General features: G+C 58.9%; 788 protein-coding genes, 6 tRNA genes, 1 other RNA gene, 3 pseudogenes and 2 riboswitches. Of the genes and pseudogenes, 346 read left to right on the forward strand and 452 right to left on the reverse strand.

Annotated features, from left to right (window positions below):
- On the forward strand, window positions 1-841 hold an 841-nt coding region (locus ASD46_RS11010), incomplete at its 5' end, for an ABC transporter ATP-binding protein (RefSeq protein ID WP_060642268.1).
- Window positions 842-851: 10 nt separating this feature from the next.
- On the opposite strand, the gene ASD46_RS11015 is transcribed toward ASD46_RS11010, so the two are convergent.
- The 9 genes from ASD46_RS11015 to aztA form a co-directional block, all read right to left on the reverse strand.
- Complete coding sequence (locus ASD46_RS11015; RefSeq protein WP_025595914.1) at window positions 852-1,928, reverse strand: ABC transporter ATP-binding protein; 1,077 nt, start codon at window positions 1,926-1,928, stop codon at window positions 852-854.
- A 4-nt stretch (window positions 1,929-1,932) separates the two neighbouring features.
- A complete protein-coding gene (locus tag ASD46_RS11020) occupies window positions 1,933-2,763 on the reverse strand; it encodes a carbohydrate ABC transporter permease (RefSeq protein ID WP_003510396.1) in 831 nt (276 codons plus the stop codon).
- Window positions 2,764-2,766: 3 nt separating this feature from the next.
- Window positions 2,767-3,711, reverse strand: coding sequence for a carbohydrate ABC transporter permease (locus ASD46_RS11025; protein WP_003510618.1), 945 nt, complete (start codon window positions 3,709-3,711; stop codon window positions 2,767-2,769).
- 152 nt (window positions 3,712-3,863) lie between these two features.
- Window positions 3,864-5,123, reverse strand: coding sequence for an ABC transporter substrate-binding protein (locus ASD46_RS11030; RefSeq protein WP_003510621.1), 1,260 nt, complete (start codon window positions 5,121-5,123; stop codon window positions 3,864-3,866).
- A 37-nt stretch (window positions 5,124-5,160) separates the two neighbouring features.
- Window positions 5,161-6,333: a PLP-dependent transferase gene (locus tag ASD46_RS11035; protein ID WP_025595912.1), complete on the reverse strand. Its 1,173-nt coding sequence runs from the start codon at window positions 6,331-6,333 to the stop codon at window positions 5,161-5,163.
- Window positions 6,330-7,022, reverse strand: coding sequence for a FadR/GntR family transcriptional regulator (locus ASD46_RS11040; protein ID WP_003510624.1), 693 nt, complete (start codon window positions 7,020-7,022; stop codon window positions 6,330-6,332). Before ASD46_RS11040 ends, ASD46_RS11035 begins: the two co-directional genes overlap by 4 nt.
- Window positions 7,023-7,445: 423 nt before the next feature.
- Entirely contained in the window at window positions 7,446-8,429 is a 984-nt protein-coding gene (aztC, locus tag ASD46_RS11045; protein WP_013761446.1) for a zinc ABC transporter substrate-binding protein AztC, read from the reverse strand.
- A 30-nt stretch (window positions 8,430-8,459) separates the two neighbouring features.
- Window positions 8,460-9,326 (reverse strand): zinc ABC transporter permease AztB, encoded by an 867-nt coding sequence (gene aztB, locus ASD46_RS11050; protein ID WP_029658870.1) that lies wholly within the window; start codon window positions 9,324-9,326, stop codon window positions 8,460-8,462.
- Window positions 9,319-10,134 (reverse strand): zinc ABC transporter ATP-binding protein AztA, encoded by an 816-nt coding sequence (aztA, locus tag ASD46_RS11055; protein ID WP_025595908.1) that lies wholly within the window; start codon window positions 10,132-10,134, stop codon window positions 9,319-9,321. Before aztA ends, aztB begins: the two co-directional genes overlap by 8 nt.
- A gap of 359 nt (window positions 10,135-10,493) precedes the next feature.
- Between aztA and ASD46_RS11060 the strand changes: the two genes are divergently transcribed.
- Window positions 10,494-11,699, forward strand: a complete 1,206-nt coding sequence (locus tag ASD46_RS11060) for a GTP-binding protein (protein WP_025595906.1) — start codon at window positions 10,494-10,496, stop codon at window positions 11,697-11,699.
- Window positions 11,700-11,782: 83 nt separating this feature from the next.
- Here the strand turns inward: ASD46_RS11060 and ASD46_RS11065 are convergent, their stop codons facing one another.
- The 3 genes from ASD46_RS11065 to ASD46_RS11075 all read right to left on the reverse strand — a co-directional run bounded on the left by ASD46_RS11065 (window position 11,783) and on the right by ASD46_RS11075 (window position 13,696).
- Window positions 11,783-12,220, reverse strand: coding sequence for a YqaA family protein (locus tag ASD46_RS11065; protein ID WP_003510639.1), 438 nt, complete (start codon window positions 12,218-12,220; stop codon window positions 11,783-11,785).
- A 94-nt stretch (window positions 12,221-12,314) separates the two neighbouring features.
- Window positions 12,315-12,593 (reverse strand): hypothetical protein, encoded by a 279-nt coding sequence (locus tag ASD46_RS11070; protein WP_060642269.1) that lies wholly within the window; start codon window positions 12,591-12,593, stop codon window positions 12,315-12,317.
- Window positions 12,590-13,696 (reverse strand): CobW family GTP-binding protein, encoded by a 1,107-nt coding sequence (locus ASD46_RS11075; RefSeq protein WP_060642270.1) that lies wholly within the window; start codon window positions 13,694-13,696, stop codon window positions 12,590-12,592. The genes ASD46_RS11070 and ASD46_RS11075 overlap by 4 nt, the downstream gene beginning before the upstream one ends.
- Before the next feature lie 355 nt (window positions 13,697-14,051).
- Here ASD46_RS11075 and ugpB point away from each other — a divergent pair, with 355 nt between their 5' ends.
- The 4 genes from ugpB to ASD46_RS11095 all read left to right on the forward strand — a co-directional run bounded on the left by ugpB (window position 14,052) and on the right by ASD46_RS11095 (window position 18,232).
- Window positions 14,052-15,362, forward strand: coding sequence for a sn-glycerol-3-phosphate ABC transporter substrate-binding protein UgpB (gene ugpB / locus ASD46_RS11080; protein WP_025595901.1), 1,311 nt, complete (start codon window positions 14,052-14,054; stop codon window positions 15,360-15,362).
- A gap of 68 nt (window positions 15,363-15,430) precedes the next feature.
- Window positions 15,431-16,312 (forward strand): sn-glycerol-3-phosphate ABC transporter permease UgpA, encoded by an 882-nt coding sequence (ugpA, locus tag ASD46_RS11085; protein WP_003510646.1) that lies wholly within the window; start codon window positions 15,431-15,433, stop codon window positions 16,310-16,312.
- 10 nt (window positions 16,313-16,322) lie between these two features.
- Window positions 16,323-17,171 carry a sn-glycerol-3-phosphate ABC transporter permease UgpE gene (gene ugpE / locus ASD46_RS11090; RefSeq protein WP_003510648.1) on the forward strand — a complete coding sequence of 283 codons (849 nt, stop codon included), beginning with the start codon at window positions 16,323-16,325 and terminating at the stop codon, window positions 17,169-17,171.
- Window positions 17,171-18,232 (forward strand): sn-glycerol-3-phosphate import ATP-binding protein UgpC, encoded by a 1,062-nt coding sequence (locus tag ASD46_RS11095; protein ID WP_025595898.1) that lies wholly within the window; start codon window positions 17,171-17,173, stop codon window positions 18,230-18,232. Before ugpE ends, ASD46_RS11095 begins: the two co-directional genes overlap by 1 nt.
- Before the next feature lie 48 nt (window positions 18,233-18,280).
- On the opposite strand, the gene ASD46_RS11100 is transcribed toward ASD46_RS11095, so the two are convergent.
- The 8 genes and pseudogenes from ASD46_RS11100 to odc2 all read right to left on the reverse strand — a co-directional run bounded on the left by ASD46_RS11100 (window position 18,281) and on the right by odc2 (window position 26,518).
- Window positions 18,281-19,387: an acyltransferase family protein gene (locus ASD46_RS11100; protein WP_025595897.1), complete on the reverse strand. Its 1,107-nt coding sequence runs from the start codon at window positions 19,385-19,387 to the stop codon at window positions 18,281-18,283.
- 277 nt (window positions 19,388-19,664) lie between these two features.
- The gene (locus tag ASD46_RS11105) at window positions 19,665-20,108 is read right to left on the reverse strand and encodes a glyoxalase superfamily protein (RefSeq protein WP_003510652.1); all 444 of its coding nucleotides are present in this window, start codon (window positions 20,106-20,108) and stop codon (window positions 19,665-19,667) included.
- Window positions 20,109-20,320: 212 nt separating this feature from the next.
- A complete protein-coding gene (locus tag ASD46_RS11110; RefSeq protein ID WP_025595894.1) occupies window positions 20,321-21,019 on the reverse strand; it encodes an OmpW/AlkL family protein in 699 nt (232 codons plus the stop codon).
- Window positions 21,020-21,359: 340 nt separating this feature from the next.
- Window positions 21,360-22,595, reverse strand: a pseudogene (locus ASD46_RS11115) (MFS transporter); the annotation flags it as partial.
- A 91-nt stretch (window positions 22,596-22,686) separates the two neighbouring features.
- Window positions 22,687-23,088: a MarR family winged helix-turn-helix transcriptional regulator gene (locus tag ASD46_RS11120; protein WP_025595890.1), complete on the reverse strand. Its 402-nt coding sequence runs from the start codon at window positions 23,086-23,088 to the stop codon at window positions 22,687-22,689.
- Window positions 23,089-23,178: 90 nt separating this feature from the next.
- The gene (locus tag ASD46_RS11125) at window positions 23,179-24,420 is read right to left on the reverse strand and encodes an MFS transporter (RefSeq protein ID WP_025595782.1); all 1,242 of its coding nucleotides are present in this window, start codon (window positions 24,418-24,420) and stop codon (window positions 23,179-23,181) included.
- 201 nt (window positions 24,421-24,621) lie between these two features.
- Window positions 24,622-25,191: a GNAT family N-acetyltransferase gene (locus tag ASD46_RS11130; protein ID WP_013761478.1), complete on the reverse strand. Its 570-nt coding sequence runs from the start codon at window positions 25,189-25,191 to the stop codon at window positions 24,622-24,624.
- 193 nt (window positions 25,192-25,384) lie between these two features.
- Window positions 25,385-26,518: an ornithine/lysine decarboxylase gene (gene odc2, locus ASD46_RS11135; RefSeq protein ID WP_003510663.1), complete on the reverse strand. Its 1,134-nt coding sequence runs from the start codon at window positions 26,516-26,518 to the stop codon at window positions 25,385-25,387.
- A 537-nt stretch (window positions 26,519-27,055) separates the two neighbouring features.
- Between odc2 and ASD46_RS11140 the strand changes: the two genes are divergently transcribed.
- On the forward strand, window positions 27,056-27,949 hold the full coding sequence (locus ASD46_RS11140; RefSeq protein ID WP_003510664.1) for a LysR family transcriptional regulator: 894 nt from the start codon (window positions 27,056-27,058) through the stop codon (window positions 27,947-27,949).
- 207 nt (window positions 27,950-28,156) lie between these two features.
- Here the strand turns inward: ASD46_RS11140 and ASD46_RS11145 are convergent, their stop codons facing one another.
- From ASD46_RS11145 to ASD46_RS11170, 6 genes are all read right to left on the reverse strand, one after another.
- Window positions 28,157-29,110 (reverse strand): substrate-binding domain-containing protein, encoded by a 954-nt coding sequence (locus tag ASD46_RS11145; protein ID WP_003510665.1) that lies wholly within the window; start codon window positions 29,108-29,110, stop codon window positions 28,157-28,159.
- An 89-nt stretch (window positions 29,111-29,199) separates the two neighbouring features.
- Window positions 29,200-30,201: an ABC transporter permease gene (locus ASD46_RS11150; RefSeq protein ID WP_025595778.1), complete on the reverse strand. Its 1,002-nt coding sequence runs from the start codon at window positions 30,199-30,201 to the stop codon at window positions 29,200-29,202.
- Between the two features lie 51 nt (window positions 30,202-30,252).
- The gene (locus tag ASD46_RS11155) at window positions 30,253-31,776 is read right to left on the reverse strand and encodes a sugar ABC transporter ATP-binding protein (protein WP_003510667.1); all 1,524 of its coding nucleotides are present in this window, start codon (window positions 31,774-31,776) and stop codon (window positions 30,253-30,255) included.
- Between the two features lie 263 nt (window positions 31,777-32,039).
- Window positions 32,040-33,545 carry a sensor domain-containing diguanylate cyclase gene (locus ASD46_RS11160; protein WP_060642271.1) on the reverse strand — a complete coding sequence of 502 codons (1,506 nt, stop codon included), beginning with the start codon at window positions 33,543-33,545 and terminating at the stop codon, window positions 32,040-32,042.
- Between the two features lie 174 nt (window positions 33,546-33,719).
- On the reverse strand, window positions 33,720-34,544 hold the full coding sequence (locus tag ASD46_RS11165; protein ID WP_025595774.1) for a bifunctional allantoicase/(S)-ureidoglycine aminohydrolase: 825 nt from the start codon (window positions 34,542-34,544) through the stop codon (window positions 33,720-33,722).
- A gap of 143 nt (window positions 34,545-34,687) precedes the next feature.
- Window positions 34,688-35,734, reverse strand: a complete 1,047-nt coding sequence (locus ASD46_RS11170; RefSeq protein ID WP_003510670.1) for a class I SAM-dependent methyltransferase — start codon at window positions 35,732-35,734, stop codon at window positions 34,688-34,690.
- Between the two features lie 316 nt (window positions 35,735-36,050).
- On the opposite strand from ASD46_RS11170, the gene ASD46_RS11175 reads away from it, so the two are divergent.
- Window positions 36,051-38,045 (forward strand): putative bifunctional diguanylate cyclase/phosphodiesterase, encoded by a 1,995-nt coding sequence (locus ASD46_RS11175; protein ID WP_025595772.1) that lies wholly within the window; start codon window positions 36,051-36,053, stop codon window positions 38,043-38,045.
- Between the two features lie 45 nt (window positions 38,046-38,090).
- On the opposite strand, the gene ASD46_RS11180 is transcribed toward ASD46_RS11175, so the two are convergent.
- Window positions 38,091-39,167: an Ldh family oxidoreductase gene (locus ASD46_RS11180; protein ID WP_003510674.1), complete on the reverse strand. Its 1,077-nt coding sequence runs from the start codon at window positions 39,165-39,167 to the stop codon at window positions 38,091-38,093.
- Between the two features lie 91 nt (window positions 39,168-39,258).
- Complete coding sequence (locus ASD46_RS11185) at window positions 39,259-41,967, reverse strand: DNA translocase FtsK (protein WP_013761487.1); 2,709 nt, start codon at window positions 41,965-41,967, stop codon at window positions 39,259-39,261.
- 375 nt (window positions 41,968-42,342) lie between these two features.
- Between ASD46_RS11185 and ASD46_RS11190 the strand changes: the two genes are divergently transcribed.
- From ASD46_RS11190 to ASD46_RS11220, 7 genes are all read left to right on the forward strand, one after another.
- Window positions 42,343-43,953 (forward strand): ABC transporter substrate-binding protein, encoded by a 1,611-nt coding sequence (locus ASD46_RS11190; protein WP_025595769.1) that lies wholly within the window; start codon window positions 42,343-42,345, stop codon window positions 43,951-43,953.
- A gap of 9 nt (window positions 43,954-43,962) precedes the next feature.
- A complete protein-coding gene (locus tag ASD46_RS11195; protein WP_013761489.1) occupies window positions 43,963-44,952 on the forward strand; it encodes an ABC transporter permease in 990 nt (329 codons plus the stop codon).
- On the forward strand, window positions 44,949-45,779 hold the full coding sequence (locus tag ASD46_RS11200) for an ABC transporter permease (RefSeq protein ID WP_013761490.1): 831 nt from the start codon (window positions 44,949-44,951) through the stop codon (window positions 45,777-45,779). Before ASD46_RS11195 ends, ASD46_RS11200 begins: the two co-directional genes overlap by 4 nt.
- A complete protein-coding gene (locus ASD46_RS11205; RefSeq protein WP_019564598.1) occupies window positions 45,776-46,579 on the forward strand; it encodes an ABC transporter ATP-binding protein in 804 nt (267 codons plus the stop codon). The genes ASD46_RS11200 and ASD46_RS11205 overlap by 4 nt, the downstream gene beginning before the upstream one ends.
- Window positions 46,576-47,361 (forward strand): ABC transporter ATP-binding protein, encoded by a 786-nt coding sequence (locus tag ASD46_RS11210; RefSeq protein ID WP_060642272.1) that lies wholly within the window; start codon window positions 46,576-46,578, stop codon window positions 47,359-47,361. Before ASD46_RS11205 ends, ASD46_RS11210 begins: the two co-directional genes overlap by 4 nt.
- Window positions 47,362-47,364: 3 nt before the next feature.
- On the forward strand, window positions 47,365-48,483 hold the full coding sequence (locus ASD46_RS11215) for a pyridoxal-phosphate-dependent aminotransferase family protein (protein ID WP_060642273.1): 1,119 nt from the start codon (window positions 47,365-47,367) through the stop codon (window positions 48,481-48,483).
- Between the two features lie 158 nt (window positions 48,484-48,641).
- The gene (locus tag ASD46_RS11220) at window positions 48,642-48,836 is read left to right on the forward strand and encodes a hypothetical protein (RefSeq protein WP_025595763.1); all 195 of its coding nucleotides are present in this window, start codon (window positions 48,642-48,644) and stop codon (window positions 48,834-48,836) included.
- Window positions 48,837-49,106: 270 nt separating this feature from the next.
- Here the strand turns inward: ASD46_RS11220 and ASD46_RS11225 are convergent, their stop codons facing one another.
- Window positions 49,107-50,918 carry an IlvD/Edd family dehydratase gene (locus ASD46_RS11225; RefSeq protein ID WP_025595761.1) on the reverse strand — a complete coding sequence of 604 codons (1,812 nt, stop codon included), beginning with the start codon at window positions 50,916-50,918 and terminating at the stop codon, window positions 49,107-49,109.
- A 520-nt stretch (window positions 50,919-51,438) separates the two neighbouring features.
- Here ASD46_RS11225 and ytfQ point away from each other — a divergent pair.
- From ytfQ to ASD46_RS11250, 5 genes are all read left to right on the forward strand, one after another.
- Window positions 51,439-52,398, forward strand: coding sequence for a galactofuranose ABC transporter, galactofuranose-binding protein YtfQ (gene ytfQ, locus ASD46_RS11230; protein ID WP_003510698.1), 960 nt, complete (start codon window positions 51,439-51,441; stop codon window positions 52,396-52,398).
- A gap of 78 nt (window positions 52,399-52,476) precedes the next feature.
- The gene (locus ASD46_RS11235; protein WP_025595758.1) at window positions 52,477-54,000 is read left to right on the forward strand and encodes a sugar ABC transporter ATP-binding protein; all 1,524 of its coding nucleotides are present in this window, start codon (window positions 52,477-52,479) and stop codon (window positions 53,998-54,000) included.
- A complete protein-coding gene (locus ASD46_RS11240) occupies window positions 54,000-55,043 on the forward strand; it encodes an ABC transporter permease (RefSeq protein WP_025595757.1) in 1,044 nt (347 codons plus the stop codon). Before ASD46_RS11235 ends, ASD46_RS11240 begins: the two co-directional genes overlap by 1 nt.
- On the forward strand, window positions 55,040-56,020 hold the full coding sequence (yjfF, locus tag ASD46_RS11245; RefSeq protein ID WP_003510704.1) for a galactofuranose ABC transporter, permease protein YjfF: 981 nt from the start codon (window positions 55,040-55,042) through the stop codon (window positions 56,018-56,020). Before ASD46_RS11240 ends, yjfF begins: the two co-directional genes overlap by 4 nt.
- 17 nt (window positions 56,021-56,037) lie before the next feature.
- Window positions 56,038-56,772 (forward strand): FadR/GntR family transcriptional regulator, encoded by a 735-nt coding sequence (locus tag ASD46_RS11250; RefSeq protein ID WP_013761497.1) that lies wholly within the window; start codon window positions 56,038-56,040, stop codon window positions 56,770-56,772.
- Between the two features lie 127 nt (window positions 56,773-56,899).
- On the opposite strand, the gene ASD46_RS11255 is transcribed toward ASD46_RS11250, so the two are convergent.
- The gene (locus tag ASD46_RS11255; RefSeq protein WP_019564605.1) at window positions 56,900-58,117 is read right to left on the reverse strand and encodes an MFS transporter; all 1,218 of its coding nucleotides are present in this window, start codon (window positions 58,115-58,117) and stop codon (window positions 56,900-56,902) included.
- Between the two features lie 182 nt (window positions 58,118-58,299).
- Between ASD46_RS11255 and ASD46_RS11260 the strand changes: the two genes are divergently transcribed.
- The gene (locus tag ASD46_RS11260) at window positions 58,300-59,238 is read left to right on the forward strand and encodes an AraC family transcriptional regulator (protein ID WP_013761499.1); all 939 of its coding nucleotides are present in this window, start codon (window positions 58,300-58,302) and stop codon (window positions 59,236-59,238) included.
- A 112-nt stretch (window positions 59,239-59,350) separates the two neighbouring features.
- Here the strand turns inward: ASD46_RS11260 and ASD46_RS11265 are convergent, their stop codons facing one another.
- From ASD46_RS11265 to ASD46_RS27070, 4 genes are all read right to left on the reverse strand, one after another.
- Window positions 59,351-62,626 carry an error-prone DNA polymerase gene (locus ASD46_RS11265; protein ID WP_025595754.1) on the reverse strand — a complete coding sequence of 1,092 codons (3,276 nt, stop codon included), beginning with the start codon at window positions 62,624-62,626 and terminating at the stop codon, window positions 59,351-59,353.
- Window positions 62,623-64,140, reverse strand: a complete 1,518-nt coding sequence (locus ASD46_RS11270; RefSeq protein ID WP_060642274.1) for a Y-family DNA polymerase — start codon at window positions 64,138-64,140, stop codon at window positions 62,623-62,625. The genes ASD46_RS11265 and ASD46_RS11270 overlap by 4 nt, the downstream gene beginning before the upstream one ends.
- Entirely contained in the window at window positions 64,055-64,819 is a 765-nt protein-coding gene (locus tag ASD46_RS11275) for an ImuA family protein (protein WP_060642275.1), read from the reverse strand. The genes ASD46_RS11270 and ASD46_RS11275 overlap by 86 nt, the downstream gene beginning before the upstream one ends.
- 69 nt (window positions 64,820-64,888) lie before the next feature.
- Window positions 64,889-65,062 (reverse strand): hypothetical protein, encoded by a 174-nt coding sequence (locus ASD46_RS27070; protein ID WP_156390039.1) that lies wholly within the window; start codon window positions 65,060-65,062, stop codon window positions 64,889-64,891.
- Between ASD46_RS27070 and ASD46_RS11285 the strand changes: the two genes are divergently transcribed.
- From ASD46_RS11285 to ASD46_RS27770, 3 genes are all read left to right on the forward strand, one after another.
- Window positions 65,049-65,402 carry a DUF1304 domain-containing protein gene (locus ASD46_RS11285; RefSeq protein WP_060642276.1) on the forward strand — a complete coding sequence of 118 codons (354 nt, stop codon included), beginning with the start codon at window positions 65,049-65,051 and terminating at the stop codon, window positions 65,400-65,402. The genes ASD46_RS27070 and ASD46_RS11285 overlap by 14 nt on opposite strands.
- A 4-nt stretch (window positions 65,403-65,406) precedes the next feature.
- Window positions 65,407-66,678 carry a glycerate kinase gene (locus tag ASD46_RS11290; RefSeq protein ID WP_060642277.1) on the forward strand — a complete coding sequence of 424 codons (1,272 nt, stop codon included), beginning with the start codon at window positions 65,407-65,409 and terminating at the stop codon, window positions 66,676-66,678.
- Between the two features lie 115 nt (window positions 66,679-66,793).
- Complete coding sequence (locus tag ASD46_RS27770) at window positions 66,794-67,042, forward strand: hypothetical protein (RefSeq protein ID WP_013761505.1); 249 nt, start codon at window positions 66,794-66,796, stop codon at window positions 67,040-67,042.
- Window positions 67,043-67,157: 115 nt separating this feature from the next.
- Here ASD46_RS27770 and ASD46_RS11300 read toward each other — a convergent pair whose 3' ends face one another.
- The 6 genes from ASD46_RS11300 to ASD46_RS11325 all read right to left on the reverse strand — a co-directional run bounded on the left by ASD46_RS11300 (window position 67,158) and on the right by ASD46_RS11325 (window position 73,857).
- Complete coding sequence (locus tag ASD46_RS11300; protein ID WP_013761506.1) at window positions 67,158-68,345, reverse strand: Gfo/Idh/MocA family protein; 1,188 nt, start codon at window positions 68,343-68,345, stop codon at window positions 67,158-67,160.
- A 71-nt stretch (window positions 68,346-68,416) separates the two neighbouring features.
- Entirely contained in the window at window positions 68,417-69,469 is a 1,053-nt protein-coding gene (locus tag ASD46_RS11305) for a sugar phosphate isomerase/epimerase family protein (RefSeq protein WP_003510723.1), read from the reverse strand.
- A 146-nt stretch (window positions 69,470-69,615) separates the two neighbouring features.
- Window positions 69,616-70,689 carry an ABC transporter ATP-binding protein gene (locus ASD46_RS11310; protein ID WP_003510725.1) on the reverse strand — a complete coding sequence of 358 codons (1,074 nt, stop codon included), beginning with the start codon at window positions 70,687-70,689 and terminating at the stop codon, window positions 69,616-69,618.
- 17 nt (window positions 70,690-70,706) lie between these two features.
- Window positions 70,707-71,555, reverse strand: coding sequence for a carbohydrate ABC transporter permease (locus tag ASD46_RS11315; RefSeq protein WP_003510727.1), 849 nt, complete (start codon window positions 71,553-71,555; stop codon window positions 70,707-70,709).
- Window positions 71,548-72,486, reverse strand: coding sequence for a carbohydrate ABC transporter permease (locus tag ASD46_RS11320; protein ID WP_003510729.1), 939 nt, complete (start codon window positions 72,484-72,486; stop codon window positions 71,548-71,550). Before ASD46_RS11320 ends, ASD46_RS11315 begins: the two co-directional genes overlap by 8 nt.
- A gap of 69 nt (window positions 72,487-72,555) precedes the next feature.
- Window positions 72,556-73,857 carry an ABC transporter substrate-binding protein gene (locus ASD46_RS11325; RefSeq protein WP_060642278.1) on the reverse strand — a complete coding sequence of 434 codons (1,302 nt, stop codon included), beginning with the start codon at window positions 73,855-73,857 and terminating at the stop codon, window positions 72,556-72,558.
- Window positions 73,858-74,053: 196 nt separating this feature from the next.
- Here ASD46_RS11325 and ASD46_RS11330 point away from each other — a divergent pair, with 196 nt between their 5' ends.
- Genes ASD46_RS11330 through ASD46_RS11340 form a run of 3 tightly spaced genes read left to right on the forward strand, consistent with a single transcriptional unit; the run spans window position 74,054 to window position 77,066 of the window.
- Window positions 74,054-75,253 carry an ROK family transcriptional regulator gene (locus tag ASD46_RS11330; protein ID WP_060642279.1) on the forward strand — a complete coding sequence of 400 codons (1,200 nt, stop codon included), beginning with the start codon at window positions 74,054-74,056 and terminating at the stop codon, window positions 75,251-75,253.
- 53 nt (window positions 75,254-75,306) lie between these two features.
- On the forward strand, window positions 75,307-76,407 hold the full coding sequence (locus ASD46_RS11335) for a Gfo/Idh/MocA family protein (protein WP_060642280.1): 1,101 nt from the start codon (window positions 75,307-75,309) through the stop codon (window positions 76,405-76,407).
- A gap of 17 nt (window positions 76,408-76,424) precedes the next feature.
- Complete coding sequence (locus ASD46_RS11340; RefSeq protein WP_003510737.1) at window positions 76,425-77,066, forward strand: ThuA domain-containing protein; 642 nt, start codon at window positions 76,425-76,427, stop codon at window positions 77,064-77,066.
- A gap of 47 nt (window positions 77,067-77,113) precedes the next feature.
- Here the strand turns inward: ASD46_RS11340 and ASD46_RS11345 are convergent, their stop codons facing one another.
- Window positions 77,114-78,472 (reverse strand): amidase, encoded by a 1,359-nt coding sequence (locus ASD46_RS11345; protein ID WP_013761512.1) that lies wholly within the window; start codon window positions 78,470-78,472, stop codon window positions 77,114-77,116.
- 346 nt (window positions 78,473-78,818) lie between these two features.
- Here ASD46_RS11345 and ASD46_RS11350 point away from each other — a divergent pair, with 346 nt between their 5' ends.
- The 3 genes from ASD46_RS11350 (at window position 78,819) to ASD46_RS11360 (ending at window position 83,031) form a co-directional block, all read left to right on the forward strand.
- Window positions 78,819-81,137: an EAL domain-containing protein gene (locus tag ASD46_RS11350; RefSeq protein ID WP_013761514.1), complete on the forward strand. Its 2,319-nt coding sequence runs from the start codon at window positions 78,819-78,821 to the stop codon at window positions 81,135-81,137.
- A gap of 30 nt (window positions 81,138-81,167) precedes the next feature.
- Window positions 81,168-82,061 (forward strand): amino acid ABC transporter substrate-binding protein, encoded by an 894-nt coding sequence (locus ASD46_RS11355; RefSeq protein WP_060642281.1) that lies wholly within the window; start codon window positions 81,168-81,170, stop codon window positions 82,059-82,061.
- A gap of 67 nt (window positions 82,062-82,128) precedes the next feature.
- On the forward strand, window positions 82,129-83,031 hold the full coding sequence (locus ASD46_RS11360) for an amino acid ABC transporter substrate-binding protein (protein WP_003510747.1): 903 nt from the start codon (window positions 82,129-82,131) through the stop codon (window positions 83,029-83,031).
- Window positions 83,032-83,076: 45 nt separating this feature from the next.
- Here the strand turns inward: ASD46_RS11360 and minE are convergent, their stop codons facing one another.
- The 3 genes from minE to minC are packed head-to-tail and all read right to left on the reverse strand — an operon-like array spanning window position 83,077 to window position 84,915.
- Complete coding sequence (gene minE, locus ASD46_RS11365) at window positions 83,077-83,337, reverse strand: cell division topological specificity factor MinE (protein ID WP_003510750.1); 261 nt, start codon at window positions 83,335-83,337, stop codon at window positions 83,077-83,079.
- Window positions 83,334-84,149 carry a septum site-determining protein MinD gene (minD, locus tag ASD46_RS11370; protein ID WP_003510752.1) on the reverse strand — a complete coding sequence of 272 codons (816 nt, stop codon included), beginning with the start codon at window positions 84,147-84,149 and terminating at the stop codon, window positions 83,334-83,336. Before minD ends, minE begins: the two co-directional genes overlap by 4 nt.
- A gap of 37 nt (window positions 84,150-84,186) precedes the next feature.
- The gene (minC, locus tag ASD46_RS11375; protein WP_003510754.1) at window positions 84,187-84,915 is read right to left on the reverse strand and encodes a septum site-determining protein MinC; all 729 of its coding nucleotides are present in this window, start codon (window positions 84,913-84,915) and stop codon (window positions 84,187-84,189) included.
- A 410-nt stretch (window positions 84,916-85,325) separates the two neighbouring features.
- On the opposite strand from minC, the gene ASD46_RS11380 reads away from it, so the two are divergent.
- From ASD46_RS11380 to uxuA, 7 genes are all read left to right on the forward strand, one after another.
- Window positions 85,326-86,012: an HAD family hydrolase gene (locus tag ASD46_RS11380; protein ID WP_019564617.1), complete on the forward strand. Its 687-nt coding sequence runs from the start codon at window positions 85,326-85,328 to the stop codon at window positions 86,010-86,012.
- 231 nt (window positions 86,013-86,243) lie between these two features.
- Window positions 86,244-86,960 carry a FadR/GntR family transcriptional regulator gene (locus ASD46_RS11385; protein ID WP_013761517.1) on the forward strand — a complete coding sequence of 239 codons (717 nt, stop codon included), beginning with the start codon at window positions 86,244-86,246 and terminating at the stop codon, window positions 86,958-86,960.
- 61 nt (window positions 86,961-87,021) lie between these two features.
- Window positions 87,022-87,996 carry a sialic acid TRAP transporter substrate-binding protein SiaP gene (locus ASD46_RS11390; RefSeq protein ID WP_013761518.1) on the forward strand — a complete coding sequence of 325 codons (975 nt, stop codon included), beginning with the start codon at window positions 87,022-87,024 and terminating at the stop codon, window positions 87,994-87,996.
- A gap of 61 nt (window positions 87,997-88,057) precedes the next feature.
- Entirely contained in the window at window positions 88,058-88,630 is a 573-nt protein-coding gene (locus ASD46_RS11395) for a TRAP transporter small permease (protein WP_013761519.1), read from the forward strand.
- 4 nt (window positions 88,631-88,634) lie between these two features.
- Window positions 88,635-90,041 (forward strand): TRAP transporter large permease, encoded by a 1,407-nt coding sequence (locus ASD46_RS11400; RefSeq protein WP_003510762.1) that lies wholly within the window; start codon window positions 88,635-88,637, stop codon window positions 90,039-90,041.
- Between the two features lie 72 nt (window positions 90,042-90,113).
- Entirely contained in the window at window positions 90,114-91,160 is a 1,047-nt protein-coding gene (locus ASD46_RS11405; protein WP_060642282.1) for an L-idonate 5-dehydrogenase, read from the forward strand.
- Between the two features lie 16 nt (window positions 91,161-91,176).
- Window positions 91,177-92,385: a mannonate dehydratase gene (uxuA, locus tag ASD46_RS11410; RefSeq protein ID WP_025595735.1), complete on the forward strand. Its 1,209-nt coding sequence runs from the start codon at window positions 91,177-91,179 to the stop codon at window positions 92,383-92,385.
- Window positions 92,386-92,413: 28 nt separating this feature from the next.
- Here uxuA and ASD46_RS11415 read toward each other — a convergent pair whose 3' ends face one another.
- Window positions 92,414-92,767 carry an antibiotic resistance protein VanZ gene (locus tag ASD46_RS11415; RefSeq protein ID WP_035202523.1) on the reverse strand — a complete coding sequence of 118 codons (354 nt, stop codon included), beginning with the start codon at window positions 92,765-92,767 and terminating at the stop codon, window positions 92,414-92,416.
- 245 nt (window positions 92,768-93,012) lie between these two features.
- Between ASD46_RS11415 and ASD46_RS11420 the strand changes: the two genes are divergently transcribed.
- Entirely contained in the window at window positions 93,013-94,524 is a 1,512-nt protein-coding gene (locus tag ASD46_RS11420; protein ID WP_013761523.1) for an aldehyde dehydrogenase (NADP(+)), read from the forward strand.
- A 57-nt stretch (window positions 94,525-94,581) separates the two neighbouring features.
- Here the strand turns inward: ASD46_RS11420 and ASD46_RS11425 are convergent, their stop codons facing one another.
- Genes ASD46_RS11425 through ASD46_RS11440 form a run of 4 tightly spaced genes read right to left on the reverse strand, consistent with a single transcriptional unit; the run spans window position 94,582 to window position 99,451 of the window.
- The gene (locus ASD46_RS11425) at window positions 94,582-95,580 is read right to left on the reverse strand and encodes a TRAP transporter substrate-binding protein (RefSeq protein ID WP_035199412.1); all 999 of its coding nucleotides are present in this window, start codon (window positions 95,578-95,580) and stop codon (window positions 94,582-94,584) included.
- Between the two features lie 16 nt (window positions 95,581-95,596).
- Entirely contained in the window at window positions 95,597-97,429 is a 1,833-nt protein-coding gene (locus ASD46_RS11430; protein WP_025595730.1) for a TRAP transporter large permease subunit, read from the reverse strand.
- A 31-nt stretch (window positions 97,430-97,460) separates the two neighbouring features.
- A complete protein-coding gene (locus ASD46_RS11435; RefSeq protein WP_025595728.1) occupies window positions 97,461-98,588 on the reverse strand; it encodes an LLM class flavin-dependent oxidoreductase in 1,128 nt (375 codons plus the stop codon).
- Window positions 98,585-99,451 carry an ABC transporter substrate-binding protein gene (locus ASD46_RS11440; protein ID WP_025595727.1) on the reverse strand — a complete coding sequence of 289 codons (867 nt, stop codon included), beginning with the start codon at window positions 99,449-99,451 and terminating at the stop codon, window positions 98,585-98,587. The genes ASD46_RS11435 and ASD46_RS11440 overlap by 4 nt, the downstream gene beginning before the upstream one ends.
- Before the next feature lie 212 nt (window positions 99,452-99,663).
- On the opposite strand from ASD46_RS11440, the gene ASD46_RS11445 reads away from it, so the two are divergent.
- A complete protein-coding gene (locus ASD46_RS11445; RefSeq protein WP_025595724.1) occupies window positions 99,664-100,029 on the forward strand; it encodes an ArsR/SmtB family transcription factor in 366 nt (121 codons plus the stop codon).
- Between the two features lies 1 nt (window position 100,030).
- On the forward strand, window positions 100,031-100,660 hold the full coding sequence (locus ASD46_RS11450; RefSeq protein ID WP_025595722.1) for a glutathione S-transferase family protein: 630 nt from the start codon (window positions 100,031-100,033) through the stop codon (window positions 100,658-100,660).
- Between the two features lie 6 nt (window positions 100,661-100,666).
- Here ASD46_RS11450 and ASD46_RS11455 read toward each other — a convergent pair whose 3' ends face one another.
- Both ASD46_RS11455 and ASD46_RS11460 read right to left on the reverse strand, forming a co-directional pair.
- Window positions 100,667-102,502 carry an ABC transporter ATP-binding protein gene (locus tag ASD46_RS11455; protein ID WP_025595721.1) on the reverse strand — a complete coding sequence of 612 codons (1,836 nt, stop codon included), beginning with the start codon at window positions 102,500-102,502 and terminating at the stop codon, window positions 100,667-100,669.
- A 48-nt stretch (window positions 102,503-102,550) separates the two neighbouring features.
- Window positions 102,551-103,747, reverse strand: a complete 1,197-nt coding sequence (locus tag ASD46_RS11460) for an aminotransferase class V-fold PLP-dependent enzyme (protein ID WP_003510781.1) — start codon at window positions 103,745-103,747, stop codon at window positions 102,551-102,553.
- An 89-nt stretch (window positions 103,748-103,836) separates the two neighbouring features.
- Between ASD46_RS11460 and ASD46_RS11465 the strand changes: the two genes are divergently transcribed.
- Window positions 103,837-104,673 (forward strand): IclR family transcriptional regulator, encoded by an 837-nt coding sequence (locus tag ASD46_RS11465; RefSeq protein ID WP_025595718.1) that lies wholly within the window; start codon window positions 103,837-103,839, stop codon window positions 104,671-104,673.
- Window positions 104,674-104,679: 6 nt separating this feature from the next.
- Here ASD46_RS11465 and ASD46_RS11470 read toward each other — a convergent pair whose 3' ends face one another.
- The 5 genes from ASD46_RS11470 to ASD46_RS11490 form a co-directional block, all read right to left on the reverse strand.
- Window positions 104,680-105,174, reverse strand: coding sequence for a RidA family protein (locus ASD46_RS11470; protein ID WP_019564632.1), 495 nt, complete (start codon window positions 105,172-105,174; stop codon window positions 104,680-104,682).
- A gap of 82 nt (window positions 105,175-105,256) precedes the next feature.
- A complete protein-coding gene (locus ASD46_RS11475) occupies window positions 105,257-106,480 on the reverse strand; it encodes an amidohydrolase/deacetylase family metallohydrolase (protein WP_025595715.1) in 1,224 nt (407 codons plus the stop codon).
- 1 nt (window position 106,481) lies between these two features.
- A complete protein-coding gene (locus tag ASD46_RS11480) occupies window positions 106,482-107,357 on the reverse strand; it encodes an ABC transporter permease (protein WP_003500772.1) in 876 nt (291 codons plus the stop codon).
- Window positions 107,357-108,298: an ABC transporter permease gene (locus tag ASD46_RS11485; RefSeq protein WP_003510794.1), complete on the reverse strand. Its 942-nt coding sequence runs from the start codon at window positions 108,296-108,298 to the stop codon at window positions 107,357-107,359. Before ASD46_RS11485 ends, ASD46_RS11480 begins: the two co-directional genes overlap by 1 nt.
- Before the next feature lie 236 nt (window positions 108,299-108,534).
- On the reverse strand, window positions 108,535-110,061 hold the full coding sequence (locus ASD46_RS11490; protein WP_060642283.1) for an ABC transporter substrate-binding protein: 1,527 nt from the start codon (window positions 110,059-110,061) through the stop codon (window positions 108,535-108,537).
- A gap of 516 nt (window positions 110,062-110,577) precedes the next feature.
- Here ASD46_RS11490 and ASD46_RS11495 point away from each other — a divergent pair.
- From ASD46_RS11495 to ASD46_RS11520, 5 genes are all read left to right on the forward strand, one after another.
- On the forward strand, window positions 110,578-111,702 hold the full coding sequence (locus tag ASD46_RS11495; RefSeq protein WP_003510798.1) for a glycosyltransferase family 4 protein: 1,125 nt from the start codon (window positions 110,578-110,580) through the stop codon (window positions 111,700-111,702).
- Window positions 111,703-111,983: 281 nt separating this feature from the next.
- Window positions 111,984-112,502, forward strand: coding sequence for a helix-turn-helix domain-containing protein (locus tag ASD46_RS11500; RefSeq protein ID WP_013761537.1), 519 nt, complete (start codon window positions 111,984-111,986; stop codon window positions 112,500-112,502).
- 728 nt (window positions 112,503-113,230) lie between these two features.
- Entirely contained in the window at window positions 113,231-114,427 is a 1,197-nt protein-coding gene (locus tag ASD46_RS11510) for a polysaccharide biosynthesis/export family protein (RefSeq protein ID WP_013761539.1), read from the forward strand.
- Between the two features lie 294 nt (window positions 114,428-114,721).
- Entirely contained in the window at window positions 114,722-116,023 is a 1,302-nt protein-coding gene (locus ASD46_RS11515) for an efflux RND transporter periplasmic adaptor subunit (protein WP_025595710.1), read from the forward strand.
- On the forward strand, window positions 116,020-119,163 hold the full coding sequence (locus ASD46_RS11520) for an efflux RND transporter permease subunit (RefSeq protein WP_013761541.1): 3,144 nt from the start codon (window positions 116,020-116,022) through the stop codon (window positions 119,161-119,163). The genes ASD46_RS11515 and ASD46_RS11520 overlap by 4 nt, the downstream gene beginning before the upstream one ends.
- A 56-nt stretch (window positions 119,164-119,219) precedes the next feature.
- Here the strand turns inward: ASD46_RS11520 and ASD46_RS11525 are convergent, their stop codons facing one another.
- From ASD46_RS11525 to ASD46_RS11545, 5 genes are all read right to left on the reverse strand, one after another.
- A complete protein-coding gene (locus ASD46_RS11525; RefSeq protein ID WP_025595707.1) occupies window positions 119,220-119,804 on the reverse strand; it encodes an invasion associated locus B family protein in 585 nt (194 codons plus the stop codon).
- Window positions 119,804-123,772, reverse strand: a complete 3,969-nt coding sequence (locus ASD46_RS11530; RefSeq protein ID WP_025595705.1) for an autotransporter domain-containing protein — start codon at window positions 123,770-123,772, stop codon at window positions 119,804-119,806. The genes ASD46_RS11525 and ASD46_RS11530 overlap by 1 nt, the downstream gene beginning before the upstream one ends.
- A gap of 232 nt (window positions 123,773-124,004) precedes the next feature.
- Window positions 124,005-124,529: a flavin reductase family protein gene (locus ASD46_RS11535; RefSeq protein WP_013761544.1), complete on the reverse strand. Its 525-nt coding sequence runs from the start codon at window positions 124,527-124,529 to the stop codon at window positions 124,005-124,007.
- On the reverse strand, window positions 124,529-125,422 hold the full coding sequence (locus ASD46_RS11540; RefSeq protein WP_013761545.1) for an aldo/keto reductase: 894 nt from the start codon (window positions 125,420-125,422) through the stop codon (window positions 124,529-124,531). The genes ASD46_RS11535 and ASD46_RS11540 overlap by 1 nt, the downstream gene beginning before the upstream one ends.
- On the reverse strand, window positions 125,422-126,579 hold the full coding sequence (locus ASD46_RS11545; RefSeq protein WP_003510817.1) for an LLM class flavin-dependent oxidoreductase: 1,158 nt from the start codon (window positions 126,577-126,579) through the stop codon (window positions 125,422-125,424). Before ASD46_RS11545 ends, ASD46_RS11540 begins: the two co-directional genes overlap by 1 nt.
- A 100-nt stretch (window positions 126,580-126,679) precedes the next feature.
- Between ASD46_RS11545 and ASD46_RS11550 the strand changes: the two genes are divergently transcribed.
- From ASD46_RS11550 to ASD46_RS11575, 6 genes are all read left to right on the forward strand, one after another.
- A complete protein-coding gene (locus tag ASD46_RS11550) occupies window positions 126,680-127,384 on the forward strand; it encodes a GntR family transcriptional regulator (protein ID WP_013761546.1) in 705 nt (234 codons plus the stop codon).
- A 333-nt stretch (window positions 127,385-127,717) separates the two neighbouring features.
- Window positions 127,718-128,794: an ABC transporter ATP-binding protein gene (locus tag ASD46_RS11555; protein WP_003510819.1), complete on the forward strand. Its 1,077-nt coding sequence runs from the start codon at window positions 127,718-127,720 to the stop codon at window positions 128,792-128,794.
- Between the two features lie 54 nt (window positions 128,795-128,848).
- Window positions 128,849-130,084 carry an ABC transporter substrate-binding protein gene (locus ASD46_RS11560; RefSeq protein ID WP_013761547.1) on the forward strand — a complete coding sequence of 412 codons (1,236 nt, stop codon included), beginning with the start codon at window positions 128,849-128,851 and terminating at the stop codon, window positions 130,082-130,084.
- 174 nt (window positions 130,085-130,258) lie between these two features.
- Window positions 130,259-131,170 (forward strand): carbohydrate ABC transporter permease, encoded by a 912-nt coding sequence (locus ASD46_RS11565; protein WP_003510821.1) that lies wholly within the window; start codon window positions 130,259-130,261, stop codon window positions 131,168-131,170.
- A 4-nt stretch (window positions 131,171-131,174) separates the two neighbouring features.
- A complete protein-coding gene (locus tag ASD46_RS11570) occupies window positions 131,175-132,032 on the forward strand; it encodes a carbohydrate ABC transporter permease (protein WP_025595701.1) in 858 nt (285 codons plus the stop codon).
- A 12-nt stretch (window positions 132,033-132,044) separates the two neighbouring features.
- Window positions 132,045-134,039 (forward strand): alpha-glucosidase, encoded by a 1,995-nt coding sequence (locus ASD46_RS11575; RefSeq protein ID WP_013761548.1) that lies wholly within the window; start codon window positions 132,045-132,047, stop codon window positions 134,037-134,039.
- 85 nt (window positions 134,040-134,124) lie between these two features.
- On the opposite strand, the gene ASD46_RS11580 is transcribed toward ASD46_RS11575, so the two are convergent.
- The gene (locus tag ASD46_RS11580) at window positions 134,125-135,414 is read right to left on the reverse strand and encodes a TadE/TadG family type IV pilus assembly protein (RefSeq protein WP_013761549.1); all 1,290 of its coding nucleotides are present in this window, start codon (window positions 135,412-135,414) and stop codon (window positions 134,125-134,127) included.
- A gap of 181 nt (window positions 135,415-135,595) precedes the next feature.
- A riboswitch (TPP riboswitch) is annotated at window positions 135,596-135,698 on the forward strand.
- A 128-nt stretch (window positions 135,699-135,826) separates the two neighbouring features.
- Between ASD46_RS11580 and ASD46_RS11585 the strand changes: the two genes are divergently transcribed.
- Genes ASD46_RS11585 through thiD form a run of 5 tightly spaced genes read left to right on the forward strand, consistent with a single transcriptional unit; the run spans window position 135,827 to window position 139,739 of the window.
- Window positions 135,827-136,612: an ABC transporter permease gene (locus tag ASD46_RS11585; protein ID WP_013761550.1), complete on the forward strand. Its 786-nt coding sequence runs from the start codon at window positions 135,827-135,829 to the stop codon at window positions 136,610-136,612.
- Window positions 136,609-137,553 (forward strand): ABC transporter substrate-binding protein, encoded by a 945-nt coding sequence (locus ASD46_RS11590; protein ID WP_013761551.1) that lies wholly within the window; start codon window positions 136,609-136,611, stop codon window positions 137,551-137,553. The genes ASD46_RS11585 and ASD46_RS11590 overlap by 4 nt, the downstream gene beginning before the upstream one ends.
- 2 nt (window positions 137,554-137,555) lie before the next feature.
- Window positions 137,556-138,296 carry a hydroxyethylthiazole kinase gene (locus ASD46_RS11595; protein WP_060642284.1) on the forward strand — a complete coding sequence of 247 codons (741 nt, stop codon included), beginning with the start codon at window positions 137,556-137,558 and terminating at the stop codon, window positions 138,294-138,296.
- Window positions 138,283-138,945: a thiamine phosphate synthase gene (gene thiE, locus ASD46_RS11600; protein ID WP_013761553.1), complete on the forward strand. Its 663-nt coding sequence runs from the start codon at window positions 138,283-138,285 to the stop codon at window positions 138,943-138,945. The genes ASD46_RS11595 and thiE overlap by 14 nt, the downstream gene beginning before the upstream one ends.
- Window positions 138,942-139,739 (forward strand): bifunctional hydroxymethylpyrimidine kinase/phosphomethylpyrimidine kinase, encoded by a 798-nt coding sequence (thiD, locus tag ASD46_RS11605; RefSeq protein ID WP_013761554.1) that lies wholly within the window; start codon window positions 138,942-138,944, stop codon window positions 139,737-139,739. The genes thiE and thiD overlap by 4 nt, the downstream gene beginning before the upstream one ends.
- A 98-nt stretch (window positions 139,740-139,837) precedes the next feature.
- On the opposite strand, the gene ASD46_RS11610 is transcribed toward thiD, so the two are convergent.
- Complete coding sequence (locus ASD46_RS11610; protein ID WP_003500727.1) at window positions 139,838-140,296, reverse strand: Lrp/AsnC family transcriptional regulator; 459 nt, start codon at window positions 140,294-140,296, stop codon at window positions 139,838-139,840.
- 127 nt (window positions 140,297-140,423) lie between these two features.
- Between ASD46_RS11610 and alr the strand changes: the two genes are divergently transcribed.
- Entirely contained in the window at window positions 140,424-141,590 is a 1,167-nt protein-coding gene (gene alr / locus ASD46_RS11615) for an alanine racemase (protein WP_013761555.1), read from the forward strand.
- A gap of 7 nt (window positions 141,591-141,597) precedes the next feature.
- Window positions 141,598-142,854 carry a D-amino acid dehydrogenase gene (locus tag ASD46_RS11620; protein WP_003510835.1) on the forward strand — a complete coding sequence of 419 codons (1,257 nt, stop codon included), beginning with the start codon at window positions 141,598-141,600 and terminating at the stop codon, window positions 142,852-142,854.
- Window positions 142,855-142,903: 49 nt separating this feature from the next.
- Here ASD46_RS11620 and ASD46_RS11625 read toward each other — a convergent pair whose 3' ends face one another.
- Window positions 142,904-143,614 (reverse strand): GntR family transcriptional regulator, encoded by a 711-nt coding sequence (locus ASD46_RS11625; RefSeq protein WP_025595694.1) that lies wholly within the window; start codon window positions 143,612-143,614, stop codon window positions 142,904-142,906.
- 176 nt (window positions 143,615-143,790) lie between these two features.
- Between ASD46_RS11625 and ASD46_RS11630 the strand changes: the two genes are divergently transcribed.
- Window positions 143,791-144,303, forward strand: a complete 513-nt coding sequence (locus ASD46_RS11630; protein WP_003510838.1) for a BA14K family protein — start codon at window positions 143,791-143,793, stop codon at window positions 144,301-144,303.
- A 100-nt stretch (window positions 144,304-144,403) separates the two neighbouring features.
- On the opposite strand, the gene ASD46_RS11635 is transcribed toward ASD46_RS11630, so the two are convergent.
- Complete coding sequence (locus ASD46_RS11635; RefSeq protein WP_013761557.1) at window positions 144,404-145,768, reverse strand: sigma-54-dependent transcriptional regulator; 1,365 nt, start codon at window positions 145,766-145,768, stop codon at window positions 144,404-144,406.
- A 1-nt stretch (window position 145,769) separates the two neighbouring features.
- Complete coding sequence (locus ASD46_RS11640) at window positions 145,770-147,611, reverse strand: sensor histidine kinase (protein ID WP_025595693.1); 1,842 nt, start codon at window positions 147,609-147,611, stop codon at window positions 145,770-145,772.
- A gap of 236 nt (window positions 147,612-147,847) precedes the next feature.
- Here ASD46_RS11640 and ASD46_RS11645 point away from each other — a divergent pair, with 236 nt between their 5' ends.
- Together ASD46_RS11645 and ASD46_RS11650 are read left to right on the forward strand one after the other, a co-directional pair.
- On the forward strand, window positions 147,848-149,194 hold the full coding sequence (locus ASD46_RS11645; RefSeq protein WP_013761559.1) for a dicarboxylate/amino acid:cation symporter: 1,347 nt from the start codon (window positions 147,848-147,850) through the stop codon (window positions 149,192-149,194).
- A gap of 192 nt (window positions 149,195-149,386) precedes the next feature.
- Window positions 149,387-149,824, forward strand: a complete 438-nt coding sequence (locus tag ASD46_RS11650) for an EamA family transporter (protein WP_013761560.1) — start codon at window positions 149,387-149,389, stop codon at window positions 149,822-149,824.
- A 56-nt stretch (window positions 149,825-149,880) separates the two neighbouring features.
- On the opposite strand, the gene ASD46_RS11655 is transcribed toward ASD46_RS11650, so the two are convergent.
- Window positions 149,881-151,233 carry an aspartate aminotransferase family protein gene (locus ASD46_RS11655; RefSeq protein WP_013761561.1) on the reverse strand — a complete coding sequence of 451 codons (1,353 nt, stop codon included), beginning with the start codon at window positions 151,231-151,233 and terminating at the stop codon, window positions 149,881-149,883.
- A gap of 38 nt (window positions 151,234-151,271) precedes the next feature.
- Window positions 151,272-152,006, reverse strand: a complete 735-nt coding sequence (locus tag ASD46_RS11660) for an SDR family NAD(P)-dependent oxidoreductase (protein ID WP_013761562.1) — start codon at window positions 152,004-152,006, stop codon at window positions 151,272-151,274.
- 233 nt (window positions 152,007-152,239) lie between these two features.
- On the opposite strand from ASD46_RS11660, the gene ASD46_RS11665 reads away from it, so the two are divergent.
- A complete protein-coding gene (locus tag ASD46_RS11665) occupies window positions 152,240-153,886 on the forward strand; it encodes a GNAT family N-acetyltransferase (RefSeq protein WP_060642285.1) in 1,647 nt (548 codons plus the stop codon).
- 60 nt (window positions 153,887-153,946) lie between these two features.
- Complete coding sequence (locus ASD46_RS11670; protein ID WP_013761564.1) at window positions 153,947-155,101, forward strand: amidohydrolase; 1,155 nt, start codon at window positions 153,947-153,949, stop codon at window positions 155,099-155,101.
- A gap of 30 nt (window positions 155,102-155,131) precedes the next feature.
- On the opposite strand, the gene ASD46_RS11675 is transcribed toward ASD46_RS11670, so the two are convergent.
- The 5 genes from ASD46_RS11675 to bcsN all read right to left on the reverse strand — a co-directional run bounded on the left by ASD46_RS11675 (window position 155,132) and on the right by bcsN (window position 164,177).
- A complete protein-coding gene (locus tag ASD46_RS11675) occupies window positions 155,132-157,474 on the reverse strand; it encodes a cellulose synthesis protein (RefSeq protein WP_013761565.1) in 2,343 nt (780 codons plus the stop codon).
- Window positions 157,471-158,526, reverse strand: coding sequence for a glycosyl hydrolase family 8 (locus tag ASD46_RS11680; RefSeq protein WP_013761566.1), 1,056 nt, complete (start codon window positions 158,524-158,526; stop codon window positions 157,471-157,473). The genes ASD46_RS11675 and ASD46_RS11680 overlap by 4 nt, the downstream gene beginning before the upstream one ends.
- Window positions 158,523-161,006 (reverse strand): cellulose biosynthesis cyclic di-GMP-binding regulatory protein BcsB, encoded by a 2,484-nt coding sequence (locus ASD46_RS11685; RefSeq protein ID WP_060642286.1) that lies wholly within the window; start codon window positions 161,004-161,006, stop codon window positions 158,523-158,525. The genes ASD46_RS11680 and ASD46_RS11685 overlap by 4 nt, the downstream gene beginning before the upstream one ends.
- Entirely contained in the window at window positions 161,003-163,192 is a 2,190-nt protein-coding gene (gene bcsA, locus ASD46_RS11690) for a UDP-forming cellulose synthase catalytic subunit (protein ID WP_003510865.1), read from the reverse strand. The genes ASD46_RS11685 and bcsA overlap by 4 nt, the downstream gene beginning before the upstream one ends.
- Before the next feature lie 82 nt (window positions 163,193-163,274).
- The gene (gene bcsN, locus ASD46_RS11695; protein WP_013761568.1) at window positions 163,275-164,177 is read right to left on the reverse strand and encodes a cellulose biosynthesis protein BcsN; all 903 of its coding nucleotides are present in this window, start codon (window positions 164,175-164,177) and stop codon (window positions 163,275-163,277) included.
- Between the two features lie 433 nt (window positions 164,178-164,610).
- Between bcsN and ASD46_RS11700 the strand changes: the two genes are divergently transcribed.
- Window positions 164,611-165,795 (forward strand): AGE family epimerase/isomerase, encoded by a 1,185-nt coding sequence (locus ASD46_RS11700; RefSeq protein WP_003510869.1) that lies wholly within the window; start codon window positions 164,611-164,613, stop codon window positions 165,793-165,795.
- Between the two features lie 48 nt (window positions 165,796-165,843).
- Here ASD46_RS11700 and ASD46_RS11705 read toward each other — a convergent pair whose 3' ends face one another.
- From ASD46_RS11705 to ASD46_RS11725, 5 genes are read right to left on the reverse strand one after another with little or no spacing between them, the layout of a single operon-like run.
- The gene (locus ASD46_RS11705) at window positions 165,844-166,809 is read right to left on the reverse strand and encodes a glycoside hydrolase family 26 protein (RefSeq protein WP_003510877.1); all 966 of its coding nucleotides are present in this window, start codon (window positions 166,807-166,809) and stop codon (window positions 165,844-165,846) included.
- A 12-nt stretch (window positions 166,810-166,821) separates the two neighbouring features.
- Window positions 166,822-167,325, reverse strand: a complete 504-nt coding sequence (locus tag ASD46_RS11710) for a DUF995 domain-containing protein (RefSeq protein ID WP_003510879.1) — start codon at window positions 167,323-167,325, stop codon at window positions 166,822-166,824.
- A 15-nt stretch (window positions 167,326-167,340) separates the two neighbouring features.
- Window positions 167,341-169,269 carry a glycosyltransferase family 2 protein gene (locus ASD46_RS11715; protein WP_025595678.1) on the reverse strand — a complete coding sequence of 643 codons (1,929 nt, stop codon included), beginning with the start codon at window positions 169,267-169,269 and terminating at the stop codon, window positions 167,341-167,343.
- Window positions 169,266-170,249: a UDP-glucose 4-epimerase GalE gene (gene galE / locus ASD46_RS11720; protein WP_013761570.1), complete on the reverse strand. Its 984-nt coding sequence runs from the start codon at window positions 170,247-170,249 to the stop codon at window positions 169,266-169,268. The genes ASD46_RS11715 and galE overlap by 4 nt, the downstream gene beginning before the upstream one ends.
- Window position 170,250: 1 nt before the next feature.
- Entirely contained in the window at window positions 170,251-171,273 is a 1,023-nt protein-coding gene (locus ASD46_RS11725) for a UDP-glucuronic acid decarboxylase family protein (protein ID WP_013761571.1), read from the reverse strand.
- A gap of 396 nt (window positions 171,274-171,669) precedes the next feature.
- Here ASD46_RS11725 and ASD46_RS11730 point away from each other — a divergent pair, with 396 nt between their 5' ends.
- On the forward strand, window positions 171,670-172,020 hold the full coding sequence (locus ASD46_RS11730) for a hypothetical protein (protein WP_060642287.1): 351 nt from the start codon (window positions 171,670-171,672) through the stop codon (window positions 172,018-172,020).
- 59 nt (window positions 172,021-172,079) lie between these two features.
- Here the strand turns inward: ASD46_RS11730 and ASD46_RS11735 are convergent, their stop codons facing one another.
- Complete coding sequence (locus ASD46_RS11735; RefSeq protein ID WP_060642288.1) at window positions 172,080-172,850, reverse strand: helix-turn-helix domain-containing protein; 771 nt, start codon at window positions 172,848-172,850, stop codon at window positions 172,080-172,082.
- Window positions 172,851-173,758: 908 nt separating this feature from the next.
- On the opposite strand from ASD46_RS11735, the gene ASD46_RS11740 reads away from it, so the two are divergent.
- The 5 genes from ASD46_RS11740 to ASD46_RS11760 all read left to right on the forward strand — a co-directional run bounded on the left by ASD46_RS11740 (window position 173,759) and on the right by ASD46_RS11760 (window position 181,198).
- Window positions 173,759-174,721, forward strand: a complete 963-nt coding sequence (locus ASD46_RS11740; protein ID WP_035199459.1) for a hypothetical protein — start codon at window positions 173,759-173,761, stop codon at window positions 174,719-174,721.
- Window positions 174,722-174,872: 151 nt separating this feature from the next.
- On the forward strand, window positions 174,873-176,894 hold the full coding sequence (locus ASD46_RS11745) for a hypothetical protein (protein WP_060642289.1): 2,022 nt from the start codon (window positions 174,873-174,875) through the stop codon (window positions 176,892-176,894).
- A gap of 76 nt (window positions 176,895-176,970) precedes the next feature.
- Window positions 176,971-179,193, forward strand: coding sequence for a type I secretion system permease/ATPase (locus ASD46_RS11750; RefSeq protein ID WP_013761577.1), 2,223 nt, complete (start codon window positions 176,971-176,973; stop codon window positions 179,191-179,193).
- A gap of 8 nt (window positions 179,194-179,201) precedes the next feature.
- Entirely contained in the window at window positions 179,202-180,566 is a 1,365-nt protein-coding gene (locus ASD46_RS11755; protein WP_003510897.1) for an HlyD family type I secretion periplasmic adaptor subunit, read from the forward strand.
- A 137-nt stretch (window positions 180,567-180,703) separates the two neighbouring features.
- Window positions 180,704-181,198: a hypothetical protein gene (locus ASD46_RS11760; protein WP_003510901.1), complete on the forward strand. Its 495-nt coding sequence runs from the start codon at window positions 180,704-180,706 to the stop codon at window positions 181,196-181,198.
- Window positions 181,199-181,217: 19 nt separating this feature from the next.
- On the opposite strand, the gene ASD46_RS11765 is transcribed toward ASD46_RS11760, so the two are convergent.
- The 4 genes from ASD46_RS11765 to ASD46_RS11785 form a co-directional block, all read right to left on the reverse strand.
- Complete coding sequence (locus ASD46_RS11765) at window positions 181,218-182,486, reverse strand: O-antigen ligase family protein (protein WP_003510903.1); 1,269 nt, start codon at window positions 182,484-182,486, stop codon at window positions 181,218-181,220.
- Window positions 182,487-182,493: 7 nt separating this feature from the next.
- Window positions 182,494-183,780 carry a polysaccharide biosynthesis/export family protein gene (locus ASD46_RS11770; RefSeq protein ID WP_013761580.1) on the reverse strand — a complete coding sequence of 429 codons (1,287 nt, stop codon included), beginning with the start codon at window positions 183,778-183,780 and terminating at the stop codon, window positions 182,494-182,496.
- A gap of 195 nt (window positions 183,781-183,975) precedes the next feature.
- Window positions 183,976-184,656, reverse strand: coding sequence for a sugar transferase (locus ASD46_RS11775; RefSeq protein ID WP_003510909.1), 681 nt, complete (start codon window positions 184,654-184,656; stop codon window positions 183,976-183,978).
- Between the two features lie 616 nt (window positions 184,657-185,272).
- A complete protein-coding gene (locus ASD46_RS11785; protein ID WP_003510910.1) occupies window positions 185,273-185,821 on the reverse strand; it encodes a cupin domain-containing protein in 549 nt (182 codons plus the stop codon).
- A 146-nt stretch (window positions 185,822-185,967) separates the two neighbouring features.
- Here ASD46_RS11785 and ASD46_RS11790 point away from each other — a divergent pair, with 146 nt between their 5' ends.
- Together ASD46_RS11790 and ASD46_RS11795 are read left to right on the forward strand one after the other, a co-directional pair.
- A complete protein-coding gene (locus ASD46_RS11790; protein ID WP_003510911.1) occupies window positions 185,968-187,302 on the forward strand; it encodes an aspartate aminotransferase family protein in 1,335 nt (444 codons plus the stop codon).
- A gap of 145 nt (window positions 187,303-187,447) precedes the next feature.
- On the forward strand, window positions 187,448-189,268 hold the full coding sequence (locus ASD46_RS11795; RefSeq protein WP_003510912.1) for a methyl-accepting chemotaxis protein: 1,821 nt from the start codon (window positions 187,448-187,450) through the stop codon (window positions 189,266-189,268).
- A gap of 110 nt (window positions 189,269-189,378) precedes the next feature.
- Here ASD46_RS11795 and ASD46_RS11800 read toward each other — a convergent pair whose 3' ends face one another.
- The 4 genes from ASD46_RS11800 to ASD46_RS27360 form a co-directional block, all read right to left on the reverse strand.
- The gene (locus ASD46_RS11800; RefSeq protein WP_013761583.1) at window positions 189,379-190,164 is read right to left on the reverse strand and encodes a L,D-transpeptidase; all 786 of its coding nucleotides are present in this window, start codon (window positions 190,162-190,164) and stop codon (window positions 189,379-189,381) included.
- Between the two features lie 19 nt (window positions 190,165-190,183).
- Window positions 190,184-191,239 carry a L,D-transpeptidase family protein gene (locus tag ASD46_RS11805; RefSeq protein ID WP_013761584.1) on the reverse strand — a complete coding sequence of 352 codons (1,056 nt, stop codon included), beginning with the start codon at window positions 191,237-191,239 and terminating at the stop codon, window positions 190,184-190,186.
- 156 nt (window positions 191,240-191,395) lie between these two features.
- Entirely contained in the window at window positions 191,396-192,181 is a 786-nt protein-coding gene (locus ASD46_RS11810; RefSeq protein ID WP_025595662.1) for an SDR family oxidoreductase, read from the reverse strand.
- The gene (locus tag ASD46_RS27360; RefSeq protein ID WP_025595660.1) at window positions 192,178-192,561 is read right to left on the reverse strand and encodes a hypothetical protein; all 384 of its coding nucleotides are present in this window, start codon (window positions 192,559-192,561) and stop codon (window positions 192,178-192,180) included. Before ASD46_RS27360 ends, ASD46_RS11810 begins: the two co-directional genes overlap by 4 nt.
- Window positions 192,562-192,658: 97 nt before the next feature.
- Between ASD46_RS27360 and ASD46_RS11820 the strand changes: the two genes are divergently transcribed.
- Window positions 192,659-193,234, forward strand: a complete 576-nt coding sequence (locus ASD46_RS11820; RefSeq protein ID WP_013761587.1) for a DNA-3-methyladenine glycosylase — start codon at window positions 192,659-192,661, stop codon at window positions 193,232-193,234.
- 3 nt (window positions 193,235-193,237) lie between these two features.
- Here ASD46_RS11820 and ASD46_RS27465 read toward each other — a convergent pair whose 3' ends face one another.
- The 3 genes from ASD46_RS27465 to ASD46_RS11835 all read right to left on the reverse strand — a co-directional run bounded on the left by ASD46_RS27465 (window position 193,238) and on the right by ASD46_RS11835 (window position 195,012).
- Window positions 193,238-193,396: a hypothetical protein gene (locus tag ASD46_RS27465; protein WP_013761588.1), complete on the reverse strand. Its 159-nt coding sequence runs from the start codon at window positions 193,394-193,396 to the stop codon at window positions 193,238-193,240.
- A 231-nt stretch (window positions 193,397-193,627) separates the two neighbouring features.
- On the reverse strand, window positions 193,628-193,825 hold the full coding sequence (locus ASD46_RS11830) for a hypothetical protein (protein ID WP_003510923.1): 198 nt from the start codon (window positions 193,823-193,825) through the stop codon (window positions 193,628-193,630).
- Between the two features lie 173 nt (window positions 193,826-193,998).
- A complete protein-coding gene (locus ASD46_RS11835) occupies window positions 193,999-195,012 on the reverse strand; it encodes a substrate-binding domain-containing protein (protein ID WP_035200558.1) in 1,014 nt (337 codons plus the stop codon).
- A 268-nt stretch (window positions 195,013-195,280) separates the two neighbouring features.
- On the opposite strand from ASD46_RS11835, the gene ASD46_RS11840 reads away from it, so the two are divergent.
- The 6 genes from ASD46_RS11840 (at window position 195,281) to ASD46_RS11865 (ending at window position 201,352) form a co-directional block, all read left to right on the forward strand.
- Window positions 195,281-196,546: an ABC transporter substrate-binding protein gene (locus tag ASD46_RS11840; protein ID WP_025595656.1), complete on the forward strand. Its 1,266-nt coding sequence runs from the start codon at window positions 195,281-195,283 to the stop codon at window positions 196,544-196,546.
- A 64-nt stretch (window positions 196,547-196,610) separates the two neighbouring features.
- Window positions 196,611-197,585 carry a carbohydrate ABC transporter permease gene (locus tag ASD46_RS11845; RefSeq protein ID WP_013761591.1) on the forward strand — a complete coding sequence of 325 codons (975 nt, stop codon included), beginning with the start codon at window positions 196,611-196,613 and terminating at the stop codon, window positions 197,583-197,585.
- On the forward strand, window positions 197,582-198,415 hold the full coding sequence (locus ASD46_RS11850; protein ID WP_003510927.1) for a carbohydrate ABC transporter permease: 834 nt from the start codon (window positions 197,582-197,584) through the stop codon (window positions 198,413-198,415). Before ASD46_RS11845 ends, ASD46_RS11850 begins: the two co-directional genes overlap by 4 nt.
- A 10-nt stretch (window positions 198,416-198,425) precedes the next feature.
- Entirely contained in the window at window positions 198,426-199,454 is a 1,029-nt protein-coding gene (locus tag ASD46_RS11855) for an ABC transporter ATP-binding protein (protein WP_013761592.1), read from the forward strand.
- 56 nt (window positions 199,455-199,510) lie between these two features.
- Window positions 199,511-200,296 (forward strand): ThuA domain-containing protein, encoded by a 786-nt coding sequence (locus ASD46_RS11860; protein ID WP_003510932.1) that lies wholly within the window; start codon window positions 199,511-199,513, stop codon window positions 200,294-200,296.
- Between the two features lie 6 nt (window positions 200,297-200,302).
- Entirely contained in the window at window positions 200,303-201,352 is a 1,050-nt protein-coding gene (locus ASD46_RS11865; protein ID WP_003510934.1) for a Gfo/Idh/MocA family protein, read from the forward strand.
- A 102-nt stretch (window positions 201,353-201,454) separates the two neighbouring features.
- On the opposite strand, the gene queE is transcribed toward ASD46_RS11865, so the two are convergent.
- Genes queE through queC form a run of 3 tightly spaced genes read right to left on the reverse strand, consistent with a single transcriptional unit; the run spans window position 201,455 to window position 203,273 of the window.
- Window positions 201,455-202,210: a 7-carboxy-7-deazaguanine synthase QueE gene (gene queE, locus ASD46_RS11870; RefSeq protein WP_060642290.1), complete on the reverse strand. Its 756-nt coding sequence runs from the start codon at window positions 202,208-202,210 to the stop codon at window positions 201,455-201,457.
- Window positions 202,207-202,563: a 6-carboxytetrahydropterin synthase QueD gene (queD, locus tag ASD46_RS11875; protein ID WP_003510937.1), complete on the reverse strand. Its 357-nt coding sequence runs from the start codon at window positions 202,561-202,563 to the stop codon at window positions 202,207-202,209. The genes queE and queD overlap by 4 nt, the downstream gene beginning before the upstream one ends.
- The gene (gene queC / locus ASD46_RS11880; RefSeq protein ID WP_035199463.1) at window positions 202,563-203,273 is read right to left on the reverse strand and encodes a 7-cyano-7-deazaguanine synthase QueC; all 711 of its coding nucleotides are present in this window, start codon (window positions 203,271-203,273) and stop codon (window positions 202,563-202,565) included. Before queC ends, queD begins: the two co-directional genes overlap by 1 nt.
- Window positions 203,274-203,498: 225 nt before the next feature.
- Between queC and ASD46_RS27470 the strand changes: the two genes are divergently transcribed.
- Window positions 203,499-203,636, forward strand: coding sequence for a hypothetical protein (locus tag ASD46_RS27470; RefSeq protein ID WP_013761595.1), 138 nt, complete (start codon window positions 203,499-203,501; stop codon window positions 203,634-203,636).
- A gap of 250 nt (window positions 203,637-203,886) precedes the next feature.
- Here ASD46_RS27470 and ASD46_RS11885 read toward each other — a convergent pair whose 3' ends face one another.
- From ASD46_RS11885 to ASD46_RS11910, 6 genes are all read right to left on the reverse strand, one after another.
- Window positions 203,887-205,020 (reverse strand): Gfo/Idh/MocA family protein, encoded by a 1,134-nt coding sequence (locus ASD46_RS11885; RefSeq protein WP_003510945.1) that lies wholly within the window; start codon window positions 205,018-205,020, stop codon window positions 203,887-203,889.
- Between the two features lie 22 nt (window positions 205,021-205,042).
- On the reverse strand, window positions 205,043-205,807 hold the full coding sequence (locus ASD46_RS11890) for a sugar phosphate isomerase/epimerase family protein (RefSeq protein WP_013761597.1): 765 nt from the start codon (window positions 205,805-205,807) through the stop codon (window positions 205,043-205,045).
- A 60-nt stretch (window positions 205,808-205,867) separates the two neighbouring features.
- Window positions 205,868-206,956 (reverse strand): ABC transporter ATP-binding protein, encoded by a 1,089-nt coding sequence (locus ASD46_RS11895; RefSeq protein WP_003510949.1) that lies wholly within the window; start codon window positions 206,954-206,956, stop codon window positions 205,868-205,870.
- Between the two features lie 5 nt (window positions 206,957-206,961).
- A complete protein-coding gene (locus tag ASD46_RS11900; RefSeq protein WP_003510950.1) occupies window positions 206,962-207,903 on the reverse strand; it encodes a carbohydrate ABC transporter permease in 942 nt (313 codons plus the stop codon).
- Window positions 207,896-208,798: a carbohydrate ABC transporter permease gene (locus ASD46_RS11905; protein ID WP_003510951.1), complete on the reverse strand. Its 903-nt coding sequence runs from the start codon at window positions 208,796-208,798 to the stop codon at window positions 207,896-207,898. Before ASD46_RS11905 ends, ASD46_RS11900 begins: the two co-directional genes overlap by 8 nt.
- A gap of 141 nt (window positions 208,799-208,939) precedes the next feature.
- Window positions 208,940-210,172 (reverse strand): ABC transporter substrate-binding protein, encoded by a 1,233-nt coding sequence (locus tag ASD46_RS11910; protein WP_060642291.1) that lies wholly within the window; start codon window positions 210,170-210,172, stop codon window positions 208,940-208,942.
- Window positions 210,173-210,505: 333 nt separating this feature from the next.
- Between ASD46_RS11910 and ASD46_RS11915 the strand changes: the two genes are divergently transcribed.
- Window positions 210,506-211,204 carry a CPBP family intramembrane glutamic endopeptidase gene (locus ASD46_RS11915; protein ID WP_323455117.1) on the forward strand — a complete coding sequence of 233 codons (699 nt, stop codon included), beginning with the start codon at window positions 210,506-210,508 and terminating at the stop codon, window positions 211,202-211,204.
- Between the two features lie 86 nt (window positions 211,205-211,290).
- On the opposite strand, the gene ASD46_RS11920 is transcribed toward ASD46_RS11915, so the two are convergent.
- Window positions 211,291-212,721 carry a mannose-1-phosphate guanylyltransferase/mannose-6-phosphate isomerase gene (locus tag ASD46_RS11920; RefSeq protein WP_025595636.1) on the reverse strand — a complete coding sequence of 477 codons (1,431 nt, stop codon included), beginning with the start codon at window positions 212,719-212,721 and terminating at the stop codon, window positions 211,291-211,293.
- A gap of 267 nt (window positions 212,722-212,988) precedes the next feature.
- Window positions 212,989-215,418: a glucose/quinate/shikimate family membrane-bound PQQ-dependent dehydrogenase gene (locus ASD46_RS11925; RefSeq protein WP_060642293.1), complete on the reverse strand. Its 2,430-nt coding sequence runs from the start codon at window positions 215,416-215,418 to the stop codon at window positions 212,989-212,991.
- Window positions 215,419-215,745: 327 nt separating this feature from the next.
- Here ASD46_RS11925 and ASD46_RS11935 point away from each other — a divergent pair, with 327 nt between their 5' ends.
- The 8 genes from ASD46_RS11935 to ASD46_RS11970 all read left to right on the forward strand — a co-directional run bounded on the left by ASD46_RS11935 (window position 215,746) and on the right by ASD46_RS11970 (window position 225,504).
- Window positions 215,746-216,720, forward strand: coding sequence for a LysR family transcriptional regulator (locus ASD46_RS11935; RefSeq protein ID WP_025595631.1), 975 nt, complete (start codon window positions 215,746-215,748; stop codon window positions 216,718-216,720).
- Window positions 216,721-216,880: 160 nt separating this feature from the next.
- Window positions 216,881-219,169 carry an NADP-dependent malic enzyme gene (locus ASD46_RS11940; protein WP_003510961.1) on the forward strand — a complete coding sequence of 763 codons (2,289 nt, stop codon included), beginning with the start codon at window positions 216,881-216,883 and terminating at the stop codon, window positions 219,167-219,169.
- A 267-nt stretch (window positions 219,170-219,436) separates the two neighbouring features.
- Window positions 219,437-220,276: a transporter substrate-binding domain-containing protein gene (locus ASD46_RS11945; RefSeq protein ID WP_003510963.1), complete on the forward strand. Its 840-nt coding sequence runs from the start codon at window positions 219,437-219,439 to the stop codon at window positions 220,274-220,276.
- A gap of 203 nt (window positions 220,277-220,479) precedes the next feature.
- On the forward strand, window positions 220,480-221,223 hold the full coding sequence (locus tag ASD46_RS11950; RefSeq protein WP_003510965.1) for an amino acid ABC transporter permease: 744 nt from the start codon (window positions 220,480-220,482) through the stop codon (window positions 221,221-221,223).
- Window positions 221,220-222,002 carry an amino acid ABC transporter permease gene (locus tag ASD46_RS11955; RefSeq protein ID WP_013761604.1) on the forward strand — a complete coding sequence of 261 codons (783 nt, stop codon included), beginning with the start codon at window positions 221,220-221,222 and terminating at the stop codon, window positions 222,000-222,002. The genes ASD46_RS11950 and ASD46_RS11955 overlap by 4 nt, the downstream gene beginning before the upstream one ends.
- Window positions 222,003-222,014: 12 nt before the next feature.
- Window positions 222,015-222,815, forward strand: coding sequence for an amino acid ABC transporter ATP-binding protein (locus ASD46_RS11960; protein WP_060642295.1), 801 nt, complete (start codon window positions 222,015-222,017; stop codon window positions 222,813-222,815).
- A 4-nt stretch (window positions 222,816-222,819) separates the two neighbouring features.
- A complete protein-coding gene (locus ASD46_RS11965; protein WP_060642296.1) occupies window positions 222,820-224,166 on the forward strand; it encodes an MmgE/PrpD family protein in 1,347 nt (448 codons plus the stop codon).
- 18 nt (window positions 224,167-224,184) lie between these two features.
- Complete coding sequence (locus ASD46_RS11970; protein ID WP_003510972.1) at window positions 224,185-225,504, forward strand: LLM class flavin-dependent oxidoreductase; 1,320 nt, start codon at window positions 224,185-224,187, stop codon at window positions 225,502-225,504.
- 70 nt (window positions 225,505-225,574) lie between these two features.
- On the opposite strand, the gene ASD46_RS11975 is transcribed toward ASD46_RS11970, so the two are convergent.
- Window positions 225,575-227,311, reverse strand: a complete 1,737-nt coding sequence (locus ASD46_RS11975; RefSeq protein ID WP_060642297.1) for a methyl-accepting chemotaxis protein — start codon at window positions 227,309-227,311, stop codon at window positions 225,575-225,577.
- 332 nt (window positions 227,312-227,643) lie between these two features.
- Between ASD46_RS11975 and ASD46_RS11980 the strand changes: the two genes are divergently transcribed.
- Entirely contained in the window at window positions 227,644-228,897 is a 1,254-nt protein-coding gene (locus ASD46_RS11980) for an NAD(P)/FAD-dependent oxidoreductase (protein WP_060642298.1), read from the forward strand.
- Between the two features lie 61 nt (window positions 228,898-228,958).
- On the opposite strand, the gene ASD46_RS11985 is transcribed toward ASD46_RS11980, so the two are convergent.
- The gene (locus ASD46_RS11985) at window positions 228,959-229,492 is read right to left on the reverse strand and encodes a hypothetical protein (protein ID WP_035199477.1); all 534 of its coding nucleotides are present in this window, start codon (window positions 229,490-229,492) and stop codon (window positions 228,959-228,961) included.
- An 82-nt stretch (window positions 229,493-229,574) separates the two neighbouring features.
- The gene (locus tag ASD46_RS11990) at window positions 229,575-229,799 is read right to left on the reverse strand and encodes an aa3-type cytochrome c oxidase subunit IV (protein WP_003510978.1); all 225 of its coding nucleotides are present in this window, start codon (window positions 229,797-229,799) and stop codon (window positions 229,575-229,577) included.
- Between the two features lie 406 nt (window positions 229,800-230,205).
- Between ASD46_RS11990 and ASD46_RS12000 the strand changes: the two genes are divergently transcribed.
- Window positions 230,206-230,745 carry a TRAP transporter small permease subunit gene (locus tag ASD46_RS12000; protein WP_003510982.1) on the forward strand — a complete coding sequence of 180 codons (540 nt, stop codon included), beginning with the start codon at window positions 230,206-230,208 and terminating at the stop codon, window positions 230,743-230,745.
- Between the two features lie 32 nt (window positions 230,746-230,777).
- On the forward strand, window positions 230,778-232,259 hold the full coding sequence (locus ASD46_RS12005; protein WP_003510985.1) for a TRAP transporter large permease: 1,482 nt from the start codon (window positions 230,778-230,780) through the stop codon (window positions 232,257-232,259).
- A 326-nt stretch (window positions 232,260-232,585) separates the two neighbouring features.
- Here ASD46_RS12005 and ASD46_RS12010 read toward each other — a convergent pair whose 3' ends face one another.
- Window positions 232,586-233,683, reverse strand: a complete 1,098-nt coding sequence (locus ASD46_RS12010) for a TRAP transporter substrate-binding protein (protein WP_003510986.1) — start codon at window positions 233,681-233,683, stop codon at window positions 232,586-232,588.
- Window positions 233,684-233,987: 304 nt separating this feature from the next.
- On the opposite strand from ASD46_RS12010, the gene ASD46_RS12015 reads away from it, so the two are divergent.
- On the forward strand, window positions 233,988-234,743 hold the full coding sequence (locus ASD46_RS12015; protein ID WP_060642300.1) for a gamma-glutamyl-gamma-aminobutyrate hydrolase family protein: 756 nt from the start codon (window positions 233,988-233,990) through the stop codon (window positions 234,741-234,743).
- A 98-nt stretch (window positions 234,744-234,841) separates the two neighbouring features.
- Here the strand turns inward: ASD46_RS12015 and ASD46_RS12020 are convergent, their stop codons facing one another.
- The 19 genes from ASD46_RS12020 to ASD46_RS12110 all read right to left on the reverse strand — a co-directional run bounded on the left by ASD46_RS12020 (window position 234,842) and on the right by ASD46_RS12110 (window position 259,193).
- The gene (locus ASD46_RS12020; RefSeq protein ID WP_003510990.1) at window positions 234,842-235,873 is read right to left on the reverse strand and encodes an ABC transporter permease; all 1,032 of its coding nucleotides are present in this window, start codon (window positions 235,871-235,873) and stop codon (window positions 234,842-234,844) included.
- A 32-nt stretch (window positions 235,874-235,905) separates the two neighbouring features.
- On the reverse strand, window positions 235,906-237,447 hold the full coding sequence (locus ASD46_RS12025; RefSeq protein WP_003510992.1) for a sugar ABC transporter ATP-binding protein: 1,542 nt from the start codon (window positions 237,445-237,447) through the stop codon (window positions 235,906-235,908).
- 241 nt (window positions 237,448-237,688) lie between these two features.
- A complete protein-coding gene (locus ASD46_RS12030; RefSeq protein ID WP_003510994.1) occupies window positions 237,689-238,618 on the reverse strand; it encodes a sugar ABC transporter substrate-binding protein in 930 nt (309 codons plus the stop codon).
- Window positions 238,619-238,980: 362 nt separating this feature from the next.
- Complete coding sequence (locus tag ASD46_RS12035) at window positions 238,981-240,423, reverse strand: M20 family metallopeptidase (RefSeq protein ID WP_003510996.1); 1,443 nt, start codon at window positions 240,421-240,423, stop codon at window positions 238,981-238,983.
- A 127-nt stretch (window positions 240,424-240,550) separates the two neighbouring features.
- Window positions 240,551-242,095 carry an ABC transporter substrate-binding protein gene (locus tag ASD46_RS12040; RefSeq protein ID WP_060642500.1) on the reverse strand — a complete coding sequence of 515 codons (1,545 nt, stop codon included), beginning with the start codon at window positions 242,093-242,095 and terminating at the stop codon, window positions 240,551-240,553.
- A 29-nt stretch (window positions 242,096-242,124) separates the two neighbouring features.
- A complete protein-coding gene (locus tag ASD46_RS12045) occupies window positions 242,125-242,967 on the reverse strand; it encodes a serine hydrolase (RefSeq protein WP_026330689.1) in 843 nt (280 codons plus the stop codon).
- 13 nt (window positions 242,968-242,980) lie between these two features.
- Window positions 242,981-244,615, reverse strand: coding sequence for an ABC transporter ATP-binding protein (locus ASD46_RS12050; protein ID WP_060642301.1), 1,635 nt, complete (start codon window positions 244,613-244,615; stop codon window positions 242,981-242,983).
- Window positions 244,612-245,430 carry an ABC transporter permease gene (locus ASD46_RS12055; protein WP_060642302.1) on the reverse strand — a complete coding sequence of 273 codons (819 nt, stop codon included), beginning with the start codon at window positions 245,428-245,430 and terminating at the stop codon, window positions 244,612-244,614. Before ASD46_RS12055 ends, ASD46_RS12050 begins: the two co-directional genes overlap by 4 nt.
- The gene (locus ASD46_RS12060) at window positions 245,427-246,371 is read right to left on the reverse strand and encodes an ABC transporter permease (RefSeq protein ID WP_003511005.1); all 945 of its coding nucleotides are present in this window, start codon (window positions 246,369-246,371) and stop codon (window positions 245,427-245,429) included. Before ASD46_RS12060 ends, ASD46_RS12055 begins: the two co-directional genes overlap by 4 nt.
- A 180-nt stretch (window positions 246,372-246,551) precedes the next feature.
- Entirely contained in the window at window positions 246,552-247,457 is a 906-nt protein-coding gene (locus tag ASD46_RS12065) for a LysR family transcriptional regulator (RefSeq protein WP_003511007.1), read from the reverse strand.
- A gap of 119 nt (window positions 247,458-247,576) precedes the next feature.
- Complete coding sequence (locus ASD46_RS12070; RefSeq protein WP_060642303.1) at window positions 247,577-248,521, reverse strand: isoaspartyl peptidase/L-asparaginase family protein; 945 nt, start codon at window positions 248,519-248,521, stop codon at window positions 247,577-247,579.
- A 45-nt stretch (window positions 248,522-248,566) separates the two neighbouring features.
- Window positions 248,567-250,105 carry a hydantoinase/oxoprolinase N-terminal domain-containing protein gene (locus ASD46_RS12075; RefSeq protein ID WP_060642304.1) on the reverse strand — a complete coding sequence of 513 codons (1,539 nt, stop codon included), beginning with the start codon at window positions 250,103-250,105 and terminating at the stop codon, window positions 248,567-248,569.
- The gene (locus ASD46_RS12080; RefSeq protein ID WP_003506758.1) at window positions 250,102-251,178 is read right to left on the reverse strand and encodes a DUF917 domain-containing protein; all 1,077 of its coding nucleotides are present in this window, start codon (window positions 251,176-251,178) and stop codon (window positions 250,102-250,104) included. The genes ASD46_RS12075 and ASD46_RS12080 overlap by 4 nt, the downstream gene beginning before the upstream one ends.
- A gap of 115 nt (window positions 251,179-251,293) precedes the next feature.
- On the reverse strand, window positions 251,294-252,889 hold the full coding sequence (locus ASD46_RS12085) for an ABC transporter substrate-binding protein (RefSeq protein ID WP_060642305.1): 1,596 nt from the start codon (window positions 252,887-252,889) through the stop codon (window positions 251,294-251,296).
- A gap of 43 nt (window positions 252,890-252,932) precedes the next feature.
- Window positions 252,933-254,066, reverse strand: coding sequence for a DUF917 domain-containing protein (locus ASD46_RS12090; RefSeq protein WP_060642306.1), 1,134 nt, complete (start codon window positions 254,064-254,066; stop codon window positions 252,933-252,935).
- On the reverse strand, window positions 254,059-255,615 hold the full coding sequence (locus tag ASD46_RS12095) for a hydantoinase/oxoprolinase N-terminal domain-containing protein (RefSeq protein ID WP_026330690.1): 1,557 nt from the start codon (window positions 255,613-255,615) through the stop codon (window positions 254,059-254,061). The genes ASD46_RS12090 and ASD46_RS12095 overlap by 8 nt, the downstream gene beginning before the upstream one ends.
- A gap of 17 nt (window positions 255,616-255,632) precedes the next feature.
- Window positions 255,633-257,279 carry an ATP-binding cassette domain-containing protein gene (locus ASD46_RS12100; protein WP_060642307.1) on the reverse strand — a complete coding sequence of 549 codons (1,647 nt, stop codon included), beginning with the start codon at window positions 257,277-257,279 and terminating at the stop codon, window positions 255,633-255,635.
- 4 nt (window positions 257,280-257,283) lie between these two features.
- Window positions 257,284-258,165 carry an ABC transporter permease gene (locus ASD46_RS12105; RefSeq protein ID WP_019564714.1) on the reverse strand — a complete coding sequence of 294 codons (882 nt, stop codon included), beginning with the start codon at window positions 258,163-258,165 and terminating at the stop codon, window positions 257,284-257,286.
- The gene (locus tag ASD46_RS12110; RefSeq protein ID WP_060642308.1) at window positions 258,165-259,193 is read right to left on the reverse strand and encodes an ABC transporter permease; all 1,029 of its coding nucleotides are present in this window, start codon (window positions 259,191-259,193) and stop codon (window positions 258,165-258,167) included. Before ASD46_RS12110 ends, ASD46_RS12105 begins: the two co-directional genes overlap by 1 nt.
- A gap of 136 nt (window positions 259,194-259,329) precedes the next feature.
- On the opposite strand from ASD46_RS12110, the gene ASD46_RS12115 reads away from it, so the two are divergent.
- Window positions 259,330-261,681, forward strand: a complete 2,352-nt coding sequence (locus ASD46_RS12115; RefSeq protein WP_060642309.1) for a helix-turn-helix transcriptional regulator — start codon at window positions 259,330-259,332, stop codon at window positions 261,679-261,681.
- A 33-nt stretch (window positions 261,682-261,714) separates the two neighbouring features.
- Here ASD46_RS12115 and ASD46_RS12120 read toward each other — a convergent pair whose 3' ends face one another.
- From ASD46_RS12120 to ASD46_RS12165, 10 genes are all read right to left on the reverse strand, one after another.
- Window positions 261,715-263,028, reverse strand: a complete 1,314-nt coding sequence (locus ASD46_RS12120) for an HlyD family type I secretion periplasmic adaptor subunit (protein ID WP_060642310.1) — start codon at window positions 263,026-263,028, stop codon at window positions 261,715-261,717.
- Window positions 263,015-264,862, reverse strand: coding sequence for a type I secretion system permease/ATPase (locus ASD46_RS12125; RefSeq protein ID WP_060642311.1), 1,848 nt, complete (start codon window positions 264,860-264,862; stop codon window positions 263,015-263,017). The genes ASD46_RS12120 and ASD46_RS12125 overlap by 14 nt, the downstream gene beginning before the upstream one ends.
- A gap of 14 nt (window positions 264,863-264,876) precedes the next feature.
- Window positions 264,877-265,632, reverse strand: a complete 756-nt coding sequence (locus ASD46_RS12130; protein WP_013761630.1) for a hypothetical protein — start codon at window positions 265,630-265,632, stop codon at window positions 264,877-264,879.
- Between the two features lie 105 nt (window positions 265,633-265,737).
- Window positions 265,738-268,572, reverse strand: a complete 2,835-nt coding sequence (locus ASD46_RS12135; RefSeq protein WP_060642312.1) for a TonB-dependent receptor — start codon at window positions 268,570-268,572, stop codon at window positions 265,738-265,740.
- A gap of 148 nt (window positions 268,573-268,720) precedes the next feature.
- Entirely contained in the window at window positions 268,721-269,716 is a 996-nt protein-coding gene (locus tag ASD46_RS12140) for a FecR family protein (RefSeq protein WP_060642313.1), read from the reverse strand.
- A gap of 111 nt (window positions 269,717-269,827) precedes the next feature.
- Window positions 269,828-270,328 carry an RNA polymerase sigma factor gene (locus ASD46_RS12145; protein WP_013761633.1) on the reverse strand — a complete coding sequence of 167 codons (501 nt, stop codon included), beginning with the start codon at window positions 270,326-270,328 and terminating at the stop codon, window positions 269,828-269,830.
- Between the two features lie 207 nt (window positions 270,329-270,535).
- A complete protein-coding gene (locus ASD46_RS12150) occupies window positions 270,536-271,288 on the reverse strand; it encodes an ABC transporter ATP-binding protein (RefSeq protein ID WP_003511038.1) in 753 nt (250 codons plus the stop codon).
- Window positions 271,282-272,349: a FecCD family ABC transporter permease gene (locus tag ASD46_RS12155; RefSeq protein WP_019564724.1), complete on the reverse strand. Its 1,068-nt coding sequence runs from the start codon at window positions 272,347-272,349 to the stop codon at window positions 271,282-271,284. Before ASD46_RS12155 ends, ASD46_RS12150 begins: the two co-directional genes overlap by 7 nt.
- On the reverse strand, window positions 272,346-273,485 hold the full coding sequence (locus ASD46_RS12160; RefSeq protein WP_060642501.1) for an ABC transporter substrate-binding protein: 1,140 nt from the start codon (window positions 273,483-273,485) through the stop codon (window positions 272,346-272,348). The genes ASD46_RS12155 and ASD46_RS12160 overlap by 4 nt, the downstream gene beginning before the upstream one ends.
- 94 nt (window positions 273,486-273,579) lie before the next feature.
- A complete protein-coding gene (locus ASD46_RS12165; protein WP_060642314.1) occupies window positions 273,580-274,713 on the reverse strand; it encodes an ABC transporter substrate-binding protein in 1,134 nt (377 codons plus the stop codon).
- A 113-nt stretch (window positions 274,714-274,826) separates the two neighbouring features.
- Between ASD46_RS12165 and ASD46_RS12170 the strand changes: the two genes are divergently transcribed.
- Window positions 274,827-275,651: a class I SAM-dependent methyltransferase gene (locus ASD46_RS12170; RefSeq protein WP_060642315.1), complete on the forward strand. Its 825-nt coding sequence runs from the start codon at window positions 274,827-274,829 to the stop codon at window positions 275,649-275,651.
- A 173-nt stretch (window positions 275,652-275,824) separates the two neighbouring features.
- Here the strand turns inward: ASD46_RS12170 and ASD46_RS12175 are convergent, their stop codons facing one another.
- From ASD46_RS12175 to ASD46_RS12195, 5 genes are all read right to left on the reverse strand, one after another.
- Window positions 275,825-276,307, reverse strand: a complete 483-nt coding sequence (locus tag ASD46_RS12175) for a pseudoazurin (protein ID WP_060642316.1) — start codon at window positions 276,305-276,307, stop codon at window positions 275,825-275,827.
- Complete coding sequence (locus ASD46_RS12180; RefSeq protein ID WP_035199503.1) at window positions 276,304-277,104, reverse strand: ABC transporter ATP-binding protein; 801 nt, start codon at window positions 277,102-277,104, stop codon at window positions 276,304-276,306. Before ASD46_RS12180 ends, ASD46_RS12175 begins: the two co-directional genes overlap by 4 nt.
- Entirely contained in the window at window positions 277,101-278,129 is a 1,029-nt protein-coding gene (locus tag ASD46_RS12185) for a FecCD family ABC transporter permease (protein ID WP_003511052.1), read from the reverse strand. Before ASD46_RS12185 ends, ASD46_RS12180 begins: the two co-directional genes overlap by 4 nt.
- Window positions 278,126-279,157, reverse strand: coding sequence for an ABC transporter substrate-binding protein (locus tag ASD46_RS12190; protein ID WP_013761640.1), 1,032 nt, complete (start codon window positions 279,155-279,157; stop codon window positions 278,126-278,128). Before ASD46_RS12190 ends, ASD46_RS12185 begins: the two co-directional genes overlap by 4 nt.
- A gap of 164 nt (window positions 279,158-279,321) precedes the next feature.
- Window positions 279,322-279,558: riboswitch (cobalamin riboswitch) on the reverse strand.
- A 39-nt stretch (window positions 279,559-279,597) separates the two neighbouring features.
- Window positions 279,598-280,476 carry a GNAT family N-acetyltransferase gene (locus ASD46_RS12195; protein ID WP_060642317.1) on the reverse strand — a complete coding sequence of 293 codons (879 nt, stop codon included), beginning with the start codon at window positions 280,474-280,476 and terminating at the stop codon, window positions 279,598-279,600.
- 211 nt (window positions 280,477-280,687) lie between these two features.
- On the opposite strand from ASD46_RS12195, the gene argE reads away from it, so the two are divergent.
- The 6 genes from argE (at window position 280,688) to ASD46_RS12230 (ending at window position 287,444) form a co-directional block, all read left to right on the forward strand.
- Complete coding sequence (gene argE / locus ASD46_RS12200) at window positions 280,688-281,812, forward strand: acetylornithine deacetylase (RefSeq protein WP_060642318.1); 1,125 nt, start codon at window positions 280,688-280,690, stop codon at window positions 281,810-281,812.
- 24 nt (window positions 281,813-281,836) lie between these two features.
- Window positions 281,837-282,760: a 2-hydroxyacid dehydrogenase gene (locus ASD46_RS12205; RefSeq protein ID WP_060642319.1), complete on the forward strand. Its 924-nt coding sequence runs from the start codon at window positions 281,837-281,839 to the stop codon at window positions 282,758-282,760.
- A 26-nt stretch (window positions 282,761-282,786) separates the two neighbouring features.
- The gene (locus ASD46_RS12210; protein ID WP_019564733.1) at window positions 282,787-283,143 is read left to right on the forward strand and encodes a cupin domain-containing protein; all 357 of its coding nucleotides are present in this window, start codon (window positions 282,787-282,789) and stop codon (window positions 283,141-283,143) included.
- Between the two features lie 307 nt (window positions 283,144-283,450).
- Window positions 283,451-284,914, forward strand: coding sequence for an aldehyde dehydrogenase family protein (locus ASD46_RS12220; RefSeq protein ID WP_003511064.1), 1,464 nt, complete (start codon window positions 283,451-283,453; stop codon window positions 284,912-284,914).
- A gap of 13 nt (window positions 284,915-284,927) precedes the next feature.
- A complete protein-coding gene (locus ASD46_RS12225) occupies window positions 284,928-285,971 on the forward strand; it encodes a tartrate dehydrogenase (RefSeq protein WP_060642320.1) in 1,044 nt (347 codons plus the stop codon).
- A gap of 15 nt (window positions 285,972-285,986) precedes the next feature.
- On the forward strand, window positions 285,987-287,444 hold the full coding sequence (locus ASD46_RS12230) for an NAD-dependent succinate-semialdehyde dehydrogenase (RefSeq protein WP_060642321.1): 1,458 nt from the start codon (window positions 285,987-285,989) through the stop codon (window positions 287,442-287,444).
- 271 nt (window positions 287,445-287,715) lie between these two features.
- Here ASD46_RS12230 and ASD46_RS12235 read toward each other — a convergent pair whose 3' ends face one another.
- The gene (locus ASD46_RS12235; RefSeq protein ID WP_060642322.1) at window positions 287,716-288,990 is read right to left on the reverse strand and encodes an NAD(P)/FAD-dependent oxidoreductase; all 1,275 of its coding nucleotides are present in this window, start codon (window positions 288,988-288,990) and stop codon (window positions 287,716-287,718) included.
- Window positions 288,991-289,004: 14 nt separating this feature from the next.
- On the reverse strand, window positions 289,005-289,673 hold the full coding sequence (locus ASD46_RS12240; protein ID WP_003511068.1) for a haloacid dehalogenase type II: 669 nt from the start codon (window positions 289,671-289,673) through the stop codon (window positions 289,005-289,007).
- Window positions 289,674-289,997: 324 nt separating this feature from the next.
- On the opposite strand from ASD46_RS12240, the gene ASD46_RS12245 reads away from it, so the two are divergent.
- From ASD46_RS12245 to ASD46_RS12275, 7 genes are all read left to right on the forward strand, one after another.
- Entirely contained in the window at window positions 289,998-290,834 is an 837-nt protein-coding gene (locus tag ASD46_RS12245; protein ID WP_060642323.1) for a GNAT family N-acetyltransferase, read from the forward strand.
- Between the two features lie 14 nt (window positions 290,835-290,848).
- Window positions 290,849-292,222 (forward strand): aspartate aminotransferase family protein, encoded by a 1,374-nt coding sequence (locus ASD46_RS12250; RefSeq protein ID WP_060642324.1) that lies wholly within the window; start codon window positions 290,849-290,851, stop codon window positions 292,220-292,222.
- A gap of 256 nt (window positions 292,223-292,478) precedes the next feature.
- Window positions 292,479-293,192: an HAD-IA family hydrolase gene (locus ASD46_RS12255; protein ID WP_060642325.1), complete on the forward strand. Its 714-nt coding sequence runs from the start codon at window positions 292,479-292,481 to the stop codon at window positions 293,190-293,192.
- 88 nt (window positions 293,193-293,280) lie between these two features.
- Complete coding sequence (locus ASD46_RS12260; protein WP_013761652.1) at window positions 293,281-294,891, forward strand: ABC transporter substrate-binding protein; 1,611 nt, start codon at window positions 293,281-293,283, stop codon at window positions 294,889-294,891.
- Between the two features lie 198 nt (window positions 294,892-295,089).
- Complete coding sequence (locus ASD46_RS12265) at window positions 295,090-296,040, forward strand: ABC transporter permease (RefSeq protein WP_003511075.1); 951 nt, start codon at window positions 295,090-295,092, stop codon at window positions 296,038-296,040.
- Window positions 296,040-296,891 carry an ABC transporter permease gene (locus ASD46_RS12270; protein WP_013761653.1) on the forward strand — a complete coding sequence of 284 codons (852 nt, stop codon included), beginning with the start codon at window positions 296,040-296,042 and terminating at the stop codon, window positions 296,889-296,891. Before ASD46_RS12265 ends, ASD46_RS12270 begins: the two co-directional genes overlap by 1 nt.
- The gene (locus ASD46_RS12275; protein WP_060642326.1) at window positions 296,891-298,546 is read left to right on the forward strand and encodes an ABC transporter ATP-binding protein; all 1,656 of its coding nucleotides are present in this window, start codon (window positions 296,891-296,893) and stop codon (window positions 298,544-298,546) included. The genes ASD46_RS12270 and ASD46_RS12275 overlap by 1 nt, the downstream gene beginning before the upstream one ends.
- Window positions 298,547-298,649: 103 nt before the next feature.
- Here ASD46_RS12275 and ASD46_RS12280 read toward each other — a convergent pair whose 3' ends face one another.
- Window positions 298,650-299,126 (reverse strand): Lrp/AsnC family transcriptional regulator, encoded by a 477-nt coding sequence (locus ASD46_RS12280; protein ID WP_013761655.1) that lies wholly within the window; start codon window positions 299,124-299,126, stop codon window positions 298,650-298,652.
- 231 nt (window positions 299,127-299,357) lie between these two features.
- Between ASD46_RS12280 and ASD46_RS12285 the strand changes: the two genes are divergently transcribed.
- The gene (locus ASD46_RS12285) at window positions 299,358-300,683 is read left to right on the forward strand and encodes an NAD(P)/FAD-dependent oxidoreductase (RefSeq protein ID WP_060642327.1); all 1,326 of its coding nucleotides are present in this window, start codon (window positions 299,358-299,360) and stop codon (window positions 300,681-300,683) included.
- An 88-nt stretch (window positions 300,684-300,771) separates the two neighbouring features.
- Here the strand turns inward: ASD46_RS12285 and ASD46_RS12290 are convergent, their stop codons facing one another.
- The 7 genes from ASD46_RS12290 to ASD46_RS12325 all read right to left on the reverse strand — a co-directional run bounded on the left by ASD46_RS12290 (window position 300,772) and on the right by ASD46_RS12325 (window position 308,846).
- Window positions 300,772-301,707, reverse strand: a complete 936-nt coding sequence (locus ASD46_RS12290; RefSeq protein WP_060642328.1) for an ABC transporter substrate-binding protein — start codon at window positions 301,705-301,707, stop codon at window positions 300,772-300,774.
- A gap of 133 nt (window positions 301,708-301,840) precedes the next feature.
- The gene (locus tag ASD46_RS12295; RefSeq protein WP_060642329.1) at window positions 301,841-302,779 is read right to left on the reverse strand and encodes an ABC transporter substrate-binding protein; all 939 of its coding nucleotides are present in this window, start codon (window positions 302,777-302,779) and stop codon (window positions 301,841-301,843) included.
- A gap of 25 nt (window positions 302,780-302,804) precedes the next feature.
- Window positions 302,805-304,610, reverse strand: coding sequence for an amino acid ABC transporter permease/ATP-binding protein (locus ASD46_RS26530; RefSeq protein ID WP_003511086.1), 1,806 nt, complete (start codon window positions 304,608-304,610; stop codon window positions 302,805-302,807).
- Window positions 304,611-304,623: 13 nt separating this feature from the next.
- Window positions 304,624-305,181, reverse strand: coding sequence for a GNAT family N-acetyltransferase (locus ASD46_RS12310; RefSeq protein WP_003511088.1), 558 nt, complete (start codon window positions 305,179-305,181; stop codon window positions 304,624-304,626).
- A 23-nt stretch (window positions 305,182-305,204) separates the two neighbouring features.
- Window positions 305,205-306,392, reverse strand: a complete 1,188-nt coding sequence (locus ASD46_RS12315) for a M20 aminoacylase family protein (protein ID WP_060642330.1) — start codon at window positions 306,390-306,392, stop codon at window positions 305,205-305,207.
- Window positions 306,393-306,477: 85 nt separating this feature from the next.
- Window positions 306,478-307,818 (reverse strand): LLM class flavin-dependent oxidoreductase, encoded by a 1,341-nt coding sequence (locus ASD46_RS12320; RefSeq protein ID WP_060642331.1) that lies wholly within the window; start codon window positions 307,816-307,818, stop codon window positions 306,478-306,480.
- 23 nt (window positions 307,819-307,841) lie between these two features.
- On the reverse strand, window positions 307,842-308,846 hold the full coding sequence (locus tag ASD46_RS12325; protein WP_060642332.1) for an LLM class flavin-dependent oxidoreductase: 1,005 nt from the start codon (window positions 308,844-308,846) through the stop codon (window positions 307,842-307,844).
- A 304-nt stretch (window positions 308,847-309,150) separates the two neighbouring features.
- Here ASD46_RS12325 and ASD46_RS12330 point away from each other — a divergent pair, with 304 nt between their 5' ends.
- The gene (locus ASD46_RS12330) at window positions 309,151-309,600 is read left to right on the forward strand and encodes an RrF2 family transcriptional regulator (RefSeq protein ID WP_003511094.1); all 450 of its coding nucleotides are present in this window, start codon (window positions 309,151-309,153) and stop codon (window positions 309,598-309,600) included.
- Between the two features lie 7 nt (window positions 309,601-309,607).
- On the opposite strand, the gene ASD46_RS12335 is transcribed toward ASD46_RS12330, so the two are convergent.
- The 5 genes from ASD46_RS12335 to ASD46_RS12355 form a co-directional block, all read right to left on the reverse strand.
- Entirely contained in the window at window positions 309,608-310,552 is a 945-nt protein-coding gene (locus ASD46_RS12335) for an acyl-CoA dehydrogenase family protein (protein WP_060642333.1), read from the reverse strand.
- 51 nt (window positions 310,553-310,603) lie between these two features.
- Window positions 310,604-311,149, reverse strand: a complete 546-nt coding sequence (locus ASD46_RS12340) for a flavin reductase family protein (protein WP_003511097.1) — start codon at window positions 311,147-311,149, stop codon at window positions 310,604-310,606.
- A gap of 195 nt (window positions 311,150-311,344) precedes the next feature.
- Entirely contained in the window at window positions 311,345-312,514 is a 1,170-nt protein-coding gene (ssuD, locus tag ASD46_RS12345) for an FMNH2-dependent alkanesulfonate monooxygenase (RefSeq protein WP_003511099.1), read from the reverse strand.
- Window positions 312,515-312,685: 171 nt separating this feature from the next.
- Complete coding sequence (locus ASD46_RS12350) at window positions 312,686-312,883, reverse strand: hypothetical protein (RefSeq protein ID WP_003511101.1); 198 nt, start codon at window positions 312,881-312,883, stop codon at window positions 312,686-312,688.
- Window positions 312,884-313,100: 217 nt separating this feature from the next.
- On the reverse strand, window positions 313,101-313,718 hold the full coding sequence (locus tag ASD46_RS12355; RefSeq protein ID WP_060642334.1) for an alpha/beta hydrolase: 618 nt from the start codon (window positions 313,716-313,718) through the stop codon (window positions 313,101-313,103).
- A 400-nt stretch (window positions 313,719-314,118) separates the two neighbouring features.
- Here ASD46_RS12355 and ASD46_RS12360 point away from each other — a divergent pair, with 400 nt between their 5' ends.
- Window positions 314,119-315,189, forward strand: coding sequence for an LLM class flavin-dependent oxidoreductase (locus tag ASD46_RS12360; protein ID WP_013761668.1), 1,071 nt, complete (start codon window positions 314,119-314,121; stop codon window positions 315,187-315,189).
- A gap of 57 nt (window positions 315,190-315,246) precedes the next feature.
- On the opposite strand, the gene ASD46_RS12365 is transcribed toward ASD46_RS12360, so the two are convergent.
- From ASD46_RS12365 to ASD46_RS12375, 3 genes are all read right to left on the reverse strand, one after another.
- Window positions 315,247-316,422, reverse strand: coding sequence for an acyl-CoA dehydrogenase family protein (locus ASD46_RS12365; protein ID WP_060642335.1), 1,176 nt, complete (start codon window positions 316,420-316,422; stop codon window positions 315,247-315,249).
- Window positions 316,419-317,450, reverse strand: a complete 1,032-nt coding sequence (locus ASD46_RS12370) for an ABC transporter substrate-binding protein (protein WP_060642502.1) — start codon at window positions 317,448-317,450, stop codon at window positions 316,419-316,421. Before ASD46_RS12370 ends, ASD46_RS12365 begins: the two co-directional genes overlap by 4 nt.
- A 112-nt stretch (window positions 317,451-317,562) precedes the next feature.
- Entirely contained in the window at window positions 317,563-319,170 is a 1,608-nt protein-coding gene (locus ASD46_RS12375; RefSeq protein ID WP_060642336.1) for an ABC transporter substrate-binding protein, read from the reverse strand.
- A gap of 269 nt (window positions 319,171-319,439) precedes the next feature.
- Between ASD46_RS12375 and ASD46_RS12380 the strand changes: the two genes are divergently transcribed.
- The 7 genes from ASD46_RS12380 (at window position 319,440) to ASD46_RS12410 (ending at window position 326,703) form a co-directional block, all read left to right on the forward strand.
- A complete protein-coding gene (locus ASD46_RS12380) occupies window positions 319,440-320,429 on the forward strand; it encodes an ABC transporter permease (protein ID WP_026330697.1) in 990 nt (329 codons plus the stop codon).
- Window positions 320,426-321,421 carry an ABC transporter permease gene (locus ASD46_RS12385; RefSeq protein WP_003511114.1) on the forward strand — a complete coding sequence of 332 codons (996 nt, stop codon included), beginning with the start codon at window positions 320,426-320,428 and terminating at the stop codon, window positions 321,419-321,421. The genes ASD46_RS12380 and ASD46_RS12385 overlap by 4 nt, the downstream gene beginning before the upstream one ends.
- Window positions 321,418-322,416, forward strand: a complete 999-nt coding sequence (locus tag ASD46_RS12390; RefSeq protein ID WP_060642337.1) for an ABC transporter ATP-binding protein — start codon at window positions 321,418-321,420, stop codon at window positions 322,414-322,416. Before ASD46_RS12385 ends, ASD46_RS12390 begins: the two co-directional genes overlap by 4 nt.
- A complete protein-coding gene (locus ASD46_RS12395; protein ID WP_060642338.1) occupies window positions 322,394-323,329 on the forward strand; it encodes an ABC transporter ATP-binding protein in 936 nt (311 codons plus the stop codon). Before ASD46_RS12390 ends, ASD46_RS12395 begins: the two co-directional genes overlap by 23 nt.
- Before the next feature lie 18 nt (window positions 323,330-323,347).
- Entirely contained in the window at window positions 323,348-324,403 is a 1,056-nt protein-coding gene (locus ASD46_RS12400) for an aldo/keto reductase (RefSeq protein ID WP_003511118.1), read from the forward strand.
- A 70-nt stretch (window positions 324,404-324,473) separates the two neighbouring features.
- Window positions 324,474-325,712, forward strand: a complete 1,239-nt coding sequence (locus tag ASD46_RS12405; protein ID WP_060642339.1) for an acyl-CoA dehydrogenase family protein — start codon at window positions 324,474-324,476, stop codon at window positions 325,710-325,712.
- A 19-nt stretch (window positions 325,713-325,731) separates the two neighbouring features.
- Window positions 325,732-326,703: a LysR substrate-binding domain-containing protein gene (locus tag ASD46_RS12410; RefSeq protein ID WP_003511122.1), complete on the forward strand. Its 972-nt coding sequence runs from the start codon at window positions 325,732-325,734 to the stop codon at window positions 326,701-326,703.
- 16 nt (window positions 326,704-326,719) lie between these two features.
- Here ASD46_RS12410 and ASD46_RS12415 read toward each other — a convergent pair whose 3' ends face one another.
- The 8 genes from ASD46_RS12415 to ASD46_RS12450 form a co-directional block, all read right to left on the reverse strand.
- Entirely contained in the window at window positions 326,720-328,072 is a 1,353-nt protein-coding gene (locus ASD46_RS12415) for an LLM class flavin-dependent oxidoreductase (protein WP_003511124.1), read from the reverse strand.
- Between the two features lie 55 nt (window positions 328,073-328,127).
- Window positions 328,128-329,723, reverse strand: a complete 1,596-nt coding sequence (locus ASD46_RS12420) for an ABC transporter substrate-binding protein (protein ID WP_035199536.1) — start codon at window positions 329,721-329,723, stop codon at window positions 328,128-328,130.
- Window positions 329,724-329,764: 41 nt separating this feature from the next.
- Window positions 329,765-330,103 (reverse strand): DUF3088 domain-containing protein, encoded by a 339-nt coding sequence (locus tag ASD46_RS12425; protein WP_026330699.1) that lies wholly within the window; start codon window positions 330,101-330,103, stop codon window positions 329,765-329,767.
- A gap of 296 nt (window positions 330,104-330,399) precedes the next feature.
- Window positions 330,400-331,989: an ABC transporter substrate-binding protein gene (locus tag ASD46_RS12430; RefSeq protein WP_003511134.1), complete on the reverse strand. Its 1,590-nt coding sequence runs from the start codon at window positions 331,987-331,989 to the stop codon at window positions 330,400-330,402.
- A gap of 33 nt (window positions 331,990-332,022) precedes the next feature.
- Entirely contained in the window at window positions 332,023-333,222 is a 1,200-nt protein-coding gene (locus tag ASD46_RS12435) for a M20 aminoacylase family protein (RefSeq protein WP_060642340.1), read from the reverse strand.
- A 93-nt stretch (window positions 333,223-333,315) separates the two neighbouring features.
- Entirely contained in the window at window positions 333,316-334,485 is a 1,170-nt protein-coding gene (locus ASD46_RS12440) for an LLM class flavin-dependent oxidoreductase (RefSeq protein ID WP_060642341.1), read from the reverse strand.
- Window positions 334,476-335,372 (reverse strand): NmrA family NAD(P)-binding protein, encoded by an 897-nt coding sequence (locus ASD46_RS12445; protein WP_060642342.1) that lies wholly within the window; start codon window positions 335,370-335,372, stop codon window positions 334,476-334,478. Before ASD46_RS12445 ends, ASD46_RS12440 begins: the two co-directional genes overlap by 10 nt.
- A 7-nt stretch (window positions 335,373-335,379) precedes the next feature.
- Entirely contained in the window at window positions 335,380-336,435 is a 1,056-nt protein-coding gene (locus ASD46_RS12450) for an ABC transporter substrate-binding protein (RefSeq protein ID WP_060642343.1), read from the reverse strand.
- A 359-nt stretch (window positions 336,436-336,794) separates the two neighbouring features.
- On the opposite strand from ASD46_RS12450, the gene ASD46_RS12455 reads away from it, so the two are divergent.
- Entirely contained in the window at window positions 336,795-338,102 is a 1,308-nt protein-coding gene (locus ASD46_RS12455; protein ID WP_003511148.1) for an NtaA/DmoA family FMN-dependent monooxygenase, read from the forward strand.
- Window positions 338,103-338,163: 61 nt separating this feature from the next.
- Here ASD46_RS12455 and ASD46_RS12460 read toward each other — a convergent pair whose 3' ends face one another.
- A complete protein-coding gene (locus ASD46_RS12460) occupies window positions 338,164-339,192 on the reverse strand; it encodes an LLM class flavin-dependent oxidoreductase (protein ID WP_025595512.1) in 1,029 nt (342 codons plus the stop codon).
- 386 nt (window positions 339,193-339,578) lie between these two features.
- Here ASD46_RS12460 and ASD46_RS12465 point away from each other — a divergent pair, with 386 nt between their 5' ends.
- The 3 genes from ASD46_RS12465 (at window position 339,579) to ASD46_RS12475 (ending at window position 343,038) form a co-directional block, all read left to right on the forward strand.
- Window positions 339,579-340,727 (forward strand): mandelate racemase family protein, encoded by a 1,149-nt coding sequence (locus ASD46_RS12465; protein ID WP_003511150.1) that lies wholly within the window; start codon window positions 339,579-339,581, stop codon window positions 340,725-340,727.
- 4 nt (window positions 340,728-340,731) lie between these two features.
- Entirely contained in the window at window positions 340,732-341,361 is a 630-nt protein-coding gene (locus ASD46_RS12470; RefSeq protein WP_013761684.1) for an SGNH/GDSL hydrolase family protein, read from the forward strand.
- Between the two features lie 78 nt (window positions 341,362-341,439).
- A complete protein-coding gene (locus tag ASD46_RS12475) occupies window positions 341,440-343,038 on the forward strand; it encodes an ABC transporter substrate-binding protein (protein ID WP_025595510.1) in 1,599 nt (532 codons plus the stop codon).
- A gap of 283 nt (window positions 343,039-343,321) precedes the next feature.
- Here the strand turns inward: ASD46_RS12475 and ASD46_RS12480 are convergent, their stop codons facing one another.
- Genes ASD46_RS12480 through ASD46_RS12495 form a run of 4 tightly spaced genes read right to left on the reverse strand, consistent with a single transcriptional unit; the run spans window position 343,322 to window position 346,830 of the window.
- The gene (locus tag ASD46_RS12480) at window positions 343,322-344,080 is read right to left on the reverse strand and encodes an ABC transporter ATP-binding protein (protein ID WP_003511153.1); all 759 of its coding nucleotides are present in this window, start codon (window positions 344,078-344,080) and stop codon (window positions 343,322-343,324) included.
- Entirely contained in the window at window positions 344,080-344,916 is an 837-nt protein-coding gene (locus ASD46_RS12485; protein ID WP_060642344.1) for an ABC transporter ATP-binding protein, read from the reverse strand. Before ASD46_RS12485 ends, ASD46_RS12480 begins: the two co-directional genes overlap by 1 nt.
- A 4-nt stretch (window positions 344,917-344,920) precedes the next feature.
- Window positions 344,921-345,808, reverse strand: a complete 888-nt coding sequence (locus ASD46_RS12490; protein ID WP_003511156.1) for an ABC transporter permease — start codon at window positions 345,806-345,808, stop codon at window positions 344,921-344,923.
- Window positions 345,808-346,830: an ABC transporter permease gene (locus tag ASD46_RS12495; protein ID WP_003500347.1), complete on the reverse strand. Its 1,023-nt coding sequence runs from the start codon at window positions 346,828-346,830 to the stop codon at window positions 345,808-345,810. Before ASD46_RS12495 ends, ASD46_RS12490 begins: the two co-directional genes overlap by 1 nt.
- Window positions 346,831-347,160: 330 nt before the next feature.
- Here ASD46_RS12495 and ASD46_RS12500 point away from each other — a divergent pair, with 330 nt between their 5' ends.
- Complete coding sequence (locus ASD46_RS12500) at window positions 347,161-347,796, forward strand: LysE family translocator (RefSeq protein ID WP_060642503.1); 636 nt, start codon at window positions 347,161-347,163, stop codon at window positions 347,794-347,796.
- A 27-nt stretch (window positions 347,797-347,823) separates the two neighbouring features.
- Here ASD46_RS12500 and ASD46_RS12505 read toward each other — a convergent pair whose 3' ends face one another.
- Both ASD46_RS12505 and ASD46_RS12510 read right to left on the reverse strand, forming a co-directional pair.
- Window positions 347,824-348,555 carry a FadR/GntR family transcriptional regulator gene (locus ASD46_RS12505; RefSeq protein ID WP_003511162.1) on the reverse strand — a complete coding sequence of 244 codons (732 nt, stop codon included), beginning with the start codon at window positions 348,553-348,555 and terminating at the stop codon, window positions 347,824-347,826.
- Between the two features lie 121 nt (window positions 348,556-348,676).
- On the reverse strand, window positions 348,677-349,663 hold the full coding sequence (locus tag ASD46_RS12510) for a GlxA family transcriptional regulator (RefSeq protein WP_035200579.1): 987 nt from the start codon (window positions 349,661-349,663) through the stop codon (window positions 348,677-348,679).
- A gap of 129 nt (window positions 349,664-349,792) precedes the next feature.
- On the opposite strand from ASD46_RS12510, the gene ASD46_RS12515 reads away from it, so the two are divergent.
- From ASD46_RS12515 to ASD46_RS12545, 7 genes are all read left to right on the forward strand, one after another.
- On the forward strand, window positions 349,793-350,620 hold the full coding sequence (locus ASD46_RS12515; protein WP_060642345.1) for an alpha/beta fold hydrolase: 828 nt from the start codon (window positions 349,793-349,795) through the stop codon (window positions 350,618-350,620).
- A 27-nt stretch (window positions 350,621-350,647) separates the two neighbouring features.
- Window positions 350,648-351,439: an SDR family NAD(P)-dependent oxidoreductase gene (locus tag ASD46_RS12520; RefSeq protein WP_060642346.1), complete on the forward strand. Its 792-nt coding sequence runs from the start codon at window positions 350,648-350,650 to the stop codon at window positions 351,437-351,439.
- A gap of 13 nt (window positions 351,440-351,452) precedes the next feature.
- Window positions 351,453-351,938, forward strand: coding sequence for a hypothetical protein (locus ASD46_RS12525; RefSeq protein WP_003511169.1), 486 nt, complete (start codon window positions 351,453-351,455; stop codon window positions 351,936-351,938).
- 193 nt (window positions 351,939-352,131) lie between these two features.
- Window positions 352,132-353,427, forward strand: coding sequence for a bifunctional sulfur transferase/dioxygenase Blh (gene blh, locus ASD46_RS12530; protein ID WP_060642347.1), 1,296 nt, complete (start codon window positions 352,132-352,134; stop codon window positions 353,425-353,427).
- Window positions 353,421-353,774, forward strand: a complete 354-nt coding sequence (bigR, locus tag ASD46_RS12535) for a sulfite-sensing transcriptional repressor BigR (protein WP_003511171.1) — start codon at window positions 353,421-353,423, stop codon at window positions 353,772-353,774. Before blh ends, bigR begins: the two co-directional genes overlap by 7 nt.
- Complete coding sequence (locus tag ASD46_RS12540; protein ID WP_003511172.1) at window positions 353,771-354,178, forward strand: YeeE/YedE family protein; 408 nt, start codon at window positions 353,771-353,773, stop codon at window positions 354,176-354,178. Before bigR ends, ASD46_RS12540 begins: the two co-directional genes overlap by 4 nt.
- On the forward strand, window positions 354,175-354,609 hold the full coding sequence (locus tag ASD46_RS12545) for a YeeE/YedE family protein (protein WP_060642348.1): 435 nt from the start codon (window positions 354,175-354,177) through the stop codon (window positions 354,607-354,609). Before ASD46_RS12540 ends, ASD46_RS12545 begins: the two co-directional genes overlap by 4 nt.
- 60 nt (window positions 354,610-354,669) lie before the next feature.
- Here ASD46_RS12545 and gpmI read toward each other — a convergent pair whose 3' ends face one another.
- The 6 genes from gpmI to ASD46_RS12575 all read right to left on the reverse strand — a co-directional run bounded on the left by gpmI (window position 354,670) and on the right by ASD46_RS12575 (window position 362,259).
- A complete protein-coding gene (gpmI, locus tag ASD46_RS12550) occupies window positions 354,670-356,187 on the reverse strand; it encodes a 2,3-bisphosphoglycerate-independent phosphoglycerate mutase (RefSeq protein WP_060642349.1) in 1,518 nt (505 codons plus the stop codon).
- A 212-nt stretch (window positions 356,188-356,399) separates the two neighbouring features.
- The gene (locus ASD46_RS12555) at window positions 356,400-357,653 is read right to left on the reverse strand and encodes a dihydrolipoamide acetyltransferase family protein (RefSeq protein ID WP_060642350.1); all 1,254 of its coding nucleotides are present in this window, start codon (window positions 357,651-357,653) and stop codon (window positions 356,400-356,402) included.
- Between the two features lie 2 nt (window positions 357,654-357,655).
- Window positions 357,656-358,669 carry an alpha-ketoacid dehydrogenase subunit beta gene (locus ASD46_RS12560; RefSeq protein ID WP_013761697.1) on the reverse strand — a complete coding sequence of 338 codons (1,014 nt, stop codon included), beginning with the start codon at window positions 358,667-358,669 and terminating at the stop codon, window positions 357,656-357,658.
- A 3-nt stretch (window positions 358,670-358,672) separates the two neighbouring features.
- Window positions 358,673-359,911: a 3-methyl-2-oxobutanoate dehydrogenase (2-methylpropanoyl-transferring) subunit alpha gene (locus tag ASD46_RS12565; protein WP_003511177.1), complete on the reverse strand. Its 1,239-nt coding sequence runs from the start codon at window positions 359,909-359,911 to the stop codon at window positions 358,673-358,675.
- 44 nt (window positions 359,912-359,955) lie between these two features.
- A complete protein-coding gene (locus tag ASD46_RS12570; protein ID WP_060642351.1) occupies window positions 359,956-361,083 on the reverse strand; it encodes an acyl-CoA dehydrogenase family protein in 1,128 nt (375 codons plus the stop codon).
- A gap of 12 nt (window positions 361,084-361,095) precedes the next feature.
- Entirely contained in the window at window positions 361,096-362,259 is a 1,164-nt protein-coding gene (locus ASD46_RS12575; protein ID WP_082546207.1) for an acetyl-CoA C-acyltransferase, read from the reverse strand.
- 182 nt (window positions 362,260-362,441) lie between these two features.
- Between ASD46_RS12575 and ASD46_RS12580 the strand changes: the two genes are divergently transcribed.
- The 8 genes from ASD46_RS12580 to panB all read left to right on the forward strand — a co-directional run bounded on the left by ASD46_RS12580 (window position 362,442) and on the right by panB (window position 371,299).
- Window positions 362,442-362,915, forward strand: coding sequence for an Lrp/AsnC family transcriptional regulator (locus tag ASD46_RS12580; protein WP_003500312.1), 474 nt, complete (start codon window positions 362,442-362,444; stop codon window positions 362,913-362,915).
- Window positions 362,916-362,996: 81 nt separating this feature from the next.
- Window positions 362,997-364,169: an isovaleryl-CoA dehydrogenase gene (locus ASD46_RS12585; protein WP_035199562.1), complete on the forward strand. Its 1,173-nt coding sequence runs from the start codon at window positions 362,997-362,999 to the stop codon at window positions 364,167-364,169.
- An 8-nt stretch (window positions 364,170-364,177) separates the two neighbouring features.
- The gene (locus tag ASD46_RS12590) at window positions 364,178-365,779 is read left to right on the forward strand and encodes a carboxyl transferase domain-containing protein (RefSeq protein WP_060642353.1); all 1,602 of its coding nucleotides are present in this window, start codon (window positions 364,178-364,180) and stop codon (window positions 365,777-365,779) included.
- A 7-nt stretch (window positions 365,780-365,786) separates the two neighbouring features.
- Window positions 365,787-367,772, forward strand: a complete 1,986-nt coding sequence (locus ASD46_RS12595; protein WP_060642354.1) for an acetyl/propionyl/methylcrotonyl-CoA carboxylase subunit alpha — start codon at window positions 365,787-365,789, stop codon at window positions 367,770-367,772.
- A gap of 1 nt (window position 367,773) precedes the next feature.
- Entirely contained in the window at window positions 367,774-368,700 is a 927-nt protein-coding gene (locus tag ASD46_RS12600; protein ID WP_003511186.1) for a hydroxymethylglutaryl-CoA lyase, read from the forward strand.
- Window positions 368,690-369,466: an enoyl-CoA hydratase-related protein gene (locus tag ASD46_RS12605; RefSeq protein ID WP_060642355.1), complete on the forward strand. Its 777-nt coding sequence runs from the start codon at window positions 368,690-368,692 to the stop codon at window positions 369,464-369,466. Before ASD46_RS12600 ends, ASD46_RS12605 begins: the two co-directional genes overlap by 11 nt.
- Window positions 369,467-369,584: 118 nt before the next feature.
- The gene (panC, locus tag ASD46_RS12610) at window positions 369,585-370,463 is read left to right on the forward strand and encodes a pantoate--beta-alanine ligase (RefSeq protein ID WP_060642356.1); all 879 of its coding nucleotides are present in this window, start codon (window positions 369,585-369,587) and stop codon (window positions 370,461-370,463) included.
- Window positions 370,460-371,299 carry a 3-methyl-2-oxobutanoate hydroxymethyltransferase gene (gene panB, locus ASD46_RS12615; protein WP_060642357.1) on the forward strand — a complete coding sequence of 280 codons (840 nt, stop codon included), beginning with the start codon at window positions 370,460-370,462 and terminating at the stop codon, window positions 371,297-371,299. Before panC ends, panB begins: the two co-directional genes overlap by 4 nt.
- 202 nt (window positions 371,300-371,501) lie before the next feature.
- On the opposite strand, the gene rhaI is transcribed toward panB, so the two are convergent.
- Together rhaI and ASD46_RS12625 are read right to left on the reverse strand one after the other, a co-directional pair.
- Window positions 371,502-372,794, reverse strand: a complete 1,293-nt coding sequence (rhaI, locus tag ASD46_RS12620) for an L-rhamnose catabolism isomerase (protein WP_003511194.1) — start codon at window positions 372,792-372,794, stop codon at window positions 371,502-371,504.
- Between the two features lie 100 nt (window positions 372,795-372,894).
- The gene (locus ASD46_RS12625) at window positions 372,895-374,991 is read right to left on the reverse strand and encodes a bifunctional rhamnulose-1-phosphate aldolase/short-chain dehydrogenase (RefSeq protein ID WP_060642358.1); all 2,097 of its coding nucleotides are present in this window, start codon (window positions 374,989-374,991) and stop codon (window positions 372,895-372,897) included.
- Between the two features lie 200 nt (window positions 374,992-375,191).
- On the opposite strand from ASD46_RS12625, the gene ASD46_RS12630 reads away from it, so the two are divergent.
- The 7 genes from ASD46_RS12630 to ASD46_RS12660 all read left to right on the forward strand — a co-directional run bounded on the left by ASD46_RS12630 (window position 375,192) and on the right by ASD46_RS12660 (window position 382,554).
- Window positions 375,192-376,022, forward strand: a complete 831-nt coding sequence (locus ASD46_RS12630; RefSeq protein ID WP_003511198.1) for a DeoR/GlpR family DNA-binding transcription regulator — start codon at window positions 375,192-375,194, stop codon at window positions 376,020-376,022.
- A 48-nt stretch (window positions 376,023-376,070) separates the two neighbouring features.
- A complete protein-coding gene (gene rhaS, locus ASD46_RS12635) occupies window positions 376,071-377,081 on the forward strand; it encodes a rhamnose ABC transporter substrate-binding protein (RefSeq protein ID WP_003511200.1) in 1,011 nt (336 codons plus the stop codon).
- A gap of 209 nt (window positions 377,082-377,290) precedes the next feature.
- A complete protein-coding gene (locus tag ASD46_RS12640) occupies window positions 377,291-378,826 on the forward strand; it encodes a sugar ABC transporter ATP-binding protein (RefSeq protein ID WP_060642359.1) in 1,536 nt (511 codons plus the stop codon).
- Between the two features lie 13 nt (window positions 378,827-378,839).
- Window positions 378,840-379,841, forward strand: a complete 1,002-nt coding sequence (locus tag ASD46_RS12645) for an ABC transporter permease (RefSeq protein WP_019564797.1) — start codon at window positions 378,840-378,842, stop codon at window positions 379,839-379,841.
- Window positions 379,838-380,848 carry an ABC transporter permease gene (locus ASD46_RS12650; protein ID WP_060642360.1) on the forward strand — a complete coding sequence of 337 codons (1,011 nt, stop codon included), beginning with the start codon at window positions 379,838-379,840 and terminating at the stop codon, window positions 380,846-380,848. The genes ASD46_RS12645 and ASD46_RS12650 overlap by 4 nt, the downstream gene beginning before the upstream one ends.
- 3 nt (window positions 380,849-380,851) lie before the next feature.
- Window positions 380,852-381,175 (forward strand): L-rhamnose mutarotase, encoded by a 324-nt coding sequence (gene rhaM / locus ASD46_RS12655; RefSeq protein WP_003511206.1) that lies wholly within the window; start codon window positions 380,852-380,854, stop codon window positions 381,173-381,175.
- Window positions 381,172-382,554 carry an FGGY-family carbohydrate kinase gene (locus ASD46_RS12660; protein ID WP_060642361.1) on the forward strand — a complete coding sequence of 461 codons (1,383 nt, stop codon included), beginning with the start codon at window positions 381,172-381,174 and terminating at the stop codon, window positions 382,552-382,554. The genes rhaM and ASD46_RS12660 overlap by 4 nt, the downstream gene beginning before the upstream one ends.
- A 55-nt stretch (window positions 382,555-382,609) precedes the next feature.
- Here ASD46_RS12660 and ASD46_RS12665 read toward each other — a convergent pair whose 3' ends face one another.
- The 4 genes from ASD46_RS12665 to ASD46_RS12680 form a co-directional block, all read right to left on the reverse strand.
- On the reverse strand, window positions 382,610-383,446 hold the full coding sequence (locus tag ASD46_RS12665) for an alpha/beta fold hydrolase (RefSeq protein ID WP_003511208.1): 837 nt from the start codon (window positions 383,444-383,446) through the stop codon (window positions 382,610-382,612).
- Between the two features lie 334 nt (window positions 383,447-383,780).
- Window positions 383,781-384,476, reverse strand: coding sequence for an FkbM family methyltransferase (locus ASD46_RS12670; protein WP_003511210.1), 696 nt, complete (start codon window positions 384,474-384,476; stop codon window positions 383,781-383,783).
- 164 nt (window positions 384,477-384,640) lie between these two features.
- Window positions 384,641-386,575, reverse strand: coding sequence for a putative bifunctional diguanylate cyclase/phosphodiesterase (locus tag ASD46_RS12675; RefSeq protein WP_060642362.1), 1,935 nt, complete (start codon window positions 386,573-386,575; stop codon window positions 384,641-384,643).
- Between the two features lie 9 nt (window positions 386,576-386,584).
- Window positions 386,585-387,091 (reverse strand): molybdopterin-dependent oxidoreductase, encoded by a 507-nt coding sequence (locus tag ASD46_RS12680; protein WP_003511212.1) that lies wholly within the window; start codon window positions 387,089-387,091, stop codon window positions 386,585-386,587.
- Between the two features lie 625 nt (window positions 387,092-387,716).
- On the opposite strand from ASD46_RS12680, the gene ASD46_RS12685 reads away from it, so the two are divergent.
- The gene (locus ASD46_RS12685) at window positions 387,717-389,153 is read left to right on the forward strand and encodes an NAD-dependent succinate-semialdehyde dehydrogenase (RefSeq protein ID WP_060642363.1); all 1,437 of its coding nucleotides are present in this window, start codon (window positions 387,717-387,719) and stop codon (window positions 389,151-389,153) included.
- A 324-nt stretch (window positions 389,154-389,477) separates the two neighbouring features.
- The gene (locus ASD46_RS12690) at window positions 389,478-390,575 is read left to right on the forward strand and encodes a DNA alkylation repair protein (RefSeq protein ID WP_013761715.1); all 1,098 of its coding nucleotides are present in this window, start codon (window positions 389,478-389,480) and stop codon (window positions 390,573-390,575) included.
- A gap of 18 nt (window positions 390,576-390,593) precedes the next feature.
- Here ASD46_RS12690 and ASD46_RS12695 read toward each other — a convergent pair whose 3' ends face one another.
- The 5 genes from ASD46_RS12695 to ASD46_RS12715 form a co-directional block, all read right to left on the reverse strand.
- Entirely contained in the window at window positions 390,594-391,619 is a 1,026-nt protein-coding gene (locus tag ASD46_RS12695) for a sulfate/molybdate ABC transporter ATP-binding protein (protein WP_003511215.1), read from the reverse strand.
- Between the two features lie 5 nt (window positions 391,620-391,624).
- Window positions 391,625-392,512, reverse strand: coding sequence for a sulfate ABC transporter permease subunit CysW (gene cysW, locus ASD46_RS12700; protein WP_003511217.1), 888 nt, complete (start codon window positions 392,510-392,512; stop codon window positions 391,625-391,627).
- Window positions 392,513-392,515: 3 nt separating this feature from the next.
- The gene (gene cysT, locus ASD46_RS12705; RefSeq protein ID WP_003511219.1) at window positions 392,516-393,358 is read right to left on the reverse strand and encodes a sulfate ABC transporter permease subunit CysT; all 843 of its coding nucleotides are present in this window, start codon (window positions 393,356-393,358) and stop codon (window positions 392,516-392,518) included.
- A gap of 54 nt (window positions 393,359-393,412) precedes the next feature.
- Complete coding sequence (gene cysP, locus ASD46_RS12710; protein WP_060642364.1) at window positions 393,413-394,399, reverse strand: thiosulfate ABC transporter substrate-binding protein CysP; 987 nt, start codon at window positions 394,397-394,399, stop codon at window positions 393,413-393,415.
- A 173-nt stretch (window positions 394,400-394,572) separates the two neighbouring features.
- On the reverse strand, window positions 394,573-395,643 hold the full coding sequence (locus ASD46_RS12715) for an enoyl-CoA hydratase/isomerase family protein (protein ID WP_003511223.1): 1,071 nt from the start codon (window positions 395,641-395,643) through the stop codon (window positions 394,573-394,575).
- 281 nt (window positions 395,644-395,924) lie between these two features.
- Between ASD46_RS12715 and ASD46_RS12720 the strand changes: the two genes are divergently transcribed.
- Window positions 395,925-396,176 (forward strand): DUF2934 domain-containing protein, encoded by a 252-nt coding sequence (locus ASD46_RS12720; protein ID WP_003511224.1) that lies wholly within the window; start codon window positions 395,925-395,927, stop codon window positions 396,174-396,176.
- A 68-nt stretch (window positions 396,177-396,244) separates the two neighbouring features.
- Here the strand turns inward: ASD46_RS12720 and ASD46_RS12725 are convergent, their stop codons facing one another.
- Window positions 396,245-397,048, reverse strand: a complete 804-nt coding sequence (locus tag ASD46_RS12725; RefSeq protein WP_003511225.1) for an SH3 domain-containing protein — start codon at window positions 397,046-397,048, stop codon at window positions 396,245-396,247.
- Window positions 397,049-397,306: 258 nt separating this feature from the next.
- On the opposite strand from ASD46_RS12725, the gene ubiG reads away from it, so the two are divergent.
- Window positions 397,307-398,053, forward strand: coding sequence for a bifunctional 2-polyprenyl-6-hydroxyphenol methylase/3-demethylubiquinol 3-O-methyltransferase UbiG (gene ubiG / locus ASD46_RS12730; RefSeq protein WP_003511226.1), 747 nt, complete (start codon window positions 397,307-397,309; stop codon window positions 398,051-398,053).
- A gap of 83 nt (window positions 398,054-398,136) precedes the next feature.
- On the opposite strand, the gene ASD46_RS12735 is transcribed toward ubiG, so the two are convergent.
- From ASD46_RS12735 to ASD46_RS12750, 4 genes are read right to left on the reverse strand one after another with little or no spacing between them, the layout of a single operon-like run.
- The gene (locus tag ASD46_RS12735) at window positions 398,137-398,565 is read right to left on the reverse strand and encodes a DUF1178 family protein (protein WP_003511227.1); all 429 of its coding nucleotides are present in this window, start codon (window positions 398,563-398,565) and stop codon (window positions 398,137-398,139) included.
- Window positions 398,562-399,413, reverse strand: coding sequence for a carbon-nitrogen hydrolase family protein (locus tag ASD46_RS12740; protein ID WP_060642365.1), 852 nt, complete (start codon window positions 399,411-399,413; stop codon window positions 398,562-398,564). Before ASD46_RS12740 ends, ASD46_RS12735 begins: the two co-directional genes overlap by 4 nt.
- Window positions 399,414-399,442: 29 nt before the next feature.
- Window positions 399,443-399,697, reverse strand: coding sequence for a glutaredoxin 3 (grxC, locus tag ASD46_RS12745; RefSeq protein ID WP_003511229.1), 255 nt, complete (start codon window positions 399,695-399,697; stop codon window positions 399,443-399,445).
- Window positions 399,698-399,757: 60 nt separating this feature from the next.
- Entirely contained in the window at window positions 399,758-400,549 is a 792-nt protein-coding gene (locus ASD46_RS12750) for a ComF family protein (RefSeq protein ID WP_060642366.1), read from the reverse strand.
- Window positions 400,550-400,693: 144 nt separating this feature from the next.
- Here ASD46_RS12750 and ASD46_RS12755 point away from each other — a divergent pair, with 144 nt between their 5' ends.
- Window positions 400,694-401,575, forward strand: coding sequence for a methyltransferase domain-containing protein (locus ASD46_RS12755; RefSeq protein WP_003511231.1), 882 nt, complete (start codon window positions 400,694-400,696; stop codon window positions 401,573-401,575).
- Between the two features lie 17 nt (window positions 401,576-401,592).
- On the opposite strand, the gene ASD46_RS12760 is transcribed toward ASD46_RS12755, so the two are convergent.
- From ASD46_RS12760 to ASD46_RS12785, 6 genes are all read right to left on the reverse strand, one after another.
- Window positions 401,593-401,784, reverse strand: coding sequence for a Flp family type IVb pilin (locus ASD46_RS12760; RefSeq protein ID WP_026330706.1), 192 nt, complete (start codon window positions 401,782-401,784; stop codon window positions 401,593-401,595).
- A gap of 94 nt (window positions 401,785-401,878) precedes the next feature.
- Window positions 401,879-402,193 (reverse strand): hypothetical protein, encoded by a 315-nt coding sequence (locus ASD46_RS12765; RefSeq protein WP_003511234.1) that lies wholly within the window; start codon window positions 402,191-402,193, stop codon window positions 401,879-401,881.
- 162 nt (window positions 402,194-402,355) lie between these two features.
- Complete coding sequence (gene mutT / locus ASD46_RS12770) at window positions 402,356-402,769, reverse strand: 8-oxo-dGTP diphosphatase MutT (protein WP_003511235.1); 414 nt, start codon at window positions 402,767-402,769, stop codon at window positions 402,356-402,358.
- Window positions 402,766-403,542, reverse strand: a complete 777-nt coding sequence (locus ASD46_RS12775) for a GNAT family N-acetyltransferase (RefSeq protein WP_003511236.1) — start codon at window positions 403,540-403,542, stop codon at window positions 402,766-402,768. The genes mutT and ASD46_RS12775 overlap by 4 nt, the downstream gene beginning before the upstream one ends.
- Before the next feature lie 18 nt (window positions 403,543-403,560).
- Window positions 403,561-404,802 (reverse strand): bifunctional glutamate N-acetyltransferase/amino-acid acetyltransferase ArgJ, encoded by a 1,242-nt coding sequence (gene argJ, locus ASD46_RS12780; RefSeq protein WP_003511237.1) that lies wholly within the window; start codon window positions 404,800-404,802, stop codon window positions 403,561-403,563.
- A 92-nt stretch (window positions 404,803-404,894) separates the two neighbouring features.
- Window positions 404,895-405,758, reverse strand: coding sequence for a peptidylprolyl isomerase (locus tag ASD46_RS12785; protein WP_013761725.1), 864 nt, complete (start codon window positions 405,756-405,758; stop codon window positions 404,895-404,897).
- Between the two features lie 243 nt (window positions 405,759-406,001).
- On the opposite strand from ASD46_RS12785, the gene secA reads away from it, so the two are divergent.
- The 5 genes from secA (at window position 406,002) to ASD46_RS12810 (ending at window position 413,790) form a co-directional block, all read left to right on the forward strand.
- A complete protein-coding gene (gene secA / locus ASD46_RS12790; protein ID WP_038495808.1) occupies window positions 406,002-408,710 on the forward strand; it encodes a preprotein translocase subunit SecA in 2,709 nt (902 codons plus the stop codon).
- 149 nt (window positions 408,711-408,859) lie between these two features.
- The gene (locus ASD46_RS12795; RefSeq protein ID WP_060642367.1) at window positions 408,860-409,753 is read left to right on the forward strand and encodes a DMT family transporter; all 894 of its coding nucleotides are present in this window, start codon (window positions 408,860-408,862) and stop codon (window positions 409,751-409,753) included.
- 81 nt (window positions 409,754-409,834) lie between these two features.
- A complete protein-coding gene (locus tag ASD46_RS12800) occupies window positions 409,835-411,037 on the forward strand; it encodes an acyltransferase family protein (RefSeq protein WP_082546194.1) in 1,203 nt (400 codons plus the stop codon).
- A gap of 57 nt (window positions 411,038-411,094) precedes the next feature.
- Window positions 411,095-412,510 carry a Wzx-type polysaccharide biosynthesis protein UppV gene (uppV, locus tag ASD46_RS12805; protein ID WP_038494164.1) on the forward strand — a complete coding sequence of 472 codons (1,416 nt, stop codon included), beginning with the start codon at window positions 411,095-411,097 and terminating at the stop codon, window positions 412,508-412,510.
- Window positions 412,511-412,518: 8 nt separating this feature from the next.
- Window positions 412,519-413,790 carry a GNAT family N-acetyltransferase gene (locus tag ASD46_RS12810; RefSeq protein WP_003511245.1) on the forward strand — a complete coding sequence of 424 codons (1,272 nt, stop codon included), beginning with the start codon at window positions 412,519-412,521 and terminating at the stop codon, window positions 413,788-413,790.
- Between the two features lie 63 nt (window positions 413,791-413,853).
- On the opposite strand, the gene uppQ is transcribed toward ASD46_RS12810, so the two are convergent.
- A complete protein-coding gene (gene uppQ, locus ASD46_RS12815) occupies window positions 413,854-414,495 on the reverse strand; it encodes a polysaccharide biosynthesis GNAT family N-acetyltransferase UppQ (protein ID WP_003511246.1) in 642 nt (213 codons plus the stop codon).
- 296 nt (window positions 414,496-414,791) lie between these two features.
- Between uppQ and ASD46_RS12820 the strand changes: the two genes are divergently transcribed.
- A tRNA-Leu gene (locus ASD46_RS12820) sits at window positions 414,792-414,876 on the forward strand.
- Between the two features lie 266 nt (window positions 414,877-415,142).
- Window positions 415,143-415,658, forward strand: coding sequence for a disulfide bond formation protein B (locus ASD46_RS12825; RefSeq protein ID WP_013761732.1), 516 nt, complete (start codon window positions 415,143-415,145; stop codon window positions 415,656-415,658).
- Window positions 415,659-415,687: 29 nt separating this feature from the next.
- On the opposite strand, the gene ASD46_RS12830 is transcribed toward ASD46_RS12825, so the two are convergent.
- Window positions 415,688-416,245, reverse strand: a complete 558-nt coding sequence (locus ASD46_RS12830) for an HNH endonuclease (protein WP_003511248.1) — start codon at window positions 416,243-416,245, stop codon at window positions 415,688-415,690.
- Between the two features lie 321 nt (window positions 416,246-416,566).
- On the opposite strand from ASD46_RS12830, the gene ASD46_RS12835 reads away from it, so the two are divergent.
- The 3 genes from ASD46_RS12835 (at window position 416,567) to ASD46_RS12845 (ending at window position 418,653) form a co-directional block, all read left to right on the forward strand.
- A complete protein-coding gene (locus ASD46_RS12835) occupies window positions 416,567-416,869 on the forward strand; it encodes a hypothetical protein (RefSeq protein ID WP_003511249.1) in 303 nt (100 codons plus the stop codon).
- Window positions 416,870-417,017: 148 nt separating this feature from the next.
- Complete coding sequence (locus ASD46_RS12840) at window positions 417,018-417,623, forward strand: transglutaminase-like cysteine peptidase (RefSeq protein ID WP_025595463.1); 606 nt, start codon at window positions 417,018-417,020, stop codon at window positions 417,621-417,623.
- A gap of 238 nt (window positions 417,624-417,861) precedes the next feature.
- Window positions 417,862-418,653: a metallophosphoesterase family protein gene (locus ASD46_RS12845; protein ID WP_060642369.1), complete on the forward strand. Its 792-nt coding sequence runs from the start codon at window positions 417,862-417,864 to the stop codon at window positions 418,651-418,653.
- A 54-nt stretch (window positions 418,654-418,707) separates the two neighbouring features.
- Here the strand turns inward: ASD46_RS12845 and ASD46_RS12850 are convergent, their stop codons facing one another.
- From ASD46_RS12850 to ASD46_RS12865, 4 genes are all read right to left on the reverse strand, one after another.
- Window positions 418,708-419,925: a glycosyltransferase family 4 protein gene (locus tag ASD46_RS12850; RefSeq protein ID WP_060642370.1), complete on the reverse strand. Its 1,218-nt coding sequence runs from the start codon at window positions 419,923-419,925 to the stop codon at window positions 418,708-418,710.
- A 9-nt stretch (window positions 419,926-419,934) separates the two neighbouring features.
- The gene (locus ASD46_RS12855; RefSeq protein WP_013761737.1) at window positions 419,935-421,260 is read right to left on the reverse strand and encodes a polysaccharide pyruvyl transferase family protein; all 1,326 of its coding nucleotides are present in this window, start codon (window positions 421,258-421,260) and stop codon (window positions 419,935-419,937) included.
- Window positions 421,245-422,732, reverse strand: coding sequence for a lipopolysaccharide biosynthesis protein (locus tag ASD46_RS12860; protein WP_013761738.1), 1,488 nt, complete (start codon window positions 422,730-422,732; stop codon window positions 421,245-421,247). The genes ASD46_RS12855 and ASD46_RS12860 overlap by 16 nt, the downstream gene beginning before the upstream one ends.
- 161 nt (window positions 422,733-422,893) lie before the next feature.
- Window positions 422,894-424,129 carry a glycosyltransferase family 4 protein gene (locus ASD46_RS12865; protein ID WP_003511258.1) on the reverse strand — a complete coding sequence of 412 codons (1,236 nt, stop codon included), beginning with the start codon at window positions 424,127-424,129 and terminating at the stop codon, window positions 422,894-422,896.
- A 470-nt stretch (window positions 424,130-424,599) separates the two neighbouring features.
- On the opposite strand from ASD46_RS12865, the gene ASD46_RS12870 reads away from it, so the two are divergent.
- From ASD46_RS12870 to ASD46_RS12900, 7 genes are all read left to right on the forward strand, one after another.
- Entirely contained in the window at window positions 424,600-425,928 is a 1,329-nt protein-coding gene (locus ASD46_RS12870; RefSeq protein ID WP_060642371.1) for a hypothetical protein, read from the forward strand.
- A gap of 149 nt (window positions 425,929-426,077) precedes the next feature.
- Window positions 426,078-427,187, forward strand: a complete 1,110-nt coding sequence (locus ASD46_RS12875; protein WP_025595457.1) for an acyltransferase family protein — start codon at window positions 426,078-426,080, stop codon at window positions 427,185-427,187.
- A gap of 186 nt (window positions 427,188-427,373) precedes the next feature.
- A complete protein-coding gene (locus ASD46_RS12880; RefSeq protein ID WP_025595455.1) occupies window positions 427,374-428,282 on the forward strand; it encodes a hypothetical protein in 909 nt (302 codons plus the stop codon).
- Window positions 428,283-428,412: 130 nt separating this feature from the next.
- Window positions 428,413-430,668: a polysaccharide biosynthesis tyrosine autokinase gene (locus tag ASD46_RS12885; protein ID WP_060642372.1), complete on the forward strand. Its 2,256-nt coding sequence runs from the start codon at window positions 428,413-428,415 to the stop codon at window positions 430,666-430,668.
- A 10-nt stretch (window positions 430,669-430,678) separates the two neighbouring features.
- Window positions 430,679-431,338, forward strand: coding sequence for a hypothetical protein (locus ASD46_RS12890; protein ID WP_060642373.1), 660 nt, complete (start codon window positions 430,679-430,681; stop codon window positions 431,336-431,338).
- 70 nt (window positions 431,339-431,408) lie between these two features.
- The gene (locus ASD46_RS12895) at window positions 431,409-432,968 is read left to right on the forward strand and encodes an O-antigen ligase family protein (RefSeq protein ID WP_013761747.1); all 1,560 of its coding nucleotides are present in this window, start codon (window positions 431,409-431,411) and stop codon (window positions 432,966-432,968) included.
- A 52-nt stretch (window positions 432,969-433,020) separates the two neighbouring features.
- Window positions 433,021-434,226 carry a glycosyltransferase family 4 protein gene (locus tag ASD46_RS12900; RefSeq protein WP_060642374.1) on the forward strand — a complete coding sequence of 402 codons (1,206 nt, stop codon included), beginning with the start codon at window positions 433,021-433,023 and terminating at the stop codon, window positions 434,224-434,226.
- Window positions 434,227-434,264: 38 nt separating this feature from the next.
- Here ASD46_RS12900 and ASD46_RS12905 read toward each other — a convergent pair whose 3' ends face one another.
- Both ASD46_RS12905 and ASD46_RS12910 read right to left on the reverse strand, forming a co-directional pair.
- Window positions 434,265-435,359, reverse strand: coding sequence for a glycosyltransferase family 4 protein (locus ASD46_RS12905; protein ID WP_013761749.1), 1,095 nt, complete (start codon window positions 435,357-435,359; stop codon window positions 434,265-434,267).
- A 55-nt stretch (window positions 435,360-435,414) separates the two neighbouring features.
- A complete protein-coding gene (locus tag ASD46_RS12910) occupies window positions 435,415-436,563 on the reverse strand; it encodes a glycosyltransferase family 4 protein (RefSeq protein ID WP_013761750.1) in 1,149 nt (382 codons plus the stop codon).
- A gap of 420 nt (window positions 436,564-436,983) precedes the next feature.
- Here ASD46_RS12910 and ASD46_RS12915 point away from each other — a divergent pair, with 420 nt between their 5' ends.
- On the forward strand, window positions 436,984-438,321 hold the full coding sequence (locus tag ASD46_RS12915) for an SGNH/GDSL hydrolase family protein (protein ID WP_013761751.1): 1,338 nt from the start codon (window positions 436,984-436,986) through the stop codon (window positions 438,319-438,321).
- A gap of 136 nt (window positions 438,322-438,457) precedes the next feature.
- Window positions 438,458-439,840 (forward strand): O-antigen ligase family protein, encoded by a 1,383-nt coding sequence (locus tag ASD46_RS27365; RefSeq protein WP_025595451.1) that lies wholly within the window; start codon window positions 438,458-438,460, stop codon window positions 439,838-439,840.
- Between the two features lie 74 nt (window positions 439,841-439,914).
- Here ASD46_RS27365 and greA read toward each other — a convergent pair whose 3' ends face one another.
- Window positions 439,915-440,397, reverse strand: coding sequence for a transcription elongation factor GreA (greA, locus tag ASD46_RS12925; RefSeq protein WP_025595449.1), 483 nt, complete (start codon window positions 440,395-440,397; stop codon window positions 439,915-439,917).
- Between the two features lie 209 nt (window positions 440,398-440,606).
- Here greA and ASD46_RS12930 point away from each other — a divergent pair, with 209 nt between their 5' ends.
- Window positions 440,607-442,004, forward strand: a complete 1,398-nt coding sequence (locus tag ASD46_RS12930) for a family 16 glycosylhydrolase (RefSeq protein ID WP_013761754.1) — start codon at window positions 440,607-440,609, stop codon at window positions 442,002-442,004.
- Between the two features lie 78 nt (window positions 442,005-442,082).
- Here the strand turns inward: ASD46_RS12930 and ASD46_RS12935 are convergent, their stop codons facing one another.
- The 6 genes from ASD46_RS12935 to ASD46_RS12960 form a co-directional block, all read right to left on the reverse strand.
- Window positions 442,083-442,997, reverse strand: a complete 915-nt coding sequence (locus ASD46_RS12935) for a TIM barrel protein (protein WP_003511278.1) — start codon at window positions 442,995-442,997, stop codon at window positions 442,083-442,085.
- A 26-nt stretch (window positions 442,998-443,023) separates the two neighbouring features.
- Window positions 443,024-443,749, reverse strand: a complete 726-nt coding sequence (locus ASD46_RS12940) for a glycerophosphodiester phosphodiesterase family protein (RefSeq protein ID WP_060642375.1) — start codon at window positions 443,747-443,749, stop codon at window positions 443,024-443,026.
- An 11-nt stretch (window positions 443,750-443,760) separates the two neighbouring features.
- A complete protein-coding gene (locus ASD46_RS12945; protein ID WP_003511281.1) occupies window positions 443,761-444,873 on the reverse strand; it encodes an ABC transporter ATP-binding protein in 1,113 nt (370 codons plus the stop codon).
- A 5-nt stretch (window positions 444,874-444,878) separates the two neighbouring features.
- The gene (locus ASD46_RS12950; protein WP_003511282.1) at window positions 444,879-445,967 is read right to left on the reverse strand and encodes a carbohydrate ABC transporter permease; all 1,089 of its coding nucleotides are present in this window, start codon (window positions 445,965-445,967) and stop codon (window positions 444,879-444,881) included.
- Window positions 445,967-446,878, reverse strand: a complete 912-nt coding sequence (locus ASD46_RS12955; protein ID WP_003511283.1) for a carbohydrate ABC transporter permease — start codon at window positions 446,876-446,878, stop codon at window positions 445,967-445,969. The genes ASD46_RS12950 and ASD46_RS12955 overlap by 1 nt, the downstream gene beginning before the upstream one ends.
- Before the next feature lie 67 nt (window positions 446,879-446,945).
- Window positions 446,946-448,319: an ABC transporter substrate-binding protein gene (locus ASD46_RS12960; RefSeq protein ID WP_003511284.1), complete on the reverse strand. Its 1,374-nt coding sequence runs from the start codon at window positions 448,317-448,319 to the stop codon at window positions 446,946-446,948.
- Window positions 448,320-448,413: 94 nt separating this feature from the next.
- Between ASD46_RS12960 and ASD46_RS12965 the strand changes: the two genes are divergently transcribed.
- On the forward strand, window positions 448,414-449,553 hold the full coding sequence (locus ASD46_RS12965; protein WP_038494183.1) for an ROK family transcriptional regulator: 1,140 nt from the start codon (window positions 448,414-448,416) through the stop codon (window positions 449,551-449,553).
- Between the two features lie 29 nt (window positions 449,554-449,582).
- On the opposite strand, the gene ASD46_RS12970 is transcribed toward ASD46_RS12965, so the two are convergent.
- Both ASD46_RS12970 and ASD46_RS12975 read right to left on the reverse strand, forming a co-directional pair.
- Window positions 449,583-449,906 carry a hypothetical protein gene (locus tag ASD46_RS12970; protein WP_233285232.1) on the reverse strand — a complete coding sequence of 108 codons (324 nt, stop codon included), beginning with the start codon at window positions 449,904-449,906 and terminating at the stop codon, window positions 449,583-449,585.
- A 188-nt stretch (window positions 449,907-450,094) separates the two neighbouring features.
- Window positions 450,095-450,580, reverse strand: coding sequence for a hypothetical protein (locus ASD46_RS12975; RefSeq protein ID WP_003511288.1), 486 nt, complete (start codon window positions 450,578-450,580; stop codon window positions 450,095-450,097).
- A 173-nt stretch (window positions 450,581-450,753) separates the two neighbouring features.
- On the opposite strand from ASD46_RS12975, the gene ASD46_RS12980 reads away from it, so the two are divergent.
- From ASD46_RS12980 to ASD46_RS13010, 7 genes are all read left to right on the forward strand, one after another.
- Window positions 450,754-452,706 (forward strand): BTAD domain-containing putative transcriptional regulator, encoded by a 1,953-nt coding sequence (locus ASD46_RS12980; RefSeq protein ID WP_003511289.1) that lies wholly within the window; start codon window positions 450,754-450,756, stop codon window positions 452,704-452,706.
- An 8-nt stretch (window positions 452,707-452,714) separates the two neighbouring features.
- Complete coding sequence (locus ASD46_RS12985) at window positions 452,715-453,143, forward strand: hypothetical protein (protein ID WP_003511290.1); 429 nt, start codon at window positions 452,715-452,717, stop codon at window positions 453,141-453,143.
- A gap of 37 nt (window positions 453,144-453,180) precedes the next feature.
- A complete protein-coding gene (locus tag ASD46_RS12990) occupies window positions 453,181-454,377 on the forward strand; it encodes a YcaO-like family protein (RefSeq protein WP_060642504.1) in 1,197 nt (398 codons plus the stop codon).
- Window positions 454,377-455,090, forward strand: coding sequence for a TfuA-like protein (locus ASD46_RS12995; protein WP_003511292.1), 714 nt, complete (start codon window positions 454,377-454,379; stop codon window positions 455,088-455,090). Before ASD46_RS12990 ends, ASD46_RS12995 begins: the two co-directional genes overlap by 1 nt.
- A complete protein-coding gene (locus ASD46_RS13000) occupies window positions 455,087-456,292 on the forward strand; it encodes a hypothetical protein (protein WP_038494186.1) in 1,206 nt (401 codons plus the stop codon). Before ASD46_RS12995 ends, ASD46_RS13000 begins: the two co-directional genes overlap by 4 nt.
- A 69-nt stretch (window positions 456,293-456,361) precedes the next feature.
- A complete protein-coding gene (locus ASD46_RS13005) occupies window positions 456,362-456,799 on the forward strand; it encodes a helix-turn-helix domain-containing protein (RefSeq protein WP_025595440.1) in 438 nt (145 codons plus the stop codon).
- Window positions 456,800-456,893: 94 nt separating this feature from the next.
- Window positions 456,894-457,124 carry a hypothetical protein gene (locus ASD46_RS13010; RefSeq protein WP_003511296.1) on the forward strand — a complete coding sequence of 77 codons (231 nt, stop codon included), beginning with the start codon at window positions 456,894-456,896 and terminating at the stop codon, window positions 457,122-457,124.
- Between the two features lie 200 nt (window positions 457,125-457,324).
- Here the strand turns inward: ASD46_RS13010 and ASD46_RS13015 are convergent, their stop codons facing one another.
- The 3 genes from ASD46_RS13015 to xylF all read right to left on the reverse strand — a co-directional run bounded on the left by ASD46_RS13015 (window position 457,325) and on the right by xylF (window position 460,560).
- Window positions 457,325-458,107 carry an ATP-binding cassette domain-containing protein gene (locus tag ASD46_RS13015; protein ID WP_003511297.1) on the reverse strand — a complete coding sequence of 261 codons (783 nt, stop codon included), beginning with the start codon at window positions 458,105-458,107 and terminating at the stop codon, window positions 457,325-457,327.
- A gap of 18 nt (window positions 458,108-458,125) precedes the next feature.
- Window positions 458,126-459,439, reverse strand: coding sequence for a sugar ABC transporter permease (locus ASD46_RS13020; protein ID WP_003511299.1), 1,314 nt, complete (start codon window positions 459,437-459,439; stop codon window positions 458,126-458,128).
- Window positions 459,440-459,519: 80 nt separating this feature from the next.
- Window positions 459,520-460,560 carry a D-xylose ABC transporter substrate-binding protein gene (gene xylF / locus ASD46_RS13025; protein ID WP_003511300.1) on the reverse strand — a complete coding sequence of 347 codons (1,041 nt, stop codon included), beginning with the start codon at window positions 460,558-460,560 and terminating at the stop codon, window positions 459,520-459,522.
- Between the two features lie 242 nt (window positions 460,561-460,802).
- On the opposite strand from xylF, the gene ASD46_RS13030 reads away from it, so the two are divergent.
- The gene (locus ASD46_RS13030) at window positions 460,803-462,035 is read left to right on the forward strand and encodes an ROK family transcriptional regulator (RefSeq protein ID WP_003511301.1); all 1,233 of its coding nucleotides are present in this window, start codon (window positions 460,803-460,805) and stop codon (window positions 462,033-462,035) included.
- Window positions 462,036-462,054: 19 nt separating this feature from the next.
- Here the strand turns inward: ASD46_RS13030 and ASD46_RS13035 are convergent, their stop codons facing one another.
- The 8 genes from ASD46_RS13035 to ASD46_RS13070 all read right to left on the reverse strand — a co-directional run bounded on the left by ASD46_RS13035 (window position 462,055) and on the right by ASD46_RS13070 (window position 472,110).
- A complete protein-coding gene (locus tag ASD46_RS13035) occupies window positions 462,055-463,599 on the reverse strand; it encodes a glycerol-3-phosphate dehydrogenase (protein ID WP_003511302.1) in 1,545 nt (514 codons plus the stop codon).
- 189 nt (window positions 463,600-463,788) lie between these two features.
- The gene (gene mce, locus ASD46_RS13040) at window positions 463,789-464,205 is read right to left on the reverse strand and encodes a methylmalonyl-CoA epimerase (RefSeq protein ID WP_003511303.1); all 417 of its coding nucleotides are present in this window, start codon (window positions 464,203-464,205) and stop codon (window positions 463,789-463,791) included.
- Window positions 464,206-464,218: 13 nt separating this feature from the next.
- Window positions 464,219-466,360, reverse strand: coding sequence for a methylmalonyl-CoA mutase (scpA, locus tag ASD46_RS13045; protein WP_003511304.1), 2,142 nt, complete (start codon window positions 466,358-466,360; stop codon window positions 464,219-464,221).
- A 118-nt stretch (window positions 466,361-466,478) separates the two neighbouring features.
- On the reverse strand, window positions 466,479-468,482 hold the full coding sequence (locus ASD46_RS13050; RefSeq protein WP_060642376.1) for an acetyl/propionyl/methylcrotonyl-CoA carboxylase subunit alpha: 2,004 nt from the start codon (window positions 468,480-468,482) through the stop codon (window positions 466,479-466,481).
- Window positions 468,479-469,042: an RNA 2'-phosphotransferase gene (locus tag ASD46_RS13055; protein ID WP_003511308.1), complete on the reverse strand. Its 564-nt coding sequence runs from the start codon at window positions 469,040-469,042 to the stop codon at window positions 468,479-468,481. The genes ASD46_RS13050 and ASD46_RS13055 overlap by 4 nt, the downstream gene beginning before the upstream one ends.
- Before the next feature lie 35 nt (window positions 469,043-469,077).
- Complete coding sequence (locus ASD46_RS13060) at window positions 469,078-469,455, reverse strand: hypothetical protein (RefSeq protein WP_013761770.1); 378 nt, start codon at window positions 469,453-469,455, stop codon at window positions 469,078-469,080.
- A 125-nt stretch (window positions 469,456-469,580) separates the two neighbouring features.
- Entirely contained in the window at window positions 469,581-470,477 is an 897-nt protein-coding gene (gene yghU, locus ASD46_RS13065; protein ID WP_003511310.1) for a glutathione-dependent disulfide-bond oxidoreductase, read from the reverse strand.
- A 100-nt stretch (window positions 470,478-470,577) separates the two neighbouring features.
- On the reverse strand, window positions 470,578-472,110 hold the full coding sequence (locus tag ASD46_RS13070) for an acyl-CoA carboxylase subunit beta (protein WP_003511311.1): 1,533 nt from the start codon (window positions 472,108-472,110) through the stop codon (window positions 470,578-470,580).
- A gap of 118 nt (window positions 472,111-472,228) precedes the next feature.
- On the opposite strand from ASD46_RS13070, the gene ASD46_RS13075 reads away from it, so the two are divergent.
- A complete protein-coding gene (locus ASD46_RS13075) occupies window positions 472,229-473,647 on the forward strand; it encodes a helix-turn-helix domain-containing protein (RefSeq protein ID WP_060642377.1) in 1,419 nt (472 codons plus the stop codon).
- A 15-nt stretch (window positions 473,648-473,662) separates the two neighbouring features.
- Here ASD46_RS13075 and ASD46_RS13080 read toward each other — a convergent pair whose 3' ends face one another.
- Window positions 473,663-474,310 carry a DNA-3-methyladenine glycosylase family protein gene (locus ASD46_RS13080; RefSeq protein ID WP_035251496.1) on the reverse strand — a complete coding sequence of 216 codons (648 nt, stop codon included), beginning with the start codon at window positions 474,308-474,310 and terminating at the stop codon, window positions 473,663-473,665.
- A 72-nt stretch (window positions 474,311-474,382) separates the two neighbouring features.
- Here ASD46_RS13080 and gluQRS point away from each other — a divergent pair, with 72 nt between their 5' ends.
- On the forward strand, window positions 474,383-475,267 hold the full coding sequence (gene gluQRS, locus ASD46_RS13085) for a tRNA glutamyl-Q(34) synthetase GluQRS (RefSeq protein ID WP_003511314.1): 885 nt from the start codon (window positions 474,383-474,385) through the stop codon (window positions 475,265-475,267).
- Here the strand turns inward: gluQRS and ASD46_RS13090 are convergent.
- On the reverse strand, window positions 475,235-476,152 hold the full coding sequence (locus ASD46_RS13090; protein WP_003511315.1) for a YihY/virulence factor BrkB family protein: 918 nt from the start codon (window positions 476,150-476,152) through the stop codon (window positions 475,235-475,237). The genes gluQRS and ASD46_RS13090 overlap by 33 nt on opposite strands.
- Window positions 476,153-476,334: 182 nt before the next feature.
- Here ASD46_RS13090 and ASD46_RS13095 point away from each other — a divergent pair, with 182 nt between their 5' ends.
- The 7 genes from ASD46_RS13095 to ASD46_RS13125 all read left to right on the forward strand — a co-directional run bounded on the left by ASD46_RS13095 (window position 476,335) and on the right by ASD46_RS13125 (window position 481,668).
- Complete coding sequence (locus ASD46_RS13095; RefSeq protein WP_060642378.1) at window positions 476,335-477,168, forward strand: SDR family oxidoreductase; 834 nt, start codon at window positions 476,335-476,337, stop codon at window positions 477,166-477,168.
- 17 nt (window positions 477,169-477,185) lie between these two features.
- Window positions 477,186-477,383: a twin transmembrane helix small protein gene (locus ASD46_RS13100; protein ID WP_003497428.1), complete on the forward strand. Its 198-nt coding sequence runs from the start codon at window positions 477,186-477,188 to the stop codon at window positions 477,381-477,383.
- A gap of 1 nt (window position 477,384) precedes the next feature.
- The gene (locus ASD46_RS13105) at window positions 477,385-477,978 is read left to right on the forward strand and encodes a cob(I)yrinic acid a,c-diamide adenosyltransferase (RefSeq protein ID WP_003511317.1); all 594 of its coding nucleotides are present in this window, start codon (window positions 477,385-477,387) and stop codon (window positions 477,976-477,978) included.
- A 32-nt stretch (window positions 477,979-478,010) separates the two neighbouring features.
- Window positions 478,011-478,784, forward strand: a complete 774-nt coding sequence (locus tag ASD46_RS13110; protein ID WP_003511318.1) for a rhomboid family intramembrane serine protease — start codon at window positions 478,011-478,013, stop codon at window positions 478,782-478,784.
- A 183-nt stretch (window positions 478,785-478,967) separates the two neighbouring features.
- Window positions 478,968-479,714, forward strand: coding sequence for an electron transfer flavoprotein subunit beta/FixA family protein (locus ASD46_RS13115; protein WP_003511320.1), 747 nt, complete (start codon window positions 478,968-478,970; stop codon window positions 479,712-479,714).
- A 25-nt stretch (window positions 479,715-479,739) separates the two neighbouring features.
- A complete protein-coding gene (locus ASD46_RS13120) occupies window positions 479,740-480,669 on the forward strand; it encodes an electron transfer flavoprotein subunit alpha/FixB family protein (RefSeq protein ID WP_003511321.1) in 930 nt (309 codons plus the stop codon).
- A gap of 117 nt (window positions 480,670-480,786) precedes the next feature.
- Window positions 480,787-481,668: a 3-hydroxybutyryl-CoA dehydrogenase gene (locus ASD46_RS13125; RefSeq protein WP_013761782.1), complete on the forward strand. Its 882-nt coding sequence runs from the start codon at window positions 480,787-480,789 to the stop codon at window positions 481,666-481,668.
- Between the two features lie 67 nt (window positions 481,669-481,735).
- Here ASD46_RS13125 and tlpA read toward each other — a convergent pair whose 3' ends face one another.
- Window positions 481,736-482,404, reverse strand: coding sequence for a thiol:disulfide interchange protein TlpA (gene tlpA, locus ASD46_RS13130; RefSeq protein ID WP_060642379.1), 669 nt, complete (start codon window positions 482,402-482,404; stop codon window positions 481,736-481,738).
- A 24-nt stretch (window positions 482,405-482,428) separates the two neighbouring features.
- On the opposite strand from tlpA, the gene argH reads away from it, so the two are divergent.
- The 4 genes from argH (at window position 482,429) to ASD46_RS13150 (ending at window position 488,382) form a co-directional block, all read left to right on the forward strand.
- Entirely contained in the window at window positions 482,429-483,829 is a 1,401-nt protein-coding gene (argH, locus tag ASD46_RS13135) for an argininosuccinate lyase (RefSeq protein ID WP_003511325.1), read from the forward strand.
- A 195-nt stretch (window positions 483,830-484,024) separates the two neighbouring features.
- Entirely contained in the window at window positions 484,025-484,228 is a 204-nt protein-coding gene (lptM, locus tag ASD46_RS27370; RefSeq protein WP_003511326.1) for an LPS translocon maturation chaperone LptM, read from the forward strand.
- Between the two features lie 13 nt (window positions 484,229-484,241).
- Window positions 484,242-485,510, forward strand: coding sequence for a diaminopimelate decarboxylase (lysA, locus tag ASD46_RS13145; protein WP_003511327.1), 1,269 nt, complete (start codon window positions 484,242-484,244; stop codon window positions 485,508-485,510).
- Between the two features lie 178 nt (window positions 485,511-485,688).
- The gene (locus ASD46_RS13150; RefSeq protein ID WP_013761784.1) at window positions 485,689-488,382 is read left to right on the forward strand and encodes a TIGR02302 family protein; all 2,694 of its coding nucleotides are present in this window, start codon (window positions 485,689-485,691) and stop codon (window positions 488,380-488,382) included.
- A 192-nt stretch (window positions 488,383-488,574) separates the two neighbouring features.
- Here ASD46_RS13150 and ASD46_RS13155 read toward each other — a convergent pair whose 3' ends face one another.
- The 3 genes from ASD46_RS13155 to ASD46_RS13165 all read right to left on the reverse strand — a co-directional run bounded on the left by ASD46_RS13155 (window position 488,575) and on the right by ASD46_RS13165 (window position 490,358).
- On the reverse strand, window positions 488,575-488,934 hold the full coding sequence (locus tag ASD46_RS13155) for a response regulator (RefSeq protein WP_003511329.1): 360 nt from the start codon (window positions 488,932-488,934) through the stop codon (window positions 488,575-488,577).
- A gap of 142 nt (window positions 488,935-489,076) precedes the next feature.
- On the reverse strand, window positions 489,077-489,619 hold the full coding sequence (gene hpt, locus ASD46_RS13160; protein WP_003511330.1) for a hypoxanthine phosphoribosyltransferase: 543 nt from the start codon (window positions 489,617-489,619) through the stop codon (window positions 489,077-489,079).
- 70 nt (window positions 489,620-489,689) lie between these two features.
- Window positions 489,690-490,358, reverse strand: a complete 669-nt coding sequence (locus ASD46_RS13165) for a hypothetical protein (protein ID WP_035199624.1) — start codon at window positions 490,356-490,358, stop codon at window positions 489,690-489,692.
- 200 nt (window positions 490,359-490,558) lie between these two features.
- Here ASD46_RS13165 and ftsE point away from each other — a divergent pair, with 200 nt between their 5' ends.
- The 4 genes from ftsE (at window position 490,559) to ASD46_RS13185 (ending at window position 493,990) form a co-directional block, all read left to right on the forward strand.
- A complete protein-coding gene (gene ftsE, locus ASD46_RS13170; protein WP_003511334.1) occupies window positions 490,559-491,218 on the forward strand; it encodes a cell division ATP-binding protein FtsE in 660 nt (219 codons plus the stop codon).
- On the forward strand, window positions 491,211-492,218 hold the full coding sequence (locus ASD46_RS13175) for a cell division protein FtsX (RefSeq protein ID WP_003511335.1): 1,008 nt from the start codon (window positions 491,211-491,213) through the stop codon (window positions 492,216-492,218). The genes ftsE and ASD46_RS13175 overlap by 8 nt, the downstream gene beginning before the upstream one ends.
- A gap of 113 nt (window positions 492,219-492,331) precedes the next feature.
- On the forward strand, window positions 492,332-493,069 hold the full coding sequence (locus ASD46_RS13180) for a YdcF family protein (RefSeq protein WP_003511336.1): 738 nt from the start codon (window positions 492,332-492,334) through the stop codon (window positions 493,067-493,069).
- Window positions 493,070-493,192: 123 nt separating this feature from the next.
- On the forward strand, window positions 493,193-493,990 hold the full coding sequence (locus ASD46_RS13185; protein WP_019564870.1) for a lysophospholipid acyltransferase family protein: 798 nt from the start codon (window positions 493,193-493,195) through the stop codon (window positions 493,988-493,990).
- Here the strand turns inward: ASD46_RS13185 and ASD46_RS13190 are convergent.
- Window positions 493,987-494,514 (reverse strand): gamma-glutamylcyclotransferase, encoded by a 528-nt coding sequence (locus ASD46_RS13190; protein ID WP_013761788.1) that lies wholly within the window; start codon window positions 494,512-494,514, stop codon window positions 493,987-493,989. The genes ASD46_RS13185 and ASD46_RS13190 overlap by 4 nt on opposite strands.
- A gap of 49 nt (window positions 494,515-494,563) precedes the next feature.
- On the opposite strand from ASD46_RS13190, the gene ASD46_RS13195 reads away from it, so the two are divergent.
- Entirely contained in the window at window positions 494,564-495,565 is a 1,002-nt protein-coding gene (locus ASD46_RS13195) for a DUF2125 domain-containing protein (RefSeq protein WP_013761789.1), read from the forward strand.
- Here the strand turns inward: ASD46_RS13195 and ASD46_RS13200 are convergent.
- The 4 genes from ASD46_RS13200 to ASD46_RS13215 form a co-directional block, all read right to left on the reverse strand.
- A complete protein-coding gene (locus ASD46_RS13200; protein ID WP_013761790.1) occupies window positions 495,562-495,981 on the reverse strand; it encodes a GNAT family N-acetyltransferase in 420 nt (139 codons plus the stop codon). The two genes, ASD46_RS13195 and ASD46_RS13200, sit on opposite strands and share 4 nt — an antisense overlap.
- A gap of 9 nt (window positions 495,982-495,990) precedes the next feature.
- Window positions 495,991-496,920 (reverse strand): prephenate/arogenate dehydrogenase family protein, encoded by a 930-nt coding sequence (locus ASD46_RS13205; RefSeq protein ID WP_013761791.1) that lies wholly within the window; start codon window positions 496,918-496,920, stop codon window positions 495,991-495,993.
- A complete protein-coding gene (gene hisC / locus ASD46_RS13210; protein WP_013761792.1) occupies window positions 496,920-498,026 on the reverse strand; it encodes a histidinol-phosphate transaminase in 1,107 nt (368 codons plus the stop codon). The genes ASD46_RS13205 and hisC overlap by 1 nt, the downstream gene beginning before the upstream one ends.
- 84 nt (window positions 498,027-498,110) lie before the next feature.
- A complete protein-coding gene (locus ASD46_RS13215; protein WP_003511344.1) occupies window positions 498,111-498,872 on the reverse strand; it encodes a class I SAM-dependent methyltransferase in 762 nt (253 codons plus the stop codon).
- 107 nt (window positions 498,873-498,979) lie between these two features.
- Between ASD46_RS13215 and gloB the strand changes: the two genes are divergently transcribed.
- Both gloB and ASD46_RS13225 read left to right on the forward strand, forming a co-directional pair.
- Window positions 498,980-499,750 carry a hydroxyacylglutathione hydrolase gene (gloB, locus tag ASD46_RS13220; protein WP_013761793.1) on the forward strand — a complete coding sequence of 257 codons (771 nt, stop codon included), beginning with the start codon at window positions 498,980-498,982 and terminating at the stop codon, window positions 499,748-499,750.
- Window positions 499,750-500,190 (forward strand): cupin domain-containing protein, encoded by a 441-nt coding sequence (locus ASD46_RS13225; RefSeq protein ID WP_013761794.1) that lies wholly within the window; start codon window positions 499,750-499,752, stop codon window positions 500,188-500,190. Before gloB ends, ASD46_RS13225 begins: the two co-directional genes overlap by 1 nt.
- A 5-nt stretch (window positions 500,191-500,195) precedes the next feature.
- Here ASD46_RS13225 and ASD46_RS13230 read toward each other — a convergent pair whose 3' ends face one another.
- The gene (locus tag ASD46_RS13230; RefSeq protein WP_013761795.1) at window positions 500,196-500,969 is read right to left on the reverse strand and encodes a DUF3108 domain-containing protein; all 774 of its coding nucleotides are present in this window, start codon (window positions 500,967-500,969) and stop codon (window positions 500,196-500,198) included.
- Window positions 500,970-501,220: 251 nt separating this feature from the next.
- Between ASD46_RS13230 and rpmB the strand changes: the two genes are divergently transcribed.
- The 3 genes from rpmB to ASD46_RS13245 all read left to right on the forward strand — a co-directional run bounded on the left by rpmB (window position 501,221) and on the right by ASD46_RS13245 (window position 502,709).
- The gene (rpmB, locus tag ASD46_RS13235) at window positions 501,221-501,511 is read left to right on the forward strand and encodes a 50S ribosomal protein L28 (RefSeq protein WP_003509888.1); all 291 of its coding nucleotides are present in this window, start codon (window positions 501,221-501,223) and stop codon (window positions 501,509-501,511) included.
- A gap of 111 nt (window positions 501,512-501,622) precedes the next feature.
- A complete protein-coding gene (locus ASD46_RS13240; protein ID WP_003511348.1) occupies window positions 501,623-502,261 on the forward strand; it encodes a queuosine precursor transporter in 639 nt (212 codons plus the stop codon).
- Between the two features lie 115 nt (window positions 502,262-502,376).
- Entirely contained in the window at window positions 502,377-502,709 is a 333-nt protein-coding gene (locus ASD46_RS13245; RefSeq protein WP_013761796.1) for a pentapeptide repeat-containing protein, read from the forward strand.
- A 4-nt stretch (window positions 502,710-502,713) separates the two neighbouring features.
- Here ASD46_RS13245 and ASD46_RS13250 read toward each other — a convergent pair whose 3' ends face one another.
- The 4 genes from ASD46_RS13250 to ASD46_RS13265 all read right to left on the reverse strand — a co-directional run bounded on the left by ASD46_RS13250 (window position 502,714) and on the right by ASD46_RS13265 (window position 507,434).
- The gene (locus tag ASD46_RS13250) at window positions 502,714-503,691 is read right to left on the reverse strand and encodes an esterase-like activity of phytase family protein (RefSeq protein ID WP_041694705.1); all 978 of its coding nucleotides are present in this window, start codon (window positions 503,689-503,691) and stop codon (window positions 502,714-502,716) included.
- A gap of 37 nt (window positions 503,692-503,728) precedes the next feature.
- Complete coding sequence (gene cobT, locus ASD46_RS13255) at window positions 503,729-505,630, reverse strand: cobaltochelatase subunit CobT (RefSeq protein WP_013761798.1); 1,902 nt, start codon at window positions 505,628-505,630, stop codon at window positions 503,729-503,731.
- Window positions 505,631-505,737: 107 nt separating this feature from the next.
- Window positions 505,738-506,727, reverse strand: a complete 990-nt coding sequence (gene cobS, locus ASD46_RS13260) for a cobaltochelatase subunit CobS (protein ID WP_003511352.1) — start codon at window positions 506,725-506,727, stop codon at window positions 505,738-505,740.
- A gap of 68 nt (window positions 506,728-506,795) precedes the next feature.
- Window positions 506,796-507,434 (reverse strand): J domain-containing protein, encoded by a 639-nt coding sequence (locus ASD46_RS13265; RefSeq protein WP_013761799.1) that lies wholly within the window; start codon window positions 507,432-507,434, stop codon window positions 506,796-506,798.
- 115 nt (window positions 507,435-507,549) lie between these two features.
- Between ASD46_RS13265 and ASD46_RS13270 the strand changes: the two genes are divergently transcribed.
- Complete coding sequence (locus tag ASD46_RS13270; protein WP_003511354.1) at window positions 507,550-507,831, forward strand: BolA family protein; 282 nt, start codon at window positions 507,550-507,552, stop codon at window positions 507,829-507,831.
- Between the two features lie 19 nt (window positions 507,832-507,850).
- Here ASD46_RS13270 and aroB read toward each other — a convergent pair whose 3' ends face one another.
- Together aroB and ASD46_RS13280 are read right to left on the reverse strand one after the other, a co-directional pair.
- Window positions 507,851-508,984, reverse strand: a complete 1,134-nt coding sequence (aroB, locus tag ASD46_RS13275; protein WP_003511355.1) for a 3-dehydroquinate synthase — start codon at window positions 508,982-508,984, stop codon at window positions 507,851-507,853.
- 5 nt (window positions 508,985-508,989) lie between these two features.
- Window positions 508,990-509,571, reverse strand: a complete 582-nt coding sequence (locus tag ASD46_RS13280) for a shikimate kinase (protein WP_013761800.1) — start codon at window positions 509,569-509,571, stop codon at window positions 508,990-508,992.
- Window positions 509,572-509,759: 188 nt separating this feature from the next.
- Between ASD46_RS13280 and ASD46_RS13285 the strand changes: the two genes are divergently transcribed.
- From ASD46_RS13285 to ASD46_RS13305, 5 genes are all read left to right on the forward strand, one after another.
- Window positions 509,760-509,933, forward strand: coding sequence for a hypothetical protein (locus ASD46_RS13285; RefSeq protein ID WP_003511358.1), 174 nt, complete (start codon window positions 509,760-509,762; stop codon window positions 509,931-509,933).
- An 11-nt stretch (window positions 509,934-509,944) separates the two neighbouring features.
- Window positions 509,945-510,925: a site-specific tyrosine recombinase XerD gene (xerD, locus tag ASD46_RS13290; RefSeq protein WP_414890513.1), complete on the forward strand. Its 981-nt coding sequence runs from the start codon at window positions 509,945-509,947 to the stop codon at window positions 510,923-510,925.
- A 63-nt stretch (window positions 510,926-510,988) separates the two neighbouring features.
- Window positions 510,989-511,942: an acetyl-CoA carboxylase carboxyltransferase subunit alpha gene (locus ASD46_RS13295; RefSeq protein WP_003511360.1), complete on the forward strand. Its 954-nt coding sequence runs from the start codon at window positions 510,989-510,991 to the stop codon at window positions 511,940-511,942.
- Window positions 511,943-512,232: 290 nt separating this feature from the next.
- Entirely contained in the window at window positions 512,233-513,531 is a 1,299-nt protein-coding gene (locus ASD46_RS13300; RefSeq protein ID WP_019564882.1) for a L,D-transpeptidase family protein, read from the forward strand.
- Complete coding sequence (locus ASD46_RS13305) at window positions 513,528-513,764, forward strand: sulfurtransferase TusA family protein (protein WP_003511363.1); 237 nt, start codon at window positions 513,528-513,530, stop codon at window positions 513,762-513,764. The genes ASD46_RS13300 and ASD46_RS13305 overlap by 4 nt, the downstream gene beginning before the upstream one ends.
- Before the next feature lie 107 nt (window positions 513,765-513,871).
- Here the strand turns inward: ASD46_RS13305 and ASD46_RS13310 are convergent, their stop codons facing one another.
- Both ASD46_RS13310 and ASD46_RS13315 read right to left on the reverse strand, forming a co-directional pair.
- Window positions 513,872-515,032 (reverse strand): CobW family GTP-binding protein, encoded by a 1,161-nt coding sequence (locus ASD46_RS13310; RefSeq protein ID WP_060642381.1) that lies wholly within the window; start codon window positions 515,030-515,032, stop codon window positions 513,872-513,874.
- Between the two features lie 208 nt (window positions 515,033-515,240).
- Complete coding sequence (locus ASD46_RS13315) at window positions 515,241-516,299, reverse strand: D-alanyl-D-alanine carboxypeptidase family protein (protein ID WP_046205618.1); 1,059 nt, start codon at window positions 516,297-516,299, stop codon at window positions 515,241-515,243.
- Between the two features lie 224 nt (window positions 516,300-516,523).
- Between ASD46_RS13315 and ASD46_RS13320 the strand changes: the two genes are divergently transcribed.
- Window positions 516,524-517,687 carry a M20 aminoacylase family protein gene (locus tag ASD46_RS13320; protein ID WP_013761804.1) on the forward strand — a complete coding sequence of 388 codons (1,164 nt, stop codon included), beginning with the start codon at window positions 516,524-516,526 and terminating at the stop codon, window positions 517,685-517,687.
- Window positions 517,688-518,246: 559 nt separating this feature from the next.
- Window positions 518,247-519,020: a hypothetical protein gene (locus ASD46_RS13325; RefSeq protein WP_045019021.1), complete on the forward strand. Its 774-nt coding sequence runs from the start codon at window positions 518,247-518,249 to the stop codon at window positions 519,018-519,020.
- A gap of 844 nt (window positions 519,021-519,864) precedes the next feature.
- On the opposite strand, the gene ASD46_RS13335 is transcribed toward ASD46_RS13325, so the two are convergent.
- The 41 genes and pseudogenes from ASD46_RS13335 to ASD46_RS13510 all read right to left on the reverse strand — a co-directional run bounded on the left by ASD46_RS13335 (window position 519,865) and on the right by ASD46_RS13510 (window position 548,334).
- The gene (locus ASD46_RS13335; protein WP_060642383.1) at window positions 519,865-520,191 is read right to left on the reverse strand and encodes a hypothetical protein; all 327 of its coding nucleotides are present in this window, start codon (window positions 520,189-520,191) and stop codon (window positions 519,865-519,867) included.
- Window positions 520,175-520,627 (reverse strand): hypothetical protein, encoded by a 453-nt coding sequence (locus ASD46_RS13340; protein WP_035227820.1) that lies wholly within the window; start codon window positions 520,625-520,627, stop codon window positions 520,175-520,177. Before ASD46_RS13340 ends, ASD46_RS13335 begins: the two co-directional genes overlap by 17 nt.
- 147 nt (window positions 520,628-520,774) lie before the next feature.
- The gene (locus ASD46_RS13345; protein ID WP_060642384.1) at window positions 520,775-521,029 is read right to left on the reverse strand and encodes a hypothetical protein; all 255 of its coding nucleotides are present in this window, start codon (window positions 521,027-521,029) and stop codon (window positions 520,775-520,777) included.
- Window positions 521,029-522,030 (reverse strand): glycoside hydrolase family 19 protein, encoded by a 1,002-nt coding sequence (locus ASD46_RS13350; protein WP_060642385.1) that lies wholly within the window; start codon window positions 522,028-522,030, stop codon window positions 521,029-521,031. The genes ASD46_RS13345 and ASD46_RS13350 overlap by 1 nt, the downstream gene beginning before the upstream one ends.
- A 34-nt stretch (window positions 522,031-522,064) precedes the next feature.
- Complete coding sequence (locus ASD46_RS13355) at window positions 522,065-522,439, reverse strand: hypothetical protein (RefSeq protein WP_060642386.1); 375 nt, start codon at window positions 522,437-522,439, stop codon at window positions 522,065-522,067.
- Complete coding sequence (locus ASD46_RS13360) at window positions 522,436-524,118, reverse strand: fusion protein (RefSeq protein WP_060642387.1); 1,683 nt, start codon at window positions 524,116-524,118, stop codon at window positions 522,436-522,438. Before ASD46_RS13360 ends, ASD46_RS13355 begins: the two co-directional genes overlap by 4 nt.
- Window positions 524,118-524,336, reverse strand: a complete 219-nt coding sequence (locus tag ASD46_RS13365; RefSeq protein WP_060642388.1) for a hypothetical protein — start codon at window positions 524,334-524,336, stop codon at window positions 524,118-524,120. The genes ASD46_RS13360 and ASD46_RS13365 overlap by 1 nt, the downstream gene beginning before the upstream one ends.
- A 221-nt stretch (window positions 524,337-524,557) precedes the next feature.
- Window positions 524,558-524,977 (reverse strand): annotated as a pseudogene (locus ASD46_RS27775) (phage tail protein); the annotation flags it as partial.
- A gap of 461 nt (window positions 524,978-525,438) precedes the next feature.
- On the reverse strand, window positions 525,439-526,071 hold the full coding sequence (locus tag ASD46_RS27785) for a hypothetical protein (RefSeq protein WP_323455118.1): 633 nt from the start codon (window positions 526,069-526,071) through the stop codon (window positions 525,439-525,441).
- Window positions 526,025-527,614 (reverse strand): phage tail protein, encoded by a 1,590-nt coding sequence (locus tag ASD46_RS27790; protein ID WP_323455119.1) that lies wholly within the window; start codon window positions 527,612-527,614, stop codon window positions 526,025-526,027. The genes ASD46_RS27785 and ASD46_RS27790 overlap by 47 nt, the downstream gene beginning before the upstream one ends.
- 37 nt (window positions 527,615-527,651) lie before the next feature.
- On the reverse strand, window positions 527,652-528,080 hold the full coding sequence (locus ASD46_RS13375; RefSeq protein WP_060642389.1) for a GNAT family N-acetyltransferase: 429 nt from the start codon (window positions 528,078-528,080) through the stop codon (window positions 527,652-527,654).
- Complete coding sequence (locus ASD46_RS13380) at window positions 528,080-528,745, reverse strand: hypothetical protein (protein WP_060642390.1); 666 nt, start codon at window positions 528,743-528,745, stop codon at window positions 528,080-528,082. Before ASD46_RS13380 ends, ASD46_RS13375 begins: the two co-directional genes overlap by 1 nt.
- A 9-nt stretch (window positions 528,746-528,754) precedes the next feature.
- The gene (locus ASD46_RS13385; protein WP_060642391.1) at window positions 528,755-529,399 is read right to left on the reverse strand and encodes a hypothetical protein; all 645 of its coding nucleotides are present in this window, start codon (window positions 529,397-529,399) and stop codon (window positions 528,755-528,757) included.
- 3 nt (window positions 529,400-529,402) lie between these two features.
- On the reverse strand, window positions 529,403-531,661 hold the full coding sequence (locus ASD46_RS13390; RefSeq protein WP_082546195.1) for a tape measure protein: 2,259 nt from the start codon (window positions 531,659-531,661) through the stop codon (window positions 529,403-529,405).
- A 346-nt stretch (window positions 531,662-532,007) separates the two neighbouring features.
- Window positions 532,008-532,154, reverse strand: coding sequence for a hypothetical protein (locus ASD46_RS27080; protein ID WP_156390041.1), 147 nt, complete (start codon window positions 532,152-532,154; stop codon window positions 532,008-532,010).
- A gap of 32 nt (window positions 532,155-532,186) precedes the next feature.
- Entirely contained in the window at window positions 532,187-532,567 is a 381-nt protein-coding gene (locus ASD46_RS13400) for a gene transfer agent family protein (RefSeq protein ID WP_323455120.1), read from the reverse strand.
- Complete coding sequence (locus tag ASD46_RS13405) at window positions 532,567-533,016, reverse strand: phage tail tube protein (protein WP_060642395.1); 450 nt, start codon at window positions 533,014-533,016, stop codon at window positions 532,567-532,569. The genes ASD46_RS13400 and ASD46_RS13405 overlap by 1 nt, the downstream gene beginning before the upstream one ends.
- A gap of 23 nt (window positions 533,017-533,039) precedes the next feature.
- On the reverse strand, window positions 533,040-533,462 hold the full coding sequence (locus ASD46_RS13410; protein ID WP_060642396.1) for a DUF3168 domain-containing protein: 423 nt from the start codon (window positions 533,460-533,462) through the stop codon (window positions 533,040-533,042).
- A complete protein-coding gene (locus tag ASD46_RS13415; protein WP_060642397.1) occupies window positions 533,459-533,923 on the reverse strand; it encodes an HK97-gp10 family putative phage morphogenesis protein in 465 nt (154 codons plus the stop codon). The genes ASD46_RS13410 and ASD46_RS13415 overlap by 4 nt, the downstream gene beginning before the upstream one ends.
- A complete protein-coding gene (locus ASD46_RS26555) occupies window positions 533,920-534,270 on the reverse strand; it encodes a phage head closure protein (protein WP_082546197.1) in 351 nt (116 codons plus the stop codon). The genes ASD46_RS13415 and ASD46_RS26555 overlap by 4 nt, the downstream gene beginning before the upstream one ends.
- Window positions 534,245-534,436, reverse strand: coding sequence for a hypothetical protein (locus ASD46_RS13420; protein ID WP_060642398.1), 192 nt, complete (start codon window positions 534,434-534,436; stop codon window positions 534,245-534,247). Before ASD46_RS13420 ends, ASD46_RS26555 begins: the two co-directional genes overlap by 26 nt.
- A gap of 1 nt (window position 534,437) precedes the next feature.
- Window positions 534,438-534,734, reverse strand: a complete 297-nt coding sequence (locus ASD46_RS13425) for a head-tail connector protein (protein WP_060642399.1) — start codon at window positions 534,732-534,734, stop codon at window positions 534,438-534,440.
- 10 nt (window positions 534,735-534,744) lie between these two features.
- Window positions 534,745-535,032, reverse strand: a complete 288-nt coding sequence (locus ASD46_RS13430; protein WP_060642400.1) for a hypothetical protein — start codon at window positions 535,030-535,032, stop codon at window positions 534,745-534,747.
- A 61-nt stretch (window positions 535,033-535,093) separates the two neighbouring features.
- Entirely contained in the window at window positions 535,094-536,482 is a 1,389-nt protein-coding gene (locus tag ASD46_RS13435) for a phage major capsid protein (protein WP_156390043.1), read from the reverse strand.
- Between the two features lie 10 nt (window positions 536,483-536,492).
- Entirely contained in the window at window positions 536,493-537,371 is an 879-nt protein-coding gene (locus ASD46_RS13440) for a head maturation protease, ClpP-related (protein ID WP_060642401.1), read from the reverse strand.
- A complete protein-coding gene (locus ASD46_RS13445) occupies window positions 537,361-538,554 on the reverse strand; it encodes a phage portal protein (protein ID WP_323455121.1) in 1,194 nt (397 codons plus the stop codon). The genes ASD46_RS13440 and ASD46_RS13445 overlap by 11 nt, the downstream gene beginning before the upstream one ends.
- A gap of 88 nt (window positions 538,555-538,642) precedes the next feature.
- Entirely contained in the window at window positions 538,643-540,172 is a 1,530-nt protein-coding gene (locus tag ASD46_RS13450; RefSeq protein WP_323455122.1) for a terminase large subunit, read from the reverse strand.
- Between the two features lie 155 nt (window positions 540,173-540,327).
- The gene (locus tag ASD46_RS13455; RefSeq protein ID WP_156390045.1) at window positions 540,328-541,011 is read right to left on the reverse strand and encodes a hypothetical protein; all 684 of its coding nucleotides are present in this window, start codon (window positions 541,009-541,011) and stop codon (window positions 540,328-540,330) included.
- A gap of 44 nt (window positions 541,012-541,055) precedes the next feature.
- A complete protein-coding gene (locus ASD46_RS13460) occupies window positions 541,056-541,418 on the reverse strand; it encodes an HNH endonuclease (RefSeq protein WP_060642404.1) in 363 nt (120 codons plus the stop codon).
- A 165-nt stretch (window positions 541,419-541,583) separates the two neighbouring features.
- The gene (nusG, locus tag ASD46_RS13465; protein ID WP_060642405.1) at window positions 541,584-542,234 is read right to left on the reverse strand and encodes a transcription termination/antitermination protein NusG; all 651 of its coding nucleotides are present in this window, start codon (window positions 542,232-542,234) and stop codon (window positions 541,584-541,586) included.
- Window positions 542,221-543,435: a hypothetical protein gene (locus ASD46_RS13470; RefSeq protein WP_060642406.1), complete on the reverse strand. Its 1,215-nt coding sequence runs from the start codon at window positions 543,433-543,435 to the stop codon at window positions 542,221-542,223. Before ASD46_RS13470 ends, nusG begins: the two co-directional genes overlap by 14 nt.
- Window positions 543,432-543,725, reverse strand: coding sequence for a hypothetical protein (locus ASD46_RS13475; RefSeq protein ID WP_060642407.1), 294 nt, complete (start codon window positions 543,723-543,725; stop codon window positions 543,432-543,434). Before ASD46_RS13475 ends, ASD46_RS13470 begins: the two co-directional genes overlap by 4 nt.
- Window positions 543,722-544,285, reverse strand: coding sequence for a hypothetical protein (locus ASD46_RS13480; protein ID WP_060642408.1), 564 nt, complete (start codon window positions 544,283-544,285; stop codon window positions 543,722-543,724). Before ASD46_RS13480 ends, ASD46_RS13475 begins: the two co-directional genes overlap by 4 nt.
- A complete protein-coding gene (locus ASD46_RS13485; protein WP_162248389.1) occupies window positions 544,272-545,222 on the reverse strand; it encodes a phosphoadenosine phosphosulfate reductase family protein in 951 nt (316 codons plus the stop codon). The genes ASD46_RS13480 and ASD46_RS13485 overlap by 14 nt, the downstream gene beginning before the upstream one ends.
- Before the next feature lie 4 nt (window positions 545,223-545,226).
- The gene (locus tag ASD46_RS13490; protein WP_323455123.1) at window positions 545,227-546,669 is read right to left on the reverse strand and encodes an MT-A70 family methyltransferase; all 1,443 of its coding nucleotides are present in this window, start codon (window positions 546,667-546,669) and stop codon (window positions 545,227-545,229) included.
- Window positions 546,666-546,842 (reverse strand): hypothetical protein, encoded by a 177-nt coding sequence (locus ASD46_RS27085; protein ID WP_156390049.1) that lies wholly within the window; start codon window positions 546,840-546,842, stop codon window positions 546,666-546,668. Before ASD46_RS27085 ends, ASD46_RS13490 begins: the two co-directional genes overlap by 4 nt.
- Window positions 546,842-547,069 carry a hypothetical protein gene (locus ASD46_RS13495; RefSeq protein WP_060642410.1) on the reverse strand — a complete coding sequence of 76 codons (228 nt, stop codon included), beginning with the start codon at window positions 547,067-547,069 and terminating at the stop codon, window positions 546,842-546,844. Before ASD46_RS13495 ends, ASD46_RS27085 begins: the two co-directional genes overlap by 1 nt.
- Complete coding sequence (locus ASD46_RS27090) at window positions 547,066-547,233, reverse strand: hypothetical protein (RefSeq protein ID WP_156390051.1); 168 nt, start codon at window positions 547,231-547,233, stop codon at window positions 547,066-547,068. The genes ASD46_RS13495 and ASD46_RS27090 overlap by 4 nt, the downstream gene beginning before the upstream one ends.
- A complete protein-coding gene (locus ASD46_RS13500; protein WP_060642411.1) occupies window positions 547,230-547,811 on the reverse strand; it encodes a hypothetical protein in 582 nt (193 codons plus the stop codon). Before ASD46_RS13500 ends, ASD46_RS27090 begins: the two co-directional genes overlap by 4 nt.
- 184 nt (window positions 547,812-547,995) lie before the next feature.
- Window positions 547,996-548,071 (reverse strand) — tRNA-Met (locus ASD46_RS13505).
- 17 nt (window positions 548,072-548,088) lie between these two features.
- Window positions 548,089-548,334 (reverse strand): hypothetical protein, encoded by a 246-nt coding sequence (locus ASD46_RS13510; RefSeq protein ID WP_060642412.1) that lies wholly within the window; start codon window positions 548,332-548,334, stop codon window positions 548,089-548,091.
- A 58-nt stretch (window positions 548,335-548,392) separates the two neighbouring features.
- Here ASD46_RS13510 and ASD46_RS13515 point away from each other — a divergent pair, with 58 nt between their 5' ends.
- The 18 genes from ASD46_RS13515 (at window position 548,393) to ASD46_RS13595 (ending at window position 560,542) form a co-directional block, all read left to right on the forward strand.
- A complete protein-coding gene (locus tag ASD46_RS13515) occupies window positions 548,393-549,160 on the forward strand; it encodes a helix-turn-helix transcriptional regulator (RefSeq protein ID WP_323455124.1) in 768 nt (255 codons plus the stop codon).
- Between the two features lie 540 nt (window positions 549,161-549,700).
- On the forward strand, window positions 549,701-549,889 hold the full coding sequence (locus tag ASD46_RS13520; protein ID WP_060642413.1) for a hypothetical protein: 189 nt from the start codon (window positions 549,701-549,703) through the stop codon (window positions 549,887-549,889).
- 65 nt (window positions 549,890-549,954) lie between these two features.
- Window positions 549,955-550,155, forward strand: a complete 201-nt coding sequence (locus ASD46_RS13525) for a hypothetical protein (RefSeq protein ID WP_141682319.1) — start codon at window positions 549,955-549,957, stop codon at window positions 550,153-550,155.
- Between the two features lie 34 nt (window positions 550,156-550,189).
- Window positions 550,190-551,065 carry a hypothetical protein gene (locus ASD46_RS13530; RefSeq protein ID WP_060642415.1) on the forward strand — a complete coding sequence of 292 codons (876 nt, stop codon included), beginning with the start codon at window positions 550,190-550,192 and terminating at the stop codon, window positions 551,063-551,065.
- Between the two features lie 50 nt (window positions 551,066-551,115).
- Entirely contained in the window at window positions 551,116-552,045 is a 930-nt protein-coding gene (locus ASD46_RS13535) for a hypothetical protein (protein ID WP_060642416.1), read from the forward strand.
- 44 nt (window positions 552,046-552,089) lie between these two features.
- Window positions 552,090-552,467: a diversity-generating retroelement protein Avd gene (avd, locus tag ASD46_RS13540; RefSeq protein ID WP_060642417.1), complete on the forward strand. Its 378-nt coding sequence runs from the start codon at window positions 552,090-552,092 to the stop codon at window positions 552,465-552,467.
- 323 nt (window positions 552,468-552,790) lie between these two features.
- Window positions 552,791-553,801, forward strand: coding sequence for a reverse transcriptase/maturase family protein (locus tag ASD46_RS13545; RefSeq protein ID WP_060642418.1), 1,011 nt, complete (start codon window positions 552,791-552,793; stop codon window positions 553,799-553,801).
- The gene (locus ASD46_RS13550) at window positions 553,785-554,078 is read left to right on the forward strand and encodes a hypothetical protein (RefSeq protein ID WP_060642419.1); all 294 of its coding nucleotides are present in this window, start codon (window positions 553,785-553,787) and stop codon (window positions 554,076-554,078) included. Before ASD46_RS13545 ends, ASD46_RS13550 begins: the two co-directional genes overlap by 17 nt.
- Window positions 554,069-554,419, forward strand: a complete 351-nt coding sequence (locus ASD46_RS13555; protein ID WP_060642420.1) for a hypothetical protein — start codon at window positions 554,069-554,071, stop codon at window positions 554,417-554,419. Before ASD46_RS13550 ends, ASD46_RS13555 begins: the two co-directional genes overlap by 10 nt.
- Window positions 554,420-554,426: 7 nt before the next feature.
- Window positions 554,427-555,560 carry a DNA polymerase III subunit beta gene (dnaN, locus tag ASD46_RS13560; protein ID WP_060642421.1) on the forward strand — a complete coding sequence of 378 codons (1,134 nt, stop codon included), beginning with the start codon at window positions 554,427-554,429 and terminating at the stop codon, window positions 555,558-555,560.
- The gene (locus ASD46_RS13565) at window positions 555,560-556,147 is read left to right on the forward strand and encodes a hypothetical protein (protein ID WP_060642422.1); all 588 of its coding nucleotides are present in this window, start codon (window positions 555,560-555,562) and stop codon (window positions 556,145-556,147) included. Before dnaN ends, ASD46_RS13565 begins: the two co-directional genes overlap by 1 nt.
- Window positions 556,144-556,944, forward strand: coding sequence for a hypothetical protein (locus ASD46_RS27795; protein ID WP_323455125.1), 801 nt, complete (start codon window positions 556,144-556,146; stop codon window positions 556,942-556,944). The genes ASD46_RS13565 and ASD46_RS27795 overlap by 4 nt, the downstream gene beginning before the upstream one ends.
- Before the next feature lie 166 nt (window positions 556,945-557,110).
- A complete protein-coding gene (locus tag ASD46_RS13575; protein ID WP_060642423.1) occupies window positions 557,111-557,473 on the forward strand; it encodes a hypothetical protein in 363 nt (120 codons plus the stop codon).
- Window positions 557,470-557,838: an HNH endonuclease signature motif containing protein gene (locus ASD46_RS13580; protein ID WP_060642510.1), complete on the forward strand. Its 369-nt coding sequence runs from the start codon at window positions 557,470-557,472 to the stop codon at window positions 557,836-557,838. The genes ASD46_RS13575 and ASD46_RS13580 overlap by 4 nt, the downstream gene beginning before the upstream one ends.
- 17 nt (window positions 557,839-557,855) lie before the next feature.
- A complete protein-coding gene (locus tag ASD46_RS13585) occupies window positions 557,856-558,674 on the forward strand; it encodes a DNA adenine methylase (protein WP_323455126.1) in 819 nt (272 codons plus the stop codon).
- Complete coding sequence (locus tag ASD46_RS27095; protein ID WP_156390054.1) at window positions 558,671-558,841, forward strand: hypothetical protein; 171 nt, start codon at window positions 558,671-558,673, stop codon at window positions 558,839-558,841. The genes ASD46_RS13585 and ASD46_RS27095 overlap by 4 nt, the downstream gene beginning before the upstream one ends.
- Before the next feature lie 10 nt (window positions 558,842-558,851).
- Window positions 558,852-559,943 carry a tyrosine-type recombinase/integrase gene (locus tag ASD46_RS13590; protein ID WP_060642425.1) on the forward strand — a complete coding sequence of 364 codons (1,092 nt, stop codon included), beginning with the start codon at window positions 558,852-558,854 and terminating at the stop codon, window positions 559,941-559,943.
- A 302-nt stretch (window positions 559,944-560,245) separates the two neighbouring features.
- On the forward strand, window positions 560,246-560,542 hold the full coding sequence (locus tag ASD46_RS13595; protein ID WP_013761805.1) for a hypothetical protein: 297 nt from the start codon (window positions 560,246-560,248) through the stop codon (window positions 560,540-560,542).
- Between the two features lie 115 nt (window positions 560,543-560,657).
- Here the strand turns inward: ASD46_RS13595 and pbpC are convergent, their stop codons facing one another.
- The 6 genes from pbpC to ASD46_RS13625 form a co-directional block, all read right to left on the reverse strand.
- Window positions 560,658-562,736: a penicillin-binding protein 1C gene (gene pbpC / locus ASD46_RS13600; RefSeq protein ID WP_060642426.1), complete on the reverse strand. Its 2,079-nt coding sequence runs from the start codon at window positions 562,734-562,736 to the stop codon at window positions 560,658-560,660.
- Complete coding sequence (locus ASD46_RS13605) at window positions 562,733-568,177, reverse strand: alpha-2-macroglobulin family protein (protein WP_060642427.1); 5,445 nt, start codon at window positions 568,175-568,177, stop codon at window positions 562,733-562,735. Before ASD46_RS13605 ends, pbpC begins: the two co-directional genes overlap by 4 nt.
- 122 nt (window positions 568,178-568,299) lie before the next feature.
- Entirely contained in the window at window positions 568,300-568,488 is a 189-nt protein-coding gene (locus tag ASD46_RS13610) for a Trm112 family protein (protein ID WP_003511371.1), read from the reverse strand.
- A gap of 10 nt (window positions 568,489-568,498) precedes the next feature.
- A complete protein-coding gene (locus ASD46_RS13615) occupies window positions 568,499-569,170 on the reverse strand; it encodes an LON peptidase substrate-binding domain-containing protein (RefSeq protein WP_003511372.1) in 672 nt (223 codons plus the stop codon).
- A 68-nt stretch (window positions 569,171-569,238) separates the two neighbouring features.
- Window positions 569,239-570,207, reverse strand: coding sequence for a thioredoxin (gene trxA / locus ASD46_RS13620; RefSeq protein WP_013761809.1), 969 nt, complete (start codon window positions 570,205-570,207; stop codon window positions 569,239-569,241).
- A gap of 54 nt (window positions 570,208-570,261) precedes the next feature.
- Window positions 570,262-570,771, reverse strand: coding sequence for a prolyl-tRNA synthetase associated domain-containing protein (locus tag ASD46_RS13625; RefSeq protein WP_013761810.1), 510 nt, complete (start codon window positions 570,769-570,771; stop codon window positions 570,262-570,264).
- Between the two features lie 256 nt (window positions 570,772-571,027).
- Here ASD46_RS13625 and ASD46_RS13630 point away from each other — a divergent pair.
- A tRNA-Gly gene (locus ASD46_RS13630) sits at window positions 571,028-571,102 on the forward strand.
- A gap of 1,256 nt (window positions 571,103-572,358) precedes the next feature.
- Here the strand turns inward: ASD46_RS13630 and ASD46_RS13635 are convergent.
- The 3 genes from ASD46_RS13635 to ASD46_RS13645 all read right to left on the reverse strand — a co-directional run bounded on the left by ASD46_RS13635 (window position 572,359) and on the right by ASD46_RS13645 (window position 575,719).
- Window positions 572,359-574,161: an AAA family ATPase gene (locus ASD46_RS13635; protein ID WP_162248390.1), complete on the reverse strand. Its 1,803-nt coding sequence runs from the start codon at window positions 574,159-574,161 to the stop codon at window positions 572,359-572,361.
- Window positions 574,162-574,298: 137 nt separating this feature from the next.
- Entirely contained in the window at window positions 574,299-574,931 is a 633-nt protein-coding gene (locus ASD46_RS13640; RefSeq protein ID WP_060642429.1) for a hypothetical protein, read from the reverse strand.
- Window positions 574,932-574,960: 29 nt separating this feature from the next.
- Window positions 574,961-575,719 carry an XRE family transcriptional regulator gene (locus ASD46_RS13645; protein WP_162248391.1) on the reverse strand — a complete coding sequence of 253 codons (759 nt, stop codon included), beginning with the start codon at window positions 575,717-575,719 and terminating at the stop codon, window positions 574,961-574,963.
- A 140-nt stretch (window positions 575,720-575,859) separates the two neighbouring features.
- Between ASD46_RS13645 and ASD46_RS13650 the strand changes: the two genes are divergently transcribed.
- The 10 genes from ASD46_RS13650 to ASD46_RS13695 all read left to right on the forward strand — a co-directional run bounded on the left by ASD46_RS13650 (window position 575,860) and on the right by ASD46_RS13695 (window position 583,426).
- Window positions 575,860-576,189, forward strand: coding sequence for a helix-turn-helix domain-containing protein (locus ASD46_RS13650; RefSeq protein WP_060642431.1), 330 nt, complete (start codon window positions 575,860-575,862; stop codon window positions 576,187-576,189).
- A 286-nt stretch (window positions 576,190-576,475) separates the two neighbouring features.
- Window positions 576,476-577,144, forward strand: a complete 669-nt coding sequence (locus ASD46_RS13655) for a hypothetical protein (protein WP_060642432.1) — start codon at window positions 576,476-576,478, stop codon at window positions 577,142-577,144.
- Between the two features lie 131 nt (window positions 577,145-577,275).
- Window positions 577,276-577,647, forward strand: a complete 372-nt coding sequence (locus ASD46_RS13660) for a hypothetical protein (protein ID WP_060642433.1) — start codon at window positions 577,276-577,278, stop codon at window positions 577,645-577,647.
- Window positions 577,640-578,485 (forward strand): ParB N-terminal domain-containing protein, encoded by an 846-nt coding sequence (locus ASD46_RS13665; protein WP_060642434.1) that lies wholly within the window; start codon window positions 577,640-577,642, stop codon window positions 578,483-578,485. The genes ASD46_RS13660 and ASD46_RS13665 overlap by 8 nt, the downstream gene beginning before the upstream one ends.
- Window positions 578,482-578,946 carry a hypothetical protein gene (locus tag ASD46_RS13670; RefSeq protein WP_060642435.1) on the forward strand — a complete coding sequence of 155 codons (465 nt, stop codon included), beginning with the start codon at window positions 578,482-578,484 and terminating at the stop codon, window positions 578,944-578,946. Before ASD46_RS13665 ends, ASD46_RS13670 begins: the two co-directional genes overlap by 4 nt.
- Window positions 578,943-580,961, forward strand: coding sequence for a transposase domain-containing protein (locus tag ASD46_RS13675; protein ID WP_060642436.1), 2,019 nt, complete (start codon window positions 578,943-578,945; stop codon window positions 580,959-580,961). The genes ASD46_RS13670 and ASD46_RS13675 overlap by 4 nt, the downstream gene beginning before the upstream one ends.
- Window positions 580,962-581,038: 77 nt before the next feature.
- On the forward strand, window positions 581,039-582,070 hold the full coding sequence (locus ASD46_RS13680; RefSeq protein WP_060642437.1) for an AAA family ATPase: 1,032 nt from the start codon (window positions 581,039-581,041) through the stop codon (window positions 582,068-582,070).
- Entirely contained in the window at window positions 582,067-582,393 is a 327-nt protein-coding gene (locus ASD46_RS13685) for a hypothetical protein (RefSeq protein ID WP_060642438.1), read from the forward strand. Before ASD46_RS13680 ends, ASD46_RS13685 begins: the two co-directional genes overlap by 4 nt.
- Complete coding sequence (locus ASD46_RS13690) at window positions 582,377-582,739, forward strand: hypothetical protein (protein WP_060642439.1); 363 nt, start codon at window positions 582,377-582,379, stop codon at window positions 582,737-582,739. Before ASD46_RS13685 ends, ASD46_RS13690 begins: the two co-directional genes overlap by 17 nt.
- Window positions 582,740-582,772: 33 nt before the next feature.
- Window positions 582,773-583,426, forward strand: a complete 654-nt coding sequence (locus tag ASD46_RS13695; protein WP_060642440.1) for a DUF3164 family protein — start codon at window positions 582,773-582,775, stop codon at window positions 583,424-583,426.
- A 12-nt stretch (window positions 583,427-583,438) separates the two neighbouring features.
- On the opposite strand, the gene ASD46_RS13700 is transcribed toward ASD46_RS13695, so the two are convergent.
- Complete coding sequence (locus ASD46_RS13700; RefSeq protein WP_156390058.1) at window positions 583,439-584,209, reverse strand: hypothetical protein; 771 nt, start codon at window positions 584,207-584,209, stop codon at window positions 583,439-583,441.
- A 101-nt stretch (window positions 584,210-584,310) separates the two neighbouring features.
- On the opposite strand from ASD46_RS13700, the gene ASD46_RS13705 reads away from it, so the two are divergent.
- From ASD46_RS13705 to ASD46_RS13890, 38 genes are all read left to right on the forward strand, one after another.
- Entirely contained in the window at window positions 584,311-584,514 is a 204-nt protein-coding gene (locus ASD46_RS13705) for a hypothetical protein (RefSeq protein ID WP_060642442.1), read from the forward strand.
- Window positions 584,504-584,767 (forward strand): hypothetical protein, encoded by a 264-nt coding sequence (locus ASD46_RS13710; protein WP_060642443.1) that lies wholly within the window; start codon window positions 584,504-584,506, stop codon window positions 584,765-584,767. Before ASD46_RS13705 ends, ASD46_RS13710 begins: the two co-directional genes overlap by 11 nt.
- Window positions 584,751-584,945 carry a hypothetical protein gene (locus ASD46_RS13715; protein WP_060642444.1) on the forward strand — a complete coding sequence of 65 codons (195 nt, stop codon included), beginning with the start codon at window positions 584,751-584,753 and terminating at the stop codon, window positions 584,943-584,945. Before ASD46_RS13710 ends, ASD46_RS13715 begins: the two co-directional genes overlap by 17 nt.
- A complete protein-coding gene (locus ASD46_RS13720; RefSeq protein ID WP_060642445.1) occupies window positions 584,942-585,592 on the forward strand; it encodes a regulatory protein GemA in 651 nt (216 codons plus the stop codon). The genes ASD46_RS13715 and ASD46_RS13720 overlap by 4 nt, the downstream gene beginning before the upstream one ends.
- Window positions 585,592-585,807 carry a hypothetical protein gene (locus ASD46_RS13725; RefSeq protein ID WP_060642446.1) on the forward strand — a complete coding sequence of 72 codons (216 nt, stop codon included), beginning with the start codon at window positions 585,592-585,594 and terminating at the stop codon, window positions 585,805-585,807. Before ASD46_RS13720 ends, ASD46_RS13725 begins: the two co-directional genes overlap by 1 nt.
- The gene (locus ASD46_RS13730) at window positions 585,797-586,168 is read left to right on the forward strand and encodes a sigma factor-like helix-turn-helix DNA-binding protein (protein ID WP_060642447.1); all 372 of its coding nucleotides are present in this window, start codon (window positions 585,797-585,799) and stop codon (window positions 586,166-586,168) included. Before ASD46_RS13725 ends, ASD46_RS13730 begins: the two co-directional genes overlap by 11 nt.
- A gap of 108 nt (window positions 586,169-586,276) precedes the next feature.
- A complete protein-coding gene (locus ASD46_RS13735) occupies window positions 586,277-587,020 on the forward strand; it encodes a TIGR02594 family protein (protein WP_060642448.1) in 744 nt (247 codons plus the stop codon).
- Window positions 587,021-587,058: 38 nt separating this feature from the next.
- Window positions 587,059-587,388 (forward strand): cell wall anchor protein, encoded by a 330-nt coding sequence (locus ASD46_RS13740; protein WP_323455127.1) that lies wholly within the window; start codon window positions 587,059-587,061, stop codon window positions 587,386-587,388.
- Between the two features lie 2 nt (window positions 587,389-587,390).
- Window positions 587,391-587,909, forward strand: a complete 519-nt coding sequence (locus ASD46_RS13745) for a hypothetical protein (RefSeq protein ID WP_060642449.1) — start codon at window positions 587,391-587,393, stop codon at window positions 587,907-587,909.
- A complete protein-coding gene (locus ASD46_RS13750) occupies window positions 587,906-588,130 on the forward strand; it encodes a TraR/DksA family transcriptional regulator (protein ID WP_060642450.1) in 225 nt (74 codons plus the stop codon). The genes ASD46_RS13745 and ASD46_RS13750 overlap by 4 nt, the downstream gene beginning before the upstream one ends.
- A complete protein-coding gene (locus ASD46_RS13755; RefSeq protein ID WP_060642451.1) occupies window positions 588,127-588,501 on the forward strand; it encodes a DUF2730 family protein in 375 nt (124 codons plus the stop codon). The genes ASD46_RS13750 and ASD46_RS13755 overlap by 4 nt, the downstream gene beginning before the upstream one ends.
- Window positions 588,498-588,818, forward strand: coding sequence for a hypothetical protein (locus ASD46_RS13760; RefSeq protein ID WP_060642452.1), 321 nt, complete (start codon window positions 588,498-588,500; stop codon window positions 588,816-588,818). The genes ASD46_RS13755 and ASD46_RS13760 overlap by 4 nt, the downstream gene beginning before the upstream one ends.
- A 1-nt stretch (window position 588,819) precedes the next feature.
- Entirely contained in the window at window positions 588,820-589,485 is a 666-nt protein-coding gene (locus ASD46_RS13765) for a phage protein Gp27 family protein (protein ID WP_060642453.1), read from the forward strand.
- A gap of 237 nt (window positions 589,486-589,722) precedes the next feature.
- On the forward strand, window positions 589,723-591,333 hold the full coding sequence (locus tag ASD46_RS13770; RefSeq protein ID WP_323455129.1) for a hypothetical protein: 1,611 nt from the start codon (window positions 589,723-589,725) through the stop codon (window positions 591,331-591,333).
- A complete protein-coding gene (locus ASD46_RS13775) occupies window positions 591,333-592,952 on the forward strand; it encodes a DUF935 domain-containing protein (RefSeq protein ID WP_060642455.1) in 1,620 nt (539 codons plus the stop codon). Before ASD46_RS13770 ends, ASD46_RS13775 begins: the two co-directional genes overlap by 1 nt.
- A 119-nt stretch (window positions 592,953-593,071) precedes the next feature.
- Complete coding sequence (locus tag ASD46_RS13780; protein WP_156390060.1) at window positions 593,072-594,169, forward strand: phage minor head protein; 1,098 nt, start codon at window positions 593,072-593,074, stop codon at window positions 594,167-594,169.
- Window positions 594,170-594,179: 10 nt separating this feature from the next.
- Complete coding sequence (locus ASD46_RS13785; RefSeq protein ID WP_060642457.1) at window positions 594,180-594,689, forward strand: phage virion morphogenesis protein; 510 nt, start codon at window positions 594,180-594,182, stop codon at window positions 594,687-594,689.
- A 73-nt stretch (window positions 594,690-594,762) separates the two neighbouring features.
- Window positions 594,763-595,845, forward strand: a complete 1,083-nt coding sequence (locus tag ASD46_RS13790) for a phage protease (protein ID WP_323455128.1) — start codon at window positions 594,763-594,765, stop codon at window positions 595,843-595,845.
- A 1-nt stretch (window position 595,846) separates the two neighbouring features.
- Entirely contained in the window at window positions 595,847-596,236 is a 390-nt protein-coding gene (locus tag ASD46_RS13795) for a hypothetical protein (protein ID WP_060642458.1), read from the forward strand.
- Between the two features lie 9 nt (window positions 596,237-596,245).
- The gene (locus tag ASD46_RS13800; RefSeq protein ID WP_060642459.1) at window positions 596,246-597,139 is read left to right on the forward strand and encodes a Mu-like prophage major head subunit gpT family protein; all 894 of its coding nucleotides are present in this window, start codon (window positions 596,246-596,248) and stop codon (window positions 597,137-597,139) included.
- Between the two features lie 127 nt (window positions 597,140-597,266).
- Window positions 597,267-597,713, forward strand: coding sequence for a hypothetical protein (locus ASD46_RS13805; protein WP_060642460.1), 447 nt, complete (start codon window positions 597,267-597,269; stop codon window positions 597,711-597,713).
- Window positions 597,714-597,853: 140 nt separating this feature from the next.
- Window positions 597,854-598,123 (forward strand): hypothetical protein, encoded by a 270-nt coding sequence (locus tag ASD46_RS13810; RefSeq protein ID WP_060642461.1) that lies wholly within the window; start codon window positions 597,854-597,856, stop codon window positions 598,121-598,123.
- 64 nt (window positions 598,124-598,187) lie between these two features.
- Entirely contained in the window at window positions 598,188-598,625 is a 438-nt protein-coding gene (locus ASD46_RS13815) for a gp436 family protein (protein WP_060642462.1), read from the forward strand.
- Window positions 598,625-599,203, forward strand: a complete 579-nt coding sequence (locus ASD46_RS13820; RefSeq protein ID WP_060642463.1) for a hypothetical protein — start codon at window positions 598,625-598,627, stop codon at window positions 599,201-599,203. Before ASD46_RS13815 ends, ASD46_RS13820 begins: the two co-directional genes overlap by 1 nt.
- An 8-nt stretch (window positions 599,204-599,211) precedes the next feature.
- A complete protein-coding gene (locus ASD46_RS13825; RefSeq protein ID WP_060642464.1) occupies window positions 599,212-599,394 on the forward strand; it encodes a DUF2635 domain-containing protein in 183 nt (60 codons plus the stop codon).
- Entirely contained in the window at window positions 599,394-600,881 is a 1,488-nt protein-coding gene (locus ASD46_RS13830) for a phage tail protein (RefSeq protein ID WP_060642465.1), read from the forward strand. Before ASD46_RS13825 ends, ASD46_RS13830 begins: the two co-directional genes overlap by 1 nt.
- 16 nt (window positions 600,882-600,897) lie before the next feature.
- Window positions 600,898-601,260 carry a phage tail tube protein gene (locus tag ASD46_RS13835; protein WP_060642466.1) on the forward strand — a complete coding sequence of 121 codons (363 nt, stop codon included), beginning with the start codon at window positions 600,898-600,900 and terminating at the stop codon, window positions 601,258-601,260.
- On the forward strand, window positions 601,260-601,733 hold the full coding sequence (locus tag ASD46_RS13840; RefSeq protein ID WP_060642467.1) for a hypothetical protein: 474 nt from the start codon (window positions 601,260-601,262) through the stop codon (window positions 601,731-601,733). The genes ASD46_RS13835 and ASD46_RS13840 overlap by 1 nt, the downstream gene beginning before the upstream one ends.
- Before the next feature lie 215 nt (window positions 601,734-601,948).
- Window positions 601,949-604,336, forward strand: coding sequence for a phage tail tape measure protein (locus ASD46_RS13845; protein ID WP_162248392.1), 2,388 nt, complete (start codon window positions 601,949-601,951; stop codon window positions 604,334-604,336).
- Complete coding sequence (locus tag ASD46_RS13850) at window positions 604,336-605,580, forward strand: DNA circularization N-terminal domain-containing protein (RefSeq protein WP_060642469.1); 1,245 nt, start codon at window positions 604,336-604,338, stop codon at window positions 605,578-605,580. Before ASD46_RS13845 ends, ASD46_RS13850 begins: the two co-directional genes overlap by 1 nt.
- A complete protein-coding gene (locus ASD46_RS13855; RefSeq protein WP_060642470.1) occupies window positions 605,580-606,782 on the forward strand; it encodes a phage baseplate assembly protein in 1,203 nt (400 codons plus the stop codon). Before ASD46_RS13850 ends, ASD46_RS13855 begins: the two co-directional genes overlap by 1 nt.
- Window positions 606,779-607,300, forward strand: a complete 522-nt coding sequence (locus ASD46_RS13860; RefSeq protein ID WP_060642471.1) for a phage baseplate assembly protein domain-containing protein — start codon at window positions 606,779-606,781, stop codon at window positions 607,298-607,300. Before ASD46_RS13855 ends, ASD46_RS13860 begins: the two co-directional genes overlap by 4 nt.
- A 54-nt stretch (window positions 607,301-607,354) precedes the next feature.
- A complete protein-coding gene (locus ASD46_RS13865; RefSeq protein ID WP_060642472.1) occupies window positions 607,355-607,819 on the forward strand; it encodes a phage GP46 family protein in 465 nt (154 codons plus the stop codon).
- Entirely contained in the window at window positions 607,819-608,958 is a 1,140-nt protein-coding gene (locus ASD46_RS13870; protein WP_060642473.1) for a baseplate J/gp47 family protein, read from the forward strand. The genes ASD46_RS13865 and ASD46_RS13870 overlap by 1 nt, the downstream gene beginning before the upstream one ends.
- A 14-nt stretch (window positions 608,959-608,972) precedes the next feature.
- Window positions 608,973-609,569: a YmfQ family protein gene (locus ASD46_RS13875; RefSeq protein WP_060642474.1), complete on the forward strand. Its 597-nt coding sequence runs from the start codon at window positions 608,973-608,975 to the stop codon at window positions 609,567-609,569.
- A complete protein-coding gene (locus ASD46_RS13880) occupies window positions 609,569-611,158 on the forward strand; it encodes a DUF2793 domain-containing protein (protein WP_060642475.1) in 1,590 nt (529 codons plus the stop codon). Before ASD46_RS13875 ends, ASD46_RS13880 begins: the two co-directional genes overlap by 1 nt.
- A 12-nt stretch (window positions 611,159-611,170) precedes the next feature.
- Window positions 611,171-611,779, forward strand: coding sequence for a hypothetical protein (locus tag ASD46_RS13885; protein ID WP_060642476.1), 609 nt, complete (start codon window positions 611,171-611,173; stop codon window positions 611,777-611,779).
- Between the two features lie 118 nt (window positions 611,780-611,897).
- Window positions 611,898-613,142, forward strand: coding sequence for an acyltransferase family protein (locus tag ASD46_RS13890; RefSeq protein ID WP_060642477.1), 1,245 nt, complete (start codon window positions 611,898-611,900; stop codon window positions 613,140-613,142).
- Window positions 613,143-613,351: 209 nt separating this feature from the next.
- Here the strand turns inward: ASD46_RS13890 and ASD46_RS13895 are convergent.
- From ASD46_RS13895 to ruvC, 24 genes are all read right to left on the reverse strand, one after another.
- Window positions 613,352-613,428, reverse strand: a tRNA-Met gene (locus ASD46_RS13895).
- Between the two features lie 135 nt (window positions 613,429-613,563).
- A complete protein-coding gene (gene mnmA / locus ASD46_RS13900) occupies window positions 613,564-614,760 on the reverse strand; it encodes a tRNA 2-thiouridine(34) synthase MnmA (RefSeq protein ID WP_035199644.1) in 1,197 nt (398 codons plus the stop codon).
- Window positions 614,761-614,965: 205 nt separating this feature from the next.
- Entirely contained in the window at window positions 614,966-616,156 is a 1,191-nt protein-coding gene (locus tag ASD46_RS13905; RefSeq protein WP_003511376.1) for an OpgC family protein, read from the reverse strand.
- Between the two features lie 489 nt (window positions 616,157-616,645).
- Entirely contained in the window at window positions 616,646-617,728 is a 1,083-nt protein-coding gene (locus ASD46_RS27100) for a Tim44 domain-containing protein (RefSeq protein ID WP_003511377.1), read from the reverse strand.
- 225 nt (window positions 617,729-617,953) lie between these two features.
- Window positions 617,954-619,549: a phosphoglycerate dehydrogenase gene (gene serA, locus ASD46_RS13915; protein WP_003511378.1), complete on the reverse strand. Its 1,596-nt coding sequence runs from the start codon at window positions 619,547-619,549 to the stop codon at window positions 617,954-617,956.
- A gap of 83 nt (window positions 619,550-619,632) precedes the next feature.
- A complete protein-coding gene (locus ASD46_RS13920; RefSeq protein ID WP_003511379.1) occupies window positions 619,633-620,811 on the reverse strand; it encodes a phosphoserine transaminase in 1,179 nt (392 codons plus the stop codon).
- A 216-nt stretch (window positions 620,812-621,027) separates the two neighbouring features.
- Window positions 621,028-621,873 carry an outer membrane protein gene (locus ASD46_RS13925; protein WP_003511380.1) on the reverse strand — a complete coding sequence of 282 codons (846 nt, stop codon included), beginning with the start codon at window positions 621,871-621,873 and terminating at the stop codon, window positions 621,028-621,030.
- Between the two features lie 188 nt (window positions 621,874-622,061).
- Window positions 622,062-623,414 (reverse strand): phosphoglucosamine mutase, encoded by a 1,353-nt coding sequence (glmM, locus tag ASD46_RS13930; RefSeq protein ID WP_003511381.1) that lies wholly within the window; start codon window positions 623,412-623,414, stop codon window positions 622,062-622,064.
- 188 nt (window positions 623,415-623,602) lie between these two features.
- Entirely contained in the window at window positions 623,603-625,567 is a 1,965-nt protein-coding gene (gene ftsH / locus ASD46_RS13935) for an ATP-dependent zinc metalloprotease FtsH (RefSeq protein ID WP_013761814.1), read from the reverse strand.
- A 154-nt stretch (window positions 625,568-625,721) separates the two neighbouring features.
- Window positions 625,722-627,059, reverse strand: a complete 1,338-nt coding sequence (gene tilS, locus ASD46_RS13940) for a tRNA lysidine(34) synthetase TilS (RefSeq protein WP_060642478.1) — start codon at window positions 627,057-627,059, stop codon at window positions 625,722-625,724.
- 30 nt (window positions 627,060-627,089) lie between these two features.
- Window positions 627,090-628,082, reverse strand: a complete 993-nt coding sequence (gene ybgF, locus ASD46_RS13945; RefSeq protein ID WP_003511385.1) for a tol-pal system protein YbgF — start codon at window positions 628,080-628,082, stop codon at window positions 627,090-627,092.
- Between the two features lie 158 nt (window positions 628,083-628,240).
- Window positions 628,241-628,774, reverse strand: a complete 534-nt coding sequence (gene pal, locus ASD46_RS13950) for a peptidoglycan-associated lipoprotein Pal (protein ID WP_003511386.1) — start codon at window positions 628,772-628,774, stop codon at window positions 628,241-628,243.
- Window positions 628,775-628,984: 210 nt separating this feature from the next.
- Window positions 628,985-630,292 (reverse strand): Tol-Pal system beta propeller repeat protein TolB, encoded by a 1,308-nt coding sequence (tolB, locus tag ASD46_RS13955; protein WP_003511387.1) that lies wholly within the window; start codon window positions 630,290-630,292, stop codon window positions 628,985-628,987.
- A gap of 20 nt (window positions 630,293-630,312) precedes the next feature.
- Window positions 630,313-631,482 carry a hypothetical protein gene (locus ASD46_RS13960; protein WP_013761817.1) on the reverse strand — a complete coding sequence of 390 codons (1,170 nt, stop codon included), beginning with the start codon at window positions 631,480-631,482 and terminating at the stop codon, window positions 630,313-630,315.
- Window positions 631,483-631,490: 8 nt separating this feature from the next.
- Complete coding sequence (gene tolR / locus ASD46_RS13965; RefSeq protein ID WP_003511389.1) at window positions 631,491-631,949, reverse strand: protein TolR; 459 nt, start codon at window positions 631,947-631,949, stop codon at window positions 631,491-631,493.
- A 46-nt stretch (window positions 631,950-631,995) separates the two neighbouring features.
- Window positions 631,996-632,715 carry a protein TolQ gene (gene tolQ / locus ASD46_RS13970; protein WP_003511390.1) on the reverse strand — a complete coding sequence of 240 codons (720 nt, stop codon included), beginning with the start codon at window positions 632,713-632,715 and terminating at the stop codon, window positions 631,996-631,998.
- A gap of 261 nt (window positions 632,716-632,976) precedes the next feature.
- Window positions 632,977-633,417 (reverse strand): tol-pal system-associated acyl-CoA thioesterase, encoded by a 441-nt coding sequence (gene ybgC, locus ASD46_RS13975; protein WP_003511391.1) that lies wholly within the window; start codon window positions 633,415-633,417, stop codon window positions 632,977-632,979.
- Window positions 633,414-633,950: an NUDIX hydrolase gene (locus ASD46_RS13980; RefSeq protein ID WP_035251500.1), complete on the reverse strand. Its 537-nt coding sequence runs from the start codon at window positions 633,948-633,950 to the stop codon at window positions 633,414-633,416. The genes ybgC and ASD46_RS13980 overlap by 4 nt, the downstream gene beginning before the upstream one ends.
- Window positions 633,947-634,474, reverse strand: a complete 528-nt coding sequence (locus tag ASD46_RS13985) for an NUDIX hydrolase (RefSeq protein ID WP_003511393.1) — start codon at window positions 634,472-634,474, stop codon at window positions 633,947-633,949. Before ASD46_RS13985 ends, ASD46_RS13980 begins: the two co-directional genes overlap by 4 nt.
- Window positions 634,474-635,052 (reverse strand): DinB family protein, encoded by a 579-nt coding sequence (locus ASD46_RS13990; protein ID WP_003511394.1) that lies wholly within the window; start codon window positions 635,050-635,052, stop codon window positions 634,474-634,476. The genes ASD46_RS13985 and ASD46_RS13990 overlap by 1 nt, the downstream gene beginning before the upstream one ends.
- Before the next feature lie 37 nt (window positions 635,053-635,089).
- On the reverse strand, window positions 635,090-635,308 hold the full coding sequence (locus tag ASD46_RS13995; RefSeq protein WP_075807662.1) for a DUF2945 domain-containing protein: 219 nt from the start codon (window positions 635,306-635,308) through the stop codon (window positions 635,090-635,092).
- Between the two features lie 52 nt (window positions 635,309-635,360).
- A complete protein-coding gene (ruvB, locus tag ASD46_RS14000; protein ID WP_003511396.1) occupies window positions 635,361-636,401 on the reverse strand; it encodes a Holliday junction branch migration DNA helicase RuvB in 1,041 nt (346 codons plus the stop codon).
- A gap of 126 nt (window positions 636,402-636,527) precedes the next feature.
- A complete protein-coding gene (gene ruvA, locus ASD46_RS14005; protein WP_003511397.1) occupies window positions 636,528-637,145 on the reverse strand; it encodes a Holliday junction branch migration protein RuvA in 618 nt (205 codons plus the stop codon).
- 31 nt (window positions 637,146-637,176) lie between these two features.
- Window positions 637,177-637,689, reverse strand: coding sequence for a crossover junction endodeoxyribonuclease RuvC (gene ruvC / locus ASD46_RS14010; protein WP_003511398.1), 513 nt, complete (start codon window positions 637,687-637,689; stop codon window positions 637,177-637,179).
- A 248-nt stretch (window positions 637,690-637,937) separates the two neighbouring features.
- Between ruvC and ASD46_RS14015 the strand changes: the two genes are divergently transcribed.
- Together ASD46_RS14015 and ASD46_RS14020 are read left to right on the forward strand one after the other, a co-directional pair.
- Window positions 637,938-640,247: a methyl-accepting chemotaxis protein gene (locus ASD46_RS14015; protein WP_035251502.1), complete on the forward strand. Its 2,310-nt coding sequence runs from the start codon at window positions 637,938-637,940 to the stop codon at window positions 640,245-640,247.
- Between the two features lie 132 nt (window positions 640,248-640,379).
- Window positions 640,380-641,381, forward strand: a complete 1,002-nt coding sequence (locus ASD46_RS14020) for an LLM class flavin-dependent oxidoreductase (protein ID WP_060642479.1) — start codon at window positions 640,380-640,382, stop codon at window positions 641,379-641,381.
- A 54-nt stretch (window positions 641,382-641,435) separates the two neighbouring features.
- On the opposite strand, the gene ASD46_RS14025 is transcribed toward ASD46_RS14020, so the two are convergent.
- Window positions 641,436-642,182, reverse strand: a complete 747-nt coding sequence (locus tag ASD46_RS14025) for a YebC/PmpR family DNA-binding transcriptional regulator (RefSeq protein ID WP_003497595.1) — start codon at window positions 642,180-642,182, stop codon at window positions 641,436-641,438.
- Between the two features lie 200 nt (window positions 642,183-642,382).
- Here ASD46_RS14025 and ASD46_RS14035 point away from each other — a divergent pair, with 200 nt between their 5' ends.
- Window positions 642,383-642,886: a pyridoxamine 5'-phosphate oxidase family protein gene (locus tag ASD46_RS14035; RefSeq protein WP_003511401.1), complete on the forward strand. Its 504-nt coding sequence runs from the start codon at window positions 642,383-642,385 to the stop codon at window positions 642,884-642,886.
- A 38-nt stretch (window positions 642,887-642,924) separates the two neighbouring features.
- Here the strand turns inward: ASD46_RS14035 and ASD46_RS14040 are convergent, their stop codons facing one another.
- The 7 genes from ASD46_RS14040 to ASD46_RS14070 all read right to left on the reverse strand — a co-directional run bounded on the left by ASD46_RS14040 (window position 642,925) and on the right by ASD46_RS14070 (window position 647,801).
- Window positions 642,925-643,767, reverse strand: coding sequence for an MBL fold metallo-hydrolase (locus ASD46_RS14040; RefSeq protein WP_035251509.1), 843 nt, complete (start codon window positions 643,765-643,767; stop codon window positions 642,925-642,927).
- Window positions 643,768-643,894: 127 nt separating this feature from the next.
- The gene (locus ASD46_RS14045) at window positions 643,895-644,719 is read right to left on the reverse strand and encodes a TIGR00282 family metallophosphoesterase (RefSeq protein ID WP_013761826.1); all 825 of its coding nucleotides are present in this window, start codon (window positions 644,717-644,719) and stop codon (window positions 643,895-643,897) included.
- A 105-nt stretch (window positions 644,720-644,824) separates the two neighbouring features.
- A complete protein-coding gene (locus tag ASD46_RS14050) occupies window positions 644,825-645,406 on the reverse strand; it encodes a 5-formyltetrahydrofolate cyclo-ligase (protein WP_003511404.1) in 582 nt (193 codons plus the stop codon).
- A complete protein-coding gene (locus ASD46_RS14055) occupies window positions 645,406-646,668 on the reverse strand; it encodes a hemolysin family protein (protein WP_003511405.1) in 1,263 nt (420 codons plus the stop codon). Before ASD46_RS14055 ends, ASD46_RS14050 begins: the two co-directional genes overlap by 1 nt.
- 234 nt (window positions 646,669-646,902) lie before the next feature.
- Window positions 646,903-647,061, reverse strand: a non-coding RNA gene (ssrS, locus tag ASD46_RS14060) — 6S RNA.
- Window positions 647,062-647,139: 78 nt separating this feature from the next.
- A complete protein-coding gene (locus ASD46_RS14065; RefSeq protein ID WP_003511406.1) occupies window positions 647,140-647,517 on the reverse strand; it encodes a cell division protein ZapA in 378 nt (125 codons plus the stop codon).
- Between the two features lie 11 nt (window positions 647,518-647,528).
- Window positions 647,529-647,801: a DUF4164 domain-containing protein gene (locus ASD46_RS14070; protein ID WP_003511407.1), complete on the reverse strand. Its 273-nt coding sequence runs from the start codon at window positions 647,799-647,801 to the stop codon at window positions 647,529-647,531.
- A 324-nt stretch (window positions 647,802-648,125) separates the two neighbouring features.
- Between ASD46_RS14070 and tkt the strand changes: the two genes are divergently transcribed.
- Together tkt and gap are read left to right on the forward strand one after the other, a co-directional pair.
- On the forward strand, window positions 648,126-650,108 hold the full coding sequence (gene tkt / locus ASD46_RS14075; protein ID WP_003511408.1) for a transketolase: 1,983 nt from the start codon (window positions 648,126-648,128) through the stop codon (window positions 650,106-650,108).
- Window positions 650,109-650,170: 62 nt separating this feature from the next.
- Window positions 650,171-651,181, forward strand: a complete 1,011-nt coding sequence (gap, locus tag ASD46_RS14080) for a type I glyceraldehyde-3-phosphate dehydrogenase (protein ID WP_003511409.1) — start codon at window positions 650,171-650,173, stop codon at window positions 651,179-651,181.
- 200 nt (window positions 651,182-651,381) lie between these two features.
- On the opposite strand, the gene ASD46_RS14085 is transcribed toward gap, so the two are convergent.
- Entirely contained in the window at window positions 651,382-651,648 is a 267-nt protein-coding gene (locus ASD46_RS14085) for a hypothetical protein (RefSeq protein ID WP_003511410.1), read from the reverse strand.
- A gap of 386 nt (window positions 651,649-652,034) precedes the next feature.
- Between ASD46_RS14085 and ASD46_RS14095 the strand changes: the two genes are divergently transcribed.
- The 3 genes from ASD46_RS14095 (at window position 652,035) to ASD46_RS14105 (ending at window position 656,387) form a co-directional block, all read left to right on the forward strand.
- The gene (locus ASD46_RS14095; protein ID WP_035251577.1) at window positions 652,035-653,900 is read left to right on the forward strand and encodes a potassium/proton antiporter; all 1,866 of its coding nucleotides are present in this window, start codon (window positions 652,035-652,037) and stop codon (window positions 653,898-653,900) included.
- Window positions 653,901-653,968: 68 nt separating this feature from the next.
- The gene (locus ASD46_RS14100; protein ID WP_060642480.1) at window positions 653,969-655,171 is read left to right on the forward strand and encodes a phosphoglycerate kinase; all 1,203 of its coding nucleotides are present in this window, start codon (window positions 653,969-653,971) and stop codon (window positions 655,169-655,171) included.
- Between the two features lie 190 nt (window positions 655,172-655,361).
- Window positions 655,362-656,387 (forward strand): class I fructose-bisphosphate aldolase, encoded by a 1,026-nt coding sequence (locus ASD46_RS14105; protein ID WP_003511414.1) that lies wholly within the window; start codon window positions 655,362-655,364, stop codon window positions 656,385-656,387.
- Window positions 656,388-656,443: 56 nt separating this feature from the next.
- On the opposite strand, the gene ASD46_RS27475 is transcribed toward ASD46_RS14105, so the two are convergent.
- Window positions 656,444-656,599: a hypothetical protein gene (locus tag ASD46_RS27475; protein WP_200951524.1), complete on the reverse strand. Its 156-nt coding sequence runs from the start codon at window positions 656,597-656,599 to the stop codon at window positions 656,444-656,446.
- A gap of 136 nt (window positions 656,600-656,735) precedes the next feature.
- On the opposite strand from ASD46_RS27475, the gene ASD46_RS14110 reads away from it, so the two are divergent.
- The 3 genes from ASD46_RS14110 to ASD46_RS14120 all read left to right on the forward strand — a co-directional run bounded on the left by ASD46_RS14110 (window position 656,736) and on the right by ASD46_RS14120 (window position 659,134).
- Entirely contained in the window at window positions 656,736-658,025 is a 1,290-nt protein-coding gene (locus ASD46_RS14110) for an MFS transporter (protein WP_003511417.1), read from the forward strand.
- Entirely contained in the window at window positions 658,022-658,213 is a 192-nt protein-coding gene (locus tag ASD46_RS14115; RefSeq protein WP_003511418.1) for a DUF1192 domain-containing protein, read from the forward strand. Before ASD46_RS14110 ends, ASD46_RS14115 begins: the two co-directional genes overlap by 4 nt.
- Window positions 658,214-658,618: 405 nt before the next feature.
- On the forward strand, window positions 658,619-659,134 hold the full coding sequence (locus ASD46_RS14120) for a DUF1465 family protein (protein WP_003511419.1): 516 nt from the start codon (window positions 658,619-658,621) through the stop codon (window positions 659,132-659,134).
- Window positions 659,135-659,285: 151 nt separating this feature from the next.
- On the opposite strand, the gene rpmE is transcribed toward ASD46_RS14120, so the two are convergent.
- Complete coding sequence (rpmE, locus tag ASD46_RS14125; RefSeq protein WP_003506183.1) at window positions 659,286-659,507, reverse strand: 50S ribosomal protein L31; 222 nt, start codon at window positions 659,505-659,507, stop codon at window positions 659,286-659,288.
- A 261-nt stretch (window positions 659,508-659,768) separates the two neighbouring features.
- Between rpmE and ASD46_RS14130 the strand changes: the two genes are divergently transcribed.
- Window positions 659,769-661,568: an ABC transporter transmembrane domain-containing protein gene (locus ASD46_RS14130; protein ID WP_060642481.1), complete on the forward strand. Its 1,800-nt coding sequence runs from the start codon at window positions 659,769-659,771 to the stop codon at window positions 661,566-661,568.
- An 11-nt stretch (window positions 661,569-661,579) separates the two neighbouring features.
- Here the strand turns inward: ASD46_RS14130 and ASD46_RS14135 are convergent, their stop codons facing one another.
- The 6 genes from ASD46_RS14135 to ASD46_RS14160 all read right to left on the reverse strand — a co-directional run bounded on the left by ASD46_RS14135 (window position 661,580) and on the right by ASD46_RS14160 (window position 668,297).
- On the reverse strand, window positions 661,580-663,226 hold the full coding sequence (locus ASD46_RS14135; RefSeq protein WP_060642482.1) for an FAD-binding dehydrogenase: 1,647 nt from the start codon (window positions 663,224-663,226) through the stop codon (window positions 661,580-661,582).
- Window positions 663,227-663,315: 89 nt separating this feature from the next.
- Window positions 663,316-664,347: a peptidoglycan -binding protein gene (locus ASD46_RS14140; RefSeq protein ID WP_003511422.1), complete on the reverse strand. Its 1,032-nt coding sequence runs from the start codon at window positions 664,345-664,347 to the stop codon at window positions 663,316-663,318.
- 2 nt (window positions 664,348-664,349) lie between these two features.
- Window positions 664,350-665,369 carry a hypothetical protein gene (locus ASD46_RS14145; protein ID WP_003511423.1) on the reverse strand — a complete coding sequence of 340 codons (1,020 nt, stop codon included), beginning with the start codon at window positions 665,367-665,369 and terminating at the stop codon, window positions 664,350-664,352.
- A gap of 200 nt (window positions 665,370-665,569) precedes the next feature.
- A complete protein-coding gene (locus tag ASD46_RS14150; protein ID WP_003511424.1) occupies window positions 665,570-666,370 on the reverse strand; it encodes an inositol monophosphatase family protein in 801 nt (266 codons plus the stop codon).
- A gap of 164 nt (window positions 666,371-666,534) precedes the next feature.
- Complete coding sequence (locus tag ASD46_RS14155; protein WP_013761840.1) at window positions 666,535-667,635, reverse strand: tetratricopeptide repeat protein; 1,101 nt, start codon at window positions 667,633-667,635, stop codon at window positions 666,535-666,537.
- 8 nt (window positions 667,636-667,643) lie between these two features.
- Window positions 667,644-668,297 (reverse strand): thiamine phosphate synthase, encoded by a 654-nt coding sequence (locus ASD46_RS14160; protein WP_003511427.1) that lies wholly within the window; start codon window positions 668,295-668,297, stop codon window positions 667,644-667,646.
- A gap of 103 nt (window positions 668,298-668,400) precedes the next feature.
- Here ASD46_RS14160 and ASD46_RS14165 point away from each other — a divergent pair, with 103 nt between their 5' ends.
- A complete protein-coding gene (locus ASD46_RS14165) occupies window positions 668,401-669,165 on the forward strand; it encodes a sulfite exporter TauE/SafE family protein (protein WP_003511429.1) in 765 nt (254 codons plus the stop codon).
- A 100-nt stretch (window positions 669,166-669,265) separates the two neighbouring features.
- Here the strand turns inward: ASD46_RS14165 and ASD46_RS14170 are convergent, their stop codons facing one another.
- Window positions 669,266-669,442: a YdcH family protein gene (locus tag ASD46_RS14170; protein WP_003511430.1), complete on the reverse strand. Its 177-nt coding sequence runs from the start codon at window positions 669,440-669,442 to the stop codon at window positions 669,266-669,268.
- 236 nt (window positions 669,443-669,678) lie between these two features.
- On the opposite strand from ASD46_RS14170, the gene ASD46_RS14175 reads away from it, so the two are divergent.
- The 5 genes from ASD46_RS14175 to ASD46_RS14195 all read left to right on the forward strand — a co-directional run bounded on the left by ASD46_RS14175 (window position 669,679) and on the right by ASD46_RS14195 (window position 672,590).
- A complete protein-coding gene (locus ASD46_RS14175) occupies window positions 669,679-669,882 on the forward strand; it encodes a YdcH family protein (protein WP_003511431.1) in 204 nt (67 codons plus the stop codon).
- Window positions 669,883-670,036: 154 nt separating this feature from the next.
- Complete coding sequence (gene purE, locus ASD46_RS14180; protein WP_060642513.1) at window positions 670,037-670,504, forward strand: 5-(carboxyamino)imidazole ribonucleotide mutase; 468 nt, start codon at window positions 670,037-670,039, stop codon at window positions 670,502-670,504.
- 17 nt (window positions 670,505-670,521) lie between these two features.
- On the forward strand, window positions 670,522-671,604 hold the full coding sequence (locus ASD46_RS14185) for a 5-(carboxyamino)imidazole ribonucleotide synthase (RefSeq protein WP_060642483.1): 1,083 nt from the start codon (window positions 670,522-670,524) through the stop codon (window positions 671,602-671,604).
- 139 nt (window positions 671,605-671,743) lie between these two features.
- Complete coding sequence (ykgO, locus tag ASD46_RS14190) at window positions 671,744-671,869, forward strand: type B 50S ribosomal protein L36 (protein WP_003497670.1); 126 nt, start codon at window positions 671,744-671,746, stop codon at window positions 671,867-671,869.
- A gap of 100 nt (window positions 671,870-671,969) precedes the next feature.
- Window positions 671,970-672,590 carry a tetratricopeptide repeat protein gene (locus tag ASD46_RS14195; protein WP_060642484.1) on the forward strand — a complete coding sequence of 207 codons (621 nt, stop codon included), beginning with the start codon at window positions 671,970-671,972 and terminating at the stop codon, window positions 672,588-672,590.
- 69 nt (window positions 672,591-672,659) lie between these two features.
- Here the strand turns inward: ASD46_RS14195 and ASD46_RS14200 are convergent, their stop codons facing one another.
- The 3 genes from ASD46_RS14200 to ASD46_RS14210 form a co-directional block, all read right to left on the reverse strand.
- Window positions 672,660-672,917 (reverse strand): DUF2312 domain-containing protein, encoded by a 258-nt coding sequence (locus tag ASD46_RS14200; RefSeq protein ID WP_006314683.1) that lies wholly within the window; start codon window positions 672,915-672,917, stop codon window positions 672,660-672,662.
- Between the two features lie 151 nt (window positions 672,918-673,068).
- Complete coding sequence (locus ASD46_RS14205; protein WP_025595382.1) at window positions 673,069-673,374, reverse strand: DUF1244 domain-containing protein; 306 nt, start codon at window positions 673,372-673,374, stop codon at window positions 673,069-673,071.
- 15 nt (window positions 673,375-673,389) lie between these two features.
- On the reverse strand, window positions 673,390-674,178 hold the full coding sequence (locus ASD46_RS14210; protein WP_035199675.1) for an N-formylglutamate amidohydrolase: 789 nt from the start codon (window positions 674,176-674,178) through the stop codon (window positions 673,390-673,392).
- 273 nt (window positions 674,179-674,451) lie between these two features.
- Between ASD46_RS14210 and ASD46_RS14215 the strand changes: the two genes are divergently transcribed.
- Window positions 674,452-674,856 carry a DUF1036 domain-containing protein gene (locus ASD46_RS14215; protein WP_370647635.1) on the forward strand — a complete coding sequence of 135 codons (405 nt, stop codon included), beginning with the start codon at window positions 674,452-674,454 and terminating at the stop codon, window positions 674,854-674,856.
- A complete protein-coding gene (gene pyk / locus ASD46_RS14220; RefSeq protein WP_003511440.1) occupies window positions 674,856-676,295 on the forward strand; it encodes a pyruvate kinase in 1,440 nt (479 codons plus the stop codon). Before ASD46_RS14215 ends, pyk begins: the two co-directional genes overlap by 1 nt.
- Window positions 676,296-676,380: 85 nt before the next feature.
- Here pyk and ASD46_RS14225 read toward each other — a convergent pair whose 3' ends face one another.
- Window positions 676,381-678,288 carry a DUF882 domain-containing protein gene (locus tag ASD46_RS14225; protein ID WP_019564917.1) on the reverse strand — a complete coding sequence of 636 codons (1,908 nt, stop codon included), beginning with the start codon at window positions 678,286-678,288 and terminating at the stop codon, window positions 676,381-676,383.
- 176 nt (window positions 678,289-678,464) lie between these two features.
- On the reverse strand, window positions 678,465-680,009 hold the full coding sequence (locus tag ASD46_RS14230; protein WP_003511442.1) for a sigma-54-dependent transcriptional regulator: 1,545 nt from the start codon (window positions 680,007-680,009) through the stop codon (window positions 678,465-678,467).
- A gap of 169 nt (window positions 680,010-680,178) precedes the next feature.
- Here ASD46_RS14230 and ASD46_RS14235 point away from each other — a divergent pair, with 169 nt between their 5' ends.
- On the forward strand, window positions 680,179-682,029 hold the full coding sequence (locus ASD46_RS14235) for a M3 family oligoendopeptidase (protein ID WP_025595379.1): 1,851 nt from the start codon (window positions 680,179-680,181) through the stop codon (window positions 682,027-682,029).
- A gap of 42 nt (window positions 682,030-682,071) precedes the next feature.
- Window positions 682,072-682,707 (forward strand): aminotransferase class IV family protein, encoded by a 636-nt coding sequence (locus ASD46_RS14240; protein ID WP_025595378.1) that lies wholly within the window; start codon window positions 682,072-682,074, stop codon window positions 682,705-682,707.
- Here the strand turns inward: ASD46_RS14240 and ASD46_RS14245 are convergent.
- Window positions 682,704-683,612, reverse strand: a complete 909-nt coding sequence (locus ASD46_RS14245; RefSeq protein ID WP_003511446.1) for a sensor domain-containing diguanylate cyclase — start codon at window positions 683,610-683,612, stop codon at window positions 682,704-682,706. The two genes, ASD46_RS14240 and ASD46_RS14245, sit on opposite strands and share 4 nt — an antisense overlap.
- Before the next feature lie 323 nt (window positions 683,613-683,935).
- Between ASD46_RS14245 and ASD46_RS14250 the strand changes: the two genes are divergently transcribed.
- The 6 genes from ASD46_RS14250 to ASD46_RS14275 all read left to right on the forward strand — a co-directional run bounded on the left by ASD46_RS14250 (window position 683,936) and on the right by ASD46_RS14275 (window position 691,023).
- Window positions 683,936-685,381, forward strand: coding sequence for a homospermidine synthase (locus ASD46_RS14250; protein ID WP_025595376.1), 1,446 nt, complete (start codon window positions 683,936-683,938; stop codon window positions 685,379-685,381).
- Window positions 685,382-685,529: 148 nt separating this feature from the next.
- Window positions 685,530-685,904 carry an outer membrane lipoprotein Omp10 gene (gene omp10, locus ASD46_RS14255; RefSeq protein ID WP_003511448.1) on the forward strand — a complete coding sequence of 125 codons (375 nt, stop codon included), beginning with the start codon at window positions 685,530-685,532 and terminating at the stop codon, window positions 685,902-685,904.
- A 217-nt stretch (window positions 685,905-686,121) separates the two neighbouring features.
- Window positions 686,122-688,053, forward strand: a complete 1,932-nt coding sequence (locus ASD46_RS14260) for a 5'-nucleotidase C-terminal domain-containing protein (RefSeq protein ID WP_025595375.1) — start codon at window positions 686,122-686,124, stop codon at window positions 688,051-688,053.
- A 355-nt stretch (window positions 688,054-688,408) separates the two neighbouring features.
- Window positions 688,409-689,443 carry a ferrochelatase gene (gene hemH / locus ASD46_RS14265; RefSeq protein ID WP_025595374.1) on the forward strand — a complete coding sequence of 345 codons (1,035 nt, stop codon included), beginning with the start codon at window positions 688,409-688,411 and terminating at the stop codon, window positions 689,441-689,443.
- 60 nt (window positions 689,444-689,503) lie between these two features.
- Window positions 689,504-690,553 carry an SPFH domain-containing protein gene (locus ASD46_RS14270; RefSeq protein WP_013761854.1) on the forward strand — a complete coding sequence of 350 codons (1,050 nt, stop codon included), beginning with the start codon at window positions 689,504-689,506 and terminating at the stop codon, window positions 690,551-690,553.
- 2 nt (window positions 690,554-690,555) lie between these two features.
- A complete protein-coding gene (locus tag ASD46_RS14275; RefSeq protein WP_013761855.1) occupies window positions 690,556-691,023 on the forward strand; it encodes an NfeD family protein in 468 nt (155 codons plus the stop codon).
- A 3-nt stretch (window positions 691,024-691,026) separates the two neighbouring features.
- Here the strand turns inward: ASD46_RS14275 and ASD46_RS14280 are convergent, their stop codons facing one another.
- Together ASD46_RS14280 and ASD46_RS14285 are read right to left on the reverse strand one after the other, a co-directional pair.
- The gene (locus tag ASD46_RS14280; RefSeq protein ID WP_025595373.1) at window positions 691,027-692,022 is read right to left on the reverse strand and encodes a KpsF/GutQ family sugar-phosphate isomerase; all 996 of its coding nucleotides are present in this window, start codon (window positions 692,020-692,022) and stop codon (window positions 691,027-691,029) included.
- A 60-nt stretch (window positions 692,023-692,082) separates the two neighbouring features.
- Window positions 692,083-692,448 carry a PAS domain-containing protein gene (locus tag ASD46_RS14285; protein ID WP_013761857.1) on the reverse strand — a complete coding sequence of 122 codons (366 nt, stop codon included), beginning with the start codon at window positions 692,446-692,448 and terminating at the stop codon, window positions 692,083-692,085.
- Between the two features lie 403 nt (window positions 692,449-692,851).
- On the opposite strand from ASD46_RS14285, the gene uppP reads away from it, so the two are divergent.
- On the forward strand, window positions 692,852-694,330 hold the full coding sequence (uppP, locus tag ASD46_RS14290) for a polysaccharide biosynthesis protein UppP (RefSeq protein WP_025595372.1): 1,479 nt from the start codon (window positions 692,852-692,854) through the stop codon (window positions 694,328-694,330).
- A gap of 59 nt (window positions 694,331-694,389) precedes the next feature.
- Here uppP and galU read toward each other — a convergent pair whose 3' ends face one another.
- Complete coding sequence (galU, locus tag ASD46_RS14295; RefSeq protein ID WP_025595371.1) at window positions 694,390-695,277, reverse strand: UTP--glucose-1-phosphate uridylyltransferase GalU; 888 nt, start codon at window positions 695,275-695,277, stop codon at window positions 694,390-694,392.
- A gap of 195 nt (window positions 695,278-695,472) precedes the next feature.
- On the opposite strand from galU, the gene ASD46_RS14300 reads away from it, so the two are divergent.
- The 4 genes from ASD46_RS14300 to ASD46_RS14315 all read left to right on the forward strand — a co-directional run bounded on the left by ASD46_RS14300 (window position 695,473) and on the right by ASD46_RS14315 (window position 700,229).
- Complete coding sequence (locus tag ASD46_RS14300; protein WP_003511460.1) at window positions 695,473-696,696, forward strand: lytic murein transglycosylase; 1,224 nt, start codon at window positions 695,473-695,475, stop codon at window positions 696,694-696,696.
- 64 nt (window positions 696,697-696,760) lie between these two features.
- On the forward strand, window positions 696,761-697,996 hold the full coding sequence (locus ASD46_RS14305) for an SGNH family hydrolase (RefSeq protein WP_025595369.1): 1,236 nt from the start codon (window positions 696,761-696,763) through the stop codon (window positions 697,994-697,996).
- Window positions 697,997-698,202: 206 nt separating this feature from the next.
- Window positions 698,203-698,877 (forward strand): response regulator transcription factor, encoded by a 675-nt coding sequence (locus tag ASD46_RS14310; protein WP_025595368.1) that lies wholly within the window; start codon window positions 698,203-698,205, stop codon window positions 698,875-698,877.
- The gene (locus ASD46_RS14315) at window positions 698,874-700,229 is read left to right on the forward strand and encodes a sensor histidine kinase (RefSeq protein ID WP_013761864.1); all 1,356 of its coding nucleotides are present in this window, start codon (window positions 698,874-698,876) and stop codon (window positions 700,227-700,229) included. The genes ASD46_RS14310 and ASD46_RS14315 overlap by 4 nt, the downstream gene beginning before the upstream one ends.
- Window positions 700,230-700,410: 181 nt before the next feature.
- Here ASD46_RS14315 and ASD46_RS14320 read toward each other — a convergent pair whose 3' ends face one another.
- From ASD46_RS14320 to gltB, 3 genes are read right to left on the reverse strand one after another with little or no spacing between them, the layout of a single operon-like run.
- A complete protein-coding gene (locus tag ASD46_RS14320; RefSeq protein ID WP_003511464.1) occupies window positions 700,411-701,865 on the reverse strand; it encodes a glutamate synthase subunit beta in 1,455 nt (484 codons plus the stop codon).
- 15 nt (window positions 701,866-701,880) lie between these two features.
- Window positions 701,881-702,039 carry a hypothetical protein gene (locus ASD46_RS27110; protein WP_155846257.1) on the reverse strand — a complete coding sequence of 53 codons (159 nt, stop codon included), beginning with the start codon at window positions 702,037-702,039 and terminating at the stop codon, window positions 701,881-701,883.
- A gap of 8 nt (window positions 702,040-702,047) precedes the next feature.
- Window positions 702,048-706,793: a glutamate synthase large subunit gene (gene gltB, locus ASD46_RS14325; protein ID WP_025595367.1), complete on the reverse strand. Its 4,746-nt coding sequence runs from the start codon at window positions 706,791-706,793 to the stop codon at window positions 702,048-702,050.
- A gap of 371 nt (window positions 706,794-707,164) precedes the next feature.
- Between gltB and ASD46_RS14330 the strand changes: the two genes are divergently transcribed.
- Complete coding sequence (locus ASD46_RS14330) at window positions 707,165-708,217, forward strand: low specificity L-threonine aldolase (protein WP_003511467.1); 1,053 nt, start codon at window positions 707,165-707,167, stop codon at window positions 708,215-708,217.
- A gap of 36 nt (window positions 708,218-708,253) precedes the next feature.
- Here ASD46_RS14330 and ASD46_RS14335 read toward each other — a convergent pair whose 3' ends face one another.
- The 10 genes from ASD46_RS14335 to ASD46_RS14370 all read right to left on the reverse strand — a co-directional run bounded on the left by ASD46_RS14335 (window position 708,254) and on the right by ASD46_RS14370 (window position 719,149).
- Window positions 708,254-708,943 carry a response regulator transcription factor gene (locus ASD46_RS14335; protein WP_025595366.1) on the reverse strand — a complete coding sequence of 230 codons (690 nt, stop codon included), beginning with the start codon at window positions 708,941-708,943 and terminating at the stop codon, window positions 708,254-708,256.
- Window positions 708,944-708,961: 18 nt separating this feature from the next.
- Window positions 708,962-711,664: a sensor histidine kinase gene (locus ASD46_RS14340; protein ID WP_025595365.1), complete on the reverse strand. Its 2,703-nt coding sequence runs from the start codon at window positions 711,662-711,664 to the stop codon at window positions 708,962-708,964.
- A 54-nt stretch (window positions 711,665-711,718) separates the two neighbouring features.
- The gene (gene kdpC / locus ASD46_RS14345) at window positions 711,719-712,285 is read right to left on the reverse strand and encodes a potassium-transporting ATPase subunit KdpC (RefSeq protein WP_025595364.1); all 567 of its coding nucleotides are present in this window, start codon (window positions 712,283-712,285) and stop codon (window positions 711,719-711,721) included.
- Window positions 712,286-712,296: 11 nt separating this feature from the next.
- On the reverse strand, window positions 712,297-714,381 hold the full coding sequence (kdpB, locus tag ASD46_RS14350) for a potassium-transporting ATPase subunit KdpB (RefSeq protein WP_025595363.1): 2,085 nt from the start codon (window positions 714,379-714,381) through the stop codon (window positions 712,297-712,299).
- 44 nt (window positions 714,382-714,425) lie between these two features.
- Window positions 714,426-714,590 (reverse strand): hypothetical protein, encoded by a 165-nt coding sequence (locus ASD46_RS27480; RefSeq protein ID WP_162995269.1) that lies wholly within the window; start codon window positions 714,588-714,590, stop codon window positions 714,426-714,428.
- Window positions 714,591-714,599: 9 nt separating this feature from the next.
- The gene (gene kdpA / locus ASD46_RS14355; RefSeq protein ID WP_060642485.1) at window positions 714,600-716,303 is read right to left on the reverse strand and encodes a potassium-transporting ATPase subunit KdpA; all 1,704 of its coding nucleotides are present in this window, start codon (window positions 716,301-716,303) and stop codon (window positions 714,600-714,602) included.
- Window positions 716,304-716,336: 33 nt separating this feature from the next.
- On the reverse strand, window positions 716,337-716,426 hold the full coding sequence (gene kdpF, locus ASD46_RS14360) for a K(+)-transporting ATPase subunit F (protein ID WP_003511473.1): 90 nt from the start codon (window positions 716,424-716,426) through the stop codon (window positions 716,337-716,339).
- Window positions 716,427-716,438: 12 nt separating this feature from the next.
- On the reverse strand, window positions 716,439-716,576 hold the full coding sequence (locus ASD46_RS27115) for a hypothetical protein (protein WP_003497749.1): 138 nt from the start codon (window positions 716,574-716,576) through the stop codon (window positions 716,439-716,441).
- A 165-nt stretch (window positions 716,577-716,741) separates the two neighbouring features.
- A complete protein-coding gene (locus ASD46_RS14365) occupies window positions 716,742-717,695 on the reverse strand; it encodes an asparaginase (protein ID WP_025595362.1) in 954 nt (317 codons plus the stop codon).
- The gene (locus ASD46_RS14370; RefSeq protein ID WP_025595361.1) at window positions 717,692-719,149 is read right to left on the reverse strand and encodes an amino acid permease; all 1,458 of its coding nucleotides are present in this window, start codon (window positions 719,147-719,149) and stop codon (window positions 717,692-717,694) included. Before ASD46_RS14370 ends, ASD46_RS14365 begins: the two co-directional genes overlap by 4 nt.
- 289 nt (window positions 719,150-719,438) lie before the next feature.
- Between ASD46_RS14370 and ASD46_RS14375 the strand changes: the two genes are divergently transcribed.
- Window positions 719,439-720,851 carry an aspartate ammonia-lyase gene (locus ASD46_RS14375; protein ID WP_029658855.1) on the forward strand — a complete coding sequence of 471 codons (1,413 nt, stop codon included), beginning with the start codon at window positions 719,439-719,441 and terminating at the stop codon, window positions 720,849-720,851.
- On the opposite strand, the gene ASD46_RS14380 is transcribed toward ASD46_RS14375, so the two are convergent.
- The 4 genes from ASD46_RS14380 to ASD46_RS14395 form a co-directional block, all read right to left on the reverse strand.
- A complete protein-coding gene (locus tag ASD46_RS14380) occupies window positions 720,820-721,536 on the reverse strand; it encodes a FadR/GntR family transcriptional regulator (RefSeq protein ID WP_025595359.1) in 717 nt (238 codons plus the stop codon). The genes ASD46_RS14375 and ASD46_RS14380 overlap by 32 nt on opposite strands.
- Window positions 721,537-721,753: 217 nt before the next feature.
- A complete protein-coding gene (locus ASD46_RS14385) occupies window positions 721,754-724,825 on the reverse strand; it encodes an efflux RND transporter permease subunit (RefSeq protein ID WP_025595358.1) in 3,072 nt (1,023 codons plus the stop codon).
- Entirely contained in the window at window positions 724,822-725,907 is a 1,086-nt protein-coding gene (locus ASD46_RS14390; RefSeq protein ID WP_019564938.1) for an efflux RND transporter periplasmic adaptor subunit, read from the reverse strand. Before ASD46_RS14390 ends, ASD46_RS14385 begins: the two co-directional genes overlap by 4 nt.
- Window positions 725,907-726,983 carry an efflux RND transporter periplasmic adaptor subunit gene (locus tag ASD46_RS14395; protein WP_025595357.1) on the reverse strand — a complete coding sequence of 359 codons (1,077 nt, stop codon included), beginning with the start codon at window positions 726,981-726,983 and terminating at the stop codon, window positions 725,907-725,909. The genes ASD46_RS14390 and ASD46_RS14395 overlap by 1 nt, the downstream gene beginning before the upstream one ends.
- A gap of 306 nt (window positions 726,984-727,289) precedes the next feature.
- Here ASD46_RS14395 and ASD46_RS14400 point away from each other — a divergent pair, with 306 nt between their 5' ends.
- Together ASD46_RS14400 and ASD46_RS14405 are read left to right on the forward strand one after the other, a co-directional pair.
- On the forward strand, window positions 727,290-727,904 hold the full coding sequence (locus ASD46_RS14400; RefSeq protein ID WP_019564940.1) for a TetR/AcrR family transcriptional regulator: 615 nt from the start codon (window positions 727,290-727,292) through the stop codon (window positions 727,902-727,904).
- A 598-nt stretch (window positions 727,905-728,502) separates the two neighbouring features.
- Window positions 728,503-729,534 (forward strand): fatty acid desaturase, encoded by a 1,032-nt coding sequence (locus ASD46_RS14405; protein ID WP_025595356.1) that lies wholly within the window; start codon window positions 728,503-728,505, stop codon window positions 729,532-729,534.
- Between the two features lie 47 nt (window positions 729,535-729,581).
- On the opposite strand, the gene ASD46_RS14410 is transcribed toward ASD46_RS14405, so the two are convergent.
- From ASD46_RS14410 to ASD46_RS14420, 3 genes are read right to left on the reverse strand one after another with little or no spacing between them, the layout of a single operon-like run.
- Complete coding sequence (locus ASD46_RS14410; RefSeq protein ID WP_019564943.1) at window positions 729,582-730,157, reverse strand: DUF4865 family protein; 576 nt, start codon at window positions 730,155-730,157, stop codon at window positions 729,582-729,584.
- Window positions 730,154-730,588, reverse strand: a complete 435-nt coding sequence (locus ASD46_RS14415) for a cupin domain-containing protein (protein ID WP_019564944.1) — start codon at window positions 730,586-730,588, stop codon at window positions 730,154-730,156. Before ASD46_RS14415 ends, ASD46_RS14410 begins: the two co-directional genes overlap by 4 nt.
- Complete coding sequence (locus ASD46_RS14420) at window positions 730,585-730,986, reverse strand: tautomerase family protein (RefSeq protein WP_019564945.1); 402 nt, start codon at window positions 730,984-730,986, stop codon at window positions 730,585-730,587. Before ASD46_RS14420 ends, ASD46_RS14415 begins: the two co-directional genes overlap by 4 nt.
- 107 nt (window positions 730,987-731,093) lie before the next feature.
- On the opposite strand from ASD46_RS14420, the gene ASD46_RS14425 reads away from it, so the two are divergent.
- The 3 genes from ASD46_RS14425 (at window position 731,094) to ASD46_RS14435 (ending at window position 733,228) form a co-directional block, all read left to right on the forward strand.
- Window positions 731,094-731,996 carry a LysR substrate-binding domain-containing protein gene (locus tag ASD46_RS14425; protein WP_019564946.1) on the forward strand — a complete coding sequence of 301 codons (903 nt, stop codon included), beginning with the start codon at window positions 731,094-731,096 and terminating at the stop codon, window positions 731,994-731,996.
- 147 nt (window positions 731,997-732,143) lie between these two features.
- Complete coding sequence (locus ASD46_RS14430; protein WP_013761886.1) at window positions 732,144-732,599, forward strand: Lrp/AsnC family transcriptional regulator; 456 nt, start codon at window positions 732,144-732,146, stop codon at window positions 732,597-732,599.
- Window positions 732,599-733,228: a LysE family translocator gene (locus ASD46_RS14435; protein WP_003511488.1), complete on the forward strand. Its 630-nt coding sequence runs from the start codon at window positions 732,599-732,601 to the stop codon at window positions 733,226-733,228. Before ASD46_RS14430 ends, ASD46_RS14435 begins: the two co-directional genes overlap by 1 nt.
- A gap of 38 nt (window positions 733,229-733,266) precedes the next feature.
- Here ASD46_RS14435 and ASD46_RS27800 read toward each other — a convergent pair.
- From ASD46_RS27800 to ASD46_RS14580, 29 genes and pseudogenes are all read right to left on the reverse strand, one after another.
- Window positions 733,267-733,401, reverse strand: a pseudogene (locus ASD46_RS27800) (aldehyde dehydrogenase family protein); the annotation flags it as partial.
- Window positions 733,402-733,437: 36 nt separating this feature from the next.
- On the reverse strand, window positions 733,438-734,520 hold the full coding sequence (locus tag ASD46_RS14445) for an ABC transporter ATP-binding protein (protein ID WP_019564948.1): 1,083 nt from the start codon (window positions 734,518-734,520) through the stop codon (window positions 733,438-733,440).
- Window positions 734,517-735,317 (reverse strand): ABC transporter permease, encoded by an 801-nt coding sequence (locus tag ASD46_RS14450; RefSeq protein WP_013761889.1) that lies wholly within the window; start codon window positions 735,315-735,317, stop codon window positions 734,517-734,519. The genes ASD46_RS14445 and ASD46_RS14450 overlap by 4 nt, the downstream gene beginning before the upstream one ends.
- A 1-nt stretch (window position 735,318) precedes the next feature.
- Window positions 735,319-736,146 carry an ABC transporter permease gene (locus ASD46_RS14455; RefSeq protein ID WP_370647636.1) on the reverse strand — a complete coding sequence of 276 codons (828 nt, stop codon included), beginning with the start codon at window positions 736,144-736,146 and terminating at the stop codon, window positions 735,319-735,321.
- A 109-nt stretch (window positions 736,147-736,255) separates the two neighbouring features.
- Window positions 736,256-737,245 (reverse strand): ABC transporter substrate-binding protein, encoded by a 990-nt coding sequence (locus tag ASD46_RS14460; RefSeq protein ID WP_236735644.1) that lies wholly within the window; start codon window positions 737,243-737,245, stop codon window positions 736,256-736,258.
- A gap of 77 nt (window positions 737,246-737,322) precedes the next feature.
- Window positions 737,323-737,637: an NIPSNAP family protein gene (locus ASD46_RS14465; protein ID WP_025595353.1), complete on the reverse strand. Its 315-nt coding sequence runs from the start codon at window positions 737,635-737,637 to the stop codon at window positions 737,323-737,325.
- Window positions 737,638-737,641: 4 nt separating this feature from the next.
- Window positions 737,642-739,108 (reverse strand): aldehyde dehydrogenase, encoded by a 1,467-nt coding sequence (locus ASD46_RS14470; RefSeq protein ID WP_060642514.1) that lies wholly within the window; start codon window positions 739,106-739,108, stop codon window positions 737,642-737,644.
- A gap of 4 nt (window positions 739,109-739,112) precedes the next feature.
- Window positions 739,113-740,153: an LLM class flavin-dependent oxidoreductase gene (locus tag ASD46_RS14475; RefSeq protein ID WP_025595351.1), complete on the reverse strand. Its 1,041-nt coding sequence runs from the start codon at window positions 740,151-740,153 to the stop codon at window positions 739,113-739,115.
- Window positions 740,150-741,088 carry a flavin reductase family protein gene (locus ASD46_RS14480; protein ID WP_025595350.1) on the reverse strand — a complete coding sequence of 313 codons (939 nt, stop codon included), beginning with the start codon at window positions 741,086-741,088 and terminating at the stop codon, window positions 740,150-740,152. Before ASD46_RS14480 ends, ASD46_RS14475 begins: the two co-directional genes overlap by 4 nt.
- Window positions 741,085-741,930, reverse strand: coding sequence for an alpha/beta fold hydrolase (locus ASD46_RS14485; RefSeq protein ID WP_025595349.1), 846 nt, complete (start codon window positions 741,928-741,930; stop codon window positions 741,085-741,087). Before ASD46_RS14485 ends, ASD46_RS14480 begins: the two co-directional genes overlap by 4 nt.
- Before the next feature lie 11 nt (window positions 741,931-741,941).
- Window positions 741,942-742,544 carry an amino acid synthesis family protein gene (locus ASD46_RS14490; protein WP_003511499.1) on the reverse strand — a complete coding sequence of 201 codons (603 nt, stop codon included), beginning with the start codon at window positions 742,542-742,544 and terminating at the stop codon, window positions 741,942-741,944.
- A 118-nt stretch (window positions 742,545-742,662) separates the two neighbouring features.
- Window positions 742,663-743,841: an iron-containing alcohol dehydrogenase gene (locus ASD46_RS14495; RefSeq protein ID WP_025595348.1), complete on the reverse strand. Its 1,179-nt coding sequence runs from the start codon at window positions 743,839-743,841 to the stop codon at window positions 742,663-742,665.
- A 97-nt stretch (window positions 743,842-743,938) separates the two neighbouring features.
- A complete protein-coding gene (locus ASD46_RS14500) occupies window positions 743,939-744,670 on the reverse strand; it encodes an amino acid ABC transporter ATP-binding protein (RefSeq protein WP_025595347.1) in 732 nt (243 codons plus the stop codon).
- Window positions 744,671-744,699: 29 nt separating this feature from the next.
- Window positions 744,700-745,389 carry an amino acid ABC transporter permease gene (locus ASD46_RS14505; RefSeq protein ID WP_003511502.1) on the reverse strand — a complete coding sequence of 230 codons (690 nt, stop codon included), beginning with the start codon at window positions 745,387-745,389 and terminating at the stop codon, window positions 744,700-744,702.
- A gap of 76 nt (window positions 745,390-745,465) precedes the next feature.
- Complete coding sequence (locus ASD46_RS14510; protein ID WP_019564957.1) at window positions 745,466-746,326, reverse strand: transporter substrate-binding domain-containing protein; 861 nt, start codon at window positions 746,324-746,326, stop codon at window positions 745,466-745,468.
- A 183-nt stretch (window positions 746,327-746,509) separates the two neighbouring features.
- A complete protein-coding gene (locus tag ASD46_RS14515; protein WP_003511504.1) occupies window positions 746,510-747,205 on the reverse strand; it encodes a GntR family transcriptional regulator in 696 nt (231 codons plus the stop codon).
- 144 nt (window positions 747,206-747,349) lie between these two features.
- The gene (gene purU / locus ASD46_RS14520; protein ID WP_025595345.1) at window positions 747,350-748,234 is read right to left on the reverse strand and encodes a formyltetrahydrofolate deformylase; all 885 of its coding nucleotides are present in this window, start codon (window positions 748,232-748,234) and stop codon (window positions 747,350-747,352) included.
- 91 nt (window positions 748,235-748,325) lie between these two features.
- Window positions 748,326-749,633 (reverse strand): type III glutamate--ammonia ligase, encoded by a 1,308-nt coding sequence (gene glnT, locus ASD46_RS14525; RefSeq protein WP_025595344.1) that lies wholly within the window; start codon window positions 749,631-749,633, stop codon window positions 748,326-748,328.
- A gap of 84 nt (window positions 749,634-749,717) precedes the next feature.
- The gene (locus ASD46_RS14530) at window positions 749,718-751,046 is read right to left on the reverse strand and encodes an FMN-binding glutamate synthase family protein (RefSeq protein ID WP_003511507.1); all 1,329 of its coding nucleotides are present in this window, start codon (window positions 751,044-751,046) and stop codon (window positions 749,718-749,720) included.
- A 16-nt stretch (window positions 751,047-751,062) separates the two neighbouring features.
- The gene (locus ASD46_RS14535; protein ID WP_003511508.1) at window positions 751,063-751,749 is read right to left on the reverse strand and encodes a GXGXG domain-containing protein; all 687 of its coding nucleotides are present in this window, start codon (window positions 751,747-751,749) and stop codon (window positions 751,063-751,065) included.
- A gap of 35 nt (window positions 751,750-751,784) precedes the next feature.
- A complete protein-coding gene (locus tag ASD46_RS14540) occupies window positions 751,785-752,690 on the reverse strand; it encodes a class II glutamine amidotransferase (RefSeq protein WP_025595342.1) in 906 nt (301 codons plus the stop codon).
- 96 nt (window positions 752,691-752,786) lie between these two features.
- The gene (locus tag ASD46_RS14545; RefSeq protein WP_019564961.1) at window positions 752,787-753,464 is read right to left on the reverse strand and encodes a helix-turn-helix domain-containing protein; all 678 of its coding nucleotides are present in this window, start codon (window positions 753,462-753,464) and stop codon (window positions 752,787-752,789) included.
- Window positions 753,465-753,759: 295 nt separating this feature from the next.
- The gene (locus tag ASD46_RS14550) at window positions 753,760-754,122 is read right to left on the reverse strand and encodes a hypothetical protein (protein WP_003511512.1); all 363 of its coding nucleotides are present in this window, start codon (window positions 754,120-754,122) and stop codon (window positions 753,760-753,762) included.
- A 318-nt stretch (window positions 754,123-754,440) separates the two neighbouring features.
- Window positions 754,441-754,530: transfer RNA gene (locus tag ASD46_RS14555), tRNA-Ser, on the reverse strand.
- Window positions 754,531-754,727: 197 nt separating this feature from the next.
- Window positions 754,728-755,609 carry a dihydrodipicolinate synthase family protein gene (locus ASD46_RS14560; protein ID WP_025595341.1) on the reverse strand — a complete coding sequence of 294 codons (882 nt, stop codon included), beginning with the start codon at window positions 755,607-755,609 and terminating at the stop codon, window positions 754,728-754,730.
- A complete protein-coding gene (locus ASD46_RS14565; RefSeq protein ID WP_025595340.1) occupies window positions 755,606-757,246 on the reverse strand; it encodes an ABC transporter ATP-binding protein in 1,641 nt (546 codons plus the stop codon). The genes ASD46_RS14560 and ASD46_RS14565 overlap by 4 nt, the downstream gene beginning before the upstream one ends.
- Entirely contained in the window at window positions 757,239-758,162 is a 924-nt protein-coding gene (locus ASD46_RS14570; RefSeq protein ID WP_025595339.1) for an ABC transporter permease, read from the reverse strand. The genes ASD46_RS14565 and ASD46_RS14570 overlap by 8 nt, the downstream gene beginning before the upstream one ends.
- 14 nt (window positions 758,163-758,176) lie before the next feature.
- Window positions 758,177-759,091, reverse strand: coding sequence for an ABC transporter permease (locus ASD46_RS14575; RefSeq protein ID WP_003511517.1), 915 nt, complete (start codon window positions 759,089-759,091; stop codon window positions 758,177-758,179).
- A gap of 73 nt (window positions 759,092-759,164) precedes the next feature.
- Window positions 759,165-760,673, reverse strand: coding sequence for an ABC transporter substrate-binding protein (locus tag ASD46_RS14580; RefSeq protein WP_025595338.1), 1,509 nt, complete (start codon window positions 760,671-760,673; stop codon window positions 759,165-759,167).
- A gap of 320 nt (window positions 760,674-760,993) precedes the next feature.
- Between ASD46_RS14580 and ASD46_RS14585 the strand changes: the two genes are divergently transcribed.
- From ASD46_RS14585 to ASD46_RS14595, 3 genes are read left to right on the forward strand one after another with little or no spacing between them, the layout of a single operon-like run.
- Complete coding sequence (locus tag ASD46_RS14585) at window positions 760,994-762,190, forward strand: sialidase family protein (protein ID WP_025595337.1); 1,197 nt, start codon at window positions 760,994-760,996, stop codon at window positions 762,188-762,190.
- Window positions 762,187-763,143, forward strand: a complete 957-nt coding sequence (gene pdxA, locus ASD46_RS14590; RefSeq protein ID WP_025595336.1) for a 4-hydroxythreonine-4-phosphate dehydrogenase PdxA — start codon at window positions 762,187-762,189, stop codon at window positions 763,141-763,143. The genes ASD46_RS14585 and pdxA overlap by 4 nt, the downstream gene beginning before the upstream one ends.
- Window positions 763,140-764,267: an iron-containing alcohol dehydrogenase gene (locus tag ASD46_RS14595; RefSeq protein WP_060642486.1), complete on the forward strand. Its 1,128-nt coding sequence runs from the start codon at window positions 763,140-763,142 to the stop codon at window positions 764,265-764,267. The genes pdxA and ASD46_RS14595 overlap by 4 nt, the downstream gene beginning before the upstream one ends.
- Before the next feature lie 48 nt (window positions 764,268-764,315).
- Here ASD46_RS14595 and ASD46_RS14600 read toward each other — a convergent pair whose 3' ends face one another.
- The 5 genes from ASD46_RS14600 to ASD46_RS14620 form a co-directional block, all read right to left on the reverse strand.
- A complete protein-coding gene (locus ASD46_RS14600) occupies window positions 764,316-765,023 on the reverse strand; it encodes a FadR/GntR family transcriptional regulator (protein WP_003511522.1) in 708 nt (235 codons plus the stop codon).
- Between the two features lie 4 nt (window positions 765,024-765,027).
- Window positions 765,028-766,068, reverse strand: coding sequence for a four-carbon acid sugar kinase family protein (locus tag ASD46_RS14605; RefSeq protein ID WP_025595334.1), 1,041 nt, complete (start codon window positions 766,066-766,068; stop codon window positions 765,028-765,030).
- Between the two features lie 160 nt (window positions 766,069-766,228).
- Window positions 766,229-767,278 (reverse strand): polysaccharide deacetylase family protein, encoded by a 1,050-nt coding sequence (locus tag ASD46_RS27805; RefSeq protein WP_025595333.1) that lies wholly within the window; start codon window positions 767,276-767,278, stop codon window positions 766,229-766,231.
- 6 nt (window positions 767,279-767,284) lie between these two features.
- Window positions 767,285-768,472 (reverse strand): ATP-grasp domain-containing protein, encoded by a 1,188-nt coding sequence (locus ASD46_RS27810; protein WP_025595332.1) that lies wholly within the window; start codon window positions 768,470-768,472, stop codon window positions 767,285-767,287.
- A 165-nt stretch (window positions 768,473-768,637) separates the two neighbouring features.
- On the reverse strand, window positions 768,638-769,027 hold the full coding sequence (locus ASD46_RS14620) for an acyl-CoA thioesterase (RefSeq protein WP_025595331.1): 390 nt from the start codon (window positions 769,025-769,027) through the stop codon (window positions 768,638-768,640).
- 172 nt (window positions 769,028-769,199) lie between these two features.
- On the opposite strand from ASD46_RS14620, the gene ASD46_RS14625 reads away from it, so the two are divergent.
- Window positions 769,200-769,394, forward strand: coding sequence for a hypothetical protein (locus ASD46_RS14625; RefSeq protein WP_060642487.1), 195 nt, complete (start codon window positions 769,200-769,202; stop codon window positions 769,392-769,394).
- A 38-nt stretch (window positions 769,395-769,432) separates the two neighbouring features.
- Here the strand turns inward: ASD46_RS14625 and ASD46_RS14630 are convergent, their stop codons facing one another.
- Together ASD46_RS14630 and ASD46_RS27120 are read right to left on the reverse strand one after the other, a co-directional pair.
- A complete protein-coding gene (locus ASD46_RS14630) occupies window positions 769,433-771,241 on the reverse strand; it encodes an ABC transporter ATP-binding protein/permease (protein ID WP_025595330.1) in 1,809 nt (602 codons plus the stop codon).
- Complete coding sequence (locus tag ASD46_RS27120; RefSeq protein ID WP_025595329.1) at window positions 771,226-771,462, reverse strand: hypothetical protein; 237 nt, start codon at window positions 771,460-771,462, stop codon at window positions 771,226-771,228. The genes ASD46_RS14630 and ASD46_RS27120 overlap by 16 nt, the downstream gene beginning before the upstream one ends.
- 71 nt (window positions 771,463-771,533) lie before the next feature.
- Between ASD46_RS27120 and ASD46_RS14640 the strand changes: the two genes are divergently transcribed.
- From ASD46_RS14640 to ASD46_RS14670, 7 genes are all read left to right on the forward strand, one after another.
- Window positions 771,534-774,863: a DUF2126 domain-containing protein gene (locus ASD46_RS14640; protein ID WP_003511533.1), complete on the forward strand. Its 3,330-nt coding sequence runs from the start codon at window positions 771,534-771,536 to the stop codon at window positions 774,861-774,863.
- A 1-nt stretch (window position 774,864) separates the two neighbouring features.
- Entirely contained in the window at window positions 774,865-777,270 is a 2,406-nt protein-coding gene (locus ASD46_RS14645) for a circularly permuted type 2 ATP-grasp protein (protein ID WP_003511535.1), read from the forward strand.
- 4 nt (window positions 777,271-777,274) lie between these two features.
- The gene (locus ASD46_RS14650) at window positions 777,275-778,153 is read left to right on the forward strand and encodes a transglutaminase family protein (RefSeq protein WP_003511536.1); all 879 of its coding nucleotides are present in this window, start codon (window positions 777,275-777,277) and stop codon (window positions 778,151-778,153) included.
- Window positions 778,154-778,310: 157 nt separating this feature from the next.
- Window positions 778,311-779,549 carry a vWA domain-containing protein gene (locus tag ASD46_RS14655; protein WP_013761916.1) on the forward strand — a complete coding sequence of 413 codons (1,239 nt, stop codon included), beginning with the start codon at window positions 778,311-778,313 and terminating at the stop codon, window positions 779,547-779,549.
- 163 nt (window positions 779,550-779,712) lie between these two features.
- Window positions 779,713-781,335, forward strand: a complete 1,623-nt coding sequence (locus ASD46_RS14660) for an ABC-F family ATP-binding cassette domain-containing protein (protein WP_003511539.1) — start codon at window positions 779,713-779,715, stop codon at window positions 781,333-781,335.
- A gap of 85 nt (window positions 781,336-781,420) precedes the next feature.
- Window positions 781,421-782,569 carry an alpha-hydroxy acid oxidase gene (locus ASD46_RS14665; protein ID WP_025595327.1) on the forward strand — a complete coding sequence of 383 codons (1,149 nt, stop codon included), beginning with the start codon at window positions 781,421-781,423 and terminating at the stop codon, window positions 782,567-782,569.
- A 202-nt stretch (window positions 782,570-782,771) separates the two neighbouring features.
- Window positions 782,772-783,740, forward strand: a complete 969-nt coding sequence (locus ASD46_RS14670) for a GNAT family N-acetyltransferase (protein ID WP_025595326.1) — start codon at window positions 782,772-782,774, stop codon at window positions 783,738-783,740.
- 16 nt (window positions 783,741-783,756) lie between these two features.
- Here the strand turns inward: ASD46_RS14670 and ASD46_RS14675 are convergent, their stop codons facing one another.
- The 11 genes from ASD46_RS14675 to cpdR all read right to left on the reverse strand — a co-directional run bounded on the left by ASD46_RS14675 (window position 783,757) and on the right by cpdR (window position 797,133).
- Window positions 783,757-785,961, reverse strand: a complete 2,205-nt coding sequence (locus ASD46_RS14675; protein WP_025595325.1) for a methyl-accepting chemotaxis protein — start codon at window positions 785,959-785,961, stop codon at window positions 783,757-783,759.
- Window positions 785,962-786,259: 298 nt separating this feature from the next.
- On the reverse strand, window positions 786,260-787,759 hold the full coding sequence (locus tag ASD46_RS14680; RefSeq protein ID WP_025595324.1) for an FGGY-family carbohydrate kinase: 1,500 nt from the start codon (window positions 787,757-787,759) through the stop codon (window positions 786,260-786,262).
- Complete coding sequence (locus ASD46_RS14685; RefSeq protein WP_025595323.1) at window positions 787,752-788,594, reverse strand: class I fructose-bisphosphate aldolase; 843 nt, start codon at window positions 788,592-788,594, stop codon at window positions 787,752-787,754. The genes ASD46_RS14680 and ASD46_RS14685 overlap by 8 nt, the downstream gene beginning before the upstream one ends.
- A gap of 2 nt (window positions 788,595-788,596) precedes the next feature.
- On the reverse strand, window positions 788,597-790,321 hold the full coding sequence (locus tag ASD46_RS14690; protein WP_025595322.1) for a glycerol-3-phosphate dehydrogenase/oxidase: 1,725 nt from the start codon (window positions 790,319-790,321) through the stop codon (window positions 788,597-788,599).
- Between the two features lie 122 nt (window positions 790,322-790,443).
- Entirely contained in the window at window positions 790,444-791,442 is a 999-nt protein-coding gene (locus ASD46_RS14695; RefSeq protein WP_025595321.1) for an aldo/keto reductase, read from the reverse strand.
- Entirely contained in the window at window positions 791,439-792,413 is a 975-nt protein-coding gene (locus ASD46_RS14700; protein WP_025595320.1) for a sugar-binding transcriptional regulator, read from the reverse strand. The genes ASD46_RS14695 and ASD46_RS14700 overlap by 4 nt, the downstream gene beginning before the upstream one ends.
- 29 nt (window positions 792,414-792,442) lie before the next feature.
- Window positions 792,443-793,444 carry an ABC transporter permease gene (locus ASD46_RS14705; protein ID WP_003511562.1) on the reverse strand — a complete coding sequence of 334 codons (1,002 nt, stop codon included), beginning with the start codon at window positions 793,442-793,444 and terminating at the stop codon, window positions 792,443-792,445.
- A gap of 12 nt (window positions 793,445-793,456) precedes the next feature.
- Window positions 793,457-794,977 carry a sugar ABC transporter ATP-binding protein gene (locus ASD46_RS14710; RefSeq protein WP_060642488.1) on the reverse strand — a complete coding sequence of 507 codons (1,521 nt, stop codon included), beginning with the start codon at window positions 794,975-794,977 and terminating at the stop codon, window positions 793,457-793,459.
- Between the two features lie 69 nt (window positions 794,978-795,046).
- Window positions 795,047-796,060: a substrate-binding domain-containing protein gene (locus tag ASD46_RS14715; RefSeq protein ID WP_025595318.1), complete on the reverse strand. Its 1,014-nt coding sequence runs from the start codon at window positions 796,058-796,060 to the stop codon at window positions 795,047-795,049.
- 554 nt (window positions 796,061-796,614) lie between these two features.
- Window positions 796,615-796,689: transfer RNA gene (locus ASD46_RS14720), tRNA-Val, on the reverse strand.
- 81 nt (window positions 796,690-796,770) lie between these two features.
- On the reverse strand, window positions 796,771-797,133 hold the full coding sequence (gene cpdR, locus ASD46_RS14725; RefSeq protein WP_003497910.1) for a cell cycle two-component system response regulator CpdR: 363 nt from the start codon (window positions 797,131-797,133) through the stop codon (window positions 796,771-796,773).
- A gap of 181 nt (window positions 797,134-797,314) precedes the next feature.
- Here cpdR and ASD46_RS14730 point away from each other — a divergent pair, with 181 nt between their 5' ends.
- Together ASD46_RS14730 and hisN are read left to right on the forward strand one after the other, a co-directional pair.
- The gene (locus tag ASD46_RS14730) at window positions 797,315-798,199 is read left to right on the forward strand and encodes an N-formylglutamate amidohydrolase (protein WP_013761928.1); all 885 of its coding nucleotides are present in this window, start codon (window positions 797,315-797,317) and stop codon (window positions 798,197-798,199) included.
- Between the two features lie 320 nt (window positions 798,200-798,519).
- Window positions 798,520-799,296 carry a histidinol-phosphatase gene (gene hisN / locus ASD46_RS14735; RefSeq protein ID WP_003511569.1) on the forward strand — a complete coding sequence of 259 codons (777 nt, stop codon included), beginning with the start codon at window positions 798,520-798,522 and terminating at the stop codon, window positions 799,294-799,296.
- Window positions 799,297-799,349: 53 nt separating this feature from the next.
- Here hisN and ASD46_RS14740 read toward each other — a convergent pair whose 3' ends face one another.
- Window positions 799,350-800,291: an alpha/beta fold hydrolase gene (locus tag ASD46_RS14740; RefSeq protein ID WP_003511570.1), complete on the reverse strand. Its 942-nt coding sequence runs from the start codon at window positions 800,289-800,291 to the stop codon at window positions 799,350-799,352.
- 384 nt (window positions 800,292-800,675) lie between these two features.
- Here ASD46_RS14740 and hspL point away from each other — a divergent pair, with 384 nt between their 5' ends.
- Entirely contained in the window at window positions 800,676-801,158 is a 483-nt protein-coding gene (hspL, locus tag ASD46_RS14745) for a heat shock protein HspL (protein WP_019564988.1), read from the forward strand.
- A gap of 66 nt (window positions 801,159-801,224) precedes the next feature.
- Here hspL and ASD46_RS14750 read toward each other — a convergent pair whose 3' ends face one another.
- Window positions 801,225-802,244, reverse strand: coding sequence for a bile acid:sodium symporter family protein (locus ASD46_RS14750; RefSeq protein WP_025595317.1), 1,020 nt, complete (start codon window positions 802,242-802,244; stop codon window positions 801,225-801,227).
- 99 nt (window positions 802,245-802,343) lie between these two features.
- Here ASD46_RS14750 and ASD46_RS14755 point away from each other — a divergent pair, with 99 nt between their 5' ends.
- Window positions 802,344-803,204, forward strand: a complete 861-nt coding sequence (locus tag ASD46_RS14755) for a LysR substrate-binding domain-containing protein (RefSeq protein ID WP_003511576.1) — start codon at window positions 802,344-802,346, stop codon at window positions 803,202-803,204.
- Window positions 803,205-803,222: 18 nt separating this feature from the next.
- Here ASD46_RS14755 and glpK read toward each other — a convergent pair whose 3' ends face one another.
- The 19 genes from glpK to ASD46_RS14850 all read right to left on the reverse strand — a co-directional run bounded on the left by glpK (window position 803,223) and on the right by ASD46_RS14850 (window position 826,671).
- On the reverse strand, window positions 803,223-804,722 hold the full coding sequence (gene glpK / locus ASD46_RS14760) for a glycerol kinase GlpK (RefSeq protein ID WP_013761933.1): 1,500 nt from the start codon (window positions 804,720-804,722) through the stop codon (window positions 803,223-803,225).
- 69 nt (window positions 804,723-804,791) lie between these two features.
- Window positions 804,792-806,513, reverse strand: a complete 1,722-nt coding sequence (locus ASD46_RS14765) for an extracellular solute-binding protein (RefSeq protein ID WP_025595316.1) — start codon at window positions 806,511-806,513, stop codon at window positions 804,792-804,794.
- Between the two features lie 76 nt (window positions 806,514-806,589).
- Window positions 806,590-806,883 (reverse strand): DUF2160 domain-containing protein, encoded by a 294-nt coding sequence (locus tag ASD46_RS14770; RefSeq protein WP_003511580.1) that lies wholly within the window; start codon window positions 806,881-806,883, stop codon window positions 806,590-806,592.
- 1 nt (window position 806,884) lies between these two features.
- Window positions 806,885-807,808 carry a carbohydrate ABC transporter permease gene (locus ASD46_RS14775; RefSeq protein ID WP_003511581.1) on the reverse strand — a complete coding sequence of 308 codons (924 nt, stop codon included), beginning with the start codon at window positions 807,806-807,808 and terminating at the stop codon, window positions 806,885-806,887.
- A 3-nt stretch (window positions 807,809-807,811) separates the two neighbouring features.
- Window positions 807,812-808,678: a carbohydrate ABC transporter permease gene (locus ASD46_RS14780; protein ID WP_003511582.1), complete on the reverse strand. Its 867-nt coding sequence runs from the start codon at window positions 808,676-808,678 to the stop codon at window positions 807,812-807,814.
- A gap of 2 nt (window positions 808,679-808,680) precedes the next feature.
- The gene (locus ASD46_RS14785) at window positions 808,681-809,751 is read right to left on the reverse strand and encodes an ABC transporter ATP-binding protein (RefSeq protein ID WP_025595315.1); all 1,071 of its coding nucleotides are present in this window, start codon (window positions 809,749-809,751) and stop codon (window positions 808,681-808,683) included.
- A gap of 13 nt (window positions 809,752-809,764) precedes the next feature.
- Window positions 809,765-810,835 (reverse strand): ABC transporter ATP-binding protein, encoded by a 1,071-nt coding sequence (locus ASD46_RS14790; protein ID WP_013761937.1) that lies wholly within the window; start codon window positions 810,833-810,835, stop codon window positions 809,765-809,767.
- 37 nt (window positions 810,836-810,872) lie between these two features.
- The gene (locus ASD46_RS14795) at window positions 810,873-812,396 is read right to left on the reverse strand and encodes a glycerol-3-phosphate dehydrogenase (RefSeq protein WP_060642489.1); all 1,524 of its coding nucleotides are present in this window, start codon (window positions 812,394-812,396) and stop codon (window positions 810,873-810,875) included.
- A gap of 108 nt (window positions 812,397-812,504) precedes the next feature.
- Entirely contained in the window at window positions 812,505-813,278 is a 774-nt protein-coding gene (locus ASD46_RS14800) for a DeoR/GlpR family DNA-binding transcription regulator (RefSeq protein WP_025595313.1), read from the reverse strand.
- A gap of 141 nt (window positions 813,279-813,419) precedes the next feature.
- Window positions 813,420-814,898 (reverse strand): siroheme synthase CysG, encoded by a 1,479-nt coding sequence (gene cysG, locus ASD46_RS14805; protein ID WP_025595312.1) that lies wholly within the window; start codon window positions 814,896-814,898, stop codon window positions 813,420-813,422.
- Window positions 814,870-817,518: a nitrate reductase gene (locus ASD46_RS14810; RefSeq protein WP_025595311.1), complete on the reverse strand. Its 2,649-nt coding sequence runs from the start codon at window positions 817,516-817,518 to the stop codon at window positions 814,870-814,872. Before ASD46_RS14810 ends, cysG begins: the two co-directional genes overlap by 29 nt.
- A 214-nt stretch (window positions 817,519-817,732) precedes the next feature.
- The gene (gene nirD / locus ASD46_RS14815; protein WP_025595310.1) at window positions 817,733-818,068 is read right to left on the reverse strand and encodes a nitrite reductase small subunit NirD; all 336 of its coding nucleotides are present in this window, start codon (window positions 818,066-818,068) and stop codon (window positions 817,733-817,735) included.
- A 5-nt stretch (window positions 818,069-818,073) separates the two neighbouring features.
- Window positions 818,074-820,521 carry a nitrite reductase large subunit NirB gene (gene nirB, locus ASD46_RS14820; protein ID WP_060642490.1) on the reverse strand — a complete coding sequence of 816 codons (2,448 nt, stop codon included), beginning with the start codon at window positions 820,519-820,521 and terminating at the stop codon, window positions 818,074-818,076.
- A gap of 5 nt (window positions 820,522-820,526) precedes the next feature.
- Window positions 820,527-821,324 (reverse strand): ABC transporter ATP-binding protein, encoded by a 798-nt coding sequence (locus tag ASD46_RS14825; protein ID WP_013761942.1) that lies wholly within the window; start codon window positions 821,322-821,324, stop codon window positions 820,527-820,529.
- Between the two features lie 13 nt (window positions 821,325-821,337).
- Window positions 821,338-822,231, reverse strand: a complete 894-nt coding sequence (ntrB, locus tag ASD46_RS14830) for a nitrate ABC transporter permease (RefSeq protein ID WP_060642491.1) — start codon at window positions 822,229-822,231, stop codon at window positions 821,338-821,340.
- 112 nt (window positions 822,232-822,343) lie between these two features.
- Window positions 822,344-823,636, reverse strand: a complete 1,293-nt coding sequence (locus ASD46_RS14835) for a CmpA/NrtA family ABC transporter substrate-binding protein (protein WP_025595307.1) — start codon at window positions 823,634-823,636, stop codon at window positions 822,344-822,346.
- 377 nt (window positions 823,637-824,013) lie between these two features.
- Window positions 824,014-825,291 (reverse strand): CmpA/NrtA family ABC transporter substrate-binding protein, encoded by a 1,278-nt coding sequence (locus ASD46_RS14840; protein WP_025595306.1) that lies wholly within the window; start codon window positions 825,289-825,291, stop codon window positions 824,014-824,016.
- A gap of 36 nt (window positions 825,292-825,327) precedes the next feature.
- Complete coding sequence (locus ASD46_RS14845; protein ID WP_003511609.1) at window positions 825,328-825,915, reverse strand: ANTAR domain-containing response regulator; 588 nt, start codon at window positions 825,913-825,915, stop codon at window positions 825,328-825,330.
- 102 nt (window positions 825,916-826,017) lie between these two features.
- Window positions 826,018-826,671: a GntR family transcriptional regulator gene (locus ASD46_RS14850; RefSeq protein ID WP_060642492.1), complete on the reverse strand. Its 654-nt coding sequence runs from the start codon at window positions 826,669-826,671 to the stop codon at window positions 826,018-826,020.
- A gap of 263 nt (window positions 826,672-826,934) precedes the next feature.
- On the opposite strand from ASD46_RS14850, the gene ASD46_RS14855 reads away from it, so the two are divergent.
- The 6 genes from ASD46_RS14855 (at window position 826,935) to amyA (ending at window position 834,856) form a co-directional block, all read left to right on the forward strand.
- Complete coding sequence (locus ASD46_RS14855) at window positions 826,935-828,176, forward strand: NRAMP family divalent metal transporter (protein WP_003511614.1); 1,242 nt, start codon at window positions 826,935-826,937, stop codon at window positions 828,174-828,176.
- 123 nt (window positions 828,177-828,299) lie between these two features.
- Window positions 828,300-829,067: a LamB/YcsF family protein gene (locus tag ASD46_RS14860; protein WP_025595305.1), complete on the forward strand. Its 768-nt coding sequence runs from the start codon at window positions 828,300-828,302 to the stop codon at window positions 829,065-829,067.
- An 11-nt stretch (window positions 829,068-829,078) separates the two neighbouring features.
- On the forward strand, window positions 829,079-829,888 hold the full coding sequence (locus ASD46_RS14865) for a putative hydro-lyase (protein ID WP_003511619.1): 810 nt from the start codon (window positions 829,079-829,081) through the stop codon (window positions 829,886-829,888).
- A gap of 7 nt (window positions 829,889-829,895) precedes the next feature.
- Window positions 829,896-831,494, forward strand: coding sequence for a 5-oxoprolinase/urea amidolyase family protein (locus ASD46_RS14870; RefSeq protein WP_025595304.1), 1,599 nt, complete (start codon window positions 829,896-829,898; stop codon window positions 831,492-831,494).
- Window positions 831,495-831,505: 11 nt separating this feature from the next.
- The gene (locus ASD46_RS14875; protein ID WP_060642493.1) at window positions 831,506-833,236 is read left to right on the forward strand and encodes an acetyl/propionyl/methylcrotonyl-CoA carboxylase subunit alpha; all 1,731 of its coding nucleotides are present in this window, start codon (window positions 831,506-831,508) and stop codon (window positions 833,234-833,236) included.
- Between the two features lie 132 nt (window positions 833,237-833,368).
- Entirely contained in the window at window positions 833,369-834,856 is a 1,488-nt protein-coding gene (gene amyA / locus ASD46_RS14880) for an alpha-amylase (protein WP_025595302.1), read from the forward strand.
- A gap of 38 nt (window positions 834,857-834,894) precedes the next feature.
- Here the strand turns inward: amyA and soxR are convergent, their stop codons facing one another.
- Together soxR and ASD46_RS14890 are read right to left on the reverse strand one after the other, a co-directional pair.
- Window positions 834,895-835,350, reverse strand: a complete 456-nt coding sequence (gene soxR / locus ASD46_RS14885; RefSeq protein ID WP_003511623.1) for a redox-sensitive transcriptional activator SoxR — start codon at window positions 835,348-835,350, stop codon at window positions 834,895-834,897.
- A 154-nt stretch (window positions 835,351-835,504) separates the two neighbouring features.
- The gene (locus ASD46_RS14890) at window positions 835,505-837,610 is read right to left on the reverse strand and encodes a TonB-dependent receptor plug domain-containing protein (protein ID WP_060642494.1); all 2,106 of its coding nucleotides are present in this window, start codon (window positions 837,608-837,610) and stop codon (window positions 835,505-835,507) included.
- A gap of 147 nt (window positions 837,611-837,757) precedes the next feature.
- Here ASD46_RS14890 and ASD46_RS14895 point away from each other — a divergent pair, with 147 nt between their 5' ends.
- Window positions 837,758-839,227, forward strand: coding sequence for a glycosyl transferase family protein (locus ASD46_RS14895; RefSeq protein WP_060642495.1), 1,470 nt, complete (start codon window positions 837,758-837,760; stop codon window positions 839,225-839,227).
- Here ASD46_RS14895 and ASD46_RS14900 read toward each other — a convergent pair.
- The 6 genes from ASD46_RS14900 to repA all read right to left on the reverse strand — a co-directional run bounded on the left by ASD46_RS14900 (window position 839,224) and on the right by repA (window position 845,097).
- Complete coding sequence (locus ASD46_RS14900; RefSeq protein ID WP_019565008.1) at window positions 839,224-840,423, reverse strand: low temperature requirement protein A; 1,200 nt, start codon at window positions 840,421-840,423, stop codon at window positions 839,224-839,226. The two genes, ASD46_RS14895 and ASD46_RS14900, sit on opposite strands and share 4 nt — an antisense overlap.
- Window positions 840,424-840,461: 38 nt before the next feature.
- Window positions 840,462-840,734 (reverse strand): hypothetical protein, encoded by a 273-nt coding sequence (locus ASD46_RS14905; RefSeq protein ID WP_025595298.1) that lies wholly within the window; start codon window positions 840,732-840,734, stop codon window positions 840,462-840,464.
- 66 nt (window positions 840,735-840,800) lie between these two features.
- Complete coding sequence (locus tag ASD46_RS14910) at window positions 840,801-841,013, reverse strand: hypothetical protein (protein WP_019565010.1); 213 nt, start codon at window positions 841,011-841,013, stop codon at window positions 840,801-840,803.
- 399 nt (window positions 841,014-841,412) lie between these two features.
- The gene (repC, locus tag ASD46_RS14915; protein WP_082546204.1) at window positions 841,413-842,690 is read right to left on the reverse strand and encodes a plasmid replication protein RepC; all 1,278 of its coding nucleotides are present in this window, start codon (window positions 842,688-842,690) and stop codon (window positions 841,413-841,415) included.
- Window positions 842,691-842,875: 185 nt separating this feature from the next.
- Window positions 842,876-843,886: a plasmid partitioning protein RepB gene (repB, locus tag ASD46_RS14920; protein WP_003511631.1), complete on the reverse strand. Its 1,011-nt coding sequence runs from the start codon at window positions 843,884-843,886 to the stop codon at window positions 842,876-842,878.
- The gene (gene repA, locus ASD46_RS14925) at window positions 843,883-845,097 is read right to left on the reverse strand and encodes a plasmid partitioning protein RepA (RefSeq protein WP_029658853.1); all 1,215 of its coding nucleotides are present in this window, start codon (window positions 845,095-845,097) and stop codon (window positions 843,883-843,885) included. The genes repB and repA overlap by 4 nt, the downstream gene beginning before the upstream one ends.
- A gap of 440 nt (window positions 845,098-845,537) precedes the next feature.
- Between repA and ASD46_RS14930 the strand changes: the two genes are divergently transcribed.
- The 4 genes from ASD46_RS14930 to ASD46_RS14945 all read left to right on the forward strand — a co-directional run bounded on the left by ASD46_RS14930 (window position 845,538) and on the right by ASD46_RS14945 (window position 850,405).
- The gene (locus ASD46_RS14930; protein WP_025595295.1) at window positions 845,538-846,923 is read left to right on the forward strand and encodes an FAD/NAD(P)-binding protein; all 1,386 of its coding nucleotides are present in this window, start codon (window positions 845,538-845,540) and stop codon (window positions 846,921-846,923) included.
- Between the two features lie 416 nt (window positions 846,924-847,339).
- Window positions 847,340-847,735, forward strand: coding sequence for a RidA family protein (locus ASD46_RS14935; protein WP_003511636.1), 396 nt, complete (start codon window positions 847,340-847,342; stop codon window positions 847,733-847,735).
- 32 nt (window positions 847,736-847,767) lie between these two features.
- A complete protein-coding gene (locus ASD46_RS14940) occupies window positions 847,768-848,856 on the forward strand; it encodes a D-TA family PLP-dependent enzyme (protein WP_003511637.1) in 1,089 nt (362 codons plus the stop codon).
- Between the two features lie 70 nt (window positions 848,857-848,926).
- Window positions 848,927-850,405: a M81 family metallopeptidase gene (locus ASD46_RS14945; protein WP_025595294.1), complete on the forward strand. Its 1,479-nt coding sequence runs from the start codon at window positions 848,927-848,929 to the stop codon at window positions 850,403-850,405.
- A 12-nt stretch (window positions 850,406-850,417) separates the two neighbouring features.
- Here ASD46_RS14945 and ASD46_RS14950 read toward each other — a convergent pair whose 3' ends face one another.
- The 6 genes from ASD46_RS14950 to hutI form a co-directional block, all read right to left on the reverse strand.
- Complete coding sequence (locus ASD46_RS14950) at window positions 850,418-850,987, reverse strand: HutD family protein (RefSeq protein ID WP_025595293.1); 570 nt, start codon at window positions 850,985-850,987, stop codon at window positions 850,418-850,420.
- Window positions 850,988-851,030: 43 nt separating this feature from the next.
- On the reverse strand, window positions 851,031-852,062 hold the full coding sequence (locus ASD46_RS14955; protein ID WP_029658852.1) for an alpha/beta fold hydrolase: 1,032 nt from the start codon (window positions 852,060-852,062) through the stop codon (window positions 851,031-851,033).
- A 220-nt stretch (window positions 852,063-852,282) separates the two neighbouring features.
- Entirely contained in the window at window positions 852,283-853,956 is a 1,674-nt protein-coding gene (gene hutU / locus ASD46_RS14960; RefSeq protein ID WP_025595291.1) for a urocanate hydratase, read from the reverse strand.
- Complete coding sequence (gene hutG, locus ASD46_RS14965; protein WP_060642497.1) at window positions 853,953-854,771, reverse strand: N-formylglutamate deformylase; 819 nt, start codon at window positions 854,769-854,771, stop codon at window positions 853,953-853,955. Before hutG ends, hutU begins: the two co-directional genes overlap by 4 nt.
- A 1-nt stretch (window position 854,772) precedes the next feature.
- Window positions 854,773-856,308: a histidine ammonia-lyase gene (gene hutH / locus ASD46_RS14970; RefSeq protein WP_060642498.1), complete on the reverse strand. Its 1,536-nt coding sequence runs from the start codon at window positions 856,306-856,308 to the stop codon at window positions 854,773-854,775.
- On the reverse strand, window positions 856,305-857,564 hold the full coding sequence (gene hutI, locus ASD46_RS14975) for an imidazolonepropionase (RefSeq protein ID WP_060642499.1): 1,260 nt from the start codon (window positions 857,562-857,564) through the stop codon (window positions 856,305-856,307). The genes hutH and hutI overlap by 4 nt, the downstream gene beginning before the upstream one ends.
- Before the next feature lie 115 nt (window positions 857,565-857,679).
- Between hutI and ASD46_RS14980 the strand changes: the two genes are divergently transcribed.
- Together ASD46_RS14980 and hutC are read left to right on the forward strand one after the other, a co-directional pair.
- Entirely contained in the window at window positions 857,680-859,026 is a 1,347-nt protein-coding gene (locus ASD46_RS14980) for a formimidoylglutamate deiminase (RefSeq protein ID WP_025595287.1), read from the forward strand.
- A 48-nt stretch (window positions 859,027-859,074) separates the two neighbouring features.
- Window positions 859,075-859,800: a histidine utilization repressor gene (gene hutC, locus ASD46_RS14985; RefSeq protein ID WP_025595286.1), complete on the forward strand. Its 726-nt coding sequence runs from the start codon at window positions 859,075-859,077 to the stop codon at window positions 859,798-859,800.
- Window positions 859,801-860,074 lie beyond the last annotated feature (274 nt).

Here is an 860,074-nt window from a genome sequence, read left to right on the forward strand (position 1 = left end):
AGACGTCTCCGGCGGCAGAATAGTCATCGACGGCAACGACGCCACCGAAAAGGCCCCGGCCGAGCGCGGCCTTGCCATGGTGTTCCAGTCCTATGCGCTCTATCCGCATATGAGCGTGCGCAACAACATCGCCTTCCCGCTGAAGATGGCCAAGCTCGACAAGGCTGTCATCGACAAGAAGGTCGACGATGCCGCCCGYATCCTYAACCTCACCGATTATCTCGAACGCCGGCCCTCGCAACTGTCCGGCGGCCAGCGYCAGCGCGTGGCCATCGGCCGCGCCATCGTGCGCGAACCGAAGGCKTTCCTGTTTGACGARCCGCTCTCCAACCTCGATGCGGCGCTGCGCGGCACCATGCGGCTGGAAATCTCCGAGCTGCACAACACGYTGAAGACGACGATGATCTACGTCACCCACGACCAGGTGGAGGCCATGACCATGGCCGACAAGATCGTGGTCCTCAACCGCGGCAATATCGAGCAGGTCGGCTCACCAATGGAGCTTTACCGCTCGCCCGCCAACCTCTTCGTCGCCGGCTTCATCGGCTCGCCGCGCATGAACCTGGTGACCGGCGAYTACGCCCGGCAAAAGGGTGCGACCACCGCCGGCGTGCGGCCCGAGCACCTGACGCTGTCGAAAGAAACCGGCCTGTGGCAGGGCAAGGTCACGGTTGCCGAACATCTCGGCTCCGAYACCTTCCTCCACCTCGACGTCCCCGGCATCGGCCCCATCACCGCCAGAACCGACGGTGAATTCGAATGCAAACACGGCGATACCGTCTTCATCACACCCGATGATGCCAAAATCCACAGGTTCGATGACAAGGGCATCGCGATATGACGCCTTAAGTTCAGGCCTCGTCGATCCTGACACCGTTTCGGTCAAAAACATGAAGCCGTTCCTGCGGGAAACCGACCCGCATGGACTTGCCCGGCTGCAACAGCGCCCGATCAGACGAAAACAGCTTGAAGGGCAATCCATGCACGGTCAGGTGCAGGATGATGCCGAGACCCGTCGGCTCGACGAGATCGACGGTCGCCTCGACAGCACCATCCGCAGGCGAGACGGTGACATGTTCCGGCCGGATACCGAGTGTGACCGGCTCACCATCGGCAAGCTTCACGTCGCGGCCGAGTTCGAGGCGTGTGCCATCGCCGAGCACGACGAAACTACCGCCATTCTCCCGTCCGAGCCGTCCTTCCAGAAAATTCATGCCCGGCGAACCGATAAAACCAGCGACGAACAGATTGGCTGGGCGATCGTAGAGATCGAGCGGTGCGCCGATCTGCTGCACATGGCCGGCATTCATCGCGACGATACGGGATGCAAGCGTCATCGCCTCGATCTGGTCATGGGTGACATAAACCGAGGTAGCGCCGAGATCAGCATGCATGCGCTTGATTTCGGCCCGCATCTGCTCGCGAAGCCGTGCATCGAGGTTGGAGAGTGGCTCATCGAACAGAAAGGCCTTAGGCTGGCGCACGATGGCCCGGCCCATGGCGACGCGTTGGCGCTGGCCGCCGGAAAGCGCCTTCGGACGGCGTGCCAGATAGGGATCGAGACCGAGTTTCGCCGAAGCACCGGCCACGGCCGCCGCGATTGTCTCCTTGGTGCTGCGGCGCAGGCGCAGGCTGTAGCTCATATTGTCGGCGACGCTCATATGCGGATAAAGCGCATAGGACTGGAACACCATGGCGATATCCCGGTCCTTCGGCTTGCGGTCGTTGACGCGCTCACCGTCGATGGTCAATTCGCCCGCTGAAATCTCCTCCAGACCGGCAATCATTCGCAGCAGTGTCGATTTTCCGCAGCCGGAAGGGCCGACGAGGACGATGAATTCGCCGTCCTCGATCTTCAGATCGACCCCGTGCAGGACCGCAAGGTCGCCATAGGTCTTGCCGACATTCTTCAGCTCGATGGAAGCCATGGGATTATCCTTTCACCGCGCCGGCCGTCAGGCCCTGCACGAGATAACGTTGAATGAGCAGGAAGAAGAGACAGGCCGGAATGAGCGCCAGCACACCCGCCGCCATCATCTGCCCGAAATCGACGGAAAATTTTGAAACGAAGGTCAACAGCCCGACCGGGAATGTGGCGCTCTGGTTGCCCGAAATCAGCATCAGCGCGAACAGCAACTCGCTCCACGCAGCGGTGAAGACGAAGCCCAGCGTCGCAGCGATGCCCGGCAATGTCAGCGGCAGGATGATCTGGCGGAATGCCGTGAAGCGGCTTGCCCCGTCGATCATCGCCGCCTCTTCCAGATCCTTCGGAATACCGTCGAAGAATGACTGCATGAGGAAAGTGGCAAACGGCACGTTGAAGGCGGTGTAGACGATGACGAGACCCGTCAGGCTGTTGGTGAGGCCGAGCGGCGACAGCATCTTGAAGATCGGCGCGACCAGCATGACCAGCGGAAACATCTGGGTAATCAGCATCAGCGCCACGATCCAGTATTTGCCCTTGAAGCGGAACCGCGACAGCGCATAACCGGACAGTGACGAGAGTACCGTAACGGCAAGTGCCGTGGAGCCGGCAACGATGACGCTGTTCTTAAAAAATGTCGGGAAGGCACTGTTTTCTATGACATATCGATAATGATCGAGCGTCGCGTGCGACGGCCACATTCGCACGCCTTCGCTATAAAGCAGGTCATTCGGCGTGACCGAGACCTTGAGCAGCCAGAACAGCGGAAACAGCGCAAAGACGATATAGGCGAGGATCGCCAGGCGATGGGCAAGGGTGAGGAATATCCTTGATGTCATCGGTCAGTCCTTCTCGATAAGGCGTTGGCGCAGGAGCACGATGAGCATGGAATAGGCCAGAAGCAGCACCAGAAGTACCAGCGCGATGGCCGAGGCATAACCGAAATCGAGCCGCCGGAAGGCCTGCGTGAAGATGTAGCTCGCAACGATCTGGGTGCGGTCTGCCGGTCCGCCATTGGTCATGACGATGATGAGATCGGCAAAATTGGCGATCCAGACGGTGCGCAGCAAAACGGTGATGGCGATGGTGGGTGCGAGAAATGGGAGGGTGATGGAGGTGAAGCGCTGCAACGGGTTTGCCCCGTCAATGGAAGCGGCCTCGTAAAGATCACGCGGGATCGCCTGAAGTGCGGCAAGCAATGTGATGGCGAAGAAAGGAATGCCCCACCAGACATTGGCGATGATCGGCCCCCACATGGCAAGCTGCGGATCGGCAAGAATATTGTTGGGCGCGGAGAGAAGCCCGAGCGAGACCATCCAGTGCGGCAGCGGTCCTATGACCGGATTGAACAGCCAAGCCCAGTTGAGACCGGCAAGAAAGGTTGGCACGGCCCATGGAAGAAACACTAGCGCCTGGGCCAGCCCCCTGCCCGCGAACGGCTTGTCCAGCAGCAGCGCCAGAATGAGACCAAAGAAAAACTGCAGGAATACCGAAGCCCCCGTCCACCACAGCGTATTTTTCAGCGCCCGGTAAAAGGCCGCATCCTGCGACAGTGCCTCCAGATGTTTCAAGCCAACGAAACCGCCGGAAAAAGGATTGAGCAGCTGCACGTCGCGAAAAGCATAGGACAGGCCGAGCACCAGCGGCACCAGCATGACGGCAACAATGAGCACGAGAACCGGCGCACTATAGAGCCAGGGTTCGGCCCAGTCGGCAAAACGCTGCATTGCCGGCTTGCCGGCGCGGTTGCGCGCGGCCACGGGTCCGGCGCCATGGGCATAGGACATGATTGATCGCTCCTGATCGGACGGCGGGGCGGACAGGTTTTTCTAACGCTTCTGGCCAGCCGGTCCGCACGTTTTGAAATGGGGCCTGCCGTTTGGGACAGCCCGCAAGAACGGCCGCGCGGGTTCAAACCTCGCGCGGCCAACCGTGTGGTTTATTTGGAGGCGAGGAACTTCTGCTGCGCCTTCGTCATATAGTCAGCCCATTGCTTGGCGAGGTCTTCCGGTGAGATATCGCCAAGAAGCGCTTCCTGCGATGTCTTGATAACCAGTGAATCCTTGAAGAATGCGAATTCCTCAAGATAGGTCGGCATCTTCGTCGGCACGGCGTTCTTGTCCGCCAGTTCGTCGAACCAGCCCTTGAACTGCTCGCTGGCGTAGAAGGGGTCCTTCTCCGCCGACTTGTGCACCGGCAGCGCACCCGTCTTCTTGTTCCACTCGATATTGCCTTCCGGCCCTTCCAGCGTCTCGACCAGTTTCCATGAGAGGTCCTTGTTGGCGGATGCCGACATGATCGACCAGCCGGCGAAACCGATGGTCGGGAAGGTCTTGCCGTCAGGTCCCTTCGGCATGGTCATGACGCCGAAATCTTCCGGCTTCATGCGCTGGGCAATGGCGATAAGGGCGTCCGGATCCTGATCGAGGAAAGCGCAGGTGCCGGAATAAAATCCCGCGACGATCTCGTTGAAGCCCCAGTTGACGCTGTCTTTCGGCGCCAACCCGTTCTTGTAGAGATCGATCACATAGGTCAGGCCTTTCACCCAGCCAGGGCTGTCAAAGGTGGAGGTGCCGTCCTTGGTGAAGAACTCGTTCGATCCCGCCATGGACGCGCCGAACATGACCCAGCCGTTAAGTCCGCCCGGCCCGCCACGCAGGCAATAACCGTATTTGCCGGGAAGTGCTGCGACCTTCTTGGAGGCATCGGCGAATTCGTCGAGCGTCTTCGGCGGCTCCTTCACGCCAGCCTGTTCCAGCAGTTTCTTGTTGTAGAACATGGCCCGGAGATAAAAGCCGTAGGGAAGCATATAGGCCGTGTTCTTCACATCACGGCCGAGTTCCAGCGTGCGTTCACTCAGACCCTTGGTGTATTCCCATTTGGCGAGGTAGGGTTCGAGACTTTCGAGCATGCCGTTATTGGCATAAAGCGAAAGCCAGGTGTCGGGCATTTCCATGACATCAGGCACATCGCCGGCGGAGACCATCGTGGCGAATTTCTGGAAGGCCTCGCTCCAGGGCAGCGAGATGATCTCCACCTTGGTGCCGGGATTGGCAGTTTCGAACTTCGAGACGATGCCCTTCAGCGTTTCCGTCCGTTCGGGACTTGTAATGACCTCGACCAGTTTCAAGGTCGTATCCGCCAGCGCCGTTCCGGTCATCAGGGCGGTAAAGATTGCTGCTGCTACCAGTTTTTTCATGTCGTTCTCCCCTTTTTGTCGTCAGTTTTAAGACGCGTCAGACGGCCGAGGCCGCCTTGATCGCGGGTTCGAGATCGTTCCAGAGCGCTTCTGTGCCCTCCAGTCCGACATGCAGGCGCACGGAACGCGCGCTGATGCCGAACGTGTGGGCGGAGTTTGGCTGCGCCTTCTGTTCAAGCACCACTTCACCCGGGACGATCAGGCTTTCATGCCCACCCCAGGAAACACCCAGTTTGAAAAGCTTGAGGCGGTCGGCAAAAGCGCGCACATCCACCCCTTCCTTGAAAATGAAGGAAAACAGGCCAGACGTACCGTTGAGGCCGGGCGGCAGGCGGTTCGCCAATCCCGGATGACAAACCTTTTCCACCACATCGAGCGCCTGCAGGCGGCTGGCAATATCCAGCGCCGATGCCTGATGCGCCTTCATGCGCAGCGGCAGGGTGCGCAAGCCGCGGATGAGCAGCCACGCATCGAAGGGCGACATCTTGCCACCGAGATAGGGATAGGTCTCTGCACGAATGCGGTCGATCATTGCCTTTGAACCGGCAACCACGCCGGAGACCACATCGCTGTGCCCGCCGAGATATTTCGACGCCGAATGCACGACGAGATCGACACCGAGCGAGATCGGCTGCTGGAAGACAGGGCTCGCCCAGGAATTATCGATGACGGTGACGGCGCCATGGCGCTTGCCGATCGCGGCGAGCGCACCGACATCATGGGCCTCCATCACCCAGCTGGTCGGGCTTTCCATGTAGAAGAGTTTCGCGCCGGGCATAGCCTTTTCAACCGCCGCCTCGTCGCGGCCGTCGACATAGACCACCTCGACATTCATGCGCTTCATGAAGGTGCCAAACAGGCGAAACGCATCGGGATAGACATGGCGCACCGCGACGATGCGGTCGCCCGGCGAAACGAAGGAAAGAACGGTGGAGGAAATGGCCGACATGCCGCTGGCGAAGCCAAGCGCATCTTCCGCGCCCTCAAGCTTTGCCAGCATTTCCTCAAACATCCTGACGGTCGGGTTGAGCCCTCGCGTATAGACCGGCCGCACCTTTTCGCCGCGATAGGTGGAAACCATTTCGTCGTAGCTGGAAAAGGTGAAAAGCGAAGTCTGCACAAGGGGCGGCACCACGGCTTCGAAAGCGTGGGTCTCGTCATGGGCGACGATCAGGGAGGCGGGATCGAAGAGATCGTTGCCTTGGTTCATTTCGACATGTCCTTGATATCCTCCTCGACGACAGCGAGGATTTTCAGTGTTTCTTCACGAGCGGTCTCCGCATCGCCGGCGGCGATGGCGTTGAACAGCGTGCGGTGAAAGGGGAAGGAGCGGCTTGCAAAGTCCGGCCGGTCGAAAGGCTTCAGCCAGAAACGTTCGAAACCTTCGCGCATCTGCTCGAGCAGCTGCTTGAACAGCGAATTATGCGTGGCGTCATAGATGGAGAGGTGGAAGGCAAGGTCGGCCTTGCCGGACGTGCCTTCAGCCAGATGCACCCGCTCCATCTCATCGAGCCGCGCTTCCATCGTGGCGATATCCTCCACCGTGCGCCGGCGCGCCGCAGCCATCGAGGCCTCAACCTCGATGCCACGCCGGACTTCCAACGTCATCAACAACGCATCGCGCAGGCTTTCGGCATCGATGGAGATAGGCATATGCACGGTTGCGGCGGAAATCGGCTTAAGCAGATAATTGCCGCTGCCCTTGCGGCTGTCGATAACGCCCAGCGCCTGAAACTTACGGATGACCTCGCGAATGGTGGAACGGCCGACACCCAGCGCCACCATCAGCTCTCGCTCGGCCGGCAACCGATCTCCAGCCTTCAGTCCCGCCCTCTCGACGTAATCGGAGAGTGCCGCCTCGACCTGGCGCACACGGTCGCTGGGTGGAATAGGCTGCATTAGTTCGCGGCTGGATCTATCCAAGAGTTACCCTTTGAATTGGTCTGACATCTTACCATTTCAAACGGTTGATCGATTGTCAACGGGGAACGCAAGCAGCCTAAACAGGGAGATCACATCCCTGTTGAACCGCGTATTCCGGGAAAAATAGAAGGAAATTAGAGATTTGGGCGTTGGTAACGCTGGAGAAGGCCTACCGGCTGGGCAAAATTTGCGAGACGGCACAATCGACCGTGGGGCCTAGGACAGAAGGAAAAAACTTCTCCTCCGTCGCGCTCGGGCCTATCGCGAGCATCTGCCAGCTATTGATTTTACGATACGTGACTGGATCCCCGGAACGGGCCCGAGGATGACATCGAGTGTGGGGATACGTTAGTCAGGTGTCTGAGGGTGGCTGGTGCCACCCTCGCCCGTTTTGTCTTCTTACTGGCTAAGCACGGCCGCCTTGATGGTATCGATGTTGTGGTTGACCATATCGATATAGGTTGCGGCCGGGCCGTCGGCTGTCGAGAGCGCGTCGGAATAAAGCGTTCCGCCAACTTTCAGGCCGGTTTCCTTGGCAATCTGGTCCATCAATCGCTTGTCGGTGATGTTTTCGACGAAGATCGCCGAGGCCTTGTCGTGCTTGATCTGATCCACCAGCTTGGCGACGTCGGCGGCAGACGCTTCGGAATCCGTCGAGACACCTTCCGGCGCCAGGAATTCGAGACCATAGGCATGCTCGAAATAACCGAAGGCATCATGTGAGGTGATGATGTTGCGTTTTTCCGGCGGAATAGCGGCGATCTCGGTCTTCACCTTCTCGTTCAAAGCCGCGAGCTTGGCGATATAGGCCTGTGAATTGGCGGTGTAAGTTGCGCAACCGGCCTTGTCGACCTCGCAAAATGCGCCGGCGATGTTCTTCACATATATTTCCGCATTCTTGATTGACTGCCAGGCATGCGGATCGAATTCACCGTGATTGTGTCCCTCATGGTCATGCGCTTCCTCTGCCTTGTGGTCGTGACCCGCCTCTTCCTCGGCTTCCGGATGTGCGTGACCGGCTGGCTCGTCGGAAATCCTGAGGGGTTTCACGCCCTTGGTCAGCTCCACCACCGGCGCCTTTGTGCCGCTGGTATCGATCAGCCGCTTCAGGAAGCCTTCGAATGCAAGGCCGTTCACCAGCACAACATCCGCCTTGCTGACGGCAACGGCATCGGCCGGGCGCGGCTCGTAGACATGCGCGTCGCCGTCAGGTCCGACGATCGTGGTGATTTCGACGCGGTTGCCGCCGACATTCTTCGCGAAGTCGGCAATGATCGAGAAGCTGGCCACGACCTTGAGTTCAGCCGCAGAAGCCTGCGCCATCAGGACTGGGGAAAGGGAGAGAAGGCTTACGCAGGTAGCAAGACGTAGGGTTTGGAACATGAAGGGTTCTCCTTTTTTCAAACGCTGTTTTCAGGCCGTTCTGTGACGACCGGAACCGAGAAGATCGCGAAGCACACCGCGTGTGCCGACGACGATGGACAGGACATAGATGACGCCTGCGGACAGGATGATCGCCGGACCTGATGGCAGCGACGCGTGATAGGACAGAAGCAGGCCTGCAAAACACGAGACCATGCCGATGCCGATCGAGATGAAGCACATTGGCGCGACGCGATTGGACCAGAAGCGGCTGGCGGCAGCGGGCAGCATCATCAGGCCAACCGAAAGCAGGGTTCCGAGCGCCTGAAACCCGCCGACCAGATTGAGGACGACGATGGCGAGGAAGAGGAAGTGCACGGGGCTCCCCCAGTTGCTGACCGAGCGCAGAAACAGGGGATCGAGGCATTCCGCCAGCAGCGCGCGCCAGAAAACCATCATCACCGTCAGTGTGACGACACAGATACCGCCGATGAGGCCGAGCGCTTCATTGTTCAGTGCCAGCACCGTGCCGAAAAGCACATGCATGAGATCGACACTGGAGCCGCGCCAGGAGACGAGCAGCACGCCGAGCGCCAGAGAAATGAGGTAAAAGGCTGCAAGCGAGGCGTCCTCCTTCTGGATGGTGAAGCGCGAAACCGCACCGGCACCCAGTGCCACCAGAAGACCGACGACCAGCCCGCCGATGGTCATCGGCAAAATCTCCAACCCGTAAAACAGAAAGCCCACCGCCGCCCCCGGCAAAATGGCGTGCGACATGGCATCACCCGTCAGACTCATGCGGCGCAGCATCAGAAACACCCCGACCGGCCCGCAACTGACAGCAAGGATCAAGGCACCGGCAAGCGCACGCTGCATGAAGACATACTGGATGAATGGCTCGATAAATAAATCAGACATGGATATGCGAATGCGCCTGCGAGTGTTTGGGGAAATCCTGCGGCTTTTCCGCCAGGTCGGCGTTCACCGTCGCTGCTGCGGGTTCGCACCATGGGGCGTCGCCGTCCCATGCCTCGTGAAACCGTCGTGCCTGCTGCATCATTTCGGGCCTTAGAACCTCCCGTGTCGGGCCAAAGCCCACCAACCGTCTGGCAAGCAGAAGCGTTTGCGGAAAATGCTGACGCACCAGCTCGTAGTCATGAAGAACGGCCAGAACCGTGCGCCCCTCGGCAACCCATGCTTTGATCAGCACCATGAGATCGGCGACGGTGCGCTCATCGACAGCGTTGAAGGGCTCATCCAGCAAAATCAGCTGCGCATCCTGCAACATGGCGCGGGCAAAAAGGGCGCGCTGCATCTGGCCGCCGGAGAGTGAATCGATATTGCGTTTTTCAAAGCCAGAAAGTCCGACCGCTTCCAGCACATGGGCCATGGCCGCCCGGTCCGACTGGCGATGGCGAGCGAGCAGGCCGCGTTTGGGCCAGAGACCAAGCGCGACCAGATCGCGCACCTGTGCCGGAAAGGAACGGTCGAGTTCAGACTGCTGCGGTAGATAGGCGACGGAAACGCCGGGAGTAACCCGGCATTCACCGCCAAGTGGCTTCAAAATGCCGGCGATGCCCTTCATCAGCGTCGACTTTCCCGACCCATTGGCGCCGATCACCGCCGTGAGCGACCCTTTGGCAATATCGCCATCCAGATGATGCACCGCCGCGCGGCCGGCATATCCGAGTGTCAGATTTTTAAAGGCAAGGCACGGATCGTTCATCGATCCCTCCGGGGCATGATGTCATTTGATGACCCCCTCATATGTAATGTTATTACATTCGTCAAACAAATATGTAATGAAATAACATTAACTATCGGAAAGGTAGGTTCCATCTCACATTGGACGACAACCGCGGGATCGCCTCGGGGGGTGTGATCATGCCGAGTTCTGGATTCCCGGGACAAACCAGAGGAGCACCCGGCAAGCAATTTTTTTAAAGCCAGTTGACACGCCGCGCTTATGTAATGTTATTACGTTACATGCAACAAGCGATGTGGCTACCAGCTCCGCCGTTCTCAAACCGCAAGTCGTGACGACGATGACTCTCACGCTACCACCGCTAATAAAACGAGGCCCGCATGTCGAAAAAACTTCCCGTCACTGTACTCTCCGGCTTTCTTGGTGCCGGAAAGACAACGCTTCTCAACCATATTCTCGCCAACCGCGACGGTCTGCGGGTCGCGTTGATCGTTAACGACATGAGCGAGATCAATATCGATGCGGCACTTGTGCGAGATGGCGGCGCCAATCTTTCGTGCACCGAGGAACAGCTTGTGGAAATGACCAATGGCTGCATCTGTTGCACGCTGCGCGACGACCTTCTGAATGAGGTACGCGCGCTCGCCGAGCAGGGCCGGTTCGATTATCTGCTGATCGAATCCACCGGCATCGCCGAGCCGCTGCCAGTGGCCGCCACTTTCGATTTTCGCGATGAAAACGGTCGCAGCCTTTCCGATGTCGCGCATCTGGACACGATGGTAACGGTGGTGGATGCCGCCAATCTTCTCAACGACTACGGTTCCTCTGACTTTCTTGCCGACCGTGGTGAGACGGCAGGCGAAGGCGACAACCGAACCATCGTAGACCTCCTGGTCGAGCAGATCGAATTTGCCGATGTCGTCGTCCTCAACAAGATCGGCACTGCCACGCCGGATGAGCGGGACGCCGCCCGCAAGATCATCGTCGGGCTGAACCCGGATGCGAAACTCATCGAGGCCGATTTCGGCAAGGTGGAACTGAAGGAGGTGCTGGGCACCGGCCGCTTCGATTTCGCCAAGGCTGAAGAACACCCGCTGTGGTTCAAGGAGTTGCACGGTTTCAAGGACCACATTCCCGAGACCGAGGAATATGGCATCCGCTCTTTCGTCTACCGCGCCAGGAAGCCTTTCGATCCCGTGCTGTTCCAACGTTTTATCGACCGCGCCTGGCCGGGTGTGGTGCGCGCCAAAGGCTTCTTCTGGCTGGCCACGCGGCCAGCTTATGTCGGGGAGATAAGCCAGGCCGGCGCACTGGTGCGCACCGGCAAGATGGGCCTTTGGTGGTCCGCCGTGCCGAGCGAGCAATGGCCGCGCGAGCAGCAGTTCCTCGACATGATGAAGCCCTATCTCCACCCGGTGTTTGGCGACCGCCGGCAGGAAATCGTCTTCATCGGTTCCGATCCCATGAGCGAAGCGCGCATCCGCGCGCAGCTCGATGCGTGCCTGATTGACACAGATGCCTTCACTCCGGACGCATGGCGACACCTGCCCGACCCCTTCGCCAGCTGGGACAGGCAGGCGGCTTGATTGGTTCTCAAATCAGACCTTTTTGACCAGCGGATGCCTCTTTCGCCTTCTCCCCGCCGGGGAGAAGGTCTCGGCAACGCAATTCAAAGAAAATTCAGCGTCACCAGCGTCAGCACAAGATAACGCCCAACCTTGGCAATGGTAACAAGCAGAAGAAAAACCGGCAGCGGCTCCTTCATGATGCCGGCCGCAACCGTCAGCGGATCGCCGATCAGCGGCGCCCAGCTGAGCAGCAGCGACCACTTGCCGTAACGCCTGTACCAGTTCTGGGCACGTTGCAGCGCGGCTTCCCCCACAGGAAACCACCGCCGATGCCGGAAGCGTTCGATGCCACGGCCGAGCAGCCAGTTGGCGAGGGATCCGGCGACATTGCCGGCGCTGGCAACAGTAACCAGCAGCCAGACCGGCTGGGACTTCAAAAGGATCAGGCCGGCAAGTGCGGCCTCCGACTGCATGGGCAGGATGGTTGCCGCGACAAAAGCCGTCAGAAACAAACCCGCATATACCGCCAGATCGGCCATTCCGTACCCTTCACATTTAGCGAATCCCGCTGCTCCTGAAGTGCCGGATGACGACACCTGTCGTCAAGCGCCATGGCGTTCGATACAGACGGCCTTACGGCGGATTGGCGGCGACGGCTCTGACGATGTCATCACGCTCTATATCCAGCAGCGCCTGGTGAATTGAGAATTGCCGGGTTTTGCCGGATGCGGACAAAACGAGGATTACCGTTTCCTTCGGTGGGCAATCCGGCTGTACGCAGGCATTCTCGTTGACGGAAACGATCTCGTCTTCGCGGAGGGCAAGCAGCTCCCGCGTCCAGTGTTTCAGAAGACGGGCCTTAGAGACTATCGCAGAGCCGCTGCGTGCAAGCGGATTTGCTCTTGCCGTCATCGGGAAACCTTCCTTGCTGCCTGCGAGGCCAATGCCTCGAAAAGATCGCGGATCGGCTGCTGCGGCATATCCATGCCGATGAGGACAACACGGGTTGCACGGTTGCCATCCGGCCAGCTTTCCAGACGGCTCAGCGGATAAAGCCGGTGCTGCACGGCATGGGCGACCACTGGACGGTCCGGATCATCCGTCGCACCGAAAATTCCCTTGAGCCGCAGCAGACCGGAATGCACATTGCTGGTGACGAGATCGAGAAAGGTAACGATCGCCTGCGGATCGAAAGCCCCATCGAACGTCAAATCGAACGCCTCTACCCCCGCACCATGACGGTTGATATCGTGCCCGTGCGCGGCATGCAGGCTCAGCCTGTCGGCGGCAAGCCAGCCCGTCACGTCTTCCGGCTTGTTACGCAACGAATAATCCGCCGGCGCAAACAGCGACATCAGATTGAAGTCGCGCGCGTTGCGGTCATGCAGACGCGCGGCAGGATTGAGATCGGAGAGGCTCTCACAGCCCATCTCCGCCCCGTCAGTGAGATCGGTTTTGGTCAAAACAATGTGATCGGCAAAGGCAAGCTGTTTCCAGCCCTCGATGAAACTGTCGAGCATCGCCTGGCCGGAGGTAATGTCGAAAACAGTAACGACACCGGAGAGATGAAAGTGGCGGGCGACGATATGGTCGCGCAGGCCGACGGCAGGCGTACCGCCGGGAATCAGGCTGTTGATGATCGGCGCAGGATCGGCAAGGCCAGTGGTTTCGATGACGACACGCGATATTTCCGGCACCACCCCTTCCAGAAAGGCCAGATGCAACTCGTAAAGCGAGGTGCGGATATCGCTGGTGGCGGTGCAGCAGATGCAGCCGGTCGTGGTCCTGAAATAACGCTCCGAACCGGTGCGGACCAGGCCGTGATCGATGGGCACCGAACCGAATTCGTTGACGATGACGGCGGCACCACGCATTTCCGGTTCGCTCAAAAGCTCGTTCAGAAGCGTGGTCTTGCCCGCCCCCAGGAAGCCGGTAAGCAGTGTGACAGGCACCGTTCCGGTGGATGGGGTGACGTATGAGACGTCTTCTGGTGCAACCGCCTTCTTCCGCTTCATTCCGAACACATCCGCACCTTTAAGCAGCGAATCTCGGAGAGATTTAATACGTAATGTAATAACATATCAATACTTCTTGTTAGAAATTGCTCTTGAACATGGCATCCGCAGACTGCTTCCGGTATCCCGTCCCGAACCATGCCCACAAGCACACGAAAAAACCAAAGCGGATCCAAAATGGAATAATAAAACCGTTTCGTTCACTTTCGTTTTTTTCGTTCCACCATCTATTGCATTTTCATTAGAGTTCGCTTTAAATCAGGCCGCTAATACAGAAAAGCTCGCCCGCAGCTATATCGAGGAGGATAGGCTGCAATAAGGGGCTGTATCTTTTACTGTTTTTAAAATGGGAGGAATCGCCTTGAAAAAACTCAGCTACCGTCTTGCTGCGGCATCTGCGCTTTCGTTTTTTGTCACATCGAACGCATTCGCCGCGACGGAAATTCAGTGGTGGCATGCCATGACCGGCGCCAATAACGAGGTCGTGGACGCGCTCGCGAAAGAGTTCAACGATAGCCAGACAAACTACAAGATCATGCCCGTCTTCAAGGGCACCTATCCGGAAACCCTGAATGCCGGCATTGCGGCCTTCCGCGCCAAGCAGCCGCCGGCGATCATTCAGGTCTTCGACGCCGGTTCCGGCGTGATGATGGGTGCTGCCGGTGCAATCAAACCGGTGGCAGAAGTACTGAAGGAAGGTGGCTACACCTTCAACAAGGACGAATATCTGGCCGGCATCGTCGCCTATTATTCCAAGCCTGACGGGACCATGCTGTCCTTCCCCTATAATTCGTCCTCGCCGATCCTCTATTACAACAAGGACACCTTCCAGAAGGCAGGCCTTGACCCGGCAAATCCGCCGAAGACCTGGCCGGAGGTTTTCGAAGCTGCCAAGAAGATCAAGACAAGCGGTGCTGCCCAATGCGGCTTCACCTCAACATGGTTGACCTGGATCCAGACCGAAAACTTTGCCGCATGGAACAACGTCTCCTATGGCAGCAATGAAAACGGGCTGGGCGGCACCGATGTGAAGCTTGCCGTCAACGCGCCGCTCTTCGTCGAACACTTCCAGGCCATTGCCGACCTTGCGAAAGACGGCACCTTCCGTTACGGCGGGCGCACTTCGGAAGCCAAGCAGCTGTTCATGTCCGGCGAATGCGGCATCCTTACCGAATCCTCCGGCGGCCTTGGCGATATCATCAAGACCGGCATGAATTACGGTATCGGCCAGCTTCCCTATTACGAGGGTCATGGTCCGCAGAACACCATTCCCGGCGGCGCGAGCCTCTGGGTCTTCGGCGGCAAGAGCGATGCCGAATATAAAGGTGTGGCCGAGTTCTTCCATTTCCTTTCCCAGACCAAGATCCAGTCTCGTCTGCATCAGGTCTCCGGATACATGCCGGTAACGATCGCGGCCTATGAGGAAACCAAGAAATCCGGCTTCTATGACAAGAATCCCGGCCGCGAAACGCCACTTCTGCAGATGATGGGCAAGCCACCGACAGAAAACTCCAAGGGCGTGCGCCTCGTGAACCTGCCGCAGGTCCGCGACATCATGAACGAAGAGTTCGAGGCGATGCTGGCCGGCAAGCAGGACGCGAAATCCGCACTCGACAAGATTGTCACGCGCGGTGATGCGGCCATCAAGCAGGCAACCGGCAACTAAACGATCCCTGCCCCCGCCCGCATCCTCACCCGGTGCGGGCGGTATTCCCATTTCATCAGGAGATCGCCGTGCAAAGCGTCGTATTCCCCAACAAGATCCTGCCCTATCTGCTGGTCGCGCCACAGATCATCCTGACGGTGATCTTTTTCTTCTGGCCCGCAAGTCAGGCGCTCTACCAGTCGACCATGCGCGAGGATGCCTTCGGGCTGAATAGCAATTTCGTCGGGCTGGCCAATTTTTCCGCCGTACTTTCGGATGAAAGCTATCTGAACGCGTTGCACGTCACGGTTATTTTCAGCGTCCTGACCGCACTCGTCTCGATGGGGCTGGCATTGCTTCTGGCAACGGCGGCAGACCGCGTGGTGCGCGGCAAGGGTTTTTACCGCACCATGATGATCATGCCCTATGCTGTGGCACCCGCCGTGGCTGGCATGCTGTGGCTGTTCATGTTCAATCCGGCCATGGGAACCTTCTCCTATATCCTGCGCCGCAACGGCATCATGTGGGACCCGCTGCTCAACGGCAATCAGGCCATGCTGCTCGTGGTCGCAGCCGCCGCATGGAAGCAGATCAGCTACAATTTCCTGTTTTTTGTCGCAGGCTTGCAGGCAATTCCGAAATCATTGCTGGAGGCGGCCTCCATTGACGGCGCACGCGGTTCGCGGCGCTTCTGGACCATCGTTTTCCCGCTGCTGGCGCCGACAACCTTCTTCCTGCTGGTCGTCAACACCGTCTATGCCTTCTTCGATACGTTCGGCATCATCCACGCAGTTACTGGCGGCGGCCCTGCCAAGGCGACGGAAACACTGGTCTACAAGGTTTACAATGATGGCTTCGTTAACCTGAACCTCGGCTCTTCCGCCGCGCAATCCGTCATCCTGATGGTGATCGTCATTGCGTTGACCGCCTTCCAGTTCCGCTTCGTCGAGAAGCGCGTGCACTACGGCTGAGGATTTCCTGATGATTGAAAATCGCCCGGTCGCCCGCGTGATCGCCCATCTGATGCTGGTTCTCGGCATCATCATCGTGGCCTTCCCGATCTACTACACCTTCATCGCGTCATCCATGACGTCGAATGACATCATTCGCCCACCGATGTCGCTGCTGCCCGGCGACCATCTTGGTGAAAACTATACAGACGCCATGGTCGGCGGCGTCGAAAGAGTGGTCGGCGTCAGCCTTGAACGGCTGCTGTTCAACAGCTTCGTGGTGGCGCTCGCCATTGCCATCGGCAAGATCGTCATTTCTTTCCTGTCGGCTTTCGCAATCGTGTTTTTCCGTTTTCCCTTCCGCATGGGCTTCTTCTGGATGATCTTCATCACGCTCATGCTGCCGGTCGAGGTGCGTATCCTGCCCACATACAAGGTCATCGTCGACCTCGGGCTTATCGATACCTATGCGGGACTGACGCTTCCGCTGATGGCGTCCGCGACGGCGACGTTCCTGTTCCGGCAGTTTTTCCTGACCATTCCCGGCGAAATGGTCGAGGCGGCTCGTATCGACAATGCAGGGCCGTTCCGCTTCATGCGCGATATTCTGCTGCCGCTGTCGAAAACCAATATCGCCGCTCTCTTCGTGATCCTGTTCATCTATGGCTGGACCCAGTATCTCTGGCCGCTGCTCGTGACCAACGATGCCAAGATGAACACGATCATCATCGGCCTCAAGCGCATGGTGGATTTCACCGACGCTTCGACGCCCTGGAATTATGTGATGGTGACGGCGATCCTCGCCATCATCCCCCCGATTATCGTTGTGGTGCTGATGCAGCGCTGGTTCGTCAAAGGTTTGGTGGAGACCGAGAAGTAATGGCAAAAATTGCGCTGAAAGACGTCCGCAAGGTTTACGGCGGCAATGTCGACGCCATCAAGGGCGTATCGATGGATATAGCCGATGGCGAGATGATCGTATTGGTCGGCCCCTCCGGCTGCGGAAAATCAACATTGCTGCGCATGATCGCCGGGCTGGAAAGCATATCGGGCGGTGAGATCGTCATCGGCGACCGCGTCGTCAACGATCTCGAACCGTCAGACCGAGATATTGCCATGGTGTTCCAGAACTACGCGCTATACCCGCATATGACGGTGCGGCAGAACCTCGCCTATGGCCTCAAGAACCGCAACACGCCGAAGGACGAGATCGACCGGCGTATCACCGAGGCAGCCAAGGCGCTGGAAATCGAACAATATCTGGAGCGCAGGCCGCGCCAGCTCTCGGGTGGCCAGCGCCAGCGCGTGGCGATGGGCCGTGCCATCGTGCGCAAGCCCGCCGCATTCCTGTTCGATGAGCCGCTGTCCAACCTCGATGCCAAGCTGCGCGTGCAGATGCGCGTCGAAATCCGCCGCCTGCAACGCTCTCTCGCCACCACCAGCGTCTACGTAACCCATGATCAGATGGAAGCCATGACGCTGGCCGACCGCCTCGTGGTGCTGAATGCCGGCCGCATCGAGCAGATCGGCACTCCGATCGAGCTTTACGAAAAACCGGCCACCACCTTCGTCGCCACCTTCATCGGTTCGCCCTCCATGAACCTCCTGCCCTACGGCACCCCATCGGCTAACGGCGCATCCGGGTGGTCGGTGAATGGATCAGGCGCGCTGCAGCAAACCACCGCAACACTGGGCATCCGTCCGGAAGACATCACGCTCGCGGAAACAGAAGCTCCCGATGCCGCTTTCACTGGCACCGTGCGGGTGGACGCCGTGGAACTGGTGGGCGCGGAAAGCTACGTGCATGGCTCCTTCACCGACGGCACCACCATCGTCTTCCGCGTTCCCGGCCGTTCGCAGCTTGGCATTGGCGAGAACCTGCGGATTGCCGCCCAGACGAAGGACTTCCATCTGTTCGATGCGGCGGGGAAGCGGATTTAGGGTCTGTGTGTCGGCATTGCCGTTACCTGCGGCAATGCCCGGCCTATTTTACGCCGATGAGACCACCTCATGAGCAGACTGGCGGGACGCCAACTTCTTTCCGAACTTCTGGGACGGCAATTCAATGAAGTTATAGCTCAAATAAGCCATGACCACCGTTAGAACCCAAGCCAATACGATCATGACATGAACCGGATAGGGAGCTAGTTGTCTGTACGGAAGAATGTATTCCACGACAGGCTGGGCTACGGGCCCAAGTAGATAGACAGAATAGCTTATCGCGCCAAGCCAGACAAATATCGGATGCGTGATACGAAGTTTTGTCGTGAACAGAGCAAAAAGTGCCATTCCTGAATAATAGGCGATGGTATAGCGATACCAAGTCTCACCAAAGCCCATATCAACATTATAACTCAGAAAACTGACGAGTGGCACCGTAAAGACCACAAGAAGGGAAGTGAATATGATAAGCCGCCGCATATACACATCAGCCTGATCAACGGCTCCGTGACGCCACAACAAACCCCAAAACATCACAGTAAGCCCAAGCGGAATAGCGACCGGTAACTTGATGCCCAAAGCATAACGCGCAGCACCCATGGCAACCGCGCACAGCAGGAAGAACACCACCGCACCGACCGCACCCTCTGGCTTATGGAGGAGTCTAACATAAAACAGCATTGCGCTGACGACATAAAAAACGATTTCTATCTGTAGCGTCCAGTAAACACCGAGAATATTTTGCTGTCCCAGAAATTGCTGCAGCATCGTTACATTGGCGAGGATTTGGGTGATCGTAAAAAGATCTCCTCGCACGAGTGGAATGATTGCCACGGCAAGGGCTATCGACACCCAATATGCGGGATAAAGCCTGAAAAATCGGGAAAATGCAAAGCTGCGCAAGGGCGCTTTGCTCGCCTTCAGAAGAGAAAATGGGATAACAAAACCGGAAACAGCGAAGAACATGACAACGGCAATTTTTCCGATATCAAAGTATTCACTAAAAATATTAAACAAAAAATACTCAACCGCATTATTCGTGTATTTATTTTTGTAAGCTACTTCTGCAATGTGAAAATACACCACTGCCAAAGCCGCTATACCGCGAATAGAATCGACATATAGCCAACGACCAGGAACACGATCTTCGCTCATAAATACCTCATTTAGAAAATATATAAAATATAATAAATGTATATTTACAACATACTACAATGCGCTCGAAACGCAAATAGCGGGCAGTCGTTTCTTTCATCTACTTCAGCGAATGACGACGTGCAGGCACTATCAAAGTCCACTCTCCACGGGCACAATGACATCAGCGACGCGAGTGTAGCACCTGTTAAATGCATCCCGGCCCCACGGACCGGAATGCAGCGCTATCCATCTTGGCCCAGCCTGTGAGGCATCACAACAGCCTATGCCCGTTTCCCTACCAGACCAGCTCAACCTGTGGCCTACCGTTGGAGGTTTTCTCCACGGTACGTCCGGACGTATCGATATTGCAGTGGATACGCTGCCTGAAAGCCGAGAAGCTTTCGAAGGTCACCACATCCACGGGATCGTCGAGATGCAGGGTCAGCCGGTAGCGTTCCGGGTCGCCGCCGAGCGTTTGCACGCCCAGAACGGAGGCTACGAAGGGTTGGCCTAGATAGAGACCTTCCACCCGGGAACCAAGAAGATAGGGATTGAATGCGGGACGGTTTCCCGCCGTGGCATGCAGGGTGTTCCAGTCGCGGAAGCCATATTGCGCGGCGATGAGTTCCAGCGCCTTTGAATGGGTGATTGCCTGCCCCTGCCCTTCAAGGGCGGCGCGCAGCCGTTTTGCCTGCTCTTTCAGTCCCTCAAGCGCGGGAAGCGGTTTGGACACGTTCATAACGGTTCTCCAACATGCGCATGCCGTATTTTTCCGAAGGGGTCCGCGTTGCCATCGACGACATGCAAAACATGGGGATGACCGTTATTCCAAAAAGAGCTTCACCAAGGGCGTAAACGCCTGCGGACGGCCGGGGCTCTTCTGCCCGTGGCCGTCCATATAGCTTAGAAAGCGCCGCCCGTCAAAGGCAGCGACGGCGCGAGGCCAAGGGCTCAGAAGCGATAGGTGATACCCGCACCGATCAACCAGGGATCGAGTTTCGCTTTGCCGCTGATTGGCGCACCGCCAAGTTCTGCGGTCCAGTCGGTCTTCAGGAAAATCTTCTTCACGTCGAAGTTCACGCCCCAATGTTCGTCCAGCATATAGTCGAAACCCACCTGCACGGCCGCGCCGAACTTGTTCTTGACATCAAGATTGCTGAAGCCGGGTTTTTCGGACTGGTTGTAGAACATCGAATAGTTCACGCCCGCGCCGATATAGGGCTTGAAGGCGCCGAAATCAGTAAAGTGATATTGCAGGGTCAGCGTCGGCGGCAGCAACCATGTCTTGCCCACCGGCGTGCCGGCCAGCACACCCTCGCCGTTGATCTTGGCGTATGTGGTGCCGAGGATGAGTTCGGCAGCGATATTCGGGGTGAAGAAATAGCTGATGTCGAGTTCAGGAATAACCGTATCCGAATATGAGAGACCCGCACCCGGCACACCGTCAACGCTGCCGCTGTCATGGGTGATGACCCCGAGACCACGCACGCGCAGCATCCATGGGCTCGCCGCCGCAATCGCCTCTTCAGCGGTGGGGGCTGGTGCCGGCGTGGCCAGATCTGCCGCCATCGCGTTGGCCGACATCAGCATCGCCGCGACGCTCACCGTCACACTGGCAAGCAAGGCGGTTTTTTTCTTCCTGTTCGTCATTCCATCTCTCCTATCGCGCGCCGCAGCCGGGCAAGCCCGGGAAACCGGCTGATGGCGGCGGGCCTTCGCGAATCCTCGCTTGCCGCAGCCGCTACAGCCACTATCGCCAAGGGAGAGGTGAGCGGATTGAGATGGATCAAACCGAAAGGCGAACGATAAGCCAGGGCAGCTACCCGGTGCTTGGTGTGACAAATACGCAACGGATAGCCATGACAACGGTCAAAATAGCGGGCCCGGCAGTCGGAAGTCGGCCTGCTTTCACAAGCCATCTCCTTTGCAATCTCAGGCGGCCTGCGGTGCCAAAGTCGCGGAACCCGGCTTTTTGAGAAGCAGCCGAGACAGCAGCGATCATGCACATCACGCCGGCAATCTGCAGTGCGGGCATGTATGTGTCGAAGTCGCTCTTGAAGAAACCTGCGCCAAAGGCAGCGGTGGCGGCCCCCAACTGATGCCCCGCAAACACCCAGCCGAAAACCAGGCCCGCTTTTTCGCGGCCGAAACTCTCAGCGGCAAGCTTCACCGTTGGCGGCACGGTTGCCACCCAGTCCAGCCCGTAAAACACGGCGAAGACCGAAAGCTCCACGAAGCTGAAGCCCGAGAAGGAGAGATAGATCAGGGACAGCCCGCGCAGACCGTAAAACCAGAAGAGCAGGAAGCGGTTGTCGAAACGGTCGGAAAGCCAGCCGGCAAAGATGGTGCCGAAGAAATCGAAAATGCCGATCACCGCCAGCGTGCCGGCCGCCGTGACCGCCGCCATACCGAAATCACCGCAGATGGAAATCCAGTGTGTCTGAATAAGGCCGTTGGTGGAAAGTCCACAGACGAAGAACGTGCCGAAAAGCACCCAGAAAACCGGGTTTCCGGACACGCTCTTCAACGTCAGTATCGGGGATGCCAGTGTTGCAAGAAACTTGTGGTCCTGCTTCGGCGGTTTTACCACCACCGTCTCGCCATAGGCTGGCAGGCCGACATCGGCGGGATGGTCACGCATCAAGAGCAGCACGAGAATCATGGCGATCGCAATCACCGCAACGGATAGCGTCAGCGCGGTGCGCCAGCCATAAGCCTCCGTCAGCGCCGCGAGCAAAGGCAGAAATACCAGCTGGCCGGTGGCGTTGCTGGCCGTCATCAGGCCGATCACCAGTCCCCGGCGCTTTGAAAACCAGCGCGATGCCACGGTCGCGCCCAGCACCAGTGCCGTCATGCCGGTGCCAACACCGATCACCACGCCCCATAGCAGCAACAGCTGCCACACCTCAGTCATGAAGAACGAGGCGACGATGCCGCCCATGATCAGCGCAAGGGCCGTCGACACGACCTGGCGAATACCGAAATGGTTCATGAAGGCAGCGGCAAAGGGCCCGAGCAGGCCGAAGAGCACCAGCCTGACCGCCATGGCAGATGAAATATCGGCAATATCCCAGCCGAACTCCTGATGCAGCGGCTGGATCATCACCCCGGCCGATCCCATCGCGCCGGCGGTTGCCAGCATCGTCAAAAAGGTGGTTGCAGCAACAAGCCAGCCATAATGTATGTTTCTGTCGGCCATCCAGCTGGCAAGGCGTGTGGAGAGCATGTTCAAAATCCCTTTCCAGCGGCCAGCGGCCGAAATTTTACGGGTATATACCCTATATTGCGGGCAGATACCCGTTTTATCATCAAAAAAATTACAGGGCTGCGAGTAGTTCCTGCAATTGAGCGGTCTTTTCCGGGCCAAGCCGGGCCTCGATTTCGTCCTGTACTCCGTCCCAGAGGGGCGCGCCTGTTTTCAGTATCTGCTGCCCCTGCTCCGTCACAGTCAGCATCGCTTCGCGCTGATCTTCGCCATGGCCGACGGCCACCAGCCCCATCCGGGCCAGCACCTTGGTATTGCGGCCAACGGTCGAGCGGTCCAGTTCGACCCGCGCGGCGAGATCGGTGAGCGACACCGGCGCCATGCGGTTGATGTTCCGCAACAGGCTGAACTGGCCGATATTGACGCCAAGCGGCGCCAGCGCCTCATCGTAATAGGACGAGACCTTACGGGATGCTTTGCGCAGCAGGATGCAGTGACAACTATCGTTTGGCATTTGTCTCGGGTATATACCCGCAAAATGCCGAATGCAAGAGGCACTATAAGATCATGCAGGGACAATGACCGACTACAGCGCCGCGGCACTTCAGAAACGCAGCCGGAGAAGACCGTAGACCGCCAGAACCGCACAAACAGCGGCTCCAATCAGATAGGGCATATGCAGCGCCTCGATGCGGCCGAAGGCCGGTTCGGCAATGGTGACCAGAACGCCAGCGGCAAATGCGCCGAACGACATCGCACCCCAACCGAAAAACCGGTAGACGGAATTGACGCGTCCAAGCAACTCGTCCGGAATGAGCCGTTGCCTGTAGCTCACGGTCACCACATTCCACAACATACCCGCCGCAGCCTCGAGAAATAGGCCGACTGCTACCAGTGGCGCGGAACTCGAAAGGCCGAGCACCAGATTGAACAGCGCAAATGTGCATAGCGCCAGAACGAGGCTTGTCCTCGCACCCAGTCTACGGGCGAACCACGGCGAAGCCAGCCCGCCAAGAACACCGCCAACAGCGCCGCATGTCAACAGCACGCCATAGGCTGTCGCGGAAAGATCGAGCACCTCCTGCGCATAGAGAACGAGGACCGTCATTCCTCCAACGAATACGGCGTTGACTGCCCCCAGCATGATGGCAAGCCGCAGGATCATCGTATTGCGCCGCATCCAGCCAAGCCCCTCTCGCAATGCGGGCCAGAAAGAGACTATGCCGGACGGTTTGCGTGGCGGCAGCACGATAAGCCAAACCAATGCCGCCGAAACCGCGTAAAAACTGGCATCCAGACCAAAGGGAATGGCAATGCCCGCGGCAATCAGCAAGCCTGCCAGTGGCGGGCCGATGAATTGGCCAGTGACCTGTTCGGCGCTCCACATCTGACCATTGGCATGTTCGAGATCGCTCGGTGCGACAAGTGAAGGCAATATCGTCTGGGCTGCATTGTCCCGCACGACCTCAGCGCAACCGAGAAGGAAAGCGATTACCGCCAGTGAAAAAATAGCCGCCGATCCCGATTCTGCCGGTGACGGCAGGTTTGCAGTGGTGGAGATCATGCCGACCGCGCAGATCATCAGCGCCAGCCGAACCACATCGGCCCGCACCATAAGCAGGCGCCGGTCACTTCGATCCGTCCAGACACCGACGGGAAGCGCGAACAGCAGCCAGGGCAGCCGTTGCGCCACCGCAATCATAGAGATCAAGAGCGGATCGCTGGTCAGCAGGGTTGCAAGCCAAGGTATCGCCACCATCGAAATGCCATCGGCAAGATTGGATACGGCGCTCGCGGAAAACAGAAGACGGTAGTCACGGTTCGTTCTGAGTAGAGCTGCCTGCATAGCTGATCTCCGCTTTTGAAATCACGCGGGTGCAGACATATCCGATGCAATGTCCAAAAAAGCCAAATGCAACTTTGTCGCCGCCCGAACCGGTATCACGTCCGAACCCGCAGCTTTGCATAAAAGAACATTTTGCAGCAATCCAATTTCAGCCGGATCAACCCCGGCCGTTCAGCCGGGGCATTAGATACGGATATCGTCTCAGGCAGAGAGCCTGCGGCCGCTTGCGACCAGCATACCAGCCGCACCTTCCAGCCAGCCGGCTTTGAGTTCAAGCGCCAGAAAACGGCTGCGCTCGAACGGGCCGGGCATGATCAGGTGCTGGGCCTTATCGGCAAAAAAGCCGAAGCGCTCATAATAGGCGGCGTCGCCGACCAGAAGAATGCCGCCATGGCCACGTTTGGTTGCCTCGGAGATTGCCGCACGCATCAGCGCCGAACCGATGCCCTTGCCCTCATGGGCAGCATCAACCGCAAGCGGGCCAAGCAGCAGCGCTTCGACAGCGCGGCCTTCGCGCGAAATGCCAGCTTCGACATTCCACAGGCGCACCGTGCCGATGACATGGCCGTCCTCGTCACGGGCAACGAGCGCCAGACCTTCCGCTGGCACGCGGCCGGCGCGCAGCTTTTCGGAAGACTTGCGGCGGCGGCCAGCGCCCATGGCGCGGTCGAGCAGGTTTTCACGGGCAACGACATCGCCCGGATTTTCCTGATCGACATGAAATGTCTGCGGGGTGAAAAATGCACGTACCGAATTCAGAAGAGCGGCCATCTCTCGGCCCTCCATCACACAACCGCCCACACGCGGCCCTTGATCAAAAATGGTGGAGCCGTTCCGGCCCGCCGACACGCTTTCCTCGGCTGGAAGAGGAGCAGCAAGCAGGGATTTGCGCAACAGCACAATCGGCAAAGCCGGAACGGAAGCTTGTTCGAGACGCCGCCTTACTCAGCGGGCGGCGTTCGGATCAGATGACGTAGGCTTTCAGCGGCTCGAAACCGTTGAAGGCAACCGCCGAATAGGTCGTCGTATAGGCACCTGCGCCTTCGATCAGAACCTCGTCGCCGATGGTCAGAGAGACCGGCAACGGGTACATGTTCTTTTCGTACAGCACGTCGGCGCTGTCGCAGGTCGGACCGGCCAGAACGCAAGGCTCCATCTCGTCCTGATCGCGCTCGGTGCGGATCGGGTAGCGGATAGCCTCATCCATCGTCTCGGCGAGACCGCCGAACTTGCCGATGTCGAGGAACACCCAGCGATGGTTGTCGTTGTCGGACTTGCGCGACACGAGAACAACTTCCGCCTTGATGACGCCAGCGTTACCCACCATGCCACGGCCCGGCTCAATGATCGTCTTCGGGATCTGGTTGCCGAAGTGCTTGCGCAGCGCCGTGTCGATAGCCTGGCCGTATTCTTCGGCAGCAGGAACGTCGCGCAGGTACTTGGTCGGGAAACCACCGCCCATATTGACCATCTGCAGGTGAATACCCTGCTTGGACAGCGAAGCGAAAACGCGCTTGGCATCGCCCAGCGCTGCATCCCATGCGTCGAGATTCATCATCTGCGAACCGACATGGAAGGAAACGCCGTAGGATTCGAGGCCCAGCTGATGTGCGTAGACCAGAACATCAACAGCCATCTGCGGTACGCAGCCGAACTTGCGCGACAGCGGCCATTCGGCACCTTCACCGTCCGTCAGCACGCGGCAGAAGACGCGCGCGCCAGGAGCGGCACGGGCAACCTTCTCGACTTCCTCATGGCTGTCGACGGCGAAGAGATCGATGCCGAGCGCGTAAGCGCGGGCGACATCGCGTTCCTTCTTGATGGTGTTGCCGAACGAGATCCGGTCGGACGTTGCACCTGCATCAAGCGCCATCTGGATTTCAGCCACGGAGGCGCAATCGAAGTTCGAGCCGAGCGAAGCAAGCAGCTTCAGGATTTCGGGAGCCGGGTTTGCCTTGACCGCATAGTAGATCGCGCTGTTCGGCAGGGAATGCCGGAACGCGTTGAAATTGTCGCGCACGACGTCGAGGTCGACGACGAGGCAAGGCCCTTCGGGACGTCGGGTCTTGATGAAATCGAGAATGCGTGCAGTCGTCATCGATATATTCCCTATAAAACCGGCTCCGGAAAATCCGGAGGACAAAGGACGCTCGAGATATGCATACGAATCAGCCGGTGGAGGCGCAGAATCGATAGCATACGCTCAAGGCGCAAATATGAATGACGCCCTGCCAGAGCATCATTCGGCTTTGTCTGCCATCGATTGGAGGGAATGACCCGACCGCACTTCAGGCAATGATGGTGTGCCTCTTCAGTACCCCGGCTGATGGAAAGCCGGCAGAGAACCAGAAAGGCCCGCACCGTCGTTGCTTCATATGTCCTCGCATTTCCCGGTTGGCCGGAATAGCGACTGGAGGGGTTAGTTCCAGGTACCTTACCGAACTCCTCACCACATCGAGGACTCGGCGGACACACATGGGCACGTGCGACTTTGGGCAGCACGGGAGATAAGAATATTCGCCGTCATAATCAAGAGGATTTTTTCACCATATAGCGGATTTTTTCGGCAACCATTTTACGGGTTGAACAGTCGCGCCTCAGCGTTCAATTATATGGAACGAACCGGAGGATTTTCATGGACACTCTCACCCGCATCCGCGCCTTTATCGACGTTGTCGAAGCGGAGGGTTTTTCCGCCGCTGCCCGCAAGACCGGGCGTTCCAAGGCGCTTTTGTCCAAATATGTCCGGGAACTGGAAGATGATCTCGGTGCACTGCTTCTCAACCGCACCACCCGGCAATTCTCGCTGACGGAGGCCGGCCATACATATTACCGCACCGCCTCCGACATTTTGAAGGAGATCGACAACCTCGCCGATCTGGTGCGCGAGAAGAATGCCGATCTGAAGGGCAAGCTCAGAATATCCGTTCCGCGCACCTTCATCGACGCCGATGTTGGCCAGAGCCTCATCGATTTCGCCAAGGAAAATCCGGAACTGTCTCTGGAAATCGTCGCCGATGACCGATTCGTCGATCTGATCGAGGAAGGGTTCGACCTTGCGATTCGCATAACGCGTCTGGAAGATTCAGGCCTCATCGCCCGCAAGATCTCCGATTTCCGGGTCTATGCAGTAGCAACGGCGGATTTTGTCGCCAGACACGGCCCGCTCAATGGTCCGCAGGACTTTTCCCGCGTGCCCTTCATCATCGACACCAACACCCGCTTCCACAACACCGTGCGTTATCTTGAAGCGGATGGCGGCTCGAACTCCGTTACCATCAGTGGACCGATCGAGGTGAACAGCCCGCAGGCGACACTGCGCGCCGCCCGCGCAGGGCTTGGCATCGCCATGGTGCCGGACTTCATTGCAAGACCCTTCATCCAGTCCGGCGAGCTTGTGACCCTGTTCGACGACTATATTTCAAAAGACCGCGGCATATATGCCGTCTACCCCCACCGCCGTTACCTTCCCGCCAAAGTGCGCAGCTTCGTGGATTATCTCTCGGCGTGGTTCAGGAAAAATGGATGAAGAGCGGGGGAGCGGTATAGTTTCCGCCGACCTTCCCCTCGTCATGCCGTATTTAATCCGGCATCGAGCCGCGGCGCGCCCGCGCTATGAAGGACTCTATCGCGATCAACGACCTGATCGCGCTGCACCCCGAATCTGGTCCGGGGTGCAGGAGTGCGGATGCAACGCCTGCCTTTCAGCGGGCGTTGCTTAGCCGGAAACGGCTTATCAGAACGGCGAATCCGGGAAGTAGAACTGCTTGGCATTGTCCTTGGTGATGAGCGTAGCGTCGAGAATATACTCGCCAGCAACAGGCACCTGATCGTAAAAATGACCTGCCGTAAGCTGCATGGCGGTCGCCACCATCGCTGGCGGATAGAGCACGTCGACCGGAATTAGCTTGTCGCCGTCCATTACGCGCTTGATCATGTCCTTGGAACCGGCGCCAGCAACGATATACTTGATATCGGTGCGTTTCGCCTGCTGAATTGCCTCCAGCACGCCAACCGCCATGTCGTCGTCCTGACACCAGACCACGTCGATCTTCTTGTATTTGGTCAGGTAGTCCTGCATCACGCGGAAGGCGTCGTCGCGGTTCCAGTTGCCGTACTGGCGGTCGAGAACCTTGACGCTGGAGCCGGCAATACCCTTGTCGAAACCATCCTGGCGCTGCTGGTCGATCGGGATCGGCAGACCGCGAATGACCACCACTTCCGCATCAGGCGTGGTTTTCTTGATGTATTCGCCTGCCACTTGTCCGAGTGCCGGATTGTTACCCGCAACGTAGAGATCGCGGATCGAATTGTCGTTGACGCTCGGCGCGCGGTCGACGAGCGCGACAAAGGTGCCCTTGTCCTTGATCTCCTTGATGGCGTTGACGAGCGGATCGGGATCAGACGGCAGCACGACCAGTGCGTCCAGCCCCTGCACGGCAAGATCCTGAAGCGCGTTTGCCTGGTTGGCGGCATCCGGCGAGGTCTTGACGATGACGTTCAGACCCGGATGCTCCTTCATCAGAAGCTTTGCCACCCGTTCGGCATGGTAAACGACGCCCGCCGTCCAGCCGTGGTCGGCCGCCGGAATAGATACCCCGATCGTTACCTTCTTCTCCTGCGCATGGGCAGAACCCGCAAGAACGGCAGCCAGCGCGACAAATGCCACGCCGATGAATTTTCTACGCATAGTCTCTTCCTCCCAAGACCGGGGCGTTCCTCCTGTTTAAACCGCGCATGCCCCAGATTGCGCGGCCAGATGTCTCATCGATCGTCCGGCTATCTGCGGCTGAGCGAACGCTGCACCAGCATGGCGATGATGATGATCGCGCCCTGAATGGCACCGATCAGATATTCGCTGACGAAGTTCGACAGGATCATGATGTTGCCAACGATCTCCAGAATGAAGGCGCCGCAAATCGTACCCCAGATGCGGCCCACACCACCCCGTAGCGCCGTGCCACCGACGACAACGGCGGTGATGGCCTGCAACTCCCACAACATGCCTGTAGTGGCCGAGGTGGAGGCAAGACGCGGTACGTAAAGCAGGACGGCAACGGCGACGCAAAGCCCCTGAACCACATAGGCAATCGTGCGGACGCGAACGACCGAGATACCGGAGTAACGCGCCACATCCTCGCTGGAACCCACCGCCGTCAGATGCCTGCCGTAACGGGTACGGTAAAGCACGAAAGCGGCGATGGCGGCAGTGACGAAGATGACAATGACCGGCACCGGCACACCGATCACATTGCCGAAATAGACCGGGCGATAAAGCGTCTGGATTTCCGGGTTGCGCAGCGTGATCGCGCCACCCTGCGACAGCCAGGTGGTCAGCCCACGATAAATGCCCATGGTGCCAAGCGTGGCGATGAAGGGCTCGATGCGGCCGATGGTGGTGATGAGGCCGTTTGCAAGCCCGCAAGCGGCACCGATGGCGATAGCCAGCGCCATGGCGGCCAGTAGCATCACCAGCGGATTGGCAATAACGCCACTGTTCATGAACAGGATCATCAGGCTGGCAACGAAAGCCACCATCGCGCCGACGGAGAGATCAAGTCCGCCGGATGTGATGACATAGGTGGCGCCGAGCGCAATGATGGCGATGAAGGCGCTGCGGGTAACCACGTTCAGCAGATTGTCGATACCGATGAAATTCGGATTGGCGACGGCGCCGAGAACCAGCAGCAAAGCCAGCGCCACAAAGGGCGCAACGGCGCGCAGGTCCCAGTCTTTCGAGGTCTTCGGCGTTTTGCCGTTATCAAGTGCGGCCTCAGTCATATTTCCCCTCAATTGTCTTTTCTTCAGGCCAATCTGCCGGGACATCAGCCCTCAGGCGAATTCCTGCGTGTGCACGCCAGTCGCGAGTGCCACGATATCGTTTTCGGTCATGCGTTCCCCCGTCACCTCGCCGACGATCCTGCCGGAGCGCATTACAAGGACGCGGTCGCAGATGCCGATCAGTTCCGGCATCTCCGAGGACACGACGATGATCGACCTGCCCTCGTCTGCAAGCTTTGCTATGAAACGGTAGATCTGTTCCTTGGTGCCGATATCGATGCCGCGTGTTGGCTCGTCGATGATGACGATCGATGGATCGAGCAGCATCATCTTGGCGAGCAGCAGCTTTTGCTGGTTACCGCCGGACAGCTGGCCCGCGAGCAAGTCCTTACTTCCCGTGCGAATATCGAAATCACGCACCGCATCATCGAGCGCTGCCTTCTCTCGACGGATATCGATCTGGAACAGGCGGCTGAATTTCCTCAGCGAGGCGAGTGTGAGATTGACCCGCAAGTCCTTCGTCAGCAGCAATCCCTTGCCCTTCCGATCCTCGCTCAGATAAACGATACCGGCCTTCAGACTGTCTTCCGCCTTTGCAAAATGCACAGGCTTTCCGAGATGGCGGATCGTCCCCCGCCCTGGACGCAGGCCAAGCACGCCCTCCATAAGCTCCGTTCTGCCCGCGCCGACGAGACCAGCAAAACCGAGGATTTCGCCCTTTCGCAGGCTGAAACCGGCATCCTGCGCATAGCCGGGAACGGTGAAATGCTCCACCTGTAAGACAGGCTCGTGCTCGCCGCCGGCGTTCCTGTCCGGATAGAGCTTGGCGACATCGCGTCCCACCATCAACCGCGCCATATCGGCGGGCTCAAGCGCCGATATTGGGTGGGAGCCGACCAACCTGCCATCGCGCAGAACGGTCACACGGTCGGCAATCTCCTTCACCTCCGGCAGGCGGTGCGAAATATAGAGCACGGCCACGCCCTTTGCCCTTATGTCCCTGATAACGTTCAACAGCGCATCGGTTTCAATGGGCGTGAGGCTTGCGGTCGGCTCGTCGAAAATGACGACGCGATGCGGCACGAGCAGAACGCGGGCTATCTGCACCAGCTGGCGCTGGGCAATCGACAGGCTGCCGACGACGGCATCGGGATCGATCGTACCGCCGAGATCGGCGATAGCCCTCAGGGCGCCGGCACGCATGGCGCGGTCGTCCATCATCGGGCCTTTGCACAATTCGCGGCCCAGATAGATGTTCTGAGCCACCGTCAGATCCGGGGCCAGCAATATTTCCTGATGCACGAGAACGATGCCGCGATGTTCGGCGTCGACAGGTCCGCTCAACGTAACTGCCTCGCCATCGATCCTGATTTCCCCACTCGAAGGCTTCTCATTGCCCGCAAGCAGTTTCATCAACGTCGATTTGCCAGCCCCGTTCTCGCCAATGATGGCGTGAACTTCACCGGCGCGCACGGCAATCTCTATATCCTTCAGAACCTGGACGGGACCGAAAGACTTGGACAACCCGACAGTCCGTATAAGGACCTGATCTGGAGATTCCTCAGCAAAAGCCATGTGTCGTCACCGGTACCCGGTGCGAATGAACGGATCTTGCCCCTCGATTTTACTTGAAATCATCATGCGCGAACTCCTCCCAAAGCTCTTGGGAAGAAGCTAACGTCCGTTTTGAGGTACGTAAAGCAAATTTCGCTGGTCTTTTAGAATACACTCAAATTTGACCAGGACGATGGCGCCTAAAGGCTAAAAAATAGGCGGCCATGGTCCCGCAGAGCGTTGGAAATCCTCAGTGAGGCAAGGCACACACGGGATGCCTGTGGCTAGAGAAGGCGCTTCAGGGAGCTGGCTTCCGGTTGCGGGGAGGCCTTCGTTGTATCGCTGTTGTCGGCAGACCTGTTGCGCATCGCGGCGTAATAGGCGTTTTTCTGCTCGTACATATGCATGTCTGCACGGCGCACCAGCGATTCCATTGTCTCTCCGGCCTCGCTGGTTGCCACGCCCAGCGAAAGACTAAGCGGCGCATTGGAGTAGAACTGGTTGTTGATCTTCAGCAGTTCGTAAATCGTATCCACCATCGCCGCGGCGATCTGCTTGTCTGCGCCGGGCAAAAGGATCGCAAATTCATCACCGCCAATGCGCGCAGCATGGTTTGGCGCAGTAACGACACCGTTCAGGACTTCGCCAAGGCGCMGCAACAGTGCGTCGCCTGCGTCGTGCCCTAGCTTGTCATTGGCGTCCTTGAGGCCATTGAGATCGATGACGATGGCCGAAACGGGCCGGATCGTGCTGCGTTCCAGCCTGTTCATTTCGTCCGAATAGAAGGCGCGATTGTGCAGCTTGGTCAGCACATCGTGCTTGCCGAGATATTCGAGATAGGCTTCCGCCTTTTTCCGCGCCGTAATATCAGTCAGCGCGACCTGCACCAGTGACCAGTCGCGTTCGTGGCCCGGAAAAACGGAGAAATGCAGCAGCACGTGCCGCTCTGAACCATCCAGCGCGTAGTTCACCACTTCGCGATGATGGTTAAGATTGCCGTTCCACAGCTCCATCAGCTGTTCGCGGAAGGGCTTTTCCATTTCACCACGGAAAATATCGCCAAGCCGCTGCAAAAGAACCTGGCGGTCCGGCGCACAAAACAGGTCAAGTGTTGCCCGGTTGACGTCGATCACGCGGATTTCGCTCATGCATTGGCGCACGAATTCGGGATGCACATCCATGAACACCCGGAAGTCGATGATGCCGCGTTCCCTGACCTCCTCGATCAGACGCCGAACCCGGCTGAAATCCTCCACCCACAGGGAAACAGGCGAATGTTGGAACATGCCTTCAGCATAACGGCGGTTGAAAAGCTCCTTGCGGCGAGCCTCCTCACGTTCCGTCACATCCTCTGTGGTCAGCAGCAACCGCCCGAGTGTCTGTTCGTAGCCGGGTATGACCGCACCGCGCAGCTGGATATCCAGTCGCTTTCCGCCAATCGAGTAATTGACGGCGTTGCTGATGAATTCGGTTTTTCCAGCCCAAAGCTCGGAAAGCTCGTTCACATGGCTTTCAAGCATGTCATCGCGGAAAATCCGGTGCAGATTATCGATCAGATGCGCCTTGTCCCGCGCTTCGAACAGTTCAAGTGTCTTGGCATTAACCTGCACGACGCAGATTTTCTGCGAGCACGCCGCCACCCGCGACAGATCTTCCAGCAAAAACGCCCGGATATCCTCGACGCCCTGCGCCCGCCAGATATCGAACTGGCTTTTCACCTCGCTGAAATCCTCGATCCACATCGCCACAGGGGCAAGATTGAAGATATTGGTATCGATCGTTTCAATCATACGGGCAGTCTTCTTCAGGATAATAAGGGCGGATGCCGAATGCCGAAATCGTGCGAGACAGCGATGACTGACCGCATATCTGGATTTATTAGGGATATTCGATCCAACGCAAGCCTTTATCGCGCAAGCCAACGTATTGCGCGATAAATCTAGGTTTCGCCAAGATTCCGCCCGTTACCAGAGCTTCACGTGGCGGTTCACATCCTTGTAGAGCAGGTAGCGGAAACGGCCCGGCCCGCCTGCATAGCAAGCCTGCGGGCAAAAAGCGCGCAGCCACATGAAATCACCCGCCTGCACTTCCACCCAATCCTCGTTCAGCCGGTAAACCGCCTTTCCTTCCAGCACGTAAAGACCGTGCTCCATGACATGGGTTTCCATGAAAGGAATGGTAGCGCCCGGCTCCAGGCTGACGATGTTGAGGTGCATGTCGTAACGCACGTCGTCGGGATCGATAAACCGGGTAGTCGCCCATTTGCCGTCCGTATCGGGCATCGCCGACAGAGCGTGTTCATCTTCATGCGTGAAGATCGCCGGCGGCGGCTCCAGCCCGTCCACCGCCTGAAACGCCTTGCGGACCCAGTGGAACTTGACCGGTGCCGCGCCGGAATTGCGCAGCTGCCAGCGCGAGCCGGCGGGCAGGAAGGCGAAGGAGCCGGTCCGCAATGCATGCTGCACGCCCTCAAACTCCACGGTCATTTCACCATCAACGACAAAGATCGCCGCTTGCGCCCTTGCGTCCGGCTCCGGCCGCTCGCTGCCGCCGCCAGGCTGCACTTCAACGATATATTGCGCAAAAGTCTCGGAAAAACCGGTCATCGGTCGGGCGATGATCCAGGCCCGGGTCCCTGTCCAGTGCGGGAGCACGCTCGTCACGATATCGGACATGACGGTTTTGGGGATGACCGCATAGGCAGTCTTGAAAACAGCCTTGCTCGACAGCAGTTCCGTCTGCCCCGGCAGACCGCCCATATCCGAATAATATTTCTTCATTTCAGCCATTCCATTCTGCAACGCATTTCGCGCGAATTCTTAGGCCTGTAGCGACGTTTAATCAAATAATTATTGGCGTGCACAAGCCTTGCCGCCCGCATGGTAAAATGCGGGCGGCCTATTTCGCGCGGACATGCGAAATGAGGTTGGGCTCAGGCCTTTTTGCGCATCGTGGCATAGACGATATTGTGGTTTTCGCCGAAAAATACCTCCGCCTCGATACTTGCGGGATCGGCGCTGGCGTTGACGATCCGCCACATATCCGCCTTCGAACGCAACAGCAGCGCCCAGTTCATGAAGGTCTCCATGTAGCCGTCGACCACAATGTCTTCGGAGAAGTTGGCGAAGAGGAACATTCCACCGGGCTTCAGCATCTCCATGCAGCGCCGCGTGAGCTTGATCGCCACCTTGTCATTCAGGTAATCGTAAAGACCGGCAGCATATACCAGATCGAATTTGCCGAGCTCGTGCGAACGCAGGACGATGTCACGCACCGAACCGTCAATCGCCTCGATGCAGCTGCCGTTGAAATCGCGGGCAACGGAACCGACACTCAGGGGATCTTGATCGAGCGCCACCCAGCGCCGGATCTTGCCCTCTTTCAAGGCCACGGATGAATCCGCCTCGCGCAGATGTCCCGATGCAATGGTGAGGATTTCCGTTTCGCTTCCATGCCGGGCCGCAGCCTCGTCAACAAACCGGGTCAGCAAATCCCGCCGCTCGCGGACAGCGACCGAGGAACTGGCGTCCTTCGTATAATTGTAGAGAGCCGCGCCAAGCGGCGTTGCGTTCTTCACCTTATCGGCAACGCTGTCGTGACCGTAGATGAAGTCGAGAAGCTGCGCATCGCCCGAATAGCCCCGCGGCTTTTCGAACGACCAGCGCGTGAAGGGATCTTCCAGAAAATAGTCCGACACGGAGTGATTCTGCACCAGAGGAATCAGTTCAGCCCACACGCTTGAGTGGAGCTTTTCGCGCAGGCCATGCAGTGCGCCTGCCGTTCGATGTATTATCTCATGTGCTGAAACACCATTTTCGAACTGCTGTTGTGCCAATTCGAGAATGATCGCGATCTCTGCTTTCGCAACTGCGAAATGCTCATCGAACGCTTCCGTTTTCCGTGCAAAAATCTCTTTTGCGACAGTATCAGGAGTGATCAGACTTGCCCCGTCCAGATTTCTTTTCTTTACCTGCCTCACTTCAGCCTCCAGTATTAACACATTGTTAACTATACGTTTCTGGGAGACGGAAGGCCACTCGCTTTCGATTTTTGAGCAGTGTAGGGATACATTAGTTTATTAGCGTATTTTTTTGGTCACACTCGTGGACCGGAGGAGAAAGCGGATACGCGATTTAGTGAAACTTAATGTTGCGAGCGTATGATGCGCTCTTGCTTTTCATGTTTCCGCCCGCATGGAGAGAAATCGGCAGGAAATCGCGCTTAGCGTGAAAGTACACGCAAAGGTCGAATAAGCAGTTACTTGATAAAGTATACGCAACACTATGGGAAAGTGCATGAAGCACACGTTAGGCGAGGTGAGTGGACAGCAAGAATATCGGCGGCCGGACGCCCGGTTTTCTGATGAACTTCTTGCCCTTTACCAGCAGGAAGGTGAGCGTAGCCGCCGGGGTTCGATCAGGCGGGGCCTGTGGACGGCTGTTTTCATCTATCTGCTATTTGCCATTACCGACATCATTCTGGTGCCCGACGTCGCCTTTTACACCATAATCGCAAGAGTTATCGTCGTCCTGACGTCCCTGCTGACGCTCGAAATTCAATTGCGCATGGGCGCGAGCACCGCCGCACTTGACCTCACCTGCGCCACTGCGCTCGTCATGGGCTATATTGGCTGGCTTGTGCCCTCGCTCTTGACCGACAATCTCGAAAACATGTCCTATTACATGGTTTTCGGGGCGATTTTCATGATGGGCGCCAATCTGTTTTTCACCTTCCGCTTCCATCTTTCGCTCGTGTCATCGGGCATCATTCTCGTCACCTACTTTCTGGCGGCGACGCAGTTTCCCGAAGATGCGTTCTACAAGCTCGCTTTCGGCACCTTCTATATCTCCTGCTTCGTCTTCACCTCTTACGTGAACTGGAACCTGAACCGGGAACGCTACCACGTCTTTCTCAACGCACTGGAAGCCAAGGCCCAGCAGAAAGCGGCGGACGAGCGTGGGCAGGCGCTGTTGCGGCTTTCAAATACCGATTCCCTGACAGGCCTGCAGAACCGCCGCGCCATCGACCAGCATCTGCGCCTGTTGTGGGACAATTGGAGCAAGAAGGGGGAAGGTTTCGCCGTCTTTCTGATCGACGTGGATTTCTTCAAGAAATACAATGATCGCTACGGCCACCAGGAAGGCGACAAGTGCCTCGTGACGGTGGGCAACGCCCTGCAGGACGCGATCATCGACCATGCCGCCTCCATTGGCCGTTATGGCGGCGAGGAGTTCATCGTACTCGCTCCGTTCAAGTCCAGACAGCAGGTGGGTGAGCTTGCCGAAACCATCCGCCACACCGTCGAAGACCTGTCGCTCTCGCACGATCAGCGCCGAGACGGAACCTTCATCGTCACCGTCAGCATTGGCGCGTCTTTCACCCGTCCCAATCCGGATGGCAAGCTCGAAAAGATCATCAACGAGGCCGACCGGGCGCTTTATATCGCCAAGGCCAATGGCCGCAATTGCATGAAGCTGTTCGATCCGGACGATCCGCAGACCAGCGACGAAACCGAAAATATCGCCGCACTTCTGAAAATCGCTGTCGCGGAAAACCTCGTTTCTCTCGTCTATCAGCCGATCCTCAACATATCGACCAACGAGACGGCAGGAGCCGAAGCGTTGATGCGGCTTCGCCTGCTCGACGGTGGCTCCGTTTCGCCCGGCACCTTTATCCCGATTGCCGAACGCACCGGCACGATAATGGAGCTCGGTCTCTGGACCATAAAGACCGCCTGTCGGCAGATACTGGCCGATGACAAGGTATCGGTGGTCAGCGTCAACGTATCGCCGATGCAGCTGAAGAACCCTGGTTTTGCCACTTCGGTCGCAGCGATCCTCGTTGAGGCGGGGATTGCCGGCGGCAGGCTGGCCTTCGAGATCACCGAGGGTCTGGATATGGAGATGCATTCGGATGTATTGCGCTGTCTGAACGATCTGAAGACGCTCGGCATAAATATATGGCTGGATGATTTCGGAACCGGATTTGCGGGCCTTTCCTGGCTGCGGATGACGGATTTCGATACCGTAAAGATTGACCGCTCCTTCCTGCATGACAGCAAGACACCCCGCGGCCGGGCGATGTTGCAGGACATGATCCGTCTCATCCGCAATCGCGGCCACAAGATCCTGATCGAAGGCGTGGAGACGGAAGAGCAGCTGAGGCTCGTGCGCCAGCTCGAGATCGATTATGCGCAGGGTTATTATATCGGACGCCCGGTCGTCGCCGAAAGGCTGAACGTGGCGACTACCCCCTACCCGCAGCCCAAAATGCTACAGCGCCCCGCCTGATGATGCGATGGCGGTGGCAAGCCGCCGTCACCGACAGGCCCCGTCTTAGTGATATGCTGGCGGAATGATCGAGAATTTTGCCGCAAGTTCCGAAAACGCAGCACGCGTGACGGGATCGACAGGCGCGCCTTCCCTCTCCCGCTTTGCCGCTACCGCCCATTCCCGATCGCCCGGCGCCATGACCTTGCAGTCCTCCCGCGCTGGCGATCCCCGCAGTACCTCGAGATAGCGTTTCATGCCCTCGTCGAACACTTCGCGTTCAAGGAAGGCTTCCGGCTTCAACGCCAGGACGAAGGCCCCAAGCCCGCGCGGCTTGGAAAAATCAGGCCCCGACATTGGGGCGATATCGAAACTGAGCTTCATGCCGCTGAGAACGGCGCTAAAGATTTCCACCATTCCCGCAAGCGCCGCTCCCTTGAAACCGAAGGCACCGCCCAGCGGAGCCAGCATTTCAACGGCATTGGGGTTCTGCGTGTCGATACCGTCGCCATCAGACGCAACTCCTTCCGGCAATTGCTGTTCCAGGCTGCGGTAAAGCAGAACCCGGTTATAGGGCACGGCGCTGGTGGCCATGTCCAGAAGCCAGGGCATGTCATCGGCTGCCGGCACGCCGACTGCAATGGGGTTGGTGCCGTGGAAACGCATCGCGCCGTCATGCAGGCGCACGAAACTGTCGGAGTTGCAAAAGGCAATGCCGATATACCCCTGCCGCGCCGCCTCCAGCACGTAAGCGCCGGCCGGGCCGAAATGCGAGGAATTCCTGATCGCAACGGCGCCGATGCCGAATTTCCCAGCAAGCGCCATGGCGCTGTCCATGGCCGCATAGGTAGCGCGGGCGCCATGGGCATGGTCGGCATCGATCGTCTCCACCGCGCCGAAACCGGACACGCGGCTGATCTGCGGCCGCGGATTGAGACGCCCGCCTTCAAGTCCTGCGATGTAGTGAGCAAGAAGCCGAACGCCGTGGCTGTCTACGCCCAGCCGTGTGCCATGCATCATGGCGCGGGTCGCCGCATCGGCGGTTTCATCATCGGTGCCGACAGCCAGGAAAACGGAACGGCAAAACCGCTCCAGTTCATCCAGCCTTGCGAGGACGGTGACATTTTCATTGCTGTGCGACATCAGGGGAACCTCCCGATTCCAGAATCCATGCCGCACAAGCTAGTCACGGGGCGCGTTTTTGCAATCGAATATCGCGCCCCGAATGGATCAATCAGTCGTCGCCGCCAATCGCCTCGTAGGTGTCGCGCTCACCGGCGATGATGGCGCGCTTGCCGACATGGTTGGCGGGACCGACAATGCCTTCCTGCTCCATGCGCTCGACCAGGGAGGCGGCACGATTGTATCCAATCGACAGGCGGCGCTGGATATAGGAGGTGGAGCATTTCTTGTCGCGCATCACTACCTTAACGGCCTTTTCATAGAGATCGTCGCTATCGTCGTCGCCCATCGATGTCTTGTCGAAGACCGCCGTTTCCTCTTCCGCCTCGTCGTCAGCCTCGTCGGCGTCTTCCGTAACGGTGCCGAGATATTCAGGCCGACCTTGGGTCTTCAGATGCGCCACGACTTTTTCCACTTCCTCGTCCGACACGAACGGACCGTGGACACGGGAGATGCGGCCGCCACCCATCATGTGCAGCATGTCGCCCTGGCCGAGCAGATGTTCGGCACCCTGTTCGCCAAGGATGGTGCGGCTGTCGATCTTCGAGGTCACCTGGAAGGAAATGCGGGTGGGGAAGTTGGCCTTGATCGTGCCGGTGATGACATCGACCGAGGGGCGTTGGGTGGCCATGATGAGATGGATACCGGCAGCGCGCGCCATCTGCGCAAGACGCTGGATCGCGCCTTCGATCTCCTTGCCTGCGACCATCATCAGGTCGGCCATCTCGTCGACGATGACGACGATATAGGGCATGGCGGTGAGGTCCATTTCCTCCTGCTCGTAGACAGCTTCGCCGGTTGCGCGGTCGAAGCCGGTCTGCACGTTGCAGAACACCGTCTCCCCTTTGGCGCGGGCGGCAGCGGCCCTTGCGTTGTAACCGTCGATATTGCGCACACCGAGACGCGACATCTTGCGATAGCGGTCTTCCATTTCGCGTACGGCCCATTTCAGTGCCATGACCGCCTTCTTCGGATCGGTGACGACAGGGGTCAGAAGATGCGGAATGCCGTCATAGACCGAAAGCTCGAGCATCTTGGGATCGACCATGATCAGCCGGCATTCCTCCGGCTTCAACCGGTAGAGCAGCGACAGAATCATGGTGTTGATGGCGACCGACTTGCCCGAACCGGTGGTACCGGCAACGAGCAGATGCGGCATCTTCGCCAGTTCGGCGATGACAGGTTCGCCGCCAATGGTCTTGCCAAGGCAAAGGGCCAGCTTCTGGCGGGTCTCGCTGTAATCGGTCGCTTCGATAAGCTCGCGCAGATAGACCGTTTCGCGCACCGGATTGGGAAGCTCGATACCGATGACATTGCGGCCGGGCACGACGGCGACACGCGCCGAGAGCGCCGACATCGAGCGGGCGATATCGTCCGACAGGCCGATAACGCGCGAGGACTTCACGCCGGGGGCGGGCTCGAATTCGTAAAGCGTCACAACTGGGCCGGGGCGCACATCGATGATCTCACCCTTGATGCCGAAATCCTCCAGCACGCTTTCCAGCAGGCCGGCGCTTTGCTCGAGCGCCTCCGGCGTCATGGTCGTGGTCTGCTGGACGCGAGCCTGCTGCAGAAGATCGATGGAGGGGTATTCATATTCGCCGTCTGCAAAGACCGGCGCTTCCCGGAACATAGGCTGCGAGGCCTGGATGGGCGCGCGGGGCGTGAAACGCGGCTCGGCAACGATTCTTTCCGCCAGCTGAACCTGCTCAACAGGCCTCTGCGGCTCAGCAACTGCGACCGTCTCCACGACCGGCTGCGGAGCGACCTCTGGTTCAACGACCTGAGTTGGGGCTGGAATTGCAGGATGATGCACGCCGATTTCGCGGTAAAGCCTGATCGCTGAACCACCCGGAATCCTGATGACGGGCGGTACGGCCGAAAGCCGGATTGCCGGAGCGACCGGAGATGCGGATGCCAGCGTCGGGGCAATCGCAGGCGCTGTCAGCAACGGGTTTGCGAGAACGGTGCGCGCAGATGCGGGAAGGCCTTCGCCGGCGTCATCCGGCAGATCGAGCGTCATCACTTCCCAGAAAAGCTCATCCGGCAGATGCGCGGCAAAGGCGGGAATGGATGCCTGCGGCGTTGCAACCTGTTCGACAGATGCAACCGACGCGGCGGGCAGCGGCTGAACAGGTGAATCGGTTCCCGGTACCGGCGCTTCGAAGACGGCGGCTGCGTCAACCGGCTGAGGCGGCATCAGCGCTGCTGCAGCGGCTTCTTCCGCCTGTTTGCGCGCAAGCTCCAGTCGCAATTTGTAGGTCAGCGCCCTTGCGCCCCGCGCATCCGGCGGCTGCGGCAGAAACGGCATGCGTGGCGGTTGAATGCGCGGCTCCGGCGACTTTACGACCGTCGCAAGTGCAGGCTCCTGTACAGCAGCCTCCGGCTGCACGACCATCTCAGGCTCGGCAGTTTCAGACAGGATGTCGGTGGGTGCCTCCTCTTCCGCAAGATGCGGCGTCTCGACCGGCATGCGCCGGCTAAAGGCGCTTTCCGGCGTACGGGTGAAACGCACATTCGGGCCAAGCACGAAAGCATTCTGCCAGCCCGGCATTTCAGCGCGGCCTTCGATGGCGTCGGCAGCACTGACATCGGCATTCGGCCGGGGCGCAACACCCGCCTTCATTGCCGCGGCCTGCTCCTGACCGGCAACGGCCTTGCCGCCGGCATGACGAGCCTTATCGCTCCCCTCCCCTACGCTATTGGACGAATTCTGGAATCTGGATCGGGAGAAGCTCATGGCAGCGTGCACACTCATCATAAACGTACATATTTCGGTCTCCCTGAAATAGAAAATAAAGGTTAATTACCCCTTTCCAAACCGGGTCACGCAGGCAGAATTTCGCTTTAGCCACAGGTGAGACGTGACATGCACCAGCAAGGAATCGGCACTCCAAGCCTCTATATTTATTGCGTTAAATCAGTTTTTCATCGCCGTTTTACGGCAACGGGAACGGCTTAAGAAAAGGGGAGTGGCACCTTGAAGCATATTGTTTCCGCAAGCGGTCGCGCAACGTAAAATCATTGCTGTAAAGCCCGTGAATTAACGTGGACACTGCTGCGGTTGCAGTCTTAAGATCGGGCAGGCCGCGGCCCAGCGGAAAGGCCCGCCCGCCCTCATTCCGGAGTGAACCTCATGTCGCCTGTCCACCTGTCCCGCCGCTCGCTTCTCAAGACCTCGCTCCTTCTTGCCGCAACCACCGGACTTGCGGGCATTGCCGCCGCGCAGCAGTCAAAGCCCGGTGGGCGGTTGATCGTTGCGGCTGATTCGGAGCCGAAGAACCTCAACCCGGCCATCGTTGCCTCCAACGGCGTGTTCTATATCTCGAGCAAGATCGTTGAGCCGCTGGCGGAAGCCTCCTTCAATGGCAGGGACGGGCTGGAACCAAGGCTTGCGACGGAATGGCATGGATCGGAGGACGGTTTGAGTGCCACGTTCAAACTGCGCGAAGGCGTGACCTGGCATGACGGCAAACCCTTCACCTCCGCAGATGTGGCCTTTTCCGCACTTTCGGTTTGGAAGCCGCTGCAAAACCTTGGGCGGCTGGTCTTTGCCAATCTTGAAAGAGTGGATACGCCTGATGACCACACGGCCATTTTCCGCTTTTCCAAGCCGACACCCTTCCAGCTCATCCGCAACGCTTTGCCGGTTGTCACCAGCGTCGTGCCGAAACACCTTTATGAAGGCAGCGATATCGCCACCAATCCGGCCAATACGAAACCAGTCGGCACCGGACCTTTCGTTTTTGCGGAATATAAGCCCGGCGAATATTACCGCCTGACCCGCAATCCCAATTACTGGGGCAAGAACCAGCCGCAACTCGATGAGATCATCTATCGCGTTCTGCCCGACCGCGCGGGCGCCGCTTCTGCGCTTGAAGCCGAAGAAATCCACCTCGCGGCCTTTTCCGCCGTGCCGCTTGCCGATCTTGCCCGCATCGCGAAGGAGCCGGGCATCAAGGTCATCCCGGAGGGTTACGAAGCCCTCACCTATCAGCTCGTCGTGGAAATCAACCACCGCCGCAAGGAGCTGGCCGACCTCAAGGTCAGGAAGGCGATCGCCCACGCCATCGACAAGAAATTCGTCATCGACAAGGTCTTCCTCGGTTACGCCACAGCATCGACCGGCCCCGTACCAAAAAATGCACCCCAGTTTTACACGGGAGACGTCGAGACATACGATTTCGATGTCGCCAAGGCGAACGCCCTGCTGGACGAGGCGGGTTATGCACGCGGAGCGACCGGAACGCGGTTTTCACTGAAGCTTCTGCCGGCGCCCTACTTCAATGAAACCAAGCAATTCGGTTCCTATCTTCGCCAGGCGCTACAGGAAATCGGCATCGATGCTGAGCTGGTCAACAATGATGCCGCCGCGCACCAGAAGGCCGTCTATACAGACCATGCCTTCGATCTCGCCATCGCGCCCCCGGTCTTCCGTGGCGATCCGGCGATCTCCACCACCATTCTCGTGCGCTCCGGCATTCCAGCCGGCGTCGGCTTCTCCAATCAGGGAGGCTATGAGAACAAGGCGCTCGATGCACTGATCGACAAGGCGGCGGAAACCGTGGATACGGCAGCCCGCACGGTACTCTACAAGGATTTCCAGAAAAAGATCGCCGCCGATCTGCCGCTGATCAATGTCGCCGAATGGGGTTTCATCACGGTTGCGCGCGATACTGTCAAACACGTCGCCAGCAATCCACGCTGGGCCGTTTCCAACTGGGCGGATACGGTGGTCGGCACCTGAGGAAGCGCCGTGAGGCGCGCGGCGACATTGCTACGGCGAAGGGTGATCAGCGCCATTCCAGTGCTGCTGATCGTTCTGGTCTTTACCTTCGTGCTGCTTGAAAACGCATCCGGTGACGCGGTTGACGCCTATCTCGTCTCCATCGGCGGCGGCGACGCCGGACTGCGGGATGCCCTGCGCGAGCAATATGGTCTGAACGGTTCGGTGTTGGCCCGCTTCTGGCTTTACGCCAGCTCGGTGCTGCGACTTGATTTCGGCTGGTCGCTTGCGTTTGACCGACCGGTGCTGGGGCTAATCCTCGAACGGCTGCCGAACACGCTGCTCCTGATGGGTAGTGCCACCGCACTTGCTTTCATCATCGGCACCGCGCTCGGCATCCTGGCGGGCGCCCGTCCCGGCGGGTTGACCGACCGGGTACTCTCGGCCCTGTCGCTGGCGCTTTACGCCACGCCGGGCTTCTGGCTCGGCCTTGTGCTCGCCATCGTCTTTGCCGTGCAACTGAGGTGGCTGCCAACATCCGGCATCGAAACCATCGCGTCCGGAAAACAGGGATTTGTACGGGCGCTCGATATTGCCCGCCATCTTGTCCTGCCGGTCGCCAGTCTCGGGCTGATCTATCTGGCGCTTTTCCTGCGCGTCATGCGTACTGCCATGGCGGCGGTCTGGCCGCTGGATTTCGTGCTCTTCGCCAAGGCCAAGGGGCTTTCGAGACGGCGGATCGTGCTGCGCCATGTCGCACGCAACGCCGCACTGCCCCTCGTCACCGTGCTTGGCCTGCAAGCGGCAACCATGCTCGGCGGCAGCGTGGTGATCGAGAGCGTTTTTGCCATTCCCGGTTTTGGCCGGCTTGCGCAGGAAGCCGTCAGCGGCCGCGACACACCGCTCTTGATGGGCATTATTCTGACAAGCGCCGTTTTCGTTATCCTGATCAATCTCGTCGTTGATATTCTCTATGCCGTGTTCGATCCGCGCATCGGCAGCGGGGAGCAACAGACATGAGTTTCACCCTCCGGCTCCTGCGCAGTTTCGAAGGTGCGGCAGGTGCCATCATCCTGACACTGCTAGCTGTGACGGCGCTCGCCGCTCCCCTTCTGTTTCCCGGTGACCCGCTGTCGATCGTCGGTGAGCCGCTCATCGCGCCCTTCTCCGACGCCGCCTTCCCCCTCGGCACCGACCGGTTGGGCCGCGATGTACTGGCGGGACTTGCCCACGGTGCGCAGGCATCCCTGCTCGTCGGCATCGGCGCTGCCGCTGCCGCCCTCATGATCGGCACCGTCGTCGGCACAATTGCCGGATTTGCCGGTGGCCTCGTGGATGAGGCGCTGATGCGTGTTACCGACGCCTTCCAGATCGTGCCGAATTTCCTTCTGGCGCTCGCCTTCGTCAGCACCATCGGCCCATCCATGCCCATCGTCATCCTTGCGATTGCGCTTGGCGCCTGGGCGGATCCAGCGCGGCTGATGCGGGCGCAGGTGTTGAGTATCCGCGAGCGGGATTACGTGCAGTCCGCCCGCGCCATCGGCATGTATCCGCTGGAGATCGCGTTTCGGCAAATACTTCCCAATGCGCTGCCGCCGGTTCTGGCGCTCGCCGCCATCATCGTCGCCGCCGCTGTCCTAACCGAGGCGGCATTGTCCTTCCTCGGCCTCGGCGATCCGAATATCGTCACCTGGGGTTCGATGATCGCGGAAGGACGCAACGTCCTGCGCTCGGCGGCGTTTCTCTCCGTCATCCCCGGCATCGGTCTTCTGGTCACGGTTCTCGGCGTCTATCTTCTCGCGGAGGGAATCAACAAAGCGATGGCGACGAGGAAAGAAACGCCATGAGCGGCAATGCACTCTGCAGGATCGACGATCTCAGCGTCCGCTATGCGGCCGGCGACGGACCGGCGCTGCAGGATATTTCGCTGACGATCCGGCAGGGACAAAGGCTGGCGATCATCGGCGAAAGCGGTTCGGGCAAATCGACGCTCGCCAAGGCAATTGCCGGGCTTCTGCCTGTGAGCGCACGGGTTTCCGGCGATATTTCCTGGAGCCGCGACAGCGGTCTTTTCACAGACAGGCCGCAGCCGGGTCGCGATATAGGCTATATTTTTCAGGATACCGGTGCGACGCTGAACCCGGTTCTCACCATCGGTGAACAGGTGGCGGAAGGCGCTGTGCGGCATCTGGGCCTTTCATGGAAGCAGGCACGAGATCTTGCCCGCGATCTTCTGGAACGGGTGCGGTTGCCGCATCCCACCCATCTCCTCGGCGCCTATCCGCACCAGCTTTCCGGCGGGCAAAGACAGCGTGTGGCGATTGCAGCCGCCATTGCCGCGCACCCCGCAATCCTGATCGCCGACGAGGCGACAAGCGCGCTCGACACGGTAAGCCAGGCCGCCATTGCCGCACTGCTGGATGGGCTGGTGCGTGAAGAAGAAAGAACGCTGGTCTTCATCACCCATGATATTGGTCTTGCGTCCGGCCTTGCCGACGAGATCGCCGTTCTGCATGCCGGACGGCTGGTGGAGCACGGCACCACCAGGCGGGTGTTATCCGCGCCTGCGCACGACTATACGCGCGCACTGCTCTCCGACTATCTCGACCTTTCGACACCGCCTCTGATCAATGAGGCCGCATCATGAACGAAGCCCTTCTGAGCGTAGAGAACCTCTCGAAAACCTACCGGACCGGCGCACGCACGGTGGAAGCACTGTCCGATATATCCTTTTCGCTTCAGCCCGGCGAGACGCTTGGGCTTGCCGGCCCCTCCGGCTGCGGAAAATCGACACTGGCACGCATCCTGATGCGGCTGATCCCGGCCGACGAAGGCACGGTCCGTTTTGAAACTCGCGACTGGCTGGCGCTTGATGGCGGCGAACTGCGCGCGGCGCGGCGGCATATGCAGATGGTGTTTCAGGATACGCATGGCGCGTTCAACCCGCGCGCCAGCGTCGAGGATGCCATAGGCGAACCGCTGCGTATTCATCGCATCGTCGAACGACGCGAACGCCCGGCGGAAATCCGCCGCCTTCTCGAGCGAGTCGGGCTGCCCGCCAGCTATGCCGGCCGCTCGGTGTTCGAGCTTTCCGGCGGCCAGCGGCAGCGCGTGGCAATTGCCAGAGCCATCGCACTCAGACCATCCCTTCTCATTCTGGACGAGGCCGTTTCAGCGCTCGATGTCTCCGTACGCAGGCAAATTCTCGAACTGCTGGTCGAAATACAGCGAGAGACGGCCGTCGCCTGTATTTTCGTTTCCCACGACCTCGCGGTCATCCGCGCCGTCTGCCACCGCGTCGCCATCATGGAGGCGGGTCGGATCGTCGAGATCGGCAGGACAACAAACATCGTTTCCACGCCGCAATCCTCGACCGCCAGAACCCTGATCGAGGCTGCGCCGCGCCTGACCACCACCACGCAAGGATAAGACATGCCCGCCCCGGATTACGCATTGCTGCTCGACCCGCCCGCCTTTCCAGCAGACCGTTACGCCGCTCTCGCCGACCGGCTGGCGGCGCTGATGAGCACGAATAACGATGTGCTTCTGGTACAGGCGGAAGCAGTGCTTGCGCTTGAAGCTGCGGCCAACAGCCTCGCGCGGCCTGGTCTGAGAGCGCTCAATATCGTCACTAGTCCCTATGGCACGTGGTTTGGGGGCTGGCTGGAGCGTGGCGGCGCAACGGTTCGCAACCTGACCACCGCTCCGGCAAAGCCGATATCACTTCACGAGGTCGAGAGAGCGCTGGACGAAGGGCCAGGTTTTGATCTTCTCGCTATCGTGCACGCGGAATCCGCAAGCGGCATTCTCAACCCCCTGCCCGCCATTGCCGCGCTCGCCAAAGACAGAGGCATCGTCACGGTCGTCGATGCCGTCGCTTCCATCGGCGGCCATGCCTTCGAGGTTGACCAGCTCGGCATAGATATTGCGGTCATCGGCCCGCAAAAGGCGCTGGCAGGCCCGGCGGGCTTATCCGCCATCTCCGTCAGCGAAAGTGCCTGGAAACTTCTTTCACATGGCAATGCACCTGAGAACTCCATGCTTTCACTTCTCGACCAGAAGAAACTCTGGCTCGATACCGGCCGCGGCGCGCTCCCGGGAACACCTGCGCCGCTGGAATTCTATGCGCTGGAGGCGGCACTCGACCGGATAGAGGCAGAGGGTCTGCCATCCGCCAATGAACGCCACGAACGAGCGGCGACAGCCACTCGTAACGGCATCAAGGCCCTTGGTATACCGACGTGGGTGGAGGAGACTGACGCGTCTGCTCTGGTTTCGACAGCGATCTTGCCGGACACGGTGGATGCCGGCGCATTTCTGGCGGCTGCTTCCAGGGAGCAAGGTGCGGATGTCTCGGGCGGTGTCGGTCCCGGTGCGGAACGGCTGATAAGGCTCAATCACACCGGCCGGCGCGCCAACCCGGATTCGGTGCGAGCCAATATCACCGCTGTTTCAAGCGCCCTGATAAGCCTCGGCCATGCCGCAGATACCGATTCCGCGCTGGAAGCGGCCGAAAAAGGCTATTCCGGCACCTCCTCGAAGGGTCTCTGACAGCGCCGATAAACGTTCGTTGCGCGAAATCGGGTGCTGGCGGAACGTCAGTCACGCCATTGTTGTTAAAAATGGTAGACAAATTCCTTGGTCAATCTTGACGAAATCATGGCAACGCGCGAAACTTAACGCACTGTTAACTCGCGTGAAGAAGGGAAATGGCCATGGTAGCAGGGTTCAACATGCTCTCCTTTGACCTCTTTGGCATCGGCCGAAGAACGCCCGCCATAAACGAGCGGGTCGAGAAGGATTTGCCGGACAGGACGCCACGCAGACCGGACGACCAGTCCAACGATGACGACCGTGATCAGGAATACGAACTGTTCTTCTGGTCGCTTTATCCTGTGATTTAAGTTTTTAAGCGCAGGCTGACGGGGCGATTGAAACGTCGTTTTCCCGTACTGTGGCGTTGAGCCGAAACGTGTTCAGCGTAGCCTCAGACACGGTGAAACAGTCGATCCGTGCAGTACACTTTAAACACATGAGACGTCATCCTCGGGCTTGACCCGAGGATTTACAAAATATCGAAAAATCAAATATTTGCAGATGCTCTGGACAAAGTCCGGGCATGACGATGGAAAGGGCAAAGCCCTTTCCATCAAAGAGCCGTAAACGGCCCTGCCTTAGTGGTTGTCCCGCGGCAGACCCTTGGTCTGGGCAATGCGCTGATACTTCACGGCCGGTTCCAGAACCGCGCCGGTTTCCATCTGGCTGACGATGCCGCGCTGGATTTCCTGCCATGGCGTCTGGTGATCGGGGTACTTGAAGCCGCCCTCGGCGGAGAGCGTTTCGTAGCGCTTGGCCAGTTCCTCGCCGGAAATCAGGATGTCGGCCTTGCCACGACCCACATCGATACGAACGCGGTCGCCCGTCTGCAAGATGGCCAGACCACCGCCTGCCGCTGCTTCCGGAGAAGCATTGAGGATGGACGGGCTGCCAGACGTGCCGGACTGGCGGCCGTCACCGATGCAGGGCAGCGAATTGACGCCTTCCTTCAAGAGATAGTCAGGCGCACGCATGTTCACCACTTCTGCCGCACCCGGATAACCGATCGGACCGGCACCGCGCATGAAGAGAACGGTGTTGGCGTCGATCTTCAGCGACGGATCGTCGATGCGGTGATGGTAATCTTCCGGACCGTCGAACACCACGGCACGGCCTTCGAAGGCTTCCGGGTCGTTCGGGTTGGAGAGATAACGCTTGCGGAATTCTTCCGAGATCACGCTCGTCTTCATGATGGCAGAGGAGAACAGGTTGCCGCGCAGAACACGGAAACCGGCGCGCTCCTTGAGCGGCTGGTCATAGGGACGGATGACCTTTTCGTCTTCGATGATGGCACCACGGCAATTGTCGCCGATGGTTTTGCCATTCACGGTCATGGCGTCTTCTATGATGAGCCCCTGGGTCATCAGCTGGTTGACGACAGCCGGAACGCCGCCGGCATGGTAATAATCCTCGCCGAGATATTCACCGGCCGGCTGCAGGTTGACGAGCAGCGGCACGTCTTCACCGTAGGTCTGCCAGTCATCGACCGTCAGTTCAACGCCGACATGGCGTGCTAGGCCGTTCAGATGGATCGGCGCGTTGGTGGAGCCACCGATGGCCGAGTTGACGCGGATGGCGTTGATGAAGGCATCCTTGGTCATGATGTCGGAAGGCTTAAGGTCTTCCTTGACCATTTCGACGATGCGAAGGCCGGTGAGATAGGAGATTTCCTGACGGTCGCGGTAAGGCGCCGGAATGGCGGCCGAGCCGGGCAGCTGCATGCCGAGTGCTTCGGCAAGCGAGTTCATCGTCGTCGCCGTGCCCATGGTGTTGCAATAGCCGGTGGAAGGTGCGGAAGAAGCGACGAGCTTGACGAAGCCCTGATAATCGATCTCGCCCTTGGCCAGCAGTTCACGCGCTTTCCAGACGATGGTGCCGGAACCGGTGCGCTCGCCACGGAACCAGCCGTTCAGCATGGGGCCGACGGAAAGGGCGATGGCCGGAATGTTGACGGTGGCCGCCGCCATAAGACAGGCAGGCGTGGTCTTGTCGCAGCCGATGGTCAGAACAACGCCGTCGAGCGGATAGCCGTAAAGCACTTCCACGAGGCCGAGATAGGCGAGGTTGCGATCGAGACCCGCCGTCGGGCGCTTGCCGGTTTCCTGGATCGGATGCACCGGAAATTCAATGGCAATGCCGCCCGCTTCACGAATGCCTTCGCGCAGGCGATGCGCCAGCTCCAGATGGTGGCGATTGCAGGGCGAAAGGTCCGAGCCGGTCTGCGCGATGCCGATGATAGGGCGATCGGACTGAAGCTCGGCCTGGCTGAGACCGAAGTTCATGTAACGCTCGAGATAAAGCGCGGTCATATCAGCGTTTGCGGGGTTATCGAACCACGCGCGCGAACGAAGCTTGCCTTGGGTTGCGGGCAGATTGTCGGATTTGGTCATGATGCGGTCTCCAGCCGGAAGTGGCCAACGGTAAAATATTACGAAATGCGACAAGCTTATGTTGTGCGCAAGGAAAATGGAATCAGCTTCTCGGAAGCACGCATAACCGACAGACGAGCGCCAGACGAGTGACCTGGAGCCGTTCTTCAGCTTTAGCCGAATATTTTTCGGTGTTTACGACCATACCGACGTTGCGCAATGGCCTCTTCCCTCCCTGCCTTGCCGGATTGTAACTGACCCGAGGCCCCACATTCCGTCACGACCTGACTTGCTTATTTGTATTACTATTAGATAGCGGCGCGGCCTGTCAAGCCAGATCAGACTATATTGCGGGCGAGTTTTGCGCGGCGCAGAAATTAGAATACACACAATAAGACATTGATTTATTATAGTTTAATGCTGTAGCTCCATAAAATCGGCATCACGTGAATTGGAAATCCGCTAAAAAACCCCTTTTCAAGAGTATTACTATATGCTCATAGTGACGTCGTCACGCTGACATCATTTCTGGGAGGATAAGATGAGAAAAGCTCTTGCGGCAATCACTGTCGCCGTTTCCGCATGCCTTGCATCCAGTGTTTCCGCACAATCGCTGACCGTCGGCTTCTCGCAGATCGGCTCCGAATCCGGATGGCGCGCCGCTGAAACCACTGTCACCAAGCAGCAGGCCGAAAAGCGCGGCGTTACGCTGAAATTCGCCGACGCACAGCAGAAGCAGGAAAACCAGATCAAGGCCGTTCGCGGCTTCATCGCGCAGGGCGTCGATGCGATCCTGATCGCACCTGTCGTCGCAACCGGCTGGGACGCCGTGCTGAAGGAAGCAAAGGAAGAAAAAATCCCCGTCATCCTGCTCGATCGCCAGATCGAAGCGCCGGATGATCTTTATCTGACCGCGGTCACCTCGGATCAGGTTCACGAAGGCAAGGTTGCCGGCGACTGGCTCGTCAAGGATGTCGGCGCGAAGGACTGCAAGGTTGTCGAATTGCAGGGCACGACCGGCTCTTCGCCCGCCATCAACCGTAAGAAGGGCTTCGAAGAAGCCATCGCTTCGCACAAGAACATCAAGATCGTGCGCTCGCAGACGGGTGACTTCACCCGTACCAAGGGCAAGGAAGTGATGGAAAGCTTCATCAAGGCCGAAGGCGGCGGCAAGGATATCTGTGCCGTGTACGCTCACAATGACGACATGGCCGTCGGCGCGATCCAGGCGATCAAGGAAGCCGGCCTGAAGCCGGGATCCGACATCAAGGTCGTGTCCATCGATGCCGTACCTGACATCTTCAAGGCCATGGCCGCCGGTGAAGCCAATGCGACGGTGGAACTGACACCTGACATGGCCGGTCCTGCCTTCGACGCTCTCGAAGCCTATCTGAAAGACAAAAAGGCACCGGCGAAGTGGATTCAGACCGAATCCAAGCTCTACACGGCGTCTGACGACCCGATGAAGGTCTACGAGGCGAAGAAGGGTCTGGGCTACTAATAGACCCCTTATCTTCGGAAGGAGCGGCATGTCATGCGTGCCGCTCCGTCACAGCTTCTTTCATGCAGGGCCTGCGTAATGTCCGAAACGGCACCACTTCTGGAAGCACGCGCCATCGGTAAATCCTTTCTCGGGATAACGGCGCTGGACGGCGTCGATTTTTCGCTCGGGCGCGGTGAAATTCACGCGCTTCTCGGCGAAAACGGCGCAGGGAAATCAACACTTATCAAGATACTGACCGGCGTTTACCACCGCGACAGCGGCTCCATCTTTCTGGAAGGTAGCGAGATATCGCCCACCAATGTCGGCGAAGCGCAGGCCCTCGGTATCGGCACCGTCTATCAGGAAGTAAACCTTCTCGAAAATCTGACCGTTGCCGAAAACCTCTTTCTCGGCCGCCAACCGCATCGCTTCGGGCTCATTGACAGAGCCTCGATGCAGAGACAATCGCAGGCGCTGCTGTCCCAATACGGGCTTTCGATCGACGTCAACGCCCTGCTTTCCAGCTATTCCGTGGCTATCCGCCAGATCATCGCCATTGCACGCGCCGTCGATCTTTCGGGCAAGGTGCTGGTGCTGGACGAGCCGACCGCCAGCCTCGATGCCCATGAGGTCGAGATGCTGTTCGGCGTGCTGCGAAAATTGCGCGCCCGCGGCATCGGCATCGTCATAATCACCCACTTCCTAAACCAGGTCTACGATATCGCCGACCGGGTGACGGTTCTGCGCAACGGCCGCCTCGTTGGCACGCGCGACATCGGCAACCTGCCGAGGTCCGAACTCATTGCGATGATGCTTGGTCGCGAGCTTCAGCACATCACCCACGAGCATCAGGCCACTGACGACACGGTTGCCGAGGGCGAACCGCCGATCCGTTTCGAGGGGTACGGCAAACGCGGCAGCATCGCCCCCTTCGACCTCGGCATTCGGCCGGGAGAGATCGTCGGCGTCGCCGGTCTTTTGGGGTCGGGACGAACGGAAACGGCTTTCCTGCTGTTCGGCATCGACAAGCCCGATACCGGCAAGGCCACGATAGACGGAAAGACAATCGCTCTTTCTTCGCCTGAGGCCGCAATCACGGCCGGGTTCGGTTTCTGCCCGGAGGAGCGCAAGACTGACGGTATCATCGGCGACTTTTCCGTGACCGACAATATTGCTCTGGCTCTCCAGGCCCGCCAGGGGTGGGCGCGACCGCTTTCGCGCCGGCAAAAGGTGGAACTGGCCGAAAGCTTCATCAAATCGCTGGACATCCGCCCGGCCGATCCTGACCGGCCGATAAAATTCCTGTCCGGCGGCAACCAGCAGAAAGCCATTCTGGCGCGCTGGCTTGCAACCCATCCCCGGCTTCTTATCCTCGATGAGCCGACCCGTGGTATCGATATCGGCGCCCATGCGGAAATCCTCAAAATGATCGAAAAACTCTGCACCGAGGGCATGTCGCTCGTCGTCATCTCGTCCGAACTGGAAGAACTGACCGCCGTTGCCCACCGGGTCGTCGTGCTGTCCGACCGCCGGCATGTCAGCGAATTGAAGGGCGGCGAGGTGACGGCCGACAACATCATGCGGGCAATTGCGGATGCGGCCAGAACGGAGGCGGCATGATGGTGGCTGTGACAAGGCGCCTGAAAAGGCTTGCTCCCCAACTGATCGCCCTCATCGTCATTCTGGCAGCGATTACAATCGTTTCGCCGGGCTTCCTGCATGTTTCGTTCCAGAACGGCAGGCTTTACGGCAGTCTGATGGATATTCTCGTGCGTGCCGCACCCGTGGCGCTCCTGACCATTGGCATGACGCTGGTGATCGCTACCAAGGGCATCGATCTGTCGATCGGTGCTGTTATCGCCATTTGTGGCGCGGTGGCTGCAACACTCATCAGCAACGGCCATTCCATCCCAACCGTCATCGCCATCTCGCTTGCTGTCGGCATTGCCTGCGGCCTGTGGAACGGGGTGCTGGTCGCCCTTCTCGACATCCAGCCGATTATCGCCACGCTGATCCTGATGGTGGCGGGGCGCGGCATCGCCCAGCTCATCACCGAAGGTGTCATTCTCACCTTCAACGACGACAGCTTTTCCGCCATCGGCTCCGGCTCCTTCGCAGGCATTCCCCTGCCCGTCATCATCTGGATGGCGGCGGCGCTGGTAATCGGCCTTCTGGTGCGCAAGAGCGCGCTCGGTTTTCTGATCGAGGCAACCGGCATCAATCGCCGCGCGGCGGCACTTGCCGGTGTGCGGGCACGGTTCCTGCTGTTTTTCGTCTACGCCATTTCCGGTCTCTGCGCGGCCATCGCCGGCATGATCGTGACCGCCGACATTCGCGGCGCGGATGCCAACAATGCCGGGCTGTGGCTGGAACTGGACGCCATATTGGCGGTGGTGATCGGTGGTACATCGCTGAATGGCGGCCGCTTCTCCATCACCGCATCGCTGATCGGCGCGCTCATCATCCAGACCATCAATACCGGCATTCTGGTCTCCGGTTTCCCGCCGGAATTCAACCTCATCATCAAGGCTGGCATCATCATGGTGGTGCTCACGCTGCAATCGCCGGCAATCATGGCGGTTCTGGGCTTTGTCAAAACGCCAAAGCCACACGCAAAACCGGCCACGGCTAACGGAATGACCAAGGAAGGTACCGCGCGATGATCCACAGCCGCAATCTTCCGTTCCTCACCACACTGACGATCTTCCTCATCGCCTATCTTCTGTGCGTGCTGCAATATCCGGCGATCCTGTCGACACGGGTGATCGGCAATCTATTGACCGACAATGCCTTTCTCGGCATCGCTGCCGTTGGCATGACTTTCGTGATCCTGTCGGGTGGCATCGATCTGTCCATCGGCTCCGTCATCGCCTTCACCAGCGTTTTCGTAGCTGTCATGGTCGGCACCTATAATATTCACCCGCTGCTGGCCTTCGCCATCGTGCTCGTGATCTCAACGCTGTTCGGCTGCCTGATGGGGGCGATGATACGCTTCCTGTCGATCCCGCCATTCGTGGTGACGTTGGCGGGTATGTTCCTGGCGCGTGGCGCGGCCTATCTGATCTCGACGCAATCCGTACCGATCTCGCATCCCTTCATCGATGCGATACAGGGATTTTATTTCCGCTTTCCCGGCGGCGGCAGGCTGACAGCACTTGCTATTGTCATGCTTCTCGTCTTTGCCGCCGGCATGCTGATTGCCAGCCGCACCCGCTTCGGCGCCAATGTCTACGCACTTGGCGGTAACCCGCAATCGGCCGAACTGATGGGGGTGCCGATCGGTACAACGACAATCGGCATCTACGCACTTTCCGGGTTCCTGTCCGGCCTCGCCGGCATCGTCTACACACTCTACACCTCATCGGGTTATTCCTTGGCGACGGTGGGCGTGGAGCTGGACGCTATTGCAGCTGTTGTCATTGGCGGAACGCTTCTGACGGGTGGAATGGGGCTGGTGGCGGGAACCTTCGTCGGACTGCTGATCCAGGGGTTGATCCAGACCTACATCGTTTTTGACGGAACCCTGTCATCCTGGTGGACCAAAATCGTTATTGGCGTGCTGCTTTTTGTCTTCATCGTGTTGCAGCGCGCAATCATCTGGTATTCAAACAGGAGACTGGCCGGACCACATCCGGCATAACCAACACGGAGGCTTTATTGGGGCTGCTCGAAACGACGATAAGCGGGCGAAAACGCCGGAACAGCCACGCGCATGTGGTCTCCGAACTCGGCAGCGCCATCGTCTCGGGCAGGATTGCGGAAGGATCCCTGCTGCCTAACGATGCCGAACTGTCTCTCCGTTTCGGGGTCTCGCGCACCGTGTTGCGCGAGACGATGAAGACGCTGGCCGCCAAGCGGCTGGTCGAACCCAAGGCAAAGGTCGGCACCCGCGTTCTCGACCGTTCGAGCTGGAACTTCTTTGACCCGGATGTGCTGGGCTGGCGCTGCGAAGCCGGGATAGACCAGGAATTCGTGACACATCTGGCGGAAATCCGCCTCGCGCTCGAACCGGCGGCAGCGGCAGCTGCCGCGCTTCAGGCATCGAATGACGATATCGTTTCACTTTATGTGATTGCCGCCAAATTCGACAATCCGCAGCATACGCCGGAAACCATCGCCAAGGTCGACCTCGAATTCCACCTCGCCGTGGCGCATATGTCCGGCAATCCCTTCATGCGTTCGGCAAGCGGGCTGATCGAAGCCGCCCTTGCGATCTCATTCCAGCTTTCATCCCCGGCCTCGTCGCCCGGAACCATCGCCGAGATCGCCGCAAACCATCTGCGGATCGTGCACGCCATCGCCGCCCGTGATGCGGACGCCGCCGTGAAAGCCATGCGCCATGTAATCGAGGTCGGCAAGGACCGGACGCGAAAGGCAATCAAGACGCCTTGAGGGCGAAAAGCCTATAGACATCCCTTCTGTCACCCCCGGCCTGATGCCGGCATGACGGAGGGGGTGGCTTTTCATCATAAAATTCGGACCCGCACGGATGCGGGCCCTTTTCCTTCCGGCAAGTATCTTACCCCTGCGACGCTTCAATCTGCGGCACCACGCCACGGCGCGATGCCATGAGCGATGCGCCGAGGAGTGCTGCAATGCTGACGAAGACGAAGACCATCGTCGCACCCTGAAGGTCGATCAGCAGTCCGCCCAGAACAGCGCCGCTGGAAATGGCGATCTGGAAGGTGGTGAGCAGCAACGCGCCCGCACTTTCGGCCTCGTCTGAGGCGACGCGGGTGATGAAGCTCTGCACGCTGACAGGAAGCGCACCGAAGGCGAAACCCCAGGAGGCAATGGCAAAGCCAGCGACAACGGGAGATGCACCGGCAATCACCAGCACGGAAGCGGATGCGGCAATCAGGGTGGCAGCAAACGTCACGGCCCATGCCGTGTTTTTCTCGGCGAGGAAGCCGCCGAAGAGATTACCGAAAAAACCGCCCACGCCGTAAGCCAGAAGAACGAGCGAGATCGCTTCGACGCCAAGCTGCGGCACGTCTTCGAGGAAGGGGCGAACATAGGTGAAGCCGGCGAAGTGACCCGCAACGATGAATAGCGTCGTCAGAAGGCCGATCCTGACCTGCGGGCGCTGCAATAGCCGGAACATGGTGGACAGGCCGGGCGCACCGGCCGGCGGCAGCGAGGGAACGGTGAGCAACTGCACGACAAGTGCGATGACACCCAGCACGCCGGCGACGACAAAGGCCGCACGCCAGCCAAGCGTCGCGCCGATCCACGCTCCGACAGGGGCTGCGCAAACGGTGGCAACCGAAACGCCGGTTAGGATGATGGCCATGGCGCGCGGCATCTTATCCAGCGGAACAAGCCTTAGCGCCAGCGCCGCCGACATGGCCCAAAAGCCGCCAAGGCCGATGCCGAGCAAAACGCGCGATGTAAACAGCATGAAAAGACCGTTGGCAAAAGCGGCCAATGTGCTGGAAATGATCAGCAACGTCGTGAGGCCAAGCAGGGTCCACCGGCGATCAATGCTGCGCGTGCCGATGACGACGCCGGGACCGGCAACCGCTGCGACCAGTGCCGTGACGGTGATGGATTGGCCGGCAATGCCGGAGCTGATGGAGAGATCGGTCGACAGTGGCGTCAGAAGGCTGACCGGCAGGAATTCCGCCGTTACCAGCCCGAAGACACCGAGCGAAAGCGAAACCACCGCCGCCCACTTCGCATCCGGCTCTTGTCTGTGTGGCGCATATTCAAGTTCGTTGATTGTTCGGTTATTCATGAAAATCTCCTGATGCGCAGTCTGGGAACGAGCCCTGAAACGGAATGGCAAAACGATGAAGCCGGTGGGAGCCCGGTGCGTCGCCTCACAAATCGATGGTCGTAAGCTACGCGTGACAGCTCGGCGTTTCCATGCTAAAAAATCCGCATTCCTTAACCAAACGTCCGAATTTGTGAGTTGCCATGAATGATGCATTGACGGAAATGCTGCGTGGTCTGCGGCTTGACGGCGTGGAATATGGCCGCTGCCGCATGGCAACGCCCTGGGCGACGGCCTTTCCCGAGCAGGAGGCGGCGCGGTTTCATTTTATTGGCGTGGGCCAGGCAAAATTACGCAAACCTTCCGGAGAATGGCTGACGCTTACGTGCGGCGATGCAGTGCTTCTTCCCCGTGGCCACGCCCATGTGCTGGGCAGCGGCGAGGATGTAACACCTGCCCTCTTCGACCGGTTCGGTAAAAAGGAAGTATGTCAGGGCATTTTCGACATGGAATGTGCCGGTGCCGGCGGCGACACGGTAGCCTTTACCGCCTCGATGCGTTTCAACATGGATAATCTGCATCCGCTTTTGCAACTGATGCCGGATGTGATGCTGACCAGCGATCTCGCCAAAAGCGATCCGGCCATTCCGCATCTCCTGGAAGCCATGGCGCGCGAAGTGGAACTGAACCGTGTTGGTGCCGGTGGCATTCTGGCGCGGCTTGCCGATGTCTTGACGGCAACACTGATCCGCACATGGGTAGAATATGGTTGCGGCGATTCCAGCGGCTGGCTTGCCGCCGTGCGCAATCCCGAACTCGGACGGGTGCTTGCAGCGATCCACCTTACCCCCGAGAAAGACTGGAGCGTGGAAGAGCTTGCCTCCCTGATGGGTGCATCCCGCTCGAGTTTTGCAGAACGCTTCACCCGTGTGGTGGGTGAAAGCCCAGCCCGTTATGTCGTTCGCATACGCATGCATCAGGCGCGACTGTGGCTGCGCGAGGGTATGCGTGTCACGTTGGCGGCGGAAAAGCTCGGCTACGATTCCGAGGCATCCTTCAGCCGCGCCTTCAAACGCGTGATCGGCGCGCCGCCCAGCCAGTTCCGCAGGAAGGACACCTCTGGTCTAGAAGATGCGGCATAGAGCGCATCTTAGAGCACGTCCGGCTTAAACAGAATCTTTGGACGCGCTCTATCTCTTTGTTTTTACGAATTTTCTGGACGTAAAACCGCTACGCACTTTTACTGGAAATGCTCTAATGGAAATTGCGGGAAATGACCTTTATCCTCTCCACCTCATCTCCATCCTGGGTCGCAGGCGGTGGGCGTTTCCTGATGTTGCGATGATCGTCCGGCGGAATACCGTGGTGGAACTCGTCGCCGCGCCCATGCGGCAGAGGAAAGGGGTGGTTGCGCTCACCCACGCTTGCCAGCGCCTCTGACAGATCGGTCAGCCGGTGTGCGACCAGATGCACCACCTCGCCTTCCCGTTGGATCTTGCCGTAAATGCCGACCATACCGGCGGAAAGCACCACGCGCCGGTATTTTTCGAAGGTCTTTACCCACAGAACCGCATTGGCAATACCCGTCTCATCCTCCAGAGTCATGAAGATCACTCCCTTTGCCGAGCCTGGGCGCTGGCGCACCAGAACCAGCCCCGCCGTTTCCAGCCACGTGCCATCACGGACGCGCACCGCCTCCGCGCAGCTGACGATGCGCCGGCGGGAAAGATCGCGCCGCAGGAAGGACATGGGGTGTTCGCGCAGGGTCAGCCCCACATGGCCATAATCCTGCACCACCTCGCCGCCATCAGTCATGGGCCGCAGCGCGACGGAGGGTTCGGAAAGCTCATCCACCACAGCGTTTTCCCGGCTGGCAGCGGCAGCAAAAAGCGGCAACGGCTCATCCCGCAACGCCTTGATGGCCCACAGCGCCTCGCGTCTGGAAAGCGACAGCGACGGCAGAAAGGCATCGGCTTCGGCGAGACAGACTAGGGCAGCGGCGGGAACACCTGCCCTCCGCCAGAGATCGTCCACGGAAACGAAATCGCGATCCTGACGGCAGGCGACGATTTTTGCTGCATGATCGTTGGAAAGCCCCTTCACCATGCGCAGGCCAAGCCGCACGGCGTAGCGCTCTTTACCATTCGCATTCTTCTTGCCCGTGGGCTCCAGCGTGCAATCAAACCGGCTATTGTTCACGCAAACCGGGCGCACCTCCACGCCATGATCGCGCGCATCACGCACAATCTGCGCCGGGGCGTAAAAACCCATTGGCTGCGAATTGAGAAGCGCCGTACAGAAAATATCGGGATAATGGCATTTCAGCCATGAGGAGGCATAGGCGATCAGCGCGAAGGAGGCCGCATGGCTTTCTGGAAAACCATAACTGCCGAACCCTTCCAGCTGCTTGAAGATGCGTTCGGCGAATTCTTGCTCATAACCACGATCCACCATGCCATCGATCATATCCTGGCGGAATTTGGAGATGGTGCCGACATTCTTGAAGGTCGCCATGGCGCGACGCAACTGATCCGCCTTACCAGGTGAAAAACCGGCGCATTCGATGGCGACGCGCATCGCCTGCTCCTGAAACAGCGGTACACCCAGCGTTTTGCCCAGCACGCCTCTCAGTTCCTCTTTGGGATAATGTTCTTCTTCTTTTTTGTCACGGCGACGAAGATAGGGGTGCACCATGTCGCCCTGAATGGGACCGGGACGAACGATGGCGACCTGAATGACGAGATCGTAAAATATCTTTGGCTTCAACCGCGGCAGCATGGACATCTGCGCCCGGCTTTCAATCTGGAAGGTACCCAGCGTGTCGGCTTTCTGGATCATGGCATAGGTGGGGTCATCATCCTGTGGGACAGTGGCGAGATCGTATTTAACGCCCGTGCGCTCCTCCAGCATGTTGAAACCGCGTCTCATGCAGGAGAGCATGCCGAGCGCCAGGCAATCCATCTTCATGAATTTGACGATATCTATGTCATCTTTGTCCCATTCGATGATCTGCCGGTCGTCCATGGCGGCGGGTTCGATCGGCACCAACTCGTCCAGCCGGTCATGGGTCAGAACGAAGCCGCCCGGATGCTGGCTGTGATGGCGCGGCGTGCCGACAAGCTGGTTGGCCAGCTCGAAGGCGAGCTTCAGGCGGCGGTCCTCCATATTGAGGTTCAGTTCCTGCACCTGCTTTTCGCCCACCCCTTCGCTCCAGCGCCAGACCTGCGAGGACAGAAGTTTGGTCAAATCTTCCGGCAGGCCCAGAACCTTGCCGACATCGCGCAGCGCCCCGCGCCCGCGATAACGGGTGACGACCGAGCACAGCGCGGCCTTGTCGCGACCATAAGTGTTATAAACCCACTGGATGACCTCCTCGCGCCTTTGATGCTCAAAATCCACGTCGATATCAGGCGGCTCGCGCCGTTCTTCCGAAACGAAACGTTCGAACAGGAGATCAACCTTGAGAGGATCGATGGCGGTGATGCCGAGCACATAACATACCACCGAATTGGCGGCTGAGCCGCGCCCCTGACAGAGAATATTTTCCCCCCGTGCAAATTGGACGATGGCATTTACCGTCAGAAAATAGGGTGCATATTCCAGCCTGCCGATAAGCCCCAACTCATGATGCAGCGCCTTTTCCACCTTCTCCGGCAGACCATCCGGATAACGCCCCGGCGCCGCTTCCCAGACGAGCTTTTCCAACGCCTGTTGCGCCGTCAGCCCCGGCAGGCTGCGCTCTTCAGGATATTGATAGACCAGCTCCTTCAGCGAAAAGGTGCAACGCTTCGCGATTTCGAGGCTGCGGGCCAGTGCTTCCGGGTAGCGGGCAAACAGCCGGTGCATTTCCTGAGGCGGCTTCATATAGCGGTCGGCATGCCGCTCGCGCCGGAAACCCGCCTCGTCAATGGTGCAATTGTGCCGGATGCAGGTAACGACATCCTGCAGCATGCGACGCTCGGGCACATGAAACAGCACGTCATTGGTAACAACAGTCGGCACATCAGCGGCTGCAGCCATATTCGACAATTCGAAAAGCCGCATCTGGTCGTTGGGTCGTCTTCGCAGGCTCAGCGCCATATAGGCCCGGTCAGCAAAAGTAGCTTTCAACCGGCGCAGGCGAAGCGCGCAGAGATCGTCAGCCAGATCGGCGAGCAGCACCACGATAAGGCCTTCGCCATAAGCTACGAGATCGTCCCATGTGAGCCGACACTTACCCTTGCCACACCTCTTCTTGCCGACGGAAAGCAGCCGACAAAGCCGCCCGTAAGCCGGGCGATCCATGGGATAGACAAGCACGGAAAGATCGTCATCCAGATCGAGCCGGCAGCCGATGACGAGCCGGATGCCATGATTATCGGCCGCTTCATAAGCGCGGGGAATGGCCGCAAGGCTATTGCGATCGACGATGCCGAGTGCCTCGATACCGAGATTTTTTGCCTGTTCGAACAGTTCATCACAGGAACTTGCACCGCGCAGGAAGGAGAAATGCGTGGTCACCTGAAGCTCGGCATAGCGCGGCGTGCTCATGCGAAGACCCCATGGATGAACCAGCCCTGTGAGCCCGTCTCGGTATGTTCGCCATCACCTGAGCGGAAAATCCAGAAGCGCTCGCCGCTTTCGTTTTCGACAGTGAAATAATCGCGCACGGCGGCCTTTTCGCGGTCGCGTTTCCACCATTCGCCAAACACCCGTTCCGGCCCATCAGCGCGCCGCACATTATGGCGCACGCCTTTCCAGATGAAATAACGCGGCGGATGATCCGGAAGCAGCGCCAGAGTTTCGATGGGTTCCGGCCTTGCAAAAAGCCTGACCGGGCGCGGCCAGTGGCAAGGCCAGCCGAGCGTATCCTCAGGTGCCAGCGCCGCAACGCTGGCAAGAGAACGTTCCGGCACGTCGCTTGCCACCGCCGCATAACGATATACCCTGTGGCCACGATTGAGGATGACATCGACCGTATCGGCGATTTCCGCACGCCCTTCCTCCAGAAGCGAGGACCGGGCCTGCGCGGCGATAAGCGGCTCGGCATGGGTGGCGGTCAGCACCATCATCTCGATGCCGAAACCGGGATCGATGGTGTCGATACGGTCGGTCAGAAGCCGGACAAGCTGTTTGGCATCACGCACCGGTCTGGAGGTGCCGGCCCGCACGGCCTGCAAGCCGCTATCCACCCGGTGCAGCACCAGATCGACGCGACGTGCGCCAAGGCCGCGCTTTTCCAGCGAGACGCAAAGCTCAGCAACCAGCTTTTGCACATAGCGGGCAATTGTCTCCGCCGCCGCGATCGGCTCGGGAAAGGCGCGGCGCACCTCCACCAGTTCGGCAATGCGCACCGGCTCGATAGGTTCGCCAGTCTCGCCGAAAGCCTGGGTAAGCCGCCTGACCACTTCCGGGCCGAAACGCAGGGTCAACGGCGCCCGTGGAGCCTCGGCAAGTTCGCCTATGGTGCGAAAACCGAGCACCTTCAATCCGGAAACGATACGCTCCTCCAGCCTGAGCGCCGCCAGCGGCAGCCCGCTGATCGCCGCCCGCTGCCCGCCCGGCGATACGATGCTGATCTCCTCACGGCCAAACCGGGCAAGCGCATGGGCCGCCCCCCAGCTATCGGCAATGGCAGCGCGGGCGGCGAAGCCTGCGGCATGCAGGCGGTTCACCATGCCGCTCAACATCAGCGTCTCATTGCCGTGCAGATGGTCCGCACCTGCCGTATCCAGCACCAGCCCATCAGGCGGATCTGCGGCGACGATCGGGGCATAGATACGCAGGAAATGAAAAGCGAGTTGTTGCAGGGCGCGGGCATCCGCCGCCGCATCCAGATCCTCGACAACGAGACCCGGCACCAAAGCCTGCGCCTTGCTGACGGGTGTACCGGGCCTGATGCCCGCCGCCTTTGCTGCCTTGTCCAGCGCCAGCACCGGGCGGCGGCTGCCCTGACGGCCGATCATGACCAGCGGCTTTTCAACCGGCGGCGCGTTCTGCCCCGAAAGACGCCGGTAGCGATCCGTCGGCCATGTCGGCAGGTAAAGCGAGACGACCCTTTGCATCACAGGCTTCCACTTCAAATGCAGCGCTTTCGCCGCCGCGACATCGCAAAAGTTCCAGAAACCAGCGTGGCCTGCCGACCCCCGGCACCGGCAGGGGCGAAGATGGCCGGACAGAGACACGCCAGCGGGTTACAGCGGCCGTCGGCTCGCCAAACAACGCCGCATCGGCTGGGCGCCGGAAGCGTCGAATGGCAATGCCGGTGACACCAGAGGTTTCCGCCGCCAGTTGCAACCGCCGCGAGGCATTCATCGGCAACTTCGCAAGCTCGCCCATCACGGCGCCAAAACCGTTGCAGCGCAAGCCTTCCTCGAAACAGTCGAGCACGCCTTTCTCATCGCGGCATTCGACGATGATGACCCGGTTCTGCGACAGGCCCGCCTGCGTCAATGCCGGCATGAACAGATCCCTGCGGGTGACACACCATAAGACCTTGCCGGACAGCCTTGCTGCCACACCGGCCGCAAAAAGCGCCGCTGCCGCACCATCGGCGGCACCATTGCCGCCGCCGCTCACCTCATGCAGGCAACCGAGCTTCAGCCCGCCTCCAGGCAAATGGTGATCGATGGCATCCACGCCGAAAGGCAAGGCCTCGTGCAGGCGGTGAGGACCGCCACCGATCCTTTCCAGCCTTTCACGCAGCTCTTCGACAACGAGCAACTGTTCCGCGCGCTTTTGCATGGCATGACAGGTTTCAATTCCGGTTTTTCAGTTTTATTGTTCCTGTTTTGTTCTTATTTCAGCAAAGAGTCAAGCAATGCCGTGCGGCTCTTCAACAGGTTTGCGCGGGAAGAGAGGGATTATGGCCTTGCGGCCATGTGTACCACCGTTAAAACGGATTATCCGGTCGGCCTCTCCCTTTTTGCGGATAATTGACGCGCCGGACATCAGGGTTTGGAGGAAACCGCCGATGATCGCCAGCATTCTGATTGCCGTGGTTGCGGCCATCCATGTTTACATCACCATTCTGGAAATGCTGCTGTGGGAAAAGCCGGCCGGCCGCAAGGCCTTCGGCCTCTCTGAGGATTTTGCGCGACAGACGAAGGTGCTTGCCGCCAATCAGGGGCTTTACAATGGTTTTCTGGCAGCCGGATTGATCTATGGGCTCACGCAGGGCGATGAAGGACTGAGTTTCAAGGTCTTCTTCCTCACCTGCGTCCTGGTAGCCGGCATTTTCGGCGCCATTACCGCCAATATGAAAATCCTGTTCATTCAGGCTTTGCCGGCATTGTTTGCGCTCGGCTTCCTCTGGATCGGAGTATGAACCTATGACCGCATGGAACGATCTCCGCGCAAAAGACGCCCTCAACCGCATATTTATGGCGGCAGTGGCGAGTGCCGATCCCGCAAAGGTGCTGCAACATCATCTTCCTTCCCCGCCCAAGGGCAGGTGCGTGGTGGTCGGCGCGGGCAAGGCCTCGGCTGCCATGGCCGCAGCGCTTGATAAGGCCTGGGCGGATGTGAACCTCTCCGGTATCGTCGTAACCCGTTACGGTCATGCCGTTCCGGCCGGGCGCATCGAAATCATCGAGGCCTCCCATCCCGTGCCCGACGACATGAGTGCTGAAGCGGCAAGACGCATTCTTGCCTCCGTTGAAGGGCTGACCGCAGACGACATGGTGATCGCGCTAATTTCCGGCGGCGGTTCGGCACTGATGGTCGCACCTGCCGAAGGCATGACGCTTGCGGACAAGATGGCCGTCAACCGCGCATTTCTTGCCAGCGGTGCGACGATTTCCGAGATGAATGCCGTGCGCAAGCACCTCTCCCGCATCAAGGGCGGACGACTGGCGCTGGCCGCCAAACCGGCCAGAGTGGTTTCGCTGTTGATTTCAGACGTACCGGGCGACGATCCCTCCGAAATCGCTTCCGGCCCCACGGTTGCCGATCCGAGCGATATCAACAATGTGCGGGAAATCGTCTCCCGTTATGCGCTCGATCTTCCCGAGAATGTGCGCAAAGTGCTGGAAAAGGGCGAGGAAACGCCGAAGGCAGGCGATATAGAAGAGGACATCAGGCTGATCGCGACACCCTCGCTCGCCCTACAGGCGGCGGCGGACGAGGCGGTGAAGCTTGGCCTTACGCCGCTCATCCTCGGGGATTCGCTGGAGGGCGAGTCAAAGGATGTCGGCGCGGTGATGGCGGGTATCGCCCTCTCCGCCAGCCGCAAGGGCCTGCCAGTCAAAGGCCCGGCCGTGCTGCTTTCCGGCGGAGAAACCACGGTGACGATCGGCAAAGGGCTGGCCGGCAAGGGTGGGCGCAACACGGAATTTCTGCTGAGCCTTGCACTGACGCTGAAGGGTGCACACGGTATCTGGGCCATTGCCGGCGATAGCGACGGCGTAGACGGCGTTGAGGATGCGGCAGGCGCACTGGTGACGCCCGGTACGCTTGCGCGTATGCGCAACGCCGGTGCCGATCCGCGCCGGTCGCTGGTGGGACACGACAGCTACACCGCCTTCAAGGCGGTTGGCGACCTTGTCGTCACCGGTCCGACGCTGACGAATGTGAATGATATCAGGGCGATTTTGATCGGGTGAAAGCGGGAGAGCTCGAGCCTGTTATGGCCGTGCGGTGCGCATCGTTGAGGGTGGCTGTTTTGACTATACCGTCGGACAGGTATAATCTGGTGGCCTGTCTTTTGGAGCCTCAGCCATGCGTTTTGGAGTGCTCGTAATTGGTCTAGCCCTGGCCCTGATCCCCACCTTGGCGGACGCCCACAATTGCAAATGCCGAAATCGCGGTGTCATGTTCGAACTCGGCCAGACATCCTGCCTGAGGGTCGATGGCGGCTCCTATCTCGCGCGCTGCGAAATGAAACTTAACGTCTCATCCTGGACGAGAATACAGGACGGTTGCCCCGTGACTGAACGAATGCAGCATCAGATGACACGCGCAAATTGATCACGTCTTCATGTGGGTCATGAGGGGAAAGCAGGCAGAGATAAGCCGAGAGCTTGCCCCCTCATCCGGCGCTTCCCCGCAGGGAGAAGAAATACGCCGCGACGCCATGTCGATCTTACAGCTTCACCCAGCCGCCATTCTTCTTGCCGGATTCGATGCAGGCGGTGACAAAAGCGACGCCTTTGACACCGTCATCGACGGTCGGATAGGTGACCGCCTTGTCGAGCTCCGAACCGGTGCGGCGGGCTTCGATGGCGTGGGCCGCTTCGGTATAGATGGTCGCGAAGGCTTCGAGATATCCTTCCGGATGGCCCGAGGGAATGCGCGTGACGCGCGCGGCCGCAGCACCGGCGCCAGCACCGCCGCGGGTGATGAGCTGTTTCGGCTCGCCAAGCTTCGTGAACCAGAGATAGTTCGGATCAGCCTGCGTCCACTCGATGCCTGCCTTGTCACCGTAAACGCGGACCTTCAGCCCGTTTTCATGCCCGACAGCCACCTGGCTGCACCAAAGCAGGCCCTTGGCTGGTTGCTTGCCGTCCTTTGGCTTGAAGCGCAGCATCACATGCGCATTGTCGTCCAGACGGCGACCTTCCACGAAGGTATGTACATCCGCTGCCAGTTCATCGGCTTCCAGACCGGAAATGAAGCAGCCGAGATTATAGGCATGGGTACCGATATCCCCTGTGGAGCCGCCGACACCGGATTGCGCCGGATCGGTGCGCCAGACGGCCTGTTTCGCACCGGTCTGCTCCAACGGCTCAGCCAGCCAATCCTGCGGATATTCCATCTGCACCAGACGGATGTTCCCGAGCGCACCGGTTTCCACCAGTTCACGCGCATGCCGCACCATAGGATAACCGGTGTAGTTATGGGTGAGGATGAACAGCGCGTCCGCCTTGTCCGCCACGTCCTTCAGCTTTTTGGCATCCTCCAGATTGGAGGTCAGCGGCTTGTCGCAGATGACATGGATGCCGCGTTCCAGAAACGCCTTCGCCGCAGGATAATGTACGTGGTTGGGCGTGACGATCGCTACCGCCTCGATACCATCCTCGCGAAGCGCTTCCTTCTCGGCCATTTCTTCGAATGACCCATAGCAACGCTCTGGAGCAAGCCCGAGTTCGCGGCCGGAGGCCAGGGATTTTTCCGGTGTCGAGGACAAGGCCCCGGCCACGAGATCGAAGCGGTTGTCGAGCCGCGCGGCCATGCGGTGAACGCCGCCGATAAATGCACCCGAACCGCCACCCACCATGCCCAGGCGAATCCGCGTGTTCGCCTTGTCGGTTGTCTTTCCTTCAATAGCCATAATGTCTCCTCGGCATTTTCTAAGCGCATTCCCACACGGAAAACGGCTTCACACTTTTCCTGGAAATGCTTTTAAAGCCCAAGCATGCGCCGGTTGGCCGCATCATCGGTGCCGGCAGATGCGAAATCATCAAAGGCTTTTTCCGTGACGCGGATGATATGGTGCTTGACGAACTCGGCCCCTTCCCGGGCACCGTCTTCAGGATGTTTCAGCGCGCATTCCCATTCAACCACTGCCCATCCGTCGAAATCATTGGCAGCCATTTTCGAGAATACCGCACCGAAATCCACCTGCCCGTCACCCAGCGAGCGGAAGCGGCCCGCACGGTTGACCCAACCCTGATAACCGCCATACACGCCCTGGCGGCCGGTCGGATTGAACTCAGCGTCCTTGACATGGAACATCTTGATGCGGTCTTTGTAGATGTCAATATTGTCAAGATAATCAAGGCATTGCAGCACGTAATGCGACGGGTCGTAGAGCATGTTGGCGCGCTTGTGGTTCTTCACACGCTCCAGGAACATCTCGAAAGTCACGCCATCATGCAGATCTTCGCCGGGATGGATTTCGTAGCAGACATCCACGCCCTGCTCATCGGCGTAATCGAGGATCGGCGTCCAGCGTCTTGCCAGCTCGTCAAAGGCGGTTTCCACCAGACCGGCCGGGCGCTGCGGCCACGGATAGATGAAGGGCCAGGCAAGAGCGCCCGAAAAGGTCGCATGTGCGTTGATGCCGAGATTTCTCGAAGCCTTCAGGGCAAGCTTCACCTGTTCCACCGCCCATTGCTGGCGAGCCTTCGGATTGCCGCGCACTTCAGGTGCTGCAAAACCATCGAAGGCCTCGTCATAGGCGGGGTGAACGGCAACCAGCTGGCCCTGCAAATGGGTGGAAAGCTCGGTTACCTCGACGCCGTTCTGGCGGGCGACACCCGCAAATTCATCGCAATAATCCTTGGATTCCGCAGCCTTTTTCAGATCGATCAACTGCCCGGCCCAGGTGGGAACCTGCACGCCGGCATAACCCTTTTCTGCTGCCCATTTGGTAATGCCGTCCCATGTATTGAAAGGCGCAGCATCACCGGCAAACTGACCGAGAAAAAGACCCGGTCCCTTGATCGTTTTCATAAAAATCTCCTCCTGTATCGATACAGTTCAGCGGTAAAACCGCTTTGGCTCCCAATTTGCCAAGCTAACCGCTCATAATTTTCAGACAAGCCCCAAATGCCGGGGAGCGAGAGAATTTCGTTATTCCACTAAAAAACGAAACACGTCTAAAGCGCCAGACCGCTTGCCCTGTCGAACACATGCACACGCTCGTGATGCACGGTGGCGGCAAAGGGGGTGTTGACCTTGACCAGTTGCTCGCCATCCACCACCGCCGTAACCTGATCGCCCGCCAGTTCGAAGACCACATGCGTCTGCGCGCCCGTCGGCTCGACCAACACCGTCCTGCCGGACAGTGAAATATCGCCGCCGACGGTCGAACCGATATGTTCCGGTCTCAACCCGATCGTCACCGACTGGCCGCGCTTGACATTTCTTGAGGCGGCAATGCGGATCGCCGTCCCGTCCTTCAGCCGGGCGGCAGGTTGATCGCCCTCGCCGTCGACCACGCCTTCGATGAGGTTCATGGCCGGCGAGCCGATGAAGGCGGCAACGAAAAGATTGGCAGGTGTCTTGTAAAGTTCGAGCGGCGTGCCCTGCTGCTCGATACGGCCGTGATTGAGCACCACCACCCGGTCGGCCAGCGTCATTGCCTCGATCTGGTCATGGGTGACGTAGATGGAGGTCGTACCGACTTTCTGATGCAGAGCCTTGATTTCGCTACGCATCTGCACGCGCAGCTTGGCATCCAGATTGGACAGCGGCTCATCGAACAGGAAGACGGCCGGGTTGCGCACCACGGCGCGGCCCATGGCGACGCGCTGGCGCTGGCCACCCGAAAGCTGCGAGGGCTTGCGGTCCAGAAGCTTGCCGAGATCGAGCATGCGTGCGGCTTCCGCCACGCGCTCATCGATGACATTTTTCGGCTGCCCGGCAAGTTTCAGGTTGAAGCCCATGTTTTCGGCGACCGTCATATGCGGATACAGCGCATAGGATTGGAATACCATGGCGATATTGCGCTCGCGCGGCGTCATGGAATTGACGACGGTGCCGCCAATGAGGATATCCCCATCGGTGATTTCCTCCAGCCCGGCGATCATGCGCAGCAGGGTAGATTTGCCGCAGCCCGAAGGCCCGACCAGCGCAATGAATTCGCCATCGGTTATATCGAGCGAGATGCCGTGAATGACATCGAGCGAGGCATAGGACTTGCGGATATCCCTAAGTTCGACGGAAGCCATGTTTTGCTCCTTTCAAGTCACGATTTGACGGCACCGGCCGTCAGGCCCGCGATGATGTGTTTCTGTGCGAGGAAGAAGACGATGACGGTCGGCAGGATCGTCAGCGTGATGAAGGCGAGCACGAGCTGCCATTCCGTGCCGAATTCGCCGCGATAGACCATGATGCCGAGTGGCCAGGGATATTTCGATTCCGAGTTCAGCATGATCAGCGGCAGAATGTAGCTGTTCCAGCTGCCGACGAAGGAAACGATCCCAACCGTCGCCACGATGGGTCGTGAGAGCGGCATCGAAATGTGCCAGAAGAAGCGCAGATAGCCGCAACCATCCACGAAAGCGGCCTGAAACAATTCTTCCGGCAGATTGCGGAAGTAATTGCGAAACAGAAGGATGCTCATGCCGAGCCCGAAAGCCACCTGCGGCAGAACCACGCCCCAATAGGTATCGAGCAGACCGAGATCGCGGATGCGGATGAACAGCGGCAGGATGGCGGTCGCCGCCGGGAACATCAGTCCCAGCAGGAAGTAATTCAGCAGGAAAGACGAGCCGAAGAACTTCACATGCGCAAAGGTGAAGGCGGCCATGGCCGAGACGGTCAGCGTCAAAAAGACCGTCAACAGCGCAATCACCAGCGAATTGAATATCTGCAGCCAGTAGCGCTTGCCGAAGAGGATGTCGCCGTAATTGGCCCATTGCCACTCGGCTGGCAAGCCGAACGGGTTGACGCGGAGATCCCCCAGCGTCTTGAAGCCGCCAAGCGCCGTCGTCAGAAGCGGGATGAGCACGATGGCCGCGATCAGGCTCAGCGATATATAAAGATAGAGCTTTGTTTGCAGCGGCATGCGGACGGAAGTGGATGGTTCAGTCATGGCGCATGAAAATCCTTTTGTAACCGAAGGCGAGCGTCACGCAGATAACGAAGAGAACGACACCCACCGCGCTGCCAAGCCCCACCTGCATGCGCATGACGCCGTAGGTATAGAGAAAGGTGACCATGGTTTGCGTGGAGTTGGACGGACCGCCGCCGGTGAGCGGCATGATCATGTCGAACAGCTGTAGCGAGCCGATCACCGCAAAAAAGACGGACAGGCGCACCGTTGAGCCGAGCATCGGCAAGGTGACGTATCGAAACTTCTGCCAGCCGGATGCGCCGTCGATTTCGGCAGCTTCCAGCACGTTCTTGTCGACGGATTGAAGGCCGGCGATGAACAACATCATGTGGAAACCGAAATACTTCCAGACGATGACGCCAAGCACGGCGTAGATCGCCACATCCTTGTCGGCCAGCACGTAAGGATTGGCGAAGCCGAAGAAATTGGAGATGGCAGCGAAAAGGCCGTAATCACCATCATAAACGAAGCGCCAGATCAGGCCGGCCGCGACATCCGCAAGGACATAGGGCAGGAAGAAAACCAGCCGAAAGGCAACGACGCCCGGAAGGCGGTGCGCCAGCATCATGGCAAGCCAGATCGCCAGCGGGATCTGGATCAGCACGGAAATCAGGATGATGAGGCCGTTATTGAGCAGAGCCTGCGAAAAGGCGGCATTGCCGAACAGGACCTGGAAATTCTTCAAGCCCACGAAATCGGTCGGCGTGCCGTAACCGTTCCAGCGGTAAAGGCTGTACCATGCCGCCTCGCCCATGGGCAGGATGACGAACAGGGTAAAGAGCAGCAATGCGGGCGGAAGGAAGACCAGCAGGGTCAGCGCACGGTCATGCGCGACCGAGCTTTGCTTGCGCTTCGTCTTCGACGCGCCGCGCGCCGGTATGGACGCAGAAGTCATGGAAATATCCGTCATCTCTATCCGCTTTCATTCAGGCAGATACTGCGGCGCCGCGTCCCGCGCGGCGCCGTCATGGAACCGAAATCAGCGAAGCTCGAAAGCATCCTGAATTTGCTTGGCACCCTCTTCGGCGCTCATCTGGCCGGAAACGATTTCGACGGAGACATCGTTGACCACGCGGCCAACGGCAGCGCCCAGTGTCTGGTCGAAGAAGTTCTGGTGCCAGGTAGAGCTTGCAAGCTGCTTGGCCGAATCCGCCAGCAGCGGGTTCTTGACCGCTCCATCCGCACCCGTCGCAACCGGCAGGATCATGCCCGCAGCCGCCATCTTCTCTTCACTTTCCTTGCTGGTCAGGAAGGTCGCGAAATCGATCGCTTCCTTGGAAGCGTTTTTCGTGACTGCCCAACCATTCAGACCGCCCAGCGTGTCAGTGACTTTGCCAGCACCACCTTCGACGGCGGGAAAGGCGAAGCGACCGATATTGTCTGCCGCAAGGCCTTTGCCGTCACCGGCATTCTTGCGCTGGTTGGCTTCAGTATTGTCAAAGCCCAGGATCATCGCGGCCTTGCCGTCACCGAAGACGCCGAGCGCCTGGGGCCAGGTGGAGCCGAGATAGCCGGGCTGGAAGGGTTCGAGCTTGCCGAACTCGGCCAGTTGCTCGCCCGCCTTGATGATGGAGGGATCCATGAAGCCTTCACCCTCGCCCTTGCGGGCGGCGTCGAACACGCTCTGCCCGCCATTGCGCATGACGAGATAGCTCCAGTAGAAATGGATCGGCCATTTTTCACCGCCACCACCGGCAATCGGAACGATACCGGCTGCCTTGATTTTCTTGACGGTGGCGCCGAGATCGTCCCAGGTCTTGATGTCTTCCGCCTTTACGCCCGCCTTGGCAAACAGCTCCTTGTTATAAAAGAAACTGACGAGGCTAACCTTGTAGGGCACTGCCCAGACCTTGCCGTCAAAGGAGAGGCCGTCGATTGCCGCCGCGTTATAGGCCTGCCGCAGCTTGCCGCCATCGGCGTCGAAAACCTCGCTCAAATCCTTGAGTGCGCCGGTTTTTGACTGTTCCTCTAGGACGCCGCCGCCCCAGCTATAAAAGAAATCGGGAACGTCGTTGGACTGCAGCAACGTCGGTAATTTGGCCTTGAAGGCCTCGTTTTCCAGAAACTGCAGTTGCACGTCCACGTCAGGATGTTTGGCCTCATAGTCCTTGGCAATCTCCTCCCAGACGGCCACGGCTTTGGGGTCCAACTCCACATGCATCCATTTAACGACCGTTGCGGCCGAGGCGCTTGCGGCGCCGAGCATGAGAGCAATGCTTGTCGTTGTGGCAAAGCCTATCAGCCTGCCGCTCAGGCTTGCGCCTGCGTGCCTAATCGTCATGATCGTGATCCTCCCTCGGGGATTTCCTCATTTATTCCCCAATGCGGATTAATTCACCTTAGCACTCGCTCATTGTCAAGGCGCCATGCCGATTTTTTGAGCGAACGGCTTGACACACCCCTCCCTGACACCGTTATTTAATCCGCAATCCGACATAAATTGGTTTTCGAACCGGCATTGATCGCAGCAGGACCCCATGAAGACCGCAGACCCAGAACTGATGCGCGCGATCAACCGGCTAAGTGTGCTGGACAGCATCCGCCGCCATGGACCGATCTCCCGGGTGGAAATCAGCGAAAGAACGCAGCTTTCCACCACCACCGTATCGGCGATCACCGCATCGCTGCTCGATGACGGGCTTATCCTTACCCGCCATATCGGCGATATCCGCACGGAGGGCGCACGCGGCAGGCCGCGGGTGATGCTGGAGCTGAACCCGGATGCGGCCCGCGTGGTGGGCGCCAAGATTGCGGCAAGCCGCATGGTCTTCGTCGTCACCGATTTTTGCGGCAACGTGCTGTCCACCCTCGCCCTGCCGATCCGTGTAGACCGCCAACCGATCGGCGTCATTGCCGATCTGGTGGAAGACGGGGTGCGGCGTTGCGTGGTTGATGCCGGACTGTCGCTGGAAGATGTGGACATGGTCTGCCTTGGCCTGCCAGGCGTCATCGAACATCGCACCGGCAGGATCCGCAGCAGCCCTATCCTGCGGGAAGTAAACGTCGATTTTGCCGAGGAAATGACCTCACGGCTGAATTCCCCCACCATCATCGAAAGCGACGCCCACGCCATCACGCTTGCCCATCACTGGTTCGGACATGCGCGCGATCTGGAGGACATGGTGCTGATCTCGCTCGAGCAGACACTCGGGCTTGGCGTGATGCATCAAAACCAGCTGTTTCGTGGTGCAGGCGGCCTCAGCCACAATCTCGGCGACCTCGTGATCGGCCTTGCCAGTGAAGGAACCGTGCGGCTGGCGAGCCAGGCGGGCGAGAACGCCATTCTCGGTTCCCGCCCCGTGGACGGGCGTTTTGCAGAAGCTATCCGGCTTGGTCGCGGCATGCAGCATGCCCATGCGCTGATTGCGGCGGAAGACAACGATCTTATAGCGGCAGCCTTGCGCGCCGGTGCAGCCCTTGGCCTGACGCTTGCCAATATCGTCACGCTGTTTGCGCCGCCACGGGTCATCATCACCGGCTCCAGTCTCGAGCTCGGCGAGCCCTTCATTGCCAGCATCCGCGACAGTTACAACGCCGCCGTGCCGCCATCGCTGGCAGGCGTCGCAGAGCTGGTTTTCGACGTTGCAAGCGACGAACTGTGGGCGCAGGGGGCGGCAGCTGTCGCACTTTACGAGCTTTACGAATCGCCATGGAACACGACAGGGCCGGCGCTCTAGCCGGCAAGGTTGAGAGTGGGCTTAGGCATTTCTGATTTACGGGAGGAAATCACATGAACAAGGTCGGTATCGGCATCATCGGCTGCGGCAACATCTCCAGCGCCTATCTCAAGGCGATGGCATCGTTTCCCATTCTCGACATTCGCGGACTGGCGGATATGAACGAGGAGGCAGCAAAAGCGCGGGCAGACGAGTTCGGCTTTCAGGCAAGAAGTATCGACGAACTTCTGTCTGACCCCTCCGTTGAAATCATCGTCAACCTGACGATTCCCAAGGCGCATGTGGAGGTGGGCCTGCGCGCACTTGAGGCGGGAAAACATGCCTATTCGGAAAAGCCGCTCGGCATCAATTTCGCGGAGGGTAAACGGCTTGCGGACGCGGCAAAGGCAAGAGGCCTGCGCATCGGTTCGGCGCCGGACACCTTCCTCGGTGGCGGGCACCAGACCGCGCGCCGCCTGATCGACGAGGGTGTGCTCGGCCAGCCGGTTGGCGGAACGGCTACCTTCATGTGCCCCGGCCATGAGCGCTGGCATCCCAACCCCGCCTTTTATTACGAAGTCGGCGGCGGGCCGATGCTGGATATGGGACCCTATTACATCACCGATCTCGTCAACCTGTTCGGCCCGGTCGCCAAGGTGGCAGGTTTCGCCATCGCGCCGCGCAACGAACGCCTCATCACCAGCGAACCTAAGAATGGCGAGAAAATCCCAGTCCATGTCGCCACCCATGTTTCCGGCGTGCTGGCATTCAAGAACGGCGCGGTGGTGCAGGTGGGCATGAGCTTCGATGTGGCGGGCCACAAACATGTACCGCTGGAAATCTACGGAACGGAAGGCACATTGATCGTGCCCGACCCCAATCATTTCGGCGGTGAGGTGCAATTGCTGAAAAAGGGCGGCCAGTTCGAGCCGCAGGCACTGTCTTCGCCCTATGCTGACGGCAACTACCGCTCGATCGGCGTGGCCGACATGGCCCATGCGATCCGCGAAAACCGCCCGCACCGCGCCAATGGCGATCTTGCCTTGCACGTGCTGGAGGTCATGGAGGCCTTCCAGACGGCAGCGGACAGCGGCACCACCGTTTCCATCACCACCGAGGTGGAGCGCCCTGCTCCCCTTGAAACTTCGCTGGTCGACGGCCAGCTCGGCAAATAATCCCGAGGAGGAAATAAATGCGCGAAGCACTCATCGTCTGGGGCGGCTGGAGCGGCCACGAGCCGCAGGAATGCGCCACCATTGTCAAGGACATTCTCGAAGAGGATGGTTTCAAGGTCTATGTCGAGCACAGCACGGAGGCGTTCGCCGATCCTTCCGTGCATGACCTGAGCCTTGTCGTGCCTATCGTAACAATGTCGAAGATCGAGAAGGAAGAGATCAAGAACCTCACCGCCGCCGTCGAAAACGGCGTCGGCATTGCCGGCTTTCACGGTGGTGCAGGCGACAGTTTCCGCGACTGCGTCGAATACCAGTTCATGATCGGCGGCCAGTGGGTCGCCCATCCCGGCAATATCATCGACTACCACGTCAACATCACCCGCCCCGACGACCCGCTGATGGAGGGAATTTCCGATTTCCCCTACACATCGGAGCAATACTACATGCATGTCGATCCCTCCAACGAGGTGCTGGCGACGACAAAATTCACCGGCGACCACGCCTGGTGGATCGACGGTGTAGTGATGCCGGTGGTCTGGAAACGCAAATACGGCAAGGGCCGCGTCTTCTATTCGGCGCTCGGCCATCAGGCCAAGGAGTTTTCCGTGCCGCAGATGAAGACCATGTTCCGCCGCGGCGCCAACTGGGCGGCACGTTGAAGCGTGCATTGAGAGGCGGCCAAACAAGGCCGCCTTTTTCTTTATCATCAGCCCCGAATAATCTCTTCCGCAGCCATCGCCACACCCAGAACGTGGTCATCCGTGCCGTGCAGGCCTGATAGCAGCAGGCCAACGGGCATGCCCGCCTCGCCCGTGCCGCAGGGAATGGAAACGCCGCAGAGATCGAAGAAGTTGCCAATCTGGGTGTTGCGCAGGGTCTTGGCATTCATTGCAAAGAAGGTCTCATCATTCTCCACAAGCGGTGCGACCTTGGCCGCGACATGAGGCAATGTCGGCGATATCAGCAGCTCATTCTTGCCAATCATGCCCGAAAAAGCCGCCGTCATGCGTTCGCGCGCCTCGATAATGGCGATGTAATCCGGCAGGGAGATATTCGCGCCCAGTCTTGCTCGCGCAACCACGCGCGGGTCCATGCGAGCCGCATCAGCACCTTCCAGCCGCGCCTTGTGCAGGGCGAAGGCTTCCGCCGTTACCAGCGCACCCTTTTCCTTGATAAGATCGAATAATTGCGAAAAGACCGGGAATGCCTGCCGCCGTACAGAAGCGCCGGCCCGGGAAAGCCGTTCCACTGCCTGCTCAAAAGCGACCGCGACGCCCTCCTCGATGCCATCGAAAAACACTGTTTCCGGCACGACGAGCGACAAGCCAGACAGAGGCGTGCGCGCCGCATCAACAGCCGCCTTGCCACGCATGGCGGCATCTACCCACACGGCGTCCTGCACAGTGCGAGTGAGCGGGCCGAGCGAATCGAGACTTTTAGCCAGCGGATAGACGCCGCGCATCGAGTAACGGCCGCGGCTCGCCTTGTACCCCACCACACCGTTGAAGGCGGCGGGAATGCGCACCGATCCGCCGGTATCCGTACCGATTGCCACCGGCACCAGGCCAGCCGCAACCGCGACACCCGCGCCGGAAGAAGAGCCGCCCGGCAGCCGGTGGCCATCCGTGGAAGCGGGATTGCGCGGCGTTCCGTAATGCGGGTTGATGCCAAGGCCGGAAAACGCGAACTCGCTCATATTGGTACGGCCGACGCAGACCATCCCGGCCTCCTTCAGCGCGCTCACCACATCCGCGTCACGGGACGCAGGCGCATCGTTCGAAAGCACCGTCGATCCAGCCGTGGTCACAGTGCCTTCGAGATCGAAAAGGTCCTTCCAGGCCACTGGAATTCCATCGAGCACGCCGCAGGATCGTCCCTCGCGAATGCGTTTCAAGGCGCCTTCCGCCTCCGCCATGGCCCGCTCCGCCGTCAAGCCGACAAAGATCGCCCGGTCTTCCGATTTCCCGATTGCATCAAGCGTCTCTTCCGCCAAGGCGCGCGGATCAAGATGGCCGCTCTGGATGAGAATAGAAAGCTGCGCGATGTTTTTGCCCTTGTGAGCCATGATATGTTCCCTGAAACCGGCATGTTACGCACAACATGCCGTTTATCGGCAGCTTGGCAAGGTCAATCGCGGTACCCTTGCAACCATAAAGCCCGGTTGATGAGCGCGAAAAGAGGCCCCAATGCATCGTCGTATTTGGCGTCGATGTCCCATCGCAAGCCATCGAATATTTCAACCTGAGGTACATATTTTCGGCGCCTTATATAAGCGGCGACTATAAAAAGACGGATTAATTCTTAATCGCATCTAAACTTTGTTGAATTATTTAGCAGACACCATTGAAATACATGCCCTATAAAAATTCCATAAAACAATCATAACGCGACATCGCGGGGGAATATCGCGAATGGAAGAGACTGCCTATCGGGGGATAGATAGACAGACTGAAACCGGTGACACGCTTCGCTCAACGACGCAGCCGGTGCCGGGCCGCTTTTCGCGGCGGCGTTCGCTCGCCAGCAAGATAACCCTGATATTTCTCGGCGGCGTGATCTTTTCCTACAGCATCGGGGCGCTCGTCGGCTGGTACATGTTCGTTGCCGCCGCCAGCGAGCAATGGCTCAACCAGGCCCGCGTCAATTCACAGATTGCCAGCGCCACCCTGCGCAGCATCTATACCTATGTCAGCGTCACCGCCGACACGGACGGACAGGTGAACGGCATCTTGACCGACAAGCCGATTGGCGACGACGCTTCCATCCTCGTTACCGGCTTCAACCCCAGCGACGTTCTCGCCCTCATCGGTGCGCAGACCAAGAATGCCGTCTGGCTTTTCCGCTACGACGAGGCCGATTCCGGATTCCGTCAAATCGCGGCGGCCTTCGACAACGCCACCGACGACGCCGAAAAACCGATTGCCACCGATCCCATCTTCTCCAGAGATGCGGTCGCCGCGCGTTTTGCCACCGGCTTTGCGACGATTGGCGATTCCAGCCATTATATCGGCCTGTTGCCGATCATCAGCACGGAAACGAAAAAGCCGATTGGCGCGGTCGCCGTCAGCATCGGCGGTTCGGATGCGCTTTATGGCGCGCAGCGCAAGCTCATCTACAATTCGCTCGTCGCCCTGATCGTTGTTCTGACCGTCACCGGCGTTCTCGTGACGCTGATTGCCAGGCATTTTCTGAAACCCGTTCCGGCGCTGGTGCAGGCGACACTCAGGATCGCCCGTGAGGAAACCGATGTCGTCACGCCGTTTCAGGATCGACGGGACGAGATCGGCGACATGGCCACCGCCATCGAAACCCTGCGGGAGGCCGTTCTGGAACGTGGACGGCTCAGGCAGATCCGCGACATGGCGCAGCAACTGGAACATATGGCCCATCACGATGCGCTGACGGGGCTTCCCAACCGCGTGCTCTTGATGAAGACGCTGGAGAACCGTCTCGAACATCTTTCCACGTCAGGCCAGCCGTTCAACGTCATGCTGCTCGATCTCGACCGCTTCAAGGCCGTCAACGACACGTTGGGACACGCGGCAGGCGACGCCCTGCTGGTGGCCGTGGCCTCGCGGATTTCCTCCGTGCTCGGTGAAAACGACATGGTGAGCAGGCTCGGCGGCGACGAATTTGCGATCATACAAGCGGTGACCGATAATTGTCGCGAGGATGCGGGCGCGCTGGCAAAGCGCGTGGTCCATGCGGTCTCGCGCAGCTTCAGCCTCGAGGGCAGCCATATCAGCGTCGATACCAGCATCGGCATCGCCTGCGCGCCCGATCACGGCAACTCCGCCACCCAGCTTCTGCAACATGCGGACCTTGGTCTCTACCGGGCGAAATCCATGGGATGCGGCTTTTTTGTCTTTTACGAGCCTGGCATGGACATGGCGGCGCAGCACAAGCACGCGCTCGAAATAGACATGAAATCCGCGCTCGAAAACCACGAATTTGAGCTGTACTACCAGCCCGTGGTCAATCTGGAGAGCGGCCGCATTGTCGCCTACGAGGCCCTTGCCAGATGGCGGCACAGCAAGCTTGGCATCATCACGCCGGATCGCTTCATAACGCTTGCCGAAGAAAACAATTTCATCAAACCTCTGGGCGAATGGGTTTTGGCGCAGGCCTGCATGGACGCCATGACCTGGCCCAGGGATATCCGACTTGCCGTCAATCTTTCCGCCGTGCAGCTTTGCAATGACGATATTGTCCCGATCGTTGACGGCGCGCTGAAAGCCTCCGGCTTCCCGGCCGAGCGGCTCGAGCTTGAAGTGACGGAAACGGCAATGCTCGAGCGCGACAACAGCGCCAGGGCTTTAAAGCTGCTGAAGGAAATGGGCGTCCGCCTCGTGCTTGATGATTTCGGCACCGGTTATGCCGGGTTGAGCACGCTGACGCATGTTGCCTTCGACAAGATCAAGATCGACCGTGAATTCGTTTCCGGCCTGCCCGAAAATCCAATGTGCTCGGCCATCGTCAACACCATCATCGACATGGCAGAACAGATCGGCCTGAAAGTCACCGCCGAGGGCGTGGAAGACAAGAAACAGGTCGAGGCCCTCAAGCTTTCCGGATGCGACGAGGCACAGGGCTATTATTTTGCCGAGCCGGCGCCGCTTGCCCGGATACTCAAGAACCGTGCCGTCATCGCCCAAACCGGAAACGACGAATATAGCGACGTCGGGCGACCGATGCAGGAAACCTATTACCCGCCACAAAAAGCGATTTGAGAACGCGGCTGACAGCCAAAAGGACATAAAATGCGCATTTCAGTATTTTGCCTTTTCCTCACATGCTTTATCCCCACAACTCCGGTGCAGGCCGCCGGCGAAGGCGATACGCTTCGGCAGATTGCCAAGACCGCGAAAATCCGCATCGGTTATCGTGAGGCCGAACCGCCGTTTTCCTATCAGCTGCCGGATGGAGAAGTGACCGGCTTCTCGACTGATCTTTGCCGCGCGATCAGCGAGGACATCCGCACGCAACTGAAGCTGGACAAACTCGACATTGAATATGTAAAGGCCACGCCCGCAACCCGGTTCATTCTCGTCCGTAGCGGCAAGATCGATATTGAATGCGCGGCGACGACCAACAACAGCGAACGCCGGAAAATGGTGGATTTCTCCTATCCGAATTTCATGACCGCGACGCAATTTCTCTCCCGTAAACAGGACAATCTGAAGAGCCTTGCCGATCTGGCCGGACGCTCCGTCACATCCGCCTCCGGCACGGTCAACATCGAGCAGCTGAATGCGGTGAACCGCGAAAAGAACCTAAATATCTCGGTGATGCCCACAAAAACCAATGAGGAAGCCTTCGAACTCGTCGTTGCCGGCAAGGCCTCTGCTTTCGTCATGGATGGCATATTGCTGGCGGCGCTGGCGGCAACATCGGAGAATCCCGACCTCTACGCGCTCTCGGACGAAACGCTGAGCGCACCCGAACCGTACGGCCTGGTGTTTCGGCGCAACGACCCGGCCTTCAAGGCGGCGGTCAACGAAAGCCTGCGGCAGATCTTCACCGGTCCCACCATTCACGGCCTTTACGAAAAATGGTTCACCAAACCCATTCCGCCCAATGGCATGAACCTGAACCTGCCGATGACCGCCTCGTTAAAACAAGCCTATGACCATCCGAGCGAATACCGGGACTGAGGGAGTAAAAACCCCACCTCTATTTTATGAAAATGTTTTGACAGATAATTTTGGCTGGAGATGCGCGATGCAGAGATCGACATTGTGGCTCATGCTTGGGGTTTTTAGTCTTTTACCCACCATTGCAGCCGCCGACGAGACCCAACCGCCTACACTCGAAACCATTGCCAGAACCGGCACCATCCGGCTCGGCTTTGCCGACAGAAATCTTCCCTTTTCCTATATGGGAATTGGTCCGGAGCCGATCGGTTACAGCATCGAACTGTGCCTGAAGGTGGCGGATTCCATCAAGAAGAAGTTGGGCCTGCCGGAATTGAAAATCGATTTCGTCAAGCGCACCCCCAGCAACCGCATCACGCTTCTCAATGATGGCACAATCGACATGGAATGCGTGGCGAGCACGAATACGGAGGAAAGACGCAAGGCCGTGTGGTTTTCCTACAGCCACTTCATCACCGGCACGCGTTATGTCGCGCTGAAATCAAGCAACATGACAAGCGTCAGCGATCTTGCCGGGCGAACCGTGGTGGTGACGACGGGAACGATCAATATCAGTCAGCTGAATGTGCTTAACCGCAAACTGGGACTGAACATCGCCGTCCTGCAAAACGACAGTACGGAAGGCAGTTTCGACATGGTGACGGAAGATCGAGCCTCGGCCTTCGTCATGGACGATATTCTTCTGAGGTCCTTCGTCGCTGAAACGGGCAAGCCAGAAGACTATTCCATCTCGAACGAATATCTCGCCCCACCACAGCCCTATGGCCTGATGCTCCGACGGGGCGACACCGCCTTCAAGAACGCCGTCAACGAAGCCCTTGGCAAAATTTATGCAAGCGGCGAAATCAACGCGATCTACGACAAGTGGTTCAACGCGCCGATCCCGCCGAACGGCATAAACCTCAAGCGCCCGCTTCCCGACGATCTGGCCGAGGCATTTAGAATGCCGGTCGATACGACGGCCGAGTAAAGAAAAACGCCGCCCTGCGAGGGGCGGCGGTATTCGGAGAAAACATCACGCGGCGCGCAGGTCGGCGCTCAACGGTATCTCGACATCAATCTCCAGTATGGAGACGTGCTCGTCACGATCCATCTTCACATGCACCCGATCGTTATCGATCTGCACATGCTTGGCGATGACGGCGAGAATTTCTTCCCGGAGGACGGCGACGAGATCGGTTCCCGACGACGCCCTTTCGTGGGCAAGCAACACCTGCAGTCGCTCGCGCGCAAGCGGTGCCGACTTTTGTTTACGGAACAGGCCGAAAATGCTCATGCAGCCCTCCTAGCAAAGATCTTGGAGAAGATACCCCGCTTTTCGCCCGGAATGACCACCGGAATGTCCTCGCCTGACAGGCGGCGGGCAGCGTCGAAGTAAGCCATGGCAGGTGCACAACGGGCATCCGCGAGCGTAACCGGTGCACCGACGTTGGAAGCACGCAGCACATCCGTGCTTTCGGGAATGATACCGAGCAGCGGAATGGAGAGGATTTCCAGAACGTCGTCGACCTTCAGCATGTCGCCGCGCTCGGCACGGGCCGAATCATAGCGCGTCAGAAGCAGGTGCTTTTCCATGCGCTCGCCGCGTTCGGCCTTCAGCGTCTTGGAATCGAGCAGGCCGATGATGCGGTCACTGTCACGCACCGAGGAGACTTCCGGATTGGTGACCACGACGGCCACATCCGCATGGCGCATGGCCAACGTCGCGCCGCGTTCGATACCGGCCGGGCTGTCGCAGATGACCCAGTCGAAATGTTTCTTCAACTCGGCGATGACCCATTCGACGCCTTCCGGCGTCAGATTGTCCTTGTCACGTGTCTGCGAGGCGGGCAGCAGGAACAGCGTCTCAAGGCGCTTGTCGCGGATCAGCGCCTGCGTCAGCTTGGCATCGCCCTGGATGACGTTGACGAGATCGTAAACCACCCGGCGTTCAGCACCCATGACGAGATCGAGGTTACGCAGTCCGACGTCAAAATCGACAACCACGACCTTCTGCTTGTTCTGCGCCAATGCGGCGCCAAGCGCTGCGGTCGAGGTGGTCTTGCCAACCCCGCCCTTGCCGGAAGTAACAACGACTACCTTCCCCATACGGCTCTCCTGTTCCTGTGTTGTTTTCTCTATGTCGTCAGCCAAGTTTTTCGGCCTTTATCGTATCGTTTTCCAGCCACAGCTGAACGGGCTGGCCGCGCAGCTTGTCGTCAATGTCCTCGGCAACCTTGTAGACGCCGTCAATTGCCAGTAGCTCCGCTTCAAGCTTGCGGCAGAAGATGCGCGCCGAGACATTGCCAAGCGAACCGGCCATGGCACGACCGCGCAACGCCCCGTAAATATGCACCGACCCGCCCGCGATGATTTCCGCACCCGAGGCGACCGAACCGATGACGGTCACATCGCCTTCGGGGAACATGATCGACTGGCCGGAGCGCACCGGCTCGTTGATGACCAGCGACTGGACCACGGCCCGAACCTCGCCCGAAGCGCGCGGCTTTTCTTCCGGCAATTCGGCAGCGATGGCGACAGGCTCGACCTCGACATCTGAAGCGGGCTTTCCGCCCTTCAGTGACGGCGGCATGCCCGGCTCGATCATCGAGGGGCGAACACCTTCGATCCCCATGATGCCGACATTACGTTCCGTCAGCGCTGCCAGCAGAGCCTTCAGCCCTGCCTTGTCCAGCGACAGCTCAGACGCATCCAGAACCACCGGACGCGACAGGAAGAACCCGGCCGAACGTGCAGCAAGATCATCCAGCCGTTCCAGCCATTGATCGAGCGGAGCTTCAGGGGACAGAACGACCGCGAGGAAGGAGCGGCCTTTGATACGGATCGAACGCTGGTCTGTTAGCACTTTGGTCATCTTGGTAAACAAATCGTTGACAATTAGGTACCTCGAATATGGTTAACAAATGGTTAACAACACCCCTTAAACGACGGTTTCGTTAAGAGAATTCCGCTGCGAAAAATCTCATGCACAACATTCATAAGCTCCGTTTAGCTTTTGATTTTGCGAACTTTGACTGCTTTCGAAAACTCACAATAGCAGTTGATCCTTGCTGCAACCTGACGCCCGCATGACCGTATGCGGACGCCGCCTCCCCTGCCTGACCATGCCCCGAGTCGCAGTCCGTGCAAACTGTCCTATTCCGGCACGATGTCCGCCACTGGCGGATGGGTCGCCATTTGCTTGATGAGCGGAAAAACGATTCCGTTATGCCGGCCGATGCTATAGACACGAGGCCAACCCGACACATCCAACGGAAGAATGCGATGCACAGCAAAGTCCCGGCGACCGCCCAGATCTCCTCGCGCGAATATGGCGCCTTCCTGTTCGACATGGATGGAACGCTGCTGAATTCCATTGCGGTGGTAGAGCGGGTCTGGCGCGAATGGGCCGTAGACAACGGCATAGAGCCGGAGGCTTTCCTGCAGCGCATCCATGGCATGCGCGCATCCGAGGTTGTGCGTCGCGAGGCAGTTCCCGGCCTCGATATCCAGGAACAGGCGGATATGCTTTTGCAAAAGGAGATGGACGATGTTGACGGCATCCTCCAGATTCCGCAGGCAGCTGCATTTCTTGAGAAATTGCCGGCCGGAAAATGGGCCATCGTCACCTCCGCCGCCCGCGCCCTTGCCGAACTCCGGTTGGCTGCGGCAGGCCTCACACCGCCTCCAGTGATGATCTGCGCCGAGGACGTTGTGAACGGCAAGCCTGACCCGGAGGGTTACAGAAAGGCTGCTGCGAAGCTAGGCGTCGCACCTGAAGACTGCGTCGTCTTCGAAGATGCGCCCGCCGGCATTCTGGCGGGGGAAAGCATGGGCGCCACGGTCGTGGTCATTAACGCCACTCATTCGCATCCCATCGAAACGCCGCACCTTTCGATCGGTGGGTACGGTGAGCTGGACGTCACCATCGGCGACGACGGCGGCTTGAAGCTCACAAGTAACAAGGGCTGAAAAGCCGATCCAAACATGCGGTGTCATCCTCGGGTCTGTCCCGAGGATCAATCACGTTTCGTAAAATCCAATCCATTGCGCCGAGCCTGCCGCACCGGTCTCCAGTCTCTCACCGTGTAGTTTTCCTCTAGCGGCCAATTGACAGCACCGCATAAATCCTACCTAATAAAATTGGTAAGACCATCTTACCGCTTGCGTGAAGGGGGGAGACTTTCGCGCTGGGAGGACATCATGTTTGTGGCTCTGGAGCCGCGCCGCCTCTACAGGCTGGTCGCGGAACAAATTCGCTTGCTTATCGAGAGCGGGGAACTGACGGACGGTCAGCGCCTGCCGGCGGAACGCGATCTGGCGGAACGTTTTGGCGTGTCCCGCCCGACGGTGCGGGAAGCACTGATCGTTCTGGAAGTGGAAGGCCATATCCATATCCGCATGGGTTCGGGCGTGTATGTGAACACGTCCCGCACGGCTAACAAGGCAAAGTCGCCCGTACCGGACGCGCACGGCCCATTCGAAATCCTGCAGGCGCGCTGCATCATTGAAAGCGCTATTGCCGAGGAGGCCGCGCGGCTTGCCACGTCTGAATGCATCGCCAGGCTGGACGACATCATCGAACGCATGGCCGGGGCGCTCGACAATTCGCCGCAGGCCCTCAACCTGGACCGCGCCTTCCACACCGCCATTGCCGACATCATCGGCAACTCGGCGCTGAACCGCTTTACCGGCCTGATCTATGACGAGCGCAGCCTTTCGCCCTATTTCGAAAAGCTCGCCAGCTATTTCGAGGGTCCTCACACATGGATTCTTGCCGTTCAGGAACACCGGGTGATCCGCGACGCGATCGCGGCGAACGATCCGGAAGGCGCACGCGAGGCGATGCGCCAGCATCTGACGCTGTCGCAAAAGAGATTTTCCGAGAGTTTCGGGGAGGAAACGATCGGAGAAGAGTGACCGCGCCGCAACCGGCGACGGGAAAAACAGAAATCTGGCTTTAATTCGGGAGGAGTTAAGAATGAAAATCAGATTGTCGACTTTGATGGGCGCAACCGCTGCCATTTTGCTTTCGGCTTTGGCGGCACAGGCGCAAACAACGCTGAAATGGGCGCATGTCTACGAGACCTCCGAACCGTTCCACACGGATTCGGTCTGGGCTGCGGAAGAAATCGCCAAGCGCACCGACGGCCGCTACAAAGTGGATGTATTCCCCGCCTCGCAGCTCGGCAAGGAAGCGGATATCAACCAGGGCCTGAAGATCGGCACGGTGGATATCATCATCTCCGGCTCCAGTTTTGCCGCACGTGACTTCAAGCCGATCGGCGTCACCTATTTTCCATATATCTTCCGCGACCCGAGCCATCTGATCGCCTATACCAAGAGTGATATCTTCAAGCGTCTTGCCAAGGGTTACGAGGACAAGACCGGCAACCACATCGCCGCCGTCAGCTATTACGGCACGCGCCACACCACGTCGAACAAGCCGATTGCCAACTGCGCCGATATGGCGGGACTGAAGATGCGTGTTCCCGACGTTCCGGCCTATCTCGCCATGCCACGCGCCTGCGGCGCCAACACGACCCCGATCGCATTCGCAGAAGTCTATCTGGCGCTTCAGAACGGCACGGTCGATGCACAGGAAAACCCGCTGACCACCATCGAGGCAAAGAAGTTCTTCGAAGTGCAGAAGAACATCGTGCTGACCGGCCACATCGTCGACCACCTCAACACGGTGATCTCGAAGAACCTGTGGTCGAAGCTTTCCGATGAAGACAAGAAAATCTTCACGGACGTCATGCAGGAAGCCGCCGTGCGGACCACGAAGACCATCGAAGGACGCGAAAAAAGCCTCGTGGAAGAGTTCAAGAAGCGTGGCCTGAACGTCGCAGAGGTCGACAAGGCGGACTTTGAGAAGAACGTCATGGAGAAGGTGAAGTTCGAGGACTTCGGTTACGACAAGGCCGACTGGGAAGCCATTCGCGCCGTCAAGTGAGCCAAGATCCGGTGCGGCCTCCGTTGCCGCACCGCCCTTTCTCTCCAGACGGGATATCTCAATGTCGCAGGAAATTCATACTCAGGTCACGCCTGAAGAACTCGCCCACACGTTCGACGAGGCGCCGCCCGAAGTCGACCTGAAGGTCTACGCCTTCGAGGACTGGGTTACGCTTGGCCTTTTCTGGCTGATGACAGGTTGCGTGTTCCTTCAATTCTTCACCCGCTACGTGCTTAACGACAGCTATGCCTGGACGGAAGAAATCGCCGTCAACTGCCTGATTGGCGTGGTGTTTCTAGGTTCGGTCATGTGCGTGCGCATGTCACGCCACATCCAGGTGGATGTGCTTTATCACTACGTTCCGCCGCAGGTTGCCCGCGTCATGTCGATCCTTGTCGACGTGCTGCGCATCGTGTTCTTCGCCTACACCTCGTGGCTGATGTGGCGGTATCTGGAAATCGTCGCGGACGAGGAAATGGTCACCGTCGCCCTACCGCGCAACATCGTTTTCTATACGGTTCTGGCCGCTTTCGTCCTGATGTTCTTCCGTTCGGTGCAGGTCTTCATCGCCAATATGCAGCGTGGCTATTCCGTTCTGGAACGGCCGGAAGAATTCCAGAGCGCGGGGGATTGAACATATGCTTATTCTTATCGGCTCGTTTCTTCTGTTGATGCTGATCGGCCTGCCAGTCGCCATTTCAATGGCCACGGCATCGCTTCTCTACATCGTCTCGTATAATGTCGCGCCAGATATCATCGCGGCGCAGCGTCTGATTGCGGGCGTGGAAAGCTTCCCGCTTCTCGCCGTTCCCTTCTTCATCCTTGCCGGCAATCTCATGAACACGGCGGGGGTGACGGGACGCATCTATTCCTTTGCCGTGGCGTTGGTCGGCTGGATGAAAGGTGGTCTGGCACAGGTCAACATCATCGGCTCGGTAATCTTTTCCGGCATGTCCGGCACGGCCCTCGCCGACGCCGCTGGCATCGGCACCATCGAAATCAAGGCCATGAAGGATCATGGTTATCCGGTCGAAGCGGCCGTCGGCGTCACCGCCGCCTCCGCAACGCTCGGGCCGATCTTTCCGCCATCGTTGCCCTTCGTCATCTACGGCATGATGGCAAACGTCTCGATCGGCGCACTGTTCATGGCCGGCATCGTTCCAGGCGTCGTCATGACGCTTTTGATGATGATCACCGTTGCCGTTTTCGCCTACGTCAAGGGTTGGGGTTCCGATACGCCGTTCAACCTCAGAACCATCTTCGGCGCTTCGCTTGAAGTGCTCGTCGTCATGATGGTACCGCTCGGCATCTATCTCCTGACGCTGTTTGGCCTGTCGCTCAACCTGTCGATTCTGATCGTGCTGGTGGTCTTGCTCGCCTGCGACTGGTATTTCGACTTCTCTGCCGTGATGGCCCTGATGACGCCAGTGATCCTGATCGGCGGCATGACGATGGGCTGGTTCACGCCGACGGAGGCGGCTGTCGCGGCCGTGTTGTGGTCTCTGTTCCTCGGGCTTGTCCGTTACCGGACGATGACGTTCAAGTCGCTGGCAAAATCGACCTTCGACACGATAGAGACCACGGCATCGGTTCTCTTCATCGTTGCGGCGGCATCAATCTTCGCATGGCTTCTAACGGTGAGCCAGGCAGCACAGTTGCTATCGGCGGCGATCCTGACGATCACCGACAGCAAGTGGATTTTCCTCCTGCTGGTCAACCTGCTGATGCTGTTCGTCGGCTGCTTCCTAGACACGATCGCGGCAATCACCATCCTCGTGCCGATCCTGCTGCCGCTGGTGCTGCAGTTCAATATCGATCCGGTGCATTTCGGCCTCATCATCACCCTCAACCTGATGATAGGGCTGCTGCATCCGCCGCTCGGCATGGTGTTGTTCGTGCTCTCACGCGTGGCGAAACTCTCCGTCGAGCGCACCACCGTCGCCATTCTGCCATGGCTGGTGCCGCTGTTCGTGGCGCTGCTGCTGATCACCTTCATCCCGGCAATCACCTTGTGGCTGCCGACCGAGATGGGCCTGATCCGCTAATCGACGCACTGCCCGCGCGGCTCGCCGCGCGGGTTTCATTCATCCAATACACATACGATGAGAGGCACGGTGATGCAGACACGCGTGGCACGTCTATACGGCCGTGAAGATATCCGCGTCGAAACGCAGGACATGCAGGCGCCCGGCCCCGGTGAAGTGCTGCTGACCATGGCGGCGGGCGGCATTTGCGGTTCCGATCTACATTATTATCAGGACGGCGGCTTCGGGCCTGTGCGGGTGCGCGAGCCGATCATCTGCGGCCATGAGGCATCGGGGCGGGTGGAGGCGCTGGGCGAAGGCGTCAGCGGGCTCGCACTCGGCCAGCTCGTCGCCGTCAATCCCTCGCAGCCTTGCGGCCATTGCCATTTCTGCCTGAAGGGCCAACCGATCCATTGCCTCGATATGCGCTTCATGGGCAGCGCCATGCGCCTGCCGCACGAACAGGGCATGTTCCGTGATCGGCTCGTGGTTCCCGCAAAACAATGCGCGACATTTTCAGACACCACTTCGCCCGCCGAAGCCGCCTGCACCGAACCGCTTGCGGTCTGCCTGCATGCCGTCGCACAAGCGGGTGATCTGACCGGCGCCAAGGTGCTGGTAACGGGCGCCGGGCCGATCGGCCTCTTGACGATTGCCGCCGCCCGCCATGCCGGTGCCGGCATCATTCTCGCCACCGACCTGACCGATGCGGCGCTGGAGCGCGCGCCCGCCATGGGGGCGGACCGCACCATCAATGTCGCGAAAAACGCAGAAGCACTTTTACCCTATCAGGACAATAAGGGGTATTTCGACGTCGTTTTCGATTGCTCCGCCGCGGCACCTGCGCTTCGCGCCGCCTTCGCATGTGTACGTCCGCGCGGTATTGTCGTGCAGGTGGGCGTCACCGGTGACATAACCATTCCGCTCAATGCGCTGGTGGGCAAGGAAATCCTCTGGCGCGGCTCGCAGCGTTTCCACGACGAATTCGCCATTGCCGCCCGCCTGATCTCCACGCGCGGGATCGATGTGCGGCCGATCATTTCCCACAGCTTCCCGCTTGAAGAGGCGAAAGTCGCATTCGAGCAGGCTGGAGACCGCTCCGCCGCCTGCAAGGTGCAACTGACATTTTCCGCAGAATGATGTTTGAGGACAAAAAATGAGACATACATGGCGCTGGTTCGGCCCGGTGGACAAGGTCACGGTTCAGGATGCGGCTCAGGCAGGGGCGGAAGGCATCGTAAGCGCGCTGCACCACATCGCCACCGGCGATGTCTGGCCTGTGGATGAAATCGCCAAACGGCATGAGGCGATCAAGGCCGGTGGGCTGTATTGGGACGTGGTGGAAAGCGTGCCGGTCTCCGAGGAGATCAAAACCCAGACGGGCGACTGGAAAAACCATATCGCCAACTGGCAGGAGACGCTGCGCCGCCTCTCCGCCACGGGCATTCGCACCGTCTGCTACAATTTCATGCCGGTGCTGGACTGGACCCGCACCGATCTGCGCTGGGAAACGAAGCACGGCGCAAAAGCCATGCGTTTTGACCTTTCCGATTTCGCCGCCTTCGACATTCACATTCTCAAACGCCCCGACGCAAAGGCCGATTATCCGGAGTGGCTGATCGAGGAAGCGGCACAACGTTTCGCCGACATGCCGGATACGAAGATCGCCGCACTCGGACGTAATATCGGCGCGGGCCTGCCGGGTTCGGCGGATGGTTACACGCTCAGCCAGCTTCTCGAAAAGCTGCGCTCATATCACGGCATAAACCGCGAAAAACTGCAGCAGAACCTGATCGATTTTCTGTCGGAAGTGACGCCGGTCGCGGAAGAGGTCGGCATTAACATCTGCGCCCACGGCGACGATCCCCCATGGCCGCTGCTCGGCCTGCCGCGTATTCTTTCAACGGAGTCCGACTACGCCCATATGCTCTCGCAAGTCGACAGCCGGGCCAATGGCGTTACGCTCTGCACCGGCTCGCTCGGCGCGCGGGCGGATAACGACCTGCCCTTCATCGCCAGCCGTTTTGCAGACCGCATCCATTTCGTGCATCTGCGCAACGTCACGCGCGACACGGACACCGTGCCCTGCTCCTTCTTCGAAGACGAGCATCTGGAAGGTGGAACGGATATGGTCGCCGTTATCGCAGCACTTCTGTCAGAAGAATCCCGCCGTCGTGCGGAGGGCCGTGCAGACCACACCATTCCGATGCGGCCCGACCATGGCCAGGAAGTCCTTGATGACCTGACGCGAGGGGCGCAGCCGGGTTATCCCGCCATCGGCCGATTGAAGGGGCTGGCAGAGCTTCGCGGCATCGAGCGCACGCTGTCGCATGGCCGTTTCGGATTGGCGAAGCAGGCGAATTAAGCCGACACGATTGGCCGCCGGCAGCCTCTTAGCTTGCGGTCAATCGCGTCCTGAATTGAAGATACGAAAATGCGGCAAGCCCACCGGCAATGGCGCCAATGGCTTTCACAACTGCATCTGTCATATGCGGATGCCGTGTGGGCGACAGAAATTGCAGCGCCTCGATGCCGAAAGCCGCCACGACACCCGCGACAATGATGGCAAGCCAGTAACGCGGATAGGCCAGCACGAAGGCAGCCGAACAGAAGGCAAAGGCGGCGGCGCGGTCGATGCCGACGGTCGTCAGCGTATGCGGCCGAAGCCCGCTCGGGCAAACTGTAACGATCACGATCAGCAGCAGAACCGACCAGGCGATGTATTTCGGAAGTCTATTTGTCATCATGGCGTCACAATAGAGCGCTGCGCGCATAAACGGAAGATCGTCTTTTTCTTCCACCGCCCAATAAATCACACTTTTTGGACAGATACTGCACAAACCGGCTTTCGCTGAAGCCTTACTCGGGCTAAGGCAGAGGGCAACCGGACAAGGATCGCGGCTGATGGCCTTTCAGGCTGTCGCCCTTCGGTCCGGTTTTACGGTATCGGGTGGATTTTCCACACAGGATCAGATTTTCAGGGAAGAGCACAATGAGTTTCAAGCCGCACGGCAAACATCTGGTTGCAGGAGAATGGGTCGCCACGGAAGCGAAATTCCGCAGCGAGCCTGCACATGGCGAAGCTTTCGATTTTTCGGTCGGCACCGTCGATCTGGTGAATGCGGCCGCAGAAGCAGCCGAAGAGGCTTTCTGGAGCTACGGCTATACGACCCGCGAAGAGCGCGCCGCATTCCTCGACACCATCGCCGATGAGATCGAGGCCCGCGCCGACGCCATCACTGAAATCGGCACGTCCGAGACCGGCTTGCCCGCAGGACGCCTGCAGGGTGAACGCGGCCGCACCACCGGACAGCTTCGCCTTTTCGCATCGCATATCCGCAAAGGCGACTATCTCGACCGCCGCCACGACGAAGCGCTTCCGGATCGCCAGCCGCTGCCGCGCCCGGATATCCGTCTGATGCAGCGTCCGATCGGCCCCGTTGCGGTCTTCGGTGCTTCCAACTTCCCGCTCGCCTTCTCGACCGCCGGTGGTGATACCGCCGCCGCTCTCGCAGCCGGCTGCCCGGTTGTGGTGAAGGGCCATTCCGCCCATCCCGGCACCGGTGAAATCATTGCCGAGGCCGTTCTCGCCGCCGTCAAGAAGCACAATCTGCATCCCGGCGTCTTCTCGCTGATCCAGGGCGGCCGCCGCGATGTCGGTTCCGCGCTCGTACAGCATCCGCGCATCAAGGCAGTCGGCTTCACCGGCTCGCTCGCCGGTGGCCGCGCACTGTTCGATCTCTGCGCCCAGCGTCCGGAACCGATCCCGTTCTTCGGCGAACTCGGTTCCGTCAACCCGATGTTCCTGCTGCCGGAAGCCGTTTCCGCGCGCGGTGAAGCCATCGCCAAGGGCTGGGCAGGTTCGCTCACCATGGGTGCTGGCCAGTTCTGCACCAATCCCGGCATTGCCGTGGTGCTTGCCTCGCAGGCGGATGCCGTGTCGGAAACCGCACGGGCGGCCCTTTCCGAAGTCGGCCCGCAGGTCATGCTGACCGACGGTATCGCCGCTGCCTATCGTGACGGTCGCGACCGCATCGCAGCTGGCAACGGCGTGCGCGACGTTTTGACCACCACCTGCGATCTGCGTAACGCAACGCCTTACCTGTTCCGCGTTTCGGGCAAGGACTGGGTTGCCAACCACGCGCTCGCCGAAGAAGTCTTCGGACCGCTCGGCCTGATCGTGACGGTCGACAGCGCTGAAGAAATGATCGAAGTGGCAAAGAGCTTCGAAGGTCAGCTGACAGCGACCATGCATCTTGACGCAGGTGACGCCGAACTCGGCCGCAAGCTGCTGCCGATCCTCGAGCGCAAGGCCGGCCGCGTTCTCGCCAACGGCTTCCCGACCGGCGTTGAAGTCTCCGAAGCCATGGTTCACGGCGGCCCCTACCCGGCTTCCACGAACTTCGGCGCGACCTCGGTCGGCACCATGTCGATCCGCCGCTTCACGCGCCCTGTTTCCTACCAGAATATTCCTTCGGACGTTCTGCCGCAGGATATCCGCTGATCAAAAAAATGGGGAGAGCGCTCCTGCGCCCTCCCCATTCACAATAGTGCTTCGGTATCAGGCCGACTGGATCGCCTGTATTTTCTCGATGCCGCCGACAGTGCCGGCGAAATCCTGCCAGACGCCCTGCGCCCCCTTGCGCCACTCATCCAAGGCTTCCGGCTGCAACACCTTGCCACCCTTCGAAATCGCAAGCTCCACCGATTTCGCCTCGTCCTCGACGATCAACTGGTTGAAATAGAGCGCGCCTTCGCTTGATGCTTCGGTCAGGGCCTTCTTCTCTTCGTCATCGAGCTGGTTCCAGAAAGCCGCACCATAATAAACCACGCCCGATGCCCAGATATGGCCGGTCTCGGTCATGTAGGGCACAACCTCGTAAAGCTTGAACCCGGCATAGGCGGACTTCGTCAGATCCATGGCGTCGGCTACGCCGGTTGACAGTGCATTATAGGTCTCGGTGATGGGAATGCCGACCGGCGTGGTGCCGAAGGCGCTCCACAGCTTGGTATGCAGCGGGCTCTGGATGACGCGGATCTTCTTGCCGTTGAGCTGCTCTGGCCGGGTTACCGGCTCCTTGGTCAGGAGATGGCGCGCACCGTAATTGATGAAGTCTACGGCCACGAATTGCTGCGCGCCAAGCTTGGTCTTCAGCTCGCTGCCGGTCTCGCCCGTCACCACCTTGCGCACATGGTCTGCATCGCGGAACAGGAAGGGCAGATCGAGGATTTGCAGTTCCGGCACCCAGCCGGAGAGCGAAGAGACCGTGGAAAGGCTCGCCTGAACCGATCCGAGACGGATATTTTCCGCCACTTCCTTTTCGCCGCCCAGCGCACCGCTCTTGACGATGTTGAAGCGGAAACGGCCGGGCAGCTTTGCCTCCACCAGCTCGCTGATCTTCACCCAGATTTTCGTCTCCGGCTTGTCGTCCGCGAACAGGGAGGCGACCGTAATGTTGCGGGTCCTGGCATTTGCGTTGCGGACGAAGGCGGGCGTGGCAAGTGTTGCCGCACCCGCAGCGGAGAGTTTCAGGAGATTGCGACGATCGATAATAGTCATGAATAAAACCCCGGATTTAGAAGACAATGGCCCAGGCGCACAGAATGGCGAGGGAAACGAGAAGGGATAGGAGATAGGGAACGACGGCCTGGAATAGCGCTGTCGCCGGAATGCGGGTGACACCGCTGACGACGAAGATCAGCATGCCGAGCGGTGGTGTGAGGCCATGGATCATCAGGTTGACCACGAGAATGACGCCGAAATGGATGGGATCGATGCCGGCCGCGACGGCCGCGGGCAACAGGATCGGTCCAAACAGCAGGATGGCCGCACCGATATCCAGCACCAGCCCCACCACGAGCAGGATGAGGTTGGAAAGCAGAAGCACCGCGATCTTGCTGCCGCCAAGCAATGTCACGAAATCCGTGACGAGGCCGGAGACGTTATCGACCGCCAGAAGAAAGGCGAAGGGGCCTGCCGTGCCGATAAGGAGACCGATGGCCGCCGCCTCACCGGCTGATTGCCGGAAAGTTGCGAAGATACGCCCCGCGCCCAACCGGTACCCAAAGCCGAGAAGCAGCGTGTAGAGTGCGGCAAGTGCGGCCGCCTCCGTGGTGGTGACGACACCGATGCGGATGCCGACCACCACGATGACGCCGAGACCGAAGGCGGGTATGGCGGCGATAGCCGAGCGCCAGCGCTCCGTGCCCGTGGCGCGCGGCAGGGTATCGACGCTGCGCACGCTCCAATGGATAGCCACCGCAAGGCAGATCGCCATCAGCCCGCCGGCGAAAAAGCCGCCGACCAGCAACGAGCCCACCGACAGGTTGGTAGCCGTTGCGAGGATGAGAAAGGCAATGGAGGGCGGGATGACATTGTCGAGCACCGACGTTGCAGCGATAATCGCGCCCGCCTGCGCCGGCGGATAGCCGTGTTTGACCAGTTCCGGCTGGAACGTTGAAGCGCCGAAGGCGGCGTTGGCGACAGAGGAACCGGATGCGCCGGAAAACAGCACGCTGGTCAACAGCGTCGTCTGCGCCAGCCCTGCCCGGCGGTGTCCAACCATGGAGGCGGCGAACCGCACCAGCTGGTTGGCAACCCCCGATTCCGTCAGCAGGCTTCCGGCCAGCAGGAAGAAGGGAATGGCGAGCAGCAGGAATTTCGACATGCCTGTTACCGTTGAGGAAACGATGGCCGGCTCCGGCAAGGTACTGCCGAAGGCGATCGCCACATAGGCTGCGGCGAGAAAGGCATGGGCGAGCGGTGCTGCCAGCACCAGCCCCACCGCCGCCGTCAGCGCCAGAAACAGGCTGGGCGGCAGGCTCGTATCAACGAAGACTTCCGGCAGGCCGACATAGGCCGCAATTGCAATGGTGAGAGACGCTAGAACGGCAAATGTCTTGCCCTCACTGACACGCTGAAGCGCCAGGTAAAGAAGGATCAGCGCGCCGCCTGCACCCAGAAAGCCGAAACGCACCCATTCCGGCAGACCGAGCGTCGGAGACGTACCGCCCAGCATCGCCGCGATTTCAACGCCACCGAAGGCGAGGATCAGTGCTGCGATGAAGGAGAATGCATCCGCCAGAACTTCGGTGGCGGCATGAAACCGCTCAGGCAAAAACCGCACGAAAACATCGAGCCGCATGGCAAGTGCGCTTTTGAGACTGAGCGGCGCGCCGACCGCGATCATCGCCACATGCAGCCAGATGCCGAGATCTTCCGCACCGATGAAGCCGGTGTGAAACAGATAACGCAGGGTGACATTGACCAGCACCACCACGAGAAGAGTCGCAAGGATTGCGGCGGCGACCGCGCCAAGCGCCTTGTCCAGAACGGCAAGCGCCCGCTCTGCCGCACGCTGCGGGCCGATGCGCCATTGTGCAATCGTTGTTGCCGGACCAGCCGTCATGTCTTTTTTCTCCACTCCCGGAAGGCCATGTTTACGATGCCTTTGCGGAGAGGTCGCGGTCGAACAAAGTCGACCAGGTGAATTGTTTGGCTGACGAGACTTCCCGCGATACATCAAGACGCGGAAGAACCTTTTCCCCGAAACGGAAGGCCTCTTCCAGCAATGGCATGCCGGACAGAATAAAGGTATTCACGCCCGCCTTTTTATAGGCCTCCAGCGTGCGGATCACCGTATCGGGCGAGCCGACAATTGCGGTGCCCGGTCCCGGCCGGACAAGACCGATGCCGGCCCAGAGATTGGGGGCAATTTCGAGATCACGCAGGTTCTCAGGCTTCTGTCCACCATGCATCGCCGTCATGCGCTGCTGGCCGACGGAATCGGTCTTGCCGACGAAACGCTGGTTGGCTGCAATGGCACGCTCGTCCATGCGCCCGTAAAGATCGGCGGCGGCGGCCCATGCCTCTTCATCCGTATCGCGGACAATAACGTACAGGCGAATACCGTATTCCAGCTCACGGCCGAGTTTCTCCGCCCGCGCCTTGACGAGATCGACCTTCGCGCCGATCTGATCGGGCGTTTCACCCCAGGAAAGATAGGTCTCGACATGTTTGGCGGCAACCTCGATCGCCTTGTCCGAAGAGCCGCCGAACCATAGCGGTGGTGGCTCTATGCCTTGCCCCACCGGCAGTGCCAACTTTGCGCCTTCGGTCTGGAAATGGCGGCCCTTGAAATCGACCGTCTCACCGGCAAAAAGACGATGCCAGATCTGCAAATATTCATCCGCCATATCGTAGCGTTCGTCATGCGGCATGGTCATGCCATATGCACCGAGCATCTTGGCATCGCCCGAGACGACGTTGATCAGCAGGCGTCCGCGCGAAAATTCCTGAAGCGTCGCCGCCATCTTGGCGAGCAGCGTTGGCGCGACAAGACCCGGATGAATCGCGACCAGAAACTTCAGCCGCTCGGTATAGGAAAGCAGCGCGCCAGCCAGAACCCACACATCATGCGCGCCGGTGGCAAACAGGGCGCCTGTGTAACCAAGCTGATCATAAGCAAGAGCAAGCTGCTTGTAATAACCGAGATCAACCTTGCGGGATCCTTCCGGTTGCCAGGGATAGGCGCCATCGGGCGCGCACATGTACCAGAAAACGTTCATCTGTCGCCTCCCGCGCTGGCTGATTGTGGGGCCGGTCTCTGCCCGGTCAGAACCGGTAGAGAGAAATGGCCGTGCCTGTAAAGCGTATCGGCCTCCTCCTGCTGTTCGGCAAGGATATTTTCGGCGGCGGGCACCACCGAAAGATCGCGTGAGCGCAGCACCTTTGCCCAGGACTGCGCATCGCCTTCGCTGCCCGGCTCGGCGGCAAGAAGGGCCGCGGCTCTGTCTATATCCGCCATGACGGCGCGGCCAACGCGGTCCAGTTCGGCGGCAATCGCATCGCGTTGTTCCAGCGCCACAGTGTGACGCGCAAGCGTCCAGAACAGCGAACGGTTGGGAATGGTGGAGCCGCAACGGACCAGAAGACTGATACCGTCATGGGTCAGGGCTTTTTCGAGCCGTGGCGACATCGTCACCCAGGCATCGACGCGGCCTTCCACGAGATCGCGCAGGCTATCGCTGTCACCGCTCTCGATGCGTATTACATCCGCAAGGCCAAGCCCCGCCCCTTCCAGGCTACGCGCAAGAAGATAGGTATGAAAAGACCCGTCAATCAGCGATATGCGTTTTCCCGAAAGGTCGGCCGCAGAGCGGATGGGGCTGTCGCGCCGCACGAGGATCGCGCCGTTTGCGGGGCGTGGTGCCGAGGCGGCGATATAAGCTGCGGAAAGCCCCCGCGCATCCGCCTCGATTGGCGGCGTCGAGCCCGTGCCGCCGAAATGAATTTCGCCTTTTTCCAAAAGCGCTGCGGTATCGCGCCCCTCGCGGTAGGGCACGAATGCCGGGTCGAATTCATCAAACGCGCCGGGCCAGAGCCGGGCGAGTCGCAAATGCAGATTGTTGGGATGGACCCCGATTTTCATGTCGACACCTCATTTCTCAATCAATCTACTTTTTTATAGAATGTTTTCGAGGAACGTTTTGGCGATCCTCTGCGGGAAAGCGAAAGAGAAATCTATCAATCCTGTAGATTTTAAAAAATTTCCTGACGCGGTCAAACTCTGCTTAATCAAACCATTGAAATTTATCGCAATACAATTTACTTTTTTATAGTTTGAAAAATGGACCTGTAGTCGTGACGAAACCGGTTTCCAATCTCATCTGCCGCAGCGTGGTGGAGGCGAGCGAGCTTTTAAAGCTTGTCGCCAACGCCAATCGCCTGGCCATCGTCTGTTATCTCATGGAAACGGAGGCTTCCGTTTCCGCACTGGAATATGAGCTCGGCATTCAGCAACCGACACTTTCCCAGCAGCTTGCCGAATTGCGCGATGCCGGTGTGATCGAGGGCTCGCGGGAAGGCAAACAGGTGATTTATCGCGTCACCGACCCGCGCGTCATCCAGCTCGTTGCGACATTGCGCGGTCTTTATACTGATCTTTCTGATGTGACCGGCAAGAAAGGCAGGCGAGCTTTGCCACTAGATGAGGCGATGTTCGATTAGCATGATCGACCTCTACACCTGGATCACCCCGAACGGCCTGAAAATCTCGATTGCGCTGGAGGAACTCGGCCTGCCCTATGTCAGCCACGCCATCGACATTGAAAAAGGCGAACAATTCTCAGCCGACTATACCCGCGTCAATCCCGGCTCGAAAATCCCGGCAATCATCGACCGCGATAACGGCGCAGTTCTAACGGAATCGAACGCGATTCTGATCTATCTCGCCGAAAAGGCCGGGCGTCTTCTGCCTGCCTTCCCTGCTGCGCGGCTGGCAGTCACCGAATGGCTGATGTGGCAGGCCGCCAATTTTGGCCCGACACTCGGTTATGCCCATTATTTCCTGACCTACAATACCGGACAGGCACCCTTTGCAGAGGCGCGTTTCGCCTCGGATACGGAGCGCCTCTACCGCACACTGAACCAGCGCCTGACGGGCCGGGAATTCATCGCCGGTGATTTTTCCATAGCCGATATCGCCATCTGGCCATGGGTCTCGCGTTTCGCGCGCCATAAAATTGACCTCGACGATTTTCCGGCGGTACAGCAATGGTATCGCCAGCTCGGACAGCGCGAAACCTTCCGGCGCGGTTACCGCGTGCCTTTCGCGACATCCGATGTACCGGGTCTTTAACCCGCTTTAGCAGGCGACAAGGTGACCGGGCGAGACCTCACGGTACTCACGCGGTTTCACCACGTAATCGATCGCGCGGATCGGGCTTTTCAGCTCGTCATTCGCGGCATTTCGCCGGGTGTTTCTGCGGTCCGGGTCCGGCACCGGCACGGCGGCCATCAGCTTGCGGGTGTAATCATGCTGCGGATTGTCAAACACCGCCGCACGTGGGCCGATTTCAACGATTTCGCCGAGATACATCACTGCTACCCGGTGGCTGACGCGCTCCACCACCGCCATGTCATGGCTGATGAACAGGAAGGCGAGATCGAGGCTTTGCTGCAGATCCAGCATCAGGTTGATGACCTGCGCCTTTATCGAAACGTCCAGCGCCGAAACGCTCTCATCGGCGACAATCACCTTCGGCTGGAGCGCAAGCGCGCGGGCGATACAGATACGCTGACGCTGGCCGCCGGAAAATTCATGAGGGTAGCGCGCCGCCATATCGGGCGAAAGGCCGACCTTCGCCAGCATATCGGCCACAACATTCTTCGCCTCGCGGGCGCTTCCCATGCGGTGCTCCAGAAACGGTTCGGCAATCGCCGCACCCACCGTCATGCGCGGGTTGAGCGAGGCATAGGGGTCCTGAAAGATCATCTGCACCGTTTTGCGCATCTCGCGCATGCCTGATTTGTCGAGGGTGAGAATATTCTCGCCATTAACCATCACTGAGCCGGCATCCGGCTCGATCAGCCGCATGATGGCGCGCCCGGTGGTCGATTTGCCGCAACCGCTTTCGCCGACCAACGACAATGTCTCGCCGGCTCTGAGATCAAAGGACACATTCTCCACCGCATGCACGCGGCCGCTGAGCCGTCCCAAAAGGCCGGAGTGAATATCGAAGCGCTTGGTCAGCCCTTCTACCTTGAGCACCGGCTGGGCACTCGCGTCAACGGTATCGCCCGGCCGCGCCGGCTGCTGCGTTTCGCCTGTGGTGGTGTTGACGATGGGAAACCTGAGCGGTCTTTCCTCACCCGTCATGGAACCCAGAACCGGAACGGCGGACAAAAGCGCGCGGGTATAGGGATGCTTGCCGCGATGAAAGATATCAGCGGTCGCGCCAACTTCCACCTGCTCGCCGCGATACATGACAACGGTACGATCGGCGATCTCAGCCACCACGCCCATGTCATGGGTGATGAACAGAACCGACGTGCCTTCCTCCTCCTGAAGCGTCTTGATGAGGTCAAGGATCTGGCCCTGAATGGTCACGTCGAGTGCGGTCGTCGGCTCATCGGCGATCAGCAGCTTCGGCCGGGATGCAAGCGCCATGGCGATCATCACGCGCTGGCGCATGCCGCCGGAAAAGCGATGCGGATATTCATCGAAACGCGATGCGGCTGAAGGAATACGGACCTTTTCGAGCAGCCGAACCGTCTCCGCCCTCGCGTCGGTTTTCGACATCGGCTGGTGGCACAACAAGGCCTCGGAAATCTGGTCGCCGATGGTGAACAGCGGATTGAGGCTAGTCATCGGCTCCTGAAAGATCATGGCGACCTCGTTTCCTCTCACCTGCCGCATGGCATCTTCGGAGAGGGACAGCAGGTTGCGCCCTCCAAGCAGGATTTCACCCTCCACCCTGCTGCTTTCACGATCCAGCAGCCGCATGATGGAGAGGGAGGTAACGCTTTTACCCGAACCGCTTTCACCTACGATCGCGACCGTTTCACCCGGCCCGACATCAAAGGAAATATCACGAACCACGGGTTTCCAGCCGCCATCCACGTGAAAGGACGTGGTGAGATTGCGGACGGAAAGCACGGCATCTTCGGCACCAACGGGTGCGGCCTGCGGCATGGTCATGATCGTTCCCCTCTTGTCGTTAGGTTTTGGCGGCGCAAGCGGTCAAGCCTAGTCCGGCCAGCGCAGCATGCCGTCGAAGCGGTGGCGGCTCCGGTCTTCGAAAGGTGTTGCAATCACCTCGTTGGAGGCACGCGCCTTGTCCAGTTCCTCGGCCAGACGAGACGCCACGATGGTTTCCTGTCCGGGATGCAGATTGCATGGGTCGAGATAGAAATAGCGATGCTCTACCTCGTGGTCGCGGGTGATGATGGGAGGATTGCCCCTGGCCAACGCCGTCGTCAGGTCCCAGGCAGTGATATGCGCTTCTTCGGCATCGATGATCACGCGCAGCCTGTCGAGCGGGTTATTGGTCGGATCCGGCTCGATGAGTGCGGTCACGCCAGGGCGGCCATCCAGCGTTTCCTTCCAGAGATTGAGATATCCGGTCTCGCGCTCACGGATGCCGGCATGGTCGCGCTTTTCCCAGGCTTCCAGTGCCGCCATAACGCCATAGATGCTTTCCTTGCCGACCTTCATGCCGCGGCCAATGCCCATATTTTGCAGGAAGGCGTTGCGCACCAGTTCCTTACTTCCGGCCACGATGCCGGAGGTGGGGCCGCCGAGAAACTTGTGGCCGGAATAGAGGACAATATCTGCGCCGGTGGCCAGAAACAGCTCCAGATCATATTCGGACGCCGCATCCACAATAACCGGAACACCCTTGGCATGGGCGATCTCTACGAATTCGGAAAGATGCAGCAGGCCGTAATTCACGACATGGTGCGAGATGACATAGACCGCCGCCGCCGTCTTTTCGGTGATGGCGTTTTCCATGTGGAAGCGATGGGTCGATGTGGCCTGCCCGACCAGCACCACCTTGCCGCCGCCAAGCCGGATCGCCTGATCCACCGGCGCGCCGTAGCTCACCACATGCCCCATCTGCACCAGCACCTCGTTCTTTTCCGGTGCAATATCAGGCAGCTTTTCGATGGCCAGGAGATTGTTGCCGGTGATGGCACCGGCAACAGCAAGGCTGATGCCGGAAGAGCAGGAAGCAGTGACGAAACCAGCCTCGCCGCCCGTCAGTCTCGCGATGATCGCGCTTGCCTTGCGCTGCAGATCGTTGATCTCTACGAATTGCGGCAGGATCGCCGCCATGGCCTCAACCGCCTCTGGAACGACGATGGAAGCACCGAGCGACGTCATGGTGCCCGAGACGTTGATGACCGGGCGAAGGCCGATCCTGCTTCTGATATCCTCGGTCATGTCTTTCTCCTGTCTTTGCGATGCGATAGGCATCGACATATATGCCATAATAATGTAATAGCTTCTCAAAATTCATGAGGAGCCCGAAATTGGACGCCCATAAACTGGACGAATTGTCTTCACACGCCTTATCGGCGACCGAGAAAAACCCGGACGCGAAGGTGGCCAAGCGCTCGCGTGTCAGCGGCATTGATCGCGCTCTTCAGGTGATTGATTACCTTTACGAAACCGGATCGCCGGCTGGCGCTTACGCCATTGCCAAGGCGATCAAGGCGCCACTTTCCACCGTCTATGTGATCGTTGACGATCTGGTCGAAAAGAACATGCTCGCGCGCAACGCCGACGGTAACATATGGCTCGGCGCACGGCTTTATCACTACGGCCTTGCCTATGCCCGCTCGCTGGATTTCATGGGTGTCGCCACCCACGAAATGCATGATCTGTGCCGCCATGCGGGTGAGACGGTGCAGCTTTGCGGTCGCGACGGTGACCATATGCTGGTGCTCGCCATGGCGGATGGCCCCAGCCATTTCCAGGTTGCCTCGCGCGTCGGCACCCGTGTTCCATTGAACTGGACGGCATCCGGCCGCCTGCTCGTTGGCCATCTGCCGGAAGAGGAGCGCGTCGAGCTTTTCAAACGCTGCGCCCGCACGTCGCCCACCGGCCGTGCGGAAATCAATCCGGAAGCGCTTTCTCAATCGGCAGGCACGGCGTTCCGTGACCGGCTGTCGATACAGGTTGCGGAATCCGACTACGCTGTTGCCTGCATCGCCTCGCCGATCTGCGACACCAATGGAGAATGCGTGGCGACGATCTCCATCGTGCTGCCGGAACAGAAGGTGCTGGCGGACGAAAACCACTATACCGAACAGGTCAGGGTTTCGGCCGAAAGGATCGAGAAGCTGATGGGCTGGCGCAACCATTGAACGGCCTCAATCCCTAAGGGCGATGATGGCTTCTATCTCGACGGTGATGTTGCCCGGCAGCGAACCGAACCCCACGGCGGAGCGGGCGTGCTGCCCCGCATCGCCGAACACATCGATGAAGAGATCCGAACAACCGTTGATGACGCTTGGATGATCGCGGAAATCGCTGACGGCATTGACCATGCCCAGCAGCTTGACCACCTTCTTCACCCGCGACAGATCCCCAAGCGCCTCATGCATGACGGCAAGAAGATTGATGCCGGTTAAACGCGCATGCTGGTACGCCTCGTCCAGCCCGATCTCGGCTCCGACCTTGCCGGCGTATAGGTGTCCGTTCTCCTCCCTCGGGCCCTGCCCCGAAAGATAGAGCATGTTGCCTTCCACCACATGCGTGACGAAATTGGCGATCGGCGGCGGTGGCGGCGGCAGCGAGATGCCGAGCGCGGCAAGCCGGTCGTAGGGCGAATGACGCCCATCTGCCTCAAGCGAAGACTGTTTCACGCGAATTCCTCATAATACCGGGACGGGTATCCCTATTCTTTGCGGAAGACGGAGAGCATCCCTCCCCGCCGCTCCAGTCGGTTCAGCGCCAGGAATAGCCATGGCTGTGGCGCACGAGCTTGCGCGCTCTCGGGACATAGCGGCTGGCGGCAATGGCCTCCGCACCGATGACCGCATAGCGCGGCTCGAACAGCCGCTTGAGACGCCAAACATCGCCATTGGAATCGGTCGCCTCCAGATCGGCATCGACAAGATCGAAAACCGTGAAATCCGCGCGCTGGCCAACATCGAGGCGGTTTTCCATGTCGAGGCGGATGATAGAGGCCGGATTGCGGGTGACGGCCTCGACGACATTTTCGAAGGGCATATCGACCGAAAGCAGCTTCGACATGGTCGTCGCCAGATCCCAGACGGGGAAATTCATCGAATGGCCATGCAAATCCGTGGAGATCGAGAAGGGCAAAAGGCCGCGCGCGATCGCCGCTTCCGCCACCTTGAAGGAGAAGGATGCACCGCCGTGGCCGATATCCAGCCGGATGCCTTCCCCCGCGCAGCGCTCCGCGAGGTTGAACAGGTCCTCGTCTTCCATGATGCTGGAGCCGGACTTGCCGTTGAAGCAATGGGTCACGACATCGCCGGGACCGAGAATTTCCAGCACCTCATCGTAGAGCGCAGGCGGTTCACCCACATGCACCATCATCGGCACTTTCAGGATCTTGGCGATCTTCTTGCCGAGTTTGACCGGCGTAACACCCCAAGAACCCGTAATGACATGGCTCGCCCGCACCTTGAGGCCAACGATATGCTCGCTGTTCTCGGCATAACATTCAAGGATGCGGTCGAGGTCGATATCCTTGATATCGCGAAGTTCCGGCACCCGGTTGCAGGCGACAAGCCCGATGGAGCCGAGATTGAGGAAGGCCTTGATGCGTTCCTTCGATGGTTCGATGATATATTCGCGAAAACCGTGGAAATTTGCTTCCCCCGCCGAACCGGCATCCACCAGCGTCGTCACGCCGCGCTCGGCCCCGCATTCTGACGGGCGGATGGAGATATCGGTGCCGCCATGCCAGATATGCACGTGCAGATCCACCCAGCCGGGCGAGACGAATGCGCCCTTTGCGTCGATGCGCTGCGCATCAGTCGGCGCCTGAAGGGCAGGCCCAACCGCCGCGACCTTGCCATCGCCGCCGATCAGGATATTGGTCTGGGCCTGTGGCGCCCCCTTTTCGAAGCCGACGGGTTTCACATTGGAGAGAAGAATGGGAGCTTGAAAAGGCGTTTTTGCCTGTTCACCGGACGTCATATTACAAATCCCTTCGCAGTCTTGGGTCGAGCATGTCCCGCAGTCCGTCGCCAACCATTTGCAGCGAGAGCACGGAAAGAATGATGGCAAAGCCGGGGAAATAGGTCATCCAGTCCGCCTGGCCGATATATTGGCGGCCTGCGGAGATCATGGTTCCCCAGGTCGGAATTTCGGGGCTGACACCCAGCCCCAGAAATGAAAGGCCGGCCTCGGCCAGCATGGCGCTGGCGAAAAGGAAGGTGCACTGCACGAGGATCGGCGAGATCAGATTGCGCAGCACATGCCGCGTCATGATGTGGAAGGTGGAGATGCCGAGCGCCTTGGCCGCCTCCACATAGGGCAGTTCACGGATCACCAGCGTCGAAGCACGCACGATGCGGGCAAGACGCGGCGAATAAACGACGGCAAGTGCGATGATGACAGTCGTCAGCGACGGGCCGAGCGCCGCGACCAGCGCGATGGCCAGCAAAATATCCGGAAAAGCCATCATGGCATCGATCAACCGCGCGATCGGCGTGTCCAGCTTCTGGAAGAAACCTGCAAGCAGGCCGAGCGTGATGCCGATCAACGCCGAGAGCGCCACCACGGCGGCCCCCACCAGAAGCGACAGCCTTCCCGCAAAGATGGTACGGGAAAAAACGTCACGGCCGAACTCGTCGGTGCCGAACCAGTAGAGTTCGCTCGGCGGTTTCAGACGGTTGACGATCGACAGTTTCGACGGCGAATAAGGCGCGATCATCGGCGCGAAAACGGCGAGCAGCACGAAGACGAGCAGCACGATCAGACCGGCTGCGACCGTCTTGCGCTTCAACAGACGCCGAATGAACAGGACGGTCGGGTTGCGCGCCGGCTGGGCGGTGGAGGTGATATCGGCCATCAGTAACGAACCCTCGGATCGACCAGCAGATACAGCATGTCGATGGCAAAATTGATGAGCACGTAAAGCCCGGCGATGACGAGAAGCGCGCCCTGAATGACCGGATAATCGCGCCTCAACACGGCTGACACGACGAGATTGCCGACGCCCGGCAGGCCAAACACAGTTTCCGTAACGACCGCGCCGGAAATCAGCACGGCGGCGGTGAGACCAAGCACGGTGAGGATGGGGATGAGTGCGTTCTTCAGCGCGTGTTTCATCACCACCCGGCGTTCCTTTACGCCCTTGGCTCTGGCGGTACGGACATAGTCGTCGCCGAGAACATCCAGCATCGAGGCACGGGTAAAGCGCAGAATGAGGGCGGAAGAAACGAGGCCGAGTGCGATGGCCGGCAAGGTCAGGTGATACATGCGCTCGAGGAAGCTTGCGCCCGGACCGCCATATCCCGACACCGGGAACATATCGAGCCGGACGGCGAAGAACTGCATGAGGATCAGGCCAAGCCAGAAGCTCGGAATGCTCGCCGCCAGCATCGCAATGGTTGTCGCTGCCTGATCCACGAAGGAACCGCGCCGGTATGCGGCATAGATGCCGATGGGAAGCGCGATGGCACTGGCGATCAACAGCGAAAAGATCGTCAGGAAGAAGGTCGGTTCCGCCCGATCCAGAAGCGCCGATCCAACCGGCATGTTGAGGAAGATCGACTGGCCGAGATCACCGCGCAGCAATTGCCCGATATAGTAGACATATTGCACGCCAAGCGACTGATCTAGGCCAAGTCTGGTGCGCAACTCCGCGATGTCCTGTGCCGAAGCGTCCGGCCCGAGCATCACCGCCGCCGGATCCCCGGGCGTGACGCGCAGGATGATGAAAACGATGGTGACGACGAGAAACATCACCACGATCATTCCGGCAAGTCTCTGGAAAATATACCGTATCACGTATGAATGCTCCGAAGCGCGTGATGGGCCGCTCTCAGGCGACGGTTGAACAGAGTTGTCGACGAGTGCCGGTAAACCCGGCGCTCATGGCTGGAAGACTCCCGCCTCCGTCATGCCGGATCTGATCCGGCATTCAGCCACCGCGCGTCTGCGTGGTGAAGGCGTCCTCTTTCGGTCAAAGACTTAATCGCGCTGGACCCCGGATTCAGTCCGGGGTCACGGAGTGCGGAGCGGTCTTACTTCGTAACCGAGGCATTCCAGAAATAGGGCCAGGGAGCCGGATCGACGCCATCAAGCTTGTTGGACTTCGCCGCCACGGCGTTGAAGTCGCCGATCTTGATGAGCGGCAGCTCGTCATAGATCGTCTTCTGCACCTTGGCCCAGAGAGCAATGCGCTTCTCCGGATCAGCCTCCGAGGTGAAAGCGTCCACCGCCGCCTTGCGCGTCGGCGTGTCCCACCAGCCCGGCGAACCTGTGGAAAGCGCGCCAATCAGCGCCGGCTCCGGCAGGAAGGGGCTGTGGCTGATGTAGATATCCCAGAGCTTCGGGTCGGCACGGCGCTGCGTCAGCGTCGCCCAGTCCACCACCTGCATATCCACCTTGAAACCGGCAAGCTTCAGATACTCCGCTGCCACCTGCGCCATTTTGTAGTGGAACTCATATTGACGGCTGGTGAGAATGCGCAGCGGCTCGCCACTATATCCGGCGGCCTTCAGCTTTTCGGCTGCGGCCTCCGGGTTGCCGACATTATAATTGCCTTCGACGCCCTCTTCCGAATGCCAGGAGAAATTGGACGGATAGTAGGCGCCATCAAGCGCGTAGAAATCCGTGCTGCCGAACGCCGCCGCCAGCATGTCCTCCATGTTCAACGCTTCGGTCACCGCCTTGCGGACCTCCAGCTTGGAAGACAAACCTTCCTTGGTATTGAATACAAAGACCGGATAACCGAAGGGCTTCAGCATCAACGGCTGCGAGGCCGAGGAGGACTTCACCTTGGCGAAGGATTCCACCGGAATGGAATCGACGTAGTCATACTGGCCGGAAACAGCGGCCTCGACACGGGTATTCGGATCGGGAACCGGAACGAAACGGATTTCATCGAGATACTGATGGCGCGCACCGCCATATCCGTCACTTTCACCGTCACGAGACTTGTAGCCGTCGAAACGGACGAGCTGGATATATTGGTCCGCCTTGCGTTCCTTCAACATATACGGGCCGGTGCCGACAAATTCTGTCATCGGCTCAGCCTGCTTTTCAGCGGGCAGAATGATGGCTGCGGAGTTGTTGAAAGCAAGCAGCGAGGTTAGCGGCGCATAGGGCTGCTTGAGGGTGATTGTCACCGTCTCGGCATCAGGCGCGGAGATATTGTCGATGAAACCGGCGACCTGTTTTCCGCGTGATGCGATCTTCATCCAGCGGCCAAGCGATGCGACGACATCTTCCGAGGTCATATCGCTACCGTCATGGAACTTGATGCCCTTCCGCAGCTTGATCGTGTAGGTTTTGCCGTCCGCACTGATGTCAGGCAGGCTTTCCGCCAGAAGCGGCGTCACCTTCCACCCCTTGTCGAAAGTGTAGAGCGTTTCGAAAATATGTTGCGTGACAATGCCGACGAGATCGGCCGTCGAGGCCATGGGATCGAGTGTCGGCGGCTCGCCGATCGTGGCGACATTGATGACACCGCCCTTTTCCGCAGCCATCATCACGCCCGGCGCTAGCATCAAAGCAGCAGTGGCGAGAAATGCAAGTTTACGTCTCATTGTTAAGCTCCCAGCTCTTGGTTCCGACCTTATGAGTTCCATTATTATGTTATACCAATCTTTATAACAGAATAACTTGATAGGGCGCCTTGTCAATGACAATGCGACGCGAGGAATGGTTTCCAAGACAGGCGAAACGGAAGACGGGCCTTCGCAAGAGGCGGAAACGGAACGTAAGTCGATGGAAAACAGGCTATTTCGCCCGAAACACGGCGCGCGGCAAACACCGCTGCTGCCAGCCGAAACTGCGGAAAACTACGGCTGGCTTTCAACTGGAAAACGAAGAGGAGGAATTAAGAGGCTTTGATATTTCGCATTTGCGAACAAAGTGCTATTGAGGATCAGACCAAGACCAGATTACGACAGACATAATCTCGCATTCTTATTAATCGTTACGTTATTCGCCTTCCCAGCCGTGTTTTTAAGGGCTGCAGACAGACCAGATATTCTAAACCGCCGAGCTTTATTCCAAGGCGGGTTATAAATTTTTATTACGTTGAAATTATTGAGGAAATCATGAAGACGGCAATCGTGCATGACTGGCTCACCGACAGAGGTGGGGCCGAAAAAGTGCTTCACAACCTTCTTGAGATCTATCCTGACGCGGATCTCTATTGCCTTGTCGATTTCATGAGCGATCGAGACCGGGGCTTTCTCGGTGGCAGGCCGGTCAACACCTCCTTCATCCAGAAACTGCCTTTCGCTCGCAAAAAATATCGCTCCTATCTGCCGCTGATGCCGCTGGCCGTCGAACAATTTGATCTCAGCGGCTACGATCTGGTGATTTCCTCAAGCTACGCCGTCGCCAAGGGCGTCATCACCGGACCCGGCCAGTTTCACGTCTCCTATATTCACAGCCCCATCCGTTACGCCTGGGATCTCCAGCACCAGTACCTGAAAGAATCAAAGCTTAGTCGCGGTTTCGCCTCGTGGATCGCCCGTGCCGTTCTTCACTATATTCGCATGTGGGACATCCGCACCGCCAATGGCGTCGATCTCATGACGGTCAATTCCAAATTCATTCGCAGCCGGGTTCGCAAATGCTACGGACGCGACTCTACGGTTATTTATCCGCCCGTGGATACTTCCCATCTCTCCCCTTCCGACCTGAAAGGCGATTATTTCGTCACGGCTTCGCGGCTGGTGCCTTACAAGAAGGTCCACCTCATCGTAGAAGCCTTTGCAAAAATGCCCGATAGACGACTGGTCGTCATCGGCGACGGCCCGGACATGAAACGCATCAAGGAAATCGCCACTCCCAATGTCGAGATCCTCGGTTTCGTCGGCAATGACGAGCTTCACAAATACATGGCGGAAGCCAAGGCATTCGTATTTGCCGCCGAAGACGATTTCGGCATCGTCCCGGTTGAATCGCAAGCGCTGGGAACACCCGTCATCGCCTATGGAAAAGGCGGTGTACTAGAGACCGTTGTTCCTCTCGGCGCCTCCAATCAGCCGACCGGCCTTTATTTCCGCGAGCAAACGCCTGAAGCTATCTGCGCTGCGGTGCAGGAGTTTGTCGATAACTCCGACAGTTTCGACAAGAACGCCTGTGTCGACAACGCCGCCCGCTTTTCAAGTGAACGCTTCCTGCGAGAATTTGCCGATACCGTGAATTTCGCGCTGGCTGAACGGGCCTGACATGCAATTTTCAAGGTCGAATATATCCATATTGGATATACTCTGTTGTCTTCGACAGAGACACTCATAGGTCAAGCAAGGGGCGTCACCGGCATTCTCTTATCCAGCGCAGGCTCGCCGTCGCCTTGTCCGCAATGCAGTCGCCGTGCATAATGATTCCTCGTTGTGAGCGAGGCGGCCCTGACCGGCCTACCTCATGAGTGATTTGGACTTTGTACAAACAGAGGAATATCACAAATTGGTATCTATTAAATACCAAATCGTGATATTTATGCGGAATTATGAGCAGGAAACGCGTCGAGCCAAAGACGCCGTTGGGAAAACGGCTGACCGAGGTCCGCGAAGCACTGAAATTTGACGAGCGTGAGCCATTTGCCGAGGCACTAGGCCTGACAGTCGCAATGCTTGGTTACTATGAACGGGGCGACCGTATTCCCGACGCTGGCGTTTTGGCTCTCTATCGTGAGCGGTTCGGCATCAATATAAGTTGGCTCGTGGCCGGTATGGGCGACATGTTTGACACGGCGCCAGCGGCACCTACTCTTGCCTACGACGTTGCCCTGCTGCAAAAAATCAGCGACCGGGTCGAGACGATCTTCGCGGAGTGTCGCCAAAAGTCGCCTACACGGTCTACAATAACGGAGGCCGCGCTTATTTATAACGAACTGGCCAAAACCATATCGGACATTCGCGACGTCCAGATGGTAGAAGCAATTTTACCCGTACTTCTGCTACGCTTCAGGGAGCGTATAACAACACCAGGATCGGGACTCGGCAAATACGAATCTTCAAGTTTTTAATATTAAGCATATTTATACAGCTGCCACAATAGACAGATTTTTAACCTCATTCAATACTTCCGATACACGATTAGTATTTCATAATAAATTTTGTATCCACATCAACTAAATATTTCACTGAATTATAAATAATTTTAAAATTTACATTAGGTGCTTTATGGGAGATGAGGCGTTGCGTGATCACAGCTATGATATAGCCAAGGGTCTCGGCATTCTGGTCGTTTTTGACCACACGGGAATGATGGCCGCTATCCGTTTCGGGGTCAATGAGCGGCTGGCGCCGCAGACCAACCGGGGACTAAGGAGCAGCCGCTGCTTTAGGGAAAACATACTGCAAAACAACCAATTATCGTGTTTTTAAGTCAAACATGAAAGAAACTGGACAAGCGTGACAAAACTGCACTAGCGCTATGCGGTAATCGCAGTGATTATGCCGTCCGATTGAATATTGAAGAACGATGATACTGACGCCATTCGGGTTCGTGAAGATTGTGCATGCTACGGATTTCCCAGCGCAATTGAGCGACGACTTAACTTGAAGTATCGCCTTAATTTAGGCAATAAGCCTGATGCCAGCGTAGACATTTCGTGACACGATTCCGCTGAACGGATGTAATGCCCGGTTGAGATTTGATTTACCGGTATCAAATATGAAGTGCCGATTTTTATAAAACTATACGATGTCCGGTTTGTTTCTTTTTTCGGACGAAATTTATTTTGAGGACCAAATGCGTTTATTGAATGTTTCGATTCTGCTTGCCTCCGCAGCACTTGCGGGGTGCACCGTCACCGCGGCATCAGGCCCCGATGCGGCAACAATCGAATCCAACGCTTCAGTGAAATTCAGTTCCAAGGACAAAAAGAAAACTGCGGGCGTTGACTACGCTCTCATCGATATCAACAGTTCCGTCCTGAACTATGTCGGCGATACCACCACCGCCACCCTGCTCGGCAGTTTCGGCGGCGGCAAGGGCGGTGTTCCGGCGTTGCCGATGGGCGTTGGTGACGTGGTGCAGGTCGCAATCTTCGAAAGCCAGGCGGGCGGACTTTTCATTCCAAACGATGCGGGCAGCCGTCCCGGCAACTTCATCAGCCTGCCGAACCAGACGGTAGACCGGGAAGGCAATATCAGCGTTCCCTATGCCGGCAAGATCCGCGCAACAGGCCGCAATGTCGAGGATGTGCAGAGCGAGATCGAGGAGCGACTGGCCAACCGGGCAATCGAACCGCAGGTCCTCATCACCAAGATTTCCAGCCGCTCCGCACAGGCATCCGTGCTTGGCGACGTCAAGGAGCCGACGAAGGTCCAGCTTTCAGAAGCAGGTGACCGAGTTCTCGACGTCATCTCCTATGCAAAAGGCCTCAGCGCCCCAAATATCGAATCCTATGTCACGTTGATCCGTCGCGGCAAGACCGCGCGCGTCAACTACAATCACCTTGTCAGCACGCCTTCCGAGAACATCTATGTGGTTCCGGGCGACACGGTCATGGTGGAGCGTGAACGCCGCACCTATCTCGCTTTCGGCGCTTCCGGCCTCAATGGTCGTTTCGAATTTGAGGACGCCGCGCTGAAGCTCTCGGATGCGCTGGGCAAGGCGGGCGGATTGCTCGATTCCCGTGCCGACCCTGCGCAGGTCTATGTCTATCGTACCGTCAAACGCGATCTTCTCGTGAAGCTTGGCATCGACATGTCGAAGTTCCCGGGACAGGAAGTTCCGGTCATCTTCCGCGCCAACCTGCGCGATCCTTCAACCTTCTTTGCCACCACGAAATTCCCTATGCAGGATCGCGATATCATCTACGTCACCAACTCGCAGGCAACCGAACTTTACAAGTTCCTGGACCTCGTCGGCTCCGTTCCCGCAACGGCCGGCAACGTCTCCGAGGATGTACTTGCGACGCGCAACGCCATCCGGGCGTTCTGATCCTCGGCAACTCGCCGCTCCTGTTCAAAGCCGCCCCGGAAACGAGGCGGCTTTTTATTTTGGTCACGATTGGGGTCAAGTGCCGCGCATCGAGCCCGGCGACGGGCATATGCCCAAAAGCGCCACAACCCTTGTTTCGCAAGGCAACATGACGGCAGACATCGTCGCCGCCATTACAAAAGTTTAAGGTGATTTTGCAGCGCATTGGGTGTCTTGTGGGAGCTAAAGCTGCTCCCAGGGCTTGCCGAACATGTTCGGGAAACATGTATTGCTCTCATTTTGCGGAACCGTCAGATGAAACGTTTCTGGACCGCCCTCAGCGTTCTCGCCATCGCAGCCGCCGGCGCGTGGTATTTTAAAGATCGCCTGCCCCTTGATCAAATTCCCTACCTCAAACAATTCGCCAGCGTTTCGCCACATGCAGAAACGGCAACGGCCGATGGATCTGCCGGCAAGAAGGGCCAGACGTCGCAGAACGGTCAAGCCGGCCAGCAGACAGGCCAGAGGCAAGGTGGCGGGCGGCGCAATGGCGGGCCGCCTACCGTCAGCACCATCGCCGTCAACAAGGCGACGTTGCCAATGGATGCTACGGCGACGGGATGGGCGGTTGCCGCCGACATCACCAATATAGCGCCGCTTCAGGCCGGTCTCGTTACGGAAATCTCCGCGAAGGACGGCCAGCATATCAAGGCGGGCGATCTGATCCTCAAGATGGATGACCGTATCGCCCGTGCAGCCGTCGACAAGGACAAGGCCAATATCGCTGCCGATCAGGCAACGCTGGAACAGACGGAAGCCGCCTTCCAGCGCGCCGCCAATCTGGTCAAGCAGAGCGCAGAGTCCCAGCAGGTGCTGGATCAGGCAAGGGCAGCCAGGGACAGCGCCGCCGCAAAGATCGATGCCGACAAGGCGACGCTTGCTTCCGACCAGGTAACGCTCGAACATATGGAGATCCGTGCGCCCTTCGATGGGCGACTGGGCGATGTTACCGTCAGCCCCGGTGCCTATCTCAGCGCTGGCATCAATATTGTGACGATCACGAAATACGATCCCATCTCTGTCAGTTTTCGCCTGTCGCAGCGCTACCTGCCGCAATTGCGCGAAGGCGTTCAGAAGGACACGGCGGTCGATGTAGACCCGGCGGCAACCGGCGGCGAGCCCATGAGCGGCATGCTGCGTTTTTACGACAACGTCGTAGACCAAACGTCCGGTACCGTACTTGCCAAAGCGGAATTCAAGAACGATCGCGGGCTGTTGTGGCCCGGCCAGTCCGTCAACGTCACGGCTCATTTCGTCTCCGACGCGGAGATGATCGTCGTGCCGACGGTTGCCGTGCGGCCGGGGCCGAAGGGCAATTTCGTCTACACCGTCGATGACAACCACCGTGTTCATATGACGACCGTGGAGGTTGCCCGCTCCAACGGCGATATGACAGCCATTGCCAGCGGCCTCACCGGCGGCGAGCATGTGATCATCGAAGGCCAGTCGGGACTTGCCGACGGTCAACAGGTGGTCGAGCAATTCTCGGACAAGGGCGGCGCGGCCGCCAATCTGGCCGCCAATATTTCGCAGCAGGAACAGGTGGGTAACCCATGATCCCGAATTTCTGCATCAACCGACCCGTCGCAACCACCCTTCTCGCCATCGGCCTCGTGCTCGCCGGGCTTGCCGGTTTCCGCCTGTTGCCCGTCGCTGCGCTGCCGAAAGTCGATTTTCCGACGATCAGCGTTTCGTCGTCGCTGTCGGGCGCCTCGCCGCAAACCATGGCCACCTCCGTCACCACGCCGCTGGTGAAGCAGTTCGAGACCATTCCGGGTGTCAGCGAAATCAGCGCCACCAACACGCTGGGCAACAGTTCCATCGTGCTGCAATTCGATCTCAACCGTGACATCGACGCAGCGGCGGCAGATGTTCAGGCGGCGATTTCGCGCGCACAGCGGCAGTTGCCAAGCAACATGACGACAACGCCGAGTTACCGCAAGACCAACCCGGCCGATGCGCCGGTACTGCTGCTTGCCATCAACAGCAAGGAGATGCCGACCAGCAAGGTGGACGAAATCGCCGAGAATATCATCTCGCCGCTGCTTTCAACCATTTCCGGTGTCGCGCAGGTGAGTATCTACGGCGCGCAGACCTATGCCGTGCGCATTGGCCTCGATCCCTCGCAGCTTCAGGCAAGAGGGCTTGGCGTCGATACCGTCACAACCGCTATCGCGCAGGCGAACAATCAGGTGCCCGTGGGCGCGTTGCAGAATGACAACCAGCGCCTGACGATAGAGGCAGACACCCAGCGCACCGATGCGGCGGCCTTCCGCTCGCTGGTGGTGGCGACAAGCAACGGTGCTTCCATCCATCTCGGCGATATCGCCAATGTCACGGACAGTATCGACAACCCCAATGCCGGCAGTTGGTTCGATGGCGAACAGGCGATCGTTCTTGCCGTGCAGCGCCAGCCGGACGCCAACACCGTTGATGTGGTGGATGCCATCCGGGCCAAGTTACCGGCGCTGCGCCAGCAATTGCCGCCATCGGTCAATATCAACGTCATGAATGACGCCTCGACTGCAATCAAGGACGCGATTGCCGACGTACAGTTCACGCTGCTCCTCACAATCGGGCTGGTGGTCGCGGTTATCTATCTCTTCACCGGGCATCTGACGGCGACCATTATTCCGGGCCTTGCCGTGCCGCTATCACTGATTACCGCCTTCGGCGCCATGTATGTTCTGGGGTACAGTATCGACAATATCTCGCTACTCGGGCTGACATTGTCGGTCGGACTTGTGGTGGACGATGCGATCGTCATGCTGGAAAACATCCTGCGACTGCACGAAGAAAAAGGCCTGACGATGCGCGAGGCGGCCCTTCAGGGCGCCGCGGAAGTCAGCGGCACCATTCTGTCCATGTCCATCTCACTGGTCGCAGTGTTCATTCCCATTCTGCTGATGGGCGGAGTGATCGGCAGGCTGTTTAACGAATTCGGCATGGTGGTCACGCTGGCGATCATGGCGTCGGCGCTGGTTTCGCTGACTGTCACGCCCATGCTCGCCTCAAGGCTTTCGGGTCATTCCTCCAGACCGCCGGCCATCATCCGTTGGTTCGACGCCGGCTTCGAGCGCACGCTTCGCCTCTACGGCAAGGCCGTTGGCTGGTGCCTTTCCCATCGCCGCGTGGTTCTGGGCGCATTCCTGGCATCGGTTGCAGCATCGCTTTATCTGTTCGAGACTTTGCCTTCCAGCTTCTTCCCGCAGGAGGATATCGGTCGCCTTTCCGTGTCGACGCAGGCGCGTGAGGACATTTCCTATACCGCGATGCGTGATCTTCAAGCGCAGGTGGCCGATCAGATCCGCAAGAACCCGGCCGTGGTGCATGTGACCTCTACAGTCGGCGGCAATTCCCGCAACCCGCTGAATAACGGCTCGATGTTCGTGGAGCTGAAGCCGAAGGAAGAGCGTGCACCGCTAAGCCAGGTATTGGCGGAACTTGGCCAGGCGACATCGAAGGTGGCGGGCATCCGCACCTATATCAATCCCCAGCAAAGCTTACGTTTGGGCGGGCGCAGCTCCGCCAGCCAATACCAACTCGTCATTCAGGGCCTGAACGCCGACGCGACCAATGAATGGTCGAACAAGCTGATGGAGGCGATGCGCCGCGACCGCACATTCGCCGCCGTCAATTCCGACGCTCAGAACGGCGCAATTGCGGCGACGATTTCGGTCGACCCGGAAAAGGCAGCCGCCTTCGGCATTACCAACGACCAATTGCGCAAGACGCTGGAAATGTCGTTCGGCGGTTATACGGCGGCGCAAATCCAGTCGACCGGTGATAGCTATGATGTGATCGTCGAATTCGACAGCTCGAAACAGTGGAATGACGATTTCCTGAGCGACATCAACATTCTCTCGGCAAAATCGGGTGTTCTGGTTCCGCTTTCCAACTTCGCCACCCTCACCCGCACGCAGGCGCCGGTGACCATCAACCAGACGGGCCAGCTCGTTTCTACGACCGTCTCTTTCAACCTGCCGGATGGCGTGGCGCTTTCGGATGCGACGAGCCGTATTGACCAGATCAAAACCACCATCGGCCTGCCGCAGGACGTGTTCACCAGCTATGGCGGCACGGCGGCGATATTCCAGCAGAGCCAGGGCAATACCGGCATCCTCATTCTTGCGGCGGTGTTGACCATCTATGTGGTGCTGGGTGTGCTTTACGAAAGCTTCATCCACCCGCTGACCATCCTTTCCGGTCTGCCGGCGGCGGCTTTTGGCGCGTTGGTGGCGCTGAAGGTGATGGGCATGGATTTCTCGATCATTGCGCTGATCGGGCTGTTGATGCTGATCGGCATCGTCAAGAAAAACGCGATCATGATGATCGACGTTGCGGTGGAACTGATCCGCGAAAAGGCCGAACCACCCACCCGCGCCATCCACGAAGCCTGCGTACGCCGTTTCCGGCCGATCATGATGACGACCTTCTGCGCGCTGCTGGGCGCCCTGCCCATCGCCCTCGGCTCAGGCGCCAGCTCGGAACTGCGCCAGCCACTTGGTGTTGCCGTGGTCGGTGGTCTCATCGTCTCGCAATTGCTGACGCTGTTCATCACCCCGGTCATCTTCGTGGAAATGGACAGGTTGGGTACCTACCTCACCGGGCTGTTTTCGCGCAAGAAATCGGCCGAAAAACACGCGGAACCGCAAAAGCCGGAAAGTGCCAGCGAACCCGATTCCGTCGCGGCATAGATCGTAGATACGCATTTCCGAACATAAACCGCGATGCGGTTTCTACCGGAAATGCTCTAATGCAAGCTTCCGAGGCGCTCCAGTGCCTCGGCAAATCCCTGTCCCTGCAACTGGAACGAAACCGTTCGGCCCTGCAGATCGGGGGCCTCTATTGTCAGGGTTTGTCCGGCCTTCAGCGCGGTTACAAGTTCGACGAACGGCGTGAAGGAAACGATGCAGCCCACGGGCAGACACGTGCTGACCTGAACTTCCTGCAACCGCACATTTCCGGATTTTACCGAAAACAGCTTTGTGACGGCAAGGCCGAAAGGCATGACCATGGTGCCGGAAAGCTTACCCGGCGTCCCCACATCATCCAGCCGGAACTCGACGGAGACGACCAATTTGCGTGTCTTCTCCTCAAGCTGGACCTGAGCGATGGCGCAGAGCGGTTTTGCCGTCTCCGCAACCGGCGTATTGGCGTCACTATCATCTTTTTTCGCAGGCGCGACGCAAGCAAGCTGCCAACTCCCGTGAACCTCACGCAACGGCGCCGCCGCCTTTTTTTCTGCATCTTGCGCGGGAGCACCGCCTGCCACCAAACCGGCGGACAGGAACACCATGAGAGCCGTTTTCCAAAGCGTGTTTTGACTGCGCTTCATCAGAAACGAACTCCAAGTTGGGCTGAAGCAGATTGATCCAGAAGACCCGCGCCAAAAACCGCGCCGTAACGGAATGTCAAGGTGGCGGATGGGTTGAGATTGTAGCTAAGCCCCAGATTGATCAATGCCACGTCGCGCGCCATGGCAGCACTTGTCACAGAAAACGCACTGCCACCATCGTAGAACAGTGCGCTCTCCATCATCGGATCGCCATAGGCATGACGCCACCCGATATCGAGCATCGCGCGTCCAAGCATCCCCTCCAACGCAATGTCACGGCTGATGCGCGCCCCGAGCGTCGAATAAAACTCGTCGTGGCTGACGGCACCCGAAGACACGGCGGCGATACCGCCCATCTCCCGGAAAGCATCCGTCCGCGTATTCACGTAAGCGATATTGGCGTAAGGCTCGATATGGGTGAGATCAAAATCGAACCGCCAGGCGGCTTCGGCAAAGACCTGCGTGGTGGAAGCGTCGTAACCGGCGGTGAGGTCCTCCTTCAATGTTGAAAAGTAAACCGCCCGGCGCGTTTCGACATCCTGAAAGGCGTGGGTTGCACCAAGACGCAGGGATGCAGGGCCAATTGTTTTGCCCGCATAACCCGCCACATAGTAGCTGTCTACGTCAGCAGATGCCGCAGGAGAACCCTGGCTGATCACATCACGGCCGTAACCGGCCGCTACCCCGGCACGCCAGCCATCAGCCAGATCTCCGTCAACACCAAAGAGGACGCCGCCGCCCTTCATCTCGGCCGATGCGCCGTTTCCATCGCCATCGATGCGGCCGCGAGAGCCGAAACCACTGGACCAGAACGTGAGTGAACCCTCGTCAATGTCAAACGGGTTTGATCCGCCTTCAGCATAGGCGACCGGCAGGATCGGGCGCGCATCGACACCTTCGAAAGCACTGCGCAGCCGGTTGAGAATGACATCGCGGGTGAGTTGGCTGCGGTTGATCAAAGCCATGGCAAGCGAGGGATGAACTTCCCCGGCAAGCTGCGCGAAGGCGGATTGGGTTTCGCCCTGCTGCAGAAACACGGCCGCCTCGTAGAGCGGCGAGCTTTCCCCAAGCGCCTCTATGGCGTTGGCGGCCCCGCGCGCATTGGCCGTCGATGTTTCAGCGGCCAAAAAGCCGGCATCCGGTGATGCCCGGGCGAAGGAAAGATAGGTACTGCCGTCGTCGGCACTCCGGGCTACCCTTGCGGTCAGATAGGCGAAATTTTCGCCGACACTTGAAAACGTACCGGTAATTCCACCCGTTGCCGTCAGGATAGTGTAGCGGGTGCTGAGGCTATAGGCAGTTTGGTTCGCCAGCGACGTAACGACAAGACTGACATCATTGTCGATAGTGATGGTTCCGGTCACGGCAAGCCTGTCGGAATTGCCGGCGGCGTCGATTTCAACCTCATAGCGAGAGCCACTAGCAAATGTTGCGCTGCCCGTGGAAGCCAGCGTGCCGATCGAATTGCCGGGCGCGAGCGTGCCACCCGAGCCGACGGTCAGGCCTCCGATGGTGCCGGAGCCGCCAAGTGTCGCGCCGGTACCGACCGAAACAGCGCTTGCAAGCGAGCCATTGACGCTGAGCTTTCCAGAGGAAACCGCAGTGGTGCCCGTATAGGTACTATTTCCGGTCAAGACCAGATTGCCATCGCCCGTCTTTTCAAAGGTGCCAGTACCGCTGATGGCATTGGAAAGCGTGCCGGCACCATCGACAACGAGTTGCGCATCATTGGCGATGCCGCCCGAGCCGAAACTTTTTGAGTTGCCTTTCAGCGTGCCGGAGGAAATCGTGGTGCCGCCGGAATAGCTGTTATTGCCGCCAAGCGTTGTGACGCCAGCTTCGGCAACGACTTTGCCCGCACCTGAAATATCGGCTGAGAGTATATAGCCGGTCTCGGAATGGTTGAAGACGATGCTGCCGTTGCCTGCACCGAAAGCAATCGTGCGCGCTTCTAACGCACCGGCTGAGCGGGCGGTTTGGCCCGCGGCAGCTCCGATGTTGAGCACGCCTGTGGAACCCGCCGATGCGGCAATGAGAATAGTGGGCGCAGCCAGCGAGGCTCCGCCGGTTATCTCAACGGAACCGTTTCCGGCATCGCCGACGACCATGAGATTGCCAACCGCAACGCGCGATCCCACACCGCTTACCAGAACGTTTCCATTCGATCCCGCCGCACTGCCCGCATAGAGATCATAGGCATCAAGTGATCCGCCGTTCGTAACGGTCAAGCTTCCGGAACCTTCAAAACCCACATCGACGGAGCCGGAGTTCACAACGCCGTTGTCGATATAAGCGGTGACGTTCGAACCCGATCCTGTGATCGTCATCGTGCCGGAGGAACCGGCAAGATCACCGAGCATCACCTTGGCAGCTTTGATACCGCCGCCGGCGCTGACCGACACATTTCCTGTAGTCCCGCCTCCGTATCCGACAAAAAACGTTCCGGTCATCGCCCAGCTCGATCCGTCGCCCGCCACCGTTACGGTGGAAGTGGAGCCGCCATGGGCCGCAACATAGCCGTCGCGGCTTTCCACCGTGCCACCGGCCTCGACGGTCATGGAACCGTTGCCGTCAAGGCCGACATTGAGATCGGCGCGGCTTTGCAATTTGCTGCCGGCACCGGATACCCGGGCGGAACCAGTACCACCGGCATTTGCTCCGATGATGATATTCGCTGCATCGACAAGGCCGCCGCCCGTGACCGCCAGCGAACCCGTGCCATTTACCCCCACCTCGAGATCGCCACGGTTGACTGTCCAGACCGATCCCTGCCCATCCACGGCGGCAGCGCCCGTTGCACCCGCCACAACGCCAAGCCGCGCCGTCGTACTATCAACGGAGCCACCCGCCATAACGTTGAGCTTACCATTGCCGGCGGCACCGCCCGGATCGGCGACATCGCCGCCGACCTGCAGGTCGCCGGTCCTCCAGTTCGAGCCGTCGCCGGTGACAGTCGCCTCACTTGCCGAATGGCGGCCGATAATGGCCTCGCCACTCGTTACGGTCCCTGCGGCCTCTACAAGAAGCGTTGCAGCTCCCGAATTGCCAACAACGAGCGATCCGCCGCTTTGCAGTGCGGAGCCTAGACGGCTTACCGTCACAGAACTTCCGTCCGCAGAAGCCAGATTGGCAATCACCGTCGTTGTCTGACTGATGACCGTGCCGCCACCGGTTACGGTGAGCTTACCAACGCCTGCTTCGCCAACGACCATATCCCCGGACATGGTCCAGTGGCTGTCTTCACCGGAAACCAGCGCGGTTCCCATCGTGCCGAGGTCTTCGGCCAGAACGCCTCTCGCGCTGTAAAGCTCGCTGGCGCCGAGCACCTCCAAATTTCCACCGCCGCCAGCTCCGGAAGACGACCCGCTCACAAAAACGGTGTCGGAAGTCGTGAGAGTGGAAGAGTTATCGAGCTTGAGGGAGCCATTTCCAGTCCCGCTTCCGCCAATAAGGACGTTCTTCGACGATGCCGTCGTGCCGTGCAAAAGGGAAAGGTTACCCACGCCGCTGCCACCGATGGAGACATCACCGTCATTCTGCCATTTCGCACCGATGAAACTTGCGGTGCCGGACGCGCCACTGACAGCGCCGAGAAAAACTGAATCTGTCTGCAAGCCGCCCTGCACTACCAGCGTGCCGGCCCCTGGCGCGGTGCCTATCAACAATTCACGGGCTTTGGCGCTCGTCCCTATCGTAATGACCGGGCCGTAGGTATCGATCATCACATCATCGCTGGCACCAGGCACGCGGCGCGACGGACCCCAGTCCGCGTCGGTAAACCAGTCACCCCCATCGGACCCCGTCCAGAGCAACGTTTCGGCGATAGCCTCCGATGTAGCGGCAAGCGAAAATATAAAGAAAAAAAGACCCGCCGTCCCGCAGACGAAAAGCCTGCTTGGCGTCAAGGCACGCATTTCCGCTGTCGGACAGGTTTCCCCTTCCGAAACATGGCAGAAACAAGCGGACATTCAGTCTCCCTAACCCGCGCGACGTGCGGTCTTCCTTTGATCGAGCGAATCATTTTGTGAATCAGATCAACTACGCCAGTTTGAAAGATGATTTCCAGTATGAACAGCGCAAAGCGTGGTTTTTACTGACAGACGAAACAAAAACGGAGCACGACAGGCGTGCTCCGTTAAATAAGCAACAGATGGCTGGAGTAAATCTCTGCCGAGATCGAACGGGAAAATCCCGTTCTGCCTACTGCTTTGAAAACCGCCCGAAGGCTCCGCCTGAAAAGCACAGGGGATCGCCATCGCGGTGGGCGGCACGCAGCACTTCGCCGACGATGATGGTGTGATCGCCCGCATCGTGGGCTGCCGCCTGCCGGCATTCGAAACGGGCGAGCGTGCCCGGTATGACCGGAACGCCCTCGTCGTTGATTTCCCAGTCAAGATCGTCAAATGCGCGGCCGTTGCGGGTGAAGCGGGCGCTCAGCACGTCCTGATCTGCGCTCAGCACATGGATGGCGAAATGCGTTGCGCCGCTGAAGGCCGGATAGCGCGATGAATTTTTGGCAGGCGACCACAGCACCAGCGGCGGATCGAGCGATACCGACGCGAAGCTGTTGACCGTCATTCCGATCGGCCCTTCGGGCGTCGTTGCCGTCACCACCGTCACGCCGGTGGTGAAAGCGCCGAGCGCATTGCGAAAGCTGCGGCTGTTTTCGCCGCCGGGAACAAACACATGCTCATTGGGCATTTTGATCGCTTCTGCGACTGTCATCACGGCACCTCGCTTCCAATTGCAAGTGTGTAAAGCTCAAACCAGGTCTGGCGGTCGATGGTGACGCGCAGGGCATCGGCCGCCGTTTTTATGCGCTGAATATTGTTGGTGCCGAGCACGGGCACGATCTTTGCCGGATGCCGCAGCAGCCAGGCGATGGCAACGGCAGTGGCATCGACGCCCTGCTCGTTGCCGATGCGCTGCAGGGCAGCCATGGTTCCACCATGCGCACCGGAAAACAGCGAACCGCCGCCAAGCGGCGACCACGCCATCGGTGAAACGCGCTTTTCCTGCAGGAAGGCCAGATCGCCATTGGTGAAGCTATCGGTAGCAAGCAAGCTCATTTCGATCTGGTTCGTAACCAGCCTATTGCTCATAGCCGATTGGAGCAGGGAGAAATCCCAAGGGCGGAAATTGGAAACGCCCACGGCCTTGACCTTGCCGGAAGCTACCAGTGCATCGAGCACCTTGCCGGTTTCTTCGGGATCGATCAGCGGATCGGGCCGATGGATCAGCAACAGATCGACATGATCCGTGCCCATGTCTCGCAAGGAGGCCTCGACTGAAGCGTTGATATGGCCAGCCGTGGTATCGTAATGCTTGACGCGGGCGGCTGAGTGACGCCCGGCTGGCGCCACGATGCCGCATTTCGTCACGATCTCGATCTTGTCGCGAAGGGATGGAGCTGCCTTGAGGCCGGCACCCAGAATGGCTTCCGCCGTGTATCCACCATATATATCAGCCTGATCCATGGTGGTGATGCCCTGCGCCAGGCAGGCTTCGATCTTTGCCTGTACATGGGAAGGCGAAGTATCAGCATCGTCGCCGATGCGCCACATGCCGTAAACGATGCGGCTAAGCTCCAGGTTTTCAGAAAGAGCGATACGTTCCATCAGTGGCGTTCCCCGTTGCCCAGCGGCGTGGCAGGTGTTTCAGAAGGCACCCGGCCGTATGCGTGCGGCAGGGAGCAGGTTTTCATTTGCGGCAAGACCTTGGTTCCGAAGTGTTCAGCCTCGTCGAGATGCGGATAACCCGAGAGGATGAAGGCGCGAATACCCATCTTCTGGTATTCCTCCAGCGCCGAAAGGACCTTGTCGGTGGAGCCGACGAGCGCTGCACCACAGCCGGAGCGCGCCCGGCCGATGCCGGTCCACAGGTTGGGTTCGACATAACCGAACTTGTCGGCCAGTTCCCGGGCCCGCGCCTGATGCGATACACCGAGTGAGCCGCTGTCGTGGGCGCGGTTGCGGATCAGCTGGCCATACTCGTCATCCAGCTTCGAAACCAGATGCTCGGCATATTCGCGCGCTTCCTGTTCGGTATCGCGCACGACCATGTGGACTCGCAGGCCGTAATCCAGCGTACGGCCATGGGCTGCGGCACGCTCATGGGCAGCACGCATGCGGTCTGCGAGCTGGTCTTTCGTTTCGGGCCACATCAGATACACGTCGCATTGCGCGCCGCACAGCTCCAGCGCATCCGGCGAATAACCGCCGAAATAGAGCAGCGGACCACCATTCTGCTGGTACGGACGTGCAGGCTCGGTGGAGACACCCTTGAACTGGTAGATCTCGCCGTCATGGTCAATCGTGTCACGGGTCCAGGCCTGGCGCAAAATCTGCACGACTTCATGGCTGCGTTTGTAGCGAAACGCGCTGTCAGCCACCTCGCCGGGAAAATCGGAGCTGATGACGTTGAGCGTCAGGCGGCCCTTCAGCATGTGATCGAGCGTCGCCACCGTACGCGCCAGCATGATCGGCTGCATTTCGCCGCAACGGATTGCAGCAAGGAAATTGATGCGGTCACTGATCGGAGCGCAACCTGCCACGAAGCTCAACGTGTCCTGGCCGACCTGATAGGAAGAGGGGCAGAGAATGTTGCGAAAACCGAGTTCCTCGGCCTTTTTGACGATATCCGAGCAATGTTCGAAGCTGGAGCGCAGGCTGCCATCCGGCACGCCCAGATAGGCGTAATCATCGGAACAAAGGGCAGAAAACCAGGAGACCTCGGCAGCATCGAGATCAGCGGATGTAACGGGTACGACGGTCATGCAATTCCTCCTCAAGGCCGCTCTCGTTTTTCTTGCATAACATCAAGAAATATGTAAATCAATGATGTATCAATTTTTGTTTTGCGGAGGGGATGGCATCATGAAACACACGGGCGGCAGCCTGCCTATGTATTTGCAGATCGCCGAAATGCTGGTGCGCGAAGTCGCTGCGGGCCGTCTGACAGATGGTGAAAAGCTTGCTCCCGAAAGGGATATGGCAGCCGATCTCGGCATTGCTGTCGGCACGCTTCGCAAGGCGCTTGCGGAGTTGCAGGAGCGTGGACTGCTGGAGCGTGTGCAGGGTTCCGGCAATTATATCCGCGCGGTCAGCGATCCCCAGAGCGTCTATGCCTTCTTCCGGCTGGAGATGATCGAGGGGGGTGGCCTGCCAACGGCGGAGGTGCTGAATGTTGCGCGCCTTGCCAAGCCATCCACCCTACCCGCCTTTGGCACATCGCCGGAAGGCCACCGCATCCGCCGCCTGAGGCGTATCGCGGGGAAACCGGCGGCAATCGAGGAGATCTGGCTAGACGGTTCCTATGTCGACACGATTACCATCGAGAACCTGTCGGAATCGCTCTATCTCTACTATCGCACCCGCCTCAATCTCTGGATATCGAAGGCAGAAGACCGCATCGACCTCGGGGAAGTGCCAGAATGGGCGCCTGCACAATTCGGCCAGAAACCCGGCGCGTCGGTGCCGCGCGTCCTTCGCCTGAGCCAGGGTCAGGACGGAGCCGTGGCTGAAGTCTCATGGACATGGTTCGACCACACCGTCGCACGGTACGTTTCACGCATACGTTGAAAACGCACGAAATTCGCGTGATCCACGTGGACAGAGAAAATTGACCACAGGCAAGGAAGCCGAGACCTGCCACGCAGGGATTTTGGTTGAAATATTTCTACAAATCAAAGCTTTGGCGGTTTTTGATTTCTGTCAGAAATAACATTGATACACTATTGATTTCCTTTTGACGAAAGGTAATATCACGGGCCTTAGGGAGACAGGCGTTTGGCCGTCCCACGATATCGCCGGACGATCGGGATGATGTTTTCGAAAAGCGATGCGTGGATTTGAAGGTTGATGCCGGGTTTGCGTTCATCCGATTTTGGACGCCCCGGACGTGAGGAGGAAAAGATGGCTTCAGTCAGCCTGCGCAAGCTGGACAAGAGTTACGGTGCCCTGCGCATCGTCAAGGGTATCGACCTTGAAATCAACGATGGTGAATTCGTGGTTTTCGTCGGCCCCTCCGGCTGCGGAAAATCCACGACGTTGCGCATGGTCGCCGGGCTGGAAAGTATCAGCGGCGGTGAGGTGATGATCGGCGACCGCGTTGTCAACAAACTGCCGCCGCGCGAGCGTGATATCGCCATGGTGTTTCAGGACTACGCGCTTTACCCGCACAAGACGGTGCGTGAAAACATGGGTTTCAGCCTGAAGGTACGTGGTGTCAGCGCCTCGCAGGCCAATGCCAGCATTGATGAGGCAGCGAATATGCTGGGCATCAGCCATCTGCTGGACCGTCGTCCGGGCCAGCTTTCCGGCGGCCAGCGCCAGCGCGTGGCCATGGGTCGCGCCATCGTGCGCCGCCCGCAGGTGTTTCTGTTCGACGAGCCGCTTTCCAACCTCGACGCAAAACTGCGCGGACAGGTTCGCACGGAAATCAAGCGCCTGCACCAGCAGCTCGGCACCACCATCATCTACGTTACGCATGATCAGGTGGAGGCGATGACGCTGGCTGACCGCATCGTCATTCTGCGCGGCGGCGATATCGAGCAGGTGGGCACGCCGGACGAGGTCTATAACCGTCCGGAAAGCGTGTTCGTCGGCGGTTTCGTCGGTGCGCCTGCCATGAATTTCGCTCGCGCCAGAGTGACCGGCGACAGGCTGACATTTACGGACGGCAACTCTCTTCCACTTGCAGCAATCAGACCGTCCCGTGAAACGGCGCTCGATGGACGGGAGGTCATCGTCGGCATTCGCCCTGAACATTTCGGTCCTGCCGGGGGATTTGACACACAGCTCTCCGTCAAGGTGCAGGTGGTGGAGCCTTTGGGGTCGGATACGCTGGTGCATTTCACCCTCGGTGATGCGGCGCTGACGGCGAGAATGCCGCCAGAGATGAAACCGGCTCCGAATGAGGAACTGAAGATCGGCCTCGACCCATCGAAGGTGCACCTGTTCGACGTGACGACGGAACGCTCCATTCAGTGACAGGATCGGGCCACCACCGGCCCGGCTTCAAGATTTCAATAACGGGAGGAAAACATGAAATTCAAAGCCCTTACGGGAGCGGCGCTGTGCGCAACGATGCTCAGCTTTTCGGGACAGGCCTTTGCCGACGCCGAACTCAAAATCTTCGTTTCCAGCCAGCATCAACCCGACGTGTGGCGCAAGGCGCTCGATCAATATGAGGCGAAGACGCCGGGCGTGAAAGTCGTGATCGAGACCGGCGGTAACACCTCCGAAATGCAGGCGCAATATCTCAACACCGTCATGTCTGCCAAGGATTCGAGCCTTGACGTGCTGATGCTCGATGTCATCCGTCCCGCACAGTTCGCAACCGCTGGCTGGACCAGCGATTTCTCCGGCAAGGACTTGTCCGCCTACCTGCCGACCTATGCAGAAGCAAACACCGTGAACGGCAAGATCGTGGCGCTGCCGGCGTTCGCCGATTCCATGTTCCTCTACTATCGCAAGGACTTGCTGGACAAATACGGCATCCAGCCGCCGACCACCTGGGATGAGCTGAAGGAAGCCTCAAAAAAGGTGATGGAGGGCGAAAAGAACCCCGAACTTCAGGGCCTCTCCTTCCAGGGTAAGGCCATCGAAGGTGCGGTATGCACGTTCCTGCTGCCCTACTGGAGCGAAGGCAAGTCGCTGGTTCAAAACGGCAAGCTGAATTTCGACAATCAGGCGGCCGTGGATTCGCTGAAGCTCTGGAAGAGCTTCGTCGACGAAGGCATTTCCAAGAAGAACATTTCCGAAGTGGCGACCGACGACACGCGCAAGGAATTCCAGGCGGGCAAGGTTCTCTTCGCCGTCAACTGGTCCTACGCCTGGACCCATTTTCAGGGCAAGGAATCCCAAGTGAACGACAAGGTTGGCGTCGCCCGGTTGCCGGCCGTCAAGGGCGGAGAGCAGACGACGTGCCTCGGCGGCTGGGAATTCGGCGTTTCCGCCTATTCCAAGCAGCAGGACGAAGCCAAGAAACTGGTGGAATATCTGTCCAGCCAGGATGTTTCGAAGTTCATGGCCATCAATGCCGCGCTGCTGCCCACCTATGCCTCGCTCTACAAGGATGCTGATGTGACCAAGTCCATCCCTTGGTTTGCGGATGCTCTTCCGGTTGTTGAAACGGCAAAGGCCCGTCCGGTCACACCGCGTTACAACGAGGTCAGCGAAACGATCCGCACCACCGTCAATGGCGTGCTTGCGGGCGTGATGTCGCCGGAAGACGGCGCAAAGCAGATGGAAAGCCGTCTGCGCCGCGTATTGCGCTAAGCCCTGCGGCCGGGGGCGGCATGCAGGACATGCCGCTGCCGGCCTGTTTGGCCGAACCAGTGAAAATCGCCTGAACGGCGCGATAAACGGGCCGGGACTTAACCGGTCTGATCGGGAGACGATGACGTGAATTCAGTTGCGGGAGTGGCAGACGTGACGATGCCGGAGAGAACAATGGTCAGGGTGGACGAGAAACCGCAGCCGCGCTGGACGCGGTGGCTCGATCTCGGTGACCGGTCGCTTGCCGTGCTTTTGCTGGCGCCTGCAGCCATTCTTCTTTCGCTTATCATCGTCTATCCGGTGGCGCGTCTCGTCTACACCTCGTTTTTCAGCCTTTCGCTGACATCAGGCCTGCCGGCGGAATTCATCGGCTTTGAAAACTACACGGCGATGCTCGATGACCCGATTTTCTGGGAAACGACCTGGAATACGGTGCTGATAACGCTGATAACGGTGCCGGGAGCGCTGTTCATGGGCCTGGGCCTTGCGCTCCTCGCCAACCTGCCGTTTTCCATGCAATGGCCGATGCGCCTGTCGCTGCTCATCCCCTGGGCGCTGCCTCTGTCGTTCGCCGGCCTCATCTTCGCGTGGTTTTTCCACTACGAATACGGCGTGGTCAACGATGTGCTGAACCGGCTGGGCTTTGAAGGCATCATCTGGTTCAACTCCCCGAACTGGGCCTTCGCAGCCATCTGCCTGACCATCATCTGGAAGACCTCCTCCTTCATGGCACTGATGATCCTTGCAGGGCTGCAAACCATTCCGCGCTCGCTTTATGAAGCCGCCGATGTGGATGGCGCCGGCAAGCTCAGGCAGTTCTTCGAGATCACGCTACCGCTCCTAAAGCCCTCGATCGTCGTTGCTCTCATCTTCCGTACGATTACGGCGCTGCAGACCTTTGATATTCCATACATGATGACCGGCGGCGGCCCCGGCACATCAACCACGACGCTCGCCATGTACATCCACCAGAACACCGTTTCCTTCCTCGATCTCGGTTACGGTTCGGCACTGGCGGTCATGATGTTTGCGCTCTCCATGTGCGTCACCGCCGTTTATCTCCGCATTATCAGGACGAAGGACTGATCCCATGAGCACCGTTGCGACCTCCTCCGGTCTGTCCTCCTTCTTCTCCGGCAAGCCGCTGCGCTTCATTGCGGCCTCCATATTGCTGGTCAACGGCCTGTTTCCGGCAATATGGATCCTGTTCACCTCGCTGAAAACAGAAGCGGAACTGACGGTGAAACCGATCACATGGTTTCCGCATGCGCCGACGCTTGCCAATTACATGCAGGCCTTTTCCGACCAGCCGTTGCACCTCTTCCTGTTCAACAGCTTCATGGTCGCGCTGCTTTCCACGGCACTCACAATTCTGATTTCGGTGCTGGCAGCCTATGCGCTCGCGCGGCTCGATCTCAAGTACCGGGCGCTGATCCTCTCGCTCATCATCGCCGTTTCCACATTCCCGCTGGTAACGCTGCTGGTGCCTCTGTTCGAGATCATGCGTGCGCTCGACCTGCTCAATAGCTGGACCGCCCTTATACTGCCTTACACCGTGCTCTCCCTGCCGGTCTGCACGCTGATGCTGGTATCCTTCTTCGAAAGCATCCCGCGCGATCTGGAAAACGCCGCCATGATTGATGGCTGCACCCGCATCGGCGCGCTGTTCAAGGTTGTCGTGCCGCTATGCGCGCCAGGCGTCTTCACCGCCGGTATTCTCGCTTTCGTGAACGCCTGGGACGAATTCCTGCTGGCGCTTTCCTTCAATTCCAATCCGGCACTGCGCACGCTGCCGGTCGGCATCCAGCTTTACCAGGGTGAGTTCGCTTTCCCGTGGCCCGTCATCTCGGCGGCGCTGGTGGTCGGCATCGTCCCGGTTGCGATCCTGATCGTCATCTTTCAGGAACGCGTCGTCTCCGGCCTCACCGCCGGCGGTCTTAAGGGTTAAACAGGTACAGTCATGCAATTCGAAAAGACCAAAGACGGCTTCACGCTTGCGATTGGCAGCCACACCATTCTTTCTCATTCGCCTGAGAACCCGGCTTTCTTCGCCGGTTTGGGCAAGGAGCGGATGGATATGTATCGCGGCAATTTCGATATCGAGGACTATGTCATCGAACGAACTGCGCTCCGCCACGCCGAAGTCAGTGGCGACAGCGTTACGCTGTCTTCCGCACCCGGGCAGGCCGCGCGCCTTCATCTGGCGCTGGATGGAAATGCCATCAGGGTCACGGCGGTGGATGAAACCATCAATCGGCTGTGGATGCGGATCATCGCAAATGAGGACGAACATGTCTGGGGCGGTGGCGAACAGATGTCCTATTTCGACATGCGCGGTCGCCGCTTTCCGCTCTGGACCTCCGAACCCGGCGTCGGCCGCGACAAGACCGCTGAAATCACCTTCAAGGCTGACGTCAGCGGCAAGGCGGGTGGCGATTATTACAACACCAATTACCCGCAGCCGACCTATCTGTCGTCGCGCAAATATGCGCTGCATGTGGAAACCAGCGCCTATTCGGTCTTCGATTTCCGCAACGAAGATTTCCACGAAGTCGAGATCTGGGCAATCCCCGAAAGGATCGAGTTTTTCACTGGCGATCGTTTCACCGATATCGTTTCCGCCCTCTCGCTGCGGTTCGGACGCCAGCCGGAACTGCCGGAGTGGGTCTATAGCGGCGCGATCATCGGGTTAAAGGATGGCGCCAACTCCTTTGCACGGCTGGAAAAAATCCGCGCTGCCGGAACCAAGGTCTCCGGCCTGTGGTGCGAGGACTGGGTGGGGCTTCGCCAAACATCCTTCGGCGCCCGGCTCTTCTGGGACTGGCAGGCCAATGAGGCGCGTTATCCGCATTTGCGTCAGAAGATCGCCGAGCTTGCCGATCAGGGCATTCGTTTTCTGGGATACGTGAACCCCTATCTCTGCGTCGACGGCCCGCTTTTTCCGGAGGCGGAAGCGGCCGGTTATTTCGCCACCGGCGCGGACGGCAAGACGGCGCTCGTGGATTTCGGCGAGTTCGATTGTGGCGTGGTCGATTTCACCAATCCGGCCGCAGCTGAGTGGTTTTCCGAAGAGATCATCGGCAAGAACATGCTGGATTTCGGCCTTTCCGGCTGGATGGCCGATTTCGGCGAATATCTGCCGATCGACATCACGCTATCGAACGGCATCGACGCCAAGCTGATGCACAATGCCTGGCCGACGCTCTGGGCAGAGGTCAACGCCAAGGCTGTTGAAAGCCGTGGCAAAACCGGCGAAGCGCTGTTCTTCATGCGGGCGGGCTTTACCGGTGTGCAAGCCCACTGCCCGCTGCTGTGGGGCGGCGACCAGTCCGTCGATTTCTCCCGCCATGACGGTCTCGTCACTGTCATATGCGGTGCGCTGTCCTCCGGTCTTCTCGGCAATGCCTATCACCATTCCGACATTGGCGGTTATACCAGCCTGTTCGGCAATGTCAGAACCCCGGAACTCATCATGCGCTGGACGGAGATGGCAGCCTTTACTCCTGTCATGCGAACCCATGAGGGCAATCGCCCGCGCGACAATCTCCAGATCGATCAGGACGAGACCGTTCTTGGCCATTTTGCCCGCATGACGGCAATCTATGTCGCACTCGCCCCCTATCTGAAATCGCTCTCCACTGAAGCAGCCAAAACCGGCCTGCCGGTACAGCGCCCGCTTTTCCTGCATCACGAGAACGACCGGCAGACCTATGCCATTCAAGACAGCTATCTCTATGGGGCCGACATGCTGGTCGCACCCGTGTGGAAGGCGGGGGAGACGCAGCGCACGCTTTACCTTCCGGGCGATGGGGAATGGATGCATCTTTGGAGTGGCGCGCGGTATTTTGGCGGGCACGAGATCACCGTGGAGGCTCCGATAGGCCAGCCGGCTGTGTTCTACCGCGCTGAAACGCCCTTTACTGCGTTATTTGAACAGCTTCGCAATATCGCTTGAAGCATCACCTTCCGGCCATTTCCAAAAAACGCCGCAGATATTGCGGCGTTCAACCGATGCTCTAACAGGCCTCGCTAAACGGCCATCAGCCCGTCAGGCGTGGTGATGTAATGGCTTTCTTGAACAGCACCGTCATCGCGTCGCTGATGCCCTGGGACGGGCTGACTTCGAAATACAGGCCCGGGGAAGCACAGCTCTGCATGCGTGAGCCGATTTCCGCCTGAAAGGGCTTGATCCAGCTATTATACCAGTCATTCGTCGGCAGCGGCAGATAGGTGGTATAAAGCACCGCGATACGAAAACCCTTTTCCTTCAGTTTCGTACAGTCTTTGATGTCGATCGGCTCCTGACAGCGGCCTCCTGTCAGTTTTTTCGTACAGGAGGACGGCTTGTAACTGTCGCCCACCCCGTCTGAAACAAAGAAAATAACCTTATCCGGGTTCGCCGAGCTTGCGCCCGTGCCCGAACTGCCGACCTTATCTCCAATCTGGATCAGTGCCCGGTCGAAATCTGTTTGCTGGTCGTTGTTGTATCCCTGATAGGGGATCGACATCAGGTTGATTTCACCAGCTTTTTTCTTTGCTGCGTCCAGATCCGATGTTAGCGAAACGACCTCAAGCAGCTTGGTATCTTCCGCCCGTTCCCCAAAGGTATAGACGGCCATGCGATATTGATTGCTGCTTTTGCGCGTGGACTTTGCCGTGTCCATCAGGCTGGCGGTTGCCTTGGCAACCACGTCGATACGCGTCGTGACCCCGAGTTTCTTGGCCTTGAAGTAATAGCTGTTCGGGTCTGCCACGCCGTCCTTCACGATGTGACAGGCAAAAGCGCATTTATCGCCAGTATTCGCAACCAGGGTGGCGACATCCGTGGGTGTCGCGCCCACTCCCATGGAGGGCGTATTATCAAGCAGAAGATAGAAATCGCTGAAGGTTTCCGTTTCGTATTTGGCCGTGGCCGTGCCGGCAACCGAAACGAAATCCTTCCCCAGAAGCCCTGAGAGCGTCGTGCTGACCGACGCCTTGAAGCTGACGGACGACTCGACCACATTGCCGTGCTTGATCACCGAAACATCGACAGAGGTTATGGTGTAGTCCGCGTCGCCGCGCTGATTGCCATCGAAGAATGCCCGGGCTTCTTCATTGCCGACGGGAATGACACCGTCCCCCGACATCTTCTTTGCCGCCTGAACACTTGCGGACATATCGGCGACTGCCGCCAGAGCCGCGGAATCCGCCGCCTGCTGCAGATCGGCTTTGACCGACATGCCGCGCGTAATATCGAGCGCCACACCGGCAGCCCCGCACAGAGGCACCATGAGCAGCGCGGTCAGAATGCCAAAATTTCCAGATTTCTCTTGCCAGAAGTTTTTCAAGTTCGCCCCCAACCAATCTGGGAGCTGAAGCTAATACAGCGGAATTGAAAAGCGGTTTCAATAAATAACTAATTTTTGATAAACTTAATATAATCAACAACTAATATGTTCGCGGCAAATTCGCCAATATTCTCGTTAACTTTCAACGTTGACATTACTTCAAAACCCTCCTAGCAAAACAGTCTCTTCCGAGGGGAGCACCAGACGGTGCTGAGATGGCGATGAGCCGGACCCTTGAACCTGATCCGGGTCATGCCGGCGTAGGAACGGAAACTGTAGCGCGTTTGCGTTACTGCCCTTTCTCTTCTCCGCTTTGCCCGGATCTCCGTGATCGCCACAGCTGGAGACCGAACGATGATGATGAAACATCCTTCCCTTCGTATACGGTACGGCTGCGTCTGAGCCCCGGCCGATGCGTGCCTCCCATGCGCTGAAGGGCGTCGTTCTTATTCTGTTTGTCTGGCAGCTGGGCATCTGGCTGTTCGCGCCTCCCCGCTACATCCTGCCCTCGCCCGCCGATGTTGCCGCAGCACTCCTGCGCCAGCCAGCCTTCCTGTTCGGACAGGCCATGGTGACATCAGGTGAAATGGCTGTCGGGCTTGCGGCTGGCATTGCCGCCGGCATTCTCGTTGCCTTTACGATTGCCGCCGTCCCGCGTTTTGGCCGCCTCGTCTGGCCCATGGTTCTCGTGCTGCAGGCATTTCCTGTCTTCGTGCTGGCCCCTATTCTCGTACTCTGGTTCGGTTTCGGCATGGCCTCGAAAGTTGTCATGACGGCGATCATCATCTTTTTCCCCGTCGCTTCAGCCTTCACCGACGGCCTCAATCGCACGGATCGGACGATCCTCGATGCCGCCTCGCTGACGGAGGCGAGCCACTGGCAAATCCTCACCCGGCTGCGTGTGCCGCTGGCGCTTCCCTCACTCATTTCCGGGCTGAGGGTCGCAGCTCCGCTCGCCCCGCTCGGCGCGGTCATTGGCGAATGGGTGGGCGCCTCCGCCGGGCTCGGTTTTGTCATGATCCAGTCCAATGCCCGCATGCAGACCGACACAATGTTCGCCGCCATGACCATTCTCGCCCTCATGGCGGTGCTGCTGCGGCTTGTCGTCGACCGGGCAACGGCCAACCTCGCCCCCTGGGCCAAAGAAACAGACCATCTCATTCCTTTCAAACATTTGCGGAGACTTTCGGCACCATGAAACGAACTCTTCTTTCCCTCGTCGTCGCGGCAGCAAGCGTGTTTGCGCCCGTGCAATCGCAGGCGGCCGACAAGCTTACCGTATTGCTGGAATGGTTCGTGAACCCGGACCATGCACCGATGGTGATCGCCAAGGAACGCGGCCTGTTCGCAGATGCCGGGCTGGACGTTGAGCTGGTTCCGCCTGCGGACCCATCCGCCGTGCCGCGTCTCGTCTCGGCAAAACAGGCCGATATCGGCGTTCACTACCAGCCGAACCTCTATCTAGACCACGATGCCGGGCTGCCGCTCGTCCGTTTCGGCACGCTGGTCGAAACCCCGCTGAACACCGTCACCGTTCTGGCCGACGGGCCGATCAAGAGCCTGAAGGACCTGAAGGGCAAGAAGGTCGGCTTCTCCGTTTCCGGCTTCGAGGATGCGATGCTGAAGCGGATGCTGGAGAAGGAGGGACTGACGAAAGACGATGTGGAACTGGTCAACGTCAATTTCTCACTCTCGCCATCCCTGATCGCCGGCAAGGTCGATGCCACGCTTGGCGGTTTCCGCAATTTCGAACTGACGCAGATGAAGCTTGAGGGCCACGAAGGCCGCTCGTTCTTCCCCGAGGAACATGGCGTGCCCGCATATGACGAGCTCATCTTCGTCACCCATCGTGATCTCGTGAAAGATAGCCGCCTGCCGCGTTTTCTCTCGGCCGTCGAGCAGGCCGCGATTTTCATCACCAACCACCCACAAGAATCTTGGCAGCTTTTCATCAAGGCCTATCCGAACCTTGACGACGCGCTGAACAAACAGGCGTTTTTCGATACGCTGCCGCGTTTCGCCAAACGTCCAGCCGCACTCGATCGCACCCGCTACACACGCTTCGGCACCTTCATGCAGGACATGCAACTGATCAAGCAGGCGCCGGCGGTGGAAGACATTGCCGTGGAGTTGCAATAACCATGGCAAACAGTTTTCCGACTGCGGCGAAGGCCGCAGAGATCCTCGAAAGGGTAAGGCAGACGCGCCCGCGCGTACATTGCCTGATGAACACCGTGGTACAGAAATTCACCGCGGACGGCATTACCGTCGTCGGCGGCATACCCTCGATGACAACCTCACTCGAAGAAATCGGTGCTTTCGTCACGAAAGCCGATGCGGTAACGATCAATCTCGGCACGCTCGACGCCGACCGGCGCAAAGTCATTCGATTTGCCGTCGAGATCGCCCGCGCGGCTGGCAAGCCGTGGATTCTGGACCCCGTGCATTGCGACTATTCGCCATCGCGACTGGCGTTCGCGCGTGACCTGATCTCGCTTGGACCCACCATCGTGCGCGGCAACAGCGCTGAGATGAGCCTGATCGGTGCTGTTCTGAACGCCATCAGGATAGAGACCGGACCTGTCGATAACCTGCGCGATGCCACAAGGAGCGTCAGAATCGTCAATGGTCACCCGTGGATGGCGAAAGTGACAGGCACGGGTTGCCTATTGGGTGGCGTCATCGCCGCCTTCATGGCGGTGGAAAAAGACGCACTGACGGCCGCCGCCGCCGCCCTCGCCATCACGGGTGTAGCAGCCGAACTGGCAGCGAAAAACGCCAAAGGCCCCGGCACATTCGAGCCGGCATTTCTGGATGTGCTTTCAGAAATTTCCGGCGAAGACATAATAAACCATGCGAGGATTGAGCATGAACAAGGTTGATTACCGTCTCAACGCGCTGGTCGATGCGAGCCTCGGCGATGTTGCGCCCTTGGGCGAGCTTGCTCTGGCGGCCGCACTCAACGGCGCGACCATTCTGCAATATCGCGACAAACACGCCTCCACGCGGGAGATGATCGAAAACGCCAGCGCCATTCGCGAAGCCATTGCCGGCACGGGCGTGCCGCTGGTCATCAACGACCGGGTGGATGTGGCGCTCGCCTCTGGCGCGGACGGGGTGCATCTCGGCGCCGATGATATGGATGCCAAAACCGCCAGACGCATCCTTGGAGATAAGGCGATCATCGGCCTCACCGTCAAGAACCGCGCCGATGGCGAGCGGGCGGCCTCCATGCCCGCCGATTACGCCTGCATTGGTGGCGTGTTCGAAACCGTTTCCAAGGTCAATCCAGACAAGCCTGTCGGCCTTGACGGCTTTACGACGCTCCGCACTCTGCTCCGCGAATTGCGGCCGGGCATGCCGGTGGGCGCCATCGCCGGTATCGATCTTGCCCGGGTGCCGAACGTCATCGCTGCCGGTGCGGATGGTGTCGCCGTCATTTCTGCAATCTTCCGCGCAGGCGATATTGCCAGCACAACCAGGGACTTCCGCGCGGCAGTCGATGCAGCGCTGAAAGCGAGACAGTCATGACAGCAATCGCATTGACCATCGCCGGCTCAGACAGCGGCGGCGGCGCTGGCATTCAGGCCGACATCAAGACTTTCTCGGCACTCGGCGCCTATGCCGCCAGCGTCATCACCGCCATCACCGCCCAGAACACCAAAGGTGTGACGGCAGTGGAGGATATTTCCGTCACCACCATCGTCGCGCAGATGGACGCTGTTTTTTCCGATCTTGCCGTCAATGCGGTGAAGATCGGCATGGTATCGCGGATCGAAACCATCGCGGCCATAGCTGCAAGGCTTCGGCAGCAGCCCCAGCCGGTGGTGCTCGACCCCGTGATGGTTGCGACCTCCGGCGACCGTCTATTGCATGCGGATGCGATCGAGACATTGCGGCGCGACCTGCTGCCGCTCGCCACCATCGTCACGCCGAACCTGCCTGAAGCAGCGCTTCTCACCGGGTTGCCGATTGCAGACACCGAGGCGGAGATCACCCGTCAGGCCGAGATGATCCTGAAGGTGGGCGCGAAAGCCGTGCTCATCAAGGGCGGCCATGGCGACGGGCCGCAGAGTACGGATTATCTGTTTGCAGACGGCACCGTGCAGGCGCTTTCCGCTATGCGAGTGGACACGAAAAACGACCATGGGACCGGCTGCACGCTGGCGGCAGCTATTACGGCTCATTTGGCCAAGAGTTGTGAATTGCGTGAGGCGGTTGGTCTTGCGAAGGACTATCTGAATGGGGCGCTTGACGCTGGTCGGGGGCTTGCCGTCGGGAACGGTCGGGGACCGGTGCATCATTTTTATCGGTGGTGGGGGTGACATCGATACGCAGAGTGAGGGGCTTATCCCCCTCTGTCCTGCCGGACAGAGGGGTAACCGCATATTCCGCTGCGTAATTGTCCTCTCGAAAAAACGACTCACCGCGCCTTCGGCGTCGCCAGCACATTCCTGATCGCAAAACTCGAATGAATCCGCGAAACACCCGGCAGCTTCGACAGAATCTCCTTATGGATGCGCTCGAAATCGCCCGCACTTTCCGCCTCACATCGCAGGAAATAATCCGACCCGCCCGTCATCAGGTAACATTCGCGGATTTCTGGATAACGCCGCACCGCGTTCTCAAACCTGTTGAGAAAATCCTCCGTCTGGCGGTCGAGCGTGATCTGCACGATGACCGAGATCACCTCGCCGCCGGCAAGGCCGCTGGTCAGCGCCGTATAGCCCCGGATGATACCCTCCCGTTCCAGAATATCGACCCGGCGAAGACAGGCGGAGGCCGAAAGGCCGACTTCCGCAGCAAGTTTTGCATTGCTGATGCGGGCATTGAGCCGGAGCAGGCGGATGATGTGGCGGTCGGTCGCGTCGAGTGACGACATAGAAAATTCCAATACGACAATGAAAGTTGCGTAGATTGCATTTTTATCGCATCTTATTCGAACAATAGCCAAGAAATTCGACAATCGTTGCAATACTCTCATATGATAAAAATGAGGGTGAACGACCATGGACATGCAGATCAGCCGCCAGCAGGCAGCGGGTGGTGCAAGCGGCCATCTGACCATCGATCTTGGCGCATTGCGCGATAATTATCTCGCGCTTGCGGCAATGGCACCCACATCGCAGACGGCAGCGGTCGTCAAGGCTGACGCATACGGCCTCGGCGCGGATATCGTCTCGCAGGTGCTGTTTGACGCGGGCTGCCGGAATTTCTTCGTCGCCCATATCGATGAAGCGCTGGCGCTCCGGCTGCGTCTTTCAGCGGAAGCGCGGATTTTCGTCCTCAACGGGCTTCAACCCGGTAACGAAGCCTCCTGCGCAGCCATGGCCGTCACACCGGTTCTGAATTCGCTCGAGCAGATCGCCCAATGGGCGGCCCACGCCAAAAATCTTGGCAAGACGTTACCCGCCGCAGTGCAGATCGATACCGGCATGTGCCGTCTCGGCCTCTCTCCCGAAGAGCTTGAAGTCCTCGCCTCCCGGCCGCAACTGCTTGATGACATCGACGTCGCCTTCGTGATGAGCCACCTCGCCTGCGCCGACGAGCCGGATCACCTCTCCAATGCCGCCCAACTCTCTGTGATGCGAAAAGCCGCTGTCGCTTTTCCTGATGTATCCGTCTGTTTTTCCAATTCCGGCGGCATCTTTCTGGGCAACGACTATCACAACTCCCTGCTACGCCCCGGCATTGCGCTTTATGGCGGCGCGCCCTCCGTTACCCGTCCCAACCCGATGAAACCGGTTGTCCGGCTTGATGTCGCCGTTATTCAGACCCGCGACGTTCCCGCCGGATCGCTGGTCGGTTATGGCGGCTCTTTCGAAGCAGCCGGGCCGACGCGGCTTGCGACGATCGCGGCTGGTTATGCCGATGGCCTGCCGCGATCGCTCAGCAATCGCGGTGCGGCATGGTACAATGGCGTTCGCCTGCCCATTGCTGGTCGAGTTTCAATGGACAGCATCATTCTCGACATATCCGCCCTGCCCTTGGGAACATTGACGCAAGGCAGCTTCGTGCAGATGATCGGGCCTGACCAGACGCTGGAAGACATTGCCGAGGATGCGGGCACGATCGCCTATGAAATCCTGACCGGCCTCGGACGCCGTTACCGCCGCAATTATATTCAGCCGGGCGAAACCCCGGCCGTCGCTTCAACATCTGTCAGCCATAAGTGAGACGATCATGAACGTCACTATCCTCGGAGCCGGCGTCGTCGGCGTGACCTCCGCCTGGTATCTGGCCAAAGCCGGACACAAGGTGACGGTGATCGACCGCCAGCCGGCGGCAGCACTTGAAACCAGCTTTGCCAATGCCGGCGAGGTTTCCCCCGGCTATTCCTCGCCATGGGCCGCGCCCGGCATTCCGATGAAGGCCATGAAATGGCTGTTCATGAAACATGCCCCGCTCATCATCCGCCCGACCGCCGATCCGGCGGCGTGGCGCTGGATGAGCCAGATGCTGCGCAATTGCACATCGGCGCGTTATGCCATCAACAAGAGCCGCATGGTGCGCATTGCCGAATATAGCCGCGATTGCCTGATGGCGCTGCGCGACGAAACCGGGATAGAATACGACCAGCGCATGCAGGGCACGCTGGAGGTTTTCCGCACCCAGAAGCAGTTCGACGCCATCGGCAAGGATGTGGACGTGCTGACGGCAGGTGGCGTGCCTTTCGAAATTCTCGACCGCGACGGCTGCGCCGCCATCGAGCCCGGCCTTTCTCCTTCCAGGGAAAAGATCGTCGGCGGCCTGCGCCTGCCCGGTGATGAAACCGGCGACTGCTTCATGTTCACCACCGAACTTGCGCGCATGGCTGAAGAGGCGGGTGTCACCTTCATCTACGATACCGGCATCATGCGCCCCATCGTCGAGGCAGGCCGTATCAAGGCCGTGGAAACCACCAAGGGGCTGGTGGAAGCCGATATTTTCGTCGCCGCACTGGGCAGCTATTCCCCGCAATTCGTCCGCCAGCTCGGCCTTACCCTGCCGGTTTACCCGGTCAAGGGCTACTCCATCACGGTTCCGATCGTGAAGGAGGAACGCGCGCCCGTTTCGACCGTGATGGACGAGACGTTCAAGGTGGCGATCACCCGGCTCGGCTCGCGCATCCGCGCCGGTGGCATGGCGGAAATCGCCGGTTTCAGCAAGGATCTGCCCGCAGCAAGACAGGAAACTCTGGCCCATTCGGTGGAAGACCTGTTCGGCGGCGCAGGTGACCAGAGCCAGGCGAAATTCTGGTGCGGCCTGCGCCCGATGACGCCGGATGGTACGCCTGTCATCGGCGCCACCCGCTACAGCAATCTTTATCTCAACACCGGCCACGGTACGCTTGGCTGGACCATGTCCTGCGGCTCGGCCCGTGTGCTTGCCGATCTCATCAGCGGGAACAAGCCCGAGATAGACACGCACGATCTGGCACTCAGCCGTTACGCAGCCTGAAGTGCGACAGGGCGCTTATCCCCGTCTGAAAGGCGGGGATGGTGGCCGCTCAAAGTGCCAGTGCATCCTTCAGCGCCAATCCTTCCTTCATGCGAAGGTCGAGATCGGCCTCTATGTGATCGAGGTGCTGCAGCATCAAGGCACGGGCCTTTGCCGCATCCTTCGCCTCCAGTGCATCGAGCAGGTCGGCATGATCGTTGTGGCCGCAGCTTGAAACGCCCGAGCGCCCGTAGAGCGCGATAACCAGCGACGAGCGGGCGACCAGTTCGTCCATGAATTTTTCGAGGATGGCATTGCCGGCAAGCGAGGCCAGCATCAGGTGGAAATCGCCTGATGCCTTGATTTCCGCGCGCCTGGCGTGCGGGCCGCGCTCATGCTGGTGGCGGCTTTCCTGAACCAGATGCTCTCTCAGCTGCTTCACCGCCGCAGGCGTGATCTTTTCGATTGCGGCGTCCAGAACGCCGGGCTCGATCAGCCGGCGCGAAGCAAAAACCTGCCGCGCTTCGTCCGGTGTGGGATTGGAGACAAAAGCGCCGCGGTTGCGCTCGGCCTTGACCAGTCCTTCGTAAGCCAGCATCTGAAGAGCCGCCCGCACCACCGTGCGGCTGACATCGAACAGCGTTCCCACTTCCGATTCCGACAGCTTCGTTCCCGGGGCAAGCCGTCGGTCGACAATGGCGTCGCGCAGCGTATCTCGAATAGCCTGGGCACGGTCTTCGTGGGATGAATCGGAATTGACGGTTATATGGGCAAGGCTCATGGAATTGTCCTGTTTGAACTTGAGTTCTAGCGCGAAGCGCGGCTTGCGCAAACAGGAATTGCGAGCTGTCGCCAGCCGCCACAATTCATTCAGCGCCCGTTCAGCAGGCGCGCTATATTTCTTTAACCATCGAATTTGCAACTGGCAGCGCCCTGCCATCCGGATGGAAGAAGATCATGTCGTCCTTTGCAGCTAAAACCGTTCTGGCTATCGCCGTCGCCGCCGCCACCATCGTGCCCTTCAACAGCGCATCCGCCGATGACTGGGGCCGCCGCGACCGTCGCGATGCCGCCATTCTGGGTGGCGTGCTTGGCCTTGCCGCCGGTGTCGCCGTTGGCTCAGCCCTTTCCCGCCCGGCACCGGTAGACGACGAGCGCGTCTATATCGACCCGCCGCGTCGCTATGAACCGAGCTATGTGTACGAAGAGCCGGACTACCGCTATTATCAGCCACAGCCGCAGCCCGTTTATCGACCCGCTCCGGTCTATCGTCCGGCACCGGTTTACCGTGCCCAACCGGTGTATGACAATAATTCCGGCTACTACCAGCAACGCCGTACCTACCGCACCATCGAGCCGTGGACGAATGCTTGGTACGACTATTGCTCGCAACGTTATCGCAGCTTCAACGGCCGCTCCGGCACCTATGTCGGCAACGACGGCCAGCGTCATTTCTGCGTAGCGGGTTGATCGGGGACAACGTCTGCGCAGTTATCGCTGTTAATAATCAGGCCGCGGACGGAAACGTCCGCGGCTTTTCATTAAGTGTCACCCCAGATCCTGCGGCACCTCAAGCAGCGCCGTTTTTCACATAATCCGCCCGGTTGATGCCGTGACGTTGCAGCTTGTCGTAAAAGGTCTTGCGGGCAATGCCGAGTGTCGCAATGGTTTCGGCCACGTCGCCATTAGATTGCACAAGCGTTTCGCGAATGATCTGCGCTTCTATTTCATCCATTCGCTCCGGCAGGGTGCCGGAAGCCGGAATGCTCGATTGCGAAACAGTCGTGGTGGCCGCATCCATCTCCAGCCCCAATACTACCCTTTCAGCGAAATGCCCGAGTTCGCGCACATTGCCCGGCCAGTCGTAGTCGTTAAGGCGGCGGGAAACGCCGGCGCTGATCTGCGGCACCGGCATGTTGAACCGGTTGGCGGCCTTGGTGACGAAGTGCGAAAACAGCAGCGGAATATCCGCCTTGCGTTCGCGCAGCGGCGGTATCGACAGCGTCACCACATTCAGCCGGTAATATAGGTCCTCGCGAAACGTGCCACGCTCGGCCGGGTCGCCGAGATCCACCTTCGCCGCCGCCACCACGCGAATATCGACCGGTCGCTCCTCATTTGAACCAAGTGGCGAGACTTCGCGCATTTCCAGAACGCGCAACATCTTCACCTGTACGGCAAGCGGCATGCTTTCGATCTCGTCGAGAAACAGCGTGCCGCCGCTTGAATGTTCGATGCGACCAACGCGTTTTTTCTGCGCACCGGTGAAAGCACCCGGCTCATGGCCGAAAAGCTCGCTTTCGATCACCGTTTCCGGCAGCGCCCCGCAATTCAGTGCCACAAAATTGCCCCTCGATCGCTTCTTGCTCCAGCGATGCAGCGCCGTTGCCACCACTTCCTTGCCGCTGCCCGTCTCACCTGCCACCAGCACGTCTACATCCGTATCAGCAATGTGCCGGAGCGTGGTGCGCAGGCGTTCCATGGCGGGCGTCTGGCCAATCAGCGGCAAATCGTCCTCGGCTTGAGCACTCGCCCGGCGAAGCGCGCGGTTTTCCAGCACGAGGCGGCGCTTTTCCAGCGCGCGGCGGGCGCTTTCAACCATGCGTTCGGCGGGGAATGGTTTGGCGATGAAATCATAGGCGCCGTTGTGCAGGGCATCGACCGCCATCGGCACATCACCGTGGCCGGTGATGAGGATAACCGGCAGATCGGCATCAATCCTGCGGACATGGTCGAAGAACTCAAGCCCGGTCATGCCGGGCATGCGCACATCGGTGATGACGACGCCGTCGAAATCCTCGTTGAGCGCCGCAAGTGCCTGTTCGGCGCGGGAAAAGGAGGTGACGGGCAATCCGTCGAGTTCCAACGTCTGCACCATCGCCTTGCGCAGCTGGGAGTCGTCATCCACCAGAAATATGGTTCCACCTGCCATCATGTCATGCTCGCTTCAGATATACGGAAAAAGACGTGCGTGCCTCGCTGCTCGTTACCTCAATACGCCCGCCATAATCGGAGGCGATATCGTTGGAGATGACGAGACCAAGGCCTAGGCCGCTTTCCTTGGATGTATTAAAGGGAGAAAAAAGCTGGGCGCGGATCGCTTCGGGAATGCCGGTCCCATTGTCGCTGACCGAAAGCAAGACCATGTCCCCTTCCTCGCGCACCCGCACCTCGACACGCGCCGCATCAATCGCTTCAGTGGCTTCCAGTGCGTTTTGCAGAAGGTTGATGAGAATTTGCTCGAGCCGGATGCGGCTGCCAAGCACCTTCAGGTCCTGATCCGGCAACACGATATCAAGTGCATCCATCTGTCCGGAAAAACGACTGCGCAACAGCATCACCGCGCCTTCGATGACCAGTTTGAGACTGACCGGTTCGGCAGCGGTGCGGCCCTTGCGCGCCAATATCTTCAGGTCGCCGGTAATCGTGCCGATGCGATCGGTCAATGCCGCGATGTTTTCGAGATTTTCGTTGGCCTCCGCCATGCGGTCGCGTTTCAGCAGGGTGCGGGCATTGTCGGCAAAGGCGCGGATCGTCGCTACCGGCTGGTTGATTTCGTGGGCAACGCCCGCCGCCACCTGCCCTAGAATGGAGAGACGGTTGGCCTGCACCAGCTCGTGCTGCACGTTGCGCAATTCACCTGTCGTCTTTTCGTGCAGGGCAATTTCCGCCTGAAGATGGTCGCGGGTCCTCGTCAGGTCACGGGTGCGCTCCTGCACCTTCATTTCCAGCTCGGTGCGGGCGCGCTGCTCCTCTTCCTTTTCCCTCAGCGCCTTGTGCCTGCGCCACAGCCACAGAGCCGAAAGCGCCATCAGCGGCATCAGCGTTGCCAGCGCCACCACCCTGCCCTCACGAATGGCGGCGTTCAGCGCCGGTGCCACCGGCTGCAGATAATGCAGGGTCCATGAGGTCGTCGGCACCGGCGTTTCCAACCGCAGATAATCGCCGCGCTCACTTGCCGGGTCATCGACACGGACGAGCGGAACGCCGTCGCTCGAGAGTCGCGCCATCCGGAACGGCAGCGTCGTAAGCGCCTCGTTACCGAATTGCAGGCTTTCGGAAATGGCTTTGCGTCGCGCCTCGTCAATCGGCGCTACGGTCTTGAAGCGCCAATCCGGCACGCTCGTCATCAGCACGACGCCGTTCCTGTCAACCACATAGACCGGTTTGCCGCCGATGTTCCAATCCGCCTCCAGACGGTTGAACTCCACCTTGGCGATGACGACGCCGAGCGGCCGCCCGTCTGCGGCATCGATGCGGCGCGAGATATAAAGGCCCGGCCGGCGGCTGACATTGCCAAGCGCATAATGTTCGGACATGCCGGTATTCATCGCCGCCTGAAAATATTCGCGGAAGGCATAATTGGAGCCGACGAAGCTGTCGGCCTGTCGCCAGTTACTGGAGGCAATTGTCAAGCCGGTCGGTCCGGTCACATAGATGACAGAGGACTGCGTACCTTCGATCAGCCCCTCCAGCTTGCGGTTCAGCCGGTCAATGGCAGGCGCGCCACCGCCATCCAGCGCAGTCGCAAGGTCGGGATCGCCGGACAGAACCAGCGGAATGGCGCGCGGCCGCTCCAGCGCGACATTCAGAAGCGCGATCTTGAGTTCGGCATCGGTGGAGGCCTCGGACGCGGCGGTGCGTATTGCCTGGTTTCGCGCAAACTCATCGGCAACCAACAGAACTCCCAGGCTGACGAGCAGCCACAAGCCCGCCAACGCCAGCCATTGAGCGCGCCGTCGTGCCTGGGAATGAGAGGCCTGATCTTCTTGGGTCATGCGACAATTGTGCGGATTTACACACAGACCGCAAGAGGTTTTGTCCGGATATCCGCACATACACCGGCGAGCTGATACGGCGTCAATAAAAAGAACTTTTTAAATCAGCCAGTTACACCAAATAAGCAAGTCTGGCATGCGTATTGCACATGACTCCTCAATCGGCGCGAAGCCGTCAACGACACGGCGATCCCGGGAGGCCAATTAAGGCAGGGTGAGGCCGAGGAGGAAAAAACATGATCGATACAACAACCGTGGCGGCAGGCCACGCCAAGCAGCCATTCTACAAGCACCTGTATTTCCAGGTTCTGGTCGCCATTATCGCCGGTATCGCGCTTGGCCATTTCTATCCGGCCTTTGGCGAACAGCTGAAGCCGCTCGGCGACGGCTTTATACGTCTCGTCAAGATGATCATCGCTCCCGTCATCTTCCTCACCGTCGCAACCGGCATCGCCGGCATGAACGACATGAAGAAGGTTGGACGCGTGGCCGGCAAGGCCATGATCTACTTCCTCGTGTTCTCCACCCTCGCGCTCATTGTCGGCCTCATCGTCGCCAACACTGTGCAGCCGGGCGCCGGCATGAATATCGATCCGGCCACGCTGGATGCCAAGGCCGTCGCGACCTACGCCGACAAGGCCCATGAGCAGACCATCACCGGCTTCCTGATGAACATCATCCCGACCACCATCGTCGGCGCATTCGCCAGCGGTGATATCCTGCAGGTGCTGTTCTTCTCCGTGCTGTTCGGCATCGCGCTCGGTATCGTCGGCGAAAAGGGCAAGCCCGTCACCGATTTCATGCATGCCATGATGTATCCGATCTTCAAGCTGGTCGCGATCCTGATGAAGGCCGCCCCCATCGGTGCCTTCGGCGCCATGGCATTCACCATCGGCAAATACGGCATCTCGTCCGTCACCAACCTCGCGATGCTGATCGGCACCTTCTACGTCACATCAGCACTGTTCGTGTTCGTGGTCCTCGGCGCTGTCTGCCGCTATAACGGCTTCTCGATCGTCGCGCTTATCCGCTACATCAAGGAAGAACTGCTGCTGGTTCTCGGCACCTCGTCTTCGGAAGCCGCCCTGCCGGGCCTGATGAGCAAGATGGAAAAGGCGGGCTGCAAGCGCTCCGTCGTCGGTCTCGTCATCCCCACCGGTTATTCCTTCAACCTCGACGGCACCAACATCTACATGACGCTGGCTGCCCTGTTCATCGCACAGGCGACCGGCATCCACCTCTCCTTCGGCGAACAGATCCTGCTGCTGCTCGTGGCCATGCTCTCCTCCAAGGGTGCTGCCGGCATCACAGGCGCTGGCTTCATCACGTTGGCCGCAACGCTCTCCGTCGTGCCGTCGGTTCCGGTTGCCGGCATGGCGCTCATCCTCGGCATCGACCGCTTCATGTCGGAATGCCGCGCACTCACCAACTTCGTCGGCAATGCGGTCGCCACCATCGTTGTTGCCCGCTGGGAAGGTGAACTGGATCAGGAGCAGCTCGCCCGCGTTCTCAGCGGCAAGGAAGAATTCACCGGCATCGCCGATGTGGATTCGCTTCCGGGTGCGGTTCAGCCCGCCGAATAACACGACCTCCCAAGGTCCAGCCTGTCCCGGTTCGTCCGGGCAGGCTCTCGCATGAAGGCCGGCGCATCAGATCGATGCTCCGGCCTTTCATCGTTTGAAGCCCTCCCAACCGTCGAAAACGGTTTTTATCGCCGTGCGGATGTTATAGGCCAGATCGAGCGAGAACGAATGCGAAAAACGGAGTAGGCCCTTATGAAGAACCTGTTTCTGGCCTGGCAATTCTGGGCGCTGCTATCGGCGGCCTTTGCGGCATTGACTGCGATTTTTGCGAAAATCGGCATCGAAAACGTCAATTCCGATTTCGCGACCTTCATACGCACCATCGTCATTCTCGCTTCCGCTGGCCTGATGGTTTATGTTACCGGCAACTGGCAACAGCCCTCCACCATTTCGGCGCGGACCTGGACGTTTCTCGTGCTTTCGGGGCTGGCGACCGGCGCATCTTGGATATGTTACTTCCGGGCGCTGAAAATCGGCGATGCCGCCCGCGTCGCCCCCATCGACAAGCTCAGTGTCGTGTTCGTCGCCGTCTTCGCGGTTCTGTTTCTGGGGGAACGGCTGTCGCTGCCAAACTGGCTGGGTGTGGTGCTAATCGCCTGCGGCGCGGTGCTTGTGGCATACAGGGGATAAGGCAAGCTAACAGCGGCGCCCGGCCGGACGAACCGGCCGGGACATTCGCAACGTCATCAGGCGCGTGCGGCCGCAACCTTGTCCAATCCCCGCTTAACGCCGGCGAACAGCTCATCAAGCTGCTCGGCCGTGATGATCAGCGGTGGGCAGAAGCAGATAGATTCGCCGATCGGGCGAGTGATAACGCCCTCATCCTCAATGCCGGCGGCAATGGCGAGCGTCGCATCGCCCGGCTTCGTACCTTCCCACGGCTTTATCTCCAGCGCGCCAAGAAGACCGACGCCGCGCGAGGAGTGCACCAGCGGATGGCCGGAAAGCGCTTTCAGATGATCGAGGAACTTGCCTTCCAGCCTCGCGACATTACCGACCAGATCGCGCTCCTGAATAATCTTCAGGTTTTCGAGACCGACGGCCGTCGCGACCGGGTGGCCGGAGGCGGTATAACCATGGCCGAAGGAGCCGATCCGGTCGGATTCGTCGGCGATCGGCTGGTAGAAACCGTCATTCATGATGATCGCCGACAGCGGCATGTAGGATGAGGATATCTGCTTGGAAACGACAAGCACATCCGGCTCGATGCCGTAGGTCTCGCAGGCGAACATCTTGCCGGTGCGGCCGAACCCGCAGATGACCTCGTCCACGACAAGCAGAATGTCGTATTTCTTCAGGATCGCCTGCACACCTTCCCAATAACCTTCAGGCGGAAGAAGAACCCCGCCGGCACCCATCACCGGCTCGCCCCAGAAGGCGGCGACGGTTTCCGGGCCTTCGCTGAGGATCAGATCTTCGAGTTCCTTCAGAATACGCGCGGTAAAATCCGCCTCGCTTTCACCTTGCTTGCCGAAGTGCACATAGGAGGGGCAGGCCGTATGCAGCATGCGGTCCAGCGGCAGGTCGAAGCTTTCATGGTTGCGCGGCAGGCCGGTGATCGAGGCAGAGGCAATCGTCACGCCGTGATAACCCTTGATGCGGCCAATGATCTTCTTCTTGTCCTTTTTGCCCAGCGCATTGGAGCGATACCACACCATCTTGGCAACGAGATCGTTCGCCTCCGATCCCGAAGACGTGAAATGGACCTTCGACATCGGCACTGGTGCAAGTTCGATCAGCAACTCGGCAAGATCGACCGACGGGCCGTGCGTCTTGTAGGAAAAGGTGTGGTAATAGGGCAGCTTCTGCATCTGCTTCGTCGCAGCGTCCACCAGTCGCTGTTCACCGAAGCCAAGCGCCACAGACCAAAGCCCTGCCATCGCCTCGATATAACGCTTGCCGCTGCTGTCGGTCACATAGATGCCTTCACCACTTTCGATGACCAGACCACCGGTCTTTTCGAATTTACGCAGATTGACGTTTGGATGCATCTGGTAGGCGATATCGCGTGCCTCGACGGAATTCGGCAGAATGGTCATGGGATAAAGGCTCCGTTTCGGTTGGATGGGCTGAAGCGTCAGACGTGCTGGCCGCCATTGATGAGAATTTCTGCGCCGTTGATGTAGCTCGACTGCTCCGAGCAGAGGAAGTAGATGGTCTGCGCCACCTCCGCCGTGGTGCCGAGCCGCCCGAGCGGGACCTGCGCCTCCACGAGTTCAGCGGTTCCGGGTGAAAGGATGGCGGTGTTGATTTCGCCGGGCGCTATGGCATTGGCGCGCACGCCGCGCGGGCCGAATTCATGCGCCAGCTCCCGTGTCAGCGCCGCAAGTCCCGCCTTCGATGCGGCATAGGCGACGCCCGCGAAAGGGTGCACCCGCGAGCCGACAATGGAGGTAACGTTGACGATGCAGCCTTTTGCCGCCTCCAGTTCCGGCAAAAGCGCACGGGCCAGAAGCGCCGTCGAGACGAGATTGACGTTTAGCACCCGCGTCCAGATCTCCGCCGTTGTGTCGGCAACGCCAAGGCGGCCACCGCCTTCGCCCTTCGGCGAGATTCCGGCATTGTTGACGAGTGCGGCCAGCTTTCCTTCCGGCAGGCGCGAGCGCACCTCGTCGGCCAGATCGTCGATGCGGGACAGGTCCTCCAGATCGGCCTGGATATGGCTTTCGCGCGCAGATGGCCAGCGGCATTCCTCCGAAAAGGGTTGCCGCGATACGGTCAGGATTCTCCAGCCTTTTTCCTGAAACAGCTTGACGGTGGCATGCCCTATTCCGCGGCTCGCACCAGTCAAAAGCATAAAAGGAACAGCCATGAGAGAACTCCTTTGCCATGCGAACCGTTGAGCCGGTCGCGCATTCAGTCCGCATGTTAGAGTGCTGCGACCCGCTGACAAGGGCTATTTTGTCGCGGTGCACGAATGGGAGCCGCGTCACGGGCTAATCCCATTTGATATACGCCTTTCACCCGAAGGGAATATTTGAAGCCGGCCAATTGCTCATAAAATGCAACCTCCCGAATCTGTGATCCGTATTGGGAGGGGGACGAATGCGTATCGACATCATCGACACCGACGCAGGCTTCGAGGCTATCCGGCAAAACTGGGAAACGGTGTTCATGGCCGATCCCCATTCCCGACACTTCCTGTCCTGGGGCTGGCTGCGGGATTACATGCCGCGCCGCAAGCGCTGGTTCATCCTGGCGCTCAGGGAACGTCCCGAAGGCTCGCCCTATGTGGCATTTTTTCCGCTGCGCATCGTCACCGAACCAGACAAGAAAACCGGCCGCTTCCACGACAGCATCGTCATGGCTGGCAATGCCGCGGCGGATTACACCGGCTTCATCACTCTGCCGGAATATGAAAATAACGCGGTTGCCGGTTTCTGTTCCTATATTCGGCAGCAGAACTGGACCGAACTCAAGCTTGACTATCTTTCCGGCCCACCGGAGCGGCGCGACGCGATGATCCGCGCGCTTCAGGGGCCGCTCGTTATGTTCCGCGACAACATGCCGACCAACCCCTATAACATCAACAATTGCATCTGCCCGGTCGTGGCCCTGCCGGACACGTTCGACTCCTATCTCGACAGCCATATGAGCAGCCAGTCCCGGCAAAAGCTCCGGCGCTTCATGAGGAAGGTGGAAGGCGGTGACGAATACCGCATCACCTTCGCAACGAGAGAAACAATCAAGCGGGACATGGGCATCCTGTTCGATTTCTGGCGCATCCGCTGGGCGCCCCACAAGGGCAAGGAGCGCACCGAACTGTTGATCGGCGCAACACGGCAAATGCTGATGGATGTCTATATACGCGGCGATCTGGAAGTGCCGGTCCTCTGGTTCGGCGACCAGCCGCTCGGCGCGCTTGCCAACATCATCGACCGGCAGAAAAAGTCGGTATTGTTCTACATTACCGGTCGTGACGAGAACTGGAAGACCCCCTCACCCGGCCTTGTACTGCACGGACACTGCATCCGCAGGGCGATCGAACAGGGTTTCAAGACTTATGATTTCCTGCGAGGCAACGAGCCGTACAAATATTTCTTCGGCCCGGAGGAGCACAAGCTCAGCTGCACGCTGTTCCGCACCCGCTCAGGCGACAATCTCGGCGGCAAGCTCCACCCGCGCAGCATACGCTTCGTCTACGAAGAGGGTCTCAAACTTTACAAGACGGGCAAGAAGGCGGCCGCCAACATCGCCTTTTCCCAGGTGCTGGCAGCCGCGCCCGATCACCTTGGCGCACAATTCGGGCTGGCCAATCTGACCTTCGACCGCGGTGAATTCCGCGAAGCGGAAATCGCTTTCCTCGGTCTCCTCGGCAGCGGTCAGGACCCGGTTCTGCTGTGGATGCGCATAGGCGAAGCGCGGTTGGCGCAACAGCAATATCACGAGGCGTCCGAAGCATTCCGTCAGGTGACCAATCGCGCCCCCTTCCACCGCGAGGCGCTCTACAAATGCGCCGTGGCGCTGATTGCGGCCGAAAGAACGATGGAAGGCGCCGAAATCCTCGACAGATTGCAGCATTACCATTCTGACGACGCTACGCATCTGGAATATGCCGAAAAGGCGCGCGCAGCCCTTGCCCGGCTGGAACTGGGAAAGGCCAGGATTCCGCTGCCTGCCGATGTCATCACGCTGAGCGCCAGGCCAAAATCGACGGGCAAGCGCTGGCGTCCGCCAAAGGTTTTGCATTGAACGTAATGACCTGTAAGTTGCGGCAGAAAAAATCGGCCGGACGACTTGCAAGGGTTTTTTATGTTTCTGACCAACAAGGATATGCTTGACCTCATCGAGCTGCGCCATGATCTGCACCGCCATCCGGAAATTTCCGGCGAGGAGAAGGAAACAGCGCGGCGTATTCGCGATTTCCTCGAGCAGGCAAACCCGGATCGGATGTTCACCGATCTGGGTGGTCATGGCGTGGCAGCGGTCTATGACAGCGGCAAAAGCGGTCCGGTAGTCCTAATCCGCTCGGAACTCGACGCTCTGCCCATTCAGGAAAAAACCGACGCCGAATACCGCTCCGGCACAGATGGTAAGGGCCATCTTTGCGGCCATGACGGTCATTCCACCATTCTGACGGCGCTTGCACTTGGACTTTCCAGAAAGCGCCCGGAAACCGGCAGCGCCGTACTGCTCTACCAACCGGCAGAAGAGACAGGTGCGGGCGCGGCCGCCGTCATCGCCGATCCGCGCTTTGGCGAAATGAAGCCGGATTATTCCTTTTCTCTTCACAATCTTCCAGGCCTGCCATTCGGCCATGTCAGCGTGGTGGAAGGGCCGGTCAACTGCGCATCACGCGGCATCAAAATCCGCTTCTCCGGCAAGACCGCGCACGCCTCCTCACCGGAGCATGGCGTCTCGCCGATGCGGGCGGTATCTGAGTTGATGCCGGCTTTGACCGATCTCGGCTCCGGCTTTCCACCGCAACCCGATTTTTCGATGGTGACAATCACCCATGCCGTGATGGGTGAAGCGGCCTTCGGCATTTCTCCGGCAGACGCGGAAATCTGGGCGACGCTCCGGACGCTGACAGACGACCGAATGGAAAAACTCTGCGCGGATGCGGAAGCGCTGGCAAAAAAGGTGGCCGAAGAACAGAAACTGACACTCGATATCGCCTATGACGATATTTTCCTGCATTGCGAAAATGCGCCGGAAGCCGTCGACCATATCCTGCGGGCGCTGACTGCGGAGAAAATTTCCCACGGGTCGGAAGGTTTGCCGATGCGGGCCTCCGAGGATTTCGGAAGGTTCCGCGCCGTCTCGTCATCGGCCATGTTCTTTTTGGGCGCAGGCAAGGACTATCCCAACCTGCACAATCCCGACTACGACTTTCCGGATCGGCTGATCGATATCGGCGCACGCATCTTCATGCGCATCATCCGCAACCTCACCGACGCGGGGTAAGCAACGGCAGCCCATTGCCGCCCAACGCCATCAGCCGCCCTGGGGCCCTCTGCTTGGCCGGGCGGCACGGACCGCTGCCAGTCCCCTGATGCCCTCCTTATCGCCAATGGACGTCAGACTCTCGAAAATCTGCGCAGCATCGGCGTAGCGGTTCATGGCAAGATAGGAATAACCGCGCAATACCATGAGATCGGTACGCTCATCGGCAAGCCGCGCCCGCTGATCAAGCAGGAGAAGCGTTTCCGCATAACGTTTGGACTGGAAGGCGGAAACCGCCCTGTCGGCCAGGATTGAAACCTGCAACTCAGTCGCGCGCGGACGGTCCATGCGCGATTTCGTCGCCGAGACAGCGGCATGGTCCGTCAGCCCCATGCGCAGATAGGCAAGGCTCTGGCCATAGGCCGCATCGCTTTTAACAGTCGACTGGCCGCCGGCAATGGCGGATTCGAAAGCCTTCAGGGCTTCCGCCGGCCGGTTGGTCTCCATCAGGCACCAGCCGAGATCAAGCGCCTGCTGTGCGGGCAGGCGCTGGGGATCGGGATAGACCGCGCAGGAGCGTGGACGTGACGAGGCACTTACGGTCCTCTGCGTCTGCGCTGGCAGACGCGCCTGCTTGCGCGAAGGTTCCGGAGCCGGCTGCTGGACAGACGGCTGGCTATAAGCCACCACTGTCTCAGGCTGCGGCGCATAGGGCGCGGGTGCCGTTGTCTGGGAAGCTGTGGCGACAGGCGGTGCGGTGACGGGCGCTATCTGCTGCGCGGACTGGTCCACCATACGTGCCGTTCCCACATCAGCGATGCGTTGCGAGCGGCTTGCCCATTGCTGCTGTATGCTGCGCAGACCGGCAAGATTGCGCAGATCGTGATAGCTGACTGCCATGCCATAGGCCGACGGTTCGTCATCGGCTTTCCAGCCAAGTGCTGTGCTGAACCATTGCAAGGCGAGCGGCGTCTGCCGGAAAGCAAGCGAATACCAGCCGAACTGCTGCGCGGTCGCCGCATCCTTGCGAGTTATTGTTTCAGCGGCGATGCGCTGCAGCACATCCGGCGGCAGGACCACAGGCGGCTCAAGCGCCAGAAGATTGGCTGTCGCGGCAAGATAGGTCGCAAGCCCGTCGTCCGAAGCGGTGCGCCACTTATACATGACCTCCTCAGCTTCACGTGGCTCGTTGCGGTCGATCAGCGCCAGCGCCAACCCCTGCGATGCAGACGCGCTGTCTTCCTCTTCCCGCGCTTTGCGAAACCACTTTTCCGCCTCCGCCATGTTCTTCTGGCGGATATTATACCAGCCGAGCAACAAGGCATCGCTTGCAAGCTTGTCGGTCTCGGCAAGCCTTTCAAGCCGCATCAGATAGGCGGAAGGAACGGAAATTCCCTCCTTCTCCCCTGCCTTGGCCACGAACTGGCGGGCGAGATCGTTCTTGACCGGTTCGAATTCCAGCTGACCGTCTGCGTTGGGCTTTTCCTTGGCAAGCAAATCGCCGATCATCTCCGCCGGCAAAAGCGCGGACGCCTTCTGCACCGTGGCGAGCCTGTCGCTTGGCGTCGTGCAATTGTTGAGAATGTAGAGATAGGCGTCGCGCGCCCGTCCCATGCGGTCGGTATTGGCAAACGCATCGGCAACCCGCCACAGGACATCCACCTCGCTACAGGTCAGCAGGCCGGGATTGCTGGCGGCCGCGTCCACCACTGTCGAATATTGCTTGAGATCGGAAGCGTTGACGAGCCGCTGGCGAGCCTCGGCGAGGGAAAGCATGCCGGTCAGATTGTCGGGAGGCTGCCAGCCGGGTTCCGCCTGCTGGCGGTCGGCGATCGCCTTTCTGACCTCGGCGTAACGGCCGTCGCTATAAAGCTGCCACATGGCATCGAGCCGGGGATCGCCGTTAACGGGAATGGCGAGCGGATCGGCAGGCGGTGTCCAGTTCGGATAGAGCGTGCGCAGCCTCGCGATTTCAGCCTGAAGCCGCTGGGTATCGCCCTTGGCCGCGAAATAGCGCAGCGCGCTGAGATCGACCTCGGGCATGTCTGATGACGCCGGCTGGGTCTGGCGGGGTGCGGGCGCCTGCGCCATTTGGGGCTGCGATATCTGTCCACCCGTCTGTGTCTGCGTAACCGGCGGTTGCGGATCAGTCGCCGGCACCGTTACCGCTGGCGTCACGGGTTGGGTTAGCTGCGCCATCTCGCGATTTTTAAGGAACGCGTTGATCTGGGCCGGATTGGCTGCCGCTGGAGAAACGCGCTGCGCCGCACGGTTGTCGCCAACCGCCGAAGTATGAATGTCCGATACACGTCCGAGAATGGTGTCGCGCCAGTGGAAGGCGGCGAGCGCAATCAGAAGCAGGATGAGAGCCGAGGTAGACAGCGGTTTGTTCATCGGCACTCCCCGTTATTCCTTGCCAGAAACGACAATGCCAGAAGATGCAATGTAGAAGGATAATAAAGCGTTGGCTGAAAGCCTTTCAGTTCGGCAGGCACAGCCGGGCCGCCGCCGGCGCAGGCCGCGAGCGCCGGAATGATGCGATAACCGGGATCCGACAGAACGTCCTTGACCGCGCCGCTCTTGAGATCGAAGGTTCCCGCAGCACCGCTTTCCAGCGTCATGCCGTTTTTCAGGCGGTCAAGCAGCTCCGGCGAGCCCATTTTCGCCCTTGCAAGATAAAGCGGAATCCGCACTGCATTGTAACCAAACTCGGGCGGAAACGCCGATGCCGGTTGCGGTTTCGTCTTCATCGACACCCAGTCGGCTGGCAGTTTCCTGTCGCTGAAAGCAAACGTACCGATCTGCGCCACGCCGTCGTCGGCGAGCGCCTTCCAGAGTGGCGATGGTGCGACGAGATTGAGGACCGGAAATGCTTCGAAAATCAGGTAGGAAGGATTGACCACCGGGCCGTCGCCCCGGTCAACCTCGCCAAAGCCGCTGGCGGCGGGCAAAAGCAGCGTTCGCCCGCCGCGCTGAACGACAGTTTTCTTGAGGACGGCCGATGCGATGGCCGCCGATGCCTCGGCATAGTCCTGCCGGTTCCACTGCGCGGCAGCCAGCGCCAGCGCGTAGGCAATCAGAATATCGCCATCCGTGGCATTGTTGATGTCAGTCACATGCGGTCTGGTGCGCGGATCCCATTTCCACGCTGAGAGACCGTCGTCGCGCACCAGGAGTTCCGTGCGGGTAAAACTCCATATCAGCTCGAAGTCGGCAATGTTCTCTGAAAGAACGGCAAGCCACATGCCGTAACCCTGGCCTTCGCTATGGCTGATATTGCCGTTACCGGTATCGATGATGCGCCCGCCGGGATCGAGAAACGCACTTTTATAAGCCGACCAGGCCTCAGGCGAGACAGATGCGGCGCGGGCAATCGAGATGCTTGAGATCAACGCCATCAGCGACACGCAGAAAATGCCGGCAAGTCTAAAAATCCCACGCCTCATCGGTGTCGCCCCATCATACGCAGCATCGCGAAGGTGGCAAAGCCCAGGAGCGACACGAACCCGATGAATGCCAGCGAATAGGAAAGAACATTGGAAGACAGCCAATTAGCAGCGATCAGCCTCCAGTTCGAGAGGGAAAACGCCCGCGTGACGTAGAAATACGGCTGCCCCACCTCGACCGTTTCGATCTTTTCTGCACCGGCATCGTAAGCTGCGACCCGCCCGGTGACGTCGCGCCAATGGTTTTCACGCACCATCGAAGACATGCCGTCACGAAGCTCCGCCGACGTCGGGGCGGTAGCCAGCGTCCAGACCCCTTCGCCGGAAGGGCTTAGACCCTGCACCAGCATGAAGGAGACATTGCCGGGCGGCGCATAGGGCTGCTCGGCCGCCGGCAGGAAACGCAGCGTATCGGAACTCAGATCGAAATTCCGCTTCATCCACTCCTCAAAGGAGGAAACCTGGCCTTGCCAGATGCCGCCGTCCACCCGCTCTCGCCAGTCATTAAAGAGGGTTTCGCTGTTCTGCGCAGGCGGCTGAACGCCCGTTCCCATTTTCCAGGATATCTGGCTGGAAGGGACAAGATTGAACTGGCTGATCAGCGATTGCGGGAATTGCGAAATCGTCCCGACGAACAGGGCGTCACGGTCCCCGATCACCAGCGGAGAGGCCACGGTCTCGACATTGATCGGATATCCCGCAGCGCTTGCCAGCCGGCTGACCAATGTCGCCGCCGCCGACATGGTGTCGGTATCGAAACGATCAAGCGACAGCGCGACGGGATTTGCGGCAAACCTGTAGGGCTGCCCGGCACCGGACATCGCGGCGAGATCCGGTTTGCGACCGATCTGCGCGTAATCAGGAATATGGATTTCCGATGTGTCGAACAGGGCAAAACGCGGGGTCGTGCTGGCCGGCGCTCCCGGCGCGCAGACCTGATCCTGCGCCGCCATCAACACGGCCTCGATGCTGATCTTGTTCGGGCCAGGCTTGAAGTGGCGCATCGTCACATTGATGGGCAGATGCCGGAAAATGCCGCCACCATTGTTGGAGATCGGCACGGTCGAGGCGATCTCGTCATTGACGTAGATGTCTATGTGGCTACCGGGCAGCACCTGCGAGGAATAGGCGGCATCGAGCAGCATGGCCGCCTCGCCATAGGCCGACGCATAAAAATCTGCGGGCATGCCGACGTAGAATTCGTTGCGGAAACGCCGTCCACCAAATTCGCTGCTCTCAAGCCCAAGCTCGGAAAGCGCGATGCGACGGTCCGACATGACGAGCGGCACATCCGGCGCATGCCAGCTGCGGGTGGAAAAGGTCGTTCTCTGGGCACCGGGCGTGCGCGAGATCGAGGAAAACAGCGTCTCAATCGCCGCCTGTACCGCCTGCGGGGTGGGACCGCTGACGAAGAGTGGCGAGAGGCCACCCGGTGCAGTGGTATCGAAGCCGGCAAAAGCACCCGCCGACGCCTCGGGCGGCACCGCGCCGGTGAAGCCGGCAATCTCGCGTGCGGTGCCGACAAGAACCACAAGCGTTCCCGCCTTGCGTTCGGCGGAGGGTGCTGCCACGAAACGGATCGTCTGGTTCGGCATCTGGGTTCGGAGCGCCAGAGCCTGCGAAAGGCGCAGCAGCGAATCTGCAAATGCCGGATTGCCGAGCGCAGGTGCAACGATCTCGATCGACGTTGCAGCCTTGGCGTCAGGACCGGTTGCCTGGATATCGTCAATATTGGTGAAGTTGCCCGCGACATCGGCGTTAAAGCCGATATAGGTATTTGCCGGATTAACATCGGTCCACAGATCATAAGTGGACTGGATCGTGCAATCGGTTCTGTGGCGCTGCTGCACGCCAAGCGTCACGACATTTGCGCCCACCTGCAGGACACCGGGTGGAATTTTCAAGGAAACATTGCCCTCACCGTCGGGCGCCTCAATGCGCGCCGTCTCCAGCGGAACATTGTTGAGGCTGACCTGGAAATTCGAGTCTTCCGGCGCGACCACGATGGCGTTCTGATAACCAATATTCAGCGAAACGGCGGCATTCACCTGCTCGGGCGTCAGATAAATGCTCCACTGCCGCCGATCCATTTCGCCGGAAAGGCTGAGCTTTTCGTAAGGCAAGATATACCGGCGACGGCTATCCGCCGCGGGTGACGATGCCTGAACGGGTGCGGGTCTCGCCTGACCCTGCGGCGGCATGGATACGGGTGGCGTCAGCGGCCGCAGCGGCGGTTGCGGCGCAGGTGCGGGCTGCATTACCACAGGAGGCTGGCCCACTGCAGGCTGGGTCGATTGCTGGGCTGGCTGCGGCTGGCGCGGTACAGCGGGGGGAAGTGTCGGCGACGGCACGGGTGCCGGGGCTGTCTGTGCGGGCTTCTCCGGCGACATGTCGAAGGGTGAGGACTGCGCCATCGCACCGGTTGCGACGACACCCAACATCAGCGTCAGTGAACTCCTGATAGTTTTACCGCCGTTCATTTTACAACTCCGGCAGGTTTGACGGTTTTGGAGGCGGGCCGGAGCGCCTTGGCCAGATAGAACAGGCCGCGCTGCGTCTGGAACAGCGATATCGCCAGAAAGATCGCCGTGCCTCTGATGAGGCCGGGGTTCTTGCGGCGCACGCGCTGGAACTCGCTCCATTGCTCGGAATTGGCGAAGATCAGGTCGGCGATCAGGCGATGATCGATGGCGCGCTGCGGCGAGAATGTGCAGCCTATGGAAATGAAACCGTCGTTCCGGACCGTGCGGACCACATTGATGGTCATGGTTTCCGGCACGCCCTCGCTATGAGGCTTCACCCTAATGATCGCTGTCGTGTTCTTTTCGATAGCGGTGGTGCTGTCGAAAAGATTGATCAGCAGGCCATGCACCGACACGTTGTCAATGGAGGCCGGCACCCATGCGTCACTACCCTCAAGCTTGACCTCGCAGCGCCGCTTGACGGTGATGCGCCGCGACGCCGATTTTTCGCCGCGCTCGGAGACGACGCCAAGCGCACAGCCCGCGAAGATAAGGTTGAGCAGGTTCCAGCCGCCGACGACGAGTGTGACGTCCGCCTTGTATGGCTCGGCGTAGATGCGCCAAATGGCAAAGGCCATCGCAACCAGCAAAAGTGCGAAAATGACGAAGAACGGGCGGCTGATTTCCGAAAGCCGCGCCTCGGCGATGGATTCGTCCTTCGCCGTCACCTTGAAGGTCGGCTTGCCGGGATTGAAGATCACCGACACGACGGCTGGCAGAAGGTGGACCGTCTGCACATATTCGTAGAGTTCAGAAATCCACGGCCAGCGGAAGCTGCCATAGAGATAGTTCTGCATCATCAGGTTCACGAGCATATACGCGGCCGTATAAGCCAAAAACTCGCCGCCGGAAGCCACGAAAATCTGAAGATCGAAGAACAGGTAGAACAACGGCGCAAACAGGAAGATCGTGCGCGGGAACGGGAAAAGCCAGAACAGCGTCGACGACATGTAGCAAAGACGCTGTGTGAAGGAGAGACCACGGCGGAATAGAGGCTGGCGAAAGATCAGGATCTGCATCATGCCCTGCGCCCAGCGGCTGCGCTGGCCGATGAAGCTTGCGAAGGTGGCCGGTTGCAGCCCGGCGATCAGGGGCTTGTCGACATAGACGCTGTTCCAGCCGCGCGAATGCAGCGCGAGCGCCGTTTCGCAGTCCTCGGTGATGCTGACGCCGCTGAACCCTTCTGTATCCAGCAGTGCCTCGCGCCGCAGCACGGCGGCGGAACCACAAAAGAACGCGCCGTTCCACTTGTCGAGACCGCGCTGGATGATGCCGTAAAACATCTCGTTTTCGCTCGGCATCGTCTCGAAGGTGCGCAGATTGCGCTCGATCGGATCGGGATTGACGAAGAAGTGCGGCGTCTGCACCAGAAAGAGCCGGGGGTCTTCTTCGAAATAGCCCACCGTTTCCAGAAGGAAATCGCGCGCCGGCGCATGGTCGGCGTCAAACACCGTCACCAGTTCGCCGGTCGAGTGGGCGAGGCCATTATTGAGATTTCCGGCCTTGGCGTGGACGTTGCGCTCGCGCGTCAGATAACGCACGTCGAGGTCCTCGCACAGCTTCTTCAACTCCTCATGGCGGCGCTGTGCCGCCTGCGCCTCGACGATATTGCTGGCATTGCGCTTCTGCACCGAGCCGCCGTCGTCCAACAGCCAGACGGTAAACTTGTCGGCCGGGTAATCCATGTTCTTGGCCGCCGCCAGCGTATTGGCGAGAAGCTCCGCGTCCTCGTTGTAACTCGGCACGAAAACATCGACCGTCGGCCGGTAATCGGGCGAGCCAGGCCGGGTCTTGCGGGAAGGCAGCGGCATCGACACGATGACGAGGCTGAGACCCAGCATCACGACGCTGTACATTTCAGCGAGATAAAGCAGAAAGCCGGGAATGAAGTTTTCGAGCTGGTTGACGGGCGGCAGCGTGCTCGTGGTGCGCCAATAGACATAGCGAAGCACGATGGCCGTGCCGAAACCAAGCGCCACGAGCCGCCAGGCTCCCTGCCCGTTGAAACTCTTTATTGTTGCGAGAAGGACAAGCGAGATCGCCGTGGCGACCAGGTGCGTCTGCAGGCTGACCGGCATCGTGACGATGGCCAGAACGCAAAGCGACACAAGAAACCAGACAATGATTGTGATGGCCTTGTTCATCCCGAAACTTTCCGCTCTCTTCCCCGCCCGGAATTTTTACCGGGATCTTTTGCAATGCCCTCTTCTGCTGTTGCTCCAGCCATCACCTGCATCCCGGAGGCGCTGCCGAACCGGACAGACATGTGGGCGACGGAATAGCCACCTGCGGAACCTGCGTCGGCTGCTGGCTCTCCACCTGCACGCTGGCCGCGCGCCTGCCGACTACAGCAGCAGGCCTCGCGGGCTGGGCGGGCGCGCCAACGGATGCGGGTGACGGAATACTGACTGCCGCCACCGGCGGTAGCGGCTGCGCCGTTGGCTGAACAGGCGTGACGGGTACGGCAGCACGGCGCACGGGTTGCAATGGTATGCTCGCAGTCACTTCACTGCCGGGCCGCATCGGCACCTCATTGGTCTTCATGGGATAGACCGGATGGCCCGGCCGCCCAAGGTTCTGATCCACCGCCTGCGGCGTGCCATAGGGGTTCCAGCTTTGCGAGGCATAGGTGCCGGTGATCGTGTAATTATACATGACCGTCAGAAGCTGCTCGACGCTTGCCCCAGACTGGCAGAGGCGCAGTCGCACCTTGATACGCCCCAGGTTGCGGAAATCCTGCCGCATGCTTTCGGGCGAGCGGATGTCCTGCCAGCCATAAAGGCAGGTATCGCTGCCTCGGCCCTTGCCGGCCGCATAAGAAAAGGCGCCGTAACCGTTCTGCAGATAATTCGCCGACATGACGATGTTCTCACCCGGAAACTCCGAGCGGATTTCCCGCGCGACGGAGGATGCCTTAAAGCCGGAGAAAGTCAAAGCATCGCGATCAGTGTCGCCGGCTTGCTGCGGACCGAAGAACTCGGCCTTGATGTAGTTCTGTCCGGGCGTAGCGGCTTCGGCGCGCAATACGACCTGCTGTGCCACGGCATTGGAGTAGGTGCGATTGACTACGGTGACGATTTCCGGACCGCCGGGCGGTGGGAAAACCAGTGCTTCGGACGCAGACAACATCTTTGCGCTCCCGAACGACCTGACGCCCGAGGGAGTATTGCAGCTCGAAAGAACTGCAATAGAGAATAGCAATGAAGTAAAGGCAGAAAATTTCACTGCCCCGTGCCCCTTTATTTCCCCAAGCCCTAACAGGTTAAAAGGAGACCGAATCACTAATGACCAGACCATTGTTACGAAATACTGGAGGCAGGCGAATAAGCAATATCAAATTTATATTGTAATTTCTGATGCTTTGTGGCCTCCGAATCGTTTCGGATCCCTTCTTTGCCGGACGAGACGACGGAACCAAATCGCGCTAGTGCGGGTTCGCTCGGCGTGAGGTCGATATTTTTACGGTTGCAGCGCAATATGTCCCATGGTCTACTTGCGTCTATAATGACGTATTTTTATTGATCACTTTTTTCATTCAACTGTAAAAACAGAGAGTTGACGCATGACTGTGCAATTTCCGAGTATCTCGCAGGCGCTTGCCGAAGAGATCGGAACCTTACGGAAATGGCTTGAAGAGGACGCGCTACCGCTGTGGTGGGAGGTGGGCTCCGCCCGTCCGGACGGCGGTTTTTACGAGCGCCTCGGCCAGGATGCGAAACCGGTTTTTTCTGATGAGCGCCGCGCCCGCGTGCAGCCCCGTCAGGCCTATTGTTTCGCTGCCGCCGGCCAGAACGGCTGGCAGGGCCCGTGGAAGGATGCGTTGCTGCATGGGCTGAGCTGGTTCGAAAAGGTCTATCGCCTCGATAACGGCCTTTACGGCAACCTCGCCGACCAGACCGGCAAGCTGATCGATCCGTCCTTCGATCTCTACAATCAGGCTTTCGCGCTTTTCGCCGCAGCACAGACGGCCGCAGCCCTTCCCGACCGCAAGGACGAGATGCGTGCCCGGGCGCTCGAGATCCTCGCCGTCCTCAATCGCGACTACAAACACCCCGTCGCCGGCTTTGAGGAAGCGAACCCGCCGCGCACGCCGCTGTGCTCCAATCCGCATATGCATCTTTTCGAGGCGATGCTTGCCTGGGAAGTGCAAGACCCCGAAGGTCCATGGACCGCGCTGGCCGACGAGATCGCCGGCCTTGCACTCACCCGCTTCATCGATGGCAGCAATGGCGGGCTACGCGAATTCTTCGGCCATGACTGGATGCCGTTTGAAGGCGAGAAGGGCCGCATCATGGAGCCCGGTCACCAGTTCGAATGGGCCTGGCTTCTGGTGCGCTGGGGCAGCCTGCGCAACAATGGCGAGGCAATCGCCAAGGCCAAGCGCATGTTCGAGATCGGCGAAGCGCATGGCATCTGCCCACGCCGCAAGGTCGCGATCATGAGCTTGTACGATGATTTTTCGGTACATGACGGGCTGGCACGGCTCTGGCCGCAGACGGAATGGCTGAAGGCAGCCTTGCGCCTTGCCAGCGTGACCATTGGTGAAGAAAGACAGCGTTATCTTGCCTCGGGCCTGAGGGCCATCGGCGCGCTGCAGCCTTTCCTCGACACACCGGTCAAAGGACTTTGGTTCGACAAATGGCCGGCCGACAAGCCGATGCTGGACGAACCGGCACCGGCCAGCACTTTCTACCACATCGTCTGCGCCATCTATGAGGCTGAGGCCGTACTCGCCTCCAGCCATTAGAGTCCGGGCGGGCGAGCGGGCCGGGCGTCCGCTCTACCCGCTCCAGCCTCAGTTAAGCCGCGCCGGGCGCACAACGCGCCAGTCGGGCTTGCCAAGATTGTGCGGCCATGGGTGCACGTCCTTGTCGTTGAAATAGACGACCTCTTCCAGCTTGGGAAAATCCGCCTGTTTCAGCGTCACGTCGTTCATCCATGGACGGACGTAGGAATCGCCGCCTTCATAACCCAGTTCAGCAACCCAGACCGGTTTATTGAAGGTTTCGACAAGCCCATAGCCCTTGCGCAGGAGATCGGTGAACTTCTGCGGCCCGCCATATTCGATCTTGTCATAGTCCTCGAGACCGAAGACCGAGAGACCGACCAGGTCCGCGTAATTGTCACCAGGATAGTAAGCGCGCAGACCGTCGAGACCTTTCGGCGACCACATCACCTTGACGCCGGGGACCGCCTTGCGGGTCATGTCCACCATGCGTTTGTAGGCCGTGATATAGTCCTGCGGGTTCCAGCCCGACCACGAGAAGCGGCCGGATGTGTCTTCCATTTCCTGTCCCCAACGCAGGATCAGCGGGCTCTTCATTGCGGACATGCGTGCGGCGATCGCCTGCATGTTCTTGTCGTAGTCGCCTCCCATAACCTTGCGGCGCAGCTCGTCGGAGGTGAGCCGCCAGTTGACGTCCCATGACCAGGGTTCGACCGTGATCAGGACATTACGCTTGCGCTCCAGAGCATAGGCATCTGCGAGCGCGAGGCTGTCGAGATCCACGTCCTCCCAGGGCAGGAACAGATGTTCCGTCGCCACCCCGGTCTGGCCGGTGAAATCGCCGTGCGGATCGTAGGCGCCGAAGCGTATACCATCCGCGTGCAATGTCGGACGTTTGTCGGCAAGCGTCTTCATGCCCGTGGAGCCCATGGGCGCGACCCCCTGGGCATCCAGTTTGAATATGGGGTACATGCTGGCTGAAGCAGCAACAGCAGCCCCGCTTGCAAAGAGCAGTCTTCTTCTTGTTATTTGCATGACACTTTCCTCCTACCTCGTCGCAGTCATCGCCTTGCCATAGGCGGCGATTTGCGGGGTGACGTCGTCCTTGCGGACAAGTTTCAGGAATTCATCTCCGGGCCGTGGCGGATTATGCCGGAAGACGTACCAGGGGCCGCCCTGCTTGCGCTGGTAAAGCACCTGACCGATGCGACCGTGGTCGAAACACGTGTCGGCCTTGCCGTTTCCGGCATCGGTTTTCCAGGTAGCGCGCATGCACAGCGTACCTTTGGCATCGACGGTCCAGCGGCCTTCACCGACGGCCTTCTTGCCTTTCTCTTCAGTCAGGGCGATGAACTTGCGGCCATCGGCGATGAAGCGTCCACCACCAGTCTCCCATTTCCAGGTCTTGTCGTAATACATATCTACGACTTCGCTGGTCCGGAGCGGTTTCGGCGTCTTCGTGCCGCCCGCGGCGTGGACGGCACTTGGCGCGATCACCGCAAGGCAGAGTACGAAAGCGGAGAACCCGCATTTGCTTATTGTTGTTCTCATCACAGCCTCCTCCTTCTATTGTCCGACCCTATTGTCGGCCAGCATGATTTCTCCGGTTGTCATGACCGGTGGCGGCACCATGGGCTCCGCCTGCATGTTTCGAATTCCGGGCATTCCCGGCAGTACGATGCGCAGTTTCAGACGCACCGATCTCGCTCCCTCCACGCCAGCACCGGCCACGGTGAACCGCGTTTCGGTGAAGCTGACATAGGGTTGCCCGTGCGACAGGGCCTCCAGCCCACCAATCGCATGGGAGCTGAGTTCCGCGGCACTACCTGCCACAAGCAGTAACGAACAGGCGGCAACCGTCGCCCCACCGCGCAATGCCGGCAGCCGTGGCAAGCCGTTTTCCATGGTGTGTCGGACGAGAAGAAAAACCGAAAGGCCCGCGTAGATCGCCACATTGATCGCGGCGAAGACGAAGAAACCTTCCGCAGCGTTTTCACGCGGCGCCAGCACCATTGCGAGAAGGCTTAGTGCCGCCAGAACCATGTAAGGCGCGATTACACGCAGCGGCAGCGGCGGTTTTGCCTGCGTGCCCTTGGGTGTAATGCGAAAGTCGACGAAATCACCACGGATCGTATCGCGTATCGCCGCAAGCACACCCATCAACGACCAGGGCCAGCGCAGGAACAGAAACACGATGGCTTCCCACCCGAAGAGTTTCGCATCATGCGGGCGAAAGGCCCCCGTGGCCCGCCAGAAAAAGGCGAACACGATCATGATGAGCGAAATCGGCAGGAAATGCGCCAGAAACACTGGATAGGAGGCATTGACGAGTACCTGGCCGCTCAACAGTGCAAAAGCGGGAAGCACGAACATCAGTGCCATGAAGCCGGAAAACAGGGGATACCAGAGCTGTGAAAACAGGAACTGGAATTTCAACCGCAAGGGAAGCTTCGGCACGTAATGCCGCGAATATTGCAAGAGGATGGTCATCAGACTGCGTGACCACTGGAATTCCTGCACCACGAGATCGGTAAAAGTCACCGGCCCGTCGCCATGCGCGATTGCGTTGACGGCATGGACGCCGCGCCAGCCGCCCGCATTCATCAAAAGCGTGGTGGAATGGTCCTCGGCAAGCTCGGGTCCCAGACCGCCCACCTCACGCAGGGCTTTGGTGCGCACGGCGTAATGCGAGCCGATACAAAGCGGCGCCCAGCTGTTGTTGTAACCCAGCTGCAGGGCGCCGTGCAGGCTTGCCTCGGCATAAAGCCTGCCACGCGCAGCCCAGCTCTCCTTTGCATTGGCATCGCAGATGCTTGGTGCGGAGACATATCCAACCGCCGGATCGGCGAAAGGACGGATGATTTCACTCAGATAGTCCGGTTCCGGAACGTGATCGGCGTCGAATTGCGCGACGAAATCATAACGCTCATACCCGTAATGATCGTAGAAATAAGCGAGATTGCCTTCCTTGCAACGGGTGCGGCGAGGCCATGTCTTGCGGTGATAATCGACGACACCCCTCCGGGTCGAAACGAAAACACCGTGCGCGCCGCACCATTTCAACGTTTGCGCATCCGGGTCCTCATCCGCAAGCCACACGTCAAATTCCAGGCCCTTCTGCTCCAGCATGGCCTGCAGCGTCTTTTGTACTACGGTAAATGGCTCCGACGGCGCCTTGGTTACAACCATCGCCACCCTGCCCTGCGGCAGAGGAGAGCGCCGGTCGACGACCCTTGCGTTCAGGAAGATGAAGATGAAATAGGACGGCAGAAGCGTGATCCACGCGAGTGTTACCGTAACGATCGTAAAATACGGCCAGTCGATGACCCGATCCCGGTCCAGCCACCAGATCCAGAAATAGGCAAGCGTCACCAGCCAACCGCCAATGCCGAGACGATAGGCCATGCGGTTCCAGCCGGTGAAGACGGGCAGCATTGGCAATTGGCCCGCGACGGGACGCGATGATGGTACGGAAGGGGTAGAGCGAGCTTTCATGACAGCACCTCCAACCCGAAGCCGGGACCAGCCGTGCGGATGATGGTGTCTATATCGGAGCGCTTCGGCGCAAAGCCGAGGGTCGCCCTCGCTCTTTCTATATCAGCGAACAGGGCGGGCGGATCACCGGCGCGCCTTGCGCCGAAATGTACCGGCACTTCCTGTCCCGTGACGCGATGGATCGCGCGGATGATATCCCCGACCGATGTGCCGTGGCCGGAGCCGAGATTGACACGCAGGGTCTCGCCGCCATCGGAAAGATAGTTGACGGCGGCCACATGGGCGTCAGCCAGATCGCTGACATGGATGTAGTCGCGGATACAGGTGCCGTCGCTGGTGTCGTAGTCCTGGCCGAAGACGTCAAGTTGCGGCAGCCGCGAGGCGGCGGCCATCAGTGCCCGGGGGATCAGATGGGTTTCCGGCTCGTGGCGTTCGTAAAGTTCGCCATCCGGGTCGGCACCCGCCGCATTGAAGTAGCGCAGAGCGACGAAACGCATGCCATAGGCGGCAGCGTAATCATCGAGCGCCATTTCGAAAATCAGCTTCGTACGACCGTAGGGATTGACCGGGATCTGCGCCGTTTCCTCGCGGATCGGTAATTGCGGCGGCACGCCATAGGTGGCGCAGCTGGAGGAAAATACCAGCCCGCCGATATTCTGGTCGAGACAAGCATCCAGAAGCGCCAGACTGCCGCCGACATTGTTGCGGTAATATTTGCGCGGATCCTCAACGGATTCGCCGACATAGGCATTTGCGGCGCAATGGATGACGAAGGCTGGCGAGAACTCCTTGAGCGTGGCCTTCAAGAGACTACGATCCAGAATGTCGCCTTCAATGAAGGGACCCCAGCGAACTGAATCCGCGTGACCCGTCGAGAGATTATCGTAAGCAATGGGCTTGAAGCCGGAATGCGCCAGCGCCTTGCAGATGTGGCTGCCTATGAATCCGGCCCCGCCCGTGACGAGGATTGTACGGGACATCTCATACGGCCTCCGCAACCTTCTTGCCGGCCAGCAGCGCATCGAAATAGACGATGGTTTTCTCCAGACCGGTTTCGAGCGGTACGCGCGGTTGCCATCTGAGCATTTCCTTGGCACGCGAAATATCGGGACGACGCTGCTGCGGATCATCGATCGCAGCGGGCAGATGCACGATGCGCGAGCGGGAATTCGTCATGCGGATGACGATATCGGCCAGCTGCCGCACCGGAATTTCAGTCGGGTTGCCGAGATTGATCGGTCCGGTGCAATCCTTCGGCTTAGCTGAAAAACGCAGGAACCCGTCGATCAGATCATCGACGTAGCAGAAGGAGCGCGTCTGGCTGCCGTCGCCATAAATGGTGATGTCCGAACCCTTCAGCGCCTGGACGATGAAGTTGGAGACCACCCGCCCGTCATCGGGGCGCATGCGCGGCCCATAGGTGTTGAAGATGCGCCCAACCTTGATATCGACGCCATAAAAGCGGTGATAATCGAAAAAAAGCGTTTCGGCGCTGCGCTTGCCCTCATCGTAGCAGGCTCGCGGCCCGATTGTATTTACGTTGCCGAAATAGCTTTCCGGCTGCGGATTGACGAGCGGGTCGCCGTAGACTTCCGATGTCGAGGATTGCACCACGGTTGCACCGCATCTGCGAGCGACTTCGAGAACGTTGACCGCGCCGAGCACATTGGTAAGCAGGGTGCCGACTGGATCACGCTGGTAGTCCGGCGGCGAGGCCGGCGACGCGAAGTTGAAGATCAGCGAGACGTCGATGTCATAGGGCTTGCGGACATCATGCTCGACCATCAAAAACCGCTTGTTGGCTTGCAAATGCTCAACATTCACGGTCCGTCCAGTCGAAAGATCGTCGAGACAGATCACCTCATGACCGCAAGCCAACAGACGTTCGCAAAGATGGGAGCCAAGGAAACCAGCCCCGCCGTTGACCAGAACGCGCTGGCCTGGCCGCCACTCGGAATAGATTGTAGCGCCGTTGTCATGGTCGTTGGGAACGAAATTACGCATTACACACTCCTCCCAATGAGGAACCAGCCCGGCTGATTCGACTTGAACTAGATCAAACTCCAGATTGCAGGATATTTCGAATGTCACCTCCGGTTTTTATTTCTTCTGGAGGTTTTAATATTTGGATTCGGTATATTTCAACTTTTATGATAGGCGCGTCATAAAACAGGTCAACTTTATTTTATCGAAATATTACAATTGATTACCCCGAATTACTCGTATTAATCACTCGATTTAATACTTTTTAACTACGCCTCCATTATGCCTTTCTTATTGAGCATTAGCGCAAGCTTCGCTCAACCAGTCGGGACTATTCTGGTTTTGTAAGGCTCGGTCCACCGGGGCAAAACCACCCGGCGAGATGCGACAGCTAGTCGATTTCAGGGGACATACATCATGAATGAAATGCCTTATTCCCATAACAGCAAAGCGGCCCGCCGCTGTCGTTTTGCACTTGTTGCCGCCGCACTTGCGACGTTCACTTTCGCTACGGCCTCGTGCTCCGTCGTTGAAGATGCCGTTCTGATCAAGACCGCATCTGCTAATACGGCGACGATCAAGAGCCGGGTTGCTCCAGCCAAGGCGTCCTACGGCTATGACAAGACAGGCAACGCAGCCGTCACGCTTGTTGCCGATACTTACGAGACACCGACGATATCGCCGCGGCATTCCTATTCCGGTTCTTCTCCCTATATCTGCTCACCGAGCGGATTTGGTCAGAAGTCCCGCTGCTTCCTGAGGCCCTGAGCCTCAGGCATAACCTCTGCTTGAAACTGGCGTCCTTGCGGCATCGGGCCGCCAGATGTTCAGTTTCTCCAGCCGGAGATAGCCGCGTCGTCGTCCTTGTGAAAGAAGCGCGACGCTGCCTCCGTTCGGTTGCGCACATTCATCTTCTTGTAGATGTTGCGAACGTGCACCTTCACGGTATTCTCGGACAGGTGAAGCCGGTCGGCGATGATCTTGTTTTGCGTTCCCTTGCAAAGCAGGTCGAGGATCTGCACCTCGCGCGTCGTCAGCGCCGCCATTTCACTCTTGCTGACGGCAAGAGCGTCGGCGCGGTTGGCGATCACGGCGTTGCTTTGAACGCTTTTGCCGTTCACGGCCTGGGAATAGGGGGTGAGCTTGCCGAGAAGGGCAGCGGGAAAATGCTCCCCGCCCTTCATGAGGAGATCAACCGCCGCCATGAAAACGTCGAGCCGCAGATTAAGCGGCAGCACGCCATCGATGATACGCATCCCCACCAGTTGCTTCAGCGGCTCCTCAAACTTGTCGATGGTTTCGACGACAAGTGCAATTGGGGCATCCGGATGCTTTTCGCGGACTGCCGAAAGAACGCTATGAAGCCGCTCGCCCGACATGCGGTACGGCAGGACCAGCCGGACATCGGCGCCATAGTCATCGTCGATCGTTGCCGACGACATAACGCTCATCACAGCGAATGTAGGGAACTTTTTGCCCAGCGCCTCCACGAGGCACTCGGAAAACAGGTCCGGATCCGCGATGATCAATAAAGTCCCATTTATAGGCGCAACGGCTCCACTTTGTTTTGCCGCATAATCTGAAGTTCCCATGAACATCGACGTCTCCCCTAAAGCGCTACGCATTACGTTCTTTTTGGTTGTGTGCTCTGTCATTCGCCGGGATACCCCTAGAAACAAATGGGGCAACTCCCGCTTCACGCCATGTCAACTATCATTAATTACCCGTTAATTAAGGAGGCTAATACGAAAAGCTGTGCAAAGAAATGGCCCAAATGGGTTATTTCTTGCAATTGACGTACAAAATTGGTTACGCCCGTAATGAATCGTTGAGCCCGGAACCAGTGTAAAAACAAACACATCGGAAAAGCTTTCGCTCCGGTTTTGCAATCCGGGAAAATATAACTTTTGGTTGATATCCCTTTACATACCTGCCCGGCAAAGGAGCTTCCGGAATGTGCCATTTCGGGATAGGGACCCTTCTCACCGCCATTGACTACATTTTTAGAAAAAGCAGCTTTTCCCGGCCTGAGCGCGATTATTTGCGTCTGAACCGGCGGCAAATCTCCATGCGACCGCCTTCCGACATATATATTGGTGGTAAGGGTGCCGATATGTTTAGCCCGAATTGATAGCTAGGAAGCGCGATTTTTCTGCTGCACAGTCTGACCGTCGCTGCAAACAGTGACCGATGGAAAGACAACCCTGGCCTTTGACGTGTGTTTGCAAACGCCGGTTCCTTTTCAAGACATAACGAAAGCAAAAAGACGAAGCCACCGCGCTCCCAACGGAGCGAGGAACGGATTTGTGCGCCTTAATACCGAGTAGCGCACAAGGGCTGAACGAGAAGAGCCCGGTTACGGGCCGATGCCAAGCCGCAGATGAGACGTACCGAGTGCATCTGCAGAACATCAATCTTTGTGCAACGCGGAGCAAGCGCGAAAAAATCCCGTTTTAGATGAGAGGGATTTCGAAAGCTGCTCCGAGCTTTTTCGGAGGAAATCGACATGGGTTACAATCCACAGCCTGCGGGCGACGACATCACCAAGATTGGCGCGCTTTCGGAGGGTTTCGCCAACACCTCGACCAATGACGCAAAGGTGGACGACAGCAACGTCGGCACCGCAAACGGTGAAAACCGCAACAACGACAACAGCGACAACAGCACCAATGTGGATGTTGACGCCAAAATCGACGTTGCAGTGGGCAACGGCGACAATCGCGACAACGACTATGACTGGAGCTATGACAGCAAGTCTTACAGCGACAACGATACGACCGTAAAGACGAGCACCGAAACCAGCACCGAAATCAAGACCGATTACGACTGGAGCTATGAAAGCAAGTCGTACAGCGACAACGACACCAACGTGAAGACGGTCACGGATACGGACACCAAGACCTTCTCCTATTCCGACGACGACACGACAACAACAACAACGACGACTTCCGACAGCTTCAACTCCGCTGACAGTTTCTACAAGTCGGATGACGACTTCGGCAACATCGCCGGCGTCAAGGATGTCGGCAATCTCGGCATCGCTGGCGGAGACCTCACCTTTAACCTCGGTGACGACTTCTCCTTCACACTTGATGTCGACAATATCCTCAACAGCTCGCTCAACGGCGAAGGCAACGACACGGGCTTCAGCCTTGTGCAGGCCAACCACCTGGCGGATCAGGATCAGGCCTGGGATGTCAGGATGGACAATGGTGGTGCCCAGAACCACCTGAGCGCGAATGCCGGCGACGCCTTTGGCGCAGAAGGCATGGACGGCAAGGGATGGGACCTCAAGGCTGGCGACGACGCTGCGGGTACCAGCACTGCAGATGCATCGGCTATCCTTGCAAACTCCGGCTTCCATCTGGAACTGGTGCAGGGCGCCAACATGCTCTCCAACGCCGTTGATGTCTCGGTCACAGGCGGTAACTCGCATGTTTCTGATACCGGCGAGGACAGCGGCTCCTGACGAGTACCTCTCTATGAAAAAAGCTGCACCGGCATTCGCCGGTGCAGTTTGCGGTTGAAGGACCGGGTTTGCGCGAAGACGAAGCACCGCCTCTTGGACGTGTGCCGCCCGCCGCCCAGGCTCTGCCGCGATGATCAGGGAGGGACCTGCAATGCAAATCGACAGAATTTCAGACATGATTGCGCATTTCATCGGCCTGTTCGACACGGTGATCGAGGAAGCGCGTCTAAGAAGCAACTATGCCGAAGGCACGGCACACGCGAACAAAGACCGGTTGTCGGATGATGACGCGGCAAGACTGCTAGACAAGACCTACGACTTGCAGCTTCAGGATTACGATCCCGGCGTTAAATATCGCGCCGGCTATTACGACTTCGACTATCTGCAACCGCATTTCGCTCGCATGGTCGAACACGACATGCAGCAGCTTGCAAATGCGATACCGGTCGATATGTCAGCCGCGCATTTCCGTTTTCCGGGCAGTGTCTCCTTTGAGCAAGAACGCGAACTGGTGGTGCACACCGGCCCTGGCTCGGTTATCGCGCATGTCACGCAGGTCAACATTCTTCAGGACGACGACTATCTGAACATGACGGACGGCCCAAATGTGGCGCGCGACACCAGTTTCGTGACCCAGCGCACCGTCGAGTTCCATAACGAAGCAGCCGTCTTCACGCCCTTTTCCGTTTTCCAGCGCACCGACAGCTACGACGCGTTGCAGGCGCTCGCCAAATCAGCACATGATTATATCGACCATGCGCGCGAAAATGACGTGACGTCCCTTGGAACCGGCGCGGAACAGGATTTCGTTCTCGCCGGCAATGACATCAACGGCCTCTACATCAATGGCTCCATGGCAAGCGAAAAGCCAATGCTCGACGACTTCATGCCGGATCGTGGCATTGCCAAGCCCGCTGAAGAGCCTGAAAAGAGCGATGTTTCGCTGCATGAGGATAGCCCCGCCGGAAACAGCCTCGATGTGGCTGCCGGCGCAAATGTCGTCGCCAACATAGCAACGCTGGTCAATACTGCCGTCATGGCCTCAGTCACCACCGTCATGGGCGATTATCACCAGATCGATGCAATCACCCAGGCCTATGTCTATAGCGACCGCGATGAGGTCGATTCCGTTTTCACGCAGTCCGAAGACCATGACGCAACCGCCGCCTACAATATTGCGACCTTCTCACGCAGTGTCTATCCGGGTGCAGAAAGCGCCGATAGCAGCCACGATAGTGGTGAACCGCCAATATTTCCCACTGCCTGGCGTGTCAGCGTCCTCGAGGGAGACGTGTCTTTCGTCCACTGGATCGAGCAGTACCAGTTCATCAGCGACAACGACACACTGACGGTTACCTCTTCGGGTGCCAGCGTCAGCTTGCTGAGCGGTGGCAACGCTGCCCTCAACATCGCCAATTTCCTCGGCATCGGCATGCAGTACGATCTGGTCATCGTCGGCGGCAATGTGCTGGACATGAACCTCATCAGCCAGATCGCCGTGCTTTACGACAATGACTGGATCCGCGCCAACCCCGACGCGCCTGAGGGCGCCACCGTTCAGTCCGGCAACAACCTGTTGTGGAACGACGCCAGCATCCACAATGTCGGTGGCAACGACCGTTTCGAAACCATGCCGGACTATATGGCGCAGACGGTGAAAGCGATTAACGAGCGTGATCCGAACATGCCGGACGCGCTTGCCCACGATGCCAATTTTGCGGGCTATCAGGGGATCAACGTCCTTTACATCACTGGCAATCTTTATGACGTCAGCATCATCAAACAGGTGAGCGTGCTGGGCGATTCCGACTATGTGACGCAGGCAGCCGCAAAGATTCTGGAAAACAACGAGAACGTCACGATCCATATCGATACCGGCAGCAACGCCGTCATCAATCTCGCGCAGATTATCGATTACGACAGCTTCGGTTCCACCACCTACGTCGCAGGCGGGCTTTATTCGGATGCTATCCTTATACAGGGCGGCATCATCGAAAATGATGCGTCGCAACCGGGTCACCAAAGCCAGCAGCTGGCAAACGAAGTGATCGCGTTTCTGCACGACGATCCCGCCACCATTCAGAATGAATCCGATGGCGTCATCAACGCCGGTCACGACATGTCGTGGTCGAGCGCGCATTCATCCGACGTCATGCAGGCGGTCACTGCATAGGTTTTGACAGGCGGGGAGAAACACCCGCCGCCAAAGCCGCAGAAACCGCGAGATCACCGAGGGGATTAATAAAAAAATGGATCATATTTCAAGAAAAACCATTACCGCCGGGCACTCGCTGGACTTGCCGCTGGATCAGGATGCGGAAGACAGCAAGCTGACTGATGCCTGCATTTCGGCCATAAACGAGGCCGTCGAAAACCTGCGTCACCTGTCCGGCGCGGAACCGACCGTGAAAGCAGCCTCGCCCTCCCCTGAGATCACACCGCCCCGGCCCCTTCCACAACATTCCCCATACGCCGAACAACCGCAAATGCGTGACGTTCCGCAGGAAAGGCCAGTGCCGCCGCAGCAAGACCGGCGCCCCGCCTCACCGCCGGAGCCGGAAGCAAAGGTGGACAATACCGAGCTGAAAAGCGCACCCGACCTGCCCTTCGTCAAGACCATCGACAATAATGACGGGCCTATCCGTGAAAACGAGCGCCGTCCGGTGACGGGCGGCGGCGGCAACGGCAAGGAGCCGACGGAGAATGGCGGCGGTGGCGGAGGCGGCGGCGGAAGCCAGAGCGGCTTCCACAAGCGCAGTGAACCCGTCAATTTCGCCGCCAGCCTCGCCAAGGGCATCGCCGCGATACGGCGCAACATGGCGATCGTGATGCTGTTCACCATCGCCATCAACGTTCTGCTGCTTGCCATCCCGCTCTATCTGTTTCAAATCTCGGACCGGGTCCTGACAAGCCGCTCCATGGATACACTCGTCATGCTGACGGTCGCCGTTCTCGGCGCGGTTCTGTTGCAAGCCTTCATGGACGCCATCCGGCGCTTCATCCTGATGCGCACCGCTGTCGAGCTTGAAGTGCAGCTTGGAGCGCCGATCCTGTCGGCAGCGGCCCGTGCCTCCCTGCATGGCAGCGGCAAGGACTACCAGATTCTGCAGGACCTGCAGCAGCTGCGTTCCTTCATTACCTCCGGCACCCTGATCGCCTTTCTCGATGCGCCGTTGATGCCCCTCTTCATCGTGGTGGTTTATCTTGTACATCCGCATCTCGGCATCATCATCATGGTCTGCTGCGCGGTGCTGTTCATCATAGCCTGGCTGAACCAGCGCTTCACCGCCAGACAGTTCGCGGAAGCCTCCGGTTATCTGAGCCGCGCCAATTTCCATCTCGATTCCATGTCGCGCAACTCGCAGATCATCAATGCCATGGCGATGATCCCAGAGGCCGTGAAGATGTGGGGTCGTGAAACAGCCGGATCACTGAAGTCGCATGTGGCGGCGCAGGATCGCAACATCATGTTCTCAGGTGTTTCCAAAGCAGCCCGCATGATCACGCAGGTCGCACTGCTGGGTTGGGGCGCGCATCTGTCTCTCGCAGGCGAACTGACCGGCGGCATGGTGATCGCAGCATCCATCATTTCCGGCCGCGCGCTGGCGCCCATCGAAGGGGCGATCGAGGGTTGGCATCAGTTCAACAAATCTGCAGCCTCCTATAGCCGTATCAAGCAGCTTCTCATCACCTCACCGCTCAATTTCCCGCGTCTGCGCCTGCCCAATCCGGAAGGGCGTCTGGATGTGGAACGTATCCTTTTCGTGCCACCGCCGCAGAAGAAGGTGATCTTGAACGGCATTTCCTTTTCGCTGAAGAAAGGTGAATCCCTCGCCATCATCGGCAATTCCGGTTCCGGCAAGACGACGCTTGGCAAGATGCTGGTCGGCTCCATCCTTCCCACTTCCGGCAATGTCCGCCTTGACCTCATGGACCTGCGCAACTGGGACCAGCGGCAATTCGGTGAAAGCATCGGTTATCTGCCCCAGGACGTGCAGCTGTTTCCCGGCACCATCAAGGCCAATATCTGTCGCATGCGTGACGATGTTGAAGACCGGCAGATCTACGAGGCGGCTGTGCTCGCTGACGTACACGAGCTGATCGCCGGTTTCCCGCAGGGTTACGAAACCGTGGTTGCCGCCGATGGCGCACCGCTTTCGGGCGGCCAGAAGCAGCGCATCGCGCTTGCCCGCGCCTTCTTCGGTGATCCCAAATTCGTGGTTCTGGACGAACCAAACTCCAACCTTGATACGCAGGGCGAACAGGCGTTGGCAAAAGCCATTCTGCACGCCAAGAAACAGGGCATCACCACCGTCACCATCACCCAGCGACCCGCACTTCTTCAGTGCGTCGACAAGATAATGGTGCTGAAGGACGGATCGGTCGCCATGTTCGGCGAACGGATGGACGTACTGAAGGCTATTTCCGGCAATGGCCGGCAAAGTAGCCAGTCTCCGCAGATCGAGGGTTGAGGATCGTCATGTTCAAGAAAAAAACCGCCGTCGCCGTCGCAGAGGTAAAACCCCAGGGCCAGCTTGAGTGGTACAGCGAAGTGCCACGTTCCATTCGCCTCCACAGTTCAATCGGTCTTGCCGTGCTGCTCGCCTCCTTCGGCGGCTTCGGGTACTGGGCCGGCACCGCACCGCTCTCCGCCGCCATCATTGCCCAGGGCAGCTTTGTCGCCACAGGCAACAACAAGGTCGTGCAGCATCTGGAGGGCGGCATCATCAAGGAAATGATGGTCAGCGAAGGCGACACCGTCAAGGAAGGCGACGTGCTTCTGACGCTCGACAAGACGACGGCGCTCGCCAACGAGCGCATGTTCCAGCTGAGACGCCTTCGCCTCGAAACCATCGTCACGCGCCTGCGCGCCGAGGCGCAGGGCCAAAAAAGCTTCAAGGTGCCTGACATCGTCATGAAGGAAGCCAGCGATCCTGATATCAAATCCATCATCCAGAGCCAGAACATCGTGTTCCACAGCAAGATCGTGAAGCTCGACGAGCAACTGAATCTCATCGAAAAGAACATCAAGTCGCTGGAGTTTCGTTATGCAGGCTATGAGGGGCAGAAGCAGTCCTTCGACCGTCAACTGGCACTTCTGACCCAGGAGCGTGATTCCAAGGAAAGGCTTGCCAAGGACGGTGTCATCCGCAAGACCGACATGCTGGCGCTGGAGCGCGCCATTGCCGATGCCATGGGCGATATCGCCCGACTGACCGGCGAGATGAACCAGAGCGAGGCTGAAATCGCCAAGTTCAAGCAGGAAGCGGTCATTGCCATCAACGCCAACAAGCAGGCTGCTCTCGACGCGCTCGAAACCGCAGAAGCCGATCTGGACAGCGTGCGCGAGCAAGTGCGCGGTGCCGCCGAAGTGCTGGAACGCACCGTCATCCGCTCCCCCGTCAACGGTACCGTGGTGCGCGCCTATTACCACACGGCAGGCGGCGTCATCACCACCGGCAAGCCAATCATGGAAATCCTGCCCGCCCACGTTCCCCTGATCCTTGAGGCGCAGGTTCTGAGAACCTCCATCGACCAGTTGCATGAAGGCCAGACGGCAGCGATCCGCCTTTCGGCACTGAACCGCCGCACCACGCCTGTTCTGAACGGTAAGGTCTTTTACGTCTCCGCCGATAGCATCGAGGAAAATGCAGGCCTGCAGGTTAAGGACGTCTATATCGTGCGCGTGCAGGTTTCAGACGAGGAGATCGCGAAGGTCCATAATTTCCATCCCGTTCCCGGCATGCCGGCGGATGTCCTGATCCAGACTTCGGAGCGAACCTTCTTCGAATATCTGACCAAGCCTATCTCCGAGAGCATGTCCCGAGCATTCAAGGAAAGATGAAGAAATACCGCTTTTCCAGGAAGGTTGGACGGCGGTTTTGCGTCTGGAAAATGCGGAACGCAGAAGGACCTACACTGTCAATCCCGTCCAGATCGGCATAGAATGCCAGTATATGTCTGGTGGGGCGGGAGAACAGCATGGCGGCAATGTCGGATATATTGCTGATGGTCGGCAGGCTGAATTACGTGTGGACCAACACCGAAAGCCTGATGATCTATCTGATCGTCCATCTCCTGAAAGTGGAGAAGGAAGCGGCCATCGTCGTGTTTCTGACGCTCAACACCACGCGCGCGCGCATGGATCTCATCGAGCGTCTGGCAAAACTTCCCTCAACGCCAGCGCCGGATCGCAAGACCATTCTCTCCATCATGGCGCGGCTCAAGAAAGAATCGAAAACGCGCAACAAATACAATCATTGCATCTACTCCTTCGACGAAAAGGGCGAAATTGCCACCACTCAGCTCATGCGACTGGTGGAGGACGAAACCCAGGTCCGTTACGGCAAGGTAGAACGCATGGACGAGAAAGAAATCGAACACCTCGAAAAATCCATCGCCGACATCGTCTCTGTCAGCAAGGACATGTGGAGTTTCATCCACGCCAGCCCGCACGTCTCATCGGATTACCTCTAGGATCGGGCAGAGCGAATGCTCAGGCTCGCGTCTGTAACCGCACGCCAATCGCGGGATGAGTTTCGCTGTTCTGCGTGGCTTTCGCCGGAAGGCACAGTTTTCCGGCGGCGAAATACAGCAGGAACGAACCGATCTGGAATGGGAAGATGATATCGATCTCCACGAAGGAGCGGACGACGAACAGCGCGCAGATGGCAAAGAGAATGACGCCCTGCGGATCGCGCTGGCGCATCAGGACCGAGCGCAGATGGCCGAGCAGCGTTCCGTAAAGCACCATGCCGAGCAGAACCATGCCGACGATGCCATTCTCCACCACCGTCTCGATATAGGTGTTGTGAAAATGGAAGCCGCTGCGTCCGGTAATGAAGAAGTCGTTCCACAGGCGCTCGGCATCGGCAAAACCCACCACCCAGAACCCCTGGTAACCAACGCCGAGGATCGGTGTCTGCTTTGCCGCTTCGATGCCCTGCTGCCAGAGATAGGTGCGTCCTGTCAGTGTCGAATCCTTGCCGAAAAGGCCGAGAATGGCATCAAGCAAGCCGAACTGCAGGGACGCGACCACCAGCAATATGCCAATACCGCCGAGTGCGAAAAAGGTCATCTTGCGGTTGGCGGGTGAAAGCATGCCAATCGGGATGAAACCGATGATGAGGGCGACCACCGCCGCCGTGGTAATGGTGGATGTGGCCGATTGCGAAGCAATTAGGCTATAGGCCGATAGGAGCCCGGTGATGCCCGCGATCGGCAGCCAGATACCCCTTTGCTTGAGGATCAGCACGGATGAGACAGCGAAAATGACGCCGAGCGAGGCGTAAAAGCCAAGCTGGTTCTTCGATGAGAAAGCCCCGACAAAACTGTAGGTTCCATCAAGCGCATCGAAAAGGTGGACACCGAACAGCAGCGAATAGAGCAGAATGACGGTGATGCCGATCAACGCCCCACGCGTCAGCGTGCGGATGGACACCACCCGCATGGCGATAAGTGCACAGACGATATGCGTCATATACTGGATGGAAGCGCGCATTGTGACCGATGCTGCCTCCGACCAGAAGCTCGACAGCACGGTCAGGATGCCGAAGGCGAATATCCACAGATAGCGCGGATAGTTACCCAGCACGCGCCGGTAATTGACCACTACAAGGGGCAGCCACATGCCATAATAGGCCAGAATCGAGATTTGCCCGAAACGCGACGAATAGGCGAAAACGAAGAATGACAGCGCAATCGCCGCCATTCCGTAGACCTCATTGCGTTCGGGATCGATCAGTGCCGATTTGGCGATCCGCATGAAAACCTCACTGCATCAGGATTTCGGACGAGACCTTGATGACGTCGCCTGGCTGAAGCATGGCGTTTTCATCCACCTTCACTTCCTTCGGCTTGCCGTTTTCCTCACGCACCACGACGTAGCTGATTGTCGCGGATTTTCCCGACGGATCGAAACGGATCGCCTCAGCCGATTGTGCGAGCGCCTCCGACATCAATTCCCGGCTTGTACCCAGTTGCAGATTGAGCTTGTCGAGTTCCGCTTCCGTGTCCTGCAATTCCTTGGAGCGCTGTGCCACCCAGTCATTGCGCAGGTTGATTTCATCCTGGGTCGCCTTGTTGATATCCTGCTTGGCACGCAATGACTGCGTGTCGATATCAAGCAGTGCGGCTTCCACCTCCGCTGCACGTTCTTCCGCGGAAATACGCCGTTGCGATAGTGCAAGGCCCTGCTCGTTCAGCCGGTTGACGCGGTCTCGGTCCTCATTGGCAAGCTCGAGCTGACGGTTTTGCGTTTCCGATTTCTTTTTCAGCGATTCGACTTCGCTTTCCAGAAGCGCATGCAGATCCGTCAGTGCCTTGAGCTGCAAAGTGTAACGCTCGGTGCGCGATTTCATCAGCGCACTTTCGCTGGCGAGAAGCGCGTCGATCTCGGCAATCTTTTCCATCTCCGGCGTCTTGGCGATGACCGTGTCACCCTTGACCTCGGCGATCAACCGCGCCTGACGGGCAAGCAGCCTTGCGCGCTGGTTGTCGTAAACGGCTGCGTCGCCGCGGGCATTTATGAAGTCGCGGGCAAAACGCTGCCCGGCATCGGAGCGCCGCAACCCGCCGGCAAGGCTTACGGCCTTCAACACCGTGAGATTGGCAGCATAGGGATATTCGCCTGGCGTCTGTACATCTCCGCTGAGGAAGATCGGCCGGAACTGGGCAATTTCGACAGAAGCCGACGGCAGGTTGCGAAGGGCGAACTTGCTCTGAAGCTGGGCTCCAATCGCCTCACCGACCTCTGCGGACGTCTTCCCCGCCACATCCAGCTGGCCGATGAAGGGCAGCGACAGCGCGCCGGATGGGCCGACGGAATAATCGCCGTTGATGACATCCCAGTTGCGGATGCTGCCATCGGCCGGCTGCCATTCGGCAACGCGGATGCGCAGCTTGTCGGCGGTGCCAAGCTTGTATTGAGCGCCTTCCGCAGCCATTGCGGAAAGCGGCGCTCCAAATGCGACGGATGCGACAAGCAGAAGGGCGGAGAAAGTGCGTCCGGCGGTTCTTTTTGCAAGCGGACGGCTAGCGACGGCAATAGGACCGTTCATCGGGAAACTCCCTGTTTGCGGATCGCCGCGCGGGCGATCAGGCGATAGAGCAGCCGGACGGTGCCGGCTGCACAGCGCCGCAAAAAAGCGGCCATTATGATTTGCACCAATGACGCACCCAAAGACCGGACTTGGGATCCCGGTCAGGGTGCGTGGCAAAACAAAGATCGATAAAGCCAAACTCAATATCGGTTTTCAGTAGCTTCCGCGTGAAAGGCACACGGCGGGAATGGTCTTGACGATGATGAAGACGTCCTGTCGCATCGACCAGTTCTGCACATATTGCGTGTCGAAAGCCACGCGGGTCTTGTAGCTTACGTCATTGCGGCCGCTGATCTGCCAAAGGCCGGTCAGGCCCGGACGGGTGCTGAGGTAATAGGCGGCATCGCTTTCGTAGTAGCTCAGCTCCTCGTCGACGACGGGGCGCGGGCCAACGACGCTCATTTCGCCGCGGATGATGTTGAGAAGCTGCGGCAGCTCATCAAGGCTGAGCTTTCGCAGCACGGCACCAACTGCGGTTACGCGCGGATCATTCTTGAGTTTGCGGGTCGCACGCCATTCCTCGGCAGCCTCCGGATTGGCGGCAAGATATTGCCGCAACATTTCATCACCGTTCATCGCCATCGTCCTGAATTTCAGGCAATGGAAATAGCGGCCATTATGTCCCACACGCCGGTGCCCATAAAAGATCGGGCCGGGATCGGACAATTTCACCAGTGCGGCGATCAACAGAAAAATCGGGCTGAAGATGAGCAGCGCAAGCAGGGCCGATGTCATATCGAAGCTGCGTTTTGCGATGCCCCCGATAGGGAAACTGACATCGAAGTCTTCGGAACTGCTGAGTGTCTGTTCAGCCGATTGGGTCGCGGACTTCATAGAGAGAACTCCATTTATGTTTTGCGATTGGTCGGTGCCCGGAGGCGTGTCTTTCCGTCTAAAAGAGATAACAAGTCTGTGTTCTGAATTTGATGCTAATGGATTTTTTGTAAGGCACATTGCCCCTGACCGTCTATGCGATTTCTTGCGAGAGCGGCCGATCAACGTCAGGGCAATATTAACGGTTGCATAAAAAAGCAACAAATGTGCCGGCGGCCATGTGTTGAGAGCATGGGTGCCGCTCCCGCATGTATTGCGTTTTCGACAACAGATAGTCTTTTCTTATATGTTTCTTGTGACTTAATCAGGTGAGACAGGAACGCCAAGAACAGCCATGCGTCAGGAAGAATATTAAATTTTTTTGCAGCGCAGCAAGATTGTGGCAATGCATATAAAATTTGACATATTAACCGGGATTTTTTTGCCGGCACGCCAACTTCGCCAAGAAAAAGCGATGGAAAAATTGCAAAAGCGGCGCAAAAGCGGCAAAATAATGGCAGGAACCCGTATCAAAGTTCGGTCGGCTCGTAGAAAATCTCTCCGGCTGGACCATATTATCTCCGGCTGCAACGGTCCGACCACCATTCCGGCGTGACTTTACGCGAAAGCCATAGAATCAGAAGGTGGGTGGTGTGCAGGCGCTGATGACCTCGCACGGCACTGGACCAACGCAACGGAAGCGGTGCGGCCTGCGGCTTTCGAAATAATAGGCATCCCCCGGACCGAGAACCCGCCGCTCCTCGTCGACCGTCACCTCCAGACGCCCGGAGAGGATGATACCACCCTCTTCTCCATCGTGGACCAGTGGCACCTTGCCGGTATCGGCACCCGGCTGGTAACATTCCTTCAAGATTTGCAGGCTGCGGCCGAAAACATTTTCGCCCACCTGCCGGAAGGATATCGGTCCTTTGCCGATTTCGACAAGTTCATCCGCGCGGTAAAATGCCTTGCGGCTGGTCTCCGGCTCGTAGGCGAAAAATTCGGCAAGGCCGATCGGTATACCGTCGAGAATGCGCTTCAGCGCGCCGACGGACGGGTTGGAGGTGTTGGATTCGATCAAGGAAATCGTCGAATTGGTAACGCCAGCACGTCTTGCCAGTTCACGCTGGGAAATATTGTGACGCAGCCGCAAATGGCGCAAACGCCCGCCTATATCCACCGACATGCGTGATCCCCCGTTGCCGTTGTTCGAAATATCGAAAACTACCTTTCCCGCCTATAACATTTTCAATGGCTTGGCCACAGCGAGAAAAGGGCTTGTTCAGCCCGGAAAATAGCTTTCAATCACCGGCACCGAACAGGAGAACCGTTATGGACAACCCCAACCGATCCAACTCCACCTCACTCGACAGCTACTGGATGCCATTTACCGCCAACCGGCAGTTCAAGGCCAATCCCCGCCTGCTGACGAGCGCGGAGGGCATGTATTACACCAGCAATGACGGTCGTCAGGTTCTCGACGGTACAGCTGGCCTGTGGTGCGTCAATGTCGGCCATGGCCGCCACCAGATTGCATCCGCCGTCAAACACCAGCTTTCGACCATGGATTATGCGCCCTCGTTTCAGATGGGCCATCCCGTCGCCTTCGAATTCGCCGAGCGGCTGGCGGAAATCGCGCCTGGCCCGGAAGGCGCGAAGCTCGACCGCGTGTTCTACACCGGCTCGGGTTCTGAATCAGTCGATACGGCGCTGAAGATTGCGATCGCCTATCAGCGCGCCATCGGTCAGGGCACCCGCAGCCGTCTGATCGGCCGTGAGCGCGGTTATCACGGCGTCGGTTTCGGCGGCATCTCCGTTGGCGGCCTTGTCAACAACCGCCGTGTTTTTCCGCAAATCCCGGCCGACCACCTGCGTCATACCCACGATTTGGCGAAAAACAGCTTCGTAAAGGGCCAGCCCGAGCATGGTGCCGAACTGGCAGACGATCTGGAACGGCTGGTTGCTCTGCATGGGGCCGAAACAATCGCGGCCTGTATCGTTGAACCGGTTGCCGGCTCCACCGGCGTGCTGGTGCCGCCGAAGGGTTATCTGGAGCGCCTGCGGGCCATCTGCGACAAGCACGGCATTCTGTTGATCTTCGATGAGGTTATCACCGGTTTCGGCCGTATGGGCTCGTCCTTTGCCAGCAACTACTTCGGCGTGACGCCTGACATCGTTACCACCGCCAAGGGGCTGACCAACGGCGCAATCCCGATGGGTGCGGTTTTTACCAGCCGCAAGGTGCACGATGCGTTGATGCATGGGCCTGACAACCAGATAGAGCTGTTCCACGGCTATACCTATTCCGGACATCCGGTTGCCTGCGCCGCCGGCATCGCCACGCTCAACATCTACCGCGACGAAGGGCTCTTTACCCGCGCGGCAGAAATGCAGGATGTCTGGCACGACGCCATCCATTCGCTGAAGGGCCTGCCCAATGTCATCGACATCCGCACCATCGGCTTCATCGCCGGCATCGAGCTGCAATCGCGTGATGGAGCTATCGGCGCACGCGCCTATGACGTTTTCGTGGATTGCTTCGAGCGCGGTCTGCTCATTCGCGTCACGGGCGATATCATTGCCCTTTCGCCGCCGCTTATCGCCGAAAAATCCCATTTCGACGATATCGTCTCGATCTTGGGCGACGCGCTGAAAAGAGCGGATTAAAAGTATAAATCTCTAATAAATAAAAGGCTGCAATTTCTATTGCAGCCTTTTTTTGCATTTATCAAGACCGCAACAAAAATAGATCATTTCTTAAGCATATTCTATTAATTTCCCGTAGTATAACCAACCGAGCGGGAATGGCCTCATGGCGTCGATTCAGAAAAAAATTATATTTGCAAGCATTGCAATCTTTTCCATCACCGGAAGCGCGGCGGGGGTCGGTATCTGGGCGACGAATACGCTCAATCGCAATAGTACGGATGTATCGCGGTCCGCCGAGATACTTCACAATCATATGCGTGCCGACATGATGCACGATGCGCTGCGCTCAGACGTGCTGGCAGCCATTCTTTCCACGAATGATACGATGGGCCTGTCGTTCGACGCGGTAAAGGCCGACCTTGCCGAACATGAAGCCACTTTCCTTGAAGCATTGAAGCTAAACAAGGCGCTTACCGAAGGTACGAACGCCAAAGCCGTTATTGAGAGCGTTGAAAAACCGCTTCAGTCCTATCTTGAAAGCGCCAAAACGGTGGTTGGCCTCGTCAACGCCGATCCGGGCGCGGCGACAAAAATGATTCCGGACTTCATGCGCCAGTTCACCACTCTCGAAACCGCGATGGAAACGGCGAGCGAACAGATCGACGCGCTTTCCGAAGCAACTGTCGCGGAAAGCCAGGAGACGAAGGCGGTAATCGAGCTCGTATTAGAAGGGCTGCTGGTTCTGGCGACACTCTTCTGCGTAGGCCTCTTTATCCTCACCCGCAAAACGGTAACGGGTCCAATCCTGCGCCTGTCGAAGACGATGGAAATCCTTGCCAGCGGCGACACGTCACAACCTCCTTCCGGCATGGACCGGAAGGATGAGATCGGCTCCATGTCCGGCGCGGTCGAAATATTCCGGCAGGCGGCGATTGCCAATCGGGCGCTCGAAGAACAGGCCGCAGCAGCCAGACTGCAGGCAGAAGCCGATCAGGCGGCGGCGCGACAGCAAGCGGAGGACGATGCGTCAGAGCGGCTGCGCATCGCCACTTCCGGTCTTGCGACAGGACTGAAGCGGCTGGCATCGGGCGATCTGGCCTTTCAGCTCGATCAGGCCTTTGCCCCTCAATTCGAGGCCTTGCGTCACGATTTCAACAGCTCAGTGCGTCAACTCGGCGAAACGCTGTTCGCCATTTCCGATGGCATCAGCACCATTGACGGCAGCAGCCGGGAAATCGCCGCAGGTGCCGGCGATCTTTCCCGCCGCACGGAAAATCAGGCAGCGTCTCTGGAACAGACAGCAGCAGCTCTCGATGAAATCACGGTCAATGTTTCAAACGCCAACAAGCGTGCCGCCGAAGCGCGGCTCGCCGCCACCGATGCCAACCACAGCGCACTGAAATCTGTGGAGGTTGTCAGCCATGCCGAAGAGGCGATGCGCCGCATCGAAACCTCGTCCCGGCAGATCACCGGCATCGTCGGCGCCATAGACGAGATCGCCTTCCAGACAAATCTTCTGGCGTTGAATGCAGGCGTGGAAGCCGCGCGTGCCGGTGAAGCCGGCAAGGGATTTGCGGTAGTGGCGCAGGAAGTTCGCGATCTCGCCCAGCGCGCAGCAAAGGCCGCAAGCGAAATCCGCGATCATATCCGGCAATCCTCGACGGAAGTGGAAAGCGGCGTGAAACTGGTTCTCGACACCGGCACGGCGCTGAAGGAGATCGGCGAGCGTATCGCCGGCATCGATCGCCATATGAACGCCATCGCCACATCGGCGACCGAACAATCGACCGGTCTTGCCGAAATCAACGCGGCGGTAAACTCCATGGATCACGCCACCCAGCAAAATGCTGCCATGGTGGAACAATCCACCGCGGCTTCTGCAATGCTCGCCGCCGAAACGGCAAAGCTGCGCTCGCTTGTATCGCGGTTCCGTCTGGAAATGGAAAGTGCCGGTAGCCGCGACGTTACCCGTCGCGTGGCCTGAGGTCGCTGCCGCAGATCGCGCCGGCAGCAGCATTATCGAAGCGCTGTAATTGCGCCTTCATTCATTAGCCATTTCCAGCCGCCCACTCAGGCGGCTGGAAATTTCGTCTATCAATAGGTCTGCATTGGTTGCGACAGGCCGTCGCCGACCACGCCGCCGCCATACTGCGCCACGGGCACGCCCGCCTGCCCGATAGGAACACCCTGCTGTGCCGGCCCGAGCGCCGTCACCACAATCGGCGTACCATCAGGCACACGGTTATAGAGGTCGACAATATCCTGGTTCAGCAGACGCACGCAGCCGGAGGAAACCGACTTGCCGATCGTCCACCATTCCGGCGAGCCGTGCAGACGGTAGATCGTGTCCTTGCCGTCCTTGAAGATATAAAGTGCACGCGCACCGAGCGGGTTCTTGAGGCCTGGCTCCATGCCGCCATTGCGGCCGCTATAGGGTTCCAGCTCAGGCTGGCGGGCAATCATCTCGTCGGGCGGCGTCCAGCGCGGCCATTGACGCTTGTACTGGATAACGCCGCGTCCGGCCCATTCGAAGCCCGCGCGGCCGAGACCGACGCCATAACGCATGGCCTGGTTGTTCTCGTAGGTGAGATAAAGGAAATGGTTGGCGGTATCGACCACAATGATACCGGGACGCTCACCGGTGGGGTTTTCCACCATTTGCCGCAGGAACTGGCGCGGGATCCGCTTGTAGGGAATTTCCGGCAACGGAAACTGCTCGTCGGGCTTCGGACCGTACATCAAGGCATACATCGGGTCGTCGGCCGGGGCTGTTGGCCGCGTGGCCTCACGCGAGGTGGTGTTACAGCCTGCAAGGCCGGCCAGCGCCAATCCGCCCGCTCCAAGCAGGAAACCTCGCCGGGTCGTTGTCGTGTCGTTCAATTGAAAAACCTCATCTGCGTCATCTTGCGCTGGCAAAGGGATCTGCCAGCGCCGCCTCGGGGCGGCTTATAGGGTACTTCGTGCCGGAGACCTGCGATGCCATGGCCTTTGCGCCACTGGATTTCAGGATGGCACGGAAGCTTGGGTGCATGCCGCCGTCTACATACGCGCTGACCGGGGCAGAAGTTCCCTCGTTCATCGCGGCGGCAAATTTCTGTTGCTCTTCGGCCATTTTCGACGCCACCAAGGGGTCCGGCTGGTTTATCGCAGGTGGGCAGGCCGCCAGCGGATCGGCAGGCTCACCGCCGGCAAATTCGCTGTTAAAAACGTATCGCCGGCCACAAACGGAAACCTTTGGCTGGCGGCGCGTCACCTCGAAATAGTCATAGCCTTCCTTGAGCGTCTTCCAGAAGGGCATATTGGGATCGTCCCGATTCGCCACCATGTTTCGGGCGCTCATGCGGAAGGGATAGGCCTGAACCTGAAAGCGGTCCTGCCCGCCCTGCAGCGCGCGCGCCACGACCGCATAAATCTCGCCGACCTGTTGATCGGTCATCGCGTAACAGCCCGACGAAGAACAGGCGCCATGCACCATCAACGCTTCGCCGGTGTAACCAAGCGCCGATTCCAGCCGGTTGGGATAGCCGAGATTGAAGGAGACGTAATATTGCGAATTGGGGTTCAGCATGCCTGCGGAGACATGATAAAACCCTTCCGGCGCCTGCCGGTCGCCCGTCTTCGTCTTCGGGCCAAGTTTTCCGGACCAGCGGCACATGGGATAGGTCTTGAGCAGCGCATAATTACCGGTCTTGTCGATCTTCCAGACCTCAAGCTCGCTTTCCTGCTTGAAAATGCGAACGAGAACCGGGCTTTCCGGGCGCATGCTCTTGGCAGACATCTGCGCCATCATCTTGGATGACAGCTTCGGCGGGTCCTTTTTGACGCTGTCGAGACCCATGGAGGTGCACGCGGCGAGACCGCTGCCGATCGCGACGACCGCAGCTATTCTCATTCCCGCTTTTACCCTGCGCCGCAGCCCCGCACTTGCGAAGTTCAGCAATGCATTCATACCCATGGATCGTTCTGCCCGCCCGATTTGCCCGCCTTTGTGGCAGAGGCTTAACTAGCGAAGGTGGCCATATGGCGGCAACCTCCCGCAAGGACAAAGTCTCGTGAACAGACGTTACCCATTCGTTAATCATACGCACACAAGCCTGTGATGGAACTGCCGTTACCGAAGAAGCCCCTGCCCGCCATCGATCCATACCGGCGTTCCGGTGATATGGCGCGACTGGTCAGATGCCAGAAAACCGATCAATGCAGCAACATCCTCGCTCGTCCCTGCAACCCCGCCGGTGACCGGAATGTCACCCGCCGGGAAACGGACTGGCACTTCGGTCCTGTCGCGCCCGCGTATGTCGGTATTTTCGTCAATCGCCGTTTCAATTTCGCCCGGACACACCGCGTTGACACGGATGCGATGACGCCCGAGCTCCAGCGCCAGTTGCTGGGCCATGGCAAGCTGCCCGGCCTTCGTCACCGAATAGGCGGTAGCGCCCGGCGAGTTGAAAGTGCGTGTGCCGTTGATGGAAGAGACGATGATGATGGAGCCGCCACCTGCCGCCTTCAGATGCGGCACACTGGCATGGATAGTTAGATAGGTGCCGCGCAGGTTGATGCGGATCGTATCGTCCCACTCCGAAGGCGTCAGCTCGTCAATCGGCGCCCAGACGCCGTTGACGCCCGCATTGGCCACTACGACATCCAGACGGCCGAAAGCATCGGCAAGCTCTGCGACGGAGTGTCGCATAGCTGCCTCTTCCGCCACATCGGCGACGAGGACCTTAGAAGCGCCAGATAAGGCGGAAATCTCATTTTCCACTGCCTGCAATTCAGATTCGGTACGGCCGAGAAGGCCTACGGAAAAGCCTTTCGCAGCCAGATGAAGGGCAGCAGCCCGGCCGATGCCGGAGCCAGCGCCGGTGACGAGGGCGACTTTACCATTGGCCAAGGTCACAGCCCTCCTTTTCTCGACGCGATCGAGGTGACCGTTGCCGAGACGGGGTCGCTCGCCGGAAAACTGTCTTCCAGCCCCTCTTCCAGTTCCTCTTCAAGAATGTCACGATCCTTCGATGTGCGGGCGCTCGCCTGACCGTGCGGGGCTTCATCCTGCGCCGTGCCGAGAGCGGAAAACTGCGACGGCGCATCGGCGCCTTGACGCGTTCCGAATGCCGTCAGCTGAACCATCACCGCGCTCGCGCGTTTGATGGCCTCCGCATCGTCGATGCCATCAAGACCGTCGGCAAGGCGGACCGAGACCTGATCGCCGTCGCTGCCGACAAATTCCACGGAAATCACTCCGTTATCCCGTTTTACATAGGTCGTAGAAAGTTGCATGACATGCCCTCCGATTTGAAAAAGCATCGGCGTAACCCGATGCGACAACACACTGAAACCTGAATTCACAACGATGGCAGAGCAGAAGGGGTTCCAGATGGATCAGGCCTTGGGCCCGGAAATGCAGGAGCGCTTCTTTCAGCGCGATCCCGTTGACGTTGCCCGCGCCCTCATCGGCGTGGAATTCCGCGTTGGCAATACCGGCGGCATCATCGTGGAAACCGAAGCCTATCATCCTGATGATCCGGCATCCCATAGTTTCAATGGGCAGACCCCGCGCACCAAGGCGATGTTCGGCCCGGCCGGCCATCTCTATGTCTACCGCTCCTACGGCATTCACTGGTGCGCAAACTTCGTATGCGCTCCGGGCTCCGCCGTGCTTCTGCGCGCCATCGAACCCCTCACCGGCATAGACATGATGAAACTGCGGCGAGGAACTGACAAACTGAAACTGTTATGTTCCGGCCCCGGCAGGCTTTGTCAGGCCTTGGCCATTACCGGAGAAATGGACGGAGCAGCGCTGGACCGCCCGCCGTTTTTCCTCCGCCTGCCAAAGGAGGCCGCTGCCGTTACCAGCGGCAGACGCATCGGCATAAGCCGCGCGCAGGATTATCCGTGGCGGTTCGGACTTGAAGGCTCGGCCTTCCTCAGCAGGAAATTCGAACAAGCCTGAAACCTACAATACCTTGGGCGGTCCGTCGTTTTCATCTGGATTGGGGTTTGGCGCCTCGTCCGGCAGCCTTTCGGGCTCCGGCTCTTTGACCGGCGGTATATCCGGCTGTGGCGGCACCGGCATTGGCGGGTCTGGATAGGGTTCAACGGGAAGAGTTGGCATTGCAGCTCCTGGATATAAGCGCTTCGTCCAATGCGGAATCGAAATGCGCTTTCATCTGCTGGGACGACGCGAGCGCGCGGCCCCTCCTCAGGCGGCGCAACACCCAATTCGCCCATCGGTCAAATGCCGGTCAGGTCCCTTCGGTTTCATTGCGCCGCCCTGCGGATTGTACAGGGCAAACGCAGGAAAACGCCGGTCAGTTCCGTTTTTTTGGGAAGCTTTTGCGAGTGGTCAGGCGAAACCCAGCGAGCTGCGGGAAATATCGCGGTTTTCGCAATAGTCGCGGGAGTGGGCCTCATGGCCGTGTTCGCGAGCGGTGGAACGGGTCAGTTCCGGGCTGGGTACGTTGAGCAGCGCATCGGCATAGGTACCGGTTGCCTCCACATCATCGATCACAGTCTGTTGTTGCGGCTTTAAAAATTCAAACATCGGTCACCTCCTTCAACACGTCCCCTCAACGCGCTGGCCCAGGTCCTGTTCCAAAAGGCCTGTGCAGCTTCGATTATACACGAGATGACGCTGCCGTATAGGCGATGAAAGACGAACGGCAATCAATTGACGTTCACAAAATGGAATGGAATCAGTGAGCTATGGCGACGAGCTCAGGCTGGACCGACCGATTCCCGCAAGATCAGTTCGACCGGCCACAATTCCTGAACCTCGCGGACGGGACGGCCGCCAACGATCTGCAGAAGCAGGTCTGTAACCCGCATGCCAGCCATGCGCATGGGCGAGCGGGTGGTGGAAAGCGGCGGCATCATGCTTTCCGGAGTGAGGTAAGGAAACACGTCGTCATGGGCGATGACGGACACGTCCTTGCCGATCACCAGTCCCAGCTGGGTTGCCGCGCGATAGACGCCCTGCGCCGTCATCATCGCACCGGCGACGAAGGCGGTCGGGCGCGGCGTCTGCTCCAGCAGCGAGCGGGCGAAACGGAAGGCGGCATCTTCGCTGAAATGCTCGCTCATCATGAGGCGCGGATCAGGCGTGATGCCATGGGTCGCGAGCGCATCACGAAAACCCTGTTCGCGGTCCTGCACGAATGTACGGCCTGTCGGGCCGTTTATCATCGCGATGCGACGGTGGCCACGTTCCAGAAAATGGATTGTCGGACGATACGTCACATCATGATTGTCGATATCGAGCCAGGCGTGCTCGAACGCCGTCTTCGAGCGGCCATGCACGATGAAAGGCACGCCCAGCCGATTGAGCAGCGCGATGCGCTCGTCCTCCGGACGCGGCGAATGCACGATTATGCCATCCACCCGTCCGCTCGACGCCAGCCGGCTGAAAATCGCGAGCTCTTCCTCAATGTTATTGTCGACGGTGACGCTGACGAGAATGTCGGTCTCTTCGCCTTCCAGCCGCGTCGCCATGCCGCCCATGAATTCCGAAAAGAAATGCCCGCCGCCCGAACGGCCCATCACGACACCGATGGCGCCAGCCCTGCCTGTTGCCAGCCTGACCGCGTTGACATTGGGCCGGTAGCCGTATTTCAGCGCAGCATCCATCACCCGCTGGCGCGTTTCTTCACGCACCTCGGGATAGCCGCCAAGCGCACGGCTGACGGTTGTGGGCGACAGCCCGACCTTTTCTGCGAATTCCTTGAGCTTCATGTTTTCTGCCAATTTGCTCCTGCATGCGTCGCCGCCGCAGATTTTTCAAGCGGACAAAAATTGAAATCGCTTTCAATTTATCCCCACCTGAAACCTTACAGTTCGCCGTTTCGAAAGGCAAACCCTCCGTGGCAACACCCGAAGATGCCCAATTTCCACGCCATAAGAAAGAGTATTGACAGATTTGTCGGCTTTTGCGAACTTCACACCAGTCAAAAGCGCTTTCAATTTTGAGGATGATTGGAAGCGTCAACGGAGGAGTTTGACAATGAATATTTCCATGAAGACTTTGTTGCTGTGTGGCAGCGTGCTGTCTGCGGCAGTTTCCGCGCAGGCGGCCGAACTTTCCATCGCCGCCAACTCGACCGGCAAGAACATTGCATTTTTCAAGGAGCGGATCGCCGCCTTCGAAAAAGAGACCGGCCACAAGGTCAATCTTGTCACCATGCCGTCATCGTCCAGTGAGCAGTTCAGCCAGTACAGGCTATGGCTTGCCGCGGGCAACAAGGATGTCGACGTCTATCAGACGGACGTGATCTGGGCGCCGCAGCTCTCCGACCAATTCGTGGATCTGACCGAAGCGACGAAGGATGTCATTGGCGATCATTTCCCCTCCATCGTGGCGTCACAGACCGTGGACGGCAAGCTTGTCGCCATGCCGATGTTCACCGATGCACCCGCTCTGTTCTACCGCAAGGACCTTCTGGAAAAATACGGCAAGCAGCCGCCGAAAACCTGGAAGGAACTGGGCGAGACCGCCAAGGAAATTCAGGACAAGGAACGCGAAGGCGGGCAGAAGGACCTCTGGGGCTTCGTCTTCCAGGGCAGCGCCTATGAAGGTCTGACCTGCAACGCGCTGGAATGGATTGCATCAGCCGGTGGCGGTCATATCGTTGAGACCAACGGCGACATCTCCATCAACAACGAGAAAGCCGCAGCCGCGATCGAAGCCGCCAAGGGCTGGGTCGGCACCATCGCGCCGCAGGGCGTGCTTGCCTACAAGGAAGAGGAAGCACGTGGCGTCTGGCAGACCGGCAATTCCGTCTTCATGCGCAACTGGCCCTATGCCTATGCGCTTGGAAACGGTGCCGACAGTGCCATCAAGGGCAAATTCGGCGTCACGCCGTTGCCGGCCGGTGAAGAGGGTGCGGCACCCGCCTCAACGCTCGGCGGCTGGAACCTCGCCGTTTCGAAATATTCCGACGATCAAGAAGCTGCCATCCAACTTGTGAAGTTCCTCGCATCAAAGGATACCCAGAAGATGCGTGCGATCCAGCTTTCCAACATGCCCACGATCGCCTCGCTTTACGACGACAAGGATGTCGCGGACGCACAGCCTTTCATGCCGACATGGAAGCCGATTTTCCAGACCGCCGTTCCACGCCCCTCTGCCTCGGCGAAGGTGAAATACAACGAGGTTTCGGCCAAATTCTGGGGTGCCGTGCACAACACGCTCTCCGGCAACGGCACGGCGGCGGAAAACCTTGAGCTCCTTGAAGTCGAACTGACCGATCTCAAAGGCAACGGCTGGTAATCCGGCCCGTGTGGGAAGCGGTCTCGCCTGAGCGTTTCCCACACCCCAACTGCGAGATATCCCCATGAACGATACCGCCCTTCAAAGACCGGTCGCGGCATCCGGCACCGGCTCCGACCTTCAGTCGGAACGCCTGAAATCCGCATGGCTGTTCCTTGCCCCCACGTTTCTGGTACTAGCGCTGGTGGCCGGCTGGCCGCTGGTGCGCACCGTCTGGTTCAGCCTCACCGACGCGTCGCTGACCAATCTCGACGGCGCACAATTCGTTGGCTTCAAGAACTACCTCACCTGGATCACGCTCAGCAGCGGCCGCACCATCTATCGCGGCCTGTTGGCTGATCCCGCCTGGTGGGGCGCGGTTCTGAACACGCTGAAATTCACCATCCTTTCGGTCAGCTTCGAAACCGTTCTCGGCCTTATCGTTGCGCTGGTGCTGAACGCGGAATTCAAGGGACGCGGCCTGGTGCGCGCCGCCATCCTCGTTCCATGGGCCATTCCCACCATCGTTTCGGCGCAGATGTGGGCGTGGATGCTGAACGACCAGTTCGGTATCTTGAACGACCTGTTCCTCAATCTCGGGCTGATCTCCCACAAGATCGCATGGACCGCCAATCCGGACACCGCAATGGTCGCCGTTCTCATTGTCGATATCTGGAAGACGACGCCCTTCATGGCGTTGCTCATTCTCGCCGGCCTGCAAATGGTGCCGAAGGACATGTATGAGGCGGCGAAGGTGGACGGTATCCACCCCGTCAAGGTGTTCTTCCGCGTCACCCTGCCCATGATCCGGCCAGCGCTCATGGTTGCCGTCATCTTCCGTATGCTGGATGCGATGCGCGTCTTTGACCTCATCTACATTCTGACGCCGAATAACGCCCAGACCCGCACGATGTCGGTGCTGGCGCGTGAGAACCTGTTCGATTTCGACAAGTTCGCCTATGGCGCAGCCGCTTCCACCATGCTGTTCCTCATCATCGCCTCGATAACAGTCGTTTATATGTGGCTCGGGCGCGTCAACACAGATGGAGCTTCGCGATGACCCTGCCAAGCATCCTGAAAACCACCGCCTTTTATGCGCTGGTCGCCGTCATCATGGTGATTTCGGTATTCCCGTTCTATTACGCGATACTGACCAGCCTGAAATCCGGCTCAGCGCTGTTCCAGGTGAACTACTGGCCGCGTGAATTCTCGCTGACCAATTACAACTTCGTCATCGGCAACGGCACGTTCCTGCGCAATCTCGGCAATTCGCTGTTCGTTGCATCTTCAGTCGTCGTACTGTCGCTGTTCCTTGCGGTAACGGCGTCCTATGCCCTGGCCCGTGTCCGTTTCCGGGGCCGCTCGCTGCTTCTGCTCACCATCCTCTCGGTCTCGATGTTTCCACAGATCGCCGTTCTCGCCGGCCTGTTCGAACTCATCCGCTGGGCTGGCATCTTCAACACGCCGCTCGCGCTGATCTTTTCCTACATGATCTTCACTCTGCCCTTCACTGTCTGGGTGCTGACGACATTCATGCGCGACCTGCCGATCGAAATCGAGGAAGCGGCAATCGTCGATGGCGCAACGCCATGGGTCATCATCACCCAGGTCTTCATGCCGCTGATGTGGCCGGCGCTCGTCACCACAGGGCTCCTCGCCTTCATTGCGGCGTGGAACGAGTTCCTCTTCGCGCTCACCTTCACCTCATCGAACGAACAGCGCACGGTGCCCGTCGCCATCGCACTTCTTTCGGGCGGTTCGCAGTTTGAAATCCCCTGGGGAACGATCATGGCGGCCTCCGTCATCGTCACCGCCCCGCTCGTCGTCCTCGTTCTTATCTTCCAGCGACGCATCATTTCCGGCCTCACCGCCGGCGGCGTCAAAGGCTAGGAGAAAACTTATGACCACCATTCAACTGCGCAATCTTCGCAAATCCTTCGGCGCCTTCGATGTCATCAAGGGCATCGACATGGACATCCGCTCCGGCGAGTTCATGGTTTTCGTCGGCCCTTCCGGTTGCGGCAAGTCCACGCTGCTACGCCTCATCTGCGGGCTCGAGGAAATCACTGGCGGCACGCTCTCCTTTGACGGAGAAGCCGTCAACCGCCTGCCACCCGCCAAGCGTGGCGTCGCCATGGTCTTCCAGTCCTATGCGCTTTATCCGCATATGACCGTATTCGAAAACATGGCCTTCGGCATGAAACTCTCAGGCGCCGACAAGGAGCAGCGCCGCAAGCGTGTAGAGGCGGCAGCGGAAATGCTGCAGCTCACGCCCTATCTGGAACGTCTGCCGAAGCAGCTTTCCGGCGGCCAGCGCCAGCGTGTCGCCATCGGCCGTGCCATCGTGCGTGATCCGAAGGTGTTCCTGTTCGACGAACCGCTCTCCAACCTCGATGCGGCGCTGCGCGTCGCAACCCGTCTCGAAATCGCCAAGCTGCACCGGGAGATGCATGACACGACGATGATCTACGTCACCCATGATCAGGTGGAAGCCATGACGCTCGCCGACCGCATCTGCGTTCTGCGCGATGGCCGCGTCGAACAGATCGGCACGCCGCTCGAGCTTTACGAAAGCCCGGTCAACACCTTCGTTGCCGGCTTCATCGGCTCGCCGAAGATGAACTTCCTTGCCGGCAAATATGCGGAAGTCGAAGGTGCCGCGACCATCGGCATCCGCCCCGAACACCTTGCGATCGGTGCCGGTGAGACCGGCTGGAACGGCGAAATCATCCATTCGGAAATGCTGGGATCGGACAGCTACATCTATGTCGAGATTGGTGCTGGCGAACCCATCGTCGTTCGTGAGGAAGGCGTGACCGACCGCAAGCCGGGAGAAAAAATCGTTCTCGTGCCGGATGCGGCGCAGATCCACCGCTTCGACGCGCAGGGCCAGGCCCTTGCGCGCAATCCCGTGCGCGGCGCCGCCTGAACAATTAACTTTCGCCGGATCACCCAAGCTTCCGGCTTTCACCAAGGAGCAAGAAAATGACCATCAACACCGTTGTATGGGGCGAAAATATCCACGAACACATCAACGAGACGGTGCGTTCGATCTACCCTGATGGTATGCACAACACCATTGCCGATGCGCTGAATACCAACCCTGAGATCAGCGCCACCACCGCCACGCTTCAGGAACCGGAACACGGCCTTTCGCAGGAGCGTCTGGACAAGACCGACGTTCTGGTCTGGTGGGGCCACAAGGACCACGGTGCGGTTCAGGATGAGATCGTCGAGCGCGTTGCCAAGCGTGTCTGGGAAGGCATGGGCCTCATCGTCCTGCATTCCGGCCACTTCTCCAAGCCTTTCAAGCGACTGATGGGTACGCCCTGCGCGCTTAAATGGCGTGAGGCGGGCGAACGCGAACGCCTGTGGACGATCAATCCGCGCCACCCGATTGCAGCCGGCCTGCCCGAGCATTTCGAGCTGGAAAACGAAGAGATGTATGGCGAGCAGTTCTCCGTGCCGGAGCCGCTGGAAACCGTGTTCATCTCCTGGTTCCAGGGCGGCGAAGTCTTCCGATCTGGCCTCACCTGGCGCCGTGGCGCAGGCAACATCTTCTATTTCCGCCCCGGTCACGAGACTTATCCGACCTATCACGACGCCAATGTACAGAAGGTCATCAGCAATTCGGTGAAATGGGCCTATAATCCGGTCGGCGCGCTGAAAAGCATTCATGACGCCCCCAACGTTCCCGTCGACAAGGCGCTGGAGCCTATCGAAGAACGCGGCCCCAAGCTGCACAAGGCAGGCGAAGCAGGTTACAGGTAAACAGCCATGAGACTTCTCATTCTCGGAACCGGCGGCATGGCTAACAACCATGCCACATATTTTTCGCAAATCCCCGGCGTCGAACTGGTGGCTGCGGTGGATGTGGATGATGTGGTTGTGCGGGGCTTTGCGCTTCGCCACAACATTCCACTCTCCTTTACCTCGCTGGATGACGCGATTGCCTGGGGCGAGTTCGACGCGGCGGCAAACGTCACGCCGGATGCCATCCACCACCCGACCAGCCTCAAGCTTCTGGCGGCGGGCAAACATGTTTTCTGCGAAAAGCCGCTGGCGGAAAACTACGCCAAGGCCGCCGAAATGGCCGATGCCGCAGAAAAAGCGGGCCTTGTTGCCATGGTCAACCTCACCTATCGCAATGTCGCCCCCTTGCAGGCGGCACGCGAAATGGTGCTGGCTGGCAAGATCGGCAAGGTGCGCCATCTGGAAGCCTCCTATCTCCAGAGCTGGCTCGTTTCCAAGGCCTGGGGCGACTGGATGACGGAGAGCAAGTGGCTGTGGCGGCTTTCCACCAAGCACGGCTCAAACGGTGTTCTGGGTGATGTCGGCATCCACATTCTCGACTTCGCCTCCTATGGCGCGGGCAGCGATGTGGAGCGGATCTTCACGCGCCTGAAGACCTTCGACAAATATGAAGGCAACAAGATCGGCGCCTACGATCTCGACGCCAATGACAGCTTCACCATGACCGCCGAGTTAGAAAACGGCGCCATGGGCGTCATTCACGCCAGCCGCTGGGCAACGGGCCATCTCAACGAACTGCGCCTGCGCATCCACGGCGACAAGGGTGCGCTGGAGGTGATTCACACGCCTGACTATTCCAGCCTGCGGGCCTGCATCGGCGACGATGTGGAAAAGGCGATCTGGAAGACAATCGATGTCGACCCGGTGCCGACGAATTACGAAAAATTCGCCAAGGCCGTCATGGAAGGTGGCATTGCTGATCCGGACTTCCGCCACGCGGCGAATTTGCAGAAGGTGCTTGATCTCTCGATCATCGCCGACCGCGAACGGCGGGAGCTGGCCGTCTCGGCTTGAATTGCAAGGGCGCGGCGGCGTAAGCCGCCGCTTCCAATACTGCAGCGTGTACTATTATCTCCCGTCACCCCGAATCTAGCGCTGTATGACGGAGGTACTACCTCAAACGCCTCGCCTATTCCCCCACAAGAGCACATGCAGCTGCGGCAGCACCCGGGCGGAAAACCAACGGTCTTCGCTGACCTTGTCCACCAGCCACAACATGCGATCCATGATCCCATCGATATCCACACGCGCGTTGTCGTCATCAGGCGGCGGCGGGGTGTGGTTGCCGGGCTGGAGGTAAATCGGCAAATGCGCGAAACGGGCCGATGCAGCCTTGGCATAAGCATAGTCCGCATCGTCAAACACCACGATCTTCAGCGCCACCTGCGGTCCATCGCCGGCGGCGGCAAGACAGTCTTCAAAGGCCTGCCAGTCGGTTTCCATGCCGCTCGATGGTGGCTTCGGGCTCAGCACCAGATGATCGAGATCGCCAAACCAGTCTTTTGCGATGCTGCCCTGCGTTTCCAGCGCGAACCTATAGCCCTCGCCCTGCCCCTTCGCGATTAGTTGCCCAAGGGGCTGGATGGCGGGATTGCCGCCCGAAAGCGACACCGTCAGCGGCACACCGCCGGAAAGCCGTCGCACCTCCTGCCAGATCGCCTCGACGGACATCGGTTTCCATGTGTCGCGATACTCGCTGTCGACGGCATGCAGCGTATCGCACCAGGAGCAGCGGTAATCGCAGCCGCCAGTGCGAACGAAAACGGTAGGCAGACCAATCAGCAAACCCTCGCCCTGAATGGTCGGGCCGAAGATTTCGCTGATGCGGATCGCTGTTTCCTTCGCTGCAACTTTCTGTGCAGCCGCCGTCATGGCCGGTATTCCGCCCAGGTCTTGGCGGTTTCGCTCACTCGCACGGCGCTGGTTTCCGGCAGGCTCGTCTTGCACCAATCGTAAAAGTGCTTCGCCAGACATTCTGCTGTCACCCGGTCATGGCCGAGAACGTCGTTCAGGTGGCGATGATCGAAATGATCGTCGATGTAGCGCTTCAGCGGCGCGAGTTCGTGGTAATCACGCACGAAACCGTGCTCGTTCAGCTCCTCGCCTGATAGTTCGACCTCAACGATGTAATTATGCCCGTGCAGGCGGGCGCACTGATGGTCGGCGGGCAGGCTTTTCAGCTGGTGAGAGGCGGAGAAATGGAACTCCTTGGTGATGCGAAACATCAACGCACCTCCTGTGCCGCATAAGCATGGGTGGCCGCCACCCAGAAATCCGGGTCCTCATAGTCCGTAGGATCGGTAACACCTGCCAGATGGAAGGCCTCGCGCCGCTCCACGCAGGTGCCGCAACGGCCACAATGGCGAGAGCCGCCCTTGTAACAGGACCAGGTTTCGCCAAATGGGGTGCCGTATTTCACCGCGTCAGTCACAATCGCCGCTTTGGAGACGGTGACATAGGGCGCAAACAAGGTAACGTCTGCGTAGCCTTCCAGCGCATGCGCCTGCATGGCATTAAAGCTGTCGATGAAGCCCGGCCGGCAATCGGGATAGATGAAATGGTCGCCGCCATGCACGGCGATCGCCACCGCATCCGCCTGCTGGGCGGCGGCAAGGCCGAAGGCGATGGTCAGCATGATGGCGTTGCGGTTCGGCACCACCGTGGAGCGCATGGTCTCTTCCGCATAATGTCCGTCCGGCACTTCGATATCGTCCGTCAGCGCGGAACCGGTGAGGTGCGCGCCTATGGTTGTGATGTCGATGACATGATGCGGCACGCCGAGACGTTTTGCGCAGTCGGCTGCGAAATCCAGCTCCTTCTTGTGGCGCTGGCCGTAATCGAAGGAGACAAGAGCGAGAAGTTCATGTTCCGCCGCGATTTTGTGCGCAAGCGAAACGGAGTCCAATCCGCCGGAGCAGATGACGATGGTTTTCATACGTTGGGATCCCTTGTTTTGACCGGGTGGGCTGCGACCGGATTACGGGGGCGGCTTTAAACCAAAGCGAAGCGATTGTGAAGGGCTTTGCGGAAATAGCGGAAATTCCGCGCAATCCACGAAATTGCCCCGCCGCAGCAACAAGACGAAACAATCGCGACATAAGCGGGAAACCGGCTTGATCTAGAACGGATTGAACGTTGCAGTTCTTGAAGGATGTTGCCGATGGCGGCCGATTCTATGTTCCTCTTTTCGCTAAGCGATCTCAGCTCCATCGGCTCTGGCATTTTGATGGCGTTGGCAGGCACGCTTTATGTCACCCTTACCATTCGTGGGCTGATGGCTACCGTGCGTCATGGATAAGGCACTCGGCAACAGACGCCCAGGGCTCAGGCGCAATCTTGCAGTCTTACTTTTCGTGGCCTCCGCGACGCTCGTCGCCACGATAGGGATCGCCCCGTTCGTTTTCCTGATCTGGATGGTCACGACCGTCGCACGCTGGCTTGGTTTTTTCATTGGCTTTTGAGACACGAAGCCCGCCATGATGCGGCGGAGCGGAAGGAGCCCGGCAAAACGGCAGTGCGCCGGGCTCTTTTTTTTCGATAAACCGGGCTCAGCGCAGCAGCGCCTGCGCCTCCTCGATGCCGAGTGCTGCCGGCTGCGTGCAGGTTGTGGTCATCTCGATGAAGCGGCCTTCTTCCCCGGATTTGAGGATGGAGGTCATCACGTCGATACCGTGCAGGGAGCGATCCAGCGAGCAGCGGGCATCGCGGCCTTCAAGGATAGCAATCGCCATATCGGCCAGGCCTGCCGTGCGATAGTTGGCGCGCGGGCCATTCGGGCTTTCCTGGTTGGCAATGCCGAAGGGATGCGCCCAGTCTTCCAGCGGCTGGATATTTTTGTCGCGTCCGCTCGCCTCCACCACACCGCCGAAGAAGTTGGGGTCCGGCACGTAGATCGATCCTTCCGTACCGTAAAGTTCCATATTGGCGTGGCGATGCGACCACACATCCCAACTGGCCGAAAGTGTGATCGTTGCTCCGTTCACGAATTCCAGAAGCGCATGGATGTTGGTTGGCGTTTCTACCGGGATGATCTCGCCGTTCAGCGGCTGGCTGGTCACCGTTCGGGTGGGGTTGGCCATTGATGTCAGTGCGCCAACGCGCTTGACCGGGCCGATGAGGTTGATGAGGTTCGCCACATAATAGGGGCCAAGATCGAGGATCGGCCCGCCCCCCTTCAGGAAGAAGAAGCCCGGATTGGGGTGCCACATCTCCATGCCGGGGCTCATCACATGGCAGGTGCCGGAGGTGATGCGCCCGACCTTGCCCTCGTCGATATATTGCCGGGCAAGCTGATGCGCGCCGCCAAGGAAAGTATCAGGCGCGCAGCCAACGGAAAGGTTCTTCTCGCGGGCGATGCGCCGCAACTCCTCGCCTTCCTCCAGCGAAAGCACCAGCGGCTTTTCCGAATAGACGTGTTTACCCGCCTCGAGTGCCGCTTTCGACACGGGAAAATGCGCGGCGGGAATGGTGAGGTTCACCACCACGTCGATGTCCTTGTTGGCGAGGAGTTCCTCGATCGACTGCGCCGTGACACCAAATTCTTCTGCCCTCAGTTCCGCCGCATTGCGGTTAAGGTCGGCGCAGGCCAGCACCTTGATGCCTTTGAAGAGCGGTGCCAGCGAAAAGTAAGCAGACGAGATGTTGCCGCACCCGATGATGCCGACGCCCAGTTCCCTTTGCATGATGAAAACTCCGGATTGATGCTCAATAGGTTTTGAAGGATGCGATGGAGCGCGTGATCAGCCGATCGATATCCTTGGGATTGTCGTGTTCGACCACGAAATGTTTCGTGGCGGATTTTGCCCTCAGTGCTGCCACAAGGGCCTTCCAGTCCACCGTGCCGTGGCCGACATCCGCCCAGCCGTCCTCATCCGTATTTTCGCCTGATGGTGCGATGTCCTTCACGTGCACGGCGGTGATGCGCTTGCCGTAGCTTTCGATCCAGGCGAGCGGATCGGCATTGCCTCTGATAATCCAGGCAATATCCGCTTCCCATTTCAGGTCCGGTCCGCCGGCAAAAATCTGCTCCTGCGGGGTGGAGCCGTCCGGGAGCACCTTGAACTCGAAATCGTGGTTGTGCCAGCCGAAGGTCAGCCCGGCATCCACGAATGGTTTACCCGCTTCCTGCAGGCGCTTGCCGAAGGCGAACCAACCAGCCGCGTCCGCCGGGCGCTGGTCGGGCATCAGGTACGGGCAATAAATCGCTTCCACGCCCAGAACCTTGGCGATGTTCAGAGCCTTTTTCGGATCACCCTCGAGAAGGTCGAGGCCGAAATGGCCGGTCGGCATGGCAAGACCATTGGCATCGAGTTCGGAGCGCAGGCTGTTCAACCCAGCGTCATCAAGCGAGGCGTACATGGCGCCGTAACCTTCGACCTGTTTGTAACCAGCCGCCGAAAGCTTCTTCAAAATATTGGAAAACGGCTGGAAATTGCGGGCGCTGTAAAGCTGGAAACCGAGTTCTGTCATTATCTCCTCCATAGAGATGTGGGTGCTTGGGATGGTGTTGGGGGTAAAACGGGGCCCTTCCTAAAGCCGCTCTTCGCTCTGTGCGTCGAACAGCGAGGCCATGGTGAGGTCTAGGCCGAGGCGAACCCGGGTGCCCGGCGCAAACCGCCTGTGGCCGCCAACGCGCACGGACAGGGTATGACCGGCATGTTTGAGCCAGATCAGATTGTCGGCGCCCATCGGCTCCTCGATGTCAACGATCGCCTCATGCACCTCGCCGCTGACGATGTCGGCATCGACGCGCACATGTTCGGGACGCACACCGAGAACCACGGCACGACCGGCTACAAGCGGCGCCTCCGGCTGATAACCATCCAGTGAGAAGGTGACGCCGTTGGTGGTGAAGACCACCTTGCCGTCCTTCTCGATCAATTCGCCACGCAGGAAATTCATCGAGGGCGAACCGATGAAGCCCGCGACGAAGAGGTTCCTTGGCTTGTTGTAGATGGTGACGGGATCGGCAAGCTGCTGGATGACGCCGCTTTTCATGATGGCGATACGATCAGCCAGTGTCAGCGCCTCGATCTGATCGTGTGTCACGTAGATCATGGTGTTTTTCAGCGCCTGGTGCAGCCGTTTGATCTCGACGCGCAGTTCCGAGCGCAGCTTGGCATCGAGGTTGGAAAGCGGTTCATCGAACAGGAACACATCCACATCGCGCACCAGCGCCCGGCCGATCGCCACGCGCTGGCGCTGGCCGCCGGAAAGCTCGGCGGGCTTGCGCTTCAGGAGTGGTTCGATCTGCAATATGCCCGCCGCCCTTTTGACGCGCCGGTCGATTTCCTCTTTCGGAACCTTGGCGACCTGAAGGCCGAAGGAGAGATTTTTCTCCACCGTCATCTGCGGATAGAGCGCATAGGACTGGAACACCATGCCGATGCCACGATCCTTCGGCTCCTCCCAGGTAACGTTGCGGTCCTTGATGAAGATTTGCCCGTCGGTTGGCTCCAGAAGGCCCGCAATGCAATTGAGAAGTGTCGACTTGCCGCAGCCGGAAGAGCCGAGCAGCACGAGGAACTCGCCGTCGTAAATATCGAGATTGAGGTCTTTCAGGACGGTAACGGCACCGAAGGACAGGGAAAGATCGCGAATGGAAACGCTTTTGTTCATATAACTCAACCTTTTACTGCGCCTGCGGCGATGCCACGGACGAAAAGCCTGCCGGAGACGAAATAAACAATCAAAGGCACGGCCCCGGTGAGAAGGGTTGCAGCCATGTTGACGTTGTATTCCTTCACGCCCTGCACGGAGTTGACGATATTATTGAGCTGCACCGTCATCGGGTAATATTCCGGCCGCGTGAACACGACACCGAACAGGAAGTCGTTCCAGATGCCGGTGACCTGCAGGATCATCGCCACGACGAAGATCGGCAGCGACATGGGCAGCATGATGCGAAAATAGATCTGCCAGAAATTGGCGCCATCAATACGTGCCGCCTTGAACAATTCCTCCGGCAGCGACGCAAAATAGTTGCGGAAGAGCAGCGTCAGGATCGGCATGCCGAAAATCGTGTGCACGATCACGAGGCCGGTCAGCGTGCCATAAATGCCCAATTCGCGCAGCACGATGACGATCGGGTAGATCATTACCTGATAGGGGATGAAGGCGCCGATGATGAGGATCGAGAAGAACAGTTCCGAACCCTTGAACTTCCAGTTCGCGATGGCGTAACCGCTGACGGAAGCCACGATGATCGAGATCACGACCGACGGTATGAGGATGCGTACCGAGTTCCAGAAGCCGCGTGAAAGCCCGTCGCAGTTCAGCCCGGTGCAGGCATTCGCCCAGGCTTTCACCCAGGGTTCGAAGGTGATTTCCACCGGTGGCGCGAAAATGTTGCCGAGCCGTATTTCCGGCATACCCTTCAGAGAGGTGACAACCATCACGTAAAGCGGCAGCAGGTAATAGGCGGCAGCGACAAACAGTGTGCCATAGAGAATGATGTTGCGGCGGGAAAACGTTTTTTTCGGCTTCTTGCCGCGGGGACCGGAAAGGTCCGTGGCAACCGCATCGGTTGCGGCGGCGACCGTGTTCAATGTGCTGATATTAGCCACGTTTCTTGCCTCCGAATTCGAGGTACGCCCATGGAATGACGATAATGGCGACGGTCAGAAGCATCATGGTGGAGGCGGCAAAGCCCTGCCCCAGGTTCTGCGCCTGGAACATGTAGTCATAGACATATTTCGCCGGCACTTCGGATGCGATGCCCGGTCCGCCACTGGTCTGCGCCACCACCAGATCGTACACCTTGACGATGCCGCTCGCGATAATGACAAGCGTGGTGATGAAGACCGGCCGCATCATGGGAATGATGATGAGGATATAGGTCTTCCACATCGGAATGCCGTCGACGCGCGTCGCCTTCCAGATATCCTCGTCTATGCCGCGAAGACCGGCCAGCATCAGGCACATGACGAGCCCCGTGCCCTGCCAGAGCGCCGCGATCAGGATGCCGTAGATAACGATCTCGGAGTTATAAAGCGGGTCGAAGGTGAAGCTTTCCCACCCCATCGAGCGGACCACGGACTGAATGCCGAATTCCGGGTTCAACAGCCATTGCCAGACAAGGCCGGTTACGATGAACGACAGAGCAAAGGGATAAAGGAAGATGGTGCGGAAGGTGTTCTCGAAACGGATCTTCTGATCCATCAGCGCCGCCAGCACGAAGCCGATCACCAGACTGAAGATCAGCGACAGAATGCCGTAGATCGCCAGATTCTGGATGGAAATGATCCAGCGCGGCGCGGCCCACAACCGCTCATACTGGTCGAAACCGATGAAGCTTGCACGTGGCAGAAGCTTGGAATTGGTGAATGAATAAATCACCGTCCAGACCGTTCCGCCGAGAAAAATCACGACGGCGGTCAATATCATGGGAATGGAAGCAATCTTCGAATTGAGATTGCGGAAAAGCTGGTTGGGGCGGCCGGAGCGCGCTAGACCCGCCATGGATGACCCTCCTGTAACGTTGCCGTTGATAGCCAGGCAAGGTCTCAAAGACCTTGCCCCAATCCTCCGGGCTTGCGCGTTTACGCATCCCGCAGGGAGCTTGCGGCGGATGGATGCCACCCGCCGCACAAGAGGTTGCGGTTAGTCAGCGGAACCGATGATGCCGGCGAAGCGCTTCTGTGCATCTTCTGCAGTCATCGCGCTGGCAAAAAACTCTGCCATCAGGTCTTCTTTCTGCTTCTGCGTATCAGCAGAAATCAGCTGGTCTGTGCTGGTCAGCGCATTGCCCTTGGCCAGAATTTCCAGACCCTTCTTCATGCAATCATTGGCCGCATTGAGGTCGACGTCGCCACGGATCGGCAGCGAGCCTTTCTTAAGGTTGAAAGCCACCTGCGTTTTAGGATCGACGATGGTTGCAGCCAGAACGTCCTGCGCCTTGGACTTTGCTTCATCCTTCAGCAGCGGGAAATAAAAGGCGTCGCCGCCGGTGGTGAGATAGTCGTTAAGGCCGAGACCCGGCAGGCAAGTGTAGTCGGTACCCGCCTTCTGGTTGGCAAGCTGGAACTCGCCCTGCGCCCAGTCACCCATGATCTGGCCGCCGGCCTTGCCTGTTATGACCATGTTGGTGGCCTGGTTCCAGTCCTGAACATTGGTGCCCTTGGCCATGTCACGGGCCTCGACGGCGGCCGCAAAAATCTTGGCCATGTCGGGACCGGCCGCTGCTTCGGCATCCTTGTCGCCATAGACCTTCTGATAAAGATCCTTGCCGCCGATCGAAAGCGTCAACGTGTCGAACAGGCCATTGGCCTGCCATGCCTGACCGCCGAGCGCGAGCGGCTGTATGCCGGCTTTTTTCAGTGCCGGTGCTGCGACAGCAAATTCAGTCCAGTTCTTGGGAACTTCGACGCCCGCTTTCTTGAACGCTTCGTTGGAAAGCCACAGCCATTGCCAGGAATGGATGTTGACCGGCGCGCAATAGATCTTGCCGTCGATGGTGCAGCTGTCGAGCAGGCTTGCCGGCTTTATGACGTCTTTCCACTTGCCCTTTTCGGCAACGTCGGTCAGGTCGCGCATCAGGCCGGCCTGCACCAGCTCTTCCGCCTGTCTGCCATGGTTGAACTGGGTGGCACCCATCGGGTCGCCGCCGGTGATACGGCTGATCATGATCGGACGGGCGGTGCCGCCCGAACCGGCAATAGCGCCGTCCACCCACTTGTTGCCGGTGGCATCAAAAGCCTTGGCAAGTTCGGCAACGGCAGCGGCTTCACCGCCCGATGTCCACCAATGGGTAACTTCAAGATCGGTAGCCCCAGCGACACCCGCCGGAATCATAACACTGGCCAAAAAGGCCGCAGAAATAAAGCGCATTCGCATGAGTCTCCTCCCTCACTGAAACGTTGCAGTTGGAACGTAAGCGAAGATTTTTGATTAGGCAACCGCCTAAAAAATGAATCTCGCCGCAGCTCGCCGCGCTGTTTCGAGCAGATACAAACGTGCCGAACGGCTAGATTTTGTTGAGAAAGAAGATTGGGAAATTGGAAGGACGCCGAATGGCACGACAAAGACTGCGCACCGGTAATCCCGCAGGCAACGTAGTATCTTCATAGTCCTCCGACTTTGGCGTCGGTTCCTGCGCACAGAGTGCCAAGCCCGCATGGACGGGCAAACATAAGGTGAGCGATCGTGAAACGTTGGCACATTCTTTTGATGATCGGTCTGGCGGGCGTGTTATCGCTTTTGCTCGCACCGTTCGAACGGCTGGCGTCGGGACAGGATCTTTCCTTCACGATACGGGTTGTGATGCTCGTCCAGCAGGCAGTCCTGATCATTGCTGCGGTGGCGACGGGTCAAGCGCTCGCCGGCAAACTCGGGCTCGGCACTCCGCTGATCGATGCCTGGCTGAAAGGAGCCGGGTTCGGGCCAGTCTTGCGCAGGCAAGCCCCAGCAGCTTTGCTGACGGGTCTTCTCGTCGGCCTGTTGATGGTCGCTTATTGGTCTGTGATCCTGCCTGCCTTCACCGATACGGCAACCATGGAAAAAATGGCGGCGTTTGAAGTCCCACTTGTCACCCGGCTTCTCTATGGCGGCATAACGGAGGAGCTGCTGACCCGATGGGGCTTGATGGCATTATTCGCATGGGCGCTCTGGCGAATAGTGGGCAAGGGGCAAGTCCAGCCGGTCATGCTGTGGACTGCCATTGTCATCGCAGCGGCCCTTTTTGCCGTGGGCCACCTGCCCTTCCTTTTTGCCATTACCGTTCATCCGCAACCATTGCTGATTGTCAGTGTCATGCTCGGCAATTTTATCCCCGGACTGATGTTCGGGTGGCTGTTCTGGCGTCGCGGGCTGGAAGCAGCGATGCTTTCCCACGCTTTCGCCCACTGCGTGAATGCAACTGTCTCCTGATCCGTCGAGCCGACAGATAAGTCAGGGATTTATCATCCCGGCCTCGCCGGCCGGGATAAAATGCCGCTTCGGTGCGGGCAGCAGTCCTAATGCCTCTTATAATCATCCTCGATGCGGATGACGTCGTCTTCGCCAAGATAGGCGCCGGTCTGGATTTCGACCAACTCAAGCGGAATCTGCCCCTCATTGGCAAGCCGGTGCGGTTGGCCAATCGGGATATAGACGGACTGGTTTTCCGTCAGCAGCCGGGTTTCGTCGCCAATCGTTACGGTTGCCGTGCCCTTGACGATGATCCAGTGCTCCGAGCGGTGATAGTGTTTCTGGAACGAGATGCGGTGGCCAGGATCAACCGTGATGTGGCCCACGCGGTAGCGCTCGTCCACATACATATGTTCGATGTAACCCCATGGACGATACACTCGCCTGTGTGCTTGCGTCCGCGGCGCGTGTTCGCCATCCTTCAGTGTCTCCACCAGGCCCTTCACGTCCTGCACCCGGTTTTTCGGCACCACCAGAACCGCATCCTTGGTAGCCACCACCACCAGATCCTTTGCCCCCACCACGGTCGTCAGCAATTGCGTGGAATGGATCAGGCAGCCCTCGGAATCGATGAAGACGCCGTCGCCCTCGAGCGCATTGTCGTTGCCATGCTTGTCGGCGATTTCCCAGATCGCGTCCCAGCTGCCGATATCCGACCAGCGGAAATGGCCGTGCACCACCGCCATGCGCTTGGTCTTCTCGATCACCGCATAGTCGATGGAGTTTTTCGGCGAGGCCTCGAAGCTCGCCTGATGCAGGCGCACGAAGCCAAGGTCGCTTTCATATTGTTCGACCGACTGCGTTACTGCCGCAAGAATCTCCGGCGCGAATGCCTTGAGTTCGGCAATCATCACGTCGGAACGGAACAGGAAGTTGCCGGAGTTCCAGAGATAACCCTTCTCCAGATAGGAGATTGCCGTCTTCACATCCGGTTTTTCCACGAATGCCTCGACGATGCTCAGGTCAGCCTCACCATCAATTGCTTCACCAGGCTTGATGTAGCCGTAAGAGGTGCGCGGCTCGGTTGGCACCAGACCGAAAACGACGATATTGCCCTGATCGGCGGCCTTGGCGCCAAGCCTCACGGACTCTGAAAATTTGTCGGCATCCAGCACCACATGGTCGGCGGCGAGCGCCAGCACCAGGCATCCCGGCTCCCGGCGCTCGGCCAGCACGGCGGCAGCGGCCATGGCGGCGGCACTGTCGCGGCGGGCGGGTTCGAGAACCACCGTCGCCGGAAGATCGATCTCCTCAGCCTGGCGGCGGGCGAAGAAGCGGAAATCCTCGTTGGTGATCACCAGCGGCTCGGCATAAAGCGCCTTGTCGGCCACGCGCGTCAGTGTCTGCTGATAGGTCGAAAGATTGCCGACCAGCGGCTGGAACTGCTTGGGCAACTGATCGCGCGATACCGGCCAAAGCCGTGATCCCGCCCCACCAGCAAGAAGAACCGGCGTGATCTTTCGAGATTGTTCCGTCACAATAAAAACCTTTCCAACTTTAAAAAATTCCCGGCGGGCCGGACAATATACATATTTACCAATGCTGCCATCATCGATTCACGGGCGGATAAGCGCAAGCTCATAAGTTCGCCTTGTGAAAGCTTGGTGAATGTCGGACCCGTTTTGCTAACGCAACCCACAGGGTGAGGTTCCGCGCAAAGGTAGTTCAGTGGCTTTGACAGGCCGCAAAGAAAAACCCGGGCGAATGGCCCGGATTTCCGTTTTCAGAGCGATGAACTGTCAGGATCAGTTCGGCAACGCGTAAGCGATCACGTAGTCGCCACGGTCAGGAGACTGACGTGCACCGCCGGCCGAGATGACGACATATTGCTTGCCTGTCTTCGGAGACTTGTAGCTCATCGGGCCGCCCTGGCTGCCGACAGGAAGGCGGGCCTTCCAGACTTCCTTGCCGGTCGCCGTATCGAAGGCGCGCAGATAATAATCCTGGGTGCCGGCGATGAAGACGAGACCGCCCTGGGTGGCAAGCGTTCCGCCGAGCGTAGGCATGCCGATCGGGATCGGCAGACCCATCTTGATGCCAAGCGGACCGGTATCCTCAACGGTGCCGACAGGAACCTGCCACTTGATCTGCTGCGTCTTCATGTCGATCGCAGTCATCGAGCCATAGGGTGGAGCCTGGCAGGGAATGCCGAGAGCAGACAGGAAACGGTTCTTGTTCACCGCATAGGGCGTGCCCTTCATGGGAACGACGCCCATGCCGGTATTGACGCTTTCGCCGCCGCTTGCCGTTGCCTTGGTGGGAGCAGCTTCCTTCATCTCAATCCACAGGCCGAGGCGCATGTCGTTGATGAAGATTGTGTTGGTCGTCGGGTCAGTCGAGATGCCGCCCCAGTTCATGCCGCCGAGCGAGCCCGGGAAGGCGAGGGAGAGGTCAGTGCCCGGCGCCGTATAGAGGCCTTCATAACGCATGCCCTTGAAAGCGATACGGCACAGAAGCTGATCGAAAGGGGTGGCACCCCACATATCGGCTTCCGTCAGCGTCTGCGCGCCGATTTGCGGCATGCCCACCGAACGCGGCTGCGTTGGTGCATATGGCTCATTCGGAATGTTGCCGGCCTTGACCGGAACGTCTTCCACCTTGGTCAGCGGCTGGCCAGTCGCACGGTCCAGCACATAGATCTGACCGGCCTTGGTGCCGAAGACCAGAGCCGGAACGGTCGTTCCGTCAGCCTTCGGGAAATCGACGAAGCTCGGCTGCATCGGCACGTCGAAGTCCCATAGGTCGTTATGAACCGTCTGGTAGACCCACTTTTCGCGGCCGGTCGTGGCATCGAGCGCCAGCATGGAAGCGCCGTATTTATGATCGAGCGGTGTGCGCGTCGCGCCATAAAGATCGACCGAGGGGCTGCCTACCGGCATGAAGACCGTGTTCAGCTCCGGATCGTAGGACATGGATGCCCAGACGTTCGGCGTGGAACGGGTGTAGGTCTGGCCCTCGGGCGGCAGTTTGGTGATTTCAGGGTTGCCGGGATCGAAAGCCCAGCGAAGCTCACCCGTCACAACGTCGAAACCGCGCATCACGCCGCCAGGCATATCCACCTGTACGTTGTCAGCGATACGTCCGCCGACCACGACGGTGGTGCCGGCCAGTGTGGGGGCCGATGTCAGCACATATTGCGGGTCCGGCGCATCACCAAGACCGATCTTCAGATCGACGCGGCCATTGGTGCCGAAATCCGGGCAAAACGCGCCGGTGTCGGCGTCGAGCGCGATGAGTTCCGCGTTGATGGTGTTCATGAGAATGCGGCGCTGGCAAAGCGCGCCGTCGGCTACGATCGCCGGGGTGACAGGCGTTGCGCCCGGAGCGGTCGGCTGCTTCAGCGGCGCCTTGGCATCGAAATAGGCGAGACCACGGCAACGCATCCAGACGGTGGATTTGGCGTTGATTTCGGTCTTCCACTTCTGCGCGCCGGTATCGGCGTCGAGCGCGATGACATTGTTGTGCGGTGTGCACACAAACACGGTGTCGCCGACCTGAAGCGGCGTTTCCTGATCTTCCGCACCGTTCGCGCCGGGGCTGATCGGGATGTCGCCGGTCCGATAGGTCCATGCCACCTCAAGGTTCTTGACGTTATCGCGGTTGATTTCGTCAAGCGCAACAAAGCGGCTGCCGCCCGCCGTATTGCCGTAATGTTCCCAGTTCTTCTGCTCTTTTTCCGGCGTTACCGGCGTCAGTGCAGCAACCTCACCCTTGAAGGCGACGGTCGGATGCGGCACGAACATGCCGGCAAAACCGGCAGCGGACGCAATGGCCAGAACGCCAGCAAGGGCAAAGGACGCGCCGTAAGCAGGCGTCTTGCCAGCCGCGCGCCGCAGCAGCGGATAGGAGAGCGCAACCACCGTGGCGCCCACGCCCAACGCCAGCAGGCGGGAGATGAGCGGCCAGAAGTGCAGTCCGGCTTCCCACACTGCCCAAACACCGCTAACGATGAAGACAAGGCCGAACAGGAGCGCGCCGGCAGGCTTGCGCAGGAGAATAAGCAAGCCGGAGACGATCAGCGCGATACCCGCCAAGACGAAATAGAGGCTGCCGCCGAGTGTTGCGAGCTGCCCGCCGCCAATGGCGAAGAACAGTCCCGCAGCGACAATGACGGCGCCGAGCACGAAGAGCCATAATCTGGCTGCAAGCGACGTTGAGGTTGCTGGTTTACTCATGAAATTAAATATCCGGTTAGGAGAGCCGCCGCGAAGGCTGACGCCCGATGATCTTTCAATGCCCGGCTCAGGCCAGACAGTCCGCCGCACTTACGGCTGAGCGAAGATGCGCTGAAGGCGACGAGGCGAAATGGGGAACAATGGTGGGGGAGACTTCCGTGGTGACTGTCATTTTGACCCATTCACTGCAGTTTATCGCCGGCCCCAATGGACGGCGGACAATGTGCTCGAACAAATCCTCCCAAGTTCGTATCGCAGAGGCCCGCATGCGGGCACTGGGCGACCGAAACCTCGGTGCGGTATAACGTCGCCTGCGACAAGATGACAATGCGCAAGACGGGCATTTTTGATAAGCTGCGCTTATACCATATCAACACCTACAACACAAAGACCTCTCCGCCGATGGATATTCGCCAGCTCGCCATTTTTGTGGAAGCCGCAAGGGCCAAAAATTTCCGCGCGGCCGCTTTGCAGTTGGGCATCGCCCAACCAGCCGTAACGCAGCGTATCCGGCAACTGGAAGAGAATCTGGGCTTCAAGCTTTTCCTCCGTGTCAACCGCGGTGTGGAACTTACGCCGGCTGGGCAGTCGATGCTGCTAGATGCGGAGGAAATTCTTGCCCGCACCAAGGGCGCGCTGGAAAAGGCACACCAGATCAGGCGCGGCCAGCTCGGCACGCTGCGCATCGGCTTCGGCACCAGCGTAATGGCGGAACGAAAATTGCCGGCGCTGATCACCCGCTATGGCAACGACCACAGGGAGGTGACGCTTGAACTCCTGCCCGGCATGACGATGGAACAATTGATCGAGCAGGTGGCGACGCGCAAGACAGACGTCGCTTTCATTCGCGCACCCCTGCCCCAATTGCCGCAGAGCTTGCGGGCCATGCCCTTCGACCGCTCCAAACTGTGCGTCGCCCTGCCGGAGCGCCATCCGCTCGCCTCCCGCCCCAGAGTTTCGGTTGGCGATATCGTGCAGGAAAAACTGCTGCTGCCGGTGGACGAGATCGGCCTGGGGCTCAGCAGCAGCGCGCTTTCCCTTTTCGAGGATGCAGGCTGTGAGCCGGAAATCGGCATGCGCATCGCTAACGTCAACACCATCCTTGCCCTCGTGGAAGCTGGCGCGGGAATTTCCATTCTGCCGGAAAGCACCGTGCGCTCCACAAGGGGCATCACAGGTGTGCCGCTCGAAAGCGCCGATGCCTGGTCAGATAGCGTGCTGGTCGTCAGACGCGGTCCGCTTGCCCTCCACGTGGAGGCCTTCGTGAATATGGTACGGCAGGCCTACCAGTCCCACCTATAATGCCGACAATACGCACTTAATCGATTGAATCGGCCACAAATTTCGCCACGGCTAAATTTGGTGCACTGAACAACATTCAACGCTTGGCACGCGCGCGAAAAATACAATAACAACGACGGATATTTTTGCACTGTTATCGACACGAAAGCACACTCAGCCCATGTCCGACACGACGAAGCCCGCCAGCCCCAGAACATCGGTTACAGATCAGGAAGCACTGGATTTCCACGCGCAAGGCAGACCGGGGAAACTGGAAATCACCCCGACCAAGCCGATGGCGACTCAGCGGGATCTGTCGCTTGCCTATTCGCCGGGAGTGGCCGTGCCGGTTAAAGCCATCGCCGAAAATCCGGCGACCGCTTACGATTATACGACACGCGGCAACATGGTAGCAGTGATCTCCAACGGCACGGCGATCCTCGGTCTCGGCAATCTCGGCGCGCTCGCCTCCAAGCCTGTCATGGAAGGCAAGTCCGTTCTGTTCAAGCGCTTTGCGGATGTGGATTCCATCGATCTCGAGGTCGATACCGAAGACGCCGACGAATTCATCAATTGCGTGCGCTACCTTGGCCCCTCTTTCGGCGGCATCAATCTGGAAGACATCAAGGCGCCGGAATGTTTCATCATCGAAAGCCGCCTGCGCGAGCTGATGGACATTCCCGTTTTCCATGACGACCAGCACGGAACCGCCATCATCGCCGCCGCCGGTCTCATCAACGCCATCGAACTGACTGGCCGAGACTTCAAGACGACGAAGCTCGTCTGTAACGGCGCAGGTGCTGCTGCCATCGCCTGCATGGACCTCATCAAGGCCATGGGTTTCAACCCCGAAAACATCACGCTTTGCGACACCAAGGGCGTGATCTACCAGGGCCGCACCGAAGGCATGAACCAGTGGAAATCCGCCCATGCGGTAAAGACTGACAACCGCACGCTGACTGAGGCCATGAAGGGCGCGGATGTCGTCTTCGGCCTGTCGCAGAAGGGTGCCTTCACCGAAGAGATGATCCGCTCCATGGCGCCGAAGCCGATCATTTTCGCAATGGCCAACCCTGACCCGGAAATCACCCCGGAAGAAGTCGCCCGCATCCGCGACGACGCCATCATGGCGACCGGGCGTTCGGATTATCCGAACCAGGTCAACAACGTCCTCGGCTTTCCCTATATCTTCCGCGGCGCGCTCGATGTCCGTGCAAGCCAGATCAACGACGCAATGAAGATTGCCGCTGCACAGGCGCTGGCCGATCTTGCCCGCGAGGATGTGCCGGATGATGTGGCCGCCGCCTATCAGGGCAACCGCCCACGCTTCGGATCGCAATATATCATTCCCGTTCCCTTCGATCCGCGCCTGATCTCGGCCATTCCGGTGGCCGTGGCCAAGGCCGCCATCGAAACCGGCGTCGCTCGCCGCGAATTGCCCGATCTCGATGCCTATGCCCGCGAGCTTTCCGCCCGCCGCGACCCCATGGCGTCGACCACGCAGCGCCTTTACGAGCGTGTGCGCCGCTCTCCGAAGCGGGTCGTTTTCGCCGAAGCGGAAGAAGAACAGGTGATGCGCGCAGCGATCTCGTTTACCGCGCAGGGGCTTGGCACCGCCATCCTGCTCGGCCGTGACGACATCATCAAGGCCAATGCGGAGCGTGCCGGCATCGATCTCGACCGCGCCAATATAGAGATCACCAATGCCCGCCTTTCCAGCCGCGTCGATGCCTATGTCGATTATCTCTATGCGCGGTTGCAGCGCGGCGGCTTCCTGCTGCGCGACGTGCAGCGCCTGATCCACAACGACCGTAACCATTTCGCCGCCTGCATGGTGGCGATGGGCGATGCGGACGCCGTGGTCACCGGCGTTACCCGCAACTATTCCACGGCGCTCGAGGATATCCGCCGCTGCATCAACACCAAACCCGGCCACCGTGTCATCGGCGTTTCTCTGGTCGTGTCGCGCAACCGAACGGTCTTCGTGGCAGATACCGCTGTGCACGACATGCCGTCTGCCGAAGACCTTGCCGATATCGCCGAAGAAGCAGCCGGTCTCGCCCGCCGTTTCGGCTACGAACCGCGTGTAGCGATGCTCGCCTATTCCACCTTCGGCCAGCCGGTTGGCGAACGCTCCGACAAGGTGCGCGAAGCGGTGAAAATCCTCGACAAGCGCAACGTCAATTTCGAGGTCGACGGGGAAATGTCGGCCGATGTGGCGCTGAACCATCATCGCATGCAGAGCCAGTATCCCTTTGCCCGCCTTTCCGGTGCGGCCAACGTGCTGGTCATGCCCGCCATCCATTCCGCCTCGATCTCCACCAAGATGCTACAGGAACTGGGCGGCGCGACCGTCATCGGCCCGCTTCTCGTCGGCCTCGACAAATCGGTGCAGATCACCTCGATGGGTGCCAAGGACAGCGACATCGTCAATATGGCGGCGATCGCGGCCTATAACGCCGGTCGGTAACGATGTGGGAGCGCTCTTCGGGAGAAGGGCGCTCAAAATGCCCAGGCATAGCCAGCATATCCTCGCCCCGTGGCGAGGATATGCCAAAGCGCCGAACCCCGCCACCGTAAGAACAAGATTCTACGATTTCAAATTATTAGGTTATTTTTTCTCACCAGAGAACTTATTGGAACACGATTTTATTTATACGATTTTTTGCGCAACGCCAATTCTCGCTCTCGACGGACGCCTCATGTAGTTTCCACCCACAACCAAAAGGAAATACCCATGGCCCTCTCCTTCTCCAGATTTGCCGCAAAACTCATCGCCGGAACCGTCGTTATCGCTTCGATGGCCACCGCCGCTCACGCGGATGCGACGCTCGACCGTATCAAGGGTCGCGGCAAGCTCACCGTCGGCGTCATCCTGTCCGGCGCGCCTTTCGGCTTCATCGATCCGAAGACGCAGGAGCAGAAGGGCCTCAACATCGACGTCGCAAAGGCACTGGCCGCCGGTCTCGGTGTGGAGCTGGTGACCGAAACCGTGACCCCGCCCAACCGCGTGCAGTTCCTGCAGCAGGGCAAGGTTGATATTCTGATCGCCAACATGCAGTACACGGAAGAGCGCGCCAAAACGCTCGATTACGTGCCCACCCCCTATGACCGCCAGGGCGGCGCAGCCATCGGCCGAAAGGACTCGGGCATCAAGGACTGGCCGGACCTGAAGGGCAAGATTGCCTGCGTGTCGCAGGGCTCCAACTACACCCAGCCGCTGATCGAGCAATATGGCGCGCAGGTAAAGGCGTTGCCGAGCCAGCCGGAATCGCTGCTCGCGCTAAAGGGCGGCAATTGCGATGTCTCCGTGCACGTCAACGGCACGCTGAGCCTGATGCTTCAGGACCGCGCCGATGAGTGGAAGGATTACGGCATCCTGATCCCCACCGACCTTATCCCTTCTGACTCCGTCATCTGGCTGCGCAAGGGCGAGGCCGACACGCAGGCTGCGCTCGACAAGATCGTCAAGGAGCTGCACGCTTCCGGCAAAATGATCGAATTCGCCAAGGCCAACCGCCTGCCGAGCATCGGCTTCATGGAAGAGCAGAAGACGAAGCTCTCCGCGGCGCAGTAAAGGCTGGGCAATCCCGCTTGCTCCGTCACCCCGGACCTGGTCCGGGGGACCGGCATGTCGTAGGGGCATCTGCCGTCACGGAGATTTCCCCTCACCACTGAGAACGGCCGGTTTCGCCCGCCGTTCTTTTCTGCTTTATAGCAAGACAGGTCATTCTGGCACCGCCTGCCGGGCGGCAGCCGCGACAACAGCATGGATATCCGATGCAGGATGGATTTACAGCGCGTTTCATAGAGTTGGCCGCGCATATAGGCCTCAACTATGACTTTCTGAACAGCGGCTACGAGGTTCAGATCTGGCTCGACGGCATGAAGATGACGCTCATCCTCGTCGCCGTCACCCTGCCGCTCAGCCTCGTTTTCGGCTTCATTTTCGCCGCCATGCTCACGTCAGGCAAAGGCTGGCTCGCCGGTCCGGTGCGCGCCTATGTGGAATTGACCCGCAACACGCCGACGCTGGTGCAGCTGATGTGTGGTTTCCTTGTGCTCAACATGTTGATTTCAAACGCGCTCGGCGGCGCGCAGAACAATCCGCTCACCCCGTTCTTCTGGGTCGTCGCCATCACCGGCCTGCACGTTGCCGCCTTCCATGCGGAAGCCTTGCGCGGCGGTATCGAGGCGGTGCCGGCTACCACCATCGAGGCGGCACGCGCCATCGGTTTCAGCTCTTTCGAGATTTTACGTTACGTGGAATTTCCGCTGGCAATCCGCACGGCACTTCCTTCCATAATCAACAATCTCATCAATCTGGTGAAGCTCACCACCGTCGGCTCGGCGATTGCGGTCGGTGAAATCACCTATGCCTCGATCCTGATCTGGACGCAGCGCGACAATGTGGTCGAACTGATGCTGGTGATCCTCATCTTTTTCAGTGTCATCAATTTCATCGTCGCAAGGGCGGGCCTGTGGCTTGAGCGGCGTCTTGCGGTTCCGGGGTTCGGTCAATGAGCGCGGTGGTCTCTCCAACACAGGCGGCGAAGAAGCTGCCTTTCGGCACCATTCTTCTGTGCGGCGTGCTGGTTGCCGTCGTGCTGTGGCTGGTTCTCGATCCCTCGCTCGGACAGGTGCTGCTAGAATGGCTGCCCTATCTCGGCAAGGGTTTTGCCATGAATGTGCTGATCAGCATCCTGGCGATTGCCATCGGCACCATCATCGGCGTCGTGCTTGGCATCATGGAGCTTGCGCCCTATCGCCTCGTGCGCGCGCCGGCGCTCACCTACGTGCAAATCTTCCGCAACGCCCCGCATCTGGTGCTGATTTTCGCCGCGACCTACATCTTCCCCTTCGAGATCGTCGCCTTCGGCAACTACATTCCGTTTCCAGACTGGATCAAGGCCGTGGTCGGGCTTGCGATTCCGGCCAGCGCCCACATCGCCGAAATCACCCGAGGCGCCATCCAGTCCATTCCCACTGCACAATGGGAAGCGGCGCAGGGCCTCGGGTTTTCGCGCAACCAGACGCTGCGCTGGATCATCCTGCCGCAATGCGTGAAGCGCTCGCTGCCGCCGTGGATGAACCTTTACGCCTCCATCACCATGGGCACGGCGCTTGCCTCGCTGGTCGGCGTGCATGAGCTTCTCCACGCCGCAACCGATGCAAGCACCGCAGTGCAGCGCAACGATTTCACCGTCGTGGTCTATCTCACCGTCCTGATGGCGTTCTTCCTGTTCTGCTATCCCGTGTCCCGTTTCACGCAGCGCCTTGAACGGCGCTTCGCTTCCCGCTGATTGGAATACACTATGTCCGCATCCGCCCCCCAAACCGCCGCCAAAGCTCTGGTTGAACTGGAAGGCGTGCACCTGTCCTTCGGCGACAATCAAGTGCTCAAAGGCATTGATCTCACCGTCAACAAGGGCGACGCCGTCTCCATCATCGGCCCTTCCGGCTCGGGCAAATCCACGATCCTGCGCTGCATCAACGGCCTGCTCATTCCGCAATCTGGCAAGATCACCGTGGGGCGCACCCGCGTCGATCAGCTGAAAACGGAAGCTGAGCGCATAACGCTGCGCAAGCGCATCGGCATCGTCTTCCAGCAGTTCAACCTCTTCCCGCATCTGACTGTCATGGAAAATATCACCATCGCGCCGATTAAAATCCTCGGCACGCCGAAGGCGGAAGCTGAGCGTCATGCCCGCGAATTGCTGGAAAAAGTCCGCCTGTCGCAGAAGGTGGATGCCTATCCCGGTCAGCTGTCCGGCGGCCAGCAGCAGCGTGTGGCCATTGCCCGCGCGCTTGCCATGCGGCCTGAATTGGTGCTGTTCGACGAGGTTACCTCCGCACTTGATCCGGAAACCGTGGGCGAAGTGCTCGCCGTCATCCGCGATCTCGTCAATGACGGCATGACCAGCATTCTCGTGACACACGAAATGCGCTTCGCCGAGGAAATCAGCGACAATATCGTCTTCACGGAAAACGGCCTGATCGTTGATCAGGGCACGCCGGAGCATATCTTCTACAAGTCGACCAATCCGCGTATCAACGCCTTTGTAAAGGGCCTCGGCGGACAGGTGGCACGGGTCGCCGACGGCGAAGGGATCTGACGCCATGACCGCCGACGGAAAACTCACCCTTCATCTGGCAGAAGCCATCGCCGCCTCTGATCCGCTCCGCGACGAAGAGGCTGTGACGATCGCCCGCACGGCGCTGATCGACTTTTTTGCCTGTATGCTGGGTGGCGCTTCCGACCGAAGCACTAAAATCCTCATCGACAGCTTTACGTCAGGTACATCCGGCACGGCGGGCATTGTCGGCCATGATCTGCGCACGGATGCTTTCACCGCCGCACTCATCAATGGTCATGCGGGGCACGTGCTGGATTATGACGACGTCCATGGCAGCGTGCGCGGCCACCCCACCGTCGCCATCGTTCCCGCTCTATTGGCTGTTGCGGTCGAGGAAGGCTCTACGGCGGATGCATTTATCGCCGCCTATATTGTCGGGCTGGAAACCATGGCGAGGCTTGGCCTGTCGCTCGGCACCAAGCATTACGAAAATGGCTTCCACGCCACCGCGACCCTCGGACCCATCGGTGCAGCGGCGGCCATTGCCCATCTTCTGAAATTTACCCCGCAGACGACCGCTATCGCACTCGGCCTTGCCGCCACGCAGTCGGCCGGACTTCGCCTGCAATTTGGTTATGATGCGAAGCCCCTGCATGCCGGGCTTGCGACACGCGCTGGCCTCACAGCCGCGCAGCTGACAAGATCGGGTTTTCAGGGTGCGCCGGATTTTCTGGAAAACCCTATCGGCTTTTATTCCGCCTTCGCCTTTGGCGCGGAACAGCCGAAACGGCTCCTGTCCGGCTGGGGTACACCTTGGCAGATCGTCTCTCCCGGATTGACGCTCAAGGCATTTCCCTGCTGCACCGCCAGCCACCCTGTTGCCGTTGGTGCGCTTGCACTGCGCAGTGCCGATGATCTGGCACCAGATGAAATCGAAACTGTCGTCATCACCTTTCCCCCGGGAGGCGATGCCGCTCTTGTGGGTTCGGCCACACCCGCCACGGGCATCGATGCGCGTTTCAGCGCCGAATATGTCTTCGCCGCCGCACTGACGGATGGCGCACTCGGCATCAGCCATTTCGACGAACGCCCTGCACGCGCCGACCTGCTTGGACTTTCCGCAAAAGTCTCGCGCCGGCACGACGAGACCGCCCGCCGCCTCTCGCCGGATCCTACCACCCGTTTCGTGGTCATCGACGTGACGAAGAAGGATGGCACGGTACTGTCGCGCCGTATTGACGGTCTTCCCGGCATTGATGACCCCACGGAAAAATTTGCCGACGCCACCGGCGGCAATGAAAAATTCGCCGGAATTCCGGCACTGGTGCGGACCATGAAAACCGCAGCCGACCTCAAGAAGCTAGAAGCGCTTCTGGCAACGCAAATATAACACGACCGAAATAAAGGCATGATCACCATGACCACGAATACCCGCAAAAGACAGATGCATCTTGGCCTGTTCCTGCAAGGAGCCGGCCACCACGTTTCCGGCTGGCGTCACCCGGATGCGGAAGCCGGCAGCGAGAATTTCGACCTGTTGACCCGTGTCACGAAAATGGCCGAAGATGCCAAGTTCGACATGGTCTTTCTGGCCGATGGCCTCACAAGCGGCGTCGACGCCCATCCCTCGATGATCGCCCGTTTCGAGCCGCTTACCCTGCTTGCGGCGCTTGCCATGGTGACAAACAAGATCGGACTGGCCGCCACCGCCTCCACAACCTATGGTGAGCCCTACCACACCGCACGCGCCTTCGCCTCCATCGACCATCTCAGCCACGGGCGTGCGGCGTGGAACATCGTTACCACCTCCTATGCCCGCACGGCGGCGAACTTCTCCAAGAGCCATCCCGAGCATGACGAGCGTTATGCCGTTGCGGAAGAATATGTGAACGTCGTGCGTGGCCTGTGGGACAGCTGGGACGACGACGCCTTCGTCAAGGACAAGGAAGGCGGCCGCTACGTCGATCCGCAGAAGGTCCATATTCTCGATCACGAAGGCAAATATTTCACGGTGAAGGGGCCGCTGAACATTCCGCGTTCGCCGCAGGGTCACCCGGTTCTCATTCAGGCAGGCTCCTCCGGCCCGGGGCAGGATCTCGCCGCCCGCACTGCCGATATCGTCTTCACCGCACAGCAGGCCATTTCCGAGGCGCAGGCCTTCTACACCAGCCTAAAGGCGCGAGTGGAGAAATTCGGCCGCGATCCCGCAAGCGTTGCCGTGATGCCCGGTTTCATGCCCATCATCGGCAAGAGCTTCGAAGAGGCCGGCGAAAAGCTGAAGGAGCTGAACCGCTGGACCGATATCAAGAGCGCCATGCCGTTGCTTGAGGAACGCATCGGCCATAGCCTTACCGAGTATGATCTCGACGGCCCGCTGCCGGACCTGCCTATTTCCGACCAGTTGCGCAGCCGCGCCGAACTTTTGACCGAACTGGCGCGCCGCGAAAAGTTGACGATCCGGGAACTGGCGCTGCGCGTTGCAGCTGGTCGTGGCCACCATATCGTCATGGGCACGGCCAAGGACGTTGCGGATCGCATGCAGGAGTGGTTCGAGAACGGCGCAGCAGACGGCTTCAACGTCATGCCGCCCTTCTTCCCCGGTGGGTTGGAAGAATTCAACCGCGAAGTCGTGCCGCTCTTGCAGGAACGTGGCCTGTTCCGCAAGGAATACGAAGGCTCGACGTTGCGCGACCATCTCGGCATCAACAGGCCTGCCCTGCGGGCATAAAAAACGGATGCCCGGCGACGGGCATCCGCATGACAATAGGCTCACGTGGAAGCAGGCTGTCGCCGATCCGTCAGGCTGCTTTCCTTCCCGACAGTTTCACACTGTGGCTCGTCCGCGACGAGTTGGATGAAATGGATGCCCCGTCGTCGCGCTGGGTCGCGCGGCGGTTCAGTTTGAACAGGCTGACCAGTTGCGCCAGCACATCCGCACCCTGGGCAAGGGTAGCGCTAATGGCGGTCGTGCGCGCGCTCATCGCCGCGTTTTCCTGCGTCATCCGGTCGAGCTGGTTGACTGCACGGTTGATTTCGCTGATGCCTAAGGCCTGTTCATCGGCGGCCTTGGCGATCATATCGACATTGCCGTCAATGTGCTTCACCAGCGCATCGATCTGCTTCAGCGCCTCACCCGTCTCGCCGACAAGCCGCACGCCTTCCATAACCTCGGTGCCGGAATTGTTGATGAGCGCCTTGATTTCCTTGGCGGCACTGGCGGAGCGTTGCGCAAGTTCGCGCACCTCCTGTGCCACGACCGCAAAACCCTTGCCCGCATCGCCCGCGCGCGCGGCTTCGACGCCCGCATTCAGGGCAAGAAGGTTGGTCTGGAAGGCGATTTCATCGATAACGCCGATAATCTGGCTGATTTCCCGCGATGCCGTCTCGATGCGCTGCATGGCGTTGACGGTACGCCCAACGACTTCGGTGGAAGCCGCCGTTGACGTCCGCGCACTCTGAACGAGTTTTCGGGTTTCCTTGGTGTTTTCCGTCGATGCCCGTACAGTCGCGGTGATTTCTTCCAGCGCCGCCGAGGTTTCCTCCAGCGCCACGGCCTGCTCACGCGATCTTTCGGCGAGATGAACAGAGGCTTCGCTGACTTCCTGGCTGCTTCTGGTCAGGTCATCGGTCTGCCCAAGAACATTTTCCAGGGTTTTCTGGAATTCGGCGATGGACTTGTTGAAATCCCGTCTCAGCCCCTCGAACTCACCCACGAAAGGCTTGTCGAGCGTGACGCGGATGTTGCACTGGGAAAGACGCTCAAGCGCAGCGCCCAGTTCTTCCACCGCATGCACGCGGTCCGTTATATCGAAGGCGAATTTCACCACCTTGACGACTTTTCCCCACTCGTCGATGATCGGGTTGTAGGACGCCTGGATGAAGACGCGTTTTTCGTTCTTGCCAAGCCGCATGAACTGACCGGTCGAGAACTCTCCCTTACTAAGATCTTTCCAGAAATTGCGGTACTCTTCGGACTGCACGTAGCCACGCTCGCAAAACATCGAATGATGATTGCCGATGATCTCTTCCGCCGTGTAGCCGAGTGCTGTCAGGAAGTTTTCATTCGCGGAGAGAATTTTCCCCTCGGGAGTGAACTCGATCATCGCCTGCGCACGCGAAAGCGCTGCCAGCTTGCCGTTATCCTCGGTGCTTCGGCGCTTCGTCGCCGTGATATCGGAAGCGATCTTGACCACCTTGTAAGGTTTGCCGAAACGAAAAACCGGATTGTAGGAGGCTTCAATCCAGATGTCGTCGCCGGTTTTCGACCGCCGCCGATATTGGCCCTGATCGTATTCGCCGCGTGAGAGTTTCGCCCAGAAGGCCTTGTATTCGGGTGACGCTGCATCTTCGGGAGACAGGAACATGCTATGGGGGCGTCCGATGATTTCTGATTGCTGATAGCCGACCGCCTTGCAGAAATTGTCGTTCGCTTTCAGAATTTTGCCAGTCAGATCGAACTCGATGATGGCTTGCGAGCGGCTTAGGGCATCAAGTACCGCAGATGCGTCCGTACCGAGTTTGAAAAATTGAGACATGTCTTTGAACTCCCAACAATAACTTGTATGCGGACCTTTCCTCCTCGATGCCAAAGAGATGAAAATAAAGGATCGGTCTGCGTGTACGCGAAACCTAGCCGGACACCGTTAAATAGCAATTAATGATGACCCATAACTATTGGTCCAATGACCGAAACTGTTGGCAAGAATACTCCAGACCGAGCTGCCTTTACCAACCCGTCCGCACCGGATGAGAACCGCTTATTTGCCACAGTGCTGATATTTCTGCCGCCGCAGAGCGATACGGGCTTTCATCGGTACGGCATTCATTGTTATGGCGGGCTTGAAAGATTTGTGTTGCAGGAGCGCCGATGACCAAAACCCTGAAATGCGACGTGCTGGTGATCGGCACCGGCATTATCGGTTCCATGGCGGCGCTTTACCTGCAAAATGCCGGGCGTGAGGTCTTTCTTCTGGAGCGCGGTGAAGTTGCCCGGGGCGCAAGCTCCGGTAATGCCGGCATCCTCGCCTTTCCCGAAATCATCCCCATTCCCGCCCCCGGCATCATGAGAAAAGCACCGCGCTGGCTTTTCGATCCGCTTGGCCCGCTCAGTGTGCCGCCTGCTTATGCGCCGAAGATCGCGCCGTGGCTGTGGCGTTTCTGGCGCGCCAGCGCTGAGCGCAACTTTCGCCACGGCCTGAGAACGCTCAGCGAGATCAACCGGCTGTCTGCCACCGAAATGGCCCATGTCGCCGCCATGCCGGAGCTCTCGCACTTTGTCGCGAAAACCGGCACGCTCGATCTTTACGACAGCGAAGCCAGCCTCAACGCTGCCAGCAAGGACTGGGATGAAAAGGAACAGGAAGGCTTCTCTTCCAAGCGTGTCGCCCGCAACGAGATAGACGAGTTGCAGCCGGGTCTTGCCCCGCAATTCCGCCACGCCATGTTCTCGCCTGATGGCTTGCAGGTCTCCGATCCCTACGACTTCACCCGTGCCATTTTCGACCTGGTGATCGCCCGTGGCGGAAAGCTGCGCAAGGGCGAGGCAGAACGCATCGACGCCGTCGGCGAAAGTACGATCGTGACCCTGGAAAACGGCGACAAGATCGACGCCGACAAGGTGGTGATCGCCTGCGGCGCGTGGTCCAAGCCGCTTGCCGCAACACTTGGCAACATCGTGCCGCTGGAAACCGAACGCGGCTATAACACCACCCTGCCCGCCGGCGCCTTCAACCTCACGCGCCAGCTTTATTTCAACGACCACGGTTTTGTCATTACACCGCTATCGTCTGGTATCCGCGTTGGCGGCGCAGTCGAGTTGGGCGGTCTGGAGTTGAAGCCGAATTTCAAGCGATCCGAGGCCATGCTCAAAAAAGCCGGTCGTTTCCTGCCCGGCCTCAAGGTTGAAGGCGGCCAGCAATGGATGGGGTTCCGCCCTTCGATGCCGGACTGTCTTCCCGTCATCGGCACGGCGCGCACCACACCTTCCGTCATCTATGCCTTTGGCCACGGCCATCTGGGGCTGACGCAATCGGCAGCTACCGCCCGCCTCGTGACCCAACTGGCAAACGGCGAGGAGACCGCAATATCGGTCGATCCGTTCCGTCCGGGGCGTTTTTCCTGAAAATGCGGAAATCCGGTTTCAAGCCGGTTAGAGTTTCTACGGTTTAGCGGACGCCTGCGCGCTATTTCACCTGCTGTACGGAATCTTCCGGAAACTCCACCGTGGCGAAGGATGGATAGACCTTTCGCAGGATGGTCACCTGCTGCTGATCGCTCACACGCAGCAAATACCATTGCGTACCGTCGATAAGCGCCAGGGTATGGGATTTCGCTTCGATCGTCTGGCCGCCGGTTTCCATCACCGTTTTCGTCGGAACGAGCGCATAGGGCGTTCCATCAGGCGTCTGCTGCACGCTGATCGCCGCCGTGTCCATGGTGAATTCGGTGATCTTGACCGCTGCAAGCGCCATTTGCATCTGCGTGGTCAGAGCGCTACGCAACTGCCCGACGGAAACACCCGCGTCGTTTGCAATGAACTCAAAGATTTTCGGCGGCACCGTCCGGCCGACAAAATCAAAATCCTGCGCATTCAAGGCAGCGCTGAACCGCTCAATCTGTGTTTGCAGCTTGTCTTGCTCAGACGGCAAAAGATCGCGCGACAAAGCGGGATGCGACATAACCGCCAGCAATAACAGCCAGGCAAACAGGCGTTTCATTGCTTCGCCTTTCCGGGTTTGGGCTTGCCGGTAGCAAGGCATCGCAGCGTCCGCGCCGCGACACGCTTGTGAACAGCGTCGCTCAGCGCAGCAGAATGAAACCCGCAGCCGAAAGCACGAGGAAAACGATAAGGCCGCCAAGGAAACCCACGGACGTAAAGAAACCCGCGACCATGGCCAGCATCAGCACGCAGACCAGCATCGTGCCGTACTTCGTCATGGCAAGAAAAGCGTTGTAGGTCTTTTCATGCTCGGCGTAGTTCATCTCGGCGCCAACTTCGACCGGACCTGTGTGGTGTTCGCTCATTCCGCTTCCCCTTCTGCTCCATCCGCCATACCCGCCGCACAAGACAATTTGCCCTGCGGAAGATAACGGGCCCATGCCGGAGCCAGAGGTAACATGAAGTCGGCGAAAAGTGCAATGCGTTCCACACGAAAGAACATCGATGACAAGCGGGGCAAACGGTATGCCGTGCAAAGCGTGCCGTCGTGCAACATTCTTTTGTAAACGGTTGAAAACGGCGGCCATGCGGCCGGTTTAATAGTGGTTTCGGTTGCTTTTCGGACAGCCTGCCCATACACGGGATTCTGTGGGGAGGAACGCCGGAATTTGGCTGTGCGGATACGCGTGGAGGCGTGCCCGTCACGATGGCCGACCGGCTTGCTTGCCACCATAACCCGCAAAGGGCCCGGCAAGGGAAGAGGGGAAAGTCATGAAACCGCTTTTGAAATTAAGTGCGCTGATCGACCTTGTCAGCGAAGCTCTGGGCAAGGTCGCCGGTTATCTGGTGCTTGTCTGCTGCCTCGTCAGCGCCGGAAACGCCATGGTGCGTTATACCTTCAATTATAGTTCAAACGGCTGGCTCGAAATCCAGTGGTACATGTTTGCCTTCATCGTGCTGGTGGGTGCCTCCTACACGCTGCGCATGAACGAACATGTGCGGGTGGACATCATCTACGGGGCTATCTCGTCTCGCACGCGCCTGTGGGTGGACATCATCGGCATCGTACTTTTTCTTATGCCCGCATGCTTTTATCTGGCCTGGCTTTCCTGGCCGATGTTCATGCTTTCCTGGCATCAGAACGAAATGTCCTCCAATGCCGGCGGGCTTATCCGCTGGCCGGTGAAACTCATCATCTTCGCCGGTTTCGCCCTTCTGGTTCTTCAGGGATTTTCCGAACTCATCAAGCGCATCGGCGCCCTCAACGGGCTTTATGCGCTCGATACGAAGTACGAAAAACCCCTGCAATGATCGCCGCGATCTGAACCTTCAGGATATTTCCAATGTTCGAATATGGAATTCTTCCGCCACTGATGTTCCTCGGCATGATCATCTTCATGCTCTACGGATTTCCGGTTGCTTTCTCTCTTGCCACCGTCGGTCTGGTTTTCGGCGTCATCGGCATCTTCACCGAGCATTTTTCGCCGGCCTTCCTTCAGGCCTTGCCGCTGCGCATCTTCGGTATCGTCTCGAACGACCTGCTGCTCGCCATTCCGTTCTTCACCTTCATGGGCGCTATTCTGGAGCGATGCGGGCTTGCCGAAGATTTGCTTGAAGGCACGGGCAAGCTGTTCGGCGCCATTCCGGGCGGCCTCGCCTATGCCGTCATCATCGTCGGCGCAATCCTTGGCGCGATCACCGGCACGGTTGCCGCCTCCGTCATCACCATGGGCGTCATCTCGCTGCCGATCATGCTGAAATATGGTTACAATCCGCGCCTCGCCACCGGCGTCATCGCCGCGTCGGGCACCATCACGCAGGTCATTCCGCCTTCGCTCGTGCTGATCGTTCTTGCCGACCAGCTCGGTAAATCCGTCGGCGACATGTATCTCGGCGCAATCGGCCCGTCGATCCTGCAAGTCGCCATCTTCATGCTCTTCATCCTGTTCATGTCGATCGTGCGGCCGAAGGATTTGCCTGCTTTGCCGCCAGAAGCGCGGGGCGAACTCAACCGTGCACTGGTATTTCGCGTGCTGGCGGGCATGGTGCCCTCCATCGTGCTTATCTTCCTCGTGCTCGGCACCATCTTCCTCGGCCTTGCAACACCAACGGAAGCCGGCGCGCTCGGCGTCGTCGGCGCCATGGCGCTGGCCGCAGCCCACCGCCGCCTCACCTGGGATCTCGTCAAGCAGGGTATGCATTCCACCATGCACATCACGTCCATGGTGGTGTTCATTCTGGTAGGCGCCACCTGCTTTTCCCTCGTCTTTCAGGGCATGGACGGTTCGCTGTGGATCGAGCACATGTTGTCGGGCATTCCGGGCGGCCCGATCGGCTTCCTGATCTTCGTCAACATCTTCATCTTCTTCCTCGCCTTCTTCCTCGATTTCTTCGAGATCGCCTTCATCGTCATCCCGATGCTCGCACCCATCGCGCAGGCGCTCGGCATCGACCTGATCTGGTTCGGCGTGCTGATCTGCATCAACATGCAGACCAGCTTCATGCACCCGCCCTTCGGTTTCGCGCTGTTCTACCTGCGCTCAATCGCGCCGCGCACGGTCAAGACCTCGGATATCTACATGGGTGCCATTCCCTGGCTCGGCATGCAGCTCATCCTCGTCGCCATCGTGATCTTCTGGCCGGAATCCGTCACCTACTGGTTGGATAAAGCACCCCAGGTGGACCTCAACTCCATCAAGATCGAAGTGCCTGCCTTCGGCAATCAGGGCGGCAACACCATGCCCAATTTCGGCCTGCCAGGAGGCCAGCCGGGTGGGTTGCCAGGCATGCCTAACCTCGGTGAACCACCGAAGATCGGGCCTTAACCGGCGTCTTTTAAGGATTTTTCGGAGAACTTATCGTTGCTGAACGGAAGACAGGGTTGCACCCCTGCCTTCCATTTACTCTGTGTTGAAATTGAACCTGACAGTCATCGACCAGCCTGTCCGGTTTTTCCGAGGTCAGCGTGGCAAATCATTGCCGAGACTGCGCCTGGTCACTGAGCCTGGTCACTGAGCCTGCGGCTTTTGCTTCCGACAGCCCTGATCGTCAATCGCCCTTTCCTGGCGGGCGGATGCAGGCGCGACGGCACAACAAAAACCCCGGGGACCGAAGTCCCCGAGGCTTTTGTCCGGTCCGCCGCACCGAATAATCAGAGCTTGCCGTTACGCTGCTGGATCATCATGAAAGTATCGAAAGTATATTCCGCAAGCTGCATCCACAGGTAACCCTCGCGCTTGAAGGCGACCTGATCCTCGTAGATCTTCTTGAAGTCCGGGTTGGTTGCTGAAATATTGGCATAGACTTCCAACGCTGCCTTATAGCAGGCCTCGAGGATTTCCTGGCTGAAGGGCCGCAGCACGGCACCTTCCGAAACCAGCTGCTTGATGGCGATCGGGTTTTTCGCGTCGTATTTCGCCATCATGCTGGTATTGGCGAAAGCGCAGGCATCCTGCAGCACCGTCTGGTAATTCTTCGGCAGGCTGTTCCACTTGTCCAGATTGACGAAGGAATGGATGACCGGTCCGCCTTCCCAGAAGGCCGGGTAATAATAATATTTAGCCACCTTCTGGAAACCGAGCTTGTGGTCGTCATACGGACCGACCCATTCGGCGGCATCAATGGTGCCTTTTTCCAGCGCCGGATAGATATCGCCGCCGGCGATCTGCTGCGGGACCACGCCGAGCTTTTCCACCACCTTGCCGGCAAGACCGGCAATGCGCATCTTCACACCCTTGAAATCGTCGACGGTGTTGATTTCCTTGCGGAACCAGCCGCCCATCTGGGCGCCGGTATTGCCTGATATCATGCCGTAGAGATTGTGCTTGGCGTAAAACTCGTTGAGCAGCTTGTTGCCGTTGCCTTCGTAGAACCAGGAATTGGTCAGGCGGGCATTAAGACCGAACGGTATCGCCGTGCCGATAGCGAAGGTCGGATCCTTGCCAACGTAATAATAGGAGCAGGTATGGCACATTTCCACCGTACCCGATGATACGGCATCGGCTGCTTGCAGGCCGGGCACGATTTCGCCAGCCGCAAAGGGCTGGATGGTGAAATTGCCGTCGGTAGCGGCCGCCACATGTTTGGCAATATCCTCGGCGCCGCCATAGATTGTATCGAGAGACTTCGGAAACGACGACGTCAGTCGCCAGGTGATCTTTGTATTCTGTTGTGCAATTGCGGGCGCAGCCAAGGCTGTCGCAGCAGCCCCCGCCAGCGCACCTTTTTTCATAAAGGAACGGCGATCCATCTATATCCTCCCAGATATCAACGCTGCCCGCAGCTTGAATTCCCCTCGTGCTGTTCAGGCATCGCAGCAAAGTAAGCACGGTTACCGCCTAGCTGACAAGCACCCGCGCCAAGAATTAATTGCCGGAAAACCAGCCATATCAGGATTTTTTCGGCGGCCTCTTCGCTATTTTATTTGCAACTGAAATATCGCGACGCCGCCTTATACTTTAGCCGCATATATTGCGTTCCGAAGACGAAACACATGCTTGACTTGGCCCGCTGGCAGTCGCACAAATTTTCGAAGATTCGCCCCCGGAGCCACCATGCCAAAACCGATTATCGCCGTCCCCGCCGACATCCGGCATTTCACCGGAGCCGACTGGCACGCCGCGCAGAACCAGTATCTTTCCGCGGCGCTGAAGGTGGCTGATGTCATGTCCTTCATCGTTCCGGCCTTTGAGGACGGCAATGAGGTTGATGCCATCCTCGACCGGGTCGATGGCTTGCTCGTCTCCGGCTCGGCCACAAATGTCCACCCTTCTCTTTACGGAAAAGAGGCAAAGGAGAGTGACGGCCCGTTCGATCCAGCCCGCGACGCCACCAGCCTGCCGCTGATCCGCCGGGCGTTGGAACGCGGCATTCCGATGCTTGCCATCTGTCGCGGCATTCAGGAGCTGAACGTCGCGCTGGGCGGCACGCTTGCTTCCGAAATTCAGGAACAGCCCGGAATTTGGGACCACCGCAAGCCGGAACATGAGGACCGCGACGTGGCCTTCGCCATCCGCCAGCCGGTGCATGTGCGCGAAGGCTCCTGCATTGCACAGCATCTTGGCATGTCGGGAGAAATCCAGATCAATTCGCTGCATCGGCAGGCAATTGCCGAGACCGCGCCACGCCTGCAGGTGGAGGCGACGGCGGCAGACGGCACGATCGAGGCCGTTTCCGTCATCGATGCCAAGGGCTTTGCCGTTGGTGTGCAATGGCACCCGGAATATTGGGCCGAGACAGACGCACCCTCGCGCGCTTTGTTCGAAGCTTTCGGCAAGGCAGTTCACGAGTACCGCAACAGCAAGACCTGAAACCGACCCCTCCCCTCCAAGGCCATTCAGGTCCTTGTCGATAGGACAAAAAAAGGGGCAAGCCTGAAGGCCTGCCCCAGGTCCGGGAGGAGGAGTGCTTAGCGTTTTGCGCGTTTCTTCTGGCGGTAGACGTCAGCGACGACGGCGGCCACGATGATCAGTCCCTTGACGATCTCCTGGTAATAGGCATCGACCCTGAGGAACGTGAAACCGGATGTCATGACACCGAGAATGATGGTGCCGATCACTGTGCCGGTAATACGGCCAGCACCGCCGGCGAGCGAAGTGCCGCCGATAACGGCCGCGGCGATGGCGTCGAGTTCATACATCACACCCATGCCGGCCTGCGCCGTCTGTGCACGGGCAGCGGTGACGACACCTGCAAGACCGGCCAGCATGCCGGCAATGGCATAGACCTTGATCAGATGCGCCTCGATATTGATACCGGAAACGCGGGCGGCCTGCTGGTTGGCGCCGATGGCATAGGTGAACTTGCCGTAACGGGTGTAACGCAGCGCGACGTGGAAAATAACCGCGACGACGAGGAAAACCACGACCGGCCAGACACCTGTTCCGATGAAGGTGAAACCGTCGGTCAGACCGGAAATCGGTTGGCCCTTGGTGTACCATTTGGAAAGGCCGCGCGCCGTCACCATCATGCCCAGGGTTGCGATGAAGGGCGGGATTTTCGTGCGTGCTATAAGCTGCCCGTTGATGAAACCGGCCAAAGCGCCAGCCAGAATGCCGACAGCCAGCGGCATGAAGAAAGGCAGATCGGTCAGACCCGGGTAAAGCGCCCGCGGCCATGTGGACGACTGCCCCACGCTGGCGGACAACATCGCCGTCAGACCGACGACCGAACCGGAGGACAGATCGATGCCGCCGGTGATGATGACCTGCGTGACGCCGACGGCGATGATGCCGATGACGGACACCTGCAGGATCATGATCGTCAGGCGCTGCTGGTTCATCAGAAAGCTCTGGCCGATGAAAATCCAGCCAAGAATTTCGTAAACCAGCGCGATGCCAATCAGCACGAAAAATATATTTGCTTCGGGCGGTATGCGCCTGTGCGGCTTGCGTCCGGATTTTGCATCCAACTCTGCGTTGGCGGCGGCGTTCGTATTCATAGTCATTCCTCCTCGAGAAATCCCGGCGCGCCTCACCGCGATGCGAGATCCATCACTTTCACCTGTGTGGCTTCACTTCTGTCAAGGAAGCCCGTCACGCGACCCTCATGCATGACCATGATACGGTCGCTCATGCCCAAAACCTCCGGCATTTCGGAGGAAATCATGATGACGGCGACGCCATTGCGCGCCATCTCGCCAACCAGCTTGTGGATTTCGGCTTTTGCCCCGACATCGATCCCGCGCGTCGGCTCATCCAGAATGAGGATACGTGGCTGTGTCAGCATCCAGCGCCCGATCAGCACCTTCTGCTGATTACCGCCCGACAGGTTTTCGATGCGCTCGTAAAGATTGGGCGTCTTGACCCGGAGCTTGCGGCACATGTCGTCGCAGGCTTCCGAAAGCGTCTTTTCCTGCACGAAGCCGTTGGCGACATATTTGTCCTGTAGAACCGCGATCTGCATGTTCTCAAGAATATTGAGGATCAGCAGGCAGCCGGTATCCTTGCGGTCTTCCGTCAGGAACGCCATGCGGTGACGGATCGCCTCTGTCGGACTTGCGATCGACACAGGCTTGCCGTTGATTTCCACAGTGCCAGAAGACGCCGGCGTAACGCCGAACACCGTTTCCGCCACGTTCGAGCGGCCAGAACCGACAAGGCCGGCGACACCTAGAATTTCCCCGGCGCGAACATCAAATGACACGTCATGGAAGACGCCGTTCAGCGTCAGATTCTTGACCGACAGCACCACATCGCCGATCGGAACCTCTTCCTTCGGGAACATCTGGGTAATTTCGCGCCCCACCATCATGCGGATGATGTCGTCTCGTGTCACATCGGTGGACGCGTGGGTGCCGATATATTTGCCGTCGCGAAAGACGGAAAACTCATCGGCGATCTCGAAAAGCTCATTCATCTTGTGAGTGATGTAGACGATGCCGATACCGCGGTCCCTGAGGTCGCGGATGATGCGGAACAGATGTTCCACCTCGCGCTCCGTCAACGCTGACGTCGGTTCGTCCATGATGAGAACGTCGGAATCGTAGGAAACCGCCTTGGCGATTTCGACCATCTGCCGGCTTGCGACCGATAGTTCGCCGACACGCATTTCCGGATCGAGATCGATACCGAGCCTTTCGAGCAATGTCTGGGTGCGGCGATACATTTCGCCATGGTCGATAAAGCCCAGTCGGTTTTTTGGCTCTCGGCGAATCCATATATTTTCCGCCACCGTCATATAGGCCATCAGGTTGAGTTCCTGATGGATCATCGCAATGCCGTTTTCGAGCGCATCAAGCGGTGAATCGAGGCGTATCGCAGCGCCCTTCAGGCGAATTTCTCCGACATCCGGCTGATAGATACCTGCCAGAATCTTCATCAGCGTCGATTTACCGGCGCCGTTCTCACCCATCAGCGCATGCACGGTGCCGCGCTTGAGGTGGAACGAAACGTCATCCAGCGCGACAACGCCTGGAAATTCCTTGCGTATGCCGTCCGCTGCGAGAAGATATTCTGCATTGGGCACGGCGCCGCTGGCGCGCACGGCGGCCATTGTCGATGGGCTGACGACCATCTTATCCTCCACGATAGACAAAAATGACCGGGGAAGAGGTTTCGCCAAAAGGCGCCCATCCTCCGGGGAGGCTTACAGCGCCGTGCCGATCAAGACACACAAAAGCGCTGTAACACTTTGAATTCACTGAAATACTATTCTAGCCTGCTTCAACTCGGCGTCTGAGACGCCGACTGCCGTCCAGAACCGGCATTTGCTTCCGATATTGCTTGAAACGGTCGCAAATGCCGGTAAAGGGTCGTCAGTTCTTGGCTACGTAGTCCTTGACGTTTTCCGGGGTAACGAGCTGGAAGGGAATGTAGACCTTCTTATCCACCTTGTCGCCCTTGACGAGCTTCAGTGCGGCATCGAGAGCACCCTTGCCCTGGCCAGCCGCATCTTGGAAGACCGTCACGTCGAGATCGCCTGCCTGCATGGCGGCAAGAGCGTCTTGCGTGGCATCCACACCGGCAACGACATATTCCTTCATGTCCTTGCCCGCGGCCTTCAGAGCCTGGATAGCGCCGATCGCCATTTCATCGTTATTGGCGATGACGGCATTGAACTCGATACCGCCGGACAGCCAGTTGGTGACGAGGTCGGAACCCTGCGTGCGCTGCCAATTCGCCGTCTGCTCTTCAACCACGGAAATGCCCTTGCATTCATCGGTTTTCAGAACATCGTGAACGGCCTGCGTGCGCATGCGCGCGCCCTGATTGGACAACTCGCCCATCATGATCACGGCCTTGCCCTTGCCACCGAGAAGGCGGCAGACTTCCTTGGTTTCAAGCGTGCCGGCCACGGTTTCTTCCGATGCCACGAAGGCCTGGCCATCTGGCAGGGAATCCACGTTTACCGGCTGGCGGTTGACGTAAACCAGCGGAATCTTGGCTTCAGCAGCAAGTTTCGACATGGCCGCCGTCGCATCCGTATCAACCGGATTGACGATGATCGCATCGACCTTGGAGGCGATGAAATTCTGGATCTGGCTCTGCTGCTTGGCAACGTCGTTCTGCGCGTCCTCAACTTGCAGGGTGACGCCCTTCAGCTCCTTGGAATAATCCTGCATGCCGTTGCGCAGCACGGTCAGGAAGTTGTCGTCGAACAGGGCCATCGAAACACCGACGGTCTCGGCATGTGCCGCCGTGCCCAAAAGCACAGACATAGCCGCACTGATAATAAGCTTTTTCATTGTTTTCTCCTCCTCGGTGTCCAGCGCCACCTCTCCCAGCCGGAAACGGACCCGAGAGCCCGCCGCTAACTCCTCACATCCAGAAAACGGAATAATGAAACCGAATTTCTGTTGTTCGATATATTTATTCCATTTTTGGTTCGAACGTCAATGCTTTCTTCGTGGCCGTGAAGCGAGACGGCACACAAGGCGGTGATGACCAGGAGTTTTCAGAGAAAACGGGGATAGCCCCCTCCGCCCTGGCGTGGGCGGAGGGGGCTCATGCGCTTGCTGAGCACTTTCGCGGAAGTTGCTGGGCTGCCTGCGATAAAACATCACGGACAAATGGAAGAGTTGGACGGGCGCGAAAGACGCGCCACGTCTTAATCGTGAAAACCGGGCATCACATCCGCCGGAATGGGGCAGACATAATCACTGCCCTCGGTTTTCTCCAGCCATTCTTTTTTGACACTTTCAAGCAGCTCGGGCGAGGTCATCAGCGAAAGACCCGTCGATGCGAGCGTCTTGGCAGCGTGTGCCATGGCTTTGTGGGCGGCCGGGCTTTTGCCCTGCGCCACCACCTGCCATGTATGCGGATTGGTCCCGATTGCCCATGCGGGCGTCCAGCATTGCGCTGTCGGCGTCACCCAACTGACATCACCGACATCGGTCGAGCCGGCACGAAAATGCGACTGCCCCTCGAAATCGCGCAGGCCGAGATGCAGCGGCGTCGACCCGTCGATCTTCCCGTTGGAAAAGACGTCGCCCTTGATCTGGTAGAGCCGGATGCTGCTTTTGATCGCCTCTTCCGTGAACGTGTCCTGAATGACCTTGGCGAAGGCCTGATCGGCCTCGTCGAAGGCTATGGGTCCAAGCGCCACCATGTTTTCATGCATCGCCGTTTCGAGCGTGATGTTGGGCAGGAGATTGGTGGAGGCGGTATCGAAGACGATCTCCACCTCTGTTTCGGTCATCATGGCCGCGCCACGCGCGACCTTGTCCACACGGGCTGCGAGATCGAGCGCCTGGCGCATTTCAGGTGCGCGGATCAGATAGAGCACTTCGGCCTTTGCCTGCACCACATTTGCCGCTTTGCCGCCGGCATCGGTGATCGCATAATGCACCCGGCAATCCTGCGGCATGTGTTCGCGCAGGAAATTGACGCCGACATTCATCAGTTCAACGGCATCGAGCGCCGAGCGACCAAGATGGGCGGCGTTGGAGGCATGGGAAGCAACGCCCTTGAAACGATAAAAATATTCCAGCACCGCGAGATTGTTGGTGGAGCGCACGCCGTTGAAGGGCGCGGGATGCCATGTCAAAGCCGCATCGACATCGTCAAAAAGACCGGCACGCACCATGAAAGTCTTGCCGGAACCGCCCTCTTCGCCGGGGCAGCCATAATAACGCACCGTGCCGGGCAGGTTGTTGGCTTTCAGATGCCGGGCAAGTGCGATAGCGGCCATCAGCGAGCCGACGCCGAGCAGATTGTGGCCGCAGCCATGGCCGGAGGCGTCGGGTTGAAGCGGTTTTGCCTCGGCCACGCCGGCCATCTGGCTCATGCCAGCAAGCGCGTCAAATTCACCGAGGAAGGCAATAACCGGCTTGCCGTGGCCGAATTCACCGATGAAGGCCGTGTCCATGCCAGCTACACCGCGGCGGACCACAAAGCCGTTCTCCTCAAGCGCGTTTGCTAGAACCCCGGCAGATTGCCTCTCCTCGAATTTGAGTTCGGCAAAATCCCAGATGCTGTCGCTCAAAGTGGTGAAATGTGGCTTCATTGACTCGATTTCGGCGGCAATCGACATCACGGCTTCACGGTTCATGGCTTGTCCTCGCATTCCTGCCCCTTAAGGGCGCACGCAAACGCTTCGGCGGGGGGCCGCCAAATCATTACGGTCATGATGGAAAATGCCCGCGCCGGGCTTTGCTTCCGGCGCGGGCAATATTGGATCAGTTGTCGACCGAGACTTCCCAGAGGCGGGCGTTCGACTGCCAGACCGGCTGACCCTTGAGCTTCTTGGTCGCGCCCCAGACATCGACCATGTCGTAAAGGAAGATGCCGGGCATTTCCTTCAGCATCAGTTCGTGGAACTCGTCGAAAATTTTCTGGCGCTTCGCCTGGTCGGCCTCGACATAGGCAGCCTTCATCAGCTCGATCGCCTTCGGATCATCCCACATCAGGGAGGCGTTCTTGTCCTTGTTACCGACGTAGAATGCATACATCAGGGCCGGATCGAGACGCGGCGCGACAGACTGCGAGATCACCTGATAATTGCCGGAACGGCGACGATCCACCTGCGTGGCATAGTCCAGCACCTCGATCTGTACGTTCAGACCCGCCTGCTGCATCATGGCCTGCGCCATGACGGCTGCCGGAAAACTCGGCACATTGCCGCGCTTGTTGGCGATGATAGAGATCGGCTCGCCCTTGTAACCGGCTGCCTCCAGTTCCTTCTTGGCTGCCTCGATGTCATAGGCCGGACGCTTCTTCTGGGTCTCATCGAAATAGACCGAGTCCTGCGAAACCATCGAGCCGTTGGCTTCGCCCGTACCGTTCGATGCGGCGGCGACCAGTTCATCGAGATCAAGCGCCATCGCCATGGCGCGGCGTACGCCGGGATTGCTCAGCACCTTGTCGCGGGTCTGAATATAGAAAAGGTTCTTGCCGTTGTTGCGGGCAACAATGAGCTGCATCTTCTCATTCGTCTTGAACTCCGGAATGAGATCGGGAGAAATCTCGGCGGTGTCGAGCACGCCGGATTCGAGGCCCGCCTTCACGGTCGAGGCGTCCGGAATAACCATGAACTTGATGCCGTCGGCCAGCGGCCGCTTGGAGCCGACCATGCCATCCGGCTTGCCGTCATTTACAGGCGAAACATAATCCGCGAATTTGGCGAGGCGGATATATTCACCCTTCTTCCATTCGTTCCACTGGAACGGACCGGTGCCGATGGGCTTGACGAAGCTGCCGTCAGCGGCAACAGATTCCGGTGAGATCATGCCGGTATAACCGCATTCGGGCCGCGACATCAGGCCGAGGAAAACGGCTGACGGCTTTTCAAGCGTGATCTGAACCGTGGAGGCGTCCGTGGCCTTGACGCCGGTGACATGCGCGGCACCGCCTTCCACGAAATCATTCAGGCAGGCCCATTTGGTTTCGGGCTTCAGATAGCGCGTCCAGTTCCAGACGACATCTTCTGCGGTGAGCGGCTTGCCGTTATGGAATTTCACATCCGCGCGCAGCTTGAACGTATAGGTGAGGCCATCTGGCGAAACCTCGAAGCTCTCGGCAAGCAGCGGCTTTACTTCGCCGCCATTGTTGTAACCGACGAGGCCTTCGACGATGTGCAGGATCACCCCGTCCGTATTGCCGTCACGATTGACGCCGGGATTGCTGCTGCGCAGATCGGAGCTCTGCGCGATGGTGATGTCGCGAGCCGCCGCGATATTGGCTGTTACGAGCAGGGCCGCGCCTGCGAGAAGAAGTTTGTTCACTGTTCTACCCTCTTTGTTGTCGTTGATTATCATTGTTGAAAGCCGTCCCAGCAGGCCTGCGCCAGCCGGCCGATCGTTTCGAGCGCGATGGTGTATCCCGGCGTGCCGTCAGGCATCACCTGCGGCACTTCATCGGTATAGGCGGTGATGATGAAAGACGGCGCGCCGTTTCTGTAGACGATGCCGGCGTCCATACGCCCGCGCTTGCCGCGTCCGCTCTTGCTCGCCACCACAGCCTCGAATGGCAGGCGGGAGCGGATTCCGTAGCGCAATATCTGGTTTTTCAGCGTCTGCATTGCCCAGCCGCACAATTGCGGGCTGCAGCCGAGCTTTGCCTGCGCCTCTGGCGAGGACTGGGCATCAAGAATGGTCTGAAGCAGCAGCACCTGGTCCGCCGCCGAGGTGGTGGTGACGGTCTTCAGCGGATGATCGGCCGCCAGCGCCAACGGTGGAATGAGGAAACGGTGGTGGGTATTAGCCATGCCGAGCGTCTTGCAATAGCTGTCCACCTCCTCAAGCGTCAGCCGCTCCAGCACCATCTTGGTGCAGACATTGTCGCTCAGCACCATCATGCCGGCGAGTGCATCGCGCAGGGAAATGACGATGCCCGGCGTCAGATAGCGGAACATGCCGCTGGCCACCTCTTCCGCCAGCCTCTTCTCGTAGGTGACCGGCTGGTCGAGATCGAGCCGCCCTTCGCTGGCAGCCTTGAGCACGGCCATCATGATCGACGTCTTGCGGGTGCTGCCCGACGGGGTCTCCTCGTTTTCTCCCCTTCCGATCTCTTCGCCGGTCAGGAGATTGCGCACCATGAAGCGCGTCACAAAAGGCTGTGCATCACAGATAGCATTCAGTTGGGCAGCCACAGTCATTGTCATGTTCCTGTTAAACTTCTTCTTCCAGACGCCATTTGAGTGTCACACCGCCCTTTTCATTCTGGTCGAGGGCGGGAATGGCCGAGAGGAGCCGGCGTGTGTAGGCCTCTCTCGGGCTGTCGAAAATCGTGTCGCGGTCGCCCTCTTCGATGATACGGCCGTCCTGCATGACGACGACACGGTCGGCCACCTGTTCGACCACGCCGAGATCGTGGCTGATGAACAGGCAGGAAAAGCCGTAACGTTTCTGCAGATCGGAAAAGAGATCGAGCACCTGCGCCCGCACCGTCACGTCAAGGGCGGAAACCGGTTCGTCGGCGATCAGGAACCGCGGACGGCGGGCAATGGCACGGGCAATCGCCACGCGCTGGCGTTGGCCGCCGGAAAGCTCGTGCGGATAACGGCTGGCATAGTCTGCGCCAAGCCTTACCTCTTCCAGCGTTTCCAGCGCCCGCTTGCGCTTGGCGGCCTGATCCAGGCCGGGGACGAGACGCAACGCCTCCTCCACCAGCGCCTGAATGGTCATTCGCGGATCGAGCGAGGAATAGGGATCCTGAAACACCATCTGGCAATTCAGGCGATAGTCGTTCCAGTCCTCTTTGCGTTCCCGCCCCTGAAACTGGATCTGCCCTTCGCTTTCCTTTACGAGACCGGCAATGGTGCGGCCAAGCGTGGTCTTGCCGGAGCCGGAGCCACCGACCAGTGCCACGACCTCACCTTCGTGAATATCGATGCTGACCCCATGCAGCGCCCGCTTCGGCTTGGCTTTCTTCAGCAGTGACTTGCGTCCGGCATAATCGACAACAATGTTTCGGGCTGAAATCATCGGCGCCTTGCTGGTGTCGACGACACGCGGCTCGCCCCGGAAGGGCAAAGAGGAAAGCAGCTTTTTCGTATAGGGATGCTGCGGCGCATCGAGCAGGTCTTCGGTGCGACCCTGTTCGACAATCGCGCCCTTCTCCATAACCACGATACGGCTCGTATAGCGGGCCACCATCGGCAGGTCATGGCTGATGAGAAGGACGGCTGTTCCCTCCGCCCGTGTCAGTTCGACCATCAGCTCCATGACGTCGCGCTGGATGACGGCATCGAGCGCCGTCGTCGGCTCGTCGGCGATCAGCAGCGCCGGTTTCAGGAGCATAACCGAGGCCAGCATGATGCGCTGGCGCATGCCGCCGGAAAACTCATGCGGATAGGCAGCAAGCGCCCCTTCGGGATCGCGGATACCGACCCGTCTCAGCATCTCGAGAATTTTCTCGCGGCGCTCTTCCGGCGATAACTTGGTGTGAAGGATCAGGCCTTCTTCCAACTGCCGGCCAATCGTCATCGACGGATTGAGAGAGGTCATCGGCTCCTGGAAAACGACGCCGATTTCCGCGCCGCGCAGGCGGCGAAGTTCCCTTGCCGGCAGGGACATCACGTCCCTTCCCTTGTAGATGACCGATCCACCGGTGACGGCGATTGCCGGGGGCAGAAGCGAGATGAGTGCGCGGGTGGCCAGCGTCTTTCCCGATCCGCTTTCGCCGACGATGCCGAAGATTTCGCCAGGCGCAATATCGAAGGAAACATCCTTGACTACCCGGTGGCCGCTTCCCGCGACCTCCAGCGAAAGGCCGCGCACGGTAAGAAGAGTATTGTCCGTCATTTGAGACCTCTCATGCGCGGGTCAAGCCTGTCGCGAAGGGCATCGCCCAGAAGATTGATGCCGAGCAGTGTCAGCGCGATGCAGAGACCGGGGAAAAGCCCGAGCCAGACGGCCTGCTGGATGAAGGGCCGGCCAGCGGCCAGCATGTTGCCCCAGGTGGGGGCCGGCGGTGGCACGCCAAGGCCGAGGAAGGACAGTGCGCTTTCCGAGAGGATTGCCCAGCCGAACATGGATGTGGCAAGCACCGTGATCGGCGCGATGCAATTGGGCAGGATGTGGCGGAACATGGTGTAGATCTCGCCATTGCCCATCACCAGCGATGCCTCGATGAACTCGCGCTCACGCAGCGACAATACCGCGCCACGCACCACGCGGGCCATGGATGGCGTGTAGGCGATGCCGAGCGCAAAGATGATGCCGTACTGGTTGGCACCAAAGACCGCGAGAAGGCCAAGCGCCAGGAGAATGCCGGGAAAAGCGAGAAGCGCATTGTTGATGGCCATGATGACGCCATCAATCCAGCCGCGCGCATAACCGCTGACAAGACCGATCAGAGTGCCGCAGATCGTCGCGAAGCTGACCGTCAGGAAGCCGATCCAGACGCTGGCACGCGCGCCGACCATCAGGCGGCTGAGAACATCGCGCCCGAATTCGTCGGTGCCGAGAAGATGGCTGGGACCGGGCGCGGCCAGCCGCGAGGCGAAACCGAGCTTCATCGGATCATAGGGCGTCCATAACAGGCCGGTAATGGCGGTGATGAGCAGGAGGCCGATGAGAACGCCGCCGATAAGCCCGTTGAGTGTGAACTTTTTCATTCGGCAACCACACGCGGATCGAAGAGGGGATAAAGAAGGTCGACGAAGAGATTGACCAGCACGTAGGACAGGGAAACGAACAGCAGGCAGCCCTGTATGACGGGGTAGTCACGCGCAAAGATACTGTCGACCATCAGCCGCCCGAGCCCCGGAATGGTAAAGACCGTCTCGATGACGGCGATGCCGCCGAGAAGATTGCCGAGGATGAGGCCGATCATCGTCCATGTCGGACCAAAGGCATTCTTGAAGGCGTGCCGCCAGAGGACGGCGCTCTCCGAAAGTCCCTTGGCGCGGGCATGGGTAATGTAATCCAGCCGCAGCACTTCAAGCGTGGAGGCGCGAGCCATGCGGATCAGAACACCCATTTCGTGGATCACCAGCGTCATGACAGGCAGGACGAGATAGAGCATGCCGCCAACGAGATTGTCGCTGATCGACACGTATCCCAGCACCGGCAGCCAGCCGAGCTTTAGACCGAAGAACAGCAGAAGCAGAAGCCCGAGCCAAAATGTCGGTATGGACAAAAGCAGGGTTGCCGTTCCAACCAATGCAAGATCGGTCAGGCTGTTCTGTTTCCAGGCGGCGATCACACCTGCCGGAACCGCAATCAGGCTGGCGAGAAGAACGGCGACGACGACGATCTCAGCACTGACGAGGAACCGCGACACGACCAGCGGCAATACTGCCTCGTCGTTGACGATGGACCGGCCGAAATCGCCCTGCACCACATTACCCGCCCAGATGACGAACTGTTGCGGCATGGACTTGTCGAGACCAAGCTCTGTTCTCATCGCCTCGATCTGTTCCGGTTGCGCCATGTCGCCCAGCATCAGGGCGGCCGGATCACCCGGAATGAAGCGGATGAGCGCAAAGACCGTGATCGACACAAAGGCGATCGTCGGCAGCGCCATCAAAAGACGGCTCAGTATGAATCTTATCATCGGTTCCCCACGATTGATGGCCGGGAACGTGCTCCCGCCTCTATCGGTTTCGTTGCGAATGACTATGACGGATTGATAAATAACGCGCAATATTATGCATAAACGTCATATGCCTATGCAGAATGGTGGCACGTTTCATCCTGATAGGGACAATGAGATTTCTCGCGAAAAACCCTGTTTTCAGTCGATTTTTTGCGAAAGCTGGATTTGCTGCTTCAAGGCGTCGCTGAGTGCCTGCGCCGCGATGGACAGCGGTGCGCCCGAGGCCCGGGCAAGACCGAACTCCTGGGTTGATTGCGGAATGAAGGGCAACGCCACGACGGGAAGGTGCCTGTAGAGGTTAGCATAAAAACTGCTGATGATCGTAACGCCCAGACCATGCGCGACATAGGCACATGCGGAACTGTTGGTGTGGGTCTCGATCTTCACCATGGGCTTGACGCCCGCCTTTTTGAAGACCTGCTCGAGCGCCATGCGGTTCGGCCGCTGCCGGCCGATCAGAATGAGCGGAATGTTGCGCAGGTCCTTCACCGTTATCTCGGTAAGCTCGGCTAAAGGGTGATCCTGACGGACCACGCAGACGCTTTTGCCGGTGGCGACACGCTCGACATCAATGCCCGGTCCAATTTCACCTTCCATGCGCAGGAAACCGAGGTCGATCACCCGCTCGCCAACCAGCCTGTTGATGGCGGTGGTCGTTTCAAAGAAAGTCTCGATGCGCACGCCGGGGAAATCCCTGACATAGTCTATCAGCATGGCGGGCGCGAAGTTCTCCCACATGCTGCTCGGCAGGCCGATGCGGACGATTTCCGGACCGGCAGCACCATTGCGCAGATCTTCGGCGTGGCCGGACATGCGGTCGACGGCAAGCAGCACATTTTCCGCGTCACGTGCGAGAAGCGCTGCCTCCGGCGTCGGGATCAGCCGCCCCTTGTCACGGGCAAACAGCGTCAGCGACAGGTCCGCCTCGAGCTGAGCCAGAAGCCGGCTGATACCGGACTGGCTTAGCCCCATGGCCTTGGCGGTGGCGATGGTCGAGCCGGTGGAAAGAAGCGTGCGAAGGACTTCGAGCTGCTTGATATTCATGAGGCCAGCACCATGGGATGAAAAGACGAGCCGGTTTCGGTTCAGACCTTTTGCCGCCGATAGGCCTTCATGTCACCGGTTTTTTTTTCGCATTATCATTCGGCCCGGTCGGTCGCCGGTTACAATTCCACGTCGTAGACCCTGTCGTGGGTGGCAACACGGGCCTCTCCTGATGGGGTCACCCACCCCCGGAACATGCCGGGCGTATTATAGGGTGCGGCAATGCCGCCTTCGGCATCGATGGCGACAAGACCCGCACCGATATCGTAGGGCGCCAGATCCTTGTGGACGAGGTTGCCGGCGGCGGTTTCCAGATCCTGCCCGAGATAGGCGACACGGGACGCGATCTCATGGCCGACGACGTAACGGATGAAAAATTCACCCTTGCCGGTGCCGGAAACGGCGCAGGCGCCGTCGCGTGCATAGGTGCCCGCCCCGATCACAGGGCTGTCACCCACCCGGCCGTCAGGCTTGTTGGTGTAGCCGCCGGTGGATGTCGCGGCTGCGAGATGCCCAGCAGCATCGAGTGCCACGGCACCGACGGTTCCGTGTTTTTCGTTTTCCGTCGCTTCCGTACCTGCGGTGGCATGGGCCTTCATGGCCGCCAGCGCCTCGACACGCTTTTGCGTGGTGAAGTAGGATTGAGGCTCCGTGGCAAGCCCTCTCTCCAGCGCAAACCGGTCAGCCGCTTCACCGGTGAGATAGACTGCGCGTTCATCCTCCATCAGCGCCCGGGCCGCCTTCACCGGGTTGCGGATGGCGCGGGAGGCGCTGATTGCGCCTGCCGCAAGGGTCTTGCCATCCATGATCGACGCGTCGAGTTCGTGAATGCCATTCTCGTTGAGCGCCGCCCCATGGCCTGCGTTGAAATGCGGGCTGTCCTCCATAACGACGACTGCCGCCTCAACCGCTTCCAGCGCAGTTCCGCCAGCCTTGAGCACACCATAACCGGCGCGCAGTGCCGCCGCCAGATCGTGGCGCGCCGCTTCCCATTCCTCCGGAGTCATGCTGTCTTCCGGCATAACCCCGCAACCACCGTGAATGGCCAGTGCGATCTTCGTCATACCCTCACTCCACTGTTGCCCCGCCGCAGGCAGGGCCTCTTACCATCAATGAAAGGCTATATCGCCGATAACACGCACGCGGACCCTGCGAGCGCCGCCTGGCAAATAGGCGATGGGAATATCCTCCACCTCAAGCGTCTTGAGGCTCGCGCGCTCCGCTCCCGAAGCGACCGCTGCGTTCTGCGCTTCGGTCTCGGCTTTCGCAAGGGCTTCGTCGCGGCTCAACCCGGAAAAGACCTGATCCACCTCACCGGACACCTGCGCCATCGCTGCGCCGAGCGCATTGGCAACGCCTGCATTTTCCACACGCAGCACCTCGGATGCGCCCGGCACCTGCTCCGGTATCAGGAATGCGCCGCCGCCGACCGCAACCAGCGCCACGTCTTCGGCTGATGTCTTCATCTGGTCGAAACTGTCGGCCACCATGTCGCGGATACGGCCGAGCGTCGCCTGCACGAATGCCGGATCGAGACCCTTCACACGATCCCCGTCACCCATCTCGATCAGGCCTGCCGCAACGGCGATATCCGATGCCGTCAGTGTCTCACCGCCGAAAACGCGGGCTTCGGTCAGGATGCGATACCCAACCGAGCGCGGGCCGATCTTGCCTGTCTGCGGGTCGACAATGGTGCCACCGCCCAGTGCTATAGGTAGAAGATCGGGCATGCGGAACAGGGTGCGGACCCCGCCAATATGGACGATATTATTTGCCTCACGCGGAAAACCACCGATAAGGCAACCAATATCGGAGGTGGTGCCGCCGACATCCACCACCATGGCATCGGAAAGCCCGGTGAGAAAAGCCGCACCACGCATCGAATTGGTCGGGCCAGAAGCGAAGCTGTGCACGGGGTTTGCGGCAGCTACGTCCGCAAGCGCCACTGTGCCGTCATTCTGTGTAAGATAGAACGGCGCCTTTACACCCGCTTCGCGCAGCGCATCCGAAAATGCCTGTACCGTGGTCCTGCCAAGTGTCTGCAAGGCGGCATTCAGAAGTGCAACGTTTTCGCGCTCCAGAAGCCCGATACGGCCCAGCGTATGGGAAAGCGTGATGCGTGCGTCGGGGATCACCGAACGGACAATCTCTGCCGCCCTCACCTCGCACTCCGTGGTCAGCGGCGAGAAGGTTGCCGAAATGGCGATCGAGGTAATGCCTGCATCGCGGATTTTCATCGCCGCTTCACGGACTTCATCCGGGATCATCGGCACCAGCGGACTGCCATCGTATTCATGGCCACCATGAACCATGAAGATCAGCGGATCGACGGCCTCGTAGAGATCCTTCGGCCAGTCGCACATGGGCGGCAGTGAAGAACCGGTCGGCAGCGCTATGCGGATGGCCGCAACTCGCTCCAGCCGGGCGCGCTCCACGACAGCATTGGTGAAATGGGTGGTGCCGATCATGACCGCACCGATCGGGCGATCTGCCGCGCCGACATGGCCAGACACGTGAGCGAGGGCCGCCTTCACGCCGGACAGGACATCCTGCGTGGTCGGAACCTTGATCGAGGCAACGATGGCGTCTCCATCGATCAGAACGGCATCCGTATTGGTGCCGCCAACGTCAATACCGATGCGTTTCATGGGAATACCGATCTGAAATCAATGTCATAACCGAAGGCACGCGGGCCAACGGCAGCAATGCCGGCAGGCGTCGTCAAGAGTTCCGGCGCCGGCAGGGCGATAACCGTGACACGCTGGCCATAGCGCACCGATTCCGTGCCGATGGCGCTGCCCGAAACGGTGTCGAGAAGGCAGATCAAATCCGGCGTCATGGCGACCGGCTGGCCGTCGCGGAAGGCGACCGCCCACTCATTCTGGAAGGCAAGTTCCATGCGTGAGCCGCGATCGGCGTCGATGCCTTCAATGGTCGTACTGCCGCGCAGAAAACCACCGGTGGTCTCGCGGGCGACATCCACCACCTTGCCGCGGAACAGCTGTTTGCCACCCTCATGGTTGAGAACCGCCTGAACCGGGTCATCATGGCGTGCACGCGCCTCCATAACCGCGCGCCCGAGTTCGGTCGCCTTTGTGACGGTGTAATGAATGCCCCATTCCTTCACTTCCTTGCCGGTGCGCGGCGCCTTGCAGGTGGCGGCGGTGGAACCAACTTCGGTGCAGACCTTGCGCGAGATGCGCTCCATCCATTTCCACGATGCAGCGCGCGTCACGATCACCTCATTGTCGCGTACATCGACGAGCGACAGCGGAAACATCGGCAGGTTGCCGATGGCGAATGAGGTCATCTGCGCTTCGGGATAAGCACGTCCCATGGCATCGGCATTGACGACGGGCCGGTCGAGCATGGCGGCGGCGAGGAAGGACGATAACGCATTCGAGCCGCCGATTTCCACGCTCATGATCGCCCGGAAAGGCTTGCCGAGATAATCTTCCATGACCTCGACCGCGCGGGCAAGATGAACGGGGTCTCCCAGCCGTTCCTGACCAACAAGCGGTGCACCCATCTTGGAGACGACCGCAACCATGTCGTCATCAGCAAGCGCCATGGGGTCCATGACCTTCACCCGCCTGCCTTCGGCATAAAGACGGCGCAGATTGAGCGTCGAGATATAGGGATTGCCTCCACCGCCCGTTCCCAGAATCCAGGCGCCGGTGGCAAGAGGTTCGATATCGTCTTCGGAAAATTCCTGGATCATGCGTCATCCTCGGGCATGCCGCAGCCTTTCCGGCGCAAGCGATGCTCCTTCCCTTTATCGTTCCAAGTCTCATCGGCCCCGCCCTGCGGCGGGACCGCTTTTCATGGGACGGAGATCACTCCGCCTTGCAATCCCAATGGAAGTTGGAGAAGTTCAGGTCCCAGCTCTGCATGGGAATGAACTCGTAACCCTGAAGGCACTTGTTCGCCGCATAACGGCGGTTCGGCGCAACCGCCCACACATCCGGTTGAAGATCGGCGATCTTGGTCTGCAGTTCCTTGTAGGTTGCGTTCTGTTCGCTGGTATCGGTCGTGGCACGGACCTTGTCGATCAGCCCGTCGATTTCCGCGTTCTGCAGCCATTCCATCGACATCCATGTGCCTGATGCCTTGGAGTGATACTGGTTGTAGAACATCGCATCCGGAGACGGATAGGTCGGCGAGATATTCACCTGCGTCGACGCAGGCGTCGTTTCAGGCTTGGAGGAAAGCTCGACAATACGGTTCCACGGCTCTGGCTTGATATCGAGCGTAATACCGATTTGCTCGAGGCTGGATTGCAAAAGCAGCGCCACTTCCGCCTCGAAGGCCAGCGAAGCGACATAGCTGTTGACCAGCGTGATTTTCTGGCCGGCATATTTCGACTTCGCCAGTTCTTCCTTCGCCTTTTCCAGATCGTAGACGCCGGGCTGAATATCGCCGTTATGCGCGTCCTTGAAAGCGTCGGATAGCGGCCCCTGCATGTCGAAACCGGGATAGATCACTTCCTGGATCGTCTTGTAATCCGTCGCATAGGCAATGGCGCGACGAACGTGAACGTCGTCGGTCGGGTAAACCTTGGTGTTGAGCTTGATGACGAAACCGCCGGCGGTGCGGGTCTGGATGAGCTTGTAACCCTTCATCCGGCCGATGGATTCATAGGTGTCGTTGCCAAGGCCGTGCGAGGAAAGGCCAAGTTCGCCCTTTTCAGCCAGCGCCTTGACGGTAGCGTCGTCGCTCGTCTGGACGAAGCGTACTTCGTCGATCGGCTTGCCCTTGGTCCAGCCAAGGAAATAGTCCGCATTGCGGGCAATGACCATATCGGCAGAACGGTTGTAGCTGACGAGCTTGTATGGGCCGGAACCGGCGGAATGTTCGCCCACATAGGCCTCGCCCCACTTGTCTTCGGGCTTGGCATTGGCTTCGATCAACGTCTTGTTCAACGCCATCATCAGCGGCGTGGAGGCCATGAAGGGCGAAAACTGACGCTCGATCTTCATGACGAGCGTCGCATCATCAGGCGCGCTGACGTTTTCGGGCTTCAACACGCCGACGATGAGGTTCGACGGACCCTTGTTGATGCCGAGCAGGCGCTGCACCGACCAGACGAGATCGGCAGCCTTCACCGCCGTGCCATCCTGGAACTTCGCATCGTCGCGCAGATGGAAGGTATAGGTCAGGCCGTCTTCAGAAATATCCCAGGACTTTGCCAGATGCGGCACGATTTCGCCCTTGGCATTCACCGTGGTCAGGCCGTCATACATGTTCACGATGGCCATGTAGCCGGTATAGTCAGTCACTTTCGCCGGGTCGAGCGAGCTGAATATCTGCATGGTGTTGACCGCGACCGAAACCTTGTCCTCCGCAAAAGCAGTGGAAGAAACAAGCGGCAACGCGATTGCCGTGCCGAGCGCAAGCACGGCAAGGCGGGAAGGAAGTCCTGGCATTTTCATTGTCGTTCTCCTCTTTATTGCGGGTCATTTGCCCCGCTTATGGTTAGGCAGCCTTGCCGACCGGGACGGGCAGCGGTGAGAAAGGAATGTCCGGGTAACCGAAAGCCGCCGGTCCAACGACTTCGAGCGCGCGGGCGCTGCGCAGCAGATCGTGGCAGGGGATCGCGACCACGGCCACGCGCTGGCCGTAACGCAGGACTTCGGTGGTGATCGGGTAACCGGTATCGACATCGAGCAAGACGATCAGATCAGGGACGGTCACTTCCACCTTGCCGTCACGGCGGAACAGCAGGAATTCGTTCTGGATCGCCACGCTCGCCGTCTGGCCCGAACAATCGTCGAAGCCGGAAAGCTCGACATCGCCCACGGCGAAACCGCCGTGCAGATGGCGTTTCAGATCGGTGATCTTGCCGTTGAAGATGCGCCGTCCGCCTTCAAGCGCGCAGACTGCCGCAATCGGGTCTTCCTGCTGCTTGCGGGCACGGATCACCGCCTCGCCGAGCGCGATCGCCTTGGTGTAGGTTTTCGGAATACCATACTGGTGCACGTAGTGGGCCTGCATCGGCGCGGTCGCCAGCATTGCGCCGCCGCCCTGAGAAACGACGCAGGCGCGGGCCATGCGCTCGTGCCAGACTTCGGAAACGGCGTGGCTGAAGATCACGGCATTGCCGTGCAGGTCGCACATCACCGATGGCGTCGAACTGTGGCCGTAGATGGAGAAGGTCGTCATCTGCATCTCTGGGAAAGCCCGGCCCATGCCGTCGCAATCGAGGATCGGCAGGCCACCAAGCGCCGCCGTCACCAGCGGGTTCATGGAGTTCGAGCCGCCGATTTCCTCGCAGACGATGGCGTCTACCGGCGTGCGGATCAGCTCTTCCATGGCGCGCAGGCAACGCAGCCCCTCACGGCCCTCGCGAATGCGCTCCACGCCGACAACGGGGGCGCCAATGCCGCCGATGGACATGCAAAGCGCGTCCGGCTCGATGGCGTCTGTCGCAAGGATCTTCATCTCGTAACCGGCTTTCATGGCCTCGAGTGCAAGCAGCTTGCCCAGATAGGGATTGCCGCCGCCGCCGGTGCCGAGAATGCCCGCACCGATTTCCAGCGCGTCGAGATCTTCCCTCGTCAGCGTACGCAATGCCGCTTCGTCATATTTCAGCTTGCGCGTCTCAGCCATGATTGGCTCCCATTTCTCCAACGACTTTCACATGAATGCGGGTGGCATTGCCGGGCAGATAGGCAAGCGGCATATCCTCGCGCTCGATGACTTCCAGCGTTTCGGCCACTGCACCAGCCGCAATCGCCTTTTCGCGTGCCTCGGCCTCCGCCTCCGCAAGCGCGCTTTCACGCGTGCGCCCCTCGATCAGCGAGAAGACGCGGTCCGTCTCGCCGCTGATCTGCGCGATCGCTGCACCCACGGCATTCGCCACCGCGAAATTCTCGGGGCGGATGACATCCAGATCACCGATACGGTCAGGCATGAGAATGGAGCCGCCGCCAACGGCGATCACCGGCACCGGCGATGACGAGATGCGGCTGCGTTCCACACAGGACTCGAGCATGTCGTTGATCTTTTTGACTGCGGCATCCACCAGCCGCTTGTCCAGAGTGGAAACCAGAGCCTTCTCGCCCACGTCCGCCTTGCCGGAGGCGACAGCGATATCAGTTGCAGTCAGGGTCGTGCCGCCGAAGCAGAGCGCCTCACGGCGGACGCGGTAACCGACTGATTTCGGGCCAACGGTGAGGCCATGTTCGCCATTGACCACCAGCGAGCCGCCACCGAGACCGATCGAGAACACATCCGGCATGCGGAAATTGGTGCGCACGCCACCAATATCCACCGTCGTGGACGCCTGGCGCGGAAAGCCGTGCGACAGCGAGCCGACATCGGAGGTGGTGCCGCCGACATCCACGACCACGGCATCCTTGAGGCCGGTGAGGAAAGCAGCGCCGCGCATGGAATTCGTCGGGCCGGAGGCGAAGGTGAGCACAGGGAAGCCGCGCACCACATCCGCCGCCATCAGCGTGCCGTCGTTCTGGGTGATGTAGAACGGGCAGGTTATGCCCGCTGCCTTCAGCGCCTCGCCGAAAGCGGCAACGGTGCGGTCCGCAAGCGAAAGAAGGCTGGCATTCATGATCGCAGCACTTTCGCGGGCGAGCAGACCATGCCGTCCGATATCCTTGGACATAACCACCGGCAGGCCGGGGCAGCGCTCCTGCAGGATATCCTTCGCCCGCACTTCCATCGCATCATTGATGCCGCTGAAGACGCAGGTGACAGCCGCGGCCTTCAGGCCCTTTGCGCGGATATCGGCGGCGATGCGGACAATCTCGTCCTCATCGAGGGCTGAGATTTCGCGACCGTCGAATTCATATCCGCCGCGGACCTGATAACCGTGGTTACCAACGATTTCCCGGAGGTCATCCGGCCAGTCGACCATCGGCGGCAGGCCGGCGCCGGACGGCAGGCCGATCCGGATGGCGGCGACCTCGTCCATATGCCGCCGCTCGATCACCGCATTGGTGAAATGCGTGGTGCCGATCATCACGGCACCGATGTGTGCCCTGTCGATGCCCGACGCCTCGATCACCTTTTCAAGGGCTTCGATGACACCGGACGTCACATCTTCGGTGGTGGAGGCTTTCACCCCCGCCAGAACAGTCTTTTCCTGTAACACAACGGCATCGGTATTTGTGCCGCCGACGTCAATTCCAACGCGATACACGTCAGGCTCCTCTTTTATCAATCGGTCGTTTTTACGAGGAAGCGCATACGCTCTTCCTCTGTCACGGTGGGTTTCAGGCGCTCTTCCTCGTCGGTGACGACGGGGATCGCCGCGATAAGGGCGCGGGTGTAGGGATGCTTCGGCTCGGCGAAAACCGCAGACGTCACCCCTTCCTCGACGATCTCGCCACGCAGCATGATGGCGATGCGCGAACAGAAATTGCGCATCAGCGAGAGGTCGTGCGAGATCATTAGATAGGTCAGGCCAAGCTCTTCCCGCAGCTGCAGCAGAAGGTCGATAACGGTCTTCTGCACGGAGACATCAAGCGCCGCCGTCGGCTCGTCGAGGATGAGGATCTTCGGTTCAGCCGCGAGTGCACGGGCAATGGCGACACGCTGCTTCTGTCCGCCGGAAAGTTCATGCGGATATTTACCGAGATAGGATTGCGGCAATCGCACCAGCCCCATCAGTTCCTGCATCCGGCGTTCGCGCGCCTCACCGTCCATACCGATGGATTTCAACGGTAGGGTAAGCGTCTGCCTGACCGTACGCTTCGGATTTAGGGAAGTGCCCGGATTTTGATAGACGATCTGCGTCAGCCGCTTGCCACGGCCGGGAGACGGGGCGTCGATGACAAGATTGCCGGAGGTCGGGCGAGAAAGTCCCATGATCATCCGGGCGACCGAGGTTTTTCCAGAACCGGACTCGCCCGCAAGACCGAAAATTTCGCCGTCCTTCAGCGTCAGGTTCACGTCGCGCACGGCGTGGTAACCGTTGCGTCTGCCGTAAATCTTGTTCAGGCCCTCGATGGTAACGATCGGCGAGCGTGTGCTCTGCGCCAGATCGGCGACACGCGGACCGTAGAGCGGCGGCACCGCATCCAGCAGCGAACGCGTGTAGTCCGCAGCGGGAGCGTGCAGGATTTGCTTGCAGGGACCGGTCTCGACGATGTCGCCATGGTGCATAACCACGACCCGATCCGCCACCTTACGTACGACACCGAGATTATGGGTGATCATCAGCAGCGCCATATTTTCTTCGGCAACCAGCTGGTTGATGAGATTGAGAATTTCGTCCTGCGTGGTGACGTCGAGCGCGGTGCCGGGCTCATCCGCGATGAGGAGCTTCGGCTGATGCAGCAACGCAAGCCCGATCAACACGCGCTGGCGCATGCCGCCCGAAAGCTCGGACGGATAGGCATTCATGACCCGCTCGGTATCGCCAAGCTGTACGCGGCGCAGAACCGCTGCGATACGGGTGCGGCGCTCTGCCTTGGACGAGTTGATGCCGTTGCGCTTGTCGGCAAAGCGCATGACATCATCGAGATGCGTGCCGATCTTGAAGACCGGATTGAAGGAAGACAGCGGGTCCTGCATGATCAGCGAAAACGCCGTTCCCTTCAGCGCCTCGCGTTCCCTTCGCGGCATGGCGAGTACATCCCGCCCGTCGATGACAATGGCGCCGGAGGCAATAGTGGCATTCTTCGGCAAAGTGCCGATGATAGCCTTGGCGGTGACCGATTTACCCGATCCGGTTTCGCCGATCAGCGCCACCCGCTCGCCGGCTGAGACTGTGAAGGCGACATCGCGCAGCACCTGGCGCGTGCGGCCGTAATTGGTGAAGCTGACGTTGAGGTTTTCGACTTTGAGAAGCGGTTCAGTCATGGCTTTAGCTTTCCACGTCGAACATGTCACGCAGGCCGTCGCCCAGCAGATTGAAACCCAGCGTCACGTAAAGCACGGCCGCGCCGGGGCAGAGGACCTCCCACCAGAAATCCGGCATGAACTGGCGCCCATCGGCAACCATCGAGCCGAGATCGGGAGTTGGCGGCTTGACGCCGAAACCGAGGAAACTCAGCGTCGCACCAAAGAGGATGACGAATGCCGCATCCAGCGTCGTCTTGACTGATATGACCGAGACGCAATTGGGCAGAATTTCGCGAAAGAGAATGTGCAGCGGACCCGCACCTGCAAGACGTGCCGCTTCGATGTAGTCCTCGGATGCGATGGATTTCGACACCGAATAGATCAGCCGCGCATGCCAGGTCCACCATAGAAGCGTGATCGCGATCATGGCGTTCATCAAGGTGGGTTCCAGCAGGTTGGAGACCGCCAGCGCCATGACGAGGGGCGGCATGGCCAGCATCACATTCGTCAGGCCGCTGATGATTTTCTCGGTCCAGCCGCCGAAATAACCGGCGACCAGGCCAAGCACGGTGCCGACCGGGACCGAGATGCCGAGCACGCCGATGACGAGAAGAAGCGAGACCCTGAGCCCGAAGACAGTGCGGGAAAAGATGTCGCGTCCTGCCTTGTCGGTTCCGAACCAGTGCTCCAGATCCGGCGGCATGTGGCGGGCACGGAAATCGACGACCGCGCCGATATGTTTGGGATAGGGTGTAAGCCAGGGCGCAAAGATCGCCAGAACCAGCACCGACAACAGGATCAGCGAACCGATGACCGCTGCCGGATTGCGGCTGAAGCGGTACCACATCATGTAACCGGCGCTTAAGCCCCGATCAGTGGGTTCGAGCATTTTCATATCAGCCATCAGCGAGCCTCCTTGCGGCGCAGGCGCGGGTCGATGATCGAGATCAGGACATCAACGATCAGGTTCGCAACGATGAAGAACAGGCCGGCCACCAGCACCACGGCAGTCACGGCATTGAGGTCTTTCTGAAGGATGGCGTTCAGCCCGTAGGACGCGAATCCGCCCCAGGCGAAGACCATTTCGATCACGAAGGCATTGCCGATCAGCGAGGCGAATTCGAGCCCCATGATCGTCAGCGGCGCGATGGAGGAAAGCTTCAGCAGATAACGGAAGATGATGACCCGCTCCGGCACGCCGAAGCTTTGCAGGGTGAGCACGTGATCCTTGCGCTGGTTCTCGATCATCGAGGAACGCGTGATGCGAGTGATCTGGCCGATACCGGCCATGGAGAGCGCAAAGGCCGGCAGCGCAAGGTGCTTCAGCGCATCCAGCACCACATCGAACCGTCCGGCAAGCGTAGCGTCGATCAGGATGAAGCCCGTCGGGCCACCCTGCCAGCCAAGTGAGTGATCGAGCCTACCGATGATGGGCCAGCCGGAGAGAAAGCGAGCGGCCAGCAATTGCAGCGTGATGGCAAACAGAAAGCTCGGGATCGTCACGCCGGTGAGCGAGAGGATACGGCCGATATGGTCGAGCGGACGGTCGCGGTAATGCGCCGTGATGACGCCGAGCGGGATGGCGACGGCAAACATGAAGATGACTGAGACCAGAACCAGTTCGACGGTCGCAGGAACGGTCTGGGCCAGATCGGTGGTGACGGGGCGCTGGGAAACCAGCGAGAAGCCCAGGTCACCGTGCAGGGCGTTGCCGATATAGTCGAGGTATTGGGCGGCGAGCGGCTTATCGAGACCCATCTCGCCGCGCAGCGCATCAACTTGTTCCTGTGTTGCCGCAGGGCCGAGCGCCATGCGGGCGGGATCACCCGGCACCACACGGGCTAGAGCAAAAATCATGATGGACAGGGCGATCATGACCAGTACGAAAGCGCCGAGCCTGTTCAAAATCGCGACCAGCGGATGTTGCTGCATCGGTGGACCGTTCCTTGTGCATCAGTTTCCTGAGCACAAGTTTTCACCACATGTCCTTTTGAACAATCGCAGAAAGGTATAGTTTTTTGATAAATGAGTATAGGTTTTTGAATTCAGATCTCCTATCCCTGTCTGAATGACGCTTCTGCCGCGCACCACACTCTGCCGCCGTATCGCCAGCGAAACCGCAGGCGTGATCTTTCTGCGCGCGCCGGCGGGCGCCGGGAAAAGCATTCTTATGGACTTGCTGGCACAAGAGCTGGGGACCGAGGTATGCCGGACGCACCAGCCCAGAAGTGATGAGGCGGCAAAAGGCTGTCTGCTATGGGATGTGCCGGTCTTCGCACGCGCGGTCCGCATGCCCGCCCCTATTCTGGAAACCGTGCGTTTCGTGGTCATCGCCTGCCGTCCGGATCAACGTATCAGCGGGCTGGCGCGGCAAATATTGCATCGTGGTTCGCTGACGATCGGAGCAAATGAACTGGCCTTTGGCCAAGATGAGACTGCGGGCCTTCCAACAGAACAGAAGCGTCTGGCGCTCGATGATTATGCGGGATGGCCGGCCTTTCTGTCTCTCGCTCGCCTCGCCGACGAAAAACTATGCGTCGACTATCTGCGGGAAAATTATCTGCCGCATCTGTCACCGGCCCAGACGGTCGCGCTTTCGCTCTGGCTGGAAAATCCCTCGGCAGAACCCGACGCTGAATGGGCAGAACTTCTGCCGCCCTTCCTGATCGCAAACCCGGAAAAACACGACACACTGATAAGGCTTCTGACCGTGGCAGCGAGAGAACGTCTCGCCACATTACAGGCTGGCAGGGCAGTGGTAGAGGTCGCTTCCGCATTCGAGAAGGAAGGGCGGGCGCTTGCGGCAATGGCCATGTTGCTTGACCGCGGTTATGAGACCCACGCCGCGCAAATCCTAGAACGCGCCCATGGGCGCGAACTGATCTACCGAAGCAGCGTCGACAGGTTTCGCGAGATCATCATGCGGTTTTCGCAGGACATGATCGCGGCGAATGAAACAGTCCTCTTCGCCGTCACCCGCGCATTGCTGAAACAGGGCGAATTGCAACGCGTGCGCCATCTGCTTGGCAAGAGCCTGGGTTCGGATTATCTCGATCCACTCAAGGTGCTTGCCCGCGGTTCGCGTTTTTCCTTTGCCGCCCGCACCTTCCGGCTTAACCTGATGATTGCCGAGGACCTGACCCCCAATGACGCTGTGATAACGCGCCTCGGGGAATTCATGGCCGATTACCCCATGGACGATCACGGCAAATGGGCCGCCTATTACAATGCGCTGCTGGAATTCGAAATCCGCCGCCGTAATTTTCGCGAGGCCGAGGCCGCTGCCGCCCGCGCGCTTATCTATCTGCGCAAGATGGGCGGGCAGCCGCTGCTCGAATTCTTCATCCATCTGCACCAGATCGTCCTGCGACTGATGAGCGGTGATGTGCTCTTGGCCCGTCGCGCGGCACAGGATGCGCGCACGAGGTTGGAACAGGTGCCACACGACGCCGCGCAGGAGTTCCGAATGCTGCGGCTGGCGGAAGCCTGCCTTGCCTATGAGGCGGGAAAACCGCGCGACCTGTTGCACTTCGTCGAGCATGAATTCGACCACTTCGCCGCCGCCGAGATATGGCCGAGCCTGATGCAGTTTGCCCTGCATTATGCCTCGCAGGTGCTGATCGATCATTTTCCGATGACCGTTCGTCCGGGCTTTCTCGACGGCCTGTGGATTCACCTTTCGGAAGGGCTGCAATTCCATGCGATGATGGAGATCAGAACGGCCATCGCCTACCAGAACGCCAACCGCTGGGCGGATGCGGCAGCGACGCTATCGGCAATTCGCATGCCGATGGGTCGCAACTGGGTGGAGAGCGCGAATGAGGACCTTGCCCGGCTCACGCGGCGCGACGAAATCGCCTATGTGATGGCCTGGCTCCGCGACGCGGTACATCTTTTCACGCCGCGCGCCTATCTCTCCCGGCAGATGGATGCAATGATCGCCAACCCCAAGGTCACCAACCGCGAAAAGGTCGCGCTCAGAATATGGCAGAGCTATGCCGCACACCAGCGTCGTGACAGTGCCGGCGCCCGCGCCCATATCCTCAACGCACTTGAATCGGCGACGCGCCTTGGCTGCAACGGCGTCCTGTCGGAGGAGCGCATATTCCTGTCGCCGCTTCTGAACAATCGCCGTATCCGCGGTTTCATCGAAACCTCTTCCGATGTCCGGAACGCGCTGTCGATTTTCGCCGCCTCGGTCAACTCGCCGCAGGCACGCGCCCTGCATGGCGGGCTTTCGCAGCGGGAAGCACAGATGCTGCAATTGCTGGCCAGCGGCATGTCGAACAAGAAGATCGCGCAGACCCTCAACATCTCGGAAGTGACGGTAAAATTCCATCTCGGAAACCTGTTCCGCAAGCTGGATTGCAAACGCCGCGCGGAAGCGATCCGCGCAGCGAAAGCGCTGGGCTGGCTTTGATCTCAAGTCGTGACTGCCGATCAGAAAAGCCCGCTATTCTTCCCGGAAGGCGCGGTTGATCTGGTCCGTCAGCGGCTTGGCGATATAGGAAAGCGCTGTGCGCTCGCTGGTCTGGATGAACGCCTCGGCAGGCATGCCCGGCATCAGCGGCGCATTGTTCAGCTTTTCCCGCTCGGCAACCGGTATGGAAATCCGCGCCAGATAATAGGAGAGGCCGGTCCTCTGATCGGTGGTGATATCGGCGGCGATGCGACTGACATGGCCTTCCAGTTCCGGCGTGACGCGCTGGTTGAACGCGGTCATCCGCAGCATCGCTTTTTGCCCTACCTGCAACTGGTCTATATCCTTCGGCACGATCTGCACCTCGAGCGCCAGTTCGTCCCCATCAGGCACGATGAGCATGATCGGGTCGGCCGGCGTCACCACGCCACCCACGGTATGCACCGCCATTTCATGCACCATGCCGGATTGCGGCGCGATGATATCGATGCGCTTCAGCTCGTCCTCCGCAGCGACCTTCCGCTCAACATATTCACCCATCTGCGCCTGTATCTCGCGCAGTTCCCGGCCCACTTCGGTGCGCAGTTCCTGATCGATCTGCAGGATCTGCAGTTTCGTTTCGGTGATCCTGCCCGCCGTCTGCGCCTGATAGGCGATTTTTTCGCCACGCTCACCGCCAAATGTCGCGGCCTGGGTTTGCAGGCTGTTCAGCCGCTGCACGGACACGATGCCCTGCTCCCGTAAGGATTTCTGCGAGGTGATCTCAGCCTGCAAAACCGCAAGCCCGTTGTCGTAGGCGATTTCCTGTGCCCTCAATCCTTCGATTTCATGTTCGAACTGAGTGATACGCTCCACAAGCTGCGCTTTGCGCCCCTCACGATAGGATTTGCGGAATTCGAACAGCCTGGTTTCGCTGCGCATGGCGGAAGCGACATCGGGATCGTCCTTGCGCGCCACCAGAGCCTGTGGAAAAACGAGTTCCGGCAGATCGTCCCGTTCGGCCTCCAGCCTTGCCATGCGCGCGCTCAGCTCATCCAGCCGCTTGGTCACTATGGCGAGATTAGCGCGGGTCTGGGTGGCGTCGAGACGCATGACGACGTCGCCAGCCTTTACCCTGCCACCTTCGCTCACCAGAATTTCACCGACGACGCCACCCTTGGGGTGCTGTACCTTCTTGATATAGGAATCGACCACAAGATGACCGGACGCGACGACCGCGCCAGCAAGATTTGTCGTCGCTGCCCATCCGCCGACGCCGGCCAGCAGTGCGACGCTTGCGGCAAGACCGGCAAGAAGATGTTTGCGGATGGAGCGGGACACCTGCGTGCGCTGGTCAATTTTTGACATCCGTATCTCCTTCCTGCCTGTTCTCCTCGCCGCTCTCTTCCACCGCCACCGTCTTAGGTTGGGTATTCGCGACGACACGCAATGGTGAAACCGTGTGCGCGGATGCGGTGAAACCTTTCGCCGCTTGAGCATTCGGAGTGCGCAGCACTTTCGAGAGAACCTCGTCGCGCGGACCGAAGGCCTTCATCCGCCCCTCCTCCATCATCAGAATGAAATCGACGGCACCGATCGCGCTGGGCCGATGCGCGACGACGATGGCGATACCGTTGCGCGCCTTGACCGACGCAATCGCCCTGACAACGGCGGCTTCGCCCTCCGCATCGAGATTGGCATTCGGCTCGTCCAGCACGACGATGAAGGGATCGCCATAAAGCGCACGCGCGAGACCGATACGCTGGCGTTGTCCTGCCGAAAGCGCGGAACCGGCCTCACCTATATCGCTGTCATACCCCTTTTCGAAGCGCAGGATCAGTTCGTGCGCACCGGCGGCTTTCGCAGCGGCAATGATTGCGTCGGGATCGGGATTGTCCTCGAAACGGGAAATGTTTTCGCCGATCGTGCCGTCGAAAAGCTCCACGCCCTGCGGCAGATAACCGATATGGCGGCCGAGGGCTTCGCGATCCCATTGATCGAAGCTCGCACCATCAAGCCGCACCTTACCGGCGGCGGGCATCCAGGCTCCGGTGAGAATGCGCGAGAGGGTGGATTTTCCCGAGCCGGATGGGCCGATGACACCGAGCGCATTCCCGGCGGTCATGACGAAACCAAGGCCCGCGACGGTCGGTTTTCTCTCTCCCGGTGGAATGATGGTGACGTTTTCGACTTTCAATTCTCTCTCAGGCTTCGGCAGTGCCATTGCGGTCGCCGTTACCGGCATCTGCGCAAAAAGCTCCCTTAGCCGCGCCCAGCTCTGGCGGGCGGCAACAAAGGACTTCCAGTTGGATATGGCAAGATCGACGGGCGCCAAAGCCCGACCCATCATGATCGAACTGGCGATCATCACGCCGCCTGAGGCCTCCTGCTGAATGACCAGCCATGCGCCGACCGCCAAAATGGCCGATTGCAGCACGATCCGCAGGGATTTTGCGATATTGCCGAGGCCACCGGCCACATCGCCCGCCTTGCGGTTGGCGGCGAGATAAGCCTCGTTGGAGATTTGCCAGCGTTTGCCAAGCCGGCCGCCGAGCCCCATGGCCTGCACGGCTTCGGCGTTGCGGCGCGAGGCTTCCAGCTGCCGGTTGCGCGCCATGTTTTCAACCATGGTGTCGCGGATCGGCTTCTGCGAGAACATATTGGTCAAGATGGTGAGGGATATTAGCAGAACGGCACCGGCAAGAGCCGTCACGCCGATCCAGAAATGAAACAGAAAACATATGCCAAGGTAGAGCGGCATCCAAGGCAGATCGAAAAAGGCGGTGGGCCCCGTGCCGGACAGAAAACCGCGCACGTTGTCGAGATCGCGCAGCGGCTGCAGGCCGTCCCCCGGCATACGGTTGACGAGCGGCAGGCGCACCACCGCATCATGCACCTTGCCGGAATAGCGCATGTCGAAGTCCTCGCCGATACGGATCAGGACCCGGGCGCGGATGATGTCGAGCAGGCACTGGAAGCCATAGAGGCCGAGCGCAAGAATGGCGATCCCGACCAGTGTCGGCAGACTGCCGCTGGCCAGCACCCGGTCGTAAACCTGAAGCATGAACAGGGGCGACGTCAGCGCCAGGATGTTGACCACACCGCTGATGAGCGCCACACCGAAAAACGTGCTTTTAAGGGGCGAAACAACCGCCGCAGTGAGGGACTGCGGCGGTGTCTGCTGGTGGTTTTGAAAGCCCACAGCCTGATTTTCCTTTAAGCGGCAAGCGCCGATGCGCTGGCGAAAATGAAGTCCGATGCGTCGAGTACGCTGGAATCTACACCAACGAGAGTGATGCTGTCGCCGCCAAAGATGTTTTCAATAACTGCGTCTCCGTTTGCATTGCTGCCTACAATGACGTCATCGATGCTTCCGGCGCCCCAAGCGGAAATATCCAGTTTGTCGGTGCCGTCCTGATAACCGTATGTTCCGGTCGGGCCAGCCTGTACAACATCACTGCCGCCAGAGAAAACGAACGTATCATTACCAGCAAAACCCGTAAGGGTGTTAGAGGAAGCAGTGTCTTCGATCACAGTGCCGGTAGCCGCGAAGTAGTCATAGAAGCCAGCCAGCGAGCCAAAACGGGCAAGCTGGTAAACGGCGAGATCGAGAAGATCGCGCGCGCCTGCGAGCGAGTAGGAGCCGTCGGGATCGATCAGCAGTTCCTGCTGGCTGACGGCGATGCCGCTGGTGGACTGGCTGTAGCCGGTGCCGAGAACGATGCTGTCGACCGAACCTGTCAGGTTGCCCTGGGAGTATTGCAGGGCACCGCTCATGACAATGCCCTTGCCACCGTTGCTGCCATCGCCCCACGCCTCATAGGTCGTGTTCGGATCGATAGTGGTGGTGGCGAGAGAGCTGGTCTGAGCGTCGTAGAACGCACCATAGGTCGAACCGAAACCGCTCGTCCAACCGTTGAGGTAACCGATCAAGTCGGAGGAAGACTGCGTCAGTTGAATTGTGGTAGCCATAGGTGTACTCCTTTGCTGGCCAATAGGGATACCTTTGTCATGTGACGAAGGCGTTTCATCTCCGGGACGGGCTGCAACCCCAGCCCGGAGAATTTCTTCCGCGCATCAGAACTTCACGTTCATCGTCGCGACAAAAGTGCGGCCCGGTGCGGTATAGGCACTGGCTGCCGGGATGTATTTGCGGTCGGTCAGGTTGTTGACCGCGAAACGAAGCGTCGCCTTTTCGTTGAAGGCATAGGAGCCGTATAGGTCCACCGTCGTGTAGGGATCGGTTACCTCCCGCAGATTACCCTCCGTATCGAGCGTCCGCGATTGTGTCGGCGTGACATGGTTGAGCCGCGCACCCAGAGAGAATTTTTCGTCGAAGAAACGCATGCCGCCATCGAACGTAAGCTTCACCTTGGGCGCAACATCGCCTGGCCATGCGACAATCTCGCCGCTTGTCGTGGTGGTGCCGTTGGAAAATACCTGCGTGTTGTCCGGCCAGTCGGTCTTCAGCAGCGTCGCTGAGCCACCAAGCCAGAAGCTTCGCGCATCGTAATTGCCCTCGAATTCAAGGCCGCGCATATAGGTCGTGCCGTCGAGATTGACGAAGCTGGTATAGGTCCGATCCGCCACCTGATCCGTAACGAGATAACCGAGAGCGATATAATCCTTAACCTCACGGCGAAAGGCGGCCATTTTGATGCGGACGGAATCGTTGTCCAGCAGCACGCCGTCAAAGCTCATATTCGCGCCGATTTCGTAGGTCGTCGCTTTTTCCGCGCGCAGGGACTGGTTCGGGGCGTATTCGTAGCCGGCCGAATCTCCAGGGCGTGCGCCGGCAAAAAAAGCCTCGAGAATTGTCGGCGGTCGCAGGCTCTGGGAATAGCTCGCATAAGGCCGGAACCAGTCAACGGGTTTCAGTTCTATCGTAGCGGACGGCAGCCAGGCACTGTAGGTACGGTCTATTTCCACGTCGTAAGAGGGATACTCCGTCGAATAAGTCGTATCAAAATACGTAGTTCCAGCATCCCGCCATTGGCCGTTGATGATTTCACCCCTGGTTGCAGGCCAGACGTTGTTCAGAGTGTTGCAGGAACCTGCCCTCTGTGTCGCAGTGAAAGTGCGACCACCAAATACACCCGTGGTGCAGATCGCGTAGACACGATCGTAAGTCGGCCGCGAGTATTGCGATACATAGGTGAGATAATTGTCTATCGCGCCTACAACACGGTTTGAACCCGTCGCAACCGTTACCTGATTGTAGTAAGTCGCCGATCCCTTCAGACGTGACCAGTCATAACGCACGCCGCCACTCAGCTTGATCCAATCGGCGGGCTCTAATTCACCGTTTACAAACAGACTGGCAACATCACGCCGTCCGGCAGGACTGAAAGCCGTGTAGCTACTCGCGAACGAGGGATTCTCGCTAATTGCGGAACTGGTGGCAATCGACGATGCAATATCCCGAAATGCTTCCCCACCATAATTTAAACTTAACGCACCCGCTTTTGTATCGAAGCGACTGGTGTTTTCGACACTGACGCCAAAACTGCGTAAGCCCATGTCAAGATTCGTCTCAGCGGCATACCCAATACGCTCTGCACGCAGTTCGTGCGTCATATTGTCGTTCAGCCACAACGAAGATTTGAAATCGATGAGTTCGCTTTCGGGGTCCCAGTCCAGCTTCGCGACGACGCTGTCGTTACGCACGCTCTCCCGGTCTATCTGTTCGGCGGCACCCTGCACGAAGTCATTCTGCTGGTGCATCCATGACAACGAAGTCTGCACATCCCCGAAGTCACCTTCGCCCTTGAAAAATGTCGACCAACCGTCCCTGCCGAGCAGGTCCTTCATCGTCAAAGCGGTGCTTCGGGCCTCACCCTTGGTTCCGATCTTGTATTCATCCATGATCGTGCGGCTGTAACCGGCAACAAGGGAGAGAGGGCCATTCGGCTCACGAACTGCGGCCAGAACCGAACCCTGAAAATCGTAACCATTGGTGCCGCGGGAAACATTCACCTCTCCGCCCTTGTTTGCACCCTCAGGGATGAGATCGACGGCGTTGACGGTGCGGAACTCGACCTTTCCGCCCAGCGAACCGGCATTGCCGGATGTGGCATTGGTCATTTTTTCCACTTCGACGGCGCGGATGAAGGCCACATCCACATAGGCCTGGCCGTTATTGGCAGAATAAATCGAGGCGCCACCGGTGCTGAAACCACGCTGCGCATTCTGCCGCGCACCATCGATGGAGACGACCACGCGGCCGCTTTCCTGCAAGCCACGTATATTGGGCGAAACGGTCGGGAAGCTGCCGTTGCCCTCACCGGCATAGACGCCGGAGACGCGGTTGAAGACATCGCGCGTGTTGCGCACGCCGGCGGACTGGATCGCCTCGCGACTGACGACGCTGACACTGGCGGGTGTTTCATAAACCCAGTCGGGCGTTCCCTGATAACCGGTGCCGGCAATGGAATTGCGTCCGGTTTTTCCCGTCACGGTAATTTCTTCCAGAACGGTGGTGCCTTCCGCCCTGGAAAGATCGGCAGTGGCCTGGTCCGAGCCGATGACGACAGTTCTGCCATTTCCGGCAAACCGGAAATTCACGCCCGTGCCTGCCAGAAGCCGTGACAGCGCATCCCGCACCGTAAAACTGCCGGTAACGGCATTGGTGCGCACATTGCCGGCGGACGGTGTGGCAAGCGTAACCTGCAGACCGGATTGCCGCCCGAAAACGCCGACAACGGAGGACAGCGGCTGGGCGGGAATATTAAAAGGCCGCGTTGCACCCTGCTCACCACCGGAGCGCTGACCATTGGCGGCATTCGGTCCGCTCTGCGCAAAAGCCGGTACCGACATTGAAACGACCACCGCCGTTGTCGCCAAAAGCACGGTCATACGTGCCGGCTTTGCCGCGTTTTTCCCTGAACCGTTCTTACGTATCTGGAGGCGCATGCTGCTTTTGTCTTCCTGTCTTCGCTCCGGCTATATCTTGACCGGATTACTCAACAAAAAGACGATTGCCTCGGCAGTTTTTTTCAGGGTTTCGGAGAATTTTTTATAAACGACTGAAAATAAATACGATTTTTTGTTTTATTGCGCTTCAGAAACGGGTGATGATGCGGGCAGTATTGGCAATTGCATGAACCTTGCCCTTATAGGGTTCCACCAATGCTTCCAGCGCACGGTCCGGATCGCGAAGATTGTAGAAGCCAGTCACACGCTGCTCTGCAAGCGTCTTGTCCGCCATCGTCAGCCATGCGGGATGATACCGCTGGATTTGCTCGACGACAGAACCGATCGTCGCATCCACAACGTAAAGCTCGCCGTTGCGCCAGCCACCAATATCCTCGACGGGAACGGTCTCTTTCCGGATTGCACCGGAGGCGTCGACAACCAGCATCTCACCCGGAACGAGCCGCGTTGGTGGCGCGTTGCGGAAGGAAGCTTCCACGGAACCATGCGCAAGCGCGACTTGCGTCACGCCATCCGTCATGTCGACATCGAAAGCCGTGCCGAGCACTTGGACGGTCAGGTTTTTCGCCTCCACGACAAAGGGACGGTCGCTATCCGGCACGACATCAAAAAAAGCTTCGCCCTTCAGCACCTTCACATTACGGCGGCCATTGGCAAAATCAGTGGTAAGCGCACTTGCCGCGGCAAGCTGCACCCTGCTGCCGTCTTCAAGGGTTATGGTGCGGCTCTCTGCGGTACTGGTCTGATATTCGGCCTTGATATGGACGAAAAGCGTGGGAACGAACAGCACCGCAAGACAGAGAGACACTGCTGCCACCGCCATGCCGGCATAATGCCGCAAGGACCAGCGCCGTCGCGATGCCTGTTTTCCGGCAACGCCAGGCAGGTGCGGCGCGTCTTCCCAGAGGCTCTTTAAACCCGGCTCGACCAGACCGAGATTGCGCCAAGTCTTGCATGTCCGCTCCCAGGCCAGACGATTTGCCGGCGAAGCAGCCAACCATTGATCAAATTCCGCCTTCAGCCTCGGTTCCGCCGAACCCGTCTGCAGGCGTATCAGCCAGTCGGCAGCCTCTTCCGCCTTCCCGGTCGGCAATGTTATTTTTTTATCGGGATCAATTGTCATTGAGCCGGTCAGTTCCTTTGACTGGGCGGAGGAGATGCCTCGTCTTCCGTGTTGCTATAAAGACGTTTGAGGGAGAACTTTTTTTCACAAGATGAAACAATAAAGGCTATTTTACTGCATTTCTTTGGTAATGGCGGCAATACTACTCTTAATCAGACGGTGGGCGCTAGCCACGGATACGCCGAGGTGACGGGCGATCTCTTCCATATTGTAGCCGCCAAATCTATGCATTTCCAATGCCACACGCGCCTGGACCGGCAGAGAGGCCAAAATAATCTGCATCTGCCGGACCTCGTCGCAGAACAGGGCATGCTCTTCTGGTGTGCCGTGACCCTGCGGTATGCCCCAGAACGGGGTATCGTCGGGCCGCTCCCGCAGGTCCTGCCGGTTGCGGCGGCGATTATCGAGGGCGAGGTTGCGGACGATGCGGAAAAGATAGGATTTGAGGTTGGAAGGATTGCCGGAACCTTCGGGAACGAATTTCAGGAATGCCTCCTGAACCACGTCCTCCGCGTCCGCCCGCGACCCTAAAATAAGCGTGGCGTATTTGATCAGGTCAACCCTGTGCGCGACGTAAGCGTTATAACGCTTGTCATCTTCCCGTATGCCCATGTCTCAACCGAGAGAAATTTCAAGGATAAACGAAACTGCAAGCCCCCAAACGACAAAGCAGTTTTCCCGTCTAAACCTCTAGCACCCAAACTCTCGACCGAACAGCTATTCATGACTATTATTATCAAGAATTTGTGCGGTCGCGGCCCTGCAACAGCCAGAGACTCGCAGACCCGGCGGCAGGCGCGGCCGGGTCGTGTGATAGCGTCAGATAGCGCCGTCGACTATGACCATCGGCCTGCCCTGCGAACAGGGTTCGATGCGCGCATCGATGCGGTAGATATCGCGCAACATGGCCGGGGTTATCACCGTCTCGGTGCTGCCGCTCACCACCATTTCGCCGCGCGCGATCACCATCGTATTCTCGCAATAACGAAGCGCATGATTGAGGTCGTGCAGGGCGATCAGCACGATCATGCCAGTCTTCTGGGCAAGGTCGGTCACAAACCCCAGAACCTCGACCTGCCGGTGGAGGTCGAGAGCAGATGTCGGCTCGTCCATCAACAGCACCTCCGGCTTGCGGGCCAGCGCCTGCGCCAGGGACACAAGCTGCCGCTGACCGCCAGACAATTCGCCGAGCCCCCGGAAGGCGAGATCGTGGATTTTCAGCGCCTTGAGAATAGCGTCGATCTCAAACAGCTCATCGTCGTGAACACGCCACCCGCCGCCCTGCTTGGCGGACAGAAGCACGGATTCGTAAACCGTCAGCACGGCGTTGGCGCCGGTGTCCTGCGGCATGTAGCAGATGGCCCGGTTGCCGCGTGCCGTATCTGACAACTCGACAAGCCCGGGACCGGAGATCAGGCTGGCGATGCGCTTGAAAAGCGTGGACTTGCCGGCAGCGTTCGGGCCAATAACCGCCGTGACACTGCCGCTTTCCAGCGTATCGATGCCGACCTTGGAGAGAACAGTCGTGCGGCCGTAGGCAGCGCCGACATCCTTCAATGCGAGCGCTACCATGCGCGTCTCCTGTTGCCGAAAATGAGCGCGAAAAAGAACGGTACGCCAACCAGCGCCGTGATGACGCCGATTGGCAGAATTGCGCCGGGAATGAGTATCTTGCTGATGACAGAGGTTGCCGAAAGCAGCAGCGCACCGCAGATCACCGAGCCCGGCAGGAAGAAGCGCTGATCTTCGCCCACCACCATGCGGGCTATGTGCGGGCCGACAAGCCCGACGAAACCGATGGTACCAACGAAAGAAACCGGAATCGCGGCCAGAAGGCTGACCGTCAGCATGGTCTGCAGCCGCAGCCGACGCACATTGATGCCCATGCTGGCTGCCTTGTCGTCACCCAGCCGAAGCGCCGTCAGCGCCCATGCGTTGCGCATGAACATCGGCACCGTAACGAGAAGAATACCACCGGTGATATAGACCTTTTCCCACGTGGCCTTGGTCAGGCTGCCCATGGTCCAGAAAACGACGGCGGCGAGCGCCTGTTCGGAAGCCAGATATTCAAGCAGCGACAATGCGGCATTGAAGGTGAACACCAGCGCGATGCCGAGAAGGACGATAGTCTCCACGGTTACGCCGCGCATCGTCGAGGCAAAATGAATGAACAGGGCGGCAATCATCGCCATGATGAAGGCGTTGATCGGCACCATATACTGGACGGCACCGGGAAAGATCGCAACGCCGCCAACAAGGGCCAGCGCGGCGCCGAAACTGGCGGCGGCCGAAATGCCGAGCGTAAACGGGCTGGCGAGAGGGTTGGACAGGATGGTCTGCATCTGTGCGCCCGCAACCGAAAGCGACGCGCCGACGGTGACCGCCATCAGCGCAATCGGCATGCGGATATCCCATATCACCACCCGAAGCTGGTTTGCAGCAGCAGCCGGATCGGCAATCGTCGCCAGAACTTCTGATATCGTGTAGCGCGCCGGACCAAGTGCCATGTCGGCAGCCATACTGAAACAAAGGGCGATGAAAAGCCCGAAGAGAATAACGATTCTTCGTGCGGCAAGGGCGCGATATTGATCGCGCCCACTTACGCCAACGGCGATTTCATTCAACGAACTCATTCATTCGAACCTTTTTCGAGGGATGCGAAGTAGCCCGGCTTGTAGGTGACGGGCAGGAATTTCCGGTGAAAGTCCTCAAAATTCTTCTCGGGATCGAGATCGGCGAAGAGCTCGGGATGGAACCACTTGGCGAATTGCTGAATCGGAAAGAACTCGTAGGGCGCGCCGTAGAACTGGTGCCACACGGCATGGACATTGCCTTGTTTGACAGCATTCAGTTCCGGAAACGGCGTGCGCTTCATCAGGTTTGTCAGTCTTTTCCGGGAAAGAGCCATGTCGGCTCCGCGTCCAACGGGAACGAACTGGTTGATGTCGGATTCAGCTGCCCAGTTTGAGCCGGTTACGATGACATGATCCGGATCGGCAACGACGAGCTGCTCGGGATTGAGATCGCCGAACGTCGTCTTGATGATGCCGTCGGCAATATTATGGCCGCCAGCGAGATCGACCATCGCGCCGAAATTGACCGGGCCGAAGGTGCGGCAGCAATTGTCTTCACCGGAAATGCCGGGCGCGCGCTCGATGAAGACGCCGGGACGCTTCAGGTCCTTGACGCTGGCGAGCCGGTCGGTCACGCGGGCGATTTCTGCACGGCGATAGGCGATGAATTCCTTTGCACGCTCTTGGGCGCCAAACATTTTCCCGAGAATTTCAATCGAGGCTTCGCTGTTCTTTTCGGGATCGATGCGAAAATCGAGATAGACGATCTTGATTCCGGCGGCGGCGGCCTTCTCTTCGAAACCACTTTCCTTGGCGGATTTTTCCGCTTCCAGATTGAGGGTGATCACGTCAGGCGAAAGGGTAATGGCCGTTTCCAGACTGAAATCGCCCTGCGGCACATAACCGAAGCGCGGCAGTTTTTCGATCTGCGGAAAGCGCTCGACATAGGCGGCGTAGCTGTCAGGGTCCTTCTTGAGGAGATCGTCACGCCAGCCGACAATGGTGTCGAAGGTCTGGTCGCCCTTGAGCGCCGCGATGACGTGGATCTGGCGCGCCTCACCGACGATGACACGTTTGACCGGCAGGTCCAGCTCGACCTTGCGTCCGGTGACATCGGTGATTTCTCCGGCATAAGCCGGCAAAGCGAGAAGAGACAAAGCCAGCACCGCAAGATGCCTGAGAGCGTTAAGCCGCATGAGAAGTCCTCTTAGTTCCAAAAGAAAATGATGAAGCCGCATGGCTGCGGCTTCATCCATCGATCGGACGGCGCTCCCCTTCACCGTCCCTGTCTTATTTCGTGTCCTTCAGCGACACAAAGTAACCGGGCTTGTAGTCGAGCGGCAGGAAGCGGGCATGCAGCTCCTTGAAGGTCGCCTCGGGGTCGAGATCCTTAAAGAGGTCCGGGTGCAGCCACTTGGCGATTTCCTGAATGGCCACGAACTGATACGGGTTGTTGTAGAACTGGTGCCAGATGGCGTGGACATTGCCGTTCTTGACCGCCTGTACCCCGGTGAAAGCCGGGCGCTTGGTCAGGTTTTCAAGCTTGCGGTGGGCTTCCTTCATATCCGCGCCATAACCGACACCGACCCAGTTGCCGCCGGGAACATAACCGTTCCAGTTGCCACCCGTGATGATGATCTGTTCCGGATTGGAGGCGATGATCTGTTCCGGATTGACGTTGCCGAACGTGCCGGGAATGATGTCCTTGGCCATGTTGATGCCGCCGGCGAGTTCGACCATCTTGCCGAAATTCTCGTTTCCGAAGGACATGCAGCAATCGTCGGAATAACCGCCGGCGCGTTCGACGAACACGACGGGCTTCTTCGGATTGGCCTTTTCGAGCGTATCGGTGACCTTGGCGATGGCGTCCGCGCGGAACTTGATGAAGTCCTCGGCGATCTTTTCCTTGCCGGTCAGCTGGCCCATCAGACGCATGCTCGGCTCGGTGTTTTCCATCGGCTTTTCGCGGAAGTCGACGTAAACAAGCGGGATGCCGACCTTTTCGAGCTTCTCGATGTAACCGGCCTCCTGCGTCGCGGTCTTCGCGTCGATGTTCATCAGGATCACGTCTGGCTTCAGCGAAATGGCCTGCTCGATGTCGAAGGTGCCGTCTTTCATGCCGCCAAAGGTCGGCAGCTTGGCAATATCAGGGTACTTGGCAAGATAGGCCGCATAGGTTTCCGGGTCGGCTTTCGCCAGGTCGTCGCGCCAGCCGACAACGTGCTGGAAAGGGTTTTCCTTGTCGAGCGCCGCCAGGAAATAGATCTGACGGCCTTCGCCGAGGATCACATGCGAAACGGGCACATTGACTTCCACGTCGCGGCCGGTCACATCCTTGACGGTGACCTTTTCGGCCAATGCAGGCCACGCTGCGGATACGAGAAGGCCAAGGGCAAGTGCCGCGGATTTGGCTGAGATGCGCATCGGATATTGCTCTCCAGTGTTGACTGGCGCGGCTGTATTATTTTCTGACTATACTAGTCAAGTTTTATGTTTTAGAGCCATTCTTAACTGACCGGTATGTGAGCTGAAGACCGATGATCGACACTATCCACTATGGCAAAAACGACAGCCTGAGAGACGAAATCAAAACCTATTGGTCCGGCCGCGCCGCGACTTTCGACCTTTCCCCGGGTCATGAGATTTTCTCCGAAGAAGAGCGCAAGGCCTGGCACGCGCTGGTTTTGAAGCATCTGGGCCAGGGAGAAGGCCGCAAGGCGCTGGATCTGGCTAGCGGCACCGGCGTTATCTCGCACCTGATGGACGATCTCGGTTTTCAGGTCACCGGCATGGATTGGTCGGAAACCATGCTGGAGCTTGCAAGGGCGAAAGCGAAAACCCGCGGGCGCAATATCCGCTTTTTTGTCGGCGACGCCGAAAACACGATGGAGCCGGACGAAAGCGCCAACGTCATCATCACCCGCCATCTGGTCTGGACGCTGGTGGACCCGAAGGCAAGCTTTGCCGAATGGTTCCGTGTCTTGAAACCCGGCGGACGCCTGCTGATCGTCGATGGCGATTTCGTCAACACCGGCTGGCGCGAAAGACTGGTCAAGAAGCTGGCGGCGGGTCTGGAAAGCATCGGCCTTGTGAAGCCGGACCAGCCGCACAAGCCGGCGGATCCGGAAAACACCTTCAACAGCATTCTATCGCGGGTCTATTTTTCACAGGGTGCAAGAGCTGGTGACGTTGCAGCGCTGTTGCGTGAAACCGGCTTCGAGCCCGTTGCCATCGATCAGGAACTTCAGGCCATTCATCGTGCCCAGGCGAAAAATTTCAGTCTGCTGAAAGGCATCTTGCGGGGATTGCAGCACCGTTATGCAATATGCGCCGTGAAGCCGCACACGTCCGGCAAGGGATAGGGCGACCAAAGCCACCAAGCTGCCGCCCAGCTCTCCGTCACCCCGGATGTGATCCGGGGTCCAGTGCGACCAAGTCCTTGATCGCTTAATAATAGTTTCTCACGGTGCAGACGCGCCTTGGCTGGATGCCGGATCTAGTCGTGCATGACGCATGAAAACGCGATGCAGGGACCTCATTTTTCCGCCCGCTCGAATAGCTCCTCAAAGCGCGGCTTCGCCCGGCCTGGGACCTCTACCGTCCTGTAGCTCTGCGGCAAAACCGCGTCCCCCACCTTGATCAGCATGACCATGCCCATGCCGTAATGCGGCGAGCATTTGATGCCGTAAAAGCCTGGCTTTTCGAAACCGGTCTCGAATTCGTCGTTGATCCGGCTTTTGAAACCTTCAATATCTTCGGGAACCATACCATCGATCGTCGCGGCATTATGGCTCTTGTGGCTCGGCACGAAGCGCACGCGGTCGCCGGGAGCGATCTCCAGAAAATCGGGTTCGAACACCATGGAGCCCTTTTCGCCACGGTTCAGCATCTTTATCTCGAAGGTCTCGGCTACGGCTTGAATGGAAAACCCTGTGGCCACAACCATGGCAAGTCCCGCGGAAACGCAAAGCTGCCGCGCGCCAAAGCGGAGATTTACAAGTCTTTTCAATTTCATCATCGTGCCGTTGCTTTCCTTGCGTGATCGGCCGCACCGTGGGCCGGCAGAAAACGAATATGTGAAAATCCGCTTTCATCCGTGGTGACGACGGATTGCACCCCGAACACATCGGCGATGGTCGAAGAGGTGAGGACCTCGCGCGGTGGGCCGACAGCGATCATTTCACCGCGATGCATGATGGCGACGCGGTCGCAGAACATGGCGGCGTGATTGAGATCATGCAGCGCCGCCACAACCGTCAGTCCCTGCCTGCGCACCAGATCGAGCAGACCGATCTGGTGGCCGATATCGAGATGGTTGGTCGGTTCGTCCAGCAGCAGAATATGCGGCTCCTGCGCCAATGCGCGGGCAATGTGCAGGCGCTGGCGTTCGCCGCCGGAAAGGTGATGCCAGTTTCGCTCGGCCTTGTCCGCCATATCGACATTTCCGAGCGCCGCATCGACGATGGCGTCGTCCTTTGGCGACCATGCGGAAAGCGGGCCGAGATAGGGCGTGCGCCCCAGTTCCACGGCCTGTCGCGCGCTGATGCGCTCGGTGGTTTCGGCCTGCTGCTCCACAAAGGCCAGCCTGCGGGCAAGTTCGCGCCGCCCGAATGTGGCAAGCCGTTCCTCACCAAGCATGACATGACCCCGACGCGGCATGCGAATGCCGGCCAGCATGGAAAGCAACGTGCTTTTGCCCGAACCGTTCGGCCCGATGATACCCAGAAACTCGCCCGTGGCGACCTCCAGCGAAACACCGCGCACAATGTCGAGATTGCCGGCATGGAAATGCAGATCATGGGCGGATAATTTCATGACCGGCCTCTCTTCTGCCCGAGAATAAAGGCGAAGGCGGGCGCGCCGACCAGCGCAGTGATCACGCCGATCGGCAGCACCTGCCCCGGAATGACGGTGCGCGAGAGGATATCTGCGATGATCATGAAAATTGCACCGGTCAGCGCCGTCACCGGCAGCAACATGCCGTGGCGAACGCCAACGAAGATGCGCGCCGCATGCGGGATGACGAGACCGACGAAGCCGATGGAACCGACCAGCGACACCATGACTGCCGTCATGACCGCCGAAACCGAGATCAGCACCGCATAGACCCGGCGCACTGGAATACCGAGCGAAGCTGCTGCCTGACCGCCGAAAGCGAAAGCATCAAGCGCGCGTGCGTACCAGAGGCACACCCCAAGACCCGCAATACTGACCGGCAAAGCCAGCCAGACATCCGGCCAGCGCACGCCCGAAAGATTGCCCAGCAGCCAGAACATGATGCCGCGCGCCTGTTCGGCATTGGCGGATTTGGTGACGATGAACGACGTCATGGCGTTGAACAGTTGCGAACCGGCGACCCCCGCCAGGATGATGGCGCTGTTGCCGTGCCCTGCCCGCACCGCCAGAAGGCTGACAAGCGAAAAAGCCACAAAAGCCCCGATCAGGGCGCCGGCCGGCATCGTCAGGAACCCCGCTCCGAAGCCCAGAAGCGCCACGGCCACGGCCCCGGTTGAGGCGCCTGCGGAAATACCGAGGATATAGGGATCGGCGAGCGGGTTGCGCAGAAGTGATTGAAGCACCGCACCGGCCAGCGCCAGCGAGGCGCCACAGCACGCGGCAACAACGGCGCGGCTGAGGCGGTAACTCCAGACGATGCCCTCATCCAGCGGCTCCAGCGGATAACCCGCATGGAAGACACGATTGGCAATGGTCTTTGCCACCACGTCGAACGGAATGGCAGTCTCGCCGATGGCCGCACCGGCCATCAGCGCGACGAGCAGCAGGGCGAGTGCGGCAAAAGCCAGACCCGCCCTGCCAAGATTGACGGAAAGACCGTTCACTTGGCGAGACCGGCTGTGGAAATCGCCTCGGCCAGCGTTTCAATGCCTTCGATCGTGCGGATGGTCGGGTTCATCGCCTGCGCGTCCATTTCGAAGACATGGGCCGCCTTGACGGCGGGCATGATGCTGGCAACCGGATCGGTAGCAAGGAACTTGAGCTTGACGGCGACGTCATCGGCGGGGAACCGCCGGCGGTCCATCTTGCCGGCAACGATCACGGACGGATTGGCCTTGGCGATGGTTTCCCAGCCAACAGTCGGCCATTCCTCATCGCTTTCGATAACGTTCTTCAGTCCGAGCGCGGACATGATGTAACCCGGCGCACCATTGCGGCCCGCCACGTAAGGATCGATATCCAGCTCGGCGCTGGAGAACCAGAAGACTGCTGAAATCTTGCCATTCGCCGAAGCGATCTTGGCGCGGGCGGCTTCCTCACGCTTTTTCAGGTCGGCAACGACTTCCTCGCCGCGATCCTGCACGTTGAAAATTTTCGCAAGGTCGCGGACCTCCTGGTAGATCAGGTCCATGGTGAAAACGGACTTGCGCACGCCGTCGCCGCCGCCGGAATTGTCCTTGCCCATGCAATCGGCAGGGGAGGTATAAACGGGAATACCGAGTTCGGCGAATTGCTCCGGTGTTCCGACAACGCCTTCGGGACCGATCTGCCACTGGAACTGCGTCGTCACGAGGTCCGGCCTCTTGCCAACCACCGCCTCGAAGCTCGGATCATTGTCGGCAAGCCGCTCCACCTTGGCATTGGCGTCTTCGTAACCCTTCAGAACCGGGCCGATCCACAGCGCCGTGCCTACCACCTTGTCGGCCACGCCGAGCAGATAGAGAACCTCGGTCGTGCTCTGGCCGACCGATACTGTGCGGGCGGGCGCCTGCTTGAAGGTGATTTCGTGGCCGCAGCTATTGATCGTCAGCGGATAGGCGGTTTCGGCAGCCTGAGCGGCACCGGCGGGCAAGGCCGCTAATGCGACAGCCAGAAGACCGGCGGAAACCGGCAGGCGTTTGAAATGAAACATATGTTCTCCAGTCTAAATAAAGTGGCGTGATCCGCAGGCCGCGCGTCAAAACGCGTAGTGACAGAGCGACAACAAGTGTGGAGATGGAGAACGGGACTCTAAATACGTTTCCGCGGACGGAAAGGTCATAATCAGCTCCTCTTCCGGGCATCCCCGCCCGTAACGATGGTCAATATTATGACGGCAGGTCTCCTGGCTCACGAATATGCGCCGTTCATCTGCCTTCCCGCACCTTGAAGGGTGCAGTGGCATGACGCTTTTCAGGCGTCACGAGGATGAGCGGCAATCCGCTTACAGTTGCGGGGGCAGCCACGGCATTGGGCGATAGAAATCACCCGCACCATGTTCCCTATTAATCCCTTTGCCCTTCGGCTTCAGGAACCGTCGCTTTCTGACATAAGGGGCAAGCGCCGGGGCGTCAATTGCGATAGTGCTGCAGCTCAGCACAAAGACGGACCCGCCAACGCGAAAATTTTTGTAGCGCCGGAGGGCGCCGGTTGAGGTGCGTCTTTGGACATGGTGGTAAGGGTTTCAATCACCACCAAGCCGGATTGCGCAATAAAATCAATAAAGAGATTGTTGTCGCTGATGGTGTCGAGACGCACCAGCTCATCGTCAAGATCGGTAAAATGCCGCCTTACGAGTGCAATCGCATCCATGTCCGCACCCGCAACGACCGGACCGATAATGTGGCCCCGCCCCGCCGCACGGCGCAGCGCAAAAGCGGTAAGACGGTCCGCCTCAAACACACCGTAACCCGCATTCTGCGTCAAAAGTCGCTGCAAAACGTTCCGGCGCGAAACGCCAAAAGCCGCCCGGTCTAGTTCCACCACATCAGTCAGATGACCTGCGGATAACGGCTCTATTCGTTGTTTTCTGCCGGGCGGCGGTATCTCGAAAAGGCAATTCGCCCTTCCCCGGAACAGATATACTTTTTCCGTATCACCGGCAAAACCCAACCTTGAAAACAACCGCCGCGACGCTCCCGTCGCGTTCAACCGCAGGGAGACAGTGGGAAATTTCGCGACAAGTTTCTGCACCAGCCATGGTGCTACGCCCTGCCCCTGCAAACGGGGCGAAACAATGACCATGCCGAGCGTCGCAAACCCCTGATCATAGGGAAAGAGCATCGCGGTTGCGACAACACGGTCGATCTCATCGAGCGCAGCGAGACCCACGCCGCATTGCCGCAGAAAACACCATTCATTCGCGTGATATCGCCATCCGACGGCCATGGAGAGTGCATGCAGATGATCGGCATCCACGTCCGCGATATCCACGGTCCGCAGCTCGAAACTATCGACTTTGAGCAGGTCCATAACCAACGGCCCTCATCCCCTACGGCTCAGAACCTTCATCCGGTCCCGGCCTAGCCCACGACATCCGACGGTAGCCGGTTACGCCAGCACGAATTTTCTGAAAGCACTGGAAGGTCACAACAATCTACCGAAATCATTCGCATTTCAGCAGATAAACGTCGCAGTCCATTCTAAGCTTTCGGGATGACAATCCGGTCAGCGGAGACGACCATTGAACGCAATCGAAATCCTTGAGCGTCTCGTCGGTTTCCCGTCGGTCGTTGGAACCGCCAATGGCGATATTGCCGGCTGGATCGCCGATTATCTTGAAAGCCACGGCGCGAAAGTATCGCTGCTTGCGGGACCGGAGGGCGACCGCGCCAACCTCTTCGCCACCTTCGGCCCGGCCGATCGCGCCGGATATGTTTTGTCCGGCCATATGGATGTCGTGCCCGCCAGCGAGCCGGAATGGTCTTCCGATCCCTTTACGCTACGGGCGGAAAATGATCGTCTCTACGGGCGCGGAACCACCGACATGAAGGGTTTTCTGGCTACGGTTCTCGCCGCGGCGCCTGCATTTTCGCGCATGGCGCTGAAACGTCCCGTGCATATCGCCTTTTCCTATGACGAGGAGGCGGGTTGCCGTGGCGTTCCGCATCTTCTCGCCAGATTGCCTGAACTTTGCGCCGCACCGGCGGGCGCAATCATCGGCGAGCCCAGCAATTTGCGGGCGGTTCGTGCACACAAGGGCAAAGCAGCAGCTCGCATTACCATCCGTGGCCGTTCCGGCCATTCGTCCCGGCCTGATCAGGGGGTGAATGCCATTCACCTGATGACCGGTATCATGGCAAAGGCCGTAGAGACGGCACATGAGCTGACGAAAGGCCCCTTTGAAGCGACTTTCGAGCCACCCTACTCCTCGCTGCAGATCGGCACGATGAAGGGCGGCCAGACGATCAACATCATCCCCGATTTCTCGGCCATCGAGCTGGAAGCGCGGGCGATTTCCGGCACATCGCCGCTTGAACTGCTCGGGCCGGTTCGCGCAAGCGTCGAGGCTCTTGCAGCAAAGGGTGTCGATATCGAATGGACGCCTATGAGCGATTATCCGGCGCTTTCGCTTGCAGCCAATGCTCCGCTTGTTCTGCTTCTGGAGGAATTGACCGGCACCCCCTGTCTCGCCGCCGTCAGCTACGGCACGGAGGCGGGGCTGTTCCAAGCGGCGGGCATCGACGCCATCATCTGCGGACCAGGGGATATCGGCCGCGCCCACAAGCCGGACGAGTTCATAACGACGGGCGAAATTTCGGCCTGCCAGTCGATGCTGGAAACACTCGCAAGCCGCTGTACGGCTTGAACCTTCGGGAAGCATAGATTTCAGATGACTTTTCTCTTCAATTCCGACGCCAAGCGCGGCGAGATTTTCCGGCAGGCTCTAGCTGCAGCACTGCCTGATCTGCCGTTTTCGATGGATGCATCAACCGTCGATCCCGACGCAGTCCGTTACCTCATCACCTGGACGGTACCACAGGACATTGCCCGGTATCGCAATCTCGAAGTCCTGTTTTCGATCGGCGCGGGTGTCGACCAGTTTCACATCCAGGCGATCCCTGAGACGGTAAAGGTCGTACGCATGGTGGATGAGGGCATCATCCGCATGATGCAGGAATATATCTGCCTCGGCGTACTTACCCTTCACCGCAACCTGCCGGTCTATTTAAACCAGCAGCGCCAGCAACTGTGGAATGCCCTGCCCCAGCGTCAGGCGGAAGAGTGCCGGGTGGGCGTTCTCGGCCTCGGCATGCTGGGCGTTGCTGCGCTGGAGCGGCTGAAACCTTTCGGCTTTCCGCTTTCCGGCTGGAGCCGCTCACAGCGTCAGATTGATGGCGTCACCTGCCATCATGGCGACGACGGCCTCAAATCCATTCTCTCCACCAGCGATATTCTCGTCTGCCTGCTGCCTCTCACCGACGAGACCACGGGGCTTCTGAACGCCGAGCGTCTGGGGATGCTTCCCGAAGGGGCTGCTCTGGTTCACGCCGGGCGCGGCAAACAGCTCGATCATGACGCTTTGCTCGATGCACTCAACAGCGATAGGCTTTCAGGTGCGGTGATTGACGTTACCGATCCGGAGCCCCTGCCCAAACACCACCGCTTCTGGACCCATCCGAAAATTCTCCTGACGCCGCATATTGCCAGCGTCACCCAGCCCCATTCCGCTGCCCGCACCGTCGTCGAAAATATCAAACGATACGAATCCGGTCTCGAACCGCTCGGCCTCGTTGACCGTAGCCGCGGATATTGATCCTACCGTTCCAAGAAAGGACACCCATGTCTCTCCTCAAGACCATCGACACCAATCCCACCTTTGAACCGAAAGCCTCCAAGGCCCTGCCCGAACGCCTCATCGCCGGCGACCCGTCGTTCAAAACCTGGCCGCTAGATGAAGCCCGTGATGGCACCGTGCATACCGGCATCTGGGAAGCGACCCCCGGCGAAAGCCGCTCGATCAAAGGCGAGACATTCGAGTTCTGCCACATTCTCGAAGGCGTTATCGAGATCACACCGGAGGGCGGCGCGCCGCTGCGTTACACGGCGGGCGACAGCTTCGTCATGAAGCCCGGTTTCGTTGGCGTCTGGAAGACAATCGAAACCGTGCGCAAGATCTATGTGACCGTGAACGGATGATTTGCCGAACAGCATGCCTGGCATCCCGGCTGATGGAGAGGCATTTTTGAGAAAAGCGATGGCTGGCAATCCGCAGGTGGATGCCAGCCATGGTTTACATGGGTATCCTGCCCGGATGCCTTTCGACCGGATTTACGGCCCTCGATCGGACCCGTCGCAAGGTTTTCGGCGCGGTCTTCATGCCCGCCGAAGATTGCGCTGTGGGCCACCAGCAAAACAGGATTTTCGTTCACCGCCCCCGCCGCAGTCGGTCGATGCTGCTTGCCATCAGGGAGTAGCTTTGGCGCATATCCACAGAGGATCATCCATGACGCTCAGCTTCGATCCAGACAGCCTGTCCCTGCCGATCGGCCATTTCATCGGCGACCGGCTGATCCCGGCTAAAAACGGCATTGACATGCATCGTCCTTCGGACGGTATCGAATATGCCGGTTGCCCGAAGGCGGATGCGGCACTTGTCGATGAGGCGGTGCAAACCGCCAAAGCCGCACTGAAGAGCAGTAACTGGGGCGGCGTGCGCCCGCGCGAGCGCACCAGGGTGCTGCAACGCTGGGCAGACCTGATCGAGCAGGAAGCCGAGACGCTGGCGAAAATCGAGGCGCTCTCCTCAACCCGGCCCGTGGGCCACCTGATTGCCGGCGATATCGCCGTCACTGCCGAACAGATCCGCTTCTTTGCCGAATTTGCAGACAAGGAGGGCGGTGATCTCGTGCCGACCGACGATACAAGCGTCGGCATGATCATGACCGAGCCCTATGGCGTCGTGGGCGCCATTACGCCCTGGAATTTTCCGGTGTCCATGGCGGGCTGGAAGCTTGGCCCGGCACTCGCAGCCGGCAATGCCGTGGTGCTGAAACCATCGGAAATGACGCCCTTCTCCAGCATTTTCATGGCGCAACTGGCCATCAAGGCAGGGCTGCCCGCCGGGCTCATCAACATCGTGCTGGGTGACGGGCCAGTGACAGGCAATGCCATCACCGGCCATCCCGAAATTTCCAAGGTCAGCTTCACCGGATCGACGGCAGCAGGTTCGGCCATCATGGCAAATATCGCGCGTACCGGCGTCAAGCCCATGACGCTGGAACTGGGCGGCAAAAGTCCGCAGCTGGTTTTTGCAGACGCCGATATCGAAAAAGCCGCCGCCGCGATCGCCGGCAATATTCTGTCCAATGCCGGGCAGGCCTGCGTTGCCGGCTCGCGCATCATCGTTGAAGAGAGTGTCGCAGAGGCGCTTTCCGCCGCAATCATCGCTCGCATGAAGACAGTTAAGCCCGGCCCGACCTGGGACGAAGCAACACAGTATTCGCCGATCATCTCCGAAGTGCAGCGCCAGCGCATTGACGGCATCGTGCAGGCGGCTGTCGCGCATGGCGGCGAATGCCTGACGGGCGGCGCGATCATGGACGGTCCGGGTTATTTCTACCAGCCGACCTTGATCGCAAATGTCGACCAGACCTCCCCTGCTGTCACAGAGGAGATATTCGGGCCGGTGCTGACCCTGCAAACCTTCAAGACGGAAGAAGAGGCGCTGGCGCTCGCCGATCATCCGACCTACGGTCTTGCCGCGGGTCTTTTCAGCCGCGATATCTCGCGCGTCATGCGCCTGTCTCGCGCCATCCAGGCAGGAACGATCTGGGTCAATCGTTATGGCCGCTCCCGCGACCATATCCTGCCGACCGGCGGTTACAAACGCTCCGGCATCGGCAAGGATCTCGGACGGGAGGCCTATCTCGCCAACCGCAAGAGCAAAAGCGTCCTGATCGGACTGTAACAGGGGAAGCATCTTGAAAACGCATCGCATCGCACTCATTCCCGGAGACGGCATCGGCAAAAGCGTGACTGATGCCGCCTGGCAGGTTCTCAACACCGCAGCAAAAAGCTCCGGTTTTGCGCTTGAAGGCACCGAATTCCCCTGGTCCTGCGCCTTCTACAAGGAGACCGGCGCGATGATGCCGAAGGATGGCATCGAGACCCTGCGCGGCTTCGACGCCATTCTGCTGGGCGCGGTCGGCTGGCCAGCGGAGGTGCCGGATTCGGTATCGTTGCACGGCCTGCTTCTGCCGATCCGCAAGGCATTTGTGCAATACGCCAATATCCGCCCGCACCGGCTTCTGCCCGGCGTGCAGGGACCGTTGAAAGCGGATGGATTCGACATTCTCTGCATCCGTGAAAATACCGAAGGTGAATATTCCGGTGCTGGCGGACGCGTCCATCAGGGCACCGAAGACGAGGTCGCTGTCGAAACCTCCATCTTCACCCGCAAGGGCGTGGAACGCATCCTGCGCTTCGGCTTCGAGCAGGCGCAAAAGCGTCGCGGCAAGTTGGCTTCCGTCACCAAATCCAACGCCCAGAAATATTCGATGGTGTTCTGGGACGAGGTGACGCAAAAGCTCGCCGCCGAATATCCGGATGTTGAAGTTTCCAGTTATCATATCGACGCCATGGCGGCGCGCATGGTGATGGCGCCGGAAAGCCTTGATGTAGTGGTCGCCTCAAACCTCTTCGGCGATATCCTGACCGATCTCGGCGCAGCCATTCAGGGCGGCCTGGGTTTTGCCGCCTCCGCCAATATCAATCCCAACCGCACGGCACCCTCCATGTTCGAGCCGGTGCACGGTTCGGCCCCTGACATCGCCCATCTCGGCATTGCCAACCCCATCGCCGCCATCTGGTCCGGCGCCATGATGCTGGAGCATCTGGGTGAGGCGGATGCGGCCAAGCGGGTCATGGCGGCGCTGGAAAAGGCGACCGGCCGGGGTATTGGCACTGTGCCGGGCAAGGACAAGACAGACGTAATAACTGCCGCAGTTGTCGCGGCTCTCGACTGATTTCGGAGACAGATAATGCAGGGCTTGAAGGATAAGGAACTCTTTCGCCAGATGGGTTTGATCGGCGGCGCATGGAAAGCGGCCGCATCAGGCAAGACGGTCGACGTGATCGACCCGGCGACGCAGGCTGTGATCGGCACCGTGCCGGATATGGGCAGCGTGGAAACCCGCGCGGCCATCGAAGCCGCCAACGCTGCCTTCGGGCCGTGGAAGAAGAAAACGCACGCGGAGCGCGCGGCGCTTCTGGAAAAATGGTTCGCGTTGATGATCGAACACATCGACGATCTCGGCCTGATGTTGACCATCGAACAGGGCAAGCCACTTGAAGAGGCCAAGGGCGAAATCCGTTACGGAGCATCCTTCGTCAAGTGGTTTGCGGAAGAAGGCCGACGCATCAGCGGCGGCACCATTCCCTCTCCGACGCCGGATCGCCGTATCGTGGTGCTGAAGGAGCCGGTCGGTGTCTGCGGCATCATCACACCGTGGAATTTCCCGAACGCCATGATCACCCGCAAGGTCGCACCTGCATTGGCGGCTGGCTGCACCGTGGTCATCAAGCCCTCGGAATTCACGCCCTATTCGGCCCTAGCGCTCGGCGTTCTCGCCGAACGTGCAGGCATTCCGGCTGGCGTCATCAACATCGTCACCGGCATGCCGACGGAGATCGGCAACGAGATCATGGCCAATGAGACGGTGCGGAAAATTTCCTTCACGGGCTCTACCCGTGTCGGTTCGCTGCTGATGCGCGGTGCGGCCGACAGTGTAAAACGACTGTCGCTGGAACTCGGCGGCAATGCCCCTTTCATCGTATTCGACGATGCAGATCTCGATCTCGCCATCGAAGGCGCGCTCGTTTCGAAATTCCGCAATGGCGGTCAGACCTGCGTCTGCGCCAACCGCATTCTCGTTCAGGCGAGCGTTTACGATGCGTTTGCGAAAAAACTGGCTGATCGCGTCGATGCCATGCGCGTCGGACCCGGAACGGAGCTAGGTGTTTCCATCGGTCCGATGATCAATGAGCCGGCAATCGCCAAAATCCGCGCGCACATCAATGACGCCGTTTCCAAGGGCGCCGAGATCATTACCAAGCCTCATGATCTGCCTGAAGGTTCGCAATATACCGCACCGGTGGTGCTGACGGGCGCAACAACCGCCATGCGGCTGGCGAGCGAAGAGACCTTCGGGCCAGTCGCCCCGCTCTTCCGCTTCGAGACGGAAGAGGAGGCGATTGAGATCGCCAACGGCACGCCCTTCGGACTTGCCGCCTATTTCTACACTGAAAGCCTCAAACGCGCCTGGCGCGTGGGCGAGGCGCTGGAGTTCGGCATGGTCGGCCTCAATACCGGCGCGATCTCCACCGAAGTCGCCCCCTTCGGCGGCGTCAAGCAATCTGGCCTCGGCCGCGAAGGCGCACAGGTCGGCATCGAGGAATATCTGGAAATGAAGACGTTCCACATCGGTGGGCTTGCCTGAAGACTGTTTCTTTCTCCCCGCCTAAAGGGCCGCTCTGCGGCCCTTCTTTTTTTTGGCGCGAAATTGAAAAGCAGCATTCCCAGGGGTGGAAGAAAAATCTGGAGGCATGAATTGGTTTGGCAAAGCCACGGCATTCACGTGTCGTAACCCCCGACCAGATCCAGGGTCCAGCGCGATCACGTCATTGATCGTAAAAGACTATTCACCGTGCAGGCGCGCAGTGGCTGGATGCCAGATCAAGTCCGGCATGACGAAGGAATGAACTAACGCGCTACTGAATCTTATCCAGCATCTTGTAATAAAGCCCCACCAAGGGAAGAAACCAGGGCTTGCCGAAATGGCCAGGCACCGCCGGCCAGTCCATCCCCTTCAGCGGGTTGTTGTCCGGGCGGCCCAGAATGGCGTCAGCCATGATCATGCCCAGATGGGTGGAAAGCTGGGCGCCGTGGCCGGAATAGCCCATGGCGTACCAGACGCCGTCATGGAAACCGGCGCGGGGATAACGGTCCTTAGTCATATCAACCAGTCCGCCCCAGCAATAATCGATAGGCACATGCGCAAGCTGCGGGAATATGCGGTGCAGGCTATCCATCAGGATCGCGCCACTTTTGGCATCCGAACGCTGGTCCGATGTCGTGGAAAAGCGCGCGCGGCCGCCGAAGATCAACCGGTTGTCCGGTGCAAGGCGGAAATAATTGCCGATATTCATGGTGTTGACGTAGGTGCGGTTACCCGGGACGGACGCCTTGATCTCGGCATCCGTCAACGGCCGCGTGGCGATGATGAAACTGCCGACCGCGATGATGCGGCGGCGGAAATAGCCGAAACCGGAGGGCGTGTAGGCGCCGGTTGCCACAAGAACATTATCCGCGGTGACCTTGCCGCGCGCCGTTTCCAGCGTGTGTGTCTTGCCGTTCTGAGTATGTTTCGTCACCGCCGCATTTTCGAAGATGACCGCGCCATGGCGGCTGGCGGCCTGCGCAAGGCCGGCCACATAGCGGCCCATATGCATCATAGCGCTCTTCTTGGACAGCATGGCGCCATAAAAGGGAGAGCCGATTTCCGCCTTGAGATCGTCAACCGACAGAAGCGCCGTGTCGGGATCCACCTCGGCATGAACAGCCTCGAAATTTTTAGCCAGACTTTCGAAATGCTGCGGTTTCGAAGCCATTTTCAGCTTGCCGGCGCGGCGGAAATTACAATCGATCCCTTCCTCGGCGATCAGGCTTTCCAGCGTGTCGATCGAGGCATCCAGCGCCTTGTAGAGCGCGATGGCGCGCTCCTTGCCGAGTTCCGCCTTGGCGGAGAGGTAGGAGTGGGCCAGCCCGTTGTTGAGGTGGCCGCCATTGCGCCCGGAAGCACCCCAGCCGACGCGCTGTCCTTCAAGAACAACCACGCGCGCGCCCACTTTTGCCAGCTGGCGCGCAGCACCCAGACCCGTGAAGCCGCCACCAATGACGGCCACATCGTAATGGCCTTCGACAGGACCTTGCGCCGCCCCCGCAAACAGGGGCGCCGTGTCGTGCCAATAGGAGACGAGCTTCATGATCCGGTCCTTCCTTACAGTCCAACGACGCCCGCGAGACCGGAAATATCGGAGATCTCCGTATAACCGTAATAGGGGTTTGCCGGTTCGTGGCCGCGGTTGACCCAGACCTTGTTCTTGATGCCGAGATCGTGCGCGGACATCAGGTCGTAGCGGAAGGAGGACGAGACGTGCAGAATATCTTCCGGGCCGCAGCCGAGCATGTCGAACAAATATTCGAAAGCCTTGAAATGCGGCTTGTAGGCCTGCGCCTGTTCGGCGGTATAGACAGCATGGAACGGCGCGCCAAGCTTTGCCACATTCGACATGATCTGCGAATTCATGGCGTTAGACAGAATGACCAGCGGAATTTCCTTGGCAACCTTCGCCAGACCGGCCGGAACGTCCGCATGCGGACCCCATGTCGGAACGCGCTCATACACCATTACCGCATCTTCGTCCTTGAAGGCCACACCGTTGCGCTTGCAGGTGCGCGACAGGGCGTTATGGACAACTTCGGCATAAGGCTTCCAGTCATGCATGACCTCGTCCAGGCGATAGGCAGAGAAGTCCTTGATGAATTGCTGCATCTCGGCCTCGCCCAGACGATCACCATAGAGATCGCGGGCAGCTTCTGCCATCTGGAAATGAATCAGCGTACCGTGGCAATCGAAAGTGATGTATTTCGGGCGGAAGATGGTCATGTCGTCGTCGTCCTTGCTTGGGGATGGGTGGTGGCTGCAATAACAAGATCATAGAGGCCTTTGCCCGGTCGACGCACTGCAATTGCCATTCGCGAAAGCAGATTGTTGCGTATGCAGCCGCCAGTTTGGCAGAGAGTTGCGTGCGATAAAACCGGAAGCCGCCGCCCACCCCCGTTCTGCGGATGGAAGCAGATGATGTGCGGCATAAGATGCGGCGGCGGGTAAAAGCAACAGTGAAACATATCGAACCTTGCCATTCGTCGGGACAATGTTCTTTTGCCGCCGGTCTATCAATGAACATGAAGAATAAAACGGAGTTGGGCCATGCAAGCCAGCCTCATCGATATCCAGAAATTTGAGCCGCAACACCTCGACGCCGCCGTCGAGCTTTCCCGCCAGGCCGGTTGGCCACACCGCCGGGAAGACTGGGCGCTCGTCCTTTCACTGAGCAAGGGTTTCGTCGCTATCGAAAACGGTCGCGTCGTCGGAACCGCAATGGCCACGCTTCTCGGAGACACCTGCGCCACCGTCAACATGGTGATCGTGGACGAGGCCATGCGCGGCCGTGGTCTCGGACGCAAGCTGATGCAGGCGGTCGTCGATGCTGCGGAAAATCGCGAGTGCCGTCTGACCGCCACCGCTGAAGGCCTCCCCCTCTATGAGAAGATGGGGTTCGTCGCATGCTGCGAGGTGCGTCAGCACCAGGGAATTCCTACGGCCGCCGATAAGCCCGATAACGTGGAATGGGCAGAAACGATTGTACCGGCCGAGCTAGCCGCACTCGACGCGCAGGCATTCGGTGCGGATCGTACGGCACTCTTTACCGAGCTTGCGGATAGGGCACGGTTTGCGGTGGTTCAACAGCATGGCGCCATCATGGGCTTTGCAGGCCTTCGCGCCTTTGGCCGTGGTGAAGTCATCGGCCCGATTGTCGCGGAAACTGCTGAAATCGCAAAGGATTTGATTGCCTTCGTCGTTTCCGAGCGCCCCGGCGCATTCCTGCGCGTAGACACCACTACCGAGACGGGCCTCGGTCCCTGGCTTGCCGAATACGGTCTTGCCCATGTCGGTGGCGGCATCGCCATGCGCCGGCCGAAGGCGGAAACCTCTGCCGACAAAAAACTGAAAACATTCGCGTTGACCAGCCAGGCGCTGGGCTGAATCCGGAGAGACCCATGTTAAGCAATTCACTGACCGAGCTCGACCGCGCCCATCTGGTGCACCCTGTCTCTTCCTTCCGCGGCCATGAAAAGCTTGGCGTTCGCGTGCTGAAATCGGCAAAGGGTGCCACGATTACCGACATGACCGGCCACCAGCTGATCGACGGTTTTGCCGGCCTCTGGTGCGTCAATGCAGGCTATGGGCATGACAGCATCGTGGAAGCGGCGGCAAAGCAGATGCGTGAACTGCCCTATGCCACTGCCTATTTCGACATTGGCAGCGAACCCGCCATCCGCCTCGCCTCCGAACTCGCCGACCGCGCGCCCGGCGACCTCAACCACGTCTATTTCACGCTTGGCGGATCCGACGCGGTGGACAGCACCATCCGCTTCATCCGCTATTACTGGCACGCCAAAGGCCAGCCGCAGCGCGACCAGTTCATTTCCATCGAACAGGGTTATCACGGCTCCACCACCGCCGGTTCAGGCTTGACTGCGCTTCCCGCCTTCCATGCAGGTTTCGGCGTGCCTTACGACTGGCAGCACAAAATTCCGTCTCACTATGCCTATCGCAATCCGGTCGGCAGCGACCCCGCCGCCATCATCGCCTCTTCCCTGCAAATCCTGAAGGACAAGATCGAAGCTATCGGCCCGGAGCGGGTCGCCGCCTTTTATGCCGAGCCCATTCAGGGCTCCGGTGGCGTTCTGGTGCCGCCGCCTGGCTGGATCAAGGCCATGCGAGAACTCTGCCGTTCCTACGGCATTCTCTTCGTTGCCGACGAAGTCATCACCGGCTTCGGCCGCACGGGACCACTGTTTGCCTGTGCCGACGAAGATATCGTGCCGGACTTCATCACGGCCGCCAAGGGTCTGACTTCGGGCTATGTGCCAATGGGCGCCGTCTTCATGGCCGACCATGTTTATGATACAATAGCCGACTTCGCCGGCGATGCCGCGGTCGGGCACGGTTATACCTATTCCGCCCATCCCGTCAGTGCCGCCGTTGGTCTCGAAGTGCTGAAACTTTACGAGGGCGGGCTGCTGGAAAACGGCCGGCGCGCCGGTGAGCGGCTGATGGCCGGGCTGGAAGGATTGAGAAGCCATCCGCTGGTTGGCGATGTGCGCGGCCGGGGCATGCTCGCCGCTATCGAACTCGTGACCGACAAAGAGAAGAAAACCCCGCTGCCAGCTGCAGCGGCCCCTGCACGCAAGGTTTTTGATCGCGCCTGGGAAAACGGCCTCATCGTGCGCGCCTTCGCCAACGGCATCCTCGGCTACGCGCCGCCGCTGTGTTGCACCGATGACGAGATCGACGCCATTATAGAGCGGACGCGGAAAACCCTCGACCAGACGCTCGAGGACCCGGCAGTGCGGGCCGCCATGGCCTGAGGCGAACAGTGGATGGCGTTGCGGCACCTTCTCGAAATGTCGCAACGCCGCACATATTCGCAATATTCTGCCGAAGACCCGATCCTTTTCGGAGAATCCGGCGCGCTGGAACTGCCAAACTATCAACAGAAAAAGCACTAAACGCCATAAAAAAGGGCGTTAGCAAGAATGGGAACGGGACAAGGATCCCGTCCGGGAACAGAATAAAATGCCGCAGCCTTCCCAAGGGCTCTGCGCGGCAAAGCGGAGACCGACATTGCCCAAGAAACTGAGCGACTTCAAATATATGAGCTTCGACGTGGTGGGAACTCTCATCGATTTCGAAGGTGGCTTGAAATCGACCCTGATCCAGATCGGCGCTGAAAACGGCGTTGAGGTCGACGGTGAAAAGGCGCTTAGCCTTTACCGCGCGGCGCGTTACTCCGACGCCACCGATCTGTTTCCGGACGATCTCGTCCGCGTCTACCTGATCATCGCTCCGGAACTCGGTTTGCCGGCGGAGCGCGCTCTGGGTGAGCGCCTGCGCGACGCGGCAAAAAACTGGAAAGGCTTTGAAGACAGCCGTGCCGCGATGGCCGAGCTTGCAAAGACGCATCGTCTCATTGCCATGACCAACGCCCAGCGCTGGGCCTTCGAGTATTTCTCGAAGGAACTCGGTAGTCCCTTTTACGCCGCTTTCACAGCAGATGATACCGGCACGGAAAAGCCGGATCCCGCATTCTTCGAGAAGGTTTTCGCCTTCGTTGAAAGCGAAGGCGCATCGAAGGACGACATTCTGCACGTTGCGCAGAGCCAGTACCACGATATCGGCATTTCACGGAAACTCGGGATGACCAATTGCTGGATAGAGCGCCGCCACGCCCAGAAGGGATATGGCGGCACCATCGAGCCGAAGAACTTTACCGAACCGGACTACCATTTCACCTCGATGGCCGGCCTTGCCGAGGCCACGAGACACTCGGGCCGCTGAACCGCCTGTGGCATGACGCGCACTGGGGCGTGGATGCCGAAAATTACTGCAGATGCCATTTCAACAAATCATACAAAAGGGGAAGACCATGAGTGACAGGATTACAAATTGGACCCGCTCTGACGATGCCGCCGTTGAACAGGCTATCCGTCGCGGCGCGACGCGGCGAGAGCTGCTTCACATGATGCTGGCCGGCGGCGTAGCACTTTCCGCCGGTTCGGCCATTCTCGGCCGCGCCTCGCAGGCTCTGGCGGCCACTCCCGTTTCCGGCGGCACGCTGAAGGCGGCCGGCTGGTCCTCCTCCACGGCCGACACGCTCGACCCCGCAAAAGCCTCGCTTTCGACGGATTACGTTCGTTGCTGCGCGCTCTATAACCGGCTGAGCTTCCTCGATGTTTCCGGCACGCCCCAGATGGAGCTGGCCGAATCCATCGAAACGAAGGACGCCAAGACCTGGACCGTGAAGCTGCGTTCCGGCGTCACCTTCCATGACGGCAAGGCACTGACCGCCGATGACGTGGTCTATTCGCTGAAGCGTCACCTTGACCCGGCCGTTGGTTCGAAGGTCGCCAAGATCGCCGCCCAGATGACCGGCTTCAAGGCGATCGACAAGAGCACCGTCGAGATCACGCTGGCAAACGCGAATGCAGACCTGCCGGCCATCCTGGCATTGCATCACTTCATGATCGTTGCCGATGGCGCGACCGATTTCTCCAAGGGGAACGGCACCGGTGCCTTCAAGCTGGAGAAATTCGAACCCGGCGTCCGCTCGATCATGTCGAAAAACACCAATTACTGGAAACAGGGTGGTCCGCACGTCGATAGCTTCGAATTTTTCGCGATTGCCGAAGACAATGCCCGCGTTAACGCCCTCATTTCGGGCGATATCCACCTCGCAGCGGCTATCAATCCGCGTTCGCTGCGCCTTCTCGACAAGCAGGAAGGCATCGTTCTGTCCAAGGGAACGTCCGGCAACTACACCAACCTCAATATGCGGCTGGACCAGACGCCCGGCAACAATGCCGATTTCATCGCTGGCATGAAGTCGATCGTCAACCGCGAGCAGATCGTCAAGGCGGCTCTGCGTGGCCTCGGCGAAGTCGGCAACGACCAGCCAGTGCCGCCCATGAGCCCCTACCACAATCCGGACCTCAAGCCGAAGGCCTTCGATCCTGATAAGGCGAAGTTCCACTTTGAAAAAGCGGGTCTTATCGGTCAGTCCATCCCCGTCATCACCTCGGATGCTGCAAACTCTGCCGTGGACATGGCGATGATCATCCAGGCGTCGGCCGCAGAAATCGGTGTAAAGCTGGATGTGCAGCGCGTTCCCTCGGACGGTTACTGGAGCAATTACTGGCTCAAGGCGCCTATTCACTTCGGCAATATCAACCCGCGCCCGACCCCGGATATTCTGTTCTCGCTGCTTTACGCCTCCGACGCGCCGTGGAACGAAAGCCAGTACAAGTCGCCGAAGTTCGACAAGATGATGCTCGAAGCACGCGGCATGCTGGACATGGACAAGCGCAAGCAGATCTACTTCGAAATGGAAAAGATGATCGCCGACGAAGCCGGCACCATCATTCCCGCCTATATCACCAATGTCGACGCCATCACCTCCAAGCTGAAGGGTCTGGAAGCCAATCCGCTAGGCGGCATGATGGGTTACGCGTTTGCTGAATACGTCTGGCTCGAAGCCTGATAGACCAAGGGGCCGGGCGCTGATGCGCCCGGCAACCTTTCCGCCGGTGCGGGAAGCCTCCACAGCTGGAGCGACACTTTGAAAAACAAGCGGTTTTCGCCTGATATCTCGCTCCAGCCACATAATTTGGATCATGATGATTTCAGGTCGATCGGGCCTGAAATCATCATGATCCAGGCAGGTCGCAGGAGCATGTAAATGAACAGCCGGATACTCTCCCTTATCGCCAGGCGGCTGGTCGTCATGCTGACGACGCTGCTTATCGTATCGTTTATCGTCTTTTCCGCCACCAGCCTGCTGCCCGGCGACACGGCAACGATCCTTCTTGGCCAGTCGGCAACGCCGGAGGCCGTGGCTGGTCTGCGCACCGCCATGCATCTCGACGACCCGGCCCTTCTGCGTTTTGTCCGCTGGCTTTTTGGCCTGCTGCACGGCGAACTCGGCACGTCTTACGCCAACAATATGGCGATCGCCGACCTCATAGGCCCACGTTTCGTCAACTCCATGAAGCTTGCCGGCATCACCACTGTTATCGCCGTGCCGCTGGCCCTGACGCTCGGCATCAGCTCCGCCATGCTGCGTGGAACGCTTTATGATCGCGCCGTCACCATCCTGACCATCGGTGTCATTTCGGTACCGGAATTCATGATCGCGACGCTCGCGGTTCTGCTGTTCGCCGTATATCTGAAGTGGCTGCCAGCCCTGTCGCTGGTCAGCGAGGTGCATACCGTGTTCGATGTGCTGCGGGTTTACGCCATGCCGGTCATCACGCTCACCTTCGTCGTGTCGGCACAGATGATCCGCATGAGCCGCGCCGCCGTCATCGAGACGCTCGATACGCCCTATGTAGAAATGGCGCTCCTGAAGGGCGCACCGCGCATGCGCATCGTCCTGCGCCACGCACTTCCCAATGCGCTTGGCCCCATCGTCAATGCGGTTGCTTTGTCGCTTTCCTATCTCGTCGGCGGCGTCATCATCGTTGAGACTATCTTCAATTATCCAGGCATCGCCAAGCTGATGGTTGATGGCGTCGCGACCCGCGACCTGCCACTGATCCAGAGCTGCGCAATGATTTTCTGCGTCGGTTATCTCCTCCTCATCACAACCGCCGATATCATCGCCATCATGTCCAATCCGAGGCTGCGCTGATGACCGACAATATCAAAACAACTTCGGGGACCTCGCGCTTGGGTTACAAAATCAACGTCGTCGGCGTTTTCGGCTTTCTCGTCATTTTTCTCTGGGCCATGGTTGCGATCTTTGCGCCCTATCTCATCCCGCATCCCGTCGGTGAAATCGTCGATCTCGATTATTTCGGTCCGATGACCTCCGATCTCTGGCTCGGCTCCGACTATCTCGGCCGCGACGTGTTTTCCCGCATTCTCATGGGCGCGCGTTTCACGGTCGGCATTTCACTTGCGGCCGTCACGATCGCCTGCGTGTCGGGCGTCGTTCTCGGCATGAGCGCTGCCGTGGTCGGCGGCTGGTTCGATGCGGCCCTCAGCCGTTTTCTCGATGCGGTGAACTCCATTCCAAGCAAGCTTTTCGGACTTGTGGTTGTCGCTGCCGTTGGCTCCTCCATTCCTGTGCTGATCGTCACCCTGTCGGTAATCTATACGCCGGGCGCTTATCGCTTTGCCCGGGCGCTCGCCGTCAATGTCAACACTATGGATTTCGTCACCGTGGCCCGCGTGCGCGGCGAGAGCCTCTTGCACCTCATCAGCTCCGAAATCCTGCCCAACATCATCCGTCCCGTGCTGGCCGATCTCGGCGTGCGCTTTGTATTCATCGTGCTGCTTCTGTCGGGCCTTTCCTTCCTCGGTCTCGGCCTGCAGCCGCCGAATGCAGACTGGGGTGCGCTGGTGCGTGAAAACATCGGCGGCCTGCCCTTTGCCGCGCCAGCCGTGATCTTTCCGTCGTTGGCGATTGCCAGCCTGACGATCAGCGTCAATCTGCTGATCGACAATCTGCCGCAGAAAATCCGCGACAGGAGCGAATAATGACAAATCTTGTTGAAATCCGTGGACTTAAAGTCGAGGCGACCACCGATTCCGGCCGCCGCATCCAAATCATCAGGGGTGTAGACATCGATATCGCCGATGGCGAGATAGTCGCATTGATCGGCGAAAGCGGCTCCGGCAAGACCACCATTGCACTGACATTGATGGGATATGCCCGCCCAGGCTGCCGTATTTCCGGCGGCAGCGTCACGGTGGCAGGCCGCGACATGGTACAGCTTTCCGAAATGGAACGGGCGAAGATCCGCGGTACGAAAATCTCCTACGTCCCTCAAAGCGCCGCAGCCGCCTTCAATCCGGCGCAAAAGATTATCGACCAGGTCATAGAGGTCACCCGCATCCACGATCTGATGCCGCCGCAGGAGGCGCGCCAAAGAGCGGTGGAACTGTTCAAGGCATTGTCGCTGCCCAATCCCGAAACCATCGGCGACCGTTATCCGCACCAGGTTTCCGGCGGCCAGCTTCAGCGTCTCTCCGCAGCCATGGCGCTGATCGGCAACCCGGACCTGGTCATTTTCGACGAACCGACCACGGCACTCGACGTAACGACACAGATCGAGGTTCTCCGCGCCTTCAAATCAGCGATGCGCAAGGGCGGTATCGGAGGCGTTTATGTTTCGCACGATCTCGCAGTCGTCGCCCAGATTGCCGACCGGATCGTGGTGCTGAAAGGCGGCGAGATACAGGAAACCGGTACGACCACGGATATTCTCGAGAATGCCCAGCATCCTTATACGCGGGAGTTGCTCACCGCTTTTAATGACAAGGTACGCACCGTAGCGCCGCTAAAACAAAGTGACGCGAAGCCGCTGCTGGATATCGAGAAGCTGATCGCCGGATATGGAACGAAAGGTGACGACCATATGCCGCTGGTGCGTGCGGTCGATTCCCTCAGCCTTGCAGTCTATCCCGGACGCAATCTCGGCATCATCGGCGAATCCGGTTGCGGAAAATCGACGCTGGCGCGCGCCATTGCCGGCATTCTGCCCGCCGCCAGCGGTCATGTCATCTTCGAAGGTCGGCAGCTGGATGCCGATGCCCGCCAACGCACCAGCGATCAATTGCGCCGCATGCAGATCGTCTTCCAATATGCCGATACGGCGCTCAACCCGGCCAAATCCATCGAGGATATTCTCGGCCGGCCGCTGACCTTTTATCACGGCATGAGAGGCAAGGCGCGCGACGCCCGGATCGACCAGTTGCTGGATATGGTGAAGCTGCCGCGCTCGGTTCGCCACCGCCATCCTTCCGGCCTATCGGGCGGACAGAAGCAACGCGTCAACTTCGCCCGCGCGCTCGCAGCAGAACCGTCGCTCATCATTTGCGATGAAATTACCTCGGCGCTTGATACGGTCGTCGCAGCCGCGATCATCGACCTGCTCGGCGAACTCCAGCGAGAGCTGAACCTCTCCTACATCTTCATCAGCCACGATCTCTCTGTGGTGGAAACCATCTGCGACGAAATCGTCGTGATGTATGGCGGGCAGAAAGTGGAGCATCTGGCAACGGAAGCGATCAAGTCGCCGACCCATCCCTATTCGAAGCTCCTGTTCTCCTCGGTACCGAAGCTCGACCCGAAATGGCTCGACAATCTTCAGCAGGATGCAGAGTTGGTGCGGGCGTTTTCCAAGAGGTGACAACATCACTTTCGTCATCCTCGGGCTCGTCCCTAGGATGACGTTGAGTATGAAGCGACGTATCTCGATACTCTGGCGCCCCTGCAAAGGGACGTCTTCCACCTCAAAGCGGAAACAGGCTGGTCAGCGGCATATGCGATTTGATGATCGGAGATTTCAGCACAACGAAGCTGAAATATTTGTCGATACCGACATCCATGTCCGTCAGCCGCTCCATGATCGACTGATATTCGACGATGCCGGAGGTGACGAATTTCAGGAGGTAATCGTAACCGCCTGAAACGAGGTGGCATTCCACGACCTGATCGATCTTTTCTATAACGCCGAGAAAACGGGCGAAGTCGATCTGGCGGTGGTTCTTGAGCGTGATCTCGGTAAATACCGTCAGCGTCTGGCCGAGCTTGTTGATGTTGATCTGTGCCGAATAACCTTCGATATAGCCCTCGGCCTGAAGCTTCTTGACGCGCATCAGGCAGGGGCTTGGCGAGAGATTGACAAGCTCCGCCAGCTCGACATTGGTGATGCGACCATTTTTCTGGAGTTCGTAAAGGATCTTGATATCGATCCGGTCAAGTTTCATCACGTGCGGAACCCCTTTTATATTTTTTCGTGCACGCGGCATAAAATTCTGACGCGGCCATGGAAATCTTATCACATGAGCGTGCCCTGTCGACGCGGGGATGTTTTTTTCATCCAGCATAAAGAGTTGCAGACATGGCTACGAACAGCAGGAGATTCCGGCAATCGGCGCAGTCTGGCAGCGTTTACCCGGCGACCAAGGTAAATTAAGACGAATACAAGGAGCCCCACCATGCCTGCGCCGCTGCAACAGATCACGACATCACCGGAACTGCCGAAATCGGCGGACGCCGTCATTATCGGCGGCGGTATCGTCGGCGTGTTCGCAGCCTATTACCTCGCCCGGCGTGGCCTGAAAGTGGCTCTTGTCGAAAAAGGTCTTGTCGGCGCGGAGCAATCCAGCCGCAACTGGGGTTGGTGCCGGCAGCAGAACCGCGACGCCCGCGAATTGCCGATTTCAACGCAGAGCCTTACGCTCTGGGAACGGTTTGCCGCAGAAAGCGGCGAAGACACCGGTTTTCGCCGCTGCGGATTGTTCTACCTGAGCGACAACGAAGCTGAAATTGCCGGCTGGGCGCGCTGGCGCGACTTTGCCATCACCGCAGGCGTGACGACGCATATGTTGAGCGCGGATGAGGCGAGCAACCGCGGACGCGCGACTGGGAAACGCTGGAAGGGTGGCGTCTTTTCGCCAACGGACGGCACCGCCGATCCCTCGATGGCGGCGCCGGCCGTCGCGCGTGCCCTCATGAAGCTGGGCGGAACGGTGCACCAGAATTGCGCCGCGCGCGGTCTGGAGACGGAAGGTGGTCGCGTTAGCGCCGTCGTTACCGAAAAAGGCACGATCCGCACCAAAACCGCCATCATGTCCGGCGGCGCCTGGGCCTCGTCCTTCTGCCGCCAGCTCGGAATTCGTTTTCCGCAGGCCGCTGTCCGCTCCTCAATCCTGTCCGTCACAGCAGGTGCGGAAGGACTGCCGGATGCGCTGCATACAAAAGCCGTTTCTGTAACACGCCGGAGCAACGGCGGTTACACGCTCGCCATCAGCGGCCTCGGTCGCATCGACCCGACCGCGCAGCAGATGCGGTTTGCACGCGAATTCGTTCCGATGTTCCTCAAGCGCTGGCGCAGCCTGCGGCCGGGTGGATTGGAAGGGATTCGCGGTGGGCACGAAACGCTGAAACACTGGCGGCTCGATGCGCCGACGCCGATGGAGCGGGTTCGTATTCTCGATCCGAAACCGAATGCCGCCGCCATCCGTGAGACCCACAAAAGGGCGCTGGAACTTTTGCCTGCACTCCGCAAAACCCAGATATCCGCTGCCTGGGCCGGCTTCATCGACAGCACGCCGGATGGTGTGCCCGCCATCGGCGAGACCAGCGAATTGCCCGGCTTCATCCTCGCCGCCGGTTTCAGCGGCCACGGTTTCGGCATCGGCCCCGGCGCTGGCCACCTGATCGCCGATATCGTGACGGGTTCAACCCCGATCGTTGACCCCGCCCCGTATCATCCCAGCCGTTTCCTTGACTCGTCATGGGGCAAGGTCGCGGATTTCTGATTGTTCTGCGCAGGCCAACAGACGAATCAAAACAGCACCCGCAGGCATGACCTGCGGGTGCTGCCGTCCACCGCATTTATTCGACCGGTCAGCTTTTCGGCAGGCCGGGTGGGTTGGTTCTCGATTCCGGCAAGGCCTCTTCCGAAAGCTGCCAGCGTTCCAGTATCTTCGCGTAAGCGCCGCTCTTGATCAGATCGTTGGTGGCGAGCGTCAGCGCATCGGCCAATCCCGAACCCTTGCGGGTGGTGATGGCGACATCCGAACGTTCCGGCCAGCCGGCGGAGAGTGTTCCGACACGCTTGATGGTCTTGTCACGCGCGGCGATGAAGACCAGCTGCGCATGCGGCTGTACGATCACATCGGCCCGCCCGGCAGAAAGCGCGACAAGCCGGGTGGCCTCGTCGTCATAATATTGCAGCTCGAGCGGTTTTAAACCGGCGGCTACATTCTCGTCATTCCATTTCAGCAGAATACGCTCCTGATTGGTGCCAGCGCCGACGATGATCTTCAGGCCCGCCGCATCCTTCGGCTCATTTATGGCGGTGATGCCGCTGTCGGACTTCACGAAAAAGCCGTGCAGGCCCTGACGATAGGTGGAGAAGTCGAACTTCTCCTTGCGCTGCTCGGTCACCCCGACATTGGAGATTACAGCATCGTATTTGCCGGAGGCAAGCCCCAGCGGCCAGTCGGCCCAGGCGACAGCAACCAGCTCAAGCTCAAGGCCGAGACTATCAGCCACCGCAAGCGCATAGTCCGGATCGGCACCCACCACGGTCTTGGCGTCCGTCGCATAGGTCGCGAGCGGTGGTCCGCCAGGTGCAACCGCGACCGTGAGTTTGCCCGGGGTGATGAATTTGAAATCTTTCGGGATGGCGGCGATCGCGCCGGGGTCTTTTTCTACCCTGATCCGGCCAGGCTGGTCTGGCGAAAGATCGAAGACATCAGTTGCGAAAGCCGACCCGAAAGCGGCGACGGAGAGAAAAACGCCGAACGTGACTGTGGCAAGACGAGAGGTGAGTGCCATTCTGGCTCCCCGATAAAATGGATTGCGGGACGGAGGTAGCGCGGACGGGAGGAGGCCCGCGCTACCGGCTGAGTGATGTCCCACCTTCAACTCAGCTTTGTGGAAACTCAGCTTTCTGGCAGCAAACCAGCACTCAGCTCTTGGGCAGACCGGGCGGATTGGTGCGGGATTCGGTGATGGCTTCCGAACCGAGGTTCCAGCGGGCGAGAACCTTGCCGTAATTGCCGTTCTTGATCTGGGCGTTCAGTGCCGCCGTGATGGCTGCAGCAATTCCGGCATCCTTTTTGGAGGCAACGGCGATTTCCGCCGCTTCCGGCCAACCGCCGGAGAAGGTACCAACGAGCTTGGTCTTCTTCTGGCTTGCTGCCTGGAAGGCTGACGTCGCGTTGGGGCCGAGATAGGCGTCCGCGCGGCCGGATTGCAGGGCGACATCGAGCACGGCCTGATCGTCGTAATATTGCACATCGGTGTCGGCCAGACCCTTGGCCTTGTTGTCCTTGATCCATTTCAGCAGGATCTGCTCCTGATTGGTGGCAGCGCCGACGATAACCTTCAGCCCGGCCACATCCTCGGGCTTGCTGATGCTCGTCACCTTGCTGTTGCTGCCCACGTAAAAGCCGAGCAGGTCGTTGCGGTAGCTGGAGAAGTCGAACTTTTCCTTGCGGGCTTCCGTCACCGTGATGTTGGAGGTGACGGCATCATATTTGCCGGAGGTGAGACCCAGCGGCCAATCGGCCCAGGCGATGGGAACTAGCTGAAGTTCAAGGCCAAGACTGTCAGCAACCAGCTGGGCGATATCCGGCTCCACGCCAATAGGCGTTTTCGTATCGCTGGCATAATCGACCAGCGGCAGCCGGAAAGGCACGGTCGCGACCGTCAACTTTCCATCCGTGACGAACTTGTGGCCAGCGGGCAGAAGCTTGATCGCTTCTTCCACCTTCTCGGCGCGCACTCGCCCCTTCTGCTCCGGCGACAGGTCGATTTCCTGCGCATGCGCAGCCGGTATCAGCGCGGTGGTAGCGGTGAAAAGACCGCCTGCAAGGAACGACAATAATTTCGATGAAAAAGCCATGCGAGTGTTTCCTTTGTTGTTTTGATTAGAGAACTTTTGCGAGGAATTCGGCGGTGCGGGGATGTTCAGGGCTGTTGAACACCTGGTCCGGCGTGCCTGTTTCGATAATGCGGCCCTGTTCCATGAAGACGACCCTGTCGGAGACTTCACGGGCAAAACCGATTTCATGGGTAACGATGATGAGCGTGACGCCGGAGCGGGAAAGCTCCTTGATGACATCAAGCACTTCGTTGACGAGTTCAGGATCGAGCGCGGATGTCGGCTCATCGAACAGCAACACCTTCGGCCGCAACGCCAGCGCCCGGGCGATCGCCACGCGTTGCTGCTGACCGCCGGAGAGCTGACGGGGATAAGCGCCAGCTTTTTCGGCAAGGCCGACGCGAGCCAGAAGATCGCGCGCCTCGGTCTGCGCCTGCTCTTTCGATATGCCACGAACGGCGATGGGTGCTTCGATGATGTTTTCAAGCGCGGTCAGATGCGGGAACAGGTTGAAGCTCTGAAACACCATGCCCACTTCGGCGCGGCGCTTGAGGATTTCCCGTTCCTTCAGCTCATAAAGCGTATCGCCCTTTTGACGATAACCGACCAATTCACCGTCTATGGCGATAAAACCGTCATCGACACGCTCGAGATGGTTGATGGAGCGCAGCAATGTGGACTTGCCGGAGCCGGATTGGCCGAGAATGGTGGTGACACTGCCCGCCGGAATGGAAAGGCTGATATCATCAAGCACCTTCAGCGACCCGAAGGATTTCGAAACGCCATGAATATTGACCGACCCGCCACGATTTCCGAGCTGAAAGCTCACGGCACGGGCAGGCACCGAACGCTCGGGACTTGCGGCTGTCGTGGCCACCGTTTCCACGGCTTCAGGCAAGGGTTTGCGCGGCAGGAAGGTGCGGTAAATCGTGGCGAACAGTGACGGCGGCGGATTGCGCAGTGCACCGCGTGAAAAATGCCGCTCGATATGGTGCTGCACGATCGAAAGCGCCGTCAGTATCACTAGATACCAGACGGTCGCGACCATCAGCAGCGGGATCACTTCCAGATTGCGGCGATAGATGATCTGGATCGTGTAGAACAGCTCCGGCAGGGCAAGGATATAGACCTGCGAAGTCCCCTTGGCGAGGCCGATGATGTCGTTGAAGGCGGTGGGCAAGATGGAGCGCATCGCCTGCGGCAGAACGATGCGGGACGCCTGCCGCCGCCGGGGAAGGCCGAGTGCTGCGGCAGCCTCAAGCTGCCCCTGATCAACCGAGAGAATGCCGCCACGGACGATTTCGGATGCGAAGGCGGCCTGATTGAGCGTCAGCCCCAGAACGGCGGCCGCAAACGGCGTCATCAGCTGCGTGGTATTCCAGCTGAAGAAGTTGATGCCGGTATAGGGCACACCGATCGTCACGGTCTCATAGAGATAACCGAGGTTGTTGAGGATCAGCAAAAGCACGATCAGCGGAATGGATCGAAAAATCCAGATATAGGTCCAGGATACGGCAACCAGCAGCGGCGAGCGTGAAACGCGGGCAAGCGCCAGCAGCGTTCCCAGCGCGAAGCCGAGCACCGCACCGAGCGCGGTCAGCAGCAGCGTCCGTCCTAAGCCGATCAACACCGGTTCAGCGAAAAACCATTCCGCAAAGACATCCCAGCCCCAGCGCGGATTGCCGAAAACGGAATGCAGAACGGCCGCAATGATGAGTACGGAGAAGACTGTTCCCACGGTCCGCAAGGGGTAGCGGGCCGGCACGATGCGGAAATGGGAATACCCACCCTTGATCGGTTCACCCTTCTGCTCGCTCAATGCAACATGCGGAAAATCAGAGGCTATCGTCATCTGAAAAAGCCTTTCACGGGTGGGCCGGGGAAGAATGCGGCCGGGCCGCCGGTATCGACGCGCCTTCCGCAACGGAGGCGGAGGCGCTATCGGCAAGCCATTTTTCGAAAGGCAGCGACCTGATCGTTTCAGGATCGGCCGACGTATCGAACAACGCGCGATAACCGTTGGTGAGATATAGGCCGACCGCTTCCGGCTGGCGGAAGCCCGTGGTCAGATAGACACGGGCGTAACCCTGCCGGATCGCCTGCCGCTCCAGCTCCTGAAGCACTATTTTGGCAAGCCCCTGCCGGCGGTGGGCCGAATGGGTCCAGACCCGCTTGAACTCGGCGGTTTCCTCGTCGTAGCGCATGAAGGCACCGCCGGCGATCGCCTTGCCGCCACGCAAGAGCAGCAGGAAATTGCCCGACGGCGGGCTGAAAGCCTCCGGCGGATATTTGTTAAGTTCCGCCTTGGCGCCTTCCGCGTTGAAATATGTGCCGTAGCGGCTGTCATATTCGAACAGCAACTCCTCCAGAAGCGGGGTTGCGAGCGGATCCTTGACCGATGTGTAGAGAAAACTGTCGCTCATCTCATTGTCCTAAACTCGTTGCATCAGGAGAGGTATGCTTCGGCCAGACGCACCCAGAAGCGTGCCGCAGGCGCAATGATCGCATCGTTGAAATCGTAGTGAGGGCTGTGCAGCGGCGCGCTCTCGCCATTGCCGACGAAGAGATAGGAGCCCGGCCGCTCCAGAAGCATGAAGGCGAAATCCTCGCTCGCCGTACGCGGCTGAAAGCCTTCTGCAACCTGTTCGGCTGGAAAATGCCGTTTGGCGACGTCGCGGGCAAACGCTGTCTGCCTGATGTGATTGATGACGGGCGGGAAGCCACGGGAGTAGGTGACATCGGCGCTTGCGCCGAAGCTTTCCGCCTGTGCTTTGGCAAGGGCGGGAAGCCGCTCCTCCAGTCTGTCGCGCACGGCGGGCGAAAAGGCCCGCGCGGTAATCTGCAGTTCGACACTCTCGGGAATGACGTTGGAAGCAGTTCCGCCATGGATGGAGCCTACCGTCAGCACCGCCATGTCTCGCGGGTCGACATTGCGCGAGACGATGCTCTGCAAGGCGGTGACGAAGCTTGCCGAGGCAAGAACCGGATCAACCGTTTCATGCGGCGCCGCCCCGTGCCCGCCCTTGCCGATGATCCGAACCTTCGCCTTGTCGACGGAGGCCATGGCAGGCCCTTCGACAAAGCCGAATTGTCCGGTTTCGACACCCGGCCAATTGTGCAGCCCGAACACGGCATCGACGGGAAACCGCTCGAAAAGCCTGTCCTTTATCATCGCTCTAGCACCCGCACCGATTTCCTCGGCTGGCTGGAAAATCAGCGTCAGTATGCCGGAAAAACTCGATGTTTCAGCTAGATAACGGGCAGCGGCGAGCAGGATAGTCGTGTGACCGTCATGACCGCAGGCATGCATCACACCCTGTGTCTGGCTGGCATAGGCAAGACCGGTTTCCTCTACGATGGGCAGGGCGTCGATATCGGCGCGGATACCCAGACGTTTGTCACCATGACCACGTTTCAAGGTGGCGACGACGCCATGGCCCCCGACACCCTCGGTCACCTCATATCCGAAGGAGAGGAGATAACGGGCAACGAGCGCCGCCGTGCGCTTTTCCCCAAGCGAAAGCTCCGGCTGTCGGTGAAGATCGTGCCGGATGGCGATGCTTTCCTCGATGAAGGCAAGTATTCCCCGTTCGGCGTCGTCCTGCGGACGCGCACCGTCAATGCGGATATTCATGGTTCTGGTCTCCTGCGCTGCGCTTTACCCACACAGCACCTTGAAATTCTCTCTGGGCGGCAATGGCTGCCGCCCGACCCCGCTTTTATGCGATCGCCTTGCTGGAACCGCTTTCAGCGTGGGAATAGATGCTGTCCTTGAAAGGCAGGCCGAGATGCTCACGCAGCGTTCTGCCTTCCAGATGCGGTTCGAAATATCCGCGCCGTTGCAGCACCGGTATGACGAGGCGGATGAAATCATCCAGCCCTTCGGCAATCACCGGGAAGCCCAGAATGAAGCCATCGGCCGCATCGTGCTCAACCCAGCGGATGATCTCGTCCGCCACCTTGTCCGGAGTTCCGATGAAACCTTCGCGCGGGGTCGCCGCCTCCAGCGCCGCTTCGCGCAACGTCTGGCTCTTTTCCTTCGCACGGCGCTTGATGCGGTCGGTCGTCGAACGGAAGCTGTTCTTGCCGATCTCGCCAAGTTCGGGGAAAGGCTCATCCAGCGGATAGACACTGAAGTCGTGGTGATCGAAGAAACGGCCGAGATAGGCGAGCGCATCCTCTGTCGTGATGAGGTTGCGGATGATGTCGTATTTCGCTTCCGCCTCCTCCTGCGTCTCGCCCACAATCGGCCCGATGCCAGGGAAAATCTTCACGTCGGCTGCGGATCTGCCCTGCGCGACAGCACTCTGCTTCACGCGCTTGAGGAATGTCTGGTTTTCCTCGAGCGACGCAGAATTAGTAAAAACGGCGTCGGCATGTTTACCCGCAAGCCCGATACCGGCATCCGAAGAACCCGCCTGGAAAATCACCGGCTGCCCCTGCGGCGAACGCTGGATGTTCAGCGGGCCTTCCACCTGGAAGAAGCGACCCTTGTGGCCAAGCGTGTGGAGTTTTTGCCTGTCGAAGAACTGTCCCGTCTCGCGGTTACGCACGAAGGCATCGTCGTCCCAGCTGTCCCACAGGCCCTTGATCACCTCCAGATATTCATCGGCGATCTCGTAGCGCAGCGCATGTTCGGGATGGTTGCGGCTGTAGTTTTTCGCCGTACCTTCGAGTGGCGTCGTCACTGCATTCCAGCCGGCCCTGCCACCGCTCAGAAGATCGAGCGAGGCGAACTGGCGCGCGATGGTGAAGGGCTCGCTGTAGGAGGTCGAAACCGTGCCGGCAAGACCGATCTTCGAGGTGACGGAGGCCAGCGCCGAAAGGATGGTCAAAGGCTCGAACCGGTTGAGGAAGTGCGGAATGGACTTGTCGTTGATGTAAAGCCCGTCGGCAACGAAGGCGAAGGCGATGCCGGCGGCTTCTGCCTTCAGCGCGTTCTTCCTGAAGAAATCGAAATTGACGCTGGCATCAACAGGGCTTTTCGGGTGCCGCCAGGCGTTCATGTGCCCGCCGGGGCCCTGGAGCATGATGCCGAAACGGATTGTCTTTTTCGTCATGTCATTTCCTCCTGAGGACAAGTTCACGCGGCCCTGGAAAGGCGGTGTGTGGCCAGCAATTCGATCGAGGCGAGCCTCTGATCGGCCCCCACATGCGGCGGCTCCACGATGAATTCCTCGATACCGTGCTCATCGGAAAGCGCGCGCAGCGCCTTGTGAATATCGTCCGGCCCGCCATGCAGGACGTTGGGCTTACGCTCCTCGATGCGATAATCGGTATCGCCGGACTGGCGGGCGAATTCTTCCGCCTGTTCACGGCGGCCAAGGTTGAACGCCTTGCCGTCGCTGAGGAACACCCGGTAGATGCGCTGACCTTCCACCTGCCGCGCCGCATGGTCGGGATCACTGGCGGCAAAGACGGAGAGGGCAAGGATCGGCGCCCTTCCGCCGCTCTCCTCACGGAAAGCCGACAGGCTGCTGCGAAGAACCTCCGGATCACCATTGAGGTGGCCGGCAAAGACGAAATTCCATCCTCTGGAAGCTGCAAGCCTTGCGCTTTCCGGGCTGGCACCGAGCAGAAACCGTTCCACCGCAACCGGCGGCACCGGTGTTGCCTGCAACCCGACCTGCGCATGCCCCTGCGGCGCGGCACCGGAGAGAAACGTGGTAAGTTCACCAAAAGCCGTTTCGAAATCCGGCTTGCGGGCGGGATCATAGGCCTGCTGTAGGGCAGACGTCGCAAGCGGCAGCCCGCCCGGTGTCTTGCCGACGCCGAGATCGACCCGACCGGGGGCGAGCGACGACAACACGTTGAAAACCTCGGCGACCTTGTAGGGGCTGTAATGCTGCAGCATCACGCCGCCCGAGCCGACGCGGATACGAGAGGTCTTCGCCAGAATCCATGCAACCAGTGCTTCCGGCGCGGAACCGGCAAGCTCCGGCGAATTGTGATGTTCTGCCACCCAGAATCGGCGATAGCCCAGTTCTTCGGCGCGTTTGGCGAGATTGATCGTGTCGCGGAACGCGCTTGCCGCGTTCTCACCCGTTGGAACAGGGCTCTTGTCCAGCAAACTGAGAGTATACATCATCACCTCGCATGTCTTTTGATGCATACTTTGTCTACCGATTTTATATAGTAATAAAGGACGTTCGTTCCACGTTGCGACGCGATCAGAGAAAATATTGTTTCCCGCTATGGTTTCGGCAGGCGTCTTTGGCAAAGCAATCCGAAACGATGAGGAAACAGGGCGAAAAACGATGGTGTACAGCCGCTTTGTGCATCGAGCCGGGACGAAACGGACTTGCGCAGGAATTCGGTAAAAACTACTTAGTAAGTTGAGAACACCTTAACCCGGCACTCAGAAGGTGCTGGCCCTCTTTGCGGATCATGCGATGTTGACCAAAAAAGGCAAATACGGACTGAAGGCTCTTGTCGATCTGGCGCGGTTGCCCCAGGGCGAGACCGCCTTTGTGACCGAGATTGCAACCCGCAACAATATTCCGAAAAAATTTCTGGATACTATTCTTCTGGAACTGCGCAACAGCGGCATTCTGCGTTCCAAGAAGGGACCGAATGGCGGTTATTCGCTGTCGAAAATGCCATCGGAGATCATGATCGGGCAGGTCATCCGAACGCTGGACGGGCCCTTGGCCCCCATCCGCTGTGCCAGCCGCACCGCTTTTGAAGCCTGCGACGACTGCGACGATCCCGAGACCTGTCAGGTCAGGGTTTCTATGACGGACGTGCGGGACGCCATCGCAACAATCCTGGACAATATGACGCTCGCACAATTCGTGGCAAAAGGCGGACAAGACGCGCAATTTATTCCGGCAGGCGAATAAGCGCCGTTTACTGCCGGCGCAGATCGTCTCCCAGGGTCGCAATCAGCCCGGATTCGCTTGCACCATCGATAAGGCCGAGACGGGCCATTAGAATTTCCAGCGTGATGGCATTGTTGCGGACAGAGCGAAAGGTCACGCTTTCCGCCCCCACCTGCGCCGCATCGATATTGGCCGCGAGGCGGGAAATCTGTGCCTTCAGCAATTCGATTGCGAGAAATATTTCGCCGATAAGGGGGCGCGCATCACCTTCCTCGGCCAATCTGTCAATCAGCAACGCTGAAAGCTCACGCTGTTTCTCACCCAGAGCCACGGCGGCCTTCAGAAGGGTAAAAACGGAGGCTGCCAGATTTCCAGCGCCCTGGGCAAGAAACGCGACCTGATCGGCGCGCAGCAGGCCGTCCCATGAAGTATCCGGGCGATTGCGAAGGACAACGAGCACGGCCTGCCCTGCCGTGTTGACTGCCGGGACAACGATCCAGTCTGCATCTGAGGTAACAGATCGGGCAATGTCATCGGGCAGCCGCAAGCCATAGTCGTCGCCAGTCAACAGAACCGCCTGATCCACGCCGGCGTCAGATGAGGCAAGCGCAAAAGTCTCGCCAAGATCGAGGCGGGCGAAGAGGGTCTTGCGCTGCTCTTCGCTACCGGCGTTCCTGATGAATTCAAGCGCCGTGAAGTGTTCGGCAAGCGCATGCGCCGCCTCCGCATCCGCCGCGGAAATAATCGAGAGAGCTTGCGAGAGAACGTCGTTTGTGATGTCCGCCCCGCCCAGATCGTTTGGAACGGAGAGGGCGAGAAGGCCGGAACGGGCAATCCGCGCGTGGATTTGTGCGGCACTTTCCACCGCGCATTTTTCGGCAATCGCCCGGGCAACGTTCAGTACATCCCCATCCGCGCCGAGACGCGGGGACACGAAACGAATTCTTTCGCCGAGCGGCGTGACAGATCCCATGCTCAACTCCCTCAAAGAATGACCCAGTGAAAGCGCCGGAAAGGCCGGAGCTCAGTCCAGCGAATGATAACGTCCGTTTTGATAGACCAGCGAGTGCCCCGACCCGATGCGGATCGCCTCCACCTTACCGATGATGATGACGTGGCTGTGGCGCTCGATCGCCTCCTCGATGGTGCAATCGATCGCGGCAACGGCGTCCTCGAGGATGGGCGCGCCGCTCGCCAGACGGGTCCATTCCGCGCCGCGATAACGGTCCACACCTTTCAGACCGCCAACACCGGCAAACTGGTTGGCGATGAACTGATGGTTCGGGCCGATAATATTCACCGCCAGATGGCCGAAGCGCTGCACCACAGGCCATGTGGAGGAGGAGCGGTTGAGCGCAACCAGAATTCTTGGCGGATCGACCGACAGGGCTGTGGCTGATGTTACCGTAGCACCCGTGCGCGCATCACCCTCGCCCGCCGTAATGACGCTGACACCGCCGCCCAGCGTCCTGAGCGCCGCCTTAAGGCTATCGGCATCCGGCGCCTTGCCAGAGACGGGATCGCGGAGATTGATGAATTGTTGATCCTTGGCCGCATATTGCAATGTCATCGATCGCTCCTGAAAACAGCTTGTTGCTCAATAGTTAGCAGCGGCGGCGGGGCGTGAAATAGACATCGTTTTCCATAATACTTATATTCTATGGAAATAATGTTTTATATGCCGCTCTCCCGTGAACGCTCCGCCGAATGACGCCCATAGGAAAGGCTAACCGGAAGACGGGGCCGACCGCCTTCCGGCGATTGATCACGAGCCGGATACCAGCTTGACGTTACCGCCGTGGCCGCCGCCGCCGAAAACCTGTTTCGTGCCGAAAGACGAACGGATCTGATTACGTGGCCCATCAAGCCCGATTTCCGGAAACAGCAATTCGGATAGACGGTAGGCTTCCTCCAGATGCGGATAGCCCGATGCGATGACGGTATCGATGCCCAGCGCCTGATACTCCCGCAGCCGCGCCGCAACTGTCTTCGGCGAACCCACCAGCGCGGTGCCGGCGCCAGAGCGGACAAGACCGATTCCCGCCCACAAGTTCGGAGAGACTTCAAGCTGGTCACGCCGGCCATTATGCAGCGCCCGCATCCTTGCCTGACCGACCGAATCCGACGCCTTTAAGAAGGCCTCCTGAGCGGAAGCGATGGTTTCGTCGGAAAGCTTGGAAATCAGTTTGTCCGCATCGGCCCAGGCCTCCTCATCGGTTTCGCGCACGATGAAATGCAGGCGAATGCCGAATGTCACTTCTCGCCCCTTTTTCGCTGCGGCGGCGCGAACCTTGGCGATTTTTTCCGCCACCTGTGCCGGCGGCTCACCCCAGGTCAGATATTTGTCGGTGATACCGGCCGAGAACTCGATCCCGGCATCGGAGGAGCCGCCGAAATAAAGCGGCGGACGCGGTTCCTGCACCGGTGGCAGGCCGAGCCTGGCACCCTGTGCCTTGATATATTTGCCGTCGAGATCTCCCTTGCCAGTTTCGATCAACGAATTGAACACCTGGAAGAACTCGTCAGCGTGGTCGTAACGCTCGTCGTGCGGCAGGAAGATGCCATCACCAGCCAGCTCCTGCGCGCTGCCGCCAACGACGATGTTGAGAAGCAGCCGACCATGGGAAACACGGTCCAGCGTGGAGGCCAGCCGCGCATAATAGGCCGGCGAGGCAACGCCCGGACGGATGGCGACGAGGAATTTCAGTTTCTCGGTATAGGCGGCGAGATTGGCCGCGAGGATGAAGGATTCCTCGCAGGCGACGCCGGTAGGAATAAGCACCCCGGAATAACCGAGCCGATCCGCAGCCTGCGCTATTTCCCGAAAATAGCCGGGATCGGCGGGACGTGACAGATCGTCGGAGCCAAGATAGCTGCCGTCGCCTGAGGTGGGTATGAACCACAGAAAATCGAGTGGTTTGTCAGCTGTACTCATCGACAGGTCCTTTGCAATCCGCCCATCGGGCAATTCGGCTGGGTACTAAAAGGGTAGCCAATTCCCCGCCGCGTTTAAGAAATTTTGTTCCAATTTCCGTGCCGCAAGGAGAGTTTATCTCCGCTGGGAAATGGGTCTGGGAAGCGAAAACAAACCTTTCGCCTCCCTATGTCAGAGGACCGGATAAAGTCCGAGCATCGCGAAATTCATTTCGTAAATCTCTTCCCGCTCAAGGTCGAGATCGCTCTTTTCCCGCTTGATACGACCGGAATGATCCAGCGGCTGGAGCCTGCCCTGATCATCCCCTCGCGGCCTACGCCTGGCCAGACCGAACAGATCGACAGTAAACGCATGAAGTCCCTGCGGCATGTGCGCCTCCTTTGGTCAATTCGCTCTATCCTCCGGCGAGCGCCCAGATTGGTCAATATTTTCCATAAAATTACTATTCTATAATTGGCGGATTGCCGGCAAACGTGGACTAAGGTTGCGGCAGCGGGAAAAATTCCGTTTCGAACCGCCAATAAAGGGGTCATCGCAATGGCACCGACACGATGGCCGCTCAAAGCACGGACTTGGGACGAAAAGACTATAGAGCGCCGGCATCACCCTGCAGCAGCGCACCGTGCAGAACGGGTGATCCGCGCTTCTTCGATCTGCTGGCCTTGATTTCGGACGCCGCTTTCAGGCGTGCGAAAAGAGCATAGCCCTCGGACCACCGGCCGAAACCGGCGGCAATATTGATGTGTCCAACGGAGCCGAGATTGACGATATCGCTTCCCCAGTCAGCAGCGGTGCGGGCTAATTCGTCCGGATTCATATAGGGGTCGTTCATGCTACCTACGACGAGACTGGGGAAGGTGAGCGGCGACCGAGGAAATGCGCCGAAGCGGACGATGCATGGATGCATTGCCTCCACTCTGTCGAGATGGGCGGGCGCCACCAGAAGCGCACCCCTGATTTTGCTGGCCACGGGTCGTGTCGCCATATTGGCGACAAGCAGGCAACCCAGGCTGTGGGCGACAATATAGGCGCTTTCGGTTGCGGCGAGCGCCGCTTCCAGACGCTCAAGCCAGTCTTCAAGAACCGGGCATTCCCAATTCTGCTGATCGACCAGCTGCGCCTCCGAATCTTCCAGCAGCCAGTGCCGCTGCCAATGCCCCTCATCCGAACCGTTGAGGCCGGGGACAATCAAGGTGGTAGACATGCCTACTCCGTGGTTTGCGGGCGGGGTGTGCCAAGAATGGTGAATTTCGCAATTTTAGTCGACTATTGCCTTGCTCAGCTTTTCCGAACTCGAGAAAAATCGATCCATACAATTCCGTTCTGGCAAAAAATACGTCCTCGGCAGCGGGCCTCAAAACTGCGCATGTGGAATCATTGCCTAAAATATTTTCCATAGAAAATATGTTCTAATCGAGCAAAAGACGCGGAAAGCTTTTCCTCTGCCGCATCCGAAAAGAAACGCCGCTGCTTGGCCGTGCCGCCGCCGGTTTGTCATTCTCGCACTATCGGAGACCTCAACCTCCCGAACCCCAAAATGGCAGATGCCGAGCCTCGGCAGGGCCATTCCACCGCGACATAAAGCGAAAATTCAGGCGGATAATGTGAGCAGCACGAGCGAATTTCTCTGGTACATCCCCAATGACGTCAAACCCGGACATCGGGGCGACGCCGTCAGCGAAAACCACAACAGCCTCGATACTTTAACTACCCATGCCAGGGCGCTGGAAAACCATGGCTGGAAGGGCGCGTTGATCGGCACCGGCTGGGGTCGTCCGGATACCTTTACGGTTGCGGCGTCGCTTACCGCGCGTACCACCACTTTCGAGCCACTGATCGCTATCCGCCCCGGCTACTGGAAGCCGGCCAATCTCGCATCGGCCGCCGCCACGCTCGATCAGCTTTCTGGTGGCCGGGTACGAATCAATGTCGTTTCCGGCCGGGACGAGCTTGCGGCCTATGGCGACGAAGAAGGCGATCAGGCGCAGCGTTATGCGCGCACGAAGGAGTTCATGCGGCTGGTGCGGCGGCTCTGGACTGAGGAAAACGTCACTTTCAATGGCGAGCATTTCCGGGTCAAGAACTCCACCGTCTCGCCGCGCATCAGTGAGAGTGCCGGCAGGCCACATCCCAAACTTTATTTCGGCGGCGCTTCCGAGGCCGCCGAACAGGTTGCCGCAACTGAAGCCGATGTCCAGCTCTTCTGGGGCGAACCGCTCGCCGGCGTGCGCGAAAGGATCGAACGTCTCAGACATTTCAGTGAGACCCTCGGCCGTGACCTGCCGCCGCTGCAATTCGGTCTGCGGATCACCACGCTGGTGCGCGAAACCACGGCTGAGGCTTGGCGCGATGCGGAAGCAAAGGTGGCGGAGATGGCTGCGAACAATGGCGTGCGCTGGAACGATCATCTACAAGGTGTCGCGGTCGGCCAGCGCCGCCTGCTGGATCTGCACACGCAGAGCGATGTGCTGGACGACAATCTTTATACCGCACCCGGCAAATTTGGCGGAGGCGGTGCCGCAACGACATGGCTCGTCGGTTCGGCGGAAGACGTCGCCGCGTCGCTGCGCAAATACCGCGCGCTTGGCATCACCCATTTCGTGCTTTCCGACACGCCCTATCTTCAGGAAATTGAACGGCAGGGCGACAAGCTGTTACCGCTACTGCGGGACTGATGCGGGCGGCGTCAACATGGGCGGCCTGCCAAACAAAGCCGCCCATGTCTTCTACGGTCAGCCGCCAACAGCCTTGATGCTCTGACGGCCGAGGATAGTTCGGATCATGTGGCTTTGCGGCGCATGCGCCCTTGCCGTTATGGCGTCGCGGTGATGCCGCTCGAGATTATAGTCCCGGCGAAGGCCGCGATTGCCGCCGAGCTCCAGCGCCAGATCCGTCACTGCTACCGCATTGTCGATCACAACATGACGAACGGCGAGCGCATCCGTGCCTACCCTCTCACCCGCATCGATATCACGCGCGACGGAGCGGAGCAGACGCCTGTTGGCCGCAAGAAGCACCTCGATCTCGCCCAGACCTTCCTGAATACGGGGAATGGATGACAGCGGCGCGCCGAGGCTTGCCGGAACATGGCCTGTCAGATGGCGCAAGAGGGCGTCACGCGCCGAAAGCGCGACACCGTGATAGACGGAGGCCAGCAGCACGAAGAAATTGTAACCGTCCGGCTCATCCCGCCGCAACGGCTCGTCCGCCGGCTGTTCGGCAACGATATCGGCGAGCGGCACCCTCACATTCTCAAGCAGCAGATCGTCGCTGGCGGTGGCATACATTCCTGTCGCTTCCCATGCCTTTTCCCGGCCGATGCCCGGCGCATCGAGCGGGACCAGAAGCTGGATCAGGCGCGGCACCTCTTCCGTCGTGACGGCAAGTACAATCGCCCATTTCAGACCCGGTAGGCCGGTGACGAAGCTCTTGCGGCCATTGACCACCCAGAAATCGTCCGCGATCCGCGCCGTCGTTTCCGGCAGGCCGCCATGGGCCGGGGAACCGATCCCCGGCTCTGCCTGCGCATTGTTCAGAAGCGCCCGCTCCCTGTTATTGGCGGCCAGCACTTTTGCCGCGAGATCTGCCGGCCACCTGCCGCGCCGGATGGCAGCATGAACGCTGTAATGCATGGCAAGGATAAGGGCGGTTGACGGATCACCCTTGGCAATGGCGGCAATGACGGCATGCGCGGTTTCCATGCCCTCCCCCCAGCCACCGTCCTTTTCAGCCGTCACGAGACCAAGCAGGCCAGACTTGAAAAGCGCCTCGAAATTACCGGCGGCGAATTCGCCGCTTTTGTCATACTCCGCCGCAGTCAGGCTGAAATCTTCGGCGAGCGCGGTTGCGATGGCGACGGGATTCAAGTGCTGCTCCGGGCTCGGAACGGCGGATAAAGCGCCGCTCATGCCACCGCCCTTTCACTGGCCGTGACAAAACGGTCATCGATCCACGCAGCGAGATCGAAGTCGTTTTCGAGGAAACCCCATTGATGCAGGAAATCCTTGTAATGGCCGACGGCGGCGACGAGGTCTGCATCAAGGCCAAGACCTAGATGGCGGTGGACATCCGGGCCGTTGGCGGCCAGAACCTGCTCTTCGGTCGCACCCGCCTCGCGCGCGATAAAACGGCGGGTCTCTTCCGGATGCTGCTCCGCCCAGAGCGAGGCTTTGGCAATGGCGGCAACCAGCCGCTCCACTAGATCGGGGCGCTCATCGGCAAGTCGTCCGTCGACTGTCAGCACGCGGGGAGAGCCGGAGTTGATACGTATCTTCGGGTCGGGGTGAAAACCGAATTCCGCCACCTGCACGGCGCCGATCAGGTTCGCGGCGGCGATACCGGCAGTACCCTTGACGAAAATCGCATCGACCTCACCTCGCAACAGCGCGATGATCTCCTCACCGAAGGATTGTCGCCGCTTCAGGCCGAAAAGGGATGGTCCCTCCTGTGTCGCCAGCACGGAATCCTTGATCACGATATCCTTCAGCTCGATATCCTCGACCTTAAGGCCCTCCAGCGAAAGCGCCGAAACGATGCCCTTCAATGCTGTCGCTCGCATGAAATCGACAATCCCATCAGGTCTGCGCGGCACACCGAAACGGCGGCCGACGAGATCGGCAAGCGAGCGGATACCGGTTTCCGGAAGGGTGATGATCGCCTGGAACTCATCGGTCCAGGTAATGCCGATAAGACGCGTATTGCGCCCTTCCGAGCGGGCGCGGATAGGGGGCACATTGCCGCCGTGGCGGAAGGACCATTCCAGCGTGTGGTTGAAGTGGCTCTGCCGCACAGAACGATCCGGTGAATCGATGATGGATTTCAGCGATATCCCCACATCCTCAAAGGTCTGCGCGAGATAACCGAGCTGCGCCGCAAGCCCCACGGGCGTGGGCACCGGGCAACGTGTGTACCAGATTTCAGAAAGTGTTGTGCTCATGGCTTTGGCCTCGATGAAAACGATGACACCAGAAAGCGATGCTGCGGTGCCCGTCGACGAAAGGGAGATGTCCCTGCCCGCCGCAAACGGCGGGCAGGGACTGGCGAGACGATCAGGATGCCGCGATATGCGCGAAGGCCAGGCTGCCCGCGACGCCTTCTGCACCGATCGTGTGATCGGCAATGCGCTTGTTGAAGATGGTGATTTCAGGTGCCGCAACGATATCGATGGCAGGAACGTCATCGACGAGGATCTGCTGTATTTCCTTCCATTGCGCGACGCGCTTGTCCGGATCGATCTCGACAGCGGCAGCTTCCAGCAGCGCATCCACCTTGGGATTGCTGTAGGCGGCGCCATTGGAGAAGGGCACACCCTTCTTGAAGTTCTTGGACCAGTAGAGCCGCTGCACACCGACTGTCGGGTCGAAGAGATTGCTCATGCCCTCATAGGCAAAGTCGAAATCACGATCCGTGTAGATGCGCTTCGTGTAGGTGGCGAAATCCTGCGTCCGCACCGTCACATCCACGCCGACCTTTGCCAGTGCCTGGCGAATGTAATCTGCGCCGCGCGGATAGGCTTCGGTGCTCGGCACATAGTCCAGATTGAGCTTGAAACGGATGCCATCCGCGCCGCGCTTGTATCCCGCCTCGTCCAGCAGCGCTTCGGCCGCCTTCAGATCGATCGGATAGGTCTTCAGATCTTCGACAAACCATTTCGTCAGCTTCGGATTGATCGGGCCGGTGATTGTCGCGCCATAGCCATAATTGACCGTGTTGAAAATGACGTTGCGGTCGATCACATGCGCGAAGGCACGGCGGACGCGGACGTCCTTGAACACATCCTTTTCGAGGTTGAACTCAACGCGGCTGATCGAATTCGAATATTGATATCCGTTCGTCTCGAAGCCGAGGCTCGGTAGTTCCTTCAGGCGGTCGAGATCGCTATAGGCGACCGGGGTGCTCGGAGCGAGATCGATCTCACCGGTTTCGATTGCGATGGCACGGGCCGACGCATCTGGAATGAAGCGAACGATAAGCTTGTCGAGATAGGGGCGCGGCGCATCCCAGTAATCGGCATTGCGCTCAAAAACGATATGGCTGCCGCGCACCCATTCCTTGAACTTGAACGGGCCGGTGCCAACAGGCGCGAGATTGATGGGATTTTCGGTAACTTTCGTGCCTTCATAAAGATGCTTGGGCACGATAGGCGTTTCAGCAGCGGCAAGCGCCGTTATCAGATACGGCGCAGGCTTGGAAAGAACCAGCACGGCCGTCAGATCATCCGGGGTCTCGACACTGGTGAGGTTCAGGAAGGTATTGCGCCCGCGCGGATGCACTTCCTTGATGGTGTTGATGGAGAACGCCACATCAGCAGATGTGAAAGGCTTGCCGTCATGCCATCTTACACCGGGTCTCAGATTGAAGGTGTAACGCAGGCCATCGCCGCTGACATCCCATGATTTGGCCAGGAGCGGCTTGGGATTGAGGTCGAAATCATAGGTCAGCAGCCCTTCAGTGACCTTGGGCGATATGTAGACGGAATTATAGGCCGTGTGCGCGATCGTCGTCAGAACCGGCGGCTCCGATGAGATGAGCAAAGTGGCCGTTCCGCCGCTTGCCGGCTCTGCTGCGTTGAGCTTCAGCGCCGGCAACGACACCACGCCAAGAGCCACCGACGCCAGCAGAAATCCGCGGCGCGTCGTCTGGTTGAAAACAGTCATGCGATACCTCTCCTTAATTGAACCGGCGAAAAACCGGCAAAACTGAACGGCCGCGCTTGGGAAGAAGTTTGTTCCGCAGACGAGAGTGAGATTGGCATGAAGCACCAACCATTCTCATAAATAGGAATTATCTTTTCTTTATGGCGCATTTTTCCGTAAATTTCAGAAAATAATTCTATTACTCTTTGACAAATTCCATAAAATTAGTCAACTAATGCCAACGCCCTTACGGGCCGATTTCATGTTTTCAAGCGAATGGACTGGAGCCGATGTCGAATTCGAAACGGATTTTATCGCAGGCAAGGCGGGTGGCCATTCAGGCCGTCCCGACGGTTCTCGGTATCGTCATCCTGAACTTCTTCCTGCTGCAGCTGGCGCCTGGTGATGCGGCTGACGTGCTGGCCGCGGAAGCGGGTTCGGCGACCGTCGAGACCATGGCCGAAATTCGCTCACGCTTCGGGCTCGACCTGCCGGTCGTCCATCAGCTCATGAACTATCTCGGCAATCTGGCCCAGTTCAGCCTCGGCTTTTCACCCCGCTACGGCATGCCGGTCGCCGATCTTATCGGCCAGCGATTGCCCGGCACGCTGGCGCTGATGGGAGCAGCACTTGGCATTGCGATTTTCGTCGGCGTTTTCCTCGGCTCCATCATGGCGCTCTTTTCCGGCAAGCTGCCGGACCGGATCATTTCGATTGGCTCGCTAATCTTTTATTCCGTGCCGGGCTTCTGGATCGGCCTGATGCTTATCCTCACGTTCTCGGTCAAGCTCGGCTGGCTTCCGTCTGGCGGCGACAGCACCATCGGCAGCAGCCTCACCGGCCTCGACGCTTTTCTGGACAGGCTGCGCTATATCGTTCTCCCCGCCCTTTCGCTGGCGCTTTATTTTCTGGCGATTTATGCCCGCCTCACCCGCGCGGCGATGCTGGAAGTCAAATCCCAGGACTATGTGCGCACGGCACGGGCAAAAGGCGTTTCACCCTTCCGGCTCACCACACGCCATATTCTGCGCAACGCACTTATCCCGATCACCACCATGGCCGGTATGCATATTGGTGGCCTGCTGGGCGGTGCGGTCGTGGTCGAGACCGTCTTCAGCTGGCCAGGCCTTGGCCGTCTTGCTTTCGAGGCCGTCATGGCCCGCGATTTCAGCGTGCTACTCGGCATTCTGCTTCTCTCTTCCCTTGTCGTCATCATTGTCAATGCCGCCGTGGACCTGTTGCAGGCATGGCTCGACCCCCGCATCGGAGAAAGCCGATGAATTCCTCCCAGACATCAGCAGTTCTCGACGCGGCCGAACTCAGTGCCGAAGAGAGCAATCCCAAACCTAAAAAACCTGAAGAAAAGGTCTGGCCCTATATCCATGCGCCGGACGCGCTTTCAGCCCGCTCCGTCTCCGTGCCGCGGCGCGGCTTGCGGCGGGAACTGAAGATTTTCCTGACCAATCCCAACGCCATCGTTGGGCTGCTGTTTCTTGCCACCGTCCTCATCGCCGCTGTCACGGCCCCACTGATCTATCCGGGCGATCCGCTGGAAATGGTTGCCCGCCCCTTCCTCTGGCCCGGCCAGAACCCAGCCTATCCGCTCGGCACCGATTCCATGGGTCGTGATGTGCTGGCAGGCATCGTGCATGGCGCACGCATCTCGCTCACCGTCGGTGTCGTCGCCACCCTGATCGGGCTGACGATCGGCATAACAATCGGTGCTTTCGCCGGTTATTTCGGTGGCGTCATCGACGATATTCTCGTGAAGATCATCGAAATCTTCCAGACATTGCCGAACTTCGTGCTGCTGGTGGTGCTCGTCGCCATTGCCCAGCCTTCGGTCACCACGGTAACCTCGGCAATCGGCATCATTACCTGGCCGCTTGTTGCGCGCCTGACCCGCGCCGAATTCCGCGCCATCCGCGAGAAGGACTATGTGCTTGCCGCAAGAAGCCTCGGTTATGGCCACGCGCGTATCGTGTTTCAGGAAATCCTGCCCAACGCCCTACCGCCGATCATCGTCACCTCCTCCGTCATGGTGGCGGGTGCGATCCTCATGGAAGCAGCCCTTTCCTTCATGGGACTTGGCGACCCCAACCGTGTTTCCTGGGGTTCGATGATCGGGTCGGGACGCGACGTCATTCGCACCGCCTGGTATCTGACCGCCCTTCCCGGCCTCGCCATCGTCTTCACCGTCATTTCGCTGAACCTCATCAGCGACGGTCTCAACGATGCGCTCAACCCCCGTTTTTCGGAGGAACGCCGATGAGCAAACTTATCGAAGTCCACGATCTTTCCGTCAGCTTCGGCTCAGCCCAACCGGTCAAGGGCGTCAGCTTCGATGTGGAGTCCGGCGAAATGCTTGCAATCGTCGGCGAAAGCGGCTCGGGAAAATCGCTGACTGCGCTCGGCCTGATCGGCCTGTTGCCGTCGCATGCAAAAACCGGCGGGCGTGTTCTGCTCGAAGGCCGCGATCTGCTGCCGCTTTCCGAGCGGCAGTGGCGCGGCATTCGCGGCCGCGATATCGGCATGATCTTTCAGGAACCGATGACGTCGCTGAACCCGGTCCTGACGGTGGGCGAACAGATCGTCGAGGTGCTGCGCATCCATGAAAGGATCGACAGGCACCAGGCGCGCAAACGCGCCATCGAGCTTCTGGACCTCGTCAATATTCCCGACGCCCGGCGCCGCGTGGACGATTATCCGCACCAGCTTTCCGGCGGCATGCGCCAGCGCGTCATGATCGCCATCGGCGTTGCCTGCAATCCCAAACTGCTGATCGCCGACGAGGCGACGACCGCGCTCGACGTGACGATACAGGCGCAGATCCTGCAGCTGCTCGACAATCTGCGCCGCGATCTCAACATGGCCGTCATCCTCATCACCCACGATCTTGGCATTGTGGCGCAATGGGCCGACCGGGTGATGGTCATGTATGCCGGCCGCAAAGTGGAAGAAGGATTGCCTGAACCGGTTTTCTCCAATCCTTACCACCCCTATACGCGCGGCCTGCTGGCTGCCTCTCCGCGCGCCGAAGACGGCCAGCATTATCGCGACGGGCCACTCATCGAAATTCCGGGTTCAATCGTTTCCGCTACGGGCGAGCGCGGCTGCGCCTTCCGGCCACGCTGTCCGAGCGCCCGCGGTTTCTGCGGGCAGTTCGTACCGCCGCTGAGGCTGATCTCGGAAGGTCGCTACGCCGCCTGCCCCTTCGTATCCCCCACATCCCAAGAGGTATCCGATGACGCTCTTGTCAGTGCATAGTCTCTCCACCCACTATTCGGGAGGACGCGGAACAGTCCGCGCCGTCGACGATGTGTCGCTCGACATCGAGGCGGGCGAGACCGTGGCGCTGGTGGGTGAATCAGGCTGCGGCAAATCCTCGCTCGGCAAGTCGCTGATGCGGCTGGTGGAGCCCACTTCCGGCAGGATCACCTTCAAGGGCGCCGATGTCACGGCGATGTCGTCGTCGCAGCTGCGCGGCATCCGCCGCCGCATCCAGATGATCTTTCAGGACCCATTCGCGTCGCTAAATCCACGCCAGACGGTGCGAACCATCCTTACCGGGCCGTTGAAGGTGCACGGCATTGGCGACAGGGCGCAACAGCGGGAGATCGTCGAGGCGATCGTCGCGCAGGTGGGTCTGCCGCCTGATGCACTCGACCGCTATCCGCACGAGTTTTCCGGCGGCCAGCGCCAGCGCATCGGCATTGCCCGGGCGCTCGTTCTCGAGCCGGAACTGGTCGTCTGCGACGAGCCTGTCTCGGCGCTCGATCTTTCCATACAGGCGCAGATCCTCAACCTTCTGGTGGAGATGAAGAAACGGCTTTCGTTGTCCTATCTCTTCGTATCCCACGACCTTTCGGTCGTACGCTATTTTTCCGATCGCGTTCTCGTCATGTATCTCGGCAAGATCGTGGAAAGCGCGCCGACCGCGGAGCTTTGGGCCTCGCCGAAACACCCCTATACCCGTGCGCTTCTCGCAGCCGTTCCCGATCCCGCGCGCCGCAAGCAGGCAGCGCCCATTTCCGGCGACCTGCCGAGCCCCCACAACCCGCCATCCGGCTGCCGGTTTCACACCCGCTGCCCGCTCGCCACCGATCTCTGTCGCGAACAAGCGCCGGATTACACCCTTTTCGGCAAGAACCACGCCGTGGCTTGCCACCATGCCCAATAAACTGAAGGAGCAACCATAATGGTCGACTATCGCTATCTCGGACGCAGCGCGCTGAAAGTTTCCCCGCTGAGCCTCGGCACGATGATGTTCGGAGGCCCGACGCCGGATGACGTGGCCTTCCGCATCATCGACAAGGCACGCGAGCAGGGCATCAACTTCATCGACACTGCCGATGTCTATCACGACGGCAAGTCGGAAGAAGTCGTTGGTCGCGGTATCAAGGCCAGTCGCGATCACTGGGTTCTGGCAACGAAATTCGTCAATTCCCACACCAAGGGTCCGAACCTTGGCGGCCATTCGCGCAAATGGGTGATCGAGACCGTCGAGAATTCGCTTCGCCGTCTCAACACCGACTACATCGATATCCTCTATTTCCATCGCGCCGTCTTCGACGCACCGCTGGAAGAACCGGTACGCGCCATTGCCGATCTCATCCGTGCCGGCAAGCTGCGCTATTTCGGCGTTTCCAACTTCCGGGGCTGGCGCATTGCCGAAATTTCGCATCTGGCCGATCAGCTCGGCATCGACCGGCCTATCGCCAGCCAGCCGCTCTACAACATCGTCAACCGCACAGCCGAAGCCGAGCAGCTGCCCGCGGCACATAATTACGGGCTGGGCGTCGTTTCCTATTCGCCGCTGGCACGTGGCGTGCTGACCGGCAAATATCAGCCGGGTGAGCAGCCGGGCGCAGATACCCGTGTCGGCCGTGGCGACAAGCGGGTTCTGGAAACCGAATGGCGCCCCGAGTCGGTCGAAATCGCCCAGAAGGTTGCGGCGCACGCCGCATCAAAGGGTGTTTCGGCAGCGGATTTTGCGCTCGCCTGGGTGCTGAACAACAAGTTCGTCACCGCCGCGATCACCGGCCCGCGCACTGAAGACCATTGGGACGGTTACGTCCGCGCCCTCGATGTGAAGATCGATGCGGAAGACGAGGCGCTGGTCGACAGCCTTGTGACGACAGGCCATCCCTCGACACCCGGCTTCAACGATCCGAGCCATCCCGTCGAAGGCCGCGTGCCGCGCAATATCGAACCGGCTCCCCGCCCGGTCGTCAAGCCGCGCGCGGTCGCCTGATCGTCCAGAAGAAAATGCCTGCGGCGCGACCGTGCCGCAGGTCATCACATCCGCTCAGGGAAAATCCGCAATGTCCAATCCTAAAATACAGACCGCAACCACCGATAATTCCGGCGTGCCGAGCCGAGACGACATTCTGGCCCGCGCCAGGGACATTGCGTCTGTTGCCGCCAAGGATGCCGCTCGCCGTGAGCGTCAGCGGGAACTTCCCTTCGAAATCTTCGGCCTGATCAAAGAAGCCAAGATCGGCACGCTGCGCATCCCCGAGGCCAAGGGCGGACCGGGAGGCTCGATTGCGGACTATATAGAAGTGCTGATGATCCTCGGGGAAGCTGACAGCAATATTCCGCACGCACTCCGCAGCCATTTCAATTTCACCGAAAACCTCGCTCTCACACCGATAGAGCTTGAGGATCGGCGGCACCTCGAAAATGTCCTCACCGGCAAGCTCTTCGCGGGCGCCAGCACGGAACAGGGGACCAAACGGCCCGGTGAAATCACCACGCGCCTCAGCGCCGATGGCGACCGTTATCGTCTGAACGGCCGCAAATGGTATGCGACCGGCACCGCCTTCGCAGATTTCGGCACCTTCAGCGCTGTCGGCGACGACGAACAGCCGATCGGCGTCCTCATTCCGCTTGATCGGCCCGGGATCACCATTCTCGACGACTGGGACAGCATGGGCCAGCGCATGACGGCAAGCGGCGGCGTTTTGCTTGAAAATGTCGAGGTGCTCCCGCATGAGCTGACGACCCGCAAGCTCGGCAGCCAGATCGGGCGCCACAGCTCGGCCATGCGACAGTTGCACCTCGCTGCCTCCGCCGCCGGTGCCGTTCAGGGTGCACTCAACGATGGCATCGACTATGTTCTGCGCCAGGCGCGCACCACGCTCCACAGCAGCGCCGAAACCGCTAATCAGGACCCCTTTGTGCAAAAGATGCTCGGCGAGATCAGCGCCGGTGCCTTCGCCGTCAAGACGCTGATCCGCGAGGCGGCAAGAACGCTCGACAGGACCGCCGCCGCCTTTTCCAGCGGCGACGAAGAGGCGATAGAAGCGGCTTTGCTGGAAGGTTCTCTCGCCACCGCCCGTACCCAGATCATCGCATCGCAGCTTTCGCTGACGGTCGCCACCAACCTTTACGAACTCGGCGGCGGATCGGCGACGTCCAGCGAGCGGAATTTCGACCGCCACTGGCGCAACATCCGCACGGTCTACAACCACAATCCGCTTGCCCACAAGGCGCGTGTCATCGGCGACTACTATCTCAACGGCACCACGACGCACCTCAGGGAAGGCCGGGTGTTCTAGCGATGAAGGGAAAACGGCCATGAGAACGGAATTCATCCCTCCTTCGGTCGCAAGAGCGGCTTTCCGGTTGCCGACGCTTTCCCGGCTGCCGCCGCTGACGGCCCTGCGCGCATTTGTCGTGGCCGCGCGTCACGCCAGCTTCTCGCGGGCGGCGGAAGAACTGCATGTCTCGACTGCCGCAATCGGCCAGCAGGTGCGCATTCTGGAAACCCATCTCGGGCAAACACTCTTCAGCCGCCAGCGCGGCGAACTGGTGCTGACCGAGGCCGGCAGCACGCTTTACCCCGGCCTTGCGGACGCTTTCGAGACTATGATCGGCAGTCTTTCCGATCTCATGGCCTCCGGCGGCCGGCGGCAGATGAAGGTTCTGGCGGAAGGCTGTTTTGCGGCCCGATGGCTGGCACCACGGTTGGGAACCATCGTTCCAGCCCTTGGAGACGTAGAAATCTCGATTGAATCTCTCGAGGGCGATACCATCGACCTCACGCATTTCGATGCCGATTGCGCGATTGTCGCCACCCACGGACAAATCCCCGGTTTCATCCACGAACCGCTTTTTGCCGACGCCGTCAGTGCCGTCTGCACCCCGGATTTTGCCACCCGCCACCAGCTTGGTGGTGAACCCGAGCGGCTTCGGGATATCTCTTTTGCGATGTTACGCGGCAACGGCGCCGATGCTGCCTTCGAATGGGCAAATTGGCTGCGCGCCTGCCGCATTACGCCTCGGCTTTCAGCAACCGGACCGCGCTTTTCGCGCCAGACCGCGCTGATAGAGGCACTCTTGTCCAGCCACGGCATCGGCCTTGCGCGCCACTCGCTCATTTCCGAAGAGCTTCGAACCGGCCGTCTGATCGCACCTTTCGGCGCACCTCAGCCGACCGCCAGCCGGTATCATCTTCTGACCAGTCCTGACAGGCGGCGGCTGCCGGAAATCGCATCTCTACTCGCCTTGTTGCGCGAGGATACACGCTCACTCGAAGCCGCCGCCTGAACACGCCCGTCCCACATCAGGCGCGTTCCCTTTGCAACTCCCTGGTCGTATGGATGTTTTCCGGCCGGGGCAGGCCGTAATGATCACGCAGCGTGTCGCCCTCGTAGTCCTCGCGGAACAGCCCGCGCTGTTTGAGGATAGGCACGACCTCGTCGACGAAAATATCGAACCCGCCATTCAGCCATGGCGGCATGATGTTGAAGCCGTCGGCAGCACCTTCACGGAACCAGGTCTCTATCCAGTCTGCCACCTGTTCCGGCGTTCCCGAAATCACCTTGTGGCCGCGCCCGCCGGCAAGCCGGTGCAACAATTGCCGGATCGTCGGATTTTCCCGGTCGATGACATCGAGAACCAATTGATGCCGGCTGCTATCCGCCTGCGCGCGCGTCGCTTCCACCGCCTCCTTCGGCAACGGCTGATCGAGATCGGCCGATGAGAGATCAATGCCTGTAATGCGCTGCAACTGCCCAAGCGAAAAGGCCGGCTGGATGAGATCGTTGAAACTCGCCTCTAGCTTTCGCGCCTCCTCTTCGGTGGAGGCGATGAAGGGGCTGATCCCCGGCAGGATTTTCACATGGGCTGGATTGCGCCCCGTGGCCGCCACGCGCCTCTTTATGTCGGAATAAAAAGACCGCGCACTCTCCAGAGTTTGATGCGCGGTAAAGATTGCCTCGGCATAACGGGCAGCAAAGCCACGACCGTCCTCCGAAGAGCCGGCCTGCACATAGACCGGCCTGCCCTGCGGCGAGCGTGGCAGGTTAAGCGCGCCCCGCACCCGGTAGAACTCGCCCTCGTGATTGGCAGGATGGATGCGGTCGGTATCGGCGAAAAGACCGCTCTCCTTGTCGGCGACGATGGCATCGTCTTCCCAGCTGTCCCAGAGCTTCGTCACCACATCGACGAACTCAGTCGCCTGCCGGTAACGGTCGGCATGCGGCGGATGCTGCTGGAGATTGAAGTTTCCGGCCGCCGCATCGGCCGAGGTCGTCACGATGTTCCAGCCGACCCGGCCGCCGCTGATATGATCGACCGAGGCGAACAGCCGCGCTAGATTGTAAGGCTCGTAATAGGTGGTGGAGGCCGTCGCAATGAAGCCGATCTTTTCGGTGACGGCCGCCAAGGCCGCCAGCATGGTGATCGGTTCCAGCCGGTGCCGGGCGGCATAGCGGATATTGGCGTCCAGCACCGGCGCATCGGCAAAGAAAATGGCATCCAGCTTTGCCGCCTCGGCCTTGCGGGCGATATCCTGGTAGAGCCTTATATCCGTGACGCGCAGTGGCTCCGACTCGGGGTGGCGCCAGGCTGCTTCATGGTGCCCACCCGGATAGATGAACGCATTGAGGACCAGCTTCTCGGATTTTCTGCTCATGGCGATGAACCCTTTTCAACTTTGACGCGGCTTTAAACGAGAGGTGAGGATGCGCTTACGCCTCCTTCGTCACCCACGCTTTGGCGAGATTGCCGCTGAGCCCCTCCGCCCCTGTCGCGTAATCCTTGATGCGGACGCTGCCGACGACCGGCTGGATTGGCGAAACGAGATTGATGACGGGAAGATCCTTGGCGACGACGGCCTGAAACTCCTTGAAGAAGGCTGCGCGCTTTTCGATATCCGGCTCCACCGCGGCCGCTTCCAGCAGCCGGTCCACTTCCGGATTGGCGTAGTGGCTGGCGTTTGAGAACGGCAGGCCGATCTTGAAGTTCTTGCTCCAGTAGACACGCTGCACGCCGGCCGTCGGATCGAAGGTATTGGAGAGGGATTCGACTGAAAGGTCCCAGGCGCGATCGGTATAAACGACCTTCACATAGGTGCCGAAATCGAATTTCTGGATATCCGCCTCAATGCCGATCTTGGAAAGCGCCTGCGCTATGAAATCCGAATAGGTCTGCGGGTTGAACGGGTTGGTGGTGACCCTGAGCTTGAAGCGCTTGCCGCCATCCTTGCGCGGAAAGCCCGCCTCATCCAGCAGCTTTTCCGCCAGCGCGACGTCGAATTTGGCAAAACCGATATCCGGATTGTGGAACTTCGCAAGGCCGGGGCTGATCGGCGTGGGCGATGGCACGGCGTAACCGTAAAGCACGGTATCGATCAGCGCCGGAACGTCGATCGCGTGGGCAATAGCCTGCCTCACCTTCAATTCCTTGAGATATTCGTTCTCAAGATTAATGACGAGCTGGTTCTGCTGGCCGGCATAGGCGTAGATGCGGTCATCCACCTTCAGCGTCGGGATGGATTTCAGTCGTTCCAGATCGGCAAGCGCCACCGGGTTCGGGCCAATGTCGCCCTCTCCGGTTTCCAGCGCCGCCGCGCGAGCGCCCGCATCGTTGATGAGGCGGATGATGACACGCTCCAGATAGGGGCGCGGCGCATCCCAGTAGTCGGCATTTTTCTCCAGCAGGATATGGCTGCCGGGCACCCATTCCTTCAGGACGAAGGGACCGCTGCCGATGATCTGGGCGGGTTTTGGATTGTCAGTCGGCTTGAAGGTCTCGAAGATGTGCTTTGGCACAACAGGCGATTCCGACGAGGCGAGCGCGGTTATCAATCCCGGCGCCGGCTTGGAAAGCTTCACCTTCGCGACCAGCGGATCGGAAGTATCGACGCTTTCAACATGCGAGAAAGTCGCCCGGCCGCGCGGGTGGGCTTCCTTAAGCCGCAGGATCGAGAACTCCACATCTGCCGATGTCACCGGCTTGCCGTCATGGAACTTCGCATTCGGCTGCAGATGAAAGACATATTCCAGCCCGTCGGCGGAAACGCTCCATTCTTTGGCAAGGCTCGGCTTGGGCGAAAGTTCGTAATCGTACGTCAAAAGCCCGTCATAAATCTTCGATCCGATGAACTGCGGACCGCCCGCACTGGTATTGATTGCCACGAGCTGCGTAGGCTCGGGAAAATAGACGATCTTGAGCGTACCGCCCGAAACCGGCTCTTCAGCAGCAGCGAAAGAACCACCTGGAAGCGCCACGAAAGCGCCGGCGGCGAGTGCAATTTTATGAAACTGGCGTCTGGAAAAGGTCATGTCTGTCTCCGATAAAAATCCGATGTGCGGGGTGCGGCATCTCAGTGCAGTTGCGGGAACCCGTGACGCTCGGCGAGGATTTGCAAAATGCGTTTCGTGTCCTGAATGAAGTGCGTGTCGCCTTTAGTCGTCGCATCGGCTGGTGCATCGCCGGTAAAGACGAAAAGCGGCAACGACTGGTTTTCCTCACCCACGACGGCGATGACCGCTTCGCGCGGACGTTGAAAACCGACCCGGTGGATATCGATCCCGGCGGCAAGGTCCGGAAAGGCGGCAAGCAGGCCTTCGATCTGGTTACAATGCGGGCAGACGAACCGGACACCGGGGTGCTTGGGGTCTTCAAAACCGGGGGCGATCAAAAAAAGCGTATCCTTGGCCATGGCATCCATCGTGTGCGGGTGAGATTTCATGGACACAGTGCAGGCAGAGAAATCAGAGGTCCAGAAAGCTATTCTTCCCGCAAAACGAAGAATTCCTTCGCCCTAAATTATTGAAGAAATTGATTTTTTTAGAGTTCCGATAATTGGCATCACCGTTCCTGCCGGCCTGTTCCAAAGGCAACGTTTTTCCCGAAAACGCCGTTATCCCGCGATAGTGAAAAAAGGCCGGAGGGCCGTTTTCAGCAATAAAAAACCCGGCAAAATTGCCGGGTTTTTTATTGCCATATGCAAAACGCTCACTCGTTCTTCCAGGCCGTCGACAGATCGCCATAGGCAATGTCGATGGTCGTCACGAGAGACTGCAGGCTGGTGTTGCGCAGAATGACGGTCGGCAGGGCGACGATAGAGAAATTCGGCAATTCGTCACCGGTGATTTTCTGGATATCGTGGAACTGCCCCGCCCGTTTCGTTTCATCCACTTCAATCGCAGCGGCGCGGAAAAGATCATCCACCCTCGGATTGTTGTAGTGGGCGGCATTGACGTATGGCGCGGGTTTCTTGATGCCATCGGACCAGTAGAGCCGCTGCACGCCCGCTGTCGGATCAAACAACCGGCTGATGCCGTTCACCGTCAGGTCAAAACCGCGCTCGGTATAGACGCGCTTGATGAAGGTGGCGAGATCGCCTTCGACGATATCTACCTTCACGCCGAGCTTGCCGAAGGACGAGCGTAGATATTCGGAGGTTTTGCGGAAAACGTCGGAGGGCAGGAAGGCCAGCCGCAGCGAAAAACGCGTACCATCCGCACCCCTCGGATACCCCGCCTTGTCCAGCAGTTCATTCGCTTTGGCCAGATCGAAGGGATAGGTAAAGGGCTTCTCGTCATTATAGGCGGTGAATACCGCCGGAATGTTCGAACCGGCGGGTTTCGCCGTGCCGAAAAAGATCGCGTCGTTGATGAAATTGCGGTCGATGGCATGTGCCAGCGCGTGCCGCACCTCCTTTTTCGCGAGGATCGGATTCTCCAGATTGAACTCGAATATGGCGGCGTTATTGAGATAGGAGTCGGTATAGACCTCCACCGAAAGCTTGGGATTTTGCCGCAAACGCTCCAGATCGCTGTAGGAGACATCGGCGGTATAATCCGCCTCGCCCGTTTCCACCGAGATGGTGGTGGAGGCCGCGTCAGCGACGAACCGCGCCACGAAGCCATCGAGATAGGGAAGATCGGCCTGCCAGTAGTTCGGGTTCTTCCTGAGCTTCACATAGCTGCCGCGTTTCCATTCCTCAAACACAAAGGGGCCAGTGCCAACGGGCGCGTTGCCGTTCGGACTCTCATTGTAGTTTTCCGAAGCATAGGCATGGGCCGGCAAAATGGGCGTTTCGCCACCGGTCAGCGCCCGCAGAAGATAAGGCGCAGGTTTGGAAAGCACCACTACCGCCGTCAGCGGATCGGGCGTTTCGATATCGGCAACATTGGCGAAAGTGATACGGCCGCGTGGGCCCACCTTCTTGAAGGCAAGCAGGGAAAATTTCACATCCTGTGCAGTGAAATCCTTGCCATCATGCCATTTGACGCCCTTGCGCAGCTTGAAGGTGTAGCGCAGCCCGTCGGCGGAGGTTTCCCAGCTTTCGGCGAGAACCGGATGCGGCTTGAACTCGCTGTCGAAGCGCACCAACCCTTCCAGGATCTTGGTGGAAATCGCGCGCGTGCGCGTATTGGAATCGGAAAGCGGCACAAGCGTCGTCGGCTCACCGAGACCCGCAAGGGTAACAATACCGCCCTTTTTCGGCGTCTCCGCCGCCAGCACCGGCACGGATGGCAGCAGCATGGCCGCACCTAGCGCAGCACTCAAAAGCAATGTCTTACGTCTTGTAATATCCATGGATGTTTCCTCTTGCAGGCTTGTTTTCAAATTTCAGGCAGGCTTCAGCCGGGTTTCGACCAGTCTGGCAAACAAGGTGGCGCCGACCGGCAGGATTGCATCGTCGACAATGAAACCGGGATTATGGGCTGGCACGGTGCCGGAATGACCGAGGGTGAAAAACGCACCGGGCGCATGTTTCAGGAGGTCGGCGAAATCCTCGCTGCCCATGAAGCGACCAGGCTCTGTGGAAACGCGCTCGTCTCCGAGAACTTCGCGCGCCACCCCGGCCACAATCTCCACCGACGCGTCGTCATTGGTCAGAACCGAGAATATGTCGCGAATATCCACCTCGGCGGTGAGCCCATAAGCGGCGGCAATGTGATCGGAAATCGTGCGGATTCGGCCCCTTATGGTCTCGCGCACGCTGTCGGAGAAGGCCCGCACCGTGCCTGCAATCGAGGCCGTTTCGGGGATGACGTTATAGGCAGATCCCGCCTCGATACGGGTGATCGACAAGACGGCCGGATCGGTCGGCGGCACATTGCGGCTGACGATGGTCTGCAATGCCTGGATGAGTTCACCCGTCGCCGGCACCGGATCACGCGAGACATCCGGGTGAGCCGCATGCGCGCCCCTGCCCTTCAGCCGGATATCGAAGAAATCGGCGCCTGCCAGAATGGTACCGGGCGAAACCTTCAGATGGTTGGGTGCTGCATGGGAGGAATTGTGCAGCCCGTAAATTTCATCGACGGGGAAATCCTTGAACAACCCATCGGCGATCATGGCGCGTGCGCCACCCAGTCCTTCTTCGGCGGGCTGGAAAATGAAAATCACCGTGCCGGCGAAATCACGGGTTTCCGCCAGATAACGGGCGGTGCCAAGCAATATGGTGGTGTGCACATCATGCCCGCAGCCGTGGAACTTACCGGGATAGACCGATGCATAAGGCAGCCCTGTTTCTTCCGGCATCGGCAGGGCATCCATATCCGCCCTCAACCCGATTGAACGGTTGCCAGCATGACGGCCACGCAGCACGCCGACCACGCCGGTCTTGCCATAACCGCGATGCACCTCGATGCCCCAGGAGGTGAGCTTCTCGGCGACTATGCCGGAGGTGCGCACCTCTTCGAAACCGATTTCCGGATGCTGGTGCAGATCGTGGCGGATGGAGACGAGTTCGGGAACATAGGTCCCGATCCGGTCTATGACTTTCGGCGCGGGCGTTTTGACGGGATCGACGGCAATATTCACGGTATCTCCTCAGGGCAAAAAAGATCGTTCTCGCAATCTCTGTGATTGCGAAGTGCTAAGCTTCAGAACTGGAAATCTGAGGCGGGAGAGGCGTCAGAGCCTCAGGCCAGCCTCCTTCATCAAGGGCAGAATGCGCTCAGCGAAATATTCGAGATCTTCGCGGAAATCGTAGAAATTCAGCTGCACGCCATCGATGCCAGCCTTTTTCAAGCCGACAAGCTGCTCGACCACCTGCTCCGGCGAGCCGATGATTTCGATATTGCCGCCGAGATTGCGCCCCTGCTTGTGGCGTGCATCGCCGCGACCCCGCCAGGCATGGGCGTCGCTGTCGTAATTGTTGGTCGCAAAGGCACGGGTGCCGGGCTGCGGTTTTCCCGCCTCGATGGCGTCGGCATAGGCGATCGCTTGCCTCTCCGTATCGCGGCTGACGATGATCGGATTGATGAGCGTCTTCACATGACGGCCATAGGCCCTGGCGCGGTTCTTGATGGTGGCGATATGATCGGGAAGCGTTTCCAGCGCGCTGTCGATATGCGCGCCGCCGGGCGAGGTAACGAAAACCAGATCGGAATGGCGGGCGGCGAAATCGATACCGGCCGGCGAGCCGGTCGCCGTCACCAGCGGCGGGCGGCCAAAGGCGGGCTTTGGCGTTATCCAGCCGTTGTTGATGGCCCAGGGGTTAAGCTTGCCCTCATAGGAGAAGTTTTCGGTTTCTCCCCACAGGCGATGCAGCACATCGAACAACTCCCCCGCCATGTCGTAGCGCTTGTCATGGTCGATCCGCTGCCAGCCGAACATTTCATGCTCGATGGCGCGATGGCCGGTGACGATGTTGATGCCCCATCGTCCCCTGGCGATATGATCCAGCGTCGCGCCATATTTGGCGAGATGGAGCGGATGCAGGGGACCGTAAAGCACATGAATAGTGGAGATCAGAAGAATGCTCTTGGTGACCGCCGCCATGGCGCCCAGCGCAATGAAACTGTCGAGCGAGGATTCGCCGTCATAACCGCCCTTGGGCAGCCATTGCGTGCGGCTGAAGGCTATTTCGAAACCAAGCTCCTCCGCGCGCTTCACCAGCTCCGCATTGTAGTCGAAGGTCCAGCTATTACTGGTTGGCAGGCTGGAGAAGTTGATGTCCTGCAGATTGAGGAACAGCCCCAGCATCAGTGGCTGCTTCACCGCGCGGCTGAGCGGGCTGTCTTCGAAATCAGTGGGGCTTTTCAGTTCGGGACCTTCAGGCAGTGAAACAGTCAGCGCCATGTCTTTTCTCCCTCGGAATGATTACCCTGCGGGGTGGTCGCTGCCAGCCGGGCGCGCAAATAGGCCTCCACGCTGCGGGGCTGCCGACCGGTAATCCGCTCGATGTTGTCGTTGACGGAGGCCGCGAGGCCCTCGCGGATGAGTTGGCCGAATTCACCAATCGCCTTCTGTTCGAACGCTCCGATATGCGGCGGAAAAACGGAAGCGGAATGATGCGATATCCCCACGGGGCGATGCAGGATACGGGCCGCGATGCGGGCGATTTCCAGTGCCGTCAAGGCTTCACCGCCGGTTAGCGCCAAGGCGCAGGAAACAGACGTGCTCGAAGTCAATGCATGAACCGCCACATCGGCTATATCGTCGGCATCAATGAAGGAAACGGCTGCATCGCCGAAACGGGCGGGCACATCCTCCCCCTGGCGTAGTGCTGCGACGACGGGTTCCAGCGCCACCTGCATCCAGGCATTCGGCCGCAGCATCGTATGCGCAATGCCGCTCCCGGCCAGATGTTTTTCGACCTCGGCATGGGCGGCACCCGAGACGGAGCGTGCGGCATTGGCGATGGTCCAGTCGGAACCGGATATTTTCACGATCCGCGATACGCTGGCGGAGAGAGCGGCATCGATGACCGCTTTCTGGTCCGCCGCCAGCGTTTCACCGATTGGGGAAAGCAGGAACACCGTGTCTGTTGCGCGTGAGGCCTCTTTCAGGCTGGCCGGATCGGAGAAATTCCCCTCCGAAATATCCACCCTGTCGCCCCAGAGCTTGAGCGCGTCCTCACCCCGGCGGGTCAGCACCCTAACCTTCGCCTCTTTTTGCAAAAGGCGGCTGACGACGCGTTGGCCGAGCTTGCCGGTTGCACCCGTTACAAGAATGGTTGCTGTCATGACGCCCTCACTTCGCCGCAGCCTGTTGCATTAAAGAAAGGGCGCGCGGATCGGCCCAGTCGTTCACATCGAAATCGTCAGGGATGAATTTCCATTCCAGCAGGAAATCCTTGAAGTGGCTGAGCGCATCCAGCTCCGCCGGATCGAGATCGAGCCTCAGGTTACGGTACACATCCGCCCCGTTGGCGGCGATAACCGCTTCCTCACTGACACCGATCTCGCGGGCGATGAAACGCACCGCTTCCGCCGGATAGTCGTTCGCCCAGCCGGCAACCCGCTGTACCGTGGCCACGAGGTCGGCGACGAGATCGGGCCTCTCATCGGCAAAGGTGGCATCCACGGTCAAAGGACGTGGCGTGCCGTTATTGATACGGATTTTCGGATCGGGGTGAAACCCGGTCGACACGACGACGTGCGCGCCAATGAGATTGGCGACGGTGACGCCCTCCGCTCCTTTGACAAAAAACGCATCGATCTTTCCGCGATGCAATGCCGCGATCTCCTCCCCATAGGGCAGCCGTCGGCGCAGGCCATGGAACCTGTCGTCAGCCGGTCCGAGCAGCACCGGCTCGGTTGCGGTGAGATCGACCAGCTCGACCTCCGCCACGGAAAGGCCGGAGACGGTCAGTGCCGACACGATGCCCTTGAGCGATGTGGCGCGCTGGAAGTCGATGGTTTCGTTCGGTCGTTTCGGCAGCCCGATGCGCCGGCCCTTCAGCTCGCCGCCCTTTGTTATACCACTGGCTGGCAGCGCTATGACCGCCTGAAACTCGTCGGTCCTGGTCAAACCGACAAGACGCGTCTGGCGTCCGCCGGATTTTGCCCAGATAGGCGGAATATTACCGCCCTGACGGAAGGACCAGTCCAGACGGTGATCGAAATGGCTTTGGCGAATGGCCGGATCCGCCGCATCGCGAATGGAAGAAACAGTAATGCCGTGGCCGGCGAAACTCTCCTCGATCCAGCCAAGCTGCGCCGCGATGGAAAGCGGCGTTGGCGCCGGGCAGCGCGTGTACCAGACGGTTTCAGGGTGGGTTATCTGGCGAAGGGCCGCATCAGCCATGGCGTTCGTCCTCTCAATTGCGATCTCTACGACACGCTACACGCAATAAAATATTTTCTATAGATAAGGTGTACTATTTGAGAGGCCATTGAGGAAATTCGTTTCCATATCAGCATGGCTTCGTGCTTTCGGTAAAATATCCTTTCGGAAACGGCGTCATTCTCGAGCGATACTTCGGCGGAGAGCGGCACTCGACGTGAACCTCTCCTTGGGAGCGTCGGCCATGGCTCGGAAGTTTTTCTTCTCCTGACAGCAAGGATTTTTAACTCGCGACCGGAACCCCGGCTGTTACGCTTCCCCGCAATTGTGCCGGACCCGCAAGCCGGCAATCCAACAGACCTGAAAGAAAAAGTGGCAGCATGAGCACGAACAAACGCCGGCTCAATCTCAATGTCGGCATCAATACCACCGGATACCTCGCCAATGCCTGGAAATACAGGAGCGGAGACCGGCACGATATCAACGATATCGGCTATTACCGGCGACTGACGGAACTGGCTCACAAAGGCCGGTTCGACGCCGTTTTCCTTTCGGATCACCCGGCATTGCTGACCGACCCGACAAGCCGGCCGTTTCACACCATCGATCCGCTCATCCTTTCCACATCGCTTGCCGCACAGGTGCCGGACATCGGATTCGTGGCGACGGTGTCCTCCACCTATAACTCGCCCTATAATTTTGCGAGACGAACGCAATCCATCGATATCGTCACGGGCGGTCGGCTGATCGTCAACATCGTCTCCTCCTTCAATCCGAACGTCGCCGCCAATTTCGGCAACGACCCGCTGCCGCCGCGCAATGAGCGATATGCCAAGGCCACGGAATTTCTCGATGTCGCGAAAAAGCTCTGGTCGAGCTGGGATCCGCGCCGCGAAGGCGAGATACCGGAAGACCGCTTCTGGGATGCGGCGACGGCTGAGACGATCAATCACGAGGGGCAATATTTCCATGTCAAAGGCCCGCTCAACGTCCCTCGTGGACCGCAGGGTCACCCCGTCATCGCCCAGGCGGGCGCTTCCGAGGGCGGCATCGATCTGGCGGCACGTCATGGCGAGATTATCTATTGCAACATATTGTCCCGTCCCGCCGGCCAGGCCTTTGGCAAAAAGGTCCGTGACCGCGCAGTGTCTTTCGGCCGCGATCCCTCCGGCATCCGCATCGTTCCTGGCCTCGTCGTCATTCTCGGCGAGACGCGCGAGGAAGCGCTGCGCAAACACGAACTCTACAGCGGAACCGGCTCGGAAGACGGTCTTCTGGCACGCTTCGCCAAGGAAAACGGTATCGATCCCCGCGATTTCGATCCCGATGCGAAACTGGATGGCGAGCGCTTCATTCCCGACCAGAACCGGCAATGGGCTGTCGGCATGGGGCTTGGCCTTTCCGAACTGCTGACCCATGAAAAGCTCACCGCCCGCGAGGCCGTGCGGCGCTCGGAGGGGCATCACCGACTGCTGCTCGGCACAGCGGAAGAGGTGGCGGACGGTATCATCGATCTCTGGCAGGACGGAACGGTTGACGGCTACACATTGCAGCCGCCTCGTGCCCCTGACGATATCGCCGAATTCGTCGAACAAGTCGTGCCGGTGCTGCAAGACCGCGGCGTTTATCCGCGCGAATACGAAGGCACGACCATACGCGAGAGATACGGCCTGCCTCAACCGGACTGACGCTGTTCGCCTCGTTCGCAATTCCCACGCTCGGCGCAGGAATGGCGGCGTTGTGAACGCGCTATTGAGCTGTCGCCACTTTCAAAATCGGTCGTCCGCCGGAAAGCTGCGGCACGACGGACGCGAAATCGGTCACGATCTGGCGATAGTCTTCCGGCTGGAATTCATAGGGCAGTTCCAGACGGAATTCCGAGACATGCGGCAAAACGGGATCGCGCGACAGCTTCTCCAGAATTTCATCCGTCGTCCCGACAATGTCAGGCAGAAAAAGCGTGCGGCGCGCACCATGCGGCGTATGCGTGCGCTTGTCGCGCTCGGCCGCAAACTCCGCATAACGGCGGCGTGTCGCCGGGCTGGCACTGTCCGTCGGTAAAATCACGCGGCCAAGGGCGACGCGCGGCTGGCGCTCATGCGCCCATTCCTGCCGGAACCGGGCAACGAGGGCCGCCTGCGCCGTCAGAAAATCATCGGTATTTTCACCGCTGACGATATTGCCGGTCAGCAGATTGAATCCCGCCTTCCCCGCCCAGCGCGCGGAATTCTGCGATCCGCCGCCATACCACAGCCGGCCGGTCAACCCCTTGGCGAAGGGCCGAAGGCGCGGCACCTGCGCGCCCGCTGCATTGCCAGCCTCCGTTTCGCTGGACAGCGGTTCTGATCTCAAGGCCCTGGCGAGCTTCTCGGCGCGGGCATGGCTGTAATCCGCATCGGGCGCCGTATCGACATAATCCGAAATCAGATGGGCGAAGGGCGGCGCGCCGACAGAGACGCCGACATTCAACCGTCCGTGTGACAGCACATCCACGGTGGCGAGATCTTCCGCCAGCCTGAAAGGGTTTTCATAACCCAGTTGAATGACGGCGGTGCCGAGGCCAATCCGCTTGGTGCGCTGCGACGCCGCCGCGAGAAAGGTGGCGGCCGAGGACACGCCGCGTTCCAGATGGCGCTGGCGGACCCAGGCGCTATCATAACCCAGCGCCTCGCCGGCTTCGAAAAGCTGCAGAGTTTCCTCCAGCCCCTGCGCAGGATCATCATCGTGATAGTTGCCGGGAACCAGAAAAGCAAAATGCGAGATATGGGAAATAGGCATGGTGTGCATCCGGGAATGTTTGTTGAGGCATGATGAAGCTCAGACAGCGCAGGTGCGGCCATCATCCTGTACCGCGCATACCCAAGCAGAATGCACGATGACCGGCATCGCTGGCGCGGCATGGTCTTTTATAGTCCCGGCGATTTTTGAAAGATCGTTGCGCGATTCAGTAGTCTACTAAAATTATAGATTAATCCTCAAGGAGCGGTCGCTTTGTCCCCTCTCCATCCTTTTAAATACGCCGACGTATCGAGGGCCGCGCGAATGCCCTTGATTTCCCCCCCCCAACATGTAATACAGATTATCATACATGTTGACAAATAATGCATACATGTATGACATTGCAGCCACCACGAACGCTGCGATACCTGCATGAGGGAGGAATTATGATCATCACCGACGTCGAGGTCCGTGTTTTCCGCACGACGACCCGTCGGCACTCGGATAGTGCCGGTCACGCACATCCGGGTCCGGCGCATCAGGTTGAACAGGCCATGCTGACCATCCGCACGGAAGACGGGCAAGAAGGCCATTCCTTCACAGCGCCGGAAATCGTTCGCCCGCATGTCATCGAAAAATTCGTCAAGAAGGTGCTGATCGGCGAGGATTATCGCGACCGGGAACGCCTTTGGCAGGACCTTGCTCACTGGCAACGCGGCTCGGCGGCGCAGCTGACGGACCGCACGCTGGCGGTGGTGGACTGCGCGCTCTGGGACCTTGCCGGTCGCAGCCTCGGACAACCTGTATACAAGTTGATCGGCGGTTATCGCGACAAGGTGCTCGCCTATGGCTCGATAATGTGCGGGGACGAGCTGGAAGGCGGCCTTGCAACGCCTGAAGACTACGGCCGGTTTGCCGAAACGCTGGTGAAGCGCGGTTACAAGGGCATCAAGCTTCACACCTGGATGCCGCCCGTCAGCTGGGCGCCGGATGTGAAGATGGACCTCAAGGCCTGCGCGGCCGTGCGCGAGGCGGTCGGGCCCGATATCCGCCTGATGATCGACGCCTTTCACTGGTATTCCCGCACCGATGCGCTGGCATTGGGACGTGGCCTTGAAAAGCTCGGCTTCGACTGGATCGAAGAGCCGATGGATGAGCAGTCGCTCTCCTCCTACAAGTGGCTCGCCGACAATCTCGATATTCCCGTCGTCGGCCCGGAAAGTGCTGCTGGCAAGCACTGGCACCGCGCAGAATGGATCAAGGCCGGCGCCTGCGATATTCTTCGCACCGGCGTCAACGATGTCGGCGGCATCACGCCGGCGCTCAAGACCATGCATCTGGCCGAAGCCTTCGGTATGGAATGCGAGGTGCATGGCAATACGGCCATGAACCTGCATGTGGTCGCCGCCACCAAGAATTGCCGCTGGTACGAGCGCGGCCTCCTGCATCCCTTCCTCGAATATGATGACGGCCACGACTATCTGAAGTCTTTGTCCGACCCGATGGACCGCGATGGGTTCGTTCACGTTCCCGACCGGCCGGGCCTTGGCGAGGATATCGATTTCGATTTCATCGACAACAACCGGGTGAGATAAGGCTATGAAAACCGTGCTCGCCTTTGGAGACAGCCTCACCTGGGGCGCAGACCCGGCAACGGGTCTCCGCCACCGGCCTGAGCATCGCTGGCCGGAGGTGCTGGAGGCAGAGCTTTCCGGAATGGCGAAGGTTCATGCCGAAGGGCTAGGCGGGCGCACCACCTGTTATGACGACCATGCCGGCCCGGCCTGCCGCAATGGCGTGCGAGCGCTTGAAGTCGCGCTTTCGTGCCACATGCCGCTTGATCTCGTCATCGTCATGCTCGGCACCAACGACATCAAGCCGGTGCATGGCGGTCGCGCGGAAGCCGCCGTTTCGGGCATGCGTCGGCTGGCGCAAATCGTCGAGACTTTCATCTACAAGCCGCGAGATGCAGTGCCTAAGCTTCTCATCGTCGCGCCACCGCCCTGCGTCGCAGGCCCCGCTGGAGAACCGGCGGGCGGCCGCGATATCGGACAATCACTACGGCTTGCGCCGCTCTATCGCAGACTCGCCGTCGAACTTGGGCATCACTTCTTTGATGCCGGATCGGTCGCCAGCGCCTCGCCAGTGGATGGCGTGCATCTGGAAGCGCCGGCAACGGCTGCAATCGGCCGGGCGCTCGCCGCTCCGGTCAGAGACATTCTTGGCTGATCACACGAAGCCTGTGGAGGAACAGGCGCGCGGATCGAAACGTGGAAGGCCGTATGAACCGGCCGTATGGGAGGAAAAATGAGACATTTTCTTGCAACCGCAGCCCTCGGTGCACTGCTGATCGGCGCCGTGCCGCTCAGCGTCTTTGCCGAAACGCCGAAGGACCAGCTCATCGTCGCCACGACCATGAGCAATATCCTGACCCTTGATCCAGCCGCCATTACCGGCCGCGAGACGGTGCAGGTTCTGAATAATATCTACGACACGCTGGTCGTGCTTTCGCCCAAAGACCGCAGCGTCCAGCCCCGCCTTGCCGAACGTTGGGAAATCGCCGAGGACCGGAAATCGATCCGCTTCCACCTGCGGGCCGACGCCAAGTTCGCGTCCGGCAACGCCGTGACGGCAAAGGACGTGGCATGGAGCCTGAAACGTCTGCTCGCCCGCAATCTGGCGCAATCGTCTTTCCTCAAAACGCGCGGTTTCAAGCTGGAGGATGCCGACAAGCTTTTCGTCGCCGAAAACGACCAGACCTTCGTGCTTAATATTCCGAAACCTGATGATCCCAATCTGCTGCTGATGATCCTTGCACAGAATGGGCCCGGCTCGATCATCGACAGCCAGACGGCGCTTGCCAACGAAAAGGACGGCGATCTCGGTGGCGCGTGGCTGACGCTCAATTCGGCGGGCTCCGGCCCGTTCAAGCTGACCCAGTGGAAATCCAACGAATATATCATTCTCACCCGCAACGACGATTACTGGGGTGAAAAAGCCAAGATGAAGCGCGTCCTGATGCGCCATCTGCCGGAATCGCAATCGCAGCGGCTGATGCTGGAAAAGGGCGACATCGATGTCGCCTACTCCCTGCAGGCGCCGGACCTGAAGTCGCTCGAAGCCGACAAGACCATCGCCATCGAATCCACACCCGGCTCCGGTTTTTATTACCTCAGCGTTTCGATGAAGGACGAGCGCTTCGCGAACAAGAAAGTGCGCGAAGCCCTGCGTTACCTGATCGACTACGACGGTCTCGACAAGGCGGTCATGCCCTATTACGGCAAGCTGCATCAGCGCTCTCTCAGCACCGGTGTGATGGGCGCGCTGCCGGATCAGGGCTACAAGCTCGACATCGCAAAAGCCAAGGCGCTTCTGGCTGAAGCCGGTTATCCAAACGGTTTCAAGACGACGTTGCGCGTGCTCTCGGAAGACCCCTTCATGAAAGCGGCAACGGCAATCCAGAACACACTGGCCCAGGCCGGCATCCAGGCCGAACTTATCAGCGGTTCCGGCGACCAGATTTACGGCGCCATGCGCGAGCGCAACTTCGAACTGCTTCTCGGCCGCGGCGGCGGCGGTCAGCAGCCGCATCCGGACAACAACCTGCGCTCCATCGCCTATAATCCGAACAATGCGGACGACGCCAAGCTCACCAACTATCAGAGCTGGCGCACGAGCTTCTTCGATGAAAAGCTGAACAAGATGATCGAGGAAGCCCTTGTCGAGCGCGACGTGGCGAAACAGACGAAGCTCTACGAGGACCTTCAGGCCTATATGGACGAGATCGTCATGTCCATTCAGCCATTCTCCGAAGTCGTCGACACCGCCGCTTTCCGCAGCGACATCAAGGGTATGATCGTCAGCCCCTGGCTCTCGCGCTTTGAAGAGGTGAGCAAGGAGCGGTGATCGGCTGCCATATCTGCGAGTAGGAGAAGGCGCGGCTAACCCCGCGCCTTTTTGCTGTAATGAAGCTCCATTCACCCAATGTGTTAGGCGCAAGCGAAGCCTCCGCACTCTGTCACGCCGGACGAGATCCGGGGTCTTGTGTGAGCAGCCTAAGCGCAGTTGGCGGCCCGCCCTCCCGCCGTAGCCATCCAAAAAAGATTGCCCGGCACTGAAGGCCGGGCAAGGAAGGAGGATTTTATTATTCGTGATGCCCCGGAGGAGGACGATCACGCTTTGGGAGGTGTCATGCGCCTTCATATTCCAGCGAGGCGCCGATCAGTTCGCGCGCATAGGGATGTGTCGCGCCATTGCCGGCGATGGCCTCACGCGGCAGGATTTCGGTGATTTCGCCGCGCAGCATCACGGCGAAGCGGTCGCACATGTGGTCGACCACGGCGAGATCGTGCGTCACCATGATATAGGTGAAGCCGCGCTCTTCGCGCAGGCGCTGCAACAGGTTGAGGATTTCGGCCTGCACCGAAACATCAAGCGCCGAGGTCGGCTCGTCGAGCAGAAGCAGCGACGGTTCAAGGATCAGCGCACGCGCAATCGCCACGCGCTGCCGCTGGCCGCCGGAAAGCTGATGCGGGAAGCGGTCCAGGAACGACACGGGCAGACCGACATCCGTAATTACCTTGCGCATGCGCTCTTCACGATCGCCCAGTTTATGGATGGCAAGCGATTCTCCGAGAACGGTGCGCACCGACTGGCGCGGATGCAGCGAACCATAGGGATCCTGAAACACCATCTGCAACGTGCGGCATCGCTCGATCAGCGGCATGTCGCGAACCGACTTTCCATTGATGAGGATTTCGCCGCTCCAGAAATCATTCAGCATCGACACGCAGCGCAACACTGTTGATTTGCCCGAACCGCTTTCACCGACCAGACCGAAACACTCGCCCGGCTCGACGCGAAAGGACACAGAAGGCAGCACTTTCAGCGCCGTGTGGCCGCTGCCGAAGGTGATGGAGAGATCGCGGGTTTCAACGGAAACGGCCATTATACTTTCTCCTCCAGCCATTCGGGGCGGCGATCCAGCACCGCAAGTGGCGCACGCGTGCTGCCAATCCGCGGCTGCGCCGCGAGCAGGCCGCGCGTGTAGGGGTGCTGCGCTTGATCGAGGTCGCGCGCGGCAAGCGTTTCCACCACCCGGCCGGCATACATGATGAGTACCCGGTCGCAGAAATTGCGCACGAGATTGAGGTCGTGGCTGATCATGATGAGACCGATGCCTCTATCCCGAACGAGGCCATCGAGAATATTCAGAACCTGCAGCCGCACCGTCACATCCAGCGCAGAGGTCGGCTCGTCGGCAATGACCAGATCAGGATCGGCAAGCAGCATCATCGCAATCATGACGCGCTGGCCCATGCCACCGGAAATCTCGTGCGGATATTGCTCGTAGACGCGCGCGGCATCGCGGATTTTGACCGCATCGAGCATGGCGAGCGCCTTTTCCCGGGCTTCCGATTTCGACGCCTTGAAATGGCGCAGATAGGTCTCCGTCACCTGATCGCCGACACGGCGGATGGGATTGAGGGAAAATTTTGGATCCTGAAGGATCATCGACATGCGCCGTCCGCGAACCTTCAGCATCTCCTTCTCACTGAGCGACAGAAGATCGAGGCCATCAAAATCAAGCTTGTCGGCCGTTATTGTCGCCGATGGCAGGAGGCGCAGCAAGGCCCGGCCGACAGTGGACTTGCCCGATCCGCTTTCGCCGACAATGCCGAGACGCTCCCGGCCCAGGGTGAAGGAGATGCCGCGCACGGCCTCGGTGGGCGAACCGCCATAACGGATGCGAAGATTTTCGACGTCGAGGATTGGTTTTTCCATGGCCCTATTTCCGGTTCATCTGCTTCGGATCGAGCGCATCCCGCAGGCCGTCACCCAGAAGGTTGAAGGCGAGGCTGACAGAAAGGATCGCAACGCCGGGGAAAGTGACGAGCCACCAGCTGTCGAGCATGTAACGGCGTCCGGTCGCGATCATCGCGCCCCATTCCGGCAGGGGCGGCTGCGCGCCAAGGCCTAGGAAGCCGAGGCCTGCGGCGGTCAGAATGACGGTCGCCATATTCAGTGTCAGACGGATCAGGACCGAAGGCAGGCACATGGGCATGATCGATTTTATGATGATGCGCAGCGGCGAAGCACCCTGAAGCCTTGCGGCGGCAATGTAGTCCGCCTTGCGGAATGTCATCGCTTCGGCGCGTGCGAGCCGCGCGATCGGCGGCCATGAGGTGAGCGCGATCGCGATGATCGCATTGTTGAGGCTGGGTCCGAGCGCGGCCACGAAGGCGAGCGACAGGATGAGGCTCGGGAACGACAGGAAAATATCCGTGATGCGCATCATCACCGTATCGAACTTGCCGCCGAGATAACCGGAGGCCGTGCCGACCAGCAGACCGACCGGACCGACAATGATCGACACCAGCGAGATGATGGTGAGAGTGATGCGCGCGCCCCACAGAAGGCGACTGTAAATATCGCGTCCAAGCTCGTCCGTGCCGAAGAAATGGCCGTTACCGGGCGGCTGCAGCGTCTTGGCGAGATCCTGCACGTAAGGATCATGCGTCGCAAGCCAGGGCGCGAAAATCGCCGCGATGACGAGAAGCAGCAATATCACCAGGCCGAAGGCCGATGTCGGGCTTTTCAGCAGGAAGACAATGATGTTCTTCAGCGCGTTCAAAGGCACGGGAAGACGCAAGGAAGTTTCTGCACGAGCCGTCATCAGCGGGTCCTCGGATCGAAAAAGCGGTACAGAATGTCGGACAGGAGATTGAGCCCGATGAAGATGACGCCGACGATAAGCACGCAGGTCATCACGGCATTCATGTCGCCGATGATAAGATTGCTGGTGAGATATTGGCCGAAGCCCGGCCAGGCGAAGACGGTCTCGATAAGGACAGCGCCTTCCAGCAGTGAGCCGTAAGCAAGGGCAATGATGGTGACGAGCTGCACGCGGATATTGCCGAAAGCATGCAGCCACACCGTCTGGCGTTGCGACAGGCCTTTGACGCGCGCAGTCGTCACATATTCCTGGCCCAGCTGGTCGAGCATGAAGCTGCGCGTCATGCGGGTGATATAGGCCGACGATGAATAACCAAGCAGAGCGGCGGGCAGGATGAGGTGATTGATGGCCGACCAGAAGACTTCCATATCGCCCGCCAGCAGGCTGTCGATGAGCAGGAAGCCCGTTCGTTCCTCCACGAGACCGATATAGAACTGGTCCATGCGGCCACCGCCGCCGACAAGCCCGAGATGAGCGTAAAAAACGATCAGCGCAATCATACCGGTCCAGAAAATCGGCATGGAATGGCCGAACAGGCTGAGCACCCGCACCAAATGGTCCTGCCAGCGGTCTTTCTTGACGGCGGCATAAACCCCCATGGGAATCCCGAGGCCGGCACCGATCAGGATCGCGAAGGTCGCAAGCTCCATCGTCGCCGGCATGACGCGTATGATATCCTGGATGACGGGCTGGCCCGTGCGGATCGAGGTTCCGAAATCGCCGGTGAACACATCGCCGAGATAATAGATGAATTGTTGCCAGAGCGGACGGTCGAAACCGAGCGCATGGTAAACCTGCTCATAGGTTTCGCGGGTCGCGTCCTCGCCGACGATGGCCCGCACCGGATCAGCGGGCATCAGGCGGCCGATGAAAAAGGTCAGCAGCAGCAATCCGAGCAGCGTGACCGCAATACTTCCGATCTGGCCGGACAGGCCATACAGCGAAAGGCGTCTTTTTGGCATGGTTCCTCCCTTGCCAGAAGTCGATTGCACAAAATAACAAAGGCGCAATCCTGTCTGACAACTATTCGCAAGTTGTCACAGGTGTAGATGGCTGTCAAGCATATGCCGATAAAATTGGTCCTGTGGCAGGCTTGGAAAATGACTGAAGCAGGCAACAACGCTGCCTTTCAAGACCGAGATTTCATCCGAAATCTAGCGGTTCTTTGCTTTGCCGGAGAAAGGAATCACACATATTGCCGCGATGACAAAAGCCTGTATTCTTCGCTTCGAACTGCCTGGGAGATGCCGGTCTGGCACCGGCATATCTCCTGCTTCAAGGGGGAGGAAGAGATGGCGGAAATGACACTTCTGGCATTTGCGATAGTTGCCTTTATCGGTATTGCCACACCTGGCCCGACGGTTTTGCTGGCGCTTGCGAATGGCTCGCGTTTCGGGGTTCGCCGCGCCTTGACAGGTATGGCCGGCGCGGTACTCTCCGATTTCGTCCTGATCGGCGCGGTTGCACTGGGATTGGGAGCATTGCTCGCCGCCTCGGAGTTCTGGTTCGGCGTCGTCAAATGGGTCGGCATTTGTTATCTTGCTTTCCTGGGCGCCATGCTTTTGCGCTCCAGAGGCTCGCTCGATGGCGCTCTTCAATCGGCAGACACTTCCGGGGCCACTTCCGCCCGCTCGATTTTCCTCAAAAGCTTCCTTGTAGCCGTGACCAACCCCAAGGGATATCTGTTCTTTTCGGCTTTCCTGCCGCAATTCATCGATCCGGCAGCACCGCAGATCCAGCAATATGCGGTGCTTGCGCTGGTTTTTGCCGGCATCGATTTCATCGTCATGTTCGGATATGCCCTGCTGGGCTCGCAGGCCGTCAGACTGTTGCGGAAGTCAGGGGCGTTATGGCTCGACCGCATTTGCGGCGGCGCACTTTTGACGCTTGCCGCCTCTCTGGCTTTCTACCGACGGGCGAGCGCTTAACCTGCTGAGAAAGCTGAAATTTCCTAGTTATTCAGCGGCTGTACGGGAGCGCAAAAGCACCTTGTAGCGCTCAAGACTACCGCGCAGATGCGCCGCCATATATTGGCGGGCAGCATCTGCATCGCCTTCGATGATGGCGTCAACGATCTTCGCATGCTCCTCCTGGAGATGAAGATTGTAGTCCTTCGGACGGGAACCGGGCGCCGCCCCCTGTAATTCGCCACGCGGGATGATGCCGGAGCGGATGAGTTGAAGAAACTCGGGGAATCGCCTGTTCTGCGTCGCCTGTGCAATGGCCAGATGGAACTCGAAATCGGCATCCCGCGTCGGCAACCCGGCGGCGAGACAGTCGCCAACGCGCCGATGCGCATCGACAATCGACTCCACCTGCACGGCGGATCGGCGCGATGCCGCAAGCCCTGCGGATTCGACCTCGAAGACGGTGCGCAATTCCAGCAGTTCGATTACCGAGGAGATCCGCCCCACGGCGAGATCATTGAAAGGCACTTCCTTGGCCGGCTTCACCTCGATGGCAAAAACGCCCGCTCCCTTGCGGGCCTCTACGAGACCATCCGCGCGCAGAATGGCGATGGCCTCCCGCACCACGGTGCGGCTGACGGAATATTCGCGTGTCAGCGCGCTCTCACTCGGGAGACGGTCGCCGGGACGGAACACGCCTTCAGACAAATCCCGCCGCAATGCGGAGCTGATTTTCGCCGCGAGCGATATTCCCGGCTTCGTGCTGCTCTCAACGTCCATTCCGGCCCACCTGTTTTAAACTTGTCTGGCATGTTAGCAAACACCCGCCACATTGCAAGGGCCGCGCTTCTCGCACCAACCTCGTTGCGAAGCGGCAATGTCGCAACAGCGGGATTTGCCCTCAGGCGGCCACCATGGCCGAACCGCTGGAAAAGCGGTTTCTGTACTCGCCCGGCGAGAGGCCGAGAATACGGTGAAATACACGACGGAAGGCAGCGGCATCCTCGTATCCCACCGACCAGGCAATCTGGTCTACCGAACGACGGGTGAATTCCAGCAGTTCCCGCGCCTTGCCGACACGAAGATGCTGGACATATTCGATAGGCTTCATACCGGTGGCGGCCTTGAAGCGGCGAAGGAAGGTTCGCTCCTCAAGCCCGGCATGTGCGGCCATATCGGAGACACTGGTCGCCCGCCCGGCACGCGCCTGCAGCCAGTGCTGCACCTTCAGGATAGGCTCGTCGCCATGCGTCAGCCGCGGCGCGAAACTGCTGTAATGTCGCTGCTCCCGACCGGAGGGGTCGATCAGCAGGAATTTACCGGTCTCGATCATCACCGAAGGCCCAAGCAGCCGGTCAACAATGCGCAGACCAAGATCGGTCCATGCCATTAGCCCACCCGCCGTGATGATATCGCCGTCTTCGATGACGATCTTGTCTATCTCCAGGCGGATATCGGGAAAGCGCTCGCGAAACCGTTCCGCAAACAGCCAGTGGGTAGTGGCCGGGCGGCCGGCCAGAAGACCTGTCGCAGCGACGATGAAGGAACCTCCGCAACTGGCGGCCAGCGTCGCGCCCTGCGCATGCCGGTCCAGCAGCCAGCGGGCATAGGGCCCGGCCTCGTCGATTTCGGCTGGCCCGGTCAGCCGGCCGGGTACGACGAAGATATCGGGATGCCCCGGCCTGCCCGGCTCGGTGTCATGACAACGGGAAAACTCACCGCCCTCACCCATGCTCCAGTGGCTGACGCGCAGTTTCGGCCCACCACGATCCTCTGAGAAGACCGACGCGATGGCAAAAAGATCCGTGATGCCGTGCACCATGGCGACCTGACAGTCCCGGTAGAGAACCAGACCGACTTCCAGCGCACTTCCCGCAACACCCGCCATGCCCCACATCCCCGTTTTGTCAGTTTCGGCTCGTTTTCTGTCAGAAGCGCCAATCCAGCCCCGGCTGTCTCCAGAGTATCTCTATTCCCACAGGACGCAAGCAAACCACCCGCAACAGGAGAGAGAGCCATGACAACGATAGTCACCAGAGACGGAACGCACATCTTCTACAAGGACTGGGGTTCGAAAGACGGCCAGCCCATCATCTTTTCCCACGGCTGGCCGCTCAGTGCCGATGCATGGGACGCGCAGATGGTATTCTTTGCCAATAACGGTTTCCGCACCATCGCCCATGATCGCCGCAGCCACGGCCGCTCCGACCAGGTCTGGCACAACAACACCATGGATCAATATGCTGACGATCTGGCAGAGCTGATCGAACAGCTCGATCTTCACGACATCATTCTCGTCGGTCATTCCACCGGCGGCGGCGAGGTAACGCGCTATATCGGCCGCCATGGTACGGCCCGCGTCGCCAGGATCGCCCTCATCGGCGCAGTACCGCCGCTGATGCTGAAGACGGAAAGCAATGCCATCGGCCTGCCGATCGATGTTTTCGACGGCATCCGCAAGGGTACCTACGACAATCGCAGCCAGTTCTTCAGGGATCTGACCATTCCTTTCTACGGCTACAACCGTGAAGGTGCTGTGATTTCTGAAGGTATTCGCGAGGAGTTCTGGCGGCAGGGCATGATGGGCGGCCTCAAGGGCCAGCTAGACAGTATCCGCGCCTTTTCGGAAAGCGATTTCCATCAGGACCTGAAGGCTTTCGACAAGCCAACGCTCGTACTGCACGGCGACGACGACCAGATCGTGCCGATCGGCGCTTCGGCGCTCTCCACGGTCAAGATCGTCAAACATGCGACCCTCACGGTCTATGAGGGCGCCGACCATGGACTGACACAGACCCATCAGGACCGGTTCAACGCCGACCTTCTTGCTTTCATCAACGCCTGAAACCATCAGACAAAGGAAACACGGGACATGACACAGAATACGTTTCTCATCACCGGCGCGTCCGATGGCATTGGCGCTGTTTATGCCGAGCGCCTGGCAAAACGCGGCCACGATCTTATCCTCGTGGCGCGACGCGCCGAAAAGCTTAAGACGCTGGCCGAGCGGCTGGAAAAGGATCACCAGATCGCTGTCGAGGTTCTGGCAGCAGACCTTTCACGGGCGGAAGACCTCGAAAGGGTAGAGGCACGGCTGCGCGAGGACCGGCGGATCACCGGTCTCGTCAACAATGCCGGTATTGCCGGAGACGGCGCTATCACGGAACTGGACCCGGCCCATGTCACGACGATGATCAATCTCAATATCCTTGCCGTCACCCGGCTTGCAGCGGCGATCGCACCGCGTCTTGCAGCAGATGGAAAGGGCACGATCATCAATATCACCTCGGTCACGGCCTTGATGCCGGCGGCATTTACCGCCGTTTATCCGGCGACCAAAGCCTTTGTGCTTGCCTTCACCGAGGCGCTGCACGCGCAGCTTTCCCCTTCCGGCGTTCGGGTTCAGGGTGTCCTGCCGGGCATCACCCGCACGGCCATCTGGGAAGAGGAACGTCTCGACGCCATTCCCGCCACCATGGTCATGGATGCCCACGAGATGGTGGATGCAGCCCTGGCCGGGCTTGATCTGGGCGAGACGCTGACCATTCCTTCCCTGCCGGATACGGCAGACCTTGAAAATTTCCTTGCGGCCCGCGCTGCATTGAGGCCCAATCTATCGCATGCACATGCCGCCAGCCGGTATGGTGCAACCCAAACTGAATAGAGGGAGACGCATCATGATCCTCGGACTGACCATTCCCCAATTCACGACATTGCACGTTGCCTTGAGCCTCATAGGCATCGTAACCGGATTGATCGCCCTGCCCGCTTATGCGGCAGGGCGATGGATGCCGCGCATGATGGCGCTGTTTCTCGTCACCACGCTCGCCACAACGCTCACCGGCTTTCTGTTTCCAATCGGCAACTTCACACCGGCACTCGGCGTCGGCATCATCTCGACCATCATTCTGGCGGTCGCGCTGGTCGCGCTTTACGGATACGGTCTCAATGGCAGGGCGCGAACTGTTTATTCGATCACCGCCACGATGGGCCTTTATCTGAATATGTTCGTGCTGATCGTTCAGTCCTTTCTCAAGGTCGAGGCACTGAACGCACTGGCTCCGAACGGCAACGAACCACCATTCCTTGTCGCTCAACTCGCCCTGCTTGTTGCGGCAATCTGTCTTGGCTGGAAAGCGACGCGCCGCAAGCTTTTAGCCTGAAGCCAGCCCCCGCCCACACTCACCTGCGGGCTTCCCGAAAAAGCACACTTGCTCGATCCCCTTCGGGCGAGCTTGTGATTTCGTCGCGAACACAGGAAATCGCCGCCTCTGAAATTTTCTCTTCCGTCTGTTGCAGCCGAACAATATACATTATATGATAACGTATATTAATTTAGAACAACAGGAGAAACCGATGAGTGTCGTGAGGATCAACGAACGTCTGACGGTCGCAGGCCAACCGGATATCTCCGACTTTTCATCGCTTTCCGATCAGGGCTACAAAAGCATCATCAATGCCCGGCCGGATGGCGAAGAGCCCGGCCAGCCGGGCAATGAACATGAAAAAAGCGCCGCCAATGCTGCGGGTCTTGCCTACAGTTTCATTCCGGTCAATGGCCCGACTATTACCGAAGCCGATATTCGTGCCTTTCAGCAGACGATGACCGAGGCAAAAGGCCCCGTCTTCGCCCATTGCAAGGGTGGAGCGCGAGCACTGACCCTCTATGTGCTTGGCGAAGCGCTGGACGGGCGCATGAAACAAAGCGAGATCACGACTTTCGGCCAACAGCATGGTTTCGATCTTTCCGGCGCCGTCCGCTGGCTGGAGCGGCAGGCTGCGGCAAAGCCGCACGTCAAGGCTTTCTTCGACCCGAGCACATCGAGCGTGCAATATGTCGTTTCCGACCCCGCAACCCGGCGCTGCGCCATCATCGATCCGGTCTACGATTTCGACGAGAAATCGGGGGCGACCGGCACGGTGAATGCCGATGCCATTCTGGCCTATGTCAAGGAGCAAGGCCTGTCGGTGGAATGGGTTCTGGACACGCATCCGCATGCCGACCATTTTTCCGCCGCCCACTATCTCAGCCAAAGAACCGGCGCGAAAACGGCAATCGGCGCCAAGGTCACCGGTGTGCAGCGGCTGTGGCAGGAGAAATATAACTGGCCCGATCTTGAAACAGACGGCTCGCAATGGGACCGGCTGTTTGAAGCGGGAGACCGGTTCACCATCGGCTCGCTGGAAGCTCGCGTGCTGTTTTCACCCGGACATACACTTGCCTCCGTAACCTACGTGGTGGGCGACGCCGCATTCGTGCATAACACGCTTTTCATGCCTGATTCCGGCACGGCGCGCGCCGATTTTCCAGGCGGCAGCGCCAGAGAACTGTGGGCATCCATTCAGGACATCCTCGCCCTTCCCGACGAAACGCGGCTTTTCACCGGCCACGACTATCAACCCGGTGGCCGCGCGCCCAAATGGGAAAGCACTGTTGGAGAACAGAAACGCGGCAATCCGCATTTGGCTGGCATGACAGAGGAAGGCTTCATCCAGCTGCGCGAGGCGCGGGATCGCACCTTGCCGATGCCGAAGCTCATTCTGCACGCCTTGCAGGTCAATATCCGTGGCGGGCGCCTGCCTGAGCCGGAGGCCAATGGCAAACGTTATCTGAAATTCCCGCTCGACGTGCTGGAGGGCAGCACATGGTAAAGGAAAACATGCGGAAACAGATACCTGATATCACCGAAATCCCGCTTGCCGAGATGGAGGAACGCGCAGTCGAGGTCGCCATACTCTTGAAGACGCTTGCCCATCCCGCGCGGCTGATGCTCGCCTGCACGCTGGCGCAGGGGGAGTTTTCCGTTGGCGAGCTGGAAGCCAAGCTGGATATCCGCCAGCCTACACTTTCCCAGCAGCTTGGGGTTTTGCGTGAGGCGGGCGTTGTTGAAACGCGGCGCGAGGCCAAACAGATCTTCTACCGGTTAACCGAGGAAAAAGCGGCGCAGCTGATCGAGGCTCTCTATACCATCTTCTGTGCGCCGGAGGAAAACCCGTGACAGCCTATTGGCCCTCTCTATTCGGCGGTATGCTGCTCGGCCTCGCGAGTATTCTTCTGTTTCTCTTTAACGGCCGCATCGCCGGTATCAGCGGCATCCTGGGCAATGTGCTCGGCAAGGAACGGCGCTTGACGGATGTGGCCTTCGTCGCAGGTTTGCTGACAGGCCCCTATCTTTACGCCGCCGCATTCGGCCGCTTTCCCGCGCTCACCATATCTGCACCCTGGCCGCTGATCGTCATTGCTGGGCTGCTGGTGGGGTTCGGTACGCGCATGGGATCCGGCTGCACATCCGGCCATGGCATCATGGGTCTTGCACGATTTTCCCGGCGCTCCATCACCGCCACTGCCATCTTCCTGATCACCGGTATCCTTGCCGCGACGATAACCGGAGCGCTGTCATGAAAAATCAGGTCATGGCGCGTTTCGTGGTGGCACTTGCGGCCGGGGCACTGTTCGGATTTGGCCTCTCCCTGTCCGGCATGATCGATCCTGCCCGCGTTTCAGGCTTTCTCGACGTGGCAAGCGGCCATTGGGATCCGAGCCTGATGTTCGTTCTCGGCGGCGCGGTTTTGGTCGCCGTGCCGGGCGTTCTGTTGTGCCGTTTCCTTGCCAAACCAGTTCTCAGTGCGGAATTTCACCTTGCCGCCAAAACTCGGGTCGACGCGCCGTTGGTTGTGGGCTCGGCTATGTTCGGCGCAGGCTGGGGGTTTGCCGGTTTCTGCCCCGGCCCGGCAATATCGGCGCTTGCTCTCGGCCTAATGCCGGTCATTCTCTTCGTTTGCGCCATGATCGCCGGCATGCTCGTTCACGACCGAATCTACGCCAAACGGTAGGCATTTCCGCCTCGCCTGGACATGCGCGAGAGCAGCAGGCTCTCGCGCATCGTCGCCGGATTACAGGTCAATCAGGCTTTTGCCTGTCATTTCCGCAGGCAGCGGCACATTCATCAATTGCAGCAGCGTGGGAGCGACATCGGCAAGGATACCGTCATGCAGCTTCGCGCCTTCAGGTCCGCCGAACAGGATCACCGGCACCGGATTGGTGGTGTGCGCGGTGTGCGGGCCACCGGTTACCGGGTCGACCATGGTTTCGCAATTACCGTGGTCGGCAATCACCAGCATGGCGCCGCCAACCTTTTCCAGAGCGGCAACGACTGCGGCGAGCCCCCGGTCCACGGCTTCGCAAGCCTTGATCGCGGCTTGCAGATCGCCGGTATGGCCCACCATGTCGGGATTGGCGTAATTGGTGACGATGAGATCGTAACCCTTGCCGATCGCCTCGACGAATTTCTCCGTCACCTCAGGCGCGCTCATTTCCGGCTGCAGATCGTAGGTCGCAACCTTGGGAGACTTCGGCATGAAGCGGTCTTCGCCCACTTCAGGTTCTTCCTTGCCACCATTCAGGAAGAAAGTGACATGCGGATATTTTTCCGTCTCGGCCAGACGGAACTGCCGCAGACCCTGCTTGGCAACCCAGGCGCCCAACGTATTTTCGATATCGCGCTTAGGGTAAGCCGTCGTCATGAAGGTCGCATGTTTGGTGGAATATTCCACCATGCCAAGCAGCGCCGAAAGCACTGGCTTTTCACGCACGAACCCGTCGAAATCGTCCGCACCGATGGCAAGCAGGATTTCACGAGCGCGGTCGGCACGGAAATTCAGGCAGAAGAGACCGTCGCCGGATTTGAAGCCTTCGTAACCACCGATGACCGTTGGCAGGATGAATTCGTCCGTAACATCATTTTTGTAGCTTGCGGCAACGGCGCTCACCGCGTCCGGCGCATGTTCGCCCCGGCCGAGAACCATGGCGTCATAGGCCTTTTCAACGCGCTCCCAGCGATTATCGCGGTCCATCGCATAATAACGGCCGATCACCGTGCCAATGCTGGCGCCTTGCGGCAGACTTGCCGCAAATGCGGCGACGAAGCCTTCCGCGGACTGCGGCGCAACATCGCGACCATCGGTGATGGCGTGCACGACGACCTTCAAACCCAGATCGGTCAGCAGCTTCACCGCCGCCCGACCGTGGACGATATGACCGTGAACGCCGCCATCGGAAACGACGCACATCACATGCGCCACGCCGCCCGCAGCCTTCACCTTGGCGGCGAAATCGAGCATCGCAGCATTCCTGAAAAAGCTGCCGTCTTCGATAGCCAGATCGATCTGGCCAAGATCCATGGCGACGATGCGACCGGCGCCGATATTGGTGTGTCCAACTTCCGAATTGCCCATTTGCCCGGTGGGCAGGCCGACATTCGGGCCGAAGGTGGTCAGCCGCGCATTCGGGCAGGTGGCGAAAAGCCGATCCATGGTGGGCGTGTTTGCCAGTACCGGTGCATTGCTGGACGTGTCCTCGCTCAGTCCCCAGCCATCGAGAATAGTCAGGACAACGGGTTTGGGAGTGCTCATGAAAGGACCTTCTTCTTCATTCGGTTGCCGACGAACAGCGAAGCGCTGGGCACCGGAGCGCCCCCGTCCGCCACTATGATCATGATGAGAAAACACGCTTCTCGTTCTTTCTCTTCTATACTCGAAGATCGCGAACGCAAGCCTATACCGACACCGAAACAGTTCCGTGAAGCTGAAGTGCTTCACGGAAGAAAATGCTTTTCGAACGAAGCTCAGCCGTCGATGAAGATCAGCGCCGGCTTTTCCAGCAGCGCCTTGATAGCCTGAATGAAGACGGCGGCATCCCAGCCGTCTACGACCCGGTGATCGAAACTGGAGGAGAGGTTCATCATCTTGCGCGGCACGAAACCGCTGCCATCCCAGACCGGTCGCGTCACGATCTTGTTCACGCCGATGATCGCCACCTCCGGGTGATTGATGATGGGCGTCGAAACGATACCGCCAAGGGGGCCAAGCGAGCTGATGGTGATGGTGGACCCCGTCAATTCGTCCCGTTGCGCGGCACCGTTGCGCGCCGCCTCGGCCACGCGCACAACTTCAGCAGCACACTCCCAAAGGCCGAGCGCTTCCGTGTGGCGAACGACCGGGACCATCAGCCCTGTAGGTGTCTGCGTGGCTATGCCGATATGCACCGCTTCGTAGTGACTGACGACCCCTTTTTCGTCATCGAAGGTGGCATTCATGCCGGGATGATCGGCGACCGTTTTCACAAGTGCGCGCATCAGGAACGGCAGGATCGTCAGTTTCGGCTGTCCTGGCCGGCGGTTGCCATTCATGGTCGTGCGCAAATCCTCCAGATCGGTCACGTCGATTTCCTCGACGTAGGTGATGTGGGGAATGCGGGAGACGGACAGCGTCATCTTCTCGGCGATCTTGCGCCTCAGCCCTGTCACCTTCACCTCTTCGACAGCGCTATCGCGGGAAGCTATCGGCGCAGCGGGCCGCTCAGATTGCGACCGTGCGGTCAGAAATGTATCGAGATCGGCGTGGGTGATATGCCCGTCCGGCCCTGTTCCCCTCACTTGTCCGAGATCGATATCGAGATCGTCGGCGCGCTGGCGAACGGCTGGCGACGCCAGAGGTTTATGGTGTTCCACCTCAGGGGAAGGCGGCGCATCCTGTATTTCGCGGGCGGGCTGGATTTCAGCCGCTGGCGGCTCTTCCGTCATGTCGGATGGCGCTTCCGGCTCGGTCACATCCGCGGGGGCAGCAGCAACAGCGGAGGCATTGGTTTCGATGCGCACCAGCGGTGCCTTAACCGCCACCGTATCACCCACCTCCGCTGCCAACCATGTGACGACGCCCGCAACCGGCGAGGGGATTTCAACCGTCGCCTTGTCGGTCATCACAGCGGCCAGCACCATATCCTCGTGCACGGGATCGCCGGGTTTGACGTTCCATTCCACCAGTTCGGCTTCCGCCACACCTTCGCCGACATCGGGCATAGTGATAACAAATTCCGCCATCTTCAGGCCTCCATGACTTCGACGAGGGCGCGCCCGACGCGGGCCGGCCCCGGAAAATAATCCCACTCCTGCGCGTGGGGATAAGGCGTATCCCAACCAGCCACACGGACGACCGGTGCTTCCAGATGATAGAAGCAGTGTTCCTGTACCAGCGAAACGACCTCCGCACCGAAGCCTGACGTGAGCGTTGCCTCATGCACCATGACGCAGCGACCGGTCTTGGCAACGGACTTTACAATGGTGTCCAGATCGAGTGGCAAAAGGCTGCGCAGATCGATGATCTCGGCATCCACGCCCGTTTCTTCCGCTGCGGCGAGCGCAACATGCACCATGGTGCCGTAAGCGATGACAGTGACATCCTGCCCGGCGCGGCGGATTTCGGCCTTGCCGATCGGAATGGTGTAATGTCCTTCCGGCACCTCGCCCATCTCGTGCTTCGACCATGGCGTTACCGGCCGGTCGTGATGGCCGTCGAAGGGGCCGTTATAAAGCCGCTTCGGCTCCAGAAACATCACCGGATCCGGGTCTTCGATCGAGGCGATCAGCAACCCCTTGGCGTCGTAAGGATTGGAGGGAACCACCACCTTTAGCCCGCAGACATGGGTAAAAAGCGCCTCCGGGCTCTGACTATGCGTCTGCCCGCCAAAAATGCCGCCGCCGGTCGGCATGCGCAGGACTATGGGGCAGGTGAAATCGCCATTGGAGCGATAACGAATGCGCGCCGCTTCCTGGGTGATCTGGTCATAGGCCGGGTACATGTAATCCGCGAACTGGATTTCGACGCAGGGGCGCAGGCCATAAGCGGCCATGCCGATGGCCGTGCCGACAATACCGGATTCGCTGATCGGCGCGTCGAAACAGCGTGTCTTGCCATATTTGCCCTGCAAGCCCTGCGTCGCACGAAACACGCCGCCGAAATAGCCAACATCCTCGCCGAATACCACCACATCGTCGCTGCGCTCCATGGACACATCCATGGCGCTGCGGACGGCTTCGATCATCGTCATTCTTGTCATGTCTCACCACCCTGCCTTCTGGCGCTGGCGGGCGAGATGCGGCGGCATCTCGGCGTAAACGCCCTCGAAAATATCCTTCTTTGGCGGCTTGCGGCCCTCATGCAGCGTACCGTGGCTTTCCGCCTCACGCTGCGCCTCAAGCACCTCGTCGGCAATTTCCGCTTCCGCCTGCCGGTGCCGCTCCTCCGACCAGACGCCGCGCAGGATGAGATGTTTCTTCAACCGCAGAACCGGGTCACCCAGTGGCCATGCCTCGGACTCGGTCTTGGGGCGATAGGCGCTCGGATCGTCGGAAGTGGAATGCGCGCCGACACGGTAGGTCACATATTCGATCAGCGTCGGTCCGAGATTGCGCCGCGCCCGCTCCACCGCCCAGCGAGCCACGGCATAAACGGCGAGATAATCGTTGCCGTCGACCCGGAGCGCCGGAATGCCGAAGCCCAGGCCTCTGGCCGCAAAGGTGCCGGAACCGCCGCGCGCGATACCCTGAAAGGTGGAAATGGCCCATTGGTTGTTGACGATGTTGAGGATGACCGGCGCCTTGTAGGTGGAGGCGAAGACCAGCGCCGAGTGGAAATCCGATTCCGCCGTTGAGCCGTCACCGATCCATGCTGCCGCGATCTTCGTATCGCCCTTGATGGCAGATGCCATCGCCCAGCCGACCGCCTGCACATATTGCGTGGCAAGATTGCCCGACACGGTGAAGAAGCCATGCTCCTTCGAGGAGTAAAGAACCGGCAATTGCCGCCCATGCAGCGGGTCCAGTTCGTTGGAATAGATCTGGTTCATCATGGTGACGAGCGGGTAATCGTCGGCGATCAACAGACCGGCCTGCCGGTAGGTCGGGAAATTCATGTCGCCTTTGGAGAGCGCCTTGCGGAAGGCGCAACTGACCGCTTCCTCGCCCAGATGTTGCATGTAAAAGGAGGTCTTGCCCTGCCGCTGTGCCATCAGCATGCGGGCATCGAAAGCCCGCAGCCGCATCATGTTCTTCAGGCCGACGAGCAAATCCTCATCCGAAAGCAGCCCGGCCCACGGGCCGACAGCCTCACCTTGATGATTGAGGACGCGGATGATGGAATAGGCCAGATCGCGCATGTCTTCAGGTGCTGCGTCCACCTCCGGGCGTGGCACGGAGCCGGCCTTGGGTATCTTCACATTGGAGAAATCCGGCTGGTCGCCTGGCCGCACCGCTGGTTCGGGAACATGCAGGCTGAGATGCGTGGTTTCGGTAATATCCATTCTACTCCTCCCATCGCCATCTCCTCCAGACGACGAAACAATTTTCAGAGGTTTCGCGCGATGACCATGCGCTGGACATCGCTGGTTCCCTCGTAAATCTGGCAGATGCGTACATCGCGATAGATCCGCTCCACCGGATAATCCGCCATGTAGCCGTAACCGCCGTGAATCTGGATGGCGTCCGAGCAGACACGCTCCGCCATTTCCGAGGCAAAGAGCTTTGCCATCGAGGCCTCCGAAAGGCAGGGCTCGCCCGCTTCCTTCAGCGCCGCCGCATGCAGCACCAGTTGCCGCGCCGCCGTTATGCGCGTTGCCATATCCGCAAGCCTGAACGCAACGGCCTGATGCTCGATGATGGCTTGCCCGAAGGCCTTGCGCTCGCGGGCATAATCCCGCGCCGCCTCGAAAGCCGCCTGCGCCATGCCAACCGCCTGTGCGGCAATGCCGATACGACCGCCTTCCAGATTGGCGAGCGCGATGCGATACCCCTGCCCCTCTTCACCGAGCCGCAATTCGGCTGGGACCGCCATATCGGTAAAGGCAATCTGGCAGGTATCCGAAGAATGCAGACCGAGTTTTTCCTCGATCCTGATTACCTCGTAACCGGGCGTATCTGTCGGCACGATGAAGGCCGTGATACCTTTTTTGCCAGCAGCAGGATCGGTGACGGCGAAGACGATGACGACATCGCCATTCTTGCCCGACGTGATGAACTGTTTTGCGCCGTCGATGATATAGCGGTCGCCATCGCGCCGCGCTTTTGTCTTCAGATTGGAGGCGTCGGAACCGGCCTGCGGTTCGGTCAGCGCAAAACCGCCGATCCATTCGCCGGAGGCGAGCTTGGGGAGGAAACGCTGCTTCTGCTCTGCCGTGCCGAATTTCAGGATCGGCACGCAGCCAACCGAATTGTGGACGCTCATGATGGTGGAACAGGCGCCGTCACCGGCAGCGATTTCCTCCAGCGCCAGGGCGTAAGCGACAGCACCGGTTTCCGACCCGCCATAATCCTCCGAGACCAGCATGCCGAGAAAGCCGAGCTCACCCATTTCTTTCAGCTCGTCTTTCGGGAACCGGCTTTCCCGGTCGCGCGCGGCAGCACCGGGGGCAAGCCGCTCGCGGGCGAAATCGCGGGCCATGTCCCTGATCTGTTGCTGGGCTTCGTTCAGGATCATCTCCGCCTCCCTTCAGTGCCGCTCGACCGCAAGCGCAGTCGCCTCGCCGCCGCCGATGCAGACGGCGGCAACGCCGCGTTTCAGTCCGTGACGCTGCAAAGCGGCCAGCAACGTGACGACGATGCGTGCACCGGAAGCCCCGATGGGATGGCCGAGCGCGCAGGCGCCGCCATGCACATTCACCTTCTCATGTGGCAGATCGAGATCACGCATGGCCGCCATCACCACAACCGCGAAAGCCTCGTTGATTTCGAACAGATCGACATCCTTTGCCGACCAGCCGGTTTTTTCGAACAGCTTTGTCATCGCGCCGATGGGAGCCGTCGGATATCTGGCGGGTGCATCCGCATGGGATGCCTGACCGATAATGGTCGCCAGCGGTGAAAGGCCTCGTCTTTCCGCTTCGGAACGGCGCGTGAGAACGAGAGCGGCTGCACCATCCGAGATAGAACTGGAATTCGCCGCCGTCACCGTTCCGCCGTCGCGAAAGGCGGGCTTCAGCTGCGGTATCTTTTCCGGCTTTGCCTTCCCCGGCAACTCGTCCACGCCATCATCGCCAACAGGCGCGATTTCCGCTTCGAACGCACCTTCCTCTACGGCGCGTCGTGCCCGTTCCAGTGAGGCGAGCGCAAAATCATCCTGCATCGCACGAGTGAATCGATACTCTTGCGCGCAATCTTCAGCAAAAGTCCCCATCAGCCTGCCCTTGTCATAGGCGTCTTCGAGACCGTCGAGAAACATGTGGTCGGTGAGCTTTCCGTGGCCGAGACGATAGCCGTTGCGGGCGCGGTCCAGCAGATAGGGGGCGTTGCTCATGCTTTCCATGCCACCGGCAAGCACGATGGAAGAGCTTCCCGCCGCAAGCTGGTCATGTGCCAGCATGATCGCTTTCATGCCCGAGCCACACATCTTGTTGATTGTTGTTGCGCCAACCGAGTTGGGAATGGCGGCGGCAATCGCTGCCTGTCTGGCAGGAGCCTGTCCCTGCCCGGCTGAGAGCACGCAGCCCATCAGCACATCGTCGATGTCAGCGGAAGAAATTGCAGCCCGTTCGACGGCCGCGCGGATCGCCGCCGCCCCGAGATCGGAAGCCGCCACCGATTTGAATTCGCCCTGGAACCCACCCATAGCAGTACGGGCGGCCCCGACGATAACGACAGGGTCATGCACAGCCAAATTCACCTCCCTTGGTCATCCTCCCACCGAGAGAACGACCGTCATCGCTATCTCCTCCAGACCGCGACTGACGTGAACGCTATCACTATCTCGAATTCATTTCAAAGCTATTTTGATTGACAGTTTTTTGATTGGCGATATCTTTGATCCAACAATTAGTCATATCATAGAGCAAATGATCCATGATTGAGCTCGACAGTTTCGACCAGAAGATTCTCCATGTGCTTGGCGATGACGGGCGTGTGAGCTGGCGCGATCTGGCGGCCCGGATCGGGCTTTCCTTCACGCCGACACTGCGCCGCGTGCGCAAGCTGGAAGAAGAAGGCATCATTCGCGGTTATACCGCCGTGTTCGATGAGAACCGGCTGCTCGGCAATATGGGCGTCTTCATTTCCGTCACGCTGGAACGGCAGATCAAGGAAGCGCTGACGACGTTCGAGCACCATGTCGCCTCCATTCCGGAAGTGGTGGGCGGCTACCAGACGAGCGGCAGTTCCGACTATCTCATTCATGCCATGGTGCGGGATCTACCGCATTATCAGCAGCTTCTGGATTTCCTGACCACGGTTCCCGGTGTGTCGCGCATCCAGTCCAATTTCGCCATCAAGACATTCGTGCGCCGTTCCGCCGCCTTCACCGGGGGTGACGCGCCATAAATGAGAGTTGCCAGCACGGAGGAGGTGCTGGCCGCTGACGAGAGGGACGGAGATAAAAGGCCGTCCGGAGGAGGAGACGCGATGAGTTTGAACCTCGCCGCCATTTTCGATGCCGATCTCGGCCCGGAAATCGCAGCATTGCGCGACAGCGCAAGAGCATTCGCAGACGATGAAATAGCGCCGCTCGCCGCAGAAATCGATCGCAACGATCAGTTTCCGCGCCAGCTCTGGCCGCGGATGGGTGAACTCGGTCTGCACGGTATTACCGTTTCGGAGGAATTCGGCGGTGCTGACATGGGTTATCTCGCTCATTGCGTGGCGATGGAGGAGATAAGCCGCGCTTCCGCGTCCATCGGCCTGTCCTATGGCGCACATTCCAACCTCTGCATCAACCAGATTCATCGCTGGGGAACGGAAGAGCAGAAGCGGCGATATCTGCCCAAGCTGGTGTCGGGCGAGCATGTCGGTTCGCTCGCCATGAGCGAGACGGAAGCCGGCTCGGATGTCGTCTCGATGCGGCTGAAGGCGGAACGTAAGGGCGACGTCTATGTGCTGAACGGCACAAAGATGTGGATCACCAACGGTCACGAGGCAGACACGCTGGTTGTATACGCCAAGACGGACATGTCCGCCGGTGCGCGTGGCATCACGGCCTTTCTGATCGAAAAAGGCTTCAAGGGTTTTCGCCCCGCACAAAAACTCGACAAGCTTGGCATGCGCGGCTCACCCACCTCCGAACTGGTGTTTACGGATTGCGAGGTCCCGGAGGAAAACCTCCTCGGGCGCTTGAACGACGGCGTGACAGTGCTGATGAGCGGGCTTGATTACGAGCGCGCGGTGCTGGCTGCCGGCCCTGTTGGCATCATGCAGGCGGCTATCGATCTGGTGCTACCCTATGCGCGCGAGCGCAAGCAATTCGGCAAGCCGATCGGCGAATTCCAGCTGGTGCAGGGAAAGCTTGCCGATATCTATTCGGCCATGAACGCCTCCCGCGCCTATGTCTATGCCGTGGCGCGCGCCTGCGACAATGGCCGCATCACAAGGCAGGATGCGGCAGGTGCGATCCTGTTTGCCGCCGAGCGGGCGACGCGAGTTGCACTGGATGCAATCCAGCTTCTCGGCGGTTCCGGCTATGTCAATGAAAGCCCGGCGGGTCGCTTGCTTCGGGACGCCAAGCTTTATGAAATCGGCGCGGGCACCAGCGAAATCCGCCGGATGCTGATCGGCCGCGAACTGGTCAAAGGCAACGGGTGAGGAATGCGATGAAGCTTACATCCAGTCTGAACCGCGATCCCACCTTTTCCGCCAACGTCACCTTCATGTCGGGCCTGGTGGATGACCTGCGGCAGCATGTCGAAAAAATCTCCAAGGGCGGCGGCGACAAGGCGCGCGAACGGCATCTGTCACGCGGCAAATTGCTTGCGCGCGACCGGATAGAGGCACTGCTCGATCCCGGCAGTCCGTTTCTCGAATTCTCGCAATTCGCAGCATACGAGGTCTACGACGAACCCGTTCCGGCCGCCGGCATCGTCACCGGCATCGGTCGGGTCGCAGGCCGTGAATGCGTCATCGTGGCCAATGACGCGACGGTGAAAGGCGGCACCTATTATCCGCTGACGGTCAAGAAACATCTGCGCGCGCAGGAGATCGCTGCCGAAAACCACCTGCCCTGCATTTATCTGGTCGATTCCGGCGGTGCGAACCTTCCCAATCAGGACGAGGTTTTTCCCGACCGCGATCATTTCGGCCGCATCTTTTACAATCAGGCCAATATGTCGGCGGCAGGCATCGCCCAGATCGCCGTGGTGATGGGAAGCTGTACGGCTGGCGGGGCCTATGTGCCTGCTATGAGCGACCAGTCCGTGATCGTCAAAAATCAGGGCACGATCTTCCTCGGCGGCCCGCCGCTGGTGAAGGCCGCAACGGGCGAAGTGGTGAGTGCGGAAGAACTGGGTGGCGCGGATGTGCATTCGCGGCAATCCGGCGTGACTGATCACTATGCCCACGATGACCGCCACGCGCTTTCGCTGACCCGAAGGATCGTCTCCACCCTCAATCGCCGCAAACGCGTGGAGCTGGATATTCGCGAACCCGCAGAACCGCTTTATCCATCGGAGGAGCTTTACGGCATCGTGCCCACCGATACGCGCAAGCCTTTCGAGATGCGCGAGATCATCGCGCGTCTGGTGGATGGTTCCGAATTCGACGAGTTCAAGGCGCTTTACGGCACGACGCTGGTCTGTGGTTTCGCCCATATCCACGGTTATCCCGTCGGCATCGTCGCCAATAACGGCATTCTGTTTTCGGAATCGGCGCTGAAGGGCACGCATTTCATTGAACTCTGCTGCCAGCGCGGCATTCCCCTGGTTTTCCTGCAGAACATCACCGGCTTCATGGTCGGCAAGGCCTATGAGGCTGATGGTATCGCGAAGGATGGCGCCAAGCTCGTTACGGCCGTTGCATCGGCTAAAGTGCCGAAATTCACCGTCATCATCGGCGGCTCCTTCGGTGCGGGCAATTACGGCATGTGCGGGCGCGCCTATTCGCCGCGCTTCTTGTGGATGTGGCCGAATGCGCGCATTTCCGTCATGGGCGGCGAGCAGGCGGCATCCGTTCTGGCGCAAATCCGGCGCGACGGCATCGAGGCGGATGGCCGCCACTGGTCCAAGGAGGGCGAGGAGGCGTTCAAACAGCCGATCCGGGAAAAATACGAGCGGGAAGGTCACCCCTATTATGCCAGTGCAAGGCTGTGGGACGATGGCATCATCGACCCGAAGGACACCCGCCTCGTGCTCGGCCTTGGCCTGTCGGCCGCGCTGAACGCGCCGATTGAACCCACCCGTTTCGGCATATTCAGGATGTGAGGCGACGATGTTCTCAAAAATACTGATCGCCAACCGCGGCGAAATCGCCTGCCGGATCATCCGCACCGCCCGCAAGATGGGCATCCGCACCGTCGCGGTCTATTCGGATGCCGACCGCGACGCCATGCATGTGGCGCTGGCCGACGAGGCCATTGCGATCGGTCCTGCACCTGCCCGCTCGTCGTATCTCGATGCTGAAAAGATCATCGCCGCCGCACAGGCAAGCGGCGCGCAAGCCATTCATCCCGGTTACGGTTTTCTCTCGGAGAATGCCGGTTTCGCCGAAGCCTGCGCCTCTGCCGGCATCATTTTCATCGGCCCGACACCCGATGCCATCCGCGCCATGGGCGGAAAAAGCGAGGCGAAGGCGCTTATGGCGAAGGCGGGCGTTCCCGTGGTGCCCGGCTATCACGGCGAGGATCAGGCCGACGAAAAGCTTGCCGGCGAGGCAGAAGCCATCGGCTATCCGGTTTTACTCAAGGCTTCAGCTGGCGGCGGTGGCAAGGGCATGCGCGTTGTCCGTGAAAAGCGTGAATTTGCGGCAGAACTCGCCGGCGCAAAACGCGAAGCGCTCGCCGCCTTCGGCAATGACCGTATGCTGATCGAGAAATATCTGGAACGGCCGCGACATGTGGAGGTGCAGGTCTTTGCCGATGGCCATGGCAATTGTCTTTCGCTTTTCGAGCGCGATTGCTCGATCCAGCGCCGGCACCAGAAAGTCATAGAGGAGGCCCCTGCCCCCGGCCTGCCCGATACGCTCAGGCAACGCATGTACGACGCGGCGGTCGCCGCCGCCCGCGCCATCGACTATCGCGGGGCTGGAACGGTGGAGTTCCTGCTCGACCCGTCCGGCGCGTTCTATTTCATGGAAATGAACACGAGGCTTCAGGTCGAGCATCCGGTCACGGAATATATTACCGGGCTCGATCTGGTAGAATGGCAGATCCGTGTTGCGAATGGAGAGGCGCTGCCGGACGACTGGGGCAATCTGCGCATCAACGGCCATGCCATCGAGGCACGGATTTACGCCGAAGACCCGACGCATGATTTTCTGCCGTCAATCGGCACGGTCAGCCACCTCGCCTTTCCGGAAGAAGGACCTCACCTTAGGATAGATAGCGGCATACGCACCGGCGACGCCATCGGCGTGCACTATGATCCGATGATCGCCAAGCTGATCGTCTGGGATTACGACCGTCTGTCTGCCGTGCGGCGTCTGCGTCTTGCACTCGAAAAACTGGCGATTTGCGGCGTCACCAGCAATGCCGCCTTTCTGACACGGCTTGCGGGACTGGATGCTTTCGCCGCCGCCGAACTCGATACCGGCTTCATAGCCCGCAACGAAGCGGCGCTCTTTGCCCCCGGAGCCACGAGCGAGAACGAAATAGCTTTGGCCACGCTCGGCCTGCTTCTCTCACGCCGGAACGGGGCCGAGCCGCAGGCCGATCCTTATAGCCCTTGGAACAATACGAACTCTTTCCGCCTCAATGCGCCAGCGAGGGAAACCTTGCGTTTCGTCCTGGATCAACAGCCGGTCGATGTCGCCGTTACACATGAGCCAGATGGTTTTTCACTGGAGATCGGCACGCGGGCAATCCGCGCTCATGGCAGCATCTCACAAGACGGCGCACTGCGGGCGACCGTCGATGGCAGGCAAAGGCAGTGCCGTTTCTTTGCCAGCGATAACGGCCACGCGCTTTTTCTGGATGGCGAGCACTATCGCATCAGCCAGCCCGACCCCGTCGATGTAGCGGATACCTCCACCCATACCGGCGGTCTGGAAGCCCCGATGCCCGGCGTCATCCGCGCCATTCTAAGCAAGCAGGGCGCAGCGGTTGAGGCCGGTGACGCGCTTGTGGTTATGGAAGCGATGAAAATGGAGCACACTATCCGTGCGCCAGCAAAAGGCACCGTCACCGCCATCAACTGCGCCGAAGGTAATATGGTCGAAGCCGGCGCCATGCTGGTGGATTTCGAACCGGAGGGCGCATGAGATGGCCTTGCCCAAAACCGTCAAGATCGTCGAGGTCGGTGCACGTGATGGCCTGCAAAACGAAACTGCTGAGGTTCCCACCGCCATCAAGATCAGGTTGATCGAGCGGCTGGCTGCGGCCGGATTGGCGGCGGTGGAGGCAGGAGCCTTCGTTTCGCCAAAAAAAGTTCCGCAAATGGCAGGGTCGAAGGAGGTGCTTCTAGGCCTCAAACGACATCCCAATACCGGCTATCCGGCGCTCGTTCCGAATATCAAGGGTTTCGAGGCCGCCGTTGAAGCCGGTGTGACGGAGATAGCCGTTTTCGTGTCCGCATCCGAAGGCTTCAGCCAGCACAATATCGCCTGTTCGCGCGCCGAAAGCCTCGAGCGCCTGCGCGATGTTTCGGAGGCAGCGGCCAGCCGTAACATCCGCATGCGCGGCTATGTCTCCTGCATCGCGGGTTGCCCCTATGACGGCGCGGTCGCACCCGAAGATGTGGCGGCGATGGCCGAAGCGCTTGTCGCCATGGGATGCTACGAAATCTCGCTCGGCGATACGATTGGTGTCGGCACGGCCGGGCAAATCCGCAAGCTCATCCAACATGTATCGACCCGCATCCCGTGCGAAAAACTCGCCATGCATTTCCACGACACCTATGGGCAGGGCGTCGCCAATGTGCTGGCTTCGCTTGAGGAAGGTATTTGTGTGTTCGACAGTTCCGTGGCCGGGCTCGGCGGTTGCCCCTTTGCGCCGGGCGCAAGCGGCAATGTCGCCACCGAAGACGTTGTTTATCTCCTGCACGGGCTTGGCATCAAAACCGGCATAGACCTGATGGCGGTGGCGAGAACGGGAGACTGGATAAGTCGCCATCTCGGCAGGGTGAATGCGGCACGCGCAGGTAAAGCACTGCTTGCCGTAAAGATGGAGGATAATGCACATGGTGGGTGAGCTGTTGAGCGAGAAGCGCAAGGACGTTCTGTGGCTGACGCTTAACCGGCCGGACGTCCACAACGCCATGAACGCCGCGATGACGGACGCCTTGATGCATGCGATCCGGACGGCCTCCAGCGACGGCGACCTGCGTGCGGTTGTGATAACGGCGGCGGGCGACCGTAGCTTCTGCTCAGGGGCCGATCTGAAGGAAAGCGCTGGTGGCATGTTCCTCTCGCGAGACGGAACGAACCCCATCGCCAATGTGATGCGCGCTATCGAGACCTGCAACAAAATCGTCATCGCCCGCGTCAATGGCCGGGTGCTGGCGGGTGGGCTAGGCCTTATCGCGGCCTGCGATCTCGCTTATGCCGCCGATCATGCTGAGTTCGGCCTGCCGGAAGTTCGCGTCGGGCTTTTCCCGGCCATGGTGGCGGCGAAACTTCTGGCCAAAATACCGCTGAGCCGCCTCCACGAAATGGCCTATCTGGGGCAACCGGTCACCGCCGCAGAGGCCGAAGGCATCGGCCTCATCAACCGCACGGCGCCACGTGCCGAACTCGATGGCGTGATCGAGGGAGTACTCGCCCGCTTGCGGCAGAACGCGCCGGGCGCAGTCGCCGCCGGAAAGGCAGCGCTGCTGACGATGCGCGACATGCCGGCCAGTGAACGGCTCGCCTTTGCCGAAAGCGTCATCGCGAAGATCAGCAGCAGCGAGGAGGCGCGCGAAGGCAGAGACGCCTTCGCTGGAAAACGCCCGCCGCTCTGGACTGGCGGGTCCTGAACCACCGCTCAAGGTCTTAATCGATATAATGCCCACAGCCGCGTTGACCCCGTTCGGCAAATCGAGTTCTATCCACCACCTTTCGCCGGAGGGCGATCGGGGAGCCGGAGGAGAACCTATGCGCCTTGTAAAAACCGTCGCCGAGTTGCGCGGTCTGACCGCCACGTTTCGTCGCGATGGCAAGACCGTCGGCTTCGTGCCGACCATGGGTTTTTTGCATATCGGCCATCTGACGCTGGTTGCCAGGGCGAAAGCGGAGAACGACGTGACGGTGGTCTCGATCTTCGTCAATCCGCTGCAATTTGGAGCCAATGAGGATCTTGCCCGTTACCCCCGCGATCTCGCCCGCGATAGCGCGCTGCTGGAAGAGGCAGGTGTCGACATTCTTTTCGCACCCGAGGTTACGGAGATGTATCCGCGCCCGATGCAGACCGTGGTGGATGTGCCGGAACTGGGAAGCCAGTTGGAAGGTGCGGTACGGCCGGGGCATTTTGCCGGGGTTACGACTGTTGTCACCAAGCTTTTTAATCTCGTGCAGCCGGATGCCGCCTATTTCGGTGAAAAGGACTACCAGCAGGTAACGCTGATCCGGCGCATGGTGGACGATCTCGCCCAGCCAGTCCGCATCGTTCCCGTCGCCACCGTACGTGAGGAGGATGGGCTCGCCTGCTCCTCGCGCAATGTCTACCTGAGCCTTGAAGAGCGTGCCGCCGCCGTAATTGTGCCGCGCGCGCTTGATGAGGCCGAGCGGCTGTACGATGAGGGCTGCGACGACCCGGCCACTTTAGAAGCGGCGATAGAAAAATTCATCGCCAAGGAGAAGCTGGCGTTGCCCGAAGTCGTGGCGGTGCGCGATCCCGACACGCTGGCCCCCGTGGCTTCGCTGCAGGCGGGGCCTGTGCTGGTGGCACTGTTCGTGCGGGTCGGCAGCACCCGCCTTCTCGACAACCGCGTCATCGGACGTGATAAAACCGGCAAACAGGAGGCTGCACTATGAGCACGCACGCGAAACAGAAGCGGCTGACGACAGCCTCCATCAAGCAAATGAAAGGCGGTGCGCGCATCGTCTGCCTCACCGCCTATACGACGCCGATTGCCCGCCTGCTCGATCCGCATTGCGACCTGCTGCTGGTTGGCGATTCAGTCGGCATGGTGCTTTATGGCATGGACACGACGGTCGGCGTCACCCTGGATATGATGATCGCCCATGGCCGCGCCGTCATGCGTGGTGTGGAACACGCCTGCGTCATCGTCGATCTCCCCTTCGGGACCTATCAGGAATCAAAGGAACAGGCGTTCCGCAACGCCGTGCGGCTGATGCAGGAAACCGGCTGTGATGGCGTGAAGCTGGAAGGCGGTGAGGAAATGGCCGAAACCATCGCCTTTCTCGTGGCGCGCGGCATTCCGGTGTTCGGCCATGTCGGGCTGATGCCGCAGTTGGTCCACACCGCCGGAGGTTTCCGCTCTCTTGGACATTCAGATGCGGAAACGCAGAAAATCTGGCGCGATGCGATTGCGGTCGATCAGGCCGGTGCTTTCGCCATTGTCGTGGAAGGTACCGTCGAGCCGCTTGCGCGCGAATTGACCGAAAAACTTTCCGTCCCGACTGTCGGCATCGGCGCATCACCGGCCTGCGATGGGCAGGTACTGGTTTCCGACGACATGCTCGGTCTCTTCATCGATTTCAAACCGAAATTCGTCAAACGTTTCGCCGATCTGGGTGCGACCGTTTCACATGCAGCGGCAGGTTATGCCGAAGAGGTGCGCTCCGGTGCGTTTCCGGGGCCGGAGCACACGTTTCAGGTCCGCAGGCAATCGCCTTCCGGTGAGTGAGGGAACGGCGCAGAGGAGGTAGTGAGGTGGTGACGGACACCTTCACCTTCGTCATGCTCGGGCTTGTCCCGAGCATCTGCTACCTATCAATTTTGTGAAATGTCGGGCAGATCCTCGGCACAAGACCGAGGGTGACGTCGCGTTTGAGGCAAGGTTTGTAAGTAGGCTCGGCTTCTCCGCCCGTCGCCTCAAACCCCAACCCCTAAACAATCCCGCCGCTACCACCGACCGAAGCCGGGCGTTCCGCCGCAACCCGTTTGCGATAACCACTCGCTCGGTAGGTGGCAACAGGATCGATCGCGCCGCCTGCCAACTGCCTTGCTTTAGCGAGAACCGGCTCGACATCGGTGCGATAGGCCCGTTTCAGCGTATCGGAGGCCATCAACGCATCGTTGTCTTGCTGGTAGCCATCCAGAGCCGCGCGATCCACCAGCAGCGCCTGCGCATAGGCCCGGCGGATTTCGTTGGCACTAGAAATCAGGCTTTCGATTGGGTCGGTCACATTGTGCGACTGGTCGATCATATGGGCGGGATGGAAGCCCTTCACGCCACGATGTTCGGCATCTACCAGCTCGTTGAAGACGAGGAACAGGCGGTAAGGCTCGATGGAGCCGGCATCCAGATCGTCATCGCCATATTTCGAATCGTTGAAGTGGAAACCACCGAGCTTGCCGAACTGGATGAGCCGGGAGACGATCATCTCGATATTGGTATTAGGCGCATGGTGACCGAGATCAACGAGGCAGAACGCCTTTTCACCGAGCGTATTGGCGATGAGGTAGTTGGTGCCCCAATCCTGCACGACGGTGGAATAGAAAGCCGGCTCGAACATCTTGTGTTCGGAAAAGATGCGCCAGTCATCCGGCAGCGCCTTGTAGATATCGGCCATGGCCGCGAGATAGCGCTCGAAACTTCTGGTGAAATTGCTCTGGCCGGGGAAGTTGGAACCATCGCCCACCCACACCGTCAGCGCCTTGGAACCAATTGCCTTGCCAATCTCGATACATTCGATGTTGTGCTCCACGGCTTGGCCCCGCGTTGCGGCATCGGTGTGGCTGAGCGAACCGTATTTGTAGGAATGGCTCTGATCCGGTGCATCCGAGAAGGTATTGGAATTCATGGCGTCGAAGCCGAGACCTAGCGTGTCGGCATGGTCCTTCAAACGCTTCGGGTCCTGCTTGTCCCACGGAATATGCAGGGAGACATTCGGGGTCGCCCGTGTCAGCTGGTTGATGACAGCGCAATCATCCAGCTTGTCAAAAATGCCGCGGGGCTCACCTTCGCCCGGAAAGCGGGCGAAACGGGTGCCGCCGGTGCCGACGCCCCAGGATGGAACAGCGACGAAGAATTCCGCGACCTTGGCGGTGACAGCATCGATATCGATGTTGCGGCGCGCAAGCTGGTTGCCCAGCGCATCGTAGTCGTCCTTCAGCGCGGCGGCGCGCTTGTCGTTTTCGGCCGCGATCACATCGGCGGCGATTTTGGTGTCGGTCATCTCTTCCTCCCCGGAATCGGTCCAGTGCATGCTCGATCATCGCCCCCTCTGTCATTCCGGCATTAAGCCGGGATGACGGATGTGAGACGTGCCGAAATTTCTACCGCGTAAAGCTCTGCGCATTGCCGGCATCGACATTGATGATATTGCCGGTTGATTTGGCCGACGCGTCGGACGCCAGGAAGTAGATCGCTTCGGCGATGTCTTCCGGGAATACATTGAGCTTCAGCATCGAGCGCTTGCGGTAATGTTCCTCCAGATCGGTCACCTCGATCTTCGACGAGGCCGCGCGCTGCTCGCGCCACTCACCGTTCCATATCTTCGAACCGCGCAGAACGGCATCGGGATTGACGGTGTTGACGCGAATGCCGGCTTCCGCCCCTTCCAGAGCAAGGCAACGGGCAAGATGGATTTCCGCCGCCTTGGCCGTGCAATAGGCAGAAGCATTGGGCGAAGAGGCAAGACCGTTCTTCGAGGCGACGAACACCACGTTGCCGCCGAGATTTTGACGCCTGAGTAGCCGGAATGCTTCTCGTGACACGAGGAAATAACCCGTCGCGAGAATATCGATATTCTTGTTCCACATGGCAAGCGTCGTGTCTTCCACCGGTGCGGACGAGGCGATGCCGGCATTGGAGACGAGAATATCCACGCCGCCAAATTCCACGCTCGCTTCCGCAAAGGCGGAAATTACCGCGTCTTCCTGCGTCACATCCAGCTTGACGCTGCGCACCGCATCAGCACTGTAGCGCTTCGCGAAATCGCCCTTGGCCGCTTCCAGCGCCGCCTCGTCAATATCGGCGAGAACAACGCAGGCGCCCTCCGCTGCCAGCCTTTCCGCCGTCGCCCGGCCGATGCCGCCGGCGCCACCGGTGACAAAGGCCACGCGTCCGGCAAGGCTTTTCGGCTTCGGCATGCGCTGCAGCTTTGCCTCTTCCAGCAGCCAATATTCGATATCGAAGGCTTCCTGTTCGGGTAGGCCCTGATATTCGGACACGGTGGAAGCGCCGCGCATGACGTTGATGGCGTTGACGTAAAATTCACCGGCGATACGGGCGGTTGCCTTGTCCTTGGCGAAGGACAGCATGCCGACACCGGGGATCAGGAAAATCACGGGGTTCGGGTCGCGTATATCAGGCGAATTATCATGGCGGCACGCCTCATAATATCTGACGTAGTCGGCGCGGTAGGCCTCTAGCGCCTTGTCGAGACCGGCTATCAGCGCATCCACATCGGGATTTGCCGTATCGAGATCGAGGATCAGCGGGCGGATTTTCGTGCGCAGGAAATGATCCGGGCAGGAGGTGCCGAGATTTCCGAGCGGCTTCAGATCCTTCGAATTGACGAACTCAAGAACCGCGTCCTGATCATCGAAATGGCCGAGCTTGCGCTCCTTGCGGCCGATCCGACCACGGATTTCCGGCATCAACCGTGCTGCAATCGCGCGGCGTTCGGCAAGTGGCAGGCTCCTGGCAACGGCACCGCCGAAAATCGTCTTGCCTTCGGTCTTGGCCGCAAACCATTCGATCGCCTTGTTGATAATGGCGAGCGTCAGTTCGTAACATGTCTTGGCGTCGTTATCCCAGGTGAACAGACCGTGGCTTTCCAGCACAACGCCCTTGGCCTCGGGGTTGGCTTTTACGAAAGCCTCGAGATCGAGACCCAGTTGGAAACCGGGACGGCGCCAGGGAAGCCAGCCGATGTCATCGCCAAAGATCTGCTGCGTCAGTTCTTTCGAATTTTTGGAGGCGGCAATCGCGATGATCGCATCCGGATGCATATGATCGACATGATCAAAAGGCACGAAGCCGTGCAGCGGCGTATCGATGGAGGCGGCGCGTGGGTTGAGGTTGAAGGTGCAATGCGGCAGGAAGCCGACCATGCGGTCCTCATCCTCGACACCCTTGTAAATGCCCTTTAGCGCTTCCAGCTTGTCGAGATAAAGCGTCGCAAAACCATCAAGCTTGATGGTACCGACATCGCCGCCGGACCCTTTAACCCACATGACGCGGACTTTCTCGCCTGTCAGCGGATCGGTTTCGAGCACCTTCGCGGATGTGTTTCCGCCGCCGTAATTGGTGATGCGCTTGTCGGCGCCAAGCAGATTGGAGCGATAAAGCAGCTTGCCAGGCTCATCGAGCGTTTTGGCATAGGCATCGTCCCAACGGCTTTCGAGAAGGCGGGATTTTCCCGTCATGTCTTCCTCCCAAGTCAAGTCTGCATTCGCGGTGCCGATATCGGCCCGCCTCCGTTGACGGCAGATATCGCGCATACAAAAGCATAATGTCAATCAAAAACGATCATAAATTTTCATGTTGCAGCGCGATATTGATTAATTTGATCGTTCTTGATTGACAACGTAAAGAGATTGCGAATAATCACAATCAGGAGGACCACATGCACGAACGCGAACGCCATCGCATCATCTTGAGCGCCACACAGGAAAAAGCTGTCGTGACGGTGCAGGATATTGCCGAACTGACGGATGCGTCGGAAGCAACGATCCGCCGGGATATCGCGTCCCTGCATGTTCAGGGAAAGTTGCGACGCGTGCGTGGCGGTGCCGAAGCGGTGCATCCACCGCAGTTGGGCAATCTGGCCGCGCGACCGTTCCGCGTGTCCGAATCGGTCAACATCGACAAGAAACGCGCAATTGCGCGCAAGGCGGTTGATCTCTGTAATGACGGTGATGCGATCATCCTGAATGGTGGGACGACCACATTCCAGATGGTGCACTACATGGCGGCGCGCCGGCTGCAGGTGATGACCAATTCCTTCGCGATTGCGGAGCATCTGGTCAAACATTCCAAATGCAATGTCAGCGTGCCGGGTGGCGCGATCTATCGCGATCAAAGCCTCATCCTGTCGCCCTTCGAAAACGATGCCATCCGCAATTTTTACGCAAGACGAATTTTTCTCGGCGCGCAGGGCATCGGCGCACTCGGCATCATGGAATCGGACGCGCTGGTGATCCAGAGCGAGCAGAAGCTGATGCGGCAGGCGGAAGAGCTGATCGTGATGGTCGATTCCTCGAAATTCAAAAAACGATCCAGCCTGATTTTATGCCCACTCGAAAACGTCTCGACCATCATCACCGATGACGGGATTTCGGATGAGGCGGCGCGGATGGTTGAAAATGCCGGCGTCGAATTGCTGATCGCCGGCGCAGCGGGGGATGGCAAGATAGCCAACCCGCCTGATGAGGAGGATTCCTCTTCGGTCGCTTGAGGAAGCACCGAAGAGAGGAACAGGTTCAAAAACGGGAGGAAAAGGAACATGAAACTTACACGCAGAACATTGACGAGCGTCCTGGCACTTAGCGCGGCGCTCTCCGTCGCGGGTCTTGGCGGCGTTGCCCAGGCAGCCGATGTGAAGATCGCGCTGGTGGTCAAATCACTTGGCAACGGCTTTTTCGAAGCCGCCAACAAGGGCGCGCAGGAGGCTGCAAAAGACCTCGGTGGCGTCGAGATCATCTATACGGGCCCGACCAGCACCACTGCGGAAGGCCAGATCGAGGTCATCAATTCGCTGATCGCGCAGGGCGTGGATGCCATCGCTATTTCCGCCAATGACCCGGACGCCGTGGTTCCGGCGCTGAAAAAGGCGGCGCAGCGCGGCATCAAGGTCATCTCCTGGGATTCCGGCGTGGCACCTGAAGGCCGCATTCTGCAGCTCAACCCCTCGTCCAACGCGCTGATCGGCAAGATGTGCCTGCAGCTTGCCGCATCGCACCTGGAAGGCGGCAAGGGCGATTTCGCCATCCTTTCTGCCACCACCACCTCCACGAACCAGAATATCTGGATCGATGAGATGAAGAAGCAGCTGAAGGACTTCCCCGGCCTCAACCTCGTTACCACCGTTTATGGTGACGACCTTGCCGACAAGAGCTACCGCGAAGCACAGGGCCTGCTTTCCTCCCATCCTGATGTGAAGGTCATCGTCGCACCGACGACGGTTGGCGTTCTTGCGGCCTCTCAGGCCGTGAAGGATGCGGGCAAGATCGGCAAGGTCTTTGTGACGGGCCTTGGCCTGCCCTCGGAGATGGCTGGCGCCATCAAATCAGGCGCAACCAAGGAATTCGCCATCTGGAACCCGATCGACCTCGGTTATTCCGCCACCCAGATTGCCTACCGCCTTGTGAAGGGTGAAGCAGACGGCAAGCCGGGCTCGGAAATCGAAGCCGGCCGCATGGGCAAGATCAAGGTTGGCGAAAATAGCGAAGCGGCCATGGCCGATCCCTTCATTTATGACGCCAAGAACATCGATCAGTTCTCGAAGATTTTCTGATCTGAATAATTTCCGGCAGTGCGGAGGCTAACCCCCTCTGTCCTGCCGGGCATCTCCCCCTCAAGGGGGGAGATCGATATGCCGCACCCGCTCGTTCCATAGGCAGGGTGTATCCGCTTGCCGATCTCCCCCCTCTTGGGGGGAGATGCCCGGCAGGGCAGAGGGGGGTGCCTCTCGCCGCTACACTCAAAACCAACCGGTAAGACGGAATGATGCGTGCTGAAACCAAAATCTTAGACGTTACCGAGACTTCCAGCGCGACGCCCATTCTGGAAATGCGCGGCATCAGCCAGATATTCCCCGGCGTGAAGGCGCTGGATGGCGTCGATATCGCGCTTTATCCCGGCAAGGTCACGGCGCTGATCGGCGAGAACGGTGCTGGAAAATCCACGCTCGTCAAAATTCTCACGGGAATCTACCGCCCGAATGAAGGGGAAATCCTTCTCGATGGCCGGCCTGTCACCTTTCACGGCGCACAGGATGCCATCGATGCCGGCGTGACCGCCATTCATCAGGAAACCGTGCTGTTCGACGAGCTTTCCGTGGGCGAAAACATCTTCCTCGGTCATGCGCCCAAAGGCCGTTTCGGCCTCATTGACTGGAAGACCATCAAGGCGCGCGCCGGGGTCCTGCTTGAACAGCTCGAAAGCACCATCGATCCGTCCATTCGGCTGAAGGACCTTTCCATCGCGCAGCGCCACCTCGTGGCAATCGCCAGAGCGCTTTCCGTCGAGGCACGCATCGTCATCATGGATGAACCGACAGCCGCCCTTTCCCGCAAGGAAATCGATGATCTGTTCCGCATCGTTGAAAACCTGAAGCGGCAGGGCAAGGCCATCCTGTTCATCAGCCACAAGTTCGATGAAGTATATGAAATCGCTGAAAATTATGCCGTATTCCGGGACGGAAAGATGGTCGGCGCGGGTAATCTCGCCGCCACCCCGCAGGATGAGATCGTACGCCTGATGGTTGGCCGCGACGTAACCAACGCCTTTCCCAAGCAGGCGGTCGCGCTCGGTCCGACGGTTCTTTCGGTGCAAAATTATTCACACCAGACGGAATTTCGCGATATTTCTCTCGATCTGCGCAAAGGCGAAATTCTTGGCCTTTATGGGCTGATCGGCGCCGGGCGGTCGGAACTGTGCCAGTCGCTTTTCGGCATCACGCGCCCAGCCTCAGGACAGATTACCCTCAACGGCGAACCGCTCGTCATCCGTTCGCCGGAGGATGCGATCCGCGCCGGTATCGTTTATGTGCCGGAAGAGCGTGGACGGCATGGGCTGGCGCTGGACATGCCGATCTACCAGAACATGTCGCTGCCCTCTCTTGCCCGCACCTCTCGCAAGGGCTTTCTCGCCGCCGCAAACGAATTTGCTCTGGCGCGCAAATATGCCTCACGCCTCGACCTGCGCGCCGCCGCCCTGTCCGTGCCCGTCGGCACGCTTTCCGGCGGCAACCAGCAGAAGGTGGTGATCGGCAAATGGCTCGCCACGCAGCCGAAAGTCATTATTCTCGATGAACCCACCAAGGGCATCGATATCGGGTCCAAGGCCGCCGTGCACGGCTTCATCAGCGAGCTGGCGGCCGAAGGTCTCTCCATCATCATGATTTCATCCGAACTTCCCGAAATTCTCGGCATGTCCGACCGCGCCATCGTCATGCGCGAAGGCCTGATGGCAGGTTTGTTCGAACGCGCCGATTTTTCTCCGGAAAAGCTGGTGCGCGCCGCCACCGGCAACGCCTGAGAGGGGCAAAACCATGCAACGTTTTCTCAAAAATCGCGAATGGCTGCTGGCGGGCATCATCGTCATCATGATCGCAGGCTTTGCGCTGCGCGCGCCCGGTTTCGGCAAGCCGGCCAATCTCGTCAATATCTTCAACGATACCTCCATCCTCATCATCCTGGCGCTTGGCCAGATGGCGGTCATTCTCACCAAATCCATCGATCTTTCGGTTGCCGCCAACCTCGCCTTCACCGGCATGGCAGTGGCGATGACCAATGCCGCCTTCCCGGGAATTCCACTGCCGCTTCTCATCGCCATGGCGGTCGGCATCGGCGCGTTTCTGGGATCGATCAACGGCATTCTCGTCTGGTGGCTCGGCATTCCGCCCATCGTCGTCACGCTCGGCACGCTCACCATCTATCGCGGCATGGCCTTCGTGCTGTCGGGCGGCGGCTGGGTGAATGCGCACCAGCTTTCGCCGACCTTCCTCAACGTGCCGCGCACCATGATCCTCGGCATGCCGGTTTTATCCTGGGTCGCCATCCTCATCATCGCCGGTGCCTGGCTGGTGCTCAGCCGGACCTCTTTCGGCCGCTCCGCCTACGCTTCCGGCGGTAATCCGGGCGCTGCGGTCTATGCCGGCATCGATGTCGGCCGCACACGCTTTCTGGCTTTCGTTCTGTCAGGTGCACTGGCAGGACTTGCGAGCTATCTCTGGGTATCGCGTTATGCCGTTGCCTATGTGGATATCGCCGCCGGTTTCGAACTGGATAGCGTGGCGGCAAATGTGATTGGCGGCATCTCCATTGCCGGCGGCATCGGCTCGGTGGCAGGCGCTGTGCTCGGCGCACTGTTTCTCGGCGTCATCAAGAACGCCCTGCCCGTCATTGGCATTTCTCCCTTCGCGCAAATGGCGATTTCCGGCGTGGTTATCGTGCTCGCCGTCGTCTTCAACGCCCGCGCCGAAGCTCGAAAAGGGCGCATCATCCTGCGCGACCGGGCGGCAAGCGATCAGGCCAAGGAGGCCGCAGCATGAGTACGAATTCTCAACCGGCGCAGAAGCCGCGCATCATTCCAGACAAGCTCGGCACGCCGTTGCGCCGTCTCATGGCAAGCTGGGAAGTGCTGCTGCTCGGCGTCGCGATCCTCATCTTCATCGCCAATTCGTTTGCCTCGCCCTATTTCCTCAATGCATGGAACCTGTCCGACGCGACCTTTAACTTCACCGAAAAGGCGATCATCGCCTTTGCGATGGCGCTTCTGATCATCGCTGGCGAGATTGATCTCTCAGTGGCCGCCATCATCGCTCTCGCCTCCACCGCAATGGGTGCGGCGGTGCAGGTGGGTGTCGGCACGCCGGGGCTCGTCGCCATCGGCATCGGAACCGGGCTACTCTGCGGGGCGTTCAACGGCTTTCTCGTCGCTGGCCTCAAACTGCCATCCATCGTCGTCACCATCGGTACGATGAGCCTGTTTCGCGGTATTTCCTATATGGTGCTGGGTGATCAGGCCTATGGCAAATATCCGGCGGATTTCGCCTATTTCGGTCAGGGTTACGTGTACTCGGTCATCTCCTTCGAATTCGTGCTGTTCCTCGCCATGGCCTTCATCTTCGCCATTCTGCTGCACGCCACAAATTTCGGCCGGCAGGTCTATGTCATCGGCAACAATCCGTTTGCCGCCCGTTTTTCCGGTATTCCCGTCGAGCGGGTGAAATTCATCCTCTTCCTTTTGACCGGCCTGATGAGCGGCATCGCCGCCGTCTGCCTCACCTCGCGGCTCGGTTCCACCCGCCCCTCGATTGCTCAAGGCTGGGAGCTTGAAGTCGTGACCATGGTGGTGCTCGGCGGCGTGTCGATTCTCGGCGGCTCCGGCACCATTGCGGGTGTCGTCATCGCTGCCTTCGTCATGGGCCTCGTCACCTTCGGCCTCGGTCTTCTGAACGTGCCTGGCATCGTCATGTCGATCTTCGTCGGCCTGCTTTTGATCATCACCATCGCCATACCCATCGTTGTGCGCCGCCTTCGCGCCATCAGAGGCTAAGCCATGCCGGAATTAGAAAAACACGCTTTCAAGATGAAACTCTTCGCCGGCAAGCAAGCCGAATATAGACGGCGCCATGACGAGATATGGCCGGAACTGGTTGCTCTTCTGCACGAAGCGGGTGTGAGCGACTATTCAATCCACCTCGACCCGGAAACCGACATCCTGTTCGGCGTGCTGACCCGCCCGAAGAACCACGGCATGGCAGCATTGCCCGAGCATCCCGTGATGAAGAAATGGTGGGCGCATATGGCTGACATCATGGAAAGCAATCCCGATAACTCGCCTGTCGCGACTGACCTTGTGACAGTGTTCCACCTGCCATGAATGACATGACAAAGCCACGCCGCGTCGCGGTCATCGATATAGGCAAGACCAATGCCAAGGTCGTTATCATCGACACCCGAAACGGCGAAGAGATAACCGGTGACAGACGTTCCAACCCTGTCCTTCGTGACGGTATTTATCCGCATTACGATGTGGAGATGCTCTGGAGCTTCATTCTCGCCTCTCTGCGGCGGTTCGCGGAAGAGCCGGGTTTCGATGCGATTTCCATCACGACCCATGGCGCGTCTGCCGCACTTCTTGACGAAAACGGCGATCTTGCCATGCCTGTGCTGGATTACGAGCACAGCTACCCCGCAAGCGTTGCGGACGCCTATCTCCGCATCAGGCCAGATTTTGCTGAAACCGGCTCGCCCTCGCTTCCAGCCGGATTGAACCTTGGCGCACAAATCCATTTCCAGAAAACCGCCTTTCCGCAGGAATTCGCTGGGGTGCGCAGCATCGTCACCTACGCGCAATATTGGGCGGGGCGGCTGACCGGCGTTCAGGCCACCGAGACGACCTCGCTCGGTTGCCATACGGATTTGTGGAATCCGCGGCTGAAGGCGTTTTCATCGCTGGTCGAGCGCTTGGGCATTGCGCACTTGATGGCGCCGGTGCGCTCCGCCTTCGATGTACTCGGGCCAGTCCGCGAATCGGTGGCGCTGGAAACCGGGCTTTCGGCGGATATATCGGTCTATTGCGGCATCCATGATTCCAACGCCTCGCTGCTGCCGCATCTGCTGCGGCGGCAGGGTGATTTTTCGGTCGTCTCCACCGGCACCTGGGTGGTGAATTTCGCCATCGGCGGTACGGCGGAGACGCTGGATCCCGCCCGTGATACGCTTTTGAATGTCGATGCCCTCGGGCGTCCCGTTCCCTCCTCCCGCTTCATGGGCGGCAGGGAATATGAAACGCTGACGCAACAATTCGGGCCTGCTCCGGACGAAGAAACCGAAGCCGCTCTCGGCGGCGTGCTCACAAGAGGCATGATGCTGTTGCCCAGCGTCGTCAGCGGTTCCGGCCCCTTCCCCGGCAAAACAGCGCGCTGGATTGCCGACGACAATGCCACGGTTGCGGAACGGCACGCGGCAGCGGCGGTTTATCTCGCCCTGATGACGGAGTTCAGTCTATCGCTCATCGGGCGGAAAGGCCCGATACTGGTCGAAGGGCCATTCGCCAGCAATGCGCTTTATCTCAAGGCGCTGGCAGGTTTTGCCGAAACTGAGGTCATCGCCGTCAGCGGCTCCACAGGCACCAGTGCCGGGGCAGCACTCCTCACCGGTATCAAACCACTTGCCGGTCGCGAGCGCCATTTCGCTCCCGATGCCATTGCAGGGCTTCCCGCCTATCGCAGCGAATGGCAGGCCCGTCTGGCTTGACGCAGGACGACAAAATGCGGCCGGGTATCCAGCCGCATTCCGTTTTGCAAAAGGATCAAGCCTTGATGAAGGCCAAGAGATCGGCGTTGAGCACGTCTGCATTGATGGTCAGCATGCCGTGCGAGAAGCCGGGATAGGTCTTCAGCGTACCGTTTTTCAGGAGCTTCACCGATTTCAGCGCAGAGTCCGCAATCGGCACGATCTGGTCATCTTCACCGTGCAGCACGAGTGTAAGCACGCTGATGGCCTTCAGGTCTTCGGTCTGGTCGGTTTCCGAGAATGCCTTGATGCCATCGTAATGCGCCTTGGCACTGCCCATCATACCCTGCCGCCACCAGTTCTGGATCACGCCTTCCTGAACGGTCGCTCCATCGCGGTTGAAGCCGTAGAACGGGCCGGAGGGCACATCGCGGAAGAACTGCGCGCGGTTTGCGGCAAGTGCTGAACGGAAGCCGTCAAAAACCTCCATCGGCAGGCCCTCGGGGTTGGCCTCGGTCTTGAGCATCAGCGGCGGCACGGCGGAAACCAGAACGGCCTTCGCGACGCGGCCTGCGGGTTCACCGTGTCTGGCAACATAACGCGCCACTTCGCCACCGCCGGTAGAATGGCCGATATGCACGGCATTTTTCAGGTCCAGCGCTTCTGCAACCGCAAAGGCGTCTGCGGCATAATGGTCCATATCGTGACCTTCGGAAACCTGCGCGGAGCGGCCGTGACCACGGCGATCATGGGCGACGACACGATATCCTTTCGAGAGGAAAAACAGCATCTGTCCATCCCAGTCGTCGGAGCTGAGTGGCCAGCCGTGGTGAAACACGATGGGCTGAGCATCCTTCGGGCCCCAGTCCTTGTAGAAGATGTCTGTTCCATCTGTCGTCTTAACAAAGCCCATGATCGTTTCTCCTTCGGTTGCGTTGGCATCTTCCGGTGCGATCTATGTTGTGCGCCGGTTTGATGGAGGGATGATGACGCAGGAAAACATCCGCAACAATTGCAACAATAATTCCGAATGAATTGCTGATCTGGCAATAATAGCCGTGCCGCCCGCTGTCTTACGCCCCGGTACCGGCGCTAACGGCACCGCGACCGAAAAGTTGCGACAGAAGACGCAAACGGATTGAAATAACCAACCGGGTAAGTTGCGTTTTAAATTGTGATCAACGGCGCACGGGCGCGGTCGCGACTGCACACCGCCGGAAACGAAACTCGCTAAGTTGTTCGAACTCTCAATCCACGTCGGGATCGTATTCCCTCGGGCTGTCGTCCTTGGAAAACAACACGCAAGGGCCGCGTGAACCGCGTGGATCATAGGCGTATCCCTTGGCGGTCAGTGCCTGCATGATGTCGCGAACACCTTCGAGGCCATAAAGGTGATCGTGCAGCTCGACGAATATCCGCTCCACGCCAGCAAGCTCGGCATTGCCGAGCAGATCGCGTTCCGCGCCCTCGATATCCATCACGAGCGCCGTGATGCCCCGGCTGGCGACAAACGCATCGATATTCTCGGACGAGATTTCGATGCGCCTTTCATAAGGACCCTGATTTTCGTCCATGGACGACATCCAGAGATCCTTGCGGACATAGAAGGGATAGGTACGCGGCTCGTCGGCCGTGAGAAGTCCTTGGGAAAACACGACATTGCCACGGCAATTTGCCTTGATCACCCGTTCCGCCAGTGCCGCTGTGGACGGATTGGCCTCGAATGCCCAAACGGAAACATCCTGAATACCGGCAATGATCGAGGTTATGATGCCGATGCCGGACCCCAGTTCCAATACGCGGTCGCCGGGCTTGATGGCTTTCAGGACGCTGCGGGCCTCTTTCGCCTCATAGCTGCCGTCGGTCAGCGCCTGCCATATGACGGGCGATACCTCATCGGAAGAAAGAGGCAGGGCTACTCCATGCACATCCAGAATTTCCATATTTCCCAAGCCCTTTCTCAAAACCCGGTCTCGTCAACAGAACGATCCCGCATAGACCGCGAATGCTCTACAGTATCGGTGCGACAACCGGTATTGGTTTTCGCCGTCGACGATGTATCCCACTGAAATTTAACATGGCTTGCCCTGTTCGAAAGCAAACCCGTTCAAACGGAACTCCAGGCCACCAGCTCCTTGGCCGGCAACGGCCGGCTGATCAGATAGCCCTGTACCAGATCGCATCCCAGACGTTTGACCAGCTCATATTGCTCCTCCGTCTCGATGCCTTCGGCGATGGTGGTCATTCGAAGGCTGCGCCCGACGCCGACCACGAATTCGACGATCGCCAGCGCGTCGCGGTCGCTGGTGATATCGCGCAGGAATGACCGGTCGATCTTGATCTTGTCGAACGGCACGCCGCGCAAATTCGCAAGCGAGGAGTAACCGGTGCCGAAATCGTCCATGGCGATCTGGATGCCGACGGCCTTCAGCCGCGTCAGCGTGTTGATCGTCTGGTCGCTCTTGTTCAGCAGGATCGATTCGGTGATCTCAAGCTCGAGCCGGCTCGGCTCCAGCCCGCTTTTATCAAGGGCACCCATCACGTTCTGAATGAGGTTGGTACTGTGGAACTGAACCGGCGAGAGATTGACCGCCACCTTCATGTCCTCATCCCATCGCATCGCCTCGCGGCAGGCAGTCTCCATCACCCATTTTCCGAGCGAATGGATAAGGCCGGTTCGTTCCGCAACGGGAATGAACACGCTGGGCGGAACATCGCCGCGCACTGGATGTTTCCAGCGCAAAAGTGCCTCGAAGCCACAAAGCTTGCGGGTTTGCGTCGCCACCTGCGGCTGGTAATAGACCTCCATCTCGTCGTTCTGCAGCGCAGTCTGCAGATCAGCCTCGAAGGATTTCTTTTCGGTCAGCTGCTTTTGCATGCGGACTTTGAAAACACTCGCCCGGCCAGGGCCGATGGCCTTGGCTTCATAAAGCGCCAGATCCGCGCGCTTGAACAATTCATCCGCATCGACGGTACCATGCGATATGGCGATGCCGATGCAGGTGCCGATTTTCACCTCCTGCTCGCCGAGCTGGTAGGTCCGGCTGATCTGCTCGATAAGCTTGGAGGCGAGACGGCGCGCCGTGTCCTCATTAAGATCATCGGATACGACAGCGAATTCATCGCCGCCAAGGCGGCAAACCATGTCGTAATCACCGCCGATCCCCGAAAGGCGCTGTGCCACGGCCTGAAGCAAGGCGTCGCCCGAATCGTGGCCAAGCGTGTCGTTGACGTCCTTGAACCCATCAAGATCAAGCAGAAGAATGGCCGTCGTTCCATTGCCGCCGAAGGAGCGGCGCAACCGCTCGATCAGTTCCTGCCGGAACAGCGAGCGGTTCGGAAGGCCCGTCAGCGCATCATGATAGGCATCATGCTCCAGCCGGACATTCTTGGCCTGCAATTCAAGCGTGGCGGCGCGCAGATCATCGGTCAGCCCGCGCATGCTTTTCTGCGCACGGTTCAACAGATCGTTCTGGCGAAGCAGCAATATCACCAGCGCGATGCCGCACAGGATCAATCCGCCCGCAAGCGCGGTGTAGACGATATGCAGCTTGCGCACGTCCTCATGGGCCGTATCGATCAGATTGACGTCATAGGCGACCGACGACGAAGCCAGCGTCGTCATCGGCGCATCGAGCGAGCTCATCTCGGAGAGCAGATCCGGAACATCCCTTGGCTCCAGGGTGTTCATCTGCTGTTCCAGGCGGGCCAGAACCGCGTCAAGGCGGGTTACGAGATCCCGCCATTGCTGCTTTTCATTGATGAAAGCGCCGAGGTTACCCTGCTTCAAGAGCTCCAGGCGGCTTAGCATGATGTCCATGCGCAGCTGCAATTCGTCCCGGTCTATGACACCGGGACTGAGCGCAAAAACGGCCAATTTGTTCTGAAGGCGGAGATACTCCGCCACGGTCTGACTGACCGCCCACGAATCGTTATAGCGGGAAAATTTCTGCAGAGCGGTCTGACGCTCGGCAATGACGAAAGCGATATAGCCCGTTGCCAGGACGAAGCAACAGATGATCACCGCCACAAGTTTTCGCAAACGGCACCTTTATTCCACTATCAATTTGGCAACTTGCCATGCGGACCGCGAATAATAGGTCTGCTTCTGCAATTCCGGGTCGCTATCATAGGGATAGATGACAAACAGCGGACCCTTTTCGCGAACTGTCATGTAGTTGCCATCCAGCTTGATCGCGAGGATAACGTTAAATTTCTTAAAATCCTCAACCGGTATGGTGCTCACATAATCGTTGAGTGCAACTGCCGTTACGCTGGTGCCTTTTGCGCCGACGAGATCCATCAACTTTGCCAGTGACACGCCGTCAAAACGAACGCGGCCATCGTGCCAGGGCGTCGTGGTCTCCACCGTCACCATGCCCAATCCCTCCAGCATGTCGCGATCGAATACCGCAGCGCCATCGGCATTGGTGTTGGTGATGTTTCCGGAGATGGTCAATATCGGCTTGCCTTGCGGCTTGGCGATCGTCCCGGCCTCGGCACAGGAAAGCCACATGAGCGACAGAAACGCACTGAGAAGTACCCGGGCGAAACTCATACTCTTTCTCCATCTAGCGTTCAGGTCGAGGGGTTTTCGCCAACCTCTGAGGGTCAAGGGAACCGACGCTCGCAATATATATCAGGAATGAATGTTATATCCTTAGTGAGATTTTATCCGTATTTTCTCTAGGTTTTGAGTAAACCGTTTGGATAATTTTTCCGTCTTATTGTACTTTTTTACACTTCACGCCCTGTTATGACGCAAGCAACACTACAAGTTGCGTCTTCGTATCAATCCGTCTGGTGCGACAAAGGCCAAATTGCGGCATATGCGTGATTGCTTAACAACAGCAACACATGATTCGCGCGTATCGGACAAGACCAATGCGCGTTCGGCATCCGCCTGCCTGTCAGGCAGGAAAGCCGAGAGACAAGTTTCGCATCACAGAAAAATCATGGCGATTGCCAGAGCGAACGGTTGAAACATACCGTACGCAACTTAATATAAGAGCTGTCATTTCCGTTTCCGGCATTTTCAGCTTCCTCTTGCCGGAAATGCCCAGACGCCCGTTCCGCGCAGCGCAAGCGGCGATACCGGATATATTCCGGTCAGGAAAATTCTGTTCACGTCTCCGGGCTGGACGGCACCCTGCCGTATCGGCCGCATCATGAAGGTAGTCCCTATGCACACCTATCCCGACATCAAACTTCTCATTGATGGCGAATGGCGAGACGCCGTTTCCGGCAAGACGATCGCCGTATCCGACCCTGCGACCGACGAAATCATCGGCGCGATCGCCCATGCCGAAAAGGCGGACCTCGATCTGGCGCTTGCCGCTGCCGAACGTGGCTTCAAGGCCTGGCGCGACACCTCGCCCTTCGAGCGTTCCAAGATCATGCGCAGGGCAGCCGACATCCTGCGCGAGCGCAAGGACAAGATCGCCTATATAATGACCCGCGAGCAGGGCAAGCCGCTGTCGCAATCGGCAACCGAAATCATGGGCGCCGCCGATACCATCGACTGGTTCGCCGAAGAAGCACGTCGCACCTACGGCCAGGTCATCCCGGCGCGCGCAACCGGCGTTTCCCAGCTTGCCATCAAGCTGCCGGTTGGTCCCGTCGCGGCGTTTACGCCATGGAACTTCCCGATCAACCAGATCGTCCGCAAGCTTTCGGCTGCCCTTGCCACTGGCTGCTCCATCATCGTCAAGGCCCCGGAGGAAACACCGGCATCGCCGGCGGAACTGATCCGAGCGTTTGTGGATGCGGGCGTGCCGGCGGGTGTCATCGGTCTCGTTTACGGCGTGCCATCCGAGATTTCGGAATATCTGATCCCGCATCCGGTCATCCGCAAGATTTCCTTCACGGGCTCCACGCCGATCGGCAAACATCTGGCAGCGCTTGCCGGCAAGCACATGAAGCGCGCCACGATGGAACTCGGCGGTCATGCGCCAGTGATGATCTTTGACGATGCCGATATCGAAAAAGCGATCGAGGTGACCTCGCTTGCCAAGTTCCGCAATGCCGGTCAGGTCTGCGTCGCTCCCACCCGCTTCCTCGTGCAGGACGGTGTGGCGGATCGCTTCCTTGAAGGTTTCGTGGAAGCCACGAAGGCGATCAAGGTCGGCAACGGCCTGGAAGAAGGTGTCGTCATGGGGCCGCTCGCCAATGAGCGCCGCATCCCAGCGCTGGAAGGCCTGATCAACGACGCCGTTTCTCATGGCGCGGAACTGAAGACCGGTGGCCGCCGAATCGGCAACAAGGGCAATTTCTTCGAGCCCACGGTGCTCGCCAACGTGCCCGTGACAGCCAAGATCATGAACGACGAGCCCTTCGGTCCCGTCGCCATCATCAACCGCTTCTCGACATTCGATGATGCCATCAACGAAGCGAACCGCCTGCCTTTCGGCCTTGCATCCTACGCCTTTACCAGCTCGGTCAAGACAGCGCATGCGCTCGGCCACCAGGTCGAGGCGGGCATGCTGACCATCAACCACAACGGCCTTGCGCTTCCCGAAGTCCCCTTCGGCGGCGTCAAGGATTCCGGTTATGGCACGGAGGGCGGTTCGGAGGCGGTTCAGGCCTATCTGGAGACGAAATTCGTCAGCCAGATGAGCTGAAGCTTTGGATGCAAGCTCAGGGCGGATGACAATATCCGCCCTGAACCTGAATTTGGCGAACCCGGAATCTCCACGCGTCGTCACCCCGGACTAGATCCGGGGTCCAGCGCGATCAAGTCATTGACCAAAAAAGACTACTCACCGCGCAGGCGCCCAGTGGCCGGATGCAGGATGCCGGATCAAGCCCGGAATGACGGAGTGAAAGACCTTCGTCAATCTGTGAAGAAGCAAGATCTGCTATGTCTTTTCTTCGGTAGTACCACCTCCCTTGCCTCCGTCCTCATCATGCCCTAAAAGAACAAAAAGTGAACTTAGAGAGGCACTATGAGCGAGACAGCGGCACCCGCGTTGAAGGAAATCTTCAACCACGAAAAACTGCGACACATCGCCGATCAGACCAAAGCCGTTCATGCGCCTTTCGATGTTCCCGCCTTCATGGCGCTTGCCACGACAAATCTCGAAGCGCTGGGCATCATGCAGCGCATGCGGCAGGTGGCGACCAGCCTGCACGCCACGCTTCCCGGCGACTATGCCCGCAACATCGAAATTTTGACAGCCGCAGCACCCGGGATAGGCAACGGTTTCGCGTCCATTTCGCTACCAGAATATGTGGCGCTTTACGGTCTCGACGATTTCGATCTTTCCATGCAGGCGCTGCAATATTTCACCCGTTTCGGCTCCTCGGAATTTGCGATCCGCCATTTCCTGCAAAGGGATCTGGCCCGAACACTTGCCGTGATGGAAACATGGTCACGACATGACAACGAGCATGTGCGAAGGCTGGCGAGCGAAGGCTGCCGGCCGCGCCTGCCTTGGTCGTTCCAGCTCAAAGCCCTGATCGATGATCCCTCACCGGTAACCGCGATCCTTGATGCCATGAAAGCTGACGAGGCGCTTTACGTGCGCAAATCCGTCGCCAATCATCTGAACGACATCACCAAGGACAATCCCGCTTTCGTGCTGGCGCTCATCGACACATGGCCGAAGGAAAACCCGCATACACGCTGGATCGTGCGGCAGGCCTTGCGTACTCTGGTCAAGAAAGGTGACGCTGCCGCGCTCGCCCATTTCGGTGCCCATAAGGAGGCTCAGATCGCACTTTCGGCGTTTCAGGTTTCTCCTGAAAAGGTCGCTCTTGGTAATCCGGTGCGGATTTCAGCTTCTTTCACCTCGACGGCAGAAAGCCCGCAGAAGCTGGTGATCGATTATGCCGTGCATTACGTGAAAAAGAGCGGTGACGCCTCCGCGAAAGTCTTCAAGTGGAAAGAAATCGAGTTGCAGCCGGGCGAAACATGCGCGCTCTCGATAAGCCGCGCCATGCGTGATTTCACCACCCGCAAGCACTATGCGGGTGTTCACAAGGTTGACCTGATGGTCAATGGCAGGCTGGCGGCCGAGGCCTCTTTCGAACTGCTGATATGAGGCTGGCGAGAGCGTCCCTCAAGCCGCCGGGAAAATCTTCGCACGGCGGATGATGACGGAACCGCGATCGCCTGCCGCGACATCATTTTCCGGCGGCACGTCGAATTCGAGGAGATCGCCGCCATCTGTGCTGGCAATCACCCGCCGCTCGCCTGCCCGGTCGAGAACCCGCGAAACCGAGGCTGGAATGCCCTCGTGCAGATCTTCCCATTCCAGGTCGGAGGGACGGGCATAGATCTCGACGGCGCCATCCGCCTGACCGTAGGAGAAAGGCAGTTCGTTGTCACCGACATAGACCTTGCCGCCGCGCGCCACGCCGGACACACGGTTGGCATCGCCGAGAAAGCGCATGACGAAGGCGCTGTTCGGCTGGCGGCAGACTTCCTTCGGCGTGCCCTGTTGCACGATCTCGCCCTGATTGAGGATGACGACGCGGTCAGCGAGATCCAGTGCCTCTTCCTGATCATGCGTCACGAAAATCGTGGTAATGCCCAGCGCGCCGTGAATTTCACGCAGCCAGCGGCGCAGGTCGCGGCGCACATTGGCATCCAGCGCGCCGAAGGGCTCATCCAGTAGAAGCACTTTGGGATCGACCGAAAGCGCACGGGCCAGCGCCACACGCTGCCGCTGCCCACCGGAAATCTGCGCCGGGAACCGGTCGCCCAGACCGTCAAGCTTGACCAGGTTCAACAGTTCCCTGACCCGCGCATCGATCGCGGCTTTGTCGCGCTTCACCTTCGACACCTTCATACCGAACGCGATGTTTTCATGCAGCGTCATATGCGGAAAAAGTGCGTAGTGCTGGAACACGAAACCGACGCCGCGATCGCGCACCGGAATATTGGTGGCGTCCTCGTCTCCAAAAAAGATGCGGCCGCCATCGCTATATTCGAGACCCGCGACCATGCGCAAAATCGTGGTTTTGCCAGAGCCGGAAGGGCCGAGCAGCGCCAGAAGCTCGCCACTTTCAATATCGAGCGAGACATCGCGCACCGCGCGGAATGTATCGAAGGTCTTCACCACATTTTCGAGGCGGATTTTCATGGGAATCAGGTCTCCGTGGCGATGGCGGCACCGCCGCTGGTCTTCTTGGCCCCGCGCCCCGCACCACGCCCTTCCAGCGCCACCTTGGCGATGATGGTGACGACGGCGAGCAGAGCGAGGATGGAGGCCGACGCAAAGGCGCCGGCCGTCTGGTAATCATGGTAGAGCAGCTCGATATGCAGCGGCAGCGTGTTGGTCTGGCCGCGAATATTGCCTGACACGACCGACACCGCGCCAAATTCACCCATGACGCGGGCGTTGCACAGAACGACGCCGTAGAGCAGTGCCCATTTGATATTCGGTAGCGTCACCGAAAAGAAGGTGCGCCAGCCGGATGCGCCAAGCGAGGTGGCCGCCTCCTCCAGATCGCGGCCCTGCGCCTGCATCAATGGGATCAGCTCGCGCGCCACAAAGGGTGCCGTGACGAACATCGACGCGATGACGATGCCGGGTAGTGCAAAGAGTATCTTGATATTGTGCGCATCGAGGAACGGCCCAAACAGCCCCTGCAGCCCATAAACGAAGAGATAGGCGACACCGGCAACGATCGGCGAGATGGAGAAGGGTATCTCGATCAGCACCAGCAGGAAGCGCCGGCCGGGAAAATCGAATTTGGTGATCGCCCATGCGGCCGCGACGCCGAAGGCCGTGTTGATCGGCACCGCAATCAGCGCCGTCAGCACCGTCAGCATGATGGCGTGGCGGGTATCGGGGTGGGTGATGGTGGCTGAGTAAACCTTCCAGCCCTGCGAAAAAGCCTCGACCCCGATGATGGTCAGAGGAGCGACAACCAGGAACGCGCCGATGACGAGCACAAAAGCGATCAGGCTACGGCGAACCCAGGGCGCGTCACCGACGCGCGGTGGCTTGCGATGCGAGGAAATGGCGCTCATGTCTCAGCTCCTCACCGTATAACGAAGCGCACGCGCCTGCAGGGCGTTGGTCACCGCCAGCATCACGAAGGCCGCGATGAGCAGCACGGAGGCGATGGCGGCGGCGGCCTGATAATCATATTCCTCCAGCCGGATGAAGATCAGCAGCGCCGTAATTTCCGTTGAAAACGGCTGGTTGCCGGCGATGAAGATGATGGCGCCGAACTCACCGAGGCTGCGCGCGAAAGAGAGCGAGAGACCGGCCAGCAGAGCTGGCGTCAGAAGCGGCAGGATGACCTTGCGGAAGATTTCGAGATCGGAACCGCCAAGCGATTGCGCCGCCTCCTCCAATGCCGGATCGAGGTCTTCGAGCACCGGCTGCACGGTGCGCACGATGAAGGGTAGACTGGTAAAGGCCATCGCCACCATGATGCCGAGCGGCGTATAGGCAACCTTGATGCCGAATTGCGCAAGCACCGAGCCGAACCAGCCGTTACCCGCAAACAGCGTCGTCAGCGCAATGCCGGCAACAGCGGTGGGAAGCGCAAAAGGCAGATCGACAATGGCATCGACAAGGCGCCAGCCGGGAAAGCGGTAACGCGTCAGCACCCAGGCAAGTGCCAGTCCGAAAACGACGTTGAACAAGGTCGCGGCCAGCGCGCAGAGCACGGTAACCCGGTAACTTGCGACGGCGCGCGGCGAAGAGATAATGGCCCAGTATTCGGCAGGGCCAAGGCTCGCCGCCTTGAACACCAGCGCCGAGAGCGGCAGAAGCACTATGATGGCGACGTAAGTGAGGGTAACGCCGAGGGACAATTTAAGCCCCGGCAGAACATTCCGCTTCAAACCCCGCCCCCATTTCATCATAAAGCGACCCGGCAGTTTCCCGCCGGGTCTTTTACCTGTTGCATATCGTCGTGATTAACGGCTGCCGTAGAGCGTATCAAGCGTCGCGCCGGACGCAAAATGCTCTTTCTGGATTTTATTCCAGCCGCCGAAGACGTCATTGACGTTGACGAGGCGAATGGCCGGGAACTTGTCCTTGAACTCGCCGACAACCTTTTCGTTGTGAACGCGATGGCCGAATTCGGCAGCAATGCGCTGGCCCTCTTCGGTGTAGAGGAAATCGAGGTAGCTCTTCGCCAGATCGCGCGAGCCGCGCTTGTCGACCACCTTGTCCACCACGGCGACCGGGAATTCGGCGAGCAGGCTGACGGAAGGCACCACGCCCTCAACCTTGTCGGCGCCATATTGCTTGGCAATGCCGCGGGTCTCGGCTTCGAAGGTGATCAGCACGTCGCCGATTTCACGTTCCACGAAGGTGGTGGTGGCGGCGCGGCCTCCGGTGTCGAAAACAGGGGTGTTGTCGAAGATTTTCTTGACGAATTCCTGAACCTTCTTCTCGTCGCCGTTGAACTTCTCCTTGGCATAGGCCGTGGCGGCGAGATAGGTGTAACGGGCGTTACCCGAGGTCTTCGGATTGGGGAAAACCACCTTCACGTCGTCACGTGCAAGATCGTTCCAGTCCTTGATGTGCTTGGGATTACCGGCACGCACGAGGAAGGAAGGGAAGGAATAGAACGGCGAGGCGTCGTTCGCGAAATTCTTCTGCCAGTCGGCGGAAACGAAACCCTGCTTCACCAGAAAATCGACATCCGTTACCTGGTTGAAGGTGACGACATCGGCTTCCAGACCCTCAACGATGGCACGCGCCTGCTTGGAGGTGCCGGCGTGCGACTGATCAACCGTGATACCCGGATGCAGCTTGATGAAAGCCTCGTTCTCGGCTGCGAAAACCTCACGGGCAACATCGTAGGAGGCGTTGAGAATGGTGGTCGGAGACTGCGCCTGCGCCGCACCTGCAAAAAGAGCGGCAATGGCAGTGCCGATGATGAGAAGACGTTTCATGAATACCCCCGGAAAATCGAATGGTCGTCAACATAACGGGGGGCGACAACGCCTGCGAGCAACAGCCGTGCGTTAAGCAGAAGCGTATTAGAAATTTCACCCAAGCAACATCAATTCGAAAGGCGATGATTTCATATATGTCCGCAAGCCGGATTTCTTTTGCGTTGCGCAATCTAAAGGCGGTGCTCGGGAAAGAGATTACCGGAATGTTTGGTAAAATATGGCAGAAGGTCTTCTTCACGCACCTCTTCCAGCTGTGCCGGTCGCCAGCGCGGATTGCGGTCCTTGTCGACCAGGGCCGCACGCACGCCCTCATAAAAATCATGACCCCGCAATATCTCCGTGCCGGCGGCAAATTCCCGTTCGAGGCATTCGATGAGGCTGGCGCTTTCCCGCCCCAGGCGCAGCAGCTTCAGGGTTAGTTTGAGACTGGTAGGGGAGCGTTTTTTGAGAATTTCCAGAGTCTCGCGCGAAAACGTATCGTCACGCTCCGAAAGTGCTGCGAAAATCTCCTCGACCGTGTCGAAACGGAATGCCGCGTCAATGATCTCACGGTGTGCCGACAGGACGCCCTCACCAGCTTCGACGGCATAAGTTCCGATTACAGCCTCGACACCATCAGGATCGAGCGCTTGTGATAGATTCTCCACCAAATCTGTAAGGCGCGCAGAAGGGACGAAATAATCGGCAAAACCGGCGTAGATCGCATCGGCAGCAGTGACCGCATTGCCTGTCAGCCCCAGCCAGGTGCCGCATTCGCCCGGCGCTCTGGGCAAAAGCCAGGAACCGCCGACGTCAGGGAAATAGCCGATACCGGTTTCCGGCATGGCAAGCTTCGTCCGCTCGGTGACTATGCGGTGGCTGGCATGGGCGGAAATGCCGACGCCGCCACCCATGACGATGCCGTCCATCAACGTGACATAAGGTTTACCAAAGCGGGCAATACGATAATTCAGCGGAAACTCTTCGCGCCAGAAATCCAGCACCTGCGGATCGCCCGCTTTGCCGAGATCGTGAATGATGCGAACGTCACCCCCCGCACAGAGCCCCCTGTCGCCTTCCCCTGTCAGCACCACGCAGGAAACGTCAGGGTCATCCTCGAAACGGTGAAGCGCCTGGAGCATGGCACGAACCATCGGCAGCGTCAGGCTGTTGATGGCTTTCGGACGGTTCAGGTGGATGATGCCGGCCCCTCCCCGTCTTCCGATGACGACCTGCGTCTCCGCTTCCGTTGCAACTTCCAAGGTCGCCTCCTCCGCTACCGTTCACCAGCCCATCTTGGAGGTCCGGGCGCGATCACGCAACGTTGATCTTGTCCTTCAGGAACGTCTTTCGCTCAAACCGCTTTCACCCGCGTAAAATGCCTGAAATCCGCTTTCGCAATGCAGCATGTTTGCTTGACGCCCGGAAAATCATGGCATGTAATGGAGTTTGAAATGCCGGCATTGATTCCTGTCGAGCGTGTGCCGGACCAAGCGGAATGTCGCCTTGTCAAAGGCGTTGTCAACAGCAACGGGAGACGAGCATGCAGGTTTCGGAACAAGAGTGGATCAGCAAACGGGCCTATACACTTTGGGAAAAGGAAGGCCATCCACATGGCCGTGACGCGGACCATTGGGAACAGGCAAAGCATGAATTTTCGCTGCTGAAGACATCGGAGGCGACAAAGCCTGCCCAGCGCAAGAAAGCAGCGCCGAAGACCGCTGCTGCGGAGCCGGAGGCAGAAGCTCCCGCAAAACCCAAGGCCCGCGCACGCAAGGCCGCAACCGCGAAATAAAAGTACTCTCGTGATAATCTGAACCGGCAAATGAAAAGCCCGACGAAATCTCGCCGGGCTTTGTCTGTTTATCGCGGATCGCAACCGGGATCACCGACCCGGCAACCGCCCTGAAAGTTTTCCGAGGCGGGCGCGCGGCGTGGATCATCCCACTGGCGGCGCTCCGGACGACGCTGGCCTTCGTCCTGATTTGGCTGGCGATCGCGATTGCGGTCGCGATTTTCTTCCTCGAACCGAGGACGGTCACCATCTCGACGCGGCCTGTCCTGGTTTCCGTCGCCCCGGTTTCTGTCACCCTGGTTCCAGTCGCCGTAACGGCGCTCCCAGCGGCCGTCATTCGGTCCACCGCCCTGACGCGGATCGCGCCATTCATCCCGGCGGCCATCACGCCATTCGTCGCGCGGACGCGGGCGTTCCCAGTCACCGCGCGGCGGCGGAGGCGCAGCATTCCAGTAACCGCCTGATGGCGGCGGACGACGCCAGCGGTCACGCTCGCGGTAGAAGTCACGGTCACGATAATAACGGTCCCAATAACGACCGGCTTCGAAGGTGATCACGGGAACGCCGAGATCGCGGTAATAACGCGGCTCAACGTAGACCCGGTTCTGCCTGAACGTCGTCTGGATGTAACGACCGGCGACCCAACCACGACCGCTGACGAAAGAGACGTCGCACCACGGCGTATCGGACAGGCAGCCATGTACCGTCAATGGTGCGCCGACCGGGATCACGACCACGGCCGGATAGGCTGTGCTCGGACCGGAGCGCATATTCACATTCGCGGTGGCAAAGCCGCGAGTCGCAGCTTCGGCAAGGGCCGGCGCGGCGAGCATGGCCACCAGCGCAATTGCGCCAAACAGTTTTTTCTTCACTTACTTCTCCTCAAGCAAAAGCCCGCTTTGCCCTTGTCGGCGTCCACCAATTTCGATGGACGAGCATGCGTTCCACATACTGCCATGACTGGAAAATACGCCGCGTTCCATGAACGCAGCATGAAACAAATCGCAGCCCGTTTCAGTTCCACCTGCGGCAATGAAGCACCCGGGAATTTGCCGACGGAATGTGCCACCGGTCTTGACTTCGGGGATCAATCATCCGACTTCAATGCAACAGCAATATGGAGCAGAACCATGAGCGAAACCGCACAGACGACCGTCGACCAGAGCGAAGTGGATCGCTTCTCCGCGATGGCTGCGGAATGGTGGAGCCCGACGGGCAAGTTCCGGCCGCTGCACAAATTCAACCCGGTGCGGCTTGAATATATCCGCAACCGCATCTGCGATAATTTCGGCCGCGACCCGAAGGCGCACCGCCCGCTTGAAGGGCTGCGTGTGCTGGATATCGGCTGCGGCGGCGGCCTGCTTTCCGAACCCGTGGCGCGCATGGGCGCGGACGTGGTGGGCGCCGACCCTTCAGAAAAGAATATCGGCATTGCCTCCACCCACGCCCGTGAAAGCGGTGTCAGCGTCGACTACCGCGCCCTGACCGCCGAACAGTTGCTGGAGGCGGGCGAAACCTTCGACGTCGTCCTCAACATGGAAGTGGTCGAGCATGTGGCCAATGTCGATCTCTTCGTCACCACCTGCGCGAAAATGGTGCGTCCCGGCGGGCTAATGTTCGCCGCCACCATCAACCGCACGCTGAAAGCCCGCGCGCTCGCGATCTTTGCCGCCGAAAACGTATTGCGCTGGCTGCCGCGCGGCACCCACCAATATGAGAAGCTGGTTCGCCCGGATGAGCTTGAACGGCCGCTGGTGGCCAGCGGCATGGATATCGTCCACCGTACCGGCGTCTTCTACAACGTATTGCAGGACCGCTGGAACCTCTCGCCGGACATGGAAGTCAACTACATGATGCTGGCGAAAAGACCCGCGTAAAGCTAGCGCACCCAATTCTCCGGTCATGAACGACGGATGACGTTCGTCCTAAGTGGCAGACGTCATCAAAATCGTAGGCAAACTCAATTCACATCATCGGGCAGCACTGGCAACGGTGCAATCTCGATGCCCTCGTCAATCAAGGCCTTCGCGTCCTGGGCAGACGCGTGGCCGATGATGCCGCGTTCGTCGGCCTCGCCATAGTGGATCTTGCGGGCTTCTTCGGGAAATTTATCGCCGACATCTTCCGCATTCGCGCGGATATTTGCGACCGCCTCGCGGATTTTTGCGATAGCCTCTTTTCTGGCCGTGTCCATGGCGAGCGACTGGCGTTCGTCTTTTTTGCGGGCGGTGGAGACCGAAGGCGCCATCAGAAGTTTGGAAACCTGCGGGGAATTGCACATCGGGCAGGACAGGAAGCCGCGCTGCAACTGATTGTCGAAATCGTCGCTCCCGGAAAACCAGCCTTCGAACTCATGGCCCTTTTCACAGGCCAGCGCATAACGGATCACGCCGCCTCACCTCCAGCAGGAATAACCGTGTCCAGTCCGAACTCGCGGGCATTGCGCAGATTGGGGATTTTTCCGCGCGCGGCAGCCACGAGAGACGTGTCGATCTCTGCGAAAATGATCTCTTCTCCGGCGCCACCGGCCATTGCCAGCACCTTGCCCCAGGGGTCGATGATGATGGAATGGCCGAACGTGACCCGCCCGTCCTCATGCAGGCCGGCCTGTGCGGCGGCAATGACGAAAGCGCCGTTTTCAATGGCGCGGGCACGCAGCAGAATTTCCCAGTGGGCTTCACCCGTCTGGCGGGTGAAGGCGGCCGGAACCGTCAGAACCTCGGCGCCGGCGAGTGCCTCCGCCCGGAAAAGCTGCGGGAAGCGCACATCGTAGCAGATCGCAAAGCCGAATTTCCCCAGCGGAAGTTCGGCAACGCGAGCGACAGCGCCGGGTTCGTAAGCCGCACTTTCGCGCCAGCTTTCGCCATTGTCGAGATCGACATCGAACATATGGATCTTGTCATAGCTGCAGATACGCGAACCGTCAGGCGCAAACAGAAAACCGCGATTCGCAATCTTGCCATCCAGGCGGGCAATCGCTGTCGAGCCGATATGGACATGGATGCCGAGTTCGCGTGCCAGCCGGGCGGCGGTCGCAACGATGATATCGCCATCGTCGTCACGCAGCTGGGCGCGAAGCGCCTGCCTGTCCTTCTGGAGAGCGCCGGTCATTTCCGGCGTCTGAACATAGACAGCGCCCGCAGCCGCAGCAACACGTACCAGGCGCTCCATATCGGCGGCGTTTTTCACCGTATCGACACCCGAGCGCATTTGAATGGCGGCAGCCTTGAAAATCATCACGTCCTCCGTATCGAAAATCGAGCCGATTAAGCGGCAAGCATAACGTCGAGTTTGCCAGCACGCTCCAGTGCATGCAGATCGTCGCAACCGCCGATATGCTGGCCGTTGATGAAGATTTGCGGGAAGGTGGTTCCGCCGGATTTCTCGATCATTTCCTGCCGGTACTCCGGCGTCGTCGTCGCGTTATATTCGGCATAATCGACGCCCTTGCTGTCCAGCAACGCCTTGGCGCGCGCGCAATAACCACAAAAATCCCGTGTATAGATCGTTACCGGTGCCATGTATTTCGAAGCCTCGCAAACGTGTGCTGAAACGCACGATATCCTCGTTTCATTCAGGCTTCATATAGGGCCGGAAATGGCCATTGCAAAGGTCAAAACGGTCACATCCGTGGCACCCGCCTTCCGCAAGACGCGACTTGCCGCGCCCACCGTCGCACCAGTGGTATAAACATCATCCACCAGCACCACTCGCTTGCCATAAACATCGGTTTTTCGGCTGGGCGCTATTGCAAAAGCGCCCCGCACATTGTCCTGCCGGGCAAGCGCGGAAAGCCCTACCTGCCGCTCGGTCGGCTTCACGCGCAACAGCGTGCCGGCAAGCAGCGGTTTGCCGGTGGCCTTGGCCAGATGCCGTGCGAGCTCAGCAGACTGGTTGAAACGGCGACGCCAGAAGCGGTGGCGATGCAGCGGAACCGGCACGATACAGTCGCAGCTATCAACCGTTCCGTCGCTTGCCCGCAGCATCCACAGCGCCATGAAACGCGCAAGATCGGTCCGGTCCTGATATTTCAGCCGGTGTACGAGTTTACGCGCGGTTCCCTCATGGCTGGCAACAGCACGCAGACGGTCGAAAGGCGGTGGGTCGGCGATGGCTTGTGCGCTTACAACACCCGCGCCGTGATCCCGGGCGAAGGGAATGCCCAGAACCTCACAAAAAGGTCGATCGATAAAGGCCACATCCCGCCAGCAATCCGCACACAGGGCACCCTCGCCACCGGTCATGCGGGAACACCCTGCGCAAGTGGGCGGATAGACCATGCGGAAGGCCGAGTGCAACACGCTGCGTGCCGCCACCGACACCGTCGCGGACTTCGACAGCAATCCCGAAAACAGATCTTCACCAGCGCCCATGAGGTTGACTTTAGCGCCGAACGGGTGCCTTTGCGAGAGAGATATGTTTCGGCCTCTGACCGGAAAAACAATGCCCGAAGCGGCATGACAGCAACGATGCGGCCCGCCGATCCCAAAGGCGTTACAGGCCGAGCAGGCACGACGATGGATATTCTCTTTGACCAGGCCCTGATCGAACAAAATCGCCGCCGGGCGTGGAACCGGCGTGACGACAAGGCCCTGTTTCTTCTCGACATGGCCGCCGACGAGTTTGCCGACAGGCTCGCCATCGTCGAGCGCCGTTTCGAGACCGCAATCGAACTGCACGGCGGGACGGGCATCACCGCCCGGCGCTTGACCGAGACGGGCAAGGTGGATGCTATCCGTCGTATCGAGACGGATACCTCCTTTGCGACGGATGGGAATCTGCCGCAGGTGGCCTCCATGGAGCATCTGCCGCTCGAAGAAGCCTCCGCCAATCTCATTGTTTCCCCGCTTGCCCTCCACCTCACCAACGACACCCCCGGTGCGTTGATCCAGATAAGGCGGGCGCTAAAGCCGGACGGACTGTTTCTCGGAGCCATTCCCGGCAGCGGCACATTGCAGGAACTGCGCGATGTGCTGTTGACGGCAGAAGCCGAGTTGACCGGCGGCGCCAGCCCGCGCGTCATTCCCTTTGCCGATGTGCGCGATGTTGGCGCACTGTTGCAGCGTGCCGGTTTTGCGCTTCCCGTCACCGACGCGGAAACTTATACGGTGCGTTACGACTCGATTTTTCCGCTGATGCGCGATCTGCGCGCCATGGGCATGGCCAATCCGCTGGCAAGCCGCAGCAGAAAACCGCTCAATCGCGCTTTTTTCCTGCGGGCAGCGGAGCTTTACGCCGAACGTTATTCCGATCCGGACGGGCGGATCAGAGCCACGTTTTCCATCATCTATGTCTCAGGCTGGGCACCGCACGAGAGCCAGCAGAAACCGCTGAAACCTGGTTCCGCCAAAATGCGCCTTGCCGATGCCCTGAAGACGACCGAAGTCAAGCTTTCCTGATAGGCGTAGCGCAGGCCCTAGATGTTGGCAAAAGTATCGGCGAGGAACTGGAATACCGCATTGATGGTGCTGCCGATGGTGGTTCCGCCACCGATGATGGCGGCGGAAATAACGCCGACGATCAGGCCGTATTCGACTGCGGTCGCGCCGTTTTCGTCTTTAAAGAAACGAATAAAACAATGCAGCACGGGATATTCTCCATCCGCCATCCGGTGCTTACGCTAACCGGCATTATATATTGCTAAAATCGAATTTATACTATGCCACGGGCATGAGTAATCCGTTACCGATGATGGTAAACGATCAGCAACCGCTCTCGCTGCTATAGCCCGTCACGACACAGGGCATCTCGGGCATCGGCTGGGTTATGCTGCGGCGGATGGAATAGGTCTTGCCAGCATCGGTCTTCTTGATGGAGCCGGTGCTTATCATGTCGTAATTGTCGGAGAACTGCGCGACGCGCGTTGATGATTTTCCGGCAAGCATGGGGGTGACGATCAGGGAAAGAGCAATCACAGCCGTCCCGAAAAGCAGCGCGACATTAAGAACGCCGGTGCGACGGGATTTGTTGGAGTAAGACTGACGACCTTCCACCGTCTTCCAGAAATCCTCGTTCATAGCCAACCTCATACGCGCAGTTTACCGCTTCTTTAGCTTAACAATCTGCCAGAGGGTGCTGAACGATCTGTTAACACAGCCTCGTTTTGGCACGGTAAAGCGGAGTTATGGGATGTTTTCAACAGGCTGCGCGAGGGGATCGAACCCGCCAGGTAGGTCGCTTTAAAGCAAATCCTGAAGGAAGGGGATGAGCGGCTCGTCGGCCGGCGGCATCGGATAATCACGCAGAGCCTGCGGCTTTACCCATTTAATTGCCTGTCCTTCGCGCCCATGGGCCATGCCTTCATAACGACGGCACACGTAAAGCGGCATCAGCAGGTGAAAAGTCTCGTAGGTATGGCTGGCGAACGTCAGCGGCGCGAGGCAGGCTATCTTGGTCTTGATACCCAGCTCCTCGTCCAGCTCGCGGACGAGGGTCTCCTCCGGTGTTTCGCCTTGTTCCACCTTGCCGCCTGGAAATTCCCACAGGCCGGCGAGCGACTTGCCCTCAGGTCGTTGCGCCAGAAGAATACGGCCGTCCTGATCAAGAAGGGCGCAGGCGGCAACCAGCAGGATTTTTTTGCCCGCTTCGCTCATTCTTCACCAGCCTTGCGCCAGTAGCGATAAGAATAGGCCTCGGTGAAGCCGAATTTTTCATAAAGTGCAATCGCCGGCGCATTTGTGGAGACGACCTGCAACCAGGCGCTTTTGGCGCCGCTGATGCGGCCCCAGCGCAGTGCTGACGCCAGCAGCTGCGTGCCGAGGCCCTTTTTCCGCTGCGACTTCTCGACATCGAGGGAAAGAATGCCGGCAAGATCGTTATCCTGCACGCAGATAACGGTGGCAAGTGCGCTGCCCCCTGCTTCTTCGTTGATGAACAGGCCAAGGGTCGGCTTGATCGAACTGAGGATTTCAGCGATCGCCGGGCGCAGGGTCGGGTCGCCATCGCTGACCTTGATGCTCGCCTCGACAAAACGGCCAATATCGTGGCTCGGCAGGCTGACCAGCGTTTCCGGCAGTTCAATGCCAGCGAGATCGGCCGTCATGACCTTGACCTCCTCAACCATGGACCAGCCGTCCTTTACCAGAAAATCCTTGAGCTGCGGCGGCATCAGCGTCGTTTCGCGCACCACCAGCGGACGGCCGAAATCCTCGAAGCGCTTGCGCGCCTTTTCCAGCCGCACCGCGCAGTTTCCATAATCGGAAGGATCGAGCGGCACCACGCAATTGATGCGTTTTGATGGATGCGACCCCGTCAGGCGGATTTGCCAGCTACCGTCATAAATCACCGACGAGGCCGGCCATGCCCGAAAGCTGACTGCTTCCAGACGGCGAACCAGCGGCAGATTGACGATTTTATTGTCCTGCATTCTCTTCGGCTCCAACGGTCAGCTCCGGTAGTCGCCGTTGATCGCAACATATTCCTTGGTCAGGTCGCACGTCCATACGGTGGCCTTGCCCTCACCGAGACCGATGTCAACCTTCACCGGAATGTCTTCCAGCCGCATCACGGCGGTGGTCTCCGCTTCCGAATAATCCGGATCGCGTTCGCCATTGACGGCAACGCGTACGCCGCCGAACCAGATGGCAAGGCGATCACGGTCGGCCATTTCACCGGATTTGCCCACAGCCATCACGACGCGACCCCAATTGGCATCTTCGCCGGCAACCGCAGTCTTCACCAGCGGTGAGTTGGCAATCGAAAGGGCGATCTTCTTGGCAGCGACATCGTTTTCCGCGCCGGTAACGGTGACTTCGACCATCTTGCGTGCGCCTTCGCCATCGCGAACCACCTGCAGGGCCAGATCTTTCAGGAGATCGTTCAAGGCGGCGCGGAAGGAGGAAAGCCGCTCGTCATCGGCGCGCGTCACCTTGACCTGACCGTCCTCAGCCGCCGCACCTGTCGCAAACAACATCAGCGTATCGGAGGTGGAGGTGTCGCTGTCAACAGTCACGGAATTGAAGGTCGGGCCGACACCGGCGGAAAGCAGCGATTGCAGCGCGGCCGGATCAATATCGGCATCCGTCACCACGAAAGAAAGCATCGTCGCCATATCGGGCGCGATCATGCCGGCACCTTTGGCGATACCGTTGATGGTGACCACGACACCGCCGATTTCAGCGGTGCGGGTCGCGACCTTGGGATAAGTGTCGGTCGTCATGATTGCCTTGGCGGCTTCCTGCCAGAAATCGGCTTCAGCCATGCCCTGCATGTCGCCCAGAACCCCGGCGAACTTGGTGGCATCAAGCGGTTCGCCGATTACGCCGGTCGATGCCAGAAACACTTCATTTTCAGAGCAGCCGACGGCAGCGGCTGCGGATTTCGCCGTCAACTCGGTCGCGGCCTTGCCTTTGACGCCGGTAAAGGCGTTTGCGTTACCGGAATTGACCACCACGGCGCGCGCCACGCCGCCGCCGAGATTGGCGCGGCAGAAATCAACGGGGGCCGAGGGGCATTTCGATTTCGTGAAAACGCCAGCCACGCTTGCCGGCTTGTCGAACACCATCAACAGAACGTCGGTCCGGTTCTTGTACTTGATGCCGGCGGCAGCCGTCGCCATGCGAACACCACGCAGTGCGGGCATGTCGGGATAGGATTTCGGAGCGAGCGGGGAAACGGCAACGGACATGGGAAAGCGCCTGAGATTCTGGAAACGGGGAAGATTTGAAAGTGCCTGAGATGAAGCGGGGCGGCCTGTGGCCGCCCCGTAACATGGTTTTATTACTGCTGCGGCTGTGCCTGCTGTTCCTTCGTGGCTTCGTCGTAGCCCTTCTTCAGCGTCTCATCCATGATTTCGATCTTCTGGTCAGCCTTTGCCTTCTCGATGAGGGCAACGTACTTGTCACGCATGACAAGCTGACGAACCTGCGGCTCGACCTGCTCGAAAGCCGGTGGCGGTGCGATGCGCTTGTCTTCCAGCTTGATGACGTGGAAGCCGAACTGCGTCTTGACAGGCGTCTTGGTGTAGGCGCCCTTTTCGAGACCGAAAGCGGCCTCTTCGAATTCCGGAACCATGCGGCCCTTACCGAACCAGCCGAGATCGCCGCCATCATCCTTGTTGGAGTCGGTCGACTTTTCCTTGGCAAGCGCTGCGAAATCCTTGCCCGCATCAAGCTGCTTGATGACGTCCTTGGCTTCGTCTTCGCTTGCAACCAGAATATGAGCTGCCTTGATTTCTTCTTCCTTCGGCAAGGCTGCGACTTCCTTGTCGTAGCGCGCCTTCACCTCTTCATTGGTGACAGCATCAACCACATGCTTGCGGAAATAGGCGTTGTGCAGCTCACGGTCCTGAATGAACTCCATGCGCTTCTTGAAGTCTTCGGTCTTTTCCAGACCTTCGGCGCTGGCATTCTTCACGAGAAGCTTGACGTCGATCGCGCCGGAAAGGGCTGCGACCTTCTTCTGCTCGTCGGGAAGCTGTGCGAGCTGCGGATCGAGATTGCCCATGGCAAGGTCGAGTTCGGACTGGTGGATTTCCAGATCGCCAACCTTGGCGACAACCTTGTCTTCCTGTGCAAAGGCAGGAAACTGGAGGCCGAGCGTGGCCACAATCACCGCAGCCGCAATTTTATTATAGCGCAACATTTTGAACCTTTCGGGGACAATGCCGGCTCCAGACATGGTTTCCGGCTCTGAAAAAACTTCCAAACACCGGATTGTGGCCATTCTGTAACGGGCAGAACCGTTGACATCATTTGCCCCCCCTCTTATCTGTCACGCAACCTCGCGTCCAGATACGTTGAAGGGCGAAGTCCGTCATTTGTTGCCGAAATCGGCGTGATGGAAAAAACCGCCTGCGAAAACGGAATTTCAGAAAGGGCCAGTAAGATGGTCAGCCTCGGCGGAATAGCCCGCAAATTGTTCGGTTCGGCAAATGAACGCCGCGTCCGCTCCTATAAAAGCAAGATCGCAGCCATCAATGCGCTGGAGGAAGCCACCAAGGCTCTTTCCGACGACGCGCTGGCGGCAAAGACGGCGGAGTTCCGCCAGCAGCTTGCGGACGGCAAATCGCTGGACGATCTGCTGATCCCGGCTTTTGCCGTCGCCCGCGAGGCGTCGCGCCGTGTTCTACACATGCGACCCTTTGATGTGCAGCTGACCGGTGCCATGATCCTGCACCAGGGCGCCATCGCCGAAATGAAGACCGGTGAAGGCAAGACGCTGGTGGCGACCCTTGCGGTCTACCTCAATGCGCTGGCTGGCAAGGGCGTGCATGTCGTTACCGTCAACGACTACCTCGCCCAGCGCGACGCGGCCACGATGAGTAAGCTCTACCGTTTCCTCGGTCTGACGACCGGTGTTATCGTGCACGGGCTAGATGACGACCAGCGCCGCGAGGCCTATGGCTGCGACATCACCTACGCCACGAATAACGAGCTTGGCTTCGATTATCTGCGCGACAACATGAAATATGATCGCGCCCAGATGGTGCAGCGCGGCCACAACTACGCAATCGTCGACGAAGTGGACAGCATTCTGGTCGATGAGGCGCGCACGCCGCTTATCATCTCCGGCCCGCTGGACGACCGCTCCGATCTCTATAACACCATCGACGCCTTCATTCCGCTGCTGTCGCCGGAAGACTACGAAATCGATGAGAAGCAGCGTTCGGCCAACTTCTCCGAAGACGGCACCGAGAAGCTCGAAAACCTGCTGCGGCAGGCGGGCCTGCTCAAGGGCGAATCGCTTTACGACATCGAAAACGTCGCCATCGTTCACCACATCAACAATGCGCTGAAGGCCCACAAGCTCTTCACCCGCGACAAGGACTACATCGTCCGCAACGACGAGATCGTCATCATCGACGAATTCACCGGCCGCATGATGCCGGGCCGCCGTTATTCCGAAGGCCAGCACCAGGCGCTGGAAGCCAAGGAAAAGGTGCAGATCCAGCCGGAAAACCAGACGCTGTCTTCCGTCACCTTCCAGAACTACTTCCGCATGTATGCAAAGCTTGCGGGCATGACCGGTACGGCATCGACGGAAGCGGAAGAGTTCGGCAACATCTACGGTCTCGACGTCATCGAGGTGCCGACCAACCTGCCGATCCAGCGTATCGACGAGGACGACGAGGTTTATCGTACCGGCGAAGAGAAGTTCCTTGCCATCATCGCCGAGATCAAGGCGGCGCATGATCGTGGTCAGCCGGTTCTCGTCGGCACGACCTCCATCGAGAAATCCGAGCTTCTGGCCCACATGCTGCGCCAGTCCGGCTTTACCGATTTCCAGGTTCTGAACGCCCGTTACCACGAGCAGGAAGCCTATATCGTTTCGCAGGCCGGTGTTCCCGGTGCGGTCACCATCGCCACCAACATGGCCGGTCGTGGTACCGACATCCAGCTCGGCGGCAACGTCGAGATGCGTCTGGAGCGCGAACTGGAAGGCATGGAGCCGGGTCCGGAGCGTGATGCGAAGGAAGCGGCCATCCGCGCAGAGATCAAGGTTCTCAAGGAAAAGGCGCTTGCCGCCGGCGGTCTCTACGTCATCGCGACCGAGCGACACGAAAGCCGCCGTATCGACAACCAGCTGCGTGGCCGTTCCGGCCGTCAGGGCGACCCCGGCCGCTCGAAATTCTATCTGTCGCTTCAGGACGACCTGATGCGCATCTTCGGTTCCGAGCGCATGGACAGCATGTTGCAGAAGCTCGGCCTGAAGGACGGCGAGGCCATCGTCCATCCGTGGATCAACAAGGCGCTGGAACGTGCCCAGAAGAAGGTCGAAGCCCGTAACTTCGAGACCCGCAAGAACCTGCTGAAATATGACGACGTGCTGAACGATCAGCGCAAGGTCATCTTCGAGCAGCGCCTCGAGCTGATGGAATCCGACAATATCGGTGAAACCGCAGCCGACATGCGCCACGAAGTGATCGAAGCGCTCGTCACCAAGCATATTCCTGAAAATGCCTATGCCGAACAGTGGGATATCGCCGGCCTCAAGGCCGGTATCGCCCAGTTCCTGAACCTCGACCTGCCGGTGGAGGAATGGGCGAAGGAAGAGGGCATCGCCGAGGACGACATTCTTCAGCGCGTTACCGAGGCCGCGGACAAATACGCCGCTGAACGTGCGGAACGTTTCGGCCCAGAGATCATGACCTATGTCGAGCGCTCGGTCGTGCTTCAGACAATCGACCACCTGTGGCGCGAACACATCGTCAACCTCGATCACCTTCGTTCCGTCGTCGGTTTCCGCGGTTACGCCCAGCGCGATCCATTGCAGGAATACAAGGCGGAAGCCTTCGAGCTGTTCCAGTCGCTGCTTACCAACCTGCGTGAAGCCGTCACCGCGCAGCTGATGCGCGTGGAACTGGTGCAGCAGGAACCGCAGCAGCCGGAGCTGCCGGAAATGACCGCGCATCACCTCGACCCCGTCACCGGGGAAGATGAGATGGCGCAGGGCGTGCCGGTCGCTTTCGTACCGGCCGAGGACCGCGACCCGAACAACCCCGCCACCTGGGGCCGTATCGGCCGCAACGAAATGTGCCCCTGCGGCTCGGGCAAGAAGTACAAGCACTGCCACGGCGTTTACGAACAGGCGTAAAAGGCCAGGGCTTTATGCCAGCAATCGATCGCCCGTAACCTGCGTTACGGGCGATTTTGTTTAGGCAGGATCATTGCTGCTGGTCGGGGTGTTGACTGGTATCGGCACTTTCCATATGGGAGCCGGATCATCCTGCGGAAACTGCTTTCATGGCCCCTCGCGATCTTGCCGCCTATATTTTTCTCGCGATTACGTGGGGCGTGTCTTTCCTGCTGCTTCTACATGTCGTCGCAGCCTTCGGCTGGATCGGCGCAGTCACGCTTCGCTCGCTCATAACCGCTGTAGCACTCTTTCTCATTGCGTGTGCGGCACGCCGGAAGCTTGCATTCTCCGCAAGCTGGCGCGCTTTCGCAATCGTCGGCGCAACGACGGTCGCCGGGCAACTGATCGGCCTGTCCTACGCGACGCCTCAGATCGGCACTGCGATGGCAGCCATATTGGTGGCGACCATTCCGCTTTTTTCAATGCTAATCTCGCAGATTTGGGGTCTGGAACGCCTGACGCGGCAGGGTATTGCCGGTCTCGTCATCGGCTTTGCCGGCATCGTCTTGCTCGTTGGTTTTCCCGCTGTTCCTGTCACATCCGGCTTTGTCATTGGCTGTGCTGCCGCTGTCGCCGCCTGCATCTGTGCCGCCTATGGCAGCAATTTTGCGAGCCTGCACCTCAAGGGGGTTGGATCCTGGGAAATAACCATCGGTTCTTTCCTGACAGGCGGCCTGATGACCCTGCCGCTTCTTTTCGCGGTGCCCTTGCCCGGAACGCCCGATCTCGTCGATTACGGTTATCTTCTGATACAGGCGGTCGTCATGAGCGGCCTGACCTACATCACCTATTTCAAGCTGGTCTCCTCGATCGGCGCAACGAAGGCGATCAGCGTGGAATTTGCCGTCACCGTTGTGGCGGTGCTTGTTGGCGCCTTGGTGCTCGACGAACCGCTGTCGCTTCCCCAGCTGTTCGGTGCCGGCATCATCATTCTGGGCTGCGCACTGGTGCTTGACCTCATGCCCAAGAAAAAGGCCCCGCCCACGCCGTCGGGTGCATGAAGGGTTTATTAGCGTTTTCCACCAATAGTCGTGTTGATCGTTACGGATCAGGCGGGATCGCGTTCGTCACGCGAGGGGAAAATGCAACCGGGCAAATCAGACTATGAGCATTATTGGGACCCGTTGCGGGCACTCCTCATGCTGCTCGGCATACCCTATCACGCCTCCCTGCTCTACAGCTATGCTTTGCCCTGGGACATCAAGGATTTCGAGACCAGCCCAGTCCTGACCGCGCTTGGGGCAGCGCTCGTCACCTTCCGCATGCCTTCGTTTTTTCTGGTGGCCGGCTATTTTTCCACCATGGTCATCGGCAGGAAGGGCAAGATGCCATGGCTCAGACAGCGCTTCCTTCGCCTTGGCGTCCCTTTCATCGTGGCCGTGCTCCTGCTTGGGCCATCGCAGCTTTTCCTGCTGAAACTGGCAGGTATCGCCAAAGGTGATATTCCCGCCGACCGGCTGCTCGCGAACCTGCCGGATTTGCTGCTTCCGGGTGAGCAATGGATCATGCATCTATGGTTCCTACCCGCCCTTATCGCGTATTCGGGTCTGCTTGCCGGCCTGCTATTTCTGGCGGGGCGCCCGCCCCTCGCCTATGCAAGAGACTGGTTCGGCAGGATGCGGGGTCAATATCCAGCCGCGTTTTTCGCAGCGCTCTGCGCCTTCCCTGTTTTATGGGAGCTGACAGTTTACGGTTCGGGCCTGCTTGCTGGCAAAAATGGGAACAGCCTTCTCGTTCTCTATGAACGGGCCTCCGACCCTTACGCACGTTACGTACCGTTCTTCCTTATCGGGGCTTTGCTTCATCGAGACCGGGCTCTTTTTCACCGCTTCCGCCAGACGGGCATCCTCACGGGCGTCATCGCGTTTGCCGCGATCGCGGCAGCGGTCACGCTGCGGTTGGAATATCCTTTTTCGAACTCGGCCCTGCTGGTACTCGTCTCCGCAATCGCCGCCGTGGCGGCAAGCCGCCTGCTGATCGACATCGCCTGCCGCTTTTTCGACCGACCAAGCCGGCTTGCCAGGAGAATGACCGACGCTTCCTTCACCATCTACCTGTTTCACCACCCGCTGATTTATGCCTTCGGCACCCTCTTCATCCTGATCTCGCTGCCGCCGATCCTGGAATTCGCCATCATCGTCGTCGCCACCACGACTACGGCCTATCTGCTGCATCAGGCGATACGCCGCAGTCCGCTTGCCCTTTTTCTCTTCAACGGGATCCGCAAACCGAGGCCGGTGGTCAATATCGGCACACAGGTGCCTGTCTCCCAAACCCTTCGTTAATGATAAGGTGCTTATAATCCAGTTGCCTACTCAACTGGAAATGATGGCGTGTGGATTATGGCTATCCTCAACACGGCGGAAAAAGCCTTACCCGCAGGCCTGCGCGCTAAACTGGCGCCGCTGGGGGCAAAAATCGCCGTCGTCGTTTCCGGCAGAGACGATGTCTCCCGGGCGCAGCGCATGGCGCTCGTCGCATTTGCGGTACGCATCATCAGCGCCGGTATCGCTTTCATCTCCCAGATCATCCTTGCCCGTCTGATGGGCGAATTCGAATATGGCCTGTTCGCCTTTGTCTGGGTTCTGGTCATCCTGTTCGGCAACCTCTCCTGTCTCGGCTTTCACACCACCGTCATCCGCTTTCTGCCCGGCTACCGCCTGGAGGATGCCCATGACAAGATCATGGGTCTGACCTCGACAGCGCGCCTCTTCGCCATGCTTTCGGCCAGCGCGCTTGCATTTTTCGGTTTCGTCTTCCTGTATTTCTTCGGCGAGCGCATCTCCGCCTATTACCTCATTCCGGTTTCGCTGGCGCTTTTCACCCTGCCGATGGTGGCGCTTGGCGATGTGCTGAACGGGACAGCTCGTGCCAACGGCTGGGCGGTTTCAGCCCTCAGCCCCACCTATATCATCCGCCCGGTGCTGATCCTGCTGTTCATGCTGGTGGCGATCCGTCTCGGCGCGGAAAAAACCGCGACGACAGCGATGCTTGCGGCCCTTTTGGCCACCTATGTCACCACGCTTTTCCACTTCGTGTTCATGAACCGCCGGCTCAACCGGCATTTCCGCAGCGTTGCCCGCAGGGTGCATTTCCGTCCGTGGATACGGTTTGCCTTTCCGATGTTCCTGATCGACGGCATCGGTTTTTTGATGACCAACTCAGATGTGGTAATCGTCGGTCTATATCTGCCGCCGGATCAGGTCGGCATCTATTTTGCCGCGGCAAAAACCATCGTGCTGATGCAATTCGTGTTTTTTTCCGTGCAGGCGGCTGCGGCCCCACGTCTGGCCGCGCTCATTGCTGCCAATGACAGGCAGGGGCTGGCCGGGTTCGCCAGCCAGGCGGCGCGCTGGGCCTTCTGGCCATCACTTGCCGTTGGCTGTCTCGTGCTTCTGGCAGGGCCGTTTTTGCTGTCCCTGTTCGGTCCCGGCTTCGTACAGGGTTACAAGCTGATGTTCTTCCTCTTTGCCGGCTTCCTCGCAAAAGCACTGATCGGCCCGGGAGAAACGCTGCTGAATATGGCCGGCAAACAAAAATTGTGCGTAGCTCTTTATATTATTATCTTCGGTTGTAACATTATACTCAACATGGTGTTGATTCCGGTCTATGGTCTGACTGGCGCTGCGGCAGCTGTGGCGATAGCAATGTGCGTAGAAGCTGTGCTATTGCATATTGCCATTCGCCGCACACTCGGGATCGTCCTTTTCGCCTTCAACGATCCCCGGGCGGGTCAAGACACTGGGAAGGCGGTGTAACGATAAGCATGTCCAGCGACCCAAAGAATCCGGATTTTCAGGACCCGCGCATCGCTGCGCTGATGGCGTCTACGGAGCGTGACCGCCCCGTGGCCGACAGCAGCCGGCGCGTGGGACGCGATGGCCGCGAATTCTGCATCTATCCTGGCCGGCTCGGTTACGACATGCAGGAAGAACTCGACTTCCTGTCCAACCGCGTCATGGAGGCAAATGTCTTCTTCACAGGGCGGCTTCTTGCGCCCGCCATGCCGCGTATCGATGACAAGTCCGTGCGCTTCGCCCTTATTCGCGACGAGAACGGCGCTAGAAGCCGCATGCGCTTTCTGATGCCCTTCACCGTGGAAAAGCCGGGTTTTTCCATCGGTCCCTCCATCATCCGTGGCTGGGCCAACCCCTTCGGCCCTCTCGGCACGCCGCTGGTCGATACCGAAGGTGCCGCAGAGACGCTCGACAATCTTTTCGATGCGCTTTCCGACCGGGAAATGCGCCTGCCGAATGTTCTGGTACTGCCGGATGTACGGCTTGAAGGGCCTTTTGCCCGGATGTTCAAGGCCATAGCAATCAGCCGCAACCTGCCGGTGACGACGACTGGTAACTATCAGCGGCCGATGCTGGAGAGCCTTCTGGACGGCGAAGCCTATCTGCGCAATTCACTTGCGCCGCATCATTTGCGGGAAATGCGCAGGCAGTGGCGACAGCTCGAAAAACTCGGGGCCCTTTCCTACACCGTTACCCGGCAACCGAAGGACATACGCTACCGCATGGAGGAATTCCTGGCGCTGGAAGCGAGTGGCTGGAAAGGCCGCAAACGCAGCGCGCTGGTGAACGACCGCTATCGCGCCGCCTTCGCCCGCGAGGCAATCACCAATCTGGCCGAAGCGGATGCGGTGCGCATTCACACCATCGATCTCAATGGCAGCGCCATCGCCTCCATGATCGTCTTCATGACGGCTGGCGAGGCCTATACGTGGAAGACCGCCTTTGACGAATCCTATTCGCGGTTTTCACCCGGCAAACTCTTGGTGCAGAAACTGACCGACTGGCAGCTGGACGACGCCAATATTCTGCGCAGCGACAGCTGCGCAGTGCCCGATCATCCGATCATGAGCCGCTTCTGGCAGGAACGGCAGGAAATGGGCACTCTGGTCGTCGGGCTTGCGCAGAACAGCGACCGTGACGTGCGACAGGTTTCCACGCAGGTGGACATGTATCGCAACACCCGCAACCTCGCCCGCAGCCTGCGCCAGAAAATCCTCTCCTTCGGGCGCAAGAACAGTTAGTCCCGAAGGATGCCGCAGCATCCTTCGGTTTGGTATCGGACTATCCACGGGGCTGACGCTGCGTCAGCGCGAGGCCGTCCGGATCATCTTGCACAATTGCGTCAGTGCGGCGTCATATCCGCCGCCGAGAATGTCGACACAACGACGGGCAAGCTTGATCTGCTCGTTTCGCGACATGTCGTTATAGGCCTGTATGGCATTGCGCATGCCACCGGGCGATACCGGCCCCGTGTTGCCGGGGTTTCCAGGATTGCCCGGATTACCGGGGTTCCCCGGATTGCCTGGTGAGCTGGAGCCGCCGATGCCAAGCCCGACACCAAGGCCAAGACCGCTCGATCCGCCCACATTCGCGCCAACATTGGCATTGATGCCGCTGGAGCCGCCAACCGAAGCATTGGCGCCCGCACTGACACCGCTCGAGCCGCCGACGGATGCGTTGACATCCGCATTGACCCCGCTGCTGCCACCGACCGACGCGTTGACATCCGCGCCCAGTCCGCCACTGCTTCTGCCGCCGACATCAGCGCTGGCATTGACGCCATTGCTGCCACCAACGGAAGCGTCGACACCGAGCCCACCGCTGCCATTGCCGCCCACACTGGCATTCACCCCGTTCTCACCGCCAATCCCGATATCCAGCGCGTGGGCGTTGACCGGTAAAATCAGACAGGCAGACAGTAACAAATTGCGAGAAAGCGCCCTCATAATTTCCTCCTATGAGTTCTGGCTTCTCCCGCCCCGCGTGGAAACTCCACGCAAACATCATAATTCAATTAGCAATTGTGTATATTCTAATTTATTAGTGGTATCTAATATTGCTTTAACGCCACAACCGTCGGTGTACCGATACGGGACGGACAAACGCCAGTCTCCTTTCATTCCCCGCCCGGTAAAAGCTCCGAAATGAAGGCTGCAAACGCACGTCATTAGACAGGAAAAATCAGCTTTGGGGTTGCACGCATGCCATTGACCGTGATAGACGCCGTGGCATTACCACCGTTGCCCCAATGGCGGAATTGGTAGACGCGCCGCACTCAAAATGCGGTTCCGCAAGGAGTGCTGGTTCGATCCCGGCTTGGGGTACCATTTCCAAAACCGCATTGATTTTCTTCGTTTTATTCCGGTCTTTCAGAAAGACCGGTCGATTGCTTCGCGGCCATCAAGACACTCACGAAACTTTGCTCATTCGCCCCTCGAATATTACCGGGCTTTCATTTGCCAGATGCAAAGGACTGGATTAGACGAATCCGGGAATACACCGTTGAACCGGCGACTTAATTTCGCCATCACGCCCGCCTTTTTGAAAGCCCGTTCGGGATATCTGCTTCTTCGTGAAGTTTGGGGAAAACATTATGGCCACTGCAACAACCGCCGACAACAGCCGCACGCTCGCCGCTCTTGGCGTAACGGCGGGAATGATCTTTACTGTCGGCTCCGCCCTCGGTTTCCAGCATATTGGCGGTTATACGCCCTGCGCATTGTGCCTTTTGCAGCGCGATCCCTACTACTACGCCATTCCGTTGGGTATTCTGGCCATAGCGACCAGCATCTTCAAGCTGCCGGTTCAGATCACGCGGCTGCTTCTCGCCCTCATCGGCGTGGCGATGCTGATCGGCGCCGGGCTTGGTGTTTATCACGCTGGTGTGGAATGGGGTTTCTGGGCGGGGCCTATCACCTGCGCCACGGGTGCGCCATCCATCACCACCAATGCCGGTGACCTGCTTGGCAATCTGAATGCCATCAAGGCACCCTCCTGCAACGACGCTGCACTTCGGGTGCTCGGCCTTTCGTTTGCCGGTTGGAATGTCATTGCAAGCGTTGCGCTTGCGGCCGTTGCCTTTTTTGGCGCGAGCCGGAAAAGCCGTTAAACGGAAAAGCCGCGTTGCAGTCCTCAGGATCAGGGCTGCAGCTCGGTATCCCAGTAAAGATAGTCCATCCAGCTTTCGTGCAGGTAGTTGGGCGGGAACAGCCGCCCGTTATTGTGCAAGTCCTGAACCGTCGGCTGGAAGGGCTTCTGCGCCGGGAACATGCCCGCCTGCTTGGGAAGCTTGCTGCCTTTTCTAAGATTGCAGGGAGAGCAGGCCGCCACGACATTGTGCCACGTGGTTTCGCCGCCATGGGCGCGGGGAATCACGTGATCGAAGGTCAGGTCGTCCCGCGTGCCACAATATTGGCATTCGAACTTGTCCCGAAGGAACACGTTGAAGCGTGTGAATGCGGGGTTGCGGGTGGGCTGGACATAGGTCTTGAGGCTGACGACGCTCGGCAACCGCATGGAAAAGCTGGGTGACGACACCGCGTGATCATATTCTGCAATGATGTTCACACGGTCTAGAAAGACGGCCTTGATCGCGTCCTGCCAGGACCATAACGACAAGGGATAATAACTCAGTGGCCTGTAGTCTGCGTTCAGAACGAGCGCCGGCAGGGCCTGTGGTGAAACTGCAATCGTCAAGGGCTTCTCCTGATCGATTCGGCATCTGCACTTGTATATTAGGTCCGTTGTTACAGGATTGTGAAGCCCATAAATGCAGCGGAGAAGAGCTTAATTTTTCAGCTCTAAAAACGTCTTTTTTGCGTTCCGGACAATCGGGCGGCGAGATAGTCGTCTGGCCACTATCTGGTGATGCCCCCAGCGGTACCGAAGCGATTCGCCTGCCGACGAACGCTATATTCGTTCTCACCCTCAATGCGCGATCAGTGATATAGTAAACGCGACGAACGATTGGGAAAGCAGAATGCGTATCTGTCGTTCTGTCGAGGGAAGGAAACAGCCATGATCTTGCGCAGGCACCAAACGGCAGCGTTATGGAAGGGCCTGGCGGCTGGCGCCTTTGCCGTGCTGATGGGCCTGCCCGCTTCCGCTTCTGCCCAGCAATATCAGAATTTCGAAGTCACGCCGGATGGCCGTGGCGGTGCGCAGGGAACGATCGGCGGGCGCAATTTCGAGGTCTACCGCAATTACGACCGGCCGCCGGCAAGTCGCAGCAACTCAACCGATACGCGGCGTGAGTACCGAAACGCTGTGCCACAACAGACATGTATCATAGATGCCGAGGGCCGCACCCGCTGCAAGTAAGCGCAAACTCACCGGTTTCCCCGCTGTTCTATCTCGCTTTAATAAAATTGGATTTCGCTAAAAAGCAATCTATCGACTTAAACGGCCCGCAACGAAGGGTCGCTATGTTGCCATGCACAAGAGACAACAACCGGGCAGAGGCAGAGACATGGCGAAGAGACAAATCCGTCTGGCAAAGACTTTGGCAGTTGCCGTCAGTGTGGCGGCAAGCATCGCGACAATGGCATCGGCCGCCCCGCTTGCGGGCCTGGCGCAGAACCCGACCGCATCGCGCCCCGGCCTGTTCATGACGACAAGCCGCCCGACAATTGCACCCATCGCCTTCGCAAAATTTTGCGACGACGCCGCCGACCAATGTGTCCGGATTGGTGATCGCGACACGGTCGAACTGACCAAGCAGAAGCGCACGGAACTCCAGCGCATCAACGCCGAGATCAACACATCGATAATCTATACAAGCGAAGCGGACGGACAGGACGAATGGAATCTGAACCCCGCAAGCGGTGACTGTGACGACTACGCGGTGACCAAGCGGCAACGCCTTCTGCGCGCCGGCTGGCCCTCGGGCGCCCTGCGCATTGCCACCGCCCGCACCCCCACCGGCATAGGCCACGCCGTTCTGGTCGTCAGCACCAGCCAGGGCGATCTGGTGCTGGACAACCGCACCAACGTCGTCAAACCTTGGAAAGCGGTTGACCTGAAATGGATCAAGATCCAGTCACACGAAAACCCGCGTGTCTGGCTGAAACTCTAGGTCTATCGCGCACAGGATAGTCATCTTCGAACACGAAGGGGCGCTCCGTTCCTCTTCAGTTGCCGCGGCGAACCTTGCGAAAATCGACACCGGCTTTCGCAATTCCCTGCCCCGGATAGCTTTGTCCGACAGGGCTTTGGCGGATGCCGCAGCCGTTGCATGGACCCGGGTTTTACGGGCTTGTGGCATTGGCTTTCAACACTCTTGACCTCGTGCAAGAGAGACAGTATCGGCATCTATGCCTAAAGTGCTCAACTGGATTCGCGGTCGTAAACAGCCAGCCCCCCGCGACGACCGGAGGCGGCGCAGAATAGACCTCGGCGACAAATCTCCGTCTTTTCCGATCTATGCCATTGGCGACGTCCATGGCAGCCTCGATCTACTTTTGCAGGCGGAACAGAAAATTCTTGCCGATCTTGCAAGCAATCCATCCCCCGCTCTGGTTATTCTTCTGGGCGACTATGTCGATCGTGGCCGGGATTCCTGCGGTGTTCTCCAGCATCTGCTGCAACCACCGCCGGCGCCCCTGCGCCGCATCTCGCTTTGCGGCAATCACGAACAGCTCTTCAGCGATTTCCTCGAAAATCCACAGGACAACATGCAGTGGCTGGATTTCGGCGGCCGCCAGACGCTTCTGTCCTACGGGGTCGATATCAGCTACTTCATGAACAACGGCCGTCTGCGGCTCCAGCCGTTCAGGGATGCGCTGATTGGCGCGATCCCGCAGGCCCATCGGCAACTTCTAGTCAGCCTGCCTATCTGCGTCCGCATGGGACCCTATTTTTTCGTTCATGCTGGCCTCAAACCCGGGGTGCCGCTTGAGGCGCAGACCGATGAGGACATGTTGTGGATCAGGGAACCCTTCCTGTCGGAAGGGGCGGGACTGGACCTTCTCATCATTCACGGCCATACGCCGGCGCCGGAACCACAGACAGGTCCGCAACGGATCGGCATCGACACCGGCGCGTTTACGACGGGCAGGCTTACCATTCTAAAGCTCACGGATGCGGGGCCACGACTTATTGCCTGATGGCTTGCCATCGTTGGATCAGGTTGCACCAGCCAGACGCATCACAATCGCGATTTATTTGCCCTTCAGAATATTGCCGAGCACCGTCATTTGCCGGCGGTTCCATTCGACAGCGTCAAGGAACGCATTGTTTCCCAATTCCTGCCGCTGCTCCCGATTGGAAGAGAGCCTGATAATGGCATTGGCAAAGGCCTGATGATCTCTATCTTCAACGACAATCACGCCACCACGATATCGTTCCGAAAGCCCCCGCACACCCGTATGGGTACTGATCGTTGGGACACCCGCAGCCAGAGCATCAAGCAGTTTTATATTGATGCCCGTGCCAAGCGTGATGGGATTGATGGAAAGTGGCGCGCGTGCGAACGCATCCTTCAAGTTCTCCACCCGGCCAAGCTTGAGAACCCCCTCCATGTCCTCGACCTTGCCACATATGCTACCTGCCAGCACCAGGCGGATGTCCGGACGGGCCGCGCTCACCAAAGGCAGGACATTGTGAAGGAAACTATTGAGAGAAATGACGTTCGCGTCGTTGCCTGAACCGAGAAACAGAAAATCAGCGGAAGTGAAGTCTTCCACTCTCTGGCCGAGATCCAGAATATGGCTCACCGTTTCAACCACCGGCGGCTCTCCTGCCAGCCGCTGCTTGAACGAACGTTCCTCTTCTTCCTGTATGGCGACAACGACATCGGCGCGGCGGAATGCCTTGCATTCCACGTCCGGCGGAACCGAGAACCAGTACCCAAATCTGTTGGCCGTGTTCACGAACGCCTTATGACGATCGGCGAAGGAATCGTGCGTGTCGAGAATGCGAAGCACATCATCCGGCAGCCCAAGAAAAGCTCTCGAATGAAAGGCATATTCGACGATAACGGCGTTAATCCCGAGTCGACGCTGAATATCCAGGACCTGCCTGCCTATTTCCGGATAATAGAACTCGTCGAGGTAATTGTAGAAACCGCTGTCGCGGCCAAGGAGCCGTTGAATTTTCCGACGGGTTCGAAATGCGGTCAACCCAATCTCGAACCTGAAGTCGTCGATGAGCCGTGCTGCAAACCCGCATGTTTCCCTGGACACGACGTGCATATGCCCGGCCCCAAACTCTATCTCATGGGCCGCGGGATCGAAATCAGCTATCATCGGAGTATCGACATAGACGAAATGCACTTCATGTCCGAGGCTACGCACGGCGCGTGTCAGCTGGAGAATCCTGTTCCGCGCACCCTCGTTGGCGGGAACGGCAGGGAATACGGAAACAAAAGCGACTTTCATGAAAATGACTCAAGGCTGCTTGGCGAAGGTCTCGAACACCTGAAAATTCCTTTTGGAAAGGTCCAGAATTTCAGGCAGCTTTTTCCCGACTTTTTCGCGAATCTCATCGGCCTGATCCACGAAATTGATCAAGGCATTCTTGATGCCATCATCCGTATGGAACTTGGCGGGCGAAAGCAGCTCAGCCGCGGAGAGACCGAAATGCTGGTACAACCCTTCGAACTTGCCTTGATACGCAATGCATATCACAGGAACGCCCTTGCCCAGCGCAGCGATCGCAAGATGCATGCGTCCGCTGACGAGGCCATCGAGTTTACCGGCAACGCCTTTTAAAACCGGGGCTGGCCATCTGCCATCCAGATATCGAACCCTGTCTGTCTGTGAAGATGGAGCAAGCTCGGTAATGGCCTTGAGGCAGGCTTGATCGCCAACGTCTTTCCGGTAGTCATGCGGAATGACCAGCCAGCAGACCGGTCTTGCATCGGCAACGAACTCCAGTGCTTCGGCCCCGCGCCTGATGATCGCCGCGATCTGCGCGCTATCCGCATTCTTGAACAGCATGGGATGCAGATTGAAGCCCATGACCCTGTATCCCTCGGCGCGCTTTCGCGCGATCCACGAGATCGTATCTTCATCGGGTTCCGATGGGACAAGACTAAATGCAGAATCGGAAACCAGTGCCGCCTTGGCCGTGGCAAAGGCGTTCAGACGCTCGAGGGAAACAACGTCACGCACATTGAGCGACACCCCCGGATGAAGGGAGCTGTAGAACTTCGCCAAAGCGGGGTGCGGCGTTTCATTAAAACTGAAACCGAGGATAACGTTTTTGATCCCGGCGGCGGCAGCCAGATCAGCGCTTGCCAGAAGTTTTGCGCTGACCAGCGGATGATAATAGCCATCCATCACGTCGGCACCGACAACGACGATGCAATCGTACTTCCGCACCGCGAATTGCTGGGCAAGGGCCTGGATGAAGTCAGGCTTTCCAAAGATATCGACGGTAACAAAGCCTCTCTGCAAAGCAGAGTCGCCAAAATTCGTTCCGTCGACGAGGATGTCTATCTCGACATTGGGATTGCTCGCACGGGCATTCTGCACGGTCGCCGTGATCATCGCGTCATCGCCGGCGGAACCGAACAGGGTGATGGGATCACCAGCCACGATCAAAAGCCGGTTCAGCCGATCTCCGACATTGATAGGCTTGATACTGTGCTTCAGCTCTTGCAGATCATTGAAGAGTTGCTGGACCGCATTATCCAGATTGCGCCGCTCGTTATATTGCACCAGCTTCCGACGCAGTGGTGCAGGGAGTATTTTTTTCACGAGCTTGCGCATTTTCTTTCCTTTCGAGAACCGATTTTGCTCATGATGAGGGCGATGGCGGACCGGGCCTCGCTTCTCGCGGTCAGAGCCAAAAGCAACAGATATGCGACGCCAAACATACCACCGAGCAGGATGCCGGATACGAGGTCGCCCGCACCCAGCATTTTAACTTCAGGTCGCATCCACTGAACGAACAGGAAGCAGAGACCGCTGGAACCGAAGCTTGGCAAAAGCAGGAGGAAAATTCTCCACAGCTTGATGCCGAGTTCCCGGGCGACAAAATAAAATGTGAAAGGCGTCGAAGTGAGCTGCCCGAAGACAAACACGATGACGATTTCCCGGATGTTTTCCGTCGGGACAAGCAATATCAACAGGATGGTAGAGATTGCCTTGACCGTCCCGGCAATCAGCACCTTGTCTGGCCTGCCGCGTGCGGACAGAAACGGGCCGTTTTGAAACTGGACGCATTGCAATGCACCCAGCAGCAGCAGCGGCCGCGCAACCGCGTCGGCACCCTGCCATTGCGCGCCGAACAGGACGTTGCAGATCTCTGGCGCCAACGCAGCCGAGAGCACGAAGATCGGTGTCGAAAAGATCGAAGATATGGTGATGGATTGCTTGTACAGTTCCGCCATGCGCTCCCGCTCGTGCGATATGCGGGACAGCACCGTCAACGAAACATCATATAGCGCCGCCTGAAGCAGCTGCATGAGAAGCTGATAGAGCCTGCTGCCGACGGTGTAGAGTCCAAAGAGAGCAACCCCGTAACGCCCCAGGATCATGACGTCGATCAGCCGCGTGGCTCCGAAATCCACGATGCGCAGACCGAGAGCCGACGAGCCGAAGCGAAGCAATTCGAAAAAAGTGTCGGGCTTGAGCGTGGTGCCCGGAAGCCAGTGCGGTTTGCGCCAGAGCCAGATCAGCGTAACAATGGTTGCAACATAAGTCTGAACGACGAGGCTCCAGACGCCCAGGCCCATAATGGCGAAAGCAATCGCAACGCCACCGCCGATAATATTCGAAATGAAGGTTCTTATTGCCAGCGGCCTGAACGCGAGCGCACGCCGATAATTGACTTCCTGAAAAAGCGAGGCGGTATTCAGCGGCAGCAATATGCAGATTGCCACGATGATCGGTGCCAGCCCTTCCACCTCGAACCAGCTTTCCAGTCTGGGCGACAGCAGACAAACAACGATGACAAACACCGTTGCCAGCGCAACGGACACATAAAATGGCAGATTGACGTCGCTTGGCTCCAGATTTCGTTTCTGCACGATCGCATCTGCGAAACCGAACTCCGACAGCATCTGGATGAGCATCAGAACCAGGCCCGCCGTGGCGACCATGCCGTAGTCGGTGGGGCTGAGGAACCGGGCAAGAACGATGAAAAGAATGGAGGTAAAAAGCTTTCCACCCCAGTTCTGGACGATGGACCAGAAAACGCCTGTTATCGCGGCGCTGCCTATCGAACTTTGCTCCGCCATCAACCTGCCGCCTGCAGAGCCGGTCGTGACAGCCCGACCACCGCAGCGGCCAGAAAACGATCGAAGTCCAGCTTGGGGAAACGGACTTTGCCGATATTGCTTTCTACCATGTGCTCTTTCCTTGGAAGAAACGCTTGCAACGGACCCGGTCCGTTGCCGGTCTAAGATGCGCGTAAGGTTCGGCTTTCCCTGCTTTTCGCCAGCACGTCCTCGTAGAGCTTCACATAGTTCTCACCCACCCGGCGCGAGGTGGATTCCTCGACGATATTTCCGAAATCGGCCTCCGTCGGCAATTGCTCGCGCGAAAGCGTCAACACCCGGCGAATGCGTGCGGCAAGATCCGCGGCGTTGCCCGGTTCGAACAGCCAGTCGTGGTTGGTCTCGCCGATCAGTTCCGGAATGCCGCCCGAGGCAGCGCCGATGACCGGAACCCCCATCGCGTAAGCCTCGTAGATGGTGCGCGGCGAAGGTTCAGCCCAGAAGGAGGGAACGATGAGCACATCGATCTCTTCGAAGAATTCCTTCGGCTTTGCCCAGCCGACGAACTCGATCGGCAGGTCGCCGGCCTGGGCCTTGAAGCGTTCGATGGAATCGTCCATCGCGTGGCCGGCAACAAGACAGCGCCAGTTACCGTGGCCGATTTCCCTGAAGGCATCGACCATGTTGCCGACACCCTTTTCCGTGTTGATGCGGCCGATATAGCCGAAGGTCATCGGCTTGCCGGTTCGGTCGATCTGCCTGCGTGCGACCGGGTCGCCCTCCGGAACCGTGCAGGAATAAAAGATCACACGGCGCATGCTTTCCGGCAGGTGATGGAAAAGCCCGTGATCGACATGGGTTTTAAGGATTTCCGTGCCAACGCTTGCCACCGCGCCGATGTAGCGCTGCGTGAATTTCTTGGTGAAATTCACCACCTGACAGCCAAGATGGATGTGTTCGCAGGGCTTGCCGCCCTTGAACATGGCGGCGTTACCGCACAGAAGATCATATTCGCAGATCGTGTGGACGATCGGAATGTTGCGTTTATGCGCCGCCCGCCACACCAGCGTCGTCACATCCAGCAGCGAGTGCGTATTGAGAACATCCGGCTTGAAATCGTCAAGAACGGCTTCGAACTGCTTCTCGACGTTGAAATTCCATTGCTGCTTGATCTTCTGCATGCGCCTTTGCTGCGGCGTATATTGTGGCCAGTCCTCCAGCCAGAAATCGTTATTGTGGAACATGCGGTAGACGCTGACGCCATTGCGCACCGTTTTGGGTTCGGCCTGCCGCTCTATGCAGGCGGCACCGACCTCATGTCCCATGGAGACGAGTTCCTCGGCAAGATGTTCGACCGAGCGTTCGCACCCGCCAACGATATGCGGCGGATAAAGGCTGCTGAGATGGAGAATTCGCATACGGATACGCTCTATTTCCTTATCGAAAATTTATGACTTCCGCTTGGCCTCGCCCATGTTGCCGGATACTCCGGGACCAATGAGACATGTGCAAAAAACACAAAAGGCAGAGCAGATTTAACGCTTGAAAATATGAATAACCAAAAATCCACTTTCAAAAAGCACGGGAACTGACGGCATTTCAAGTGCTTTTTTTTCGCGGCGCGACAAAAGTCATGCCGTGTTGCGAAAAGAACCTGTCCCGTGTTAGCTTCATTCTCATATGAAAAAACGTACGGGCGGAAGCGGTGAATTCTGTTTCGTCCGCAGATAATATCATTAATTTATATATTTATTTCATTTCAGAAACATGGATTTGATGGCGAATGAAGATGCCAAAAACTTCCAGGACAATCTGACATCTTGAGAGGCGCCGCCGATATGATCGCGGCTGCTTTTTATAATCTCGCCGGAATGACCAGGAGACGCAGATGAACGGAAAACAGCCGATCACCATGGGCCACCTGACACGGCGCGGCCTGCTTTCAGCTGCACCTTTCGCACTGGTTGCCGCCACGGGTGTGCGCCCCGCTTTCGCGCAGACTCAATCCGTTTTTTCGGCCAGCACGGAAGCCTTTTTGGACAGTGTGGGCGTGTGTGGCCATTTCGCCCGCACAAACGGCATTTATCCGGAAAGCTTCGAGCGCATCCTGCCTGAACTGGAAGCGCTTGGTGTGGGCCACGTGCGTGACGAGGGACTGATTACCGCAAGGGACAGCCGCAACAGCCCGGCTTTCCAGCGCCTGCGCAGGATTGTGGCGGCCAACGTTCGCCTCACGATCATCTGTTACGACAATCTCAACCCCTACGTCTCAACGCCACTGAACAGGATTGCCGATTTCTACGACTGGTGCGACGGCGGCATCGAAGTTTTCGAAGGCAGCAATGAACCGACGCTGACGAAAGACCCGGCCAATGCGCCGCGCATTTCGGCAGAGCATCAGGCTGCACTTTTTGCAACGATCCGCTCAACTCCGGCCGTGAGCAACGTACCGCTTGTCGCGCCAAGCTATATCCAGGCGAATACGGAGCTGGCGCTAAACCTGCAGAACGTATGCGACTTCGGCAATATTCACCCCTACGCCGGAATGGAACATCCCGAAACGACTGGGCCGGGGGCGCTCTCCAAATCTGTCGCGGCCTCGGCGCATATAGCAGCCGGCCGGCCGGTGCTCGCCACTGAGATCGGGTACCACACCTCACTGCAACCGAAGACCTTCCATTTTCCCGTCACCGAAGGCATCAAGGCGCGCTACATGCCGCGCACGCTCCTGTGGTCCTTCATCAGCGGCATCCGCCGGGCTTACATCTATGAAATGGTCTCCAGCTTTGCCGAAGACGAGACAAATCCGGAATCGTCCTTTGGCCTGCTGCGCCACGATCTGAGCCGGACCCCTGCTTACGGGGCCGTTCGTGCCCTTCTTGCCCTTTGCAAGGCGAGTCGGCAAACAGAGCCAGCGGAACGCAGCCTCGCTTTCCTCAACGATGATTCCGAAAGGTTTTCCCTGCGCCTGACAAGACCAGACGGCGCGCTGCTCGCCCCGGTGTGGCTTGGCATACGCGGCTGGCAATGGCCGGCGCGGATCGAAAATCCGCCAGCCGAACGTGCAATGGCCTTTTCGGTAACCGGCCCGCATAGCCAAGTCATCGCGCACCGGTTCGGCGATGACGGTTCCGTAAGCCAGCGGGTGATCGCAAAGGAAGGTGGGCAATACCGGCTTTCCGTCAGCGACCAGCTTACGGTGCTGGAGGTTTTCTGAACGGCGTGCGGGCGAAAATTTCCGGCCGACAAATTTTATATATCGTGTCAGCCTATTGCATGATAGCCTTCTGAAATAGACCACTTTTGCTCGCTGGTGCGAGCGCAAAATATTACTGTATAAATTTTTTCTTTTTATAGATGATGACGATGCAAAAAAATGAAAAAGCGCCTGTTTCCGGGGCGCAGCGTCTCGATATTCTTCAAATGATGCGTGCGCTGGCGGCAATCATGATTGTTGCGCTGCACGCGCAGGTGAACTGGGAGTTCTCGCTCGTCAACCTCCATCTCCTGAGGCTGGGTGCGGGCGTCGATCTGTTTTTCGTCATTTCCGGCTTTGTCATCGTTTATGCCTCCCGGCCGTATTTCGCAGCAGAGGGAGGGCGCTCGGCCTTTCTTGTGCGTCGGCTTCTCCGCATCCTTCCTCTTTACTGGTTCGTGTTGACCATGCGGCTCGCCATGGCCGCGGTCGCCGTTCTTCTCAGCGCCAAGGCCTTCCCGTCCTTGCAGGCCGTCCTAACCTCCTACCTCTTCATTCCCTATGACAGCATGGGTTATGGTGACGCCTATCCGTTTCCAATCATCGATCTGGGCTGGACGCTGAATTACGAGATGTTTTTTTATGTCGTATTCGCGGTTTTTATCTTCCTGCCGCTGGAACGCGCCGTGCTGACAACAACGGCTGTGCTGCTCGCCGCAGTGCTCATCGGCTCCAACTTCAGTCTCGCATTGCCGTTTAGTTTCTGGTTTCAGCCCATCATTCTGGAGTTCGTGGCGGGAATGTTGCTCGCCGTGCTTTTCCTGCGCGGCGTGCGCCTACCGCCCTTGCTGGGGATTGCGGTGGCCCTTTGCGGCGTGGCGATTTGGACGCTTATCGATCTGAAAAGGTTCGAATTCCAATGCAATCCGGGCTGTTATTCCTATACCCGGCTGCTCGTTTTTGGCGGTGGCGCGATTTTCCTGATGGCCGCGGCAACCCTGACCAGGGGCATCTCCCTGCCCCGTTTTGCGCAGCCGCTGGCGAAACTGGGCGATTCCTCCTACGCGCTTTACCTGCTGCACCCATTCATCTTTCGGGCATTCCTGGTTGCTTCCGGCGGCATCACCTGGCCGCAGGAGTGGAAAAATGTCGTCTATCTCATCGTCGTCGCCAGCACCATCGCCATCGCCCACGCATTTCACGTCCTTGTCGAAACGCCCGCAAATATCTGGCTTCGTGACAGGCTGATAACACCCCGGCGAAAAGTCGCCGTGTCCTGACGCCCAGAGAAAAGTCCTCGTTTCTGCTGTTAAGTATACCCCGAAGTTCCGTTCACAAGTTTATTTTAGCACTTGATCGTTAGCTAGGGCTGTGCGATTTAAAAAGAAAATTTTAGATGTTGGATAACCATATTCAGCATTTCTGCTTACTTAAAATCGTATTTTTTAAAAATTTGGAGAGTTGTGATGTCCCGCCTTCGTATTGGCTCGACGCTCACTGGTGCGGTATTGATCACCAGCCTCGGTCTTTTTTCCGCAGTCGCCAACGCCCAGAACGTGGAACCAGCGCCGCCAGCTGCCGGGCAGCAGACGCCGCCGGTACAGACTGCGACAACTGGCACACCCGTGAAGGCCGCCGACGAAACCAACGCCGCATTTCTGGCTCGCGTTAACAGCTCCAATCCGGACACGGTTTCCCTTGCTGCCGCGGAACTGTTCAAGCAGTCTCCGACGCAGGCAACGGTCAAGGATCTGGCCGGCATCGCTTCCAGCACCGATGCGGCAAACGCCGACATGACGGGAAAGGTGACGAACGGCTTTCCGATCATTGCCGTTTCCACCAGCGCGGCGCAGTTCTCCGAACAGCTTTCTGGCCTGATCCTGAGCGACTCCAGCCAGTTGCCCACCATCGTCGCACTGGCCCAGAAGGTCGGCAACAAGGACTTCTCCGAAGTTGTCGGCGAAGGTCTGGCGCTCGCCTATTCTACGGCGATGCAGAGGGGCAACACGATACTTGCCGCCGCAATCCAGTTGCAGACCAAGGGTGTCGGCGTGCCCTCCGATCTTCTGATCGCCTTTAGCGAAAATGTTCAGGGAACGGCGGCCGGTCCGGCAGCGCCTGCGGCAGCTGCAGCTGCTGCCTCACCGATCGGTGGCGCCGGCTCTTCACCTGCAAGCGGCAACAGCATTGGCGGCTCGGGAGCGGCGGGCTCACCAGCCGGTACGGCACAGGCCGGCGGCGGAGCCGCACCGGTTGGCGGTGGCGGCAGCGGTGGCAGCACCGGCAGCGGCGGAACCACCACAACCAACAACTTCTTTGCCGCGCCCCTTTCAACCGGCAGCACCAGCACGCCAGTCAGCACAAGTCCCGTTTGAACCCGGTTTTGCCGCCCTTCCTGCGGGAATGGCGGCCGCCTGTCCTACCATGCAACCGAGACTTGGCGGGTGCCACGCCGGCCAAAAAGAGCGAGGCTGACAGTTGTTGCAAAGGCACGATCCCCTGACTATGGCCGATATCGAAAAAAGCGGATTTACAGCCGACTTTATCGATATAGACGCCGTTCTTGCCACGGTCCGCCGACAGTGGCGCGTCGTCCTCGCGGCAGTCGCCATTGCCGGGACAATCGGTCTCGCTTATGCCGCGACGGCCGTTCCGATCTATTCAGCTTCGGCTACCCTTTTGATCGACCGCAACAACAGCCAGGTCGTCGAGCAGCTTTCGACAATCGGCGGCGTCGTGGAGGACGAGGCTTCCATTCTCAGCCAGGTCGAGGTCCTGCAATCGGAAACCATCGGGATTGCCGTCGTCGACAGTTTGAACCTCACGGAAAATCAGGAATTCAGGGCAAACCGCGCCTCGCTTCTGAGTTCGATATTCGGCACCATCCGTTCGCTCGTTAACGTGTCGCAGTGGTTCTCGCCGGCAAAAGAGACCGTCATCGACGACGGCACGCTGAAGCGGGCGCTGTCGGACCGGCTGCTGGACGGTCTCAGCGTCAAGCGTATCGGCCGTACCTACGCGCTGGAACTGACCTACAACTCGACATCACCGGTTCTAGCAGCCCAGATCGTCAATGCGGTGGCGTCGGCCTATCTGGTGGACAAGCTGAACTCCAAATACGAGGCGACGAAGCGGGCCAGCGACTGGTTGTCCGACCGTATTGCCGAGTTGCGTCAGCGGGCACTCGACACCGACCTTGCCGTACAGAAATTTCGCGCCGAACACGGCTTGATCGAGACCGGCAATAACGGCCTGCTTTCCGATCAGCAACTGGCCGAGTCCAACAGCGCGCTTATTCTGGCGCAGTCGGAAACAGCCAGGTCACGAGCTCGGGTACAACGCATCGAACATATCCTTGCCACAGACGATGTCGACGCCGTCGTCACCGACATTCTCGAGAGCTCGGTTGCAAACGATCTGCGCAAGAAATATCTCGAATCCTCGAAGATCGAAACGGAAATCACCCGCAGGCTCGGCAGCAACCATGTTCAGGCGGTGCGTCTGCGCAACGAAATGCAGGAATACCGCCGGCTGATGTTCCAGGAAATCAGCCGTATTGCGCAAAGTTACAAGAGCGATCTGGAGGTTTCAGAAGCAAGAGAGAAATCACTTGCGGAGAGCGTTGCCAAGGCTACCAGCGTCAGCAACTCGGCCAGCCAGACCCAGGTTCAGCTTCGCGAATTGCAGCGTGAGGCGGAAACTTACAAGAACATGTATCAGACCTTCCTGCAGCGTTATCAGGAAGCGATGCAGCAGCAATCCTTCCCCGTAACGGAAGCACGCGTGATTTCGAGGGCAGTTCCGCCCAACACTCCAAGCAAACCGAACAAACCGTTACTTTTGGCGCTGTTCATGATCATGGGCGCCGCGGCCGGCGGCGGCATCGCCATGTTTCGCGAGTTCCGCGACCGTTTCTTCCGCACCGGAGAACAGGTTCGCGACGTTCTCGGGCTGGAATTTCTGGGCAACACCCCGCTCGTCCAGAACAAGCCGGGCACGGATGTGTTGCCAAAGGGACAGGAGGGGCCGCCTACCGCCACACGACCGTCCAGCGTTGCCCGCTACACTGTCGATCACCCGCTGTCATCCTTCGCCGAAACGCTGCGCAGCACACGGCTTGCGATAGATCTCGGCATTCCCCCGAAAACCGGCGCGCGGGTGGTGGGCGTCGTATCGGCGTTGCCGAGCGAGGGCAAATCGACGATCTCCATCAATCTGGCTCAGCTTCTGGCCGGACAGGGAGCAAGGGTTCTTCTGCTGGATGCGGATATTCGCAACCCGGGCGCCACGCGCGCTTTGGGGCGCCATGCTGCAGAAGGCCTGCTCGAAGTGCTGTTAGAAGGCCGCAATATGCGCGATGTGCTGCTGCACGACGAAAAGACGCGGCTCGCTTTCCTGCCAACGGTCGTCAAGCAGCGCGTACCGCACTCCTCCGAGCTGCTGACATCGGCGCAAATGTACAAATTGCTGGCCGAAGCGAGCAGTCTCTTCGACTACATCATCGTCGACCTGCCGCCTCTCGGGCCGGTGGTGGATGCCCGCGCGATGGCCGGCCGGATCGACGGTTTCGTCTTCGTCACAGAATGGGGCAAAACCGCCCGCAGGGCGGTACGCAATACGATTGAAAACGAAGTCCAGATCCGCAAGAAGTGTCTCGGTGTCATCCTCAACAAGGTGGACACGGAAAAGCTGAAGCTTTACCGGGCTTACGGTTCAAGCGAATATTATCACGCGCGCTACACGCGATATTACCATGATTAGGCGGGACGGAATGGCGGGCCTGCGTAAATTCTTCGCGGTCGTGCCGGTTCTCATCCTTTCCGTGTTTGTTTTATCCGTCGCCGCACAGGCGTTTTCCGAAACCCGGCGGTTTTCCGATGTCGTCGCCTTGGCAAGAATTGCCGACGACAAAAGCGGCCTGGCGCACGATCTTCTGGCGAAGACGGTCGATGGGCTGCACCCCGTCGTTGCGGAGAAAATCTGCCGTTCGGATATCGTCAAGGCCGGGTTACGGCTCGTTCTCGCAGATCTCGATGCAAATGGCCAAGATGCGACGTCGGAGGCCGGTGCGGCGCGTCTCGGCTTTGCCGAAAGCTATATTCGTCACGCGCTCTCCTGTTTGCCTGCAAATGGCGATGTGTGGCTGCGTCTTGCCATGGTTCGTTCGCTGCGTAACGCCTCGCCAATGGAAATCGCCGTTCTGATGAATTTTTCCCAACTTTACGGGCCTGCAGACGCCAACCTGATACGCGGGCGCTTCGTGATGTGGCAGCAATTTCCAAAAGACACACTGCCTCAGGCCGATGCGGCCCGCAATGCGGACACGGCAGTCGTCTGCGGGAAGGAGGGGGAAATCCTGCGCTGGACCCTGCGGAAGATCTGTCCGCAGCAGCCGCAGGCCGGCATGAAACGTACCGTGCCGCTTCCGTGACATAGCGGCCCGCCTCGTCCTTCTACCTTAGACATCGTCGCAGCAACAGTTATTGCAAAGCCGAAAGCCAATGTCGTCCATCGAAGCCCAATCAGAACCGCTATCCTCATCGCCACCGCGACCGGTTGCGTTTCCAGACTATTTTCGGACGGCCGCCATAGTCATCTTCTGGGCTATCTTCCTGCTTGCGCTTCTCAATCGCGGCGCAACCGAAATCGAGAGCCGTATCGTCGTCACCGTTGCAATTTATTTGTTGCTCGTGCCCGCCATCCTGTTGTTCGGGCCGCCCCGGGCTGGTTCAAGCTTGGCACTTGTGGCGACCTGCCTTTTGCTGGGGGCACTCATCATCCAGATGTGGCTGCAATCATCTGTGCCGGGTATTGCTCCACCCAATCCCGCCTGGTCGACCGCCGCCATGTTTATGCAGCTCGCGCCCGACGCCACGGTTTCGCTCACCCCGGCGGATGATCGGCTCGGCCTGTTAAGCGCCGCCCTGCCCTTCGGCGCCTTCATGGCCGGCCTCGTCATTTTCGATACCGACGAGCGCGCGGCAAAAGCGCTGCGATGGTTCGCAATTGCCGGCGGATGGCTGGCACTGTTGTCAATCGTGCAATTTCTGCTTTTTCCAGAAACACTCGGCTTCATTCAGAAGCGCTTCTATCTCGGCAGCCTGACCGGCCTTTTCGTCAACCGTAATACCGCCGCCACCTTCTTCGGTCTCATTCTCCTGACCCTCGTCGTGATGCTGCACAAACGGCTGACGGCTCCAGACTGGGGAATGGTCAGGGCGCTGGTGGCAAATCGCCTGACCGTTCCAGTCGGCCAGAAACGCCTCATCCGCAAGGCCGCCTTCATCGGCGTGCTCACTGCCTTTTGCTTCATCGCCCTGATGCTGACCGGATCGCGCGCCGGCATCGCATCAAGCTTTGCGGCACTGAGTTTCCTCATTCTTCTGACCGTCTTCAACTCACCCATCAAAACAGGCCGCAACGCGGCTGCCCTGCGGCGCAAGCGGCGCGGCACGAAGCGCCGCGCGGCGATCGTGCTCGCCATTACGCTTGGCCTGTTCCTGCTCTTCGCCAATCGCGTGGCGCTTCGCATGGAAACGCGATTGGAAGACGACATGCGCTTCTGCTACATGCCGGGCATCGCGCGTGCCATTTCTGACAGCTGGCCTTGGGGAACCGGCCTTGCAAGTTTTACGGAAACCTATGCGCCCTATCATGCGGCGCAATGCGGGGTGGACGCCATCGTCACCCACGCCCACAATGTCTATGCCGAGGGACTGCTGACGCTCGGCCTCGCATTTCCATTTTATGCGGCTTTTTTCGTGCTCGTCCAACTCGCCATTTTTATTCGCGGGGCGCGCAAACGCAAAAACTACCGTTACGCCTCCCATCTCGGCCTTGCCGGGCTGCTGCTCGTCGCATTGCATTCGACACTCGATTTTTCGATGCAGATCCCCGGCTTCGCAATGGCTTACGCGGTATTCCTTGCGCCCGTCGTCACGCTTTGCCTGAACCCACCAGGGGTTGGACGGGACCGTTCGCGGCGGCGCGAACTATCTCCAACCGATCCCGCAATGCCGGCCCAGATCAGTCCGGATGGGCAGCAGCCATCATTTCGCTGATGCGCAATAGTTGTAACGATTACAAACCACACAAAGACGCGAGAATTTGGGCATGCGGATATTGCAAATAACGTCGCTGTTTTCTCCGGACCGGGTCGGCGGCGCGGAGATATTCGTGGAAGACCTAGCGCGCGGGCTGGCGGAGAATGGACACACGGTAGCGGTGGCGGCGATCTCACGCAAACAACAGGCCGTGGAGCTGCGGGATGATTTCGCCGTTTACCGCCTCGGACATACCACGCCGTTTTTTATCGGGGACTGGGAAGAGCAACCCGGATGGAAGCGAAAATACTACAAGTTCGCCGTGCAGCTGGATCCGGGTCTCGTGCGCCGGCTTGCCCGCGTCATCGATGATTTCCGGCCTGATGTCGTCAACACCCATTCGCTGTCGGAGCTGACACCGCTGATCTGGCCGATGATCCGCAAGCGCGGCATTCCGCTCGTCCATTCCCTGCACGATTTCACCAGCATGTGCACCAACGGCTCTCTGTTTCACGACGGGCACATCTGCGACGGCACCAGCAAAAAATGCCGCGCCCTCTCTTACCTGCACCGGCGTTGCCAATGCGCCGTCGACGCTGTCGCCGGTGTCGGCCACGATATTGTCGAGCGCCATGTGCAGGCCGGCTTTTTCACCCATGTACCGGAAAGCCGCCGCACGGTCATCTGGAATGCCATCGCGCCGCCAGCTTCACAGACACAGCGCATTCCACGCGCGCCTGGGGACCCGCTTGTTTTCGGCTATCTGGGCCGCATCGAGGCGCCCAAGGGTGCAGATCTCCTGATCGAGTCGCTGCCGCTCCTGCCGCCGAAGGGCTGGCGACTGGTCATGGCGGGTCGCGCGCCGGGCGGCATCGAAGCCTACGAGCAAAAAACCGCCAACCTTCCGGTCGAATTTCCTGGCTACGTGGACGCCGATAGTTTCTTCGCCGGTATAGATTGTCTGATCGTTCCACCACTCTGGCCAGAGGCTTTCGGGCGCACTGTCGCTGAAGCTATTCTACGCGGTGTGCCGGTTCTCGGCGCCAATCTCGCCGGTGTCGCCGAACAGATCGGTCGGGACCGGCCGGAACGCCTTTTCACGCCGGGCAGCGCCGCCGAGCTTGCCGCCCGCATGACTGACGCGATGCGCAACCCCGCCATTCTCGCGGAAACACCGGAAACCAAAGCGCGCATTTCGCAGGGTGTCGCGCCCGAACGGGTAATCGGGGCATACGAAGCTCTGTATTCGGAGCTGCGCAGCGGCATCAGGGCATGAGCCGTAAGATTTCACCCCGGGGACATGACTTCTAGACGTCAGGTCTGTTCATGGAAAATCTGCGCATAGCTTTCCGCCGCCTTCTGCCATGAATACAGCTTGCGGTTTTCATAACCAGCCTGGCGAAGATCGCTTGCCAGATCCGGCGCCCGAAAAAGCCGCTCAAGTGCCGCGACAAGGCTGTCAGAGTCCGCGGGATCGAAGGTGAGTGCGCCCTTTCCGGCGATCTCCGGCGTTGCGGAACGGTTGGAGCAGACGACCGGACACCCCAGTTGCTGCGCCTCCAGCACCGGCAGGCAGAACCCTTCATATGTGGAAGGCACGCAAAGGCAGGCGGCGTGGCGGTAAAGGTCTGCCAGTTGATGGTCGTCTATGCCGGAAAGCCGGATCAGTCGCGCCTTCAGCTCCGGATCATCTAGTACGCTGCCGATTTCCTCGGCATCGTCGCGGCCAACATGCACGACGTGCAAATCCGGCCTAACTTTGCCAATCACGGCAAAAGCCTTGCCCAGAAGCGAAAAGTTCTTATTCGACGTCGCGTTTCCGACCGCCAGTATGTAGGGCGCGGCAACTGGCGGCGGGCCGTTTAAACTCGCTAGATCGACATTCAGGGTGCTGTCAGAATGGATAGTCAGGCTTTTCCCGGCAGCCGATGGATAAAACTGCGCCAGATCCTTACGCGTCGCTTCCGATACGCAGGTGATCCGGTTCGAACCAGCCATCATCAGTCGAAAGATCAAATCCGTCGTCAACGTCGCCCGCCAGCCGATCTGTTCGGGAATGGTCCTGAAATAAAGATCGTGAACCAGGGTGACGCGCCGTTTGCCGCCGCTGGGACTTCCGAAGGGATCGGCGTTGAACAGCACATCGATGCCGAGCTTGCGGCAAAGTGCCGGTAGCGTCATGGCCTGACGCAGCACATCAAACACCATGATACGCGGCCGCGGCGTCTCAATCAGCTGAAGGCGGCTTTCGCGCAGGTTTTCGGGCAGCTGTGCCCGCGTCCAGGGAGAGCGCAGGATGTAGTCGTCCCGCGTCTGATCCAGCAGCCGCTCCAGCAGGCTGAAGGTCACGCGGGCGACGCCGGAAGGTTTGCCGCCATACTGGCTCGGCATGTTTACGAGAATACGCATCCTGACCCTTCCGCTTGCCTGCACTTTCTGTCCGAATTGATCGCCAAGAGGCCCCTCACACTGCTTCCGACAGCAAAGCGGAAACAGACCGGCAGGTCTCCTCCAGCGAAAAACGCCGGCTCACATCCTCGCGGCCCTGCTGCGCCAGCCTTTCCGCCAGAGCTGGCTGCGACAGGATGCAGCCTAGTGCTGCCGCAAGCGCCGATGCGTCGCCCGGCGGCACCAGAAGACCCGTTTCGCCGTCCCTAATGATTTCGGTAACCCCACCACCGCGTGTAGCGACAACTGGCCGCCCGCACATCATGGCCTCCACCACCACCCGCCCGAACGGTTCGGCGACAACAGAGGTGTGGGCAACGGCATCCATCGATGCCATCAACTCTGGTACATCCGACCGGAAACCGAGGAAGCGGACACGACCATCCAGACCGAGACGGGATGCCTGCTCGCGGATGCGCGTCTCATAGGCGTCCTGCCCGAATAGCGCTCCGCCAACGATGACGGCCTGAACGCCATCCATCGCCGCGATCGCGTCCAGAAAGACGTGCTGCCCCTTCCATTCGCTCAGCCGGCCGAACAATCCGACAAGCGGTTCAGGACCAAGGCCCAATTCCGTACGCAACCGCGCAGCTCTGCCGGGATCATGGGCCACAGCCTTCGCGGGATCGAAGCCGTTATAAACGATGCGGACCTTTTCTGCCTGCCCGCCGGCTTCAACGAAAGCCCGGCCGGTTTCCTGCGAATTGACGGCCACCAGCCTTGCGAAAAGGCGCGCGAATGCCAGCGAGGCATGGCGATTGGCGGAGCTGAATGCGGGATCGGTGACTATATCGTGCAAAACCCAGACAAGTGGGCGGCGGCTGAGTTTCGCGGCAAGCGCGCAAACGAACAGCGCCTTCTGCGAATTGGCGCAGATTACGTCGTAATGTCTCGCCTGCTGGCTCAATTGCCAAGCGACGGCGACAACATCGGCCGCGCCACGCAGCATTGCGCCAAACGATGAATCACGGCGGATCGACAGCATTTTTTCGCCAGCGGATAACATGACCGGAGGCCTCCCGGCCGCTGCCAGATCATCAGCAGCACCACCGCCACTGAGAAAACACGCTCGCCAGGAATGCGGTCCGGCCTTGAGGAGGTCCGTCAGAAAAAGCTCGGCGCCACCCTTCTCTCCTGTGTGACTGACAAATAGAGCGGATGTCATGACATCACCTGTGAAGTACCAGAGCACCCAAGTTGCCATTGCCCTAAATTGCGGGCATGAATGGACAGCCCGTGAAAATGACGAGTGCACTTGCCAACGCCAGGGATATTTTCACCGGCAATTTCAGTATAAGAACAACAATGCTTGATTGTGGTTAGAAAAAATAACATTCAAACCTTTATGCGGATAAAAATCCGATATACGTAAATTAAAAGAAAAATATTCTATCTATATATTTTAAAAGAGATCGAAGAAAAATTCGTGACGTATAATTTTACTGCTTTTCGCCGTCCCGTTTCCTGCGTTTTGTCCCCCGGCCTTTCGGCGGAGTTATCCTAGGGCCAGACCAGGAGAACGAATGATGACACCGCTCAAACGCAACATATGCATATATATGACCGGAACGGAAGAGGTGCCGGCATGATCGGCGTATCGCTCGGCATCACCCCCCGAAACATCCCCACCATGGTCCCTTCCCTGAACGCGCTCTCACCCTTGCGCGCGCGTTTGACTGCGGGTCAGAATGCCACGATCTTCGTGAATGGTGACAGCACCGCCTATGCCGATGCCGGACCATTCCAGCAGTTCGCCATGATGCTCGGCGATCTGCATGACACAAGGGTTGTGCTGCACCGCTGGGCAGAATGGCAGACAAACGCCCCCACCGGGCCAAAGGCCTATGCGGATTCGGTTACGCTGCGCGCAGGCATGGGGCCAACGCTCACGGTCTATCTTGCGGCACTGCCCGGCGGCATGGCCGGTTACATGCTCGCGGACCAGCGCGCGGCGGCGTTGAAGATTCCCCGTCCCGACCTGTGCATCACGCATCATGGGCATAATATGCAGAGTTTCGAGACACCGGGTGGTATCCTAAGCTCCGGACGAGCCGCCCTGCTCGGACCGCTTGGCATGATGGAGTGGCAATGGCCGGGTGCCCCCCAACTCATCACCACCCAGAACCCCTGGCGCGATAGCACCGGTTACGACAAGGTCTATAATGCGATCCTTGACCTTGCCCGAGCGCACCCGGGCCTCACGCTGGTGGATACACACGCGCCATTTGTAGCGAGAGGCAAGGACCATGCGCTTTACCGCGACAACGTCCATCCGAACGATGCCGGATCTCAGCTCATCGCCCGAACCTTGTTCAGTTGTTATCTGGGATCGGCGCCCGATAACGTCTTTCAGACACCTTGTTGGCCAAAACTTCCCGCCGCCAATCTTATCGTCAACGGCGATTTCACCGATTGGACCGGGTCCGCTCCAGCGGGTTGGAATCTCACCGCGCCGGCCTCTGCCGGCAAAACCGCCGCAGTGACCTTTTCTCCGGCCTTCGCTTACAGCCTGGATCTGCGTGCAAACGGCAGCCAGTCAGCCGCGCTGTTTCGTTATTTCCGGAATGCAGAGGCAGCCGCGATGATTGGCAGAACCGTCTCCTTCGCGGTGCTTTACAAAAATAGCGAGGGGCAGCGAGCGCCCTATGTCACACTGATTACGAAAAGCGGCGGCGCGGTTCGGACGATAAGCTGCTCCGCCCTGCAATTCGGTGGTGCGAATGCCCTCGACAATAGCGGCTGGATGTGGGCCATAGCCAACGAGATCACCATCGACCCGGATATCAGCCCCAGCGGATACGGTTTCTATGTGAGGATCATGCCGGCATTCGGCATGAGCGCACCGGTTTCCAACGAACCGCTCTACATCCAGCGGGTGATCGCCGTTGAGGGCGCTCTGCCAAAAGGCAATCTGATCGACTGAAAACCATAGAAAATTGTCTTGCGCGGCAACGTCATCAAGACCACTATTCATCGTCATCACCCTGTCGCCTCATGGTGATGACGTCCTCTCCCACAGGGCCGCACCAAGGTCCGCCAGTGAAGGATACAGGCCGGGAATGACCAGAAGCACAAATATGGCGGCATCGCATCAATCCCCGTTGCCGGGTTTCGTTTTGGCGATGCCTCTTTATCCTTCAAAAACCATACAGGTGCCCGGTCTCTTTCTGGCGATATTCGTTTTTTCCATTGGCTTTTTCATTCAATGCAATGTGCTGACCAGCAATCTGGGCCTGCGCTTCCTCAACATCACCGACATGCTTGTCCTGATGACGCTACCCGTTATTGCCCTGCTTTACATTCGCTGTCTGACGCCGTCGATCATCCTGCTTTATCTCGTTCCGCTAACCATTTTTTTTGCACTTTCGGCTGTCTTTGCCGACGAACGTGGCGAAGGTGAATTTTACACCACCGCGATGGCATATTTTTACGCGGTCTATTTTCTGTTTTTTGCCTATATGCTGTTTAAGGAGAACCTTCTCGAGCTGTTCTGCTGGGGCATCTTCGCCGGCTTCATCGCGGTGACGATCCTGCTTTTTCTGGACATCGTCATTCACGACCAGCTCGCCTCCCTTGGCCTCTCTTTCATGTTCGATGAAACCGCCGTGCTGGCAGCTGCGGCAAAAGGCGAATTGAGCCCGTTGCTTTTGCGTGTCGAAAAAGCGGGAGGTATCTGGCCGGTGGGCAATACGGCGGGACCTGCCTTTGCCTTGGCGGGTGCGGCAGTCGCCTATCTTGCCGAAAGGCAAAAACGTCCCGCGCTGTTTGCCGTATTTTTGCTGGTCTATCTGGCGAGCTTCACACTTACTCTCAACCGGTCCGGAATATTTGCGGTTCTTGCGATCGGGGTTTATTTCTATATCAGAAATTTTTCCATCAAAATGCTGCTCAGCACCTATTTTGGTTTTGCCTTGTCCGCCCTTGTCATCGCAGCGATTTTGCCATTGGGCGCTTTCGATTTTGCGGAACAGATCTTTTCAAAACGGTTTCTCGAGGACAGCAACAGCAGCAACAATGCGCAGGAGCGCTGGGACACGCTAACCGGCGGCTTTCAGGTAATGCTCCATCACCCTTTGGGCATTGGTTTTACCGCTCGATACGAAGAACTGTCGAGAATATCGAGGATCGGAACGCCGCATAATGGCTTTCTCGCCACGGCCTATGCATCCGGCATAGGATTTGGCCTTCTCAGCGCCTTTGCGCTTGTTTACGCGATCCTCCGGAAACGAAAAGTCGGTTTCTTCGCCTATTCGGCGATCGGAATCGTTATCGTCTATCAATTTGAAGAGCTGAATTTCAATCCCGTTTTCATGGCCTATATGGGGCTCGTACTCGCCTATACTTTCATTGATCTGGATTTCAGGTTCTTTCTGAAAAATACGATGATGCGGATGGCTGGAATGGCAGAAGAGGACGCTTTGGCGACGGCACGGCCGGCCTAAATTACGGCGAGGTTCTCTCGCTCCAAACCGCACATCCTTGCTGCCAAAATTTGTTCCGTTTTCAAGTGGGCGCTTTAGGTCACTTCGATGATTTCAATCTCTTTGCCACCCAGGCTGACAACATCACCGGCAGATTTTCCCATCAGCAATCCTGCGACCGGGGAGACATAAGACATCGATCCATTGGCCGGATCGGCTTCATCCTCGCCTACGATCCGAAACCGTTGCGTCCTCCCGTCATCACGGCTGAATGTTACCACGCTGCCGAAGGCAACGGTGCCATCAGCAGGAGGGCTCGGCATCAGCTGGGCGGTGCGAACGCGCTCCGCGAAATACCGAATGTCCCGCAGAGGATTGGCTGAAAGCCGACGTCTTTCATTGACGTCTTCGACGGCATTGGCCGTTTCGCAGGCTTCGCGCGCCAATTGCAGCTGCTGCTCCAGCGCTTTCAGCCCAGCCTCCGTCACCAGATTGGGATGAGGCGAAATCACCCGGTCCGGCAGAACCGTTTCGGCTGCGGTTTCGGCACTATCTTCCTTGGTAAAGGCTACACTCAATTCTGGCACTCCATTCCCATGAGATGCCGCTTTGAGCATCTCCCTTTCCGTCCAATCCTGCCACCGCCCATTGCAATGCTGCAATAGCGTGCACCACAGAAACCGCCCATGTACCCCTCATTTCTGGCTCTAACAGGAGGCTTTTCGCCCTGTTAGGGTATTGCCCAAGAGGAGTGAGAAAGCCAACGCTAACGGACAGGAGACGGTCAATGGCCCGGACAGTATTGAATGCGCTTGGAGACACACTCTACTACAGCGACAATTCCACCGGATTTTTTTCCGCCACGGGTTCCGGACCGCTGCTGACAGGCACTGCCGGCAATGATTCCATGTGGGGCGACAGTTCCGTCAATGTGACAATGGCGGGCGGCACGGGCGACGATATTTATTACCTCTATTCCAGCATTAACCGCGCCGTCGAAAATGCCGGGGAGGGTATCGACACCATCGACACCTGGATGAGTTATACCTTGCCCGACAATTTCGAAAACCTGCGGGTAACCGGAGATGGTCGTTATGCCTTCGGAAATGAGCTGGACAACATCATAACCGGCGGATCGGGCAGCCAGACCATTGATGGCGGGGGCGGTAACGACGTGCTGATCGGCGGTGGCGGTGCGGATACATTCGTTTTTACGAGCGGCAACGGTACCGATCTCATCATGGATTTCAGCGCCAACGACACAATCCGGCTTAACGGTTACGGCATCACATCCTTCGAGCAGCTCGTCAGCAATGCCACCCAACAGGGCGATAATCTCCGGCTGAACTTCGCCAACGGCGAGGCCGTCGTTCTTGCCGGAACGACCATCGACGATCTTCAGGCCGACCAGTTCGAGCTCAGCCTCGACCGATCATCCCTCACCCAGACCTTTGCCGACGAATTCGATGCACTTTCACTTCGCAGCGGCGATCAGGGGACTTGGGATGCCAAATATTGGTGGGCACCGGAAAAGGGAAGCTCGCTGACGACGAATGGCGAGGCGCAATGGTACATCAACCCCGCTTATGCCGGCACATCAGAGGTCAATCCCTTCAGCATCAACAACGGTGTCCTGACCATCACCGCCGCGGAAACCCCGCAATCGATCGCCAACGAGGTTGAGGGCTATGATTATACCTCGGGTATGCTGAACACCTATTCGTCGTTCAGCCAGACCTATGGTTATTTCGAAATGCGCGCCGACATGCCGACCGACCGGGGCGCTTGGCCGGCCTTCTGGCTTTTGCCGCAAGATGGATCCTGGCCGCCGGAACTCGATGTCGTGGAGATGCGTGGGCAAAACCCCAATACGCTGATCATGTCCACCCACTCCAATGCAACGGGAGAACAGAGTTCGGTCATCAACAATGTCAGCGTGCCGAGCACGGAGGGGTTTCACACCTACGGCGTGTTGTGGGATGCGGAGCATATTACCTGGTATTTCGACGATGTCGCCGTGGCGCAGACGGATACGCCTGATGACATGCACGACCCCATGTATATGGTCGTCAATCTTGCTGTCGGCGGCATGGCAGGAACGCCGTCGGCGGTTGATTTCAGCGACGGTTCGCAAATGATGATCGATTACATCAAAGCCTATTCGCTTTCCGACTGGGCCGCGTAACGAAAAACGCCGGCAGTTGCGTTCAGAACTGCCGGCGCTTCAGACCTCAGCCTGTCGGCTGGGCCTTGTTCAGTTCAGTCATTCAGCCGCGATCTGCATCCGCTCAGTGTAGAGCGACATGAGATGACGCGCCGTTTCAAGACTCGCGGGCTGTTCGGCACGGTAGCGGCGGCCGATTTCCATCATCAGCACGGTATCCGGCAGGAAGGTCAGCTCCGAGAAGATGCCCTGCCAGTCGATATCTCCCCAGCCGAGCGGCATATGCAGATCGCCGATGCCGAGAGCGGTATTTTCCTGGTCGAAATACGGCTGATAAAAGCCCTGCGGCCGGCCGAAGGAATCGTGCACATGCAGATGGCCGGCAACCGGCGCCATGGCACGAAGCTGTTCGCGAAAATCGAGCCCGCGATAGGTGGATTCGAGATAGGCGTGGCTGAAGTCGATCAGCGCCACGACGTTATCATGGCCGATGGCCTTAACGGTCTGGGCCACCTCGGCAGGCGTCTGACGATATTGGCCGGGTTCGGTGGAGAAGATATTCTCAAGCGCGACCCGCACGCCATAGGGCTTGCAGAATTCCGCCAGCTCGAAAAGCGCCTCCCGCTCACGGGCATCGGCATCGGCCCGCTCGGCGATCTGGTCGGCACGCAGGGCACCACCATGCTGAACGAGGATGCCCGCGCCGATGCGATCGCACAGGACGGCCAGCGCCTTGGCTGCATCTATCTGGTAGCGGCACGTTACCGGGTCCATGAAATTGGACGAAACAAGACCGTGCACCGTGTAGCGGAAGTCGAATTCTTTGGCCAGCGCCACGAACCGTTGAGCGCGCTCCTCGATGATGCGACCGCCTGCGATCAGATCAAGGCTCGTTGCGGCGATTTCAACGGTGTCGCAGCCAATTTCGGCAAGCGCACGCAGATCGCTTTCGAGTGTGGCCAGTTCACCGTCGTCCGAACTGGCGTTGAAGCCGGTTCCAATAAGATTGCTCATGTCATCATCTCCAGGGGTAAGGAAGGTCATGCGAGTTCAGGCTGCCGTACGGCGCGGCGCGCCGTATCGAACAGGTCCGGGCGGTCGATATTGACGTAGTCTACCCCGGCCAATGCGATCTCATTATGAAGGTTGGCATCATCGCCGCCATAATAAACCATGATTTCCAGACCCGCCTTGCGGCATGCCGCGACAAGGCCGGGCTTGCGCATCTGCGCAGGTGTGATCTCGATGATCGAGGCATGGTGAACAGCCGCAGCCAGCGAAGGCGGCTTGGCGATATCGAGCGTCATCATCTTGCGGAATTCCGGCGCGGCGGCGGCCAGGCCCCGGCGCATTTCTTCGGAGAAAGAGAAAAAGAAGGTATCGCGCACCATGCCGAGGCTTCGTACCAGTGCCGCCACCTTGACGGGATCGCAATATTTCAGCTCGACATAGACGCCGCAGCGGCCGCGCAAATGGCTGAGATAGGCATCGAGCCGCGGTACAGCCGCACCCTTGAAGTTTTCGCCGAACCAGCTGCCGGCATCCAACGCATCGATCTCGCTCGACAGCATGTGGCCGATGGGACCCGTGCCATTGGTGGTACGATCCAGCGTTTCGTCGTGAAAGACATAAAGCACGCCGTCCGCGCTCTCGCGCACGTCGAGCTCGATGTAATCCGCTCCCTGCAGCAAGGCGAGGTCGGCGGCGGCGAAGGTGTTTTCGGGCGCAAAATGGTTGGCACCGCGATGGGAGACGATTTTAGGCATGGAAATTCCTGTCAGTTTACGGCTTGCGGTTCACGCGCCGGAATAGTCGAATGGTGGGAAAGATCGGCATGCAGCCCGGCGATGCGGTTACCGGCGGCATCGAACACCAGCGTCAGCGCCGATTTGCAGCTGATCCCGACACGATCTCCCGGCGCGTGGCGTATCGTCTCGCCATATTCGAGCGCGTGGATCATGCCTGCGGGCGTATCGATCGTGTAGAATACTTCACGCCCCATGGGCTCGACGGTGGTAACCTGCCCCTCAAGCCGCGCCTCGGACGATGTGACGAGGGCGATATCTTCCGGGCGCAGGCCAAAGGTGACTTCGCCGTCACAGCGGGCATTGAGGTCGAGCAGGGCATCGCCGATCTGCAACTGCCCGCCCTGCGCCCATCCTTTCAAGAGATTCATTGGCGGCGTGCCGATGAAACCGGCCACGAACAGATTGTCGGGCCGGCGATAAAGATCATCGGGCGTGCCGATCTGGGCAATGGCGCCGTTGTTCATGCAAATGATCCTGTCCGCCATGGTGATCGCCTCGATCTGGTCATGGGTGACGATCAGCGTGGTGATCTTCAGGCGCTTCTGCAGGCTTTTCAGCTCGGCGCGCATGGTGATGCGCAGGGTCGCATCGAGATTGGAAAGCGGCTCGTCCAGTAGCAGGATGTTCGGTTCCTTGACCAGCGCGCGGGCAAGCGCCACACGCTGCTGCTGGCCGCCGGAAAGCTGCGAGGGCCGTCGGTCGAGCAACGCGCTGATCTGCACGAGGCTTGCCGCCTCCTCCACCCGCCGCGCTGCCTCCTCACGCGGAACATTCTTGAAACGCAACGGAAAGGCGATGTTCTGCCGCACCGTCAGGTTGGGATAAAGTGCATAGGACTGGAAGACGATGCCGACATTCCGGTCGCGCGCATCGATGCGATTGACGTTGTGGCCGTCGAAAGAAATCTGACCCGCGGTCGGCGCGTAGAGCCCGGCGAGCAGGAAAAGCGTGGTCGACTTTCCGCATCCGGACGGGCCGAGAACGGCGACGAATTCGCCGTCTTCGATGGAGAGGGTCATCGGTTGCAGAACGCGGGTGTCGCCCCAGCTTTTGGTGACATTGTCGAGGGTGATCCTGGCCATGGCGATTATCCTTTGATCCCGCCGAAACTCATCTGGGTGATGTATTTCTGCGTGAAGATGTAAATGATCAGCACAGGCAGCAGATAGATGATGCCTACGGCAGCGATCATGCCGTAATTCACGCCGGCGCTGTCCTGTGCCACGAAGAAGAGATAGAGGCTCATCGTCATCTGGCTTTTTTCGATGAGCAGGGTCTGGACGAAAACATATTCTTCCCAGCCACGCAGAAAGGTGAAGGTGGCAACCGCGATCAGCCCGCTTCTTACCTGCGGCAGAACCACCATGCGAAAGGCTTGGAAGCGGGTCGCGCCATCGGTGACGGCACTCATTTCGATGTCCCAGGGAACGTTGTCGAAAAAGCCCTTGAGAACAAAAATTGCAAACGGCAGCTCAAGCGCACTCATGACCAGCACGACGCCGAAGAGATTGTTGAGCAGGCCCATGTAATGCAGTTGCACGAAGATCGCGACGGTGAGCGCGAGCGCCGGAAAGGCATGCAGCAGCAAAAGCCCGCGTAGCACATTTTCACGCCCCGCAAAGGTGAAGCGCGACAGCGCATAGGCGGCCGGCGTGGCGACCAGCGCGACGATCAGCGTCTGGGAAGCGGCAAACAGCAGTGAACTGCGCATGGCGGTCCAGACGGATGGCATCAGCGCCATGCGCGTGGTGCCGGTTTTCTCGATATCGCGGCTCCAGAGGAAACTGTAGTTGTCGATAGTCAGATGCGGCAGCACCAGCACGAAGACGAGCGCCGCAACCACGGCACCAAATGCCAGCCATAGCAGCGCGGGATTGCGCAGGCGCGCGGAAAGAAGCGCAACTGCTATCGCCCCGCCATAGGCAAAAGCGGCGATTGCGCCGCTGCGCCACAGCACAAGTCGGCTGAGATTGTCGTCGGAAGTCGTGAGCGACTTCACCAGCAGCCACAGGTAGGGCAGGAGAACCGGCACCGAAACCACCGTCAGGAACACAAGAATGACGGGAACGAAACCGGCGCGATGGGCAAGGCTGCGCCTTTCAAGACGCGTCCAGTCCGGCTTCAGATCAAGGGCACACCTGCTGTGGGCAGGCGAGTGGGTGTGGGCGAGCGTCATCACAGCACCTCGATTTTGGCGGGAGCAAAAGTCGAGCGCATATTGCTGATGCGCCATTGAATGAGGGTGATGGCAACGCCTATCGCCATCAGGCCAAGCGCAAGTGCAGCACCATAGGCATAGGCACCGTTTTCAAAGGCGCGCCGGTAGATATAAAGCGGATAGGTCGTGGAATCGTAGACAGGCCCACCGCCGGTGATGAGCAGGATATATTCATAGGTCGTCATCAGTGAGAGCGCCTGATAGAGCGTGATGAAACGGATCGGTGACGAGAGCGCGGGTGCAACGACATGGCGAAGCACACCCCATTCGCTGGCGCCATCGACGCGCGCGGCATTGGCCAGATGCGACGGTATGGAGCGGATGGCCGATGTGAGGATGACCATGGCGAAAGACGCGCCGACGACACCGTTCGCCACCACCACCAGAAACAGCGGAAAGTCGTTGCGCAGGTTGAGAGCGGGTGCGCCGAGCGCGCCAAGAAACTGGTTGAGCAGGCCGGAAGACGTCGGATCGGCGATCCATATCCACAGCACGCCGTAAAGCACGGCGGGGCTCATGCGCGGCAGCAGCCAGAGGCCGCGAAAGAAGTTGCCTAGCCGGTCCGGTATCGCCGTGGTCGTAACGGCCAGAAGCGCGCCAAGCCCGATATTGAATATGAACAGCGTTGCGCCGACATAGATCAGCGTCGTCAGCAACACCATCGGCAGGCGCACGTCGCGCTGAAACATGCGCTGGAAATTCTCGACCGTGAATTTGCCGACCCTCAGGTTTGCGCCCATGTCGGTAAAGGCGATCACCAGATTGACGACGATCGGGGCAAGAAAGAACAGGCCAAGCAAGGCGAGAGCCGGAGCCAGATAAAAGATCGGCCGGGCCGGGCGGCGCGCCCGAAGCTGAAATTGAGACATTACGATATACCGGTGGGAACGCGGAAAAGCCGCCCGGTAGAACCGGGCGGCATGGTTTCGGGCAAACTCAGTTGCTTGCGGCGTCGCGGATTTCGATCTCCGCGCCAAATTGCAGCTCAAGCTCGTCGGCGATGAAATCGACCGCCTGCGCGGCCGTCATCTTGCCGGTCTCAACCGCTTGCAGACCGCTGAACAGCACCTTGTTGTAGCTGCCGAACTTGGTGTGGTTGGGCACGAACTGCGCGTATTTCATCATCGGCGAAGCAGCGGAGAGTACCCAGTTATCGCGGTATTTCGGCATGGCCGTCTGGGCGTTGCTGATGGCCGTATGATAGGATGTCACCGCGTGTTCGTTGTTGAAATAGGGCAATGTCGCAAGCGCCACGAGATCGGCGGCGATATCGGCATTGGCACTCTTTGGATTGAGGGTGTAGAGCAGCGGGTGCGACAGGTTGGCCGGCTTGCCGCCTTTTTCGGCTGCCGGAGCGGAAATCCAGCCGATCTTGTTGAAATATCCCTTGCCGTCGGTCGGCCAGGTCGCGCCGTTCTTGTCCCCCACCTGCCAGGCAACCGCCCAGACACCCTGATGGAAGATGAAGGCCTTTTCCTGCTTGAAGGCCGTCTGGATCGCCTCCCAGCTCATGGCGGTATTGTCGACGGGCGTCACGCCTTCCTTGGCATTGCGCTCATACCAGCCGAGCGCCTTGGCCATTTCGGCCTTGGGGAACATCAGCTTGCCGGTCTTTTCGTCCATGAACTTCACGCCATAGGACTGGAACACCATCAGATAGTCGATACCGACATTCGGGCGGTGCAGCATGCCGTATTGTGCGGCCTTGCCGTCTACCACTTCCTTCGACAGGGCCGTCAGATCGTCGAGCGTGAATTCGCCAGCGTCGACCTTGGCCGGCAGACCTTCGATGAAGGCTTCGTCCTTGCCGATCTTGCGCAGCATGTCCTTGTTGTAGAAGAACATGCGGATTTCCGCGTCCTGCGGAATGCCGTAAATCTTTCCGTCCGTCGCCTTGGCCGAATTCCACAGAACCGGCAGGATATCGCCATAGACCCAGGGAGCAGCGGCGATCTTGTCTTCCATCGGCATGGCATAGCCGTCCTGCGCGAACTGGCCGATCCATTCATGCGGCAGGATGTAGATATCCGGCCCCTGCCCCACCGAAAACGCCTTCAGGGTATCGAGCGCGAAGGAGTCCCAGCCCTGCACGGCGCTGTTGTTGATGTCGATGACGACGCGTTTGTCGACGCCTGCTGCCTTGAACTGCGCGTTCATGATGCCGGCGGCGGCTTCGATGTTGGTGACGCGACCGGGCGCATTCTTGTCGGCGAGCGTCCAGAGCTTGATGTTGATGTCTTCGGCAAAGGCGACAGCCGGCAAAAGCGCGCCGAGGGCAACCGTGGCCATCAGGGTGAGAGACTTGAACATGTGATCCATTCCCGTTGAAACTGATTATTTAATTAAGTTGCTTAATTAACAGCTTCATGACATTTCCCTAGGTAAAGCGCGGGAGAGTGAAACTTTGACTGAGAGACGGCAGGGCGGGCTGGCAGGCATTGGCGCAACACAGGGTGCGCTTCTGGGATATATCAGGCGCAAGGGTTCGGCCTCGCGGGTCGAGCTTGCCGACTATTGCAGCATAACGCCGGCTGCCGTGAGCATGATGACGCGCAATCTGCTTGAGCGCGGTATCATCGAGGAAGGTGCACGCCGGCAGGAAGGCCGTGGCGCGCCCCATATCGACCTCACGCTCAAAAAAACTGTCGGTTACGCCCTTGGTGCACACGCCAACCGTTATTCGGTGATGTTGACGCTGTTGAATTTCGGCGGAGAGATCGTTGGAGAATTGCAGATGCGCGGCTCCTATGACGCGTTTTCCGATGTCCAACGGGCGCTTCAGGATGGATCCGAAGAACTACTTACGAAAAATGCGATCAACAGGGGCCAACTGATCGGCGCGGCCATTGCCATGCCGACCCGCTTTCGCAAGGAAGCCATGTCGCTCGATCTTGCCGAAGAGGTTATTTCCTGGGCCGGGTCTGACCTTTCCGCCATGCTGCGCGAGGCGCTGCGTTGTCCGGTGATCATAGAAAATGATGCGAATGCCGCAGCCATGGGTGAACTGACGCTTGGCAATGCGGACGGACACGAAAATTTCGCTTATCTCTATCTGTCCGAGGGGATCGGCGGCGGCATCATTATCAAAAATGAGCTTTATCGCGGTTATCTCGGCAATGCCGGCGAGATCGGCGCCTTGCGCGGCCGCAGCACTTCGCGGCCCTCCTTCGAAGACCTGGCGGCATGGTGCGTGGAGCATGTGGGAGAAAACCCCTCGGGGCGCGCACCCGAGGTCTGGACGGATTACCTCTTGCGCAACTCCGCCGTGTTTGAGGCGTGGCTGGAACGGGCGGGACCCGAGGTTGCGCGCCTCGCCTTCGCTGTCAGCGCCGTTCTGGCGCCCACGGCAATCTTTGTTGGTGGCACCTTACCAAGGATCGTACGACAGCGGCTGGCGGAATGGCTGGATTACGAACGCTCGGACCCGTTCAACGGCGCAAAGGTGATACAGCCGAAAATCCAGCTGCCGGATGTGGTTGCGACAGACCCCGTGGCCTTCGGTGCGGCGGCGATGATCCTGCACGGCGTCGGAGAAGTGCGTTAAACGCGGGAGCGCATGTCCCGGGGGAGGCCTCACCCGAGATTGGTCACCATGAAATAGATCAGCCAGCAATGCGCTATCACCAGCACGGCCCAAGCCCATTTTGCAAGCCTGATATCGACATCGATGACCGTATTGCTGATTTCCGCCACGCGAAAAGCCTCTTCCTCAACCCGGTTCTCCGGCGGTCGAGATTTCAGCGCCTTCCTGGAAACTGGCTCGCCCACGACATAAAGCCTGTCGTTCGCAACTGATGGACGCGGGTCGTCGTTGGCGCTCCCGTCAAGGGAAAGCACGTCGTCACCCGAGGCGCAACTCACCGCTAATAGCTGTGATGACACCCGCCTGTTACGCATGTTACCTCCATTGGGCATCACAAATCTTCCACACAATAAAAATAAAAAAATTCACCTGCTGCTCCCGACAAAGCCTTGGCTTTACCGGGCATATTTGCGATGCGCGCAATACGCGCCGCGCCAGTTGAACCCCTTCTCGCCCCACGCTCTTGCGCTCCCCCGGAAACGCATCGGCATCAGCCCCGCCATTAACGTGCCGGGCTTCCCGGCAAATCGTGCCTTCCCGCGTAAGGCCTTACCTCCCGCTGGATCAGGAAGACGGATTTCTCCACCGGCAGCGGTTCGGCTGTCCGGTAGCGATGAGACCGCTTGGAATATTCAAACCGGATCAGCCTGTCTTCGAACTTCCCCGCCAGAACGCGATAGCCGTTGACGACCTCGTTAAGTATTTCCAGCTCTTCTCCCCACAGCCAGCCACCGTAAGCAGTGCCTTCGTTGGAGCGCAGCACGATCTCGAAAAAATGCCCGCCGGCCGCAAATGGCATGCGGAAAATAATATCGAGATTGTCCTCATCTTCGTCGTCGCATGCCGACAGTCTGGCATGGGCAACCTTCGCATGGGCCAGCGCCGAGACCGGATAGAACGGGCGCCCTTTGAACCACATGAACTCACACACCGCATAACCGACGTCGTCGGCACGCTGGTAAGGTTCAGTACGCGGCTCGAACGCCATGTAGCTTCCGTTAAACGCTATCAATTTCGAAAATTCCCGATGCCTGCCTGATGCATGATTGCTGTTTTCCGCCCGTCGCCCGCGCCTCTATTCACGACAATAGGCAAGCGGCGTCACACCAGCGTCAAATGGAACGCCAATGATGACTTTCAATTTCCCGGACACATTGTTAGATGGTGATTCATGAGGGAACGAAATTGGCTGGGAACGCTGAACTGATACCGATCCGGCTTTTTGGCACCCCGCGCTGCGATGCGGTGCGGCAAGCGTTTTTCCCGTCCAAGGGCTTTGCCCTCACTGCCGCCCTGATCCTTGCTCCCAACCAGTCCCTTTCCCGCCAGCAGGCCGCATCGCTGTTGTGGGAAAACGTCGAGCAAAAAAGGGCACTCGGCAATTTGCGGCAGCTGATCCTGCGCCTCCAGAAGCTGTCGAGCGATGACGATGCCATCCTTCTGACAGAAGGGAACGACCTGAAGGCCGGAAAGCTGGCGCAGCGGACCGACCTTGCGATCTTTCTTGCCGGCGCGAGAGCAGAAGATCCGATGCAGCGGCTGCAGGCCCTGCTCGAATTCGGCGGCGATCTGCTGGAGGGGCTGGAGGCTGGGCAGGACCACCTTTATCTCTGGCTGCTGTCTGAGCGACGCCGTCTCAAGGACCTGTTCTTTTCAAGCTATACACCGCTTCTGGAGGAGTTGACGCGGTTCGGCCGCGCCAGTTCGAACAACATCGCATCGCTTGCCGAATGCGCGCTGAAGATCGAGCCGGAGCGCGAGGAAACCTACCGCGCCGCCATGGCGGCCTATGCGCGGGTGGGAAACACCAGCGCCTGTGAGGGAATTTTCCAGCTTCTGATGGAACAGCTCCGCCAGGAGGACCGCCCTCCGGAGGCCGAGACAGTGGCGCTTCGACGGCGGATACAAAGTCTGGCCTCGACGATAGTAGCCCCCGCCGAACCGGATGAGGGTAGCCGCCGAAAACCGATGGCAAAACCACGCGTCGCCTTCAGCCGTCCGGTGCGGGTGGACGGGCTTGCGGTATCGCCGGTGATGAGTGCCTTTGTCGAGGATGTCGCCAATAGTCTCGTTCGATACCGGACCTTCACCGTTCTTTCGACGCACAGCACCTTTGTAGCGACACACGACCGGACCGACGACAGTTATGCAATGTTGCGGACGGATTACCGCATCGTCTCCACGGTTTTCGACGATGCCCGCATGTCGGTAGCGCTGATCGAGGAAGCGACCGGAGAAATCGTCTGGTCGCTGGAGGTTGTGCTGACCGCGCGGCATATTCACGCCGCTTTTCGACTGCTGTCCAAACAGGTGGCCGCGGGGCTTGCCCGCGAGATCGAGCGGCTTCAGGTGGAACCAGACCGCAACCACAGCGGCGAGGCCTACCGGCAATTGCTGGAGGGCCAGCAGCTTCTGCGCGGCAAGTGCGACCTGCCGCTTCTTCGAAGAGCCCGCTCGATGTTCCGCAAGGCGGTCGATCTGGATAACAGCATGGCGGTTGCCCGCGCCCGCGTGGCGCAGAGCCTGCAACTGGAATGGCTGATGCTGGGCGGCAACGACCCCCACCTGCTGCACCGCGCCAAGGCGGAGGCAGACGCCTCCGTCGAAATCGATCCCGCTCTTGGCGTCGGCCACTGGATGTGCGCCGTCGTGGCGCTCTACCAGCGGGATTTCGACATATCCGCCGAAAGGTTCTTCGAAGCCGAGGCGCTTGCGCCCAACTCCGCCGACCTTTTGCTCCAGCATGCCGATGCGCTCGCCCATTTCGGCGATGCCGAAACCGCGTGGGAAAAGTTTCAGCAAGCCATCGACCTAAATCCGCTCGCACCCGACATCTACTGGTGGGCGGGCGCCAGCATCGCGTTCAAGCGTGAGGATTACGGCGCGGCAGTAGAACTGTGCGCGCGCATGGAAAATGACGAGCCGGCATTGCGCGTCTTGACCGCGAGCCACGCGCTCCACGGTGATTTGGACGCTGCCCGGGAAACCGGCAGCAGGCTTCAGGAAAACTATCCGGGTATGACGGCGAGGGAAATCAGCAGCCTGTCCCCAGACCGAGACCCGGTAGCGAATGAAAAATTCTATAACGCACTTCGATTAGCTGGGATCAAATAGGAGTTATTATGTCCTCGCACTTCTTTATTGTCGGAAAAAAGGGTTTCGGCGTTCTCTTCATTCGCACGGCGCCGCTCAGGGTTGCGTCCGTCTCGCATGAGACGATTGCCGCCTATGAAGCCAGCCATCCCGGTGTGGACGGTTACGCGCGCGTTGCTGCGGCGGCAAAATCCATGCTCGTTCGTCAGGACGGCCAGCCCGAAAACGAGCTGGATCAGGTACAGATCCAGGGCATCGAAGCCCTCGTCGCCGGCGGCGCTGTCGTTTCCGAGGCCGATTTCGCCTTTGTCGGCGAAGTGATCGACGCCGGCTGGGATTTCAACCGCATGGTGCAGGCACCGATCGAATCGGCCCTGAAGGCTGTTGGCCCGGCGGGTTCCGTCACCGGCGAGCTGTTCGACGCCATCCTTGCCGACGACACCAACGCGGCGCCTTGATTGCGGCCCCGCAGCCTTGACCGCTGACGGCGCACATATTCCAGCGACAGCGGCTTTAGGGCATCCGGACGCTTCGTTCTTCGATCCCGAACTGCTTCGGCGGTTCGGGATTACACGCGTCGGAGACGTGACCGGTCTCGATATTATCGGCATACCCGTCTGGTTCGCGACGCGGCCCAATTCACGCGGACTGTCGGTCTCCCAGGGCAAGGGGCTTGTCGCGGAGCAGGCACGGCTTTCCGCGATCATGGAAGCGATCGAAGGTGCCGTCGCCGAAGACACCCGCAAACATATCACCACTTTCGGCTCCATTCGTGAGATGCGGGACAAGGGCGCCCCTCTCGTTCCTTTCGAAACAATCGGCCGGGTCGACCCGGACACTCTTGATCTGCGAAACGAACGCGCCTGGGTGAAGGGAACATCCATACGCCAGCTGCTGGAGGTTTTTGCCCCCTATGAACTGGTGGGCATGGATTTTCGCGCGGATTTCCCTTGGGACCGGCAGGCCTTTCTCATGAGTTCGCAAGGTCTTGCGGCGGGTTTCGACCATGACCACGCGGTTCTGCACGCCTTGCTCGAACTCATCGAAAACGACGCCTGCTTTCTCGTCGATACCTTCGAAACCCGCAGTATCGCGCCGGAACCGGTCGTGTTGCCGATGGGTGTCGACGCATCCTTCGATGCTCTTGTTCAACACCTTTCACATATAGGACTACCGCCCCGCTTCTTTGATCTCACCAATACGCTCGGCGTGCCTGTAGTCATGGCGAGCCTGCCACGGTCAATCCACGCGCAGGACGGACTTGCCACCCGCAGCGCTGCCGGCGCAGCGTGCCGGTTTGGCACCTATGACGCGGCAATTGCCGCGCTGCTGGAGGCGATCCAGTCGCGCCTGACTGATATCAGCGGCGCAAGGGACGATCTCTCTCCTTTGCGCTACCAGCGGGATATGTTTGCGGCGGGACCGGCGGCATCCGAGGTGCGGCCAATGGACCGGATCCCGGCCAGTCTCGATTTTGCGGATAGCGATCCGGCTCTACCGCCGTGGCGTCAGCTTGCAGAGCATCTTTTCGCCGCCGGGATCGACGACATCCATGTCTTTGCGCTGGAAACGGGCGTATCCGGTCTGCACGTCGTCCGGGTTCTGGCAAGCGGCCTCACCCCTGCCGGTGGTGGCCTTCAACGTATATCGCAGCGGACGCTCGACCGGTTCCTGAACCTCGGAGGCCTTTGATGAAGCCGGTGGTTTTTGCAGGCCCGTCCATCCACGGCATCGCACCCGCGCAGATTTCCGGCCTCGATCTTCGTGGCCCGGCTGCCTGCGGCGACATTTTCGACGCGGTAAAGCAGGGTGCCCGGACAATCGGGCTGATCGACGGCCTCTACGGTGACTGCGCCGCCGTGTGGCACAAGGAAATCCTGTTTGCGCTGTCAGGCGGCGTCACTGTTCTTGGTGCCGCCAGCATGGGCGCGCTAAGAGCGGCGGAATGCGCGGCCTTTGGCATGATCGGCATCGGCGAAATCTTTCAAGCCTATCGGGACGGGCTGCGTTTTTCCGACGCCGATGTGGCAGTCAGCCACGCGCCCGGCGAACTCGACTACCGTCCGCTGACAATCGCGCTTGTCGATGCCGAAGCGACGCTCGAAGCGTGTCGCGCCGCTATCGCCCCAGAGGAACACGACGCCTTGCTGAACGCCGCCCGCAAGCTGCATTTTAACCGCAGGACATGGCGTGCAATGGCAACTGAGGCAAACCTCAACCTCGAGACCGCAAATTTTCTGGCCGGAAACGCGGTTTCCGCCAAACGCAACGATGCGGCCCGGCTTTTAGGCCTGCTTGGCAGCGGAGAATTGCCATCCCCGCCGCCGCAATCGTGGAAATTACAGAACACGGTATTTTTCCAGCAATTGGCCACGCGGCAGACGGCGGGAGAAAAAGCGTCTTGACCGCTGCCCCGCACCCGTCTCTGCTGCCCGATTGCGGAGGGCTGATCCGGACAATCGCGCTTGCCTTGCCCGCCGCGTTTTTTGCGGGTGACAGGGCTGACGGGGACGTCTCTCCGCTCATCCCGATCGGAAACCTGCTTTCGGCTCTGCCTTCCGACGTCACGGCCCTTGTTCTTATCGATGGCCCCTGTCTCGCCTCCGCTGAAAGCTGGCTCAGCAGGCTGGCAGCCACCTGCACCGCAGAACTGTTGCCGCTCGATGCAACCAGCAGCGTTTCGCACCCGTGGATACAGGACGTGTTCCACGTTCGGACTGCTGATGGGATCGCAACCGAACTGCTTTGTGCATCGGAAAGCGCCATCACTGGCGAGCTCGCCAATCGTCTCGGGCTTGCCGCCAACGCTTCGCATGTCACTTTGCCGGGCGGTAACCAGCTGGTCGGGCCGGACTTTCGATTGGTGGGCCATTCCAGCCTGCAGGACGACAGGGGTATGGCAAACAATGCGGCAACCGAACGGCCGCAACAATGGCAGCGGGTTCAGGCACTCGACTACAGAACCGTGGGCAGTTTCGGATATCGGCCGGAAGACCTCGGCAATGCCTCGGCCTCAATCGCTCTTACCTCGGCAAAAACGTCGCCTCCGGCGATCACCTTCGGAAAAATCCACCAATGCGGTTTCCACGTCGACCAGTTCGTTTCGGTCACAGGTCTAAGACGCGATGGCCACCCGCTATTGCTGGTTGCCGATCCGGTGGCCCATGAATGCAACGCCCGTAATGCGATGGATTTGAAACGTAAACTGGATGCCTCCGTTCTATTGCTGGCACAGCAGGGCTTCGAAATCCTGCGAAATCCCATTCCGGTTTTACCCGCCATCGACACCAACAAATGCCTGCCTCGGCTTTATAACAACGTGCTTGTTGAAAATATCGTGCGCTCCGACCAAGAGAAGCCATTCGTCTGGGTTCCCCATTTCGGTGATGCGGAAACGCTCGACGGTTTCGACCGAGAGAACAGGAAAATTTGGGAAAGACTGGGCTTTCACGCCATCGGCGTGGCCGGCTGGAGCCATTTTGCCAGCCGAAACGGGGCATTGCGATGTGCAACAAAGGTGATAAACCGTCAACCAGCACAGCATACCGACGGAAAACAGCCTTACTTTATCAGTAACACCTCACAATACCCGTGGAAATTGTGTTGAATGTCTACCTTCAACAATATTAATTGATAAATATCCAATTTAAGAACCTCACAACTGGAGGAGTTCATGATGCAGGCCAAACTACCCAGCCCGATCGATGTGCATGTGGGTACACAAATCCGAATGCGCCGCAAGTCGCTCGGCATGAGTCAAAGCGCGCTGGCGGGCCGGTTGGGCATTACCTTCCAGCAGGTCCAGAAATACGAAAAGGGTGCCAATCGCGTCGGCGCGTCCCGTTTGCAAGCCATTGCATCGGTTCTCGGCGTCGATGTCAGCTCTTTGTTCGCCAATGCGACGCCGGATGTCGGAAACGCCAATCCCGCCCTTGGCACGATCAATGCCATGCAGTCTTTCGTTGCGTCGAATGAAGGATTTTCGCTCAATCAGGCCTTTGCCCGAATCAAGAGCGCAACCGTGCGCAAGAGCATCGTTGCCCTCGTGACGTCGCTTGCGGCTACCGAAGCGGCGGAAAATAACGGCGCGCCCGAAAACAAGAGCGACGATTGACGCAGGTGTGACGCTCGCGTGACGCTCGATGTGGTCGATAATGAACAACGCGGGATCAACGCGTTTTCATACTGTCGATTGTCGAGAGGGAAGCATGGCGTCTACCACAGCAATACTTGAAGAGGACAATGCGGACGAGATTCTGGCACTCGGGCGGATGGTTTCCTATCTTTGCCAGCGCTCCAAATCTCTGGAACTGGGGATGTCGACCTATTTCCTGGAAATGGCATTGCTGTCGCTGGCCCAGGACATCAATCAGCATGGCTCGCTACCGGCCGGCGCAGAAATGAACGGCAGCGGTTTCGCACACGCCGAACTCCATTAAAACACCGCTTTTTAACGACCGCGTCTGCAATTGCGCAGAGCCGCAGACATTTTTCGTCTGCGGTTCCGGCTGGGCTGAAACACACCGGACGCATATATTTTTTAGTCAACTCCAAGAACTTTTGTTCCCAGCATTTGTCGAGGCCCGGTTTTTACCGGGCCTCGATTTGTAGTGGAAGTAAAGACGACAGAATTCTGTCGTCAGGCAACGACCGCGCCCGGACCCGCCACAGCACCCGGCGGCACCTTGCCCAGAATAATCATGCCGAGGACCTCGTCCTTCGTCACATCTTCCGTGCGGGCATGGCCGACCACCTTGCCGTTTTTCATGACGAACACCCGGTCGGCGAGATCGAAGACGTCATGGATATCGTGGCTGATGAGGAAGATGCCGATGCCCTGCCGTTTCAGTTCCTTGACGAGATCGCCGACCTGTGCCGTTTCCTGCGGCCCGAGTGCTGCCGTCGGTTCGTCCATGATGAGGATGCGGGCATCGAACAGAATGGCGCGGGCGATTGCCACGGACTGCCGCTGGCCACCGGAAAGCGCCTTCACCGGCTCCTTGAACCGCCGGAAATTGGGGTTGAGACGCCCCATGACCTCGCGGGCCGAAGCTTCCATGGCGACATCATCCAATGTTCCCCATTTCGTCTTCAGCTCGCGGCCGAGATAAAGATTGGCCGCCGCATCGACATTATCCGCCACCGCCAGCGTCTGGTAGATGGTTTCGATGCCGTATTTCTTGGCGTCGCGGGGATTGCGGATATCCGCATCCTCGCCGTTGATGAGGATGTCGCCCCCATCCCGCCGGTATGCACCGGACAATATCTTGATGAGCGTCGATTTGCCGGCGCCGTTGTGGCCAAGAAGGGCCACCACCTCACCTGGGAAAAGATCGACAGAGGCGTTTTCCACCGCATGGATACCACCGAAGGAAATGGAAATATTGCGCATTTCCACGAGGGGCGTGACTTGTTCCGTCATTGGGGTTCTCCTCGGTTCTTACTTGGCGCGGGCGCGGTAGATGGTGTCGAGCCAGACGGCGACGACCAGAACCACACCGACGACGATGCGCTGAAAGGGCGTATCGATGCCCACAAGCACCATGCCGGATTGCAGCGATTGCATGACGAGCGCGCCGAGCATCGCGCCCGCTATGGTGCCGACGCCGCCGGCGAGCGACGTGCCGCCGATGACCGCCGCCGCGATCGTATAAAGTTCATCCAGTTCACCCTGGGCATTGGTGGCCGCGTTGAGGCGGGCAGTCGAGATTGCCGCAGCGATGGCGCATAGAACGCCCATCAGCGTGAATATCTTGACCGTAACCCAGCGGGTCTTGATGCCGGCGAGCTCCGCCGCTTCCGGGTTGCCGCCGATGGCGAAAACATAACGCCCGAAGCGAAGCCTCGTCGCGATGAAGGTCATGACAGCACCGACGGCAAGCGCCATCAGCACCGGAATGGCAATGCCGTGCGGAATGAACAGACCACCATCCGGCCAGGTAATGCCATTGGCATCGGCATAGTTGCGGGCAATGTTGACCGGCCAGGGATAGCTGTTGACGACAGCTACGAAACCGACGACGACGACGCAGCCAAGTGCCACCAGGAAATATTCCGCCCAGACGGGCCGCAGCGGAAAACCGAAACGGCGACGCTGGTGGCGGGAATTCAGGATTGCCGCGACAATGGCGACGCAGGCGACAATGGCTGCGATCCAGCTCCATGTCGCGCCGATCGAGCCGCTGGTGCCGCCACCCATCAGGCGGAAGGTGGAATCCATCGGCGCCACGGTGCGGCCGCTGGTGACGAACCATGTGCCACCGCGCCAGACCAGCAGACCACCAAGTGTGACGATGAAGGACGGCACGTTCAGGAAGGCGATGATCGAGCCCTGCAGCATGCCGATCGCTCCGCCGACGAGAATGCCGACCAGAAGCGTGACGATCCATGTCGCCCAATGTTCAAAGCCGAGGAGCTGCGGCAGGATTTCCGCCTGCATGACACCCATGATCATGCCGGAAAAACCGAGGATCGACCCGACCGACAGATCGATGTTGCGGGTAACGATGACAAGCACCATGCCTGTCGCCATCACCGCGACCGAAGCGGTCTGGACGGAGAGGTTCCAGAGGTTTCTCGGCGTCAGGAACAGCCCGCCCGAAAGAATATGGAAACCGATCCAGATCAGAAGAAGCGCGCCGACCATGCCGAGCAGCCGGGTATCAAGCTCCGTGGCACTGATGAAACGCGAAATCGAGCCCGTCTTTTCCGTCTTGGGGGACGCTGTGGAATTGGATTGTGTCATGTCGGCCATGGACTGCCGGTCCTCCTTACATCTGAAAGGCGCCGCGCCACGTATCAGTGGCGCGGCGCCCAAACATCAACCTAGCGGTCTCAGTTGCAGGCCTTGACGGATCCGGCCTTTACACCCTGGCAGGCCGTTTCCTTCTTGATCCAGCCGGCGTCGATGACGACGTTCAGATTGTCCTTGGTAATGGCGATGGGCTTGAGGAAGACTGACTGCATCGTCACTTTTTTCGGACCGCCATCAAAAGCGGCAACGCCCTTGATTTCCGTCATCTTCTTGCCGCCCGCAAGTTCCAGCGCGATGCCGGCAGCTTCCTTGCCGAGTTCGCGGCTATCCTTCCAGACAGATACCGTCTGCGTGCCGAGGGCTACGCGGTTGAGCGCGGCGAAGTCCGCATCCTGACCGGATACGGGAACAGAACCTGCGAGGCCCTGCGCGGCAAGAGCGGCAATTGCGCCACCGGCCGTTCCGTCGTTCGAGGCGACGACCGCATCGACCTTGTTGTTATTCTTGGTCAGGAACTGCTCCATGTTCTTCTGGGCATTTTCCGGCTTCCAGCCATCGGTATAGGCTTCGCCGACATTCTTGATCTTGCCCGCGTCGACAGCGGCCTTCAGGACTTCCTGCTGTCCGGCAAAAAGAAAGTCCGCATTCGGATCGGAAGACGAACCCTTGATGAAGACGTAGTTGCCTTCCGGCTTGACCTTGAAGACTTCGGCGGCCTGAAGGCGACCGACTTCCTTGTTGTCGAAGGTGATGTAGAAGGCGTTCTTGTTTTCGATCAGGCGGTCGTAACCCACCACCGGAATACCTTCAGCGACGGCCTTTTCAACAGCCGGGCCAATCGCGTCGCTGTCCTGCGCAAGAATGATCAACGCATTGGCGCCCTGGGAAATCAGCGATTCCACGTCAGTCAGCTGTTTTGCGGCGGACGACTGCGCATCGGCGGAAATATACTTCGCACCGGCCTTGTCGAGAGCTGCCTTGATTGCCGCCTCATCCGTCTTCCAGCGCTCTTCCTGGAAATTGGACCAGGAAACGCCAACGACGAGATCAGCAGCAATGGCTGCGGTGTGCAGGGAAACGAGTACAGCTGTACCCGCCAAAAGCTTGGCAAACGAATTCATGATGTCCTCCCGGTAAGGGCGAAGCCTGCACCTCCATGCAGGGAAAACGCCCGGAAAAAGCTGTCGGGCTCTGTGATTTCACAATTTTCTCGACAGTCGAGAAAATTAATGTCAGAGATTCCCCATGCTGTCAACAACGGCTGCGGGCAGCATCCGGGTGCCTTGATCTTGCTCGTGGCGTGCGCCATCAGAGGGGATAAGCACGACAGGAAAAAAGCCGTTCAGGGAGCATACCCCAGCCCATGTCCGCCATTGCAAGCACGGAACTGGTGCGCCAGAAAAACAGCCTGTCGGTGATGGCAGCGCTGCGCCTTCATGGCAGCCTATCCCATACGGACATGTCCTCCTTCACCGGGCTTGCCTCCGCCACCGTTTCCGCAATCACCATGGAACTCGAGCGGGCCGGCCTCATCCTGCGCAAAGAGCAGCTGGCCGCCGCCGGGCGCGGGCGGCCGCGCATCCTCTTTGGGCCTGATGGTGCTTTCTGCCACGTCGCCATCGTCATCATTTCGTCCGACAGCGTGCAATATTCGTTGGTCGACTATGCCGGCAAGCTGGTGGACCGCTTCACCGAGCAGAGGATCACGGCTGAAAAAGGGTCATTCGGCGGCTCGATCCTCTCCGGCCTTGCACGGCTTGCGGACCGTTCGCGCATCGACCGGCACGACATTCTTCAGGTGTCGATCAGCAGCAAGGGGCTTGTGGACGCGGCAGCGGCGGTGCTCGTCTGGTCGCCGGTGCTCGGCACCGAAAAGATAGATTTCCAGCAGCTCATTTCTCAGGACGGCCGCATCCGCGTGACGCTGAACAACGAAACGCTGCTGGCCGCAAAAGCCATCTGGATGCAGGAGCAGGCAAAGGACGGCCCGAAACCGGAGGCACTTGTCACCCTGTCGCTCGGCCACAGCATTGGCCTCGGCATTGCCCGCGCCGCGGGTGGCGGGATAGAGGTTAGCGCCCCCAATTTCGGACATATGCTGCATCTGGCCGATGGCGCCCTTTGCCGCTGCGGCACCAGAGGCTGTATCGAGGCCTATTCAGGGTTTTATGCAATCCTGCGTTCGGCTTTCGAGGCCCCGCCGCAGGCGGAACCGGCAAAATTCGTGCCGATTGCCGAAGTGGACAAGATCGCCGCTTCCGCCCGCGCCGGCGGGCGCATGGCGCGGCTTGCCTTCCGCACAGCCGGGCTTGCACTCGGCAACGGCCTTTCACGTCTGTTCAGCCTGCACGGCCATATGCCGGTCTTCATCACTGGCCCCGGCACACGCTATTTCGATCTTCTGGAAAGCGGCCTTCACGATGGCCTTGCGCAATCGCAGTCGGTACGCTTCGGCGGAATGCCAAAAATCGGCATCGCGCCCAACGAACCGGAACTGGTGTTCGAAGGGCATATGGAACACGCTCTGTCCGCCGCCGACGACTATATATTGAGCGCTGATGGCCCTGAAAGAGCGGCAAGGAACTCGGGGAACTGACGGGAAAACTCGTAGATGCTCAGGCCTGCTCCGTCACGGCTTCGCCCTTTTCCTTGACACCAGTCAGCGTGGAAACGAATTCATCCAGAGCGGCAGCCTCGTCCCTGCTCAACCGCAGGCCCTGTTTAGTGCGCCGCCAGAGAATATCCTCGGCTGCAAAGGCCCATTCGTGTTCCACCAGCCAGCGCACTTCGCATTCATAAAGTGTGCCGCCGAAATGCCGGCCGAGGCCGGAAACATCGGTGGCGACACCGAGCAGTTCCGCAGCCTTCGTGCCGTAGTTTTTGATGAGCCGCTCGGCATGGCGTCCATCAAGGAATGGGTAACGGGAGACAAGCGCCCTCACCTGGGCGTCATATCTCTCCACCCCGAAGTCACCGCCCGGCAGATACGAGCCCGCCGTCCAGGGCTTGCCCTTTTCTCCGATGGCTGCGCCGATCTTTTCCAGAGCATGTTCCGCCAGCCGCCGGTAGGTGGTCAGCTTGCCGCCGAAGATATTGAGCAGCGGCGCTTCGCCCTCTGCCTCTTCAACCTTCAGCACATAGTCGCGTGTGGCTTCCTGCGCCTTTGAAGCGCCATCATCGAAAAGCGGGCGCACGCCGGAATAGGTCCAGACGATATCATCCGGCTTCACCGGCTCGCTGAAATATTCGCTGGCGGCATTACAGAGATAGGAAATCTCTTCCTCGGAGATGCGCACCTTGGCCGGATCGCCCTTGTAGTCGCGGTCCGTGGTGCCGATCAGCGTAAAATCTTGCTCATAGGGAATGGCGAAGATGATGCGGTTGTCCGGGTTCTGGAAGAAATAGGCGCGCGGATCGGAAAACTTCCTGCGCACGATGATGTGGCTGCCCTGCACGAGACGAACATTGTGCACATCGTTGCGGCCGAACACGCCGGACAGCACGTTATCCACCCATGGGCCAGCGGCATTCACCAGCATGCGCGCTCTGTGCGTGGCTGAACGACCGGTCTTTTCGTCCAGCGTCACGATAAGCCACAAGCCGCCTTCGCGCCGTGCGGAAACGACCCGCGTGCGGTTCATGATCGTCGCACCGCGATCCGCCGCGTCACGCGCATTCAGAACCACGAAACGGGCATCGTCCACCCAGCCGTCGGAATATTCGAAAGCCTTGGCAAAGACCGGCTTCAGAGGTTTGCCTGCCGGGTCTTGCCGAAGATCGACCGTGCGCGTCGGCGGCAAAAGCTTGCGGCCGCCGAGGTTGTCATAAAGAAAGAGGCCAAGCCGGACCATCCATGCCGGACGCACGCCGCCTTTCTGGAGCGGCAGGACGAAGCGCATGGGCCAGATGACGTGCGGGGCCATGGCCCACAGAATTTCACGCTCCATCAAGGCTTCTCGCACCAGACGAAACTCATAATGTTCGAGATAACGCAGGCCGCCATGGATGAGCTTGGTGGCTGCCGAAGACGTACCGGAGGCAAAATCGCCCTTTTCCGCAAGCGCCACGGAATAGCCCCTACCCACGGCATCGCGGGCAATGCCGCAACCATTCACGCCACCGCCGATGACAAAAAGATCGAATATGTTTTCGCCGGACATAGGGCCTCGCAAGACAGCGCCGGGGACCATTTTCCCCTACGTTGAAAGATTATCGTCATAAAAACGAAAACAAAACGAATGTCAAAAGAAAAGAAACGAAACCCATGTTTTCAGCACAAGCGAACGGCAACTGCCGCCGGTGAATCACTTCGCCAACGTGTTTCGGGATGTCGGTACGGGGTCTGTGTTTCAGACGTGTGTCGGAGTGACCTGCTCAAGCTCGTAAAGCACGCCACCCATATCCTTTGGATGCAGGAAGAGAACGGGATTGCCATGCGCGCCGATCTTCGGCTCGCCATCACCTAAAATGCGGATGCCTTTTTGGACGAGATCGTCTCGCACGGCCAGAATATCCGGCACCTCAAAGCACAGATGATGCGTGCCGCCACCCGGATTTCTTTCGAGGAAGGCGGTAATCGGGGAGTTCTCTCCAAGCGGATGAAGAAGTTCGATCTTGGTATTGTCAGCCTGAACGAAAACCACTGTCACGCCGTGTTCGGGCAGGGATTGCGGCTCGGAAACTTGAGCGCCAAGCGCCCTGTATCGCGAAACCGCGGCATTAAGATCGGGCACGGCAAGGGCGACGTGGTTCAATCTTCCGAACATGGCCGTATTCCTCTCACGCGTTGCGCCGGATGCCTTCCAGCAGATCGAGAACCTTGTTCGCCGCATCCATGACATTGGTGCCGGGTCCGAAAATCGCCGAAACGCCGTGGTCGAGCAGGAACTGATAATCCTGGCGCGGAATGACGCCGCCGACGACGACGATGATGTCCTGGGCACCCTTCTGCTTGAGCGCCTCCACAAGCTGCGGTGCGAGCGTCTTGTGGCCTGCGGCAAGCGACGACATGCCGACCACATGCACCTTGTTCTGAACCGCAAGATCGGCTGCCTCGGCAGGCGTCTGGAACAGCGGCCCGGCCAGCACATCGAAACCGATATCACCAAAGGCCGACGCGATAACCTTCGCGCCGCGATCATGCCCGTCCTGCCCGAGCTTTGCGACCATGATGCGCGGTTTGACGCCGAGCCGTTCTGCCACGCCGGAAAGCCGCGTAGCGAGCGTGGCAAGCTCCGGCTCGTCCTTGTAGGCCTCGCCGTAAATATCCTCCACCACTTCCGGCACGGCAACGTAATCGCCGAAGACGGCACGCAGCGCATCGGAAATCTCGCCGACGGTGGCGCGGGCGCGGGCGGCGACGACTGCCGCCTCGAGAATATTACCCTTGCCGCTACGGGCAATTTCAGACAATGCCGCCAGCGCCTTCGAGACGTCCCCGCCGTCGCGGCGACGTTTGGTGTCCTCAAGGCGGCGGATTTGCGCAGCGCGTACGGCGGCGTTGTCGATATCGAGAACGTCGATATCCTCCTCGGTTTCCAGACGGTAGCGGTTGACGCCGACGATGACTTCCTCGCCCTTGTCCACGGCCGCCTGCCGACGCGTGGCCGCCTCCTCGATCAATCTTTTGGGCAGGCCTTCGGCCACCGCTTTGGTCATGCCACCAAGCGCCTCCACTTCCTCAATCAGCGCCCAGGCTTTTTGCGCCAGTTCATCCGTCAGGCTTTCGACATAGTAGGAACCGGCCAGCGGATCGACGACCTTGGTGACGCCGGTTTCATGCTGGAGAATAAGCTGGGTGTTGCGGGCGATGCGGGCGGAAAATTCTGTCGGCAGGGCAATGGCTTCATCAAAGGAATTGGTGTGCAGCGATTGTGTGCCGCCCAGCACGGCGGACATGGCCTCGAAAGCGGTGCGGACAATGTTATTGTAAGGGTCCTGTTCCTGAAGAGACACACCGGATGTCTGGCAATGGGTGCGCAGCATGAGCGACGACGCCTTTTGCGGCTTGAACTCTTCCATGATGCGCGACCAGAGGAAGCGGGCGGCGCGCAGCTTTGCGGCCTCCATGAAGAAATTCATGCCGATGGCAAAAAAGAACGACAGGCGGCCGGCGAAATCATCGACATTCAGTCCCTTGGCAAGGGCGGCCCGCACATATTCCCGCCCATCCGCCAGCGTGAAGGCAAGCTCCTGCACCAGCGTGGCACCTGCCTCCTGCATGTGATAGCCGGATATCGAAATAGAGTTGAATTTCGGCATCTCCTTCGCCGTATATTCAATGATATCAGCAATGATACGCATCGAAGGCTCGGGCGGGTAGATATAGGTGTTGCGGACCATGAACTCCTTGAGAATGTCGTTCTGGATGGTGCCGGAAAGTGCGGCACGCGAGACACCCTGCTCTTCCCCCGCAACGATGAAATTGGCGAGCACCGGAATGACGGCCCCGTTCATGGTCATGGAGACGGAGACCTTTTCGAGCGGTATACCATCGAACAGGATTTTCATGTCCTCGACGCTGTCGATCGCTACGCCCGCCTTACCGACATCGCCTTCAACGCGCGAGTGGTCGCTGTCATATCCGCGATGAGTGGCAAGATCGAAGGCGACCGAAACACCCTGTTGGCCGGCGGCGAGCGCCTTGCGGTAAAAGGCGTTGGAAGCTTCGGCAGTCGAAAACCCGGCATATTGGCGGATCGTCCATGGCCGCCCGGCATACATGGTGGCGCGCGGGCCGCGCGTGAAGGGTGCAAAGCCCGGCAGGCCATCGAGATGTGAAGCCTTTTTCAGGTCATCGGCCGTGTAAAGCGGTTTGACGTCAATGCCTTCGGGCGTATGCCAGACGAGTGCATCCGGTGAACGCTTCAGCTCCTTTTCGGCAAGCTGCAGCCAATCCCGCACCGTTTTTTCACCCGACATGCATATCTCCCCTTCTGCATTTCATTTTCAGTACTGTGACTGGTGATCGTGACCGAAATCCAGCCTACCCCATAACCCGCTCCGCCCCTCATCCGTTCCTCAAAAACGGTATCAAGCCCTATTCAAATTCGAGGATGACCTCATCCACGGCGAGGCTATCGCCCGGCTTTGCCGACACTTTGGCAACCCGGCCGCGTTTTTCCGCACGCAGGATGTTCTCCATCTTCATTGCCTCCACCGTCGCCAGCGCCTGACCGGCTTCGACCTCGTCCCCCTCGCCAACCGAGATCCCGGTGATGACGCCCGGCATCGGGCAGAGCAACAGTTTCGACGTATCGGGCGGCAGCTTTTCCGGCATCAGCAGCGCCAGTTCCGCCACGCGCGGGCTGCGCACATGGGCGAGAACATCCATGCCGCGCCAGCGCAGGCGAACCGCCGCACCGGCAAGATCGACCTTGGCGGCGATCACCTCGCCCGCCACCGTGAACAGGCCAAGGCTGCGGCCGGGAAGCCAGCCGGTAGCGACTGTCAGCGCAGCACCATCCTCAAAACGGATTGCCATGCCTTCAGCACCGGTCTCCACGCTGACGCTTCGACGGGATCGACCAAGCGAAACCACCCAGTCCTGACCGACAATGCGACGATGATTGCCAATGGTACCGGAAATTTCGACCGCACGGTTTTGAAGCCGATGGTGGATAACGGTGGCGATGGCTGCGAGCTTGCGCGCGGAGGCCTCATCGGGCTCGACCCCGGAAAAGCCCTCCGGAAATTCCTCGGCGATAAAACCCGTCGTCAAACGGCCGGCCCGAAAACGCTCGTGCTGCATGACAGCCGAGAGGAACGGCAGATTGTGGCCGATGCCCTCCACTTCGAAACGATCCAGCGCCTGCCCCATGGCATCGATGGCGGTTTCACGATCCTTTGCCCAGCTACAAAGCTTGGCGATCATCGGATCGTAATACATCGAGATTTTACCGCCTTCGAAGACGCCGGTATCGTTGCGGATCACGGTGCCGTTTTCCTGCTCGCCCTCTTGCGGCGGGCGATACCGTGTCAACCGGCCGATGGAGGGCAAGAAATTACGATAGGGGTCTTCGGCATAAAGCCGGCTTTCGATTGCCCAGCCGTTCAACTTTATATCGGTCTGCCCGAAGGACAGCTTTTCGCCTGATGCCACGCGGATCATCTGCTCGACCAGATCAATGCCTGTGACGAGTTCCGTTACCGGATGTTCCACCTGCAGGCGCGTATTCATTTCCAGAAAGTAGAAATTGCGCTCGCCATCGACGATGAATTCGACCGTTCCGGCCGAATGGTAACCAACTGCTCTCGACAGAGCCACGGCCTGCTCGCCCATGGCCTTGCGCGTTGCCTCATCAAGAAAGGGCGATGGCGCTTCCTCGATGACCTTCTGGTTGCGGCGCTGGATAGAGCACTCTCGCTCGCCAAGGTAAAGGATATTGCCGTGTTGATCGCCCAGCACCTGAATTTCGATATGGCGCGGCTGGGTGACGAATTTCTCGATGAAGATGCGGTCGTCCCCAAAGGAAGATTTCGCCTCGTTTTTTGACGACTGGAAACCCTCGCGCGCCTCCGCATCGTTAAAGGCGATGCGCATGCCCTTTCCGCCGCCGCCGGCCGAGGCCTTGATCATCACGGGATAACCGATCTCGGAGGCGATCCTCACCGCCTCATCTGCATCCCCAATCAGCCCCATATGGCCGGGCACGGTGGAAACACCGGCTTCCGCCGCGAGCTTCTTGGAGGTGATCTTGTCGCCCATGGCCTGGATAGCGCGGACCGGCGGGCCAATGAAGATCACACCCGCCTTCTCCAGCGCCTCGGCAAAGGCAGCGTTCTCCGACAGGAAGCCATAGCCGGGATGCACCGCATCAGCCCCGGTCTTCTCGATCGCAGCAAGGATTTTATCGATGACGATATAGGACTGCGACGAGGGCGCCGGACCGATATGAACGGCCTCATCCGCCATCTTCACATGCAAAGCATTGGCATCAGCATCCGAATAGACGGCAACCGTCGCAATGCCCATCTTCTTCGCCGTCTTGATGACCCGGCAGGCGATCTCGCCGCGATTGGCGATGAGGATTTTCTTGATCATTTGCCATCGCCTTCAAAAGTATGATTCTCAATCAGCGTCAGATAAGCAGCGGGAACAGCATCGGTCAGCCAGACACCATTGTCGGCTTGAAAAAAGCTGTGGCCAGCGGCAAACATCCGACTGGCATCAACCATTAGGATGGCGGGTTTTCCGTGCCGCTGGCCGACCGCATGTGCCGTCACGCTGTCTGCCGAAAGGTGAACCTGCTGCCGGCTGCCCGGTCGCAATCCTTCCTGCAGGATAGCATCTAGGAAACGTGTCGCAGTACCATGGAAAAGCTGCGGCGGCGGTTCTAAGGGAGCGCTACCAAGATCGACCTTTACTGAATGCCCCTGCGCGGCCCGGATGCGGTGCCCATCTTCCGAAAGGGTGAAACGCTTCTTGTCGCTTTCGGTAACGACCGCACGCAGACCGGCCTCGTCGAGCAGCGTGCCACTCGCATTTGCTTTTGCCAATAGATCTCCGACATCCGCCCAACCCTGAGCATCCATGGTAAGCCCGATGCTTTCGGGCGCATGTCGCAGAACATAGCTCAGGAATTTGCTGGTGGCCGTCGACATTGAATTTCATTCCCTATTGGCGGATGACAGCACACTCAAATCTCGAAAAAGTTCTCGAAGGATTCCGGGAAATTCTGCCGGGCGACGCGCTCGTCGATGACAAGCATCGCCTGGTAGGAAAGCGGATCGAAATTCTTTTCCGCCGGCAAGACCTCGCGGCCGAACAGCAGGCTGAGGCGGGCAGCGTCGAGATTACCACGCTCGAACGGCTCGGGACCAAAATGGTGCCAGAGCGAGTGCAGGAAGGCCGCATCGATGCGGTGTTCCTTGGAATCGTCCCGCGCCCTTCGGGGTATCATCTTGATGGGCGTTACCCCTTTTGGATTGGCGCGGCGGATGGTGAACTGGATGCCCGTGCTCGGCATGCCGGAGGGAAATCCCTTGTGTTTGGTCATTTCGGGCAGGTTCGCCATCTTTTGTCCTTCCAGAAGCATTTCCATTAAAAGCAGGTCCGCTTTTACGTCCGGATATGCGTAAATTCAAATAATTAGAGCGCTTTCATGGTCCTATTAAAACCAGAAGCGCTCTAGTCTTTTCGTTATGCCTTGCCGATTTTGTCCTGCGTCTTCTGCTCGAAGTCGGAGGCATCGTGGCGTTCATGCAATTGTTCGGACGGATCGCCCGAGGTTTTGTTGACGATCACGCCGCGCTTGACCGCAGGGCGTTCGCCAATTTCAAGCGTCCAGCGCATAAGGTTCTTATAACCGGCCGCTTCAAGGAAAGCACCGGCATCGCCATAAGCTTGGCCGAGCGCTATCTTGCCATACCAGGGCCAGACGGCCATGTCGGCAATCGTATATTCCGAGCCCGCCAGATAACGGTTGTCGGCCAGATGACGGTCAAGCACGTCAAGCTGGCGTTTAACCTCCATGGCGTAACGGTCGATAGCATATTTGATCTTGATCGGGGCGTAGGCGTAGAAATGGCCGAAACCGCCGCCGAGGAAGGGGGCGGAACCCATCTGCCAGAACAGCCAGTTCAGCGCCTGCGTGCGGGCATTGCCCTCTTTCGGCAGGAAAGCGCCGAATTTTTCCGCGAGATAGACGAGGATCGAGCCGCTCTCGAAAACCCGGGTCGGCTCGGGCGTCGAATGATCCATCAGCGCCGGGATCTTGGAGTTCGGATTGACGCCGACAAAACCGGAGCCGAACTGGTCGCCTTCGCCGATCTTGATCAGCCAGGCATCATATTCGGCGCCCTTGTGGCCAGCGGCCAGCAATTCTTCCAGCATGATCGAGACCTTCTGGCCATTCGGCGTTGCCAGCGAATAAAGCTGCAACGGATGTTTGCCGACCGGCAATTCCTTGTCATGGGTGGGACCGGCGATCGGGCGATTGATATTGGCGAACTGGCCGCCATTACCCTTGTCCCAGGTCCAGACCTTGGGCACTTCATATCCGGCGGGAAAATTATCTGCGGAGGAGTTCTCGGCCATAAAAATCAGTCCTTGTGCGTTTCGGGAGGGCACCGAAGGTCGGGCGCCTGAACATCATTATAGTAAGGTGGCCAAAGTATTTTTCCAGCCCCAGAGCAGGTCAGAGCGGAATGGTATCGTGCTTTTTCCAGCGGGTTTCGACGTTCTTGCCCCGCAGCGAAGCAAAGGCACGGGCGATGCGGCGGCGCGAGGAATGCGGCATGATAACCTCATCGATGAAACCACGCTCTGCCGCCACGAAGGGATTGGCGAAACGCTCCTCATATTCCCTTGTGCGCGCGGCGATCTTGTCCGGATCGGAAAGCTCCGAGCGATAGAGGATTTCCGCGGCCCCTTTTGCGCCCATGACAGCGATTTCCGCAGTCGGCCAGGCATAGTTCACATCAGCGCCGATATGTTTCGAGGCCATCACGTCATACGCGCCACCATAGGCCTTGCGGGTAATCAGCGTCACCATCGGAACCGTCGCCTCGGAATAGGCAAACAGCAGTTTCGCACCGTGCTTGATGACGCCGCCATATTCCTGCGCCGTTCCCGGCAGGAAACCGGGCACATCCACCAGTGTCAGCAGGGGAATGTTGAAGGCATCGCAGAAGCGCACGAAGCGGGCGGCCTTGCGTGAGCTGTCAATATCCAGACACCCGGCCAGCACCATCGGCTGGTTTGCGACGACGCCTACTGTCTGGCCTTCCAGACGCATGAAACCGGTGATGATGTTTCTGGCAAACGCCTCCTGCAACTCGAAGAAATCGCCCTCGTCGGCGAGCGCATGGATCAGTTCCTTCATATCGTATGGCTTGTTGGAACTGTCGGGGATCAGCGTATCGAGGCGCGCTTCCAGCCGTGCGGGATCGTCATGAAAAGGCCGGACTGGCGGTTTTTCCCGATTATTCAGCGGCAGGAAATCGAAAAGCAGGCGCACATGCTCAAGTGTCTCGATGTCGTTTTCATAGGCGCCATCGGCAACGGAGGATTTTTTGGTGTGTGTGGAGGCGCCGCCCAGCTCTTCCGCCGTGACGATCTCGTTGGTCACGGTCTTCACCACATCCGGCCCGGTTACGAACATGTAGGAGGTATCGCGCACCATGAAGATGAAGTCGGTCATGGCAGGCGAATAAACGGCACCACCGGCACACGGCCCCATGATGACAGAGATTTGAGGCACAACACCGGAGGCGATGACGTTGCGCTTGAAAACGTCGGCATAACCGCCGAGCGAAGCAACACCTTCCTGAATCCGCGCGCCGCCACTGTCGTTGAGGCCAATCACGGGCGCGCCGTTGCGCACGGCCATATCCATGATCTTGCAGATTTTCTGGGCATGGGTTTCCGACAGCGAACCGCCGAGCACGGTAAAATCCTGGCTGAAAACATAGACCTGCCGGCCGTTGATGGTGCCCCAGCCGGTAACGACGCCATCGCCCGCCACCTTCTGTTCGGCCATGCCGAAATCCACCGCACGGTGGGTAACGTACATGTCGTACTCTTCGAAGGAACCTTCATCCAGCAACACATCGATGCGCTCGCGCGCCGTCAGCTTGCCCTTGGCATGCTGCGCCTCAATGCGCTTGACGCCGCCGCCGAGCCGCGCTTCGTCGCGGCGCGTCTGCAATTGCTCCAGAATGTTGGGCATGTTTCCTCCATGCGTTTCCTCAAAATCAATAGCTTAGAAAACATTCGCCTAGAAGCCTTGATCGTGCGCGTATGCGTGGCATAAATATTTGCAATATTTACTTTTGCAAAGTTGCAACATGGCTATGGAAAAGCTCTTCATCGGCCGCAAGGTCCGCGGCCTTCGCGAAAACGCCCGCTCCACGCAGGCACAGTTTGCCGAACGGCTCGGCATTTCGGCCAGTTATCTGAACCAGATCGAAAACAATCAGCGACCCGTTTCCGCCAGCGTTCTGGTGACGCTGGTGGAAAAATTCCAGCTCGACGTGACGGAGCTGGCAACCGGCGAAAACGACCGGCTGGTTTCCGCTGTGCGCGAGGCCCTGAAAGACCCGCTGTTCCTGAATTACGAGCCCGGGCTGCAGGAGCTGAAGCTGATTGCGCAGAACGCACCGGGTTTTGCCCATGCGCTTTTGCGCGCCCACCAGGCCTACCGGCAAAACAGCGAGCAGCTGGTGCAGCTGGATGACAGGCTGGGGCGGGGAACCGCGCAGGTGGAAAGAACACCTTACGAAGAGGTCCGCGATTTCTTTCACTTCGTCGACAATTACGTTGCCGAGATCGATCTTCTGGCGGAAGAACTTGCATACGAACTGGAGATAGAGGGCGGCGAGACCTACGGCATTCTCGCGGCCCATCTACGCAGCCGCTTCGGTGTCCATATCACCAGAACGGAGGCGGCGGGCGGATTGATCCGGCATTTCGATCCGGCCGGCAAAACGCTGGCGCTCAGTTCCTACATGGCAGCACCGACCCGCTGTTTTCAGCTTGCGCTTCAGATCGCCCAGCTTCATGCGGGAGCAACCGTGGACAGAGTGCTGGCCGGCGCCGGTTTCCGTAGCGCCGAAGCCGCGGAAATCTGTCGCATCGGCCTTCACAACTATTTCGCCGCCGCGCTGATCCTGCCATATGGGCAATTTCACCGGGCCGCGCAGGAATTGCGCCACGATCTGGAACTTCTGGCCGTGCGCTTCGGCGCGAGCCTTGAACAGGTGGCCCACAGGCTCAGCACTTTGCAACGCCCTGGTCAGAAAGGCGTGCCGATCTTTTTCGCCAAGATCGACCGGGCTGGCAACATCACCAAACGCCACAGCGCCACAAGGCTGCAATTTGCCCGTTTCGGCGCGGCCTGTCCGCTCTGGAACATTCATCAGGCCTTCGAAAACTCCGACAGGATAGTACGCCAGCTGGCGGAAACACCTGACGGCGTGCGCTATCTTTCCATCGCCACACAGATCGAAAAAGCCGGCGCCGGTTTCAACACGGACAGGCCACGTTATGCCATCGCGCTTGGCTGCGAAATTTCCCATGCGCAGAATTTCGTCTATGCCGATACACTCGATCTCGCCAATACCGCCTCCTTCAAGCCCATCGGCGTTTCCTGCCGGGTCTGCGAAAGGGTCGATTGCGTGCAGCGCGCCGTACCGCCGCTAAAACGCAAACTACATGTCGATCATCTCTCACGCGGAGCCTTGCCCTACCGGATCGCAGACTTCTAGCGCCGCGCGGCCATATCAGGGCAGCGGCACCATCGCGCGCCGCATGATATTTGCATAGTAGCCCCAGAACAGCCGGGCGGCGACGGAGCGCCAGGGCGTCCAGAGTTCCGCCCGCGCCGCCAGCCATTTCGCATCCGGCCGTGCCTCGAGCGAAAGCGCGTGGCCCACCGCAGCCCGCAGCGCCACATCACCAACCGGAAAAATATCGGGGTGGCCGCCGCAGAACATCAGATAGACTTCCGCCGTCCACGGACCAATGCCGCGAAGCGCCACCAGCTCCGAAAGGGCCAAATCTGCTTCCTTGCGACTGACGGCATCAAGATCGATGCGGCCATCCGCAACCGCGTGCGCCAACCCTTCCAGCGTTGTTGCCTTGGCCCGGGAAAGGCCGAAAGTGGCGTGCAATTCTTCCGGCACCGCCAGATAGTTTTCCGCCGTCACCGCCCCGCCCGTGCCGGCAAGGATACGCACCCATATGGCGTTCGCGCTGGCGCGCGACACCATCTGCGACACGACGATATGGGCAAGGCCCGCAAAGCCGGGCTCGTGAATACGCAACTCCAGCGGACCGGCTTTTTCGATAATAAGGCTAAGAGCCGGATCGAGGCGGGCAAGATGCGCCATACCTTCGCTGATATCGTCGAGGCCCCTGATGATTTTCATGTCTGCACAGCCCATATTCACGTTGGCCCGGCACCGGGTGGCGAGGCGCTTCAAAACATGGCAGAAGAAACCATGCCTTCGCCCGTCCGTCAAAAACCGGTTTATCGTTTTGCGCCCAGCCCCAATGGCGCCCTGCATCTGGGCCATGCGCTTTCCGCTTTTCTGAACCACGACATGGTGCGGGAAAACAGTGGCCATTTTCTGCTGCGCATCGAAGATATCGACCAGACGCGCTGCACTCCGGAGCTGGAGCAGGCGATCTATGATGATCTTGGCTGGCTGGGACTGGAATGGGAAAAGCCGGTGCGGCGGCAATCGGAGCACTTCGATGAGTATCGCACAGCACTCGACAGGCTGGTCGAGGCCGACCTCGCCTATCCCGCCTTCTTAAGCCGGGGTGAGACGAAAGCCATTGTCAGGGCCTTTGAGGCAGAGGGAAGGCTCTGGCCGCGCGATCCCGACGGCGCGCCGCTTTACCCCGCAATAGATCGGCAAAGGCCGCAGGCGGAACGGGCCGAACTTCTGGCATCAGGCAGGCAACACGCCTGGCGGCTCGACATGGAAAAGGCGGTCCGCACCTTGCACAGCAAGCTGTTCTGGCGCGAGAGCGGCGACGGGCAGACCGGGGAAATCGAAGCTTTGCCGGCGCTGTGGGGCGATGTGGTGCTGTCGCGCTCCGACGCCCCCTCCAGCTATCATCTTTCCGTTGTGGTGGATGACGCGCTGCAAGGCATCACCCATGTGGTGCGCGGCATGGATCTGTTTAACGCAACCGCCATTCACCGGCTGCTGCAACAATTGCTTGACCTATCGCCACCCGCTTATCACCACCACCGGCTGATTTTGGGTGCTGATGGGCGCAAGCTCTCGAAAAGCGAAGGCAGCACCGGCCTTTCAGCGCTTCGGGCGGAAGGAAAAACGCCGTCAGATATCCGCCGGCTTGTCGGGCTCCTCTAGCACCTGCTCGCGGCGCGCACTGTTGCCGGCGATATTGCGGCGGATGATCTGCCGGACCTTGTATTTCATCAGAGCGGCATTCACTTCCGCACCCAGCATGAAGATGACACCCACCATGTAAAGAAACACCAGAACCACCATCACCGAGGCCAGACCGGCGTAGGTGGCGGCATAATTGGCGAAGGTGGAGAGGTAATAGGCAAAGATCGCCGCGCCGATGACCCAGAAGATCATTGTCAGCAGAATGCCAGGCCAGACATCCCAGATGCGGCGTTTGCCGGCCGGAAGCCACAGATGCGCCGCCACCAGCCCGACCGTCAGAACGACGATGGTGCCGTAAAGTCCGAGGCTGGAAACAGTGTTCAGCGCATCCGTCAGCCAGGGAAACCGCTGCTCGGCAAAGGACGTTGCGACCGGCACCGCAACAAGCACGATGCTGATGCCGGTAAAGACTACCACTGCGATCAATACATAAAGCAGACTGAGAAGACGGGTGATGTACCACCAGCGCGTTTCCGTGACGCGATAGGCGCGGTTGAGCGAGATTCTGAGCGCCTCGACGCCGTTGGAGGCAAAATATGCGGCCGCCAGCACCGAAATTGTCAGCAGTCCGCCGCGCGGAATGGTCAGGACCTGCTGCACCTGCGCGGCAAGCGGACCTGCGATCGCTTCCGGCCAGGTGTCAAAAATCAGATGCACCGCCGTCTCGGAAAACTGGTCAGCCCCCAGAAAACCGGCCAAAGCCGTGCCGAAAATCAGGAACGGGAACAGCGCCAGCAGGATGGAAAGCGCCATGTGGCTCGCCATCGCCCAGCCGTCATCCTCGGCAAAATGAGAATAGGCATCGAAGGCAACCTTGCCTGCCAGGCGCACTGCGGCAACCATGTCGCCTCCATTCATCGGCATTTCATTTGTAACTTCGCCCCGAATATGGGAAGTCAGCTCTACTTTGTACAGCGCACAAGCCCGCCTTTCGGTTCCCGCAGGCATACAGATTTTGCGCAATACAATTTTCACAGGCCGGACCATCGGGCCAGCGCAACATTCGGCTTTCCGGAGCGGCATAGATGCCTGAAAAACCCGTCATCATAATTACCGGATGTTCCTCGGGCATCGGAGCCCATTGTGCCGGCGCGCTTCACCGCGACGGCTGGAGGGTGTTTGCCACCGTGCGTCGCATCGTCGATATGGCCGCGCTCGAAAATCAGGGCATAGAAACCCTGATCATGGACTATACCAAGCCCGAAACCATCGCGGCTCTCGTGGATACGGTTGCGGCCAGAACCGGAGGCCGCATCGATGCGCTGTTCAACAATGGCGCCTATGGCCAGCCGGGTGCTCTGGAGGATCTGCCGGTGGAAGCACTGCGGCAGCAATTCGAAACCAACGTCTTCGGCTGGCACGATCTGACGCGGCGGGTCATTCCCTTCATGCGCCAGCGCGGTTCAGGGCGCATCGTGCATTGCTCCTCCATTCTCGGCCTCGTTCCCTATCGTTATCGTGGTGCCTATACGGCATCGAAATTCGCGATCGAGGGCCTTGGCGTCACGCTGCGCATGGAACTTCAGGACAGCGGCATCCATGTGAGCATGATCGAACCAGGGCCGATCACGTCGAAATTCACCACGACAGCGCTTGCCCACGTCAGAGACAAGATCGATCTGGAAAACTCGGCCCATGCTGTGGAATACAAGCGTCAGCTGGCGAGGATGGATGGGTCCGGCCCGGTCAACCGCCACAAGCTTGGCCCCGATGCCGTTTACGCCGTGCTGAAACACGCCCTGACCGCCGCAAAGCCAAAACCGCATTATCCCGTCACCGTTCCCGCCAAACAGGGGCTGTTGCTGAAACGGCTCTTGCCTGCCGGACTGTTCTATCGTCTGCTGCGCAGATTCGATTGAGGAGGAGTACCCCCTAAATGTCCGGCTTCACCACTGTTCTGGCCCTTATCGTCATGGGCCTCGTTGTCATCGTGCTGATACGAGGCCTTTTCAACATGCTGAAGGGCCAAGACGCCAACCGTTCCAACAAGTTGATGCAGCTTCGCCTCCTGTTGCAGGCCATCGCCATCGTGCTCATCATGCTGACCCTTTGGCTCACCGGCGGCGGACGCTGACATGGTGAAGCTGAACAAGATCTACACCCGCACCGGCGACAAGGGCACGACGGCGCTGGTGTCCGGTCCCCGCCGCCTGAAGCACGATCTTCGCGTCGAGGCCTATGGCACGGTGGACGAAACGAATTCGGCGATCGGCGTGGCGCGGCTGCATACCGTCAATACTGATATTGCCAGCATGGAAAAGCTGGATGCCATGCTGTTCCGCATCCAGAACGATATGTTCGACCTTGGCGCGGATCTCGCGACCCCGGAAACCGGCGAGCCGCCGGCCTACGAACCGCTGCGCATTGTCGAGAGCCAGGTCACGCGGCTGGAAAACGAAATCGACGACCTCAACTCCGCAATTGACCCCCTGACCTCCTTCGTGCTGCCGGGCGGCAATGCGGCGGCGGCCAATCTGCATCTGGCGCGCACGATCTGCCGACGGGCGGAACGGCTCATGGTGGAGCTCTCGGTTGCTGAAAACGAGATCGTCAGCCCGGAAGCGCTGAAATATGTCAACCGCCTGTCCGACTTCCTGTTCGTTGCCGCCCGTTTTGCCAATGACATGGGCAAGGCTGACATATTGTGGGTTCCCGGCAAGAACCGCTAAAGCCTATCTCTCGCACAAACGAAGGGCATTCGATGTTCATACCGCTGCACGATGCGAATTCCCTCAAACATATCCGGCTGCAATATGTCACGATCGGCCTGATCGTGGTCAACGTGCTGGTATGGCTATTTACCGGCGTGCTTGCCAGTGACGTCCAGGCCAATGCCGCAGCGCTCGGCCTCGGTTTCATCCCGGCTGTGGTGTTCGATTACGCCTACCTGGAGCCGGCCTTACAGGTGGTGCCGGATGACCTGACCGTCGTCACCTATGCGTTCCTGCATCTGGATTTCTGGCACATGGCAGGCAACATGCTGTTTCTGTGGGTCTTCGGCGACAACGTCGAGGACGCACTCGGCCATTTCCGTTTCCTTATCTTTTACATCGCCTGCGCCATAGCCGGCGCGCTGTTGCACGGCTTCGTCGCACCCATGTCGGAAGGGCCGCTTATCGGTGCATCAGGCGCTGTTTCCGGCGTCGTCGCGGCCTATTTTCTCCTGCATCCCAAGGTGCGCGTCTGGGTTCTGGTGTTCATGCGCATTCCGTTGCCCTTGCCTGCCTTCATTCCGCTGGCGCTATGGATCGGACAGCAATTTCTGATGCTGGCACTTGGCCTTGAGGAAAATGTTTCCTGGGGGGCACATGTGGGCGGCATATTGGCCGGGGCTGTGATGGTAATTTTCATGCGCCGGCCGGACGTTCCCCTGTTCGACCGCACGATTGTTCCGCCAAGGGCGGCGCAGTTCAAGAATCCGTCGCAAACGGCGGGGTTGTCGCAAATCGAACGGGGCTATGACGGGAGCAGATGAGCCGTTGACGGAGAGATAAATTATTTACGTTAACGTCAACGTAAGGTATGCCTTGCGTGCATGTGATAATGAACATTGCTCCGTTGTATTTGCGGGAAAAATGCTTATCCATGTCGCCAACCTGTTTTTGGAGGTCCGCGCGGTCTTGTCGCCTCGCGGACAGGAGTTTGAGGAAAACCGCCGATGAAGATCCTTGTCCCTGTCAAACGAGTTGTTGATTACAACGTCAAGATCCGCGTGAAGTCGGATGGTTCGGGCGTTGAACTCGCGAATGTGAAGATGTCGATGAACCCGTTCGACGAAATCTCGGTGGAAGAGGCTCTGCGGCTGAAAGAAGCCGGCAAGGCCGAAGAAGTCGTGGTCGTGTCGATCGGCCCTGCCAAGGCGGAAGAGACGCTGCGCACGGCGCTCGCCATGGGTGCCGACCGCGCCATCCTGATCGAGACCGAAGAGACGGTCGAACCGCTGGCCGTCGCCAAGCTTTTGAAGGGCGTGGCGGAAGCCGAGCAGCCCGGCCTCGTCATCGTCGGCAAGCAGGCGATCGACGACGACAGTAACCAGACCGGTCAGATGCTGGCCGCCCTTCTCGGCTGGGGCCAGGGCACCTTCGCCTCCAAGGTCGTACCGTCTGATGGCAAGGTCGCTGTGACGCGTGAAGTCGATGGCGGCCTGCAGACGGTCGAACTGAAACTTCCCGCTGTCGTGACCACCGATCTTCGTCTGAACGAGCCGCGTTACGCCTCGCTGCCGAACATCATGAAGGCAAAGAAGAAGCCGCTCGACAAGAAGACCCCGGCCGATTTCGGCGTCGATGTCACGCCGCGTCTGAAGGTTCTGAAGACAGAAGAGCCGGCTGGCCGCAAGGCCGGCATCAGGGTCGGCTCGGTGGCTGAGCTGGTTGAAAAGCTCAAAGCCGACGGCGTCCTCTAAGGTTTCGGAAAAGGGAGATTACAACATGGCCATTCTTCTTCTGGCAGAACACGACAACGCAACCCTTTCCGACCTGACGGCGAAGACGCTGACGGCGGCAACGCAGATTGGCGGCGACGTCCACGTGCTCGTTGCCGGCTCCGGTGCGAAGGGTGCCGCCGACGCGGCGGCGAAACTGTCCGGCGTTGCCAAGGTACTGCTTGCCGACGACGCATCCTATGCCAACGCGCTTGCCGAGCCGCTGGCGGCGCTGATCGTTTCGCTCAGCCCTTCCTATGACGTCATCATCGCACCGGCGACCGCTTCGGCCAAGAATGTCGCCCCGCGCGTCGCAGCCCTTCTCGATGTGGCCCAGGTCTCGGAAATCATTGAGGTCGTCAGCCCGGATACTTTCAAACGTCCAATCTATGCCGGCAACGCCATCCAGACGGTGCAGGCAAGCGACGCCAAGAAGGTCATCACCGTGCGCCCCACCGCGTTTGCGGCAGCCGCTGAAGGTGGTTCGGCACCGGTGGAAACCATCGGTGCTGCCGAGAACCCCGGCGTTTCTGTCTTTGTATCCGACGCGCTCGCCTCTTCCGATCGTCCGGAACTGACCTCTGCGAAGATCATCATCTCGGGCGGTCGCGCACTCGGCTCCTCGGAAAAGTTCCGCGAAGTGATCCTGCCGGTTGCCGACAAGCTCGGTGCAGCCGTCGGCGCATCGCGCGCAGCCGTCGATGCGGGTTATGCACCGAACGACTGGCAGGTCGGTCAGACCGGCAAGGTCGTGGCACCGCAGCTTTACATCGCTGCCGGCATTTCGGGCGCCATCCAGCATCTGGCCGGTATGAAGGACTCGAAGGTCATCGTTGCCATCAACAAGGACGAGGAAGCGCCGATCTTCCAGGTTGCCGATTACGGCCTCGTCGCAGACCTGTTCGAGGCTCTGCCAGAACTCCAGAAGGCTCTGTGATTTTAAGCCTTTAGCCAAAGGCGGCGCGTTTTTTGAACGCGCCGCCTTCTCTTTTTCGGCGATATGCGTAACATCGCCGCAAATGACGCAGATGAAATCCCATGAGGAGACCAGCATATGACCGCCCCCTTTAAAAACATCGGTATCATCGGAGCCGGTCAAATGGGTTGCGGCATCGCGCATGTTTCCGCCTTGGCCGGTTACAAGGTGCACATTTACGATCTTTCCAAGGACGGCATCGAAGCCGGCCTTGCCACGATCAACGGCAATCTTGCCCGTCAGGTCACCAACGGCAAGCTCTCCGACGACGCCCGCAAAGATGCGCTGGCGCTCATCAGCGGTTCGACTGACGTCAACGATCTGGCGCCCATGGATCTGGTCATTGAGGCTGCTACCGAAAACGAGGAAATCAAACGCAAGATCTATGCGCAGATCTGCCCGGTACTGAAGCCCGAAGCGCTTTTGGCCACTAACACTTCTTCGCTCTCCATCACTCGCCTTGCGTCCGCGACCGATCGTCCCGAACAGTTCATGGGCATCCACTTCATGAACCCGGTGCCTGTGATGAAGCTGGTAGAGCTGGTGCGCGGTATCGCCACCAACGAAAAGACCTTCGATGCGGCGAAGGACTATGTGCGGACGCTGGAAAAGGCGATCACCGTCGCCGAGGATTTCCCGGCCTTCATCGTCAACCGCATCCTGCTGCCGATGATCAACGAGGCGATCTACACGCTCTATGAGGGCGTCGGTTCGGTGGAAGCAATCGACACCGCCATGCGGCTCGGCGCCAACCATCCGATGGGACCGTTGCAGCTTGCCGACTTCATCGGTCTCGACACCTGTTTGTCGATCATGCAGGTACTGCATGACGGGCTGGCCGACAGCAAATACCGCCCCTGCCCGCTGCTGGTGAAATATGTAGAGGCCGGCTGGCTCGGCCGCAAATCTGGTCGCGGTTTTTACGATTACCGTGGAGAGACACCGGTTCCGACGCGCTAAGGCGCAAGAGATATTCCTCGGATATCATTCGAGATGACGGGAGGAAAATCCCTCCCGCACTGGACAATTATTTAGCCTTCACTGCCGATACCAACGCCTTGGCATCTCCGCTGTCCCAGGCTGCCGGACCGTTCATGGCGGCGATCAGGCAGCCTTTTTCGTCCAGAAGAAGCGTTGCGGGAAGGCCAAAAGCCAGCCCTTCCTTTTTCAGAACATTGAAGACGCCCATGGAGCTGTCGCGGTAAAGTTTCAGCGCGTCGATCTTGTATTCGTCAATGAAGGCTTTCGGTTTCTCGTCCGCGCCGGTGTCGATATTGACCGCAACAACCTCAAAGCCATCGCTGCCCTTTTCCTTCTCGAGTGCGTTCAGCGCAGGCATTTCCTCCCGGCATGGCACGCACCAAGTGGCCCACAGATTGAGGAGAACCGCCTTGCCCTTGAGATCGGCAAGCGACATGTCCGACCCTTGCGGACCCTTGAAGGACAGCGGGATGACGCGCGGCGTATCCGTGGCCGACATGGCCGCCACCTGGCCCTTCAGGAGGGGTTTCAGCGAGGCGATGCGGTTTGCCGCACCTTCACATAAACCGGCCTCGGCAACCGCTGCCCCTTGAACCGGGCTCTCAGACCCAATATGCCTGAACCAGACCGCACCCGCGCCGAACACGACACCGGCAACGGCAGCAATTGCAACCAATCTGGCGGAAGGAAGCCTGAACGGCCTTTTTTCTGTCATCGAATACTCCAGGGCACGCAGAACATGGCTGACGGCACAGATCAGAAATCCTCCAACCAGATGTGGGGCGGACGTTTCGCTTCCGGGCCATCAGCCATCATGGAAGAGATAAATGCCTCCATCGGCTTCGACAAGAAGCTTTATGCCCAGGACATCCGCGGCTCTATAGCGCATGCCACCATGCTGGCGGAAAAAGGCATTATTTCGCAGGAAGATAAAGACAAGATCGTTCACGGCCTGAACACGATCCTGTCAGAAATCGAGGCCGGCAGTTTCGAATTCTCGCGCAAGCTCGAAGACATTCACATGAACATCGAGGCGCGGCTTGCCACCCTCATCGGCACGGCGGCAGGGCGGCTGCACACCGCCCGCTCGCGCAACGACCAGGTGGCGCTCGATTTCCGCCTCTGGGTCAAGGAAGAGCTGCAGAAGACGGAAGGCATGCTGACCGCGCTCATCTCCGCCTTCCTCGACCGCGCCGAGGAAAATGCCGATACGGTCATGCCCGGCTTCACCCATCTGCAGACGGCCCAACCCGTCACCTTCGGCCATCATTGCATGGCCTATGTGGAAATGTTCGGCCGTGACCGCGCCCGCGTGCGTCACGCGATCGAACATCTGGATGAAAGCCCGATCGGTGCAGCAGCGCTGGCCGGCACCGGTTATCCTATCGACCGCCACATGACGGCAAAGGCCCTCGGCTTCCGCGAGCCGACCCGCAACTCCATCGACACCGTTTCCGACCGCGATTTCGCGCTGGAGTTCCTGTCGATCGCCTCAATCTGCGCCACGCATCTGTCGCGCCTCGCCGAAGAAATCGTCATCTGGTCGACGCCGCAATTCGGCTTTATCCGCCTGTCCGATGCCTTTTCCACCGGCTCGTCGATCATGCCGCAGAAGAAGAACCCCGACGCCGCCGAACTGGTGCGCGCCAAGACCGGCCGCATCAACGGCTCGCTGGTGGCGCTTCTGACTGTGATGAAGGGCCTGCCACTCGCCTATTCCAAGGACATGCAGGAAGACAAGGAACAGGTTTTCGATGCCGCCGAAAGCCTGGAACTGGCCATCGCCGCCATGACCGGCATGATCCGCGACCTTGAGGTGCGCAAGGACCGCATGCGTGCGGCCGCCGGTTCGGGCTATTCCACCGCCACCGATCTTGCTGACTGGCTGGTGCGCGAGGCAGGCCTGCCCTTCCGCGACGCCCACCATGTGACCGGAAATGCGGTGGCACTGGCGGAAAAGAAAGGCTGCGATCTGGCCGATCTTTCGCTGGAAGACCTGCAGGCGATCCATCCGGCCATTACAAGCGGCGTTTTCGACGTCCTTTCAGTCGAGGCATCGGTTGCCAGCCGCACCAGCTTCGGCGGCACGGCTCCTTCCGAGGTCAAGAAGCAGATCGCCTGGTGGCGTGGACGCAACTAACGCATCGGACCGAAAAGTGTGAAGCGGTTTTCGGAAAATCCGATGCGCAGACAAATTAAAATGAGCGGCGGAAACGATTTCATTTTTCTCCGCCGCCCTCATAAATCTGCGTTACGCTGCGATCACAAGAAACAGGGTGCACAAGCGCCCTGTTTTTCGTTATCAGAGAAGCACATATTTCCTTTGGACAGGCTCATGCTTTCAAAAACCGCGCGCAATCTCATCGTTCCCATCGGCATGACGCTCGCCGTCAGTCTTGCTCTCAGTGCCTGCGGGCGAAAAGGCGATATCGATCCGCCGAGCACGCCGGTCGAAATGCGCAACAAGCGCAATGCCGACGGAACCGAGACGAAGCCGGCAACGGCGGAGCGGCCGTTCATCCTCGACAAGCTTCTCTGACGGGAAAAAGCCTGTGAACCATTTTGGCTATATCGACGGCGTGCTTCACGCCGAAAACGTGCCCGTGCCTGAGATCGCCAAGGCGGTCGGCACGCCGTTCTATGTCTATTCGACCGCGACGCTGGAGCGCCACTACAAGGTGTTCTCAGGCGCTTTCGCCGATGTGGACGCCATGGTCTGTTACGCCATGAAGGCCAATTCCAACCAGGCCGTTCTGAGGACGCTGGCAAAGCTCGGCGCGGGTATCGACGTGGTATCCGGCGGCGAATTGCGCCGCGCGCTTGGCGCCGGTGTACCGGCAAACCGCATCATGTTCTCCGGCGTCGGCAAGACGGTGGCGGAAATGGATTACGCGCTGGAAGCCGGCATCTACTGCTTCAACATCGAATCCGAGCCGGAGCTTGAGGTCCTCAACCTGCGCGCCGTCAAGGCCGGAAAAAGGGCGCATGTGTCCTTCCGCATCAATCCGGATGTGGATGCGCGCACTCATGCCAAGATTTCCACCGGCAAAAAAGAAAACAAGTTCGGCATTTCCTATGAGCGGGCGCGTGCGGTCTATGCCCATGCCGCCACTCTGCCCGGCATCGAAGTCACCGGCATCGACATGCATATCGGCAGCCAGATCACAGAATTGCAGCCCTTCGAGGATGCGTTCCGCTTGCTGCGCGAACTGGTGGAATCCCTGCGCGCGGACGGGCACACGATCAGTCACGTCGATATCGGCGGCGGCCTCGGCATTCCCTACCGCGAGGACAATAATCCGCCGCCGCTGCCGGATGCCTATGCGCATATCGTCAAGAACGAGCTAAAGAGCCTCAACTGCAAGATCATCACCGAACCGGGACGCCTGATCGTCGGCAATGCCGGCATTCTGGTGACGGAAGTGATCTATGTGAAGGATGGCGGCGAAAAGAACTTCGTGATTGTCGATGGCGCGATGAACGACCTCATCCGCCCGACGCTTTACGAGGCCTATCACGGCATCCGCCCGGTCGTGCAGCCCGCGGTGGACGCCCCTCGCATCAAGGCCGATATCGTTGGCCCCGTCTGCGAAACGGGTGACTATCTGGCGCTGGACCGCGAGATGGCCGCACCGCAGCCGGGTGATCTGATTGCCGTCAGCTCCGCCGGTGCTTACGGCGCCGTGCAGGCAGGCACCTATAATTCGCGCCTGCTGGTGCCGGAAGTGCTGGTAAAGGGTGACAAGTTCCACGTCATCCGCCCGCGCGGAACCTATGAAGAGCTGATCGCTCTCGATTCAGTACCCGCCTGGCTCGATTGATCCGCCATACATCCGGCTTGGTCGATCACAATTGAGCGAAGCTGCCTAAAAAATGGGGGTGAGCATCCGCTTGCCCTCGTCTTCGCCACAAAGAATGTTATCCTTGCTTCTCATAATACAAGCAGCTCGCCGTTCCGGGAATGGCGTTTGACGTGGCCAGAACCGGGAGAACGGATTGATGACCACAGCCGGAGAGGACAGGACAGGCAGAAAGCGCCCAACCGGCGCATTCGCGCAGCGGCCGGATCTTGCCCGCCGGGTTGCGGCTAAACGCTTCTTCGCAAAAATCGTGTTGTTTTCGGAAAGAGTAGCACCGAAGACGCTGTGGCCGCTTTCCATCGCCGCCGCGTTTCTGGCGCTCGCATGGTTCGGCCTCTACCGGCAAATGCCTGACTTCGTACGGCTGGGCATCGTTTTCCTGCTGGTTTTTGGTTTCATCAGCACCATCCTGCCAATCGTCCGGCTGAAATGGCCGACAGACAACGACGCGTCCCGCCTTCTGGAAGAACGCAATGGTCTCGCTCACCAGCCAGTCGGCGTGCAGGAAGACGAACCGGCGTTGGACACCCCCATTTCCCGCGCCTTGTGGAAAGAACACCAGATCCGTATGGCGGAACGCATCGCCGCGCTGAATGCCGGCCTGCCGAAACCCGATATCGCCCGTTACGACCGCTCGGCACTACGCGCCATTCCCGCCCTTTTTCTGGTTGTCGCCTTCGGTTTTTCCTATTCCAATGGTGCAGGCACGATTACAGATGCCTTCCGTAGCCGACCGGCAGCCGGTCCGCTCAATCCCGATATCCGTCTCGATGCCTGGCTCACGCCGCCCGCCTATACCGGCCGCGCCCCGATTTTTCTGACAGGGCGCGATGCGACGGGCCACGACGCGGTGTCCGTGCCGCAATCCTCCAAACTGACGATCCGCATGACCGGTGGCGATGGCGGCGAGGAAGTGACCTTCGAGCCTGAGACCGCCGGCGCCCTGCAGAAGCTTGCCCCCGAAGCGGCGCGCGCCGACAGCGCAAGTGGCGATGTGGCGGCACAGACAGAAAAACGCGCGCCGGATCAACCTGTCACGCCGCGCACCTTTGCCATGGATGTGACCGAAAGCGGCATGATCACCGCCAATGGCGAACAATGGGTGTTCAACGTCATTCCTGACCAGCCACCGACCATCGGCTTCGACAACATGCCGCGCCGCGCCGTCAATGGTGCGCTGGAGGTGGGTTTCACCGCCAAGGACGACTATGGCATCAAGGAAGCCCACGCCATCATAGAGCCGCTTGGCGTTGCGGAGGGTGCAACAGCACTTTACCCGCCGCCGGAATTCAAGCTCGACCTGCCGCGGCAGAACAACCGCGAGATCAAGGGGCTGACCAGCCGCAACCTGACCGAACATCCTATGGCAGGTAAGCGCGTGCGCATCACGCTGGTGGCAACAGACGGTGCCGGCCAGACCGGCCGCAGCCCCGCGCATGAAATGGTGCTGCCGGGCCGCAATTTCTCTGAACCGCTGGCGGCTTCGGTTGCCGAACAGCGGCAGATATTCTCGCTCGACACGCGCCAGATGCCAAAGGCGATCGCCTATAACGAGGCGGTTGGTCTGCGTCCGGATGAAACCATTCCCAACACCACGCACTATCTCCTGCTGCAATCGGCGCAGACCCGCATGCGGCTCGCCTATAATGAGGAGATGCTGAAGAACACCGCCGATTATCTCTGGGAGATCGCGCTCGGCATCGAGGATGGTGATCTTTCGCAGGCGGAAAAACGCCTGCGTGATGCGCAGACAGCGCTTTCCGAGGCGCTTCAGCGCAATGCCTCCGATGAGGAAGTCGCCAAGCTGATGCAGGAACTGCGTGAGGCGATGCAGCAGTTCATGAGCGAGCTTGCGCAGCGCATGCAGAATGCGCCGCAAGCCAACATGAACCAGCAGGCACAAAACGTCTTGCGGCAGCGCGATCTGGAAAACATGATGAACCAGATCGAAAACCTAGCGCGCTCCGGCAACCGTGACGCAGCACAGGAAATGCTCTCGCAGCTGCAACGCATGATGAACAACCTGCAGGCGGGACGGCCGCAACGTCAGGGCCAGCAGGGGCAGCAGCAAAGCAGCAAGATGCGCCAGCAGATCGACAAGCTGGGTGAAATTTTGCAACAGCAGCAGAAGCTGATGGACGAGACCTTCAAGCTCGATCAGGCGCTGCGTGACCGCATGCAGCGCGGCGACCCGCAGGATGGCGGCGAAGGTCAGGACCCGCAGACGGGTGAAAACGGTGAATCACCGCAACAGGGCCAGCAGGGCCAGCAGAGCGAGAACGGCCAGCAAGGCGGACAGCCGAGCGAGCAGATGACGGCCGAACAATTGCGCGAGGCGCTGAAAAATCTGAGGGCGCAGCAGGACGCGCTGGGCAAGCAGCTGGGCGAATTGCAGCAGGGCCTTCGTGATCTCGGCATGGAGCCGGGCGAAAACTTCGGCAAGGCGCAGCAGGAAATGGAAGGCGCCGGCGAAGCACTCGGCAAAAGCCAGGGCGAACAGGCGGTCGAAGGTCAGGGCAATGCGCTGAACGCGCTGCGACAGGGCGCACAGGATATGATGGGCCAGATCATGCAGGCCATGCGCCAGCAGGGACAGCAGCCCGGACAGGGGCAGGAAGGCATGGCGGGCCAAGGCGGACAGAACGGCCGCGATCCACTCGGCCGTCCGCGCAGCACAACCGGCCCCGATTTCGGCGACCAGGTGAAGGTGCCTGATGAGATCGACGTGCAGCGCGCCCGCGAAATTCTCGAGGCTATTCGCGAAAAGCTCGGCAACAACCCGCCGGGTGAAATCGAGCGGCGTTATCTGGAGCGGTTGCTGGATATACGGTGAGGATGGAGGCCGCCATTCCTAGCGATCGGGCCTGTTTAACCTCGCGCATTTTTGAGGAAAGGCTAGCTTATCAAACACTCAACGTCATCCTCGGCCTTGTCCCGAGCATGACGGCGGAGAGATTTGACAACTCCGCAACAAAAAAGGCGGCCCAAAGGGCCACCCTTTCTCAAATCTCTGTAGCCTTATCGCTCAGGCCGCAAGCGCCCGCGCAACAGCCTTGCGGATATCCGGAAGCGCAAAAGGTTTTGAAACCACGTCCACGATCTTTTCTGCCAGATCATCAGCACGTTCGCGCTGTTCGGCATAACCCGTCATCAACAGGATGCGCATGGCCGGGAAGCGTTCGGCGGCGCGGTGCGCCAGCTCGATGCCATCCATGACCGGCATGCGGATATCCGAAAGAAGGAGATCGAAATTGGTTTCCTGAAGCTTCTCCAGCCCCTGCTCGCCGTCTGCCGCCTCATGGGTCTCGTGACCGTCGAGACGCAGCGCACGGGCAACGAAAGCCCGCAATGCATCCTCATCTTCGGTAATCAGAATCTTCGCCATTAATCATTGCTCCTGGGCATCATTTCCAGCCGTGAGCAACATCGCAGGCTCCTCTTTTCAAGAGGTAAACACCCAGGGTTTCGCTGGGTGAATGGTTAATGAGGCGTCTCCGGCATGTCCCATCCCGGCACGGCAGAAATCGTCAGGCGTCGCCCGTGACGACGCCTACGAAGGGCAGTTCGCGGAAGGCGTAAGCCACATCCATGCCGTAACCGACAACGAAATAATCGGGACATTCGAAACCGACATAGTCGGCCTCCAGATCTTCCTTGCGCTTGACCTTCTTGTCGAGCAGCACGGCGATGGTGACGTGACGGGCGCCGCGTTCGTAAAGCAGTTCCTTGGCGAAACGCAGCGTGCGGCCGGATTCGAGAATATCGTCGATCAGAAGAACATCGCGGTCCTTCACGTCGCTGTCGATATCCTTGACGATCTTCACCCCTTGCGAAACGGTGCCGGCACCGTAGCTCGAAAGCGTGATGAATTCGACTTCGGGGGCAAGGCCGCTGTCATGCAGCGCGCGGATGAGATCGGCCGCGAAAATGAACGATCCCTTGAGCACGGCGATGACCAGCAAATCCTTGGTCGGGCCGCTCGCTATATGCTTGGCCATGTCGCGATTGCGCTCGGCAATCTGCTCGGCGGTGTAAAGCGGCTCAATGTTTTTTCCACGGACGACGGGCATTCTTTCTCCTGTGCTGCGCCTTGCCGATTTTACCTTTCAGTAAAAATACGAAGACCACGCGTTAGCACAGTCAACGTTCGGAAGCACCCGCTTCGACGAAGGAAAGCTTGATCTCAGGCGTTTTTCCACCGGGATGCCGCAACTTTGCCGAAAATCCGTGGCTGAAACCGGGCTGCATCTGCCTGACCGGCGGTTCGATGACCATGCTGGCGACCAGTTGCCCCTTGGCAACGAAGAGGTCGGCGCGAAGTGCCGGCACCTCTTCCAGAGCGGTACCGTTGTTCTCCACAATACCGTTGATGAGCAGGACATCCATGCCGCCAGCCTCCTGCGGCGTGATGGTGACATGGGAAATGGCAAGCGGGTTTGCGGCCGCAACGACCGGCTTTTCCGGCACGACCACCGACAGGCCGCCTGAGCAGATGAAAACAAAAATGACGAGCGCCGCAACCAGCGCCGAATAGGCATCCACAGACAGGCGCGACAATTTGCGGTCCACCCAGCCGATGAACGCGTAACCAAGAGCACTGGCGGTGACGGGCGGTTTTTCCATCTGCCGGCGCATCGCGCCGCGATTATCGTTTCCGGGCTGACGGACACGGTTTTCCTTGATGGTGACAAATTCCGCGTCTACCACATCGGGGCCGGTGTGGGTTGCACGCGCCGTACGGCGCACTGGCGCTTCCGGCATCAGGAGGTCGAAATCGAATGCCGCTTGCCGGCGAGATGAACGGAACATAGCCATAGAATTCCTTGGGTGAGGTTTTCCGGCCCGCAAAACTGGGCATTGCAACGAATCCTGCCAAGTTTTAAATTTAATTGGTTAATGCTTCGCAAAAACGGCTCGCATAGGCCACCGGAACCGGGTTAAACGGCCCATCCGGGCCTCACGCGCCAGCGGTTTGCGAACCACCACGAAACGAAGAGACTGGAAGTCCGTTGATCCATTTCGAAAATGTCGGGTTGCGTTACGGCATGGGCCCCGAAATCCTGAGGGACATGACCTTCGACATTCCCAAGGGTTCGTTCCAGTTTCTGACCGGCCCTTCCGGTGCCGGCAAAACCACGTTCCTGCGCCTGCTGCTGATGTCGCTGCAGCCCACACGCGGCAATATCCGCATGTTCAACCGCGATGTGTCGCGCATTCCGCGCAGCGAGCTGCCCATGTTGCGCCGCCGCGTCGGCATCGTCTTTCAGGATTTCCGGCTGCTCGATCATCTGACGACCTATGAGAATGTCGCCCTGCCGCTGCGTGTGCGCGGCAAGGAAGAAAGCGCCTACCGCAACGACGTCATCGAGCTTCTGAAATGGGTCGGGCTTGGCGAGCGCATCAATGTGCTTCCGGCCATCCTCTCCGGTGGGGAAAAGCAACGCGCCGCCATTGCCCGTGCATTGATGGACCAGCCGGAAATCTTGCTGGCCGACGAGCCGACCGGCAACGTCGACCCGCCGATGGCCAAGCGCCTTCTCAACCTCTTTCTGGAGCTCAACCGGCTGGGTACCGCTGTGGTCATCGCCACCCATGATTTCGGCCTGATGGACCAGATCGACGCACGCCGGATGATCCTCACCGAAGGGCGGCTCGACATCTATGAATGAGATCAACCGCAAACAGTTAAGACCAGAGGCGACCGCACCGAAGCGGCCGCCGATGCGTATCCGCCCGATGGCACCCATTCTGCCGCCTTCCAACATTCAGGGCAATGCGCTGATGGTGGTGATCGCCATCATGGCCTTTCTCGCCTGCCTGACGCTTGGTGCCGTTTCCATGGTGCGTGCCACCGCCGCCACCTGGCAGAGCCAGATTTCCCGCGAAATCACCATTCAGATCAAACCCGAGGACGGGCTGGACATGAATGCAGCGCTCACCAAGGCGCGTACTCTGGCGCTCACCTTCGTCGGCACGCGGGATGGCACGATCCTCGATGACGCCGCCACCGCGCGTCTTCTGGAGCCGTGGCTCGGCAGTGGCCTCGATCTTTCCGAACTGCCGGTGCCGCGCCTCGTCGTGATTACCATCGATGAAAACCACCCGCCCGATTTTCAGGCCATGCGCGATATGCTGAAAGCTGAAATTCCACAGGCGTTTCTGGATGACCACCGTACATGGGTCGACAGGCTCGTCTCCATGGCCAGGACCACTGTCATGATCGGCGTCGGGGTCCTGATCCTCGTCTTCACCGCCATGGTGCTGACGGTGGTGTTTGCAACGCGCGGCGCGCTTTCCGGCAACCGGCACATCGTCGAGGTGCTGCATTTCGTCGGCGCCGAAAGCAGCTTCGTCGCGCGGGAATTCCAGAAGCACTTCCTGAAGATCAGCCTGAAAGGTGCGGCAGCGGGCAGCGCCCTTGCCGCGGCGGTTTTCCTTGCCGCCGGTTTCTGGCAATCGAGCACGGTTGCTACGCCGCAAAGCGATCAGGCAAGTGCGCTTTTCGGCTCTTTTTCCGTTGGCCTCAGTGGTTATATCGGCATCGCCACGACGATGATCATCATCGCGCTGCTCACCACGATCACCGCGCGTGTGACCGTCATCCGCACGATCGACGATATCGACCGCGTCCGTTCCGATCCGTCTAAAAGCGACGGTGTCGCATCGTGACGCCGTCTCCCGGATCTCGTGAGGAAACTGCACCCTTCACACGCCGGATGTAACTTGCGGACGGTGGACAAAAATGCCTGTTCCTTGCCTTAATCGGCGAGTATTCAGGAGGAATGTTTGTGAGTCGGACGGACCATGATCAGGAGCAGACGACCACGCGACAGGCAAAAAAGGGCCTGTTGTCGCGGCGAAGTCGCCTGCGCCGTTTTATTCGCGGTCTCATCCTGCTTTGCGTCATTACTCTCGGGGCTTTTTCCGGCGGTTTTTTGTGGTTCGCAGATTCGGTCGCCTCCATGCGCCCGCCCGAAGGCGCCAAGGGCGACGCGATCATCGTTCTGACCGGTGGTTATCAGCGCATCGAACAGGCGGTCGGCCTGCTGCGGGACGGCGTTGGCAAGCGCCTTCTGATTTCCGGCGTCAATCCGGCCACCACCCGCACGCAAATCCGCAAGATGACGCAAGGCTCTTCGGACATGTTTTCCTGCTGCGTGGACATGGGCTACAAGGCCATAGACACCATCGGCAATGCCAACGAGGCGGCGAGCTGGATACGCGACCACGGTTATTCCTCCATCGTCGTCGTTACGAACAATTACCATATGCATCGCAGCCTGCATGAACTGCACAATGCCAGCCCGCAGACCCAATTCATCGCCTATCCCGTTATCAGCGCCGACCTTGCCCGCACCAACTGGTTCGCGGAGCCAGATGTAGTCCGAACCATGCTCTACGAATACATGAAATTCGTGATTGCAGCAGGACGCGACCTGACCGGGCTCGGCAAGGGCGACGGGTTGCGCAAGGCGGGCGCCGATCACCCCACGATCAAGGCGGCAACCTCTTCCCCGTGAATGGAAAGAACGGAGAGAACACGCTTGCTGCGGAGCCTTGTTTTCGTGTAGGCGTCTGGCATCGGCATCCGGCATCGAGGCGCGCCTGAGCTTCGGAACGGCTGCAACCCGGGAAGTCTGTCGATGCTCAAGCTGCGCTCTTTTCTTTTCAATACGCTGTTTTATCTCAATCTGATTGTCCGCATGATCGTGCTCACGCCGATCTATTTCATCCTGCCGCGCAGAGTAGCCTATGAAATCCCCAAGAACTGGGCGCGATCCAACCATTGGCTGATGAAGACCATTGTCGGCACCACCTTCGAGATCGAGGGGCTGGAAAACATTCCCGAAACCGGCTGTATCTTCGCCCCCAAACACCAGTCCTTCTGGGACACCTATGCGCTGCTGCCCAACCTTCCCGATCCGGTCTATATTCTGAAGCGCGAGCTTTTGTGGATCCCGCTGTTCGGCTGGTATGCGATGAAGCAGCGCATGATCCCGGTCAACCGCGCCGCGCGCGGCAAGGTGATGCTAAAGGTCATGGAGCGGGCGAGAGAGGAGATGGCGGCTGGCCGCGAACTCATAATCTATCCCGAAGGCACACGCCGGCCACCGGGCGCTGAGCCCGAATATCGTTATGGCATCGCACGTCTTTACCGCGACCTCAAAGTCCCCGTCATTCCGGTCGCCATGCATCCCGGCCTCTTCTGGCCACGCCGCTCGACAATGCGTTATCCCGGCCATTTCAAGGTGCGGATCTTGCCGGCCATCGAGCCGGGACTGGACCCGGACGTGTTTTTCAAGACATTGATCGAGGTGACGGAAAAGGCGAGCGACGAGTTGCTGCTGGAGACCGCGCGCAACAATCCGCACCTGCCGCTGCCACCGACCGCCGTGAAGCGTATCGCAGAACTTCAGGGGCAAGACACTCCCGCCGGCTAAACCGCGATCGTGCCGACACTGGCGGCAATGCTTTCCAGCAGCGTGTCGCGAATACCCATATCCTGCAGATGCTGCACGGTATTGAAGACGTAATCGGTATTCGGTCCGGACCGGCCCGATGCGGCAGCCACGATCGTAGCCGCTTCCGCGACACCCAGACCACCAATATACTGCTCGTGGGCGGGATCGGCCACATAGGTCACGGCACTGCCTCGCGTGCCATCGGCGAGCGCAATGGCAACGACGCGTTCCTTGTAGACATTCGTTACCAGCTCGCGCTCGCGCAGATAGGCCATGACCGGACCATGGTCCGCTCCGCGCACGCGAAAGGCAACGCCGAGGCAGGAGCCGCCGCGCTCCAGACCGAGAACAAGGCCGGGCTTCTCCTCAGTGCCGCGGTACACATTTGAACTGATGCAGAGGGAGCGTCGATAACCGTGCAGCCGCGCCTGCTGCCTTTCCTCAAAGGCAAAGCCCGGGTTCCACATCAACGAACCGTAGCCAAAGACCCAAAAATCGTCCATATCCCAAGCCAAATCGAATTTATCTGAAGTCTGTTCATCGGAGATCAATATGGCATCGTCAAGCCAATCCGGCACGGTCAAAAAATTCCTCTGGCTTGGTATCGCCGTCGTGCTGGTTATCGGACTTTACACGGCCGGGTGGTTTTATGCCGCCGACAAGCTGAAGCAGACGGTTCTGAACGTCATCTCGCCTTCGCAGGCCAGAAACGTCAGCGGCGAATGCGGCGACATTGCCTTCAAGGGTTATCCGTTCCGCATCGGCCTTTTCTGCTCCAAGGTAACGGTGGACGACAAGCAGAATGGCGTTTCAGCCTCGTTCGGAGAATTGCGTTCCGCAGCGCAGGTCTACAATCCCGGCCACATTGTCTGGGAACTGGATGCACCGGCTGAAATCCGCACCGCGCATGGTCTGACGGTTTCTGCCCTCTGGCAGAACATGCAGTCGAGCATCGTCACCAAGCTTAGGGGTATCGACCGCACCTCGCTTGTCATTGACGGCCTGAAGGCTCAGGCGGTTTCCACCGTTACCGGCCAGACGATCGATTTCGATGCCGCCAAGACGGAAATGCATCTGCGCCAGAACGGCGCCGATCTAGACGGCGCGATAACGTTGACCGACTCGTCAACCGTCATCAAGGATTGGCCGCAACTTCTGCCGCGCCTCAACGCCATCGCCGATGTCACCCTTGCCGGCAAGGCGGGTATGGTAGACGGCAGCGATACGGCCGGGCTTTACGGTGCGAGCGGCGAGCTTCGCCGGCTGGTCGCTGATATCGGCGAAGGCCGCACCATGCGTATCAGCGGCCCCTTCTCCTTCGATAATGAGGGCTATCTCTCCGGCCAGTTCAAGCTGGAGATCGAAAAGCTTGACGCCTGGTCGGACAATGCCAAGCAGGCGTTTCCGCAGCTGCAATCCACCATCGATACCGCCCGCAAAATGCTCCGCGCACTCGCCGGCGGCGGCGACAGGGCGTCCGTCGACCTCGTGGTGGATCGCGGCCGCGCCACCGTCAGCGGTTTCATTCCGCTGGGGAAGATCCCGCCGATTTAACAGAGAGCTTTTGTAAAAAACACCTCAGCGGCATCCTGAATTTTTGAAAGATGCAGGATGCCGGCTTCTTTGTATCCATTGCGACGATGCCACATCTGCGGTTCCCGCTCGTCCTGCTGGCTGGACGTCATCACCAGTGAGGCACCCTGCTCACGCATCAGAGTTTCCCAAAAAACTGTAAGCGTTGCGCCGACGCCATGTCCCCGAAACTCGGGAACGACGCGGATCATGTCCATGTAGGGAATCTTACCCCAGAACATCGAGAACCGCAGAAAACCGACTAGAATCGTATCTTCTTTCGCGACGAGATATTCGCGGCGTCCGACGCAACGCCGCAACCAATCCTCATCGATCCATTTGTCTTCCCGCAGCAGCCATTCGATATCGTCATCCGTCGCCGCCGATATCAATATCACTTCAGCGCCCTACTTCTTCTGATCCAGCGCGTGACGCCCAAAGTCAGGCGTATCGACGTCCTGACCGGCCTCGATGATGGAGCGGCGGATGGAGCGTGTGCGGGAAAACAGTTCGAACAGCTTGTCGCCCTCCCCCCAGCGGATCGCCCTTTGCAGCGAAGCAAGGTCTTCCGAGAACCGTGCCAGCATTTCGAGGATGGCATCCTTGTTGTGCAGGCAGACATCGCGCCACATGGTGGGGTCCGAGGCGGCGAGACGCGTGAAATCTCGGAAGCCGGAAGCGGAATATTTGATGACTTCCGACTCGGTTACCGTCTCCAGATCGTCCGCCGTGCCGACGATGTTGTAGGCGATGATGTGCGGCAGATGCGAAACGATCGCCAGAACCTTGTCGTGGTGTTCGGCATCCATTTCATCCACACGCGAGCCGAGCGCCCGCCAGAAATCCTTGAGCCTTTCCAGCGCCTCCGCATCCGTGCCCGGCAGCGGCGTGAAGATGCACCAGCGCTCGCGGAAAAGACCGGAAAAACCGGCATCCGGGCCGGATTTTTCCGTACCCGCCAGCGGATGTCCGGGAATGAAATGCACATTGTCAGGCATATGCGGCGCCATCTGCGCGATGACAGAGGCCTTGGTAGAGCCGACATCGGTGACGATGGCGCCGGGCTTCAGATGCGGCGCGATCTGCTCGGCAACCGCCCCGGATGAACCGACCGGCACTGAAACGATGACAAGATCAGCATCCGTGACGGCCTGCGCGGCGGATGTCGTATACTCGCTTCCAAGCGCCAGTTCCTCTGCCCGCTTCAGCGTTTCCGCGCTGCGGGTGGAAATCGTGACATGCCGGGCAAGACCCAGTTCCTTGATGTCGCGCGCAATAGACGAGCCGATCAGGCCGATGCCAACAAGCGCGATGCGCTCAAACATGATCTCGCCCATTACGCCTGCCCCATGAACTCGGTGAGCGCGGCGATGACGCCAAGATTGGCTTCTTCCGAACCAACCGTCATACGCAAGGCATTGGGGAAACCGTAACCGCGCACGGCACGCAGGATATAACCGCGGCGGCTCAGGAAGTCGTCCGCATCTGGTGCACGCTTGCCATCCTGGTCCGGGAAATGGATGAGGACAAAGTTGGTGACTGACGGCGTGACCTTGAGGCCGAGACAGGTGAAGACCGTCGTGAGTTTCTCCAGCCAGAGCGTGTTGTGAGAGATCGCCTTTTCCAGGAATGCCTGATCGCGGATGGCCGCAGCACCCGCTGCGATCGCCGGCGCGCTCATGTTGAACGGACCACGCACCCGGTTCAGCGCATCGATGATGGCGGCCGGACCATACATCCAGCCGACGCGCAGTGCGGCCAGACCGTAAACCTTGGAGAAGGTGCGCGTCATCACCACGTTGCGGTTGCCAGACACCAGCTCGAGACCGGCCTCGTAGTCGTTCTTGCGTACATATTCGGCATAAGCCGCATCAAGCACGAGCACGACATGTTTCGGCAGACCAGCCTGAAGGCGGCGGATTTCCGCGACCGGAACATAGGTGCCGGTGGGATTGCCGGGATTGGCGATGAAAACCATCTTCGTCCTTGGCGTGACGGCGGCGAGAATCGCGTCCACATCGACGGCGCAATCCTTTTCCTTCACCGTCACCGGCGTTGCGCCCGCACCCATGATCTGGATCTTGTAGACGAGGAAACCGTGTTCGGTGATGATCGCCTCATCGCCCGTACCCAGATAGACGTGGCAGAGCAGGCCAAGAAGCTCATCCGAGCCGTTACCGCACATGATATTCGCTATGTTGAGGCCATGCACGTCTGCAATCGCCTGACGCAGCGCAATCGCCTGTCCGTCGGGATAGATTTCCAGATGGCTGGCGGTGGCGGCGAATGCCTCGATCGCCTTCGGGCTTGGCCCGAGCGGCGTTTCGTTGGAGGAGAGCTTATAAACCTTCGCGACGCCATCCACGTGTTCCTTGCCGGGAACATAAGCGGCGATATCCAGAATACCCGGACGCGGAAGAGGTTGGCTAAGCTCTGCACTCATTTGATCGACCTTCGGAAATGCGCCGGGGAGCCCGGCAAAAGCAATGCCGGAGGCATTAGACCGGAATGGCCCCTTTGTCGAGGGTCAGCGCGGCTTTCCGTGCTTTGCGGCGGTGCGGGTGGTGGGCACACCCTGAGGCGCCAGGACCGGCACGAAAACCCGGCGTGAGGCGCGCTGGGTAACGGGCAATCCCTGATAGAGACGTTTCTGTGCCTCAACCACGATAACGCCGGAAAACAGCGGCCAGAGCCTGCGGCCGGTAAGCTCAAGGTATCGGCGGAATTTCAGTACCGGGCGGCTGGTGGTGGGCGGAAAGAACAGCGCTTCGGCGCTTGCCCCCGGCGTAAAATTGGTCTCGCGCAGAAGCGCCGTCAACTGCCCGCGCGAATAGGGGCGGCCCGAGCCGAAAGGTGTGTGTTCCATGCGTGCCCAGACCCCACGCCTGTTCGGCACCACGATCACCAGACGCCCGCCGGGCGCCAGCACCCGCCAGAGTTCTTTCAGGGTTTCGCGCGGATTTTCGGCAAATTCCAGAGCATGCACCATCAACACCCGGTCTATCGACGAATCGGGTAGCGGCAGCTCCTCGTCAAACACCAGCGCCGTGGAGGAAAGCTCGCCTGCCGGCCAGTTCACCGCTCCCTGCCCCGCCGGCATGAAGGCAAAGGTGCGCTCCGTGTCATGACGGAACCGCTCCAGAAACGGCACGGCGTAACCGAGGCCGACCAGCCTTTCCTCCGGCAAAGGCGGCCAGAGCGATGAAAGCGCCATGGTGATCGCCTGCTCGGCCGAGCGGCCAAGCGGGGAATGATAGAATTCGCGCAGATCGACGATATCGGTGTTCATGGGCGAGAATGTAGCATCAGGCGGTTGGACTTCAAGGCGTCTGCGCCTACATTGAAATTCAGGCGGACAAATGCGCCGGCTAAGGTCGGCAAATGGAGAGGACCACGATGAAACCTTTGGAAATAGACGTCTTTCTTTGCCGCAGTGATAATTTTGGCGTTCTGCTGCACGATCCAGAAAGCGGGGCGACCGCCGCGATCGATGCGCCGGAGGAAGGCCCCATCCTGCAGGCTCTTCATGGGCATGGCTGGAAGCTCACGCATATCTTCACCACCCATCACCATCAGGACCATGTGGAAGCCAATCTGGCGCTGAAGGACAAATTCCAGTGCGAAATACATGGCCCACATGATGAGGCGATTGCGATCCCCGGTCTCGACCGGTCCCAGGCCGATGGCGACGAGTTCGAATTTGCCGGACGGCGCGTTCAGGTCATTGCCACACCCGGTCATACGGCGGGGCATATCTGCTACTACCTTCCCGATGACGGCCTGCTGTTTGCTGCCGATACGCTGTTCGCCATGGGTTGCGGTCGCCTGTTCGAACGTACGGCAACAGATATGTGGCACTCTTTCCAGAAGTTAATGGCGCTGCCGGATGACACGAAAGTCTATTTCGGCCACGAATATACACTTTCGAATGCCCGTTTCGCGCTCACCGTCGATCCTGATAACGCAGCTCTAATCGAGCGCGCCGAAAGCGTCGAAAAGGCGCGGCAGGCGAATGAATTCACCATTCCCACCACCATCGGGCTGGAAAAACAGACCAACCCTTATATGCGGGTGGCCGATGCTAGCATCCGCAGTCATCTTGGCCTTGAAGGCGCAACCGATGCCGAAGTCTTTGCCGAAATCCGCACACGCAAGGACAATTTCTGATGGGCGCCGATCTGTCTTCGGCAGCGATCATTCGCGAACTGGAACTGGAGCCGCACCCCGAGGGCGGCTTTTACCACCAGACATTTCGCGACAAGGCAGGTGGTGAGCGCGGCCATTCGACGGCGATCTATTATCTTCTGGAAAAGGGGACGCGCTCTCACTGGCATCGCGTCACCGATGCGGTGGAGGTCTGGCACTATTATGCCGGCGCTCCGATCACCCTGCATCTTTCCGAAGATGGCAGGGAGGTACAGACCTTTACCCTCGGCCCCGACATTCTGGAAGGCGAGCGCCCGCAGGTGATCGTACCTGCCAATTGCTGGCAATCGGCAGAAAGCCTCGGCGACTTCACCCTCGTCGGCTGCACCGTCTCGCCGGGTTTCGCCTTTTCAAGCTTCGTGATGGCCGAACCCGGCTGGTCGCCGGGCGATACGCCGTAACTGCATCAGCCGCCATATTTGGTGGCGGTGATGTAGACTTGGCCTACCCGCGTCGGAATGACGGCGTAGACCGGAGCATACACATCCATATTGTCGGATTTGGCGAACCAGATCTCCATGGAAATGGATTTCAGGTATTCGATATCCTTGCGCCCCTGGCGATAACCCGACTTTGGCACGTAACGCGCCTTGCAGACCACGGCATCGCCGCTGAAGCCATTCGTCTTGAAGGGCTTGGTGCCGCTGGGGCTCAACACCAGATCCAGCCGCGATTCGCCGTCATAGATCGGCAGGCGCGACGGGCAGATGCGGCCGCCGGCGGGAATGATGAGACCAGAGATTGGATCGAGGACGGAGCGCAGGTCGCCGTCCTTCACATTCACCCAATTGTCCGGCCGCGCCTTCGGCTCCGGTTTCACCGTCGTCGATGTGACGTTGCCGTTACGATAGACCACATCATAGGTCCGCACCCGCTTGCCGTCCTTGTAAACAAGCGAATATGTATTCGCCTGCAGCCGATGGCCGCGTTTGGCACCCGAAATCGTCGTCTTGCCGGAAATATCCGCCAGAACGCTTGCAAGCCCTGCTGAGCTGAAGGAACCGGAAATCGAATAGTTCGGGCCGTTCATGCGAGTCGAAAAACTCGCCTTGGCAATTGGTAGAATACCGAGATTGATGCTGTATTCGCTTGTATGGCGGGCTTCGGCGGCGAGCGAGGGAGATACGCCTGCAAACGCCATTGTCACAGCCATGAAAATGCTTTTTCCTCTGGCAATCATTTGGATATCACCTTAAAAGAGGCGCGGAAGCGGCCTTATGGGGCGATCATATACGCCGACTTGTGGCAATAAAAAAGCGGATGCCGGTTGAAAACGCCGGAATTTCCTTTCATTTGCTCGCGAGCGGCTTGACTGTTAAGTCCCGTCTGACTATAGAACCGCAACTTTCCAATCATGGCCAGTTGGATTGCCACCACGGTTTTGCCGGTGGCGAGCCAGTGGTGAAACAGACAAACGAAATAGGTGTACCCATGTCCCGTGTATGCGAATTGACCGGCAAGGGCGTCCAGACGGGCAACAACGTCAGCCACGCCAACAACAAGACCAAGCGCCGGTTCCTTCCGAACCTCTGCCAGGTTACGTTGATCTCCGATGCTCTCGGCCAGCGTTTCCGCCTGCGTGTTTCCGCAGCAGCTCTGCGCTCCGTTGAACATCGTGGCGGCCTCGATGCCTTCCTTCTGAAGTCCGGCGAAAACGAACTGAGCATGCGCGCTCGTCTCCTGCGCCGCCAGATCGCCAAGAAGACGGCCGAAGCTGCTTAATTAGCGGTTTCGACATCACTGATATTCAGAAGGCTTGAATGGCTTTTGCCGCTCAAGCCTTTTGCTTGTTCTAATTCGGCTCCAACTGGTGGCATCACCCAGGATAAAAAAATGCCCTACCTGCGCTACACGCTCATTTACGTTCTGCTGATGACACTGGTGGTCGTCGCGTCCAATATTCTGGTGCAATACCCGCTTTCCGGATCGCTGTTCGGCGTCAATCTCGGCGATCTTTTGACCTGGGGTGCCTTTACCTATCCGGTCGCCTTTCTCGTCACAGACCTTACAAACCGCCAGTTCGGCCCGTCAGTCGCGCGCCGCGTCGTACTTGCCGGTTTTATTGTTGGTGTCACACTGTCCTTCTGGACCTCGATCCCGCGTATCGCCGTTGCCTCCGGCACCGCCTATCTGATTGGCCAGCTGCTCGATATTTCCGTATTCAACCGCCTGCGCCGCCAGCGCTGGTGGCACGCACCTCTTGCCGGCTCCATGCTGGGTTCGGTGCTGGATACCGCGCTGTTCTTCTCCATCGCCTTTGCTGCGAGTTTCTCCTTCGTCGGTCCCAACGATGCCTTCGCCATTGAAAATGCCCCCGTGCTCGGCATCTTCGCTCTGGAGGCACCGCGCTGGATTTCCTGGGCGCTCGGCGACCTCTCGGTGAAGATCCTCGTCGGCCTCGTGATGCTCCTGCCCTACGGCGCACTGATGAACACGCTGAAGCCGATGCCAAAGGTCGCCAAATCGGGCTGACACCATTGTCATCCAGGTTTAAGGCTGGGGTGGGAGCGTGGATCGAATCGCGCTTGCAAACCAGCCGACTGCGTTGCAGTGTGCGGTCCGTGGCACAGCTCAGAGGCAGGCAGATATGCAGATCAATGACGTTATCGATATTGTGGAGGCCGCCAGCGCCACGCTTTCAGGCTCCAGCTTCAACGACGTCAATCTGTCGGGTACGGTGTTCAACGACGTCAATCTCGCCGGAACCAGCTTCAACCAGATCAACTTTTCCGGCGCGTCATTTACTGACAGCAACATGTCCGGCTGGTCGATCGACGATGTTAATCTTTCCGGTCTGAAACTGAGCAACGCCAACCTGTCCGGCGCGCAGATAACAGGATGCCGAATGACAGGGATGAAGATCGACGGCATTCCCGTCGAGGATCTGATGGCTGCCTACAAGGCGGCGCAGCAGGTGTGAGCCTTCACTCCACCAGCTTGAATTCCAACATCAGATTGCGCTGGAGAAATGAGTGATTGTCATCGGAAACGATGATGAGGCGCGTGGAACCATCAGGCCCCTTCACCACATCCATGCCTTCCATATTATCGATCTGGTAGACCATGCCTGCTTCCAGCAGGATTTCGCCATCCACCACCGCGCCTGGCCTGATATCGGCAGCCTTGATGCGGCGGATGCGCATCCCCACCCCTTCAGCGAAATTGAAGCGGCGCTCCAGAAGCAGCAGGTCGCCATTGGGCAGGAAAGCGCCGTCCGTCACGTCGAATGAGGGGTGATGGGTGACCGCGAATGTGCCCTTCAACGGGCCTTCCAGTATGGCGGCGAGAAGATTGCCGTCGGCATCGATGCTTTTCTCAGCCACCACGACAAGGGCACCGGCAAGCGGCGAATCGGCCGGCGAGACCGCAAGGGCCTCCATGCCGCCATTGTGGCGCAGTTCGCTGTTGGGAATGAGATGAGGCAGGCGGCTGAGCGGCTTTGAGGTCTCGAACCCCGGATCGGGATAGGCATCGATCCTGTGCCGCTGCTCGTAGCTGACGAATACCTTGCCATCCCGCAGCGCCAGACCTTCCGCATCCATTTCCATCTTGCGGGAAGGTTCACGGCCGCTGGCATCCAGCATGGCAGTGATACGCACGTCAGCCAACCCGGACAGCGCGCCCGACGGGCCGCGTGCGATCTTGCCCGTGAGCCAGTGGCCGGTATCCAGCACAGCAACGAATTCCTGCCCGTTTGGGCGAAAGCGGATGGAGGATATGGCACCGAATAGTTTTTCCGGCGTGCTCATCACCATGCCGCCGATAAATTCCAGCTTGCCGAAACGCTTGGCGCTGGTGCCTACCTCGAAGCCTGACAACAGACGAACGCTGACCGGAACATCGATGGTCGATGCGCCAATGGGAACCGGAACAAGCGCTGTGACCGCAAGAACTGCAGCCATCGCCAGCGATTTACAGGAAAGAAAAGCCCGGCCCCGCTTATCCCGCACGGCGAACCTTGCGGGACGAGCTGGCGGTATTGGTATCCTCGAAGAGAGCAGCAAGCTGTTCGGTCATCGCGCCAGCCAGTTCGTCCGCATCCACGATCGTCACGGCGCGACGGTAATAACGCGTCACATCATGGCCGATACCGATCGCCAGAAGCTCCACCGGCGAACGTGTCTCGATCTGTTCGATAACGGCGCGCAGGTGCCGCTCCAGATAATTGCCCGCATTGACCGACAGCGTCGAATCGTCCACCGGCGCACCGTCCGAAATCATCATCATGATCTTGCGCTGCTCGGGGCGGCCGATCAGGCGGTTATGCGCCCACATCAGCGCTTCGCCGTCAATGTTTTCCTTCAGCAGGCCTTCACGCATCATCAGGCCAAGATTGCGCCGTGCACGCCGCCAGGGTGCATCCGCCGACTTGTAGATGATATGGCGCAAATCATTAAGCCGACCCGGCGAGCCGGGTTTGCCGCTGGCCAGCCATTGCTCGCGCGACTGACCGCCCTTCCACGCCTTGGTGGTGAAGCCGAGAATCTCCACCTTCACACCCGACCGTTCCAGCGTACGCGCAAGAATATCGGCGCAGGTGGCCGCAACCGTGATCGGGCGGCCACGCATCGAACCCGAATTGTCGATGACGAGCGAAACCACCGTGTCGCGGAACTTGGTGTCGCGCTCCTTCTTGAAGGAGAGCGGCTGCATGGGATCGATGATAAGCCGTACGAGGCGAGCCGGATCGAGATAGCCCTCTTCCAGATCGAAATCCCACGAACGGTTCTGCTGCGCCATCAGGCGGCGTTGCAGCCGGTTCGCCAGACGTCCGACGGCGCCCTGAAGATGGGCGAGCTGTTTGTCGAGAAACGCGCGCAAGCGGTCAAGCTCCGCCTCGTCGCACAGTTCCTCGGCGTGGATTTCCTCGTCGAATTCCTGCGTGAAGATGCGGTAGTCGACCTTCTCGTTGAAATCGTCGAAGGGGCTGTTGGGGCGGCGGGTCTCGCCGGGCGTCTCGGAATCCTCATCGAGATCGTCGGACATTTCCTCGTCCGACATCTCGGCGCCGTCCATCTCGCCTTCTTCCATCTCCTCCTGCGAGGCCTCGCTTTCATCAGCGGGCGTCGCATCGGAACCGGCTTCTTCCTCGACCTGTTCTTCTTCGGTCTCGTTAGTGCGCGGCTGCTCCTCGTCGGATTCTGCCTCCTGGCTTTCCGGCTCGTTATCGTCGTCGCCGAATTCCTCCGCCATCTGCATGGAGGTCAGCATCTTGCGCACCAGCCGCGAAAAAGCCTTCTGGTCGCCAATCACCTTGGAAAGGTCGCTCAGGTCGCCGGCGGCCTTGTCCTCGATGAAGTCGCGCCACAGGTCGAGAACCTTGCCGGCACTGGCCGGTGGCTTTTCGCCGGTCAGCTTCTCGCGCACCAAAAGGGCGACGGCTTCGGCAAGCGGTGCATCGTCCTTCGTGTTGATGCCCGAAAAATTCGCCTTGGCATATTTTTCCGTGTTCATGGCCTGAATGTTGGAGGCCATGCCCGGCATGCGCAGTGCACCGATGGATTCCACCCGCGCCTGCTCAACAGCGTCAAAGATCAACCGCGCCTCGGCACCCTGCGGCGACATCACCGCATGGGTGTCAGCGTCATGGCAGGCAAGGCGAAGCGCCATGGAATCGCCAAGGCCACGGGTGACGGCGATTTCCTGCGCGGTGGGTTTCTTGGAAATTTCCGGCAGGCGCATGCGCTCTCCGGCAAGGCCAGGCCGCTCATTGGCGAAAACGACCTCAACCTCTGCATCGCCGGCAACCGATCGCACACATCCGGCAATCGCCTGACGCAACGGTTCGGTATCGACCGCCGTACCCGGTTTTGCTCTGGAATTGTCGCCGCGCGCTGCCATTGTCTTTCCTGTCAGTTGTCGACGCTTCGGAGCCGCCCATCCAAGGATGCGCGGCCCGCCGGCGTCTTCAAGTCATCGGTGATGTTCTCCGGACAAGCCGGGGAAGATCAGGCGCTGAGAACGATGTTCGCAGCACTTTCCTTCAGCTCGACGCCGAAAGCCCGCTGATATTGTTCGGCAACCAGCGTGCGCTCCAGTTCGTCGCACTTGTTGAGGAAGGTCACGCGGAACGCAAAGGCGAGATCGCCAAAGATTTCCGCATTTTCCGCCCAGGTAATGACGGTACGCGGGCTCATGACCGTGGAAAGGTCGCCGTTGACGAAGGCCGAACGGGTAAGATCGGCCACACGCACCATCTTGGAGACGGTTTCGCGACCCTTCGGGTTGTTGAGGCTCTTTACCTTGGCGGCAATGATGTTCACTTCCTGCTCATGCGGCAGGTAGTTCAGCGTGGTGACGATGGACCAGCGGTCCATCTGCGCCTGGTTGATCTGCTGCGTGCCGTGGTAAAGGCCCGTCGTGTCGCCGAGGCCGACCGTGTTGGCGGTCGCAAAAATGCGGAAGGCGGGGTGAGGACGGATAACGCGGCTCTGGTCGAGCAGCGTCAGGCGGCCCGAGGATTCCAGCACGCGCTGGATGACGAACATCACGTCCGGGCGACCGGCATCGTATTCGTCGAAGACCAGCGCGACATTGTGCTGGTAGGCCCAGGGCAAAATGCCGTCCTTGAATTCGGTGACCTGCTTGCCGTCTTTAAGAACGATGGCGTCCTTGCCGACGAGGTCGATACGGCTGACGTGGCTGTCAAGATTGACGCGCACGCAGGGCCAGTTCAGGCGGGCAGCTACCTGCTCAATATGGGTGGACTTTCCCGTGCCGTGAAAGCCGGAAACCATGACGCGTCGGTTGTGAGCAAAACCGGCAAGAATAGCGAGCGTCGTATCGCGGTCGAAAAGATAGTCGGGATCAAGGTCGGGCACATAGGCGTCGCCCTGCGAATAGGCGGGAACCCGCAGATCCGTATCAATGCCGAAAACCTCCCGCACGGACACCGTCGTGTCGGGCAGGTTGGAAATATCAAGGTCGATTTTGCTCATCACGTCTCCAAGGCGGGCGGCGGCCACCCGGCCACATCATCAATCAGGCGGTAAACACGAACGTTGGCTTAGCAGAAACCTGACTGCTTTAACAATTGATATGCTTGAACAACAGCCCGAAAACGTTCTTCCGAGCCGCGATCGCCACCATTAGCATCAGGATGGTGCTTTTTGACAAGCTCCTTATAGCGCCTTTTTATCTCTTCCTGCTTTGCACCCGCAGAAAGGCCGAGCGTATCGAAGGCTTTCGCCTCCAGCGTCTTCAACTTGCGGTCCTGCTGCAGGCGCTGGCCGCCGGCCTTTGCCCCGTTTGCAAAACCATTCGTGAAGCCAAAAGGATCGCGGATGCGGGCATTGGCCGCGCCCGCCGCGCCGGAACGCAGCGTGGAGTGCAGCGGGCTGTCGCGCGCAGTCTTGTTCACGCCAACCGTCCAGGTGGGACGATGGCCGGTGATCGCTTCCTTCTGGTAACGGGCGATCTCGGTGTCAGACAGGCCGGAGAAATAATTATAGCCCTTATTGTATTCCTTCACATGCTCGAAACAGAACAGGAAGAATTGCCCCTCGGCATTGCGGCCGACAGGTGCACGGTGAGCGCCCGGCTTGTCGCATCCGTCCCACTGGCAGGTCGGGGCCTGAACCTCAGGTTCCCTATCCCTTTTTCTGCGTGTACGGATGCGGTCGAAATATTTCGAATCCAGTTTCATGATGCCCTGATTATGGGGTGCGAAAAGGCGCACAACAAGAATTGACAAAGCGGAATGTTGCAGGCTTTTAGGTAGCCCCTTTTAAAGACCAGCCAACAGGATTGGAGCCCATCGCATGTCCCTGCGAGAACGCATAGAAACAAAGCTTCGGCAGAGCTTTTCGCCGCAACGCCTGGTGGTGATCGATGAAAGCCAGATGCATGCCGGCCATCAGCCGGACATAACCGGCACCGGCGAGACGCATATGCGTGTTCAGATAGTGTCTGAAAGCTTCGCAGGCAAGTCACGCATTGAGCGCCACCGGGCGATCAATGCACTTTTGAAACCGGAACTCGACGCCGGGCTGCATGCCCTCGCCATCGAGGCGGCGGCGCCGGGGGAGCCGACGCGGTTCTAGGCAACGCGCGCCTTAAGCCTCAGCCGGGATGCTTTTCCGACAGGAAAGACTGCACCTCGGACGTCGCGACATCGTCGGCCACGAAGGACTGGCCGATGCCGTGAGTTAGGATGAAGGTGAGCTTGCCGCCCTTGACCTTCTTGTCCTGCGCAATTGCCGCCATCAGCATCTCGACCGGCGGCAGTTCACCTGGAATATCCTTCATTGACACTGGCAGACCAACCGCCTTGAGGTGCGCTTCGACGCGCGCGGCATCATCAGGGCTTGCAAGGTTGAGGCGGGCGGAAAACTGGTGCGCCAGCACCATGCCGATGGCGACACCTTCGCCGTGCACCAGCCGCTTGCTGTCATAATTCGTTGCTGCCTCCAGCGCGTGGCCGAATGTGTGGCCGAGGTTCAGAAGGGCGCGTACGCCGTTTTCCTTCTCGTCGGCCACCACCACATCGGCCTTCGCCTGGCAGCTTGTGGCAATCGCCTGGATGCGGGCGGGACCGCCGGTGCGGATTTCATCCCAGTTCTTTTCCAGCCAGAAGAAGAAGTCCGGCTTGTCGATCAAGCCGTATTTCACCACCTCGGCGTAACCGGCGCGGAATTCGCGCTCGCTCAGCGTATCGAGCACCGCCGTATCGGCCAGCACCAGATCGGGCTGATGGAAAACGCCGACAAGGTTCTTGCCTTGGCGGGTATTGATGCCCGTCTTGCCGCCGACGGAGGAATCCACCTGCGACAGAAGCGAGGTCGGTATCTGCACGAAACGCACGCCGCGACGCACGATGCCCGCCGCAAAACCGGCGAGATCGCCGATAACACCGCCGCCAAGTGCAATCACCGCATCGTTGCGCTCCACCCGTGCGGAGAGAACGGCATCGCAAACAGTGACCAGATGTTCGAAGCTCTTGGTCTTCTCGCCTGCGGGCAAGGTCAGCGAAACGGCTTCGATGCCATCCGTCTGCAGGCCGTCCATCAGGCCTTCGAGGTAAAGCGGTGCAACATGCTCGTCAGTGATGATAGCGGCACGCCTGCCCTTCAGCCGCGACGAAATCTCGCCGCCCGCCCTGCCGATCAGGCCCGGTCCGATCAGAATGTCGTAAGCGCGCTCACCGAGCGGCACATGGACAAGACGTTCGTCGGTGTGGATTTCGGAAGGCGTCATGATGCTCAGTCTTTCTGTTCAAGGCCGGCGATGGCGCCCAGCACTTCGGTCACGATGATCTCCTTGCGGACATCGCGGGATTCGATGGTCAGATCCGCTTCCGCATAGATCGGATACCGTTTCTCCATCAGGGCCGCCAGCGTGGCCTTGGGGTTTTCGGTCTTGAGAAGCGGGCGATGATCACGCTTGTTGACCCTTTCCCACAAAACCTCGATATCGGCCTTCAGCCACAGCGACACACTGCCGCGCGTGATGTGCCGGCGGGTATTGTCGTTGATGAAAGCGCCGCCGCCGGTAGAAATGACCTTGGGGCCACCGCGCAGCAGCCGCTTGACGACCCGCGTTTCCAGCGCCCGGAACTCCTCCTCGCCATAGGTGGCGAAAAGTTCGGCTATCGTCATGCGGGAAACACGCTCGATTTCGACATCCGTGTCGATGAAGGAGACCTTGAGCTGCTGGGCGACCATGCGACCGATCGCGGACTTTCCAGCCCCCATCAGTCCGACAAAGACGACGTTGCGCCCGGCGAGCTTGGCCCGCGCTTGCTCCCCGAGTGTGACCGGGACAGATAAATTCTTTTCATTCATAAAATTGAAAGCCCGTTTGGCATGGATATCTGCAAATGTTTACGAAGCGTCAAGCCAAATTGCTGACTGAATTGCGTTGAATCACATTCATCGCCGCATGCGGCAGCGGCGGACTACCGCTTTTTGATCTTGTCGCCGCTTTCGCTGCACCGCATATACCTTCAGACAGCCACCCTCACGGAGCCGCCATGCCAACCCTCTTCCGCTTCACGATGATACTGGCAACCATCGCGGGGCTGATCTATGGCGGCATGGTGCTGCTGGTCATGTTCGTCAAGCCCAATGATCGCGAGGTGACGGTGCGCATTCCTTCCGAGCGGCTGAACCCGCCGTCGGCGGAGCCGGCAAGGCGCACCCCATGAGTAGCAAAGAGATGAGCGGGCGGGACGGCGCGCGGCTCGAAAGTTTTCTGGAAATGATGAGCGCCGAACGGGGTGCCGCCGCCAATACGCTCTCTTCTTACGAACGCGACCTTTCCGATCTGCGTGAATTTCTCGGTGGCCGAGGCCAGTCCTTGATGGAAGCCGCCACGGCAGACCTGTCGGCCTATCTGACCCATCTTTCCACTCAGGGCTTTGCAGCCACGTCGCAGGCAAGACGCCTGTCTTCCATGCGGCAATTCTACCGGTTCCTCTATTCTGAAGGACTTCGCGGCGACGACCCGACCGGTACCATCGATGCACCCAAGAAGGGCCTCACCTTGCCCAAGACGATGAGCGTCGCGGACGTGACAAAACTTCTTGGCATCGCTGCTGAAGAGACCGCCTTAACCGGCCCCGGCCAGCTTGCCCGCATCCGCATGCATCTCCTGCTCGAACTTCTCTACGCGACCGGCATGCGCGTCAGCGAACTCGTTTCGCTGCCGGTCAAGGTTTTGCGCCAGGAGGGACGCTTCCTGATGATCCGCGGCAAGGGCAACAAGGACCGCATGGTGTTGCTGTCTCGCGCGGCCATCGAGGCGATGGAAAAATACGACGCGGCCAGGAAGTCGCTCGTACCTGAGAAAAGCAGGACGCCCGCGTCCCCCAAAAAGGCTGACAGTCCGGAAAGTCCGTGGCTGTTTCCTTCAAACAGCAAGGAAGGGCATCTGCCGCGACAGGTTTTCGCCCGCGACCTGAAGGACATTGCCATTCGCGCGGGCCTCAATCCCTCGGCGGTGTCACCGCATGTCCTGCGCCACGCCTTTGCCAGCCACCTTCTGCAGAACGGCGCCGACCTGCGCGCCGTGCAGGAACTGCTCGGCCATTCCGACATTTCCACGACACAAATCTATACACATGTGCTGGAAGAACGCCTGCAAGAGCTGGTACAAACACATCACCCCCTTGCCAAACAGGGCAAAAACCTTGATTAGAGCGACCGGAACCGCCGGATAATCCGGCTCAAACCTTGCGCAAAACGATCGGAAACGGATCTCATGCACAATTATCTCGACTTCGAAAAACCTATCTCGGACCTTGAAGGCAAGATCATCGAGCTGAAGAAGCTTGCCGATGAAGACGAGAGCATAGACACCTCGGAGGAGATCAATCGCCTGGAATCACGCGTCAATGACGCGATGCAGGATATCTATTCCAAGCTGAACGCGTGGCAGAAAACGCAGGTCGCGCGCCATCCGCAGCGCCCGCATTTCGTCGATTACGCCAAGGCGCTGTTCACGGATTTCACGCCACTTGCAGGCGACCGCAAATTTTCCGAAGACGCTGCCATCCAGGCGGGCCTTGCCCGCTTTAATGGCCAGCCCGTCGCCATTATCGGCCAGGAAAAGGGCAATGACACCAAAAGCCGCCTGAAGCACAATTTCGGCAGCCCGCGTCCGGAAGGTTACCGCAAGGCGATCCGCGTGCTGGAACTGGCTGACCGCTTCTCGCTGCCGGTCGTGACCCTTATCGATACCGCTGGTGCCTATCCCGGTGTCGGCGCAGAAGAGCGCGGTCAGGCAGAAGCCATCGCCCGCTCGACGGAAATGTGCCTCAACGTCAAGGTGCCGATCGTCTCCGTCGTCATCGGCGAAGGCGGCTCGGGCGGCGCAATCGCGATCGCCACGGGCAACCGCGTCTACATGCTCGAACATGCGATCTATTCGGTGATTTCGCCGGAAGGTGCCGCTTCCATTCTCTGGCGCGATTCGACCCGTGCCAAGGAAGCCGCGACCAACATGAAAATCACCTCGGAAGATCTGAAGTCGCTTGGCGTCATCGACGGCATCATTCCCGAGCCGATGGGCGGCGCGCATCGTGATCCGGCGGCCGTGATTGGTGCCACCGGCGACGTTATCGCCAAGGCGCTCGCCGATCTTTCGCAGCGCTCGGGCACGCAGCTGCGCGCCGAACGCCGCCAGAAATTCCTGGATATCGGCAGAAACCTTTAGAGCGTTTCCAGTAAAAGTGCGCAGCGGTTTACGTGCGGAAATGCGCAAAAAGAGGCAGTTAGATTTTTTGGTGGATCAAAAAGAAGCCAAAACAATCTAGCTCCAGCCTTATTTTCCTTGAATCTCGCCCCAACTCGGCCATAGTCCGGTCACATCAACAGATGTATCGGCGGCCGCAGGGGCGGGTCCGATTTGAGTTAAGAAGATGTAAACGGTTAATACCGTATTTAAAATACACGCGGGACGGTGTAGAACTCCGTCGCCCGTGCCATCGTCTTTCGGATCAGATCATGCGTTTGACACATTTTGCACTTCTTGCCTGCACCGCGCTCATTCTCAGCGGCTGCAACGATACGCTCGAAACCGTCGAACGCGACGTCTCCCACGTTAAAAACAAGGTTGATTACCCGCTTTCTCCGTCCATTCTTGCCGAGATCGACAAGAAGAACATGGATCGCACCTCGCCGATCATGATCCGCATCTTCAAGGAAGAAGGCGCGTTGGAAATCTGGAAGGCCAAGCGCGACAACCGCTTCGACAAGATTGCCGAATACCAGATTTGCGCCTGGTCCGGCAAACTCGGCCCCAAGGTGAAAGAGGGCGACCGGCAGGCGCCGGAAGGTTTCTACAACCTGACGCCCGCGCACCTCAATCCCAACTCTAAATATTACCTTGCCATCAACACCGGCTTTCCGAACCGCTACGATGCCGCCAACGGCCGCAACGGCACCAATCTGATGATCCATGGCGCCTGCTCGTCCTCCGGCTGCTATTCGATGACGGACGCGCAGATTCTTGAAATCTACGGTTTCGCCCGCGACGCCTTCAAGGGTGGCCAGAAGACCGTTCAGCTGCAGGCCTTTCCCTTCCGTATGACCGCGGAAAACATGGCCCGCCACCGCCAGAGCGAACATCTCGATTTCTGGAAGATGCTGAAGGTCGGTTACGACAATTTCGAAGTCACGAAACGCCCGCCGGAAGTGAATGTCTGCGAGAAGAAATATGTCTTCAACCAGCAGACCGAAGGCGGCACGTTCAACGCATCTGCGCAATGCCCGGCCATGAGCACGCCGCCAGCACTGGTGAGCGCACTTTCTAGCTACGAAAAGACCTATGATCTCGCCTATGAAAAGGCGATGAAGAAATATGACGGCATGGCCTGGTACGACCCGAGCGAGGCGGAGCGCAAGGCGCTGGTTGCCGAAAAGCGCAAGGGCCGCGAACCCGCTTATGCTCCGACCGGCTCGGCGCTGAAAGCCGGCAAGCTGATGAAGGAAACGGAATATGCCGCGCTGATGGAGAAGAAGGCGCAGCAGGTGACCTCGTCTTCGCCGGCGACCACCGCAACCGCGTCTTCTCTGCGGACGCCGCATCCTTCGGCAACCCAGCCCGCAGCTCCGCAATCGAACCCTGCCCCGGCGGCCCCGACAATGGTTGCCACTGCTACGCCTGCGGCTTCGGGGCCTGGTCAGAACGGAACTGCCGCCCAGGTCCCTGTGCCGGCCATGAACCCGCTCGCTTTTTCCGCAGCACCGCCAGCGGAAGCGCCGGAAAAGAAGCCGTTCTGGAAGTTCTGGGCCAAGGAATGACCGACACGGCTGACATAGTTTTCGACTTGAGGGGGCTTAAATGCCCCCTTCCGGTTTTAAGAAGCCGTAAAAAACTCGCTGGCCTGCAGGCGGGCGATGTTCTTGTTGTAGAGACGACCGACCCGCTGGCGGTTATCGATATTGCCCATATGTGCAACCAGGATGGGCATAGCCTGGTTGAAACTACGACGTTGACCAAAGGACACCGATTCAGGATCGTGAAGGGAGCGTAATTACCCTCGCTGCCGAGAATACTCCACTCGATCTCCCCATTGAGGGTGAGATACTCGACAGGGTAAAGGGGTGCCCCGCCCGCGGGTTTCAACCACCGTTTTGCGACCTAAAACCTCAACCCCGAAACCGCCAGCGGATTGTCCGTCATCGCCTGCCTGTCCGGACGGTCGATGCGCGGCGTGCCGGTGAACGCAGCAAACAGGTCCTGCACGAACGCCTCCGGCAAATCCTTGGTAATCAGCACCATGCGCGTGCGCTGGTCAGACGGGTCCGGCCATGCCGCGAGGCGCTCGGGTGTGTGGAAAATGTTCTGTACCCCGTGCAGCACAAGGGGTCGGTCTGGATTGTCCGACAGCTTGACGACGGCCTTCATCCGCAACAACTTTTCCCCATGCGCCGAACGCAGCAAGTCCACGAACATGTCGATCGCCATCGGGGCTATCGGCTGGTCGTGAATGATCGAGAAGGAACGGATCGACGCGTCGTGCCGGTTCACATCGTGGTGGTGATGGTGGCCATCGTGGTCGCCATGATGGTGGTGGTCATGATCGTGGTCGTGGTCGTGGTGATCGTGGTCGTGGTCGTGGTGATCGTGTTCCGCCTCTTCCCCCAGCCAGCGGCCGACATCGGCATTTTTACTGCCGGGATCGTAAAGACCGTTATCCAGCAGTGCGGCAGCACTCCAATCCGCCCGATCACCATCCTCGATCGTCGCGCGCGGGTTTAGCGCCTGAAGGCGGGCCGTCAGCGTGGAAATTGTGGAAGCATCGGCAAGCGCGCGCTTCGTCATCACCAGCCGATCGGCCACCGCCGCCTGCTTCACCGCTTCCTCGTGATTATCGAGTGTGGACAGGCCGTTCACGGCATCCACAACCGTAATGATGCCGTTCAGAACGAAATTCTGCGCAATCACCGGGTTGCCCATGACAGACTGCATGACGGGAGCGGGATCAGCAAGACCAGTGGTTTCGATCACGACACGCTTCACCGGCTTCAGCTTGCCGGTCTGGATGCCGTCCATCAGTTCCGCCAGAGTATCCACCAGCTCGCCGCGAACGGTGCAGCAAAGGCAGCCTTCCGCCAGTTCGATGATGCCCTCGCCTGCACTTTCAACCAGCATATGGTCGATGCTGACATCGCCGAATTCATTGATGATGATCGCGGCGTCGCTCATATCGGGGTCTTTGAGAAGCCGGTTGAGCAGCGTCGATTTTCCGGCGCCGAGAAATCCGGTGATGATTGAAACCGGTATGCGATCGCGAGACATGTCTTGCCTGTATGTTGATGGCCGCTCCGGCAGATCGTTGGCCGATATTAGATCCGGAACCGCGCAATAATCACAAAAAATCGCCCGGGGCCTGAAGGCCACGAGCGACACTGTAATATCATAACAAACCGAAGCTGCGAATACAGATTCCGCGCAGCGTTCAGGCTTCGCGCGCGCCCTCATCCATAAAGAGTGCGGTTAGGCGAAATCAGAATGTCGGACGCGGGATCGGAATCGGCACGTTGGCCACTTGTCCCTTGGCGCTCGCACCCTTGGCGGTGTTGACCGCCACCGTCTCACTGCCGGGAATGAGACCCGCGAAAGAATATTCCGGCGGACGGGTCATTTCCGTAACGTAGGGCGAATGGATGACCATGCGGCCGGTCTCGTCGCGGCTTTCGCTGCGCACCTTGGCCGCCTTCGGATTGCAGATTTCGGCACTGACGTCGTTTACCTCGGCGGTATCGCCATAGGGTGCCAGCGAGGCGAGTGAAACGCCTTGGCCCGAGGGCGCCGTCAGTCCCATCTGCAGCAGATCAGCGGACTGGTCGGTTCGCCCGGCAAGGCTATCTGCCCCCAGCACCACAGTTATGACCGAACGGCCGTTGCGCACGGCGGAGGACACCTGGTTGAAACCGGATGCGCAGATGAAGCCGGTCTTCATGCCATCTGCGCCATCAAAGCGGCCAACGAGCATATTGAAGTTGGCGTAGTCCTTCTTGCCGGTGGTGACACCTTCCAGCGAGAAATAATGGGCATATTCCGGGAATTCCCGCTTGATGATCAACGCCAGAAGCGCAAGGTCACGCGCCGTCGTATATTGGCCCTTGCCGGGCAGGCCGTTGGCGTTGATGTAACGGGTGGAGCTCATGCCAAGCCGCTGCGCCTGCGCATTCATCTGCGCCACGAAATTATCGCTGGTGCCGCCGATGGTTTCGGCAATCGCCACAGCGATATCATTGGCGGATTTGATAAGCAGCAGCTTCAGCGCGCTGTCCATCGTCAGCTTCTGGCCGGGCTTGAAATACATTTTCGAGGCCGGCTGGTCGGCCGCCTTCTTGCTCATCACCACTTCCGTCTGCGGGCTGAGCTTGCCGGCCTTCATCTGCGAAAAGGCGATATAGGCGGTCATCAGCTTGGTCAGCGAGGCCGGATACCACTTGCGGAACGCTTCCTGGTGGGAAATCACCTTGCCGGTTTTGACATCGACCACCATTTTCGGATTGGCATTCGCCACGGGTGCAGCGGCAACAAGGCCGGCGGTCATGATGGCAATGGCTGCGGAGAGCCGTCGGGCGGCGTTTGGCGATTTAAGATTCTGTGGCAAGGCTTATCCTCGAATTCCCGTCTTCAGTCAGGGAATGGCAATATTCACCATATATGTCCTAGCAATGGCAAAGTACATTGATTACGTCAATTATGCGGCGCACTATCCACCGCGGAGGATAGGCTTTTACGCCATGCCGCACCGATGAACCCAGGAATGAACGAATGCCGATTTTGAACAGAGCCGCCGAACTTCAGCAGGAAGTCAGCGAATGGCGGCGTCACCTGCATGAAAATCCCGAGATTTTGTATGATGTCGACAACACCGCAGCTTTCGTTGCGGACAAGCTGAAATCTTTCGGCGTTGACGAAATCGTGACCGGTCTTGGCCGCACGGGCGTGGTCGGCATCATCAGAGGCAATATTCCAGGCAATCGCACCATCGGTTTTCGGGCGGATATGGATGCTCTTCCCATCCTTGAGGAAACCGGCAAACCCTGGGCTTCCAAAACCGCAGGCGCCATGCATGCCTGCGGCCACGACGGCCACACCGCTATGCTGCTTGGCGCCGCCAAATATCTCGCGGAAACCCGCAATTTCACCGGGTCCATCGCGGTCATCTTCCAGCCCGCCGAAGAAGGCGGCGCGGGTGCGCTCGCCATGGTCGAGGACGGCCTGATGGAGCGGTTCGGCATCGATGAGGTCTACGGCATGCACAATATGCCGGGTATTCCGCTCGGCTCGTTCGCCATCCGCAAGGGCGGTATCATGGCGGCACCGGACAAGTTCTCGATCACTGTCAAAGGTCGTGGTGGCCATGCGGCCCAGCCGCACCGCACGATCGACCCGATCACCATCGGCGCACAGATCGTCGGCAATCTGCAGATGATCGCCTCGCGCAATGCCGATCCGATCCGATCCGTGGTTGTGTCCGTCACACGCTTTCACGCCGGCTCCAGCCACAACATCATTCCCAACGACGCGCTGATTGCCGGCACGGTGCGTAGTCTGGACGAGACGGTGCGTGATCTCGCGCAGGATCGCATCAAGCAGATGGCGGAAGGCATAGCGCTTGCAAATGGAGCGGAAGCCGAGGTCGTCTATGAGCGTTATTGCCCGGTTACCTTCAACCATGCGGACGAGACCGACCACGCCATCCGCGTCGCCCGCGATGTAGCTGGTGGAAAGAACGTCGACCCCGATGTCGACCCTTCCATGGCGGGCGAGGATTTTTCCTTCATGTTGAAGGAAAGGCCGGGTGCCTTCATCTTCATCGGCAACGGCGATTCGGCCGGCCTTCACAACCCTGGATACGATTTCAACGACGACGCCATCGCCTACGGCATTTCCTATTGGGTGAAACTTGCCGAGCAACGCCTGACGAACTGACTGCCGGGACGCAAAGAAAGCAGAGGAACAGATCGACCGCGATAAAGAACGCGGTTGATCCGCCGGCTACGGCAGGTTAAAGAGCAATTCAGTGTCCACGTAGCTCAGCAGGATAGAGCACAGGATTCCTAAGACAAATTGGGGGTTGCGCCCGGAAACGACGCAATCGATCTGCTCAAAGTCGGGGAAAGCTTCGCTGGTCTTCCAGCATGCCAATCCCGAGCCAAGCTCCGGAGAAATCCGGTGAAGGTGTAGAGACTGGATGGGCAGCACCTAAAAGCCGAAAGGCTCACGGTGAAGGGACAGTCCAGACCACGAACGTCCTATCCAATGGAGATGGGCGGCGGCTAAAGCCGAAGTGGTATGAATCCTGGGGTCGGAGGTTCGAATCCTCTCGTGGACACCAAAAATCATGATGATTAATGATGTAAGACGTTGATAAACATCATTAATTTTCATGGAACACAATCTGACGATCCCTCACCGACTACCCTGTGAGCGCCGTTGTTTTCATTGAGAAACCCATGACGCGCCCCTCACCTAATGCGAGGGGAGATTGATGAAGAGGACTGCTTTGCCTTTAAATTTTCATCATCTCAAACCGCGCCCTTACGTTCTTGTTAACGGTCTCAGCGTGGCCCTCCAGAACATTCAAGCGGTGCTTTCTCGATACACGGTTTGCGTGGTGGCTGTGAATGACGACCCCACCTACCCGGTAACTCTTTGTGGCTCTGGAACCTTGCTATGTTATAGCGGGCGGCTCTACATGGTTTGCTGCTATCATCAGGTCAAAGATGTGGATCTCAGTCGGATTGGGATATTTGCTTCCGATGAAGCTGTCGTCATAACGGCTTCAGGCGTCCTGCAATTTGCTCAGGATAATGTATCGGAGGCCAACGATATAATTGCTTTTGACTTCACTGAATCCGTCAAAGGGACGCCTTCCCTTCAATCTCTATTTTTTAATTTCAGAGCCATTCCTCCCAATGCCCCAAGTACTCACACTGCATTTTTGCAGGTGGCTGGCTTCTCTTTTGAGCATCAAGAATACCACCTTGGCGAGGAGGAAAGTCGGCTTGGTTTGGTCAAAGTCAAGGTTATTTATCAGCTGGAAAGGCCCTCGAACGATCGCGCAGTGCTTGTTCTAAGAACGGCGGAGGGGCCGTTGAATTTCAACCCAAACGGGTTAAGCGGAGGCTCAGCGTTTTCTGTGCAATTTGTGAATGACAAGGCAATGGCGTTCTTCGCGGGGATGATATGCCGAGCTGGCGCGAGTGAGGCCTATATGATTAAGAGCAACTATATTGAGGCCGCTCTGCGATCGTCTCGATAGCGAGTTTAAGGGTAATATGCACCGCAGTCCCGGAGAGACTAGCAAAAGAAGGCTTTTTCAATTGGTTAACTGATCGGTTAGCCACATAATTTCACGATGTGTTCCGCAAGGTCTGGCTAACCAGATTGACTCTCACTCGCGCAAGAACATAATAAGAACATGCTTAAGAGTGAGATCGATCAAAATTTTGAAAATTGGTGGAAGACAGCGAGGGGCGCAACCGACCAGGACAAAGCCCGGATGCGCCTTGCTTTTGTCGCAGGATGTCAATTCGTCGACAGCGCTAAGCCAAAGACATATCGATTTCAATCCGGCCGGTGGGTTATCAACGTTCAAGCGACATCGAAACGTGAGGCAAAGATAATTGCCTCTGCAAAGCTCACACAGCGCGCCACAAAGCTACAGGCCTCGCCACCCCCGGGAGGCTGGAAACTGCGGGAACTGGATATCCATCAATGAGCGACCAGACGAAAGCCGGAGACGGCATCCATGAGAACCACTGGTGCGAGCATCCCGGTTGCAAGAAGTGGGGAGGCTTTGGTTTCAGTCGGTCCAAGGCCGAGAGGTCATCTTGGCATTGTTGGGAACACTATCCACAGCGGGATATGTTCAAGGCCTCGTAGCCACCTCACACTGGGGTGCGAAGCTTCCCACCGATATTCAGCTTGGGAAGCTTCGAGAACGGCGAGGGATTACAATGTGGCGTGTCACTCGACTTTTGTCTCATCGGGCAAGATCAGACACGCTTGTATCGATAGAATAAGCGTGGTTTAACGCCGCGCTCTCTGTGAATTGAGCAAATAGCAAACCCGCCAGCAGTACGAGGCTGCTGGCGGGTTTCTTTTTACCCGCCTCGGCGGATCATCTCCTTTTGGAGATCATCGACTTGGTCACTCAGTCGATCAATGGCATCGCAGATCTTGTCCGTCCCGCGCTCAAACGACTTTCGCATATTGATGGCTTCAGCCGTATGCGCCCTGACCGCCTCGGCGGCATTATTAAGTGCAGTGGGATCGACGATGACGGCAGCAACCTGCGCAGAGGCCTGACTTCTTTGTGGAGAAGTGTTCGCACCAGCAGAAAGCCCAAAGTGCCTCACGGCAAAAATCACAGCCAGCGTCACACCAAACACAACAAGCGCCAGAGGCGGAAGATCAGCCAGTTTTTCCATTGCGAGCTTCTCCCTGATCATGCGCCGCGCGGTGGATGTTGATCAGCTCTCCAATGGCGAAGAGCGGATAGATGGCAATCCACGTACTGATGACTCCGGAAGATGCAAAAGCGTATGCTATGCCTGACCAGATCATGCACCCGGCTGCTGCCGAGAATTGCCGTATCTGTGGTGTGACGTTCTTCCTGGCGCCATTGATGACGAGGCCAATGATACGCAAGCACCCGACGACAAACATGATCCAGCCAAGAAAATCCTCCGACGGCACGATCTCGTTAAAGCCCATAAACGCCGGTTGATTGAAGGTTTGCGATGGAAGGAGAAGAACCCAGCCGAAGGCGATGAGATGCCCAGCCATGAACCATTCCATCATGCGTGGGCCGAAGCGGTGCTGGATTCGCACCCACATTCCCGTGCCCTGATATCCGCTTTCCATTGTCGCCCCCGCTGTCATTTCCGGCAAGCAGCGTCTTGGCTGCACTGGCGATTGTTGGAGTATATTGCGGGACCGGCTGTCGGATCCTGTGAAGCGAGACGTGCGGCCTCTGCGTCCGAGAACTGAACGCGCTGATAGCCAGATCCGTTAGTCGCAGGCGCTGTCTGGCAAGCCGCTATCGCGCATGAAAGCAAGACAACGATGACGATCCGACATATTACGGAAGGAGGCATTGTTTTTCTCCATCGTGTTGATGCGCTCAATGGCAGCTTTTGCCGCCTCGATCTGGGTGACTGATTTGCCCTCGCGCTTTCCGATCTGAAACGACGTAATGGAAAGCAAGGCAGCGCCAACAACAGCCGCCGCCCCGATCTTGAGCCAGTTGGGAATAAGCTTCCACATCAGGCCATCTCCCGCACCTGGTCAGACACCGCCTTTGCGTCAGACTTCTTGCGCCAGAGGAGGAATGCGGCGGCCAGAGCGAAAGCCAGAAGCACAAGGGCAAGATTTTGCCACGGCATTGAGCCAACAGCAGCCAGACCGGAAGAGAGGCCGCTCCCTGTCACGACAGGCACGATAACTTCTTTCGATTTCCACCAGGGCGCATCGAGGCTGGGTGGCGTGACAGCCACAGGCTTCTCTTCAGTCACCGGAGCCGCCTTGATCTGAGCTTGCGCGACCTGCGCTTTCGACGCGAGGTCGACCAGCGTCAGATGAATGGCAGCACGCGTCTGCGGGCCGTCGAGACCATCCAGATTGCCGGCGTACTTCCCTGCTCGCTTTGCGGCCCCCTGAAACCCTCGAATGTCCTTGACATCAAAGCCAAGCACCACAAGGCCGAGGCGGGTATAATAGTCGAGCCGATCGGCGAAACCGTTCAGGCCGCCATTGATGCGGCGCGTGATCATCTCCGCATCGTTACGGTCGGCATAGCGGTTGAGGCTCTTGCGATCGGGGTTACCTTCATCCCAGTACCAGATGGCAGAAAGACCCTCCCACGGATCTGTGTTGATGAGATCCGGATTGGAAACGAAGTCGGTCGGATTGAGGTCCTTCCGTTTGCACCATTCGTGAAAGGCACGGATGTTGTATCCGCCTGTCACCTGGATAGGTCCGCGACCACGGTTCTTGAAACCGTCCCCATCTTTTGCAGGCGTATTGCCGAGGTCGGAGCGGGTATCATATCGCTCCTGTGCCGGCGTCGGCCCCCAGATCTCGCGATCGTACTTGAACGAACCGCTTTCGTGCATCAGCTGCGCGAGGAAAGCGACGACGCGGTGAGGCAGATCAAGGCCGAATTCAGACCCGTACTTGCTGAGCGCCATCATTACCGAGTTGAGGTTGCTTTCATTCACGCGCGTTTTCGCAGCCGCACGCACCTGCGCGGCAGTTACAGCCGTCATCGAAGTTCTCCTGATAGTTTTTATAGTCGCCGGGTTACGCTACCGGCCAAGCGATGGGGGCGATCTCGCCAAGGAACTGTTCGACGGTAGGCTGTGGCCGCTGGCCTGCCTGCACTTTTGCAAGCTCACCGTAAGCATAGAACCAGACGTTATCCCGCCACGCGACGAAGGCTTGCGCTTCTGCCGCCCATTTCGACTTTGTTGATCCGAGATAAGACGCCAACGTCACACCATCGCGGAACTGACGCTCACGAGCGGTGCTGTCAACGAGGTCTTGAATGGCGTTTTCGTAGTCGGTGATGGTAGGGGGAATTGGTTCAGGGGGTATCCCAATTTCGGCAATCTCGTCGGCCGTCATCGGGCGTTCAGTTGCTTCGCCTGTTTCGGCGTTGAATATCGCAATATTCATCCGCGAATTCCTTCAAGATAAATCGTTCCAGACTGGGCTGTGGTTCCATTTAGATAAAATCTAAGAGCATTTTGAGCGGTTGCGCGCTTGTGCGCCGCACCTATCATGCGAACATACCTATCGGTTGAAGTGCTAAGCCTGCTGCTCACAAAAGTTCCAGCATTTCTAACCTGGTTAAATTCGTAGATTACGCACTCCGCCAAAGTCGGATATCCAGTATTTCCTCCATGATAAAGGAAGAAGTTGCTAGAACTTAATCCGTCAGTTGTTTCACCAACGGCTCCACTTCCAGAATTAGGCGCTCTCGTGCCTATGAACGTGTAAAGAAACTCATCGCTATCTGATCCGAAGGTGGAGCCGTTGTTTTCCGAGAACCGGATATTCATATCGTTATTGGCGTTGAAAACGCCTACGCCGTTAACTCGAAGCGTTCTGTATGCTCCAAGATTGGTAATGTCCAAAACACTCAAACCGGCGATATTATAGGAGCCTATAAACTCCCACCCACCCAAGACCTGACGTGCCTGCGCAGGCGTCAAATCTTCGACATTCCCAGTTCCCGCCGTTAGCCGCCCTTTAATCGCAGGCGCAGCGAGCTGCGACAAAAGTGCATTGCCAACCACATTGTTAGGCGCCTTCTTGAGAAGATTGCCGGTAGTGTCAGCAAAGACCGCCAAGTCATTGATCGCAACGCCACCGGCGGGCCCAACAACATCACCCGTACCAGAACCATCCGTGCCCTTGCGAGCCAGCAAGCGCCAGTAGGCGTTGCTTTCAGTCGGCAGCACTGGCGGCGCGTTACCCGTGGTCGCCTGAAGCGCAAGCCATGTTGAGCCATTGTTGAGAACGATATCGTTCGCCTCATAGGCCGTCGCGCCGCTGTAGGTGCCGCGATCGACAACGCCAGCGGTTCCAGAACGGGCGAACAAGAGCCACTGCGTGTTCTCGGTCGTCGGAAGCGTCGGCGGCGCGTTACCGGTCGTGGCAACCTTGGCGATCCATGTAGAGCCACCGTACTGCACGATATCGCGAATCGCGTAAGCGGTCCCTGCGCTGTAGTTGCCGCGCTGGTTGATGCCAGCAGGACCAACAGGCCCAGTCACATACGAAGGCGCGCTCCAGTCACCCGACGTTGCCGAGTTCTTGAAATAGAGCGCAGATCGGCCGTCACCGATGTCGATGACGAGCACAGCGAAACCAGCCGCAGCGCCATTGTACGCCGCCCTACCCGCAAGGTTGGCCACGAACGCATCGTACTCGACGCCCTGAACCAGTGCCGCTTTATTGATCGTACTGAATACGCCCGGACCGATACCAATCGGAATATCATCCGTACCGACAGTGATCTCCGACAAACCCTCAAGGTTGCCATTGCTTAAACTGGCCAGCAGCCGACGCATGGCCTCAACAGCCGCGATCGTCGGCGAGGTCAACTCGACCTTGTAAGGCGCGTCCGTCTGGGCAGGACCGGGCCAGTCGTCGGCAAGCAGCAATTCCGTATCGCTGATGATCTGCTCGATGACGATCGGGCGGCCAACGTGGATGCCGTATTTGTCGCCAGCCTTGATCGGCGTCAGTCCGGCAACTTCTGTCAACCAGCCGGTCCCGATACCGGTAACCGTGCGCGAGCCGACAGCGACGGTTGTCGTGCCGTCGCCGTACCATGTGGTGTTCGCCATTATTGGGATGCTCCGTCGTTGGTCTCGCCTTCGCCTTTTGCAACGCGCAGATCGGCCTCAAGACCGTTGATCTTGTCGAGAAGGATCTGGTTTTCTTGTTTCTGCATCGAAAGATGCTGGGATAAAAGCAGAGTGCGCTGCTTCAAAAAGCCTTCGCGCACTTCTGCTTCATGCAAGGCGACGAGAGCGTCGACCTGCATCTGACTGCCGGTTGTCATGGGATTTCCTTGTGACTAGCGCCGAAGAACCATGGCGATGAGGCGGGCTGAGGTTGATAGGTTCACCGGTGCGAACCTGCTTATTCTGAACGTGGTTTGCGTCCTTCCCGAAGGGGGAACGAAAATACGGAAAGATGAAGCTGACACGATATCGCCATTGTTAACGCCAGGGTTTACCGACCCGATCNCTGACTGCCGGTTGTCATGGGATTTCCTTGTGACTAGCGCCGAAGAACCATGGCGATGAGGCGGGCTGAGGTTGATAGGTTCACCGGTGCGAACCTGCTTATTCTGAACGTGGTTTGCGTCCTTCCCGAAGGGGGAACGAAAATACGGAAAGATGAAGCTGACACGATATCGCCATTGTTAACGCCAGGGTTTACCGACCCGATCGACCCGATAACCCCCCCGTCGGTATCGTTGTTTATGTCGTAGCGAATTTGCGCGCCAATCTGGTTATTTGCGGTGACGAGTTCGCTGGAATAAAAAAGGTATATCCTCGGAGCCCCGGTGCCATGGTTCACAACCAAGCTCTGCGGCGTGCTGCCAGACTGCGAAACTTCAAACGCATCTGAAATAGCACCAGAAGCAATATTCGACGTTCCAACCTGAAGGTTGCCGATATAGGCCTCCTCAATGTTNCTGCCAGACTGCGAAACTTCAAACGCATCTGAAATAGCACCAGAAGCAATATTCGACGTTCCAACCTGAAGGTTGCCGATATAGGCCTCCTCAATGTTGACGTTCCCCAGTACCGAAGTGAATGCCGACAGCTTGTTGACCCTGATGTCGTTAGCGTAGAGCACTCCGTCCTGAACAACGAATGGCTGCTTTATGACCGACATATCGCCGCTGGCAATGACGAATTGGTCAGCGAAGCCAACCAAACGTGTTGGGCTGGACGGGTTCGCGGGAACATCCAACAATAGTGCTGCAGAACGATATTGACCGTCGTTGACAGCTGCCGTCACGCCGTATCGAGCCGCATAGCCTGCCGGTGTGGCTAAAGCCGCGAAGGCGATATTGACTGAAGCACTATTTCCGCCCAGTGCAGCCGTAAGTGTTTCGACCTTTCCGGCTACGGCCATCGTTTCATTAACGGCTAGCTGGATATATTGACTGAAGCACTATTTCCGCCCAGTGCAGCCGTAAGTGTTTCGACCTTTCCGGCTACGGCCATCGTTTCATTAACGGCTAGCTGGATATCCTCGCGATATTCAGCTCGGGCCGCGCCTAGCTCGACAGAAAGCTCTCTGGCGAGATTTCGGGTGTCCTTGTAGGCAACCGTCGCCATTTCCATTTGAGCGGCTATCAGGCCGTCAATGGCGTCCTGTGCGGTTCTGGTGCTGTTGCGAAGCCAGCCAAGAGCCTCACCTATGCCGGTGAGATCGATATCGACGAAAACATCCTTGTCAGAAAGCAGAATGTTAGGCGTGATGACCGGGATAAATCCAGACCAAAGAACAGGCCTATCGCCACCGGGAATGTAACGCCCGCGAACAACGTAGCTTTCGTTCGGCAAAAGGCTCTGCGAGATCAGCATTGAGCCGACTTGTGGTTGGTCCGTTCGGCCTTCAGACACCTTCTCCAGCGACGCCTGTAGTCTGACCTCGTATTCGATGCCAATCACATCATCGAGGCGCCCATCAGTATTGTCCCAGGTCAACCGGATCGCCGGTCTGCGATCATCACCAGCCGCGTCCTTGATGGTGGCCGGTTCTGCAAACCAGTCCACGATTGGCTGCGGCGTCGGACGAATGACGCCCGTCAACGGGAGGCTGGAAATCGGCACCCGTATTCCAATCGTAGTCAGCCGGATCAACCTCAGTAATGTCGACCATGACATCGAGGTTGGCGCGATCCGCCACACCGTCGAGGCGCATCAGTTTCGCGATGTAACCGTTACGCTCAGAAGTCCACGAGAACACCGTACCCGGTGTCGCGTAGGCCCAGAAGCGTGGAGGCAGAACAATCGTGTGCCTCCGGAAACGCCTGGCCTCTTCTAGCGCCGACCTCATTAGCCGCTGCACCTGCTCCGCATAGGGAACGAAGTTCAGATCGACGTCGGCCATCAGACGACGATTGCCGTCGATCGCTTCAAGGTCAGTCCGATAGAGCGGCGGCGCAGTCTTTGATACCCAGCCGTCTTGCGGAGAAGGATAGTTTGCCGAAACACCGTTGATGGTGTCGGCCAATCCAAGGAACGGCGTGAACTCCTGCTCTTCAGTGGACAGGATATCGTCGTCGGTGAATGCGATAACCGGAGCATCCGGAGCACCAGAATGCAGGTAGTAGACGCCACCAACTTCCGAAATCTTGCCTTGGCAGGCCGTGAGCAGCGCCTCAACGGCAGACGTCAGCGGAGCCTCGACCTGGACTTCGCCGCCGCTTCGGTAGGTGTTTACCCATCCAGTGGATTCTAGCGTACCGGCGCGGTGCTTCTCGATCTGCGCAATCCACGCCAAAGCAGGGAGGCGGGCCGCCGACATGTTCTGCAGGCCGTAAAACCACTGGCCGTTGTAGCTGATGCCGCGCAGCAGATTGTAGATCTGCACCGCCGGCAGAAAGTCGCCGTCGCCGCCCCACGTCGCCGGATCGGCATAACGCTGGCCACCTACACCGCCAACGGTGCTGTCGCGAGATGGATCGTAGAGGCGCATTCCCTCAAGCACGAACTTGAAGGACGGTATGCCGGAGAACATGTTCTTGGAAACGCGCGCCGTGACAATGGCATAGGCAACGCCGCGCCCAATTCGGTCAGGGTTCCACCATCTGTTGCCGTTCGATACTGACGTAAACAGGAAGCTGTCGGCAGTCGTCTGGGTGCCGTCGTAGAACTTGAACCAAAGGCTGTCTGGATACTCGTTGATCGCATAACCGCGCTCGGTAAGGGCGCCAAGTGTCATACGCTCGCCATTTGCCCAAAACTCAACTACCCCACGAACCGGCATGTCCGAGACCGCGATAACCTGCGTCAGATACGCATTCGGTGTATCACCATCCTGCCCCCACGTGTTGACGAATACGAGAGAGCCAGCAGTCGCAGTACGGCCCAGAATGAAGGAGCGAGGAACATCACCGCCGCCTTGCAGTGTGCCGTTGATCGAGAATGTCGGGTCTTTGGTCTTGCCTGCCAAAGACTGCGCGAGCAGACTGACGCCGACGCCAACTGCCGTTTTTAGCAGAAAGGATCCAAAAGCGCCGAGCGATCCTATAAAGCCAGAAACAGCCGATACCGCGCCGGATATCGCAGCGGCGATACCAGAAAAAATAGCCATCGATTTTCCTTCGGATGCGCCGTGCGCGCGCCAGCCGCTAAAGCGGCTTCATGAAGTGTGTTTCGACGGCGCTGTAGCCGCGCCGCTCGTAAAGGCTGGAAACGTCATTGGTTGCCAGCGATGCCATCCCGACAGAGACGCAGCCGACTGAGCGTGCCCATGCCTCGTAGGCGTCAAGCATCTTGATCGCGCCCCGGCCTCGGGCCTCTGGCGATACGAACCAGACCGTTTCCTTTGCAATGCGGCCAGCACCGAACGGATGATCAAAAGCAACGGCCATCAGAACGCCCTGCGCACGTTCGCCTGTGACCAGAACGCAAGCCATTGGAGAACGCATGTGCTGCTTAAACAGCTGGTCTGCGTAAGCCGCCTGAAACGGAAATGTGAAGCCAGCGGCCTCATGACTTTCGCGCAACAACGCGACCACGCGGTCGCGGTCCTCGGCAGTAGCAAATCGAGCTTCCATCAGAAGATCCCAAGAAATTTCTTGCGCTTCGGCTGCGTCGCGACCTTGCCCTTTTCAGAACCCCAGAAGAATTCCCATTCAGACGAAGTGTCCGCATCCTGATAGAATGCGTCACCAGCTTGCCGGAGAACCTGGGTGGCGTGACTGCGTGTGGCCGGATTGGATCGCGTCATTTCCTGCGTGTGGCTTGCGCAGACCATCGTCACGCTGCCCTCTTCGTTTTCACTCGGCGTCGTGATCGTGATGGTGTCGACGAAACCGACAAAGCGACATTCGGCAGGCGCCACCATCTGGCGACTATCCGGATCGAACAGTCCACGGAATATCTCGACGCGAGCCTGCTTGCAGTCGTACAGGCGAACCAGCGTCTGCACATGCTCACTCACCTGCGACAGGCGGATATTGACGTTCTGCACAGAGAGGTTCGCGACCAGCGGAATGTCGTCGATCTGAACCAGCGTGCCGGATCCGTACCAGTCACGCGTGACAGGCAAGCCCGTGTCTGGATGAACCACAGCCGCAGACACGTTGCCGACGTCCGACCACATGCCATCGGTGACCGGCGCACCAGTTGCTCGATCGCGCGCGACAAACCAGAGGAAGTCACGAGCCACCAGTTGCCGCGCCTCAAGCGCAGCAAGGTTTTCTGCTGAGATATTTCTCATTGATTTCCCTTAGCGGGCTTCAATCGCCTGAAACGTGACAGTGCCGCGACCAGTAGCCATGTCGGCAGTCGTTGAAATCGAACCGGGCACGATTGCCATGATGCAGGATGGTTTCACCAGCGTTGCAGCAACAGGCGCCACCACTCCCGGCCAAAGGTGCGGGCGAACCTCAAACTGCGTTGTCACGCCGCCAGCGCTCGCCGTCATAGGTTCCATGACCACGTGCAAGTCTTTGTCGCCAATCTGGATATAATCGCCGATTGAGACCTTGTAGCCAGCAGGCAAGCCCGAGAGCGAAACCGCCTTGCGATTGGCGGCGATAGTTGCCACCTGGGCAACGCCGTTGAAAGCGCCGCCTGTTGGCCAACTGCCGTTCGGATACGCAACAGGAAAACAGCGAGACTTCGGGAACGCTCGGAAAGTCTTAAGGCCGTTTTCCAGACTTGTCAGGCGCGCCCGCCAGTAGTCCAGTTCATTCGGCTTCAATGACTTCGACTGAGCCGTCATCTGCCAGAGCGGAGAACCCAGATCCTTAACGATCGTCTGACCGCCGACGGTACGAGATTGTTCCTGCCGCCACAAAGGATTGAACTCGGTCGACCAGCCGGGGAACTCGTCGAAAAATGAAGTTGGGAGCGGATAAGCGATTGTCATGCCCTACCCCAACTTCACATTGCCCGTCTGGGCTTTTCGGACGGTTGCAATGATGTTTGCCTTCAGGTTGGCGTTTGTCTTCTCAAGACCCGCCTGAATGCGAGCTACCGCCGCAGCGTCAGCGCCACGCGCGTCTATATTGTATCTCGGAGAGAGGGTAACTGAACTTCCACCACCTCCAAGAGACTTCATGTTGGGCAGGCTAGGCGCAGTGAGTTTGTGGTTTGGTATAACCTTTTCGCCACCACCGAACCTAACAACCTCAGGGCCTTCCTCGCCAACAATAGCTAGACCGGCGCGTGCCGAGTTGGTTCCCTTCGCATACATCGGCACGCCGGAGACGCCGCCCTTTCCGCCACCACTAAAAAGGCCGCCAAAAATGCTGGACAGCAATCCACCGCCGCCACCTCCTGCCGCATTATTGACCTTAAATATGCTGCTCAACACATCGTCGAGCAGTGCATCCCCGATCTTTTTCAGACTATTGGCGAGAATGTCGGCAGCACTGGCGCCTTCAACAAAGCCATCGATAATGCCACGCGTCACGTCCTTTGCGGTAGCCATTGCTTCTTCGGCACGCTGGCGGATTTCATCCTGCTTTTCGGCCAGTTGTTCAGAGGCCACAACTGCGTTGGCATAACCGGCCGCAAGCTGCTCTATACTGGCCGTCAGCTCGGGCGTGATCTTCACGCCAGCTTCCTGGGCAGCCGTAAGTAAATCCTGCTTGGCCCTCGCAAACTCCAGCGTGAACCCGTAATCATTCAGCAGAGGATTGAGGCTCGCCTGCGCTTCAGTTTCCGCCTTCAATGCCGAAGTGCGTTTTGTGATCTGCTCGACTTCGCGAGCGTATTCATCCGCTCGCTTCTTGCTGGATTTTCCGTCCTTGTCGGGCGCAACCTGGTACTTCTTGTCAGTAATGTCGATCGGCGTAAATTTCTTGCCGCTGACAGTTTGGGTCTCTCCACCCCCTACAACGACGGGCGCACTGGTGGGATACGTCAGCGGCTTGTCATTCAGCGTACTCTGAATGATGCTGGACGCGGTTCTGTTCTGAATCTCTTGCAGAGCCTTGATTTGCCCCTCAATCTGCCTGATTTCAGCCTGGCCTAGAACGTTCGCCGGATTGGCTTTGATCTCCGCAATCTGCTGTTCAAGTTCCAGCCGCTTCTGGGTGTTGTCAACGAGCTTCTGACTGCCTTTGACGGTGGATTCAACCGTCAGTGCGCCACCAAGAGCAGACAATTTGCCGTCGCCGTCACTGTCTAGCGCACCGATGATGCCGCCGCCAATATTCTGCAGCCCACTAATTCTTCCAATCCACTCGCTCATGTTCTGAGCAGCAGTGGCGCCTTCGTTCAAGAGCTTGATGATGGCGCCGATATCCGAAGCCAGGCCATTCATGTCGACGCTGTTTATAAAACTCGCCATGTTGTCGATAGCGGAGCCGAACGTGTTCGCGGCTTGCGTGGATTCATTGAACCTGCGGACTGAGTTTGTGAGGGCAGTGCGCAGGTTCTCAAGTCGCTGATCGACCGTAAACACCGCCCCCGCGACTTTTTGCTCAAGGACAGGTGCGCCGGCATTTAGCCCATCGAATAGCGCCTTTGATGAAAGCTTACCTTCAAGCATGATGTTACGGAGCTTGGCAACGGAGCCTTCAGCTTGCTTGATGCCCGCCGCCGCAGCTTGCAGAATGGTCGGCGCTCCCTCGAGAATCGAATTGAACTCTTCAGCTCGCACCACACCCCCACCTAGAGCTTGCGATAGCTGCAAGAGCGCACCAGATGCCTCCTGGGAGGACTGGCCAGAAGCGCGTAGCGCAAGGGCAACATTACCGGAAAGGCTGATTATCTCGTCAGATGAAACGCCGAGTTCTTTTTGAACGAGTGACACACGCCCATATAGCTGCACCATAGTCTCAAGTGGGGCGGCATTCTTCTGGGCTGCCGTGAACAGCTTTTGATACACTCCCTCAAGCTCTTCGCCTGCAAGGCCAGCCACCTTGAGTGAGTTAGTAATCCGAGTGCCGCTATCTGATAGCTGGCGAAAACCCTGGGCGCCACCGATAAGAGCAAAGGCTTTCGCGGCGCTGGCAGCAATTGCAGAATAGCCGGCAGACAGCCGCTTATTCATGGAAGAAAACCGGCTCTCAATCGCTCGCGCTTGTTTTGTCGTTTCGCCGCGAGCTCTCGCGAGAGCACGTTCATAACCCCTAACGTCAGCAGAAAGCTGGACGACAAGGCGTTCAAGGTCTGTTGCCATTTGCGAATGAACCTTTTAGCTTTTACTCAAACGGGGAGGGATGCGACGGTGGGAACTCAAAAAAAGAGAATGTTTTGTGAAGAAGAAGTGCGCATGGTCCTTGCCGAGAGGCAGACGCCCAATCACGTGCTGCACCTTCTGCTTTCGGTCGTGACCGCTGGATTTTGGATTCCTGTATGGCTACTCGTCACTCTCTTTGGCAGCAGCGCCTACAAGTGCCCGAGTTGCGGTGCCCGCACCCTTGGTTACGTTCCAAAAAAATACAAAGACGCGTTGACTAACAATCAGAGCGTCCAGAAACCAAAGCAAGACTTGGACAACTTCAGGTCATGGTAGTGGGGGTCAGTTACCCTTGCACCCAATCCCATAGCTCATCGATTTCCTTTGCCGTCAGAGACCCATCGTCCGGCGTATTTACCTCGACGTATCCATCAACGGTCGCCATGAACTGCCACGCCGTCATGTCGTTTACCTGCTGCGGCGTGAAGCCCATGACAGCGCCTGTCCCGTAGATCGCAGCAAACCTCAGCTTTCCGTTAGGGAGTTCGTCGAGCTGTTTTCCGTTTGATTTGCTGCGTCGCCCTCCCCCACCTTCTCATCCAGAGCGCCAGTGAGGCCAGCAGACAAAATGACCTGAGCAGGGATGAGATTTTCCATCGGCGGACGCTCCTCGACGTAGCGCCTAGCAAGTTTTAGCGCGAGCGACGGCTCCATACCGCCACCGATCAGGCCCAGCCTGATGATGTTGGCAATGTCTTCGATGCGCCATGCGCCGCTGTGTAGTCGTTGGAGAACGACATATGGACCAGCGTCGCACTTCTCCTGAAGCTCAGCCAATTGGCCCCAGGCAAGACGAAACGAATGTGTCCCGTCTGCCCAGTCGAATGATATGCGAGCGTCCCGCATTATGGCGCCGCCGGTGTCGTGACGCGGACCATTTCGCCGTCGCTCTGGAGGGAGACATTGTTGGTTGCGCGCTGACCATTATTGGCGCCGACCTCCATGCTCTCGATATGCATGCGACCGCTCCACGTGATCGTCTTTGCCGGAAATTCCCATTCAACCTTGACGGGGATGCTCTCGATGCTCTCGAAGCCTTCGAGCCAAGTGTCGACGCTTTCCGAAGCAAGAACGCCTTCCCCGGAAATTCCCATGGAAAGCGAAGTCGCGTCGCGACCGACCCAATCGACCTTATCGGGGTCGTCGCAGTCCGGAATATTGACTTCTTCGAGACCCTTGTTCAGCGTGATCGACCGCTGCGTGAAACCGCAAGGCGCCGAATACACGATAGGGTTGGCGTCGTTCCCGAGGAGCACACGAATCTTGCCCCCCTTGATGGTGGTTGCCTGAGCCATTGCGGCCTCCTGTGTTGGCAGTTTTAGTGATGTTCGATGCCAGCACGGTAAGTGCTGACTATCTGGGTGGTCAGGCCGTCAGGCGCGCGCAGATCGCGGCGACCGTCGAACTCGAAATAGACAAGAGAATTGTCGGCCAGCGATAAACTCTGATCGTCCAAGGCTTTTTTCAATGCCTTGGCAATCTTGCGCCCTTCCATGAATCCGGGGTCGCGAGACCATGTGTCCAGCTGGATCACCAGCTCTGACGCTTCGAGGCAGTCGGCGTCTTCTGGTAAATCTTGCACAGGACCGAACGAAATGTAGGGAAAGGTCGCAGTGATCTTGCCATCGACTGTAGGAACCAGATCATAAATCCGGTTTCCGACGAGTGCAGCGACATCGGGATCGGCTTTCAAAGCGTTCACGATAGCCACCTGTAGTTCATGCGCGGCGTCATCTGTCATGATCCGGAGGCCACTTTCTTTGCTGAGTCCCTGACGGCCTTGGATACGGCACGTCTGGCGCGACGCTTGTTTGCCCTCCACGACACGTAGAAGAATGGTTGCGCGGTAGTGCCCGGATGAATCGATCCCGCAAAAAGGCCGCTGTTTTCATGGCGCGCGGTGCCAAACTCCACCCACCTGGCATAATAAGCTTCGCGGTTGCCGGCGTAGATGGTCAGCGTCATCCCGTCCTCACCTGTCGACTTGATAGAGGCCAGAGTGATCGAGCCCTTTGGGGCCTTACCCCATGTCCACCCGATGCTATCCCGCAACTTGCCGTCATCGACCGGCGCCAGATTTTTCATCATCGTGACGATCTCGTCGGCGGTCTTTTCCATCTGCTGGCGGATCATCTGCCTTGCAACTATTGGCAACCGAGCCAATTTGCGCTTGAGGCGGTCAAGGCCTTGGATTTTGGTCATCCGCTTGCCACTCCGCTCTGACAGAGGAAGTCGAGCCATTGCCGGTCCGTCGTCGGCGTCACATCACGGATATTGAACTCGGTTCTGGATCGAGTATCCCTCACCCGCCAGTCTGTATCCACCTGCCGTGTCTGCGAAGACGAGCGAACGAATATGACCTGTGTGTGCTGCCCTTGAAGGCGATCAGCCATGACGCTTTCGCCCCCACGCAAATGCGCAAAGCCTGCCCGCGCCTGAAACTGTTCGACCCACTGACCAACAAAGACGCCATCTCCTCGGTCTATCTCTTCCCGCTTGTCGAATGCCACGCGGTGGAAAAGGTCACCCGCTGATCTGGGTTTCGCCATTGCGCTGCGCCTCCGCGTCCTTGCCTGCCCACTTGGCCTTACCGGCGGCGACGGCTTCCTCTGCGCACTCGCGCCTTACGGTTCCTTCCCAACCAGCCTCGTAGGCAATCGTCACCTGAGGCGTGGGTTTGTAGTCGAAATTCTCTGTAAATTTCACGCGAGCCATATCAAACCCTCAACCATCTATAGGGATCAAGAAGCAGCCTGCTGGCAGACGGCAGGCCATCTCTTCCGCCGCGATTTTCATACATGTCCGTCACGGCGATCATGGCCGCGACCTTGAACACATCACCTTTGCCAAAAGGAACGAGGGGAATGTTGCAGTACTGTAGAACTGTCTGCTCGGCGGCGTCCATGTAAGTCTGGATGGTGACGTCGTCATCGTCGAAATCGACGCGCAGATGCTGCTTAACTTCCGCGAGCGAATAAAGTGGTGCCAGAGTTGCGATGACGACGTCAGCCATAGTGGCAATCCTATTCAGAGGTTTTCAGGTTCTGTTCCACCGCTTCACGGCCCGACAGCGTTGGATCGTTGAAGTCGATGCGATTCTGCGTTTCCGACGTCCCCTTGCGAGGATCGGCATCGACGGCAATGTGCGTCGGATCGACATCCGGCACCGACTGGACCGGCGCACCGGACGGTGAGAATTCAGACGCGGCAGGGATGTTTGCAGCCTTGCTGCCATCGGGTTTTGCGGCAGGTGTCTTCGCTACAGTTCTCGCTGTGACAGCCTTGCCGGTAGAAGTATTTTTGGTGGCCATTTCGCTATCCTCCATTGAGGTCAGGGTGAAAGGCGGCAGGAAAATCTGCCGCCTGCGCCGCTTAGGGGTTCACGGCGATCTTGAGCGCACGCATTGGCTCCGGATTGTAAACGCCGCCACCAACGCGTTTCGTCGTGTAGAAGTGCACGAACGGCTTGTTGGTGAACGGGTCACGCAACACGCGGATGCCGACGCGATCGACGACCAGATATGTCGCTTCCATGTCGCCGTAGAGCGCAGCAATCGCGTTCGCGGCCACGTTCGGCATATCCGGGATTTCGACGATCGACTCGCCGGCCAACGTTGCGGGCTGACCCGCGGCAAAGGAAGGCTGCCAGAGATAGTTACCCTGCCCGTCCTTCAGCTTGCGCATGGATGCCTGAGCAAGTCGGCCCGTGAACAACTTGGCGTTCTGCCGGTAGACAGCCGGGATCGAGTAGAACAGGTCAATAAACCCATCCGACGTGAGGGCAGCAGCAGCGCCGCTGTTGATCACCTCAATGGCACCCCAGGGGTGGCGCGCAGCGTTGGCGGCGCCAGTGACGTATGTGAGAACGCCATGCGGCTTGTTGACGCCATCGCCGGAAAGGAAGGCAATACCTTCCTGACGGGCAAATTCGGTGTCGACTTCGGCGCCAAGCCATTCTTCCAGGTTGATCGCGGAATCATCGAGCAGCTGCTGGGAAATGGCAGGGTTGGCGTAGATTTCTCCGAGCGGGAAATCCAACTGACCGATCTGCGGCGTTGAAGTCGCAGGCCGCGCGGCAGTTTCACCGACCCAGCCGGAACCGATGGCGCGATCGGTAAAAAGCTTTTTGAAACCGGCGCCGGTAATCGAAATCACGCGGGCGTTGGCACGGATGGGAGAAACGAGCTTCAGCTTGCCGGTAATGGTGCGGTCCCATTCAACGGGAGCAAGATAGCCGCCGTCCTCGGCAACGCCCTTCGTCATCGCTGACTTCACGTCGCCTTTCCGCATATGTGCCTTGAAGGCATCGACATATTCGGGGTCGGCAGGAATGTCACCAATGACGCCCGAGCCGATATCCGCAGCAGCGAGCTTGGCATTGAGGTCGTCGATAGCTTTCTGAAAGTTCGTCTGGAGATCGCCGACAGCGGTGTTGATGCGCTCGACTTTCTCATTGACGACCACGTCGTCGGTTTTCGCTTTCAGCTTTTCATCGTTCGCCGCCTTGAAATCCTCGAAGGCCTTCGTCAGGTCGGCAAGCATCTTCTTCGGATCAGACGCGTCGGCCCGAGGCCCAGCGGATACGGCGCGTGGGCGGTCAGCGAGCGGATTAGCAAGAGCGAATGCGCCGGCGACAAGCGCAGCCGGAAGCATCGCAGGAACTGCCGCTGCGGCTTGGACGATTTCGCCCATAGCGTAGGCATTGGCAGCAGTCAGGCAGGCCGTGGCGACGATCGCCACGAGCGTGAAAAATCGCTTCATCTCGAAGCTCCTATGATTTGAGTAAAGCAGAGAGCGCGGCGATACCGGCCCATTCATCGTCGCCAGCGCCCGGCGTGGCTTCAGTGGCAGCGCCAGGCGTGCCCTTGATCTTGTTAATGCGAGCGCGCGCTTCAGAGCGCGTCATGCCCGCTGATACGAGTGATATCTCGGTTGCCCGAAGCTCGTTGATCGATTGGTCGCTTGCCTTCGCATCCTCGTCGAGGACCATGGCGTCGGAAGCAAGAAGGCCATCAGCAAATCCGCGCTCGATAGCTTGAGATCCAGACATGTATGTTTCTGAATCCATCCATTTAGCGATTTCCTTCGGATCTCGACCGGACCGGGCAGCGTAGAGATCAACCATTGCCTGATCAAATGGCTCAAGCCATTCGCTGGTCTCGCGCATATCGTGCCTGTTACCGACTGCGACGACCCAGCAATTGTGGATCATGACGAAGGAAGCAGCCCCGATATGGATGGTGTCTCCAGCCATAGCTATGATCGATGCCGCAGATGCAGCCATGCCCATGATCTTGATCGTGATGGGCTGCGAGTGTTCCCGCAGAACATTGTAGATCGCGATCCCTTCGAACATGTCGCCACCGGGACTGTTGATCTGGACCTCAACCGGACGTGGGCCAATCGCGCGCAGCTGCGCCGCAATCTTTTTTGCGGTGACACCGCCGCCAGACCAGTAGTCCTCTCCGATGGCTTCAAACATGGTGATGACATTGTCGCCTTGATCGACGGCGCGAACACCTGCCGATTCCGAAGCCCACTTGTCGAAGACGCTCGGCTTCGTAAGAGCCGACACATCGCGATTTGCGGGGATCGGTAAAGCTCCTGGTCGAGCCTTGGCAAAGACGCGCGTGCGGTGGTCATGTTTCATTGTCGCGGGTCTCCTTTGGGGCAGCGGCACTCGCTGTGCCCTTGCTGACCGTGTCTCCATCTGGCGTTTCCGGATAATCCGAAAGGTCGCGAACTTCATTCTGCGAGAGCCAGCCCGGCGCACCGCCAGCGCCAAGCGCCTTGGCGAAGAAATCGGCCTGGTCTTTCATTGACCCTCGAAGCAGCGCGCCCGGATTGAATTTCGCGGAATATCGATCCCGTTCACTCTCTTCGAGAAGGCTGCGCTCCGCTGCCTGCTGCCAGCTTTCGAACCACGGCCCGAGCGCGTATTGAACGAAGAACCGCCCGAGAGCCTCGATGCCGGATCCCCAGCTTGTCTCATCCACCATCAAAAGCGGACGAGGAACGCCGGTCACGCGAGCAATTTCTTCAACCTGCATCTTGCGGGCTTCGATCAGCTGCGAATCCTTGGCATTGGTATCGCGCTTGCTGTATTTCAGACCCTCTTCGAGGATCATGTTTTTACCGGCGTTCTCTGCGCCCTCTTTTTCGGCGAGAGAAGATTTCAGGCGCTCGAAAGCATCATCAGAAAGCTTGCCGGGATGCTCCAGTGCTCCACCAACCATGGACCCGTTCTTGAATATTCGGGCGGCAGCCAATTCAGCGGAAAGAGCAATTCCAATAGCGTCTCTGGCCTGCTTTACGAGCGATATGCCGTTGATGCCGTCGATGGAGATGCCACGAAGGTGGAAAATCTCCTCACCGGCATAGAGTTTCTGACCGCCAGACTTCGGCTGATATCGATAGCTGACCGACCAGTCCGGGTTCTGGATGGGTGTAACCCTCTCCGGATCCAACGGGATCAGGCGAGACACGGCGCGACGGCCTGTTTTGATGTTTTGGCCTCTGATTATCAGGGCATACGCATTTCCATGAGCCAAAGCCCGCAACTGCATCAGTACCCGGAAATCGAATGCCGTTTGCCAGTTGTTTGGCTGGCGATGGAGCACCCGGTAGAGAGGGTGATCGGTTGCCTTTTCCTTGGTGTTCTCATCGATCAGCTGAAACGGCAGCATGCCGATCGCATTCGATATCAGGCTGAAAGCACGAAACAGCGAGGTATTACGCATCGCTGTTTCGACGGTGACCGTGGCGCCCGAACCGGACTCATGACCTGTGCGCAGGAATTCCAGAAGGCGCGGATCGTCAAGCGAATAGGTCACGTAACCGGTTCCGCCCGAATCCGCTCTTGGCTGCGCTACCTGCACGTCTGATGCGGAGGATCCGAACAACTTCCCGAAAAAACCCACGTCAAACCATCCTTATGCCGCGAGTTTCGTAAACCGACGGACCGTTTGCCTCCGGGTTCCTGCCCATCAGCTCGCCAGCGTTGAAGGCAGCTACCAAGGGGTCTATCTTGGAGCTGGCCGTTTTCTTCTCGATGTAGATATTGCTGCCGCGCTGTTCGGCACGGGCGTTCTGGACACACCAATTAAGCAGCCCAGAGCCGCAATGTTTCATTGTGCCGTCGGCAAGTTTTCGCTCTATCCCGAAGATCGAGGCGGAAAGTTTGTAGCCCTGCGAAACGGCCTTCACCATCGGATCGACGATCGAGTATCCGGCAAGCTCTTCCAGCAACGCCGTGACACCGTTCGGATCAAGCCCGATCGCACCAACTTCCGGCAGCTTTCCCGCATCACGCAAACTAGCGATTATAGCCGCCGCTTCCTCGACATCCTGAGTGACGCGCTTGCAAATGACCAGGTCACCGGCCCGCTCAAAATCATTGAGTTTTTCGACGATTTCCGGGTGACGCGTGAGAACGGAGGGCTGCGCCCAGGCTTTCGCCCACAGCAGCCAGCGCCGAGTCACCTTGTGCCGACCGATCGCCGCAAGCCCCCAAAGATCGAGGAGCCCGCCAACGTCACCACCCACAACAATCACGTCGCACTCATCAATGAGGTATTGGAGCGTGATCCTTTTATCGGCGGCAGCTTCCCAATAATCAGCGCCGATCCAGCGATCGGAGTGCAGCGCAAGGCCAATTTCAACATTCAGATGCTGACTGGCCCAGCGGCGTTCTTCTTCCTCACCCTTCTTTTGTGCCGTCTGCCATTCCTCGATCAATCGATCGAGCGTGATGGAGCGACCCAAATTCGGCAGGACCATGTGCCAGTTCTTCGGATCCTTCCAAGGCTTCCTGTCACTGGTCTGCATCTCCTCTGGAAACTCGTAGAGAACCGGGAGGGTGCTGCTATCCGTGATGCTGCCATCACGAACGCCGCGAGCATATTGAAGTTCTGACTTAAAGACACCCGACGGCGGTTCGTCGCTCTGGGTGGTGATGATGATCAGAAACGATTCTTTGTTCGGGATCAGGCCGCCGCTAATCTGGCCTAGAACACGCGATGCGTATGAATACGACGACATGACGTGCAGCTCGTCGAGCAGAACACCGGCTGGCTTGGAACCCGTCAAGACTTTCATGTCGAAGGTCTTGATGCGCAGCTTTGCCTTGTTGAGCCGGTCAACGATCGTCTTTTTATGCTCGATGGCATGGAACCGTTTTGCCAGATACGGATCCGCTTCGATCATGCCAGCGGCCTGCTGATATGCCGTGTCGGCAACATCCTGCGTCGGACCGATCAGCAAGAACTCGGCGCGTGGTCGCTTGTTCATCAACAGCGCCGTCACCATAATTCCGGCGCCGCCAGTCGTCTTGGAATTCTTCTTCGGTACAAGGCCGAAGACATTTCGAACGTGCCGCTCTCCGTGTTCATCAATCGATCCGAAGATTGCCCTGACGATATCGCGGAACCAGTCGCCGGCGGCATCCTTCATGTACGGCTGGTCAGGCACATCCGGAAGACGAAGGTTATCGAAAATGCCGACAGCCCTATTGCCTTCATCCAGGTCAAGAGGAAGATCCGGAACAATCGGGCGACCGTCGCGAAGTCGATCCGCCCAGTCGGGACAGGAAAAATTCCACTCAGCCTTTATTGCAGAAGCGAAGCCCATGGAGTGCCTTCATGCGCCGTATGGGCGTCTCTGTCGGCGGCCTCCTTTTTGCCGAGCTTTTCATCCGGCGTTTTCTCCGGAGATCTCGGTATCGGCACAGCGGGCGCACCCTGTTTTTCGATGATGTCGAAGATCCGCGATATCGCGACCGAGTTGCCGGACTTCATTTTCTTGAGCGTGACTTCCAGCGCCATGCCTTCGATCTGGTCTGCGCCGTCCTGAAGCTCCCGGGAAAAATTCTTCCGCAAAGTCTTCTCGTCGCACCCAATGTACCCGGCAATGCGAGGCTGGGTCCAACCTGCCGCCCGAAGAAGGCAGACAAGCTCTTGATTTTCATTGTTTTTCGCAAACGATGGCCGTCCGCGCCGATCCTTGATTGGCATCACCGGTTTGCCGAACAGATCGTATTCGACATCCTTGCCGGAAAAATCGTCTGTCACGGTAAAAAAAATCTCCGAATGTGGGGGACGCGGGTGCGGGAGGTCGGGGCCTTCCAGACTTTCGCCCCCCCCCTCTAGGCCTTCCGGCTGCGTCGCCGAGATGGGTGATCGAAGATCAGGATGTGACCGAGCGGCAGGTGAAACTTGGTCATGACCTTGATGTTCTGTCCGCCGCTGTTTCGGTGGCTTGCCAAGTAGCCACGATACCAAAGCCAAGGGCATTCGCTGGTTCGATCACGTCGAGGCTGACTGACCATTACCATGCTTCACCAACGGCCTCGCGACCGTTCCTCTCGTTGCTTCAGTGTGTCGTGACAGGGCTTGCACAACGTTTGCAGGTTCTTCTCATCGAAGAACAATGCCTCATCACCCTTGTGAGGCGTGACATGGTCGCAGATGAGTTTCGACGTGTTGCCATGCATCTGGCCGCAGCCTGCCATCTGACAAGTGAATAGGTCGCGCTTGAATGTCTCAATGCGCAGGCGCTTCCATCGAACCAGCTGGTACCACTTGCGCCAAGGCTCTGCGGTCTGCCGATGCCTGTTGCGGTCCTGCTCATCACCAGGTGCGGGACCCAGCCGAGGAGGCAACGTGCCGAGCGTCGGCTTGAGTGTGGTAAGTCTGGCCATACCTACAATGCAAAAAGGCGACCGTCTGGCCGCCTTGTGGTTCGTCGTCGCATAGCTGTAGCACTGGCCCTGAATCGGTGTCTCTCTATTGAGACTGTCAGGGTTGGGTCCGGGCGCGAGCGTAACCGCCACTAAGAACCGGATCGACCATGGGCAGATTTGTACTCATATCTTCTCAAGCATTGCAAGCGGCATATTGAACACGGTTGGCTTGCCGAAGATCACGATGGTGACAACTGCATCGCCCTGCCCAGCTTCGCCGAAAGCATCCACTTCGACTTCGAAGCCAACAAATGGACCGCTGGTGATCCTGACCTTATCGCCCTTTCTGATCGCATCGGAGCGTCGGCTATGGTCATAAGCGCCAGAAGCTGCCAATTCCTTGAACTCATTGATTGTTTCTTTGGCGATCTTGACGGCCTTCTCCCCTCCCATGACTATGTTTCTAACGCCATCGAAAGACAGGATGCCGCGCAGTGCGTGGTTGTCTGGCACGCAAAACACGAACACTATGCCGTTGAACACAGGCGTCTTGGAAGCCGGCAAGCGTCGTCTGTGACGCCTCCTTTCTGGCCCCATTCTCATGATTACACATGCCTCAATACCAGCTTCAATCATGGCATTTTCAACAGAGTTTTCGCGTCCATACTCGACTCTGGCAATCACCCAGCCCGAATCGGACACGCTGTGCGCCCGCTCCTTGGATGCCGATTCGCGTTCATGGGCCACTCTCGCCGCATCCTGGGCGATGCGATCAAGCTTCATAAGCCCCTTGAGGGATACTCCGGAAATGCCTTCAAACTTATGCTGCATCATCGTTCCGCCCCTCATTGATGGATTTCAGGAATTGAGAAAGTGCCACCTCGACAGCCGCATCGAGATCTGCCGCGCCTCCATCGACAGGCGGTAGCCAGAACCAGTCCCGGAGATCATCGGGGAAAGGCAGTCCACGGCGCTCGTGAAGGCGCTGCCATGCGAGGTATATGTCGCTTCCGCGCTCGACCTGACGGAAGCCTTCGACTTCCGGTAATAGTTCCAACGATGTGACAAACGGTTCGGATTTGTGGGCCTTGTCGACCATCCGAACGATCAGGCTCCAGCCGTACGCTATTCGCTTTTGCCGCGCCAACTGTTCCCGAGTGACCTTGCCGGCGTCGATATCCTGCTCGTCAACAAGCGTGAAGCGAGGGGCTACATCAGGTTGCCGGTTGACCGTCTCCAGCCAGACGCCCATCCAGAGCTTTCCACACACCTTGGCAACGCCACGTGAACGCGACGGATCAGCCAAGGCGCTGTCCGGCATATCGCGCCAATGGCGGTTTTTCAGGTAGACCGCAGCGGCCATCAGGTCGGAAGGCTTGGCCCACCGCAGATAGGCGGGCGTCCGCTCGATGCACTCGGTCCGCTCTTCATCGGACAGGGCGAACCATGCGTTGCGGCCATACTCCTCGTCACCCTTCTTCCAGGTCGCATACCAGAGGGTGAAATCACGGCTAATCTTTTTACGATCAACCTTTTTCAAACCTTCCTCTTCCGCGCTTGCGCCTTGAGAGTCAGTATTTGGTATATTTGAGTTATTACTATGTGCCGATTTTACCGGCGACGGTGAATCCGGCGCCGGTTTTGCCGTCGCCGGTAAATCCGTCTGCGGTAAGATTGCAACACTTTCCGCGTTAGCGCCTGTTATACCAGCGGTATTCGGCGCTTCTTGCTCACGTGGTTCATCGTAAATAACCAAAACGGAAGCACCGAATTTGCCGTCGTCACGGACCTGCTCGCGCTCGGCATAACCGAACTCGACCAACTCCGCGATCATCTTCCGGGCCTTGTCGCGGCCACAGCCGCCCTTCTTGATGATGTCACCGATTACGACAGTCCAGTTATCCGGCTTCGACAGCAGGTAGCCCAAAAGCCACCTTGCCTCCATGGAAAGCCGGACATCCTCAAAGACATGGTTCGGGACAACTGAATAGCTTGCGTTGCGGACACCGCGCCGGATCGTTGCTTCGGTGCTCATTTCGCACCCCCGTTCCGCGCCAGCGCTGCCAATCCGGTCCGCGCAGCACCGACCAGTTCATCCATGTCTGCCGGCAGGCGTCCGTACCGGTCCCGCGTCGAAAGCAGCGCCGAGATCTCGATATCGACCAGCTTTTCGCCCAGCGCGAACCGCGCCTTGCGGAGCGCCCTGTAAATGGCTGTCTGCTCACGGTAGAATATGAAAACCGGAATATTCAGGAGCCACCGTGCCCGTTCCGCATCCGTCCTGCATTCCTGCAATTGCTCTATAACCGGCAGGATCCCCGTCATACCCGGCCACCTTTCCATAGTTCGAAGTCCGTACGCAGGTCGATAAACGCCGCCTGCGCACGCTCTTCACGATTGAGTTGTGTTTTGCTGGTGATGCCGATCAGCTTCTTAAGCACCGTGTCGGCATGGTCTTTGTTATGAATGGCCCGTGACTGGTCGGGAGGGAGCCGGCGCTCAAGATAATGATGGAACAGAGGCTCTGCGCACAGCATGGCGGCGTTTGCGGCGAAATCGCCCTCCCGCAACTGGCTGGGTTGCAGGTTATCCGACGGCAAGCTCTGGACATTCTTAAAGGCGGCAATTGCGCGCTTTCTAAGCTCCAGAAACAGGATGACGTTTTCCAGCGCTCCAGTCAGAAGCTCGACTTCATCCGGCAGGGCTTCCGTGTAGAGCGTGCCGAGGACGACGCGCTCGCTGGTGGACCGACGCGCGATGATATGCGTCTGGCCACCATCGGTATCAAATTCCCATTTGTCGCCCTTGCAACGGCCTGCGATGTCCTCCAATCGCGCGACGCGGGCCTTTTCGCGTTGCCGGATTTCCTGCTCACACCTGGTCATCTTCAAATGTCACCTCGCAGCTCTCCTCGCAGCCGCCGCCGACGTCCAATTCGTGGCCCGCAAACATGTCGGATTGGTAGACGGCAGCATCATCTTCGGCAGGCTCAAAGTTGCCCTCGGCGGCCAAGCGACGGATGTCGGAAACCATGAGGCGATCCCTGAAAAACCGCTTAGGTTCATTTCTTGGATTGGCTCCAGACATCGGGTAGGTCTGCTCCATCCGCTCGAAGAAGTCGTAATCTCTGGGCGTCTCGGACATGATCGTCAGATGCTTCCGAAGCGACTTTTTCCAGCACGTCTTGCAGTTGCCCTTGTATCCTTTGAGCCGAAGCCGAAACGGCTGACGATCCCAATAGGCGTTTACATCCGGCTTGCGGCGCGGCCAGTCATTGGCGAGCGGATAGACCAATCTCTTCTTGCTGGCAGAAGGGTTGATCCTATCGACCTCATCATTTCTGATGCCAATGGCTGTGTCGTAGGTTCCGGACTTCCATCCGATCGTCCGGCAATACGCTGTGATTGCCCGTTCTTTGAGCTCGCGAGTGCAATGGATGAATCCAGGTCCGGGAATGCCATGCTTGGCAATCATCGCCTCAAATACCGATCCATCACGGCAGGCGGTGTTGAAATCGACGACGCGAGCCGTGACCCCCTTGCCTCGCTCCGGAGCGGTAACCGCTTCGACCCATACGACGCTCCACCCAAAGGCATCATCGCACTGCCGAACAAACTCTAGGGTCTCTTCATTTTCCAGCCCGGTGTTGGCAAAGACGGTAATGATCTCGTCGTATCTGTTACGCCACCGTTCGTGTATGAGCAGAGCCATCAACGCGGAAGTCTCGCCGCCACTGAAGCTGATAAGGAGTCTGTTCATAATGCGCTCCTTAATTGGCTGGTTACCCGGTCCAAGCCTCCAATCGTTTCCTTTCTCTTCCATGGCGTCACTCCGCACCCCCTTCAGGCGCACCGGCCTGATTTCCCCAAAACTCCCACGTTCCATTCAGACGCACGTCGCCGTCCGCGAGGCTCTCGCGGCGCTGAAACATTTCGAGCTTGGGCATGGTCGGATAAAGCCGGTCGATCTGTTCGGCGAACCAGACCGGCTTTTCGCTATGGCGACCGACGGAATGGTCGGTGCACTTAATCGGCTGGGTGCCGGGAATAGGTGCCGGGAAATCGCCGCGCGTGCCGATAAGCAGCAGTTCGAGGTTATCGAAGCTCCAGTAGCCGGTCCCGGTCTGTTCGCCGGGGTAGATCTTTTTCCAGCCCCAGAAGCTTTTGTAGGTGTAACCCCAGCGCTCCAGCGTCTTTACGCCGTTGGCGAGATCCGTCACCCACATGAACAGCGCCGAATTGTGAGCACCGGGGCAACCGAGTTTCATGATGTCGTCGAGCGACATGGTGGGATAATGGTTTTCGGCGCTCTTTTCGCCGCCTGTCACTTCCGAATAGCTTTTGAAGCGCCACGGCGGATCAACGTAGATAACCGGAAACGCCCTGCCTTCATCTTCTCCAACACCCTGCCACCAGGGCGCGGCATTCTGGCGTGCGGCGATCTGGACGGCGAGATCCGTGCGGACCGCATGGCGGATCTTCTGATCTTCAGCGCGCTTGAGCTTGGCGACGTTTTTCAGTTCGCGAAAATTCGCAGGTTCCGGCAGGAACATGGTGCGGATCGGTTTGACTACGGGCTGGGAAACGCCGTCGCGACCAACGATTGTCTTCTGGTGGGGAATTTCCCCACCATCAACCATACGTTTTCGTGCCGCCGATACAGTCTTGTGATCGACGCCGAGCTGCACGGCGATAGCGCGGTTGGATGCGGTCGGGGCATCCTTCAGGTGCTCCTGAATAATGGCCTGCCGCTGCGCGCCGGAAAGATGGCGCCGTGCGAAATTGAGCGACCGGGCAAAGGACCGCTTCCCTTCTTCCGTCAGTTGCTTGCGGATGAAGCGCGGCCAGTCGGTAATGCCGAGCATCTTGCAGATGGCGACACGATGGTGACCGTCGAGGATTTCCCCGGCCTCGTCGTATTCAACCGGGACCTTTACGCCGTGGGCGGCGATGTCATCATGGAGCGCCTTGAAGTCATCATCCGAGAGCGGCGGCAGAAGCTGGTACGGGCCTGTTATGACGATCCGGCTCTGGTTCTCTTCAGCCAGCTTTCCATGTTCGCGCGCGCGATCCAGTACGGCTGTCGCATATTCACCCGGGCGGAAAAGGTTTCCGTCTTTCGGGTCACGCGTGAGATACCGATGGGCCATTGCCGAGCATGCCGCGCGAACTTCCTGCGCTGTCTGGCAACGATATTGACCGTCACGAACAGCCGCCGCGATTATTGACAGGCCGGCTTCCTTCGGCATTTGCAGATTTTGCGCCGTCATGCCGCACCGCCTTTGCGCATAAGGCGCAGATCGGTTTCGCGGATGATCTCGGCGGCACGCTCGGCGGAAACTCCGCGCGCCAGAAGCTTCGCCGCAAAGCGAGGCACAAACTCAAAACCGGCATCATTGATCGCCGTGCGGATCAGAGCGGGAAGTGTGTCAAACAGTTCCATCAATGCACCCCCATCCACTTGCGGAGGTACGCCTGCCCGCTATGAGTGATCATCGCCTGCCGCTTGTCGTTGGACAGGCGAACGTAACCGGCGCGCATGCACTGGACGGCGGATGGAAGTTCGCCGTGGCGGATCTCGTACCAGTTGTCGGCGCGAGCGACGTGTCGCAGAAAACCGCGATCACGATCCGAAATCGGACGCTCAAAAAGAGAAACAGCGGCGTTCAAAGTCCTGCCTCCTCGATAATGCGGCAAACCTCGCGTTCAGCGAGGTCCAGCGTTTCAGCGATTTCGTGGGTGGATCGGCCAGCGCGCCAAAGCTCTAGAACCCGCGCGGAGCGGGCTTCCTTCACGAGCTTGGAACGGCTGGTTTCGGCCATGCAAAGTGTCATGAGCCACCACCAGTCAGGCCGCTGCGAAGCTCCTGCATCTGAGCAATTGCATCGTCGAGGAGCGGAAGAAGCGTGCGGCGCTCGTGATTATCGATCTTCCCATCCAGAAAAGACGTGATCAGCGCGGACAGCAGTTTGCCCTTGGTGTCCGCCAGGCGACCGACATCCTCCATATCCGGCGCGTCGGCTTCGGAGTCATTCTGGACGAGACGAAACCCGCTCATCTGAGCCATAAATTCCGTGACCAGAGGATAGCCTGCCATTCGCTCAACATCGGCAACGACATCGAGCGGCATGAACTCTTTCTCGCGCTGGGAGGCGTAGCGCGACAGGTGCGCCTCCCCAACTCGGCTTTCCTTGGCAACGTTGGACGCGCCAACCTGACGGAGAAGCCGGCCAACGGTAGCCTTCAAGTCACGCCGCTCTTCCTGAGAGGTGGGGCGCATGTTTTCGGTCTCATCTGGGCGCACGAAATGGTCCTCGAAAATCAAGGGAATCTTTTCGGAAATTCTTCCGGTGAATTTGCTGGAAGCTGCGATTAGCTTCGTAGAGTCCAACCAAGAAAAGGCGGCCCGCATGACATCGAACCATCAAGAGAAGAACCGCCGGAGCCGGGAGGAGAGGCGTCACGGCGGGTGCGCAAAAGGGAGAGGACAAACCCCTGCGCAACATGAAAGACGCTCCGGACGGAAGGGTCCGCAGGCGTGCAAAGCCTCTTCCGTCCGGTTTCCCGCTCGTCGCCTGGCCGTTGAACGGCGGGATTGGCTGCAGCGGCAGGATTTGAACCTGCGACATCGTGGGTATGAACCACGCGGGATGACCGCTTCCCTACGCTGCGGAAAAACTGGAGCACCATCATTCTGCGGCCTCCGTGGATATCTTGAAGAAATCGGCAGGCGAAAGTTCAATACCTTCGGATCGTGCATGAGCGAGGAGCACAAACGCATCAGCTTGGGGAATAATGCCGCCAGTGCCGCCGCGTGCCTTAGGATACATCCAGCGATAGACCCGAGAGATGTGTTTGCCGGTCACGGCAGACACTCGCTCAATGCCAATTTTGGCAATCACAGACTTCGCTGGCTCTAGGTGGTTCTCGCTCATATCGCGATCTTTGCGATTATCGCGATTTATTGTCAATCCTTTTGTTGCGTTTTTCGCGATGGATTTTTTTGCGAATTACGCGAAAGTCGAAATTATGCAAGATCCTCAGTATGAAATTAAGAACTGGCTCGACCAGAAGCTCAAGGCATCCGGACGCGGCACCGCTAGTGAACTCGCGGAAAAAATTGGCGTGTCCCCGACGAAGTTAAGCAGGATGCGACCCAATACAGTGGAACCGCGAAAAATCACCCCGGAAGAGATCGAGGGCATGGCGCGATACTTTCAGGAGCTTCCGCCCGGTTACGAAGAAATGGTAAGCTGGCTCACGCCCTCCACCGAAACGCCACTCATCACTCAGGGCAAGCGACCAACGCCCAATGCGAGCTTCCCTCCTCGGTGGCAAGCGTTTCCCGGCGACGTATCTATTCCCTTAAGGGGCCAAATTTCAGCAGGCCCAAATGGGCGCTTCATCATGAACGGCCAAGACATTGCTCGGGTGTTTTGCCCGCCTGGCCTCGAAGGAGTGGAAGGGGCCTATGCCGTTCAAATACAAGGAACATCTGGCGAGCCGCGCTTCTACCATGGGGAGACCGCTTGGGCGAATCCTCACGCGAGATACAGGAAGGGCGACGATGTGATCGTTCAAATACTCGGAGATTTCGAGGATGATGAGGTATCTAGTTACATTAAGCGCTTTGAGAGTCAGAGTTCCGACATTCTTCGTCTCTATCAATACAATCCAGGCTCTGGCGAGACACACGAATTAGAGTTCCCGTCCGACAAAGTATTCAGCATCCACAAGGTTGTTTTTCACGCAATGTTGTGACTGACGTTCTCGGCCCGCCAAGTTGGCCGGATAGTCAAATTTCTGAACGCCGGAAGTGTTTTAGGGCACTCACTGCACCTGATCTTCCGGCATAGCTGCATGTAATTGAATACGCCAAGATCACCAACTTTGCGCAGGTTTTCCAAACCTAAAGTCCGCGAGTTACCACAATCATCACAAGCCACGTAGAGGCTGGACAACTCTACGATTAGACGCATCGCGTCCGGGTGATCGATTGGCGGCCTCTTCATTCTCTCACCCCATGTTCTTGTTACGTTCACCTTAAAAAAGCATCTTCGCTGGGAAGAGTCGAGTCGCATTTTGGTGATTCGTTTTCGCGAAGTTCGCGGCGAAGCCGCTCATCATCGCAACATAAATCGCGATTATCGCGAAAATACCGCTTGACTTATTTTGCGATTATCGCGAAATTCCGTCCATCCAAGCCGCTTGACCTCACGGCTCGGAGACAGACCGGGCGGCGACCACACCCCTCTCAACCTCGAAGCCGCCCGGTCCAACCTTCAACGGATGGAGACCGACATGCAGATCAAAACCAAAGACGACAATGAGCTTGTGGACGTAATGTCCGACGCCATGCTGCGCGTGGGCGAAGGCTGCACCGTGACCGCTCTTCGCGAATGGTTCACAAGCGCGGAAATCACTCGCTGCGGACCCGCCGCCATCAACCGCGCATACGACAAGCGCGTGCTGGAGCGCCGCGCAGCCTGACGCCACGTCCGGTTTCGGTGACCGTCTCTGCCCCGAGGCGGCATCCGAAACGGATGGAGGCAGCTTTGATCCACATTTCCCCGATGATCCCGCAGACCCGGCATGACCTTGGCACCTTCCGCAAGGCCAGCGCCGTTCCCTATGGCCGCTTCTTTCTGGCCTGCGCAACCGCCGTGCTTTTGCTCGGCTGCCTTGGCGGCGTCGCACTCTGCGCCACCCGTCTCTCCGAAATCGAACGCATGCACGCTGCGGCTGCTCGCGTCTGACCACTTCAAGCCAAACCTAACAGAGGACAAAACCATGACGACGCCTGCCGAACCGCAGAACATCAGCATTCACAATCCCAGCCCCGGTTCACCGATCCTGCTTGTGACCGGCCTGACTTCCATTTCCATCAAAGCTGGCGCACTCGTCGAGATTGACGACCGCACCTATTCGTATGACTACGAGACCGCAATTGCGATCGACGAACTGGTTCCCGGTAGCGATTATGCTGTCGGCATCAATGCTGTCGGCGATCTCTTCGCCACGGTTGCGAACGACAATCCATTGAACGGCAACTTCTTCGCCGGTTTCCATTTTGCACCAGGCGGTAATGCGGTCGAGCGCAAAGGGGGTGACAGCGTTCCCGCCATCAATCCACATTCCCTTTGGGATATCGAGTACCGTCCCGCCTGCTCGGATCCGCGCGGTATGGTGCGCGTCATCGCTGGCAATATCGTCTGGGTCGATATCTATCTTCTTGGCGTGGACCACGCCAATGACGGCACCAGCCGCTTTAGCGTGCCTCTCGCGACCGGCAGCACCCTTGATGTGCTCGACTATCCGACCGCGAAATCCATCATCGAAGGCCACGGCAAGCGCCTGCTGACCTATGACGAGTTCCGCGCCGCCGCACTTGGCGTGACTGAACGCTCCAGCGCCGACAATCGCCCCCGCGCAACCGGCCTTGATGCAGCGCGAACCAGCCGCTTTGGCTTGATGCAGGCAACCGGAAATCTCTGGGTTTGGGGAACGGATGGCGACATTGAGGATCCGCGTCCGTCCATCTTTGGCGGCTCCTGGTTCGTCGGCGAGCACGCCGGCTCCCGGTACGCGAGCTTGGACTACTGGCCCGAGTTCTCGCTCGGGAACCTCGGGGCGCGCGGCGCGAGCGACCACCTGACGCCTGCCTGACGCGCGCGAAAGCGCGGGTCTCTTTCTCTCTCTCAATCAGGATTATCACCATGACGGCTACAGCCGAAACCGCCCTTTGCGGCATCTCCATCCAGCCTCGCGACCGGTCAGCCCCGGTTCTGGCCAAGTACAATCGCACCGAAGTATTCGTGAAGGCGGGCGTCGCGATCACGACGGGCGATCGCACCAATTTCTTCGAAACCAACACGCCCGTTTTGATCGACAATCCCGTACCGGGCCGTGACTATGGTGTCACCATCGATGAGTACGGCTTGCCGATCGCGGAAATTCTGGAAGGTAAGCCGACCGCCGAGCGGTATTTTGGCGGCTTTCATTTTGCGCCGGGCGGCAATGCCACGGCACGCGAGGGCGGCGACAACACTCCGGCAATCAATCCGTACTCCATCTGGGATATCGGCTTCCGTCCATCCTGCCCGGATCCGCGCGGCATGGCGCTCGTCGAACTTCTGGGCGGAAAGCTCATTTGGGTCGATATCTATCTTCTTGACGCCGACCACCACGAGCAGGGCACCAGCCGCGCAAAGGCGATCATCGCCGATGGTCGTGACCTGCCGATGAAGCTCGATGGCCAGAGCCGATACAAAAAGCTCGACTATGCGACGGCGGTAGAAATCTACACCGGCCATGGCAAGCGCCTTCTTGGTGCAGAGGAGTTCTTTGCAGCCGCCTATGGCGTGAAGGAGAGGAACTCTCGCGAGGATGAGCCGACCGTGACCGGCGCGCTCGACGACAACGCCAGCAACTTCATCAGCAAGTTGGGCCTGTTCGATATCACCGGGACCATGTGGCAGTGGGGCACGGACGGCGATCCGGATAACCCGCGTCCGTCCATCTTTGGCGGCTCCTGGTTCTTCGGCGAGCTCGCCGGCTCCCGGTACGCGCACTTGGACTGCTGGCCCGGGGACTCGAACGGGGGCATCGGGGCGCGCGGCGCGAGCGACCACCTGAACCTTGCCTGACCTGCGCGAAAGCGCGGGTCCCCTGAAACGGATGATCGCCAGTTATGACACGTGATGAATATGTAAATCCGCAGGATCTGGCGATCGTCGAGAAATTCGAGAAAGCTGTGGCCTACCTGTACCCGATCTTTCAGCGTTGCCCGCGCAGCCATTCAGTGTTGCGCGACAAGCTGATCGGGCTGCTGTTTGACCAGGTCAGTTATCTCTATCAGGCAGCGAAGTCGAAACAGGCCTCAAAGCTCTACGCAGCAGACGCCAATCTGGCAGCGCTGCGCTTCTGGTTGCGCTTTGCGACTGGTCCAGACCTCAAGTTCGTAACCCACCGTCAGCATGCTGTGGCGCTGCGCCATATCGCTGAAACCGGATCGATGCTTGGGCAGTGGATCAGGTCCGCAAAAGGCAACGGGCGGTCGGGGTCATGATGCTGTTGCGTCCGTCCATCTTTGGCGGCTCCTGGATCAACGGCGAGAACGCCGGCTCCCGGTACGCGAACTTGGACTACTGGCCCGAGAACTCGAACGAGAACATCGGGGCGCGCGGCGCGAGCGACGACCTATTCACGACTCGGCGGCGATCACGGTCACGCCGGTCATCTTCCACGGGCGGCACGGCGAACGATGCCCAGCCGCTAAGGTGGTCGGCCCGTCCGTCCGGCTTCGGCGAACACATAGCAGGGTCCGGTACAGCGGGGAGTAGCGGTGCACGCACTGTCGAAACCCGCGACCGGCAATCCGGAGTGGTTATCATGGGAAAGAAGTACCGGAACCTTATCGGCCAGATAACATCAGACGCCAACATGCGTCATGCCCTGCGCCGCACAGCCAACGGCAAGCGTCTGTCGACAGGATTTCTGGAGTTCAACGAATTTTCGATCCTCAATCTGGAGGATCTGGCGACAGCCATGCGCGACGGTTCCTACCGTCCCGGTAAGCCACACGATTTCAAGATATTCGATCCGAAGGAGCGGATGATTTCGGCGCTGCCCTTTGAGGATCGCGTTGCCCAGCATGCGCTGTGCGCCATCATCGAACCGATATTCGAGGCAACGCTTTTACCGGGTAGTTACGCCTGCCGTCCGGGCAAGGGCACTCACGCTGCGGCAAAGGCTATGCAGTCGGACATGCGCAGGCTCACGCGTGACGGTGCGCCTCTCTATATCCTCAAGACAGATTTTTCCCGGTACTTTGCCAGCATCGAGCGCGGCGCGCTGTGGCAGCTGATCGAGGCGAAGATTCCCTGCCGCGCCACGCTGCGCCTGATCGAGACCATGCTGCCGCGTGACGGTATCGGCCTGCCGATCGGCAACCTGCTTTCCCAGATCTTCGCCAACATCTATGGCGGTGTCGTCGACCGGCATTTGCAGCAGGATCTCGGCGAGCGCCACTGGTATCGCTACATGGACGATATCGTCGTTCTCGGACATTCGTCTGAACACCTGCGCAAGGTGCGCGCCTCGATCGAGGATCTGTCACGCGAGCGGCTTGGCCTCCGGTTCTCCAAATGGAGCATCCAGCCAGCCAGCCGAGGCGCCAACTTCGTCGGTTATCGCATCTGGCCGACGCACAAGCTGTTGCGCCGCGACAGTGTCGCGCGGGCAAAGCGCAAGATCCGCGCCTATCGCGCCGGCGGCGATCATCAGCGGCTGGAAAAGTTTCTTGCTGCGTGGGTCGGCCACGCCAAGTGGGCGGATAGCCGCAACCTTCTTAAATCCCTGAACATCCACGAAAGGAGTGTCCACCATGCGGCACACCGATAAGCTCGGCGGCAGAAAGTTGCCGTCGCCCGTTATGCTCGCTCAATGCATTCAGCGCGGCATGGGCCGCACCCAGATTGCCGATCATTACGGCGCAGGCGTCAAGCGCGTCACCGAGCGATGCCGGGAGCTTGGCCTCGCGGCCCCGCTCTACGGCAAGACATGGAGCGAGGCCCGTTTCGATTTCACCACCGTCGTCATCCGTCGCTTCGGCAGCAGCATCACTCTGCCCTGCCCCAGCATGTACGCAAAGATTCTGGAGAGCCGTCAATGCAGGTAAATCAGGAAGTCACCATCGATTTCGCAAACGACAACAACGATGACCGCGTTCTGGCATGGCTGAAGGAACACAGCCTTGAGGCGGAGAGCCTGGCCGACCTTACGTTCAATGCGAAGGTGGAAGTCGAAATCGGCGACCTCGACGAAGACGACATCGTCGATGCCTACGACAAACTGAACAAGCTCGACAATAGCGACCTGTATCACGTCGGGCAGGCCTATCGCCGCATGGCAGAAGGCAATGTTGATGAGGCGATGGATATCCTGTCGCGCCATTTTGATCTTGCCCCCCCCTCCCACGAGCGGGCGATTGCCGACCTCATCACCGGAAAACGGAACTGAGGGCGCCATGAGCAAAGAAGCAATCTATTTCCGCGCGCATCGGTCCGAGCTTCTGGTGGCGCTTGCTGCGGTCAACGAAGCGGTCCCGACAAAGGACAGCATTCCGATCCTCACAAACGTGCTTTTACAGCCCGATGGCGATCGCCTGCTGTTGCGCGGGACAAATCTTGATCTGGAGATCGAGACGCATTGCGAGCTGTTGGAGGCGTCCGCCAGTGATGGGCTTACGATTTCGGCAGATGAGTTTTATCGGATCGTCAAGAATATGCCGGAGTCTGCCGAAATCACCCTAGCACCTGGAAAATTTCCGGGACAGGTGGCGATCAGCGGCGGGAGGTCACGCTATAACCTCCACACCCTGCCGGTATCAGATTTCCCGTCTATCGGCTCGGATAGGCCGCCACTGGCATTCACGGTCCATGCAAATCTCCTGACCGATGCTCTCGGCAAGGTGACCTACGCCATCAACACCACCATGAAGGATCGCCCATACCTCATGGGTGCTTTCATTGAGGGGTTGGAGAGCGGGAAGCTCGCGATCGTCGCTACGAATGGCCTGAAAATGGCTGTATCGCGCATTTCTCCAAACGAATTGACCAGTTTCGAGCCGCCCATCGTCCCTACGAAGACGGTTCAGGCGATCCGCAAGCTGATGGGCCACAGCAAGGCAATATGCTCTTTCTACGTTAACGATAGAAAACTCGTCATTGAGTGCGAGGATATCAAGCTCGTGTCAAAGCTCATCGACGGAACGTTTCCGGACTATCGTCGCATCGTTCCCAGCCGGGACCGCGTGTTCCTGCGCGCAGACCGAGAATCAATCAGCAAGGCGATAACCCGCGCCTGCGTCATTGCTGGCGATACGACGCGCGAGGCGATCAAGCTCGGCATCTCCGAAGGCTCAATGCAGATCGAGCTGGCGACGACGACAGGCCAGAGCGCCGTGGAGAATGTAGATATTGAATTCGACGGCGAAAGCCATCTGCGCGGGTTCAACGGGGTGTTTTTCAACGAGACCCTGTCCAGCATTTCAACCACATCGTTTCGCCTCTACGGCACGGATCCGGGCGCGCCGGGTCACATCACGCCGGATGGCGACGCCGACGAGGACTACATCGTCATGCCTATGAGGGTTTCCTGATGACTGAGCTAACTGCACCTGTTCACCGCATCATAGGACCGACAATCCTTCTTGGATCAGGAACCTATTTTGACTTCGACAATCCGGAGGCCGCAGAACTGACGATCGAGGACGTGGCCTACAGCCTGTCTTTCCAGTCTCGCTTCACCGGTCATTGCGTCAGCCGTCGTACCGGAAAGCGCGTGTACTATCCGATATCACAACATTGCGTCGTGATGGCGGGCCATGCCGAACCAGGTCACAAGCTGGCAGCCTTGTTGCATGAGGTTGGCGAGGCAACCTGTGGCGATATGAACGCGCCACTTAAGTCACAATGCCCGGATTACAAGCGGATTGAGAAGCGATGCGAGAGCGCTGGTCTTGCGCGGTTCGGGATTACCGTTCCCGACCATACTTACATTAAGCATCTTGATTTGCGGATGTTGGCGACAGAGCAGCGCGACCTGATGCCGACCCGTGGCGAAAAGTGGGGCATGCTCAACGGCATCCAGCCATTCGACGCCGAGATTTTTCCATGGGAGAATCCGCACGCGGCTGCCGAGGCCTTCCTTGAAACCTACCATCATTTGCGGAGGATCGGCGAATGAGCAGCGCGGGTTCGAAACTCAATCGGGAAAAACGTCGGCGCGCGGCTACATATCGGCGCGGATACGAGGATGGCGTTGTAGCAAGAAACGACGCACCGACCGATGCGCAGCCGGTGGCCTGGCTAAGGCACGGCGAGGAGACGTTCGTCCAGAACATACCATTCGGTGCGATGTGGATAAGCAACAAAGACGATCCACGCGCTTTCCCGGTTTTTGAGCGCGCGCAACAGTCCGCGCCATCCGTGGCCGTGAAGGCTTTGGAGCCGTTCGCTACTGATGCCGATATATATGACGGACAGGATATTGATGACGGGGAGAAGTCGTTCAACGACAATATCACCGTTGGCGACTTACGCCGCGCCAGAGCCGCTTATGCCGCCCTCGCCGCACAGGTGCAGGACGTGGCGGGGTTTCAGCAGCGTGTTGAAGCCGCACACCGCGCCTTATTTCACGACGACCCCACAGATGTTGAAGAGCGCCGCGCCCGGTTCTGGGAAGAAGCAGGAGAGACGGTTCAAGCGTTCGGGATGACAGAGGAAGATGCTATCGAGCTTGTGCGCTACACATGGAGTCGAGCCAAGGGCGAACCTGCCAAAGAGATCGGGGCCGCCATGTTGACGCTTGCATCGCTCTGCGTTGTCGCAGGATATGACCTTTCGGAATGCGCCGAGGCTGATCTGGAAAAGCTTCAACGCCCAGAAACGATAGCCCGCATTCGCGCCAAACGCTCGACCCGTCATGGACGCGGCCCGCTTCCCGGCTTCGATCCAGAAGCACCCGCAAAGCAGGAGGGCTGACGGATGAGCGATAACCCAACACCAGAGATGATCAATGACGCCGAGGCAAATATCCGAGAGGATTTCCGGGCGGGAAGGATATCGAGAGAGCAGTTCCAAAAGGAAATGCTGATCGTAGCGAGGGCAAGGAAGTACGCGTCTCCCTCAAAGCAGGAGGATAGCGCCGATGGATTCTAAGGAGCTACACATCCTGCAACATTCCCTTGGCCTCGACGAATACGGACGAGGTACGTTCTATCGCAACCATTTCGTGACCGGTGAGGGCAGCGCGGATCATGCCGATTGCGTAGCGCTCGTCGAGGCTGGATACATGGGTATCCGCAAGAACCATCCACTTGCCGGCGGCGATGATGCTTTCTGGGTTACCGAAGCCGGAAAACGCGCAGTTTTGGATCATAGCCCAGCGCCGCCCAAGCTCACGCGCGGGCAGCAGCGCTATCAGGCGTGGCTCGACTATGACGGAAGCATGTCCTTCATCGAATATGTGAAATGGAAGTCGCAACAGCAGCGACAGATGGGCGCTGCATAATGAGCCGCCGTCAGTCTATCCGCGAAAAGATCATGAGCCGTGTCAGCATTGATCCGGTCACGGGCTGCTGGCTCTGGACCGGCCCAACGTCGGGCGCCAGCGGGCGCGGCCACGGCTACCCTCGCATGTCACTCGGCGGTCAGACCGTAGCGGTTCACATCGCGATGTGGACCAACGAGCACGGATATATTCCAGGCAAAAAAGAGCTTGATCATAAGTGCCGGAACCGGCTTTGCGTCAATCCAGATCCGAAGCATCTGGAGATGGTCACGAGGAAACGTAACGCGATGCGCCGCGAGGAAGCGTGCCGGATGCGCTGTGCGGAGGTTTTCGCAGGTGACAGTGACAGCGAGGTGAGCGCATGAGTCCCACGAGACCAATCTTGCGCTGGCACGGCGGCAAGTGGCGAATTGCCCCCTGGGTAATTGACCACTTCCCACCTCATAAAGTGTACGTCGAGCCTTTCGGTGGCGCAGCATCCGTGCTTCTGCAAAAGCCACGTGCACTGTCCGAGATCTACAACGATCTCGATCAAGACCTCGTGCGGATGTTCAGAATTATCCGAGACCAAAGCGACGAACTCACACGGGCGATTGCGCTTACGCCCTACGCCAGAGACGAATACAGGGGTCTTTACGAGCCTGTAGACGACGAGCTTGAAGCGACCCGTCGCTTCATCGTCAGATCCTTTATGGGAATGAATTCAAAAGGTGCATTGGCAAAATCGGGATTTGACGCGAGAACAAATCCGGATGGATTCACATCGAGGCTCCGTTCTCTTGCCGATCTCCCTGACCAGGTTGCTCTAGTAGCTGGTCGCTTCCTTCACGTTCTGATTGAAAACTGCGACGCCAAGCAGCTCATCACCCGATATGACCGCGACGACGCCTTGATCTACCTCGATCCTCCATACGTTTCCGAAACGCGCAGCGGCAAGTACTACACTCATGAGATGACCGACGCTGATCACTCGGCGCTTTTGGCCGCGATCGACGCCTCGAGCGCGATGGTCGTTATCTCTGGTTATCCTTCTGATCTTTACGACAAGGCAATGATTGGCTGGCACCGCGTCGAGACAAAAGCCCATACGGATGGCGCCAAGGCCCGCATCGAAGTCCTTTGGATCAACCCAAAGGCATGGTCCCGCATTGAGCGTAATCAATCTTCACTATTCAATCTCCTTGCGGGGAACGTCGCATGACCCAGCCAGCAATTTTGAGGAAGCAGGACATGATGCGGGCCGCCGAGGTTGCCAACAATTCAGGCTGTCGGATCGAGATAAAGGTCGGCGATACCGTCATCACCGTCATACCGAGTTCAGAGAACGAAAAGGGGAAGGGAATTGACTACTCGCGTCCCGTACTGTGATATCTCGGGCATGCCGAGAAAACTTTACCCACATGTGCACAAGCAGAAGACCCGCCATAACAAGTGGGTCTTTTATTTTCGTCTTGGAAAAGGGAAGCGGATCCGCCTGCCCAATCCCAACGATCCTGAGTTCAAAGCGGCGTACATGGCTGCGCTGAACGGTTCACCGGTGAACGTGGAGACGACGCACGAAGGTACTCTGGGCTGGCTGTGGGAGCGATATACGACGGAGAGCGCGAAGTGGGCAGGATACAGCGCCGCTACCCAAAAGCAGCAACGGCTGATCATGGCGAAGGTGCTCAAAACCGCTTCAAAGTCATCGCTAAAAGTCGTCACCCAGGACGTCATTCAAGAAGGCGTTGATAAGCGTCACGAGACGCCGGCGCAGGCCGGGAATTTCCTCAAGGTGATGCGCGGCATGTTTGGCTGGGCAAAGAAGATGCGGCTGGTGGCCGTGGATCCATCGCTTGGCGTGGAAGCCCCGGACTATAAGAAGGGTGGCTTTCCGGCTTGGACCATGGACGAGGTTAAGGCGTTCCGTCAGAAATACGAAATCGGCACGACCGCGCGGCTCGCGATGGAGCTTATGCTCTTGGCGGGCCTACGTCGATCGGATCTTGTAAGGGCCGGTCGCCAGCACATCAGCGGCAAGATCCTTTCCATGGATACAGAGAAGACAGGCGCGCGGATCACCGTAGAACTTTCCGACGATCTGATCACCGTCATTAATGCCACACCTCGCAAAGGCCTGCACCTGGTCGAGACTTCCCGCGGGAAGCCATTCGTTAAGGAAAGTTTCGGGAATTGGTTTCGGGACCAGTGCAACGAGGCGAAGGTCTATAAGTCCGCTCACGGTCTGCGAAAGCTCAGCGCGACCCTTGCCGCCGAAGGTGGCGCAGCGTCGCATCACCTGCTCGCCCAGTATGGTTGGACCAACCTCGCAACCGCAGAAATATACACCCGTGGTATCGATAGGCGCCGCCTCGGTATCGAGACAAGCCGCATCGTGGCGGATCAGATCGGGAACATAACAGCCCCTCACCCTGTTTCAGGTGAGGGAATGAGAGCGGAAAGCGAAATAAAAACAAATACTAAGAAATAAGGTGGCACACCTCTCGTGGACACCATTTTCCTGTAAATTCAGTTTAAAACAATAATATAGAAAAGAGCGGAATGTCGTGACCCGCTTCACTGCTCGCCATGCGGCTCTAGTCCTAGACAAACATAATAGCTGTCCCGTTTCGGTCAGCGTGCACACCGGTATTTTCGAACGGCGACCGCATCGATTGGTCACGTTCGTTTTACCAATTAGCTCCGGTCTTTTGCGCGTTTGATCGGAAACACATCTCGTGCATCCACAAACAGCACCTATCTAAGATGCTCACACCCGATGAAGGAGACAGAATGATCAACGAATATGGCCCATACGTACAGATGGGAACGCTTGCAGAGCAGATGGCCACCAGATACCGGATGGACCCAAATCTCGCACTGGAACCGCACCTGTTGCACTATATGGAAGAAGTCGAGGTAAATATCGCCGCCGACAGCTTCGATCATGTTGGGTTCATGGACAAGATCCGCAGCCGGCTGGAAATGACACTGGCGAAGACCGTCGACCCTCGATGCAGAGAATTCCTGCATGCGGTTGTGGTCGCACTTCAGGAGCGTATCGATCGTCATTCACTCGACGTTGCGTGATCGCCGTTCCTCCTTCCACGTTGCATCAGGTCTCTGCAAATGAACTTCTATGACGCGGGCAAGAAGCTGCCTGCGACGCGGCGTTCAGCAGCGTGGTGCGCAAGCCGTCAAAAATTCACTCGATGAAAACGCGCACGCTCGAAGCGCGGCCATCGGCGTCTATCACGGTCAGCGTTGAAAACCCCTGCCCTTCCGGTCGCCATTCGCTGTTGCGGCGGAGCGAAGCATCCGGGAGCGGCCTGCCGTTGGCGAGCCAGCGGAAGGGCGCGCGGCCGCCTTGCAGCTTCAGCACTAGCGGCGAAATGCCTGACTGGCTGGAGAGCTCCACCCTAGCCCCTTCCGGTGGATAGACGATGCGCGGCGCGCTTTCGCGCCTTGAGGCCGAAAGCAGGCCGCTTGCGGTCAATGTGAAACGCCGCTGGTTGGCGGGAAGGTCGCTCACGGCCACCCGCGCGACGCCAGAAGGTGCAGCAGGCATTGGCGTGATCGCCACGCCGGATTTCTCGAAAGCCTCGAAGAGGATCGGGGCTGCCGTCGCATAACCGGCAATGCCCGGGACGGCGCCGTTATCGGCACGACCGACCCAGACGCCGATGACATGCCGCCCGTCATAACCTACCGACCAGGCATCACGGTAACCGTAGCTGGTGCCGGTCTTGTAGGCGATGCCGCGCTGCTTCATGCCGAGTGGCGGCAGCACACCGGACAGGATGTCGGAGACGTTCCAGATCGCAGCGTCGGCAAACAGCCGATCTCCGGCAAGCCGTTGCGGCGCGGAGCGCACACCGTCCCCCAGCCGCACAGGGTCGCCGCCGCCGGCAAGGCCCGCATAAAGCTGCACCAGATCAACCAGCGAAATACCAGCACCTCCTAGCGCAATGGCAAGGCCCGGCGCCTCGGTGGTGGGAAGCACGAGCTTCACGCCCACGCGGCGAAAACGCACCATCAGCGCAGATGGGCTGACAGCATCCAGAAGCTTTACGGCGGGCACATTGAGCGACAGTTGCAGTGCCTGCCTGATGCTGACATCACCCTGATAATGCATATCGAAATTACGCGGGCGGTAACCGGAAAAATCCGCCGGGCGATCCTCGATGATGGTTTCCTGCCCGATGAGACCATTTTCAAAGGCAAGGCCATAGATGAATGGCTTGAGAGTGGAGCCCGGCGAGCGCACGGCGCGGCTCATCTCCACGAAACCGCGCCTTGCAGTATCGAGATAATCAGCGGAACCAACTTCAGCCACAATATCACCGGTCTGCGCGTCGGCCATGACGATGGCGACGGAGACCTTTTCTGTCAGCTTTTCCGCTGCATGGCGGGCAACGGCTTCCAGTTCCCGCTGGATCGGCAATCTGAGCGTCGAGTGCGCCTCGGTGGCATTGGCAAACTTCACGCGTGCGGCAGCCGCCATATGCGGTGCATAGGCCGGCAGATCACGCCGGTTGGCGGGAACGGCTGCAAGGGTCGCCCGCTCTGCTTCGCCTTCACCCACCACGCGTTCCACGGCAAGGCGCTGCAAAACCCTCTCCCGCGCCTGCCTTGCCGCATCCGGAAAGCGGTCCGGTCGGCGTTTCTCCGGCAATTGCGGCAGCGCAACCAGAAGAGCCGCCTCCGCCGTGTCGAGCCGGGCGGGCTCCTTGCCAAACCAGGCGAGGCTTGCGGCACGAACACCCTCAAGATTGCCGCCATAAGGCGCGATATTCAGATAAAGATCGAGGATTTCCACCTTGTCGAGCCGTCTTTCGATCTGGAGCGCGCGCAATCCCTGCAGAAACTTCGCCGAAAACGACCGGTCGGTGCGCGGTTCGATCAGCCGCGCCACCTGCATGGAAAGCGTCGAGGCGCCGGAGACGATCCGGCCGTTGCTTGCCAATTGCCAGGCGGAGCGCAGCAGCGACCACGGGTCAATGCCGTGATGGTCGTAAAAACGCTGGTCCTCGTAAGCGATCAGCATGCGCAGGAACTGCGGATCGACTTCTGCAGCGCTGGTTTTCAGCCTCCAGCGGCCATCAGGTGTCGCAAATGCGCGCAGCAACCGCCCGTCTCTATCCAGCACCTCGAAGGACCGCTGCTGCGCAGCCTCCAGTGGTGGTGGATAGGCTTTGTCCAGCGCATCGAGACCGAAGGCCGCACCGCCTACAAGCAGAGCGGCCGACACGATGCCGACGATGATCGCCTTTTTTCGCCTCATGGGGTTGCCGAACGCACCTCCATGCGGCCCGTTGCCGTGCGGGCGGAAAATTGCGGCCGGTACATATCCTCGACCGAGGCCGCCGGATGATCATAAGTGCCCGGGGTGACGGCCCGGACCACATAGGCCAGCGTGATTTCCGAACTGTCGCCAGCCGTGCGATCGAAGGCCGCCACGAACCGGTCGTAGCGGAATTCGGTATGCGCAGCTTCGGTTTCCGGCAACCAGTCGAAATTCGAAAGGGCGGCAGAATTGACGAGGCTCGGATTGTCGATCTCGAAACCGGAAGGCAGAAGGTCAGTCACGAGAATGCGTGCTTGCCAGTCATTTTTAGGCGTGACATTCAGCACCGCCACGTAACGCTCGTTCTGCACCACCTCGCTCGCGTTCACCTCCTCGCCATCCATGGAATAATAGGTACGGGTAATGGTGAAGCCCTCGCCACCGGCGGCAAGCGGTTGTGCCGGGGGCGCGACCGTGGTGACCACCGCCGTGACCGGATCAGCCGACGCGTTGGCGATCTTCAAGGGTGCCGCCAGCAATTCGTCGCCGCTCATCCGCTTGCCGAAACCGCCGGTCTGCAAATCGCCGTTCACATCAAGACGGATATCCTTGTCCTCACCTTTGACGGCGCGGGCGGCAAGCAGCATCCATGCCTGTTCTTGGGTGCTGGTATAGGGTTTCTTTTCCCATTCCTTCGCCACGGCACCTGCAAGTTGCGGCACGACGGCAGGAACCGGACGGCTTTCCGCCGCAAGCGCCAGCGTCGCTGCGCCATCACGCAGGGCGGAACCGTAATCCGCCCTTGCGAAGCTAACCTTGGTGGCACGGCTCGCCATATCGAGCGAGGCACCGAACACAGTCTTCGCGCGTGCCTGATCTCCATAAAGCGAAAGGGCTGCGGCAACCTGCGCCTTGGCAAGCGGTGTGGGGAAATCGGCAAGCGCCGTATCCGCATAATATCTGAGATCGTTGATCGCCGCCTTGCGGTTGCGCGCCAGAACGTAAAGCGAATAGGCGATCTCGTTGCCCCGATCCTTGACGTTGCTATCGTAGGAAAGACCGTTTTGCAGGTTGCTCAAAGCCTGCACCATCGCCTGTTCGGGAACATCGTAACCCTGCTCGCGCGCACGGGTCAGGAAGTCGCTGATATAGGCATCCAGCCACAGATCTCCGTAACCGGGAGACCAGAGGCCGAAACTGCCGGAACTCGACTGGAAGGACAGCACCCGGTAGATCGCCTCCTGCACGCGGCGGCGGGTATCCGGGTCCTCGGCAATGCCGCTATCCTTGGTCATTTCCGAGAGATAAAGCAGCGGCAAAGCGCGGCTCGTCGTCTGCTCGGCGCAGCCGTAAGGATATTTGTCGAGCATCATCACCAGCGCCGGAATATCGAAGGCTGGCGAGCGTGTGACGTTGACGGCGACGGACGAACCGAGAAGCATGCTATCGGCCAGAAGGTCGCCATTGATCGTCAGGCTGCTATTGGGCGCGATCTTGATTTCACGCCGCGTCGTGACCGGCAGAACGGCTGGACGCACGGGAACATTCAATACCTGCTCCAGCGAAAGACCGGCGGCATTGGAGACCTTGATGGTGATTGCGCCATTGCCCGGCTGTTCGCCTGTTAACGGCACGGTCAGCGACGACTTGCCGCCCTTTTGCAGTGCCAGGGTCTGCGACATCTCACCCTGATCGACCGTAAGTGCCGTGTTGCTGGTCACATCCAGCCGGTAGTCGCCGGCATCGCCATCGGTATTGGCGATATCGAGCCGCAATTGCGAGACATCGCCGGGCGCGAGGAACTTCGGTGCACTGGCCGTCACCACCACGGGATCTCGAATGACGGCGTCGGAGACCGCATGTCCCACGCCCGTCTTCGTCCAGGCGACAGCCATGATGCGGGCCGTGCCGTTGAACTGAGGAATATCGAAGCTCACCGTCGCCTTGCCGTGTGCGTCAAGTTCGACAGGTCCCGAGAAGAAGGCCACGAGCTTTTCGGTGGGCGGGCTGCCCTGCAGTGCTGCGCCCCCGCCATCACCGCCCGTTCTCAGGCGACCGGTGGCGCCAAGCGAGCCGTCGATCAGGCGGCCATAGAGGTCGCGGATTTCCAGCCCCAGCCGTCGCTGACCGAAATACCATTCATCCGGCTTCGGCGGTTCATAGCGGGTGAGGTTCAATATGCCGACATCCACAGCCGCGACGATGACATAGGCCTTTTCGCCCACGCCCGCGCCGGCGACACTGATCGGAATTTCAAGCGGCTGACGCGGCAGCGTCTTCTGCGGCGCGCCTAGCGTTACCGCAAGCTTGCGCTCGGCGGGATCGACGGCAAGCCACTTGATGCCTATGGCGCGCATCGGCATGCGGCTTTCCTGCGCATCGCCCGGACGGAACAGCGTGGCCGTCACATACGCCCCCGCGCCCCATTCCTCGGTAACGGGAATGTCGATCTCGCCGCCATCCTCACCGATCTCAGCATTCTGCACGGAAATCAGCTTTTCCGAACCTGACGTGACCATCAGCTGACCGGCAAAACGCGACGATACCTTGAGTTTTGCGGTATCACCGATCTTGTAGTTTTGTTTGTCCAGCGCGATTTCCAGCGCATCCGGCGTCTCTGTCGAGCTTGCCTCGACGTAGAAACCAGCATCAAATTCGACGCTCGAAACCGGTGCGCCATTGCCGGCACCTTCCACTTCCAGCCTGTAGCGGCCCCAGGTGACAGGCACGGAAATCTCACCGCCATTGGCATCGACGGAAACCGTGCCGGTTTCGGTCTGTTTGGTATATTCCACCGGTTCGTACCGCCAGGAGTTACCCTGACGATACCATTGATAGTTTCGCTCTACCTTGATCAGCTTCCAGCTGAGGCCACTCATCGCCTGTTTCGCGCCATCAGCTGTCACGCCGATAATGTGGAAACGGCCAACGGAATTCTGGGCGAGATCACCCGAAAACTGCGGTTTGATGCCGATGACAGGTGCTTGCGCCTTCACCGGCAGCGTCAGAGATCGTTCGACGGCGCGGCCACCGGCCTCGCGCATCCGAACGGTGATGTTGGCGGAAAGCAGCTGCGTGGTGGAAGGCAAATCCGTCAGATCGACATTGAAGCTTGCCTTGCCTTCTTCGTCCAGCGCCGGAAGATCGGCAAGCGCGGTGCGATTTTCCTCTTCGCTTTCCTCATCCGCTAGACCGAAGAAATAACCCTCGAAGTCGGTACTCGTCCGGGTCGGCTTGACGGCGACCTCACCTTCCAGCGTCAGGCCAGCTGCGGGCGCGCCGTAGAGATAACGGCCATCGACGTCGATTGCCGTTTCCGCGCCCGGCTCGATCTGTTTCACCTTGCTGGAGAGATCAAATTCGGTGCGATCAGGCACGAAATCATCGACCAGAAAGCTCTTTTCGCTGATCGCAGCCGTTTTCGGATCGGTATGAATGCGCAGCGTCCAGGTGCCGCGCATGGCATTCGCCTGCAAGGGCAGATCGACCGCATGGCCGCCGAGCGCCTTGCCGTCACTCACGAAACGCCGGTCCTCGACGCCATCAGGACGCGAGAAGATGAAGGTCAGCGGCAGATCCTCGATCGCCTTGCCGTCAACATCACGGGCCAGCGCTGCCGCGTGCACGGTCTCGCCGGCGCGGTAGATGCCGCGCTCTGTCCAGCTGAACACGTCGATGGCGCCGGGGGCCGCGCGGCCAGTCACACCACGGTCGGAAAGATCGAAACCGGCGCGCGTCATGTCCAGAAAGACGTAGTCCTTGTCGCCGTTGCGCGCTGTGAGGATGGCTGGCGCCTGCGCCGCTGTGCCACGCATCAGGCCTGCCGAAAATACTGCCCTGCCGTCTGCATCCGTCTTTGCAGTGCCGAGCACTTCGTTGTTCTTGGCGAGCAATTGCAAGTCCACCCCGCCAAGCGGTGCGGCGCTGCCGAGCGAGCGCACGAATACGTTCAGGCCATCGGTGCCGGCATAGGTGGTGATGCCCGTATCGGAAACGAGGAACCACTGCGTGGCGCGCGAATCCCATGTCTCCGGTGCGGTGCCGGGCGGTACGGCGGTCAGCACATAGATGCCGGGCTTCCGCTCCGGCAAGGCTTCGTCCACCGGAAAGCTCGTCACTACGTCCTTGTTGAGGTCCGGCTGAATGTCTATCGAACCTTGCCAGACCAGCTCGCCGAGCTCGTTTTCAATACGGTCGGCGTTGTAACCGTCCATCTGCGTCAAAAACTGCGAGTTTGCCAAGACCGACGTGATGTTACGGTCGCCAATACGGTAAAGCTTCAGATCGGCCTTTTCGGCATTGACCGAAACAATGGGAATGCCGCGCCGCGCCGTGCCCGGCAGCACGAAGTTCTCGCCGGTGAAGCGGACGCTCGCTGCACGGTCACGCACGTAGATATCGAGATCGACCTGCTTTTCCAGCGGTTCTTCCACCGAGGACGGCAGGCCGGCGCGGAACGCAATCTTGTAACGCTGACCATGGGTCAGCCCCTCGACGCAAATCTCACTGCCCTTCGCCTCGATCGCCTTGGGTGCAGCACCATCCAATGTGACGAAAGAGGAATAATCGACACCGTTCTTCACCAGCGGTTCGGAAAACTGCACGCATGCGCGCGGGCTGACACTATCCGTATCAATCGTATTGTTGATGACGCGGAATCCCTGGCGCGTGCGCAGATCGGCATAGGCCGCCTTCGTCTGCGCATTATCGGAAAGTGTGAGGCTCTCCTTATAGGCATTAAGCGCCGCGCGATAATTCTGGGTCTTTTCGAAAGCCTGGGCCAGCCGGTTCAACGCCTCGGTGCGGGCACTGACCGTGCGGCTCAACTGATAGGCATTGATGGCAGCGGAAGCGGCCTGGCCCGCAATCGCGTAATTGTCGGCAACCTGCGCCGCCCTTTGCGAAAATTCGGCCCAGAGAGCACCGTCATCGGGCGAAATCGCAAGAGCCGCCTTGTAGGTTTCGATCGCGTCGGCTGCCGCCTGCTGCCTTGCCGTTTGCAGCAGGTTCTCCAGTCCCTGGCTCTGCTGCTCCGCGCTTGCCGCAAGGCCCGATTTCAGCCGGCGCGCTTCCTGCTGCAGGCTATCAGTCACGAAAGAAAGACGCTGCGGTGCACCGATATCGGCTTCAGCGACAACCTGCACGATCTTGCCGGCGACGGCACCGGGGAAGGCATTGAGCTGATTGAAATCCGATTTAAGGAAACACCATTGCACCTTGGGATTGTAGGTGAACGCCTTGCAGGCGGTATCGCCGACGCAAATCTCGCCGCACTGCTCAAGCGAGACATTCTGCTCGGTTCTGAGATCGAACCCGAAATAATCGCCATTTTTGGTGGTAACCACCTTGCGGGAAGGTTCCGCCGCCACAGCTGGAATAAAAGTAATGGCGGTTGAGACCGCAATCAACGAGATCCGGACGAGCGCGCGCAACGACATCAGTTTTCTCCCCGCAACAGACATGTCGGGCGGGACTCTGGTCAAATCCACGCACGGTTGTCAACGCATCATCGTCAATTTGCGACGTGACACTGTGGAGAGAGCGGCAGGCAGGGCTAACGCTAGTCTTCTAATTTGCGCGCTTCGGAAATCAGCATGATCGGCACCCCGTCGCGGATGGGGTAGGCGAGCCCTGCGCTTTCGGACACCAGCTCGTTGCGGGCGCGATCGTAGGAAAGACGTCCCTTCGTCAAGGGGCAAACCAGCAGCTCAAGCAGCTTGGGATCGGCATTGCTCATCCTGTCGTCCATGGCGGCGATCCTACTGCAGCACAGTACCGGCCTCGCCCGAGCCCTGGGCAAGAACGATCTCGGTGATGGCGATCAATGTTTCGGCCCGCGTCCTCAGGTCAGGCGCTTCCAGCAGCGCCTGCTTTTCGGCGGGACCAAAGGGAGACATCATGGAAAGCGAATTGACGAGGACACGATTGCCTGCGCGCTCCACGCTTTCCCAATCGGCTTCCAGCTGGTTCGCATCCAGAAACGCGCGGAACACCCGCAGCAGATTTTCGCGGTCCACAGCGTCCTCATCATACTCGCCGGAAAGATCGGCGATGAAGGGCGCGTGCCGGAAACTGCGATAGGGCTTGCCCACATCCACCTCTTCCAGCAGGCGGAAGCGGCAGATGCCGGTGAGCGAAATGACATAACGCCCATCCCCGGTTTCCGAAAAGGAAGTTATGCGACCAAGACATCCGACAGCGCTCAAAGGACCACCATCATGCCCCCCCTCAATGACGTGAAGGGCCGGCTGCACCATGCCGATGACCCGGTGGCCGGCCAGTGCCATATCAATCATGGCGAGGTATCTAGGCTCGAAGACATTGAGCGGCAGGTGGCCTTCCGGCAAAAGCAACGCGCCCGACAATGGAAATACCGGCACAGTTTCCGGCAAATCATTGTTCTTCACATATCTCGCATTTCCGACATGCATGGGATCAAGCCCCCTGTTCACCGCTGCCCGGCCGGCGGATCAACCGCCATGGCCGGGATATGCCCGCATTACGAAAACAAGATCGACGAAAGCTTCCGGCGCCCGGCCACACTTGCCGGATCCTTGAAGCCCCAGGCCTCGAAAAACTCCAGAAGCTGGCGGCGCGCGCCGTCATCATCAAAGGTTCTGTCCTTGCGCATGACATAGAGCAGATGATCCGCTGCCTCATCCCGCCGCCCTTGAGCGTTGAGGACCTTGGCAAGCTTCACACGAGCCTCGTAATTATCGGGATCGAGCGCGAGATCACGTTCCAGCGCCACCGGGTCGCCAATCTTGCGGGCTTCTTCATATTGCGCGATCTTTTTCGAGACGAGCTGAATGCCAGCATCTGCGGCCACTTCCGCCGGCAGGGACGAGAGGAGTTCGCTTGCCCGTTCATATTGTCCAACGGCAATCATGCATTCGGCAATACCAGCGATTGCGGCGGCGTTTTCGGGATCGGCCTGCATAACCGCGCCGAACAATTGTGCCGCGCCATTATGATCGCCATCCGCCAGAAGCTGCTTTGCCTCTGCCAGAACCGCTTCGATCTCAGCCTTCGGATCACCCGCATCAGGTCCGGCGATCTTGTCGATGAACTGCTTGATCTGGCTTTCCGGTACCGCGCCCATGAAGCCATCCACCGGCCTGCCATCCAGGAAAGCAACGATGGCGGGAATGGACTGGATGCCGAGTTGTCCTGGAATAGACGGGTGATCGTCGATATTCAGTTTCACAAGCTTCACGCGGCCATTCGCCTCGTTTACTGCCTTTTCGAGAACCGGCGTCAGCTGCTTGCATGGGCCGCACCACGGTGCCCAGAAATCCACCAGAACCGGCTGGTGGCGCGATTCCTCGAGAACATCCTTGGAGAAGGCCGCCGTTGTGGTGTCCTTGATGTGACCGGAAGACGCGCCGTTCAGCTCCCCGCTATATTGCGCGTTGCCGGACATCTGCCCGCCGTAGGAACTGCCGTAAGGATTGTTCGTGCCGCTCATGCCGGTCTCCCGTAATCTCTGTCGTATTGTCTTGGTTGAAGCAAAGATCGTATCTCACTCGCTGACTTTCAAGACAAGCGGCGTGTGGCCGGTCGCCTCCAGGAAGCGAATGAGGTCTTTGTTTCCTATCGTCGTCGTCTGGTCGTTGGAAAGCGGGTGACCGTTGATAAGCTCGTTTTCCAGAAGATCGCTGTCGAGTACGAAGGTGACCTGCCCACCCGTGTCGTTGATGGCGCCGAAAACCGTGACAGATCCCGGCACGACACCCAGATATTCAAGCATTTTTTCCGGCCTGCCGAAGGATACGCGGCTTGCCGCGCCAATCGTCTTGTGAACGCTTTTCAGATCGACGACCGCGTTCTCCTCAACGGTCAGAACGAAATATTGATCCTTCTTGTCCTTCACAAAAAGGTTCTTCGTGTGGCCGCCCGGGATTAGATCACGCAACGACTGGGATTCAGCAACGGTGTAGACCGGCTCATGCTGTTTTGTCTTATGCTCGATGCCGAGCCCGTCCAGAAACGCGAACAAGTCCGCTGCCGTCTTCGGAGAATTTTCCGCCATATCCTGCCGCCTGCCTTTGCCGATTCCGATATCCTCTCCGTCATGATTAAGGGGGCAACCGCGGCTTGGCAACGCGTGAAAAAGCGACGGCGCGAAAATTCCCAATCATTTCCGCCGCTTGTCGCATTTCTCAAAGAAATTTTCGCGTTTTTGTCATTTCCCTGTTGCATTCCAAAATCGATTGAGCGATATAGCGCCCGTCGCCGCATTGCGGTGGCCCACGGTTCAGCGTACTACCCCGGACCGATGGATTTGAGCGGGTGTAGCTCAGGGGTAGAGCACAACCTTGCCAAGGTTGGGGTCGAGGGTTCAAATCCCTTCGCCCGCTCCAAATTTCCCAGAACACAGTTATTTGCGTTATTTCGATTGCTTATGAAGACGCCGCTCCCGGTCTGTCGGCTTGGCGTGCATGATTTTTATCGGGCGACGTGTAATCAGGCGGAACTTTTGGCAAGGATATCCATTCTTGACGCGAGGCTCCTAACCTCAGTTCCCCTCTGAATTGCCCGCCGCGAGCGGGCATTTTTTTGTCACCCCGTGAAAATACCATTTGGCACAGGGAACAGCTCCCGGGCGCATCGCGTTTTCCTGCGTTGGTCAACACGAGGGGATAGCTCATGTCCATAAATCTCAGACGAACTTGTGTGGTTGCCGTATTTGCCGTCCTGTCCATCCCGGCTGCCTCTTTCGCTGCCGACATGATCAATTACGGAAGGGAAACGGCCCCGAAATACAAAGTGCACCATCATCCACGTGCCGTTGCAAATGTCTATGCTGCCGGCGCGCCCTTACGCTGCAACGATAATATCGTGTCTTACCGCTCCCCTTACGAGCGGCATACGGAAGTGGTTACTCTCTGCCATCCGCCGCTAAACTGGCAAACAGAGTCTTCTACCGCAACAATATGGTCGCCTTGATCTTGTCATAATTCATTTGATGTGCTTTTGTTCGCTCGCCCTTGTGGGAGGGGGTAAAGGTTGAGACCCGCTGGCTGTTTCGATACGGCAAGCGGGTTTCCCTTTTTTTGGCGTCCGGCCAGCCACAGGCAGTGCGAGTGTACTTTGTCACCACTGACTGGAATCCGTGGGAATATCCGGGAATATGCGGGAAATGGCGAGAAAGTCTCATAAATCAAAGACTTCCAAAGGAACTCAGGATCACCATTAACAACCGAGTTTGACAAGCGTGCGCCGCGCTCTACGAAAAGCCATGGCAAGAACAGCGAAAACTCGAACGGTCCTCAACAAGTCTTCAAAATAGCTATATCGGCCTTTTAGGAGCCTTTAAATCCAGGAAAACCGGGATTTCGAAAATCGTGGCAAACTGTGCGCCAATGCTCCGACTAACATTGAGGAGGATCCAATTTCCAATTTTAAGATGGAAATCGATACCATCTTTACCCAAAGACCAATATTAAATAACAAAATCAATAAGAAAGCTGCCGAAACCGCCTCTCCACAAGATGGAAGGCGGCTTTTGTGTTCCTGCAAAGCCAAACCAGGATGCGTGTTCTTCTCGCACTCCATCCCAGAGAGCGAAGAACTGTCCATCGAGGCAGCGGTGGTCCCATGATAAAGCGAACAAGCCTCAACGGTCTTGGATCGCTTTCATCAGCAAAGGTAACTCGACAGGAATCATCCTACATCTTCGAAGGCATTTTATAAGCCGGCGCGGATTAAGATGCTGCGGGCCGAGAAACGCCTTCTGCATAATGGGAAGCAAGTCATGCCCACGGTGATCGATTACCCAATTGGGAAGCAGCAGCTTTTGCCCAGTAGTGTACGAGGTTTGCCTCTTGCCCTGCCCAGCAAGCGAGGCCTCGGAGGCCTCTACGGTCGCCGTAATCGCGTCAACGATGAACTGGAGAGTCGTTTCGGACTGCGTCCGGAGCAAGTGCTCATCGCCAGACGTCAGTTCTACACCAGGGATTTTTGGAGCTTGGTTCTCCTCGAGTAGAAGTGCGTAGACTACAAGCGGATCAAGGAGATAATTTTCAAAGCTGTAGCGGCCAATCGGAAAAATTCTATCTGTGCCTACCGCGCCACCGTCGCGGTCAATGATACCGCAGAACATTCGATCCAAGGGTTCTCCGTCAAGCTTTTCAACCCACTTGGCCACGACGGTCGAGCCCCCTGATATTTTCGATGCGTTCGCTCCAATGGAAACTGGAAGAAAAGCCAGCGCCGGCGAAGGGGGCAGAGCCATCGGGTCGCGCGTCGCACCACTGCTGGAAAGGAGATCTTGGATCGCGACGTAAAATTCCACGTCATCCGCATCTTCAACAAAACAGAATTTAGTTGTCTTCGTCACTGTAACGAGGCCAGCCGTCAGGATCGAAATTATATCGGATCGCGAGGACACTGGCCTTACAGCTTGCGAGCCTCGTTCGAGCTCGAACACTGCATCGATAGGCGCGAGCGCCACGGTAGATGGTGAGTGAGAAGTCATAATAACCCGAACGCCGTACTTCTTCACCAGTGTTTCAGAAATCACATCAAGGAATTGGGTTGTCATCGAAGGGTGCAGATGCGCGTCGGGCTCATCCAATAAGAGAAGCTTGGGAAAGATGCCTGATTTTCCAGCCGTGAACAGCCAGAGGACAAGCTGGAGAAGAACCTTTTCGCCCGAGGAAAGGTCGATTGCGTTGATGGTAGTTCCGCTTTGGGTATCCCGTAGCTTAAGCTCGTATGCCGACAGGATGGGAGTTTCCTCTGGAGAAACGACGACATAAGGAAAGCCTGCGACCTTAAGCGTGTCGTTCACCACGTCCCACGGTGCGGGTCCGAGCGGTTTTCCATTTCGATCAATTCCGGGTGTACGCTGTTCAAGTGCCTCCAATGCTTTGAGCCTGTAGGCGACAAATAGCTGGTTGATCCCGCTCGTGATATCTATGTCGTCTATCGCAAATTCGAAATCGTCAGGGAAGATTTCTTCCAAAGTTTCGTTCGTGATTCCGTAAGGCGACCTAGAACCGAGGCGCTTAAGTACCTTACTTAATTTAATAGCCCCGTCGATTTGATAACGGTTTGCTTGCGGGTTATGAGCCAAACTTACCAGTTGGCTACGAATATTGGGTATCTCGGCAACTGAGGAGGGCACGCCACCTGAAAACTTCCCTGAACTCGGTACATAAGCGATTTCGTGCGCTTCATACGTCACCCCGGCAGTGTTTACTATAACCGGCAGCGGTTCATCCCTGCCGGGCCTGTGGTACGCTCCACTGAAATGATAGGCTAGCAATTCTAATATCTGAGTCTTGCCTGATCCGTTCCGTCCCGTGAGAATCGCGAAGTCTGGAATGTTGTTCCACACTACGTTGCTAATCGACTTATAGCTGGCGCCGTCTCGCGGAGAAACCGCGAGCGAGAATTCCGATACGACACTATCCACGTGAGTCCCCCGAATCACTATCCCAATTTGAATCACTGCGCGATTTTTGGAACTTATCAACCACCTGCTACAACCTCGAAGTAAAGAGACTTCACCAAAGTTCGAGAGAGAAGCAGCTTTAATCCTGTTAGCCAGCACTAAGAAGTGGCCGTCCTAAGGACGGCTACGCAAATGTCTTCGATTGTTTTGACTTCGGACTTGATTTTTTGATCCATCGGGTTGCTATCCGCATCAGGATAGCCCGCCCAGACCGTGCCCTCAATTATTCGCGTGAGCTCAGGATTTCCAGTCCCATCGTCCGCAGCCTGCGCGTCAACGTAGACGCGCACCACATGGAATTGATGGTTCAGTTGAGCTAGCGCTGTCTCAAGCTCCTCACTAAAAAGCGCTCGGGCCATCGGCTGACATTCCTCGAGCTTTTTACGATCATCTGCCGCTGCATCAAGTCGGTCGTAATACGCTGTTTTAGTTCTAAGCCTCTTTTGGCTACCGGATACGGTTCCATCCCAAAGCCCTGCCTCTTTTAAACGCTCCTCAGCTTGATTTAATTCATATGCCCACATTGCGGGGTTGCGGACATATCCGAGGCTGCGCCTGACGTTGTAAGTCGCAACTAGAATCCGCTCTGCCTGCTCGATTTTACGCTCCTCGAGCTTTTGAGCTTTCCATTTTGCAATACTATTTGTTCCAAGGTACGCTGCAACTAATATAGCGATAGCGCTAGCTACCGAGCCAATGCCTTGGAGAAAATCTCCAATAGCGGTCAGCATCTCGATGCTACAATTCAAGTTCGCCTACCTCAAATCGGTTTCCAAGACCAAATTACCCGCCCGATCACTTTGACAGTGTTCAACTCGTGTCTGTGCAAGATGATCGGTGCGTATTGCATCGCATTGTTGTCGGACCGCCACTCCAGCGTCTCTATACCGACCCACAGCGCTCGTTTTACGTAAAGATCACCATTGATGGAAACTACATAAACCTTGTCGTCCGAAGGCTCTTGGTCCGCTTGAGGTTGGCTTGTATCAATTACGGCAAAATCCCCATGGGCCAATGTCGGCAACATGCTATCGCCTTTCACCTCCAAGAGGCGAATATATTTACGTCGAATGCGCAGCACTTTTGCGGCCAAGGCGTCCATGTCCAAATCGATGCCATTGGACTCGTTGAGAACAGTGGCACCGGGACCCGCCGAAGCTTTTAACGGGAGAAATTTGATCGTCGGCGCCGGCGGCGGATCGAAGGTTTCACGAACCATCTCTGCCGCGTTCGCTGCAACAGATTTCATTTCTTCCACGGCACGGAATATGAGCGTTTCAGCCGCTAGACCTTTTTCCTGCGGTTGGCCTAGATATTTCGGCCCGACGCCCGTTAACACCCAGCCTGGGTTAATTCCAAACTTGTCGAATCCAAGCAAGGTTTCTCCGTTCGGAGTTCCTTCCCCTCTCTCGATTTTCTGCCATCCGCGCAGGGACATGCCAAGTTTGTCGGCTATCTCCTGTTGAGACAATCCGTTTTCGTCGCGCACCAATTTGGCTCGCGCGCCAATGTCGGTCACAGCAAAATTACCCATCAATCAACATAAGCACTTTTGTGCTTGCAATAAGCATAAAAGTGCTTATACCTTTCTGTGTTCGCAGAATTAGTAACCCCGAAAAAGGAGGCCGGTCAGGGCCTCCCTTCTGGAAGGAATCCTTTATGCACCGTGTCTCTGACGGCGGCAAGACAAGCCGTGCCGAACGCCGAAGGCTGGAAGAAATTGCCCGTATTAAAGGCAAGCTCATCGTCGCCAAAATTACGCTTGCCGAGATCGACAAGAAATACTGCCTGCCGACCGGTACAGCCGGCAATGCCGTTCACGAGCCACACGCTGCTGGTGAACGCGCAATCGCGGCGGCCCTGAACACCCGGCCGCACCTTCTCTGGTTCTCCCGTTATCACGGCGATGGCAGCAGGCTCAGCCCGCAGCCGTCGGAGAATTACCGGAACGGCCGTCGTGCCGCCGAAGCGGAGCAAGCCGCAGCATGAAGCGTGGAACGGTTCGGGATTGCTGCTCTAGCCTACCGCACGAGTGCAAGGCGTTCGTTCGCCCCGGCTGTCAGTCCCAATCTCTCGGCCGCTCCACACCCCGACAATCGCCGATCAGCAGTCACCTCACAATGACGAAACCGCATGCCAATTTCGACATCCCGATTTTCATTCCGGCCCGCTCTCGCGTGTGCCGGTGGGCCGAAACCCTGCTGATTTTTAGTCCTGCGTTCTCAGGCGTTTCGGCCGTCTTTTTCACCATCCTCAAAAACTCTGGAGCAGCTCAATGACCGCAGCAGTTCGCAACTACGTCGCCGTGCCTTTCTTTGACCGTGTCCCGCCACGCATCATGGACTTGGTCATCACCACTTTCGACAACATCGTCGAGCGCGGGCAGTCAGTCCGTGAAGCCTATTATTTCTTCGGCAACGCCGTGAAAAAGCGCAATCTCGAAGGGCCAACGTTTGACGACTTCGCTAACTGGCACGAACGCGTCAAAAACGGCCTGATCGATCGCCCGCATCCTTCCGACGTGCTTCTTTTCACGCCTTCGCCGAAAACAGTAGAAGAGCGCGAAGTCAAACAACCGCACGCCGTTGCCTGCGTCGTTGATCTTGAAGCTGTCGATACCGAACGTTTGCGGCAGGCCCGCGCCATCGTAAAGGCCGCGTACGATTTCAACCAGGCCAAGCTGGCAGCCGGTTACGCCCCTGCATCCATCCTGCTCGATGACACTGTCCTGCAGGAAGCCCTGCAGGAAGTCCTCTGTGCAGAGGCGAGCGCCACCGTCATGGACGCCGATGTCCACATGACACCTGGAAACAAGCTGGTCGATCTCCTTCTTGGCGAAGGCGATGAAGATATCGACGCCAAGCTTGTCGATTGCCTCACCATGGACATGCAGCCCGAGCTTTGCCGCCTCCTCTCGCAGTCAGAGGCCGCCAAATCCTGCTGATTTCCCGAACCGTCGCTCTGTTACCCCCATGGAGCGACGCCAGATGCCGGGGCGGCCAAAATCCCGGTCCCCACCGCCCCGGCATCGATCTGCCGCAATACCGTCGCCGCGCGACGAACCCGAGGTTTTCGATGGTAAATCCGTATTCCGATGAAGAGCGCCTGCAGGCGATGGTGGCGTCCAGCTACCGCGCCACACGCTCTCACTTCAATCACCTTCCCCTTCGTCACATCATCGATCCCCCTGCCGAAATGTTCGATGCGAAGCTTGCCCGCCAGCTGGCGATCTATGTGCTTCATGTCGATTTCAACGTGCCGCGCCGTCGCCTGGTCGTCTTGCTCGGCGTGGCCCGCTGGACCGTCATGCAGGCGGTGCGCATCGTCGAGGCGCGACGCTTCGAACCGGTATTTGACAAGGCTTACGAGCGGATTGCCGCGCGGGCGAAAGACAACTTCATGACCATGCTGCACGAGGCGGCCGGACAGGACGCGGCATATGGCTGAGTTCATTCGCGTTGCCGTAACCAGCATCCATATCGGCGAGCGCCTGCGCCCGATCGACATGGATTACGTCGAGGCGATTGCCGCTTCGATGTCAGAACACGGGCAGATCAGCCCGATCATGATCCGCAAGACGCCTGCGAGAAAGGGAACTCCTTTCACTCTAGTTGCAGGCGGCTATCGCACTACCGCCGCAACGTTGCTCGGCTGGACAGAGATCGACGCCATTGTCGTTAAGGCCGACGCCGTTGAAGCGCAGCTGCTCGAAATCTCCGAGAACCTCTATCGCAACGAGTTGAACCCACTCGATCGCGCCATCTTTGTCATGAAGTACCGCGAACTGTGGGAGGAAAAAAACGGCGCGATCAAACGTGGCGGCGATCAGAAATCAAACCGTAACGATTACGGTTTGATTTTCTCCGGTGGGCGGGAGCTTTCCGAGCGCGTCAAAGAGCGCTTCGGCTTCGGCCAAAGCACCTACGAAAAGGTGACGAGCATCGGGAAAAATCTCGATCCGGTGCTAAGGCAGGCGGTTCGCGGCACAACGGCGGAAAACGATCAATCGCAGCTTCTGGCGCTGGCAAAGCTGCCTCGTGAAGACCAGGTGAAAGTTGCCGCCGCACTCGCACACGAACCGGATGTGAAGAAGGTTCTGGCCTTCACCAAGCCCCCGGCTCTGGTCGCCACGCCTCCCGTTCCTTCTCAATCCACCATCCTGACGAAACTGATCGCCGCCTGGGACGAGGCGAGCGACGAAACCCGCGAAAGCTTCCTTGAACACATCGGCATGTCTGACACGCCGGATGCGCTTATGGCCGCGATCCGCGAGGAGGCAGCATGAGCAGCAAACGCGATCCCAACCAGATGGACTTTTTCAAAGAGACAGTTTTCCCGGTGCGCTCTGCATCGGAACGTCTCGATATCGACCGCTTCCGTTCGACCTTGAAACGCGAAATGGCCCGTGCCATCCGCGAATGCCAGTATGACCGCGACACGATCGCGGCACGCATGGCCTACTATCTCGGCCTGGACAAGGTCTCGAAGTCCGCTCTCGACAGCTACACCGCCGAAAGCAAGACGGCCCACGACATCAGCATGCCGCGCTTCAAGGCGTTTGTCCGCGCCACCAACGCCTTCTGGCTTTGGGATGTCGTTGTTTCCGATGACGGCCTGTTGCTGCTCGAAGGCGACGAGGCCCGCCTCGCGGAAATGTCCCGCATTCGGCAGGAGCAAAAGAAGCTCGCCCAGGAACTGAAAGTTCTTCAGGCGACGCCAGTGCACATTCGTCGGGTGCGCAAATGAAGAAAGAATGGTTCACGTCCGCCGAACTGGCTGAAGCAGCGCTTCCCGGTATGCCGCAGTCGCGCAAAGGCATCGATCTTTTTATTGACCGCTCTGGCGTGCGGTCCACCGCGAAGGCCCGCCCGAAGGTCGGTCAGGGCGGCGGGTTTGAGTACCATTATTCCTTCCTGCCTCCGGTGGCGCAGGCGAAGCTTGCTTTTCTCAATGCGGACCCGACCGATCCGCGCCCGACAAAGCTTTCAAAGATGCTTTGGGACCGGTTTGAAGCCCTTTCGGATGCCCATAAGGCCATCTGCAAAACCCGCTTTGGTGTCCTCACCGAAGTTGAGGAACTGCGGGCCTCGGGCATCAGCATGAAACATGCCGTCGCCCACGTTACCCGCAAGGCCGATATCGTGCCGGCAACCTACTACGAGTGGCGCAAGATGATCGAAGGCCATTCCCGCCAGGACTGGCTTGCCGCACTCGCCCCGGCGTTTTCGGGCAGCGCCAGCGGTGAAGCCGCCGATGTCACCCCCTGCCACCCGGAAGCATGGAAAATCCTGAAATCCGACTTCCTGCGGCCAGAGCGCCCGTCGTTTAGCGCCTGCTATCGCCGCATGATGATGGTGGCCCGCGACCAGAACCTGTCACCGATCCCTTCGGAACGTTCCTTACGCCGCCGCCTGGATGCGGAAGTGCCAAAGGCTGCGCAGATCATCGCCCGCGAAGGCAAGGACAAGGCAAAGCAGCTTTTCCCCGCCCAGAAGCGCACGGTTTCTCATCTACATGCAATGGAGATCGTCAACACCGATGGTCACCAGCTCGACCTGTTCGTGAAGGCACCATGGTCGGAACCCCCCGTGCGTGTGATCCTGATCGGCATTCAGGATGTCTATTCCCGCAAGGTGCTTTCGTGGACGCTCTCCGAGGCCGAGACATGGGAAGCGGTTCGCACCTGCATCGGTTCGATGATCGAAAACCACGAGGGCATGCTGCCCTATCACATCTATATGGACAACGGCCGTGCCTTTGCGGGCAAGATGATTTCCGGCGGCGCAAAGACGCGTCACCGATTCAAGGTCAATGAGGACGATGTTGCCGGCCTCCTGAAAACCCTCGACATCGAGCCGCATTTCGTGAAGCCGCGCTCCGGTCAGTCGAAGCCGATCGAGCGCGCCTGGCGCGATCTTGCCGAGGAAATCTCCAAGCATCCGTCGATGTCCGGTTGCTACACCGGCAACAAGCCAGAGGCGAAGCCAGAAAACTACGGCAACAGCGCCATTCCGCTCGAAACGCTCCAGCGCCATGTCGCACATTGCGTTGACGAGCATAATCACCGACTGAACCGCACCACGGAAACCGCCAACTGTCGCAGTTTCGCGCAGACGTTCGACGCTTCGATCGCGGAGCCGTCCACCATCATTCGTTATGCCAGCATGGCGCAGCGTTCGCTCTGGATGCTGTCTGCTGTGGCCATCACCGCCCGTAAGCCGGACGGCGCGATCCACATGCACGGTAATCGCTACTGGAATGCGGTGCTTAACGAGTGGATCGGCAAGAAGCTGACGGTTCGGTTCGACCCGGCCGACCTGCATAAGCCGGTCAAGGTCTACGACCCGGAAGGCCGCTTCCTTTGTGATGCCGACTGCCTGGCTAAAACCGGCTTTGCCGATACGGGTGCTGCCCGTCGCCAGGAGAAGGCACGCAAGACGCACGTCAAAAACCTTCAGGCCGTGGCCAAGAGCAATGCGGCGCTCTCACCGATGCAGCTTGGCGAGATCATGGAGAAAGGCCGGAAGGCCGAGGCCGCGAAGCGTCCGCAAACGCCGGTTCGTTCCGTCGTCACGCGCCTCGTCACCGGCAACCTTGCACATGCGCCGGTCGAGACGGTCAGCGCCGATCAATTCGAAGACAGTTTTGCGCGTGGCCTCGCCCGAGTGGCGGGCGGGGAAAGCGCGATCATCCAATTCCCCACCGGGAATACCGAGGCAGGCGGCAAGCCTGCCCGCAAAAGAAGAGCCGAGAAGTACTGAGTACGGTTCCAGTCCAACAGGGCGAAAAAAATGAGCGACCCGAAGGCCGCCCCGCAATTGAACAAAGGAACCCTAGCATGAAAAAGACCACCAACACAAATAGCGTGTGGGAACAGTCTCAACCGACAATCGAGTTTACCGCAAAGCATCCTGCTTCCGACGTTGATGAATGGCGCAAGCTGACATCGCGGATGGTTGACGCTGCGACGGAATTTGGCTGGACGAAAGCCGAAGTGTCCCGCCGCACCGATGTACCAGACGGCACGTTGTCGCCGTGGTTTGGCGGCAAATATCTCGGCGTCTTGGCGAACATCAACCAGAAGGTTGCCAACTGGCTCGATGCGCTCGACGCGAGCCAGAACATGGCGGCCACAATGCCGGTGTCGCCTCCATTCCAGCGCACGGCGGTCGGGATGGACGTTTACAACGCCCTGCTGTTTGCCCAGGTGACATCCGGTTTCATCCGCGTCACGCTGCCCGCAGGCTCCGGTAAAACCACCGCTGCAAAGCACTTCCTGAACACGCGGCCGCACGTCTTCATGGCCACACTTAGCCCGAGCACCAAAACCGTTCACGGCATGCTCGTTGAACTTTGCGCGGCACTTGAAGTGCATGAGCATAACCCCGCGCGGTTCGTCCGCTCGATCGGCGCCAAGCTGAAACGTGTCGGTGAAGGCTCGCTGTTGATCATCGACGAGGCACAGAACGCCGTGCCAGAAGCCGTCAACCAGTTGCGCCACTTCGTCGATAACGACCATTGCGGCGTTGCCCTGCTCGGCAATGAGGATACCGCCACGGCCTTCATTAAGGACGTCGGGCGTTCAGTTGCAAGCCGCGCGCAGGTGCTTTCCCGGTTTGACCGACAGGTCAGGACGGCGCGCAATCCGGCTGCAGACGCTGAAATGCTCATCAAGGCGTGGGGCGTTGAGGAAGGCACCGATTGCGCCACCTTCCTGAAAGGCATTGCCAGCAAGCCGGGCGCGCTGCGCCAGATCGATCGCACCATGAAAGCCGCCTCCATGCTTGCCATCGGAGATGGCGAGGAAGGTGTGCGTCTGGAGCATCTTCAGGCCGCCTGGAAGAACCGCGACATGGGAGACAGCCTATGACGCCGGAAATTCCCGACCTGAAATCTCATCTGGATTACCTCGCGGGCATCTTCGCGGAAGCCAAAAAGATGACGCCGGACGAAAAACTGACGCTGGACGCGGAATCCGCCCAGACCGTCCTGAAAACCCTTCGCGCCCTGTCACAGCAGGCCGGCCATCTTGAGCTGGAGCTTTCCATTCTGCGCGACAGCGAGGCCGGAAAGCTGCTCGCAAAGACGGCCGAGCAGCTCGCCACAGGCGAACTCACCGGCCTTCTGAAAAAGGCCGAAGGCAACATCATCCGCCCGAACTTTGGAGGAAAGAAGAATGACGGCGAAGCCTGAATGCGTTTCCGATTTTCTGCATGAGTTGCAGCGCGACCTGAATAGCGTCGTCGCGCAGCACGGTTTGATCCATCTCGATCGCGTCACGTCCGCCAGCTTCATCGTTCACCTCGGCCGGATAGCCGATCTGGCGCGAAAGCTCGAAAACGCCTGGTCGCAGGCGGAGTGGAACCGCCGCGCGTCTGAGGATCGCGTCAAGCTGCTCTCCGACATGAACGCGATCACGGCCGAGGTCCTCGGCCTTATGCGGCCCGATACCATGGACGGCGGCAAGGTCGTCCAGTTCCGCCCCAAACCCTCCAATGCTCCTGCACCTTTCGCGCCGTCCGGTGGCGACGCGGCCTGATCCCCTTTCACATTAAATTATGAGGTTGAACAAATGCAGTCTGTAATCCTGGAAGAAACCAGCAAGCCTGGCGTCACTGTCATCAACGGCCGCGAGTTCATGCACAACGCCAAGGGAGGTCTCGATCCGATCGGCAACGTCAAGGATCAGTACAAACTTGAAGACCAAACGGTGCGCAAGTGCATCGAGTTTGCGCTGAACCTGAATGCGCAACTCTCCCGCTTTCGCGGCCATACAGCGGCGGACCTTTCCGCACTGGACGCGCTGCTTGGCGAAAAGTACAACGTGACCATCGGCGGCAAGAAGGGCAATCGCACCTATCAGACCTATGACGGCCTGATGAAAATTCAGGTGCAGGTGTCGGACCTCATCACCTTCGGCCCCGAGCTTCAGATCGCAAAGCAGTTGATCGACCAGTGCCTGACGGAATGGAGCGCCGACAGCCGCCCGGAAATTCAATCCATCGTCACCCGTGCGTTCAATACCGAAAAGGAAGGTCAGGTGAACCGCGCTGATGTCTTCATGCTTCTGAAGCTGAAGATCGAGGACAGCCGCTGGAAAACGGCCATGGAAGCTATCCATGATGCGATCCGTGTCACCGGCTCCAAGGAATATGTGCGGTTCTACAATCGCGAAAGTCCTGATGCCGACTGGCAGGCCATCACCATCGATCTGGCGAAGGCCTGAAATATGGTCCGCTTAGCTAACACTGATATCGTGCTTGCTCGCGATCTCTTCCATCATCGTTATCACTTCGGGCAAGAGTACCGTCATCTCAAAAAATGGACCGTAGCAATCATCAAGACGCTGTCGCACTTGACGGTTGGGCAAGTTGTGGAAGCCACGCCCAAAGTGATTTTCGAGAGTACGCAAAAATTCCAAATCATTCTCGACGAGCTTTTTGAGGTATGCGACCTTGTAAGCGAGCATCCCGGGAAAAAGCGCACTACCAACCACAAATTGCTCCCTGTTAAGGGCTTCGAGGGTGTCTCTGTAAGCCGTTCCAACCAGCCAAGAATTGTTCAAAAGTTCCTCTTTTTGCAGTTCGAAAGTGTTTCTAGAACGAACCGCCTTTTCAGCGGTGTCCAAGTAGTATTTGACGCTACAAAGGCTCCGAACAGTGGGGTTGAGTGCTCTCTCGAGCGCGTTTTTGTTTCCTTCTCGAGCGTGACGCATCGCCTCGTTGTGACGGTCTGCCGCCTCGCGATCCGTCGACCTCATTTGCACAATGGTAATGACGCCGGCTGCCAGAGCGAGAATGCCGCCTACCAGCCCTTGGAAGTCGTAAAGCCAGCGTCGAATAGGTGGCTCGCTCTTTCCCACAATGGCCTTCGGCAGAAACTCTGCCGCGCGGTCTATCATCGATGGTTTGCCAGGAACGGTGACGTAAATCAGGCCGTAAATTACGCAAACCGCAATAGTTATGATGACAGCTGTTTGGATTTGCCCCCGACGACGTTCACGTATCAACTTAAGCCCCCTCCGGTGGTTTCGGGAAAACAATCATCCACGTCTGGAAAGGAATTGCATTTTCTCGGTTGGCTGAAAAGCGAGCCGGCGGGGCTAAGGGCATGAGTTACGACTATATCCGCAACTATTACGGGATTGAGATCACCGTAAACTGGCTTGTCCGGCACACGGTGACGGGCCGCTACGGCAAGATCAAGCCCGAAGGCCGCGAGCATCGGCACTACGTAAAAGTGCACTTCCACGGCGACAACCACTACAGCAATTGCCATCCGGCCGAGTTGGAGTTTGTCGCCCATGACGAGTAAGCGGCAAATCCCTGCGGCCTTCGCGAAAGGCTACGTGCTCTGCTCTCCGTCCGGAAAGCTTCAGCCGAAAACATGGAGCGAGACCGCCGCCAAGGCGATCGCGTCCAAGTACCGCAAACGTGAGACCTGGGAAAAGGCGCAACGTCGCGGCTGGTCCGTCCAGTTGGACTACGTGCGCTTTTTTGTTCCGGTCTTCAAAGCCACCTACACAAACACCGAAATCAGCGAGGCCTACGATGCCGAGGACATTTGAACCCGACCAACTGCTGACGGCGCTGATCGACGCATTCCTGAAAGACGGTCATTTTGTTCACGCGAAGGACGGCAAGATGTTCGTCCTGGTCGTGACCGAGGAAGAGGACGAAAGCCGCTCTTCCGAGTTCTGCCTTACCGACATCGCAGCCCACGCGGCGCAGAGGATGTCGAAATGAGCAAGACCATCGCCGACATCAAGATCGAGCAGAAGAAACTCGGCCTGGACGATGACACCTATCGCGCCAAGCTGCACATTCTGACCGGCAAAACATCCATCAAGGACATGACGGAAGTCGAGCGTCAGAAGGTTCTTGTCAACTTTCGCGGCACTGTGATGCGACCCGCCCCGGTTCGCCAGGACGGCCGTGACGGCAAGCGCAAGCTTTCCGGCAAGTACCTGCCGAAGATGCGGGCGCTCTGGATCGCCTGCTACAATCTCGGCGTCATCGACGATCGCCGTGACAGTGCCTTGGAAGCCTTCGCCATGGGCCGGCAGCTGCCGGACATTTCCGACATGCGTTTTGTCCATACAGCGAGCGACGGCGCCAGCGTCGTTGAGGCGCTGAAGGGCATGCTTGCGCGCGTCGGCGTCGCCTGGGCTGATCGGATGCCTTGTGAGCCTTACGAGAAAAGCCCCGGTTACAAGACCGCCCGCGCACAGTGGGCGATCCTGCATCCGGCCGAGCCGAACGCATTCTGGCAGGCCGTTACACACATCACCAATGAAAGCATCAGCTATCGGAATTTGAGCGATGCCGAGTGGATCACGGTCATGAACCATTTCGGGCCGCAGGTTCGCCGCCAGAAGAAGGCCCAACAGTGATGACCGGGAACGTCGCTCCCCAGAATGGCATGCCGCTCTTTGGCTGGCCGGACCAGCGGGAGATCGATGTTCTTCAAAACCGGCGTGACCAGCTGGCGGAAAGGATCGCCAGGCTGCCACGCTTTTCACACCGACGTATCGAGCTGGAAGCACGCCTGCGGGCGCTGACCGAAGAGCAGCTCATCATTTCGAACAGGATTACCCGTGGCCGATGATCTCACCCTTGATCTGTTATCGACGCTTGGCGAAGACGGCTTCTTCTCCCTGGTCGAAGCGCATGCCGGCGTCAGGCTTTATGTTCCTGCCGATCCAGAGCGCAGTGAACTTCCTTCGACGATTGGCGTTGATGCTGCATACCGTCTAGCCAAAGCCTATCCGGGCGGATATATAAGAGTTCCTTTGGCACGCGAGTTTCGCGCCCGTCGTTATGTCGATGCCGAAATGAGCAACCGCGATATTGCCAAACGTCTCGGTTTGACGGAAAGCGGTGTTGAAAGACTTTTGAAGCGCGCCCGAAAACGGGAGCCGCTTAAGTCCAGGCGAAAGACAGACCCCCGCCAGATCGAAATGTTCTAAAGGCCCGCCCGCCACGGCGGGCCTGATTTGTTTCAGGCCCAAACTCTAATTTGCCCCCATATCGGCCCGCGCGATCTCCGCCAGTTGCCACCATGACGGGGCTTTCCTTTGACCACCCAGACTTTTGATGAATGGCTGATCGACCGCCTGCGTGTCGCCGGCGCTTATGGCGGCATTGCGGACGGCGTTCATGGTCGCGAGGTTATCGCAGCGCTCCTGCGTTTCCAGCATGCGGCAGGACTGAACGAGACCGGCCGCGCCGATACTGCGACCGTCAACCTCCTTCGTGGCGTAAAGAGCAAAAACCCGAGCAGCACGCTTGTCGTTCACGACAAGGTCGTGGTTCCGGCTGAGCCGGTCTGGATGCGCGAGGCCCGCCGCTTCATGGGCCTGAAGGAAATCGCCGGCTCAAAATCCAATCCAACCATTATGGGCTGGGCCAAGAAGCTCGGCGGCTGGGTCGCAAGCTTTTTCACCGATGACGATATTCCCTGGTGCGGTCTGTTCATCGGCAATCTTATCGCCACCACTCTCCCCAAAGAGGCGCTCCCTGCAAATCCTCTCGGCGCTTTGAACTGGAAGAAGTTCGGCGTCGAAAGCCGGATTGCGCGCGGCGCGATCCTCGTCTTCGAACGCAAGGGCGGCGGCCATGTCGGGATTTATGTCGGCGAGGACCGGACGCACTACCACGTCCTGGGCGGCAACCAGAACAATTCGGTTTCGATCACCCGTATCGAAAAAGGCCGCCTCGTCACTGGCGGTATTCGCTGGCCCAAGACGGCCGACGCGCCGATCGGCGGCAAGGTCGAGCTTTCCAGCACCGGCGCGCCGGTCTCGAAAAGCGAGGCCTGACGGAAATGCCCCTCCAACCTCCCGTCATCAAAAGGACCATGATGTTCAAGTCTGTCTTTGTCGCGGTCGCTGCAACGCTTGCGTTGTCGGCCTGCCAGTCCACCGGATCGATCGATAGTGCGATCCACAAAAATTTGCCGCAGGTTTGCTCTGCCGCTGCGACCGCGCATAGCGCTTTCGTGGTTGTCGCGAGCACCGGCAACATCAAGCCCTCCGTCGTCGCCAAGGAAAAAGCCGCTTGGGACGTAGCGGACGTGGTCTGCCGTGACCCTTCGTCCGTCACCGCTGCGAACGCCCTGGTGAAGGTTGCCGAGGCCTATGCCGCCATCACGCTCGCCTTGCGCGACGCCAGAAAGGTTGAGGGCTGACCATGACCAGGTTGTTTTATTATCTTGCCGGCCTAGTGGCTTTCGTCTGCATCAGCTGGTTCATCCTGACGCCTGCCTTCGCCCAGGAGGCTGGCGCTGTCATCGCGCCGTCTTCCCTCTGGTATGACATTTGGACGATCGTGCAGCCGGTTGTCGTTTTGCTCTTTTCGACCGTGGGGCCGGTGCTTGTCGCCTGGATCAGTGCCCGCGTCATTTCGCTCCTGAAGATCACGGACGAAAAGCAGCGCGTCGATATCGAAAGCAAGCTGCGCGATGCCCTGCATCAGTCGGCTACGAACGCCGTTCGGTTTGCCCTGGCGAAGGCCGGCGTCATCCACATCGGCGGGCATGTTAGCGAAACAATCATCGCAGACGCCGCAAAATACGTCATCGAAAAGAACCCGGACGCGATCGCGAAGCTTGGCGTCAACGCCAAGGCTTTGAACGAAATCATCATGTCCAAGCTGCCGGAGATGATCCAGGGTGTCAGCGTCCGCCAGTCGGTGGAGACCCCTAGATGAACTTCGGTGGAAACGCCGCGCTCGATCTGGCCGAGAAGCGCACAGAAGAAGAACGTGAGGCAGCGATCGCCGCTGCCTCACGCGCGTTGCGCACGCCGGGAACGATCGAATGCGAAGACTGCGGCAACGATATCGCCCTCGAGCGTCGCCTCGCATTGCCATCTGCCACCCGCTGCATCGCCTGTCAGACCCTTTTTGAAAAGGAGGCATCGCGGAGATGACCTTAGATTTAACGTCCGTCGCCGCACTGGTGGCGCTTGCCCTTGGTCTGCTCAATCTTTTCGCGGCGATCCGGACTTTGCTTTCTGCAGGCGAGAAGAAGCTCGACGAACGTCTGGGCAAGGTTGAAAGCAAGGCCATCGAGTATGACCGCCGCATCCAGTCTCTCGAAAACGAGGTCAAGCACCTGCCGGACCGAGACACCACGCACCGCATCGAAATGACCATGACGCAAATCATGGGGCGTCTGGATGCCCAGGACGCTGCTCTGGCGGGGCGATTTTCAGCAATGGACGAACGGTTGAAACCGATCCAGGCGATCGGCGAACGCCTTCAGGACGTACTTATCGAACAGGCGAGGAATGTAGCATGACGGGCTTGGGCATTGATTATGCCGAAATGCAGCGCGAGGAAGCGCGCCTCATTATTTTGAAGGAACTGTCGGTCCAGGCGAACGAAAGTTTGTCTTCGAGCATGATGGAACCAGCACTACGCGTTTTCGCCATTTATCAGGACCGCCCGTGGATACACCAGCAGCTCGACTGGATGGCGAACATGGGTGCTATCACCGTCATGAACGCCGGAACGGTCAAGATTGCCACGCTGCTGCCGGCAGGCTGGCATCATCTTCGTCGCGAGCATTTCATTGACGGTATCAAGCGGCCATCGCCTTTGAAGCGGGATGTCTAGGATGGCAAAAGCACGCGGCCGTCTTTCAGCAATCGATCTTCTGCCCGAGGAATGCAGTGATACGATCTCCTGGGCATCGCAGGCACTTGCCGACCGTGATCGCAGCCAGCTCGACATTTATGCCGAGTGGAAAACAAAGCTGATCGCGCTCCAGGGCGAAATCGGTCTTGATTTCGATATCCCGTCATTTTCGGCATTCAACCGCTTCGCCATTCGGCTCTCCCAGATGACGCGCCGGCTAGAACAGACGCGCGAGATCGCCGCCACAATTTCCGAGCGCATGGACGCGGCCGGTTCCGACGATCTGACCCTGATCGCGGCCGAGGCGATCAAGACGCTGATTTTCGAGCTGCTGCAATCTGCCGGCGATGCGGGCATTTCCCCCAAGGGAGCCATGGAGCTGGCGAACGCGCTGCGCGCTGCCTCGGCCGCCCAGGTCGCATCGTCGAACCGCCGCCTGAAGCTGGAAGCTGAAGAGAAGGTCCGCCGCATCGAGGCCGACATGAAGGCCAAGGCGGAACAGGCGCTGGACGTGCTTTCCAACGAACCCGGCATTTCGAAAGAGGCTATCGCGCGCGCCCGTCGTGACTTCCTCGGCGTGCAGCCGAAAGCGAAATCCGTTCCTGAAGTGTCTCCGGACACTGAGAAGAAGGATGGCGAGCAATGACCGTCACCCTTCCGAAAGACCCATGCACCAGGTGCGATGGCACAGGGCGGGCCATCAGGCGGATCAACCGCCGACGCGACGGCAGCATTTCCAGCACCGTCTATGACCTGAAGAACGATTGCCGGTCCTGCAAAGGGACCGGTCTTGCGTGCATGGAGGAACAGCGTGGCTGAAGCCTTGCCCGGTTTGCCGCAGGGCAAATGGACCGACCCGCCAGTACTTCCGATCGATCCGGCCATGTTGCCGGTCGAATTGCCTCGTGGTGCCGATATTCCGGCCGATCTCGACCCGCTGGCCGAGGGCGTGCTTATGGCGCACCAGGCCGAGTGGCTTGCCGACGACAACATCCTGAAGGGCTGCGCCAAGGGCCGACGCACGGGCATCACTTTCGCCGAGGCGCTCGACGCGACCCTGATTGCCGCCGCCCAGCGATCAGCAGGCGGGCAGAACTATTTTTATATTCCCGACACCAAGCCCAAAGGCCGGGAATTCATCGGCTATGCCGCGCATTTCGCGAAGACCGTCGCCAAGGAACTGCTGACGATCGAGGATGGTATTTTCTTCGATCAGCGCGACGACGGCACCACGAACGCGATCTCCAGCTATATCATCCGCTTCAAGTCCGGTTTCCGCATCGAGGCGCTTTCTTCCCGTCCGGAAAACATTCGCGGTCTTCAGGGCACGGTCTGCATCGACGAAGCCGCCTTCCACCGTGATGTTCGCGCCGTCATTGATTCCGTCGCCGCACTTCTGATCTGGGGCGGCAAGGTCCGCATCATTTCCTCGCACAATGGCGTCAGCAACCCGTTCAACGAACTGATCAAGGAAGCGGAGGCCGGAAAGAACGGCTTCAACTTCCACACCTTCACCTTCGGCGACGCGGTCAAGAACGGCCTGTTCAAACGCGTCTGCCTGATCAAGGGCGAAGAATGGTCACAGGAAAAAGAAGACGCCTGGGAAGCGAAAATCCGTTCGGCCTACGGCACGCGCACCTCCAAGATGAAACAGGAGCTGGACGCAATCCCGGCCGAGGCGGAAGGATCGGCACTGACCCGCGTCCTGATCGAGCGCTGCATGAGTGCCGATCTGCCGGCCGTCATTCGGTGGGACCGGCCGGACGAGTTCAAAAACCTCGACGATTTCGAGCGCGCCGAACAGGCTGAAGAGTTCTGTGAAGGCCTCTTGAAGCCGCTTTTAGACCGGCTCGACAAAGACCGCGAACACAGCTTCGGTGAAGACTTCGCCCGCTCCGGTGACAAGACGGCAATCGTGGTCTTCGAGATCGGGCCTGATCTCATTCGCCGTGCTCGCCTGATCGTCGAACTGAAGAACATCCCGTTCGACCAGCAGCGCGATATTCTCTTCTATGTCGGCGATGCACTGCCGCGTCTGATCGGCGGCGCGCTCGATGCGCGAGGCAACGGCCAATACCTTGCCGAAAAGGCCCGCCAGCGCTGGGGGGAATGCATCCATGAAGTGATGCTTTCGGCCAAATGGTACGCAGCCAACATGCCGGGTTATATAGAGGCATTCGGCGACAAGAGCGTACTGTTTCCGAATGACGCCGACGTTCTCGCCGATCACCAGGCGCTCGCCTACATCAACGGCATCATCAAGGTTCCGGACGAACACTCGACCAAGGGCGCTGACGGTTACGACCGCCACGGTGATACCGCGCCCGCCGGCGCGCTTGCTTGGTTCGCCTCCAATCAGGAGGCCATTGCCTACGAGTACGAGACCAACCGCAAACCCAACAATCCGATGCAGGGCCACAATGGCGGCCCGCCGATGCATGATGAAGACCGCCGTGGCGGGTCTGTCGATGTCTACCTGAGAGGATCGCTCTGATGGCGAAAAAGAAGAAGCAGAAGATTTCTCGTCACCTCGCCAGCTCCATGAGGGATCAGGACGGCAAGGTCGTCAGCGCGGCCGATTTGACGGAAGAAGTTGCCGGCGCACAGGTGGGCGGGGTTCGCCAGTGGATTTCCGGTCACCCTGCCGATGGCATGACGCCGTTGAAACTCGCGTCCATTCTGCGCGCCGCAGACCAGGGCGAGGTAGAAGCGTATTTCGAGCTGGCCGAGGACATCGAGGAGCGCGACAGTCACTACCTCGCGCAGCTCGCCACGCGCCGCCGATCGGTGGCGCAGCTTCCGATCACCGTCACGTCCGCGTCGGATAGCGCTGAACACAAGAAGCACGCCGAGTTCCTGCGGGATTGGATTGAGACAGGCGTGCTGCGTTCCTCTCTCTTTGACATGCTAGATGCGATCGGCAAGGCAATCTCTGTTCTGGAGACAGATTGGCACCACAAGAACGGGAACATTCTGCCGCGTGCACTGGCCTGGCGAACACAGCGCTGGTTCACTTTCGACCGGACAGACGGAGAAACCTTGCTGCTGCGCGAGGGCGTTGCGGGTGAGCCGCTCATTCCGCACAAGTTCGTTGTCCATCGCTCCAAGGCGAAGTCGGGCTTGACCATCCGGTCAGGCATCGCCCGTGTTGCCGTCTGGCTCTGGATGTTCAAGAGCTTCACCGTGAAAGACTGGGCGGTCTTCGTACAAAACTACGGCCAGCCGATCCGGATCGGCAAATATGGTCGGGGCGCAACCGAGCAGGAAAAGGATGTCTTGTGGCGGGCGGTCTCCGGCATTGCCGGCGACTGCGCGGCCATCATCCCCCGCGAGATGCTGATCGAGTTTCACGAGGTCGGCTCGAAGAGCAGCTCGACGGACATGTTTGAAAAGCGGGCGGACTGGTACAATCGCGAGATTTCCAAGCTGATCCTCGGCCAGACGACAACGACGGACGCTGTTTCCGGTGGCCATGCCGTCGCCAAGGAACATCGCCTTGTCCAGGAGGACATTGAACGTTCCGACGCGCTTGACGCATCCGACACGCTCAATGCGCAGCTCGTGCCTAATATCATCGCCTTCAATTTCGGCCCCCAGGACGAATACCCCAAAATCCACATCGGCCGTCCGGACGAAGTGCCGCTGAAGGATTTTGCCGAGGCTTTCGACAAGCTCGCCAAGCATGGCTTGACGGCCGAGGCCAGCTTTCTCCGTGACCGCCTCGGCATTCCGACACCTGCGGCCGGAGCCGATCTTGTGGGCGGACGTATCGAGACAGTCGTTCCGCCCGAGGACAAGCCACAGCCGAAACCGCTGACCGCGAAGCAAAGCCTCGATCGGCTCTTCGCCTCGGCGCATTCCCGCGAGGAACCCGATCTGCTGGAAAAGCTGACCAATCGCCTGGAGAAGGACGCGGCGGCGGCCATGGACGGCATGATCGACGAAGTCCGCGAGATCCTGTTTTCGGCCACGGATCTCCGAGACGCGGCGCGCAAACTCGCGGATCTCAAATTGTCGGCCGAGGATCTCGCGGAAGCCATGGCGCGCGGCATGACGATGGCACACCTGATCGGGCAGGCCGCACTCATCGATGACCTCAAGGGGCAGTCATGACAGGAGGCCCGCTGGCGCGCTTCAGGGGGCTTTTTGCGGCATCCGTAGCTTCAGGCCCGAAAAACGCTTCCACGGCCTTTAAACCGCCTTCAATTTTTAAGCCGTTGGTCGTTGCTCTGATGGCGACGACGGTGGGCGCGATCAATCTGCCGTTTGATGAGGCGATCGACTTCCTTCGCCAGAAAACTGCCATCCCGACCGAAAGCCATCGCGATGTTTGGGACGCGGCCCATTCGAAGATGTTCATGGTGGCCGGCGCAAACAAAAAGGCGCTGGTCGAGGATTTTCAGGCTGCGATCGTCAAAGCCGCCGAACAGGGCCTGACGCTCGAAGATTTCCGCGCCGACTTCGATGCGATCGTCGCGCGCCACGGCTGGCAGTACAACGGTTCGCGCGGTTGGCGCTCCCGCATCATCTTCGAAACCAATCTCAGCACCGCCTATGCGGCCGGCCGCTACGCCCAGATGTCGGCTCCGGAGACGCTCGAAGCGTTTCCCTACTGGATGTACAATCATTCCGGCGCGCTGCATCCGCGCCTGGAGCACAAGGCATGGGACGGCGAATGCTACGAGGCCACCGATCCTGTCTGGGCAAAAATGTACCCGCCAAACGGCTACCGGTGCGGTTGCTTCGTGACGCCGGTGTCTCGTCCTGGTCTTCGCCGCCTCGGTAAATCCAGACCCGACACCCCGCCGAACCTTGACCAGCTCGGCACGGATCAGCCGCGGGGCATCGATCCGTCCTTCGCCTACAATCCCGGCGCTGCGTGGCTGACGCAAACCTCGCCTGGTCTGAAGGCGGTCAGCGCCGACCAGGTGCAGGTCGCTGCGTTCGTTCAATCAGCGCTGAAGGGCAAGTGGCCTGATGGTGCCTGGACGCCGGTTGCGACCGCCAACAAGGCGACGGGAACCGCCCTCGATGTCGCTGCCGGCACCGAAATCCGCCTGACGGCCGACACTATCCGCAGCCAGGCGCAAATAGTTGAAGCTCTGACGCCCGACGCGATCGGCGTCATTCCCGGCCAGCTCGTCCAGTCCGGAAAGCTGCTGCGCGATAATCGTGGCCGGCCAGCTTTCGTGGGCGAACATGACGGCGTCTTCTATCGCGCCGATGTCGATATCGTCATGAAGGCCGATCGCAAGACGGTTTACATGACCTCGCTCCAGCGCGTGAGCCGCTCTGATCTGACCGACGCCTTCGGCTCCGGCTGGCAGTGAGGTTCCCGGCATGAGCGGCGCGTTAATCTCGATCACGGCACAGGTTCTCGATTCGGAAGTCCGGCGCAGCTTCCGCCAGCTCCAAGGGCTGATGACGGACACGACGCCGGTCATGCGCGCGATCGGCGTCGGGCTTGTCGGCTCGACGCATATGCGCTTCGTCACGCAAACCGATCCGGACGGCCAGGCGTGGCAAGCGCTAAACACGGGATATGCCGAGGGCAAGCGCAATTCCCGCATCCTGACCGAGAGCGGCCGCCTGCGGAACAGCATCAATGCCAGGGCAAGCAATGACGAGGTGCAGGTGGGCACCGATGTCATTTATGCAGCCGCTCACCAGTTCGGCGCGACGATCGTTCCAGTGCGGGCAACGCATCTTTGGTTCCGGATCGGCGGGAACCTTATCAAAGCCGACAGTGTTACCTTGCCCGCGCGTCCCTTCCTCGGTATATCGTCGGATGACGAAGCGATGATCGCCGAAACCGTCTTCGGTTTTGTGAGCCGCTATTCCCCCCGCTGAAATTCTCTCTCCTTCAGGCCCGCCCGCAGGCGCAGGCATGAATTGAATTTTGCCCGCATGGCATATCGGGACCATGCGAAACCTGATCTCGACCACTATTGTTGCACTTCATTCGGCCTCGGCTGTGCCGGTCTCGACCCATATCGTCGCGTTGCAGTCGGCCGCCACGGTGCCCGAATGGCTGCACGTTCTGCCGACCGGCCGCTTCTCCGGCGTCGATGGTCGCGGCCCTTATGTTCTGGACAATGCCGACGCCCTGATCTCGGCATTCAATGCCGAAGGCAAGAAGCTGCCGGTCGATGAGAACCATTCGACCGACCTTGCCGCAAAGCAGGGTTTTTCCGCGCCTGCCCGTGGCTGGCTGACAGCACTTGAACGCCGTGACGACGGTGTCTGGGCAAAGGTCGAGTGGACGCCTGACGGCCTCGCGATGATGCAGGGCAAAGCCTACGGCTACATTTCCCCGGTTTTCACCCACAGCGCCAAAGCTCCCTTTGCGGTTCACAAGCTGCTGCGCGTGGCGCTGACCAACGATCCCAACCTCAACCTGAAATCGCTTCACTCTCAAAATTTGGAGACCACCATGGATTTGGAAGCTCTCCGGAAGGCGCTTGGCCTGCCGGAAACCGCAGATGAGGCCGCGATCCTTGCGGCGCTCACTGCGGCTCACTCTGCCCAGACTGCCCATGCGGCCCTGATGTCGAAGCTGGCGGAAGTCGCCGGCGTCGAAGTAACGGTCGGTGCTGACGCTCTCGTTACGGCCCTTCAGGCGAAAACGACGCCCGCGACCAACGTCGAGCAGGAAAACGCCGATCTGAAAAATCAGGTCAAGTCGCTCAATACTCGCCTTGAGACCCTCGTCACCGATACGGCGAAGGACAAGGCCACAACGGTGATCGACGCCGCGATCGCCAAGATGCAGGTCGTTCCTTCTCTCCGCGAGCACATGATCGCCCGCCATATGAAGAACCCGGCCGAGGTCGAAGCGGAGCTGAAGGTCATGCCGTCGCTGAACGCCGGCGGCCTCGGTAACCGTCAGCCGCCGAAGGAAGGCGAAACCGCAACCAGCGAAGAGCTTCATGTGGCCTCCCTGATGGGCGTCGATCCGGAAGCCTTCAAGAAAGAGCACAAGTCGCTCTTCGGAAAGGACATGTGACATGACGGCTACCGCTGACATTCGCCGCAAGACCCGCCCCGGCAACTCGTACGGTTACCCCGTTCTCAGTGGCGTCCGCATTTTCGGGGGCACGATGATCGGCGTGACTGCCGCACTCGCTGCTGTCCCGGCCGCCCACGCCTCTTGCGTGGCGCTGATCGGCTTTGCCGAGGAAGCTGTTGACAACCGCGATGGCGCGACCGGCGATCGCCTGATCAATGCCCGCAAGGAAGTTACCCTTATCCCTCTGGCGGGAGCGACCCCGGCCGATATCGGCAAGACGGTCTACGCCTCGGCCGACGATACCTTCACGCTCGCCGCCGGCGCATTGCTGCCGGCCGGAAAAATCGATGCCATCGACGCTGACGGCGTCTGGCTGAAGCCCCTCTAAGGAACCACGATGGATATTAACGTCGCCAATTTGCGGGGCATCTACACCTCGCTTTCCACCATCTTCAATCAATCGATGGGTACTGTCACGCCGTTCTACCAGAAGATCGCGATGACGGTGACTTCCACCACCTTCGCCAACCAGTACCCGCGCCTGGACGATCTCCCCGGCTTCCGCGAATGGATCGGTGACCGTGTCGCCCATGATGTCGGCGCGACGCTTTATCAGATCGCCAACCGCGATTTCGAAAAGACCCTCAAGATCAAGCGCAAGCAGATCGAGGACGACCAGATCGGCATCTTCACGCCGGTTGCGGCACAGTTCGGCCAGGACGGCGGCGCATTCCCTGACAGCCTGGTGTGGCCGCTGTTCAAGAAGGGCGAAACGACGCTCTGCTATGACGGCCAGTATTACTTCGACGCCGACCACCCCGGCTATAACGAGCAGGGCAATGTTATCTCGGTTTCGAACTTCACCGATGGCGCCGGCCCAGCCTGGTATCTGATCGACGATACGCAGGTTCTTAAACCCATGGTCTGGCAAATCCGCAAGCCGATCAAGCTGACGCAGATGTTCGACGAAAAAGACCCGAACGTCTTCTGGAAGGCAGAATATGTCTGGGGTGCAGACACGCGCGGCAATGCAGGGTTTGGCCTCTGGCAGCTTGCCTACAAGTCGAAAGCCACCCTCAACGTTGAAAACTACACGGCCGCCCGTGCCGCCATGCAGAACATTCGCCAGCGCGACGGCCAGGTTAAGGCCATTCGTCCGACTGTTCTTCTTGTGCCGCCGAACCTCGAAGCGCAGGCCCGACAGGTTGTCGAAGCTGCTTTGATCAACGGCGGTGAAACCAACGTCTGGGCGAAGACGGCTCGCGTGGAAGTCATTCCGCACCTTGCCTGACCTCAAGGGTCGAGCGTTCCACATCGCTCGATCGACCGCCAGCAATCATCCTCCCGATTGCTGGCGGGTTTCCGGAAAACGGCCACATCCGCCGCTTTCCCGAAACCCGAAGCCCAAGGAACCACACATGTCGAAAATCCAGATCATTTGCTCGAAACCGGGCATTCGCCGCAACGGTATCGAGCATCCCGCCCAGGCGGTTTATGACGCCGGCCACTGGACGGAAGAACAGCTCGCCGCGTTCCGCGCCGATCCCGCCTTCATCGTCCAAGAAGCCGCAGGTAGTGCCGCCTCCAGCGATGACATCTCGGCCGCCGTTAGTGCCCGCGTCGAGATCGAGCGCCGGAAACTTCAGGAAAGCTTCAATCAGGCTGTTGCAGACGCCGTCGCTGATAAGCTCGCTGACGCGAAGGCGAACCACGACAACGCAATGGACGAACTCGGCAAGAAGCTGAAGGCAGCTGAAGGGAAAGTCGCCGCATTGGAGGCCGCCCAGGCAGCCGCCTCGGAAAATCAGCAGCCCGCCACCGAGGCGGGCGGCGATGGCGACGGCAAAAAGACCGGCAAGAAGTAATTCCTGACGGGAGCGCCGCGAGGGGCTGGCGGACCGGATTAGGTTGCCGGACCAATCGCCCCGAAGCCCACCGATGGTCTTGAAACTCCGCCATCGGCAACAGCGGCAAAACCCTGAAGCCAACCCAAGAGGAAATCTGCATGACACGACGTTACGGCTACTTCAGCCTCGCATTCTTCGCCTGCATCACCGCGTTCTCGACGTTCGCCAAAGACACTGTCGTCTTCGCCCGGAACCTCGTGCGCTTCGTGGTGCACGCCGTGGCCAAGCCTGCGGCCTTCCTCTGGGCACATCTCGCCCTGCCGAAGGTCTCCAGTTTCAAGGTCATCGGCAAGCTGAAGGACATCTATCGCGAAAGCTGGCTGACCAGCGGCCAGTCTCTGCACTACCGCCGCTGGATTTACTGCTGATCGAACTGACTTTTCCGGGGCTGGCCTTCGGGTCAGCCCTTTTCCCCACTGGAGAGACTTTGCCATGTACGCCACCGTCACCGACATGATCGCCCGCTTTGGAGAGGTGCAGATCGTGCGCCTGTCCAATCCGGAGGATCGGGTCGCCGAGACGCCGAACGTGGAAAAGGTCAACACCGCGCTGATCGACGCCAGCGAGCTGATCAACAGCTACATTCGCGGGCGCTACCTGACGCCGATCGCCAATCCCCCGAAAGACCTTGTGCGCGCCACCTGCATCCTTGCCCGTTACGATCTGGCCGACACGGAGCGCTCCAGTCCCTCGGAGGAAATGGCAAAGGGGCGCGCCGAGGTCATCAAGTGGCTGGAGAACGTGGCCAAGGAAATCGTACACCTGGATATTCCGTTGGCATCGCCCACAGGCGGCAACGCGGTTGGCTCCGGCCCGCGCATCGCCGATCGTGAACGCATCGTCACCTTCGACACGTTGAGGGGCTTCTGATGGATACGTTTCCCCTGATGCCAATCCGCAACCAGGAGCCGCTGATCATCGAGCGGCTTCGGATCGCGTTTCCGGAGAAGATTTTCACGATCGAGCGCGTACCGCAGGTTTTGAGCATCAAGCAGTTCACCAGGATCGCGAACCAGACGCCTTACATCGGTCTCGCCTGGACTGGCATGAAGCCGGACGCTGACAATGGCCGCATGCTGAAGGGCAACATGCTGTGGCGGTTGATCCTCGTAAGTGCCGTGTCAAGTGGCCTTGAAGCCCGCCTTAAAGGCGACAAGTACGACATCGGCATGGACGCCATGGTCGATGTCGCCTCAGTGCTTCTCCAGGGCGTCAACTTCGATGGCCAGGGCGTCACTAGCGTAACGCTTGCCAACAGTGTGATTGCCGATGGCTGGAGCGACGACAACGTCGCGATTGCCCAGGTCGATTTCACCTTCAGCTTCGCATGCCGTGCCGCTGCGACCGGAAAGATGCAGCTCGACGACTTCAAGGCCCTTGGCATCACCTGGTCCGTCAACGGCTCGCCCGACACCGTCTCCGACGAACTTCAACCACCCCAGGAGTAAACCCGGCCATGGCCACCCAGAAAATTCTCATCGCGGCCGAGGGCCGCACGGTCCACCTCCCGGATGGCTCTGAATGGCCGAAGGAAGGTTTGCACGATCCGGACACGCATTTCACGCGCCGGCGCATTGCTGACAGCGATCTGATCGAAAAGCCGCGTGAGCCGGCCAAAAAGCCTGAAGGAGACAAATAATGGATTTCAACGAAATCCCCGTCGATCGCCTCGAACCTGCGACATTGCTAGAAATCGGGCCGAACTATCGCAACGTCGGCATTCTGCCGTGGCCCGAGAAGGCCTTCATCATTGGCCAGAAGCTTGCCACCGGGACGCTTGCTGCCGGCGTGATCCAGGAAGTTACCCGTGCCGATCAGGCCGTGGCGCTCTTCGGCCGTGGGTCGATTGGCGCGGAACAGGTTGCCTACTTCAAAAAGGCGAACCGCAACACGCCTCTGTTCGTCATCGCTGCCGCCGACGCCGGCGCTGCGGTGAAGGCAACCGGCACCTTCACCTTCGCCGGTTCGCCCTCTAGCTCCGTCGTCCTGCGCTTCAAGATTGGCGGCCGGCAAGTCCGCATGACCGCGCTGTCCGGCGATGCCGTCGCGGCTCTTGCGACCAAGCTTGCCGCAGCCATCAATGCCGATCTCGACATGGTAGTGACCGCGTCGGCCGCAGCCGGCGTCGTGACCGTCACCTCCCGGCATGGTGGGGAGGTCGGCAATGAGATCGATCTGCGCGTCGATACCAAGGTTCAACCGCTTCCGGCCGGTCTGACTTGCACTGTCGTCGCCATGGCGGGCGGCTCTGGAAATCCAGATGTGCAGCCGGCGCTCGATCTTCTTGTCAGCACCTGGGCAACCAAGCTGACGCATCCATGGTCCGATGCGACCAACCTTGCCAAAACGGCCGAGTTCCTTCGGGTGCGTTATCTCGCGACATCCAAGCTCGATTGCCATGGCTTCGTGTTCATGGGTGGCACTTACGGCCAGCTCACCACCTTCGGCAATCTGACGAACTCGCCGTTCCTCACGACGGCAGGCCTCAAGAGAAGCCCGACGCCCTCCTGGGCGATGGCCGCTTCGGCAATGGGTATAGCGTCGTTCCACCTGACCAACGACCCGGCCCGCCAGTTGAAGTCTCTCGTCCTGCCAGGCGTCGAAGCCCCAGACGAGGCGGATCAGTTCCTCGACGAGGAAAACGATCTGCTGCTGCGCAACGGCATTTCCACCTTCGACTGCCTGTCGGATGGTGCGGTCACCATCTCGCGCATGATCACGACCTACAAGAAGACAACGCTCGACATCGCCGACCGCGCCTGGCTGGACATCATGGTGCCGGTTACCATGAGCCGCATCCGTTATGACTGGTCTGTCTACATCAACCTGATGTACCCGCGCTCCAAGCTCGTGGATGATGACAGCGACGCGTCGTTCGCCAGCCGCCAGGACGATGACCAGGCCCCCGGCACAGCCGTAGTGACGCCCAAGCGCATGGCTGGCTCCTGGGCGGCTCGATGTAAGCTCTATGGTGAAAAGGTCTGGATCGAGAACGTGCAGCGCACCCTCAAGGAAAGCGTCTTCCAGCGTTCCACGTACGATCGCAACAGGCTCGAAAGCCGCCAGCAGGTGGTCATCGTCGGCAATCTCATGGTCTTTGCCGGCCGTATCGAATTTCAGGTTTAACAGGAGCTTTTGAACGATGACACAGGTATTGGGCATCGTCGATATCATCTGGCGGGGGCGTAACGTCCCCGTCGAGAAGGGCGCAAAACTGCGCATCGGCGGCATCAAGAACAACGCAGTGACCTACGGCCGCAAAGTCGGCCGCGCCCAGGAGTACCAAGGGTCGCAGATCACCGCCACGACCAACCTCGAACGCGGCCAAAGCCTCGGCAACCTGCTGGACCCCGGCGAAGGGGAACTGCAGGTGCTTTGCGACACGGGGCAGACTTACGTGTTCAACGACGCGTTCCTGGTCGATGATCGCCCCGAGGTCACGGGCGGCGAGGGCGGCAAGATCGAACTCAAATGGGCAGCATCTTCGCCCGAGGAACTTCTCTGATGGGTACTCCAAAGAACATCTCTATCGACCTCGACGAAGACGCAGCTCACCAGGAAATCGTTTCGAGCACGGAAACCGTTCTCGATGAGGACACCGGCGCGGACCTCTCAGAAGACATCATTGATGAGGATGCCAAGGCCGATTCGAAGTTGCCGAAACGTGCGCGTCCAAACGCAAATGGCTCGGTCACGCTTCCGCTCTTTCAGGAAGTCAAATTCAACACCAAGAAGGATGGCCAAATCCGGGAACGTGTTTTCACGGAGCTGGTCTTCCATCGCTTCAACGGCGCTGACCTGCGGGCCATCCAGTCGACCAGCGACGCGAAGGCGACGATCGTGACGTTTTCGCGATCGACCCGCATTTCCGAAATGGTGATGGACAAGTTGTTCGATAAGATGGATGGCGTCGATATCGCAGACGGCGGGAGGATCATCGAGACTTTTTTGACGAGTGGTCCGAAGACTGGCCGATAATGGTCGGGGGTCTCGCTGATGGCTCCGGCTTCAGCGCAGACGAGATCGAGGCCATGACGATCGATAGGATACGGTTCTGGTGGAACTGCATCATGGCATACCGAAAGAGTGTTAGCGAACTCTCCGAAACTTAATCAGGCCCGCCCGTCATGGCGGGCCTGATCTTTTTCGCGCGCGCGTGAGAATTTCCGCTTTATTCTCAAGCGAGGCGGATGATGGCCAGCCGGAACATGAACCTTGATGTCATCGTCCGTCTCAGGGACCTTTTAAGCGGCCCTTTGCGCGGCGTTAAAGGTGCGCTTGATGGCATCGCCAATACTGCCCGAAAGATCGGTCTCGTTGGCGCCGCCGTTGCCGGCATTTCCTTCCTCGGCCCCATGCAGGAGGCCGCAGCTTTTCAGCAGCAATTGATCGACATAGCCGGAACGTCAAATCTAACAGGACAGGCGGCGTTTGCGTTCGTCGATCAGTCGAAGGCGAAATTCGAGCAGCTCGCCCTCGATGTCGGTCAGCTTTCCGATACCGTCGCCCGAGGCGCGGGGCAGATGATCGCGGCCGGCGTAGATAACGGGCTGGTAGACCGCTCGATCGGATCGATCAGTCGGGCCGCCACCGCCGCCAATGCCGAGATGAACGACATGGCGTCCGTCGCCACGTCGCTTCTCACCACGCTGAAGCTTCCTGCCGATCAACTGGATGATGCCCTCGGGGCGCTGGTAACGGCGGGCAAACTCGGCTCCTTCGAGCTTAAGGACATGTCGCGCTATTTCCCGACGCTGACCGGGCAGATGGCGAAGTTCGGCGTGACCGGCCGCGAGGCGATCAACTTCCTCGGCGCTGCCCTCCAGATCGCCCGCAAGGGAACGTCCGATCCGGCCGAGGCCGCCAACAACCTGAAAAACTTCCTGTCGAAAGTGCTTGCGCCGACCACGGTCAAGAATTTTGCCGACATGGGCGTCGATATCCAGGGCGTGATGCAGGATGCGGTCACGAAGGGCATCAACCCGATCGAGGCGGTGGTGCAGAAGATCACGAAGCTGACCGGCGTTTCCAGCAAGGAAATTCAGGGGCTGATGGGCAAAGCGAAGGCTGCTGGCATGTCCGACGCCGACGCACTGGCATCCGTGCGCGAGCAGCTCGAAAAGATTTACGGCGCTGGCAAGCTCGGCGAGCTGTTCTCCGACATGCAGGTCATGGACTTCCTGATCCCCATGCTCGGCAACATCGACGAATACAAGTCGATCAAGGACGAGGTCGCGAAGGCGACAGGCAGCGCCATCGATGCCGACTTCGAAACCCAGATGATGGGCCTCAATCGCCAGCTCACCATCTTCCGCGAAATCGGCACGCAGGCGTCCCGCGAAGTAGGTCTCGCATTCGGCACATGGATGCCGGCGATCAACGGCTATCTGACGGATGGCCTCAGATGGATACGCGGGTGGGACGCGGCGACGGGCGGCATGGTCAAGCAGGGCCTCGCCTTTGCCGGCGTGGCTGTCCTGGCGGCGACCGGTCTCGGCGTTCTCGGCGTTGTATTGCCAGCGATCGGCGCGGGCCTGTCGGTTCTGGCAGCGCTCTTCAGCCCGGTGGGCATCGCGCTTGCCGGTATCGCGGCCGCTGGCGTCTATATCTATCGCAACTGGTCAAGCTACGCGCCGCGCCTGTCGCAACTGTGGAACCGCATGGGCAAGGCCTATGCCGACGCCATGACTGTCGGGACTGCGATCGTCAACCGCTTCGGTCCGATGATTCGTTCCGGCCTCGGCAGGGCGCTCCAGGACGTGACGGCCGGCTGGCAGAACCTGAAGACCTTCGTGTCCGGCTTCATGCGTGGCCTCGATCTCCAGTTCGATTTCTCCGGCCTGACGATCAGCGATGTCCAGCTCGGCGCGTTCCGCGTCCTCGATACCGCGTTGAACGGCATCGCTACGGCCTGGGGAATGATCCGGGATTTCGGCTCCGGTTTTGCGAACTGGCTGGAGCCGATCGGACAATCGGCCGGTGGCGCGGTCAGGGCGATCGGCGGCATTGCCACCGGCTTCTATCGCCTCGGGACAGCAATCCGCGAGCTTGTCGGCCTCGGCGAAGGCGGCAAGATCACCGGCATGCTGTCCGGCATCATGTTGTTCCTCGGCGATCTCGCGGGCAAGACAGTGCTGGGCGCTGTCATGGTTCTTGAGGACGTTGCGAAAGCCATTGAGTGGGTCGTGAACGGTATCGCCTCGCTGGTGGAAGCCATCAATCGCGGCATCGACTGGAGTGCGCTTGTTCCCCAGGGAATTGCCGAGGCGTGGAACAGCGTCGCGTCGGCGCTTGAGAGAGTGCAGAATGCGCTCAGCATTGAAAGCGTCTCGGACGCGCTTGGCGTTTCCGGCCAGCGCAACATGACCCGCTTTGGCCGTAACAGCGTACTGCCCGCCAACCAGAACGGTGTCCTGCCGGCACAGGCGTCGCCGACCGCACCGGCCGCACCACAGCAGCTCAACGTCAATACCGAGGCGAAGGTTGTTGTCGAAGGTCCCGGCAAGGTTGTCGGCCAGACAACGACCGTCACGTCGCCGTCGCCGAACGTCAACACCGGCCGCGCTGTCGGGAGGCCCTGATGCTTCTCGACAGCCTCAATGCTGCTGAAGGACTGCTGCCGGGTTTCTATCGCGGCATACCGCTTTCCATCGTCGATATATCGAGCGACCATGGGCGGCGGGTTCTCGAATACCTGTTTCCGGGTGTCGATCCTGCCGCCTATGACGATTTCGGCGTCGGGCCTTCCGGCATCAGTATCGAAGCGCTTTATGTTGGCGACGATTATCGCGTGCGTGCGCGGCTCCTCGCCAAAGCCTTCGAGACTTCCGGTCCTGCATTGCTCATTCATCCATGGCTTGGCCCGATGCAGGTCATCATGGAAGAGCCGGCGCAAATCCGCTTCTCGGAACGGGAACTGCGGGTTATCCGGATTTCGGCCCGGTTCAAGCGCGCGCCATCTTCTTCGGCATCCGGTTTCTCCGGGGGCCTTCTGCCCTCGGCGCTCGTAAGCTTCAGCAGTGCCGTGACCTCGCTTGCCGCGTCGATCGCGCTGACGGTCATTTCCAGCGCCAGAACCGCAGCGACCATTCGCAGCCGGCGCGTCACGTCTTCCCTGGCCGATTCGATCACGGCGCGTCCGGACGCTCGCTCGGCCGTCAGCCAGATACGCTCGGCGCTGGAAGCGTCGTCGCCGTCCTCGCCCGTCGCATTCGACACATGGGCCAGCTCGGCCGCCACGGTCATTGCCCAGACGATCGAGGTTCCGGCCGTGGCACCTGCGACGACAACGGTAGCCGCAACGCCCAGCGCCCAGGCGCTGATGAGCGCCGGCCTTTCCATCTCGTCGGGGCTGCTGACGGAAGCGGGCAAGGCACCTTCCGCGATCGATGCGCTGTTGCTCGCCGGCGCGGCCGGACAGTTCCTCGCGGCGACGGCCGAGCAATCCTCCTATGCGGATTTCGTGTCACGGCAGGAAGCGCTCCGTTACCGCGCCGCCATGACCTCGGCGCTCGCCTCACTAGTTGACCAGGTCGAGGAGAAAGCCCCGGACATGATGCAGGCCGCCAGCTCGGCGCTCTCGTCTGCTGCGCGATCGCTGACGGCCGCGATCGTCTCCGATCTCAACGAGGTGATCGGCCGCCTGCCGTCCGTGCGCCGCTTGTCGGTCAATCGCGATGCCGCCGCCTGGCTGGTTGCGCAGCATCTTTCCGGCGACACGCCGGCACTGCTCGAAGTCGTCTATGCTGATATCGTCGCCCGCAATGATCCATCGCATCCGGCGCAATTGCCGGCCGGCGATATCGAATTTCTGGAGCGCGGTTGATGGCCAAAAGCATCAGGCTCTTTCTCGATGGCACGGCCTATGATCAGTGGACATCAGGCGAAGTCACCCGCGACCTGAAGGACTTTTCCGGTAGCTTCAGCTTCACGTTTCGTGATGGCGAGGCGTCCGAAGCTACGTTCCCTTTCGCCTCGATGCCGAACCTGCCGCGTCTTCGAACCCAGATGCAGGCGAAGATCATGATCGGCAAACGCACAGTGTTGCTCGGCCACATCGAAGAGGTGGCCTATGATGTCAGAGACGGTAATGCATCGGTAACGATCTCCGGCCGGGACAAGACCGGCGATCTGATCGACTGCTCGGCACTGGCGGAAGGTCCGGCCGAGCTGAAGGGCGTCAAGCTGGAGGCCGCAGCCTCGAAAATCGCCGAGCCGTTCGGCCTGAAGGTCCGGACGGAAGTTGACACCGGCGACGCCTTCGACCGTTACTCGATCGACCTTGGCGAAACTGCCTTTTCCGCGATCGAGAAAGGGTCGAGACAGCGCAGCGTCCTTATCCTTTCGGATGGTGTCGGCAACATCGTCATCACCCGAACGGGTAAGACCCGTGCTCCCGATGGGATTAATCTCCCAGGCAACGTGATGTCGGTTCGGGCTACCGAAAGCACGGCTAACCGCTTCAGTAAAACCGTGGTGCGCGGCCAGTCGGAACGTTCGGGCAAGGCCCGCAGCGCCGCCGCCCTTGATGCCACGGCCGAGCCTATCGGCGCGGACAGCCGCAACGACGGCGACGGTTCGGCCCGCGAGCGCGAGCGCAAGGGAACCGTGGCAACAGGTAAGGCAGATGATGGCGAAATCAGACGGTATCGCCCGGTTGTCCATCTGGCCCGCAGCAAGGCAGGCGCGGTCAGCGCCCAGGACGAAGCCGAGTGGCGCAATCGCACGTCCCGCGCCGAGGGTGACGAGCAGACTTATACCGTCAAGGGCCATGAGGTGAACGGGCAGCTCTGGACGGTCAATCAGGTGGTTCCCGTTTCCGATGCCTTCCTCGGCATCGAGCGCGATCTGCTGATTTCCGCCGTCCGTTATTCCGAGGCAGACGAAATCACCACGGATATTTCCGTTTGCTCGGCCGAGGCCTTCGACAAGGAGCCGGTGGGCAAGCGCCGGACGGACAAGGCCGGAAAGGGCAAGACCGCGAAAAAGAGTTCCGGCCCGCTGGACGGCAAGGCGGAGGCACTATGAGCGAGACCGAGATCGTCAACAAGCTGCGCGGCCTGGTCCGTCGCGTCACCGTGAAGGACATCAAGGATGAAGGCCAGATGCAGACGGCCTCAGCCGAGGTGGCGGAAGGTGTCTGGCGCGATGATCTTGAAGTCATGTTGCCCTATGGCCTGCTCTCGGTTCCCGACGATGACGGCGCTGTCGGTGTCGCGCTGGCGATCGGTGGCGACGAAGGCGATATGGTCATCCTGCCGCTCGCCAATCCGTCGCAACGCATCGGCGGCTTGAGCAAGGGCGACGTCGGTATCGGCAACAAGTTCGGCGATCGCATTATCGTCAAAGCCAGCGGCGGTATCGAGGTGCAGGCCGCCAGTTCCGTCACCTTCAAGGTGGGCGGGGTGACGATGACGATTGATGACACAGGACTGAACGTCAACGGCGGCAGCATCAAGCACGACGGCGTTGTGATCGACAAGACCCACAAGCACAAGGGTGTCGTGCCGGGCCTTGGTGATACTGATGTGCCGTTGGGCGGCTGACCGCCCGCCACGGCGGGCCTGATCAGGCTTGCGCGCGCGCGATAGTTTCGCGCCATGACCGGATTTTTCGACCTCGCTTTGACCTATGACGCCACGCGGCGCTGCTGCGATCTGGTGCTCGATGACGATTTCAATCTGGTCCTGGACGAAACGTCCGTGACGCCGGTCCTACTTTCGGTCGGTCTTGATCGCCGCGCCTCCCCAGACGATGAGCTGCCGGAAGGCCGGTCGCAGTTTCTGGCCCCCATTTCCTTCTCCGAACGCCGTGGCGCGCTTCTCGACGGTCTCAATGCTGCCGGCGACATGGCGGGCTGCAAGATGTGGCTGCTGGAGCGCGCCAAGGAAACCGAGACCACCCGCCAGCTCGCCGAATATTATCTCGCCGAGGGCCTCGGCTGGGCCGAGACCGATACCGGAACGCCGGCAGAAATCGAAGTCTGGTGGCTGCGAGATGGCGTGCTTGCCTATCGTGTCCTGGTCGAGGATGTCACGCTCGAACTGACGCGGAAGGTGGCGTAATGGTCTGGCCTGTACCCGCCGCGAAATCGATCTTTTCCCGCCTTGCCGCCGCCGCTGAAGTGATCCTGCTCGGCATTTACCCCGAAGTGGATGTGAAAGCGATTTCCCGCGCCGTCCGTTCAGCGCGCGGCATGTTCGCCGTCATCTGGAGCGCGGTGGCCCCGGAAGTGCGCGAGACGCACGACCATATCGCATGGTGGGCGCGGCAGTGGATGCCGGACAGCGCCGACGACGAAACCATGATCCTTCGCCATGCCTCCATCTGGGGCATCGAGCCGCGTCCCGCGACAAAAGCAGTCGGTTCCGTCACGATCGAAGGTGTGGCCGGAACCGTTCTGGCCTCGGGCATCGTGCTGACATCGACCGCCACCAACACATACGTGACCACATCGGGCGGCACGATCGCTGCCGGTGGCACCGTCATCGTCACGGCCCAGGCGGTCACTGCCGGCAGCGCCGGCAATCTAGAAAGCGGTGTCCAGCTTTCGACGCTTGCCGCATATCCGGAGATTTCGAAGGTCACGGTCGCAACCGCCTTTGCGGGCGGCGCTGATGACGAAGAGCCGGAAGAAGTCCAGGTGCGTTATCTTCAGCGCATCCGCGAGCCGCCGATGGGCGGTTCTTCCCAAGACTACAAGGCATGGGTGGGCAACGTCGCCAGCGTCTACGCCGTGAAAGTCGTAGAGGACTGGATCGGTCGCGGCTCTGTGGGCCTTGTCATCGCCCTGAAGAATGACGACGGCGCGCCGCGCATCCCGACCGAACTGGAGCTGACCGCGATCGGAAATTACATCGGCGCGCAGGGTAGCCAGACTGGCGTCCGGCCTGTCACCGCGCGCGTTATCCCGGTCGCGGCCGAGCTGGTCGAGGTGCCGGTGAGCGTGCGCCTTCGTCCGGATGGCGCTTTGACCAGGGCGGCGGTCCAGCTCGCCTATGATCGCTTCATTGCCACCATCGGCGACGAAGATGACATGGAGAACGAAAGCCCGATCGGCGCGACCATCGAGCCTTCGCGCATCTCGGAAGCCATCTCGGCCGCCGATGGCGAATATTCGCACGATCTGACCGTCCCTGCCGCCAGATACACGCTCGGCACCAAGGAATGCCCGATCGCCACCGAAATCACATGGCTGGATTGAGGGGGCTTTAAGAGATGTCCAGAACCTCTTCAACGATCCTTCAAAGCCTGTTTTCGAAACTGCCGATTGGCTGGGCGCTCCGCTATCGCGGTGGCGTCATGGGCGTGATCCTCGGCGCGATCGCCGAGGCCATCGCAGACGCCGAGGCGGCGGCCGAAGCGATGATGAACGAGACGGACCCGCGCCTGGCGGACAAGCTCCTTTCGGATTTCGAGCGTTGCCTTGGCCCCGATCCTTGCGGGCGCGACAATGACGGCCTGACCGTGCAGCAGCGCCGCCAGCTCGCCTTCCAGCGCTGGACGGCCCGAGGAGGCCAGTCGATCCCGTATTTCGTGTCCATTGCGGCAGCGCTGGGCGTCACGATCACCATTGAGGAATTCTGGCCGAGCCGGGCCGGCGTCCTGCGCGCCGGTCAGCGGTTGCGGCCGGATGGATCGCAGTTCGTCTGGCGCGTCAACATTCCCGGCCTTGTCACGGTCACTAAATTTCGGGCAGGCACCAGCCGCGCCGGCCATCGCCTCGGATCGTTCGAAGTTTCGGCAATCGAGTGCGTTTTGCGCCGCTACAAGCCTGCCCACACAACCCTTGTTTTCAAGTACGGAGAAGCCTGATGGATCGCATCAACGGCGCTGACACTATCGATATCGGCGGCGGCCGGCGTGGCTTCCGCGACGAAAACCTCGTAACAGGAACGGCCGGCACCGTAGTCACGGCCCTGCACCTCAACAGCATGCAGGAAGAAGTCCTGAAGGTTATCACCGAGGCAGGCCTTGTCCCGAGTGACGGTGACTGGACGCAGCTCTGGCAGGCACTGCAAATCCTCGGGCTGTCATCCGACAGCCGTAGTCGTCGTTGGCTCTCCGTCATTTCGATGACGCTATCGAGTGCACCCGGTTCACCTTCAGTTGGCGACACCTATCTTATTCCGACCGGCGCAACGGGAATTTGGGCAACCCACGTGGGCGCGATAGCGCAATGGGGTGGGTCTTCCTGGTCATATCTGACCCCACCTGATGGTCATGGTATCAGCCTGCCGGATGGACGTGTCTTCCTGCGGATCGCCGGCACTTATGCTCAGAAGATTGCTCTCGATGCACAATCAGGCAAATGGACCTATGCCGTCGCCGGAGGCACCGCAAACGCCTTAACCGTTACACTCAACCCAGCGCCGGCGGCGCTCGTGCCGGGCATGGTCCTGGATGTAGGGATTTTGGCCGAGAACACCGGGGCAGCGACCCTTGATGTGAATGGCCTTGGCGCTGTCCCGATCCGCACTATGTCTGGTGCTGCGCTCCAGCGTGCGGACCTTCAAATTGGGTCTATAACTCGTCTCGTTTACTCCGGAACCGCTTGGTTGCTCGGCGGTGGACTTGCCCGATCGGAAGTCCCGCTAGTGCCAACGGCGGATGTCGTTCTGTATGTCCGCACTGATGGTAACGACAATAATGATGGTGGCGCAAATACCGCTGGCCGTGCCCTAGCTACCATTCAGCGAGCCATCGACGTCATCACAACGCGTTACTCTACCAGTGCAAGCTTCGGTGTCCGGATTGTTCTTGGAAATCCCGGAACATATGCTCCTGCCATCAACAGCCGTTACCCAGGCTCGATTACGATCGAGGGCAACGGTGCGGATTACATCATCACGAGTGGTCCCATTGGTGCTGGCGCTCCGGCTTCTTTCGCCAGCCGAGCGGGACGCGTCACCCTGAAGGGCCTCACGCTGGAAAACACAACGGCAAGCGGCACTGCTTTTTCTGTCGGTGCACTCGGCGGCTTTGTCGCCCTTGATACTATCAGCATCAAATCGTTGCTCAACAACCCGGCTTATATGGCGATCTACGTGGTTGAGAACGGCGTCAGTACCGCCCTAAACCAGATCGTTGTGAACGGAGGTGATGGCGTCCAGAGGCAGATGCGCGCGCTTATTCACACCGACACAGGCGGCATCTTCAATGGAGCACCCGGCACCTCACCGTGCACTATCTTCATCGCCCCGGTATCTTGGGCAGCAGGGGCAGCAGAGGCCGTTCTTTCTAGTGTGGCGCGGTTCGCAAACATCACCATATCCCCTGCCGGCTCGTTCGCAGGCCCACGTTTCAACGCCGCATCAGCGGGCGTGATCGATACGTCTGGTGGCGGCGCAAATTACTTCCCCGGCTCCTCTGCCGGCACCATCAATGGTGGCTTTTACTATTAAAGGAGTGAGATCATGTTTTTGCCCAATAACTGGTACTGGCGCGCTGACGACGGGCGTCTGTTTTCATCGGCTCGTACCTCTCTTATCCAGGATGACGATCCAGAATTCCTCGCATGGCTGGAAGGCGGCATTAACCCGACCCGTTGGCCTTCTGACGATGATGGGGAGCAAACTGATGCGGCGCTTCAGGGGGTTCTCACGCCATATGGTCTCATCGTAGCATCAAGTGCTTTGGACGCCGCCCGCCAGCGCCGCATAGCCGGTTTGTCCGGTGCCTGCGAGCAGATGATCATCAGCGGCTTCACCTCGTCGGCGCTTGGGGCGGTGCACAACTATCCGAGCAACATCAAAGATCAGCTCAATCTTATGGGTTCGGTCACCGACAGTATCGTCCCGGGACTTTCTGAAGATTGGGAAACGCCTTTCTGGGTACGCGACACTGACGGTCAATGGAGTTGGAAAATGCATACTGCCGCCCAAATCCAGCAAGCAGGCCGCGACGGAAAAGCGCATGTAGTCCATGGGCAAACCAAACTTGCCAACCTCACTGCGCTGGTTCTCGCGGCAGAAACGCAAGAGGCCGTTGAAGCCATAGTTTGGCCTGAAGGAGCGCCGGCGTAACACGCAGACAAATGAGCAATCTGAAGTCGCCAATCCTAGATCGCATGACACTTCGTAGCAAAAGTTGAATGCGGTTGAATTAGTTCTCGCTTACATTGCTGTTGACACAGCGGAAGATATGGCTCAGTCGAACCGCGCTTATGTAGAAACGACATTTTCCGGGGGGAACATGGCAAGCGAGTTGAAGCGCGAAAAGCGCGGTGAATTGGAGGCTATCCGTGGCCTTGCAGCCTGCTCCGTAGTGGCTGGTCACTTTTTTGGTTGCTTCGCTCAGCCGGGTAACTTGACGGGCGTTAGCCGAAATCTCTATTCAGCGCTGACAAACGGCTCAGCAGCCGTTGTAGTGTTTTTCGTCCTCTCCGGCGTTGTACTACCGCTCTCTTTCTTTCGATCAGGAGGCAACACAAGCACGATCGCTGTGGCGGCGCTAAACCGATTCCCCCGACTGATGTTATTAGTGTTTTTGACTGTGATGGGTTCCTATCTGATCACTGTTCTAGGATGGAACTATTCGAAAACAGCTTCAGAAATATCCGGCTCAACCTGGTTCGCTAGCTATGGCTTCCCTAACGCAACAGAACACTTTGTACCGGATTTTGCTACCGCTCTCTGGCAAGGCCTGTTTGGAACGCTTTTTGAGAACAGGAGCGAGTTCAATGTGTCCCTTTGGACAATGCATCACGAACTGTACGGCAGCTTCATTACCTTTGGTCTCGCCATGGTGTTTTTCAAAGCTCCAATGAGAGTTGTCTACGTACTGACTGGATTAGCTTTTATTGCTCTCCAGTTCACTGCTTGGCGCTTGACCCCTTTTGTGGTCGGGACTGCCCTTTCAGCCTTTTTGTATCAGCGCCCGCAGTTTTCGCTGAAACTTCCCGTATCTCTTGGCCTCATTGTGATTGGCTTTCTTTTCTATCGGTTCAGTCCCGCAAACGCGGCTTACTGGCCCACAGCGTTCATCCCTTGGGGTAGTGACGATCAGAAAGGTTGGTTGATCTACACCTTAGCTGGTGTGAGTTTCATTCTCGGCGTGGTGGGGAACGAACTCGTCAGGAACGTGATGAATGCAAAATGGCTGGTCGCGTTGGGCCGGTATTCGTTTGCCATGTATGCCGTCCACATGCTGATAATGAGTTCTCTGGTAAGCTTGGTGCTTATCTACGTTGCGCCATTGGGCAAGGTCCCAGCCCTTACTATCGTCACGATCGTATTCGTCGCTTCTCTGGCCGCAGCATCTTATGTGCTGACCAAAATCGATGAATGGTGGACGAAGCGGACGCAATCAGCGATTAAAGCTCTTATTGCGACCCAAGCGACAGCACCGGCACAGTGTTCAAGCGTTCCTTCTTTTAAAGGCGCCTAAAGGGACGCTTAAAGCGTCTGTAGCACTCGTTTGTGAGCGGCCGAACCAGCCAACTGCGGATTTTGACAGGAGCTTTGGAATTGACAGAAATTCCGATTTCTCGTGTCAAAATTCCGAAATCGCGCTACAGGGTACAGCGAGGAATGCCGCAAATTCTCAACGTACGTCCAGAAGACGACGCAAACTTTGCTTTTCTCATTGAAGATGAATGGTAGCGGGAGAGGGACTTGAACCCCCGACACGCGGATTATGATTCCGCTGCTCTAACCACCTGAGCTACCCCGCCACAGGGAAAACGTGACAGCCATGTGACCGTCCGCTCCATCAGGATGAGCGGCTTATAAGGTGCCGCTCCCCAAAGTGTCAAGCGCATGACGCGCAAAAAATTCGCTTTCCACACGGCGGTGAAAACCGATTTGTTTCAGGCAGCAACCGGCTTTTCCAAAAGCGCCTTCAGCGAAGCCTCGGCGTCCACCGAGCGTTCCGAACGTTCGATGAAACCACCACCGTAAACGCGGGCATCCGCGCCCGGTGCAGAATAGAGCACGCAGGCCTGACCGGGAGCGACACCCGCCTCGCCGGTCATCAAATCCACGTAGATGCCGTTTTCATCGGCATGCAACATCGCTTCGGTTGGCGGGCGGGTGGAGCGCACCTTGGCGAAGCAGGCAAAGCCCTGCCCGGCCTCGTCCGCAAGCGCGCCATCGCCAAGCCAGTTCATGTCTCGCAGATAGACACGGCGGGTCTCCAGCGCCTCCCGCGGACCGACGATGACCCTGCGGCCACGCGCATCGAGATGCACGACATACAGCGGCTCCCCAGTCGCGACACCAATACCCCGGCGCTGACCGATGGTATAATGCACGATACCGTCATGGCGGCCGAGTACGCGCCCGTCCAGATGGACGATATCGCCCGCCAACGCCGCATTCGGCTTCAGCTTGTTGATGATATCGGTATATTTGCCCTGAGGTACGAAACAGATGTCCTGACTGTCGGCCTTCTTGGCGACGACGAGACCCATATCTTCCGCCAGCGCGCGTGTTTCGGCCTTTGAGAGGCCGCCGAGCGGAAACCGCAGATAGTCGATCTGCTCCTGCGTCGTTGCAAACAGGAACCAGCTCTGGTCACGATCGCTATCGATCGGGCGATAGAGCGCGCGGCGTCCCGGTTGGCCGGCAACGGGATTGGGACGCGAGCGGATGTAGTGGCCGGTCGCCAGCGCATCTGCGCCGAGTTCCTGAGCAGTGGCGAGCAGATCGGCGAATTTTACCGTCTGGTTGCAGGCAACGCAGGGGATCGGCGTTTCACCCATCGCATAGGCTTCGGCAAAGGGATTGATGACGGTTTCGCGGAACCGCGCTTCATAATCCAGCACATAGTGGGGAATGCCGAGCGTTTCGCAGACCCTGCGCGCATCGTCAATATCCTGTCCCGCACAGCAGGAGCCGGCGCGGTGCACAGCCGCACCGTGGTCGTAAAGCTGGAGAGTTATGCCGAGGACGTCATAGCCCTCGCGCTTGAGGATACCGGCCACAACCGAAGAATCGACGCCACCGGACATGGCGACAACGATCCGGGTGTCTTCCGGCCTCTTGTCAAAATCGAGCGTATTCACGTTTTTTCCCATCGTCAGTCATAACGGGGGTAAAGGCCCCGCCGCCTGTCGGTCATCCGCTGCGGCAAGCCTTAGTCGAAAAAGACTGTCCTGCCTCGCCACCATGCGGATTTAAGGGCTGCATATAGAAAGGAATGGCCGCGCACGCAAGTACGGGGCGGAAAACCGCCCCGTAAAGCCATTAGAGTGAGGTGGTGACCGGTTGTTAAGCGCCCGCCGTCTTCTGGCCGCTGCTGCCAATCCACTTGTCGCGCTCCCTCCACAGGGCCGGCAAAGCCAGCAAGCCTATTGCGGTAAGGGCAATTAGCGTCTTGCTGACCTGCGAAAGTTCGGCCGTACGGCCATCCAGATAATAGACGCCATAGACGATAGCCACGTGCCAGACATAGACCTGAAGCGAATGGCGGCCGAGCAGCTGCAGGAATTTCAGCGAGAGCACCCAGATCACGCCCTCCGCAATCGAGCGGACGATCGGGCGGTGATGCTTCGGACCAGCGATCACCAGCCAAGTGAGACCCACACCAACAGCAAGGAAATTGATGAGGTAGACCGGGCCGAAATCGGCACGGATCTCCATCGTGGAGAACTTGCCCATCACGAATTCCGGCATCAGGCCCCAGGCGGTTGCGATACGAAGCGGCATGAAAAACAGGCAGATGAGAAGTGCCGCCTTCGGAAGCCATGTTTGTTGCGGTGAGAAGATCGCCTTCCACGGAATGCGGTTCTGCGCCGTCATCGCGCCCAGCACCAGCGCCGAGTAGAACACCAGCTGCCAGCCGAGAAGATTGAAGCTGACGCGGATACCCTGCTCGTCGGCACCCTTGACGAGTTCATTGAGCGGCGTCGTCACGATCTGCTGAAGACCGAGCTGGCCGGCCATCCAGACCAGCAGCGAGCCTGCCATGACATAAGCCCATTTGCCGTCGAGGCAGAGTTTAACGAGGACGGGTGCGAACAGCATGTAAACAATGTACTGCGGCAGAATATCCATGAATGTAGGCTGGAAAAGGAATGTCGCAATCGCCGCCAGACGCAGCGGATCGTCGAACGACGTCATGCCCAGCCAGTTGTACCAGATATAGGGCGCATGCGGGATGACCATGCGGAAGAACAGCACGGCGATGACGAGACCCATCGCATAGCGATAGAGCTCCATCGCCCGGTTCCAGATCATCTGTTTGCCGGCATCATAGCCATATTTCATCATCTTGCGGGCATAGACCATGCCGATCAGCAGACCGGACAGAAAGACGAAGCCCTGCGCGTCTTCCACGAAGGCAAACTGGCGGTGATTGATTTCCACCAGCCAGAAACCGCCTGCAAACACCAGATGGTTGATCAGCATGAAGACGAGGAAGTAACCACGCATCCCGTCGATCAGGTCAAAGCGTTTCATCTCGATAGCTCTCCGTTCTCGCGGGCCGTGCATTGCCCGGCCACCCAGCCCGGCTTGCGGGAGGCGGGCCGGGAATTGGATTGTCAACGCTGTTTTGCGCCTGTGGTTCCCTTCCCAAAGCGGTTTAGAACCGGCGCGAAAAGTAACATTGACGTGTACGCATGCTGGTTAGGATGCGCGGACTGAACACCGGATGAATGAAAAACGGCAATTCCGTGGAGCAAAAGAGCTATGCGTCAGCGCCACGCCTCGACGAAGAGGGCGCAAACCCCTGCATGGCAGGGAAAACGCGGACAGCCACTCGCGGGACGATACAGATATCACCCGTTAGATTTATCAGTCATTTTTTTGGAGAGTTGCGATCTGCCACCGCGATCACTGAATTATCGACGAAAGACAATGTCGCGGCATCACGCATCGCGGTACGCAAAAGCCCGGAGGTTGGTAAAACCTCCGGGCTGTTTCATTCAGACAAGACTACGCGTCGTCTCAGGCAGCGGCCTGAATGGCGGCGACCTGCCAGTTGTCGTTACCGCCACGGCGCACGAAGGTCCACATTTCCACCGCTTCGGACGGATGCTGCTCGTCCCCTTCGATCACCTTGCCGGAGGTGCGGTCGCGCATAATGTCGATGGCGGAGTAGCGCATGGCTACCGTTGCATAGTCCTGGCCCTCTTCGTGCCAGGCTTCGGCAACATCGCCCTGCAGCAGCGTTACGTCGCGCACGTCGTTTTTCACGCCGCTCGTCGCGTTGTCGCTCAGTTCCTCAGCAAGATAGGACATGGCTTCCGGCGTCGTCAGCTTGCGCAACGTGCCGTAATCTTCAGCCCCATAGGCAGCCTGAACATCCTGCAGCATTTTCTGGAAGACTTCGAGATCGCTCTGGGTAATGCCAATTTCGTCACCTTCGGACATAGCATTGGCATGTGCCACCGGCTTTGCGGTTGCGGCAGTGGCCGCGGCTGCGCCGCCCGCAGCACCGGCAAGCGCGCCGATCTTCGGAATCTTGAACGAGGATGCGGAAGGACCTGCCTGCGGGCCGCCATTAAAGGAGGAGCCGGAATGATCCGTGCGCTGCGATCCGCCTGCGCCACCGAAAGCCGGCTGGCCCTGACGGCGCGATGCGAAGAAACGCATGGCGAACATGACCAGAAGGCCAATCAGCGCCACCTGCAGCAACATACCGAAGAAACCGGCCATACCGCCGAAACCGCCGCCCATGAGCATGCCGAACAGGCCACCCATCAGCAGTCCGCCCATCAAGCCACCCATCATGCCGCCAAACAGGCCACGGCTCTGCTGCGGTGCCTGCGCACCGGGACGCGCCGGCTGTGCAGCGCCGGGCGTCGCCTGGTTTTGCTGGGTGTTAGGAGTCATGCTGCGGTTGATCGGCGCGGTCTGGCCGGGGGCGGTGCTGGTCGACGGCGGCGCGGAAAACGTCCTTGTGCCGCGGCTACCGAAACCGCCGCTCGCACGGCGTGCTTCCGCCATATCGACGGCTACGAAAGATACCGCGATACCAAGCGCGGCGACTGCGAACAAACCTTTGAAGCGCCGAAAGGCAGCAAACATCACTATCTCCTGTTGGCCACCCTCCCATGAGCGGCATATCAGCACGCGATATAGCAACTCATGATCATCATTTTTAGTATGCCCGCCTTAAATTTTTCGTGATATGCAACCAGAGAGAGAAACACGCACACATTTCGGTGAAACCGGCGGTTCAGAAACAAAAAAACCGGCACAGGGTTTCCCCTGCACCGGCCCTTATTGTCCCCTTGGGAGGAACGATAGGTATCAGTCGATGTTGAATGTCAGCGGCCTGACCTGGCGGATTGCCGGGTTGGCGCGCAGCTTGTCCAGCACGTCTTCGGAAACCGGACCATCGACATAAAGAAGCGCGATGGCGTCGCCGCCTTCCTTTTCACGACCGAGCTGGAAGTTGGCAATGTTGACGCCAGCCTCACCAAGCGTGGTGCCCATGAAGCCGATCATGCCGGGAACGTCGGTGTTGGTGATGTAGATCATGTGCGATCCAACATCCGCATCCATGTTGATGTTCTTGATCTGGATGAAGCGCGGCTTGCCATCCGAGAACACCGTACCAGCAACCGAGCGAACCTGGTTTTCAGTCTTGACCGTCAACTTGATGTAACCGTCGTAAACGCCGGTCTTGTCACGCTTGACCTCGGACAGGATAACACCCTTTTCCTTGATCATAACAGGCGCGGAAACCATGTTCACATCCGCAACCTGGCTGCGGATAAGGCCCGCCAGCAACGCGCTGGTCAGCGCCTTGGTGTTCATGTTGGCGGTTGCACCATCATAAAGGATTTCGATTTCCTTGGTGGCGCTTTCCTGCACCTGACCGACGAAGGAGCCGAGGACATCCGCCAGACGGATGAAGGGCTTCAGGCGCGGTGCTTCTTCCGCCGTGATCGATGGCATGTTGATGGCGTTGGAGACGGCACCCTTGACCAGATAATCCGACATCTGCTCGGCAACCTGAAGCGCAACGTTTTCCTGTGCTTCCGTGGTCGAAGCGCCGAGATGCGGCGTGCAGACGACATTGGGAAGACCAAAAAGCGGGCTTTCGGTGGCGGGCTCGACTTCGAAAACGTCAAAGCCTGCACCGGCGACATGGCCGGACTTGATGGCGTCGGCAAGAGCCGCCTCATCCACCAGACCGCCACGGGCGCAATTGACGATACGTACGCCCTTCTTGGTCTTGGCAAGGTTTTCGGCATTGAGGATGCCGCGTGTCTTGTCGGTCATCGGCACATGCAGGGTGATGAAATCGGCCTGCGCCAACAGCTCGTCCAGCTCAACCTTCGTCACGCCCATTTCCTGCGCGCGCTCCGGCGACAGGAAGGGATCGTAGGCCAGAACGTGCATCTTCAGGCCAAGTGCGCGCGAGCAGACGATGGAGCCGATGTTGCCGGCACCGATGACGCCGAGCGTCTTGCCGGTGATTTCGACACCCATGAATTTCGACTTTTCCCACTTACCCGCCTGCGTGGAGCTATCGGCAGCCGGAAGCTGACGAGCGACGGCGAACATCAGCGCAATCGCATGTTCGGCAGTGGTGATAGAGTTGCCGAACGGCGTGTTCATGACGATGATACCGCGGCGCGAAGCGGCCGGGATATCGACGTTATCGACGCCGATACCGGCGCGGCCGATGACCTTGAGATTGGTCGCCGCTTCGATCAGCTTTTCGGTCGCCTTAGTGGCGGAACGAATGGCAAGACCATCGTAATTGCCGATGATTTCAGCCAGCTTGTCCTTGTCCTTGCCGAGTTTCGGCTGGAAATCGACTTCGACGCCACGATCACGGAAAATCTGGACGGCGGTTTCCGACAGTTCGTCGGATACGAGTACGCGAGGTGCCATGGTTCAGGGGCTCCTTGAAAAACGGTGCAGTTTTAAAAGCGGGAAATCGGCGGCCCTGCATCAACGCAGGGCCGGTATCAAAATCAGGCGGCAGCCTTGGAAAGTGTTGCCTTCTGCGTCTGGTAGGCCCAGGCGAGCCAGGGCATGACGGCTTCCATATCGGCCGTCTCGATGGTTGCGCCGGCCCAGATGCGCAGACCGGACGGTGCGTCACGGTAAGCGCCGATATCGAGGGCGACATTTTCCTTTTCAAGCAGGGCAACGATGCCCTTGGCGAAATCCGCCTGCGCAGCAGCATCCAGCGCCTGTACGTCGGGATCGACGATCTTCAGGCAGACGGAGGTGTTGGAGCGGGTTTCCGGCTTGACGGCCAGGTTGGCGATCCAGTCGTTCTTCTCGATAAAGTCGTAGATGACCTTGGCATTGGCATCAGCACGGCCAATCAGCGCCTTCAGGCCACCAAGGTTCTTCGCCCACAGCAGCGCGTCGATATAATCCTCAACGCAGAGCATGGACGGGGTGTTGATGGTTTCGCCAGTGAAGATGCCTTCGATGAGCTTGCCGCCGGAGACCATGCGGAAGATTTTCGGCAGCGGCCATGCCGGCGCGTAGCTCAGCAGACGCTCGACAGCGCGCGGCGAAAGGATGATGACGCCGTGGCCACCCTCGCCGCCCAGAACCTTCTGCCAGGAGAAGGTCACGACGTCGAGCTTTGCAAAGTCCATATCCTGCGCGAAGGCCGCCGAGGTGGCATCGCAGATAGTCAGACCCTTGCGGTCAGCAGGAATGAAATCGGCATTGGGAACGCGGACACCGGAGGTGGTGCCGTTCCAGGTGAAAACCACATCGCGGTCGAAATCGACTTCTGCCAGGTTCGGCAGCAGGCCGTAATCGGCCTCCAACTTGCGTACGTCCTTCAGCTTCAGCTGCTTGACGACATCGGTAACCCAGCCGGCACCAAAGCTTTCCCAGGCAAGCATATCGACGCCGCGTTCACCGAGCAGCGACCAAAGGGCCATTTCAACGGCGCCGGTGTCGGACGCGGGAACAATGCCGATGCGATAATCGGCGGGAACATTGAGAATTTCACGGGTGAGATCGATGGCCTGCTTCAGCTTGGCTTTGCCAACCTTGGCGCGATGCGAGCGACCGAGCGGTGCATCGGATAGAGCATCTAGCGACCAACCGGGACGCTTCGAGCAGGGACCAGAAGAAAAATGTGTATTGCCCGGACGGAGGTCCGGCTTCACTATATCTGTCATTTGACTACCCTTTCAGATAGGCGCCTCTCGTTAGGGAGAGGTGTCCTGACGCCGTTGCTATTCCTCTCACCGGCCTCCGTCAAGCGGAATATGTCGCTACGCATGAGAATTTTAGTCCATATGCGTCATGCGACGAATTGGATACCGCTGAAAACAAAAACCGCCCGCACCGGAGGAGGATGCGAACGGCTTGAAGCTAACAGTCGGGCGTGACGTTTATTTATAAACGGCAGGCTGCAGCGGAATATCGGCAGGCGGCATGTATTGCGCGGTATCGCAGCCGTTAAAGACATAACGGCCACCGACGCGAACCTCATGCGAATACAGACCCTTGTCGCGGCCAGGACCGCCACCATTCGCAAAATCGAACATGTCGCCCTTGTTGATCTGGCGGAAGCGGTAACCGACATCTGCCTTCAGATTACAGGTAACATCGATCGATGCACCGGCCATCAGGGCATAGGCGAAGCGCCACTTGCCTCTGCCGCCATGTTCGGTGGTCGGGTCGCAGCCAAGGCCGTTGGTGCTGCACGAAGTATTGCGCAGCTTATCCCATTTGACGTAGGAGCCGCCGATACCGCCACCAACATAGGGCGTGATGCGGCCATAGGTACCAAGATCGACATAGGCGTTTGCCATCAGCGTGTATGCTCTAAGCGAGCTGAGATCCGCTGAAACGCAGGGACCGGGCACGGAACCACAGCCGCCGATGGTAGAACCGCGGAAATCCGATTTACCCATGTAATCGAAGGTTACGTCACTGCGGAAATAGTTGTTGAACTGATAACCGACACCGGCGCCGACGATGTAGCTATCCTTGACATTAGCCGTATCAAAATCGGCGAGATAACCACCCGGTCCACCCTGATAATAGTTGGCGCCGCGAAGCTTGTTGAAGGAATAACCGACGTCGCCGCGCAGATACCAACCACTTGCCTGCGTGATCTGCACTTCGGGTGCCTCGACATAGGCAGGCGCAGGTTCAGCTTGATAAAGATCGGCAGCGAAGGCGCTCGTGCCGGTCATCAGAACGGCCAGAATGCCGGCCAAAGCGTTTTTCATGACTTCCACTCCAGAAGAGGCACCTGCCGTTGCGGCAGCAAATGCCAGTGAACTGTTCAGTCACGGAGATTGGCGTAAAATGGTTAAGTCCCGATTAACCACGATCATTCACTATATTTATTAGGCAATACTCAAAGAAAAAGCCGACTCGAAAGCCGGCTTTTTCTTTTCACATTTGGTGGCGCAATTTATGCAGCCGAGCGGGCATTGGTGATAACGCCGACGAGATCGTTGACGATCTGCTCCACCTTCGCACTATCGTCGCCCTCCGCCATGACGCGGATCAAAGGCTCCGTACCGGAGGGGCGGATAACGAGGCGGCCATTATTGGCCAATGCGCTTTCCGCATCGGCGATCGCCTGCTGCACGATCGGATTTTCCAATGGCTTGCCGCCGGAAATACGGACGTTCTTCAAAAGCTGCGGCACCGGCTCGAACTTGCGGCAAACCTCGCTGACGGTGAGGCCCGAACGTTTGACCTTGGCGAGAACCTGCAAAGCTGCCACCAGCCCATCGCCAGTCGTGCCATAATCCGACAAGACGATGTGGCCGGACTGCTCACCGCCGACGTTGAAATTGTGGTTGCGCATATGTTCGACAACATAACGGTCGCCCACCTTGGTGCGGGCAAGGGTGAGACCCTTGTCGCCAAGGAAACGCTCAAGACCGAGATTGGACATCACGGTTGCGACAATGCCGCCACCACGCAGGGTATTGTCGGAAGCCCAGCTGTCGGCAATCACCGCCATGAGCTGGTCGCCGTCGACGATCTCGCCGCGTTCGTCGACGATGATGACACGGTCCGCATCGCCATCGAGCGCGATGCCGATATCGGCCCGCACCTCATGCACCTTTTTCTGCAGGGCTTCCGGGTGGGTGGAGCCGCATTCGAGATTGATATTGATGCCGTTCGGCTCGTTGCCGATGGTAACGACTTCGGCGCCCAGTTCCCAGAGTGCTGCGGGAGCCACCTTGTAGGCAGCGCCATTGGCACAGTCGATGGCGATCCTGAGCCCGCTCAGCGTCACATCACGCGGCAGGGTACGTTTGACGAATTCGATATAGCGGTAGATATCGCCATCCACGCGCTTGGCGCGTCCGATCTCGCTCGGCTTGGCGAGCTGGGCATAGAGATCCTTGTCGAGAAGATCTTCGATTTCCAGCTCAAGCTCGTCGGAAAGCTTGTATCCGTCGGGTCCGAAAAGCTTGATTCCATTATCGGAAAATGGGTTGTGCGACGCCGAGATCATTACGCCGATATCGGCCCGCAGCGAGCGGGTCAGCATGGCAACAGCGGGGGTTGGAATGGGCCCGAGCAGGAAGACATCAAGGCCGGCCGCGGTGAAACCTGCGACCAGCGCGTTTTCCAGCATGTAGCCCGAAAGCCGTGTATCCTTGCCGATCACGACACGATGGCGATGATGGCCCCGGCGGAAGATCGTTCCGACCGCAATGCCCACACGCATCGCCAGATCCGGCGTCATGGGAAAGACGTTCGATTGTCCGCGGATACCATCGGTTCCGAAATAACGGCGTGCCATTTGAACTCCAAATCTTTCGGGCATTCCGGCATAGCATAAAACTACCGGAAGCGTTTTTGGCTAAATGCCACAAACCACGATAAACAGCACGTAAATTACCGCAAAAATGGCTTATATCTTGTTACCAAACTGAAAAGGCCACCCGGAAAACCGGATGGCCTTTTTCAATAGTCGTCTTGGCCAAGCAATCAGTGCGGCTGCGGCTCCATGCCGCCTTCAGCCTCGCCGTCGCCCTTGGCTTCGCCGTCACCCTTGACTTCGCTTGGGCCGTCCTTCTTGGTGCCTGCTTTCGGAACAGCCGAGCCACGGCTGCCAGGAGAATCGTCACCCAGATCGCGGGCCGGCTTCTCGCCCCTCAGCAAAGCCTTGATCTCGTCGCCCGTGAGGGTTTCGTATTCAAGAAGACCCTCGGCAATAGCAACGAACCCGTCGTGATTGTCCGTCAGGATACGACGTGCCTCTGTATAGGCCTCGTCGATCAGGCGGCGGACTTCGGTGTCGATCGTCTGAGCCGTTGCCTCGGAGACATTCTTGGACTGCGAGACGGAATGGCCAAGGAAGACTTCCTGCTGGTTTTCACCATAGGCGACCTGGCCGAGAGCGTCGGAGAAGCCCCATTGCGTTACCATGGCGCGGGCAAGCTTGGTGGCCTGCTCGATATCCGAAGATGCGCCGGAGGTGATGTTTTCCTTGCCGAAGGTCAACTCCTCGGCAACGCGGCCACCCATCATGATCACCAGACGCGACACCATCCATTTGTAACTCATGGAGTAGCGGTCACCTTCAGGCAACTGCATGACCATGCCGAGTGCACGGCCGCGCGGAATAATTGTCGCCTTGTGCAGCGGATCAGCCAAAGCAACCTTGAGCGCGGTAATCGCATGCCCCGCCTCGTGGTAAGCGGTCAGTTTCTTTTCCGCTTCGGTCATGGCGGAGGAGCGGCGTTCCGCACCCATCATGATCTTGTCCTTGGCGTCCTCGAACTCCTGCATGGTAACCACGCGCTTGTTACGGCGGGCGGCCATCAGGGCGGCTTCGTTGACGAGGTTCATCAAGTCAGCGCCCGAGAAACCGGGGGTGCCACGGGCCAGAACCTTGAGATCGACATTCGGAGCCAGCGGCACGTTGCGAACGTGAACCTTGAGAATGCGCTCACGGCCGACGATATCCGGGTTCGGCACGACGACCTGACGGTCGAAACGGCCGGGACGCAGAAGCGCGGGATCGAGAACGTCCGGACGGTTGGTGGCGGCGATGAGGATGATGCCTTCATTCGCCTCGAAGCCGTCCATCTCGACCAGCAGCTGGTTGAGCGTCTGTTCGCGTTCGTCATTGCCACCGCCGAGACCGGCGCCGCGGTGACGACCGACAGCGTCGATTTCGTCGATGAAGATGATGCACGGCGCATTCTTCTTGGCCTGCTCGAACATGTCACGCACGCGGCTTGCGCCGACGCCGACGAACATTTCCACGAAGTCAGAACCGGAAATGGTGAAGAACGGCACATTAGCTTCACCCGCGACGGAGCGCGCCAGTAGCGTCTTACCAGTACCTGGAGGGCCGACCAGCAGCACGCCGCGCGGGATCTTGCCGCCGAGTCGCTGGAACTTCTGCGGATCGCGCAGGAATTCCACGATTTCCTCAAGGTCCTGCTTGGCTTCGTCCACACCTGCGACGTCGTCAAACGTCACGCGGCCGTGCGCTTCCGTCAAAAGCTTGGCCTTTGACTTGCCAAAGCCCATCGCGCCGCGCGAGCCGCCCTGCATCTGCCGCATGAAGAACAGCCAGACGCCGAGGATGAGGAACATCGGCAAAAGCGTGCCGAGATAGCTCAAAAAACCGGAAGAACCGTCGCTCTCGGGACGCGCGACGATGGTGACGTTCTTGCTCTGCAAGCGCTCCATCAAGCTGTCGTCGATTACTGGGGAATAGGTCTGAAAGGCCGTGCCGTTCTCGGTATAGGTTCCGAGAACCCGGTTACCGGTGACGGTCACGTCGCGAACTCGCCCGGAATCCACATCGCGGAGAAACTGGGAATACGGAATTTCCCGCGAACCCGTTTGCGTCGGCGAAGTCTGGAACATGCTGAACAAAGCGATCAGCAAGAGGGCAATCACGGCCCACAAGGCGAAATTTCTGAAATTTGGGTTCATCGAACTCCCCGAACTCACACGGACATGTTTGCTGCCCGCTATTACTCGACCCTAACATAAGGACGACATCTGCCGTTGCCAAGGCAAAGGGCGTTATCTGATGCGTTTTGGTGTAAAAACTATTCCAAGGCAATTCACGAAAAAGAGGCCGGATTTAAACCGGCGGCTGTGGATAGGCCGCACGGCCGAATAAAACCGCGATGGCATTCGCCAACTCAAGGTCGAAGCGCGGCAGAAAAAGATCGAAGGGGGCAAGCCTCGGCACGATACTGATGGCACCTTCCGGAGAGGCTCGACCGGGAACCAACGCGGCAATTTGCGGCAGGATCGCCATCGCCTGTTTTGCAATCCCTGGCGGCACCGCTGGAAAAAGCGCTGCCGCATCCGCAATGCCACCCGTCCTGCCCGCCGCAATATTGACCGGAAAAGCCGATGTGTTTTTCACAAAGAAACGATCGTCCCAGAGGCCCTGCCCGCCAGCCTCGACTTGCAGTTCCGGCATATTCCGATGCTCGCGGAAAAGATAAAGCCCGTCCTTTCGGCGATCGAAAAGAACGCGGCCAACCGTTATCCGTCCGTTCTCGCTGGTTTTGAGAAACTGCAACACCCGATCCATGCTGCTGGCCGCCGGGAAATAGGCCCTTCCACCGAGATTAGCGATGAGCACCGCTAGCCCGTGCCGAAATTCGGGAAGATCGGGCATCAGGCCTTCAATCGACAATCTGGCGAGCGTGGCGTGAAAGACTTCTACGTTTTGTTGGAGAAAAAAGGCGGTTTTCTCGGAATATGCCTGTCGTTTGACGGCGGCCTGCGCATCAAACGGCGGCGGAGAGTCGGAAAGCGACTGCCGCACACGAACCCGCTCGTAGCGCGCGTTGTCATTACTAGGGTCGTCAGACCAGCCACGCGAGCGAGATAATACGAAATCGCGGATCTCCTGTCTTTCACAGGTCAGAAACGGCCGCATGATCCAGTGGCGTCCACCGTATAATACAGCATCCGCCATGCCGGCGAGGCCGAGATTTTCGCTGCTGCCGCTTCTGGCGGCACGCATCGCCACGGTTTCCCGCTGGTCGCCAAGAGTATGCCCCGTCACGATGAGATCGGCGCCAATGTCGCTCGCAACGTCGGCGATCAGACTATATCGGGCAAGACGAGAGGCTTCGGAAATGCCGGAAGCGGGTTTGGGATCATCCCATCGGCGCACGGTATGCGGGATACCGAGTTCCGCGCAGAGCAGGGAGACCTTGTGAGCCTCATCAGCGGATTCCGCCCTTAGGGCATGGTCAACCGTGACGGCGGAAAGCCGCACCCGGTCGGGGTCTGCCTCCGCCCTCGCCTCATGCATTGCCAGCAACAGACCGGTGGAATCGCTACCGCCGGAGATTGCGATGAGAATATGGACGGGTTTGCGAAGATTTTCGACGAAGGACCTAGCCGCAGCGAGCGGCGCAACCGTCTTTTCGTTCAAAATGCGGACATCAACCGGCATGGAAAGACCGCCGCCATGGCAGGAGCAAGATCAGCAGCTCAGCCGCTTCTGTTCGCTGGCAACCTTGTTCAGCACAGTCTTTGAAGCACTGGGATAACGCTTCGGCACTTCGCGCAGCGTGGCGCAGGCGGTCTCGGTGTTGTCCAGAGCTGCAAGCGACATGCCGAGCTTCATCAGCATTTCCGGTGCTTTCGGAGACTTGCCATAGGTCTGATGGCCGTTCAGGAAAGTTTTTGCGGCCTCGTTGAACTTGCCCTGCGAATATTGTGCCTCGCCCAGCCAGAAGCTGGCATCGGCGGCCTTGGTGCCTTTCGGGTAACCCTGGAGATATTGCTGGAACCCCTGCTCCGCAAGCTTGTAATCGCCGGAAAGAACATGACCGTAAGCAGCCTGATAGATATCGCCCTCGCTGGTGAGTGCTGCGGTGTTGACCGGATCGGTCTTGCGCGAACCGTTGCCGGTGGTAACGCCCGGAAGACTACCGGAAGAATTGTTGGCACCCTGGTTCAATGAGCCACCGATCGGCATGCCCTTGGAATCAAGCTCGATGGAGCCAAGCGTCGTCTCTCCCGGTGCACTCGTCGGCGCGTTCGCGGAAGAGGACGGCGAAACGGAAGCGCCACCCTGAGGTGGCGTTTCGATGATCGTTGCAACGTCGTCGCTCGGCGGAGCGGCCGGAGTGGCCTCCGCCTTCTTTTTCGGCGCGGTGGTACTCGCGCCTTTGCCGCCTTCCAGTTCCTGGAAGCGGAATTCATTGTCTTCCTGCGCCTTGCGGATCGTTTCCTGCATCTGCAAAAGCTGGAAGCTCATTTCTTCGATACGGCCGTTGAGCTGCCGGATCTGTTCTTCAAGCTGCTGAACCTTATAGGCTTCATTGGCCTGAACCCGCACAATTGGGACCTGCTGAGAGTTGATCGTGCCGAAGCTACCCCCCGCACCGAACAGCGGACCCGAAACGGCTGTGCCGCTCAAGCCGGTGCAGGCTGCAAGCCCCAGCATTCCCGCCACGACAAGTTTCTTCATCTCATTTGCCCTGCCTTAACTGATTTGCACCGGAATGGCGCAAGCCGGATTTTTTCCATATCAACCGAAAAAGCAACTTAACTTCGGCCAAACTATGAAAAAAACGAAAGGCGGCCCATAGACCGCCTTCCATTCGAGATCACAAAAGCGTTAGGCGATTACATGCCTGCGCCACCGAGAACCGTCACAGCGCGGCGGTTCTGCGACCAGCAGGAAATGTCATCGCAGACGGCGACCGGCTTTTCCTTGCCGTAGGAGATCGTCTTCATGCGGCTTGCCGGAACGCCCTGGGACGCCAGGAAGTCACGGGTTGCAGCGGCACGACGGGCGCCGAGCGCCAGGTTGTATTCACGCGTACCGCGCTCGTCGGCATGGCCTTCGACGGTGATGGCGTATTTCGGGTAACGGGCAAGCCACTGTGCCTGGCGCTGCAGCGTCTGCTGCGCGTCTGCACGGATGGACGTCGAGTCCGTATCAAAGAAGATGCGGTCGCCAACATTAACCGTGAAGTCCTGCTGGGAGCCGGGCGTCGCAGAACCCGCACCGCCGAGACCGAGCTCACCGGCGCTGTTCGGCATGTTCTTCTTGTTCGCGCAGCCTGCGAGAGCAAGAGCGAGCGTCATGGCGATAACAGCCGGATTACGGGCCAGTTTCTGCATCGGGCTGAGTGCCGAAGTGTGTGTACGGCTCATCGCCGGTCTCTCCTTGGGATTGCAATAACGTTGCCAGACACTAACGGATCGAGGTTAATAGCCGACAAACGCTTATGGTTAACAGAAAGGAAACGTCCCACTTTTTTGCTCCCTCACAACACTTTGCGGCAAGAAAGAGGCAGTTTCCCGTACGGCATATGTAAAAACATGACGGCGCCGGTTGGGCCGGCGCCGTCATGGCAGTCAATATCAGTCCAGAAGCGGCGACCAGGCCGGGTCTGAAGCGAAGGTGGGAGTCTTGATCAGCTGTTCGTTGTAGCCGGTCAAGTCGATCGAATAGAGCTGCGGACCGCCAGCACCAGCGTTCTGGCGGAAGAACATCAGCACACGGCCGTTCGGCGCCCATGTTGGGCCTTCATTATGAAAGCCGCTGGTCAGAATGCGCTCACCCGAACCGTCGGTTTTCATCACGCCAATCGAGAACTTGCCGCCCGATTGTTTGGTGAAGGCGATCAGATCGCCGCGTGGCGACCAGACCGGCGTGGAATACGACCCGTCGCCGAACGAAATACGCTGCTGTCCTGAACCATCGGCATTCATCACGTAAATTTGCTGACGGCCGCCACGGTCGCTTTCAAAGGCAACACGTTGCCCATCGGGGGAGAATGACGGTGCAGTATCGATCGCGGACGTGTTCGTCAGGCGCGTCGTGGTTCGTGAGCGCAGGTCCATGGTGTAGATATTGGCGTTACCATCCTGCTGAAGGCTCATAATGACCTTCTGGCCATCCGGCGAGAAGCGCGGCGAGAATGTCATGCCGGGGAAATTACCGACCACTTCGCGCTGTCCGGTTTCCAGCTGCAGCAGGTAAACGCGCGGCTGCTGGCCTTCAAACGACATGTAGGTGACTTCCTGACGGTTCGGCGAAAAACGCGGCGTCAGAACGATGTCGTTCGAATTGGTGAGGTTACGGACGTTGAAGCCGTCTTGGTCCATGATCGACAGCTGACGCTTGCGGGCTGTCTTCGGGCCGCTTTCGGAGACGAAAACGACGCGGGTATCGAAGTAACCCTTTTCACCGGTGACGCGCTCATAAATGGCGTCCGCAATGATGTGGGCGACACGGCGCCAGTTTTCCGGCTGCGTGAAGAACTGCTGCCCGGTCATCTGCTGGCCTGCGAAAGTATCCCAAAGGCGGAACTCCGCACGCAGACGGCCATCGCTTTCACGCGTCACGCGGCCCGTTACGAGTGCCTGCGCGTTGATAACCTTCCAGTCCTCAAAACGCGGCTGCTGATCCGGGTTGGCGATTTTTTCGATGAAGGCACTCTTGTTGACTGGCGCAAACAGGCCGGAACGCTGCAGATCGGCAGCAATTACGGCCGATACCTGCGCGCCGATGCCGTCACCCGAGATGAAGTCGGTGATGGCGATGGGCAAGGGTTCGACGTTGCCCTTGTTGATGTTGATTTCCACCCGCGCAAAAGCCGGTGCGGAGAAAACCGACATAAGGGCCGCGACAGCGAGCACCAGCCGGATCGGCGAAAATATCTTCATGTTGCCAGGCCTTTCAGCATTCATAGCAATTCACTGGGATCGAAATTCACTACGACTTCGTTCCATGCATCATATTTGTCGGCAGGAAGGTTCGTGAACGGAGCAGAACGCATGATGGCGCGATAGGCACCACCGGAAAGGGCGCGACGCGTTCCCTCGGAACCACCCGTTGCTTCGATCTCGGGTCGGCCGATGATGGATCCATCACGGTCAAGCTTCATGGTGACCCGAACGCGAACGTCCGAGGCATCCGCCATGCCGGGAATGATCTGCCAGTTTTTCTGGATTGCGCCACGCAGCGCATCCATTTCCGTCTGGCTGAGCGTCGAACCGCCCGTGGTCTTTTTGCCGCCAAGCGATGCCTGCTGGGTGGAGCGCTTTGCACCACCACCGGAGGGCGCCTGCTTGTTCAAAAGCGCGGCAACATCGTCAGCGTTAAAATCGCTTTCCTTAGACGAAGCGGATTTCGCCGTTTCCTGCTTTTTCTCACCCGGCTTCTTGTCGGAAGGCTTGTCCGTTGACTTTGCCTGATCGGGCTTGGTCTCTGCAGGCTTCTCAGCGGGCTTCTGCTCGGCAGGTTTGGTCTCAGCCTGTTTCGGCACTTCCGGCTTCGGCGGCTCCGGGCGGGAATTCGGGCGCGGCACATTCGGCGGCACGGGAATTTCGGCCGGTTCCTGTTGCACCGGGGGTGGCTCTTCCGCTTTCGTTTCCTGCGGCGGCGGCTCCGTCTTGGGTTGCGGCGCGATCTCGGGCTTGGTCTGCGGCAAGGCGGCCATTTCCTGCGGCTTCGGAGCCGAGGTCTCTTCCTTGACGATTTCCTTCACCTCATTCGCCTTGGTGTCGACAACCGGCTGCGGCTTTTCCTGCTTTGGCGGAGCGGCCGCACTGATATTGTCGTTCGGCTTTGTAGTAGGCGTCGGCGGCGCTTCTATATCGGCCACGTTGTTGCCGACATTCTGAGCGTTCGGAACGATATCCGGACGTGTAGTCGGAACCGGGGCCGACTTTTCCGCCTTCGGCGCGTTCTTGTCGCCTTGCTGGATCTGGCTCAATTCCTCGATTGGCACCAGCTCCACAGGCAGTGCCTCAGCCTGCGACACGTCAAGAGGCTCCGGCGAGCCCAGGGAAACGAGGGCGAAAGCCAGAAGCGATGCGTGCACGATCGCGGATGTGGTAAGGCTGCCCTTCATTGCTGACGTCAATTATCCTGTTTCTGCTGGGTCACAAGGCCGATATTCTTGAAGCCCGCTGCCTGGATACGCGCCATCACGTCGGCGACGACGCCATAGGCGGCAACGGAATCCGCGCGCACGAAGATGCGTTCGTTATAACCTGTCGTGGCGATTGCCTGCAGCTTGTCGGCCACCTCGGCAGCCTGGATTTCCGTTTCCTGCAAATGGATCTGGCCATTGGCATTGACGGAAATCGTGATCGGCTGCGTATCCGAATTCAGCGCGTTGGCAGATGTCTGCGGCAGGTCGATCGGAACGCCGACCGTCATCATCGGTGCGGCCACCATGAAAATGATGAGCAGCACGAGCATGACGTCAACCAGTGGCGTCACGTTGATTTCGCTGATCGCGCCGCCCCTGCGACGTCCGCCGCGCCCACGGCGTCCACCGGAACCGCCGCTGCTGCCACCTGCTGACATACCCATAACATCTACTCCATTTTGCCTTGCGGCAAATTACTGCGCGGCGCGCTTATTGGGCTGCCTGCCGCGTCTGAAGTTTTTCATCGATCTGGCGCGACAAGATCGCGGAGAACTCGTCGGCGAAACCTTCCATGCGAGCGGAAAGCTTGTGCGCGTCAGCCGTGAACTTGTTGTAGGCGATAACCGCCGGAATAGCCGCGACAAGACCGATGGCCGTTGCCAGAAGCGCTTCGGCGATACCCGGCGCCACGACCGCAAGGTTGGTGGACTTCGAACCGGCAATCGCCTGGAACGAGGTCATGATACCAACGACCGTACCGAAGAGGCCGATGAACGGACCGGCAGAACCGATCGTCGCCAACGAACCGAGGCGGGCCTCGTATTGTTCGCCTTCACGAGCAATCGTCACGTCCATTGCCCGGTCGATACGCATTTGCAGACCGATGGGTGAACGGGCGCCGCGTTCAAATGATTTCTTCCACTCCCGCATGGCGGAAACGAAAATTGCCGCGAGACCAACATTCTGGCGTTCTGCCAGAGTGCGGTAAAGCTCCTCGAGCGACTGGCCAGACCAGAAGACCTGTTCGAACTGGTCGAACTGGCGCTTTGCCTTGCCGAAGCTTACGTATTTGTCGAAGACGATCGCCCACGTCCAGACCGAGGCGGCGATAAGTCCAATCATCACGAACTTCACGATGAGGCCCGCCTGCATAAACAGCGCCCAGAGACTTACATCGTGCGTCGCCGCTGCCAAACCTGCCTGTTCCATAAATATCCAATCCCCGAATCCAAACGCCCGGTACGGGACCGGGCGATTCAAACGCGTGTTAACGCTCGAAGCTATGCAGCAACAGCCGCAAACCCCTTTGCCATACCCCGATACTTGCCAGTAAGCCTTACTTGCCAATAAATTTGGTGAAAGGAAGGCGTGCGCCGCACAAATGCCAGTTGCTAAAGTAAGACACCATTATGGTTAAAGGAGTGTTACAACCGCGCCACGTCTGATGGATTTACTGGACCAGCCCCGAACTTACTTCAGGAATTTTTCGGCCACCGTCTCCGGAAGGCGCCTTGGCCGGCCATTGGCATTGATGACGGCGATGATGACCTTGGCGGCAACAAGGAGCGTTTCGCCGCGCCGGATTTCCTGATTGAGCACCATTTTTGCGCCCCCGGCCTTTTCGGTAAGGGTGGTGATCGTCAACACATCATCCATCCGGGCCGGGCTCTTGAAATCGATCTCCATACGATGGACGACGAAAACGAGACCCTCCTCGTCGGCGGTCAGGAGTGCGCTTTGCTCGCAGCCGAGGCAACGCAGGTAGTCGGTTCGACCGCGCTCGAGAAAATGCAGATAGCGCGCGTGATAAACGAGGCCGGAAAAATCCGTGTCCTCATAATAGACCCGCTGGGTCAGGCGGTGCCCATGTTCGATGAGTTCGCCGGAAAGCGAAACCACAAGCTCGCTCATGATATCTCCTTGGAAAGTTCGGCCGCACCTGAACGACCTTCGCGGACGATAAGATGCTCGTGGCGCTGAGGCAGCATCTCGATGCGCTCAGCAATGAAACGGGGTCTGAGATCGTGTTCCAGCAGCGCGGAAGGCTGCGCGGGCAGCCAGCGGAACTCCACCTCGACGCCATCCAGCACGCGATGCACTATATCGCTTTCATGGAACGGCAAAGGCTGGCGCAGCGAAACCAGATAATAAAATGCCAGTTCATGCGCGGCATAATCATCATAGGCGAAAAAATTCTCCGCCGACCAGAGAAGACGCTCGACAACGCAATCCCGGTCAAGCTCCTCGCCGATCTCGCGGATGATGGTCTGCTCGGAGCTTTCACCGATTTCCGCCCGCCCGCCCGGCAGGGCCCAATAGCTATCCTTGGCGCCACGCTGGACGAGAAGATAGTTGTCGTGGAAAATCAACGCCGCCACACGCATGCTGAACAGCTGCGGCTTGCGGTCCAGCCGGATCATATGGCGCTCAGGGGCAGAAGTCATTTGGCGTCCAGGTCGCCGTCATACCAGACAAGGTGTCTTGTGGTCTCAGGCAGGTGTTCTATTTCATCCGCGATGAAATAGGGCGGAATATCGAGTTCGGTCAATGCATCACGGGTCGCAGCGACCCAGCGAAACTCCAGCTCGTTATCGCCATCCTGAACGCGGTGAATGATATCCGTGGGGTGAAAGGCAAGGGTCTCTGGCAAATCCATCAGGTAATAGAAACCGAGTTCGTGCCACTCCTTACCCTCATAATGGAAAAAATTCTCGACCGCCCATAGAAGCCGCCCGACCTTCGCTTCGACGCCAAGTTCCTCGACCATTTCGCGCGCCAGCGTTTCTTCGGAACGCTCGCCCATTTCGGCGCGGCCACCCGGAAAGGTCCAGAATTTCTCATGGGACGCGCGGTGCACCAACACGTGGCCATCCCGAAACGCCAGCCCCGCAACGCGCATCTGGAAAATGCGTTTCGGCTTGAATTTCATGCGGATACGGGTGTCCTGCACCGTGGTGTCTTGTGTCATTAACTGAACCTGCTGGCTGGAAACATCAAATCGGTTTCCGTCCACCCTAACGCATCCATCTCGGCTTTTCTCGCCTTTGCGTCGTCTCCCACAATGAATTCATCCAGTTGTGGCGGCTTGATCATGGTGCCGGACAACATGGCATGCACCTGCCCGCGATGATGCGTCTGATGCTGGAAGAGATGGGACAACACATCATCGCAGCGATCCTGCTGGATGCGTGTTCCACGATGAATATTGACGATGGCAGCGAGGCCGTCTTCATCCAGCATGTCGACAAAATCGATGAGTTCTTCGTCCAGTTTCGCTTGGGCAACATGCAGCTCCGCCATGGTGGCGAAAGGCTCTTCCTCTTCAAAAGCGGCAAGGCCGAGCGTCCCGCCTTTAATCGCGTCGATATAAAACAGGTCAACGGTGTAGATGTGGTTCAGGGTCGCCCGAAGGGTTGGAAAGAAGCTGACGCGAGCGGCCACGAATTCCTCCTGCAACAGCTGAAGACAAGCCTGATGCAGCCTTAAATTAGCCAGCCGGTTGTTGCGCGCGAGTTTGCGGAAAACCCGCGTCGGATCGTAGGCCATCGACGTCCCTTCTCATGGCGCCTGATAACGCCGCTTTTCAATCGACGTGTTCGAGCTCGGACTTGCTCTTCAGAACCTTCGCCCCATCTTCCTGCTCGATAAGATAAGCGGGTTCGTCCTTGCTGGCCTTGCGCTTTATCGTGGAACCGGAAATCGTTTTTTCGACATCATCAGTAAACGTCTCGACGATTTTTCCTTCGCCGGTTCCGTTGCCCCATTTCCAGCGAACCTTCGTACCCTTGCGATATCCAGACATCATCATTTCCTGACCAAAGAAAATCAAATGCGAAAGCGCCGGGCTTGTTCCCTCAATCCTCTTCCAGCGTCAGCCGGAATTGCGCCGCCTCGAGATCTTTAGGCGGCTGCATGCCCAGATGTTTCCAGGCAGTACCGGTCAGAACGCGGCCGCGCGGCGTGCGCTGGATGAAACCCTGCTGGATCATGTAGGGTTCTATGATGTCTTCGATCGCATCACGCGGCTCCGACAAGCCAGCGGCGATGGTCTCGATACCAACAGGGCCGCCGCCGAAATTGACCGCGATCATGGTCAGATAGCGCATGTCCAGCTGATCGAGACCCATTTTGTCGACAAGCAACCGCGTCAGTGCTTCGTCGGCAATCTCACGGGTGACGGCTTCCGCCCGTGCCACCTCAGCGAAATCGCGAACCCGGCGCAAGAGCCGTCCGGCGATGCGCGGCGTGCCGCGTGCACGCCTTGCTATCTCGCGTGCGCCATCGTCGGTCATGTTCAGACCCATCAGCCGCGCGCCGCGCCGAACGATCAGTTCCAGCTCGTCGACAGTGTAGAAGGCCAGACGGACAGGAATGCCGAAGCGGTCGCGCAGCGGCGTTGTCAGCAAACCAAGACGCGTGGTCGCGGCAACGAGGGTGAACTTGGAAAGATCGATCTTCACCGAGCGGGCCGCAGGCCCCTCACCGATGATGAGGTCGAGCTGGAAATCCTCCATTGCCGGATAGAGAATTTCCTCGACTGCCGGGTTGAGACGATGGATTTCATCGATGAAGAGCACATCGCGCTCCTCGAGATTGGTCAAAAGTGCGGCAAGGTCGCCAGCCTTGGCGATCACTGGTCCAGAGGTGGACTTGAAGTTGACGCCAAGCTCCTTGGCCATGATCTGCGCCAGCGTGGTTTTGCCGAGACCGGGAGGCCCGACGAACAACACATGGTCCAGCGCCTCGCCACGGTTCTTTGCCGCCTCGATAAACACCTTGAGATTGGCGCGAGCCTCGGCCTGGCCGGTAAAATCGTCCAGCGACTGCGGGCGCATTGTGGTGTCGATATCTTCACCGCGCTTGTCCGCCGAAATCAGTCTGTCCGCATCGCTCATAGAGGGCATTCCATTGTTCTAAACCAATTCAAGAGATGGTCTTCGCCGCTATATCACGACTGTCGCACGAAGGCGCTTCACGAAATTCAGCATCGCACCCGGCTTCGTTCGCTTGCTGCGCGCAGCTTAGCGTGAAAGTTCGCGCAGGCCGAGCCGGATGAGTTTGGCGCTGTCGCCGCCCTCCCCGCCGTTCTTCAGCGCTGCCGCAACGGCATTTGCGGCCTGATCGCGTGAATAGCCGAGATTGGTGAGCGCCGACACGGCATCCGCCACCGGCGCGGAGGCGACACCCTCGCCAAGTTCCTGCTTGAGCCCGATGGAAGCCGAAGCTTCTCCTGCAAAGGCAGGCGCCTTGTTGCGAAGCTCGGTAACGAGGCGCACCGCCACCTTCGGCCCTACGCCCGGCGCACGCGAAATCATCACCTTGTCCTGCAGCGCTATCGCATTGGCGAGTTCAGAAGGCGACAGGGTAGACAAGACGGCCAGCGCCACTTTCGAACCGACCCCCTGCACGCTCTGCAGGAGATTGAACCATTCCCGCTCAAGTGCGGACAAAAAGCCGAACAGCCTCAACTGGTCTTCGCGCACATAGGTTTCGATGAAGAGGACGACCGCTTCACCAGCGGAACCTATTTTTGAGAGTGTGCGCGCCGAGCAATAGGCGACGTAACAAACGCCGTGCACATCCACCAGCACGTAATCCGTACCGATTTCCTCGATGGTGCCTTTAAGTTTTCCGATCATGATGCCGCCCGCTGCAATGAGACTTCAATATTCAACCGGCCGCCAATAGCCGCGCCATCCTGTCGCCGCCGCGATTATGGGCGTGGCAGATTGCGATCGCCAAGGCGTCCGCCGCATCGTTACCCTTGAATTCTGCTTTCGGCATCAGGATTTTCAGCATCATGTGGATTTGCTGCTTTTCGCCGTGCCCAACACCTATGACGGCTTTTTTGACCGCGTTCGGCGCATACTCGAAAACAGGCAACCCTGCCCGCGCCGGAACCAGCATGGCAATGCCGCGCGCCTGACCGAGCTTCAGCGTGGCGACAGCATCCTTGTTCACGAACGTCTGCTCCACCGCCGCCTCATCGGGCTGATAGCTGTGAACGGTATCCGCCAGCCCATCATGCAGCTGGCACAGGCGGGAGGCGAGATCCATATCACCATCCGATGTCACAGTGCCGGAAGCGACAAACCGAAGGCTGTTGCCGAAGGTTTCGATGACACCCCATCCGGTGCGCCGCAACCCGGGGTCGATACCGATGATTCGAATCGTCTTTTGCATAAGCCACCCTATCTTTTCGGCTGCGACCCTGCCAGCGATAAGTGAACAAAACGACAACATTGATCAAATTTGCAGTGCAGCATTTACCTCTGCTTAAACCGCGTACCGCATTGTTCCCGCACAAAATCAAAAAAGGGGAGCTGCGGACATGATGATCCGCAGCGCAATATTTTCGCCATATCAGCCATCCGGTGGCGCCATCAATGCATGGTGCGGGAAGTGATACGGCATTGAGGGCTGCATCGGCCATGCTGAACCGTTTTCATTCCATATCCACCAAAGTGCTCGTGATTTTCCTTGCGCTGATGACGATCTCGACCGGGGCTCTCACGCTTCTCGGCTATCAAAGCAGCAGCGGCGTTCTCGAGGAACAGGCGTCGAAATCCATGGAGAGCATTCTCGTCTTCAGGGGCGACATGCTGCAGGAACGCCTTGAGCAGCTTGAAACGCAGGCGGATTCCATCGCCAAGATCGAATCCCTGCAGATGGCGGTAGTTTCCATGCGCAGCGGCTGGGGCACCGTGCAGAAGAGTTCCGGCGACGCAAAGGCGGAACTGCAACGCGTCTTCGTCAAGGAAAACCCCTACGGAGAGAAAGAAAAGCTCATCAAGCCCGAAAATCCGAGCGGCTTTTATTATTCCACCCATGAAAAAACCCAGACGGATATCGGCGGCTACCTCAAGGGAACCCCATTCAGCGATGTTCTCTTCATCGATCCGGCCGGCACGGTTTATTACTCCTATCTGAAAGGACCGGCTTTCGGGGAAACCGTCACGGGTGGCGCCTGGGCGGATAGCGGCCTTGGGGCTGCTTTTGCGCGCGGAGCCACCAACGCAGGAAAAGCCGTGAACGACGTGGCGCAGACGAGTTTCTCCGGCCTGCGCATCGACGCCGCGACTAAAGAGGCCAGCATCTATTTCGGCATTCCGGTAGTCAAATTCGGTGCGTTCAAGGGCATCGTTCTCTTCCGCGTCAAACAAGAGGTCTTCAGCCAGATCCTCGCGAAAGGCATCTCCGCCGGCAGCTCCGAACAATCCGCGATCGTTTCCGCCGATGGCAAGGTTCTGGGCGTGGACGGCAACGGTCTCGTCAGCCTTAATCCGGCAATCTATGGCTTCCATGCACAAGCACTCAATACGTCCGGCATGACGATCGCCAAGATCAACCGTCCGGACGGCGAAGCCAATGCCTATGCCCGCGCCTTCTCGTTTGCCGGTGAAAAATACCTCGCGGTGGAAAGCATGTTGCGCAGTGAGTTGAACGCCGGTTCCATTTCGATTGCCGGCACGCTAGCCGTCATCGGCCTTTGCGTTCTGGCAGCGATGTGCGCGGCAACCGCCTTTTTTGCACGGCGCCTGTTCGCACCGCTGGAGAAGCTGGCCGGGCTGACCGGCGAAGTGGCGGCAGGCCGTCTCGATGCCGAGATCGGCAATCAGGACCGCAAGGACGAGATCGGCCGCATGGCGCGCGCGCTTGGCAGTTTCCGCGAAAAACTCATTTTGCAGCGGGAAATGGAAGCGACCACGTCCCGCACGCGCGAGGAAGCCGAAACGGCACGCCGCGCACATCTTGCGGAACGAGAGGCCGAGGCCGGCACGCTGCAAATGGTCGTGCGTTCTCTTGACGAAGGGCTGGATCGACTGGCAAGCGGCAATCTCGCCTATCGCATTGAGACTGTCTTCCCAGACGATCTTGAAAGTCTGCGCCACAACTTCAATACGGCGCTTGCAAGGCTCAGCGAGACCATGCAGGCCATCGGCGGCAATTCCGCCGCCGTTCGCGGCGGCTCGGAGGAAATGCGGGTAGGTGCAGACCAGCTCGCTGAGCGCACTGAACGGCAGGCCGCCTCCATTACCGAGACGGCAAGCGCCATCAAGGCAATCACCGAAGCCGTCCGCGACCAGATCGAACGTGCCGAACAGGCAACACGGATCGCCCGCGACGCCAGTACGCAGGCCACTGCGTCCAGCCACGTCATGGAGCAGACCATCGCCGCCATGGAAGCGATCCAGACCTCGTCGCGCCAGATCAACCAGATCATCGGCGTTATCGATGAAATCGCCTTCCAGACCAACCTTCTCGCCCTGAACGCAGGTGTGGAAGCCGCGCGTGCGGGCGAGGCCGGCAAGGGTTTTGCCGTTGTGGCGCAGGAGGTGCGCGAGCTGGCACAACGCTCGGCCGCCGCCGCAAAAGAAATCACCAGCCTGCTGAAGCGCTCCACCGACGAGGTTTCCACCGGCGTGGCACTGGTCGAAAAGGCGGGGGCCTCGCTAACCGGCATCGGCAAGCACGTGCAGACCATCAGTTCCCGCATCGAAGAGATCATGGAATCCACCCGCGAGGAGGCGCATACGCTTGCTGAAATCAACAGCACCGTCACCAGTCTCGACACCATGACCCAGCAAAACGCCGCCATGGTGGAGGAGACGACGGCGGCCATTCACAATCTCGCTTCCGAGGCGGGAGAGATGGACGGCAGGCTCGGACAATTCGTGCTCGCTTCCGACCGGCAACCTCCAGACCATCGCGAAACCCGGCAATTCCGTCGAGCGGGCTAAAAAAATGAAAAGGGGCCTCTTTCGAGGCCCCAATTTTTTTGAACCATCCTTCAATTCTGCGCGACTTCTATGGTAAATCGGGACACGCGCCTTACATCCGCATCAAAGACAGAATTTGTGTAGGAGCGTTGGATGATCCCCTTTTCCATTCTCGACCTTTCGCCAATCGGCGAAGGCGAGAGCGTCAGCCAGGCGCTTGAAAATTCTCGCCGCATGGCGATCAAGGCTGAAGACCACGGTTACAACCGCATCTGGCTTGCGGAGCACCATGGCATGCCTGGTATTGCGAGCGCAGCCACATCGCTCGTGATCGCCCATGTTGGTGCCGCCACGAAACATATTCGCGTCGGTTCAGGCGGCATCATGCTGCCTAACCACTCCCCGCTCGTCATTGCCGAACAATTCGGCACGCTGGCGGCACTGTTGCCTGGCCGGGTCGATCTCGGACTTGGCCGCGCGCCGGGAACCGATATGCGGACGGCAAGGGCGCTGCGCCGCAATCTTGATGCCGGTGCGGAGAACTTCCCGCACGACATCGTCGAGCTCCAGCAGTACCTTGGCCAGCCCCAGCAGGATCAGGCGATCCTTGCCGTGCCCGGCATGAATTCGCACGTGCCGCTCTGGTTGCTTGGCTCAAGCACCTATAGCGCGCATCTGGCAGCGGCACTCGGCCTGCCCTATTCCTTTGCGTCGCATTTTGCGCCTGACATGCTGATGGAGGCGATCCATATCTATCGCGAGCGCTTCCAGCCCTCTGCGACGCTGGACAAGCCCTATGTGATGGTTGGAGTGATGGGAGTCGGCGCCGATACCGACGAGGAGGCGCAATATCTCTTCACCTCGTCACAGCAGCAATTCGTCAACCTGCGCCGCAATGTACGCGTCCCGTTCCCCAAGCCGGTTCAGAGCATGGACGACCACTGGAACGAGATGGAGCGTTTTTCGGTGGAACATACCTTGCGTTTCGCCGCCGTCGGCTCGCCTGAAACAATCGGACGCCACCTCGACGGCTTCCTCGCCGAAACGCAGGCCGACGAACTGATCGTCTCGATGCCGATCCACAATATTGAAAAACGGCTGCGATCCGTGGAGATCTTCGCCGATGTGCGGACCTCCATCAGGAAGGCCGCCTAAACAAAAAGCCCCGGAGCGAGGACGCTGCCGGGGCTTTTTTTTAAATCTGAACCGTCAGGCGGAAAGCTTGGCGAGAATTTCTTCCGAAACTTCGAAGTTGGAATAGACGCTCTGCACGTCGTCATCGTCTTCGAGATTGTCGATGAGCTTCATCAGCGACTGCGCCTTTTCCTCATCCACCGGCACCGTGTTCTGCGGCTTCCAGATGGCCTTGACGCTTTCAGCTTCGCCGAGCACGCCTTCCAGCGCCTTGGAAACCTCGTTCATCGCCTCGAAACCGCAGATGATGGTGTGACCGTCCTCAGAAGATTCGACATCGTCGGCACCAGCTTCGATAGCCGCTTCCATGACCTTGTCGGCATCGCCGACTTCGGCCTTGTAAGTGATCTCACCGACGCGGTCGAAGGAGAAGGAAACTGATCCGGTTTCGCCGAGTGCGCCACCAGCCTTGGTGAAGATGGAGCGGACGTTGGAGGCGGTGCGGTTGCGGTTGTCGGTCAAGGCCTCGACGACGACGGCGACGCCACCCGGGCCGTAACCCTCGTAACGGACCTCATCGTAGTTTTCGCTGTCTGCACCGGAAGCTTTCTTGATCGCGCGCTCGATATTGTCCTTCGGCATGGACTGGGCCTTGGCGTTCTGAATTGCCAGGCGCAGGCGCGCGTTCATGTTCGGGTCGGGCATGCCCGCCTTTGCCGCAACGGTGATTTCACGCGCAAGCTTGGAAAACATTTTGGACCGAACGGAGTCCTGCTTGCCCTTGCGGTGCATGATGTTCTTGAACTGTGAATGACCAGCCATGGAAAACCTGATTGTCTTAATTTGGAGATTGCGGGCCTTATAAGTGCGATATGCCCGCCGTTCAAGCCCGCAAGCGCTTTCTCTTGGCCGCAAGAATATAAGGAACTGATTTATCCGCTTTTCGTTTTGACAATGAAAGCGGAAGAGCGGGACATTTTTCACCCTCCCGATCGCCGCAGCAAACCCAACGGAGGAAACACATGGTCAGCCTGACTGAAGCAAGAGAAAACCCTGCCCGCCAGCTCTGGGATGAGGTCAATTCGGTCCATGCCGGCATGCTTGGCCTCGAGGGCCTGCACAATCATATGCAGCCGATGGCACCGCACGCCGACCCCAAGACCAACACGATCTGGTTTTTCTCCAAGAAAGACACCGATCTCGTCAAAACGCTGAAGCCGGGTTCGCGGGCTCATTTTTGTGTCGTCGGCAAGGACCATGATTATCACGCCTGCCTCTCGGGTGTGCTCGAGGCGCGCGACGACAGGACAAAGATCGAAGAATACTGGAACTCTGTCACCGCAGCATGGTACGAGCACGGTAAGAGCGATCCGCAACTGACGATGCTGGCGCTGCATGTTGACGATGCGGAAATCTGGGCCTCGACTGACAGCACGCTAAAATTCGGCTGGGAAATCGCCAAGGCCAATATGTCCGACGATAAAATGCCTGATGTCGGCGTTCGCCAGCACCTCGCCTTCGCCTGAGATACCGACTCCCCCGACTTTCCTCGCCGGTCGCTTTACTACATGCCTTTAGGCACCAGTATCTGCGGCTGGCGGGGAAGGTTTCTCATTGAGACCCGGATGATCGCATCTTTTGCGTAGGCAATCTGGAAGCTTTCCCCAAACATCGTCAGAAACTGCTCCAACGGAGGCCCAGTGCGGTGCATGGGCAAGATCAGTGCGGAGCGCAGGCGCTTGACCACGCGGCTCATGCTGTCGGCCCCCATCGTCAAACCACCATCCACTGGAACCATCAGCACATCCAGACGACCGATTTCGGCATAATGCTTGTCCGTCAGTTCGTGATGCAGATGGCCGAGATGGCCGATACACAGCCCCGCAACCTCGAAGATGAAAATGGAATTGCCGTTTTCCTGAAAGGATTCGTAATCGCCCCAGCGGTTGCGAATGTCAGTCGCGACGTTGCGGATATAGACATCACCGACCAGAAGCTTGTGCTCGGCCTTGTCTCCGGGCGTATCGCTCCAACCGTGCAGCACATGCTGAATGGCCGGATCCGGACTGAGAGTGAAATGCGTCATATGCGCCCGGTTCATCGTCACCACTGTCGGCGTGACCGGTGGGCGATAGACACCATTATAATCTGTGGCGATCGTCACGCCGCCAGGACTTTCGATGAGATAGGTGGAATGGCCGATGAAGCTGATCTTCACCTCTTCCTTAGCCGTGGCCTGCGCCAGCTGGGCACCTGCCGGTTTGAAGCTGGCGAACATGACGCCGGGAATGTTGCGGGCGATTGCCTGGCACTGGCTAACGGGAGGGCGGCTTCCAGCCTGGGAAAAGGCCGCTCCCGCGCACGCAACCAGTCCGGCCATTGCAAGCATTAGCACGCGCAGCATCATGCCACTCCCTCGAACTTGCGAAGAAAGGAAGATGAGGCAGGTTTTGCAGGGCGTCCAGCGCCAACAGCGGCGGAACGCTCACGATCTCGTCATTGTGAACGGGTGATGAGCGCTAGAAGCCGAAAGCTCACGCCCAGAAGGACGGGAGGGTTTCGGAGAGCCTCGGGCCAATTCGCAGCGGTGCGATCTTTTCCGCAAGGCCGGTCCGGTCGGAAATCTCGACGCCGACGCCGCAGATCGTCGCAGGTCCACTGGCGGCTTCGAAACGGCCCTTCGGCATTTTGGAAATGAAGCGGTTGATCGGCTCTTCCTTTTCCATGCCAAGCGAGCTGTCGTAGTCACCGCACATGCCGGCGTCCGACATATAGGCCGTGCCACCGTTCAAGATCTGGGCGTCAGCAGTCGGAACATGGGTGTGGGTGCCGACGACGAAGCTTGCACGTCCATCAACGAAATGACCGAAACACTGTTTTTCGCTCGTCGCTTCCGCGTGGAAATCGAAGATGATGGCGTCGGCCTGCTCCTTCAGCGGGCAGGCAGCGAGAATGTTCTCCGCCGATTTGAAGGGATCGTCCAGTTCCGGATGCATGAAGACCCGGCCCATGATGTTGGCGACAAGCACACGCGCGCCGTTGCGGGCGTAAAAAATGCCCGAGCCCTTGCCCGGCGTACCATCGGGATAATTGGCTGGCCGCAGGAACTGGTCATGGCGCTCGCAGAAGGAAACGGCCTCCTTCTGGTCCCAGACATGGTTGCCGGTCGTCACCACATCCGCACCGGCATTGATGGTTTCGAGATAGATATCCTCGGTGATGCCGAAACCACCGGCGGCGTTTTCGCCATTAACGATGACGAAATCGAGCTTCAGATCGGAAACAAGCCCGGGCAACCTGTCCCAGACAGCCGTGCGTCCGGTCTTGCCAACCATATCTCCGAGAAAAAGAAGCCTCATTCACCCGCCCCGATCTTGCGCATGTTCCTAAATTCCGTCCCCTCTAACGGGTAATCCATCTTTTAAAAAGTGCTAAAGCGCCTTTTTCCCATCGGTCATCAACGGCTAAGCCGAAAACCAGCGCAGGCCACTCTCCGTCAGAACCGCCTGAAGCGGCACGTCATGCGGCTCCGCCGGCACGGATGGCACTTCCTGACAATCAAATGCGACGCCGATGAGAACGGGCGCTCGGCCTTTGCCGTGCAATCTCGCAATAGCGCGATCATAATGACCCGCGCCATAACCGATACGCTGACCCTGCCCGTCAAAGACGGAAAGCGGGACGAGCAGAATATCCGGATCGAGAACTTCTGCGTCCTCTGCCGGACCGGTCGTGCCGAAGCCCGTCTTCACCAGCGGTGCATCCGCATCAAAGGCGCGGAAAACGATGGTCTCCCGGTTCAGCACAACGGGAAGGGCGAGGCGCCCGCCTCTTGTCCGCAGTGCCTCCATCAGCGGCCGAATATCGGCCTCTGAACGGATGGGCATGAAACCGGAAATAACGGCACCTGGCGAGAACGGAATGGCAGATGCACCATATGCCGTCATCGCCTCGCTTTTTTGCTGACGCTCGGCTTGTGGCAACGCATCACGCGCGGCAAGCCTTTCGCCGCGCAGCCTTGCTTTTTCGGCGATGTCGCCAGACATCAGGCAGCCCGGCTCACGAGCACCTTGTCGATACGGTGTCCATCAAGGTCTATGACCTCAAAACGCCAGCCGTTGCGGGTGATGTGTTCGCCCAGTTCCGGCAGGCGACGGAACTCGTCAAGCACCAGACCGGCAACGGTCTCGAACTCGGCGTCTTCGTCGATCTGGAAGCCCATGCGGTAAGCGAACTCATCGGCGGGCATCCAGCCGGCAACGAGGAACGAACCGTCCTCGCGCTCGACGATCGCCGGCTCCTCGTCATTGTCTTCCTGGAAGGCACCTGTGATTGCTTCCAGAACGTCGCCAGAGCTGACGATACCTTCGAAATGGCCGTATTCGTCATAGACCAGCACCATATGCACGGTGGAGCGGCGCAATGACTGGATGACATCGACAGCACTCGTCAGATCCGAGACGACGGGAACTTCGCGCAGAAGCTCGCGCACGTTCAGCTCCTTGCCGGATGCCAGCGCATCGAAAGCGTCCTTGGCGAAAAGCACGCCCAGAATTTCATCGGAGGCGCCGTTGCGCACGGGCAGGCGGGAACGCTGCGTTTCCCGAAGCTGAACACGGATTTCTTCCGCACTGTCTTCAATATCGACGACTTCCACGTCGCGGCGCGGCGTCATCAGGCCACGGGCATTACGGTCGGCAAGGCGCATGACGCTGGTGATCATCGCCGATTCCTCGGTTTCGATGACGCCGGCGCTATGAGCTTCCGCCAGAACCGTGCGGATTTCGTCATCCGTGACCGATGCATTGGACGTGCCGCTATGGCCGAGAAGCGCAAGGATGGCTTTACCGGATTTGTCGAGAAACCAGACCAGTGGCGCGCCGACCTTGGAGAGCATCACCATGGTGGGTGCAACACGGGCAGCGATCTTTTCCGGATCGCGCAGCGCAATCTGCTTCGGCACCAGTTCGCCTACGATCAGCGACAGATAGGTGATGGCGACGACCACGGAGCCCACGCCCAACGCATCGGCAACCCGATCGGGGACGCCCTGCACCGACAGCCATGCCGTGAACCGTGCGCCGAGGGTGGCACCGGAAAACGCACCGGAGAGAACGCCGACCAGAGTGATGCCGATCTGCACCGTGGAAAGAAAGCGTCCGGGATTTTCGGAAAGACCGAGCGCCATCGTGGCGCCCTTGCTGCCGTGCGCGGCAAGCACTTTGAGCCTCGCCGGTCTGGAGGAGACAACGGCAAGCTCGGACATGGCAAGCACACCGTTCAATACGGTGAGCAGGACCACGATCATAATTTCAGTAAACAAGTTTAGCTCTTTGGGCTGTTGAACGGCACGTCGCGGTTTTGGCCGCAGCGCCCTCTTTCAAAAAAAAGGGCATGACAGACATACCAATTGAGATAATAGGGAATTGTTCCGCCATTGCAATGACAGCAGCATAAAAAAGCCGTCTCCGGCAGCAATGAAAAATAACTGTCGACACTATGAGAGTCAGAAGAAGAATCGGGGAGTGACCCGAAACTTCAAGTGCGATCCACGGCGACCGATGGAGATTTACGATCCTGGGTGCCTACAAATGTAGGTGGGCGCCATGTGTCCAGCCCCACGGGACTGGCCAGGGACAGCTCCCTTTGGATCGAGTATGGCCCCAGGGATTGTGGTTCCTGTCGGGAAGCGCAGAACGCCTCTTAGATATAGGACGTATCCAACCAAACCACCAGAGGGCCAAGAACGAATTTTGTTGCTGGAAAGCTTTGCCGGCGATCAATGCGCCGCAGGCTTTGGCCGCGCCAGGAGTTTTTCGGTAATACCGTTCAGACGGTCGGCCAGATCGCTGATGGCAACGGCAACCATCTCGTCCGATCTTGCCTTGTGTTCGGCCATACCGTCGCGGTTGCGAGAAAGGGACGCTATTTCCCCCTCAAGCTTTTCGATCTTGCGGTTGAGCTCGGAAAGTTCGTCCATCACCATGATACCCGACATGACGGTCAAGCGCAGATCACCGATTTCGCCGAACTGGCTCTTTAGATGCCCCACATAACGGTCAAAACGGGTAGCGAGATCGGTCAGGTGCTCTTCCTGCCCTGCCTCGCAAGCCATGCGGTAGGCCTTGCCGTCGATCATAACAGTAACTTGCGCCATGAAACCGCTCCCTATCGATCCAGCACCGCGCGAATCGTCTCCATCGCCGTCACCAGACGGCGGGAAACCTCGCGGTTGACTTCTTCGAGACGATTGGCGCGAAACTCGGCCTGGTCCAGCTCGTGCGCGAGCCTTGCGCGATCGACATGGACCCGCTTGACCTCGTTATCGATTTCGCCCGTCTCCCTTTGCCGTTCGATACGCATATCGATGGCATTTTCGAGATTTGTGATGGCAGCGCTCAGCTCCGTCACCGCAGATTGTACGGTCTTCTCAGCCGACATCGTTTTTTCCAACTCGCAAGTAACCGGCCGAATCGTCCGGTTTCAGGCCTTTTCAACATCCAAGAGGTTATTACCCGATTTATCATCACGTCAATCAAACCAGTGCATTGAGGCGTTTTGCTCTGTGGATGAACGAGGAAACGGCGACACATATCGCACGATTTTTCTCGAGACACCCGTTTTGCTAAACGATTTTTATCCTTGAGAGAACCGCAATTGCCCGTGGATTTATTGACTTGCCTGCCTCACCTGCTATGGATCAACCCGCTTTTTGGATAGTTGCGTAAAACTATCTCCCTTCACCCGGAAACAGACGGAAAAGCCATGATTTCTCGCGACAAACACGACCGGATGGCCAATGCAATCCGCTTTCTTGCCATGGATGCAGTAGAGAAGGCCAACTCCGGCCATCCCGGCCTGCCGATGGGCGCAGCTGATGTCGCCACTGTTCTTTTTACCCGCTTTTTGAAGTTCGATCCCAAGAGCTCGCTGTGGCCGGATCGTGACCGCTTCGTGCTGTCTGCGGGCCATGGTTCGATGTTGCTTTACTCGCTGCTCTATTTGACGGGCTACGAGGACATGACGATCGACGAGATCAAGCGTTTCCGTCAGTTCGGCTCCAAGACTGCCGGCCATCCCGAATATGGCCACGCGACCGGCATCGAAACGACGACCGGCCCGCTCGGCCAGGGCATCGCCAACGCCGTTGGCATGGCAATCGCCGAACGCAAGCTGGAAGAAGAATTCGGCTCCGATCTGCAGAACCACTTCACATATGTGCTGTGTGGCGACGGCTGCCTCATGGAAGGCATCAGCCATGAAGCCATCGCGCTCGCCGGCCACCTGAAGCTTAACAAGCTCGTTCTCTTCTGGGATGACAACAACATCACCATCGACGGTGAAGTTGGCCTTTCCGACAGCACCGACCAGATCGCCCGCTTCCAGGCTGTTCACTGGAACACCATACGCGTCGACGGCCATGATCCGGATGCGATTGCCGCCGCGATCGAAGCTGCACATAAATCCGACCGCCCGACCTTCATCGCCTGCAAGACCGTGATCGGTTTCGGCGCACCAAACAAGCAGGGCACCCACAAGGTTCACGGCAACCCGCTGGGCGCCGAAGAAATCGCCGCCGCCCGCAAGAGCCTCAACTGGGAAGCCGAAGCTTTCGTCATTCCGGAAGACGTGCTGGATGCATGGCGTCTCGCCGGCCTGCGCTCCACCAAGACCCGTCAGGACTGGGAAGCCCGTCTCGAAGCCACCGAAGCCGGCAAGAAGGCCGAATTCAAGCGCCGCTTCGCCGGCGATCTGCCCGGCAACTTCGACAGCGCGATCGATGCCTTCAAGAAGAAGATCATCGAGAATAACCCGACCGTCGCCACCCGCAAGGCGTCCGAAGATGCGCTCGAAGTCATCAACGGCATCCTGCCGGAAATGATCGGCGGCTCGGCCGACCTGACGCCGTCCAACAACACCAAGACCAGCCAGATGAAGTCCATCACGCCGACGGACTTCTCCGGCCGGTACCTGCATTACGGCATCCGCGAACACGGCATGGCAGCAGCGATGAACGGTATCGCACTGCATGGCGGTCTCATTCCCTATGCCGGCGGCTTCCTGATCTTCTCGGACTATTGCCGTCCGTCGATCCGTCTGGCTGCCCTGATGGGCATCCGCGTCGTCCACGTTCTGACGCATGATTCCATCGGCGTCGGCGAAGACGGCCCGACTCACCAGCCGGTGGAGCAGATCGCCGCGCTGCGCGCCATCCCGAACCTGCTCGTCTTCCGCCCGGCGGATGAAACCGAGACGGCGGAATGCTGGCAGCTGGCGCTTGAGCAGAAGCATCGTCCTTCGGCACTGGCGCTCACCCGCCAGAACCTTGCGCCTTCGCGCAAGGAATACGAAGAAAAGAACCTTTCCGCTTACGGCGCCTACGAACTCGTATCCGCAAGCGATGCCAAGGTTTCGATCTTTGCATCCGGCTCGGAAGTGGAAGTAGCGCTCAAGGCCGCAGCGACGCTGAAGGACAAGGGCGTTTCCGCCCGCGTCGTTTCCGTTCCCTGCTTCGAGCTATTCAAGGAGCAGCCGGAAACCTACCGCAACGCCATCATCGGCAAGGCTCCGGTCAAAATTGCGGTGGAAGCCGCCATTCGCCAGGGCTGGGATTACTTCATCGGCTCCGACGGCGCTTTCGTCGGCATGCATTCCTTTGGTGCGTCCGCGCCGGCGAAGGATCTCTTCAAGCACTTCGGCATCACGGCGGAAGCTGTCGTCGCCGCAGTCGAGGCAAAACTTGCATGAGGGCTTCCCAAGCCCTCACATTCCGCAAAGACCAAGCACATATCTTGTTCGGGAGACTATAAATGACTGTAAAAGTTGCCATTAACGGCTTTGGCCGCATCGGCCGCAATGTTCTGCGTGCCATCGTCGAATCCGGCCGCACCGATATCGAAGTCGTTGCCATCAACGACCTCGGCCCGGTTGAAACCAACGCCCACCTGCTGCGCTACGATTCGATCCACGGCAAGTTCCCGGCAGATGTGAAGGTCGAAGGCGACACGATCATCGTTGGCGGCGGCAAGCCGATCAAGGTTACGGCCGTTCGCGATCCGGCAACGCTGCCGCACAAGGAACTGGGTGTCGACATCGCGCTCGAGTGCACCGGCATCTTCACCGCCCGCGACAAGGCCGCTGCCCACCTGACGGCTGGCGCGAAGCGCGTCATCGTTTCCGCTCCTGCTGACGGCGCTGACCTCACGGTCGTCTTCGGCGTCAACGACGATCAGCTGACGAAAGACCATCTGGTCATTTCCAACGCGTCCTGCACCACTAACTGCCTCGTGCCAGTTGTGAAGGTTCTCGATGACGTCGTTGGCATCGATCACGGCTTCATGACGACGATCCACTCCTACACGGGCGACCAGCCGACGCTGGACACCATGCACAAGGATCTGTACCGCGCCCGCGCCGCAGCCCTTTCCATGATCCCGACCTCGACGGGTGCAGCCAAGGCCGTTGGCCTCGTTCTGCCGCACCTCAAGGGCAAGCTGGACGGCACGTCGATCCGCGTTCCGACCCCGAACGTTTCGGTCGTCGATTTCAAGTTCATCGCCAAGCGCGACACGACGGTTGAGGAAGTCAACGAAGCAATCAAGTCCGCTTCCAACGGCAAGCTGAAGGGCATTCTCGGCTACACCGAAGAGCCTTTGGTCTCCCGCGACTTCAACCACGACAGCCACTCCTCGATCTTCGCGATCGATCAGACCAAGGTCATGGAAGGCAAGTTCGTGCGCGTTCTTTCCTGGTACGACAACGAGTGGGGCTTCTCCAACCGCATGTCGGATACGGCCGTCGCATTTGCGAAGACCATCTGAACAGGCACCACGGTTCGCGAATTAAGAAAAACCGGCAGGCGCAATCCTGCCGGTTTTTCTTTGCCAAAAAATTGCCGGCGGGACGAGGGACCCTCCGGCATCGATCCTGAAGCAAGGCGGGGCGCTTCGGATCGAAAACCATCGCCCGGCAAGAGGCGCATGAGACCAGGCCGACCAAGTCTGATGAACTGCACAACCCGTTATTTCTTGTTGTTGATGATAATCTGATCCGAACTGCTACCGCTCCAGATCGTATCGAAAGTCTGTTGCCTCAAATCGCTTTGCTGCATGGAAAGCTTCATCATGCAGTCAGCGAAATCACGCGAACCTTCAGGGTAACCAAACACCCGGCAACGCTCGCGTTGGGCGGCCATGTTTTCAGCCGTCTGTTCCGTGCTGGAACAGCCCGAAACAATTGGGCCGACCGCCAGCAAGGCAATAAATATAGTAATGGATTTCCGTTTCATCCGATCGCTCCGGTCATGGTGAAAGCAACTCGGACGCGACAACTAACGTAGCTGCATTGTCTCTATGTTACGTCGAATCGCCGGCACGCGAATTGTTTGCGCGAAACATCCACAGCGCTACACGCCATGAACGTTTCGCCCGGGCGCCGAAAAAAATCCCATTTCCTGCCTTCGTCTGGTCCACTTTGAAACGGACAAGAAGAACAGGGACAACGGTCGTGCGCAATGCACTTCGGCCCTGCCGTATCATTCGATACACCCCGCCTTGCGTCGCCTTTCATCGCCACCCACAACAGCGCTGACAGACCGCAACCCGTGGCGCATTGACTGCAAACGTGCAGGGCATTGATTGCGACGGCCAGCGCGGTTTGAAAGAGGCGGTGGACGTGGAATCATTTTATCTTCTGTTGCTGGTGGCAACTGTTCTGGTTCTCGTCGCAGCGTTCTCAAGCCTCATCGCCTTCCGGTTCGGCGCACCGCTCCTGCTGCTCTTCCTGATGATTGGCCTTGCGGCAGGCGTGGATGGCCTCGGTATCCAGTTCACCAACAATCCGCTCGCCTATATGCTCGGCTCGCTCGTTCTCGCCGTAATCCTTTTCGATTCCGGTTTCGGTACGTCGATACAATCCTTCCGGCTTTCGGCAGCCCCCGCCGTCGCCCTCGCCACCGTCGGCGTCATCCTCACATCCGTGTTTTTCGCAGGCGCTGCCGCCCTGTTGCTCGGACTGTCGTGGCTGGAAGGCCTGCTGCTCGGCGCCATCGTCGCCTCTACGGATGCGGCAGCCGTATTCTTTCTCTTGCGCATCGGCGGCATTCATATCCGCGATCAGGTCCGCTCAACGCTTGAGGTCGAATCCGGCACCAATGATCCCATGGCGATTTTCCTCACCGTCGCGCTGGTCGAGATCATCGCCAAGGGACAGGGACTGGCCGGCATCGACACCGGCTTCCTGCTGCTGTTCGTCGAGGAAATGGGTCTCGGTGTTATTTTCGGCCTGCTCGGCGGCGTCATGATCGCAACAGTCGTCAACCGTTTCGCTGCCGACCGCGGGCTGGCGCCGATCTTCGTGCTGGCTCTTGCCCTGCTGGTCTTCTCCTTCACCGGCGCTGTTGGCGGCAGTGGATTTCTTGCGGTCTATGTGGCGGGCATCGTTGCCGGCAACCGCCGGATTTTTGCCAAGGAGACCATCCGCCGTTTCCATGAAGGGCTGACCTGGCTTGCCCAGATCATCATGTTCCTGATGCTCGGCCTTCTGGCAACGCCATCGCAATTTCCAGCGATTGCTATTCCGGCCGTGCTGCTTGCGCTTTTCCTGATCTTTGTCGCCCGCCCGCTTGCGGTGTGGCTCAGCCTCATGCCCTTCAACTATACCCAGCAGGAAACCTCCTTCGTGGCATGGGTGGGCCTTCGTGGAGCGGTTTCCATCCTGCTTGCCATCATGCCCATTCTTGGCGGCCTGGACGATGCGCAAATCTATTTCAATGCCGCCTTCATCATCGTGCTCGTGTCGCTTCTGCTGCAAGGCTGGACCATCAAGCCGGTGGCAACACGGCTCGGACTGATCGTGCCGCCGCGCATGGGTGATGTCGACAAACTGGAAGTGGACCTTCCCGGCACTGCCAATCACGAACTGATTTCATACCGCGTGGCCAAAGGCAGCGCCATCATGCAGGGCGAGCGTATTCCCCGCTGGGCAATGCCCTCGCTCGTCGTGCGCGACGGCAAATCCATTCGCTACCAATATGCCGGGCGCCTGCGCGAAAATGATCTCGTCTATCTTTTCATCGCGCCCGGTTATACGCGGCTGATCGACCGGCTGTTTGCAAGCGCCCTGCCGGTTGCGGATGACGACGCCGATTTCTTCGGGATCTTTGCAATCTCTCCCGCGCGTCCGGCCACGGAGCTTGACGCCGCCTACGGCCCCGGCCTTATTTCGGCAAACGAGCATGCCATGAGCATCGCGGAACTGATCGAGGCGCGCCTTTCCGGCAAGGCAGATTATGCCGACCGGGTGCGCCTCGGTTCTATTGTTCTCATCGTTCGGGCGCTGGACGAACATGAGGCGATTACCGGGATCGGAATTTCGCTTGAGCCGGTCGAACCGGCTATCGGCCTGCCGATCTTTATCAGCTTTTCGGAAATTCTCCGCCGCGTGCGCGCTTATCTGGCGCAGCGGCGCCAGTCGGGCTCCACCGCTGCCGGCAAGGGCATTTCCGCGCCTTCAGACGAGGCAAGAGAAAATGAGGCCTGACCGGCTTGCGTCGGCAATCAGGCATAGTATGGTCCGTCCCGAACTCGCAACGAAATCAGGATCGACCTATGCCCGCCTTCAAGACCATCGATGACCTTAACGATATTGCCGGAAAGCGCGTCCTTGTCCGTGTTGATCTCAACGTGCCGGTTGCGGATGGCAAAGTGACGGACAGCACCCGTATCGAGCGGGTTGCACCGACCATTCTGGAGCTTTCCGGAAAAGGCGCAAAAGTCATTCTGCTCGCCCATTTCGGTCGCCCCAAGGGTGAACCGGTCGCCGACATGTCGCTCTCCCAGATCGTGCCTGCGGTCGAGGAAGTGCTGGATCACGCCGTTTTCTTTGCATCCGATTGCATCGGTGCGCCGGCAGCCGACGCAGTCGCGAAAATGAATGATGGCGATATCCTGCTTCTGGAAAACACCCGCTTTCACAAGGGCGAAGAGAAGAATGACACCGCCTTCGTCGAGGCTCTGGCAGCCAATGGCGATATCTATGTGAACGACGCCTTCTCTGCCGCGCACCGTGCGCACGCCTCCACCGAGGGCTTGGCGCGTCATCTGCCCGCCTATGCCGGTCGCACCATGCAGGCCGAGCTGGAGGCGCTGGAAAAAGGCCTTGGCCAGCCTGTTCGCCCGGTCGTCGCCATTGTCGGCGGCGCCAAGGTTTCCAGCAAGATCGATCTCCTGATGAATCTCGTCAAGAAGGTCGATGCCCTCGTCATCGGCGGCGGCATGGCCAATACCTTCCTTGCCGCGCGTGGCGCACAAGTCGGTAAGTCCCTCTGCGAGCACGACCTTGCCGAAACCGCAAAACAGATCATGATCGAGGCGGCGACATCCGGCTGTGCGATCGTACTGCCGGAAGACGGCGTGGTTGCCCGCGAATTCAAGGCCGGTGCGGCAAATGAAATCGTCGATATCAACGCCATTCCCGCTGACGCCATGGTTCTCGATGTCGGCCCAAAATCGGTCGAAAGCATCAAAGCCTGGATTTCGCGCGCGGAAACGCTGGTCTGGAACGGCCCGCTTGGCGCCTTCGAAATCGAGCCTTTCGATGCGGCAACCGTTGCTGCCGCAAAACATGCCGCCGAATGCACGAAGGCCGGCAAGCTCGTCTCCGTCGCCGGTGGCGGCGATACGGTCGCGGCACTCAACCATGCCGGAGTCTCGGACGATTTCACCTATATCTCGACGGCAGGCGGCGCCTTCCTAGAATGGATGGAAGGCAAGGAATTGCCGGGCGTTGCCATCCTGACCGCCGCCAAGTAGACTTCCCACACTTGCCTGACACGAGGCCGGACAAGCGTTGCTTGGCCGGCCTTGTTTTTTGGTAAGTGCGCATGGGAGGAAAGTTTCAAACGATTGAAATGATTTCAATCGTTTCAATGAGTTAGCATGCCATTTCCCTGCCCTGGAACTTCTGTTATCGGGAATTTATTGTGCCTTGGGAGAATAGCAAATGACCGAACGTCTCGAAGACATCGCAATCAAAATGGTTGCAGACGGCAAGGGCCTGCTCGCCGCCGACGAATCCACAGGAACGATCAAGAAGCGTTTCGACAGCATCAACCTGGAATCAACCGAGACCGCCCGCCGCGATTATCGCGAAATGCTGTTCCGCTCCGACGACGCCATGAAGAAGTGCATCTCCGGCGTCATCCTTTACGAAGAAACCTTGTTCCAGAAGGCCGCCGACGGTACGCCATTCGTGGACATCATCAAGGCCGCCGGCAGCCTGCCGGGCATCAAGGTGGATATCGGCGCCAAGCCGATGGCTTTCCACCCGGGTGAATTCATCACCGAAGGCCTTGACGGCCTGTATGAGCGCCTGCGCAAGTACCATGAAGCCGGCGCGCGTTTCGCCAAGTGGCGCGGCGTCATCACCATCGGTGATCAGCGTCCGAGCTGGGGTTCGATCAAGGCAAACTCCCAATCGCTCGCCCGTTACGCTGCCCTCTGCCAGCAGGCAGACATCGTGCCGATCGTGGAACCGGAAGTGCTGATGGACGGCGAACCCGGTACGCACGATATCGATCGCTGTGCGGAAGTCACGCAATGGGTTCTCCAGACCGTGTTCGCGGATCTGTTCGACGCCCGCGTCAACCTTGAAGGCATGATCCTCAAGCCGAACATGATCATCGACGGCAAGAATGCCCGCAAGGCTTCCGTTGATGAAGTGGCGGAAAAGACCGTGAAGGTTCTGAAGGCGACCGTGCCTTCTGCCGTTCCCGGCATCGCTTTCCTTTCCGGCGGCCAGTCCTCCGAAGAGGCGACGGCGCATCTCTCCGCCATGAATGCCGGTTACGACCTGCCCTGGTCGCTGACCTATTCGTACGGCCGCGCCCTTCAGGACACCGCACTCAAGGCTTGGGGCGGCAAGCAGGAAAATGTCGCCGCCGGCCAGCGTGCTTTCACACACCGCGCGATGATGAACACCCTGGCTGCCAAGGGCAACTGGAAGCAGGAACTCGAAAAGGCTGCCTGAGGCATAGCCCCAGGCATTTATAAAAAATTGAAGCCGCCCCTTGGGCGGCTTTTTCTTTATGGGCGCAAAAGCAGCGTCGCCGACCAGATGACGAAGGCGGCAACCGCTACCTTCCAGCAATCGCCTCTTTTCTTGAGGCCGGGCAGGCCCAAGGGGCGGATGATCTGCACAATCATCGCCAGCAGTAAAAAAAGGCCGATCGCCTTTGTCATTTATTGAGCCTTTTCTTTATTTCTGCATCGTCACAGGCTGGACATTTTTACCGTTCACCAGAAGAGTGCAACTCATTCGGGTAACCCCCGTCTTATGGCCTGCCGACCATACGTTCGAACGCATGAGAGTGTCTTCATGAGCAGAAATCTTCTACCCGTATTCGCTCTTTTATCCAGCACTCTGTTTCTTTTTCTCGGTAACGGCCTTCAGGGTCTCGTGCTACCCATGCGCGGTTCGGCGGAAGGCTATTCCAATGAAATTCTGGGCTTTCTCGGCACCTCCTGGGCGGCAGGCTTCGTCATTGGGTGTTTTGTGGCGCCCGCCATCGTGCGCCGTGCGGGGCATGTGCGGGCATTTGCTTCCTTCGTGGCGCTTGTCTGCCTGACCGTGCTGATGACCGGCCTCGTTATCGATGATGTCTGGTGGATTACGCTCCGCGCGCTTACAGGCTTCTGCACCGCCGGCACTTCCATGATCATCGAGAGCTGGCTGAACGAGCGCGCGACGAATGAGAGCCGCGGCATGATCTTTTCGCTCTATATCGCCATAACGCTGCTTGGCGTCGTGGCTGGGCAGATGATCGTGCCGATGGGCGATATCAGTAATAGCTCGCTGTTCATGATCTGCGGCATCATCTATTGCATCGCCATTCTGCCGGCCACGCTTTCTAAGGCTGCCAGTCCCCAGCCCTTGCAAAAGGTGAAGCTGGACTTACCCGCCCTCTATCGGAATTCGCCGGTCTCCTTCGTCGGTATCCTGATGATCGGCATCGCCAATGGTGCTTACGGTACGCTTGGCGCCGTTTTCGGCGCGCGGGCGGGCCTTGATCCGACCATGATCGCCATCATGGTTTCCGTCACGATTTTCGTCGGCGCACTCGCCCAGTTTCCTGCAGGCCGCCTTTCGGACCGGATTGACCGCCGTTATGTGCTTGCAGGACTGGCGGGGCTTGGCGCGGTTGCGGGCCTGGCCGTGGCGGCCGTGCAGCCGCATGATGTCTATGTGCTCATTCCGATGATCGCCATTTACGGCGCCGCCGCGAACGCGCTTTATCCCATCGCCGTAGCGCATGCCAACGACTTTGCGGCATCGGAAGACTTCGTCAAGGTTTCCGGTGGACTGCTACTGCTTTATGGCATCGGCACCATCATCGGCCCGACGCTCGGCGGCGCGGTCATGACCTATTCCGGCCCCTATGCGCTGTTCCTGGTGACAGCCGTCGCCCATGTGCTGATCACGGCCTATGCCATCATCAGAAGCCGTCAGCGCGCCACGCTTTCGAACGCCGAAAAGGACAATTTCTCGACGATGATGCCGACAACGCCCTCACCGCTCGTGACACCGGAAAGCATTGCGCTTGACCCGCGCGCGCCGCAATATCCCGAGGACGATGGCGACCATGTTGAAAAAGGAGCAGGCATATGAGCCTCTTGGACGATGACCGTCCGCAAAAACCGGTAGCGCATGAGATCGGCAGCGATCTCAGCCTTCTTTCGGTGGACGAGCTGAGCAACCGCATCGACATTCTTCAAACCGAAATCACCCGACTTGAAGAGGAGAGGAAAAGGAAGTCTGCCGGCCGGCTTGCGGCGGAGAACCTCTTCCGGTCCTGACAGGCGGCCTTCAGCAAAACCTCCGGCCAAGTCTTAACTCGATAAGCTGCTGCCACAAAGGCAAACGAGATTAACGATTCTGATGCAGTCTTTCGTTTACCATTAACCAAAAATTAAGCTTTCTGAGAGATTACTATACATGTCCAGTTCTTCTGGGCCTCAGGCATCTTCTCCATCCGGCGAATTGGTCTGATTTTTCTCCCTGTTTTACCTTGAGAGCCGCTTTCGCGGCTCTTTTTTTACCGATCACCGGATTTCGTAAAACTGTGGGTATTAACCCTTCTTTAATAATTGCCTTGCGCATTTCAGGTAAAGATACCATCCTGAAAACACTAAAGGCCGGAACAAAATATTACCGGTCGTCGTTGCCTGACAGTGTGGTGCGTGAGCAGGGATTTAAAGAAAATGTCGGAACAGGTTTTAAATACCATTAGCTTTGCGGGTCGCGCGGCTGCTTCCAACCAGTTCAAGACCCTCTATACCGAAGGCATGACCTTGGTTGAGGAAACGGCGAGCTATCTTGATGGAGCCGGTCGTACCGCTTCAAAGGTTCTGCCGCGCATGGCGTCTGTCCTTTACGCGGCAGAATCGATGCGCCTCACCACCCGCCTGATGCAGATGGCGTCCTGGCTGCTTCTGCAGCGCGCCGTCAACAATGGCGAGATGACACGCGATCAGGTTCTCAGCGAAAAAAGCAAGGTGCGGCTCGACAGCTTCAACGTCGATCGCAACGCTCCAGGCTGGAACGACCTGCCTGAGTCGTTCCGTGACCTCATCGAGCGGTCGCTCCGCCTCCAGAACCGCGTTGCCCTTCTCGACCGCGAAATCTACCGCCCGTCCGAAGCCACCAAGGTACCTGACAACGAAAACAGCGTGCAGGCGCAGCTTAACCTTCTGCGCACGGCTTTCTCGATCAACTGAGAAAAGACGACCTTATCCAGACAATTTGAAAAGCAGGCTCATAGGCCTGCTTTTTTGTTTTGGCCTACAATGGGCTCGTTTCACCGGATCGACAGACAATAAAAAAGCCCGGTAAAACCGGGCTTTTTTTAATGATCCGTCCACAAGTGGATTAGAGGCCGAGGCCGCCGAAACGCTTGTTGAACTTGGAAACGCGACCGCCGCGGTCCATAAGCTGCTGGTTGCCGCCCGTCCATGCCGGATGGGACTTGGGGTCGATTTCAAGGTTCATGACTGCGCCTTCCGAACCCCAGGTCGAGCGGGTTTCGTATTCGGTGCCATCGGTCATGACGACCTTGATCGTGTGATAAGCGGGATGGATATCAGCCTTCATGACAATCTTCCTGGTTAAGTGACGTGCGGTCCATTTGCCGCAATTGCGTCAACTGAGCCATTTCAATAAATGAAGCCATAGTCCTGATGGGCTATGGCTTCCCAATTCGATGCGGAGCCTATACATGAAGGTCGCCCAGATAACAAGAGCCTGCTATCCCCTTGTGAAAGGAGATGGCCGCAGGGACTAGAATTTTACCGCGTGCCGGAAATTCACCCGCAAAAGGCCGAAAAACGGCACGGAACGAGGAGTGTAGCGGACGTGGCAGACATTGAAGAGCAGAAAGCGGCTAAACAGAGAAACCTGAAGCCGCTGCTTGGCCTGTTTCCGTATCTCAGGCGTTATCGCGGCCTGATGGCGGCGGCCCTGTTTGCGCTTGTGCTTTCTTCCGCCACGACACTTGCCTTGCCGCTTGCCGTTCGCCGTATCATCGATCACGGTTTCCAGACGCCGGACGGTGGCATGATCAACAGCTACTTCGCCGTGCTTCTGGCCATTGCTGTCCTCCTCGCTCTCGCCAGCGCCATGCGCTATTATTATGTCATGACCATCGGCGAAAGGGTCGTTGCCGATCTGCGCCGGGATGTCTTTGCTCATCTCACCACGCTGTCCCAACAGTTTTTCGATGCCAACCGCTCGGGAGAGCTGACCTCGCGGTTGACCGCGGATACCGTACAGATTCGCTCGGCGTTCGGTTCCTCAGCTTCCGTTGCGCTGCGTAACATCATCATGTGCTGCGGCGCGGTGGCGATGATGATCTATACCAGCCCCGGCCTTTCCGGCCTCGCGCTCCTGGCCATCCCGTTCATCGTTTTTCCTTTGATTGCTTTCGGGCGCTCGGTTCGTGCCCGCTCCCGCAATACGCAGGACACATTGGCCAATTCCGCCGCCTATGCCTCGGAAACGATCGGGGCGAGCCGCACCGTGCAGTCCTTTAACGCCGAGGCGCTTGCAAATGCCCGCTACGGCGCCTCCGTAGAAGCAGCCTATCAGGGTGCGCGCGCAGCGATAGGCGCCCGCTCCATCCTCACCGCCGTCGCCATCGCGCTCGTTTTCGGCAGCGTCGTCGGCATTCTCTGGTATGGCGCGCAAAGCGTTTTGTCCGGCGGCATGACGGCGGGTACGCTTGGCCAGTTCGTGCTTTATTCGGTCATCGCGGCAAGCGGCCTAGGCCAGCTCTCAGAAGTCTGGGGTGAACTGGCGCAGGCGGGCGGCGCGGCTGAACGGCTTTCCGAACTGCTGAACGAGCGCTCGCCCGTTGCCGAGCCGTCAGCACCCGTTTCGATGGTTCAGCCGCCGCGCGGCGAAGCGGCATTCGAGAATGTCGGTTTCATTTATCCACTCGCAACCGGTGGCCCGATCATCTCCGGGCTCTCCTTCAAGGTCAATGCCGGCGAAACCGTCGCCATCGTTGGCCCTTCCGGGGCGGGAAAAAGCACGGTCTTTTCGCTGCTGATGCGGTTCTACGATCCGCAGGAGGGCCGCATCACCATCGATGGCGTCGATATCCGCGATGTCCGCCTTGCCGATCTGCGCGCGCGACTGTCCATTGTTCCACAGGATGTGGCGATCTTTGCCTCCTCCATCCACGATAACATTGCATTCGGTCGGCCGGCTGCGACACGCGAAGAAGTGCGCACGGCCGCTATCGCCGCGCAGGCAGACAGCTTCATCGCCCGGCTGAACGATGGTTATGACACGCAGGTGGGCGAGCGCGGCGTAACGCTTTCCGGCGGTCAACGCCAGCGCATCGCCATTGCCCGCGCCATCCTGCGCAACGCCCCTATCCTGCTTCTTGACGAAGCGACCTCCGCACTGGATGCCGAAAGCGAAACGCTGGTGCAAAGGGCGCTCGATGAGCTGATGAAAACCCGCACCACCATCGTCATTGCCCATCGCCTCGCCACCGTGTTGAAGGCCGACCGCATTCTCGTGATGGATGAGGGCCGTATAATCGAGGAAGGCACGCACCAGAGCCTTATCCGCCAGAACGGCCTTTATGCGAGACTTGCCCGGCTGCAATTCCAGACCGGGCCGGACGAACTGCGCGCTCAAGCGTGAGCCGTGTGGGCTTAAGCCAGCACGCTACGCCCCGCGACACGGCCCGAAAACAGGCAACCGCCGAGGAATGTGCCCTCCAGCGCATTATATCCGTGCATGCCGCCGCCGCCGAAGCCTGCCACCTCTCCGGCAGCATAAAGGCCCGGAACAGGGTTGCCGGCCGCGTCCAGCACCCTCGCCTCTAGGTCCGTATGCAAACCGCCAAGCGTCTTGCGCGTCAACACATGCAGGCGCACCGCAATCAGCGGCCCTTTTGTCGGGTCTAGCAACCGATGTGGTTTTGCAGTGCGCATTAACCGATCACCAAGATAACGCCGCGCTCCGTGGATCGCCGTAACCTGCGCATCCTTGCTGAAACCGTTTTCGATCTCCCGGTCTCGGACCTCTATTTGATAGCGGATGTGGTCAATATTCAGCCGATTGTCCCCGTTTATGGTATTCATCGCCGCCACGAGTTCTTCCAGCGTATCACGGACGGCGAAATCCTCGCCGCGTTCCATAAAGGCCTGCACCGGCCCCGGTGGCTCCTTGCCCAACCGTTTGAGCAGTAGCCGCACATCCTTGCCCGTCAGATCCGGATTTTGCTCCGAACCAGAAAGCGCAAATTCCTTCTTGATGATTGCCTTGGTCAGAATGAACCAGCTGTGACCGCTGCCGCGTTCGCCCAGCATCTTAAGCGTGCCGAGCGTATCGAAGCCCGGCATCGCGGGAGCTGCGAGCCGGTTTCCATCCGCATCGCACCAGAAAGACGAGGGGCCGGGCAAAATACGAATGCCATGGTCCGGCCAGATCGGATCGTGATTTTTCACGCCCTCGGTATAATGCCACATACGGTCGCGATTGATGACCGTTCCGCCCGCAGCTTCCGTAATGGCGATCATACGGCCATCCACATGCGCAGGCACGCCACAGACCATGGTCGCGGGGGGCTTGCCCAGCCGCTCCAGCGGCCAGTTGCGCCGCACCAGTTCCTGATTGCCGCCGATGCCACCGGAACTGACGATGACCGCCGAGGCCGAAAGGACAAAATCACCCTGCTCTTCCCGGCTGCTTGGTTGCCCGCGCAACACCGGATCCCTGGCAAGAACAACACCGGAAATGCCCGTCACCCTGCCGTCAGTGATATCCAGATGATCGACGCGGTGGCGGAACCGAAAGGTGAGCCGACCGCTTGCCGTCATGGTCTTTGCCTTTTCAACGAAAGGCGCCACCACACCGGGGCCAGTGCCCCAGGTGACATGGAAACGTGGAACGGAATTGCCGTGGCCATGAGCAAGGGCACCGCCACGCTCGGCCCAGCCGACCACGGGAAACCAGCGCATGCCCAGCCGATGCAGCCATTGACGTTTCTCGCCTGCGGCGAAATTGAGATAAGCCTCCGCCCAGCGGCGCGGCCAATGATCTTCCAGGCGATCAAAACCGGCGGAGCCGAACCAGTCCTGCCTTGCAAGATCGAGATTGTCGCGCACCCGCATTCGGCGCTGTTCGGGACTATCAACAAAAAACAGACCACCCAGCGACCAGAAGGCCTGCCCGCCAAGGTTCTGCTCCCCCTCCTGATCCACAAGGCAAACACTGAAACCGCGCTCAACAGCCTCTGTCGCTGCGACCAGACCGGCAAGCCCCGCGCCGACAACGATCACATCATATCGCTCCATCAGCTCCTCCCAGATGCGACAGAATTACGTTTACGCGAACGTAAATTCACTTTCAGCTCAAGGCAACCGCTATGATACGGCTTAAGGTGTCAGCGCTCGGTGAGCTTCAGTTCGATACGGCGGTTCTGCTGGCGTGCTTCCGGCGTGTCGCCTTCGGCAATCGGCTGATATTCACCGAAACCGGCAGCGACCAGCCGGTTGGCCGGAACACCCTTGGAGATCAGGAACTTCACCACGGAGGTTGCGCGTGCCGAGGAAAGTTCCCAATTGTCACGGAAGCGACCGGACCCGGAAAGCTGGACATTGTCCGTGTGGCCATCCACGCGCAGAACCCAGTTGATCTCGGTGGGGATTTCCTTGGCAAGATCGATCAGCGCGGCCGCCAGCTTCTCCATCTCCGCCTGCCCTTGCGGATTGAGGTCGTTACCACCGGATGGAAAGAGCACTTCGGACTGGAAGACAAAGCGGTCGCCGACGATGCGAATGTTTTCGCGATCCGAGAGGATTTCACGCAGACGCCCAAAAAAATCAGAACGATAGCGGTTGAGTTCCTGAACCCGCTGCGCCAGCGCAACATTGAGACGGCGGCCGAGATCGGCGATCTTGACTTGTGATGAGGTATCCTTGGCTTCCGACGCCTGCAGGGCGGCTTCCACCGATGCGATCTGCGCCCTGAGCGCCGCAATCTGCTGGTTGAGCAATTCAATCTGTGCGGAGGCGCGGGAATTGGCCTGTCTTTGGTCATCCAGCTCGCCGGTCAGGCTGCCAATCCGGGCATTGGCGCTTGCATTGTTGCCCGATCCCGCATCGAGAAGCGACTGCAGACGTGAGCGCTCGCTTTCAGATGCGGCAAGGGTTGATTGCAGGCTCGCCAGCGCGTCCTCGATATCCTGCTTGCTGCCCTTTTCCATGGCCAGAAGTTCGGTCAATTCGGCAATCTGGCTGTTGAGGCGGGTCAACACCTCGTCCTTGCCACTAATTTCCCGCGACAGAACAAATTGCGCCAGCACGAAGACCGTCAGCAGGAACATGATGGCCATGAGCAGCGTCGACAGCGCATCGACGAAACCCGGCCAATAATCCACACCCCTGTCGCGGCGGCGGTTGCGCGCAAGCGCCATGGCTACTCGCTCCCGTTATCGTGCCGGGTGCGTCCGGAAGATTTTGTCTCGCTGTCGATACGAGTCGACAACCGGTCGAGCGTGCGGCGAAGCGATTTCGATTCCTCCTGCTGCGCCTCGATCCAGTCACGCAACATCTGCTGCTCGCTGCGCATGTTCTTGACCAGACCTTGAATGCCTTCAGCAAGACTCGTCATGGCGGCGAGCGAGCGCTCAGTGCTGACCATTGCGCCGGGTTCAGCGTTGAATTCCCTTGGCCCATCCGCCGACGTATCCGTCACCGACGACAGCCAGTTTTCGAGCTGGGTGTAAAAACGGTTCTGGGCACGGCCGGCCTGAAGATCGAGGAAACCGAGGATCAGGGAGCCTGAAAGGCCGAGGAGCGACGAGGAAAACGCCGTTCCCATGCCGGAAAGCGGCGCGGTGAGACCGGTCTTGAGCGAGCTTAGAATATCGTTGCTGGTGCCGGCGCTGGGATCAAGCGACTGAATGACATTGCTGATGGCGCCGATGGTGCCGATCAGACCCCAGAAGGTGCCGAGCAGGCCGAGAAATACCAGAAGGCCGACAAGATAACGTGAAGTATCGCGCGATTCATCAAGGCGTGTCGCGATGGAATCGAGAATTGTCCGCTGCGTAACTGCAGAAAGCCGGACTTCGCCACGCTTGCCGATCAGCGTGCTCATGGGGGCCAGCAGTTTTGGAGCGCGGCCGACTTTCTCGGCGCTGCCGGCGGCCCGGAATGCGTTAAACCAGCGGACTTCCGAACGCAGGCTCATGGTCTGCGTGAATACCAGAATGATGCCGATGACGAGAACGCCGAGAATGAAGCCGTTCAAGCCCGGATTCGTCATGAAGGCCGTGTGCGCCTGCCGGTAAAGAATGGCCGCCAGAAAGCCGACGAGGATCAGAAACAGAACCATCGTCCACAGAAACGGTGTGGGGCTGGACAGCTTGTGGCTGTATTGCCGTGTGGTCACCGGCTTCTCCACGCCGAGATCGAGCAACTCCGAATCCGCCATAACGTTCGCATTCCCTTCGGTCACGTATCAACCGGACGCTATTTGAAAATTGCGACGATTTGAAGCGAAAAGCCTGTCTTTCGTCACAGGCATTTCACGAAAGCCGGCTTGACCGAAGACCGAAAAAACAAAAACGCCCGGCGATAGTTCGCCGGGCGCCTAAAACCTGGATTAAACGGCAGGTTTTCTGCCGAAATCGATCAACGACCCGGAATCGGACGGTTGGCAACTTCCACAAGTGCCTTGTGGATATATTCGTTTCCGGCAGCAACACTGCCGCTGCCGAAGATATCCGCGCCGCCCTTGGCGTCGGAGGTGAACCCGCCAGCTTCGCGAATCAGCACCAGACCGGCCGCCATATCCCACGGCGAAAGCTCTGCTTCCCAGAAACCGTCGAGGCGACCTGCTGCAACATAGGCAAGGTCGAGTGCTGCAGCACCCATGCGGCGGATGCCGGCTGCTTCACCCATGACATGGCGAAGTTCGACGAGGAATTTGCCGTGATTGCCGCGACCGAGATGCGGCACACCGCAGCCGATGACGCAATCCGTCAACGCCTTGCGCGCGGCAACGCGGATACGACGATCGTTAAGGAACGCGCCGCCGCCACGCTCGGCGGTGTAGAGTTCGTCGGTCGCGGGATTGAAAATCACGCCGGCTACGACTTCTCCGTTACGCTCGAGCGCGATGGAAACGGCGAAATGCGGAATGCCGTGCAGGAAGTTGGTCGTGCCATCTAGCGGGTCGACGATCCAGCGATGCGCACCATCACTGCCCTTTTCCTCGCCGCCTTCCTCACCCAGAAAATCGTAGGTGGGGCGGGCTTTCATCAGCTCGTCGCGCACGATCTTTTCAGCCTTGAGGTCCGCCTGCGATACGAAATCGCTCGGTCCCTTGACCGAAACCTGAAGGTTCTGCACTTCACCGAAGTCACGCGACAAAGACTTACCCGCCTTGAGGGCGGCCTGAACCATCACATTGAGAAGGGCTGAACGTGCCATCGAATTTGTTTCCTGGAAAGCTTGCGAACCACCCGCAAGCTAGCCGGGCAGGAACGTCATTATTTTCTTGAATTGAAAGTTTGCGGTTCAAGACCACAAAACGCGCGGAAATTCAAGGCAAAAAGCCTGCACATGCACGCTGGCGCCGAACAACCGGCCTTGCATCACATCGGACGGAAACGATTTGCCGCCTCGATAGCCTTTTTCTGCTGCTCGTCGGTGATCCCGAGATAAAAATCCTCGAGAGACGGATCCTTCAGCCCGGCGCGGCGGGAAAGCACGTACCATTTGGCCGCCTCCACCGGATCGGGCCGTGTGCCGAGCGCCTGAATGTAAAGATGCGCCACTTTGTTCTGCGCCACGACATTGCCGCGCTGCGCAGCACCGTAAAGCCAGCGGAAGCCTTCATCCAGATTTCGCTCGCCGCCAAAACCGTTGACCAGCCAGATGCCGAGATCGACCTGCGCGGTATCGTAGCCGGCCTTTGCGGCCCGCGTCAGCCAATCGCGCGCCTTGGCCTTCTTTTCGGCCGGCACATCCTTGACCGAGTGGTAGATCTGCGACACTGCATATTGCGCGTCGGCAATGCCCTGCTCGGCGGACTTTTCATAATACGGCATGGCCATCAGTAATCCCTTTACGCCGGGATTTTCCGAAACCAGTATCTGCCCCCAGTTGAACTGAGCCGAAGCATTGCCGGCTTCCGCCGCACGGTGCATGTAATCGTCGGCCTTCGCCTTGTCGCGGGTAACGAACTTGCCCTCCATCAAAATGAGGGCGAATTTGAACATCGCGACGGGATCGCCACCCTGTGCCGCCTGCTGGTACCAGAAGGCCGCGGTCTTTTCGTCGCGGGCGATGCCGAGACCACGCGACATCATTTCCGCCACCAGCGTCTGGGCGGCCGCATCGCCGTTCTGCGCACGGTTGAGCGCCTTGTCGAGCGCCTGGACATATTCGCCGCGCTGGAAATGCCCATAGGCCTCATCCACCCGGCCCTTGAACTCCTTTTCAGGCGGCAAGGCCGGCAGGTCCGCGCCCATGCGCTGATAGACGTTGACGCCCTGCGACGGTTGCAAGTCCTTCTGCTCTTCGGACTGCACCCTGCCCTGACGGGAAGGCTGCGCCTCATCCTCCAACTGGCGGGAAAGCGCGTTGCTTTCGCTTTGCGGTCCGGATTGGGCAAAAGCGACGCCCGCCGGCGCGCCGAAAGACAGCGCCAGCAGCGAAATAGAAAGGCAGACGTGAACCGAGCGCATCAACATCGCCTGTATCAACCGTCAAACCGTGGCGCTTTTTCGTCAAGCAACGCGTTGATTTCAGAAACGGCCTGGGCAGCACCCGAGGCATTGTCAAAAACGCCGCTGCGCATCGCCACGAATTCCACGCCGGCTTCGGCCACGGCAACCACCGAAGAGATATCGGTGCCGCCCATGACGATGGATGGAATCTCGATCATCGATGCCCACCATTCGCCGAGTGCCAGATTTTTGGGATGCGCTTCCGGCTTGATGTCGCCTTCGAGCTTTCCAAAAAACACGTAGTCCGGATTGGACTCACCCATCTCCAGAGCCTTATGGCGATCATCGGCATTGCCGCCGCCAACGATCAGCTTCGGCGCGAAATTTTCCACGGCCTCCGCAAGCGCCTCGGCATTGCCCGCCACATGCAGGCCATCCGCCTTCACCCGGCTCGCAACGCGGCTGTCGCCCGCGATAAGGGCAGCGGCACCAGCCTCCTGCACCATCGGCACGATCAATTCGGCGCGTTTCTGGAAAGTGGCGTCATCCAGATCATATTGCGGAATGATGACCGAAGCCACATCGCCGCCTCGCAGTGCTTCTTGCAATTCTGTCGCCTGCTTTTGCGCGTCGTCCAATTGCGGGACGATCAGAACAAGGCGGCAACGGTTATCAACTTTGGTCATCGGTTCGTCCATTTCAGGCAGAAGACACTTTCGGCGTTATCTGCACTCGTTTTGATATGATAAATCCGATAGACCGGACCGGCGAAAGGATCAACCTTCATCCATGCTGACCGATTTTCATTTTTTCCTCGTCGCCATCCCCGCAGTCGTGCTTGTCGGCCTTTCCAAGGGCGGGTTGGGCGGTGCGCTGGCACTGATGGGCGTGCCGCTGATGGCGCTTGCCATCCCGCCCGTGCAGGCGGCGGCAATCTTCCTGCCGATCCTGATCGTGATGGATCTTGTGGCGCTATGGGCCTGGCGGCACCACAACCACCGGCAAACGCTCCTTATCATGCTTCCGGGCGCGATCGCCGGCATTACTCTCGGCTGGGCGACCTCAAGCCTCATCTCGGCAGACGCCATGCGCCTCGTCGTCGCCTCGGTGACGATCCTGTTCGTACTGCGTTATTTCCAGGAGAGCTTCAAAAGCCGCAAGGGGCAGGAGATTCCGGCCAGACCGCAGCGTCCGGTGGCTGCAACACTCTGGTCCAGCCTGTCCGGTTATGCGAGTTTCGTGGCCCATGCGGGTGGCCCACCCTTCCAGATCTATGTTCTGCCGCTGAAGCTCGATCCCAAGACCTATACCGGCATGAGCGTGCGTTTCTTCGCGATCATGAATGCAATAAAGCTCATTCCCTATTTCGCGCTGGGAGCGCTTGATGCAACCAACCTCAAGACATCGGCGAGCCTGTTGCCGGTGGCAATGCTGGCGACGCTTGCCGGCGCAAGGGTGGTGAAATATCTGAAGCCATCAGTGTTCTACCCGCTGATGTATACCATGGCGCTGATCGCGGCGCTGAAACTGCTGTGGGACGGGCTGCCTTTCTAGACCCAAGGCGCCAACTAAAAAGCCCTGGCAGCACGCACGTACCGCCAGGGCCGAAAAAGAATCCGTCAGTCCTTCATCGAAGGCTGGGGAATGGCATCAATCAATGCCTTGTGGAGGCGCGAAGCCTCTGTAGTTCATCCTTCAGGCGCAGTTTACGGCGTTTGAGATCGGCGATCTCTCTATCGTCAGAGGACGGGGAAGCAAGAATACTTTCGAGCTCCTCCTCCAGAGCACCGTGTTTCTTTTCGAGCGATGCAATATGAGCCTGAATGGTCATGCGGCACGTCCTTCCATTTTTAAGCCTACCTCCAGCTCTCCATCGCTGGAGTTTCAGGTTTGCGACGACAATGTGACATGGATCGTTGGTCTTGTCGAAGGCGAAATGAAGGCAATAAGTGGGCAATTTGGTCGCAAGGGATAACTTCCCGTTACCGCGATTTGATGATAGAGGCTCGAGAACCGATGACATACGCGCCGGAGGCTCTCCGGCTGGCATAAAATGGGGATGACAAGATGCCCGATCAGGACCAGGCGGACATCAGGCTTACGCTGGCGCGGCTGCGCCAGGAGCATGAGGATTATGACGCTGCGATCAACGCGATGATCCAGACCAACTGCGATGCGCTGAGAATACAACGCATGAAAAAGAAAAAGCTGGCCGTCAAGGACAAGATGACCCAGATCGAAGATCAGGTCATTCCCGATATCATTGCCTAGAGTGGCTTCCGTGCTTCCTGCCGGATGCACGCGAGACGCTCTAATCTATTGAATTTACGCATCGTGCCTTGCAGAAATCAAAATCGATTTTTGCGCCTATGCTGTAAGCCGGAGAAGCGAAGTGACAGCAGAGACACCCCCCGTCGCCATCATCATGGGCAGCCAGTCCGACTGGGAGACCATGAAGAATGCCGCCGATACGCTGGATGCGCTGGACGTGGAATACGAAGCCCGCATCATTTCCGCCCACCGCACGCCTGATCGCCTTTATGAATTTGCCAATGGCGCGAAAGACGAAGGCTTCAAGGTCATCATCGCGGGTGCCGGCGGCGCCGCCCATCTGCCGGGCATGACCGCCGCCATGACCCCGCTGCCGGTTTTCGGCGTCCCGGTACAATCCAAGACGATGTTCGGGCAGGACAGCCTCTATTCCATCGTCCAGATGCCCGCTGGCATTCCCGTCGGAACGCTTGCCATCGGCAAGGCCGGCGCTATCAATGCCGCACTTCTGGCAGCTGCGGTTCTGGCGCTGGGTGACGAGGACCTGGCAGACCGGCTCGATGCATGGCGCGCGCGCCAGTCAGCGGCCGTTGCCGAATATCCCATGGACAGCGCCCAGTGACAGCCTCTGACACGACGATGAATACGAACAATCTCACCATCGGCATCATCGGCGGCGGGCAGCTTGGCCGCATGCTGGCAATGGCAGCCGCACGCCTCAACCACCGCACCATCGTTCTCGAACCGCAAGCCGATTGTCCGGCGGCGCAGGTCTGCAACAGCCAGATCGTCGCGGAATACGGTGACGAGACGGCGCTTGCGGAACTCGCTCGCCTTTGCGATGTCGTGACCTACGAATTCGAGAACGTACCCGTCACCGCAGCCGAGACGCTCAGCGCTTCCGTTCCCGTTTATCCCCCGCCGCAGGCTCTCAGCGCCTCGCAGGATAGGCTGACGGAGAAACGCTTCCTCAACGGTTGCGGCATTCCGACCGCCGATTTCCGCGCCGTGGATAATCAGGAAGAACTGGAGGCGGCATTGGCCGCTTTTGGTGGCAAGGGTGTGCTGAAAACCCGCCGCATGGGCTATGACGGCAAGGGCCAGAGGCTTTTCAAGGGTGGTGAGGACATCGCAGGCGCCTTCGCAGCACTCGGTGGCGTGCCGCTCATCCTCGAAAGCTTCGTCGCTTTCGAGCGGGAAATCTCGATCATTGCCGCCCGTTTCAGGGATGGCACCGTTACCTGCTACGATCCGGCCGAAAACATTCATCTGAACGGCATTCTGCATACATCCACCGTGCCGGCAGCACTCTCCGATGCGGCGAAGGCGGTTGCCGTGCAATCGGCGGAAAAGCTTCTGGCTGCGCTCGACTATGTCGGCGTGATCGGCATCGAGTTTTTCGTGCTGCCAGATGGTTCGCTCGTTGCCAATGAAATGGCGCCGCGCGTGCACAATACCGGCCACTGGACGGAAGCGGCCTGCGTGGTCTCGCAATTCGAACAGCATATACGAGCCGTCTCCGGTCTTGTCCCCGGCAGCACGGCCCGCCATTCGGATTGCGTCATGACGAACCTCATCGGCGATGACATCAACGATGTGCCAGCATGGCTTTCGAAAAAAGACTGTCTCGTGCATCTTTACGGCAAGACACAAGCACGGCCTGGCCGCAAGATGGGCCACGTGACCGAGCTTTTGCACACAGGAAAAGCCTCAGTCTTTTAAGGCAAAGACGTCTGGAAGTGTTGACAGGCAGGGGTCAAACGGGTATTTGCCTGCCAACCGAAAAGAGCGCGCCCCGTTGCGCGCTTTTGATTGTTTGAATAAGCACGGTAAAAGCCGTGCAAAACTGCGGACCAGTAAAATGAAAATCAAGAATTCGCTTAAAGCGCTTAAGGCCCGTCATCGCGATAACCGCCTGGTTCGCCGCAAGGGCCGCGTCTACATCATCAACAAGCAGAACCCGCGCTTCAAGGCTCGTCAGGGCTGATTGAGTGCCACTGCGGTTCGCGATCACATCGCGGATCACTTTGTTGACAGTGCAGAACTTTGCATTTGATATTGGGCGCAGTCGGGTTAAGCTTTAACCCATGCGCCCAAATCGTTTTTGCACGGCTATCATCGTCGCTCAGGGTTTCCTGCTTTCGGGCCTCCTGCTTTCAGGAATGGCGTCCCTTGGTCATGCGGCAGATGGTCAGCCTCCCGCAGCCATGGAGGCTGCGCCTTCACCTGCAAAGACAGTTGACAGTCTTTTCGCATCGCTGAAAAAAGAGCGGAATGCGGTCAAGGCGCGCAGCATTGCCAACCAGATCGCTTCCGAATGGAACGATTCCGGCAGCGCGACAATCAATCTCCTGATGCAGTGGGCAGGCGAAGCCGCAGACGAGAAGCGCAACGCCGCCGCTTACGATTTTCTCGACCAGGCTATTTTACTCGATCCGGACTACATGCAGGCGCCCTATCGCCGCGCCATGGTGCATTTTGCGGATGGCGACACCCGAAAGGCGATGGCGGATATCAATCTGACGCTGGAGAAGGAGCCGCGCTATTTTCCGGCATTGGCGAGCCTTGCAAACATCCTCGAAGCCTCAGGCCGTGACGATCTGGCGCTGAAAGCCTGGGAACGCTATCTCGCGCTCTATCCCGCGGACAAGGACGCCCGCAAAGAGGCCGCTGACCTTTCTGAAAAGCTGGCTGGCACTCGCAGCTGAATATCGCAGACGATCCAAACAAAAATCGCCGCAAAAGCGGCGATTTTTCATTGTGGGACCGTCAACCGATCATTCCATGCCAAGCGCAGCCATATAGGTCTGAAGAATGGTTTCTTCCTCGATACGCTCGTTGGCGTCCTTCTTGCGCAGGCGGATGATGGTGCGGATCGCCTTGGTATCGTAGCCACGACCCTTCGCCTCGCCCATGACATCCTTGATGTCTCCCTGAATGGCGGCCTTTTCCTCTTCGAGACGCTCGACGCGCTCGATGAATTGACGCAGTTCGGCGGCGGCGACGGTTTCGGTGGTGCTCGTTTCGTCCATCATATCATCCTTCATTGGTAGCAGCTCGGGTGAGCCTTGTTCATTAAATCCAGGCGAAGCCTTCGCCGGTCGCCGCCAGCCGGGCAGCAAAAATTCCGGCCTGTGACCTGCCCACTGACGGGCCTCACGTCAAGTCGTTTCCGTCGCTCGGGGGTTATTCCGTTGGCTTGTTCTGCTCAAAGGCGGCTTTCTGGGCGTTGCTCGCCTCCGCCTGATATTTTTCCTTCCACTCCTCATAGGGCATTCCGTAGACGATTTCCCGGGATTGCTCCTTGGTGAGTGCAACGCCGGCCTCGTTAGCGGCTTCCCCATACCAGTTGGAAAGGCAATTCCGGCAAAAGCCCGCGAGATTCATCAGGTCGATGTTCTGCACATCGTGACGCTCGCGAAGATGCTCGACGAGACGGCGAAATGCGGCGGCCTCGAATTCAATCTGCTGTTTGTCATTCGGTGTCGTCATGGGGCAGCTCCAGGCTCAGTAGGGGCCGGTGCGAGAGGTGAACAGCTCATATTCATGCAAAATGGGATCGTCGTTCATTGCGGCGAAAATGGGAGCGAGCCGGTCCGACCATTCGGCAATCCCTTCCTCATCCGCGATCAAATCCTGCCGAACTTCAAGAAGCGCATGCGGTATGCCCTTCATCATGCAATGGCGATACATGGTATCGCCCTTCAGCGCCCCGTCATAGGGTTCGTTGTCACCAACGAGAATGTCGCCGGTCGCCCGCAGATGCGCCAGAAGCGGATCGACCGCACGATTATCCGTGTCCCACAGAACCGCCGCATGCCAGGGCCGCGGTGTTTCTTTCCAGAACGGCGTGTACGAATGCAGCGACAGAACAAGCGGCGCTTCCCCCGACGACTGCGCTACACCGGTGAGCACGCGATCGACGGCATTGTGATAGGGACGATGAAAAAACTCGATCCGTCTTTGCCATTCATCATCCGAAATCGGGTGGTTGCCGGGGATGATCGCCCCGTCCGAAATCTTCATGATAAGGGTCGGATCGTCCTCGCCGCGATTGGGGTCGATCAGGAGGCGCGAAAATCGTCCAAGCACGGCCGGCACGCCGAGGCGGGCCGCAAGAGAGCGCGTCAGCCCTTCAATGCCGATATCAAATGCGATGTGACGATGAAAAGCGGTTTGCGGAAGACCAAGTTTGCCGTAGTGTGCCGGCAGGAGGTTCATGGCATGGTCCGCCAGAAGAACCATGCCTTTGTCATAATCGCCTTCTATGATTTCATAGGGTATGAAGTCGTTCATCGATAATTTTCTGGGGCAGGATTGAGGAGAAAAGCTTGATGGCATGGCTTGAGGCCGGGCGCAAGTTTCGGCGACAGAACAGCCATCTACCTTATCGCACTCACGATCCCACGAACAATATAATCGATTAAACTCGCGTTGACTTTCTTTGGCGGCCACGCCAAGAAGTGTGTTCATTATAACCATGGAATCCGGATGGAAGCCGTGACTCAGTCATCTCTCGCTCTTCCTCGCCACTTTCGGCATCTTGCCCGTCTTTTCTCCGCAGCGGCATTGTTTCTGACCCCGTTTGTCTTCGTGGAGGCCGCGCATGCGGATTTCCGCGTCTGCAACAGCACGCAAAACCTCGTGGGGGTCGCAATCGGCTACCGGGCGCAGGACGGCTGGGTCAGTGAAGGTTGGTGGCAGGTCCCCTCCTCCACCTGCGCAACGCTGATAGAGGGTGAGTTGCAGTCGCGTTATTATTATCTTTATGCCGAGGACGCCGCTCACGGCGGCCGTTGGACCGGTGACGTCAACATGTGCGTGGCGGAAAACGAGTTCAAAATCGCCGGCGTAGACGATTGTTATGCCCGCAGCTTCCAGAGAATGGGTTTCAAGGAATATGACACGGGCAGACAGGGCAGCTGGATGGTCCAGCTTTCCGATACGCCAGGCACACAGGGAAATCAAAACTGATGAAGCGTAACCGCAAAGTCAAAATTCTTGCAACTCTCGGCCCCGCCTCTTCCGACGAGGCAATGATCGAAAAGCTGCATCTCGCCGGCGCCGATCTCTTCCGCATCAACATGAGCCATGCGAGCCACGACGTGATGCGGACGCTGATTGAGCGTATTCGCTCCGTCGAAAGCCGTAACGGCCGTCCCATCGGCATTCTGGCCGACTTGCAGGGTCCCAAGCTGCGCGTCGGTAAATTTGCCGAAACCAAGGTTGATCTCGTTCCCGGCCAGACGTTTACGCTGGACAATAACGATACGCCCGGCGACAACACCCGCGTTTTCCTGCCGCATCCTGAAATTCTCGAAGCGGTCAAGCCTGGCCACCGCCTGCTGATCGATGACGGCAAGCTGCATCTGCGCGCTGAGAAGAGCGACGGCAAGAGCATCGTCACCACTGTTGTTTCGGGCACCCGGATTTCCGACCGCAAGGGCATTAGCCTGCCCGACACCTTGCTCGGCGTCGGCGTTCTGACCGACAAGGACCGCGTCGACCTCGACGCCGTTCTCGCAACCAACGAAGTGGACTGGGTTGCTCTTTCCTTCGTTCAGCGCCCGGAAGACCTGGCCGAAGTGCGCAAGATTTCGCGCGGTCGCGTTGGCCTGATGTCCAAGATCGAGAAGCCGCAGGCTATTGAGCGCATCGAAGAAATCATCGAGCTTTCCGACGCATTGATGGTCGCACGCGGCGATCTCGGCGTGGAAATGCCGCTGGAAGCCGTTCCGGGCATCCAGAAACAGCTGACCCGCGCCTGCCGTCGTGCCGGCAAGCCGGTTGTCGTTGCCACGCAGATGCTGGAATCGATGATCACAGCTCCGGTTCCGACCCGTGCGGAAGTTTCGGACGTTGCGACTGCCGTATTCGAAGGCGCCGACGCCATCATGCTCTCGGCCGAGTCCGCTTCCGGCGATTATCCGATCGAAGCCGTATCGACCATGGCATCCATCGCCAGCACGGTGGAACAAGACCCCTATTATTCCAACATCATCTACGCGCAGCGCCCACAGCCGGAAGCGACGGGTGCAGACGCCATTTCGCTTGCTGCCCGCCAGATTGCCGAAACGCTGAAGCTCGCCGCGATCGTCACCTACACCTCGTCCGGCACAACGGGTCTGCGCGCCGCGCGCGAGCGGCCACAGGTTCCGATCATTGCGCTTTCGCCGATCATCCAGACCGCACGCCGTCTGTCGGTCGTCTGGGGCCTGCATTGCGTGGTTACCGGTGACGCCAGCGATCTGGACGATATGGTGAACCGCGCTTGTCGCATCGTCGTGTCCGAAGGTTTCGGCAAGCCGGGCGACCGCATCATCATCTCCGCCGGCGTGCCGCTCGGCACCCCGGGCGCGACCAACATGGTGCGCATCGCCTATATCGGTTCGGACGGCCAGAGCGGCGTCTGATATCGCGATATCAAGCATAATAAAAAACCCGCCGTCACCGGCGGGTTTTTTGTTGGCCTTTCGGCCGCATTGCAGAAAGCGAGGCTCAGTGCATCTTCACCGGCGTGCTGAAACGGCTGGACTCGATCGCCGCTGCACCGGGCTTGAAGCTTGCCGATGTGGCGGAAGCCGACATGTCGTGGCTGAGCATACGGTTGGCGACGACGCGCGGCGCCTTCACCGAACGGCCGGTCGAGCCCTTGTTCTGGTTGAGCGCCCAGTCCGAGATCAGATCCTGCGTCAGACGACCACCGCCGACCATGGCCTGATGGGAAACGGCGGCATCCTGCCTGCTCGGGCGTGAGCCCTTGGTCGGCAAGCCGGCCGTCAGCCCACCATTGATGGAGGGTTTCAGATCAAAGGCGTCACCGAAACCTGCCTCTGGCTCAGCCTTCGCCGTTTCGGCGGGAGCGACTGTAACCTTGTGGTTGACGGCAGCCGGGAACGGCGCGGCTGTCGGCACCGTAGCGGAATTGATCTGCGAGCGGGCAGCCTGACCGCTCTGTTCCAGAGCAGCAACCACAGTCGGCGAAAGCGTATCTTTCCGCTCTTCGGCGAGATCTTCGTCGCCTTCCGGATCAGCATTGGCCTGTGCCAGCAGGGCTTCCGCCACAGCCGGACGATTGGCCGGCACCGGAATAGACGCAAGTTCGCCACTCGCTGCGGGTGTCGCACCATCTGCGGATGCGGTCAGGATCGATCCTTCAGCATCGCCACGCATGCCACGCGGCCCAAGAAGCGTCGGCACAGGCACGGATACCTCAGCCAGATCGGCAAACTGCTGACGCTCGGCCGGAGCAGAGGTCGGCGTCGGCGTTGTCGCAGCCTGGAGGGCATCCTGCGCCGCATTACGGGCCGGAGAATAAAGCGCGGTGGCAAGGCCCGTATTGGCCGGAGGCTGGTTGCCGAAAGCTGGACGTGCAATGGGCAGCGGCGCAGTGCTCACACCGGGAAGCGGTTGGGCGGAAGCAACGGCGATCGTCGGTTCTGGCTCAGGTGCAGCAGGCGGTGGCGTTGCAGGGCGAGCGACAGCCGGACGTTCTGCGGGCTGCGGCGTTGCGATGCTATCGGGATCTTCATCCTCGTCGCCTCCGCCAAAGAGCGCCTGCAACAGTGTCTTGCGCTTGCCGCCACCACCGGAGGACGCAGGGCCGGCACCGGCGCTGGAAGCAACCTGAATGGAAGAGGAATTGACGCGCTTCTTGTAGTCAGCCAAGGCCTGTTCATAACCGGGAAGCGGATTGCCGTCGGAAGGAACGTGCAGCGTATTGCCCTTGGGGAAGATACGCACGAGTTCCTGACGGCTCATGCGCGGCCAGGCACGAACGCCGCCGACATCCATGTGCACGAAGGGAGAACCCGAGGTCGGGTAGAAACCTACGCCGCCAATCTGCATCTGCATGCCGATTTCGCGCAGTGTGGAAAGCTTCACGCCCGGAATGTAAAAATCCATGGCCTTGCCGAGCATATGCTGGCTTTTTTCCGCCACGCCCTTGGTGCGCGTGCGCAGGAGGCCGTTAGTCTCAGGCGAACGGAAGGCCGAAACGACGTTGATGTAATCGGTCGCGCCACTGCGGCGGTAGACTTCCCAGACAAGATCGAAAAGACGCGGGTCCATCCGCGTCGGCTGGTTACGACGCCAGTCACGCAAAAAGCGGTTCAGCTCTTGCAGACCCTTCTGGTCGTATTTTCCGTTGCGCTTGAAGGTTATGACCGCCTTCTCGCGTGTATGGATATAATACAGTTTGAGACTGCGCGTTTCGGCGAAAGCTTCCGTCGCCGAGACACCTGCGAATGGCATTGCGGCGAGCATCAAGCAGGCAAAGGTGACAGCGCGTGCCGACAGCTTCGTGCATATATCCTTGATCAAGCCGCGCGCGATCTTGGTCGACAGCGCGATATTTCGATGCAGATATGGCAATTCGATCCCCGCCTGGAAGACAATTTCTGTCACATTGCCTCAAATGAACGTCAAATACGGTGACACGATGGCAAAATTGCCACACAGATGCAACCTTCCTCTATATAGTGAATCAGCCACTAACAAGAGGTTTATAGACGGTAAGCGGATATCCTTGCTCAGAAGTTAACGAATCTTGCTATCTGCCGTCGAACAGGCGGTTTGTGCAATCAGGCCGCATCGCGCAACGGATCGTCCGGATCAATGCCATAATCCTTCAGCTTGCGATAAAGCGTCGAGCGGCCGATACCAAGTTTCCTTGCGACCTGACTCATCTGCCCGCGATAAAAACGAAGGGCAAAACGGATAAGCTCCTCTTCGATCTCGGCCAGCTTCCTGATATTGCCTGAGTCGTCCATGCTGGAGATCAAGTTTCCTCCCCGGTATATCGTGGTGGAAATATCTGACGCCTCATCCAGAATGGCGTGACTTTCGGCGGCCGGTGGCGGCGGAGAATAGGCGGCGAGTTTCAGCGACGATCCAGACGGCGACCGGATCGACTCACCCGCATCGTCCCCACCTGCGAATTCCGGCAATTGCAGCGCGATTTGCGGAAAATCGGAATCCGCCAGTTCCTCGCCCTGCGACAGCACGACGGCGCGGAAGACCGCATTTTCAAGCTGGCGGATATTGCCCGGCCAGTCATAGGCCGTTAGCAATGCCAGCGCGCTGGCATCGAGGCCGACGGGATTTGGCAATTTCTGTTCCACCGAAAAACGCTCCGCGAACACCCGTGCCAGATGGGGAATATCCTCCTTGCGCCGGCGCAACGCCGGAATGGTGATAGGAAAGACGTTGAGGCGATAATACAGGTCCTCGCGGAAGCGGCCTTCCTTCACCTCTTCGATGAGATTCTTGTTGGTGGCGGAAATCAGGCGGACATTCACCTTCTGCACACGCGCGGAACCGACAGTTTCGATTTCGCCCTGCTGAACTGCCCGCAGTAGCTTTACCTGCACGTCGAGCGGCAGATCACCGATTTCATCGAGGAACAGCGTTCCGCCATCCGCTTCCATGAACTTGCCAACGTGTTTTTCCGTGGCACCGGTAAAAGCGCCCTTCTCGTGACCGAAAAGAATACTCTCCACCAGATTGTGCGGGATAGCGCCGCAATTGACGGTGATGAATGGTTTGTTCGCCCTGTCGCCAGCCGACTGGATTGCACGGGCGACCATTTCCTTGCCGACGCCGGATTCGCCTTCCAGCACCACGGGAATGCTGGACTGGGCGGCGCGCTGCGCCAGTTCTATCACCCTCAGCATGGCCGGGCTTGCGGAAACGATATCAGTAAAATTCACGGCATTGCTCCGTCCGCGCCTGCCCGTGCGGGCCTTTGCCTCTCTCCTGTCGAGCTTGAGGGCATTGGAGATGGCGGCGCCGATCCGTTCCGGCGAGACCGGCTTGACGACGAAATCGAAGGCGCCGGCGCGCATGGCCTGCACGACGGTATCGATGCCGCCCTGCCCCGTCTGGACGATGACCGGGACGTCGGTGCCGAGTTCGCCAACGGCTTTCAGGAAGGCGAGGCCATCCATTTCCGGCATCATCAGGTCGAGGACGACAACATTGATCTCGCCGCTATATTGCTTGAGCAGCTCCAGCCCCGCCCTGCCGTTTTCTGCAAGCAAGGCCAGATGCCCATAACGTTCCACCGCATTTTTGAGCAGGCGGCGCTGGACGGGATCATCGTCTATCACGAGAACATGCGCGGTCATTTTTGGCTCCGGTTTCCGGTTTATGGACCTGCGTCATGCGGTCCCTTGTGGCGCACTCTGGCACAGGAGATTTGAACATCCAGTTTTGAGATTTGCTTGCATTTTATCCATTGCTGCGGGAAACAAAGGCCCCATATGCTGCGCAGGCATAACGACAAGGACGCGTTCGATGACCCTCAATCGCCCAACACCGCACCCCGTATTTTCGCTTGCCGAAACCTCCGGCCCTGCCCTTGGCGACCTGCCCGGCTGGAAACTCTCGGATCTCTATCCCTCGGGCGATTCGCCGGAATACAAGGGCGACATTGAGAAGGCGGCGACGCTGGCGGCGGCTTTCGAGGATAAATGGAAGGGCAAGCTTGAAGACGCCGCAAAGGCGACGGGCGCCAACGGCATCGGCGCTGCTCTCAAGGAATATGAAGCGCTGGACGATCTTATCGGCCGCATCGGTTCCTTTGCGGGGCTGACGTATTTTTCAGATACCTCCAACCCGGCAAACGGCAAGCTTTACGGCGACGCCCAGGCGAAACTGACGGATATTTCCGCACATCTGCTGTTCTTTACGCTTGAACTGAACCGCATCGACGACGCCGTAATGGATGCCTGCATGGCAAACGATGCCTTAGCTGGGCACTACAGTCCGTGGCTGGTGGATTTGCGCAAGGACAAGCCGCACCAGCTCGATGACCAGCTCGAACAGCTATTCCTCGAAAAATCGATGACGAGTGCCAGCGCCTTCAACCGCCTGTTCGATGAGACGATGGCCGACCTGCGCTTCGATATAGACGGCGCAAGCCTTTCGCTGGAAGTAACGCTCAATATGCTTCAGGAGCCTGAGCCGGAAACTCGCAAGAAGGCAGCACAGGCGCTCAGCACCACCTTCACCAATAATCTGCGGGTCTTCACCCTCATCACCAACACACTGGCCAAGGACAAGGATATTTCCGACCGCTGGCGCAAGTTCGAAGACATCGCCGACAGCCGCCATCTGGCAAACCGTGTGGAGCGCGAGGTAGTAGACGCTCTGGCTGCCGCCGTGAAAAATGCCTATCCGCGCCTTTCGCATCGTTATTACGCCATGAAGGCGAAATGGCTCGGCATGGAACAGATGAACTACTGGGACCGCAACGCGCCGCTTCCCGATACATCGAATACGATCATTCCATGGGATGAGGCGAAGGACACCGTGCTGTCCGCCTATGGCGATTTTGCGCCGGAGATGGCCGATATCGCCCGCCGTTTCTTCGATGAGCAATGGATCGACGCCCCCGCCCGGCCCGGCAAGGCGCCGGGCGCCTTCGCGCATCCGACCGTGCCTTCGGCCCATCCTTATGTCCTCGTCAACTATCTCGGCAAACCGCGCGACGTGATGACGCTTGCTCATGAGCTTGGCCACGGCGTGCACCAGGTGCTGGCCGGCGACCAAGGCGCGCTGATGTGCGCGACGCCGCTGACGCTTGCCGAAACTGCCTCCGTTTTCGGAGAAATGCTGACCTTCCGCAAATTGCTTGACGACACGAAGGACGTCAGGGAACGCAAGGCCATGCTCGCCCGCAAGGTCGAGGACATGATCAACACGGTCGTGCGACAGATCGCGTTTTATGAATTCGAACGCAAGCTGCACACCGCCCGCAAGCAGGGTGAGTTGACCTCCGAACAGATCGGTGAATTGTGGCTTTCCATTCAGGCCGAGAGCCTCGGCCCGGCGATCAAGATTTCCGAAGGGTATGAGACCTGGTGGACCTACATCCCCCATTTCATCCACTCTCCCTTCTATGTTTATGCCTATGCCTTCGGTGATTGCCTGGTGAACTCGCTGTATGCCGTTTACCAGAAGGCCGAGACCGGCTTTCAGGAGAAATATTTCGAGCTTTTGAAAGCAGGCGGCACCAAGCACCATTCGGAACTTCTGAAACCATTCGGCCTCGATGCGACAGACCCTTCCTTCTGGGACAAGGGTCTTGCCATGATCGAAGGGCTGATCGACGAACTGGAAGCGCTTGACAGCAAACAGGCCTGACTGGCTCCGAAAAATACCGATGACAGGCGACGAGCAAAGGCAATGAAACGCAAACCCGCCGATCTGACCTTGAGAGAAACGCTGCGCTGGGAGCCGCAATCGGGCTTTCAGCGCATTGACCAGCATATGCGCCGGCTATTGCGCTCAGCCGATGCGCTCGGTTTCCGAGCACCGGCCAACGCGGTTCAGGTACTGGAGAAGAAGGTGGGCGGCGAAAGTCCGCTCTGCGTGAAGCTGGTCATGAACTACAAGGGTGAGCTCGATATCGAAACGGCCGACTTTCGGCCGTTGCAGGAGGGAACCGTCTGGCGGATCCGCATCGCGACGCAAACCAGGCTTGATTCCACCGACACCTTCTATCGCCACAAATCATCGCGCCGGGAACCCTATGATGCCGCCCGCGCCGAATTTTCAGCCGGGGATGCAGACGAGGTTCTGCTGCTCAACGAGCGCGGCGAGTTGTGCGAGGGATCATCGACCAGCATCTTCGTCGAAATGTCGGACGGGCAATTGCTGACGCCGCCGCTCGACAGCGGCATTCTGCCGGGCGTCCTGCGTGCCGATCTCATCCGCCAGCGCAAGGCACGCGGGCAGGCATTGAAGCCGGAGGATATTGCCGGTCGACGGCTGTTCGTGGGAAATTCGCTGCATGGGCTGATTGCGGCGGAGCTGGTCTAAACCGTCACCGCCAAAAGCCGGTCGCGGCCCTTTTCCTTGGCAGCGTAAAGCGCCTGATCGGCGCGCATGAAAACATCGTCGGCACTTTCTGCCATCCGATAGGTCGTCATTCCAGCGGAACAGCTATAGGAAAAATCCGGAAACTCGGCCAGAGGTCTGGAAAGACGCACCTTTTGCAGTAGCCGCTCGACGATCTCCCGGCTCTCAACAACCGAACTGCGCGGCAGGATGAGCATGAATTCCTCACCGCCGATCCTCCCAAAACAATCCACCCGCCGGACGACGGAATGGGCGATTCCGACAAAATCGCGCAGCACCGCATCGCCGCATTTGTGGCCGAAACGATCGTTGATGTGCTTGAAAAAGTCGATGTCGAGCGTGCAAAGGCAAAAGGGCGCTTCAAGCCCCTTGCCGACCCGCTCCACCTGCAGCGCGAGTTTGGCAAAAACAAAACGCCGGTTCGCCGTTCCCGTCAATTCGTCGGTCTGCGAGGCGCGCACCGCCAGATCCCGGTCCTGCCGCAGGGTTCTGTAGCCCTGGCGCAATTCGGTGACATCGCTTGCGACACACAGCATCCAGCCATCCTGCTGCACCGTCTCCGTCATCCAGAACCAGCGGCCGTCATACATGTCCATCTCGAAGGCACGATACGGCAGCTTGCCGCGCCGGGACTGCGCCGACAAAAGCCAGCCCTCGAAATCGCTGTTTCTGACGACCACGCCGGTTCGCAGACGGTGGTTCAAGCGCATGATTTCCGCCCAGGTCGAAAAATCATCGTCGGCAAGCTGAAAGCTCTGCCGAAACGACGGGTTGGCATGCCGCAACCGGTCTTCGGAATCGTAAAGTGCAATAAGAACGGGGGTGGCGCTCTGAAGCGCTGCGACACGCTCAATAAGACTATTCAACAGGCAACACTCCTGTGATGACGAAAAGCCCCCTTTTCGTCATCTTGCAAAAGCCCCCAAGCCCTAGGACATATACACGAAAAGAAGAACTTGATTATAAACGTAGTCTCTAAAATGCGAAGGGGAAGAATGCGGTCGGAAGGTCTCGACTTCAATCTCGCCGGATCGCAACCGCGCAGAACGGGATCACCACACACCAGCCCGTCACAACTTTCGCATCCCGGGCTTGCGCCACCGTCATATGTCCGTCATGCACCTGCCCTTTATTGTGGCACGCTTTTATGATCTAGCTTACTTATTGGCTTAAAAAGGAAAAATGACGAATGACGGACGCAAACCATCCGATTTACGGCGATATTGACGGCCCCCTCATTATGATCGGCTTCGGCTCCATCGGGCGCGGCACTCTTCCGTTGATCGAACGTCATTTCAACTTCGACAAGACCAGGCTCGTCGTCATCGACCCGCGCGAGGATATCGCAGCGTATCTAGCCGAGAGAAACATTCGCCATATCCGTACGCATCTGACCAAAGAAAACTACAAGGAGGTGCTCAAGCCACTCCTTAAAGGGGTTCAGGGTCAGGGCTTCTGCGTCAATCTTTCGGTCGATGCCGCATCCGTCGATCTGATGAGGCTCTGCCGCAAACATGGCATGCTCTACATCGACACCGTAGTGGAGCCGTGGCCCGGCTTTTACTTCGATGCCGACGCCGACAATGCCTCCCGTACCAATTATTCGCTGCGCGAGACCATGCTGAAAGAAAAGGCTCGGAAACCGGGCGGCACAACGGCCGTTTCCACCTGCGGTGCAAATCCCGGCATGGTGTCCTGGTTCGTAAAACAGGCGCTGGTCAATCTCGCCAAGGATAGCGATCTCGACATCGAAGAGCCGCAACCGCATGACCAGCAGGCATGGGCAAAGCTCATGCAGCAGCTCGGCGTCAAGGGCGTGCATGTGGCAGAGCGCGATACGCAGCGGGCAAAAAATCCCAAGCCCTTCGGCGCATTCTGGAACACCTGGTCCGTCGAGGGTTTTATCGCCGAAGGTTTTCAGCCCGCCGAACTCGGCTGGGGAACGCATGAAAACTGGATGCCGAAAAACGCGAAAAAACAAAAAAAGGGCAGCAAGGCAGCGATCTATCTCGATCAGCCCGGCGCCAATACGCGGGTACGGACATGGTGTCCCGGACAAGGGCCGCAATATGGATTTCTGGTCACCCACAACGAGGCGATCTCGATTTCCGACTATTTCACCGTCCGCAATGACGAAGGCGATCTGATCTACCGGCCCACCTGTCACTATGCCTACCACCCCTGCAACGACGCCGTCCTTTCCCTGCACGAACTTTTCGGTAATGGCGGCACGCCGCAGCCGATCCAGCATGTGCTTGGCGAAGACGAGCTTGTCGATGGTGCCGACGAGCTGGGTGTTCTTCTCTACGGCCATGACAAAAATGCCTATTGGTATGGCTCGCGGCTAACCTTGCAGGAGGCACGGGCGCTCGCCCCCAGCCAGAACGCGACCGGATTGCAGGTCAGCTCCGCGGTACTGGCCGGAATGGTTTGGGCGCTTGAAAATCCGCAGGCCGGCATCGTCGAGGCGGATGAAATGGATTATCGCCGTTGCCTTGAGGTGCAGCGTCCCTATCTTGGACCGGTCGAAGGACATTACACGGACTGGACGCCGCTCGACGGTCGCCCGGGACTGTTTCCAGACAATATCGACACCTCGGATCCCTGGCAGTTCCGCAACATCCTCGTGCGCTGAGGGCATGGCGTCTCATATTTGTCACGCGGGTGTTTTCATGACGGATGTCAGGAACCCGGGAGAGCAAACAACGTTGCCTTGAAATAAATAACGCTTCACGGCATGGTCGAAACATCAGGGTTTCATCGAATCGCAGGAGAACAGGCTCATGAACTTCAAGACAAGCGCTGCTTTGCTTTGTGCCGCAATCGCGGTGTCTTCATGCGTTGCGCCGGGTCCCTCCCAGCAGACGTCGATGGCACCCTCGCTTGCCCGCGGCCCGGCCGTGGATGGCCGCTGGATCGACCGCAACGGTATCGTATCGACATTCCAGAACGGTGCTTTCTCCACCCGTTCTACCGATACCAACACGCTTCTGGCATCAGGCACCTATGTCACGATTTCGCCGACGCTCTATGAAATCAACATGACGTCGTTGGTGCGCAACACGCAATCGCGCGTCAACTGCGCGCTCGTCTCCCCGTCACAACTGAATTGCACGACAGACAGCAACAGCCAGTTCTCGCTGACTCGTCAGGGCTGATAACACAGACTTTTCAATGGTATGAGCTTTTAAAACGCACGCCTCAAGCGTGCGTTTTGCTTTATTGCGCCACTGTCACAATTTCCGCTTGCGGCAGCTGCCGCTAAATGGAAACATCGCGCTTTGAAAGACTGACATACTTTCAGACTAGAGAACGAGCACGGCCTGATGATGATCGACCGGCTAGGGCTTCCGCTTTGAACAGGAGAGAGGGACCATGAAGAAAATTTTGAGACTGAGTATGCTGAGCGTTTCCGCGATAACGCTTTCAGCCGGAGCGGCTCTGGCCGATTACGAACTCAACATTCTTCACATTAACGATTTTCACTCCCGTATCGAATCGATCAATAAGTTCGACTCGACCTGCTCGGCGGAAGAGGAAGGCAAAAACGAATGCTTTGGCGGCGCCGCGCGCCTCTTGACCGCAATCAACCAGACAAGGGACGCGCTCAAGGCTCAAGGCAAGAACGTTCTCCTGCTCAATGCCGGCGACAATTTTCAAGGCTCGCTGTTCTACACCACCTACAAGGGTACCGTTGAAGCCGAAGTGCTGAACGCCATGAAGTTCGACGCCATGACCGTCGGCAACCATGAATTCGACGATAGCGAAGACGGGCTTGCGGGCTTCCTCGACAAGGTTCAGTTTCCGGTCGTGACCGCCAATGTGGTTGCCAGCGCCGCCTCGAAAATCGGCGATCGCGTCAAGCCGTCCATCGTCCTTGAAGTCGGCGGCCAGAAAATCGGCATTGTCGGCGCTGTCGCCAACGACACGGCGGAACTTGCGACCCCCGGCCCCAACATCACCATTGCGGAAGATGTCGCGAAAATCAGCGAACAGGTGCAGAAGCTGAAAGGCGAGGGTGTCAACAAGATCATTGCCCTGACCCATGTCGGATATCCACGCGACCTCGAATTTATCGCGAAAATCCCGGATGTGGACGTCGTTGTCGGCGGCCACTCGCATACGTTGCTCTCCAACACCGACCAGAAGGCCGAAGGGCCTTATCCGACACTCGTCGACAATCCCGGCGGCTACAAGGTTCCGGTCGTTCAGGCAGGGCAATACAGTAAATATCTGGGTGACCTGCGCGTCGTCTTCGATGACAGCGGCGTGGTCAAGGAAAGCAAGGGCGATCCGATCCTGATCGATTCATCCTTCAAACCCGACGAAGCAACGCTCAAGCGTATCGATGAACTGAAAGCACCGATCGAAGCGCTGAAATCGAAGGTCGTCGGCACTTCGGAAGGCCCGATCGAAGGTGATCGCAAGGTTTGCCGCGTCAAAGAATGCTCCATGGGTAATCTGGTAGCGGATGCGACCCTTGCCCGCGTCAAGGATCAGGGCGTCACCATCGCTTTCGCAAATAGCGGTGGCCTGCGCTCCTCCATCGATAGCGGTGATGTCTCGATGGGCGAAGTCCTGACGGTTCTGCCGTTCCAGAACACGGTCGCAACTTTCCAGCTGAAGGGCGAGGATATTCGCGCTGCCCTCGAAAACGGCGTCAGCCAGATCGACGATGGCGCAGGTCGTTTCATGCAGGTTTCAGGCATGAAATATTCCTTCGACCGCTCCAAGCCGGCCGGCAACCGTGTTACTGCGGTCGAGGTCAAGGAGGGCGACGCTTTCGTGCCTCTCGACCCGGCAAAGACCTACACTGTTGCGGCGAATAATTACGTTCGCACCGGCGGCGATGGCTTCAAGGTATTCGCGACCAAGGCGATCAACGCCTATGACTTCGGCCCCAACCTCGAAGAGGCTGTAGCTGCCTATATTACGGCCAACAGCCCCTATAAGCCCTTCACGGACGGCCGCATCACCGAAGTGACGCCTGCCGGTTATGTAGCTCCGGCAAAGCCCGCTGCACCAGCGCCTGCCGCAACAGCACCGGCGGCAACTGCAACCGCTCCGGCCGCCACACCAGCCCCGGCTCCCGCAGCACCTGCTGCGACTGCACCTGCCACCACCACGCCGGCAGCGGCCGCGGCTGCCGCCAGCAAATATGTCGTCGCAAAGGGCGATTCGCTCTGGAAGATCGCGGCGGAGAAGTATGGCGACGGTGCCCTTTGGACCAGGATTGCCAAGGCAAACACGCTGAAGCATCCGAACCATATCGAGATCGGCGAGGAACTGGAGGTTCCGGCTCAATAAGCCGCGAACACACAGACAGGGCAATTTGCCGCAGACGGGAAGCCGGCCTCGCACCATGAGGCCGGCTTCTTATTTTCCCTTTAAAAACAGATCATTACAGGCTGCGTTTTATCAAAAGACAATGCGTCCGTTACCGCACCTCGGAAATCACCTCCGCAGGTGGTTCAATCCTTACAAATTTCGTCTAGAACACGTGAACAAATTGACGGCACGAGCATATAGCTTGAGCATTTCCGGCAAAACCGCGTCACGGTTTGCGTCCGGCCATGTATAAAAACAAAAAATGGAGCGTTTCCGCCCTTTATCCCAAACGGAAACGTTCTCACGCAACCAGTACGAGTTCAGGGTGTCATTCATGACGACAGAATTATCCGCACTTCCTGTAGACCATCCCCGCGTAAGATTTGGCAAGGTCGGCGTTCTGCTTGTCAATCTTGGCACGCCGGATGGTACGGACTATTGGCCGATGCGCCGTTATCTGGCGGAATTTCTGAGCGACAAACGCGTGATCGAATGGTCGCGCCTCTACTGGTATCCGATCCTGTACGGCATCGTCCTCAACAAGCGCCCGCAGAAGGTCGGCAAGGCCTATGAGGCAATCTGGAACCGCGATCGCAACGAAAGCTATCTGCGCACCTATACCCGCAGCCAAGGCGAACTGATGGCACAGGCGCTGAAGGATTTGCCGAATGTCGTCGTTGACTGGGCCATGCGCTACGGCCAGCCTTCCATCGCCTCGAAAATCGACGCGCTGAAGGAGCAGGGATGCGAGAAAATCCTGCTATTCCCGCTCTATCCGCAATATGCCGCATCGACCACGGCAACGGTGAACGACAAGGCTTTCGAACATCTGATGAAGCTGCGCTGGCAGCCCGCCATCCGGACCGTTCCGCCCTATCATGACGATCCTGCCTATATCGAGGGGCTTGCCGCCTCCGTCAAAAACCATCTGGCAACGCTGGACTGGGAACCGGAGATGCTGATCACCTCCTTCCACGGCATTCCGCAATCCTACTTCAGGAAGGGCGATCCCTATTATTGCCACTGCCAGAAGACCGCCCGTCTGCTGAAGGAAGCGCTGGGACGGACCGAGAAGAACTTCATGATCACCTTCCAGTCGCGTTTTGGGCCAGAAGAATGGCTGCAGCCCTATACCGACAAGACCATGGAAAAGCTGGCATCCGAGGGCATCAAGCGCATCGCCGTCATGAACCCCGGTTTCGTATCGGATTGTCTTGAAACGCTGGAGGAAATTGCCGGTGAGGCCGGAGAAATCTTCCTGCATCATGGCGGCGAGAAATTCACCCACATCCCGTGTCTCAACGACAGCGTCGAGGGTATGACAGTTCTCGAAAAGGTTGTACGACAAGAGTTGCAAGGTTGGGTGTAATCTTGCCATAACGATGCGGGTGTAAGATCCCAAAAGGTTGTGGTGCTGGAGGAAGAAGTGATGATTGCATTGGGCGGTTTCGATATCGTCGTCATAGCGGCGGTTGTTTTGGTCATTCTGGTGCTCTTTGCCGGCATCAAGACCGTACCGCAGGGACATCGCTACACGGTTGAACGGTTCGGGCGCTACACCCGCACACTCGAGCCGGGCCTCAACCTCATCGTACCGTTCTTCGAGAGCATCGGTTCTAAGATGAATGTGATGGAGCAGGTTCTGCATATACCGACACAGGAAGTTATCACCCGCGATAATGCCAGTGTCTCAGCTGATGCCGTCACTTTCTATCAGGTCCTCAATGCCGCACAGGCCGCTTACCAGATCACCAATCTGGAAATGGCGATTGAAAACCTCACCATGACCAACATCCGCTCGGTAATGGGCTCGATGGATCTCGATGAGTTATTGTCAAACCGTGATGCCATCAACGATCGCCTGCTGCGCGTGGTGGACGAGGCGGTGGGACCATGGGGTATCAAGGTTACGCGCATCGAGATCAAAGATATCGCGCCGCCGAAAGATCTCGTCGATTCCATGGCAAGGCAGATGAAGGCAGAGCGTGAAAAACGCGCGCAGGTGCTGGAGGCCGAGGGCGCCCGCAATGCTCAGATTCTGCGCGCAGAGGGCGCAAAACAATCTGCCATTCTCGAGGCGGAAGGCCAGCGCGAAGCGGCGTTCCGCGATGCCGAGGCCCGCGAGCGTCTGGCCGAGGCTGAAGCCAACGCCACCCGCATGGTGTCGGAAGCCATCGCTGCCGGCAATGTCCACGCGATCAATTACTTCGTTGCCCAGAAATATACCGAAGCGCTCTCCAGTATCGGTACCGCTAAAAACTCGAAAATCGTGTTGATGCCGATGGAGGCTTCTGCGTTGATCGGCTCGCTCGGCGGCATAGGGGCAATCGCCCGTGACGTTTTCGGCGACAAGGGCGATGCACCGACGGCGCCCGCCGTCCCCGCATCTTCCCGCTCGGTGCCGCCATCGCGGCCTTCGGCCCAGGCCATCAACGTGACAATTCCCGGTAATCCCTTCGGCTCTTCATCGGAGAAGTGACGATGCTGCAACGGCTTGCCACGGAACTGGGACCATGGAGCTGGTGGATTGCCGGCTTCATTCTGCTGGCTGCCGAGCTGGTCGCTCCGGGCGTGTTTCTGATCTGGATTGGCATTGCCGCGCTGGTGATCGGCGCGCTCTCCCTGCTGTTCTGGGATGCCGCATTCTGGGCGTGGCAATTGCAACTGGTGCTGTTTGCCGCCCTCTCCATCGCCTTCGCCCTGCTTGGCCGGAAATATTTCGGCAAAAACCGTGAGGCAAGCGACGAACCCTTCCTCAATCAGCGTGAAGCCAGCCTTGTTGGCCGCACAGCGACCCTGCAGGAGCCGGTTGTCGAAGGGCGCGGCCGCATAAGGCTGGACGATACCTGGTGGTCCGTTAACGGTGAGGACATGCCAGCCGGAACACGTGTCAGGATCGCAGCTGCGCGTGGCCGCACCCTGACAATAGAGCCGCTCGACCGCCCATAGCGATCAGGCTACACCGATTCTCAACAGATCGTGGAAATGCACCAGCCCTATTGGTCGGTTATCGTCATCAACGACGATCAGCGCACCGATGTGGAATTTTTCCAGCGTCGCGAGAGCGCTGGTCGCCAGCACCGATTTTTTGACCGTTTTCGGAGTACGGGTCATGATGTCGTCCACCGTCAATTCCGCGAGGTTGCGCGACAGGTTGCGCGCCATATCGCCCTCGGTGACGATGCCACACAGACGGCCATCCTCGTCCAGAATACCGACGCAGCCGAAATGCTTGCGGGAAAGAATACTGACTGCTTCCGGCATGGAAGTTCCCTTGCCGACTAGCGGCACCCGGTCGCCGGTATGCATGATATCGCTGACCAGCGTAAGGCCCGCGCCCAGTTTGCCGCCGGGGTGAAACACCTTGAAATCACCGGCAGTGAAATTGCGTGCTTCCAGAAGCGCAACGGCAAGGGCATCGCCAAGTGCCAGCTGCATCAATGTGGAGGTGGTAGGCGCAAGTCCGAGCGGGCAGGCTTCCTGTTCATTGGGAACCAGAAGCACGATATCGGCTGCCTTCGCCAGCGATGCACTCTCCGAACAGGTAAGTGCAATCAGCGGGATGGAGAAACGGCGCGAATAGTTGATGATGCTACGCAGCTCTGAACTTTCACCGCCTTTGGAGATCGCCAGTACAACATCATCACCGCCGATCATGCCCAGATCGCCGTGGTTGGCCTCTGCCGCATGCACGAAAAAGGCAGGCGTTCCCGTGGAGGCGAAGGTGGCCGCGAGCTTGGCGCCTATGTGGCCGCTTTTACCGACACCGGTGATAATGAGGCGGCCACTAGACTGGCCGATCGTCTCTATCGCCTTGCAGAAAGGTTCGGAAAGCCCGTTTTTGAGGGCCTCTTCAAGAGCGGCAAGGCCAGCCCTCTCCATCGAAATCGTCCGCACGGCGGATTCAATCGCATTGTCTTCAACCAGTTTGACGGCTCTCGTAATCATGGCCGACTGTTACTATTTCAACCGGAATAAGTCCACTCTACAGCCGAAAATCGCCGCTCTTTAGTGGCGCAGGTTCGGCGGAGAAATCTCCTCCATCGTTCCCATCCGCTTGAAAGGGATGTTCTCTTCATCGACCAGATATCGCCCGACTGTCCTTATCCACGAGATAGAGCCGTCATCACGGCGCACGGCATATTCCTGATGGTAAAAGCTGGCGGCCTTGAGCGTCGTGAGCGCCGTTTCGATCACATGATTGCGATGGCCGATATCCACTTTTTCGAGCATCTGGAAAATGCTGATGCCCTGCATCGCCTGCCGCAAAGGAATGCCCAAGAGTTCAGCGCAGACTTCGTCTAGATAGAATCGGTCATTGGTAATATCCCAGCAATAAAAACCGACCTGCTTGACGTTCAAAACGGGATTCATGAAACGACGCTGTGACACAAAATAAAAATCAATTGGATTGCTAAAATAAAACGGATGAGTTCCACCCAATCATAGGGCGATTCCGTATCAAAATGAAACGTTTAAATCTGATCATATTCGAAATATTGGGCATCTCGGCAAATTTTCTTCAGTCGCGGTGCCGAGCGGCCAGATCGAACGAGGAAGCCCCCCAGCTTTGCCGCAGCCACAGATGTGGTGAAATCCGGGAGGTCTTTATCAACTGTTAACCATAAAAATCCTATTGTTAAAGCGATATTAAAACTTGCGTCGCGTGTCTGGTCTCTTGGTCGTCCACTTCATCTGTCTGCCGCTCATTCGGCTTCAGGAAATGCTGAGACGAACTTTCGATCCGACATCGGCCAAATGCGCCGGGTGAAGAGGAATGATTGTGAAGGGCACCGCCACACGTCTGCCGACGTCGCGGAAAGCAGCAACCCTGCTGCTGCTTGCCTGTACGCTTCTCTACACCCCGGGAACTGTTTTCGCGCAAACAGCGGCCACGCGGCTGCCGGTCGCAGTTCCATCCGGCGATGCAACGCCGACAGAGAACCCCACAACGACAACTGAAAACGAGGCAAGCACGGTGCGAGCAGCACCGCCACAGCAACTATGGCGCCCCTCGAATAATCCGGGCGACCCGATCTCCGAACAGCAGGAAGAAGCGGGCCAGCCTTATGCCGACGCGGAAAACCCATATGAGCCAACGGTAGACGGCGGTGAAAACCCGCAAAGAGCCACCGAACCCGGACAAACCCCCGGCATCCGGCTCGGTACATTCCTGTTGCGGCCCTCGATCAGCCAGACGATCAATACGGAAAAGCAGACGAACACCGGCGGCCCTTCCAGACGTAACTACCTGACGACGGGTATTCGCGGCACGCTAACCAGCGACTGGTCCCGCCATGCGCTGACTGTAACAGGCGATGGCGCCTGGGAGAAAAATTTCGGCAGCAAGAATGGTGAAGAGCCGAGGGCGCGGATAGAAGCCGATCTGCGCCTCGATCTCGGCGAAGAAACGACGGCTAATCTCAAGGCGGGTTACGAATTCAGTCGTGAAGGCACCACGGACCCCAACGCTTTGACCGGCGCTGCCGTGCAGGGCGGAGAACACCGTTTCACGACCGGCGCATCGATCCAACGGGATTTCGGCAAGCTGCGCGGGCTGGCGGCGCTCGATCTGTCGCGTACGGTCTACACGGATGCAAAGGGCATAAACGGCCAGCCGATCAGTCTTAGCGATCGCGACCAGAACGGCGCGAACCTGCGCGGCCGCATCGGCTACGAATTGTCACCGGCCCTGATCCCGTTCCTCGAATTGAACGCGGGAACGACCAAATATGACAGGCGCCTGGACAATACCGGTTACGCACGGTCCTCGAATTCCTACGGCGCCAAAATTGGAGCCGAGGTCGATCTTGGCGAGAAGACCCGCGGCGAGGCCGCCATCGGCTATCTACGCAAGCAATATGACGACGACCGCATCGCTTCCATCGGCGCGCTGACACTGGACGGCGAACTGAACTGGTCGCCGCAGCGCGGCACCAACGTCAATCTTGGCCTGCGCACGACGATAGAGGATTTCGCCGGCGGACCGCAGGGCGGCTGGATTTCCTATCGGCTGGATGCCGGGCTGACCCATGAGTTGCGCAGCAATCTAGTCGCGCGGCTGACCGGGCAGATCGTGCACCGGACATTTCCCTCCTCCGATATCGAGGATGCTGTGGAATACACCGCAGGCGCTGGCTTAACCTGGGGGCTGAACCGCTATCTCGATCTGACGGCGGACGTTAGTTATCAGTGGACGCCGATTTATGACAGCAACGAACTGCGCGTCGGCGCGGGTCTTGTCCTGAAACGATAACGTCGCCCCAAACAGAAATCCCGGCGCGAAGGCCGGGATCCCGTTGTCCAGTTGGTAAATTACTTCAGTCCGTCGATAAGAGCCTTGATCGGCTCCTCGATTGCGGGGCGGATGTCAGAGCGTTCGAGCGCGAAAGCGACGTTGGCAAGAATGAAACCATCCTTGGCGCCGCAATCGAACGTCTGCCCGCGGAAATGATAGCCAGCGAATTCTTGGGACTTGGCAAGGGTCAACATGCCGTCCGTCAGCTGGATTTCGTTGCCGGCGCCCCGTTCCTGATTTTCCAGAATGTCGAAAATCTCAGGCTGAAGGATGTAGCGACCGTTGATGTAGAAATTCGAAGGTGCCGTACCCTTGGCAGGCTTCTCGACCATTTCAGTGATCTTGAAACCCTCGCCCACGGCGTTACCCACGCCGACGATGCCGTATTTATGCGTCTGATCGGGAGCGCATTCCTGCACCGCGATGACGTTGCCGGCCGTCTGGTCATAAAGTTCGACCATGCCCTTGAGGCAGCTTTTCTGTGAGTGCATGATCATATCAGGCAGCAGCACGGCGAAAGGCTCGTCGCCGACGATATCACGCGCACACCAGACCGCATGGCCAAGACCGAGCGGCACCTGCTGACGCGTGAAGCTTGCCGTGCCCGCCTTGGGCAGAAGGCCGGCCAGCAATGTAAGCTCGGCATTCTTGTTGCGCTCGCGCAGCATTTGTTCGAGTTCAAATTGAATATCAAAATAATCTTCAATCACCGCCTTGCCGCGGCCGGTGACAAATACAAAATGCTCGATGCCCGCTTCCGCCGCCTCGTCGACGACGTATTGAATGACCGGCTTGTCAACGACAGTGAGCATTTCTTTCGGAACCGCCTTGGTTGCGGGCAGGAAACGCGTACCCAGACCTGCGACCGGAAATACGGCCTTCCGAATTTTCTTATGTTCTACCACATATCCCTCCTGAGAGATAAAACTTGATCACAATCCCCGCACAGTGTTGTTATTTCAAAAATAACAACGTTTTGTAAAGGGTGACGCTACCATCTATTAATGGTAAAGAATTTGTTGACATTCTTTTGTTATGCATGACGACGCCCGATGCGTTTTCGCAATCGAAATGATATTCGAGAGAACGAAAGACTGACGATGACAAAGATGATCCTTTCAAATGTCCGCAAATTCGGCTGCATGATGGTTGCAGGTCTGGCGATCTCGCTGGCCCCCGTCTCGGCCCGGGCCGATGCTGGGTTCAAGCAGTGGATCAACCAGTTCTACGCAACAGCCGCGAAAGAAGGCATTAGCAAGGCGACCTACCAGAAAGCCTTTGCTGGTGTCAGCGAGCCGGATCCGGATGCGCTGCGCAAGGCGACCTTCCAGCCGGAATTCACCACCCAGATCTGGGATTATCTCGATTCCCGCGTCAACCCCTATACGGTGCGCATCGGCCGCGAGATGAAGATGAAGCACGCGACGACGCTCAACTGGATCGAGCGTAACTTCAACGTCGACAAACATATTATTCTCGCCATCTGGTCGATGGAATCGAATTACGGCGCGGTTCTCGAAAAACCGGAGCGCCTGCACAATATTCCGCAGGCACTGGCCACGCTCGCCTATTCCGACCCCAAACGCGCGAAGTTCGCGCGCACGCAATTGATCGCCGCACTCAAAATCCTGCAGGCAGGCGATGTCACGCCCAAGCAGCTGACGGGTTCCTGGGCGGGTGCGATGGGCCATACCCAATTCATTCCGACCAGCTACCTGCTCTATGCTGTCGATGCGGACGGCAATGGCAAGCGCGACATCTGGCACTCGGTTCCGGACGCGCTGGCGACGGCCGCCAATCTACTCGCCAAGAATGGCTGGGAACCCGGCCGGACCTGGGGTTACGAAACAGCCGTGCCGCGTGGCGGCGCCCGTTATGAGGGGCAGACGAAGTCCATTGCGGAATGGACCAAGCTTGGCTTTGCCCGCCCGAACGGCAAGAATTTCACCCGCGGCTCCGATCGCGCCATGCTGAAACTGCAGGGTGGGGCAAATGGTCCAGGTTTCCTGATGATGAAAAACTTCTTCACCATCAAGAAATACAACGCATCCGACAGCTATGCGCTGGCCGTTGGCCTGCTTGCTGACGAGATCGCCGGTTATGGCGGCATGCAGCAGAAATGGCCGCGTCCGGACGGCACACTGGATATTCGTGAAAAATTCGAACTCCAGACCCGCATGAAAGAACTTGGCTATTACGATGGCGAAGTCGATGGCAATTTCGGCTCCGGCTCGAAGGCGGCGATTAGCGCCATCCAGTCGCGCATGGGTCTGGAAACCGACGGTCAGCCGTCGCAGCGATTGCTGAGAGCACTGCGGAATTGATAATATGCCGGTGAATTCGGCGGCGGTCTTCAACGCCGCCGAAGCATCCGGAAGGATCGATGTCATGAGTAGGAAACCTGCGGCGAAAAGCACAAGGACGGGCTGGCGCATCTGCGCCATCATTCTTTGTGCTGTCTTGTGCACGCCGCTTGTCCCTTCGCAAACCTTCGCCCAGGAACAGCGACGCACCCTTTTCGAAATGCTGTTTGGCCGGCCCGTGGGCCGGGAGGACACGCCCGGCCGCGAATACCAGCCCCGCAGTCGCCGGGATTTCCCGGCTGCCCCGCGTGAAAAATCAGTCACCCGCCCGCAACCCGCAAGAAAAGCGCCTTCGGTGGTTCAGATGCGAACCATAAAACCGGAGCCTACCGCCAAGCTTGAAAATGCCAGGCGTGTTCTGGTCGTCGGTGATTTTCTGGCCGGTGGGATGGGGGAAGAATTGGTCAATGCCTTCGCCAGCTCTCCGGGAATCTCGGTCGATGTGCGCGCGAATGGTTCTTCGGGCCTCGTACGCACGGATTATTACGACTGGTTCGCCAATCTGCCGCAGTTCATAACCGAAACAAATCCCGCCACCATCGTCATCATGATGGGATCGAACGATCGCCAGCAGATGCAGATCGGCGATACCAGGGAAAAATTTGGCACCGATGTCTGGTTCAAGGAATATGAGCGGCGGATCGATGAACTTCTGACCCTTGCCGACCGGCCGAAGGTGCCGCTGCTGTGGGTTGGCCTGCCTGCCTTCCAGTCAACCTCACTCTCGGCCGACCTCGTCGGCTTCAACCGGCTTTATCGCAGCCATATCGAAAAATACGGCGGCGAATTCGTCGATGTCTGGGACGGCTTTGTCGACGAGGCCGGTAAATTTGTCATCACCGGCTACGACATGAACGGCCAGCAGGCCCGTCTGCGTGAGGCAGATGGCGTCGGCATGACGCAGGCCGGCAAACGCAAGCTTGCTTTTTACGTCGAGAAATTCGTGCGCAGGCACCTCGACAGCGCCGGACCGGACCTCGTGAAACTGGACGGCAGCAATTTGCCTGCACTCACCTCCCTGCCCGCGCTTGGCATCGACGCGGGACAGGTGCGCACCCAGCCGATCAGCCTGACCGATCCGAACCTCGATGGCGGTGACAAGCTGCTTGGCGATGTCCCTTCGACGGCCGTATCGACACGTGTCTCGGTGGTGGAATCGCCACGCGAACGGCTGACCAAGCGGGGCGAGATGGCCGATGCACCGGCGGGTCGTATCGATGACTACCGGATTGTCCCGGATACTGCTCAGGCCAGACAGTAGCCACTTCTCCGCCGTCGCTACGGCTTGAACCGGCGTAATGTTGAGGCAACCCGGCAATGGCAGGATAAATTCAGCTTTGCAGCAAATGCGGGGTCGGCCAATTGCCCTCCCCTGCCCGCGTCTTACTGCACGGTGATATTTATCCGATGCCCCCGCGCCCCTTCCTCTCCGGGAAGGCGTACGCTAGACACTGCCGAGAACAATTCATGCGCCTGCTGCTTGTTGAAGACGAACGCGAAATGGCAGCAGCCCTTTCCGCCGCCCTGCACCGGTTCGATATCATCGTGGACAATGTCGGCACGCTCGATCTTGCCCGGCATGCGATCATGGACGGTGTTCACGATCTTGTCGTGCTCGACCGGCAATTGCCCGATGGCGATGGCATCCAGCTTATAGAAGATCTGCGTCTGCTGCCCGTCACACCGCCCGTCATCGTGCTGACCGCGCAAGGCACACTTGCGGATCGGGTGAACGGCCTGAACCTCGGTGCGGACGATTATCTGGCCAAGCCCTTCGCTGTCGAGGAACTCCTTGCGCGCATCCGCGCCCTGATGCGCCGGCCAGCCGGCAGCGTGACGATGACGGCGAAACTGGGCAAGCTGGAATTTTGCTTCGAAAACCGCGAAGTCCGCATCAAGGGAGAGTTTATTCCCCTGACCAGACGCGAATTGCTGATCCTTGAAGCCCTGTTGCGTCGGCAGGGCAGAACGGTGCTGCGATCGGTACTGGAAGAGGCGGTTTATAATTTCGATGATGAAATCCAGTCGAATGCGCTTGATTCCCATATCTCCCGTCTGCGCCGCAAATTGCAGGCAGCGGATGCGGGTCTGGAGGTTCACGGTATTCGCGGCGTCGGTTATCTGCTGAGGGCGGCCTTATGAAATCGGCCGGAAGGAAATCGCTCAAGCGCCGCCTGACCATTCAATTGCTGCTTTTCCAGATCGGCAGCCTTTTCATCGTCACTGCCGCCTTCGTCGCTTACCTGTCCAGCGGCGCTTCGGGCAGCGCCCTTCTCAGCCCGGCAGCGGCCCAGATTACAGCCAATGCCATCATGCGTGACAAGGATGGCCGGCTGATGCTTGACGAAACAAATGAATTTGTCGAGCTGCGCGACAGCATGCCCGGTTTCTGGTTCGTTGCGGTCAGCGAGAAAGGTGAGATCGTGCAGGGTGGGCCGGTGCCTGAGGCCTTTAGCAACATGGATCAACAGCTTAGCGACGTCAAAGTGTCGGACGTACGCGATGCGGCATTGTCCTACTCCTATCTTGCTGTCTTGCGAATCGCCGTCGTGCGTCGTGCATCGGGACCGGCGGGCGAATTCGTTATGGTCGGCAAGGGCGGAGCCTTCAGTATGGCATTCCCCGTCCTGCTGTTCTCCAACATACTGATCATGCCGATCCTCCTTATCATGTCCATTGTGACAATCGTGACCATTCCATGGATCATCCGTCGGGAATTTTTCGCACTTTCCGCTATTGCGCGAACGGCGGAAAGCATCGACATCGACAAGCGCGGATATCGATTGCCGGATGGCGATATTCCATGGGAGGTGCAGCCGCTCGTGCATGCCGTCAACGGCGCGCTGAAACGGCTGGACGATGGTTACGAGCGGCACAAGCGCTTCATTCTCGACGCCGCCCATGAATTGCGGACCCCTGTCGCCATTCTCCAGACCCGTGTCGAAACGTTGCTGGACGGACCGGACCGGAGCCGGATATTAGCCGATGCCAGCCGCATCGCCGTGCTTGCCGAACAGTTGCTCGATCTGCAACGACTTGGCGGGCAAAAGGCGCCGCTTATTCCACTAGATCTTGTTGGCCTCTGCCGGTCTGTCGTCGCTGATATGGCGCCGCTTGCAATCTCTCAAGGCTACGAACTTTCGTTCGAGCCGGACGAAGAGCCGATCCTCGCCCTTGCCGATGACGCCTCGCTGCAACGCGCCCTGATGAACGTCGTGCAAAACGCCATCGAACATGGCGGCAATCGCGGAACGATCACCATAAAAGTGGGGGCCAACCGCGTGATCGACATATCCGACCAAGGCAACGGAATTCCCGAAGAGGACCGGGAAGCCGTGTTTGACGCATTTCACCGGTTGATACCGAAGGATCGCGGTACCGGGCTCGGTCTCAATCTCGTGCAGGAAATCGTCCGCTACCATGGAGGGGAGATCACCATCAGTGATTCCCCATCCGGCGGCGCCTCCTTCCGTATCAGCCTTCCCTATTGCTGAAACGAATCCTGTCTTCGGACACCACGTAATGTCATTGCAATTCTCAGGCGCGATATGTTGCCGTCCCCCTGAATGCGAAACCTCCATCGCGTTTCGGTTCTCCAGTCAAACGAAAGGCCTGCTGTGAAATACAACAGGCCTTTTTGTTTTCGTTAAGACGGCTTGCGCAGCGTCAACTCGCTCAGCGCGGAAGGACGGTTGCGCCCATCAGCTCTTCGTCGATCGCACGTGCGGCCTGACGGCCTTCACGGATTGCCCAGACCACCAGCGACTGGCCACGGCGAACGTCGCCTGCCGCCCACAGCTTGTCGACCGAGGTCTTGTAGTCCGTTTCGTTGGCGATCACGTTGGTGGAACCGCGACGATCGGTGTTGAGCGACAGCTTGCCATCCATTTCCTTCAGCACGCTATCGGTGAAAGGACCGGAGAAACCGATGGCGATGAAGGCAAGATCAGCCTTGATGATGAATTCCGTACCGGCAATGGGCTTGCGCCGGTCGTCCACCTGACAGCACTTCACACCCGTCAAAACGCCGTCTTCACCCACGAATTCAAGCGTGGCCACCTGGAACTCGCGAACGGCACCTTCTGCCTGCGAAGAAGAGGTGCGCATTTTCGTTGCCCAGAAGGGCCATACGGCGAGCTTGTCTTCCTTTTCCGGCGGCATCGGGCGGATATCGAGCTGTGTGACTTTAACCGCACCCTGGCGGAAGGCCGTGCCGACGCAGTCAGACGCCGTATCGCCACCGCCGACGACGACGACATGCTTGCCGCCGGCGAGGATCGGATCGGCCGGCCAGCCGATGCTGTCGATGTTTTCGCGGCCAACGCGGCGGTTCTGCTGCACGAGATAAGGCATGGCGTCGTAAACGCCATTGAAATCGGCGCCACCGATGCCGGCCGGGCGCGGGGTTTCCGAACCGCCGCAATAAAGAACCGCATCGTGATCAGCCAGAAGCGCTTCGACCGTTACATCCACGCCGACGTTGACGCCGCAATGGAAGGTAACACCTTCACCCTTGATCTGCTCGACACGGCGGTCGATGAAGTTCTTCTCCATCTTGAAATCCGGAATACCGTAACGCAGCAAACCGCCGGGCTTCGATTCACGCTCGTAAACGTGGACCTCATGACCGGCGCGGCCAAGCTGCTGCGCTGCCGCCATGCCGGAAGGACCGGAACCGATGATGGCGACCTTCTTGCCGGTGTGGATCGTCGCCGGCTTCGGCACGATAAAGCCCAGCTCGTAGGCCTTGTCGGCAATCGCCTGCTCGACGGTCTTGATGGCGACCGGCGCATCCTCGAGGTTCAGCGTGCAGGCTTCCTCGCAGGGTGCCGGACAGACGCGGCCGGTGAATTCCGGGAAGTTGTTGGTGGAATGGAGGTTGCGGATCGCCTCTTCCCAATTGTTGTTATAAACCAGATCGTTCCAGTCGGGGATCTGGTTGTGCACGGGACAGCCCGTCGGGCCGTGACAGTAGGGAATGCCGCAATCCATGCAGCGCGCCGCCTGCTTCTGCACCTCGGCATCCGACATCGGAATGGTGAATTCGCGGAAATGGCGGATACGGTCCGATGCGGGCTGATACTTGCCCACCTGCCGGTCGATCTCAAGAAAACCTGTAACCTTGCCCACGTTTATGTCCTCACATCAAAGCGGAGCGCCTGTCGGGCCCCAGTACCAGTAAGCGAAACCGAAAGCCGCCCCCAATACGATGAATTCAAATCCGGTCTCGCCGCTTGTCCAATAGATCACCATGGGAACGGCGACCGCGATCATCAGCGAGACCAGTTGGTGTAGTATCCTCACGCGGCGGATTATTCCGCCGCGACGCCCATGCGCATGCGCTCCATTTCCTCAAGCGCACGACGATATTCGACCGGCATGACCTTGCGGAATTTCGGACGGAACTCGCTCCAGCGGTCGAGTATATCCTTGGCGCGTGCAGAGTTGGTGTAGTGGAAGTGATTGGAAATCAGCTGGTAGAGCCGCTCCTCGTCGTGACGCGTCATGTCCTCGGATACGTCAACGCGTCCCTTGTGCATGAGGTCGCCACCGTGATGGTGCAGCTTCTCGAGCATGTCGTCCTCTTCCGGAACCGGCTCCAGCTCGACCATGGCCATGTTGCAGCGGGTGGCGAAATCGCCCTTCTCGTCGAGAACGTAAGCCACGCCACCGGACATGCCGGCCGCGAAGTTGCGGCCCGTCTCGCCGAGCACCACGACAATACCGCCCGTCATATATTCGCAACCGTGGTCGCCGACACCTTCGACAACCGCGACCGCGCCGGAGTTGCGCACTGCAAAGCGCTCACCCGCAACACCGCGGAAATAGCACTCGCCGGTGATGGCGCCGTAAAGAACGGTGTTGCCGACAATGATCGAGTTTTCCGCGACGATACGGGTGTTTTCCGGCGGGCGCACGATGATGCGGCCACCCGAAAGACCCTTGCCGACATAGTCGTTGCCGTCACCCACCAGATCGAAGGTGATGCCGCGAGCGAGAAACGCCCCGAAGGACTGACCGGCCGTGCCGCGCAGCGTCACGTGGATCGTATCGTCCTTCAGACCCTTATGGCCCCAGCGCTTGGCAAGCGCGCCTGACAGCATGGCACCGGCGGAACGGTCGACGTTCTTGATCGGTACTTCGAAAACGACAGGCTCGCGGTTTTCCAGCGACGGTAGCGACTTCTCGATCAGCTTGCGATCGAGAATATCGTCGATCGGGTGCTTCTGACGCTCGGTCCAGAAAGTTGCCTCCTTGGGAGCGTCTACCTTGTGGAAGATGCGGCTGAAATCCAGACCCTTGGCCTTCCAGTGCGCCAGCATCTCATCCTTTTCGAGGAGTTCGGAAGCGCCGATGATCTCGTCCAGCTTGGTAACGCCAAGCGAGGCGAGGATTTCGCGCACCTCTTCAGCCACGAAGAAGAAGTAGTTGATGACGTGTTCCGGCGTCCCCTTGAAGCGCTTGCGCAGAACAGGATCCTGCGTTGCGACGCCGACGGGGCAGGTGTTCAGATGGCACTTGCGCATCATAATGCAGCCCGCAGCAATCAGCGGCGCGGTGGCAAAGCCGAATTCATCCGCACCAAGCAGCGCGCCGATGATGACGTCGCGGCCGGTCTTCAGACCACCATCCACCTGCAGCGCGATGCGCGAACGAAGGCCGTTCAGCACCAGCGTCTGCTGGGTTTCGGCAAGGCCGATTTCCCAGGGCGAACCGGCATGCTTCAGCGACGTCAGCGGCGAAGCACCGGTGCCGCCATCGAAACCGGCGATGGTGATATGGTCAGCGCGCGCCTTGGCGACACCCGCCGCAACTGTGCCAACGCCCACTTCCGACACCAGCTTCACAGAAACATCTGCTTCCGGGTTGACGTTCTTCAGGTCGTAGATCAGCTGCGCCAGATCTTCGATGGAATAGATATCGTGGTGTGGCGGCGGCGAAATGAGGCCGACGCCCGGCGTGGAGTGACGGGTCTTTGCAACCGTGGCATCCACCTTGTGGCCGGGCAGCTGGCCGCCTTCGCCGGGCTTGGCACCCTGCGCGACCTTGATCTGCAACATGTCGGCATTGACGAGATATTCCGTCGTCACACCAAAGCGGCCGGATGCGATCTGCTTGATGGCGGAACGCTCGGGGTTCGGCTTGCCGTTCAGAAGCGGCATGTAACGGTCGGATTCTTCGCCGCCTTCGCCGGTGTTGGACTTGCCGCCGATGCGGTTCATCGCAATCGCAAGCGTGGTATGCGCCTCGCGGCTGATCGAGCCGAAGGACATGGCGCCAGTCGAGAAGCGCTTGACGATATCGACCGCCGGTTCGACGTCATCGATGGAAACCGGCTTGCGGCCGAGCGCTTCCGCCGATTTGACCTTGAACAGGCCGCGAATGGTGTTCATGCGCAGCGCCGTCTCATTCACCATGTCGGCAAATTCACGGTAGCGCTCCTGGCTGTTGCCGCGCACGGCGTGTTGCAGCGAGGCGACGGCATCCGGCGTCCAGGCGTGGCTTTCGCCGCGCATGCGATAGGCATATTCGCCGCCGATATCGAGCGTGTTGGCAAGGATCGGATCCTTGCCGAAAGCCGCCGTGTGGCGCGTTACGGTTTCTTCGGCGATCTCGGTCAGACCCACGCCCTCGATGGAGGTGGCGGTGCCGAAGAAATACTTCTCGACGAATTCCGACGACAGGCCGATGGCGTCGAAAATCTGCGCGCCGCAATAGGACTGGTAGGTGGAAATGCCCATTTTGGACATGACCTTGAGGATGCCCTTACCCACCGCCTTGATGTAGCGATAGACGACTTCGTCGTCCGACACTTCCTTCGGGAAGGCGCCGTGCTTGTGCATGTCGAGCAGCGTGTCGAAGGCGAGGTAGGGGTTGATCGCCTCCGCGCCATAGCCAGCGAGCAGACAGAAATGATGGATTTCGCGCGGTTCGCCGGTTTCAACGACGAGGCCGACCGAAGTGCGCAGACCCTTGCGGATCAGGTGGTGATGCACGGCAGCCGTCGCCAGCAGCGCGGGGATCGCAATCCGGTCCGGGCCGAGCTGACGGTCGGACAGAACGATGATGTTGTAACCACCACGAACAGCGGATTCAGCCCGCTCGCACAGGCGGTCGAGCATATCAGGCATGCCTTCGGCGCCGCGCTCCACATCATAGGTGAAGTCGAGCGTCTTGGTATCGAAACGGTCTTCGGTGTGGCCGATGGAGCGGATCTTTTCCAGATCGCCATTGGTGAGGATCGGCTGGCGCACTTCCAGACGCTTGGCACGGGCCGCGCCCTCGTGATCGAGAAGGTTCGGGCGTGGGCCAATGAACGAAACGAGGCTCATCACCAGTTCTTCGCGGATCGGATCGATCGGCGGGTTGGTGACCTGCGCGAAGTTCTGCTTGAAATAGGTGTAAAGCAGCTTGGACTTGTCCGACATCGCCGAAATCGGCGTATCGGTACCCATCGAGCCGATGGCTTCCTGGCCCGTTGTTGCCATCGGCGACATCAGGAGCTTGGTATCTTCGCTGGTGTAACCGAAGGCCTGCTGGCGATCGAGCAACGACACGTCACGCCGCAGCGCACGGGGCTCCACCGGCTTCAGATCCTCAAGAATGAGCTGGGTACGGTCTAGCCAGGTGCGATAGGGGTGCTTGGCAGCAAGCTCGTGCTTCACATCCTCGTCGGAAATGATCGAGCCCTTTTCCATGTCGATCAGCAGCATCTTGCCGGGCTGCAAACGCCACTTCTTGATGATGCGTTCCTCCGGCACCGGCAGCGTACCGGCTTCGGATGCCATGATGACGCGGTCGTCGTCGGTGACGAGATAGCGCGCCGGGCGCAAACCGTTACGGTCGAGGGTTGCGCCGATCTGCTTGCCATCGGTGAAGGCAACGGCGGCCGGGCCGTCCCACGGCTCCATAAGCGCGGCATGATATTCGTAGAAAGCCTTGCGTTCAGCCGACATGGACAGGTTGCCCGACCAAGCTTCCGGGATCAGCATCATCACGGCATGGGCCATGGAGTAACCGCCGCGCACGAGGAATTCGAGCGCGTTGTCGAAGCAGGCGGTGTCCGACTGGCCTTCATAGGAAATGGGCCAGAGCTTGGAGATATCGTCACCGAACAGCGCCGACGAAACAGACGCCTGACGCGCCGCCATCCAGTTGACGTTGCCGCGCAGCGTGTTGATCTCGCCGTTATGGGCGACCATGCGATAGGGATGCGCGAGCTTCCAGGACGGGAAGGTGTTGGTGGAGAAACGCTGGTGCACCAGCGCAACCGCGGATTCGAAACGCGGGTCCGCCAGATCCTTGTAATAGGCTCCAACCTGATAGGCGAGGAACATGCCCTTGTAGACGATGGTGGAGGAGGACAGCGAGACGGGATAGAAATCCTGCGTTTCCTTACCGCCGCCCTCGTCGTAGATGCGGTTGGAGAGAACCTTGCGGATCAGGAACAGCTTGCGCTCAAAGTCATGATTGGTCGCGGCATCGCGGCCGGCGCCGATGAAAACCTGAACATGGTGCGGTTCGGTGCCAGCGATATCGGGTGCCTTGGAAAGGGAAGAATTATCGACTGGCACGTCGCGGAAGCCGAGGAACTGCTGTCCCTCCTCGCCGATCACGTCGACAATAACCTTCTTGTAGTGATCGATACGGGACGGATCGCGCGGCATGAAGATGTGGCCAACAGCATATTCGCCAGCCTTCGGCAAAGTCACACCCTGGCTCGCCATTTCCTCGCGGAAAAAGCGGTCGGGGATCTGCACGAGAATGCCCGCACCATCGCCCATCAGCGGATCAGCGCCGACAGCACCGCGATGCGTCAGGTTTTCGAGAATGAACAGGCCGTCCTTGACGATCTGGTGCGACTTCTGACCCTTCATATGGGCAACAAAGCCGACGCCGCAGGCATCGTGCTCATTGCGCGGATCGTAAAGACCCTGCTTTTCCGGCAGGCCGCCCGCGAAACGCCCCTTCGCAGAAACGGGTGCGGCCGCAGCCGCGGTGGGACAGTCTGTGGTCAGGGTTGCGGCGACGTTGTCTGCCTGCAGCTTGTTTGTCATTTTCGTCCCTCCTGCAAAATTACTTGCATGGTTTCATGCGAAGATCCGGCTCGACACGAATTTCGCTTTCCGAAAAATCCGCATTCAATCCGGCTCGACCAAATTTAGGACAGCAAAGCTGTCTCAATTCGAGAGAATTTTGGCAGAAACCCGCGGGTTTAGCAAGGGTGCGAATCCAATTAGTCGCAGTGCCGATGTGCAGCGAAGTTTCGATACTGACCCATTGCGCGAAACTTTCTTGTCACAAAACGCTTCGGGCCGTTGCTTTCATTGCCGGATTTGCCAACCGCGAGGTTAGGTCCTAGAACTTTGCGGGTCATCGTCAACGCATTCCCAACACCAGCACAACAGCCATCGGAAAGCTTTCAGAGATGTTTTTTGCCTCAGACAATTGGGCCGGCGCCCACCCTGCCATCAACGAGCGCCTTTCGCGGGAATCCACCCGATTTGCGGCTGCCTATGGCACCAGCGCCCTCGACCTTTCCATAGAAAAGCGCTTCAATGAAATATTCGAACGCGAAGTGGCGGTGTTTTTCGTCGCCACAGGTACGGCGGCCAATTCTCTTTCGCTGGCAAGCATTGCCCGCCCCGGCGGCCTGACCTTCTGTCATTCCGAAGCCCATGTGATCGAGGATGAATGTGGAGCGCCGGATTTCTTCTCCGGCATGCGCATGGTTGCCGTCGAGGGACCGAACGGCAAGATGCTGCCGGAAAATCTGATCGAGCGCATTTCGCGCTATCCGCAGGACGCCGTTCATCACGGACGCGCCGCAGCGGTTACGATGACACAGGCAACCGAGGCCGGTACTGTCTATACGCTCGATGAAATCGACGCGATTGCCAAAATCGCCAAGGAGAACGGCCTGCCGCTGCATATGGACGGCGCGCGCTTTGCCAATGCGCTTGCTGCACTCGGCACCACGCCCGCCGAAATGACCTGGAAACGCGGCGTTGATGTGCTCTCTTTCGGCGGCACGAAAAACGGCTGCTGGTGCGCGGAAGCGATCGTGTTTTTCGACCCCGCGCTCGCCAAAGACTTCGCCTTCCTGCGCAAGCGCACCGCCCAGCTTTTTTCGAAGTCGCGCTTCATCGCCGCACAATTCGAAGCCTATCTGCAGGACGATCTCTGGTTGGGTCTCGCAAGCCACGCCAATGCCATGGCCAATCGGCTGCGCGCCGGCTTCGCCTCGCTTAACAGTGCCCGTCTGGCATGGCCGACCACTGCAAACGAGGTTTTCGCCATTCTGCCGAAGGCTGCCGCTGAAGCGGCAACGGAGAAAGGCGCGAAGTTCTACGACTGGCTGGTGCCCCGCGATATGCCGGAAAAGGTCGGAAAGGACGAGGTGCTGATCCGCATGGTCACCAGCTTCGCAACGACCGAGACTGATGTCGACGAATTCCTGTCGATCTGCGCCGCTGTCTGACAAAACATTCGGGGGCGCCGTGTCGTAACGGCGCCCTCAAACCTCCTGCAGCCGGTAGCCGACACCGGTTTCCGTGAGGATATAGCGCGGCTGATCCGGAGTTTTTTCGATCTTCTGGCGAAGCTGGCGTACATAAACGCGCAAATATTGCACGTCGGTCAACTCGTCCCACACATGCTCCAGCAGGAAACGGTGCGTCAGCACCTTGCCCGCATGCTGGACCAGAACCCGCAGAATATCATATTCCTTGGGCGAGAGTTTCACCTCCCGGTCCTCCACCTTGACGATGCGTCTGACGAGATCGACCGAAAGATCGCCGGTATGAAACACCGGTCTCTCACCCTGGCTCTGAAGGCGATGGCGCAGGGCGACACGAATGCGGGCAACAAGCTCGTTCATGCCGAAAGGCTTGGTGATGTAATCGTCGGCACCCAGCTCCAGTGCCTTGACGATACCCGCCTCGTCAGTGCGGCTGGAAAGAATGATGACGGGTAGGGAAAGCCCCTCGCCCCGCCATTTCTCCAGAAGCTCGTGTCCCGACATATCCGGAAGACCGAGATCAAGGACCACTAGATCGGGCTTGTCCTCGTTCATCAACTCCATCGCGACGCGGGCATTCATCGCCTCGCTGACCGCATAGTCCTGCGTCGAGAGACCGACCCGCAAAAGTTTGCGGATCGGCGGTTCATCGTCGACGATCAGAATGCGAACGGCGGAATTGGTCATTGCCGATCTCCTTCAGCCCTAGTCATGGTTCAGCACCGGCACTTCGGCGGGAACGGGCAGGCTTATGGTAAATTGCGCGCCCGTGCGACCTGATCTGTTTTCAGCGCGAATAGATCCACCCATGGCCTCGATAAACCCCTTGCAGATGGATAGCCCGAGGCCGGTCCCGGCCTGCACATGGTCCGCCTTGCGCACACGGTAGAAACTGTCGAACACCCGCTCGGTATCATCAGGGGGAATACCCGGCCCCTCGTCGGCAACGGACAGGAAGACATGCCTGCCCTGCCGCCACCCGCGAATCTGGATTACGGTTTGTTCGGGCGCATATTTGGCGGCATTGTCGATCAGATTGAACAGAACCTGCTCAAAAAGCACCGGATCGACCTTCAGCATCGGCAGATCGGAGGGAATGTCCAGAACGATCTCGTGCCTGACAGCGATTTTCGCCGCGCGTGAAAGCGCTGTTCCGACCATATCGCCAACAAAATGCAATCCGTAATTCGGCTCCATCGCGCCCGAACCGATCCTCGTCATATCGAGCAGGTTGGAAATGAAGCGGTTCAGCCGTTCGGATTCCTCGACGATGGTTAGAAGCAGTTCGGTGCGCGCCTCGAGCGGAATGTCGTCGGCGAAATCCTTCAGCGTTCCGGCGGAACCCAGAATGGCGGCGAGCGGCGTTTTCAGGTCGTGGGAGATGGAGGTCAAAAGCGCGGTGCGCAGCCGGTCGGTTTCCGCCGCAAGCCTTGCCCGATCGACATCCGAAACCAGCTGGATGCGCTCGATGGCAAGTGCCGCCTGATCCGCCAGCGCATCGAAAAGCCGCTGCTGCTCAGGTGTGAAAAGTGGGCCAAGCCGGTCGTCGTCCAGCCCCACCACCCCGACGGCGCCGCTGCCGGTGCGCAACGGCAGATAAAGGCGTTTGGCACCCGGGAGCGTATCGGCGCCCCGGCCTGCAGCCTTGTTATGTTCCCAGGCCCAGTGAGCGGCCGCAATGTCCGCATCCGCGAGCGTGTCATCGGGCGGATAGCCCGCCTTGACGGTGATCGAATTGTTTTCGGGCAGAAGCAGGACGACCCTGACTTTCAGCATCGACGCCATCTGGAACGCGGTTGCCCACAATACGTCATCCAGCGTGCCGGTAACCGCGAGTTTTTTGGAAAAAAGGTACAAATCTTCCGTGGTTCGCGCACGCATCCGTGCAGCTGCGGCCTGCCGCTGCACCGCCGCAGTCAGATTTGAGGCGACAAGCGCCACACCGAGATAGAACAGCAGCGCCACGACGCTTTCGGGATCGCGGACAGTCAGGGTATAACGCGGTTCAAGAAAGAAAAAATTGAACGCAAAGGCACCAAGCAGGGAAGCATAAAGGCCAGGCCCCAGCCCTCCGCGCACGGCTGCTGCGAAAACCGCCATCAGGAACACCAGCGCCAGATTTTGAACATCAAGGGCTTGGTCAAGCACGATGCCGGCCACGATCGCCAGTCCGACAAACAGGGTGCTGTTGAGATAGGGCAGTATCGAAAACCGCGATTGGGCCGTTGCCGGCTTCACGGTCTGGACCGGCTTCTCCGCGTTTTTGTCGCCGGAAATGACATGCACGCTGATATCGCCGGCATGGTCTATCAGATCATGCGTCAGCGAACGCTGCAGAATTCTCTGCCACCACGACCTTCGGGGACGGCCGATGATGATGTGGGTGAAGTTATTGGCGTTGGCATAGGATATGATTTCGTGCGTCAGGTCGAGCGCCGGCAGGGTTACTGTCTCGCCGCCCAACTGCTGCGCGAGCCGCATGGTGCCGGCCAGCCGATCCTTCTCCGCCTCCGACAATTGCTGAGAGCGAGGCGTGTCCAGATGCAGTGCCGTCCACGGCGCGCGCAGGCGATCGGCCTGCCTTCGGGCATAACGCACCAGACCGGGGCCGTTGCCGCCGTGGTCCAGACAGACCAGAACACGGTCTCCCGCAGCCCACGGCCCGGAGATGGCGTGCGACTGCATGTGGTTGAGCAATTGCTCGTCCACCCGCTGCGCTGTGCGCCGTAGCGCAAGCTCGCGCAGGGCCGTCAGATTGCCGCGCGAAAAATAGTTCTCGATGGCGCGCCGCGCGGTGCGGGGCATATAGACCTTGCCGTCCTGCAGGCGCTTGATCAGATCATCGGGGGTGATATCGATGATCTCAACATCGTCAGCCCGGTCAATGATGCTGTCTGGCACCGTTTCGCGCACGCGGATACGGGTGATCTGCGCCACCACATCGTTCAGGCTTTCCACATGCTGAATGTTCAATGTCGTATAGACATCGATGCCCTGCGCGAGAATTTCCTGAACATCCATATAGCGCTTGGGATGCCGGCTGCCGGCAGCATTGGTGTGGGCCAGCTCATCGACCAGAACCAGCGCCGGTCGACGGGCGAGAATGGCGTCGAGATCCATCTCGTTCAGCGCCTGGCCGCGATAATCAATGTTCCGGCGCGCAATGATCTCGAAACCCTGCACAAGTGTTTCGGTTTCCTTGCGGCCGTGCGTTTCCACGACACCGATAATGGTATCGACACCATCTGCGAGTTTTGCCCGGCCGGACATCAGCATTTCATAGGTCTTGCCGACACCGGGAGCTGCGCCCAGAAAAATCTTCAGCCGCCCTCGCGCCTCGCGCCGGGCGTTTTCAAGCAGCGCATCCGGCGATGGTCTGCTCGGCATATCACGATTATCGTCAGGCATTTAACCCACCAGTGGACAAGCTATGGCTTCCAAAGAAGCCATAGCCATTTCAGTTCATGAGCCGGCTGCGTCAAGAGCCATGTTGAGAGCCAGCACATTTACAACGGGCTCGCCCATGAAGCCCAATTCAGGCGCCTCCACATGGGCGTCGACGACGGCGCGCAGTGACGCTTCGTTCATGCCCCTTGCCTTGGCGACACGCGAGACCTGAAAATAGGCGGCCTCAGGCGACACATGCGGGTCGAGACCGCTGCCCGATGCCGTCACCAGATCAATGGGAACCTCGGCTGCCGAATTTTCGGCTTTAGCAGCCTCGTAGTCCTGCTTCACCCGGTCGATAAGCTTTGCGCTCGTCGGTCCCAGGTTGGAGCCGGAAGACGACGCGGCATTGTAGCCGTCGCCGGCAGCCGACGGCCTGCCGTGGAAATATTTCTCGCCGGTGAAGGCCTGCCCGATCAATTGCGACCCGACAACAGTCCCATTCTTCTCGATCAGACTGCCATTTGCCTGGAAGGGAAAGATAGCCTGTGCAAGGCCCGTCATTCCAAGAGGATAGGCAAGGCCGGTGATTGCGGTGGTGGCAAGGATCAGCACCAGTGCGGGACGTAGCTGTTTCAACATTTCCATACTCCTCAGGCGAGACCAAGCGCCGTAATGGCGAGGTCAATGGCCTTGATGCCGATGAAGGGCACGATGATGCCGCCCAGACCATAGATGACCAGATTGCGCGACAGCAGCGCCCCGGCCCCGATCGGGCGGTATTTGACGCCCTTCAGCGAGAGCGGGATGAGCGCGATGATGATGAGCGCGTTGAAGATGATGGCAGACAGGATCGCACTTTGCGGTGTCGAAAGACCCATGACATTCAGCACGCCAAGCTGCGGATAGAAGGCCAAGAACATTGCCGGGATAATGGCGAAATATTTGGCGATGTCGTTGGCGATGGAGAATGTGGTGAGCGCGCCGCGCGTCATCAGCAATTGCTTGCCGATTTCGACGATTTCGATGAGCTTGGTCGGATCGCTGTCGAGATCGACCATGTTGCCAGCCTCGCGCGCTGCGACCGTGCCGGTGTTCATGGCGACTCCCACATCGGCCTGCGCCAGTGCGGGCGCATCGTTCGTGCCGTCACCGCACATGGCGACGAGCTTGCCCTTGGCCTGTTCCTCGCGGATAAGCTCCAGCTTGTTTTCCGGGGTCGCCTGGGCGAGGAAATCGTCCACCCCTGCTTCCGCCGCGATGGCAGCGGCCGTCATGGGATTGTCGCCGGTGATCATCACCGTGCGGATGCCCATGCGGCGAAGTTCGGCGAAACGCTCGCGAATGCCGCCCTTGACGATATCCTTCAGCTGCACGACGCCGAGCAGCTTTCCGTCGCGCACGACAGCAAGCGGTGTGCCACCTGTCTTGGCTATCTCTTCCGCGATCGTGCGGATGTCACGCGTTACATCCGTTTCGGTTTTAACGGCAAGCGCCGTATTGCCTTGCTGCGTAACACCGCCATCGACATAGGAAAGAACGGCATCGACAGCCCCCTTGCGAATGGAAGAGCCTTCGAAATCCACACCGCTCATGCGGGTCTGGGCGGTGAAGGGCACGAAAGTGGCCTGCAGTTTCTGCATGTCGCGGGCACGGATGCCGTATTTTTCCTTGGCGAGAACGACGATGGAACGGCCTTCCGGCGTTTCGTCGGCAAGCGATGCAAGCTGCGCCGCATCGGCCAGTTCCTGTTCGGAAACACCGGTGACGGGGCGGAATTCGGTTGCCTGGCGGTTGCCGAGCGTTATCGTGCCGGTCTTGTCGAGCAGCAGCGTGTCGACGTCGCCGGCGGCTTCCACCGCGCGGCCGGACATGGCAAGCACGTTGAAACGCACCAGCCTGTCCATGCCGGCAATGCCGATCGCCGACAAGAGAGCGCCGATGGTCGTCGGGATGAGCGTCACGAACAGCGCCACCAGCACGATGATCGGGATGGAGCCACCGGCATAGGCCGCAAAGCTCGGAATGGTCGCGGTGGCCAGAACGAAGATCAGCGTCATGCCCGCAAGCAGAATGTTGAGCGCGATTTCGTTCGGCGTCTTCTGGCGCTCGGCGCCTTCAACGAGCGAAATCATTCGGTCGAGGAAGGTGGAGCCGGCAGCAGCGGTGATGCGAACCCTTATCCAGTCCGACAGCACCTGCGTACCACCGGTGACAGCCGAGCGATCGCCGCCGGATTCGCGGATAACAGGGGCGGATTCGCCCGTTATTGCCGCTTCATTGACTGAGGCAACACCTTCGATGACTTCACCGTCGGACGGAATGATGTCGCCAGCCTCGACGAGAACGACATCGTTCACCTTGAGGCCAGCGCCGGCTACCATCGTATATTGGCTACGATCATCACCGGTCAGAAGTTTCGCCTGGGTTTCCGTGCGGGTTTTCCGCAGCGAATCCGCCTGCGCCTTGCCGCGCCCTTCGGCTACGGCCTCGGCGAAATTGGCGAAGAGAACGGTGAACCAAAGCCACAGATTGATCTGGAAGGAAAAGCCGAGATTTGCATTGCCGATGATGAGATCGCGAACGAACAGCACGGTTGTCAGCACCGATACCGTTGCCACGACGAACATGACCGGATTGCGCGCAAGCGTGCGCGGATTGAGCTTTTTGAATGCGTCGGCAATTGCCGGAACGAGAATGCGAGAATCAAGGATGCTCGCTTGTTTGGACTGGCTCATGAAGAGACTCCAGCGTTTGAAACAGGGCGACCGATGAGGGTCGATCAGCCCGTGAGAACTTCGAGAGCGCAGACGGCGGCGAACAGAGCCGCCATCATTGCAAGAATGAGATTGGATGCGCACCAGCCGCCCGGGCCGGCGCTCCCGTGAACAGGAGCGCCAGTGCGGACAGGAAGGGTGCGGTTACGTCGGGGAGTATCCTTCGTCATGGCACCACCTCAAAATACCTGGCCGGCGGCCATGACCAGATGTTCCACGACCGGACCAAGCGCCAGGGCCGGCAGGAAGGTGAGGCCACCGACGACCACGATCGTGCCGACGAGCAGACCGACGAAGAGCGGGCCGTCCGTGGGGAAGGTGCCGGCTGATGCCGGAACGGTCTTTTTGGTAACCAGCGAGCCGGCAATCGCCAACGCCGGGATGATCACAAGAAAACGTCCCATCAACATGCCAAAACCAAGCGTGATGTTGTACCAGGTCGTGTTGCCCGTGAGGCCGCCGAAGGCAGAGCCGTTGTTGGCAGCAGCCGAGGTATAGGCATACAGAATCTCGGAGAACCCGTGCGGTCCGGCTGTGCCGACCGACGCGACCGCCGAGGGCAGGATGGTGGCGGTGGCTGTGAAAACCAGCATGGCGAGCGGCAGGCAGAGAATGGCCAGAACCGCCATCTTCATCTCCTTGGCCTCTATCTTCTTGCCGAGATACTCTGGCGTGCGCCCGACCATCAGCCCCGCCACGAAAATGGCGATGATGATGAAGAGAAGAATGCCATAGAAACCCGCGCCAACGCCGCCGACGATTACCTCACCCAGTTGCATGTTGATGAGCGGAATGAGACCACCGAGCGCCGTGAAGCTGCCATGCATGGCGTTGACCGCACCGCAGGAGGCAGCGGTGGTGATGACCGCAAAGAGCGACGAGAGTGCCACGCCGAAGCGAGCTTCCTTGCCTTCCATGTTGCTTCCGGCAAGGCCGAAGCTGTGCATCAGCGGATTTCCGGCTGCTTCCGCCCAATAGGTCACTGCAACACCGGCGATGAACAGAACACCCATGGCAGCAAGGATTGCCCAGCCCTGACGGGTGTTGCCGACCATACGGCCGAAGACGTTGGTGAAGGCAGCACCGATCGCGAAGATCGACACCATCTGGATCATGTTGGAGATGGCATCAGGGTTTTCGAACGGATGCGCGGAATTGGCATTGAAGAAACCGCCGCCATTGGTGCCGAGCATCTTGATCGCCAGCTGCGACGCTACCGGGCCGACTGCGATCGTCTGCCGCGCGCCTTCAAGCGTCTGGGCGCCGACATAAGCGCCAAGCGTCTGCGGCACGCCGAGCCATACGTAAACCAGGGTAAGCACGATACAGGCAGGCAGCAGGATGTAGAGCGTCGAGCGCACCATATCCACCCAGAAATTGCCGATGGCCTTGCCGGAAGCGCGCGCGAAGGCGCGGATTAGCCCGATTGCAATCGCCATGCCCGTCGCGGCAGAAACAAAGTTCTGCACGGTGAAACCAGCCATCTGGGTCAGATAGGACATGGTGCTTTCGCCACCATAATTCTGCCAGTTGGTGTTGGTGACGAAGCTGACTGCCGTGTTGAAAGACAGTTCCGGCCCGACTGCTGCCATTCCTTCCGGATTATATGGCAACATACCCTGAAAACGCATCAGGGCGTAAAGCAGGGCAAAACCAAAGAGGTTGAAGAGGAGCATGGAACACGCATAGGTCGTCCAGTGCTGTTCTTCGCGCTCGCTTGTCCCGGCAAGGGCATAAAGGCCACGCTCGACGGGTGCGAGAACCGGCGAAAGCAGGGTGCGTTCGCCATTGAAGACTCGCGCCATATAGAAGCCAAGAGGCTTCACCAGCGCGACAACGATCCCGCAGAAAAGCAGGATCTGAAACCATCCATTGAGGGTCATGGTATTGAACTTTCAATAGCCGCCGCTTCCCGATCAGAAGCGTTCGGGGCGAATGAGAGCATAGGTGAGGTAGGCGGCGATAAAGACGGTGACGGCACCGCTCAAAACATAGTCGAATAACATCTCGACCTCCGCCTAAAGCCGGTCGCAGGCGCGCGTATAGGCAAAGCAGAGCGCGAAAAACACCGTGGCTGCGCCGATCAGAATAACGTCCATCATCGATGGAACTCCTTTTTTAACCGAGGAGCCGGACAGGAAGAAAAGCGCCGTCATGTGGGACGTCGCTTTTCATTCTTTCTGGCTGGGAAGAAACACCATCCCTTCCCGCACAGAAGAATGCACCCGAACCGCATAAAGGTTCGAGACGGCCGCAGATGGAATAAAATAGGAATCCCATAGGAATTTCGATGCTCGCCATGCGGGCATTGCAGCCGCTACTTAAGAGAGCGAGCCGTCTTTGAACGCGGAAACGATCTTTTCCGCCGGGCTGTTGGCGGCAATCAACGCCGCAAGCAGTATACGCGCCTGTCCGGGGCGCAGCGTTGACGAATGGATGGCGCCGGCCGCGACCAGATCGTGACCACCGCCGCCACCGCCGTAACTCGCCACCAGCAGTCCTTCCGGGACCCTGCTGGAAACGACGACGGGAACGCCTCGCTCGGCACAGCGCTTCACGGCCACAGCGATGCCCGGATTGGCGTTGCCGGAGCCAAGTGCGGCAAGCACGACCCCATCCGCACCGGCCTGCAGGCTCGCCTCGATATGGGCGGCATCACAACCGGGATAAATGGCAACGATATCAACCCGCAGATCGGCGAGGGGCACAGCAAGCTCCAGCGCTGCGGCATGGGCCGCCGGCCGCGCAGAGCGGAACGCATCCGCCGCATCCGCGCTCAGCTTGTACAGCCCCCATGCCGGCAGACATCTGCCGCCGAAGGATAAAAGCACGCCGCGTTCGGCATTCGTCTGATCAAGCGCCGTTTCTATGGCCGCGGCCAGATTGGACGGCCCGTCCGCATTCGGATGGTCGGCCGTAAACTGTGCGCCGGTGAAGACAACCGGCTTGGTGATGGCATGCTGCAAATGCACGAGCAGCGAGGATTCTTCCATCGCATCGGTTCCATGCAGAACGACGACACCGGTGACAGCGGGATCATTGAGCTCCACGCCTACCGCATCGCTGATGCGCTGCATGTCGGCCAATGTCAGGCTGGAGGAATCCTTCGCCATCAGATCGACCGGCTTCAGCCTCGCGTTGATTTGCGGAACCAGTGCAAGCAGGTCTTCACCCGAAAGGCTTGGTGTGCTGGCGCCATCGGCGCCGCGCCTGCTGGCGATGGTACCACCGGTGGCGATGACCGCCACCAGTGGAGCTTCACCATGCCCGCTCAATGCGATGCTCCCGCGCCTGCACGTTCGCCGGCCAGACGGTGGATACGCTCGCGCAGCATATACCAGCCGATGACCAGCGCCGGGATGATGACCAGCAGCGAAGCGATGGTCCACGAGCCGACAGGGTAATCAAAAGCCATCAGCACCAGCACGCCGAACAGGAAGACGAGTGTGAGAATGCCAGTGTAAGGCGCACCGAACATGCGGAAATCCGGGCGAGCCAGTTCGCCGCGCCTGGAAAGCTGCCACAGTTTGAGCTGGCAGAGCACGATGACGGCCCATGCGCAGATGATGCCGAGCGCCGACAGGTTGAGTGCAATTTCGAAGGCCGCAGCTGGCACGACGGCGTTCAGCGCCACACCGAGAACGGTGACGGCGGCGGTCACCGCAATACCGCCATAGGGCACGCCGGCCTTGTTCATCTTTGCCAGCGCTGCCGGCGCCGATCCAGAGACCGCCATCGAATGAAGAATCCGGCCGGTAGAATAAAGCCCGGCATTGAGCGAAGACAGCACGGCGGTTAGCACCACAAGGTTCATGATCACATCCGCACCCTGAACACCGATGGAACCGAAGAAGGTAACGAAGGGGCTCTCGCCAGCCTTATAGGCGGTATAAGGCAGAAGCAGCGTGAACAGCAATACCGAGCCGACATAAAACACCACGAGGCGCAGCACCACGGCGCGGATGGCGCGGGGCATGACCTTGCGCGGGTCTTCGGTTTCCCCTGCCGCCGTGCCGATCAGTTCGATCGAGGCGTACGCGAACACTACCCCCTGAATGATGACGAAGGCGGGAAGAATGCCGTTCGGGAAGAAGCCGCCATTGTCGGTGATAATGCTGAAGCCTGTCACATGCCCTTCAATGGGCGTGCCAAAGATGACGAAATAGACGCCAACGACGAGGAAGATCGCAAGCGCCAGCACCTTGATCAGGCTGAACCAGAACTCAAGCTCGCCAAAAACCTTCACCGACAGCATGTTCATCGCCAGCACGACCAGAAGTGCCGTCAGCGCAAACACCCATTGGTCGATGCCCGCCAGCCAGGGGACGTAGTGCTTGAAGAAGTTCATATAGAGCGCAACGGCGGTCACATCGGCCACCGAGGTCATTGCCCAGTTCAACCAATACATCCAGCCGGCAAAGAAAGCCATCTTCTCGCCATAGAACTCGCGGGCATAGGACACGAACGAGCCGGAACTCGGGCGATGCATGATTAGTTCGCCAAGTGCACGCAGCACCAGAAACGCAAAGAAGCCGCAAAGCGCATAAACGAACACCAGCGCCGGACCGGCCTGCGCCAGCCGTCCACCGGCGCCCAGGAACAGCCCGGTGCCAATTGCGCCACCAATCGCGATCATCTGGATCTGACGCGGTTTGAGTGCCTTGTGGTATCCGAGGTCTTCTTCCGTGAAGACCTCGCGTTCGGCAGGTGCCGTTTTTACAGATTTCATTGATATTTCTCCTCCCAATGAATTTGCTTTGCAGTCGGCGATACGCCGGAAATCAAAATTGGAACTGGCACGCTCGGCGCTGGATACAGCGCCAGCAAGCTCATGCATCGCTGTAAAGCTGCATGACAGATTTTTGCCCTCATAATTGCAGAGAATGCTGTTCGTCAAGGGGATCGAAGCATTATTGACCTTCGTACGGCGAAGGATTAAGGTCGAAAAATCTGTAAGACAGCTTTACAGATTTAGGTAACGCTTTGAGCTATTGGAGGAAAAAGTGGGCGTGACGCGCATGGAGCATGATTTGCTCGGAACGAAGGAAATTCCGGCAGATGTTTATTGGGGCGTGCACACGGCGCGCGCGGTGGAGAACTTTCAGATCACCGGCGTAACGATCGGCCACAACCCCTATCTCGTCAGGGGACTGGCCTATGTGAAGGAGGCCGCCGCCCTCGCCAATCACGAGCTTGGCTTGCTTGACCAGGAGCGGATGGAAGCAATCGTCAGGGCCTGCCGCGAAATTCGTGAGGGTGCGCTTCACGAGCAGTTCGTCGTGGATGAAATTCAGGGCGGTGCTGGCACTTCCACCAACATGAACGCCAACGAGGTCATCGCCAACCGGGCACTTGAACTGCTCGGCCTCGCGAAAGGCGATTATGCCCACCTTCACCCCAACGACCACGTCAATCTCAGCCAGTCAACCAACGATGCTTATCCGACGGCGGTCAATGTAGGAATGATCGAAGCGATCGACGATCTCGCGGCTTCGATGGGTGTGCTGAAAGACGCGTTCGATCGCAAGGCACAGGAGTTTTCCGGCTTCATCAAGCTGGGACGGACGCAATTGCAGGATGCCGTGCCGATGACGCTCGGTCAGGAGTTCCGCACTTTCGTGGTGATGCTGGGCGAGGATCAGGCCCGCCTCATCGAATCCGCAGCCCTGCTGCACGAGATCAATCTCGGCGCCACCGCCATCGGCACCGGGCTCAATGCACCGCGCGGTTATGCGGCGCTTGCCTGCCAGCATCTGGCGCGCTTGACCGGACGCCCGCTGGTGACGGCCGCCGACCTGATCGAAGCGACGCAGGACCCCGGCGCATTTGTGCATCTGTCCGGCGTGTTGAAACGTGTCGCCGTCAAACTGTCAAAAACCTGCAACGACCTTCGCCTGCTCTCTTCCGGCCCACGCGCCGGCATCGGCGAAATCACCCTGCCCTCCGTTCAGGCAGGGTCGAGCATCATGCCGGGCAAGATCAATCCGGTCATTCCCGAAATGGTCAATCAGGTGGCTTATGCGGTAATCGGCAACGACATCACCATCACAATGGCCGCCGAAGCCGGGCAGCTTCAGCTGAACGCCTTCGAGCCGATCATGGTGCGTGCCCTTTCCCAGAGCATCAGCCAGCTAAGCGCCGCTTGCCGGACTTTGGCGGCACGTTGTGTCGATGGCATCGTCGCCAATCCCGCCATCATGGCACAGCGTGTGGAGGAATCGATCGGTCTCGCAACCGCGCTTAACCCGCTGATCGGATACTATGCAGCAACTGACGTCGCAAAGGAGGCGCTGGCCAGCGGCCGCACCGTCCCGCAGGTGGTGCTGGAGCGCGGCTATCTGACGGAGGCGCAACTTCAGCAGGCACTGAGCCCCCGCCACCTCGCCAACCTACCCGCGCTTACGGGTGTCGAGCCCGATCTTCTCCAATAATGGTCGTTACCACCTGCTTCACCTGACCCAGGTGAAGCTCCATCGCTTCGCGCGCATCGGGGGCTGAACCCCGCCGGATCGCCTCGACGATCCGGCGGTGCTCCAAATTCGATGCAACGCGCCGGCCAGCCATCAGGTTGACCATCTCGGACTGTTGGGAAAGAGCCTCGCGCGCATCGGCCACAACCTTGGCAAACAGTGCATTGGACGAGGCTTCCGCAATGGCGCAATGAAACTGCCCGTCCAGCAGCACCCACGGATGCGGCCTTTCCTCAGCCTCCATCCTGTCGCAGAGTTCGAGCAGAGTCTCTAGTTGGGCATCAGTGCGACGCAGCGCCGCCCAACCTGCCGCCGGCACCTCGATGAAGGGGCGTGCCTCGATCAGGTCACGGGCGGAATATGCTCCGTAACTCAATTCAGCAGGCGGTGTGGCGGTCATTACATAGGTGCCGCTGCCCGTGCGCGTCTGCGTCAACCCCAGAGTCTGGAGAGATCGCAACGCCTCGCGCACGATCGGTCGGCTGACACCATATCTTTCCGCCAGATGGGCTTCGGAGGGCAGCCGGGTTCCGACCACGAGCTGACCAGAGGTGATGGCCGAACGGATATCTTCGAACACCACTTCTGCGGCATTCTTGCGATTGATCGGCTTTGCGTCCGCAAGCCAATCCGACAACCCGCCCATCCTTGAACCCTCCGGCACCCTTGGTCTGTCAACGACGCAGAAGCAAACGCTTATCTATTGAAGGACAGCGCCGCTCCCGCAGCTAAGCCGATCTTCCTAACACTATCTGCGCCGAAGGAACAACGATGGCGGGCACATTTGCAGAATTTAAGCGGGATAGTGGCTTTGCCGGCGCCACACCCTCGCGATCACGAGGGTGTGGCTGTCTCACAGGAAATTACGTCTTGATTTCCTGTGCTTCCTGCTTGTCATCTTCGCGCGGAATGCGGAACCACGCGACATAGAGTGCCGGAAGGAACAGCAGCGTGAGCGCCGTGCCAACCACGATGCCGCCCATCATGGCATAGGCCATCGGACCCCAGAATATCTCCCGAGATATGGGGATGAGGGCAAGTGTTGCCGCCGCAGCCGTCAGCATGATCGGTCGCATGCGATGCTCGGTCGCCTCGATGACGGCGCGCCAGGCCGAGACCCCCTCGCTTCTGAGATGTTCGATCTGAACGACGAGAATGACCGAGTTTCGGATCAGAATACCGATCAGTGCCAATATGCCGAGAATGGCGACGAAACCCATCGGCGCGTTGGAGAGCAGCAGCGCTGCCACCACGCCGATCAGCGCCGTCGGGGCAACGGCAAAGACAAGAAACAGCCGGCTGAAGCTCTGCAACTGAACCATAAGGATCGTTGCCATCGCAAACAGCATCAGAGGCACCACGGCTACGATTGGCGCCTGCGAATCCGCGCTGGATTCCACCGAGCCACCTATTTCCACCTTGTACCCCACGGGGAGCGACTTTTCGAAAGCCTCGAGTTTCGGCTTCAACTGCTCCACGATCGTCGCCGGCTGCGTCGGGCCGATGATGGCAGCCTTGACCGTGACTGTCGGAATTCTGTCGCGACGCCAGATGGTCGGCTGTTCCAGCTCGTAGCGGAAATTGGCGATTGCCGACAGCGGCACGGCCTTGCCGTTCGTGGCTGGCAATTGCAGGTTCTGCAATGTTTCGATGGAGCCGCGCTCCGCCAGCTGCGCACGCGCCACCACATTGACGAGGTAGATATCATCCCTGACCTGCGTCACTGTGGAACCCTCGACAATGCTGTTCATGGCATTGGCGATGTCTTCCGAAGACACGCCCAGTTGGCGGGCCTTGTCCTGCAAAACGTCGACCTTGACCACCCGCGTCGGCTCATTCCAGTCCATGACCATGTTGGACAGCAGCCGATGTTCGCCGACGATGCCCGCCAGCTGCTGGCCGAGTTCGCGGACATGCTGGATATCCGGACCGCTCAAGCGATATTGCACCGGCTTTCCGACCGGAGGGCCGATGTCGAGCAATTTCACGAAGGCGTCGGTGCCGGTAAACGTCCGGTTCAGATAGTCCTGCAACTCAGCGCGCACCTTGTCGCGCACATCAAGCCCCTTGGTGACGATGATTGTCTGGCCGAAGGTGACATCAGGCGTCTGCACGTCAAAGGAGAGGATAAAACGTGGTGCGCCTTCACCGACATAGGTCGTCCAGTGGTCGATGTCGGGGTTTTTCGCCAGCGCTTCCTTCTCGAACTGTGCCATCTGCCGGTTGGTTTCGGCAATCGAGCTGTTTTGTGGCAGGTTCCAGTCTACGATCAGTTCCACACGGTCGGAGGCCGGGAAGAACTGCTGCTGCACGAGGCTCATGCCACCAACGGAAAGGGCAAACAACGCAACCGTGAGGATGATCGTTACCCAGCGAAAGCGCAGCGCCCGGGATAGAAGCCAGGAAAAGCCAGAGGCAAAACGGCCCTTCTTCTCATGGTGCGATTTCATCGCCTTGGGCAACATCGCCACGCCAAGCAGTGGCGTGAACACAACCGCGACAATCCACGACACGATCAGCGAAACGGCGATCACCACGAACAGGGTGAATGTGAACTCACCCGCCGCGCTGTTGTTGAGGCCGACGGGAATGAAACCGGCAACGGTGACCAGCGTACCGGTCAGCATCGGGAATGCGGTCGAAGTATAAACATAGGTCGCCGCTTTTCTGAGATCGTCGCCGACCTCGAGGCGTGCGACCATCATCTCGACAGCAATCATAGCATCGTCGACGAGAAGCCCAAGCGCGATGATAAGCGCGCCGAGAGAGATGCGTTGCAGCGAAATGCCGGTATATTCCATGTAGACAAAGGTGATCGCCAGCACGAGCGGTATGGAGACCGCAACCACCATGCCCGCCCGCAATCCGAGGCTGATGAAGCTGATGACGAGAACGATTGCAATTGCCTCGAACAGCGCCGAAGTGAAGCCGGAGACCGCCTCATCGACCACGGCCGGCTGATCGGACACGCGATGCACATCGACGCCAACAGGCAGGTCCGCCACGATACGCTTCATCTGTGCATCCAGCTCCTCGCCGAAATGCACGAGGTTCGCACCGGTTTTCATGCCTATGGCAAGACCGATGGCCGGTTGCCCGTTAAAGCGGAACAGCGAAGACGGCGGATCGACATAACCGCGCCGGATCGTCGCCACTTCCGTCAGCGGGAAGAACCGGTTGTTGACGCGCAGATTGATGGCGCGAAGGCTGTCTTCCGAGGTGAACTGGCCGCTGACACGCAGCGCAACACGTTCCGGCCCGGCATTGACGAAGCCGGACTGGGTGACAGCATTCTGGGCTTGCAGCGTCTTGATAATCGATTGCTGATCGATGCCCAGCGCTGCGATCTGCCGCGTGGAAAACTCCAGATAGATCGCCTCGTCTTGCGCGCCGATGACATCAACCTTGCCGATATTGTCGACAGTCAGAACCTTGGCACGCGCGTCCTCCACCAGATCGCGCAATTGCCGCTGGCTGAGACCGTCGCTGGTGAAGGCGTAGATATTGCCATAAACATCGCCGAAACGGTCGTTGAAGAACGGGCCGACAACGCCCGAGGGGAAGTCGCCCTTGATGTCGCCGATCATGTTGCGCACGCGCACCCAGGTGGGTTCGACATTCTTGGCTTTGGTTTCCGGCACGAGTTCCACGAAAATCGTCGTCTTGCCAGCGACTGTCTGGCTGCGCAGATAGTCGAGATTGTCGAGTTCCTCGAGCTTCTTCTCGATCCTGTCGGTCACCTGCCTGGCCACTTCCTCCGCGGAAGCGCCGGGCCATTGCGCGCTAATCACCATTGTCTTGATGGTGAAATTCGGATCTTCCTCACGTCCGAGGTTGAGATAGGAGAAAACACCGGCAAGAACGAAGACCAGCATGAAGTACCAGACGAGCGAACGGTGCTCGAGCGCCCAGTCGGAAAGATTGAATTTCTTCACTGATGGACCTCCTGATCGATCCTGATGGCTTGACCATCCTTAAGCTTGTGAACGCCGGCACTGGCGACACGTTCGCCGGGCTTGACGCCGCCGGTGATGCGCACACTGCCGCCTTCAGCGGGCTCGCCCTCTATTTTGACCGGGCGCGAGGTGACCGTGGCCGTATCGGTATTGACGATCCAGACACTCCAACCGTCTTCGGTTTTCAGCAGGGCCGACGAGGGGAGCATGATCTGCGATTCGGAGGCGGCAATTGCTGAGGCCGTGACGACCGAGCCGAGCCGGAATGTCGGCGGCGCATCCTGAAGGCTGATTTTCGTGCGGCGCGTGCGTGTTGCGGTTTCGGCTTCTGGGGCAATCTCACGCACCACGCCGGTGGTGCGTATCTTTGGGTCCAGTTGCAGGGCGATATCGAAGGTCGATCCGATATCAAGTCGCTGCGCCGCAAATTGCGGAACATCGACCACAACATCCCGCACTTCCGGGCGGGCAATGGTCACGACCGTCTGTCCGGCAGAGACGACCTGGCCAATTTCACCGGATGTCGCAGTCACCACGCCGTCAAATTCCGCGTGTAGCTGCGTATAGCCCAGTTGCTCCTCGGCCTTATCAAGATTTGCACGGGCTTTGGCGACGGCGGCATTGGCCGTTCGCGTGGCCTGCTCGGCCTCTTCAAGTGCTGCTTCCGTGCCGCTGCGGGCCTCGGCCAGCACGCGCTGACGCTGCTCGGTCGTCACCGCATTGGCCAGTTGCGCTTCGGCGTTGGATAGATCGGATTGGGCGCTCTTTACCGAAAGTTCCAGCGCGAGCGGATCGATCGAGGCCACCACATCGCCTTTCTTGACCAGATCGGCCACATCGACATTGCGGGCAATGATCCGGCCGAGAACACGAAAGCCGAGATCGGTCTGAATTCTCGATTCCACCGTGCCGGTCAGCCGCAGCGCATCGGCGCGCGTCTCCCCTACGACAACGGAGAGCACCGGGCGCGGCGCCTCAGCGGGCGCTTCCTGCTTTTCCTGGCAGGACGAGACCGCAATCGCCGGAAGCAGCAAAAACAAGCTTCTGTTTATCCTGAACATTATTGTGCCTGCCCCTTTTCATAGGCGACCTTTTCACCGGTGCGGAGAAATTTGGTCCCGCTGGTCACGACGAGATCGCCGGGAAGAAGTCCTTCCGCCACGACGAATTGACCCGTCTCATAGTCGGAGACCTCAACCCGGCGCATGGCGATTTCCGAGGACTGCGCATCGACCACCCAGACGGCGGGAAGGCCGTTCTGCGATGCCATTGCCGACCAGGGAAGCTCAATCGCCTCCACCTGCTTGAAGCGGAAATGACCCGATACCGGTGCTCCGAGCGGCATGGTCATATCGCCGTTCAGGCCAACCTTGACCCGGATCGTCCCATTGTCGGGATCGATCGTCGGGGAAATCTCCCGCACTGGTCCCTCGACAGCGCGGGCGGGATCCGACAGGAGGCTGACATTGACGAGATTGTCGATATCGCGCTCGAGGAACAGGGATTCGTAGACATCAAATACCGCATCGCGCGGCCCGTCATGCGCCAGCGTGAAAACGAGCTGAGCGGCCTGCGCCACCTGGCCGACTTCGACATTGCGCGCGGTGATCACACCATCCGCATCGGCCCTGAGTTCGGTGTAGGAAAGCGCATCGCGCGCCGTATCCAGCTGGGCCTGCGCCGATCTGACGGCGCCTTGTGTGGTGAGCAGGGTTTCCTGCGCCTTGTCGACCGCGGAGCGCGAAGTCACCTGCGTCTTGAAAAGACTTTGCTGGCGATCGAATGCCAACTGCGCCTGCGTCATCTGCGCTTCGGCAGATTGCAGGTTGGCCACCGCAACGTCGATATCCGCCTTTTGCTCTTCCGGGTCGATGCGAGCAAGCAATTGCCCGGCCTTTACCGGGGTACCCACATCCACCAGCCGCTCGGTGATCTTGCCGCTCACCCGAAAGGAAAGGTCCGTCTGGACCCGTGCCCTTACTTCGCCGGTGATGACGCTGCCACGGCCGACGGGCTTTTTCGCTGCCGCAACCACATCGACGACACGCAACGGCTTTTCAGCAGGCGGCTCTTCGTTGCTGCAGGACGACAGGGCGAAAATGCCGCCGACCGCCATTGCTAAAAGAATGCTTTTCATGGTGACCTCTTGATCTTCGCCTCACCCTATAATATTTGACTGACTGAATAGTCAATGAAATTCTTGTGTCGCCGATCGGGAACCGTCCGGACGTCAAACCTGGCTCCCCGAATGATCATTCCGAATTGCCCGGCGCGTCCTCGCGGACGCATCGGGGGATGTGCTGACATATTGAACCACGCACCACGTCTTGTAAAAATCGATTCCGGTTTTTACGCCGGTGCTATAGGCAAACCACCTGTCATTTCCGCCGATTGCGACGGGTAAAAAGGCAAGTGCCGAAAGAATACGTAGGGATCCGGGGTTATGGCAAAAGCAAAACTGACACGCGCAGAACAGAAGATACAACGTCCGTTGGAAATTCTCGACGCCGCATTCGAGGAATTCACCAAGAGAGGATTTACGGCCACGCGGGTGGAGGACATTGCCGAGCGGGTGGGAGTGACGAAAGGCACGGTCTACGTCTATTTCGAAACCAAGGAGGCTCTTTTCGAGGCGATGATCAGGCATGCCTCGGCACCTTTTCAGGAGGCATTCAAGGCTTATGCACGCACGTCGGATGATCCCGTCGAGGAGCTTCGGATGCTTCTTGAATTCCTGTTCGACGCCCTCGTCGACAATAGAAAGATGCGGGAACTGTTTCGCTTCATCGTTGCGGAAGGAGCAAAATTCCCCGATCTCATCGACCAGCACCATGACGTGGTGATGGCGCCGGTATTCGAGCGGATCAATACGATCCTCGAAGAGGGCGTGGCGAAAAAAAGGTTTAGAGCCAACCCCACGGAACTGGCCAAGGTCGTCATGTCACCCATAGTCGGAACATTGGTTTTCCGGTTGATTTTCGACGATCGGCGCAGTCTGGACAAGCAGGTCGTTCTGAAGATTCATCTCGAACTGATCATGCGCGGGCTGCTGGCATAAGCGGCATTCTCCTGCCAGACCCGGCTTTGACAAGGAGAATTAGCTTTCGATGACCCCTGATGCTGCGATCTGATACATCGCAAGAAACCTTACATGTCGGGCGCGATACAGCCACAATGCTGCGGTAAGGGTCTGTTGCCTCGAGCATATTGCTCGTATTTGAACGAGTAATTGCCATCCTGTTGCCGAGACCCGCTCACCACTCCAACTTTTCAGCGATTTTAGTTGCCGAGACGAGCTGTGCTCCTGCGCGAGAATGCCAGTGCCGATTAAATTCTAGTACCCTTCAATCAATTTGAGGTCACCCTGCCCCTCTGTGCAAACAGCGCCGGTACAATTAGACAGAACAGGTTCCAGCCGCGCAGAGTTGTGCGAGATCCTCGCCGAGCAGATCGACTTAATTAACCGTTTCAGATTTCAGGAGCGAGCTTACAGCTCGAATATTTATGAACAAAACAGTGAATGCCCGCGCCGAGCAGAGCACGGAACCGCCGCGGCAACGCGTGTTGGCTCGAGATCGGGCTATTCCAGAAAACGACCGCCAGCGCGGTGGACACTTTTTTCGAAATGCAGGCGACCAGAAGGATTGCTATCAACCATGACCGCGACGTTAACAGCCCAATTACCTGGCGGCGCGAGTGAAAAGGCCCTGCTTAAAATACTTTCGAATTATCGCAAACCCCGGACGGGCCGCAGCCTGTACGAACTTGCCGTGACGCTTGTTCCCTTTGTATTCCTTTGGGCAGCAGCGTCGGTATCGATTCATTTTGGTTACTGGCTTGGCCTGCTTCTGGTGATCCCCGCAGCCGGATTCCTGTTGAGGCTCTTCATACTGCAACACGATTGCGGACACGGCTCTTTTTTCGGGCGCCGTCGATGGGATGACTGGACGGGTCGCGCAATCGGTATCCTGACGCTGACGCCCTACGACTATTGGCGCCGCGCGCATGCGGAACACCATGCGTCAGCCGGCAATCTCGATGAGCGAGGGGTTGGCGACATTACAACTCTGACCGTGACCGAATATCGTGCACTCTCCCCACGCGGAAAACTCGGTTATCGCTTGTACAGGCATCCGCTGGTGATGTTCGGCATCGGTCCTGCTTTCCTGTTTCTGTTCAAACAAAGGCTACCGTTTGGCATGATGCGGTCTGGAGCGTTGCCCTGGATTTCGACAATGGCAACAAATGCCGGTGTGGCCGTATTGGCCATTCTCCTTATCTGGGCGATAGGGCTCGTGCCTTTTCTGTTGGTTCATCTGCCAATAGTGCTGCTTGCCGGGTCAGCAGGTGTCTGGCTGTTTTATGTCCAGCACCAGTTTGAAGAAACCCACTGGTCCAAGCCTCCGGAATGGGCTTTTCCCCATGCGGCGATGCATGGCGCCTCGTATTACGATCTTCCGGGTCCGCTGCGTTGGATCACCGGCAATATCGGCATGCACCATGTCCACCATTTGTCGAGCAGGGTGCCTTTTTACAGGTTGCCAGAGATTCTGCACGACTACCCGGAGCTTGCGAAACTTGGTCGCATCAGCCTTCGCGACAGCCTGGGCTGCGTAAAGCTCATTCTGTGGGACGAATCCACAAAACGGCTGATTTCGCTACGTGAGGCAGAAAAGCAACCGCGATAGACGAGAGCTGGAACGACGCAATACCCCTTGAGCCGGTGCGTGAGGTATCATTCCGCTAAATGCAGAACCGACCCCAATGAGACGTGGCCAACAGTGTAGGTTTGCATTGTTTCAGTAACGGCCGGCACTGTCGGCCAGAGGTTGAACTGTAGCAGCAGCCATTTTGTTGGATCGAATGCGGCTATGGCCGCGAGCGCGCCGGCCCTGATTGATGAACGCGCGTCCGCGGTCGCCGTATCGCGCAGCTTGGCCAGATCAGAATGGGGCGCTATGGACCGGACCTCCCGTGTGGCATATCGCGAGGCTGTAAGATCAGGTACGTGGTCGGCGTGCCAGACCAGCCACGTCTGCACCGACGGCCAGCCGAAGTCCCGTGTCAGAACCGCAAAACCTGGACCGGACAGGAAGCTGTCTATCCCTTCTGGCTCGTCCCAAAGATAGAACGGCGCGTAGAGGTTTTCAGCACTGGTGAAGCCGGCATCCTGCTTTCTCGCCGAAAGATAGGCCTTGAAACGCAGGCGTGGAAAGCCATCGAGCAGCGGCCCCTTCTCCCTTATGCGCCGGTCTATGATCGCCATGTCGTAGCCGGCAGGCAGCGTGAAGCTGTATTGCATGGCGATCATGATGTGCTCTCCTCTTTTTTGACAGGTTCCATCCAGTGGACGGCAGTTCCACTCCTGACCGGCTGGACGCTGAGATAGCTGAAGGGACAGGACGGCGCGGCGCCATGCCAATGGGCTTCGCCGGGCGCAAACCACACCGCATCTCCGGCACGGACTTCACGCGGATCGTCACCGTTGCGTTGGACGAGACCGATGCCATCCAGCACGAAGAGAAGCTGGCCGCGCGGATGACTGTGCCAATGGGTCACGACCCCCGGCGGCACAAAAGCGCGCATTGCCGTCATCTCGCCATCGATCCGGCTCGATAACAGCATCTGGACGAGGAAGGCCCCGCTGGAGATACCCTCAGGTGCCGCAACTATTCCGTCACCGGCTCGACGCACGCTCATGGTGGATGGACAGGCCGGTTGCATCTCGAAAAAATCGGTCATCGGCCACTCCCATCCGCTGGTGTGCCTGCTGAAACGCCTGATGCAAAGGACCAGTCATCAAACGTCGAGTTGACGATGGCGACCATCACATCCTCCGGCCTCACACCGGGCGACACCGCCAGATTTTCGACGAGCCTCGCATAGAAGCGCGCCTTGGTTTCCGGCGATCGCGTCTTACCCGTGGTGATATGAAAGAAAATGAAATCATCCGACCGAGGGCCGCCGCGATATGTTCGGTCGAAGATCAGTTCGCCCGGTTGGTGCTGGTGGATTGCAGCGAAGCGGTCGTTTTCCGGAACGTCAAAGCAGTCGACAAGCGCGCGGTCGAGACTGTCGGAAACCGCCTTGAGATAGTCGGTGGATTTGCCCGCAAGCAAAGATATTCGGGTGAAAGGCATGGATGCGCTCCGTTCAAGAGGATTGACAGCCACACTATGAAACGACATCATCATCCTGAAAATCAAATTATTCAGGACATTACGTCCTGATTTTAGGGACATTTAATTTGCGCCTTACCCATCTGGATCTGGACGCGCTCCGCAGTTTCGTGATTGGCATCGAGAGCGGGTCGTTCGCGCAGGCCGCAGACAGACTGGGGCGTTCGACCTCTGCGGTCAGCGCACAACTCAAGAAGCTGGAGGACCAGACCGAAACCGCTCTGGTGCGCAAATCCGGCCGGGGGCTGGCGCTGACCGAGAGCGGCGAAGTGCTGCTGTCCTATGCCCGCCGCATATTGAGCCTGAATGACGAGGCGATCAGCGCCGTTCGCGGGCCGGAACTCGCAGGCTGGATCCGCCTCGGGATTCAGGAGGATTTCGGAGAAACCGTGTTGCCGCAGGTGCTGGGCCGTTTCGCACGCGCCCATCCGCGGGTTCGGATCGAAGGGCGCATCGCTCGCAATAGCGAATTGCGGGAGAAGGTCGAGTCCGGCCATCTTGATCTCGCCTTGGCCTGGAACGACGACACGGCTTCGCCAGCTGAAACGGTTGCATCCATGCCACTGTGCTGGCTGGGCGCGGCGGAAACAGAAACTGTCTGGCAGACCGGCGAAAAAGAGCCGCTGCCACTTGCAGTTTTGGAAGCGCCGTGCGTTTTACGTAGCATTGCCTGCAACCACCTTGATCAACAGCGTATCGCCTGGCGCATTGCATTCGTCAGCCCGAGCCTCGGCGGGTTGTGGGCTGCGACAGCCGCAGGCCTTGGCATCGCACTTCGCACACCGTTCGGCCGGCCGCCTTCCGTACGGGTTCTCGATCCACTCACCAACGGTTTGCCGCAACTCCCGTCGCTGGGGCTCAGCCTTCTTCGCTCCGGAAAAGACGAAAATCCAATCAGCGCCCATCTCGCCACGATCATCCGCCAAGCCTTGCAGGAAACGCTGCCGGAAGCATGGATAGTGCGACCGTAATCGCTGAAACAGCATAAGCTTCCGCCAAGATTATAGGTACGGCGAAGCTGCGGGGGAATCTTGGCCCCGGCTCAAGGCTTGCGCTCGATTCACTAAAATTCCGCATAATATCTTTCATTATCATAATAAACATGATTATCTGCGGAAATGGATTCAACAGACCGCAAAATCATTAGTCTTCTTGCAGAAGACGCCCGCCGCTCTCTGGCCGATATCGGAAATGTCGTGGAGCTTTCCGCTTCGGCCGTGAACGAGCGCATCCGACGCCTGACGGCCAGCGGGGCGATCCGTCGCATCACCGTTGATGCCGATCCATCCGCATTCGATTTGCCCGTGATCGCCTTCGTGTGGATCGCGTTGGCACCGGATGCGGACGAGGCCGCGTTTCGTGTCTATGCGGCGTCGCAGTCCGCTATTGCGGAATGTCACCATGTGACCGGGCAGTGGTCCTACCTCGTCAAAGTTCACGTCGGGTCGCTGGCGGAGATCGAAACCTTTCTGGCGACAATGAAACAGAACGGGTTCCTTGCCCGTACCGAAACGATCATCGCCCTGTCTTCTGTCGTGCCGGGACCATTTATGCCGAAGGAAAGCGTGGACTGATGGAACTGATGCTCGTTTTGAAAAGCATTGTGCTGGGCCTTGCGGTCGCAGCCCCGCTCGGCCCCATTGGCGCCCTCTGCATCAACCGGACCCTTGAGCGCGGGTTCTGGGCGGGAGTGGCAGGTGGCCTTGGGACTGCTCTGGCGGATGCCGTGTATGCCAGCCTCGCAGCACTCGGCTTTTCCGCTTTTGCGGCGACCCTCGCGACAATCGATACGCCGCTCAAAATCGTCGGCGGCCTTTTCATGCTGTGGCTCGGCTGGAAAAGCCTGAGGCCCAAACCTCTGGCAGAAGCGGCCAAGGTTGGAGCGCGCGATCTGCTCGGCACCATCACCGCGACCTTTTTCCTGACGATCACCAACCCCATGACGATACTGTCCTTTGCAGCAATTTTCGCGGGTCTCGGCCTTGCTGACGCATCGGGAGCGACGAGCGCGTTTTTTGTGGTCGCGGGCGTTTTTCTAGGGTCTTTATTGTGGTGGTTCATGTTGAGCGGCGGCGTTGCATTTGCCCGGCAGCGCCTTCCCACCACCTTTGCCCGCTGGGTTTCCCGCCTGTCCGGAGTGATCCTTGTCTTATTCGGGCTTTTTGCCCTAGGTTCACTTGCCTGGGGCATGATGGCTCATTGAAATGCAACGGTTTTGTCTGCGGCTCCAACTTCTGGGAAAATCGGCGCTCCCTCCACGACCGCATCGAGATCGGCGTCGTCGACGATGAAGGGCGCATTGCCGCCAAGTTCCAGTCCCAGTTTCTTGATGGTCGGCGCGCATTGCCGGTAGAGATGTTCTCCCGTGCTCGCCGACGAGCATGGGATCATTAAGATGCATATTTCCGACCCTCAACAGAAAACCTGCGCCGACGCGGGATCGAAGGCCAGATGCACGAGATCACCACGGTTGAGGCCCGAAATCGCCTCATGGCCAAATGGCAGGCGCACGGCAAAGGGCTCTCCCGAACCTGTATGGGCGACGACATGGACGTTGTTGCCAAGGAAGGTGATATCGCTGACGGTGGCCTGAAAACCGGCGTAAGAGCCGGGCCTGTTGCGGCTGAGCTGTAAACGCTCCGGACGCAGCATCAGCGCCGCCTTTTTTCCCGGCGCAGCTTCGCCATGAACCGGAATTTGGTCAAAGACGATATTCTGCCCGAGCGAAACCGTCGCCTTGCCGCCCGAGGCGGCGAGGAGATCGCAGGCGATGAAGTCGCTGTCACCGATGAATTCGGCCACGAAGCGGGTGGTGGGGTGAGCGTAAAGCTCCGGCCCCGTACCGATCTGGTCAATCACGCCTTTTGAAAACACCGCGATCCGGTCGGAAAGACGCAAGGCCTCTTCCTGATCGTGAGTGACGTAAAGGATCGTTACTTCCGTCTGCTGGTGGATGCGACGGATTTCGAACTGGATCTCTTCCCTGAGCTTCTTGTCGAGCGCCGAGAGCGGCTCGTCCATCAGAAGAACCGGCGGATCATAAGCGAGCGCCCTTGCCAAGGCCACGCGCTGCTGCTGGCCGCCCGACATCTGCGCAGGCTTTCTGTCCTCGAAACCTTCGAGACGAACGAGCCTCAGCATCTCCTTCACCTTCGCATCGATTTCCGCCTTGCTCTTTCGGCGCACTTTCAGCGGAAAGGCGATATTCTCGCCAACAGACAGATGCGGAAACAGCGTGTAACGCTGGAAGACCATGCCGATATTGCGCTTGTGCGACGGCGTGGAGAGCAGGCTTTCGCCGTTCAGCAGGATGTCGCCCGCCGTCGGCTGTTCGAAACCGGCCAGAATGTAGAGCGTCGTGCTCTTGCCCGAACCGGATGGTCCGAGAAACGTCATGAACTCGCCCGGCTGCACCTCGAGATTGACATCCTGAACGGCGACGACCGGTCCGTATTGCTTGGCGATGCCGCGAATTTGCAGGAGCGGTTTGGTCATGTTTTCAATCCTTTTCGCACAGCCGCGACAAGCAGCATGAGAATGATGGTCACCGCGATGAGAAGCGTCGATGCAGCGGCGATCACCGGCGTCAGATCCTGCCGCAGCGTCGCCCAGATTTTCACCGGCAGCGTCTGCAACGTTGGACTTGCCATGAAGATCGCCAGCACCACCTCATCCCAGGAAGTGAGGAAAGAAAAGATCGCGGCTGAGAACAGGCCATGGCTGATGGCCGGCAAGGTGATGCGGATTTTGGCCTGCAGCGGGCTCGCGCCGCATAGCACTGCAGCGTCTTCGATCGATTTATCGAAACCCTCGAGCGCGCTGGTCAACGCCAGAATGGAGAAAGGCAGCGCCACGACAAGATGGGCAATGACAAAGCCCGTGGTGGTGCCCGCAAGGCCGAGCTTCAGGAAAAAAGCATAAAGCGCCACCGCCAGCACCACGACAGGCAGGATCATCGGCGTCATGAACAAAGCACGCAGACCCTCGCGCCCAATGAAACGCCCCCGCACCAGGCCGAAGGAGGCCACGAGGCCGATCAACACCGACAGGACTGTGACCATCACGGCGATACGCAGGCTTGTCCAGGCAGCATCCAGCCACCTCGGATCGGCAAAGAAATCCGCATACCATTTCAGCGTCCAGCCGGGCGGCGGAAAGATCAGCCATTGCGACGAGCCGAAGGACAAAGCGGCGATGAAGACAATCGGCAGGATAAGGAATGCCGCTGTCAGCACGGTGATGAAAAGGAGCAGCCACTTCCATGCGCCAAGGCTGTTGTAGTTCAAAAGCATGTCAGCGCCCCCCTGCCCCGGCCGCGCCGAAGAATTTCAGCTGGATTGCGTAAAGCGTCAGCGTCACCACCAGAAGCACCAGCGCCGCTGCCCCGCCCATGCCCCAGTTGACGAGAGACTGCACGAATTGCGCGATAAGCTCGGCCAGCATCATGTTCGCCGTGCCGCCCAGCAGCGCCGGGGTGACGAAATAGCCAAGCGACATGACGAACACCATCAGCGCGCCGGAGATCATACCCGGAGCGGCAAGTGGAATGAGAACGCGGGTCAGCGCCTGAAAGCGGGTTGCCCCGCACAGCGCCGCCGCCTGGAGAATGGCCGGATCGATCTTGCGGATGACGCCGTAGAGCGGAATGATTATGAACGGCAGCATGATATAGGTCATGCCGATCGTGACGCCGGTCAGGTTGTTGACCAGTGCAAGCGGCTTGTCGATGATGCCAAGGCCCATCAGCGTCTTGTTGACGACACCCGTCCGCTGCAACAGCACCATCCAGGCATAGGTGCGTGCCAGAAGGTTGGTCCACATGGACAGAAGCAAAATTGCGAAAACGACGGAGGCAAGCCGCGACGGCATGATGGCAAGCGCCCACGCGACAGGAAAACCGATGACCAGCGTTACGAGCGTGACCAGCGCCGAGACCGCGAATGTATTGAAGAAAATCTTCAGGTAGGTGGAGCTGCCCAGCAATGCGGCGTAATTGCCAAAGCCCAGAACAGGCTCGGTAACGCTGCGCGACAGCAGGATGATAACCGGCACGACGAAGAACAGGGCAAGCAGAACGAATGCCGGCAGGGTGGCGGCAAAATTGCCGGGCCGGAAGGGCATCCGCACCTTCGTCTTCGGGCTTTCTGTTTCATCGGTAAGCGAGACCATGCCCAAACCTCCCCGGAGGTGAAAATTTGCGCGGGCGCTTTTGGCTGCCCGCGCCGTTGCCTTACTTGGCCTGCCAGGCGTACCAGCGCTCACCGATCTCGTCGCGATGTTGCGCCCAGTAGTTCATGTCGGCATTGACCTGGCTCGCTGTCTGCTGGTCAGGCAGGGTCTTTGCCGTTTCCGGATCCATCAGCTTTGCGGATTCGACATTGACCGGGGCATAACCCGTGGCAGACGCCATATCCGCCTGCGCCTGCGCGGAGGTCGCAAGAGCGATGAACTTCATCGCCGCGTCCTTGTTCTTCGTTCCCTTGGGAACCACGAGGGAATCCGCTGCCGTGATGTTCTGCTCCCAGGAGGTCTCCACCTTCACACCGCTTTTCTCAAGCGCTGTCATGCGGCCGTTCCAGACGCTGCCGAAGGGTGCCTCCGCAGAAGCGATCAACTGCTGCGATTGCGCACCGCCAGACCACCAGATGATATCGGATTTGATCGTGTCCAGCTTCTTGAAGGCGCGATCGAGATCGAGCGGGTATAGCTTGTCGGCGGCAACACCATCGGCCAGCAGGGCTGCTTCGATCACACCCGGTGCGGACCATTTGTAAAAGGTGCGCTTGCCGGGAAACTTTGCCGTATCGAAAAGGTCGGCCCAGCTCTTGGGGCAGGCGGCTACAGCATCGACATTGCAGCCGATGACGAAGGAATAATAGAAGCTTCCGACGGAGTAGTCAGTGACGAAACGAGGGTCGAGCTTCGTTTTGTCGATGACGGCGAAATCAAGCTTCTCCAGCAGGCCCTTCGGCCCGGCCTGCGCGGCGTAGTCGCCCTCCACGTCGACCACATCCCATGTCACGCCGTTCGCCTCGACCATGGCTTTCAGCTTGCCATAGTCCGTCGGGCCATCCTGAAGCACGTTGATGCCGGTCGCCACCATGAATTTTTCGGCCCAGGCCGCCTTCTGGGCGTCCTGCGTGGTTCCTCCCCAGCTGGAAAAAACCAGATCATTCGCCTGTGCGGATGCGCCCAGGGTGAAAATTGCTGCGCATGTCATCAATACCAGTTTCGATCTCATGTTCCCTTACTCCGTTTTAGAGCTTGTTGTTGGCATGCACTTCGCGGCCGGCAGATTCACTTCAGCGGTGAAAAAGGCGCCGGCTTCATGATCTTGTTTTCGGCGACTTCAATGAGGTCGCGGATTTTCGGCAAGAAGGATAACCAGCGCGGATCGGCCATCAGCTTTGCGCGCCGCTCCTCGCGGTCATCCAGGCTGGAAAAGGCCCAGATGTGGACAATTTCATTGATCGGCCCGATCTCGGAAAAGAAGTAACTCACCAGCTCGCCCAGATGGCTTTTCTGGATTTCGATGCCTTCCTCCTCGACAACCCGAAGGTAGGCCGGAATGGCGCCGTTCTTCAGCCGGTAAGTGCGGATTTCGTAAAACATCGCGTCACCGCATCACGAATGGATCGGGGATCGGGTCATCGGAGGTTCTAAGCCATATGGTCTTCGTGCGCGTGTAATCGAGCGCTGCCGCAAGCCCGCCTTCGCGACCATCACCGGAAAGACCGAAACCCCCGAAAGGCGCAATCGGTGAGACGGCGCGATAGGTGTTCACCCAAACCACACCGGCGCGGATCGCCTTCATCAGTCGATGGGCGCGCGTCAGGTTCTGCGTGAAGACGCCCGAGGCGAGGCCATAGACCGTGTCATTGGCCAAAGCGATCGCTTCCGCCTCGGTTTCGAAGGAAACAACCGAAAGAACCGGGCCGAAGAACTCCCTTTCCATGGACGGCGAACGAATGCCGTCGCAATCGAGAATGGTCGGAGGGTAGAAATAACCAGCGCCATCCACCGCCAGACCGCCCGTCACCACCTTCGCACCGGCTTTTTCGGAAGCAGAGACCAGAGAGACAATATGCTTGCGCTGCCGCTCGGTCGCGAGCGGCCCCACTTCCGTTGCCATGTCCAGCGGCGAGCCGATGCGGATCGCCTCAGCCTTCGCCTTCAAAATCCCGAGGAAGCGATCCTTCACGCTTCTCTCGACAATCAGCCGTGATCCGGCAACACAGCTCTGACCGGTCGCCGCGAAAATTCCCGCGACCTGCGCATTGGCGGCGCTTACGAGATCGGCGTCGGCAAAGACGAGGATTGGCGATTTGCCGCCGAGTTCGAGCGACGTCGAGGCAAGATTTTCGGCCGAGTTGCGAACGATGTGACGCGCCGTTTCCGGCCCGCCGGTAAAGGCGATATGGGCCACCTTCGGGTGCGTGGTGAGTGCCGTGCCGCAGGACGCACCGAAACCAGTGACTATATTGACGACGCCGGCAGGAAAACCAGCCTCCTGCACCAGCCGGGCGAACTCCAGAAGCGGCGCCGGTCCGTCTTCCGAGGCCTTGATGACGATTGTGCAGCCGGCAGCGAGCGCCGGGCCGATTTTAACGGCTGCCAGAAAAAGCTGGCTGTTCCACGGGACGATCGCGGCCACCACACCCACGGGTTCGCGCCGCAGCCAGACATCCATGTCCGGCTTGTCGATCGGCAGGTAAGCACCCTCGATCTTGTCAGCCAAGCCCGCATAATAGCGATAATAGTCCGCGACATAGGCAATCTGCGCCGAGGTCTCGCGGATGATCTTGCCGGTGTCACGGGTTTCGAGCTCGGCAAGCGTCTTTGCATTTTCGGCAACCAGATCGGCAAGCCGATAGAGCAGCTTGCCGCGTTGCGTCGCCGTCAGTTTCGACCAGGCGGCATCGTCATAAAGCGCCCGATGCGCAGCCTCTACGGCGCGGCTAATATCCGCTTCGCGGCTTTCCGGCATTTCTGCCCAAGGTTCACCGGTTGCCGGGTCGAGGCTCGAAAAGCTCGCCTCACCATCCTCGAAGCGCCCATCGATGTAACATTGGAAACGGCGCATCATCCTACTCCTTGAAAGCTGGCATTACATCGGAAAGGAAGCGTTCCAGCGAGGCCTTCTTGCGCTCGAAGCTCATGCCGGTATCGATCCAGAAGGAATATTCGTCGTAGCCCATGGCCTCGTAGGCCTTAAGCCGGGTAATGACTTCATCGGCATGGCCGACAACGTTGTTCTTGCGCATGACATCACCGGAAAGCATGGCGTTTGCGGCAATCTCCTCCGGCGCAATACGCTCGATCAGCCCCTGATGAACGGGCTTTTCGTTTTTGAACCATGCAAAGAAGTAGTTGTAATAGACGCTCATCTCATGGGACGCCTGGGCAATATCGGCTTCATCGGAACCGACATAGGTGTGGCGCAGCAGCATGATTTTCGGCCGCTGTTTATCCGGATTTTTCGCACAGGCATCGTTGAAGCGGCCCATCAGGGTTTCCACCTCGTCATCGCCTTGCCAGAGCGGCGTCACCTGAACATTGCAATCATTGGCGACAGCGAATTCATGCGAATTCGGATCACGCGCCGCCACCCAGATGGGCGGAAAAGGCTGCTGCAGCGGTTTGGGAGCCGATGTGGTGGCCGGGAACTTGAAGAATTCGCCGTCGTGGGTGTAGTCACCCGCCCAAACCCCTTTGACAGCCGGAATAAGCTCGCGCATCCGCTGGCCGGCGCCCCAGGCATCGAGGCCTGGAAGCAGCCGCTCATATTCGAACGAATAGGCGCCACGCGCGATGCCGATATCAAGACGGCCATCACAGATCAGATCCGCCATCGCCGCTTCTCCGGCAAGCTTAATCGGGTGCCAGAAAGGCGCGATCACCGTTCCCGTACCCAGGCGTGCCGTCTTCGTACGCCGCGCCAGATCGGCGATCGTTACAAAGGGGTTGGGCGCAATGGTGAAATCCATGCCGTGATGTTCGCCGGTCCAGATGGCATGCATGCCACCACGATCGGCGATCTCGCATAGTGTCACGAACTCCTCGTAGAGTGTCTTGTGGTCCTGGGAGGCGTCCAGCCGCTCCATATGAACGAAGAGGGAGAATTTCATGGTTTTGGCCCCTTCATGGAGATGGGATGAACCTTGCCGGCGGTCTCGTTCCCGACATAAACACCGAAATTGCCGATCGAGCTTTCCAGCACGAAACGATTGACGATATCCGCCGTAGCGCCGGAGTCGAATTTTGCCGAAGCCAGCGCGCCGGGCAACAGAAAACGGCCCTCGCGCGGCGCTTGATCGCCATCGGCAAGCGCGTGATAGACGACGTGTTGGCGCCCGTCCGTCTTGTTCTCATAAACCGAGTAGAGAAATCCCGTTTTGACGGAGAGACCCGTCAGGTCTTCGAGACGTGATGTCAGCGCCGCGACCGGATCGCCGCTTGCCACGACACAGCCGGGAAGCGACAGCACGTCGTCGCCAACGAGGTAAATCTCGCCGCGCCGTTCCAGAACGGCGCCCACGACGATATCGCCCTCTGCCGCTGCCGATACCGCCTTTGCAGCCAGCATCGGCGTGAAATAGCCGCCGCGCGCATAACCGAGACCGTTCAGGCTGCTATTGTCGAAAGCCTCGATACGGCCGAGCAGAATGACATGATCGCCGGCCTCGATAACCTCCTGCATCGAACATTCGAACCAGGCCGCGACGTCTGCAAAGACCGGGGAGCCCTTCGGCGCATCCAACCAGCTGGCGGTGGCGAAACGGTCTTCGACCGGCCGGGCGAAGGTGTTGGAGAGGTCCTTCTGGCTTTCCGACAGAATATTGACCGCGAAGTTTTTGGTGCCGGTCATCGTCATGAAATTGCGCGAGCTGCGGGCAAGGCAGATCAGCAGCAACGGCGGATCGAGCGAAACCGAGGTGAAGGAGTTGGCGGTAAAACCGATGGGCTTTCCTGCATCGTCCCGGGTGGTCACGATCGTTACTCCCGTTACGAAAGCGCCAAATGCATCGCGCAAAGCGCGCGGATCAAGGGTTGCAACAGTCATTGCGGCTCCTCCTCTAAAGCCAGCCATTCGGCCATCATTGCATTGACAGTTTCAGGTGCGGTCAGGTTGACCATATGCCGGTGCGCCTCAACGACGCGGGCGTAACCGCGCGGTGTGATCGCCGCCATCTGCTCGGCCATCAAAGGCGTCGAATTGGGGTCGTCCGAACCCGTCAGGAAAAGAGCCGGGCAGATGACCGAGGGCCACCGATCCGCATAGGTCTCGTCGCCGTCCGCAAATGCGGTATAGGCAACCGCGTAACCTTCGGGATCGACCATTTCCAGCCAACCTCGAGTCAACTCCCGCGCCTGCTGGCTCTTTGGATCGTCGCCGAACCAGCGTAACAAAGGGCCTTCCTTGTCCACGCCAGTGGTCCGGATGGCAGCCGCGCGTGCAAGAACCGCAGCCTTCGCGGCCGGATCACGGCGGTAAACGCCGTTCAGATAACCGACGCGCGCAATTCGATCTCCAAAGGTTGCAGCGGCACCGCCGGAAATCAGCGCCCCCATGGAATGCCCGGCCACATTGGCACGCGCGATCCGCATATCGTCAAGAAACCGGCCGAACCAGCCGACAAAATCCTTGAGCGTGCTGCCCGCTGGCAGGCGTTCACTGCCGCCATGCCCCGGCATATCTACCGCGATGACACGGTGCGTCTTTGAAAAGATTTCGATCTGCGGCTTCCAGGCTTCCAGCCGCATTCCCACGCCGTGGATGAGGATCAGGTCTTCACCGGCGCCTGCCTCGAAATAGGCCGCCCCGCCCTCGGTCACCTTGCGAGGGAGCGCGGCAGCATCTGCCTTTGCAGCATTGACCCGTGACGTGGTGGCGGCCTCCTGCATTTGCATCACCCTCAAACGCCCGCCGGGTTGGCAACATCCTGACCGAGATCCTTCAGATCCTGATAGCGGTCGCCGATGCGGTGATGAGGCCTGCCGCCGACTGAAGCACCGAGCGCGACGACGATCTCATCGGCAGCCGGAGCATCGGGAACGGAGGTCTGGATAGTCAGGTAGTGCGAACGGCGGCCTTCATCGTTCTTGTCCATTAAGGGGATCATGATCGGCGCATTGCCGGGACCACGCGTATTGCAGAAGGCCAGATAGGACTTGGCACCCACAGCCTGACGATAGTGATTGCCGAAACGCAACGTGTGAATGAGCGCGGAGGCATGTTCGATCTCACCATCCAGCCCGACGACGGCCGCCTTGCCATAGGCCTCCACCGCTTCGCCGGAACCCACGGCATCAAGGATCATCTTCGTCAGCAGTTCGCCCAGCACCGGCGCCCCGGCGTGGATTTCCGGTTTGAGATCATCCACGAAGCCTTTTCCAGCCCAGGGATTTTTCACGACCGCGATGGCGGTGAACAGCTTCAAAGGTGTCGCTGCGGCCTTGCCTCCTTCAATCAACGTTGTTTCGACCTGCAACAGCGTCTTACGGATCTGGATGGGCATTGGCGTTCTCTCCGGTAAATATGATGTCTTATGGTATGCCATAATATGTATGTGTCAAGTGGTGGAAATCTGCGGCTTGAAGTTGTGAAAAATAACAATTCTTACAGGAGGTTATGGCTCAAGGGCCTTCCGTGCGGCCGTCAAAGGCAAGTTCGTAAAGGCGCGTCATTTCCGCTGCCGTCGGAACCCGTGGGTTATTTGCCGGTGTGCCGGAGGCGAGGCCTTGCCGCACCATTTCCGGCAAAAGATCGAGATAGCGGGTTTTGTCGATACCGAATTCCTGCGGGGTCGGCACCTTCAGCCGCCTGTTCAGGCCGATGAAAGCCTCCACCATCTTTGCGCCTGCAATCTGGTCACTGTCCGTCGAACTGGCGCAACCAAGTGCGCGGGCGGCGGCGGCATATTGCGGTAGAGCGGAATTCAACGAAAATTGTGTGACCAACGGCAGCACCATCGCATTCGACATGCCGTGCGGAACATGGAAAAAGGCACCGACCGGCCGGCTGAGGCCGTGGATCAACGCTGTGGATGTGTTGGAAACGGCAAGACCCGCATGCGTCGCCCCGAGCATCATCGCTTCTCGTGCTTCCCGGTTTTGCGGGTCGTTCGCCACTTTTTCGAGATTTGCCCCGATCAGTTTCAGCGCGGACAGCGCCAACGCCTCGGAATGGGCATTACCGTTGCGGTTGACCAGCGCTTCCAACGCATGGGTCAGGGCATCTATGCCGGTATCGACCGTGACACGGTAAGGGCAGGTCAGCGTCAGCTCGTAATCGATGATGGCCGCAATGGGCAAAGCGGCGGTGCCGAGGATGAGCATTTTTTCGCTGGCAGCCGTGTCCGTCACGACGGCGGCGCGTGTTACTTCCGATCCGGTTCCTGCGGTTGTGGGTATGGCAATTACCGGCATGACGGCAAAATCCACGATCCTTGGAACTTTCAGCGCCCGCAGCTCTTCGCCACTGGTTGCAACGATGGCGCCTGCTTTCGCCGTATCCATGGCGCTACCGCCGCCGAGTGCGACGAGACCATCATGACCGCCCCCGGAAACGCGTTTCACCAGTGTGGCGATGGATATATCCGTTGGATCTTCTACGACATCCGCAAAAATGGCGGCATCGATACCCTCGCCGCCAAGCGCCTGCAAAAGCGCATCCGCATGGCCGAGTTTCTGCATGACTGGATCGCAGACGAGCAGAGGGCGCTTCACCCCCAGAGATTTCAGCAGTGACGGCAATCGGAAACGGCTGCCACCGCCGATGAGCATTTCGCGAGGCATCAGGACACGGTTTATCATTGCGGTTCTCCGCCACTATCATTCTGCGTTGTTCGGAACGGCCTAAGGCGCACGATCTGAAGCGGGACTTCGTCATCCCGCTCCGGTCACCGTGGCCTCAATGCGCCAGGATTTTCGACAGGAACGAGCGTGCGCGATCCGTCTTCGGATTGGTGAAGAAGCTGTCACCCTCGCCGATCTCGACGATCTCGCCGCCATCCATGAAGACGATGCGGTCCGCCACCTTGCGGGCAAACCCCATTTCATGCGTCACCACCATCATCGTCATGCCTTCCTGCGCAAGCGAGACCATGACGTCGAGCACCTCGTTGATCATTTCCGGATCAAGCGCCGATGTAGGCTCGTCAAAAAGCATGGCGACCGGATCCATCGCCAGCGCGCGGGCGATTGCGACGCGCTGCTGCTGACCGCCGGAAAGCTGGCCGGGATATTTCTTCGCATGCGCGGTAAGCCCCACACGCTCCAGAAGGGCGTTGGCTTTGACCAGCGCCTCCGCAGGGGAGCGGCCGAGAACCTTCTCCTGCCCGATGCACAGATTTTCGAGGATCGTCATATGCGGGAAGAGTTCGAAATGCTGGAACACCATGCCCACTTTGGAGCGCAGCTTCGGCATATCGGTCTTGGGGTTGGTCACCTCAACCCCGTTGACGGTGATGATGCCGTTGCCGATCGTCTCCAGCGCATTGACGCATTTGATCAGCGTCGACTTGCCCGAACCGGACGGCCCGCAGATCACGACGACTTCGCCCTTGGCGACATTCAGGCTGCAATTGGTCAGAACCTGAAAGGTCGGACCGTACCATTTGTTGACGGATTGAAGTTCGATCATGCTGGTTGCTTGAGACATCGGACTTCTCCCTAGTGTACGTCAGCCGACATTGGGCCGTAGGCCTTGCCGAATCGTTTCTCGATACGGCGCTGGATGAGTTCCCAGGCGGTCGTCATGGCGAGGTAATAAAGGGCCGCGACCATGAAGAGCTCCAGAACGAGGAACTTTTCCTGGATAAGAACCTGCGTGCGGCGCAGCAGCTCCTCCATGGAAATGATGGAGGCGATCGACGTTGTCTTCAGCACGCCATTGACGGAATTGCCAAGCGGCGGAATGATGATGCGGAAGGCCTGCGGCGCAACTATGTAGCGCATCACCTGCGCCTCGGTCATGCCGATGGCGCGCGCCGCATTGATCTGGCCTTTGGGAACCGCGGCAATACCTGCCCGGACGATTTCCGACAGATAAGCGGCCTCGCAGAGCGACAGGCCGATCAGGGTGGACTGCAGAACCGTCAGCTTGATGCCGAGCTGCGGCAGGCCGGTATAGATGATGATGAGCTGCACCAGCAGCGGCGTGCCGCGAAATATCCAAGTGTAGAAATAGGCCGGTCCGGAGAGGAACCGGTATTTCGACATGCGCATCACCGCAATGACGAAACCCAGCGCAAGACCCGCCGTCATGGCAAAAACCGTGAGGCCGAGCGTCACCATCGCCCCCTCGAAAAGATAATAATTCGTCAGGTATTCGAAGAAACCTTCCCAGTTCCAACCCTTCACGTCTTTCTCCAATTCATGCGGGAATGGTCGCGGCGAGAACTTTCCCGCCGCGCTGACAGTTCAGATGAAGGAGATTTCAGCCTTCCGGACCAAGAACGGCGAGATCGCCGGGCGCGATGCTCACGCCATAACCACCCATCAGCTTTTCAAGCGAACCATCGGCCCTCATTTCCTTGAGAGCAGCAGAGACGGCACTGGCGACGTCCTTGCTTCCAAAGGAAAGCGAACCGGGCGTGGGGTACATGCCGGAAAGTGCATGCGTGAACTCGCCGCGATCCTGGTATTGCTTGGCGACAGGATCGATGGAGACCGCGGCCTGAACCTGACCTGCCCGCAGCGCCTGATAGACGGTCGCGTAATTGTCGAACAGGTTTATGGTCATCGGCGCAAGACCGCGTTTCTTGAAGTCCTCGTTCAATTCCTTGATCTTGCGCTCGGCATAGCCACCGATATCGGTGCTGACGGCCTTGCCGGCCAGATCGTCCACCTTGGTGATGGGCTCGGATGCACCGACGGCCGTTGAAATGCTGATGGCGAGACTCTCATAGGGGATCATGAACAGGATCTTGCGCCGCTCCGCCGTCACGAACAGACCTGCATTGATCATATCCCAGCGGCCGCCCTGCAGGCCCGGCACCATGGTGGCATATTCCGTGCTGATATATTCGGGCTTCAGGCAGAGGCGCTTGGCGATTTCATAACCCAACTCGATACGAAGGCCTTTGAGCACGCCCTGTTGGTCGGCATAGGCCATGGGTGGCAATGTCGGGCTGGTCGCCATCACGAGATGGCCGGGCTTGATGAGGTGATCGTTGGATATTTTCGGCGTGCAGTCCTGTGCAACGGCCGCACCGGCAAGAAGACTGATGACAAAGCCCGCCAGAGAGGTTTTGGCGCGCACGGCTATGCATTTCCGGGAAATCGGATTCCAGTTCATATTAAGCTCCGCTCTTTATATTATTTATTATGGCATACCATCACACCAAACGGATTGCCCTGTCAATAAGCGGTCATTTGTTTTTCTAAATTATTGTAAAACAACCATAAAATCAAAAAACCAAGAGCCTGCGGCCGCCAGCTGGGCAACCGCAAGACAAGCAGAACGGAGCGCCAAAAACCGTCAGTCAGCCGTTTTTTGCGCGGTGAGAACGGCTTCGGCGATAGCGCATGCGCTGGTGACATGATCGAGAGCGGCTTTGTAAGCGGCGTCCCCGTCACCTTTCCGGATCGCATCGACGATCTTTTTCATCTGCGCCGGACCTTCGGTATCGCGGCTTTTCGTCTTGATCGTCATGGAGCGAAGATGGTTGATTCGCACCGTCAGCAAATTGACGACGCCCCAGGCGACATGCCGGTCGATCTTGCTGAACAGCGTATGATAAAAAGACGAGGTATGCGCGAGAACACCGGGCATATCCTTGGCAACGTAACTTTCGCGAATATGCTCGAGCGAAGCCTCAAGCGCCTCGACAATGGCGGGATCGCGACGCTCCGCACAAAGGCGAGCCGCCATTCCCTCCAGCGCACCGCGGATTTCGTAAATCTGCTTGGCCTCGGCGAGATCGAGCAGCGCAACCATCGGCCCCTTGTTCGGCAAATTCGCCACCAGCCCCTCGGACTCCAGATGCCGCAGGACTTCGCGCACGATGGTGCGGGAAACGCCCAGCTGGGCGCAGAGATCGCGCTCCACAAGGCGGTCTCCCGGACGGAAGTAACCGTTCACGATGGCGTCGCGCACCTTGTCGAGCGCAAGCTCCCTCAGCGTCTTGGTCGGACGCTCAACGCGAATGGCAGTTCCCTGCAAAGCACCGGTCATGGTATCACCTCGTTTGGCACATCCCGCTTCCGCCCGCCGGGCGTGAAAACAGGTTCTGGCTCTTTATATTATGGCGTACCAACTTATTTAGCCGCGCACCATGTTTATGGCAACAGCGCGCGACCAGCTTGTCGCAATGCCGCGTCACCCCATCCGTTCCGATGCATAGCTGCCCGGGCTTGGCGGGAAGACCACGGTCCGGTTACCGTTGATGAAAGTACGGTGGTGGATATGGGCGTGGATGGCGCGTGCCAGAACCTGCGCCTCGACATCCCGGCCGAGCGAAACATAATCCTCCGCGCTCTGGGCATGGGTAATACGCACAATATCCTGCTCGATAATCGGACCTTCGTCGAGATCGGCGGTGACATAGTGGGCCGTTGCACCGATCAGCTTCACGCCGCGCTGATAGGCCTGCTTGTAAGGGTTGGCGCCCTTGAAGGACGGCAGGAAAGAATGGTGGATGTTGATGATCTTCCCCGACATCGTCTCGCACATCCGGTCGGAAAGCACCTGCATATAACGCGCAAGCACGATCAGTTCGGTTCCGGTGCTTTCGGCAATATCCATGATCCGGGCTTCAGCCTGTGGCTTGTTTTCCTTCGTCACCGGAATGTGGTGGAAGGGAATATCATGATTGACCACCACTTTCTGGTAATCGAAATGGTTGGAGACGACGCCAACAATATCGATCGGCAAGGCCCCGATGCGCCAACGGTAAAGCAGATCGTTCAGACAATGGCCGAAGCGCGAGACCATCAGCAGGACCTTCATCCGCTCGGACTGGTCATGAAGCGCCACTTCCATGCCGAATTTCTGCGAGATCGGCATCAGTTCAGCCATCAAGTCGTCACGCTTTGCTCCCTCTTCGGAAATGAAGCCCACGCGCATGAAGAAACGGCCCGTACCGAGATCATCAAACTGCGAACTATCGACGATGTTGCAGCCTTTTTCAGCGAGAAAGCCTGAAAGGGCAGCGACGATGCCTCGGGTGGACTTGCAGGTTACGGTCAGGACGAAGTTCGTCATCCGGCACTCTCTCTGTCATCGATATTGGAAAAACCCCGCGCTGTCTGATGAGCGCGGGGAAAAGCCGCAAGGGCGGCGGGGAAACCCGAACTCAAACGTCGAGCGTTGTCTGGTGCTCCCAGGCAGTGAATTGCGCGCAATAAGCGTTCCACTCGCCCTGCTTGAGCTTCAGATAGGCCTTTGAGAACTCCATGCCCAATGCCTGCTGCAGTTCCTCGTCCTTCTCGTATTCGCGCAGCGCATCGAGAAGATTGAGCGGCAGTTTCGGCGCGTTCGTCACGGTATGACCTTCGCGATACATGTCTATATCGTGATGCGGACCGGGATCGGCCTGTGAGCGGACACCCGAGAGACCGGCCGCAATGATGATGGCCTGCAGCAAATAGGGGTTCACGGCGCCATCCGGCAGACGCAGTTCGAAACGCCCCGGCCCTGGCACGCGAACCATGTGGGTGCGGTTGTTCCCGGTCCAGGTCACCGTGTTCGGCGCCCAGGTCGCGCCCGAGATGGTCCGCGGCGCGTTGATACGCTTGTAGGAATTAACCGTCGGATTGGTGACGGCCGCAAGAGCGGAGGCATGTTTCATGATGCCGCCCAGAAACGTCTTGCCCTTTTCGGAGAGCCCGAAAGGCATTGCCTTGTCGGCAAAAGCGTTGACCTTGCCATCCAGATCCCAGACCGAAATATGAGCATGGCAGCCGTTGCCGGTCAGCCCCTTGAAAGGCTTCGGCATGAATGTCGCGCGCAGCCCGTGCTTTTCGGCAACCGACTTGACCATGAACTTGAAGAAGGAATGTTTATCCGCCGTCTGGAGCGCATCGTCATATTCCCAGTTCATCTCGAACTGGCCGTTCGCGTCCTCATGGTCGTTCTGGTAGGGTTTCCAGCCCAACTCCAACATGTAGTCGCATATTTCCGCGATCACATCGTAACGACGCATCACTGCCTGCTGGTCGTAGCAGGGCTTTTCCGCCGTGTCGTACTCATCGGAGATTTTCGCGCCGTCCGGCGAAATCAGGAAAAATTCCGGTTCCACGCCGGTTTTGACCCGCAGCCCTTGCCCGGCCGCTTCCGCGATGAGCTTTTTCAAAACGACGCGCGGCGCCTGTTCCACAGGCTGGTCTTCCATGACGCAATCGGCAGCAACCCAGGCCACATCCTTTTTCCAGGGAAGCTGGATGACCGAGGAGGCGTCCGGCACTGCGAAGAGATCGGGATGGGCGGGCGTCAGATCGAACCATGTGGCGAAACCGGCAAATCCGGCGCCGCCCTTCTGCATATCGGCAATCGCTTCTGCAGGAACCAGCTTGGCGCGCTGGCCACCGAAGAGATCGGTATAACTGATCATGAAATATTTGATGCCTTTTTCGGCAGCAAACTTGGAGAGGTCCAGTGTCACGTCATTCCCCTTTTTTTGAATATCAGACACTTCATCGAAAAAGGACGGCCACATCCTCCCAAATGCGCCCGTCCATTGTATTTTTTAAAAGCTGCCTTTACCCGGGAACCAGTTTGTTCCCGCCAGCGGAACCTGCGCCATTGCCGCAGCCTCCATGGTTAGAGCCACCAGATCTTCCGGCTCCAGATTGTGGAGATGGTTTTTGCCGCAGGCGCGTGCGATGGTCTGGGCTTCGAGCGTCATGACCTTCAGATAGTTGGCGAGGCGGCGACCGGCGGCGATTGGATCAAGACGTGCGGCAAGTTCCGGGTCCTGCGTGGTGATGCCTGCGGGGTCTTTGCCCTCGTGCCAGTCATCATAAGCGCCGGCCGTGGTGCCTAGCTTCTGGTATTCATCTTCCCATTTCGGGTCGTTATCGCCCAGCGCCACCAGCGCCGCCGTTCCGATGGCAACCGCATCGGCACCAAGCGCCAGAGCCTTGGCGACATCCGCACCCGAGCGAATGCCACCGGACACGACCAATTGCACCTTGCGATGCATGCCGAGATCCTGAAGCGCCTGTACTGCGGGGCGAATACAGGCAAGCGTGGGCATGCCGACATTTTCGATGAAGACGTCCTGCGTGGCCGCCGTGCCGCCCTGCATGCCATCAAGCACCACCACATCGGCACCGGCCTTCACTGCAAGTGCGGTGTCGTAATAGGGGCGCGCACCACCAACCTTGATGTAGATCGGTTTTTCCCAATCGGTGATTTCGCGCAGTTCAAGGATCTTGATTTCCAGATCGTCCGGGCCAGTCCAGTCAGGATGACGGCAGGCGGAACGTTGGTCGATGCCCTTCGGCAAATTGCGCATATTGGCGACGCGATCGGAAATCTTCTGGCCAAGCAGCATGCCGCCGCCGCCCGGTTTCGCGCCCTGGCCGACGACCACCTCGATGGCGTCCGCACGGCGCAAATCCTTGGGGTTCATGCCATAACGCGACGGCAGATATTGATAGACCAGCGTCTGGCTGTGGCCGCGTTCCTCATCCGTCATGCCGCCATCGCCCGTCGTGGTGGACGTGCCGGCAATGGTCGCGCCACGGCCGAGCGCTTCCTTGGCGTTGCCGGAAAGCGCGCCGAAGCTCATGCCGGCAATGGTGATCGGCGTTTTCAGCGTGATCGGCTTCTTGGCAAAGCGCGTGCCGAGGGTGACGGTCGTATCGCACTTCTCGCGATAACCTTCGAGCGGATAACGCGAGATGGACGCGCCGAGAAACAGCAGGTCGTCGAAATGCGGCACCTTCCGCTTCGTGCCTGCGCCGCGAATATCATAGATGCCGGTCGCAGCCGCACGGCGGATTTCCGCCAGCGTGTGATCATCGAAAGTCGCGGACTTGCGTGGTGGGGTGAAGGGGTTGTGATAGCTCATCGGAAAATCCCTCGCCTCAATACGCGTCGGCGTTGTCGATGTTGAAATTGTAGAGCGTGCGGGCCGAACCGTAGCGTTTGAACTCGCTTGGGCTGACATCGGAGACGCCGGCTTTTTCAAGAAGTTCGGCAAGCTTCTCCAGATGTTCGGGCCGCATTTCCTTCTCGATGCAGTCGGCACCCAGGCTCTTGACCGAGCCGCGCACAAAAAGCTTCGCTTCATAAAGGGAGTCACCCAACGCATCGCCCGCATCGCCGCAGACAACGAGGTGGCCAGACTGACCCATGAAGGCGGACATGTGGCCGATATTGCCCTTCACGACGATATCGATGCCCTTCATGGAAATGCCGCAGCGGGAAGCGGCATTGCCCTTGATGACCAGCAGCCCGCCGCGACCGGTGGCACCTGCGTATTGCGAAGCGTCGCCCTCGATGACGACGGTGCCCGACATCATGTTTTCGGCAACGCCCGGCCCGGCCGAGCCGTAAACGGTGACGGTCCCGCCATCATTCATGCCGGCGCAATAATAACCGACCGAGCCGCGAACATCGACGATGACGGGGCTGTCGATGCCAACAGCGACGGCATGGTGGCCGCGCGGATTGACAACTTCGAATTCGGTGTCGTTTGCGCCCGAGGAAAGCCCATGGAGCGCGCTGTTGAGTTCACGCAAAGGCGTGTGGGAGAGATCGAAAACTGGCATGGATATGACTTTCGCAATATGCGCCGATGACGGTTTCACGCGGCCTTTTCATGGTCCCAGAAATAGACGGTCGCCGGCTCCGGCTCCCAGACGCGGGCATTTTCGATGCCAGGCAGATTGACAAGCGCGCGGTATTCGGAGCCGAAAGCGACATATTGATCGGTCTCGGCCATCACCGCCGGCTTGCAGGCGATGGGATCGCGCACCACGCCGAAACCGGATTTGGTGCCGACGACGAAGGTAAAGAACCCGTCGAGATCATCGAGCGCGCCGGTCAGCGCTTCGCCCAGATCCTTGCCCTTGGCCATTTCAGCCGTGAGATACGCGGCGGCCACTTCCGAGTCGTTCTGGGTTTCGAAGGTCATGCCCTCGCGTACCAGTTCCCGACGCAGATTATTGTGGTTGGAGAGCGAACCGTTATGCACCAGGCACTGGTCGGCACCGGTGGAGAAGGGGTGTGCGCCAAGCGTCGTCACAGCCGATTCCGTTGCCATGCGGGTGTGGCCGATGCCATGGCTGCCCGCCATGGAGCGCACGCCAAAACGGGCGACGACATCTTTCGGCAGGCCGGTTTCCTTGTAGATTTCCACGCTGTCGCCGGAGCCCATCACCCGCACATTCGGGCGGATGGCAGCCAGGACCGAGCGAATTTCCGTGAGCTTTGCCGATGAAATATCCAGGACCGCGTGGGTGCTTTTCACCGCAATCGAAGCTTCAACGCCATTTTCCTTCAGCGCTTCGGCAAGGCCCGAAAAATCGGCGACGGGATCGGCCGACTGGATGGTCACTTTTGCCCGGCCATCGGCAGCGCTTCCATAGATCGCGATGCCGGCGGAATCCGGTCCACGATCCGTCATGGTCACGAGCATGTCCGAAAGCAGCTCACCCAGCTGCGGTTCAAGGCTTTTGTCTTTCAGGAATAGTCCAACAATGCCGCACATCGACAGGCACCTCCATTCGTTTCTGAATGAAGAGCTAGCATATGGAATTCCATCTCGTCAACTATCAGGAATATTTTTTTCTTCTAAGGCAACTTTTCAATCATTTGTCAGCCGTCTTTGCGGATAGGAAATGATCGACAGATAGCGAGCGGGAAGCTTCACCAGCTCCTCCGGTCCGTGCGGCGCATCAGCATCAAAAAACAGGCTGTCACCCGCCTGCATGGTGAAAAGCTGCTCGCCGTGGCGATAAACCACCTCTCCCTCCAGCATGTAGAGGAACTCCATGCCCTCATGCTGGAAGGTCGGAAATACATCCGAGTCCGTCGTCAGCGTGATGAGATAGGGCTCGACGGTGACGCCGCTAGTATTGTTGTCGATATGGCCAAGCAGGCTGTACTGATGGCCGGCGCGGGTGCCTCTACGCTCGATGTTCACCCCTTGGCCCGCCTTGACGAAGGTGGCGCTGCGCGGCTCCTCGAAGCCACGGAAGAACGCCGTGATCGGCACGCCGAGCGCCTTTGACAGCGTCTGCAGCGTGGTGAGGGACGGCGAAATATTACCGTTTTCGATCTTTGAGAGCATTCCCACCGATACGCCGGTGGCCGATGCGAGATCGGTGACCGTGATGCCCAGCTTCTTGCGATAGGCACGCACCTCATGGCCGATCGCCATTTCGAGATTATTGACCCTCGGCTCGCGAACCGCATGCGGGTCCTGCGACAAAAGCGCAGGCTCGGTCTTTGTGCTGTCCTTTGCCATGTGATCCTCCGGCATAACGTGTTTTCCTTCTTTAAAGGAAAACTATTTTAATTCGGAGGAAATTTTTACATCGCAGCAGCGGTAAAGCCTGCGGAGGGTCAGCACGTCACCCTGCCATCGGAGAGATCAAAGACGGCACCAGTATAGAGGCATTTCAGTGGACTACGGACACGCGCTGCTCATCGTAGTCTTACGCAGATATTGAAGCTCACCTCTAACACGCCGCCAAACGGTGCCAAGAATTACTCGGCACCGCTGGTTTTCGAAAGGCCCTTCCACCAGTCAATGGCAAGAACCGTTCCTGCGGAGTTCAGGCTTCGACCAGCTCGCGAACATCATCAACGAGAAAATGCACGATCACATAGCGCGTCGTGTATTTCTGACCGCTATCGGACACGCTCTCGACGCTGCCGCCGTCGGAGGGATGCCATTTCTGATAGTGAGGATTGTTGGCGATCAGCGTAATCGCCTTGCCCGAAAACCTGCCGGTCAGCCGATAGCGAGCCTCTGCAAGATGCCAAATCTTTTCAAAATCCTGCTGGCTGATGCGGGCTTTCAAAGCCTTCTTGGATATCGTTTCTTCGGGCGAACTGTCGTCGTGTGCCCCCGATGGAATATGCAGGTCAACCTCTTCCGCGCCGTCCAGCAGAAAGGCAAATTCGTCTGGCCACATCCGTCTCACGTATCGCTCCTCCCAAAGCTTATCGTCCTACAACACAATTATGATAGCGCCTCTGCCGTAAGAGGCAATGGCGGATATGAGAGAGCACTTGCCGGCATCCCAATTTTTCGGGAGCGTGGCCGTGTGGGCCTCCAACAGGTGCTGAAGATCGCGGGTGGGACGCAACGAAATGGAAGCCAACCGCTATCTCAACCAGTCTGCCTCCGCTGGCGCAGAGCAGTACCGGCTTCGCTAGCAGACTGCAGCATCAAAGCGACCAACGAATGAAATCAGGCTATCTCGGAAAATCTTACTGCTTAGCGTAAATTATGGCGGAGAGGGTGGGATTCGAACCCACGATACCCTTGCAGGTATGCCGCATTTCGAGTGCGGTGCATTCGACCACTCTGCCACCTCTCCGCATGCGCGAACGCTTGCGTTGCGCGCTCCTCATAAACATCAATGGCGGGACTGACAAGGGAAATTTCGTGTTTGTGTCACAAATTATTCGTCCCGGACAAGGCTGTATAAATGCTTCGGCTTCTGGCCGTTTTGTGGATATTTTTCACGTGGCGCCACACCGCGTCACTCCTGCACGTCACATTCGGGCGGTGGCGTTACAGCTGTTGATAACGACGTAATATTTCCACGATCCGGTCATCCTGTTCCTGATCTGGCAGAAGGGCGGGTTGCCGGCTGGCGCCGACGGATGGGTCCTGAAGGTAAAGCGAGCGCTTGACCATGGCGGGCGCAAAACCGAGCGCATAGAGATCGGTGCGAAAATCCGTATAGATCGCCTGCTGGCGTTCGGCCTCGGCGATATCGCTGGCGTTGAAAGCATTGAGAATGCCGGCAAGTACATGCGGGAGCGCGTTGCCGAGGCCGGAGATGCAGCCGGCGGCACCGTTCTGCAACGACCAGAGAACGAGATGATCCGGGCCGGAATAGACTTCGAAACCGGGCATCTCCTTTGCTACCTGTAGATAGGCTTCCAGCGTCTGCTGCGCACCGCCCGAATCCTTGATGCCGGCAATGTTGCCATGGGCGGCAAGTTTGCGGGCGGTTTCCGGCTCTATGTGGTTCTGGGTTCGGGCGGGAATATCGTAAAGATAGACCGGTGTTTCGAGGGCGTCGGCCACAGTCGAGAAATGGCGGATCAGCCCATCCTGGGTGCAGGCGATGAAGAAGGGTGTGATGACGGCAATACCGTCTACGCCGATGCGGTCGAAGGCTTTGGCGAGTTGCAGCGTTTCGAAAGTGGCGGGCATGCCGGCATTGACGATGACCTTCGCACGGCCCGCAACTTCGTCCACCACCTCTTCCGTCAGCCGGATTTTTTCTTCATGCGTCAGTGCGGTGAAATCGCCGTTAGTTCCGGCGCACATGATGTTGTTGCCGGCCGCCACCTGACGGCGCACCTGCGCACGGGTCGCTTCGTAATTGATGGTTTCGTCCTCGTTGAAACAGGTCACGAGCGCGACGAAGGCTTGTTTGGTCATGAAAGAACTCCGCTTGGATTTCCAATAGTGTGATCGGCATCGATCCGACGCACAGACTGCATATCGGGGTCGGGATCGAGGCTGGCGGAAAGAAGTGCGCGCGTATAGCCCTCGCGCGGCGCTTCGAAAACCTGCCGGACAGTCCCGAATTCCACAACCTCTCCCCGCTGCATGACCATGACGTGATCGGCAAAATCGCGGACCACCGGCAGGTCATGCGCGATGAAGATGAAGGAGAGGCCCATTTCACGGCGCAGCTTGTCAAGAAGTGCAACAACCTGCGCCTGGACAGACACGTCGAGCGCCGAGACCGCTTCATCGCAGATGATGAGCTTCGGCTCCAGCGCCAGCGCGCGGGCAATCGCGATCCTCTGCCGCTGGCCACCGGAAAACTGATGCGGATAACGGCGCATATGTTCCGGCGAGAGGCCGACCTGATGCAGCAATTCCGCGACCCGTTCGCGCCATTTCGCTTTGGGTAGTATGTCCGGATGGATCACCCAGGCTTCGGAAACCAGCTGGAACACAGTCATGCGGGGGTTCAGCGACTGGGTTGGATCCTGAAACACCATCTGTAAATCACGCCTGAGGGCAAAGAGTTCGGCAGGCGAAAGCTTGAAGAGATCACGCCCCTTCCACTCGGCGCTGCCGGCATCCGGCTCGTCGAGCCGGAGCAGAATGCGCGCGAGTGTCGATTTGCCGGAACCGCTTTCGCCAACGACAGCTATGGTTTCCCCCGCCATAAGGTCAAAGGAAACGCCCTTCAGTGCCTCGAAAGCCCCATAACGTTTGCGCACATCGCGCACACGGAGGAGCGGTTCGCCGGTCGCATTCGGCTCGTGCATTTCGCCCCTGCCGGGGGCGGCGCTGATGAGCTTGCGGGTATAGGGATGCTTTGGGTTGCGATAGACCTCGCGAACCGTGCCTGCCTCCACCAGCACGCCCTTTTCCATCACGACCACCCGGTCGGCGATTTCGGCGACGACGCCAAGATCATGGGTGATGATGAGAACGGCCATACCGGTTTCCCGCTGCAATTCCTTGAGCAGGGCAAGAACTTCAGCCTGAACCGTCACATCGAGTGCCGTGGTCGGCTCGTCGGCGATCAGGAGATCGGGCCGGAGCGCAAGCGCCATGGCGATCATCACACGCTGGCGCTGGCCGCCAGAAAATTCATGCGGATATTTCTTCAAGGCTCCGTCCGGATCAGGAATTCCAACACGCGCGACAAGCCGCCTCGCCTCCGCTTCGGCTTTCACCCTGTCCATTCCATGGGTGGTCATCGCCTCGCGGATCTGCCAGCCGACGGTATAGACCGGATTGAGATGGCTGAGCGGGTCCTGAAAGATCATGGCGATGCGCCGGCCATTGATCTCGCGGCGGGCCTCAGCCGGCATTGTCAGAAGGTCTTTGCCATCAAGAAATATCTGGCCGCCGCTGATACGTCCGGGCGGCATGTCGATGAGGTTCATGATGGCCGAGGACGATACCGATTTGCCCGAGCCGCTTTCACCGAGGATCGCAAGCGTTTCACCACGGTCGATATGATAGGAAACATCCTTCACCGCATGCACGACACCGCCTGCGGTGTGAAACTCCACGGAAAGGTTGCGCACATCGAGAAGATGGTCAGGCATGTTTGCGGCCTTTCATTTCCAGCCGCCAGCGCTGCACGGGGTCGAGCGCAATGCGCAGCCAGTTGGACAGCAGGTTGAGCGACAGGGTGGTGAGTATGATGGCAAGGCCCGGCCAGAAGGACAGCCACCAGGCATTGGTGAGGTACTGCCGCCCCTGCGAGATCATCAGGCCCCAGGTGATTTCCGGCGGCTGAATGCCGATACCAAGGAAAGACAGCGCGCTTTCCGCCAGCATCACATAGGCAAAATCGAGCGTCGCAAGCGTTGTCAGCGTCGGCAGGACCACGGGTAGAATATGGCGGAACAGGATACGTTTGCCCGATGCGCCCATCACGCGCGCCGCCTGTACGAACATGCGTTCACGCACCTCCAGCACTTCGGCCCTTGTGGTGCGGATGTAAACGGGGATGCGGGTTATCGCCAGAACCAGCATCAGGTTGAGGATGGATGAGCCGAGCAGATAAAGCACGATGACCGCGATCAACAGTGACGGAAACGACATGATCACGTCCGCCAGCCTCATGATAATCTGGCCAACACGGTTGGAGGAAAAACCGGCGATCAGGCCAAGCACGGTGCCGGTGACGGCGGAAATGAAAACGGCACCGGCGGCGATCATCAGTGTATTTTGCGTGGCGGCGACGATGCGCGCCAGCAGCGGGCGACCGAGCGCATCCGCCCCCAGCCAGAAATACCATTCGCGTTGCCATTCGAACGGAGCAAGGTTGCGTCCACGCAGGTTCTGCTTCGTCGCCAGCTCGCCAAGCCACGCCGGGCCGACAAAGGCGAGAATGATGACGACGATGAGGAAGATCGCGGCGCAGAGGGCGAATTTATCCGCCCACAACATGCGCAGCATGCGCGTTGCAAAGGATGGCTCATCGATGATCTCTGTATCGGCGTTTGAAAGGCTCATGGCTGAACGTCTCCTCAGTGCCGGATACGCGGATCGAGTAGCGCATAGGCGATATCGATCAGAAGATTCATCAGGAAGATCGCAAGCGCGGTCACGAGAATTGCTGCCAGCACGACGTTGAAATCGCGCTGAAGAATGGAATCGATCATCAGCTTGCCAACCCCGGGGAAACCAAAGATGGTTTCGACGATGACTGCGCCGTTGAGAAGGCTTGCCGCCTGATCGCCGATGACGGTGATGACCGGCAGCATGGCGTTTCGCAAGGCGTGGATGAAGATAATCGGACCCGATTTCACACCCTTGGCGCGCGCCGTTTTGACATAGGCAGAGGACAACGCACCGATCATCGAGCCGCGCACCACCTGAACGATGATGCCGAAGGGGCGCACGAACAGAACCGAGATCGGCAGTATCCAGTGCAGCACCGAGCCGGTGCCGGAGGTGGGCAGCCAGGCGAGATTGACGGAAAACACCACGATCGCCACGATCGCGAGCCAGAAATCCGGCACGGAAGCGCCGATGAGCGAAATGGTGGAGGCCATGCGGTCGAAGAAGCCACCGGAGCGGAAAGCGGCAAGCGAACCGACGACGATTGCTGCTGTGGTGACGAGCGACATGGTGATGACCGCAAGCCACAGCGTCCAGACGAAAGCCTCCAGCACCACATCCAGCGCAGGGCGGGCTTTCCTGAGCGATTCACCCAGATCCCCCGTCATCACGTCGCCCGCGTAGCGCAGGAACTGCACCATCAGCGGATCGTTCAGCCCATGCAGCGCACGAAACTGCTGCTTCAATTCCTCCGAAGCCTCCACCGGCAAAAACAGTGCGGCCGGGTCGCCCGTCAGGCGGGAGAGGAAGAAAACCATTACGATGAGGCCGATCAGGGAGATCAGGCTTGCAACGGAACGTTTTCGGATGAAGCTCAGCATGGTTACCTCCGGTGTTCAGCACGACGGCGAAGCTAAAGCTCCGCCGCCGCTCTTTGGCAGATGAAATACCGGCTTACTTGATGCCGATTTCCGAAAGCTGCAGCATCGAATTGGTGGCGATGGTGGGCTTGAAGTCCAGCCGTTCGGAGACGCGTGAGAAGCCAACCATGTGGAACAGCAGCACATCCGCCACGACATCGTCATGCAGGTAGGCGATGAGCTCGGACCAGAGCTTGGCGCGTTCATCGCCGACGGCTGCGGATGCTCGTTCGATCAAGTCATCCACCTTGGGGTCCGAGAAACCGGATTGCGTGCCCTTGGTGGCATATTTGAAGAACATGGTGAAGGACGGATCACCCTTGGAATTGTCGTGCATGGCAGCGACGATCTGCGGTCCCCGGCCTTCCTTGAAGGGCTTGGAATAATAGCTTTCGTGCTCGGCCACTTCCACGAATTTGAGGTCGATCTTGAAGCCGACTTCCTGCAATTGCTGCTGGATCGCCTCCATGATCTCGGTGACATTAGGGAAGTTCGCAGTGCGCGCGATGATGGTGATCGGCGTATCCACCTTCACACCAGCAGCTTTTGCCTCCTCCAGCAACTTCTTCGCGCTATCAGGGTCGTAGGGGAAAACCTTGACATCAGGGTTCCAGCCGAGCGTGGTCGGCGGAACGAGTGCGGTGGCCAGCACAGCACCTTCGGGAACCAGCGTGCCGAGGAAAGCCTGCCGGTCGATGGCGAGGTTGAGTGCACGGCGCACCCGCACGTCATTCAGCGGCGCGATGTTGTGGTCGAGGCGCATGTAGACCGTCTCGCTGTCGAGATAGGAAAAGTCGGTCTTCGGGTTTGTCGCGTCGAGCTGCGAAATGGAGGGTGAAAGATCGGCTTCGCCGGTCTGCACCATGGCGGCGCGAACCGAGGGATCAGCGCGGAAAAGATAGGTCGCTTCCGTCACCTGCGGCTTGGCGCCCCAATAGTCGTCACGTGCAGTCAAAACAATCTGCTGGCCCGGTGTCCAGTTGGTCAGCTTGTAAGGACCGGTGCCAACAGGCTCGCGGATAAATTCCATCTTGGTTTCTTCGGGCACGATGGTGACGAGCGACATCAGGAGCGGCAGAATGGGCTGGGCCGGCTCTGTCTTGAAGTCGATCGTATGGTCATCGACAATCGTGGGGGTGACGGTCATACCGCCGAAGTAACGACGGGATTCGCATGCATTCTTGTCGCTCATGATGCGTTCGAAGCTATGCTTGACATCCTTGGCATCGAAACCCGTGCCGTCGGAAAACTTCACGCCTTCACGCAGGTGGAAACGCCAGCTGCCATCCGCGTTCTGCTCCCATTTTTCAGCGAGGCGCGGCTGCACGCCGTTCTTGCCGCGCACATCAAGCTCGGTCAGCGTCTCGCTGACATTTTCCATGATGATACGACCAATATTGGAGCGGGTCGCCATGCAAGGCTCCAGCAGGTCAGCCTCTTCCGCCAGCACGATCTTGATCGGCCCCGACGCCGCAAGCGCCGGCGAAACCGCGGCGCTAAGGCAACCCATAACAAGGGCGCCCGCAATCAATGACTTCTTCATTCCGTTCTCCTCCCAGATCAGAAATTCAGCAACATGGCGGCGTGCCGCAAGAGGCATTCAAAAGCCCCGTCTCCTGCATTGAGGAGCATGGCGTGCGGATGATCGTCTCCTCCACCCGTTATCAAAGCATCGACGCTATCACATTTTTTGTCAAATTATTTTTCAGAAGGATTTTTTATTGAGACCCAGTACAGAAGTTTTATCATTATAAAACATATATTTATGTTAAGTCATCAAAAATTTTAGGGCCTCCTTTTGTCTTAAATAAACTTGACAACTTTTTGAATATGTCATTTTCATCAGACCAAGAGGAGACCACGATGACCCCTGATGACATTGCTCACGCCATGACCGGAGCCATCCATGCCGTTTCGGAAAACCGGCACGAAGCGTTCCTGCCATCGCCGATGATCCAGAACCATGCGAGCTTCCTGCACCTTCTGCAGGACGGCACCCTGCTGTGCGCCTGGTTTGGCGGAACGCTGGAGGGAAAATCGGATATTTCGATCTTCGCGTCAGCGCTCACACCCGGCGCGAGCCGGTGGGGAGCACCGCAGCGCCTGAGCAACGATCCCGCCCATTCCGAACAGAACCCGGTTATTTTCACCGCACCTGATGGCACTCTCTGGCTGTTTCACACCGCCCAGCCCTCCGGCAATCAGGACGAATGCCGCATCCGCATGGCGCGGGTCGTCCACGACCCGGCAACGCCGGAAAAGCTGTCCGCCGAAGATGGCCGTTTTCTCGATCTTCCGAAAGGCTGCTTCATCCGTGCGCCACTTCGCATCCGCGATGACGGCGCATGGCTTCTGCCGATCTTCCGCTGCGTCCAACGCCCCGGCCAGAAATGGAACGGCAGCCACGATAACGCAGCACTCGGCATATCGAAAGATAACGGCCTCACTTGGCAATTGCAGGAGCTGGCGGGCTCGACCGGCTGCGTTCATATGAGCCCGGTTGCAGGCGCGAATGGGCGCTACTCCGCTTTTTTTCGCCGCCGTCAGGCCGATTTCGTTTACCGCACGGAAAGCACAGATGGCGGTCGCTCATGGACAGAACCGCTGCCGACCGACGTACCGAACAATAATTCCTCCATCGCCGCGATCAGGCTCGCAGACGGCAGGCTGGCGATGATCTGCAACCCCGTCAACGCCGCGCAATCCAGCGACCGCCGCGCCTCGCTTTATGACGAACTGGGCGAGGAAGACGACAGACCGGATGCCGATCCGAGCGGTGGATGTGTGCCCATATGGGGCGTGCCACGCGCGCCGGTTTCCATCTGCCTGTCCGATGACGACGGCCGCAGCTTTCCTACCCGGATTTTGATCGAGGAGGGGCAGGGCACCTGCCTGTCCAACGATTCGACCAACGGCCGCAATCTGGAAATGTCCTATCCATGGCTTCTGGAGGCAGCGGACGGTACCCTGCACGCAAGCTACACCTATCATCGCCGCGCAATCAAATATGTCCGGCTGGCGCCCGGCTGGGCAGACGCCAAGGACGGGAGAATCGGATGAGCAACATCATTGGTATCACCATGGGTGACCCCTGCGGCGTCGGCCCGGAAATCACCGTCCGCGCGCTTGCGGAAATGTACGCCCCGGATAGGGAAGCAACGCGGATTTATGGCAACCTTGCCACGCTGGAAGCGGCGCGGGGTGCGCTTGGCATCGACATCGATCTTACTCGGAATGTGGTCGATCTGCCGGTGGAGGGTGCGCCGCTGCCATGGGGCACGCTGTCGCCGGTTGCCGGAGACGCCGCTTTCCGTTTCATTGAAAAAGCGGTGCGGGATGCCGAAGCGGGCGCAATCGGCTGCATCGTCACTGCTCCGATTAACAAGGAAGCCCTCAATCTTGCGGGCCACCATTATGACGGCCACACCGGCATGCTGCGCAGCCTGACCGGTTCTTCAGCCGCCTATATGTTGCTTGCCTCCGAGCGGCTGAAGGTCATTCACGTCTCGACCCACGTGTCCCTGCAGGAAGCCATTCGCCGGGCAACGACGGAGCGGGTGCTGGCGACCATCCGCGCTGGCAATGCTCATTTAAAGCGCATCGGTTACGAGCGGCCGCGCATCGCGGTTGCCGGTATCAATCCGCATTGCGGCGAAAACGGTCTGTTCGGCACCGAGGATGATGACCAGATTGCGCCAGCGGTTGCCGCCGCGCGCGCTGAAGGCATCGAGGTACACGGGCCGATCTCCGCCGATACCGTGTTCCACCGCGCCTATTCGGGCACTTTCGATCTGGTCGTCGCGCAATATCACGATCAGGGCCATATCCCGATCAAGCTCGTCGCCTTCGATACCGCCGTCAATGTCTCGGTCGATCTGCCGATTGATCGCACTTCGGTCGATCATGGAACGGCCTTCGACATCGCCGGCAAAGGCATCGCTAATCACGGCAACATGAATGAGGCCATAGCCTATGCGCGCAAGCTCGTGGCGGGCAAGGGCGCAAGAGGATGAACACCATGTCCACAGCCTCCATTCTCATCCATCAGCCGCGCAGGCTTGCCGTTGGCGCCGGCACCATTTCTCAGGTCGGCGCCTGGGCCGTCAAAACCGCTTCGACCCTGGTGATCGCCACGCCGCTGACAGCGAAATTTGCCGACCGGCTGCAATTGCAGGGTCCGTTCACTGTCTTTGACGCCATTCCCGGCGAACCGGACACAGGGACGCTCGATGCAGCACTGGCCGCAGCGCGCGCCGCCAAACCCGATCTCGTCATCGGCCTCGGCGGTGGCTCAGTGATGGATGTGGCGAAACTCGTCGCCGCACTCTGGAATTCCAGCCAGATGCTTGAGGATGTGGCAGGACCGAACAGGGTCGCAGGGCGCGACACCAGGCTCGTCCAGATTGCCACCACCGCCGGAACCGGCTCGGAAGCCGGGATTCGCTCGCTCATCACCGATCCCGTCAAGGGCAGCAAGGTCGCGGTCGAAAGCCCTCATCTGATTGCCGATTTCGCGGTGCTCGATCCGGAACTCACCTATTCCGTGCCATCAGCCGTGACAGCGGCGACGGGGTTGGATGCCATGGCGCATTGCGTGGAGGCTTTCACCAATCGCAAGGCGCATCCGATGATCGACGGTTTTGCCCGCATGGGCTTTTCGCTGGTGGGCAAATATCTGGCGCGCGCCGTTCGCGACGGCGCGGATACCGAAGCCCGCGAAGGAATGATGCTCGCCTCCTACTATGGCGGCATCTGCCTTGGCCCGGTCAATACGGCGGCGGGTCACGCCATCGCCTATCCGCTCGGCACGCTTCTCAACCTGCCGCACGGGCTGGCAAACGCTATCGTCTTCCCGCATGTTCTGGCTTTCAACCAGCACGCGGTTTCGGCAAAGACGGCAGAGGTGGCCGGAGCGCTTGGGCTTCGCGAGCATCTTTCATCCGATGATCTTCGCAAGGCAGCGACAGATTTCTGCGCCGGCCTCGGCATTGAAATGTCCCTTGCGCGGCACGGGGCAAGCGAAACCGACCTTCCCCGTTATGCGCAAGACGCTCACGCAATCCGCCGGCTGATGGACAACAATCCCGTCGATATGAGCCTTGATGACGTGCTCGGCATTTACCGCCGCGCTTTCTAATCGAAAGTCCGGTGCGCTATCGCGCGCACCGGCTCGCCGTCACTTCCCTCAATCCGTATGCGAAGACTCGAAGAGGCGGTCACGTGATCCCGTCAGATGGTCGTGCATCAGCCGCCGCGCGGCCTCGGCATCTCCTTCGGCAATCGCCACCGCAATCGCCTCGTGCTCGGCAAACACGCGGGTAAGGCCGGATGCCTCGCGCTTCACCGACATGCCGTGAAACTTCATTCCCACCGCAATGTGGTCCTTGAGAGCCTCCATCGCAGTCGAGAAATAGCTATTCCGTGCCGCCCGCGCGATGGCAAGGTGGAACTGATAATCGGCATCCTCACGGTGGGACTGGCGATTGGTGGCGTCCCGCATCAGCTCGAGCGCCTTTTTGATTGCGACGAGCCTCTCGCCATCATGCCGCAAGGCCGCCGCCGCCGCAGCTGCCGGCTCCAGAGTCAGCCTGAATTCATAACAGTTCAGCAGGTCAGCGACATTTTCGAGCTGGCCGAAGCCCAGCGGCTCGCGCAGGCCGAATGCCCGCACATAGCTGCCGGAACCCCTTCGCGAATAGATGAACCCCTGTTCGCGCAGCCGCCGAAGCGCCTCGCGGACCACCGGTCGCGACACTTCGAATTCCATGGCGAGTTCATGTTCGGTCGGAAGCCGTTCATCCGGCTTGTAGGCGCCGGATTTGATCGCCCGGTGCATTCTCTCGAAAATAATGTCCGGAAGTGCCTTGCGCGCCGTTTCTTTCATCAGCCCCATCTGGTCAGCTTTCTCCAGCGTCATTTTCGCCGAGCATCATTTTCGCAATCCGTTTCAACGTGTCAGCTTGCCCAAAACCACCTGACTTCGCAATGATACATTGGTCGCCGGACCAGCCGACACCAAGACCGGGCAGGCACTCGCCGGCAAGGCGCAGACGCGATACCCCCATGGCAAGCAGCACCGCTTCGGCCGTGGCGCCGCCGGACAAAAGCAACGTGTCGGTCCCGGTGGTGAAAAGCGGCACGACGCCATACGCCAGCTGGTCTGAAACCTCGAGCGGGGAAAGATCTTCCGCCCCTTGCGTCGCGTAAACGAGCGTCAGGCTGGAACGAGCATGCGCGTGAAAGGGCACGACGCCATTGGGTGCATCGGTGACCGATACCAACCCCGTTCCTTTAAGGATTTCAATTTGTTCAACGGTGATCGGGTCGCGCGAACCTATGACGAAAAGCCCCTTACCCGCGGGAATAGATGCCGCTTCGGGCACTGCCTGCGCTGTCATCATTTCGGCCAGCGCCTCGGCCAGCCCTCGCGCGCCCACCAGAAGATCAACCCCGTTTGCGCGCCCGGCAAGCAAAGCCTCCCTGATGTCCGCATGCGATAGGGTGTCTGGGATTGCGCAGCGGCTGGCGTGACCGCCCAGTCTTTCATGAACCGAAATCGTGCCGTCAACGCCAAAGCCGGACACGGAACCGTCTACGACGATGCGTCCAAAATCCGGAATGGCTGGCGCTACAAGCGCATGCCGATAGGAAACAGCATCCATTTCCGCGGCGATATGTCCTTTCAGGCGGGAATCGATCTTCTTGAACAGAATTGTATCCGCCGGAACCAGTGCCATCAGTTCCTGCGTGCGGCGGCGGGCTTCATCCGCCTTGCCATCCCGACAACCCAGATTGACGCTGAGGACGGCCGGCGCATCGGCCACCGCTGCACGGACGCCGTCAAGACCAATCGCAACTTCAGTCGAAAGCCCACGCCCGGCGAAGGGGGCGGCCGCATCAAGCGCACCGGTCAGGTCATCGGAAAAAATCAACAGCACGGGCGAAACCTTAAGAAAAGTTGTAATGTTTTCCTTCGATAAATTTATTTATAATCAATAGATAAATGGATGTGAATAACAAAAATAACACGACAGCTCGATTAGCCGCACCGACACATGTCGTCGTCATCGGCGAAAGATGGCAGGGAGAGGTTGATCGCTAGACGAAGCGGAAAGGCAGGCCTGAGATGAGCGCTTTGACAAAGCGCTTTTTCTGAAAGCGGCCGTTCAGCGAAACGCGCGGCAACAGCATCGGCTTTTCAAGGCTATGGGCCCCAAGAACACCGGCCTGCGTGGTAACAGCTACGGGAAATCCCGCATCAAACACCGCTTTCGCTTCGCGTTCTCCCACGGCCTTTATCCAGCCATAGGGATAGGAAAAGGACCTCGGCCGACGGCCGACATAGGTCTCCACCCGTCTTGTCGATTCCTCGATTTCGTAGGCCAGACGCGCCGCATCGATCTTGCGCATGTTCACATGCATCATGGTATGCGCGCCGAGATGGACCAGGGGATCGCTCGACAGCGCCTTGAGTTCGGCCGCATCCATAACGAGTTTTTCCACGATCGCGATCGGATCGATACCATGTTGCCCCGCGACACGGTCGATCCTCTCCACCGCCTCGTCCTCCGCGAATATCTGGACGAAGTTTTCCAGACGCGCAAAGGCTTCCGCTTTTTGTGGAAGGCTGCCGGATTTAATCTCCTCCGGCCCTGTCCCGAAATCGAATTCAAAGGACGTGGCTTTCTGCGTCAGCGCGGCAGTGGTTTCCCACCACACGCTACGCGTCCGCTCCACAAAACCCGGCGTGATGAAAATCGTATAGGGAACAGCATATTTCTGGAAAATCGGTGCAGCATATTCGGCATTGTTGCGATAGCCGTCATCAAGCGTGAAAGCGCAGAACGACCGTTTCTCGGAATTATCGGCGAGTAGGCCCGGCAGATCGTGTAGATGAACGGGAACGAGACCACATTCGAGCGCCGCCTCTATCGCCTCTTCCAGAAATTGTGGCGTGATCGACAAGTGTGCATTCGGCGCAAAAGCTGAGGCTTCCTCGTCAGGACGAACATGGTGCAGCGTGAAGATCACGCCACGCCCGGCAAGAGCAGGAAAAGCCGCACGAACCGCCGGCAGGGAAGCTATCTCCAGCCCCGCCCTTATGACCCCATATTTCAGAGAGCGTTTTACCGACCGCAAGAACACCATTACCGATTACCGCAACTTCAAACCGGGCAGAACCCGTTTTTTGATGACTCTCCAGACCGTGAGCGGCAGGTCGATAAGGCCCGGCAAAGGATCGTTCGCCGCAAATGCCGCCCAGCTGCGGATTGTGCGCAGAGAGGCGACATAGTCCCCAATTCCCGCCTGTCCCCGTCGATTTAACGTCAATGCGGCAATGGCATCACGGACAAGATAGGACCATGACACACCTTGCCGCGCATCGAGCATCTGGCCGGTCGGCATGTCGTTGGCAACCTGCCACAGCAGCGCGCCGAGATCGATGCCGGCCGCTGAACACAGGCCAAACCACGACCATGGGCGCGGATTGACATCGAGAAGTTTCAGCGATCCATCCCTGCCATCCCGCTTGAACTCCACCTCGACCAACCCGCTGTGACCGGCCGATTTCAATATTTTCCTTGCCGCATCGATCGCTTGAGGGTTGTCGACAACCTCGACACAGGTGCTGGTGTAACCAAAATCGACGGGATACTGACGTAGGCGCCGGGCGGTGAATTCTGCAACAGGCTCGCCATCGCGCCAGAGCGCCGCATAGGAAAACTGGCTTTCTCCCCCGCCGGGAATGAGCTCCTGCACGACGACATTGCCCGCGCCGATCTCGCCGCTCGCAGCGGCAAAAGCGGCTTTCAGCGCTTGCCTGTCATCGGCGCGGATAACCTTCGCCCGGGAAATCGCGGTATCGCCCCCGCCCATATTCGGCTTCAGGATAACGGGAAACGTCACGTCCAGCGCATCGGCGTCATCGGACGAGGCTATGGCATAGGTCCGGGGGAAGCTGACACCGAGTTCCGCCGCGCGTTTGTAGAGCAGCGGTTTCTCGCACAACCATTGAAGGGAGGACCAATCAGGCAGGACGATTTTGTAAAGGGCGGAAAGCTCATCGCGATGTTGTGAAACGAGCTGAACCTCGCCATCCCCTGATGGCACCAGAAGACACCCTTTCAGATGATGCTTCTCTGCCATATCGCGTAAAAACGCCATCGCCCCTGCATCAAGAGGACCGGACCAGCGGATCGTATTCTTCACGAAACGCGACCAGCCCGGCAGCGGTGAATCATGGGTGATATAGTGCACAGGCACATCAAGGGCGCCAAGGCTGCGGGCAAGGGCAAGCGTGCCGTGAGCGCCACCAACAATAACAACACCTGGAATGGTCACAGCCTGATCCCCGCCCTATTCCATACCTTGATCGCAAAAATTGATAAATAAATTGGATATTTCTAAAGTATTGCGCGTTCGGAGATCGAATTGGCGGAGCCGAAGAGCCTCATGCTCTTTCGGCTGCCTGCGAACGGTCGGAAGTTTGCTTCGAAGGCAAGCGCCTTACGCCTCTTTGCGCACAGGGCGCGGCTCGCCGTTGTCATCCACCGCTACCATGATGAAGACGGCCTCCGTAACCTTTTCCCGGGAATCCTGATAGTGCCTGCGGGTCCAGGCCTCGATCTTGAGCGTGACGGAGGTGCGCCCAACCTTTTCGATCCTGGTATAGACACACAATGTATCGCCGATCTTGACCGGTTTCTTGAAGACGATTTCATGAACCGCCACTGTGACGGTACGCCCGCCTGCCACATCATTGGCGCGGACGAAGGCGGCAAGGTCCATCTGCGACATCACCCAACCGCCGAAAATGTCGCCGGCCGGATTGGCGTCAGCCGGCATGGCAAGCGTTCTGAGCGTGAGTTCCATATCGGCGGGCGGTTGCTGTTCCATATCAAATTCCTTTCAAGAACCTCCCGCCGCCGGATTTAAACAACCGCGCCCCCTCAGCCAATAGCCGATTTTTCGCGGCAGCCCTTCCAAAACAGCAAGGAATCACGAAGCCATCGTAAGCTTCGGTTAACCATGATGCGGCACGATTCCAAAAAACCGCGAGGGCGTGCGAATGGCCTATGACTGGAGTGGAAACAATAAGATACAGCAGCGCTACGACCGTATCATTCTCGCGGTTGCCAGCGTCATTGCCATCAGCCTGACGACCGGCACCTTTGTTCTGCGCTCGCAGATGGAGCCGGACGGCACCATAAGCCTTGCCAAACAGCAACGGCTGGACCTCGAAAAATGGCATTTGCGGCTTTGATCCGCACGATAATGTCAACAGCAGCATAACCCGGCGGCTTATTTTGGAGCGATATCCGGCTTTACGGTATTTTCCTTCATGGGGGCATGGTCCAGATGGGCCAAAGCCGGGGTAAGAACCGACAAAAATGTCTCTGATCTGCCGATATAGATAATCGCTACGCCGTCGATCCCATTCAAAACCTCCGCCAGCGTATCCTGTGTCTGTTTTTCCAGCCCTTCCAGCAAATCGTCGATGACGATGAATTTCGGCTTCAACAACAGGGCATTGGCGATCCTGATGCTGGCCTGTTCATCCGAATCCAGCTTCTTGTCCCAGCGAATGTGTTCATCAAGCCGGGGCGCCATTTCACCGAGACCGCACGCGGTCAGCGCCGCGACATAGTCTGCCTCCGCAAACCGCTGGGGCGCGCGTGGATAGGCCAGAATTTCGCGCAGCGTACCTGTTGGCAAATAGCCGTGCTGGGCAATGAAAAGCGTGTCGGACTGTTCGGGCATTTCTATCCTGCCCTGCCCCCATGGCCACAGGCCGGCCATGGCGGCAAACAGCAGCCGCCGGTTCACGCCCTGTTCGCCATTGATCATCAGACGATCACCCCGCCCGATTTCAACCTCGGCCTCACGCAGCCGGAAACCACGCTCCAGATCCTGCCCGCCCGCATCACGGCAGATAGTCACCGACCGAAGGCGGATTTTTTCGTTGTCGGCACTCCGTTGAAGATCGATTGCGAGGCCGTGCTGTTCAACGCTGTCCATCTGGATCAGAGCGTTGCGGAACACAGAAACACGCTGCAACGTCGCCTTCCAGCTGGCAATCGGCCCGAAATTGTCGATATACCAGCGAAGTGCGGTATTGACCTGGTTGAAGGCGCCGACGGCCATCATCAGCCCGCCGAAGGTGAGGTTGCCGGAAAAATAGACCGGCGCTGCGATAAGAATGGGCGCCACAACCGCCAACCAGCCGTAGCCCGACGACACCCAGGTCAGATGCGTCATTGCTAAAGCGAGCCCGCGGATTACGCCGAGCACGGCATCGATATCGACGCCGATCCGCCGCCGCTCGTTTTTTTCACCACGCGCAAGCGCAATCGCCGCCAGATTTTCGCTGGCCCGCATCAGGGAAAAGCGTAGTTCGGCCTCTTTTGAATAACGTTCAGCATTCAGGCCGACCAGACGATAGCCGACAAGGTTGCTGAGCAGGGACGCCGAGCCCGCATAAAGGATCGCCGCCCAGACCATGTATCCGGGAATCGCGACCGGATCGCCGTTGATCGTGATGGAAAAGCCTGCCGACAATGTCCACAGAACGCCGATGAAGCTGATGAGCAGGATCGTCGCATTCACAAGACCGATGGAAAGCGCCGTGCTGCTTTCCGCAAGGTTGCGGACATCGTCGTGCAAACGCTGGTCCGGATTGATCGCAATCGTGCCGAAACCGGCAAGGCGGGCGGCGCGCCCCGGTTTCAGCCACTGGTCCACCATATCCTTGGCCAGACCCTCGCGCATGTTCAGCGCCGTCATCTGGTTAAGCCAGGTCTGAATGACATTGAGAAGCAACAACAGCCCGGCAATGATCGCGAAGACTTCGAGCTGGTGGAGGAAGGCGTCAAGATCGCGCCGCTCCAGCGCATTGTAAAACGGCGCGTTCCACTCATTGAGCCTGATCTGCCCGTAAGCGGTGAGCAATATCACCGTGAGCAGGGCAATCGACAGCAATATCAGCCGGTTGCGAACCGGCGACGTCCAGAAGGCATTGCCCATCATGCGCAGTTGCGAACGAAAATCGAGATCGAAGCCCGAAAGGTTCGCCGCACTCTTGCGCTGATCGTCGGTCACCGTTGTTGCCATTCATTCCATTCCGAAACGTCAGTCGGCAAAGAAAGCGGTTTGCGATCCTGCACCTTGCGATGCCCAGCAATAACACGCCGTTCGACCTTGTCCACAACCGCGGAGAAATCCTCAGGGAGACAATTAAAAAGCCGCGGCAATTCTTCGCGCCGGCAAACATCGGCGCCTCGGCCAACAATGCGGTTGCCTCCGGAAATGATCCTTGCTTTCTTTTCCTGCATTGCACAAAATCCAAATAATTTCAGAGGGGCGGACAAACCGCATAAACCGGAAAACCGGGCAAGGCAGATTAATGGCGATCAAAGCGAGCATCTATCATCTGACGCATTATAAATACGACAATCCGGTTCGCCTTGGACCGCAAATCATAAGATTGAAGCCCGCCTCGCACTCCAGAACCCATGTTATCAGCCATTCTCTCAAGGTTTCACCGTCCAATCATTTCGTGAACCTTCAACAGGACCCATACGGCAATTATCTCGCCCGTTTCGTTTTTCCCGAGCCGGCGACGGAATTCAAGATCGAGGTCGATCTTGTCGCCGATATGACGGTTTACAATCCGTTCGATTTCTTCGTTGAGGAAGAGGCGACCAAGTGGCCGTTCGATTATCCGCAGGAGCTGCGGGAAGATCTGTCCATCTACATGAAACCGGAACCGACCGGCCCCCTGCTTTCCGCCTTCATGGCCACCGTGGACCACACACCCGGACAACCGACGGTGGATATGGTCGTCGGCCTCAACGCCCGTCTGCAGCAGGAAATCGGTTACGTCATCCGCATGGAACCGGGTGTTCAGACGCCGGAAGAAACGCTGGCTTCCGGCAAGGGTTCATGCCGCGACACCAGCTGGCTGTTCGTCCAGATCTTGAGACATCTCGGCCTTGCCGCACGTTTCGTGTCCGGATACCTCATCCAGCTGACACCGGATCTCAAGGCATTGGATGGCCCGTCAGGGACAGAGGTCGATTTCACCGATCTGCATGCCTGGGCCGAGGTCTATATGCCGGGCGCCGGCTGGGTCGGTCTCGACCCCACTTCGGGGCTTTTGACCGGCGAGAGCCATATTCCGCTGGCGGCAACGCCGCATTTCCGCAATGCCGCGCCGATTTCCGGCGGTTATTTCGGCGAGGCCAATACGGAATTCGCTTTCGACATGCAGGTTCGGCGCGTTGCCGAGACCCCGCGCATCACCAAACCCTTCTCCGATGAGAGCTGGGAGAGCCTCAATGCACTCGGCGAAAAGGTCGATCAGGTTCTGAACGCCCATGACGTCAGGCTGACCATGGGCGGCGAGCCGACCTTCGTTTCCATCGACGATTTCGAATCCGAGGAATGGAACACCGGCGCGGTTGGACCGACGAAACGCGAAAAAGCGGACGTGTTGATCCGCCGCCTGCGCGAACGTTTCGCGCCCGGCGGCTTCCTGCACTACGGGCAGGGAAAATGGTATCCAGGCGAAAGCCTGCCGCGTTGGACATTTTCGCTCTACTGGCGAAAGGACGGTCTGCCGATCTGGCAGAACCCTGCGCTGATAGCCGAAGAAGGCGCAAATACCGGTGTTGCGGCCGACGACGCGCAAAAGCTACTGAGCGGTATCGCCACTCATCTCGGTGTGGAGCCGGATCTGGTGCTTCCGGCCTATGAGGATCCGGCCGAATGGATCATCAAGGAAGGTAGTCTTCCCGAAAATGTCGATCCGTCCAACTCGAAACTGAAAGACCCGGAAGAACGCAATCGCCTTGCCCGCGTGTTCGAACGCGGGCTTACGACACCGACGGGTTATATTCTTCCGGTGCAGGCGTGGAACGCCAAGCCCACCACAGACAAACGCTGGGTCAGCGAGAAATGGAAAACACGGCGCGGCAAGATTTTCCTCGTTCCGGGTGATAGCCCGGTAGGTTACCGCCTGCCGCTTGGCACCCTGCCCCATGTGCCGCCATCCGCCTATCCTTATATCCATGAAGCTGACCCCTCGATCCCGCGAGGGCCGCTTCCCGAGAAATTCCAGCCCTCCGGACGCACCATGCCGGAAGCGTCTTTCCATGCGGATGAGGCATCCGGCCAAGAACGCATCGAGCAGACGCTTGGTGAAATCGGCGGCGCGGTGCGCACAGCCATGTCGGTGGAACCGCGCGATGGACGGCTCTGCGTCTTCATGCCGCCTGTCGAACGCATCGAGGATTATCTGGAACTGGTCGCAGCGGCAGAAGCGGCAGCGGCCGAGCTCGGGCTGCCCGTCCATATCGAAGGTTATGCTCCGCCGCATGACGAGCGTATCAATGTCATCCGTGTAGCGCCCGATCCCGGCGTCATCGAGGTAAACATCCACCCGGCCGCAAGCTGGAAGGATTGTGTCGACATCACCACGGCGGTCTATGAAGAGGCGCGACAGACGCGTCTGGGCGCTGACAAGTTCATGATCGATGGCCGTCACACCGGCACCGGTGGTGGCAACCATGTGGTCGTGGGCGGGGCCAACCCGAATGACAGCCCTTTCCTGCGCCGTCCCGACCTTCTGAAAAGCCTTGTCTTGCACTGGCAGCGGCACCCATCGCTTTCCTACCTGTTCTCCGGCCTGTTCATCGGACCGACGAGTCAGGCGCCCCGCATCGACGAAGCCCGCCACGACAGTCTTTACGAACTGGAGATCGCGCTGGCGCAGGTGCCTGCCCCTGGCCAGGGTGCGCCGCCGCTACCATGGCTGGTCGACCGCCTGTTCCGCAACCTCCTGACGGATGTGACGGGCAACACCCACCGCGCCGAAATCTGCATCGACAAGCTGTTTTCTCCGGATGGGCCGACCGGCCGCCTTGGCCTTGTGGAGTTCCGCGGCTTCGAAATGCCGCCGAATGCGCGCATGTCGCTCGCCCAGCAATTGCTGGTGCGCGCCCTCATAGCCCGTTTCTGGAAAAACCCCGCCGCCGGCAAATTCGTGCGCTGGGGCACGGCACTTGCAGACCGATTCATGCTGCCGCACTACATCTGGGCGGACTTTATGGACGTGCTCGGAGACCTGAGGGAAAATGGCTTCGACCTGAAGCCGGAATGGTTCACAGCCCAGCAGGAATTCCGTTTCCCCTTCTTTGGTGAGGTGGAATACGAAGGCGCGAAGCTGGAATTGCGCCAGGCTCTGGAGCCCTGGCATGTTATGGGCGAACAGGGTGCCATCGGGGGAACCGTGCGTTTTGTCGACAGCTCCGTCGAGCGTATGCAGGTCCGCCTCGAAACCTCCAACCCTGCGCGCTATACCGTGGCGTGCAACGGTCGCGCCGTTCCGCTAACTCCGACGGAAAACCGAAGCGTTGCGGTGGCCGGTGTTCGTTTCAAGGCGTGGCAGCCCTCTTCCGGCCTGCATCCCGTTCTGCCGGTCAATTCGCCCTTGACCTTTGACATTTATGATACATGGTCGGGACGATCGATCGGCGGATGCATCTACCATGTTGCTCATCCGGGTGGTCGCAATTACGAGACCTTTCCCGTCAACGGCAACGAGGCCGAGGCACGCCGCCTTGCCCGTTTCGAACCATGGGGACATACGGCCGGGCAATATCCGTTGATGGCGGAAACCGTGTCGCCAGAATTTCCGCTGACGCTCGATCTGCGCCGGCCATACGGAGTATAAATTGTCCAAAGCCCCGGCCACGGAACGCAAGACGGAAACGAGCGCGCAATCGCGCGGGCTTGACTACTCCACCTTGCCCGGCGTGGCCGATGAGATGCTCGATACCAACGGCAAGGTCAGACCGGTCTGGAAAACCCTGCTCGGTGCCCTGTCGCGCATGTCGGAACGCGAACTGCATGAGCGCTTTGCCCGCACCGACCGCTATCTGCGCGATGCGGGCGTGTTTTACCGCGATTATAGCAAGGGCAGCAGCGAAAGAAACTGGCCGATCTCCCATATTCCGGTGCTGATCGACGACAAGGAATGGACGGTTCTTTCCGAAGGGCTTAAACAGCGCGCCAATCTTCTGGAAGCCATGGTCGCCGATTTTTACGGCGAAAACCGGCTGGTGAAGGAAGGTTACGTACCGCCGGCACTGATCGCCTCCAATCCGGAATATCTGCGGCCGATGGTCGGCGTAAAACCTGCAAGCGGCCATTATCTGCATTTCTGCTCGTTCGAGATTGGACGCGGACCTGATGGCAACTGGTGGGTACTGGCCGACAGGACACAGGCGCCTTCCGGCGCAGGGTTTGCGCTGGAAAACCGGGTAGCGACCACACGCGCGCTTTCCGACATCTATGCCGAAACCCATGTTCACCGTCTCGCTTCATTTTTCGGCGCTTTCCGCGACACCTTGCAGTCGCACAGAAAACATCCGGATGACCGCATCGCCGTGCTGACGCCCGGCCCCGCCAACGAAACCTATTTCGAACACGCCTATATCGCCCGCTATCTCGGCTTCATGCTGCTAGAGGGTGAGGATCTGACCGTGGTCAACGGCCGCGTGATGGTAAGAACCGTGGCCGGACTGAAACCGATCGGCGTGCTTTGGCGGCGCCTCGATGCCTCCTATTCCGATCCGCTGGAACTGAACCAGCAATCCCACATCGGCACGCCCGGCATGGTCCAGGCGCTGCGCAATGAAGCACTGACAATCGTCAACGCGCTCGGCACCGGCATTCTCGAAACACGGGCCCTGCTGTCCTTCATGCCGCGCGTCTGTCGCCACCTGCTTGGCGAAGACCTGAAACTGCCGTCCATCGCGACCTGGTGGTGCGGACAGGAATCCGAGCGTCGCCACGTTGCCGGCAATATCGAGGGCATGGTCATCGGCCCGGCCTATTCCCGGCTGCCCTTCTTCGAAGACAACGGTCAGTCCGTGCTCGGCTCGTCCTTACGCGAAACGGCGAAGGAATCGATCAGCGACTGGCTCGCTTCCGATGGCCACAGGCTTGTCGGCCAAGAGGTGGTGACGCTTTCCACCACGCCAGCCTATATCGACAACAAGCTCGTGCCGCGCCCGATGAGCCTTCGAGTTTTTGCCGCCCGCACCCAGGATGGCTGGCAGATCATGCCGGGCGGCTTTGCGCGGATCGGCAGCAGCAACGATGTATCCGCCATCGCCATGCAATCAGGCGGCAGTGCTGCGGATGTCTGGATCGTCAGCGACAAGCCGGTGGAACGCACTACGCTTTTACCGGCGGAAGAAAGCTTCACCCGCAACATGCCGGGTAGCCTGCCGAGCCGTGCGGCGGACAATCTCTTCTGGCTCGGCCGCTATATCGAACGTTCGGAAGGCGCATTGCGCATCTTGCGCGCCTGGCACGGACGTTATGCCGAATCCGCCGACCCACGTCAGCCCTTGCTTGCGCATGTGACGCGTTATCTCGAAGCGCTGGATGTGGAAATGAACGATGCCGTGCCGGAAAGCCTGCTGAACAACATCAACAGCGCGCTCTATTCCGCCAGCAACATCCGAGACCGTTTTTCGCCGGACGGATGGCTTGCGCTGAATGACCTTGCCAAGACTGCCCGTCGGTTCCACGCAAAGGTTTCGCCGGGCGACGACGCGACCCATGCCATGACGATCCTCCTTCGCAAGCTTGCAGGCTTCGCCGGTCTCGTGCACGAAAACATGTATCGTTTCACCGGCTGGCGGTTCCTGTCGATCGGCCGCTATCTCGAGCGTGGCCTGCATATGACAAGGCTTCTCGGCCACATGACCGGACCGGATGCTCCAGATGGATCCTATGACATGCTGCTCGAAATCGGTGACAGCGTCATGACCCATCGCCGCCGCTACAATGTCAGCACGGCGGGTCTGACCGTCACCGATCTTCTGGCGCTCGATCCGCTCAACCCACGGTCCATCCTGTTTCAGCTGAACGAGATTCGTACCGAGGTGGAGCAGCTGCCGAACGCCTTTACGAACGGCCAGATGTCGCCCTTTTACCGCGAGGCGATGCGGCTGCATTCCGGCCTTGCCGTCATGACGCCGGAAAACATGAACGGCGCGATCTACCGCCAGCTCGAAACGGACATGGAACATCTCTCCGATGTTCTGGCCCAGACATATCTCGGATAACCCGATGCTTTATGACCTTTCCCTGCATATGGGTTACACCTACGACACGCCGGCCCATGGCGCGCGTCACATCATCCGCGTGCTACCCCTTTCGATCCCGGGCCGTCAGCGCTTCATCGCCGGCACCATCGATGTTTCGCCGGTGCCGGAAGAACGGGCGGTCTTTGAAGATTTCTTTCATCAATCGGCCACCTCAGTGCATCTGCGCGCACCGCACGAAAAGCTGGATATCCGCATGCAGGCGCGTGTGATGGTGGAGGCACCTGCGCTGACGGCAGATTTTTCACCCGAGCTTTCACGCCTGCCGCAAGACCTTGCCGACGTCTGGTCGGTCGACTTCCAGTCGCCGCATCACTTCATCGGCGCCAGCCCGAGGCTAGGGACGGATACGGCGATATCGGCCTATGCGCGGGAATTGCTGAAGCCCGGAATGACCATTCGCGAAATCGCACTCTCGATGTGCAAACGCATACACAAGGACTTCACCTATGACGGTGAAGCGACGACTGTCGATACGACACCGTCGGAAGCCTTCAAGCTGAAACGCGGCGTATGCCAGGACTTTTCGCATATCATGATCATGGCGCTGCGCAGCCTCGGCATTCCCGCCGGTTACGTCAGCGGCTTCCTGCGCACCATCCCCCCGCCGGGCAAGGAACGTCTGGAAGGTGCCGATGCGATGCATGCCTGGGTTCGCGTATGGTGCGGTGAGGCCGCCGGTTATCTGGAGCTCGACCCCACAAACGATATCGTTGCCGGCAGCGACCATATCGTCGTTGGCTATGGCCGGGACTATTCCGATGTCGCGCCGGTGATCGGCGTATTGAAGAGCTACGGCAACCAGCAGATCAAACAGGCCGTCGACGTCATTCCCGTCCAGTAATGATACATTACGTGTTATTATGAGCATACTCGAATTAATACTTGAAAAACTGCACCAATTTGAGCGACGTATAAAATTTAACCGTCTACATTAGTGGATTCTACATCGTTTGCGGGTTTCCTGCGCTCAGTCTAATGTTCTAATTAGTGAGCCCGTTATGATCTCCTCCGCATATCAAAAAATGACGCGCCGTTTCCTTGCCGATACGGGCGGCAATTTTGGCATGATGACGGCAATATTGCTGCCGGTGCTGCTTGGTTTTGCCGGAGCCGGAATGGAGCTGGCGAATGTGATGCAGGTGAAAGCGGACCTGCAGAACACGGCGGATTCGGCGGCTCTCGCGGCGGCGACCGAGGCCCGCTTGAAAGAAGGCGCTCTGACGGACGAACAAATCAAGGAAATCGCCAAGGCCTTCATCGCCAGCCAGATGGAAAAGACCCTGACCGAGGAGGAGAAGAAGGCGCTCGAGAAAAACTCTCCAGTCAATATTGGCACAACGGACGATGCGCGCGGCAAGACCTACACCATCCAGACCACGATAAACTACCAGATGCAGCTTAATCCGCTCTTGGGGTTCTTCGGGGCGAAAACACTCGATCTTGCCGCGACAGGCACCGCGGTAAGCACTGTCAACAAGGGCGCGCCGATCTCCATGTATCTGGTGCTCGACCGCTCGGGTTCGATGTCCTTCAAGACCGATACGCTCAACACCAAGAAAACGTCGTGCCAGAACTACACGGTCGATAACTGGGGGAGTTATCCCAATCTCAAAAATACATCGCCTTGCTACGTCAACAAGGCTACTTCACTAAAAACCGCGGTCGGCTATCTCGTCGCGACGTTGAACAAGGCCGATCCCACTTATACCGCCAACGGCGGTTCCGAACTGGTTCGAACAGGAGCCTCGGTCTATACGCATGAGACCTACGCGGCCCAGCCTATCACCTGGGGTACTAGCAGCGTTGCCACCTATGTCGACAAACAGATCCCGGAGTTTCCGTCTGGCGGTACGGATGCCCGCAGCAGTCTGAATGCCGCATACAACGCCCTTAAAAAAGCGAATACCGTTGAAGCGAAAGAACACAAGGACAAGAAAAGCGAATCCTTCGAGCGATACATCGTTCTCATGACGGATGGCGAAATGACGGGGAACAGCTCCTCCTGGAGTTCCAGCATAGACCAGACCGTGCGCAATACCTGCGATACGGCCAAGAAAGACGGTATCAAGATTTTCAGCGTCGCGTTCATGGCGCCGGACAAGGGCAAGTCGCTGCTGCAACATTGTGCGTCCAGTCTCGACAATTATTACGCGCCTGAAAACATGGAGCAGATCGTTACCGCCTTCGGGGAAATTGCCCGCAAGGCTGCCGGCAGTTTGGCAACGCTGACCAATTAAGGGAAAATCAAGCCAGCATCCCCCGGAAACGACCCCGCTTCCGGGGAGCGATGTTCCCGGGGCGACCTTGCCGGGTTGCATGGCTGGCACGGCGTGCGCGGCAGGTGACAGCGCCGGCGACACATGCCATAGGAGAGCCGCTCCCATTCACAGGGCCCCTGTCATGATCCGCATCGAAAATATCAGCAAGTCGAACAGTCACCGCATTCTCTACATCGAGGCCTCCGCTGCGCTCAATCGCGGCGAGAAGATCGGCCTTGTTGGCCCCAACGGTTCTGGCAAGACCACGCTGTTCCGAATGATGACCGGCGAGGAACAGCCCGACGAGGGACAGGTCGTCGTCGAAAAGGGCATGACGGTCGGTTATTTCAACCAGGACGTCGGCGAAATGTCCGGCCGTTCCGCCGTGGCCGAAGTCATGGAAGGCGCCGGCCCGGTCAGCGAAGTCGCAGCCGAACTTCGGCAGCTGGAAGCCGCCATGTCCGATCCCGACCGGATGGACGAAATGGATGCCATCATCGAGCGTTACGGCGAAGTGCAGGCGCGGTATGAAGAACTGGACGGCTACGCGCTGGAGGGCCGCGCGCGCGAGGTTCTGGACGGGCTGAGCTTCAGTCAGGAAATGATGGATGGCGACGTCGCCAAACTTTCCGGCGGCTGGAAAATGCGCGTGGCGCTCGCCCGCATTCTTTTGATGCGCCCGGACGTGATGCTGCTCGACGAACCCTCGAACCATCTCGATCTCGAAAGCCTGATCTGGCTCGAGGATTTTCTGAAGAACTACGACGGCGCGCTTTTGATGACCTCGCACGACCGCGAATTCATGAACCGCATCGTTACCAAGATCATCGAAATTGACGCTGGCAACCTCACCACCTATTCCGGCGACTACGGCTTTTACGAACAGCAGCGTGCGCAGAACGAAAAGCAGCAGCAGGCGCAGTTCGAACGCCAGCAGGCGATGCTCGCCAAGGAAATCAAGTTCATCGAGCGCTTCAAGGCGCGTGCCTCGCATGCCTCACAGGTGCAGAGCCGCGTCAAGAAACTCGAAAAGATTGACCGCGTCGAGCCGCCCAAGCGGCGCCAGACGGTCGCTTTCGAATTTGCGCCGGCGCCGAGATCTGGCGAAGATGTCGTCGCGCTGAAGAAAGTCAACAAGGCCTATGGCAGCCGCACGATCTATGGCGAGTTGGACTTCATGGTGCGGCGCAAGGAACGCTGGTGCATCATGGGTGTCAATGGTGCGGGAAAATCGACCTTGCTGAAACTGGTAACCGGTACGACCACGCCGGATTCCGGCAACGTCACGCTCGGCGCCAGCGTCAAGCTCGGTTATTTCGCCCAGCATGCCATGGATGTTCTGGACGGCGACAGCACCATTCTGGAGTGGCTGGAGGAACGTTTCCCGAAAGCCGGGCAGGCACCGCTGCGCGCCCTTGCCGGCTGCTTCGGTTTTTCCGGTGACGATGTGGAGAAGCGCTGCCGCGTTTTGTCCGGCGGTGAGAAGGCCCGTCTGGTCATGGCTGCCATGCTGTTCGACCCGCCGAATTTCCTCGTGCTGGACGAGCCGACGAACCATCTCGACCTCGACACCAAGGAAATGCTGATCAAGGCCCTGTCGGAATATGAAGGCACGATGCTTTTCGTTTCGCATGACCGCCATTTCCTGGCCGCCCTTTCCAACCGGGTGCTGGAACTGACGCCTGACGGTATCCACCAATTTGGCGGCGGATATACGGAATATGTCGAAAGCACCGGACAGGAAGCGCCGGGCCTGCGCAGCTGAGGCAGCTTGACGGACGTATGAGACGCAGAATTCCGGGACAGGTTTCATCTTTTAACGTTTGCAGAGCGGATCGGTGGACTAACAAATGCAACTTAAAGACTGCTACAATTTCCACGATTTTCGCCGAATGGCAAAACAGCGTCTTCCCGGACCGATCTTCAACTACATCGACGGTGCTGCCGACGATGAGGTGACGTACCGGAGAAACACGGCCGCCTTCGACAATTGCGATCTCGTCCCCGACGTGTTGCGGGGCGTGGCCGATGTGGACATGTCTGTCACCGTCATGGGGCAGAAGCTGGCGATGCCGGTCTATTGTTCCCCGACGGCGCTTCAGCGTCTCTTCCACCATCAGGGGGAGCGGGCGGTTGCGGCCGCAGCCGGAAAATTCGGCACGATGTTCGGCGTTTCTTCACTCGGCACCACCAGCCTCGAGGAAGCGCGCCGGATCAGCGGCGGCCCACAGGTCTATCAGTTTTATTTCCACAAGGACCGTGGTCTCAACCGCGATATGATGGCGCGCGCCAAGACTGCGGGTGTGCAGACGATGATGCTGACGGTGGACAGCATCACGGGTGGGAACCGTGAGCGCGACAAGCGCACCGGTTTTGCCATTCCGTTCAAGCTCAATCTTTCCGGCATTGCGCAATTCGCCATCAAGCCGGCCTGGGGGATCAATTATCTGACGCATGAGCGCTTCAGCCTGCCACAGCTCGACGGCCACATCAAAATGGACGGCGGCGCGCTCTCCATCAGTCGCTATTTCACCGAAATGCTCGACCCATCCATGACATGGGACGACGTCGCACAGATGGTGCGTGAATGGGGCGGCCCTTTTTGTCTGAAGGGTGTCATGTCCGTGGAGGACGCCAGACGCGCCGTCGATATCGGTTGCAGCGGCATCGTGCTTTCCAATCACGGCGGTCGCCAGCTCGATGGTTCGCGTAGCGCCTTCGACCAACTGGCCGAGATTGTCGACGCAGTCGGTGACCGTATCGATGTCATGATGGATGGCGGCGTTCAGCGCGGAACGCACGTCCTCAAAGCCCTGTCTCTGGGGGCGAAGGCCGTCGGGCTTGGCCGCTATTACCTTTTCCCGCTTGCCGCCGCCGGACAGCCGGGTGTCGAGCGTGCGCTTGAGCTGATGCGCATCGAAATCGAGCGCGGCATGAAGCTGATGGGCTGCACCACCGTCGACCAACTGACACGCCGGAACCTGCGGTTTCGTGACTAGAGCGGTGTCAGCGCGAGGAAATCGAGGCCTGTCGAGCTTATCGACAATATAGTCGGATAATCACCCGTACCGAATGACCCCTTTGAAACCACCACAGCGGTTTCGAGAGGTTTTCACGCTATCGGCGCTGCGCAGTGGTGACCTTGGCAAGACCGATCGAATATGATTATGGTTGCATGATGCAACCATAATGGATTTTGGCATGTCCGAAAGACCCTTTCCCATAAACGATATCCGCTCCACCTCGCGTCGGCTCGTGCGCGAACTCGGCTTCATGGGTGGAGACTTTGCCGGCACCGATCTGCCGCCCTCCGCCGTGCACGCCCTGATCGAGATCGAGGCATGCCCACGCATTTCCGCACGCGATCTGGGAAAGATGCTTCGGCTTGAAAAGTCGAGCATCAGCCGCATGCTTCGCAAACTGGTTCTTTCGGGCGATGTTCTGGAAGAAACGGACGAAGAGGATAGTCGTATCAAGCGGTTGCGCCTCGCCGGGCGAGGACAGAAGCGGGTCGAAGCCATCCACACCTTTGCCAACCGACAGGTATCAAACGCACTGTCGCGGCTCGCGCCTGCGGATGGCCAAAAAATCCTTGACGGGCTTCGCCTTTATGCCGACGCGCTGGGAGACCGGGCCGACGCCGCGGCTCCCCCGATCGAAATCGTCAGGGGCTACAGGCCCGGCCTTATTGCCCGTATCACGCAAATGCATGCGCTTTATTATGCCCGGACATCAGGCTTCGGCCAGCGCTTCGAATCCGTTGTTGCCGAAGGTCTCGCCTCCTTTTGCAACCGGCTCGAAAGCCCGCAAAATGCGATCTGGGTCGCAATGCGTGGAGACGATGTCATCGGCTCCGTTGCAATCGACGGTGAAGATCTGGGACCGGGAACCGCGCATCTGCGCTGGTTCATCGTCGATGATGGCGTGCGTGGCGGCGGCGTCGGGCGAAGGTTGTTGGCAACCGCCCTTGCTTTCACGGACGAAAAAGCGTTCGCCGAAACCCATCTGTGGACTTTCAACGGACTTTTGGCGGCACGGCATCTTTACGAGGCCCAGGGTTTTACCTGTGTAGAGGAACGTCCCGGCAGCCAGTGGGGAAGCGAGGTTCTGGAACAGCGCTTCGTCAGGCCGCTTCCTATGGTTGGCGACGCTGAACGTGAAGCGAACTAAACCCCGTGGCGGCCGATCAAGCCGCCTTGAGAGCCCCCCGATGAGCAAGTGCGCCTGAACCCAGCTCGAACTGGCCGAGCAACCGGTTCAGCGCATCGACCTCGCCTGCAAGATTGTGGCTTGCGGCGGTCATTTCTTCCACCATCGCGGCATTTTTCTGCGTGTCCTGATCCATCTGGTTCACGGCGGTATTGATCTGCTGAAGGCCGGACGACTGCTCTTGCGCGGATTCGACGATCGCGGCGACGTGCTGGTTGATCTCCTGCACTTCGGCGACAATCGCGTCGAGTGCCCTGCCGGTGTCGCCGACAAGATGCACGCCCTCTTCGACCTGCTGGTTCGATTTTGTGATCAGCGACTTGATTTCCTTCGCCGCGCCGGCAGAACGCTGCGCAAGTTCGCGCACCTCCTGCGCCACCACGGCAAAACCCTTGCCTGCCTCGCCGGCTCGCGCCGCTTCCACGCCGGCATTGAGCGCCAACAAGTTGGTCTGGAAGGCAATCTCGTCGATCACACCGATGATACTGGAAATCTCGTTCGAGGATTTTTCGATCCGCTCCATCGCGATTACGGCCTGACGCACGACTTCGCCCGATCGTTCCGCACCGATGCGCGTGCGGGAAACCAGACGGCCCGCCTCATGCGCACGGTTCGCGGCGTCTTTCACGGTTATTGTGATCTCTTCAAGAGCTGCGGCGGTTTCCTCCACGGCAGCAGCCTGCTGCTCCGTCCGCCTTGCCAGATCATCGGAGGCTGCCTTGATTTCATTCGCGCCGGCATCAATACCGGCGGCATTATCCGATACCCGCAGAAGCGCGTTCTGCAACTTCCCGGCAGAAGCGTTAAAATCGTTGCGCACGGCATCGAACCGCTCGACAAAGGGATCGTTGATACGACAGGACACGTCGCCATCTGCGAGCCTGGCCAACGCCTGAGCCAGACTGTCAACTGCGAAACGGATGCCGCTCGCCTCATCGGCCGCCTTGTGTTCGCGGGCCACCCGCTCCTGTTCGCCAAGAGTTCGGTTGGCTTCCGCTTCCTGCTCCAGCAAGGCTTTTTCACGATTGTTTTCGCGCAAAACGTCAAGCGAGCGGGCAAGATCGCCGATCTCGTCCCTGGTCTCGATATCCTTCAATGTCAGCTGGAGATTTCCCCGAGCGATCTGGGCAGTCTCATCGATAACATTCGTGATGCGGTTGATGAACCGCCTTGCAATAAACCAGCCGGCCAACGCCAGCAGCACCGCCGCCGTTACGATCGTCAGGACGGCGTCACGCATCATTGCATGCAGCTGCGCAAAGACCGTGTCTTCCGGAACCGAGACGATTGCGTACCATTTCATGTCGCCGGTGAGCATGACCGGCAAGGCGACGGCAAGGGAAACCGTGCCGTCCTGTGCCGTCATTTCCAGCTCTTTTCCGGGATTGGCGATCAGTTTATCCCAGCCTTCAGTTTGTGCGCCGCCATCTGCGAGGTTCTTACCCATTATCGTCGCATCGGGATGGCTGATGATCTTGCCGCCGCCACTCACAAGGCTCATGAAGCCCGTTCCCATCGGCCGGACGGCTGACAACGCCTTGTTCGTTTCCTCCAGCGACAGATCGAGGCCAGCGACGCCCAGAGTTTTACCGTCGACGATGACAGGTTTGGCGACCGAGGTAATCAGAACCTCCTTGCCATCGATTGCGTAAGAATAGGGTTCGATGACGACTGTTTTCTTCAATGTGAAGGGCAACTGATAATAATCGCCTGGACCCGCGGTGGTATAATCCGTCAATGCGGTGTTGCTTATTTTGCCTCCGCTCCGCACCCAATAGGGTACATAACGACCAGTCGCATCATATCCCTCCTTGTTGACGAAGTCCGCATCCTTGCCATCGAAGGCATTGGGCTCCCATCCGGTCCAGAGACCAAGCAAATCGGGATTGTTCGCCAGCATGTGCCGGATAAGCTGATCGGCCTTGCCCCGATCGGCATCGCCCGACTGCTTCATCGATTCCAGAACCGAGCCGAGGCTATTGACGATGTGGATCATACCGCCGATATTTTTCTCGGTCGTCAAGGCTTCGGCTTGCGCGATCTGCTGCATACGCTCCATACTGTTGGCCCTCGTATCCTCAAAGGACCGATAAAACAGCACGGCCGAAGCCGCGATCGTTGCAACGACGCCGCATGCGGCGACTGCGAAGATATTACGGCCCGTTGTCGATTTAAACAGCATGTCACATCCCCACAAAAAATCCCGGCCGCGACGGCTGAGGTCGCTGCGCGCAAGCCCAAAATGTCAGCAACCAGACCAGACGATAATATTAGAAAACTATGCTTAAAAATTACTTTAATTCATATTTTTAGCGCAATTAAGAAAACAGAAATAAATTATAAAACCGTAATATTACAGTACAAACAAAATATTACGGGATATCCGAACCTTCCGAAACGCCAGCATATATTGCAAGCTACGAGCAAGCTCATGCGGCACGCATCATTGCGTGCCGCTGATCAGGAAAACCGGGAGCCTTTTAGTCCTGCAAACGCAGATCACTCCAGAAGCCGCGCAACTGGTCGGTCAATTGTGTGTAGAGGCCGTAGCGCCGCCTATAATGTGGAAGTTGCCCCGCATCCGGCCGGTAGGCACTGGCCACGCGGGTCATCGCTGCGACCGCCGCTTCATAGCCGGGATAGAGACCGACCGCCACGGCCGCGCCGATGGCCGCACCAAGCGCGCCGGTCTCGCGGGCCTCCGCGACACGCAGCGGGATTTCCAGAACGTCCGCCATGATCTGCGGCCAATGCTGGCTGCGGGAACCGCCGCCGGACATGACGGCACTGTCGACCGGCAGCCCCGCTTCCCTGAGAACGCCGATATGGCGGCGGTGTTCGAAACACACACCCTCGAACAGGGCTCTCAGCATGTGGCCTTCGCCATGCCATCCCGCCAGACCATAAAACCCGCCCCGAAATTCCGCGCCCAGTCGCGAGCCGAAGATGAACGGGTGGAAGAACGGATCGTCGGCGCGTTGCGAAACGGAACCGACCAGATCGTTGCAGCGCTCGAAGGCATGGTCACCATGGTCACAGCGAACACGGTGCACGTACCATTCAAGATTGGCCGCAGAGGTGGCGCTGGACTCGATATTGACATAGCGGCCACGTCCAAAGGTCGTGACCATGAAGACATCGGGGCTGATGACCGGTTTATCCGCGAAAACCTGATTAATGCTCCAGGTGCCGGCGATGATAGAAGCCTCCCCGGCGTTGATGACGCCCGACCCCATGGCGCTGGAGACGACATCGAAAAAACCGCCGATAACGGGTGTGCCCTCGGAAAGCCCCGTCAGAGCGGAAGCCTCAGCTGTCACATGGCCGACGATATCCGCCGATTCCACGAGGCGCGGAAAAAAGGCGACGGCATCCTCAAGCCCGTAGAGCGACAGGAGTTCCCGGTCGAGCTTCGCTTCGGGGAAGGCAAGCAACCCCGCACCACTGAGATCGGAAATATCATTGGCAAGACAACCGGTCAGGCGGAAGTTCAGGAAATCCTTGCAGAACAGCACCGTTCCGATCTGGGCATATGTATCGGACGCATGCCTTTTCACCCAGGCCAGCAGGCTGGGCGTTTGCGCGGGCCAAGGCCGTTGCAGACAACGGTTCTGTAGTTGCGCGCCGCTTTTCCGGTCAAGCTCTACCGCCACATCGGCGGCTCGGCTGTCAAGCGACTGGATACCGATCAGGGGCTGCTGATCCTTGTCCAACAGGTACAGACCGTTGCCGTGGCCGGCGCAACCGACGGCGAGGATGCTCCGGGGATCGACGGACGATTTTCCCAGAAGCTGGCGGATCGCCTCGCATCCGTTGCGCCACAACTCCTCCAGATCGCGCTCGACGTAACCGGGCTGCGGAAATGTCGAATGGCCGTCGATGGCGTGTTGCGCGACCTGCCGGCCGACCGTGTCGAACAGCACCGCCTTGATCACCGTGTTGCCGACATCCAGACCCAATATATGATTTTTATCAGCCACGATTATAGATGTCCCATGCTTCTTCCCTGCCCGCACCCTGATGGATGATAGCCATCAAGGCCGCAACGACGGCCTTGGGGTTGTCATGCTGGTAGATATTCCGTCCATAGACCATCCCGTTCGCACCTTCGGCCACCAGTGCCGCTGATTTCGCCAGCACGTTGCGCAAGTCCTCACGCCCCCCGCCCCGCACCAGAACCGGGCACCGCGCTGCCTCGATGACCTTGTGAAAATCCAGCGGATTGCTGGTGGGATCGGCCTTGATGATATCGGCTCCCATTTCCGAGGCAAGACGCACCAGCGTGACGATCTTTTCAGCATCGCCATCCACCTGGTAACCGCCGCGCACGTCATTGGGCAACATCACCAGCGGTTCGATCATCAGCGGCATGCCGTAACGATGGCAATCGGCGCGCACGCGGCTGATATTCTCGACGCATTGGCGAAACAGTTCCGGCTCGTCCGGCAACATGAACAGGTTCACGACGACGCAGGCGGCGTCCATCTCCAGCGCGCCGATGATCGGATCGTGATAGTTCTGGAGCTGCGACCACATGGTTCTGTGGCGCGTTGAATTATAGGGGTTGCCCATGTCGATGCGCATGACGAGCGCCGGCTTGTCGCGCTGCGGCCTTTGCTGCAATAGGTCCGCCTGTCCGTAGGTCATCTGGATGGCATCGGGAGCTGCTTCGACCAGCCTGTCCACAGTTTGAGCCATATCCTCCAGCCCGACGAGGAAGCTCGGCTCGTTGCAAACCCCGTGATCAATGGCAACGTCCAAGCATCCACCATTGCGGAACAGCCGGTTCATGCGCGCCTTTTTCGAAATCCGCATCATCATGCATTCTCCTTGCATCTGTGTTTAAGCATTGCCGTCGTGACCCCGTAAAAGGTCTCCAGTTCATCAACGAGCCGCTGCCGTTCGTCCGCCGCCTGCTGTGGCGCCCATCCCAGTTCGCGCGCTGCGACGCCAAGGATCGCATCGATCAGATCGGCATCGATGACGCCGGTAATGGCAAGCGTCGTGCGGCGCAGGATGAGATCCGTCAGATGGCGGACATGTTCGCAGCGGATCAGCCAGACTACCTCTGCCGCCGTGATCGGCGGTTTTTCGCAAAGCGGACTGTCATCCGTACGGCCCCGACAAAAACCCATCAACTCGAAGGCACGTGAACCGTAGGCCGATGCCAGATACTCGGCCCGGTCCCGGTCGATCGAAAATTCCTCCGACAGCAGGGTCGGCAGGCGCCCGGCACCGCTGGGGAAGTTCCTGCCGCCGCCGATCGGGCGGTTCATTGTGCCAGTCAGCCGCTTGCGTCCGAGAAAGGCCAGGGCCTCGTCGGTCACCTGTTCGCCAAAGGCTCTGAACGTCGTCCACTTGCCGCCGATCATGCAGAGCTGCGGCGGATCGCCCTCCACGCGGTGGATGAAATGGCTGCGGGATATTCTTCCGGTAAAAGCGGCGTCGCTGCGCGGCAGCGGGCGTATGCCGCTGAAACTGTAGACGATGTCGGAATGGTCGATGGAAATATGCGGAAAGACCTGACGGACCGCATCGAGAATATAATCACGCTCTTCCGGTTCGCATCGCACCCGTTCGGGACGATCGACCTTGATATCTGTCGAACCAGCGAGAACCCGGCCAAGATAGGGAAAGAGGATACAGACACGGTTGTCGGCATTCTCGAAAAAAATCATATGGCCGTTCAAGGCCTTAAAGAGCGCCTCGTTGGCGAGGATCAGATGCGATCCCTTGGTGCCGGAAACGGTCGGTTTCGCCCTCCCCGCAACCTGTGTGGTCGTTAGCGCTCCAATCGTCTCATCGATCCAGGCGCCCGTCGCATTGACGATGATGCGTGGCCGGACGGGCAAGGTTTCGTCCGTGCCCTCCACCTTAAGACCATAATCACCGCCAGCGCGGACAAACTCGGCATAGTTCAGCGCAATGCTTTGCGGCGCATCGGCCCGGGTGTCGATCAGAAGCTCCAGCGCAAGCCGTTCGGGCTGGCTGATCCACGCATCGTAATAGGTGGCCGAATATCTGATGCCTGGCGTCAGGCCCGGCCAGCGTTGCAACGTCTTGCGTGCGTTGCGGAAGGTGTGTCGGGGAAGGATGCGATTTTTGCGGGTGACGAAGTCATAGAGCATGAGGCCAGCCTTGATCGCCAGTGCCCCTCGGCTGGCAGGTTTTCCGCCGGAACCCACAAAGGTCGCAGCCGCGTTGAACAAGCCGCTGAAGGTTGAAAAGATCGGGATCGTCGTCGGCAGCGGATGAACCATATGCGGTGCCAGCGTCAGAAGCGCATCACGCTCCCGCAGCGATTCCGCCACAAGGCCGAATTCACCATTTTCGAGATACCGCAGGCCACCGTGGATCATGCGCGAGGGTGCGGCACTGCAACCGGACGAGAAGTCGTTGCGCTCTACCAGAAGCACCCGCAGTCCCTGTAAAGCGAGATCGCGATAGGCGGCGATACCATTGATACCGCCACCGATGACGACGGCGTCGAAATCACCGTCTTGCCGGATGCGGCGTAGAGCGTCCTCGCGAAAACTGGGCATAGGAATACCGTTCGCTGGCTAACAACCAGCGTCCCAATGTTGTTAAACGTTTAAAGCGACGAGAGAGAGGGGTAGCGAAAATTATGCGCTATTCGCCTGAAGCCCCGTCTCAGCTACATGATTTACGCATCGAGCCCCACGAGATGCTCGGCAACGCCAGCGCTGATGAGAGCAAGTTCATTTTCCGCGAGGCGCAGGCGGGCCGCAGCAGCGTTTTCAACCGCCTGAGCCGGATCGCGCGCCCCGCACAGCGAGAATGTTATGCCGGGCTGGGCAATCGTCCAGGCAATCACGACCTGCGCAATCGACGCCCCATGCGCTTCGGCCACCGGCTCCAGACCCCGCATCAGCCGCGCGATCTTCTCGCGGTTTGCCTGGCTGAAACGCGGATTGCCCTTGCGCTGATCATCCCCTGCAAAAACCCGTTCAGGTCCGACCTTGCCCGAGAGGAGACCGAGCGCCAGCGACGAGTAGCTCAGGACCGAAACAGCACTCGTGCGGCAAAGCGGCAGAAGTGTCGTCTCGATGTCCCGCCGCACCATTGAATATTCTTCCTGGATGGCATCCAGCGCGCCGGTGGCGATATAGGCTACCAAATCCTCCGGCGAGACGTTGCTCGCGCCGATCGAACGGATCTTGCCTTCGTCCTTCAGGCGCACAAGCGTTTCCACCGTCTCGGCAATCGGCGTCGTCGCATCCTGCCAGTGGGTGACATAGTGGTCGATATAGTCGGTTCCGAGCCGCTTCAGGCTCTCTTCGACCTCATGCCGGATCGAAGCGGCGCCGAGATAACGGTGAACTGGCTTGCCATCCTGGTGGAAGAAATAGGCGCCCTCGTTCACATGCCAGACCAGCCCGCATTTGGTGACCAGCACCACCTTGTCGCGCCGGCCGGCAATCGCCTTGCCGACGATGGTTTCCGCAAGACCCATGCCATAGGCTGGCGCGGTATCTATCAGGGAAATGCCGGCGTCAATGGAGGCCTGGATAGCGGCGACGGATTGCCGCTCATCGGTGCCGCCCCACATCCAGCCACCGATGGCCCAGGTGCCCAGCCCCACGGCTGATGCGCTGATACCGCTGCCGCCAATCGTCCGGGTCAATATTGAATTGTCCGTCACGAAGTTTCCCCCTCTTCCTGATCCAGTAAATAGCCGGCGATCGCCTCGTCCACGACGAGCGAGGTCAGATAGCGGCCGGCAAGCGTGGCTGCCACCGGTCCGGCCTTGATGGCCCCGGCCGCCACGCCGATGATGTTCGGGCACCGGGCAAGCTGCCCGGGGTCCAGCGCCACCACGCGCGAGTTGAGATCGATCCGCGCCAGCTGCCCATCCGCCATGGTGAGATGGGCAAGGAATTCCCCGGCAATGCCCGCATCCACCAGCGCCTGCCCGCCACGGGCCACATCCGGCAGCAGATCGTAATAACCGGAACCGGGCGCCTCCACGGAACCGATGCCAACCAGTGCCACCTGCGCCTGTCGCGCTAAGTCGAACACTTCGCGGATCGAAGCGACATTCATCAGGAGATCACGCTGTTCCTCATCCTCGGCAAATAGCGGCGCATGAATGAGCGACGCGCTGCCGCCGAGCTTTTCCGCCAGTTGCGTGGCCAGATGATTGACATCCGTATAATGCTTGCCCTGCACACCCCCGGTCAGCGGCACTACCCGCACATCGAAACGGCGCTCCACCTCCAGATTATCGACGACGGCGCTCACCGCCTTGCCGCCGGTAATCGCAATCACGTCGCCGTCGCGGATAGTCTCCAGCAAGTGGTTGGCGGCCACGCGTCCGACCATCTGCAGCGCGGTTTCCGGATTGTCGGACACCGTCGGTGTCACCACCGACTGTCTGAGGCCGAAGCGGCGTGTGATCTCGTTTTCGAGGTCCACCAGCCTCTGATAGGGACTGGCGATAGTGATCTTTACCATGCCTGCCTTGCGGCCCGCCGCTATCATACGGTTCACCTTGGTGTGGGAAAGATTTAGCCGCTCGGCAATTTCCGACTGCTTCACGCCCTCGATGAAATGCAGCACCAGGACGGAGTACATCTGCCTCTGTTGATCGAAATCGTCCTTGGTATCCAGCATGATCGTATATCTCCAATTACCACAGGCGCTCAGCGGCGACGCTTGACAAGATAGTGGTCGAACAGGACCGCCGTCAGCAATATGCTTCCCCTGATGATGTCCTGCCAGTAGACAGACACATTGAGCAAGGCAAGCGAACTGGAAACGACCGACAGAAGGATCGCCCCGAGGATTGCGCCGAGAATGGTGCCCGAGCCGCCCGAAAGGCTGGCGCCACCGATGACCGCGGCTGCAATCACGTTAAGTTCCATGCCGACTCCGAAGCTCGGCTGTGCTGACCCGAAGCGGGCCATGTAGATCACGCCTGCGACACCGCACAGCATCGAACAAAGCGTGGTGGTGGCAAACACCACCCGGCCGACGCGGATGCCGGAATAAGCCGCCGCTTTCGGATTGCTGCCGGTATAGAACACCTTACGGAATGCCGTCGTGCGCCGCAGCAAGAGATCGAAGCAGACGACCACCACCGCGAATATGATCAGCACCAGCGGAATGCCGCCAAGCGCGCCCTGGCCGATGAATTTGAATTCCGGCGGCAGCGAGTAGAGACCGAGCGGCCGGCCGCCCGTTGCGAGCAGGCAGACGCCGCGCGCAATCACCATGACGCCGAGCGATACGATGAAGTGATGCAGGCCGATGACCGTTGTCAGAAATCCCATGGCCATGCCGACCAATGTGGTGAGGCAGATTGCCAGCCCGGCCGCGACCCAGGGATCGACACCGTTGAGGAATAGCCAGCCAGCCGCAACCATCGCAAGCGCCGTGACGGAACCGACGGATAGATCAATGCCGCCCGAGATTAACAGGATCGTCATGCCGACCACGACGATGCTTTCGATGGCGAAAACCATCGCCATGGCCCGCAGATTGTCGACCGTCAGGAAATACGGGGATATGAAAGACATCACCGCGAAAAGGGCGAGGATGATGACGATAAGTCCGGTCTCCCGTGCCTTGAGCGCCGGTTCCCACCAGCCTGTGCGGCGAACCGCCACTTCTGCAATGCCCGAAGGTGTTTCCGATGTTGCCATTTTCCCGCTCCCTCAGGCCCCTGCCGGGCTCTCTGCAATATTGATCGATGCGAGCTGCATGATCTTTTCTTCCGTCATGTCCTCACCCTCAACCTCGCCGGCAATGCGCCCCTCGCGCACGACCAGTACGCGGTCGCTGACACCGATGAGTTCCGGCAATTCAGAGGATATGACGATCACGCCCACACCCTCGCGTGCCAATTCCCGGATCTGGCGGTGGATTTCGGCCTTTGCGCCCACATCCACCCCGCGTGTCGGCTCGTCGAGAAAGACGACCTGTGGCTCCACCGACAGCATCTTTGCCAGTGCCACCTTCTGCTGGTTGCCGCCGCTCAAGGTAGAGACAGCGTCACCGACGCTGTTTGCCCGCAATTTCAGCCGGCGTCCCAACTCGTCGGCGCGCTTCATTTCCTTGCGCCGTTCGATAAAGCCCATGCCGTTTGATATCCTGCCGACATCGAGCGCCGAGACATTCGCGGCAATGGACATGTTGAGAAACAGCCCCTCGCCCTTGCGGTCCTCCGACAGATAGACCAGCCCCTCGCGGATGCTGTCGCGATAGTCCTTGAGCCTCAGCGGCCGGCCGCGCAACGTGACCTCGCCTTTTGGTTTTCCCTCCAGCCGGCAGACCGCCCGCACAATTTCGCTTCGCCCTGCGCCGATCAGGCCGGCGAGCCCGAGGATTTCGCCCCGGCGCAGATCGAAATCGACATCGAAAACGCGCTTTCCCTCGTTCAGTCCCCGAACAGAGAGAATGACGTCATTCGATTTTTCTTCTTCCGCAAGTTTCGGTGGGTAGAGCTTATCGAGCACCCGTCCCACCATGCTGTTGACGACTTCCTCCGGGGAAATCTCGGAGATATTCTCCGTCCTGATGTGGCAACCGTCGCGCATCACCGTGATGCGGTCGCAATGCTCAAAAATCTCCGCCATCCGGTGCGAGATATAGATGATCGCAATTCCGCGTTCCGCCAGCCGGTGCATGATCCGGAAAAGGGTCTGGGCCTCGGTTTCGGTCAAAGCCGCCGTCGGCTCATCAAGGATCAGGATACGGCAGTCCAGCGTCAGCGCCTTGGCAATCTCAACGATCTGCTGTTGCGAAATCGACAGATCACCGGCGCGGCTGGCGGGATCGATATCGCCGATTTCCTTCAGGATGGTTGCCGCCCGCTTGCCAAGATCGCGATAATTCATGAACCAGGATTTGCTTTGGCCGATCTCCGACATGAACATGTTTTCGGCAACCGAAATTTCCGGGCAAAGCGCAATCTCCTGATGCACGAAACCGATACCGAGCCGGTTCGCCGCATTGGGCGAGGATATTTTGACCGGTTTGCCGTCCAGCAGGATTTCGCCGCCATCAGGCTGCAAAATGCCATCGATAATATGCATCAGCGTCGATTTACCGGCGCCGTTTTCACCCGCGAGCGCATGGATTTCTCCCCGCCGCAGCTCAAAGGCAGCAGTGCGCAACGCCCGCACAGGCCCGAACGCCTTGTGAATATTCGTCATGTTGAGGATGACCTCGCCCATAACGCCCCTCCCGAACGTGGCTCCCCTTTGCCAGCGAGGCGTAAACCTCGCCGGTTTCAGGGCGGCGCGTCAGCGCCCCTTCATATAGTCATTGAGATCGAAGGAAGCGGCGTTCGCCTTGGTAATCACGGCGAAACCATTGTCCATCGAAGGAACCTGCATAGGGTTGAAACCTGATACCTTGTAGTCGTTGAAGGGGTCGATCAGATCCGAATGGGCACCCAGAAAGGTGTTCATGAAACCCATGAAGCCCTGAACGCCCTGATTGGGATTGATGGACATGTAGATGTTGCCCTGCTTGATGTGCTCCAGCGTCGCCGGGGTAATATCCGCATGCAGGATCAGGACCTTCTTCTTGGCCTCGAGAACAGCGGTCGTTGCGCCTTCAGCCGAGCCGGCTTCAGGAATCCACAATGCGCCGAGATTGGGGTTGGCCTGCAACAGGGCACCCACCGCCTGATAGGCGACGTTTGCATCCTGGTTGGTCGCCTGGCGGCCGACGAGCTTCATTTCCGGATAAGTGCGCCCCATGTAATCGATCAGTGCGGTGACGCGCAGATCATGGTTGCTTTGGCCCGGATTTTCGAGAACGGCATATTCGCCCTTCTTGCCCAGCTTCTTGACGATCTCGTCAGCCGCAAATTTCGCCTCGGCAACATTGTCAGAGGTGATGTAGGCGGTGCGTTTCGACTTCGGCGAATCCGCCGCAAAAGTCGTCACCGAAACACCGGAGTCGATCGCCTTGTTGATCGGTTCGATAAAGGGATCGGCCTGCATCGGATGCAGCAATATACCCTTCGGCTTCTTCACCAGTTCCTGCTCGAAGGACGCGATCTGCTTGGTGATGTCGTATTCGGGCGTACCGGTGAAAACGGCCTCGCAGCCCAAGGCCTTCGCGGCCTGCTTGAAACCTTCAAACACCGGCACCCAATAGGGGTGGCTGGAAACCATGACGTTCATCACATAGGTCTCGCCCGGTTCACAGGCGAATTTGCCCGCAGCAGTGGCCTGAGAGCCGGCGCCTGCGGAAATCGCCACGGCTAAAACACCCGCGGCAACGGTCGATTTCAGAAAAGCCAACATATTCCCCTCCCAAGGACAATGACCAATCCGCAATAAATTTTAAGTCGTGTAATTTATTGCATGACGTTTGAGATATCGGGAAACCGGGCAAGCGTCAATCCGGTTTGCATTTTATTTTTTTGAGTGAAATTTATTGCGGAGCGCATGGATAGTTTGGAGGCTGCCTACAGGATAGCCCGTCGCTCGAGCGAACTCCGCGGATCGAATAGGTAGTCAATAAACGTGCCTATACCAATCAGCTGGCGGCAGTCGGATGTCTTAAGACCAAGGGATGGCAAGGCGCGATGCACTCAGGACGCCAAATGGCGGGTAGCGCGCAAACGCTTCGGTTCATCACGCCCTCCTCCATGTCCATGCCTCATGGAAGGCCGCTAAGTCCTCCTGGCGATCCTCTTTGCCCTAGTTGGAGTGGTATTTATGACGGTGTCGCAGCGTGTTCCTGTGATGGGACCGTTGACGCGTACTCCATAGGGGACAGGTTCGATTGACACTGAGGCCACTATGCAAAAAGGCCCTGCGATTTCTCGCAAGGCCTTGATATTTAAGAATTCGGATGGTGGGCGTGACAGGGATTGAACCTGTGACCCCTACGATGTCAACGTAGTGCTCTCCCGCTGAGCTACACGCCCTCCGTGGCGGCGGATAGACCACAAAACCGGTTCATGCGTCAACTGCTTTTTTTCGGTTTTGTGAAGGTTTTTTGAGACCCCTTACGCCACAAGGAGTTTGTTGACCTCATCCACCAGATCGCGAAGATGGAACGGCTTGGAAAGCACCTTGGCATCCTTTGGAGCCTTCGAATCGGCGTTCAGCGCGACGGCCGCAAAGCCGGTGATGAACATGACTTTCAGGTCGGGGTCGAGTTCAGTCGCGCGCCGGGCCAACTCGATGCCATCCATTTCGGGCATGACGATATCTGTCAGCAACAGCGAGAAAGGCTCTTCGCGAAGCCGGTCGTAAGCGCTTGCGCCATTGTCGAAGGAAGAAACCTTGTAACCGGCTTTTTCCAGCGCCTTGACGAGAAAGCGGCGCATATCGTTATCGTCTTCAGCGAGAAGAATTTTCTGATTCATCATAAGTGACCGTAACTGCTCAATGTTTGAGATACCCTAGCCCGATTATAGGATTTTCACGGTAAATATCATGTGAACACAAGAATCGGTATAGCGCTGCATGGTCGATAGTATGGACTTGCCGCACCGTAACTGGCAACATGAACATCCTGATAGTTTACGACATGGTAAATGGCACTGAATGGACTGGATAACGGGTGAATACGAGCTGTTCGAAGTAACGGAACCTGCCGTTCAAACCCTGCCATTCGTCTATAATTCACCCCATAGCGGTCGCTGTTACCCCATCTCCTTTCTGGAATCGGCACGGCTTGATTCGCACGAGATCCGGCGCTCGGAAGATCACTTCGTTGACGAGCTGTTCGCCGCTGCGCCCGACATCGGTGCGCCGCTGCTCAAAGCCAATTTTCCCCGCGCGTATCTCGACGTCAATCGCGAGCCCTACGAGCTTGATCCGCGCATGTTCGAAGGCACTCTGCCTCCCTACGCCAATATCGGCTCCATGCGGGTTGCCGGCGGCCTCGGAACGGTACCCCGTATCGTCGCTGAGAATATGGACATCTATGCCCACCGCCTGCCGGTGGACGAGGCGCTGTCACGGATCGAGACGATTTACAAACCCTACCACGCCTGCCTGCGCCGGCTGCTGTCACGCACCCACGCCAATTTCGGCATGGCGGTACTGATCGATTGCCATTCGATGCCGGGCAATATCCGCGTTGCCGGCTCGAACCTGCGGCCGGATGTCATTATAGGCGATCGCTACGGCACCAGTGCTTCCCAAGAGGTCTCCCGCGCCGCTCTGCATTTTCTTGAAGAACTGGGTTTCGTTGCGGTCTGCAACAAGCCCTATGCCGGCGGCTTCATCACGGAACATTACGGCCGACCGATCCGCTCTCTTCACGCGCTCCAGATCGAGGTCAATCGGGCGCTGTACGTCGATGAAAAAACGCTTTCGAAGAAAGCAGATTTTCCCGCCATTCAGGCATCGCTTGAAATCTTCATGCGCCAGCTCGGCGTTTTCGTTTCGGAATACGCGATCGAAACCTCGCTCGCCGCCGAATAACACATCAAATTCCAGGATATTTCAGACCTCTGTTCCAGACAGCCTGCCCACGCGCCGGGCAAAAAAAACCGCGCCTTGGCGCGGTCAAGTCTAGGGAGGAAACACCCAAGGAGGGTATTTACAGTCAAAGACTGCAGGGTCACGCTACGCATTATATGCACAATTGTCAATCATTTTATTTTATGCACTTTTTTTAGGCTTATGCTGAAAATTTGGAATCGGCCGTGCCTGCATCCATACGTGTGGACGGCGGGTGCAATTCCGGTCTATGCATTTCGCCATACAATTCAGGCCCAATAATTCAGGCAATGAGGTTTCGCATGCTGCCCGACCGGGATTTCTTCTTCAAACTTGCCGAAGCCGCCAGCGCTGAAACGCTTCCCCGCTTCCGCACAGGCATTGCCGTCACCAACAAGGAGGACGGCGGCTATGATCCGGTGACGGAAGGCGATCAGGCAGCAGAAAGCGCCATTCGCGCCCTCATCGAGGCACGTTTCCCGCAACACGGCATTCTTGGTGAAGAACACGGCAATGTCGGTCTCGATCGCGAACATATCTGGGTTATCGATCCAATTGACGGCACACGCGCCTTCATTTCCGGCGTGCCGGTCTGGGGCACGCTGATCGGCTTCCAGTCGGCCGGCCGCGCTTCGATGGGCATCATGGACCAGCCCTTCACGAAAGAGCGTTATTTCGCCGACGGCGAGGCCGCATGGTATTTCGGGCCGGATGGTGAACGCAAGATCCGCACGCGCGAATGCGCTTCGCTGTCGGATGCTGTGCTGTTCACCACGACACCCCATATCTTCACGGCGGAAGAAAAGCCCCTTTACGACAAGGTGCAGGATCAGGTTCGCCTTTTCCGTTATGGCGTGGATTGTTACGCCTATTGCCTGCTTGCCGCCGGCCATGTCGATCTGGTGATCGAATCGGGCCTGAAGCCCTATGATGTCGGCGCGCTCATTCCGGTGATCGAACAGGCAGGTGGCATCATCACCACCTGGGATGGCGGGCGTCCGGAAAATGGCGGCCGCATTCTGGCAGCCGGTTCCAAAGCCGTGCACGAACAGGCGCTCGCCATTCTTTCAAAACTGTAGATGGTGCGACTGACGGGGATGGCGCAAACCGCGCCATCCCCGTCATCGCCGCGTCATTCCGGCGCGAAAAAGGCGTCGATGGCCGCCAGCGCCTGTTTGCGGAAAACGTCGCGCTCATGCAGCAATTCATGGCGCGCGCCGGTTATGGGAAGAAGCTGCGCCGCGCGGAAGTTGCGCGAGAGTTCCTCCTGCGCCTTATAGGGCGTGATCGTATCCAGCATCGGCGCAAGAATGAGGGTGGGAATGGTTATGTCCGTCAGATGGTCCTGACGGGTCACCCGACCCATTGTTTTCAGCGCTTCATAAACCCATCGCGCTGTCGGTGCGCCGATGAAGAGTTCCGGAAATTGCCGATGCAGCGCAAGATTTCTGGCAAAACGTCGGGCGTCAGAGGTCAGCGGATTGCCATCGAAATCCCGTTCGCGCTGATCCCTGCCGAGCTGAAGCTTTCCAAGACCCAACAGGCTTAAAGCGGTCGCGACCAGCCGGATGACGGACGAAGGAACGGATTGCTGGCTGTCCAGCTCGATAAAGGGCGAACAAAGCGCCAGACGGTCGATCCTGTTCGACAGGCCGGGTGCTGCGGCCAGTGCTGCAAGTGCGCCGGTTGAATGGGCGATCATGAAGAATGGCAGCCGGGTATCCGGCAGCACCACCTGTTCGAGAAACAAACTTATGTCGCGCTTGTAGTCGGAAAAACGTCGTACATGCCCGGCGCCTGGCTTCTTCAGCAGCCGTTCGGAACCGCCCTGCCCGCGCGTATCGAAGGTCGCGACCCAGAATCCCATGGCCGTCAGATCGCTGACGGTCTCGAAATATTTCTCGATACATTCGTTGCGACCATGCAGCAGAACCACAGTTCCGCGCGCAATGTGTCGGCTGGCGCGGAAGATCGCGTATCGAAGCTGTTTGCCGCCGTGGCCGGTGAAATAACCGACGGTATGGTTGCCGGGAACCGGGTTGTCTTCGCTCTCGCGCAATGTGGCTTCGATCATCGGTCTTTTCCGGCTTCTCTGCCTTTTCGGGATAGGTCGGCGGCGGCGGAAGGTCAAAGAAAAAATTGCCGGAACCGTCGGTTAAAGCAGTCGCGGTTCCGGCGAATAGGACAGAAGAAGAAGGGACGTTATTGCTTCTGCCACGGAGCATGTCTCCGATGACGGATATTTATGGCTCTCAAACTGAACGATGCTGGAACCGGATGTTCAGCGATGGTTCATCTTGTGTCGCCCATTCCGCTTTAAAGCGCCCCCTTGACGGAGCGCCAAGCCATTCCCATCTCATTCATGCGGCCGCCAGAACGGGGCCGCGCCATATGTCCGGCCGTCGCCAGAACGGGACGCCGGATCAACCGCAAACAGTCGCTTCATAAGGAGGACACCATGCGTCACGTCGATTTTTCCCCCCTCTATCGCTCCACCGTCGGTTTCGACCGTCTTTTTTCGATGCTCGACGGCCTCGGCCAGCCCGAACAGGCCCAGTCCTATCCGCCCTATAACATCGAGCGGACGGGTGAAAACGCCTATCGTATAACCATGGCGGTTGCCGGTTTCGATGAAACGGAACTCAGCATAGAATCCCGTGCCAATACGCTGACGGTGAAAGCCGAGAAGGCTGCAGATGAGAAGTCGTCTGAAGGCGAGTTCCTGTATCGCGGCATTGCCACGCGCGCTTTCGAACGCCGCTTCCAGATGGCCGATCATGTCGAAGTCCAGACCGCTTCCCTGAAGAATGGCCTGCTTCACATCGATCTCGTCCGCAATATTCCGGAAGCCATGAAACCGCGCCGTATCGCGATCTCCTCCGACAGCGCAGATGCGCCGAAGACGATCGAAGCACAGATCACGCCGGCCCAGGTCAACTAAGCCGATCCGGATGTCAAACGAACGGCCCCGTTAAGGGGCCGTTTTTATTTGCCGAAAATTCATCCCTCAGCGGGTGGATACTGCCGCGCCTTCCGCAGCGACAGTTTCCGTTATCGCTGCTTTTTCATGGGCCTTGCGGGCATAACGCTGGGCCAGAACTGCGCAGACCATCAGCTGAATCTGATGGAAGAGCATGATTGGCAATACGATTGCCCCGATGCTCTGGCCGGCGAAGATTGCTCCTGCCATGGGCACGCCGCTGGCAAGGCTCTTCTTCGACCCGCAGAAGGTGATGGTGATTTCATCCGCCTTGTCGAAACCGAGCGCCCGGCTGCCGAACATCGTCACGCAGAGAACAAGCGCCAGAAGAACGATATTGATGCCGATGACAACGCCGATATCGCGCACGGAAAACGTCTGCCATATGCCTTCGATAACTGCTTCGGAGAAGGCAAGATAGACCACCATCAGGATGGAACCGCGATCGACCGGCGACAGCAATTTCTTGCGTGCCCTGATCCAGTCACCGATCCACGGCTGCAGCACCTGGCCAGCGATGAAGGGCAAGAGCAGTTGCAGGAAGATTTGCAGGAACGCATCCAGCGAAAATCCACCACCATGGCCACCGACCGTGAACAGCAGCCCGACCAGCAGCGGCGTCAGCACCATGCCGAAAATATTCGAGGCGGAGGCTGAACAGATCGCGGCAGGCACGTTTCCGCCTGCCATGGATGTGAAGGCGATGGACGATTGCACCGTCGACGGCAGGACGCAGAGAAACAGCACACCCATATAAAGCGGTGCCGGCAGAATGCTCTCGGGAATGAAACCGATCGCCACGCCCAGCAATGGGAAAAGGCCGAAGGTGACGAGAAGGATCGCCATGTGCAGGCGCCAGTGCAAGATACCCGCAATCACCACATCCCGCGACAGCCGCGCGCCGTGGAGAAAAAACAGCAATGCGATTGCCAGTTTCGTGGCAAGCCCGAAATACACCGCTGGCTGTCCGCTGATCGGCAAAAGGGAAGCCAGGATCACGGTGGCCACCAGCATCATGGTGAAACGGTCAGGCAGGAAGCGGGTCATGGGAGGTCTTTCCGACATCGGTTTTGCTTGAAATATCCCATACTATCGCTCATCATGAATTCGGATGCAAAGACTAACAGTTATCACGATATGAGATAAATGCTGAACCTTCAACATCTTGCCAGCTTCGTGATGCTTCAGCAAACCGGCAGCTTCACGCTGGCTGCCGAGCGGCTGGGTATCGGCCAATCCACCGTCAGCCAGCATATTCAGCGGCTTGAGGCGGCACTTGGCCGTCGGTTGATTGCGCGCAGCACCCATCAGGTGAAGCTGACGGGCGAAGGCGAGGCGCTGCTCGGTTATGCCCGCAATATGCTGGAGATCGACAGCAGGGTTTCATCGCTGTTCAGCGAAAACCGCCTGCGCGGGCGCTTAAGGCTCGGCGTTTCCGAGGATTTCGTCGCCAGCCGGCTCACTGCCATTCTGGAAGAATTCATCCGCCTCTATCCCTTGGTCGATCTGGAGCTGACGGTGTCGCTGAGCGGCGTGCTTTACCAGATGCAGGATAATGGCGAGTTGGACGTCGTGCTCGCGAAACGTCGACTCGGTGACAAGCTCGGCCACTTCCTGTACCGCGAACCTCTGGTATGGCTCGCGCGTGACCCGGAGCGAATGCTGAGCCAACCGGACGCCCTGCCGTTGATCGCCTTTCCGCCGCCAAGCATTACTCGAAAGGCGGCACAGGAAGCGCTGGATCGGGCAGGTCTCGCGTGGCGGATCGTCTGCACCTGTGGCAGCCTTAGCGGACTGACCGCTGCCGCAAGGGCGGGCATGGGCATCCTCGTGCAACCGCGCAGCATGGCGCCAGCCGGCCTCAGGGAGATTGCGGCTGATGTGCTGCCGGCGCTCGAAGACGTGGAATTCGTGCTTCAGCCAAGTAAGGGCGCGGACACAAAACTGGTGCGCGCCCTTTCCGATCTGGTATCCAGCAAGAGCATCGCACCGGGCAGTTTTGCGTAAAAAAGACGCTTGCTTGCGTCAATCTTCCCGTTTCGAGAGGCAGCGACCAACACTATCACGCCACCCCGCGATGGCGCTCTTACGCTCAGTCTCATCCATATCTGGCAGAAAACGGCGATCCCGTTTCCAATGGGCAGCAAAGGCCTCCCGGTCCGGCCAGATGCCGGCGCGCGATGCTGCGAGCCATGCCGCACCGAGAATGGTGGTTTCCAGGAATACCGGCCGGTCGACCGGTGCAGCGAGAATGTCCGCCAGCCGCTGCATGGTCCAATCCGAGGCAACCATGCCGCCATCGACCCGGAGCACCGTCTTGCCATTGTCGCCCGCCCAGTCGTTGCGCATGGCGTCCAGAAGATCGAAGGTCTGATAGGCGACGCTTTCGAGTGCCGCGCGGGCGAACTCCGCAGGGCCGGTGCCACGCGTCAGGCCGAAAATAGCGCCCCGCGCTTCGGCATCCCAATAGGGCGCGCCAAGGCCGGTGAAGGCCGGCACGAGATAAACCCGCTGCTTGGGATCAGCCTTTTCGGCAAGCGCGCTGACTTCAGACGCGACCGATATGAAACCGAGCTCGTCACGCAGCCATTGCACGGCGGCGCCGGCAATGAAGATCGAGCCTTCGAGCGCATAGGTCGTCACGCCATCGAGACGATAGGCAATGGTCGTCAGCAACCGGTTTGTCGAGGCGACCCGGTCGGTGCCGGTATTGAGAAGCGCAAAGCAGCCGGTGCCATAGGTCGATTTCATCATGCCGGGTTCGAAGCAGGCGTTACCGATAACGGCAGCCTGCTGATCACCGGCGACGCCGAGGATCGGAATTTCCGCACCCAGAAGCGCCTTGTCCGTTACGCCGAAATCGGCAGCGCAATCAAGCACCTCCGGCAGCATGGCGCTGGGAATGTCGAGGATGGACAGCAATTCGTCATCCCAGGCATTGTCCTCGATATTGTAGATCAGCGTTCGCGAGGCATTGGTGGCGTCGGTCACATGGCGGCGACCGCCGGTGAGGCGATAGATCAGGAAACTGTCGACCGTGCCGAAGCAGATTTCGCCCTTCACGGCTTTTTCGCGAAGGCCGCTGACGCTGTCGAGAAGCCATTTCAGCTTCGTGCCGGAAAAGTAGGGGTCGAGCAGCAGACCGGTCTTTTTCGAAAAAAGCGGCTCCAGCCCCCTTCGTTTCAGATCCTCGCAAATTGGTGCAGCACGGCGATCCTGCCAGACAACAGCCCGATGCACGGCCTCACCCGTATTACGGTCCCACAGCACAGTCGTTTCGCGCTGGTTGGTGATGCCGATCGCCTCGATATCGGAAGCGGAGATACCGGCATCGGCAAGCGCCAGCCGGATTGTTTCAAGCACGCTTTTCCAGATATCCTCGGCATCGTGTTCGACCCAGCCGGAGGCCGGGAAATGCTGCGGAAATTCTCGCTGGCCGACACCGATGACCCGCATGTCGCGATCAAAGACCATCGACCTTGTCGATGTCGTCCCCTGATCGATCGCCAGAATATAACCGCCCATTATGTCACTCCCTTTCAAACGCAATGACGGGGCGGCAAAGCCGCCCCGGTTTAAGATTTCACGCAGACATTACTTCTGCCAGCTTTTGACCAGCTCGTCGTAATTGACGGTGACCGGCTTTTCCTTTTCGTTGGCAATCTTCAGCTGCGGTGCCAGATTGCCCTTCGAAACGGCGTCCTTGTTCCAGTAGTCGATATCGTGTTCTTCCGCCAGTTCTGGGCCGATATCGCCCTGCACACCGGCGCGCTCGATACGGGCCATGACTTTTTCCTGCTCGGCGCAGAGCGAATCCATTGCGGCTTGAGCGGTTTTGGCACCCGAAGATGCATCGCCAATTGCCTGCCACCAGAGCTGTGCCAGCTTCGGATAGTCAGGCACGTTGGTGCCGGTTGGCGACCATTGCACGCGAGCGGGCGAGCGATAGAACTCGATCAGACCACCAAGCTTGGCGGCCCGGTCCGTGAAGCTCTTGTGATGGATGGTGGTATCGCGAATGAAGGTCAGACCAACATGGCTCTTCTTCACATCCACGGTCTTGGAAGTTACGAACTGCGCATAAAGCCATGCGGCCTTGGCGCGATCGTCAGGGGTGGATTTCATCAGCGTCCACGAACCCACGTCCTGATAACCGAGCTTCATGCCGTCCTTCCAGTAGACGCCATGCGGGGAAGGTGCGACGCGCCATTTCGGCGAACCGTCCTCGTTCACGACAGGCAGGCCGGGCTTGGCCATATCGGCAGTGAAGGCCGTGTACCAGAAGATCTGCTGGGCAATGTTACCCTGCGCCGGCACCGGACCGGATTCGGAGAAGGTCATGCCCTGCGCTTCTGGCGGCGCAAATTTCTTCAGCCATTCGAGATATTTCTCGATGGAATAGACCGACGCCGGACCGTTGGTATCGCCGCCGCGTGCCACGCACGAGCCGACCGGCTGCGACTTGTCGTTGACCTTGATGCCCCATTCATCGACAGGCAGGCCGTTTGGCAGGCCCTTGTCGCCGTTGCCGGCCATGGAAAGCCAGGCATCGGTGAAGCGCCAGCCAAGCGACGGGTCCTTCTTGCCATAGTCCATATGGCCGAAGACCTTCTTGCCGCCGACATCACGGCCGGTGAAGAATTCGGCAATATCCTCATAAGCCGACCAGTTTACGGGCACACCAAGGTCGTAGCCGTATTTGGCCTTGAAATCGGCCTTGTTCTTGTCGTCGTTGAACCAGTCGTAGCGGAACCAGTACAGGTTCGCGAATTGCTGGTCGGGAAGCTGGTAGAGCTTCTTGTCCGGTGCCGTCGTAAAGGCGCTGCCGATGAAGTCCTTGAGATCCAGGCCGGGATTGGTGACGTCCTTGCCCTCATTGGCCATGAAATCCGTGAGGTTGCGCACCTGCTGGTAACGCCAATGCGTGCCGATGAGGTCGCTGTCATTCACCCAGCCGTCATAGAGGTTCTGGCCGGTCTGCATCTGGGTCTGAATCTTTTCGACGACGTCACCTTCCTGGATGATGTCGTGCGTGACCTTGATGCCGGTAATAGCGGTAAACGCCGGTGCCAGGACCTTCGATTCATATTCATGTGTTGTCAGGGATTCGGAAACGACCTTGATGTCCGTGCCAGCAAAAGGTTTCGCGGCATCGATAAACCATTGCAGTTCCTTTTCCTGATCTGCACGCGAAAGCGACGACATATCGCCGATTTCCTTGTCCAGAAATTGCTTTGCCTCCTCCATTCCGGCGAAAGCGGAACCTGTCATTGCCAGCAGCATGGCTGCCGTCGTCGTCATCAGATGCCGTCGCATATCAGTCCTCCCAAGGGTTGCGATTGCACGAAGTCTGCCGGGTGCGGTTTTCCTCCGCCGCACCGTTCTTCCTGCTCTAGACGAAACGGAAAACGCCAATTGCGTAAACCGCCGACAGAGCGAGAGCCCACCACAGGTTCGGGCCGACCAGCCCGAGCCATGCAAGATGAATGAAAGCGCTGCCGAGCAGCGAAATGAACAACCTGTCGCCACGCGTTGTCTCGAAACGCAGCAGGCCGAAGCGGGGGTTGCCGCCGGGCGAGAGCTGTTCCCAGAACCACATCCCAACCAGCAACACGGCGATGGCACCGAAAAACGCGGCCGTCTGCCAGGTCCATGCCATCCAGGTAAAATCGGGCATCTTCGTCATGTCAAACCCTCCCCAGCGCAAAGCCCTTGGCGATGTAATTGCGAACAAACCAGATCACCAGCGCACCGGGAATGAGCGTCAGCACGCCGGCGGCGGCAAGCAGGCCCCAGTCCATGCCGGCGGCAGAAACGGTTCTCGTCATGGTCGCGGCGATCGGCTTGGCGTCGGTCGTCGTCAGCGTGCGGGCGATCAGAAGCTCGACCCACGAGAACATGAAGCTGAAGAAACAGGCGACACCGATGCCGGAGGCAATGAGCGGCATGAAAATCTTCACGAAGAATTTCGGGAAGGAATAGCCGTCAATATAGGCGGTCTCGTCGATTTCCTTCGGTACACCCGACATGAAACCTTCGAGAATCCACACCGCCAGCGGCACGTTGAACAGGCAATGCGCCAGCGCCACGGCAATATGCGTGTCGATCAGCCCGAAAGCGGAATAGAGCTGGAAGAAGGGCAGCGCGAAGACGGCGGGTGGCGCCATGCGGTTGGTCAAAAGCCAGAAGAACAGGTGCTTGTCGCCGAGGAAGCGGTAACGCGAGAAGGCATAGGCCGCCGGGAGTGCCGCCGAGACCGAGATCACCATATTCATGACGACGTAGATGATCGAGTTGATGTAACCCGAATACCAGGATGAATCCGTGAAGATCGTCCGATAATTCTGCAACGTCGGCTGGTGCGGATAAAGCGTCATCGACGAGACAATTTCCGTGTTCGTCTTGAAGCTCATATTGATAAGCCAGTAGATCGGCACGAGCAGCAGGATGATGTAGATCGTCGGCACCAGCCAGGAAAAGCGCGATGGCCCATGGCGGCGGCGCGATCGTGAATTCGCAGCAAGGCCTGATATTCTCGCCGAACTGGCTCTTACCGGTGGATTGCCGATACCGTTGAGTTCCACGCTTGTGGTGACATCAGAGGCGCTCATGTCTCAAGTCTCCGCGTCGTGGCTGGTCATCACGGTGTAGAACACCCAGGACAACAGCAGGATGATGAGGAAGTAGATCAGCGACATGGCCGCCGCGGGACCCAGATCGAACTGGCCGAGCGCTACCTTGACGAGATCGATGGACAGGAAGGTGGTGGAATTTCCGGGGCCGCCGCCGGTGACGACGAAAGGCTCGGTATAGATCATAAAGCTGTCCATGAAGCGCAGCAGGAATGCGATCAGCAGCACCCGCTTCATCTTCGGCAACTGAATGAACCGGAAAACCGCAAAACGCGATGCGCCATCGATCCTTGCTGCCTGATAATAGGCATCCGGAATGGAGACGAGGCTGGCGTAGCACAGCAGGACGACGAGGCTTGTCCAGTGCCACACATCCATGATGACGACGGTGATCCATGCGTCGACGGGATCGTTGACGTAGTTGTAATCAAGCCCAAGCTGATTGGCGTAATAACCCAGCAACCCGATATCGCTGCGACCGAACACCTGCCAGATCGTGCCTACCACATTCCATGGCACCAAAAGTGGCAGCGCCATGGTGACGAGGCAGACCGGCACGCCGATGCCGGATTTGGGCATCTTGAGCGCGATGAATATGCCGAGCGGAATTTCAATCGCCAAAATGATGCCGGAAAATACCAGATTGCGTCCGAGCGCGTTCCAGAAACGGTCGGAGCCAAGAATTTCCTGAAACCATTGGGTTCCCGCCCAGAAGAACTGGTTGTTGCCGAAGGTATCCTGCACCGAATAATTCACGACCGTCATCAGCGGGATGACGGCGGAAAAGGCGACCAGCACCAGAACCGGCAGCACCATGAACCACGCTTTGTTGTTCCAGGTCTTTTCCATGGTCAGGCCCCCATCTTCACACGCCAGGAATCGGCAAAGACACCGATAGCGGCCGGATCGAAGCGAACACCCGCTTCTGCCGGAATGTCCTCCTCCTCCGGAACGACAATCGCAAGCTTTTGGCCGGCGAACCGCGCGCGAACGATCTTTTGCCGGCCGATATCCTCGACCTTGTCGACGGTGATGGGCATGCCACCCCGCTCCAGCCGAACGAATTCCGGGCGGATGCCGATTTCGATCCGCTTCGATCCATCCACCACCGGCACGCCGGCAAGCGGAACGCCAAGGCCGCCGACAACCGCCGTTGCGCCATCGATGCTGGCAGGCATCACATTCATGCCGGGCGAACCGATGAAGTAACCGACGAACGTATGTCCCGGGCGTTCGAAAAGCTCGGCGGGTGTGCCGATCTGGACGATCTGTCCGTCATACATGACCACCACCTTGTCGGCGAAAGTCAGCGCCTCGGTCTGGTCGTGCGTAACGTAGACCATGGTGAAACCGGACTGGCGGTGGAGGCGCTTCAACTGTGAGCGCAGCACCCATTTCATATGCGGATCGATCACCGTCAGCGGCTCGTCGAAGAGGATGGCATTGACGTCGGATCGCACCAACCCGCGCGCCAGCGAAATTTTCTGCTTCTGGTCCGCCGTAAGTCCGCGCGCGTGGCGTTTGGCCATGCCGGAAAGATCGGTCATCTCGAGGATTTCCCGCACACGGCGGTCGACTTCGGCTTCCGGCACTTGCCGGTTGCGCAGCGGAAAAGCCAGATTGGCATAGACTGTCATCGTGTCGTAAACGACCGGGAACTGGAATACCTGGGCGATGTTGCGATCTTCGGTGGAAAGATCGGTGACATCCGTTCCGTCAAAGGCGATGCGACCTTCTGAGGGGCGCAGCAAGCCGGAAATGATGTTAAGCAACGTGGTCTTGCCGCAGCCGGAAGGGCCAAGCAGCGCATAGGCACCGCCATCCTCCCATTCGTGATGAACTTCCTTCAGGGCATAATCACCTGCCGCCTGCGCCTTGGCGTTGTAAGCGTGGCGGATATGATCGAGCGTGATGCGTGCCATGATCGATCTCCCCTCAAGCCGCTTCGCCGATGGCGTGGCCGTGTGTATCGAAAGCCATCAGGTGCCGCGTATCGAGAAACAGCTCGATCTCCGTGTCCGGCTCGATGTCGTGAATGCCCTGCGCCAGCATCACCCAACGCTGGCCTGAAAATTCCACATGTACGAAGCTTTCCGATCCGGCGATCTCCGAGATCAGTGTCCGCGCCCGGATGGATTGCGCCGCCTGCCCCTTTTGCTGTGGGAAAAGATGATGTGGCTGGAAGGCAATGGTCACTGGACCGTCAGGCATGGCAGCAAGATGCGCCGGCACCGGCACAACCGCATGGTCGGCGCGCGTGAAGGCGCCGCCCGTCTTGATGACCTCGATGGTGTTGAGTGGCGGATCGGCAAATATTTTCGCGGTTACGATATCCACCGGACGCCTGTAAACCTCGATCGTGCGGCTGAATTGCGTTACCTTGCCCTCGTTCAGCGTCGCGGTATTGCCACCAAGCAGCAGAGCTTCGGAGGGTTCCGTCGTGGCGTAAACAAAGATCGCACCGGATTCGGCAAAGATGCGCGGCAATTCCTCACGCAACTCCTCACGCAGCTTGTAATCGAGATTTGCGAGAGGCTCGTCGAGGAGCACCAGATTGGCGTTTTTGACGATGGCGCGGGCAAGTGCCGTGCGTTGTTGCTGGCCACCGGAGAGGTTGAGAGGCGTACGATCGAGATAGGGCGTCAGCCTCAGAAGCTCGGCGGCCTTCCTCACCTCCCTGTCGATCGTTGCCTTGTCCTTGCCGGCAACGCGCATCGGCGAGGCGATGTTTTCATAAACGCTGAGCGCCGGATAATTGATGAACTGCTGATACACCATGGCGACGTTGCGCTTCTGAACCGGCCAGCCCGTCACGTCCTCCCCATTAAAGAGAATCGTACCGCCACTTGGCTTGTCCAGCCCGGCCATCAGCCGCATGAGTGTCGTCTTGCCCGAAAGTGTCGGTCCAAGCAGGACGTTCAGGCTTCCGCGCTGCAACGTCAGATCGGTCGGGTGAATATGATATTCACCGCCGGCCATCTTCGAGACGTTTCGCAATTCAAGCATGGTGATCCAAAGCCTCCTCCGCTTTTTGATCGGATCGTCAGATTGCCTTCAAGCGTCCACCTGCAATGTCATCGATATAATCCTCCAGCCCGCGCACCTCTTCTTGGGTAAAGAAAAGCCCCTGCTTGGTGCGGCGCCACAGAATATCCTCCGCCGTCATCGCCCATTCCCGGGCCATCAGCCAGCGCACCTCGGCCTCATAAAGCGTGCCGCCGAAATGCCGTCCCAGCCCTGCCATGTCCCCGGCATTGCCAATAATCGACGCGGCGTCCGTTCCGTAGCAGCGGATGAGCCGCTTCGCATGCCGCTCATCGAGGAAAGGATAACGCGACCGCAGGGCCGTGACCTCTCCCGCATAAGCCTCGGCACCGAAATTTCCGCCCGGCAAATGTGAACCTGCCGTCCACGGCGAGCCCTTTTCACCCAGCGCATCACCAATTTTTTCAAGAGCATGTTCCGCAAGCCGTCGATAGGTGGTGAGCTTGCCACCGAAGATATTGAGAAGCGGCGCTTCGCCTTCAGCTCCTTCGGTTTTCAGCACATAATCGCGGGTTGCCTCCTGCGCTTTCGATGCGCCGTCGTCAAACAGCGGCCGCACGCCGGAATAGGTCCAGACGATATCGGCCGACGTCACCGGTTCAGCGAAATATTCGCTCGCCGCGTTGCAAAGATAGCTGATCTCCTCGTCGCTGATCTTAACAGCCCGGGGGTCGGCGGTATAGTCGCGATCCGTCGTGCCGATCAGGGTAAAATCCTGCTCATAAGGGATGGCGAAGATGATGCGCCCGTCCGGGTTCTGGAAAAAATAGGCGCGCGGATCGGAAAACTTCTTGCGCACGATGATGTGGCTGCCCTGCACGAGGCGGACGTTGTGGACATTGTTTTTACCGAATGTCGCAGCCAGAACCTTGTCCACCCAGGGACCTGCCGCATTTACCAGCATGCGCGCCCGGTAGGTCGCGGTTTCTCCGGCACCATTTTTAGTTTCGATCCGCCAGAAGGCGCCTTCGCGCCGTGCCGAAACGACCTGCGTGCGGTTGAGGATCAAGGCACCGCGATCGGCGGCATCGCGGGCATTCAGCACCACAAGACGGGCATCGTCCACCCAGCCGTCAGAATATTCGAAAGCCCGGGCAAAAATCGGCTTCAGCGGTTTCCCTGCGGGATCACGGCGCAGATCAAGCGAGCGGGTGGCGGGCAAAAGCTTGCGGCCGCCGAGATGGTCATAAAGAAAAAGCCCGATACGCACGAGCCAGGCCGGGCGCACGCCGCCCTTCTGGAATGGCAGAACAAAGCGCATAGGCCAGATGATGTGCGGCGCCATGGCCCACAACACCTCGCGCTCCATCAGCGCTTCTCGCACCAGACGAAATTCGTAATGTTCGAGATAACGCAAACCGCCATGAATGAGCTTTGTGGCGGCCGACGAGGTGCCGGAGGCAAAATCGTTCATTTCCGCAAGCGCAACGGAATAACCCCTGCCGACAGCGTCACGCGCGATGCCGCAGCCGTTGATGCCGCCGCCGATCACGAAAACATCGTGGATTGCCTCGTCAGACATGGACCCTCCCGCGCTTTCATCGACGCTCTCCTCATCGATATATTGAAAGCACGGACATCTAATTTGAAGACAAAACGAATGTCAAACGAAATTCAGGGGCGGTTCGGATCAAGGCTCCCCAACCTCGGTTTCAATCAACCTGACGTCATTATCGGCACAGATGGATCGGATCGAATCGACCGGACAATGATCGGTAATGAAGGTGTGTACCTGTGAAAGATGGCCGATGCGCACGGGGGCCGTCCTCTCGAATTTCAGTGAATCCGATACAAGAATGACGTGGCGAGCGTTGGACATGATCGCCTGGGCAACCTTGACCTCGCGAAAGTCGAAATCCAGCAAAGCGCCGTCTTCATCGATTGCAGAAACGCCGATGACGGCGAAGTCGACCTTGAACTGGCGGATAAAATCCACTGCGGCCTCACCGACGATGCCGCCATCGGAACCGCGCACGACGCCGCCAGCGATCACCACCTCGATGCCCGGAAAAACCCGTAACCTATTGGCAACATTAATATTGTTGGTGATGACCATCAGCTCGTGATGATCCGCCAGCGCTTCGCCCACCGCCTCGGTCGTCGTACCTATATTGATGAAAAGCGAGGAGTTGTTGGGGATTAGGGCAGCGGCAGCGGCGCCGATCGCCTGCTTTTCGGAGGAGGCGATCGCACGGCGTGCCTCGTATTTGACGTTTTCGTTGCCGCTCGGAAAAAGTGCGCCGCCATGGATGCGCGTCAGCACCCGCGTATCGCAGAGATCGTTGAGGTCCTTGCGGATCGTCTGTGGCGTTACCGAAAACCGCGTGGCCAGCTCGTCCACCAGCACACGCCCGCTTGCTTTCGCCAGCGCAACGATTTCATCCTGACGCGGTGTGAGCATCATTTCACCCTCCCTCCTCTTTCAATTTTTTCGTTTTATTGAAGAGCGAACGAAAAACCAATGTCAAGGGACGGTTTTGTGGCGCCGATCAGGTCCACTTGCGGAGGTATGCGAAAAACGTATCCGCACGGACCAGCAAGATTATTAGCCGGCTTTCTGAATTGACATCGGGACCGGCTCCGGCAGGCCGATCTCGGAAAACGCAGAGATTGCAGCACCAAATGCATCACCGATGCCGATCAATATAGGCTCGTTCACGCCCAGGCGCTCAACCGCCGCAGCCAGTTGCACGAGCGAACCGCACCAGCGCTGCTCATTTTCGCGGCTGACGGAAATCATGATGGCGACGGGCGTCGAGGCCGGCATGCCATGCGCCAGAAGGGCTTCCTCGATGCTGGCAGCGGTTCGCCCGCCCATGTAAAAAACCGTGGTCACGGAAGGGTTCGACAGGGACTGCCAGTCTATATTCTCCGGCAGCTTGCCCTGTCTGGAGTGCCCGGTGACGAAGCGGACCGACTGGGCGTGATCGCGGTGGGTGAGGGAAACGCCGAGCCGCGAAGCCATGGCGCTTGCCGCGGTGATGCCTGGCACGATTTCGACCGGGATGTTTTCAGCCTCCAGCGCTTCGATCTCCTCGCCGGCGCGTCCGAAAATCATCGGATCGCCGGATTTCAGCCGCACTACCCTTTTGCCGGCCTTGGCAAGGCGGATCATCATGTCGTTAATATCTTCCTGCTTGCAGCTTTCCCGGCCGCCGCGTTTGCCAACAAGCATACGCTTCGCCTCCCGCCGCGCCAGTTCCAGCACCTCGGATGAAACGAGATCGTCGAACAGAATGACATCCGCCGCCTGCAGGGCGCGTACCGCTTTCAGCGTCAGCAGCTCGGCATCGCCCGGTCCGGCACCGACCAGCGTCACAAGGCCACGTCCCGATCCTCTCCGACCGGCCTGCGTGCCGATGTCTGTCAGCAGCCTTTCTTCGCTGCCCTCATCCAGCCTTTCGGTAAACGCCCGGTCGACAAATTTCTCCCAGAATGATCGCCGCGCCGTGCCGGGCGCGAGGCGTATATTGACCCGCTCTCGGATGGTTTGGGCAAGCGCCCCCCAATCCTTGAGAGCGTGCGGCAGCAAAGTCTCGATGCGCCGGCGAATGGCCTGCGCCAGAATGGGTGCGGCGCCATCGGTGGAGATCGACACCACCACCGGCGAACGATTGACGATGGAGCCAAACTGGAACTGGCAGAATTCCGGCTTGTCGATGACATTGACAGGCACGCCGGCTGAGCGCGCGGCATTGTAAAATCGTCCCGCCTCTTCGTCGGTTTCACAATCCGCCAGCGCCAGTTCCGCGCCTTTGAAACTATCCGGACCCCAGGAACGGTCATGCCATGTCAGCATCTGGCTTGTCGAGACGAGCGCCGCAAAGCATTCCGAAAGCTCGCTTTCCTCGCAATAGAGATGAAGTTCCGCCCCGCAGGCAAGCAGCAGTTCCGCCTTCCAGGCGGCCCCATCCGATCCGCCCGCCAGCACCACGCGCTTGCCCTCAAGCCCCCAGAAGACTGGCAACTTGGCGAGCTTCTCCATGCGGTTCGGTTCATTCCGCTGCGGTTTTAAGGCATCCATCGATGATCCCCCTGATCTCGGCGCGGCAGGAGCCGCAATTGGTTCCGGCATTCAACGCAGCACCTATGGCTTCGACGCTGTGGCAGCCATTGCGGATCGCGGCCGTGATCTGGTTGACCCCGACATTGAAGCAGGAGCAGACCGTCGCCCCCGGATCGGCGCGACCGGCACCGGGACGCCCGGCGACCAGCGCAAAACGCATGCGCAAATCCTCATGGCGTTCGTTCAGCTGTGAAATCGCCCAGTTGCGGGCAACGGCCACCGGCTCTCTGGCGACGAACAGCGCTGCCAGCAGCGTATCACCGTCGAAGAAAGCAAGCCGCAGATCGCCCGTCTGCCGGTCACTATAACCCAGAGGCTCAACCCTGATATCGACTCCGAAAACCCGTCGCGCCCAGAGCGTCCAGTCCTGCGGCTGTTCCTCGAAGGCAAGCTCCATGCGGTAGCCGCCATCCGCCTTTGCAACTGCCCAATAGGCGCAGCCCGGCGCATCAGGCCGGGTGCGGGAGATCGCAAATCCATAGGCTTTCGCTACAAAACGTCGTGCACTCACGCCGACATTCTTCGAAGCGGGCTGGCCGGAATGTGGGTCCGTGACCGCTGGCACGAGCATATCGATGCGGGCCTGCGAGGCGAACTGGTCGTTCCAGTGCATCGGCGCAAACACAGCTCCCCGTGCCTGCCTCTCGCTGACCAGAGCCCGCAGCAGGACCTTGCCGTGCGGGCTTTCAATCTCCACCAGATCGGCGCTTTCGATTCCCAGCAACTGTGCATCGCGCGGGTGAAGTTCGGCAAAGGGTTCAGCGATATGGGCGGTGAGCCGCGCGCTTTTGCCGGTGCGGGTCATGGTGTGCCATTGGTCGCGGATGCGGCCGGTGTTCAGCGTCAGCGGGTAGTCCGCCGATGTCCTGCCGGTCTCCGGCAGTGCCGTGGCGATGAAGCGGGCCTTGCTATCCGCATGGAAAAAGCGGCCATCCCCGAAAAAGCGGGTCGTGGCGGCTTCACCGGGTTCGGCTTTTGGCCATTGAAACGGTTTCATCGTACCATAGGAATCACGGTCGATCCCGCCGATATCGAAATCGCGGCTTCCGGCGTTCTCGAAGCCGGAGAGAGCGGCATGCTCGGCGAAAACCTCAGAAGGTTGCCGGTAGCCGAAGGCGGCGTCAAAACCCATGCGCCGTCCAACTTCGGCGATTTGCCACCAGTCGGCCTTTGCTTCGCCGGGCGCGTCAAGAAAACCGCGCTGGCGGGAAATACGTCGTTCGGAATTGGTGACCGTGCCGTCCTTTTCACCCCAGCCGAGCGATGGCAACAGCACATGGGCGTGGCGGGCGGTATCGGTCTTGGCGATGACATCGGACACCACGACAAAGGAACAGGCCTTGATCGCCGCCTCGACGGCACCGGCATCCGGCATGGAAACGACGGGGTTGGTTGCCATGATCCACAGCGCCTTGATGCGGCCATCGGCAACCGCCCGGAACATATCCACGGCCTTGAGGCCAGGCTTCTGCGCAATCGCCGGCGAGGCCCAGAAGCGCTGCACGCGGTCGCGGTCTTCAGCGTTCTCAATCGCCATATGGGCCGCCAGCATATTGGCAAGCCCGCCCACCTCGCGTCCGCCCATGGCGTTGGGTTGGCCGGTCAGCGAAAACGGCCCCATGCCCGGCCGGCCGATACGGCCTGTGGCGAGGTGGCAATTGATGATGGCGTTGACCTTGTCGGTGCCGCTTTGCGACTGGTTGACGCCCTGACTGTAGCAGGTGACGGTTTTTTGGGTGCGTTCGAACAATTCGTAAAAGGAAATCAATTCCACGATTGTCAGACCGGTCTTGTCGGCAATCTCCGGCAGGCTGTGCCCGGTCGCTGCCTGCATCGCGGCATCGAAGCCGACAGTGTGGTTTCCAACATAAGCGTTATCGAACGCGGAACTGCCGGAAAGATGGGCCAGAAGACCGGTAAACAGCGCCACATCTCCATCCGGGCGGATGGCGAGGTGCATATCGGCAATATCGGCGCTCATCGTCCGGCGCGGATCGATGACCACCACCTTCATGTCCGGCCGCGCCGCCTTTGCGGCAGCAAGCCGTTGATAGAGGACGGGATGACACCAGGCGAGATTGGATCCGGTGAGGATTACCAGATCGGCAAGCTCCATATCCTCATAGGTGCCGGGCACCGTATCGGCCCCGAAGGCGCGGCGATGGCCGGCGACCGAAGACGACATGCAAAGCCTTGAATTCGTATCGATATTGGCAGATCCGATGAAACCCTTCATCAGCTTGTTGGCGAGGTAATAATCCTCCGTCAGCAATTGGCCGGAAACGTAAAAGGCCACCGAATCCGGGCCGTGCTCGGAAATGGCCTCGGAAAATCTTGAAGCAACGAGTTGAAGCGCTTCATTCCATGCCACTCGCTTTCCGTGGATTTCGGGATGGAGCAGCCGTCCGTCGAGGTCGATGGTTTCGGCCAGAGCCGAACCCTTGGAACACAGCCGGCCGAAATTGGCTGGGTGGTCCGGATCGCCTTTGACGGAAACGATGCCGTCATCGGCAACGGTGGCGATGACACCGCAGCCGACACCGCAATAGGGACAGGTGGTTTTCGTTTCAACGGGCATGGGTTTGCCCTCTTGGTGCGTGGCATTTACCCCCTTCTGCCCTGCCGGACATCTGCCCCTCAAAGGGGTAGATCAATTGCGGCACCGGCTCTATTTCACAGCTTGCGTCTCCGACAACAGAGATGAAGCGAGAAGCGTGCCACTTGTCGATCTTGCCCCTCGAGGGGGAGATGTTCGGCAGGACAGAGGGGAGTATCGTCGCCAACATCTGATATCACTCCGCCGCAATCATCAAAGTTTCGAGCGCAATCGAAAGCCGCCCGTCGAGATTGCGGAGAGGAATGGTCCTCACCTCACCCTCATCCGCCCCCAACGCCTTGCCGGTCTCCAGCGAAATGACCCAATTGTGCAAAGGACATGTCACCGAAGACCCGTGCACGATGCCCTGAGACAGCGGGCCGCCTTTGTGCGGGCAATGATCCTCGATGGCGAAGACCTGATTTTCAGCCGTGCGAAACACGGCGATCTTGCCCATAGGCGTTTTCACGCAGCGCGCGCCGCGCAGCGGAATGTCGGAAATGTCGCCAATATCGATCCAGTTGCTGTCCATCGTTCTCACTCCGCTGCCTCGTTGAAACCGATTGCCGCCATCGGCCTGAATTCGTGCTTGTCGTGGCCGGACACACGTTCCGACCAGGGATCGACCTGCGCGAATTTCTGGCTGAAGACGAAGCGGTCAAAATAGGCCCGGCGCTTGTCGGCATCGTCCATGATCTGGCGGCGGACTTCGTCGTAACCGATGCGCTTGGCCCATTTATAGATGCGCTCGAGGTAGCGCGCCTGCTCGCGGTACATCTGGGTCAACGCCACGATATGCTCCAGCGCCTCATCCTCGGTATGGACGAGGCCCAGCACTTCCGTACCCTTGATATCGAGACCGGCGGCACCGGCGAAGTGGATTTCGAAACCGGAATCGACGCAGATGACGCCGATATCCTTGCATGTCGCCTCAGCGCAGTTTCGCGGACAGCCGGAAACGGCAAGCTTCAGCTTCGCGGGCGTCCATGAGCCCCACATGAATTTTTCGATACGGATGCCGAGGCCGGTGGAATCCTGCGTGCCGAAGCGGCACCATTGTTCTCCAACGCAGGTCTTCACGGTGCGAAGCCCCTTGGCATAGGCCTGGCCGGAAATGAAACCGGCCTTGCCGAGATCGGCCCAGACCGCCGGCAAATCCTCCTTCTCGATGCCGAGAAGATCGATGCGTTGCCCGCCTGTCACCTTCACCATCGGGATTTCGAACTTGTCGACCACATCCGCAATCGCCCGCAGTTCGGAGGAAGATGTGACACCGCCCCACATGCGCGGAACGACGGAATAGGTGCCGTCCTTCTGGATATTGGCATGGACGCGCTCATTGATATAACGCGACTGGTAGTCGTCGGCATATTCGTCGGGAAAATCGCAGACGAGATAGTAGTTGAGCGCAGGTCTGCACTTGGCGCAGCCGCAGGAGGTCTTCCATTCCAGTTCCTGCATCACGGCGGGAATGGTCTTCAGGCCCTTGGCCTTGATGAGACGGCGCACATCATCGTGGCCGAGATCGGTGCATTTGCACATGGGCTGCACGGCAGCGGGATTGTAGCTGTCGCCAAGCGTCAGCGTCATCAGCTGTTCGACAAGACCGGTGCAATTGCCGCAGGAGGCGGATGCCTTGGTATGGGCGCGCACATCATCCAGCGAGGTCAGCCCCTTCGAGGTGATGACCGAGGTGATCTTGCCCTTGCAGACGCCGTTGCAGCCGCAGATTTCCGCATCATCCGGCAAGGCTGCAACGGCCGCCATAGGGTCCAGCGGGGACCCTCCCTGATAGGCCTGGCCGAAGATCAGGGTTTCGCGCATGGCGGAAATGTCGGTCGATTTCTTCATCAGGTCGAAGAACCACGACCCATCCGCCGTCTCGCCGTAAAGAACCGCGCCGATGATGCGATTTTCCTTGAGGATCAGGCGCTTGTAGACACCGGCGGTGGCATCGCGCAGCACGATTTCCTCGCGGTCGTCGCCCTCGGCAAAATCGCCGGCGGAAAACAGGTTGATGCCGGTGACCTTCAGTTTGGTATTGGTGACCGAACCATGATACTCGGCTGAACCGCCGCAAAGCCGGTCCGCCAGCACCCGCGCAGATTCATAAAGCGGCGCGACCAGCCCGTAGCACATGCCGCGATGCTCGGCGCATTCGCCAAGCGCATATATCGAGGCATCCGACGTCATCATGCCATCATCCACGACGATGCCGCGATTGACGGCGATGCCGGCTTCCTTGGCGAGACCCGAGGCGGGACGGATGCCGACCGCCATCACCACCATGTCGCCTTTAATGACGCGGCCGTCTTCCAGCTCGATGCCTTCGACCTTCTCCGCGCCGAGAATGCATTTGGTATTGGCCTTGGTGATGATGTCGATGCCGCGCTCGTTCAGCGCCTTTTCCAGAAGATAGGCCGCTGCCGGATCGAGCTGCCGCTCCATGATCGTCGGCATCAGATGGATGACGGTGACGTCCATTCCCTGGCGCTTCAGCCCATAAGCTGCTTCCAGACCCAGAAGGCCGGCGCCGATGACGATGGCGCGACCCTTGCCTTCGGCGATTTCAAGCATCTTCGTGACATCGTCGAGATCGCGATAGGCGAGAACGCCCGGCAATTGATGGCCAGGGACGGGAATGATGAAGGGCAGGGAACCGGTGGCGATCACCAGCCTGTCGTAGGAAACGGTGATGCCGTTTTCACTTGTTACGATCTTGTTGTCGCGGTCGATGCCGGTGACCTTCGCGCCCTTGTGCAGCGTCACATTGTTGGCCGCGTACCATTCGTCATTGTGGATGACGATATCTTCATAGCTCTTTTCGCCTGAGAGTACTGGCGAGAGCATGATGCGGTCGTAATTGACGCGCGGCTCGGCGTTGAAAATGGTGACGTCGTATAGGCCGGGGGCGGTTTCGAAAAGGTTTTCCAGCATGCGCCCCGGCGCCATGCCATTGCCGATGATGACGAGTTTTTGCGCCATGGTGGTTACTCCGCAGCTTCGACGAAGCGGTGACGTTCGTAAAGGAACTTCAGCACGGCCTCGCGGCATTTGAGGTAGGTCTTGTCGGATGCAAGCTCGATGCGGTTGCGCGGGCGCGGCAGCGGCACGTCAAGCACTTCGCCGATATGGGCGGCGGGACCGTTGGTCATCATCACGATACGGTCGGAAAGCAGCACCGCCTCATCCACATCATGGGTAATCATGACCATGGTGTTGCCAAGTCGGGCGTGGATTTCCATCACGGCGTCCTGAAGGTGGGCGCGAGTCAGCGCATCCAGTGCGCCGAAAGGCTCGTCCAGCAGCAGGATTTTCGGCTCCATGGCGAGCGCCCGGGCAATGCCGACGCGCTGTTTCATGCCACCGGAAATTTCAGACGGTTTCTTGTCCTTGGCATGGGCCATCTGCACGAGATCCAGATTGCGCATGACCCAGTCGTGGCGTTCCGCTTTGGTCTTGGTATTGCTGAAGACCTTCGCGACGGCGAGGTTGACGTTTTCATAAACCGAAAGCCAGGGGAGCAGGCTGTGGTTCTGGAAGACGACGGCGCGTTCCGGGCCAGGTTCGTTGACCTCGCGGTTTTCCAGAAGCACGACGCCTGCTGAGACTTTGGTCAGCCCGGCGATGAGGTTGAGCATGGTGGACTTGCCGCAGCCGGAATGCCCGATGACTGAGACGAATTCGCCCTTGCCGATGGTCAGGTTGATGCCTTTCAGCACCTCGGCGCGCGAACCGCCCTTGTCGAAATATTTGTCGATATGATCGAGTTTCAGATAAGCGTTCATGATGGTCGCCCTTTTAGTTGGCCGCAGCGCCGCGGGTGATGACCTTGCCGAGCGCCGCTACCAGCTTGTCGAGCATGAAGCCGACAACGCCGATGTAAGCGAGTGCCACGATGATGTCGGGCAGGCGCGAGGAGTTCCACGCATCCCAGATGAAGAAGCCGATACCGACGCCGCCGGTCAGCATTTCCGCCGCCACGATGGCGAGCCAGGAGAGGCCGATGCCTATGCGCAGACCGGTGAAGATGTAAGGCGCGGCCGACGGCAGCATGATCTTGAAGAAGAATTCGATCTGGTTGAGCCGCAGCACCTTCGCAACGTTGCGATAATCCTGCGGAATGTTGCGCACGCCGACCGCCGTATTGATGATGACGGGCCAGATGGAGGTGATGAAGATCACGAAAATGGCGGACGGATTGCTGTCCTGAAAGGCGGCAAGTGAAAGCGGCAGCCAGGCGAGCGGCGGCACGGTGCGCAGGACCTGAAAAATCGGGTCGAGGCCGCGCATGGCCCAGATCGACTGGCCGATGACCGCACCGAGAATGATGCCGGCGATGGCCGCAAGGCCGAAACCGTATGCCACGCGCTCCAGCGAGACCAGCACGCGCAAGCCGAGGCCGATATCCTGCGAACCATTATGGAAGAACGGCGATACGATGAGATCGTAGCTTTCCTCGAATACCTGGCTTGGCGGCGGCAGGGACGAGCCGGGGGCGGAACAGAGCACCTGCCAGACGCCCAGCAGAACGGCGAGGACGACAAATGGCGGTATGATATTGCGGGCCGCCGCAGCACCCAGTTTACGCAGATTGAACCGCGAGGGATGTTTGGGCGGAAGGGTCACGACGTTTGCCTTATGTACCACCGGTTGCTGCGGCTGTTCCTTGAAATTTCGAGCCAATGCGGACATGGCGTTTCCTTTGGATTTCGGTTGCGGTCAGGGTCTCGCCCCTCATCCGGCCTTTGGTGTCCATCATTAAATGGCAACCCGGCGGAGAAGGGGCGACACCCGTGTCTCCTCCTCAGGAGGCTGCCTTGATGGAAAGACTTTCGAGATAGGCCGATGGGTTTTCCGGGTCGAAGACCTTGCCGTCGAAGAAGGTTTCCTTGCCGCGCGACGTGGAGGCGGGAATATCGGCAACACCGAGATCCTTTGCAGCGTCGCGCCAGATGTCCTCACGATTGACCTTGGCAACCAGCGCCTTCACGTCCGTATCGGGTGCAAATTTACCCCAGCGGATGTTTTCCGTGATGAACCAGCTGTCGTGGCTGCGGAAGGGATAGGACGCGTGATCCTGCCAGAACTTCATCTGCAGACCGGTATTTTCCAGCACGCGGCCGTTGCCGTAATTGATATTGCCCTTGAGGCGGCCAAGAACGTCCTTCGGCGGCACGTTGAACCATTGGCGCTTGCCGAGGATCGTGGACATCTCCTCCTTGTTCGCCATCTCATCGCACCATTGCTGGGCCTCCATCACGGCCATCAGCAATGCCTTGGTGGCGTTGGGGTTCTTTTCCACCCAGTCGGCGCGCATGCCGAGCGCCTTCTCGGGATGCCCTTTCCAGAGTTCCCCGGTGGTACATGCAGTAAAGCCGATGCCCTGATTGACGAGTTGCTCGTTCCAGGGTTCGCCCACACAGAAGACGTCCATATTGCCGACCTTCATGTTGGCGACCATCTGCGGCGGCGGAACGACGATGGTGGAGACGTCCTTGTCCGGGTCGATGCCGCCGGCGGCCAGCCAATAGCGGATCCACAGATCATGCGTGCCGCCGGGAAATGTCATGGCAGCCTTGATTTCCTTGCCTTCTGCCTTCTTCTTCTCGAAAGCCGCCTTCAGCTTGGACGCGTCGAGCTGAACGCCGGTTTCAGCATATTCCTTGGCGACGGAAATACCCTGGCTGTCGAGATTGAGGCGGGCGATAAGCGCCATCGGCACAGGCACGTTGTTCTGCGTCACCTTGCCGGTATGCATGAGATAGGGCATCGGGGTCAGGATATGCGCGCCATCAATGCCGTTCGATGCGCCGCCGAGCACGAGATTGTCACGTGTCGCACCCCAGGATGCCTGTTTGAGAACCTCGACATCCGGCATGCCATGCTTGGCGAACAGTCCCTTTTCCGCCGCGATGATAAGCGGGGCGGCGTCGGTCAGCGCGATGAAGCCGATTTTCGCGCCCTTCACTTCCGGCTCAGCCGTGGCTGCGAAAGCGCCTGACGGAAAAGCGGTGCGCACGGCGGTAACAAGGGCTGCGGCGGCTGTCGTCTTCAGTATGGCGCGGCGGCTGACATCGCCCGAGAATATCTTTTTCATTCGCATCTTCCCCTTATTGGACCACCGCATGGGTGGCGCGTTCGCTTGCGAAAAAACCTGAAAATAAAAAAAACGCCGCTCGGAGTTTGCGCCTTCGGAACGGGAAATGTTCCGGGCAGCAAAACCTTGCGACGTCTATGTCTGTGAAAGCGCTTATGCCGCGCCCTGCTCGCCCCGATCGCCGTTGACCAGTGCAAAGACGAAGACGCAAGAGGCGTGCCAGTTTTACTTATGGAAGCTATCGCCTTGGAAAAAAACGGAATTTCCGAGATTGAATCGGACGATTAAATTTTAATCAGTAGGAATTTTGTCTATGGTTTGCGCAAATGGATAAATTCCGCGCTTGAAATTTGCGCAGCTTGCCCGGCCGACCGCTGTCAGGCCTCGCCTTGGGAGATGGAAAACGGGGCAGAACTGCGCACGGAAAAGCCATTCACATAGCCAGCAATGTCTGCGGGATCGAAAACAAAACCGTCCACGAACCGGTCACCCGCCTCCTGCCCTTCGACTCGAATATCGGCATCATCGGGCGCATTGGCATCGCCCAGTGCCGCCCGATAAATATCTGGACGGTAAGCGGACAGGGTGGCCTCCACACCAACTTGCGAAAACTCCGTCTGCCCCCAGCGGATCATCTGGCTGTAAATCCACAATGCCTGGCTCTGGCGCGGATAATTGGCATGGCCGCCGTGGAAGAGGAAATATTTGTCGATGACCCGGCGGTTGCCCTGGCTGTCGATGTTGAATTCACCGGCAAGCACATGGCGGATGATGCTTTGCGGCGCACCGATATAACGCGGATCGGCAAGTGTCCTGCTCAGATCATCGTGATTTTCCGCAAGGTCGCACCAACGCGCGGCGGCATCGAGCGCCATCAGCAGCCGGCTGACCGTTTCCTGCTGGCTTTCAGCCCATTCAGGCCGCATCCCGATCACTTTTTCCGGCGCAGACGGCCACAAATCCTGCTTGGCAGCGACGATCCTGCCCACACCGCGCTCGGCGGCAACGATGTTCCACGGCGCACCGACACAGAAACCATCTATGGCGCCCGCCGCCAATGCATCCGACGTCAATGGCGGTGGTACGACCACCAGTTTGACGTCGTGATCGGGATGAATGCCACCAGCGGCGAGCCAATAGCGAAATTCGTAATTGTGCGAGGAAAACGGGTAGGTCATGCCGAGCGTCGGTGTAGCTTCGCCCCGCGCTCGCATGTCATCCAGCACCTGCTTTAAGGCCTTCGCATTTTCCAGCGCCCCCGCCGTTTCGGAAAGCCCCGTCAACGCCTTCATCCGGGCAAAAAGCCGCGTCGAAAGCGTTATCGCATTGCCGCCGCGCCCAAGTGAAAACGGCGTGATCGTCGGCGAAGGGTTGGAGCCGAGTCCGAGCATGGAGGCAACCGGCATCGGCGACAGCATATGGGCAATGTCGAATTGCCGGAATGCCAGCCGGTCGCGCACATTCGCCCAGGACACATCCTTGACGAGATCGAGCGTCAGGCCTTCGCGCTCGGCAAAGCCGAATTCCGCCGCAGCAATGAGGACGGACGCATCGACAAGAGGAATAAAACCTGCCCGCAGGATTTTTTGCCGGTCGCTGCCAACGATTGCCGGCGCGCCCGCTTTTGAACCGGCCGATTTTTCCTGTGCCGCCATATCATACACTCCTCGACTGTCCCGCCGGCGGGTTCGTTACATCAACAGACCGGCCGCGGTGACCACGCTTTGCGCGATCTCGGATATTTTCTTTTTCTCGTTCATCGCCGTTTGCCGCAGAAGCGCAAAAGCCTCCTCTTCGGACAGGCCACGCATTTTCATCAAAATGCCTTTGGCGCGCTCGATGACCTTGCGCTCCTCAAGCGCCGATTTTGCTTCGGCAAGTTCCTGTCGCAGACGGCTGAAAGCGTTGAAGCGGCTGACTGCCATATCGAGGATGGGTTTGACGCGTTCTTTCTTCAGCCCGTCAACGACATAGGCGGAAACACCGGCCTCAACGGCCGCCTCGATGGACGCGGTATCGGAGCGGTCGACAAACATGGCGATCGGCCGGCCGACCGTGCGTGTCAACTGAAACAGATGCTCCATCATGTCGCGATTGGGATTTTCAAGGTCGATGAAGATGACATCGGGCTGCAGCGTCTCGATGGTCCGCGCCACGCCGTGCACCTCATGGATGAGCGTCACGCGATTATACCCGGCCTCGCGCAGCCCCTCCTCGATGATCGAGGCGCGGATCGCGTTTTCGTCTATAACGAGAATGGTGAGGTCGCGAAGCGTCATGTCGGCATTGATGACGCACCGCAACAAACTTGGCAATCAGGCGCCTATATAAAAATGGAGCGGACGTGAAAGGGACGTTTTCATCCCGCTCCGCCTGATTTCTCAGGACGCCCGTTCGAGCGCCTTCAAAACCGTCCGCTCGGAAAGATTGAGATAGATTTCCATCTCGTCACCGGCCTCAGCCGCCTTGCCCTCTTCCATCAGTGACAGGATCTTGCTGTTCATGTCCACAAAGGGGGAATGGAGCTGTTCCGGGTCTTTCAGCAGGCCGAAACAAAGCCTGAGCTCAGCGGCGATTCGCTCGTAAAAATCGCTGAGACGAGCGCTGTCGAGAAGGTCGACCACGGCGGCGTGAAACTTCATGTTGGCGCTACCCACGCCTAACCAGTCTGCCTCGTCGCGCTTTATCCTGGCATCATCGACCGCCGTGCGCATTGTCCGGATGGCCGGGTGCTTGTGCCAGGCCTGACGCAGCGCCCCGCATTCCACCATGCGCCGCACCCTGTAAATATCAATCACTGAAGCCAGGGTGGGAACGGCGACAAAAACGCCGCGATTGGCCTCGTGACGCAGCAGACCATCCTTGGTCAGGAGACGAAAGGCTTCACGCAGCGAATTGCGGGAGACCTCGAAACGTTCGCTGAAGGCTGCTTCCGAAAGACGCTGGCCCGGCATCAGTTCACCGGAGATCAGCAGGGTGCGAATACCCTTTGCCAATCGATCCGCAAGCGGCAGACCCTCTATCGTTTCCGTCATGGCGCTTTCCTTAAGAGCAATGCAACGTTGGGAATTCCGTGACAGGCATGTTCGGACACGGCATGATTGCCCATAGCACAAAGCTTCAGCAAAGCGCCAAAAAAACGTGATGAATTCATACTCATAACGTCCAACAAATAGACAAAATAAAAGAACGATTATCATTTATTGTTGAACAATATTGACAATCTCACGGAACAAGACAAGATCGGTGGCATAAAGCATCCGCGAGGGGCGGATTGCGACAGGAGCGGAGAAAATCCATGGAGCAGAAAAAGCTCACCCCGACTGCCGATCTCAAAATGTCAAAACGTGCATCTCTTCTGGGAGCAATCTTCCTGATGGCAACATCTGCCATCGGTCCCGGCTTCATCACGCAGACGGCGACATTCACCATGCAGCTTGGTGCCGCATTCGCCTTCGGCATTCTTGCTTCCATCCTCATAGACTTCGTCGTTCAGCTCAACATCTGGCGCATCGTAACGCTGACGCGCATGCGTGCGTCCGACATCGCCAATGCTGCCATTCCGGGCTCCGGCTATCTTCTCGCCATTCTCGTCATCATCGGCGGCCTTTTCTTTAATATCGGCAATATTGGCGGCACCGGCCTCGGCCTGAACGCCATCTTCGGGCTCGATCCGAAAATCGGCGGCGCCATCAGCGCAATCTTTTCCATCGCCATTTTCGTTTCCAAACGGGCTGGCCTCGCCGTCGACCGGTTCATCATTTTCGCCGGTATCCTGATGATCGTGCTGACGCTCTACGTTGCATTCGTATCCGCGCCGCCGGTCGGTGATGCCTTCCGCCAGACATTCCTGCCGGACACAATCAATTTCGCGACCATCACCACCATCGTCGGCGGCACCGTTGGCGGCTACATCACCTATTCCGGCGCGCACCGTCTGCTGGACCGGGGAATGGTCGGCATTGAAAACCTGCCCGCGGTAAACCGCGCCGCTCTGACCGGCATCGCTGTCACCGGCATCATGCGTTACGTGCTGTTCCTCGCCATTCTCGGCGTTGTCGCCAGCGGCGTCGTCATCGATACATCGGGCCAGGCCGCCAATCCCGCCGCACAGGCTTTCCGGTCGGCCGCGGGCGATCTCGGCTTCCGCCTATTCGGCATCATCTTCTGGGCTGCGGCCATCACGAGCGTCATCGGCGCGGCGTATACCTCCGTCTCGTTCCTGCCCGTGTTCAAGCAGGACATGACGGAACGCGCCCGCAACATGGCGACGGTCATCTTCATCGCTGTCTCGCTCGTCTGCTACCTGCTCATCACGACGCCGCCCGCCGCCATGCTGGTCTTCGTCGGCGGCCTGAACGGTCTTATCCTGCCCATCGGCCTCAGCATCTTCCTGTTTGCCGCATGGAAGCGCGAAGACCTGATGGGCGGCCATCGCTACTCGCGCATTCTGCTCGGGCTTGGCGTTCTGACATGCGCATTGACGTGGTACATGGGCTACAAGTCCGCCGGCACCATTTTCGGCCTGCTCGGCCTCTAATAAACTAGAGCGTTTCCGCATTTCGGAGAAAAGCGGAAACGCTCTATATATTTGTTATTACGCATTTTCCCGAAGCAAAACCGCTACGCACTTTTGCTGGAAATGCTCTAAAGGGAGGCAAACATGGCCGCTATCGATCTCAACAGCGATCTTGGCGAAAGTTACGGCGCGTGGCGCATGGGAGACGACGAGGCGATGCTTGCCATCGTTTCCAGCGCCAATATCGCCTGCGGATTTCACGCAGGTGACCCGGCCGGGATTTACCGCACCGTCAAGGCCGCTGCCGAAAAAGGCGTGGTCGTCGGGGCCCATGTTTCCTACCCGGACCGCGTCGGCTTTGGCCGCCGCGATCTGGATGTGACCTCCGAAGAGCTGATCGCCGATGTCATCTACCAGATCGGTGCACTAAAGGGTGTCGCCGCCGCAGCCGGAACCACGGTGCGTTACGTGAAGCCACATGGCGCGCTTTACAACCGCATCGCCAATGACGCGAAACAGGGACAAGCGGTCATCGACGGTATAAAGGCCGTCGATGCCTCGCTGATGCTGATGGGCCTTGCCAATGCGCCCATCCTCGATCTCGCCCGCAAGGCAGGCCTTGCCGTCGTCGCGGAAGCCTTCGCTGACCGCGCCTATACGCCAGAAGGCCAACTCGTCTCGCGCCGCGAGGCGGGCGCCGTACTGCACGACGCTGCCAAAATCGCCGACCGGATGGTGCAGCTTGCCCGCGAAGGAACACTCGAAGCCATCGACGGCAGCAGCATCAAGATCGAAGCACAATCCATCTGCGTGCATGGCGACAGCCCCGGCGCGGTGGCGATCGCCCAGGAAATCCGCCGCCGTTTCGAAGCCGAGGGCATCGAAATCCGCTCTTTTGCATCCATTCTCTAAAAGGGCGACCAATGACGATACCCTTATCCTTTCTGAGCCACACCAATGCGGATGCCGCCCGGACGGCCCGCGCCGATTATCGTGGCGGCCTCGTTGCACCGACCTCCGGCATCGCTCCCGGTTTCACGCAGGCCAACATGATCGTGCTGCCGCGCGACTGGGCCTTCGATTTCCTGCTTTATGCGCAGCGTAATCCCAAGCCCTGCCCGGTGCTCGATGTTTCAGATCCCGGCTCACCAACCACGCTTCTTGCCCCCGGTGCCGATCTCAGGACCGACCTACCGCTTTACCGTATCTGGCGGGACGGCAAACTTGCCGAGGAAACGGCGGATGCGACCGCCGCATGGGCAGAGCGTGACGATCTCGTCGCTTTCCTGATCGGTTGCAGCTTTACCTTTGAAACGCCGATGGTCGAAGCGGGTATCGAAATCCGTCACATGACCGACAAAAGCAACGTTCCGATGTATCTGACCAACCGCCCCTGCCGGCCGGCCGGCCGATTTAAGGGCAACATGGTCGTTTCCATGCGACCGATCCCGGCTTCGCGCGTGGCCGATGCCGCGACAATTTCAGGACGTTTTCCGGCGGTTCACGGTGCGCCGGTGCATGTCGGCGCGCCGGAAGAAATCGGCATATCGGATCTCGCGAAGCCGGATTTCGGTGATGCGGTGCGGATCGAACCCGGCGAGGTTCCAGTTTTCTGGGCCTGCGGCGTGACGCCTCAGGCTGCAGTCATGGCGTCCGGCGTGCCGTTCGCGATTACCCATGCGCCCGGGCACATGTTCATCACCGACATTCCCGATTCTGCCTATCACGCGTGAGGATATGATGCGTTTTCTCCCCGTCAGCCTCACCACCATTCTCGTCGAACTTGCCGATCTCGATGAAACGCTGGCGCTGTTCGCCTCGCTTCAGAACGATCCGATTGAGGGCATCGACGAAACGGTTCCGGCTGCCCGCACCCTGATGATCCGTTTCCGCCCCGAAAAGATTGGCGCAGAGGCGCTGGTTGCACGGCTTTCCAGCCGCGATCTCTCCGCAAAAATCGCGCCCTCGGACAATCTGGTGGAAATCCCCGTCCATTATAACGGCGAAGATCTGGCCGACGTTGCCGAACTGACCGGCATGAGCGTCGACGAAGTCATCCGCCGCCATACCGAAAGCGAATTCACCGTGGCCTTCTGCGGTTTCGCGCCCGGCTTCGGTTATCTGGTTGGCGGCGATACGGCTCTTCACGTGCCGCGCCGGCAAAGCCCGCGTACCCGCATTCCGGCGGGTTCGGTGGCGCTGGCAGGCGCCTTCAGCGGCGTCTATCCGCAAAACAGCCCCGGCGGCTGGCAGATCATCGGCACCACACCGGTGAAGATGTGGGATATAGACCGTGATCCCGGCGCGCTTTTCCAGCCGGGTTATCGCGTGCGTTTCTTCGATATGGACAAGGCCGGAAGAACGGTTGATGTTCCCACCTCAGCGCCGCGCACCGCCCGCCCTGAGATGACAAGAGAAGGCCCGCATTTCGAGGTGCTCGCGGCCCCCATGCCCGCCATTTTTCAGGATCTCGGCCGCTTCGGCCAAACCGGACAGGGCGTCTCCGCCTCCGGCGCACTGGATCGTGGCGCGTTTAACGCCGCCAACCGTATCGTCGGCAATCCCGTTAACTCGCCGTGTCTCGAGCTGACGCTCGGCGGCTTTTCCTTCAAAAGCACGAGCCGCGCTGTCATCGGCATTGCGGGCGCGCCCTGCCCCATCACCGTCAAGACCGCAGATCGCAGTTTCACCGCACAAACCCATGTTCCCGTGTCTCTCGAACCCGGCGATATCGTAACCCTGGGTCAGCCGCCGAAGGGCATGCGCTGTTATCTTGCTGTGCGTGGCGGGTTCGATGTCGAGCCCGTGCTGGGCAGCTATGCGACGGATACGCTCGCCGTAGTCGGTCCAGAAAGCGTGACTGCGGGCACTACTCTGCCGCTGAAGGGCGAAAAGACAGGACTTTCCAGCGTGTCTGTCGACGAGGCTCCGGCCTTCGATCCGCCGGCAACCGGCGATATTGTGACGCTCGACGTGGTTCTCGGACCGCGTACCGACTGGTTCACGCAAAAGGGCCTCGATACGCTGACCGGCCAGCTCTGGCAGGTCACGCCGCAATCGAACCGCGTCGGCATCCGCCTTGCCGGCGAAGTGCCGATGGAGCGCAGGGACAGTGCCGAATTGCCGAGCGAAGGCACGGCCACCGGAGCAATCCAGATTCCCCATAGCGGCCAGCCCGTTCTCTTCCTTGCCGACCACCCGTTGACTGGCGGCTATCCCGTCATCGGCGCGGTCGCGGAATACCATCTCGATCTTGCGGGGCAAATCCCCGTCAATGCCAAAATCAAGTTCCGCCCGATCGGCCCTTTTGCCGAAATCGCGGCGGCTAAAAGTCTGTAGGGAGAATAGCGATGAAAAAAGTGCTGATTGCCAATCGCGGCGAGATCGCGGTGCGGATCATCCGCGCATGCCGTGATTACGGCCTGCAATCGGTTGCCGTTTATGCCGATCCCGATCAGGATGCGCTATTCGTTCGGTTGGCGGATGAGGCCTATGCGCTGGAAGGCGTCCGCCCCGCCGAAACCTATCTCGATATCGCCAAGCTGATCGCGATTGCCAAACGCGCCGGCGCGGATGCCGTGCATCCCGGTTACGGCTTTTTGTCCGAACGCGCCGAATTTGCGCAGGCGGTTATCGATGCCGGCCTTAGCTGGATCGGCCCCGACCCACATGTCATTGAAGCGCTGGGCGATAAAGTGGAAGCGCGGCGCATCGCCACCAGCGTCGGCGCGCCGCTGGTCGCCGGCAGTGACGGCCCCGTCTCTACCGCCGCCGAAGTCACCGCTTTTGCCGAAGAATACGGCCTGCCCGTCGCCATCAAGGCAGCGCATGGCGGTGGTGGGCGCGGCCTGAAGGTCGCATGGAAGATGGAAGAGATCGCCGATCTCTACGAATCCGCCGTTCGCGAAGCGACCGCCGCTTTCGGTCGCGGCGAGTGCTTTCTCGAACGCTTCCTCGACCGGCCCCGCCATATCGAGGCGCAGGTTTTGGCCGACAAGCACTGCAATGTGTTGGTGCTGGGCACCCGCGATTGCTCGCTGCAACGTCGAAACCAGAAGCTGATAGAGGAGGCTCCGGCCCCGTTCCTGTCTGCCGAACAGCGACAAAAAATCCACGACGCGGCAAAGGCGATCTGTGCCGCCGCGGGCTATTCCGGTGCCGGCACCGTCGAATTCCTGCTCGGCGTTGATGGCACGATTTCTTTCCTGGAGGTCAATACGCGCCTGCAGGTGGAACATCCCGTTACCGAGGAAACCACCGGTATCGATCTCGTCATCGAGCAGTTCCGCATTGCCGAGGGCCACACCCTGCGGGTGGTTGAAACGCCGGAACCGCGCGGCCACTCTATGGAATTCCGCATCAATGCCGAAGATCCCGGCCGAGGATTCCTGCCAACACCCGGCACGATCTCGATTTTCGATGCTCCTTCCGGCCCCGGCATCCGTATGGATAGCGGCGTCGTCAGCGGCTCCAGCGTGCCTGGCGTATTCGACTCGCTGATGGCGAAGCTCATCGTTACGGGTACCGACCGCGATCAGGTTCTGCGCCGCGCGCGCCGCGCGCTGAAAGAATTTCGTATCGAAGGCATTGCCACGGTTCTGCCGTTCCATCGCGCCGCAATCGAGACGGACGACTTCATCGGCACCGACGGTTTCAAGGTTCATACCCGCTGGATCGAGACCGATTTCGCCGCCATGCCTGACGCGATGGAACGTCCTGCACCAGCTGAAGACCCTTCCATCACGCGCACCTTTCTGGAAATCGACGGCAAGCGTGTTTCTGTCGGCCTGCCGAACCTGCTGCTCTCCGGCCTCGGCGCTGTCAGCGGCGGCAATGCCGTTGCCCCCGGCGCGTCGGTCAAGGAGAAGGAAGGTGAAATTATCGCTCCCGTTTCCGGCACCTTGCAATCGTTCAAGGTGACCGATGGCGAAACTGTTTCCAAAGGCGATCTTCTGGCCGTCATGGAAGCCATGAAAATGGAAACGCAAATCGTGGCGACGAAGGCCGGCAAGGTCCGCCTGATCGTCAAGGAAGGCGACTATCTTCAGGCGGGCGCGGCACTTCTCGAAATTGCGGAATAACGCATAGACCAGGCCACCGGACCCATCAGGGAAGGTGGTCCCCTCACAATCGAAGTTTGGTCAATACGGCGGCGGAACCCTTTCGCCGCCGGGCCGTTTATGGCGCGACCTGCTAACCATCATGAGGGAAATATGGCCGGACGCACCTTGCTTCAATTCTTCCATTGGTACTATCCGGACGGAGGGAAATTATGGAGCGAGGTGGCCGAAAAGGCGGAAAGCCTTGCCCGAATGGGTATTACCGACGTCTGGCTACCGCCGGCCTACAAGGGTTCTGCGGGCGGTTTTTCGGTAGGGTACGATACCTATGATCTCTTCGACCTTGGCGAATTCGACCAGAAGGGAACAGTCGCGACCAAATACGGTGATCGCGCTGCCCTCGAACAGGCCGGTCGGACGCTGAAGGAAAACGGCATCCGCGTCATTCACGACGTGGTTCTCAATCACAAGATGGGCGCGGATGAACGAGAGAAGGTGCGGGTTCGCCGCGTCAATCCCGATGACCGCACCGAGATAGAGGACGAGGATTTCGAGGCGCACGCCTATACGCGCTTCACCTTTCCCGGCCGAAACGGCACACATTCCAAATTCATCTGGGACCTGAAGTGCTTCAGCGGCGTCGACCACATCGAGGAGCCTGATGAGGACGGCATTTTCCGTCTCGTCAACGAATATGGCGACGGCGAATGGAATGAAGAGGTCGACGAGGAAAACGGCAACTTCGATTATCTCATGGGCGCGGATGTCGAATTCCGAAACAGGGCTGTCTACGAGGAACTGAAATATTGGGGCCGGTGGCTTGCCGAACAGGTGCAGGTGGATGGTTTCCGTCTGGATGCGGCCAAACATATTCCGGCATGGTTCTTCCGCGACTGGGTAGGCCATATGCGCGACACGATTAATCCCGACCTCTTCGTTGTGGCGGAATATTGGCACCCCGATATAGACGCGCTGAAAAGCTATCTCGATCTGGTCGACAAGCAGCTGATGCTTTTCGATGTCGCCCTTCACCACCGCTTCCATGACGCTTCCAAGCAGGGCGGCGATTTCGACATGCGCACTATCTTCGATGGTTCGCTGCTTTCCGCTGTTCCAGATCACGCCGTCACGCTTGTCGACAACCACGACACGCAGCCGCTGCAATCTCTGGAAGCGCCCGTAGAACCCTGGTTCAAGCCTCTGGCCTATGCGATCATTCTGCTGCGCGAAGAAGGTGTGCCTTGCGTCTTTTATCCCGATCTTTTCGGTACGACCTATACCGACACCGGCAATGACGGCAACGACCATGAGATCGTCATGCCGGCTATCGAATGCCTTCCGAAGCTCATCGAGGCACGCAGCCGCTTTTCCAACGGTGCCCAGACGGATATTTTCGACGATCCGAGCTGCGTTGCGTTTATTCGCCACGGTACCGCCGATGAGCCGGGCTGCGTTGTGGTGATGTCGAACGGCGAGGCGGCGGAAAAACAGATAGATCTCGGCCCTGAGCAGGCGGGAGCTGTATGGCGCGATTTCCTTGGTCACCGTCACGAACAGATCACCCTTGACGAGCATGGCAAGGGTCTGTTTTCCACCAATGGCGGCAACGTCAGTGTCTGGGTTCCGGCCGACGTCGAGTAGGAACAATTGCTTTTAAAGCGGCCAGCCGGAAACCTTGCTCATTTGACGGATACGAGACGGCGCGGGCCCGCGCCGGCATCGGCCAGAACATCGTTTGGATTGCGTAAGGGACAATCATCGAGTGAGAGGCAACCGCAACCGATACAGCCGGTAAGCTGGTCGCGCAGCATAATCAGGCTGTTGATACGAAGCTGTAGCATTTCCCGCCAGGACTGCGAGAACACGCGCCAGTCAGCCGTCGTCGCCACCCTGTCCTGCGGCAAATCCGCCAAGGCGTCCCTGATGATGCTGAGCTGGATACCTGCCCGCTGCGCAATGCGGATAATGGCAATACGCCGCAGGACGGCGCGATGATAACGACGCTGGTTCCCGCTGGTGCGCCAGCCTTCGATCAATCCCTTCGCCTCGTAAAAATGGATGGTGGAAACGGCGACGCCACTACGACGCGCAACCTCCCCAACCGTCAGGCTGTGTTTAAAGATGGTATTTTCCATGCCGGCTCCGTTTTCTGAACGGCCTCCGCTCTGAAAAACGCGGAAACACACTAGAGAGCAGCCGGTATAATTCCTCAACCATAGTTGAGGTCAATAGGATGGATGGCAAAAAGAGGCGCCAATCGGGCGCCTCTGAATTCTTAAATATCGCGGATCAGAATTTGGCGGTCATGCTGATCCAGAAGCGGCGGCCTTCCATGACCGTGTTGAAATCGTCAGCGCCGACTTCCTTGTCGAATACATTGTAAACCGCCGCGTTGAGATCGACATTTTCGGCCACCGCATATTTCGCCCCGATGTCGAGGGTGGTGTAAGCGTCATATTTACGCCCGGCCTTGCCGTTGATCGTAACCGGTTTGCCGTTCGTACCGATGCGCGGACCCGCATTGATTTCCGATCCGTGATAATTCACCGAGGCCCAGGCTTCCAGCCCGTCCACCGGGGTGACCCATTCGCCTCTCAGATTGGCCATGTGCTCCGGCGTCCGCGCCAGCGGAAAACCCTCGTAATCGCCCGTCTTCTGTTCGGAATGCGTATAGGTATAGTTGCCGCGCAATGTCAGTTCCGGCGTCGCATACCATGCTGCCGTCAGTTCTATGCCCTGAATGACCGCGTCGTCGATATTGTAATTGTACCAGAGGCGATAATTGCTATCTTCGCTCCAGCGGGCAGGCGTTCCATCCGGATTGAGCACCAGCGCGTTGGAAATCTTGTCCTTGAAATCTGTGTAGAAATAGGTGGCACCGAGGGCAACATCACCATTGTCCCAGAGTGCTGCCAATTCATAACTCGTGCTTTTTTCCGCCTCCAGACCCGGATCGCCGATGATCACGCCGCAGGTACCGTTCGAGGCATAGGTGCACCCACCGCCGCCAGTCGTATAGGCGTAACCCGGTGCGATCTGGCGGATTTCCGGTGCGCGGAAACCTGTTGAAATGCCGCCCTTGATCGTAAGATCGTCGGTTGCGCTCCAGACGCCGTAAAGGCGCGGGCTGAAATGATTGCCATATTTTTCATGGTTATCCAGACGAAGGCCGCCCGTCAGCGCAAAGCTATCGACGATGCGCCATTCATCCTCGACGAAGAGCGCCCATTGCGTCGCCGAGAAAGTTTCGTCGCGACCGGTACGGCGTCCCGGATTCTGGTCCTTCAGCTGTGCCTCGAAATATTGACCGCCGGTGACGAGCGTATGGTTGCCGAACAGTTCGAACGGCGTGGTGAACTTGCCGTCGAGAACGCTATTGCGAACCTCCGGCGAGCGCGGATTTTCAGTGACGCGTCCCGTGCGAAAGTTTCTGGTGAAGTTGGTGCGCTCGGCCCATTCCTGCTGGAAGGAGAATTCAGACGTGGTCGGTCCCCACCGGCCGGTATGCGACAATGACCAATGGTCGCGCGTATTGGTGTTGTAGGTGCCGTCTGCATTGGCTGCCAGCGTCTCGCCGGACTCGGCATCGCGGCGCAACCGTGCTTTGCCAGCCTCGAGATAGATGTCGTGATCCTCATTCGGCGTGAAGGTCAAACGTCCATTGAAATCATATTCCTTCGCGCCCGTCGTACCATTCAATATGCGGTCTTCGCCGCGCGTGAAGCCCCTGCCCCAGATCTGCAGCCCCAGCCGATCCTTCAGGATCGGCCCATTGGCATACCAGGACACCTGACCGCTATTACCGAATTTTGAATGTTGCTGAACCGTACCCTCGCTGGTGACGGAGCCAGACCAGACATCGCCAACCTTGCGGGTGATGATGTTGATGACGCCGCCCATGGCATCGGAACCGTAAAGAGAGGACATCGGGCCGCGCACGACCTCGATGCGTTCGATCGCCGAAACCGGCGGTACGAAACTCTGTTCGAAGCCGGAATTACCATTGGTACGGGCATCGCGCGTGCTCTGCCTCTTACCGTCAACCAGGATCAACGTGTAAGCGCCGGGCAATCCGCGAATGAAAATATCCTTCTCATTGGCAATGCCGGTGACAGACACGCCCTGAACTTCGCGCAAGGCGTCTGTCAAATCGCGATAAGACCCCTTTTCCAGATCTTCTCCCGTCACAACCGTGATGCTGGCCGGAGCATCCTTTACATTCTGCTCGAAGCCGGACGCGGTCACCACAATCTGCTGAAGAACGGTGGTTCCGTCGGTCGCCTGCTGCGCGACAGCAGGCAAGGCAACGCTGAGCGCCGTTCCCGCCATAGCGACGAAAATGCCAGCCTTTATTATCGTCGCGGCCATATCCTGCCCGCGGTACTTCAATTCCATGTTACGCCCCCGCATTTAACTTGAGAATTTACCCCCACTTATTTAGGAGGGAGGTCTGGCGCAACGCGTTTGTTTTCGAACAGTTCTAAATTCCAGAAATTGCAAAAAGGCCCCCTCTAATCGGGGGCGGGGTAAAAAAACAGCAAGATGACAACCGGCAAGAGAAAAGAAGAACCAGCTTCCCCGACAAAGCCCGACAGGCTTGGTCAGCTGAAACTACTTGTCGCGTTCGATGCGTTGTTGCGGGAAGGAAGCGTCAGCCGCGCAGCGGCAGGCATGGGACTGCCGACATCATCGATGAGTCGGATATTACAGCAGCTGCGCGAGAAATACGGCGACCAGCTGTTCTTACGCACCGGCCAGGGTTTGCGACCCACCCCCTTTGCCGAGACCATGCGGCTGCGCATTCGTTCGCTGGCGGCGGAGGCGGAAAACCTGATCGATTATTCACAGGAAAAAGCGGCAGCTCCCGCAGCCGCCAATGTTAGCGGCTGGGAACGGCCGGTGCTGATGAAGGCGCCGCCTCTTTCGCTGCGCCCCAGCATTCTTCTGGAAGGTCAGCCGACACCGGAAAATATAGCGGACCGCCTTGCCCGCATCGGCCACAATGCCGATCCGCAGCACAGGCTCGCCAAATATATAGCGACCTCGGCGATGGGCATCGGCAACAGCCGCCCGCTCAGCCAGCAAGAGGCGATGGACGCGCTTTCGATCATTCTCGAAGGCAATGCAGATCCCATACAGATAGGAGCGCTGCTTGCGACCATGCAATATCGCGGTGTGACCGCGGCAGAGCTTGCCGGTTTTATCGAAGCCATGTGGGGCCATATAAAAAGAGACCAGCAAGCGCCCGCATCGGTCGATCTCGACTGGCCGGCCTATATGTCGCCCAAACATCGCGATGCACCCTGGTTCCTGCATTCCGCGCGTCTCGTTTCCATGGCGGGATATAGCGTCTTGTTACACGGCCATGTGGGCCAGGGAGAAAATGGCGGTAAGCTCGAACTCGCCGCTGAAGCCTGCGGCATACCGCTCTGCCATTCACTTTCGCAGGCGGCCAAGGCCACTGCCTCGCAAGGGATCGCCTATCTGCCGATCGGTGGACTATCGTTACAGTTTCAGAGCCTGCTTGGCCTGCACGGCATTCTGGAAATGCGCCTGCCGCTCAATACGGTCGTGCATCTTCTCAATCCGCTTCGCGCCAGAAGCACCATTATCGGCGTCGCCCGGCCCTCCTATCAGGAGCTTCATCGCGATACGGCGCGGCTGCTTTCCGTCGAGAGCCTTGCCATTCTCGGCAATACGCGGGATTTCGCGCAATTTACTCCATTCCGCAGCACCCGGATCTTCGGTCTTTCCAAGGGCGAAGATGTCGAGTTCGTCATTCCCGCCCGCGAAACGCCACCGGCCGAAATGCCGACCATGTTCACCACCTTCGAATATTGGCGCGCCGTCTGGACGGGGGCGGCCAGAGACGAGAGAGCGGAAACCATCATCGTCTCCACCGCTGCCATTGCCCTGATGCTGGTCAATGATATGGTTCTGCCTTTCGAAGAGGCCTATGCCCGCAGCCTGCGGCTGTGGAACGACAGGGCACGCGATTTCGCCACTGCTTAGGCGTTGGCGACTGATTTTTTCAGCGCCAGATATTCCCACAGCGCCACCAGCAGCAAAATCCCCGTGCTTGCCAGTTGCAGCGCAAAAAGCGGCACGCCCGGCACCGGCAGAAGCAGGCAGAGCGCCGCTACTCCGGCAAAATGCGAGATCGGCCGCTGATAGGTGGCAGCAATCTTGACGCCGATATTACCGGCTAGAAACAGGATCGGGCCGCCAAGAATGGCGAGTGACTCCCTCATCGTCGTCCCTTCATGGGCATGGGACAGGCTGAAATCCTCTCCAACTGCCGTAAGGATGATGCCGGCCACGATAGGCAAATGTCCGTAGTTGAAAAGATTCTGGGCAATCTTCGCTTTCTCGTCGGCATGTTCGGCCTTTCTGGAGGCCTCTTCCTGCCCGTGATGGAAATAGATCCACCACATTGTGACGGTGCTGACGAAGGCCGAACAAAAGACGATGAATGTGAGGCCAGAATTCATATATTCCGTGGCCGTGCGGCCGGTGGTTAGGATCGTTTCCCCGAGACAGATGATGACGAAAAGCGCACAGCGCTCCGCAAGATGCTCGCCGGAGAGATGCAGCTTGTCCGCATCGCTTGCTTTCAATCCCGGGACGACATAACGACAAGCGGGTCCGGCATATTCTATCGCGAGCGCTATACCCCACAGGAGGATTCGATCCGTCAGATCGACAAGCCCACCAGCCATCCAGAACAGGCTCGATACGACTAGCCAGATCGTCACGCGCACAAAAACCAGAAAAGACTGCCTGTCCTCTCCCTTAAAGGCATAAAGTGCAAACAGGCTCCGTCCCACCTGCATGGCACTGTAGATAAGGGCAAACACGAAACCCTGTTCCGCAAAAGCCTCCGGCAGCGCGATGGCCAAAAGAACCCCGCCGAACATCAGGACGAAAAGCAGAATCCGGACAGGCTCCTTTTCGGTATTCAGCAGGTTGGTGATCCAGGTGGTGTGTATCCACAACCACCAAAGTGACAATATCAGTATGCCCGCCTCAAGCGCCGCTGTCGGTCCGAAGTCCTTTGCTAGCGCATGGGAAAGCTGAATGAGCGCGAAAACGAAAACCAGATCGAAGAACAGTTCAGGAAAGGTCGCCTTTTCTGCTTCGTGCCCGTCCTGTTTGATCCAGGTTTGCGCATCCGGTTTCTGCCCGGACGTTTCGCTTTCGGTTCCCATTCTGCCCCTGTTCGTCAATATGAATTATTGCGATCGCGTTAGCGTTGCGCTTCATCCGAAGAATTAACATTCGAGTCCCGGCCGGGAAACTGCAGCGCCCGCGCATTGTCGGGGTAAAAACGCGGTCCTACCAGACGCACTGTCTTGCCGGAGACATCGGTAATATAATTCGATGCGGTCGCCCCAGGCGAGAATTCGGCGCTACGGGTCTTGGTCGGTTCCAATATGCTGACCTCTAATGGTTGAGCAAATATCGGGTGGCTCGTCGCGGAGATGACAATTGTCGCGATAAAGAGGGACTTGGAGAACATCGGCACATCCTGTCACAATTGACTGCGCCATAAACAGCCTTCGCCCGGTTTGGTTCCAGCCGTCTTTCAGCTGTCCTCGTCCAGATATGTGCGATATTGCACATAGTCCGAACTTGGTTGCCCGTCGATAATTTCCGGCGGCCGCCCCTCACCTCCGGTCAAATAACCGGCTTCTTCAAGTCCCGCCTTCAAGAGCTTTTCGATGGCGGTATCTCGAGGCAATGCAATGTCCGCCATGTAAACAGCGACAGCCAGCTCCATATCGTCTGGAAAAACCATAGGCTCAAGGCCCCCTTCCAACATCGACACGGAAACGCACAATCTTAGGGAAGGTTCAGTTCCAACATCGTGCCATACCGAGATATCTGCATTACCCCAGTCTAGTCAGGCAAGAAACGCGTAAAAATCGCGCTTTTCCTGCCCGTATCATCGCACTACCGCTAAAAGATACCCGGACTCAAGCGATTGAAACCAATCATGGAATAACTCAAACGAAAGTCAATCAAGGCTTAACTTTCATTACTTTGCATTAACCATAGGAACCCCTGCCAGCACAGTCTGTTCGTAAACACTGGCAGCCTCACAGCGAATCTTCGGAGTCTTGCAGAAACAGCGTCAATGTAGCTGCAGACTGGGAATTCGGCAAGCCGGCGCCATTTTCTGTCCGTCCTCAAGAACTCATACAGCCATGCTTCTCTCTATCCCGTCAGTTCGACCCCGCAGTTGCGCCAGAAGCATGGCCTGAAGATCAAACCCGCCCTCGTGGGCCTTACGGGTGAGATTGCGCAGATATCCGCCCAGCGAGCTGATCTGGTCCGCCTTTTGCAGCAGGCAGGCAAGAATCGCCGCTGTTCCCTGTCGACCGAAAGTGGTGAGGGCGTCCTGGTAGGCCGACTGGCTAACGTTGAACATGGTTTTGATGACTGATGTCGCCACTTCCAGATCACGCCATCCAGTCACTGCTCCTCCGGGTGCATAGAGGGAAATGTCCGGGCAAGCCTTCACAACCAAAACAATATCAGGAACAAAAAATTGCTTATGAAGAACAGGCTTTGGCTGTTGCGATGACGGCTTTGCACTGACGGGTACGGCGTATTCTGGCTGTACGACTGTCGTGTCGGCAGGTGCGACGATTACCGGTTCACGCAAATTTTGCGGTTTAGATATAGATTCGGATTCTGAATTCTTTATGAGGCGCTCATTTTGGCAGTCATTGCCGCCCGATTTCTCCGAATTTTCAATATTTTCCAGATAGTTGGTCACTTCTGCACGCAGGGAGACCAAAAATCCGGCGATTTCCTTGAGTTCGACAGGCTTTGAATTACGGCCGAGAGACCGGGCAATGGTATTGTAGCGCGTCTGGAATCCATCTGACGTTACGACTTCACCGCTGGCGGCTATCATTTCGCAAAGCTTCTGGATATCGCGGCGGCACAGGCTGATGTTTTCACGAAGCCGCTGAAGGTCGAGCCGCTCGCGAACGATGCGTTCGGCAAGTTCCTCGATTTCCGATTTGCGGGCGAGAAGCGGTGCCAGCGAAAAACCATAGGCTTCGCTGATTTCCCCGCCCCTGTGCTTACGGGCGTAACGTTTTCCGTTAGGACTATCCTTGCGGATGATGAGACCGGCCTCGACGAGAGCCGAGAGATGTCGGCGCAATGTCTGTTCTGCCATTCCATGTGCTCGCAATGACAATTGCGTATTCGACGGAAAGACGACCAATCCGGCTTCGCTGGAGAGTTCATTTTTCGGATAAAAACTCAGAAGGGCGTTCAAGACCGCGAGAGAACGATCGGTCACGCCGAGCAATGGTCTGGCTTCACAGACCGAACGGTAGAGTTTCCATTTATCGACCGCCTCGGTCTTTTTGTTTTTCTGCGCGGCAAACTGAGTTGCGAGGACGCCAAACGACATCGCTCGCCGCCCAAAGGGCGTCGTTACACATGTGCTGTCCATGTCTTTCACCTTTCACAAGGCAAAAGAAAATCGCTCACCGAAAAATTCGATGCCAAGACTCTTGACTATGATTCGCGGAAATGAGATTCTTTGGTTGCTTAGATCAAAGAAAGGCTTCCGTGCGGCAACGTTCGGGGGCTTTTTTCTTTTGTAATGCGTCTCCTGTTAGTCGTTGGTATTAACAATCACTGCTTGGACCGGTATTCGGCAAACAGCGCCTGAAGATGTTCCAGAACGAAATCGGCAAATTCCGGCGCCTCGTTCTTGTCGATGGATATATCCAGCTTGCGGTCGCTTTCGACCACCTTTGCCAGTCTGCTGCCAGTTTCCGAAGACCAGACACCGGCTTTCTTTGCCTGTGCCTTGGGTTTCAGAAAATCCAGAAGCGACTTGAAGCGTTCTTCGGACGGAAGAGCGGCAACGGATGGCTCCCTTACATAAGCGCGCGCAGCTTCCTTGACCTGTGACGAGGAGAGCTGATCTGCGAGATCCATCCAGTTACGGCGACCGACGGTGGGTGCCGGACCAATAAGATCGACCAGATCCTCGGGAATGCGACCGACAACCGATAGCATGTTGGAAAGATCGCCCTTGTGCAGGGACATCGCCGCCATGATCGTATCACGCGGAAACCGCATCTGCAGTTTCTGGGCGAAGCGCGCCTTTTCGATATAGGTTAGGTCACGGCGCTCGTTGTTTTCCTGTCCCTGGGCGACAACCAGCTGTTCGTCGCTGAGATCGCGAACCACGGCCTTGACCGGAATACCCAGGTTGGAAACGGCGCGCAGACGGCGATGGCCAAATGCGACCTGATAACGTCCCGGAAATTCGGGATGAGGGCGCACCAGAATGGGAACCTGCTGGCCCTGCTCGCGAATAGCCTCCACCAGGCCTGCATCCGCCTCTTCTGAGGCTGGCATGCGGTCGGGTATGAAGGACGGATCGATATCAGCAGGATTGAGCGAAACGATCGTAAGGCCCTCTGCGAGCCGTTTTTCGATCTCTTCAGCACGCTTGGAGCGTTCCGACACTTCGTTCAGAGACTGGCCGATCATGCCGACTGGCGAGTTCAACACATCCGTCACCAGTTCGGGAGAACCGAGGATGGGTCTGACACGCGGACGGGACCGCTCGGGAGTGGTATCGTTGTCTGTGCCTGGCGTGCCAAGATTGGCGAAAATCTGTTTTCTGCTCATGCTGCCCTACCCCACGCTTTTTTAATCAATCCCTCGATTTCAGCGTTCACGTTGTTCATGGCTTCCAGCGCGCGGTCATAGGTGGAGCGCGTGAACTGGGTTCTTTCCACCTCGAAAAGCGTCTGGTTGGTCAATCCGGCATCCGAAACGGCCGTGCTCTTCAGCATCGGGTGAATGAGGACGTTTTCACCGAAGATCGAGCGCAGGAAAGCCACCATCTGGTTCTGCGGCCCATCGCTCGGTTCGAAACGTGTGATGAGGTAACGCATCCAGTTATAATCGGAGCGTGCGCCGGCCCTGCCGATTTCAGCGAGAAGATCGCCAGTCATGGCAAGGAACTGGTTCATGGACATGACATCAAGCATTTGCGGATGAACGGTCACGAGAACCGATGTTGCTGCCGTCAGCGCCGAAAGCGTCAGGTAACCGAGTTGCGGTGGGCAATCGATGACCACGACGTCGTAGAAATTCTGGGCCTGGGCGATTGCCTGGCCGATGCGGGCGAAAAACAGCGTGTCGCCTGGTGCGCGACGCATCAGTGCGCGCGGGGTATCATGTTCGAACTCCATAAGCTCCAGATTGCCCGGAACGATATGAAGGTTGGGAATATAGGTGCCGCGAACGATCTCGGCGATCGGCCGGCGTTCGTCGTCGTAGCGGATCGCGCCGTAGAGCGTTTCATTCGGGCCGACATCCATTTCGGGCTGGTGACCGAAGAGAGCGGAGAGACTGGCCTGCGGATCGAGATCGATAGCCAGAACCCGGTAACCGCGCAGCGCCAGATATTGCGCCAGATGCGCGGATGTCGTGGTCTTACCCGAACCGCCTTTGAAATTCATCACGGCGATGACCTGCAATTCCTCGCCGTCGCGACGGTGGGGCAGATAGCGACGCGTGCCGCGCGCGCCCTGATCGAGAAACTTTCTGATCTCATCCATATCCTCTACCGAATAGGAACGACGACCGGATGCCTGCGCTGCATCGAGCTCCGGACGCTCAGCGGCGATCTGACGAAGATAGGCTTCACCGATGCCAATCAGCCGGGCGGTTTCCGCCGGCGAAAAATGGCGCATACTCTTTTCGGTATGCGGCGAAAACGTATTCGCATTATGCGCCTGCAATTGGGCTGACAATGCAGCCGAATGCTGTTGTATAAGGCTCGTGAGGTCGGGTGCCCCTGCAGCAAATCTTGAGTCGGCACTCTGTGTCATGGATCTACTTTCGCTCGATATTGCAGTTGCGGTTTTTTTCGAAAAAGACGGTTTTTTCCGCAACTGAGATATAAGCGCCGATTCTCTTTTTGGCGCAATAGGCTTTTTTCCCGGATGCAGAAGTACCGCTAAGGCATTGTGGAAGAATCAGTTTTGCTTTTTGTGAGAGTTTTTCGGTTAGCCGCGGCTAACTTCATCTTCGTTCTGGCTGAGACGCGTTTTTTTGACTTCCTTTAAAACTGACAAGGAGTGACCAAAGCGAAAGTTTGCCGCGGCTAACTTTGGGAATTCCTCACACCAGATGTGCAAGGCGCGATCCCGCCGGCGGAAAGTGAAGGGTAGACATTGGCAGGTGTTTAATCTCTACTCATCGACTAGAGTATCAACGGGTCCGGCGCCCACCGCCTTACCTTTCGTGCTGTCGCAGGTTGGAGGAATGAATGTCCTATGATGTCGCTATCGTCGGTTCGGGTTTCTCGGCTATCTGTACCGCCGCTCATCTCTTATCATCCCTGCCTGGGGACGCATTGATCGCCATTGTCGGCGACGAGTCGGATTTCGGGCGCGGCACGGCCTATCGTACCGAGTTGCCCTATCACCGGCTCAATGTGCCGGCAGGGCGGATGAGCGTATTCCCCGACAGGCCGGATGACTTTCTCGATTGGCTGACGGAGAATGGGCTCGGCAATGATCCATTGGCTTTTGCCTCACGTGGCGATTACGGCCTCTATCTCAGGGACAGGCTCGCCAGTCTGCTGAGAAGCCGGGATCAGCGGGCGAGGGTGGACTTCATCCGTGCCAAGGCTTCAGCCTGTCGCCCGGATGGCAACGGCGGTTTCTCTTTTGCACTGGAGAATGGTGAGAAGCTACGGGCGAAAAATGTTGTCTTATGTCTTGGTGTCGGCGCGGCAAGTTTGCCGGTGCAAACTCTGACGAAAGATGACGACGCGCCGCATCGCATCATCGGGCATTGCTGGCAGTCCGGATGGCTTTCGAGAGTAAAGGCGGGGGACCGCATCTGTATTCTGGGTTCTGGCCTGACGATGATAGATCAGGTCCTGACGCTTCGAGGAAAGGGACATCGTGGCCCAATCCACGTATTGTCCCGCCGCGGACTTGTGCCGCATCCACATATCAGCCCGCCACTGTCGCCAGCTGATCCGCGCTTACCAGAAGGTTCGACCGAGATCAGCCGGTTAGTGCAGGCTCTGCGTAAGCAGGTGAAAGATGGTGCGCCGTGGCGTACTGTCATGGATGGTCTAAGGCCGAAGACCCAGCTGCTTTGGCAGAGGCTGACATCTGAGCAGCGAAGCCGGTTTCTTCGCCATGCTCTGCCTTGGTGGAACATTCACCGGCACCGAATCGCGCCCGAAGTGCATAAGGCTTTTGAAAAGCTATTATCTGACGGCGTACTAGAGATCCATGCTGGTTATCTTCGCTCTCTCGACGAGCAGGACGAGGGGATCGCCGTACTCTATCGCCGTCGGCATACGGAGACGCTTGGAGAGTTTCAGGTCGATTGGGTCGTTAATTGTACGGGAATGGAGAGGGCGGGGATCGGTCATTCACGGCTTTTGGAAACCATGCGGGACGATGGCGTGCTTTTGCTCGACGCCTTTGGTCTTGGGGTCGAGGTCGATGGCCAGTCGCGCTTGTCAAGCGCGGACGGGCAGGTCTGGCCTGGCCTGTTTGCCGCCGGGGCGCTGACGGCAGGCCGCTTTTGGGAGATAACCGCCGTGCCGGATATCCGCGTGCAGGCGCGAAAGATCGCGCAAGCTGTCACGGACAGAGTGGTATCGGACCGGCGGGTTTCGGCACACGGTTGATGTGAAGGAAAGAGCACTCGCGCAGTGCCAGGTCTTAAAGAGTTTGCGCTTGAGACTGTTCCTCTAACTTTTCAGATACTGAGGTTTGCCGCGGCTAACCTCTCTATTTCTCTCATCAGGCAACCATCCGAATGTACCGGGCTTCCTCATTACGCGATAGAGCTAAGGGTTAGTAAGAGCCTTGGCTCAGCCAATAACCGCTTCCATAGATCGCGACAGACAATAGGTTTTGAGTCTCATCATTCGGTTCGACAACGTGCGGCGATACGAATATCTCAACGTGACGTCCATCCGTCCGCGAGTTGATGATTTACATAATTGCTAAATTATTTACATCACTTGTGGAATATTGATGCAAAAAGAGCTATTAAACCCTTAAAAATACGATTTCCATGAAAATTATTTGCGAGGCATCTATGGAAAAGCAGAAACTGGTACGATTCGAGACGGCTGACGCTCAGGCTGGCGGACAGCGCAGGCCTTTTGCCAAGGCCGTGCGGGCCGGTGATTTCGTCTATGTGTCTGGACAGGTGCCAACCGTCGATGGTGAAGTAGTAACTGGCGGCATTGTGGCTCAGACCGAGCAGGTTGTGGCCAATATCATGGATGTTCTGGCGCTTGCGGATTGTACACTTGCCGATGTCGTCAAGGTCAATGTCTGGCTGGATGATGCTCGGGATTTTTCGAGCTTCAACGCGGTCTTCCAGAAATATTTCATCGATCATCCACCGGCACGTTCAACCGTGCAGTCGCCCCTGATGGTCGATGCGAAGGTTGAAATGGATGTTATCGCCTATAAGCCACTGGTTTGATTGCCAATTTCCGATTCTGAGAGCGTTTGACAATGACCTACCCCTGGCCTGACGAAGGCACCCCACTCGATGCGATCTCGACGCCGATGCCCGTGATCGACGAGGACCGACTTGCCGCCAATATTGCGCGGGCGCAGTCCTATCTTGATGGACATGGCATGGCTTTTCGCCCCCATATCAAGACACATAAGATACCAGCCATTGCGAAGCAGCAGCTTCAGGCGGGCGCCATCGGCATCAATTGCCAGAAGGTCAGCGAGGCGGAAGTTTTCGCGGATGCCGGTTTCGACGACATCCTCATTACCTACAATATCCTCGGCGTGGCGAAACTCTCGCGGCTGAGGGCATTGAATGCGCGTTTAGGGCAGCTGAGCGTCGTTGCCGACAGTGCCGTGACGATTGCCGGCCTTGCCGGCACATTCGATGCGGAAAGACCGCTTTCCGTTCTTGTCGAATGCGATACCGGCGGAAAACGCTGCGGTGTGCAGACCCCGGAAGCCGTGTTGCAGCTTGCAGAAAAGATCGTCGCGGCACCGGGCCTCAATTTCAAGGGCATTTTGACCTATCCGGCACCCGGTGGCGCTGAAAAGGTGGAGAACTTCATTCGGAAAACCATGGCGTTGCTTGCGGAAAAAGGCATTGACTGCCCGGTTCGCTCCAGTGGCGGCTCACCGGATTTTTTCTCTGCTCACCTCGTTCCCTCCGCAACCGAATATCGGGCGGGCACCTATGTATATAATGATCGTTCGATGCTGCGCGCCGGACATTGCACCGCTGGCGACCTGGCAATGCATGTTCTTGCCACCGTGGTGTCGCGACCGACACCTGATCGCGCTGTGCTCGATTGTGGCTCCAAGGCTTTGACCTCCGATCTCCTTGGGTTCAGCGATTACGGGCTGATTGAAGGGTATGAAGGCGCGAAAATCATGTCGCTTTCGGAAGAACATGCGGTGGTCGATTTGTCGGGCTGCACATCGGGGCGGCCGGAAATCGGTGAGCTGGTCAAGGTTGTGCCGAACCACACCTGCGTCATTACTAATCTTTTCGACAGGATGGTTTTCCATCGAAACGGTATCGTGACGCGGGTGGAAGACGTCACAGCACGCGGCACCGTCTGGTAACATTACCCGGCTAATTAAATTGCAAAAAAATGCTGCTGAAAAGCGGGCATCGGCAACGAGAATGACAGTCATGCGCATATTCACGGCATCGCTTGCCACCGAAACCAACACGTTTTCACCCGTCCCGACGGACATGGACGCCTTTCGCGCGGCTTTTTACGCTGGGCCCGGCGAACATCCGGAAACGCCGACACTATGCTCCTCACCGGTACCAATTCTACGCCGGCGCGGCAAAGCGGAAGGGTTTACGGTAATCGAGGGTACCTCCTGCTGGGCGGAACCGGCGGGGCTGATACAGCGCCAGACCTATGAAACGCTGCGCGATACGATTCTCGCCGAGCTTGCCGCCGCACTGCCGGTCGACGCGGTAATTCTTGGTCTCCATGGCGCCATGGTCGCGCAGGGTTATGACGATCCGGAAGGTGATTTCCTGTCACATGTCCGCACGCTTGTTGGTCCCGACGTACTGATCGCGGCGGAATTCGATCCCCACAGCCATTTGACCCCTTTAAGGGTCCAAAATCTCGATATAATGGCGACGTTTCTGGAATTCCCGCATACGGATTTTGAGGAACGTGGTGAGCACGTCGTTGAACTGGCACTTCGCACCCTGCGCGGAGAAATCAGGCCGGTTATTTCCACTTTCAATTGCCGCATGATCACCATTTACCCCACCAGCCGCGAACCGATGCGTTCTTATGTTGACCGTTTGAAGGCTTTGGAGGGTAAGGACGGCGTGCTGTCTATTTCCGTCATTCACGGTTTCATGGCAGGCGATGTACCAGATATGGGCACGCGTATCGTCGTCGTGACAGATAATGACAGGGCAAAAGGCGACGCACTGGCCGAAAAACTCGGCCATGAGCTTTATGCCATGCGCAAGTTGACTGCCATGCCGATGCTCGACACGGAATCGGGTCTCGACAGGGCTCTCGCCATTCGTAGTGAGCATCCGGATATGCCGGTCGTGGTGTCGGATATATGGGATAATCCCGGTGGCGGCGTTGCGGGTGATGCCACCCATATTCTGCGGCGCATGGTGGAGCGCGGCATGGACAATATCGGTGTGGCAACGATCTGGGATCCGATTGCTGTGTCTTTCTGTCACGCGGCAGGCGAGGGGGCGGAGATTGATCTGCGTATTGGCGGCAAATCCAGTCCCGAAGGTGGCGAGCCGCTCGATTTCCGGATCAGGGTCATGCGCACTGCAGAAGCAGGGTGGCAGAGTTTCCGAAATAGCCGCGTCACGCTCGGCCGCGCCGCCGTCGTTCGACCGGTCGGAACGGAAATCGATATCATTCTCATTACCAGCCGCACGCAAACTTATGAGCCGGATATCTTTTCCAATCTCGGCATTGATTTTGCCAGGAAAGACGTGCTGCTGGTGAAGTCCACCAACCACTTCCATGCGGGTTTTGCGCCGGTCGCTTCCGAGATCGTTTATATCGCCGCGCCCACTTCCTATCCGACCGATCCGGCCACAACCGCCTATCGCAAGGCAAGCCTCCAGCTATGGCCACGGGTGGCCGATCCGCTGGGGTTGGACTGAGGCTGCGGCGCTTCAGATATCTTGTAGCGTGATCAGAAAGAATATGCCTTCACCATGATCTGCCTCGATGGTGAACGGCACGCTTTCCGTGATGAAAACGCTATCCAGCTTCTCCAGCCGGGCTGTGTCGTTGTTGACGGCGACCGTCAGAGGATCGAGCGCGAGGATCAGCCTTGTTCCCGTTGCCGCTTGCATCGAGCGGCTGCCGGATAGTCTTTGCACGCCGTGGGCGAAGGATGAGCGGCGCGTCATGATGTTCAGGTCGACTATCGCGCCGTCCATCAGGGTCGCATCCACGGGAACATCGGCGGCAAAGGGCAGGGGGGTACTCTTCGTCGTCAGCGCCACCGGCTCATGACCCGAAATAGCGAGTGCAAGGCCGTTTCCCTCGATAATCGCAAGCGTGCGGTCTATGCCGGGGAAGCTGGAAAATGGTCCGTCCTGAGCAACGGTCGCCATGCTGACGCGCCAGTCGAATGCATCCACGGAAGCACCCGGCGGATGGATGGCGATTTCCACCGTAACGCCGCCGCCATTTTTCCACGGCATGGTTTTGTATTCGGAAGCGCGTAATATTCTCATGTGATGTCCAGAATCGGGTCGTTAAGGGGGCGGGGGCGGAAGTTTACGATCCGCGATCATTCTCGATGCGTCGCTCAATCGTTTTTTGGACCGCCTTTAAATCGGATGGCCGGCCGGCAACCTTTTCGATCGCGGCAATGGCAAGGTCACTGGCGACATAGTCAGATTTATGCCCGAGATTGTGCACGACGATCAAAGTGGAGCCGCGAATATCTCTGGCGAGATGACGGGAATGCACCTCTGGCGAGACGATCGTGTCCGTATCACCGGTTATGATGACGGTTGGTGCCGTGATGCGCCGATACTCCGAGGAAGCTCCACGCGCCCATTCATTGAGAGCCGCGACCTCCTGCGCATTGTGCCGAAAGGCCCTGGGCCGCAGGGCCGCTACGGAATGCGTTGCTTCCACATAACCGGCGGGTCTGGAATTGGGTGCAAAAACACCGCGCGTTGCCTGATCCAATGCCAGGAGACCGGCGGGCGGAGCAATGAAGGTGCTGAACAGCGGACCGGTAAAGGGCGCATTTGCCGCTGTGTAATACCAGGCGATGCCACCCTCCCATGGATAGACAGCGGGAGAAAGGAATACGAGGCCCGCGACCATCTCCGGATGACGGACCGCAAGCGATGCCGCGATGGCGCCACCAAAGGAATGTCCGACGATAATCGCTCTCGGGACACCTCGCTTTTTCATAAGCTGGGCAATGGCGTCCGCCTGTCCATCCGGGAGAATATTTGCCTTGCCGCCGATATCCGAATTGCCGTGCCCTGGCCTGTCGACAAATAGCAGTTTTGCACGGCCTCTCAGCTTTTCGAGAAACGAAAACATCGGATCATAGAGACTGGCGCTTGCGCCGTGAATGAAGAGGATCGGCGGAAGCTCGGCGCTTTTTTCCGGCTCGACCAAGATGCTGTTCAGCTTGTAGCCGCCCACATCGATCCGCACGGGAACATTTTGCTGCTTTTCGGACGCCACGGCATTCGTAGCGGAAACCGGAAGAAGTGCCCCGAGCAGGAGGGTAAAGGCAAGCGGAAGGAACCTGTGCACCATTCTTTGATCTACCATGTCCTTCATGCCTGCCTAACGGTTAGCGCGGCTTTCAAACGAGCATACAGTCGGTCGGTTAAAAACGGCAACGGAAGAAAGCCGCAGACAGACCAGAAGTTCCACCGGCCGCCGACAGCGGCGTCGAAACTGATGCGGCACCGCTGTCGGCACTGTACGATGGGTGGATCGCGGCTCTCTTCCCGGATCAGATAAACGGCGCAGCCTGAAGACTGCGCCGAGTTTTTCTTTAGTTACCGAGAATGCCGGGCAGTCGCAGACCCTGCTCTTTTGCGCATTCCACGGCGATTTCGTAACCGGCATCGGCATGGCGCATGACGCCGGTTGCCGGGTCGTTCCACAGTACGCGCTCTATGCGGCGGGCCGCGTCATCGGTGCCGTCGCAGCAGATGACCATGCCGGAATGCTGGGAAAAGCCCATGCCGACACCGCCGCCGTGGTGCAGGGAAACCCATGTCGCGCCGGATGCGGTATTGAGCAGCGCGTTCAGCAGCGGCCAGTCGGATACGGCATCCGAACCGTCCTGCATGGCTTCGGTCTCGCGGTTCGGCGAGGCGACGGAGCCGCTGTCGAGGTGGTCGCGGCCGATGACGATCGGAGCGCTGAGCTCGCCGTTCTTGACCATTTCGTTGAAAGCAAGACCGAGACGATGGCGATCACCAAGGCCAACCCAGCAGATACGCGCCGGCAGGCCCTGGAAGGCGATGCGCTCGGCGGCCATATCAAGCCAATTGTGCAGGTGCTTGTTGTCGGGCAGCAGTTCCTTCACCTTGGCGTCGGTCTTGCGGATGTCTTCCGGATCACCCGATAGTGCCGCCCAGCGGAACGGGCCGACGCCGCGGCAAAACAGCGGGCGGATATAGGCCGGAACGAAGCCCGGGAAGGCGAAAGCGTTTTCCAGCCCTTCTTCTTTTGCCACCTGGCGGATATTGTTGCCGTAGTCGAAAGTCGGAATGCCCATGTCCTGGAAGGCAATCATCGCTTCGACATGTTCGCGCATTGAGGCACGGGCAGCTTTTTCGACGGCTTTCGGGTCGCTCTCGCGCTTTTCCTTCCACTTGGCCATCGTCCAGCCCTTCGGCAGATAGCCGTTGATCGGGTCGTGCGCCGAGGTCTGGTCGGTTACCATGTCTGGACGGATGCCGCGGCGGACCATTTCCGGCAGGATTTCAGCGGTGTTGCCGAGCAGGCCGACGGACTTTGCCTCACCGGCGGCGGTCCAGCGCTCAATCATCTCCATCGCCTCATCAAGAGTTTCGGCGCGGGCATCGACGTAGCGGGTGCGCAGACGGAAATCGATCGAATCGGGATTGCATTCAATGGCAAGGCAGCAGGCACCGGCCATCACGGCGGCAAGTGGCTGGGCGCCGCCCATGCCGCCAAGGCCGCCGGTCAGAACCCATTTGCCTGTGAGATCGCCATTATAGTGCTGGCGACCGGCCTCCACGAAGGTTTCGTAGGTGCCCTGCACGATGCCCTGACTGCCGATATAGATCCACGAACCGGCGGTCATCTGGCCGTACATGGCAAGACCCTTTTTATCCAGCTCGTTGAAATGATCCCATGTCGCCCAGTGCGGCACGAGGTTGGAGTTGGCAATCAGCACGCGCGGCGCATCCTTGTGGGTGCGGAACACGCCGACCGGTTTACCGGACTGGACCATCAGCGTTTCGTCTTCGTTGAGATCGCGCAGGGTAGCGACGATCTTATCGAAATCCGCCCAGGTGCGGGCGGCACGGCCGATGCCACCATAAACCACCAGCTCGTGCGGGTTCTCGGCCACTTCAGGATCGAGATTGTTCATCAGCATGCGCAGCGGCGCTTCTGTCATCCACGATTTCGCGGTCAGCTCGGTTCCACGCGCAGCGCGTACGTCGCGGATATTGTGACGAGGATTGGTCATTTGGTTCCCCTTTTGGTGTGTGCGAGTGTCAGCGCAGTCGTTTCGATGCGCGTGAGAATGTCTTTCAGGTGGATACGAAGCTTGGTGGCCTTGGCGTCGTCATAGGCAAACGGCGGTGCCTCTGTCGTTAGATGGGTGGATTGCGCCAGTTCCATCTGGATGGCGTGCACTCCGGTTTCGGGCTTTCCGTAGTGGCGTGTCGTCCACCCACCCTTGAAGCGACCGTTGAGAATGCTGGTGTAACCTTCTGCCGCAGCGGTCGCTTCGACCGCCATTGTCTCGATGGCTGGGTCGCAGGTCCTGCCCATATCCGTACCGATGTTGAAATCCGGCAGCTTGCCTTCGAACAGGAACGGGATATGCGAGCGGATCGAATGGCAATCATAGAGAATGGCGATGCCGTGAATGGCCTTAACCCGCTCGATTTCCGCGGCAAGGGCTGCGTGATAGGGCGCATGAAACGTTTCCAGCCGAGAGACTATGTCGTCCTGATTCGGTTCCTGCCCCTCATTCCAGATCGATTTGCCGTCGAAATCGGTTTCCGGAACAAGGCCTGTGGTGTTTTGTCCTGGATAGAGGCTAACGCCTTCAGGATCGCGGTTGGCATCGATCACATAACGATGAAAGGTGGCGCGAACCGTCGTCGCGTTGGGGAGCAGATCCGCGTAGAGACCGTGAATATGCCAGTCGGTGTCGGCAAGCATCTTGCCGTTGTCGTTCAAGCGTTGCCAAATCGCTGCCGGAACATCGGTGCCGGTGTGGGGCAGGCCGAGAATGACGGGCGATGTGCCTTCTTTAATATCGAAGACGCGCATCTCACGCCTCCAGCTTCGGAAGAATGCCGTCGGAAATCACGGACACAAGAGCGCCGGTAGCAACAAGGTCGGATGCCGCCTTCAGATCCGGCGCCATATAACGGTCCTCTTCCAGTGAAGGGATCGCCTGACGCAGCACGGCGATTGCCTTTTGCAGCTCAGGACTGGTTTTCAATGGCCCACGCAGCTCAACGCCCTGAACCGCCGAAAGCGCCTCGATGCCGAGGATGGCGAAAAGGTTCTCCGTCATCGGTAGCAGGCGGCGCGCGCCGTGGCAGGCCATGGAGACATGGTCTTCCTGATTGGCTGAGGTTGGCGTCGAATCGACCGAAGCCGGATGAGCCATCTGCTTGTTCTCGCTCATCAGCGCAGCGGAGGTGACTTCGGCAATCATCAGGCCGGAATTCAGCCCCGGTTTTTTCGATAAAAATGCCGGAAGGCCATAGGATAGAGCCGGATCGACAAGCAGCGCCACGCGGCGTTGCGCGATCGCGCCGATTTCGCAGATGGCAAGCGCCGTCTGGTCGGCGGCAAATGCCACCGGTTCAGCGTGAAAGTTGCCCCCGGATACAACGGAATTGTCGGAAAGGACCAGCGGATTGTCCGTCACGGCATTGGCTTCGATTTCAAGCGTGCGGGCTACCTGTCGCAGAAGATCGAGGCAGGCGCCGTCCACCTGCGGCTGGCAGCGGATGCAATAGGGATCCTGAACGCGCTCGTCGCCTTCGATATGGCTGACACGGATTTCGGATCCTTCCAGCAGGTTGCGCAGTGCAGCCCCCGCATCGATCTGGCCCTTGTGGCCGCGCAATGTGTGAATATCGGGATGGAACGGAGCCGAAGAACCCATGGCGGCATCGGTGGAAAGCGCACCTGTTATCAGCGCTGCCTGTGCCGCGCGGTGAGCGCGGAAAAGACCGGCAAGCGCCAGCGCCGTCGAGGTTTGCGTGCCGTTGATCAGCGCCAACCCTTCCTTGGCGGCGAGCACGACCGGGGTCAGCCCGGCTCTAGTGAGAGCTTCGCCGGCGGGCAGAAGCGTACCTTCATAGAAAGCCTCGCCTTCGCCCATCATCACGGCGGCCATATGGGCAAGCGGTGCGAGATCGCCCGACGCTCCGACCGAACCCTTTTCCGGAATGGAAGGGATGACACCCTTTTCCAGCATGTCCTCAATCAGCCGCACCAGTTCCAGCCGCACGCCGGAGGCGCCGCGACCAAGCGAAATCAGCTTCAGCGCCATGATCAGGCGCACGACATTTTCCGGAAGCGCCGCACCGACGCCGCAGCAATGCGACAGGATGAGGTTACGCTGCAGCGTCGCAACATCGGCTGCGTCGATCTTGATCGAGGCGAGTTTGCCGAAACCGGTATTGATGCCATAGACCGGCGCATTGCCGGCGGCGATCTCGGCGATGCGGGCCGCTGCTTTTTCTATGCCGGCATCGAACGAACGGTCGAGTTTCGCTGTGCCGTTATCCCAGTAGATTGCGGCAAGTTCAGCAAGGGTCACATTGCCGGGGTGAAGCGTGATAGTCATGTAGAAACCTTCTGTCCCTTGAAAATGCGGGCGTGGAGCGGGTTGAAGCCGATGCGGTAGACAAGTTCAGCCGGGCGTTCGATATCCCAGATGATGAAATCAGCGGATTTTCCTGCTTCCAGCGTGCCGGTTTCCGCAAGCAGGCCGAGCGCCTTTGCGGCATTGCGTGTGGTCGCCGTCAGGCATTCCTCCACCGTCATGCGAAAAAGCGTGGCACCCATATTCATGGTCAGCAACAGGGAAGTCAGTGGTGAGGTGCCAGGATTGCAATCGGTAGCCAGCGCGATGTCAGCGCCTGCATCGCGCAGGGCCTGAACCGGGGGCAGCTGTTTTTCCCGGAGCGCGTAAAAGGCCCCGGGCAGAAGCACGGCCACCGTTCCTGCTTTAGCCAGTGCTTTTGCACCGGCCTCATCAAGATATTCCAGATGATCGGCGGAAAGCGCACCGTAGGATGCGGCAAGCTCCGTACCGCCGAGGTTGGAAAGCTGTTCGGCATGCAGCTTGACGGGGAGACCGTACTGTTTTGCCGCCTCGAAAACCCGGGTGATTTCCTCAACGGAAAAGGCGATGCCTTCGCAAAAACCGTCAACCGCATCCGCCAGTCCTTCCGCATTGGCTTTTTCCAGCCCCGGCAGAACCACGTCCATAATGTAGTCGGCGTTACGGCCCTTATATTCGGCCGGTGTCGCATGCGCGGCCAGGTAGCTGGTGACGATTCTAACGGGCCGTAGTGTCTCAAGTTTGCGGGCGACGCGCAGCATTTTCAGTTCGGTTTCGATATCAAGACCGTAACCGGATTTTATTTCGAGGGTCGAGACACCCTCCGCCAGAAGCGTATCCAGACGGGGCAATGCCTGTGCCACCAAAGCCTCTTCCGAGAGGGCGCGCGTGTCGCGTACCGAAGAAACGATACCACCGCCCGCTTTGGCGATCTCCTCATAGGTCGCGCCATTGAGGCGCATTTCGAATTCCATGGCGCGGTTGCCGCCGAAGACCAGATGTGTGTGGCAGTCTATCAGGGCCGGGGTGATCCAGCGTCTCTCACAATCGGTTATCTCGTCGGCCGTTGCCAGGTCGGCGGGCAGATCGCTTTCGGCGCCGGCAAAGACGATGCGGTCGTTGCGTATGGCAATGGCAGCATTTTCGATAGCGCCGATGCCATCCATGGTAGGATCAAACGTCGCCAGCCGGGCATTGCGCCACAATGCGGTAGTGTCACCCGTCGCCATTCCCTTTGTATATTTGTTCCCTGGCATTTGCTTTTCGCCTTTCTTTTATGTGCCAAATGTATATACATAATAATCATGTTGGCAAGCCGTAATTTCGTATGCGACGTGGCCTTGTCAGAAGAGATCAAGAGGAGAGGGTGGCATGACGGTAATTCACGCGGGCGCAGCACTTCTGGCCGATGGGTGGGTGCAAGATGTTCGCATCCACTGCAGGGGCGGTGCTGTTTCATCCGTCGAAACCGGTGTTTCTCCGCAGCCGCAGGATGAACGGCATGCCGTTATCGTGCCAGCCATGCCCAATCTCCACAGCCATGCCTTTCAGCGGGCCATGGCAGGGCTTGCTGAAATTCGCGGACCTGCCGATGACAGCTTCTGGAGCTGGCGCACGGTCATGTACAAGTTCGCGCTGTCAATGACACCGGATCATGTCGAGGCGGTTGCTGCCCAGCTTTATATGGAAATGCTGGAAGCCGGTTTTGGACGGGTCGGTGAATTTCATTACCTGCATAACGATATGGATGGTTCGCATTACGGCAATATCGCCGAAATGGCCGAACGTATCGGTGCCGCCGCCTCGCAAACGGGGATCGGCCTGACTTTGCTGCCGGTATTTTATGCGCATTCCGGTTTCGGCGGTCAGCCGCCGATCGACGGTCAGAAACGTTTCATCCATTCGCTCGACAGTTACGAAAGGCTCATGCAGGGCGCCCAAGCCGTGGTGAATGGGCTTCCCGGTGCAACGCTCGGCATCGCGCCACACAGTCTCCGTGCCGTAACTGGTGAAGAACTGGCGGCGATCGAACCGCTGGCGAAAGGCGGCCCGATCCACATTCATGTGGCGGAGCAGGTCAAGGAAATCGAGGACTCGCTCGCCTTTTCAGGTGCGCGGCCGGTGGAGTGGCTTTTGCAGAATGCACCGGTCGATGATCGCTGGTGCCTTATCCATGCGACGCATATGACGGAAGCCGAAACCCGCCGCATGGCAAAAAGCGGTGCCGTTGCCGGCCTTTGCCCCATCACCGAGGCCAATCTTGGCGACGGCATCTTCCCCGCTCCCGGTTTCATCGCGGAAGGCGGCCATTACGGTGTCGGTTCGGATTCCAACATTTTGATCTCCGTGCCGGAAGAATTGCGGATGCTCGAATATTCGCAGCGCCTGTCGCTTCGGGCGCGCAATGTCATCGCCGATGCCGGCCGTTCCACGGGCGAGAAACTGTTCCAGCAGGCGCTTCAAGGCGGTGGCAGGGCGCTGGATTCAAAAAATCAGATAGAAGCGGGAAAAAGCGCTGATTTTGTCGCGCTTGATTGCTCGGCCGTTCCCCATCTTCCGGCATCCCAGATTCTCGACCAGTGGATGTTCGCGAGTAGCGTCCATGTCGATACCGTCTGGGTGCGCGGTAAAAAACTGGTGCAAGCGGGCCGGCACGTCCATCGCCATGAAATATCGGATCGCTTCAACAAGGTCATGGCCGAACTTGTCGATAGCTGATATGCGCTCGATAGGAACGACATCGAGCCGTTGGAAGGCATTGCGGACGTGACGAAAGCATCGGCCGGGCAAACCCTGCACCAGCGAATCCTCGGCGATATCGAGGGCCGGATCGTATCGGGCGAATGGCCGCCGGGTCACCGGTTGCCTTTCGAGGTTGATCTCGCCGCCCACTACGATTGCTCCCGCATGACCGTCAACAAGGTCATGGGCCAGCTTGTGAAGGCCGGCTTGATCGAGCGCCGCAAGAAATCCGGCAGTTTCGTCCGCCAGCCGCAGATCCAGTCCGCGGTTCTCGAAATCCACGATATCAGGGCGGAAGTCGAATCCCTTGGCCTGGAATATGGCTTCAAGGTTCTGAAGCGCACGCAGCGTGTCGCAAAGCGTGAGGATCGGACAAGTCTCGATATTGCCATTGGTACATCGCTGCTCGATATCGTCTGCATTCATTTTGCGGGCACGCGGGAATTCTGTATCGAGCAGCGTCTCGTCAATCTGGCAACCGTTCCCGATGCCGCTGAAATCGACTTCACGGAGATTGCACCCGGACCCTGGCTGCTTGGCCATGTTCCCTGGAGCAATGCCGAACACCGCATCAGTGCCGAAACGCCTTCGAAAGATGTGGCACGCCTGTTGGGTATCTCCGACAGGCAGGCCTGCCTTGTCGTGGAGCGGCGCACATGGAGCAATTCGGGTGCCGTCACCTATGTACGCTTCACCTATCCCGGCAATGCGCACGCTCTGGTCGCCCGTTTCAGCCCGTCTTCCGAATAAGACTGGGAAGGGCGCAATGCCTGCAATGCCCAAGAGAGCGCCCTCGTCGTGGTAGGAAAAGTCCTAGCTCCCGTCATGCAGCTCCGAAACGTTAAAATCTGTTAGTTTGTATGACTAATTTCAAACTATCCTTTAAAATCAATACTTTGAATGTTTTTTTTAGAATTTGTATTTTGGTGTGTTGACTTGTTTGAGGGTGATCTCTTATAAGTCCGCTCACTGAACGAGGGCGGCGGCGCTGCTGGCGACGAAGTCTTTCGTTCTAAAGAAATCA

Source organism: Rhizobium sp. Root491, from assembly GCF_001427205.1.
Lineage (GTDB): Bacteria > Pseudomonadota > Alphaproteobacteria > Rhizobiales > Rhizobiaceae > Agrobacterium > Agrobacterium tumefaciens.

Coding starts and splice junctions, on each gene's coding strand:
- ASD46_RS14715 (WP_025595318.1), bottom strand. CDS start 796,060: ATGTTGGCTTTTCTGAAATCGACCGTTGCCGCGGGTGTTTTAGCCGTG.
- ASD46_RS13385 (WP_060642391.1), bottom strand. CDS start 529,399: ATGACAATCGCTTATCCGCTCCCAACTTCATTTTTCGACGAGTTCCCC.
- ASD46_RS13765 (WP_060642453.1), top strand. CDS start 588,820: ATGGCAAAAGCACGCGGCCGTCTTTCAGCAATCGATCTTCTGCCCGAG.
- ASD46_RS27790 (WP_323455119.1), bottom strand. CDS start 527,614: ATGGCTATTTTTTCTGGTATCGCCGCTGCGATATCCGGCGCGGTATCG.
- ASD46_RS12390 (WP_060642337.1), top strand. CDS start 321,418: ATGAGCAAACTTATCGAAGTCCACGATCTTTCCGTCAGCTTCGGCTCA.
- bigR (WP_003511171.1), top strand. CDS start 353,421: ATGGTAAAGGAAAACATGCGGAAACAGATACCTGATATCACCGAAATC.
- ASD46_RS11300 (WP_013761506.1), bottom strand. CDS start 68,345: ATGGCTATTGAAGGAAAGACAACCGACAAGGCGAACACGCGGATTCGC.
- ASD46_RS11260 (WP_013761499.1), top strand. CDS start 58,300: ATGAATGATGCATTGACGGAAATGCTGCGTGGTCTGCGGCTTGACGGC.
- ASD46_RS11975 (WP_060642297.1), bottom strand. CDS start 227,311: ATGTCTCAATTTTTCAAACTCGGTACGGACGCATCTGCGGTACTTGAT.
- ASD46_RS14310 (WP_025595368.1), top strand. CDS start 698,203: ATGCGCCTGCTGCTTGTTGAAGACGAACGCGAAATGGCAGCAGCCCTT.
- ASD46_RS12905 (WP_013761749.1), bottom strand. CDS start 435,359: ATGCGTATTCTCGTAAACATGCCGAGCCAGTATGGCGGCAAACCTTCC.
- ASD46_RS12195 (WP_060642317.1), bottom strand. CDS start 280,476: ATGGACCTGCTCAAAGTCGATAGTTTCGAGCTGCGGACCGTGGATATC.
- glpK (WP_013761933.1), bottom strand. CDS start 804,722: ATGGGCGGTTATATTCTGGCGATCGATCAGGGGACGACATCGACAAGG.
- ASD46_RS11325 (WP_060642278.1), bottom strand. CDS start 73,857: ATGACGATTAGGCACGCAGGCGCAAGCCTGAGCGGCAGGCTGATAGGC.
- ASD46_RS14685 (WP_025595323.1), bottom strand. CDS start 788,594: ATGCGGATTTCGAAAAAGGCGCGCATGAACCGGCTGTTCCGCAATGGT.
- ASD46_RS12980 (WP_003511289.1), top strand. CDS start 450,754: ATGGTGATTCATGAGGGAACGAAATTGGCTGGGAACGCTGAACTGATA.
- ASD46_RS13265 (WP_013761799.1), bottom strand. CDS start 507,434: ATGAAACTGGATTCGAAATATTTCGACCGCATCCGTACACGCAGAAAA.
- thiE (WP_013761553.1), top strand. CDS start 138,283: ATGAACAAGGTTGATTACCGTCTCAACGCGCTGGTCGATGCGAGCCTC.
- aztC (WP_013761446.1), bottom strand. CDS start 8,429: ATGTTCCAAACCCTACGTCTTGCTACCTGCGTAAGCCTTCTCTCCCTT.
- ASD46_RS11940 (WP_003510961.1), top strand. CDS start 216,881: ATGTCCGACACGACGAAGCCCGCCAGCCCCAGAACATCGGTTACAGAT.
- ASD46_RS13870 (WP_060642473.1), top strand. CDS start 607,819: ATGGTCTGGCCTGTACCCGCCGCGAAATCGATCTTTTCCCGCCTTGCC.
- ASD46_RS11755 (WP_003510897.1), top strand. CDS start 179,202: ATGTTCAAGAAAAAAACCGCCGTCGCCGTCGCAGAGGTAAAACCCCAG.
- ASD46_RS14450 (WP_013761889.1), bottom strand. CDS start 735,317: ATGCTTTTGAACTACAACAGCCTTGGCGCATGGAAGTGGCTGCTCCTT.
- ASD46_RS13185 (WP_019564870.1), top strand. CDS start 493,193: ATGCTCAAGCTGCGCTCTTTTCTTTTCAATACGCTGTTTTATCTCAAT.
- ASD46_RS12050 (WP_060642301.1), bottom strand. CDS start 244,615: ATGACGGACAATACTCTTCTTACCGTGCGCGGCCTTTCGCTGGAGGTC.
- ASD46_RS13175 (WP_003511335.1), top strand. CDS start 491,211: ATGAATGAGATCAACCGCAAACAGTTAAGACCAGAGGCGACCGCACCG.
- ASD46_RS13005 (WP_025595440.1), top strand. CDS start 456,362: ATGCAGGCCAAACTACCCAGCCCGATCGATGTGCATGTGGGTACACAA.
- ASD46_RS14910 (WP_019565010.1), bottom strand. CDS start 841,013: ATGGTTTTTCCAGACGATATGGAGCTGGCTGTCGCTGTTTACATGGCG.
- ASD46_RS13885 (WP_060642476.1), top strand. CDS start 611,171: ATGTTTTTGCCCAATAACTGGTACTGGCGCGCTGACGACGGGCGTCTG.
- aztB (WP_029658870.1), bottom strand. CDS start 9,326: ATGTCTGATTTATTTATCGAGCCATTCATCCAGTATGTCTTCATGCAG.
- ASD46_RS13225 (WP_013761794.1), top strand. CDS start 499,750: ATGGGCGCCGATCTGTCTTCGGCAGCGATCATTCGCGAACTGGAACTG.
- ASD46_RS12430 (WP_003511134.1), bottom strand. CDS start 331,989: ATGGATATTACAAGACGTAAGACATTGCTTTTGAGTGCTGCGCTAGGT.
- ASD46_RS14565 (WP_025595340.1), bottom strand. CDS start 757,246: ATGCCTGACCATCTTCTCGATGTGCGCAACCTTTCCGTGGAGTTTCAC.
- ASD46_RS12765 (WP_003511234.1), bottom strand. CDS start 402,193: ATGAACGAGGATTTCTGGAAGACGGTGGAAGGTCGTCAGTCTTACTCC.
- ASD46_RS13115 (WP_003511320.1), top strand. CDS start 478,968: ATGAAGATCCTTGTCCCTGTCAAACGAGTTGTTGATTACAACGTCAAG.
- ASD46_RS13440 (WP_060642401.1), bottom strand. CDS start 537,371: ATGAAACATGACCACCGCACGCGCGTCTTTGCCAAGGCTCGACCAGGA.
- ASD46_RS12455 (WP_003511148.1), top strand. CDS start 336,795: ATGAGCACGAACAAACGCCGGCTCAATCTCAATGTCGGCATCAATACC.
- ASD46_RS12940 (WP_060642375.1), bottom strand. CDS start 443,749: ATGCCTAAAATCGTCTCCCATCGCGGTGCCAACCATTTTGCGCCCGAA.
- ASD46_RS13740 (WP_323455127.1), top strand. CDS start 587,059: ATGATGTTCAAGTCTGTCTTTGTCGCGGTCGCTGCAACGCTTGCGTTG.
- ASD46_RS11390 (WP_013761518.1), top strand. CDS start 87,022: ATGAAAATCAGATTGTCGACTTTGATGGGCGCAACCGCTGCCATTTTG.
- ASD46_RS12325 (WP_060642332.1), bottom strand. CDS start 308,846: ATGATGTATACTCTCAGTTTGCTGGACAAGAGCCCTGTTCCAACGGGT.
- blh (WP_060642347.1), top strand. CDS start 352,132: ATGAGTGTCGTGAGGATCAACGAACGTCTGACGGTCGCAGGCCAACCG.
- ASD46_RS11740 (WP_035199459.1), top strand. CDS start 173,759: ATGGGTTACAATCCACAGCCTGCGGGCGACGACATCACCAAGATTGGC.
- ASD46_RS12130 (WP_013761630.1), bottom strand. CDS start 265,632: ATGGCTACCACAATTCAACTGACGCAGTCTTCCTCCGACTTGATCGGT.
- ASD46_RS13920 (WP_003511379.1), bottom strand. CDS start 620,811: ATGACAGATATAGTGAAGCCGGACCTCCGTCCGGGCAATACACATTTT.
- ASD46_RS14280 (WP_025595373.1), bottom strand. CDS start 692,022: ATGATTACGAGAGCCGTCAAACTGGTTGAAGACAATGCGATTGAATCC.
- ASD46_RS12895 (WP_013761747.1), top strand. CDS start 431,409: ATGTCGTCCATCGAAGCCCAATCAGAACCGCTATCCTCATCGCCACCG.
- ASD46_RS11120 (WP_025595890.1), bottom strand. CDS start 23,088: ATGCCAAACGATAGTTGTCACTGCATCCTGCTGCGCAAAGCATCCCGT.
- ASD46_RS11130 (WP_013761478.1), bottom strand. CDS start 25,191: ATGGCCGCTCTTCTGAATTCGGTACGTGCATTTTTCACCCCGCAGACA.
- ASD46_RS13510 (WP_060642412.1), bottom strand. CDS start 548,334: ATGAGCGAGAACCACCTAGAGCCAGCGAAGTCTGTGATTGCCAAAATT.
- ruvA (WP_003511397.1), bottom strand. CDS start 637,145: ATGATCGGAAAACTTAAAGGCACCATCGAGGAAATCGGTACGGATTAC.
- ASD46_RS13050 (WP_060642376.1), bottom strand. CDS start 468,482: ATGATCAAGAAAATCCTCATCGCCAATCGCGGCGAGATCGCCTGCCGG.
- ruvC (WP_003511398.1), bottom strand. CDS start 637,689: ATGCAAAAGACGATTCGAATCATCGGTATCGACCCCGGGTTGCGGCGC.
- ASD46_RS12600 (WP_003511186.1), top strand. CDS start 367,774: ATGGCCTTGCCCAAAACCGTCAAGATCGTCGAGGTCGGTGCACGTGAT.
- ASD46_RS13535 (WP_060642416.1), top strand. CDS start 551,116: ATGACGGCTACAGCCGAAACCGCCCTTTGCGGCATCTCCATCCAGCCT.
- ASD46_RS11945 (WP_003510963.1), top strand. CDS start 219,437: ATGGCCCTCTCCTTCTCCAGATTTGCCGCAAAACTCATCGCCGGAACC.
- ASD46_RS12065 (WP_003511007.1), bottom strand. CDS start 247,457: ATGAATATCAAGCAGCTCGAAGTCCTTCGCACGCTTCTTTCCACCGGC.
- ASD46_RS13820 (WP_060642463.1), top strand. CDS start 598,625: ATGGATACGTTTCCCCTGATGCCAATCCGCAACCAGGAGCCGCTGATC.
- ASD46_RS11110 (WP_025595894.1), bottom strand. CDS start 21,019: ATGACGAACAGGAAGAAAAAAACCGCCTTGCTTGCCAGTGTGACGGTG.
- ASD46_RS11305 (WP_003510723.1), bottom strand. CDS start 69,469: ATGAAAACGATCAAGGGACCGGGTCTTTTTCTCGGTCAGTTTGCCGGT.
- minD (WP_003510752.1), bottom strand. CDS start 84,149: ATGGGGAAGGTAGTCGTTGTTACTTCCGGCAAGGGCGGGGTTGGCAAG.
- nusG (WP_060642405.1), bottom strand. CDS start 542,234: ATGATGCAGCATAAGTTTGAAGGCATTTCCGGAGTATCCCTCAAGGGG.
- cysW (WP_003511217.1), bottom strand. CDS start 392,512: ATGAGCGCCATTTCCTCGCATCGCAAGCCACCGCGCGTCGGTGACGCG.
- ASD46_RS12900 (WP_060642374.1), top strand. CDS start 433,021: ATGCGGATATTGCAAATAACGTCGCTGTTTTCTCCGGACCGGGTCGGC.
- ASD46_RS12220 (WP_003511064.1), top strand. CDS start 283,451: ATGACGCTCAGCTTCGATCCAGACAGCCTGTCCCTGCCGATCGGCCAT.
- ASD46_RS11275 (WP_060642275.1), bottom strand. CDS start 64,819: ATGCAAAAGCGCGCGGAACAGTTGCTCGTTGTCGAAGAGCTGCGTGAA.
- ASD46_RS14275 (WP_013761855.1), top strand. CDS start 690,556: ATGCTGCAACGGCTTGCCACGGAACTGGGACCATGGAGCTGGTGGATT.
- ASD46_RS11625 (WP_025595694.1), bottom strand. CDS start 143,614: ATGAGCCTTGCCCATATAACCGTCAATTCCGATTCATCCCACGAAGAC.
- ASD46_RS12810 (WP_003511245.1), top strand. CDS start 412,519: ATGTCCAGCGACCCAAAGAATCCGGATTTTCAGGACCCGCGCATCGCT.
- ASD46_RS14025 (WP_003497595.1), bottom strand. CDS start 642,182: ATGGCTGGTCATTCACAGTTCAAGAACATCATGCACCGCAAGGGCAAG.
- ASD46_RS13800 (WP_060642459.1), top strand. CDS start 596,246: ATGGATATTAACGTCGCCAATTTGCGGGGCATCTACACCTCGCTTTCC.
- ASD46_RS14890 (WP_060642494.1), bottom strand. CDS start 837,610: ATGGAATTGAAGTACCGCGGGCAGGATATGGCCGCGACGATAATAAAG.
- ASD46_RS12470 (WP_013761684.1), top strand. CDS start 340,732: ATGAAAACCGTGCTCGCCTTTGGAGACAGCCTCACCTGGGGCGCAGAC.
- ASD46_RS11175 (WP_025595772.1), top strand. CDS start 36,051: ATGAAGCACACGTTAGGCGAGGTGAGTGGACAGCAAGAATATCGGCGG.
- ASD46_RS14485 (WP_025595349.1), bottom strand. CDS start 741,930: ATGCAGGAGGCCGCCACCACGTCACGGGTCAATGCTGCAAAGGCAGAT.
- ASD46_RS14640 (WP_003511533.1), top strand. CDS start 771,534: ATGGCGATCAAAGCGAGCATCTATCATCTGACGCATTATAAATACGAC.
- ASD46_RS14750 (WP_025595317.1), bottom strand. CDS start 802,244: ATGACCCGCTTCCTGCCTGACCGTTTCACCATGATGCTGGTGGCCACC.
- ASD46_RS14660 (WP_003511539.1), top strand. CDS start 779,713: ATGATCCGCATCGAAAATATCAGCAAGTCGAACAGTCACCGCATTCTC.
- ASD46_RS11040 (WP_003510624.1), bottom strand. CDS start 7,022: ATGCAGCCTATTCCACCCAGCGACCGTGTGCGCCAGGTCGAGGCGGCA.
- ASD46_RS12975 (WP_003511288.1), bottom strand. CDS start 450,580: ATGGCGTTCGAGCCGCGTACTGAACCTTACCAGCGTGCCGACGACGTC.
- alr (WP_013761555.1), top strand. CDS start 140,424: ATGGACATGCAGATCAGCCGCCAGCAGGCAGCGGGTGGTGCAAGCGGC.
- ASD46_RS14210 (WP_035199675.1), bottom strand. CDS start 674,178: ATGAACGACTTCATACCCTATGAAATCATAGAAGGCGATTATGACAAA.
- ASD46_RS14930 (WP_025595295.1), top strand. CDS start 845,538: ATGTCCTATGATGTCGCTATCGTCGGTTCGGGTTTCTCGGCTATCTGT.
- ASD46_RS12370 (WP_060642502.1), bottom strand. CDS start 317,450: ATGAGCACAACACTTTCTGAAATCTGGTACACACGTTGCCCGGTGCCC.
- ASD46_RS13345 (WP_060642384.1), bottom strand. CDS start 521,029: ATGTGGAAGCTTATTCCCAACTGGCTCAAGATCGGGGCGGCGGCTGTT.
- ASD46_RS12590 (WP_060642353.1), top strand. CDS start 364,178: ATGAAGCTTACATCCAGTCTGAACCGCGATCCCACCTTTTCCGCCAAC.
- ASD46_RS14250 (WP_025595376.1), top strand. CDS start 683,936: ATGACGGACGCAAACCATCCGATTTACGGCGATATTGACGGCCCCCTC.
- ASD46_RS27360 (WP_025595660.1), bottom strand. CDS start 192,561: ATGCAACTTTCTACGACCTATGTAAAACGGGATAACGGAGTGATTTCC.
- ASD46_RS11585 (WP_013761550.1), top strand. CDS start 135,827: ATGCGTGCCTCCCATGCGCTGAAGGGCGTCGTTCTTATTCTGTTTGTC.
- ASD46_RS11215 (WP_060642273.1), top strand. CDS start 47,365: ATGCCCGCCCCGGATTACGCATTGCTGCTCGACCCGCCCGCCTTTCCA.
- ASD46_RS11955 (WP_013761604.1), top strand. CDS start 221,220: ATGAGCGCGGTGGTCTCTCCAACACAGGCGGCGAAGAAGCTGCCTTTC.
- ASD46_RS13855 (WP_060642470.1), top strand. CDS start 605,580: ATGGCCAAAAGCATCAGGCTCTTTCTCGATGGCACGGCCTATGATCAG.
- ASD46_RS11590 (WP_013761551.1), top strand. CDS start 136,609: ATGAAACGAACTCTTCTTTCCCTCGTCGTCGCGGCAGCAAGCGTGTTT.
- ASD46_RS11210 (WP_060642272.1), top strand. CDS start 46,576: ATGAACGAAGCCCTTCTGAGCGTAGAGAACCTCTCGAAAACCTACCGG.
- ASD46_RS14800 (WP_025595313.1), bottom strand. CDS start 813,278: ATGATGCTCACACCGCGTCAGGATGAAATCGTTGCGCTGGCGAAAGCA.
- ntrB (WP_060642491.1), bottom strand. CDS start 822,231: ATGTCCGCATTGGCTCGAAATTTCAAGGAACAGCCGCAGCAACCGGTG.
- ASD46_RS12855 (WP_013761737.1), bottom strand. CDS start 421,260: ATGCGCAAGCTCGTGAAAAAAATACTCCCTGCACCACTGCGTCGGAAG.
- ASD46_RS11290 (WP_060642277.1), top strand. CDS start 65,407: ATGACCGCATGGAACGATCTCCGCGCAAAAGACGCCCTCAACCGCATA.
- ASD46_RS13710 (WP_060642443.1), top strand. CDS start 584,504: ATGACGAGTAAGCGGCAAATCCCTGCGGCCTTCGCGAAAGGCTACGTG.
- ASD46_RS11500 (WP_013761537.1), top strand. CDS start 111,984: ATGAGCAGGAAACGCGTCGAGCCAAAGACGCCGTTGGGAAAACGGCTG.
- uppP (WP_025595372.1), top strand. CDS start 692,852: ATGATTGTGAAGGGCACCGCCACACGTCTGCCGACGTCGCGGAAAGCA.
- ASD46_RS12335 (WP_060642333.1), bottom strand. CDS start 310,552: ATGGGATCTGTCACGCCGCTCGGCGAAAGAATTCGTTTCGTGTCCCCG.
- ASD46_RS11190 (WP_025595769.1), top strand. CDS start 42,343: ATGTCGCCTGTCCACCTGTCCCGCCGCTCGCTTCTCAAGACCTCGCTC.
- ASD46_RS11235 (WP_025595758.1), top strand. CDS start 52,477: ATGTCCGAAACGGCACCACTTCTGGAAGCACGCGCCATCGGTAAATCC.
- ASD46_RS11515 (WP_025595710.1), top strand. CDS start 114,722: ATGAAACGTTTCTGGACCGCCCTCAGCGTTCTCGCCATCGCAGCCGCC.
- ASD46_RS13400 (WP_323455120.1), bottom strand. CDS start 532,567: ATGCGGGACGCTCGCATATCATTCGACTGGGCAGACGGGACACATTCG.
- ASD46_RS14240 (WP_025595378.1), top strand. CDS start 682,072: ATGAAACGCAAACCCGCCGATCTGACCTTGAGAGAAACGCTGCGCTGG.
- hisC (WP_013761792.1), bottom strand. CDS start 498,026: ATGAGTGCAGAGCTTAGCCAACCTCTTCCGCGTCCGGGTATTCTGGAT.
- yjfF (WP_003510704.1), top strand. CDS start 55,040: ATGATCCACAGCCGCAATCTTCCGTTCCTCACCACACTGACGATCTTC.
- ASD46_RS11850 (WP_003510927.1), top strand. CDS start 197,582: ATGACCCTGCCAAGCATCCTGAAAACCACCGCCTTTTATGCGCTGGTC.
- ASD46_RS13725 (WP_060642446.1), top strand. CDS start 585,592: ATGACCGGGAACGTCGCTCCCCAGAATGGCATGCCGCTCTTTGGCTGG.
- ASD46_RS27120 (WP_025595329.1), bottom strand. CDS start 771,462: ATGCAGGAAAAGAAAGCAAGGATCATTTCCGGAGGCAACCGCATTGTT.
- ASD46_RS12505 (WP_003511162.1), bottom strand. CDS start 348,555: ATGGACGTTGAGAGCAGCACGAAGCCGGGAATATCGCTCGCGGCGAAA.
- ASD46_RS11430 (WP_025595730.1), bottom strand. CDS start 97,429: ATGACGGCTGGTCCGGCAACAACGATTGCACAATGGCGCATCGGCCCG.
- ASD46_RS12295 (WP_060642329.1), bottom strand. CDS start 302,779: ATGGCTTTTTCATCGAAATTATTGTCGTTCCTTGCAGGCGGTCTTTTC.
- kdpF (WP_003511473.1), bottom strand. CDS start 716,426: ATGTTATTCGACTATGTTTTGAGCGGTGCCGTCACCGTCTTTATCGCC.
- ASD46_RS14730 (WP_013761928.1), top strand. CDS start 797,315: ATGGACTGGATAACGGGTGAATACGAGCTGTTCGAAGTAACGGAACCT.
- ASD46_RS11140 (WP_003510664.1), top strand. CDS start 27,056: ATGGACACTCTCACCCGCATCCGCGCCTTTATCGACGTTGTCGAAGCG.
- ASD46_RS12580 (WP_003500312.1), top strand. CDS start 362,442: ATGATTGAGCTCGACAGTTTCGACCAGAAGATTCTCCATGTGCTTGGC.
- ASD46_RS14085 (WP_003511410.1), bottom strand. CDS start 651,648: ATGAAACGGAAATCCATTACTATATTTATTGCCTTGCTGGCGGTCGGC.
- ASD46_RS14400 (WP_019564940.1), top strand. CDS start 727,290: ATGGCAAAAGCAAAACTGACACGCGCAGAACAGAAGATACAACGTCCG.
- ASD46_RS14055 (WP_003511405.1), bottom strand. CDS start 646,668: ATGATCGTGGTCCTGCTCACCGTATTGAACGGTGTGCTTGCCATGTCC.
- ASD46_RS14035 (WP_003511401.1), top strand. CDS start 642,383: ATGGTCAGCCTGACTGAAGCAAGAGAAAACCCTGCCCGCCAGCTCTGG.
- ASD46_RS13825 (WP_060642464.1), top strand. CDS start 599,212: ATGGCCACCCAGAAAATTCTCATCGCGGCCGAGGGCCGCACGGTCCAC.
- ASD46_RS11730 (WP_060642287.1), top strand. CDS start 171,670: ATGAATGAAATGCCTTATTCCCATAACAGCAAAGCGGCCCGCCGCTGT.
- ASD46_RS11650 (WP_013761560.1), top strand. CDS start 149,387: ATGAAGAACCTGTTTCTGGCCTGGCAATTCTGGGCGCTGCTATCGGCG.
- ASD46_RS12210 (WP_019564733.1), top strand. CDS start 282,787: ATGTCTCTCCTCAAGACCATCGACACCAATCCCACCTTTGAACCGAAA.
- ASD46_RS12275 (WP_060642326.1), top strand. CDS start 296,891: ATGACAAATCTTGTTGAAATCCGTGGACTTAAAGTCGAGGCGACCACC.
- ASD46_RS12795 (WP_060642367.1), top strand. CDS start 408,860: ATGGCCCCTCGCGATCTTGCCGCCTATATTTTTCTCGCGATTACGTGG.
- ASD46_RS12495 (WP_003500347.1), bottom strand. CDS start 346,830: ATGCCAAAAAGACGCCTTTCGCTGTATGGCCTGTCCGGCCAGATCGGA.
- ASD46_RS13980 (WP_035251500.1), bottom strand. CDS start 633,950: ATGACTTCTGCCCCTGAGCGCCATATGATCCGGCTGGACCGCAAGCCG.
- ASD46_RS11060 (WP_025595906.1), top strand. CDS start 10,494: ATGTCGAAAAAACTTCCCGTCACTGTACTCTCCGGCTTTCTTGGTGCC.
- queC (WP_035199463.1), bottom strand. CDS start 203,273: ATGAAAACCATCGTCATCTGCTCCGGCGGATTGGACTCCGTTTCGCTT.
- ASD46_RS12265 (WP_003511075.1), top strand. CDS start 295,090: ATGAACAGCCGGATACTCTCCCTTATCGCCAGGCGGCTGGTCGTCATG.
- ASD46_RS11645 (WP_013761559.1), top strand. CDS start 147,848: ATGATCGATACAACAACCGTGGCGGCAGGCCACGCCAAGCAGCCATTC.
- kdpA (WP_060642485.1), bottom strand. CDS start 716,303: ATGACCCTCAATGGATGGTTTCAGATCCTGCTTTTCTGCGGGATCGTT.
- ASD46_RS13110 (WP_003511318.1), top strand. CDS start 478,011: ATGTTCATACCGCTGCACGATGCGAATTCCCTCAAACATATCCGGCTG.
- ASD46_RS13835 (WP_060642466.1), top strand. CDS start 600,898: ATGACACAGGTATTGGGCATCGTCGATATCATCTGGCGGGGGCGTAAC.
- xylF (WP_003511300.1), bottom strand. CDS start 460,560: ATGAATTCGTTTGCCAAGCTTTTGGCGGGTACAGCTGTACTCGTTTCC.
- ASD46_RS12355 (WP_060642334.1), bottom strand. CDS start 313,718: ATGTCTACCACCTTGATTGTCCCCGGCCTCAACGGTTCGGATGAGGGG.
- ASD46_RS27080 (WP_156390041.1), bottom strand. CDS start 532,154: ATGGGCTTCACGCCGCAGCAGGTAAACGACATGACGGCGTGGCAGTTC.
- ASD46_RS12595 (WP_060642354.1), top strand. CDS start 365,787: ATGTTCTCAAAAATACTGATCGCCAACCGCGGCGAAATCGCCTGCCGG.
- ASD46_RS12500 (WP_060642503.1), top strand. CDS start 347,161: ATGGCGGAAATGACACTTCTGGCATTTGCGATAGTTGCCTTTATCGGT.
- ASD46_RS14340 (WP_025595365.1), bottom strand. CDS start 711,664: ATGCCTGACGATAATCGTGATATGCCGAGCAGACCATCGCCGGATGCG.
- ASD46_RS13455 (WP_156390045.1), bottom strand. CDS start 541,011: ATGCCCTTGGCTTTGGTATCGTGGCTACTTGGCAAGCCACCGAAACAG.
- ASD46_RS14650 (WP_003511536.1), top strand. CDS start 777,275: ATGCTTTATGACCTTTCCCTGCATATGGGTTACACCTACGACACGCCG.
- ASD46_RS13650 (WP_060642431.1), top strand. CDS start 575,860: ATGCACCGTGTCTCTGACGGCGGCAAGACAAGCCGTGCCGAACGCCGA.
- odc2 (WP_003510663.1), bottom strand. CDS start 26,518: ATGACGACTGCACGCATTCTCGATTTCATCAAGACCCGACGTCCCGAA.
- ASD46_RS27095 (WP_156390054.1), top strand. CDS start 558,671: ATGACCCAGCCAGCAATTTTGAGGAAGCAGGACATGATGCGGGCCGCC.
- ASD46_RS12150 (WP_003511038.1), bottom strand. CDS start 271,288: ATGGTAGCGCTCGCATTGAAGGATGTCGGCGCTGCCTACGGCCGCACG.
- ASD46_RS13305 (WP_003511363.1), top strand. CDS start 513,528: ATGACCGACACGGCTGACATAGTTTTCGACTTGAGGGGGCTTAAATGC.
- ASD46_RS12310 (WP_003511088.1), bottom strand. CDS start 305,181: ATGAGCGACAGTTTTCTCTACACATCGGTCAAGGATCCGCTCGCAACC.
- tlpA (WP_060642379.1), bottom strand. CDS start 482,404: ATGACAGAAAAAAGGCCGTTCAGGCTTCCTTCCGCCAGATTGGTTGCA.
- ASD46_RS11440 (WP_025595727.1), bottom strand. CDS start 99,451: ATGAAAATCGGGGTCCATCCCAACAATCTGCATTTGCGACTCGCCCGG.
- ASD46_RS12555 (WP_060642350.1), bottom strand. CDS start 357,653: ATGGCGGAATTTGTTATCACTATGCCCGATGTCGGCGAAGGTGTGGCG.
- ASD46_RS11545 (WP_003510817.1), bottom strand. CDS start 126,579: ATGACCGTCGTACCCGTTACATCCGCTGATCTCGATGCTGCCGAGGTC.
- tolR (WP_003511389.1), bottom strand. CDS start 631,949: ATGGGTATGTCAGCAGGTGGCAGCAGCGGCGGTTCCGGTGGACGCCGT.
- ASD46_RS14020 (WP_060642479.1), top strand. CDS start 640,380: ATGATCCCCTTTTCCATTCTCGACCTTTCGCCAATCGGCGAAGGCGAG.
- ASD46_RS13215 (WP_003511344.1), bottom strand. CDS start 498,872: ATGAACACCGATATCGTCGATCTGCGCGAATTCTATCATTCCCCGCTT.
- ASD46_RS13655 (WP_060642432.1), top strand. CDS start 576,476: ATGACCGCAGCAGTTCGCAACTACGTCGCCGTGCCTTTCTTTGACCGT.
- ASD46_RS14380 (WP_025595359.1), bottom strand. CDS start 721,536: ATGGGCGGGTTGTCGGATTGGCTTGCGGACGCAAAGCCGATCAATCGC.
- ASD46_RS11865 (WP_003510934.1), top strand. CDS start 200,303: ATGAGACTTCTCATTCTCGGAACCGGCGGCATGGCTAACAACCATGCC.
- ASD46_RS14665 (WP_025595327.1), top strand. CDS start 781,421: ATGCAACTTAAAGACTGCTACAATTTCCACGATTTTCGCCGAATGGCA.
- ASD46_RS12825 (WP_013761732.1), top strand. CDS start 415,143: ATGGCCACTGCAACAACCGCCGACAACAGCCGCACGCTCGCCGCTCTT.
- ASD46_RS12165 (WP_060642314.1), bottom strand. CDS start 274,713: ATGCGCATCTCAGCCAAATCCGCGGCACTTGCCCTTGGCCTTCTCGTA.
- ASD46_RS12055 (WP_060642302.1), bottom strand. CDS start 245,430: ATGAAAAAGTTCACACTCAACGGGCTTATCGGCGGCGTTCTCATCGGC.
- ASD46_RS12375 (WP_060642336.1), bottom strand. CDS start 319,170: ATGACTGTTTTCAACCAGACGACGCGCCGCGGATTTCTGCTGGCGTCG.
- ASD46_RS12890 (WP_060642373.1), top strand. CDS start 430,679: ATGGCGGGCCTGCGTAAATTCTTCGCGGTCGTGCCGGTTCTCATCCTT.
- ASD46_RS12270 (WP_013761653.1), top strand. CDS start 296,040: ATGACCGACAATATCAAAACAACTTCGGGGACCTCGCGCTTGGGTTAC.
- ASD46_RS13270 (WP_003511354.1), top strand. CDS start 507,550: ATGTCCCTGCGAGAACGCATAGAAACAAAGCTTCGGCAGAGCTTTTCG.
- panB (WP_060642357.1), top strand. CDS start 370,460: ATGAGCACGCACGCGAAACAGAAGCGGCTGACGACAGCCTCCATCAAG.
- ASD46_RS14395 (WP_025595357.1), bottom strand. CDS start 726,983: ATGAAAAGCATTCTTTTAGCAATGGCGGTCGGCGGCATTTTCGCCCTG.
- ASD46_RS14330 (WP_003511467.1), top strand. CDS start 707,165: ATGTTTTTTGCCTCAGACAATTGGGCCGGCGCCCACCCTGCCATCAAC.
- ASD46_RS13790 (WP_323455128.1), top strand. CDS start 594,763: ATGCGAAACCTGATCTCGACCACTATTGTTGCACTTCATTCGGCCTCG.
- ASD46_RS13565 (WP_060642422.1), top strand. CDS start 555,560: ATGACTGAGCTAACTGCACCTGTTCACCGCATCATAGGACCGACAATC.
- ASD46_RS13880 (WP_060642475.1), top strand. CDS start 609,569: ATGGATCGCATCAACGGCGCTGACACTATCGATATCGGCGGCGGCCGG.
- ASD46_RS14475 (WP_025595351.1), bottom strand. CDS start 740,153: ATGAAATTCTCCCTCTTCGTTCATATGGAGCGGCTGGACGCCTCCCAG.
- ASD46_RS12205 (WP_060642319.1), top strand. CDS start 281,837: ATGACTTTTCTCTTCAATTCCGACGCCAAGCGCGGCGAGATTTTCCGG.
- ASD46_RS13295 (WP_003511360.1), top strand. CDS start 510,989: ATGCACAATTATCTCGACTTCGAAAAACCTATCTCGGACCTTGAAGGC.
- ASD46_RS11400 (WP_003510762.1), top strand. CDS start 88,635: ATGCTTATTCTTATCGGCTCGTTTCTTCTGTTGATGCTGATCGGCCTG.
- ASD46_RS14945 (WP_025595294.1), top strand. CDS start 848,927: ATGCGCATATTCACGGCATCGCTTGCCACCGAAACCAACACGTTTTCA.
- ASD46_RS12070 (WP_060642303.1), bottom strand. CDS start 248,521: ATGACGAAGATCGCACTGGCCATTCACGGTGGTTGCGGGGTTATGCCG.
- ASD46_RS11525 (WP_025595707.1), bottom strand. CDS start 119,804: ATGAAGCGCAGTCAAAACACGCTTTGGAAAACGGCTCTCATGGTGTTC.
- ASD46_RS14260 (WP_025595375.1), top strand. CDS start 686,122: ATGAAGAAAATTTTGAGACTGAGTATGCTGAGCGTTTCCGCGATAACG.
- ASD46_RS14710 (WP_060642488.1), bottom strand. CDS start 794,977: ATGGGCGAGGTCATCCTCAACATGACGAATATTCACAAGGCGTTCGGG.
- pyk (WP_003511440.1), top strand. CDS start 674,856: ATGAAGCGTAACCGCAAAGTCAAAATTCTTGCAACTCTCGGCCCCGCC.
- ASD46_RS12320 (WP_060642331.1), bottom strand. CDS start 307,818: ATGACGAAAAAGACAATCCGTTTCGGCATCATGCTCCAGGGCCCCGGC.
- ASD46_RS11330 (WP_060642279.1), top strand. CDS start 74,054: ATGAAGACCGCAGACCCAGAACTGATGCGCGCGATCAACCGGCTAAGT.
- ASD46_RS13070 (WP_003511311.1), bottom strand. CDS start 472,110: ATGCCCAACATTCTGGAGCAATTGCAGACGCGCCGCGACGAAGCGCGG.
- hutI (WP_060642499.1), bottom strand. CDS start 857,564: ATGCCAGGGAACAAATATACAAAGGGAATGGCGACGGGTGACACTACC.
- ASD46_RS11070 (WP_060642269.1), bottom strand. CDS start 12,593: ATGACGGCAAGAGCAAATCCGCTTGCACGCAGCGGCTCTGCGATAGTC.
- ASD46_RS13590 (WP_060642425.1), top strand. CDS start 558,852: ATGCCGAGAAAACTTTACCCACATGTGCACAAGCAGAAGACCCGCCAT.
- ASD46_RS12045 (WP_026330689.1), bottom strand. CDS start 242,967: ATGACTGTGGCTGCCCAACTGAATGCTATCTGTGATGCACAGCCTTTT.
- ASD46_RS11735 (WP_060642288.1), bottom strand. CDS start 172,850: ATGTTCATGGGAACTTCAGATTATGCGGCAAAACAAAGTGGAGCCGTT.
- ASD46_RS11560 (WP_013761547.1), top strand. CDS start 128,849: ATGAAATTCAAAGCCCTTACGGGAGCGGCGCTGTGCGCAACGATGCTC.
- ASD46_RS11540 (WP_013761545.1), bottom strand. CDS start 125,422: ATGGAACGTATCGCTCTTTCTGAAAACCTGGAGCTTAGCCGCATCGTT.
- ASD46_RS11770 (WP_013761580.1), bottom strand. CDS start 183,780: ATGAACGGTCCTATTGCCGTCGCTAGCCGTCCGCTTGCAAAAAGAACC.
- ASD46_RS14845 (WP_003511609.1), bottom strand. CDS start 825,915: ATGACGCTTCGCGACCTCACCATTCTCGTTATAGACGAAAACGCGATC.
- ASD46_RS14540 (WP_025595342.1), bottom strand. CDS start 752,690: ATGTGCGGCATTGTTGGACTATTCCTGAAAGACAAAAGCCTTGAACCG.
- ASD46_RS14135 (WP_060642482.1), bottom strand. CDS start 663,226: ATGGAGCGATATGATGTGATCGTTGTCGGCGCGGGGCTTGCCGGTCTG.
- ASD46_RS27100 (WP_003511377.1), bottom strand. CDS start 617,728: ATGTTTGCTGCCTTTCGGCGCTTCAAAGGTTTGTTCGCAGTCGCCGCG.
- ASD46_RS14445 (WP_019564948.1), bottom strand. CDS start 734,520: ATGACCAAACCGCTCCTGCAAATTCGCGGCATCGCCAAGCAATACGGA.
- ASD46_RS14835 (WP_025595307.1), bottom strand. CDS start 823,636: ATGAAAAAGATATTCTCGGGCGATGTCAGCCGCCGCGCCATACTGAAG.
- ASD46_RS12845 (WP_060642369.1), top strand. CDS start 417,862: ATGCCTAAAGTGCTCAACTGGATTCGCGGTCGTAAACAGCCAGCCCCC.
- yghU (WP_003511310.1), bottom strand. CDS start 470,477: ATGGCCGAGAACTCCTCCGCAGATAATTTTCCCGCCGGATATGAAGTG.
- soxR (WP_003511623.1), bottom strand. CDS start 835,350: ATGGAAAATACCATCTTTAAACACAGCCTGACGGTTGGGGAGGTTGCG.
- ASD46_RS14110 (WP_003511417.1), top strand. CDS start 656,736: ATGAGCAGAAATCTTCTACCCGTATTCGCTCTTTTATCCAGCACTCTG.
- ASD46_RS11030 (WP_003510621.1), bottom strand. CDS start 5,123: ATGAAAAAACTGGTAGCAGCAGCAATCTTTACCGCCCTGATGACCGGA.
- ASD46_RS12420 (WP_035199536.1), bottom strand. CDS start 329,723: ATGACCTTTTCCAGACGCCAGTTTCATAAAATTGCACTCGCCGCCGGC.
- ASD46_RS12440 (WP_060642341.1), bottom strand. CDS start 334,485: ATGGCGCTGACTGTTTCACTGCCTGAAGGTCCCGAACTGAAAAGCCCC.
- ASD46_RS13030 (WP_003511301.1), top strand. CDS start 460,803: ATGTCCGCCATTGCAAGCACGGAACTGGTGCGCCAGAAAAACAGCCTG.
- ASD46_RS11805 (WP_013761584.1), bottom strand. CDS start 191,239: ATGGGTATGAATGCATTGCTGAACTTCGCAAGTGCGGGGCTGCGGCGC.
- ASD46_RS11105 (WP_003510652.1), bottom strand. CDS start 20,108: ATGAACGTGTCCAAACCGCTTCCCGCGCTTGAGGGACTGAAAGAGCAG.
- ASD46_RS12100 (WP_060642307.1), bottom strand. CDS start 257,279: ATGACTGAACCGCTTCTCAAAGTCGAAAACCTCAACGTCAGCTTCACC.
- ASD46_RS11970 (WP_003510972.1), top strand. CDS start 224,185: ATGATCACCATGACCACGAATACCCGCAAAAGACAGATGCATCTTGGC.
- ASD46_RS14755 (WP_003511576.1), top strand. CDS start 802,344: ATGCTGAACCTTCAACATCTTGCCAGCTTCGTGATGCTTCAGCAAACC.
- ASD46_RS12385 (WP_003511114.1), top strand. CDS start 320,426: ATGAATTCCTCCCAGACATCAGCAGTTCTCGACGCGGCCGAACTCAGT.
- ASD46_RS11635 (WP_013761557.1), bottom strand. CDS start 145,768: ATGATGGCAGGTGGAACCATATTTCTGGTGGATGACGACTCCCAGCTG.
- ASD46_RS13475 (WP_060642407.1), bottom strand. CDS start 543,725: ATGACGGGGATCCTGCCGGTTATAGAGCAATTGCAGGAATGCAGGACG.
- ASD46_RS13990 (WP_003511394.1), bottom strand. CDS start 635,052: ATGGCCTACGATCCGACGCGGGTTTTCCGCAAACTCGCGCGCAACAAC.
- ASD46_RS14860 (WP_025595305.1), top strand. CDS start 828,300: ATGGCCGCTATCGATCTCAACAGCGATCTTGGCGAAAGTTACGGCGCG.
- ASD46_RS14535 (WP_003511508.1), bottom strand. CDS start 751,749: ATGCCAGTTTTCGATCTCTCCCACACGCCTTTGCGTGAACTCAACAGC.
- ASD46_RS12585 (WP_035199562.1), top strand. CDS start 362,997: ATGAGTTTGAACCTCGCCGCCATTTTCGATGCCGATCTCGGCCCGGAA.
- ASD46_RS11790 (WP_003510911.1), top strand. CDS start 185,968: ATGGACAACCCCAACCGATCCAACTCCACCTCACTCGACAGCTACTGG.
- ASD46_RS14500 (WP_025595347.1), bottom strand. CDS start 744,670: ATGATCGAACTTCAATCCGTCAACAAATGGTACGGTCCGACCTTTCAG.
- ASD46_RS13020 (WP_003511299.1), bottom strand. CDS start 459,439: ATGGCCGACATGACACAATCCAATTCCACAGCGTCCCCCAAGACGGAA.
- ASD46_RS14050 (WP_003511404.1), bottom strand. CDS start 645,406: ATGTCTGGCGACATCGCCGAAAAAGCAAGGCTGCGCGGCGAAAGGCTT.
- ASD46_RS12490 (WP_003511156.1), bottom strand. CDS start 345,808: ATGACGGCTCGTGCAGAAACTTCCTTGCGTCTTCCCGTGCCTTTGAAC.
- ASD46_RS12280 (WP_013761655.1), bottom strand. CDS start 299,126: ATGAAACTTGACCGGATCGATATCAAGATCCTTTACGAACTCCAGAAA.
- ASD46_RS12755 (WP_003511231.1), top strand. CDS start 400,694: ATGGATATTCTCTTTGACCAGGCCCTGATCGAACAAAATCGCCGCCGG.
- ASD46_RS12260 (WP_013761652.1), top strand. CDS start 293,281: ATGAGTGACAGGATTACAAATTGGACCCGCTCTGACGATGCCGCCGTT.
- ASD46_RS12650 (WP_060642360.1), top strand. CDS start 379,838: ATGAGTACGAATTCTCAACCGGCGCAGAAGCCGCGCATCATTCCAGAC.
- ASD46_RS14415 (WP_019564944.1), bottom strand. CDS start 730,588: ATGACCGATTTTTTCGAGATGCAACCGGCCTGTCCATCCACCATGAGC.
- nirB (WP_060642490.1), bottom strand. CDS start 820,521: ATGGCGCAAAAACTCGTCATCATCGGCAATGGCATGGCGCCGGGGCGC.
- ugpE (WP_003510648.1), top strand. CDS start 16,323: ATGATTGAAAATCGCCCGGTCGCCCGCGTGATCGCCCATCTGATGCTG.
- dnaN (WP_060642421.1), top strand. CDS start 554,427: ATGAGCAAAGAAGCAATCTATTTCCGCGCGCATCGGTCCGAGCTTCTG.
- ASD46_RS13240 (WP_003511348.1), top strand. CDS start 501,623: ATGCCCTACCTGCGCTACACGCTCATTTACGTTCTGCTGATGACACTG.
- gloB (WP_013761793.1), top strand. CDS start 498,980: ATGAAACCTTTGGAAATAGACGTCTTTCTTTGCCGCAGTGATAATTTT.
- ASD46_RS11750 (WP_013761577.1), top strand. CDS start 176,971: ATGGATCATATTTCAAGAAAAACCATTACCGCCGGGCACTCGCTGGAC.
- hutH (WP_060642498.1), bottom strand. CDS start 856,308: ATGACTATCACGCTTCACCCCGGCAATGTGACCCTTGCTGAACTTGCC.
- ASD46_RS11700 (WP_003510869.1), top strand. CDS start 164,611: ATGACTGTGCAATTTCCGAGTATCTCGCAGGCGCTTGCCGAAGAGATC.
- ASD46_RS14765 (WP_025595316.1), bottom strand. CDS start 806,513: ATGCGACGGCATCTGATGACGACGACGGCAGCCATGCTGCTGGCAATG.
- ASD46_RS12740 (WP_060642365.1), bottom strand. CDS start 399,413: ATGATTTTCAAGGCTGCCGCCATTCAAATGCGCTCGGGTGTCGATACG.
- ASD46_RS12460 (WP_025595512.1), bottom strand. CDS start 339,192: ATGCCTATTTCCCATATCTCGCATTTTGCTTTTCTGGTTCCCGGCAAC.
- hpt (WP_003511330.1), bottom strand. CDS start 489,619: ATGCCCGTCGTCCGTGGAAAAAACATTGAGCCGCTTTACACCGCCGAG.
- ASD46_RS14515 (WP_003511504.1), bottom strand. CDS start 747,205: ATGACCGGTGCTTTGCAGGGAACTGCCATTCGCGTTGAGCGTCCGACC.
- ASD46_RS14670 (WP_025595326.1), top strand. CDS start 782,772: ATGTCCGAAAGACCCTTTCCCATAAACGATATCCGCTCCACCTCGCGT.
- ASD46_RS12955 (WP_003511283.1), bottom strand. CDS start 446,878: ATGTCTCAATTTCAGCTTCGGGCGCGCCGCCCGGCCCGGCCGATCTTT.
- ASD46_RS12160 (WP_060642501.1), bottom strand. CDS start 273,485: ATGCGGCTTAACGCTCTCAGGCATCTTGCGGTGCTGGCTTTGTCTCTT.
- ASD46_RS14370 (WP_025595361.1), bottom strand. CDS start 719,149: ATGAAATCTGTAAAAACGGCACCTGCCGAACGCGAGGTCTTCACGGAA.
- ASD46_RS13015 (WP_003511297.1), bottom strand. CDS start 458,107: ATGACGGAACAAGTCACGCCCCTCGTGGAAATGCGCAATATTTCCATT.
- queD (WP_003510937.1), bottom strand. CDS start 202,563: ATGTTTCGCATCACCAAGGAGTTCCATTTCTCCGCCTCTCACCAGCTG.
- ASD46_RS13985 (WP_003511393.1), bottom strand. CDS start 634,474: ATGACACAAGACACCACGGTGCAGGACACCCGTATCCGCATGAAATTC.
- ASD46_RS11610 (WP_003500727.1), bottom strand. CDS start 140,296: ATGTCGTCACTCGACGCGACCGACCGCCACATCATCCGCCTGCTCCGG.
- ASD46_RS14430 (WP_013761886.1), top strand. CDS start 732,144: ATGGATTCAACAGACCGCAAAATCATTAGTCTTCTTGCAGAAGACGCC.
- ASD46_RS14285 (WP_013761857.1), bottom strand. CDS start 692,448: ATGAATCCCGTTTTGAACGTCAAGCAGGTCGGTTTTTATTGCTGGGAT.
- hisN (WP_003511569.1), top strand. CDS start 798,520: ATGCTGCCCGACCGGGATTTCTTCTTCAAACTTGCCGAAGCCGCCAGC.
- ASD46_RS12190 (WP_013761640.1), bottom strand. CDS start 279,157: ATGTTTCATTTCAAACGCCTGCCGGTTTCCGCCGGTCTTCTGGCTGTC.
- ASD46_RS11255 (WP_019564605.1), bottom strand. CDS start 58,117: ATGAATAACCGAACAATCAACGAACTTGAATATGCGCCACACAGACAA.
- ASD46_RS12015 (WP_060642300.1), top strand. CDS start 233,988: ATGCCAAAACCGATTATCGCCGTCCCCGCCGACATCCGGCATTTCACC.
- ASD46_RS12000 (WP_003510982.1), top strand. CDS start 230,206: ATGAAACCGCTTTTGAAATTAAGTGCGCTGATCGACCTTGTCAGCGAA.
- ASD46_RS12250 (WP_060642324.1), top strand. CDS start 290,849: ATGTTAAGCAATTCACTGACCGAGCTCGACCGCGCCCATCTGGTGCAC.
- ASD46_RS13355 (WP_060642386.1), bottom strand. CDS start 522,439: ATGAATATTGCGATATTCAACGCCGAAACAGGCGAAGCAACTGAACGC.
- ASD46_RS14470 (WP_060642514.1), bottom strand. CDS start 739,108: ATGCGCCGTTTCCAATGTTACATCGATGGGCGCTTCGAGGATGGTGAG.
- ASD46_RS11905 (WP_003510951.1), bottom strand. CDS start 208,798: ATGGCGGGTCTAGCGCGCTCCGGCCGCCCCAACCAGCTTTTCCGCAAT.
- gap (WP_003511409.1), top strand. CDS start 650,171: ATGACTGTAAAAGTTGCCATTAACGGCTTTGGCCGCATCGGCCGCAAT.
- ASD46_RS14630 (WP_025595330.1), bottom strand. CDS start 771,241: ATGGCAACAACGGTGACCGACGATCAGCGCAAGAGTGCGGCGAACCTT.
- ASD46_RS13325 (WP_045019021.1), top strand. CDS start 518,247: ATGAAGAGGACTGCTTTGCCTTTAAATTTTCATCATCTCAAACCGCGC.
- purU (WP_025595345.1), bottom strand. CDS start 748,234: ATGACGAACTTCGTCCTGACCGTAACCTGCAAGTCCACCCGAGGCATC.
- ASD46_RS13775 (WP_060642455.1), top strand. CDS start 591,333: ATGGCGAAAAAGAAGAAGCAGAAGATTTCTCGTCACCTCGCCAGCTCC.
- ASD46_RS13375 (WP_060642389.1), bottom strand. CDS start 528,080: ATGGAAGCTCGATTTGCTACTGCCGAGGACCGCGACCGCGTGGTCGCG.
- ASD46_RS12875 (WP_025595457.1), top strand. CDS start 426,078: ATGCAAAAAAATGAAAAAGCGCCTGTTTCCGGGGCGCAGCGTCTCGAT.
- ASD46_RS13690 (WP_060642439.1), top strand. CDS start 582,377: ATGACGGCGAAGCCTGAATGCGTTTCCGATTTTCTGCATGAGTTGCAG.
- ASD46_RS13460 (WP_060642404.1), bottom strand. CDS start 541,418: ATGGCCAGACTTACCACACTCAAGCCGACGCTCGGCACGTTGCCTCCT.
- ASD46_RS11265 (WP_025595754.1), bottom strand. CDS start 62,626: ATGAGCACGCCGCGCTATGCCGAGCTTCAGGTGACCACGCATTTCTCC.
- ASD46_RS12235 (WP_060642322.1), bottom strand. CDS start 288,990: ATGAAGCTCGTCTCCTATTGGCACGACACGGCGCCCCTGTTTGCGGGG.
- ASD46_RS11685 (WP_060642286.1), bottom strand. CDS start 161,006: ATGAACGGCGGTAAAACTATCAGGAGTTCACTGACGCTGATGTTGGGT.
- ASD46_RS13500 (WP_060642411.1), bottom strand. CDS start 547,811: ATGCGGGCCGCCTTTTCTTGGTTGGACTCTACGAAGCTAATCGCAGCT.
- argH (WP_003511325.1), top strand. CDS start 482,429: ATGGCTGACGGCACAGATCAGAAATCCTCCAACCAGATGTGGGGCGGA.
- ASD46_RS13320 (WP_013761804.1), top strand. CDS start 516,524: ATGCCGATTTTGAACAGAGCCGCCGAACTTCAGCAGGAAGTCAGCGAA.
- hemH (WP_025595374.1), top strand. CDS start 688,409: ATGACGACAGAATTATCCGCACTTCCTGTAGACCATCCCCGCGTAAGA.
- ASD46_RS13850 (WP_060642469.1), top strand. CDS start 604,336: ATGCTTCTCGACAGCCTCAATGCTGCTGAAGGACTGCTGCCGGGTTTC.
- pal (WP_003511386.1), bottom strand. CDS start 628,774: ATGAGCCGTACACACACTTCGGCACTCAGCCCGATGCAGAAACTGGCC.
- ASD46_RS12605 (WP_060642355.1), top strand. CDS start 368,690: ATGGTGGGTGAGCTGTTGAGCGAGAAGCGCAAGGACGTTCTGTGGCTG.
- ASD46_RS11910 (WP_060642291.1), bottom strand. CDS start 210,172: ATGCGAATGCGCTTTATTTCTGCGGCCTTTTTGGCCAGTGTTATGATT.
- ASD46_RS12775 (WP_003511236.1), bottom strand. CDS start 403,542: ATGCAGGACAATAAAATCGTCAATCTGCCGCTGGTTCGCCGTCTGGAA.
- gltB (WP_025595367.1), bottom strand. CDS start 706,793: ATGACAAACAAGCTGCAGGCAGACAACGTCGCCGCAACCCTGACCACA.
- ASD46_RS12090 (WP_060642306.1), bottom strand. CDS start 254,066: ATGGCTGAGACGCGCAAGCTGAAATATGACGAAGCGGCATTGCGTACG.
- ASD46_RS12670 (WP_003511210.1), bottom strand. CDS start 384,476: ATGGAAATTCTGGATGTGCATGGAGTAGCCCTGCCTCTTTCTTCCGAT.
- tolQ (WP_003511390.1), bottom strand. CDS start 632,715: ATGGAACAGGCAGGTTTGGCAGCGGCGACGCACGATGTAAGTCTCTGG.
- ASD46_RS11025 (WP_003510618.1), bottom strand. CDS start 3,711: ATGTCCTATGCCCATGGCGCCGGACCCGTGGCCGCGCGCAACCGCGCC.
- ASD46_RS13995 (WP_075807662.1), bottom strand. CDS start 635,308: ATGTCTGGATATCGCAAGGGTACGAAGGTTCGCTGGAAATGGGGCAAC.
- ASD46_RS12025 (WP_003510992.1), bottom strand. CDS start 237,447: ATGGTCGTCAGCCCATCGACAATGGCCGCCGTGCGCGCCAGCGGCGCC.
- ASD46_RS14775 (WP_003511581.1), bottom strand. CDS start 807,808: ATGAGCGCCTCTGATGTCACCACAAGCGTGGAACTCAACGGTATCGGC.
- xerD (WP_414890513.1), top strand. CDS start 509,945: ATGAGCGGGCGGGACGGCGCGCGGCTCGAAAGTTTTCTGGAAATGATG.
- ybgC (WP_003511391.1), bottom strand. CDS start 633,417: ATGAGCGAGCTTGTGGTTTCGCTTTCCGGCGAACTCATCGAACATGGG.
- ASD46_RS12525 (WP_003511169.1), top strand. CDS start 351,453: ATGATCCTCGGACTGACCATTCCCCAATTCACGACATTGCACGTTGCC.
- ASD46_RS14595 (WP_060642486.1), top strand. CDS start 763,140: ATGAACACCATGTCCACAGCCTCCATTCTCATCCATCAGCCGCGCAGG.
- ASD46_RS14585 (WP_025595337.1), top strand. CDS start 760,994: ATGACCCCTGATGACATTGCTCACGCCATGACCGGAGCCATCCATGCC.
- hutG (WP_060642497.1), bottom strand. CDS start 854,771: ATGCGCGTCTTCGATATTAAAGAAGGCACATCGCCCGTCATTCTCGGC.
- ASD46_RS11980 (WP_060642298.1), top strand. CDS start 227,644: ATGACCAAAACCCTGAAATGCGACGTGCTGGTGATCGGCACCGGCATT.
- ASD46_RS11205 (WP_019564598.1), top strand. CDS start 45,776: ATGAGCGGCAATGCACTCTGCAGGATCGACGATCTCAGCGTCCGCTAT.
- ASD46_RS13810 (WP_060642461.1), top strand. CDS start 597,854: ATGACACGACGTTACGGCTACTTCAGCCTCGCATTCTTCGCCTGCATC.
- ASD46_RS27070 (WP_156390039.1), bottom strand. CDS start 65,062: ATGCTGGCGATCATCGGCGGTTTCCTCCAAACCCTGATGTCCGGCGCG.
- ASD46_RS14690 (WP_025595322.1), bottom strand. CDS start 790,321: ATGCCCAGTTTTCGCGAGGACGCTCTACGCCGCATCCGGCAAGACGGT.
- ASD46_RS12075 (WP_060642304.1), bottom strand. CDS start 250,105: ATGAAACGCATCGGTATTGACGTTGGCGGCACCAATACGGATGCCGTT.
- ASD46_RS12450 (WP_060642343.1), bottom strand. CDS start 336,435: ATGGCTGATGCGGCCCTTCGCCAGATAACCCACCCTGAAACCGTCTGG.
- ASD46_RS14460 (WP_236735644.1), bottom strand. CDS start 737,245: ATGACATGCGCAGCAATTTTCACCCTGGGCGCATCCGCACAGGCGAAT.
- ASD46_RS11535 (WP_013761544.1), bottom strand. CDS start 124,529: ATGACAGTCGCAGAAGCGATCAAAATGCCCAATGAGCATGTGTTTGTT.
- ASD46_RS14065 (WP_003511406.1), bottom strand. CDS start 647,517: ATGGCGCAAGTTACTGTTATGATCGACGGCAAGGCCTACCGCATGGCT.
- ASD46_RS14700 (WP_025595320.1), bottom strand. CDS start 792,413: ATGCTGGATACCAAGGACGATTTCGATCAACAGAGGCAGATGTACTCC.
- ASD46_RS11475 (WP_025595715.1), bottom strand. CDS start 106,480: ATGACGTCCGGTGAACAGGCAAAAACGCCTTTTCAAGCTCCCATTCTT.
- ASD46_RS13640 (WP_060642429.1), bottom strand. CDS start 574,931: ATGCTGACCGCTATTGGAGATTTTCTCCAAGGCATTGGCTCGGTAGCT.
- ASD46_RS11665 (WP_060642285.1), top strand. CDS start 152,240: ATGCGTATCGACATCATCGACACCGACGCAGGCTTCGAGGCTATCCGG.
- ASD46_RS11550 (WP_013761546.1), top strand. CDS start 126,680: ATGAAACACACGGGCGGCAGCCTGCCTATGTATTTGCAGATCGCCGAA.
- hutU (WP_025595291.1), bottom strand. CDS start 853,956: ATGACCAATCCTCGTCACAATATCCGCGACGTACGCGCTGCGCGTGGA.
- ASD46_RS11705 (WP_003510877.1), bottom strand. CDS start 166,809: ATGCAAATAACAAGAAGAAGACTGCTCTTTGCAAGCGGGGCTGCTGTT.
- ASD46_RS11570 (WP_025595701.1), top strand. CDS start 131,175: ATGAGCACCGTTGCGACCTCCTCCGGTCTGTCCTCCTTCTTCTCCGGC.
- rhaS (WP_003511200.1), top strand. CDS start 376,071: ATGAAACTTACACGCAGAACATTGACGAGCGTCCTGGCACTTAGCGCG.
- ASD46_RS11715 (WP_025595678.1), bottom strand. CDS start 169,269: ATGAAAGCTCGCTCTACCCCTTCCGTACCATCATCGCGTCCCGTCGCG.
- ASD46_RS12340 (WP_003511097.1), bottom strand. CDS start 311,149: ATGACATTGCAATATGCGGCCAAGGATCAACAATTCATCAATCTCCGC.
- ASD46_RS11670 (WP_013761564.1), top strand. CDS start 153,947: ATGTTTCTGACCAACAAGGATATGCTTGACCTCATCGAGCTGCGCCAT.
- ASD46_RS11510 (WP_013761539.1), top strand. CDS start 113,231: ATGCGTTTATTGAATGTTTCGATTCTGCTTGCCTCCGCAGCACTTGCG.
- ASD46_RS12915 (WP_013761751.1), top strand. CDS start 436,984: ATGATCGGCGTATCGCTCGGCATCACCCCCCGAAACATCCCCACCATG.
- ASD46_RS13190 (WP_013761788.1), bottom strand. CDS start 494,514: ATGGACGATTTTTGGGTCTTTGGCTACGGTTCGTTGATGTGGAACCCG.
- ASD46_RS14150 (WP_003511424.1), bottom strand. CDS start 666,370: ATGGCACGTTCAGCCCTTCTCAATGTGATGGTTCAGGCCGCCCTCAAG.
- ASD46_RS12885 (WP_060642372.1), top strand. CDS start 428,413: ATGGCCGATATCGAAAAAAGCGGATTTACAGCCGACTTTATCGATATA.
- ASD46_RS12945 (WP_003511281.1), bottom strand. CDS start 444,873: ATGGCCAGGATCACCCTCGACAATGTCACCAAAAGCTGGGGCGACACC.
- ASD46_RS11020 (WP_003510396.1), bottom strand. CDS start 2,763: ATGACATCAAGGATATTCCTCACCCTTGCCCATCGCCTGGCGATCCTC.
- ASD46_RS13925 (WP_003511380.1), bottom strand. CDS start 621,873: ATGAAAAACGCTTTGGCCGGCATTCTGGCCGTTCTGATGACCGGCACG.
- ASD46_RS11360 (WP_003510747.1), top strand. CDS start 82,129: ATGCAGAGATCGACATTGTGGCTCATGCTTGGGGTTTTTAGTCTTTTA.
- ASD46_RS14120 (WP_003511419.1), top strand. CDS start 658,619: ATGTCGGAACAGGTTTTAAATACCATTAGCTTTGCGGGTCGCGCGGCT.
- ASD46_RS12760 (WP_026330706.1), bottom strand. CDS start 401,784: ATGGCGGATGGAGAATATCCCGTGCTGCATTGTTTTATTCGTTTCTTT.
- ASD46_RS13010 (WP_003511296.1), top strand. CDS start 456,894: ATGGCGTCTACCACAGCAATACTTGAAGAGGACAATGCGGACGAGATT.
- ASD46_RS11405 (WP_060642282.1), top strand. CDS start 90,114: ATGCAGACACGCGTGGCACGTCTATACGGCCGTGAAGATATCCGCGTC.
- ASD46_RS11450 (WP_025595722.1), top strand. CDS start 100,031: ATGATCGACCTCTACACCTGGATCACCCCGAACGGCCTGAAAATCTCG.
- ASD46_RS13125 (WP_013761782.1), top strand. CDS start 480,787: ATGACCGCCCCCTTTAAAAACATCGGTATCATCGGAGCCGGTCAAATG.
- ASD46_RS13680 (WP_060642437.1), top strand. CDS start 581,039: ATGAAAAAGACCACCAACACAAATAGCGTGTGGGAACAGTCTCAACCG.
- ASD46_RS11820 (WP_013761587.1), top strand. CDS start 192,659: ATGGATCAGGCCTTGGGCCCGGAAATGCAGGAGCGCTTCTTTCAGCGC.
- ASD46_RS12985 (WP_003511290.1), top strand. CDS start 452,715: ATGTCCTCGCACTTCTTTATTGTCGGAAAAAAGGGTTTCGGCGTTCTC.
- rhaI (WP_003511194.1), bottom strand. CDS start 372,794: ATGACCGACACCAAAATCGCCGCCGATGTGATCGCGGCCGAAAACGAC.
- ASD46_RS27115 (WP_003497749.1), bottom strand. CDS start 716,576: ATGACGGCGCTTTTCTTCCTGTCCGGCTCCTCGGTTAAAAAAGGAGTT.
- ASD46_RS14850 (WP_060642492.1), bottom strand. CDS start 826,671: ATGACGGAAACGATAGAGGGTCTGCCGCTTGCGGATCGATTGGCAAAG.
- ASD46_RS13520 (WP_060642413.1), top strand. CDS start 549,701: ATGCAGATCAAAACCAAAGACGACAATGAGCTTGTGGACGTAATGTCC.
- ASD46_RS12175 (WP_060642316.1), bottom strand. CDS start 276,307: ATGATGAAATTGAAAAGACTTGTAAATCTCCGCTTTGGCGCGCGGCAG.
- ASD46_RS14155 (WP_013761840.1), bottom strand. CDS start 667,635: ATGTTGATGCGCTCGGTTCACGTCTGCCTTTCTATTTCGCTGCTGGCG.
- ASD46_RS27480 (WP_162995269.1), bottom strand. CDS start 714,590: ATGACGAAGGATACTCCCCGACGTAACCGCACCCTTCCTGTCCGCACT.
- ASD46_RS13425 (WP_060642399.1), bottom strand. CDS start 534,734: ATGGCTGACGTCGTCATCGCAACTCTGGCACCACTTTATTCGCTCGCG.
- ASD46_RS11220 (WP_025595763.1), top strand. CDS start 48,642: ATGGCCATGGTAGCAGGGTTCAACATGCTCTCCTTTGACCTCTTTGGC.
- ASD46_RS12910 (WP_013761750.1), bottom strand. CDS start 436,563: ATGACATCCGCTCTATTTGTCAGTCACACAGGAGAGAAGGGTGGCGCC.
- ASD46_RS11530 (WP_025595705.1), bottom strand. CDS start 123,772: ATGTCCGCTTGTTTCTGCCATGTTTCGGAAGGGGAAACCTGTCCGACA.
- ASD46_RS13815 (WP_060642462.1), top strand. CDS start 598,188: ATGTACGCCACCGTCACCGACATGATCGCCCGCTTTGGAGAGGTGCAG.
- ASD46_RS27770 (WP_013761505.1), top strand. CDS start 66,794: ATGCGTTTTGGAGTGCTCGTAATTGGTCTAGCCCTGGCCCTGATCCCC.
- ASD46_RS14810 (WP_025595311.1), bottom strand. CDS start 817,518: ATGCCCGTTGAAACGAAAACCACCTGTCCCTATTGCGGTGTCGGCTGC.
- aroB (WP_003511355.1), bottom strand. CDS start 508,984: ATGACGCCTTCCGAAATCCACACCGACGAACGTCTTGTCCATGTGCCG.
- ASD46_RS13480 (WP_060642408.1), bottom strand. CDS start 544,285: ATGACCAGGTGTGAGCAGGAAATCCGGCAACGCGAAAAGGCCCGCGTC.
- tkt (WP_003511408.1), top strand. CDS start 648,126: ATGATTTCTCGCGACAAACACGACCGGATGGCCAATGCAATCCGCTTT.
- ASD46_RS13315 (WP_046205618.1), bottom strand. CDS start 516,299: ATGACCGCCGGCCTTGTTGCCGCTGCACCCGTGGCGAATGCCAATCCG.
- ASD46_RS14490 (WP_003511499.1), bottom strand. CDS start 742,544: ATGCCCATCCAGATCCGTAAGACGCTGTTGCAGGTCGAAACAACGTTG.
- ASD46_RS12415 (WP_003511124.1), bottom strand. CDS start 328,072: ATGAGCAGAAAATCCGAGAAGCTGGTCCTCAATGCGTTCATCTATCCG.
- minE (WP_003510750.1), bottom strand. CDS start 83,337: ATGAGCATTTTCGGCCTGTTCCGTAAACAAAAGTCGGCACCGCTTGCG.
- ASD46_RS14785 (WP_025595315.1), bottom strand. CDS start 809,751: ATGGCACGCATCACGCTCGATCATATCCGCCACGCTTACAACGCCAAG.
- ASD46_RS11420 (WP_013761523.1), top strand. CDS start 93,013: ATGAGTTTCAAGCCGCACGGCAAACATCTGGTTGCAGGAGAATGGGTC.
- ASD46_RS13550 (WP_060642419.1), top strand. CDS start 553,785: ATGCGGCACACCGATAAGCTCGGCGGCAGAAAGTTGCCGTCGCCCGTT.
- ASD46_RS14420 (WP_019564945.1), bottom strand. CDS start 730,986: ATGCCTTTCACCCGAATATCTTTGCTTGCGGGCAAATCCACCGACTAT.
- ASD46_RS27805 (WP_025595333.1), bottom strand. CDS start 767,278: ATGGTGTTCTTGCGGTCGGTAAAACGCTCTCTGAAATATGGGGTCATA.
- ASD46_RS11640 (WP_025595693.1), bottom strand. CDS start 147,611: ATGACCCAAGAAGATCAGGCCTCTCATTCCCAGGCACGACGGCGCGCT.
- ASD46_RS12800 (WP_082546194.1), top strand. CDS start 409,835: ATGCAACCGGGCAAATCAGACTATGAGCATTATTGGGACCCGTTGCGG.
- ASD46_RS12115 (WP_060642309.1), top strand. CDS start 259,330: ATGACGCTTCTGCCGCGCACCACACTCTGCCGCCGTATCGCCAGCGAA.
- ASD46_RS11355 (WP_060642281.1), top strand. CDS start 81,168: ATGCGCATTTCAGTATTTTGCCTTTTCCTCACATGCTTTATCCCCACA.
- ASD46_RS11145 (WP_003510665.1), bottom strand. CDS start 29,110: ATGCGTAGAAAATTCATCGGCGTGGCATTTGTCGCGCTGGCTGCCGTT.
- ASD46_RS12155 (WP_019564724.1), bottom strand. CDS start 272,349: ATGAGTTCGTTGAATGAAATCGCCGTTGGCGTAAGTGGGCGCGATCAA.
- ASD46_RS12645 (WP_019564797.1), top strand. CDS start 378,840: ATGCAACGTTTTCTCAAAAATCGCGAATGGCTGCTGGCGGGCATCATC.
- ASD46_RS13155 (WP_003511329.1), bottom strand. CDS start 488,934: ATGGCGAAGATTCTGATTACCGAAGATGAGGATGCATTGCGGGCTTTC.
- ASD46_RS13105 (WP_003511317.1), top strand. CDS start 477,385: ATGGTGAAGCTGAACAAGATCTACACCCGCACCGGCGACAAGGGCACG.
- ASD46_RS12475 (WP_025595510.1), top strand. CDS start 341,440: ATGAGACATTTTCTTGCAACCGCAGCCCTCGGTGCACTGCTGATCGGC.
- repC (WP_082546204.1), bottom strand. CDS start 842,690: ATGGACAGCACATGTGTAACGACGCCCTTTGGGCGGCGAGCGATGTCG.
- ASD46_RS13380 (WP_060642390.1), bottom strand. CDS start 528,745: ATGAGAAATATCTCAGCAGAAAACCTTGCTGCGCTTGAGGCGCGGCAA.
- ASD46_RS14940 (WP_003511637.1), top strand. CDS start 847,768: ATGACCTACCCCTGGCCTGACGAAGGCACCCCACTCGATGCGATCTCG.
- ASD46_RS27470 (WP_013761595.1), top strand. CDS start 203,499: ATGGCGGCCGATTCTATGTTCCTCTTTTCGCTAAGCGATCTCAGCTCC.
- ASD46_RS12630 (WP_003511198.1), top strand. CDS start 375,192: ATGCACGAACGCGAACGCCATCGCATCATCTTGAGCGCCACACAGGAA.
- ASD46_RS27475 (WP_200951524.1), bottom strand. CDS start 656,599: ATGACAAAGGCGATCGGCCTTTTTTTACTGCTGGCGATGATTGTGCAG.
- ASD46_RS14625 (WP_060642487.1), top strand. CDS start 769,200: ATGGCCTATGACTGGAGTGGAAACAATAAGATACAGCAGCGCTACGAC.
- ASD46_RS12380 (WP_026330697.1), top strand. CDS start 319,440: ATGTCGAATTCGAAACGGATTTTATCGCAGGCAAGGCGGGTGGCCATT.
- bcsN (WP_013761568.1), bottom strand. CDS start 164,177: ATGTTGTCTGCGTCCGAAGCACTGGTTTTCCCACCGCCCGGCGGTCCG.
- ASD46_RS13695 (WP_060642440.1), top strand. CDS start 582,773: ATGCAGTCTGTAATCCTGGAAGAAACCAGCAAGCCTGGCGTCACTGTC.
- omp10 (WP_003511448.1), top strand. CDS start 685,530: ATGAACTTCAAGACAAGCGCTGCTTTGCTTTGTGCCGCAATCGCGGTG.
- ASD46_RS13095 (WP_060642378.1), top strand. CDS start 476,335: ATGCCTGAAAAACCCGTCATCATAATTACCGGATGTTCCTCGGGCATC.
- ASD46_RS12950 (WP_003511282.1), bottom strand. CDS start 445,967: ATGACGCTCGCCCACACCCACTCGCCTGCCCACAGCAGGTGTGCCCTT.
- ASD46_RS13845 (WP_162248392.1), top strand. CDS start 601,949: ATGGCCAGCCGGAACATGAACCTTGATGTCATCGTCCGTCTCAGGGAC.
- hspL (WP_019564988.1), top strand. CDS start 800,676: ATGCGTCACGTCGATTTTTCCCCCCTCTATCGCTCCACCGTCGGTTTC.
- avd (WP_060642417.1), top strand. CDS start 552,090: ATGACACGTGATGAATATGTAAATCCGCAGGATCTGGCGATCGTCGAG.
- glmM (WP_003511381.1), bottom strand. CDS start 623,414: ATGGCACGCCGTTATTTCGGAACCGATGGTATCCGCGGACAATCGAAC.
- ASD46_RS14195 (WP_060642484.1), top strand. CDS start 671,970: ATGCGCCCAAATCGTTTTTGCACGGCTATCATCGTCGCTCAGGGTTTC.
- cysT (WP_003511219.1), bottom strand. CDS start 393,358: ATGATGAAATGGGGGCGGGGTTTGAAGCGGAATGTTCTGCCGGGGCTT.
- ASD46_RS11760 (WP_003510901.1), top strand. CDS start 180,704: ATGGCGGCAATGTCGGATATATTGCTGATGGTCGGCAGGCTGAATTAC.
- ASD46_RS13660 (WP_060642433.1), top strand. CDS start 577,276: ATGGTAAATCCGTATTCCGATGAAGAGCGCCTGCAGGCGATGGTGGCG.
- ASD46_RS11620 (WP_003510835.1), top strand. CDS start 141,598: ATGAACGTCACTATCCTCGGAGCCGGCGTCGTCGGCGTGACCTCCGCC.
- ASD46_RS11845 (WP_013761591.1), top strand. CDS start 196,611: ATGAACGATACCGCCCTTCAAAGACCGGTCGCGGCATCCGGCACCGGC.
- ASD46_RS14950 (WP_025595293.1), bottom strand. CDS start 850,987: ATGAGAATATTACGCGCTTCCGAATACAAAACCATGCCGTGGAAAAAT.
- ASD46_RS13840 (WP_060642467.1), top strand. CDS start 601,260: ATGGGTACTCCAAAGAACATCTCTATCGACCTCGACGAAGACGCAGCT.
- mce (WP_003511303.1), bottom strand. CDS start 464,205: ATGTTCGGAAGATTGAACCACGTCGCCCTTGCCGTGCCCGATCTTAAT.
- argJ (WP_003511237.1), bottom strand. CDS start 404,802: ATGTCCGTTGCCGTTTCCCCGCTCGCTCCGAAATCCTATCCCGACATG.
- ASD46_RS14980 (WP_025595287.1), top strand. CDS start 857,680: ATGACGGTAATTCACGCGGGCGCAGCACTTCTGGCCGATGGGTGGGTG.
- ASD46_RS14545 (WP_019564961.1), bottom strand. CDS start 753,464: ATGCCGGAGGATCACATGGCAAAGGACAGCACAAAGACCGAGCCTGCG.
- ASD46_RS13250 (WP_041694705.1), bottom strand. CDS start 503,691: ATGGCTGCAGTTCTTGCGGTCACAGCGCTTGTTCCGGTTCCCATTGGC.
- gpmI (WP_060642349.1), bottom strand. CDS start 356,187: ATGAGCACTCCCAAACCCGTTGTCCTGACTATTCTCGATGGCTGGGGA.
- ASD46_RS14895 (WP_060642495.1), top strand. CDS start 837,758: ATGACAACCGGCAAGAGAAAAGAAGAACCAGCTTCCCCGACAAAGCCC.
- ybgF (WP_003511385.1), bottom strand. CDS start 628,082: ATGAAGAAACTTGTCGTGGCGGGAATGCTGGGGCTTGCAGCCTGCACC.
- ASD46_RS14870 (WP_025595304.1), top strand. CDS start 829,896: ATGCGTTTTCTCCCCGTCAGCCTCACCACCATTCTCGTCGAACTTGCC.
- ASD46_RS12935 (WP_003511278.1), bottom strand. CDS start 442,997: ATGAGCAATCTTATTGGAACCGGCTTCAACGCCAGTTCGGACGACGGT.
- ASD46_RS14145 (WP_003511423.1), bottom strand. CDS start 665,369: ATGGCGGATTCGGAGTTGCTCGATCTCGGCGTGGAGAAGCCGGTGACC.
- ASD46_RS12465 (WP_003511150.1), top strand. CDS start 339,579: ATGATCATCACCGACGTCGAGGTCCGTGTTTTCCGCACGACGACCCGT.
- ASD46_RS14235 (WP_025595379.1), top strand. CDS start 680,179: ATGACCCTCAATCGCCCAACACCGCACCCCGTATTTTCGCTTGCCGAA.
- ASD46_RS12865 (WP_003511258.1), bottom strand. CDS start 424,129: ATGCGAATTCTCCATCTCAGCAGCCTTTATCCGCCGCATATCGTTGGC.
- ASD46_RS14040 (WP_035251509.1), bottom strand. CDS start 643,767: ATGATGCTGCGCGTGCTAATGCTTGCAATGGCCGGACTGGTTGCGTGC.
- ruvB (WP_003511396.1), bottom strand. CDS start 636,401: ATGAGCGATGCGGACAGACTGATTTCGGCGGACAAGCGCGGTGAAGAT.
- ASD46_RS13665 (WP_060642434.1), top strand. CDS start 577,640: ATGGCTGAGTTCATTCGCGTTGCCGTAACCAGCATCCATATCGGCGAG.
- ASD46_RS14955 (WP_029658852.1), bottom strand. CDS start 852,062: ATGAAGGACATGGTAGATCAAAGAATGGTGCACAGGTTCCTTCCGCTT.
- ASD46_RS12060 (WP_003511005.1), bottom strand. CDS start 246,371: ATGATAAGATTCATACTGAGCCGTCTTTTGATGGCGCTGCCGACGATC.
- ASD46_RS14600 (WP_003511522.1), bottom strand. CDS start 765,023: ATGGGGCTGATGAAAGAAACGGCGCGCAAGGCACTTCCGGACATTATT.
- ASD46_RS12145 (WP_013761633.1), bottom strand. CDS start 270,328: ATGGGCATACGGGAAGATGACAAGCGTTATAACGCTTACGTCGCGCAC.
- ASD46_RS11935 (WP_025595631.1), top strand. CDS start 215,746: ATGCGCAAGACGGGCATTTTTGATAAGCTGCGCTTATACCATATCAAC.
- gluQRS (WP_003511314.1), top strand. CDS start 474,383: ATGCCTTCGCCCGTCCGTCAAAAACCGGTTTATCGTTTTGCGCCCAGC.
- ASD46_RS13545 (WP_060642418.1), top strand. CDS start 552,791: ATGGGAAAGAAGTACCGGAACCTTATCGGCCAGATAACATCAGACGCC.
- trxA (WP_013761809.1), bottom strand. CDS start 570,207: ATGAGCGGCACGAACAATCCTTACGGCAGTTCCTACGGCGGGCAGATG.
- ASD46_RS13150 (WP_013761784.1), top strand. CDS start 485,689: ATGACCACAGCCGGAGAGGACAGGACAGGCAGAAAGCGCCCAACCGGC.
- ASD46_RS11965 (WP_060642296.1), top strand. CDS start 222,820: ATGACCGCCGACGGAAAACTCACCCTTCATCTGGCAGAAGCCATCGCC.
- ASD46_RS11035 (WP_025595912.1), bottom strand. CDS start 6,333: ATGAACCAAGGCAACGATCTCTTCGATCCCGCCTCCCTGATCGTCGCC.
- cysG (WP_025595312.1), bottom strand. CDS start 814,898: ATGGATGCCTTAAAACCGCAGCGGAATGAACCGAACCGCATGGAGAAG.
- ASD46_RS14530 (WP_003511507.1), bottom strand. CDS start 751,046: ATGAGCTATCACAACCCCTTCACCCCACCACGCAAGTCCGCGACTTTC.
- ASD46_RS12625 (WP_060642358.1), bottom strand. CDS start 374,991: ATGACGGGAAAATCCCGCCTTCTCGAAAGCCGTTGGGACGATGCCTAT.
- ASD46_RS12785 (WP_013761725.1), bottom strand. CDS start 405,758: ATGTTGCGCTATAATAAAATTGCGGCTGCGGTGATTGTGGCCACGCTC.
- ASD46_RS27795 (WP_323455125.1), top strand. CDS start 556,144: ATGAGCAGCGCGGGTTCGAAACTCAATCGGGAAAAACGTCGGCGCGCG.
- minC (WP_003510754.1), bottom strand. CDS start 84,915: ATGACCAAAGTGCTAACAGACCAGCGTTCGATCCGTATCAAAGGCCGC.
- ASD46_RS12245 (WP_060642323.1), top strand. CDS start 289,998: ATGCAAGCCAGCCTCATCGATATCCAGAAATTTGAGCCGCAACACCTC.
- ASD46_RS14185 (WP_060642483.1), top strand. CDS start 670,522: ATGAATACGAACAATCTCACCATCGGCATCATCGGCGGCGGGCAGCTT.
- ASD46_RS14335 (WP_025595366.1), bottom strand. CDS start 708,943: ATGACCAATTCCGCCGTTCGCATTCTGATCGTCGACGATGAACCGCCG.
- ASD46_RS12030 (WP_003510994.1), bottom strand. CDS start 238,618: ATGAAAAAGCTTATTATCAGTGCGGCTATGTCTGTGCTTTTGGGCACG.
- ASD46_RS12545 (WP_060642348.1), top strand. CDS start 354,175: ATGAAAAATCAGGTCATGGCGCGTTTCGTGGTGGCACTTGCGGCCGGG.
- ASD46_RS12565 (WP_003511177.1), bottom strand. CDS start 359,911: ATGGATATTACCGAAACCACGCATCTCAGCCTGCATGTTCCCGAACCA.
- ASD46_RS14780 (WP_003511582.1), bottom strand. CDS start 808,678: ATGGAAAAGACCTGGAACAACAAAGCGTGGTTCATGGTGCTGCCGGTT.
- ASD46_RS11125 (WP_025595782.1), bottom strand. CDS start 24,420: ATGCAGGCAGCTCTACTCAGAACGAACCGTGACTACCGTCTTCTGTTT.
- ASD46_RS11015 (WP_025595914.1), bottom strand. CDS start 1,928: ATGGCTTCCATCGAGCTGAAGAATGTCGGCAAGACCTATGGCGACCTT.
- ASD46_RS13420 (WP_060642398.1), bottom strand. CDS start 534,436: ATGGCTCGCGTGAAATTTACAGAGAATTTCGACTACAAACCCACGCCT.
- ASD46_RS11460 (WP_003510781.1), bottom strand. CDS start 103,747: ATGACCGAGGATATCAGAAGCAGGATCGGCCTTCGCCCGGTCATCAAC.
- ASD46_RS12515 (WP_060642345.1), top strand. CDS start 349,793: ATGACAACGATAGTCACCAGAGACGGAACGCACATCTTCTACAAGGAC.
- ASD46_RS13670 (WP_060642435.1), top strand. CDS start 578,482: ATGAGCAGCAAACGCGATCCCAACCAGATGGACTTTTTCAAAGAGACA.
- purE (WP_060642513.1), top strand. CDS start 670,037: ATGGGCAGCCAGTCCGACTGGGAGACCATGAAGAATGCCGCCGATACG.
- ASD46_RS14230 (WP_003511442.1), bottom strand. CDS start 680,009: ATGACCGCGCATGTTCTCGTGATAGACGATGATCCCGTCCAGCGCCGC.
- ASD46_RS13055 (WP_003511308.1), bottom strand. CDS start 469,042: ATGTCGACGGCCACCAGCAAATTCCTGAGCTATGTTCTGCGACATGCG.
- ASD46_RS11985 (WP_035199477.1), bottom strand. CDS start 229,492: ATGAAACGCCTGTTTGCCTGGCTGTTATTGCTGGCGGTTATGTCGCAT.
- ASD46_RS11180 (WP_003510674.1), bottom strand. CDS start 39,167: ATGTCGCACAGCAATGAAAATGTCACCGTCCTCGCAAGGCTGGATGAA.
- ASD46_RS14070 (WP_003511407.1), bottom strand. CDS start 647,801: ATGTCGGCTGAGAAGACCGTACAATCTGCGGTGACGGAGCTGAGCGCT.
- ASD46_RS11315 (WP_003510727.1), bottom strand. CDS start 71,555: ATGACTGAACCATCCACTTCCGTCCGCATGCCGCTGCAAACAAAGCTC.
- ASD46_RS13080 (WP_035251496.1), bottom strand. CDS start 474,310: ATGAAAATCATCAGGGGCCTCGACGATATCAGCGAAGGTATGGCGCAT.
- ASD46_RS14205 (WP_025595382.1), bottom strand. CDS start 673,374: ATGACGACACCGAATGACAAACAGCAGATTGAATTCGAGGCCGCCGCA.
- ASD46_RS12510 (WP_035200579.1), bottom strand. CDS start 349,663: ATGGCGGGTGTTGCGGGAAGTGCGCTGGAAGTCGGTCTGGTTCTCTAC.
- ASD46_RS12005 (WP_003510985.1), top strand. CDS start 230,778: ATGTTCGAATATGGAATTCTTCCGCCACTGATGTTCCTCGGCATGATC.
- ASD46_RS13430 (WP_060642400.1), bottom strand. CDS start 535,032: ATGGCCACCAAAAATACTTCTACCGGCAAGGCTGTCACAGCGAGAACT.
- ASD46_RS13720 (WP_060642445.1), top strand. CDS start 584,942: ATGAGCAAGACCATCGCCGACATCAAGATCGAGCAGAAGAAACTCGGC.
- ASD46_RS12085 (WP_060642305.1), bottom strand. CDS start 252,889: ATGAAAATGCCAGGACTTCCTTCCCGCCTTGCCGTGCTTGCGCTCGGC.
- ASD46_RS11345 (WP_013761512.1), bottom strand. CDS start 78,472: ATGGCTCACAAGGGCAAAAACATCGCGCAGCTTTCTATTCTCATCCAG.
- ASD46_RS12350 (WP_003511101.1), bottom strand. CDS start 312,883: ATGCCGCAGGGACTTCATGCGTTTACTGTCGATCTGTTCGGTCTGGCC.
- ASD46_RS11890 (WP_013761597.1), bottom strand. CDS start 205,807: ATGACAGAACTCGGTTTCCAGCTTTACAGCGCCCGCAATTTCCAGCCG.
- ASD46_RS11480 (WP_003500772.1), bottom strand. CDS start 107,357: ATGGCCGATATCACCTCCACCGCCCAGCCGGCGCGCAACCCGACCGTC.
- ubiG (WP_003511226.1), top strand. CDS start 397,307: ATGAGCGAAACCGCACAGACGACCGTCGACCAGAGCGAAGTGGATCGC.
- amyA (WP_025595302.1), top strand. CDS start 833,369: ATGGCCGGACGCACCTTGCTTCAATTCTTCCATTGGTACTATCCGGAC.
- ASD46_RS14905 (WP_025595298.1), bottom strand. CDS start 840,734: ATGTTCTCCAAGTCCCTCTTTATCGCGACAATTGTCATCTCCGCGACG.
- ASD46_RS13300 (WP_019564882.1), top strand. CDS start 512,233: ATGCGTTTGACACATTTTGCACTTCTTGCCTGCACCGCGCTCATTCTC.
- ASD46_RS11285 (WP_060642276.1), top strand. CDS start 65,049: ATGATCGCCAGCATTCTGATTGCCGTGGTTGCGGCCATCCATGTTTAC.
- nirD (WP_025595310.1), bottom strand. CDS start 818,068: ATGGACAGCAACTGGATCGATATTGGCGACATTTCCGACATTCCGCTG.
- ASD46_RS13595 (WP_013761805.1), top strand. CDS start 560,246: ATGATCAACGAATATGGCCCATACGTACAGATGGGAACGCTTGCAGAG.
- ASD46_RS14770 (WP_003511580.1), bottom strand. CDS start 806,883: ATGACGAAGATGCCCGATTTTACCTGGATGGCATGGACCTGGCAGACG.
- secA (WP_038495808.1), top strand. CDS start 406,002: ATGGTCAGCCTCGGCGGAATAGCCCGCAAATTGTTCGGTTCGGCAAAT.
- ASD46_RS11840 (WP_025595656.1), top strand. CDS start 195,281: ATGAATATTTCCATGAAGACTTTGTTGCTGTGTGGCAGCGTGCTGTCT.
- ASD46_RS12750 (WP_060642366.1), bottom strand. CDS start 400,549: ATGGGCGCTGGTGAAGATCTGTTTTCGGGATTGCTGTCGAAGTCCGCG.
- ASD46_RS13625 (WP_013761810.1), bottom strand. CDS start 570,771: ATGGCGGAAAATTCTCCGAAGACGGCAGCGGACTTGTTCGCGTTTCTG.
- ASD46_RS14480 (WP_025595350.1), bottom strand. CDS start 741,088: ATGACTGTTGCAACCCTTGATCCGCGCGCTTTGCGCGATGCATTTGGC.
- ASD46_RS13245 (WP_013761796.1), top strand. CDS start 502,377: ATGCAGATCAATGACGTTATCGATATTGTGGAGGCCGCCAGCGCCACG.
- ASD46_RS12405 (WP_060642339.1), top strand. CDS start 324,474: ATGTCCAATCCTAAAATACAGACCGCAACCACCGATAATTCCGGCGTG.
- ASD46_RS13060 (WP_013761770.1), bottom strand. CDS start 469,455: ATGGCGAACCTGCCCGAAATGACCAAACACAAGGGATTTCCCTCCGGC.
- ASD46_RS14390 (WP_019564938.1), bottom strand. CDS start 725,907: ATGTTCAGGATAAACAGAAGCTTGTTTTTGCTGCTTCCGGCGATTGCG.
- ASD46_RS12035 (WP_003510996.1), bottom strand. CDS start 240,423: ATGAACCGTGAAGCCGTGATGTCGATTGCCGCCGAAATCGAGTCAATG.
- ASD46_RS11425 (WP_035199412.1), bottom strand. CDS start 95,580: ATGACTATTATCGATCGTCGCAATCTCCTGAAACTCTCCGCTGCGGGT.
- repA (WP_029658853.1), bottom strand. CDS start 845,097: ATGACACAGAGTGCCGACTCAAGATTTGCTGCAGGGGCACCCGACCTC.
- mutT (WP_003511235.1), bottom strand. CDS start 402,769: ATGAGCGAAGCGGGCAAAAAAATCCTGCTGGTTGCCGCCTGCGCCCTT.
- ASD46_RS27085 (WP_156390049.1), bottom strand. CDS start 546,842: ATGGAACTGTTTGACACACTTCCCGCTCTGATCCGCACGGCGATCAAT.
- ASD46_RS13875 (WP_060642474.1), top strand. CDS start 608,973: ATGTCCAGAACCTCTTCAACGATCCTTCAAAGCCTGTTTTCGAAACTG.
- ASD46_RS14435 (WP_003511488.1), top strand. CDS start 732,599: ATGGAACTGATGCTCGTTTTGAAAAGCATTGTGCTGGGCCTTGCGGTC.
- ASD46_RS13470 (WP_060642406.1), bottom strand. CDS start 543,435: ATGAGCACCGAAGCAACGATCCGGCGCGGTGTCCGCAACGCAAGCTAT.
- ASD46_RS11495 (WP_003510798.1), top strand. CDS start 110,578: ATGAAGACGGCAATCGTGCATGACTGGCTCACCGACAGAGGTGGGGCC.
- ASD46_RS14315 (WP_013761864.1), top strand. CDS start 698,874: ATGAAATCGGCCGGAAGGAAATCGCTCAAGCGCCGCCTGACCATTCAA.
- ASD46_RS13760 (WP_060642452.1), top strand. CDS start 588,498: ATGACGGGCTTGGGCATTGATTATGCCGAAATGCAGCGCGAGGAAGCG.
- ASD46_RS12840 (WP_025595463.1), top strand. CDS start 417,018: ATGGCGAAGAGACAAATCCGTCTGGCAAAGACTTTGGCAGTTGCCGTC.
- ASD46_RS12105 (WP_019564714.1), bottom strand. CDS start 258,165: ATGGCTGATATGAAAATGCTCGAACCCACTGATCGGGGCTTAAGCGCC.
- ASD46_RS11895 (WP_003510949.1), bottom strand. CDS start 206,956: ATGAACAAAAGCGTTTCCATTCGCGATCTTTCCCTGTCCTTCGGTGCC.
- ASD46_RS13780 (WP_156390060.1), top strand. CDS start 593,072: ATGGCGACGACGGTGGGCGCGATCAATCTGCCGTTTGATGAGGCGATC.
- ASD46_RS13360 (WP_060642387.1), bottom strand. CDS start 524,118: ATGGCGAACACCACATGGTACGGCGACGGCACGACAACCGTCGCTGTC.
- ASD46_RS14045 (WP_013761826.1), bottom strand. CDS start 644,719: ATGAGGCTTCTTTTTCTCGGAGATATGGTTGGCAAGACCGGACGCACG.
- ASD46_RS13365 (WP_060642388.1), bottom strand. CDS start 524,336: ATGACAACCGGCAGTCAGATGCAGGTCGACGCTCTCGTCGCCTTGCAT.
- ASD46_RS14935 (WP_003511636.1), top strand. CDS start 847,340: ATGGAAAAGCAGAAACTGGTACGATTCGAGACGGCTGACGCTCAGGCT.
- ASD46_RS13100 (WP_003497428.1), top strand. CDS start 477,186: ATGTCCGGCTTCACCACTGTTCTGGCCCTTATCGTCATGGGCCTCGTT.
- ASD46_RS12330 (WP_003511094.1), top strand. CDS start 309,151: ATGTTGACCAAAAAAGGCAAATACGGACTGAAGGCTCTTGTCGATCTG.
- ASD46_RS14165 (WP_003511429.1), top strand. CDS start 668,401: ATGCTGACCGATTTTCATTTTTTCCTCGTCGCCATCCCCGCAGTCGTG.
- ASD46_RS11630 (WP_003510838.1), top strand. CDS start 143,791: ATGTCGTCCTTTGCAGCTAAAACCGTTCTGGCTATCGCCGTCGCCGCC.
- ASD46_RS11200 (WP_013761490.1), top strand. CDS start 44,949: ATGAGTTTCACCCTCCGGCTCCTGCGCAGTTTCGAAGGTGCGGCAGGT.
- ASD46_RS14405 (WP_025595356.1), top strand. CDS start 728,503: ATGACCGCGACGTTAACAGCCCAATTACCTGGCGGCGCGAGTGAAAAG.
- ASD46_RS12520 (WP_060642346.1), top strand. CDS start 350,648: ATGACACAGAATACGTTTCTCATCACCGGCGCGTCCGATGGCATTGGC.
- ASD46_RS14840 (WP_025595306.1), bottom strand. CDS start 825,291: ATGGCGGCACAGGAAAAATCGGCCGGTTCAAAAGCGGGCGCGCCGGCA.
- ASD46_RS12410 (WP_003511122.1), top strand. CDS start 325,732: ATGAGAACGGAATTCATCCCTCCTTCGGTCGCAAGAGCGGCTTTCCGG.
- ASD46_RS11575 (WP_013761548.1), top strand. CDS start 132,045: ATGCAATTCGAAAAGACCAAAGACGGCTTCACGCTTGCGATTGGCAGC.
- repB (WP_003511631.1), bottom strand. CDS start 843,886: ATGAGCAGAAAACAGATTTTCGCCAATCTTGGCACGCCAGGCACAGAC.
- ASD46_RS11385 (WP_013761517.1), top strand. CDS start 86,244: ATGTTTGTGGCTCTGGAGCCGCGCCGCCTCTACAGGCTGGTCGCGGAA.
- ASD46_RS26555 (WP_082546197.1), bottom strand. CDS start 534,270: ATGGCGAAACCCAGATCAGCGGGTGACCTTTTCCACCGCGTGGCATTC.
- ASD46_RS14705 (WP_003511562.1), bottom strand. CDS start 793,444: ATGGCAACATCGGAAACACCTTCGGGCATTGCAGAAGTGGCGGTTCGC.
- kdpB (WP_025595363.1), bottom strand. CDS start 714,381: ATGAGCCAGTCCAAACAAGCGAGCATCCTTGATTCTCGCATTCTCGTT.
- ASD46_RS12020 (WP_003510990.1), bottom strand. CDS start 235,873: ATGAATACGAACGCCGCCGCCAACGCAGAGTTGGATGCAAAATCCGGA.
- ASD46_RS13340 (WP_035227820.1), bottom strand. CDS start 520,627: ATGGAAAGCGGATATCAGGGCACGGGAATGTGGGTGCGAATCCAGCAC.
- ASD46_RS12835 (WP_003511249.1), top strand. CDS start 416,567: ATGATCTTGCGCAGGCACCAAACGGCAGCGTTATGGAAGGGCCTGGCG.
- ASD46_RS11855 (WP_013761592.1), top strand. CDS start 198,426: ATGACCACCATTCAACTGCGCAATCTTCGCAAATCCTTCGGCGCCTTC.
- ASD46_RS11150 (WP_025595778.1), bottom strand. CDS start 30,201: ATGACTGAGGCCGCACTTGATAACGGCAAAACGCCGAAGACCTCGAAA.
- ASD46_RS11065 (WP_003510639.1), bottom strand. CDS start 12,220: ATGGCCGATCTGGCGGTATATGCGGGTTTGTTTCTGACGGCTTTTGTC.
- ASD46_RS13075 (WP_060642377.1), top strand. CDS start 472,229: ATGGCTATGGAAAAGCTCTTCATCGGCCGCAAGGTCCGCGGCCTTCGC.
- uppQ (WP_003511246.1), bottom strand. CDS start 414,495: ATGAGGGCGCTTTCTCGCAATTTGTTACTGTCTGCCTGTCTGATTTTA.
- ASD46_RS12180 (WP_035199503.1), bottom strand. CDS start 277,104: ATGAAATTATCCGCCCATGATCTGCATTTCCATGCCGGCAATCTCGAC.
- serA (WP_003511378.1), bottom strand. CDS start 619,549: ATGGCACCTCGCGTACTCGTATCCGACGAACTGTCGGAAACCGCCGTC.
- rpmB (WP_003509888.1), top strand. CDS start 501,221: ATGTCCCGTGTATGCGAATTGACCGGCAAGGGCGTCCAGACGGGCAAC.
- ASD46_RS12445 (WP_060642342.1), bottom strand. CDS start 335,372: ATGACAGCAACCATTCTTGTAACGGGTGCAACCGGCAAGCTCGGCCAA.
- ASD46_RS12695 (WP_003511215.1), bottom strand. CDS start 391,619: ATGAAAATCCGCCTCGAAAATGTGGTGAAGACCTTCGATACATTCCGC.
- ASD46_RS14865 (WP_003511619.1), top strand. CDS start 829,079: ATGACGATACCCTTATCCTTTCTGAGCCACACCAATGCGGATGCCGCC.
- ASD46_RS14900 (WP_019565008.1), bottom strand. CDS start 840,423: ATGGGAACCGAAAGCGAAACGTCCGGGCAGAAACCGGATGCGCAAACC.
- ytfQ (WP_003510698.1), top strand. CDS start 51,439: ATGAGAAAAGCTCTTGCGGCAATCACTGTCGCCGTTTCCGCATGCCTT.
- ASD46_RS12640 (WP_060642359.1), top strand. CDS start 377,291: ATGATGCGTGCTGAAACCAAAATCTTAGACGTTACCGAGACTTCCAGC.
- ASD46_RS14655 (WP_013761916.1), top strand. CDS start 778,311: ATGATCTCCTCCGCATATCAAAAAATGACGCGCCGTTTCCTTGCCGAT.
- ASD46_RS12230 (WP_060642321.1), top strand. CDS start 285,987: ATGCAGGGCTTGAAGGATAAGGAACTCTTTCGCCAGATGGGTTTGATC.
- ASD46_RS13795 (WP_060642458.1), top strand. CDS start 595,847: ATGACGGCTACCGCTGACATTCGCCGCAAGACCCGCCCCGGCAACTCG.
- ASD46_RS11095 (WP_025595898.1), top strand. CDS start 17,171: ATGGCAAAAATTGCGCTGAAAGACGTCCGCAAGGTTTACGGCGGCAAT.
- rhaM (WP_003511206.1), top strand. CDS start 380,852: ATGCCGGAATTAGAAAAACACGCTTTCAAGATGAAACTCTTCGCCGGC.
- ASD46_RS12870 (WP_060642371.1), top strand. CDS start 424,600: ATGAACGGAAAACAGCCGATCACCATGGGCCACCTGACACGGCGCGGC.
- aztA (WP_025595908.1), bottom strand. CDS start 10,134: ATGAACGATCCGTGCCTTGCCTTTAAAAATCTGACACTCGGATATGCC.
- ASD46_RS11185 (WP_013761487.1), bottom strand. CDS start 41,967: ATGATGAGTGTGCACGCTGCCATGAGCTTCTCCCGATCCAGATTCCAG.
- ASD46_RS11860 (WP_003510932.1), top strand. CDS start 199,511: ATGACCATCAACACCGTTGTATGGGGCGAAAATATCCACGAACACATC.
- ASD46_RS13905 (WP_003511376.1), bottom strand. CDS start 616,156: ATGAAACGCTTTGACCTGATCGACGGGATGCGTGGTTACTTCCTCGTC.
- ASD46_RS13770 (WP_323455129.1), top strand. CDS start 589,723: ATGTTGCCGGTCGAATTGCCTCGTGGTGCCGATATTCCGGCCGATCTC.
- ASD46_RS11680 (WP_013761566.1), bottom strand. CDS start 158,526: ATGAGGCGTGGGATTTTTAGACTTGCCGGCATTTTCTGCGTGTCGCTG.
- ASD46_RS13035 (WP_003511302.1), bottom strand. CDS start 463,599: ATGTCCGGCGAAAACATATTCGATCTTTTTGTCATCGGCGGTGGCGTG.
- pdxA (WP_025595336.1), top strand. CDS start 762,187: ATGAGCAACATCATTGGTATCACCATGGGTGACCCCTGCGGCGTCGGC.
- ASD46_RS13415 (WP_060642397.1), bottom strand. CDS start 533,923: ATGACCAAAATCCAAGGCCTTGACCGCCTCAAGCGCAAATTGGCTCGG.
- ASD46_RS13195 (WP_013761789.1), top strand. CDS start 494,564: ATGGCATCGTCAAGCCAATCCGGCACGGTCAAAAAATTCCTCTGGCTT.
- ASD46_RS13435 (WP_156390043.1), bottom strand. CDS start 536,482: ATGAAGCGATTTTTCACGCTCGTGGCGATCGTCGCCACGGCCTGCCTG.
- ASD46_RS12850 (WP_060642370.1), bottom strand. CDS start 419,925: ATGAAAGTCGCTTTTGTTTCCGTATTCCCTGCCGTTCCCGCCAACGAG.
- ASD46_RS14200 (WP_006314683.1), bottom strand. CDS start 672,917: ATGATGGACGAAACGAGCACCACCGAAACCGTCGCCGCCGCCGAACTG.
- ASD46_RS14560 (WP_025595341.1), bottom strand. CDS start 755,609: ATGACCAAACAAGCCTTCGTCGCGCTCGTGACCTGTTTCAACGAGGAC.
- ASD46_RS14175 (WP_003511431.1), top strand. CDS start 669,679: ATGCCCGATCAGGACCAGGCGGACATCAGGCTTACGCTGGCGCGGCTG.
- cpdR (WP_003497910.1), bottom strand. CDS start 797,133: ATGAATCAGAAAATTCTTCTCGCTGAAGACGATAACGATATGCGCCGC.
- ASD46_RS14170 (WP_003511430.1), bottom strand. CDS start 669,442: ATGACCATTCAGGCTCATATTGCATCGCTCGAAAAGAAACACGGTGCT.
- ASD46_RS11595 (WP_060642284.1), top strand. CDS start 137,556: ATGGCAAACAGTTTTCCGACTGCGGCGAAGGCCGCAGAGATCCTCGAA.
- ftsH (WP_013761814.1), bottom strand. CDS start 625,567: ATGAACCCAAATTTCAGAAATTTCGCCTTGTGGGCCGTGATTGCCCTC.
- ASD46_RS12860 (WP_013761738.1), bottom strand. CDS start 422,732: ATGGCGGAGCAAAGTTCGATAGGCAGCGCCGCGATAACAGGCGTTTTC.
- ASD46_RS14375 (WP_029658855.1), top strand. CDS start 719,439: ATGGAGCATGATTTGCTCGGAACGAAGGAAATTCCGGCAGATGTTTAT.
- ASD46_RS14575 (WP_003511517.1), bottom strand. CDS start 759,091: ATGCTGAGCTTCATCCGAAAACGTTCCGTTGCAAGCCTGATCTCCCTG.
- ASD46_RS14495 (WP_025595348.1), bottom strand. CDS start 743,841: ATGATAAACCGTGTCCTGATGCCTCGCGAAATGCTCATCGGCGGTGGC.
- ASD46_RS11950 (WP_003510965.1), top strand. CDS start 220,480: ATGCAGGATGGATTTACAGCGCGTTTCATAGAGTTGGCCGCGCATATA.
- ASD46_RS11435 (WP_025595728.1), bottom strand. CDS start 98,588: ATGAACGTTTTCTGGTACATGTGCGCGCCCGATGGCGCCTATCCCTGG.
- ASD46_RS12560 (WP_013761697.1), bottom strand. CDS start 358,669: ATGACAAGAATGACGATGATCGAAGCCGTCCGCAGCGCCATGGATGTG.
- ASD46_RS12135 (WP_060642312.1), bottom strand. CDS start 268,572: ATGCGCCTCCAGATACGTAAGAACGGTTCAGGGAAAAACGCGGCAAAG.
- ASD46_RS11100 (WP_025595897.1), bottom strand. CDS start 19,387: ATGAGCGAAGATCGTGTTCCTGGTCGTTGGCTATATGTCGATTCTATT.
- ASD46_RS12365 (WP_060642335.1), bottom strand. CDS start 316,422: ATGAGCGGCGCTTTATCCGCCGTTCCGAGCCCGGAGCAGCACTTGAAT.
- ASD46_RS13120 (WP_003511321.1), top strand. CDS start 479,740: ATGGCCATTCTTCTTCTGGCAGAACACGACAACGCAACCCTTTCCGAC.
- ASD46_RS14270 (WP_013761854.1), top strand. CDS start 689,504: ATGATTGCATTGGGCGGTTTCGATATCGTCGTCATAGCGGCGGTTGTT.
- ASD46_RS11165 (WP_025595774.1), bottom strand. CDS start 34,544: ATGGCTGAAATGAAGAAATATTATTCGGATATGGGCGGTCTGCCGGGG.
- ASD46_RS12930 (WP_013761754.1), top strand. CDS start 440,607: ATGGCCCGGACAGTATTGAATGCGCTTGGAGACACACTCTACTACAGC.
- ASD46_RS12690 (WP_013761715.1), top strand. CDS start 389,478: ATGAGCGAGACAGCGGCACCCGCGTTGAAGGAAATCTTCAACCACGAA.
- bcsA (WP_003510865.1), bottom strand. CDS start 163,192: ATGAACAAGGCCATCACAATCATTGTCTGGTTTCTTGTGTCGCTTTGC.
- ASD46_RS13890 (WP_060642477.1), top strand. CDS start 611,898: ATGGCTCAGTCGAACCGCGCTTATGTAGAAACGACATTTTCCGGGGGG.
- ASD46_RS13180 (WP_003511336.1), top strand. CDS start 492,332: ATGTTTGTGAGTCGGACGGACCATGATCAGGAGCAGACGACCACGCGA.
- ASD46_RS13205 (WP_013761791.1), bottom strand. CDS start 496,920: ATGGGCGAGATCATGTTTGAGCGCATCGCGCTTGTTGGCATCGGCCTG.
- ASD46_RS11960 (WP_060642295.1), top strand. CDS start 222,015: ATGTCCGCATCCGCCCCCCAAACCGCCGCCAAAGCTCTGGTTGAACTG.
- cobS (WP_003511352.1), bottom strand. CDS start 506,727: ATGAGCAAAATCGACCTTGATATTTCCAACCTGCCCGACACGACGGTG.
- ASD46_RS13390 (WP_082546195.1), bottom strand. CDS start 531,661: ATGGCAACAGACCTTGAACGCCTTGTCGTCCAGCTTTCTGCTGACGTT.
- ASD46_RS11830 (WP_003510923.1), bottom strand. CDS start 193,825: ATGTTTGAATTTTTAAAGCCGCAACAACAGACTGTGATCGATGATGTG.
- tolB (WP_003511387.1), bottom strand. CDS start 630,292: ATGAAGATATTTTCGCCGATCCGGCTGGTGCTCGCTGTCGCGGCCCTT.
- ASD46_RS12170 (WP_060642315.1), top strand. CDS start 274,827: ATGATCGACACTATCCACTATGGCAAAAACGACAGCCTGAGAGACGAA.
- ASD46_RS11710 (WP_003510879.1), bottom strand. CDS start 167,325: ATGAGAACAACAATAAGCAAATGCGGGTTCTCCGCTTTCGTACTCTGC.
- ASD46_RS13860 (WP_060642471.1), top strand. CDS start 606,779: ATGAGCGAGACCGAGATCGTCAACAAGCTGCGCGGCCTGGTCCGTCGC.
- ASD46_RS11795 (WP_003510912.1), top strand. CDS start 187,448: ATGGCGTCGATTCAGAAAAAAATTATATTTGCAAGCATTGCAATCTTT.
- ASD46_RS27465 (WP_013761588.1), bottom strand. CDS start 193,396: ATGCCAACTCTTCCCGTTGAACCCTATCCAGACCCGCCAATGCCGGTG.
- ASD46_RS13755 (WP_060642451.1), top strand. CDS start 588,127: ATGACCTTAGATTTAACGTCCGTCGCCGCACTGGTGGCGCTTGCCCTT.
- ASD46_RS13410 (WP_060642396.1), bottom strand. CDS start 533,462: ATGACAGATGACGCCGCGCATGAACTACAGGTGGCTATCGTGAACGCT.
- ASD46_RS13685 (WP_060642438.1), top strand. CDS start 582,067: ATGACGCCGGAAATTCCCGACCTGAAATCTCATCTGGATTACCTCGCG.
- ASD46_RS12880 (WP_025595455.1), top strand. CDS start 427,374: ATGTCCCGCCTTCGTATTGGCTCGACGCTCACTGGTGCGGTATTGATC.
- ASD46_RS11885 (WP_003510945.1), bottom strand. CDS start 205,020: ATGCAAAGGGAACTGGGCGTCGGCATCATCGGGTGCGGCAACATCTCG.
- ASD46_RS27090 (WP_156390051.1), bottom strand. CDS start 547,233: ATGACACTTTGCATGGCCGAAACCAGCCGTTCCAAGCTCGTGAAGGAA.
- ASD46_RS12720 (WP_003511224.1), top strand. CDS start 395,925: ATGCAGGTTTCGGAACAAGAGTGGATCAGCAAACGGGCCTATACACTT.
- ASD46_RS26530 (WP_003511086.1), bottom strand. CDS start 304,610: ATGACGATAGCCTCTGATTTTCCGCATGTTGCATTGAGCGAGCAGAAG.
- ASD46_RS12960 (WP_003511284.1), bottom strand. CDS start 448,319: ATGTTCAAGTCTCTCACCCTGATGGCCACGGTTGCCCTCGGCGCGCTT.
- ASD46_RS11725 (WP_013761571.1), bottom strand. CDS start 171,273: ATGCGTAATTTCGTTCCCAACGACCATGACAACGGCGCTACAATCTAT.
- ASD46_RS12685 (WP_060642363.1), top strand. CDS start 387,717: ATGCACACCTATCCCGACATCAAACTTCTCATTGATGGCGAATGGCGA.
- ASD46_RS11340 (WP_003510737.1), top strand. CDS start 76,425: ATGCGCGAAGCACTCATCGTCTGGGGCGGCTGGAGCGGCCACGAGCCG.
- ASD46_RS11240 (WP_025595757.1), top strand. CDS start 54,000: ATGGTGGCTGTGACAAGGCGCCTGAAAAGGCTTGCTCCCCAACTGATC.
- ASD46_RS12140 (WP_060642313.1), bottom strand. CDS start 269,716: ATGACAATTGATCCCGATAAAAAAATAACATTGCCGACCGGGAAGGCG.
- ASD46_RS14140 (WP_003511422.1), bottom strand. CDS start 664,347: ATGGCGCTTGCGCGCAACCGCCGCCGCGACAGGGGTGTGGATTATTGG.
- ssuD (WP_003511099.1), bottom strand. CDS start 312,514: ATGAGTACAGCTGACAAACCACTCGATTTTCTGTGGTTCATACCCACC.
- ASD46_RS14795 (WP_060642489.1), bottom strand. CDS start 812,396: ATGTCTGACGAGGCAATCCACGATGTTTTCGTGATCGGCGGCGGCATC.
- ASD46_RS13605 (WP_060642427.1), bottom strand. CDS start 568,177: ATGTCGTTGCGCGCGCTCGTCCGGATCTCGTTGATTGCGGTCTCAACC.
- ASD46_RS13450 (WP_323455122.1), bottom strand. CDS start 540,172: ATGAAGGATGCCGCCGGCGACTGGTTCCGCGATATCGTCAGGGCAATC.
- kdpC (WP_025595364.1), bottom strand. CDS start 712,285: ATGTTGAAACAGCTACGTCCCGCACTGGTGCTGATCCTTGCCACCACC.
- ASD46_RS14160 (WP_003511427.1), bottom strand. CDS start 668,297: ATGACCAAAGTTGATAACCGTTGCCGCCTTGTTCTGATCGTCCCGCAA.
- ASD46_RS13310 (WP_060642381.1), bottom strand. CDS start 515,032: ATGTCTCGCGATCGCATACCGGTTTCAATCATCACCGGATTTCTCGGC.
- ASD46_RS11320 (WP_003510729.1), bottom strand. CDS start 72,486: ATGACGGATATTTCCATGACTTCTGCGTCCATACCGGCGCGCGGCGCG.
- ASD46_RS12995 (WP_003511292.1), top strand. CDS start 454,377: ATGAAGCCGGTGGTTTTTGCAGGCCCGTCCATCCACGGCATCGCACCC.
- uppV (WP_038494164.1), top strand. CDS start 411,095: ATGGCTATCCTCAACACGGCGGAAAAAGCCTTACCCGCAGGCCTGCGC.
- ASD46_RS11775 (WP_003510909.1), bottom strand. CDS start 184,656: ATGAAGTCCGCGACCCAATCGGCTGAACAGACACTCAGCAGTTCCGAA.
- ASD46_RS11075 (WP_060642270.1), bottom strand. CDS start 13,696: ATGAAGCGGAAGAAGGCGGTTGCACCAGAAGACGTCTCATACGTCACC.
- uxuA (WP_025595735.1), top strand. CDS start 91,177: ATGAGACATACATGGCGCTGGTTCGGCCCGGTGGACAAGGTCACGGTT.
- ASD46_RS11455 (WP_025595721.1), bottom strand. CDS start 102,502: ATGACCATGCCGCAGGCCGCACCCGTTGGTGCCGAAGATGCCGTGCTT.
- ASD46_RS12110 (WP_060642308.1), bottom strand. CDS start 259,193: ATGCAGCAACATCCGCTGGTCGCGATTTTGAACAGGCTCGGCGCTTTC.
- ASD46_RS12425 (WP_026330699.1), bottom strand. CDS start 330,103: ATGGCCAAGGATACGCTTTTTTTGATCGCCCCCGGTTTTGAAGACCCC.
- ASD46_RS12120 (WP_060642310.1), bottom strand. CDS start 263,028: ATGTCAAAAATTGACCAGCGCACGCAGGTGTCCCGCTCCATCCGCAAA.
- ASD46_RS13575 (WP_060642423.1), top strand. CDS start 557,111: ATGGATTCTAAGGAGCTACACATCCTGCAACATTCCCTTGGCCTCGAC.
- ykgO (WP_003497670.1), top strand. CDS start 671,744: ATGAAAATCAAGAATTCGCTTAAAGCGCTTAAGGCCCGTCATCGCGAT.
- ASD46_RS13805 (WP_060642460.1), top strand. CDS start 597,267: ATGTCGAAAATCCAGATCATTTGCTCGAAACCGGGCATTCGCCGCAAC.
- ASD46_RS14510 (WP_019564957.1), bottom strand. CDS start 746,326: ATGAACTGGAATCCGATTTCCCGGAAATGCATAGCCGTGCGCGCCAAA.
- ASD46_RS11745 (WP_060642289.1), top strand. CDS start 174,873: ATGCAAATCGACAGAATTTCAGACATGATTGCGCATTTCATCGGCCTG.
- ASD46_RS13675 (WP_060642436.1), top strand. CDS start 578,943: ATGAAGAAAGAATGGTTCACGTCCGCCGAACTGGCTGAAGCAGCGCTT.
- ASD46_RS11350 (WP_013761514.1), top strand. CDS start 78,819: ATGGAAGAGACTGCCTATCGGGGGATAGATAGACAGACTGAAACCGGT.
- ASD46_RS12970 (WP_233285232.1), bottom strand. CDS start 449,906: ATGCGTAACAGGCGGGTGTCATCACAGCTATTAGCGGTGAGTTGCGCC.
- grxC (WP_003511229.1), bottom strand. CDS start 399,697: ATGGCACCGGTAACGATCTATACACGGGATTTTTGTGGTTATTGCGCG.
- ASD46_RS14570 (WP_025595339.1), bottom strand. CDS start 758,162: ATGAGCCTTTCAAACGCCGATACAGAGATCATCGATGAGCCATCCTTT.
- ASD46_RS11155 (WP_003510667.1), bottom strand. CDS start 31,776: ATGGCTTTTGCTGAGGAATCTCCAGATCAGGTCCTTATACGGACTGTC.
- ASD46_RS12660 (WP_060642361.1), top strand. CDS start 381,172: ATGAATGACATGACAAAGCCACGCCGCGTCGCGGTCATCGATATAGGC.
- ASD46_RS13705 (WP_060642442.1), top strand. CDS start 584,311: ATGAGTTACGACTATATCCGCAACTATTACGGGATTGAGATCACCGTA.
- ASD46_RS13785 (WP_060642457.1), top strand. CDS start 594,180: ATGAGCGGCGCGTTAATCTCGATCACGGCACAGGTTCTCGATTCGGAA.
- galE (WP_013761570.1), bottom strand. CDS start 170,249: ATGTCCCGTACAATCCTCGTCACGGGCGGGGCCGGATTCATAGGCAGC.
- queE (WP_060642290.1), bottom strand. CDS start 202,210: ATGACGGCGGCTGCACAGAAAGTTGCAGCGAAGGAAACAGCGATCCGC.
- ASD46_RS11765 (WP_003510903.1), bottom strand. CDS start 182,486: ATGCGGATCGCCAAATCGGCACTGATCGATCCCGAACGCAATGAGGTC.
- ASD46_RS11555 (WP_003510819.1), top strand. CDS start 127,718: ATGGCTTCAGTCAGCCTGCGCAAGCTGGACAAGAGTTACGGTGCCCTG.
- ASD46_RS13350 (WP_060642385.1), bottom strand. CDS start 522,030: ATGACGGCTGTAACTGCCGCGCAGGTGCGTGCGGCTGCGAAAACGCGC.
- ASD46_RS12285 (WP_060642327.1), top strand. CDS start 299,358: ATGCCTGCGCCGCTGCAACAGATCACGACATCACCGGAACTGCCGAAA.
- ASD46_RS14115 (WP_003511418.1), top strand. CDS start 658,022: ATGAGCCTCTTGGACGATGACCGTCCGCAAAAACCGGTAGCGCATGAG.
- ASD46_RS12395 (WP_060642338.1), top strand. CDS start 322,394: ATGACGCTCTTGTCAGTGCATAGTCTCTCCACCCACTATTCGGGAGGA.
- ASD46_RS13165 (WP_035199624.1), bottom strand. CDS start 490,358: ATGTTCCGTTCATCTCGCCGGCAAGCGGCATTCGATTTCGACCTCCTG.
- ASD46_RS14100 (WP_060642480.1), top strand. CDS start 653,969: ATGCCCGCCTTCAAGACCATCGATGACCTTAACGATATTGCCGGAAAG.
- rpmE (WP_003506183.1), bottom strand. CDS start 659,507: ATGAAGGCTGATATCCATCCCGCTTATCACACGATCAAGGTCGTCATG.
- ASD46_RS13610 (WP_003511371.1), bottom strand. CDS start 568,488: ATGGACGACAGGATGAGCAATGCCGATCCCAAGCTGCTTGAGCTGCTG.
- ASD46_RS11915 (WP_323455117.1), top strand. CDS start 210,506: ATGATCGGTCTGGCGGGCGTGTTATCGCTTTTGCTCGCACCGTTCGAA.
- tilS (WP_060642478.1), bottom strand. CDS start 627,059: ATGCCGGTTGATGTCCGCATTTTGAACGAAAAGACGGTTGCGCCGCTC.
- pbpC (WP_060642426.1), bottom strand. CDS start 562,736: ATGAGGCGAAAAAAGGCGATCATCGTCGGCATCGTGTCGGCCGCTCTG.
- ASD46_RS14305 (WP_025595369.1), top strand. CDS start 696,761: ATGAGTAGGAAACCTGCGGCGAAAAGCACAAGGACGGGCTGGCGCATC.
- ASD46_RS14550 (WP_003511512.1), bottom strand. CDS start 754,122: ATGTGGCCAGACGAATTTGCCTTTCTGCTGGACGGCGCGGAAGAGGTT.
- ASD46_RS12010 (WP_003510986.1), bottom strand. CDS start 233,683: ATGGATCGCCGTTCCTTTATGAAAAAAGGTGCGCTGGCGGGGGCTGCT.
- ASD46_RS12680 (WP_003511212.1), bottom strand. CDS start 387,091: ATGAGTTTCGCCCGGGTACTTCTCAGTGCGTTTCTGTCGCTCATGTGG.
- ASD46_RS12315 (WP_060642330.1), bottom strand. CDS start 306,392: ATGAATATCCGCATTGACGGTGCGCGTCCGCAGGACGACGCCGAACGG.
- ASD46_RS11660 (WP_013761562.1), bottom strand. CDS start 152,006: ATGGCTGTTCCTTTTATGCTTTTGACTGGTGCGAGCCGCGGAATAGGG.
- scpA (WP_003511304.1), bottom strand. CDS start 466,360: ATGTCGGGTGAAAAAACGGTGCGGGATTGGCTGCAGCTTGCCGAAAAG.
- ASD46_RS13750 (WP_060642450.1), top strand. CDS start 587,906: ATGAACTTCGGTGGAAACGCCGCGCTCGATCTGGCCGAGAAGCGCACA.
- ASD46_RS11380 (WP_019564617.1), top strand. CDS start 85,326: ATGCACAGCAAAGTCCCGGCGACCGCCCAGATCTCCTCGCGCGAATAT.
- ASD46_RS12665 (WP_003511208.1), bottom strand. CDS start 383,446: ATGGGCTTTGTTAAGACGACAGATGGAACAGACATCTTCTACAAGGAC.
- ASD46_RS13335 (WP_060642383.1), bottom strand. CDS start 520,191: ATGGAAAAACTGGCTGATCTTCCGCCTCTGGCGCTTGTTGTGTTTGGT.
- ASD46_RS14465 (WP_025595353.1), bottom strand. CDS start 737,637: ATGTTTTACGAAATCCGCACTTACCGGCTGAAGAACGGCGCCATTCCG.
- ASD46_RS13090 (WP_003511315.1), bottom strand. CDS start 476,152: ATGGTTGCCGCAGTGCGCCTGGCAGGCAAGGTTGCCTTCGATGCCTAT.
- ASD46_RS13960 (WP_013761817.1), bottom strand. CDS start 631,482: ATGAAGGGCAGCCTTACCACATCCGCGATCGTGCACGCATCGCTTCTG.
- ASD46_RS13285 (WP_003511358.1), top strand. CDS start 509,760: ATGCCAACCCTCTTCCGCTTCACGATGATACTGGCAACCATCGCGGGG.
- ASD46_RS13485 (WP_162248389.1), bottom strand. CDS start 545,222: ATGGAAGAGAAAGGAAACGATTGGAGGCTTGGACCGGGTAACCAGCCA.
- ASD46_RS11675 (WP_013761565.1), bottom strand. CDS start 157,474: ATGAACAAACCGCTGTCTACCTCGGCTCTCATCCTGCTTCTGATTGCG.
- ASD46_RS13865 (WP_060642472.1), top strand. CDS start 607,355: ATGACCGGATTTTTCGACCTCGCTTTGACCTATGACGCCACGCGGCGC.
- thiD (WP_013761554.1), top strand. CDS start 138,942: ATGACAGCAATCGCATTGACCATCGCCGGCTCAGACAGCGGCGGCGGC.
- ASD46_RS12240 (WP_003511068.1), bottom strand. CDS start 289,673: ATGACCATCTTCCGCCCGAAATACATCACTTTCGATTGCCACGGTACG.
- ASD46_RS11225 (WP_025595761.1), bottom strand. CDS start 50,918: ATGACCAAATCCGACAATCTGCCCGCAACCCAAGGCAAGCTTCGTTCG.
- ASD46_RS13615 (WP_003511372.1), bottom strand. CDS start 569,170: ATGCATGTCGGAAATGCGAGATATGTGAAGAACAATGATTTGCCGGAA.
- ASD46_RS13515 (WP_323455124.1), top strand. CDS start 548,393: ATGGATTTTTTTGCGAATTACGCGAAAGTCGAAATTATGCAAGATCCT.
- ASD46_RS13490 (WP_323455123.1), bottom strand. CDS start 546,669: ATGACGGCGCAAAATCTGCAAATGCCGAAGGAAGCCGGCCTGTCAATA.
- ASD46_RS14825 (WP_013761942.1), bottom strand. CDS start 821,324: ATGAACGCTTATCTGAAACTCGATCATATCGACAAATATTTCGACAAG.
- ASD46_RS12570 (WP_060642351.1), bottom strand. CDS start 361,083: ATGATCCTGAACGAAGCCCAGCAACAGATCAGGGACATGGCCCGCGAT.
- ASD46_RS12485 (WP_060642344.1), bottom strand. CDS start 344,916: ATGGAAAAACCAATCCTCGACGTCGAAAATCTTCGCATCCGTTATGGC.
- ASD46_RS11490 (WP_060642283.1), bottom strand. CDS start 110,061: ATGAGACGTAAACTTGCATTTCTCGCCACTGCTGCTTTGATGCTAGCG.
- ASD46_RS13530 (WP_060642415.1), top strand. CDS start 550,190: ATGACGACGCCTGCCGAACCGCAGAACATCAGCATTCACAATCCCAGC.
- ASD46_RS14455 (WP_370647636.1), bottom strand. CDS start 736,146: ATGCCCTTCCGGCCCGGCAATTTTGCCGCCACCCTGCCGGCATTCGTT.
- ASD46_RS11310 (WP_003510725.1), bottom strand. CDS start 70,689: ATGGCTTCCGTCGAACTTAGGGATATCCGCAAGTCCTATGCCTCGCTC.
- ASD46_RS14855 (WP_003511614.1), top strand. CDS start 826,935: ATGGAGCAGAAAAAGCTCACCCCGACTGCCGATCTCAAAATGTCAAAA.
- ASD46_RS11520 (WP_013761541.1), top strand. CDS start 116,020: ATGATCCCGAATTTCTGCATCAACCGACCCGTCGCAACCACCCTTCTC.
- ASD46_RS11835 (WP_035200558.1), bottom strand. CDS start 195,012: ATGAAGCTCAAGGAATTCGCAGAAAAGGTCGGGCTGTCGCCCACAACC.
- ASD46_RS13830 (WP_060642465.1), top strand. CDS start 599,394: ATGGATTTCAACGAAATCCCCGTCGATCGCCTCGAACCTGCGACATTG.
- ASD46_RS11925 (WP_060642293.1), bottom strand. CDS start 215,418: ATGAGTAAACCAGCAACCTCAACGTCGCTTGCAGCCAGATTATGGCTC.
- ASD46_RS14875 (WP_060642493.1), top strand. CDS start 831,506: ATGAAAAAAGTGCTGATTGCCAATCGCGGCGAGATCGCGGTGCGGATC.
- cysP (WP_060642364.1), bottom strand. CDS start 394,399: ATGAAACGTCTTCTCATCATCGGCACTGCCATTGCCGCTCTTTTTGCA.
- ASD46_RS13280 (WP_013761800.1), bottom strand. CDS start 509,571: ATGAATGAAAAGAATTTATCTGTCCCGGTCACACTCGGGGAGCAAGCG.
- ASD46_RS12400 (WP_003511118.1), top strand. CDS start 323,348: ATGGTCGACTATCGCTATCTCGGACGCAGCGCGCTGAAAGTTTCCCCG.
- ASD46_RS13230 (WP_013761795.1), bottom strand. CDS start 500,969: ATGATTGCCAGAGGAAAAAGCATTTTCATGGCTGTGACAATGGCGTTT.
- ASD46_RS14740 (WP_003511570.1), bottom strand. CDS start 800,291: ATGATCGAAGCCACATTGCGCGAGAGCGAAGACAACCCGGTTCCCGGC.
- ASD46_RS14300 (WP_003511460.1), top strand. CDS start 695,473: ATGACAAAGATGATCCTTTCAAATGTCCGCAAATTCGGCTGCATGATG.
- ASD46_RS12080 (WP_003506758.1), bottom strand. CDS start 251,178: ATGATCCAGGAATTTTCCGAAGACGATATCGAACCTCTTGCCACCGGC.
- ASD46_RS14105 (WP_003511414.1), top strand. CDS start 655,362: ATGACCGAACGTCTCGAAGACATCGCAATCAAAATGGTTGCAGACGGC.
- ASD46_RS13405 (WP_060642395.1), bottom strand. CDS start 533,016: ATGGCTCAGGCAACCACCATCAAGGGGGGCAAGATTCGTGTGCTCCTC.
- ASD46_RS11335 (WP_060642280.1), top strand. CDS start 75,307: ATGAACAAGGTCGGTATCGGCATCATCGGCTGCGGCAACATCTCCAGC.
- ASD46_RS14620 (WP_025595331.1), bottom strand. CDS start 769,027: ATGGAACAGCAACCGCCCGCCGATATGGAACTCACGCTCAGAACGCTT.
- ASD46_RS13745 (WP_060642449.1), top strand. CDS start 587,391: ATGACCAGGTTGTTTTATTATCTTGCCGGCCTAGTGGCTTTCGTCTGC.
- ASD46_RS11565 (WP_003510821.1), top strand. CDS start 130,259: ATGGTCAGGGTGGACGAGAAACCGCAGCCGCGCTGGACGCGGTGGCTC.
- ASD46_RS11415 (WP_035202523.1), bottom strand. CDS start 92,767: ATGATGACAAATAGACTTCCGAAATACATCGCCTGGTCGGTTCTGCTG.
- lptM (WP_003511326.1), top strand. CDS start 484,025: ATGCTTTCAAAAACCGCGCGCAATCTCATCGTTCCCATCGGCATGACG.
- ASD46_RS11655 (WP_013761561.1), bottom strand. CDS start 151,233: ATGACCATTCTGCCGAATTCCGTCGAGGCACGCGATATCGCCTACCAG.
- ASD46_RS27365 (WP_025595451.1), top strand. CDS start 438,458: ATGACCAGAAGCACAAATATGGCGGCATCGCATCAATCCCCGTTGCCG.
- ASD46_RS11990 (WP_003510978.1), bottom strand. CDS start 229,799: ATGAGCGAACACCACACAGGTCCGGTCGAAGTTGGCGCCGAGATGAAC.
- ASD46_RS12480 (WP_003511153.1), bottom strand. CDS start 344,080: ATGGCCGTTTCCGTTGAAACCCGCGATCTCTCCATCACCTTCGGCAGC.
- ASD46_RS14675 (WP_025595325.1), bottom strand. CDS start 785,961: ATGCTGTTTAAATCGACAACGGGCCGTAATATCTTCGCAGTCGCCGCA.
- ASD46_RS14790 (WP_013761937.1), bottom strand. CDS start 810,835: ATGCTTGAATTGCGAAACGTCTCGAAGATGGCCGGCGGTGAATATCAT.
- ASD46_RS13555 (WP_060642420.1), top strand. CDS start 554,069: ATGCAGGTAAATCAGGAAGTCACCATCGATTTCGCAAACGACAACAAC.
- ASD46_RS14015 (WP_035251502.1), top strand. CDS start 637,938: ATGCTGAACCGTTTTCATTCCATATCCACCAAAGTGCTCGTGATTTTC.
- ASD46_RS11785 (WP_003510910.1), bottom strand. CDS start 185,821: ATGTCGGTGGATATAGGCGGGCGTTTGCGCCATTTGCGGCTGCGTCAC.
- ASD46_RS12290 (WP_060642328.1), bottom strand. CDS start 301,707: ATGGCACTCACCTCTCGTCTTGCCACAGTCACGTTCGGCGTTTTTCTC.
- ASD46_RS11270 (WP_060642274.1), bottom strand. CDS start 64,140: ATGCAAAGGGTCGTCTCGCTTTACCTGCCGACATGGCCGACGGATCGC.
- ASD46_RS14410 (WP_019564943.1), bottom strand. CDS start 730,157: ATGATCGCCATGCAATACAGCTTCACGCTGCCTGCCGGCTACGACATG.
- ASD46_RS14580 (WP_025595338.1), bottom strand. CDS start 760,673: ATGAAGAAGTCATTGATTGCGGGCGCCCTTGTTATGGGTTGCCTTAGC.
- ASD46_RS11395 (WP_013761519.1), top strand. CDS start 88,058: ATGTCGCAGGAAATTCATACTCAGGTCACGCCTGAAGAACTCGCCCAC.
- panC (WP_060642356.1), top strand. CDS start 369,585: ATGCGCCTTGTAAAAACCGTCGCCGAGTTGCGCGGTCTGACCGCCACG.
- ASD46_RS13715 (WP_060642444.1), top strand. CDS start 584,751: ATGCCGAGGACATTTGAACCCGACCAACTGCTGACGGCGCTGATCGAC.
- cobT (WP_013761798.1), bottom strand. CDS start 505,630: ATGGCAGCGCGCGGCGACAATTCCAGAGCAAAACCGGGTACGGCGGTC.